Raw genomic sequence first — 747,575 nt, 5'->3', positions numbered from 1 at the left:
GCCAGGGGGGGTATGACCCCTCGGGATGCGAGTCGACTTCCACGCCAGGGGTTGCATGACCCTTCAGGACGAGGGTCGACCCTCGTGGCGAATGGCGAGGTTCAGTGGGGAGCTGGCCAGCGGCGGATCGTCATGGATTCGGTATTGGTGGCCACCACCTGGCCGGGCTGGTCGGTGTAGCGGTGGACCAGGCGCTGCACCTGTCGGATCTCGCGGGTGTAGCTGTAGGGGGGCGCCTGGTCGGAGCGAAAGCGTGCGGTGGCCTGCTGGTGGGCGGCGGCGCTGACCAGGCGAAAGGCCGCGCCCTGGTACATCTGGCGCATTGACTGGCTCAGGTCGAAGGTGGCCTCATCCAGGGCCCGGGCGCAGTGCACCGGGGCCGGGGTGGGCTCCAGGCAGGGCGCGGGTGTCACGGCATCGGTGGGAAAGGTGGCGAGGCGCAGGCCCAGCACCGACCACCAGGTCGCGGCGCTTTTTTGCAGGGCGTCTGGCGAGAGGCTCTGGCGAGCGGAGCGGGTGCGGGCCTGCACCCGTTGGCGCTCCTGGGCGTCGTGCTGGGCGGCCACGAAGTGATCAAAGAAGTGGGTGACTTCTCTGGCGAGTTCTGCGGCGTTGGCCGCGCGGACCTGCCCCTGACGATCGACGTGGAGGGTGGGTACCAGGCAGCCCAGGCGCTCGACCCGGTGCGGAAACTCGGCCGGGTCGCGCACCGGCTCAAAGAGGGTGGGGTCGAGCTTCGGGGAGAGGGTCAGGCCGGTCGGGGTCAGGCTGACCTGGAAGGTGATGGTGCAGATCTGGGTGTGATCGTCGCCGGAATCCGGGCCCTGGTTGCCCTCGACGCGGGTCTCGACGATGCGGCGCACCTCCAGACGCTCGATGCCCTGCCAGGCGTTGAGCCCCTCGGCCAGCGCGGGGGCCGGGGGGCCGGCGCTGGCCGGGATGGCCAGGAGCAGGGCGGCCCCAAGGGCCAGGGCCGGGGAGAGCTTGGCGGTCGCGAGGGATACCATGGGCAGGTCGCCGTGTGGGGAGAGGGATAAGGGCGCGCGGGGGCCGGGTCAGGGTTTCTGGCGGGTGCCGATCTCGATCACCATGGTCTCGGTGGTTTCGCCGCGCAGCTCGTGGGTGTCGCCGGAGTCGCTAAGCACGAGCTGCTTGATGTGTTCGACGCGGCGTTGGGCGGTGGCAAACATCGGCTGATCGGAGCGAAAGTTCAGCGTCGCCTGCTGATGAAAGGTGGCGCTCTCGACGGTGTAGTCGGGGGTGGCGAACGTGGCCAGGACCTCGTCTTCGAACTCCATGGTGGTGGCGGCCGCCACTCGGGTGCAGGTCAGCTGCGCGGGAAGCTCCTCGGGGCAGGGGACCTCGTCGCGGCTCTGGGTGCCCTCGATGGTGTCGGGGCGCAGCGACAGGTTCTCCCAGAGCGCCAGGGCGCGGGCGTTCAGCGCCTCGACCGAGGCCGCGCCCCGCATCAGCTCCAGACGTGGGGCGCGCTCCGAGGACAGGAGCTCGGGGTGTTGGGCCAGGTGATGATCCAGCAGGCCGGTCAGGTGCTTGGAGAAGGCCTCGGCGTCGGTGTCCAGCGTGTCGCCCCCTGGCGAGACGCGAAAGGCCGGCACCATGCAGGGGATGGCGGATTCCTGGCGAGCGAAGTGGTCGGGATCGGCGGTGGGCTGCAGAAATCCATCTTCGTAGTTGGGCGCGATCAACAGGCCCTCCTCGTCGAGAGTGACCATGTAGATCACGTCACAGCGCTCGACCATGGCGTCGCTTCGTCCGGGCACGTGGGTCTCGCGGTGGGCGCGGATGCGCAGCGCATCGATGCCCTGCCACTCCTTGAGGGGGGCGGCCTGCTGGGATGAGGCCTGCGACGACGAAGCCTGCGACGAAGGTTGCTCGGAGACCGGCTCGGAGGGCGCGGTCGAGGAGGTGGCGCAGCCCCCCAGGAGCAGGGGCAGCAGCGTGAACGAGAGGATCTGGCGAGGCTTCATACGCGTACACATCATGGCAGTCTCCAGGTCAACATATCCCTTCAGGGGGTCATGCATTGAGGTCAGGGCATTGCCCAGGTGCCGGGGGCCACGGGGGCGGCTTTGAGAAAGCAGGCCACCGGCTGGTCGGCGTCGCCGGCGATCAGCGCCCAGGTCGGGTCGCGCTCAAACTCGTCAAACGCGCTTGGAAAGTGCGCGGGGCGCAGCACCACGGCGTTGATCTTCTCCTGCTGGGCCACGCCGCGGGCGATGGGCTGATCGCGCATCAGGTTGAGCAGCTCCACAAAGCCCGGTTCGCTTAAGCCGCGGGTGTCGGCGTAGAGCAGCGGCGCGATGCGCTCGGGGCGCCACAGCGCGTAGCTCAAGTAACCGGCCAGCGCCGGGTCATTGAGCACCCGGAGTTCTTTTCCGGAGCGGCGCAGCACCTCGCCGCAGGCCAGCGGGGTGTGCTCGGAGAGTACGCCGCGAAAGGGGATGGCCTGGCGAGCGTCGGGGTGCAGACGCGTGGTCAAATCGGCGTGCCAGGGCAGGGCGTGCTGGGTGAGCACGGCGGCTCCCAGGATGAGGATCGCCAGGGCCAGCGCCCGGTTGGGGCGTCGCAGGGTAAGCGCCGCGGGCGGGGTGAGCGCCGGGGCCAGCAGCATCACCAGCGCCAGGTGTTGCAAGGGGATCAGCGCCGGGAAACTCAGCGCCCAGAGGGTGAGCAGGATCGCCGGCAGGGCCTCACCGGTGCGCAGCAGGGGGGCCAGTCCGCCTGTGCGCGCGCGCAGGAGGATGGCCAGCAGCCCGGTGCTCAGCGCCAGGGCCACGGTCAGCGGGGTGGGGGCCAGCGTGGGAAGCGCCGGGTTCTGGAGCAGGTGGAGGAGCACGCCGAAGCCCAGGGGGCTGGAGAGCGGGGCCAGCAGGGCCGCGGCGGCCAGCGCGGCGAGCAGGCGTTGGCCCTGCTTCAGCGCCAGGGCGGCCAGGCAGAGCGAGGTGGCGATCAGGGTCAGCGCGATCGGCACCGAGAGGTGCAGCACCAGCCAGGGCGCCGCGGCCACCACCAGCACCGGGAGCAGGCTCAGACGCCGCCCACTTAAGGGCCCCATCGCCGCGACCAGAGCCGCCGTGGCCACGGGCAACGCCAGCGTTTCGGGGCCCGGTGGCGAGAGCCACAGCGCCGCGGGCAGGGCCAGCCAGACCAGGTTAAGTACGGCCGCAGGCCGCGGGCTGCGAGAGGCCACCCCGTAGCCCGCCAGGGCCACCGAGAGGGCTACCAGCGCGCTGCGCACGACCAGGTTGAGCTCCACCCCTCCCAGATCATGGAGCTCAAAGAGGGCCACGCTGGCCAGCCAGCTGCTGTCGACCCAGGTGGTGTTCTCGGGGGCGGTAAAGAGCAGGAGCTCGCGGTCGGGGATGCGGCCCCAGGCGCTGATGAGGCGGCCGTAGGCCACCCGCCACCAGGTGGCGTCGTTGCGGAGCAGGCTTAGGCCCAGCAGCGCCAGGGTGAGCGCGGCCGGAAAGAGGGCGGCCGCCGCCTTGAGGCGGCGACCCGGGGAGGAGGCGTCCATGGCAAAACTCGGTACAGCGAAGAGAGGATTAGAAACGCGCGCGCAGCGCGCGGGCGCCGGCCTTGATGGCGACCGCCGGTACGGCCGCCGCGATCACGACTCCCAGCCCGGCCAGGGCCCAGGTGGTCAGGCCCAGATTGCCAAAGCGCTGGGGCTGGGTCAGCGCCATGGTGGGATAGAACCACATCCCCAGGAGCATCAAGGTCAAAAAGATGCACGAGATCATAAAGATCACTGCCCCGAAGCTCGACGCGATCTTGGCGGCGTTGGGGTTGTGAAACTGCGGGTAGAGTGCGCCCATGCCCACGGCCAGCGCCGCGCAGATGGTGGTGATGATCAGGATCTGCAGGCTGCTCAACAGGCAGGTCAACAGGGGCGTGCCCACCAGCAGGTTCGACGACCAGATCAGGGCCTGACCCAGGATCACGATGGGCAGGAGGCTGCCCAGCCACTTGCCCACCAGAAAACGCTCCAGCGTGATCGGCGCCTGCAGGATCAGCCAGAAGGAGCGCCCCTCCACGCTGACCGCCGGGAAGAGGAAACGTCCGCAGAGGGTCACGGTCACAAAGGAGCAGGCCGCCAGGTTGAAGAAGTTCAGCCCGACATCGCCCAGGAGGGCCTCATCGGCGGCGATCTCAAAGTACTTAAAGTTGACCAGGTAAATGACGATGATCGCCACCACGATCAGGAGCTGGGACCATTGGCTGGCGTCGCGGGTGAAGATGGCCTGGTCTTTATGCACCAGGGCGCGAAGCGAGTTGAGCGCTTGGGGCCCCCGGGCGCCGAGCGCCTCCAGGCGCTCGGCGAGGGTGCCGCCGGCGCGGGTGGATCGCTCCACGGCCCAGTTGCGGGCCCGGGTCATCAGGCCGCCGCCGTGGCGCCCCTCCTGGGTTTTGGTGTAGCCGCGAAAGTAGAGGGGGCGATGCAGCCAGGCGGCCACAAAGTAGAGGGCCAGGGGCGTCAGAAACAAAAAGCTCGCCGGCCAGAGCAGATCGACCTCCCGGCCGAAGAGGGGGCCGGCGAGCATGGAGATGACCCAGTCGCTGGGCAGGTACGAGGTGGTGGGGACCGAGAGCAGGCGCATCAACTCGCCAATCGAGTCGAAGCTCTCCGGGTTGAGCAGGCGCTCGGGCTGCACCGAGCGGATCACCACAAAGAGGGTGGTAAAGCCCACCAGCCCGAAGAAGAGCGCGGCGTCGCGGGTGCGGTTGGCCGCCAGGATGTTGGTGACCAGGAGCGCCAAAATGGAGGCCACCCCGGTGGGGATGGCCACAAAGGGCAGGAGCATCAGGAGCAGGTAGGGGTAGAAGCTCCAGTGGGCTCCCATGCCGTAGCCGATCGCCGAGAAGAGGGGCACCCCGAAGAGGATGATCACCCAGCTCGACTGGAGCATCGCCTCCAGGTAGCGGGAGGTGAAGAGCTGGTCTTTGGGGATGGGCTGGGCCATCAGAAATTCAAGATCGTCGGCCAGGTAAAAGGAGCTGAACGAGGTGACGATGTTGCTGAAGATCAGCAGCCCGAAGAACACCAGGAGCGTGATCGCCAGGAGGCGTTGCACCAGGAGTTCGCCCACCGGCTCCAGCATCAGCGACTGGGTGACGATGAAGTGGCCGGAGCGAAAGAGGGCGGCGGCAAAGAGCAGGCTCAACACCGCGAAGAAGGGGCCGCGCAGTCGGCCCTCGTCGGAGCGCAGGGTGCCGCGGACCATGCGCAGCTTCACGCCAATCAGCTCTCGAATCACGAGGGGTCTCCCTGTTCATGGCCAAAGCGTTGGGCGACGGCCTGGTCGCGCTCGGCCTGCGTCTCTTCGGTGATGCGCAAAAAGACCTGTTCCAGGCTGCCGTCGGTCTGGCCCGACTCCAGGCGCAGTTCCCCCAGGGAGCCGCGGGCCACGATGCGCCCGTGGTTGATGATCACGACGCGATCGCAGACCTCCTCGGCCACCTCCAGGGTGTGGGTGGAGAGGAGGATGGACATCTTCTGGTCGGCCACCAGCTCGCGAAAGAGGCTCTTGATGAGGCGGTGGCCCTTGGGGTCGAGACCGACCATGGGCTCGTCGACCACCAGGACGCTGGGCTCGGGCAGGAGCGCGCCGCAGAAGACCAGGCGTTGTTTCATGCCGTGGGAGAAGCTCTCAATGAGGCCGTCGCTCCACTCCCGGAGCCCGAAGAGGGTGAGAAGCTCGTCGATGCGGCGGGCCACGCGGTCGGCCTTCATGGAGTAGAGCCCGCCGATGAAGCGCAGGTACTCAAAGGCGGTGAGCTTATCGTAGACGTAGGGGCGGTCCGGGATAAATCCGGTGACCTGGCGCGCCTTCACCGGGTCGCGGGCCAGGTCGTGTCCGTCGATGGTGATTTGGCCGCCGTCGGGGGCGATGAGCCCGGTGATCATGCGCAGGGTCGTGGTCTTGCCGGCACCGTTGGGACCGAGCACCCCAAAGACCTCGCCGCGGGGCACGTCGAGCTCAATGTGATCGACGGCGGTGAAGTCGCCGTAGGCTTTATGCAGCCCGCGCACCCGCACGATGGTGTTGGCCGGCGAGGCGTCGGAGGCGGTGGAGAGGGGGGGCTGGGAGCTCATCGGGGTCTCTGAGGTGCGGAGGGGATGGGGGGAGCAAAGGCGATAGAGGAGGCGTTAGCCGCCCTCGACCCGGGCCCTGGTAAAGAGGGTGTGGAGGCGGAGGGGCTCCAGGCGCTCGCTGATGAAGAGCTGGAGGTGATCGGCGGCCAGGGGGGCCGGGTGCAGCGGGTCGAGCTCGTAGCGCTGGCCCTGGCGGGTGCCGACCAGCCAGATGCGCGGGCCGAGGAAGCCGTGAGGGCCAAAGACCAGGCCGTGCACCAGCCGGGGGTGGTGGCCGGCCCGGGTCATGGCCAGGTGGGCCGTGGCCAGGCAGGCCGCCGGGGTCGGGGCCGGGATGGCGATCTCGGCGGTGAGGATGGCGTTGTGGAGGTCGGTCAGCGCGGGGGCGTCGGGGTTCTGATCGGGGGTCGGCCAGCGCTGGGAGGTGGCGCCGTCGCGCAGGGCGCAGAGGTCGGCCAGCGCCGTGGCCCCGGCGGCCGGAGGGTCGGAGCCGAGCGCGTCGCTCAGGGCGTCGAGGGCGGTCACTACGTCGGGGGCCGGCCGGGGCGTGGCGAACTCGGGGAGCGTCTCGGACGGGCGCTCGGTGGGGTCGGGGGCCATCCAGTGCGGGTTGAGCGGGCCGAGTTGGACCACGAGCTCGTCGTCGGTCTCCAGCATCACCCGCTGGCGCGGCGACTCCAGCGTCAGCCCACTGCGATCGCCGAGTTCGCGCAGCCCCACCTCCCGCAGATCCAGCGTCGAGACCTGGTCGGCGCCGGTGAGCGCCTGAACCTGGCCGCCGCCGAGGTGGCTGGCCATGGTGAGCAGGTCGCCCGGGTCGATGCCCTTTAAGAAGTCGGGGCGCTCGCCAGGGGCCTCTTCAAAGGCTTGCTGGGCGCGACGGAAGTAGGTGGTGCCCAGCGCCTGGGGCAGGCGGCTGCCCAGGATGCGAAAGGGGAAGCCCTGCTGCACCACATCGCCGCGGGAGTCGACCAGCACGTCGAGGTAGTGGGTGCCAATCGACTGCACAAAGCGGTGCACATCGACCGTCTCGCCAAAGTGCTGAATGGTCTCCGGGCCGACGTAGCGCAGGGTAAGCTCGGTGGGCGCCAGGGTCATCGGATCGACGAAGGACTGGGAGTAGGACTCGCCAGACTCCAGCTCCTGGCTGGCGAGCAGGCGAGGAATGGCGTGCCCGACCAGCTGGGGGGCCTCGTTGAAGGGGAGTTCGAAGCGCTCTTGCTCCCCGTCGAGGTAGAGGGTCACGTCGAAGGAGTCGCCGGTATGCTGAGCCAGCGCCCGAAGGTGCATCCCAAAAGCCTGCACCTCGCCAGAGGCCGATTGCAGGCGGAGCTCTTCATCGAGGGAGACCCGGGACTCCAGGTGCATGGCCTGAGGCTGGCCCATCATCTCAAAGGTGGCGTAGGCGCTGGTTTCCACCAGCCAACCTTCGACCAGGCGGGTGCGTTCCTCGCGGATGACACCGCGGTCTTCGGTGCCCTGCTGGAGGTTGATGAAGTGCACGCCTTCTTGCAGCTCAAAGGCCGCGGCGCCGATCTCCCGCGTTCCCCGGGATTGGTCCACTACAAAGGCGGCCACCGCCACCAGCCAGGCGGCTACGACCACGCCGCCGATGATGTCAAAGGTACGCACAGCAGCTCTCCAGCAGGGGACGGCACAGGGCAGGGTTGAAGCAGGGCGGAGTGTAGTCGATCGCCCGGGGGGCGCCAAGGAGCGGGCCTCCCCTGTATGCGGGGTTGATCGCAGATGGTGTGCGGGGCATCATCGCTGCCGACGACCACCTCTGACCTGTAGTTTGCACGTAAGGCTCGCGCGTATGTCGAAGAGCGACACGACCCACTTTCATTTCGATTTCGGCGGTATCACCCTGGAGCTCAGCGGCGAACGCACGTTTGTTGAGAAGATGTACAAGCAGGTGATGCGGGATGTGGCCGAGGCCCGCAGTCAGGCGCCTCCAGCGGCAGCTCCCGCGCAGAGTGGGAGCAAGGGCCGCGTGCAGGCCGGCCCGGCCCGGCGTCGCTCGGTCTGGGTGCATCGCTGTAGCGAGTTGATGCGCAAGATTTACATGGCCACCCCGGCCGATGTGAGCGCCTCGGTGGTGGGCAAGGTCATCGACTCGGAGCCGGTCGCGGTGATCTACGTCGACAAGGACGCCTTTGGCGGCGTGTTCCCCCAGATGGATGATGGCCAGACGCTCTGGGCGGAGTTTACCGCCGCCGGCAAAGAGAAGGTCGCCGAGGCCACGCGACCTTCCTTAAAGGCGCTCTCGCCAGACGTGCTGCGTAAGCCGGGGCAGGGCTGAGCGCTCAGGCATCGGGCCAGTTGTAGACCTGGCAGGCGTTGTGGAAGGTGGCCTCGGCCAGCTCGTCGAGTGTGATTCCGCGGGCGTCGGCGATCACCTCGGCGGTGTGGCGCACGTAGCCCGGGCGGTTGCGTTTGCCCCGGTAGGGCACCGGCGCCAGGTAGGGCGAGTCGGTCTCGATGAGCAGGCGGTCCAGGGGGACCCGGGTGGCGACGTCGAGGATGTCGCGGGCGCTCTTAAAGGTCACGATCCCCGAGAACGAGATGTAGAAGTCGAGTTCCAGCACCTGGTCGGCCATGGCCTGCGAGGCGGTGAAGCAGTGCAGGATGCCCCCGGTGGTCTGGGTCTCATGCAAGAGGCGCACGGTGTCTTCTTCGGCCTCGCGGCTGTGGATGACGATGGGCTTTTGGACCTGGTTGGCCAGGTTCAGGAAACGTCGAAAGACCTCGATCTGCACCTCGCGTGGGGCTTTGTCGTAGTGGTAGTCGAGGCCGGATTCGCCGATGGCCACGACCTCGGGCAGCGACGCAAACTCGGTGGCGATGGTCTCAAAGACCTCGTCGGTGCACATGGCCGCGTCGTGGGGATGGATGCCGGCGGTGCAGCGGATGAAGTCGTATGTGCGGGCGATCTCCAGGGCGCGGTAGTTGGACTCCAGGCCGCGGCTGGCGCCGATGGAGACCACACGCTCCAGCCCGAGCTGGCGGCCGGCGCTGAGGATCTCGTCGAGGTGGTCGGCGATGTCGGGGAAATCCAGGTGGGCGTGGGTATCAAAGAGACGCGGGGTGCTCATGAGACTCTCTACGGCAAAGAACGAGGGGTGTGGCTTCAGGGAGCCCCGTCGACCGAGCGAGCGGCCGGCTGGGGGGCGATGGGTTCGGGGGACTGCCCCAGACGCAGGCCTTCGCTGGCGAGCTCTCGGAGCTCGGGGTCGGGGTGGGTCTGGGCCAGGGTTTCGAGGACCTGGCGCGCCTCGGCGCTGGCGTAGTCGGCCAGGGCCAGCAGGGCGGTGTCGGCGTGGTAGTCGTCGGAGGTGGCCAGCTTCACCAGGTGGTCGAAGTGTCTGGCAATCTTTTTGGCGCCGACCAGGCGCAGGGCGTAGCCGCGGGCGTCTTTGCGACGCGAACTCAACATGCGGGCGATATGGTCGGCGCCCCGGGCGTCGCCCAGGTCGACCAGCGCGGCGGCCGCGTCGAGCTTGAGGAGCGGGTGGGCAAACCAGCGCTCAATGACGGTGTGCAGGGCGTCGGAGGCGCGCTGGCCGTCGAGCAGCGCCAGGGCGCGGGCCGCCTGGGAGAGCCAGGCCTCGGTGCGCAGCGCGTCACTCAACTCGGTGATGAGCGTGTCGCGGGTATGCGGCGGCAACTCCGCCGGATCGAGCCCGGCGCTGCCGATGAGCTCGGCGATGGCCACGCCCAGCGCCAGGCGCCTGTCGCGCCGGGCGTTGGTCCAGGTTTGCACCAGGGCGGGGAGGGCGTCGGCGCGGGCCTGGTCGACCAGGATCTGCGCAGCGGTCACGGCCAGCTCGCTGTCGGGGTCGTGGAGGAGCGCTTCGAGATGCTGATTGAGCGCCGGGTGGCCGGGGGCGACGCGGTAGAGGGTGACCAGCGCCTGGTAGCGCACGTCGGCGTGGGGATCGTCGAGGAGGTCGGCGGCCACCTCGGCGCTTCGCTGCGGCAGGGGGGCCCGTCGCAGCGCGGCCAGTGTGCCGACCCGGGCGCGCGGGCTCGCCCAGTCCAGCGCCACATCCGCAAGTTGAAGCGATGCGAGGGTTTGGGGCGGTGGGGACTGGGCGCCGGCCCAGTACGCCAGAAGCTCGACCACCTCGGGGCTCATTAAATCGCCCAGAGCGTGGGCGGCCTCCTGGCGCACCGGGGGATAAGGATCGTCGAGCGACGCCAGGCAGAGCGCGCGCCGCTCGGCCTCGGAGCCCTCCTGATTGTGGAGGATGCGCGCGAACTCGCGGTGGCGAGCCTGAGAGTTGGAGATATGGGCAAGCCTTGCGATCACGGCGCCGCTCGACGGTCAGAGGAGAGTTAGCTGATACGGGTGCCGACCTCGACCCGCTCGTCGTAGCGGGCCAGAGCGAGCTTTCCGTCGGTGGTTTTGGCCGCCAGAATCATCGCCTCGCTCTTGATGCCAAAGAGTTTGGCCGGCTTCAGGTTGGTGACCATGGCCACGCGCAGGCCCACGAGTTCGTCGGGCTCAAAGGCCTTGGCGATGCCGGCCACAATGGTGCGCGGGGTCTCTTCGCCCACGTTGGCGCTGAGCTTGAGGAGCTTGTCGGCGCCCGGGACCTTCTCGGCGGTGAGGATCTCGCAGACGCGGATCTCGACTTTGGTGAAGTCGCCAAACTCGATCAGCCCGGTGCTTTCGCTGTCGTCTTTCTTTTTCTTGTCCGACTGCGAGGCGTCTTTTTTGCCCTTCTTCTTAGACGGCTTCGCCTCGGCGGCCTTCTCCTGACCTTCGGCGGCCGGGGGATCGAGCTTGGAGAAGAGCACTCCCGGCGCTTCTAGCGTGGTGCCGGCGGGCAGGTTGGCCCACTGGTCCAGGGTCGCAAAGCGCAGATCGTCCTCGGAGGTCTGGCCAAATCCGGCCAGAATCTTGCGCGAGGCATCCGGGGTAAAGGGCGCGGCCAGCAGGGCGATCCAGCGGATCGACTCCAGCGCATTGTAGAGGGTTTGCTCCAGGCGCGCGGTTTCGCCGGACTTGTTCAGGGCCCAGGGCTGGGTGCGCTGGATGTAGTTGTTGACCTCGCTGGAGAAGGCCATCAGGTGCTCCAGCGCGCGGTGCAACTCGCGGGCGGCGAAGGCCTGGTCGACGGCCTCGCGGGTGGCGACGGCCGCGTCGCGCAGCGCGATATCCTCCGGTGCCTCCAGCGGTGCGGGCGCGGGCACGGTGCCGCCGATGAAGCGTCCGGCCATGGCGAAGGTGCGGTTGACCAGGTTGCCGATGTTGTCGGCCAGCTCGGCATTGTTGCGCTCGACGACACGCTCATCGCTGAAGTTGCCGTCGTTGCCGATGGGGATCTCGCGCAGCATGTAGTAGCGCAACACGTCGAGGTCGTAGCGATCGGCGAGTTCAAAAGCGTCGATGACGTTGCCCAGGCTCTTGCTCATCTTGACGCCTTCGTTGGTCCACCAGCCGTGGGCCACGATCTGTTTGGGCAGGGGCAGCCCGGCGCTCATCAAGAAGGCCGGCCAGTACACCGCGTGGAAGCGCAGGATATCCTTGCCGATGAAGTGAATGTCGGCCGGCCAGAACTTCGCGAAACGCGCCGGATCGTCAAAGGCGCCCACCGCGGTGATGTAGTTGGTCAGCGCGTCGACCCAGACGTAGAGCACGTGCTCGGGGTTCTCGGGCATGGGGATGCCCCAGGAGAAGGTCGTGCGGCTGATCGAGAGGTCCCGCAGACCACCCTCGACGAAGGCGGCCACTTCGTTGCGCCGGCCGGTGGGGGTGACCACATCGGGGCCGCTCTTGTACCAGTTGAGCAGGGGTTCGGCGTATTTGCTCAGCTTAAAGAAGTAGCTCTCTTCTTTGACCCACTCGACCTCGGCCCCGGAGGCCAGAGCCTTGCCGTCGGCGATTTCGGATTCGTCGTAATAGGCTTCATCGGCCGCGGCGTACCAGCCCTCGTAGGTGTCCAGGTAGATGTCGCCGGAGGCTTTCATGCGCTCGACCATCGTCGCGACGGTTTTTTTATGGTCGGCGTCGGTGGTGCGGATGAAGCGGTCGTAGCTCAGGTGCAGCTTATCAAAGAGCGAGCGGAACTTTGCGGAGTTCTCGTCGACCAGCTCCTGGGGAGAGATGTCGCGGGCTTCGGCGGCGCGCTGAATCTTGAGGCCATGCTCATCGGTGCCGGTCAAAAAGAAGACGTCATCGCCCTGCTGGCGCTGGTAGCGCGCGAAGGCGTCGGCGATGATCGTGGTGTAGGCGTGACCGATGTGCGGAGCGCCGTTGACGTAATAAATGGGGGTGGTCAGGTAGAAGTTCGACATGGGGACCATCTCTTAAGCTGGCATCAGGGATAAAGGGGGCCGCTCGCGTGGGTACGCGGGCCAGGAGCAGGTTGAATCAGAGTGGAGCGCTCCTGACAAGGGCGTCATTTTTTATCGGAGGTGGAGTTGTTGTTGGCGCCTTCGGAGCGCGGGGGCTTCTCGCCGCCTTTTTTGCCCCGGGCGCGTCGGCGACTGGCGCGGCGCTTGCTGGAGGAGCGTTTGGCGTTGCCCTCGTGTTTGGCGCCGTCGGGTTTGGTGGCGTCGGGCCTGGCGCCGCGGGGGGCGGCGTCGCCGGCGTCTTTTTTGCCGCCGGCGGTGTTTTCGGCGGGTTTCTCGGAGCGTTTCTCGGAGCGTGAGCCCTGGCGGCCCTTGCCCCGGGAGCGGCCGGAGCGCCGGCGGCTGGAGCGACGCTTGCGGGAGCGGCCCGACTCTTTGCGGGACTCCTCCGCTGGCGTGGCGGTGCCTTCGCCGGCGGAGCTCGCGTCGCCGGGGGCTTGCTCGGTGCGCGAGGTGCCGCGGCGCTTCTTGTTGGGAGCGCGCGACGACTGAGAGTCGTCGGCCGAGCTGCGCGAGCGTCGGGAGCGCGAGGACTTCGAGCGCCCGCGTCCCCGGGAGCCGGAGCGTCGGCGCGAGCCCCGGCCCTCGCCAGAGGCGTCGCTGTCGACTCCACGGTCGACGACGTTGGGATCGATGAGCTCGATCTCGCTCACCGGCAGCATTTTGCGGTTGTTGTCGGGGTAGCTCACCATCACCCGGCGGTTGATGACGTCAACCTCCAGGATTTTGGCCTCGCCGAGCTCGGTGCGCACCATTTTGCCGGCGCGGGGCAGTTTGGTGCGCATACGCCGGTAGAGTTGCTGCTCGTAGACCAGGCAGCACATCAGCCGCCCGCACATACCCGAGACTTTCTTGGGGTTGAGCGTTAGCCCCTGGTCCTTGGCCATGCGGATGGAGACCGGCTCGAAGTTCTCCAGAAAGGTGCTGCAGCAGAGCTCGCGGCCGCAGGGGCCAATGCCGCCGAGCATACGCGCGCCGTCGCGCACCCCGATCTGGTGCATTTCAATGCGGGTGCGGAACTTATGGGCCAGGTCCTTGACCAGGTCGCGAAAGTCGATGCGGCCGTCGGCGCTGAAGTAAAAGACCAGCTTGGAGCCGTCGTGCATGTACTGCGCGCGGATGAGTTTCATCTGCAACTTGCGCGCGCGAATGCGGGTGATCGCGAAGCGGTAGGCCTGCTCTTCGAAGTCGGCGTGCTTGTCGGCCTGGGCGATGTCGGTGTCGGTGGCCTTGCGCAAGACCCGGGGCAGGCTGTCGGTGGGCAGAACCTGGCGGGACACCAGGCCACAGACCCGAGCCAGCGCCGGGCCGCGTTCGGTGTCGACGATGACGTGGTCACCTTCTTTGAGTTGGAGCTCGCGGGCGTCGGCGTTGTGGCGCGTCTGGCTGATGCGAAAGCGCACCGACACCACGTTGTAGAGCTTCTTTTTGCCGCCGAAGGGGCGCGCCTGCTTCCTGGAAGGCTTGAAGAGCGTTGTGGTCATAAAAGGTTGTCGATCTGAGCGGGGGGCGCAGCCGGAGTGCGGCGCGGCCGATTTATAGCGTCTGCGAGGGCTGGCGAATCTGGTCGAGCACGCCCTCAACGAGCAGCTGGGGATTGACGTGACGCCGCAGGCGTTCACGCGAGAGCATCAGCGCGTCGAGAATGCGCAGGATGTCGGGCAGCGCAAAGCGCGCCACGCCCTGGTCGATAAGATCGTCCAGGTCGCTGTTGATCACGCGGGAGCGTTCGGCGCGAGAGGCCAGCATCAGGTCTCGAAAATACACGATCAGCACATCGAGCTGTGCCTGGAGCTCGGAGTTTCCTTTGCCATAACGCTCCCCGGTCTCCAACCACTGGCGAGCGCGGTCGGCGGGCACCGCCAGCACATCGGCGATGAGCTCGGCGCGCTGCTCCAGCATGCCCGACTCCAGAACCTCGCAGGCTCGCCCCAGGCTTCCCTCTCCGTAGCCGGCGGCCACCCGAAGCAGCGCCTCTTCTGCTGGCTCTTCGAGCACCGCAGGTAGGGCCCGGGCGACTTCGTCTTCGCTCAACGCGCCGAAGCGCAGGCGCTGACAACGACTGATGATCGTGTCCAGGAGACGATTGGGCTGGTCGGTGATCAAAAAGATCAGGGTGCGCGCGCTGGGCTCTTCCAGCGTTTTGAGCAGGGCGTTGGAGCCCTCTTCGGTCATGGCGTGTGCCTGATCGAGAATCACCGCGCGAAAACGCGCTTCAAAAGGCGGCGAAAGCGCCGCCTTTTGGATGGCGCGAATCTGGTCGATCTTGATGAAGTTGCCCGAAGGCGCGATCTCCAGCACGTCGGGATGCTGGCCGGTGGCGATGCGTTTGCAGGCGCTGCACTCCCCACAGGCGTCGATCCACTCCTCTTCGTGTCGTTTCAAACAGTTGAGGCTGGCCGCAAAGCTCTGTGCCGTGGTGTGCTTACCCACGCCGGTAGGACCGGTGAAGAGGTACGCATGGTGCATACGCCCGGCACGGAGCGCCTGCGTTAACACCTGTCGGCTTCGCTGATTTCCTAATAACGTCGACCACTTACGCACAAAGGGACTCCAGGGGGAGGGGGCCTGCACCGAGGGCGGCGCATGTTAGGGAGCGCGCCGCCGCGGTGTCAATCACCGCGATCGGGACGATCACCGCTCAAAGGCCAGGTAGAAGGCGCGGCCGCGGCGCAACACTTTCAGCCGCACCACCTCCCCCGTGTGCAGGCTCTCGACCGCCTGGCGAAAAGACTCCTCGGAGTCGATGGGGGTGGTGTCCACCTCGACGATGACATCGCGGTGCCGCAGCCCACCGCGGCGCGCCGGGGAGTCGTCGCTCATCCCGGTGACCAACACTCCCTGGTCGTCGGGAGCCTGCACCTGGCGGGCCAGGCGCGTGGTCAGCGCGGAGACCTCCACACCGAAGCGGGTCGGCGATGTCGGGTCCGCCAGGGGTTCCAGCGGAGTGTCTGGCAGGCGAGGGGCGTCCTGGTTGGGGATGGCCTCCATGGTCACCTCCAGCGTCAGGGGTTGGCCCTGGCGAATGACCTCGATCTCCACCTGACTCTCGGCCGCTAAGGTCGAGACGTACCAGGGGAGGTCATCATCGTTACGAATGGTATGGCTGGCGAAACGGGTGATCACATCCCCCTCTTGCAGCGCGGCGCGCGAGGCCGGGCTGGGATCGACCACCTCGGTGATCAGCGCCCCTTCGGAGTTCTCCAGCGAAAAGCTCGACGCCAGCAGGGGCTCCAGAGCCTGGACACGCACTCCCAGCCAGCTGCGCTCCACATAGCCGCGCTCCCGGAGTTGGGGGAGCAGGGTTTTGACCATGTTAATGGGGATCGCAAAGCTGATGCCCTGGCCCTCGCGATTGATGGCGGTGTTGATGCCGATGACCTCGCCAGTCATGTTCACCAGGGGCCCGCCGGAGTTGCCCGGGTTGATCGGAGCGTCGGTCTGGATAAAGTCGCCCTGTTGTTTGCGCCCCTCCACCGGCAGGTTACGCCGGCCCAGCGCGCTGACGATGCCCGCGCTCACCGAGTGATGAAGCCCCAGGGGGTTGCCGATGGCCAGCACATAGTCGCCGACTTCAAGCGCATCGCTGTCGCCCAGCGGCGCCACCGGCAGCGGCCCGTTGGTGCGCTCCAGTTTGAGCAGCGCCAGGTCCGTGCCCTGGTCGACCCCAACCACCCGAGCCGGGAGCTCGCGATGATCGCTAAAGCGCACATGGATAGATGCGGCGTTGTCGATCACGTGGAAGTTGGTCAGCACGTAGCCGTCCTGATGGATCACAAAGCCCGAGCCCTGCGCCAGCCCCGGTCCCGGCCCCAGATCCCGCAGGTGCGAGGGACCGGTGCCCGGCGTGTAGCCCACCACCACGCTGACCACCGCGGGCCCCACGCTCTCTACCAGCCTCACAAAGGGCGAGGGGTCGGCCTGGCGGACCCCGGCCCCTTCGGTCCACAGCGGCGCAGTGGGCGGCTGTGCAGCCAGCGGCGCGCCAACCACGCACACCAGCGCACCGCAAATCGCCGCCAGGCGGCCGCGGGTCAAGAGGGCAGGGCGATGGCGGGCCGGAGTCTTCATGATCGCTCGTGTGGCATGGGCTGACGAGGGGCTCGGAAGTAGTGCATCGGGGAGTAGTGCACCAGGTTCTCTACCCGGCTGGTGTAAATGCAGGCGTAGACCTCGATTTGCTCGCCAAGGATGGTGTTTTCATTGCCCATCTTAAAGAGCAGGCCCCAGTAGCGGTTGAACTGGGTTTCGATCTGACGCTCGAGTTTCCAGAGATCCTGAAGGACCTGCTGGCGCTTGGCGCGCAGGCGGGCCTGATTGCGCCGGACCTCGTCGAAGGCGGCCAACACCTCTTCGTCGTCCTCGGGAGCATCCAGCTCCTGGAGTCGACGGAAGAGCCCCAGCTCGTAGGCGATCTCTTCGTTGATGCGCACAAGCTCCATCTCCACGGCGTCCAGGCGCGCGCGTTCCTCGCGCAGCTCGTCGGTGCGCAAGAGCTCGCCCTCAATCTCCTGGACAACCATCGCCGTGCGCCAGGCCGTCGACTTCTTGCTGCGTACGATGTCGCCGTAGATATGATCGCCAACGTAGAGCACCCGGTCGGGGCGAAACCCCGTCATGCGGTGGAAGTCAATCAGGTTCCCGCCCTGATAAATCGTGTCGGAATCGAAGCTCCCAAACTCCTCGCCGTAGACCTGCTCCTCGCTATCTACGCGTAAGAAGGGCGCGCGATCGGTGAAGAAACCGGGCTTGGAGGCGCCGGTGATCACGATGTCGAAGTAGTCCTGCCAGCGAGGCAGCTGCGGCAGCAGATCGTCGAGCAGGTAGCTCATGATGTGCTGGGTGAAGTTGGCGTAGCTGTTGGTGACGATAAAGAGCTTTTTGCCGGCGCTGCGCAATCGCTGCAGCGTCAGCGCCAGATCCAGGTTGCGGGTGAGGTAGTGCTCCAGGTGGGCCACGATCTCGTCTTTGATCGAGTTATCGCGGTGGGCCAGGTCGATGCAGTAGCGAATATCGTCGTAGAGCCGGCGCCAGTCGTGGCTGTGCTCCGGGCGCGTACGCTCAAAATAGTCGACCAGGGTGGCGTAAAGCGCGGCTTCGGGGAGCGCAAAGAGGGTGTCGACCAGCGCGTAGCGCGAGGTCGTCATGCTCATCGCCTGCGTGTGGTACTCCACGATGTCGTCGCCGCTGAGCTCCTTAAACCCGTGATAGACGCGCCCCACGAAACGGTGGCTGTCGAGCTTAAAGATGTTGCCGCGCACCGTGTCGATGACCAGCCCGCGAATCGCAAAGTCGGTCGGCACCTGGAGATCGAGAATGTCCGGGTGGTAGCCCCGCTCGCGCACCAGACGCTCCAGCGTTTTCTCCACGCTCAGGCGTTCGATGGCCGCCTGATGGTAGTGCGCCAGGGTGTAGTCCATATCAAAGCCCACCGCGTCGACCTCGGCCAGGTTCAGGTCGCGGTTGCAGAAGACCTGATGGACGGGCTCCAGCGAAGGGGCGTGGCCGTTGCGAAGGCTCTCAAGCAGCGTCAGGGGCTGCCGGGTACCGGGGGGATTAACCAAGGTGATCTCGAAGCGTCGGGTCGATAACGAAACAGGGGGCTGATAAAGCTCCCCTCCAATGGAAGTTTGGCAAGCGCTCGTCGGCGAATCTGCCCGCCGTAGGGCTCAGAGACATACCACCGCGCCGATCAGACAACAACGCGGCGCGGGGGCGGATTCCGCCCCCCGGACCTTCTCGGGGAGGGGCCCCGCGCACGCCCACAGCTTCCCTACAAAGGGTGACACGCCGGCGCTGGAATCGCACTTCGCGCTGTGCTAGAGCCTGCCTATGGTTAAGAACGCCCCGGCAGCCCGCGCATCAATCAAGGGCTCGTCAGGCGGGTGCCTGCGACGCCCCGGGGCCACGCTCTAGTAGTCCTTTCTGTAAGGAGAAACACGATGTCTAAGAAGTTGTTGTCCCTCTTGCTTGTCGGCATGCTCGCCGGCCCTGTGGTTGCCTGCGGTGGGGGCGATGAACCCGCGGATACCCCCGATGTGGGCGCGGACGTTGATGAGACCGATGGTGGTGACGAAACCGACAGCGGCGATGTCGACTCGGGGCCCCACGCCTTTGAAGCCGAAGTCGACACCTGGTTTGGCAATCTGGACAACGATCCGGAGACGCCCGAGAGCATTGAGCCTGGCGAGACCATCGGCGGTCAGCTGGTCGGTGGTGAAGATGACAGCGAGGCGCACTTCTTCGCGCTGACCCTGGAAGCCGGCACGGCCCTGAAAGTGACGGTGGAAGGCACCGACGGCGATCTCGCCGTCGCCGGCAACTTCAACGTGCGAGTGCTGTCGGCGATCGATGGCTCCGGTCGCTTCCTGGTCCCCAATGAAACCACCCAGAGTCGGGAATTCTTCATCTATGAAGAGGGCGCTCACGAAGTGGCCGCGGTGACCGGCGCCGGTCTCAGCGGTGCCTACAAAATCTCCACCGAGGTGGTGGAACTCGCTCCTCAGGCGCCCACGCTTCCGGGCGTGACCGATGGCGATATGAGCGACGGCTCCATCCAGGTCTTCGAAGTGGTCGCCGACGTCGATGGCACCCTGGCCGCCGAGACCCTGGCCCTGCGCGAGCCTCTGCTGAGCGGCGTGGACACCTCGCTGCACGTCTGGGACGTGGCCGCCGCAACGCGCGTCGCGTTCAACGACGATATTGACTTGCAGGGCGGTGTCTACGACTCGCGCGTATATGCCGAAGTCACCAACGGAAACACCTACTACGTGGTGGTGGACAGCTATGCGAACGATGCTAGCGGCGAGTTCCAGCTGACCATGGAAACCTATGAGGGAGGTGCCGGAGCGCCGGTGGAACTTACCGACGGTGCCGAGATCACCGATACCGTGGACGCGCGTCTGATCGGTGTGGATGTGCATGCCTACACGCTGACGGTGCAGCCCGGCGAGAACTTCCGCGTGGTGGTGGAAGGCGCCGACGAGCTGGCCCCGGCGATCGTGGCCGTCTCCGGTCCGGCCGGTGAAGAGCAGCAGGCCGGAAGCTCGCTTCCCGTCGAAGGCCGCAGCGCGATGTACGTCGGCGTTGGTGCGGACGAGGAAGAGGCGCAGGTCTTCACGCTCTACGTCTCCGATGAGCGCAACCTCACCGAAGGCGCCGAGCCGGTCGGTGGCGAGACCTTCGGCTATACCCTGACGGTCGATGCGGCCGCCCGCAACGCCGTGTCCCTTGAGGCCTCCACCTCGTCTACGCAGGTGCTTGCCGACGTCGGTAACGTGACCTGGTTCGACGTGGTTGTTCCCGCCAAGACCATCGTGAGCCTGGCCGTGGAGACCGAAGTCGCCGAAGACGACTTCATCCCGCTTGTTGTCAGCGCCGCCTACTGGACCTTCTCGCCGGCCTTTGGGTCGGAAGCCGTCCTGTACAACGACGCCGACGAAGCCGTGACGATGCCGGTGCTGGTGCGTGACTTCGGTTTCCGGGGCTCGGCTACCACCACCTACGCCCTCAACGCCTCCTTCGTGAACGCGGCACTTCCGGACTCGCCGAACACCCTCTCCTTCACCGAGTACATGGCGACGGCGGCCGAAGCGAAAGTCCTTCACCTGCCGGCACAGGTGTCCGGTCTGCTGGACACCGAGGTGGCCCAGGAAGTCAACCCGGAGGCGCTGCCCTCGCAGTTCTTCTCGATGACGCTCACGGCCGGTGATGTGCTGGTGGCTCGCACCTCGCGTGGTGCTGAGGCTCCGGCCGACCCGGAAGCTGACGACCCCTCCACGACCGACACCATCCTGACGCTGTACAACGCCGCCGATGACAGCGTGGAGCTGCTTCAGGCCGACTACTACATCGGTCAGGCCGACGCGGGGACCTTCTTCTCGGCCTTTGCCTACACGATCGAAGAAGACGGCGACTACGTTCTGAAGGTCGCGCCCTACTGCCAGAGTGTCTTTGGTATGAGCTTCTGCTCCGATGGTGAGTACAAGCTCGACGTGTTCACCAACTGAGTTCCGCGACCTGCGTTTGTCCTCGCCAGTATGTAGCCCCCCACGAGGGGGCCTGTGGTTGAGGACAAAGGATGCATGAAAAGGGCGCTCCCCCGCCGGGGGAGCGCCCTTTTTTTGTGCCATTGCTCCCTGGCGAGCGGCCATTGACACCCCGGCGGCCCGTGGCTAGGTCTAGGGGCGCAACTTCGTACTGAGATGAGACTTTCTGGAGGTCGATGCATGAAGCTGGCAACGCTACGCAATGGAACTCGCGACGGTGCGCTGGTCGTGGTGGGCAAGAATAACTCGGTCTACGCTTCGGCCTCCGACATCGCGCCGACGATGCAGGCCGCGCTCGACCGGTGGGATGAGGTCGAGCCGAAGCTGCGCGCGTTAGCCGAGCAGCTGGAGGGGGGCCAGGTGGAGGGCACCCCGGTGGACCCGACGCAGATGATGGCGCCGCTGCCCCGGGCCTACGAGTGGATCGATGGCTCGGCCTACATCAACCACATCGTGCTGGTGCGCAAAGCCCGCGGCGCCGAGCCGCCCGCAACCCTGGAGACCGACCCGCTGGTCTACCAGGGCGGCTCGGGTGTGCTCCTGGGCGCCACTGACCCCATCGAGGTCCCCAACATCGAGTGGGGCGCCGATTTTGAGGCCGAGGTCGGCGTCATCCTCGGTGACACCCCCCGCGGCGTGAAGGCGGCCGACGCCTCGAAGTACATCAAGCTCATCGTCATCCTCAACGATGTGACCTTCCGCAACCTGATCCCGGCCGAGTTGGCCAAGTCCTTCGGGTTCTTCCAGTCCAAGCCGGCCACCGCGTTTGCGCCCTTCGCCGTGACCCCCGACGAGCTTGGCGAGGCCTGGAAGGAGGGCCGCATCCACCTGCCGCTCAACACCTATTATAACGGCGAAAAATTCGGCGATCCGGAGGCCGGTCCCGAGATGCACTTCTCGTTTAACGACCTGCTCCAGCACCTGACCAAGACGCGGGCCTACACCGCCGGCACCATCGTGGGCAGCGGCACCGTCTCCAATGACGATCGCAGCCGAGGCTCCTCGTGTCTGGCCGAGCAGCGGATGCTCGAGAAGATCGACTCTGGCGAGTTCAAAACGCCCTTTATGAAGCCGGGTGATACCGTCAAGATCGAGATGTTGGACAAGGCCGGCGTCAACATCTTCGGCACCATCGACCAGAAGGTCGTCGACGCCGACTGACGCCGGGCCACCGGCATCAACTGTGGTACGCGCGCCGCGCCGCCGGGCATTCTGGGCCGGCGGCGCGCGTGTTTTTAGCGCTTCTCAATCGGGCCCGAAGCGGGCCCCCAACCCAGGGATGGAGGCGGCGATGATTCTGCACGGCTACTGGCGAAGCTCTTCGAGCTGGCGGGTGCGCATTGGCTTTGCGCTCAAAGAACTCGAGTACGACTACCGCGCGGTGCATCTGGTCGAGGAGGGCGGCAGGCAGCACGCTCCGGAGTACCGGGCCAAAAACCCCATGCGTCAGGTGCCCATGCTGGAGTGGGAGGAAAATGGCCAGTGGATCACGCTGACGCAGTCCCTGGCCATTCTGGAATTTCTCGAAGAGCTGCGCCCCCAACCGCCGCTCTTGCCGGCCAACCGCGTGCACCGCGCCCGGGCCCGGGAGTTGGCCGAGATCATCAACGCCGGCACCCAGCCCCTGCAAAATCTGGCGGTGATTCAGAAGCTCAAGAACGAGCTGGGCGTCGACGCCCGGGTCTGGAGCCGGGAGTGGATTGCCCGGGGGCTTCAGGGCTACGAGGCGCTGGCCGAGCGCTACGCCGGCACCTACTCGGTGGGCGACGAGGTCACTCTGGCCGATCTCTGCCTGGTCCCGCAGCTCTACAACGCTCGCCGCTTCGATGTGGATCTGAGCGTCTTTCCCACGATCCTGGGGATCGAGGAGCGCTGCCTGAAGTTGGATGCCTTTGTGGTGTCGCATCCCGATCACCAACCCGATGCCCGGTGAGCAGGTCTTATGGTCGATGTGAGCGTAGACGATGTGCAGATCAAGACCTTTGAGGAGCTCACCAAGCGGGAGCTCTACCAGGTGATGGTGCTGCGCAACGAGGTCTTTGTGGTGGGCCAGAAGATCACCGCCGAGCCCGAGGTCGACGGGCTGGATGTGGACTGCGCGCATGTGCTCTTGCGCCGGGAGGGCCGCCTGGTCGCCACCGCCCGCATCTTCTACCGCGAGGCTCCCCTGGTGGTGGGGCGAGTGGCGGTGCATCCGGACTGCCAGCGCCAGGGGCTGGGGACGGTGGTGATGCGGGCGGTACAGCGCTATCTTGGCGAGCGCCCGGCTGAACTCCATGCCCAGGCCCATCTGGAGACCTGGTACCAAGAGCTGGGCTGGGAGCGCTTCGGCGAGCCCTTTGTAGAGGCCGAAATTGAGCACGTGATGATGCGCTGGCCGGCATCCGGCGCGCCCGCCTGAACTCGCCGGGGCGATCCTCCGGGAGAAGCGCGCGCCGCAGGAGGGGGGAGGGAATCACCGGGTTGAATCCATGATTTAGAGTCATTCACCGCAGTTCTTCATTCATCTAAAAGGAGGCATCGATGGCGTTGGAAGGAGTCAAGATCAAGTGGCTGGGACATTCGACCTTTGCGATCACCACCCCCGAGGGAAAGACCCTGCTGGTGGACCCGTGGTTGCGATCCAATCCGAAGTGCCCGGCGGAGGCCTACGAGCTGACGCCGGACGCGGTGTTGATTACCCACGGTCATTTCGACCATATCGGCGATGTCTTCGAGGTGGCCGAGCGCTGTCAGGGGCCCTTCGTCGGCATTTTTGAGCTGACCAGCTGGCTGGGCAGCCGCGGGGTGGCGGCCGAGCAGCTCGTGGGCATGAACAAGGGCGGCACGGTGGAGCTCGAAGACCTTGATGTGCGCGTCTCCATGACCGATGCTCGCCATAGCTCGTCCTTCCAGGAGGCCGACGGCACGAGCATCTATCTGGGGGAAGCCGCCGGTTTTGTGGTGGAGTTCTCCACCGGGGAGTCTCTCTACATCGCCGGCGATACCGCGCTCTTTGGTGACATGGCCTGGATCGCCGAGATCTACGGACCCACGGTGGGGATTCTGCCGATCGGGGACCGCTTCACCATGGACCCCCTGCAGGCGGCGATGGCCGCCGACCTGCTGGAGCTCGACGTGGTGATTCCCTGCCACTTTGGCACCGCCCCCGGGCTCACCGGCACGCCGGCCCAGCTCATCGAGTACCTGGAAAGCTACGAGATTGAGGTCGACGTGGTCGCGCTGGAGCCGGGGCAGGAGCACAGCTTCTAAGCGTCTCCAGAGAGCTATGTCCTGATTAAAAAAAACGCCGGCGCTCCGAGCGGAGCGCCGGCGTTTTTTTGCGCGGTCAAACAGGGCTGGCCCCCGGGCCGATCAGGCGTTGAGCAGCCGCTGCTTCTGGGCGGCAAACTCCTCATCGTTGAGTACGCCGCTGACGTGCAGCTCTTTGAGCTCGTTGAGCTCCTGAGTCAGCGAGCGCTGTTGGCCGCCGTTGAGCCTCTGCTGCATGTCGGAGCCGAGGTTGATGGTCACGTTCTGACCCATCTGCGCGCCCTGGGCCGCAAGCGCGTAGGCTGCGCCGTTGAATCGACGGTTGAATTCATCATCGCTCATTATCAAGAGCATGATGCACTCAACGAACGCGATTAGCGAGGGGATGCCGCTCCAGCAAAAGAGGAGGTAGAGCAAGCCCTGACCGTTCTGGCCCAGGTAAAATTTGTGGACGCCGAGGCCCCCGAGAATGAAGGCGAGGACAGCGGCAGTCGTTTTGCTTTTCATAGGTGTCTCCGGATGGAAAAGATGAGGCAGATGTAATGGTTAAAGGCTGGGTTTAAGTGCTATTGACGGGTACGAATCGCTTCAGCTCGTTCAGTAATCGGCAAGGCCTTTGCCGGCACCTCTGAGGATACTTCGGTGTCGAGCACCACCTGAGGAGCGGGCAGGGCGTAGGCCCAGTGACCACTCTCCAGATCAAGGTCTTCATCAAGGCGTTGAGCGGTAACCAGAAACTCCAGGGTAGGAATCAGTGCCTCTTCGGTCCAACCGAGGCTCTGCTGAAGCTCCTCCACGGTTTGTGGTTCCGCGACGGAATTGAGGTGTTGAAGCAGGCGCGTCCGCCGCTCGATTTCGATTGGCGAGGGGGCGGGAGTTGTGGGGCTAGAGCCGGCGACGCGCCGTGCGAGATAGGCGCTGAGCCCGGAGCCAGCCAGGGCATTGAAGGCCAGCAGGCCGAGGAAGGGGAGAGCCTCCTGGATGGCGGCCACGGCAAAGCCCGCTGAGAGGAGCACCAGCAGAACGGCAATGCTGACATAGACGCTTGCCGACCATGCCGGTAAGCGCAGGGGCCCCAGGGTGATACTCTTCTGCACGCCGGGTTTCTCCGAGCGCAGGTGCGTCGACGGGCGTGCGCCGACGAGCTTTTTGCCGCCGACGGAGATCCCCTCGCCCTGGACCATTTCCATGTCACCCAGTCGCATTTTCAAAGCCATCTCCCTCAATCTGGCAGCCGATCGTTTGGAACTGTTCCTTATTGTAAAGGCCACCTGGAAAGGGGGCAAGGATAAAGCCTGCCTGTAGACGAGGTTTGCTTTGCCCGGGGCGAGGGATAGCGCTTTGGGGGATTTACACATGATTCAAGGGGGGGACGTACGTCAGGCGTTGACGCAGCGTTGTGAGCGCTCCGTTCTAGGGCTCGGACTAGTCACCCCCACCCAGGGCACGGGTTACGTACTCGTCATCCGTCAACTCGCCGCGTTCATGGATGGCCGTCAGCCGGTCGAGTTCGTTGAGCCATTCGATGCCGAAGGCGTCGTCACACAACGCGTCGTCGGGAGCTGCCGGCGGAGCGAGCTCGTTCGCCGGGGCCCGGGCGTCGAAGCTGCGGCGCAGTTCATGGCTGCTCGTTCGGGTGAGGGCGACGTTGGAGCGTCGGTCAAAGGTCTCCTGGCGTATGCTCCGAAACCACAGAGCCTCCAAGACGCTGATGAGGGTGAGGAGGCCGGTAGATTGCCAGGGCGATGTAAAGCAGGCCCATGCGGAGGTTCTACAGGGGAGCTCGCGGAGAGGGGGGGGCTGGCATGAACGTGGATGAAAGGCCCGAGGTTCACGCGCGGCCGGCCAGGCTCATGGCGAGCGCCAGGCATAGCGGGGCCCCGAGCACCGTTGCCAGCACGTAGATGAGGGCGCGCCCCCGGGAGGTGCCCGCGAGGCGCGTGGTTTCGACGGCGAAGGTCGAGAAGGTGGTCAGCGCTCCGCAGAATCCGAGTCCGCCCAGCGCGAGCATCGGGAGGTGATGCAGGGGTTCACCGCTCGGGGCCCGCGTGAGCAGCGCGCCCAGCAGCGCGCTGCCGCCGAGGTTGACCAGGAGGGTGGCCAGGGGGAAGCGGGTCCGGTCGGCCAGGGGGAGCAGCGCGCGGGTGATGGCAAAGCGGGTCAGAGCTCCCAGCGCGCCGCCGAGCGCGATGAGGGCGACCGTCAGGGGGCTCACGGCTCACCTCCGGAGGGCCGGGCTGGCGAGGCGCTGGCGAGTCGCGCCCCCAGGCCGGCCAGCGCCAGGCCGCCGAAGAGGGAGGCGGCGACGTAGCCCGCGTTCAGGAGCGGGCTGGCCTGAGTGCCCAGAAAAAAGGCCTCCGAGGCGAAGGTCGAGGTCGAGGTGAACGACCCCAAAAGCCCCACCCCCACGCCCTGCTGCAACCAGGCCGGGGGGCGGCTTATGGAGGCGACCTTCGCAGCGACGATCCCCAGGAGCAGGCAACCGATGAGGTTGGCCGCAAGCGTGCCCGTGGGCATCGCCCCGAGCGTGGGAAGCGCCAGCCCCACACACACGCGCAGCAGTGCGCCGAGCGCGCCGCCCAGGGCGACGAGCGCCAGCGTGGCCAGGTGGGTCGGGGGGGAGGTGGGCATCGGCAAAATACTCAGTCCTGGGGATTCAGCGCACGCGGAGGTCCGCACCGGCAGAGTTAGCATGAGGGCTGGGAGGGTGCCAATCGGGGGAATAGCGCGTGGGATGGGCGTGAGGCAAAGGAGCGAGCGACGTCCGGAGCCCGCCGCGCTTCAAGGTGTCCTGGCGAGCGACGCCATAACGCCGCCCCGGATCACATCTCGGAGTTGTCGCTCGCTGTCTTGATATCGAGCACCGAAAGAGCATCCCATCGCGCGCTCTGACCTTTTGGTCGCTCAAAACCCGAGGTCCAGACTCGCTGCCTCGTTGAAGTGCGCGCCAGCGTGAGAGCGAGACTCGCTCTCTTCGTTTGGACCGGGGCGTCGAAGAAGCGGCAGTGGCTGTCGACGTTTAGGCTGCGTAGACGCGAGATCGGCGCTCGCCAGCGCGTTTTGGGCGCTCAAAACGTGGGATCGGCGCATGTCCGTGTGGTTCTGGACCGGAGGAGGGCCTGGCAAGGGGGGATGCTGCCGTTTGAGCTTTCGGTGCCATTTGCTAGGCTCGGTCGCATACCCGAGTTGTTTTGCCGTACGGGGGCCCGTTTGCGGCTCGTATGTCGTTCTGCGTGCGCGGTCGTGCGCGAACGAGAGGCGCGTCATTTGCTTTTGGAGACAGGAGTTTGTGATGAGTAACAAAGTGGGAAAAACGATCGAGAATCGCGTGAACTGGGGGCGTTGGGTGGCCTCCTCCATTCGGATTCACGGGGAGAACGTAGCCGCGAAGCTCGATGGTCAGATGGGCTTTGATGCGCCGGACTGGCGGCGTTTCATCGACGGGCAGGGCGAGTCGTTGAGCGAGCTGACGGAGAAGCTCTGGCAGAAGGAGGCGCATCTGGCCCGGGAGCGCGCCGATGACGTCGATCACCGCACCGCCCGCGACGAGGCTGCCGCCCAGACCCTGGAGATGCTCTCGCGCACGCGCTCGCTCCTGGAGGCCGGCGACCCGGCGCAGGTCCAACGCTTTGGTCTCGACGGCACCTTGCCCCGTCATCCGAAAGCGGTGGAGTCCTTTGGTCAGAACGTGGCGGATATGTTGCGCGAAGCCAACCTGACCATCGAGGCGATGGGCCTTGTCATCTCGACCCCCGAGCTGGCGACTGCTCTCCAGTCGCCCATCGACGGGCTGAGTGCGGCGTTGGTGAACCTCAACGAGGAGGAGCGCAAGGCCGAACGCCTTCTCACCGAGCGCGACGCGTTGATCGACGCGTGGTCGCGCATCTACCAGGCCGTCGCCGGAATCATGGAGCAGCTCTTCCGCCTGGCGGGCGATGATGAGTTGGCCCGACGCGTGCGACCCACAACCAACCGCTCTCTGGGCATCGACTCGCCAGCAGAGGATGGCGAACTCACCGAGCCGACCTCGCCGGCTGCTCCCGAGCCGGGGGAGTCGCCAGAGCCGCAGCCGGAGGTGGCGGAGTAGTTTCAATCATGAAAAGCGCTAAAACATGAAGGGGGAAACAAAAAACGGCCGCCGGAGTGTCTCCGGCGGTCTTTTTTGGTCAGGGTTCAGGGAACCACGTCGCCCAAAAGGCTGGAAACACGATCGATGCCCCGGCAGACTTCCCCCTCGCACCCCGAACGACTCAAACCCTGTGCCCGGAGATATCGCATGACGTTCTCACCCTCCGTCTTGTCCCTGCGCGCCCGATTCACGACGACCTCGGCCGTGCTCATCGGGCTCGCTGCCGGGCTGGTCGCGCCGGGAACGATGCCGCTCGCCATGGCCCTGGACTGTGAGGAGCCGCCTGTTTACCAGGACGTCCAGGCGCAGATCGACTCGATCTGGACCAGCGAGGACTTCGATTGCCTTGTGGTTCAGCATGAACTCTCTGTCCATGAGCGCAGCCACGATGTGACCATCACCACGGATTTTGCCAACGCGTGTGGCGAAGACCTGTGGATTGTGTCGGACGCCGATGACCTCTATGTCGCCGGCGACCGGATGGACGAGGTGCGCGTCAGCGATGGCGCGCTTGTGACGACGTTCGCACATCTATCGATGTACCCGGATAGGGTAGGTCAGCGGCAGCTGATGTTTCACGTGCTCCGCGACTCCCGGCGCGGCTCGGTCAGCGACGACTTCAATATGTACTTGCCACTGGGGCTGGTGATCGTTTCCTTTGAAAACACGCCCTATGACATGGACGACTGGCCGTGCGGCAACCCCAGCATGTTCGGCTGCTCATCGACTCCAAACTCGCCGGGAACGCCGATGCCGGGTCCGCTGGGCTGGGTGATGGTGGGAGTGGGGCTTGTAGGGCTGAGGCGCCGTGCGCGGCGCAGCCGACGAGTCTCCGGAGAGCTTCTGCCGGAAAAAGGACGTTCCCTTCAGCACACTGCTCGACCTGCCGCTTTCGAGTCATCAAACGTTTTTCGATGTGGACATGCCATGTTGCCATCACACAGCCTCACGTTCATCCCTTTCAAGAATACGTCGGCGGTCCTCCTGGGGCTCGCCGCAGGATGTGTCGTTTTTTGGGGGATCCCGCAGGCTGCCGCGGTATGCCCCGCGCCCGATAGCTACGATGAGCTCGACGCCTATGTCGACGAAGTCCGGTCCACCGAGAGTTACGCATGTCTGGACGTCGAGACTGCCACTGTCACCGATGCGGCGACCGGGAGCGTCTGGATCGTGACCGACATCATCAATGGGTGTGAGGACGATATCGTGGTCAATTTCGAGCGTGTCGCGCGCATTCCCATGGACCCGCCATATCCGGATAGCGAGCGTATTTCTGCGGGAGAGGCGGTGACGTTGGAGGTGCAGGTGGAGAGCTACCAGAATGCACCGGAAGGGGACGGCGAGCTGGAGTTTCGCGTGGACGGCGAGGACGAGCCGATCGTGCGTGTCCTTTACTCCTATGAAGGGACGCCCCGCGATAACAGCGACGTTGAGTGCAACGACGAAGTCTCCATCATCGGGTGTGGCGGGTGTGCAGCCTCCAGCTCGACTCCAGCCCACGCGCCGCTGGCCTGGGTGATGGTGGGGCTGGGGCTTGTGGGGTTGGGGAGGCGTGTGCGGCGCACCGCGCGCTCCTGAGCTTGACGCTTCGCTCGATGGTTGCGCCGGGCACAGAGCCGGAGCGTCGCGGCCAGCAAAAAGGGCCGCCGGAGACATCTCCGGCGGCCCTTTTGTGTCAAAGCTGTGGGGAGATGCAAAAGGGGGCTCAGCGGGGCCAGCCGCAGGCGACCTCGGCGATGCCGGTGACCTGCGCGTCGCCGTTGTTTTTGCGCACGGTGAGTTGCACATCGCCCCCCTCTCGAAGGGCGCAAACTCGCGGGCAGGGCGCGGGCGACGTTGCACGGGGCGAGGAGAGTGTGGAGCTGGCGGGAGCGGGGAGAAAGCCAGCCCCCGCAGAGCGGTGGGGGCGAAGGGGAGGGGCATTGGCTTGATCGGAGTCTCAGCTGTGTCTTCGGACCAGGAGCTCTTTTGTCTCTTCGTCGAACTCGGGGAGAGACTCCAGGTTGTCCCTCTTTGTCTCGTGGTTCGGAGATGTGATTTCGAGCTTAAGATCCTCAGCCAAAATCTTTCCCTCTCCCAGATCGATTTCCGTCATGACGTAGTGTCCCGAGGATAGAATGAGTTCTGCCAGTAGCTTGTGATCGCATACTTCCATGGCCTGCTCTTTCCCACTGATAACATCAGATCGCTGACAGACATATTTAGCCGACTTGCCCGAACCATTCCTGGCGAACACTTTGACGAGCGTTGGCACGCATACCTCGCTGGTAGATGGCCCTCCACAAGGGCGTTGGGTGAGACGGCAATGGTCGGCGGTTTGCATAGCGGAGTCAAGAGAGGGGGGGCAAGCCCGGAGAAGCCCGATGCTGTTACGTAAAACACGTGCTTCCGAGTGGTATGGGACTTCGTTTTCGCCGCTGCGTTGCTGGAGAGGGTATCCCTATGTAGGGGGGGCATGCTTCAGGTGTGAGGGGGGTGTCGCTCTATATGGTGATGTGGTTTGGGGTGTGTGGAGGGTTCTTAAGAAGGGGTGTGGATTTAAGTATTCTTGACGGCCTGAGGTTCTCCGGGTTTAATTGAAATCGTTGGATAAAGTAGAGGCCGGGGCATTGGCGCTACAGGATGCAGCACGCGTGGCTGAGTTGATACGAGGCCAGGTGGCGGGTTGCGATCGCTCGGCATTTGCGGGGCGCTCGCAGAAGATAACCAGGTGATATGCACACAACGAACGTAAGGAGAGAAGCCATGAGACACATGTGGAAGGGTGCGTGCTCTTTGGGCGTGGTGCTTTGTTTTGGCGTGGCCTGCGGCGGGGATGCATCGCCGGAGCAGCCGCAGATCGTGGAGGGAGGGCCTGCAGAGACCCAGTCCGACGATGAGGTGGCATCCGCGGTGTTTGCTCAGGAGGAGGCGTTGTTTATGAAGACGCGCTCTTCTATCTGGAAAGCGATCATTGTGCTGGATGAGGCGGGGGACCTGGTCTTCTTTTCGGAAGAGCCCTTCTATGAGCATAGCGGGGAGATCGGCTCCATGGCGATGATGGGCGATCGCAGCGGGGTGCTCTTTACCGCTGACGCGCCGGGTGCGGAGTGGACGGATGCGCTCTATTTTCTGAGCGCGGATGGTGGCGCGCCGGTGCGCTTGATCGAGCCTGTTCAGACCGATGCGGATGCGGCTTCGATGAGTGTGGAGGACTCCGTCGGTGGTCTGGATGCGCCGATCGTGGTCTCGATCAGGGAGGTGAACGGGGACGATTCAGACCTGAGCGGATGGAACATCGTGCCGGCGGTGTATCGGGATGGGCAGCTGGATGTGAAGACGGCCCGCTGTCCGATTACCAAAGAAATTCGCGTCAATCGCGTGACGGGAGAGCTCGTCGCGCACGAGGTTTACTGCGATGGGAATCCGGAGCAAAACTTCATCACCTACTATCCCGACCTGGAGTTTGAGAACGGGGTGGAACTCTTCTCCGAGCAGGAGTCCCGTGATGGGTTGTTCGCGATCTTTGGCCTGAGCTGGACGCGCGACAATCAGGTCTTTTTGAGCGGCCTCGACGGCACCCTGGAGTTTAATCCGGCCCGTCCCGGAGCCATGGTCTCGTACTCGCAAAAATCCGCGGGGCGCTTTGGAGCGGGGCTCTATCAGGGGCATGTGCTCATGGCGAGGGGCTCAGACCTCTACCTTGCCGATTACCAGCGTCAAGAGTTCTGGAAGGTCTCGGAAGACGTCGCCGTCTTTCCGGACCCGGTCTGGTAAGCCGGCGCATCGTGTGTGGCGGCGAGGCCTAAAAAAGACTTGATCGCCGCCGGGATGGGTGCGACATAACAGCGCGTCGTCGCGTTTGGTGGCGCGCTCAGGCCCCGTAGCTCAGTTGGATAGAGCGACGGATTCCTAATCCGTAGGTCACAGGTTCAATTCCTGTCGGGGTCATTTCTTTAAGTGCATGAAAAAGGTTGGAAAAAAAGCCTCTCCGGGTTGGGTCCGGGGAGGTTTTTTCGTCTCAATCCCGGAGGTGAGCATGTCCCTGACGTACTACCGCGAGCTCGTCCGGGAGTTTTTCGACGGAAAGCGCGTCATTCTCGCCATGGGAACAGTGGCCGGGTCTGCGGGGCGCGTTCAGGCGTTGCGAGAGCTCGGCGTGGCGGAGTGTTTGCTCGTGGGCAACGGGCTCAATACGCGGACCGGCGGAGCGTTTGGCTGGTTGGCGCGCGGTGAGCCGGAGCTGCCTCTTCCGATTCTGGAGATGATGATTCGGAAGGGGGGAGACCTGGATTTTCGGCCTGCCGAGTCGGAATCGCTTATCGTAAACATCGCAGATACACATCGGGTGGACGACGACCTTCAGTACGACGCGTTACTGCTGACCGGTCCCTCGGCCATGGGTGGATTTGTGCGGGTGTTGCCTGTGGCGCGTGGACGAAGGCCCGGGGCCTCGGTGGCGCCGGAGGTGGCTGCGGCGTGGGAGCTTACAGATCGGGAGTTTGGCACGGGGATCGGTGCGCTTGAGGCTCCTCAGGATGTGCGGGATTTGAGTTAGAGCACGACGTGATGTTTCATCCAGGCCCCGGGTTGCCAGACGGCGACCCGGGGCTTTTTTGTGGCGGGCGGGTGTGGGTCTGGCGAATGCGCGGCGGCTGCGCTATGACCGGGCGCATCGAAGGTAAGTCAGGCGCCGCTCCTGAAGCGGGGGCCAGAGTGAACATGGGGTCCGACGCGAGCGCGCGCCAGACCTGGACGAAGGAGGGATGCATGGAGTGGAAGCGCAAACGTGACTGGATGGGGGCGGCGCTGCTCTCGGTGGCGATGCTGGCGGCCTGTGGGGAGGGCGCCCAGGTCGAGGAGCCGATCGTGGTGGAGGAAGATACCGGGGCGGATCTGGACGTGGAGCAGATTGGCGAGATTGACGATCGCGATCAGCTGGCCGAGCGGCCCTGCGGTCAAGAACTGCTGGAGGACTGGCCGCTGGTCGAGGAGGTTTCTTCCGGGGCGGTGGAGGTGACCCGGGATGGCGAGGTGTTCACGGCCACGATCGACGCCCAGGCCGGGGGGACGCAGGGTGCGGCGAGCCATCCCTTTGTGTATCTGAACCTGGCGACGGGGGAGAAGGTGGCGCTGGATGATGTGGGCGCAGCGGTGAGCGACGCCTGGCATCTGGCGTTTAAGCGGGTGGTGATTCGCAGCAACGGCGGCTACTCGGGCCCGGGCGGGGTGGTGGTGGCCAAAGAGAGCGCCACGAGCTTTGAGGAGGTGACCCAGGCTCCGGGCCAGCCCGACGCCTATCGCAGCGATCAGACCTACGATGCGAGCTGCAACCCGCAGCTCGATCCGATCGGCACGCCGATGACGGCGTTCAACTTCCTGAACCTGAACAACCCCTCGGGCTCGCAGTCCTGGTACAGCTACGGGGGCGGCGTCTCGCCAGTGTCGGGGGATGTGTACGTGGTGCGGGTGCCGGAGGCCTCGCAGGCGTTTAAGGTCGAGATTCTGGGCTGGAGCGATGGCGAGTATGAGATTCGCTGGGCGGAGCTGAACTGATGGGCGTGTGGAGTACACAAGGGGCGGCGCTGGCCGCCTGCGCCGGGCTGATGATGGGGACGCTCAGCGAAGCGCAGGCGTTGCGTCCCACCGCGCCCGAACATCCGCTGAGTTACGGGGCGGTGGAGGCCGACTACCTGGACAGTCCGGCGGGCTACGTCCGGGTCTGGTGGGCCGCGGAGGGCCCGCACGCCTCGCCACGTCTGGCACCGGGGGGGGAGGAGCCGGAGATCGCCCGGATGGTGGCTGAGGTGGGGGATGCGATGTTCGCGTCGGTGGAAGATTACGGGCTGCGTCTGCCGCTGAGCGACGCCGAGATCTATCCGGCCGGCGCCGACGACGGGGGCGACGGGCGTTTTGATATCTACCTCTACAATTTTGAGGCCGGCGACGGGCAGTACGTGGCCGAGTACTGCCTCAACGGCGCCGTGGAGCGCTGCGCGGGCTACGCGATGCTCGATCATGCCTTTGTGCCGCTCTACTACCCCTCGCGGGAGCTGGCGGTGAAGATCGTGGTCAGCCATGAGCTCTTTCACGCGGTGCAGGCGGCCTACCGCGCCGACTGGCCGGTGTGGGCTTCGGAGGGAAGCGCGAGCTGGTTTGAAGAGGTGGTGTACCCGGAGCAGGACGATTTTGAGCGTCTGGCGGGCTACTACTTTGCCGAGCCGGCCCGTAGCCTCAATGACCGGGCGCGCGGGCCTTCGGATGGGTTTGCTTACGGGGCGGGCATCTTTTTTTATTACCTGGAGACGATCCTCGGGCAGCAGAGCGTGGCGGCGGTGGCCGAGCGTTTTGCGCAGGGGGGCAGCTTTGAGGAGGCGCTGCTCGCCGAACTCGACGCGAGCTTCGGGGACGCCGAGGCCGCCGTGGAGCTCTTTGCGATCTACAACCTCTTCACCGGCCAGCGGGCTCTGGCAGACGAGGGCTACGCCGACGCCGCGCGCTTTGACGAGGTGGAGGTGGTGAGCCTTCCCGGGGGGGCGCCCTTTAACTGGGAGCAGAACGTTGACGCGTTCAGCGCGCGCTTTGCCCGCTGGGAGGTGGAGCAGCCGATGACGGTGACGCTGGCCGAGGTCGAAGGCTGGCCCTCGGCCCGGCTGGCGGTGCTACGCGGCGGGCAGGGGCCCTCGGCGGGGTACGAGAGTCTGGAAGTGGGGCAGTCGCTGGCTGTTGGGCCGGCGGATGCGCCGGTGTATCTGGTGGCCAGCCAGGGGATTGGGGAGGACGCCGTGATCAGCGTTCGCGGGCGTCTGCCGGTTGAGGCACCCGACGAGGAGGATGCTCCCGAGGAGGTCGCCACAGGCGGGTGTGCGCAGGCGGGCAAAGGCGCACCCGGAGGCTGGGTCTGGAGCGTGTTGATCGCATCTTTGATGGTCCGGGGGCGCCGGAGGCGTAGAGCGTGATAGCGCGCGTCGTTGAGCTGATTGAGAAAACAGCGCAGATGTTGGAGCTGGGCGTGGTCGAAACCGCGCTCGGCGTCGCGCTGATCTGCGCGCTGGTGTTCTGGGCGATCGTGCGGGCGCTGCGCCGGCGCTGGCGTCGCTTCGTGGCCCGGCGCAGGGGGCGGCGCGCCCGCAGCGCTGAGGAGCGTGCTGGCCGATGGCTGGAGCGTGAGGGCTATGAGCTGATCGAGGAGCAGGCCGTACGCGATTGGGTGGTGGGAATCGACGATGGGGAGGAAGTCGTGCGTTTGATGGCCGACTGGGTTGTCGAGCGCGCCGGCAAGCGCTATGTGGTGGAGGTTAAGACCGGTAAACGAGCCCCCTCGATCCGCAACTCCGCCACCCGGCGGCAGATGCTGGAGTATCTGTGCGCGTATGAATGCGACGGGGTCATTTTGATGGACATGGAAAGCGGCGCGCTTCATGACGTGCGTTTTCCGGTGCGTTTGCGGCGGTTGTAAGTGGTTGTAAATGTTTAAAAACTTAACGGAAGGTCTCGGAAGATAGCTGCCTGAGGTGCTGTTGCAGCCAGACGGGGTCGGGGAGGGCGCGTGAGCGAAGGCATGAGGGATGCAACGAACGAGGGTAAGGCGATGACGACAGGTCGGAGAGAAGGAGAGGGCGGTCCGGGGGATGGGCCGATGTCGCCCGTGGCGAGCCGCCGGATCGAGGGCACCTGCGTGCTGCTGGTGGAGGACGATGAGCCGGTACGCGAGTTGATCGCGCTCCTGCTGCGGGACGCCGGCGTGGATGTGGTGGAGCTCGGCGACGGGATTGAGGCGCTTAATTATGTGGCGGCCTGCGAGGTGTATCGGCAGACGGTGCGCCAGCCCGATGTGATTCTGGCTGACATTAACATGCCCAACTTCAGCGGACTCGATCTCTTGATGGGGTTAAGGGAGAGCCGGGTGCGACCGCCGGTGGTGTTGGTCACGGCGGTCAATGATGTGGACATCCACACCGAGGCTCGTCGGCTGGGGGCGGTGAGCATCGTGCAGAAGCCCTTTGAGGTGGAGGGGCTCCTGGCCGAGGTGGCCGGGGCGCTGGTGCGCGCCCGGGCCGACGCCGGCGAGCTGGTATAGCGCGTATGGAGAGGGGGCTCAGAGGCCGGGGCGCGACCAGTCTTCGATGGTCCAGCCCCGGCGCAGTGCTTCTTTGCGCAGGCGCGGGTCGGGGTTGACCACCCGGGGGTGTCCCACGCGCCGGAGCATGGGCAGATCGGAGTAGGAGTCGGTGTAAAAGTAGGAGGCGTCCAGATCGACGCCGGCCTGGCGAGCCCAGTGCTCGGCGTGGTGAACTTTGCCTTTGCCGTAGCAGATGGGGCGCTCAAAGGTGCCGCATAAGAGGCCCTGCTCATCGATGGGGAACTGGTTGGAGAGCCAGGCATCAAGCTCCCAGTGCTCGGCGGCCAGCTTGGAGAGGAAGGGGGAGCTGGCGGTGAGGAGCACCAGGGGGTGGTCCTGACTGCGGTGATGCTCCAGGGCGGCGCGGGAGCCGGGCTGCACGGTGGGGAGCACGTGGTGATCGAAAAACACCCGGGTGCGTTCGTGCAGCTCGTCGGCGGACTGGCCCCGGTAGTGGCGCACGGCCTCGGCGAAGGCCCGTTCAATATCGACCACTGAGAGGTGGTAGAGGGCCATCCAGGCCGAGGCCTTGAGGAATTGACGTTTGGAGATGCGTCCGGCGCGGCGTTCGTGCTTGGCGTAGAGAAAGGCGCTGTTGACGCGGATCAGGGTACGGTCCAGATCAAAAAATGCGGCGGGGCGCCCGGGGGATTCGGTCATGATGGCAGAGTCAGGGAAAGAGAAGCTCAGTGCAGGGTGGATGAGGCCGCCTCCACCCGATCGGGGATGCCAGCTTCGAGGACTTCGCGCACTCTGGCAAGTTCCGGGGCCGGGGAGAGGGGGCCAAAGCGCCCGAGCATCTCTAAGATACGGGCACCGAGCTGGCCTCCCGGGGCGAGCACGCGCAGGTGGAGGTCGACCTCGGTGGAGGCGCCCTCGTCCAGGGGGGTGAACGCGACCCAGCCTTCGTGGGAGATGTCGTTGGGCTCCATGGAGCGCCAGACGATGAGGCGGTCGGGCTGATCTTCGAGGATTTCAACCTCGGTGCTCAACGTGCGCTCGCCAGGGGCGCGGAAGTACCAGCGGGAGTGCTGCTCGTCGAGCACCTCGATGTCGTAGATGCGCGGCAGGTACACCGCCAGATTTTCGAGCTCGCGCCAGAAGGCGTAGACCTCCTCCGGGGAGCGTTTGACGACGGTGGTGTGATGGATGGGGGCCATCTGGGTGGCACCCAGGTGCAGGAGGCGACGCGGGAGGTTTCCGTCGAGGAGGTCGTTGGACTTTAGGCCCTGGTAGAGGATGCCGGCGCCGATGCCAGCGAGCAAATAACCGAGCGTGCCACGGCGTTTGAGTCCGTAGGCGGTGAGCAGCGCGCCGGAGACCAGCGGGAGTGGGTTGAGCGTGTCGCTCTGGTCGCGCTCGCGGGCGCCCGGGTCGCGGCTCAGGGCGCTGAGGGCATGGGCGGTGTCGGAGCGTTGATCCCGTGAACTCATGGTGAAACCTCAAGGATGATAGACGCAGGTGGTATCGGTCGATGGGTCAAAGCCTAAGCACTTCGAGGGGGCGCGCCAACGCCGGGGCGCTTGACCGCGTGAGAGCCACCGACTACTAGCAGGGCCCCGAATGAGCCGGGCGAAGCCCGGCGAAACGCCCGTGATTATGAGCACCTGGAGAGAGTCTGATGAGCCAGCGAATCTACCTGGATTGGAACGCCACCGCGCCGGTGCTGCCTGAGGTGCGTCAGGCCATGGTGGACGCGCTCAGCGGCGTGCACGGCAACGCGTCGAGCATCCATCGCGAGGGGCAGGCCGCGCGGGCGGTGGTGGAGCGGGCGCGTCGTGCGGTGGCGGGGGCGGTGGGCGCGCCGGCCCAGGCGGTGGTGTTGACCGCCGGCGCCACGGAGAGCAACAACCAGGTGCTGCGCCAGCACGCTCGAGAGCGCGCCGACGCCTACATTGTCTGTACGGTGGTGGAGCATCCCTCGGTGCTGGAAACGGTGCGCGCGCTGGAGAAGGAGGGCGTGCGGGTGGCCTACTGGCCCGTGGATCGGCAGGGACGTCTGGTGGAGGGGTGGCTGGATGAGCGTCTGGCCGAAGGGGCCACGCTGGTCAGCGTGATGTGGGCCAATAACGAAATCGGCAATATTTATGATGTGGCGGCCATCGGGGAAAAGGTGCGGGCCACCGGGGCGATCTTTCATGTTGATGGCACCCAGGCGCTGGGGCGCATCCCGGTGGATTTTGGCGAGAGCCACATCGACTACATGACGCTCTCATTTCATAAGATGGGCGGGCCCAAGGGCATCGGGGCGATTGTGACCCGGGAAGGGCTTAAAGTGGCGGCGCTGCTCAGCGGCGGGCATCAGGAGCGGGGGCGGCGCCCGGGCACCGAGAACGTGCCAGCCGCCGCCGGGCTGGAGGCCGCCGCGCGTCAACTCGCCGCTGATGGCGAGTCGTGGCAGCAGGCGCTGAGGCAGCGGCGGGAGGCCTTTCTGGCGGCGCTGAATGCCGAAGTCCAGGGATTTGAGCTGCGCGGCGATACCGAGCACCAGCTGCTCAATACGCTGAACGTGGCCTTCGATGAGGTGGACGGCGAAGATCTCCTTTTGGCCGTTGATCTGGAAGGGATCTCGGCCTCCAGTGGTTCGGCGTGTACGGCCGGCTCGCTGGAGCCCAGTCATGTGATTCTGGCGATGGGCTTTGAGGCGAAGGCCGCGCGCCGCTCGGTGCGTCTGAGCTTTGGGCCGGCCACCCCGCAAGAAGAGCTGGCGCGGGCGGCCCGGATTCTGGGCGCCGTGGTCAAGCGCCTCCGCACGATGCCCGCGCTGTGAGGGGCGTCACTTTGTTTTTGCACTTTTAAAGCGCAGCGGTTAGCTGTGTCGGCGTGCTCCCGGCGTTGACGCGGGAGCTGGTGGCCAACGTTGAGGTAGGAATCATGTCGCAGACGATCACAGACACTCAGAGCTGTTCGGTGGACCAACGTCCACCGAGCCTGGAAGAGGCCGACGAGCTGGCCCGGGCGGTCGAAGACCGCGTGGTGGTCGCGATGAGCGGCGGAGTCGACAGCTCGGTGACGGCCGGGATTCTGGCCGGCGAGGGCTACGATGCGGTGGGCATTGCCATGCGCCTCTACTCCACGCCTCAGGAGTCGTACACCAAGAGCTGCTGCTCGCCCGACGATCTTTTTGATGCGCGCACGGTGGCCGATTCGCTCTCGATTCCCTTTTACGTGGCCAACTACGAGGACGCGTTTCGCGAGCGCGTGATCGAGTATTTTGTCTCGGAGTACCGTCGGGGGCGCACGCCCAACCCCTGCGTGGCCTGCAACGACCATCTGAAGTTCGATATTTTGTTGCAGCGTTCTCTGGCGCTGGGCGCGACGTATCTGGCGACCGGGCATTTTGCGCGCATCGATCGCAGTGGCGAGCATCCCAAGCTGCTTCGGGGCGTCGACCGTAATAAGGATCAGTCCTACTTTTTGTTCGGGCTGCCGCGGGAGGCGCTGGGGCGGATTCTCTTCCCGCTGGGCGGCATGACCAAGGACGAGGTCCGTGAGATCGCGCGCACCATGGGGCTGGAGACCGCCGAGAAGGCCGAGAGCCAGGAGATCTGCTTTGTGGGCGGCGGCGACTACAAGGCGTTTGTCGCCAAATTGCTCTCGGAGCAGGAGCGCACGCCAGGCCGGATCGTGACGACCTCGGGAGAGTTTCTTGGCGAGCATGACGGGATTCACCAGTTCACCGTCGGGCAGCGCCGGGGGCTGGGGCTGAGCTACCACGAGCCGCTCTACGTAAAGGCCATCCGACCGGAAGACGGCACCGTGGTGGTGGGCGGACGAGATGAGTTGGAAGCGCGGGGGCTGGTGGCCGAGCGTTGCAACTGGCTCTCGTTTGAGCGTCCGACGGGACCGATCGAATGCCAGGTGAAGATCCGCTACGCCGGTGAGCCGGTGCCGGCGCTGGTGACGGTGGGGGGCGACCCGACGACGGCGTTTGTGGAGTTTGAAGAGCCGCAACGCGCGGTCACCCCGGGCCAGGCTGCGGTCTTCTACCGCGGGGAGGAGGTCCTGGGTGGTGGCTGGATTGAAGAGCCCCGAAGCTGAGATGGCACATATGAGACAGGCCCGTGAAGCGCTGCAGAAAGAACACCGCCACGATCTGGAGTCGCTGGAGGAAGCGCTGGGGTACACTTTTGAGGAGCGCGCGCTTTTAGAACGCGCGCTGACCCACCGCTCGTACGCCAACGAAAAGAGTGATGTGAGCAGCGATAACCAGCGCCTGGAGTTTCTGGGAGATTCGGTGCTGGGGTTGGTGATTGCGCACCTGCTCTTTGAAGACGATCAACAGGCGGCCGAGGGCACGCTCTCCAGCCGTCAGTCGGACCTGGTCTGTGAGGGGGCGCTGGTGGAGCGGGCCGACGCGCTGTGCCTTGGCGAGCATCTTCGCCTGGGCCGTGGTGAGGTGCTCACCGGCGGTCGCCAGAAACCGGGGCTCCTGGCCGATGCCTATGAGGCGGTGCTGGCTGCGGTTTACCTCGATGGCGGATATGAGGCGGCCCGGGGAGTCATCGCGCGTCAGCACGGTCCGATCATCGCGTCGGGCGGTCCGGAGCAGCCCTTGGCAGCGGTGGTAAGCGAAGGCGGTCAGAAATCTCCCACCGATTTCAAGAGTTACCTGCAACGAGAGGTGCAGCGTCAGTGCGACGAGCATCCTCGTTACGTCATCATCTCGGTAGAAGGCCCCGATCACGCGCGCACCTTTGTGGCGGAAGTTCACGTGGATCAGGTTGCGTTGGGGCGCGGTCAGGGCGGCTCTAAGAAGCAGGCGCAGCAGGAGGCTGCTCGCCAGGCGGTGGAGCGGCTGGCGGATGTCGGCGGTGATTTGTCGCAGCTTTTGTTCGACCCGTTGCCGTCGCCGGGGCGCTCGGGTTAAAAGACGCGAGCCGGCGCGGTGCTGGCTCGGAACGTGACGTTTGACGCATCAACAACTCGCCAGGAGTCGCCTGGCTGGTGGTTTTTAGACACCACAGTGAGGACCCTATGTTTGGTCTCGGGACAACAGAGCTTCTTATCATTGCCTTTATTCTCGTGCTGCTTTTTGGGCTCGGGAAGTTGCCCCACGCCGCAAAGCAGCTTGGGCTGGGCGTGAAGAGCTTCCAGGACTCGGTGCGTGGCAACGACGAGGAGCCGGCCACGCTGGAAGACAAGTCTGCCGATCGGGTCACCCGTGAGGCGGCGGTCAGCCATGAAGAGCGCGTCGACACCAAAGCCTGAAGTGAGCGGGAGCGATGCCAGTCTTTAGCATGACCGGATTCGGGGCGGCGCGCCTGGAAGTTGAAGGGCGCAGCCTGCGCGTGGAGTGCAAGAGCGTAAACCACCGTACTCTGGAGGTGCGTGTGCATGCGCCGCGGGAGCTGCGCTGGTTGGAGGCGCACGTGGTGCGTGCTGCCCGCGCGCGCCTGGAGCGCGGGCGGGTGGATGTGCGCCTGGAGATCGGCGACTCCAGCCAGACTGAGGGCGGCTTCAGTGCCATCGATCAAACGCGCTTTGAGGCGGTGGCCCAAGAACTCAAGCGCCTGGCGGTGGCCAGCGGCCTGGGCTCATCGGTTCAGGTGAGCGATGTGCTGGCCTATCGCTCGTATTTCGAGCGTGATGACGCCTCGCGTTTCGATGAGAGCGCGCTGGGGCGTTTGCTGCCCACCGTGGAAGAAGCGCTGGCATACCTGCATCAGGCCCGGGAGGAAGAAGGCCGCGGCATTGAGGCCGACCTGCGCGGGCATCTCGCCACACTGGCGGCGCGCATCGACGCGGTGGAGGCGTTGGAGTCGGGCGACGAGCTCGCCTATCGCTCACGGGTGGAGGCCCGGCTGCGTCAGGCCATTGACGACTTCGGCGTGGGGGAGCTCGATGAGGAGCGCCTGGCTCAGGAGCTGGTCTACTACGCCGAGCGGGGCGATATCTCCGAAGAGTTGCAGCGGGCCCGATCGCATGTGGCCCGGCTGGGCACGGTGCTCGACGAGGCCTCGGAGCAGGGGGTGGGCAAGAAGATCGATTTCTACCTCCAGGAGCTCATTCGAGAGGTCAATACGATGGGCTCCAAGAGTCATCTGGCCACGCAGAGCGATCTGGTCGTGGAGATGAAGAGCGCCATCGAAAAGATGCGCGAGCAGAGCGCCAACGTGGCCTGAGAGCCCGGGCGCAGAGCGTTGTGGAAGTTACAGAACCATCGGAAGTACAAGGGTATAGGATGGCCGAGCAGGGCGTGCTGTTGATCGTTTGCGGACCCTCGGGGGTGGGAAAGACCAGTTTGTGTCAGGCGCTGCTTAAGGCGCGGCCCCGACTTACCCCCAGCGTCAGCTACACCACGCGCGCGCGCCGGGGCGATGAGGTCGACGGGCAGGCCTATCACTTTGTGGATGTGGCGCGCTTTGAGGAGATGGTCGAACGCGGCGCCTTTGCGGAGTGGGCGAACGTGCACGGCAACTATTATGGCACCTCGTCGGAGGTGATCGAGGCGGCCTGGCAGCAGGGGCACGATGTGCTCTTTGATATCGACTACCAGGGGGCAAAGCAGCTCAAAGAGCGCTATCCGCACGCGACCAGCGTGCTGGTGGCGCCGCCGGATATGAAGACCCTGGAGGGCCGCCTGCGTGGGCGAGGGACCGACGCGCCGGAGGTTATCGCTCGCCGACTCAAGGCCGCGCGCCACGAGCTTGCGCAGCACGAACTCTTTGAGTTTTTGCTCGAGAACCGGGATTTCGATCAGGCGCTCGGTGCGCTGATATCGGTCTACGATTCCGCGCGCCATGCCCGAGCCCTGAAGGTGGACTGGCTCAACAGGCTTCTCGACCAGGGGTGAGTCGGGCTTGAGAGACGCGTTAAAAAAGGCCGCCCTCGCATAGGCGAGGGCGGCCTTTTTTGTGGTTGTGAGAGCCCGGGGAGGAGCAGTTCAGCTCAGCGCCTTGCGCAGGCGTCGGATGTGCAGCGAGAGCTCGGCCAGGCCCTCGTACCAGCCGATTTCTTCGGCCAGGGAGCGGGCGCTTCGGAAGTACTCTTTAGACTTCTCCAGGTCTCCGGCTTCCATGGCGGTGATGCCCAGGTTGGTCAGAATGCGACTTTGATTGAGCAAGTCACCGGTGGCCTGGGCAAATTGAGCGGCGTTTTCGAAGTACTGCCGGGCGCGTTTGACGTCGCGCACGCTCAGGCTGAGCGCGCCGAAGTTGGACATCACCCGGACCAGGCCGCGGAAGTCCTCGATGGCACGGGCCTGCTGGTAGGCCGTCTGTAAAAACTGCTGCGCACGTTGGTAGTCCTTCTGGCGGATGAAGAGGGTGCCCAGCTGGTTGTAGGCGGTCCAGAAGAGCTTGCGATCGTCGGGGTTTTGCAGATCGAGATCGCCGACCTGATCGACTTTCTGGGACACCTTCATCAAAAGGTTGGCCGCGTGCGGGAGCTGGTTCTCTTTTTCGGAGAGCTGGGCCATGGCGAGCAGGGCTTTGATCTCGCGTTTGAGATCGCCGGCCTCCACCGCCTCGTGGAGCAGGGTCTCCAGGCTTTGCTTGCTGTCTTCGAGTCCTCCGGCGTCCATGGCGATGAGGCCGCGTTCGTAGAGCAAATCCTGGCGCAGGGGGCCGTCAATGAGGTCGAGGTCGGGCAGGGCGTCGATAACGCGTTGGGCGTCTTCCAGGCGCCCGGACTCGCGCATGGCCACGAGCTGGCGCGCGAGCGCGGTGAGCAGCGTCTCGTGGGTGGGGGCGACTCTGTCCTTGAGGAGCTCGACGGCTTCCTGGAAGTTGTCGATGGCTCCGGCGTAGTCATAAAGCTCCAGGAGGAGCTCGCCGGCGCGGGTCAGGTAGAAGGCCGCGCCCTCCCAGCCTTCGACCGCCCGGTAGTGGAAGGCCACCATCAGCGGGTATTCGATGGGATCGACGGCGGCCAGATCGGGAGTTCCCTCGAGAAACTCGATGATGCGTGAGTGCAGCTGGGCGCGGGTGGAGCGAGGCAGTCGCTCGTAGACGACGCGGCGCAGGGCACGGGGCTGGAAGGCTACGTGAATGCGGTCGAAGCTGTCGTAGCGCGCGCTCAAGAAGTTCAGCGCGACCAGATCGCTTAAGGAGCGCTGCGGATCGAGCTGGGCGGGCACGATCTGCAAAAAGAACTCTTCGCGGAAGCTCTCCCCGACGACGGAGGCGATGGCCAGGACGTCGCGCAGCTGATCGGGCAGGGCGTCGATGCGGGCGGCGAGGAGCTCCTGAAGGTTCAGCGGAACGCCGGCATCAAGGAGCTCCTGTTCGCTGGCCAGTTTGCCCCCGCTCTTCTGGAGCACAGCGCGCACCAGTTCGTAGAGGAACATCGGGTTGCCGCTGGAGCGCAGATGCACCTGCGCCACGATCTCCGGCGGTGGCGTGTAGCCGAGCACCTGGGCGACGAACTGACGGGATTCGTCTTCGGTGAACCCGCCGATCTGCAGGATTTCAAAGTTGCCGGGGAGCCCGTGGTCCAGCGCCGTGGATTCAATGCGCAGGGTGACGGCGATGAGGATCGGCTGCTTTTGAATGCCGGAGAGCAGGTTGTCGAGAAAGTCGATGGTGAAGCGGTCGTCGACGGCCACATCGTCGATGGCCAGGAGCACCGGCCCCTTTTTCATGGCGAAGCGCAGCAGCCGGTAGAGCAGGGCGGCGGCGAAGTTTGAGAAGCCCTGCGCATCACTCCAGGGCACCTCGCTCAGGGCGAGCGCATCGTGCTGTTGGCCGAGAAAGACCTGAACGACGGACTCGATGTGTTTTTTGTTAAGCCCGATGGCCTCACAGGCCTTGGTGATGAGGACCGCCGGATCTTTGTAGGTCTGGGCGATCTGACGAATCCAGGAGCGTACCGGCTGCAGGGCGGCCTGGCCGCCGCCGAGTTCGGAGTCCTTGACGATGAAGGTCTGCCATTTCGCCTCGGAAAGCGCAGTGGCGTAGCGATCGAGGAGGAGGGATTTGCCGGTGCCCAGGTCGCCGAGAATGGCGATGCCACCGCCGACGTTTTCTCGGGCGGCGTTGGCCCGGCGCATCAGCTCGTCGAAGTAAGCGGGCCGGGGGACGTAGACGTCGATGTCTGCCAGGTCCCGGGGCTTTTGGCCGGGAGCCGCGGCCTCGACGCTGAGCACCTCGGCGACTTCTTCGCCGCCCATGGGGCGAAGGTTGGCAAAGCGCACCTGCTGACGGGTGGCCTCAATGAGGTCTTCGTCGGCGTAGATGCGGGCTTCGCGCACGCCCCGGGCGATCTCAATGGAGCGATCGATGGCTTCACCGTAGGCGTTTCCGCCCTTGCGGTCGCTGACGTAGACCTCTCCGTAGACCAGTCCCATGCCGATGTGTTCGGCGCCCTGGTCGAGGGAGCGAAACTTCTGCTGGAGCGCTACGGCGCATTCGACCGCGCGCACGTTGTCGCCGACGCGGGCTTTGCGCGCGCCAAAGAGCACGGTGTAGGTGCCACCCAGGTTGCTGTCGATCTCGCCATCGAAGTGGCGCACGATCTCCTGGATGAGCATTTTCTCCTGACGACTACGCCTGGCGAGTTCTTCGGGGTCGAGCCCCGACTTGCGGCGGGAGCGCTGTTGGATGGCGAGCACCGCAACTTTGCGTCGTTCGCCGGCCAGGCTGCCTTCGAGGTCTTCGGCGCTGAAGGTCTGGTCGAGCACCGAGGTGCCGGCGGCGATGCCGGTGGCCAGGCGCTGGGAGTGCTCCAACCCGAAGGTGCCAAACCCTCCGGAGCGGGTGTAGAGGCTGCTCAGGCCGGTGCGGCTAGTGGAGTTGGAATCGGGGCCGGGGCCGGTGGCCGGGCGCAGGTTGCCGGTGCCGCCACGCACCAGACCACTGGCTGCCAGGGAGCCGCTGAAACTACCGCTGGCATTACCGGTATCGCCGCCGTAGCCATAGCCGGAGACGTTGCCGGTATGGCCACTCTCCAGGTCGTTGAGCGCGCGCTGCAGGGCGTCGCGCATCTCCTTGGCGGTCTGGTAGCGCTTGCGGAGGTTGCGCTCCATGGCCCGCATGGTGATGTGCTCCAGACTTTTGGGGATGGGCACATCGGGGGCGATTTCGGAGGGCGGGCGGATCGCCGACTGCATCACCCGGCCAATGATCGAGACGGCGTCTTTGGCGTGGAAGATGCGTTTGCGGGTGAGCATCTCGTAGAGAATGACCCCGACCGACCAGACGTCTGCGCGACCGTCGAGGTCCTCTTTGCGCATGATCTGTTCGGGGCTCATGTAGTCGAAGGTGCCCACGATGTTGCCGGCCTGGGTGTAGGGGCCGACTTCCATGGCGGGGCCCTTGACCTTGGCGATGCCGAAATCGAGGACTTTGACGAAGTCGGGCTGGCCGGCGACCTTCTCGATCATGATGTTGGCAGGCTTGAGATCGCAGTGAACGATCTCGGAGTTGTGGGCCTGCTCCAGCGCGCTCAAAAGCTGAATGAGGATGCCGCAGATGCGCCGGGGGTCGAGCGGGAACTCTTTTTTGATGACGTCTTTAAGGGTGAGTCCGGGCAGGTGCTCCATGACCAGGTAGAGCGTGCCGTCGTCCTCTTTTCCGTAGTCGACGATGGTGATGATGTTGGGGTGGCGCAGCATGTTAATCGCGCGCACCTCCCGCATAAAATAGAACTCGCCGTCGGGGCTGTTGTCGGTGGGCTTGAGGACTTTGACGGCGACCTTGCGCTCCAGGGGGTACTGGATGGCGGAGTAGACGTTTCCCATACCGCCTTCGCCGATCTTGGCCACCAGCTCGTAGGTGCCTTTGAGGCGGGTGCCGATGAGGGGATCGGGGGCCGGCTTGCGAGCGGGACGCGATGGCGAAGAGAGGCCGGTGCCGGGGCGATGCGATTGCGACACGGGAGCGGGATCGCCGGGGGCAACCGGCTCGATCTCCAGGTCGAGCAGCTCGGGGATGTTTTTATCGTCACTCATAGCGTCGCGCCATCTTCGCGAGGGAAGGGATACCGCAGGCCGGATTTGTGCCGCCAGCGCGTTAGTTGAGGTTCATCAACTCGGCGATGATCGCCTCGCGTTTCTGGCGCTCCTCCGCGATGAGATCTTCCACGGTCTTGGCCAGGGCTTCTTCGTTGCGGGTGAGCCATCCGAACGAAGTGTCCAGGAAGTCGCCGGAGTCGACCAGGTTGATCTGCCAGGCCTCATCTTCGGCCTGAGCCATGACAAATTCCTGCTGACCGCGGGTCAGGACCAGCGCGCTTTTGCCATCCTCGGAGACGCGAATTTCCTGGATGCCGGAGCCAAAGATGATGGCGTCGTCTTGAGGCATCTGTGCCTTTTCAAAGACGTAATCAAAGAGTTCGCGGCCGTCGCTGACACTGGCGATCAGCTCGGCACCGGACTGGCTGCGGGCCAGGCGGTGGTCGGTCTGCGGCAGGTAGCTTTCGATGAGCTCGTTCATCTGAACGAGGCGCTCGTAGCGGGCCTGAAAGTAGGCGTGGCTCTCGGGATCGAGGCGCTCCCAGACGATGTCCTCCTCTTTTTCAAAGAGGGCATCGCGAAACAGGGTGTAGGCATCGCCCGGACTGGTCGGGTCGAGTTCCCCGGAGCAGGCGGTGGTGCCGAGCGCCAGGGGAGCCAGGAGAAGGGCGAAGAGCAGGTGCGACACGGGGCGTTTCAAGAGCAGACACCAGTGTGGAGTGGGGGCCGAAGCTGCGGTGGCCAGCGGGCACCGCGCCTGGCTCAGATGGAGGGGCCTGAAGTTAGGCTGAGTGTATCCCCTCGTGATGCGACATGTAAAGGTGACGTATGCGCTCAAGAATGGGGCGCCGGTCAGTCGTTATCGTCGCTGGCGGCGTAGGGGTTGTTGGGCCCCAGGGTGGTCAATTCGGGGGGCATTGGCGGCAAACCCATGCGTTGCCAGCGGCGTTCAAACCAGCGGCGCCAGTAGAAGTTGGCGTCGTGGCGAGGCCAGGAGAGGCTGGCCGGCTCGTTGCCGGAGAGGCGCATCAGGGTGCGCTGGGCGTTGTAGCTGATATGCGGGGCTTCGGCGACGGCCTGGCAGAGGTCCCAGACGTGGCTCAGGCTGAGTTCTTCGACCGGGAAGCCGGCGAGCTGGAAGCCGCGGGCCAGCCACTGATCGCGATCGAGGTTTTGGTGCTCCTGGTACCAGGCTCGCCAGAGGGCGGCCGGGGAGTCGGCGTCGGGGCGCGTGTCGAGGGCGTGGGCCACGGCGCCCAGATCGTGGTTGGTCAGGATGCGCAGCGCGTGAGCGATCTGGCGACGGGTGAGCGGATCGGCCTGGTCGAGGGCCTCGATGAGAAAGGGCACCGGGCGAGGATCGTCGCGGCGGGCCAGGGCTTCGGCGGCCAGGGCGCTTAAGGGGAGCTGGCCGGAGGGACCCAGATCCACTGTGCGGGTACGGGTGAGCGCCGATGTCAGGGCGTGGAGGGCGTCGTCGCCCGGGACCTGGGAGAGTGCGTGGATGAGTTCCGCGACCACGCGGGGATGAGTCTCGTGCTCCAGGCGCGCGCTCAGGGCTCGGCTGTGGCGGCCGAGTTCGGGGAGCGCCCGGGCGGCCGCGGCGCGCACCCGGGGCGAAGGATCGCTTAAGCGCTCGATGACGGCTGCCGAGGCGGTGGAGACGCGCAGGAGTGCCAGGCGTTCGATCGCGCGCGCTCGGAGCGCCGGGGTGGCGTCATTCAGATAGGTGTTGGCCCGCGCGATGGCCTCACGCCGCGCCCGGAGGTCGGGGCGAAAGCCCGGGCCGCGGCGGCCGCGTTCCTGGCAGCCCGATGCCAGATCTTCGGGGGCGCAGTGGATGCGCAGGTGGAAGTGATCGTTATGCGGCAGCGCTCCCCCGGGCTGCACAAGGAGGGTGGCTGCGCGTTGGAGCGTGGCGGCCGAGGCGCCCTGGCGTCGTCCCTCCGCCAGTAGCATCTGGCGCAAGGGGTTGGAGATGAAGATGTACTGCAGCTCGGCAGCGTTGGATTGCAGGAGCCCTTCGACCAGGGTCCAGTTGCGGGTCGGGTCAAAGCGCACCTCCAGGCCTTCGAACTCGCTGCCGGGCTCCCCGGTGAAGGTGCCCTGCTCGTCGAGGGGGAGCAGGTCGTGGGCGACCACCGGCTGGCCCTGTGGGTCGAGCATGAAGATGGCCAGATCGGCGTCGCGGCCATTGTTATGACTGACCGAGTAGGGGATGTCGCCGCCACCCTTGCGCCCGAAGTTGCCCAGGTAAACTACACTGCCCGGGTGCCGATCGGCTAAGTGCGCGGCGGCGTCTTCGATCAGCGCGACCATGGGCTCGGAGGTGTAGAGGAGCCCGCGGGTGCGTTGGACCTCCAGAATGGCCATGTGGGGATGGGGCAGGGGGAGGGCCTGCGCGTTGTAGAGATGTCCGTTGACCACATCACCGATCGAGCGGGAGGCCTGCGTGTCATCGCCGGGAAGGAGGGGGAAATAGGGCTGGGAGACCCCGATCTCCGGCAGCACCCAGTGTTCGGGGCCCGGGCGGGGAGGCTCCACGTAGGGCGGCGGCGAAGGTGGTGGTGGCGGAGCGGGCGCCGCAGCCGCCACCGGGGCGGCCGGCGTCGGGGTCGCCGCCGGGGCGGCCAGGCTCTGGCAGCCGACGAGGAGGCCGAGCAGGCAGAGGAGCGCGCCCGCCCCGCGTGAGTGGCGAGCGCGCCGCAGCGCGGAGTTGAGGCCGGGGAGACGGAGCATGATCGTTGGGGTTACTCGGTGGGGGAGGCGGCAATCACGTCGATCTCAACGAGGACGTCTTTGGGAAGACGCGAGACTTCCACGCAGGCTCTGGCCGGAGGGTTCTCGTCGAAGAATGCCCCGTAGATGGCGTTGACCTTGGAGAAGTCCTGCATGTTTTTAAGAAAGATGGTGGAGCGGAGCACGTGCGTGAAGTTCAGGCCGGCGGCAGCGAGCACCGCTTCGAGGTTGGCCATCACCTGGCGAGTTTGAATCTCGACACCGCCCTCGACCAATTCGCCGGAGGAGGGATCGAGCGCGATCTGACCGCTGACAAAGTAGAGCCCGTTATACCCCACGGCCTGAGAGTAGGGGCCGATGGCGGCGGGGGCGTTTTCGGTACGAACGATGATCTTCTCAGTCACGGGGACTCCATCAATAAGAGGGGACAGGGGCGCTTTTTAAAAAAAGGGCTGGCCGGTTGAAGGCCTCAGAAGTATTGAGCATGCCTGCTGCGTGGGCAAGGCCCGGTGCGTGTGCTTCGGGCAAAGGTGCTTTACCGGGGTGAGTCGCCGGTGATAGCTTCGCGGCAACCTGAAGTGGATGACACCGAGAAGTTGTTGGAATTTGTACCGCCCGGAGGCACGAGCAAGGATGAGTCTACCTCTGAGTCGCGAAGTGGGATCTGTCTATCAGCAGGCCCAGAAGTTAGCCGAGCGCCGCGGGGAGCGCTTAAGCAGTGGCCACGTACTCCTGGCGCTCTTTGAGGTGCCCAACCAGGCGGCGACCTTTTTAACGGATCGAGCGATCTCGGTGGGGCAGATGCGCGACGCGCTGGGGCGTGAGCGTGCGGAGAGCGTCGATGTGATGGCGCGGGTCAGCGATCGCAGTCAGCGTCTGGCGCAGAGCGCCCGGGCGGAGGCTGTGACGAGTCTGCATCTTCTGGCCGGGCTGATCCGAGAGACGCGGGGCCAGGCCTACGGGCTGTTGTCGGCGTCGGGAGCCAATGTCGGCGCAATTCGCGCCGCGGTGATGAGCTACGCGACGGCGTCGCAGCCGGTGCCGCCGCGCTATCAGCGCAGCGAGGTGTTGCCGGCCTCCCGGCGGGGCAGTCGCCAGGAGCGTGCCGAGCCTGTGGAGCCTTCGCTGAGCCCGATCGGGTTGCATCCCTTCTTTAGTTCGGGACGCGGCGTGGCGGCGCGAGGTGCTGCGCCGGTGGAGGCCCGTGGCCCGGAGTTGGAGCCGCCGGCCCCCGAGAGGCCGCAGCCCGAAGAGCGCAAGCCTGCGTTGCCTTCGCCTCGGGTGCGCCCGCGCCCCGAAGGTAGGGAGGGGGCTGGTCGCGTGCGCGCGGGGCGCGGCAGCATTGATGCTTTGCGGGAGTCCGGTGGCGGGCTTTCGCTGGATAACCACCCGGGGATCAACCGCGGGGGGAGACCCCGTCAGGCGACCCGACCCAACCCGGTGGTGCAGCCGGAGGCGCCTGAACTCCCGGGGAGTGGCGAGGATGCGCAGGGCGCGGAGGTCATTGATGATGCCCGCAAGACCGCGCGCAGCCTGGCCGAGCGCCTGCTCGCCAGAGGTGGGCTCAACCCGGTGGCCGATGCGGAGTCGCCCGCTGAAGAGCTCTCCCGGGAGGTGGTGGAGATTGCGCCCGCGCCGCCGGCCCTGGAGTTGCCTCGTCCCGACGAAGACCTGGCAGCGCGCTATGCGCTTGATGAAGACGATTTTCCGTGTCTGACGCGCTACGGACGCAACCTCACCGCGGAGGCGGCGCTGGCTCATATCGATCCGGTGGTCGGGCGTGACATTGAGATCGCCCAGCTGATCGACATCCTGGGCAAACGTCGCTCCAACAACCCCCTGCTGGTTGGGGAGCCGGGGGTGGGTAAGACCGCAGTGGTCGAAGGGCTGGCGTGCCGTTTGGTGGAGATGGCGCGCGGCGGCATCGCCTTTGGCGAGCGGGTGATCATTGAGCTGGAGATGGGCCGCCTCTTAAGCGGGACGCATCTGCGCGGCAGCTTCTCGGAGCGCCTGCTGGGGATTAAGGATGAGGTCGCGCGCGGCGAGGGGCAGATCATCGTCTTTCTTGACGAAGTTCATACCTGGCTCTCGGCCGGAGCCAGCGGCGACGGCACCGATGCGGCCAACGAACTCAAGACCGCGCTCGCCCGTGGGAAGTTCCCCTGTGTGGGGGCCACCACGCATGATGAGTACCGCAAGTTCATTGAGGGCGACCCGGCGTTTGAGCGGCGCTTTCAGACGGTGACGGTGGACGAGCCCGATGAGGAGACCGCGCTGCGCATCATTGAAGGGGTGCGCACGCACTATGAGCGTCACCACGGAGTGACCTACACGCCGGACGCGCTGGCCGCTACGGTGGGGTTGTCGGTGCGCTATGTGCATGACCGTCAGCTCCCGGATAAGGCCATCGGTGTGCTCGATCTGGCGGGAAGTCGGGCGGCGCGTCAGGGGATTAAAACGATCGATCGGGAGGCGATTGCGCGTGTGGTGGCTGACGTGGCCGGCATTCCGGCCGACCGGCTGACCGGCAGCGATCGCGAGCGCTTTTTGCACATGGAGACGTTTCTCTCCGAGGGGGTCGTGGGGCATCTGGACAGCGTCAAGACGATCTCGGAGCTCATCCGGCGCAATTACGCGGGTTTTCGCAGCCAGCGCCCCATTGGCAGCCTGCTTTTTCTGGGGCCGACCGGGGTCGGGAAGACCGAGATGGTCAAGGTGCTGGCGGACTTTTTGTTTCATGATCGTGACGCCATTGTGCGCCTGGACATGTCGGAGTTTATGGAGTCGCACTCGGTGAGCCGCTTCATCGGTGCGCCTCCCGGGTATGTGGGCTATGAGCAGGGCGGACAGCTCACCGAGGCGGTGCGCCAGCGCCCCTACCAGGTGGTGCTGCTCGACGAGATCGAGAAGGCTCACCCCGACGTGCTCAACCTCCTCCTGCAGCTCTTTGATGAGGGGCGCCTTACCGACGGGCGCGGCCGCCAGGTGGACTTCTCCAATACGCTTGTGATCATGACGAGCAACCTGGGCGCCGAGGCTTTTGATAAGCTGCCGACGGCCAGCCGGAGTGCTCGCATCGGCTTTGGCGCCGGCGCCGGTGGCAGTGCGCAGCGTGAAGAAGGACGACAGCGCGAGGAACTCCGCGGACAGGTGCTGGAGTCTGCGCGTGGGCACTTTACGCCGGAGCTGTGGAACCGCATCGATGAGCGATTGGTGTTTATGCCCCTGACGCGCGGTGAGGTTGCACGCATCGCGTATCTTCAGCTGGGAGACAGCCAGCACCGACTGTGGGAGGAGAGCTCGATTCGCCTGGAGTTCGGTGAGCATGTCGTCGACCACCTCATTGAGCATGGTGGTTACGACCCGAAGCTGGGCGCTCGTCCGATGCGTCAGACGATTCAGCGTCTGGTCGAGGGGGCGGTGGCTCAGGAGATCTTGTCGGGGCGCGTGAGCCGCGGTGGGACGGTCCGGGTGGTGGTCCAGGGGGATCGGCTGGGGTGTGAGACCGTAGCCTGAGGGCGGTCAGGATGCTGATTCATCGGGGGGGATGGTGTCGGCGGTGCTCTGCATCAGCCGGCGTGCCCGGGCGGTGAGCAGATCGTAGATTTGCAGAAGATCGGGGGCATCGCTCAGGCGCTGTAGTGCCTCGCGGTGCTGGGAGATGGTGTGTTCATCGCCCCGGGCCACCGGACCGCTGAGTGCGTCAGCCGGGGGATTGCGGCTGAGGTTATCCAGGCTGGAACCGGCGAGCTCCACCAGGGCGGTGCGAGCGATGTCGGGATCGATGTCGGCACGGGTGGCGATGTCGATCGAGGCGTCGATCAGACTGACCAGGAGGTTGGCCGCGGTGACGGCTGCCGCGTGGTAGTAGGGTTTGGTGTCGGGGGCGATGCGCTGCGGGGCGATCCCGACCGGCCCCAGCAGTGTTTGGAGATGCTCGACCGCCAGGTCGTCGCCCTCGACGCTCCAGAAGGTGCGATGGAAGCGTTGGACCGCGCGCACAGGCTCGGTGATAGCCTGGAGGGGATGCAACGAGGCCACGGAGCAGCCCCGGGGGGCCGGTCTCAGCTCGGTGCTGGCCAGGCTCCCGGAGGTGTGCACAAGGATGGAGCCAGGGGCGATGTGCTCGGCCAGGGTTCGGGTGATGCGGGCGATGGCGTCATCCACGACCGTGATCCAGACCAGCGCCGGGCGCTGGAGGTGGGGTGTCAGCGGCTGCGGCAGCGCACCGAAGGTGCGCTGGCCCGGGCCGCCGGGGGCGGCCCGCGCGGCGTCTTCGGTGCGGTTCCAGGTGGCCACCACGGTTGCGCCGAGCTGGTTGGCGAGCAGATCGAGCGCCTGGCCGACGCGGCCGTATCCGACGATGATCCAGGGGAGAGCGTGGGTTGAAGAAGTGCTCATGCGCAGCGCGACCCCAGGTAGAGGCGGTGTTCGGAGACGATGTCGAGGACCCGGGCCGGGATCCAGGCGCGGACGCTCTCGTAGTCGCAGGCGGCCAGGGCGTCGCGGATGATCGTGGAGCTGATGTCGGGCAGCTCCAGATCGATTGTATCCGGGGCCGTGTCGCGATCGTGGCCTCGGCGGCCTACGACGATCAGGTCAACCATCGTCATCAGGTCATCCCAGCGCTTCCAGCGGTCGACCTCCGAGAGGATGTCGGCGCCGATGACCAGTGAAAAACGGGTCTGGGGGTAGCGCTCCTGGAGCGCGCTCACCGTGTCGATGGTGCGGCTCTCTCCACCGAGTTCGCGCTCAATGGTGCAGACGCGTACATCGTTTAAGGAGTGAAGCGCGGCCTGACACATGGCTTCGCGCGCTTCAAAACTGGCCAGCTCTTTGTTGAAGGCGTGTTGGTAGGTGGGAATCCACCAGACCTCGTCGACGGCCTGGGTCTGCAAGACCCAGAGTGTGGCCAGGGTGTGACAGACATGCGGCGGGTTGAAACTTCCGCCAAAGAGCGCAACGTGCTTGGGGTCAGTCATGATAGAGCAAACATTCGGTGCGGCGGGCTTCAAAGTCGGCGCGGGCGACGCGGTTGGCCTCGGCCAACGCGCGGGGATCGGCACCATCTTCGAGCGCTCTGCGCTGGGCCGGGTCGCCGAGGAGCAGGTCGATGGCCAGACGGTCTTGCACAAACTCGTAGGCCTGCTCCCGCCAGCCAAAGTCCCGGGAGCCCTGGGCAATGATACCGGTGAGGATAGCGTAACTTAAGGTCAGGCTACGGAGCCGGTTGCGGTCGGTGATGTGGAGCTGCAGACCGCGGCAGGTCTGTCCGGCGTGCTTTTGAAACATGGGCCGAAAGGCTGCCAGTCGAAAGGCCACGCCCTCCAACTCCAGAGATTCCAAGTAGGCTTTTAAGGCCGGGGCGTCAACATAGGGTGCTCCCACAAGCTCAAAAGGGCGAGTGGTGCCGCGGGCTTCGCTGAGGTTGGTCCCCTCAATCAGGCACTGTCCCGGGTAGAGGGTGGCGGTCTCCAGGGTGGGCATGTTGGGGCTGGGCATCACCCAGGGGAGCCCGGTGTCGTCAAACCACATGGTGCGCTTCCAGCCCTGCAGTTCGACGACGTCGAGCTGGCATTGCCAGTCGGTGAAGCGGTTAAAGTAGTGCGCGAGCTCGCCGCAGGTCATGGCGTGGCGTGTGGCGATGGGTTGCATGCCCACAAAGGAGTTGTAGCCCTCCAGAACGATGTTGCCCTCGATGTCCATCCCGTTGATGGGGTTGGGGCGGTCGAGCACGGTGACGGGGATGCCTGCTTCACCGCAGGCCTGCATCATCAGTCCGATGGTGTAGACGTAGGTATAGTAGCGAGCGCCAATGTCCTGAATATCGCAGATGACGCGATCGAGGCCTGCCAGGTGTTCCGGGCGCGGCTTGAGGCTCTCAAAGGTGTGGCCGTAGAGGCTCACGCAGGGCAATCCCGAGATGGGATCGACGGTCTCTTCGACGACTTCCATATCCTGGGCGTCGGCGCGGACACCGTGCTCCGGTCCGAAGAGGCGCACGATGTTGAGGCCGGCGCCGCGCAGCGCCTCGATGGCGTGCTCTAACTCGTTGGTCACGCTGGTGGGATTGACCAGCAGGCCCAGTCGTTGACCCTGGAGGGCCTGGAGACGTTCGGGTTCGGTCAGGAGGCGCTGGAGGCCGGTCTGTACGATGGGGGTACCATGAGTCATGAGGGCACGTCCTCGGTGGTCGCGGAGTTGGTGTCGTTGTCAGGGGAGGCGTCTGCCGATGAGGAGGAGGCTCCCATCATCAGGGGGACGCCGTGGATCGAGGGCTGTGAGCCGCCCCGCTTGAGATCGGGCCAGTCGCCTGCGTTGACATCCTCATCGGGCATGGATTTGCCCTGCAGGGCGGCGTTCATCACGTTAAGGTAGTGCGCCAGGCTGGCCGCGTCGTCGTGGTAACCCTGGGTGGAGAACTCGTAGTCACGGTTGCCGCTGATGACCTCCTGGATGCCCTGCTCGATCTGCGAGAAGCGACGTGTGTAGAGGTGGAGCAGCACGAGCAAGATCAGCGCACCGAAGACCATCACGGCCAGGCCCACGCGTAGAATCAGCGCGCTGGCGCGCTCCACCGGGGCGATGGTGTTCTCCACGTTGGCCAGCAGGACCATACCAGAGGGAGCGCGTTCGTCTTGATTTTTGTGAAAGAATCGTACCAGCGCGCGATAGGGCACCTGATTGATGGAGAGGTTCAGAAAGCGCTCCGCGTCGCTGGAGTCGGTGACGCGACTCTCTTCAAAGAGTTGTCGGGCCAGGGCGCGTTGGGCGTTGGTGCTCAGGGTGGAGCCGTAGATGCGCTCGTTCTGGAAGAACGCGATCTCAGGTACCAGGGCGGCCTCCCGGCTGTCTCCCCGGGGCTGATAGGTCTCGGAGGTGTCACCGGCAAAGAGCCCCTGGCTGCGGGCGGCGACCCCGTCGTTGACCAGGTTGCCCAGAATCACCGCACCGACCGAGGTGTCGCTGCCCGGCGCGCGCAGCGGGGCGATCGCCACCACGTAGAGCTGCCGAAGATCGGTGGCGCTCCAGGACCAGTTCCAGGTGGAGAGCTGCGGCTCCCCGCTCTCCATAACATCGCGCACCAACGGGAAATCTCGGGCGACGTTCTCGCCCATCCAATGCGCGAGGTTATCTCCCATGGTGGCGACGCCGCGTCCGGAGCGGTCGACGGCCATAAAGATCTCGTGGTTCGCCGGCCGGCGCTCGTCCAGGGGGAGATCGATGTTGCGCAGGCCCTGGTTGCGCGGGGCGATGAACTCGGTGAAGCGGATCTGATCGCGCTCCAGCAGCTTGTGAACCTCGACGTGGCGTTCGTACTCGGCGTCTCCCGGGTACTCGGCGCTCATCGCGGCCTGAAGGTCGTGGCGGGAGGCCACAAAACGCGCCTTTTCCAGGAGCGCGTACTCGTCGAGGCGTCTTGATTTTTCGGCGATCAGGGCGGTGCGTTGCAGGGCGATGTCGCCGTCTTCGAGGAGCGCCGGCCCCAGCGTGTTCTCGACGATCAGGTAGGCGGTGGCCGTGAACAGCGCGACAGCAACCACAAAGCCCAGGACGATTTGGAATCGAAACATAGCGCGCTCCTCGTGATGAGAGGCCGGTAGGGGCCGGTTCACAGGGGGATCAAACGCCACGTGCCAGAACGCGTGGCGAGGGTGTCGCGTACGTCTGGTGATTCGTCGGCGGGCTCGAAGGCCCGGTCCTGCTCGGAGGTGAGAGAGGCTCCGAGTGTAGTGTTGCGGAAGCGATGCGGCAAGGAGCCCTGCCGCCGGCGCTCAGGCGCTGGCCTGGGCGCGCCGCTGATGTTCCCGGACCACCCAGTCGACCACCCGCTGGTAGTCGGAGGCCCCCCGGCTGTCCGGAGCGTATTCAAAGATCGACTGCCGATGGCGCGGTGCTTCTTTGAGCCGGGTGTTGATGCGAATCGGCGGGAGCACCTTGTCGTGGAAGTAGCCCTTGAGGGTTTTGATCGATTCGTCGCTGATGTTGTTTCGCATGTCATAGAAGGTCGGCAGGATCCCCATGATGCTGATGGGGTGCAGCAGGACCTGGTTGACGTTTTTCAGCGTCTTCATGACCTGCTTGACCCCGACCAGGCTCAAGAAGTCACAGGAGACCGGTACGATCAGGTGATCGGCAAAGGTCAGCGCGTTCATGTTCAGCAGCGAGAGGCTCGGGCCGCAGTCGAGCAGGATAAAGTCGTAGTCGTGGTTCTCGTGGAGGACCTTGCGCAAAAGTTTGTCACGACCCTCGTCTTTGCGAGCCAGAAAAATCTCCACGCTGGCCAGGGTGTCATCACCGATCAGGACGTCCAGGTTAGGGCGCGCGGCGACCACGCACTGGCTCAGGGGCATGCCCTCGACCATCAGGTGGTAGAGGGTGCGCTTGCCTTCGATTCCCAGGCTGATGCCGACGTGGCCCTGACTATCGACGTCGATGATGAGCACGCGGTGTCCAGCCAGCGCCAGGCCGGTTCCCAGAGCCACGGTGGTGGTGGTTTTGCCGGTGCCGCCTTTTTGGTTGAGTACGGCGATGCGCATCGGGCCGCGCTCGTCCTGCGTGCGGCGCTGGCGGTAGTCCTGGACCGCCGGGGTGCGGCAAGCCATCGAGCAGTAGTGGACCTGCTTGCCGTCAACGGTAGCCTGTTGAAAGGCATAGGTCGGCACGAATGCTTTATCGCAGCTGGTGCAGCGTACCTGTCCCTGTTGCTCGGTGGAGCCCTGACGGCACTGCTGGCTGCAGTAGTAGACCATCTCCGAGCCACGGCGCTCGATCTGAAAGCGAAACTTGACCAGAAACTGCTTCTCGCAGCTGATGCAGGTCTTGAGTGCGGGAGCCATAAGACATCCTTGTCGGGTCCAGGTTGCGCTGGTTCGGCGAGTGCGCCGAGGGGCCAAAAGTTTAGCGCGCAAGGGCCGGGGAAGATAACGCTAATCGATCGCAGGGTAAAGAGCGCCGCGAGCGGCAACGTGACGGTGCGTCCAGGCAACGCTCTGGGGGGAATGGCCGCGGGGCTGGCGAGGTCTTAACAAGCGTATGCGCCGGGGTTCTGTCGCCCGGGAACCGGGAATCTGAAGGAGGTGGAAGATGAGTCAGGAGACGATGGATAGGAACACGCCGCCGAGTAACGTGCCCGTGAGTCGGCGGGCATTTTTGAGTGCCATGGCCGCAGCGGGGGCCGGGCTGGTAGCGGGAGGATGGGGGAGCGGCTGTCAGCCCGGCGCGCGGTCCGCAGCGCCGCAGAGTGCCGGCGGACCGCTAAGCCCGGGCCCGGACCGTAGCGCGTTGATGCCGGTGGGGTTTGTGGGTCACGGCGCGCCCACGCTGGCGATCGACCCGGGTAAAGGCGGTGACCTGGCCCGCTGGTCACAGGGGCTGCGCAAGCCCCGGGCCATCCTCACCATCAGCGCGCACTGGGAGGATGCGCCGGCGACGGCGGGCACCACCCGGGTGCGCGACCTGATGTATGATTTTTACGGCTTCCCCGATGAACTCTACGAGATTGAGTACCCCTCGCCGGGAGCGCCCGATCTGGTGCGCCGCGTGGCGAGTCTGATGGGGGGAGAACTCTCCCAGGAGGACCGTCCGCTGGATCACGGGGTCTGGGTGCCCTTGTTGCATATGGCTCCCCAGGCCGACGTGCCGGTGTTGCAGCTCTCGCTGCCCTCACGGCAGGGCCCCCAGGCGCTCTTCGAGCTCGGGCGCAACCTCGCCCCGCTGCGGGAGGAGGGCGTGTTCATCCTGGGGAGTGGAAACATCGTGCATAACCTGCGGCGCCTTACCTGGGGAGCGGAGCCTGCGGCACCGCCGGCCTGGGCCGCGGAGTTTGATCAGTGGGCTCGCGAGGTGCTTGACCGGGGCGATTTTGACGCGCTGGTGGACTATCGGGAGAAAAGCCCCGGTCTGGGGCTGGCGCACCCGACTGAGGAGCACTTCCAGCCGCTGCTGGTCGCCGCCGGGGCGGCCAGCGTGGCGCAGAGCACGAGCTCCTATCCGGTGGAGGGCTTTGAGTACGGCAGCATCAGCCGGCGCTGCGTGCAGTTCGGCTAGAGGCACGCGCGGCGTGTGTGAGGGGGGGAGCGATTCACTGCACGAGATGACTTCCCACAAACGGGTCTGATGAAGTATGCTGCACGCATCATTCATTCTGAGACCATTTGTTGGAGAAGTGCGATGAAATTATCGCAGAGCTGGCTCTATGTGTGCGCTGCGTTGTGCGCAGTGTCGTTCGCATCTTCGGCAAGTGCCGAAGAACGTGTTGATGAGACCGTCGATGAGGCCGTTGAGAAGGAGGTTGGTGCGGCGGCGTCCGCGGATACCGCCGAGTTCGGCGGGTTTCATTTGAAGTCATCGCTGGCGATTCGGCCCCTCCCGCTGGGGTTGGCCCTGCGTACCGAAGGAGGCTTTAAGAAGGGGCTCTTTGAGAGCGCGTCGCCGCTGCTCTCTGGCACCTACCTCGACGCCGGCATCTCGACCTCCCTGAGCCCGGCGGCGTTCTGGGCGGGGCCCTACGTGGAACTGCTGCCGGTGGCGGTGCTCAACCTTCGAGTGACGGCGCAGTTTCTGAGCTATTTCGGAACGTTTGGCTATATCTACGTGCCCGAAGACGCCGAGAAGGACTGGAGTCTCGATGCGCTGAGCGCGTCGTGGGACAACGGGCTGGGGCAGTCGACCACGGGCATGATGGTAGAAGCTCAGGCCACCCCGCAGATGAAGGTGGGGCGAGTGGTGTTTCAGGCGCCAACGACCTTCGGTTGGATCAAGATGGACGTGGCCGATAACTACTATGAGCCCATCTATGATCTATTTTTCGCGCCGGAAGACACCTACTGGGTGACACGTCCGACACTGGGGTATCTTTTCGGGCGAGACCTGGCCGAAAGCTATGTGATGCTCGGCGCCCGTTGGGAGCATACCTCGGTGACGAACTCCGGCGTGGTGCGCGATACGGTGGGGCTGCTCTTCAACTGGAAGATGCCCTCGCGCTATCTGGATTGGGGCGACCCCTCGCTCTCGGGCTTCGGGGGCGTGCATATTGAGCATCCCAATCGCGGGGAGATCTCGCCATACGTCGGGATTCAGGTTGGGGTGACGATGAAATAAGGGCGCGATAGCGCAACTGGCGCGGGGGGGGGGAACCGTGGCGCCAACATGAAGTTGAGATAGCAGGCCGGGCACCGTCAGGTGCCCGGCCTGCTGTGCTTTGGAGAGCGTGCGAGATGAGGCTTGCAAAGCGCTTTGAGGCCCCCGTGTGGCGAGGTGGCGTGCGGCGATGAAGTCAGGCCTATGAGCTCGTGGCGAGCGCGCTTGAACGTCGCCATTGAGGGGAGCTCGGGGGCAGGCGCGGGCCGATGCCGGCATCGTCTGCGGGATGCTCAGAAGAGCCGAGGGGTTCGTCGGATAAAAAACACCCCGGGAGCGACCTTGCTCCCGGGGTGGCGAGGGCCCCGGCCGCTTCTATGGGGTGTTGATGAGCAGCCGGGGCGTCACGTCGCGATGCTGTTCCGTGGTCAACGACGCCAGGGGCGCAAGGTTCCGCAAGCTCGAGCTTCGCGGCCCCGCGGCGAGATCTTCACCACGGAGTTGTCCGAATCGACACTCACGTAGACCACGCCGCAGTCATCCACGGCGATGCCGTTGAAGACGTAGGTGGGGGGCATCCCGGCAGGGCCCGCCATACCGATATCCAGGCCGCTGGCCAGTACCGAGGTCTCGCCAGATTCCACATCGATGCGGGTGACCTGGTTTCGACCGGTTTCGACCACCAGGAGGTCGCCATCGGTATCCACGGCCATGCCCTCGGGGAAGGAGAGGCCCTGAGCGACGACCTGGGGCGGGCTCACGGGCTCTCCCTCGTCGGCGATCAGGTAGACCGAGCCGCTGGCCCAGTCGGCGACCCAGAGGGAGTCACCGTCGGTGGCCAGGCCGGTGGGGACGGGCACGGCGGCCAGGACTTCCTTGTCGGTGGTGCCGGCGGCGCGACGTACGACCTGATGGGTGGAGAGCTCGGCGACGATCAGGTCGTCCTGGTAGCGCAGGGCGTTGAGCGGGGTGGCAAAGTCGGAGTGGCTCTCCACAACGGCTTCTTGTTCCGGGTCCCAGACCTGGACGACGTTGGCAAACCAGGAGCTGGTGAGCACGCGCCCCTCGTCGGCGGTGGCCGTCAGCGGGCTGGCCAGCGCGGAGACGCCGATGACCGAGGAGATCGAGGCGGTCTTGCGTCCGGTACGCGTGGAGAACCCTTTCATCGAGAGGTTATCGGCCACGAACACCGTCGGCTCCCCCTGGTAGGGAACCACGGCCACACCGCCGGGTGCGACGAGCCCTTCGTTGGTCAAGCTGCGGGTGCGGCCGCTGGGGAGCACCCGACGCACCCAGCCGTCGTGGGCGTTGGTGATGAAGATGTTGTCGCGTGCGTCAAAGGCCAGGTTGTCGGCGCCGCTCTTATCGAGCTCCACCACCACCTCCGACTCCCCGGTGTCCAGGTTGAGCGAGATGACCTCGCCAGCATACTGATCGACGACGTGCAGGATGCCCTGTGAGTCAAACTTGACTGCGGCCGGTACCTCCAGCCCGTCAAGCACGGTGGTGAAGGCGCCGGTGTCCACGTTGACGCGCACGACGTCCCCGGCGAACCAGCGTGGCCCGTAGAGGTCACCGTCTGGACCGAACTGCATGCTGTTGAGTCCGCCGAACCCGGTGCTGACCAGAACGGGCGCCTGGACACCTTCTGGATCAAGCTCGTAGAGGGCATCGCCCAGAAAGACGATGGTGACAAAGAGGCGCCCCTCCGGCGACATGGCGATGGCGTTTACGCCGGGGGCGAGCTGGGCGACGGTGGTTTTGACGCCGTCGGGGCTGAGTCGACCGACCTCGCCGGTGAGAAAGGAGGTCCAGTAGAGCGAGCCGTCGGGGCCAAAAATCAGGTCGTCGGGAGAGTCGACGCCGCGTTCGGTGCCGATCATGTCGAGGATGCGGCCCGAGCGCGGGTGGATGACTGCGATGGCCCGGGAGAGCACGCTGGCAACGTAGAGATTGCCATCCGGGCCGACCTGGATGCCGTTGGTGGCGTGCAGATCCGCCCCGGTGGTGAGCGTACGGATGCGGTAGTCGGAGTCGACCGACGCCGAGGTATGCGCCAGGGCCGTCTGCGACTGGCCGGCGGCATCCTCGTCCACACTACCACAGGCCGCCAGGAGCAGGGCTCCGGCGGCCAACTTCGATGTCCAACGAGCAGCGCGAATTGATACAGCGTTCATATTCACTCTCCCGGTAAAGGATCACTGCCCCGAAGTGGGGTCAGCGCTCAAACACCTGATGATGATAGGAGAAGGGCAGGGCGCTATCAATTGTTAACTGTTATGAAGTTCCCTCTTGCGAGGGTGTGCTGGAGCCTGTCTAATGTCTTGATTTGATTTGGGATGTTGGTTGCTTTTGGAGGGCGGGTTTGCGGTGGGGAAGGTAGGCGGCAGAGAGGCGGAACAGTCTGCCGTGTTGGTGAAAGCGATCGAGCGGTCCGGGGGACTATCCAGAAAAAAGCGCGCCCTTAAGGGGGCGCGCTTTCTTTTGCATTCCCTTCATCAGGGCTGCTTGACCGAGGGCCGCGAGGTGTCCTCGGCGGGGGAGGGAGCGCTCTTTCGTGCAATCACGGTGTGCACATGCTGACGCACCTGGGCGAGCAGTCGCTCGCGGTTTTCGCCAAAACTTCCGTCCCCTCGGCCGCCCTTGGTGAGAATCTCGCTGGTGTCGCGGCGCAGCTGGGCCTCTTCGGCCGCGGAGAGTTCGCGGGCGGTCACAACGATCACCGGAACCTGGTTGTACTCGGGATGCGCGCGCAGCCGACGCAGGAACTCAAAGCCGTCGAGGTTGGGCATCATCAGGTCCAGAAGCACCAGCGCCGGGTTGACCTGCTCGAGTTTGTCCAGGCCCACGCGTCCATCTTCGGCCTCGACCACACGCCAGCCGTCATCTTCGAGTGTGCGCCGCATCAAGGAGCGGGTGGGCTCGTCGTCTTCGACCAGCAGGATCTCTTTGGATCCATCGTGCGGGCGCCGATACGCGCTGAGCGTCTCGATGAGGCGTTTGCGATCGATGGGCTTGACCAGATAGTCGTCGGCGCCGAGTGCATAGCCGCGGGCGCTTTCGTCGAGCATGGTGACCATGACCACCGGGGTGTCATGAAGCTCGGGATGGTCCTTGATCTTGGAGAGGAGCGTCCACCCGTCCATCGAGGGCATCATCACATCGAGGGTGATGACGTCGGGGTGGAGTTGCTCGGCCAGGAGCAGCCCTTCGGAGCCATTGGCGGCGGTGACCACTGTGATGCCTTCGCGCTCGAGAACGCGGCGCAACAGGTCGCGTAGCGAGGGATCATCGTCGACGACCAATACGGTCTGGGTGCCCCCGTTGCCCAGCGAGGCGGGCAGGTTTGCGGGCGTGGTGGTGTCTTCCTCAGCGGCGGTGGCGTCGCGCAGGTTGCAGGCCAGGCTCACCTTAAAGAGGCTCCCCTTGCCCGGGGTGGATTCGACCTCGATGCCGCCGCCCAGCAGCTCGCAGAAGTGGCGGGTGATGGTCAGCCCCAGCCCGGTGCCCCCGAACTCCCGGGTGGTCGAGGAGTCGGCCTGGGTGAAGGCTTCAAAGATCGCATTGAGCTGCTCTTCATCAATGCCCACCCCGGTATCCTCCACTTCGCAGATCACGTGGCTGAAGGCCTCATTGGGGGACATCCGCAGGGTAATGGTGCCATCGGAGGTGAACTTGCAGGCGTTGCTCAGCAGGTTGAAGAGGATCTGACGCATCTTGGTGGCGTCGGTGTTCATGTAGCCGAGATCGTCGCTGACCTCGACGTTGAGCGTGTTGTGGTTCTTTTGGGCCAGGGGCATGACGGTGGCACGGATATCCTCGACCAGGTCGTGGACGTCGAACATCTCCACGTGCACGCTCATCTTGCCGGCTTCGATCTTGGAGAGGTCGAGGATGTCGTTGATCAGGGCAAGCAGGTGGGTGCCGGCGGTGCGGATCCGGGAGAGGTCGGGCAAGAATTCCGAGACGATGCTGGCGTCTTTGGGAGAGTCTTTCTGCAAATACTCGATCTCTTCGATGATGATCTCGGAGTAGCCGATCACCGCGTTGAGCGGGGTGCGCAGCTCGTGGCTCATGTTGGCCAAAAAGGCGCTCTTGGCCTGATTGGCCTGGATGGCGGCGTCGCGGGCCTGGCGGATCTGAAGCTCGGCCTGCTTGCGTTCGGTGATATCGCGCAGCACCAGAATGACGCGGCCGTCCAGCGTGCCTACTGCGATCTCGGCGGGGAACTCGCCAGAGGGGCGCACGCCGGTGTGACCGAGGGATTCGCCGGTGTCCAGGTGCTTAAGTGCGCCGGTGTCGAGTGTGCTGAAAAGCGCGGTGATGTGCTCGCCGGCGATCGCGTCACGGGAGCGTTCGAAGATGCGGGCCGCGGCGTTGTTGGCGGTGAGTACCTCGCCATCGGAGTTGATGGTGATGATGCCGTCGGGAGCCGTCTCCAGCACCGCGCGGGTTTCGGCCTCTTTGCTGCGCACCTCGTCGGTCAGCCAGCTCTGCAGATTATCTTTGAGCTGGAGCACCACGTGGGCGGTGACCGCCAGGCCGATCAGGCTGATGCCGCGCTGGACGTTGGCGACCACCGGCGGCAGCTGCGTGGCGGGGAAGTCGTAGCCGGTGAGGGTGCCCACCAGCACCGCGCTCCAGCTGAGGATGACGACGTAGAGCCACACCTTGGCGGTGCGGCGTCCCTGAAAGAGGTTGGCCAACAGCGGAAGGATTGCCGGCCACACAATGGCCGGCGCAGACAGGCCGCCGTTCTGGTGAATGAGGTAGAAGAGCAGCAGGTAGATCGGGCCTACGATGAGGTGTCCGGCCCAGTCCATGCGCGCTGTGGAACGCAACAACAGCGGCGCGGTGGCGACGGTTGTGCCGCAGATAACCAGTGAGAGCGCCGCCTCGTAGGAGCCGCCGGAGAAGGAGATCGCGGCGGCCAGGTACGCCCAGAAGACCGCCGTGTAGGTCGTCTTTACACCGATCTGTGCGCGCCTGAGCTCAATGCCTCCCTCGTCTTTGAGCGACTCGGGGATAAAGTAATCCATGAATTTACCCATATGCATTCATCCATGCTCAACGAGGTGTCAGCTCGCCGTGTATTGGGGGCAACCACGAAACAATCATCAGGGTCAGCACAGCCGGTAACGATCTCGAGTGGTGTTGTTGAGGACAGGCGCACCAGGCCTGCGAAGCGCGGAGATTCTCGCCTCGCCGTGTGTGGTTTTAACTTCGAGTACCACAATCGGGGCGGTACGCCGAAAAAATAGTGATGTCCTGGTCGATGTCTTAACTCTCCGGATAGTAAACATCCGGGGCGGCGGCAAGTGGCGAATGGATGGTATCCGAAGGGTTCGTTTGGCTCTTCTCACTTATGCGCTACCGGCGTTGGCGAGCGCTACTTACGTGATGTGTGGCCTGAGGGCAGGAGCGATGTCTGGAGGCTCAGGGGCGCCGGGCGGCCTGGCGTTCGTAGGCCAATAAGGCCAGGAGCCCCACGCCTACGCCGAACCAGAGGGTGGTCAGACGAATCAGGTAGGTCGCTGCCAGCGCGGTGGCCTGGCTGGTAAGCAGGCCCAGAAGCATCAACGCGCCGACCATCGTGCCCTCGGTCAGCCCGAGTCCGCCGGGAAGAAAGCTCAGCGCGCCGAGCAGCGTGGAGATGGCGTAGACGAAGAGCGCCTTAAAGAGAGTGAGATCCACGGCGCCCAGGGCGTCCAGGAGCATCCAGAAGGCCACCCCTTCCAGTGACCAGGACAGCGCACTTAAGAGGGTGGTCGAGGAGAGCATCCCGACCGAGAGGAGCGCGCGGGTCGAGGTGTAGGCCTGTTCCAGCGCGGGGCGTAGCTTTCGCGTCGGCGCAAAGGCGTCCAGCAGGTGGAGCACCCGGTTGACCAGCGCCCGGGATTGCAGGGCGGCGATCAGCAGCAGGACCGCTACCAGGGAGACGGCAAAGACCCCGGCGCCAAATTTAAAGGTCAGGATGCCGAGTCCGCCGATGAGAAAGAGGCCCAGCAGGTCGGAGAGGCGCTCGGCGAAGACCACCGGGGCGCTGCGTGCCACTGCCACCCCCAGGCTGCGGCGGAGCAGGGCGCTTTTGAGCACCTCGCCGACCTTGCCCGGAGAGAGCGACATGACCAGCCCGGCTAAAAAGATCAGAAAGCTCAGCCGCGTGGGGGCCTCGATCTGCAGGCGGCGCAGGTAGAGCTCCCACCTGGCAAAGCGCAGCCCGTAGTTGAGCGCACTGAGAGCGCAGGCCATGAGCACCACGCCGATGGGGACCCGAGCGATGGCCGGGAGGAGTTGATCCAGATCGGCCCAGAGCGCAAACCCTCCGTAGAGCACCACGGCAGAGACCAGCGCCCAGACCAGTTTCTTGATCGGAATCGAGGCGCGTGCGGGAGCAGGAGCAGACATGCGGAGCCCTGAGAGAGAGCGTGTAAAAGGAAGGTAAAGGCGAGCTTTACGCCTCTTTTCGTGCTGGGCTAACATGGCTGCAGATGAGAGGGAACGCAACGCTTCATTGGGTTGGGTGCGGGCATGAAACAGCGAGTAAGAAGAGGCCGGCTGAGGGCGCGGGCCGTCGGGTTGGTGTGGATCGTGTGTGTCGCGCTCCCCGGGTGCGCCTACGGCTACGCCGCACGTGAAGGTCGCCGCGCGCCGGCGCGCGAGCAGACTTCCCCGACGCCTACGGCGAAGTCGCCCGAAGCCGGGGAGAGCCCGGCCGCCGACGAAGGTGATTCCGAGTTCCAAGCGGAGGCGTTTCCCGACGATCGGTGTGCCGATCTGATCTTCGAGGTTCATTATTATGATGATGACGCACGCCTGCTGCGCCGGGTGGCCTGTGAGAGTGGTGAGGTCGTCCGTGTGCAGCGCTCCCCGATGACCGGCAGCGTGCTGGAGACCCTGCGCCAGACCCGCCACCCCGCGCAGATGTGGTACGTGTTGGTGGACCCGGAGGGCGTGCGCACCCGATATCTCTCCAACCCTCAGCTGCGCGAGCTTCAGTCCCGCTATACCCTGGAGCTTGTCGGGCGCGACCCGGTGGATGACGTGCTGATCTATCAGCTTGAAGGCGAAGGTTTTTAGGAGGCACTCATGCAGGACGGGCATCCCCCGCAAGTAGGTGAAGAGCAGGTAACGTTGAGTCCCGAGTTGCAGGAGGAGGTGCGCCTGGCCCGGCGTTGTTTTGCGCAGATTGAGCGGCTGACAACGGTGATGGCCAGCTATCCACCGGGGCACCCGGTGGTGGAGAATGCGGTGCAGGGGCTGCGCGACGCGTTTTATCAGTTCTTTGAGCTGACCGATCGCCTCACCGTGCAGATACACCCCCACTGGATGGACCTTTACGGGGCCGGGGAGACGGTCTGGGAGACGCAGGAGCCGCGAGACTACTGCTTCGCTCTTAGCCGCGATGGCGTTTACCTGATTCATATCCTGGCCGGCGTCGATGATACCGAGCTGCGCCAGCTGGTCAGCGTGCTCAATGAGCTGGTCGACCAGCGGGACATGTCCACCGACGCGGTGTCCATGCTCTTTGAGGCCGGGTTTCGCTACATCTCGTACGACGCGATCGATGAGTCGCTGGCGTTGCTGGCGGGGTTGGATAACGACGTTCGAAATCGCGACACCCGCGAGGAGCAGGAGGCGATCGAAGAGCTCTTCAATGAGGCGTTTGACAAAGAACTCGACGAACGGGTGGGGAGCGGCCAGGGCATGGAGGCCGACTTTGAAGTGCGCCTGCAGCGCCGTGGCGAGAAGCAGATGAAGCTGGAGGTGGGCTCGCGCCAGTTTCTGCAACTCGATGACCAGGCCCGGGCACATCTCGAGGATCTCAAGCGCGGGTTTACCGAGCATCATGAGCTGGAGCATCGCCAGGGGGAGGTGCTCTCGGCGCTGCTGGGAGCGCGTCCACGGGCCAAGCTGCGGCGCGGAGCCGTGGCGCAGATCGGCAACGTTATGGGGGCGCTCCTGGAGACCAACGCGCCCTGGGAGGCACTCTCCTTTTTGAAGTTGATCCATCGCTGGCGTGACAAGTTCCAGGTCGAGGTCGCCGGCGAGCTCAAAGAGGCCGTCAAGGAGTGCTTCACTCAGACGCGTATTCATGCCCTTAACAAGCAGGTAGCCACCGCCGGTCAGGGCCCGCGCCGGGCGATCCTTCAGATGTACAACGCGCTTCACCTGGAGGCGGCCAGCGAGGGACTCATCGAAGTGCTGGGATGGGACTTAGAAGACGAAGCGCGCGACGACATTCTGCGCTACGTCCGCCAGCGGGCTCGCCGCGGTCTGGACTTTATTGAGCGGGCGTTGCCGCGGGTTGCCGGTGAGCGCGCGGCCCCCCTGGTGGAACTTCTGGTGGGGTTGATGCCCCGCTCCCGGCCGTTGCTGCTGGATGTGATTAAGGGGCAGATGGAGCCGAGCCTCAAACTCAAGGCGCTGGTGGCCCTGCGTGGCACCTGGTCCGACGTCAATGAGGTGCGCGATGTGCTGGTGCCCCTGGTGCGCGGCTCCCATTCCGGGTTGCGCCTGGAGGCGCTACGGGCGCTGGCTGCGGCCACCCCGGCGCATGTCCTGCGGGTGGTGGAGCCCTTGCTGGATGCCCGGCTTGCCAGACGTCCCGACGAGGAGGTGCGGGAGTTGGTGGGGGTGCTCGTCGCGCATGGCGGGCCGGCGGCCGTGGAGAAGTTGCGAGAGCTTGTCCAGCGCCGCGGCATTGTGGCTGACGAGGAGCAAGAGTTGGCGGTGGCCATCGTTAAGGCCATGATCAAGAGCCCGACCCCGGAGGTTGTGCAGCTGCTGGAGGCCGTGGCCAAAGACTGGCTGGTGGCCGGACGCATCCGCTCCACCTGCAAGGAAATCGTGGAGTTGATGCAGTAAGGGGCCGCATCGCGTACTTAAGGCCCTCGGCAGATCTGGCGAGCGGGCCACCTATCAGGAAGAAGCCATGAGCGACGAAGCAGAACATCAAGTCGAACCCGCCGAAAGTGTGGTGAGCCACGTGTCGATCGACCCCGAAGACGCGCAGGCGTTTGGCCGCTTTGTGGTCGATAGCGTTTACCGCATCATGAAGGTGGCCTCGATTTACAGCGTCGATCACAACCAGACCCGTCAGGCGATGGAGGCCTTTATGCCGGCCTTCAAAGAGAGCGTCTCTCGGGTTGAAGGCGGCACCATCTCGGTGACAATTCGCGGAGAATTGTGCAGCGTCAACGGGGAGACGCTCCGACTTCGACGCAAAGAGCAGGAACGCCTGGGCGAACTCTACACGATCTTTAAGGCGGCGGTGATCCGAGGCATTGCCTTTGAGGCGGCCATGACGATCGAGGACCTGGTCGCGTTTCTCTCAGCGCTCAATGAGGCCGGGCGTGGCGGTCAGGGGATGGAGCATGTGCAGGTGCCCCATATCGTCATCCAGCATGGCACCCCGGATCAGTCGATTCTGGAGGCGGTCGCGCAGGTGAATAAGGCGATGTACGTCGCCCACATCTACATTCGTGGTCTGGTCAAGGTGCGAAATATGCACCAGCACGTGCAGGAGACTCGCTCATCGGAGGTGCCCACCGGGGTGGTGCGTCGCATCTTGCAGACGGTCTCGGAGCTACTGTCGGATGATGACTTTACGATCCTGGGGCTCTTGCCCCTGCGTCTGGTGCCCCCGGACATCAGCTCGCACTCGGTGAATACGGCGATTTACGCCATGTTGCTGGCAGACCGCCTGGGGCTGAGCCCGCAGATGACGGCGTATGTGGGGGTGGCGGCGATCTACCAGGATATTGATCGTCTGGTGGGGATTTCGGTGGGGCACCGCGATCGCGACGCCGGGCTGGATTCGCATCGACAGTTTTCGGCGAACCTGCGGGATGTGGCGCTGATGCTGGACCATGTCGATGGCGACGTGATCTCTACGCTGCGCGTGCTCCTGACCTACGAGCGTGGGTGCGCCTTTGAGCAAGAGGTGGGGCGCCCGTTTTATCGCGCACCGCGCAAGCTGCATCTGATCTGCCGCATCATCGATCTGTGTCGCACCTATGATCTTTTGATTCAGGGGCTGCAGGGCTACAAAACGCGTCGCCCGGACCTGGCCATTCAGTATGTGCAGAGTCGCGCCGGCGAGGTCTTTGACCCGCATTTGACCGAGCTGCTGGTCTCCACCCTGGGGCTTTTTCCGATTGGCACGGTGGTGCGGTTGAGCTCTGGCGAGTCGGCGGTGGTCATTCGCACGCCGGCTCCGGCGGCGGATCCGCGCCGGCCGGTGGTGCGGCTGCTCAATCGCCGCGATCCGATGGTCATCGACCTGAGCGATGCGCGATATGAGCATATCGAGATCGCCGGTTCTCTGGAGCAGCAGGAAGAGGGTATGGAGTCGAATGCCTCGCAGATCTTCCTGCTCACCTGAGCCCGGGAGGGCGACGTGCTGATACATGCCCGTCTCCCCCAAGGGAAGGGAGGTGCGGAGAGGGCACAGCGCGAGGGTTAGTCCACGCCGATGATGCCCTTTTCAAAGAGGGCGGCCAGCAGGGTCAGGGTTTCCAGGCGTGGCATCGCGCTCATGTCCAGGATGTCTTCGTAGCAGAGCATTCCGTCGATCTGGCTGAGCAAGAATCCGGCGCGGTGATCCAGCGCCAGGTTGCCGATATCGTTCATGGCCACTCGCAGGGAGGGAATCTGCAGCAGGGAGCCCAGACGATCTTGCTGCACGCGGGCCAGCTCATCCTCCAGTACGCCCCGGAGCTGGCGGGCCTCGGGGTGTTCGCGCTGGTGGAGCACCTCGCTGATGATGTCGAGGGAGGAGGTGAATTCGCCCTGTTCATAGAGTCGGCGAGCCCGGGCGACGAGCTGGTCAAGGTTGAGCTCGGCATCGGAGAACTCGGAGCCGGGGCCGTCAACCTCTTCAATGACAAAGGACGAGGCCATCTCACTCAGCGGCCGGCTGCGCACTCCGGTTGGGGCGTCATGGGCGAAGGGATTGGTGGCCTTGGCGCTTTCCGGGAGAGCCTGGAGCTGGCTGGGGGTGGGCTCGTTGCCCACTTCACGCACCAGCGGCTCCCCGCGGTAGTGAGGGTTGCGCGGGACTTCGGAGAGTTCGAAGAGAGCCCCCATGGAACTCTCCGCGGCCAGAGAGTCGGCCAGCGCGAAGAACTCGTCTTCGTCCACCTGGTCGTCTCGAAGGGAGCCCTCGTCAGCGTCGGGGGGAACCGCGGCGAAGGGAATCGGGGTATTGCCTCGTGGGGAAGTTGCTTCCCGATGTTGTTGGAAGAGCGAGGCACTGGGTTGGGGCGCCAGGGGGGTGTCGTGGCGCTCCCGGGTTCGCTTCAACGCGGGCATCTGCCCGGTCGGGCGTTCGTGCTCTACGTCGGAGGATGGCCTGGCGAGCGAGTGGCTATGCGAGAGCGTGGAGGCCCGGGCGGGGTTCGCGGGCGGGGGAACGACGTCGAGAGCGTCTGGCGCTTGTGGCGCGGCGCCTGCGGCATTTAAGGGAGGCGGAAAGAAGAAGTCGTCTTCCGGCTCGGCGATCTGTCCGGGAGCGGACCCAGCGCCTGCGGCATTTAAGGGAGGCGGAAAGAAGAAGTCGTCTTCTGGCTCGACGCTATGTCCGGGAGCGGACCCGGCGCCTGCGGCATTTAAGGGAGGCGGAAAGAAGAAGTCGTCTTCCGGCTCGACGACCTGACCGGGCACCGAGTCGGGGACTGTGAACGGGGTTGCCTGCGGCGGTGCCGGGGTTGGCGAGGGGCCCAGATCAAAGTCGAAGTCGTCTTCAGCAGCGGGCGGGCCGGGGCGGAAGGCGGAGTTGGACGCCGGGGCGGGCTGTGCCGCGCTGTCAAAGCTGTCAATCCGGTCGGCGGAGGCCGCAGAATCGAAGGGTTGGTCGAAACCGAAATCAAACGCGTCGTTTTGCGAATCCCCTGCGGAGGCATCGGGGGAGGGGGGCATGGGGGTGGACGCCGGACTGAGTCCAAACGCCCCTGTGTCGCCCGGCGGTCCGGTGTTCGTCGCGGGCTCGCTGAGTTCGTTGAGCAGGGCTTCAATGGGCGTTGAGATCGAGGCGCCCATGGCGAAGTCATATCCCTGAGAGACCTTATTGGGTGGCGAGCTGGCGGCGTTCTCGCTGGAGGGAGCCTCCCGGTTCGAGTCCCAGAAGGGGGCCGAGGGCGAAGCGCCGAGCGCAAAGTCGTAGCCGGCTGAGCTCTCGTCCGGAGTCACATCCTCGAAGTCGTCGAAGTCCTCGAAGTCGTCGAAGAACGCGTCGATATCGGCATCGGACCCGGCGCCGGTTTCAAACGAGGAGAGGATACGCGAGAGGCCGGTAGGCTCCTGGGGCCCGGCGAAATCGTTGGTTTCCTGAGGGGCGGCGGCCGGCGTACCGGAGTAAAGGGCGGGGAGCTGACTCGGGTCTAAGGGGCGAGTGTGCTCGGAGGCGTCTTCGTGAGGCGCGGTATCGCGAGGTGAGAGTTCGCCTCCCAGGCCAAGTCTGGCCAGCGCCGCACTCGGATCGATGCGCCGCGTGTGTTCGCCAATATCCGAGTGCTCCGAAGAAAGGTCATCGCCGAGAGCGAACTCCAGGCTATCTTCGGTGCCCGGATCGTCGAGCCGCCAGCTGGCATCGGAGCCGCCCAGGTTCAGGTGTTCGAAGAAGCCGCCATCATCCTCCGGCTCGCTGTCGAGTTCGAAGAATGCATCGAACTCCTCGGGGCTGACCTCGTCGATCTCTTCGATTTGAATGAGTTCGGCATCACTGATGGCATCGAAGTCATCGAATCCCTCGAAGTCGTCCAGGCTCACCAGATCGTCGAAGTCGCCGAGCATCTCCAGGTCGTTGAAGAGCTCGAACTCTCCAGAAGGGCGCAGGCGTTCCAGGTGTCGGTCACACCAGCGGGTCGCCTGCTCAAAGGTCGCCGGGTCGGGGGCCTGGCCCAGCGCTCGGATGAGTTGTGCGGACTCCGCATCGTTAAGTCCGGAGATGCGAAGCACCCGCATCAGCGCCAGTGCGTTGGGGGCATCATGCCCTTGCAATGCGGAGCGCAGTTTCTTCAGATGGCCCCGTTGTTGTTCGGCATCAGGCACGTGCGTCATGAAAGTTCACCGGCTCTTCTACAGCTTGAAAGATCAGGGTGGTGCGTGCGGACGTCAGGCTCCCATGGCGGCGGCTTTGACCGACTGGAGGACTTTTTGAATGCTTTCAGCCGTGTGGTTAAGCTCCGTGGCATCTTTGGTGTCAATCGCCGCCCGTGCCTGCTCAATGCTCTGGGAGACGCGTCCTCGCAGGTGCTCCAGGAGGTGCCCCTCACCATTGCTTTCGGCCCGTTCGGTGAGTTTTTCGAGCTCCCGGACCGCCTTACGGATCTGACCGCGGATGCGCTCCAACTCTTCATCGCGTTTGAGTTCGACCAGGTAGTCCTGGTTCTCGTCGATCATGTTCTGGATTTCTTCTTCGGTCAGCCCGCTGGTTGCGGTGACCGTGATGGACTGTTCCTTGCCCGTCTCCAGATCGCGGGCCTGAACCGAGACAATGCCGTCGGCGCTGATCTCAAAGGCAACTTCGACCTCCACCTCGCCGGCCGGGGCGCGGCGCAGCCCACTTAAGACAAACTCGCCAAGCATCTCGTTCTCTTCGGCGGTGGGAGACTCGCCCTGGAGCACGATGATTTTTACCGAGGTCTGGTTCTCACGCACCGTGGTGAAGATGTGGCCATGGCTGGTGGGGATGGTGGCGTTGGCCTCGATCAGGACCTCGAAACCACCGCCGTGGACCATGATTCCGAGGCTGTGCGGGGTCACGTCGAGCAGGAGCACATCGCTGCTGCCCTCGATCAGGGCCGCGCCCTGCACCGAGGCGCCGAGTGCGACGGCCTCATCGGGGTGGACCTGTTTGGAGGGGGCTTTGCCGAAGTAATCGCGCACCGCGGCCTGGATGCGGGGCATGCGGGTCATGCCGCCGACGAGAATCACGTCGTCGATGTCATCGACCTCCAGGCCACTCTCCTGGAGGGTCGCCTGGCAGATCTTGATGGTGCGTTGCACCAGATCGATGACCAGCTCCTCAAAGGCGTCGCGGGTCAACGTGGTTTGCAGGTGCAGGGCTTCGCCATCGTCGCGGCTGTGAATGAAGGGCAGGCTGATTTCGGTTTCCGGCATCGCGGAGAGCTCGATCTTGGCCTTTTCCGCCGCGTCGCGCAGGCGTTGGAGCGCCATCTCATCTTTGCGCAGGTCGACTTTGTGCTCGCGGGCAAACTCAAAGGCCAGGTGTTCGATGATGCGCGCGTCGAAGTCTTCTCCGCCCAGGAAGGTGTCGCCGGCGGTGGAGAGCACATCGAAGACGCCCTCGTGGATGTCGAGGATGGAGATGTCAAAGGTGCCGCCGCCCAGGTCGTAAATGGCCACGGTGGCGTCGAGCTCTTTGCCAAAGCCGTAGGCCAGGGCGGCGGCGGTGGGCTCGTTGATGATGCGTACAATATCGAGTCCGGCGATGCGGCCGGCGTCGCGCGTGGCGGTGCGCTGGTTGTCGTTAAAGTACGCCGGGACGGTGACCACGGCTTTGGTGGGCTCCTCGCCGAGAAATTCCTGGGCGACGAGCTTCATCTCCTGGAGCACGATGCTGGAGAGCTCCGGCAGGCTGTACTCTTTGTCACGCAGCTTGATGCGTACATCTTCGTGCGGGCCCTGAACGATCTCGTAGGGGCAGGTCTCAATGCAGTGGCGAACCTCCGAGGAGTTCCACTTGCGACCGATCAGGCGCTTGGAGGCGTAGACCGTATGGCGCGCGTTGGTGATCGCCTGGCGCTTGGCCATTTGCCCCACCAGACGTCGGCCGCTCTCGGTGATGGCGACGACGCTGGGGGTGGTTTTGTAGCCGCCCTTATTTGGAATGACCTGCGGGGTGCCACCTTCGACGATGGCGACACAGGAGTTGGTAGTCCCAAGGTCGATTCCGATGATGCGCTCCATGCATACTCCTTAAAGGGCGTGCGTTGTGGCGGGTTGATGCGTCGTGCCGTTGGCGAGGATTGCGTCAGGCGCGGAGCTCCTGGAGTTGCGCCAGAAGATCTGCAGCGTCGGGTTGGAGCTCTAGCGCGCGCTCCAGATGGTAGATCGCGTCGGCCGGTGATTGTTTCTTGATGTATATCTCGCTCAGAATACGCAGCGCGTCAACGGAGCCGGCTTCGATCTTGTAGGCCGCGCGGGCAAAGGCCAGCGCGTCGTCCAGGTGGTGGTCCCGGGCTAAGAGGGTGCGGGCGACGCGCAGTGCCAGGAGCGGATCCCGCTTGAGCGTGAGGGCTTTGCGGAACTCGCGCAAGGCCGCGCTCACATCGTTGTGTTCCAGGTGAGCGTCGCCGCGGCGAACCAGCAGCTGAAAGGCCATCGCACGTTTGCGCTCGCTGGCGACCTCCTCCAGAGGTTCGCTGCGCTGCGCGAGGGGAGTGGAGGCCGGTATTGGGGGCTGCGGAGGTTCCTGCGCCAGCGAGGCGTCGTAATCCCGGCGCTTGTTGCGGTTGGAGAGCGTCTGATAGGCGCGGGTGATGCGCTGAAAAATCTTTTCGATGCGCATCTCATAGTCGCCGAGCAACTTACGGAAGAAGCGATCGGGATGGTAGCGCTTCGACATGGCGAAGTAGGCGTTGCGCAGCTCGCGACGGGCACAGTCGTCGGGGACTCCCAGAAGTTCGTAGTAGTTCACGGCGTCGAGCTGCTCGTAGACGAAGACGACTTCCCGCTTGAAGTCTTCGTCGAGTTCGACGCTCTGCGCCAGGAGCTCTTGATCGAAGGCAAAGTCGGCCAGGGCCATCGGAAAACGCGCGACGATCGCCCGGGCGAGGTCCTGGTCTTTGTCCGGAGCCGGCTCGTCAGCCTCGGGTGGGGAGGGCTCCGGAGCCGCGGTGGCGGCAGGGGGCTCGACGCCGGGCAATTCGATGAGCCCGCTTCGCCACAGGCGCTCGATGCACTCCATGGTTTTGGAGCGGCCCAGCCCGCTGACCGAACAGAGCTGGCCGACCGACATCGAACCGTCGACGCGCGAGAGTACAAAGAACTCTTCGGGCGTCAGCGGAGAGCTCAAGCTGCGGAAGTCGACCCCGTTCAGCACGCGTGGGGCGAGCGTCTCGTCGATGGAAGGCATCGTCTGACCGATCGTGGTAGCCAGGCACGCCCGGAGTAAGCGAGCGCGACTGCCGGCAGTTCTGAAGTCACGTGGCGAGGACCCGGGACGCCGAGGGCGTTCCGGAGCTGAGGTGAGGATGATGAGAGGGCGAATGCCTGTTGAGAGGATACTTCCGGTGCGGCGCGGTGGCAAGGCGTCTGCCACCGCGCCGGCCTACCGCGGAGCGCTCAGTCGGCGACCACTTTCAGGGCGCGTTCCAGGCGCTCAAGCGCCTCGTCGATGTCGGCGTCGGTGACGATAAGCGGGGGAACAAAACGCAGGGTGTGTCCTCCGGCGGTGTTGATCAGGAGGCCTTCGGCCCGGGCGGCCTCCACAACCCGGCGAGCGTAGTCGTCCTGGCATTCCACGCCGACCATCAACCCGATGCCGCGAACATCGATCATGAATTCGTAGCGCTCGGCCAGCTTGCTCAGGCCTTGTTGCAGACGCTCCCCGCGGGCGCGGGCGTTCTCCAGCAGGTTGTCGCGGGCAATGGTTTCGAGCACCGTGTTGCCGGCGCGGCAGGCCAGGGGGTTGCCCCCGGCGGTCGAGCCGTGGCTGCCCGGGACCCAGGCCTGCCAGACCTTCTCCGTGGCCAGCGTCGCCCCCAGGGGCACCCCACCACCGAGGCCCTTGGCCAGGGTCATAATGTCGGGAGTCACGCCAAAGTGCTGGTAGGCAAAGAGGCTGCCGGTGCGGCCCACGCCGGTCTGGACCTCGTCGAAGATGAGCAGAGCGCCGTGTTGGTCGCAGAGCTCGCGCACGCCTTTGAGGTAGGCGGCGTCGGCCGGGCGCAGGCCACCTTCGCCCTGGATGGGTTCGATCATCACCGCGGCGGTGTCACGGCCGATGACCTCTTTAAGTGCGTCGAGGTCGTTGAAGGGCACGTATTGGAAGCCGGGAACCAGGGGCTCAAACCCCTCGTGGTACTTGGGCTGGCCGGTGGCGGTGACAGTGGCCAGCGTGCGCCCGTGGAAGGAGTGCTTCATGGTGATGATGCCGGTTTTGTCCTGACGGCCGGCGACGACTTTCTGGTAGCGGCGGGCCAGTTTGAGCGCGGCTTCGTTGGCCTCGGCCCCCGAGCTGCAGAAGAAGACGCGGTCGGCGAAGCTCGCCGCGACCAGGGCTTCCAACAGCTTAATTTGCTCGGTGCTGTAATAGAGGTTGGAGACGTGGGTCAGCCGGCCCAGCTGGTCGCGCAGCGCTTCGACCAGGGTGGGGTTGGCGTGTCCGAGGGCGCAGACCGCGATTCCGGCCACAAAGTCCAGGTATTCGTTGCCCTCGGTGTCGGTCAGGCGCACGCCCTGGCCGTGGTCGAAGATCACCGGCGCCGGCGCATAGTTGGGGCTGTTGAGGTGGGCGGCCTTCTCGAGCAACACAGCAGTATCGGTCATGGCAAGGTGTCCTTTTTTTAGAGGATGTAGCGGCTCAGGTCTTCGTCCTGGAGGACGCCTTCAAGGCGCTCGCGGACATAGTCAGCGGTGACCACGATGTCCTGGTCTTCGAGTTCCGGGGCTTCAAAGGAGAGGGCTTCAAAGACCTTTTCCATGATGGTGTGCAGGCGGCGGGCGCCGATGTTCTCCAGGGTCTCGTTCACCTGGTAGGCCATCTCAGCGATGGTGCCGATGGCCTCATCGTCGAAGGTCACCTCGATGCCCTCGGTGCTCATCAGCTCAATGTACTGACGGGTCAGGCTGTTGCGCGGCTCGGTGAGGATGCGCTGGAAATCCTGCTGGGTGAGGCTCTCCAACTCCACGCGAATGGGGAAGCGTCCCTGAAGCTCCGGGATCAGGTCCGAGGGCTTGGAGACGTGGAAGGCGCCGGCGGCGATGAAGAGGATATGATCGGTTTTGACCACACCGTGCTTGGTGGTGACCGAGGAGCCCTCGACGATCGGCAGCAGGTCGCGCTGGACGCCCTCGCGGGAGACATCGGGGCCGTGCTGGCTCTCGCGCCCGGCGATTTTATCGACTTCGTCCAGGAAGATGATGCCCGATTGCTGGGTACGCTGGAGGGCCTCTTGGGTGATCTGGTCCATGTCGATGAGGCGGCCGGCTTCTTCTTTGACCAGCGCGTTGAGCGCGTCTTTGACCTTGACCCGCTTCTTCTTACGGCGTTTGGGGAACATGTTGCCAAACACGCTGCCCAGATCCATCTCCTCCATGCCCTTTTGGCCGGAGAAGACCTCGATGACCGGGTTGGAGGAGTCGGTGAGTTCGATTTCGATGGAGTCGTCGTCAAACTCTCCCTGGCGCAGGCGTTGGCGCAGGTGCTCGCGCACGTTTTTGGGGGCCTCGTCGGTGGACTGAATGGTGCCGTCCTCGCCGACGATAAACGCCTTCTTCGGGGTGTGGGTCGGGTCCAGGGGCGGACGCTCGGTGTTTTTGAGTTCAAGCTGGTCGAGGATACGCTCCTCGGCGATCTCGCGGGCGCGCTCCTCGACGCGTTCCTCGGCTTCGGCCTTGACCAAATTGATGCCCAACTCCAGCAGGTCGCGCACCATGCTCTCGACGTCGCGGCCGACGTAGCCGACTTCGGTAAACTTGGAGGCTTCGACCTTCAGAAAGGGGGCTCTGGCGAGTTTGGCCAGGCGCCGGGCGATCTCGGTTTTGCCCACCCCGGTGGGGCCGATCATGATGATGTTTTTGGGCATGATCTCGTCGCGCAGCTCCTCATCGAGCTGTTGGCGGCGCCAGCGGTTGCGTAGTGCCACGGCCACCGCGCGTTTGGCGGCGTGCTGTCCGACGATGTAGCGGTCCAGCGCGGCTACGATCTGCCGCGGGGTCAGCTCCAGATCTTCGTGGGAGGTGCGAGAGGAAGTAGCCATGATGAGGTTCCGTAGGTCGACAGAGGCGGCCGGGCAGCCCGAGAGGCCAGGGTCAGCTTGAGGTTGAGGGAAGCTCCTCAATGGTCAACGAATCGTTGGTAAAGACGCAGAGCTCCGCGGCGATCTTGAGGGAGGATTCGGCGATGGTGCGCGCGTCGAGCTCGGTGTGGCGTACCAGTGCCCGGGCCGCACTCAGGGCATAGGATCCCCCGGAGCCGATGGCGATGACGCCTTCTTCGGGCTCAATGACGTCGCCGGTGCCGCTGATCAGCAGGGTGGTTTCGCTATCGGCGGCGATCAGCAGAGCTTCCAGGCGGCGGAGCATGCGGTCGGTGCGCCAGTCTTTGGCCAGCTCGACGGCCGCGCGGGTAAGGTTGCCGTTGAATTTTTTGAGTTTCTCTTCGAGCTTCTCAAAGAGGGTGAAGGCGTCGGCGGTGGAACCGGCAAATCCGCAGAGGACTTTATCGCCGTGGAGGCGGCGCACCTTTCGGGCGGTGGCCTTCATCACGATCTTTTCGCCCATGGTGACCTGACCGTCACCGGCGACGACGACCTTGTCGTTGCGACGCACGCTGACGATGGTGGTGCCTCGAAAGCTCATGGCTCACTCGTCGGTAGAAGAGGGGGAGGATGGCTCTTTGGCGCGTCGGCGCCGCGTGGCGCGGGCGCGCGGGTGGGCAGCATCGTAGACCTCCATAAGCCTGTCAATTGAGACGTGGGTGTAGCGCTGGGTGGTCGAGAGGTTGGAGTGCCCCAGCAGTTCCTGAATGCCGCGCAGGTCGGCGCCGGCGTCGAGCAGGTGTGTGGCATAGGAGTGGCGAAGCCCGTGGGGCGTCAGCGAGGTGTCGAGCCCGGCGCGCACCAGGTGATCTTTGAGCAGGCGCCGTACCGAGCGGTCGCTGAGCCGGCCACCGCGGTGGTTTAGGAAGATCGCGTCGGCATCGGTCTTGTCTCCCACCAGCTCGTGGCGGCGCGCCAGGTAGCGCTCCAGCGCGGCGCAGGCTTTGGTGCCCAGGGGCACTTTGCGCTCCTTGTTACCTTTGCCCACTGTCTGCACCCAGCCCTGCTGCAGATCGATGTCCTGCTTGTTGAGCCCGACCAACTCCGAGACCCGCAGCCCGGCGCCGTAGCCCACTTCCCAGATCGCCATGTCGCGCACCCCCAGCACCGAGTCGCCGCGGTGCCCGTCGAGGAGGTGGAAGATCTCGTCAACGCCCAGGTAGTTGCGCAGCGGTTTCTGGACTTTGGGCGAAGAGAGGAGCTCGGCGGGGTTGCTCTCGACCAGGCGTTTCTTGTTGAGGAAGGTCCAGAAGGAGCGGAGCGTGGAGATCTTACGGGCCAGCGAAGACGCCTGATTCTCGTCGAAGCGATCGGCAATAAATGCGCGCAGATCGTGGAGCGTGAGTTCGCCCGGGTCGGGGTTCTCGCGCCCGCGTTCGGCCAGAAAATCGGCCAGCTGTCGTAGATCGCTGGCGTAGGCGCGTCGGGTGTGAGCGCTGGCGCCGCGCTCCACGCGCAGGTAGGTGATAAACTGGTCGATACGCTCGGCGAGCAAGGGGCTCCTTAAGGGGCACAGGGATGATGGGGGAGAGGGCCTTAGTTGGTGGTGCGCTCGACTTTGTACACGCCTTTGATCTTCTCAATGGTGCGCATGGCACGCTTGAGTTGATCGGTGTTCTGCACCAGGACCTCGAAGGTGTTGACGGCGCGATGGTCTTCGGTGGTCACGCACTGGGCCTGGCTGATGTTGACGCCGGTGGCGGAGAAGGCCTGGCTGATGTTGGCCAGCAGGCCGGGTTTATCGGTGCAGTAGACGCGCACCGACACCGGGCGCCGGGCGTTGTCCGGCACGCTGGTATCGTTGGCCCAGCGCACCGCGATCTGGCGTTCGCGCTCCAGATGCGAGATGCGGCTGCACTCACGGGTATGGACCGAGAGGCCGCGTCCGCGGGTGACAAAGCCCACGATCTCATCGCCGGGCAAGGGATTGCAGCATTTCGCATACTGCACCATCACGTCTTCGATGCCGTCGAGGACCACGCCGGTCTTGCCGCGATGGACCAGTTTGTCCCAGAGCTGGCCGATCTTCGATTCGTTCTCCACCGCCCGGGCTTTCTTGTTTTCGGTGGGGTAGATCTTCTCGACGATGGTGTCGGGCTGGGTCTTGCCGTAGCCGATGTCGGCGAGCATGTCGTCGACGGAGTTAAAGCGGCTTAAGTCGGCGGCTTTTGCCAGGTTGCCAGCGCGATCCCAGGCGCGGATGTTGGTCTGGTAGCGCTTGAGCTCTTTGTCCAGGAGCTCGCGTCCCAGTTCCTGGCTGCGTTCGCGCTGTTCGCGGCGTACGGAGTTGCGAATCTTGGTGCGCGCGCGACTGGTGGTCACAAAGTTGAGCCAGTCTTTGTTGGGGCGCTGATTCTTGTGAGTGAGGATCTCGACGATGTCGCCGTTGTGAAGCTCGGTCTTCAGCGGGACCATCATGCCGTTGACCTTGGCGCCGGAGCAGTGCGCGCCGACCTCGGAGTGAATCGCAAAGGCGAAGTCCACACAGGTCGCGCCGGCCGGGAAGCTCAGAACATCGCCATCGGGGGTGAAGACGTAGACCTCGTCGTGGAAGAGGTCGATCTTGACCGACTCCAGAAACTCCATGGGATCTTCGTGATCCTGGTGCTCCTCCATCAGGCGGTGGAGCCAGGCGAACTTCTGGTCGTCTTTGTCGGGTACGGCCTTGCCCTCTTTGTAGAGCCAGTGGGCGGCGATCCCCTCCTCGGCGACTTTGTGCATGTCGTGGGTGCGAATCTGGATCTCGATGCGTTCCTGGTAGGGGCCGATCACCGAGGTATGCAGCGACTGGTAGCCGTTGGGTTTGGAGATCGCGATGTAGTCTTTAAAGCGTCCCGGGATGGGTTTCCACAGGTTATGCACCAGGCCCAGCGACTCGTAGCATTGCACCCGCTCGTCGACGAGAATGCGGAAGGCCAGCACGTCGAAGACCTGCTCAAACTCGATCTGGTTGTGACGCATCTTGCGGTAGATGCTCCAGAAGTTTTTGGGCCGTCCGTAGACTTCGCCGCCGATGTTATTCTCGCTTAAGAGCTCCTGGAGGATCGTGATGACCTCGCGGATGAAGTTCTCGCGCTGACGCTTCTTGGAGGCCACCTTCTCGGCGATGTCGTAGTAGGCCTCGGTGTGGAGGTAGCGAAAGGAGAGGTCTTCGAGCTCGGTTTTGACCCAGTTCAGCCCCAGGCGATGGGCCAGTGGCGAGTAAATGTCCATGGTCTCCCGGGAGATGCGCTCCTGGGAGGAGGGGCTCATGTACTTGAGGGTGCGCATGTTATGGAGGCGGTCGGCGAGCTTGACCAAGATCACGCGCAGATCGCGGCTCATGGCGATGATCATCTTGCGGATGTTCTCCGCCTGAGCTTCTTCACGGGTGTTGAACTGAAATTTAGAGAGTTTGGTGACCCCGTCGACCAGATAGGCGACGTCTTCGCCGAAGCGCTCGCGCAGCTCCTCCACGGTGGTGTCGGTGTCTTCCACGGTGTCGTGGAGCAGGCCGGCGACCAGGCTGGCCACGTCCAGGCGCAGATCCGCAATAATGTCCATCACCTCAAGGGGATGGCTCATGTAGGGCTCGCCGCTCTTGCGCATCTGGCCTTCGTGCATGGCGGCGGCAAATTCGTAGGCTTCGCGCAGCTGGGCAATGTCCGGATCCGGGTGGTAGGAGCGGACTTTTTTGATAATGGAGTTCAGGCGGTTTTGAAGTTGCATTGACTCGACGACTCCCGGGCAAATAGCCAGAGCAAAGCGCTCCAGAGATAGAACCGAACGCCGGGGGCAAACATTCGCAGGGGGCCGGCGCCAACTGTCCGCCGGGTTAGCGGACATCGGTCATGGTAACGGAGCGTTGCGTCGAATCAAAGAAAGAAGGGGGGAGGAGTGCAGGTGGATCAGCCCATGATTTCCACGCCCAGGGGCATTTCCAGATCGAGGTCTGCCGCGCGGACGTAGGCGATGAGCGCGTCGAGGTAGGTGGGCAGCGGCGGGCAGAGGTCGTGGCCTTCGAGCGCGTCCAGGGTGTGAATGGAGTTGTAGATGGTCAGGTGATTGAAGTCGTCGAGAAACTGGCGGGGGTTTCGGGTGAAACGCTCCAGGTAGGGGAACTTCATCAACAGACGGGTGAGGCGGTAGGGAAGCAGCCCCACCGGGGCGCTGCGTCCGGCGCGGTCGGCTACCAGCTGGAAGACGCGGCGAGCAGAGAGGGGGTTGGGATCGCAGAGGTGGAAGGTGCGTCCGGCGGCGTCGTCGCGCAGGCTGATGCGGTGCATGGCCCGGCAGACGAAGTCGACCGGGACCAGATTTAGCGGCTTGTCGCCGCGCCCCGGCATGGGGATGGGCACGATCGAGGGCATGTTGACCAGGGCGTTGATCAGGTAATAGGGCCCGGCCATCCGGTCGATCTCGCCGGTCTGGGAGTCGCCGACGATGATGCTGGGGCGAAAGATCGAGATGGGCAGGTGTTCCATGGCCTGGCGCATGGCCTGCTCGGCCTGGAACTTGCTCTCTTCGTAGGCGTTGCGGAAGCCCTGCCCCTCGTCGAGTTCCTCTTCCATGATGACGCCGGCGCGGTCGCCGCTGACAAAAGCCGTGGAGAGGTGGTTGAGGCGCTCCAGATGCTGCATTTCGTAGGCGGTATCCAGGATGTTGCGGGCCCCGCGCACGTTGACCTCAAAGGCCTCGGAGCGTTCCACGCCCAGAAACCAGATGCTGGCGATGTGGTAGATGTCGGTGACGTTGGCGATAAGCTCCAGGTACTCGCGGCCCGAGAGGCCCAGATCCAGGGCGACGACGTCACCGCTCATCAGGTGGACGCGTTGACGAGAGGCATCGAGCTTTTGTAGCTGGCGGTCGGCCTCGTCGAGCGCGTCCGGGCGCACCAGCAGGCGCACCACCGACTCGGGCTCGTCACTGAGGATGGTCTCCACGAGCTTTCGGGCCACGAAACTCGGGAAGCCCGTGATCAGGATGTCGCGTCTTCGGGTAGGCTCGGTCATCGCAGGGGATCCATGGCTTAAGCGGGCGTGCGGGCGCTGCCGCCGGTGCGCACCCGCTCATTGATGGTGGAGAATAGCTCTTCGACTTGGGCTTGAGTGTGGTCGAGGCTCTGGTCGTTGTCGATCACAAAGTCGGCAACCTTGAGCTTATCGGCCAGGGGCATCTGAGCGTCGATGCGACGTTGCGCGTCGGTCCGGGAGAGATCGTCGCGGCTCATCAGGCGTTGCAGCTGGGTTTGTGGGCTGCAGGCCACGACGATCAGGGCGTCGAAGGCCCGGTAGAGACCGTTTTCGACGATCAGCGCGGCATCATAGAGCACCCAGGGCTCACCACGCTCAAAGGCCGCGGCGCTCTGGCGGGCCATTTCCTGGGCGATGCGCGGGTGGGTGATGGTCCCCAGGCGCGCGCGCGCGTCGGCGTCCTGGAATATGCGTTCGCCAAGCGAGGTACGGTTGAGCGTGCCGTCGCGGTGGAGCACATCTTCGCCGAAGGTCTCCACGATCTCGGAGAGCGCGGGTTGGCCGGGTTCGACGATTTTGCGGGCGATGAGATCAGCGTCGATGACGGTGACGCCGAGCGCGCGGAAATAGTGGCTGACGGTAGATTTGCCGCTGGCGATGCCACCGGTCAGACCGAGGACCACACCGGGTGAGTTCGTTGACACCTTTTAGCCCCTCGTACTAGGACTCGCCGGACTTTGCGCCGACAAATGGCGGAACATGAAGGCCTTATCGTTTCAGGGCCGGTTGATAGCATCGACAGGGAAAGCATGCAAAGGCGGGCGAGTTCGATTCGAGCCAGACGCAGGGGGCGTCGACAGGGGCAGCGATGGTTGCGTCAGGCGGGGAGGCCGGCGGTGGCATCGGCGGCGCTGGTGCTCGGGGGGCTGCTGGCGCTCTATGCGGCCGCCGGCGCCCCGGGCTGGGCTCAGGCCGGGCCGATGCCCAGCGTGGCCAGCGCCCTGGCGATCGTGCTGGTGGTCGCGCTGGGGTCACTGGCGCTGGGCTGGACGCTCAGGAAGCGGGGCTCCGCGCTGGGAACCCTTGCGGCGCTGGCGATGGTGGTCGGGTTCGGGCTTCTTACCGGCGCCTGGCTGCTGGGCCACGGGAGGTTGCCGGTGGGCACGCTGGTGCTGCCCATGCACCAGACCCTGCAGACCTACAAGGTGCAGCAGGGCAATCGCCGCGTCGATGTGATGCTGCCGCTGCGCATGACCCTGGAGTCGGTGGTGCTGGGGCGAGAGCCGGCGGCCAACATCGCGTTGTCGCGCATCGGGGAGTCCGGAGTGCCGGCGCAGCGCCTGGGACCCGGCCAGAGCGTGGATGTGAGTGGACTGCGCTTTGCGTTTGTGGGGCTGGTGCCTCAGACCGACGTGTATCGCGCGGTGGTGCGAAGTCAGGCCGAGAACACGATCCCGGCCGCCGGTGTGGTGGGCGATACGTTAAACTTAGCCATCGGTGGAGAGGGGTACGAGGTGATCACGACCACCGCGAATTACCTCGACGCGCTGGGACCGGCGGTGCAGCTGGAGGACGCTCGGGGGCAGCGATTCTGGGTGTTTGAAGAGCCGGCTGATGCGCGGACGCCGGGGTTTGAACACGGGCTCTGGCTGGAGGAGTTGCAGGAGGTTCCGGCGGCGGTGATCCAGGTCAGTCCGGTGCGGCCTTTCGGGATGTTGGGCGCGGGCGCCGGGCTCTGCGTGACGGGGTTTCTCTTGATGTGCGTGGCCGGAATCGGGGGAGGGGGCAGAAGACATGAGGACGATGAGGAGCACGCTGACGCCAGCGATGATGAGGGCGAGCCATGAGCCAGGTATCGGACCAGGGTTGGCGGGCCGGCGCGTTGCGCCTGAGCCTGGTGGGAGGTGGCGTCGGCACCGCGGGGCTGGTGGCCTCGTTGTGGTTTGGCGCGGCGCCGGGGATGTTGGTGGCTCTGGCTGGCCTGGGGAGCTTCGCTGCCCTGGTGGGGCTGGGGCCGCTGGCCAGGGGCATTGAGACTGGCCGGGTGCGTCTGGGCGCGTCATTGCTGGTGTTGGCGGTGATCGCCGGATCTTTGCTCAGCCTGGGCGCGGGATCTCCCGGCGAACTCTCTACGCTGGGCGCGATGTGGACGATGCAGGGCGCGGCCTGGCTCGCTGCGCTCGCCACGCTTTTTGTGGCCAGCACCGCCGCCGGTCGCTCGGGGGCGGCAGTGGCCGGACTCTCGGCGGCGCTGGGGCTGGGCGTGCTCGGGGTGTGGGCCGAACGCGCGGCCTCCAGCACGGCCAACTTTGCCTGGCCGCTGGCCTCGGCCGGCGAGCCCCTGATGTGGGGCATCCCCTCGGTGCGTCAGGCCGCGGAGCTGCGGCTGCCGCTGGTCCTGGGGGCCGATGGGGCCGCCGGGGTGCTGGCCTCGGCGGTGGTGGTGGCGCTGGTGGCGGCGGTGGCCGGGTCCAACCTCGTGGCCCCGACCCATCCGCTGCGCGCGCTGGCCGGCAAGCTCTGGGCCGGGGCTGCGCTGGGGTTCGGAGTGACGCTGGGCATGGTGATGGGCGCTCGGGTTGATGTGGCCCGTCTGCTGGCGGAGCCCCGGGTACGCCAGAGTGCTCAGGAGTGGCTCTCGACACGCCAGCTGCCGGTGAGTTTTGCCGACCAGGGGCAGGCGCTGGCCGACCTGGGCGCGGTGCCAGCGGTGGTGGATGCCGGAGCGATGGGGGCGGAGTGGATCGCGTTGCTGGCCGGGACGCTGATGTGCGCCTGGGCGGCCTGGGGCGCGATGCGCCCGGCGCCGCTTAGCGAGGAGGCGAACGCCGCGGGGCAGGAGCTGGCCCACGGGTTGCTCGGGCGCGCGGTGGCGCTGCTGGCGCTGGCCTGGTCCTGGGGGCTGCTGGTGACCTGGGAGTCGACCGGGGCGTTCGGGGTCTTTACCCGCGCGGAGTGGGCCGGGCTGGCGGCGCCGCTGGTGGTGCTGGGTCTGCATCAGGCCGGTGCTGACCCGGGTGCGCTCGGAGCGCCGGCGCGTCGAAACGCCGGGTGGGTGGCGCTGGCATTTGTCAGCGCGCTCCTTCTGTGGGTATGGAGCCACGGGGCGGCGCCGGGTGTCGGCGTTCGTCCCTTCTAGCAGGACCTATTAACTTCGGCTCCAAGGTCGGCAAGGCGCCTTTTGGGGTGCCCGCCGACGGCGGTGCGTTGAGGAGCAGTACATGAGCGCGATCTACAAAGTGACCAAGGCGGAGTTTATCAAGAGTGGCACCAGGCCCTCGCACTTTCCGCCGCCCCTGCAACCGGAGATCGCGTTTGGGGGGGCGAGCAACGTGGGTAAATCCAGCCTGATCAACTCGTTGGTCGGTCGCAATAAGCTGGTCAAAACCAGTAAGACCCCGGGGCACACCCAGACGATCAACTTCTTCAACATCAACGATGAGCTGGTCTTTGTGGATCTGCCCGGTTACGGGTTTGCCAAGGTCCCCCTGGAGGTCAAAGCGGCCTGGGGACCGATGATGGAGCGCTACCTGGGAGGGCGTCCGACCCTGCGCGCGATCGTCTGTGTGATGGATCTGCGCCGCGGCGTGCGTGACGACGATATGATGCTCATCGAGTCGGCACCGCTCTTCGGGATTCAGCCGATCCTGGTCTTCACCAAAGCTGATAAGTTCGGCAAAAACGCCGGTCAGCAACGCCTCCGCGAGATCGCCCGCGAGCTGGGCTGCCCGCCCGGAGAGCTGGTGTTGTATTCGAGCACCAACGGCCAGGGGGGGGAGCAGCTCTGGGACCGCATCCGACAGGTGACCGGCGTATGAGCGAGGAGAGCTGGGGTGAGCCCACCCCCGGGGCGTTTGGTCAGGGGCTGACGGTGCGGCGCGCGCGGCCCGAGGATCTCGATGCGATTATGGCCGTGGAGACCCGGGCCCATCACCATCCCTGGCAGCGCGAGAGCTTTGCGCGCGAGTTTACCCTGGAGTGGTCGCGGATCTGGGTGGTCTGCGCCGACGACGAGATCGCCGGGTTTCTGGCCTTCTGGCGGGTGCTCGACGAGCTGCACATTCTCGATGTGGCGGTGCACCCCGACTTTCAGCGTCGGGGCATCGCCCGGGCGCTCCTGCAGATGTTGCTGGCGCTGGGCCAGGCTCATGAGGTGGTGGCAGTGTTGCTGGAAGTGCGTGTGAGCAACGCACCGGCGCTCGGACTCTACAAGAGTCTGGGCTTTAAGCGCATGGGCCGGCGCAAGCGCTACTATGAAGATGGTGAGGATGCCTGGGTGATGTGTGCCGAGTTGGGCTGAAAAGGATCGGGGCGCGAGGTTGATCCTGCGTGCTGAGTCTTGTAATGGGGAGGCGTCGATCGCCCCCCTCACACCCCGCGACGGAGTCTCTCGTGAACAAGCAGCTCAAAGTCTTCTCCGGCAGTAGCCATCCGGAGTTCTGCAAGTCGATCTGCAACCACCTGGGCGTGGAGCCCGGAAAGAGCACCACGGTTCGATTCAGTAATGAGAACATGATGGTGCAGATCGAGGAGAACGTGCGCGAGTGCGATGTCTTCGTCGTGCAGACCTCGGCGTCGCCGGTTCATGACAACCTCTTTGAACTCTTGATCATGATCGACGCGCTGCGTTCGGCTTCGGCCTCGCGCATTACCGCGGTGATGCCCTACATTCCTTATATTCGCAGCGATAAAAAGGATCGTCCGCGCATCTCGATCACCGCGCGTCTGGTCGCCGATCTGCTCAAGACCGCCGGGGCCGATCGCGTGCTTACCATGGACCTGCACTCGGCCCAGGCTCAGGGGTTCTTCCGGATGCCCGTGGATCAGCTTCAGGGAGCGGGCCCGATCTGCGATCGTCTCCGGGAGGAAGAGGGCCGCGAGGACTGGGTGCTGGTGGCCGCCGATGCCGGCGAAGCCAAAGACCTGGGGCGCTACGCCAACCGTCTGGACCTGCCGATGGCGATCATCGACAAGCGTCGTGACGGTGATGATGAGCGCCCGCGTGCGGTCAGCCTGATCGGTGATGTTCGCGATAAGGTGGCGGTGATCGTCGATGATGAAATCGCCAGCGGCGGCACGCTGATCGAAGCAGCGACCTTCCTCAAAGAGAAGGGCGCCTCGAAGGTGCTGGCCACGGCCACCCATCCGATCTTCAGCTCGAACGCTGCCGAGCGCATCGATAGCGCCTTTATCGATAAGGTATTTGTGACGGATACAGTGCCGCTTGGAGCGCATCAGCAATCGGATAAGGTCGAGGTTATCTCGGTGACCCGGCACTTTGCCGAAGCCATCAATCGCATTCATGATGGACGCTCGGTCAGTGAGCTTTTTAGCACCAAGAAGCCCATGAAGCAGGGCTGAGACGGTCGATTTAGTCGTTTCAGAACCAAAAAAAAGCCCCGACGCGACGCGTCGGGGCTTTTTTTAGGCGAAGCGCGCAGGCGTTAGAGGCGGCCCGTCGGGGCGATGATACGCAGAAAATCGCTCATCGACATGCCCGGCTCGTAGACCTTATCGAACTCCGGAAGTGCGGCCAGCACGGGTTCGCGCGCGGTGAGCTCAGCCCACTTTAAGAAGGGTACCAGGAAGGGGCGGGCGCCTTCGACCTCGCGGTAGAGGAGGTGAGCGGTGATGTTGCCATCGTCGAGAAAGCCGCTCTGGCGGTAGTGTTGCAGAAAGCCCGGGCGATCGTAGGGGACCTGGCGCAGGGTGACTCGGTAGTCTGAGCCCTGGCCTTCGAGGATGGCGTACTGGGCGCGCCAGTCGCCGTTGAAGGGCAGGCCTACTGAGCCCACGTTGACGATGAGGCCGTCATCAAAGCGGTGAATGAGCGGGCGGTGGGTGTGGGCGCAGATAAGCGTGGAGCCTGCGATGGCGTCGAAGTGCTCGCGCAGGCGATCCTGTGGAGTCCAGGCCCCGATACCTTCACTATGAGAGCGCGGTGAGCCGTGGAAGACCTCCACGTGGGGATCGCAGTCAGCGCGACGTGAGAAGGGCAGCGCGTCGATGAAGCGCTCGGCCTCCGGGGTGAGCTCGTCGGCCATCCAGCGCGAGGCGGCCCACTCGTCGAGGGTGCGCCAGTCGTCGGGGATATCACCGCGACAAAACCCGAGCAGATAGTCTTCGTGATTGCCGCGCACGCACTGCCAGCCCAGCTCGGCGATACGCTGGACCACGGCACTCCCCTGGGGACCGCGACCGACCAAATCGCCGGCGACGATCACCTCGTCGATCGGGTGCTCTGCGATGTCGGCAATGATCGCCTCCAGGGCAAAGAGGTTGGCGTGAACATCTGCAAGGATGGCGATCGTAGGCATGCCGACTCGGGTGGGTGGCTTGGGGGCTGGCGAGGTCAGGTCCAGAGGTAGGGCTTCCAGTCCTCGGGATGTTCCTCAAGGTTACCCGCCCCGGCGCTGAATGGCCACCAGCGCGGCTCGTAGGGTTGGGTGAGCAGGGGCATCCTGGCTTCGGTGGGGGTGCGAGAGTTTTTCCGGCGATTGCAGGGCTGGCAGCTGGTCACGATGTTGGTCCAGGAGGTGTCGCCCCCGCGGCTTTTGGGCAAGACATGATCGAAGGTGAGATCGGCACCATTGAAGCGATCGCCACAGTACTGACAGCAGTAGCCATCGCGTCGGTAGATGTTGTTTCGTGAGAAGTGCACCCGTCGGCGGGGAATGCGCACCCGGCGTAGCAGGCGCAACACCGAGGGCAGGGTGATGCTCTGGTGGGTGGCATGCACCTCGCGCTCTTGCGCGACCAGGACCTCGGCCTTGCCCAGCCACAACAACGTGACGGCCTTGCGCCAGTCAACGATCGAGAGCGGCTCGTAAGAGGCGTTGAGCAAGAGGGCGGGTTTCATGCGAGCTCCGGGCGTGGGCCTGATGCGTTCGAGGAGGGGGGGAGGCTGCGCCTTAAGGGCAGCGTCGGCACAAAAACCGCCCTGGAGGGTGCGCGTATTTCCCACGAAGTTCAAAGGCTTAGAGCAACAACGCTGTGACAGTGCGTTTGAAAGTTATTGACGGGGGAGGCTTCGGGCCAGCACCAGCGCCTGAATTTTTTCAACGCCGGCGTTTTTCAGGGCGGCTGCCGCTGCATCGAGCGTGGCGCCGGTGGTGAGCACGTCGTCCACGAGGACGACGGTGTCGACGTCCATCGGGCGCCACCGGGCCTCGAAGGCATCGCACAGGTTGGTGCGGCGCTCCTCCATCCCCAGGCTCGCCTGCGCGCGGGTGCGCCGAATCTTCTTCAGGGAGAAGAGCCGGCAGTGGTGGGGCCCCTGGCGCGCGCAGTGAAGGGCGATCAGGGAAGGAAGGTGGAAGCCGCGCTTGCGCAGGTTTGAGGGGTGGGCCGGCACCGGCACAAAGAGCGCCGGAGGCATTGCGGCTAGAGTGGGGCGAAGCGCTCGGGCGGCACCGGTGACCAGGGCGTGGGCCGAGATGATGTCTTCCCGATATTTGATGCGTCGAAGCGCCGCCGAGACAGCGCCCTCGTACTCCCAGAGCGCGGTGGTGTGGAGGATGGGAGAGTTGGGGCGGCGCTGGCAGCCCGGGCACCGCGTCACATTGCTTGCAACGCCCGCGGCATAAGGGGAGCGGCTCACCGGCAAAGGGAGCGCGCAGCGCGGGCAAACGGCGGCCTCCAGGAGATAGCTGTCCTCTCGGCAGATGGCGCAGAAGGCCTCGTTCGTCAGGGCGGCTTCGTCGCAGGCGGCGCAGCTCGCCGGGACACATGCGGCGTAGACCTGGCGCAGATGTTCCAGGGCTTGATCAACGAGGTAGACAAGTCGATGGGGCACGGTAGTCTCCGGCCAAAGGAGGCGTGGCAGGTCCTATTATCGACGGGCGAGTCCGACCTCTTGCGTGGCGAGAGTAGATTTTTCTGGAAGCGGAGAAGGGATGAAGATCAGTGTGGTGGCGGTGGGCAAAATGCGCGAAGGGCGCCTGGGCGAACTCGCCAGGGAGTATCGCGAGCGGTTGGCTCATCATCTGCCGGTCGAAGATATCGAGGTTCGCGAGGCCCGGGTCAGCGGTCACGATGTGGCCGGTGCGCTTGCCGAAGAGGCCGAAGCCATGCGCAAGGTCACGCCCGAGGGGGCCCTGACCATCGCGATGATGGAGGGCGGCAAGCAGATCGACAGTCACCAGCTCGCCGAATGGATGGATGAGTGGATGGTCAGCGGGCAGCGCCACGTGGTCTTCTATATCGGGAGTGCCCACGGGCTGGATCGCCCCTTGTGCCGGGAGAGCCAGCGGCGACTCTCCCTCTCGAAGATGACCTTCCCCCACGAGATGGCGCGAATGATGCTGTGGGAGCAGCTCTACCGGGCGATGACCATCATTCGCGGTGAGCCCTACCATAAGTGAGCCCGTCGGTGAGCGGCGCCAGAGTAACCACGCCCCCGCAGGTCGAGCCTGCGGGGGCGTGAAGGCAACCTCTCAAGAGGTGCGCGGACGGGCCGGGGGCGAATCAGGCGTCAAAGGCTTCGCCGTCAAAGTGCCCGTAGAGCTCGGCCGGCGCTCCCTCCAGTTCGAGGCGAGGGGCTTCGGACCACATGCGCTCCAGATCGTAGTCGCTGCGGGCGTCTTGATGGAAGATGTGTACGATGATGTCACCGTAGTCGAGCAGAGCCCAGCGGCCGGTGTCGAGACCTTCGGCGCCCATGGTCTTGCGTCCCGACTCGCGCATCTCCTGGTCGACGCGGCGGGCCAGGGCCTGCACGTGGCGCTCGGAGGTGCCGGTGGCCACCACAATGAAGTCGGTGTAGCTCACCCGGCCGCGCAGATCGATGACGGTGGTGTTAAGGGCTTTGAGATCCCAGGTGACCGCGGCAATGCCACGGGCAACCTCGGTCAGCTCCTGATCGAGGTCGGTCTGGTCGGTGTTCGGGGTGGAAGCGGCGCTCTCTGTCTTCATTCCTCTCCTGGATTGGTAACCTGCCGGCGTATGCAGCAGGAGGCCTCGCGGGCTGTACGAGTATAGTGGGAGCCCACTGGCGAGGCCAACATCGCGGGTCACTCCCGGATCTGTCCCGTACCTAACACAACGAATTTGGTGGTCGTCAATTCCTTTAACCCCATGGGGCCGTAGGCGTGCATGCGGGTGGTGCTGATGCCAATCTCGGCGCCCAGGCCCAGTTGGCCTCCGTCGCTGAAGCGCGTGGAGGCGTTGATCAGTACCACCGAGGAGTCGACCGCGTCGATAAAGCGCTGGGTTTGCGGGTAGTTCTCGGTCAGCAGCGCTTCGGAGTGACGCGAGCCAAAGCGGTCGATATGGGCGATGGCGGCCTCCAGGTCGTCGACCACTTTGACCGATAGTTCCAGACTCAAAAATTCGGTGGCGTAAGCCTGGTCGGTGGCCGGGGTGTAGGCGATGTCCAGTGACTCGGCAATGGCGGCGCTGGTCTCACAGAGGTGGAGTTTAACGCCGGCGCGGGCCAGGGCCTTAAGGCAGCGCTCCACGTGGACGCCCAGCGCGTTGCGCGTAAAGAGCAGCGTCTCGGCGGCATTGCATACGCCGGGGCGTTGGGTTTTTGCGTTGAGCACCACACGCTCGACTACCTCTACGTCGGCCGACCCGTCGACGACCAGGTGGCAGACCCCCTCATCGTGTTTGATGACCGGGATGCGGGAGTGCTGGTGCACGAAGTGAATCAGGCCCTTGCCGCCGCGGGGGATGATCACGTCGATGGCCTCACTCAGCGTGAGCAAATGAGTGGTGGCCTCGCGTGCCCGGCTCTCGACAAAGCCAATGGCCTGGCAGGCGTCCTCGGGCAGCGCGCTGGCCCGAAGCCCCTGGCGCATCGCGGTGACCACGGCCAGGTTGGAGGCGTAGGCATCGCTGCCGCCTTTGAGCATCACGCCGTTGCCGCTCTTTAAGCAGAGCGCGGCGGCGTCGCTGGTCACATTGGGACGCGCCTCGTAGATGATGCCGATGACGCCCAGGGGGATGCGTTTTCGGGCCACCTGGAGTCCGTTGGGGCGCATCCACATTTCATCATAGCCGCCAACCGGGTCGGCCAGGGCACGCACCTCGTCGATGGCTGCGGCCATCTGTTCGATGCGCTCCGGGGTTAAGCGGAGGCGGTCGATGAAGGCATCACTTAAGTCGTTATGGCGAGCTCGCGCCAGGTCGGCCTGGTTGGCCTGGAGGATGGCTTCGGTGTGCGCGCGCAGGGATTGCGCCATGTGCTGGAGGGCATCGTCGCGCACCGAGCCGGGCTGGCGAGCCAGCTGGCGCGCAGCGCGGCGAACGCCACGGGCCTGCTCGGTGAGCAGCTGCGGATCGAAGGTCTCTTTCACAATGAATCTCGTCGCTTGTTCGGGGCTGCCTCGCCAGGGGAGCAAGGCCAGAAGATCGGAGCAGCAGGCGCACGGTCAATGATTGTGAAAGGCGCCAGGTCCGCATCCTGTAAGGGCTTCGGGGATGTCTTAAACTTTTCTGCTTGACTTGGTTAGGGCCGCGCATACGGTATGCCGCGTTAGCACTCTCCGGTCGAGAGTGCTAAGAGGCCGATTCCGGTCTCTGATTCACTCAAACACCTTATTTCATAACCCATTCTACGAGGTGAAGCGATGAAGATTCAGCCCCTGTATGATCGCGTCCTTATCCAGCGCGTGGCCGGTGAAGAGAAAACCTCGACCGGCATCATCATCCCCGACACCGCCAAAGAGAAGCCCCTGGAAGGGATCGTGCGTGCCACCGGTAAAGGCAAGCCCGGCGATGACGGTAAGCCCGTGGCTCTGCAGGTCAAAGAAGGCGATAAGGTCCTCTTTGGCAAGTACTCCGGCACGGATGTGACGATCAACGGCGAAGAGCACCTGATCCTTCGTGAAGAAGAGATCCTGGCGGTGATCACCGACTGAGCCTTCTGCCCTTTGCAGAACTCAGGCTGTTGAACGGCTGTATTGACTCGCTTAATAAGCGAGCACCCAGACCCTTGAATTAGGAGAACTACCATGGCCAAAGAGATCATTTTTGATACCCGCGCTCGCCAGCGCATCCTCAACGGCGTCAACACCCTTGCCAACGCTGTGCGCGTGACCCTGGGGCCGAAGGGCCGCAACGTGGTCATCGAAAAGAGCTTCGGCGCGCCCCTGATCACCAAAGACGGTGTGACCGTGGCCAAGGAAGTTGAGCTTGAGGACAAGTTCGAAGATATGGGCGCCAAGATGGTCAAAGAGGTCGCCTCCAAGACCTCCGACACCGCCGGTGACGGGACCACCACCGCCACGGTGCTGGCCCAGGCCATTCTGCGTGAAGGTACCAAGCTTGTGACCGCGGGCCACAACCCGATGGAAATCAAGCGCGGCATCGACAAGGCTGTTGCCGCCGTCGTGGAGCAGCTCCACACCATGGCCACCGAGACCAGCGAGCGCTCGCAGATCGCTCAGGTGGGCACCATCTCGGCCAACAACGATGAGTCGATCGGTAACCTGATCGCCGAAGCGATGGAAAAGGTCGGCAAAGAAGGCGTGATCACCGTCGAAGAAGCCAAGGGCCTGGAAGACGAGCTGGAGTTCGTCGAAGGGATGCAGTTCGACCGTGGCTACCTCTCGCCCTACTTCGTGACCGACGCTGAGCGTATGGAAGCGACCTTTGACAACCCCTTCATTCTGCTCTTCGACAAGAAGGTCAGCACGATGAAGGACCTGCTGCCCCTGCTGGAGCAGGTGCACGGTCAGGGCAACCGTCCGCTGCTGATCATCGCCGAAGACATCGAAGGCGAAGCGCTGGCGACCCTGGTGGTGAACAAGCTGCGTGGCGTGCTCAACGTCGCTGCGGTTAAGGCGCCGGGCTTCGGTGACCGCCGCAAGGCGATGCTCGAAGACATCGCGACCCTCACCGGTGGCAACGTCATCAGCGAAGAGCGCGGCATGAAGCTGGAAGCGGCCACCCTTCAGGACCTGGGAACCGCCGACACCGTCACGATCACCAAGGACTCCACCACCATCGTCGGTGGTCAGGGCTCCAAGGACGCGATCACCGGTCGTGTCAGCCAGATCAAGGCGCAGATTGAGTCGACCACCAGCGACTACGACCGCGAGAAGCTCCAGGAGCGTCTGGCTAAGCTCGTGGGCGGCGTGGCCGTGATCAAGGTCGGTGCGCAGACCGAGATCGAAATGAAGGAGAAGAAGGCTCGCGTCGAAGACGCGCTCAACGCGACCCGCGCTGCCGTCGAAGAGGGCATCGTCCCGGGTGGTGGTGTGGCTGTGCTGCGTGCCTCCAAGGTGCTCGATGGCCTTGAGCTGGAGCATGAGCAGGCCTTCGGTGTCGACATCATCCGTCGCGCGGCTCAGGAGCCGATCCGTCAGATTTCGGCCAACGCCGGCGTCGAAGGGTCCATCGTTATCCAGAACGTGCTCAATAACGATGGCAACTACGGCTACAACGCCCGCACCGATGTGTACGAAGACCTGGTGAAAGCCGGCGTCATCGATCCGGTCAAGGTGACCCGCACCGCGCTTCAGAACGCGGCCAGCATCGCCGGTCTGATGCTGACGACCGAGGCGATGATCGCCGAGAAGCCCAAGGCGGGCGACGACGACGGTGGCGCTGCCGGGATGGGTGGTATGGGCGGCATGGGTGGCATGGGCGGCATGGGCATGATGTAAGCCCCGGGCTCGGGGCTGGTGTAAGCCGTCCCGGGCGCCCGACCTCCTTGCAGGTCCTGTGACACTGCCCTTGCGGTTGTGTGTTTTAAGAAGCCGGCCCCGCGCTTAAGCGCGGGGCCGGCTTTTTTGATGTTTCGGACGCGACGCTTAAGTCCCGCGACACTCGCCACACTGCGCCACTCGCAGCCCCCGGTCTATGCGATGGACCGTCTGGCGGCGCGATGTTAGATTCTCGCCGGATGAGGCCCGCTGAGACGGTGCACCCGCGCTGAGACGGTGCACGACTGTGCTAAAAGAAGGACGCATGACCCACCACGGCACTGAGACCCGCGCCTACGCTGAGCTGCGCGCCGGGATGCTCTTTGACGACAAGTACCGCATCGTGCGGCCGCTGGGGGAGGGGAGTTTTGCCACGGTGATTCACGCCCGTCATGAGGTGATGGATCGCGACGTGGCCCTGAAGTTTTTGCGTCCCGAGGTGATGGCCTCTCATCCCGAGGTGGCCGAGCGCTTCATGAATGAAGTGCGCCTGGCCAGCCGGCTGAAGAGCCCGCATACCGTGGCGATCTTCGACTTCGGAAAGACCTCCGAGGGCATCCCTTACATGGTGCTGGAGTACGTCGACGGGCGCACCCTGGATGAAGTCATTGAGAAGCACGGCGCGCTGGGCAAACGCCGCTCCATGGAGTGGTGCCTCCAGATTCTGGAGAGTCTGCAGGAGGCCCACGCCCATCATATTATTCACCGTGACTTAAAGCCGGCCAATATCATGGTCGGTCGTACCGCCCGCGGGGCGCTGACGGTGAAGGTGCTCGACTTCGGCGTGGCTAAGCTGGTGGAGCGAGCGGAAGAGAAGGTCAAGACAAGCTCGGGACGCCAGTCCACCCAGTTCATCGGCACCCCCCGCTATATGAGCCCTGAGCAGATCCTGGGGCAGAAGGTCAGCGCCGCGAGTGACCTCTACAGCGTGGGATTGATCTTCTTTGAGATGTGCACCGGCCGGCCCTGCATCGATGAGTCCAGCGTGGCAAAGGTCGCGCGCTTTCATCTCTCCGAGGAGCCGCTTCCCCTGGAGGGCATCGAAGGGCTGCCCGAGGAGCTGCGGGCCATCATCCATCGGGCGACCGAGCGCCATCCCTCCAGGCGCTATGCCTCCGCCGGAGAGATTCGCCAGGAACTCGATGACATCCTGGCCGGTCGCGCGCGTGAGAGGGGGGCTCAGCCGACCGCCCCGCAGACCCCTCGGGCGATGACGGAAGCCTCCGATGCATCGGAGGATGTCTTCTCGGGGAAGGGGTACCTGCCCCTGCCCGAAGACTCGGAGAAGGAGCTTCGGTCAGGCGCCGGCACCTCGTCGGGGAGCGTACGGGCCCTGGGCGCGCGGGGGGCTTCGGCGCCGTCACCGCAACGCAGCGTCGCCCGGGCGCGCCCTCGAAACGCCGGGGAGCTGGACCTGGACCTGGGGACGGTGGCTCGGCAGCAACGGCAGCTCGCTCGTGAGAAAGACCCTTCGGTGGCCGAGCTTCGCCAGCACCAGGAGCGGGCGGCGACTCATGCACACTGGCGGCTGACGCTGGTCGGAGTGCTGGCGCTGGGCCTGCTGACCTTCCTGTCGTTTGCCCTGGTATCGGCGGCGGCTTCACCGCTGGGGGCGTCGGCCCGGGCGGTGGTCGGGGCGCTACCTTGTGTTCTGAGTTTTATCTGGGTGGCGTTCTCCCATACCCTGCATTTTTCCGATGTGACTCGCCGCTGGTTGCTGCCCTGGGTGAAGCGCTATGCTGCGGCCAGTGCGATCGCTCTGGTGCTGGTGGGGCTGCTCATTCCCGGTGACGCGGCCCGTGGGTTGCGTGGCGATACCCTTTGGTTTCTCGGGCTGAGTCCGGAGCAGATCCCGATGGCGCTGCGCGTGACGCTGGGGGCGATCGCCGGAGCGATTGCCGCGATCTATGAGATGCTGGAGCCGATGTTGCCCTGGGCCGGATAAGAGGATGGGATGAACGAGCCGCACCGACGACTACAGCAATTGATCCGGCCGGGTGACCTGCTGGAGCAACGCTACCGAATCGGGCAACGCGTCGGCGCCGGGGCCTACGGCATGATCTTCAGCGCGGTGGACGAGCTCACCAGCGAGCGCGTGGCCATCAAGGCGATTCCTCCGGCGGATAGCCCGGCCTCCGAGACGGCGATCGGGCGCTTCCAGCGCGAGATGACGGTGGTTCGCACGCTGGTGCACTCCAACATCATCTCGCTCTACGACTGGGGGCGCTCCGGCCAGGGGCTCATCTTCATGGTGCTGGAGTACGTGGAGGGGGAGACGCTCGATAAGGTGGTGCACCACAACCCGATGCGCGCAGAGGTCGCCATCGACGTGATTCGCCAGATCGCCATGGCCCTGCAGGTGGCGCACGAGCACGGGGTGATTCATCGGGACTTAAAGCCCGCGAACGTCATGCTCTCCCCAACCCGCTACGGGGGCTACAAGGTCAAAGTGCTCGATTTTGGCATGGCCAAAGTGCTCTCGAAACTCGAAGACGAGTCCATTGTCGATCTGACCCGTGAAGGGATCGCGGTGGGGACCCCTCGCTACATCGCGCCGGAGCAGGCCCGAGGACTGCCGGTGGGGCCGGCCGCTGATATGTACGCGCTGGGGCTGCTCTTCTATGAGATGTTAGCCGGGGAGCAGGCGGTGCGAGCAGCGAGCGTCGACGATGCGATCAGCGCACACGTCTCGCGCAAGCCGCTGGAGCTTCCCCAGCTGGCTGCGATCGATTCCCGGCTGCATGGCCTGTTGCGCGCGCTGCTGGAAAAAGATCCCGACCAACGACTTCCCGGCGCCAGTGAGCTGCTCCAGGCGCTGGACCGGATCGAGAGGGGCCAGGATGCCTCATCACCCGTGGCTATTAGTGAGGTGCGTGGTCCGGCGATGGGGGAGCAGGTGGATATCCTGGCGTCGGTGGATCCGGATACGTTTCGACGCAAGCGAAGCGCTCGGGAGGTGGTCGGAGGCCTGCTGGGCGCCGGCGAAAAGCTGGAGCTCGATTACGACGCCTACAAAGAGCATCACCGGGCCGATAGCGATCCGGTGATGCGGCGTCGTCGCCTCCGACTGGACCGCTGGTTTCGCCCGCCACGAAGCATCGGTGAGTGGGCCGAGGTCTGCCTGAGCCTGGTGGTCGTGCCGATGGCGTTTTTGATGATCGGAGCTCAGGCCAGCGAGTTCGGCTACGGGCTGCGTCTGATGACGGCGGCCTCTCCTGCGGTGCTGGCGCTGGTCTGGTCGCTGGTCTCGACGTCGACCGACTGGTCTAACTCCCTGGGGCGCGTGGCCTGGCAGCTGGCGTTGGGGGCGGCGGTCGTGGCGCACCTCTTCGGGCCGGTGGAGCTGGCCGGCGAAATGGCGAGGGATCCTGTGTGGTTTGTGCAGGCTGCTGATCCGGCCGGACCTCTACGGGTGATGGGGGCCGGGGCGGCCTGGTTCTCGCAGCACTGGTCTGCGCTGGTGCTCACCGTAATGCAGGCCTTACCTCTTTAGACATGTCGGTGAGGGGCGCTCGGAATGCCCGAGAGGCGCAGCCGGTTTTGGGCGGCGAGATAACCCGGTGCTCGGAGCGCCGGCTTGACACCCCTTCGGCACGAGTTGTAGGCCAGAGCCCGCTCATCCGAGACAACCAGATATCTTCACGTACCCAGGAGACTTCATGCTGTTTGAGAAACGCCGACTGATCGGGCTTGCGCTCGTCGCTGCTCTGGGAGGCGGCGTCGTCGCCTGTGATTCCTCCAAACAAGAGGAAGCAGCCACCGAAAACGCCGCGGCCGAAGACGAGGCCACCGGCGAGGAGGGCGCGGCCAAGGACGAGGCACAGGCTCAGGCCGAACCCGAAGAGATTCCCCTTGAGAAACTCCCCTTCCACGCGACCGGCCCCGTGGCCAAGATCGATGGCAAGGAAGTAGGGGCGGATACCTTCAATGACATGGTGCGCCAGCGTGCCTCGCGTCTCCCGGAGCGGGTGCCCGCGCAGATGCTCGATATGCTCAAGGCCCAGACTGTCGATCTGGCCATCGATCACTATCTGGTCGAGAGCACCCTGGAAGAGGCCAACGTCGTGGCCACTAAGGAAGACGTCGATAAGCTCTTCAACGAGTTCCGCGAGCGCTTCCCCAATGAGGCGATGTTCAATGGCTATCTCCAGCAGATGGGTCTGAACCAGGAGATGGTGCGCGAGAACATGGCGCGGGACGCTCGTCTGGAGAAGTACCTGGAGAGCAAGTACGGCCTGGAGGTTCCGGCTGAAGATGTCGAGACCTACTACAACGAGCATACCGAGCGCTTTACCCGTCCGGACGAAGTGCGTGCGCGACATATCCTGATCAAGGTGGAGCGCGGGGCCGATGACGAGGCTGTGGCCACCGCCCGCGCCAAAGCCCAGGAGATCCTGGAGTTGGCCAAGGCCGAGGGTGCGGACTTTGAAGCGCTGGCACGTGAGCACTCCGAAGGGCCGACCGCGCCGCGTGGCGGCGACCTGGGCTTCTTTGGCAAAGGTCGCATGGTTCCGGAGTTCTCCGAGGTGGCCTTTGGTATGGAGCCCAATCAGGTCTCGGATCTGGTTCGTACGCAGTTCGGCTTCCACATCATTCAGCTCGTCGAGAAGCGTGACGCCGCGGTCGCGACGCTGGATGAGGTCAAAGACGACATCGAAGTTGAGCTGCGCCACGAGCTGCGCGTGCGTCTCTTCCAGCGCTTTTTGACCGAGCTGCGGGAAGGGGCCACCGTTGAGAAGCTGGCGGATAACATTAGGGTGAACCAGGAGATGGCGGCTTCGGCCGATGAGATGCCTCCGGGGATGCCTCAGCTGAACCTCCCCGGGCAGGTCGCCCCGCAGCAGGGCCAGAAGGCCCCGGCGGCCGGCGCCGGGCGTCAACTTAAGCTCGACCCCTCGTTGCAGCCCGGTGCGAAGTAAGCTCCGCTGATGTGACATGAAAAGCCCCCGGCGCTCTGGCGCCGGGGGCTTTTTTATGCGCGGTCCCGTGGGGCTGGCGAGGCTGCCTGACCCAGGACGCACGAGGTGCGAGGCGCGCGGTGGCGTGCAAAGCGTGTTGGGTGAGAGATTCAAGGCAGCGCGTGGCTCGCAAACCGTGTGGCGAAGGAAAACTGGGGGGCGTAGACCCTGAAGAGTCGTATCGGGCGGGAGATTCGGGTCAGCGCGTGGCTTGCAAACCGTGTCGTGCGAGAGATTTGAGTCAGCGCGTGGCATGCAAATCGTGTTGAACAGGATAGTTGGGGGGCGTAGACCCCGAAAAATCGTGGCGAACACGAGTTTTCGGGGGTTCGTTGTGCCAGGATGTCACGGGGAGCGAGTTTTTTGGGGGGCGTAGACCCCGTAATGTCCTGGCGAAGACGGTTTTCAGGTCAGCGCGTGGCAGAAACGCCCGGTCGCGCGGGAGATTTTGGCGGTGAATGCGCCAGGATGGCACGGTGGTCAGTGTGTTTGGGGTGTGGAGGCCCCGGTTTTGGGGTGGACGCCGGGAATCGGGGGCCTCGTCGGGGGGGAGGTTAGTCGGCGGGCGAGGTGTGGGGTTCGGGCAGAGCGTTGACGGGCGCGGGGAGGTCGTGGGCAGTGGGAGGATGGGGGGTGGGCAGGTCGGTCGCAAGGGTTGCGAGGGAGAGTGCCCGATAGGCCTCTCGGTAGCGCCGGCGCGCCTGATAGACCTGGCCGGCGAGTAGCGGGTAGAGGGGGGTGTGGGTGACGTCTGGGATGTTGTGAAGGTGGTCGAGCTGGCGTTGGGCGCCGCGGGCATCGCCGCTGACGGTGAGTGCGTAGGCGTGCAGGAGCCCGCGGCGTCCGTCGTAGCCCTGGCGGGGGGCGCGCTGCTGCTCGTAGAGTTCCTGGATCACTTGCTTTGCGCCCTGCGGTGAGCCGGCGCGTTGAGCGGCTTCCTGGTAGGGGTCGTCGCTGGCAGCGAAGGTCGCTTCGGCGGCCGGGGCGATGGGTAAGTGATCGGCGTCGAGGACGCCGATGAGTTCATCGAGCAGTGGGTCGCGGCCCCGGGCGTTGCGCAGGCCGGTTTCGTGGAGGATATCGCGTGCGAGGTCGGCTTTGCCGGCGCGCCAGGCGCCGCGCGCCAGGCGCGCGATCTGGTTCGGGGACCAGTCGGTGGGCCAGTTCTGAAGGTAGGGGCGGAGATCCCCGTAGATCTCTCCGCTGAAGTAGTGGCGAGCGAAAAAGAGTTCTCCGACGCTGTAGAAGATCAAGTCATGGGGGGCGTTGAACTCGAGCAGGCCGTTGTCGTCGGTGTTGAGTTCGCTGCCAGCGGCGAAGGCCTCGAGTTCGGCCTGGTTCATGAAGGCCAGCCCGTAGAGGTCCATCACGTCTTTGATGCCCACGCGCTGGAGTTCGGTGCGTACGGTGTCGATGGACCAGGCGCGTTCAAAGCCTTCGGGGGGAAAGGCCAGGGGGCGGTCGCTGCCCAGGAGGATCAGGTCGGTGCTCTTGGCCTTGGAGGAGAAGGCGTGGACGTGGGGAAAGGCGGCCAGGAAGGTGGCAAAGACGCGGCGCACGTTGTCGGGATGGAGTTCGTAGAGCTGGACCCACTGACCGTAGACGCCGCCGGGGTTGAGTTTCTGGCGGACGCGCTCGAAGTACTCGACGGTGAAGAGCGAGGAGACTCCGGCGATCCAGGGGTTGGAGGGTTCGGAGACGATCACGTCGTAGGTGCGGGGGGAGTACTCCAGGTAGTTGCGTCCATCGCTTTCGATGAGGACGTGCCGGGGGTCTTCGAGGGGGCGGTGGTTGACGTGTTCAAAGAAGCGGGAGGCCTCGATCATGGTGGCCTCGATTTCGACGACCTCCAGGCGTTTGAGGGGCCACTGGAGGCTGGCGCCGGCGGTCACGCCGCTGCCGAACCCGACCATGGCGGCTTCTTCCTGTCCGAGTGCGACATCCGCGAAGGCGCTGCGGGCGACAAAGGGCAGGAGTCCGACGAGGATCTGGGTGTCCATATCGGCACCGTCGCTGGCCTCAGGTTTGCCGTTGGCTTTGAGGGCCACGCCGCCTCCGCGTTTCTCCACGGAGGTCGTGGCGGTAAGGCCATCCTCATAATAGAGAATCTCGGGGGTGCTGCTCTCAAAGCTCTTCGGGGAATAGACCTCACGGGCCAGGTGGACTCGGAACATGCCGGCGCTGAGGCGAGCGCGGTCGATGGGAGGAGCGATATAGAAGAGGGAGGCGCCGGTGAGGAGGGCCAGGAGCATGGTGAGGGCGCGTCGGGGTTCAAAGCGTTGGCTCAACTCGATCGCGCAGAGCAGGGCGGCGACCGTGAGGTTGACGAGAATCATTGTGGCGATGGCGCGCTGCATTCCCAGCCAGGGCATGATGACAAAGCCCGCGGCGAAGCTGCCCACAATCGAGCCGGCGGTGTTGAAGGCGTAGGCCGCGCCGACTTCTTCACCGGTCTCTTCGATGCGAGCGTTGACCGCGCGCACGACCACCGGAAAGCTCATGCCCTGAAAAAGAGAGGGCAAGAAGACGACGAGGGCGACCAGTCCGAATTGATAGGCGTAGATCTCACCGACGCCGGAGATGGTGTCGCGTGCGCGGTCGTAGAGAAATGCCGGGATTCGGTCGAGGACGTAGAAGCCGACGGTGGCGCTGGCGGCGACCAGAGCCTGGAGCAGGGCCAGCAGGTAGATGGGGCGTTGGACGCGTTTTAGAAGAGGGGAGACAAGGACGCTGCCCAGGGCGATGGCGATGAGGATGGCGGTGAGGACGAGGGTAAAGGAGTAGGTCGAGCTCCCCAGGGTGATGACGTAGGCCCGGGTCCAGAGCACCTGATAGCTCATGGCGACCAGGCCTGTGAGTCCGAAGAGCGTCAGGGTAAGGCGCAGCGCCCATGTGGGGATCGGGCGGGCCAGGGCGGTTCCGCCCTGGATCAGTGCCATGTCGTCTTCGCTGAGCTCGGCCTGAAGTTCGGGGTTTTCTTCGTGGGCTATGCTGCGCTCGAGTCTGCGGTAGCTCAGTAGCACGGCGGCTCCGAGCGCGAGGTTCACGCCCACGAAGATCAGGTTGGTCGTGTGCAGTCCGAACGCCGGCAGGAGGACAAAGCCGGCGAGGAAGGTGCCCAGGCAGGCTCCCAGGGTGTTGGCGCCGTAGAGGAGGCCGATGCTTCCGTGAAAGATGCGTTGACGGTCGGCCAGCCACTGGCTCACCAGAGGGAGGGTTGCGCCCATCAGGGTGGTAGGCAGGACCAGGATCACGAATACGGCGACGAAACGCAGCAGGCTGAAGAGGTAGAAGTCGCCCATAAAGCGCTCGAAGAGAGGCGCGTAGAGCGTGGGGAGGTAGGCCAGGAGCAGGGGAACCAGCAGGGCGTAGAGACCGATGGAGGCTTCGAGGATGCCGTAGATGCGCAGCGGGCTTTTGACCTGGCGAGCCAGGCGTCCGCCGAGGAGGCTGCCGATGGCGAGTCCGGCCATGAAGGCGGTGAGCAGGGTGCTGATCGCGAAGCTCGTGGTGCCGAAGACCTGTTGAAGCATGCGGGCCCAGATGACCTCGAAGACCAGGCTGCTGAACCCTGAGAAGAGAAAGAAGATAAAGACCAGGCGATGCACGAGCGCTCCTACGGAGACCGATGGGGTCGGGAGATGAACCCGGGGAGTTTAGCCGATGAGGCTCAAAGCGTTGAACTGTGAAATAGCGGGGCCGTATTGACGGTTTTGGAGGCGTACGCTAGGGAAAGTTGAGTACGTTGGTCGGAATTGTTCTGCATAAACACGACCTGAACTGTCGAGAATGTCGATGCGCCTTTCAAATCGAGCGATCTACGGATTGAGAGCCATCTTTGATCTGGCCTATCACAGCGCCGGTGAACCCACCCAGGTGCGTGAGATTGCCGAGCGTGCGCAGGTGCCGGTGCGCTTTCTTGAGCAGATTTTTTTGGATTTAAAGCGAGCCGGGCTGGTGGAGAGCAAGCGCGGGCCCCGCGGGGGCTATCGACTTGTCGTGGAGCCGGGGGCGCTGACCTTAGCGAAGGTTTTTGCGGCGCTGGAAGATCTGCCGGAGTTACCCGATGCGTTGGGAGATGCTTCGGAGGAGAGTGCCGCCCGAGTTCCGGATGTGGTTTGCCAGGAGATCTTTGGCAAAATGATCGATTTACTCAGCGAGGTGACCATCGCTGATCTGATCGAGCGAGGCGAAGAGCTGGGATTTTCCCGGCAGTGTTATCAGGGGTTCACCTATGTCATCTGAAGATGCGCGCTCGGAGCGAGAGGCGCCGGTGGTCGAACGAATGGACGAGCTGGTAGGCAATACGCCGCTGGTGCGTCTAAAGCAGGTGGGAGAGCCCGGCGGGGCCAGTGTCTACGTGAAGATGGAGCAGTTTAACCCCAGCGGGAGCCTGCGCGATCGCTACGTCGCCGAGATCCTGGAGCGGGGGATGGCTTCGGGAAATGTGGTGGAGGGCGACAGCGTGGCGGTGGCCGGGCTGGACGACTCCGCGGTGGCCGCGGCGCTCATCGGCGATGTGCTCGGCTTAAATACCCGGGTGTTTGCTCCGGAGGACTCCAGCCGCCGCCTTCTGGATCTGGTGTCGCGCTACGGAGCGCGGATCGAGTGGACGAGCGCCGAAGGTGGTTTGTCGGAGGCGATTGAGAAGGCGGCCGAATGGGCGCGCCAGGCTCCGGATCGCCTCTATGTCGATAGCTATCGCCGCGAGGCGGTGCGCGATGCGTATGCGGCGATGGCGAGCGAGGTGCTCAGCGCGCTGGAGGGGGCGCCTCTGGGGGCGTTCATCACCTCAATTTCCACCGGCGGCACCTTCCGACATGTGGCCCGAGAGCTGCGTGAGGGGTATCCCTCGCTGCGCATGGGGGGAGCAATTCTGGGAGAGTTGGAACTTCCGGAGTTCAAAGAGCATCGTTTTAACGAGCTCGCCCGCATCTCGATGGCTGAGGCCTTTGCGTTACGCGATGAGTTGGCCGCACGTGAGGGCATTCTGGTTGGTCCCAAAGGGGCCGCCTGTGTGGGCCTGGCCCTGAAACTCCAGAAGGAACTCGGGCCGAACGAGGTCATCGTGGCGCTGAATCCCGATAGCGGGCAGCGTTATCTGGGCTGGGAGCGCGAGCTTATCGGCGCAGCGCATGCCGAGTGAGGTCGAATTCGACCGTGGGATGCCCCCCGGGCGTCCCTGTGCCGAGAACACCCTGTTGAAATGAAACTACTTTCTTAACCCCCAAGAGTACGAAAAGGAGTCGTTATGACCGTCAGCATTCGCATTCCCACCCCGCTGCGTAAGTTCACCGAAGGACAGGAAACGGTATCGGTGGAAGCCAGCACCGTGGGGGAGGCGCTCACCCAACTGGCCGAGGCGCATCCGGGGCTCAAGAGCAAGATCTTTGGTAACGACGGGAGCGTGCGCCGCTTCGTCAATATCTTCGCCAACGAGGAAGATATTCGTTTTCAGGACAAGCTGGAGACGCCCCTGAGCCAGGGGGACACCGTTTCGATCGTGCCCGCGATTGCCGGTGGTTCAAAATGAGCGTCAACCCTGCATGGACCGGGCGTCCCGGAGCCAGGCGATCGCCGGTGCGGCGAGAGTCGCTGGTGGAGCTGGTGGGCAATACGCCGCTGGTGCGCCTGCGAAACGTGGCCGCGGATCTGCCCGAAGGGGTCGAGGTCTGGGTGAAGATGGAGAGCATGAATCCGGGCGGCTCGGTGAAGGATCGCCCGGCACGTCAGATCTTGCTCGACGCCTTTGAGCGCGGTGATCTGGGACACGGTCAGGTTCTGATCGACGCGACCAGCGGCAACACCGGCATCGCCTACGCGATGCTGGGTGCGGCCATGGGCGTAGAGGTGCATTTGGTGATGCCCGAGAATGTTTCGCCGCAGCGCAAACACATCGTCGAGACCTTCGGAGCGAAAATTATTTTCAGCGATCCGATGGACGGTAGCGATGGGGCGATTCGCCTGGTCCGTGAGCTGGTCGCCGAAGACACCAGCGGGAAGTATTTTTACGCCAATCAGTATGGCAACCCCTCCAACCCCCGGGCCCACGAGCTGACCACGGCTCCCGAAATCTGGGAGCAGACCGGTGGGCGAGTCACTCATTTTGTGGCGTGTACCGGCACGTCGGGCACGGTGATGGGGACGGGGCGCGGGCTCAAAGGGTTCAACGACCAGATTCAAGTCATCGGCTGCCAACCGGCCGACGCGTTTCACGGGCTTGAGGGGCTCAAGCATATGCCCAGCTCCATTAAGCCCGGGATCTACGATGAGTCGAAGCTCGATCGGTTGATGTGGATGGAGACCGAAGATGGCTGGGATATGGCCGAGCGCATGGCGGTTGAAGAAGGCATTGCCTGCGGAAACTCTGCCGGCGCCAGTGTGTTCGCGGCGCTGCAGGTTGCCCGGGAACTGGACGAAGGCGTGGTCGTGACGGTGATCTGCGACCATGCGGATCGCTATTTTGGAGAGTGACCCGATGAGCGCATCTTTGCATCGTGTGGACGAGCGCTGGACACCCGCGCTTCTGGCCGAGCTTAGCACGTGGGTCTCGGCGGCCTATCCAGAGGAGGGCTGTGGGTTGGTTCTTCAGAGTGAGGATGGGAGCTGGCGTTTTCATCCCTGTGAGAACGTTGCCGATCGCTATCACGCCCTTGATCCAGAGATGTACCCGCGCACGGCGCGCGATTTTTACATGATCGACCCGATGGAGTTCGTTCGCGTCGATGAGCGCGGGGAACACCTGGCGGCGATTGTGCACAGTCATCCCGATGTGGGGGACTATTTCAGCGCCGAAGATGTGGCGGCGGCGACCTTTCCTCGGGACAGCGAGGAGGAAGCGCTGGAGCCGATCTACCCCGACACCGACTATCTGGTCGTGTCGGTGCGGAAGGGGCAGGCCGATGGCGCCACGCTCTTTCGGTTTCTGGAGGAGCAGGGTGGGTTTGAAGGGGTGCGTCGTTTCGAGGCGCCGGAGCTTCACCGTGGGGAAGCAGCGCTCAAGGGCAGTGCGGAAGCGGTGAGCTGAGCTCCGGCTCCTCACTGGTTTCGCCGGCGAGGACCTGTAGTTCGCCACGTGCGATGGCGCGGGCGTAGACCGCTCCGCAGCGGGTGCGTGCGAGCTGCTCAGTGCAGCTACCGGCCGCCAATCCCAGCAGGTCGTGTCCGGAAGCGGTTTCCAACCCGCCTTGCGGATCGACCAGGCATGCAGAAAGCTCGGGAGAAGCCAGCGGCTGGCGCGTCGCGCAAAACGCGCGGCTTAGCGCCAGGTATTCACGCGTGGCGACGCAGATCGCGGAGCGTGTTGCAGGCGTCGGTTGAAGAGCGGCGGAAGTAGCGCTTAATGCAGAATCGATATGCCCGGAGAACGCCCGGAGAAGTTGGGCGTTGGTGACCTCGTGGCTCTCCCCTCGGGGAACTCCGTCGAGCATCGCGTCGGCGGGGTGGGCTCGCATCAAGCCGCTGGCGGGGTCGACCGACCACCAGCCAAAATGCTCGACGTCATCCAGGGGGACCGAGCGGGTTGGGGATAGGGTAACCCGTCCGTGGCGGCGGAGCTGATCGGTGATGCGCTCGTGGGTGCTGGTGTCCAGGGGCAAACGTTTAAGATTCTCCTGCGTACGCGCATCCAGCGTCGTCATGGGAATCTGGTGTGAGGTGGCGTGGCGGAAGATGCGTGCCACGGTCACGATCTGACGATTTCCGTAAGATTCGAGAAAGTCGGCGGTGAGCGTGTCGAGAAGCTGGCCATACATTCCGCCAAACGCCGCCGTAGCCACCGGGGGAACGTTGCCCAGCGGCGTCGCATCGACCCGGTCACCGGAGAGCTGAAGATCGACATAGAGTTGGTCGCCGCGTCTCAGCGTGGCCGTTACCACTGCGCGGGGTTCGGTTAGAAGAGGGTGCACGCCCAGCAGGCGGGCGTGGTGAGCCAGGGCCCGGTCGAGGTTTCGGATAAAGGCTGCGGGAAGTGCGGCGTTAAGTCGGTGGAGCAACGCATTGGAGGTTTCCAGCGCGTGAGTAGCGTCGGCGCCCGGCGGAGCTGTGGCCGCCAGTGAGTCACTCCACTGGATGAGCAATTCAGCCGACTCCGAGGTGGCCTGCGCGGCGCGGCGAGCGACCCAGGCGTCCGAGGACCACCCGGGGATGATCGTGACGCCGAAGTGCTGCTGGTCGAAGGTAAAGATGTCGACGTCTTGCGAGCTGCGGTAGAGCGTCTGCGTCCAACGTCGTTCTCGATCGCCAAAGCGCAGTCGAAAGACCAGCTCCAGCGACTCCAGAGCCTCCACGGGAATCGATTGTCCGCGGGTCGTCTGCTCTCCAACCGCCAGCACCGGGACTCGCCCGCGGTTGCGAGTAGGGTCCGGTTCAAAGGCCAGGCTCAAGGTTCGGTAGGCATAGCGGGGCAGGGGGCCGGAGACGGTCAGATGCGAGATGCGCTGAGTGTCGTTGAGTCGGCCGACCAGCTCAATGTCGAAGGAGGTTTCAAAGTGGGCGGGAAGTTTCTCGGAGTGCTCCTGAGCTCGCGCCGGAGTCATGCCGACCAGCGGGGCGGCGACCGGATCGACGGGAATGTACGCGCCTTGAAAGCGTGTCTCGACCCAGATGTGGTCTCTGAGCTGCGCCACCAGCCCCGGGTCGAGGGTCGCGGCTGCGAGCTTGGGGAGAGCGCTGCCGCTTCGGAGGTGGGCCGTTCCGGCGGCGCGTTGCAGGACTTCGGTGGCGTCGGCGGCGTGGAGTCGACCGCTGGCAAAGCGTGTGGGATGACCCGCCTGGCGCAGGAGTGCTTCGGTGAGAAGGGCTTGATCGACGGCATTTCCCGCTCCGGCGATCAACGTGCCCTGCACGCCGCGCAGCGCACCCGCGTAGGGCTCAAAAGCGATGGTGTCGCGAACCCAGCGATAGATGTTGCCCGGGGTATGAGGGCGGGGGATTTGGCGCAGCACTTCTTCAGGGCTCAGCGGCTGCGATGCATCGGCGCTTTTGGCCAGCGCCTGCCCTCGTTCCTGGAACTCTTTGCCCTGACGCTGAAACGCTCGGGCGTCGGTATCGCTCAGCGCGGGCACGTCTGGGGCGGTGGCAGGCGTCTGGTCGGCCTGCTGAGCGCTGGCGGGAGGTGCGTTGAAGAGCAGCGCAGTGGAGCAGAGCAGGAGCGCGCCCCACATTCCGATACCACCAAGATGTCGACCCATTCGCATCACCTGCCTCCCGTAGTCACGTTGGCCTAATGAGGCCACGCTAGCAGCCTCGGCAAGCCCGCGCAAAGATTCAGGTGGTCAAGGGTGCGACATTTACTCCAGGGGTACTGCCACCGGCTGTCCATGACGGTCCAGATCAACGCGGGCCATGGCGGTGGTCGGGTCGTGTTCGAAGATCAAAATCCAGCCTTCGCGTTGTGCGTGATAGAGAATTTCGCGCTTTTCTTCGACGGTTTTCAGCGGCTGAAGATCGTATCCCATCACGTAGGGATCGCGCAGATGAGAGGCCGTGGGGATGAGGTCGGCGACGAAGGCGTAGGTCTGGCCAGCGGCGTTGAACTTGACGACTTGCATTCCGAAGGTGTGGCCGTGGACGGGGAGTACTTCGATGCCGTCGAAGAGCTCGCTGATGCCGTCGACGAGGTGAAGTGGCGGTGCGTCGGGGGCGTCGAAGAGGTCGAAGTCTTCCACGCGGTAGCTTCCTGCGTCGCGGGCGCTCGGGCTGTGTGCCCAGCTCCAGTTGCGACGCTGGACCCAGTGCCGGGCGTTGGGGAAGGTCGGGCGCAGGACGCCCTCGGCGTCGGGAGTGCGCAGCCCGCCGGCGTGGTCAAAGTGCAGATGCGTCAAGATCACGTCATCGACATCCTCCGGGGTGAGGTTTTGCGCGGCCAGGGCCTGTCGCAGGCCAGCGTCCTGGGCATCGATCTTATAGATGCCTCGTTCCTTCTCGCTCCAGCGCGTGCCCATGCCGGTATCGATCAAGGTGACGCGATCGGGATCCCGAATCAGCAAACATCGGGCGCTCATCGCGATGCGGTTGTTCTCATCCGGCGGGTTTGTTCTTGCCCAGAGGGGGCGAGGGATGATGCCGAACATCGCGCCTCCATCCAGACCGAAATGGGATTCTTCCAGGGCGATGATCTGGCGCTCGGGATTGCTCATAGAGGGGCTCCGTGTGGGGGAATATGGGCGAGGTTCAGCTGCTGTGCGGTGGGGCGAAGAGTGCTCGGAAGTGCGAGGGTTCGCCGTCGATGGGGAGCAGGCGGGCGGGGCGTGTGGCGGTGGGATCCAACCAGTGGAGTCCCAACTCGCTGAAGAGCCGGCGAGGTTGAAGTTGAGCCTGGTCGCGGACGAGGCGACGAAACTCGGAGGTCGGGGCCGGGGAGAGATCGATGCTGATCTCCCGAAACGCGCGTTCCAGCAGGGCTGTGTCATAGGACCGGGCCGGGGCGCGCAGGTGGGGCTTTAGTAGCTGCACCAACCAGTCTTCCAGCTCGATCTCTCCCCGGCTGGCCAGGTGGAGTGCGAGATCCAGGCGCAGCGCGATGAGCACGCCGCGATCGTAGGGGAAACGCTCCTGGTCGAGGGCGTCGGCCGGGGCACCGTGCGCCAGGGGGTTCTGGGTGTAGTGCTGCGCGGCGCTGGCCAGCTCACGGAGCGCGTCGCGCTGGTCAATGAGCCCCTGACGGGCCAGGGTTTTGAGCGCCAGGTAGTGGGTTAGCCCCTCCTTGAACCAGCGCGTCTCAATGTCGGCCGAAGGCGCGGGGACAAGCTCATGGCCGTTCCACATATGGAGAGCCTCGTGGGCGATGAGCAAGAGCAGCTCCGCGCCCGGGCGTTGGTGACGGGGAACCTGCACCACAAACCCGCCCCGGCGGCCCATGCCCTGGAGGGTGCCTGAGTGTTCGGAATCGACGCTCTCAAGGACCGCCGCCACCGCGCTCTGATAGACGCCGAAGCGTTGGATGTACGCGCTGAGTAACGAGCGTGTGTCGTCGGCGACGCTCCCGACATCAAAGCGCAACGTCGGCGACTGAAGCACTTTGAGATCCCCGTTGGGGAGGGCACGAGAGGCAGACGTCAGCTCGCTGCCGGCCAGGATAAAGGCGTCGCGCAACGTACGGACATCCTCCGCAATGAAACCGGTGATACTCCCGGGCTGGTGGGCGCTGGGGAGGGTCGCGCTGTGTTGATGCCAGGTTGCTCCGACCTGCCAGCCCTGTGGGGCACGCACTTCTACCGGAATGTCGCGAACCTGACGGGCGAGCCCTTCGCTGGGGAGCACAAAGATGGTGGGAGCGTAGGCGAACACCTGGGTGTGTCCGCGGGTGGGGTGAAAGCGCGAGGCGCTTCGGTCCGGAGGCGCGGTACGTACTCGGTAGCTCAGCTCCATCCAGGCAACGTCGCCACACTGTACGTCGACACGGCCAACCTCGCGGTCCAGATGCATGGGCAGGGAGCCCGCCGGACCGCGTGCCTCATCGAGTGTGACCTGGGCATCGAAGGTGGTCTGTCCGGCCCAGGGGCCGGGCAAAAAGAAGGTCGCTTCGGAGGGAGGAGCGTTCAGTCGTAGGCGAATCCGAACCTCGGGCTCTCTCAAATCCACCTGGTACCAGAGTGCCCCGCGGCGCGTTGTGGCGGGTACGTATGAGGTGGGGGGCTGGGGGGGATGAGGGCCACCGACGAACACATCGGGAGTGGCGAGGGGACCGGTCACCGGCGGGGTGGTGCACCCGGCGGTCAGCACGTAACACATCGCAACGAACGCCAGTATTCGTCGGGCTCTGCGGGCCATTGAAGCGGCGGCGACACTGGCTTGCCGGGGGGGGGAAAGCGTGGTTATATAAGGCGCGTTTTCGCCCTCCCCGCGCACACCCGCAAGGCAGGCCTGCCGTAGACCGGCGGCTTGCCGGGGGCGATGAATTCGAAGCTGAGCGGGTTGATTGAGCACGTAGCCTGCACCAGACTTAGGACCGTGACCGGAGCCGATGGCGAAGATGTACCATATATTGATCGTCGACGAAGAGGAACATCTGCTGTGGGCGCTGGAGCGCAACCTCTTCCCGCAGCGTCAGGACATCATCGTGCATACCGCTCGCTCCGGCGAAGACGGACTGCGCATTCTGGATCAACAGCCGATCGATCTTCTGATCTCGGACATCAAAATGCCCGGGGCCGTGGATGGTTTTCAGCTGATCTTGCGCGCCAAAGAGATGGCCCCGGATGCTCGGGTGATGATCATCACGGCCTTTGGCACCCATCGCATCCAGAACTTTGCCGAGCGCATCGGCATCAGCCATTACATCGAGAAGCCCTTTACGGTCGATGAGGTGCGGGACGCGATCCTGGAGATCCTCAACGAAAAGGAAGGGTTTCAGGGCGTGCTCAGCGATCTCGAGCTCACCGATATCATTCAGATGCTCTGCCTTGCCAAGCGCACGGCACTTCTTCACCTGAAGCACCGCGACCATCGCGGGCGCATCGTCTTTGATCATGGTGAGGTGACGCACGCCGAGTTTGATGGTGAGGTGGGGCCGGAGGCGGTCTACGAGATGTTGGCGCTGCGTCAGGGCGACATCTTTATGCAGTCGGACTTCGAGCCTATGGCGCCGACGATCGACATGGGGTGGCAGGATCTTTTGCTTGAGGGGGTGCGTCGCACCGACGAGCGGCGCTTTGAGGAGGAGCAGCAGATCGGACCGTCGATTGGCGGGGCAGTCTCCGGCAATGTGGAGCCGGTGCTCGACCTGGATGATGAGGACTTCACCCCGGGGCGTACGCTTACGCCGATGGGCGGCGGCGCCGAGACGGTCTTTTCTTCGAGTTTTGAGACCGAGCCCAGCCAGCCCGGGTTGGCCGACAGTTCCTCAAGTGCGGCGTTGCTCTTCTCGCAGGCCGAACTCGACGAGATGGCCGCGGCCTCGGAAGACGTCCTGGAGACGGCCGAGCCACTGGCGTCTGGTGGTATCGAGGAACTCTCGGAGGTGGAGCTTGGCCCGGTGATGTCGCAGAGCGACTTTCCTGGCGAGCGCAAGCGTCGCAAAACCTCTCCGGGCATGTCGGCGGTGTCGGCGCAGGTGGTCGTGACCGAGGAAAGCGGGGAGTTTGAGCTCTTTGCTGCTCCCGCGCTCAACGGCCGTCATGTGGATGAAGAACTCGCAACGTCGGTGCCGGAGTTGTCCCCGGCAGAGGGCGAGTCGCATCCGCTCCTTGAAGACTTTGTCCGTGAGTGCCCGGGGCTTCGCGCGACGGGGTTGGTCGATGCAAAGTCGGGGCAGCCCCTGGAGTTTTTAGCGCTCCGCGGGGACCGCTCCTTTGAAGAGTCTGAACTCTCGATGAGAATGGCCGAGGTGTTCCGTCGCGCCCATCGTTCGGTGCAGGCTCTTCACGCCGACGATGCGCTCGAAGAGATGCAGATGGCCATGGCCGGCGACTATGTGCTGATTCGGGCGCTTCGCGGCACGCCTTTCGTGCACCTGGCGGTGATTGAGCGCGAGGCCAGTCTGGGAATCGCGCTGGTGCTGATGCGTCAGCTTGGACGACGTCTCGCTGAGTCCAACCTCTTGCCAGGCGCCTGAGCGCCTCCCTTTTTCGGAGAACACCTCCATGACGTCTTCGCTTTACGATCTGCTCAATGAGATCACCGGCGAGCTCCCGGGTTGCTTGCATACCAGCGTGATCGATCGGGAGACGGGCCTCTCGCTGGCGTCGGTCTCTCAGGGAGACCCGCTGGAAACCGCGGGGGCCGATGCCTTTCACAGTGATCTCTTTCGCACCACCGGGGTGTTACTGGAGGGGCTTCCGCTGGGGAATGAGGCGGACAGCCTGGTGCTGAGCAGTCAGCGGGCGACCTTCGTGTCGGTTCCCCTGGCCGAGATGAACTACCTGTGGCTGGTGGTCACCGAGCGACGCATGACCGTGGGTTTTACCCAGGCGCTGATGCGTAAACATCAGGGCCGGCTGGAGACCAGCGTGCGCGAGCTCCTGCAGTAACAGCAAGTCGAGGGGCGCCGGGAGGGAGGGGGAGGCTGGCAGCGGCCCTTCGGGCCGCGCCTGCTCTTAGTACGAACGGAAAAGTTGGGAGGTCGTGGTCACCGGCAAGAGCAGGGTGACCCGGGTGCCTTTGCGGGGTTCGCTCTCAAAGCGCCACTGACCGCCGGCGTCGCGTAGGGCTTCGCGCGCGTGCGCCAGGCCCATGCCCAGGTGCCCGGGCCGCGTGGTGAAGAAGGGATCTTCGGCCCGCTTGCGTACCCGTTCGTTCATACCTTCGCCCTCATCCTGGATCACGATATGGGCAAAGCCCTCGTCGAGCTCATCGATGAGGACCCGGACTTTTTTGCCATGTTTTGAGGCATCAATCGCGTTTTCGACCACCGGCAGCACGATGCGCTCAATGGAGGAGGCCGCGATCAGTGTGCCCACATCGACGTTGCTTACCTCGCAGCGCACGTCGACTTCTCGGCTGCCCCAGGTGCTGATGACGGCTTCGAGATCCGCCAGCCGGACCGGCTGATCTTTGTAATCGGTATGCGTCTGCACATCCGGGATACCTGTGATCACGCGGTTTAACGCCGACTTCAACTCCTCAACCGCGGACATCATGCGGGGCGCCAGCTGCTCGCCCAACTCCGGGGCATCACGCAGCGTTTCGGAGAGGAGCTGCACCGTGGCTAAGCGGTTTTTGAAATGGGCGGAGAGCGAGTTCTGAACGTCTTTTAAGATCTCGCGACGCAGCCGCCGGTAGTCCCAGTCATGGGTCTGGGTGATTGCGGTCTCATCGACAATGTAGAAGGCCACGCTGGAAGGCATGTACGCGTCGACTTGCCAGTAGCGAAAGCTGCGGCGGTTTCCGAAGAGTCCCTCGACCTTAACGTGCGTCTCGGTGGCGCCGTATGGGTGGCGAAAGATTCGGGTCACCGACAGAAAAGGGGCCTGGGTCGGATCGAAGAGATGATAGATCGAGGGGGCGTCCCGCTGGTCGAGGTAAAGCGCCTGTTTGAAGAAGTCAGGCGCCTCCAAGATCGTGCCGTCGTCAGCCAGCACCAGGCGGCCACCGGGGCGAGAGAGGGCAGGGGCGTTGGGATCTTGGCTCATGCGGGGGAGTCCATCAAAGGTACGTCGCGAATCGGAAAAGGCTCAGTAGCGCCAGGTCAGCCCGGCGCTCAAAATTTGAAACGATGCGTTCCAGGTCCCCTCGTTCTGCGGGTTGCCTGGCGGGGTGCCCGGCTCCTCGCAGGACGAGTGGTCGAAGTCCGGACCGGCACATTGACTCATCGGGATCGGGTTATAGATCGCTCCCTGGCTGACCCGGCGTGAAGGAGAGAAGATGTGCATGTAGCCCAGCTCCAACTCCAGGTTGGCCGGCAGGTGCACGGTGGCACCGGCGCTTAACCCGTAGCGCTCCCAGCTCACAAAGTCCACGGTCGTGTGTGCGTTGCGCTGCGCTGGCGTTTCCATCATCGCGCCACCGTGAGCGCTAAGGAAGCGATTGACCCCGTAGCTTCCGCCCAGGCGCAGGCTGTAGGCATCCTGATAGTTTTTAACCTGATAGATGGGATAGATCGGGATCACCGGCGGGTTGCCCTCCTCATCGGGGGGCACATCGGCCAGCTCGATATCTCCCTCCATCTCAATCTTAAAGTAGTCCACCAGCGACCAGTTCTCCCAGACGGCGTTGACCTCCAGGTCGAAGCGCGGCATGGCCGGGTCGGCCGGATGTTCTCCCAACTCCACACCCCACCCCAGGCGCAGTGAGCCGGCCTGCCAGGTGGAGAAGGTCATGGCCTCGTCAGTGAGGTAGGCACCGGTGGACGTCAGGAAATCCGGCAGCGCGACCGAGGCTTTGCCCTTTGTCTCCCAGTGAATCGGCGGTCGATAGGATGCGGCCAGGCGCATCGGGCCGTCCTGATAGGCTATGCCGAGGATGCCACTGGGGCGCCAGGCACGCAGCTCTTCGGCCTGGAAGTAGGCTTCGGCGCGAGGGTCCTCCTGCCAGGGGGGGGCCACATTGGGGTCGCTCTCCACGGCGATGCTGAAGCTGGTGTCCTGGTAGGCGGCGATGGCGGTGAGGCCGATGGCCAGGGAGCGATCTTCTCCCAGGTCAAACTCATAGCCCGCGCCCAGACTGAAGTAGGCCAGAAAGAGATTTTCTCCGACCAGCATCCCGCGGGCCGGACTTTCGGGATCGACGTTACATTCGCCATCTTCGCGGGTGCCGTAGCAGGGCGTTCCGTAGGCGCTTGGCCCAAACGCACCCAGGGCCAGCGCGAAGTTCTCCGGCCCCACGTCAAAGCTCGCGGTCACAAAGGGCGCCGGGAAAAAGCCGCCCTGATTCTCGACCCGGTCAAAGCTCACCCGCCGGGTCTCGTTTCGGCCGCGCAAAATGAGGTCATCGCGCTCAAACCCGAGGTTCAGTCGAGTCGCGTTGGTGTTGAACAGGATCTGGTGGCCGCGCGCTCGCGGCAGGAGCGCCGGGTTAAAATAGAGCGCCGAGGCATCCGCCTTATTCACCGCGCCCGTGCCTCCGCGGGCGAGCGAGCGCGCGGTGTTTTCTCCGACTTCAAACCCGGCGGCCATCGCCGAGGAGCTTCCGGCAAGCGCGCAGGCCATGACCAGCGTCGACGCCCACAGACGTCGAAGTTCAACAACAAACATCATGACTCCAACCAGGAGGTGCTTCAGTGCGTGGGCTCGGGCTCGGTGTGTTCGGCTTCACTGGCCTCGGAGGCCTCCGAAGGTTCCGACGACTCCGAGAGTTCCGCATCTTGGGGAGAGGATTCTCCGGCATCTTCTGCCACGTGGGTTGCGTGCTCGGCGAGGCTCCCATCGGAAGCGGCGGAAGCCGAGGCTCCCTCGGATTCGCCAGCGTCTTCGGCCTGAACGTACGCGAGGGGCTTGGTGAAGATACCGGTGGTCTCCCGATCGAAATCCTCGAGTTCGTCGTCCGAGGGGGCGTGAAATACCCCGGTGGGTTGATCGTCGACGGGCGTGTATGCCTGGTGTTGCCAGCGGTGGACCGTGTCGACCAGGTGCTCGATGTAGCGGTCCCGTTCGGAGAGCTCGTCGCGGGTGCGCACGAAGAGCTCTTCCATGTCGGCACGGACCTGCTGGTAGAGGTAGGTCATCTGCTCCAGCTGCTCGTGAATTTGATCGAGGCTGCGCTGGTGCGTGGCCTGCTCCCGAGCGGTTTGCTGACCGAAATCGTAAGGCTGAGGGGGATCAAAACCGGGGCGTCGACTCCGCTTCTCCAGCGCCCAGTGGTTGAGTGCCTGGTATTGTGTGGTCTGCTCCCGCTCGGAGAACCCTCCGCCGGATTCGACCACGTCTCCAAAGCCCGGGTTGCGCTGGGAGGGGTGCTGGCGAATCTGCAGGTCCGAGATCAGACTGTGCAAGCGCTCCACCAACCCGGCGTAGGGCATGCGAACTTCGCGCAGCGTCGGCGGTGGCATATGGGCGTCACCGCAGAAGAGCATCTCCACGTTGGAGGTCTCTCCCTCGTGCTCCCAGAGGTGTTCGTTGATGCCCAGCCAACGCCCGGGGCGTTGGTCGGTATGCTCGGCGCTCTCCTCGCGAGGGGCTTCTCCCACCCACAGGCCGCTTTCGTCGGGAGCTTCGGCTTTCTTGCGCATGGCGTAGGGACGCTGCCCACTGCCCTCGCGTTCGTAGTTGTAGTCGAAGACGTAACTGTAGCGCGGCTGCTGAAGCACCGAGACGACCGTCTCAAAGTTCTCGTTGAGGTTGCCGATCTGGGGCACCCGGTCGTCGCTGCGGTTGATCTCCACGGTTTCGGCGTTGTCGGTGTAGCCGTAACGCGGCAGCAGGCTCTCGACCCCCTCGATGTTGCGGCGCTCGATGGCGCAGACATACTCCCCGCCGGGCTTGAGTACCCGTTTAATCTCCGCCAGCAGGTTGAGATCGGTGACCGGGGAGGTGGGGTCTAGGCAGAGCACCATGTCGAAGGTCTGGTCGGGAAAGCCCAGCTCTTCCCAGAACATCACATGAAAGTCGAGTCCCTGCTTGGCGTGCTTGACGCGCGCCAGCTCCAGGACTGCCGGTCGGTGATCGATCGCATCGACGTGTTCCGCGCCCAGTTCCAGAAGCAAGGAGGAGCCGATGCCGGTGCCACAGCCAATATCAAGCACGCGTTTGCCATCAAGGCGTCCGGAGAGCAACGCGTAGCGTGGGAGCAGGCTGTGCCACTCGCCGTCGAGGGTATGAATGCCAAAGTAACGAGTCATAGGACCTGCCCGCCAGGTGAGTGAAAAAGTCGGTTGCCGCTGCGCCGGGAGTATAGAGGAGGTCTTTCAACCGACGCAACACAGCGGGGGCGGGCAGGGAGGGATTAAAATCGCAGACCCCATTCGGCGCGATAGCGCAACCAGCGATAGGTGAGCCAGGCGGTCAACGGGACTCCGGCGTACAGAAACGACGCCGAGAGCAGCGCGCTGAGCGCAACCGTGGTCGTGGCGGAGCCCAGAGCCATGTAGCCTTTGGAGCGGGCGTTTTGTTTGGTCATTTCAGTGCGTCGCATGATGGCGTACCTCGTGCGCAGAACAGCTTAATTCGATGAAGTCGTCAGATATCCAGCAGAGGGCCTGATGGCAGCCCCTCATGGCCTAGCGCCAGGAACAACCTTAAACACCTTTGCGTTCATGAGGATTCCTGTCGGTCCAGATTGACGGCCCGGAGCGCTTCGGGCATCACAGGGCGGCGCCAGCGCCGCGGGGGTGCCGGTAAGATATGACGTAACGCGAAGGTCTCAGGAGTACGACGATGGTCATGGAGAAGATGGCGGTAAAGATGTTGGAGCGGCTGCCCAAGAACCTGGTCAGCCGGGCCTTTGGTGTGGTTAGCGATGTGGAACTGCCCCGGCCCGTCCAACAGGTGGTCAATCGCTCCTTCGCTGAGCTGGCCGGTATCAATATGGCCGAGGGGGAGCATGGCCCCGGGCAGTACGATAGCCTCAATGCCTACTTTACCCGGCGTCTGCGTGCGGGGGCGCGCCATATCGAAAGTGATCAGCCCGATACCCTGGTAAGCCCGGTCGATGGCAGGATTGGCGCCTTTGGAAACATCAACGCCGGTACCTTGCTTCAGGCCAAGGGGCGCACTTATCGTCTGCTCGACCTGGTCGACAGCGCCGAACGGGCCGAAGCCTTTGACGGCGGATCGTTTATGACGATCTACCTCTCGCCACGGGACTACCACCGCATTCACGCGCCGGTGGCCGGTCAGGTCGATGAGGTGAGCTACATCCCGGGGTACCTGTTCCCGGTGAATCCTTTTGCGGTGCGCAATATTGATGAGCTCTTTGCGGTCAACGAGCGCCTGATCAGTTACCTGGAGACCGAAAAGCTCGGTCGCATCGGTGTCGTGAAGGTTGGCGCGACCTGCGTGGGGCGCATCGGGCTGGCGTTCGACGGGTTTGAAACCAACGGGACCTTCCGTCGGCGAGAGGACTTTACCCCACGGGAGGAACTTCATGTGGATCACGGTGATGAACTCGGGGTGTTCAACCTGGGCTCCACGGTGATTTTACTGATCAGCGAGCCGGATTTCCGCTTCCGCGAAGATCTGCGTTTTGGCGACGTGGTCCGCCTGGGGCAGTCGCTCGGGGCTCTGAAAGGATAAGCAGGGGAGCCGGTCGACGCCGGGTGGCGAGTCAGGCACTTGTGAGCGTCCCCCCCCTGCGTTACACTCGCGGAGCGTAAACACCCGGTGAAATATCACGCGCCAGGCCAGCGCGTCGCGGCCTCCAAAGCGCTCCGAAAGAGCGGGGCGCTGGTCGACCTTTCCAGGGGCTATTCTGCACCCGACCGGGGCAGCGAGGAGTTTGAATTCGTGCCAAATTCTGCGGATAAGACCCCCGAGATCGGGCCGAACCTCGAAGAGGAGAGCGATGTGATCGAGTTGACCGAAGAGGTCAATAAGATCGCGCCGCGTCGCGGACCAGCGCCAGAACTCGATGCATTGAGTCTCGAAATGCCCGAGTTTCGGGTGCCGGAGAGCTCTCCCGATGATGATGACGATGCGGTGACCACGCGCGTCGACGGGAGTATCCTGGACGCTCAAGCCGGCTATGATCGCCAGGAAATGGTCAAAACCATTTCCATGGCTCCCGTGCGGCGTGAAGACCTTGAGGCACTCGCCCCGCGGCGTGCTCCGGAGCTTGATCATAATCTCAGTGATGCGCGCTTTGCGCCCGACATCGTTACCGCGCCCCCACGAGTGCTGATTAAGCGCTGGAACGACGGCCTGCCACTGGCTGCGCTCAAGCTGATCGGTCCTCCTCCGCCCGGATCGCCTCCACCGGTGGCGGCCGCCGCGCTTTCCTCTCCGCCGGCTGGTGCAATCCCGCCGGCGCCCGAGCCCCCGTCGCTCGAAGAAGAAAGCGATGTTCTGGAACTCGACGAGATCGAACCGATCAGCGAGCCCCCACCGACTCGTCCGCCCGCCAGCGCGCCGGCTACCCCGCCCCCGGTAGAGAGTGCTTCAGTCGAGACCTCTTCGGTGGAACAGGAGGTGCCGGAGGATGAGATCCCCTTTGTGCCCCTGGTGCCCGAGGGAGAAGCAAAGGCGCCTCCTGTTACGCTGGAGAGCGAAGCCCGGGCTCCGGCGGTGGCCGGTGGCGGTGACCCCGAGCTGCAGGGGCTGGTCAAGGAGCTTCTCGAAGAGAAAAAGACCAAGAATGCCGGCCCGCGTACGCGTCGCCTTCGCCCGAGGGACGTGTGGTTCCAGGAGGTCTTTTCCGAGGAGTACCTGCGCACGATCCCGAAGTCGATCGGTAAGCGTACCGGCCAGGAAGTCGATTTCATCCGCAAGAGCCTCAAGCTCAAAAAGGGCTCACGCATTCTGGATTTAGCCTGTGGATTTGGTCGTCACGCCATCGAGCTGGCAGAGCAGGGCTACGAGATGGTGGGCATCGACCTCTCCATGCCGCTGTTGCAAAAAGCGCTTGGCGATGCCAAGCGCCGCTCTGCCAATGTGAAGTTCATTCACGGCGATATGCGTGAATTGAACTTTAGCGAGGTCTTTGATGGCTGCTACCTCTGGGATACGTCGGTCGGTTATTTCGACGATCGCACCAACCTGAGGGTCTTTCAGGGGATTCAGCGCGCGCTCAAGCCGGGTGGTCGCATTGTGATCGATGTGATCAACCGCGATTACGTGGTGCGTGAGACGCCCACGCGCCTCTGGTGGGAGGGAGAGGGATGTATCTTTTTGGAGGAGAGCGAGTTCGATTTTCAGACGAGCACGCTTCACGCCAAGCGCTCCTTTATCTACGAAGATAACTCCCCTCCGCTGGAGCAAAACAGCTACATCCGACTCTACAATGTTCATGAGCTGCGCCAGATGTTGCATGTGGCCGGGTTTCAGATTCTGGAGATCAGTGGCGAGCGCTTCCACAAGGGCTATTTCCTCGGGGCGTCGAGTCGTCGAGTGATCGTGTTGGCGGAGAAACGCGTTCGTAAAGAGCCCGCCTAACCTGTCCATGCTTCGACGGCCCGTCTGAACTCGGGCGAAGCATGCAAGGAAAGAAAAAGCGGCCCCTCCGATGATTCGGAGGGGCCGCTTTTTTAGTGGATGATGCCTCGGGCTCCTTGTGTGGCGCGATGAGAGCCACCGGTCCACACAAGGGGGAAGCTTAGTTCTGCGGTACTTCGTGTTCGCCGACGGCCTTGAGCTCGATCAGGCCGTTCTCCGAGGACACAAAGCCATCCGCCATCAGCTGGTAGGTGCCTTTAAACTCATAGGACTCGCCGGCTTTGAGGCGAATCTTTTTGAGAAAGTCGTTGGTGTAGCCTACCGCCATCAGCTCGTGGCGCGCGTCGGCGTCGTCGCGGATCATCAGGTGGGGTTGCGGACAGAACTCTCCGCGTTTTTTAGCGCGCCCGGGATCGCAATCGCCCTTGATCTCAGTGACGACCGCCCGCACGACGACGTCCTGATCCAGGTAGCGCTCGCGATACCCGACAAGGCCTTCCACTCGCAGGGTGTCGTCGTCGTTCTTCTCGCGAATCTCGAACGCACTCGCCGGAGGAGGCGCCGGCAAATCCACCACGGCCGGCGGGAGATTCTCATCGACCGGAAATTCCTCGGTAGGTACCGAAGGAGCGTCGGGCTGACAGGCGCTCCCCCAAAGGAGAGCGCTGGAGAGCAGGAGGGCGGTGATCGATGGGCGCATGCTCGGACCTCTTCGCGACGAATGACGTTATTTTCGGGCGGGCTCGGCGGTTACGTTGTGGTCCTCCCAGACCTGCCCGTTGAGGGCCGCGACTACGTCGCGGAAGTACTCCCGGCGCACGTGAACGAAGGAGTAGGTGTTCTCGATCTGAAGCTCACCGAAGTCCTCCGGGTCCATGCCCGACATGTAGCATAGCATGGTGATCAGGTCTTGATCAGAGCCGAAGGTGGTGCTGCCCAGGTTCAGATACATCTTTCGGGTATCGGAGGGGGCAGCAGCTTTCGGTGCCGCCACCGCCGCTGGCGGAGCAGCCGGGAGGGCAGTCGTGCTCTCGGCGCTCGCCGCGCGAGAGCGACGGCGGCTACGCTGGCGGCGAGGACGCGGGGCCTCTTCTTCGGCAGGCTCGGGCTCGGGTGCGACTTTTTCTGCGGTCTTCTCTTCGACCTTCTCGGGAGCTTCCACCGTCTCGGGCGCCGCAGACGACGCGCGGCTGCCTCGGGAACGACGACGTGCGCCGCGACGACGGCGACGGCGGCCTCTGGAGCCTTCGTCTTCGGAGGTTTCCGGCGCGGGCTCGGCGGTCACCACCGGCTTCTCGGGCTCTTCCGTGGGTTCCTTCGCTTCGGCCTTTTGGGGCTTCTCCGGCGTGGCTTCAACCTTCTTCTCGGCCGGCGCTTCAGGCTTCTTGGGGGTTACGACAGGCTCTTCGGGAGCCTTAGCGGCCGGCGGCTCAACCATCGGGGCCTCCTGAGCCTCAATGGCTTCTGCCTGCTGGGAGACCGGCGCGATTCGCTCGACGATTTCGACCTCTGCCGGCGCAGCGACAGGCTGGCCCTGCTGGGCGCGCTCGGCGATGGCGAGCAGCCGGGCGATGGTGCGGACCGGGTCGAGTTCGCCCTCTTCCTGGCTCTCGTGGAGGAGCAACTCGGCGATGCCCATATGCGCCCCGTAGGGCAGATCGGTGTGCTCGGAGAGCGTGTTGGCAATGCGCGTAAGCCCACGGCGCTGGCGAGCTTTCATGATCTCGACCGGCGTTGGCAGGCTCTGCTCTTGGAGATCGACGGCGTACATCTTGCGCACCTGGAAGAAGGTCGCGACCTCATTGGGAGCGATCAGGCTGATGGCCTTGCCCTTCTTGCCGGCACGACCGGTACGACCGGTGCGGTGAATGTAGACTTCTGCGGAGTCCGGGAGCACGAAGTTGATCACGTGGCTAAGATCGGAGATGTCGATCCCGCGGGCGGCCACGTCGGTGGCCACGATGTAGTCAATCTTACCCTGGCGCAGGGCAGCCAGGGTCTTCTCGCGTTCCTTCTGCGGGAGATCACCGTTGAGGACCTCGGCCCGGTAGCCGTGGCGCTTCAAAAACGAGGTCACCATGAAGGTGTCGTCTTTGGTGTTGGCAAAGATGATCGCGCTATCGGGTTCCTCGTACTCCAGAACCTTGAGCAGGTCGCGGGGGCGGCCCACACCGCGTACCGGGTAGTAGGAGTGGGCGACGTCGACCGAGGCCACCGAGTCCGAAGAGAGAAGGACATTCTCCGGGTAGAAGAGCGTTTTGTTGCCCAGGGCTTTAATCTCATCGGTGATCGTGGCCGAAAAGAGCAGGCTCTGACGCTCCTCGGGCAAAAAGGCCATGATAGCTTCGATGTCATCACGAAAGCCCATGGAGAGCATTTCGTCGGCCTCATCCAGGCAGAGCAACCGGAGCTGACTCAGATCGATTTTGCCGCGCTCACACAAGTCGATGAGGCGACCGGGAGTGGCGACGACGATCGAAGACTTCTCCAGCTCTTCGTACTGACGCTCGTAGGACGTACCCCCGTAAATCGCGGTTGCCTTGACGCGCTTAAACTGCCCGAGACGCTCAAACTCGTTGCAGACCTGTTGGGCCAGTTCGCGGGTTGGGGCGAGCACCAGCACATCCGTGCGCCCGGGCTGGGGCTCAAGCATCTCGATGATGGGGATGCCAAAGGCCGCCGTTTTGCCGGAGCCGGTCTGGGACTGCAGGATGAGGTCGATGCCCGCCAGAATCAGAGGAATCGCGGCGACCTGGGCACGGGTTGGCTGCTTGTAGCCTACCGCATCGAGCGCACGGCGCATCTCATCGCTGAGGTAAAAGTCGTCAAAGGTGTGTTCAGCGGTCGTCAGCATGTTCCTCATTCTCGTCAAAAATACCCGGAGTGGGGGCGCCCAGTGCGCCAGACGCCAGCTCCTCAAGGGATCTGGCGCGCGTCTCACTTACCTAATGTCAGGCCCACTCGCAAGGTGAGCAGGGGGGCGGCTAGCCCTGGTCACGTGCTTTGCGCAGCCGGTCGATCGACGCGATCAACGATTTCAGTCCCTCGTCGAGGTCCTCATCCATGACTCGGGCGTGCCCGTGTTCGAACGCTTCCACTACCTGCGGAGGGGGAGGGCTGTGGCGATGGCCGGAGCGTTCATCAAGTTCGATGGCCAGGCGTTCCACCGGCCAGGGAGCATAGCGCTGCACGCGTCGAAGCAACGCCATGGGGCGGCGTTGCCATTCGTCGGCCAGTGCCGGATGACGGACCGCGACGGTGAGGGTGCCGTCGAAGAGGCTGCGCGGCTCGCACAGATGAGTGAGTTCTTCTCCCACCATGGTGGGCCACACCTTTTTAAGAAACTCGCGGGTTGGTTTCGGCAACTCACCGCGTTCCTTTCCGGCGCGCGCGGCTTGCTTGAGGATGTCGTCCCACATTGATGATCTCCATCTGAACTCGGTCTGATCTCCTTATTATACCCTTCACCTTCGTTGGCAAAGCTCCGCAGCCCGGAGACTTCTGAAAGGGGCCGGCGTAATGTTTTTTGCAGGTCTTAATGTCGTGTAAGTGGTTGATGTTGTGTTTGTTTTGTCGTTTTTTTGGAGTGTTTGGTCGTTTTTGAGAGGAAAAATGTCAAAATGTGGTTGACACAATCCGGGGCCAGGGCTACAACCCAAATCGTGCTGAGGCGGTGAGAAACACAACGCCAACGCAGTACAGAGATAAATCCCTCAAAGGCGCGTAGCTCAGTGGGAGAGCACTTCCCTGACACGGAAGGGGTCGGCGGTTCAATCCCGCCCGCGCCTACTCAAATCGACACCGAAAAAAAAGACCGCAATAAGGTCTTCGGGCCGAAATGAAAACTGAGAAAAACAGGCTGGCGGCCCCCTCGCTTCGTGCGTAAGGGGGCTGCTCTGGTATGTGGATGGGGTTTTTGGGGCGGCGCTTCCATAAACCCCCGCTTAGAGCTTTGATCGAGGTCCATGGCGGATAAAGAACCGAAGATTAATCGTCGCATCCGTGCGCCCGAAGTGCGCGTGATCGATCCCGACGGCGAGCAGCTTGGCCTGATGAGTTCCGATGAGGCACTCGAGAAAGCTGAGAGCTTTGGGCTTGATCTGGTGGAGGTTGCGCCTCAAGCGCGTCCGCCGGTCGTTCGGATCATGGACTACGGCAAATTTAAGTACCAGCAGAAGAAGCGTTCGGCCGAGGCCCGCAAAAAGTCTTCTCGCGTGGAACTTAAAGAGGTGAAGTTTCGGCCGAAGACCGATGAGCATGATTTCCAGACCAAGTTGCGCCGGGCTCGTCGTTTCCTCGAAGAGAACAACAAGGTCAAACTGACCGTGATGTTCCGGGGACGCGAGATCACCCACCCCGAGATCGCGCGCACGATGCTCCAGCGGGCGGCCGAGGAGCTCGCCGACACGGCTCAAGTCGAGCAGACCACCCGAATGGAAGGTCGCAATATGACGCTCTTCCTTACGCCTCGAAATGTGAGCGTGAGTTAAGCGCCATCGTTCTGCGTACCGAACGTTAAAAAGTGCCGGTCGTCCTTGCTGGCGCCGGCATTTTTTGATCGACTGCGGTTACGAAGGGCGCTCCCGATTCAGAACAGAGTTGTCAGCACAGATTCGATCAGGTAGGAGTGTCCGCCCTTTCAACGGGAGCTTTTGAGTGCGTCGGCGGTCGGCGCACCATCTGTCCAGGAGAATGTTATGTCGAAAATGAAAACGCATCGCGGAGCCGCCAAGCGCTTCAAGAAGACCAAGAGCGGTAAAGTGAAGTACCGCCGCGGTTTCCGCGCCCACATCCTCACCAAGAAGAGCAGCAAGCGTAAGCGCCATCTTCGTAAAGACGGGTACATCCACCCGGCTGACGAGCCGCGCGTTAAGGCGCTGATCGGCCAAGGTTAATCACCTTTCGACCTGCTCAACCTGGCGAAGTACTGGGTTGCCCCAACATTAAGAGGAATCGTTATGCCCCGCGTGAAACGAGGATTTAAAGCCCGCCGTCGTCGCAAGAAGATCTTGCGCGCGGCCAAAGGTTTCGTCGGCGGTCGTCGCCGTCTGTTCAAGAACGCCAAAGAAACTCTGCACCGCTCCTGGGTCTACGCGTACCGCGACCGCCGTCAGCGCAAGCGTCAGTTCCGCCGGCTCTGGATCGCGCGTATCAACGCCGCTGCTCGTCAGAATGGCATGAGCTACAGCGCGCTGATCGGTGGCCTGAAGCACGCCGGTGTCGAACTCGACCGTAAGGTCCTGGCCGACATGGCCGTCTTTGATGCGGCCGGGTTCGCTCAAGTGGTCGCCGCGGCGAAGAACGCGACGAACTAAGTATGGCGCCAGCTGGCGCTGTGCATTGAGTGACGCCCCGTTTCGAATCATCAATCAGGATGAGACGATCGGGGCGTTTGTTTTTTCTTGGCGGTCGACATGCGTGGACCGTCGGGGGTCGAGCCTTTCGATCACCCACATCGATCACCCCGAAGCAAAAGGATAAGGCGCGATGAACGTGGAAGAGCTCAGCAATAAGCTCGAGGCGCTGGCCTCCCTGGCTGTAGCGGCGTTGGCCGAGGCCCCTCGAAGGGAAGATGCGATCCAGATCAAGAACAGTTATCTGGGGCGCAAAGGCCAGGTTCAGGATTTGATGAAAGTGCTGCGCGATCTGGCGCACGAAGATCGGCGCCTGGCCGGTCAGGCCTCGAATGCCTGCAAGCAAGCTATTGAGGGGGCGTTTGAGGCTCGAATGCGGGCGATCGCCGAGCAGGAGCTTGAGCGCAAAATGCGCGAAGAAGCGGTCGATATCACGCTTCCGGCGCGTCCGCTTCAGGCCTCCATGGGGCACCCGCTGCGCCAGATCGAGCAGGAACTCATCGCGATCTTTGAAGAGATGGGTTTCGAAGTTGCCGAGGGACCCGAGATCGAGAGCGACTACTTTAACTTCGAGGCGCTCAACTTCCCGCCGGATCACCCGGCGCGCGATATGCAAGATACCTTTATGCTCGACGACGAGCGGCTGCTGCGCACGCATACCTCGCCGGTGCAGGTGCGCACGATGCAGTCCTACGAGCTGCCGATTCGCGTGATCTCGCCAGGGCGCGTGTACCGCTGTGACAGCGATATTACGCACAGTCCGGTGTTTCATCAGGTTGAGGGCCTCCTGGTGGATGAGCATGTGACCTTTGGGGATCTTAAGGGCACACTTCAGCATTTCGCCGAGCGCTGCTTCGGGGAAGGGACGCCGATTCGGTTGCGACCGAGCTTCTTCCCCTTCACCGAGCCCAGCGCCGAGGTCGATGTGGGATGCATTTTCTGTCGCGGCGAGGGCTGCCGGGTATGCAGCCACTCCGGTTGGATCGAGATTCTGGGCTCCGGAATGATCGATCCCAACGTGTTGAGCGCATCGGGCATCGATCCGCAGCGTTACAGCGGCTTCGCCTTTGGGCTCGGCGTGGAACGTGTGGCCATGCTCAAGCTCGGGGTCAACGACATCCGTCTCTTCTACGAGAACGATCTGCGCTTTTTGGAGCAGTTCTAAGCCGGATTGGGTGACGTTGAGGCAATCGCAGACCTTTTGAACGACGAGTAGATCATGAAAGTGAGCTTGAACTGGCTCAATCAGTGGGTGGAGATCAACGACCTGGACGCCGACGAACTCGCCACGCGCCTGACGCTGGCGGGGCTGGAGGTCGAAGAGGTCGAGCGCATCGGCGAAGGCCAGGAAAAGGTCGTGGTCGGCCGTATCGATAGCATCGAAGAGCATCCCAAGGCCGACCGCCTGGTGGTGTGCAAGGTGGATGCGGGAGAGGACGAGTTACGTCAGATCGTGTGCGGTGCCACCAATATGCAGGCGGGTGATTTCGTACCGGTGGCGCTTCCCGGGGCTGAGCCTCCGGGGATCGATTTTTCGATCGGCGCACGCAAAGTCATGGGTGTTCCTTCGGCCGGGATGCTCTGCAGTGAAGAAGAGCTCGATCTTGCCAGCGAAAGTGAGGGGCTGATGCTCCTGGATCGCTCACTGAAAGTGGGCCAGCCAATCTTTGAGGCGTTGGGGCTCAAGGATGTGATCTTGCACATCGGGCTGACGCCCAACCGCCCGGATTGCCTGAGCCACCGTGGGGTGGCCCGGGAGGTGGCAGCGCTCTACGGGCGTGAGCTTCGTCCGGAAAAGATGCAGATTGCCGCGCCGCTGTGGGAAGGAGACACCGGGGCGGTATCGGAGGCGGCAAGCCTTCAGGTCGTTGACGTTGAGGGGTGTCCTCGTTACGCGGCAGCCGTGCTGGAGGGCGTCAAGGTTGGCCCCAGTCCGCTGTGGTTGCGTCAACGCTTGAGCGCCCTGGGCATGCGCAGTGTCAACAACATCGTGGATGTGACCAACTATGTGCTCATGGATCTGGGGCAGCCGCTTCACGCCTTTGACCTGGATAAGATCGAGTCACAGCAAATCGTCGTTCGTCGTGCCGCGGCCGGTGAGAGCCTCGAGGCGATCGATCATAAAGAGTACAAACTCGACGAGAGCGATCTCGTGATCGCGGATGCCCGGCGCCCGTTGGCGATTGCCGGCGTCATGGGCGGTGCCGACAGCGAGGTCACTGAATCAACTCGCCGTATCCTGCTTGAATGCGCGTATTTTGATCCGCGTTCGGTGCGTCGTACCGCCCGTCGCCACGGGCTGCACTCCGAGTCGAGTCATCGCTATGAGCGGGGCATCGATCCGGGAGCTATTCTGGAGAACCTTCGCGAGGCCGTGGCGCTCTTGGTCCAGGCCCAGACGCATCTGGAGGGCGACGCGCCCACCGTGCGCGCGGGTATTCTGGATGGAGGTCCGGGCGTGGCGAAGGCCGCGGCGATCGAACTCAAGAAAGATCGCGCCAACCAGGTCTTGGGCACCGCCATCGAATCCGCTCAGGTCGAGGGCTACCTCAAGAGCATCGGTGTGGAGGTGGTGGCGGAAGACGACAAGGCCTGGCGTTTTGAGGTGCCGAGCTTTCGTCCAGATCTGGAGCGCTCCATCGATCTGGTCGAGGAGATCGCCCGCCTGCATGGTTTTGATAAGATCGAGGCGACCATGCCCAAGGCATTGATGGGCCGCGCGCACGTGCTCCAGCAGGGGGCGGAGCGTGGCACCATTGTCTCGCGCGCTGAGCGTCGGGCGTTGAGTTGGGTGCGCGATCTGCTGCTGGGGCAGGGGTTGCGCGAGGTGATCAACTACAGCTTCATGGGAGCGGATGACCTCGATCGCCTGCGGCTGGATGAGGGCGACTCCCGTCAACTTGCCCCACGGGTGGCCAATCCGCTGGTGCAGGATCAGGCGCTGATGCGTACCACGCTGATTCCGAGTCTTCTTAACAACTTGAAGGTCAACCGGGCGCAGCGTCGCAGCGACGTGGCGATTTTCGAGATCGGACGCCGCTACTTCATGACCGAAGAGCGACGCACCCTGGGGATCGCGTTGACCGGGCGCAAGAGCAGGCACTGGACGGGGGAGTCGACCTGGGACTTCTTCGACCTCAAGGGGATGGTGGAAGCGCTCGGCGAGGCTTTCGATAGCAGTGATGCCTGCTGGATGAAGCCCGAAGTCGGCGAATCGTACCTGCATCCGGGAGTGCAAGCTGTCTGGAGCGTCGGTCGTCAGCCGGTTGCGTTTGTCGGCCAGCTGCATCCCGCGGTGAGCAGCAAAGAGGGCAGCGACCAGGCTATCTTTGTGGCCGAGATCGATCTGGAAGCGCTGGTGGCGGAGGGCGCCCCGCGTCGCGAGTTCAGTACGCTGGCGCGTTTTCCGGCCGTGGTGCGGGACTTCGCGCTGGTGGCTGATGAAGGTGTGGCCTACGCAACGATCGAAGACGTGATTGAGAAATTGCGTGCCGAGGGTGGTGTCTTTGGAGAGCTCTTCCGAAGCGTGGCACTTTTCGATATCTACACCGGCAGCCCGATTCCGGAAGGCAAGCGGAGTCTGGCCATCAAAGTGACCTATCGGGCTGACGATCGTACGCTCACCGAAGCAGAGATCGAGGCGGCCGATGCCGCGCTCCTTGGGGCCCTGGCAGAAGGGGCGGGCGCGCGTCTGCGATAAGTCACAAAACTTCATTTTTCAGGAGACGGGGCCATGTTTTAGACTGGCCCCGTCTCGCATGTTTGAGTCCCGGGAAGGCGGACACCCCAGGCGCGCGCGCTGCTCCTTTTTGGAGGGTTGCGTGGCGACCCAACCCCGACTACAACCCGGCCGGCCCGGGGGCTTTGATGAGCATCGATTTGAGGAGCTGTAAGCGCATGACTATTACCAAAGCGGACATTGTCGACTCGGTCTACGAGAAGGTCGGGATCACCAAGAAAGAGGCGTCCGATTATGTCGACACCATTTTTGAAGTGATGAAGGAGACCCTCGAAGAAGGGGAAGAAATCAAAGTCAGCGGCTTTGGCAAGTTCGAAGTTCGCGAGAAGAGCCAGCGGGTCGGTCGCAATCCCCGTACGGGCATTGAAATCGTGATCCCGGAGCGTCGCGTGCTGCGATTCAAGGTCAGTCAGGTGCTAAAGGACTCGATCAACGGCAAGCGTTGATCGGGGAATGCACTGCCAGATCTTTGTAGACGACTGACTGACCTTTGAAGAGCATCCCACGATGACCCATCCCTCCGATAAGACCGCACCGGCGATGATCGAGCTGCCCGAGAAGACCTATTTTAAGATTGGCGAGGTCGCCAAACTGCTCGAAGTCGAACCCTACGTCCTGCGCTACTGGGAGACGGAGTTCGATACTCTGGAGCCGGAGAAGACCAAGAGCGGGCAGCGAGTCTATCAGCGCCACGACATTGAGCACTTGCTTGAGATTCGGGAGCTGCTCTACGTGGAGATGTTCACCATCGCCGGGGCGCGACGCCAGCTTGAGAGAGGTCTCAGCGCCCGTTCGGTGGCGCAGGCCGCCGGAGGTAGTGCGGCCAGTGGCGACGAAGCGCTGCTGGCCCAGCTTACGGATGCACGCCAGGAGCTGGCCCAGGCCGAACACGAGCTCCTTAAGTTTCGGGAGGCGACACAGACGGAGTTGCAAGAGGCCTCGGAGCTACGCGTGGCACTGGAGCAGGAGCGCGAGGCGCTCGCCGGTGAACTCGCTGAGGCGCGCTTTCGGGCTCAGACCTTGAGTGCCGACGATTCCGATGAGGTGTTGCGTTTGGAAGGCGAGGTTGCCGCGTTACGTGCCGAACTGGAGCAGGAGCGTCGCGCTCAAGAGGAGCGTGACGAGGTACGCCAGGCGGAGCGGCGCCTCGCTGAGGAACAGGTTCAGCGTCGCCGTCGTGTGCTCAGCCAGATGCGACGCGAAGTTGAGTCGCTTGCCGTGCTGGCCGATCGAAATCGCGTGCGTCGTTAAGCCTGCGAATCCATGAGCTGACGCCCCAACCCGGGGCGTCGGCGCTCTCGTAGGACATCGAGGGGGGGAAGAAGTGCGTGGCGCTTGATGTTGCCTGCGTAAGGCGCCGGTGTGTGCCTGCTCTCTATGAAAAGAATTCATAGTGGGGACAACGAGCCTCAGGAGGTTGAGGCAGGTGGAGTAGCAGACCCCCGATTGGCAAAAGGGTGCTCCGATGCTTCGTTGCGATACTCCGGGCTGGAAAGAGACGCTAAAGGCCAGATCTGGCTAGCGAATTCGCTTCCGGATTTCAATGCCTGATGTTGGTACGGGATGTGCATCATGAGTAGGGCGCTGCCTCGGCCTCGGAGCAGCGCTTAACCGAGTCTGTCGAACGCCAGGGCTGATATCATGACCAATCTCGAGCAGGCCACCAAAGCGAAGCGTGGGGAGACGATGACGACCGAACCCAAAGACGATTTCATCGGGAAACGCCGTCAGAAGCGTACCGAGCGCCAGCGCACCCAGAGTGCCGATGACTTTCGAGAACTCGACCCGGTCAAGATGTATCTGCGGGGTATCGGACAGGTAAGTTTGCTCACCCGTGAGGGGGAGGTTGCGGTGGCCAAAGAGATCGAGGCCGGTCGCGACATCATCTTCGAGGTGCTGGTAAATACTCCGGCCGCCATCGAGATGATCCTGGCGATTCCCGAACGCCTGCGTGCCGGTACCGGCCGTGCGCGGGAGATCTTTGATGAGTATGAACCCGGGGGCGAAGATAGTGATGCGCCGGTGGCCCCGGAGGTCTTTGAGCGCTTTGATCGGTTAAGGCGGACGTATCAGGCCCTGGCGCGAAAGGAAGCGGCGCTGCAAAAGGCTAGGGAGGAGCAGGACGACGCGGTGATCGAGAAGGCCGTCAAGGCTCGTGAGCGCGCGCACCTGCGCATGATCCAGGCCGTGGAGGGGTGTTTGCTCTCCCAGCGCTTCATTCATGAGTTAGTGGATAATTTTAAGTCGGCGGTCGACAACATCGATCGGTGCGAGCGGCGAATTCACCGGTACGCGCAGCGAGCCGGTGTACGTCGGGAACGTATGGATGCCTGGCGGGAACTCTATAAAAGAGGGGAGCGTCCGGACTTTGAGAAAGAGCGCATCCACGATGCGATCGCGGTAGAGATGGATCAGGCGCTTGCGCAATCAGTGGCGATCATCGAGGGCATTGAGCGCGAACTGGGGATGGATCAGCTCCGATTGCGTACGATGGTTCGGGAAATTGAGCGTGGCGAGCGCCGCGCGGAACGCGCCAAAAGCGAGATGATCCGGGCCAACCTGCGCCTGGTCGTTTCGATCGCCAAAAAGTATGTCAACCGTGGGATGCACTTTCTGGATCTGATCCAGGAGGGCAATATCGGTTTGATGCGGGCGGTCGAGAAGTTTGAGTATCAGCGCGGTCATAAGTTCTCGACCTACGCAACCTGGTGGATTCGCCAGGCGATCACACGGGCCATTGCGGATCAGGCCCGGACCATTCGGATTCCGGTGCACTTGATTGAGACGATCAACCGTATCATCCGTACGTCTCGTCAACTGGAGCAAGAACTCGGGAGGGAGCCGGAGGCCGAAGCGATCGCCGAGAAGCTGGACATGTCGGTGGAGGCGGTGCGTCGGGCGATTAAGATCTCGCGTCACCCGGTAAGTCTGGAGACGCCGGTAGGTGATGATGAGGACAGTCAGCTGAGCGACTTCATCGAGGATATCAACTCCCCCAGTCCGATGGATGAGGCCGAAACGCATAACCTGCGTGAGCAGACCCTGGAGCTCTTGGCCACGCTGACGCCGCGTGAAGAGAAGATTCTGCGCATGCGCTTTGGGATCGGTGAGAAAAGCGACCACACCCTGGAAGAGGTCGGTCAGGACTTCAACCTGACCCGTGAGCGCATTCGCCAGATCGAGGCCAAGGCGCTGGAGAAGTTGCGTGGCCCCAATCGAGCCGATGCGCTCAAGCCTTTCCACGAGGGGTAGGTCGGTTTTTTTGACACCTGTGTGGGCTCTGTAACACTCGGGCCTGGCTCCCAGGGAAGGGAGCCGGGTTCACGTGTACCAGGGAGGGTGTCATGACCAGCCAAATCCGCCGTTCACCAGGGGCGGCGTGTGCGCAGCCGCAGGCAACACTGAGCTATGGTCAGCAGTTTGGGCCGTACATCATCACAGGTTTTGCCGGTAGCGGGGCGACCAGCTACGTCTACAAAGCGCGCCGCCGCGATCGCTACGAGCCGGTGGCAATTAAAGTTCTGCATCCTCACCTTGTTGCGGATCCGACCAAGCGCCTGAAGTTTTATCAGGAGGCGCGGATCATGATGCGGATGCAACATCCCAATGTGGCGCGTTTCCTCGAAATTATCGAAGAGGACGACACGCTGGCGTTTGTGATGGAGTACATCGATGGGGTGACGCTAGAGCGCTTTCGTTCGCTGCATAGCGAGTATCTCGATGAGGCTACTCTGGGTTGTATCTTTGTGGATGTACTCCGAGGTCTCACCGCCGCTCATCGCCAGGGAGTGGTGCATCGTGACATGAAACCTGCCAACGTCATGATTACCCAGATTGAGGGGCGCTATACTTCGAAAATTATCGATTTTGGCGTGGCGCGATTTCTTGACGAGCCCCTCAGCGAAACCGAACGCAATAAAATCGTGGGCACCGCGGCCTACATCTCGCCGGAGGAGGTTGTGGACCCCGATGGTGTGTGTCTTGCCAGCGATCTTTATAGTCTGGGGGTGATGCTCTACGAAGCCGCCTGCGGGCAGCGACCTTTTGAGGGCCTGGAAGTGCGAGAGCTTATGGACGCTCACGCTCGGCGTGCGCCGCAGCGGCCGCGCCAGGTCAATCCGGGACTTTCCGGGGGCTTTGAAGCGGTAATTATGCGCACGCTTGAGAAGCAGCCGGATTCGCGCTTCGGGTCTGCTGCCGAGATGATCGGCGCGATTGAACGCGCGCTCCAGGGCGCATATCAGTTGGCAGAGACGCCGCTGCCCACACTCGAAAACGAGGTAACGGCGGAGTGGTCGCGCGCCGTTCAGGAGGTCGAGATTCAGGCGAGGCGCCGGGGCATCGGAGCCTGGTTGCGCCGGTGCGTGGAGGCCGCGGTTTCGAAGATGGGGTCAGAGGCATCACGGGCCGAGCCCGAGCATTTTGCTCAGCGTCCGGCAGACGCGCTGATGCCCTTTCGCTGAGCCTGTATGACGCTCTGCGACATGTTCTTGACACAACTAGGCATATTCGTAAGCTGGTCTGCACGCTTCTGGCGAGCTTTAGGATCTGGCCCGGGTGCGCTGCCCGTAATCAACATTAGGTTGTCGCTTCGTATTTCCGTAGATCCCCGGCTCTGACTAAGAATGACGTGTAGGCCATGCTCTCCTTGGTGGAGGGCTGAGCCCTTGTGCCTGCATTGATGTGCTTCCCTGAAAGCGCACGTCGCGACTGGCGAGACAGGCACGCAACGCAACCCGTTTTGGTTTGAGGAGAGAGTGGTAATGATGACGAGCAAAAAGAACATGTTGCGCAGCGGTATTTTGGCCGGTCTGGCCACGGTGCTCATGGCGTTTGGCGTGGGATGTGGTGAAGGCGAGCAGGAAAGCAAGTGCGGTGAAAACGAAGCCTACCTGCTGATCGGCGAGGGGCCGGCGCAGTGCTACACCAAGTGTTCGGTGGGCGAGGACGGCGTTGACCCCTGCGGTGAAGGGCTGGAGTGCCGTGGGTCGGGTGACACCGCGGTGTGCCGTGAAGCGACCGATACGAATCCGGATCCGGATCCCGATCCCGATCCCGGCGCCTGTGAAGCCGAAACGGCCTGCACCTCTTACTGCGAAGCGTTGTACGGCGCGTGCATTGATGAGCAGTGCGATCCGAATGGTACGGTGACAGTTGCGCTTGAGGATGGTTCGAATCAGACCATCACGGTCAGCGAGTTTGAAATTGAACTGTGCATGAATGGTCTCTCGCAGCAGGACCCGGACACCGGGGAAGTTGTCGAGTACGTGCCTTCGTGCGTGGCTCGCGCCGCCAACGAAGTGGCCTGTGAGCAGATCGAAGCTCAGGCCGAGCAGATCGCCGGTCAGGGCTGTGGTAACGATGTCGGTGGCAAGATGTTCGTGTGCACCGAACTCAACAGCTATCTCTTCAACTTCGGTAGTGAGGTGTTCGACCAGTGTGGTTGCGAGGTCAACCCGATTTCGGAAGCCTGTGCGACGGACGAAGACTGCTCGACCGAGGCCTATACCGGTCAGTGTATCTCGGAGTTCGAGGGAACGACCTTCCCCGAGGGAATGTGCGTTGCTAGCTGCCTTCCGGGTGAGCCGGGTACGCTTCGATACGATCGTCTGTGCGGCGGCGACACCGGCATTTGCTTCACCGACCCGGCAAATACCCAGGCGGGCATCTGCATGCGCTCCTGCTCCGACGTGGCGGAGTGCCCGCGTGGCGTTGATGAGGGCTACGGCTGCCTGCCCACGCTGACCTACCCGGGAGGGGATGCTATCGGCTCATGCACCCTCGCGGAGTGTACTCCGGAGAACGCCGATACCGCGTGTGAGGAAGGGCAGGTTTGTCACACCAATGGTTTCTGTGTGAACAGCTGTGAAAACGACGACCAGTGCGAAACGGATCAGATCTGCAATACCGATACCGGCAGCTGCGATGCGAAGTGGGTCAACATCTTTGAGTAAGCTGCAGTAGGGTACCGTGCGGATAAAGGTGTAGGCCTCTATTCGCACAAAGCCTGAAAACGCCTCCCCTTTTTGGGGAGGCGTTTTTTTTTTGCCCGGGGACGCAAAACGCCGCGCTTGAACTCGACAATAGAGGGAGAGCCAGAACGCGTGGTGCGTTCGGCGAGGGATGCTTATGGCGAGGGGCAGGGCGATGGTGGATCTGGAGCGGTGGCTAAAGCGCTACAGCGATGTGTTTCTGGCGGGATTGGTGGTGGGGATCATCGGGATGATGATCGTGCCGCTGCCCACGCTGGTGCTCGATCTCTTGCTGGCGTTGAATATCTCGTTGGCGGTGACGCTCTTGATGGTGAGTCTGTACATCCCGAGCGCGTTGAAGATTGCATCCTTTCCTTCCATCCTGCTGATCACCACGCTCTTTCGCCTGGCGCTCAACGTCTCATCGACGCGCCTGATTTTGCTGAACGCGGATGCCGGGGAGGTGATCGCGGCGTTCGGGGAGTTTGTTGTACAGGGGAACTTTGTGGTGGGCGCGGTGATCTTTTTGATTCTGACGCTGATTCAGTTCCTGGTGATTGCCAAAGGTTCGGAGCGGGTTTCGGAGGTGGCGGCGCGTTTTACGCTGGATGCGATGCCGGGCAAGCAGATGTCGATCGATGCGGACCTGCGTGCCGGGGCGTTTGATCTGGATGAAGCCCGACGGCGGCGCTCGTTGGTGCAGCGCGAGAGCCAGCTCTACGGGGCGATGGACGGCGCGATGAAGTTTGTGAAGGGGGATGCGATTGCCGGGATCATTATGACGGCGATCAACATTGTTGCCGGTATGATCATTGGCGTGATGCAGCTGGATATGAGCGCCGGTGATGCGGCTCAGGTGTACACATTGCTGACGATCGGTGATGGGTTGGTCAGTCAGATTCCGGCGCTTTTGATCGCGACGACGGCCGGTATCATCGTTACTCGGGTGGCCAGCGAGGATGAGGGCTCTCACCTGGGGGGGGACATCTTCTCGCAGCTGTTGGATCAGCCTAAGGCGCTGGCCATTGCGGCGGCTTTGTTGTTAGGGCTTGCCTTGATTCCCGGGCTGCCTGTGGTGCCCTTCCTGGCTCTGGGGCTTGGGGCCGGTACGATTGCCTACGCACTTCAGCGAGCCAGAGCGGGGAGCGGTGGCTTAAGTGAGCAGGAGGCTCGGGATGTGGAGTCGATCGAGGCTCAGGCATCTCAAGGCGCACGACAGGCGCGGGCGATGGTACCGGCGGTGGCCCCCTTGACGGTCGAATTGGGCGCGGCGCTGACCAGTGCGATGGGGGAGGAGCGGGAGCGTTGGCTTCAGGAGATGATCCCCGCGATGCGGGAAGGGGTCTTCTTTGAGACGGGGGTCAAGGTGCCCGGTGTTCGGGTGCGCAGTAGCGGAGGGAGTGGCAACGAGCTACGGGTCTTGCTTGATGAGGTGCCGGTTGCTCGTACATCCATGCCGCTTGAAGACGTGATGGTCGGCGATGACCCGGAGGGGGTTGCTGTCTTCGGGGTGGAAGCTCGGGAGGCAGTCCACCCGGTGACGGGCCAACCGGCGTGCTGGGTGCCGGCGGCTGAGCGTACGCGTCTGGAGGAGGCCGGCTATCAGGTATGGGACCTGGCAGATTACGTGCTGCTAAAGATGACTGCCGAGATCAAGGAGCATGCACATCGTTTTGTGACGTTGCAGAGCGTCCGGGGCATGCTCGATCAACTCGAAGGGCCCTATCCGGCGTTGGTCGCCGAGGTTGTGCCTCGCCAGCTCGGCTTGCAGGAACTGACCGAGATCTTGAAGCGCCTGGCCGAGGAGGGGATTTCACTGCGCAACTTGCCGACCATTCTGGAGGTTCTGGCTGATCGTGCGCGTGCGGAGAAGAATCCGGTGAAGTTGACCGAGGACGTGCGGACGGGACTCAGCCCATACATCACCCATAAATACTCGGGCGGAGAGGGTAGCGTCCTTGTGTACGTGGTGGATCGGGAGATCGAGGAGATCATTCACAGCGCGATTCGGATTGGGGAGCGCGGAAGCTTTCTGACCCTGGCTCCCGAGGAGATTCAGGAGATCCAGGCGGCGGTACGTGCCCGGGTCAAGGGTGAGGTGGCGGGAGCTAGGGCGCCCATCTTGCTGACCGACCAGCGGGTACGGCGCTACATCAAGCGCCTGGTATCGATGGAGATCCCCAACGCGGTGGTACTTGCCTACCAGGAGCTGGACCCGGCGTTGACGATTCAGCCGCTGGGCCGCATTGAGATTTCGCGTTATTGAGCCTCGGGGACGTCTGTACTGGCATTGACCTGGAGCGTGGGTGGGGCGGCGATGAGCTCTTCAAGCCCGGAGCCCTCGCCCAGAGTGTCCTGGATAGTCCGGGTGATATTATGGAGCGTGAGGTCTTCGTTGATCTGGCGGCCGTAGGATTCGCGATGCATGCGGTTAAACCACATGGTGTGACCGGTGTGGATATCGACGAGTTTGGCCTGGAAGTGGCTTACGACACAGGGGCGCGGGTAGCCGGCGGGAGTATCAGCCGTCGCGGAGGTTCGGGCATACGGGGTAAAGGCGTCGGGAGCTTGTCTGCAAGTGCCGCGGCTGTGGTAGACGATTTGACCAATGAGCAGGGTATCGGTGGGCAGGGCCTCTTGTCTGGCCAGGGTGCGCAGGGTGAGTACCTCGACGCCGGGAGTTTGTCCGTCGTTGGAGGGTTCGAAATAGGAGGTCAGTGCGGAGCGTAAGAGCACGCCTTCCTCGAAGATCTCTCGGAGCTCGTGGTGACTGAGGTGATGTTGAAGGGCTTCGGGTTCCATGACTTCAAAGCCCATTTTCTGGAGCCAGGCGATGGCCTGCGCCTGGTAGGTCAGACGAAGGAGTTCGAATTCGTCGTCGCCAAGCCCAAATGTGCCGACTGCGTAGAAGGGGACCACCGCAACGCTACGCACCCGGGCGCTTCGGTAGTCGTGACGAACTCCCACATCGGGGGTGCTGGCGCAGGCCAGCGTAAGTAGGGCGAGCGAGAAAAGAAGCAGGAGTTTACGGGTGAGCATCATCGGGCTTCTCCCCTGAGACGATTGGGCGGGTCGGATAAGTTGAGCCTCCGAAAGGTAGCACGCCGTGTGATGCTCGCAATGGGACTTGTGAACGCCGCAATATTGGGGGGGATCGCGAGGTTGTGGGGCGTCGCCAGGTTGCGTGAGCGCTGCTTCCTTGTTAAAAAAACGGGCTTGATTCAGAGCCCAATCCGCTGTGAGAGACGAGGGAGCCGCTGGTGATCATCTGTAAGAGCTGTGGTCGGGAGAACGAGGACGAGTTTAAGTTCTGTCTGGGGTGCGGTTCGGCGTTGGAAGCGCCAAAGCCCGAGCCCAAGGTGGAGTCCGTTGACTGTCCGCACTGTGGAGCAATGGTTCCCGGAGGCTTTAAGTTTTGCGGGGCTTGTGGAGGCTCGCTTCATCAGCAGGTTAAGACGCCTTCGGCAGGAGATGCGCTGGTTGGTGAGACCATGCACACGGGGGGGCCGCGCCCCTCAAGTGCCGAAATTGAAGAGAGTCCGCGCCGGCTGGGGGAGCTGACTGTGATTCGTCCGGATGGGTCTGAGGGGGCCCGGATTGAACTGACGACCAGCGGGGTCATGCTGGGCCGTAAAAACGAGCATGAGGTGCTGGCTAATGACCCCTTCCTCTCACCGGAGCATGCATCGGTGAGTTATGAGAGCGGGCGCGTGATCTTGCGCGATCTGGACAGCATTAACGGGGTGTTCTGGCGACTCCGTGACGATGTCGAATTGCAGAGCGGCGATTTAATTCGCGTGGGGCAGGAGCTGCTGCGCTTTGACCGAGCGGAGGATGTGGCTGCGCTGCCGACCGAGGCGAAGCATGGCGATCCGGAGGTCGAGCGTCAGGGGAGTCCTGAACGGGGCGTCTGGGGAAGGCTTGCCCTGATTGGAGGGCCGGATGTGGAGACTCGGGCTTTTGAAGTGCACACCAGTGAGGTGACGCTGGGGCGTGAGGTTGGCACGATCCTTTTCCGAGACGACGGCTTCGTTTCGGGGAAGCACGCGCGCATATATAAGGATCAGGAGCGTGTCTATCTGCGCGACCTGGGGAGTAGCAACGGCACGTACATTAAGGTTCGTGGGGAGCGCCAGCTGTCCAACGGAGATTTGATTTTGATGGGGCAGCAGCTCTTCCGTCTGCAGATCGGTTGAGCGAAAAGCGCGCCGCCCTCCTTGCGGAGGGGCGGCGTCTGGCGAACGCTACTAGGGCGAGCTCGGCGCAATTTGCGTCGGGCTCGTTGCGCTCTGGGTGAGTGTGAGCATCGCGTGGCGGTGCAAAAACTTCTCGATCGCCTCGTTGACCAGTTCGGGCATCTCCAGGGGGGCAACGTGGGTCCCTTCGGGCACGACAACGAGTTTACTGTTGGGCAGCATCTCCGCCATCTCCACGGATCGAAACATCGGCGTGAAGGTGTCGTTTTCGCCAGCGATGACCAGAGTCGGTGCCGTGATTTCGGCCAGGAGTTCTTCCGCAGAATGGAGGGAAAGCGCCGAGAGCAGGGAGAGGAAGAAGTGCAGGTCCATGCGTGAGGCGTGTTCGAGGTAGGGCAAAAAGTCCTGCTGGCGCAGGAGCTGGCCGTTGACCTCGGCGGATTGTACCGCAACCTTGTACCAGATCTGGCGTGGGAGTAGCGTCTCCCAGGTTTTCTGGATGGCCAGGGGCGCGGAATCTACGGCGCGGCGCAGGTAGGGGAGAATTCGGCGCATCAAGTCGGATCCGTGGAAGGTATCCAGGGGGTGCTTGTAGCTGCCACAGATAGGGATAAGTGCGCGCACCCGCTCCTGACGGGCCTCACAGAAGTTGAGGATGACCTGCACCCCCATGGAGTGGCCGGCGAGGATGGCCTGATCAATGTCGAGGGCGTCGAGGACCAGGGCGAGGTCGTCGCACATCTGGTCCAGGCTGATCGATTCGGGATCTTCGGGGACACCGCTTGCCCCGTGGCCCCGGTAGTGCCAGCGGACGATTGTGAAGTCGTCGATGAAACGGTCGATGACGTAGGGCCAGATGAAGCCGTCACAGGCCAGTCCGTCACAGAGCACGAGCGCCGGGCCGCGGCCCACGGTTCCGTACCAGATCTTGGTGCCGTCGGGGGCGGTCAGGTAATGGCTGCGTTCCAAGGCTTAAGATCCTGTGAGTTCGTCGAGGGTAAAGAGTGCATGGAGGGTGATGCCGAGGCTGGCCAGGGCTTCGCGTCCGCCGGCCTGGCGGTCGACGACCGCCAGCGCGTGGTCGACTTGAAAGCCGGCCTGGCGTAGCGCTTCGATGGCCTGGATGGTGGAAGCGCCGGAGGTCACTACATCATCGACCGCCACCACCGGGGAGCCCGCTGGCAGGGTGGGCGGCGACTCCAGGTAACGCTCGGTGCCGTGAGACTTGGGTGCTTTGCGCACGATGATCGCATCAAGCGTGTGACCGCGTTGATGGGCAGCGATGGAGGTCGCCGTGACCAGAGGATCGGCCCCCAGGGTCAACCCGCCGATTGCTCGCGGGGGCGGGGTGAGCGTTTGCGAGAGTTCAAAGAGGGCCTGGCCGATGAGCCAGCCTCCCTCGCCAGTAAGCGAGGTGGCTTTGACGTCGACGTACACCGGGCTGATTTTACCGCTGGCCAGACGAAAGTGCCCGGTCCTCACCGAGTGAGCGGTGAGGAGCCGGGCAAGTGTCGCGCGCATGGGGTCGTTCATAGAAATCCCGCAGCGAGCCGCAGGCGAGAGATCAACTCTCCGCCTGGGCCTGCGCCTGCAAGAGGCGCTCAATAAGCTCAGATTTGGTGCCGCTTACCGGAAGATCGAGGAGTCGGAGCTGCTCTTTGAGTTCTTTGACGGTGTAATCTTCTTCGAACTCCAGAAACGCCTCCGGGTCGACATTGAGTTCCTCTTCGACCTGGGGCTCCTCCTCGACCTGGGGCTCCTCCTCGACCTGGAGCTCCTCTTCGGCTACCGGCTCCGTTTCCGACTCCACTTCACTGATTTCGGTGAGTTCCGTGGCTTGAACCGGCTCCATGACCGGCTCGGGTTCGGCTTCGGGCTCTTCCTCCACGACCACGGTGGTCGTGGTGGTGGTCACCGGCGCGCTGGCCGCAGCGGTGCTGGTCGGAGGTGCCGGGCTGCTGATAACCGGAGCACGGGTAGGGCGCGAGACGGTGCTTGTGGAGGTGCGCGCGCTGGCCTGTGCGACAGGCATGGGCCGGGCGGTGCGGGCCGGGGTTCGCGAGGCGGTGGGGACTTCGGCGTCGACGCCGATGTTGATTTCCCCGCGAAGCTGGGCGCCATCGGCCATCTCGATGAGCGGAGCCAGAATATTGGCCACGGCCCGGGCCGTGGCGCGGAGGATCACGCGCTCCTCGGCGGAGACCTCGCCGTCGACGACGCCCTCAATGATGACCTGGCGGGCGCGCACCGTGCCGGTAACCACGCCACCGGGGGCGACGGTCAACGTCTCGGTCAACTCAATGGTCCCGTCGACGCGTCCTTCCACGGCCACGTCGGTCTCGCCACTGATGCGCCCGGAGATCTGCGTCTGGGCGCCGATGATGGTGGGGTCGGCCATAGTTTATTCCACGTCCATGTCGATGTGGCCTTTGAACCCGGCGCCGTCGGCGATCAGGATGCGAGGGGCTTTGATATCGCCGACCATCTTGCCGACCGCGGCGATTTCCACGCGTTCGGTGGCGACGATGTTGCCGGTGACCTGCCCGCTGACGGCGATCTGCGGAGTTTCCACGTCGGCTTCGACCACGCCGTTTTCGGCGACGGTGACCAGGGCGTCGACCGCAATGCGGCCTTTGACGGTGCCTTCAATGGTGATCGGGGCGTCGCCCGAGATTTCGCCATCGATGGTGATGTTGGGTCCGATAAGCGTATCCGCCATGATGTGCTCCTACTGCTTAGTTCGATACGAAGATGGGAGAGGGGAAGGTCAGATCTGGACATCCATATCGATGTTGCCCTTAAAGCGGGCGCCTTCCTGGATGATGACGCGCGGCGCGCGCAGGTTGCCGGTCACCAGGCAACCTTCCAGCAGTTCAATCACATCGTGGGCGACCACCTCGCCATTGACCTCGCCGCGGATGGCGATGGACTGGACGTCGATGTCAGCAACGACTTTGCCGCCTTCTTCGACAGTCAGGCGGCTGGAGAGGGCGACGTTACCTTCGATGGATCCGAAGACGACGACTTCGTCGTCGCCGGAGAGGCGGCCATTGATGGCAACGCCCGGTCCGATGGTGCAGCTCGTCGGGGCCATGGGGGGACTTCTCCAAGATAGAATTCAATCGTCAGTGGACTACATCAGACGCCAGGAGTGCGGTGTGACAAGAGGGACGTCTGACCAAGGCGCTTGGTTCTAACATCGAAGTTTCACCCCTTCAAGATGACTCTCTCCCCAGGGGGGAAGTCGGGGGCGCGGGCGTCTCGGTTGTGTTGCGTCGTGTGAACCACGGGTTATGATGGGCAAGCACTTTCCCCAAATGAGTAATGGCCTGAGAGCGTGAGATGGCGCCCGAGGTGTTCGGTGTGCGCGGTCGACGTTCCGACGATGCGGAGGCTCCATGAAGTGGCGAGCGGTACCAGCAGTGCTGGCGACGGTGGTAGTGGGGGCGTGTGCCCCGGACATTCCTGAGCGAGATGCCCCCGAGGATCGGGTGCAGGCGATCTTTGACCCGGCGACGGCCACGATTCCTTTGCCCAACGATGCCGCTCTTCAGGAGGGAAGACTGCCGACGTTGGAAGGCACCGGAGAGGCCAGCGCGCAGGGCTCGTTTGGAACCTATCTTACGGAGCTTTCGGGGTGGATGCCCTCGACGCCGATTGAGATTCCCTTTAGCGGAGCGCTCAACACGGAGACGCTCACCGATGAGAACGTGCTTTTTTATCGTTTCGACGGTGGGTTGGAGCCCCTGGCGGTGGCGTCGGTGGAGGCGTTGGAGGCCAGCGGTGAGGGACCGGTGGTGGTGCGCGTGACGCCGGCCGAGCCGGTGGTGCGTGGTGAGCGCTATGCGGTGATTGTGACCAAGGGCGTCGAAGGGGCTAATGGCGCGTCGGTCATTGAGCCGCTCCCGATCTTCTATGCGGCGTCCAAGACGCCGCTGGTCGATGCGGATGGCGAGCCGACTCTGGATGTGCTCGTTGACCCGGAGAATCCCGGGCAGGCTTTGCAGCTTGAGGGGCTTCGTCAGCTGCTGGCGCCCTTGTTTGAGTCTGCGGAAGGGCAGGGCATTGCCCGTGAGCAGATCGCGATGGCGTTTAGCTGGACGGTGTCCTCGGATTCGGTTGCGCTCTTCGACCCGGTGAGTGCGCAGGTGCCGCTTCCCAACGACGCGGCGCTCGACCCGGATGGGAGCTTCCCGGACTCGGCGGGCTGTTTTGTGGATGCACAGACGGCCAATGGCGAGCTGGATCGCTATCTGGCGGGGCTTTCCGGGTGGCCGGCGTCTACGCCGATCACGTTGCCCTTGAGCAAGGCCATCGACCCGGCGGATATCGGCGAGGACGATGTTCAGCTCTGGCGCGTGGGTGACGGTGGCGTGCTGGTGCGGGTGGAAGACGTGAGTGTGACGTATGTCGATGAGCTCAGCGATCGCTGCACCGGGGAGACCGGGCCGGGGTACGCGTTGGTGCTTACGCCGTCGGAGCCGATGCAGGATCGGGAGCGCTACTTTGCGTTTGCCACACGCAGCATCGGTGGTGAGGCCGGGCTCTTGCCGGATCTGCCGATGTTTATGGCGATGCAGCCCTATCCGCTGGTTGATGCTTCGGGCAGCTCGTTGGTGGGCTCGTTGAGCGACGAGCAGGCGCAGGCGATTGCCGGCATCAAGCAGTCGATCGCTCCGATGATGGCACATCTGGAGGGCGAGCTGGGGCTGACCTACGAGGAACTCGCCGCGGTCTGGGGGTGGGGCACCTGGGATGACACCTTTGTGGTGTTTGATCCGAACTCGGGCTCGATTGCGTTTCCCAGTGCGTTTTTGGTGAATTCGGAGAGTGGACAGATCGAGCTTCCGGTGCCCGAAGGGGCCGACGCGCTGACGACGGCGATCATCGGGGTGCTCAATCAGCGGCGAGGGTTTTCGACGACGGCGCCGGGGTGGATTCCGGTCGATGGTCAGGTGGATGAGTCGACGATCGATGCGGAGTCGGTGGTGATGGCGTCGGTGCGGGGCTTTGCGCCGCGGGTGTTGCCGGCCGACGAGTATGCGCTGAGCTACGATCCGCAGTGGGGGCACCTGGTGGTGGAGCCTCAGGTCCCGCTGGCCGAGGAGTTGCAGCATGCCGGCATCGTGACCACCGCGATGCTCGGGGCCAATGGTCGCCCGGTGCAGCCGACGGCGGTGTTTGCGCTGCTGCGCAGTCCCTATCCGCTGGTGGATGCGGAGGGGACGAGCCTGGTCTATCTGCTGGACGATGCGACGGCCGGGGCGCTGGAAGTCGCCAGAAGCGCGTATGCGCGGCTCTTCTTGTTGGCCGGGGCGTTGCCGGGAGGCGGCATTGATCGCAGTGAGATTGCAACGGCCTGGGCCTTTGTGACCGAGGACCCCGTGGCAGAGCTTCAGGAGTCGCGGGCGGTGGCCATGGCGCTGCTGGATGCGCGCGCTTCGGTGGAAGCGGTGCGTGCCTGTGATAGCGGGCCTAACTGTGTGAACGACGCCTTCTTTATTGAGCTTGAGTCGGAGAGTTTACCGCACCCGACTTCGGCGGGAACGGTGGTGGACGTGTCGAATCTGGAGGCGATTTACGCCGGCGGGGAGTTTGACTCGGTGGTTCAGGTGGATGCGGTGGGCACGGTCATCGATCCGCCGGCGGGGACGGCGCGGGTGGGGGTGTCGGTCTTTTTGCCCCGGGCGGTGCAGGACGCCGGGGAGTGCCAGGCTCCTTTTGATGTGGTGATTGCTCAGCACGGGCTCGGAGGAAACCGCTGGAGCGGTGGGTTGATGGTGGCCAATGATGTGGCAGCGTACCCGAGTTGTAAGGCCACGGTGGCAATCGATCTTCCGCTGCATGGGGGGCGCGCCTCGGCGGCCACGACCTTGCATCCCGATGAGGCGGTGAGTGGGTCCGGGGCAGGCTTTTTGGGTGCCGATCTGCTTACCAGCAAGGTGAACTTCGCACAGGCTTCGCTCGATCTCTTTGTGCTGGCACGAATCATTGCCGGTGACGGGGTGACCAGCGGGTTGGAGGCGCTCTTTGCTGATACGCCCTATGGCGGGGAGGCGCTCTTTGGGTTTGATGTGGGCTTTGTCGGGCAGAGTCTCGGCGGAATTGTGGGCGTGCCTTTTGTGACACTGGAGCCCACGGTGGACACTGCGACGTTTAGTGCGGCGGGCGGTCGACTGACCTGGATTTTGGAAGGGGATGACCAGGGCCCTTCGACGATCGGCGGGCCGATCCTTGATGCGCTGGCGACGCTGGGGGCGGTGCCGGGAACCTTTGAGTTCATCCGCACGATGGCCCTGGTGCAGTGGACGGCCGATGTCGTCGATCCCGTTGCATTTGCCCCCTTCACGGTGGCGCGTCCGCGGGCCAATCTGGCCTATGACCTGGATAGCGAGACCTTTGGTCCGGTGACGGGCGAGCTGTGTGCGGCCGACGATGAGTGTCCGAGTGGCTGGCAGTGCGAGTCGGTGAGCTCGGATGTGGATCGCTGCGTGGAGTACCTGCCGGAGAATCAGGTGCTGGTGCAGATGGCTCAGGGGGATCGCACGGTGGTCAACCGCGCGACGCAGGCGCTGGCGCGCGCACTGGGAGTGAGTCTGGAAGAGACGACCTTTGAGGGCGCGCCGCACTCCTTTTTGTCGACGCTTAATCCGGAGAGACCGGGCTATGCGGCCGGGCAGTGTGCTCGGGCACAGGTGGCGGCCTGGCTGGCCAGCGGCATGAGCGGGGTGGCCGAGCTTCCGGCGTCCCTGAGTGCGGCGACGTGCCTGGGCCAGTGAGTCTACGGCTTTGAGATGATGTGACAGCGATGCGCTTTTGAGGAGAGTCTACGATGAAGAATCGATGTGTGCAGCAGGGCCTGCGCGGTCTGGGCGCGGTGGTCGCGCTCGGTGCCCTCGGGTTGTGGAGCGGGTCTGTGGAGGCGGCCGGCTTTGCGAACACCGCCCAAAGTGGCACGGCTACAGGCATGGCCGGGGTGGCAACCGCCAATGCCGATGAGCCCAATGCAAACTTTTACAACCCGGCGGCGATGGTGTTTCGCGAGAAGTTCAGCGTGTATGCGGGCCCCACGTTGATCATGCCTTCGGTCAGCTATGAGGGGCAGGGAGTGGAGGAGCAGACTGAGGCCGCGCTCTTTCCGCCGCCGAACCTCGACCTGACTCTGCCCCTGGGGGAGCGCTATGCAGTGGGGCTGGGAGTGACGCTGCCCTGGGGGCTGGCGATTCGCTGGCCGGATGAATGGGTGGGGCGCGAGAACTTCCGGGCGCAGCAGTTGCAGACGGTCAATGTGAATCCCAATTTTGCCTATAAGGTGCCCGGCGTGGACCTCGGTCTGGCGGTGGGGGTGCAGGCGATGTACGCGACCCTGACCCAGGAGCGTACGGTGATCCTGCGGGATGATACCGAGGTGCCGGTGCTCCTGGGAGGTGAGGGATTTGGGGTGGGGGCGACGGCAGCGGCGTTTTACCGGCTCAATTCTCGGTGGTCGATGGGGCTGAACTATCGCAGTGCGGTGAAGCTGAACTTTGAGGGGGACGCGCACTTCGGGGAAGAGGTGGAGGGGACGCCCTTTGAGCAGCGTTTTGTCGATCAGGACATCACCACCGAGTTGACGGTGCCCCATACGGTGAATCTGGGGCTGGGGTATCAGCTCAGCCAGGCGTTATGGCTGGGACTGGACTTCAATTACATGACCTGGTCGACCTATGATCGCATTGAGGTGAACTACGAAGAGCAGAGTCCCGAGGGGGAGCCCGGAGAGTCGGATCCGCCCACGGTGATAGAGGCCAACTGGAACGACGCGCTGGCGGTGCGACTGGGAGGGCAGTACGCCATCACCGACGCGCTTACGGCGCGCGTGGGCGTGGCCTATGATCTGACACCGGTGCCCGATGAGACGGTGGGCCCCTCGCTTCCGGATAATAACCGGACGGTAGCGGCGCTGGGGCTGGGATATGAGGTCGCGGGGTTTCGAGCTGACCTGGCCTACCAGTACATTTACCTGCCCACCCGGGAGATTCGAAACGGGAGTGTGGACGGGGACTACCAGCTCAGTTCGCACCTGCTCGGGGTGAACGTGGGCTACGGGTTCTGAGGTGTATTCTCTTCGGGTGGGGGATCTCCGTTGCCCGAAGGCGGTGCATCCGAGAGCGACGGGTCCGAGGAGGGCTCGTCGCTTTCGTTCTCTGGGGGCAGGCAGCCGGAACTCAAGGGTTGGCCATCGGCGCAGGTTCCCGGGCTAAACGGACGCTCCGGGGCCAGATCGGTGTGGTGTGCAAATGGCGAGGTGCGGAGTTCCGGGCTGCGGTTCAGCGAGCGCGCCGGGGCGTTGTCGTAGATCACTTCGTCGATCACCTCGCCGGCAGCCCCCAGGAGGACGGCGCGCCCCCCGGAGTTGGCGAACTGGAAGCGGGTGTCTGCCAGACGGAAGATCGCGTCGTCGCGATCGGGGGGAGGGGCGTCGGTGGTGCTGCCGGCAAAGATGACCGCCCCGTGTCCGGGAGGCAGGCAGGTTTGAGCGAAGGTAAATCGGGGGCGGGTATCGTTAGCCACCTGGACCCCCTCCAGGTCCAGGGTATGGGGGCTGATGTTGACGAGTTCTACGAACTCGTCGTCGTGCGCGTCACGGGTTCCGTCGGCGTTGGCGTCGCCGCTCGGACCGGTGGGGACGTTGGGCAGGAGTTCGTGGATGATCAGCAGGCCGGCGGTCGCGGGCACTGCCTCGGGGCAGGGGTGTGTCGTCGGTGGGGCATCTGGTTCTGGGAGTGAGGCGTCTGCGCCAGACGGAGCCGCCGCGTCGTCGAGGGTGTGGCCGGCGTCGTCTTCTGCAAAGGGGCTGTGATTCTGGGAGGGCTCCGGCGTATCGTCGGCCCCAAGGTAGACGCAGCGGGAGAGGCGGCAGAACTGCGCCGGGGCGCAGTCGCGGGAGGTTCGACACTCCGAGGCCAGCTCCGCACCGCAGCCGGAGAGAAGTTGCGCGCTGGCCAAAAGCACCAGCAGTGAGACTCGCTGGGGGCAGTGGATGAGGCGACCCACGTGGAAATTCGCGCCTTTCATCGGGCACCTCCTTGAGCGTCACGCAGTTGCTCGGAGAACCAGCCGCCGGTCAGTGCGTCGAGGCGAGCGGTGAGCGATTGCAGTTCGATGTGCCGGGTCAGCGCCTCGTCGGGAGAGGTGGGTGGTAGGAGCATGTCGCGAAGCTGGTGGCGGCGTCGGGCGAAGTAGGCCTGGGTGACCGTGTGCAGGAGTTCATCGCGGTGTTTCCAGCGGGCGCGCACCTCGCGTTGAATCACCATCTCCTGCGGGGTGTAGACGAGCTGGCTCAGATCGAGGCTCAGGCGCAGGGAGAAGAGCGTGCGAGAGCGGGTATCGTCGTAGAGGTAGTGCTGGGCGTAGTCGCGTTGGTAGTCTCCGGCTTCATCGGCCTGGATATTTTCGCGGTACCGGTTCTGGAGGTCGTGCTGGTCGAGCCAGGCCACCTGGCCCTGGATCTGGGGCAGGAGGTTGGAGAGACGCGCGCGGCGCGTCCAGCGGTCGAGATCGGGGGCGCGGATGTTGAGGTGTGCGAGCGCGGCGGTGTGGGTCTGGGTGACCGTGGGTTCATCGTCGAAGGCCTCGGCGGCCTCTTCGATCTGGGCGCGGGTCAGGGCCAGGGCGTCGCCGGAGAAGGCTATCAGCGCGGCCATTGCGGCCCCCAGGGCCAGGAGCGCCCGCAGGGCGCGCAGCGTCCGGAGGTTGGAGCGCGTCATTGTGCACCTCCCCGGGCGGGGACGCCGGCGAGCCAGGTGCGCAGCACCTGGAGTTGCATCCAGTGGTCCAGGGCCTGGTCGGGGGCGAGCATCAGCCAGGCTGCGGGGTCATCCAGGGTGACGAGGGTGAGGCAGGCCTGGAGCAGGGCGTCTGGGCCGCTCGGGTCGCTCGGAGTGCCCGGGATGGAGGGTTGTGGAGCGGGGGCAGGCGGAGCGCCGGGGGCGTGCCAGGAGGCGCTCAGAAACCAGGCGGAGGGGCGGCGCTCCCGGGCGTGGTGGATGGCGCTTTCGGGGTGGAGGCCGCCGAAGGCGGCCATCGGGTCGCGCGCCTGAGCGTCGAATCGAGCGGTGCGTTCGGCGGCGGTGGTCACGCTGAGCGAGAGCGTGGGGAGAAGTTCGTTCCAGCGGCGCTCAACGGCCGGCCGTGGCCAGTCAAAGGTCGTCGGACAATGCGGCTCGATGGCAGCCGCAGAGGACAGCGCAATCAATGCAAGAAAATGCATGGCTCGCTCCTTGAGAGTGTCGGTCAGCCCCCCCATGTGTAGGTGGGTGTGCGACTATTATCGAAGGAACGATCCGGTGTTTGCGTGGTCGGGCGCAGGTTTTAGTGAGGGTTACTCACCAAAGCGCTCTCGGAGCGCGGCGGCGAGCTTGTGGTGAAGGCCACCGAAGGCCGCGCCGGAGAGGCCGACGATAAGGTCGCCGGGCTCGGCCTGGAGGGCGACATGAGCCACGATGGCGTCGACCTCTTCGATGAGTTCGGTGGTGGGCCCCAGCCGCCGGATGGACTCGGCGATGTCGGCGATGTCCACGCGCATCTCTTCGGGCAGGTCGTCGTCTTTTTTCCAGGGGCGGGAGAGGATCACGCGGTCAGCCAGTGCGAAGGCCGGCGGATAGTCATCCTGGAAGACGCGGCGGCGCGAGGTGTTGCTCTTGGCTTCAAAGATCGCCCAGATGCGGCGGTCGGGGAACTGGCGGCGCATCGCGCCCAGGGTAGCGCCCACGGCGGTGGGGTGATGGGCGAAGTCGTCGTAGATATCGATGCCGGCCACGTGGGCAATGTGTTCCTGGCGTCGACGCACCGACTTAAAGCGGCTCAGTGCATCGGCAACCTGTTCAAAACTGAGTCCTTCGTCCATGGCCAGGGCCGTAGCCCCCAGGGCATTGCGCACATTGAAGTCGCCGAGCATCGCCATATCGAGCTCGCCCAGCATCTTGCTGCCGGAGATGACCGTGGCCCGGGTGCGTCCCTCTTCAAAGCGCAGGTTGTCGGCGCGCAGGTCGTTGTGAGCGCCCAGGCCGAAGGTGCGGCGGACGTCTTCACGATGCGCGGAGACGGCCAGGGCGCGTGCATCGTCGCCGTTGACCCAGAGCGAGCCCTGGTCGGGGATCAGGTCGCAGAAGCGGCGAAAGACGTGTTCGATATCTTCGACGCTCTCGTAGATGTCGGCGTGGTCGAACTCCAGGTTGTTGATGGTGGCCCGGAAAGGGGCGTAGTGCCAGAACTTGGGGACTTTGTCGAAGTAGGCGGTGTCGTACTCGTCACCCTCAATGACAAAGATATCACCGTGTCCCAGGCGGTAGTTGGAGCCAAAGTTTCCGGTGATGCCACCGACCATAAAGCCCGGGTCAAGGCCCTGATCGGTGAGGATCCATGCGAGCATGCCGGTGGTGGTGGTTTTGCCGTGGGTGCCGGTGAGGACCAGGGGGCGGCGCTGCTCAAAGAAGAAGTGGCGCAGGGCTTCGGGGAGGCTCAGGTAGGGGATGTTGCGCTCGCGGGTGACCACGGCGTCGGCGTAGGTCGCGCGGCTGACATTGCCGACGATCACGACGTCGGGGTTCCAGTCGAGGTTGCTCCTGTCATAGCCACGCATGATGTCGATGCCGCGAGCTTCGAGCCAGGTGCTCATCGGCGGGTAGGCCATGGCATCGGAGCCGCGGACCTCAAAGCCCCGTTCTTTGAGCATGGCTGCCAGGCTGCCCATGGCGGTGCCGCAGATGCCGATGATGTGGATGCGTTCGATATGCTCGGGGAGCGAGGGAAAGTCGCGAGGCTTGTCGGCGGTCATGGATGCTCAGTGGCGAGGGCAGGTCAGTTGGCGAGGGACTGGCCGGTGAAGAAGCGGTCGAGATCGGTGGTGTCGTGAGGCATGCGCAGGGAGAGGCGCAGGCCCCGCTCTCGGATGGAGCCATCGACGACTTCATCGACGCGGGCGTCGATGGTCAGGGTCTGGCCGCTGGTGGGGTGGGAGACCAGGCAGTCGACGCGGGTACCGGCCGGATGAAGATCGGGGGTGCGCAGGAAGAGCTGGCCACGGGCCAGGTCGACGTCGCGGAACTTCTGGAGCACCGAGGGCGTGGGGATGCGCACGCGCACGGCGGGGCGGCGGGCGCGCTCGACCTGGGCGCGGGCTTCGGGGTTGGCTTCGTAGGCCTGGTCAATGAAGTCTCGCCAGCGCTCCGCGGTGTCTTTGCCCAGGCTAAAGAGTTGAATGCCCATGCCGGGCTGGCGACCGGTCTCGCGGGCGTCGTCTGCGCTCACGGTGTGCGCGACCAGGCCCAGCATCTGCAGCTCGTCGCCGGTGGAGGGCAGGCGCGTGCGAAAGCGGATAAGTTTGCGCAGCGGCAGGGGATCTTTGGAGACGATGAAGACCCCCTCGTAGGAGGCATCGTGGGTCTGGAAGGGGACGTCGCCATCGACGGTCTGCAAGATCACGTCGAGGCTGGCCAGAATGCGAGGGGAGCGTCGGTTGGAGGCAGAGGCCATGGTCGTCGTCCGTGGGAGGTTTACCAGCGCACGTAGTCGCCACGCTGGGTGTCATTGGACTCGGTGTTACGCGGATTGCTCGGGCGCGTGGGGGCCGGCGTGGAAGGGCGCGTGGGGGCCGGGGAGGTGCGTCGTGCGGGAGCTGGGTCTGCTACAGTTTCCGCCGGCGGATCGGGAGTCGCGGCGGGGGCAGTACGCGGTCGGGTAGGAGTGGGCGCAGGGGCCGGGAGGGGCTCGCCGGGCGCGCCTTGCGCGACGGTGGGTTGTCCGTCGTAGAGGCCAATCTTGGTCATGGCGACTTCGACGCCATCGGCCAGGGTAAACGAGAGGGTGCGGTTGGCCTCGGTGGTGGGGGTGGGCTCGAAGTTGACGTCGACATTCTCGCGGAAGAACCAGTTGGGGTCGTTTCGCAAAAAGTCGGTCACTCGTCCGCTCATGGCAAAGGCCATGATGATGCAGGCGGCCGCCGCAAAAATGCTCGTGCCCATGAACACGCGGGCCAGGCGATCGGTGGGGCGCTTGACCACGTGGAAGCGCTCTTTCTGGCTGTTTTCGCCGAGCGCGGTGAAGATCGGGATGGAGAGTGCCAGTACGCTGGCGACCCCGAGCTTGAGGGGGCCCTGGGTAAAGTCACCCAGCAGCGCACCGGTGACGATGAAGGTCAGGTAGCAGAAAAACGCCGCCAGGATACCGAGAAAGATGAGTTTGATGACGGTGAAGGCAAACGAGATCAAATGTTCATCGGGGCCCGCGGAGGCGGGCGGCTGGGGGGTGGCTGTGACGGCAGCCTGCGCGGCCGTGGCCGACTGCCGGGAGGGTTCGGGCTTCGGTGGAGCGAAGGGGCTTTCGGCGGCTTCGGGCGGCAGGGGAAGCTCAGAGGAGGGAATGCCCAGAAGGTTCTCTTCGGGGTGTTCTTCAGCCACCTGATTGCCCACGAAAGGGCTGGCGACGGCCGCAGCAGCGCTCGGGGGGCCAGGGCGGCTGCCGGGGGCGGGTTCGCTGCGGTGGCGCTCCATCCAGTTGGCGGGCTCGGGGGCCGCTTCCATCGCGGGCACCTCAATGGCGCTGACGCGACCGGAGGGGTAGGGGCCGGGGGTATGATGAGCGGTGTGGCTGGGCGTATGGGAACGCGGTCCGCTGCTATCGCGGCGTGGCACGGCATTAAACTGGCCGCTGGTCGGGTAATACCCGCCGGGAGTCGGGGCGAACCCGTGCTCTTGAGAAAGCGACATCAGGGCGTGATCGATGGCTTCGCAGAATTCCTCGGCCGAGCGAAAACGCTGCATGATGTTCTTCTGAGTGGCCGTGCGGATGAGATCCTGAAGCAAGGGATGCAGCGCCGGGAGGCTGGGCAGTCGCAGCGGCTCCGGCGTGAGTTGCTGACTGATGAGGCCCATGGTGGTGTCGCCCTGAACGGCGGGCTCACCGATGAGCATTTCATAGAGAATCAACCCCAGGCCGTAGAGGTCGCTGGCGCCGTTGAGGCTCTCTCCGCGAACCTGCTCCGGGCTCATGTAGCGCGGCGTGCCGATGAGGGCGCGCTCGCCAGCGGGCACGCCGACGGAGGTGAGGTCGTCGTTATGTTTGCCCAGCAGCCGGGCCACCCCGAAGTCGAGGACTTTGACAAAGTCAGGCTCGGTGTCGAGGTCGGTGACCATGATGTTGGCCGGCTTCAGATCGCGGTGCACGATGCCGTGGCGGTGGGCTTCGGCCAGTGAGCGGGCGATCTGGCGCGTGAGCGCGAGCGCGCGCATGGGGGATTGCGCGCCCTCGCGCCGGAGGATGTCTTTGAGGGTGTCGCCTTCCACAAACTCCAGCACCATGTAGACCACGCCTTCGAAGGTCTCTCCGTAGTCGTGAATGGTCACGGTGTTGGGATGGCGCAGCTTGCTGATGATCTTGACTTCGCGCAGGAAGCGCTCGCGGGCGCTCGGGGCCTCCGAGCCTACGCCGGGCTTGAGCACCTTGAGTGCGACGTGGCGATCCATGGCTACCTGGAAGGCCAGGTAGACCATGCCGAAGCCTCCGCGGCCCAGTTCTCGCAGGATGCGATACTTCCCTTCAAAGAGGTGGCCGGGTTCAAGGCTGTATGTGGAGTCGAAGACGACCACCGAGGTAGACTCCCTGGGGGCACAAACATATGGTGGGAACGATCAATGAACTGAAGTCAGGCTATCAATGGCCTGTGAGCAGGTCAATCTAAGCGGAGCTCAGAATTCGGTGGTATCACGTCGTTCCAGTGCGATCGCGGTCGGGGAGCAGGAGGGAGGAGATGACGAGCGCCGGGTGCTGCGCTTTGAGGAGGGCACGCTGGTGTTGCGAGGGGCCTCCCTGGAGGCGCCGGTTCCCGGGCCCGGGTGGGTCTACGATCGGCGTGTGGAGGCCTGGCGAGCGCCCGCCTGGCGCTACCGGCAGGTGCTGGCGGCGCTGATTCGCGGCGGGGTGAGTTTTGAGGATGAGGCCCGGGGCTACGAGGCGCAGGAACTCCAGATTGGGGGGCGGCGGTTTAAACCCTATGAGCATCAGTCCCAGGCACTGGAGGCCTGGCTGGAGGGGGGCCGCCGGGGGCTGGTGGTGCTTCCGACAGGGGCGGGCAAGAGCTACGTGGCGGCGCTGGCGATTGAGGCCGTCGGGCGCACGGCGCTGGTGGTGGTGCCCACCATTGACCTGATGACGCAGTGGGTGGGCAACCTGGAGGCGTTCTTCGGGGCCCCGATCGGGATGTTGGGCGGGGGCTACCACCAGGTAGAAGCGTTGACGGTCTCGACGTATGACTCGGCGGCGATTCATATGGCGCGGCTCGGGGGGCGTTTCGGGCTGATGATCTTTGATGAAGCTCATCACCTGCCGGGGGAGGTGTACAGGCAGGCGGCGTTGCAGAGCATTGCTCCCTTCCGTCTGGGATTGACCGCGACTCCGGAGCGCGCCGACGGCAAGGAGCGCGATCTGGATGAGCTGGTAGGACCGGAGAATTTTCGCCGGTCCATCAAAGAACTCTCAGGCGATGTGCTGGCCGATTATGAGGTGCGCACCCTGGAGGTGGGGATGGGGGAGGAGGACCGGGCGCTCTACGACGAGGCGCGCGGGATCTATCGTGGGTTTGTCGAGTCGCAGGGGATAAGGCTGGGGGGACGCTTCGGCTGGCGCAATTTTCTGGCGGCGACCAGTCGCTCGGATCAGGGCCGGCGCGCGCTCAAGGCCTACCAGCTGCAGAAGCGGCTGGCGTTGGTGCACGACCAAAAACTTCGGCTTCTCTACGAGTTGCTCGATGAGCATCCAGAGGAGCGGGTGCTGATCTTTACCAACGACAACGCCTCGGTCTACGCGATCAGCGAAGCTCTTTTATGTCCGGCGATCACGCACGAGACCAAGATCAAGGAGCGTCGCGCGATCTTGGAGCGGGTGCGCCAGGGGAGCTACCGGGTGCTGGTGACCAGCAAGGTGCTCAACGAGGGGGTGGACATTCCGGAGGCGTCGGTCGCGGTGATTCTGGCCGGTTCGGGGAGTGTGCGGGAGCATGTGCAGCGCCTGGGGCGTATTTTGCGGCGAGCCGAGGGCAAGCGCGCGTTGTTGTACGAACTGATTACGGCCGATTCGATGGAGGGGTATGTGAGTCAGCGGCGTCGGGAGCATGATGCTTACCAGTGATCTTCTGCGGGTTAAAAAGTCACGGGGAGCCATCGTCCCGCGCTATCTGGATGTGGACGACGAGGTGGCCCGCGAGCGAGCGCAGGCGCTGGTGGCGATCTTTGAGTCGCATCAAGGAAAGGCGCGTGCGCTGGTCGATGAGCGGGTGGAGGAGGCTATTGGTCACGGCACGGATTTTTTGATCTGGCGGGGGCTGGCCAAGCTGCTCTACGACCGCAGTGAATTTGAGGTGCGGGCCCAGGTTGCGCCGGAGGTGGTGCGTGAGGCGCTGTTTTTGGAGGCGGCGCGCGCGGGTAATCCGCATCGGGAAGACGCGCGTCGGCGCATTCTGGAGCGGGTCGGGGAGAGCCTGGGGGTGAGTCCGGAGGCGTGTGAAGTGGCGCTCTACGCCGATCTGGAGGAGCGTCAGGTGTTGAGCGCGTTCAAGACGATCGACGCCGAGGGCCTGCTGCATCGCTACAATCTGGCATTGGCCCAGGCCGTGCTGTACCGGGCGCTCACGTTGAAGGTGCATCTGCAGGGACAGAACTCCGGGCGGCTGCGGCATCTGTTTCAGATGCTCAAGTTTCACCGGTTGATGCATCGCACCGAACGCACCGGCAAGGGGTATGTCATCGAGGTCGACGGGCCGGCCAGCGTGCTCAAGGGAGGGCGGCGTTACGGGCTGGCGATGGCGAAGTTTTTGCCGGCGCTGCTGCATCTGAAGGGGTGGACGCTGGAGGCGGTGGTCGACTGGGATAACAAAGAGCGCACCTTTGCGCTGGGGCCTCAAGACGGGCTTCAGAGCGCGCGGCGCGTGCGGGGGCAGTGGCTGGCCGAGGAGGAGCAGTGGTTCGAGGAGCGTTTTTCGGAGAAGGCTCCCGAGGGCTGGCGGCTGGAGCGGCGCGGGCAGGTCGTGGATCTGGGGGATAATGAGGTGCTGGTCACCGACTACGTGCTCACCGGGCCCGGGGGAAGGGAGGTGCTGCTGGAGATCGTGGGCACCTGGCGGGCGTCGTATCTGCGGCGGCGGCTGGAGCGGTTGGCCGCGCTGAAGAGCGAGCGGCCGGTGATTCTGGTGGTCAGCGAGCGGCTGCGTGGCGACCGCGAGAAGCTGGAGGCCGGGGCGGTGGGGGTGGTGTTTTATAAGGGGGTGATTCTGGTCGATAAAGTGGTGGAGGCCGCGTGTCAGGCGCTTGGAGAGGGGGCCGAGGTCAGGCCGGGATGATTTGGCGGGCGTGGCGAGAAGTTCAGTCGGAGCGCCGGGGAGGCGGGTCTGCTAGACCGGGGCAGGCAAGGGGATCATGCTGGTAGGGCACGCTCGCATGTCCACATGGATGACGTACTCCCAAGAGGAAGATGAATGATGATGTTGACGTACAAGACAGTAGGCGCAGGGGTCGCAGCGATGACCGTGGGGGCCATGACCCTGACGGTGGGGATGGAGCAAGCCCGAGCATGCTCTCCGGCGCTGGAGCAGGTGTACGATGCGCTCCCCGGGAGTGGTTCGGAGGTCGCGGCGGATGCCGAGCTGGTGCTTTTCAGTCATGGGCTGGAGGGGGCGTCGGTGGTCGCGCTGCTTGATGGTGAGGGGCAGGCGGTGAGCGCGGATGTGGTCGAGCACGCGCAGCGGTTGCACGGCGGCATGGTGCGCTACCTGGAACCGACAGCGCCGCTGATGCCCGGGAGTTACACGCTGACGGCGATGGACCCGCTGGACGAGCCCGTGTTGTTTGAGCGCTCCTTTGAGATCATTGACGGGGGGGCCTGGCCTGCGCCGCCGGCCGCACCGCAATTGGAGTGGTATCGCGAGACCTTTGATGAGCCCGTTGGCGACAGCTGCGGATATTCGGTGGCTCACCATCAGGTGAGAATTTCGTCGGTCGAGGGGGCGGCCTACTACCTGCTGAGCGTCGAGTTGGACGACTCCAGTGTCCTGGAGCAGCGCTACCTGGCATCGGAGGTAGGACGCTTCCAGGTGGCTCAGATGGAGCAGGTGAAGTGCCTGCGTGTGACGGCCCTTCGGGGGGACGGTCTCCCGAGTGAGGTGACCGAGGCGTGTGTGCCGGATAAGTGCCGGCACTACGACGCGCAAGAGAGCCCTGGTATACCCGGGCAGACCGAATGGGATACGATTGAGGGATGTCCTGACGAGGACCTGACGGAGGGGGACCCGGACGATAGCGATGTCGGTGAGCCGCCTGTCGAGGATGCCGGCGACGATATTGGTCCGGATGTCGTGGATGGGGGCGACGAAGATGATGTCGGAGCCTCGGGCGATGACGCCGGCGGTGAGGGGAGCTCGGTGGCCGGAGGAAGTTGCTCTACCGGCGGCAAGTCCGGCGGTTCGCTGGCGTTTGTACTGGCCGCTCTGGGCGCGCTGGTGTGGCGACGTCGTTAACCCAGGTAGTGATGGGGAGCCGCGGGCTCCCCGAATCTCGGAGTCAGGATGCGTGTAAGGCGGTGGATGTGGGCCGGGGCGCTGGCTGCAGGCGTTGGTGTAAGTGCGGGCGGCGCGCTGGCCTGTGAGCCGCTGGATGAGGCGATTGTCGCTGTCGTGCCAGCTGCCGGGGCGCTTGTCGCGCCAGATGCGATGGTGCTGATCTTTGCCTCGGGCTCAGCCCTGGACCCGGAGATTGACCTCATCGGTCCGGATGGCCTGGCCGTCGCCGTTGAGATCGAGCGGCGTTACCAGGCCGCGCAGTACGGGTTTGTGCGCGAGGTTCGTCCGCAGGCCCCGCTGGCGCCCGGCGCGTACACACTGCGGGTTGATTACGACGAGGCCTCGGGCAAGGAAGACGTCGAATCCGGCTTCGAGGTGGATGAGGCCCATGTCTGGGACCTGGAGGCATCGGCTCCTGACTTGGAGTGGTACCGCGAACGCTACGTCGAGCCGACCGGAAACTCCTGTGAGTGGGGGGCTGCCTATCAGCGGCTGCGTTTTGAGGCGGAGCCGGGGGCCGTGGCCTACCGGGTGAGTCTGGAGCGCGGTAGAGATGTGGTCCAGCAGGTGTATCGAGCCGAGGAGGCCGACGCGTGGCACGGTTTTGTGATGGAGAACGTCGGCTGCGTGCGCGTCGCTGCGTTGCGCGGCGATGGCACGTACGACGGCTTTAGCGAGCTCTGCAAACCCGAGAAGTGCGTGGCCTACGACCCGGCGCCGACCCAGTTCGATGTGACCAACTGGGATGAGGTTGAAGGATGTGAGGAAGAGGGCCCAGACCAGGGGGACGCGGACCGCGATGACGCCGGCGTGAGCGGGGATGGGGGCTTGCCGGGCGACGCTGGCTGGGAAGTGGAAGAGTCCGGTGGCGAGGCGTCTGACCAGGTTCGTGGTGGATGTGGCGGGTGCAGCGCCGGGGGACCGGGGAGCACGCCTGGGAGTGTGGCGCTGGTGCTCTCGATGTTGGCGGTGTTGCGCGCGCCGGGGGGGCGTCGTCGGGGGCTTAAGGCGAGTGTTCATCGACGATAAAGAGAGGGATGTAGCGATGATGAAAAGAGCAACAATTGGGGTGGCGGCCCTGAGCGTGGTGGCGGCCCTGAGCGTGGCGGTAGGTGAGGCCCGGGCCTGCGACCCGGCGCAGGTGCCGGTCTCCGAAGCACTGCCGGCCGAAGGGGCGGTGGTGCCGCCCGGGGTGCAGCTGGCGCTCTTTTACCAGGGCGCCGCCTCGTTTCGAGAAGGGGTGGCGCTGCTCGACGCGGACGGGGCCGAGGTGGCCGTGGAGGTGGTTCATCAGGCGCAGGCGAGCCTGGCGGACTTCGGTGGGATGTTCTTTGTGGTGCCGGAGGAGCCCTTGTCGCAAGGGGATTACACCCTGCGTGTGGACTACGGCGAGCAGCTCTCCGAAGAGGCCTTTGAGCGCCACTTCTCGGTCGATCCGGCCCTGGGCGTGGAGGCTCCTCCCGGGGCGGTGAGCTTTACCTGGTATCGGGAGCGTTTTGATGAGCTGGTGGGCAGCAGCTGCGGGATGGGCGATGAGCGTCATACCCTGAGGCTGGAGCCCCTGGAGGTGATGCCGGCAAGCTACGTGGTGCGATTGAAGACGGCAGACGCTGAGAAGGTTCGGGTGCTGCACCCATCTGAAGATCTCAGCAACTGGGGAGCGACCCTCACGGCCGGAGAGGTGCGCTGCGTGGAAGTTGTCGCCACCGATGTCACCGGCGCCGAAGGCGACGCGGTGGAGGTATGCGTGCCCGATAAATGCGTCGCACACCAGGGAGAGACCCTCGGCGTTCAGGTCGACTGGTCGCTGGTCGAGGGCTGTGAGCAGGAGGAGCCCTCTGAGGGCGATCCGAACGATGCCGATGTCGAGGGGGAGGGCACCTCGTCCGAGGATGAGCCGGCGTGTAGTGCGGCCGGTTCGACTGGCTCGCCGGGGCTGGTGTTGGTGGCTCTGGGGCTGGTCGCTGCGCTGCGTGGGCGTCGTGGAAGGGGAGAGAAAGGCTGACATCTGGACAGTCGGAGCGACGACGAGACGCGCGGCCCCCCGGGGTCGCGCTTTTTTTGTGTGTTTAGCTAGGGAGATTTTTTTGGGGGTGGGTAGGTGGCTGTTTTTATTTGGAAATATTAATCGGTTCGGCTTGCGGTGTCCGGGGGTTGACGCTTTCTGAAATAGGGAGCAGGGTGCGGCGGTTGATTTGTTTAGTTCGTACTGAATGTTTCGAATGTACGACACCGACGAGAAAAAGATGACCCCGAGACCCACCCATGAATGACGCAGAAATCGGATTTATCGAGCGCTTCGGTCTGATCTTTGAGGGCGATGGCGGCCCGCGTATCGCCGGACGCATCTTTGGTCTGGCGCTCCTGGGCGACCAGCCCATGACCCTCGACGACATGGCCGAGGTTCTGCAGGTGAGCAAGGCCTCCGTGAGCACCAATACCCGTCTCCTCAACGGGATGGGCCTTCTGGAGCGCACCACGGTGCCGGGTGACCGCCATACCTACTATCGCCTGGCGCCCGACGCGTTTGATGTGAGTCTGGCCCGGGCGCGCCAGCGTATCGTAGCCGTGTTGGAGCTCCTCACCGATACCCTGCCCGAACTCCCCGACGACAACCTGGTGGCGCAACGAAGGCTCAGCGAGATGCGCAACTGGTACGAGTTTCTGGCCGAAGATATGGACGCGATGACCCGGCGCTGGAAGGCGATTAAGGCCGCAAGAAAGGAGGAAAGTGATGCGTAAAACCACCAGGAAACTCGCCGGCGTGGCGAGCCTGGGGCTGCTGGGTGTGCTTGTGGGGAGTGCGACAGTCAGCGCTCAGGAATCCGAGGCGCCCCGGGAGGAGGTGCAGGCTCCACTGCCGATGCCAGTGGCCGAAGGGCCGGGCGTGGCGGCGCTGGAGGCGCGGGGCCGCGCGCTCTCCCTGGCGGAGGCGCTGGAGCTTGCCACGACTCGCGGCAACCAGATCGTGCAGGCTCAGGCCGATGTGCGCAGTTCCGAGTTGGCGCTGAGTGAGGCTCGGGCCGGCCGGCTGCCCCAGCTCAGCGCCGAGGGTCAGTACTCCAACTACATTCGGACCCCTTTTATCGTGCTGCCCGCCGACAGCCCCTTCGGGGGCGGGGTCCTGCGGACCGGCAACCAGCATAACTTCAACCTCTCGGCGCAGGCCTCGGTGCCGATTTACTCGGCGCAGCTCAATCGCAGCATCGATCTGGCCGAGGCCAGCGTGGAGCTCAGCCGCCTGATGGCCGAGTCGTCGGAGTCGACGGTGCGCATTGAGGTGCACCGCGCGTACCTCAACGGGTTGATCACGCGGGAGGCCTACCGCGTGCTCCAGGAGAGCTACCAGACGCTGGAGCGTAACCTGGAGCTGGTGCGGGGACTGCACGAGCAGGGCGCGGCACCGGAGTACGATCTGATCCGCACCGAGGTGCAGGTGCGCAACATCGAGCCCGAGCTCAGCCGGGCGCTCAACAATCACCTGGGGGCGCTCAACTACCTGAAGCTGCTCTCGGCGATTCCGATCGATGAGGAGATCCACCTGGCCGGTTCGCTGAGCGAGCTTTACGCCGAGGCTGCCGACGTGCATCGGGAGGCCAATTTTGAGCGCAACGCCGATTTGATTCAGCTTCAGGGGCAGCGTTCGGTGGTGGAGCGCCAGGTCGGCATGGAGAAGGCCGCCTACTGGCCCACGCTGGCCGGCTTCGGCAGCTTCACCTACCAGGGGCAGGGCGATGACCTGAAGTTCTGGGACTACGAATGGGGGGAGACGGCGATTGTCGGGCTGACGCTCTCGGTGCCCATCTTTACCGGGGGGCTTCGTCAGCGGGTGGAGCAGGCCGAGGTGGAGCAGCAGAAGCTGGCCCTGCAGGAGGAGTTTCTGCGTCAGTCGCTGCTCTCCCAGTTTGAGACGACCCGCGCGAAGATCGCCGATCTGGAGAAAACCATCGAGGCTCAGGAGCGCAATGTGGAGCAGGCCGAGAGGGGCTATCGCATTGCTCAGGCAAGTTATGAAGAGGGCGTTCACAGCCTGATGGAGGTCAACGACGCCGAGAGCGCGCTGACCGATGCGCGGCTCAACCACACCACCGCGCTCAACGACTACTTAAACGCGTTGCTCGACCTGGAAGCCCTGGTCGGCGCCCGGAGTGATACCAATGAGTGATCTTATGATGCCGTCTCAATCGTCGAAAACCTCCTCGCGGCGGCGCTGGCCGGCGAGCCTGGCCATGCTCGGGATGGTCGGATGGATCGCCCTGAGTACGAGCGCCTGCAAACCCCCGGCCGACGAGGCCGAGGCGCCGGCCGAGAAGGTCGAAGAGCGCGCCGCGCCGGTACGCGTGACCCATGCCACCGAGACCACGATGCCCCGCCGGGCGACCTACTCCGGTACGCTGGAGGCCTGGGAGGTGGCCCAGATCACCGGGAACCAGGGCACCCGCATTGAGCAGGTCCGGGTGCAGGAAGGCGACCGGGTACGCCGCGGGCAGGTGGTGGCGCGGATGGATGACGTCAGTTTGCGCCAGGCCGCAGTGGAGTTGCGCACCGCCAAGACGGAGCTGGATCGGGCCAAGCGCCTGGTTGACATCGGCGCGGTGGCCCGCCAGCAGCTGGAGCAGGCCCAGGCCGCCTACGATACGATCAACACCAACATGGAGTTGCTGCGCAGCAACACGGTGTTGACCAGCCCCATCAGCGGCGTGGTGACCCACCGCTACTTTGTGGCCGGCGAGCAGTTTGTGGCCGGCGCGCAGGCCCCGGCCATCCTGACCATTCAGCAGATGGACCCACTGAAGGTCGTGATCGATGTGGCCGAGCGCTACTACCCCCAGGTTCAAACCGGGATGAAGGCCACGGTCCAGCTCGACACCTACCCGGGCGAAGATTTTGTCGGGGAGGTCAGCCGCATCAACCCCACCATTCAGCCCGACAGCCGGACCTTCCGGGTGGAGATTAAGCTCGACAATGAAGAAGGGCGCCTGAGTCCGGGGATGTCGGCCCGCGCCAGCCTGGAGCTCGGGGAGGTGGAGGGGCTCTTTGTGGTGCGCAGCGCGTTGCAGACCCAGCCGGGCCGGGATGATCCCTTTGTGTGGGTGGTCCAGGAGGGCAAGGCCCACCGCGCGTTTGTGAAGGTGGGAGAGCGCTTCGAAGACCAGCAGCTGGTGACCTCGGGCTTAAGCCTGAGTGACCGGGTGGTGATCGAGGGGATGTCTCGGCTCAACGAGGGCACCCAGGTATCGGTGGTCGATGACAAGGGGCAGCCGCAGGGCGACTCGGAGGCCCCGGAGGCCGAAGTGGTCGAGGAGCCCACCGAGGCGGACGTGCGTGCAGAAGAGGGTGCCGCCCCGGCCCAACCGGGCCAGAAGGGCTAAGGAGCGCGGCCAGCCGCACTGACATCGACGTTGTAAGGATTTCTTATGAACATCTTTCGCCTGGCCGTCATGCGGCCCATCGCTACCTCCATGGTGTTTATCGCCATCATGGTCTTTGGCATCTACTCCTACATCAAACTGCCGGTGGACCTTTTTCCGGAGGTGGAGTCGCCGATCATCTCGGTGATCACCAGCTACGAGGGGGCCGGCGCGCTGGAGGTTGAGCGCAACGTCACCGAACACCTGGAGAGCGTACTGGGCACGACCCCGGATTTGCTGGAGGTGACCTCGACCTCGCTGGACAACTTTTCGGTTGTCACCCTGGAATTCAACTCCGGGGCCAACATGGATGAGGCGACCAACAATGTACGCGATCGCCTGGGGCGGGCCGAGTTCCTGTTGCCGGAGGATGCTGACGACCCGATTTTGCAGAAGTTTGACGCCAGCGCGATCCCGGTGGTGGTGTACGCGGTCACCGCCGAGGAGAGCTTTCCGGAGCTGGAGCAGCTGATCGACGATCTGATCGTCAACCCGATCAACCGTATCAGCGGCGTGGGGGATGTCTCGGTGACCGGGGCGCCGAGCCGGGAGGTGCAGGTGGTGCTCGATCCGGAGCGCCTGCGCGCCTACAACCTGGATATCCCACAGATCGCGCAGGCCCTGCAGGCCGAAAACATCTCTTCACCGGCCGGGCGCGTGGATCTGGGTAACGAGAGCTACAACCTGCGGGTCAACACCGAGTTTCGTTCGGTGGAGGATATCGGCGGGGTGATCGTGGCCAACTTCCAGGGCCGTCAGGTGACCCTGGATCAGGTGGCGACGATCCGCGAGGGCTTTGCCGATGAAGACGCTATCTCCCGGGTCAACGGGCGTCAGGGGCTGACCTTCGCGGTGCAGAAGCAGAGCGAGGCCAACACCGTGGAGGTCTCCGAGCGGGTGCTGGCGGCGATGCCTGCGATCATCGATACGCTCCCCGACGATGTGGAGCTGACGATGATCATCGACACCTCCGAGTTTATCGTCAGCGCGATCGACAACTTGAGCTCCGTGCTCTTCTACGCGGTGGTCTTCGTGGTGCTGGTGGTGCTGATCTTTTTGCGCCAATGGCGAGCGACCATCGTGATCGCGGCGACCATCCCGGTCTCGCTGATCGTGGGCTTTATCTACCTGACCCTGGTCGGTTCCACGCTCAACATGATCTCGCTCTCCTCGCTCTCGATCGCGCTGGGGATGGTGGTCGATGACGCCATCGTCGTGCTGGAGAACATCATGCAGCACATCGAGCGGGGGAGTACGCCGCGGGAGGCAGCCATCCACGGCACCGGTGAGGTGGGAGTGGCGGTGATCGCGACCACGCTGACGGTGGTGGCGGTGTTTTTGCCGCTGACCTTCCTGGAGGGCATGACCGGGGTGTGGTTTGGCCAGCTCGGGGCGATTGTGGTGGTCACGGTGGTCACCTCGACGGTGGCCGCGCTGACGCTGACGCCGATGATGGGCTCGCTGCTGATGAAGCCGGTTGATGAGGGCCCCGGCGGGGGGCCGCTGCGGGCGCTCTCCCGGGGGATCAACGCCGGGCTGAGTGCGCTGGAGCGTCTGTACGGCGCGACCCTGCGCGTGGCCGTGCGCTACCGCAAGACCACGATGCTGGTGGCGATGCTGACCTTCGCCGGCAGCGTGGCGCTGGTGCCGCGGGTGGGCACCGAGTTTATGCCGATCAGCGATGATGGTTTTGTCACGGTCAGCGGCGAACTCGAGACCAGCCGCAGCCTGGAGTACACCTCGGAGGTGGTCGGACGGCTGGAGGCGCAGATCACCGAGGCGATCCCCGAACTCAAGCGCATCAACAGTACCAGCGGTACCAGCGGCTCGATGTTTGGCGGGGTCGGGGGCGGAAAAAACGAGTTCCAGCTGCGCATGGAGCTCATCGATCAGGACGATCGTGAGCGCTCGGTCTTTGAGGTCGCCGACCAGATCCGCGGCATCATGGCCGGGGTGCCCGAGGTGGTCACCTCCACGGTCACCTCCGGAAACAGCGGGGGCGCGGGCAGCGCGCAGCCGGTGGCCGTGGAGATCCGCGGGTTCGATCTGGAGCAGACCACGGCTCTGGCCAACGACCTGGCCGAACATATGAAGGGCATCGAGGGGATTCGCGACGTGGGCTTAAGCCGCGGTGAGAGTCGTCCGGAGTTTGAGATCATCTTTGATCGCGAGCGCTTAAGTGACTTCGGGCTGAGCTCGGCGCAGGTCGCCCAGGTGGTTCGCGGGAACGTCGCCGGGCAGACCGCTACCATCTTCCGGCGCGAGGGCGATGAGTACGATGTGGTGTTGCGCTACGCCGAGAGCGAGCGGGGCTCCCTGGAGCAGATCCGCGATATGACGATCAACGCTCCCACCGGTGCCCGCGTGCGGATTCAGGACCTTGGCGAGATCAAGGAGTTCATGGTGCCGCCCAACATCGAGCGCATCGACCGCGAGCGCATGCTTACGGTCTCGGCCGGGATTGAGGGGCGTGCCCTGAACCTGGTGATGGAGGATGTCGCCGAGTGGGTTGATGCCCAGGAGCTGCCCCCGCAGATCGCCATCACCTACGGCGGCGACTTCCAGGAGCAGCAGGAGTCCTTCCAGGACCTCTTCCTGATCCTGGCTCTGAGCCTGATCCTGGTCTACCTGGTGATGGCCGGGCAGTTTGAGTCGCTCAAGGAGCCCTTTGTCATCATGTTCTCGATTCCCTTTGCCTTTACCGGGGTGATTCTGGCGCTCCTGCTCACCGACACGCCGCTGAGCGTGATCGGTCTGATCGGGGCGATCATCCTGGTGGGTATCGTGGTGAAGAACGCCATCGTGCTCATCGACTACATCAAACTCTTGCAGGGGCGCGGCCTCTCGATTTTCGACGCGATCGTCGAGGGGAGCATGTCGCGTCTGCGCCCGGTGTTGATGACCACGTTGACGACGATTCTGGCGATGATTCCGCTGGCGCTGGAGATTGGCGAGGGCGCCGAGCTCTGGAAGCCCATGGCCATTTCGGTCATCGGCGGGCTGACCTTCTCGACGGTGGTGACCCTGATTATCGTGCCGGTGCTCTACGGGATGTTTGAGCGCAACGCCGTCACGCGCACCGGAGGCCTTTCATGAAAGCTGTGATGATCACGTACAATGAGGTGCTCTCCGAGCGTCTGATCGATCTGCTCGAAGCGCAGGGCGTGCGGGGGTTCACCCGCTGGAACGGCGTGCAGGGCCGGGGTTCGGTCGAGGGGGAGCCCCATATGGGAAACCATATCTGGCCTTCGCTCAACGGCGCGATGTACTGCGTCGTCGAGGACGAGCAGGTCGATGCCTTCCTCGACGCGCTGGCCGCGCTTGATGAGAAGGGGCGCGGTTTGAGGGCGTTTGTCTGGGCGGTGGAACGCACGATTTAGGCGCGCTGTACCGCGAAGAAGGGAACTCTGTCATCGGGGGGGGCGGTGCGCTAATTTAGTTGCATCGTCGCTACGGAGTGGGGGCTTAGGGCTCTCTGAGAGCGCTCGCCACACTCTTTCTCATCATGGATCGTGGATGCCAGGAGCCTTTATGCGCAGCTTTTCTCTCTCGTCGCTTTTGCTCGCCATTTCAACGCTGCTGGTAGTGGGGCTGGCCGGGCCCGCCACGGCCCAGGCGCAGACCCCTCCGTGTTCTGGCACCTACACCCTGGATGAAGCGGCCAGCGATGATTTTCTGGCCGCTTTTGAGCCCGCGCTTCAGGAGATGAACGCCATCAAGCGGGCGATCGCCCGCAAGATGCTCAAGCGCGGCGAGGGGCCCGACCGCCGTTTGACCCTCCGTCAGCAGGAGGGGCAGATCACGCTTCAGGGCGGAGACCGGCCGGCGGTTACGCTGCCGCTCAACGGCGAACGTGTGGCCCACACTGGCGAGAATGGCGAGGAGGTGCACTTTCGCGCCCGGATGCGCGATGAAGTCTTGCATGTCGAGATGGAGACCGAACATGGCCCCATCCGCAGCCAGTACCGCTGTCGGGAGGGCGGGCGCCTGGACGTGCGCACGCGTCTGGAGATGGAGCAGCTGCCGCGGCCGGTGAGCTATCGGATGGTGTACCGCGCGCAGTAGAACGCCGGAACAGCGCTCCCTGTGGGGCGATGGAGCAGCGAGAGCCGGGCCCGGTGGGGGCCCGGCTTTTTTGTGCTTTGGGAGCTGTGCAGCGTAGTAACACCTTGTAGCGGTGACATCGGGAAACGCTCCCTCTAGGCTGGTTTGTAGCTTCTTTGCGAGACAACCCAATGCATCATGGACGCTCCGGCCGGTGGTCGGAGGCTGTGGAGGTGAACGATGCGCTACCTGCGATGGACGCTTTTTGCCGGTCTTTTGGTGGGCTTTGCCCAGGGGTGTGGTGGCTGTGACGAGGCCGCTGGCCCTGGCGAGGTCTGTGACCCCTCTCTGGCGGAGCCCTGCCAGGGGAGTGACTTTTTGCTGGTGTGTCGGGGCGACAACGGGCCGACTCTGCGCTGCCTGCACCCTGACGGCGGGCGTTGCTCGCTGGCCGAAGACCCCTCTCCCTGCGCCTCCGACGCTACCTGCATCGAGCCGGCTCCAGGCGAAGACGCGCGCTGCCTGCTCGAAGCCGGCGCCGAGTGTGACCCGGAGGAGAACACCTGTGCCCCGGGGCTGGCCTGCGAGGCCACCGAGAGCGGAGAGCACCAGTGTCACAGCGCGCTCTTTGTGCAGGGGCAGGTCTTTGATAACGCCTCGTTGGAGGCCATCCCCGGCGCCCAGATCATCGCCTTCAATGAAGAGGGCAGCGCGCTGAGCGACGTGGCCGTGAGTGACGAGGTGGGCGCCTACCGCCTGCAGATCCCGGCGCTGCGCGACGCCCAGGGCGTCCCGGTGCAGCAGTTCTTTACCCTGCGCGGCAGCGCCGCCGACTATCAGACCTTCCCCGGCGGGTTGCGCACCGCGCTGCCCATCGACACCACCACGGCCTCGGTGATCGGGGAGTCGGGTGAGCTGGTGATCGACACCGCGCAGACCGATGTGGCGCTGATTGAGTTGCCGGCCAGTCAGCAGGGTTTTTCCTCGATCAGCGGTCTGGTGGACATTGGCGAGCGCGGGCTGGGCGGGGTGCTGGTGGTGGCGGAGAGCGATCCGGATACCGGCATCAGCGGGGTCTCGGCGCGTAACGGGGCGTTCACCATCTTCAACGTCCCGCCGGGGGACTATCAGCTGCGCGGCTACATCGCCGGCACTCAAGTCGAGCCGGAGCAGGTGAGCATGGCCGACGTGCCGGTGGAGGACGTCATCCTCAGCGAGTCGGAGGAGGGGCTGCAGGATGTCAGCGGGCAGATTCAGATCGTGGCCGCCTCCGGGGGGCTGCAGAGCTCGGTGGTCTTCGTGGTGGCGTCGACCTTCGACGAGGTCTCGGTCCGTGGCGAGGTGCCTGCCGGCCTGCGCGCCCCGCGCTCCGGGGCGCCGAACATCGATGGCGAATGGACCATCGAGGGCGTCCCCGCCGGCGACTACTACGTGCTCGCCGGCTTCGAGAACGACGAGCTGGTGCGCGACCCGGATGAGGGCATCGCCGGCACCGAGCTGGTGCGCACCACGATCGCCTCTGGCGAGGGCACCTTCGAGGTGACGCCTTCCTTTAAGGTCACCGCGGCCCTCGACACCGTGACCCCCGGCGCCGAGGGCCCCGAGGGGCTCACCGCGCCCCCCACGCTGACCTGGGGCCCGGCCAGCAACGCCCAGTGGTACGATGTGGTGGTCTTCAACGCTTATGGCGACGTGGTCTGGGAGGCCAACGACATCCCCTCGGCCGGCGGCAGCACCAACCTGAGCGTGGCCTACGAGGGGCCCTTCGAAGAGGGGATGTACTACCAGTTCCGCGCCACGGCCTACCGGGCCGACTCGGCCATCTCGAGCACCGAAGATCTGCGCGGGGTCTTCTACCGGCAGTGAGCCCGAGCCCGCGTCTCGCGGGCGCTGGCCACGCGTAAAAAAACGCCCCCCGTCTCGGGGGGCGTTTTTTGTTTTTTTGGGGGGCTGACAGCTCGGGGGCATCTGGGGGGCGCCGACCCGCCTCCCCTCCCAGACTCCGACCCGGCGCTGATTTGGGTCGGCTTCGGTAGGGACCTACGTTTCGGGGGTAAGTGCCCCAGGGGGGGCGCATGGGTTGCGGGAGGGGGCCTAAGTCGGTGCTGGCACAGGGAGCCATCATGCAAGATCGAGCCAGGCGTCTTTCGGCGGAGTTCGTAGGAACCTTCTTTCTGGTGTTAGTCGGGTGCGGCGCGGCCGTCATCGCCGCGACCTTTCCCGAGATCGGGGTGGGGATCGTCGGTGTCGGGCTGGCCTTTGGCCTGACGCTGCTGGTGTTGGCCTATGCCATCGGTGACATCTCCGGGTGTCATATCAACCCGGCCGTCTCGCTCGGGCTGTGGATCGGCGGTCGTTTCCCGGGGCGCGATGTGATCCCCTACATCGTAGTGCAGGTGCTCGGCGGGGTGGCCGCCGCCGCGGTGCTCTACGTGGTCGCCAGCGGCAGCCCCACCTTCTCACTGGAGGCCGGCTTTGCGGCCAATGGCTACGGGGAGCATTCGCCCGGGGGCTACACCCTCTTGTCAGGGCTGGTGATCGAGGTGCTCATGACCGGCCTCTTTGTGTTCGCGATCATGGGGGCCACCCACAAACGTGTGCCCGCGGCGGTGGCGCCGCTGGCCATCGGACTGGCGTTGATGCTGGTGCACCTGATCAGCCTGCCGGTGACCAACACCTCGGTGAACCCGGCCCGCAGCACCGGTGTGGCGCTCTTTGTGGGCGGGTGGGCGCTCTCCCAGCTCTGGCTCTTCTGGCTGGCTCCCATCGCCGGCGGGGTGGGAGGAGCGCTGCTCTACCGGGCCCTTGGCGAGAAGAGCGAGGCGCCCGAGCCCGAAGCCGCACCGGCGGAGTTTGAGCCGGACTTCGGCGACATTTCGGCCGCCTCGCCGGGGTGAGGTTTCTGGGGAGGGGGCTCTTCTCCTCTCCCCATACCCCGAGAGTCCCCGGAGCGTTCGCGCTCCGTGGTAAAGAGACATTGACCGCCGGGGGGAGGTGTTTTTACAAAAGGCGACCTTTGCACCATCGTCTCTGTTTTCTTTGTTTCGAGGCTGCGAGCACATCGCTTTTTCCCATGAGCTTGCGGCGTACGGATCCCTGGAGTGTGAACCGTGTTTTATTTGCGACTTGCGATGCGTTGTGTGTGTCTGGCCCTTTTTCTTAGCGCCTGCGGAGGCGATGGCAGCGGCGTACAGGGCCCCGAGGGGGCAGACGGCCTCAACTCCCTGATCCGCACCGAAAGGGTGGAGCCCGGCGCCGAATGCGCCGCCGGCGGCGTGCGGGTGCTGAGCGGTCTGGACGCCAACGCCGACGGTGAACTCGGCCCCGACGAGGTGTCTGGCGAGTCCTTTGTATGCGCCGGTGAGGGTGGGGAGCAGGGCCCCGGTGGACAAACCCCGCTCATTCGCACGGAAGACGTCGCGCCCGGCGAGGATTGTGCCGCCGGCGGCGTGCGGGTGTTGAGCGGTCTGGACGCCAACGCCAACGCGGAACTCGACCCCGACGAGGTGTCCGCCGAGTCGCTGGTATGCACCGGTGTCGAGGGGTTGAACTCCCTGATCCGCACCGAGGAGGAGCCCGCTGGCGAGAACTGCGGCTATCGCGGAAGCGCCGTCTCGGTGGGGCTCGACACAAACGCCGATGGCGAGCTCGGTGACGATGAGATCCAGGAAACCATCTACGTCTGCGACACCCTCTTCACCGACCTGGCCTTTCCCTCGCCAGAGACCCTGACCTATGGCTCGGCCGGGTGGGCGGTGCCCATCTCGGCAGGACAAAGTCGCTCGTTTTACGCGCTGGATCACTTCCTCCGCCACTACTTCACCGTACCGACCCCCCACTTCGTGAGCTCCCTGAGCTACCGTCTGGAGGTCTATGACGACACCTACATGTCAAATTGCGACGGCACAGCGCCCGCAGGTGGATTTGACGCGGTGCGCGACTTCGAGATCACCATCGACGGGGTGCGCATCCACACCTTCAGCTTTGAGGGGGATCATCAAGGCCAGACCCTGACCCTGGAGGGCAGCGTGGACTTTGAACCCTTCTGGCTCGAAGACGAGCACTTCGTCCACATCGGCCCCCTCGACGAGGTGTGCGTCGGCGGCGGCACGTACCGCTGGGAGACGGGCGGCCGCTTTGTCTTCTCGGGCTGAACGTGTCGAGGACCCTCCCGACGTCGACATATCAAGCCCACGCGGCCCCGCAGGTTGCGTGGGCTTTTTTGCCAGGGGAGGGTTAGGGAGTTGGGTCTTGGGGCCGGAGAGGAGAGGCTGGCCTGCTGAGAAGGCGCCCCCGGAGACGGGGGCGTTTTTCGTCCCTTGGTCGTAGCCCGGATGGGGATTGGGCAAGGGTTCGCGCCCCCTTGCGCGTGAGCCTGACACGCGCGGAGTTTTAAACATAGACTGCCCATCTGCTCTTTTTACTTCAACGGAAACGATTAGCGCCGCTTCGCGCAGCGCGCCCGGGAGACCGCTGATGAAGCATGCTGGATGGTTACTTTTTGTTTTGTTGAGCCTCGTGTTTGCCCAGGCCTGTGACCTGACCAACGAGGCTGCCGGCCCTGGCGAGGTCTGTGTCCCGAGAGAATACTTCGCGTGTACGGGCAGCGAATATGAGCTCACCTGCAGGCGCGATGAGGCGGGAACCATGCGTTGTCTGCATCCTGACGGCGGTTCCTGCGACGCTGGCGAAGCGCCGTCACTCTGCGGACCAGGGGCTTCGTGTATGGCTGCAGACAACAGCGGATATGCACGTTGCTTGCTTGATGAGTTTTCCGCCTGTGGCGACGCCTGGTACGCCTGCGGGCCGGGACTTGTCTGTGAGGATGTAAACTCGGGAGGGGACCGCTGCCACACCGAGCTCTTCGTGCAGGGACAGATTTTCGATGCGCAATCACTCGAGCCTATCGAGGGGGCTCAGATCCTCGCGTTCAGCGATCACGCGGGAGCCTATGAGGCTGTGCTGAGCGATGCGTCCGGCATGTACCGCTTTCCAATAACCGCGCGTCGTGACGATCATGGGTTGCCAGTGCAGCAGTTGATCACGCTGCATGTCAGCGCACCCGATTACCAGTCTTTCCCCGGTGGATTACGCACGGCGGAACGCATCGACCTCAGCACCGTGGTGCTCTACGCGGACGAGGGAACACTGACTGTCGACACAGCGCAAACCGATGTGGCGTTGCTCGCGCTTCCTGAGTCGGAGCAGGGTTTTGCCTCGATAAGCGGCCGGATCGATCGGCTCAGGTGGCCGAGTGGGGTGTTGGTGGTCGCCGAAAGTCCCACCACCCGAGGCCTCACCGCCATCACGGACCGCGACGGGGCCTTTACGATCTTCAATGTGCCGCCCGGTTCTTACGAAGTTCACGGCTACGCCGCCGGCATCCAGCTCGATCCCTGGCCGGTCTTCATGGAACAGGTGCCCTATGGAGGCGTGCGGCTCCGAGAATCGGAGTCCGAGGAGGAACTTCATACCGTCAGCGGCCATATGAACTTCATAGCCGCATCTGGCGCCTTGCAGAGTTCGGTGGCGTTGGTGCCCGCGTCGACCTACGACGAGGTTATGATGCGTGGCGAGGTGCCAATCGGGTTGAGCGCCGCCGCGTCGGACCGTTTTGACCAAAGCGGGAATTGGACGATCGGGGGCGTGCCTGCTGGCGACTACATCGTCCTGGCCGCCTTTCAGAATGATGGCTTCGTCCGCGGCCCCTATGACGACATCCTGGGCAACCAACTCGTGCGTATAAGCATCCCGGAGGGGGAGGGCAACGTCGAGGTAAGCCCCGCCTTCCGAGTCACCGACGCCCTCGACACCATCGCTCCTGGAGCCGAAGGCCCCGAGGCGCTCGCTGCACCTCCGACCCTGACCTGGGGGCCGGCCCGCAACGTTGAGCACTACGATGTGATGGTGTTCGACGCCCATGGCAAGCTTGTTTGGGAAGCGCTCGACATCGCCCCTGGCGAGGAGGGCGACTACCTCAGCGTCGCCTACGACGGGCCTTTTCAGCCGGGGATGTACTACCAGTTCCGCGTCACCGCGTACCGCTCCGGCTCGCGTGTCACCTCGACCGAGGCGTTGCGGGGCGTGTTTTACAGGGAGTGAGGTGGGTAAAACGTCGGCGTTATGAGGAACCAGGACGCGCTCGGAGAGGGGGGGCGAGCCATGTCGGGCGGTCATGTGGGTAAGTTGCTGATACTGTTCAAGATTCGATAATGGTTTCGCGCCCGTACACACACTGTTTTCGAAGCGGACACGCCGAGCAGTGAGCCTTTCTGGCGCACACCTCCCGCGTGAAGTCGAGCAGGGCGTAGCCGAACGTCCGGGGCTCATAATCATGGTCGAAGAGGTGTTCGACCAGATTAAGAAACCAGCGCTTGCGTCTTGTCTCCCCATCGCGATCAAATCCGAAGAAGCGAGAGAGCAGGCGCACGACGTTGGCATCGACGAACGACGCGTGGCGATTGCGATGCAGCGCCTGAAAGGCCCCCGCCACATAGGGACCAACACCGGGGAGCTCGCGGATCTCGTCCGTGGCTTTGGGGACCATGCCCTTGCGTTCGGCAAGTGCTTTGCCTAACTCACGCAGGTACTTTGCCCGCCAGGCGAGGCCGAGCGAGTAGATCGCCGCCTTCAATCGCGGTATCGAGAACGAGATTCTGATCTCTAATTATGCCCGCGCTCTGCATCACCGCGAGGCCGATATCGCTCTGCGCAACTTTCGACCCACCGACACCAAGCTCGTTGCCCGCAAAATCCGCGACGAGCGCGTGCACCTCTACGCTACGCCCGCCTACCTCGAGTGCCTCGGCAACCCCACCACACTCGGAGACCTTTCTCGCGCGAACTACCTGGGCTTTAACCGCGCCCCCGACCTACGCGAGCACCTCAACAGCCTCGGGCTCACTCTGACCCCTCTAAACTTCCCAGTTCTCACCGAAAACCACCTAATGCTCTGGGAGCTCGTGAAGCAGGGCGCGGGGAACGGTCTGATGATGGAGTCCGTAGGCGACGCGGAGCCCGGGGTGCAGCGGGTTCTGAGTGAGATCGAGCCCTTTTTGATGCCGAAGTGGTTTGTGAGCCGCAGGGAGGTGCAGACGAGCAGGAGGGTGCGGGTGGTGTTTGATATGGTGTGGGAGGGGTTGGGGGGAGGTAGGGGCTAGTGATTCTGAATTTAGGTAGCGTTTTACACGTTCGATATGATAAGCGGATTATTGGACACACTGCAAATCACTGGATGAGGGGGGGGTAATAAGAGCTACTAAGCTCTTGTTGCTCGTTGGATTATAAGTAGGTATTGGTATTGCTTAGGGATATAAATATGTTGTTATGGTTCAAAGGGGTATTTCGCTAGAACGATCTTGTTGTTGTGCTAGATGTAAATGTTTCGAAGTGTATTGTGTTGGGTTAATCTGGATCAATGGGAAGTGTTGAAAGAAGCTTCTTTCCTCCATCTTTAAATCGTTGAATGTAGCGAAACCCCTGGGGGGGATGGAACCCCGGGTAGAGTTGCCGAAGACTATTTAAGCTGGTGGTTTCTGTCGTATTTATTGGGAAAACTTTCTCGACAAGAATCGCCACACCTTTTTCCCTTCCCTGTAGATAAGTGCAGAACTCTTCATGAGATATTGATGATTGGGGTCCGACCGTCTGCCAAAGCAGATTGACCGATTGGGTGACAACGCTGTTAACGGTGAACCATCCGACAATCGCAGAAACTGGTGCGGTAGCATAAAGAAGGACGATCTCGTCTGGCTCCAGGCCAGGTAACACACGTCTGAGCTCGACCGTCTTATCGCCTTTCAATATCTTGTCTGCATAGAGTGGCTTTATTGAGAGTAAAATACCCGTTCTCTTCATTGTATCACCATTCCGCGACGATAAATCTTTAGAAAAGCGGACTCCGAAATATTGACCGGGCACTGTAAGGTGTGGGGCTTTCCTTTCGTTTGTAAGAGGATTGACTGGAAGTCATTCCATGGGACTGGCTGCTCAAACAGTTCGGTGAGAGTAAAGCGAAAAGCCGTGATTTTAGCTTGAGGGTCGCCGTTAGCTATGTTTTTCACATCTTCCCATGTATAAACGCCAAGGTGCTTAAACTTTTTATAAAGATCTGACGCAGAACCGCGCTTGATTTCGACAATTTGAGAGCAGGCTCGTATTGACTTTGTGTCAGGTTTTTTCGGATCTGAGGTGATGTACCATAAGATTCGAGAGGGGGCACTAAGAATCTGTGGATGCGCTGAGCGATAATAAACGTTTTCTCCATTTAACATCAGTTCTGGCTTTGCTCCAAATAAATCGCTCTCAGCAAGTTGTTTGTCAAAAAGCTGCATAGCCCACCAAGGCTTAATGGCAACTATATAGCTAGCGATCGACGAGTTGATGACCTTGGCGGGCCAAATCGCTTTCTCTAATTTGGCAGTCGCGTCTGGAGTTTTCGCGGTTAAAAGAGATTTTGCGTTAAAAGGAGGTGTATCGTGGTGTGCCTCGATTTTCCTTATCAATTCGTCAGGCGAATGAATTCCGTGAACTATAATCCGCTTCCAGCAGCTTTCGTGTCGGAAGAAATCGTAACGCAATAGGGCCTGTGTCAGTTCGGGATCAAGGTAGTCGTCGGTCACTGTGAGCACCGTTGCACCGTTTTCAACCGCGGTACGAGTTAAATGCCAAACAAGGTGAAATGCAAGAGTCGTTTTTAGACTCCCGCGACTAACTCGAAGAATTGGGACGTCCAGACGTGTGCCTGATATACATTCCGTCCACAAAGCGAGAGGGGTGGAGCGGTCAGTAACAATGTGTGCAGTATTTTTATCAGGGGAAAGTAAGACTTTATCGAGCTTTTGGCGAAAGTCTGAGCTTCGTTCTCCTTGGGTATAACTTAGGAAACGTTCTTGAGTTTCTTGAATGTTAGAAACATTCACTCTTCGTATTTTAGTCATAGTGCCAGCTAATCGTGCAGGGTGGTAATAGTGTCGGTGTTCGGCCTCATGGATGATCGTAACCAATTCCGCAGGAGTTAGGATGGCAAGACCAAACAACTTGTCGACTTTCTTTTGTTGTTTCAAAATTCCGGCATCATTGGTTACGAAATAGTCGGCATTTCCAGCCACACTATAAGCAATATGGTTAATGTCCGATTCGTCTCGCTTATTTATCTTGTTAGGGTAAAGTGAGCGAATCTTATGTTTGGCGGATTCAAACAGTGTTGCATCACCATTGCATTCGACAAAACGGCGAAGTGCTAGCTTGCGATTACGCTGAGTGCCAATATCGTTCTGACGCGAAATTTCGCGACGGATTTCAGGTGTGATATGAAGGGTGATTAATTCAGATAACCAATCTGCGTCAAGTGCGATAGCATCCATCATTTCGCGCGCGTCACAATCCGAAATTTGTTCCTTTGCAAGCGCAATAAAGATATTTGCATCGATTACCACCCGCTGTTTATCTCGTCCTGACATTTCATCTAGATAGTTCAATAGTGGAAGGCCTGCTAACTCTCGCTTCCATATTTGGAGAGTTTTACCCTCCGCCCGCGCAGGCTTTTCCCCTACTATCGTCAGGCCGAGCCGTCGCCAAAGGTTGTTTGCTGAATCAAAGTCTTTTCGACAAGTCAACCTCACCGACTCTAGATGCTCAACTCGTTGCTTCAACGCTTTAAATAAGATCTCTGGTATTCCTTGGCCACGATTATCAGGATGGACACACAAATGGGTGATCCTCGCATATTCCCGGCTCTTAGCATAAAGGAGATATCCAACGCACTTCTCTTTGAGTACTACTCCAAGGATTTGACCCCTCTTTGCATACTCGTTGAAAGCGCCGTCCGGAAAGAATCCGAGAGTTGCGCTGTTCATACGCCAAAGACGCTTGACTGCGGTTAAAGGTTGGCTGTTAGGCGGAATTTCAATCGTAGTCGGGTTTTCTGATGATAGTACGGTCGTGTTATCGGTCATTTGCATTCCTTGATTTTGTTGAGAATTAAGTGGTAATGCGGTTCTGTTTGGTGTGAGTGACTATTTTGAATGACGGAATGGTTTTGGTTCTCACCCTTTATGAAAACGTGCGGCTTTAGTTTTGTCCTTCGGAATCGTGAATTTTTTTGATTTCCATCTCAATTAAATCTGAAAGCGATTTGATTTCACGGGATGCTTCATCAGACAATTGCTTCCACCGCTCATTGTCGTTGCCGATAGTTGCATACCAAAGTTTTTGTAGTTTTATATAAGTTTGATTTGCGCATTCTTTGACCGTGTTGTCAAAACTAATTAGTTGAAAGACGCGTAAGTCTACAAAGAGTTCTAGCAGGCCTTTGTTGCTTTCTGCGCGGATCTTACGTCCATGCTCATCAATACTACTCATTGACTCCATTTGGATTTGGTTGAAAATTCTATGACATGATGAGCATAGGCTGATTAGCATTTTTACGCGATGTTCTGCGAGTACCGAGCGTTCCATGATGTCGGTTTGCTTCGTGGCCGCACTAGTACGTTGATAGCTCACGAATAATAGCGTAATGTTGATAAAGACAGTGGCAATGCTAATTGCAATGGTGAAGGCTTCCATTTGGTGTCTCCGTAGTTGTTGATAAGTGGGTGTTTGTGTTTTTTTTGTGTTAATGTTTTAACTGGGTTTAATTAATTTTCCGGCAAATTGCTTCTTTTGGAGAGGTGATTCTTTGGTTGGTTTTGTTTAGTGTTAAGGTGTGTATTGCGTTCAGTGTTGTTGTGGTTTGTGAGAGTCTTGAGGGAAAGCGGTCTTTAACTGGAAACTCTTTCTCTTGGTTAGACATTAGCCCGCCACCACCTTCGACCCCAAAAACCAATCACTCGGCATCGCCTCCTTCAACCGCCACTCCACAGCCATCGGCCGTTCACCCTCGTGGCTCTCGTACACCGCGGGCCCGAGGAACACGTAGGGCTGAGACTGCCCGCCCACTTTCTTCTTCTGCCGAACGAAGAGCAGCACGTTCGTTCCCATGCTCTCATGCTGGACGTAGCGCTGGCCGGTCGGGCTGGACTCCGAGGTGTTCCACTGGGACTCCCAGTGGAAGCGGGTCGGGGAGATGGCGTAGTCCTGGTACATCGTTTGTGGGGAGTAGTGGGCTTCGGTTTTGTCGAGGGTGACGAAGAAGAGGTCGGACTTGAATTCGTCGAGGTAGCGGACGCCTTCGCGGATGGGGTTGGAGTTTTCCGGGGTGAGAAGGCCGAAGGCGGTGCGGATTTCAGCGAGTGTATAACGGGCGTGAAGGGATAGGGGAACGGTGTGAAGCTCCGGGGTAACTTTAGCGCCGAGCTCCGCCAGGGGTTTGGTGACGTGGGTGGCGTGGTCGTCAAGGTAGGTGAGGAGCTCAAAGAGCTCACGCTTGATCGCGGGGTGGGCCCAGATGTGGTCGAGAATGTCTTGGGTTTGGGGCCAGCGGTCGCGGTATTTTTTGGAGCCGTGAGTGTCGCCCCACAAGGCGAAGTGAAGCATGTGCAGATAGTCGCGCTGCGTCTCGCTCAAGTCCTTCTCTTGGGGCGCGGCATCTTTTTGAAAAAGGCTCCGGTAGAAGGCCAGCCGGTCGGCGGCGTCAATGTGGAGGATGCGGTTCAAGCGACCACCAAATTCGTCTTCTTCGGGGCCCGGTTCGCGCGTGGGGAGGCCTGCTTCGCGGCGGAACTTGGTAAAATACCAATTCTTGGTCTGGTAGAGCTCTTCAATATCGAGGCCGGAGCGGTGGATGAACTCGGCCAGTCCGATGTCTTTGCCTTTTGCGGCACTTCGGAGCTCCCCGACCACCGAGCTCATGGTGGAGCCGACGGCCTCTTTGACGTTCTTAAGGACGATGTCCTTGGCGACAGCGTCGAGCTCGATGGAACAACCCGCGGGGAGGTAGGGGAAGCCATCGTTGAGCGCTTCCTCGAGTTCGCGTCGGGTGGTGCCGGTGAGCGCGCGATAGCGGTGGTCGAAGCGGAAGTTTTTGTTGGCGTTGCCAATAAAATCCATCACGGTCAGGCAGGATTTGTTGGGCGCGTGGCGCAGTCCGCGGCCGAGTTGCTGGAGGAAGACCGTGACCGACTCTGTGGGACGCAAAAAGAGTACGGTGTCCACCTCAGGGATATCGACGCCTTCATTAAAAAGGTCGACGGTGAAGATGCAGCAGAGGTCGCCAGTGATGAGCCGCTGTCGCGCGCTATCGCGCTCCTCTTTGGGAGACAGGCTGGTCAGCGCGATGGAGGGGATGCCCCTTTTGTTGAACTCCCGCGCCATGAACTCGGCGTGGTCGATGCCGACGCAAAAGCCCAAAGCCTTCATCTCGCCAACGCTGACGAGCTTGTCTTGGAGCTCTCGGAGCACCAGGTCGACCCGGGCGTGGTCGTTTGTGTAGAGGTTTTCGAGGGCGCCCTGGTTGTACTTTCCAAACGCGCCGCCGGCCCAAGCCACCTGACCGAGGTCGGTGTTGTCGTGCAATCCAAAATACTGAAAGGGGACGAGAAGCTGGCGGTCGAGGGCTTCCCAAAGGCGGATTTCGGCGGCCATGCGACCATCGAACCAGTGAAGGATGGACTGACCATCAGCGCGCTCCGGGGTCGCGGTGAGACCGACCAAAATCTTGGGTTCGACGTGCGCGAGAAGCTCGTCATACGTGCGGGCGGCGGCGTGGTGGAACTCGTCGACGATTACAAAGTCGAAGGCGTCGGGGTTCAGGCTCTCGAGTTGGTTGGAAAGGGTCTGAATCGACGCAAACACATGCTGAAAGCGCGTGGGCTTATACGCATCCACCCATAACTCGCCGAACGCCCCATCACGCAGAACGGTGCGGAAAGCGATTAGGCTCTGCTGAAGGATTTCTTTTCGGTGCGCCACAAAGAGCAGGGTAGCGTCGGGATTCTCGCGGCGATAACGCGCGAAGTCGAAAGCTGCGACCATCGTCTTACCGGTGCCCGTGGCGGCGACAACGAGGTTTCGAAAACGCTGGTGACGTTCGCGTTCCGTTTCGAGCTTTTCGAGGATTTCTGTCTGGTGCGGGTAAGGATTGAGGTCGACGTAGGCGATGCTAGAAGCGTCGGTACCCTTCGTAGCCGCCACGGCACGGTCCAATTTCTCGGAGTCGCGAGCCGGGTCATAGGGCTCAAAGAGCGGGTCCTCCCAGTAGTCCTCAAAGGTCGCGCGGAACTTTTCGAGAATCGCCGGCGTCTCGGCATGGGAGAGCCGTACGTTCCACTCCATGCCGTCCATCAGCGCGGAGTGCGAGAGGTTGGAGGAGCCCACGAACGCAGTTGAGAAGCCCGTATTGCGATGCAGAAGCCAGGCTTTGGCGTGCAGGCGAGTGGTTTTTTCCTCGTAGCAGACGCGAACCTCAACGTTTTCGGGGTGCATCTCATAAAGAGCGTCGAGGGCCCTTCGTTCGGTGGCGCCCATGTAGGTCGTGGTCAACACGCGGAGCTTCTTTCCCTGACGAACGTGGTCTTGGAGTTCATCGAAGAGCACGCGAAGCCCATGCCAGCGGATGAACGCGCAGAGCAGGTCGATGCGGTCGGCCGAGGGAATCTCTTGTTTGAGAACATGGCCCACCCGGGGCTCGTGACGGGCGTTGACAAGCAGGTCGCTCGCAGACAGCGGAATGCTTGGCCTCTGTGGCGTGACGGACCGGTCGGCGAATTGAGGGTGTGGCGTGCCGACGGCGTGCAGGGCTTCCGGGGGGCTTTTGACCGGGTCGTCCGCGGAGCCCGGCAGCGCGGCATCCAACGTTTCGAGGAGGCGGTTGATCAAGGCTGCCTGCTCGCTCGGTTTCCCGGCGAGACTCTTGAGCGCGCGGTGGAGTTCGCTGCCCAGATGGCGAGTCAGAAGAACGTGGGCGTCTTCTGTGAGGAGGCTGCGATCGACACGATGGTCGGGCTCGCTCTCGAGCGCTTGGTCGAGTCCAAGCGTGATGAGTGTTTCATAAAGACCGGGTACGACTTTCTTTGCCATAACTGCCTACTTCCCCCGAACGAGGTCGGTTGATTTGATGTTACCGAAGGTAACAAGGTCGGAGTAGGTAGGGCAACCGGTCAGATTGAGGAGGTCGCGGTGCTACCCATGCACCCGCCGCCACTCCCCCGGACTCATCTGATGCGCCTCCCTGAACACCCGGTGGAAGTACGACGCGCTCGCATACCCCACACGCTCCGCGATGATCTCCACATGCTCGTCGCTGTGGAGCAGGAGCTGGCGGGCGCGCGACAAACGCGCCCGGGTCAGCCACTCCATCACCGTCGCACCGGTGTGTTCCCGAACCAGCGTCGTTAAATACGCCGGCGATTTGCCCATCGCGCGGGCGACCTCTTTTAAGGAGATCGGCTCGCTGGCGAGGCGCTCAATGTAGGCCAGCGTTTCGGTGACGAGCGGTGGGGTGGTCAGTGTGCTCGTCAGGCCGGAGCGCGGGGCGGCGCGCTGGACCTCGGTCATGAGCAGCGCCACCAGGCCCAGGGTGGCGAGCTCGTGGTGGGGGGCCTGCTCGTCCAGCTCCGTGCTCAAGCGCGAAAAAAGCTCAATCACGCCCGGCAGGCGCTGCCGATCGACGCGGCGTACCGCACATGCCCCGGCGGCGACATCGTCAAAGGCGGCGGTGATCAGGCCCGGGCTGTGGGGGGCAAAGCAGAAGGGGCAGAACGCGAGCATCCAGGATTCGCCCACGCCCCGGTCGACCTCCGGCGCTCCGAGCGGCGCGTGGGGGGCGCCCTGGGGCACGAGGAAGAACTCACCTTCGCGCACCCGGTAGTTGGCGCCCTGCCAGACGCGCAGCTCTCCTTTCACCACCAGATTCAGGCTGGCGTGGTCATGCACGACCCTCGCCACGCCCGGAGCCCGCGAGCAGGGCCCGGTGCTGTGACGGACGACGAGCGTTTTATGCTCCTCCAGCGCGGAGTGCAGAAGGGGCTGAGCGGTGGGCATCGTCGGGTCTCGGGGCACGTCGGGGCTCGGGGGGCGGGGGGAATCAGTCGGTGGAGAAGGTCAGGGTCATGATGATCGAGGCCGCCGCCCGGGCGCCCTGGGCCGCCGCCTCGATCACCTGCTGGAAGCCCGTGGTGCAGTCGCCGGCGGCCCAGAGCAGGGGGAGCGCGGTGCGCTGCATCGCGTCGACCTCCACGAAGGCGCCCGTTAAGGGCAGGCCCAGCTCCCGGATAAGATCATGGGGGCGCTGTCCGGGTTTCATAAAAAGTGCGCGCCGCGCCACCCGGGTGCCGTCCTGCAGCACGATGGTGTGCAGCGCGCTGCCCGGGCCTTCCAGCGCGACGATGGGGCTGGTGTGGTGCGCGATGCCCCGGGCTTCGAGCACCTGACGGGTCTCCGCGTCCAGGGGCTCCCCGTGGGTGAGGAGCATCACGTCGTCGCTCCAGTTTTGCAGCATCGGGGCCATATGACGCGCAAACTCGCCATGGCCCACGGTGGCCACCGGCATATCGCGCACCTCCCAGCCGTGGCAAAAGGGGCAGTGGTGCACGCTCTTTGCCCAGCGCTCGGCGTAGCCCGGAATCTCGGGGGGGATCTCGACCGTGCCCATCGCCAGGAGCAGGGCGCGGGCGCGCAGCTCGTGGCCCTGCGCGGTGCGGGCCTGCCAGAGGTCGTTCTCAAACGCGAGTGCCGTCACCCGGGCCTCAACGCGCGAGAGCGTCGGGAACTCCTGAAGATCGGCCCAGGCCAGCTCCCGAAATCCCGCCGGGGTCACTCCCTCCCGCGTCAAAAAATTGTGCACCCCTGCTGAGGGCGCATGCCGTGGGCTACCGGCATCGACCACAAGCGCACGCCTGCGCGCGCGCCCCAGATAAAGCGCGGCGCTTAAACTCGCCGGCCCTCCGCCTACGATCAACACATCCAGCACTTCGGGTCCTTGCATCATGCCTCCTTCTGCTCGCCGGAGAGCCCGGCCGGGTAAGGGAAAAGAGCGACTTACCCCGCTTACGCTACGTGCTCCGGGAGGGGGGCTGTAGCCCGGATCTTTGGTTGGAGGTGCCCGATCTTTCGATCGCTGACATTTTTGGGATGGGGCCGGGGAGGGCGTCCGGAGGGCCGGGAGGGCCGGGAGGGCCGGGAGGGCGATTCGCCAGTCTTCATGCGCTTAAGCGACCTTAGTTTAAAATGAAATTTGGATCGCGAAGCGTGTAGCGCGGGGTGTGCAAAGTCCGTGGCGAGGTGCGAACCCTTCGCCGGCGCTACGCCGCCAGGGTGCCGGGCCGCGAAGGGTTAAGGGCGCCTTCTGACACCCCGACCGGGCTGGCGAAGGCTTACGTGACCTCTGCGCCGGTTGAACACGACGCCCCTAAGCCTTCGGAGCCTCGTGGTCGCCTGAAACTCCCTGCATATAGGCCTGGCTCGCGTCTTTTTAAGGGCGCAACGCGCTGGCGAAGGCTTTGTCGACCGATCTCGCGCGTTGGCCGTGGCGGCGAAGGCTTCGCAGGCGGCGGCGCGCGGGCGATAAGCGCGCCTGAGGCTCAGGTGAGCGAGGTTCAGGCGCGGGGGGGATCGGCGAAGGCTTCGCAGCTCGTCGGGGGCGCGGCCACCGGTGGGTTGCCGGGGAGGCCGGGCAGGGGCTAGAGTCGGGGCATTCACACAATCTGTCCTCGAAGTCGGGGGCCGGGCTCGACTGGCGAGCCGGCCTGTCCGGGGGGCCGTAAAACCGAGAGGTTTTGTATGGCGAAGCTTTCGAAGCAGACGGCGTACCGGTTGGCGATCAAAGAAAACGTGCGCTCGTCGGTGCGGAGCCATCGCGAGACGCTGGCGGCGGCCGTGGAGCGCAAGCTCTTTGGCAAGGAGGCGCCCGGGCCGCTGACGGTGGCGGAGTTGATCGACGCGTTGACCCGGAGTCTGGACGCGAAGTACGCGGCTTTTGTCGCGCTGGAGCAGGAGCTGGCGGTGGAGCGCAGTCAGGACGCGCGCGCCCGGGGAGGCCGCGATGAGGCCATGGAAGGGCTGCGTCAGGCCTTGATCCGGGTGCGGGGCGTGATCGAGGGGTTCTGGGGGGCCCCGGCCGTGGCTCACGCCGGGTTTATCGGCGTGACCCCGCAGGTGGTTCATGACCTGGTGATGTACGCCAAAAACGTCGACGCGCAGCTGGGCCAGGGGCTTGATGCTTTTGAGCCCCAGCTCCCGATGAGCCCGCCCGATGTGCAGGAGATGCGGGAGCTGATCCGCGGGCAGGTGGCGGCGCTGGAAGCCGCGCTGGCCACGATGGGGACCGAAGAGCGCGAAACTCAGGACCTGCAAAACCGCCGCGACCAGGCCGCCGAGGCCTGGGATAAGACCTACATTCCGGTGGCCAACATCGTGGAGCACCTTTTTCGCCTGGCCGACATGCCCGCCTGGGCCGACCAGGTGCGCCCCACCGCGCGCCGGCGCGCCGGGCTGGCCGAGGCGGCCGACCTCGAAGCGTTGGATGGCGAGGTGGAGATCGAGGGGGGCGACCCGGTGAGTGAGGAGGAGCCGGCCCCGCTCGCCGAGTGAGCGCGGCGCGTCGCGCGGGGGGATGGGTTAACGGTGCCCCGGGCGCGCGGTGATATGTCTGACGTGAGATGAACCAAAAACCCCGGGCCGCTTAAGCGGTCCGGGGTTTTTGGTGGGGGAGGGGGGCCACATCCTGGAACTCAACTTCAGCCGAGAGCGAACGATAAACAGGAGAATTGGCGCGACGGAGTACATTTTGCTTTCACTCCCCTTGTTTGGGATTTCAAACCAGCGCATGTTCGTTCGCCTGAGGGAGCTGAGACGGACATCCGGGTCTGTTGGCATCCTTACCCAACGCCCACTATGGTGGTCTTAGCGTTGAGCCTCGGTGCTTAGGTTTTGAGATGCACTGGCAGGAGAAAGGACCTTCGCAGGACGCCGACCTCATTGGGAGCCGTGATGACTGAGCAGAAGCAAACACAACGCGCAGACGCAAAAGGGCAAGCTCGATACAGCGATGAGCAGCTCCTTGATGCGAAGTGTCGTCAGGGCTCGGACCGTATTGAAGGCGCCGCTTTGCCGCTTTACGCGTACCTCTCGGATGACCCCGCCGACGATCCGCGCGGGCCGATTGAGCAGCGCTGATTCAAGGGCAGATGTCCTGACGTAAACCATCGGGACATGGGGGAAGTGAGGGTGAACGAGCGTGTTTCCCTTCGAGCGACGTTCGCCATGCTGTGAACAAAAGCGTGGCCAGAATGCGTCGATCGCCGCGGTCTTGTGCGGCACGAAACGCCCATCGGGTCTTCGCACCGGCGCGTGAGAGCGCGTTCCAATTCAACAGGGTGGGTTGCCCGAGAGTCTGAGAGAGCAGCGCTTCGATGGCCTGGCGAGAGATACGACCGTTGCCATCGCGAAAGGGATGAATCAGGCAAAGTCGGACATAGAAATCCGCCATTCGCAACCAGATTGGTGCCAGCTCAGGAGAGTTCGAGTCCCCATTAAGGTGGTGATGAAGGCCGTGGAGGAACGTGTCAAACGCATCGAGTTCTTCGTTCAACTTCTCAGGTGGAGTGGTGGCGTTTTCCTCGCGGCCGACGACGACGTGCTCCGTGCGCAGCTGGCCTCCCCAGTCGAACACTCGGCCAAACCATAACCGGTGCGCTTCTCGAATGTGCGCGAAGAGCAGCGGTGATTCTAAATTGTCGAGGTACGCACGAGCACTCGGCTGCGCGAGCAGCAATGCCTGATTGACCTCCGCCACGGAGTGAAGGTGAAGGCGATTCGTTGCGATCAGGTGCTTGTCTTCGGATGTCAACGCTTGCCGCTGAAGGTTGCTATCCAGCACGCGGAGTTGGGAGAGCGGAAACCATGCGGATCCTCCGCGGCGAAGCATGACGAGAGCCTGCGTTAAGCCAGACAATTCGCGTTCCTGCACCATCTCGCCAAAACGCCATTCGCCACAAAACACAATGTCGCCGACCTGGGCATAGCGCTCGACATCACCGTCTGCCTGAGGGTGATAATGCGTGATGTATTTCGGATTCTCCCTGTAACAAGGAAGCGACTGCACGACGTCCTGAGGAACCGTCGAAAGAGGTGCTACGCGGAGTTTGCGGGTATGGGCGTGCTGCTCGAAGACGCGAACCCGACCGTCGGGCAGAGCATGAAGTTTTATGGGGGTCCAGAAGGTCATCGTCGTCTCAGCTTGGGGGGGGCACTCCGGCCAAGCGTCGCTCGCCCCTACACACATCGCAAGCTGGTTTGGAGTTTGGCCAGGAGGCGCCGCAGACGCACGAGAAGCCCGCTGCGGTGCAAGAACAGCGCTCTGATGGCCGGGTGAGAGATGCGACCGATAAACATGCCCGGGGGGATTCGGTCGATGGCTACAACATGGACGCCGCCCGCTGAGGGTTTTAGGGGGGAATCGCCGGATCGAGGGTGAGACACCGATGTCGCTCAGACCCAAACGTGGAGGTCCCTGTGGTCTCAGATAAGAACGACTCAAAGACTGAAGAAGCACGCGCGTTGTCCACCTCTCCCGAGGAGCTGCGCGACCCGGTGACGGGCCTGGGGCCCGACGAGATCACGGAGGACGGGGTCGAGCGCACGCTTATCCGGTGGTTTTTGTCGTTGACGCCGGACGAGCGCTTGATGTGGGCGCAGGGGCATGCCCAGGCGGTGCTGAGAATGAGGGGTGGAAGGATTCTCCCCTGATTTTTTGGGGGAGATTGAGCCCGGGGGTTGTGCGTGTGACCCCTACAAAAAAATGCCCCTTAGAATGCGCCGTGGACTCGGGCCAGGCGGTGGGCTTCGTCTTCGAGGTTGAGGCGGCCTTGCTTGATCTGGCGGGCGGCCGCGGCAGGGGAGATGTGGAGGAGGGGGGCGATGGCGTCGGGATCGTGGCCTTCGGTGTGCAGGCGCAGGGCGCGGGCCTGATCAGCGGGGAGCTGGCAGAGGGCGGCCGCGCTCAGGCTCAGGGGGGAGGGGGCGCTCAGGGAGGCGCCCGGGGCGCAGGTGGCCTGCCGGCTTTGATTGCTTTTGAGGAGCTCCTCGGCCTGGTCGAGTTCGTGATCCAGGGCGGAGTGGAGGGCGTCGAGGTCGCCGGCGTCGAAGCGCTGACACACGTGGATCACGAGCACCTGGAGGGCGTCGCGGGCGGCGAAGTCGGGTGCGTGGCGCTCCAGGCGCGCGCGGGCCTGCTTGTGGAGGGATCCGTGGTGGGGGGTGGGGTGGTGGAGGGCGTCGACGCAGCGTGTGAAGCCGACGACAACCTGCGCGTCGTCGCCGGCCGCGCTGAAGACGATGTGGGAGTCGCCGGGGTCGGCGGCGCGCAGGCGTTTGAGTTTCTGCAGGGGCGCGCGCCAGGGCGCGGTGGGAGCGCCCGGGTCCTGTGGGGCGCCGGGGAGGGCGCCGGCCGGGACCAGGAGGGCCATGGCGAGCACGGGCATCGCCGCGCCCACCACCAGACCGATGCGAAAGGGCGTGGCGGTGAACCAGCGTTTGAAAAGGCGCGCGATAAAGAGGGCGACGCCGGCCAGGCCGAGCACCACAAAGGGGCTGATGGCGAGCTGCTCGATGGCCCAGAAGCCGAGGGCGAAGGTGAGGGTGGCAAAGACACCGTAGTAGGCCAGCCAGGCGAGCAGGCGCTGGGTGCGGGTGGGCTCGGCGGCCTGTCCGGCGCGCATCACGGCCTCAAAGCTGGTGCGGGTGGGGTCTGAGCTCATGGGCGGCAGGGGGTGGCGAGTGAGGGAACGCGTCGGGGCCGGCAGAATGTAGGCGTACACCTAACACGCGGCGCTGGCACCTCGCCAGAGGGTGGGGGAGGGGAGCGCGTGGCGTGTGGGGGGCGGTGTGGCCTCGGAAGAGGGGCGGGGCTCGGCTCAGCGCGAACAGATCTCGGTGCATGAGAGGTCGTGGCCGATGTTGCAGGCCGACTCCCAGGTGCGGGCGGCGGCAGCAGGCTGGCCGCGCTGGCAGAGCACCTCGCCGAGGGTGTGGATGATGTAGCCGTTTTCCGGGGAGAGCGCGACGGCCTGGCGAGCGATGCTCTCGGCGGTGGCGTCGCATTGGCCGGCGCCGTAGCAGCGCTCCCAGGCCAGGTTGTTGCAGGCGTTGGCGTCGTCGGCGTCGCAGGCGGTTTGCAGGTAGAGTTCGCGCTCCTCGGTGGTGTTCCAGTGGGCGTTGGCGAGCTCGCGGCAGGCGTGGGCGTCGCCTGCGCTCAGGCAGGGTTCTTCAAAAGAGTCTCGGTACATGGCCTGGCGCTCGTCATGCCAGCGCTTTTGGAGGCGGTTCTGGAGTTTCTGGTGGTGCTCCTTGAGGTGTTGGTCGAGGCCGACGCCGGTGCCATGGACCATGTACTGAACGCGGGTCTGGTCGCCGACGGTGTTGACCATGGGCTGTTGGCGGGCGTGGCCAAAGAGGGTGGAGATGGCCGGGCAGGCGGCTTTGTAGTCGAAACGCCAGGCCTCTTGCGGGTCGCCCTCATGGTCCAGAGGAAACTCCATCGCGCAGGGGTACTCGGCGCAGTTCACGGTGGTCTCCGGCGGAAAGATCTCGGGGCACTCGGCTTTGAGCTGGTCGACCATCTGCTCAAAGTGCTCGGGCCGAAAGGCCTCGTCGAGTTGGGTGGGAAAGGCCATGGGCAGCGCCGCGGAGGTGCGATCGATGAGCTCGGTGAGTTCCTGGTTTTGCGTGCGGGCGGCGTCGCGCTCCTGGATGGCGAGGGTGTGGGCCTGGCGAGTCTGCGCAAGCGCCGCTTCGCAGCTTGTGCCCGCGGGCCTGGCGAGCGACGTGGGATCGCTGTGGCCGTCGCCGGGGGCGGGCCGAGGGGGGGACTCGCTTGCCGGGTTGTAGGCGCGGAGCGCCGGGGGCGTCTCGGAGCGCGACGCCTGAAGGAGGAAGGGGAGGGCGCCGGAGGCCACGCCGACCACAAAGACGATAAAAAAGGAGAGGTAGGTTCGCATCGTGCTATCGCCGGCGTTGAATCGGAGCGTGGACGTGGAGAGTGCGCAGGGTAGCAGACCATTACGACCCGCGCCCAGCCTCGGTGGTACGCCGGTGGGATGAGAGGGCAGGATGGGGCCGGCGAGCGTGGCGTGAGAAAAGGGGGGCCGGGGAGAAGGTCAGAGGGGCAGAGAGGTGGTTGGGGAGGAAGAGGGGCTTTTCCTTGCGCGTTGAGGGCAGGGCGACCGATACTCCGGCCGCGCTGGTGTCCGGGCCTTTTTGCAAAGGTCGGGAGCGAGGTCTCCAGGCGCTCGGTGGTCGAGGGTTCGCCCCGGAGCGTGTGCAGGCCAAGAGGGAACCCGGTGAGATTCCGGGGCTGCCCCGCAGCGGTGAGTACGCCATGAGCTATCGTTGATGTCGCGTCCGCTACATCGAGAGCACTGCCAGGCTGCGTTGCAAAGCCTCGATGATGCTAAAGCATCGTCTGCGTTTTGCGCCTTGCTGGCCGCACTCTCGATCTCGCATCCAGCGACATCACCTTCTGCTCAGGGCGTTGACGAGAACGAAAGCCACACCAATGGCACTGCCCCCTGATAAAGGGCGTGGGAAGCCGTGGCCGGTAGGAGGTTGGTCCCGAGATGGGAGCGCCACGCTCGTAAGCCCGAAGACCTGCCAGCGCCGGGAGTCCCCGAGAAAAGGGAGCCCGAAATCGACCTTGAATCTCGCGGGAGATGGGCAGGTCGCCGTGCGCCGACATCCGTCGGTTGCTCTGGCTTGCTGTGCATCTTCGGCCCCCACACGCTTTTGAGAGGCAGATCCATGCACAGCTCCAACGACTCGACCATCCAGCAGACCCTCGCGCCCGGCCTTGTGACCGAGGTGCAGCTGATTGAGATGGTCTTTCCGCAGCAGACCAACCACTACGGCACGCTCTTCGGGGGGCAGGCCCTGGCCCTGATGGATAAGGCCGCGTTTATCGTGGCCTCGCGCTACACGCGGCGCACGGTGGTGACGGCGTGCAGCGAGCGGTGTGATTTTCATGTGCCGGTGCGCCAGGGGCAGCTCGTGGAGCTGACGGCCCGGGTGGTGGAGACGGGCCGGACCTCGGTGACGGTGGAGGTGACGCTGGTGGCCGAAGACCTCTTAAGCGGCGATCGGCAGCCGGGCACCCGGGGCAAGTTCGTGATGGTGGCGCTCGATGCGCACGGAAAGCCCACGCGGGTGCCGGAGCTGGAGAGCATGGCGAGTCAGGCGCCCTGAGGCTCAGTCGTCGCGCCGGATGGGGTCGTCCTCGGACATCGCCCGGGGGAGCGAGGCTTCGGCGCGACCAAAATAGCCCCCGGTGTCGCTGATGAGCTCTGAGGTGGCCATCTCTGTGAGGTCGGGAGGGGCTTTGAGGCTGAGGGGGTGGAGGTCGACCTCTATGGCGAAGGGCGCGCCCACCGAGTGCTGTAGGTCAATGGCCACGAAGACCAGGGCGTCGCCCTGCCAGCGCGGTGAGAGCGGCGGTGGTGGACCACTCGGTGGGGGGGCGGCGATCAGGTCGGGCCAGGTGTCTTGGGAATGGCTCTCGGCGCGGGTTTCCTCATCCCAGACGGCGACAAAGGGGGGCGTCGACGTCTCGGGGAAAGAGACGGTGTTCCGGCTGAACTACGGGCTGGAGTGGATGACCGACCTGGTGGGCAACTCGCCGGAGCGGGGCATGCTCGTGCAGCTGGGGCTGGCCACCTACTTTTGAGAGCCGGGGCCCGCACGCGGGCCCCGGGGCTTTCAGGTGGTGAGTTTGAGGCCGGCCAGGCCCAGCACGACCAGCACAATGCTGAGCCAGCGCAGGGGGGAGGTGCTGTCACCGTAGACCAGCATCCCGAGGATGGCCGTGCCCACCGCGCCGATGCCGACCCAGATGCCGTAGGCCGAGCTGGCCGGGAGCACCTTCATGGCCTGGGAGAGCAGATAGAAGCTCGCGCCCATGGCGATCACAGTGAGGATGGAGGGGATGGGGCGAGTGAAGCCGTTGCTTTCTTTGAGCCCTGTGGCCCAGCCTACTTCGAGGAGGCCGGCGACGATGAGGGCGATCCATGCCCTGGTCATACGCGCTCGTCTTGATTGGCGAGGGTCGTCCCTCAATCAAACGACAGGCGCTCAGGTCGTCCTGAGCGCCAGAGGGTGGCGAGGCGCCAGCCGGCTCGTCTCGTAGAAAAGATAAGCGCGCCCGGCGTACCCGGGGGGGATAGCCACCGGTGGCGAGAAAGTAAAGGCCCCTACAAGCGCGCGCGACGGGGGCTTCTTGTTCAGGTGGGTTCGTCGCGGGTGCCGTCGGCATAGCGGGCAAAGCGGCCCTGATCGCCGGGGTGGACCGGGCCGTTGTCGCTAAAGTTCCAGCCTCCGAAGCCGGTGCTCTGGTAGTCGAGGTAAGCCTGGCGGATCTCCTGCTGGGTGTTCATGACAAAGGGGCCGCGTTTGGCCACCGGTTCGCCGATGGGCGCGCCCTGCAGCAGGAGCACTTCGGCTTCGGCCGGGCCACCCTCCAGGACGATGGGGCCGGGGTGGTCGAACTCCACGCGCCGCTTATTGGCGATGGCGCGGGAGGCGACTTTGACGCCCTGGCCGGTGTGCACGTAGAGCGAGCGCAGGGTGCCGGGGCGGACCGGCGGCAGCTCAATGCGGGCGCCGGCCTCCAGGCGAATCGACCAGATGGCCACGTCGCTCTCTGCCCGGGAGGCCCAGGAGGCCGGGGGCGGTGCGGGGGGGCGCTGGCCCTGGTAGGCGCCGGCGGCCAGGGTCAGCTCCACGATGCGCCCGTGGGCGTCGGTCTCCACGACCCGGGGGATTGCTTCGTTCCAGAGCATGGTGAAGTGCGGGTCGACCATTTTGTCGGCGCGGGGCAGGTTCAGCCAGATCTGGAAGAGTTCCAGGGGGTTGGGGGCGTCGTCGCGCAGGAGCGGGAACATCTCGGAGTGCTGAATGCCGGCGCCGGCGGTGAGCCACTGCACGTCGCCCCCGCCGTAGCGGGCGGCGGCGCCCATGGAGTCGGTGTGATCGAGGTAGCCCGAACGCACCACGGTGACGGTTTCGAAGCCGCGGTGGGGATGGCGAGGAAAGCCCGGCACCCGGCGCCCGTGGTACATGCGCCAGGGCTGATGCTCGGCGAAGTCCCGGCCCAGGTGGCGTCCGGCCAGCGAGGCGTCGGGCGCCATGGTGCCATCGCTGGCGGGGTAGTCGTCGCGGTGATGGGCGCAGAAGAGAAAGGGGTCGGAGGTGGGCCAGTTCATGGTGGCGATCGGGGTCACCGCCTTGATCGGGGCGGCCGGCAGCGCCGCCGCGGCGGCTTCGGTGGGAGCCGGGGCGCTGGCCCGGGCCGGGGCCGGGCGGTTATCGCGCTCGATCTTCTGGCAGGCCGCCAGCGGGAAGAGGCTCCCGGCGGCCAGGAGCTTGAGCGCGGTGCGCCGGGCGACCACCGGGCTGCCCAGGGTACCGGGAGAGGGTTCGGTGAGGACCAGGCGGCCCTCGAGCCTTTCGTCGACGATCTGGAGGCGCTTACTGCCGTGGTTGTAAAGATCCCAGGCGTCGAAGAGCTGGCGAGCGACCGCGTCGCCCGGGGGCTGATCAGCGGGCGCGAGCGTCGCTCGCCAGGCTTCCAGCGCATCGACTACCCGGGCCTGGTCCGCGCTCAGGCGCAGGGAGCGGCGCAACGCGTGCAGCGAGCCCGGCACCGGGAGTTCGCCCTTTTCTCCGGTGCCGATGGCGTTCCGGGGCTCCGGAGCCAGGGCGTTGAGCAGCCAGCCTACCCCGTGCCAGAGCTCCTCAAAGGCCCAGTCAAAGGCCTCAAAGGTCAGGTTTTCGGTGGCTTCATCCAGGTAGTCTTTGGCGCGTTGCAGGGCGTCTTCAGGCGTCATGAGCGTTCTCTAAGGGGGTTATTCCACACACGTGGGGCGAAACCGGTGCGCGGCGAGATTCATTTCATAGATGTGGTTCATATGGATGATGCATGGTTTTAATAGGGGGAGTGGGCCTCTTCGAGGGAGTCGACCCCGCAGGCTTCAAAGGCCTCTTTGACCTCTTTGAGGCGGGTGCCCTCCAGGGCCAGGCCGAGGTGCCGGGTGAAGGTCAGCGAGACGCGGCTGAAGTCGGCCTGGCGCAGGTCGCAGTGAATCAGGCGCGCGCCGTCGAAGCACGCGTCGATGGCGATGACCTCCTGGAGGTCGGCCTCTTCGAAGTGTGCAAAGGAGCAGTTTGCGCCGCGCAGGTTGGCGCCCCGGAGTTGCGCGGCGCCAAAGCGGCAGTGGCTCAGGTCGGCGTCGACTAAAAGGGTGTGGGTGAGGTCGGCCCGGGAGAAGTCGACGCAGCTTAAGTCCAGGCGAGAGAGATCGACGCCGCTTAAGTCGACGCCGGCCAGGCGCAGGAGGCGGCGGCCGCCGTCAGGAAACTCCCCGGAGTGATCGCGGATAAGGAAGATGACGTCGCGGCGGCTTAAATCGGCCATGGGGACTCCCGGAAAGGATGAGAAAGGGGGGGCGTTGGGCCGGGCGATGATCCCGGGGGGCGCGCCGGGACGCAAGGCCGAGGTGCGGGCCCGGGAGAGGGGCGCGGCACAAAAAAAGCCCCGGCCGGGGGGGCGGGGCTTGCGGGACGAGCCTTGAGGGGAGGTTAGCCCATCATGTCGCCGAAGATCGCCCGGATCACGCCGCGGGCCGAACTCAGCGCCACGTAGGTGGCAAAGAGCACCAGCACCACGTTGATGGCGTTGAGCTTCCAGTCGTTGACCCGGTGGCCCATGGTCTTTTTGTCGTTGACCGCCCAGAACAAAAAGGCCGCGGTGATCGGCAAACCGAAGACGCCGTTGATGGCCGGGAAGAGGGTGACCATCTGCACGATGGTCAGGCCGGTGACGGCCGAGACCAGCGGGGAGCTCATGCCGATGAGGATGGCGCCGGCGTAGATGGCGCGAAAAGCCCGGGTGTCCTGCTCTTTTTGGGGGGCGTCGAGGGCTTCGAGGATCATGTAGGGGACGGTCCACATGATGGGGACGATGCTGTTAAACGCCGCACAGATCACGCCGATCAAAAAGACCACCATGGCCCACTCGCCGAGGACCTCGGCCAGGGCCTGGCCGGGCGTGATAAAGGAGGTGAGTTCGGTGTAGCCGGCCGGGCGCAGCACGGCGGCCGAGACCACGATGATGCACACGGTGATCAGCCCGCCGACGATGTAGCCAAAGGCCAGGTCGTGGCGCACCTCCGAGAGGTCTTCGTCGCGGGTCCAGCCCTTCTTTTTGACCAGGATCGATTCCAGAAAGAAGTTCGGCCACAGGGCGGTGGTACCCAGGATAGCCGCGCCCAGGAGCATGGCGCCGGAGTCGGGCAGCGTGGGGAGAAAGCCCGCGGCCATCTCGGCCGGGGCCGGGCCGCTGGCGCCGGCCACCACCACGTAGAGCACCAGGAGCACGAACATCATGGCGGTGACAAAGGTCTCGACCCGCTCGTACTTGAGCACTCCGGTGAGGATTGCCACCAGTCCGGTGACGACGGCTACCGGCTGCCAGGAGAGGGCCTGGCCGCTCAAAATCTCAAAGGACATGCCCACCGCCGCGGTCAGGGCCACGGTCCAGGCGATGCAGCCCAGCGACAAAAAGAGGGCCAGGAGCAGGGCCGGGCCTTTGCCGATTTTCTTGCGGATGAAGCCCATCAGGGTGTCGCCAAAGATGCCCAGGCGGGCGCTCATGTCCTGGGCCATAAAACCCAGGAGAACTGCGCCGACCACGGCCCAGATCAGGGCGTAGCCGTATTCTACACCGGCCTGGCTGGCGATGTAGATGGAGCCGCTACCGAAGTAGCTGGCGACCATCACAAAGCTCAGGCCGTATTTTTCGAAGAAGCGATGCCATAGGGACTGCTGTTCGGACATAGAACCTCAAGAGGCAAGGCAGGTGAGCCGGCCTTCAGCCGAGCTCCACGCGCGTGTCTGGGGGAGAAGTGCCGGGCGCGATAAGCGGCCGGCGCGATAAGGAAAAGGGACGCTGGCCAGGGCCAGGGCTCAGGCGCTGCCGGCGCCCGAGAGCATGTAGAGTCCGAGGCCCAGGAGCACGAAGGCCAGGCCGAGCTTGAGGCGTTCGGGCTGGATGCGCCGGGCGATGACCCAGCCGGCGGCCGTGCCGATCAGCAGGGGGACGCCCACCAAAAGGGCCAGGGAAAGGTCGATGGCGCCCTGGAGCGCGAAGCCCAGCGCGGCGAAGGCGGCGATGAAGATCGACTGGACCTGGGCCAGGGCCACCGCCAGGAGCATCGGCACCCCCAGGACCACCATCAGGGGGACGGCCAGCACCGGCCCGCCCACGCCGAGGAGGCCGCCGGGAAGCCCCACCGCCAGGCCGAGCCCGGCCATGGCCAGGCGGCCCGTTGGCGAGCCGAGCTCAAAGTCTGCCCCTGGCGCGGCGGCGTTGCCTCGTTCACGCCACAGGATCAGGACGCCGGTCAGCAGTACGAAGGCGCCGAGCAGGAGGCCGAAGAGGTCGGCGTCGAGCACGGTGTTGAGCCGGGCGCCGGCAAACGCGCCCAGCACGCTGGTCAGGCTCAGGATCAGCGCGCTGGTGCGGGCGGTGGGGGGCGCGAGCTGGCCGGAGCGCAGGTAGGCGTAGCTGCCCAGGAGGCCGGTGCCGACAAAGGTCAGGCTGGCGGTGCCGGCCACGGTGGCCGGGTCGAGGTTAAGGAGCAGAAAGAGCGCGATCGTTACAAAGATCCCGCCCGGTCCGATGGTGGTGATGCACACCCCGCCGATGAGGGCGATGAACACAAGAAGGATGCCTAGCCCGACAGACATAGAGGCCCAGGGTTGGAAGACGAGTCAGAGGTTGTCGCGGGGGGACAACACGAGCGAAGGGCGCCGCGGCTTCCCGTGAAAACGAGGGCGGGGCGTGCGAGAAAAGGGCGGTGAGTATACATAATTCAGGTGTCGCTGTGCAGGGGGGATCTCAGGTGGTGGGTTCCGGCCGATTGCCGGCAGGGGCCCCGGGGGGTTAAGCAGGTGGGGAGTTTGCAAAGGGGGTGCGCCGGCGGTCGGGCCGGGCGCTCCGCGGATGAGATGCGCCAGCGGGCGCGAGACTTTGGAGACAGGGAATGCGATTGAGCAGGAAACTATGTGTGGCGGGCGCGGGGCTCTCATTGCTGGCGGCCTGTGCGTCGCCGAAGGGGAGCGCGAGTGACGAAGCGCCCGAACTCGGGGTGGAGGTCGTCTCGGAGGCCGGGGCCGAGGTCACTGGCAAGCCGCGTTTTGGGAGCTTTGGCTTCGATGCCGAGGGGATGGGCGCCGGGGTGGCGCCGGGCGATGACTTTTACGCGTACGCCAGCGGCGCCTGGCAAGAGAGCACCGAGATTCCGGCGGACCGCTCCCGCTACGGCGTCTTCGACATGCTCAGCCTGGAGGCCGAAGAAAAGGTCAACCAGATCATTGTCGCCGCGGCCCGCGCCGGCGGCGAGCCGGGGAGCAACACCCGGCTGATCGGTGAGCTCTACGCCAGCTGGATGGACGCCGAGAGCATCGAGGCGCGGGGGCTTAAGCCGCTTGCCCCTTACCTCTCGCGCATTCAGGCGCTGGGCTCGCATGCCGAGGTTGCCTCGTTGATGGCCGAGCTGCCCTATCAGCACCTGGTCCGCATGCGCATCATGCCCGACCCGGCCAACCCGAGCGTGTACGCGGTGAGCGTGGGGCAGAGCGGGCTGGGGCTGCCCAACCGCGACTATTATCTGGACACCTCGGAGCGCTTCGAGCAGTACCGCCAGGCCTACGTGGCGTACATTGCCACGGTCTTTGAGCTGGCGGGCTTCGACGATGGCGAGTCGCGGGCCCAGGCGATCCTGGAGCTGGAGACGGCGATCGCCCGAGCCCACTGGACCCGGGAGCGCTCGCGCCAGGTTGAGGAGACCTACAACGTGCTCACGCTGGAGGCGTTCAACGCGCTGGCGCCGCAGCTTTTGCTGGCCCGGGGCCTGGAGATCCGGGGCCTGGGTGGGGTTGATAAGGTCATCGTCTCGCAGCCCAGCGCGCTGGAGGGCATCGGCCAGGCCTTTGAGGGGGCGTCGCTCGATCGCCTCAAAGATTACCTGATCTTTCACTTCATCTCGGATCGGGCGTCGTGGCTGCCGCAGGCCTTTGATCAGGCCAGCTTTGAGTTCTACTCCCAGACGCTGCGGGGCACCCAGGAGCAGCGCCCCCGGGATCGCCGGGGCACCGAGCTGGTGGGCTGGGCCCTGGGCCACGCCGTCGGTCAGGAGTACGTCGCGCAGCACTTCTCGCCAGCGTCCAAGGCGCAGATGGACGCGCTGGTGGCCCACCTGATCGAAGGGTTTAGGGGGCGGCTACAGACCCTGGAGTGGATGGATGATGCCACCCGGGCTCAGGCGCTGGAGAAGCTCTCGAGCTTTGAGCCGCGCATCGGCTACCCCGAGAAGTGGGATAGCTACGAGGGGCTCCAGCTGCAGGCTGACGATTACTTTGGCAACCGCATGCGCCTCAGCGAGCATCGCTGGGCCCGGGAGCTGGAGCGCTTTGAAGAAGGGGTGGACCGGGAGCGCTGGAGCTGGCCGCCGCAGATCGTCAACGCGAGCTACAACCCGCTGATGAACCAGATCACCTTCCCGGCCGGGATTCTGCAGGCGCCATTCTTTGACCCGCACGCCGACCCGGCCATGAACTACGGGGCAATCGGGGCGGTGATCGGCCACGAGATCGGCCACGGCTTTGATGATCAGGGCCGGCGCTTTGATGCGCAGGGCCACATCCGCGACTGGTGGACCCCCCAGACCAACGCCGCGTTTGAAGAAGCCTCCGGCCGGCTGGCCGAGCAGTACTCGAGCTTCTGCCCGATCGATGACCTCTGCGTGAACGGGCGCCTCTCCATGGGCGAAAACATCGGTGACCTGGGGGGGATGCAGATGGCCTATGCCGCCTGGCGCACCTTTGTAAAAGAGACCTACCCGGAGGGAGAGGCCCCGGTGATTGACGGATTCACCGGCGATCAGCGCTTCTTCTTGGCCTGGGCTCAGGTCTGGCGCTCGCTCTACCGCGACGACGCGCTGCGCGCCCAGCTGGTCAACGGTCCGCATTCGCCGGGGATGTACCGCGTCAATGGCGTGGTCCGTAACCTGGACGCCTGGTACGAGGCCTTTGATGTGACCGAGGACCACGCGCTCTACCTGCCGCCGGAGGAGCGCGTGCGCATCTGGTAAAGGTCGGCCGCTCTCCCGGCCCCCCCGGGACGGCGAAGGCCTCCACAAAAAAAACCGGCGCTCGCCAGTGGCGAGCGCCGGTTTTTTTGTGCGTGGCGAGGGAGGCGGCTCAGCCCCCCAGACAGGTCTGGGAGGAGAGGGCGTCACAGAGGTTGGAGGAGCACTCGCTATTTTGTGAGCAGGGCTCGCCATGGGCGCGTTTGCACAGGCCGGCATCGCAGCTGCGGACAATCCCGTCGGCGTTGGAGCACTCGGCGCTGCTCTGGCAGGAGACGCCGTCCAGCGCGCCCGGGGGGATGGTGCAGGTGGACTCCTCGTCGCCACTGCCACTGCACACGGCCTGCGGATCGGCGCATTGAGAGGCGTCGTCGCAGGGCTGGCCGACGGCCAATTTGGGCCGACAGCTCCCCTCGGTGCGGCAGCCCCCTTCGGTGGAGACGTTGCAGGGCTCCTCAAAGGCGCAGTAGAGCCCCTCGCAGCACTCCAGGGAGTCGTCTGGTGAGCAGGTCCGGCCCCGCTCAAAGCAGGCCAGTGCCGTACAGCTTCCGCCCAGGCAGGATTCACCGGAGAAGCAATCGCTATCGCTGGCGCAGGAGCTGACCCCGTCGCCGGAGCAGCCGGCGAAAAGCAGCCCCATCAGCATGGCGAGTACCGTGATGAGGAGATGGCGAGCGGGGGCCTGGCGAGCGGTGACCATCGGGAAGCTCCGGGGGATGGAGGGGGAGACGCTCGCCAAGGTTACGTGAAGGGGGCGGGGGGCTCAAGATTCTGGCGGGTGGGTATGCGGGGGGAGGAAACCCGGCTATCCCGTGTGGAAAGAAGTCATGATTGGGGGCGATGTGCTTCCGTTCGACTTCTTTAGGTGGCGGGATAGGCGCGTCGATGTTTTGAGGGGCGATTCACAACGAAAGGTACTTCGAGCATCCGACGTGGGTGCACACCAGTTCGTAGAGAAAAGAGCTTGGGACGCTTAGCTGTGGGAAGGAAGGCTGACTCGACCTGCACCTCAAACGGTACACGGCGGTCGCGGTGAATTTCAGCGTCACAGTGGTCGAGGACTGGGTTGTCGCGGTGCCACAAGGCGAAAAACAGTCGCCGGGCTCCTGCCTTGATTGTGCTCGCAGGCCCCACGTGCGCTCGAAGCAACGCCGGCGGCGACCAGGTGAGTCGCGTCCACGAAGCCCCGGTAGTCCCACTGACTCACGCCATCTTAGTCAACCTGTTCGAGACGAAAGTGAGGTGAAAAGTGCCTGAAGAGCAGGGTGTTAATCGGTAGATCGAGGTAGGGGTATTAGAGTCATAAAGCGCATGGCGAGTCGCGCCAACTTGCGCGTGAGTAGAGACGCATGTGCGAGTGAATTCCTGGAAGGCTATGTCTGCGACAACACCACGCTGACGGGCTCTCTACTGGGGCCTTCGTGGTGGACTCGAGAAGAAACGGAGACGTCTATTACAGCTATGACGCGTTAGGACGAGTCAGTTGGGCTAGTCGGACAAGCCCGCTACATACCAACGCGGATTTCAGGCAGCTAACTGGATTCGACCGTCCGGCGACCGTGGAGCATATGTTCACCTACGATGATCTCGGTCGTGTGGACACGGAGGATATCACGATCGCGGGTGTCGTGTTTCCTTCCATTCAACGAGACTACGCCTTGCTTCCGGATAGTTCGGAGGTATCTGTGTCGTTCCCCTCTCGGGACGAACTGCGGATATATGATGGAAGAGGTCGACTGGAAACGCTGATGTCCGACGCGTTGCCAGATGCGATCGAGTTTGACTGGGCAGGAGACCTCTATACTGGGCGTGTCCAGGGGATGGGGCCTTTCAGAGAAGTGAGAAAAATTAATGATTTCGGTGAGATCATGGCGCAACTGTTTTCTGGAGCGTCAGATCAATCTTGGAAAGACCCGAACTTTACTCAAGCCTATTGCCAGGGGTTCTCGTCATGTTCATCAACTCTTATGGACGTGTCCTACAAGCGTGATGGCTCCGGGCGTGTTGATGAAAAGAATGTGGCGTATGAATTTCCAAGGTCCACGGTGCGGACGACACCGTCGTTTAATTCGCAGCGCTATACATATGATGCGAGGGGACATCTTGGGAGTTTTGTTGAAGAGCGAAATTCTGTCGGGCAGTTTCAGCGCCCAGTGTCAACGTTTGCTGTGGACTATAAGCGAGGGGTTCATGGTTCGGTCGTTGGATGGGAAACCTCTATCAATGATCAAGAGTTTAACCACGGTGCTACACGTTTTCCGGATGGAAGCGCCGAGTCTTTTCATCCGGACCCCGGTGTGGGCGCTCCGGAATACGTAAAGTACGATGATCGCGGTATGATAGCGCGGCTTGGTCGATTCGGTTTTGTTTACGACCAGTGGCATCAGCTGACTTCGGTGCAGGTAGAAGACGAAGAGTTTTCCGAAAGCTATCTCTACGACTTTGCCGGCCGGCTAGTCGCAACGATTAACCGGGACGATTCCCAGGGGGCTTCGGTTGACTTCCTGATCCTTGATGGCGAGAAGCTCGTCGAGCAGTGGCGAGGTGCAGCCAGTCAGTATGAAGGTGGTGATCAGCTTGAGCTGCGAAGCGAGTACTTCTGGGGCCCTTTGCAGCAGCAGATGGTTGCGGCACGGACCGTAGAGAGCGGCTTTAATCTGGTGTTCCCACTTACCGACGCGCTGCAGTCCATCATTGGGATTTGGAACGAAGACCAGGTCCGTATCACGGAGTACGCGGAGTATGATGCCGAAGGACGCATCAGTGTGCGTTCGCCCGATGACACGGAGGATTGTTCGCAGCGTAATCTGGTTGACGCTCCCTGCCACATGAACAGCCTGCCACACTTCGGGTTCACCGGCGCCTTCCGCTCCACCACCACGGGCCTCTATCGTTTTGGCGCCCGCTGGTACTCGCCGCGTTTCGGTCAGTTTATGGGGCCCGATCCGCTGTGGTACGTGGATTCGTTTGATGTGTACGGTTATGCGGCGTTTGATCCGGTGAATCGGTGGGATCCGAGTGGGATGGCGTCGAAGGGGATGGGGGATAGTGGTGGGAGGGGGTTATGGTCTAGGTTAGTAGATTTTTTTGGAGGTGGATCGGACTCGGAAGCTGAGGGTGAGTATGAGGAATCGCTTCCAGGAACAGATCTTCCCGGAGCGAATTTTGGTAATCCGCTTCCTCTTCGTCAAGGACCGGGTCCTAGTTATCGTCCTCCGCTCCCGTCGTCCCACAATTCAAAAGCTAAATCTCGTGTGTCTCGGCCAGAGATTAGCCGTAATGGAAATGATATTGATATTCATCTTACATTGTATTTCACATCTAATGTAGGTCGAGTTTCAGACGAAGTCATGGAACGTGTCCAGAGTGAGATTCAGAATCAATGGTCAGGTCAGTTCGGGAGGTATAGAGTCAACACGACAGTTACTGCCTTAAGAGGACAGAGAACACCGTGGGCGGCGCTCATGGGTTTCGGGCATCGAGTGATTATTACAGGGCTGACTCACAGAATTCGACGAGGAGTCACCGCGGCAGTTAGAAAGGGGGTCCTTAGGATGGGAGAACAGATACCAGCAGAAACAATGGCTCATGAAATCGGACACTTGTTTGGGCTCGGTGATAGATATGAGAAAGGTGGAGATACTTATCCAGGATGGGAAGGGAATATTATGGGGCTTCCGAATGAAGATTATAGTCGGTCGGTTTGGGAGGTGAATATTCTTAATATACTTGAGTTTCATGGGTTGACCGAGCCTGGAGACTACCAATGAGAAAAGCGATGTTGGTTAAGGGTGGTGGTTTGTTTGGCGTGTTGTTTTTGTGTCTTTTTGGTTTGGTGGTTGTTTTGTTAATGTGTGATTTTTTAGCTCGGCCAGTTGGTAGTTTGTTTGGCCTCTCTAAAGTTAATCGTGGCTTGGCTCATGAGGATTGGAAGGTGTATCCAATTGGTTGCCATGTTATACAGCTTCCAGATGAATATTCATTGATAGGTTTGTATGTAAAGGATGAGCCTGTATATTGGGTTGTAGAAAAGAGTGCGTTAACGGTTGGTGAGAACACGAATGAGCTAGTTGTTGGTTTTGATTACTTGCCTTCTGGTGAATTTTCGGTTGAGGTTTTTTATAAATCTTCATTTTTGAGTATATATGATGGTTTTAATTTTAACTTTCCCTATTTCGTTGAGTTTGCTATGGACGAGTTGGAATGGACTTTAAGTGCATATGGGTTATTTGAATATCGCGAGTTTGACCAAGATGAAATGGTTGTGCGTGAATACTACTCAGGAAAAGGCACAAAGGAAACAACAGACGCGCTAGTCCTTCGACAACCATTGCCTTTGAATGGTAAGTTTGGAGTTCTTTTTGTTGATTATCATAATGGCTTGAAAAAAGATGGGCAATTAATGAAGGAGGTTGCAAATACACTTCGCATCGATCAAAGGTTGTTTGGCGATTTGATAGATGGACATGGTGAGCTCAATTCATTTGATAGTATGCGTCTCAATTACGGAATATTTGAGGTGGGTTCTTTAAGCGTAGATGAGTATGACCAACTACCGCAGGGAATGGAACAGAGTGTTTATTGGAGTCATGAGTCAAGGTCTTGTAAAGACCTTACAAAGAGTCTGGTGGCGCCTTCTAGATATATCGCCGACTATCGAGGAGTTATAGAAATGAGGTCATATGAATGAATTCATTAGGCATGTGGGGTTGTGCAGCTTCTGGTAAATAATTGCCGTGTGAATAAGTGTATGTGTTTTGAATGTTTGCTAGGGTGAGTTGACTCCGTAATCGGGTAAGCGGCGAAGTTTTTCTATATTACGTCGTCTGTTTGTTATTTGACTCGCGTTTAATAACGTGAACCACTCGCATAAAATCAACTTCCACGTTGGAGATATCGTATAGGCAAGGGCAACGCACTGAGTTTTTCATAACGCGCCATTGCAACTTATCGGCGTGGCGGACGTACTCGCAATCGAATCGCTTCTGATTTTGACATGTTTTGACGTGGGTGTGGCCCCCGTCGGTAGATGGTTTACGCCGGAGCGTCTCAATATCATCCTGGTGCAGTGCCCCCCCATAAATCAAACCACCAAATCGCCAAACTGAGCACCATACTCAGCAGGTGATTTGTACCCGAGCGCCTGGTGGGGCCGCTCGGTGTTGTAGAACTCGACCCAGGTCTCAATCGCCTCTCGCGCCTGTGCAAAGGTCTTGAAGTTGGTCATCCAGAGGCCCCTTCCTTCAGAGAGCGGAAGACGCGCTCCATCAGCCCGCTCCGCTGCGGCGTCCAGGGTGAGTTACGCTTCGGGGTCAGGCCGTACTGGTTGGAACGCCCGGTGAGTGCCTTCGACGTGAAGGCCGTGCAATTGTCACTGCGCAGTACCTGCCGCGACTCATCATTAGCGCAGACTTTTCGTTGTCCCCGCGAAGGCGCATCTTCAGTGCTTCCGCCTTCAGTGCTTCCGCCTTCAGTGCTTCCGCCGCATACGAAACACTCCCAACATCACCAACAATATCGCGGCCAGCGACCCACCGGGGTGCCCGGCCGGCACGCTGGCGCATCCGCCCGTGTCTCCGTCGTTCGATGGGCTGGCACCCGCATCGTTGTCTCCTGCATCGTTACCCTCGCCAGTGTCGGGGCTGCTGACATCCGGAGCGCCGACGTCCGGCGAGCCTGCATCCGGTGTCCCAACATCCGGGCTTCCTGCGTCGGGCGTGTCGCCCGTCTCGCTGCAGGCTGTCGTTACGCGCTCGTTCCCCTCAAGCACGCTGCTCTCGCAGACGGCGTCTCCCGGGCAGTCCGCATCGCGGGTGCACTCCAGATCCGCGGCGTCGCCGAAGTCGCCGTGAGTGCTGTTGGCGCGAATCCGAAAATCCGCGACGCAGAAGGTCGTATCTTCGGCAAAACCGCCGTTGGCCCAGCCGAGCAGGTAGCCCTGATCCATAAAATTGCCGCGTTCCGCAAAGGAGATTTGTTCGTCCAGGGGAACGTCGGCGTAGGAGACGACCTCTTCATCGAGGTTGCCGGTGATGCGCTGACCATCCTTGAAGATCTCAAAAACTCCGAAGTCGCCCTCTTCGCGGGCCAGATCCAGGAAGATGTGGATGTCGATCCAGTCGCCCAGGCCGTCTTCGAGCAAGAGGGGCATGGTGCCCTCGTTCATGGCGTGGCCGTAGTTGGCGCCGTCTACGCCGATGTAGACCGAGGGGGAGGCGCCGCCTTCGGCCGGCCAGCTTTCGCTGGAGACGGAGATGTTAGCGTTGACCTTGCCGTAGTCTCCTGACCACAAAACGAAGTTTTTGTGGTTCCCGGAGGTGTGCACGTAGTTCGCGGGCACGAAGAGCTTGTAGGAGATCTCCAGCTGCACGGCGTCGATGGGCAGCGCGAAGCGTCGCTCGGCCCAGCCGTGGCCCGGCTCGGGATCGTCGGGGTGGTAGTCGAAGACCAGGGTGTTGCCGAAGGTGTCCGAGCCCGGGCAGGCGGCACCGTAGGTGGTTCCGGCCCCGCTCGACGCCCAGAAACCCTCCGCAAAGGGGCTCTCGAAGTCGTCGTAAAACTCCCAGTCGGGGTTGACCAGGGTGGTTTCGGCTCGGGCTGCAGCCGGGAGGAGGAGCAGCGCGGCGGCCGCGAACACCTTCGTCTTCATAACGTTCTCTCCTACGCTCACGAACTCGCCGAAACGGGAGCAGGTCAGGGGGGCAGGCGTCGGTGCTGACGCCGGGGATATTCTTCGATGGGAGATGAGCGTAGTGCGCGCGTGGAAAGGAAGACAAGGGGCAAGTCGCTGCCTCCCCCTCGTCGAAGCGTGTGGTATTTTGCCCCCCTGACAATCAAGCCACCAGGCGCTCTTGGATATCCGGGATAGTCGCCCGTCAGTCGGGGTGTGGCGGCTCTTCCGAGCGCCGCGGCACCCATCCGTCACGCTGAAGGTGGGGGGGGAAGGCGATGTCCTGTGCCAAAATGTCGCACTTTTAGAGAACCGAGGGGATGCCGGGTCGGCCGGGAGCGGGGGCGGCCGGGTTTGGAGCTCGTTGGAAGGTGTGCAGCTTTGGGCTCAAGCAGGCGACGAGGTCTCTTGAGCGGCGGAGCGGTGATGTCAGACCCCCGAGAGGAGCGCTATGAGCGAGCGCGTAAGCAGATGGTCATCGACCAGCTCTTTGCGCGGGGCATTGAGCACGAGGCGGTGCTCGAGGCCATGAGGCAGGTGCCCCGGGAGCGTTTTGTGTCCCGGCGATACCGGGACCGGGCCTACGCCGATACGGCGCTGCCGATCGGCCATGGGCAGACCATCTCTCAGCCCTACGTGGTGGCCTGGATGACGGTGCTCTTGCGGCCCCATCACGAGGACCGGGTGCTGGAGGTGGGCACCGGCTCGGGCTACCAGGCCGCGGTGCTCGCCAGGCTGGTGGCCGAGGTCTTTACCATTGAGCGAATCGACGCGGTGGCCGAAGAGGCCCGCGACACCCTGGCGGAGCTGGGCGTGGATAACGTCGCGGTGCGCAGTGGCGATGGCTCCACCGGGTGGGCCGGGGTGGCGCCCTTTGACGCGGTGCTGGTCACCGCCGGGGGCCCGGCGGTGCCCTCGCCACTGCTGGAGCAGCTGCGGGTGGGCGGGCGCCTGGTCATGCCGGTGGGGCCCGAGGGGCAGCCCCAGACCCTGGTGCGCATCACCCGGACCTCGGAGCGTCGCTACCGCCGCGAGGAGTTCGGGGAGGTGCGCTTTGTGCCCCTGATTGGCGAGGAAGGCTTTGAGACCGATTCGGGCCGCCGGGAGCCCTGGTTTTAGGGCTCGGCGTCCGGGAGGAAGGACGCATCCAGCACGTCGTGCAGCTCCGGGGTCTTGCGCAAAATGGCCCGGGCCGCCGGGCAGACCGGCACCAGCGTGAGCCCCTGCTCGCGGGCCAGGGCGCCGAGCGCTTCGAGGAGCTTGCGCGCCATGCCCTGGCCCCGCAAGGACTGGTCGACCTCGGTGTGGGTGATCCGCAGCCGGGCCTCGCCGGCCCGGTGGATGTACTCCACCCGGGCCAGGCGTTGGCCCCGACGCTCCAGAAAGATCACCCCGCGCGGGCCGTGGCGTTCATGCGAGAACTCGGGGGGCGTGGGGCTCATCGGGGCTCCGGGGCCGGCCGGCGCGTGTTTACTCGGCGAAGATCGTGGCGAGCACCGCCTCGGCGTGCTCCAGGGTCTCGTCGATGATCGCGTCGGTGTGGTGGGTGGAGAGGAAGCCGGCTTCAAATTGGCTGGGGGCCAGGTAGACGCCGCGCTTAAGCATGCCGTGGAAGAAGGCGTTGAAGCGCTCCAGGTCGCAGCCGAGCACGTCCTGATGGGTGTGGACGGGCTTGTCGGTGAAGAAGACCCCGAACATCGCGCCGGCGCGGGTCTGGGTCATCGGGTAGCCGTGCTTGTCGATGATGGCCTGCATGCCGGTGCCCAGACGCTCGCTGGTGGCTTCGAGCTGCTCGTAGACCTCGGGGGTCAGGAGCTGCAGGGTCTTGAGGCCGGCGGTCACGGCGATGGGGTTTCCGGAGAGGGTTCCGGCCTGGTAGACGGGGCCGTCCGGGGCGATGTGGCGCATCAGGTCTTCGCGTCCGCCGTAGGCGGCCAGGGGGAAGCCGCCGCCGACGACCTTGCCGAAGGTGTAGAGGTCGGCGGTGACGCCGAAGCGGGCCGCGGCGCCGCCGTAGCCCACGCGGAAGCCGGTCATCACCTCGTCGATGATGAGGACGGTGCCGTGCTTATCGCAGAGGGCGCGCAGCCCTTGGAGAAAGCCCGGGTCGGGGGGGATGCAGCCGGTGTTGCCGCAGATGGGCTCCAGGATGATGGCGGCCACCTGGTCGGGGAACCCGTCGAGGAGGGTCTCCACCGAGGCCAGGTCGTTGAACTGGGCCACCAGGGTGTCGCGGGCCGTGCCCTCGGTCACGCCCGGGGAGTTGGGGGTGCCCAGGGTGAGCGCGCCGCTGCCGGCGGCGATCAAAAAGGAGTCGGAGTGGCCGTGGTAGCAGCCGGCGAACTTGATGAATTTATCGCGGCCGGTGGCCCCGCGGGCCAGGCGAATGGCCGACATGCAGGCCTCGGTCCCGCTGTTGACCATGCGGACGACGTCGAGCCCGGGCACCCGCGCGATCATCGTCTCGGCCAGCTCGATCTCCAGCTCGGTGGGGGCGCCAAAGGAGGAGCCCCGGGCCATCGCCGCCTGGCAGGCCTCGACCACCTCGGGGTGGGCGTGGCCGATGATGGCCGGGCCCCAGGTGAGCACGTAGTCGATGTAGCGGTTGCCATCGGCGTCGTAGAGGTAGACCCCCTCGGCGCGCTCGATAAAGGGCGGGGTGCCGCCGACCGACGTGAACGCCCGCACCGGGGAGTTGACCCCGCCGGGCATGGACTGGGAGGCACGCTGTAGAAGCTGTTGGCTTTTTTCGAGCATATCGAGGTTCCTGGGAGTGAGGTGGATGGGGCCCGGGGCTCAGTCGCTTACACGCTGAGCTGCCCGTCGAGGTAGTCGGTGACGAAGCGCTCCAGAAGGTCGATCCAGGGCGTGGCGTCATTGAGGCAGGGGACCAGGTGGTATTCTTTGCCGCCGGCCTTCAAGAACTCTTCTTTGCCCTCCATGCCCAGCTCTTCGATCGTCTCCAGGCAGTCGGCGACAAAGGCTGGCGAGAAGATCACCATGCGCTTCACGCCCTGGGTGGGGAGCTCTTCGAGCACGAAGTCGGTGTAGGGCTTGAGCCAGGGGTCCCGGCCCAGGCGCGATTGGAAGGAAACCGACCACTTCTCGCGGGGGAGTCCGGCCTTTTCGGCGAGCATCCGGGCGGTGGTGAAGCACTGGTGCCGGTAGCAGAAGCTGTGGGCCGGGTGGCGGGTCTCACAGCACTTTTCCATGCGCAGGCAGTAGCAGCCGGAGGGGTCGGTGGCCTTGACCTGGCGCTCGGGGATGCCGTGGAAGCTAAAGAGCACGTGGTCGGGGTCGGTGGCCAGTGCGTCGTTGGCGCGCTCGAGCACCGCGTCGATGTACTGCGGGTCGTTGTAGAAGGGGGGCTGCACCACCAGGCGAATGTCCGGGGCGATGCGGTCCAGGGTGTCCTGGACCTTGGCCACCGCCGTCTCGTAGCTGGACATGGCGTAGTGCGGGTAGAGCGGGATCAAAAAGATCTCTTTGACCCCGCGGGCCAGCAGCGCGCGGATGCCCGATTCGGTGGAGGGGTTGCCGTAGCGCATGCCCACTTCCACCGGGATCTCCAGGCGCTCGCGCAGCAGCTCCCGCACCCGGTAGGTGATGGTGATCAGCGGGGAGCCCTCGGCGGTCCACACCTCTTTGTAGGCTTCGGCGGACTTGGGCGCGCGGGTCGGGGCGATGATCAGGTTGACCAGCGCGCTGCGCTGGATCGGGTTGATGTCGAGCACCCGGGGATCGCTTAGGAACTCGCGCAGGTAGCGCCGCACGTCGGCGGTTTCGGTGGAGTCCGGGGAGCCCAGATTGACTAGCAGAACGCCTTTACTCATGACTGCAGGCCTGAAAGTAGGAGGGTTATCAGGGGAGCTCGCCGGCCAGGTCGCGGGCGAAGTAGGTGATGATGATGTCGGCGCCGGCGCGCTTCATGGACAGGAGCTTCTCGGTGGCCAGGGCGCGCTCATCGACCCAGCCGCGGGCGGCGGCGGCTTTGACCATGGAGTACTCGCCACTGACGTTGTAGGCGGCCACCGGCAGGTCGAAATTGGCGCGGATACTGGCCACGATGTCCAGGTAAGCAAGGGCCGGTTTGACCATCAGGATGTCGGCGCCTTCTTCGACGTCGAGGGCCGCCTCGATCAGGGCTTCGCGGGCGTTGGCCGGGTCCATCTGATAGGCGCGGCGGTCGCCGGACTGGGGCGCGGAGTCGACCGCGTCGCGGAAGGGACCGTAGAAGGCCGAGGCGTACTTCACGGCGTAGCTCATCAGGGGCAGGTCGTGGTGCCCGCCGGCGTCGAGGGCCTGGCGCATGGCGCCGATCATCCCGTCGATCATGCCCGAGGGGGCCAGCATATCGGCACCGGCGCGGGCGTGGGAGAGGGTCTGGCGCTGGAGGTTGGCCAGGGTCGGGTCGTTGAGCAGGCGGCCCTCCTCGGAGAGCACCCCGCAGTGGCCGTGGTCGGTGTACTCGCAGAAGCACACGTCGGTGATCACGTAGAGCTGGGGGTAGTGCGTTTTGATGTGGCGCACCGCGCGCTGGATGATGCCGCCCTGGTCATCGAAGGCATCGGAGCCCACGGCGTCCTTGGCCTGGGGGATGCCAAAGAGGATCACCCGGGAGAGCCCGGCCTGGCAGATGGCATCGAGCTCGCGGTCCAGGGTGTCGAGGGAGTGTTGAAAGATGCCGGGCATTGAGGGGATCTCGCGGTGGATGTTGGTGCCGTGCGAGATAAAGACCGGCATGATCAGGTCGTCGCGGCGCAGGTGCGTCTCGCGGACCAGGTCGCGGATGTGTCCGTTGGCGCGAAGGCGGCGCGGGCGACGGGGCATCTCAAACGAAGTCATGGCTACCGGGGGCTTTAAGTGAGGTTGAGAAAGTCGGTGACGCGGCGGGCGTGGTGCTCGCGGGCGTCCAGGAGGGCGGGCAGGGCGACGGTGTCGCGGGTGTTGCCGGCAAAGAAGAGGCCGGGCAGGGCGTCTTCGAGGGTGTCGTAGGCGTTGAGCACCAGCTGGTGGCCGACCTCGAACTGCGGGATGGCCTTCTCCCAGCGGGAGATGTGCACAAAGTGCGGCTCGGCGCGCACGCCCAGGATACGGCGCAGGTCGAGCTTCACAAGCTCCACCACCGCCTGGTCGTCGAGCCGGGCCAGCGCCGGCTGGCGCGCGCCGCCCACGAAGGTGGTCAGGTTGACCGAGCCCCGGGGGGCGCGTTGCGGAAACATCGAGGAGGTGAAGAGGGTGCCCAGGGTGTGGAGCTCCTCCACGCGGGGGTTCAAGACGCCGAAGCCGTCCAGGGGATGGGCGACGTCCGGGCGCTTAAAGCCGGTGGCCACCAGCGTGATGGGCGCAAAGGGGACATCGACCACGCGCTGCAGGGGGGCCGGCGGCGGCGAGGCGTGCTCCCAGCGTAGATCGGCCAGCGCGTAGGGGGGCAGGGTGGAGACGAGGGCGTCGAAGGCGGCGTCGGCCGGACCGGAGCTGGTGTCGGAGAGGACCTGCCAGCCGGCGGCGGTGCGGCGCAGGCCGGTCACCGGGTGCCCCAGGTGGATCGGGCCCTCAAGGGCCGCGGCCAGCGCGTCGGTCAGGGTTTGCAGGCCGCCTGAAAACGAGAGCAGGCGTTTGGGCGCCCGGGGTGTCTCGGAGCGTGTGGTGCGCAGCTGGCGGCGCACCCCTCCGAGGAGCAGGGAGCCGGCTTCGTCTTCGAGTTCTTTAAGCACCGGGAAGGTGTGGCGCGCCGACATCTGGTGCGGGTCGCCGGCGTAGGTGCCCCCGACGAAGGGATCGAGGAGGTAATCGAGGGCCTCCGGGCCCAGGCGGCGGCGGACAAAGCCGGCCAGGGTCTCGTCGATATGGGGGCGGTCGAAGCGGGAGACAAAGGGCTCGCCCAGCAGGCGGAGCTTGGCCGCTGGCGAGAGGAGCTCGCTTTTTAAGAACTCGGCCGGCGAGGAGGGTAGCGCGAGCGCGCGACCGTAGCGCACCACGTAGCGCCGGGAGGCGCTCTCGAAGGCGTCGACGATCTGGTCGTCGAGTCCCAGCTCGCTTAGGAGCGCGGCCACCCCGGCGCTGCGCTGCAGCAGGGTGTGGGGGCCATGCTCCACCACAAAGCCCTCGCGCTCGCTGGAGCGCAGCGGGCCGCCCACGTGCTCGCGGGCCTCAAAGAGGGTGACGCGCAGTCCGGCTTTCTCCAGCGCGTAGGCGATGGAGAGTCCGGAGATGCCCGCCCCCAGAATGGCGATGTGTTTGCTCATCGCGCCGCCTTCGGCTTATTGGCCGTACGAGGTCACCGTGTCCACCAGCGCTTCCATGCACTCGATGCGCGCCTGGGGGGTGATGCCGTGGCCCAGGTTAAAGATGTGTCCGTCGATGCCGCGCATATCGTCGAGGATGCGGGTGGCCTCCTGGCGCACGATCTCCGGGGTGGTGTTGAGGATGATCGGGTCGAGGTTGCCCTGGACGGCCACGTTGTCGGGCAGCGCGCGGCGGACCTGGCTGAGGCGCGCGGTCCAGTCGACGCCGAGCACGTCGGCGCCGGTGGCCACCAGGGGATCGAGGAGGTGGTGCATTCCTTTGGAGAACACGATGGTGGGCACGCGATCGCCGATCGCCTCCACGATGCGCCCCATCCATTTGGTGGAGGCCTGCTCGAAGGCGTCGGGGGAGAGCACGCCGCCCCAGCTGTCGAAGATCTGCAGGGCGTCGACCCCGGCGTCGATCTGAGTCTCGAAGTAGCGGATGAGCCCGGCGGTGATCTTCTCCATCAGGGCTTCAAAGAGCTCGGGCTCGGCGTAGAACATCTGCTTGGCACGGGCATAGGTCTTGGAGGAGCCGCCCTCGATCATGTAGGTCGCCAGCGTCCAGGGGCTGCCGCCAAAGCCGATCAGCGCGCGCTCCTGGCCGAGTTCCTGGCGGATGAGTTTGATGGCCGCCGGCACGTAGGCGAGCTTCTCTTCGACCGCGTCGACCGAGAGGCGCTCAATGTCGGCGCGGGAGGAGAGGGCGTATTCCATCTCAATGCCGCCGTGCTCCCGGAAGTGGTAGGGCTGCCCCAGGGCCTCGGGGATGACCAGGATGTCGCTAAAGAGGATCGCCGCATCCATGTTGTAGCGCCGCAGCGGCTGGGTGGTGACCTCCAGGGCCAGCTCCGGGGTCTGCACCAGCTCATGGAAGGAGTACTTCTCTTTGAGCGCGCGGTACTCGGGCAGGTGTCGGCCGGCCTGACGCATCACCCAGATGGGGGGGCGGTCAACGGGCTGGCTTTTGCAGGCGGCGAGGAAGCGTTGGCGGCGGTTCATGGGGAGTCCTGAAGTATGGCCTCGATCAGCAGGGTGCGATCGGGGCTCGGGGCGATGAGATCTGCGGGAAGTTGGAGTTCTGCGAGGCGCTCGGCGGTGCGGGGCCCGATGGCGGCGATGCGCGGGAGGCGCGCGGGCTGCTCGGGGAGGGCCTGGCGCAGGGCTTCGGCGCCGCGGGAGCTGGTCACCGTGACCCAGTCGGGCGCCAGTTCGGCCAGGGCCCGGGCCAGCGCCGCGCAGTTGGGCTCGGTCTCATAGACGGGCACCTCGTGGAAGGCAACGCCCCACGCTGAGGTGACCGGGCTTAAGTCGCGGGTCTTGTCTTTGAGGCCCATGGCGAGCACGTCGCGGGGCTCGCAGCGCTGCAGGAGCTCGATGAGGCTCTCAAAGTAGTGGCGCTCGGGCACCGAGACCGGCACGTGGAAGGCATTGGCGAGCACCTGGGCGGTGAGCGGGCCGACCGCGATCAGGTGATGCTCCCGGGCCTCCTCCGGGGTGAGCAGTCCCTGATGGAGGACCGACTCGACGGCGTGCGCGCTGTAGAAGATCAGGTGATGGGGGGTGTTGAGGAGCGCGCGCAAGCGCGCGTTCTCCACCCTCAGCCAGTTAACTCGCAGGGCCGGGCAGTGGTGCAGGTCTGCGCCTGTCGGGGCGCCGGCCGCTTCGAGGCCGGTGTCCAGAATGCGTAGCGGGGTGGCGAGGGTCATGCGCGCAGGATGCTCCGGGCGCCCTGTTCCAAAAAGTCGTCGACGAGCGCGTGGGCCAGCGCGTTCGGATCGTCGCCGGTGCGGGCTTCGTGCAGGCATTGCCGGCCGTCTGGCGAGGACACCCAGGCGTGGAAGGTCCACTGCCCCGGGGTGTCGGCCGGCACACAGTAAGCCCCCAGCGCCACCGAACAACCCCCTTCGAGGCGGCGCATAAAGATGCGCTCGGCGGTAACGGCCTGCATGGTGGGGGCGTCGAGGATCGGGGCTAAGATCGCGTCGATTTCCTCGCGCCCCTCCCGGGCCTCCAGACCGATGGCGCCCTGACCGACCGCCGGCACATACTCCGCGGGGGGCAGGAGCGAGGTCACGCGCTCGTCCATCTCCAGGCGCTCCAGAGCGGCGTGGGCCATGATGATGCCGTCAAAGCCCTGGCGTTCCAGCTTCTCCAGGCGCGTGCCGATGTTGCCGCGCAGATCGGCGAAGTTGAGGTTGGGGCGGCGGTGCAAGAGCTGGGCTTTGCGGCGCTGGCTGCCGGTGGCGATCGTCGCTCCGTCGGGCACCTGATCAAAGGAGGCGTAGCGGGTGGAGATGAAGGCATCCAGTGCGCTGGCGCGTTTGGGGGCGCCGGCAAAGCGCATGCCCGGGGGCAGCGTGGAGGGGAGGTCCTTGAGGGAGTGCACCGCCAGGTCCACCGCGTCGGTGGCCAGGGCCTCTTCCAGCTCGGCGGTGAAGAGCCCCTTGGCTCCGATCGAAGGCAGGGGCACATCGGTGCGTTGATCGCCGAGGGTATCCATCGTCACGATCTCGACACTCAGTCCCGGATGCGCCGCCCGCAAGAGGTCGGCCACGTGATGGGTCTGCCAGAGCGCCAGCGCCGATTTGCGCGAGCCAAGTTTAAGGTTCATCGGGGTTCTCATCTTGGTTTTGAAGATTGTAGAGCGACCAGACCAGGTTGAGGTCTTCGGCGCGCAGGGTGTTATTGGCCACCGAGGTTCGCAGGTACGAGATCGGGTGGTGGAGCAGTTTTTTGACCAGGCCGCGGCTGAACTCTTCGAGCATCACCCGCTCCTGATCGCTGATGCGTTTATTGTGGCGGTCGATCTCCCGGGTGCAGACCTCTTCGAAGTAGCGCGCCAGCGAGGCGATGGTGGGGGTGACCGCCATGGAGCGCTGCCAGCTCTGCCACTGCTCGACCATCTGATCGATGATGGTCTCGGCGGCCGGGATCTCGTCTTTGCGGGTGGCCATGTTGGAGGCCACCACGTGTTCCAGGTCGTCGATGTTGTAGAGGAAGACGCTGTCGAAGCGGGCGACCTCCGGATCGATGTTCCGCGGGTTGCTGATGTCGATCAGAAAGAGCGGGCGCCGTTTGCGGGCGCGCATCACGTGCTTGAGCTGGTCGTGGGTCAGCAAAAAGTCCGGGGAGCCGGTGGCGAAGACGGCGACCTCGGCGCTGACCACAGCGTCGGCCAACTCGTCGAGCGGGCGGTAGTGGCCCTTGAGCTGGTCTGCCAGCTTTTGGCCGCGTTCGCGGGAGCGGTTGAGCACCACGAACTTGGTCGCCCCGGAGTTGGCAAAGTGCATCGCCGCGGCCTCGGAGGTCTCGCCAGCGCCCACCAGCAAGATCTCCTGCTGGCGGAAGTCGCCAAAGATCTTGCTGGCCAGGTCCACGGCGGCCGAGCTGATGGAGACGGCGCCCTCACAGAGCGCGGTGTCGGTGCGCACCTGTTTGCCGACGCGGATGGCAAACTGAAGGAGGCGGTCGAGCACTGGCGAGCGTGCCGGGTTGGCCAGGACCTGATCGTGGACGTCTTTGACCTGGGCCAGGATCTGGTTCTCGCCAAGGGCCAGCGACTCCAGCGAGGAGGCCACCCGGAAGAGATGGCGCGCGGCCTGCACGTCGGTGCGGATCAGGGGGGCGGGGAGGCTCTCGGCGTCGATGCCCCGCTGGCGAGCGAGCTCGGGCCGGACCATCTCCCAGAGGTTGGGGGGCGTGGGCCCGTAAAAGTAGAGCTCGGTGCGGTTGCAGGTCGAGAGGACCGCGACCTCGCTGAGCCAGCGCTGACGGCACAGGGGCACCAACGCCGCGATGTCGTCGGCGCTCATTGCCAGTGCGTCGCGTTCAGCCAGCGAAGCGTTCCGATGGCTGAACGAGATAAGGGTGAGCCGGTTGGGTGAGGTCATGCTTACTGGAAGGTGTGGAAGGAGCTAAAGAAGGTGTTGACGACGACCATCGACGCGATCAGCGCCAGGTAGCCCCCAAGAGAGAGGTAACCCATGCGCAAGCCCGAGAGTTTACGCATCTTCGCCACCACAAAGGCCACCGCGTAAGCCGCCCAGGCCACGTAAGTAATGACGATCTTGGGGTCGAGCAAGCTAAAGTCGTCGAGCACGTAGACCGCGACAAAATGCCCCGATACAAGGCCCAGCCCCAGCAGCAGAATGCCGGCCAGGGTGGCCATCCGACTCATGTTCTCCAGCGTGTGAAGGGAGGGGAGACGTCGAAAGAGCGCGCCCAGATCGCGGCTCTTGAGCTGGCGTGCGAGCAACACATACATCAGCGCATAGATCGCGCTCATCGCCAGCCCGACAAAGCCCAGCAAAATCAGGATCACGTGCACCCCGTAGATCGGGTGCTCGTGCAGCAGGGGGTGGGCGGCGGTGGGGTCAATGATCAGAGAGGACCAGGTCTGCGCCAGGGCGGTCAGGGCCACGAAGAAGGCCCCGGTGTTGGGCTCGCCATGACGTCGTTCGGTCAGCGCATAGATAAACCCGATGGCCAGCGCCAGCAATGAGAGAAACTCCCCCTTGGAGCTGACCGGGAAGTGGCTGAGTTCGACGCCGCGCAGCGCCAGGTAGGTCGCGTGGACTCCCAGGGTGCCATAAAGCAGTGGTGAGCCCACAAAGCGCTCCCCGGCGTCGCGTCGCGCCAGAAACTGGCGCGCGTAGAGCGCGAAGATGGCCAGGTAGGCCACCGGCAGCGCGATCTCGACGAGTTGAAACAACATGAGCATGCGAGCGCCTCAAGGGCTGACATCGGAGTGCGTACGAAGGGCAGCGCCCGGAATGCGCGCTGCCGTCAGGCCACTGATAGTCCGGCCGGTGGTGTGGGTCAAACCTCGTGTTGCCCCGGCGCGGACAGTCCGCGCCGCTGGTGGGTGAGGACCGGCATCTTTTGCCGGACCTCACGCTGGCGTTCCAGATTCAGATCGGCCACGACTACGCCGTCGCCTTCTTCCAGACATCCCAGGCACTCTCCCCAGGGATCGTAGATCACCGAGTTTCCAAAGGAAGCGCGTGTTCCGTAGTGATGGCCCCACTGGTTGGGAGCCAGGACAAAGGTCTGATTTTCAATGGCCCGGGCGCGCAGCAAGGTATGCCAGTGGGCCTGGCCGGTCGGCCGGGTGAACGCCGAGGGCACCGTCAACATTTCCGCGCCGCGAAACGCCAGCTCCCGGTAGAGTTCGGGGAAGCGCAGGTCGTAGCAGATGGTCAGCCCCACTTTTGCCTCTTCGCCCTGCACCTGCACGGCGGTGAGGACGGCATCCTGGCCGCCGACCACGCTGGCGGATTCGGTCAGGGTGAGATCGCCGTCGACCCGGGCATCAAAAAGGTGGATCTTGCGGTACACAGCGGCGATGTCGCCCGCGGGGGTGATGTGAACCTGAGTGTTGAAGGTCCGCGTCGGGTCGGGGGAGCGTTCGGCAAAGCTGCCGACGGTGATCGCGGCCTGCAGCTCGCGGGCCAGCGCTTGAAAGGTCTGAATCTGCGAGCCCTGCAGCGTCTCGGCCACCGGGAGTTTGTCGCGGTCCGGGCCCAGAAAGGGGGCGCATTCCGGAAAGATCACCCAGCCGGCGCCTTGCTCGACGGCGTCTTCCGCGAGCCGGCGGCAGGTCTTAAGGTTGGCTTCGATGTCGCGGGTGGAGGCGATCTGGGCCAGGGCGACGCGCATGGGGGCTCCTTTCGCATAAACAGGGTTAAAAGACAGCGGGGAGGGGGCGAAGGTTCAGCGATGAATCTCAAGAGAGCGCTCCTGCCTGTCAACCGCAGCACGCTGTGGGAACTTCCCGGATGCCTTGACAGTCCGGGGGCGGTTGTTTAGTACATCGAGCCATGGCTGGTGTAGAGCGTTTGGAAGAAGTCAGCCAGGTCGCCGGTTCACTGGTTTAGAGCTGGCAGGGGAGAGCCTGAAGTAATGTTCAGTCTTAGAGGGCGCTTCCCCGGGCGACGTCAGATAAGTTAAGCGTGTCTGGCGTCTCGCTACATTTCGCGGCGCTGAGCGAAAGTGGGCCCTCCAAGCCCGCTTTTTTTGTTTTTCAGCACCAGGGGTAGCTCCCCAGACCACACGTCATTCATTGAGCATCAGGATAAGGCACGTGGCCAAGAAACGAAGAAAAGAGCGTCAAGCTAAGGCCCCCTCGCTGCCCTTGAGCAACGAGCTTGTCGAGGCGATTGAGGGCTGGGCTGAAGAGGCCGCAGCGGTCCATGACCTGGAACTCTACGACGTGGTCGCCAGCTCGGCTGGTGGCTGGTCGGTGCAGGTGTTTCTCGACCGTCCCGATGCCGAGCCCGGCACGGGCGTGGCGGTAGAGGACTGCGCCCGGGTGAGCCGTTATATGGAAGCGTTGCTCGATGCCGATGAGCGCGTGCCGGAGCGCTATGTGCTGGAGGTTTCCAGCCCGGGCGTGGAGCGAAAGCTCAAAAAACCAAAGCATTTTTCGCAGGCGATCGGCAGCGACGTCGTACTTGTCGTGCGCGAGCAGATCGATGGACAGAACAAGGTAAGCGGACGGCTTGTGGCGTTTGAAGACGACACGCTGACCGTTGAGATGGACGGCACGCCGGTGACCATCCCGCTTGATGGGGTGAGCCGGGCGAAGTTGACGTTCGACTTTTCAGGAGCGAAGCAGCGATGAATCTTAACAGTGTCATCGACGAGGTCGGGAGGACCAAGGGAATCGACCGGTCGATCCTGGTGGAGACCCTTGAGGCGGCCATCTTGACCGCGGCGCGCCGCACCTACGGGGCCCAGCGCGAGATCGAAGCCGAGTACAGCGAGGAGAGCGGCGAAGTTCAGCTCTTCCAGATCATCACGGTCAGCGACGACGTGGAGAACCCCTACCGAGAGGTCTCGGTGGAGGAGGTTCGCGAGGCGGGCTTTGAAGCGGAGCCGGGTGACGAGCTGCTCTTCCAGATCTTTTACCGCGAAGACGACAAGGATAAGGCCCGGGTGCAGGACAAGCGCTACGGTAAGCTCCTGAAGCTCGACTCCTACAACTCGACCTTTGGTCGCATCGCCGCTCAGACCGCCAAGCAGGTCATCATCCAGCGGGTGCGCGAGGCCGAGCGGGACATCATCTACGATGAGTACAAGGATACCATCGGAGATATGGTCATCGGCCGGGTGCGCCGCTTTGAGAAGGGCAACATCATTGTCGATCTGGGGCGTACCGATGCGATTTTGCCGCGTCGCGAGCAGACCCCGCGCGAGAGCTATCGCCCCGGCGATCGTCTTCAGGCCATGATCAAAGAGGTGCAGCGCTCCAGCCGCGACCCGCAGGTTGTCTTGACGCGCGCCGATCCCATGCTTCTGCTCAAGTTGTTTGAACAGGAGGTTCCGGAGATTCACGAAGGTGCGGTGCGCATTGTGGCCGTGGCGCGTGAGGCCGGCGTTCGTACCAAGGTGGCCGTCTACAGCCGTGACAGTGATGTCGATCCGGTGGGGGCCTGCGTGGGGATGCGCGGATCGCGTGTTCAGGCGGTGGTCCAGGAGCTTCGCGGCGAAAAGATCGACATTGTGCCCTACGTCGAAGACACCGCGCGCTTTGTGTGCAACGCGATCAGCCCGGCCGAAGTGGCCAAGGTGCTGATCGACGAGTCGAACATGACCATGGAGCTTATCGTCCCCGACGACCAGCTCAGCCTGGCCATTGGCCGCGGCGGTCAGAACGTTCGCCTGGCCGCCCAGCTCACCGGCTGGAACCTCGACATCATCAGTGAGACTCGCCTCAAGAATATGATGGCTGAGTCCCGCGCTCAGCTCCTTGAGTTTGAGGGGATTACCGAGGATATGGTCGATACGCTCTTTACCCTGGGCTACAACAAGCTCGAGCACATGGCGCACGCCGCGGCTCCCGAGCTCGCCCAGATTCCGGGTCTCAACGCCGAGTCGGCCGAGCGCATCATTGCGGCGGCCGCCGAGATTCTGGCCCGTCCGGCTCCCGGCTCGCCGGAGGCGATGACCGAGGCGGACTACGAGCGTAAGGCGCTGGAAGAGATTCGTGGAGTCGGTGCCAAAGTTGCGGCGTCCCTGCATGATTCCGGCTTTATCTCGGTGGAGCACATTGCATTTGCCGAAGATCCGGCCAAGCTGGCCGAAGCCGCCGGGCTGGGTAAAAACGTCAAGAAGGCCCGCCAGATCCTCAGCGCGGCCGAAGAGCACCTCAAGCGCGAGCTTGAGTTGGATGACGAAGGATTTGAAGCGCGTCGTGCCGAGTTCAACGCGGCCTCGCAAGAGGCCACGGCTGAAGAGGCCGCCGAGGAGGCGGACGCCGCGCAGGAGCAGGAGGCCCCCGAGGGTGCAGAGGCCGTGCCGGCCGACGCTCCGGTCGAAGCCTCCGAGAGCGACGATGAGGAGGAAGCCTGAACGTCGGTAAGCACAACGATGCTGGTAAACATCTGAGCGCTGCCCACACCCCCGAGCGCACCTGCGCGGGGTGTCGGCAGACCGGAGATCCGGTCGACTGGGAACGCTTTGTGTATGTAGAAGGTCATGGTCTGATCCACGATCTTCGACGCAAAGCGCCCGGTCGGGGGGTATGGGTCCATTCCGACCCGAACTGTTTGACGGCGGCTGTGGAGCGAGGCGGGTTTCACCGCTCGCTTAAGCAGCGACTCGAACTCCCCACGGCCGAAGCACTGATCGCTCAAGTTCATGCCGGGGCACGTCGTCGCCTGGAGGAGGCTCTCCAGGTGGCGATGCGCGCGCGCGCCACCTTTCTGGGGCAGACCTTTGTCAAAGAGGCCATGCGCCAGGATACTGTCGCCGCGCTCATCATCGCCTCGGACGCCGGGGAGAGCACCCGGATGAAGTTTGCCAGCAACGCGCAACGCAAAGGCATCACCGTGATCGATCTCTGGACCGGCGCGGAGCTGGGCCAGTGGGCCCGTGGCGAGGCGTTTGTCTCGGTTGTCGGTATCTGTGCCGGCCCTCAAGCTGAGCGATTCTTGCAGCATTGGAAGCGGTTGGAGGCGCACATCGCGACTCCGAAAACATAGTGAATGAACACGTCGCGGATCTGCACCCTCGGGTGCAGGTGCCTGCGTTTTGAAGGGCCTTCTCTTTGTGGTAGTAAGCGCGGAGAAGGCGATAGATGGTCAAGAAAGCCGACGATCGCGACGAGAAAGAGACTGTCCGCGCGGAGCGTCATCAAACCCCGACGGACAGAGTGGAGAGGACATGCCGAAGCAGCGACGCGTATACGAACTAGCCGACGAGCTAGGGATCAATAAGCAAGAATTGGTATCGAAGATTAACGAGCTCGATCTCGGGTTCTCCGTCAATAACTACATGACGGTGCTCAACCCCCGGGAGATCGATTCGCTTAAGGCCGCCCTGGGTGGAGAGGGCCAGGCTGCGGCGCCCAAAAAGAAGTCGACCAAGTCGACCAAAAAGAAGGGGGCCAAAAAAGCCGAAGAGCCGAAGAAGGAAGAAGAGGCCGCCGAGGCCGCTCCTTCTCCGGTGGTGCGCCGCCGCCGTAAGGTGCAGCCGGTCGCCGAGGAAGAGGAGGCCGGTGAAGAGTCGGCTGAGACCGAAGTGGAGGTGGTGCGCCCGACGGTGCGTCGCCGCCGCAAGGTGGAGCCCGCCGCCGAGGCCGAAGAGGCCGCGGAAGCAGAAGTAGCGGCCGAAGCGCCGACGGAAGAGCCGGTGGTCGAAGAGCCCGAGGCCGAAGCTGTCGAAGCAGAAGTAGCGGCCGAAGAGCCGGCAGCCGAAGAAGTCGTCGCTGAAGAAGCCCCGGTCGAAGCGCCCGTGGCCGAAGAGCCGGCGGCCGAAGAAGTCGTCGCCGAAGAAGCCCCGGTCGAAGCGCCCGTGGCCGAAGAACCGGCGGTCGAAGAGGCTGTTGACGCTCCGGTGGAAGAGCCCCAGGCCGAGGAGCCGGTGGCCGAAGCGCCGAAGCCGCAAGAGAAGGCTGAAGAGCCGGCTAAGCCGACGCCCGAAGCCGCACCGAAGAAAGAGGCTCCGGCCACTGCAGAGCGTCCCAGCCCGATTGCCCCGCCGGTACGTCGTCCTCCGCCTGCGCGTGCCCCCAAGGGCGGCGCCAAGGTGCTCGGCCGTATCAGCGAGAGCGTGCTCAAGGATCGCCTCGCGGCAGAGAATAAGGACTTCACCCCCGGTCCCTCCCGTGGACCTGGTGGCGAGTCTCGCTCCTCCAGCAGCCGCCGTCGCGGTCGTACCAAGCGCGTGGTGGAAGGCTCTGATCTTTATGATCCGAAGTCCCGCCGCAGCCGCCGCCGCAACTCCCGCGGTCGCAGCCGGGGCAAGGCCAAGCGCACGCAGAAGACCGAAATCACGCAGGCCGCCGAGCACAAGCGCGTGATTCGCATCGAGGACGTGATCTCCGTCGGCGACCTCGCCCACCAGATGGGGGCGAAGGCCGCTCAGGTTGCCATGAAGCTCATTGAGAGCGGCATGATGGCCACGGTGAACACCACCCTTGATTTCGAAACCGCCGCGCTGGTGGCCGACGAGTTCGACTACACCGTTGAGAACGTCGCCTTCGATATCGCGAACTTCTACGACACCACGCCTGATGATGAGTCGTTGCTCGAGAAGCGTGCGCCTGTGGTCACGGTGATGGGCCACGTCGACCACGGGAAGACCTCCCTGCTCGATGCGGTGCGGGCCTCGACGGTGACCAGTGGCGAGGCCGGTGGGATTACCCAGCACATCGGCGCGTATATGGTGGAGACGGCGGCCGGGATGATCACCTTCCTGGATACTCCGGGGCACGAGGCGTTCACCGCGCTGCGTGCTCGGGGCGCCAAGGCCACCGATATTGTCGTGCTGGTCGTTGCCGCCGATGACGGCGTGATGCCTCAGACGGTGGAGGCGATCAATCACGCCCGCGCCGCCGAGGTGCCGATCATTGTGGCGGTCAACAAGATTGACAAGCCGGCGGCCAACCCCGATCGCGTCAAGACGGCGTTGACCGAGTACAACCTGATTCCCGAAGAGTGGGGCGGAAGCACCCTCTTTGTGGAAGTCAGTGCGCTGGAACGAATCAACATCGACGGGCTGCTGGAGGCCATTTCGCTGCAGGCCGAGTTGCAGGAGCTGCGCTCCAATGCAAATCGTGACGCGCAGGGCATCGTCATCGAAGCCGAACTCGATATCGGGCGCGGTCCGGTGGCCACCATTCTCGTGCAGCGCGGGACGCTGAATCGCGGTGATATCCTGGTCAGCGGTCGCTACTACGGACGCGTGCGTACGATGCACAACGACCGGGCGCAGGTCATCGAGAAGGCCGGTCCCAGTCAGCCCGTGGAAATCACCGGCCTGAGTGGTATCCCCGAAGCCGGTGAGCCCTTCTTCGTGGTCACCGAGGAGCGTGACGCCAAGCGCATCACCGAGAACGTCGCCGATCAGCGTCGTAAAGAGGTCATGGCCAGCCGTGCGAAGGAATCGGCCGGTAGCCTCGAAGATCTCTCGGCGATGATTGCACGCGGAGAGATGAAGACCCTCAAGATCATTCTCAAGGGTGATGTGCAGGGCTCGGTCGAAGCGATCAAGGAAGCCTTCGGCAAGTTGGGCAACGAAGAAGTTCGCACCAAGATCATTCACACCGGTGTGGGCGGAATCACCGAGAACGATGTCAACCTGGCAGCGTCTTCGGATGCTGGAGCGGTGATCGTGGGCTTCAATGTGCGCCCCGACAACCGGGCGGCGGAGGTTGCCGATAAGTACGGCGTGCAGATCCTCACTCACAGCATCATCTACGATGCGATCGAGCAGGTGCGTAACATCCTCGAAGGGCTGCTCTCGCCGATCGTTCAGGAGAAGGTGCTGGGGCATGCCGAGGTGCGCGAGACCTTCTCGGCGCCCAAGGTGGGCACCGTGGCCGGTGTCTACGTCACCGACGGTATCCTGCGCCGCAACGCCAAAGCGCGCTTGCTTCGTGGTGAGCGGGTGATTTACGAGTCGACTGTGGCTTCGCTGCGGCGCTTCAAAGACGATGCCAAAGAGGTCAAAACCGGCTTTGAGTGCGGCATGAGCCTGGAGAACTACAACGACATCAAGATCGGCGATGTCATTGAGGTCTTCGAGCTGGAGGAGGTCGCGGCAACTTTTGATTGAGGTTTAAATTGACCTCAATTCATGCGAGCCGGAGGACGTCATGAAGCAGAAACGTAGCTACAAACGTACCGAACGGGTCGGGCAGCAGCTCCACGAAGTGATTGCGGGGCTGCTGCTGACCGACGCCGATGACCCGCGCCTGCAAATGGTGCAGGTCACCGGCGTCGAGATGAGCCCGGACCTGCGATACGCCAAGGTCTATTACATCATGCTCGACGGCGAGGAGCCGGAAGAGGGCGTGGGAGCCGCTCTGGAGCGCTTTGCCGGTTATGCCCAGCGGGTTATCGGCGATCAGCTTCGACTTCAGTACGTGCCACGCCTTACCTTTGTCTTTGACGAAGCGGTGATGCGCGGGCGAGCGATGGATGAGCTGCTCGCGAAGCTCCCCGAGAGCTAAACCTTCCGCCGGACAATAATGCCTGTGTGGGCCGGCGCCCGAATGGAGATAGTGGTCATGAGTGCGGAGACACACGCTCCGTCGGGCGCCGGTGCTAAGGCACCGGTGAGCATCCCGACGACCCCCGAGTTAGAAGCTCAGATCGACGAGCTGGAAGCGTTGATCCAGGCGCATCAGCACTTCCTCGTGGTCGCTCACGCGTACCCGGACGGTGATGCAGTGGGCTCGACGCTGGCCATGGGACTTCTGCTGGAACAGTTGGGCAAAGAAGTGACGTTTTTTAACGTCGATTCGGTGCCTTACAATTTTCGGTTTTTGCCCGGAGCCGATCGATGGACGAGCGACGCGCCCGCGTCGCGACCGGATGTCACGATCATGCTCGACTGCGCTGAGCCTAAACGGGTGGGAGATGCCTTTCCGCCGCAGGCCTGGGGCGAGCAGATCGCGGTGGTCGATCATCATAAAACCTGGGACGGGGAGTTTGCGCAGGTCTACGTACGAGACGTCGGCGCCGCTTCGACCGGCGAGTTGATCTATCGCCTGGTACGTCGCTTTGGGGTTCTGACTCCGGAGCTGGCGAAGAATCTCTACTGTTGCATGATGACCGATACCGGCAGCTTTCGTTACTCCAACACCAGTCAGACCGCCTTCCGGGTCGCTGGCGAGTTGGTCGAGGCCGGGGCCGACCCCTGGGAGATGACCAGTCATATTTATGAAGATCAGCCACGGGAGCGTCTGGAGCTTCTGTGCCGTGTGCTGGGCACGTTAAGGGTCTCGGCGTGCGGGCGTCTGGCTTTTTTGCGTGTCGAAGACGCGATGCTCGAAGGGCTCAGCAGCGACGAGGACCTGACCGACGGGTTTATCAATTACGCCCGTTCGATTCGGGGAGTCGAGGTGGCGACTCAGCTGCGGGAGGCCGAAGACGGATTCTGGCGAATCTCGTTTCGCTCGCGCGGCCGCGTCGACGTGTCGGCGCTGGCCGGAAAGTTCGGAGGCGGTGGTCATCATAATGCGGCCGGTTGCCAGATGACTGGTGAGCCCCGGGAGATTGAAGAGCGCCTTACCCGAGCACTGGTTGATGTGCTCAACGACGGCGATTGCGCTTAGACGCAACGTGCGGTTCCCAGCGATATAGATCCACGTGGAGATGTTATGCAGTGCCAGGATGGCTTGATCCTGATCGATAAAGTCGGGGGCATGACCAGCTTTGATGTGGTTCGTCGGGTGCGTCGCCTGGCGGGCACTCGAAAGGTCGGTCATACCGGAACGCTCGACCCCGACGCCACCGGGTTGATGGGGGTGGTTCTGGGGCGGTGCACCAAGCTCGCCAACTATCTCACGCTTGATGAGAAGGTGTATGCCTTTGAAATGGAGCTGGGGACGGCCACCGATACCGAAGACGCCTCCGGCCAGGTGATCGCCGAGGCTGATTGGGAGCACGTGACACGCGAGGCTTTCGAGGAGGCCATCGGAAGTTTTCTGGGAACCATCGAGCAGGTTCCACCGATCTATTCTGCGCTGAAGGTCGACGGAAAACGGGCCCATGCGTTGGCGCGTGCCGGTGAGAAGGTGGAGTTGCAAGCTCGGCCGGTGGAGATTTTTGAGCTCGACCTCGTTGAGTGGACTCCCCCGCGGGTGCGGCTTCAGGTGCGTTGCGGTTCGGGAACCTACGTCCGGGCTCTCGCCAGGGACCTTGGCAAGAAGCTGGGAAGTGTCGCTCATACCCGAAGCATTCGCCGACTCTCAGTGGGGCGCTTCGACCTGGCCAGAGCGCATCGACTCGAAGATTTGAGTGAAGAGACCTTCTGGGCATCGGTGCTCTCGCCGGCAGAGATGGTGGCCAGTTTGGTCCAGGTGACCATCGATGCAGACCAGCGCCGGGCGATCGGGTTCGGACAGACGATTCTCGTGGAACCGGAGATTGCCATGGGAGCGCCGGTGGCGGCGATCGATGCCGCGGGGGATCTGGTGGCGATCATGGAACGCAAAGAAAGCTATGATCCCCAGGGCAGTCGATTGGCACCACGACGTGTGCTGATTTAAGCGCTGATTGCCGTCGATGCAGTGGATTTCAGCGGGATGAGGTTCGGTCGTGAACTCGAACATCGCGATCTATGGAGCCAGCGGGTTTGTCGGGCGCATGCTCGCTCACGAACTTGCCGGGCGAGGGGCCCGCTTACGCCTGGTAGGTCGTGACCTGGGCCGACTGGAGGAGCTCGAAGAGGAGCTCCGCGCCAGGGGCTTTCTGGATGTTCGAGTGCGTCAGGCCCGGCTGAGCGAAGAGGTTGCGCTGCGTGGCGCGCTTCGGGGGTGCGACGCGCTGGTGAACTGCGCCGGCCCGCTGGGAGAGCGAACGCGCAAGCTCGTGGCGGCGGCGCTTGGGGAGGGTATTCACTTTTTTGATATGGCGGGGGAGCAGGCCCAGGTGCACTGGATGTGGGACGCCTGCCATGAGGAAGCGCGCGCCCGGGGCGTGGTGCTGATGCCGGCCTGCGCGCTGGAGTACGCGCTGGGAGACTTCGCGGCCGAGATCGCGCTGATGAAGGCCGCCTCGCGCATCGTTGTGTGCTACGCGGTGCGTGAGATGAAGCTGAGCCAGGGGGCGCGGAAGACCTTCGTGCACGCACTGGGAGAGGGAGGCGTGAGCTTTGTGGATGGCAAGCTCGAGCGTCGTCGGGCGGCCTACCGCCTCTTTGACGTGCCCTTTCCACGCGGCCACATCCGTAAAGGCGTGTGGATTCCCGGGGCCGAAGCCATCACCGTCCCCCTTCGCGGCGGGGTCTCCCGAGTGGAGAGTTGTGTCGTGACCGGGGAGGCGATGGTGCGCCTGCTGGCAACGCTGTCCGGGGTGCTGCCCTCGGTGCTTCGCGCGCTGCGTCCGGTCACCGATCGGCTGGCCGAGCAGAGCGATGCGGACGAGATGGACGAGGCCCTTGGCGAGTATCTGGTCATTGCCTTTGATCCGAAGACCGCGGAGCCCTACGCAATGTTGACCGGCGAAGACGTCTATGCGACCAGCGTGCGCGTGGCCGCCGAGTGCGTCTCTCGCGTCGTGGGGGAAGGCCCCATCAAGGCGGGGTTCACCTCGCCGGCGGCGGTCTTTGATGTGAAAGATTTTCTCAACGCGGTGGGTGTACGGCGCCTGCCGCTTGAGTCCTGAGCTGAACTCAACGCAGGAAACAGCCTGGAGCAGGGCTGTTTGTGATAAAGGAAGTTATGGAACGTCGTATCGCTTCGGAGTTGGGAATTCGTCTGGATCAGGTGCGCGGCACGCTCGCACTCCTGGATGAGGGCAACACGGTTCCTTTTATCGCCCGCTATCGAAAGGAGCGTACCGGTGGGCTGGATGAGGTGCAGATTCGCGACGTTGCTCGTCTCAGCGAGCAGATTCGTCAGCTCGAAGATCGGCGCCAGACCATCCTGAGCTCCGTGGAAGAGCAGGGCGCGCTGACCGCGGAGCTTCGTCGGGCGCTCTCGTCGGCCCAGACGCTGGGTGAGCTCGAGGACCTCTATGCCCCCTACAGGCCCAAGCGCCAGACCCGCGCAACGCGGGCGTTGGAGGCTGGCCTGGGACCGGTTGCCGAAGCCATCGCGCGGGGCGAGGACCCGAATCGTCTGGCGGCCCAATTTTGCACCGAGGCCTATTCTGATGTGGATGCCGTCATCGGCGGCGCGCGCGATATTTTGGCGGAGGCGATGGCCGATGACGCCACGGTGCGCGCGTATGTGCGTGACAAGATGCGGCGCGATGGTCGTATGATGAGTAAGCGCCGGCGCGGAGGCGAAGAAGATCCCAAGTACCAGATGTACTTTGAGTTTTCGGTGCCCGTCGAAAAGATGCGGCCGCACCAGGTGCTGGCCATCCGCCGCGGTGAGAAAGAGAAGGTGCTCAGCGCCGGGGTTGAGGTCCACGAGGATCGTCTGGTCGACTGGATCGTGGGCCAGCGCGTGAAGACCGGCGGTGTCGCACGTAAACACCACACCGAGGCGGTTCGCGACGGATTTGGTCGCCTGCTCCATCCTTCGCTGGAGCGCGACGTGCGCGGCGAGCTGGAAGAAGACGCCGACAAGCACGCTATCGGGGTGTTCGCACTCAACCTTAAGAACCTGCTTCTGCAGCCGCCGCTGGCCGGGCGAGTGGTGCTGGGGGTGGACCCGGGCATGCGTACCGGATGCAAACTCGCGGTGGTCGACGCGACCGGGCGTCTTATCGATACCGGTCATATGTACGTGCACGACGGTCGAAAGCGCGATGCCCCCGACATCATCTCCGCCATGGTGCACAAGCACGGGGTCGAGGTGGTGGCGATCGGTAACGGTACCGGAAGCCGCGAAACTGAGGAGTTGGTCGCCCGCGGGCTGCGTGGCAAAGATGGGGTTCACTACGCGATCGTCGATGAGGCCGGGGCCAGCGTGTACAGCGCTTCCGAGATTGCCCGGGCGGAGTTCCCCGACCTTGATGTGAGCGTGCGTGGTGCCGTGTCGATTGCGCGCCGTATTCAGGATCCTCTTGCCGAGCTGGTAAAGATCGATCCCAAGAGCATCGGCGTCGGCATGTACCAGCATGATGTCAATCAGAACGCGTTGAGTCAGGAACTCGACGCGGTGGTGGAGGACGTGGTCAACGCGGTTGGTGTCGACGTGAACTCCGCCTCTCAGCCGCTTCTGGCCCGGGTTGCCGGTATTGGCCCGACACTTTCCAAGCGTATCGTGGCCCACCGCGATGCCACCGGTCCTTTTGCCTCGCGCGCTTCGCTTAAAGATGTGAGGGGGCTCGGAGCCAGAACCTTTGAGCAATGCGCCGGCTTTTTGAGAGTGCGTCAGGGGAGAGAGCCGCTGGACGATACCGGTATTCACCCGGAGAGCTACGCTCTGGCCCGGGATATCCTCAAGCTCAGTGGCCAGGAGCCCGGGGCGTCCGGACTTAAGGCGCGTCTTGATGCGCTGGGGCGTTCCGGAGAGTTACGGGCGTTGGCTGAGAAGCACGGGGCCGGCGCGATGACGCTGGAAGATGTACTCAGCGCCCTGGTGCAGCCCGGGCGTGACCCCCGCGATGAGCTCGATCCTCCGCAGCTTCGCAGCGACGTGCTCAGCGTCAATGATCTGAGAGAGGGAATGGTGCTGGAGGGCACGGTGCGCAATGTCGTCGACTTCGGGGCGTTTGTAGACATCGGCGTCAAGCAGGATGGCCTCGTGCACGTCAGCGAGATGGCGGACCGCTTTATTAAAAATCCCTACGATGTGGTTGGCGTGGGCGATCGGGTCAAGGTGGCGATCGTTTCGATCGACAAAGAGCGCGGCCGCATTGGTCTGTCGATGAAGCAGGCATCTGGGCGCTGAACTCGCCGCGTTGTATCGGATACAAAAAAGCCGCCCGGCGTGGAAACGCCGGGCGGCTTTTTTTAGGGTCCTTCAGGACGAACGATCAGGCGTCCCAATTTTCGGTGCGGCGCTCATCAATGACGTGCTCGCTTTCCAGGAATCGCTCGGCGTCAATCGCTCCCATGCACCCCGAACCGGCTGCGGTGATGGCCTGGCGATAGGTGAAGTCCTGGACATCGCCGCAGGCGAAGATGCCGGGGACGCTGGTTGCCGTGGAGCCGTCTTTGGTGACGATATAGCCACTTTCTGTGGTCTCGAGCTGCCCGTTGAACACCCCGGTGTTCGGGATGTGCCCGATGGCCACGAAGACGCCGGTGCAGGCCAGTTCGCTGACCTCTTCGGTTTGGTTGTTGTAGAGTTTGACCCCGGTGACTCCCGACTCGCGCGTGCCCAGGACTTCCTGGACTTCGCTGTTCCAGATGAACTCGATCTTGGGGTTGGCCAGGGCGCGGTCCTGCATGATCTTGGACGCGCGCAGCTCCTCGCGGCGGTGGACCAGGGAGACTTTCGACGCGAACTTGGTCAGGAAGTTGGCTTCTTCGAGCGCGGAATCACCGCCGCCAACGACCACGATTTCCTGATCGCGGAAGAAGTACCCGTCGCAGGTCGCACAGGTCGAGACGCCGTAGCCCATCAGCTCCTGTTCGGACTCCAGACCGAGCAGGCGAGCCGAGGCCCCCGAAGAGATGATCAAGGTGCGGGTGTGGAAGATAGTCCCATCATCCAGGGTCACCTTGAAGGGGCGCTGCGAGGTGTCAATGTCGGTGATCAGCGCGATGTGATTCTCCAGCCCGAAACGGAGCGCCTGGCTGCGCATGCGCTCCATCAGCTCCGGCCCCATGATGCCTTCCGGGAAGCCGGGGAAGTTCTCGACATCGGTCGTGATGGTCAGCTGGCCGCCGGGCTGGGGACCTTCAAAGAGCACCGGCTCCAGGTTGGCGCGGGCGGTGTAGATCGCCGCGGTCAGGCCGGCCGGGCCGCTTCCCATGATGGTGACGTCGTAGAGTTCTTTCTTGAGTTCGGGCATCGTCGTTCTCCGTCGTACTGCGTAAAACTGCATTCGTATCGCCGAGCACACCATGAACAGGCGTGAGGCCAGACGAACAGCTCAGGGTGAAGGTAAGCTCGCCGCCTGATCGGCCTCGGCAGAAGGTGGCGAGAGGTTTTTCCAGCTTGCGAGAATGGCATCAACCTCGGTGATGAGGGCCTCGCTGTGCTCGTCGCTGGCAAAGGCGATGAGTTGAAAGCCATAGCCATCGCGAACGAGGTAGGCGTTGATATAGCGTACCGGGTCTCCGTCAAGCTCTCCGCGAGCGATGACGGAGAGGCCCTCGATACCGTCAAGGCGAATCGGGCTCTGACGATCGATGATGAGGTTGTCCACGGCCTGGTCGAGCGTATCGATGCCCAGACGTTGAAGTTCGAAAACGTCCGGGGTGGGGAATGTGGGCAACTTCTGCGGAATCACCATAAAGAAAAGGGTGTCGTTGAGACTGGCAGCAACCTCGGCATGCGGATTGATGCTATGCGGAGGCTCAGCGATCCAACTGGCGGGAAAGCTAAGCGCATAGGGCGCGCGCTCTCCTTCCACGCGCCAGGGCGGTGCGTCAACGCCTTGTGGGTCGCAGCCCTTACAGGCGCTGGCGCCAAAGGTCAGCACAGCTAACACGATCATCACAAGGCGTAGATACACCATCGACCACAGGGATATAGGAGCGTTTGTATGCGGCACATTCGGTAGCGGCCAGGGGGCCGCGGAGGCGTTCTGGCGAGACAACGAGCGTCGAGGGGCGAATCTTCCCGAGAGGGGAAATCATCCTGGCGAGGCGCGAGCTGGCTGCTAAGCGCCTCGCCAGGGGTTGGCTCAGACGTCGAAGTACATCGCGAACTCAAGCGGGGTGGGATGCAGATGTGAGGGCTGGATCTCTTTTTCCATCTTGTAGGAGATCCAGGCTTCAACGGCATCTTCGGTGAATACATCGCCGCGCAGCAGGAACTCGTGATCTTCTGCGAGCGCTACCATGGCCTCTTCGAGGTTGGCCGGCGCGCTGGGGACGCGCGCGAGCTCCTCCGGAGGCAGGTTGTAGATGTCTTTGTCGAGGGGGGCGCCCGGGTCCATCTGCTTTTCGATGCCGTCGAGGCCGGCCATCAGCATCGCCGCAAAGGCCAGGTAGCCGTTGGCCGAGGCATCGGGCGTGCGGAACTCCATGCGGCGAGCTTTCGGGCTGGAGGCGTAGGTAGGGATACGCACCGCGGCGGAGCGGTTGCGGCTGGAGTAGGCCAGACGGATCGGCGCCTCGTAGCCCGGAACCAAACGTTTGAAGGAGTTGGTCGTCGGGTTGGTCAGCGCGGTCAGGGCGCGGGCGTGATGAAGGATGCCCGCGATGAACTGTAGCCCGAGCTCGCTCATCCCCGCGTAGCCTTCACCGGCGAAGAGCGGTTGGTTGCCCTTCCAAAGGCTCATGTGGGTGTGCATCCCGGAGCCGTTGTCCCCGTGGAGGGGCTTGGGCATGAAGGTGACGGTTTTGTTGTGCCGACGGGCCACGTTTTTGATGACGTACTTAAACCACTGCAGGTCATCGGCCATGCGTACCAGGCTATTGAAGCGAATGCCGATCTCGCTCTGACCGCCGGTGGCCACCTCGTGGTGGTGGACATCCACTTCGACGCCGCATTGTTCAAGGACCAGCGACATCTCGGTGCGCAGATCGTGGAGGCTGTCGTTAGGCGCGACCGGAAAGTAGCCCCCTTTGAGCGCGGGCTTGTAGCCCAGGTTAGGCCCTTCGTCGCGACCGGTGTTCCAGGCGCCCTCGACCGAGTCGACCTTATAGAACGAGTGCTGGGTCGCCGTGCTGTAGCGGATGTCGTCGAAGATAAAGAATTCTGCTTCGGGACCGAAGTAGGCCGTGTCGGCGATGCCGGTGGTCTTGAGGTAGTTCTCGGCCTTTTGCGCGATGTAGCGTGGGTCACGGCTGTAGGGCTGGCCGGTGATCGGGTCAAAGACGTTGCAGATGAAGCTGACCGTAGGCTCACGGCAGAAGGGGTCCATGCGCGCGCTGGTCGGGTCCGGGCGCAGCTGCATGTCGGAGGCGTGAATGGGCTGCCAGGCGCGCAGGGAGCTCCCGTCAAATCCCAGGCCGTCTTCGAAGAGCTCTTCGTCAAGGCGGTGCGTGGGGATGGTGAGATGCTGCCAGGTGCCCAGGAAGTCCATGAACTTCAGGTCCGCCATGATGGCGCCCTGTTCGCGGGCGAACTCAATGGCGTCTTTGATGGACGTGATGGTGGGGGCGGTAGTCATAAAGATCCTTTTTGGATGATTTGCGCAATCAACGCAGAAGAACTCCCCAGGGCAGAACACAATCGCCGCGCGCCACTGGGGGCGCGCGCAGCGAACATCAACAGAGCTATGAAAGCGCGTCCGGGCCCGACTCCCCGGTGCGGATGCGAATGGCTTCGTCGACGGGTAGAACAAAGATCTTGCCGTCGCCGACATGGCCGGTGCGAGAGGCATCGGTGATGGCCTCAATGGCGGTGTGAACCAGCTCATCAGGGACCACGATCTCGACTTTGACCCGGGGAACGAAGTCGACGATGTACTCGGCGCCGGGATAGATCGGTGCTTTGCCGCCGCCGCGACCAAAGCCTTTGACCTCGGAGACGGTCATGCCGTGAATGCCGACCTCATCGAGGCGATCCTTCACGTCGTCGAGTTTAAAGGGCTTAATGATCGCTTCGATCTTCTTCATGGAAACCTGAGGTAGGCGGCATAAGTTCGCGCGAAACCAAAGCGCGATGCATAGCGAAAGGAGAGAAAATTATCCACCCGGATGCTCGAACTTATCAACGGATGTAGACACAGGTGCCCCCGGGGCAAGCTCGATTTCGACGAGCTGATGGGCGTTTAGAAGGGCCCGGGTAACCTGGTCGTAGTGTGGTCCGGAGGCGCGAATCCTCCCAACCGACTGCCCTACACCCTGACGGGGGTCGATCGCGTCGCCGGGAGACACCCGGCAGGTGAGCGTTTTGATATGAGGCAGGGCTCGGGCTTCGGTGACGCCGTGGACCCGGACCACCTGGCCCGGCCCCGGGTGCAGAAAGTAGACCCCTTCGACGCTGCTCGCCTCCGAGTTGCAGGCTGGCCGGCGTCCCAACTCGACCTCCAGAAACGCCTGCCAGGCGTCGAAGCCGTAGGCATCGGTGATCAGTTCCATCAGCGCGCCGCCTGGCGGCCGCACGGCGACCTCGCCAATCGAGTCGATGCCGTCGCCGGCGAAGAACTCCAGATGCGTGACGCCCCTGGTGATGCCCAGTGCACGCAGGGTGCGCTGGTTCAGGGCGGCGATCTCACCCAGGCGCTCGGCGTCGAGCGCAGCGGGCACGATGTTGGCCCAGCCCGGGCGAAGGTAGCTTGTGACGTTGAAAAAGAGGACTTCTCCGCGGTGCACGAAGCTCTCCACGCTGTATTCAACGCCGTCGATGAAGCTCTCCGCCATCAGTCCGGGTGACAGGGGCCGGCTCACCTCGTCGGGGCTGCGGCAGATACGGGTGCCGCGGCCGCCAGAGCTGTCGGGAGCTTTGAGCACCAGGGGCAATCCCAGTCGCGCGACGAGTTCATCGGCGTGGGTTGAGGGGGTCACTTCTTCGAAGCGCGCACAGGGGATCTCAGCGGCCTGAAGGGCGCGCTTCATCAGGCGCTTATCATGGCACCGGGATGCGACCGCGACGGAGAGTCCGTCCAGGCCAAGATGCTCGCGCAGACGCGCGGCGGGCACCACGGCGGCTTCGACCAGGGCGATGATGGCATCGACGGGTCGATTGCCGGTGAGGCGGAGACAGGTCGCTGCCAGCGTCTCGGGTGGCGAGTCCAGGTTGACGGCGGCCCAGTCGCAGGCTTTGCGAGGTGGTTGTCGGGTGGAATCCACCAGAAAATAGGCATTCCAGCCGCGCGCTTGTGCCGCTTCTAAAGCGTCGCGTCGGTAGCCGATCATCAGCAGGTTCATCGCAGTCTCGGGCCAGGGCCGGGGGGCGAAAACGTCCGGCGCACTATAGGATGCTGATCCGAAGAGTCAAAACACAGCGAAGATTCCGAGCAAAAGGCCCGTATTGCCACAGGTCTTCAAGTGTTCACCTTGATGGCGGCGTACCGGGCGGGCAGCGGCCGCAGGGCGCCGGGTTCAAACACGGGGAGGGGATTCGGCATGATGCTTTTTGAGGATGCAAGCGCGAGTCTGGCACGGGCGATGGAGTTGCTCGACGTGAGCGAAGATGTGGTCGAGAGGCTGCGTGTGCCGGTGGCCAGTGTGAAAATGTCACTCCCGGTCCGCATGGATAACGGAGATCTCGAGGTTTTTCCGGCCTATCGTGTGCGTTACAACACGGCGCTCGGTCCGGGGAAAGGGGGGCTGCGCTTTCATCCGGCGGTGGATGTTGACCATATGCAGACGCTGGCGCTCTGGATGACGTTTAAATGCGCGCTCCTGGATCTGCCCTTCGGGGGAGCCAAAGGAGGGGTGAGAGTTGATCCGAAGACGCTCTCCAAGATGGAGCTTGAGCGTCTTTCCCGGGCCTACATCGACGTGTTTGCCGAATTCATCGGGCCTCATCGCGATGTGCCGGCCCCGGACATGTACACCAACGCGATGATCATGGGGTGGATGGCCGATCAATACGCGACCATTATGCGGCGCCACAGTCCGGCGGTGATCACCGGCAAGCCCCTGGCGTTGGGCGGCTGCCCTCACCGCCAGGAGGCCACGGCAAGCGGCGCTGTCTCGGTGATCGAGGCCTATCTGGAAGCCCATCAACACGTCTCAGATTCGCCCACGGTCGCCATTCAGGGCTTTGGCAACGCCGGCGCCAAGCTCGCATCGCAGCTCTATGAGGCGGGATTCCGTGTGGTGGCCGTCAGTGACTCCAAAGGTGCAGTCTATGCTCCGGAAGGGTTAGATATCCCTTCGCTGCGCCGGCACAAATCTCAGGACCAGGTGCACGGTGTTTATGACGCCTACGCGTTGCGGGATTGCCCGTACGCCAAATTTGAGAAGATCACCAATGGCGAACTCCTGGCGCTCAAGGTCGATCTCTTGATTCCGGCGGCGTTGGAGAACCAGATCACCGAGACGAACGTCGACCAGGTGCGTGCCGGTGTGATCTTCGAGGTGGCCAACGGCCCGGTGACCCACAAAGCTGCCCAGAAATTGGAGGCCCGCGACGTGGACGTCCTTCCGGGCATTCTGGTCAACGCCGGTGGCGTCACCGTCAGCTATTATGAATGGGGGCAGAATCTGCGTGGCGAGCGCTGGAGTGAGAAGCAGGTTGTATCCAGCTTGAAGGCACGGATGCGCGATGCGTATCGGCGGGTGGATGCGAAGCGCCAGGAGCTAAAAAGTTCCTGGCGACTGGCGGCCTACGTCGTCGCCTTACAACGCCTCAATGAGGCGCTGCGCGCTCAGGGCACGCGGGAGTTCTACGAGTCCAAGATCTGAGCGTCCTGTTCCGGAACCATGCCGGGCGCGGGATCTCCATGGTGTAGGCGCCGGTCTTCGGGAGGGAGCGCCACATCCGGGCCTTGAATCAGGATGCCGAAGGGACGCTTGATCTCGTCGCGCAGCCAGATGCCCAGCGCGAAGATCGCCAGCGGTAAGGTGAGGATGAGGCCCAGCGAGAGCGCCAGCACCGAGGCGGTGTACTGCCAGGCCCAGGGCTTCAGCGGCACCGCGGCTGCGATCCCGAAGGCCAGGGCCAGGCCAAACATCACCGCGGTGAAGTAGTAGGGGTTAAATGTGACCTGGGAGATGGCCAGTGGTACGCCCAGGGCACCACTGATCGCGGCCAGGCCCAGGGCAGTGAGTCCGACAAAGAGCAGCGCGTGAGCGATCAGGTAGAGGCCCACAAAGATGTATCCGGATCGTGCCGGCCGATCGATCTTCCAGAACCACATGCTTCGCTCCACGTCGAAAAGAGAGTGTGTCGGAGTGCTGTGGGCCTGAACTTAGGCGCAACTTATGCTTTTCAATACGTTTAGGGCGATAGGGACAGCGAGACGCCGGCGGTGATTCGCTCGCTAAGTGTCTGGGCTAGTTCACGATTTCGGGTGTTGGTGATGCGCAGGCGGCCGTCTTCTTCGAGGGTTGCGTCGTCCAGATCGAGCCCAGCGAAAAGTTCGCTCGGAAGCTGCAGCACCAGGGGGAGTTCCTGTTCGGCGGCACTCTCGCGATCAATACGAAGATCGATCGGCGCACGGACGCGATAGCCCCGAACCGGGACGCTGGCGCGTACCTCGACCATCTGGCCCTGGTAGCCCAGCGTGGCCTCCAGCACCAGCGTGTCGAGCTCCACCTCGACCGCGCTCAGGGGACCGCGCTCGTTGATCTTGAGCGAGGAGTGCACCTCCGCCTGCGAGGTCAGCGTGTGTTCGAGGTGCACCGCGCTGACGACCTGGGAGCCGCCACCGGACTCGGAGGCGATCGAGGCGTAGTCCACCAGCCGGCCGTCGTCGGAGTGGCAGTGACCGTTATGGCAGAGCGAGTAGCCCGGCGGTGGGTTTGCCGGATCGAAGTCGGCCGATCCGGCCTGACCGTCGACCTCGCGGATCAGGCGCACTGAGCTGATGCCAACTTCGCTCAGGGTGGCCCCGGAGGGGGGAGAAAGCTCCAGCGTGGCGAGTACCCGGCCCCAGGGGGAACCATCCGTAAAGGCGCAGGCGGGCAAAGAGAGCGCGGCGGCGGCGATGGCGAGTAAGCACAGCTTTTTGCCGGCCGAAGCGGAGAAAAAGAGAGTCATCAGGACCTCAAAGGCTCGGAGTCGTGTCAGGGGTCAGTAGCGGTGTGCGCCGTGGGCGCCGGCGACCAGGTCAAGTTGCAAAAACACCATGTGAACCCGTGGTTGGACGGCGTCCGGGAGGTGATTGATGCCGTATTCCAGGCGCAGTCTGGAGAAGTGTGATGGCGTGTAGCTCAGGCTAAGCGCGCCGCGCTGACGTGCGTTGATCCACTGCGGATCCAGGGGGTCGTCCGCCCGTCCGGAGACATGCTCCAGACGGGCGGCTGCTCGCCAGGTGAGCGAGGGGCTGTAGTACAGCTCGGTGTAGCCGCCCCAGTCCTGGAGCACGCTCCCACCTTCCTGATCGGGGGGGCCCGGATCCTGGCGGCGGCGCAGCATCCACTCGCTTTGCCACCCCAGCTCCGAGCGGCCCCGGGGGCCGGTGACCGTGCGTTTTAGCAGCAGGTCGACTCCGAAGATGTCGCTGCGGTTTCCCCTCCCGCTGCTGTTGGGGCCGTTGGCGGCACTGAGGCCGAGGAGGAGGCCGCTGTGGGCGCTCAGGTCCCAGAATTGCTCCAGGCGGGCTGAAACCGTCAGGTCCTGGAGCTGCTCCAGATCCTCGGCCGAGGCCAGAAACGAGCGTCCGGTGGCCGCGCCGGCGATGCTCTGCGCGCTCAGCGTCCAGCTGGCCATCCAGGGAAGCGGCAAGAGTTGCCCCACTTCCACGCCCAGGCCCCGGAGGCCTTCGCCACCGAAGAACTTCCCGAGCACCAGGGGCTGTGTGGTGAAGTTCCAGGCGTGCAGATGCGTGGGGTTGACGCGTCCAAAGCGGGTTAGAAACTGTCCGGCACGTACCTGTAGGTTGGCCGGTAGCGCCAGCGTGGTGGCGTAGGCCTCTTCGACTTCCAGGCCGAAAAGTGAGATGAGGATGTGGCTATCAAAGCGCCAGTAGGGATCGATGCCTGCCGAAAGTCCCAGCTCAAGCCCCTGCAGGTTAAATCCCATCTTACTGGCGTCGTGCCCCCCCATAAGTTCCGGGTCGTCGGAAAACCAGGCCAGTGCGAAGTCCGCGATCAGCGAGATGTCGGGATTGAGGCTTGGAAGGGCGCCAGTCGGGTTGGGGGGAGCGCTGGGCCGTGGTTCCGCGCTTGAAGGTCGCGGCTCCGTGGTGTTGAGTTCGGCTTCCAGGGCCTCGAGTTCTGCCTCGATGTCGTCGGTGGTGTCGACATCGCCGTCATCCGACGCGGCGAGTGAGGAACCAGGGGGGCTGGGAGGGGCCTGGGCGTCGCGGGGCAGTGGCGCGAGTGGCGGCGAAGGTTGTGCGGCGGTCGACAGGGGATAGGTCAGTCCGGCGCAGAGCACCAGCATGCCGACAAGCGAGAGGGCCGGTCGGAGCGCGGATGGGGCAAAGTTGTGGGGCAGGGTAAGCATGGAGCACTCAAGATCGGGATTCAGGGGGCGCGTGGACGCGGCTACTCAGGAGGGGATTATGGACTATATGCAATGAAATTGCAATAAGGTCTGGCAAGATGTTCACTTTCAGAGGCGTCGCCGTCGGGGAAGAGCTCCGGGAGGCCGCCTGTTGAGCGGCAGGGCGCGAGGCTGGCTTGCGCCGATCGATGACGACCGCTATCGTGCGCGCGCCTCCGGCGATCTCTTTGCGACGCGCCGGAGCGTGCGGCCCGTAGCAGTGGAGAGCGAAGCAGCCATGGAACACGCCTCACCCGAATCGAACGCCTCGTCCGACCTCATTGATCGCGTCCATCATGAGCATGTGCATCTGCGCAGGCTTTTCGAAGATCTCAGCGGTACCTTTGAACGTATCGGTGCAGAACAGACCAGCGCGGAGCGCAAACAGGAGCTCATTGAATCGGCCTCGGAGGATATGGCCGTGGCCCTGGATGACATGCTGGAGCACTTTAATCAGGAAGAAGAGATCTTCTTTGTGGAGATCGAAGAGCGCTTCCCGGAGCTTGGCCCACGCATTGACGCGCTGGTGAAAGGCCACGAGTTGATGGGCCAGCGCACCCGTTGGCTGCATGAGCAGCTTGGGCGAACGCCGGCAGAGATCGGCCGTAATCTGGCGGTGATCCTCGACGTGGTGCGCTCCATGGCAAAAATGATCGATGAGCATACGACCGAAGAGACGACGCTCTTTGATGATGTGCTCACCAAAATTCCGGCCGATGAGCGCCGCGAACTTTTAGAGAAGATGCGCGAAATTTGATGGTGTGAACGCGCATGCGACCAGGATGCTGAAGATGTCAGATCAGGCTACCGAAGCCCCGGTGATCGAGCTGCCGGAGCCCGCCGACGCCCCCGTGCTGGCGCGCCTGTTTCAAGAAGATATGACAGATCTGGGGGTGGAGACCGCCCTCGACGATCTGGAAAAGCTGGCCGAAATGGTCATCGAGGAAGCGCTCTCTTCACCGCCGCGCTGCATCTGTTATGTCGCGCGCCTGGATGAAGGCGGCGAGGCGGTGGGCGTGGTGCTGGCGAACTTCCACTGGTCGTTAAAGTTTGCCGGTCGCGCTCTGTGGATCGAAGAACTCTATGTGACCCCCGCTGCTCGCCGCCGGCGTCTGGGACGCCGGCTGGTGGAGCAGGTGCTGGACTGGGCCGAGGATCACGGGATCCGTGGCATCGACCTGGAGGCCTATCAGGGCAACACCCCGGCTTCGATCCTCTACCGCTCGCTGGGGTTCTACCGGCTTGGTCGCGAGCGCTTTTACTATCGTCTGGGCCCCGCCGAGTACCTCTGAGCTGCGAAGAGCGCGGGCGCAGTTGACACCGCAAGGCCCCAGATTTAGGTTTCCCCGGCTACAGGCGTGCCAGAATGGGCCGCCTCTTCGCCTACCCGTGTATAAGGTCGTCTGATCATGGCAGTTGAATTCTCTGAGAAAGCGGAAGCCGAGTTCAAGGAACTCGTCTCACGGTACCCCAACACTCTGGCGGCGATGTTGCCGGCGCTGCACCTGGCGCAGCGGGAGTTCGGGTGGATCTCGGTGGAAGTGATGGATTATATCGCTGAGCGCCTGGAAGTGCCCCCGACTCGGGTGCTCAACGCGGCGACGTTTTACACGATGTATAACAAGTCGCCGGTCGGGAAATGCCATATTCAGGTGTGCACCACGCTGACCTGCGCGTTGCGCGGCGGATATGAGCTGATCGAGCATCTCGAGGATCGCCTCGGTGTGAAGCTCGGGGAAACTCGCGAAGACGGGGCGTACACCCTCTCGGAGGCCGAATGTCTGGCGTCGTGTGGCACCGCCCCGATGTTTCAGGTCAGCTACTCCGATGGCGAGAGTGAGTATTTTGAGAATCTCGATGACGCCCGCGTCGACGAGATCATCGAAGCCCTCAATGCGAAGCTGGCCAGCCTGCCCAACCCTCGTGAGATGCACTGAGCCGGCCGTGGGCCCCCTTTAGAGTCAGCACTGAGAAGGAGCCTGGCGCCGTCTTTTGCGCGCGCGGATGAAGGCCCCAAGGGATATGACGTCATGATGCAGGAAAAGTACCTTAGCCGTAATTTCGACATCCCCAACGCACATACGATCGATGTGTTCGAAGCCAACGGGGGCTACCAGGCCCTGCGCAAGGCTTTCGGGATGGACGGGGACACGATCATTGAGGAGGTCAAAAAATCGAACCTCCGTGGTCGCGGCGGTGCCGGGTTCCCGTGCGGTATCAAGTGGAGCTTTCTTCCCAAAGAGAGCGATCTGCCCAAGTACCTGGTGGTCAATGCCGATGAAGGCGAACCGGGCACCTTTAAAGATCGCTACCTGATGGAGCTTGATCCCCATCGTCATATCGAGGGCTGCATCATCGCGGCCTGGGCGCTGGGCATTCGCTACGGCTACATCTTCGTGCGCGGCGAACTCCAGAGCGCGGTGCGTCGTCTGGAAGGCGCGGTGAAAGAGGCGTACTCCCGGGGCTATCTGGGCAAGAATATCCTGGGCAAAGGCTTCGATTTCGATCTCTACGTGCATCCGGGCGCCGGCGCCTACATCTGCGGTGAAGAGACCGCGCTGATCGAGGCCCTGGAGGGCAAGAGCGGCCAGCCGCGTATGAAGCCGCCGTTTCCGGCGGTTGTGGGGGCGTTCCAGGCTCCGACCATCGTCAACAATGTGGAGACGATCTCGTCGATCCCCTGGATCATTGAGAAGGGCGGGGAGTGGTTTGCCTCGATGGGAATCGAGAAAAATGGTGGGCCGAAACTCTACGGGGTGTCCGGACCGGTGGTGCGGCCCGGCGTTTACGAGGCGCCCTCGGGCGTGACCGTCCGCGAACTTCTGGAAGATTACGCCGGCGGGATGCTTCCCGGCCACGAACTCAAGGCGTTTATCCCCGGCGGCTCGTCCTGTGCGGTGATGACCCCCGATAAGCTCGACTCGCAGATGGGGTTTGAAACGATGCGGGAGGCCGGCAGTTCGATGGGAACGGCCTGCATCACCTTTATGGACACCGACACCTGCATGGTGCGGTTGGCCGCGCGCCTGGCGCACTTCTACCACCACGAGTCCTGCGGACAATGCACCCCCTGTCGCGAAGGCAGTGGTTGGGTGGCGAAGGTCCTCGACGAGATCGAGGCCGGCCGCGGTCGCCTCGAAGATCTCGATCTGCTGCTCGATATGTGTGGCAACATTGAGGGCAACACGATCTGCGCGTTGGGCGATTCGATCGCCATTCCGGTGCGCAGCTACCTTCTGACCTTCCGTGAAGAGTTTGAGCGCCATATTGAAGAGGGCTGCTGCAGCTTCCCGGCCTGGTCCAAGCGGGGTAAAGGCTCCAGCGAAGCGGCCTGACCGCGCACCTTGTTGCGCACGGTCTGGGGCTTTGACCTCCTCAAGAAAGTGCGCTATCAGACCTTCGCCCGCACCGGCTCGCAAACTGGCGATCCGGTTGAAGCGGGTTCTGCCAATTGGCCCGGTACGGCCTTCAGGGCCTTCGGGTTCTGGCCTGTCGAGTGGAGTGTTTCATGGGTTTTTGGGAACCCCTCTTTTTTTGGATGTTTGCGCTGGGGGCGCTGGTCGCCAGCCTCACCGTGGTGGTGGTGCGTAACCCGCTGTATAGCGCGTTGGCATTGATCGCCGACTTCTTCTTCTTTGCCGGGCTCTACGTGCTGCTCTCGGCCCACTTCCTGGCCATTGTCCAGGTGCTGGTCTACGGCGGCGCGATCATGGTGCTCTTCCTCTTCATCATCATGCTCTTGAACCTGCGTGATGAGGAACTTGGGGAGAACCGCTTCCAGCTCCACTTTGTGGCGGCGATCGGCAGCGGTCTGGCGATCTTCTTCTTTGCCGGTGCCTCGATCCTGGCGGTCGTCAGTAATGATGACGTGGCACAGGGACGCGAGCAGTATGCGCAGGCGGTGGAGCAGGTTGAAGATGGCGAGAAGGTGGCGTTGCTCACCCAGTCTGCGATTCCCGGGCTGGCCGCCGACATCAACGAAGAGGCGCTGGAGGCCGCGTATCAGGCTCAACTGGTGGCCTGGGAAGCAGGCCAGGGCAACCCGGCCCAGGGTAAGTACCCGCGCTTTGATAGCTCGCGTGGCTTTGAGCTCCCGCCGGCCTTGAGCCCGGCGGCCCGTAACGCCGAGGTTGTCCCCGGCCGCAGCGGTCTCTACGGCACCTTCAAACCGATCAGCGTGGCGCTGGTCAACCGTTTCGTGGTCCCCTTTGAACTGACCGCGATCCTTCTTCTGGCCGCCATTGTTGGCGCCATGATCATCGCCAAACGACGCGTCGCTTAATCGACGCTTCCCCTTTTGCGACCCGGACGCCGCCTTGTGGGGCGGCGCCACAACACCCAAGGGTCGCGCGATTTTGTGGATGGAGTGTGGGCATGTCCTGGGAACCAACCCTCGCACATTATTTGATCCTCTCGGCGGCGATCTTCTCGATCGGGATGGTCGGCGTGATGGTGCGTCGCAACGCCATCATCCTCTTTATGAGCATCGAGCTGATGCTGAACGCGGTGAACCTGACTTTCATCGCCTTTAGCCGTTACCGCATCGACATGGATGGGCACATCTTTGCCTTCTTCGTGATGGCGGTTGCGGCGGCCGAGGCGGCTGTCGCCCTGGCCATTGTGCTGCATGTCTTCCGGCATAAGCGCAGCGTCAACGTCGACGAGATGCAGCAGCTTCAGTACTAGGACTTGGGCCGCATGATGGGCGAGCCGTCCGGGAGCTTCTGTGTAGTGAATGCTCCCGAGGCGGTCGCACTGGCGACTCCCTGGCGAATTACAGGCGATCATGGAACCGCTTTACTCCGATAGCTTTTATTTTCTTGGCCTGATTGTGTTGATGCCGATGCTCGGCGCGATCATCAACGGCCTCTTCGGCGCGAAACTCCCCGCGAAGTTGGTCAACTGGGTGGCGTGCGGCGCGATGGCGCTGGCGTTTACCTTTGCGTTGATCAGCTTCCAGGCCCTGGTCAATCAGGGCGACGGGCAGGAGGTGGGGCACTTAAGCTACACCGCCTTCCAGTGGATCTTCAGCGGGAGTTTGAGCGCCGAGATCGCCTTCCTCTTTGATCCGCTCTCAGCCGTGCTGGTGCTGGTCATTACCGGGGTGGGCCTGCTCATTCACATCTACTCGACCGGTTACATGGCCGAGGACCCCTCGAAGTGGCGGTACTTCGCCTACCTCAACCTCTTTGTGTTCGCGATGCTCCTGCTTGCCCTGGGCAAGAATATGCTCGTGACCTTCATCGGTTGGGAAGGCGTGGGGATGGCCAGCTACCTGCTGATCGGGTTCTGGTACACCGACGCCGAGAAGGCCGCCGCTGGCCAGAAAGCGTTCATCGTCAACCGCGTGGGCGACTTCTTCTTCCTGCTGGGGATGTTCATCCTCTTCTTTACCGCCGGCACCTGGGATTACCTGGAGCTGGAGCAGATGGCCACGACCACCGCAACCGCGGCGGTGCTCCTGCCCATCGCGTTGCCGGTTGGTGTGCTGATCTTCCTGGGCTGCACTGGTAAGAGCGCGCAGATTCCGCTTTACGTCTGGCTTCCCGACGCCATGGCCGGTCCTACGCCGGTCAGTGCGCTGATTCACGCGGCGACGATGGTCACCGCCGGTGTCTTCCTGCTCTCGCGTATCAACTGGATCTTTACCCTGGATCCGAACCTGATGGCGATTGTGGCCGTGGTCGGATCGCTGACCGCCTTTATGGCGGCGACGATCGCGATTGTGCAGACCGACATCAAGAAAGTGCTGGCGTACTCTACGGTCTCGCAGCTGGGCTTTATGTTCATGGCGGTCGGTGTGGGGTCGTTCACCGCGGCGGTCTTCCACCTGATGACGCACGCTTTCTTCAAGGCGCTGCTCTTCCTGGGCGCCGGTAGCGTGATTCACGGTATGCATCATGAGCAGGACATGCGCAAAATGGGCGGGCTTCGGAAATACATGCCCTGGACCCACGCGACCTTCCTGATCGGAACGCTTGCCATCGCCGGTGTCCCCTTCTTCGCGGGCTTCTACTCCAAGGACCTGATCCTGTGGAGCGCGCTCTCCAACGTGCACATTCTCAACGTGGAAGGCGTCCTGGCCACCGCGCAGATGGACTACTTCACGACCACGCTGGCCCCGGCCGTGGCGGCTGCTGACGGCGGTCCGCTCAGCGTGCTCGGTGGGGCGCTGGCGATTAACTGGTTCGTGTTCATCATGGGCGTGCTTACCGCCGGTCTGACGGCGTTCTACATGTTCCGCGCCTACTTCATGACCTTCCATGGCGAGTGCCGGGCCGATGAGGAAACCCGCAGCCACATCCATGAGTCGCCCTCGTCGATGCTGGTGGCGCTGATCGTGCTGGCCTTCCTCTCGGTGGTTGGTGGCTACATTGGCTGGCCGCACTTCATCGCTGCGATCTTCCCGGCCGGCGTCAAGAGCTACGCGCTGGGTCTGGAGTACTGGCTGGCCGAGGTGTTCGCCGTTTCCGACACCTATCGGGTCGTCGGGCGCTTTGGCGCGCACCCCTACCTGGCCGAAGGGATCGCCGCGGCGGTCAGCGTACTCGTTGCCGGTGGTGGCATCGCGCTGGCGTACCTGATGTACGTCAAACGTACCGACCTGCCCGGTGTCATCTACGCCCGTGCAACGCGTCTTCATTACATCCTTTCGAACAAGTACTTCGTCGACGAGGGCTACTTCGCGGCCTTCGTGCGCCCGTCCATCCTCATTGGCAAGGCGATGACCTGGTTCGATAAGAACATCATCGCCGGGCTTCTGGTGGGCGGGGCGGCGTTTATGACCCAGAACCTGGGCCAGATTCTGCGCAACCTGCAGAGCGGCAACGTGCAGCGCTATGCCACGTACATCAGCCTGGCACTCGCGCTTGTCGTCCTGGCGATTTTCTACCCGGGCTGCCTCGCCTGAGGCGACCACGATCAGGACGTTCGAAGTAACCCCAAGGCGGGCTCGCGCTATCTGGTGCTGGCGAGCACGAACTGAGAACTGGATTAGGACCGATGGTTCAACTGACCAACATCTTTAGTGCCCTGGTGGGCAACCCGCTCCTGGCGCAGGCGGCCAACGTGGGCGAGGGGGGCATCCCCTGGCTGACGCTGACGACCTTTGGGCCTCTTCTGGGGATTCTGGCTCTGCTTTTGATCCCCCGTGATCAGGTGCAGGTCTTGCGCAACGTGGCGTTGCTGACCACCCTGGGTGTCTTTGCCGTGAGCATGGGCATTCTGGTGCTCTTTAACCCCTCGGTGCCCATGGCGGCCGGAGAGGCCTTTACCTTCCAGCTGACCGAGGGGCCCTATGAGTGGATTCCCTCGCTGGGGGTAAGCTACTCGCTGGGCATCGACGGGTTCAGCTACTGGATCGTGCTGCTGACGACCTTTTTGATGCCCCTGGCGGTCTGGTCGACGTACTCGGCGGTGCATAAGAACGTCAAAGAGTACATGATCTGCCTGCTCTTCCTGGAAGTGGGGATGATCGGGGCCCTGGTGGCCACCGATGTGTTCCTCTTCTACATCTTCTGGGAAGTGATGCTCATCCCGATGTACTTCATCATCGGCGTGTGGGGTGGGGCCGAGCGCGTGAAAGCCGCGGCGACCTTCTTCATCTACACGATGCTGGGCTCGATTCTGATGCTGCTGGCCATCATGTACGTGTACTTCCAGGCCGGCGGTCAGACGGGGACCTTCTCGTTCCTTTACACCGACATTCTGGCCGCGGAGTTCTCGGCCACCGAGCAGTTCTGGTTGTTCGCGGCCTTCTTCCTGGCCTTTGCGATCAAGGTGCCGCTCTTCCCCTTCCACACCTGGTTGCCCCTGGCGCACGTTCAGGCCCCGACGGCCGGCTCGGTGATCCTGGCTGCGGTCATGCTGAAGATGGGGACCTACGGGATTCTGCGCTACGCCTTTCCGCTCTTCCCGGATGCGCTGAAGACCTTCGCGCCCTACATCGCGGTGCTCTCGGTGATCGGCATCGTGTACGGGGCGATCGTCGCGCTGGTGCAGGACGACGTCAAAAAGCTGGTCGCATACTCCTCGGTGAGCCACCTGGGATTCTGCGTGTTGGGTCTGGTGGCGATGACGCCCCAGGGGCTCAGCGGCGCGATGTATGTGATGCTGGCGCACGGGATCGCCACCGGCGGCCTCTTCCTGTGCGTGGGCGTGATCTACGAACGCCGTCACTCTCGTCAGATCGCGGACTTCGGCGGTGTGGCCAAGGTGATGCCGGTATTCGCGGCGCTCTTCATGGTCATCACCTTTGCGTCGGCGGGTCTGCCGGGGCTCAACGGCTTCGTGGGCGAATTCCTGAGCATCATGGGGACCTCCCGCAGCCACTTCCTGTGGTTTGATACGCCCTTTGGTTACGTGCGTGGAGCCGGCGGCAGTGGTTACGGGGTCTACGAGTTGACCGCGATGACCGATGTGGCCATTGGCTCGGCCCGCCAGGCCGGTCCGGAAATCACCGCCTTTATCTTCACCATCGTGGCGACCTCGGGTGTCATCCTGGGTGCGGCCTACCTGCTGTGGATGTTCAAGCGCGTGATGTTTGGCGCGGTGGTTCACGATGAGGTCGCGAAGATGCCGCGCCTGAGCGCCCGCGAGATCGGTGTGCTGGTGCCCATCGTGCTGATGGCGGTGTTTATGGGCGTCTTCCCCAAGTTTTTCCTGAGCCGGATGGACCCCTCGATTCACCAGTTTTTGACCTACATGGACCAGAACGTCACCGAGACCAATACGGTCGTGGTCGAGCCCCTTGACCCGAGCTGGGTGCCCCAGGGTTCGATGATCGATCTGGCCAAGGAGCGTCGGTAAGCCGCACGAACGTGCGCCCGGACGTTAACTCGGCGCGAATCTCTGCGCCGTAGCTGCTGAGACGGATGTAATGACCATGCAATTGCTCTCGACATTGAACACGCTCGCGATGCTCGCGCCCCCGCAGGGCGCGGAGTTTGCCGCGATCGTCCCCGGCATCATCGTCACGCTGGTGGCTCTGGCGTTCATCATCATCGACGTCTTCCACCGCAAGGGGACGCCGCGTGATTACCTGGCCTACTTCTCGGTCATCGGGCTGGGCGTGGCCGCGGCGAGCTGCTGGTACCTGTGGGATAGCCCGCTGGAAGCGCCGACCTTCTTCGGGATGCTCTACCTGGACCGCTTTGCGCTCTTCTTCTCGGCGCTGGCGTCGATCAGTGGTGCGCTGGCGATTCTTTGCTCGCCGGCGGTGTTGCGCAGCCACAAGATGGACCGCGGGGAGTACTACCTGCTGGTGCTCTTCAGCGTCACGGGCATGATCTTTATGGCGGGCTCAGCTGATTTGCTGAGCCTCTTCATCGCCTTTGAGGTCATGTCGATCCCGATCTACGTGCTGGCGGGCTTCTTGCGCGAAGACTCGCGCAGCGCCGAAGCCTCGATGAAGTACTTTGTGCTCGGGGCGTTCTCCGCGGCGCTGATGCTTTACGGCATCGCGATGATCTACGGCGCCACCGGCACGACCAACCTGGAGATGATCGCGCAGAACCTTTACTACCTCGAAGGTGGTGAGGGCCAGCACCAGGGCTTTGGTCTGGCGATGTTCGGCGTGCTTCTGATCTTCAGCGGCTTTGCGTTTAAGGTCGCCGCGGTGCCTTTCCACATCTGGACCCCGGATGTGTACACGGGTAGCCCCACGCCGGTGGTCGGTTTCATGGCCACCGCCGTAAAGGCCATTGCCTTTGCCGGAATGCTGCGCGTGTTTGTGGTGGCCTTCCCGCTCGATTCGCTGCGTGGTGGCTTCTTTGGCTACGGTTGGATCGACATTGCGTTTGCGCTTTCGGCCTTCTCGATGGTGCTGGGGAACGTGGTGGCGCTGGTGCAGAACAACGTCAAGCGCATGTTGGCCTACTCATCGATCGCCCACGCTGGCTACCTGCTGGTGGGCTTTACTGCGGCCAACGCGCACCCGCGCTTCTTTTTGCACAACGACGCCATCCTCTTTTACCTGGTGGCCTATACCTTCGGTACGATCGGCGCCTTTGCCGTGCTCTCGTACTTCGGTCGTCGTGGTGAGGCGGTCGAGACCTTCGAAGACCTGGGACAGCTGGGCATCAAGTACCCGATGATGGGGCTTGTGATGGCCGTCAGCATCTTCTCGGCGGCGGGGATCCCGCCGACGGCGGGCTTCCTGGGCAAGTTCTACATCTTCCGCTCGGCGATCGATGTGGGCATGCAAACCGATGAGTTTGCTTTCATCGGCCTGGCGATCCTCGGGGTGCTCAGCAGCGTGGCCGGCGTGTACTACTACCTGAAGGTTTTGATCTACATGTACATGAAGCCCGAGAAGCGCGTCTTCCGCCCGCTGGACCACACCGGTCCGAAGGTTGCGATGGTGGTGTGTGCGCTGATGACCCTGTACCTGGGGCTCTTCCCGGCCCGCGCGGTCGAAATCGCACAGGAGAGCGTACTGGACTTCAGCGGTGTGCCGGCTTCGGTACAGGCGACCATCGACCTGGGTCAGGCCGCTCTGGAAGCTGCGCAGGCCGAGTAAGGGGCAGCGGCATCGCTTCAAGAACCTAAAAGAGCCCCGGGCATTGCCCGGGGCTTTTTTTTGATCGGGGAATGACATGCAGGGAGCCTTAAGGAGGAGCCGCGCAAAAAAAGCCCGGCGCGCACATGGCGCGCCGGGCTCAGGGGCGCTCAACGACCCGGCACCACCGGGCGTGCGGGATCAGGCCGGCAGCGAGAAGCGCAGGGCGACCTTTTCGGCGATCACCAGCGTGTCGCCCTCGGAGAGGCGACGGCGCTCGCCGAGGCCCAGAAGCTCGTCGTTGAACTGGGTGCCCCGGGCCGCCAGGTTGTACACGATGTAGTTTTTATGCTGGCGGTAAATGGCCACCTGGCGCCGGGCCACCTCCTCGCTGCCGTAGGGGGCGAGGTCGATGTGCGGGGAGTAGGCTGCCTCGGGCGCCGGCTCGTCATCGTCTGCGGATTCGCCCCGGCCGATCAGCAGCGTGTCGAGCTCAATGGCGTAGGTTTCCAGGGCCTTCTGATCTCGGTAGAGCGTGAGCAGGGCGGGCTCTTCGTAGGTTCCCGGGGAGGGCAGGGGCTCGACCTGCGTGGTGTGGCGCGGCGTGGTGCGATGGGCCTCGATGGTGGCGACCGGCGCGGCCTCCGGCAGTTCGTTATCAAACTCGGCCGGTGCGTCCGCCGCCGGGGCCAGCGAGTCGTTGTTTTCTTGGTTGAAAGGAGCGTCCAGGGGGGCCGCCGGGGGGGCCAGGCTCTCGAAGGGCTCGTCGACGGGGGCATCGAACACGATATCGTCATCGCCGGCCAGTTCGGCTTCCACGGAGACTTCGGGGAACTCTTCGTAGCCGGACTTCTCCAAACCCTGAGGCGCCGCGGGGGCGAGGGGCTCCACCGGAACTTCGGCGAGCTCCAGAGGCTCGGCGTCGACGGCCTCCAGAGGCTCGACCGGGATTTCTGTCAGTTCCAGGGCGTCATCGCTTTGATCGGCGGCGTTCGACTCCGGGACCGGAGCGATCTCTTCAAAGGCGAAGGGATCTTCGTCGGTCGCGCGCATCGCCGTGCTCATATCGGCGCCGCAGTTCTCGCAGTAGGGCTCGTCGGCGTAGTGAGCGGTCTGGCATTGGGGACAGATGATGGCGTCGGACATCGAACTCCTCCAGGTGCGTGGTCCAGAACAGGGCGGGCCAGGAATGGCCGGGTCGGGAGACACTTTACCCGCATCGCCGGGGTACGTATAGGCGCGCGCGAGGCTTGCACCGGGAGGGGCGCCCGGTAGAATTCGCCGCCGAACTCCCGCCGTGGTTTCTACCCCGGTTTACCTCGTCAGCCCCGAGCCCATCATGAGCGCTGCCCCTCTTTCTTCTGTCGAACGTCCGCCGGTGAGTCGCCCGGTGATGAAACTCGTGGAGCGTGCGCTGCGAGATTTTGAGCTGGTGGTGCCCGGGGACCACGTTGCCGTGGGGATCTCCGGGGGGAAAGATTCCCTGCTGCTGGCCGCCGCGATGCTGGAGATCGCAGCCCGAGATGACTTTGATATTCAGGTCACGTTGATTCACCTGGATCAGAATCAACCCGGCTTTGACCGTCAGGGACTCCAGCAGGCGATGACTCGTCTGGGGGTAGCGCTGGAGATTATTGACCGCGATACGCATTCGGTGGTGCAGAGCATGCTGAAGCCCGGGCAGATCCCCTGTGCGATCTGTGGGCGCATGCGCCGGGGCATCCTCAATGCTCACTGTGCCGAGCGGGGCTACACCAAGCTGGCGATGGGCCACCACCTGGACGACGCGGTGGAGACGTACTTTTTGAACCTGCTTTTTGGCAGCCGCCTGGACCCGCTCAAACCGGCCACCCCGGCGGAGACCCACCCGGTGACCACGATTCGCCCGCTGATTCTGGTGGAAGAGCGCAAGATCGAGGCCTGGGTCGAGGAGGTGGGCCTGGCACCGGTGGCCTGTCCGGTCTGCGACACCTTTCCCGATTCGAGTCGCCGTGATGTCAAAACCTTCTGGCAGGGATTCTCGGAGCTGGCGCACCGGGATGTGTACGCCTCGGTGCGCGAGGCGCTCTACGGGAGCTCGGGCCCCTTTGGGGGCGGCGGGAACCATAGCTAGAATAAAAAACGCCGCGGAACGCGGCGTTTTTTTAGGTGGCGAGCGGAGGTGGGGGAGAGGCGCCTCGTTAATAGGGAGAGACGTCCACCAGGACCTCGCGGGGCTTGTAGCCATCGGAGGAGCCGACGATGCCCTCGATTTCCATGATGTCGACCATGCGGGCGGCGCGGTTGTAGCCCACTCGGAGCTTGCGCTGGAGCATGGAGATGGAGGCCTGGCCGGACTCCACGACCAGGCGAACGGCCTCCTCGTAGAATTCGTCCTTATCCTCGTCGGCCACGCCGCCTTCGTCCTCCTCGCCATCGTCGGCCAGAATCGACTCGTCGTAGTTGGGCTCTCCCTGTCCGCGGAGAAATTCGACCATTTTGTCGATCTCTTTCTCGGAGACGTAGGCCCCGTGGGTGCGCTGCAAGAAGCTGGTGCCCGGGGGGACAAAGAGCATGTCGCCGTTGCCCAGGAGGTTCTCGGCGCCGTTGGCGTCGAGGATGACCCGGCTGTCGGTCTTGCTGGTCACGCGCAGTGCCAGTCGGGTGGGGAAGTTGGCTTTGATGAGGCCGGTGATCACGTCGGTGGAGGGGCGCTGCGTGGCCAGGATCAGGTGAATGCCGGCGGCGCGGGCCTTCTGGGCCAGGCGAGCCACTGCGGTCTCCACGTCTTTGGAGGCGGTCATCATCAGGTCGGCGAACTCGTCGATGATCACGATGATGAAGGGCAGGCGTCGGTGCTCGGGGTTGCCGCTGTGATCGATCCCCAGGGCGCGCAGGGCTTCGGTATCGTCGAGGCCGTTGAGTTGGTCGAGCTCGGCCTGTTTGGTGAGCTTCTCGACCTTCTCGTTGTACCCGGTGATGTTGCGCACGCCCATGTCGGCCAGGGCCTGGTAGCGGCGCTCCATCTCCTGGACGGTCCAGTTCAGGGCGACGGTGGCCTGCTTGGGATCGGTGACCACCGGGAGGAGCAGGTGCGGGATGTCGGCGTAGATGCTGAATTCGAGCATCTTGGGGTCGACCATGATCATGCGCACGTCGTCCGGGGTGTGCTTGTAGAGCAGGCTGCAGATCATGGTGTTAACCGCCACCGATTTACCGGCGCCGGTGGCCCCGGCGACCAGCAGGTGCGGCATCTTGGCCAGGTCGGCAATGACCGGACCGCCTTCGGTGTCTTTACCCAGGGCCAGGGGCAGCTTCATCTTCTTGTTATCGGCGAAGGCTTCATCGGCAATGATCTCCTTGAGGTAGACCATTTCGCGGGCCGGGTTGGGAACTTCGATGCCCACGACGCCCTTGCCGGGAATCGGCGCGACGATGCGCACGCTGTGCGCGGCCAGGGCCATGGCCAGGTCGTCGGAGAGGTTGGCAATCTTGGAGAGCTTGACGCCCGGGGCCGGGCTGAACTCAAACATCGTGATGACCGGACCGGGGCAGATCTCGACCACGGAGCCTTCTACCTTGAAGTCAGCCAGGGTCTTCTCGATCTGGGCGGCCATCTCGCGCAGGGCATCGGAGTCGATGGCCACCTCTTCGCCGCGGTCAAAGTTGAGGAAGCTGATCGGGGGGAGCTCGTAGTTGCCCTTTTTCTGGGGCTTGAAGAGCAGGCCGCCGTCGGAATCATTCTCCAACATCTGCTGGCGTTCGCGGGCCTTGCGGGTGGCCTCACTCTCGACGATCTGGGGACCGAAGTCGCCCTTGACCGGGCCGCTGGCCTGGCGCTCCGAGCGCATGTCGATAACCTGGGTGTCGCTGACCTCGATGACTTCCGCGGTCTGCCCGGCCTCATCGAGGCCGGCGATTGGGATGGGGCCCTGGCTCAAATCCGGATCGGTATGAGGCAGCTCGCCAAGCTCCCAGCCCTGGTCCTTGTCGAGGTCCTTTTCGGGGGCCTTGGGCGGTGCCGGAGCCTCGGCGCGTTTGGTGTCGGTGTCGGTGTCAGACTTTGCCGGGGCCTTTTTGTCGCGTTTGGGGCGTTTGGACGCGGGCTCCTCGGGGGCGTCGTCGGCCAGCTCGGCGTTGCGCAGACGCGGGCCGAAGAGGCGAGCGAGTCGGCCGGCGACCTTGCGCTCGACTTCGTCGTCGAGGCTTTCTTCAAAGTCGTAGCGATCGGGGGCCAGCCCGCGAACCGAGCGCTCCGCCTCCTGACGGGCTTCTTCGGCGATGGTGAGTTCTTCGCCGGCCAGCAGGCGGTCGCGTTCTTCCTGGTAGCGCTGTTTGAACTCGCGGCGCACCGCCTGGCGGTGACGCACCCAGGCCATCAGGCGCTGAATGCGCCCGGCCACCCAGCGGGCGACCGCTCCGGGACTCAGATCGGTGACGAGCACCCCGCCGATGAGCAGGGCGGAGCCGGCCAGAATGGCCGTGCCGACGGTACCTACCGCGCCCCGCATCAGCTCGCCGGTGAACGCGCCGATCCAGCCGCCGGGCTCATGGCCGAGCACCAGGTAGCCGCTCAACGCCAGGTGCCCCAGCACCGTGCCCGCCAGGACAAAGATAAACTGTCCGAAGACTTCGCCGGCGCGGGCCTCGATCTGGCGGCCCAGGAGCATGGAGATGCCAAAGTACCAGAGCAGGGCGTTCACAAAGAACGCGCCCAGCCCGAAGATGGTCAGCAGCATGCCGCCCACCCAGACCCCGAAGGGCCCAATCAGGTTGGTGGGAGGGGCCTCTCCGCGGGTCAGATCGGCAGGGTTGAAGCTGGCGATGGCCAGGAGCAGTACCAGGGCCAGCGCCAGCAGGATTACGCCGCCCAGTTCCCGCTGCAGCGCAAAGGAGGTGCCGTTGACCTTCGGGGTCGACGCGCCTCGGGCGCCTGATTTTGCACCGGTTTTGGCGCTGGATTTTTTCTTTGAGGATGAGCTTGTCGCGCTCTTAGCCGCCATGACTGCCCTCCGTGGCAACGCATTGGGGTCGCGGTCCCTGCGCACGGGGCCGGGGGGGAGGCGGGGAGCGCGCGTCCGTGCGCGCCGTCCGCGCTCGGCCGTAAAGGGCGCGCAGGAGTGCGTAGTTATCTCGGCGCCAACCTACCACGGCGCCCGGGACCTGCAAGTTTTCGTCGGGGGCCGGACGCGGACCTCTCGACGCGTGTTCGGGGATTAAGGTCTGGCCGCTGAGCCGCGGCGGTCGTCGACCGCGACAGGCGGTCACGCAAAGACCGCTTTCGAGGATGTCCTGGTGCCCCTTGGGCCGGTTCCGGGGATGTAGCCCCGAGCGGCTCGCCCCCGGAGCCGTGGGAGAAAAGGTCCGGGGGCGAGGCGGGAGGTCAGGGGCGCGACCACTCAATGCGCAGGTCGTGGAGGAAGGGGCGTACGTCGGAGTCGTCGGTGGTCATGCGGACCTCGATCTCGAACTCCTGTCCCTGCACCGCGGCGCCGGCGCTTCGAATGTCGAAGGTGTGGGTGAGGGCGCCGGTGGGGTAGTCCAGATAGTCGCTGGACCCCTGAGCCTGGTCGACCGGGACCCAGCCCGAGGTGGGGTTGCCGTTGAGGTCGCGCCCGCGCACGCGCACGCCCAGAGAGGTGCCGGCGGGCACGGTGGCCTCCACGGTGATCTCGTCGAGGATGGCGGTGGGGAAGCCGCTGTCGAAGTAGTAACGCCAGAAGCCTCGGGGGGCGGTGAAGTTAAAGGCGGTGGCACCGGTGAAGTCCGAGTAGGTGTAGTGCCCATCGGTGCCGGCCGGGAAGCCGCCCAGGGTGTCCCCAGTGATTGGGTCGACTTTGAAGATCAGTTGCGAGCTCATGCCCAGGTGCCAGGCGTAGCCCAGACGGTCAAAGCCCACGCCGCGCATGTCGCCGCCGCTGGTCATGCCATTAATCCAGCCCTGACCCTCGCGCAGCGCGGGGATAAAGGACCAGGTGCTCTGAGCCGGGTTGGTCTCATTGAAGTGCAGGCGCAGGAGGTGGCCGTTGCTGCGAACTGCGGCCCAGACATCGCCGGTGGCCGGCTCGACGGCGATGGCGTGGGTGCGCCAGCTGCGCGCGCAGCTGGTGGTGCTGGGGCAGGAGGTGACGACCTGTTGGCCGTTATGCACCGCCGGGTCGGCCACGACGCCCTGCATGGCGTTGGGGACATAGAAACGGTGGACCTTTTCGGTGGCCGGGTCAAAGACGGCCACGCCGCCGCCGGCATCGCCGTGGTTGGGGCCCCAGTCCGAACCGGAGCAGGCCATCCAGATGCGGTCATCGGCGTCGACGGCGATGCCGTACACCCCGCAGTTGAAGCCGGTGTAGTAGCGGTCCCACTCCAGGGTGTGGGTATTGAAGCGGGGCAGGCCCACGCCGTCCCACAGGGCGGCGGCGTAGATGTAGCCCTGGGAATCACCGACCAGCCCGTAGACCTGACCGGCGCTGGCGGTGGCGCCGGTAGGGCGCTGCACGCCGTCAGCGTCCGGCGCGTAGGTGGGGATGTTGGAGGGAACGTAGATGTCGCTGGCCTGGTAGGGCGGGTTGGGGCTGATGCGCTGGACGGCGCCGTCGTGGGCGGAGTATCCGATCCAGATGTTGCCCTGGGGGTCGACAGCCACCCCGCGCCCGCTGTTGTAAGAGGTGGTGTTGTTCGATGCCTCGGTGGAGGGGTTTTTACTGTAGACCACGCAGGGGTCGGCCAGGGGCGCGCCCGAGGAGTTGACCTGGGTGACCGAGCCGTCGGGCAGGCGGCGAGAGGTCTCGCCAGGGCCGCAGGCAGTGGTATCCCAGAGGACCTTGGTGACACGGCCGTCGTTGCGGCCGACGACCCACATGTTGCCGTCGAGGTCCACGGCGGTGCGGCTGGGGTTGTGGCCTACCCAGTAACGGGCGTCTTCTTCGCCGGTATCGGTGTTGAACTTCGAGACGGTGCCACGGCTGAGGGTGCCTGAGGAGTTTGCCGCCCACAGGTAGGGAGGGAAGAAGGACTGGCGGGTCAGCGAGACGCCGGGGCGCCCGGTAGGGTTGTTCTCGTCGGTGGCATCCACAAATTCGGCGCCGCCGTCGAAGACCCCGCCGGCGGCGGGATCGGAGTCATGGACGTAGCAGGGGCCCTGGCATTCGCCACAGGCGTTGCGCAGGCCGTCGTCGATGATGCCGTTGCAGTTGGAGTCTTCCCCGTTGCAGACCTCGGGGCCCGGGGCGATGGCGTTCTGACAGGCGCTCCACTGGCCGGCGGAACAGGTCTGGGTGCCGCGCTGGCAGATGCCGGTGTCGGTGCCGCAGGCGCGGGTGTCTCCCTCGGCGCAGCCGCAGCCCTCGTCGACTTCGCCGTCGCAGTCGTTGTCGATGTTGTCGCCGGTCCCGTCAGGCCCGCAGAGTTCGGGGGTCGGCAGCACCGAGCCCTCGCAGGCGCCCCAGAACTCGCCAGCGCAGCGCTGGACGCCCATCTGGCAGGCGCCCACCCCGGCGAACTCGGCAGGTCCAGTGTAGCAGGCCTGGGAGCTGGCCGAGCAGCCGCAGCCCTCGTCGACGCGCGCGTCGCAGTCGTTGTCCAGGCCGTCGCCGCAGATCTCGCGTTCGGCTACTTCGCCACAGCTGCCGCAGGCGTTGCGCGGGGAGCCGTCGGGGCAGGGCAGTTCAATGAGGCCGCTCTCGCAGTCGGTGACGCCGGGAGGGCAGTACTCGCAGCCGTTGTCGACGACCCCGTCGCAGTCATTGTCCAGGCTGTCGCCGCAGACTTCGGCCTCAGGGGTGATCTGACCGGAGCAGGTGCCCCACTGGCCGTCGGCCTGGCAGCTGCGCACGCCGGCCTTGCACAGCCCCACACCCAGGGTTTCCACCGGGCCGGTGTAGCAGGGCTGATCCTCACGCAGGTAGTCCTCGCCGCCTTCGGGCACTTCACAGGAGCAGCGATCGCCCAGGCCTCCGGTGGAGCCCTGCTGACAGAGCACATTGGGGTCGGCCGGGTCGCTGCCGGGGCCTTCCACGCACTCGCCGGCTTCGTTGATGTGTCCCGGGCACTCTTGCGGGTTTAGGGGGGGAGCGCAGTCGCCGCCGTCTGGCGGAAGAACCTCTCCCTCGCAGGTCTCGGCCCACTGCCCGTCGACGCAGCGCTGGAAGCCGGCCTGGCAGCTTGAGCCAGCCGGGATCGCCGCCGGGTCGCCCCCCGAGAAGCAGCGGCGGAACTGTCCCGCGTTGCAGGGGCACTCCGGGTCGACGGCCGGGTTGCAGGCGGGCGGCTCGGGCGCGACGTCGGTATCCTCGGAGGCATCGGGCTGCGGGCCGCCACCTGTGTCGGTGTCAGTGTCAGGTTGTGTGAGGTCGGTGTCGGGTTCGCCGTCGCCTCCCCCCGAGGGAACATCGTCGCTGCAGGCATTCAGTGAGAGGGCCAGGGCTGCGGTCAGAGCCAGCCATCGTAGAGAGAGGGACGCACGTGAATAAGGCATACAAGGCTCCAGAGTTCACAAGTATTAAGGGGCTCGGCCAGGCTCAAAGCGGCCGGTCACGAGCATCCGAAATGAGGGGGGAGGACGTTTTAAGGGGCGACTTCGCGCGCAGGGTAGACGAGGCGGGTTTTGGGGTCAAAGCTTGCGGGCGGGAAGAAGCATCGAAGGCTCTGCGTTGTTGGCCGAGTGTAGGGCAGAGGTATGGGGCTTGATATTTTTCACCGAGCCGCTATAGATTCCGCCCCCGTTAGCCACCGCGACGCTGGCGCCGCGTTGTTTGATGGCGAGCCGCCGGCCTGCAGACGCCCCCACGGGGTGAGAACAAAGTCGGCGTTGCGTCGGGCCACTGGGGCCCGAGGGTGTGTGTGGCCGCGTTCCTGAGAAGCGTGGCGACCAAAAAAAATCGGCAACCGACGTGACAGGTGCTCCGAAATGGGGTAGGCGCTACGCGCTAACCGCGCGAGCCCATCGTCTCAACATAACCGAGTAGGAATATGGACCTGAACAAACTTCGTAACATCGGGATCTCCGCCCACATCGACTCCGGCAAGACGACGCTCACCGAGCGTATTCTGTATTACACCGGGACCATCCACCAGTTCCACGACGTCCGCGGTAAGGACGGCGTTGGTGCCAAGATGGACAACATGGATCTGGAGCGCGAAAAAGGCATCACGATCCAGTCGGCTGCCACCTACTGCAAGTGGGGCGAAAACGCCATTAACATCATTGACACCCCGGGCCACGTCGACTTCACCATCGAAGTTGAGCGCGCGCTGCGTGTTCTTGACGGCGCCATTCTGGTCCTGTGCTCGGTTGCCGGCGTTCAGTCGCAGTCGATCACCGTTGACCGTCAGATGCGCCGCTACAGCGTCCCGCGCATGGCGTTCATCAACAAGTGCGACCGCTCCGGTGCTAATCCCTTCTCGGTGACCGAGCAGCTGCGTGAGCAGCTCAAGCACAACGCCGTGCTCATGCAGTACCCCATCGGCCTGGAGGACAAGCACGTTGGCGCGGTCGATCTGCTTACCCGCAAGGCGCACTACTTCGAAGGTGAAGGCGGCGAGATCATCCGGACCGAGGATTGCCCGGAAGACATCAAGGATGAGGTCGAGAAGTACCGCGCCAAGCTCGTGGAGGCGGTGGCCGATCTCGACGACGAAATCGCCATGGCTTACCTCGAAGGTGAGCCTGTGACGGCCGAGATGCTGGTGCCGGCGATTCGTCGCGCCACGATCTCGCGCTCGATGACCCCTGTGTTCATGGGCTCGGCCTACAAGAACAAGGGTGTTCAGCTTCTGCTTGACGCCGTCGTCAGCTACCTGCCCAGCCCGCTGGAAATGAGCTACGACGCGCTGGCGATGGACGAAGAAGAGACCAAGGTTGAGCTTGAGCCGACTCCGGACAAGCCGCTGGTGATGCTCGGGTTCAAACTGGAAGACGGGCGCTACGGTCAGCTGACCTACTGCCGCATCTACCAGGGGACGCTCAATAAGGGCGACTTCATCTACAACATGAGCAACCAGAACAAGCACAAGGTCGGTCGTCTGGTGCGTATGCACTCCGAAGAGATGCACGACATCGATACGGCGACCGCCGGCGATATCGTGGCGCTCTTCGGTATCGACTGCGCCTCGGGTGATACCTTCACCGATGGCAATATCGAGGTGACGATGACCTCGATTCACGTGCCGGACCCGGTCATCACCTTTGCCGTCGAGCCCAAGAAGAAGGACGGTCTGCAGAACTTCTCCAAGGCGCTCAACCGCTTCTCCAAGGAAGACCCGACCTTCCGCGTCTCGCGTGACGAGGAGAGCGGCCAGACCATCATCGGTGGGATGGGTGAGCTTCACCTGGAGGTCTACATCGAGCGTATTCGCCGTGAGTACGGTGTCGATGTTGAGGTCGGCGCCCCGCAGGTTGCCTACCGCGAGACGATCACCGAGCAGGCCGACTTCGACTACACCCACAAGAAGCAGACCGGTGGTTCCGGTCAGTACGCGCGCGTGGTGGGTTGGCTGGCGCCGGCCGATGAAGGTGAGCACTACCAGTTCATCAACAACATCACCGGTGGTGTGATCCCCAAAGAGTACCAGCCCTCCTGTGATAAGGGCTTCCAGGACTCGATGGACGAGGGTTCGCTGATTGGATTCCCGGTGGTCAACGTGAAAGCGGCGATCGTCGACGGTAACTCTCACGCGGTCGACTCCTCCGATATGGCGTTCCGTCTGGCGTCGCGGGCGGCGTTCCGTGAGGCCTACCGTCGGGCCAACCCGGTCATCCTTGAGCCGATCATGAAGGTTGAGGTCGAGTCGCCCGAGGAGTTCTCCGGGGCGGTGCTCGGTGGCCTGAACAAGCGTCGCGGTATGATCACCGGTTCGCGTACCCGTCAGGGCTACGCGGTGGTGCTGGCCGATGTGCCGATGAGCGAGATGTTCGGTTACTCCAACGACCTGCGTAGCTCGACTCAGGGTAAGGCGGAGTACACCATGGAGTTCTCCAAGTACGCGCCGGTTCCGCGCTCGGTTCAGGAAGAGCTGATCAAGGAGTACGAAGCCAAGCGTGCCGAGAAGTCCAAGTAAGACACGCGGCTGAGGCCGTGAGGTCTTAGACGCGGGGCGGCGCCCTCCGAACCAGGGTTCGGGGGCGCCGCTTTTTTGTGCGAACTCAGGGTGTCAGAGCGTTCTGATACAAGGAGAACACGATGTTGAAGGTGATGGGCTTTGCAGCTTCGCTGCGTGAGGGCTCATGGAACGGCAAGCTCTGGGAGGTGGCCGCTCAGGCGCTCGATGCGATGGAGGGCGTGGCGGTGGAGCGGCGCTCGTTCGCCGAGTTTGAGATGCCGCTGTACAACCCGGACCTCCAGGCGCAGGGCTTCCCGCAGGGGGCCGATGACTTTAAAGAAGCGATCGAGGCGGCGGACGCGCTGATCGTAGTGACGCCGGAGTATAATGCGTCGATTCCGGGCTACCTGAAGAACGCCCTGGACTGGGTCTCGCGCTACCGTCCGGTGCCACTTCGTGGTAAGCCCTTGCTCTTAATGAGTGCGTCACCGTCAATGATGGGCGGTAATCGCGGTCTGTGGCAGACTCGGATTCCGCTGGAGGCGACGGGCGCGGTGGTGAGCCCGCGGATGTTCGGGCTGGCGCAGGCTCATCTGGCGTTTGCCGAGGATGGCGGGCTCGCCAATGCTGAATTGCACGAGCAACTGGTGGAGTTGCTTGAAGAATTTGTTGCCTTTGGTCAGGCGTTAACCAGCGCGCAAGCGCGAGGACAATGACCCGATGACACTGTTGATTTTGTATGCGCTCTTTGCGCTGGGGACATCGTTTCTGTGCTCTTTGCTGGAATCCGTGCTCCTGAGCGTGACGCCCTCCTACGTGGCTGCATTGCGCAATGAGGGCGCGCCCACCGGTGAGTTGCTCCATCGTTTGAAGAGCGATGTGGATCGGCCGCTGGCGGCAATCCTGAGCGTTAACACCATCGCCCACACCGTGGGGGCGGTCGGCGTCGGCGCCGAGGCCACGCGGATCTGGGGCGAGGGCTACGTGGGGTTGGTGTCGGGGGTGATGACCCTGGCGATTCTGTTCCTGACCGAGATCATTCCCAAGACCGTGGGCGCCAATTACTGGCGCGCGCTGAGCGCGCCGGTGGCGCGGGTGCTGCCGATTCTGATTTTTATCAGCTTCCCCCTGGTCATCATCTCTCAGGGCTTGATGAGTCTGCTCTCCTCCAAGGAGGCGCAGCCGCAGCTGAGTCGGGAAGAGATGAGCGCGATGACCGAGATCGGTGTGCAGGAGGGAGTCGTGGAGATCGGGGAGTCCCGTCTGCTGCAGAATGTGTTGCGGGTGGGGGTGTTGCGGGTGCGCGACATCATGACCCCGCGCACGGTACTGCTGGCGGTGGAGCAGGACACCACGGTGGCGGAGTTTTTTGAGGCGCATCCCAATCCGATCTTCTCGCGCATCCCGATTTATCGGGAGAAGACCGATGAGATCACGGGATACGTGCTCAAAGGGGATCTGCTTCTGGATATGGCCCGCGACCGGGAGGAGACGGCGCTGGTGGAGCACCGTCGCGATATCAAGTTTGTGCCGGAGAATATCTCGGTGCGGGAGCTGTTTGAGCTCTTTGTGGCCGAGCAGCATCATATCTCGGTGGTCGTCGATGAGTACGGCGGTATTGCCGGGCTGGTGACCATGGAGGATGTGGTGGAGACGCTGCTGGGCCTGGAGATTGTGGATGAGTCCGACGTGGAGCAGGACATGCGGGATATGGCGCGCAAGCAGTGGTTGCGCCGCGCTCGCCGCATGGGGATCTCCACCGAGCAGTTCGAGAGCGTGACCGGTCAGTCCAGCGAAGGACAGGCCTCGGCGGGCGCATCGTCGGTGACCCCGCAGGGCGAAAGCTAAGCGGGAGGATCGGGCCGGGGATATCTCGGCCAACGAAGGTTAAAAGGGCCCCGGGGCGCGCGCAGCGCGCTCCGGGGTTTTTTGATCGGCAGGCAGAACGTGGACCTGGCGCAGACGAGCAGGTGGCCCGTCCGGTGAAGGAAGGGAGCCAGCAGGCGCACGGAGGCCGTCGAGGAGGGGCCGAGGCGCGTCCTGAAAGGAAGGGGCTGGTATGAAGCGAAGGGGTGAGCTGTGAGGCTGAGGATCGCTGATGGGGGGCCGGGGAAGGCCGGGTATGCGCCCCGAAGAAAAGCCGGGGGGCAAGGAGGGACGACCGACAGGGGGGCCGAGGAGAGATGCGCGCTGACGAGGGCGGAAGGGGCCTGGTCGATGTGGCACACGAACTAAAAAACCCCGAGCGCCAAAAGGCGCTCGAGGTCTGGTGTTAAGCCGCCCGGGGGCGACTCAATACGTAAGGTGTGGCGTCCGCCTTAGAAGCTGTAGCCCGCGGCCACCGAGGTGAACATACCGCCACCGGCGCCGCCGAGGAAGTCGGGGCCGTTGACGATGAAGCCGGACTGGAAGGCGCCGTCGAGGGTGAAGTTACCCAGCTCCACACCCAGGCCCGCGCGCCAGCCGAAGTTGCTGGCACGGCCGCTCATGCTGCTGGAGTCGGAGACGTTGTTGCCGGCGTTGGGATCTTCTTCGCTGGAAGCGATCGTGACGCTGTAGGAGTACTGCGCGCCGGTGCGGAAGTAGAGCCAGTCGAGCAGCTGGATGTCGGCGGCGACGTGCAGACCGGGGAGGAGCAGGTTGGTCATGCCAGTGCCGTCGAAGTCGGTATCTTTGTCGAGATCGGTGCTGCTGGTGGAGAAGCCGAGCAGACCGTACCCGGCCAGGGTGGTGTTTTCTTTGATGTGGTAGACCGGACCGGCACCGGCAACCAGGCCGAAAGCGGTGGTGCCGCCCTCGTTGCTGCCGGTCTCCACGCCGTTGGCGTCATAGGAGCGGGTGGTTGCGCCGCGGCTCTCAAAGTTGATGTCACCCAGGACACCGAGTTCGGTGCGCTCGGCCATGGGCAGGTAGGCCCGGGCGGTGGCGCCGACGAAGAGGCGGTTGGTGTCGAGGACGTCGTCTCCGCCGTTGATCTGGTTGCCGGAGTTGAACTGGATGTTCAGGCCGGTGTCCACGCGGGTGTCACCGAGCATCGAGTAGCCCAGGGTCAGGCCAACGAAGGTATGCGAGGTCGAATCGACCACGTCTTCGGCGTCGACCTGGCGCGTGGCGCCGTTGCCAAAGGAGAGGCGCGCACCGGCGGAGCCGCCGCCCATGTCGGCGCCGACGAAGAAGTCGAGGATGGTGTGGGGCTGATCGACCAGGCCAGGCAGCGGGTTGGCAACGTTGCCCAGGTTGGGGTGCCCCAGGTTGTAGGGGTAGGTGCCAGGGCTGAGGAGGTCGCCGCGGTAGATGCCCAGACCGTAGGCGAAGGACTCATTGCCCAGAAGCACCAGGCCGGAGCCCGCATTGGGCGCCGCGCCGTACTCCAGGCTGAGCAGGTTGTTGTACTCGGTGGCGGCCTGCGGGAAGAGGTAGACGTCGTTTTTGTCCAGGATCAGTCGGTTCTGACCCAGGCTGGCACGGCGGGCGGCGTCGGCCTCGGGGACCATCGCGACAGTCAGGCTACCGGCGGCGGCCAGGGTGAACATCCAACGCAATTGCGCATTCATTTTCATTTACTGCTCCTTGGTTGTGATGACTCGGGGGTCATCCATTACAGGCGGCCGGGCAACGTTCCGGCCTCCTCACGTCGAGTGGTGTTACCGTGACGATTCAGAGTCCTGCATGGTACCAGCGTTTCGTACGCCTCGGGCCGAGAAGCGCCAGGGAAGGGAGCTTTTCTCGACCCGAGTTGGCGCCATCGTGCACAGGAGAATGGTGGGGTGCAAGATCATTTTTAGACACGTCGCGTCGTGACGGGTCAGTCATAATGCGGGTTTGAGAGAACGCAGAGAGGTGGTGATGGGACGCCGAAGCATCGGGCTGGTGTCGGATACTCACGGGTGGCTCGACGAACACGTGCTCGAAGTATTCAAAAACGTCGAGCATATTGTGCACGCCGGGGATGTGGGCACGATGGCGGTGATCGCGCAGTTGGAGAGGGTCGCGCCGGTGACGGTGGTGCGGGGCAACATCGACGGGGGGGAGTTGCGTTTTTTTCCGCTGGAGGCCCAGATTCAGCTCGGCGCCACGACGATTGCCGCCCTGCATATTGCCGGCTCGCCGAAGCGCCCCCGGGCGGCGGCGCGGGAGTTGATCGCCCGGCTTCGGCCCGACGTTCTGGTGGTCGGCCATAGCCATATTCCGGTGGTCGGGAGGGTGGGGGGCACGCTGTGGATCAATCCCGGGGCTGCCGGGAGGGTCGGGTTTCATAGCGAGCGCTACGCGGCGATTCTGCACATTGAGTCCGATGGCTCGCTGGCCCTGGATCGGGTGGTGCTGGGGCCGCGCAGCGGGAAGCGGGGGTGAGGCTAGCGGCGCACAAAGAGCCCCAGCCACTCCAGGCCTTCACGGCCCGGGTGGCTGAGTCGGGCGGGCACCGGCTCCAGGCGTCGGGTGGTGAAGTCGGTGGCAATCAGGGCTTCCACATCGGCCGGACGCAGCGGAAAGGGCGGGCCCTGGGCCATGCGCTCGGCTTCGCGCTCGGGGTGGTCCTGGAGTACCGGGAAGATCAAGGCGGCCAGGATCCCTCCCGGTGCGATGATCTCGGCCATGCGCGCGGCCCAGCGCGGGCGCAGGGAGGGATCGATGGCGCATAAAAAGGTGTAGTCCCAGACCAGATCGAAGGGGGCGCCCGGATCGTCGTGGAAGAAGTCGCCGGTAAGGTAGAGGGCGCGCTCCGGCGAGATGCCGGCCTGTGCGCGCACCTCTTCGAAGCGGGCCCGGGCCGTGGGGGCCAGATCCTGGCCGGTGGCGACCTCGAAGCTCTCGGCCAGGGTGACCACGTCGTAGCCCGCGCCGCAGCCGGGGACCAGGGCGTGGCGACCGCGGAGTTCGCCGGAGGCGACAAGGTGTTGAAGAAGGGGAGAGGACTGACCGGCGTCCCAGCCGGTGCGTCCCTGCTGCCAGGCGTCTTCCCAGCTCATAAATCTCCTGTTGTGTGCGGGCAAATGGTCAGGGGATGGCGTCGGCGCCGCGCGCAAAGAGCACCGACTCGTCGATGGCGTCTTCCAGGTGGGCAATGGTCGTGGCGCCCACCGAGTCGCTCCAGACATTGATCATGGTGCGGGCCATGTCCAGCGGGCGATCGATGGCCCAGAGCAGGGCGATGAGCTCCAGCGGCAGGCCCACGGCCTCGAAGATGATGACCATCATCACCAGGCCGGCGTGCGGGATGCCGGCGGCGCCGATGCTGACCATCAGCGCCAGCATCACGATGGTGAGCTGGGTGCCGAAGGTGAGCACGAACTCCGGGTGGGTCGTGGCGTAGACCTGGGCGACAAAGAGCACGGCCACGCACTCGTAGAGGGCGGTGCCGTCCATGTTGATGGTGGCGCCTAAGGGGAGGACAAAGCCGCCGACCTGGTTGTCGACGCCCACGCGATCTTCGAGCTGCTCCAGAGTCATACCCAGGGTGCCCGAGGAGGACGCCGTAGAGAAGGCGGTGAGCAGCGTGGCGCTCATCGCCCCGAGCATGGTGTAGGGGTTGCGCCGGGTCAGCAGCCAGAAGAGCAGGGGCAGGGTGATCAGACCGTGCAAGAGGAGCGCGGCGGCGACCGTGGCGGCGTAGCCCACGACGCTGGTCAGGGCATCCGGTCCGGTCATGGCGATCAGGCGCGCGATCAGCGCGGCAATCCCCACCGGGGCCAGGGAGATGACAAAGAGCGTCATCTTCATCATCACGGCAAAGACCGCCTGGAAGAAGCCATCGATGGTTTCCAGAAAGCGCTCTTCTACGCGGAGGGCAAAGAGCCCAAAGAGCAGGGCAAAGAAGATCACGCCCAGCAGATCGAAGTTGGCCGCCGACGCCACCACGTTTGTCGGGACCACCGAGAGGATCATCTCCCAGGGGCCGGTGGGCTCCGGAATCTCGACCTGGCCCACGGCCAGGGGGACCTGAAGCCCGACGCCGGGTTCCAGGAGGTTGACCAGGAGCAGGCCCAGGAGGATGGCCAGCAGGCTGGTGGTGACGTACCAGGCGGCAGCGCGCACGCCGATGCGGCGCAGCCGGGAGAAGTCGCGCATGCCGGTCACCCCGCAGATCAGCGAGGCAAAGACCAGGGGGATGACCAGCATGCGGAGCAGCGCCAGAAAGAGTTCGGCCAGACCATGGGCCGCGGCCCCCGGCGGGGTCTCGCGGACCAGGCGGCTGAGCTCCGACTGAATCTCGCGCGTGGCACCGACCAGGGCTTCGGAGGTGTAGCCCGGTCCCAGGACCTCCTGGCGCGCCTGCTCCAGCAGCGTGTCGTAGTAAGCGGTATGCAGGGCCATGCCCCAGACGACGCCGGCGACCATGCCGATCAGGATCCACCAGTGGAGTTTGATGCGTTGCATAGGGGCTGCTCCCGGGCTTCGGTTCGATGGGGGGATCGAAGTAAAGCGCGTGCGCCCGCTGTGCACAAGGCCGGCCTGGCCGCCGGGGGGCTGACTCAGGAGTGGCGAGCGCCCTTTTTGCGGGAGATGAGCTGGTCGAGGGAGAAACGACCCGGGCCGGTGAAGAAGAGCCCCAGGTAGGCAAAGCCGTACATCAGGGCGAACTCCTGCTTGCTGAAGGGATCGTCGCCGTGCACGACAAAGGCCGCCACGGCCATGGTGAAGACCAGCGGAACGCTGACCAGACGGGTGGCCAGGCCGAGCATCAGCAGGAGGGCGCAGCCCACCTCGGCGCCGATGGCCAGTACCAGGCTGAGCTGGCTTCCGAGCCCGAGAGGATCGGGAAAGAGGTTGGCTTTCTCAGAAAAGGTTTGAAGTTTGGGCATGCCGTGAGCAAAGAGCATCGCTCCGCCAAACCAGAGGCGAAGGATCAGCAGGCCCAGATCGTTGAAGGTGTTGCGAAGACGGGAGGGGATCAGATGTTCCATGGTGCACTCGTTTGCGTTTGAAAAAGGAGGGGCCGGAGGTTGGCGTCCTTCAGGAAGCACAGCGGCCCGAGCATTGTGGCCTTTGGGGGGCCCGATTGCCTGCGATGGGCATCGCTACTATTGTCGGCGGCGTCAAGCCACACTTGGGGTGAAGCGCCCGGGGCATGGCGAGGCGGTGATTGCTCCTTGCAGGCTACAGGGCTATCTGTGGGCAAGTACGCAAGCTTGCGTGCGGGTGTAGAGTGAGCGTGGCGAGCGGGCGAATGGACTTATCTAAACACAAGTGAGCGGAGACGATGGCACTTACCTGGTGGATGATCGTGATGGCGATTGCGGCGGTGGCCGTGGTGCTCTGGCAGTTCGGGGCGGGGCGCCTGACCAAACCCCTGGAGCAGGCCATGCGTACGGGGGAGATTGCCGGCGTGCTGGCAGCGGTGGAGTCGGCCTCGCCAAAGGAGCAACCCACGCTCTGGGACCACGCCATCGGAGAACTCTGGAAGAGTTACCACCGCGAGACGGCCATCAGCCTGATCCGTGAGGCCGCCACGCGCTCCGATGCCGATATCGTGCAGTACTGGGTGCGCCAGGCCATGGAGGTAGAGCCCGAGATCGCCTCGCAGGTCTTCTCGCCAGAGTTTCTGGAGGCGTACTTTAAGCCGGATGTCGCCGCGCGTTGCGGCCGAAAGGGCTGCTGCGGCTGAGCGCCGGGGAGAGAGGGGGAAAGAACCAAGACGAGCCCGGCGCGTCCACGCCGGGCTCGTCGCTCTCTGGAGGGCTACCCTTACTCGGTGGGGCCAGGCTCGTCGTCGACCTGGATGCGTTCGAGCACCGACTGAAGGATCTCGAGATCGTCGTAGTAGATTTCGATTTTGCCTTTGCCCTGGCGATCTTTGACTTTGACGCGGGTGCCCAGGCGGTGCTGGAGGCGTTCGGTAAGATCGCGCACCAGGGCATCATCGCGGTAGCGAATGCGCTGGGGTTTGGCGCGCTGCGGCGGGGGCTCTTTGAGGTTGCGGACGTACTCTTCGGTCTCGCGTACCGACCATTCCTCGGCCACCACCTGGGCTGCCAGGCGTTCGGCGGGCTCGGCCTCCAGGGTGATGATGGCGCGGGCGTGCCCGGCGCTGAGCTCGCCACTGGCGACCAGGTCGAGCACGAATTCCGAGAGGGTGAGCAGGCGCACGGAGTTGGCCAGGGCGCTGCGGGATTTGCCCACGCGGGTGGCCAGCTCGGCCTGACTCAGGCCCGAGTCATCCAGCAGTTTCTGGTAGGCCAGGGCTTCTTCAACCGGGTTGAGGTCTTCGCGCTGAATGTTCTCGATCAAAGCCAGGGTGTAGGCCTCGGTCTCGGTCACATCCTTGATTACGACCGGTACTTCGCTGAGCCCGGCGAGTTTGCAGGCGCGCAGGCGGCGCTCCCCGGCAATCAGCTCGTAGCGTCCCTGGCGCTCGCGCACGACCAGAGGCTGAATCAGCCCGCTTTCTTTGATGCTCTCGGAGAGCTCTTCGATGCGATCGCCGTCGAAGAAGGTGCGCGGCTGGGGGCGCGCGGTGTCGATGCGGGCGATGGGCAGGCGAATGAACTCGCGCTTCTCGGCGCTCTCGCTCTGTTTGGGGATGAGCGCGCCCAGGCCCTTGCCGAGCGCCTTGCGCCCGGACTTCTGGTCGTCGGTCGGTGCCATGATTTTCCTTGGATGACTGCTCAGGCCGAGGCGCTGTGCCCCTGATGCCCGTTACGCTTGAGGAACTCGCGGGCAAAGTCGCGGTAGGAAATCGCGCCGCGGGAGCTGCGGTCGTATTCGCTGATCGGCATCCCGAACGAAGGCGCCTCCCCCAGGCGCACGTTCCGGGGGATCACCGTCTGGAAGACAAGCTCGCCGAAATGGGTGGAGACTTCGGTGGCGACCTGCTCGCTTAAGTTGGTGCGCGAGTCGTACATGGTCAGCAGGATGCCCTCGATGGTCAGAGCCGGGTTGAGATGCTCGTGGATAAGCTCAATGGTGCGCAGGAGGTGGCCCAGCCCCTCCAGTGCGTAGTACTCGGTCTGGATGGGTACGAGCACGGTGTTGGCGGCCACCAGCGCGTTGATCGTGAGGAGGCCCAGCGAGGGCGGACAGTCGAGGATGATAAAGTCGTACTCCTCGGGGACCTCTTCTAAGGCTTTGCGCAGGCGAAACTCGCGATCGCCGGCGTTGACCAACTCGATCTGGGCGCCGGCAAGGTCGGTGGTGCTGGGGATCAGGTCCAGGTTCTCGGTGTTGGTCGCGCGGATAAGCCCGGAGATGGTGCGGGTGCCCACGAGCGCGTCGTAGATCGAGGTGTCACATTCCAGGCGGTCCACCCCCACGCCACTGGTGGCGTTGCCCTGGGGATCGAGGTCAATCAACAAGACCCGGCACGACTCGGCGGCCAGGCAGGCTGCCAGGTTCACCGAGGTTGTGGTTTTGCCCACGCCCCCTTTCTGGTTGGCAATTGCGACGACTTTTTTCACGATCGCACCTCAAAGACCTGCTTCTCAGGGGCTGCTCCCAGCCCCATACGTTTTCGCGTGCCCCTGCCATCCTGGCGTGCGTCGACCCGGGGGGGCGACGAGGGCAGCGCATGATGGATCGCGGATCGGGAAAGTTCAAGGGTTGGGATGAGGGCCGAAAGAGGGGGGGAGAAAAATTATTTCAAAAAGGTGTTGACGGGTCAGTCTGGCATGGGTATTACAGCCTTCCACTCGACGAGGGCCTGCAACACGGGGCCGCAGCGAGTCGGAAATGTCGGGGCGTGGCGCAGCCTGGTAGCGCACTTGCATGGGGTGCAAGGGGTCGCAGGTTCAAATCCTGTCGCCCCGACTTTTGGAGAAACCCGCGAAGCTTTTGCTTCGCGGGTTTTTCGTTTCTTGCGTAACGGGCCCGGGCGTATCTGACGCCGTAGTGGGGCGGAAGCACTGGGGGGCGAGAGAGAAGAGGGCCGGGGAGCGGGCCTTCGTTGTCACCGCGCCCTGCCGGAGAGTTAGTTTTGCGGGCTGGCCTGCGTCTGGTGTCGAGCTCGCCGCCGTTTGTTGAGGAGCGTGAGGATCGTTCGCGGTCCCAGGCTCAGGAGGGTGGTCAGCGTGAGCGGGACGGCAAAGACCAGGACCTGGCCCTGGCCGGCGCGGGGGCATTCCTTGAAGAAGCGGCGCAACGCCGGCTCGGGGCGCTGTTTCCAGCTCTGAAGCTCGTGGTCGCTGATCGGGTAGTAGGGGCCCTCGGACATGGACCAGCCCTCGGGGTGGTCGGTGCGCATGTGGCAGAGGTCGGCCAGCCCATCGAAGGTCGCGCGTAGTTCCGAGGGGACGTCGGCGTCGAGGGCGGTGGGCGGAAGAATTGCGGGAAAGTAGCGGGAGAGGCGCAGGTATGTCACCGGGCCGGCGGATTGGGCGATGAGCCAGGGCTCTCGCCCTTGCAGGTGCGCGCGTAGGGCCTGACGAATCAACTCGCGGGGGCCAAAGCGCTCAAAACTTCGGGAGCCCCGGGAGTTGTGCTCGCGATCTTTGGCGACGACGCTGCGAAGCACCGTGTACTTTTGCCCGTGGAGGGTGACCGGCATCGAGGCGACGAGCTGAAACCCCCGAATGTTGTCGCCTTCTTTGAGGAGGACGCCCCGGCAGCACTCGATGCCCTCGTAGAGGTACTGGTCGAGAAAGTGCTGGTAGGGCGCCCGGGGAAAATAGAGCAGGATCAGGGTGTGGAGCTTGCGAAAGAGCTGATCACGTTGGGGTTCGGGGATCTCAAACGCGTTAAAAAACTCGAGTTTCATCGGGGTCGCCTGCACTCAGTGTGGATCGGGGCGGCCACCCTTTCAGACCACGGCCGGGGGATCAAGATTTCTGAGCCGGGATTCAGCGGTCCGAGGGGCGTTGAGGCTGCGCTGGATGCATCAAGGGAAGCCTGCATAAGGGACGCGGGGAGTGGATGAGGGGTGGAGCGTCGTGGGCGTGACTGATACTTAAGGAGGCGTCGACGTACGAGGTTGAGTCTGTGAAACGCCTGCTAAAAGCCCTGATCTTCTCCAATGTGCTGGTGGCTGCCGGCGCCGGGGCGCTCACGCTGGGCAGCGGGCATCTCTGGGGCACGCCGGCGGGTGAGCTGGCGGGGCTGGGCGCGCTGGTCTTCTGCGCGACGTTGGCGGTGTACAGTCTGGATCGCTGGGTGGAGGGGCGGGGGGAAGATCGTCTGGCAGGTAGCGTGCGCCATGTGTGGCTGCAGGGGCACCGCCGGACGATGAGTGCGTTGATCGGGGTGGGGCTGATTGGTGCGGGGCTCTCGCTGTGGTGGGTTCGGTTGGAGACGGTCCTGGCGCTGATTCCGCCCGGGATGGTGTCGGTGGGCTACAGTCTCCCGGTGCTCGTCTGGAGGAGCGCTCGTCTTAAGGATGTGCCGGGTTTTAAGACGCCGGCGACCGCGCTGGTGTGGGCGGCGGTGACCTGCGGGCTGCCGCTGGTGGAGTCGGGAGCGGCGGTGAGCCCGCAGGTGGCCGCGTGGCTTGTGGGGGAGCGCACCTTGTTCATTTACGCGCTCACGTTGCCTTTTGATGTGCGCGATCTGCAAAGCGATCGCCTGGGCGGTGTCTTGACGCTGGCCGGGCGACTGGGGGAGGCGCGTTGTTTTGACATCGCGCAGGTCGCGGCCTCGGTGGTGGTGCTCTCGGCCCTGCTACGGGGGCTGTGTGGGGTGGCGTTCGGGCAGTGGGCCACGGCGCTCGCCAGCCTCGCTGCGCTCGGCTTGCTGCTGGCTGGCAAGCGCCGCTTTGCGGCGCGCCGTCCCCCCGGCGAACTCTACTACGCGGGAGGTCTAGACGGGCTGATCCTGGTCCAGGCGCTCCTGTTGCTCCTCGGCTGAGAGCCGAGGCGTTGCCGGGACCCGCTGCAGGAAGGTCTCCCGGTGGCACGCCGGCCCGAGCTCCCGGAGGGTAGGCGCCGTGTAGTCGGCTCGGGGCGGCCGTGGGGGGCGTTTAAAATGGTAGATCTTGGCTTTACCCCCGGGGGTAAACGCCACCAGCACCGGATCGCCCTGCTGGTGCGCTTCGGCGGGGCGGCGCGTGCGCCCCTCAAACATGGCGTCGAGCTTTCTACGAATGCGCTCAAGGTGTCGGCTGGGTCGGCCAAAGAACTTCCAGGGCGTCTGAGGTGCCATCGCGTCCTCTCGAGAGGGAGGGTGAACTTCGTGGTGGTGAAGTTGCGAGGTACGTCGATGTCGCTACGGCCTGATGTCTTGTTGAGGGAGCGTATGCCGCGTGGTGCGGTCTACGGTCGTCATTTGGCTGCAGGGGGCGTGCCGATCCACAGGTCCACCGAGATGCCGCCGTTGAAGACGGTGGCGACGCTCTGGAGGCGGTTGCCGGCGAGTTTGCGCACCTGGTCCGCGCGCTCCCGGGGCCAGATAAAGGCCAGTGACCAGGTGGGCAGGCGGGACTGCCAGAGATGAAACAGGGAGGAGAGCGCGTCGCCGGTGGCGAGTCGCTCCCCGTAGGGTGGGTTGGTCAGAATCCAGCCCGGCTCCGTAGATTCGGGAGCGGGCCGATCCTGAAGAGTTGCGAGCGTGAGATGAAGTTGCGCATCGACGCCGGCGCGGCGGGCGTTGGCGCGGGCGGCCTGAAGCACGTCCGGATCGCGATCGGAGCCTTCGATTGGCGAGGGGTCGGGGGGCGACGTCGGTGCCGGGCGATGCAGGGCGGTGCGGACTTTGTCGAGGCGGGCCGCCTCGAAGTTGGCCCAGCGCTCAAAGGCAAAGCGGCGCGCGAGGTTGGGCGCGATGCGCTGACGCATCAGCGCGGCTTCGATGGGAATGGTGCCGCTGCCACACATCGGGTCGAGCAGGGGTTGATGGGGCTGCCAGCCGATCTGAAGAAGGAGGCCAGCGGCGATGTTCTCGCGCAGCGGGGCAGGTCCGGCTTCGGTGCGCCACCCCCGGCGCTGGAGACGCGAGCCGCTGCTGTCGAGGCTGAGCTGGCAGCGATCGCCATCAATGCGAATGAGAATGCGCTGGGCGTCGTCGCCAGAGGAGAAGAGGGGCGCCGGCTGGCCCAGCTCTTCGACAAAGCGCTGGGAGATGGCCTCTTCGACGACCTCGGTGATGGTGCCGGTGTGGACCATGCGGCTCTGCCGACTGCTGGCGCGCAGGTTAAGCGCCAGCTCCGGGGGAATGAGGCGTTCCCAGTCAAAGCGGCGACATTTTCGAAAGAGCTCCGAGGTGTCGCGGGCGCGAAACTCGTCGAGGCGCAGCCAGATGCGGGTGGCCGAGCGCAGGGCCAGGTTGGCCTGGTAGAGGGTGGTGTAGGTGGCGTCGAACTCGACGCCGCCGGTGACCATGCGCGGGCGTTTGATCTTGAGGTCGCGAAGCTCCGAGAGCAGCGCCTCTTCGAGGCCGGGCTGGGTGGTGGCGAAATAGGTCTGGGCCATGGCAGTGCGGGCATCCGTAGGAGAGAAGGCCGGGGCGAGGAGCGCGGCGCCGACGATGCCCGCGTGCGCCGGTGGGCGCAAGTCGCCTGCGTGAGGAGTGCAGGTGAGCGCGGCCACGATGAGCTTATGCCAGGTCGAAGAGGAGGACTTCGGCGTCTTCGCTGGCTTCGAAGGTGAGGCGAGGCTCCTGGCTGGCGGCCAGGCTGTCGCCGGCGGAGAGTTTCTGGTCGTTGACGGTGAGCGTTCCCTTCACGACCTGGACCCAGGCATGGCGTTTGTCGTCCAGCTCCATGGTGACGCAGTGGCCGGGTGTAAGATAGGCGGCGACGATGCGCACATCCTGGTGAATACTCAGCGCATTCTCATCGACCTGCGGGGCCGCGATAAGGTGAAAGGTATTGGGGGATCCCCGAAGATCGAAGGATTTCTGCTCATAGGATGGCGAGAGTCCCGGGGTGTCCCGCGGGAGCCAGATCTGGAGGAAGCGCACCGGTTGGGTGTCGGAGCCGTTGAACTCGCTGTGGCGTACACCGGTCCCCGCGCTCATGCGTTGGACCTCACCGGGGCCGATGGTCGAGCCGTTGCCCATGGAGTCGCGGTGCACGAGTTCGCCTTCGACGACATACGAGATGATCTCCATATCGCGGTGGGGATGGGGATCGAAGCCGGCGCCTGGTGAAACGATGTCATCGTTGATGACCCGAAGCGCGCGAAACCCGGAGCGTTCCGGGTTGTGGTAGGCGCCAAAGGAGAAGGTGTGGCGAGAGTTCAGCCAGGCTGTGCGGGTGGTGCCACGTTCGTGGGAGGTGAAGTGTTGTAACATGTGGGCTCTCCGTTCGGGAAAAAAGGGCGGTTCGCCTGGGGGGCCGTCGCGCTTCAAAGTGGCGACAATGTAAGCAGTGACCCGGGTGAGAAAAGCTCCCGGCGGGACAAAAGGACGGTGTGTCAATCTGGCACAGACGCAGCGCGTCAAAGGGGAACGTAGGCTTCGACCATTTGGTCAGTTTCCGGATGGGCGACGCTATGGCATGGTGCGCCCGCCACGACGGCCGCAAGGGGGGAGGTGTGGCATGGTGTGTGCATGGGTGGTTGTATGTAGGATAGATGGTTTCATTTATATCCTGAAATCATGACGATTAAGCAGTAATGGAGTCAGGCTGAATGAGAAATGAGAAGAGAATGCACCGACGAGGATCTGGAGCGCTGGTTGCGCTTCTGGCCCTGTTTGGAACCGTGGGCTGTCAGGAGGTCCAGCAGAGCGCCGAACCTGAGGTGGAAGCGGCCCAGCGCGCGCTGGTGGAGGATGGCGCGCTGACCGACCGTGAGGAGCTCGCTGCCCGGGATGGCTGGGCGGCGGAGGAGGGCTCCGAGGTGGTCGTGGAGACCCGGGAATCGCCTCAGTCCTACCTGATCGATGTGGCCTGGGAGGATGTCGCCGGCTACGCCGAGCTTGATCCGGCCCTGGTCGATGCAGGGGTTCTCAAGCACGTCAGTGTGTTGGAGCTGCCGGTGCTCCTTCCTGCGGTTCCGGAAGTTACCGAGAAGCTGCAGGTTTCCACTGGCGAGCAGTGGTACACGGCCTTTGCCGACCTGGGGGACTACTCGGTGTGGATGACGGCGTCGCGGGTGGGATTTGAGCGCGTCGGACCCGCCGGGGAGCTGGCTGATGAAAAGCTCGCGGAGAGCGAGTTGATGGTGGGGCGGGCCTCGGGCATCGCGGAGCTGAGCTTTCCGCTGGCGAACCTTGTCTACACGATCACTGTGGAATGCGCCGATCCGATGGGGGATGCGCGCTGCGCGAAAGATGACTTCATTCTGAAGCTGGCCGAGTCGCTGGCGCTGGCCGGAGGTGTGCAATGAACGCAGCGCGAATGATGATGGCGGCGCTGGCCGCAGCGACGACTCTGGCGATGGTGCCGGCACAGGGATTTGCCCACGGTGATTTTCGCTATCACCCGCCCGGTGATCTGGAGCCTGGCAGTGGCCGGGGGCGCGTCGACAATACGGTGTATGTGCCGGGCATGCGCTTTCCGATCAAAGATGCGCCGGCCTACGCCAACTCGCAGGTGCATCGCCCCGGTGGATACATTCTGGGCGGCTCTCAGTGCGATAGCTCCAACTACGCGTACCCCTGGCGCGACAATTACTGTGAGACGCGCCAGTACAACATGCCCCTTTGTCCCAGCGGCAAAGGTCACCAGGGGCAGGACATTCGGGCCTCCACCTGCGAAAAGGACAAGCACGATGTGGTGGCGACGGTCGACGGCACCATCACCGGTATCGGCACCTATTCGGTGAGCCTGACCTCGGCCGATGGCACCACCCATCGATTCTTGCATATGAGCCGGGTGGCCGTGCGGGTGAATCAGCGGGTGACCAAGGGAACGGTGCTGGGCAAGGTCTCCAACTACATGGGGGGCACGCCCACGACCATTCACCTCCACTACGATATTCGTCGCAACGGCCGTTACATCCCTCCCTACCTGAGCCTGGTGGAGTCGTATAAGCGCCTGGTGGGGGCAAATGAGCCCGCTCCCGAGCCGGCTCAGCCCGGCGGCTGCGTGCCCACGGCCAGCGATAACGCGCGGGGCTCGATCTTCGCTGATATGCCGGTCGGGCAAAATGGGTACGGCGAGGCGAAGCTCCTCTATGAGGAGGGCATCACCACCGGATGCAGCCAGTCTCCGCTGATGTTCTGCCCGAACTGCTCCACCACGCGGGCGGCTATGGCGGCGTTGTTGGTTCGGGCTGCCGGTCTGAACACCACGACGCCGCCGGCGACGCCGACCTTCAGTGACGTGCCGCGCTCCCACAGGCATTACGCTGAGATCGAGGCGGCTGCCCGCGCCGGCATTACGCAGGGCTGCGGCAGTGGGCGCTTCTGCCCGGGCGACGCCATCAACCGCGCGCAGGCCGCGGCGATGGTGCGGCGAGCCGCCGGCTGGCCTCAGGTTAACCCCTCCTCGCCGAGTTTTGCAGATGTGCCCACCTCGCACGCGCACTACAAAGACATCGAGGTGCTTGCCGATCGCTGTGTGACCAACGGTTGTCGGGCCGGAGAGTTCTGCCCGACGCTGGAAGTTCCCCGCGCGCACGCGGCGACCTTTGTGGCCCGCGCGTTTAACCTGAAGAACATCAACCCGTGTGCGGAGGACTCCGGCTCGACCGTAGGCGGAAATCCCGGGCCGGGCGGTGATGACGATGATACCCCGCCGTCGAATTCTGGCGGCGGGTCCACGACCGTGGAACAGACCGCAGGCTGCTCGCTGGTAACTTCGGGCAGTCCCTCGGGGCCCCTGGCGCTGGTCGCAACGCTGCTGGGCATGGTGGCGCTTCGCCGTCGTCGTCGGTGAGTGCTGTGATGGCGTCTCGGGAGTGATGCCTCATCCCGAGGGGCCATGGCCCAGAAGGCCGCATGTGAAGTAAAGACCTGGATGCCTGTTGGCGTCCGGGTTTTTTTGTGAAGGTACGATCCCGGAGAAGGGAGAGCGGATGGCGAAGGATGCATCACAGCAGCGGCACTGGGAGCAAAAGAACTCGGTGGAGGTGGAGCCGCAGAAGCTGGCACAACGGCTCGAGAGATGGGGCCCGATCGAGGTGCTGGCGTCGCTGGCCGGCGGGACCAACGCCGGTGCAGTGGTGCGGCTGGGCGATGGTACTCGGGCGGTCTATCGCGAGTATGTGCGGGGCTGGCGAGCGTGGGCGACCGAGTGTGGCGTCTGCGGGGAGCTGGCCACCGAGGTCGGGGCTCCCGCGCTTCTGGAGGGCGGGGAGGAGGCGCCGTCGGGGGGAGGGTTGTGGTGGTCGCTGGTGGAGTTTGTGGAGGCGGCTGCCGGGGACGTGGAGCCCCGGGGGGAGGATGTGGCCGAGGTGATCGCCGGGGTGGCCCGGGCGCGGAGCTACTCCCGGCCAGGGCTTTTGAAGACGGGGTTGAGGCCCGGGAAAAGCTGGGCAACGCATCGGGAGGAGTGGGACGACTTTATGGGGTGGGCCCTGGCGGAGGAGGTCGTCTGTGAGCGGTTGGGAGAGGAGCTCCGCAAACGTGTGGAGGCGCGGGCGGCTCGGGCTGGCGGGGCGCTGGCGGCGCTGGGGAAGGCTGCGTATCTGATGCACGGCGATTTAAAGGCCGAACATATCCTGCGCCAGGAGCAGGAGGGGCGTACGAGCTGGCGGGTGGTCGACTGGGAGTTGGCGCGCGCCGGGCACCCGCTGATCGAGGTCGCGCGTTGGACCACGTCCCGGCGTTTCGACCGGTGGTGGGCGGAGTGCGAAGAGGTGCTCGACGCGCTTGCCCGGGCGATGCCGGAGGCGGTGGTGCCGCAGGCACAAGAGGTGGTGGAGCTCTACCGCTTGCAGAGTTTTCTGGGGACGCTGCGTGCCGGCGCCCACCGCGAAGATGCGTTGGTCTGGGCGTTGCGCGGTGTGCGCGAGGTCTGTGCTTGATTGGAGCTGGGGCGCTGGCGCATAGTCGCGGCGCCCGGGTGCAGATGCCCCCGATGCCAATCATGAGGATGCGCAAGATGACGAGGTTCTCGATGCCACGCGTATTGATTTTGCACACCGGGGGGACACTGGGGATGAGTGGCTCGCCGCTGTATCCCGACGCTTATGCCACTCGCCTCACCGAAGCCGTGCCGGAGTTGGAGGCGCTGGCAGATATCGAAACCCGGATCATCTTCAATCTGGACTCCAGCGATATGGGCCCGGAGCACTGGGCGGTGCTCGCCAGTGAGATCGACGCCAGCCGTGACGATTTTGATGGTTTTGTCATCGTCCACGGGACCGACACTATGGCCTACAGCGCCGCGGCGTTGAGCTTTGCGCTGATGAACCTGGGGAAGCCGGTGATTCTCACCGGCGCCCAGCGCCCGCTGGGAGCGTTGCGCACCGATGCCCGGCGCAATCTGGCCGATGCCGTGGAGCTGGCCACTCGCCAGATTCCCGAAGTCGGGATCTGCTTTGATGGCATTCTGGTGCGGGGAACTCGCGCCACCAAAAGTCACGCCAATGACTATCGGGCATTTGATAGCCCGGGCACCGAGCCGATTGCACGCCTGGGGGTAGATATCGAACTCAGCGAGGGGCTTCGACCGGTGGCCGGTGCGTACACCTTTCGGCCCGCATTCGATCCGGCGGTGATGATGATGCATGTCACCCCCGGGTTGCGGCCCGAGCTCTTTGAGCCGGTGATCGCCTCCGGGGCTCTGCGGGGCCTGGTGCTGGCCGCCTACGGTATGGGGACGATTCCGGCGCGGGAGCCCGACATGACGGCATTCGTTCGCCGGGCGGTCGCCAGCGGCGTGGAAGTGCTGGTGATTACGCAGGCGGCCGGGAGGATCGATCTGGGGCTCTATGAGAACAGCCGTCGGCTTGCCGATGCCGGGGCCATCGGAGGAGGGGGACTTCATGGGGAGGCCGCGGTGACCAAGATGATGCACGCGCTGGCGAACTTCGAGGCGCGTGAAGAGCGCCGCGCTTACCTCCAGAGCGACGTGGCCGGAGAGCGCGGGTAGCGCTCCCCGGCCACGGGAAGAACTTAAATTTTAAGGGGGGATTCAGGTCACGAAGAACTGGTATCCCTTGCCGTGGACGGTTTTGATCCAGTCGGCGTCGCCACCAAATTCGACGAGCTTCTTGCGCAGGCGGCTGATGTGAACGTCGATGGTGCGATCGAGTCCGTCGTACTCGCGATCGAGAAGTTGGCGGTAGAGCTCATCGCGGCGCACTGTGGTGCCGGAGCGGCGAGCGAGCATCCAGAGCAGATCGAACTCAAAGGTGGTCAGCTCGACCAGGGTGTCGGAGATCGTGGCCTGGCGGGCGCGGCGATCGATGAAGAGCGGACCCATGTTGAGTTTTTTGGAGTCACCGCCGGCAACCGAGAGGTCGGTCACTTCGCTGATCTGCTCGATGCGTCGAAGCAGGGCTTTGAGCCTGGCGAGGAGCAGGGGAGGAGAGACCGGCTTGGTTACGTAATCATCGGCGCCGACCTCCAGACCGCGGATGTGGTCGTTGTCGCCGTGTGAGCCGGTGAGCATGATGATGGCCCCCATGTAATCGGGGCGCACCGCCTTGCAGACCTCGAAGCCGTCGGAGTCCGGCAGCCCCAGATCGAGCAACACCGCGTCGGGGTTTTCATCGCGGATGCGAGAGATGGCGTTCTCACCATTGGACTCGATCTGCGTGTTGAATCCCTCGGTCTCCAGCAACTCGCTGAGCGCGCTAGCCAGAGCGGGATCGTCTTCGACAATCAAGACAGTCGCTTCGCTTTCCATCATGCCAACAGTCTCCTCAAGAAGACGCAAAAGATAAAAATACGGGGCGAGCCCTACGTGCGAGTTCGGGACGAGCCCGGTGAGGTGGCGCAGTACCCGTGTCGAATTCACATGAATCTGGCCCGCGCGGGCGTGTGTCCTGCAGACATCGCCGCGCGGAACTATAGCACTGGCTTCTGGAACGGGCGCGTCGGGATTGCAGTGTTTTACAAGTTTTCACATGGCGGTGCCAGTGTGAAGGTTCAAAAAAGAATACGCCGCGTCCGGGGGACGCGGCGTATTCTTTTTTGCGCTACCAGGCGCTTCGCTACCAGTGCGGTGTCACGGGTCAGGGGATCGTGACGGAGGCGCCGGAGATGGTCTCCTGTATATCTCCGATGGAGATGGTGACCTGATACTCGTAGTTCTCGCCACTGGAGGCGCTACTGAGATCGTCCGTTGCGTTTTCGCTGGTCGCTACATCGGTCCAGGTGGCGCCGCCATCGTCGGAACGGTTCCATAGATAGGACACCGAATCGGCCGTACGGAAACCGGTGGCGGGGGTGGAGTCGGGGGACTCTTCGCCCCGGCTGTCCACGGCGACGACGTAGACTGATACGTCCGCGCCGTTGGACGGTTGTGGGCCGATGAGCGACAGTGCGACCTGTCCGGTGCCGTTGTTGCGGTCGGCGTCGATCGCGCTGTAGTTGATGGTCGGGGGCGCGGCTGGGATATCAATGTCGCTGGTCGCAAGCCCGCGGGTGATTACGCCGCTGCCATCATTGTTGTAGACCACGTACTCCTCGATGGAAGCGGGAGCGAGGTTCCCTTCGGCCGAGTCGCTTGGATCACTGCTCAGCAGACCGGCGAGCGCGACGACGGTGTAGGACGCTTCGTCGCCAGGCTGAGGGAGCACCGGCTCAAAGCTCAGCGTCACACTGTCAGGGTTATCGTCAGTGAGCATGACGTTGGCCGGCGCGGCCGGATTGGGTTGAGGCGGCGCCCCACTGTCTGCGTAGGAGGTGGTGTTCGCGTCAAGCGAGCTGGCAATTTCGTCTTCGCCGCGGAAGACCTTGTAGCCGGTGATGGTCGGGGCCGCGCGAGAGCCTTCTGCAGAGCTGCTATCCACGCTCTCGCCGGAGACGTTGTAGGCGCGCACGATGTAGGAGCGAGGCGCGCCGGGGCTGGTCGCTGCCGCGTTCCACGTCAGATTCACGGCGGTGGAGTCGTCGACGGAGGCGCCCAGGTTGGTCGGAGCGCTGAGCTCACCTGCGGCCGTGGTCGTATCGGTGAAAGTGTAGACGCCGGCGTCAGAGATGTCGGCAAGAAGAGTCGCGCTGCTAGCGTCGTAGACGCGATAGCCCGTCGCGCCGTCCACCGCGCTCCAACTCAACTCGATGCGGTCGAGGTATTGGGTGGATGCTACGACGTTGGTCGGGGCCCCGGGGATCGCCGGCTGGGTCTCGAACTGCGACTCAGCGCTGTAAGAGGTTTGGGTTGTGTTCACGATGTAAGCGCGCGCGTAATAGGTGGTTTCCGGGGCCAGGGAGGTAAGCGCCAGGGTAAACGTGCCGACGCCGGGAGATGCCCCGTGGGGGAAGCAGAGGGTGCTGCCGGAGGCGGGGTAGCTGGGCGCAGATGAGGTGTCCACGCACACGCCGACTTCGGTTGCTGCTGGCTCACCGAGGTTGGTGACTTCAACGTTCGCGGCGGCGGTGTAGATCCCGACGTTCGTGATGTCGACCAGGGTCACCTGGGCTGCAGACGTTGCGCGATAGCCGCTTGCGCCGGCGCTGGTGGCTTGCTCAGCGCCGGGGGCGTTGAGGACCACGCGGTAGAAGCGTTCCGAGCCATCATCCGGGGCGGTGATGTCGTTGTGCGATGCGGTGGTGGCGCCGGCGAGGTCCTGGTAGTCGCCCTCAACATCGGCGTTGGCGGTGGTGCGCTGCCACTGGTAGCTCAACTCGCCGACCCCGCGCGCTCCGGAAATCTGAGGGCTTTCAGGACCCGAAATGCCGTTGCCGGTGGCGCGAATGCGGTACTGACGCTGGGCGCCGGTATCGGTGGTCGAACCATTGATACTCAGCGCCACGCGGTCGGCGTAGGTGCCCGCGCTCACGTCGACGCTACCGAGGGTGATGCTGCCCAGCGGGGCGCCTTCGTCCAGATAGGTGGTCGCAGCGCCGACGTCGGTCCAGGCGCCGTCGTCGATTTGCACCTGGTAGCCGCTGAGTTCGGGGGCCGGGAGCTGCGCCGTGACGGCCTCGGAGGCATCACTGACAGCGTTGGGGTAGGTCGCCACGACTTCGTAGCTGACTTCGGTTCCGGCCACGCCACTGCCCGCCGACCACGTCAACTCAATGCCGTCGGTCTCTGTACCCTGGCTGGCGCTGAGATCTTCGTAGCCGGCAAATGTGCCGCGGGGGGCATCCTCGTCGTCAAAGGTGAGTTCGCTCACCGTGCCGAGGGACTCACCATCGCGCAGCACCTCGTAGTCGGTGGCGCCGGCGGCTTCGTCCCAGGTCAGCGTGATGGTCGTGTCGGCCGGCGTAGCGACCACATTGGTCGGGGCCGGAGCGAGCGTGGTGAAGTCGATGATGTTGCCGTAGCCCACCTCCTGCTCGCCGTCGATGAAATAGGAAGCGACGTAATAGAGGGTGCCGGCACTCAGCCCCTGCGCCACGGTCTGGAACTCTCCCGGCGCGGTGAGCACATCGGTAATGGCCTTGCATTCGGCGTTGTCATGTGTGGGGCTGGTCTCGGTCGCCGACCAGCAGAAGCCGAGTTCGTTGAGCCCGACCAGGGGCAACTCGGCGAGTTGGCCGTTGAGTTGGGCGCCGGTCGCGTTCACCAGGGTGGGGATGGTGGTGATGATGTCGGTTTCCGGGCACTCCGTTTCGCCGCTGCATACAAGCTCGGTTCCCTGGCACTCAAACTGGTCGAGATCGCAGGGGCCGCAGGGATCGCCCGGATCATTCTCCAGGGTCTGGATGCCCCCGCAGGCGTTGAGCAGGTCGGTGTCGGCGTCGGGGCCGACATCAGGCAGGTCGCTCAGGTTCACGCAGGTGCCCGCCTGACAGGTTTCATCGGGGAAGCAGTCCTGAGGTAGCTCACAGGCCTGATCGGTGAACTGGGGTTCGCAGCCGACAAGGGCTGCGAGGGCGCCCAGCGCCATGGCGCCGCGAGTAAAGGGAGAGAAGCGAGGCATCATTGCAAGATCTCCTGCCGATGTTGGGCGATTCGGGTCACCCGGGACCGCGTGTCAAATCAGTAGATACGACTATCTTCGTTCAACTTAGTACATCTCGGGAGCAGTGTCGACGCCTCGGTCGCGCGTTGAATCTGCGGTGATGGTGTGCACCATTGGCAGCCCGTGGGAGGTTGAGAGACGATGTGCACCTCCGCAGGTGTGTCGAGGGAATGCGGCGTTTCTGAGTGATAAATGGCCTGGCGAAGGCGTGACTGGATGTTCTGGAGGGCTGGATGAGGAGCAGAGCAGGAGCCACCCCGGCTGAAGGGGGCGTCGCCAAGGGGCGGGCGCCGCTGAAGAGGCTGCCGGCCTGGAGGTGGGCGCGATGATGGTGCCGGGAATCATCGAGAATCTCGGTTGGATTGTCTGCGCCTCCACGCTGGTGGTGCTGGTGGCCGACCGGCTGCGTATCCCGTCGATCGTGGCCTACATTATCGCCGGGCTCATGCTCGGGCCGATCCTGGGGCTTATTGAGGTGACTCACTCCGTTGAGCTGATCGGGGAGGTCGGCATCGCGCTGCTGCTCTTTGTGGTGGGGCTGGAGTTGAGCCTGGATCACATCCGAGACGTGGGAAAAGTGGCGGTGGTCGCCGGGGTTACCCAGGTGGCGGTTTCGGTGGCGGGGGGCTTCGGGTTGAGCTTTCTGCTGGGCTACGGGTCGCTGGAGGCGTTGATGCTCGGCATCGCGGTGACCTTCAGCAGTACGGTGGTGGTGGTCAAGCTGGTGGACCAGCGCGGCGAACTCGACGCGCTCTACGGCCGGATCGCCGTGGGGATTCTGCTGGTTCAGGACATCGTCGTGGTGCTCTCCTTGACGGTGTTGGCGGGGGCCTCGGAGGGCGGTGGGGAGTTGGCGGTCGGTCAGCTGCTCGGGAGCATCGGGTTTGCCCTGGGAGGCACGGCCTTGCTGATGATTGCCGCGCTGGCGGCGTCGCGCTGGTTGCTCCCGCGGCCGATGGGGTGGGCGGCCCGCTCGGCTGAGACGCTCTTTATGTGGAGTCTGGGGTGGTTCTTCGTGTTTGTGTTGGTCAGCTATGTGCTTGGTCTCAGCCTGGAGATCGGGGCGTTTCTGGCGGGGCTGAGTTTGGCGCAGCTGCCCTATAGCGAAGAACTCAAGCGCCGGGTCCATCCGCTGATGAGCTTCTTCGTGGCGATTTTCTTTGTAACGCTGGGGCTGCAGGTTGACCTGAGTTCGGCCCGTCAGGGCCTGGTGGTGGCTGCTGTGTTGAGCGTGTTTGTGATGGTGGGCAAGTTTCTGGTCTTTATGGTGATGGTCAGCCGTCAGGGATACGGGGAGCGTACGACCTTTAAGACGGCGATCTCCCTGGCGCAGATCAGCGAGTTCGGATTTATTTTTGCGGCGATGGCGCTCTCGGCCGGGATGATTGGCAAGGAGGTGTTGTCGATTGTCGCAGTGGTGGGGTTGGCGACCATCGCGATATCCTCGTTTTTGATTCAATACAGCGACCAACTCTACCGGTTGGCCCACACATCGGGGCTGCTGAAGATCTTTGGGGCCGGCGGCCGACCTGACGAAGAAGGGGGGCGTCATGGGCCAAGCGATCATGTGATCGTCGTGGGGATGAATCCCCTGGGCCGGGAGCTGGTGCGTCGGCTGGAAGCCTCCGGGCAGGCGGTGGTGGCCGTGGATACCGATGCGGCCAAGCTGCGCGATCTGCCCGCCGAGACGGTTCTGGGCAACGTGGAGCATCCCTCCGTCTTTGAAGAGGCGGGGCTGGAGCATGCTCGCGCGGTGATCAGTGCCCTGCACATTGATGATACCAATCGCTTGATCGCCATTAAGGCCCGGCGAGTCGGGATTCCGGTGGCGATCCATGCCTTTGACGGCGCGCTGCGTTCGGAGTTGGAGGCGCTGGAGGTCGATTATCTGATCACGCCCAGGGCGGATGCCGTCGCTCAGGAATGGGAGCGCCTGCGCCAGTCGCTGGATATCGGCAGGGGAGAGCAGCGCGACGAGGAGCCCGGCCATGCTTGAAGTTGCATTTATTGTGTTTGGAGCGGCGCTTGCGTTCGGGCTGGGGCGAGGATTGAAGGTCCCGGTGATGCCCCTTCTGATTGTGATGGGGTTGATCTTTTCGGCCTCTGGAGCGCTGGATGACCGGGAGGTAGTGGGATCCATGCTCGAGATCGGGCTGACTTTTCTGGTCTTCGCTGCCGGTCTGGAGATGGCGCCGGTGCGTGTCCGAGGCAAGGTCGGGGCGGTGTTGCAGGTTGGCGTGGTCCAGTTTGTGGCGCTGGGCGGTCTGGCGTTGGGGATACTCTTGCTGGGCGGACGCAGCCTGGAGGAATCGCTGTACGTGGCGTTGGCCGCCGCGGCGAGTTCGACGCTGGTGGTGGTGCGATTGCTTCGGCAGCGTCGCCAGATTTTTGAGCCGCTGGGGGCGCTGATTATCGGCGTGTTGCTGCTTCAGGATGTGCTGATCATTCTGGGGCTGGTGATCGTCTCCGGGCTCCCCGAGGGGGGGGCGGAGGTGTTGCAGCGTGTTGGTGGCGGGGCCCTGGTGCTGGGGCTGTCTGCCCTCTTGTACTGGCGGGTGATGCCGGTCCTGCTTGCGCGCTATGAGCATGATGACGAGATCGGTCTTCTGATCGTGGTGGGGACGCTCTTTGCGATGCTGGGGCTGGCTTCGCTGGTCAACGTGCCGATCATTGTGGGGGCGTTTGGCGCCGGGCTCTCGCTCTCATCGTTTCCCACGAACGCTTTGGTGCGGGGGCTGATTGGCCCGCTGATTGACTTCTTTCTGGCGCTCTTCTTTGTCGCGCTGGGGGCGTTTCTGGTGCTGCCGACCCTGGAGGAGCTGCTGGTCGGGGCCGGGCTGGTGGTCATGATCTGGGTGGTGACGCCGGTGGTAGTCGTGGCGGTTGCGGAGCGTGCCGGGTTTACAACCAGCGGGGCAGTGGAGGCCGGACTTTTGTTGGCCCAGACCAGCGAGTTTTCGCTGGTCGTGGCGCTTCAGGGCGTGTCCAGCGGTCAACTCAGTGAGGGGACGCTGACGATCATCTCGCTGGTTACGGTGGTGACCATCGGTTTGGCGCCCTGGGTGTCGAGCAAGGCGCTGGTGCGCCTGGGTATACGATTGCATCCCCGGCCGCGCGCGGTGGAGGGGGCGGCTGAAATGGAAGGGCATGTGGTGGTCATCGGGCTGGGAGTGGCCGGCGCGATGTTGATGGAGCGTCTCCAGGATGCCGGCATCGGCGCGGTGGGCCTGGACTACGACCCGGCGGAAGTCTCTCGTCTGCGCGAACAGGGGTACCGGGTGGTGTGGGGTGATGCGGACGACCCCCGGGCGATGGAGGCGCTGAATTTAGCCGGCGCGCGCGCGGTGATCGTGACCACGGGGTCGGTGATGCACACGCAGTTGGTCTCCGAGCATATCAGCGAGGACGCCCAGCTGTGGGTGAATCTGATGGATGATACGCGGGTGGAAGCCTGCGAGGCAGCGGGGGCGCGCACGGTGAACTACTCCCGGGCGTCGAGCGAAAAGGTGGTGGAGTGGTTTGAAAGCCTGGCCGACGGTGCCCGGCCTGAGCAACCGGCAGAGGGGTGAGCGACCATGGGGCAATGGGGGTGGGTGGGACGCGGCGCGGTGTTTGTGGCGTTGTGGGGAGCCTGGACAGGGGTGGCAGGGGGCTCCTGGGCCTTCGGCGTACCGGCGGTGATCGTCGCGACGTGGATTAGCTGGAGGTTACGCGGGGAGGGCCAGGCGCGGCTGCGTCCGTGGGAGGTGATGCGTTTCTCGGTCTATTTTGTCAGCGCGTCGGTGCGGGGAGGGTTGGATGTGGCCTGGCGCGCGATCGCTCCGGGGATGCCGATGCAGCCCGGGTTTGTGGAGTATCCACTGCGGATGTCGGTCGACTCGGCGGCGGCGGTGTTTTTTGCCAACATCATCAGCCTGCTCCCGGGGACGCTGAGTGTGCGTCTGGGGGAGCACTCGGTGATGGTGCACGCCATCGACCTGCGCCCCCCGGTGGAGGATGAACTGAGTGCGCTGGAGGTGCGGGTGGCCCGGGCCTTCGGCGAGCCGCTAAAGGAGGGGCCATGATGGTGGTGGCGGTGATGGTGATGGGGAGTTTTTCGGCAGCCATCATCCGAATCTGGCGCGGGCCCTCGGGGGCCGATCGCATGATGGGGGCCCAGCTTTTTGGGAGCTCCGGGGCGGCTGTGGTCCTGGTGTTGGCCGGTATGGCGCAGGAGTGGGGCTTGATCGATGTGGCGCTGGTCTTTGCCGCGCTGGCGGCGGTCACGGTGGTGGCTTTCGTCGAGCGTACCGAGAGAGCTGCGGAGCCACGTTAAAGAGACACGCGGGGGAGGGCGCAGATGGAGATCGCCGGGCTTGTGCTGATGGTCTGCGGGGCGTGCTTCTTTCTCGCTGGCTCGGTAGGGATGTTGCGCTTTCCTGACGTGTACACTCGTCTGCACGCTCTGACCAAAGCGGATAACCTCGGTTTTGGGTTGGTGGTGGCCGGGTTAAGCCTCCGCGCCCCGGGACTTAACGAGGTGTTCAAACTCGTGTTGACCTGGGGTTTTGTCCTGGTCGCCAGCACTGTGTCGTGTCACCTGGTCGCGCGTGAGGCGCTGCGCCAGGGCGTGAAGCCTCAGCAACCAGGGGGAGACGATGGTGGTGTTTGATGCGCTGGTCACGGTCACGCTCTGGGCGCTGGCGGTGGGGGCTGTCTCCCAGGCCGATCTCTTTAAGTCGGTGGTGCTCTTTGTGACCCTGGGAGTCGTTGTGGCGGTGGCCTGGGCTCGGATGGGGGCGGCCGACCTGGCAATGGTCGAGGTGGCGGTCGGGGCCGGGGTAACCGGTGCGCTCTTTTTAAATACCTTGGGGCACCTCGAGCAGAGCTCAGAGGAGGGGGAAGGTGAGAAGTGAGCGGGCGTTTGAGGTCGTAGTCGGTGTGTTATGCGCGGCGCTCGGGGCCCTTCTCGGCGTGGGGGCTTTTAGCGCTCGCGGGCTGGAGCCCGGCGCCGGGCGCCTGGTGGTGGCCCGGCTGTCAGAAAGCGGGGTTAGCAGCCAGGTGACTGCCGTGCTGCTGAACTTTCGCGCCTACGACACCATGCTCGAAGTGACGGTTCTGGTGGTTGCCTTCTGGGGGGTCTGGTCCTTGCGCCCTACCACCGTGCCCCTGGCACAACGAGATACGGACCCGATCCTGAGGAAGACCATGGGAGGGATGTTGCCGGTGTTGTGGCTTCTTTCGCTGTATCTGCTCTGGGCGGGAACCAGTCGCCCCGGGGGAGAGTTTGCCGCCGGGGCGGTGCTGGGAGCAGCCGGAGTGCTCTCCCTGTTGATGGGACTAAGAGTGGGGGGAGCGCAACGACGGGCCTTGCGGAAAGCCGTTCTTGTGGCGGGGATTTTGGTGTTTGTTGCCGCCGGGTTGGCCGGAGCGCTTCGCAGCGGTGTGGCGTGGGGATATGGAGCACCCGAGGCCAAGCGCTGGATCGTGGCGATCGAGATCGCCGGTGCAGCGACCATTGCTTTTGTATTGGTGGGGCTCTTTGCCGGAGGGCTGCAACGTATGAATCCGAGAGGGCAGGCGGAGGGCTCATGACGGCGCAGACCTTCTATACGATTGCCGGGGTCGGCCTGATGGCCACCGGTTTCTTCGCCTGGATGGTGCGACGGCACCTGATTCGGCGTCTGATGGGGGTGAATCTCATCAGTACCGGCCTCTTTATGGTGCTTATCGCCGGCGCTCGTCAGGCCCCCGAGGGGCCAGACCCGGTTCCTCAGGCGATGGTTCTAACCGGCATCGTCGTCGCGGTAAGCGCCACGGCGCTCGGGCTGGCGCTGATTCAGCATATCTATGAGGAACGGGGCGCGCGTTCGCTGGGGGAGGGAGGGGCAGGTGAATGACCTTCCCCTGGCCAGCCTCGCGGTGTGGGTTCCCCTGGTCGGGGCGCTCATCACCTCGCTTGCACCGCGGCACCGCACGCCCTGGTGGGGGCTGGCCGGGGCCCTGGTAAGTGCGATGGCCAGCCTCGGACTGGTGGTCGATGTGGCACGCGAAGGGCCGCGCCAGGAGAGTCTGGGAGGTTGGGGCGCTCCGCTGGGAATCGAACTCTGGGTTGATGGGCTGGCGGCATTGATGGTGGCCATGTGTGCGGTGGTCGGGTTGGCGGTCAGTGTTTACGCGGTGGCTTACTTTAAGCCCGACGGTCCGAATGGCGGGCATGCTGAGGAGTCTCAGCTGCGTCGTCAGGCGTATTTCTGGCGACTCTGGTTGCTGGTCTGGGCCGCGATGGTGGCGGCCTTCGTCTCTGCGGACCTGTTTAATCTCTACGTCGCCATCGAGGTGCTCGGGCTGGGGGCGGTTTCACTGGTGGCATTGGCCGGTGGTCGCGCGCTGCCGGCGGCGCTCCGCTACCTCTATGTGACGCTTTGTGGCTCGTTATTTTACCTCTCCGGCGTGGTGCTCCTCTACGGAGACATCGGCGCGCTGGATATGGCCACCCTCGGGGGACGACTGGCGCAGGGACCGACGGCAACTGCGGCCTTGACGCTGATGGTGGTCGGACTGTCCCTTAAAACGGCGCTCTTTCCCCTGCACTTCTGGTTGCCGCAGGCTCACGCCGACGCTCCGGCTCCGGTCAGTGCACTGCTTTCGGCCCTGGTGATCAAGGTCACCTTCTACATCCTCATCCGGTTGGGGGTGACCGTGTTTGCCGGGGTTGGCGCCGCGCAAGCCGGGGGCGTGCTGCTGGTGCTCGGCGTCATTGCGATTCTCTGGGGAAGTTTGCGTGCCCTGCTTCAGACCCGTCTTAAAATGATGGTTGCCTACTCCACCGTCGCTCAGGTGGGCTACCTCTTCGTGGTTCTGGGGCTCGCGCCGCGCACCGAGGCCAGCGTGGTGTGGCAGGCCGGGGCGTACTTTATGATCGCGCACGCCTGTGCCAAGGGGGCGATGTTTCTGGCCGCTGGCGCGATCGCCCGGGCGGTGGGCCACGATCAGATCGGACAGATGCGTGGGGTGGGGCAGGGGCTGGCGCTCCCCTTCTTTGCGTTTGGACTGGGCGGCATCAGTCTGATGGGCCTTCCTCCCAGCGGGGGCTTTGTGGCCAAGTGGTTGTTTATCACCGGCGCGGTGGCCAGCGGGGACGTCATTGTGGTGATCGCGTTGGCAGGTGGCGGTTTGCTGGCCGCCGCCTATGTGGTCAAAACGTTGGGGCTGGCATTTGAGCGCGCCCCTCGAGAAGGCGCCCCCTCACTGCGTCCCATCTCGCCACTTCTGGGCTGGTCGGCGATGGCCTTAGCGGCGGTTGCGGTCATCCTGGGGGTGGCCGCCGGCGCTCCGCTCGCACTTCTGGAGGTAGGACTCCCCTTTGGCAGCTCCCTGGCCGAAGGAGTGTCGCCATGAGCGACGAGGCGCTTTTCTGGCTCCCGCTGGCCGTCGTGCTCAGCTCCATGCTCCCCGGGCTGTGCATTTTCGCGCTCAAAGAAGAGCAGGTGCTTGCCCGTACCATCCTCAACCTGGCCGGCATCCTGACCAAGCTCGGCCTGATCACCGCGATGGTCATCGGGGTCTACCGTGGTCATATCTACGAGACTCGCCTGCCCTTGATGCCCGGCTACGACCTGGTGCTTCATGCCTCGGCGCTGCCCATCCTCTTTGTGGTGCTCTCGGCGGTTCTGTGGCTGATCACCACCGTCTACGCCATCGGCTACCTGGAGCACTCCCCGGGGCGCAGCCGCTTCTTTGGATTTTTCAGCGTCTGCGTCAGTGCCACCACCGGCATCGCGCTCTCGGGGAACCTCTTCACCTTCGTGCTCTTTTATGAGCTGCTCACCCTGGCAACCTACCCACTGGTCGTCCACCGCGGCACGCAGGAGGCGTTGCGGGCCGGTCGGATCTACCTGGCCTACACCCTGACCGGCGGCACGATCTTGCTGGTGGCGGTGGTCTGGCTACACGCCCTGGTCGGGCCTTTTGACTTCCGCGAGGGCGGCGTTCTGGCCGCCCAGTATGGCGAGCATGCGCCCACGCTCATGGTGATCTTCTGGATGATGATCGCCGGGCTCGGGGTCAAAGCCGCGCTGGTCCCCCTGCATGGGTGGCTCCCGGTGGCCATGGTCGCCCCGGCCCCGGTCAGTGCGCTCTTGCATGCGGTCGCCGTGGTCAAGGCCGGGGCTTTTGGCGTGGTGCGGGTGGTTTATGATGTCTATGGCATCACCTACGTCGGCGAGCTGGGGCTGGGGCAGGGATTGGTCTGGGTGGCATCGTTCACCATTATCTACGGTTCAGTGCGGGCCCTCGCCCAGGACAAGCTCAAGCGCCTGTTGGCGTACTCGACGGTCAGCCAGGTGGCGTACATCATTCTGGGAGTGGGCCTGGTGGCGCCCCTGGCGAGCGTGGGGGGCGTGGTGCACCTGGTGCATCAGGGGGTGATGAAAATCACGCTCTTCTTCTGTGCCGGAAACCTCGCGGAAACACTGGGCATCCATCGCATCAGTCAGATGAACGGAGTGGCCCGTAGGATGCCTGCGACGATGGCCGCGTTTACCATCGGCGCACTGGGCATGATCGGGGTGCCGCCGCTAGCAGGATTTATCTCCAAGTGGTTCCTGGGCATGGGCGCGATGGAAGCCCAACAACCCTGGGTTCTGGTGATTCTGGCGGCTTCGAGTGCGCTCAACGCCGCCTATTTTTTGCCGGTCATTTTCACAGCGTACTTTCGCGAACCAGCTCAACCCTGGCCGCTTGAAGGCTGGCCCGGGCGCTTCGAAACCCATCTGAGCCTGCTCCTGCCAGCGCTGATTACGGCAGCGATGGTGATTGCGTTCGGTCTGGGAGCAAGTGCCATCTGGAGCCCCTTATCCTGGGTGGAGATCGTGGTGGCACGCATCTATCCGGGCCCTTCGGCATTTTCAGGCCCCCCCTGAGACGGAGGACGCCCCATGAACGAGGTTCAAACCTGGGGACTTGTCGCAGCCCTGGCCTGGCCGCTGGTGGGCGCCATCTGGGCGCTGGTGGGACATGCCGGGCGTTCGATGCGACTGGGACTGGTGTGGGTGCTGCCCGCACTGCTCTGCGCGATCCTCATGCCTGAAGCAAATGAGCGCCTGGCCTGGCTGATGCTCGATGCGCGCTTTGGGCTCGACTCGACCACGCGGGTGTTTCTGGCGCTGAGCGCGGTGGTCTGGGGATGTGCGACCACCTACGCCGGCTACACCATGCCGGCATCACTGACATTACGACGCTTTGCGGTGTGCATGATGGCGTCGATGGCCGGCAACTTTCTGCTGATCGGCGCCCTCGATATGCTCAGCTTTATGGCGGGCTTCGCCCTGATGAGTTACGCGGGTTACGGTCTGATCGCGCACTTCATGACCGTGAGCGCGTGGCGTGCCGGACGGGTCTACATGGCGCTCACCGTGGGGGCCGAACTCGCGCTCTGGGCCGGGGCGGTTCTTGCCTGGTCGCTGGCGAATAGCTGGGAGCTGGAGGTGGTCCGCCAGGCGCTCGTGGCCGACACCGTAGCCGCTCGGGTGGCGTGCGGGTTGATTTTTGCGGCATTCGGGGTCAAGGCCGGCCTGGTTCCCCTCCATATCTGGTTACCCCTGGCGCATCCGGCGGCGCCTACCGCGGCCAGCGCCGTACTGAGCGCAGCGATGATCAAGGCCGGGGTGCTCGGGTGGTTGCGCTTTTTGCCCCTGGGCCTTGTCGAACTTCCCTCGATCGGGTTGGCCGCGGTGGTATTGGGAGCCGCCGGCACCTTCGGCGCGGTGGCAGTGGGGTTGGTGCAGCGAAAAGTGAAGACGATTCTGGCCTATTCGAGTGTCAGCCAGATGGGCTACGTGGCGCTGATGGTCGGTTTGGCGGCCCGGTGGCCCCAGGTCTTCCCTCAGGTGCGTCTGGCGATCCTCATTTTTGTGGTTCACCACGGTCTGGCGAAAGGGGCCCTGTTCTTAAGTGTGGACGCCACCAAGCGCTACCTCCCAAAGACTCGGACGGGGGCGCGTGTGGCCCTTGCGATACTGGTGTTGCTGCCCGCCATCGCCATCTCGGGCGGCCCCTTAACGAGTGGGGCCCTTGCGAAATACGCGCTTAAAACCGTGGCGCACCACGAACACGTGGGGCTGCCCGAGGTACTCCTTGACGTGTGGCTGGTCGCCGGGGCGTTGGCCACCGGTGCGCTGATGGCCCGGTTTTTAGTTGTGCTCGCCCGTAAACTTCCCGAGACCTCGCTGAAGCCCGCGCCCGTGCCGGCGCTGATCGCCTGGGCGCTGTTGGCCAGCGGCTCGATCTGGGCCATCGGACTTGCGCCCCTGGGAGTGCCCTCAAAATGGCGGGGCGGATTTGTGGAAATCTCCTCGGTGTGGTCTGCCCTCTGGCCCCTGGTGCTGGTGGCGGCCCTGGCCTGGGTGCTCTGGGCCCGGCCGGTGGAGGTGCTCCGACGCGCGATCGGACGCGTGGCCCCGGGGGATCTCCTGGAGCTGTTGGTCTGGAGTGCTGAACGCATGCTACGCCGGGCCGCTCGTTGGGGGGCCCTGGGGAGGCGCCACCTGGAGCGAGGCCTTCTAAGTCTGCGGGATCGTTTCGATGCGCTGGCCCTGCGCGCCAAAAGTTTGCCTCGCTCTCAACGTCAGACGCTCTCGCGGTGGAGTTCCGGGGAGTGGCTTACCCTGGTCGTCGCGCTGGTCCTGGCACTGGCGATCTGGCGCAGCGTTTCGATCTGAGTGGACACCGTGGTATGAGTGGCGAAAATCGGGTCGGAATGTCGCGCCCGCTGCAGGTGCGCCCACTGAGGTTGTTGCATGAAAAAACGCGGAATCATTACCCTGGTTGCCATCTTCGGAGCCCTCTTTTTTGGGCTGATGGTCTTTATCACCGTTCTTATCACGGCGTTTTCTCCCGACGGCTTCGGCGGGGTGGGAGAGAGCATCGGCATCATCGAGGTCGAGGGCCCCATTATGGAGTCCAAGAAGACCGTCGAAGATATCCGGCGCTTCCAGAAAGATGAAAACGTCAAAGCCGTCGTGGTACGCGTCGACAGTCCTGGAGGAGCGGTCGCCCCTTCTCAGGAAATCTTTGAGGCGGTGAAGGCCCTCAACGAGGTCAAGCCGGTGGCCATCTCCATGGGCTCCACCGCTGCCAGCGGCGGCTACTACATTGCGTGTGGTGCCGAGACGATCTTTGCCAACAACGGGACGCTGACCGGTTCCATCGGTGTGATCACCCAGTTCTTCAACGTGGAGGGGATCCTCGACACCGTGGCCGTCGATGTTCACACCATCAAAAGTGGTGAGTTCAAAGACTCCGGCTCTCCCTTCCGGGAGTTTCTCCCCAAAGATGAGGCGGTATTTGCCGAGATGGTAATGGACATTCACAGCCAGTTTGTCGAAGACGTGGCCGAGTGTCGTGGACTGGAAGAGTCGGTAGTGCGTCGTCTGGCGGATGGCCGCGTGTACACCGGTCGCCAGGCCAAAGCGAACAAGCTCGTCGATGAGATTGGCACGCTTCACGACACCATCGACTTTCTGGCCGAGAAGGTCGGTCTGACCGATCCTCCCGTGGTCTATCCGCCGGAAGAGCCCATGGGCTTTGTGCAGGAGTTGATGAGCGCCGGTGTGCGTTCGACCACCCAGGCCGCCCGCGACGAGATCGCTCCCCGTGTTCAGCTTCTTTACACCGGCCCGCAGTGACGACCATGCGCACCATCTTCAGTATTGTAACTGCATTGGGGGCGCTCCTGCTGGGGGCCTCGCCACTCGTTGCGCAGGAGCAAGCGGCAGCCCAAGGGCAGGGCGTCACGTTGACGCTCGCCGAGGTGGAGGAGCGCGCTCGGCTCAGCCCCGAGCTTCGGGCTCAGCAGAGCGCTCGTCAGGATCACGCCCGCTGGCAGGCCTATCGCGCCGACCGCGCCTGGTGGCCGAAAATCGAGGCGCAGACGCTGATCGCCCCGGTGCCGGCCAACGCCGATCCGTCGAACCTTGATGAAAACCTCGACGAGATCCTCTCGCTGAACCTGGGGCCGCTCTTTCGTCAGAGCGCGCGCGTGATCGTGCCGGTCTACACCTTCGGGCGTGTCAGCATTGCTCGGGAACTCGCTGCGCTGGGGGTAGACGTGGCCGAGATTGAGGCGGAGGAGGCCTTGGCGGAGCACCTTCTCCGGGCACGACAGGCCTACTTTGGTCGCCAGCTGGCGGAAGCCTTCGGCGCGTTGCTGAGCGAGGGCGAGACGCTGGTCAACGGTGCCCTCACCGAGATGGAGGACGCCCGCGACTTCGGCGAGGCGAGTTTTAGCACCGAAGATTTCCGCCGCCTGCAGATCTTCAAAGCAGAATTCGACACGATGATGCTGGACAACGCCCGGCTCCGCGATCTGAGCGACTCGGCGCTTCGTTACCTTATTGACGAAGACGGGAGCATCCGGGTGCCGCCTTTAGATCCTGAGCGCGTCGATGCTCCGCTGGCCAGTCTGGAGGCAGTGCAGCGTTACGCAGGGGAGCATCGCCGCGATCTGCAACTCCTGGCTCAGGGGCTGCGCGCGCGCGAACTTCAGCTCGACCTGGCGCGACGAGATTACTGGCCCAATATCTTTGCGGCGGTCGACTTCGGATTTGCCTGGTCTACGGAAGCACCGGCGCTCCAACGTGTCTGTCGGCGGGCGGCCCCTGGCGAGCCCTGCATCGACGTCGATACGCTCTGGACACGGCCCTACTCCAACCCCCTGAATTCATTGACGCTGGGGGTGGGAGTGGGACTTCGTTGGCAGTTCGACCTGGCTCAGCAGCGCGGCAAAGTCGGCGAGTCGCAAGCCAAGCTGGCCGAACTCCGCGCGCAGGCCGATCGCGCTCGTGGGGCGGTGGCGCTGGAGGTTGAGCAGGCCTGGCGCACGGCTGCGGATGCACGGGCGCGTGTCGAGATTGAGGCGCGTCGCCTGGACGCGGCGCGTCGCTGGCGCAACCAGTTCGGGCTTCAGAATGAGCTCAGCGACGCGAACATGCGCGACGCTCTGGACCCGCTTCGTGCCTACTACGAAGCCCAGGCTGCCCACCTTGAGGCTGCCCATGCCTACCTGGCAGCCCGTGCCAGACTCGCCCGCGTCGTCGGCGCGCCTTCGCTTGAGGCGCTCGCTGGACTCCCGGACTGAGTCGCCTCCCCAGCGCCGATACTCTTGAATGAAAGTGGTCTTGCGGCTGTCTTATCTACAACCGCGACTTCTTTTGTCGCGCCTTTGAAGTCATCACCTCAGGAGTTTCTCCCATGAAGATTACGACTCGTCTCAAACATCTGGTGGTCGCGTTGACCACCATCTCCGCGGTCGGCCTGATGGCCCTGAGCGCCTGGGCAGCGGCTCCCACCGAGGTTGTTAAGGAGCGTACCGAGGCCATTGCTAACGTGCTCGAGAAGCCAGACAGCAAGGCTCGCAACGCCGAGTTGACCCGAGAACTCAATCAGACGATCGACTTTGCCTACCTTGCGGGGCTGGCATTTGGCGAACACTGGGAGGCACGCAGCGACGAGGAGAAGCAAGAGTTTCTCGACCTCCTCCAGCGGATGCTTCAGGCGAATTACCAGGATAGGCTCAGCGGTCGTACGCTGAACGAAGACTACACCATCACCTATGGCAACGAACGCACCCGCAACGATCGCGCGTTCGTGCGTGGCGAGGTGACGCGCAAGGGCGAGTCGTTCCCGGTCGTCTACAGGCTCTATCGCGACGGTGAGACCTGGCGCATTTACGACCTGGTCATCGATGATATCAGCCTCGAGGAGACCTACCGTGAGGGGTACGTTCCCATCATCGAGGATGAAGGCTGGGGCGAACTCATTCGCCTGATGCGTGAACGTATCGAGCAGATGGAGGCAAAGTAACGTCTCCTGACGAAAAAAGGCGCCCGGGTAGGGCGCCTTTTTTCGTCACGGGGCCGGAGCATAGGCCTCAAACGCAATTCGCTTCTTGCGAAGGTGAGTCTCCACATCTTGGAGAAGCGCCAGCGACTCCTCGTCACCCGGGAGCACCGCCAGAGCCTCAACCAGCTTGTCATGCGCGGCCTTCGGATCCGCACCGCGGCGGCTGTTGAAGAGGCGGCTGGCGTCGCTGCGCAGGTTATAGGCGATGGTGCGGTTGAGGTGACCCAGCGTCGTCTGAGCCCGGTCCCGGGCGATGGAGCCCTGGGGCAGCGAGAGCAAGAGCTCTCGTGCTTCCTCGTGGCGGCCTTCTTCGCTTAAGAGTTCGCCCTGTGCCAGAGTGGCGGCGGCCTCCCGTTCCACATCGACTTGTTCACGGAGCTGGCGGGCGTCGTCATGCTGCGGGGCCAGTGCCAGCGCTTCGCTGGCAGCCGCCAGAGCAGCGTCCCAATTGCCCAGCTCAAGCTGCGTGCGGCCGTCTGCCACATGCTTCGCAATCTGATCTTCCAGCGTGGGCATCGCCGGGGCCGACAGGTCCACTGCTGGCTCGTCGCCGCTCATCTTCACCAGCGTAAACACGCCGGCCGCTCCTACGACCAGGCCCAGCACCACGACCACTGCCATCCCGGCATAGGTGGTCATCGCGCTGCCCCCGGAGCGTTGGGCATAGTCCGCCGGATTGATCGTGGCGTTGCCTTCGACAAATACGAACTCCAGGTTGCCAAACTCCACACGGTCACCGGCACTGAGCGCCTGCTGAGACTGGACAGCCTTGCCGTTGAGTCGGGTACCGTTGGAGCTGCCGCAGTCGACCACGGAGTAGAGGTCGCCGTGACGGGCAACGATCGCGTGTCGCCGGCTGATCGAGGCGTCCGAGAGCAGAATAAAGTTCTCGTCGGTGCGCCCGATCGTGTTTTCCACCTCCGAGAGGCTGAACTCTTCACCGGCAAAGGCATCGTTAATGCGGACGAGCTTATGATGCTCGTTGCCCGAGTCGATAAAGAGCGTGGAGAGCACGTTCAGCTGCTTCATGCGCGCCGAGCGCTTGAATTCCAGATAGAGGTAGTAATCTCCGATGCGAATCTGGCTGGCCGTGCCCAGATCGCGTTGCTGTACGACGCGTTGGCCGTCGACAACAACCCCGTTGGCGCTGCCCAGATCCTCAATGTAGCAGCGGCCGTCCTGCACGGAGATACGGGCGTGCTCGCGGCTCACGCTGGCCGAGGGCAATACCACGTCGCAGGTCTCCAGACGCCCGACGACATAGGCGCCGTGGTCAAAGGAGAACGTGTCGGCGACCTGGCCATTCTGGTCTTCGATGGTAATCGTAAACATAGGACTCGCCGAAAGATAAGGCAGAGGCGCGCCGGGACCCTCACATCAACATCGGGTCCCGGCAAGAGGATGCGCTACTCGCGGAAGATGCCCAGATCGACGTCAACGCCGGCGTGGCGAAGATCCTCGTAGAACATGGGAATGTAACCAGTGGGGTAGAATTCGCCCGCGCCGCCTTCGACGCGGTAGTAGAACACGTCGCCCAGGCGGAAGGTGTCCAGGTCTACGCCCTGGACCTCCGAGATCTGTTGGACGCGGAAACCTCCCTCGACCGTGGTGTTCAGCACCACCACCAGGTTGACCGAGCGCGCCACGTGCTCGCGAAGCCCCCGCGGGCTGAGTTCTGCCGCACCGAGTAGGCTCAGGCTCTCCAGGCGGCCCAGGGCGTCGGAGGCGCTGGAGCCATGCAGGGTGAGCATACTGCCCTCGGTGCCACTGGCGGCCGCGGTGACCCAGTCGTAGGCCTCCGAGCCGCGACACTCGTCGAGAACGATGCGCTGGGGGTGCATGGCGATCGCGCTGCGGAGCAAATAGCGCATATCGAAGCCGTGGGCCGGGTTGGCCTCCAGCCGCAGGGACGTGGGCGCGTCCATGCTCAAAGTGCTGTGCTCCTCGATCGCGATGAGGCGAGCGCTCTGCGGCACGACTCGAGTCAGGGCTCCCAGCAAGGTGGTTTTGCCCGAACTGGTCGGGCCGGCGATCACGATGGAGCGTCCGGCCTCCACGGCTCTGCGAAGAAATTCGGCGATACCTGCGCTCATGGCGCCCTGGGCCGCCAGCTCTTTCAGCGAGGGCTGGTAGCGGTTGGGCTTGCGGATGGTCAGTACCGGACCATCGACAGCCAGCGGCGGCATCACGATATGAACGCGCGTGCCGTCACCAAAGCGAACTTCATCGCTTGGCGAGAGGCCGTCCTGCGGTCCAAGAAGTCGGCGCGCAGCCAGCGTCAAAAAGTCTGGGTGGCTGAAGGCGCGAGGCGCGACGACAAGTTTGCCCGCTCGGCGCAGGACGATCTTGTCGTAACGGTTGACATAAATCGCCTGAACTTCCGGGTCGTCCAGGTAGCCTTCGACCGGCCCCAGTCCCACCGCTTCGCTGAGCATCAACTCGATGAGCGCTTCCCGGTCGCACTGCGGCTCGACCGCCTCGATCGCTTCGTCGATGCGGTTCTCATAGCGCGCGCGTTCGCCCTCTTCGGGCGGATAGCTCAAGGGGAGCTCTTCGTCACCGAGGCCATCAAAGAAGGCGTGGGCCACGTCGCGTTGGATTTGATGGAACTCGGCGTCGAATTCATCTTCCAGAGACAGACGGGCGGCCAGGGGCCGAATTCCAGCAGCCCCGGGAGTCTCAACGACATCGTCATGGGGAATCGCAGGCGTCGACGCGTCGAGAACCGGGGTGTCGAACTCAATCGGCGGCGCGATTGCTTGATTCGAGACCGGCGCCGGGGTGGGCGTCGCGGCCACGTCAAAGGGATCCACCTCTTCGTAGCCTACCGCGGCCCCTTCGCCGGTAACGCGCTCGTCTTCGAGAATGGGTTCAACCTCGGGAGCAACTTCCAGGATGTCGTCTCCGACATGATGTTGCGGCCCCAGATCAGCGTAGGTCTGACGGAGTTCGTTGCCCGGCGGAGGCGTGGGCATCGCGGGGGGCATGATCGGCGCGCCGGGGACCGAGCTTGAGCGCGGCACCGGCGGTTGAACGCCCGCGGGGGGCGTTCCCATGCCTGATTGCGAGGTTCCCGGAAAGGGCTGAGAGCCGCCTGGCACAACGCCGCCCAACCCTGACTGCCCCTGGGGGGTGTCCATGACCGTAGGGAAGTGCCGTCCCCCGGCGTGTCCTGCAGGGGGCTGAGGGGGCTGCGGCGGCGTGGTGAGCGGCCGCCCCTGGGGCGGGCGCGGCGGTCCCGGAGGCAGCGCTGCGCCGGCCTGCTCCAGCTGTAGGATAAAGTCGCCGATGTAGATCTTGTCGACGTCGCTGACCGGCTGCTCGCTGGTGACCTTGCGCCCGTTGACGTAGGTCCCATTGGTGCTCTTGAGGTCGACAATAAAGAACGCGCTATCTCGCAGCACGATACGCGTGTGCTGCTTGGAGACGTTGCCCTTAGGCAGGACAATATCATTGCCCTTCATACGCCCGATGGTGATCTCGGACTTGTCGAAGTCGAGCCGTGACTGCTGCCCACCTTTTTCGCTGATCGTTACGCTGAACATGAGGGGCAGTACCTCCTTGAAATAGGATGAATCGGGCATGGGGGGCGGATCGTAGAGAGCCGGCGTACTTCCCAATAGCGTTGCCTGTCGGGCCGGACAGGGGCGCACGGCGCCCTTCGGGGAGGGCGCACTGGTGCAGGTAGAATCAGGCCCGTCTCAAACTCGGTGGATGGTCGCACCGGGTCTAGAGGGTGTCAAGATACCAGCCTGTGGTCCCCTTCAGCTCTCCGCGCTCGGCTGAGCCTCGGGGGCCGGCGTTTCGGCAGGCGTGGGCGCACCGGCTTCGCCGGCGCTCTTCAGGGGCTGGGACTCGGTGCTTGCAACGCCATCGGTCCCGTCCGGAGTGGGGGAGGGGGCCTCTTCGGCAACCGGCGCCTCTTTGGCTTCCGGGCTCAAAGTGGCGTTGTCTTTAACCTTGGGCTGTTGGGGCAAACGGGCCCAGATGTCCGGGTCGTTCGGGGCAAATTCCGGATCGTAGAGGTGGCAGCGAACCTTATGTCCGGGGACCGGCTCCACGGTACGCGGCTCCACCGTCTTGCAGGGCGCAAAACAGGCCGGGCAGCGGGTATGAAAGCGGCAGCCCGCCGGAGGGTTCATGGGACTGGGGACATCACCCTTGAGGATGATGCGCTGGGCCCTGCGCCGCGGATTCGGCTGGGGAATCGCCGAGAGCAGGGCCTGGGTGTAGGGGTGGAGCGGGTTGTCGTAGAGTTCGTCGCAGTCGGCAAACTCAGCGATTTGCCCCAGGTACATCACCGCGATGCGATCGGAGATGTGTTGAACCACCGAGAGGTCGTGCGCGATGAAGAGGTAGCTCAGGTTGTACTCCTGCTGCAGATCCATCAGCAGGTTGATGACCTGAGCCTGCACCGACACATCAAGCGCGCTCACCGCTTCATCGCAGACGATGAAGTCGGGGTTCAGTGCCAGCGCCCGCGCAATGCCCACACGCTGCCGCTGGCCGCCGCTGAACTCGTGAGGGTAGCGCGTGATGTAGGACGGCTGCAGTCCCACCCGCTCCAGCAAGCCTTCGACCATCTCCCGCACTTTGTCGCCACGGGCCACACCGTGAACCGTGATGGCTTCACCGATGATACTCTCAATGGTCATGCGGGGGTTGAGGCTGGAGAAGGGGTCCTGAAAAATGATCTGCAGATTGCGCCGGATGCTGCGCATCTCGGTCGCGCTCAACTTCAGGATGTCCTGGCCTTTGAAGAGTACCTCTCCAGAGGTCGGTTCAAGCAGGCGCAAGAGGGAGCGCCCGGCGGTCGTCTTGCCGCAGCCCGACTCGCCGACCAGACCGACGGTCTCGTTGGCGCGGACTTCAAAAGAGATGCCGTCAACGGCCTTTACCGCGCCGACCTGGCGGTTAAAGAGGCCCTTCTTGATCGGGAAGTGCTTGGTCAGGTTACGGACTTCAAGCAGAGTAGGAGCGTCGCTCATAGGGAGTACCTTCGGGGGCCGTAAAACGGATTACCTGGAGACTTCGGCCGAGGTTTCGTCGGGGAGAACCGAGCCGTCGGCAGCGCTGGCGCCATCAGTGGTGGCCTTGGTGCCGGCGCGCACTTCGTCGGCGTACCAGCAGGCGACCCGGTGGCCGGGCTCCAGCTCGCGGGTTGGCGGCAACTCCGCACACTTCTCGGTGGCGTACTTGCAGCGGGTGCGGAAGCGGCATCCCGTGGGGAAGTCCTGCGGACGAGGCACCATGCCGGGAATCACGTAGAGGCGATCCTCGCGCCCGCGCGTCCCGCCGGTCTCGATCGTCGGAAGGCTGTTAAAGAGACCGATCGTATAGGGGTGTGCCGGCTTCTCGAAGACGGTGAACACATCGCCGTATTCCACGATGCGTCCGGCGTACATCACCGCCACATCGTCACAGGTCTCGGCCACCACCCCCAGATCGTGGGTGATGAACAGAATCGACATGCCCACTTCGGCCTGCAGTGACTTCAACAACTCCAGAATCTGAGCCTGAATGGTCACGTCCAGCGCGGTGGTGGGTTCGTCGGCGATGAGCAGTTGGGGCTTACTGGAGAGCGCCATGGCGATCATCACGCGCTGCTTCATCCCCCCGCTCATCTGGTGAGGATACTCGTCGATGCGCTGTTCGGGGGCGGGGATGCCTACTTTGGCGAGCATGTCGATCGCGTAGGCGCGCGCCTCGGCATACTCCATATCCTGGTGGAGCAGGATGGCCTCAATGATCTGATTGCCGACCGTGTAGACCGGATTGAGGCTGGTCATCGGCTCCTGGAAGATCATGGAGATGTCATTGCCCCGAATCTTGCGCATCTGAGCTTCGGTGAGCTTGGTCAGATCGGTGCCCTGGAAGTTGATCTCGCCATCGACGATCTTTCCGGGAGGCTGCGGAATCAGCCGCAGGACACTCAGGGAGGTCACCGATTTGCCGGAGCCCGATTCACCGACCAGCCCGAGCGTACGCCCGCGCTTGATCTCGAAGCTCACGCCGTCGACCGAGGGCAGGACGCCGTCGTCGGTGAAGAAGTAGGTCTTGAGCCCGTCGACCTTGAGGATCACGTCGTCGGACGCGCTCGTTTTGTTGCTATCGTTGGCCATGGAGTCCGCTCTTACTTACGAAGTTTGGGGTCGGTGGCGTCGCGCAGCCCCTCGCCGATGAGGTTGAGAAGGCTGATGGTCAAAAAGATCGCAAAGCCCGAGCTCAGGATCAGGGTCATCTGCTGGGTGTTGCGACCGCTGGTCAGGATCTGACCCCAGCTCGGCGCGTTGGCCGGGCCCACGCCCAGAAAGCTCAACGTGGCCTCGATCAGGATAGCACCGGCCACCCCGAAGGTCGCCGAGACAAAGACCGGCTGCACCGCGTTTGGCAGCACGTGGCGGAAGATGATGCGCGCCTGGGTAAAGCCCAGCGCGATCGCCGCCTGCACAAAGTCCTGATTGCGCAGGCGCAGAAACTCCCCGCGTACCAGGCGGGCGATGCCGGTCCAGCCGGTGAGGCCGATGATCAGCATGATGTGGAAGATCGACGGCTCCTCAATGAACCCGGCCAGGGTCAGGATGAGGAAAAGCACCGGGAAGCACATCATAATTTCGATCATACGAAGAATGATGCTGTCGACGCGGCCCCCGAAGAAGCCGGCCAGGCTTCCCAGCACCAGGCCGATGGAGGTGTAAATGCTCACCGCGACCACCCCGATGGTGAGCGAGATGCGCGTACCGTAGATCAGGCGCGTGAAGACGTCGCGGCCCTCGCGGTCGGTTCCCAGGAGGTGCTCCAGGCTCGGGCCCTGGCTGACCGCCATCAGATCGATGTCCCGGTAGGAGTACTCGATCAGCGGGAAGATGACGTTGGTGCCATCCAGCGCGGCCACCGAGGCGTAGTCCACGTAGGGCTGGCGGAACTTTGCGAAGTAAACCACGCAGAAGAGGATCAGCCCCACCAGCGAGACGATGCCGATAAATCGGGAGCGAAGACGCTGACGCTCGGTATCGCTGAGCCCCTTTTTGACGCGTGCGGTCACCGTCCAGCCCAGCAGGCCGGCCGGGACGTAGAAGAGCAAGAAGTTGAAGAAGATATCGACGCCGCTGTCGAAGAAGTTCTGGTCGAAGAGCGCTTTAAACCAGGGGAAGCTGGTGGTGCCGGAAAACTGTGGATACGCCGTCACGCTTTCGGGAACGTGCATGTAGAAGGGCACGTTCATCGCCAGAACCGGCGCGACCATGGCCAGCACGAAGAGGCCCAACAGGCCGTAGATGCTGTAGTAGCTGAGCCGATACTTCTTAAACTGCCCCCAGACGATCTGCCCGTAGGTCTTGTACTCAGGGCGTGGGGGGCGAGAGGAAGATTTGGTGGAGGTCATCGTTGCCTGTCCAACGTTAGGTGCGGGTCGGAAGGCCTCGTGGGCGAGGGCTTCCGACCGTACAAGGGGGCCGCGGGGCTCAGTCGAAAGTGATGCGCGGGTCGACCAGCGCGTAGCTGATATCGGAGAAGAGCAACCCGACAAGCGTCAGCACTGTCGACATCAGCAGACAGGCCATGATCGCGTTGTAGTCGTACATGTAGATGCTTTCGTAGAGGTAGAGCCCGATGCCCGGGATGTTGAAGATGAACTCAATGACGATCGAACCGCTGACCAGGGCGGGAAGCAGGGTGCCCAGAAGGGTCAGAATCGGAATCATGCCGTTTCGCACCGCGTGCTTAAGGACGACCATCGACTCGGCGAGTCCTTTGGCCCGGGCGGTGCGGATGTAGTCGGCGCGAATCACGTCGAGGAGGCCGGTGCGTGCGTAGCGGCTCAGGGCGGCCAGGGAGCCGTAGGTCAGGCAGATCAGGGGCAGGAAGATATGCCAGCCGATCGAGCCGATTTGCTCCAGGACCTCCATCTCGCCGGAACCATCACCGATAAATCCACCGGCGGGGAACCAGGAGAAGGGGCGACCTACCGCGAAGAATTCGATGAGCAAGACCGCGGTAAAGAAGCTCGGGAGGCTGTAGAACACGAAGAGCGCGATGGTGACCACCTGGTCGCGCTTGGTGTTCTGATTGTAGGCGCTCCAGATGCCCAGCGGGACGCTGATGATGTAGGCGATGAGGATCGACAAAAAGCTCAGCGTCATTGTGTAAGGCAGCTTCTGCATCACGGTGTCAAAGACCGGGCGGCGGTCGACGGTGCTTACCCCGAAGTCGAGCTTGAGCAGGTTCTCCCAGTACTTCGCAAAGCGGGTGTCCAGAAAGAAGATGCCGATCTTCTCAGTGCCCGAGTACTCAAAGCGATCCTGGTGCTCGTTGTACCAGGGGACCCACTTCTCGGAGAGCATCTCCTCGATGTCGGCCTCGGTCACATCCTGGGGCACCGTCCAGGAGCGCAGCTCGTTGTTTTCGGCAGCAATGGCGCGGTTGACTTCGCGCAGCTCCGTGGTGGGATTGGGGTTAAATCGGTCCACCTGCGGGCGCTGGGCGTTGATGGCCAGGCGCTGGAGCGCCAGGCGACGGATGTCCAGGCGCTCGTGGTTCTGGGCCAGTGCCAGCAGATGAGGCACGGCGTAGCCACCCAGGTTCTCAACATACTCCTGCGCCGCGATGATATCGCCCGATGAGGGACGCTCGTCGGCCGGGGTGCAGCTCAGGTCCGCCGGCTGGCCTTCGGCGCATACCGGGCGCTGGAAGTCCGCCACGGTGCGCAGCTGCGGTTCGACGTCGTCGATGTGCAGATTGAAGCGAGTGTTAAGCAGGATCGGTTTATCGAGATTAAACTGCTCTTTAAAGATCCGGTAGCTCTCGCGCGCGTCCTGAGAAACGGTCTCGGTACCGTCAGGGTTGGACGCCGCCGCCGGATCGCCGGGCGCCAGGTTCAGCACCAGGAAAATGATCAGCGAGATGATCGCGAAGGTCGGGATCATCATCAGCACGCGTTTGAGGATGTAAGTAAACATGGTGCCTCGCCCGGAAGGGGGCCACAGGGCGCGAGGAGGCGCGCCGAAGGTGCTTCACAGCTCAAGGTCGCCGCTCGCCAGGAGATAGGCTGGCGAGCGGCGCCTGAAGACGACTTACTCGGCCGATTCGTCGATGTACCAGGGCAGCGAGTAGGTCTGCGGGCGAATCTTCTGGAAGACCACGTTTTTGACGCGCGGGTTCCAGGCCACCGACTCCTTAGGCGCGTAGAAGAAGGAGTAGGGCTGCTCTTCGTGCACAATCTGGTGGAAGCGGCGCAGCAGGGTCATGCGCTCTTCGGTATCGAAGGTCACCCGCAGCGTCTCGATGATCTCGTCGGCCTCGGCGTTGCGGAAGCCCACGCGGTTGGAGCCTTTGGGGATGTCGGCCTGGCTGGAGTGCCAGATCTGGAAGGGGTCGTTGAACCAGGTCAGGCCCCAGCCACCGGTGAAGGCGTCAAACTGCTTGTCGTCCATGCGGCGCTGCATCAGCGGCCATTCCACAAAGTCGCCACGCATCTCAATGCCGATCTTACGCAGGTCTTCGCGGAAGATGCTCACCCAGCTGCGAACGGTGGGGCGGTTGTACGAGGTCAGCGTAAAGCGGAAGTCCACGTTTTCGCCATTGATGGTCTTCTGGCGAATGCCGTCGCCGTCGGTATCCACCCAGCCGGCTTCATCCAGGAGCGCGGCGGCGCGATCCAGATCGAAGGGGATGGGCTCAATACTCGGGTCGTTGGCCGGGTGGTCGTAATAGAAGGGGCCGGTTTGCAGCTCGCCCAGACCGTTGATCACGTTGTCGATGATGCTCTGGCGGTTGAACGCATGGGTCATCGCCAGACGCACTTTGCGGTCCGCGAACATCGGCTTATCGGAGTTCCAGCCGATGTAGTAGTAGGCGAAGGCGTCGATGACTTCGTACTCCAATTCGCCGGTTTTAAAGGGGCTCTTGGGGCCGCCGTTCATGATCTCGCTGCGGTAGCGGGGCTCGGCAATCTTGGGAAGGAAGTCGAGCTGGCCACTGAGCAGACGGGCGAAGCCCTGCTCCGGATCTTTGATGATGTGGAATTCGATGCGCTCAATCGGCGGCTTCGCACCCCAGTAGTCCCGGTTGCGGGTGAGCACGACCTGGCTGCTAGGCTTGAAGCTGTCGAAGAGGTAGGGACCGGTGCCGATGGGGTAGTCCACCGACCAGTGGGTGTTGAATTCCACCGGGATGCTTTCCTGGGCGATCTCCTGGCCGTCACGGTCACGGGAGAAGAGCCAGCGCGGCAGCGGGTAGGCCAAGAGCGTGGTGGTCCGCGAGTGGTAGACCGGACGCTTCCAGGTCACCTTGAAGGTGTAGCGGTCCAGGGTCTCGACCTTCTCGATATCTTCGACGTAGCTCTTGATGGAGCCGGCTTCGACCTGCGGGCTCATCGCCATTTCGTAATAGAAGGTGGCGTCTTCGGCGGTGAGTTCCCGAGGCTCGCGGAGCCACTCGTAACGCGGGTCGCTGAAGTCGACCTTGGGCACGTGCCAGTAGACCCCTTCGCGGAGCTTGACGGTGTACTCGGTGTTATCCTCGTTGACCGTGACCATGTAGGCCAGGTCGGAGACGAAGTTGTCCGGGTTGTTAAAGTCCTGACGGGCGAACCCGTTGTGGACGTAGGTTTGAAGTTCGGAGACGTCGGCCGAGTTCTCGGTGAGCCAGTTGAAGCCCTTGGGATCGCTGGAGATCAGACGCTTGAGCGTGCCGCCGGGGACCGCGTTGGGGGCGATAAGCTGGTCGGTGGCCGGGCTGAGCAGGTTGTTCGGATCGTTGATCGCCGCCGCGTAGCGGTCGTTGGAGGCGCCCGCGGTGCCGCCGGCGTTTCCTGCCACGGCCACGCCAGATTCCAGTTGGGAGAGAATCTGCTCGGTGGAGCGGTTCAGGTCGCCCAACGCGCGGTTGACTTCGATGATCTTTTTGTTGGCCTGATACGACTGCGCGATGCTGATGATGGCCAAGAGCGCCACCATGATCAGGACTCCGATCAAGACGAGGGTTGCTTTAAATGTTCTCGGCATGAACTTACCGCTCCAGGGGTCGAAACATGTCAGGGCGTTGGTCCGGGAACCGGACGCACCGGCAAGGCTCAATGATCACTTTAAGTCGATTTCATCCGGCTGTTCCGCCTGTGTGCGCAGAACGCGCAGTCGGCGACGCCGTCTAAGAGGGCGTAAGCTACTGGACCCTCTAAAACTCTGTCAACCATCGGGGCGGCCCGGACAGGGGGCGCCCCGATGGGTGACGGGGTGTTTAAGTGCCTGTATTGAAGGGGCGTTTTGAGCGCGTCCCTTCAAGGCGATCAGCTGACGGCATCTTCGGTCGTGGTCCGAGTGACCTTGAGGCTGAGCTCGTCGAGCTGGGTGCCATCGACCACACTGGGGGCTTCCGACATCAGGTCGGCAGCGCGGGTGGTCTTGGGGAAGGCGATGACGTCGCGCAGGCTGGCCGCGCCGGTCAGCAGCATCACCAGGCGGTCGACACCAAAGGCGATGCCGCCGTGGGGAGGCGTGCCGTAGGTCAGGGCTTTGAGTAGGAAGCCGAACTTCTCCTGGGCTTCCTCCTCGGAGAGTCCCAGGAGTTCGAAGACCTTATGCTGCACGTCCTGGCGGTGGATTCGAATCGAGCCGCCGCCAATCTCGTTTCCGTTGAGCACCAGGTCATAGGCCTGGGCGCGCACTGAGAGGGGCTCGGTGTGGAGCTTGTCGAAGTCTTCGGGAAGAGGGCTGGTGAAGGGGTGGTGCATGGCGTAGAGGCGTCCTTCCTCTTCATCGGCCTCGAACATCGGAAACTCGGTGATCCAGCAGAAGCGGAAGGTCGCCGGGTCGGCCAGGCCCATCTCTTTGCCCAGCTGCTTGCGGAGGTTGCCCAGCGCCGGGTTGACCACCGACTCGCGGTCAGCCACGAACACCAGCAGGTCTCCCGGGCTGGCGCCCATCGCGCTTTCGATCGCCTGGCGGGCTTCGTCATCGAAGAACTTGGCGATGGAGCCGCTCCACTCGCCGGCGCCGACCTTGACCCAGGCCAGTCCCTTGGCGCCGTAGACTTTGACGGTATCTTCAAAGCCGTTGATGTCTTTGCGGCTGAAGCGTTCGGCGCCTCCTTCAAGGCAGAGCCCGCGCACCGTGTTGCCGGCCTGGACCGTGGCGCTAAAGACCTTGAACGCGCTCTCTTTGACGAGCTCGCTCACATTGCAGATCTCCATGCCGAAGCGGAGATCGGGGTTGTCGACGCCAAAGCGACGCATGGCATCGGCGTAGGCCATGCGTTCAAAGGGCAGCTGAACCTCGATGTCGAGCGTGCCCTCGAAGATCGTTTTGAGCAGCCCTTCGCAGACCTTCATGACGTCATCGGCGGTCACAAAGGAGAGCTCCATATCGATCTGGGTGAACTCGGGCTGGCGGTCGGCGCGCAGATCTTCGTCGCGGAAGCACTTGACGATCTGGAAGTAGCGGTCAAAGCCCGAGACCATCAAAAGCTGCTTAAAGATCTGCGGGGACTGCGGCAGCGCAAAGAACTTACCCGGGTGCACGCGGCTGGGCACCAGGTAGTCGCGGGCGCCTTCGGGGGTGGAGCGGGTAAGGACAGGGGTCTCAAATTCGCCAAAGCCCTGGCTGGTGAGGTAGTTGCGGGTCAGGGAGTTGACCTTGCTGCGGGTCAAGAGCGAGCGCTGGAGCATCGGCCGGCGCAGGTCCAAATAGCGGTACTCCAGGCGCAGGTTCTCGTTGGCGTCGCAATCGTCCCGGATTGCAAAAGGAGGCGTCTGGGCTTCGGAGAAGACTTCCAGGGTGTGGATGACCACTTCGACGGCGCCGGTGGAGCGATCCTGATTAACGTTCTCTCCGCGGCTGACGACCTCCCCGATGACGCCCACGCACCACTCCGAGCGCAGCTGGCCGGCGCGGGTCAGGGTCTCGGCGTCCAGATCAGGATCAAAGCGCAGCTGGCAGATGCCCGCGCGGTCGCGAAGGTCCACAAAGACCATCCCGCCCAGGTCACGGTGGCTGGCGACCCAGCCCACCAGGGTGACAGTGTTGCCAATGTGGGTCTCATTGAGCTCGCCACACATATGGGTGCGCTTGTGCTGATCGAGGAAGGTACTCACGAGCTACTCCTTAAAAATTTCGACACGGTATTGCCTTCAGAGGCGCGGGGCCCCGGGCGTAGTTGACGCAGAGCGTCGGTGGAAGGGCGGACTAAAACACGGGCGGAAATGGGTGTCAACGTCTGCCCGTGAGGGGGGGGCGGGAGCAGGTTGGGGAAAATCGTTTTGTAACTCCGCGGGCGTGCTCATCATCTCACACGATGAATGCTCACGCGTATGCGTTGGCACCCGGTGAACAATCCTCTAAGACGGGCGAGGCAGTGATGGCGTTGGTGGAACTGGGGCTCTCAAGAGATGTGTCGATGGATAAAAAGCTCCCCGTAAAGTGGGCGGGAACCCCCGATGATCCGGCTGTCGAGGTGGTGTCGGCCCCCGGCGCGCGCATGGTGTACAGCCCCTTTGTGCGGGAGCGTCCCGGGCGCCTGCTGCAGGTTCGCGGTCAACGGGACAATCCCGATGTGGTGCCCTGGGGGTTCTGGGGGGCGGTGATGTTGGGGGCGTTGCTGGTGATGCTGATCGTCTTCCGCGGCAACTCCGGGATTCAGTCAATGTGGGACATGCTCTGGTTCATGCTGGCGATTGCCATGGGGTCGGTGATGCTCAAGCTGGGGAAGAAGACCAGCCTGGAGGAGCATCTGCTCTGCGAGCTCGATCAGCTCCGGGGCATCGTAACCTGGCCCGTGGAGGGGCGCGCGCAGATGGCGGTGCCCTTCGAGGAAGTCAGCGAGCTGGTGTTTGGCATGACGCATTACCCGATCTCCAGCGACGGAGAAGGGACGAAGGTCCATGCGTTCTCGCTGTTGTTGCGGGATGGCAGCGGTCGCCTGGTTCCGATTGTGGAGGCGTCTCCAAATAAGGGGGAGACGCACGACGTCGGCAAGCTCTTCTCACGCGTGCTGGAGGTGCCTCTTACTTATGTGGGGCTGGGGATTAAATAGGTCGAAGTGGGAGGAGGGCGCAGGGGTTGCAGGCTGCCTTGACGCCCCGGCACCCCGGCGGTAAGAAGTCGGCGGCCGCGCTTTGCGGGCCGCTTTTTTGTTTGATTATGCCAGGGCGTGGAGGCCGGAGAAGCGGTCGCGCTGCGCGTAAGTGGAACTTCCAACGGAAGGTTAGTTCGCATGAACATCCATGAGTATCAGGCCAAGCAGATCTTTCGCGAATACGGGGTTACGGTCCCCGAAGGGACCCCGGCGTTTAGCGTCGACGAGGCGGTGGCTGCGGCCGAAGGCCTTGGCGGTGACCTCTGGGTGGTGAAGGCCCAGATTCACGCCGGCGGTCGCGGGAAGGCCGGGGGCGTCAAGCTGGCCCGGAGCATCGATGAGGTGCGTGAGATCGCCGAGGAGCTGCTCGGCTCCACGCTGGTGACCCATCAGACCGGTCCGGAAGGTCAGGTGGTGCGCCGTCTCTATGTGGAGAGTGGCGTAGACATCGCCCGTGAACTCTACCTGGGCATGGTCGTGGATCGTGCGCGCGACGGCGTGGTGTTGATGGCATCGACCGAGGGTGGGGTCGACATCGAAGACGTCGCCGAGAACACCCCGGAGAAGATCCACAAGGTCTTCATCGATTCGCTCACCGGCATGGCCGATTTCCAGGGCCGTCAGGTTGCGTTTGCGCTGGGCCTGGAAGGCAAGGCGGTGTTCAAGGCCGTCAAGTTCATGAAGGCGCTCTACAAGCTCTTTGTGGAAAAGGACGCCTCCATCGTCGAGATCAACCCGCTGGTGGTGACCGGTTCCGGTGACTTGATTGCGCTCGATGCCAAGGTCAACTTCGACGACAACGCCCTCTACCGCCATCCGGCCGTGGAGCAGCTGCGTGACGTCTCCGAGGAAGACCCCGCGGAGCTGGAGGCCAAGAAGCACGGGCTGAGCTACGTGAGTCTGGACGGCAATATCGGTTGCATGGTCAACGGCGCGGGTCTGGCCATGGGCACGATGGACATCATCAAGCACTACGGCGGCGAGCCGGCCAACTTCCTGGATGTTGGGGGCGGAGCTACCAAAGAGACGGTGGCCGAGGCCTTCAAGATCATTACTCAGGATGAGGCGGTGAAGGCCATCTTCATCAACATCTTTGGTGGCATCATGAAGTGCGATGTGATCGCCGATGGTGTGGTCAACGCGGTTCAAGAGGTCGGCCTGAGCGTGCCGCTGGTGGTTCGCCTGGCGGGCACCAATGTGGAGCTCGGTAAAAAGATTCTCGACGAGAGTCCTTTCGACATCGTGAGTGCCGACAGCATGGCTGACGGGGCGCGCAAGGCCATCGAACTGACCGAAGGCTGATAAGCCCCAAGGTCAGATCACCTTTTCAGATGCGTTGACCGGCCCGGTCAGTCACTTTTACGGGAGTGCTGGCCGGCCGCCCGAGACATACAGAGGTTGAAGATGAGTGTAATGGTAGACGAGTCCACCCGGCTGATCGTGCAAGGGATCACCGGCTCGGTCGGCAGTTTTCATACCGAGCAGATGATCGATTACGGCACCAACATCGTCGGCGGTGTGACCCCCGGTAAGAGCGGGCAGAAGGTTCACGGTGTGCCGGTGTTTGATACGGTGGCCGAGGCTGTGGCGGAAACCAAGTGCAACGCCAGCGTGATCTACGTGCCCCCGCCTTTCGCGGCCGACGCGATCATGGAAGCTGCCGACGCCGGTGTGGAGCTCATTGTAGCGATCACCGAAGGCGTGCCGGTTCAGGATATGATCACGGTGGTGCGTTACCTTAAAGACAAGGACGTGCGCCTGCTGGGGCCGAACTGCCCCGGTGTCATCAGCCCCGGGAAGTGCAAGATCGGCATCATGCCGGGCCACATTCACATGCCCGGTAAAGTCGGTGTGGTCAGCCGCTCCGGAACGCTGACCTATGAGGCCGTCGGTCAGCTCAGCGCGCTGGGCATTGGCCAGAGCACGTGCATCGGTATCGGTGGCGATCCGATCAACGGCATGAACTTCATCGACGCTCTGGAGCTCTTTGAGAACGACCCCGATACCGAAGCGGTGGTCATGATCGGGGAGATCGGCGGAACGGCTGAAGAAGAAGCCGCGGCGTGGGTGAAGGCGAACATGACCAAGCCCGTGGCGGGCTTCATCGCCGGTGCTTCGGCCCCTCCCGGAAAGCGCATGGGACACGCCGGTGCGATCATCTCCGGTGGTAAGGGCACTGCCGAAGAGAAGTTCAAGGCGATGGAAGAGGCCGGCATTGCCGTGTCGCGCTCCCCGGCGGAAATCGGTGAGACCCTCAAAAAAGCGCTGGGCTAATCTAGCCCGGAGTTTTAAAAGCAGCACCCGAACATCTAAACCAGACGATTTTTGGAGAGTATAAGATGGCGATTGAACGTACCCTGAGCATCATCAAGCCCGACGGCGTTGAAAAGAACGTGATTGGCAAGATCATTGCCCGCTTCGAAGAAGAAGGCCTTACCCCGGTCGGGATCCGTATGATGCACCTGGCCCAGCACGAAGCCGAGGGCTTCTACGCTGTGCACAAAGAGCGTCCTTTCTTCGGTGAGCTCGTCGAGTTCATGACCCGCGGACCGGTGGTCGTGATGGCGCTCGAAGGTGAAGATGCCGTGGCCAAGAACCGCGAGATCATGGGCGCCACCAACCCGGCCGAAGCTGCCGAAAACACCCTGCGTAAGCTCTACGCGTCGAGCATCGGTGAGAACACCGTTCACGGCTCCGACTCGGCGGAGAACGCGGCGATTGAAATCAAGTACTTCTTCAGCGACGTGCAGCTCTTCTCGCGCGGCTGAGTTTTGGGGCGACGCCGACCGCAGGTCGGTTGGCGTCGCTCTGGCCATTGCCCCCAACGGAGGGGAGCGAGGCGCTGGCGGCATGGTTTGAGATTCTGACGGACTCGTCGTAATCTCGGCCCGGCCGCTTTTTTTCTGCACAAAGAGAGACTCCCATGCGACGCGAACGCTCCCCGAGCATCGACCAGGCGCTCGAAGCGCTAAGCCAGGGGGCCGATGAACTCGGCCCGCTTGATCTGAAGAACTTCAACCGCACCGAACTCAAGCGCCTCTTTAGCGAGGGATTCGGCGAGAAGGCGTTCCGCGCCAAACAGGTCTATCAGTGGCTGTATCTGCATATGGCCGAAGATTTTGAGGCGATGACCAACCTCTCCCGGGGGCTGCGCGAGAAGCTCTCGGCACAGGCCCGGGTATCGGCGCTGGAGTATCATGGGTCGCATCGCGCCCACGATGGTACGACCAAGCTGACCTTTAAGTGCGATGACGGCGCGGTCATTGAGACCGTGTATATCCCCTCGGAGGGGCGCAACACCCTGTGCATTTCCAGCCAGGTGGGCTGCGCGATGGGGTGTACCTTCTGCTACACGGCAAAAATGGGGCTTAAGCGCAACTTGAGCACCGCCGAGATTGTGGAGCAGGTTGTGCAGGCGCGTCGACGCATGGGCGAGGTCAACGGCCACATCGGTAATATCGTGTTCATGGGCATGGGAGAGCCCCTGCACAATGTCGATAATGTGATCCGGGCGATTCACATCCTTACCGATGAGGAGGGTCTGAATTTCTCCCGTCGCAAGGTCACGGTGTCGACCTCCGGGCTTGTGCCGGCGATTAAGCGTCTGGGAGAGGAGACCGATGTGCAGTTGGCGATCAGTCTCAACGCCACCACCGATGAGACGCGCGGGCAGATCATGCCGGTGAACGACCGCTGGGATCTGGAGACGTTGATCGGCGCGCTAAAAGAGTTTCCGCTTTCCAATCGCGAGCGCATCACTTTTGAGTACGTGATGATTCGCGACTTCAACGATACGCTGGAGGATGCGCAGCGCATCATTGAACTCACGCGGGAGATTCCCTCCAAGATCAACCTGATCCCCTTTAATCCTCACCCTCGCACCCCCTTTCAGACGCCGCCCGAAGAACGCATCGACGCCTTCCAGAAATATCTGGTCGATCGCAACGTCGGCGTGTACCGTCGGCGCACTCGGGGTCGCGATGAGATGGCCGCCTGTGGCCAGCTTGGAAAGCCCGGGGAGAAGGAGCCGCCCCACGTACGCAAGCGGCTGGAGAAGTTTCGAAACGAGAGCTCGACCAACGCCTGAGTGGCGGATGGCGAGAGCAGTTCATTTAAGCATCGGGCGCACAGCTGCGTTCGAATGGAGTGAGTCCAGGCATGAGTCTTTTGGTTGTAGGGTCGGTGGCGTTTGATTCGGTAGAGACGCCTTTTGGTAAGGCAGAAGAGGCCATCGGCGGTTCGGCGATGTTCTTCTCCACCTCCGCGAGCTATTTCACCAAAGTGCAGCTGGTCGCCGTCATCGGTGAAGACTTCCCCCAGGAGGAAGTCGATTTTCTCTGCTCCCGCGACATTGATTGCGAGGGGCTGCATCGGGTCTCCGGTAAGACCTTCCGCTGGGAAGGAAAGTACGGCTTCGATCTCAACGAAGCCATCACGCTTGATACCCAGCTCAACGTATTCGGAGATTTTCATCCCGAGCTCCCTCAGAGCTATCGAGACGCCGAGATCGTGTTTTTGGCCAACATCGATCCCGACCTCCAGATGGAGGTGCTGGAGCAGGTGAAGAATCCTCGCCTGGTCGTTGCCGACACGATGAATTTCTGGATCGACGGTAAGCTCGATGCCCTGGAGCGGGTGTTGAGCCGCGTGGATATGCTGGTCATCAACGAGGGCGAAGCTCGCAAGCTGGCGGGTGAGGCCAATATGGTCAAAGCCGCCCGGGCGATTCAGGCCAAGGGGCCGAAGCATCTGGTGATTAAGCGCGGCGAATACGGAGCGTTGCTCTTTAGCGGGGACGACGTCTTCTTTGCGCCGGCCTATCCCCTGGAGTCGGTGTTTGATCCGACCGGCGCGGGCGATACCTTTGCCGGCGGTCTGCTGGGGTATCTGGCCAGCTGCGAGACCATCGACACCGCGGCACTGCGCCAGGCCACGGTGGTGGGTTGCGTGATGGCGAGTTTCTGTGTCGAGGACTTTAGCCTCAACGCGTTGCGCAAGTTGGAGCCCGGGGCGATTGCCGAGCGCTTTAAGCTCTTTGAAAAGCTCGTGAACTTTGGGCCCTTGCAGAGTCTGGACTGAGGTCTCAGTCCGAAGCTCCCGCAGGCATGAAACGTCTACATATGAGGTGGTGAGATGATGGTTTCGAAAGAGCGTTGGATGCCCTGGTTGGTGGCCGCAGCACTGCTGGGTGGCGTGGCCTGTGGTAGCGATTCCGACGACACGGAAAACGATGCCGGGGAGCAAACGTCGGACGCCGGAGATGGTCCGGAGTTTGCCGAGGAGCCGGCGTTTGCGGCGTCGTACAACATGCGTTTTACAGAGTTTGCATTTGATGCCGGTACCCCGGGGGCTTTCGTTAACGGACCGATTGAGAGGTTCTTGGACCAGGACGTCAACTACCCGGTCGTCGTGCTCGTGGAGATGGAGGATATCGATGTCAGCGCGGGCACGCTGCAAATTCGCGGCGGGGCCGGGCTCAAGACCGGGACTGCGGGAGAGTATCGCTGGGATGGCGAACTTGACGTGCCGGAGTTCACCGAGGGCAGCATCAGCACCACCGGCGAGCTCGACGCGACCCTGCCGCTGCTGAACTTTGTGGCGACGGTGGAGGCCAACGGAGAGGTCAATAAGACCATCATCCCGATTCGGGATCTTACCATCGCTGCGGATCTGCAGGCGACGGCCAGCGGTGAGGAGCCCACCATTAAAGACGGCACGATCACCGGTTACGTGGTGCTGGAAGACATTGCCGATGTCGGCCTCGCGGTGATCCCCGGGGGCGACCCCACGCCGCTTTCTCAGCTCTTTGGTGGGGCTGATTCGGTGAACTACGACTACGATGAAGACGGGGAGGACGACTCCTGGGAGCTCAGAGCGACCTTCAGCGCGACGCAGACTCTGATCGTAGAGTAATTTGTCGGGGGAGATTGACACCCCCGATCGACGCTTCTTACAATCGCCGTTTCGATCCTTGAGGATCGGCTGCCATGGTGCCGGACCGCGCGTTGCGGTCCGGCCATACTGGCGCCCTGTGAAGTAGGCGACGCGTGGAACGCGAGAACCGACAACTTGGGGAGTACCGTCTTCTGGCACATATTGCCCGAGGCGGGCAATCGGCGGTCTTTCTGGCGGCGCGTGGCGGGCCGCATGGCTTCTTTCGCCCGGTGGTCATCAAGGGGATTCCCGACCGCAACCTTGGCGAACGTCGCTTTGAGGCGCTCTTTTATAAAGAGGCCAGCGTTTCCTCGCGTTTTTCTCATCCCCATGTGGTGACGGTGCACGATGCCAAGCAGGTGGGCGATGAGCACTTCATGGTCATGGATTATGTGGCGGGGCAGACGGTTGCCGATCTGGCGCAGCGCGCGTTCTCGCGTGGCGACGGGTTGAGTCTGGATGAGGCGCTGCTGATTGTGGCCGATGCCTGCGAGGGGCTGGGTTATGCGCATGATTTTGTCGACATCGACCAGCAGCGCTACTCGATCGTGCATTGTGATATCAGCCCTCAGAACCTGATGGTGACCTATCAGGGGTTAACCCGGGTTTTTGACTTCGGCATCGCCCAGGTGGTCGGTGAGACGAGTGTTTCGAGCGGCGAGCCGGTGGGCGGGAAGTTTGCCTACATGAGTCCGGAGCAGTGTCGTGGGGAGGCGGTTGACGGGCGCTCCGATATCTTCAGCCTGGGTGTGATTGCCTACGAGTTGGTGACGGCTCGACGGCTCTTTCGCCGGGACTCGGTTGAAGAGGTCAAGGAGGCGTTGCTCAACGAAGCGATTGCGGCGCCCGGGGAGACCTCGGAGTGGGTTCCCGATGCGATCGATCCGATTCTCATGAAGGCGCTGGAGCGGGACCCGGAGGCGCGTTACCAGCGCGCGAGCGAATTTGGTCGGGCGATTCGGGCGTATCTGGGGGAGAAGGGCGTGGCGATCGACGTGCTGCGCGAAGGTCTGGGGGCCAAGGTCGCGCGTCTTTTTTCGGAAGAGCGCCAGGCGGTCGCGCAGGCACTGCGTGACGCCCGTGAGCAGATGAGCGACCAGGCGGTGAAGCCCGCGCAACCCTCGTCGGCAGAGATCGTCAGCTACCGGGCACAGCTTGTTGCCAGCCAGGAGGCGCTTCAGGAGGCGCAGACACGTCAGGAAGAGTTGCTGGCGAGCCATCAGCGCTCGGCGGAACTGGCGAGAGAACTCTCTGAGGAGGTGCGTGTCATGCGTCGGCGTCAGAGCTGGTTGGTCGCGGCGCTCTGTGTGCTCTCGTTGCTGGCAGCCGGCATCGCGATGGTCTCATTTAGCGAGTCGGGGCTCTCGCCGACGGCCTCGGCGCAGGCTGCTCAGGAGTAGGGCCGTCGGGGGCGGTGTTATCAGGCTCGGAGCGCGATGCTTCGGGCCTTTTTTGTGCGGAGCAGCGCTCAAAAAAATCCCCCGGTCTGCGTGTTGCAGGCCGGGGGACGGGGGGCGCTCACTCGACTGTGTGTTGCGAGGGGCTCAGCTCAGGGCGTCCTGAACTGCGCCTTCAAAGGCCTCAACGGCCGCGGGAATGCCCGCGGGGTTCTGGCCGCCGGCCTGCGCCAGGGTGGGGCGACCACCGCCGCGGCCATCGACGTGGCTGGCCACGCGCTTGATGAGGTCGCCCGCCTTGACCTTGCGGGCTTTAAAAGCCGCGTCGGTGACCACACAGATCAGCGCGGCTTTGCCTTCGATTTCGCTGGCAAGCAGGGCCACGGCTTCGGTCTGGCCGAGCTTCTCGCGGAGGTTGTCGGCGTAGGCCATCAGCTGATCGCGGGTGCCTGTGGCGACGGCGGTGGCGATGACTTTCACGCCGTCGACCTCGGCGGCGTCGTCCACGAGGGTGTCGGCGCCCCGGCTGGCAAGTTTCTGGGAGAGGCTGTCGACCTCGCGTTCCAGGCGGCTGCGGTCCTCAAGCACCGCGCGGGCGCGTTCATTGAGGTTGGTCACGTCGGATTTGAAGATCTCGGCCAGCGTCCGCAGCTGGGCACGTTCCTGCTGGAAGGCCTTCAGGGCGCCTTCTTCGGTGAGCGCTTCGATGCGGCGGATGCCGGCGGCGACGCTGGATTCGCTGGTGATGCGGAAGAGGGCGATCTCGCCGGTGTTGGCCACGTGGGTGCCACCGCAGAGCTCGACCGACTCGCCAGGGATCTCCACCACGCGGACCTTGTCGCCGTATTTTTCGCCGAAGATGGCCATCGCGCCCATCTCGTCGACGGCGGTGTCGCGGTCAACCTCGGTGTGGCAGGTGACGTCGAGGCGCTGGCGGATCAGCCCGTTGACGCGCTCCTCCAGGCGTTGAATGTCGTCGGCGCTCAGGGGTTTGCCGTAGCTGAAGTCAAAGCGCAGACGATCCGGGCCGACCATGGAGCCGGCCTGGAAGATCGCGTTGTCGACTTCATCGCGCAGCGCGGCGTGCAGGAGGTGGGTGGCGGTGTGGTTGCAGGCCACTTTCTGGCGATGGCGCGGATCGACGCGCGCGATGAACTCGCCAGTGAAGTCCGGTTCGCCGGTGACCAGGCGAACCCGGTGCGTAATGCCGATCGGGGCTTTCTGGACATCTTCGACCTCAAGCACCAGCTCGCCGCCGTGGCCGAGGAGCTGGCCGCGATCGCCGACCTGCCCACCGCTCTCGGCGTAGAAGGGGGTGCTGGCCAGCAGGACCTCAAAGCGGTTCTCCGGGAGCCTGCGGACCTTGCGCAGCGTGGTGTGAGTCTCCAGCGTGCCGTAGCCCACGAAGGTGTTGGCCGGGCCTTCTTCCAGGGTTTCCCAGTCGCCCACACCGGCGGCGTCGGCGTACATGTCTTTGCCGCGGCTGGTCTCCTGGTGCTCTTTCCACAACGACTCGTAACTTTCCCAGTCGATGCTCATGCCCCGCTCCTCAGCCATGATCTCGGTGAGATCCGGCGGGAAGCCAAAGGTTGCATGAAGCTGGAAGACCTCCTGACCACTGAGGGTCTTCTTGCCCTCGGATTCGGCGCGGGCGGCGGCATCTTCAAAAAGCTCCAGGCCGCGGTCCAGGTTGCGGAAGAAGCGCTCTTCTTCGAGTCGAATCAGCTCGGCGGCCTCCTGACCGGTGGCGCGGAGTTCGGGGTAGATATCGCCGTAGGCCTCCACGACCGCCGCGGCGACCCGGTGGAGGAAGGGGGCGTCAAAGCCCAGGTTGCGTCCGTGGCGCACGGCGCGGCGCAGAATGCGGCGGAGCACGTAGCCGCGGCCGTCGTTGGCGAACTTCGCCCCGTCGCAGATGGCAAAGGTCACGGTACGGACGTGGTCGGCGATGACGGCGTAGTCCGTAAAGTTGTCGGACTTGTAGAAGGCGTCGAGATCGCGGCCGACATCCTGTCCCAATAGCTCAAAGAGGCTCTGGAAGATGGGGGTGAAGAGGTCGGTGTGAAAGACGTTGTCGCGACCGGCCACGACCATCGCCGCGCGGTCGAGGCCCAGGCCGGTGTCCACGCTCTTCATGGGCAGGGGGTTCAGCGTGCCGTCTTCATCGCGGTTGAACTCCATAAAGACCAGGTTCCAGATCTCGTTGATCCGGTCCTCGTCGTACCCCACCCCGAAGGTCATGGGACCGTACTCCGGGTGGAGGTCGTAGTGGATCTCGGTGCAGGGACCGCAGGGGCCGGTGGGGCCCATCGACCAGAAGTTCTCTTCGTCGCCGGCCTCAATGTCGCCCAGGCGCAGCACCCGTGCGGGGTCCAGGCCCATCTCCTGCGTCCAGATGTCGAAGCACTCATCGTCGTCTTTGTAGATGGTGACGTAGAGGCGTTCCGGGGCGAGCTTGAGCTCTTCGAGCACGAACTTCCAGGCCCACTTGATGGACTCGCGCTTGTAGTAGTCGCCAAAGGACCAGTTGCCCAGCATTTCGAAGAAGGTGAGGTGGCGTCCGTCGCGGCCGACTTCATCGAGGTCGTTATGCTTGCCGCCGGCGCGCACGCACTTCTGTACGCTGGCCGCGCGCGTGTAGTCGCGGGTCTCGTTGCCCAGGAGCAGGTCTTTGAACTGGTTCATCCCGGCGTTGGTGAAGAGCAGCGTCGGGTCGGCCTGGGGGACAACCGGGGAGGAGGCGACCACGCGGTGGTCGCGCTCTTCGAAGAACTGGAGGAAGCGTTGGCGAAGTTCGTTGGGGGTCATCATGGTGTCCACATCGAGAGAGCGAGTTCGGGCGTCTGGCAAGGGCGCGTGCGGCGCGTCGAGCTAAAGAGAACATCGGATGTCAACGGGCTCTTCCGCGCGCGCGTAAGCAATGGGGGCGGTGTTTAGCATGGTGTGAAGCGGGGAATCAACCGGGGCCGGGTGGGAGCGTCGTCGTCGGCAGGTAAACGCCTGTTCCGGTGATTGTGGAGGCTGGTTTCCGGGGGGCCGGCGCGATCGGGGAGCTCGGAGGACGGTGAGGTGGGAAATTTTTTGACGGAACGCCCGATGTCGACGAGCCTTCATCAGGCACGTGAGATGGCACCGGGGGCCAACGGAGGTGATGTTGGTGAAGGTGCTGCTTTCGAGAATGTTGATGTGGCGCTGGAAGGTTTATGAAAGTCTTGCTTGAGCTTTTGGGCGATGCCTGTCGGGTATTGAGAGGCGTGGATGCGCTGGCGGAGTTTCGGCCCGATTCGCGCGATCGTATGCGGGAGTTGTTGGCCCAGCTACGCATGGAGCTTGACCGCCTGCTGGATGCCGAGGCTCCCGTGGATCCGGAGCTGGCCGGTCGCGAGCCTTTTTTGCAGAACGCGCTGGAAGCGATTGCCGGTCAGGACTATGCCCGGGCGCGCCAGGTTCTGGAAGACGCGGTGGCGCGTTTTGCCGAGGACTTTGAGTTTCTGAGCTATCTGGGGCTGATCGCCTGGGAGCAGGGCGACCTGGTGGACGCCGAGCGCTTCTACGGTCGGGCGATGGACGCGGTCTTTGAGGTCGGGCTCAACGTGGCGGAGGTCGATGGTGCGGCCGATCCGGTGTTGCGGGCGGTGGAGGGGCGAGCGCTCTGCCTGTATCGGCTGGGGGAGCTGGACGCGGCCCGGCGGCATTTTGAGTGGTTGGGGGAGCACTTTCCGGAGCAGTATATCGGGTGCTATTTCCTGGCCGGAGAGGCGTATCACCGCATGGGGCTTTTGAGGGAGGCGCTGCGTTGCTACGAGACGGTCCCGGTGGAACCGGCGGTGCTCTACAACCGGGGGCTGGCGCTCTACACGTGCAACCGGCTTGAGGAGTCGGCCGGCGCGTTGATCGAGGGCTTTGTAGCCAACATCTACGTGGCGACTACGCTGCTGGGGCGCTTCGGATACCGTCGCCCCTGCACCCCGGGGTATCTGGGCAGCGAGGCCTACGCTGAGGAGCTGGTGGAGGCCTGCGCCTCGCTCTGGCACGGCTCGGCCGGGAGCGTGCGCTTTATGGAGCGCTGTTTTGACCACGCGCTGGTGCAGGCCCATCTGAAAGCCTGTGGCGAGCAGGGAGGCACCCGGCTGTTGCAGGCCGGGGAGAGTGGGGTGGAGACGGACGCGTTTCTGGAGCAGTTCCACGACGCGGGCACGTTGGAGAGCATGGCAAGGCGTGTGGTGCAACGCCTGGATGCTTAAGGTCGGCGCTTAGTCGGGCGAGGGTGTGGGGGCGGCCAGGGCTTCCTCCCGAGCGGGGCGTTTTGGGGGCGCCGGGTCGAGCCTGGCAAGCAGCTCATCTGAGGATCGTTCCGGGGAGGTCGAGGGGCTCAGGTGAAGGACACGCTGAGGCAGGGGGATGTCCACGCCGAGTTCCTGGAGGCGAGCGTGAATCGTGCCGGTGAGTTCGCTGCGGGCCGAGATATAGTGCTGGCGCTCGCTCCAGGCGCGAACCAGGAGTTCCATGCCGTTTTCACCAAAGCGGTCGATGAGGACTACCGGTGAGGGTTCATCGAGGATGTTGGGGAGGGCGTGCATGGTCTGGGTGAGCGAGCGTTGCAGCTCGACCAGGTCGCAGGCAAAGGGCACGCGCACCGGGACCTCGATGCGGCGCACGCCGTAGAGGGTGTAGTTGGTGATCGTGCTCTTTAGGAGCGCCTCGTTGGGGATGCGAACCATCAGATTGTCGAAGGTTCGGATACGCGTGCTCAGCAGATCGATCGAGATCACCGTGCCCAGGGTGGTGTCGATTTTGACGGTGTCATCAATGGAGAAGGGGCGGTCCATGAAGAGGAAGAAGCCCGAGATGATGTTGGAGACGCTGGTCTGCGCGGCGAAGCCCAGGGCGACGGTGAAGATACCGGCGGCGGCCAAAAGTCCGCTGAGTTCTACGCCCAGGGTGCTCAGCGCGACGAGGACCACCAGCGAGAAGGCGCTGTAGAAGGCCGTCTTGCTGGCGATCACCGCGCTGTGGGGGCTGGCCCCGTGGCGAAGGCGCACCACCCGATCGACGCCGCGGGCGAAGAGGCGGGCGATGAAGTAGCCGGCGAGCACCCAGAACGCGCCCAGCACGTAGGGTTCCATGCTTTCCCAGCCGCCCGAGCGACTCAGCCAGTGTTTGAGGGTTTCGAGCATGGTGGGGGGAAGTCCGGGTTAAAAGCCGTGTTCCAGGCCGGTTTTGGCCCGGTAGGCGTGCAGGAAGGTGTAGGCCCGGCGCGGTTCATGAGTCTGAGCCGGGCGCCCGCTATGGGCGATGGCTTCGCCGCCGGCGGGCCCATCTTCGATGGCCACCTCGGCTTCGTTGGGTCCGAGCAGGCGCATGTGCACGGTGCTGGTCCAGATCTCATCGCGAGTGGGGTGGCGGTAGAGCTCCAGAGAGGCGGTGGGCAACATGATTTTGCTCACTTCGCGAGGTTCCGGAGTGGTGTTGGTGACGGTCAGGGGCAGGGTGGCCCAGAGCCGGGCCTGGCTCAAGGTGTCGCCCTCGGATGGCTCGACTGCCAGCTCGAGCGCGCAGATCGGGTGCGAGTGCAGGGCGTCGGGCTCGTCGGGGGCGCTGACCGGGGCGCGAAAGGAGGTGCAGATCTGGCCGGAGTCCACCGGGCCGTAGAGTCCGGGGGAGGTGCGCGGGGCGGGAAATTCGATCAGGTGTGCGCTGCCCCCGGGGTGGATCGCGTCGAGGCGCAGGCTCAGCGGTGTGGCGAGCACCACTTGCATGGTGAGGCCCGCCGGGCATAGAAGTTGCGGGGTCGGAAAGACCAGCAGTGCGCGCTCCCCCACGCTCGGAAGAAAGCGCAGTCCGGAGCACCTTGCAGGAAGGGCGCAATGGCGCGCACCGGCGGCATCGCCAGACTCGATGTAGAGTGCGCTGCTGCCGCGGCGCTCCAGGTGCAGGGTTTTTCCGTAGATGCGCACCCGGGGCAGGCGCTCGGTGTTCAGCGCGAGTTGAATGGGCCACGTGGTGGTCATGAGCGTCGGTGCTCCAAATGGGACTCCTGTGTACAGGGAGCGAGCAACGTGAAGCGAGGGCTGAAAAATGCGGCGGGGGTCGGGAGCGTGGCGGTGGCTGGGGCGCTCTTGTGGGCCACGTTTCGCGCGCCCGATGGGGAGCAGGTTAACCACGTCGTGGAAGACGAACAAGGGGTGCTCGCTCCCTATCAGGGGGGCGAAGATATGCCCGCGGAGCGGGCCCTGGCCGGTGAAGATGCACCGGCGACCGAAGCGCGCTGGCTTCAGGTGCTGGATGAGGACGAGGGGGCGCTGGTCTCTCGGTTGATGATCGGCGCGGCGGGGATGTGGCCGCCCCTGGTCGAGCGCAGCGATGAGGCTGGTTACGTGGCGCTCCCGGAGCTCGGGGTGCGCACTCCGGGAGGCGATGAGGGGCGCTATTATGAGGTGCTGGCTCGCTCTCTCGACCCGGAGCGCCCGGGGGCGTTCTGGGGCGTGGTGCAGGGGCCCGGGGGCGCGGTCTTTGCCGAAGAGGGGGCTCGCGCGCTGCGTACGGTTCGGGCCGCCGACCTGGAGTTGGGCATTGTTGACGGGGCCGGGGCGCCGGTGGAGGGGGCCTTTGTGCGTCTCTCACGGGAGAGTCTGGCGCTGGTGCATTTGCATACGACAACGCGAGCCGATGGTCTGGCGCGTTTTGCGCTGATTCCGCCCGGCACCTATTACGTGACCATTGATGCGGAGGGTTTCACTCGTCGCACCCTCCAGGTGGGGCAGAGCGCAGAGGCGCAGGATTACACGCTGCAGGTGGAACTGCTCAAAGGCGGCGGCCTGCGTATGCCCCAGGCCTGGCGCGCGCCGGTGGTTGATGTGCTGCGTGCGCGTGGAGCATCGGTAAGTTCGCTCGGAGCTGCCGGGGCCGAGGGGCTCGCCGACGGCGACGACGGAGCGGAGGAGCAGGGGGAGCGGGCACCGGTCAAGATCTGGGTGGCCGACCCGCAGGGCGCCGGGGTCAGCGGCGCCTGGGTGGAGATCTGGGCTGAGGGCCGCCGGGTGGCCCGTGGTCTCAGTCAGGGAAGTCGTGCGCTTCACCTGGAGGTTCCGGCTGAGGCGGCGCTCACGGTGTACGCCACTCACGCCGGGTGGGGGGAGGGGCAGGTGCGTCTGGTCCGGTTGGGGGAGAAGGGGGAGGCGACGTTGCGGTTAACCGGTCCGATTCTTTCGGTCCCGGTCCCCGACCGGGAGCGTTCAATGGCAGCGATTGAGGCGGCGTTGGGGCAACGGGTTGTGGATACCGGCCGGGGGCATCAGATCGATGTGGTCGATCCGCAGAGTCCGGCGGCCCGAGCCGGCGTGGAGCGCGGCGATGCCCTGGTGTTCGCGCGTCGGGCAGGAGACGCGCTGGCGGTGATGGTGGAGCGGGGCGGGCAGTATCTGGAGCTCACCCTGCGCCATTAAGGAGTAGACCAGGCCGGGTCAGGGGAGCGGGGCGGCGACCAGATCGGATTTGCCGGTGGTCTGGAGGTAAAGGTCGGTCAGGTCGACGATCTCTTTGTCGCGGATCTTCTGGTCGAGTTCGGCGCGTTGGATGTCCATGGCCAGTTCGCCTCCCTGCAAGAGGACAAAACGCGAGCAGAGGCGCTCCAGCATGTCGAGGATATGGCTGGAAAGCAGGATGGAGCCTCCCTGGTCGCAGTGACGCTGCAGACGCCGGCGCAGGCGAGCGGTCGACTCGGGGTCGAGGCCGACAAAGGACTCGTCGAGCACGAGGAGCGAGGGGCTGCCCAGCAGGACCGAGGCGATGGCGAGCTTTCGGGCCATCCCCCCGGAGTATTCTTTGAGCACGACGTGACGGGCGTCTTCGAGTTCGGTGATCGCCAGGAGCTCCTCGATCTCTTGATCGCGCTCTGCGGTGGAGAGTTCGCGAAGCTCGGCCACAAAGTGCAGGTACTCCAGGCCGGTGAGGTAGTCGAGCAGGGCCAGGTGCTGGGGGACAAAGCCCAGGTGCTTGCGGGCTTCCACCGGGTAGCGCACCACATCAACTCCGCCGATAAGCACCGAGCCCTGGTCCGGGGCGGTGATGCCGGCGATGCACCCCATGGTCGTGGACTTGCCGGCGCCGTTGGGGCCAATGAGGGCCACAAACTCTCCGGGCCCAATGGTCAGGTTGAGCTGGTTGACGGCGATCAGACGGCGGTAGCGCTTGGTGAGGTCTTTGAGGATGAGCGCGGCGGGCGCGGCTGAGGCTGTCATGCAGAACTCCGGGACGTTGCGGGCGCAGAAGAGGATGAGGTCTGGGGAAGAAAGAGCGCGGCGCCGATAAGCACCAGGGCGGCGGCCAGTGCGGCGGGCAGGTTGAGCATGGCGAGGGTGCCGAGCGCGGCGGCAAGCGTTGCCGGAAGCCAGCCCGAGGCGTTGCCGCGCAGGGGGAGTACGTGAATGGCACCGGCCAGGGCCAGCGGGAAGGCCAGTGAGGCTGTGGCGATGAGCCAGGCGTCACTCTCGGAGCGCAGCAGGCCCGGGATAAGCGCGACAAGCGCCGCGAAGGGGAGCGCCAAAAAGAGCACTTCGCGCACGGCGACCCGGAAGATGGCGGCATCGATGTCGCGCCGGGCCAGCGGGAGGGCCGCCGGGGCGTTGAGGCGAGCGGCCTGTCGGCTGACCCGCGCCCAGGGGTTGATGATGGTCGCGAGCATCAGCGCCGGTGCCAGCGCTACGGCCCAGCTCGGCCGCGCGCTGGCATCCAGGGTGAAGAGGCCCAGGGCGGCCAGTACCAGGATCACCGCGTAGCCGACGCGTCCGGCAGCCAGGCGGCGGTCGCCATCCAGGACCAGCGCGCGGTAGGCCCGGGCGGCTCCCGGTCGCAGGCCTCGCTCCAGGCGGCGCGCCGCCTCATAGGAGGAGCGTTGATAGTCGAGCACCGCGTCAAACTCTGCGCTGTCTGCTTCGCGAAAGCGTGCGGCCATGGCGTGATAATGGAGAGCGAAGGTGCGCCAGGACGTCAGCATGGCCAGGGCCCAGGCGCCGGCAAGGAGGGCCGACCCGATGAGAAAAGGTTCGCTGAGCCTCCCCAGGCGAAGGGGTTCCCCAAGGAGCAACTTCCAGAAGAGCGCGGCGATCACCACTGCGGCCAGTCCCACCCCGGGGGCGTACAAAAAAATCTGGCCGGTGCCGCCGTAGAGGTCACCGCCGCCGAGTTTCGGGCCTGACGATGCGGAAGATGTGTGGGGCTCGTGCACCAGCTGACGCCCCGCCAACACCATCGCGCACATCGAGAGGCCAGCCCCAAGCCAGAGCGCTCCGAAGAGCATGGCGATGGCTGCTGCGGCGGCTGCGGCCCCGCCTCGCCAGAACAGCGGCACAAAGAACAGGCTCGCTGCCGCCGCGCTGAGCGTGGCTTCGGTGAGGGTGGAGAGGGTGCGATCGATAAAGAAGGCTGCGGGACGAATGGGCAGCGGCTGCAGGGCCAGGGCGTCGGCGCGTCGGAAGAGGAGCTCCATCACCCGGAAGTTGAGTACGGAGGCCAGGAGGGCACTCAGCCAGAAGGCGGCCTCCAGAGCGGTCTGGCCGGCGGGAATGCGCGTGGCGTCGAGTCCCCGGGCAGTGGCTGCTTCCAGGGGTGGGGCCAGAAGCGTGGGTGCCAGCAGGTGGCCGCCGAAGAGCAGGGCGGCCGCCCCGAGCAGGGAGAGGATAAGGGGCAGGCCGCGGGAGGTCTGGCGCGCAGCGGCTCGATTCCGCCATTGTGTGGCGCGCAGCGAGAGGACCCGCAATAGGTTTGTGTTCACGATGAGGCGACCCGAGAGTTGAGAAGCGAGAAGAGTGATCGGCGTAGCGAGGGCTTTCAGGGGGCGTCGGAGCTGGTGTCGGCAGGCGTCGGGGGCGCGGAGACGTCGAGCACCGGCCCGGCGCTGCTTTGATCGCCGCGCGAACCGTGATAGACGGGGCTTGGCGAGCCCTGGCGCTCCATCACTGAGCCTACTTCGCGGTGGATGTTACGTAGTCGCATTTCCACCGTCGGCGCCAGCGGGCTGGTCGGGTAGCGCTTCAGGAAGCCTTGATAGCCCGAGAGCGCCTCGCCATAGTTTCCGTCACGATAATGGACTTCGGCCGCCTCAAAGAGTTCGGTCTCGGTGGCTTCGGGGTCTTTGCAGGCCCCCAGAGCCAGCATTGTGGCGATCAGTAGTGCGACCAACCCCGCGCGCCCCGTGCGCGCTGTCCATGGAAGATTCATGTCCGACTCCACACCCATCGATTTACCCGCGGGCTTTGTGGCCCTGATCGGCCAGCCCAACGTGGGCAAGTCCACGCTGATGAACGCCGTGCTCGGGGTGAAGGTGGCCATTGCCACCTCCAAACCGCAGACGACGCGAAATCGCATCTTAGGGGTGCAGACCCTCAGTGGGAAGGGCCAGCTCTGCTTTGTCGACACCCCGGGGATTCACCAGGGGCCCAAACGCCTCAACCGGGTGATGAATGAGGTCGCGCTGCAGAGCCTGCGCGAGGTTGACGTGGTCTGCCATATGGTCGATGTGGCCGCGCTGGCTGCCTGGCAGCGTCGGACCGGGGCGTCGGGCTTGCCGCCGGAGGAGCGCTACGTGATTGAGCGTCTCTCCCAGGCAGAGGTGCCCGCGTTGCTGGTGCTCAACAAGATCGATCAGCTCAAGGATAAAAATCTGTTGCTGCCCATGATCGATGCGCTGAGCGAGCGCACCGAGTACGCCGGGGTGATTCCGCTGAGCGCGCTTACCGGCGAGCAGATCGATACCTTTGTGGATGTGGTCCTGGAGCATCTTCCTCACCAGGGATTGCTCTTCCCGGAGGACATGCTCACCGACCAGGCCGAGCGCTTTCTGGCCGCGGAGTTCGTACGCGAACAGGTGATGCTCCAGACCCGCAAGGAGATCCCCTACAGCGTGGCGGTGGAGGTTGAGCACTTTAATGAGGATGAGAAGCGCGACCTTCTGGAGATTTCCGCTGTTATTCACGTTGAGCGCGACAGCCAGAAAGGCATCGTCATCGGGCAGGGTGGCCAGCGTATCAAGGCCATCGGGCAGAGCGCGCGCGCGGAGCTGGAGCGATTCTTCGGACGTCAGGTCTTTCTGGAGACCTTCGTTCGCGTGGAGCCGCAGTGGAGCGAGAAGTCGCGCCACCTGCACCGCTTTGGCTACGAGTAAGTGGTTCGTTTTAGCATGCAGTTTAACAGGGCCGGGCGTATGCGCGGCCGCACCAAGCAAGTGATGAAGACGCCATGGCCTTTATGATCGCGATTGTCGGCCGCCCCAACGTGGGGAAGAGCCGCCTGTTTAACCGCCTGATCGAGTCGCAGACCGCGATCGTGCACGACTTTGAGGGGGTGACCCGCGACCGTCAGTACGGCGATGGGGACTGGTTTGGTCGACCCTTCACCGTGGTCGATACCGGCGGGTTTGTGCCCCGGGACGAAGATCCGATGCTGATGCAGATGCGCCACCAGGCGCAGCTGGCCGTGGATGAGGCCGACGCCATTATCTTTGTGGTCGACGGTCGCGCCGGGCTGGCCGGCGCCGATCAGGAGATCTTTGAGCTTCTGCGGACCACCGATAAGCCGGTGTATCTGGCAGTTAATAAGATCGATACCTGGAGCGGGCAGGAGCAGTATCTGGTTGACTTCTACCAGCTCGGTGTGCCGCTCTATCCGCTGAGTGCCGAGCACGGCATTGGGCTCGACCCCTTGATGGACGACGTGATGGAAGACGCGCCCAAGGGGGAGGTGCTCAAAGACGAGCCCTTTGCGCGCATCGCGGTGGTGGGGAAGCCCAACGCCGGCAAGTCCAGCACCATCAACGCGCTGCTGGGCGAAGAACGCTTGCTCACCAGCGACGTGGCTGGAACCACCCGCGACGCCATCGACACCATGGTGCGCGTGGATGGCAAAGAGTATCTGGTGATTGATACCGCCGGACTGCGGCGCAAGCGCTCGATCAGCCAGCGTCTGGAGGAGTTCTCGGTAGTGCAGGCCATCCGGAGCATCGACCGTGCCGACGTGGCGTTGATGGTGCTTGATGCCACCCAGCCCATTTCCACCCAGGATAAGAAGATCGCCTCGGTGGTGCAGAACCGCGGGCGCGGTTGTGTGATCCTGGTCAACAAGTGGGACCTGGTTGAAAAGAACACCGATACGGCCGGCGAGTACATCAAAACCCTGCGCAAAGAGCTTCAGTTTGTGGACTACGCCCCGGTCATCTTTGTGTCGGCGAAGACCGGTCAGCGCGTGCATCGCATCCTCGGTGCGGTCGACCAGGTCTTTGAGCAGTACACTCGCCGGATTCAGACCGCGGAGTTGAATCGCTTTTTGGAAGGGGCGCTGGCGCGGCACTCGCCGCCGATGCATGGCAACCGCCGTGCAAAGTTTCTGTACATCTCTCAGGTGGCCACGCGACCGCCGACCTTTATGTTTTCGGTCAACCACACCGATGCCGTGGCGCCCTCGTATCGCAAGTATCTGGAGAATCAGCTGCGCGAGGCCTACACGTTTGAAGGCGTGCCGCTGCGAACCTTGATGCGCCAGCGCAAGCAGCGCGAACGAGAGTAAGTCAGCGCTATCGCTGGAGGTGTGGAGGTGTCCAGGATCGTCTGCGGTGAGTTCGAGCTGGTGGCGCCGATTGGTCAGGGGGGGATGGGGCAGGTCTGGGCGGGGCGTCATCGGGCGTCGCAGATCGATGTTGCGGTGAAGGTGCTCCATCCCGAAGTGAGCGCGAATCCCGAGTATCGTCAGACCTTTGAAGCGGAGTTGCGTGCGGTCGCGGCGCTGGACCACCCCAACATCGTGACCCTGCTCGATTACGGGACGATTTCTGCGTCGACGGCCCGTCAATCTGGCGACCAGCTTCAGGCCGGGTGCCCCTACCTGGTCATGGAGTACGCCCGGGGTGGGGCGTTGATCGACCACGTAAACCGCCTGGCGTGGGTGGAGACCAAAGCCGTGCTGCTGCGCATGCTCGATGCGCTCTCCCATGCGCATGCCCGGGGATTGATCCATCGCGATCTCAAGCCCGAGAATGTGCTGGTGGGCTGTGGTGCATCCTGGGCACTCAAGCTCACCGATTTTGGCCTGGTTCACGTTGACACGCGCTTCGATGAGAAGGGCAAGGTAGGCAAGGTATGGGGCACGCCTCAGTACATGGCTCCCGAGCAGTTGCGGGGCTTCTGGCGTGACTATGGGCCGTGGACCGACCTCTACGGGCTGGGGTGTATGGCGTTTGAGCTGGTGTGCGGGCACTGGCCCTTTGAGGGCGATACTCCCTGGAAAATCGCCGCCCGACATCTTAAGGCTCCGGTTCCCGCGATTTCGCCGCGGTTTGCAGTGCCTGAGGGGCTCCAGATGTGGCTGGAGAAGATGCTGGCCAAACGCACCTGCGATCGCTTTCAGCGCGCGGCGGATGCGGCCTGGGAACTCTCAAAACTCTGCCTTCCCGGCGAGGGAGCGCCCCGCGGACCGCTCTTTGAACCTCTGGCAAGTTCCGGGAGAGGAGAGGCATCGGCGCAGGTGACGCCGCGCGAGGCGTCTACGACGCTGATTCTCTCGCAGTTGCAGGCCGGGGCTACCTTGCGATCTCCTTCGGCCCGTCTGGAGATTGGGGAGTGGGAGGAACAACTTGGCGCGCCGAATGACGTTTCGAAGGAGGTGCCCGCGGGACCGCCGCTGCCTTTGAGTTGGCGGCGCTCGCAGGAGCGGGGATTGTCCAACGACTTGCTGGGGATCAGCCTGGGGCTCTTTGGTCTGCGGGCGATTCCACTGGTGGATCGGGAGGAGGAGCGTGACAAACTCTGGCGACTCCTGCACGAGGTGCACAGTTCCGGAAGCGCCCGTCAGGCGTTGATCGCCGGCGGCGCGGGCACCGGTAAGTCGGAGCTGGCCCGCTGGCTGGTGGAGCGCGCCGAAGAGGTGGGCGCGGCCATCGCGCTGGAGGCCTGGCATCATCCGGTAATGGGACCACGCGACGGTATCGCGCCGATGCTCTCGCGCCATCTGGGGTGCGTGCACCTCTCGCTCGACGATGCGCTCTCCCGACTGGAGCGTATCTGTGCGCCCCTCGGCGTGGATGATCCCTACCTGTTGCGCGGGCTCGCACAGCTGGTGGCCACGCGTCAGACCGAGGGCCGCGACGTGCCCTCGGTGCGTGTTGCCACACAGCACGATCGCCTCTCCACCATCTACGTGTATCTCAAGCACCTGGCGCGAACGCGTCCGGTGTTGCTGTGGCTCGATGATGTGGCCTGGGGCCAGGAGGCTTTGGCGCTGGCTCATTACATCGCCGAGGCGCAGGCGCGGGAGCCCGCGCCGATTCTGGTGGTGATGACCGTGCGCAGTGAGGCGTTGGCCCAACGTCGGGTGGAGCGCATCCGACTTCGGGAGTTGGAGGCCCAGGGGTTGCGGCGTCTGGAGCTTCAGGCGTTGGAGGACGCGGATGCTGAGGCCCTGGTGCGAGAGCTGCTGCACCTGGATGAGGACTTAGCGCGCCACGTTCTTCAACGTGTCGATGGCGTGCCCCTCTTCGCGGTGCAGTTGGTCGAGGATTGGGTCTCGCAAGGTAAGCTGGTGATGGGGCGGCAGGGCTTTGTGCTGCGTCCGGGAGCCGATGTGACCATTCCCGACGATGTTCACGCCCTCTGGGACGAGCGCGTGCGCGGGTTCGCGGCGGTGGGCGAGGGGCCGACGCTGGAACAGCTGGAGGCGGCGGCGACGCTCGGCGTGATCGTCGATGCCGATGAACTCCGTGCGCTCAGCGAGCACCTGGGGCTGCCGCCGGTGGACGCGCTGGTGCCTCGCTTGATCGACGCCGGGTTGGCCCGCGCGCGCGCGCAGGGCTGGAGCTTTGTCCATGGACTGCTGCAGGAGAGTCTGGAGCGTTCCGCACGAGACGGTGGCCGCTGGATGCGGTTGAACCTGGCCGCCGCCGGGGTCTTAGGGCAGCGCTACGCGCTGGACGCGCCCGGAGTCGCCGAGCGGGTGGCCTGGCACTGCCACGAGGGCGGCCGGGCAGATCTGGCGCTGGCGCCGCTGCGGGGGGCTGTGGCGCAGGCGATTCAAGGCAGCGACTATGTTCATGCCGAAGAGCTGATCTCCTGGCGCGAGAGTCTCTCCGAAGAGGTGGCTGAGCGCGCGGCCGAGCGCGCCGCGCTCACCTCGCTGGTGGACCGCGCCTGGTTGGCGGCGGCGCGCGCTGACTTTGCGGCCTGCCGTACGCTGGCCGAGACCGTCCGAGGTCAGGCGGCTCAACGTGGCTATGTGGTGGAGGCCGCCGAAGCCGCCATCTGGGCCGGCGTCGCTGCACGTCACGCCGGGGAGCTGGAGCGCGCGCAGGCGTTGCTCAAAGAGGCTCGCGATGTGTTCAAGGGGCGCGAGGCCTCCGCGGCGTTGGCCCGCGTGGAGTTGGAGGGCGGCCGAGTCGCCGAACTCGCCGGGGATCTGGACGCGGCCCACAAGCGTCTGGAGCGCGCCCGGCGTGCATACGCCCGGCTGGGCGACGCCTATGGTCAGGCCCGTGCTCTCAACGCGCTGGGCGACGTGGCGCGACAGGCCGGCGATATCACAGCTTCCAGCCAGGCAACCCTCCAGGCGCTGCGCCTCTTTGAGAGCATCGGCAACGTCAGCGGGGTGGCCGACTGCCTCAATGACCTCGCCGAACGCAGTCGACTGCAGGGCCAGTGGGAGCTGGCCAGGGAGCGGGCTGAAGAGGCGCTGCGCCTCTATAAGGCGCTGGACTCCTACGAGCAGTATGGCGTGCGTTTGAACCTGGCGATGATCGCGTACCATCGGGGGGATGCCGAGGAGGCGCTGCGCCTGGGGGCGCGGCTCGACGAGGCATTTATGCGCGCCGGCCAGGCTGCGCCCCACGCTCAACTTCTGGCGCTGCGTCTGGCGGCCTACGCCCGACTGGGGCGCTGGGACGAGGTGCTGGTAACACTGAAACGCAAAGACGCGATGGTTCATGAGACGGCGCTCAGGGCCTTCGGGGTCGATGACTTTCTGGAAGACGCCGCGCGCTATGCCAGTGTGCAGGAGTTGCCCCGGGTTCTGGAGGCCCTCAATGACCTTGTGGTGCAGCTCCGAGCGCGAGGGGCTGCTGGCGAGGTTGTAGATGCCAGCCTGGCGAGCGATAGGTCGTGACCGCGATGAACTCGGATTATTACGATGAGCTGGCCGGGGCCCTGGAGCCCGCGCAGCGCTCCGGCTGGCGTCATCGCCTGGAGCAATGGCTGCGCTTTGAGCTGACCTGCGCGGCGCTCCGACCGACCTCGGCCGATCGCCTTATCGATCTGGGCTGCGGCCCGGCGGCCCTGGCCGCCTACCTTCCCAAGGCGGAGCGCCCCGCCTACCTGGGGGTGGAGCGGCACCCCGAGCTTGCCGCCCAGGCCCGTGGCACGCTCGCCGGGCTTGAGGGCTCTCACGTCCTGCTGGAATGCGATCTTTTTGATGAACGCGTCGATCGGGCCGGCCCCTTTGAGCTGAGCGTGGCCATCGGGGCGCTCGTCGACGGGCAGGGCGCCAGCGAGGCGCAGCGCGCCCGGCGTGCGCTTGACCATCTGCGCCGCGTCTTCAGCCTTGGGGCGCAGGGCACGGTCCTCTTCGTGCTCGACCAGGCCGCGCTCAACGCTAACCCTCACCGCGCCCTGGAGCCGGCGCTGATGGGCTGCTTCGAGCACGAAATCATGCAGATCGCCGACGAACTCGGTCTGAGCGACGTGCGGGCCTCGCCGGTGCTGGCCGGGGAGTGGATGATTGTGGCCGGACCACGCCCCCGGAGATTTGACCCGATGAAAGCCCGCGAAGCCTGCGTGAGCGCGGTGCTTCGGCGTTGGCACCGCAGCGCCGGTGTTGATCCGGCCGATGCCGCCTGGTTGTGGTGGGTTGTCGGCGACCGCGAGCAGGCGCAGGTCGCGCTGGCGGCGCTGGAGACGGGGCATCCGCGCCGCGCGCTTCTCCAGGAGCGTATCGCTCTGCTCTGAGCGGCCTCAGTGCGGGGCGTGCTGAGCCGACGATGAGGATTGCGCGCTGTCACGGAGCGACTGCTGCTCGGGATGAACCGGCAGATGCACCGTAAAGAGCGAGCCGCGCCCCTCTTCGCTGTCGACGTTGATGTAGCCCCCGTGCATCTCCGCAAAACGTTTGGCGACCGCCAACCCCAGGCCGATGCCCCGTTTGTTAAACTCGAACTGGCCCGAGGAGTGGTGCCCGGTGTTAAACGTGCTGAAAAACACGTCGAAGATCTGCGCGACATCCTCATCCGAGATGCCCACGCCGCTATCGCGAACCGTCAGCTCCAGGACCTCCGGATCGTCGGAGGGGCCAATGCTTAGCGTGATGGTCTGGTCGTCGTAGGAGAACTTGATGGCGTTCATCAAGAGGTTGAGGCACATGTCGTTGAGCTTCTCCTCGTCGGCGAGGATGCGATGGGCCTCCGGGGCAACCTGAGTTTCCAGGCGTTGATTGCGCTTTTGTAAGAAGGGGTCGAGCTGGTCCTGGAGCGAGGCCACAAACTTGCGCATGTCGACCCACTCCAGATCCAGCGTGGCGCCGGAGTTCTCGTCATTGAGCATCTTGAAGATGCGGTTGGAGATGTTCTTCAGGCGCACCGCGCTGGAGTCGATGCCGCTGAGGGCTTTGGCGGCCACCGCGCTGAGTTCGTCACCCAGCTCCTTGCGCAGCAAGAAGGTGTAGCCAAACACGATCGCGATCGGCGTGTTGAGCTCGTGGCTGACCACCTCCATGAACACATTTTTGACGCGGTCGAGCATCTTGAGCTCTTCGTTGGCGTCGCTCAACAGGGCGTTCTGGTGCTCGAGTTGGTCGTTGGCCTCGCGAAGCTGTTTGAGGAGCTCACGGCGCTCGCGCTGAGCGCGGTAGTAATCAAAGGCCTGCGCCACAAAGAGGCGCAGCTCCACCGGCTTCCAGGGCTTGGAGATGTAGCGGTAGACGTGGCCCTCGTTGATCGCGTCGATCACGTCGGCGATGTTCGAGTAGCCCGTAAAGAGCACCCGCACAATATGGGGGTGCTCCTGACGCAGCTCGGCCAGAAACTCAATGCCCGACATCCGCGGCATGCGCTGGTCGGTCATCACCACCTGCACGTCGTGTTCAGCGATGAGTTCCATCGCCTCGTCGACCGACTGGGCGGTGAGCACGTGGTATTCTTTGCGAAAGAGGCGCGCGATGGCGTCGAGGATATCCGGCTCGTCGTCTACGACCAGGAAGGTCCCCCGCGACTGCGCACCCACATTGCTGGTCATAACGTCACCCATCGAGTGCCTGGCCCCGGGGGAAGTCGCCCCAGGGTGTGGGACATGCCGAGAGCCGTATGTGATGCGGCCGGGCCTCAGCGTCCCGGTACAAACGTCAGTGTCGAAGTGAAGGGAACCCTAACAGAAGACCCGGAGCCGTGGAAGGCCAATTGCCCCCTGAAAAGGGGAGAACGACGCCCGGCTCCGGGGTGGCGTGTGAAGTATGCGTGTAACGACGGGGCCTTAACTTCTATTCCTGTTTCGTTGTTACTGATCAGCACCATCATTGAGTAGCTTCAGAAAGCCGGATTCGCCAAGGATCGTGATGGCGCCGCCCTGGGCGTTGATGGCCTCGGCTTTTTTGAGTTTGCTGGAGCGCCAGCCTTGCTCAAATCGTTCCATGTCGGCGTCGCCCATCACCAGGTAGTCCAGGTCTTTGACGACCGACGAGGGGCACTGACCACCGCGGGCCTCGACCTCTCGTTGAGCGTCTTTTCGTGTCATTGCTTCCATCGCACCGGTAAAGAGTACGCGCTTTCCGGCCAGTGGCGAGCCTTCCACCCGGGGCTCTTCGGCCGGGGAAGGGAAGACCAGGGTCAGGTGCTCCAGCAGGGCGTCGATCAGTTCGGCCTGCTCTTTAAGCCCTTCGGTCACCGACCGGGCGATCACCTCGCCAATGGTATGGACCTCGGCGAAGGCCTCGGCATCGATGCTGCGAATCGCCTCCAGCGAATCGTAACGCTCGGCCAGGATGGCGCTCACATGCTTGCCCAGCTCGTGGATGCCCAGCGCCTGGAGAAACTTGTCCACGGCCACCTCTCGGCGCCCCTGGATGCGGTCGATGAGCTTCTCGGCCAGGATTTCCCCCACACGCTCCAGTCCCATCAACTCCGAGACGCTCAAGGTGAAGAGATCCACCGGGGTGGTCACCAACTCCGCATCGTAGAGCTGCTCGAGAAGTTTGGGGCCAAAGCCCTTGATCTCCAGGCGGCTGACAAAATGCTCGATCTGCCGGATCTTGGCCGCGCGGCAATTGTCCTTGTGGTCGGCCATCAACACGTCGTTCTGGCGCTCGGTCGGGGCGCCGCACTCCGGGCAGGCCGCCGGGATCTCGACCGGGGTGTCGCCGGCTTCGAGCACGCGCTCCATATTGGGGATCACGCCGCCGCGTCGCATCATCAGCACGCGCGAGCCCAGACGCAGCCCCGCTTCCCCGCCCAGATGTTCCATGATCGCCAGGTTATGCAGGCTCACCCGGGTGACCGTGGCCCCGCTGAGCACCACCGGGTCGACGATGCCCACCGGGTTGATGGCCCCGGTGCGTGAGACGTTCCACACCACCTCTCGCAGCACGCTCTCGCCAGCGTCGCCCTGAAATTTGTAGGCAATGGCCCAGCGCGGGTGGTGGGCGGTATGGCCCAGGCGCTCTTGTTCGCCAATGCGCTCGGCCTTGTACACGACGCCATCGGTTTCGTAGCCGAGCTGGCTGCGCCGGGCGGCAATATCGTCGTAGGTCGCCTGAATCTGGTCGCGCTCCACCCGGTGATGCTCCGGGATCTCGAAGCCCAGCGCTTCGAGGCGCGCCATCTTTTGAGACTCGGTGTCAAAATCCTCGCCCAGAAGATCAAAGGCGAAGAAGCGAATCTCGTAGTCGGCGGTTTTGTCGGGATCTTTGAGCTTGAGAGCTCCGGCGGTCAGGTTGCGGGGACTGGCGTACTCGTGCTTGAACTTGCGCTCGAAGACTGCCACCGGCATGTAGGCCTCACCGCGTACCTCGATCCCGGTGGCCTCAACCTGCAGCGGCAACCCCTTGATCCGGCGTACCTGCTCGGTGATGACCTCGCCGATGGCGCCGGTGCCGCGGGTGGCGGCCACGTGCAGATGGCCCCGGGCGTCGTAGCGCAGGCAACCGGCCACCCCGTCGACCTTGGGCGTGACGACCACGCCGCCCTCGAATTTGTCGTACCATTTGAGCAGCGTCTCCTCGTCGTAGGCCTTGTCCAGCGAGAGCATCGCCGGACTGTGCGCGAGCTTCTCGGCCTGCGGGTCGACCACGTCCACGTCCGCCCCGGCCGGGCCGATCTGGGAGAGGACCGCGCTCTCAGGAGCCCGGCGTTTAAGCGTCTCCACCAGGCGGTCGAAGGACTCGTCCGGGATCTCGGGGGCGTCGTCCACCCAGTACTTGCGGTTGTGGTAGCGAACGTGCTCTTCGAGTTCGTCGATTGAGAGGTCTTCCCAGGTGGGGGCGCTCATGGGCAGGGCTCCGGTCAGGCAGGGGCATCATCGTCAAAGGTAAGACGCATAAAACGGGTGCCGCAAAAACCTCGGCTCGGCAATCAGGGAGCCCGGGCGGCGCCGGCGTTATGCCCTCTGGACGGCGATCTTCTCAAGGGGGATCCGACCGAAGGTGCAAGGGCGCCTGAAGGCGAACGAGAAAAGGTGTGCGATCCGGAAAGAAAGCGCCTGGCTGGTGGGTTATTCGCCTGACGATGGACTCGCCAGCCGGCGTGCTATCTTAATTCATACAAAAGTGTCCGGATTGGGCGAAAGTGCCTTGAATGCGTACGAATGAGTATGCTATCGAGCCGGCCACCGCGTGCGGCGGCCCCGCACTTCCGGATTGACGAGAAGGACCGATGAAGATCACAGCGCTCGAAGAATATGGCCTGCGCTGCTTGCTGCGGGTGGCAGAGCAGCCCCCTGGCGAGTCGATCTCGGCTCAGGCCGTCGCCGATCTGGAAGGGATGAGCCTGCCTTATACCCAGAAGATCCTTCGCACCCTGACGCAGGGCGGCCTGATCGACTCGCGACGCGGGGCGCAGGGCGGCTTTTTGCTGGCGTTACCGGCCGAAGAGATCAGTCTGGGCGACGTGATTCGGGTGCTCGGCGGCCTCTTCGAGGTCGAAGACATCTGCGAACGTCACACCGGAGAGCTGGAGCGATGTGCCCGCGGTTGCGGCTGCACGATTCGCCCGGTCTGGAGCTTTATCTCCAGGTTTGTCATTGAAACCCTCGACGGCATCTCGGTCGCCGCGCTGCTGGCAGATGAAGCCAGTGTACGCCGCCACCTCAGCCGTCAGCATCATCAGCACCAGGAGCGCCCGCTGCCCGGCAGCGCGCCGCAGTAACACGACATGACGCGCGCCCCGACGGTGCTCGCCAGGCGTCATTAACCCCCCGAGGTAAGACGATGAGTTCAAATATCGAGTCGATGCTGGATCGCCCCTATAAGTACGGGTTCGTATCGGACATTGAGACCGAGACGATCCCGCCGGGGCTTAACGAGGACGTCATTCGTCTGATTTCGGCCAAGAAGAACGAACCGGAGTTCATGCTGGAGTTCCGCCTGAAGGCTTATCGCCACTGGCTGACCCTGGAAGAGCCGGACTGGGCCAACGTGAACTACCCCCGGCCTAACTTCGATGAGATCATCTACTACGCTGCGCCCAAGCAGAAAGAGAAAAAGGCCAGCCTGGATGAGGTCGATCCCGACATCCTCGAGGTCTACGAGAAACTCGGCATCCCGCTGCATGAGCAGAAGATGCTGCAGAACGTGGCCGTCGACGCGGTCTTCGACTCGGTCTCGGTGGCCACGACCTTTAAAAAGCGCCTCAATGAGGCCGGCGTGATCTTCTGCTCCTTCTCCGAGGCCGTTCAGGAGCACCCCGAGCTGATTCAGAAGTATCTGGGCTCGGTGGTGCCCTACACCGACAACTTCTACGCGGCGTTGAACTCGGCGGTGTTCACCGACGGCTCTTTTGTGTTCATCCCGCGCGGGGTGAAGTGCCCGATGGAGCTCTCCACTTACTTCCGGATCAACACCCAGAACACCGGCCAGTTTGAGCGCACGCTCATCGTGTGTGAAGACGGCGGCCACGTCAGCTATCTGGAGGGCTGTACGGCGCCTCAGTTCGACACCAACCAGCTCCACGCCGCGGTGGTGGAGCTGGTGGCCATGGACGACGCCGAGATCAAGTACTCCACCGTGCAGAACTGGTACGCCGGCGATGAAGAAGGCAAGGGCGGCATCTACAACTTCGTGACCAAGCGTGGGGTCTGCGAAGGGCGGCGCTCCAAGATCTCATGGACGCAGGTGGAGACCGGTTCGGCCATCACCTGGAAGTACCCCAGCTGCATTCTTAAAGGCGAGGAGTCCATCGGGGAGTTTTACTCGGTGGCACTGACCAACAACATGCAGCAGGCCGATACCGGCACCAAGATGGTGCACATCGGCAAGAACACCCGCTCGACGATCATCTCCAAGGGCATCTCCGCGGGACGTTCTCAGAACAGCTACCGCGGCCTGGTCAAGATCGCGCCGGGCGCCGACGGCGCGCGCAACTATTCGGAGTGCGACTCGATGCTCATCGGGGATCGCTGCGGCGCGCACACCTTCCCCTACATCGACGTGCGTAACCCCACGGGCAAGGTGGAGCACGAGGCCTCGACCTCGCGCATTGGCGAAGACCAGATCTTTTACTTTCAGCAGCGCGGCATCGACATGGAAGACGCCATCTCGATGATCATCAATGGCTTCTGCAAAGACGTCTTCCAGGAGCTGCCGATGGAGTTTGCTGTCGAGGCTCAGAAGCTCCTGGGCATCAAGCTCGAAGGCTCCGTCGGCTAAAGCCGCGCGCTCGTCACGAACAAACCTCTACGCTGCCTTGCACAGGCGGCGTCTGCGATATCTCAACGCTCTGGCCAAGGGCCGTCCCGTCCCGGCGGCCGCGCCACAACTCGAAGGACGCATTTATGCTATTGCAAGTCAAAGATCTGCGAGCCACCGTCGGTGAGGAGACCATCCTCAAGGGTGTCAACCTCACGGTGAACCCCGGTGAAGTGCACGCGATTATGGGCCCCAACGGCAGCGGCAAGAGCACGCTGACCAAGGTGCTGGCCGGCCATCCCGCCTACGAAGTCACCGGCGGCGACGTGAGCTTTGCTGGCGAAGACCTCTTTGAGCTGGAAGCCGATGAGCGCGCCCGCGCCGGACTCTTCCTGGCCTTCCAGTACCCGGTGGAAGTGCCCGGGGTCTCCAACGCGGCCTTCTTGCGTCAGGCGTACAACGCTCGTCAGGCCTCTCAGGGGCTTGATGAGCTCGATCCCCTGGAGTTCGACGACTACGTGCGCGAGCGCATGAAGCTCGTGGAGATGGACCCGGCCTTCTTGAACCGCAGCGTCAACGTGGGCTTCTCCGGTGGCGAGAAAAAGCGCAACGAGATCCTGCAGATGGCGGTGCTGAACCCGAAGGTCGCGCTGCTGGATGAGACCGACAGCGGGCTGGACATCGATGCGCTGCGGGTGGTTTCCAATGGCATCAACGCGTTGAGCAACGAAGGAAACGCGGTGGTGTTGGTTACGCACTACCAGCGTCTTCTGAACTACGTGAAGCCCGACTATGTGCACGTGATGGCCGGCGGACGGCTGGTGAAATCCGGTGGAAAGGAGCTGGCGCTGGAGCTTGAAGAGCGCGGCTACGACTGGATCCTGGAAGAAGAAGGAGCGGCATGAGCACGGTGACGCAGACCACAGACCAGCACCCCTTTATTGGTGAGGCGCTCGCGCAGCCCGGGCCACTTGCCGGCCAGGGTCTTCCGGGCTGGTGGGCGGCGCTGCGCACCGAGTCGCTGGGCCGTCTGGCCGGGCTCGACGTGCCAACCTCGCGCCAGGAAGAGTGGCGTTTTATCAAGCCCAAGGCGATCTTCAGCACCGACTTCACCTCGCCGGATGCGGTGAGCTTTGAGCTCGGCGACGAGGCGCTGGCGGACCTCCAGCTTCAGGAAGAGACGGCGGCGACGCTGGTGTACGTCAACGGTCGCTTTGATGCGGCGCGTTCCACGGTTGGCGAGCTGCCTGATGGTGTGGTGGTGGCCGACTGGAGTCAGATGCTCGACCACGATGAGGTCGATCGTCTGGCGGAGTACGTCGGCGCCAACGACTACTTCAACGGCGATGTCTTCTACGAGATCAACAGCGCGCAGTACGGCCAGGGGGCGGTGATTTTGGTGCCGCGTGGGCAGGTCATTGAGCGGCCCATCCACCTGCTCTTTGTGACCACCGGGCAAGAGGGCGCGGTGCATGCCAATCCGCGTAACTTGATTGTCGCCGGGGAGAGCGCCCAGCTCACGGTGGTAGAAGAGTATCGTGGCCATGGCGAGGGGAGCTACCTCAACAACGTGGTCGACGAGGTGGTGGTCGGTGCCAACGCCGATGTGAAGCACTTCAAAGTGCAGCGCGAAGCCACCGATGCCTTTCATGTGGCGAGGAACCTGATCACGCTCTCGCAGGACGCTCGTTACATCTCGACGGCCGTCACCCTGGGCGCGGCGCTCTCGCGCAACGACTCCTACGCGCGCTACGTCGGTCAGAACATCGACTGCACCCTCGACGGGTTGGCGTTGGTCCGTGGCAAGCAGGTCGCTGACACGCACACCGCCATCGATCACGCGCTGCCCAACTCCCGGAGCTATCAGCTGCACAAGACCATCGTCGACGACCGGGCCCATACGGTGTTCAACGGCAAGATCTTTGTGCGTCAGGATGCTCAGAATACCCGCTCCGAGCAGCTGAACCAGAACCTCATTCTTTCGGCCCGGGGTCATGTCGACACCAAGCCGCAGCTGGAGATTCTGGCCGACGACGTCGTCTGCTCTCACGGCGCGACGGTGGGGCAGCTCGAAGGCGATCAGCTCTTCTACCTGATGAGCCGTGGCATCGACGAGGAGCGGGCGCGCAATCTCTTGACCTTTGCGTTTGCCGCCGAGGTGATCGAGACCATCACCGTCGAGTCGCTGCGTAACTCGCTGGCCGAGGCAGTGCTAGCCTCGACCGATGTCACCGGGCTCTAAGCGCGCTCGGTCTTTTAGCTACCGGGGCCCCGACCGATGAGCCGGGGCCCCGACGAGGTTATGATGTCCGCACAAACCACCCCCGGCAGACGCACCTGGGAGGCCATTCGGGGCGATTTCCCGGTGTTGGCGCAGTCGATCCACGGTCACCCCCTGGCTTACCTCGACAGCGCGGCATCCTCTCAGATGCCACAGCAGGTCATCGATCGGCTGGTCTGGTATCACAGCACGCAGCACTCCAACGTGCATCGCGGCGTACACACCTTGAGTCAGAAGGCGACCCAGGCCTTTGAGGATGTGCGCGAGAAGGTTCGGGAGCTGATCAACGCGCCCTCGCTCCACGAGTGCATCTTTACCTCGGGCACCACCGAGTCGATCAACCTGGTGGCTCATAGCTTTGGTCGGGCCTTCTTGCAGGAGGGCGACCGGGTCTTGCTCTCGGCCCTGGAGCATCACGCCAACATCGTGCCCTGGCAGCGCATCTGTCAGGAGGTCGGGGCGCATATCGACGTGATCCCGATCAACGATCGCGGTGAACTCTTGCTGGAGACGCTCGACGAGCTTTTGACCGAGCGCACGAAGATCGTGGGGGTGGGCCATGTCTCCAACGCGCTGGGTACCATCAATCCCATTGCGGAGATCATTGAGCGCGCGCACGCCCGCGAGATTCCGGTGTTGATCGATGGCGCTCAAGCCATTGCCCACCTGAAAGTGGACGTGCAGGCGCTCGACGCCGACTTCTACGTGTTCTCCGGCCATAAGATGTGCGGGCCTACCGGCATCGGCGTGCTCTGGGGTAAGGAGCGCTGGCTCAACCAGATGGAGCCCTATCAGAGTGGGGGCGACATGATCTTGAGCGTGAGCTGGGAGGGGACCACCTACAACGGCCTGCCGCATAAGTTTGAGGCGGGCACGCCTTCGATCGCTGCGGGCGTGGGGCTGGGGGCGGCCATCAACTACCTCCAGGGCATCGGCTTTGAGCGCATCGCGGCCCGGGAGGATGAGCTTCTCCAACGCGCCAGCGCTCGTCTCTCCGAGATTCCGGGCGTGCGGTTGATTGGCACGGCGGAGCACAAGGCCTCGGTGCTCTCCTTTGATATCGAAGGCGTGCACCCGCATGACATCGGTTCGATTCTCGATAGTGAAGGGGTGGCCGTGCGTGCCGGCCATCACTGTGCGCAGCCGGTGATGACACGACTGGGCATCCCGGCGACTGCCCGGGCATCGTTTGCCTTTTACAACGACGACGAGGACATCGACCGCCTTGTCGCCGCCATCTACTCGGTCAAGGAGATCTTTGGCGTATGAGTGATATGCGAGCGCTCTATCAGGAGGTAATCCTCGATCACAACCGCAAGCCCCGTAACTTTGGCCCGCTGGAAGGGGCCAATCGCGTGGCGCAGGGGACCAACCCTCTCTGCGGTGATAACTACACCATTTATGCGCGCGTCAACGACGACAACATTGTCGAGGCGGTGAGTTTCGAAGGCAGCGGTTGTGCGATCTCGAAGGCCGCAGCCTCGATGATGACGACGCGCATCAAGGGCAAGAAAATCGAGAGTGCCGAGACCCTTATCGACGAGTTTCGTCGGATGCTCACCGGGGAGATCGACCTCTCTGGCGAACATGGGCTCGGGCACCTGACGGTCTTTGAAGGGGTGAGTCAGCTTCCGCAGCGCGTTAAGTGTGCGGTTCTTCCGTGGCACGCCATGCACGCGGCGCTTCAAGGGCAGGACGAGGCGTCGACGGAGGGTGAGTCCGACGTGTGGAGTAAGGAGTAAAGATGAAGATCGCAGAGATCGAGCCGACCCCCAACCCCAACGCGATGAAGTTCGTTTTGACCGAACCCATCACCTCGGGCTTTGTGACGCGTTCTTTTGAAGACTTTAATCAGGCCGAGACGGTCCCGCTGGCCAAAGCCATCTTTGGCATCGATCACGTGATCAGCGTGTACTTCGCCGATCGTTGGATCACGGTCACGCAGGACGGCAATGCGGAGTGGTCGCAACTTTTGCGGGCGGTCGCCGAGCCGATTCGTGCGGCCAGCTTTGAGGATGCGAACCCGGAAGGCGGGATCGGGGTGAGCGGCGACATGGAAGATGATGTCGACCTCCCCGGGATGGACGACCCTCGCATCCCCTTGATTCGCGAGACGATCGACGAGCACATCATGCCCTTTCTGGCGGGTGATGGCGGCGGACTCAAAATCATGGGGCTGATCGATAACCAGTTGATGGTGCGTTACGAGGGGGCCTGCGGGACCTGCCCGGCCTCGATGACGGGGACCTTGCTGGCGATCGAGAACCTCCTGCAGGTCGAGGTCGACCCGGAACTTTACGTGGCCACGGTCTAAGCAAGTCCGCTGGCAGGCTGGCGAGCAAGACGACGGTACCAGTAGGTCCAGAGCAGGTTGAAGGCTGCGAAGATCCCGAAGAAACCCCATCCCATCTGCGGCGCGCCCTGGACCATCGAGACTGCGATGCCCAGGGCTGCGCTGGCCGACCACAGCATCTTTACGCGCAGCATGGTCCGGTAGGATTCTGCCGGCCGGTCGCGTCCCAGCCAGGACTCTACGCCAATGCCAATCAGCGCTGCCCCAACCAGACGCGCGCTGATGGGATCGACGGACTCCCACCCGAGGGTGGTGAGGAAGGCGGTGGGGGCAACCATCAGGGGCAGGGCAAAGAGTAGGTCGGCGACGAAATGAACGATAAACCATCGGCGTAACGCGGCGGGGACGCTCATCAGCGGTATCCTGGCCAGGAGGCTACACGACCTCAGGGAGCGGGGGAGCGTTGCGTTTAGGAAGCTGCGCGCCTCGGGAGCTTGTCAACCCGGGGGGGCTTTTGATTAAGTGCGCTCCACGAAGTTGGATATCGCGGCCGCTTGACGCACCGCTTGTGACCCCACGACCTCAACCCCGGATAAGCCCATGAGCGCCAGCCCTCTTGCCCCGGATTACTCCAAGGACCCCATCGCGCTGACGCACCCGGTGCGTTTTGTGACGGCGGCCAGCCTTTTTGATGGTCATGACGCGGCGATCAACGTGATGCGTCGCATCCTGCAGGCCTCCGGGGCCGAGGTGATTCACCTGGGGCACAATCGCTCGGTAGCCGAGATCGTGAATGCGGCGATCGCTGAAGATGCGCAGGGCATCGCGATCAGCAGCTACCAGGGCGGGCATATCGAGTTTTTCAAGTACATGGTGGATCTGCTCAAGGAGCGGGGCGCCGGCCATATCAAAGTCTTCGGCGGGGGCGGCGGGGTGATCGTGCCCGAGGAGATTGCCGAGCTCGAGGCCTACGGGGTGGCGCGAATTTTTAGTCCGGAGGACGGCCGTCGCCTGGGGCTGCAGGGGATGATCAACCAGATGCTGGAGGCAACCGACTACGATACGGTCGCCGAGCAGGGGACGCCGGGGTTGGCCGCGGTGGTGGAGGGGGAGCCCGCCGCGCTTGCCCGGGCGATCACCATGGCAGAGCAGGGGCGCCTCGGAGCATTGGAACTCCCCGAGCCCGCGACCCGGGCGCCGGTGCTCGGCATCACGGGAACCGGCGGCGCGGGTAAGAGTAGCCTGACCGACGAGTTGATTCGCCGCTTCCTGATGGATTTTCCGGACAAGCGTATCGCGCTCTTGTGCGTGGACCCTTCTCGACGAAAGACGGGCGGGGCCTTGCTGGGCGACCGCATCCGCATGAACGCCATCAATGAGGAGCGAGTCTACATGCGCTCGCTGGCCACGCGCGCTTCCAAGGGAGAGGTCTCCGAGGCGCTCTCCGAGGCCATCGACGTGGTGCAGGCGGCGAGTTTTGATCTGGTGATCGTGGAGACAAGCGGGATCGGTCAGGGGGATGCTGACATCGTGGAGTATGCCGACTGCTCGCTCTACGTGATGACCAGCGAGTTCGGGGCGCACACCCAGCTTGAGAAGATCGGGATGCTCGATTACGCCGACTTCGTCGCGATCAACAAGTACGAGAAGGCCGGCAGCGAAGATGCGCTTCGGGCGGTGCGCAAGCAGCTCCGTCGCAACATGCAGATCACCTACGATGTGCCCGATGACCAGGTGCCCGTCTTCGGGACCATCGCCAGTCAGTTCGGAGACACCGGCGTCAGCGCGCTCTACCATGCTCTGGCCAGCCGCTTCTTTGGCGACTTTGAGTCCAGCTGGAGCTTCGACGGGCCCGTCAGCAAGAAGGCACATACGATTATCCCTGGCGAGCGCACGCGCTACCTGGCCGACATCGCGCATACCTGCCGGGGGTATCGGGAGTGGGCCGAGGAGCAGGCTCGGTTAGCCACCAGCCTCTATCAGCTTGAAGGGGCGGCCACCCTTCTTGGAGAGGAGAGCATCGAGGGGCTCGCTGCCAAACGCGATGAGCTTAAAGATCGGCTCGACCGCCGTTCGCTCAAACTTCTCGATGGCTGGGAGGAGCTCAAGGCGAAGTATCAGGGGGAGCACTTCGAGGTGCAGATCCGCGACCGGGTCAAACGTTTCGAGCTGACGTCGACCTCCCTCTCCGGCTCCAAGATTCGCCGGGTGGCGCTGCCGCGCTTTCAGGACTGGGGAGATATCGTGCGCTGGCAGCTCATCGAGAACGTGCCCGGGGAGTTCCCTTACACCGCCGGCGTATTTCCCTTTAAGCGTCGCGACGAGGAGCCCAAGCGCATGTTTGCCGGGGAGGGGACGCCTGCGCGGACCAACCGGCGTTTTCACTACCTGTGTGAAGGGGAGGCGGCAAACCGGTTGAGCACCGCCTTCGATTCGGTGACCCTCTACGGGGAGGACCCCGACCTGCGCCCGGACATTTACGGGAAGGTGGGCAACTCCGGGGTCAGCGTCTGCACGCTCGACGACATGAAGCGCCTCTACGCGGGCTTCGACCTCTGCGCTCCCAACACCAGCGTCTCGATGACGATTAACGGTCCGGCGCCGATCATTCTGGCGATGTTCCTCAACACTGCGATCGACCAGCAGTTCGAGCGTTTTGAGGAGCGCCAGGGCCGGGCGCCCAACACCGAAGAGGGGCAGGCCATCGCCGAGGAGGCGTTGCAGGTGGTTCGAGGCACGGTTCAGGCCGACATCCTCAAGGAGGACCAGGCTCAGAATACCTGCATCTTCTCAACGGAGTTCGCCCTGAAGATGATGGGGGATATTCAGGCCTACTTTGTCGATAAGAAGGTGCGAAACTACTACTCGGTTTCGATCAGCGGCTACCATATCGCGGAGGCCGGAGCGAACCCCATCAGCCAGTTGGCCTTTACCCTGGCCAACGGCTTTACCTTCGTGGAGTACTACCTGGCCCGGGGCATGAAGATCGATGACTTTGCCCCCAACCTCTCCTTCTTCTTCTCCAACGGCATGGATCCGGAGTACACGGTCCTCGGCCGGGTCGCCCGTCGGATCTGGTCGGTGGCGATGCGCGAGCGTTACGGGGCGAACGCGCGCTCGCAGAAGCTGAAGTACCACATTCAGACATCGGGGCGTTCGCTGCACGCCCAGGAGATTCAATTTAACGACATCCGCACTACCTTGCAGGCGCTCCTGGCTCTCTTTGATAACTGCAACAGCCTGCACACCAACGCCTTCGACGAAGCGATCACCACGCCGACCGAGGCTAGCGTCCGCCGGGCGATGGCGATTCAGATGATCATCAACCGGGAGTTCGGTCTCTCGATGAACGAGAACCCCTGGCAGGGCTCCTTCATCATCGATGAGCTCACCGACCTGGTAGAGGAGGCGGTGCTCCAGGAGTTTGAGGCTATCAGCCGTCGGGGGGGCGTGCTCGGGGCGATGGAGACTCAGTACCAGCGCAGCAAAATTCAGGATGAGTCGATCTACTACGAGATCAAGAAGCACTCCGGAGAGCTCCCGATCATCGGGGTCAATACCTTCCTGGCGCCCGAGGGGATGGATGGTGAGGACGAGCATGTCTTGGAGCTTATTCGCTCCACCGAGGGTGAGAAGCAGACCCAGCTCGATAACCTGGCGGCGTTTAAGGGGGACCATCGCGACCAGGCCACCCAGGCGCTTCGGCGTCTGAAGGATGTTGCGCTGAGCGACGGCAACATCTTTGCCGAGCTGATGCAGACGGTACGTGTGGCCAGTTTGGGCCAGATCACTCGCGCACTCTACGAGGTCGGCGGTCAGTATCGCCGCTCAATGTAAATGATAGCCGGGCCTCCTGGCCCCGGCGCTCTCCTACAGCGCCTCGCCCGGCGAGGCTGAGGTATTATGGTCGTCATTTCGGTCGAAAAGGTCGCTAAATCTTTTGGCGATCGCACCCTTTTTAAAGATGTGACCTTTGGGCTGGGAGTCGACGACCGCGTCGGCCTGCTCGGCGTCAACGGTGCCGGTAAGACCACCCTGTTGCGTATCGTCCTGGGGCTCGAAGCTCCGGATGAGGGGCAGGTCTCTCGGGCGCGCAATGCCCGGGTGGAGTACCTCCCTCAGGAGCCCGACCTGCAGGCCGGGCGCACGGCGCTGGAGACGGTGCTCGCCGACGGTCCGCAGTCCTTCCGGGTGGTGGAGGCCTATGAGGCTGCGTGTCGGGCGCTGGCCTCAAACCCGCAGGATGCTTCGCTGGTGGAGCGGGTCGCCGAGCTTGGCGAAGAGATGGACCGCGTCGGTGGATGGACCCTGGAGAACGAGGCCAAGACCATCCTCTCCCAGCTGGGCATCCTCGACCATGAACAGCCGGTGGATCAGATGAGCGGCGGGCAGCAAAAGCGCGTCGCTATGGCGCGCGCGCTGGTGCGTCCCAGTGACCTTCTGATTCTCGACGAACCCACCAACCATCTCGATGTCGAGACCGTCGCCTGGCTGGAGGGCTATCTCGGAGCGCGTAGTACCGGGCTCTTGCTGATCACCCACGATCGTTACTTTCTCGACCGGGTGGCCAACGTGATTCTCGAGCTGGCCGATCAGACGGTGTACCGCCACAGCGGAAACTACTCGGCCTTTCTGGAGTCTCGGGCACACCGCGAGGAACTCAAGCAGATCGCCGAAGCCAAACGCGTTCAACTCGCCAAGAAGGAGCTTGAGTGGTTGCGCCGAGGCCCCAAGGCGCGCACCACCAAGAGCAAGTCTCGCATCCAGCGCGCAGAGGCCCTCCTGCAGGGCGGAGTTAACCTCGATGAGCGCAAGGTCGAAATTGACACGGTTGAGAGCCGCCTTGGCAAGAAGATCATCCGCCTGGAAGACGTCTCACACAGCTACGACGACCGCGCGGTGCTACGAGATGTAAGTTACACCGTGGACCGCCGGGACCGGCTGGGGATCGTCGGTCCCAACGGCGCCGGAAAGTCCACCTTGCTCAACCTCATCGCCGGCCGTCTTCAGCCGCAACAGGGTCTGGTGGAGACGGGAGAGACCGTGGTGCTGGGCTACTTCGATCAGCAGGCCGAGGGCCTCGACCCAGATCTGCGCGTGCATGATTACATCACCGAGGTGGCGCACCGGGTGCCCACCTCCGAGGGCTTCCTGACCGCCTCTCAGATGCTTGAGCTTTTCCTCTTCGATCGCCAGAAGCAGTGGACCTACATCCACAAACTCTCCGGGGGAGAGCGTCGGCGCCTCTACCTCCTGCGTATTTTGATGGGGCAGCCCAACGTGCTCCTCTTAGATGAGCCCACCAACGACCTGGATGTCGATACCCTGACTGTGCTCGAAGACTACCTCGATAGTTTTGAGGGGGCCGTCATCACCGTGAGCCACGACCGCTACTTCCTGGACCGCACCTGCGAGCACCTCCTGGTCTTTGGGGAGGGCGGGGCGGTCGAAGAGATCCCCGGGAACTACTCCTTTCTGGAGGAGCGCCGTGTCCGAGAAGCCCGCGCCGCTCGCGAAGAGGCCGCGCGCCAGAGCCAGGTCGCCCGTAGTGAGGAGGCACCTGAGAGCGCCCCGGCTCAGGGCCCACGCAAGCTCTCCTACAAAGAGAAGCGCGAACTCGAAGCCCTGGAGCCACGTATCGCAGAGCTCGAAGAACGCCTGGCCACCATCGACCAGGAGATGGTCGTCTGCGCCACCGACTACGAAAAGATTGCCGCGCTCGACGATGAGAAGACCAAACTTTCCGGAGAGCTGGAGAACGCGCTGGAACGATGGATGGAGCTCTCGGAGTTGGCGTGAGCCCGGGGCAATAGCATCGCCCTCGTCGCCGGAACCCGGCCCGAGACGTCGCCGGGCTCTCGGAGGCCGACGCTATTGACCGCTGCGCTTCGAGCTGCGTAAAGTGTTCCTCTACTCAACAGTCGTACCGGGGGTAAGCGCCACGCAGCGGCTTGCGTCCGGTGAGGGTCGAGGCCGTACACAGGCGCTGACCGTCATGTCTCCATGAGAAGGGATGTCTGCTTCTGCAGTCCTGGGGTGTCGTCACGATATCGGGCCTGGCTCGACCGTATCGACGCTGCGCAATCCCGGCCTGCCTGGCAGGCTCGAACTCATGGAGAACTCCATGTTTTTTAGCACCCACGAAGCGATCAACCTCTATCAGCAGGGCAACGGCAGCATGGACTTCTGCCTGGCCGACATCGCCACCAAGGCGGAGCGCGCCGGGCTGGGCGCGGTGTGCGCCCAGGTGGAGCAGGCTCAGGCGGCTTGCTCCCGGTCGCAGAGGCTCGATGAGGCCTGGGCAAACACCCGCCATACCGGGCTGCCCAGCCGCGGGGCCGCCGCCAAGACCGACGTCCTGATCGATCGCACGGTGAAGCAGATCAGTGATATCGCGCAGACCTTCGCCTCGATGCACCGGGACTCTCCCCGCAAGGTCGCCGGCCAGCGTCTGGTCGACAGGGTCTTCCCCCGCGGAGTCTTCCCGATCACCTCCCAGCGCTTTGAGGAACAGCGCGTGACCGTCGACCTGATTCTGGAGCGTTTGCAGGGGGAGCTTGCCGATGACATCGCGCTCCTGGGGCTCATTGAGCTGGTCGAAGACCTCTCGGCCTACAACAAGACCTTCGGTGAGCAGCTCTCGGTGCATGATGACCTGCTGACGTTTGACCGGGTGGCGGATGCGCGTCTTGAGGCTCGGGAGGCCTATGCCGGGGTCATTGTGATGATTCTGGCCGGTACCCTTACCAATAAAGAGCTGCGTGCGGAGCTGCTCGCGTCGGTGCGCGACCAACAGGGGCGTCTGGCACAGCACTACCGGCGTCGAGGCAAGATTGCGGCGGTCGACCGGGCCGACGAAGAGGTGTCGAACGAGCCTCTTGGCGAGGGCGATGATATCGTCGTGAGCCCCGGGCCTGCTACAGATTGATCCTAGACCCTCTTCTGCGGGACTGAACTCACACGCCGGGCGGACTCGCCCGGCGTTGTTGATCGGGATAGTGGCAAGCGGTGGTAAGGGGGATCCTTTGTGGCAGGCCTGAACCTCGATTCGCTGCCGGGCCTGAGTGCACCGGCTCGAAGGTGAGTCCCGTCCGAAACGCTCCGATACCGGGTCGTCTGGTACCCAATCACCCGTTTGGGGGTGAGGGCGGCCCTGCCACCTGGGAGTTGACCCGGAACCTCGGCCAAGACCTTCCATCCGGGATGGCGTTCGGGTCTCACAACAGCGGGTGCCGGCTAGCGGCGTGCGCGACTCTATCCCTCACGTGGGGTAGGGGGCGGCCCTTTGCCTTGCCTCTCGGGTCCAACAGGTTGGGGAGCACCTCCACTCGCGTTGCGACTCAACACCCATCACCTGCGGTACACGACCCCTCAGGTTGCGACTCACCTCCGAGAACCAGCGCCGAAGCTCTACTTGTAACCCCTTGTCACACGACCCATACCCCGCCTTGCCGCCTCCCGGCATTGATTGCTACGATTCCTTCACGGAACCTCCCCCGAAAAGTGTAGGATTCAGCGCTCTCCTCAAGGCACGTCGCTCTCCCCCGGCGGCCCCCCCCTTCGCAACATATACAGGAACGCTCGATGACCGATCAGCTCCGCGCGCTTCAGGAACAGTTGGCCTCCGACCCGGGTAACCCCGATATCTTCAAGGCGTTCCAGTCTCTGTGCTGGGAAGCCGGCCTCTGGCGCCAGGCCCTTGATGTGGCTCGCCAGCAGGCTCAGGTGTCCACGCTCAGGCCGGATTATGCGGCCATGGCTACGAGCCTCCAGGACATGGCCAATGACCTGGAGCCCGGGCCCGAAAAAGCCCAGGTTCTGCTCGCGCTGGGGGACCTCTTTATCGAGGAACTTGCTCAAAGAGCCGAAGCCATGGAGGCCTATCAGGCCTCGTTTAAGGCTCACCCCGAAGATGCGCTCCCCTTGCAGCGCGCCTCCGCCATCTACCTCGAGTCGCGGGAGTGGGATAACCTGCTGACCACGCATCAGATCGAGGTCCGCATCGCCTCCGATGAAGCCGAGCGCGAGCGCCTGCTCATCGCGATCGCTCAGATCAAGGCCGAGCATCTCAAAGACCTCGAAAGCGCCACGGACACGTTGGCCCAGATCCAGGAGCCGGGTCCCCTGGCGCACCAGCTTCAACAGCTCTATGCGCGGGGCGGTACCGTGGCCCAGGCCATCGCCGAGGCCGACGAGCTGGCCGCGGCGTTGCTCGACGAAGGGGAGGGCGCGGACGCGGCGATGGCCTGGTTGGAGGCCGCTCAGCTGGAGTACGATCGCCTCGATTCGAATCCTCAGCAGGCGTTGGTCTACGCCCGAAAAGCGCTCTCCGCAGATCCCGAGAGCGAAGATGCCGCGCTGGTCCTGGAGGAGCTTCAGAGCGAACTCGCTGCTTCAGATGCCCTCGATGCCGACGAGCAACCCGCGGACAACGTGGACGCCGCCGATGACGAACCTGACTCGCCGGCTCCTCGCAGCGTGAAAGGCTTCTACCAGGCGATTCCTGCGTTTGACGGTGGCATCGACGCGGCCCGAGAGGCGCTCCAGGCCGACCCCGCCAACGTCTCGGCGCTGGCCGCGCTGCGTGCCCACCTGCGCGAAGAGGGCGATCTTGCTCAACTCGCTCAGACCCTCGAACACTCCGTGCGTTACCTCCGTAAGCGCGATGGGGAGTGGGAGGTCATGACCGAACTCGCCAGGCTCTACTGGCTCGAGCTCGGAGACGACGAACGCGCCGAGTACTTCTTCAAACGCCTCAAACTCCTGGATGAGGCCCACCCCGATGTCTTTGCATTCTACGAGGCCTACTTCGAAGACCAGGGCGACTGGCGCAAGCTCTTCTCGCTCCTGGCTTCCCGCGTTTCCCAGGTCGATTCGCGCGAGGAGTCCTGGCTCATCGCCGAGAGACTCTCCGAGATCGCTGAAACCCAACTCGGCAGCGCCGAGAAAGCCATCGACGTCTGGAAAAACTTCCTCCGGGAGTACGCCGGCGACGAAGAAGCTCGCCGCCGTCTGCGCCACCTCTATGAGGACCACGGCAAGTGGAACGCCCTGGTCGACCTGATCAAAGACGAGGTGCGAGAGCTGGAGGCGTCCGGTGACGCCAGCACGGCCGAACGCATCGCGCTCTACGAGGAGATGGCCGACATCTACCGGGTGCGCCTCAACCTCGATTCCATGCTCATTACGATCATGGCGCAAATCCTGGAACTCGACCCGCTCAACCCTTCGGCCTTTGGTCAGCTCCGAGACCTTTACGAGAAGAACCGGCGCTTCAATGACCTGGCTGGGCTTCTCTCGGACGCCGCCGAGCGCAGCGTGGAGCAGGGCGATATTGGCATGGCCGTAGGCCTGCTCCTGGAGGTCGCCGACATCTGGCAGGAGCGTCTTAATAACGTCACTCAGGCCATTCCCTATCTGGAGCGTGTCGTCGCCATCGCTCCGGAGGAAGTCCCGGTGCGTGACCGCCTGCGCACCATCTATGAGCAGCGTCGTGACTTTCGCTCCCTCTTTGATCTGGAGGTCAAAGAAGCAGTCCTCGAAGTCGGCGACGAGCGTCAGCGCCGCCTGGGCGAGCTTCTGGAGATGGCTCGTGAGAAACTCCGCGACCCTGAGCGTGAAGCGCATGTGCTCGAAGCCCTCATCGAGACCGAACCCTCCGAGGTCCTCCTTGACGATCTCCAGCGCGCCTACCGCCGCCTGGAGCGGTGGTCCGCGCTCGCTGCACTCCTGGAGTCCCGCGCGCCGAGCTTTGACCCCGATAAGGCGCTTGCCACCCGGGAGGATGCCGCGCGCCTCTACCAGGACCAGGCCCTCCAACCCCATGAGGCTGCCAGGGTCTGGCAGAGCGTGCTCGACGAGCATCCCGACCACTCCGAGGCCTTCGAGCGCCTCAGCGCAATCTTTGGCCAGACGGCCCAATGGGACCTGCTCGAAGATCTCTTCCTCGACGCCGGCCGCGCCCCCGAACTCTACGAACGCCTCTCCGAGCTGACCGAGGGGCTTGAGGACGGTGTCGTCGTAGAACTTCGAGAACGTCAGGTGCGCATCGCCGACAACGACCTCGACGACCCCGAACTCGTCATCCATGCGCTGGAGGATGTCCTCCTGCGCGCCTCGGACGACTCCGCGCAGGCCCTCGTCTACGAACGCCTCCTCCCTTATTTCTGCCGGGCCGAGAAGGTCGATGCCGCCCTTGAGGCTCACCACTTCCTCCTGGCCCGCCAGGAGGATGCTGGCTCACGTGTGCAAACCATGATTGCCCTGGCCGATCTTGAGGCCAAACGCGACCAGCCTGATCAGGCGCTGGGCTGGGCCTTGAAGTGCTTTGAACTCTTCCCGGCAGACCTCGAAATTCTCGACGCCTCCACCGCCTACGCGCGTGCGGCATCCATGGTGCAACCCCTGGTCGACGCCTGGCTGGACAGGGCCCAGAGCCTCGAGGACGCCAACGCACAGGAGACTCTCTTCTTGCGCGCCGCCGCCTTGCTGGCTGGCGACCTCCAGCAGATCGATGACGCCATTCACTGGTACGAAGTGCTGCGCGAGCGCCGTCCCGAATCCATCGAGGTGCTCGCTGCCCTTGACCCTCTCTACCAGGAGGCCGGGCGCGCCGATGATCGCATCCTCGCACTTCGCGCCCAGATCGACCTGCTGATTGAGGCCGGGGCCACCGACTCTGACGTCGTGGACCAACTCTCTAAGATCGCCGACGTTCAGCGAACCCTTCTGGGCCAAAAGGAAGAGGCCCGCCAGACCTACATGGAGATCCTCGACCGCGACCCCGACCACCTGGGAGCACTGCGCGGGGTCAAAGAACTCCATCGCGCAGACGACCGCTATCAGGATGTCGCCGAGTACCTCATGCGGGAGATCCCCCTGGCGGTCTACGAGGGCCCCGATGCAGTCTGGGCCGCTCGGATGGAACTCGGTGACCTGATGCGGGACCACCTCGAGGACCAGCACGGTGCGCTGCGCGCCTATGCAGAAGTCCTGGGGGAGAACCCCGCACATGAAGGCGCCCTCAACGCGGCCCGCCAGTTCCTGGCCCGCGATGACTTCGCCCGGGATGCGGCCATGCTTCTGGAGCCCATCCTGCGCGACCAGGCCAGCTATGAGCCCCTGGCCGAAGCGCTTGAGGCTCGCCACCGTGTCTGTCAGGACCCCTTTGAAGAGCAGGAGATCCTCGACGAACTCATCCCGCTCTATGCCGACGAACTCAACGACGTTCCAACCGCCTTCGAACGCGCCTGCCGCCAATTCCACATCGATCCCGAACGCGATGATATCTGGTTGCGCGTCGAGCAGCTCGGGGCGCGCCTCAACCGCTGGTCGTTGATCGAGGAGATGTTCACCGCTCAGAGCCCGCTCGAAGGTCATCTCTCCCCGACGCGCTTTGACCTCCTGCGTCACCTGGCCGCCATCCGCGAACATCAGATGCAGGACCGCGAGCGGGCCCTCCAGGCCTGGGAGCGCCTCCACGCCTACGACCCCATGGACCTGCCCACCGTAGAGGCGCTGGAACGTCTCTACCGGAAGGAGGCCCGGGTCAACGATCTGGTCGAGATGCTGCGCAAGCGCGCGCTGCTCGTGGACCTGGATGACGACCGTATTCGCTTTCTCCTCGAAGCCGGAACCCTCCTCGAAGAGGCGCTCGACCTCCCCGTCGACGCCACCGAGGTGTTCCGCGAAGTGCTCGCCATGGACCCGGAGCACGAGGAGGCCGTCGACGCCCTGGAGCGCCTGTTGCGCACTCAGGAGGCCTGGCACGACCTCGATGCCTTGCTCGCCGAACAGGCCGAACAGACACTGCAACCCGAGCGTCGTCGTGCCTTCCTCTTCCGGCTGGCCACCCTGCGATTCGAGCAGCTGGAAGATCTCTCCGGGGCCCTCTCCATCACCATCGACCTCCTGGAGGACAACCCCGGCGATGATGCCGTACTCGCCTTTGCTGCTCGCCTCGACCAACGCCTGGCCGAGGATGGCTCCTGGCCCCAGCTCCGTACCGACCTCGCCACGACCCTGGAGCCCATTTACCGACTTCGTGGGGAGTATGAGCGCTTAGACCAGGCCCTCAGCGTTCGCCTGGACATGAGCCAGGACATCTTCGAAAAGCTCGAAATCCTGGATGAACTCGTCGGATTGCGTCAGAAGAAGCTCGCCAGGCCGCGTGATGCCTTCGACGCCGTGGCGCAAGCCGTGCGCCTGCAGCCCGATGATGAAGATCGGCGCAAACGCCTCATCGAGTTGGCCAACGCCGTAGATGCCCTCGACGAAGCCGCCCACACCCTGGAGCAGGCCGCGGCCGAAGCCGACAGCTTCGCCGCCGGGGCCATCTGGAAGCGCGTCGGACAACTGGCAAGCCAGAAACTCAACGACGCTTCCCGCGCCATCGCAGCCTTCGAGCAGGCCCTGGAGCTCGACCCCAACGACCTCGGCGCGATGGAAGCCCTGGAGCGTCTCTTCGAGGCCGTCGGGGAGACCGAGAGCTTGAGCGCTATCCTGCTGCGTCAGGCGGACGTCGCCGACAGTGCTCAGCGCCTCAAACTCCTGCGCCGAGTCGCCATCCTCCAGGAACAGGTCCTGCATCTGCCGGTGGATGCCATCGACACCAACCGCCAGATCCTGGAAGCCGCTCCCGATGACCTGCAGGTCATGGAAGCCCTGGAGCGTCTCTATGCTGCGGAGGCTCAGCACTTTGAGCTGGCAGAACTCCTCCAGCGAAAGGCCCTGACGGTCGAAGAAGGCGCGGCTCGCATCGGCGTGCTCGCCAGGCTGGCCGAGGTCTATGAGCGCGACCTCAACGATGTCGAAGAGACCGTCGCCACCTACCGCCGTATGCTGGCCGACTCCCCGGGGCATCTCCACTCCCTGGCTCAGCTGGACCGTATCCTCTCGGCGGAAGCACGCTGGGCCGACTGGGTCGAGGTTGCCCGACAGCGCCTCGACAGCCCCGCAGCCCGCGACCCCGACCTGCGCCTGGAACTCGAACTCAAACTCGGTCAGACCCTCGCCGGCGAACTCTTCGCCGTGGAAGAGGCGCTGAGCGTGTATCGAAGCATTCTGGGCCGCATCGACTGCCAGCCCGACGCGATCGAACGCCTGGAGGCGCTCGCTCAAGACGACGCCTGGATCGAAGAGGTCGCGCCCGATCTGCGCGAGGTCTACCGGCAGCAGGGACAGTGGCAGAAGCTTCTCGACCTGCTCGAGCGGCTCAGCCTTCAACTCCTCGACCCGGCTGACAAAGCTACCGCGCTCTTTGACCGCGGGGTTATCGCTCGCGACCGCTTCGACGATGAGGCACACCTCGCCATGAGCTGCTTCGCTCAGGCCTGGATGCTGGAGCCCGACCGTGAGAGCTACGGGGAGGCGCTGATCTCCCTGGCCAGCCGAAAGGAAGCCTGGGAGACGCTGACTCAACATCTGCGCGAAGTGCTCGAACGGGCCATCGAGCCGGCCCGAATCCTCGACCTTAACCTCAAACTCGCGGTCATCTTTGGCGATGCACTCGCAGATGAGGTGGAGGCTGAGATGCACCTGCGCGAGGTCCTCGCCATGGAGCCCGGTCACTCCGATGCGCTCCCGGCGTTGATGGCGCTGCTCGACCGGCAAGAACGCTGGCATGACCTCATCGAGATCTTCGAAGAAAGGCACGAGGTGCTGCTCGATTCCAAACCCTCGGAGTCGCTGACCTACCTGCGCAAGATCGCCGCGATGCAGGAAGAGCAGCTCCAGGACGCCTTCGCCGCCGTAGAAACCTGGAGACGTCTGAGCGCGCTGGAGCCTCGCAGCCCGGAAGCGCGTCAGGCCCTGGTCCGTCTGCTGGAGAGTCAGTCGCGCTGGGACGAGCTCGCCGACCTCTACACCGACATCGCCGCCGCCTCGAGCCTGCCATCCGAAATCCTCCAGGCCGAACTGGCCCTGGCGGACCTCTGTCGAGGCCCCTTGGCCGAGATTCAACGGGCCGTCGAACTCTACGGCCGGGCGCTGGAGATTGATGCCGGGCACCCCTATGCCATTGATGCTCTGGAAGGTATCTTTGCCGAGCATTCCGATTTCCGAAGCAGCGCCGGGGAGTTCCTGGAGCCGATCTATCGCGTCCGCAAAGATCGCCCGAAGCTGGCACAGATTCTCGACGCGCGCGCAGCTGCCAGTGACGATACGGCTCAGCGTCTAAACTGGCTGCGCGAACTGGCGCAGATCGTCGACCGCGAACTCGACGACCCGGCGCGTGCCTGGGATGTGCACCGTCGCATCTTCGCGTTGGCTCCCGCCGATGAACCTGCTCGCCAGGCCCTGGCTGAACTCGCCAGTCGGGTGTCCCCGCCTCAGGCCGGCTGGGAGGCGCTTGCCGAACACTACGACACCATTCTGCGAGAGAGCTATGAGGTGGACGACGTTCTGCGGTCCGCGCTGCGCGTAGAGCAGGCCGAGATCTTTGCCGATCGTCTCATGGACACGCCTCGCGCCCGGCAGGCCATCGACCTGGCGATCCAGGTCGCCCCGGACTTTGAACGCGCCCTCGATCTCCGTGAGCGCCTGCTCGCCCGGGACGAAGACTGGCAAGCCCTGGTCGATCACTATCGCTTCCTGGCCGAACAAAAACCCGACGCCGGCGCACAATGGCTCGAAAAGCTGGCGCTCCTCTTCGAAGAGGTCCTCGGAGACATCGAAGCCGCGGTCGATACCTACAACATCCTTTTGGAACTCGACCCCGGCTCAACCTCCTACCGCACCTCGCTGGAGCGCCTTCTGGGGCAGGTTGAGCGCTGGTTCGACCTGGCCGAAATCTACCGGTGGCGCATCGACGACGCGCTTGACCCGCGTGTCGTGATCGAGAACCGCTTCAAGCTCGCCAGACTCCAGGAGTCTCAGCTCGATGCCCTGGAAGAAGCCATCGCTTCTTACCGCACCATCCTGGAGGAAGAGCCCGCGCATGGTCCCTCCGTTCGCGCACTCGAAGGACTACGTCACGATCTCCAGCGACGTAGCGGCTCCTGGGAGCACCTGCGCCTGCAGCTGGTGGACCTGCTCCTCGAAACCTATGACGAGGACCGCGCCTGGCAGCGTATCGACGAACTCCTCGAAGAAAAGGTAGCCCTCCTCGAAGACGTCGACCAAAAGGTCCAGACGCAGGTCGAGCGCGCGCAGCTCATGCTCCGCATCAGCGAAGACAACGTCGAGCGCGCTCGCGCGCTGACGACCCTGGCCCGGGCCTATTGCCTCGACCCCTCCAACGCCGAGATCGAAGAGCTCGTCGAGGTCCTGGCCACCGACCTCGACGCCTGGCAGCGCGTCATCCCCATCTACCTCAGCGCGCTGGAAGGCTCCGATGACGTCGCCCACCAGGGACGCCTCCTGGCGGCCGTCGCACGCATCTACGAAGGCCCCCTCGAAGACAAAGAGAGCGCCATCGCTGCCTACCAGCAGAGCGTGGAGATCTCCCCGGACGCCGAGGCCACGCTCTCCAAACTCCAGCAGCTCTACGGTGAACTCGCCAGATGGGAGCCCTTGGTCCTGATCTTGGAGCGTCGACTCGAGGACACCTACGACGCTGAGGAGCAGCGTAGCCTCCGCATACGCATCGCCCGCATTTACGATGAAACGCTGGCGCGTCCCGACCAGGCACTGCGTCTCTACGAAGAGCTGCGCCAGGAGGACCCCACCGACCTCAGCTTTGTCGTCGTCATGGAGCGGCTCCTGGAATCCCTCCAGGACTGGGAAGGGCTGGAGGCGCTGCTTCTCGACAAGCTCGGCCTGGTCGATGGCGACACCCTCCGCTCCCGGGCCTTTCATCGCCTGGGCGAACTCCGCCGTGATCTGCTCAATCGCCCCGATGATGCCATCGCGAGTTACTCCGATGCGTTGGCCCTGAACCCCGAGGACACCCTCGCTCTCGACGCGCTCATCGATCTCTACAACGTCCATGAGCGTTGGCCCGAACTTCTCGACGCGCTCATCGCTCGGCAGCAACTTCACGACCCCGCCGAACACGACGCCATCACCGCTCTGCAGGTTCGACAGGGAGACGTGCTGGCCGAGCACCTCAACGACCCTCTGCAGGCCCTGGAGTGTTACGCCTCGGCGTTGGCGCTGGACCCCCAGAACTACCTGGTCCGAGGGGCGCTCTTCCGCTTGATGACCCGGCCCGAAGTCCTGGTCTCTGCCGGGCAGGCCCTCCAGCAGGCCTACCGTGCCGGTGAAGAATGGGATGAACTCGAAGCACTCTACGAGCGCATGATCGAACTCATCCAGGTACCCGAACAGCGTGCCGGGCTCTACATCGACCTGGCTCAGCTTCAGATCGATGCCTTTGAACTCCCCGTTAAAGCCTTCGCAACCCTGGGCCGCGGGCTGCGAGATGTGCCTCAGGTGGACTTCCTCAGGGAGCAACTTCAACTCCTGGCCCAACACCTGGGCTACGAAGATGATCTCGTCGCGCTCTACGAAGAGGCCCTGGAGCTGGGAATCGACGATCTTGAGGTGCGCCGTTCCATGCACCTGGCCGCCGGCCAGGGCTATGCCCAGAGCATGGGAGACGCCGAGGAAGCCATCCGACACTTCGAGGCCGTGCTGGAGATCGACGAGTATGACCTCGACGCGCTCCGCTGGCTGGATCGCATCTACCAGGCCCTGCAGAACTGGGAGAAGCTCACCGCCGTCCTGCGCAAGAAACAGGCGGTCGTTGACGGCGAAGAACTCCTTCAGACCAACTTCCAGCTCGCCTACCTCCTCGAAGTCGCCTTTGAAGAGCCGCTGGAAGCATTCGACCTCTATCGCCGGGTGCTCCTGGAAGACCCCATTCACAGCGGTGCCATCGAAGGGCTGGAGCGTCTCAGCTCGGTTGAGACCCTGCAGGCCGACATCCTGGAGCTTCTCGAGCCCACCTATCGCGAGGCTCAGGACTGGGAAAAACTCACGCGTCTCTACCTCATGAAGCTCGAGGGCGTGGAGTCGGCCGCCGAGCGCGCTGATCTCCTGCGTGAGGTCGCACAACTCGAATATGAGGAACTCGATAACGTCGAGGCCGCCTACGCTCACTGGGGCAGGGCGCTTCGAGAAGACCCTCACGACATTGATGTTCAGGAGAAAATCGAGGCCATCGCGCGTGAACGCGGGCTCTTCGAGGCCCTGGTCGTGCTCTACGAAGATATCGTCGAATCCCTCAACGATCCGGTCCGGCAGCTCGAACTCGCCGAGCGTGCCGCCGGCTGGGCCACCGAGATTCTCCACGACGACCAGCAGGCCGCCGCGCTCTACCGAGTGGTCCTGGCTGTGGAGCCTCGACATCCCGAAGCCCTCACCAACCTCGAGCGAATCGCGCGACAGCAGGGCGACGATGTCAGCCTGGAAGCCGTCCTCTCCGCGCGTCTCCAGTCCTCCTACGATGCGGCAGAACAGGCTCAGATCTACGCCGAACTCGGCAGGGTGCGGCTTGGACTACAAAACCACGCCGGTGCCATCGAAGCCCTGGTCGGATGGACCGACCTGGAAGGCGATGATCACGAGGTTCTGGAAACTCTCTGTGGGCTCTACGAAATCACCGAAGCATGGCACGACCTGGCCTCGACGCTGGAGCGCCTCCTCACCCGCGTTGACGAAGACGCCCATCGCCTCGAACTCCTGAATCAGCTGGGTCAGGTGTGCGGTGAGCGCCTCGGTGAGCACGCCGATGCACTCAGCGCCTACGAGCGCGCGCTGGAGTTGGCTCCCGAGGACCCGCAAATCCTCCGCGCCCTTGAGGAGGTCTACCAGGGCCTGGGAGACTTCCAGGCGCTTCGTGACCTCCTGGCTCGCGAACTCGAACAGGCCGATAGCGAACAGGAGACCGTGCGTCTTCTCCTGCGTCGTGCGCGTCTGCGCTACGACGTCGACGCCGACGCCAATGCTGCCATCGACGACTATCAGGCCGCGTTTGCGCTGCGTGATGATCACCCCGACGTCATTCAGGCCCTCGGAGAGCTCTATCGCAAGGAACGCCGCTGGGACGAGCTCCTCGCCATGCATCGCCTTCACTTCGATCGCGCGCCCGATCAGGAGGCCCAGGTTCACCACCTCCTCATCATGGCGCAAATCTGCCACGAGGAACTCCAGCAGCTCGACCAGGCAGCCGGCTTCGCGGGTACCGTCCTGGAAGCCGACCCCCATCACGGCGAGGCCCTCGACAGGCTGGAGGCGATCTATCGGGCCCAACAGGCCTGGGAGAATGTGATCGCCGTCATCGATCGCCGCATCGAATCCTGCGATGACCAGGCCCGCTATGACCTGATGCTCCTACGCGCCCATACCCTGGAAAGCGACGCCGAATCGCCCGAGCTGGCGGCCGAAACCTACCTGGCCATCCTCGACGCGTTCCCCGCCGATCAGGCCGTCTTTGAGAAACTCGATGCGCTTTACCTGCGCGCTCATGATCACCAGGGCGCCTACAACCTGCTGGCCCGTCGTGCACAACTTGCCGAGGGCGATGACCAACGTGTGATGATCTTGCTCCAGATGAGCGAGCTGGCTCGCACCTCTCTCAATAACGACGCACTCAGAATCGCTCCCCTCGAAGAGGCCCGCGGCCTGGCTGGCGATGATTTGAGCGTCGTGGAGCCGCTCCTCGATGCCTACATTGAGGGAGGCCTGCTCGAGAAAGCCGCGCCTCTCTTGAACTCGGTGATCGATTCCCTGCTGGAGGCTCGCCAGATGAAAGACGTGGTGCGCTTCTACCACCTGCAGGGCAAGCTCGCCGAGCAGGGCGGTGATGAACAGGCCGCCCGTCAGGCCTATGAGGCGGCACATAAAATCGATGCCACGTACATCCCCAACCTCCTTAGCCTGGGCAAGCTCTCCTTCCGAAGCCAGGACATGGAACATGCACTCAAGATCTTCCAGATCCTGCTCCTGCATCAGATGAACATCAAAGACAACTCGGACAAGGTCGAGGTCTACTACCATCTGGGAGCGATCCGTCAGGCCACGGGCGACGAGCGGGGAGCTCGGGACATGTTCAAACGCGCGCTGCGCGTTGATGCCGGGCATGCTCCCAGCCAAGAGGCCCTGGATGCCCTGGGCGCCTGAGCCCGAAAGCCCCTTGCAAGCCGCATAAAAAAGCCGCCCGTTAAGGGCGGCTTTTTTATCGACTCAACATAAGCTCACTTCACTCGCTTTGAGGCATCGGCGCCAGGCGTACCAACTCGACACCGTTCATGGTCAGGGTTCCATCAGCACCGTTGTCGACGACCGTCAACTCCTGAGTCTCCCCCGAGCCCAGGCCAAGGATCATGCGGCCACCGGGCTTGAGCTGCTTCACCAGCGCCTGCGGGAGTTCCGGCGCGGCGGCGCTCACGATGATCCGATCAAAGGGGGCCCCGGCCGGCCAGCCTTCCTGCCCCTTGGCGCAGTGAACCTCGACCTGGTCATAGCCCTGGCGCGCCAGGCTATCTCGGGACCAGTTGGCCAATTCACAATGGTGCTCAACCGCAACGACCTGCGCTTTTATCTCGGCTAGGACGGCGGCCTGATAGCCACTACCACTACCCATCACCAGAATACGGTGGTCGGGTTCGACGCGCCCCAACTCGGTGATCATTCCCACCAGGTAGGGCTGCAAAGCGGTCTGCCCCTTACCGACGGGCAGCGGGGAGTCCTGATACGCGCGGGGCCGGACCGGCGCCGGAACAAACTGGTGGCGTTCCACCCGACGCATGGCGCCGAGCACGTTGCGATCCTTGATCCCCCGCGCCGCCAGCTGCTCATCGACCATTCGGTCGCGCTCTGCCTGGCGCTCGCCAGCGTCGGGGGCGTCGCTCGGGGCGATGGTTCCCATCTTGCCCCCGGACTCTACAGACGCCGCCGGGCCGCTCTCGGTAGCCGGGCGCTCACAGCCTCCGAGGACCAGCGGGGCAACCAGGGCAGCTGCCACCGCCAGGACGATGTGCTTCAGAAAGGGGCCGGACATAGAAGCCCTCGCAGATAATGTGCTCAGTGGGAGAGCAGGTCTTCAAGCAGAGCCAGAGTGCAGCGCTCGACCATCTCGAAGACCTGTTCAAAGTGTTCGGTTCCGCCGCCCCAGGGATCCGGAACGTTCTGGCCGCGAAGCCTTTCCTGCGGCTCAAAGTCCCGTAGCAGCAGGAGCTTCTTTCCATGTGTGCCGCTCAGCGGGCGCGCGTGGGTCAGATTGGAGCGGTCCATCGCGACCAGCCAGTCGAAGGCGGCGAAGTGGGAGCTGGACAGCTGCTGGGCCCGTTGATGCGAGATATCCAGTTTCAGACGCTCCTGCGCCACACGAACACTCCCCGGATCCGGTGGCTCTCCTACATGGTAGGCGCTGGTGCCGGACGATTCGATGTGGAAGCGCGTCCCCAGATCGCGCTCCTCGACATGGTAGCGAAAGAGGGCCTCGGCCAGCGGAGAGCGGCAGATATTTCCCAGGCAGAAGAACATCACCCGGGTTGTCGGGGCCGATAGACTCACAGGGCTCTCCGGGCACAGAAAGACGCGGGCTCAGAAGTTGATACGGCGGCAGGCACCATTGGGCTGCACGGCGACCTGCGCGCGATCCTGGCGCCACAAAAACGCGAACTGGTTCAACATAAAGCCCACACCCTCTGCAGGGTTCGGGGCCGTGGCCAGGTCGAGAAGCACCTCCATCGCGTAGGTCGCGCCCTCGACATTGACCTGATAGCGATAAAGCGCCTTCTTCCCGTCTAATTCCTTCGAATAGATGTTGGACTCGCCAGGGGTTGGCAGATCCTGTGGCCAGTTCTCGGTGGGGAACCCGGCATCTTCCAGCGCTTCCAGAGACAGACTCATCGTGATGCTCCAGCGTCAGCGGGGCTCACTCGCCCCGAGGTCGGTCCAGTACGTTTGCGGCATAAGGCAAAATTTCGCTGGTAGTGTGCGCGATTGACGCCGTGCTTTCAAGCGCCCCGCCCCCTCCATATTGCGACACCTCCCAGCGACCCTACCTTTATCCCAGAGGTCCATCACAACCAGGGGGGAGTCATGCACCAGATCGGAGCTAAGGTGCGCGCGGTGGTGCGCTATGCGCTGGTGGCACTGCTACTCGCGAGCGGGGGCGGGGCGTGGGCGTGTACGGGAATGGGGCAACGTCAATGGCGTCCGCCACAGCGCGCGGTCCTTCCGCTGGTGGAAGAGATTCGTCCCCCCTCCACCGACATGCGCTTTGTTCAGCGCTGTCCGGGGCGTCCCTATCAGCCGGCCCGCACGGGGCCCTGGGTACGGGCGGCGTCGGAGCGCTTGAGTCAGGAGCACGGCTCGGCCCACCAGTCCTACGATCAGATCGTGACCACCGGCCAGCCGGTGATTCTGCGCGCTCGACTCGCCTATGGCACCGAGCCCCTCACCGATGAGTGGGTGCGCGTGTTCTTTGGTAGCTGCGAGAAGGGCTGGACCCAGGTCGGACATGTGCGCACTGATGAGCAGGGCAGGGCGGTCTGGCGACTCGCCAGGGAGCTTCAACGTGGGAGTTATGACTATGTGATGCAGGTCGTTGGCGATCGTAGCTTTGTGCGTGGCACGATCTGGGTCATTGCGCCGGAGGTTCGGGCGGTGGCCTTTTCTACCGCTGCTCTGATCACCCCAGGCGCTGCCCCCGAGGAGACGCCGGAGGCGCTGGTCAGAGGAGAGGAGGGCGTCGATGAGGAGCGAGCGCTAGGGGAGGAGGAGGCGCAGCGCTCTGAGCAGAAGCCTTCTGACAGCGAGGTGGAGCTGGTCCCGGGGGCGTTGGCGTTGGCCGGACACTATGCTCGTCAGGGCTATCTGGTCGTGTATTTATCCGACGGCTCTACAGGCAGGGAGTTGACCGCGGAGCGTCTGCAGGCGTTGGGGTTTCCGGGCGGCCCCTTCTTGCGGGCGGCCGAGGTACAGGAGGCCTGGGAGCCGGAGCCGCCTGGTGACGTGTGGGACGACGCCTCGGAGCGGTCGACGGGAGGCGGTCCTACCGTTCCGATTCGCTTGACCCGGCACTTTGTCGACCAGCCGGATCGGGCGCGTCTCTGGGCCCCGGCCGGGCTGAGTGCTCAGGAGGTGGTGGAGTTGGACCCCGACGCCGGATGGGAGGCCTTGATTCAGACGCTGGACACCACCGCTCGCCAGCAGGGTGATGGCGCGGGGGCGCGTCAGATCATTCGCCCGGAGCATCGGGTTCCGAACTACCCCCGGCGCTCCCCACGTCCGTACAGATAATCGGCCAACCGATGCGCCACCGGACCTCCGGCAAATGACCTGTCAAAATCAGTTGAGAGAGCGTGGCTCCAGGGGTATAGACTCCAGCAGGTCTTTGGGTCCCGCGAGGTCATTATGGGCGAACAGGAACGCCTCCAGCAACGACTCCTGGGGAAGGTGAAAAGTGCGCTGAAGCGCTTTGAGTTTCTGGCGGAGGGCGACCATATCCTGGTCTGCCTCTCCGGCGGGAAAGATTCCTATACACTGCTCGACATGCTTATGGCGCTGCAACGAGAGGCGTCTTTTAACTTCCAGATCACCGCCTTTCATCTCGATCAGAAGCAGCCCGGCTACCCCGAGGGCGTGCTTCGTACCTACCTCCATGAGGTCGGCATCCCCTTCGAGATCTGCGAGCAGGACACCTACTCTGTCGTGCAGGAGAAACTCGCTCCCGAGGCCACACCCTGTTCACTGTGCAGCCGCATGCGGCGAGGCATCATCTACCGCCGGGCAGAGGCGCTGGGCTGCAACGTGATCGCGCTGGGTCATCATCGTGATGACAGCATTGAGACACTGCTGCTCAACCTCTTCTATTCGGGGCGAGTGCAGGGGATGCCGGCAAGCTACACCACGGATGACGGTCGTTTTCGGGTGATTCGCCCCTTGCTGCTGGCAGCCGAAGACGAGATCGCGACCTACGCCAGCCTGCGTGGGTTCCCGATCATTCCCTGCAACCTCTGCGGGTCGGTGGAGGGAAAGCGAAAGTTGGTCAAGCGTCTGCTGACCGAGCTCGAAGAGGCCATACCGCATGTGCGCCACAGCCTGCTGGCGGCCATGGGGAACGTGAAGCCCAGCCACCTCCTTGATGCTGACCTGGCCGCGCTGGCCGAGGCAGCTGCCGGAGCGCCTCAGGCACAAGGCTGTCACGAGGAGCCGGCGCTCTTCTGATGGCTTGATTCCGTTGAACTTCTAGTTCTGTGTGGATGCCCGTCGCTTCGGAACCGCTCTGAGGGTGGTCCCAGCACGTGTTCCTCGTGTTTGGGGTCGGCTGAGGTCAATCGCGGTTCACGCCTTTCTTCGCGCGGCACGAGTTCCGATGTGCCGCCGCATTCCGTTGTTGTAAGTGCGCGCGGTTCATCCTGGGCTGGCGCATCCCCGGGCCTGCAAGGGGCCTACGAGGTACGGTCATGGCACGCGCATCCACCGTTGATACTACCGAAGGGAGCCTGGTCGGGCGCTCCGTACAACTGGCCTGGCCGGCGGTGCTGCAGGCCCTGCTGGTGAACTTCTACGCCTTCAATGACTTTGTCTTTGTAGGTCTGCTCGGTGATGCGGCGGCCACCGCCGCGCTCTCGGCGTGTTTTGCGCTGCTGATTCTGCACTTTACCTTCATCAAGGTGTTTCCCACCGGGGCCACCGCGCTCATTGCTCAGGCCTTTGGTGCGCGTCGACCGGAGCGCATCGGGGCGCTCTACCGAAGTTCGGTCTCCGCAACGATGGTGCTTTCCGTCGTCGTCGCTCTGGTTGGTGTGCTGGTGATGCCCTGGTTTGTGAGTCTGGCCAATGTCACGCCGGAGGTAGGTGAGCATGTGGCCGACTATTTGAGCATCATCTATTGGTCGACGCCGACCTTTGCGTTGATGCTGGTGATCGTCGGGGCCTTTCGGGCGGTGGGGGACACGCGCACGCCGCTCTATCTGGAGATTGGCAGCCTTCTGGTCAACGTGGTGCTCAACTACGTCCTGGTGTTGGGCGTCGGTCCTGTTCCATCGATGGGTATTAAGGGGGCGGCGCTGGCTACGGCCATCAGCCGTGCGCTTCCCGGGATGGTAGGGTTCTGGTTGATCTTACGCGGACATCTGGGGTTTGACCCTCGGGCCGGTACGCGAGGGGTGAAGGGCTGGTGGCCGGAACGTGCCCTTACCCGGGAGATGGCGCATATCGGGATCTTCGAAGCGCTCTCCGGGCTGATTTACGGCGGCGTCTATCTGATGCTCAACCGCATGGCCGGCGAGTTGGGGCCGGCGGCCCAGGGAGGCCTGGGCGCGGGGCTTCGGGGGATCGAATGGATTGGGTTTGCCTTTGGGAGCGGGTTCCTTACCGCGAGTGTCTCCATCGTGGGGCAAAACGTGGGGGCGGGTAAGGCCGACCGCGCCATGGGAGGTGCCTGGATCAGCGCCGGGCTCAGTGCGCTTTGTTGTCAGGCGGTCGGGCTGCTTTTTATCCTTTTTCCGGAAGAGCTCTGCCGGATGGTGACCGACGACTACGACACGCTCAGCTACGCGATGAGTTACGTCTATTACGTTGGCTGGGTGATGTGGGCGGTCGGTTTTGAGATGTCGATGTTCGGCGCGCTGGTCGGCGCTGGTCGTTCGCGTACCGCGCTCCTGGTATCCGGGGGATACAATCTGCTGCGCATCCCGGTAGCAGCGGGGCTTCTCTTTGGTTGGGCATCTATGGGCGACGGCGTGCGGTGGGTTTTGTTGGGGCAGGGAGAGGCTCCGCCGGTCTCCGGTCCTTTTGCGGCGTTGGTCTGGACCATTGGCCTGACCTCGGTTCTGAAAGCGCTGACCTATGCCATCTTACTCAGTTCACGTTGGCGCAGGCTCCGGCGTTCCACGGTCCGCACGCGCGCCTATGGTGCGCGAAGCGTGCGGATGTGATAGAAGGGCGCCGAACACGTGATGAACGCGCGACAACCACACACTTTCGGGTCGAGGTAGTTGATGAAACCAGCGGTATTGATGGCGCACCCGCGTCATTTTGCGATCAAAGGCGGTGCTAATCCCCACACCCGAAATCGGGATAAGACGCTTAAAGAGGTCGACCCTACGGTAGCGCTGGAGCAGTGGAATACCTATGTGGATCAGCTTCTGGAGTGTGGTCTGGATGTGTATGTGATTGACGCCACTCCCGAGCTCACAGGTATGGTCTTTACGGCCAACGCCGGGTTCATCTACGGGCTCCGTGAGCGTAAGCATTCGCCGCAGAAGACCTTCTTCCCGAGCCACTTCATGGTGGAGCATCGCATGGGGGAGTCGGAGCGTTTTGCGGATTTCATGACGAACTTCGGGTTTCAAGTGGGCGACATCCCCGACCAGTGGCGTTGGGAAGGGGAGGCCGACGCGTTCCCGGTGCTCCGTGATGAGGACGAGGTGTGGATCTTCACCCACAACTTCCGTTCGGACACCGAGGTGGGGGATTGGCTGGAGAGCGGTCTGTTAAACCGCGATGTGCTCTCGCTAAAGCTCAGCGATGAGCGTTATTACCACGGCGATACGGCGATCTGTGACCTGGGCGACCATGTGCTGGTGTACCTCGACGCACTGGAGCCGGTGAGCCAGGAGCGTATCAAAGAGGCGTTGGGCGATCGCCTGGTGGAGATCGAGGAGAAGGATGCCCGGGCCTTCCTGGGCAACTCCTTCTATGTCGAGGTGGAGGAGCGTCGTCTGCTCTTTGTGCCGGCCGGTGTGCGCAAGAAGACTCAGAAAGACATCGCGAAGCTCGGCGTCGAAGTGATTGAAATCGACGTCTCGGAGTTCTTTGGTAAGGGCGGTGGGGGCCCCAAGTGCATGGTCTTCAACCTGGGCCTATGCGACCCGGCCGAGGCGGGGCTGACCGAGGAGCAGAGCGCGTTCAGGCATGCGCGCCACATCAAGAGTTTGCGACGGCGCCGCGGGCGCATTCGCTGACCCTTATGACCTCATGAGCAGCGGGGGGGAGGGTAGTGGCTCAGCGCCACGCGGTTGCCTTCGGGATCACGGGCGTAGATCGAGAAGTCGCTCTGCGTTTCGAGGCTTGCTCCCAGTTGGACGAGACGCGCAGCCATCGCATCGCGTTGCCCGGCGTCGATCGTAAACGCCAGCAGGAAGGGGCCGGCATCGACGCCTTCGGCCCGTTCTCGGGTGCGGGTGGTGTGTTCCACCATCAAAATGCCCGGGTTCAAATCCAGCCATACCGAGCGCAGGCGGCCATCGGGGTAGTGATGCTGCGTGATCTCCGGGAGAGCAAACGCGCGTTGATAGAAGTCAGCGAGGCTAGCGACGTCGCGCGCGCCGAGCGCGATATGATGAAGGCGAGGGGTCATGGGGGCTCCGGCCAGGGGGAGGGCGAAGGATAGGGCCACAGGGTGGCATGTTCTCCGCCGACCGGGAAGAATTTCGTGGCGTGTGCGCGCTGTGGTACACCAGCCCGGCGGCCGGCATCGGTCGTGTCGAGTCAGATAGGCGGGTCAGGAGTGAGTGTACGATGAGGAACGTGGTTCGAGGTCGGGGAGTGTCAGTCACCCTTAGAAGGGCTTTGTGTGCCCTCGTGTTGCTCGGGGCAACGAGCTGCTCGACGACTCGCAGCAGCACCACGGTGCTGGAGCAGGAGGCGCCGATTGTGGCGGAGTCTCCGCGGGTGCAGGCGCACTTTGATGAGGCCGTGACGCTGCTCCGGGAGGGGCACTATCAGGAGGCCGCCGAGCGTTTTCGTCTTTTGCAGGCGGAGCACGCTGACGACCGCATCGCGCAGATGGCCGAGCTCTACATTGCCCGGTCGTTGTTGGGCGATGTGGAGGCGCGCTTCCAGGCGATGGAGGCGGGGCAGTGGCAGGCGGTTCCGGCCGAGGTGCAGGCGCTCTTGGCCCCGTTGGCAAAAGCACCGCGGGTCGACGACCGCGTGCGCTACGGGGCATCGGCCTATCTGGCACTCAGTTACGCGCTCAACGCCCAGCCCGATGAGGCTTTGGCCGAGCTGGCCGGTTATCCCGGCGCCTCGATGAGTCCGGCGATCCTTGAGCAGGACCGGCTGTGGATATGGCCGCTGATCGCCGAGGGGTTGCAGGGAGCCGAGCGCCGAGTGGAGGCGATGGAGGCCTGGGCTCGTACCTTTGATACCACCGGTCTGCCGGTGCGCGCTGGCGCGCACGACGGCGCCACGGCGCCCTCCACCATCACAGGCAGGGAGGGGCTTTCGGACGAGGGTGCAACGAGGGCGCCGAGTGGCGAGGAGAGGCCGCTGGAGTTTGGTGATGGGGGTTCGTTAAGTGCGACCCAGGTGATGGCTGTGTCGCGGGCCTTCGATGCTGCGGATGGGCTCAGCGAGCGCCAGGCCGCCGACCTCCTTAATTCCGAGTCGGGGTTTTTGCGGGCCCTGGGGACCTGGGCCTACGTGCGCCGGGAGGCGACTCAGCGCCTGGATGAGCGCGAGCAAGAGGCGTTGCTGGAACTCTTTAACGAGAACGCCCCCTATTTTCTCTCGATGGGCGTGGCCGACCGCGCGGCGGAACTCTCCATGACCATTGCGTCGCTCAGCGGGGCGCGGCGTCTGGCCATCGGGGCCTTGCTCCCCTTGAGTGGTCCGAATCGGGCGGTGGGGTACCGGGCGCTTGCCGGGATGTTCATGGCTCAGCAGGCTTTTCATGTGGCCGGGGAGCCCACGGTTACGCTGATCATCGAAGATAGCGCTGCCGAGCCCGTCGCCGCGTTGGAGCGTTTGCTCAGCCACGAGGTACTTGCCGTGGTCGGACCGCTTGACGGGCGTGTGGTCGCGCAGCTGCGCGAGCCGGTCACGGAGGCCGGAGTGCCGATGATCGCGCTTGTTCCGGAGGCTGTGGACTCGGGAGATGCGGGGCAGAGCACGCTGCTCTTTCGGAACTTCCTCAGTGCGACCGCGGAGGCTCAGGCGATGGCGACCATCGCGTATGAGCAGCTTCATGACCGTCGGGCGGCGGTGGCCTATCCCGACATGGGGTATGGGCGCGTGATGGCCCGGGCGTTTGCCGAGGAGTTTCGGGCCCGCGGGGGGCAGGTTGTGGCAGAAGTTAGCTACGATCGTTCCAGCTCGAACTTTGTCGATACGGCCCGCGCGGTCGCTCGCCATAACCCCGATGCGCTCTTTATCCCGGACTCCGGGAGCAAGATCGCACAGATTAGTGCGTTTATGGCTCAGGAGAATATCTGGGGGCATGCCCCGGAGAAGCGTCCTGCGGCCCGCGCGCAGCGTACGTATGTGCACTATCTGGGGACGAGCCTGTGGCAAGATCCTATCGTCACTCAGCAGGCTGCCAGCTATGTCGAGGGGGCGCTGATTCCGGCGTGGTACTCCGGGAGTTTTGATGACGCCCAGACGCGGCAGTTCAGCGCAGGGTTTGAGGCGGTCTATGGGCGCCAGGCCGACTCCTTCGAGGCCTTTGCTTACGATTCAGTGCAACGCCTTCGGGAGCTGATGGTGGAGCGTGGGGCGGGGCGAGTTGAAACGTTGACCCGAGCGCTGCGCGGGGAGGATTGGGCCCGGGGGGCGACGGGGCGTTTTCGTTTCGATGAGCGCGGCGAGCCGGTCCGGGAGCTTCGGGTGCTAGAGATTAACTCGGGTCAGTGGGGGGTGTATGAGCGCAGCATCATGACCCCACTCCATCGCTCGGCGCGTTCTGACGAGCGACCTGATGGCGAGCTCCCTCAGTGAGAATGCCTGGTTCACCGCGTGTGGCGGCGCTCGGGTTGGCGCTGTTGATGACCTTCAGCTCGACGTCGGGGTGGGCGCAGGCTCCTGAAGGCCCTGCCGATGGGTTGGCTCCCCAGGAGGAGCGCGGTGATGCGCTCCAGGGACGTGACCGCGCGGCGCTGGAGGCCGAGGGGTTTGTGTTTGAAAGCACCGTCGAGCAGCGGCAGCGCGCCCACGCCACGTTGCTTGCGGCAAGTGCCGGGCTGGTGGTGCACGGGGTAGGGCATTGGTACCTGGAGGAGCCGCGCACCGCCTACTTTTTGGCCGGGACGGAGCTGGTGGGGTTGACGATGTTGGCGGGGGGGCTGGTCTTGAAGCTGCGTCCTACCGGCGCGCCCAACGTCGACCGATTTGATAACGACCTTCTCTTCCTGGGCATCTCCACGCTGGGGAGTTCGTGGATGGTCGACGTGTTGGGCACCGCGTACCACGACAACCTGGGGGTTCCCACCTCCACGCGGCGACATCATGGTCTGGGGATTCACCTGGGATATGAGTACATTCGCCCCACCAACCTGAGTATGCGTCATGTCGCGGCAGCCCAGGCGTACTGGCGTCGACGCACCTACGACATCGATCTTCGTGTGGCCCAGGAGCTAAGTCTGGGCATGAGCGACTATCGCCTGGGCGGTGTATGGCGTCCGTGGGTGGCGGCCAGCCCGGAGACCAGTATTGGTGTAGCGCTGCAGGGGGGATTCTTGCAGTACCGCCTGGATCGCCCCTACGAGCGGCTTCGCGGTGCTGTGGGAGTGGTGGGTTCGCTCAACCTGGGGCGGCTCTTTCCACACCTGGATCAGATGGCGCTCGGGGCTCAGGTAGGGCTGGCGCTGCGGGCGTTTCGCTTTTCACCCGAAAGCCTTACGGGTACCGGGTGGCGTTGGGGGGGCTGGACGGTGCCGATGCGAGTGCAGCTCGGGTTGAATCTGACCGACGAGCTGCGCTTTCTGGCGGCGTTTGAGCGCGGTCAGGGCGACTGGTTGCTCAGTTCGAACAGTCGCATTGGGGTGCCGGTGTTTCGACTGCACTACCGCAGTACCAGTCGTCTCGACCTGCGCTTCTTCGCGGCATTTGGTGATGGCGTGAGTGCCGGGGCGGGGTTGGTCTTCTGGGCGGGGGAATAAAGCCAGGGGGCGCTCGCGCTTTCAAGCGCGTTGCCAGTCTTTGGCAGCTCGTGATACCCCAGAGAGCCTTGAGACAGGCTCCCCATGTGGCCGCTGAAGCGCTTCGGTGGGGCCTTTTACACCATCTGCAACCTCTGCCCGCGAGGAGCATTGCATGCTCGCAAACCTCCTGACGTCGCCGCTTTTGGCCGAGGCCGCTGCCGGCCACAAGAGTGTCATTGAGATCGTGATGGACGCCGATGCCGTCGTCACGGCCATTCTGGTGCTCTTGATGGTTCTCAGCGTCGTGTCCTGGTACATCATTGGCTATAAGACCCTTTACTTTCGACGGGCGCAGGCCGAGTCGCAGAACTTCATGGATGTGTTCTGGCAGTCCAAACGCCTGGACGCGATCTACCAGTCCTCCGAAGAGTTTCCGCGGGCGCCGGTTAGCCGGGTGTTTAAAGCTGGCTACATCGAACTCTCCAAGCTCAAAAGTGCGGGGGAAGTGGGTGGGGCTGAGTCTATGCGCCAGCAGCTTGGCGACATAGAGAACGTGGAGCGTGCGTTGCGCCGAGCGTCGCGCACGGAGATGACCGAGCTGGAGAAGCTCGTTCCCTTCCTGGCGACGGTGGGGTCGACCTCTCCCTTCATCGGGCTCTTCGGTACGGTGTGGGGCATCATGGTGGCCTTCCTGCAGATCAGTTCGGAGGGCGCAGCCGGGATTGACGTGGTCGGGCAGCCGATTGCCGAGGCGTTGATCGTGACGGCGGCCGGGCTCTTTGCCGCCATCCCGGCGGTCGTTGCGTATAACCTCTTTGTTAACAAGATCAAGGTGTTGGGCGGTGAGATGGATAACTTCTCATCGGACTTTCTCAACATCGTGAAGCGTCACTTCTTTAAGTAAACCTCTTCCCAGGGACAGCCCATGGCTATGAGCTCCTCATCGGGTGGGGGGACGGTGCTCTCCGAGATCAATGTCACGCCGCTGGTCGATGTGATGCTGGTGCTTCTGGTCATCTTTATGGTGACCACACCGCTGATTGAGCAGGATGACGAGAAGCGCGAAGTCGAGATGGACCTGCCGGTCACTCGCGACAACGAAAGCCGCGTGAACCTCGAAGAGAGCGAACAGATCATTTTAGAGATTAATCAGGAGCTTCAGGTCCTCATCGGGGATAGCGTCCTGGTGGATTGTGGAGCGGCTCTTCAGGAGAGTTCCCCGGAGCGCTTTGAGCCCTGTTTCGATGAGCTTCAGGCCAAGATCGAGTCGAATCAGAAGCTTCAGGACGACGGTCGGCTCTATCTTCTGGGGCATCCGGACATTCCCTACGGCTTTGTGGTCGGGTCGATGAATCGCATCCGCCTGGCCGGCGTCTCGAATGTGGGCATGGTGACCAATCCTGAGTATCGAAAGGCCGAGCCGCAGTGACGAACGCACGAGCAAAGCCATTAGGGACCGGTACCGGTGGGCCGGTAGAGATAGGCGCGGGCATTGCGTTGACGCTGGCCCTGCACGGGATCATTGCGTTCAGCGTGTGGTGGGCTTCCACGCTGACGCCGGAGGAGCCCGAGCGGCTGGAGTTGGTCTTTGATAACGTGGAGCTGCTGGCTCTGGGGGAGGAGCGCGAGGAGGCGGCTTTGCCGCGGATCGCCAATCCCGAGCCCGCGGCACCGACACCGGAGCCCTCGGTGGAGCTCCCTGATGAGACGCAGCCGCCGCCCGAGCCTGAAGAGAACCAGGTCAACTTGCAGGCGGAGCGCCAACGCGAAGAAGAGCGGGAGCGTGAGCGGCAGGAGCAAGAACGCAAAGAGCGCGAGGAACGTGAACGACGCCGTCAGGCGGCGCTCAGTGCGCTGAGCAACCCGGACCGCCCATACAACGATGATACCCCGGAAGGCAGCCCGGATGGGGTTGCCGGCGGTACGGTGTCTGATGCGGCCTTTGCGAGCATGATGCGCACCTATCAGGCCCGGCTCCTCCAGGAGATCTTGCGGGTATGGTCGGTGCCCACCACGTTAAATGATGCTGAGCTGGGTAACCTGGCCGGAAAAGTGCAGGTCTACGTGAGACTCTCGGAGAGCGGGGCGATTGTCAGCCATGCCTTCCGAGCCCGCAGTGGTAATGAGCAATTTGACGCCAGCATCGATCGCGCCATCCGTCAGTTCCATGCCCAGTACGGGGGGCGCAAGCTGCCGCTGCCGGACCAAGATGATGTTCGACGCGAGGTGCTCCGTGAGGGGCTCTTGCTGACGCGGTGGGATACCACCGCACGTTGACCCCAGTGAGGGACTGAAGATGCGTAGACAATGGAGTAACACGCGTGGCCTGAGATCTCCCCGAGCGCTTGCAGCGTTGGCCTGGTTGGGGCTCTCGGGCCTGGCGTTCTCGGCGACCGCTCAGGAGAGTGAGGCCTCCGCGGAGCCCGCCAATGGCAACCTCTCTGGAATCGAGATCGAGGTCAGCGGGGAGGCTCGCCGCACGCTCTTGCCGATGGCCGTGCCCGACACGCTGGCGAGGGGAGGGGCCGATCCGGAGTTGGCTCGACAGGTTGCACAGACCTTGCGCCGCAACCTCGACCTCTCGGGCTACTTCCGTGTGTTGCCGGTCGATAGCTTCTACTTTGATACCCACACCGAGGGGCTGGCCGCCGCGGATATCAGTTTTTCCAACTGGATGAACGTCGGGGCCCAGGGGCTCATCAAGAGTTCGGTCCGGGCCGAGGGCGACCAGATTGCGCTGGATCTGCGTCTTTTCTCGGTCGACCAGGGGCGCCAGGTCTCGCTGAGTTGGTCGGCCACCACGGTGAGCCCGGATGAGGTGCAGGCGCAGGTCAACGCATTTATTAATGCGGTCATCGCTCACTACACCGGCGAGCCGGGCTTCTTTGGGTCGCGCATCGCGTATGCGCGCCGGGATCGCTCGGGGGCCAAGCATGTGTATGTGATGAATATTGATGGCAGTGGTGTGCAGCGGATCACCCGCAACAACGCCATCAATCTCTTGCCTTCGTTTGGGCCTGGCGGGGCGGTCTATTACACCAGCTATCAGGATCAGAACCCCGACCTGTGGGTCTGGCGCAACGGCCGGGTCTCGAAGCTCTCCAGCCGCAGCGGCCAGAACAGCGGCGCGGCCTATTGTGGAGGAAAGCTCGCGCTGACCCTCTCGCTGGGCGGTGACAACACCGATGTGTACCTCATCAACCCGGATGACGGTGCGGTCGTTCAGCGCCTGACCGATCACTGGGCCATTGATGTCTCTCCGACCTGGAGCCCTGATTGCAGCCGCATCGCGTTTGTTTCGGGGCGTTCGGGCGGAGCGCATATCTATCTGATGAACGCGGACGGGAGTGAGCAGCGGCGGTTGACCTTCCAGGGCACGTACAACACGACTCCAGAGTGGTCCCCGCGCGGCGATCGGATCGTGTTCAGCGGTCGGGATGAACGCAATCGTTACGATATCTTTGCCGTGGATCTTCAAGGAAATATTGAGCGTCTGACGCAGGACCAGGGCAACAATTTTGAGCCGAGCTACAGCCCTGACGGTCGGTACATCCTGTTTACCAGTGACCGTGGGGGGCGGGGTAAGCGGCTGTGGTTAATGAGCGCCGATGGCATGGTGCAGAAGCTCTTGACCGAAGAGGGCTCGGGATATGAGGAGGCGGCATGGGAGCGATGAAGTCTTTGGGGCGTGTGTCCGTGGTGGCCGCGCTGCTTGTCGGGCTGACGGGCTGTCCTAAGCCTCCGCAGGAAGCGTTGGATGCGGCCGAAGCTGCGGTGCTGGCTGCCGAGGGGCGTAAAGATTGTGCGGGTGAGAAGTTTGCGGCAGCCGAGGCGCTTTTGGCCGAGGCCCGAGCCCATGTGGAGGCCGAGGAGTTCGAGGCGGCGGAGCGAAAAGCCCGGGCCGCCGAGCGTCTGGCACGGGAGGCCCAGCAGCAGGCCGACGAGACCTGGGAGGATTGCCAGCGTCGACTCGAAGCGGCGCGGCGAGCCGCCGAAGGAGGTAGCTCGTCGGTGGAGGAGACGAGGGAGGAGCGCGAGCCTCAAGAGGAGCTTAAGCTGACCACGGTCTATTTCCCTTATAACAGCGCGGAGATCTCTGAGGCTTCGCGTCAGGCGTTGGAGACGAACCTGGGCTGGTTGCGTCAGAACCCCGATGTGGTCGTGTTGCTGGAAGGGCATACCGATGATCGCGGCACCTCGGAGTTCAATGTGGCCCTGGGGGAGCGGCGCGCGCGCTTCGTGCGTGACTTCATGATTCAGCGTGGGGTGGATGGCGAGCGACTGCGTACGCTCTCCTATGGCGAAGAGAAACCGGTGGCGTTCGGGCAGTCCGAAGGGGATTTCTCCCGCAACCGCCGCGTGGAGTTCATTCCGCGATGAATCCCGCGCGTCTTCAGGGGCCGATCCAGCGGCTGGAAAAGGAGCTGGGGTGCCCGGTTTTTGTGATGTTGGCCAGTTCTGCCGGCGAATACGCTGTTGACCTTGATGGGGAGGCCGGCGAACGCCTGGCGCGTCAGCTTCTGAGGCGTCATCGAGAGGAGTCGTTTGCCGAGGCGGCGCTGGTCATCGCGGCCCACGGTGGTCAGGTGCGCTTTGCGGAGACCCTGATGCGGACGCTGGAGCATCTGGAGGTCGCGTTCAGGGTCGTACTCCCCGGCGAAGTGAGTGGCGTCGGGGCAATGTTGGCGATTGCCGCCGAAGAGGTCGTGCTTCATCCGGCCGCAGGCGTGGGCGCCTGCGATCGCGGGCGCTGCGTCGTGGAGCGCGGCCCCTGGAGCGCGACGCTGCTGGAGCATCTGCCGCAGCTTCCCGAGTCCTTGCTCGGGGGGGAACAGGCCGCACAGACGTTATCTACGATTGCTCATCAGCTGCGTTACCGTGCCGAGGTCGGGCTCTGTCTGGCGCGACGGGTGAGCGCCCGGCAGATCAGCCCTGAGCTGGTCTCAGCAACCTCTCTGGAGAAGTTGGGAGAGGAGGGCGTCGCCGGAGCCGCGGCGCTCACCCGGGCGGGCGCCCGGGTGAGGCTGGCGTCCGACGCGCTCGCCGGTGCGCTGGAGGCACTGATGGTGAGGGCCACTGAGGTCTACGGACTCTTCGATACGCCGAAGGCGCGCTTTGAGCGTTCCATGGACTGGGCGGACGAGGTGGAGTTTGCCCCGGCCGAGGAGGTCGCCGGGGCGCTTCTGGCCAGTGGCGATATGCTCGAGCTCTATGTGCTCGACACGGGAAGTCCGGATCCGGATGCTCCGCGTCTTCATGGGCGCTGGGTGCAGGGGTAGGGGGAATAAAATCGCTTCGGGAGTGGTTTTTGATCGACTTTAGGCTTGCGCAGATCCCTGACAACCCTTAACTTTCTACATAAGCGGATGCAACCTGCCTCGCCCTTGACGGGCAACTTCACCAAAGAAATCGAAGAATGAGCTTGCGAGTTGCACCGGTCTGCTCTAGATAAGAGCGCACTTCGCCTCAGGGCGATATCCACGCCGGAGTGGCGGAATCGGTAGACGCGGCGGATTCAAAATCCGTTGGCCGTGAGGTCGTGCGGGTTCAAGTCCCGCCTCCGGTATCAAGCAACAAAGAGGGCGCTGGCCATAGCCAGCGCCCTCTTTGTCTCTGTGGCTGGCTTGCCCGAGCTTCGTGGCGGTGGTAAGACCAGTGGCACTGCTTGAAGCAACGTCTGTCGTTGGTTGGTGTCTAAGGAGAGAGTTATGTCGCAGGTTCGTGGCGCGCTGTTTTCGTGGGTAGCTCTTACGGTGTTTCTGCTGGCCTCGGTGGCCTCCGCACAGGATTACCGCTTCCAGGATTGGAGCGATGTCAGCTCGGTGTGTCCTTCGTGCGCTTCGACCTCCTTTGATGTGATCGAGTTGACCAGCGGGCAGGAGGTTCGGGGGAACGTGGTCGCGATCAACGGCGACTTCTATACGGTGGAGCGCTTTGGGGAGATTCGTACCGTGCCCACCACTGAGGTGAGTGCGGTAAGCTGGAAGGGAGGAAGTGAGCCTGCAGGGCTGGAAGGCCTGGATCAGATCGTGCTCAACAACGGGCATGTGCTCACCGGCGAGTTGGTCGTGGAGAATGAAGCGCCCGCGTATATGCAGCTGCGCAACAAGCTCAATGACAACACCTTTACGGTGTTCTCCTCCCAGGCTGCGGCCGTCTACAAGGACGGTCAAAAGCAATAAGCGCCACAGATTTTCAGAACGTAGAACGACGGAAGCCGCCCCGGAACACGGGGCGGCTTCGTTGCGTTGGGGCGTTGATGCCTGGCGAGTTAGAACGAGTGCAGCCGGGGGATGCTGCCGCCGGCACGCAGGGCCTCGACCTCGATTTTTGCCAACTCCAGCAGCCGTTCCTTGACCTCTTCCTTTGAAAAATGATCCCGGGCCAGGTTGGTGTAGAGCGTGTAGTGCATCGCCTCAGTTTCGAAGAGTTCGCGGTAGAATGCGGCCAACTCCGGGTCCTCGACGTTTTCACTTAAGATGGCAAAGCGCTCGCAGCTGCGCGCCTCGATCAGCCCGGCGACCAGGAGTTTATCCATGAAGGTGTAGGGCTCCTGGGGGCGGACGGCCTTGACGAGCCTGGAGGCGTAAGGAGCGGGCTCCAGGCGAATGAGCTCCACGCCCCGGGTTTCCAGAACGTCGAGCATGCGCGAGAAGTGGTCCATCTCTTCCTGGACCACGGCGCTGAGCTGGCGTGCCAGGCCCGCGCGGCCAGTGTAGCGAAAGATCATGCTCAGCGCGGTCGACGCCGCGCGTTTTTCAAGGTGGGCATGGTCGATGAGGATGGTGTCGAGGTGGTCGCGTACGCGATCAAACCAGCCATCATCGGTAGGCTCGGCCAGGTTGAGCATCTGGCGAGAGAGTGGGGCAGGGGCATTCATAGGAGGCTCAGCGTAACTCAATGGGGTAGAGGGGCAGCATCAGCGCCTGTCCCTGCTCGAAATAGAGGGGCCAGAGTGCGCGGGTTTCCAGAGTTTCCAGGGTTTGACGCAGCGCGCCCGGGGGAAGGGCGTCAACCAGGCGATGCGGCGACCGGGGGCTGTTTCCGGCGATGAAGGCGCCGAGCCAGGCTCGGAAACCCATCATGGAAGTCAGGCCGGTCGGTGCGAGTCGGGTGACGATATCGACCTGGTCGGTGCGAAGTCCGGCCAGGTCTTCGGCGCGACGAATCGCGTCGAGCAGGCCACCGAGGGTGTCCACGAGTCGGGCTTCACGGGCGGCCGTGCCGGTCCATACACGTCCGCGCGCGACCTTGTCGAGCTCGTCGGCGCTGAGCGGGCGGCGTTCAGCGGCCTGGGTTAAGAAGAGCTGGTAGAGGTAGCTCATCGTTTCGGAGACGCCGTCGATTTCGTCGTCACTCCAGCCGCGCCACAGGGAGAAGACCCCGGCGCGGGCACCGCGTTGCACCGGAGTCGAGGTCACCCCGGCGCGCTGAGCGAGGCGTTCGACGTTGAACTTGCCGGCAAAGATGCCCACCGAACCGGTCAATGTGTTGGGGGTGGCGAAGATTTCGTCGGCGCCCGCTGCCACGTAGTACCCACCGCTGGCGGCGACGTTGCCCATGGAGGCGATCACGGGCTTGGTACGCGCGAGGGCTCGTACCTCGCGATAGATCAGGTCACTGGCCCGAGCACTGCCGCCCGGGCTATCCACGCGCAGCACCACGGCTTTGACGTTGGAGTCCTGGCGAAGGTCCTGAAGGAGGCTGGTCACGCTGGTCGCGCCGGTCATGATGCTGCCGCCCAGCGGGGAGCGTCCCGAGCCGCCGTCGACGATGGCGCCGTCAATGTAGACAATCGCGATCTCGGGACGGCTTCCCCATTCTTCGTCCGCGATGCGGACCGGGTGATACCCTTCTTCGACGCGGACCATGGAGCCAAAGCGCTCCCGCATCACCGAGTTGAGCTCGTCGTCATAGACGAGCGCATCGATCAGCCCTCGTTCCAGGGCCTCATCGGGCAGGAGCGGGGCGTGATCGATGATCTCTTGAAGCTCCTCGGTCTCCAGGCCCCTGCGGCTCGCAATGCGCGAGGTCAGCTCCTCATAGATCTGATCGACATACTCGCCGGTCTGTTCCAGCGCTTCTTCGGAGGGGTGTGTTCGGACGAAGCTCTCGGGCGCCGATTTGTAGGCGCCAATGCGGATAAACTCGGCCTCGACGCCGATCGTTTCGAGCATCCCCTGGTAGCTGGTCAACTCGGCCTGCAGCCCGGTCGGGGCGTAGGGCGTGACCGGAAGCATCCAGATCTCGCGGGCCGCGGAGGCTGCATAGATCCCGGCGGTGGATGTGGAGCTCATCAGCGCTACGCTGTGCTTGCCGGCTTCGTGGAGGCGTTGGAAGGCCTGGTGCAGCTCCCAGAGTTGGGCGTAACCCAAAGCGGAGTTCCCCACGCTCAGGATGACGCCATCGACGGCGGCATCCTGAGTCAGGCCGTCGAGCTGGTTCATGATCTCTAGAAAGCTGCGGGTGGAGGGCCCGAAGAGTTCGGACTGAGCCTGCTCGGCGATGGATTCGTCGAGGTCCAGACGTACCCAGCGGCTGCCCGGAGCGATGAAGGAGCGACGGCTCTGAGAGCCCAGCCACACCCGTCCCCCCATGCCGACGAAGTCCGTACCCGCATCTGTGGCGCTCTTGCTCAGATGTGAGGCCACCGAAGCGCCGAAGGTGCCGGCGCTGATCTCAGCGCCGGCCGAGAGCGCGATGAAGCGCGACTCTTCTTCCTGGCGGCGATCGACGGTCATGGCACCGCGGGCAAAGATGCGGACCCCTGGATAGAACTCACCCATGATCCGTGGCTCGACGTAGAGCAGACGGTCGCCACGAACGTGATAGAGCTCGGTGTCGAAGACCAGGCGACCGTCAAAGCCGCGCAGGGCGAGTCCGACTCCGACACGGGTAGGTAGGGCGTGATCTTCGGAGAGGAAGGCGGGCGTGGCGTCGCGTATCATCAGGCCGGCTCCGAAGTGCGCGGAGGGGCGCCACTGCAGGCCAACATCAATGGTGGTCAGCGCGTTGAGACGCTCGTTGGTGCGGCTGCCGAATGTGTTGAGCCCAACCCCCAGGCTGAGCAGACGGGGCACCGCCAGGGCGCCTGCCAGTGTGTACTTGCGATAGCTCCCCAGATCAGCTCCCAGGACTGGGTTTCGCAGCCATTGCACCTGGGCGCCGATTCCTGCGAACCCGTTGCCCGCGGCCAGACTCAGGCCGTGGCCAGCGCCGAGCACATCGTCGTAGGTGTCCGAGGGGTAGAAAAAACGGTAGCCAAGCTCCGTGCCGGTCAAAAAGCCCAGCCCGGCCGGGTTGACCTCCAGGCTCGCCCCGTCGGATTGGGTGGTCAGGGAGCTATCGGGTACCGGTACGCCCCGGCTTGGGGTAGGGGCGGCGGCCCAGGCGGTCGACGCCATCAGGCTCAGGGTGGTGGCGGCGAGTGCGGAGCGAAGACGCAAAACGATCATTGAAAAGGTCCTTCCAGCTACAGGACAGGCGCCCCTTGAGGGCGCCTGCGAAAGCCATCATCGGTCAGTTAAAGTCGGCTTCGACGCCTTGTTCGGGCACCGCCTCTGGTGCGGCGGGCGTGGCCGGGGAGGCCGGCGAGGCGCCGCGCTCCAGCTGTCCGGAGGTCTGGATGATCCGGAGCACCTGATCGAGCAGCGTGCTGGCCTCGGCGTTGGTCATCGACGTGGTCACAAAGAGGTCGGAGGCCTGCTGGCGTACCGCCATGTTCTGAGCGGCGGGCGCCAGCCCGAACATCGCGATCATCGGGTTGCTCAGAGCCTGTCGGCGCATCGCGGCCATCTCTTCCGCCGAGCGCTTCGCGCTCTCGTCGTCTTGAAGCGTCATCACCACCGACGCCAGAACGCGTTCTTCAAGACGGATTCCCAGCGCAGCAAAGCGCGCGTTGCCCGGTGCTCCTTCGTATTTTGGTTTGATCATCATGACCACCCCCTGGCGCTGTCCGAGCTTCGCAAGCGCGCTGAGAAAACTCGCGCCGATACGCTCTGACTTGCCCAGACGTGTGCGAATCCGGTCGCGGTAGCCGCTTTCGCCGGTGACCAACAGCATCGTCTGCCCGGAGACGGCCCACATATCATGTCCGGCTTGCCGAACTCCGGAGACTTCACCGGCGCTTAAGGCCTCCGCACCGCTTTCTTCGGTCAGGCCTTTGATGATGTCGTTGGCCTTAAAGTCACCGCGAACCGCCATCACCGAGCCCTCCACCGCGGAGAGATCCAGGTCCCCGGGGGAGAGCGCGCCGCCGCCGAGCATGGCCAGGTTAAGCGGGGGGGAGTTCGAGAGGATGGCGAGCTCGTGGATGTCGCGGTCCACGCGAACCGAGAGCGCTTCTTCGACGGCGCGGATGGCCGGTCCGAGCGTCGGGTGGGAGCGCATCCATCCCAGGGCCGGCGAAAAGAAGGGGGAGTTGCGGGTGGCATCGACATCCACCGCCATGACCGCGTCATGGCCGCCGGGGAGCGTCTCCAGAAAGCCATCCAGGGCAAGCGCCGGGGCGCTCAGCGCCAGGCAGACAAGGGCCACGCACACCGCCAGGGCTGCGCGCGTCTTCGATACGAGGGTTGTCATGGCGATCGGGCTCCTGAAATCGGGGTGGCGGTCGGGTCGCTCGGGCAGCTCTTGGAGGTCTTTGGACCGGTCTTCAGTGGCGCTAACAGTAGGTTCGGTGCCGGAGAGTGTAAAGGCGTGGCCACGTTTGTCGTCATGGCTCGTTGCCCTGTAGGATGCGCCCGCTGATGGTCTAAACCGGCGTTAGTCGTGAATGATTCGCTTCCCCTTACTCCGAGTCTGTGATGAGTTCGACCTCTACCATTCCTCCCGAGTTTTTTAAGGCGGGCCGCACCGCGTTTCGCCCGGTGATTGAGGAGGGCGACGGGCCCTTGCTCTCCAGTAAATTTTCGGGACGGCCCTGGTTGGCCGTGAATGAACGCTGGCCCTGCTGCCCCAATTGTCAGCGGCCGATGCAGCTGTTTGTGCAGCTCTATCTTCCCGAGCTTCCGACCCCGGAGCGGGAGCGCCTGGGCGATACGGGCCTGCTGCAGCTTTTCTACTGCACGAGCTCCGAGCCGCTCTGCGAGGTGGAGTGCGAGGCGTATGGCCCCTTTGCAAAGAGCGTGGTGGCAAGGTTCATCGAAGCGCCCACGGAGGAGGCAAACACCACAGCCGCCGGTCCCAAGGAGCCCTTTGCGGCCAGGCGCATTGCCGGCTGGGACGCTCTCCCACAAGATCTGCCGAACTGGGAGGAGTCCGACGAGCTGGGGTTTGAGTTGAGCGATGACGCGTATGAAGAGCTTGATGAGCTCGGGGCTCCCTATTCGCGAGATAAGCTCGGTGGATGGCCCTTTTGGGTGCAGGGGATGGAGTATCCGGATTGTCCGCGTTGCCAGACGCGGATGGCGATGGTGATGCAGATCGACTCCGAAGATTCGCTTCCCTATATGTTTGGCGATATGGGAGTGGGGCATCTGACGCGCTGTCCCAACCACCCCGACGTGCTGGCCTTTGCCTGGGCGTGTTACTGAGTTCTGCGTCTGAAGCCAGGGATGCTGCGTTGAAAAGTCGCGAGAAGTGGATGCGCGTAGCGGTCGCGCTCTTGATGGTTCCGGCGGCCGTTGTGGTGCTGGGCGTGTTGACCTACGGCGGCGGGCAGGGCGGGGAGCTTAGCCCCATGCGCCTGGGCATGGGGCTTGCGGTGGGCTGCGCGCTGGTTGCCTGGCCTGTCCTGCTGGGCGTGCGCCGAGGCGGGCTTTTGAGTCTGCTGGTGCTGACGCTCGCCGGGCTTTTTCTGGGGGCACAGCGGCCCTCTCATGAGCGGGACTGGCAGCAAAATGTCTCCAGACTGCCCCGCGCTACGGTGGAGGGACGCGATGTCACGCTGCATAACGTGCGCGACTTTCGCTACGACGCCGAGGGGGAGGTGCTCCAGGCCCGCTGGTACGATGCGACCTACAACCTTGATGAGATCGAGCGAGCCTACTTTGTGCTTACCACCTTTGGCGGTGTGCCCGGGGTGGCGCATGTGATGGTTAGCTTTGAGTTCGCCGACGAGCGCTTCGTGGTGCTCTCGGCCGAGGCGCGGCGAGAGGAAGAGGAGCGCTACGACCCGCTGGGAGGGATGTTTCGGCAGTATGAGCTCTTTTATGTGGTCGCCGATGAGCGTGACGCGCTGGGGTTGCGGACCCAGACGCATAAGGACCCGACCTGGGTCATTCCCATGAACGCGGGCCCCGAGAAGACCGCGGAGTTTTTTGTCAACATGGTCGAGCGCCTGGAGCACCTGGCCGGGGAGCCGCAGTGGTATCATACGGTGTTGAACTCGTGTTCATCGAACCTGGCCACGCATTATGAGCGCATCAACCAGGTGAGCCTGCCGCCGGACTACCGGGTGCTCTTGCCCGGGTTCAGCGAAGAGCTCATTGCGGAGCTCGATCTGCTTCCCGAAGGAATGACACCGGAGCAGGCGCGAGAGCGTTTTCAGATCAACGCGGTGGCGGAGTCGGCTCCCCTCAATGAGAGTTTCTCGTGGGTGATTCGCGGTCGGGCTTCGAGTCCCTGAACATCGCACAGGCTCGTCTCGGCAGGGGCCAGTCCGGCGATGGTATGTGGCATTTAAAAGGTCTGTTTTCGGGCGTCGCGAGGAAGGTGTGAAGAGGACGCTGTGGTTGATGATGGCGATGGGGGTGACGGTGCTGGGGATGCTTCTGGGACTTCAGAGTCGTTTGATCTTTTACCCGGAGAGGCTGCCTGCGGACTTTGATTTCGAGCTGCAGCCCGGGGCTGAGGAGAGGATCATTGAGACGGCCGACGGTCAGCGGATAAGCGCGTTGCATTACCGCGCTCCGGCGCCGAGTGGGGTCGTGCTCTACTTTCACGGCAATGCCGGCAGCCTGCGGTCGTGGAAAGCGGTCGCCGCGGATATCGTGCCCCTGGGCTACGACGTGTTCATCGTGGATTACCGCGGGTTTGGAAAAAGCAGCGGACGCATCACCGAGGCAGGGCTCTACGAGGACGGCCGGGCCGCCTACGGGGCGTTGCTGGCGTTGGGTTACGCCGGGGAGGACGTGATCCTCTACGGGCGGAGCATCGGCAGCGGTGTGGCCACGCAGCTGGCCACCGAAGTCTCGGCCCGGGCGCTGGTGCTGGAGTCGCCCTTTACGCGGCTGCTCGATGTGGCGCGCGAGCAGATGCCCTGGGCGCTGCCACAGCTGACGCTGCGCTTTCACTTTAATAACGCCGAGAAGTTGGCCGGGGTGGAGCTGCCGGTGCTCCTGCTCCACGGTAGTCGGGACGAGCTTATCGGCCCGCATCACAGCCGGGCGCTGGCCGGGGTGTTGGAGGAGCGCGCTAACCTGGTGATCGTGGAGGGAGGAGGTCATAACGACCTCCCGGAGTTCGAGAGGTACGGCCAGGCGCTGCACGCGTTTCTGAGCGGTCTTAGTGCGGCGAAGCGCTCGGGCGCGTCGCCGCTCTGAGAATCAGAGCGATACTCAGGGGCGCCACTCCACCTGAAAGCCAATCATCGGACCTCCCTGGCTGAGTTCGGCGTAGCAAACGAGGTCGTCGGGGCGAGTCTCCAGACCGGAGGGGACATCGGGGCCGGAGGGGCAGTCGACCACGCGGGTGCCGCGGAGCTGCGCGAGCCCCACGGTGGGGGTGAAGAAGAGTGAGCCGCGGTCACCGTTTCCGTAGGCCAGTACTTTCAAGCCGACTTCTCCAAAAGCGTGCCCGGCGAATCCCGCGCCTCCCCGGGCGACGATCCAGGAAGACTTACCGATGGAGCCCGCCGGCACCTGAGCACTGCCGGCGGTGCCGCCGTAGCGAAAGGCGCTGGAGGTGAGAAAGAAGTTGTTGACGACCTCCAGGTGCAAACCGTCGAGGGCGCCCAGGCGCACTTTTTGCGAGATGGCAAAGCCCAGCTCGGCACCAAAGGCGCCGGTGTCGGAGTCTCCACTCTGGTAGGTGGAGGAGTTGATGGTGGTCGTGCCGACGCCCAGGCCCACTTGAAAGGGGGTGGTGTCGTAGGAGACGATCGCGGTGCCGATGGCTGCCAGCAGGTTGCCGGCCCGGGAGAATCCGATGGCCAGCGGGTCGATCAGGAGTTCGGCGGTCCAGGGGCCCGGGAGTTGGTAGGAGGCCGAGGCCTGGCTCAGCGTGCCGGCGCCGACGGTGCCCAGGGCCAGGAAGGGGCGCAGGGTAAAGCTCAGGCGGCTCAGGCCTCCCAGGCGCTCCGGGGCAAAGCGGCTGGCGGTGGCTTCGCGTTCGGTCGTGCGGGCCCTGGCGCCCGGGGGCACGCGTTCGGCGAGTCCCAGGGCGAGCTCGGCGCGGTCGGCGCTGAGTGCGCGCACCGGAGCGACTGCCAGGGTACGAGTGCGGGAGGAGGTCTCTCCGCCGGTGCCGAGTGGGACCTCTTCGACGGTGTAGAGTTCGATGAGTTGTCTGCTTGTCAGCCCCTGGTCGCTACCAAGATCGATGATGATGACACCGCGGGAGGCTTCGAGGACCTGGCCGCGGATCTCGGTGGCGGCGCTTGGCGGCGTCTCGGGGGAGGGGGGCGGTGATGTGGCGCCGGCTGGCAGGCGCGGGGCATCGGAGGGCAGGGCCTTAAGGGGCGTCGCGCTCTGGTGACGGGTGATCACCCAGAGCTCACCATCACTTCCCACGAGCGCTTCCACAGGACCCGGGGCTCGGCGGACCTGGACGTCCTCCCCCCAACTCACCAACACGCGCTGGTCGGCACAGGCGCCCACCTGTTGCTCGCCGGCGAGCGCGCGGAAGATCAGGTCGCAGCCCAACTCGGAGGCGCGGGCGTTGAGTGTGGCGAAGGCGTCGGTGTGCTCTGATGCCGGGTCTGCGGACGTCGTGCGCTCGACCGGCGGCTCGCTAGGGAGAGCGGGGGGCTCCTGAGCGGTGGCCGGCATGGCGAGCGCGGCCGAGACAGTGAGAGCGGCGCAGAGGGTGAGCGGGGATTTCATCAAGGGGGGCATGGTTCAATCCCAGGTAGGGGAGCACAGATCAGCGGGAACAATCGTAGAGGGGGGGGAGCATCCAGAACATTGTGCTGCACTGAGCGGGATCCACAAACGCCCCGGCACACCTGGGAGAGAGGAGGAGCCGGGGCGTTGGAGGATGACGAGTCGCACGTGAGTCAGGTCGCGGCCTGCTCCCGCTCCAGCTGCTGGGCATGCAGGCAAGTGATCACGGTCAGATGCACGATGGAGGGGACCGAGCAGGCAAGCTGCAGCACGTTTACGGGTCTGCGCATCCCCAACAGGATAGGACCGATGACCTCGGCACCGCCCAGCTGGTGGAGCAGTTTGTAGCCAATGTTACTGGCGTTGAGATCGGGGAAGATCAGGACATTGGCGTCACCCTCCAGTGTGGAGAAGGCGAATTTTTCGTCGCGCAGGTCTGGATCGGTGGCGAACTCCAGCTGCATTTCACCGTCGATGTTCAGATCGGGGCGGCGCTCTTTGACCAGACGCGTAGCCTCGGCCACGCGTGTGGCGTGGGGGTGGCGGCTGGCGCCGAAGTTGGTGTAGCTGAGCATCGCCACCCGCGGCTCCAGATCGAACATACGGGCGGTATCCGCGGTGGCTATGGCGATGCCGGCGAGGGTCTCGGCGTCGGGGTCGATGTTGACGGTGGTGTCGGCGAAGAGTTTGACGCCCCGCCGGGAGACGACCACGTGCATGCCGGCCACACGACTCTGCTTGTGGTTGACCCCGATGATCTGCAGCGCGGGTTTGAGGGACTCGCGATAGGGGCGCGTCACCCCGGAGACGACGCCGTCTGCCAGTCCCTCATGGACCAGCATCATCGCGTAGGGCTCCGGGCTACGCAGGTGGTTGCGGGCGTCGGCGATGGTCACGCCTTTGCGCTGGCGCATGCGATAGTAGACCTGGGCGAGGTCTTCGAAGCGTGGGTCACGCTCGTTGTCGAGGAGCTCAATGCCGGTGAGATCGATATCAAGAGCGCGGGCGCGGGCCTCGATCTGCTCCACGTCTCCCAGGAGAATGGGAGAGGCGATGCCCTCATCGACCAGGATCTGGGCCGCCTTAATGATTTTGTCCTCGGAGCCTTCGGGAAAGACGATGCGTTTGGGATCACGGCGGGCGACGTTGATCAGACGACGCATCAGGCCCTTGGAGACGCCCTGGAGGCGCTCCAACTCTTCGACGTAGGTCGGCAGGTGAAGTTCTTCACGGGCGACGCCTTCGGCCATGGCGGCCTCGGCGATGGCCGGAGCCACGCGCAGGAGGACTCGTGGGTCAAAGGGTTTGGGGATGATGTAGTCGGGGCCAAAGCGAATATGACTCTGGTCGTAGGCTTCGGAGACGACTTCCGGAACTTCTTCACGGGCCAGCGCGGCCAGGGCGTGGACGGCCGCGAGTTTCATGGACTCGGTGATGCGCCGGGCGCCCACGTCGAGGGCTCCGCGGAAGATGAAGGGAAAGCCCAGGACGTTGTTGACCTGGTTGGGGTAGTCGCTGCGTCCGGTGGCCATGACAACGTCGTCGCGGACCGCCATGACATCGGGGTAGGCGATTTCGGGATCGGGGTTGGCCAGCGCGAAGATGATGGGGCGCGGGGCCATCGACTTGACCATCTCCCCGGAGACGATGCCGCCGGCGGAGAGACCGACGAACACGTCGGCGCCTTCCAGGGCCTGTGAGAGAGTGCGTTTGTCGGTGTCCTGGGCGAAATAGCCCTTGTAGCGGTCCATCTCGATGTCACGGCCCTGGTAGATGATGCCGTGAATGTCGACCATGGTGATGTTTTCGTGACGGACGCCCAGGGACTCGTAGAGGCGCGCGCAGGCCACGGCGCCGGCACCGGCGCCCACGAAGACCACCTTGATGTCGTCGATGTCTTTATTTTGGAGCGCCAGGGCGTTGATCAGGGCGGCGCCGGTGATGATCGCCGTGCCGTGCTGATCGTCATGAAAGACCGGGATGTCGAGCGCCTCGCGCAGGGTTTCTTCGATCTCGAAGCAATGGGGGGCGGCGATATCTTCGAGGTTGATGCCCCCGAAGGTCGGCTCCAGTGCTTTGACGCAGCGGGCGAAGGCCTCCGGGTCGCGTTCGTCGAGTTCGATGTCGAAGGCGTCGATATTGGCGAGCACTTTAAAGAGTACGGCTTTGCCCTCCATGACAGGTTTGGAGGCCAGCGCGCCGATATCTCCCAGCCCCAGGGTGGCGGTGCCGTTGGTGATGATGCCCACCAGGTTTTTGCGGTTGGTGTAGCGGAAGGCCGCCTGCGGATCGGCGGCGATTTCACGGCAGGGCTCGGCGACGCCCGGGCTGTAGGCCAGTCCGAGGTCGCGCTGGGTGGAGAGGGGCTTAGTCGGCAGAACCTCGATTTTTCCGGGTCTGGGAAACTCGTGATAGTCGAGGGCGTCTTTGCGGCGGATGGGGCCGTTGTGCTTGGAGTTGACGGTCATTCGAGGGACTCCAGCGTGGAGGGCTCAGAGGTGGCGAGGGGGGCGGTATGCCGAGCGCAGCTCCGCTCAGCGAAGGAGGTCGCGGAGATCGGCCATGGCCTGACGGACTTCGAAGCGGGAGAGGCCCCGGCGCTGAAGCTGTCTTTCGTCGAGCTCCTGCAGACCTTGATAGTAGCTCAGCGCGCGTTGGCCAAGCCGTGTGCGAGCTGGCGAGTCGGGTTCCATCAGCTCGAGGGCATGAAAGAGCATGTCTTCGGCGCGGTCGTCGTGCTGATGCTCGGCGTAGAAGTCGAAGAGGTCCTGGTAGGCATCGGCCACGGTATGGGCCGAGAGCGCGGAGGCGGCGACCGGGTGGATGAGCAGGCGATGGAGGTAGTGCGCAGCGTAGCGATCTTCGTCCGTCAGGCGCGCCCGAAGCGTGCGATGAAGGGCGTCAAAGGCGACCTGCGCGCTGTGGTGTGCCGCGCGATGCTGCTCCCGTGCGAAAAGGAGGGTGGCGCGCAGGGCAAATAGCCGGCCCAGCGACGCCTGCAGAAGCTCATCAAGCGCCAGTAGATCGTCGCTTTCCAGGGTGCCCACGAGCTCGTGCCGGGTATGGAGCTGGTCGGCCAGCGCGCGGTCGAGAATCTCCAGAGCCAGCCGATCGTCAACGAGCTCGGTGCGCTTGCCGGCGACCTGTTTGTAAGCTCGGGAGAGCGCCTCCAGCGCACGCAGCAGGTGTTCGTTCTTTAAGATCATGGAACTTAAACGTCGGGAACGTGGTGGGGCGGCGTGGATCGGCGGCCTGGTTAACGCTCGCGGGGATCGTAGCCCAGGAGTTGATCAGCGAGTTCGGAGGCACTGAGCTCATCATCTTCCATGAGGTTGAGTGCTTCGGCATCGCTCATGGTGAGTTCCAGCGCGTTGACGACGCGTTGGACGTCTTCCGGGCTGAGTTCTCCTCGGTCGAGTTCCTCGAGCAGGAGGATCAGTTGTTCTCGGGTGATTCGGCGCTTCATCGCAGACTCCCGGGCCAAGAGTAGTGTGAAAGGCAGGAGCCTGAATCCATAACCACCCGGGAGGGCAGGGCCAGCTTAGGGGGCCGTGCTGCGTTGGGCGATGCCCTGGCGCATGCAGTTCATGTAGACGTCGCGATCATGATCAAGGGCGAAATCGCCGGCGTCGTTCATGACCATGGCCTGCTCAAAACAGCCGCGGTGAGAGGTGCCAATGGCGTCTGCGCAGATGGTCTCGTCATGTTGTCCGACACAGCGTCGCTCGAAGTAGTGGGCGAATTCGTGAGCGACTTTCGGATCATAGGGCGGTGTTTCAAAAAAGTTCACGTAAGACCAGGCGATGACACCGCCGAGAATGATCAATCCGAGCGCGAGTACGATGAGTTTGGAGCTTTGCATGGCTTCTCTTGCCTTCGGGGAGGAGGGCGCGCAGGCGCCGGAAAACTCCTCGACATCTAGGCAAAACTGACGTTATCAACAAGCCGGTTGTTCAAGGGCCCCCGGCCTTGACCCACCGGTGAGATCGCACGACGCGTTGCGTCAACAGAAGTCATTGAAACTTCGGTGTAGAGGTGTCATACTCCGCGCAGTTCATGGCAATTTGCTTGCGCGAGTTCTTACCGAGCTTTCGGAGCCCCGGCGTGACGTCGAGGTCTGGCAGCAGGGGGAGGGTTCTAAGGGGGCTGTTGGTATGAACACCAGAGCGGCTTTTAATTTCAGGTGATGGCATGTTACGCGTTCACCGGCCGCTCAAAATCCACGTCGTCGACGCGTAGTACCCCCGCCGGGGGCGTCGTTCGGATTTCCCTCTACGGCATGGTGCGTAGAGGGTCAGTTTGGACCGGGGAGGTCCCGGGTTGGCTCGGTCAGGCGACGGGCAGAGCTGACGCAGATCATGTTTCAGGAGTTACGCAATGAAGATTCAAGGTACGGTTAAGTGGTTCAACGCGGACAAGGGTTACGGCTTCCTTACGCAGCCTGATGGCGAAGATGTCTTCTGCCACTTCAGCGCGATTCAGTCCTCGGGCTTCAAGACGCTTCGCGAAGATCAGCGCGTTGAGTTTGAAGTCGAGCAGGGCCCGAAAGGCCTTCAGGCGGTCAACGTTGTGCCGCTCGACTAAGGTCGTTACGACTTAGTATCAGAGACCCCGGCGTCGTGAGACGTCGGGGTTTTTTGTGTTTTGCACGATGGGAGGGGGAGAGAGGCAGGAAGATCTGTGGAGTCCAGATGGACGGGGACGTGCTCAGCGGGGTGTCGATGCTAGAGAAATGGATGACGAAGAGGTGGCGAGGGGCTGTGCTGGGAGTTGTGCTGGCGATGCAAGGTTGTGCACCGCGGCCGCTTGCGGACCCCGATGATCGGGTGCAAGTACATGTCGTCGAGGTGATCGGCGGACCGGGCGGGAGGGTTCAGCAGGCGGATTGGGATTGGGCGGCACAGTCTCGTCACGTGCGCTGCGGGCTCGACGATATCGTTCATGATGATCTCAGCGATCGCGTGCTCGAAGGAGGCGACCCCGGATCCTGGGAGGCTCCGGTTACCGACCGGGACGGGCGTTGTGGAGATGATTACGAAAGCGCGCTTTTCCGCTTGGCGAATTGCGAACGCACTCGCCGGTCGCTGGCGCCCCTGGAATGCGATCTTCGGTTGGTGAGCCTGGGGCGTCGTCACAGCCGCGATATGCGTGAGCGCCGTTATTTTTCGCATCTGAGCCCGGAAGGAGCCACTCCTTTTGACCGCCTGGAGTCCACGGGAGTGGCATTTAGCTCGGCGGCGGAAAACCTTGCACTGGCTCCGACCGTCGCTCATGCCCACCGGGGTTGGATGGATTCCCCCGGGCACCGCGAGAATCTACTCAGCGAGACGTCGTCTTACAGCGGTGTGGGAGTCGTCGCTGGCGAGCAGGGATTTTATTTTACGGCGCTGTTTATGACGCCTCCCCGGTAGAATTGCGGCCGCGGCAAAGGGGCCGACCGGGCGTGTGCCGGCGGACGGAGCATTCATCTACGTAGCTCGCTGTGTGTTTTTTGGAGAGATGTTAATTTACATAATAGATATTATCACCTGGGGTGAGCGGGATAAAAAAAACCGCAGAGCCGAAACTCTGCGGTTGAATGACCGATGCTACTTAAGCCGGATCAGTCAAGCGGGATGACGTTCACAGCCTGCAGGCCTTTGGGGCCTTGCTCGACTTCGAACTCCACCTGCTGGTCTTCACGCAGGGTCTTGAATCCCGAGGTCTGAATGGCGCTGAAGTGACAGAACACATCTTCACCATTGGGCTGGCTGATGAAACCAAAGCCCTTTTGTTCGCTGAACCACTTCACTGAACCGACGAGACGCTGTGCCATGTTGCTTTCTCCTGTGGTGGAAACCCTTGAAATGGTAAGGTCGCCACCTGTCGCGCCACCCCTGGTAACGCGTGCCCATCTGAAAATGTGGGCTGTGGGTATGAATCGAGCGACGGTAAGCCGAGGACGTCGGTAAACACCGACGACACATCCCTCCAGGGGAGGGACGAAGCGACCTAAAACAGTGGCCGCTTCGTGGTCGTGCGCACCGCCGCGCCCATCCATAGTCGAAGAGTGACCCTGTGGCAAGGCGGGTCCGGGGTGTGGAGTGCGGTGTCACGGGCGGCTTAGCGCCAGGTTCTCGAAGAAGCGCAGGTAATCCGGACACATCTCGCGCTCTTCATCGTTAAAGGTAGACTCGGGCCCGCTGCAGTCAATGCGACTTCGGGGGGAGTCGCACAGGGCCATCGGGTCGGCGGGGCGCTCCATGAACTGGCGAGCGCGGTTGTTGGCGGTGGAGAGCTCGCGCAGCTTGCCTTCGGGATCGACGACGGCTTCGACCATGACGGTGGAGGGCAGTGCGTTCATGGCATCGGCATCGCCGGCGATGATGACCTGGCCTTCGAGTAGCGCGTGGTAGACGTCTTTCCAGCCCGGCGAGAGTCCCTGGCGGACGCTGTCGCAGGTGGGGGGCTCGGGGTAGCGTTGGTAGCCCTGGTAGTGTTCGCGAATCTCGGCATCGAAGGGTTCCAGATCCATGATGCAGAACGAGAGCTTGGTGCCGCGGGCCAGGGTACAGGAAGGATCGCGTTCGCCGGCGGTGTCGCATTCGGGGGTGGGGCTGAGCAGGGCAATGGTGAGCCAGTCTCGAAAGTGAATGTGTTCATGGCCCGGATGCAGCTCAAAGGCATCGGCGCCCAGGTCGATTTCGTCCTGACTGCCGTCGTTGCGATCGATCTTCTGGACGACCTGAGCCAGGGAGGGGTCGTCTCCGATGCCAAAGCCACGGCCTTCCAGATGCAGCGTGCCCACGCCGACGTTGGCCGTGCTGGCGCCGATTCTCAGGCCGAAGAGCGACGAGCCCGAGGGCATCAGGGCGCATTGCCAGAGGCGGTCGTCGAACTCGCGCACATCGACGATGATGTCGGGCAAGAGCTGATAGTCGCCATCGACCGGCCACAGGCCGAAGCGCTCATTGCGGCAGGGCCCCTCGGCGTACTCCTGGCCGGCGGGGCCGACGATGTCGTAGGGGCAGGTCTCAGTGAAGCCGTCGTGGAAGAAGTAGAAGATACCCGGGCGGTAATCGGGGTGGTCCACGCGTACGCGGTACCATTGCTCGGGGCCCAGGACGGATTCGGGATCGACGAGTTGGGGGCCAACGCCGCCCAGGCCGACGTTGGCGCCGTTGAAGCGCGCCGCGGTGCTGCGGGTGAAGTAGTCCGGCTGATTCCAGCGCAGCTGTCGGGGCCACTCCCAGCTGTAGCCGGTGGATTCTTGCGGTGGCCAGCGGTTGATGCGTAATTCGGCGCCGGGGATCGGATCGTTGCTCAGCGCGTCTTCGACGCTGCCCCGGGTGCAGCCGGGGGCCAGAAGTAAGCCCAGGGTGCCGATGAGCAGCACGATGGGCAGGCCTAACGGTGGCGTATTGAATCGTGTGGACACGTCTCCCCCCTTTGGAGCGCGGCGTCACAGAGCGGCGCTTGTCTGTAGCATGGTCGAAGTGTGAGTTTCTGGACGGCGACGCCATAGAGCGTAAACATGAGGCCGTCCTCGGCCAGTCTTCGGCCGGGGGCGCTGAGAGGCCCCCGGATTCCCGTACGCTGGAGCACTTATGGCAGGCACCCGTCCTTTCGTTATTGGTACTTTATTGAGCGGCGCACTGCTCAGTGTCGGGGGGTGTGTGGCCGGGGAGTCCGGCCCGGGGCCCAACAGCGAGCGGGGGCACCTCTTTGTCGATTTGGACGCCCCGGTTGCCGCCGGCTGGGAGTCCTCGGTGTTGATTATGGGGCCGAGCAATGGCGAGGAGATCTGCCGGGAGAGCATCGGTTGCTACGGGGATCATCACGCGCTGAGCGCCCATGAGGTGAGGGTCACCGGGGAGGAGGGCGCGATCGAGGTTGTGGCCTTTCGGGAGGTGGAGTTGATGGGGGTCCCGGGAGCGGAGGTGGTCCTGCGGGCTCTTGTGCCGGGGCAGGCGCGTGTGGAGCTGAGCTTTGATATTGAGGGGATGGAGCCGCCGGTGGAGGAATCCGAGGAGCCGGGGGGGGCGCCCCCGGAGCACTTCGTAGATGCGTTTGAGGTGGAGGTTCGAGAGCTGGCGCGTGTGGAGCTGCGCCGGACTTCGGGGGGAGTCGACCCCCAGGGGCGCTACGGGCGGTGTCCGGTACAGGGGGCCGGAGCGTATGTTTTTGACGATCCCACCGAGGTTGCCATCTTCATCGAGCAGCGAAAGCTCGATGGCGATGGCGAGCTTTTGCGCGGTTCGGGGGCTTTTGCGTTTGAGGTGGACCCGGAGGATGCGCTGGCGGTGTTTGATGGCGAGGAGAGCCTGCATCAGGTGCGCCTGGAGCCAGCCCGGGCCGGGCGCGTGAGCCTGGTGGATGATCAGGGGGAGGCGCAGCTTACCTTCCTGCTCAGTCGCCCCTCCGAGGTCGATGGGGCGCAGCCGCGTATGGTCGAGATCACCGCCGAGGGGCAGCGCGGGCTGGTGGTCAATCGCATGGTTCAGGGGCGCTACTATGAGCTGCAGCTCGGTCCCACGGTTGGTGGCGCCCCCCTGTGTGGAGGGGATGCGGTGGTCCAGAAGCAGGTGATGACACCGGTGACCTGTGAGCTGGTCAACGGTCCGACTTCCCACTCCGAGCAACTTGTCCGGGCACTCAACCCCGGTGAGTGCTGGGTGCGATTTGTGGCCGCCGAGGCCAACGGGGGGCGCGGAATCAGCGTCGATTTTCAGTTGGACGTTGACCCCGGAAGCCCCACCCATCCCGGACGCTGAGAGGCCTGCCCGGGGTCAGTCGGGTTTGCGCTCGAAGAGCAGCGCGTCGCTCATGGGAGAATCTCCGGCGAGCATCGCGTCGTACTCCGAGGCGCCGTCGAGGTGCTTGCGCAAAAAGGCCAGGCTGTACGCGTTGATGATCTCGAAGGCCTCCTCATAGGCCATATTGTCTTCGCCGCAGCCGTCGTTTTGAAACTCGGGGACGGCCGGTGCCAGCAGCTCGCAGAGGTTGGAGAAGGTGAAGTGGCCGGCGTTGGCGATGTCGATGCGCACGTGGTCCTGGCCGGCCATTCCCTCCCAGAGCGGGTCGCCTTCGTCTGGGTTGGGGAGCGTCAGGTCCTGGCCGGCGGTCCACACCAGGGTGGGGATGGTGATGTTGGCGATTCCGGGGAGAAAGACCTCGGAGCCGGCCGGAGTCATCGGCAGCGAGGCCTGAAAGCGTGCATCGAGAAACCCTTCTCCGAAGATCGCCGCGTTGTCCGCTTCAAAGATCTCGCAAATTCGCTGGCTGATGGTCCCGGCAGTGCAGCCGGCGGTGACGGCCGCCAGGTCGATGGATGCGCCGGTGGTGGCCAGGGTGGTGAAGCCACCCAGGCTGTGGCCGCTGATGGCGATCTTATCCCGGGAGGTTTTGCCATGCAGCGGGTGATCGGCCGGGAGCTGCTCCACCCAGTCGAGCACCGCGCTCATGTCCTGGGGGCGGTACACGGTGGACTCCAGGCGGACGGCGCCGCCGGTGTCCGAGAAGGTGTTCCCCTTGTGATCGGGGGCAATGACCACGAAGCCGTGGCTCGCCAGATACTCGGCGAAGAAGTAGCTCTGGATGCTGAAGCTGCCGTTGCCGTGGGAGAAGATCATCAGGGGAGCGGGGTCGCTATCGCGAATCGCCACGGAGGCATCCTGAAGCACGTCCGGGGCGTTGAGGACGTTGAGGTAGCGGGCGGCGCGTCCTTCGGTGTCGAAGGTGGGGTGCCAGATCGAGATGGTGATCTCGCGGGGGGCTTCCTGCGGGCCGCGGGGCGTGTAGATCAGCGATTCAAAGGCGTATCCCACGCTGTAGTGGCCGTGCTCGGTGAGGAGCCAGGGCTGCTCGGGGAGCGTGTCGTAAGGATCGGGGGCCGGGGTGTCGGAGAGGTGGCCGGCGTCGGGCTGGTCTGCGCTCTGATCTTCGCCGCAGGCCAGGGCGCCGCAGGTCAACACGCCCAGGAGCAGGATTCGCAGCGGCGTATCATCGTGATGAAGAAACATAAACGTATTCTCAGGCGTTGAGCAGCGTGTTGACCAGTGCGATGTAGGCCTCTTTGGCCTCATCATGAGACATGCCCTGTTTTTCGGCCCAGGCGTCGTACTTGGCGCGTTCGCGAAGTTTGAGACGTGAGGGCTGTTTGCCGCTGACGTCACCGGCGGTCGCCTGTTTAAAGAGCGCGTAGAGCGCGAGGAGGGTGGCGTTGTCGGGCGCGCTGCCCAGGGTCTGAACGCGGCGCGTGGCGGATTCGAAGTCGTTTTGGAGGCTCATTATGGCTCGACCTTTTCTGAGGGTTGGGGTAGGGAGCTTCTAAACTATCAGAGCTGTGAGGCGCAGCAAGCTGCGCTTTGATCAACCTCGGTCGGTACAGGTGGATTTGTGTCCTCCTCCCCGACGCGTATGTGGAGTGAATGATGTTGCAACGTCTGCAAGCGAGTCTCTCGGCGACCACCGCGCTTCGAGAGCGCCTGGGGGGGCATGCGCGCACGATCACGCCCACGCTGCGCCACGGCTGGTTGCCACGCAAAGCGCCGCGGGCAGATTTCTGGCGCACGCAGATCACCAACGAAGAGGGGCGCTCCATTGCGCTCTCCGGGATGTTCGCCGACGTGGCGGGCGCCACCGATCTGGTGGTGGTCTTGCACGGGCTGGGGGGCGCGGTGGACCGGGGCTATTGTGTGGAGGCGGCGCGGGCCGCACACCGGGTCGGGGTTCCCTGCCTGCGTCTGGCGATGCGCGGGGCCGATGGTCTCGGCGAAGATTTTCATCACGCCGGACTCACCGCCGATCTGGGGGAAGTGCTGGCGCAGCCTTTCTTTGAGCGTTTTGAGCGTGTGGCGCTCCTGGGGTATTCAATGGGAGGCCACGTCTGTTTGAAGGCCGCCGCCGAGGGCGTCTCCAGCAAGATCTGTGCGGTCGCCGCGGTCTGTCCGCCGCTGGATCTGGGGGCTGCGCAGCGCTGCATTGATGCGCCGGGTAACCTCGTGTACCGCCGCCACCTGCTGGCGGCGCTCAACGAGATCTACGCCGGGCTGGCGGCGCGCGGGAAGGTGCCCACGCCGGTGGAGCGGGTGCGCCAGGCGACGTCACTGCGAGAATGGGACCAGCTTACGGTGGTGCCCCGGTTTGGGTTTCGCGATGTCGATGACTACTACGAGTCGCAGTCGGTGGGCGGGCGTTTAACCCAGCTCAAGGTGCCGGCGTTGGTGGTGGCTAGCCCGGGCGATCCGATGATTCCGGCGCAATCCCTGCGTGGTCCGCTGGTTGCCGCCGCCGATCAGGTGGAGGCCCGCTGGGTTGGCGGCGGCGGTCACGTCTTCTTTGCGCCCGGTGTCGACCTGGGGTTTGAGGCCGAGCCCGGGGTCGAGGCACAGGTGCTGGCCTTTCTCCTGGGTGGGGGGAAGGGCGGGGCGTGATGTGACGGTGTGCCCGCCAGTGCGTGAGGCCTTAGAAAGCGCCGAAAAAAAAGCGTTCTCCGATACGGAGAACGCTTTTTTATGACACGAGGGCTTGCGCAGACTTAGAGCTGAGGTACCGAGCGCAGGAAGTTCTCGTTGTTCTTGGAGTCATGCAGGCGCTTGATCATCCACTGCATGCCTTCGACCGGGCTCTGGTCCATGAGGCGGCGGCGCAGCAAGGGGACCTGCTTTTTCTCGGTGTCATCAAGCATCATCTCTTCGCGGCGGGTGCCGCTGTTGGCGATGTCGATGGCCGGGAAGACGCGTCGCAGCACGAGCTCTTCGTCGAGTACGAGCTCCATGTTGCCGGTGCCTTTGAACTCCTGAAAGATCACCTCATCCATACGGCTGCCGGTCTCAATGAGCGCGGTGCCCACGATCGTGAGGCTCCCGCCGCCTTCCAGGTTGCGGGCGGCGCCAAAGAGCTGCCGGGGGATATCGAGCGCCCCGGCGGAAACGCCTCCGCTGAGCGTGCGACCGCCGGAGCCGGTGTGGGTCACGTTGTACGCCCGGGCTAGACGAGTGATCGAGTCGAGGAGGAGGACCACATCCTTGCCGTCGTGCACTTTTTCCAGGGCGTCGGTAAAGGCTTTTTCCGCGACCTTGATGTGATTCTTGGCGGCTCGGTCGGAGGTGGAGGCGTAGACCTCAAAAGGCATCTTTCGCCGGAAGTCGGTGGCCTCCTCGGGGCGCTCGTCGACCAGCAGGGCGATCTGCTCGATGTCGGGGTAATTGGCGTGGATCGCCTTCCCGATGGCTTTGAGAATGGTGGTCTTGCCGGCCTTGGGCGGGCTGGTGATCAGGCAACGTTGCCCCCGGGCGATCGGGGTAAACATATCCATGATCCGACCGATGTATTCATAGCGGTCGGTTTCCAGCCGGAGACGATCGGTGGGCTGAACCGGAGTGTAGTCGGCCAGCTTGTTGATCAGCGTGGGGAGGTCGGCTTTGGGCTTAGAGCTGCGGCGGTTGCCGCTGCGGCGGCGGCCGCGGCTGCGATTTCTACTCATGACAGCTTCGGAAGGGTAGATTAAAGGAAGGGTCGAAAGAGCGCGTGGGCCCGGCGAGGTAAGGACTGCGGGGCTCAACACGAGCGGGAGCACCCGGCGCGGGCGTACGAAGTCACGACTCCATAGTCAAGAGATAAGCACATGGCGCTCAAAAATGAAAACGAAAATTCACACGCCGGACTGCATCCGGCGCTGGTAGCGATTACCTGGGAGGCCGGGCACCGCTGGACCGCGGCACTCTGGGAGGATCGCGGATCGGACCTTAAAGGCGCGTTGCAAGGCCTGGTGGAGGCTCGCCTGCTGGCGGCACTCAGTGTGCCGCCGGCTCAGTATCTGGAGGAGCGTCAGGCCGCGGCGCCCCTCTCTTTTGATGTGGCGCTCTATACAGCGGTGGGGAGTGCGGGCCAGGCAGCGCTGCGGGAGCTGGGGTTTGCGCCGGTGGACGAGGCGTTTGATCGCGCGGCCCTCGAGAGGCTCAGTGTGTTTCGCAACGAGGCCCGTCGGGTGGGGGCCCTGGTGCCGGAGGATCCGCTGGAGCTCTGGCGCTTAGAGATCTCACGGCCGGAACCCACACTGAAGCGGGTGATTGAAGAGGCCTGCACCGCGGCGGCGACGCGTCAGGCGGGGAAGGTCTTTGGTGAGCAGCCGGGCTGGCCGAGCAAGGTGCTGGTCGACCAGATCGGCGCGCGTATCTCCCTGCAGGTCACTCCGGATGTGGCCGGGCTGGAGCGGCTGGCCGCGCTGCTGATCGACGCATCTCCCGGGACGCTGGGCTGGGTGGAGCCGGTGGCCTTTCAGGCGCTCTGCGATCTGCTGGCGGTCGTGCTCCAGGCGGCCGGGAAAGGGCCGGTGGAGTGGGCAACGAGCCCGGTGGATGCGATCAGCGGGCTGGCTCCCCCGCCGATGGTTCGGGTGCGCCGGCGCGGGAGCTGGCGAGCGCTGTGGCTGGGGCGAGATCTGATGCGCGGGCTCTTGCTCCCGTGGAGCCGGCAGGCGCCCGGCGATGCGCTCAAGGCGATGCTGGCCGATTACCTGCGTTGAGCGGGGCGGGGAGGGGGGGGCTCGATTGTCGGAGGGGGGAGCCGGGATTAGGTTTGAGTTGGGCCCGGTGCCAGGCTGTGGCTCAGGCGAAGGATCACAACTGGGGGGAGAGTATGAACGCGAACCGGGAGGCGTCGGGCCCTGATCTGCCTGTGTACAGGCGTTGGGGGCGTCGGGTGCTGGCGTTGTGGGTGGCGCTGTGTACCGTGAGTTATGCGGGGGGCGTGTGCGCCGCGTCGCCGGAACGCGCCGAGGTGGTGGTGCTCACCGGCGCCGAGGCGGTGGGAAACCGCGATGATACGGGCTCGCCGATGGCCTACCGGGGGATGGGGTATCCGCTGCAGTTGCGTTGGGGGCGCACGGCCAGGCGCTGGTCACGGCAGATCGCGCTGGCCGGGTTTTCGCAGGGCATCAACGGCGGGCGGCTCCACTCGGCGATGGATGACGGGCAGGGGCACTGGGCCCGCTCCAGTTTTGTGGACGCCTCGTTTCAGTGGCGCTTTGTGCTGCTGGATCAGTCCTCCCGGCGGTTGGAGCTGGGACCCCGGTTGAGCCATTGGACGATGTACCGTTCCTACCAGTATGACCCCTCCCAGATCGGCAGCGTGGAGGTCTGGGATGCCGTGATCACGCTCGATGCCAGCGCGGCCTTGCGCCAGCGCTTTGGAGGCTGGGGGGAGCTGCGCCTGGGGCTGACTCTGCCGGTGGGGGGGTATGTGATGCGTCCGAGCTATGCGGTGCGTGGCGATGAACGGGTGCGTCTGGTGATGGAGCGTTGGCGCGCGGTGACCGACGGCCGTTTTGCCAGCTGGGGTACCCTGCAGATGGTGCAGGCGCAGGCCGAGATGTGGATCCATCTTGGCAAGCGTCTGGGGCTGGTAACGGCCTACCGCGGTGGGGCGATGAGCTATGAGCTTCCGCTGAACACCCGCACCTACGCGCATCGCGTTAGCCTGGGGCTGGGTTTCTTCTACGATTGAGCGTGCGTGTGTCGGGCGCACGTCAGGACCACATCTTCCGGGGGGATGATGAACACGTATCGAGAAGGAGCCGGGCTCAAGAGCGCTGTGTTGATCGCGTTGCTGGGGTGGTGTCTGGGGGGATGTGGTGCTTTTCTGGGGCCGGACCCCCAGAACACGCCGGAGTCCAACTTCGAGATCTTCTGGCAGTCCTTTGACCGACACTATGCCCACTTTCCACACAAAAACATCGACTGGGATGGGATCTATCAGACGTATCGGCCCAAGGTCAGCGCGGAGACCACGGACTACGAACTTCTCCAGATCTTTGGCGACATGATCCGCACGCTGGAGGACGGCCATGTCTACATCTCCGCCGGAGAGTTGGGGCGGGTGCAGAGCGATCTTCATCTGCGCGGCAGTCGGCGAAACTACAACAGTGAAGTGATCAGCCGACGCTATATTCTGGGGACCGAGAAGCAGGCCGGTCAGGGCAACTTTCGATACGGCTGGGCCAGTCACACCATCGGTTACGTGCACCTGCGGACGTTAAGCGGCGCCGCAGGGATTGGCGACGATGTGGAGGGCTGGGTCGAGGACCTTGATGTGGTGCTGGAGTACTTTAAAAACGCCGAGGGCCTGATCTTTGACCTGCGCAACAACAGCGGCGGACGAGCGTTTAATACCACGTACATCGCCAGCCGATTTGCCACCGACACACGGGACTTTGTGGTCACGCGTACCCGGGACGGGGCAGGTCATAGTGACTTTTCATCTCCGACGGTGTGGTCGGTGTCGCCGGCCGGGCCCCGGCAATTCACCCGACCGGTGGTGGTGCTGACCAATCGCTACAGCTTTAGTGCGGCGGAGTGGCTGACGCTGGCCCTTCGCCAGTACGATCACGTCACCCATATCGGGACCAACAGCGGTGGGGGGCTGGCGATGTTTTTGCCGCGGGAGCTTCCCAACGGCTGGCACTACACGATTTCGGTGCAGGAGACGCGCTCCATTGACGGCTCCTTTTATGAGCGCGTGGGCGTGCCGCCGGATATCCATGTGGAGAACACCGATGAGGATGACGTCGCCGGGCGGGACGCCATTCTGGAGTACGCGCTGGGGCACCTCAAAAAACGCGCGGCGGAGCGCTGAGAGGCGTTTAGAGGGCGATCAGTTGGGGCTGCGTACCGAGATACCCAGGCCCAGCGCCCAGCCGGCGGCGCTGTTTCGGGAGTAGGGCGTGAAGTAGCCGTCGGCTTCCAGGGCGATGCGCTCGTTGAGGGGGAAGAAGACCGAGGGGCCCAGTGTGATGTAGCTCTTGCTGAGCTGATCGTCGTTGAAGGGCAGCACCGCCGAGGAGGTCAGCGCCAGGGTGGCGCGATCAAAGAGGTTGTATCCGACCTGCGCCAGGTAGACGAAGCCATCGGAGTAGTCGCCGGAGGTGCTATCGCCCGGGGTCCACGAGCTGCGATGCTGGTAGCCGACATCGCCATAGAAGTAGATGCCCAGCTCGTGCAGCCCGCCACCGGCGGAGAGCCAGAGCGTCAGGTCGACTTGCTGGTCCCCGCGCGCCGGAGTGAAGCCGTCGGCCGGGCGGCCGTAGAGGGGGAGCTTGGTCTCCAGGCGCACCGAGGTGGGGAGTGCCAGGTTCAAGGGTGAGGCCTGCACCGCGAGGGTCATGTCGCCGGGCCCCAGATCGGTGTAGGCCTGCTGCCCAAAGCGGTTTCTGGCGAACATCATCGGCACGTAGGCCTGTAAGTGCAGGGCGTCCAGCAGGCCAACCTCGGCGTACATGTAGGTGGTGGCGCTGAAATAGTCGACGCCGGTCACCAGAAAGCCCTCCGGCGTGCGGAAGGCATTGGCCTGGTAGAAGGACTCGCCGAGTTTGACGTAGTACTCGCCGCTGTCGCGGGTCCAGGGGCCGGCAAAAGCGGCGGGAGAGATAAGAAGCGCCGCGCAAAAAAGTAGCGCGGCGCTAAGACGGTGCAACGTGGTCATGAGGCCAGTGCTCAACGAAGTCGAGCCCCGTAGGGCTCGCCGTGTTCATCAGGGACAGATCACAAGGTCGAGGAGTTCATCGCCGCGACCGTACTGCTCGTCTTCCGGGTAGCCGGTGCCCTCAAGGATGTCAACGAGCTGCCCGCGCACGTCGTCGAGGGTTTCGTTGCGGCGATCGTCCGCCGTGGGGCTGTCCTGCACACAGACGAACTTAGCGGTGCCGCAGGCGCTATAGGTTTCGCAGAAGTCGTTGCGGCCGGCGCTCTCCTTGAGGACGTCATCGCCGAAGTAGGCCTGGCCACTGATCAGGGTCAGGCGCACATCTTCGGCATGACTCTCCACGGCGGCACGATAGGGATCGCTTCCCTGGCGGCCAAAGACCACGATGTCGGCGGCGTAGCCCGGGGCGAGCTGTCCCACGCTATGCTCCAGGCCCACGGCGATGGCGCCGTCCCAGGTGGCCATCTCCCAGATGCGTTGCGCACTGAGGGCGTCGATTTCCTGCTGGCGGCCGTAGCGCCAGGCGAAGCGCATTTCCCCCAACATGTCGAATTCGCCGGAGACGGTCCAGTCGGGGCCCAGAGCGGTGATGATGCCCAGGTCGAGGATGCTCTCAATGTCGGCAGTCACACCGTAGAGGGTGACGTTGCTGGAGGGCGACCACACGATCTTGGAGTCGGTCATGTAGACCTCTTCGAGCTGCGGGGCGGTCAGCGCGATCGAGTGAATCAACATCGCGGTGCCGTTGTGGAGCAGCGAGGTGCCGGCGTGGCGGTTGTTGCGGGTGTCGCGGCCGGCGAAGGAGTCGAATTCCAACTCGATGTTGTTGCCGCTGATGCCTTCGGCCATGTGCACGGCCAGGCGGGTTTTGGGCTCATCAGGGTTGTCGAAGCTCTCAATGTAGCTCTGGGCCTGGGCATCGTTGATATCCCGTGGTGAGCCGATGGAGGTGCGCATGTGGTTGTAGCCCAGCCCGTGATAGTGATCGGCGTTTCGTACCCCCCAGTCGACGCAGCGTTGCTGGAAAGACTGACCCATGACCGTGGTGGTGCCGTGGAGCACCGAGCGCAGTTCGCCCCATTTGGCTGCCGGACAGTAGTGGGTGCCGGTGGAGCGGCGATTGGCGTAAGGCGCGACGTGGGCTTCGTAGTCCGGATCTTCAGCCCACTGGTAGCGGTTGCCAAAGAAGCCCGCATCGCTGGGAATCCAGGGCATCAAGAAGTTGTAGGGCAGGTGGTTATGCGCGTCGACGAGCCCCGGAGAGATGATGCCGTGGGTGTTGATGACGGTGACGCTGGCGGCGCCGGGTTCCCCAGAACAGTCTTCGGCCACGCAGGTGATGGCGGCGCCTTCGATCAGGACTTCGCCATCTTCGATCGGACCGTCGAGGGTGAGCACCGTGCCGCGCAGCAAGAAACCACCGGCGCCGGCCCGTTCGACGGTAGCCGGTGGGGCGGGGCGAGTGGCTTCGGGGTCAGTGTCGGTATCCGGATCGGCGTCGGCATCGGGTTCTGTATCAGGCCCGGTGTCGGCATCGGGGCCCAAGTCAGGGATATCAGTGTCGGGTTGGAGCAAGGGCGGATCGGCCGACGTGCAACCCGAGGCCAGAGACAGAGCGAGCAGCGCAACCAGAGAGGGGGAGAGCAAAGTACGCATGAAAACTCCGTTGAAAGTCGTCGGCAGTGTATCGACTTCCCTCGCCAGGTGAAACGATCTTCGCCGGCAGTCGGGATTTCCGCCGGAAAAAGGCAGCGTGGTTGAGGATCGCGAGACCTCATGGCATGTTGAGGCACGGCGATTCAGGTCGTGGGTCGACCGGTCCCAACGCATGAGTTAAGGCGGAGCGATGGCCACAGTACACAGGCAGCGTGGGCGCATTCGACAGTCGAGCGGTGGCATGGCGAGTAAAGTGTTCGCCGGGCGTTATGCCTACATCAAGCCGCTGGGTCGGGGCGCCGGTGGATCGGTGTACCTGGCCGAAGATCTGCGGCACGAACGCCGGGAGGTGGCGCTTAAGGTGCTCTCGGCCGATGCCTGTGAGAGTGTGCAGGGCAAGATGCTGCGGCGAGAGTTTGAGATCCTCTCTAAGCTCTCTCATCCCAACCTGGTGCGAGTTTATGACTACGGCTTGTTGCCCGATGGCGGGGTGTACCTGGCCGAGGAGTACATCGACGGGTTTAGTCTGCAGGATGCCCGGGCGTTGTTGGAGCCGGCGGCGCTGATCGATTTGACGCTGCAGCTTTTGCAGGGGCTAAGCTACCTGCATGCGATGGGGATGATTCACCGTGATATCAAGCCGGCCAACGTGATGTTGCTCTGGCTGGATGACGCCTCGGCGTTGCCGATGGCCAAGCTGGTGGACTTCGGGCTCTCCAGCATGGATCCCAAGCGGGACACGCTGCGAGGCGGGACCCGCTCGTACATGGCCCCCGAGGTGATCCGGGGAGAAAAGGGGGAGCAGCGCTCCGACCTCTACAGCCTCGGGGTGACGCTCTACTACGCGCTCTGCGGGGTGCTGCCCTTTGGGCCGCGGAGCAAAGATGATCCGCCGCCGACCGAAGAAGATTTTCGGCCACCGGAGCCTCACCGCCTCAACGCGGAGGTGCCGCTGGAGTTGAGTCGTTTTACGATGGCGCTTTTACGCCAGCTTCCGGACGTCGAGTATGCCGATGCCGGCGAAGCGCTGCAGGCGCTGGCCGAAGATACCGGGGTGATCGAGCAGTGGTCGGCCGGGCGCATGGCAAACTCGCTTGATGTGGCCGCGGCCCCAGTGATTCGGGGTTACTTCGAGCGCGGCATTCTCGCCCGTCGTCTGGATGAGGATGATCTCCTCCTGGAATGGCTCTCGACCAATGAGACCAGTTCCATGGGGCAGCTCTACCTGATTCGTGGCGAGGAGGGGGCGGGGAAGACCCGACTTCTTAACGATGTCCAGGCATCCTCTAAGCTCCAGGGCCATGTGGTGCTGGAGAGCGTCTGCCGCCCGGGGATGAAGCCCTATGAGCTTCTCGTGGATCTGGTGGCACAGGTCGTGGAGCTTGTGGCGAGCCAGGATCAACTGGCGCTGGAGTCGTATCGCCCCGCGCTTCGCGCGCGTCAGTTGATGAGTGTGCTGGGGATTGAGACGGCGGGCGAGCATGTGCAGCCCTTTGTGGAACAGGCCTGGATGCGTCAGGCGCTGGAAGAGGCGGTGGCGGTGCTCAGGCCCCGTCAGCTGGTGTTTTATATCGATGAGCTCCATCTGGCGGATGAGCGTTCGTTGGAGGTGATTGAGGACTGGTTTCGGGTGGTCAAGGCGCGCAACCGTCCCGACATCGTGGCGGCCTTAAGTGATGGAGAGGTCTGCTCGCGCCTGCAGAAAGGCCAGGGCGTGCAGCTGCTGCCGATCGAGGGGGTCGGGCGGGATGATGTTGCGGATTATTTTGGTGAGCAGCTCGCACTCTCGGGACTCTCCGATACCTGGGTCGACGATGTAAGTCGTGCGGCCCGCGGGCGACCGGCGTATGTCGAGGAGCTCTGCCGTTATCTGATCGACGCCGGGCTCTTGAGGCGGCGGAGTGCGTCGACCTGGGCGGCGCGCCTCGATGAGGTGGAGGCTCGCGGGGTGCCCTCCTCGCTGCGCGAGTCGTTGCGGCGGCGCGTGACGTCGGTGGGGGCCTCCGGGCGCGAATGTCTGGAGTTGCTCGCGTTGATGGAGCGTCCCTTGCTCTGGGAGAGTGCGCGCCAGCTCTTGATCGCCGGGGGAGCCGGAGCTGCGGAGGCGGAGCGCACGTTGCAGACGGTGTTGTGGCGCAATCTCATCGAGATCGATCTTCGGACGGGTGGGCGCTACGTGCGTTTGATACACGACGAGCTGGCCGAGGCGGTCTCCGATATGCTCAGCCCGGAGTGGCGGAGGGCGTTGCATCGGCGGATCGGTCAGCAGCTTATGAAGGACTGGCGTCGCGGTCTGGCCCGGGCGGGAGAGGCTGCTCACCACCTGTCTGCCGGGGGCAACGTCGCGCTGGCGGGGCATTATTTTTTGATGGCCGGCGATGAGGAGCGCGCCGACGGGGAGTTTCTGCAGGCCGGCGACCTCTATGAGTGTGCCCGGGGGGCCCTGGCGGAGGGGCCCGAGAGTGCGCTGGTGGCGCTGCATCTGGCGGAGCTCTCCATGGCCCGTTTTGATGCCCGGGAGGCGCAGGCCTGGTTGGCGCGCGCGGAGGCTCAGGGGCTGAACTCGGAGAGCGGTTGGTTGCACTGGCGGGTGCTCTTTCGAGGGGCCGAGTTGATGTACTATGCCGGCGAGAACGAGGCCGCGGAGCGACGTCGGGCGCAGATCGACGAGATGGGGATCGCGCAACGCGGGGCGGTCGACCTGCTGGAGCTCGATGCACGTCTTCTCTACGGGCGGGGGAAGCTGGAGCTGGCGAAGAGTATGCTCCAGCAGTGCGTGGAGCGCGCCGAGGTGCTGGTCTCGGGACATCGCCTGGCCAGCGCCCTGGCGAGCCTGGCGCATGTTCAGGTGTTGACCGGGCAGGCGGCGCTGGGACTAAAGACGTATCAACAGGCCATTGAACAGGCCGATCGCCTTGGGGAACGCGGGCTGCGTGGCGAGGTGCTCACGTGTTACGGCGCGGATCTTCGGCGCATTGGTAGCCCGGTAGAGTCCCGTGATGCGTTGCTGGAGGCGCTGGAGCATCTGGTGAGTTCGGAGCGGTCTTGGGCGACCATCGAAGTGCTTTTTCAGCTGGCCTGGACGCTGTCGACCCTGGGCAATCGCTCCGATGCGCGCCGGCGGGCCTCCGAAGCCTATTGCCTGGCGCAACGCCTGGGGCATCGGCCCTGTGAGGAGAAGATCGCGCTCTTTTTGGGGGGCCTGGTGTTACGTGGGCGCGCGGAGCGCGTGTTGGGCGCGGAGCAGCTCAATCGGGTGGCGCTGGCGTTCGACGGCCGAGACGATTATAGGGTCGAGCGCGCCGAGTTGTTGATGGCGACCGGCGACCTGATGATCGAATTGCAATGCTCCGAGTACGGCGCGCGTTTGTTGCAGCGCGGCCGTGAACAGGCCTTCCGAATGGGCGCGCACGGGCTCTTGCCCAAACTCTGAGCGCGCGGATCCGCGGTTGAGGCGCTGGGGAAGCGCGTACCTATCCAACGTAGAAGTGAAGACGATGAACGAGTCGAAGTTTAAGCGCCTGCATGTGGGCGACCTGCGCGTGGACTTTCAGGCTGACGGCAGCGAGTTGCTTGCGCAGGCGGCCAAGAAGCTGGGGGTATCTCCGGAGGCCATCGCCGAGGTGGAAGTTCTCAAGCAGAGCCTCGATGCCCGGGGGCGTCCCCGTTACGTCTACAACGTGGAGGTGGCGCTGGCCGAAGGGAAGGCGCTGAAGCGATTGCCGGCGGGGATCAAAGAAGCGCCGGCCCCGGGGAGTCTGGCGCCCCGGCGTTTCCAGCCTCGTAAAAAGGAGCGGGTCATCGTCATCGGTGCCGGTCCGGCCGGGCTCTTTTGCGCGCATCGTCTGGCCGACAGCGGCGTGGACACGATTCTGCTCGATCGGGGGCAGCCCGTGGAGGTGCGCGGCCGCGATGTCTCCAAGTTGATGCACCGCGGGGAACTCAAAGAAGACAGCAATATCTGCTTTGGGGAAGGGGGCGCCGGAACCTGGTCGGACGGCAAACTCTATACCCGGGTCAATGACGTGCGGGTGCGGCATGTGCTGGAGACGATCGTGGCACTCGGTGGTCCCGAGGAGATCCTGATCAAGGGTAAGCCGCACCTGGGCACCGACCGTCTGGTGGCGCTGTGCAAGTCCTTCCGCGCGCATCTTCTTGAGGAGGGCTGCCAGGTGCGCTTTGGAGCCTTCGTGCGCGAGCTTATCGTCCGGGACGAAGGCGGTGAGCGGGTGGTCAAGGGGGTGGTGCTGCGCGATGGCGAGCGGATAGAGGCCGATCGGGTGGTGCTGGCAGTGGGGCACTCGGCGCGCGAGATGTACCGTCATCTGGCCGAGCAGAAGGTTTCCATGGCGCCCAAGCCCTTTGCGGTGGGTTTTCGGGTGGAGCATCGTCAGGAGCTGATCAATCAGATTCAGTATGGAAAATACGCCGATCATCCCGATCTGCCCGCGGCCGATTACCGTCTGGCTGAAAACCTGGGGAAGGGAGAGCAGCGTCGTGGGATCTACAGCTTCTGCATGTGCCCGGGCGGTCAGGTGGTGCCTTCGCACACGTTGCCCGACGGGATCTGCGTCAATGGCATGAGTCATGCTAGCCGTAAGGGGCACTGGGCGAACTCGGCGCTGGTGGTCAGCGTGCGTCCGGAAGATTTCGGCGCGTTTGGGCCGGTGCCCGAGCTCGATGACTACGACGGGCTTCTGGCCGGGATGGCCTTCCAGCATGAGGCCGAGCGGCGAGCCTATCAGCTTGGCGGAGGCGGGTTTGTGGCTCCGGCGCAGCGTGTGAGTGATTTTAAGGCCGGGCAGGCCAGCACGACGGTGCGTAAGACGACCTACAAAACCGGTATTGCCGCTGCGGATCTGGCGGGGTGCTATCCGGACTTTGTGATCGAGTCGTTGCGTGTGGCGCTCGATGGTTTTGAGCGACGGATGCGTGGCTTTGTGAACGAGGACGCGTTGCTGATTGGCGTGGAGACCCGGACCAGCGCGCCGGTGCAGATTGATCGCGATCCGGTCACCTATCAATCCAGCTCGGTGGCGCGGCTTTACCCCTGTGGTGAAGGCAGCGGGTACGGCGGTGGGATTGTCAGCGCAGCCATCGATGGACTGCGAGTGGCTGAGACCATCCTGGAGACACTCAGCGTCTGATCGGTGCCGAGGCCGGAGAACTTGCGGGCGCGCCGCGAAACTGCAAGGTTGAGAGGGACCATGGCGGCAAAGCGCGCGGCGCGGCAGACCTTTTCGGCAGGTATATATGACGCATCAGCCTGGTAACGTTCATACGGTCTGGGTGGTGGAGCCCCGGGCTCCGATGCTCCAGGAGATCGTCGGGCTGCTCCACGGACTACCGATCACGGTGCGTACCTACGCCGATGCGCGAAAGGCCGTGTTGCACGCGCGCCGCGCGGCTCCGGACCTGGTGGTGCTGGGACTGGAAGGGGGCGTGATTCCCACAGATGAGTTGCTGGTGCTCGCGCGGCAGCATCGCGGGACGGCGTTGATTCCGGTGATCGTGGTCTATGAGGCAGACGCCGATGAGGCTCTTCTGGATCGCGTGATGGCATTGGGCGCCACCGATGCCCTGCCTCGGGAGCGTCTGGCCCAGGAGATGGTTCGGCGAGTGCGCTGGCGGCTGAGCCAGCTGCCGCACAAGGAGGTCGGTAGCTTGCAGGGGGCTCGCTCCTTTGAGTTTTTGGAACGCATCATTCACGCCAGCCCCCATGCCATCGTGGCCGCTCACCGCAGCGGTGAGGTCGTGCTTTTTAATCGGGCCGCCCAGCGGGTGTTGGGTTGGAGCGAGCAGGACGCGATGCGGCTGAACGTGCGCCAGCTTTATCCACCTCAGGGGGCAGAGCGCATTATGCGCATGCTACGTAGCCCTCGCTACGGTGGGCGAGGGCGCATGGAATCGGTGCGTGAGCAGGTGATCAGCCGCGATGGCGAGGCTATCCCCGTGGAGATCTCGGCGGCATTGGTCACCGAGGGGCGTCGGGAGGTGGCGACGGTGGGGATTTTTACCGATCTTCGCCAGCGCCTGGAGATGGAAGAACGCCTCCAGCAGGCCTTTGAAACCTTGGAGCGTACTCGCCGCCAGGCGGTGATTGCCGAACTCGCCGGAGCCGCGGCTCACGAGCTTAACCAGCCGCTGACAAGCCTGATGGGGTACACCGAGTTTTTGCAACGCCATGCACACGCCGATGACAGGACCGCGCGCGCCCTGGAGACCATTCACCAGGACGCCCGCCGCATCAGCGATGTCGTGCGAAAAATTGGGCGGATTACGAATTATAAGACCAAAGCCTATGCCGGTGGGGAGATGATTGTGGATCTGGATGAAGCGGTAAGCCCGGAGTCCGGCTCAGCAACGCGTCCGCGCTTGAGCCCGGGGCCCGAAACAGGAGAGGGCGCATGAGTGAGAGCGTGACGGCGACGATCGATTTAGCCCGGGTGCTCGATGAGCTGCGGGAGCCGGTGGCGGTCTGTGAGGGGAGCGGGCAGCTGATTTACATCAATCGGCTGGCGCGAGCGTTTCTCGGGGTGGCGCGCAACGCGGAGCTGCCACGCCTGAATTTGACGCAGCGGGAGACCTTTTCACAGATGCGCTTTCAGCCCGCCGGGGCCGATGGTTGCGAAGAGTACTTTTTGGGGGGCGTGACCCTGAGCGGGTGCGAGCGCGACGCGGTGTCGGTGAGCCTGGCACCGATGGGCGATGGGAATTACCGGGTCCTCTTTGAACCGGAAGCCGATGAGCGCCTGGGACCGATCCTCGATCAGATCGACGCGTTGGTCGCGGTCTGCGACGGGCGGCGTCAGGTGCGTCTGGCCAACGCGGCGCTCAGCCGCGTTCTGGGGTTGGCGCCGGGCGAAGACCCGAGTTGCGACCTCCTGGATGTGTTCAGCGCCGATGATCGCCCGCGCCTGCGCGTGGCGGCGTCCCGGGCGCTTGCCGGGGGCACGCCGGAGCCGGTCTCCACTCGCCTGGCGAGCTCGGAGATGCCGGTAGGTGGCGAGCAGGTGCAGGTGCGCATCCGTCCGATCGCGTCGGTCGATGGCAGTGATGCGCGTCCGATGCGCGGACTGGTGGTGGTGGTTCAGCCCGGCCAGTCTTCGATCGATGAACTCAAGCGGCGTTTTGCTCGTGCCGAAGAGCTGATGAGCCTGGGGCAACTCGCCGCCGGGGTCGCCCACGAATTGAAGAACCCGCTGACGAGCATCCTTAACTACGCCGACTACCTTCTGCGTAAGTACCGGGGGCAGCTCTTTGACCCGCGCGACGGGGAGCGGCTGCAACATATCATTGAGGGCGTCGAGCGTATCGATCGCTTTGTGCGCGATCTGCTCAATCTGGCCGGTGCCGAGGGCATCTCGCTGGAGGAGGTGGACCTGCATCACTGCCTGCGCTCAGCCGTACGGCTCTGCGATGTTCTCCTGGAGACGTATCAGGTGGAGACGGTGATGGGCTTTACCGACGACGCAGTCCGGGTGCTCGGGCATGTGGGGGGCCTGCAGCAGATCTTTGTGAACCTCATCACCAACGCCGCTCGGGCGATGGAGGGGCCCGGCGGGCGGATTGAACTTCGTACCCGGCTCGTCGGTGGTGAGGTGGTGGTGGACGTCATCGACAACGCCTGTGGCATCTCGGAGTCGGAGTTGGAGCGGATCTTTGAGCCATTCTTTACAACGTCGACCGACGGCAGTGGCTCCGGGCTGGGGCTCTCGCTGGTGGGGCGCATTGTGGAGCAACATGGCGGCTCGGTCCGGGTGGATTCCGAGCCGGGGCAGGGGACACACTTCAGGGTGCATCTTCCCGTGCTACCCATAGACTGAATACCTGGTGGGTCGCAGGGTGCGGGGCGGCTAGAAAGTCAGTGGTGTTGGTAACGTTGGCGCGCATCTCGACCCAGCCCTCGGATTGGTCGAGTTCCTCAAAGCTGCGCCCGCCCAGGCGTACTCGTGGCCCCTGGCCGATGAGGACGTCTCCCAGGTGCCAGGTGATCGCGTAACGCCCCCGGGCGTCGCGACGGGGCAGGCGAAGCTCAAGCTCTCCCGATGAGATGCGCTCAACCTCCAGGGGATGGTTCGGGATGGGATCGACGGCCGAATAGAAGCGGCGCACCATCTGCTCGGCGCAGACCGGACAGAAGGTTTCTCCGCTGTCGTTCATCATGCAGGTGTAGCTGGGGCGCACGAGAAACTCGCAGTTGTAGGTTCTTTCATAGGCGCCCACCGGATAGGTGAAGCTGGCATTGGGCGGGGTGGGGAGCGGGGTGTCCTCGGAGAGCCAGTGCTCCCAGCTCAGCGCCTCCTCGGGATTCAATTCATCGATGTTCACGGGCAGCGGGATGTGGGGTTCGTTGAAGAAGCAGGGATCGCCCGGCTGCATGTACTCGTCGCCGAGCATGCCCAGGGTATGCCCGAGCTCGTGGACGACGGTGTCCGGGAAACTCTGGCGAGCATCGTAGGTGGTGACCAGAGCGGCATACACGCCGGCAAACCCGGAGAACTTTCGGGTGTTGGAAAGAAGTACCACCTCGTCGTACTGCGCCAGGGCGGCGGCCTCATACATGCGTCCCACCTGCAGCGGGAGCGCGATGCGGTCGGAGACCTCACCGATGTCGAGGTTGAAGAGATCGGCGACCGCGGGGATCACAAAGGTGGTCTCAAAGATGGTGTCGCGCATGCGTTGCTCGCACCCCGAAGCGTTTCTCAGGCAATCGTAGCCGGCGCCGGATTCGCCGCTCGGAGTCCAGACCAGGTGAATGTTGAAGAGGTCACGGTGCTCTCGGAAGGGAGAGGTGGCCAGGATGCGTTCGGCCACCGCCTGAGCGTCACCCTCAAACTCGGCGCGCTCCGCGGCGGTGTAGCCGTCGCCCAGGATCACAATGTCGAGGCTATCGTCGGCCGGGCCATGTTCCACCAGCGTGTCGACCTGCCCCTGCACCGAGTTGGGTTCGGCCTGGGAAAGTAAGGTGTCGATGTCGAAGCGGCCCAGCTCCACCCAGGAGCCGTCGGGTTGAGCGAGCTCCAACACATAGTCGCGTCCGCCCTCCAGGCCCACGGGGACTCGGACCGCAAACTGGGTGAGCGGCCGGTACTGCTGGCGAACCAGCGCATAAACCTGGTTGGCGCTCAGGTTCACCGCGGCCTGCTGCTCCAGCAGGAGGTTGAGAAACTCCAGGAGCTGAAAGAGGCTGTTGACCCGCTGGCGCCACAGGGTCTCGCCGTGCGCATCTTCGACCCGGGCGCGCGTGATCCAGTGGGAGTCCAGGTCGTGGTCATCAGCGTCGGCAAAGAGCGGCGTATTGACCACGCGGGCCAGTTCGACCTTCGGGGGCACCTGGGAGTTCTGGCTGAGCACGGCATCAAAGATCACCAGGCGAGCCTCGCGACTCTCCACGGGGCCCGGGAGGGTCTGGCCGTCGTCGAGATCGGGCGAGGCGGAACCGGCCTCGGGCGCGGCGAAGCGAAACCGGATCGTGGACCCGTCATCCAGGTCCGAGACGCAGGCCGCCAGCATCAGGGAGAAGAGCGCCAGGGAGAGCAACCGGAGAGAGACACGCATGATGCATCCGCTTTAGGGAGGTGGAGCCGCGCTGTTGTTATGATCGGTGGCAGTGTACCTTAGCCGGGCTGAGCGTGGCGACCGCCGATCGACCAAGGGAGGATGAGTGATGTGGATATGGCTCGCGCTGGGAGCGCTGGTGGTGCTGATCGGAGTAGTGGGCTGGTTTGGATGGCGTCTGGCACGCATGCGGCGCGCTGGCGAAGCCCGGGCCGAACTGCTCAGCGAGTTAAGCACGATGAATCAACGCCTGGGCATCGGCGAGCACTGGGAGACCTCGCTCTTTCAGGCGCATGTCATCGGGATGCGTGGCGAACTCAACGGCTTTCGGGTGCGTGGGGAGGTGTGGGACCAGGCGGGTCCTGAAGCCTGCCGTATATCGGTGCGCTTTCCGAAGGTGCTGAGGCAGGCGCTGAAGGTGCGTCGTCGCACGGCCAATGGGCGTGCGTTGCCCGGGCGAGGGCTGGTGACGGTGAGCACAGGGGATGAGAGCTTTGATGCCTGCTTCTCGACCATGGTGGCGGAGTCGGCCAGCAGTGAGCTCGGGCGTCTCCTGGACGCGACGCTGCGCGAGCTGATGGTCACCCTGGCCGGCCGGGTCAGTTCGCTGCGCGTGGGCAAGCGTTCGCTCTTTATGGTGTCCGAAGATTCGGTGGATGCCGCCGCGCTGGAGCGTTTGCTGCGTGATGCACTGCGAGTGGCCGTGCGCCTGTACAACGCTTCCATTGAGGTGGGGCCTCTGACGCAGGCTCGCTCCACCCAGTACGAACAGGTCACGCTGAATATCTTCGGGCGTGAGTCGACCCGGGACCAGGCGATGGAGGCTCAGGAAGAGGCGTCGGAGGAGTCGTCTGCCGGGCGAAACGCCGGCGCGGAGGAGGGCTCCTCCGGCGAGGGAGAGGCGTCGGGGGATGCCACGTCCTGAGGGGGCTGGGGGAAGGTGTGGGGTTCGCAGGCGACCTCGACCATCGCGGCACGGAGCTGACGGGGGCCGTCACGGTAGCCCGCACGCAGGCATTCGTTGACGCTTCCCGAGGCCACCTGGTTGGTTTCGACGCGCGCGACGGCCTGATGCCATTGAGGATCAAAACCATCGCCGGGGCCAGGGGCCACGCGCTCGACCCCGTGGCGCTCCAGGGCTTGCAGGAGCGCGCGGTGGGCAAGCTCCAGCCCGTTCCGAAGTGCCGGGTCCTGGTGGGGGGCGCTGTGGCGAAGCCCCTCATCCAGGGCGTCCAGCGCAGGCAGGATGTCGCGCACCACCGGATGGTGCGCGTACTGGAGGGCATCGTCGTGCTCTCGGCCCAGGCGTTGGAGCCTTCGCGTGTGCTCGTCGTCGGCAGCTCGGACCTCCTGACGATGGGCCTGGCGCAGTCTTCGAAGTTCGCGACGATGGTAGGCACCCAGCAGCGCCAGGGCGATGGTCGCGATCACGGTCGTCATAATGAGCAACACGAGTGTCATAGAAGCGTCCTGCAACTCGGGTGGGTGTCCGCCGGGAGTGTGCCCTCGTCATCAAGAGGGGTCAACGGCGGCGGGCGGCTTCGACGGTTGCCGGGCGTCGAGCGCGTCGGCTGCCATGGCCCGAGGGGCAGCGTGCGCGCGTCGTGTTTAGGATGAGACAGGTCTGTTGGCGAAAAGTTGCACCAAATCGATAAAAGTCGTTGACAGCCCCCCGGGCCAGTGTTAATTCAATCCTGCGCCTGGCGGCGTAGCCAAGTGGTAAGGCAAGGGCCTGCAAAGCCTTGATCACCGGTTCGACTCCGGTCGCCGCCTTTAAGGAAATAGGTCGCACTACGACATTAAAAAAGCTCGAGAGCCTGCCGGTTCTCGGGCTTTTTTTGATCTGAGGGACTCCCGGGCTCGGGGGGTTGCGCTGTCGAACGAAGTGACGATGATGGGGCAGTGTCCTGGCGTCGTCGTCGCGGGCGATTTCTTTGACCGTGAACAGTGGCGAGCTTAGGGTGTGGAGCCGCAGTTGGCGTAACGACTCGTTGCGTCCCAGAATGTCGATGTGCAGACGTGTCAGGAGGCAGCGATGGAGTCTCGTCGCAAAGTGATGATTCTCGACGACAACATCCTTGATGTGATGGAGGTCGAGCAGAATCTCCAGGGCGGTGGCTATCAGGTGGTGCACCTGGCCACCCCCAACGGGGCGCTCTCAAAGATCGAATACGAACGTCCCGAGATCTTGTTGGTAGACGTGGCGATGAAGCGTCTCAATATCGACGACCTGCTCGGGTCACTGCAGGCCTCTCCGGATTACGACGAGATGGTGATCGTGGCCTACAGCGATATGGATGCCGATAAGCTGCAGCAGTTCTGTGTGGACAACGAGATGAATGGCTACTTCTGTAAGTCCATGGATGTGACTCAGATCGGGGGCTTCCTCGATAAGTTCTACGAATACTGAACACAAATTTCCCCAAAATGATGCGGTGGCCGGGGGCCAGATGGGCCCGGCGCGTTGAGGAGCAGAGCATGACCCAGGTCAGTGGCGAGGCGTCTTCGAGCGAAGCAGGGCGGGTGTGGATTCTTTCGGACCAGCGAGGTCGGGAAGCCGCGTATGAGGCGGTGGTCGCCGGCCTTCAGGAGCGCGGTGTTGACGCCGAGTTGGTGTCAATCACCGAAGTGATCGGGACGGCGGCACGCGAGGCGCTGGCCGGCGGTGCCGAGCGATTGCTGCGCGGGCTTCGAGTCGCCACCCGGGGGCACGCGGGAGAGGAAGATTTCATCGGCGCGTTACGTCGGGCGCGCCCCGATGTCCTGGTGCTGACGAGCCCGCGCTTCGCCCGCGCGCTCAGTGTGATCGAGAGCCTCACCGGCGTGGGCAGCGTGCAGGTGGGGCTGACGCATCAGCCTGTTGCCGCACCTGGTTGGTTCACCGGGTCGCTTCATGGATTTGTGGTGCCGGACCAGCGCACGGCAGACGCCTTTGTGGCTGAGGGCGCCGTGGCAGAACGGGTGCACGTGGCCGGCCCGGCGGTGCGTCCGGCCAGCCTCCAGGCTCCGGAACGCGATAACGTTCGTGCCGAGCTGGGCCTCGCCGAGGCGCTGGTGGTACTGGTCCGCGCGGAGGCGCTGGATCACGCGACGCTGGAGAAGATCGTCTTTCAGTGCACCTTGATGGATCGCCCGGCCCGGGTGCTTTTTCATCATAATGGCGACGGAGGGGTCGCGGCCACACTGCGCCGGGCGGCGGACCATTACGGGCTGCCCGCTTCGATGTTCGGGCATGTGCCCGACCTCGAGAAGTATGTCGCGGCGGCGGACCTGGTGCTCGCTGCGGGCGATGATCCTTATTTGCCCGAGGCATTGGCCGTGGGAACGCCACCGCTTCTGGTGAGCGTTGGTGAGGACGCCGGCGTGCAGGCCGAGGCGCTCCATGCCCGCGGGCTCGCGGGGAAGGTGCACGATGTGCTTCGTCTGGGGAGCGAACTCGATCGCTTTACCGAGCCCGAGCGTCTACGAGAGCTGCGCGAGCGTCTGCTGGAGACGCGGGATGAAGACCCCAATCGCGCCGTGGTCGACGCGTTGGTCGAAGCGCTGCAGGAGCGCGAGGCCTGGCGTAGGCCGCTCTCTTCTGCCGAACCGGAAGGTGGCGAGTCGGCGCCGGTGGCCGGACCTTTTGAGAGCATTGGCCGCTCCGGCGACCAGGCGTCCTACGCTCGTCCCGAGGCCCCGGCGGGAGGTCCTGCGGCGGCCGGTCCGGTCGAGGAGGCTGGCCCCGCTGAAAAAGGAGCGCTGGTGGTGCCGCCGCCGCGGCGAGAGCCTGTGGAGGCGCGCCCCACGATCGGTGCGGCGGAGGCGCGAGAGCAGCTGGCTCAGTTGATATTGAGCGAGCGCGATTGTGAGCGGCGTCTGGAAGAGCTCGAAAAGCACCAGGAGCGCTGGCGCGGCCGCCTGGAGCTGGCGCGGGAGTGGAACGAGCGCGATCTGGAAAGCGAGGCCGAGACGATCTTGCGTGGCTACCAGAGCGAAGCTGCTCCGCTGGTTCAAGAGCTTGCTGATATTCGCCGCCAGAAAGAGAAACTCAAGAATGCCGCGCGGGGGACGACGTCGTCGGCCGGTAGTGAGGAGTCGGGGGCGCCCACCGGGGAGCGCGCCAATCGCCTTGAAGAGCGTTTCCAGAAGATGGAAGTCGACCGCGATCTCAAGGGGCTCAAAGATCGTATCAAACGTGAACTGGGAGAGTGAGTCAGGCTTTGTCGGAGACGTCGCAGGGGTTTGGGGGCACGCGGATGTTGGGGTCGTTTCTGGCGGCCTCATTCATCGGCGTGTTCTTTTTGTGGCTGGCGGCGCGGGGGCTTCCGCTGGCAGATGTGCGTGATTACCTGGCGAGCGCCGATTACGGCCGGCTGGGGCTGGCGTCGGCGGCCTTTGTGCTGCTTTATATCGTCTGCCACGGTGCGCGGGTCTGGCGTTGGAATTACCTGGTGCGACCGCTTGGCGAGGTGTCGACGCAACAGGTCAACCGAGCCTGCGCGTTGGGGTTTACTGCCATTGTGCTCATGCCGCTGCGGCTCGGGGAGTTCGTGCGGCCGATGGTGCTGGCCCGCAGCTCAGGGCTGCCGGCGTCGGGGCTGCTGGCCACGGCGGTGGTAGAGCGGGTGATGGACGGGCTGATCATTACCGCCTTACTCTTCGCCGCGCTGTGGACCTATCAGGGGCAGGCTCCGGTGGCCTTTGCCCGCGGGGCCGGGCTGCTCTCGTTGATGATCTTTTTGCCGGCGATCGTGATGTGCGTGGTCGCCTACACCCGGAGACGTTGGGCCGAGGTGATCGTCGAGCAGACGCTGGGGAGGATATCTCAGAAGCTCGCTGCGGCGGTGTCCGGACTTTTGATGGGATTTGTCGAGGGGTTTAAGTCGCTGGTGGACGGGCGCAATCTCGGGCGTTTTCTGGGGGCGACCGCGCTCTACTGGGGAACGAACGCGTTGTCGATGTGGGCGCTGCTCTCGATCGGGTTCGACCTGGGACTGAATCCCTGGGAAATCGCCACGGTGATGGCGGTGCTGGTCATCGGAATCATGGTTCCGGCGGGACCGGCAATGGCGGGGAATTTTGAGTTCTTTATGACCCGGGGGATGGGGCTTTTTGTGGATATGGATGTCGCGACGCTGGCAGCTCAGGTAGCCGTGTTCGCGGTGTTGGTTCATGTGTTGCAACTTCTGGTCATCGTGGTGCCCGGTGCCTGGGTGATGGCCCGTGCTCCGGGGCTGTGGCGTCGCGATGTGCCGGCGCATTCCGGTCGGCAGGGAGCCCCGGATTGACACGCGGGGGAGGGCACCATTAGCGTCGAGGAATCTGCCCGCGGGCTTCACTGTTACGAGGGCAGGTTCGGGTAGGGATGTCCGCGCCACGTCTGACGTTACGCACGCTGAGAAGACGCTTTGAGCCTGCTCTCTGAACGCCAACTTAAGGTTCTTGTCCAGGTGGTTGAACGTTTCAACCTCAGTGGCGAGCCTGTGGGCAGCACCGCGGTGTCCCGGAGCGAAGGGATTTCGGTGAGTTCGGCCACGGTGCGCAACGTCATGGCGGAGCTAGAAGGGCTGGGGTTGCTGCATCAGCCGCATACCTCGGCCGGACGCGTGCCCACGGCCAGTGGTATGCGTCTGTACGTCGACTACCTGGTGGCCACCGGCCAGCGCGCCCCGAATGGCGGTGCGCCGGAGTGGCTGGCGTCGCTCTCCGAGTTGGAGGCCGATGATGTCAGTCAGCTGGCGCGTTCGGCCGGGGTGCTGGTCAGTCAGCTCTCGCATCTGACGAGCCTGGTGAGTACGCCTGGTCTGGCGGCGGCGCGCCTGCGCGATGTGCAGCTGAGCTGGCTTTCCGAACATCGCATCCTGGTGGTGCTGATCACCGAAGACGGGCGCGTCTTTAATCGGGTGGTTCGCATGGAAGAGCCGGTGGAGCGAAACTCCATCGTGTGGATGCGAAACTACCTTTCGGAGCTGGTGACCGGGCGCAGTCTGCAGGACGTGCGCCGCCGAGTACGCCGAGAGCTGGCTGCCAGCGAGTCGCGCTATCGCAGCTACATGCGGCGCGCGCTGGCGTTGAGTCAGCAGGTGCTCGATCTGGCCACGGGGGCAGAGCTTTACGTGGAAGGGCGCCTCAACGTGCTCGATTTCAGTGAGCTGGCGCACGACATCGCCCGGGTGCGTGACGTGCTGCGCGCGCTGGAGGACAAAGAGCGGGTGCTCGATGTGCTTGATCGCATCTGTGAGGCTCGTCGGGTTCAGACGCTCATCGGCTCGGAGCTTGACCTTGATCTGGGGGACGACCTCAGTTTGATCGCCTGTGGGTACTACCGGGATGGCGAGCAGGTCGGGCTGGTGGGGGTCCTGGGCCCGCTGCGCATGAACTACGCGCGAATCATTCCTCTAGTCGAGCATACAGCCCGTATGTTATCGAAGGACTCAGAAGAGCTGAATTCATCATCTTGACAGTTCAACCCCTTATCCATTTCAACCCGATTGAGGGCGCGTCCGCATTGCGTGATGGCGCCCAGCTTGTGTCTCAATGAGGAGCATGGCCTTGACTGAGAACGAGAAGCCGACCGAAGCGATGGACGAACCGACCGACGTGACTTCCAGCCCGGAGCAGGCCGAGGTGGAGCAGGAAGACAGCGATAAGCTGGACGACGACCTTTTCCTGAGCCCCGACGAAGATGACGAAGAGGTCATCGTGGTCGAGGGGGGCGATGACGATTCCGACGCCGCTGCTCTTGCGGAGCAGGCCGCCCTTCAGGCCAAGGCGCTGGAGGAGGCGAACGCCCGAATCGATGCGCTGGCCGAAGAGCGCGATGAGGTCAAAAACAAGCTGATGCGTTCGGTGGCCGATCTGGAAAACTATCGGCGTCGTGTCGAGCGCGAGAAAGAAGACCTGCGCAAGTATGGCATCGACAAAGTGGTCAGTGATCTGATTCCGGCCGTCGATAACTTTGAGCGCGCGTTGCAGCACGCCGATGGCAAAGAAGATCCCGGCGGGATCGTTGACGGTGTGACGATGATCTACAAGCAGATCATCAACGCGCTGGCTAAGTACGGCGTGCAGGGATTTGTTTCCAAGGGCGAGCCCTTTGATCCTCAGCGTCACGAGGCCATCCAGCAGGTCGAGACCACGGAGTTCGACACCGGCACGGTCGTCGAGGAGTACCAGAAGGGCTACTTCCTGCACGACCGCCTCTTGCGGCCGGCGATGGTGGCAGTTGCAAAACGAATTGAGGCTCCTCAGACTGAGGAGTCTGGCGACACCGACGGCGAAGATGATGCCAGCCCCGAAGGCGGCGAGACTTCGCAACATCAGGACTGAGATCCTGACACCTGGTCGACGACACCCACCTGAATCTCGGGAGAGGCGAGAGGCATGGCATATACGATCGGCATCGACTTAGGGACGACCAATAGCTGCGTATGCGTGATCGCCAATGGCGAGCGCATCGTCATTCCCAACGCCGAGGGTGCGCGGACGACGCCTTCGATTGTCGCGTTCACCGAAGATGGTCAGCGCATCGTGGGCCAGGTGGCCAAGCGTCAGGCTCAGACCAATGCGGAGAATACTGTTTACGCGGTCAAACGTCTGATTGGGCGGCGCTTTGATGCCCCGGACGTCGAGCAGGCCAAACGAAGCAGTGCGTTTCAGATTGTCGAGGGCCCCAACGGGGATGCCTGGGTGCGTGCCCGCGACAAGGACTACTCTCCGGCGGAGATTTCCGCCCTGATTCTCAAGGAGATGAAGTCCGTTGCCGAAGATCATCTTGGCGAAGAGGTCGAGGACGCCGTGATCACGGTGCCCGCCTACTTCAACGATGCGCAGCGCCAGGCGACTAAAGATGCCGGGCGTATTGCCGGGCTCAATGTGTTGCGCATCGTCAATGAGCCTACGGCGGCGGCGCTGGCCTACGGTCTGGCGCGTGTGGACCAGAACGATATGAAGGTCGCCGTGTACGACCTGGGCGGCGGGACCTTTGATGTCTCGATTCTGGAGTTGGCCGACGGCGTCTTCAGCGTGCTCTCAACCTCCGGGGATACCTTTCTCGGTGGCGAGGACTTCGACTACGCGATCATCGACTGGCTTGCCGACGCATTCGAAGATGAGCACGGCGTCGACCTTCGCGAAGTGCCCATGGCGTTGCAGCGACTCAAGGAGGAGTCGGAGCGCGTCAAGTGTGAGCTCTCCAGCACCGAGGTGGCCGAGATCAATATGCCCTTCATTCATATGAATGATGAGGGGCCCTTGCACCTGGACGCCGAGCTGACCCGCGAGAAACTTGAGGAGCTGGTGGACCATCTGGTGGAGCGCTCGCTTGATCCCTGCCGCACGGCGCTGCAAGACGCGCAGGTGGGGCGTGACGAGATTGACGTCGTGCTCCTGGTCGGGGGTATGACGCGGATGCCTCGGGTGCGCACCCGTGTGGCGCAGTTCTTTAACAAACGCCCGGACACCTCGGTGAACCCGGACGAAGTTGTGGCCATGGGCGCGGCAGTTCAGGGCAGCATCGTGCGCGGGGAACTCACCGACGTGTTGCTTCTCGATGTGACCCCGCTCACCCTGGGGGTGCAGACGGCCGGCGGGGTGTTTACGCCCATGATCCAGCGCAACACGACCGTTCCCTGCAGCTACAGCGAAGTCTTCAGTACGAGCATCAACAATCAATCGATGGTGCGCGTGCATGTGCTTCAGGGAGAGCGCGCGATGGCCGCCGATAACAAAAGTCTCGCGGTCTTTGAGCTGACGGGGATTCCGCCGGCGCCGCGCGGGGTGCCGCGTATTGAGGTGACCTTCAATATCGATGAGAACGGCATCGTGACCGCCTCGGCGCGAGATCAGGCTTCCGGTCGCGAGCAGTCGGTGAATATCGTGGCCGACGGGGGCTTGAGTGAGGGCGATATCAATCGTCTGATCGAAGAGGCCCGGCTCAACGAGGAGCAGGATCAGCTGACCAAAGAGTTGTCCCAGCGCCGGGTCGAGGCCCAGGGGCTGCTCTACTCCACGGAGCGCAGTCTGGAGGAGTTCGGCGGCATGATGGAGGAGCAAGAGCGCAACGACCTGCTGGCCGACATCGGTACGATTAAGGAGCTCATTGACGATGCGACCTTCGAGGAGCTCGATACCATTATCGCCACGCTCGAAGCCGGGGCTTACCGCCTGGCCGAGCTGATGTATGCCAGCATGGACGACGGCACGGCAGCGGTAGAGGAGTGATCCGGCGCTGCACCTGCCGCCGTGCGAATCATTCGAGGGCCCCGGAGGTTGGATGCGCAGACCCCGGGGCTCTCTTGTTCGCGGCGCGAACCGACGCAAAATCAAACTTATGAACGTAGATCTTTATCAGGTGCTCGAAGTTCGTAGCGATGCGGACCACGCGACGATCAAAAAAGCGTATCGCCGGCTGGCGTTGCGTTACCACCCCGATCAAAATCCGGGAGACGCCCGGGCCGAGGAGCGCTTTAAGGAGGTCGCTCAGGCCTACGAGGTGCTTAGCGATCCGGCACGGCGGGCGGCCTACGACCGCTCCGGACGTATGGGGGGCGTCAATCGGATGGGGGGGCCTTCGTTTGAGGGATTTGGCGACCTTTTTGAGGTGCTGAATTCGGTCTTCGGCGGGGCGACACGCAGTGCCACGCGCGCAACGCGGGGGGCAGATATTCGCGTGCGCATGGAGCTGAGTCTGGAAGAGGCCCACCTGGGCGGTCGGCGCGCGGTGCGGGTGCCCCGCAAGCAGGTGTGCGTGCGCTGCGAAGGCAAGGGCGGTGAGCCCGGCACCCGTGTGCGGACCTGTGAGAGCTGTCAGGGAAGCGGTCAGGTGCGCTCTCAGCAGGGGTTTTTCTCTCTGATGCGCGACTGCAAGCGTTGTCAGGGCCGGGGTCGGGTCATCGAAGTCCCGTGCAAGAGCTGTCAGGGCACGGGGACGACAGACACCCTCGAAGTTGTGGAGATTGCCGTTCCGCGCGGGGTTGACCAGGGGCAGACCCTGCGCTGGGAGGGCAAAGGTGAGCCCGGGAGTTCCGGAGGACGCGCCGGGGACCTGTTGGTAGAGGTTCAGCTTAAAGCGCACCCGATCTTTGAGCGAGATGACCTCGACGTGCATCGTGACCTCCGGGTGAGCTTTACCGAGGCCTCCATCGGCGCAAAAATCGATGTGGCCACGCTTGATGGGGAGGTGGTGATGAAGTTGCCACCCGGTACTCAGGAGGGGCGAGTGCTCCGGCTGCGCGGACAGGGGTTTATGTCACGCGATGGGAAGACGCGCGGGGATATGTATGTGCGGGTGCGGGTGGCCTCGCCCGAAAGTAGCTCGCCATCATCTCAGAAGAAAGGTGGATTGCGCCGGGGGCTCTTAGGGAAGGTTCGTGACATTTTTCGTTAAGACAGTGCTGGCGCTGACGCTGGTGCTTGCCCTGAATGTGCGGGGAGCCGACGCCCACGCCGAGCAAACGTCGACGGTGGTGGCAGTGCTCCCCCGAAGCGGCGCGTTGGCCGGGGTCGGGGCGCAGCTCGAAGAGGTGATGCGTTGGGCCGCCGTTGACGCCGAGGTCGGGTTGATCGTGGTCGACAGCGAGGCCGGGCCCGACGCGCTGAGCCGGGCGCTGGGCGATGTCCTCCAGACCGAGGGCGTGGTGGGGATGATCGGGCCGCTGCGCGAGAGCCGGGCGCCGGTGGTGGCGGCCTGGAGCGCCCGGGCAGGGATTCCGGCGTTGCTGCTCTCGGGGGCGGAGGGGCTGGAGTTACGCTCCCCCTGGGCGTTTCGGGCGCGAATGAGCGTTGGTGAACAGGCCGCTTATGCTGCGCGTCGGGCCTACGCCTGGTGGCCCGAGGCTGCGGTCGGGGTGTTGGCGCCGGATTCTGAGTACGGGGAAGAGGCTGCGCTGGGGTTTGTACGCGCCTGGACCGGCTTCGGCGGTCGGGTGGAGGCGTTGGCGCGTTACGATGAAGGGCAGACCCAGTTTGCACCGGTGATCGAGACCTTGCTGGGAGCCCGGGCGCGTTTGAGGCCCGGACGGTCGATTGCGGGAAGGCGTGCCGATCGCTGGAAGAGTGTCCGGGTGGGGCGTCGGCAGATTGTGCAGCTGGATCTCCTGTTGATCGCGGACTTCGACGATGCGGTCGCCCGCCAGGCTCCCTTCATCGCGCGGGAGCCGGCACTCCAGGGTGCGCAGCTCCTGGGACTGGCGGGCTGGCGCGGCCAACGCCTGAGTCACGCTGCCGACGAACTCAGCGGCGCGCTCTTCTTCGATACCTTCGGAGGGATTGAGGAGGGAGGTGCCGCCGAGGCGTTTGTCCTCGCGTTCGAAGTTCATTTTGAACGAGAGCCAACGACAGTGGAGGCCGAGGTCTACGACCTGGTGCGGATGGTGGGATCCTTGCCCGGCGGTGCACGCTCCCGGGAGCGTCTGCTTTCTTCTCCGGGGTTTGAGGGGGTGAGCGGACGCTGGCGCTTCGAGCGCGATGGGGCGCCGCTGCGCGAGCCCCGGGCGATGCGCGTAATCGAAGGAGGTCGGTGGGTACCGCTGCGTGACGAAGAGCTAGAGGGACGGCCATGAGCGCAGGAGAGGGGATGCCTTCCAAAGAGAGCGCCGAGAGTGTGGAGGGCTCGGCAAGGTGGCAAGTGCTGCTGGCGGGGATCAGTCTAATCACCATGTTTGCCGCCGGCATCTATGCGCAGGGGCTGGACCCTTTTTATCTCGATGCGTGGCTGGCCAGCGCGCCGATGAAGCTGGCCGCGGCCTACGCCGGGTGCCTCTTTAGCATCGTTGCCGCCCATGAACTGGGGCACTACCTGAGCGCTCGCCAGCGCGGAGTGCCCGCGAGCCGCCCCTACCTTCTCCCCGGGATCGGGCCGATCCCCGGGATGGGGATGGTGCCCTTCTTTGGAAGTTTCGGAGCCTTCATTCGCTTGAAGTGGCATCGCGCATCGGCGGCCGATCTCACGGCCGTGGCGGGCTGGGGGCCGGTGGCTGGTTTTGTGGTGACCGTGGCTGTGCTGCTGGTGGGGGTCGGTCTCTCCGATGTTGCTCCGGTGAGCGCCGGGGACGGCGGCGATGTGATGCGCCTGGGGGACAGCCTTCTGATGCAGGCGATGATCTATCTGCATCACGGGGCGTTGCCGGACTCCCAGGAATTGGCGTTACATCCGGTGGCGTTGGCCGGTTGGGTCGGGTGTCTGTTGACCTCGCTTAACCTCCTGCCCATCGGTCAGTTGGATGGTGGGCATCTGGTCTACTCGGTGCTCGGTCAACGCGCGCGCTACGTGAGTTATGCGGGCGCGGTGCTGCTGGTGGCGATGGGGGTTCTGGTCTTTCCCGGATGGTTGCTCTTTGCGGCATTATTGGGAGCGATGGGGCTGGTACACCCACCGATGCTTCAAGGCCCCACGTTGCCCTTGAGGCGCGCCTGGATGCTGGGCGCCGGGGCTTTGATGTTCGTGCTGACTGTGACCCCGGCTCCGGTCGAGGTCGACTCGGTGGTGGAGATGGTCGCGCAGAGCCTTCAGGAGTAAGCCATGGAGATACGCTGCGAAGCATGCAGAGAGGTAGGCCCGGCGGCTGAGGTCCGGCCGGGAGCGCGCGGACTGGAGCTTGTGTGCGCCGGCTGTGGACATGCCAACCTCCTGGAGGTGGGGTCGCCGGGGGCCGAGGGCTTGGATGATGCGCAGCAGCGCGATGGTCAGGCCAGCGGGCGTGCCCCGGGGCCTGTGGCCCGGGCATCCGGGCGGGCTGTGGCGAGTTCGCCTCGTGCTGCCAGCGAGCTTGCCGATGCGCGTCCGGGATACTTGCCGCTGGCCAGGGCCGTGCTACTTGATGAAGCCATGGCTCGCCTGGTGCCGGAGCCGGGACCGGGGAAGCGTTGTCCAAAGTGTGCTCATCTGACCGGAGATGACGAACACTGCCGGCGCTGCGGGCTGAGCCTTGTCGAAGCCGCACGATTTGCCCCGGGGCAGGCCCCCTGGGAGCAGGTGTCCGAGGAACGAGCGGAGGTCTTTCTACGCTTCAACGCCCTCTGGGATCGGGCCGAGGCCGGTGACGCCGAGGCGCTGGAGGTGTTCTCCCGTCTGGCGGCTGATGAGGGGATGGTCGAAGAGGGGATACGCCGATTGAGACGTTTTCTGGTGGCCCATCCCGAGCACCCCGGAGCTCTTGATGCGCTGCGCCATCTGGCGCTCGCGTTGCAGGCGCGGGTGACGATTGCGGCCAGTCAGGCGGCGGCCAGCGCCGAGAGTTTTGGCAACGACGTCGAGAAGGTGCGCGGTGTGCTGATGGGGATCACCCTGGCGATGTGCGCTGTGATTTTACTTTTGTTATCAGCAGTCTTTTGGGATAAATGCTAAGACTTGCAAGTTTTGCACGTTGCAGTGCCGCCCAACCTTACGTCCCTGAGCCGGGTCGTGTTCGATGACCACAGAATTTGAACTGATCGCGCGCATCGCAGAACTCTTTGGTTCGCCCGAAGGCGTCGCCGTGGGCATTGGCGATGACGGTGCGGTGCTGGATCCGGGCCGCTTCGACCTGGTGACGATGGATACCATGGTGGAGGGCGTCCATTTTCGCCGGGACTGGAGTAGTCCGGAGGACGTAGGCTGGAAGTTGCTTGCGAGTAACCTCAGCGATATCGCGGCGATGGGGGGCGGGCCCGGGGCGTTCTTTCTTTCGATGGCGCTGCCAGCTGACCTGGATCCCGCCTGGGTAGAAGGTGTGCTTTCGGGCATTCGTAAGGCGGCCGATGCGCTGGTTCCCGGGAGTTTTGAGGTCTCCGCTGGCGGTGGTGACCTGAGTGCGACTCACGGTCCGATTGTGTTGACGTTGACCCTGATGGGAGAGGCCTCTCCGGCCGGGCCGGTGTTGCGTCGCGGGGCGGTGCCCGGGGACCGTATCGTCTTGATGGGACAGACCGGTCTGGCAGCCGCGGGGCTCGCGCTCCTTTCGGGCGAGATGGACGCGCCGGCGGAGTCCTTCCCCTGCGCGCTGCGCGCGCATCGGCGCCCCGGTGCTCAGGTACGCGCCGGCGCGCTGCTGGGGCTTTATGGCGTGCCCTCGGCGATGATCGATGTCAGCGACGGTGTGGTTCAGGACCTGGGGCATGTGCTTCGCGCCAGCGAGGTTGGTGCCAGGCTGGAGGCCTACAGCCTGCCTCATCATCCGGAGTTGGTGATGCTTCGCGAGCAGTATGGGGTTGATATTCTCAAGCTCATGCTCACCGGCGGGGATGATTACGAACTCTTGATGACCATTCCTCCCTCGCGCATGCCCAAGATCTGGGACATGGCACGGCGTCATAGCTGGGAAGTGCATGACATCGGCGAGATACGCGCGCCCGAAGAGGGGTTGATGGTGTTGGGGGCGGATGGCGAGGTCATCGTCTTTGAGCAGGGCGGCTATCGACATTTCGGAGCGTCATGAGCCAGACGGCTGAGAATCCGATGGTCGGCGCACATCGCCAGGTTGTCGAACGTCTCTGGACCGTGCCGTTGCTCGACGCCTGTGCCGATGCGCTTCCCGAGGTTGAGGGAAGTACCGCGCTTTCGGTGGAGTCGCGTTGCGGTGAGGTGGTGGCGCGCTGGCTGAAGCGTTTGCCGGAAGATACGCGTTTGATGGCTCTGGATTCCTCCAGTGCCATGCTGGATGCCGCGCGCGAACGCGTGGCAGAATCCGATCAGCGCCGGGTGTTTTTTGTGCAGCAGCGGGGCAATGCGCTCGCTTACGCCGATGGGGTTTTCGGGGCGACGGTCTGCCTCCATGGTCTGGTGACGCGGCGGCAGCTTGATGAAGGGCTTGCGGAGCTTGCCCGGGTCTGCGCCAGTGGCGGCAGCGTTGTGGCGGCAGCTCCCACAAGCGCGAGCTTTCCTCAGTTTTATGATCTTCTCGACGAAGCGCTGCGAGCGCTGGGGCTCCACGATGTGTTGGAGCGCCTGGGAGAGCTGCGCGAGCGTACGTTGATCACGGCGTCGGATCTGGCGCAGCTCTCGCGCAAGCGAGGCCTGCACGAGGTAGAGCTTGAGCAGGTGCGCTGGGAGCTTTCCTTCTCCGGAGGGCGGGACTTTCTTTATTCGCCGCTGATTCAGGAGACCTTCTTCCCGCATTGGAGTGGGGCGATTCGGGCCTCGGAGCGCGACGCGGTGCTCCGCTACGTCGCCAGGGCCATCGACACCTACTGGCGCGACGGCACGGTCAATACACAGGTTGAGGCGGTGCTTCTTCGCGCGCGTCGCGTCTGAGGCTCAGTCGTGAAAGGTCTGAGGCTCAGTCGTGAAAGGGCGGTAGATCTTGAAGTTCCGGATCGCCGATCTTGGACTCGGGCTTGTCGGTCTGGTCCCGCTTCTCTTTGGTGAGAACTGCGACAAAGCCCAGCGCCAGTAGAACGACTGGGATGGCGATGAAGAGCACGGTAGCTACGTTGACTTCCATAACACCCTCGATGCGACATTGAGGTGAATGACGGTTCGAGGTCGTGACGCCGGTAGACACTCGACGCTGGCAAACGTAGGCACAACGCCAGTGCCGTATAGCAGCCCGGCCCCCCACTGGAGGTGAAGATGACGCTGCGCGAGGAACTCACCGAGCAGGTCATGCGCATCGAAGAGATGCTCGACAAGGTGCCCGAACCGGTCGCGCGTAAGCTACGCGATCATCTCAAAGAGCTGCGCGAACTGCTCTTTGAACAGCGACCACCCCGCTTTGTGTTGGTGGGGCGGCGAGGGGCTGGAAAATCCTCGCTGGTCAACGCGATCTTCGGCGAGTCGGTGGCTGAAGTGGGGCATGAAAAGGCGACCACCGGCCGTGGGACCTGGTGGTCGTACCAGGGAGCGTTGGGCACACTTGAGCTGCTTGACACTCGGGGGTTGCAGGAGGGCAGTACCCCGGCCGAGGCGGAACAGGGGGTCGGTGTCGTGGCAAGCATCTCGGAGGCGATTGAGCAAAAGGCCCCCGATGCACTGCTCTTTTTGATCAAGGCCAAGGAGGTCGATGCGGCTGTCGACGCGGATCTCGACGGTCTGGAGGCGATCAGCGGGCTGGTGCGCCGGCATTTTGGCTTCCCGGTGCCGGTGGTCGCGGTGATCACGCACTGCGATGAACTGGAGCCCAAAAACGTGCGCCTTCATGAGCCCGAGCAAGAAGACGACGTAGATCTCCAGGAGAAGCTCGCCCGCGTTCAGCGCATTGAGCAGGACCTGTACCAGAAGATGCGCGGGCGTGATGGACTTCGCGATCAGCTCGTCGGAGTGCACGGCGTCTCGGCGTATCAATCCTGGCGTCGCGACGGAACTCGCCGCGCGGATGAGCGCTGGCGCATTGAGGAGTTGCTTGATTTTTTACTCGATGAGCTGCCGGAGCAGGCCCGTGTAGAGTTCGTGCGGCTCAGCCAGGTTCGGGCCTTGCAACATCGGATGGCGGACCGACTCACAGCGGTGGTTGCTGGCATTGCCGCCGGGGTGGCGCTCACTCCGATTCCTCTGGCCGATATTGGCCCCATTACCTCACTTCAGGTCAGTCTGGTGGTGGGTATCGGCTATGTCGCCGGCCGCAAGATTGAGCTGCGCACCGCGGCGGAGTTTCTCGGGGCCATCGGCGCCAATGTGGGAGCGGCGATGGCCCTTCGCGAGGTGGCCCGGGGGCTGCTCAAGGTGATGCCCGGCCTGGGAAGTGCGGGGTCTGCGGCGATTGCCTTCGCCGGTACCCGGGCCGTGGGGCAGGCTGCAGCGGCCTACTTCATCGACGGCGTGAACACCGAGAAGGCGCGTAAGCTCTTTAAAAAGAAAAAGAAAGACGCCGAAGATGAATACCACCGCACCATCGAGGGCTAGCCCTCGATGGTGCGGTCGGCCAGACGTTGGTCGCCGACTCAGAAGAAGTAGCGAAGTCCGGCGCTGGTGCCCAGATGGGTGGTTTTCACACTCAGTGACTCATCGAGCGTGGCGATGCTCTCTCGTCCCCAGAGCCAGGTCATGTCCACACCAAAACGGATCTGCAGACCTTCGGAGACGCGGTAGCCCACCCCCAGTCCGGTGGAGAGCATGAACCCCAGGGTGCTGGTGCGCTCCTCGACCTCACGAGCGGAGGTGCCTTCGAGCACGGTGACCTCGCGGGAGCTTCCACCGAAGTAGGGGCCGAGCGAGAGTTGAACGTGGGTGGAAAAGCGATCGGTCATCGGCATGTGGTAACGCGCCATGGGTTGAACCGTGAGAGCCGTCTCCGTGGCGGCTGCGGCCTCGTCACGGTTGAGGCGTCTGGCCAGGAGGCCGATGTTTGCGCCGACCTCCAGGCGCTTGACGACCATGACACCGACGCTTGCGTCGAGCCTTAAAAAGAGGGTGGAGTCGCTTGCTTCCTGGCCGCTGGGAAGCTCATTGGTGGCACTGGTGCGGGCGAAGCTCGAATCGATGCCCGCATTCCAGCGACCGGCGCGAAACGCCGATTTCAGGCGCGCGGGCTCCGAGAGTTCGGTGCCAAATGGCGTGGTCTGCGCCGTGGCCGGTGCGGCCAGAGTCAGCGTCGTCATGGCGAGCGTAAGAAAAGCGAGTGTCATTCTGGTCTTCATCATCCATCTCCGAGAGTAAAAGCTGGTTCCAAACAGCGGGGGCTTCCCGGGGGGCGGGCATCAGGAAGCAGAGGATCGCGCAGGAGTCCGGAGAGCGCTGCGAATGGTGGCTCTCGGGGTCACCTGCGCGGGGAGGGTTTCGGGAAGTGAACAAGGACTCAGGCCGTGAACGCGACAGGCCCGGGACCTGGCATGCTTGTGAGAGAGGCGTCCCGAACGCAGCCCACGGAGCGGAACTTCGAGCCTGCTCGCTGCACCGGCGCATCGAAGTATGGTGATGCCCGGATCCGAATTCAACTACGCGTCGGCGGTGCTCAGCGCACGAATCCTTGCCAGCGTCGCATGTAGTCGATAAAGGCCGGGCCGAGTCCGCGCTCGGCCAACTCTTCGGGGCTCAGAGGAGGGCGGCGTGGCGAGTTCTGGGGCCGGTGCGCCTGACGGGGCCAGTCCGGATTCGCGATCGCCGAGCGCCCGAGGGCTACGGCATCTGCCCCTCGCGCCAGGGTCTGCAGGGCATCGTCTACCGTCCAGATGTGGCCGGCCGTGATCAGTGGAACATCCTGAGGAAGTGCGGCCCGAAAGAGCGTGAGCGGGTGGGTGTCGGGATACTTCTTGGATGTTTGGAAGACGTCCCAGAGGGAGATGTGGATAAAGTCAGCGCCGTCTTCTGTAAGCCATGTCGCGGTCTGAATCGCGTCGTCGATGTCGATGCCGACCGTCGCCCCGAAGTCTTCCGGTGAGAGGCGCACCCCGACGATGAAGTCCGCGGGAACTTCGGCTCGACAGGCGCGCATGACCTCGCGAATCAGCCGCGCGCGATTCTCAAGTGTGCCGCCGTAGCGGTCGTTGCGGTGATTTCGAGTCGGGCTCAAAAACTGGCAGAGCAGATAGCCGTGCGCCCCGTGCAACTCCACACCATCGGCTCCGGCTGCCAGGGCGCGGCGAGTGGCCCGGGCGAAGGCTTCGATAACGTTCTGGATATCGAGAAGCGTGGCCGGGCGGACGTTATTTTCCTCGTCACCGCTCGCCGACCATGCCTGCCTGCCGGAGACCTGCGCGTTGGCGCGCTCACCAGCGTGAAAGATCTGCGGGATGAGCAACGCGTCATGCGCATGAATCGCCTCGGCCACCCGACGCCAGTCGTCGATGAGGCGATCCTCGAAGATGCCAAACTCACCCGGCCAGCCCTGGCCCTCCAGGGAGACATGCGTCGCGCAGGACTCGATCACCGAGAAGCCCCCTGCGGCGCGAGCTGTAAGAAAGCGCAGCTCATCGTTCGAAAGAGAGCCATCCTCGTGGCTCGACTGGTTGGTCAGTGGGGCAAGCCATAGACGATTGTTGGCCTGGCGTCCGCCGCGAAAGGTCAGCGGGGCGAAGAGGGCATCGACGGAAGACTTCGACATCAGCGGGATACTCCCAAAAAAGGCGGCGCGCAGAGCGGCGGCAGGTCGCTTCGAACTCTCAACGTGCGAACGCTCGTGTGGTCGTCCACCGGCGTATCGTCCGGCGATACCTTGGCAGACGAGAGCGTCGCCGGCACGAGGGACATAAAAACATCGGCATTGATCCCTGTGAGATCAGGGGTAAACATGGGCCCGCCATCGACCGACTCGCGAAAGGAGGGGACGCGGGTTTGACAGGTCGAGTTTTCACTGCGTACCTTGGGCGTCTTCAATTCAATGAGTTCGTTCACGCACGTGCAATGACGTCCGGTACGCTTCTGGCCGCGAAGTCTGTGGCCGCGACCCCGTGGGGCCTTGCCTGTTGAGGCAGGGGCCGGCTGGATCGTTTGCGGACATGCACCCACCCCAACCGACGAGGCACCTCAATGGCGGACGAAGCCGGGCTGAGGATATCGCCCTTTGCTGATTACAAGCCCCTCATGGATCGAGGCGCGGCGCTGGTAGAGGCCAACCGTTGCTTAAACTGCTACGACGCGCCCTGCACCCGGGCCTGCCCTACAAGCATCGACGTTCCGAGCTTTATCAAAAAGATCGCCCACGACAACCTGCGCGGCTCCGCCCGGGTGATTCTGGAGGCTAACATTCTGGGCGCCTCCTGCGCTCGGGTGTGTCCGACTGAGGAGCTCTGCGAGGGGGCATGCGTGCTCCACGACCTGCATGAGGAGCCGATTCAGATCGGGAGACTGCAGCGTTACGCTACCGACCCGGTGGTGCTCGGACAGAAGCCTCTCTTTCAGTCGGCGCCTCCCAACGGGCGTCGGGTGGCCTGCATTGGGGCGGGGCCGGCGAGTCTGGGCTGCGCCGCGGAGCTGGCGCAGCTGGGGTATGAAGTGGTTGCGTTTGAGAAGGCCTCGGAGCCTGGCGGCCTCAACACTTACGGGATCGCCGATTACAAAATGGACTACGCTACGGCGTTGGCTGAGATCGCCTGGGTTAAAGAGCTCGGGGTGAACGTTCAGTGCAACACCGAGGTCGGTAAAGATATCCCGCTGGCGTCGCTTTTTGAGGACTTCGACGCGGTCTTCATGGGGGTTGGGCTCGACGGCGTGTCGGCCATCGGCATCCCCGGCGAAGACCTTGAGGGGAGCCAGGACGCGCTCGACTTTATCGCGGAGCTTAAGACCCGACCCAAAGAGGAGGTCTCACTTAAAGGTCTGAGCGTCGCCGTCATCGGCGGCGGAAATACCGCGATTGATGCCGTGACACAGGCCAGCCGCCTGGGCGCCGAGCGCGTGTACCTGGTCTACCGGCGTACCCGCGAGCGCATGGGGGCCTACGCCCACGAGCAGGAACTCGCCCGGCGAGACGGCGGCATTTTCGTACTGGAGGCGGCGCCCGCCGAGATCCTCGGGGAGTACGGGCGCGTCATCGGCTTGAAATGCCAGAAGACGCGCAGCGACGCGCAGGGCGGCCTGGAACCCGTGCCGGGCAGTGATTTTGTGCTGGAGGTGGATCGCGTGTTTCGGGCCACCGGCCAGGCGAAACATCGGGCGTTTTTCGAGCAGCTCGAAGGTCTGGAAGTCGATGATAGGGGACGCGTGATCGCCGACGAGGATGGCCGCACCAGCGTCGAACGCCTCTGGACCGGAGGCGATTGCGTGAGCGGAGGACAGGAAGTGGTGAACGCGGTGGCTGAAGGCAAGCGCGCCGCCCAGAGCATCCATCAAACTCTTGAAGGAGCCCGGTAATGGCCGATCTTAGCTGCACGACTGCGGGCATTAAATCGCCCAACCCTTTCTGGTTGGCCTCGGCGCCGCCCACCAACACCGGCTACCAGGTCGCCAACGCCTTTGAGGCCGGGTGGGGTGGGGCGGTCTGGAAGACCCTCACCGACGGTCAGCCCATCGTCAACACCTGGTCCCGTTACGGAGCGCTCGACTACAACGGTGTGAAGATGATGGGCTTCAATAATATTGAACTCATCACCGATCGCCCGCTCGATGTGAACTTGCGCGAGATTTACGAGGTTAAAAAGCGCTTTCCGAACAACGCCATCATCGTCAGCTTGATGGTCGAGGCCACTCGCGAAGCCTGGCACGATATCGTCAAAAAGTCGCAGGATGCCGGCGCCGACGGGCTGGAGCTGAACTTCGGTTGCCCCCACGGGATGAGCGAGCGTGGGATGGGCTCGGCGGTGGGACAGGTGCCGGAGTACACCCGCCAGATCACCGAATGGGTGCAAGAGGTGGCGAGCGTGCCGGTGCTGGTCAAACTGACACCGAACGTCGCCGATGTGCGTTATCCGGCGCGGGCGGCACTGGAAGGCGGGGCTGATGGGGTAAGCCTCATCAACACCATCAACAGCATTATCGGGCTCGACCTCGATACGCTCGCGCCTCGCCCCACGGTGGCGGGATGGTCGTCTCACGGAGGCTACTGCGGTCCGGCGGTTAAACCCATTGCGCTGAACATGGTGTCGCAGATCGCCACCGATCCCCAGACCGCGCACCTGCCAATCAGCGGGATTGGCGGCGTGAGCAACTGGAAGGACGCGGTGGAGTTCATTGCGCTGGGCGCCAGCTCGGTTCAGGTGTGCACGGCGGTGATGCACTATGGCTTCCGCATCATCGAAGATTTGTGCGATGGGGTCTCCAACTTCCTGGACGAGCGAGGCATGACCCTGGATGAGCTGCGTGGAGCCAGCGTTGAACGCATCCATGAGTGGAAAGAACTCGACCTGAACTACGTGATCAACGCGCGCATCGATCAGGATAAATGCATCGGCTGCGGACTCTGCTACACCGCCTGCGAAGACGGAGCTCACCAGGCTATCTTCTCGGAGCGCCGCGCCGATGGCCGTACCTACGTGGAGGTCAAGCCTGACGCCTGCGTGGGGTGCAACCTTTGCAGTCTGGTCTGCCCGGTCGATGGCTGCATTGAGATGGTCGAGATTCCCAACGACTTTGAGCGCTGCAGCTGGGAAGACGTGACGAGCGGAAATGGCACACTGGCGCCGCGCCCGGTGCACGATTGAGCGGCGAGCATCCGCCGGTGTGCAGACCTAACATTCGCGCGGAGAGCGGCGGCAGGCCCTCGTGAGTTTGAAGCGCCCGGTGGTGGCGATGGGGGACGAGCGAACGCTGTGCGCGGAACTCGTCTGCTTGCCAACCCACCTTGATACTATGTCGCGGCGAGGGATCGGCTCATGAAAAGCCGCCCCCTCGCCGCATCGCCCCGGAACCCCAGGCGTGGTCTTCCGAACGTCGGGAGGGCACGTGATTCCAGGAGGAGTTGATGTCGAACCTTGTGATTCGAAACGGAGAGATCGTCACCGCCAGCCAACGCTATGTGGCGGATATCTATTGTGAACATGGCCGAATTAAAGCGATCGGTCAGGAACTCCAGGTGCCTCAGGGGACCGAGGAATATGACGCCCGGGGCAAGTTTGTGTTCCCGGGCTTTATTGATCCTCATACCCACGTTCGCATGGAGTTTATGGGGACCTTTGCCGCCGATGACTACGAGTCGGCTACGATCGCGGCGCTCTGTGGCGGCACGACCACGCTGATTGATTTCTGCATTCCGAACCGCGATGAGTCGCCGCTCAGCGCGTTTAAGACCTGGCAGGAAGCCTCCCAGGGCAAGGCCTGCTCCGACTTTACCTGGCACATGGCCATTACACGCTTTGATGACGAGGTGGAGCGGGAGCTGCGCGAGATCGTCAGCCGGGGCGTGGCCAGCTTCAAGGTCTTTCTGGCCTACGGTGGCGCGCTGGGGGTGGATGACGAGGCGCTGCTCGGCGTGATGAAGCTCGCCAGGGAACTCGGCGTGGTGGTCACCGCCCACTGCGAGAACTCCGAGATGATCGATACGCTTCAGAAGAAGCTCGTCGACGAGGGCAAGCTCGGTCCGGAGTGGCATGAGCCCAGCCGTCCGACCTTTGTGGAAGCCGAGGGCACGCGTCACTTCTGTGCGATGGCCCGGGTCACCGGGGCACACGGTTACATCGTGCACCTCTCCTGCGAAGAAGCGCTCAAGGAGGCGGTCGAAGCTCAGCTTCAGGGAGCCAATATCTGGATTGAGACCCTGATTCAGCACCTGGTCCTTGATCATCGCGATGCCGAACGTCCGAACTTCGAGGGCGCGAAGTTCGTGATGAGTCCGCCGCTTCGCGATAAGCGCAACCAGGCCCCCCTGTGGGCGGGCTTTGATAAGGGCATGATCGCCACGCTCGGCAGCGATCATGCTCCCTTCAATATGGCGCAGAAGCGCATGGGAGAGGAGAACTTCTGCTTGATTCCCAACGGGATCCCTTCGCTGGAAGATCGTGTGCGGGTCTTCTTTACCGAAGGCGTGCAAAAAGGGCGCATCGATCTGCATCGCTTTGTGGATGCTGCCAGCACGCAGGCCGCCCGGATCTTCGGGCTCTTCCCGCAGAAGGGCACCATTCAGATCGGAAGTGACGCGGATCTGGTGGTCTACGACCCCACGGTCAAAGAGACGCTCAGCGTGGACACCCATCATATGAACGTCGACTACAACCCCTTTGAAGGGCGCGAGGTCGAGGGGCGCTGCGCGCTGGTGACCGTGCGCGGCCAGATTCAGGTGCGCGATGGCGAGTTCGTTGGCGAGAAGGGCATCGGTGAGTTCTTGAAGCGAGAGCCGACCCACTTTTAAGCGCGATGAGGGCAGTACCCGCAACTTCCAGGCAGTTTGACTCCCCACTGGCGGTCGCGCCGCTTAGACGTCTTTGGACGTGCTGGCGAGCGCGGCCGTTGGTGCCTTACTCATGAAGGAGCAACACGATGACCCGTTGGAAGTTTCCCTTTGATGCTCGTGACTACGAGTTCACCCCCTATGTGCAGGCTCAGAACTGGATCGGCGGCGAATGGCGCCCGGCCCGAAGTGGTGCTGCCGAAGATGTGATCAACCCCCGTCATGGAAAAGCGATGGGCAAGGTCGTGTTCTCGGGCGCCGCCGATGTGGAAGATGCCTTTGCGGCAGCCACGGCCGCGCTCCCGGCCTGGAAGGCGATGCCGATACGCGAGCGCGCCCAGGTGCTCTACCGCGTTAAGGCGTTGATGGAGGCCAACCTCGATGAGCTCTCCTGGCTGCTCTCTCACGAGAACGGCAAGACCATCGCCCAGGCCCGCGGCAGCGTGCTCAAGGGCATCGAGTGCGTGGAGATGGGCGCCTCGTTGCAGAACATGGCCGATGGCGGTCAGCTCGATGTGAGTCGCGGCGTCAACTGCCGGGTGATTCATGAGCCCCTGGGCGTGGTCGCGGGCATCGTCCCCTTTAATTTCCCCACCATGGTGCCCTTGTGGATGCTTCCGCAGGCTCTGGTGGCCGGCAATACCTTTATCCTCAAGCCCTCCGAAAAGGTGCCCTACGGGGCGATGCGCCTGGCGGAGATCTTTCAGGAGGCCGGACTCCCCGACGGCGTCCTCAACATCGTGCATGGCGGCAAAGACGCCGTTGAGACGATCATCGATCATGAGGGCATCAAGGCGGTCGCGTTTGTGGGATCGACGCCGGTTGCGAAGATGCTCTACGCCCGGGGGGCCCAGACCGGCAAAAAAGTCCTGGGGCTGGGAGGCGCGAAGAACCACCTGGTCGTGGTGCCCGACGCCTCGCCTCAGGTGACCTCCGACAATATTGTGGCCTCGTATACCGGGTGTGCCGGACAGCGATGCATGGCCGCCTCGGTGCTGCTGGCCGTGGGCGAGGTCGATCACATCGTGGAGCAGGTCGCCCAGCGCTCTCGTGAGCTGGTTCCCGGAAAGGACATCGGGGCGATCATCTCCCAGGAGTCGCGCGAGCGTATTCTGCGCTACATCGATGAGGCCGAGGCCGCCGGTGCAACGATTCTGGTCGACGGGCGAGGGGCCACAGTGCCGGGGTCGGAGGGGTACTGGGTGGGGCCCACGATCATCGACGGCTGTACGCCGGAGATGGCCTGCGTGCGCGAGGAGATCTTTGGGCCGGTGCTCTCCATCATTCGCACTTCGACGCTGGACGAGGCGCTGGCGATCGAAAACGCCAGCCCTTTTGGCAACGCCGCGTGCATTTACACCACCAGCGGCGCGGTGGCTGAGCGCGCGCTCAGCCGATTTGAGGCCGGGATGTGTGGCGTCAACATCGGCGTGCCCGTGCCCCGTGAGCCTTTTGCTTTCGGGGGATGGAACGATAGCAAGTTTGGCCACGGTGACATGACCGGTATGGACGGGTTCCGCTTCTGGACGCGCCCCCGAAAGGTCACCGTGAAGTGGGAGCTGCAAAGCGATCAGACCTGGATGTCCTGACGCGTGTCGTGGGGAGGCCGGGTGACGCCCCTCGGTCGCCGCCCGGCCTCTCCTTGTGCTTCAACGCCCTTCATCATTTCGGGGCGCGCCGAGCGCCCTTGCTTCAGGAGGATGGTTATGGACTCACAGGAAATGATCGAGCTCTGCAAGCAGCACACCATGTACACCTGGTCCGCCGGAGATCAGGTGGACCCGATCCCGGTTGAGCGAGCCGAAGGTGTGTATTTCTATACCCCGGAGGGGAAGCGCTTTCTCGACTTCAACAGCCAGTTGATGAGTGTGAATATCGGTCACGGTCACCCGCGGGTGATCGAGGCGATGCATCGCCAGCTTCAGCAGGTCGCCTACGTCTACCCCGGCACGGCCACCGCCGTACGCGCTCGCGTTGCCCGGACACTCGCCGAACTCGTGCCGGGTGATATCAACACTTTCTTCTTTACCCTGGGCGGGGCCGACGCCAACGAGAACGCGATCAAGGCGGCCCGCGCCTACACCGGGCGCTTTAAGATCTTGAGCCGTTATCGCAGCTACCACGGCGCTACCAACGCCTGCATGCAGCTTACCGGAGACCCGCGTCGCCTGGCCAACGAGCCCGGTGCGCCGGGGTTTATCAAAGTGATGGACCCGCGGCCCTACGACTTTGCGTTCGGCGAAAGCGACGAGGAGCAGACGGCCCGGAACCTGCAGTACCTCGAAGAAGTCATCATGTATGAGGGGCCCGAGACCATCGCGGCGATGTTCGTGGAGACCGTCACGGGCACCAACGGCGTGCAACCTCCTCCCAAGGGCTACCTCAAGGGGCTCAAGGCGCTGCTGGAGAAGTATGGCATCTTGCTGGTGTGCGATGAGGTGATGTGTGGCTTTGGCCGCACGGGCAAGATGTTTGCGTTTGAGCATTACGGTGTGGTGCCCGACATCGTGACGATGGCCAAGGGGCTGACCAGCTCCTACGCCCCGCTGGGGGCGATGGGGGTGAGCGACGCCATCGCGGAGCACTTTAAATCGAACATGTTCTGGGGTGGGCTCACCTACAACTCGCATTGTCTGGCGCTCTCGGCGGCCGAAGCCTCCATCGCGGTGATGCGCGACGAGAAGTTGGTGGAGAACGCCGCGCGGCTGGAGTCGGTGATGCGCGAGGAGATGGCTCATCTCAAAGAGCGGCACCGATCCTTTAAGGAGGGCAGGGCGCTGGGCCTCTTTGGGATGGTTGACCTGCAGAAAAACAGCGATGGCGAGCGTATGGCCCCCTATAACGGCAGTCATCCGGCCATGGTCAAGCTCGGGAAGTTCTTCCGTGACAATGGGCTCTTTACCTTCGTGCGCTGGGGCAGTTTTATGTGCAATCCTCCCCTGTGCATTAGCGAGGAGCAGCTGCGAGAGGGCTTTGCGATCATTGATCGCGGGCTGGAAATCACAGACGCCGCCTTTGAAGGCTGATCCGGCGGTGTTCTACCGCTAAGCCGGCGAATCCACGCCGCGCGCCCCGAGACACCGGGGCGCGCGGCGTTTTTAGTGGGCCTCCCTCTGGGAGCCAAGAGCGTCAGTCGAGCGAGGTCGTGTAGGTCTGGCGCATGAAGGCCAGCGAGCGGCGGATGAGCTCTCGCAGCGCGTCCTGGTCGATGTCGGCGAGCTTGTTGATGTAGAGGCAGGACTTTCCGGTCTTGTGCTTGCCCAGGCGGGCCATCAGGTCGTCGGCTCCCTCGAAGCCAGACATGATGTAGAGCGAGAGGTTACGCTTGCGCGGGGAGAATCCCACCAGAGGCCAGTCGCCCTCGCGGCCGCTCTGGTAGACGTAGCGGTAGGTGCCAAAGCCCACGATGGCGTCTCCCCACATTACCGGGTGGGCGCCGACCTCTTCTTCCATGATCTGCACGAGTTGCAGGCAATCCTGGCGACGCCCCTCGTCCTCGAGGGCGTTGAGATATGCCAGGGGGTCCTGATCGGTGGGGACGGTCTTGTTGGCCATGGGCTGGCTCCGGGGAGAGGGCGTCGTTGCGTTTAAACGGTGACGTGTGATGGCGAGCCTCATCGTGGCCTGAGGCCCCGGCCTGCACATTGCCCGTTGTAGCGCAGCGCCCGAGCAGGGCAAACTCGTTCATCTGCATCACGTTCCCCTCGGGCGTCATCGACGGTGTCCGGAGTCATCTCAAGATCATCATCATCTTTTGCTGGAGCATCATGGCAATCAACGTATTGGGAGGCCCGCTCAAGGCCTGCAGTCATCGTCCAAAGACCGGATTCTATCGCGATGGTTGCTGCCGCACCGGCGAAGACGACCGCGGATCACATACGGTGTGTGCGGTGATGACGTCGGACTTTCTCGCGTTCTCGCGTGCTCGGGGCAACGACCTGACGCAGCGGGTGCCACGCGCGGGCTTCCCGGGGCTTAAGCCCGGCGACCGGTGGTGTCTCTGCGCCTCGCGCTGGCAGGAGGCTTTCGACGCCGGTGAGGCGCCTCCGGTGGTGCTGGAGGCCACGCACCAGCGGGCATTGGAGGTGGTGGCGCTGGAGTCCCTGTTGAGGCACGCCCAGCTTGAGGGGGCCCACTAAGCGCTGAAGTGGGCCCGCACGATCGGAGATGCTGGCAAGTTTTGACCTTTCGACGGGGCGTGATCACGGGATGTGGGGGATTTCGCGGCCTTCACAAACAGGTGCAGCGCAAAAAGCACCACGTCTGATCCCGGGGGGGCAATGGGGGGGTGTGCTTAAGTTTATGAATGGGCAGTGTTTTTGGTGTTTTCTCCGTCGAGGCTGCCCGCTGGAGCGCGCCATTGCTGGCGAAGGTGAGAAAAAAAACAAAAAGTCCGTTGACACTCAGAAGCCCGATGTGGCACATAATGGTCATCGCGGCGGCGCTGACCGCCAGAACAATCCGGCGTAGCTCAGGGGTAGAGCGAGCGGCTGTTAACCGCTTGGTCGTAGGTTCAAATCCTACCGCCGGAGCTTGAAAGAAAGGCTCGAGTCGAAAGACTCGGGCCTTTCTCTTAACAGGACCCTCGTTGGCATCGCCGGCGGGGGTCTTGTCGTATCTGCCCTGTTGGCGGCGGTCTGTGGGCGGTCGCTGGTCGACGCGGGTGCTCTCTGGAGTGCCTGCCTTGCCGCCGGCCCCAGACCGGTGCTCTCTGAGAGCTCTTGGGTCTCAGAGACGCCTCCAGACGCCCACATGCCGGTTCTAGTTAGCCCGTTGAGAGTGGGGCAGCCGAGCAGCAGAGATGCGCGATCGGAGACGCGCTGAGAGTCTCCTCGGCGTGACGCTCGCCAATGCTGCATCGTTCATCGGCGATGGATGTTGACCTTTGCCGCGGAGGCATCGTGAAGAAGACCAAGACCACAGCGTGCTGCCCTCCAGCGGAGCCGATGCCGCCGGTCCCGACCGACGAGGTGGAGGCCAACAAGCACCTCGCTCGACTGGCGAAGGCCATGGCTCATCCCGTGCGAGTTACCATCCTCCGCATGCTCGTGCGCCAGGAAGGCTGCATCGTCGGCGACATTGTGGATGAGCTTCCCCTGGCTCAGTCCACCATCTCGCAGCAGCTCAAGCAGCTGAAGGACGCGGGGCTCATCCGCGGCGAGTCACCGGGCGCCCGCAGCAATCGCTTTCGCGCCTCGAACACCGCCCCGCGTGTCTATCAAACCATATGCCCGATATCGGACGCGAAGCTCGGATAGGCGAAGTTCAGACCATTAGTCTGGTTCGCAGTCAATCCAGCCTTCATCGCCATCGCGAACAGGTTGACCTGTCCTTCTGCGCCGGGGCCGATGAGATGCACTCCGAGGACCCTGCCGCGGCTCCTCTCGACCAGGACCTTGTCGCCGGACCATGTGGCGCCAACACGCATCGACGCGTACCACGCGTCGGTCTTCTGCAGGTGTGTCTCGAAGTCGAGTCCCCTCTCGGTCGCGGCGGCCTTCGACATACCGACCCTGGCGACCTGCGGTAGGGTGAAGACCACGCTCGGGCTCGCCGGACGACATCCTCGCCCGGCTTGATGCCGCCACGCGCGACCTGGGCCACTTCATGGTCTTCGCTATCCCCCCTGACGCGCGGCACCCCGAGGTTCCTGCGGTGCCGTGACCCGGCTCATCCGGCGAACCGGCTCTTCGAATGCGACTGCTGCTGTGCCGGGCAGGGCTGAACCTCGCGCGTAGTCCGCGTCTCCCGACACCATGAAGACAGGCCCCAATCGACCTGAACGCAACCTCGCTGCGGCGGCTTCAACGAATCGAGACGGTGCGGACTTTTCGGGGCTCTTTTCGGTCCTGGAAGCGGTTACTCGCCCCAGCCTTGGATGCCTGCGAAGCGCTCAAACTCCTCGCGCTTCGGCCACTCGATCCCGAGCGCTTCCGTGACGTCGGCATCCATGAACGATCGCGAACCGATCAGCCAGGCGCGATCGCCATTGATCCTCCAGGCGAGGGTAGGCGTGTCGCTTTCCACGCCATCATCGCCGCCGTAGTCGTCGCCGGGTCGGGCCATCTCCATCACCGCGAGCACGCCCACATCTCCGTCGACGCGGAGTCGCACCGATGCCTCGCCGTTCCAGGTGGTGTAGAAGTCATCGCCGAAGTTCTCGCCCGCCAGATAGATCACCGAGGTTCCGAGCGCTCCGCCCGTTTCGGAGAGGCGTTTGGCTTCGATCTCGACGCCATACAGGTTTCCATTGCGGTATGCGCTGCCTTGCTTCGTCCAGTCTTCAAACATGTTCATCTCGTGGCTCGGTTCAGGTCATTACACGATATCAGCAGAGAGGGATGACTCTGCGTCCGCAGCGGAAATGGTTCTGCAGCACCGCCCCCCGAGTCAAGGAAGGAATAGCGATTCCCGACCCGGGAGACCACCAGGACGTCGGGCGTCCGACGAGCCCTCGACGCCTGGGCGTGAGGCATGAGGTGCCTGTTTTGACCCCCTCGACGGGTAGCGGAGAGGCATGAGGTGCCTGTTCTGACCCCCTCGACGGGTAGCGGAGAGGCACGAGGTGCCTGTTTGGACCCCCTCGACGGGTAGCGGAGAGGCACGAGGTGCCTGTTTGGACCCCCTCGACGCCTCGTTTGGGGTATGCGCTGGGCGTCAGGGCGGCATTTTCGGGCCATCGGCGTAACGCGCGAGACCTGCGGCGCTGGTGCCGCCGGGAGTTCTTTCGCAGATACGCCGACTTCGTTACCACCATCTCGATCACGTACGCCTTCCCATCGAACTCAAACGCGAGAGCCGTCGCCTCCCCCGGCGCCACCTGCTCTTCGATGAACTCCACATGCTCCACCTCCCCGCCAACCCTGCCTTCAAGCCAGCCGGCGAGCGCGATGGACTCGCCGACAACGATCGGGGTCATCGTACGTTGGAGGTGAATCGGGCGCGCGCCGCCACCGGGGGACGTCACTGTGACGGGTTTGCCCGGCATTGTGGTGATTTGCGGGCGCGACGCCACATCGCCATCCACCTCGATGGTCGTCTCGAAGTGCAGTTGGGTGTAGCGGTTGGGTGCTTCGGGCGGTGCGTCGGCGGGGGGCCAGTGGGACGGCGGGCTCGGGGATGGGGTGTTTGGAGATGGGGCGGAGCGTCGGCGCGTGAGTTCGACTCGGGGGTCGACCTGGAAAACGCGCTGGCGACTGACTGCGCACGGTTCGGCAGAGTTCGCAGGACCCATGTTTCGAGTGACAAGGTACGGACAGGCGCAGGTCAGGCATCACAACGTGTGTGGCGGACAGGCCGGATGACGAGGGAAGGGGAGGTTTCGAATCTGGATCGGGAACGCGGGTGGTGTTGAGAAGAGGGGCTGAAGAGAAACCCGTGGGCAGCCTCGGCATAGAGTGTGTGTGGGCGAAGTGTTGCGTTCGCTCGGGCTGTCATCGCGTCCGGTCTTGCCGGAGCACGACTTCCCGGCCGCCGGCGATGGAATGGCCCGGAAACATAGTGTGATTTCACGGGTTAAGAGCGGCGCGCAGGGCGTCACGAGCCGATACGGTGAGACTACCGCTCCTCTGGCGAGCGCCAATTTTTGATTAGTGTGAGTACGTCCAGCTCCCCTACGAGGTCTTGAGCGAGCTTGAACGCGCGGGCGAGCGCCGTCTCGGCACCACTCAAGTTCCTGGCCTGGGCGTGGGGCTGGAAGGGTGGGGCGGGCTATCTTTTGACCAGCCTGGACTTTCGCCCAGTAGCCTCGGGGCGGGCGAGGGATGGCAAGCGCTTGCAGATCCGAGCAAAGTAGTTGGAGGAGACACCATAGCGTTTTGCTCCGGTGGTCATGGGCTCCGCCCACACCTCGTCGAAGAGTTGTTCGCGGGTGGTGGTCATGGAATCGAGACTCGGGGGAGAGGTCGGGGTGGTACCGCGCGGAGGCTTCTCGGAGGCAAGAGGTGGTCAGATGCGATCCAGGAGGTCGTATGCCATGGGGAGCGAACGTCGAACGCGCTGTCGCGGAGGTTGTCAGCCTCGGTGCACTTGCTTCGGTCGTTGCGCTCGCTACCGTCGTCGACGCGCTTATTGAGCTGACAGTGACGGTCGTCGACGTCGCTATCCGCGTTAGAGGAGGCTGGCGAGCTTCGTCCGTGGCGGACGAGCAGGCGTGAAGCTGGTGGAGAGTGGTATGAGTCTGGCGTGCCGCGACGAGAGAGCCGCGTCCCTGAGCGGCGCCTTGCCGGATGCAACCTCTCTGTACAGCGCTGCAGTGGCCTCGTCATGTTCGGCCAACCATGCTTCACAGCAGACGCAGATGAGGGTGGCGAGGGAGACCTGATGTTCGGCTCTTTTGCCATCGACGAAGGGGATGCATTCTCCGACATCGAGTTTGCGTTATTTATCCAGGACGAGAGGTTCGATACCTTTCCTCAGCACACATGGCTTCAGCAGATTCATCCTGTCGCGGCCTACTTTATCGATGACTTCGGCCATCACACCGCGCTCTTCGAGAACGGCGTGCGTGGTGAGTTCCACTTCATGCGTGCCTCGGAGATGTCGGTCGTTGAGAGCTGGAAGGGGTACGCGTGGTTTCCGTCCCTGGACGCTGCCGTGGTGCTGGATCGGAGCGGCGAACTCTCGCGATACGCCAGCGTACTTGTGGGGGGGCCGCCTGAGCGCGGGGGGGGCTGCGGAGGTGGAGCGGCTCGTGCTGAACCTTACGAACCAGATGCTCTTCGGAGCAAACGTGCTCAACCGTGGCGAGTTTGCACGCGCCTGGGCCTTGCTCAGCAGGGCACATGAGCACCTCTTAAAGCTGATCCGCCTATCCGAAGGCACGACTGCGCACGGGCCGACCCCATCGCGTGCGTTGGAGAGTGACCTCTCGCCAGCTACCTACGAGCGCTACGTGACCTGTACCGCCGGCACACAGCCTGATGAGCTGTTCTCCGCGTACCGGGCATCTTGGACATGGTTCAAAGAACTCGCGCAGGAGCCGGGGGGGACGCTGAACATCACGATCCCTCCTTCGATAGCACAGAAGGTCGACGAGCTGCTCAGCCAGGCGTACTCGTCACCGAGGGGGGCCGCATCTGGCGGATGATCGTGGGTGATGGCGTGGGAGGTCGCGCAGGTGCCTGTGGGGCATACGTTGCGTTTCCAGCGCCCATGTCGACCGCGTTGCCGACAACATGCGGGGTGCCGAACCATCGAAGGGAATGGGCTCGGTAGTACCGTCGTCGGCGTGCTTATCGAGGTGCCGGTGATGCTCTCGCTCTTTGCCCTCGCCAGCACGCCGAGGAGGCACTGGCCATTCCCTGAGGAGGGGGGGACCTGACGAGAGGGATTCGCCGGCAAGCCGCGCCGGCACGTTGACTCTGACGTGTGTCTTATCGTATATCGGCGATAGGCGCTTGTTTTTGATCGCAAACAAAGAGGTGCATTGTGAAAAGGACCGGGGTCACTTCGTGTTGCCCACCCGCCGAGCCGCAGCCGCCGGTACCGAGCGACGAGGGGGAAGCCAACGCGCACCTTGCCAGGCTCGCCAGGGCGCTCGGGCATCCAGCGCGCGTTGCCATTCTTCGCATGCTCGTGCGCCAGGAGGGCTGCATCGTCGGCGATATCGTCGCTGAGCTTCCGCTTGCCCAGTCGACCATCTCGCAGCACCTCAAGCAGCTCAAGGACGCGGGGCTCATCCGCGGCGAGGTCGATGGACCGCGGGTCTGCTACTGCGTGGAGCCGGGGACCGTCGCGCTCTTCAAGGCTCTGGTCGACGGCCTGTGATGCGGAGATTTTTGCGGTTTTTATCGTGCATCGACGATGGTCGATAAGGTTGTGGTATGGGAATCTTCGAACGTTTTCTTTCGATCTGGGTCGCGTTGGCCATCGCCGCCGGCGTTGGCCTTGGGCTCGTCGTGCCCGGTCTCTTCGAGGCCGTCTCTCGTCTGGAACTGGCCAGTGTCAACCTGGTCGTCGCCGTGCTTATCTGGCTGATGATTTACCCGATGATGCTCAAGGTGGAGCCTTCATGCCTCAAGGACGTAGGCAAGAGGCCCGCGGGACTCGCGCTCACCCTGGTCATCAACTGGCTCATCAAACCCTTCACCATGGCGGCACTCGGCGTGCTTTTCTTCCAGCACGTCTTCGCAGGCCTCGTGCCCGTTGAGGACGCGCAGCAGTACATCGCCGGGATGATCCTTCTTGGCGTCGCCCCCTGCACGGCGATGGTTTTCGTCTGGAGCCATCTGACCGGTGGAGACGCTAATTACACCCTGGTCCAGGTGTCGGTGAACGACATCATTCTGGTCTTTGCCTTTGCCCCGATCGCCGGACTGCTGCTCGGCATCACCGATCTGCATGTCCCCTGGGAGACGCTGCTGGCCTCAGTTGTGATCTTTGTAGTCCTGCCGCTGAGCGCCGGGGTTCTTACTCATCGGCGGCTGAGGAAGGCTGGCGGCGCTCCCGCAATCGAGCAGCTTTCGAATAAGCTCAAGCCAACCTCCATCGTCGGTCTGCTCCTCACGGTGGTGCTTCTCTTCGGCTTCCAGGCCGACACCATCATTGAGCAGCCCGGCCGCGTGGTGCTCATCGCCATCCCGCTGCTCATCCAGAGCTACGGGATGTTTGCCCTCGCCTACGGTCTGGCTCGCGTGCTCAAGCTCCCCTTCACCGTGGCGGCGCCCGCCGCGATGATCAGCACCTCCAACTTCTTCGAGCTGGCTGTAGCGGTGGCTATCAGCCTCTTTGGTCTCGCTTCGGGAGCCGCGCTCGCCACGGTCGTCGGGGTGCTCATTGAGGTGCCGGTGATGCTCTCGCTTGTCGCCTTCGCCAACCGTACCAGAGGGTGGTTCCCGGCGGCCTCATCCACCTCACCAACCCCTACCTGAGAGAGATCTATGTCCGGATTTCGTTTCAACTCCATCCTCTTCCTCTGCGTCGCCAACTCGGCACGTTCCCAGATGGCCGAGGGCCTCGCCAGCGACCTCTTTGGCGATGCCGTACGTGTGCAATCGGCCGGTTCGTCACCCTCGCAGGTCAACCCCTATGCCATCCGGGCGATGGCTGAGCTCGGCCTCGATCTGGGGACCCAGACGTCGAAGTCGGTCGATACCATCGATCCCGATTCCGTGGAGCTTGTCATCACCCTCTGCGCCGAGGAGGTCTGCCCGGCGTGGCTCGCGAGCACGCCACGGATGCACTGGCCACTTCAGGATCCTGACAGAGCGAACGAAGATCTCAGCGACGAGGAGCGTCTGCAGCATTTTCGCGTGACCCGAGACCATATTCGCGCTCGCCTCGAGGTGCTCGCGGCGCTTCGCGACGTGCCCGAGGGCCCCGACCCTCAGGAGTTCCACGCGAGCATCCGCGTTCCGGACCTGGCGGAGGCCGCGCGCTTCTACTCCTGGCTCCTCGGAGTTGCCCCCAGGGCGTGGACGCACCGCTACGTGACCTTTGTGAGCGAAGCGTTGCGCACCAACTTCGTGTTGCTCGTCTCCGACGGTAAAGAACTCCACCAGGACACCCTCTATCACCTGGGCATCGACGTCGGCACCCGGGCCGCCGTCATCAAGGCGCACCGGCGCGCTGAGGCTGCCGGCTGGCTCATCCACAAGCCGGCGCGCACCACCTGGCGCGGCACTCCCCTGCATGAACTCTGGCTCAAAGACCCCGGCGGCAACCTCATCGAGATCTACGCGCGCCTTACCGACGCCGAACTCGCTGAGATGCCCTCTAATCAAGAGCCTCGTATACTGGTGCCTGAAGTCTAAATTCGGGAACCTCCGGATGGGATAGCCCCTCACCACCACCTATCGACGTTCGGGGGGCTTGATTTTAATATGACGACCGGTCTAGTATGTCCGGCGTGATGAACTCAGCTGACGCGAGGTGAATATGAGCAAGGGCGAAGAGACACGCGAGAAGATGATCCAGACAGCCACACGCCTCTTTCAAGCGCAAGGCTACGCGGCCACCGGCATAAAACAGATCCTCAGCGAGAGCGGTACGCCCCGGGGCTCCATGTATTTTCATTTCCCAGCCGGCAAAGAAGAGCTCGCCGCCGAAGTTGTGGCGCGCCACGGTGAGGACTTTGCGCAGACGTTGGAAGATGTGATGAACGCCTCGCCAGACGCCGTCACAAGCGCCCGGCAGATCGTCGACCTGCTCGCCAGAGAGTGTGAGGCCACCGCCTGTCAGACCGGCTGCCCGGTGGGGGCCATTGCCTTCGAGATGGCCAACACCTCGGAGAGACTGCGTAAGGCCACCCGCGAGGTATTTGAGCGATGGAGCGGCATCCTCGCCAGGCGCTTGAGCGCCGACGGCATCTCTCCCGACGACGCTCGTCAACGCGCGCACGCCGCGATTTGCGCGATCGAAGGGGCGCTCGTGCTGACTCGCGCGTACGGCGATGCCGGCATTCTTTACGACCTTCGGGAGAGGCTTCCCGCGTTGCTTTCCGACTGAGCTTTCGTTTCGTATCGCCCGCGCGTTGCGTACCGCGCACAAAACCGGCCCGTAGAGAGGGCTCTTTCTTCTGGAGATGATAATATGATGACCGGTCTGCATTTTGATATTGCTCTTGTGACAGGAGCCACTGGATTTATCGGCCGCTGGTTGCTCCTCGAACTCACAGCGAATGGGGTCGAGGTGTGCGCGCTGATCCGCAACCCCGAGACGCGTCTGCCGGAGTTGCGCGCATGGGTGAACGCGCGGGGAGGGGATGGGGCAAAGCTGCACGCGGCGGCCTTTGATTTGAGCGCTCCTGATCTCGGCCTCAATGATGAAGGCCGTACCTGGCTTGCGCGTGCCGAAGCCGTCTACCACCTGGCCGCGCGTTTCGACTTCGGGATGCCACTGGAGGCCACGCGCCGCGACAACGTGGAGGCATCGTCGCGTCTGGTGGAGCTCTTGGCCGGCAGCGCGCGCCTGCGGCGGCTGGTGCATCTGAGCGGCTACCGGACCGAAGGAAAGGAGGCGCGAGAGCTGGATGTGAATGACGCCCGTGCGCTGTCGCGCTTCTACCGGGCGCACGGCGCCTACGAGGGCTCCAAGGTGGAGGCCCACTACCGCGTCGCCGAGGTTGCTGCGAGGCATGATGTGCCGCTAACCCGCATCAGCCCTGCCTCTGTGATCGGTGACAGTCGCAGCGGTGAGACGACGCAAGCACTCGGCCTGGCTGAGACCCTGCAGCGTTTGCACGCCCGCCAGCTACCGGTCCTGCCGGGCAACCGCGAGAGCTGGCTGCCGGTCATCGCTGTCGACACGCTCGCTGCACTGCTCGCCAGGGTGCCCGGCGACGCCGACTCACTCGGTGGACATGTGGTGGTCTTGGATGAGCGCACGCCGAGTCTGCGCGAGCTCATCGCGCTGGCCGCCCGCCATATGAATGTGCCCGCGCCTCGCTTTTCGGTGCCGGTGGGGATCGTGCGCTGCCTGCCGATGGCGCTCACCGGGGTGCACCCGGAGGCGCTGACCTTTGTGAGCGGCGATCGCTACGACGCGCGGCCCGTCACCGCGCTTGCGTCTCGAGTCGGCGTGAAATTGCCGGACATCGAGACGAGCCTGAAACGATGGATCGACTTTCTGGTGGCGCGTGACTTTGAGCTCAGCGATGAAGGTAGCGTGAGGAGCAGTGGCCAGGTGGCGTAGGAGTATCCTCCGCTCCCGATTTGGCTGCCGTTGCATTCGCCGAGCCAGGTCTTCTCGATCGATGAGGGCTGTAGCGACCGGCTTCAGCAGGCCGCGACGTGTCACGCACCGACGATGTGGAGCTACCCAGATGGAACCTTCGCCCACCACCACGATGGGAAAATGCCTTGTCGGATGGGCCGCACGGCTCGCTCTTGTCGCCCTGATCGTCTGGTTCGTGAAAGAGCGCCCCCCGGAGGCTCTTACGAGCACACTGGTGGCGACATCCGTGTGCGTTCCGCTGGTGATAGGGCTTCTCCCCGGCGTCTGGCGGCGCCGCGCTGATGCGCCCCCGGCTCCAGCGGGCGATCTGGAACGACGCCGCAAGGTGTGGGACGTGCTCTCGGAGCTCTACCTCGACACCGAACTCGTCGAGCGGGACTATGCGCGAATCGCAGCTATCCTCGCCGAGAGCGGCTACAACGCCTGCCAGATCGAGGAGATTTTGTACCGCGAGGTCCACCCCGTGTTGCGCACGAACCTGATGAGCGTTGCCGGAGTGTGGGCCGGCTTCGACCTGGAATGGCTTGAGGCGCAGATCCTTCGACGGCGTCGACGCCACTCAGACTTTGCGATTATCCCGGCAAAGTCGCTGGTGCGAGGCAGCTGGGCAATCATCGAAGCGCAGCTGCAGAACACCCTGAGTTGACGGGAAGCACGGTGCAGGTTGACGTCGGCGCTCGCCCGCTCGACTCGCCCCCGAAGCGCCGCTCCGATGGCGGACGGACCTCCGGGGTGCAGAGACGCTCAGGCCCAGGCGGCGCGAAGTCGTGCTCCAAAGGCCTCTCGTTCGTCATCGGAGAGCGCGGCGTACGCCTGTTTCGTACACGTGAGGCGAAGGCGGTTGACGCTGGCAAGCGCAGGGTCGACCGAGGTGAGAGGCGCGTTTACGTCGAGCGACTGGAGGGAGTCCGCTGGCAAGGGCGGCAAGGCGGGGAGCGCGTCTCCGAGCACCACGTGCTCGAGTGCCGGGGCTTCAAAGGTCTTCGGGAGCTTTTTGAGGGGGCCGAAGTTCTCGAGTTCGCGTAGCTGCGGCCACGACACGTCGGGAAGCTTTTTGACCTTGCCTCCCCGAATCACGAGCGCGCGAAGGTTGGCATGCTGCGCCAGCCCGACTGGAATCTCGGTGAGCGGAACCATGTCCGTCTCAACGCGCTCAAGCGCAGCGAGCGTGTCGAGTCCGTCCGGAAGCACCTTGAGCTTCTTGGTCCAGACGAGTCGAAGGGTCTGCAGTGCGGTGAGCCCTGATAGGTCCGGGAGGTGAGTGATCGGGGCGTTGACGATAACGAGAGTGCGAAGGTTCGGTAGCGAGCCGAGGTCTTCAGGGAGAGACGCGATCTTTTTGCCTTTGATCGTCAGCTCTTCGAGAGCTTTCAGTTGTCCAATCCCGTCCGGGAGCTCGGCGACCTTCTCATCAACGAAGAGCGTGCGAAGTGTCGGGATGCGATAGACGCCTGGCCAATCCGCGAATTGACTCGTTTCGATGCGCACGCTGCGCAGGGACGTGAGTCGGGCGATCGAATCGGGAAGACGGACCGCTTTTTTTGCGAAGTCGGAGATTCGAATCGACTCGGCGTCGTCGACCAGGCCGGTCGCGATAAGCTCGTCGAGGTGCTCAGTCGTGCCCGTGGGGCTAAACGAGAGTTCGCGGATGCTCGGGTACCACAGAAGCCGAGTGCCTCGCGGGATTTCGGGATTGCCCTCGGGCGGATAGACGAAGACGAATGGCGGAAAGGTCATGCGCTCCTCGGGATGCAGGGACAGAAAAGCTGGGGGGTGAGGAGAAAATATTACGTGAGCCCGAATCCGGGCTCAACTCCGGCGCAATGGCTCGATGGGGCTGACGACGTTCTTCGATGTGCACGACCCGTGTCGACGTCCTGCCGAGGCGCTGCCCGACCGTGGCCGGTGCCTCGGAGCTCGGGGGAACGCTGACGACAGACAGGCCTGACACTCACCGAGTGCAGTAGCCTGCCTCATTCTTTCTCCGGGGCCCTCTCAACCCGCACATCTCGCCGCCTATAAAACGGTGTACGATGAGACGGGGGAGGCTCCCATGCCTTGCTGGCGTTATTTACAAGGCCCATGGGGCAAGAACACGCGATCACGAGAGCCGTCGGTGCTCGGGCGGTGTAGCCTGTGCCTCGGGGGCTCGTGTTTTTTGTGTCAACACCCCGTGTCCGGTGCTGTGGCTCCGGGCTCAGGACAAGGTGAGCGCCATGACCGAAATGATGTCTGCACCTGGAGCGATGCTCCTCTATCACGGCACCCGTGCCGCGGTGGCGCCGGGGGAAACGATCCTGCCTGTCGGCGACTTCGCGTACTTCAGCCCGAATCTCGACGCCGCGATCTGGGCGGCAGAGCTTGCCGAGGGGGACCACAACGCTCGCGTCTACCGGGTGGCGGTGAATGGGCCGATAGAAGACTCCTCGCGGCTGGACGGCTACACGGCGCCACCTTATCCGGCGATGTCCTGGCGTACCCGGGAGCCGCTCACGGTGTTGAGCGAGGTGGTCGAGTGGAATCACTACCATGGGACGCGGGCACCTTTATGTGCCGGTGACCTGATTGAGCCCGGCCACGCCGCCAACTTCGGAGCGACGCCTCGCCGGGCGAACTTCGTGTACTTCACTCGAACCCTCGATGCGTCCATCTGGGGCGCGGAGCTCGCTGCCGGTGAGAGCAGGTCGCGCATCTACCTCGTGGAACCCACCGGTCCCTTTGAAGACGACCCCAACCTGACGAACAGGCGCTTTCGCGGCAATCCGACCCATTCCTTTCGTTCGCGAGCTCCCCTGCGCGTGGTGGGTGAAGTCGAGGCGTGGGAGGGGCACGATCCGGAGGCGATTCGGGCCATGAAAGAAGGGCTAGCACGTCTGGAGCGCTCCGGTGTTACTCCCGATGACGATTGAGGGAAGTAGGAGCGAAGGGGCGACGGGGAAAAGGGCTGTCTGATTGGCCGTGCCGGGCTCTTTGGGCGGAGAATCTTCGTTTAACGGCCGGTCGCCGGAGCGCAGCGTGTCGAAGTAGCGCCAGTGGCCCGCGCGGCCGGGTTGCTTGAGTGTCCACAAAAAGGGCGGAACTTCAGGGGTGGCATCACCCGCATCCGTGGGTGTGGGATCGGCCAGGCCCCGGGGCACAGGTGACTCCATGGCTCAGGGGCATCGGGCGCGCGATGTGCCGGGCCCGTCTGGGATGTCAGGTCTAAGTGAACCGACATGAAGCGCGACGAGGCGTTTCCTGATACCAGGAGTAGCGATATGGGACGTGTAAGCGGAAAGAGAGCCCTTGTGACCGGCGGAGGTTCGGGCCTGGGGGCTGCGCAGTGCGAGATGTTGGCGAGCGAGGGCGCCCAGGTGGTCGTCGCGGATATCAATATGGACGGAGCCAGCGCGGTGGCCGAGAAGATCAAAGGCGCCGGCGGTCAGGCGCTGGCGCTCTCGCTCAACGTGACCTCGGAAGAGGAGTGGGCCGAGGCGGTGGACGCCACCGTGGATCGTTTTGGCGGGCTTGAAGTGGTCGTGAATAACGCCGGTATCGCCATTCCCGCCAACGTCGAAACAACCACCATGGACATCTGGCGTAAGACCCTGGCGGTGAACCTCGACGGTGTCTTCCTCGGGACTCGCGCGGCGATCGGGTACATGAAAGATCACGAGGGGGGCTCGATCATCAACATCTCCTCCATCGAGGGCATCATCGGGGAGCCGGGGGCAGCGGCGTACAACGCCAGTAAAGGAGGCGTGCGTATCTTTACCAAGTCCGCCGCGCTGCACTGTGCGGCAGAGGGGTACGCCATCCGCGTGAATTCAGTACATCCCGGCTACATTCTGACGGCGATGGTATCCGGAGCGGTGGCCCAGATGCCACAAGACGAAGCAAAGGCCTTCCAGGATCGCATTCTGGGAGCGATTCCCCTGGGAAGGATGGGGGAGCCGGACGAGATCGCCTACGGCGTGCTTTTCCTGGCCAGCGATGAATCGAGGTACATGACGGGATCTGAGTTAGTCATCGACGGTGGCTACACTGCACAGTGATGGCGACCTCCGCGACGTGGGCCTCAACCACGGGAGCGCGTTACAAAAGGCTGCTCCACCCTGGTTGGCTTGCCCGTCCAGTGGACCCGTGCTCAAGCGGCAACGGTGCCACGGCGAGTCCCCCTTCGCGCGTCAGGAGCGCGCGAAGGGGGACTCGTGTTTAGTCCGCCTGATGCTCGTACGCTCCGATGTCATAGGCGCCGGCCGGCCGCAGGTTGCCGGCGATGTCCTCCACGACTTCTGCGACGTCTACACCGGCATTGATCGCTGAACATCCTGCGGCGAGTTGGTAGTCGTGATTCGCCGCATCGACGAAGCAGTCGGCGGTGACGCCTGCGTTGCTCGTGCTGCCTTCTCCTTCGACCGCAAGATCGCCGAGGAAGAGGCTGTTGAACATCTCGTAGGTGTCGGTGTCGTAGCAGAGGTCGTCGGGACAGTCCGCGTGTTGAAAGAGATTGGCGTTGTTGGCGAAGGTGCTGTTGTAGATGTGCAGATCTTCCACGTAGCGCTCGATGCGCGCCACGTTGTCGTTGTCGTAGGCAAGCACGTTGGCCATATGAAGGGTCGCCGAGCCCTGGGGCTCGTTGTTGTATCCGCCGCGGATGCGGAACGCGTACTGGTTGCCGTGGATGTTGATGCCATCCATCGTCCAGTCCACACGGTACTTCACGTTGAAGACAGCTCGCGTTGAGATGTAGCCGCTGTTATCCCACCCGAAGGCCTCGACGTTGACCAGGGAGACGCGCGGACGCAAAACGCGGTGCTCCGGGGTCTCGAAGGTCTTGGTGTCGATGCCGTTTTCGCCGGGGTTTTCGCCATCGTTCCAGCCGGCATGTTGCCCCTGCAAGGCTGAGGTCCAGAGGCGAGTGTTCTCGATGCGAAGGTTATCCCACTGCTGCGTGCCGCATTTGTTGTAGATGTCGGCGTCCACCTGGAGGCTGTCGCCGCTGCAATGGTGGATGTCGACGTGATTCAAGCGCACATCACGGGCATGGGTGACAGCGACGCAATGAGAGTCGACCTGGGTATCAAAGGTCCCGCGCAGGCAATGGTGGATCTCGGAGTTTTCAACGAGCACATCGTCGGCGGCGATGTGCAGGCAGTCGACCTGGTTGTGCCCCATCGACACATTTCGAATGATGGCGTGGTCGCCGTTGTAGTCGTAGTACACCTCAGAGGACGAGGGGGACTCCGGCGAGCCGTTGCAGGTGCCCCAGTGAGTAACGGCAATCATGCTTCGGAAGGCGCGTTCTCGGGGGCCGCCCGGCGTGTCGGAGTTCTCATAGCGGGCCGCAAAGTCGTCGGCGGCGTAGTTCCCATCCAGCACAAACCCGTCCAGAACGAAGTACTGATGCTTGATCAGGAAGAACTCCCCGCCGTACTCGCCGGCGCGCGTCAGGACCGGGCGGTCATCAGGGTCGAAGGCTCTCAGGCAGATGCGCTCATCCGCCGTACCATCCCGAGCCGTGTGGGTTCGGGTCGTGACGTCATACTCGCCGGGCATCACCCAGACCGTGTCGCCGGGCATTGCCAGGTTGAGTGCTTCCTGGATGGTGTTGAAGGGGCTGGCCTGAGAGCCGTCGCCGTTGGTGGGGGCGTTGGCGACATAGTACTGCGCACCGTCGGTAGAACACTCGGGGCTTGGCGCCGGTGTGCTCATCAATCCGGGCGTCGGGCGCGGGCCCAGAGGTTCTGGCTGGGGATTTGTGCCGCCGTCGGTACCACCGTCTGTGTCACCATCGGGACCGCTGTCGGTGCCCGCGTCATCGCCAGCATCGTTGCCGCCGTCGCTACCGCCATCAATAGGGGGGCCACTATCCGCGTCCTCTTGCGCGCCGGTGTCGTCCGGCAAGGAGGTATCAGGTGTGTTGATAGGAGGAGCAGGGGAATCGCCGGAGGAGCAGGCGACTGCCATCGTCAACGTCAGTGCGAATAGAATCGATCGTTGCTGCATCGTGCTCTCCCCATGTGTCGCGCGGCGCACTCCTGTCCTCGCCAGGGGCGGAATTCGAGTGTGCTCGGGCTTGTCGCCTCAGGTCGAACCTTCAGGCCTGCCCGCTAGAGTCTTCCCGCGCAGATATCTCGGTGGATGGACTGTGCGCGAATACTTGCATCGACCGGCACGGCGTGCAACTCGGCGCAGCAGTGTCCGAGAGCGTTCCGCGGCTGGAAAACCTCGCATCGCGGCCGCGTAAAGGGGGGCAGAGGAGGCGACGTTGGAAGGGGCTGATAGCGTCCCGTAGGGGCCGGATCTCTAAGGCGCTGAGTGGACGCTAGAGCAATCAGTGAGGCCGGTTGACAGGCCGTATGATCGAGGACCGCTTGCGTTTGAAGGCGCCACGACGAGGGTTTTCTGGGAGCAACTCCATACCTCGTCGGCGTAGTCGCGATTTTCCGGGCTAAAACATGATTGCAGGCGATGCGAAGGGGATTTTCCGGGCTAAAACATGATTGCAGGTGATGCGAAGGGGATTTTCCGGGCTAAAACATGTTTGCAGGGGCTGCGAAGGGGATTTTCCGGGCTAAAACATGATTGCAGGGGCTGCGAGCGTGATCCGAGCTGCGTAAAACTCGTGTGCGTCGGCTGCGAACGTGTTTTCGAGCTTAAAAAAGCGTTTGCATGGGCTGTTAACGCGGTACCGAGCCGAGAAGTCGCTTTTGCATCGGCTGCGAACGTGTTTTGGGTTTCAGAAACTCGTTTACATCGGCTGCGCTCGTGTTTTGGGCCTCGGGGACGAGGGGGGGGAAGGCCGACGAAGTTACGTTCGGCGTGTTAGTGGTAGGACGAAGGGCGTTCCAGCGACGTTTCAGAACAGATAGGAGGCAAACGATGACTCGTCCCAAGAGCTTTGATGACGCCACACGTTACGAGCGGCAGATTCGTGCGCTTGTGCCCGGGTATGATGTGCTTCATGCCGTGATACCCGCGATGCTTCGGGCTGCATGCACAAACCCTCGGCGGATACTCGTTGTGGGGTGTGGTACTGGCACCGAGGCGATTGCCGTGGCTCGTACGTTCGCCGGATGCGAGGTGGACTGCGTCGACCCCTCCAGTGAGATGATTGAGCATGCGGCGACTGCGATTCGGAAGGCAGGCCTGGAGTCTCGGGTTCGGGTGAATGCGTGCGAACTCAACAGGTTTGTCGTGGAGCAGCCCTACGATGCGGTGGTGTCAACGCTTGTGGGGCACCTGATCCCGGACGACGGGGCTCGGGCCTCTTTTCTCTGTGACATCGCAGGGGCAATGGCCCACGGCGCCTCGGCCTTAGTGACGGAGATTGAGTGCTCCACTCATGAGGGCTCGCTACTGGTAGACGCACATCTGAAATGTTCAAGCGCCTCCGGAGTGAGTGCCGACCGGCTCGAACTCCTCAAGGCGCGACTCACTCATGGTTTTCACATGCTGGAGCGGTCACGCTTTGAGGAGCTTGCTGGCGCTGCGCACATGCAGGTTCACGAAGAGTTTTTTCGATGTTTCAATGTGGTAGGACGTCGCCTTGTACGCTCGCAACGCGTCGAGGCCTGACGGTCCGGTCCCCGCCGCGCCAGCAAACATCCTGCCGGCCCAGCATTGGGTTTATCCGCTCGTTCCCTTCGTTCGCCGGTGACGCCAGGGGGCAGCGCACGTCGAGGCGCGGAGCTGCTCCCTGGTTCACCGGCGGAGCTGGTCGGGCGCTTAGAAGGTTTCGTCGAAGCTCACTTCGCCGCCGACGGCAACTTGATAGGCAGAGACACGGCGCTCGAAGAAGTTCGTGACCTCTTGCACATCTTGCAGCTCCATGAACGCGAGCGGGTTCTTCGTGCCGTAGAGCGCGGGCATCCCGAGGGTGTGCAGGCGTTGATCGGCGCAGTGCTCGAGGTAGGCGCGAATGTCGGCCACGGTCAGCCCGGCGACGCCGCTACCCAGGAGGTCTTCGGCGAATTGTGTCTCACAGGCGACGGCTTCACGCAGCATGGTGTGGACGTCGTCGGTGAGCGAGGCGTCGAAGAGTTCGGGCTCCTCTCGACGTACGGTCTGAACGACCTCGAAGGCAAAGGCCATGTGTGCGCTCTCGTCGCGAAAGACCCAGCTGGTGCCTGCGGCCAGTCCGTGGAGTAGCCCGCGAGATCGGAGGTAGTACACGTAGGCGAAGGCGCCGAAGAAGAAGAGTCCTTCGATGCAGGCGGCGAAACAAATAAGGTTGAGTAGAAATTGACGCCGGTGAGCACGGGTCTCCAGGCGATCGAGCTCGTCGATCGAGTCTATCCATCGCATGCAAAACTCGGCCTTGGTGCGAATGGAGGGGATGTTCTCGATGGCAGCAAAAGCGGCGTGGCGATCTGCGGGGTCGGGCACGTAGGTGTCCAGCAGCGTCAGGTAAAACTGGACGTGCAGGGCTTCCTCGTAGAGTTGTCGGGAGAGGTACATCCGCGCCTCGGGGGCGTTGATGTGTTGATAGAGGTTGAGCACGAGGTTGTTGGCCACGATGGAGTCGCCGGTCGCGAAGAACGCGACGAGGCGTTGCACCAGGTGTTTTTCGGCCGGGGTGAGTTTGTCCCGAAGGTCGTTGACGTCGGTGGAGAAGTCGACCTCTTCGACGGTCCAGGTGTTTTTGATGGCGTCGCGGTACATCTCGTAGAAGGCCGGGTAGTTCATCGGACGCAGGGTCAGGCAGAAACCCGGGTCGAGCAGGTGTCGGGGGCGTTGTGTGGTCATTGGCAGGCCTCGCAGATGTCAGGGTTTTCGAGTGAGCACGCCACCGCCGCGGCGTCGGGGGTACGCCGGGTCGCCCGGGCGATCCGGGTGGCCGGCCGAGAGCGCAGGTAGTAGGTCGTCTTCAGACCGCGTTTCCAGGCGTAGAAGTACATCGACGAGAGTTGTCCGATCGTCGGACTCTCGATGAAGAGGTTGAGCGACTGGCTCTGGTCGATGAACGCGCCGCGGTCGGCGGCCATATCGATCAACGAGCGCATCGGGAGTTCCCAGGCGGTTCGAAAGAGAGCCCGCAGTTCGTCGGGGAGCGCATCGATGGCCTGGACTGAGCCTTCGCTCTCCTTAAGGCGGTCACGCATCTCGTCGTCCCAGCGCCCGAGTTGTTTGAGTTCGGCGACCAGGTAGCGGTTTACCTGGAGGAAGTCGCCGGAGAGGGTTTCGCGTTTGAAGAGGTTTGAGACCTGGGGCTCGATGCACTCGAAGCAGCCGGCGATCGAGGCGATGGTGGCGGTCGGGGCGACGGCGCAGAGCAGAGAGTTGCGCAGCCCCACCTGCTGAATCTTTGCGCGCAGACGCTCCCAGCGTTCGGGCTCGCTTGGCGTCACGTTCCACGCATCAAACTGGAGCTCCCCACGGGCGGCACGGGTTTCATCAAACGCGGCGTGGGGGCCGAGTTCTGCGGCGAGTTCGAGGGAGGTGGTCAGGGCGTTAAAGTAGATTTCTTCGGAGATGTGTTGGGAGAGAGTGCGCGCCCGGGGACTGTCGAAGGGCAGACGCATCTGAAAAAACACGTCCTGCAGGCCCATGAGTCCGAGTCCGACCGGGCGCCAACGCGAGTTTGACGCTGCTGTGGAGGGAATCGGGTAGTAGTTGAGATCGATCACCCGATCGAGCTGGCGCACCGCTCGTCGTACGGTCGCGGCGAGCTGGTCGAAGTCAAAGTGGACCTCTCCCGTGGAGTCGATTCGGGTGTGTCGGGCCAGATTGATCGAGCCCAGGTTGCAGACGGCGGTCTCTTCTCCGGAGGTCACCTCAATGATCTCCGTGCAAAGGTTGGAGAGGTGAACAGTTCGTCCGGGGAGGGCGGTCTGGTTGCAGGCGCGGTTGGCGTGATCTTTAAAAGTCATCCACCCGTTGCCGGTCTGAGCCAGCGTACGAATCATGCGTGCGTAGAGATCACGAGCTTTGATGGTACGGCTGGCGAGTCCGGCCCGCTCGGCCTCTTCGTAGCGTTGTTCGAAGGCGTCGCCGTAGAGGTCGGGTAGCTCCGGGACGTGTTTCGGATCAAAGAGGCTCCAGTCTGCGTCGGCTTCGACGCGGCGCATGAAGAGATCAGGAACCCAGTTGGCGATGTTCAGGTTATGCGTGCGTGCGGCCTCGTCACCGGTGTTGTCACGAAGTTCCAGGAACTCTTCGATATCCGCGTGCCAGGGCTCCAGGTAGACGCAGCAGGCTCCCTTGCGCTTGCCGCCCTGGTTCACGGCGGCGACGGACGCATCCAGTGTTTTGAGCCAGGGGATGATACCGTTGGAGCGACCGTTGGTGCTGCGTATGAGGGAGCCGCGTGCGCGCACGCGGTGGAAGGCCATGCCGATGCCGCCGGAGAACTTCGAGAGCATCGCGACGTCGGTATAGCTGCGGTAGATGTCGGGGAGTTCGTCGGCTGGAGAGTCGAGGAGAAAGCAGCTGGAGAGTTGCTCGTAGCAGGTGCCGGCGTTGAAGAGCGTGGGGGAGCTGGGGAGATACTCCAGCCTGGAGAGGAGGTTGTAGAGCTCGAGCGCCTCATCGAACCCTTCGCTCAGTGCGCACGCAATGCGCAGAAAGAAGTACTGCGGCAGCTCCAACAGGCGTTGGTGCTCGGAGTCTCGCAGCAGGTAGCGGTCGTGCAAGGTCTTCAGCCCGAAGTACTCAAAGAGGTGATCGCGCTCTGGCGCGATGAGAGCATCGAGTTGAGGGGCGTGTGCACGCACAAAGTGATGGAGGCGGTCATTGTAACGCCCGACTGCGTGTCCGGCGAAGATGCCTTGCGAGAACGAGGTGACTCCCTCGGCCTCGACATCGGCGCTCATGCGCTGCGCCAGTAGCCTGGCAGCCAGGCGAGAGTATTCGGGCTCTTCAAGCATCAGCGAGGCTGCGACCTGAATCGAGAGGTCCTCGAGTTCGCGTTGGGTCGCGCCGTCAAAGATGCCCTCGATGGTGCGAAGGGCGACGCGCTGCGGAACAACCTGGTCAAGGCCGTCGGCGCATCGTGAGATCGCGTCCACGATCCGGTCCAGGCTCACGCTTTCAGGGGAGCCATCACGCGTCATGATACGCACGTGCCGGTTCTGTGCGGTGGGCGTGGATGGGGCTGGGGGGGCAGGGGCGTCGTTCATGGTGCTCTCTCGCGACTCTCCGGAGCGAAACTCGCTCGGTTTCTAAAGCGCGGGGCGAACGACTCGGACCAGACAACCTGTACCTGCGAAGAGGAGGGCGCCGGTCAACCTTCGCTCCCGCGAGCGGAGGGATCGCTCGGGGGGCAAGGTCGGCTCGACAGTACAGGTGTCCGTCGAGACCAGGCTCACCTCCCACGAGTGTTCCCAGGTCGAACTGGCGCGGGGTATCTCTCCCACGCCAGGCGCTGGCAGGTCTTCGGGCTTACGAGCGCGCTCCCTGATGGAAGCTCCTACTGCCCACCGCTTCCCAGGCTTAAGCCCAGTGCCATTGGTGGGGGTCGTTCTCGAATACCGCTGCGGGGCAGCTCCGGAGTCACACCGGATTCCCTCTTGAGCTTCGCGAAGGCATCGCGAAGCACCAGAGCGGATGGCTGTATATAGTGGGCTTGTGGGGGCGTCAACCACATCATCTTGTGTTTGGTCCGGCTTCTGCGAGAAGCCCGGCCCGGCGCCTGCCGGTCGTTCCACGAGGCGAAAACCTCATAAGGGGGCACGCAACCATAACCTGTGTTCATGCGGAAAAGGCCCCCCGTGCCGCACCCCGTGTCCGGGCGAAGGGGGCTTGGGAAGGGCAGTCCGGGGCACCTTGTCGCGTGGCGAGCGACGCACGTTCGGGGAGGACCTCGCGAGGGACGTGAGCAAAATGACGTGTGGCTGCGTGTCTTGTTTGCTTTACATGTTGTCTGGGTTGCTTTACATCCTCCGGGGCTCAACCTCGGAGGTTTCTTGAACGACACAACTGCGATCTCTCTTGTTCGCGACAGGCGCACGGCCGCCGGCCTCTCTCAGGCAGAGTTGGCAGCCCGCATTGGGGTGTCTCGTCAGACGCTGAACGCGATTGAGACGGGCCGCCAGGTCCCGTCGACGACGCTGGCGCTCTTGCTTGCCAGGGCGCTCCGTTGCTCGGTGGATGAACTCTTCCGGCTTTCGGGAGGCCCGGTGGTGCAAGTTCGCCTGGCCGACGCCAGTCCATGCGCCACGAGGGTGGTGGTGGGGCGAGTGGATGGCGCGCTTGTGGCGCATCCATTACAGGACGAACGTAGTGCTGCGGACGGTGTCGTTCTGGAAAGGGAGGAGGCGCGAGCATCTGCGCTCGTCGAACTTCTGAGCGATTCGGCCGACGTGGATTGCAATCTTCTTATCGCGGGGTGTGCGCCGCTGCTCGGGGCGTTGGCCGGGCGTCTAGGCCGCCGCTACCGCGACGCCAGATCAACCTGGATACATGCTGACAGCAGCCGAGCCCTCCAACTTGTGACCCAGGGGCTGGTGCATATCGCGGGAATGCATCTGGCCAGCGAGGTGGATGCCGAGGCTCACGCTCGAGCGGCAAGACGTGCCTTTCCGGGGCAAAATACTGCGATTATTCACCTTGCGCGCTGGCGTCAGGGGCTCGTCGTGGCTCCCGGAAATCCGCTTTCACTCCAGGCGGGCGCGGATCTGGGCCGCGATGACGTCCGCCGGGCGTTGCGCTCGCCAGGTTCCGGAGCTCGTCAGGTGTTCGAGCGTGCGGTGGGCGATCCGGGCGGGCTGGATATGACCCGAGCCGACCTTCTGGCGGCCGATCATGCCGAGGTCGCTCGGCTGGTCCGGATGGGGATCGCGGATGTAGGGGTCGCGATTGAATCTGCTGCGATCGCCGAAGGGCTCACGTTCATCCCGCTTTCGGAGGAGCGCTTCGAACTCCTCGTTCCGGAGTCCCGTCTTGAGAGCCCAGCGGTCGCTCGCTTTGTCGACCTTATCGACCAACCCACCTTCCGAGCGGAGGCCTCGCTCATGCCTGGTTACGACCTTGCCGCGGCCGGACACGCCGCGACCGTATGCGCGTCGCAGGAGTGAGCGCTCAGTGTGGTGCCTGAGTCCGTCCGGAGCGTCGTTGAGGTGCCGGGTGTCGGTGACGTTAAATCACCTCTGTTTCTAAGGGGTTATATAGGGAGTGATGTTTACATGAAGAATCTGATGATGGGGTGTTCGCTTGCGTGCGCATTCGTGCTGTTGGTGAGCTGTGGGAGTGGAACGTCCAGTACGGCTCCCAGCGATCGGGTGATGCGGGGGCCCGCGGTTCTTGATGTGGAGGGCGACCCGAACGGGCTGTGGTGGGACGATGAAGAGCAAGCACTCTATATCGCCGATGACAACGGGAACCGCATCCTCCGCTGGAGCGACGCCGAGGGGTATTCGGTTGTTGCCGAGCTGCCCGAGGCATCCGCGAGAGGCCCCGGCCTCGGGCAGCTCGTTCGCCTGGAGAACGGCTCGTTTGTGGTGACTCGCTTCGGGCATGGAACGACAGGCGATGTGGTGTTCATCCGTTCGAGCGGGGAGGCCGAGGTGCTCCCCGGCCTCGACCCGCAGCGCCGACGCATCGGGCTCACTGTAAGCGACGAGGGTCGACTCTACAGCTCGTGGTTCGTTCGTCTCTCTTCCGGGGAGCGTGTGGGGGCGGTCGGAGCTCTTAAGCTCACCGGGGTCGAGTCCGAGGTCATCACCGGCCTGAGTAAGCCGGCAGGCGTGTTGGCGGTGGATGATAAACTTTATGTCTCCGACCAGGGGCTGGATCAGATTCTGGTCGCGACTCAGGCCAACCCGCAGGACTACCGGGTGCTGGCCGAGGTGGAGGGACCAGACCTTATCGCGAGAGGTCCGCAGGGCTCGCTTCTCTCAGGGAGCGTGTGGGGAAACCTGCTGCGTATCGATGCTGATGGTTCGACATCGGTGGTGGAATCCGGCTTCCAGCAGGTGCGCGGCGTAGCCTACGATCCGACTCATCGACGGGTGTTCGTCGCCGACCACGACCCCGATGAATCGGACGGAGTAACGCATTACCTGCGCATCGTGCCGCTGGAGGACTGAATGCGCATGCGCTACGTCCATGCTGTCTTGATGACCCTGCTGACGGCGCTCTGGTCGATCGACGCCAGAGCACGTGGGGCCGATGCGCCTCGGTCGGACTCGTCTCTTCGTCCAACTCTGCTGGGCGAAGTCGATTACCGCATCTATCCTGCGGTGGAAGAGGGGCTCTCTGGCTTTGCGCTTGCCAGGCTACGTCCTGGCCTCGTGCTTGAGCCCGTCGGCTGGTTTCGCGGCGTGACTCGGATCGAATTCGCTGGCAAGAATCCGGTGATTCTGGATGCCTACGCTCGCGTGTCGCCGCAGCCGTGGCTGGACCTGAACGTCGGGTACTCAAAGCCGCCACTCTTTGCCTCGTTTGTTCACGAGCCTACCGAGTCGTTGCTCTTTCCAGATCGTGGGTCGGTGGTCTCGTCGTTCCGCGTGCGTCGAGATCTGGGGGTCGATATCCATTTCCACCCGGCGTCTATGCCCGTCGAGGGGTGGGTTCGTGTGGGCAATGGCAATGGGAGTGCGTTGGGCAATGACAACGCATTACCTGCCGGATACGCCGCGTTGGATCTGGTGTTCGGGCGCGCTCACGTTGCTCGCCAGGGAGCAAAAGACAAGAGGACGGGGCTTCGTGTGGGGGCCGCCGCGCTTTACGAGCGCACCGAAGACCGCGAGGGCATCGCTGGCACAACGCCGATGGGATTTCGTTACTACCGACCGGTCATCGTCTCGGGAGGCCGGGCGCTGGTCGAGGCCCATCTGGTCGGATACCTCGGTCCCCTTCGTCTGAGCGTTGAAGGCGCCATGGCGCGTGAGGATCGGTCCCGTGATACCGATGGCAACCCGTCGACGCCCCGCGTTGAGTTGCCTGCGATCATGTCGCAGGGCCTGAGCACTGAGTTGACCTGGACTCTGGTCGGGCCCCTGCGAGAGGTCGGGAGCGCGCCACTTCCCGACGTTTTCTTCCCGGGGGCAGAAGGCTCGCTGGAGGTGGCTGCGCGTTACGATGGCATGTGGCTGGGAAAAGGTGCCGATGACGTTGAGCCGGGAGGCTCGCACGGGGGGGCCTTCGCGCTGAAATGGTGGCCGACGAACTTCCTGGCGGCGTCGCTTGCTGGCTACGTGACCCGTTACCACGCGGCGGCGATTGAACGCCCCGATGCGCTGTGGTCCTGGGGAGGCGTACTCCGAACGAGCTTCTTCTGGGGGAGTTGACCCTGCCGGGAAAGCTCCCAATGGGCCGAGGGCGTCGGCCCCAGTTGCGCGCGGAGCCGCTATCGGGGTAGGCCACAGCAAGGGGGCCGGGTATTCGGTGATGGTGAGCTGCAGCCAACTCCCGGTGGACCGAGCGCCTATGACGACGCCTTTGAGTTGGGAGAGAGACCGTGAACACCACAGATGTCGATTCGTTCCTTCGCGATGGTTGCGGTCGTTGCGACCACTATCAAACGCCGCAGTGTACCGTGCATCTCTGGACCGATGCGCTCGTGGCGCTGCGCGAACTCCTCCAGGACTCGGAGCTGGTCGAGGCGATGAAGTGGGGTTCCCCCTGCTACGCGTTTAAGGGGAAGAACGTTGCCATGATCGTTTCCCGTAGAGAATGGTGCGGGCTTAGCCTCTTCCGAGGCGCGGAACTCACCGACGAGAGCCATCTTTTGGAGAAGCCGGGACCGAACACGCGTGTGGCGCGTGTGATCAAATTCACGACGGTGGACGAGGTCCTGGAGAGGCGTTCGCAGATTGTGGAGCTCGTTCAGCAGGCGATCGAACTTGTTCGCCAGGGTAAAGAAGCGCCTCAAGCCCGGGAACTTGAGTCGATGCCCCTTGAACTGGATCAGAAACTCAGCGCGGAGCCGGAGCTAGCAGCCGCCTTCGCGGCCCTGACGCCCGGTCGGCAGCGCAGCCATATCCTTCATATCTCGGGAGCAAAGAAACCCGAGACTCGCCAACGACGCGTTGAGAAGTGCATCCCGAAGATTCTGGCGGGAAGAGGCTTCAACGAGCGCTAGGTCTGTGCCTGGCTCACCCAACCCACGAAGGACCGGGGGCCCGGCGGCGTCGACGAGCGAGCTTTCTCGGCTTGCTGCAGGCGAAGGTGATGCTGGCAGTGTCGCGTGCGTGGGTGAGAGGCCGGCACATCCGGTGATGTGCGCTGCTCGGACGGCCACGAGAATCCTTGGGAGTGCCGGTGGTGCGTGCAGCGAATGGGCTCGGGAGGAGGCGGTCTTTCGTAGTCCGTGTTGAGCGTTATGGACACCACTCAACGACGCCGGTCAGGGGATGAGCCTGTCGCCAGGCGACAAACTCGCTCCAGGTGCGAACACCATCGCGCAGGACGGCCTGATAATACTCGATGCCGGCGATAGATTCGGAGTCTGGAGTGGCATACTTCAGTGCCAGGATCACTTGTCTTGTCTCAGGCGTCAGGACCGCGTTGATGCGCTCGGCGACCCGCTCGAAGTAGCCCTCGTAGGTCGAGCCTCGCAGGATCTGAATCATATCCAGCTGCCATTCGCGGCCCTCCTCGTCGCGATACCAGGCGTGCCACTCCAGACAGTGCTCGTCGCTATGACTTCCGTCGACCCATTCGGCCCGGAGGATGCCCGGGTGCGCTGCCAGTTGGCCCATGACCTGGAAACTCTCGGCGATATCTAAGTCGGAGGTGTAGATGTGAAAGTCGATGTCGCGGTGCTTCATCAGCAGGCCCGTTTTTAGCGAGCCCACCAGGTGTACGTCCGCGCCGATGCTCTTCCAGGCGTCCACGACGCCTGTTGTCTCAATGATCTGGCGTGCTTTCTGCTGGTTGGCGTTCGCGAGTTCCAGAATGTCATGCATCATCTGCTCCTTAATGCAGGAGGGGCCCCATGAGTGGAGGAGTGCGTGTGCGTGGCGCGTGACGAACCCACTGACACACGCTCTCCCGGCGCGGTGAGTGACGGGGAGGGGGCTTCAGGGCAGTCCGCGCGCGAGTTGTTGGAAGAGCATCACGCGCGTGCGTGGGTTCAGGGATGATTCAGGTAAAGGAGATGGGCGACGTGAGGGAGGTGGAGGTCTGAACTTTCGGCCAGGACCTGCGCTGTAGCACCTCGCGCACGTGATCATGCAAGGGCGTTCCGCCCAAGTGCCGTAGCTCCGCAACGACGCGGCCGTCGGGGTGCACGGTGAGGGTCAACTCATCATCCCAGGGCTCGCCGGTGGAGAGCGCCACCATCTCGGGCCGGGCCTCCTCTAAAAGCTCTTTGATGCGCGCAACGGGGTCGTCGACTGCCGGGCCGGCGGGGGCTACAAAGTCCGAGAGCGGTGCGCCCGTCAGCAGGGCGTCGAGCGCGGGCTTTCGGAGAAAGGGAACGCCCGCGTCCATCGCGGCAACGCCGTCGGCTGAGGGGTTCTCTCCGACGATGAGCAGATCGACGTGGGGCGAAGGCTTGGACTGGGTCTGTGCTCCGAGGGCCTGCAATTGGCCCGAAAGGCTGGCTTTCGTGAAGCCAGTAATGCGGCCGGCGATGGCAATGCGCAGGCCGGCAAGTATCGATGCATCGGCGGAGGTATTTGCAGACGTCGCGGGCCCCGCAAGCGCCTCAGCGACGGTAGCTCCATCAAGCAGCGCGCGAAGGCCGTTAAGGTCGAGGACCGGCACACCGTATTTTTCGGCACGATCAAGGAGCGCTTGCCTGGCGCCAGCGCCCGCCACCAGCGCCCCGGTGGTTTTGGTGACCGACGTGAGCACGTAGGCGCCTCGGGCAATCAGATCCCACTTCACATCTTCCGGGTTCAAGGGGCTGAGATCACCGGAGAGGACGATTTTTACGTCTGCAAGAGTGATGTTGCTCATGTTTTATTGGCTCGCGTCGAGTGAAATTCTCGGCCGTCTGTTTCCGGCACGTAGGCAACGAGAGTTCGGGTGTTGGGAGTTCGCTGTAGGAGAGGGGACTACCCCTGGGATGCTCCGATGCCGGAGCACGGGTCTCGTTGGAGCTGATTCCCTGCCATACCGTGTGGTCTGGAGCAAGGCGGCGAGTCGTGGAACTGGTGGGGATAATGAGGGTGGGGAGGTGCTTGTATGCGGGAGGTGTGTGGAGCACGGGCTGTGGGCAGAAAAGAAGGTTGCAGCCGGTACGAACGCTATTTCTCGGGGAAAAACACGTTTGCAGGTGCTGCGAACGCTATTTCTCGGGGAAAAACACGTTTGCAGGTGCTGCGAGCGTGATCTGGCGCGAAAAAAAGTCGTTGTCGTCGCCTGTTAACGTGTTTTTTTGGACAGAAATATGTTCGCAAGTGCTGCAATCATATGTTTAGCCTGCAAATTCGCGCCCGCGCCTCGCGTTATCGTGTTTTTTGTTGGGAAGTTGGTCTGGCATCACCTGCGAGCGGGTTTTGTGTTTTAGAAACGTATGTGCAAGGACTGCGAACGCGTTTTTGTTTTGAGAAACGTGTATGTAAGGGCTGTGTAGGTGTTTTTGATAGTTGTGAAAGGTTTGTGCTCCGGGAGGTGAGATTTTCTCTTTAATCGATGGTTGAGTCTTGCTAGGGTGGACAAACTTACCCGAGCAATTCGGTCGTGCGGGGCCCTTATCTTGCGGCTCGCTGTTGTTGTGTGCGCGATGGCGTGCATGGGACAGAGGCGCATCATACACTTTTGGAGACAGGAGTCTGTGATGAGCAGCAGATCGACGAAGAGTAATAAAGTGGGGAGGACGGTCGGGAATCGAACGTACCGGGGACGCTGGGTATGTTCCTCCGTCGATACACACGGCGCCAAGATCGCCGCGAGGCTCGCCGGTTCCATGGGCATCGACGAGGCGGGCTGGCGCGTGGCGTTGGCAGGGTATCGGGATGAGTTGAGCGTGCGCACCGAAGCGCTCTGGCAGAAGGAGGCCGAGCTTGCCCGGGAGCGCGCTAACGATGCGGAGCTTCGAGATGCCCGTGAGGCTGCGGCGGTGGACGCCCGTGAGGTTCTCGGGCGTACCCGGTCGCTCCTGGATGCTTCGAACACGGTGTACAGCCACCGCTTTGGCCTGGATGGTCCCTTACCCCGGGGGCCGAAGGCCTTGGAATCGTTTGGGCAGAACGCAGTCGACATGCTCCTCGCCGCGGATATGGAGATTGAGGCGATGGGCGCGCGTTTCTCGACGGTGGAGTTGGCCCGGAATATTGAGGCGCCGATCGGCGCGCTGCGCCAAACTCTACAGGTTCTTCGGGAGGAGGAGCGCAAGGCTGAAGAGCTTCTGACCGAGCGCAACCGTCTGATCGACGTATGGACGCTGACCTACCAGACGGTCGCAGGTATTCTGGAGAATCTGTATCGCTTCGCCGGTGAAGAGGAGCTGGCTCGTAGAGTGCGTCCAACCATCACGCGCTCCAGCGGTGGCGAAGCCCCGGAAGATGGTGGCGAGGATGTGGCGGGGCTGGTGACGGTGGATGATTCGAGGCCCGGGGAACCCGCGGTGGTCGAGGGGCCGGTGGTTTCGGAGTAGTCCACGGCTGGTGATCTGCACTCCAGTGAAGTGTGAATAGGGCCGTCGGGAGAACTCCCGACGGCCCTTTATGTGTTGAGGTTGAGGCGTCAGAAGATCGAGGCATCGCTGCGATGCCGGTGCGGGAGGTATTGTAGAGATCGCGGTACGTGCGCCCGATTTAGTGCGATGCGTTGGGGGCGCCCCGGTCGGCGCGCCATGATGAAGAGGCTAGATCCGCCGGGCGTTCTGCACGGGCATCTCACTCCGTTCAGAAAGGGGCGGCAATGACCAGGAGCGAGATGCTCGCCACGAGCACCCAGAGGATTACGCCGAGTTGCAGGGGTTTGATGCTCAGACCTCTGAGGGTAGCGCGGGTTAAGCCGGCGCCTACGAGGAAGAGCGTGAGGACCATTAAGTGCGTGGCCAGGCCGTGGACGGTGTTGCCGAGAGGACGCAGCTCGGGGACGTAGGTCACCAGTGCGGCGACGGCGATAAAGCCCAGAATGAACCAGGGGCGTTTGGCACGGGGTTGCGGGGTGTCGCCTGCGTTGTTGCGGCGAGCGATGAGCGCGCTGAGCCCAAACGTGACGGGGACGATCCAGAGGGCGCGGGTTAGCTTCGTGGTCGTCGCGATCTTCAGGGCTTCATCGCCGTAGTTCATTGAGGCGCCGACGACGGAGCTCGTGTCATGAATCGCCAGGGCGGACCAGAGGCCGAAGTCGGCCTGGGAAAGGCCCACCAGGTGGCCCAGAGGTGGGAAGATGAAGAGGGCCAGGCCGTTGAGCACAAAAACGGTGGCCAGGGCTACCGTCACCTGCTCGTCGTTGGCGCGCACTGTCGGGGCGGCTGCGGCGATGGCGCTGCCGCCGCAGATGGCGGTTCCCACCGAAATGAGGATGCCGGTGGGATCGTCGACTCCCAGGCGCCTTGATAAAAAGAAGCCGGCCGCCAGACAGCCGGCGATGCTCAGCAAGGTATATCCCAGACCGTCGAGGCCCGCCGCAGCAACCTCAAGGAGGTTCATGCCGGCCCCGAGCCCCACGACGGCGGCTGCGAGGAATCGTTTGGTGAGACGGCGAGTGACGCCGAGCCAGGGGTTCCCGACAAGGATGCCGAGGAGGGCGCCGGCGAAGAGGGCCGTGGCACCTGAGACGCCTGTGGCGAGTACCAACACCGCGCCCAGGGGAATCAACCAGGCGCCATGGCCCGGCTCAATCATACGCTTAAACATCACAGAATCCGGGACGCCGGTCGACGCACAGAGAAGGCCAGGCGCGTGGGCTTCGTCGAGCTGCGAGGGCCGCGCGCGGCGGTAGAAAAGAGCGGAGGTCGCCCCTTTATTTCGAGTTAGGGGTATTCTTGTGGCGCGGATGGCTCGGCGATGAAGGGAGGGCGAAGACCCCGGTGCGAAGGAGTCGAGAACCTCCGGTTTGTGCTGCTCGGGATTGCCTTAGGTTTTTTGCACCAGAGGAGAGCACATCTCGACAAGGAGTTCGGCTATGTATGACGCGGAGGACTTCACGTTACGGGGCAGAGTTGCCGTCGTAACTGGTGCGGGAGCTGGCATTGGCCGCGCGATCGCGGAGACCTTTGCTGCAGCGGGAGCTGCGGTCATGGTCAGCGATCGCGACGCTCAGCAAGCCACGGCTGTTGTCACCGGGATCGAAGCCCGAGGGGGGATGCTCAGGCGAACGCCTGTGATGTGACTCGGGAGAAAGACCTGGAGAGGCTGGTCGAAGAGACGGTGGAGCGCTTCGGTACGCTGGACATCTTGGTCAGCAACGCCGGAGGGGGAGGACCGAAACCTTTTGAGATGTCGATGGCGGAGTTTCGGCAGGCCTTTGAACTCAATCTCTTTTCGTTCTTCCGACTGGCTCAGTTGGTGGCTCCGGCCATGGAGGAGGTCGGTGGGGGAGCGATCCTGGCCGTCACTTCGATGGCCGGGGAGAATAAGAACCGGTACATGGCATCTTATGGAGCGTCGAAGGCGGCGGCCAATCATCTGATTCGCAACATCGCCTGTGATCTCGGCCCCCGGGGCATCCGGGTCAACGGTCTCGCGCCGGGGGCGACACGTACCGAGGCGTTGGCGTCGGTGCTGACCGAGGAGATTGAAAGGAGCATGCTATCACGTACTCCCATTCGCCGGCTTGGAGACGTGCAGGACATGGCCAACGCTGCACTTTTTCGCTGTTCGCGCGCCGCAAGCTGGATCAGCGGACAGATTCTGACCGTCTCCGGCGGCGGCGTGCAGGAACTGAACTGAAGGATACCTGATGAAACGTTATCTCGCGTCAACGCTGGCTCTTTCATTGAGCCTGGGGTGCTCTACTTCGGCGCCAAAACCGGCTTCTGAACCTGTGGCAGACCTTCAGGAAGCGCCCCTGTCGGCCGGGGACTCCGATCCCGAGACGATGGGATGGATGCAGGGGTTTCCACCCTCGTCGGAGAAGGTGATCCGGGGCACCGACTCGGATTACTTCGCGTTCCCGAAGCTGCGCTGGACCGTGTGCCACTTCCGCGAGCTGATGCCGACGGTGGGCGTGAGCCGGGGGAGCGCACAGGCCAGCGATCTGCCGGTGGAACTCGATGCCTCCATTGACGATGTGACTTTCTCTCCGCTCGGCGGTGGCGAGGTGATGACATGGGAGGATGCCCTCGAGGCCACCTACACCGACGGGATCATCGTCCTGCATCACGGTCGGGTTGTGTACGAGCGATACGATGGTTGCCTGACTCCGGAAGCGTTGCACGGGGCGATGTCGGTAACGAAGTCGCTGACCGGACTTCTGGCGGAGATCCTGATCGCTGAAGGCAGCCTGGATGAGACAGCGCTTGTCGGGGATCTGATCCCGGAGTTGAAGGATAGCGCGTTTGGTGGTGCAACTGTTCGGCAGGTCATGGACATGACGAGCGCGCTGGCGTTCTCGGAAGATTATGCCGACCCGAACGCAGATGTCTGGACGTATGCGCGTGCCGGAAGCACGATGCCGGTGCCCGAGGAGGTCACAGGGCCGCGCAGCTATTGGGAGTTCTTGCAGAAGGTTGAGCAGGACGGAGTCCATGGAGAGGCGTTCGGATACAAGACGGTCAACTCCGACGCGTTAGGGTGGTTGATTGCTCGGGCGAGCGGCATGTCGGTCGCGGAAATGCTCTCGGACCGCGTCTGGAGCCGTATTGGTGCGGAGCGGGAGGCGTATTACACCGTGGACTCCATCGGTACCCCCTTTGCCGGCGGCGGATTCAACGCGACGCTGCGGGATATGGCTCGTCTGGGGCAGGTGCTGCTCGACGAGGGGCGGTCCGGAGGGGAGCAGATCGTGCCTGCGGCGGCTGTTGCGAGCCTTCGTCAGGGCGGCGACCGCGAAGCGTTTTCGGCGGCGAACTACGACCTGTTGGAGGGATGGAGCTATCGGAGCATGTGGTGGGTCAGCCATGATGACCACGGCGCCTACGCCGCACGCGGCGTGCATGGCCAGACGCTCTGGATTGACCCCAGAGCCGATATGGTGATCGTACGCTTTGCCTCCCATCCGGTGGCTGCCAATGCGGCAAATGACCCGATTTCCCTACCTGCGTACCGTGCCCTTGCGGAGCATCTTATGGCCCACGACAAAACGCCTCTTTTGGGCGAGGAATGGATTGTTGAAGACATCGCCGGAGAGGGCGTGATCGATAATAGCCGTGCCACCCTTCACTTTTTGCCCGAAGGTCGATTGGCCGGCCGAGCCACCTGCAATCGCATGATGGGGACCTACCAGAGCGAAGAGTCGCAACTGACCCTCTCGCCGGCGGGCACTACGATGATGGCGTGCCCGGAGGCGTTGATGAATCAGGAGCGGAAGCTGATGGCTCTGCTGCCCAAGGTGGAAAGCTATCGTATCGACGAGACCGGTGCGCTGATTCTGATGACCGCAGACGGTACGACGATTGTGGCCCGGCGTTAGGGCAGAGAGGATGGCGAGGTGTCCGAGCGCGCGGTGCTCCTGCAGCCAAAGTGAGGTTGGAAGGGGGCGTGGCGGCGGTAGGAGTGTTGAACCCGCGAAGCTCGGTACCTGGCTGTGATTGTGGTGTGCGGGGCCTGAGAAGGGCTCCTTCAGAGCGTCTGCAAAGGATAGCCGACATGCAACTACCAGACCTTCAGGGGTTTTGGCAGGATTCTGACTATGGGCGTCGCGAGTACGTGGACGAGCCTCCGAGTGATGGCATGGTGGCCGAGGTGGAGCGCGAGCTCGGCTATCGCCTTCCGGAGGCCTATGTGGCACTGGCCCGGATCCAGAACGGAGGTATTCCGGAGCGGACGAGTCATCGCACCCGGGAAGCCACATCCTGGGCGGAGGACCACATTGCGATCACCGGGATCTATTCGATCGGACGGGCCAAGCGCTGCTCTCTGTTGGGTGGGTTCGGGAGTCGGTTCTGGATTGAGGAGTGGGGGTACCCGGAGATTGGCATTTACTTCGCGGATTGCCCCTCGGCCGGACACGATATGATGTGTCTGGATTATCGGGAGTGCGGTCCCGAGGGAGAGCCGCGGGTGGTGCATGTGGATCAGGAGGGTGACTACGCGATCACGCCCGTGGCGGAGTCGTTTGAGGCGTTCATCCGAGGGTTGGAGTCCGATGAGGCCTTCGATCTGGAGTAGTGCGGCGGTCCGCCCCAGAGGACAGGCGACTTGCATGGGTTTGCTACAGGGTGCGCATGCGTCTCTGGCCTGTTCAAGCACGGGAGGGGCTTGGGGCTCAGTGGTGTCATGGGCCATGTGACGGGGCTCAGAAGCGGTATCCCAGATGGACGGTGGGGAAGAGGGTCCAGGGGCTCTCGGTGAAGGTCTTTCCGGCGACGACGCGATCATCGACCCCGGGGGTGTAGCCGACACCGACCCAGGGGAGGGCGTAGAAGCCTCCGGTGATGGGAATCATCCAGCCCAGGCGCAGGCCTGGGGCGATGCGGGTGACCTCCGATGCTACGCCCGAATCACGCTCGAAGACGGTGGAGGTGAGCACGCCGGCTTCGATCCCGGCGAAGGGGCCTGTCTGGTCGTCCCAGAGGTAGACGTCGAGTTTCATGCCGAAGCCGCGCATGGCGGCGTCGAACTCCGGGTTGCGATGCATGGCTTCGGGAAGCGTGGCGGCGAAGGCACCCAGGTCGATGCGCACACGACTGAAGCGCAAGCCGACATGCAGCGAGAAGCCGCCAAACGCGTAGGCGATGGGGTCGATTTCGACGTCGGCCCGGAGTGGGGCGCTGCGTTCTGAGGTCTCGGGTATAGAGGGGGGCGGCGTTGTCGGTGCGGCTGCGAATGCGGTATTTGCGGTCAGGACGACGAACGCCAGTACACATGTGTATAGAACGTTTTTCACGCGGGACCTCCTGGATCAGGTTTCGGGAGTGCCGCCAGTCGGCCCTCCGAGAGCAGGAGTATAGGCCGGCGAATTTTTGGGAGCAGGGCGGTGTCTGGATGTGTAGTATTCACCTATGAATAGCGAAGACCTCCAGATGGTGCTTGTGGTTCTCGAAGTAGCGCGTCAGGGCTCGATCTCGCGGGCGGCGGAGGGGCTTGGCATGAGTCAACCCACCGTGAGCCGTCTGGTTCGGGCCTTTGAGGCGTCGTTGGGGACCTCCATGTTTGTCCGGCACGCCCGTGGGGTGCGTCCCACTCCCCGGGCCGAGGCGATCCTTGAGTCTGCGCGTCATGTTGAAGAGGCGATGCGTGGGCTGGAGCGCGTGGCCCGGGGCGTGAACGACGAGGTAGCGGGGGAGATTCGAATTGCGGCAAGTGAAATCATCGGGGTGGAGGTGTTGCTGCCACGTGTCGCCGACCTGCGTGCATCCCACCCCGCGCTCAACGTGGCCTTCGTACTGGGGAACCTTGCCGTAGATCTTGAGGGAGGGGAGGCAGATATCGCCGTGCGGCTCTTTCGGCCCCGGGGGTTAAGTCTGGTCGCGCGTCGCGTTGGGTGTGTGCCAACCGGCTTTTACGCATCCAGGGCGTATCTGGATGCCCATGGTCGACCTGGCACCCTTGAGTCCCTGCTGGACCATGAACTCATCGGTTTCGATCCGCGTGGACCCATGAGGGAGCTTTTCTCGGATATCGACGCGCGATTTACCCCGGAGCGCTTTCGTCTGGCGACCGACTCGCTCACCGGGCAGCTCGTGGCGGCTCGCTCGGGTGCGGGCATCGCGGTTCTTCAGGACCCCATCGCCCAGAAGTATCCTGAGCTTGAGCGCGTCGAGGTTGGTGAGACGCCCGGGCTCCCGCTCTGGACGACGACGCATGAAGATCTTCGTGATGCCCCGCATGTGCGGGCCGCGCTTGTCTGGCTTCAGCAGGTGCTTGAAGCCTATGTCGGCGCTGAACCCTGGCTCGAGGCTGAAGAACCCGGCGGGCCGAAGGTATAAGTGTGGTCTGCCCGGGGAGAGTGGGGCGCGACGCCTTGTGCTGAGGATAGAGGGGGGGCGTTGTGCGATGAGGACCTGAATTAGATCCAATCTTGGAGTGCTGCGTTTGTAGCGGTGTCGCGCTCTGTGATTGGACACTCCTCAGGAGAACTCATGCTCAAACGATGCGTCAGAATCTTACCTCTCTTTTCGGTTCTTATCGCCTGTCAGGATGCGCCTGCCCCGCTCAATCCCGCGTCCGTCTCTCCTGTGATGCGGAGCGTTGTTTCGGAGCGGGATGGCGTTGAAGACGATAACGAAGAGGTGTCCACGCCCAGGCCTCGTCACTACGACTACCTGGCGTCGGGTGTGTCGCCGGCGCAGCTCTGGGAGTACCGGGATGCGCAGGTGAGCGCCACGTCGGACGCGCCTTTCACGCTGCGCCGGATTCAGGGAGCACATCCGGGGATGCATCGCTTCAGTGAAGTGGTTGGCGAGCGCTATGGGGAAGGTGTCGTTAAGGTGGAGCGCGCCGATGGTCAACGTGCGGACGTGCATGTCCTGGCGTGTCCGGTACGAGAGATGGGGTATTCGGCAGAAGCGTTCCGGGAGAACTCCGAGGGGATTTTGAAATGCCTGGAGTGGGAGCCCCGCTCTCCGCTTGAGATCGGACATCTCCTGGTCCGCATCGCGTTCAACGAGAAAGGCGAAGCGGTGGGATACGCCAACTCACCGGCGAACTTGAGCGTACAGACGGAGCGATGCATTGGTCACGAGGTCGCCCGGGTGCGGCTGCCTCAGCGCGAGGAGCTCTGTCGTATGATCGAGCTTGGCGGGATCTTCTAGGGTTGAGGGAGGCTTTGCGTTCAGGAGCCTGTCGCAAAGGGGAAAAGGGTGTGTCGTGGGGAGGGCGGTCGGCAAGGGGGCTGCCGAGGGCGCTGAGATGGAGAACGGGGGATTGTGGCAATCGACAGGTGGCGAGTGCGCGTGCGTTGGGGTGCTGCTCTGGAGGGAAGGAGTCCGGTTGATTGCTCGTAGGATGCTTCCGTGCTAGCGCTCGGGGAGTCACTGGGAGAGCTCGGGGAAGGCCGGGCTGAGAGTGCGGGCTTTGTCTGTGAGGGCATCCCCCGCTGATCCCTTCAACCCGAACCAGATAATGCTGGCGTGGGGAAGTGGCGACGGGGAGACGTCGCACATTTTTCTCGGTCAGCGCGGAGGCAAGAGTATGCGTGCCGTGCGTTATGTAGGACCTAATCGCCCCTTTGTGATGGAAGATGTACCTGAGCGCGAGCCCGCCGCTGGCGAGGTGCGGGTGCGTATTCGTGCAGCAGGGATGTGCCATACCGAGTTGCACTTTGCCTCGGGGTTACTGGACCTGGGCGTGTGTCCGGTGACCATGGGGCATGAGGTCGCTGGTGAGATCGATGCGGTGGGGGAGGGGGTTAACCCGGAGCGTATCGGAGAGCGTGTGCTCCTCTATTATTACGTGGGCTGTGGGGAGTGTGAGTGGTGTGAGCGCGGGCAGGAGAACCTCTGCGCGAACCTCAAGGCCGAGTATGGCTTCTTTCACGATGGGGGCTATGCCGAGAGCATCGTGATTCCGGAGCGCAACGCGGTGAGGCTTCCGGATCATGTCTCCTTTGAAGAAGGTGCGCCGATTGCCTGCGGTGTGACAACGGCCATTCATGCGTCCAACCTGGCGAAGTTGCAGGCCGGAGACTGTGCCGTGGTCTACGGGGTTGGCGCTGTGGGTTACGGGCTGGTGCAGATTGCTCGACTTCGAGGTGCCCGCGTCATCGCGATTGGGCGTACTCCCCGGAAGCTGGCCTATGCGCGCGAGCTGGGCGCCGACGTGACGATCAACGCAGCCGAGGTGGAAGACGTAGCAGCAGCGGTGCGCGAAGCCACCGATGGGCGCGGTGCAGATGTGGTGTTTGAGCTGGTGGCCACCAAAGGCACGATGTCGGCGTCGACGGCCATGCTCGCGAAGCGCGGACGGCTGATCTATATCGGGTACTCAAGCGATACGTATGAGGTGCATCCGATTCAGCTCGTGATCAACGAGGTGTTTGTGGCCGGTTCGGTAGGCAACACGCTCGATGAACTCAAGGAAGCGGTGAGTCTTGTGGCCGAGGGCAAGGTGAAGACGCGCGTGGACCAAGTCTTGCCCCTGGATCGCTGGCAGGAGGGGCTTGACGCCCTGGCCGAGGGCAAGGTGCTGGGGCGCGTGGTGCTCAAGCCTTAATCACGGCCCAGTGTGCGGCGCAGGGCTTGTCACAGGGGTTACGTCCTTCCAGTCGCTGGAGACCGGAGGGGACCGTGTCGCTGTTGACCGGAGCGTCGGGCGAGGGGGCGTTGCGGTGGGGGGAAGCCTGCCGGAGTGGGGCTGGCGCGTGGTGGAGATGTTTGTTGTTGAGGGGGGGCTACTTCTCGACGGCCAGGATGGTTGGTCGGGGGCCGGACACCTCTGGGACGCGTTCGTTAAGTTCCAGGTAGTGTTCTTTGAGGGTTGTACCGATGTCGGTAAACCAGGTTGTGTGGGGGGAAGACCTGCGCCACTGCAGGGTGAGGGTGCGCCCGGGCGGGGTGTCGCCGAAGCTGCGGGCGATCAGGCCGAGGTCCGGGCGCACTTCGGTGGCCAATGCGCTGGCCGGTAGGAGAGTGGCGCCCAGGCCACTTTCGACCATGCGCACCAGGGTGGCGACACTGGCGGCGGTCACGGAGGTGGCCGGCGGCCTTCCGGCCAGGGCGCAGACTTCCATGGCTTGATCGCGCAGGCAGTGGCCGTCTTCCATCAGAATGAGGCTGGCCCCGGCTAGTTGATGGGGCTGGATCGATTCGGGAGTGCTGAGGGGATGGTCGGTGGGGGCGACCAGAACAAAGGGTTCGACGACCAGATCGGGGCCGGAGAGGGACTGCTCGTCGAAAGGACGGGCCAGGAGCCCCAGGTCAATACTTCCGGCGCGTAGCTCTTCGAGCAGCCTCTCGGTTTGAAGCTCTTGAATCACGAAGGAGACCTCGGGGTAGCGGCGGCGCAGCTTTACCAGGAGGCCGGGGAGTCCGTAGGGCGCGATGGTGGGGATGACTCCCAGGTGCAGGGTCCCCTGATGCGCACCGCAGTGGGCGGTCGCTGCTTCGACCAGATCGCGGGCGTCGGCGAGCAGGCGGCGAGCGCGGTCCACGACCTCGACGCCGGCGGGGGTGACGATGATGCGGGGGCGCGTGCGTTCGAAGATCTCGATGCCCAGGAGGTCTTCGACTTCGCGTACCTGTTTGCTGAGGGCGGGTTGGCTCACCGCACATTGCCGAGCGGCCTCGACAAACTGGCCGGTGTCGGCCACCGCGATGATGTATTCGAGTTGTCGGAGGGTAGGCAGCATGGGTGTATGCTCTCAGGTTATCGTGAGTATGTGAACAATGTCTTTGTAAGCATGTATATGGGGCATCATACTCCTGAACAACACCGGGCTTCGGGTTGTCGCGCGTACGCGCACCGGGCCCCGACCACTACGCTAAGCAGCATCGAACCCTGATCACGAGGAGAACGTATGGACCGCAAGAGCACATGCCCTTTTCATGGTGCGCAGACCAACGCCAGCACCCGTTCGAACCGCGACTGGTGGCCCAATCAGCTGAATTTGAAGATTCTTCACCAGCACACCCCGGAGTCGAACCCGCTGGGTCAGGACTTCAACTATGCCGAGGCCTTCCAGGCGCTGGACCTGGAGGCTGTTAAGGAAGATCTGTACGCGCTGATGACGGACTCTCAGGAGTGGTGGCCGGCGGACTACGGACATTATGGCCCCTTCTTTATCCGCATGGCCTGGCATAGCGCCGGGACCTATCGCACTGGAGACGGTCGAGGAGGGGCGTCGTCGGGCTCGCAGCGCTTTGCGCCGCTTAATAGCTGGCCGGACAACGTGAACCTGGACAAGGCTCGACGGCTGCTCTGGCCGATCAAGCAGAAGTATGGGAGGGCGATTTCGTGGGCGGACCTGTACGTTCTGGCGGGTAACTGTGCGCTGGAGTCGATGGGGCTGAAGACCTTTGGGTTTGCCGGCGGTCGCGAAGATGTGTGGGAGCCCGAGGAGGATATCTACTGGGGGGCTGAGCGTGAGTGGTTGGGGGACGAGCGTTATAGCGGGGAGCGCGATCTGGAGAATCCGCTGGCGGCCGTGCAGATGGGGTTGATCTATGTGAACCCGGAGGGGCCCAATGGAAAGCCGGACCCGTTGGCCGCGGCCCACGATATCCGCGAGACTTTTGCGCGTATGGCGATGAACGACGAGGAGACCGTCGCTCTGATCGCCGGAGGTCATACCTTTGGTAAGACGCATGGTGCCGGAGACGCGTCGCATGTGGGGCCGGAGCCCGAAGCGGCAGGCATCGAAGCGCAGGGGTTGGGCTGGGTCAGCACGTTTGGCAGCGGTATGGGGAGCGACACGATTGGCGGAGGGCTTGAAGGCGCGTGGACGCCGACGCCGACGACCTGGGATAACTCCTTCTTTGACACGCTCTTTGGCTATGAGTGGGAGCTGACGAAGAGTCCGGCTGGTGCCTGGCAGTGGACGCCTAAGGATGGGGCAGGGGCGAACACGGTGCCCGACGCACATGACCCTGATAAGCGGCATGCCCCGATGATGGCGACTACGGATATCTCGTTGCGTGTAGATCCGATTTACGCGCCGATCTCTCGGCGATTCCACGAGAACCCCGATGCGCTTGCGGATGCCTTTGCCCGGGCCTGGTTTAAGCTGACTCACCGGGATATGGGACCGCGCGCACGCTTTTTGGGGCCGGAGGTTCCCGAGGAAGACCTTATCTGGATGGACCCCGTTCCCGCCGTGGAGCACGAGTTGGTGGATGCCGATGATATCGCGGAGCTTAAGGCAAGGGTTCTCGGCTCCGGACACTCGGTTGCAGAGCTGGTGACCACGGCCTGGGGCTCGGCGGTAACGTACCGCGACTCCGACAAACGTGGGGGCGCCAACGGCGCTCGTATCCGACTCGCCCCGCAAAAGGACTGGGAGGTGAACCAGCCTTCGGCGCTGGCTGGTGTGTTGGAAACGCTCGAAGGGATTCAGCAGGAGTTTAACCAGGGGCAGTCTGGAGCAAAGCGGGTCTCGATGGCAGATCTGATCGTGCTCGCCGGAGCCGCTGCGGTTGAGAAGGCCGCGAAGGACGGCGGCTATGATGTCGAGGTGCCGTTTACGCCCGGGCGTGGTGATGCTTTGCCGGAAGACACGGATGTGGAGGCGTTTGAGGTACTGGAGCCGGTTGCCGATGGCTTCCGCAACTACCTTAAAGGCAAGTTCGCGGTGCCGGCGGAGGAACTCCTGGTGGATAAAGCTCAGCAGCTGACGCTGAGTGCGCCGGAGATGACGGTCTTGATCGGAGGAATGCGCGCGCTCGGTGCCAATAGCGATGGCTCGATGCACGGTGTGTTTACAGAGCGGCCGGGAGCTTTGACCAACGACTTCTTTGTGAACCTGGTCGACATGGGCAATGTCTGGATGCCGACGTCGAAGGACGGGGAGCTTTTCGAGATCCGCGATCGAAAAAGCGGTGAGTTGAAGTGGACCGCGACGCGGGTTGACCTGGTTTTTGGCTCCAACTCTCAGCTTCGGGCGCTCTCTGAGGTGTACGCCAGTGATGACGCAGAAGAGACCTTCGTGCGCGACTTCGTGGCGGCCTGGACCCGAGTGATGAACCTGGACCGTTTTGACCTGGATTGAGGGCGTGCGCGCTCTGTGAGAGGCCTCGGTTGAGGTAGGTGATGTGGACGCCCGGGCGGTTTACGCCCGGGCGTTTTTTTGTGGGCAGCTGAGGGCTGTGCCGAGGAGATTCACGGGGCAGAGAGGTGTCGGTCAGCGGGGGCTTTCAGACACTCATTGTGCCGCGTGCGGGGGGGCGAGCCTGAGGGGGAGTTTTCCAAAAGAAACGCCCGGCAAGGCCGGGCGTCGAGGGTGTTGATATGGCGATGGAGTTCAGTCGTCCTGGAGGTCATGCTCCAGGACGCCGCCGTCCTCCGTCATCGTCACGTCACCAGGAGGCGATTCAAGCTCATCCGGGGTCTCTCTCCCCGAGGAGCGCGCCACAGTCGGGCGGATACGCTCGGCGAGTTCGGGTTCGCCGGCCATGCGAAAGATGTTCTCCAGGGTGCTGGCGGCGATCTTGTAGGCGATGGCCCATTCATCGAGCGCGCGATCGCGCAGGGTGAGAAGGGCTTCGGCCTGCCGCTGATCACGAGCCACGGCTGCGGAGACATCTTTGTAGGCAAGGTAGAGCTCTTTGATCTCGCGAGCCATGTTGGCCGTGTGGATCTCGTTGCCCATCACGGTGTAGGTGGCATCGGCAGCCTCCAGGCTTCTGGAGACGCTGTCGGCGAGGGACTCGAGCTCGATACCCGATCGAGGGGTGCGCCCATCGAGGCCATAGCGTTTAGGCAGCTCGGGGTTCACCAGGGCCAGAGACGCTCGCGATGTAGCGAGGATGGCTCCCAGTCGGGTGCCGGCGGTGTCGCGTTGAGTGCGAAGCTCAGAATCACCGGCGCGCTCATGGGCCAGGGCGATCGAGGCCTCGTAGAGGGCGTCCGTTTTTTCTTCGAGCGTGTCTCGCTGGAGCGTGATCCACCAGGTCCAGTCCTCGGCCTTGTAGCCAGTCGTCGCTACCAGGGCGACGATGATGCGCTTCAGGTGCGTATCAACCGAGGAAATGATGGAACGAGCATTCTTCACGCGGTTTTCGGTCGTTTTACCCACTTTGTTCATCACTATCTCCTGATGAGAAGAGCGTCGAGTACGCGCCTCAGCCCAGAGCACTTCGGTGCTCATGGCTACAGCGAGTCACGAAAAAGGGTCCCCCGTACGACCGGGATGCGCGGGTGTGTGGCTGAGTATAGCAAATTGGCAAAAAGGGGGAAGTCGCTTGAGTTCTTTTTTCTGCTCCAGAGGAAAGCGGCTTTTTACCGAAGGAATGGCGAGTTCTGGTTCTTAACTAGGGGAGGGAGCAGAGCATGGGGCGAGGTCTGAACGTTCCGAATGAAGGGCAGGTCGCCGGTGCGCGCTCGGTTATTGAATCCCGCACTCGTATGCACGCGCGTACAGGGGAGAGTTTGCAACTCACACACTCGTGTGCACGTGCGTACAAGGGGTTGTGTGAGATTGGAAAAGGGTGTTGTACGTGCGTGCCAGGGGTTGTGTGAGATTGGAAAAGGGTGTTGTACGTGCGTGCAAGGGGTTGTGTGAGATTGGAAAAGGGTGTTGTACGTGCGTGCCAGGGGTTGTGTGAGATTGGAAAAGGGTGTTGTACGTGCGTGCAAGGGGTTGTGTGAGATTGGAAAAGGGTGTTGTACGCGGGAAGCGGGTGAGTGTGAGTTGGCAAATGGCCAGTGTACGTGAGTGGAGGATGCAAAGGGGCGTTCGCGGAGTGTTTGGTCGCGGGGGCTATCGTGGCGCAGTAGGCGTTTTTGAGAGTGCAGTGGTGGGGGGAGCGGGTTGGGAGCGAGTCGCTCATGCACGTTCGACGAGATTCGGGCGAATGTTGATGCGGTACGGGTGCGGATGGAGGTGGCCTGCAAGCGTGTGGGGCGCCAGGGGGGCTGAGGTAAGGTTGTTGCCGGTGTCGAAGACGGTGGATCAGGAGCGTATTCGGCTGGCGCACCGTGCGGGATGCACCGTTTTTGGAGAGAACCGGGTGCAGGAGGCGCGTGCAAAGGCGTAGGCGATGGCCGATACCGATGCCGGCTGGGCTGTGATCGGGCATCTTCAGACCAATAAGGCGCGCTATGTGGCTCGGTTCGCGCAAGAGTTTCATGCGCTCGATAGCCTTCGACTGGCGGAGGCTCTGGCTCGTCGGTTGGAGCGCGAAGGTCGGGGGCTCGATGTGTATGTTCAGGTCAACACGTCGGGGGAGGCCAGTAAGTGTGGGCTGGCGCCCGAGGATGTTGCGGGCGTGGTGAGGGAGCTTGGTGTCTACTCGTCGTTACGCGTGCGCGGATTGATGGCGCTGGCGATTTTTTCGAAGGACGCCGACGAGGAGCGTGGATGTTTTCGCAGGCTGCGAGGGCTTCGGGATCAGTTGCGAGAGGAGATGCCCGAGCCAGGGTGGTTTGACGAGCTGTCGATGGGGATGTCGGGGGATTTTGAAGTCGCGATTGAGGAGGGGGCGACCGTTGTGCGGGTGGGGTAGGCGATTTTCGGGGCGCGCTCGGTGCCAGACGAAGCGTATTGGCCGTCGGTGTAGGGTGGGGCGCCGGTTGTTCGCTGGCGTTGAGGACGTCGCCAGGCACGGTGAGGGGGGGATTCTGCGGCGATGTGTCGGGGCTTCTGGCCGGTTTGCTCGGGAGGGACGCACGAGGGCTGAGCCCATCGCCCGACACGCCTGTGGGGGAGCGTTGAAAGCACGTGGCCGGGGGGCGAGCCTATGTGTTTCGCCGTGTGCGGGAGCGACGTACGCGGCGTCGCTCTTCGGCGGCGGCCCAGCGACGTTGGTCGGTGGGGTCTTCGGGGTCAAAGGGGGTTACTTCGACCGGTGTCCCCTGATCGTCCATGGCGATCATGACGAAGAAGCATGAGAGCACATGACGAATGGCCCGGGTGTGGTGGTCTTCGGACTCCACGCGCACCCCGACCTCGATTGAGGTGCGTCCGACCCAGTTGACTCGGGCGCGGAAGGTGACGAGTTCACCGACATGCACAGGGGCACGAAAGAGGGCGTCATCAAGGAGGAGGGTGACGACGTAATGACCGCAATAGCGTGCGGCGCAGCTGTAAGCGACCTGATCGAGGAGTTTGAGCAGGGCACCGCCGTGCACCTTTCCCGAGAAGTTGACCAGATCTGGGGTCATCAGGGAGGTCATGGTCAGCGAGCGCGGATGAGCGGGGCGTTCGGTTTTTGCCATGGGGACCTCGGAGGCTGCGTCCGATGTGGTGTGCCGGCGAGTTGGTCGGGAGGAGATGTGCCCTCCGTGGGAAACCGAGCCTTGATGCGCGGCAATTGAGGGCGCGAGGGCGGAGGATTCCCACGGAGAGGTGAATCAGGGGATGATGAGGTGCTCAGTGCTCTTCAGTTTCGCCGCGCGGAGAGGTGCCCGGCGAGGAGGGAGCCTGGATGAAAGCGTTGGCCGCGCCATGTTCGTAAACGAGAGCGCCACCGGCCTGTCCTGCCTGGTAGCCCAGTCCGAAGACGACCAGCGTTCCCACCAGGGCGAGGCCGCCGAACGCGATGGCGACGGATTGTTTAGGTATCAGTCCCGCGGCCAGGAATACGATGAGCACGGCGATCGCGGCGGTCATGAAGGTTTCAGCGGCTTCTTCATGGGCTTCGATGGCGTCGTGATCGACGATACGCTCGACGACATCCTCATCTTTTTCACCGGACTCTGTGGCGAGGTAGCCGGAGCCCACGAGGATGAGTTGGAAAGAGAGGGCGATCCACCAGGCACGACGAGGTAACCAATTTTGCCACCATGCCAGCAGGAGCCCCGCGGTAAGCAGGGGCATGAGGACAGCCAGAGCGATAGGGATGTGAACGATTTCGGGGTGAAAAAAGAGGTTCTCCATGGCCGTGCTCCTTGATTCAAACGGGTTGGTTGCCACTCTCGGTCGAGTCATCGCCGAAGATGAGGTGATCATGGAGCCGAGACGGAAAATGAGCCATCCTTCAAGTGTGAACTATGAGTCATAACAGTGGTTTAGGGACGGTGGAGCGTACAGTTGAGGGATACGCTCGTGGGCAGCAGATGTTCTTCGCAGCGATCTTTTCGGCGGTCACAGTGCTGGCCGGCTCCGATCTCTGGATGGACATTCAAGAGGGGGCGAGTCTGCTCCACCTGGTGGTGGAAGGGCTGCTCTTTGTCGTGGGGGTGGCCGGGTTGTTGATCATGGTGCGCGCGCTGGTACGTACGGCGGCCGATACCCGACGGCTGCAAGCGCGCGCGCACTCTCTCAACGATAAGCTCCGGGCCAAATCTGACGAGGCGCAGGCGCTCAACGAAGCGTTGCAGCAAAAGCAGGACGAGGCGGAGCGTTGGCGCTCCGATGCGCGCGCGCTGATGCGGGGGTTGGGAGAAGCGATCGATCGGCAGTTTGACGTCTGGTCGCTGACGGACGCGGAGAAAGAGGTGGCGTTGCTCTTGCTCAAAGGGCTTACGCATAAGGAGGTTGCCGGGGTTCGGGATACCACCGATGCGACCGCGCGCCAGCAGGCGCGTGCGGTCTATAAAAAGGCCGGGTTATCGGGGCGAAACGAGCTCTCCGCCTTTTTTCTGGAGGACTTGATGCTTCCGGCACGGCAACGTGAGGAGCCCGGTGAGGTTGAGACGCGGGCAGGCTGAGCCGGTTGGTCAGAGCGGGCATTTCGCGATTTGAGGGGCGGAGCGATGGGGGGAGCTGAGACGGCAGAACACCGAGGGGCTGGCGGCCGGTGGAGAGGTTGGGGAGCTCTGTCTGTTTGCCGGGGATGGGGGGAGCGTAGGTTTGACGGGGAGGGGCGAGGTCTCCCTGTGGTCGGGAGGAGCTGGTGAGCTTCGTTCGCCGCCATGGGGCCGCGCCCATCTCTCAATAAAGCAGCGGTGCGCTGAATGGAGTGGGAGAGAACACCAGGTAGGGAGTGTTGAACACGCGAGGAGGCGATATGGACTTTCAGAACAAAGTGATGGTTGTGACGGGCGCCGGGAGTGGCATCGGCAAAGAGCTGGTGCACGGGCTGTTGATGCGCGGCGCCTGTGTGGCGGCGGTCGATCTGCGGGAAGCGTCGTTGGAGAAGCTGGCTTCGGAGTGCGGTGTCGGGGAGCGGCTGTCGGTGTATGCCGTGGACGTCAGTGATCGCGAGGCGGTTCAGGGGCTTGTGGAAAGGGTTCTGGCTCGTCATCACGTGGTGGATGGGGTGATCAACAATGCTGGTATCATTCAGCCCTTTGAGCGGGTTCACGAGCTGAGCGATGAGGTCATTGAGCGCCTGATGAACGTGAACTTCTATGGCACGTTATGGATGGTGCGCGCGTTTTTGCCGCATCTTCTGGAGCGTCCGGAAGCGTATGTGGCCAATGTGGCAAGCATGGGGGCGTTTTTGCCGGTGCCGGGACAGGCGGTTTACGGAGCGTCGAAGGCCGCGGTGAAGCTGCTTAGCGAGGGGCTCTATGCCGAGTTGATTGAGACCGGTGTGAGGGTCTCCGTGGTGATGCCCGGTGCGGTGGCGACCCATATCTCGGAGCACTCCGGGGTGGAGATGGAGCGCGATGAGGAGGAAGCATCTTATCAGGCCCTGGCTGCGGATAAGGCAGCGGAGATCATTCTTGAGGGGATGGAAGACGAGGAAGTGCACATTCTGGTGGGTTCGGACGCGCGGTTGATGAGTCTGGCGAATCGGCTGGCGCCGGAGCGCTCGATTCGCCTGATTCAGAAAAAAATGAAGGATCTGCTCGGCGATTGAGGGCCTAAACTCCGCGCCGGGGAGCACTCGCCGCGAGGAGTGCTCCCTGGTGAGTATGGCTGGAGGGCGACGTCGGTGATGTTCGGCGCGGGGGTGGCGAGTGAGTCTGGGGGAGATGGCAGGGTTCAGGTCTCGGTGGGGATGCCTCGAAGGACCATCCCGATGGTCTTGCCGCTGTCGTCGGTGGCCTGCTTGATGTCCCAGGTGTATCCGGTGCGGGGCGCGTCTTCGGTCATGCTTTGAAGCTCGTCGAAGGAGTACATGCGCATCATGGATGCCTGGCCATCCCAGGCGTAGAAGAGAGGGATGAGCGGGATCAGGAAGGTGAGCACGATCTGGCTCATCGGCAGGGGGCGTACCTTGAGGGTGCTGAGCATGCCCAGGAGCATGGTGAGCAGCAGCGATATCGGGAGCAGGGGGATCCAGAGGGCCATCGGCAGTCGTTTATGGGAGAGCTCGTAGATGAGGAGGGGTTGCCGATGGGCGGCGGCGGAGTGGAGCAGGGCTTTGGCCTGCTCGGGGCGCAGGTGATGAAAGCTGTTGATCATGGTTTTGAGCCCCTGCGGTGCGTTCGATAGCTCGGTGGCGTCCAGTGGGGAGGGGCGGTACTGCAGCCAGGGGCGTTCGGGCGTTGTGAGGGCGTCGATGGCCTGTTGGTTGGGGTAGAGGTCGGTGAGGAGGAGGTCGACCTTCTGGCCCTGGTTCCGGAGTTCCTCGACGATCGAAGGCATGACGCCGCCGGCTCCGGAGCCCAGGTCGACGATGCGTTCTTCGTGTGTTTTGAGCAGTGCGCGTCGTACCTCGGCGGCGATGACGCGGTCGGCGCCCATGACTCCGACAAAAGCCACGAGTGTGCGTGTCATGGCATCCCGTAGGAAGGAGGGGAACCAGGGGAGGTCTTCGAATTCCACGACATGGTAGCGCTTCATGGGGGCTCCGGAGGTTCGGGCCGAGGAGAGGATGGCCAGATATGCGGTAGGAGTAAGGCTAAGGCGAAGGATAAGGGGGCCGGGACGAAAGCTAAACGCGGTCGATTGCCACAGGTGAGCGCCGGGAAGGGAGGGCGGTGGACGAGGGGAGTTGAGGCGCGGCGAGGAATCACGAGGCGCGGTGGGCGTTCCAAGAGCGTCAGAGTCGCCGGAGGTGGGGGGCGTGGGGGCACTGGCGCGAGCGTGCGAATCGTGGGAAGGATGAGGTCGTTGTCCGGTATGGGTTTTCGGATGATCCAGAAGAGCGGCCGGGCTCAGCGAGGTGAGGATGAAACATGTCGAGATTGAAGCGTTCTTAGACGGTAAGAAACGGGGGCAGATCGTCTTTGATGTACGCACCCCGGCGGAGTTTGCGAAGGGGCATATTCCGGGCGCCAAGAACCTGCCTCTCTTTCTGGATGAGGAGCGGGTGGTGGTGGGGACGCTTTATAAGCAGGAGGGACGTCATCGCGCGATTCTGGAGGGGCTGGACTACGTTGGGCCACGGATGCGCGAGCTGATTGAGACGGTGCAACGTGAGGTAGGGCCGCCGGGGAGCTCGGTGATGGTGCACTGCTGGCGGGGAGGGATGCGCAGCGCCAGCGTGGCCTGGTTGCTGGAGATGTATGGTTTTGAGGTGAGCGTTTTGACGGGGGGGTATAAGAGTTTTCGAAGGTGGGTGGTCGGGGGGCTGGAAGATCCGCCGCCAATGCGCGTGGTGGGTGGGGCAACGGGCGTGGGGAAGACGGAGATCTTGTGGGAGCTGGAGCGCCTGGGAGAGTCGGTGCTCGATTTGGAGGGACTGGCGAACCACCGGGGGTCGGCGTTCGGCGGACTCTTGTTAGAGGAGCAGCCCACACAGGAGCATTTTGAGAATCTGCTGGGCGTGGCGTTGGCCCGGGCGCGTGGGATGGCCGGGCCTGTATGGATCGAAGACGAGAGTCGGATGATCGGCCATCGTCACCTCTCCAATGCCGTGATGGCGTCCATTCATGGCTCACCTACGTATGTGGTCGCGGCCCCCGAGGAGGCGCGGCTGGACCGGCTGGTGGAGGTGTATGGGGAGGCCGCCAGAGAGCAGCTCGTTGCGTCTTTTGAGCGGATACGCAAGAGCCTGGGGGGATTGCGAACGCAGCAGGCGATCGAGGCTGTGCAGGCAGGCGACCTGCGTCGGGCGGCGGCGTTGGCGTTGCAATACTACGATAAAGCGTATGCCCGCGGCATCGGGCGGCGAGCCCCCGAGACGGTGGTGTATCTGGACGAAGAAGGCGACCCGAAGGCCGTCGCGCGAGGATTGATCGCGCGTTGCGGCAAGGACGATGCACGCGACGTGCAAGGAGAAGACGTATGAGCGAACCTCAACACCCCCTGGCCCCCATCCGCCTCACGCAGTACAGCCATGGAGCGGGCTGCGGTTGCAAGCTTTCGCCGGCGGTGCTGGACCGCATTCTGGCGAACCGGGTGACGACTCCGGATGCGATGTCGAAGCTGTTGGTCGGCAATAGTTCGCGCGATGATGCGGGGGCGCTGGACCTGGGCGATGGTCGGGTGCTCTTGAGCACGACAGATTTCTTCATGCCCATTGTGGACGATCCCTTTGAGTTCGGGCGGATCGCCTCGGCGAATGCGATCAGCGATATCTATGCGATGGGTGGCGACCCGGTGATGGCGATCGCAATCCTGGGCTGGCCGATTAACGTGTTACCGGCGGAGGTGGCCGGAGAGGTGATGGAAGGTGCGCGGTCGATCTGCGCGGAGGCGGGGGTGGCGTTGGCGGGAGGTCATAGCATTGACAGCCCGGAGCCTATTTTTGGGTTGGCAGTCAACGGGCTGGTCGCGCTGGAGCATCTTAAACAGAACGATGCAGCGAAGGCCGGCGACCGGCTCTTTCTGACCAAAGCTGTCGGGGTGGGCATCCTCTCCACGGCGGAGAAGAAGGGGGTGCTGCGCGAGGAGGATCGGGGACGAGCGGCAAGCTCGATGATGCGGCTGAATCGCATCGGGGCCACGCTGTCCAAGATCGAGGGGGTGCACGCGATGACCGATGTGACCGGGTTCGGGTTGCTGGGGCACCTCTCCGAGATGTGTGTGGGCTCGCAGCTCAATGCCGTTGTGGATTTTCCGGCGGTGCAAGAGCTCAGTGACCTTGCGCATTACCTGGAGATCGGGGCGGTTCCCGGGGGCACCGGCCGCAACTGGGAGAGCTACGGGCATCATGTGGTTGAGCCGCCGGAGCATGTCCGACAAATCCTCTGCGATCCCCAGACCAGCGGCGGGTTGTTGGTGGCGGTGGCGCCGGAGTCGGTCGAGGCGGTGCAAGCTGCGTTGCGAGAGGCCGGGCTCGACGCGCACGCGGAGCCCGTGGGTGAGCTCTTCGTGCGGGAAGGGGAGGGGCCGCATATCGAGGTGCGGAGTTAACGCCGTGGGAGCCCCCCGGAGTGGCTTGTTTGTCAGGGGGGGGGACGCGGCCTGAAGCCTCGTGCGGGGGGAGCCTTAAGGCTCGAGAGAGGGGGGGGCGCAGGTGACCTGTTGTGTGTCGGGCGACATTGGCGCCTGTTAAAAGGGGGCGTTCTGCCGAGGTAAGGTCGGGGTGATGGGATCGCCCGGGGAGAAGGCGCCGCCGAGGAGGATCTCAGCGTTGAGGCCGCCGCGGTGTACGAAGGCTTTGATGGCGCCGGGCTCAGCGCAGAGGCGTTCCAGGTGCCGACAGGGCTCGCAGAGCTCGACGCCCCGCAGCCGGAGCGGGCCCAAGAGAAACTCCTGGCCGACGAGATCGTTGAGGGGTACGCCGACGACCACCACCTGACGGCGGTGGCGGCCGTGACGAAGATCGATGCCGTGGTTTTGGGCGACGTCGTCGAGGGCTTCGCGGGTGATGAGGGTGAGCTGGCGAGCCGGGTCTCGGGTGAATGCGTCCGAGAAGTAGCGATCGCCCCGAATCCCCCTTCCGGCGACGGCCTCGGCCCTTGTCACCGGGAGGGGGGGAGCGCCGTGCTCTTTGCTCAGCCAGATCGATTGTACGTGGCCTTTCCAGCGCTCGTGCACGTCGGGGCTCCAGGGGCAGCGGCGGCGCCCGGTGGGATCAGTCTTCGGAGAGCGACGAGGCATCTTGAGGGATGCGTTCAAAGTCGCTGGCGTCGTGGCGCTCGGGCAGTTGCGTGGAGGGATCGCCCCAGCTCTTGTTGACCATGACGCCACGCTGTACCGCCGGTCGTTCGGCGACGGCGTTGGCCCAACGGCGTACGTGGGTGTAGCTCTCTACGTTCAAAAATTCAGCGGCATTGTAGAGGTTGCCGCGGACCAGTTCACCGTACCAGGGCCAGACCGCGATGTCGGCGATCGTGTAGTCGTCGCCAGCGAGGTAGGGCGACTCGGCCAGGCGACGATCAAGGACGTCGAGTTGACGCTTGGCCTCCATGGTAAAGCGGTCGATAGGGTACTGCATCTTGGTGGGCGCGTAGGCGTAGAAGTGTCCGAAGCCGCCGCCCAGGTAGGGCGCTGAGCCCATTTGCCAGAAGAGCCACGAGAGACATTCGGCGCGTGCAGCCGGGGCAGCGGGTAAGAGTTTGCCGAACTTCTCAGCGAGGTAGAGGAGGATCGCGCCGGATTCAAAGATGCGTGTAGGCGGGGAGGTGGAGTGGTCGCGCAGCGCGGGAATCTTGGAGTTCGGGTTCACCTCCACAAAGCCCGAGGAGAACTGGTCGCCCTCTAAGATGTTGATGAGGTAGGCGTCGTATTCGGCGGCTTCGACTCCCAGGGCCAGGAGCTCTTCGAGCATGATGGTGACTTTCTGCCCGTTGGGCGTGGCCAGCGAGTAGAGCTGGAAGGGGTGTTTACCCACGGGAAGTTCCCGGTCATGGGTGGGGCCGGCTACCGGTCGGTTGGTACTGGCGAACTGGCCGCCGTTTTCCTGGTCCCAGGTCCAGACTTTCGGGGGGGTATACGTCTCGTCACTGCTCATGATGCTCCTGTTCGGCCTGTCGTCTTGGTCAGTATGGCCCGGTCGGGCTCGGGCCAGTTTAAAAGGGGGTGATTCCAACCGGTACTATCACGCGAGTCGATGGGTATATTCCCCCGGAGGGAGAAGTTTGCACGCGGGATGTGGCGGGGCTTTGGGGGGCTGAAGGCAGGTCTTCGGCCCCGGCGGTGTTCGCGTGTGTCTGTGCCAGGGGAGAGGCAGGGGGCGAGGGCCAGGAGTGACGTGGCGAGGCACACGCTGAACGGCGGTAAGGAGGGAGTGTTGGATGCAAGGTCGTCGCGGTGCTTGTGGGAGGGAGCAGTTTAGGGGATGGAAGGGCGTACAAACGAGGGCCTTAACCGGATTGAGGCTCGGGAATGAACCTGCTCGTATGCTCAACTCAGGAGAGTTCGATGAACTTTGTGTACTGCGGCGTTTCTCTGGATGGTTTTATGGCGGGTCCGGAGGATGATCTGAGTTTTTTAGAGGCGGCGGGGGATACCGACCGTCGGGAGGGGCGGAGCGTGAGCTATGAGGACATTCTGGCTCGCACGGGCGCTCTACTCATCGGGCGGCGCACCTATGATGTGGTGCGCGGGTTTGGTGGGGAGTGGCCCTATGCAGGTACGCCGGTGGTGGTGGCGACGACGCGTCCTCTCGAACCTCCGTCTTCTGAGGTGGTGTCGGCGTCGGGCTCGATTGAGGAGCTTCTCGAAGAGGCAGCGTCCGTGGCCGGAGAAGGGGATGTGTATGTCGATGGCGGGTCGATCATTACTCAGGCGTTGGGCGCCGGGCTGATCGATGAGCTAATTCTGACGGTGGTGCCGGTGTTCCTGGGGAAGGGAGTGGCGCTCTATCAGGGGGAGGATTATGCGCACTTTGATGTCGAGGTGCTGGGGGGGATGGGGGAGGCTACGCAGCTTCGGCTGACGCCCCGTCGCTGAGCGGGGAAGGGAGGACACATGAGGTGCGCGCTGCACATCGTCTGAGACGTTGCCATGTTCTCTGGGGAGGGGGCATGGCCACAGGCGGAACATGGCCGGAGATGTGAACGTCATCGTATGAGGCCAGAGATGGGGGAATCGGAAGACGAACGACAGGCTCACTACCATGCTGGCAGCCTCAGTCTGACAGCGACGGTGGCGCTGGGGACCGGGGTGATGATCGGCGCGGGGATTTTTGCGCTGACCGGTCAGATCGCGGAGCTGGCCGGCGGGCTCTTTCCTGTGGCCTTTGTGCTGGGAGCGATTGTCAGCGGGGTTAGCGCCTACAGTTACATCAAGGTTGCCAGCGCCTATCCGTCGGCGGGAGGCATCGCGATGATCCTGCAGAAGGCCTATGGTCGCTCGATGACGACGGCTTCGGCGGCGTTACTGATGGCGTTCTCCATGATCATCAACGAGAGCCTGGTGGCGCGTACCTTTGCGACCTACACCATGCAGCTGTTCCCAGGGGGGAACAACGAGGTGTGGGTGCCGGTCCTGGCCGTGGGGCTGATCGTGGTGGCGTTTGTGATCAACCTGGCCGGGAACGCGATCATTGGCACGGCCTCCAACATTGCCGCGGTCCTGAAGATCGGGGGGCTTGTTGTCTTCGTGGCCATCGCCCTGGCGGCGAGTGGGCTGAGCTGGAAGATCAAGATGTGGCCACCGGCCGGAGACCCGGGTGTGGCCGGGTCTGCCGGTGCCATCGCGTTGGCGATCCTGGCGTTTAAGGGCTTTACGACGATTACCAACAGTGGGGATGAGGTCGTGAATCCGCAGCGCAATGTCGGGCGCGCGATCGTGATCTCGCTCGTGATTTGCCTGGTGCTCTATATGGGGGTGAGCGTGGCGGTCGCGTCGAGCATGAGCCTGGAGGAACTGGTTCAGGCGCGCGATTACGCTCTGGCGGAGGCTGCTCGCCCGGCCATTGGGGGGTATGGCAAGGTTTTCACCGTGGGACTGGCGATGGTGGCTACCGCGTCAGGGCTGCTGGCGAGTATTTTCGCGGTTTCTCGCATGCTGGCGATGCTCACGGATATGAAGCTGATCCCGCATCGCCACTTTGGGATGCCCGGAAACGTCCAGAAGCACACGTTGGTGTACACGGTGGTGTTGGCGGCGGTGATGGCGACGCTTTTTGATCTAACGCGCATCGCGTCGATCGGGGCGATCTTCTACCTGGTGATGGATATCACCATTCATGTGGGCGTGTTCCGGCATCTGCATCGCGATGTGGGCGCGAGTCGGGTGGTGGTTGGGGGGGCGATTGCGTTGGATGGCGCGGCGCTGGGGGCGTTTGTCTGGGTAAAGACGGTCAGTGATCCGCTTATTGTGGGGATCAGTCTGGGGGCGATCGTGCTGATCACGCTTCTGGAGCGAGTCTTTTTGTGGCGAGTGGATGCGGAGTCTGGAGAGGAGGGGCATGAAGGTGGGTGATGCTCGGGGATGTACAAGGGCAGTCTTTAGGAGTTTAGTTGTCATAATGTTTGTTATCTAGCCTTTTGCCGCCCGAGGCTTGGTTCCGCGCTGCCGATGCTTATGTGTGGTGTGTCAGCGGCTGGCGAGCCCGCTTGCCGGCCATCCGATGGCCTTTACCGCGAGATACACCCAAGGAGGCACCATGTATGACCGCGACTACGCGTTGACCACCCGGGTTGAGGGCACGCTGCAGGACGTCGATGCCAGAGTGCGAGAGGCGCTCAAAGCCCAGGGGTTCGGAGTTCTCACCGAGATCGACATCCAGGCGACGCTCAAGAAGAAACTCGACGTGGACCGGCGCCCCTACGTGATTCTGGGCGCGTGCAGCCCTCCGCTGGCCCACAAAGCACTGGAGGCGGAGCTTCCTATCGGCCTGCTTCTGCCCTGCAACGTCACCATCTTCGAGGGGGACGATGCTCAGATTTATGTGCAGGCCATTAACCCCGTAGTGATGTTTGAGATGATCGACAATCCGCAGGTCGCCGAGGTCGCTCAGGAGGTTGGCGAGCGTTTGCAGCGGGCGCTGGATGCCCTGTGATTTTGGCTCGCCAGGGGCTCTCCCTGAGGTCGGGGGCCGATGGAGGGGAGCGCCCTGTGTAAGCGCCCGAAGGCAGGGAGGCAGTGGGCCTTTCTGAGCACGGGCTGTGGTGCGCGCGGCGCGTAGCCTGTAGGGTGCGCGCCTGTCGTAGCGCAGCCCCATGCCCGTATGTAGTGCGGGCCCGTCTGTCGTGCGGGCCGGGGGAGGGCGTCGCTATCTCTTCTGTTCACCGAAATGCAGAGTGTCGAGGATGGTATGACTCAGTCGCTTACGTTCTACACCAACCCGATGTCGCGGGGGCGCATTGTACGCTGGATGCTTGAGGAACTCGGGCAGCCCTATGAGACCCGGATTCTCGAGTATGACACCACGATGAAGTCGCCCGAGTACCTGGCGATCAATCCGATGGGCAAGGTTCCCGCGCTGGTGCATGGGGACCAGGTGGTCACCGAGTGCGCGGCCATCTGTGCCTATCTGGCCGAGGCCTTTCCGGAGGCTGAGCTTGGCCCGCGGCCTGAGGAGCGGGCCAGTTATTATCGATGGCTCTTTTTTGCCGCGGGACCCATCGACTCGGCCGTGACGAACCGTGCCGTGGGCATTGAAGTGGCGCCCGAGAGCACCCGCCAGTTTGGCTACGGAAACTTCAAGTTGGCCATGGACACGCTGGCGTACGCGGTAAGCCAGCACGACTTTATTGCCGGCGATCGTTTTACGGCAGCCGACGTCTACGTAGGCAGTCAGGTCGGTTGGGGGCTTGAGTTCAAGAGCATGGAGGCTCGCCCCGAGTTTGAAGCCTACTGGAGTCGTCTTAAGGGCCGCGAGGCGTATCGGCGAGCGCTGGCGATCGATCTGGCGCTGTGCGAAGAGGCGTGAGCGCGCGTTGATGTGAGCGTTGTTTGCCGCCCAGCCTGACCGGATTCGGTCAGGCTTTTTTGCTTTCAGAGCCCCTCGTTATCTGTGCGCTCCATAGACGTGGGGGCGGCCGCGAGGGCAGCGCCAATCAGCGGGATTGGCCCTTAAAGAAGCGCTAGATCACCTCGCTGGCCCAGAAGTCTTCACGATGGGCCCCACCTTCGCGTTCCGCGATCGGGCTACAGTCGGCGTAGCGCGTCTCAAAGAGCTCGGCGTTACCGAAGACTCCGCGTTTTTCATCCATCGTGTGTCGGAGGCCCGTGGCACTCGCCCTTAACATGCCGACGTGCACGCGGCCGCAGGGGCCCCGACGTCAGCCCGACAGGCCTGAAGCGCCATGATGTCGGATCTTGTTGCAAGTGTGTTGCGTTTGTGTGATTTGTTTTGCAATTCGTTTGCATTTAAATCCGAAGGAGTACCTATGAAAGTGCATGACATCGCGGACAAACGCCTTCCCGTTACCCTTCTCTCGGGCTTTCTCGGCGCGGGGAAAACCACACTCCTGAACCACATCCTTCACAACCGTCAGGGCCTAAGGGTCGCAGTCATCGTCAACGATATGAGTGAGATCAACGTCGATGCTCAGCTTGTCGAGCGGGGAGGGGCGTCGCTCTCCAGGACCGAAGAGACGTTGGTCGAGCTTTCGAACGGGTGCATCTGCTGCACGCTGCGCGAAGACCTGCTTCTGGAGGTGCGGCGCCTGGCCGAGGAGGGACGCTTTGATTATCTGGTCATCGAGTCGACCGGGATTTCTGAACCGGTGCCGGTAGCGCAAACCTTTACCTTCAGCGATGAGGAGGGCACGAGCCTGCAGGACGTCGCTCGTCTGGACACCCTGGTCACGGTTGTGGATGCCGGTCGCTTCCTGCACGACTATCGCGCGGCCCGTTCACTCGAAGAGCATGGGGAATCGTTGGGCGAGGGGGATGAGCGCACGGTCACCGACCTGCTGGTTGAGCAGGTCGAGTTTGCCGATGTGATCGTGATCAACAAAGTTGATCGTCTCGGCGACGAGGAACTCGAGGAACTCTCGGCCGTCCTTAGGGCGCTGAACCCCGGGGCGCGTCAGCTGCGCGCGGAGCACGCCAGGATCCCGCTGGAGGAGGTCCTGAATACCGGCCGTTTTGATTTTGATGAGGCCTCCCGCTCGGCGGCCTGGGTGCGCGAGCTCAACGGAGAGCACACCCCGGAAACCGAAGCCTATGGCATCGGCAGCTTTGTCTACCGGGCGACGGCTCCCTTTAACGCCGAAAAAATCTGGGCCTACATGAACGACGCGTCAAACTGGAAGGGGATGCTCCGCTCCAAAGGCTTCTTCTGGGTGGCCTCCGACCATCGCGCCGTCTACGAATGGGCCCAGGCCGGCGGCGTGAGCGATGTGAGACCCGTGGGGCTGTGGTGGGCGTCGATTCCCGAGGAACATTGGGATTTTGCCCCCGAGGATCGCCCCGACGCGCAAGACGACTGGGACGAACGCTTCGGTGACCGGAGCCAGCAGCTCGTCTTCATCGGTCAGCATCTCGACGTGGCGAAGATTCGTGCCTCACTCGATGCCTGCTTGCTCGATGACGAGCTCCTTCGCCTGGGAAGCCGGCACTGGATGGACCTCCCTCATCCCTTGCCCCGTTCAATGCCAGCTGGCGACTAATGCATCAGGCCGCGAGCGCGCGGCTTGACTTCCCCGGCCGGGCTGCTGAATCTTGCCGCGCTTGAGTTCCGGAATGTTCACGACTCTGTGAACCACAATGTTCACCTTCTGAGTGAAGCCTGGTTATGACCACCACCTCCTGGGCGACGAAGCCCCTGGCCGGCTGGGGGCGCTACCCCGTGATCGATGCGACGTGTGCGCGGCCCGAGTCCCAACCTCAAACCTTGCACGCCTTTGACGAGCGCCACGGTGACGCGGTGCTCGCCCATGGCTTCGGCCGCAGCTACGGCGACGCCTCCCTCCTGAGTCAGGGACGAATACTCCTGACCACTCGCCTCGACAAAATGCTGGCGTTTGACGAGGTGACGGGGCTGCTGCGCTGTGAAAGTGGCGTGACCATCGGCGAACTCATTGATGTCTTTTTGCCTCGGGGCTGGTTTGTGCCGGTGGTCCCGGGGACGCAATTTGTAAGCGTGGGCGGGGCCATCGGTTGCAACATCCACGGCAAAAACCACGGTCACGCCGGCTGCTTCGGCGATCATGTCCGGCGAATCGACATGTTGACCGCTTCCGGTGAGATGGTGAGCTGTGGCCCCGACGAGCACCCGGACCTTTTCTGGGCAACGGTGGGCGGGATGGGGTTGACCGGCGTGATCTTGAGCGTTGAGTTGCAACTCTACCCGGTGGAGAGCGCGGCGATCGAGATGGAGTCGATTCGCTTCAACAATCTCGATGAGTTCTTCGCCATCAGCGCCGAAAGCTCCGACTACTTTCATACCGTGTCGTGGATCGACTGCGTGAAGGGCGGCGAACAGATGGGTCGCGGCATTTTTATGCGCGGTCGTCACGCGTCGGCGGACGCGGCGGCAGAGCTGAGGGAAGGGCCGCTTCAGGCGCTTCTTGAGCGCGCTCAGCGACTCCTGGACGGACGGGCCTTTCAGTCCAATCAGCTGCTGAATCGGGCGACCATCCGCCTCTTCAACGAAGCGTACTACCATAAGCATCCTGCCGGTGAACTCCACTCGGTGGTGGGCTATCAGCCCTTCTTCTTCCCGCTGGATGCCGTGGAGAATTGGAACTACATCTACGGCGAGCGAGGTTTCTTGCAGTACCAGATGGTGGTGCCTGAGAGAGAGGCCGTGCGCGAGATTCTCAAGGTGATTTCCAAAAGCAAGATGGCCTCGTTCCTTGCGGTCATCAAAGAGTTTGGGGACCGTGATCACGGTGGGCTCTCCTTCCCCTGTGCGGGGACCACGCTCGCGCTGGATTTTCCGAACTTCGGAGCCCCCTTGCTCGCTATGATGGAGCGTCTCGACGATATCGTGGTCGAAGCCGGTGGCCGCATCTACCTCGGCAAGGACGCTCGCCTGAGCCGGGAGATGTTCCGTCGAATGTATCCAGGGTGGGAGGAGTGGAAGGCCGTGCGCGACCGCTGGGACCCGGATCGTGTGTTCCAGTCGGACCTGGGCCTGCGCCTGGGACTCGTTGATGCCACCGCAGCTTAAGGAGCCAACCATGAGCGTGATCATTTTAGGTGCGACCTCGCCAATCGCCCGTGCTGTCGCCGAGCGCTACGCCGAGGCAGGGTACGCGGTGGCCCTGGCGGCCCGTGACCAGGAAGAGGGCGCGCGCAGCGCGGCCGATTTGCGCATCCGCTACGGAGTTGAGACGCAGGCGTTTGCGTTTGATGCCTGCGACTTCGACAGCCACCCCGATCTCATCGCCCGCGTCGAAGACGCGCTGGGGCCGATCGACGTCGCGCTGGTCGCCTTCGGGTTTATGGGAGACCAGCATGACTCCCAGAGCGACTTCGCGAAGGCTCGCCGCGTCATTGATGTCAACTACACCGGGGCGGTCAGCGTGTGCGAGGCCCTTGCCGGGGTGATGCGCGCGCGCGGCGCCGGTAGCATTGTCGGGCTCTCGTCGGTGGCCGGCGATCGTGGCCGCGCGTCAAATTACTTCTACGGTAGCGCCAAGGGCGCGCTCACCCTCTATCTGCAGGGGTTGCGCAATCGTCTGGCCGGTGAGGGCGTTCATGTGATGACCGTGAAGCTCGGTTTCGTCGACACCCCCATGACCTTTGAGCTTGATACGGCCATCCCCATCGCCAGCCCCACCAAAGCCGGGGGGGCGATTTTTCAGGCGGAGCGGCAGAAGATCGAAACCTTCTACTATCCGCGCTTCTGGGGCGGAATCATGGGCGTGATCAAAGCCATCCCCGAAAAAGTCTTTAAACGTCTTTCGCTCTGAGGCCCCGGCTGATGTCGATGAACGAGTACGTGGTGCTGCTGCGAGGGATCAATGTGGGGGGCGTGCGTATCAAGATGGATGCGTTGCGCCAGACCCTGGAGCAGGCGGGCTTTGAGGAGGTGCGCACGCTGCTCGCCAGCGGAAACGTGCTCTTGAAAAGTTCCAGCGCAGAGAGCCGGGAGGTCAAAGACCAGGCAGAAGTCGCCCTTCGCCAGGCCTTCGGCTACGAAGCGTGGGTCGTGGTCACGGTGCCGGCTCTCCTGCGTCAGATCGTGGAGGCCTTCCCCTTTGACGAGCATCACGACCAGATGCAGCCCTACGTGATCTTTGCTTCGGAGCCGGACGCCCTCGATGAACTCGCGGCGCTGGCGCCCGAACTCAATGCGGACGAAGAACGCGTGGAGCCGGGGCCCGGCGTGCTCTATTGGGAGGTTGCGCGAGGCAAAAGCACCAGGTCGCTCCTCGCGAAGGCGTCGGCAAAAGCACGCTACGCCTCGGTGCTGACCACCCGCAACATGCGCACGCTTCGCAAGATACTGGCGAAGACGAGTGGATGAGTCGGGTGGGGCGGCGGCCTCGGGGCGGCCGCATTCCGATGCGGAAGCGTGATGGATGGGGGACGAGGGAACCCCGCAGAGGAGTGGCCCCTCGATGGCCGGCCTCAGGGCTCCGAAGGCGTCAGCGGTGCGAGCTCTACCTGCCGGGGAAAGCGTGAGCCCGTGAAGAGCGAGGCCGGAAAGCTGCGGGCGCTCTGATTGTAGACGGCGGCCGCTTCGTTGAAGCGCTGCGTGGCTACCCGGATTCGGTTCTCCGAACCCACCAACTCCGCACGCTTCTCCAGAGAGTCGGGCTGGTCAGCGTACTGCGCCACAATCGCGTCTTTGCGCGCCACCACGTTGGCCACCTCCGCCTGATGATGCTCGACCTCCCGGTAGTGCGCGTTGAGGTTCGCTGTAGAGGCCTGGTAGGCGATAAGTGTCATAAACGTCAGTATGCCCAGCAACGCCAGAGCGCCAAGCCCCAGCCGACGCCGTCGGCGCCGCGCCTCCCCGATGCGATACGCCTCTGCCTCGCGCCTGGCCTGCAACGCCTGGTGGGCGCGGCTGATGTAATCCGCCGGGATTCCGACCTCTTCGCCGACCTCGCGTAGCTCGTCGAGCGTAAGCTGATCCGAGCTCTTCGCACGCAGCTGCTCGGCGATACCGATGATGTCGTCGACGTCTTCGTAGGCAATGCGCCCGGGCTCATGAGGTGCGCTCATTCCACCTGCTCTCTGGATCTTCGAAACGTTGTACGCCCGCCGAACTCAGGTCTCGGTGAGCGTGATGACATAGGCCGTAAGCTTCGTGACGCGAAGCTCCGAGTCTCCCTCAAACTCGTAGAGATCGCAAAACGCAAAATGGTACTCCTCGCCGAGGGCCGAAAGCGTACGCATCGTGCCCGAAACCGTGCCCCGGCCATCGGTCACGTAGAGCGTGTCGACGTTCATCTCCAGGGTCGTGGAGCCTTCCATCTGACTCAAGGCCTCTTGGAATGCGGCTCGACCTTCAATCACCGTTTCGCCAACCATCTCCCAACGAATGTCCTCGCTGGTGTGGCTTACGAGAAAGTCCACGTCCGGCTCGATAAAGGCGTCGTTGTACGCGCGAAGAAAATCTTTGGCAGACATGCTCATGATAGGCTCCTGTACGGTGAGTAGTGCGTGTTAAGGGGGGGAAACCAGAGGGTTAAGAATCCTTCAAGGGACGGTAGAGGTCGGTGCGCCAGGTGGAGGGATCGGTGCTGGATTCCGGGCCGCTGATGTAGACCTCCCAGAGGCTCTCCTCCGGCGTATGACCCTCCTCCTTCACCCACCCGTCAAACTCGCCCCATGCAGGTCCCAGTCCTTCGTAGGGGCCGGTGTAGGTGGCGCGGGCGACCTGGGAGTGAGCCGGAAGTTCGCCGGCCTCTACCCGACCGGCCGGAGTGACCGGGGACGCCACCGTGACGCCGGCCTCGAAGTCGAAGACCTCCGGATCCATCCGCAGGTGATAGGCATACGCCGGCCCGCTGGAGATGACGCCCTGAGTTCGAAGCTGATCAAAGATCTCCTCAAGCGCCGGACCAAAGAGCTCCGGCATCATCTCGCGGGCGATCGTCATGCGTATCACCGCGGAAGGCTTCGCGCGGGTCGAGATGATTTCCTTTGCGTCAAGCATGGACTCCTCCTGGGTGATGACATCCACCGAGTGCCGGCGCTGCTGCGCCGACACCCCCTGGTCGAATCACAAGAAGGAATATCGACACCTTCGGAAAAATATGTGGGAGGACTGGAAGGGGAGCGCGCTGTCGGTGCGGTAGGCGTTTGGGCGACGGCGCTGCTCCATGCGGTCGAGGAGGACGCCACGACGCAAGGGGAGCGCGTGGCGTTAGAGCCCTGAACCCCTCGGACAGGCGCTGCGACGAGGACGTTTCCATCCCAAAACGTCATCGCAGGCGCTGCGCTCGCGTGATCCATCCCGAAAACTCGCCTTGCATCGGGTGTGATTGTGTTTTCGGCAGAAAAAACGCGTTTGTATCCGGTGTGATGGCGTACCTGACTCGGAAAGTCGTGTTCGCATCGGGCGCGCTCGCGTTTTTTTCGGGGAAATCGTGTTCGCATCGGGCGCGCTCGTGTTTTTTTCGGGGAAATCGTGTTCGCATCGGGTGCGCTCGTGTTTTTTTCGAGGAAATCGCGCTTACATCGGCGGATCACGCGATCTAGAAATCTAAAACGCATGTGCAGGCGTCGCAGACGGGTTTTTCGTGTGTAGAAGGCCTGTGCAGCAGGGGCTGGCAGGTATTTTGAATCCAAACCACGGGGGTGGGCATCGTGGAAAGGGGTGATGGGTGCAGGACGCGGGAAGACGGTGAGGTTGTCTGGGATTGTAGAGCCGCAGCGTCGACGATGGGCTGTGGACACAGGCCGCTGGTGAATCCCGTGCTCCGCATGTACGGTCGCCCCGACTTCAAACGGGAGGGGGCCCACGCGGCCCCCCGCATCCGGGTGCGTGTCTCAGCGGTCTCGACCTCAGGCCGGCGAGGCACGTCACCAACCTCTCTCTGAAGGAGCAACACCCATGAGCAACTCTCCCAAAGGTGCTACCACGCATGAGTGGGTGAAGGATTACTACGGCAAGCTGTTAAAGAGTTCTGAGGATCTGCAGACCAACGCCTGCTGTGCCGGTGGTGCGCCTCCGGCCTGGATTGCCAGCCGTCTTCAGAACATCCACCCGGAGGTAAGCGAGCGATTCTACGGGTGTGGGTATCCGATCCCCCACGGACTTGTGGGAGCAAGTGTGCTGGACCTGGGCTGCGGCAGCGGTCGTGACGTCTACGCCATTGCGCAGCTGGTGGGAGAGCAGGGCAAGGTGATCGGGCTGGACATGACCGAGGAGCAGCTTCAGGTCGCCCGCGACACGCAGGGCTGGCACGCGGAGCGCTCGGGCTACGCCGAGCCGAACACCGAGTTTGTGCAGGGGTACATTGAAGACCTGGCGGCGGCCGGCGTGGCCGACGGCTCGCTCGATGTGATCGTGTCGAACTGCGTGGTCAACCTGAGCCCGCGCAAAGACCTGGTCATGGCGGAGGCCTTCCGCGCGCTGAAGCCCGGTGGGGAGTTCTATTTTAGTGACGTCTTTGCCGATCGTCGTCTGCCCGAGGCCATCGCCAACGACCCGCTGCTGCATTCGGAGTGTCTGGGCGGGGCGCTTTACCAGGCGGACTTTGAGGCTCTGGCCCGCACCACCGGATTTGCGGACCCGCGCGTGGTTTCCAGCGGCCCGATCACCATCAATAACCCGGAGCTCCAGCACATGGTGGGCGCGGCCCGTTTTGTGTCGGTGACCTACCGTCTCTTCAAGCTCGCAGGGCTCGACGCCCAGTGTGAGGACTACGGTCAGGTGGCGACTTACCGCGGCGGCATCGAGGGGGCGGAGACGCTCTTCTGGCTCGACGACCATCACGCATTTGAAGTGGGCCGACCGGAGCGGGTGTGCGGCAACACCGCCTCGATGCTCCGTGAGACCCGTTTTGCGCCCTATTTCGATGTGGTGGGCGACACGACCGTGCACTTCGGGGCGTTTGCCTGCGGCCCGACGTTGGCTGCGGGACAGTACGCCGGGCGCCAGGCGCAGATCGCCGGCGGTATCCCCTCGACCATCACCGCGCCGGCGGCTGAGTCGAGTTGCTGCGGGCCGTCTTCGCCAGCAGGCTCCTCGTCGTCGAGTTGCTGCTGAGGCGCATGGGATACAACCTCCAACGTGGAGAGACAGGATGACACAGAGCTATTCGGACGCCATCGCGCTGCGACGAGATGACCAGGGCGTCTTTCACGGTCAGATTGATAAGAGCTGGTATCAGGGGCGCGGGGCTTTTGGTGGCGTCAGTGGCGCGGCGATGGTGCGCGCGATGGAGCGCACGCTGGAGCGCCCCGAGTACCCGCTGCGGGCGCTGGCGATCAACTTCTGCGCGCCGGTGACCGAGGCGCCGTTTGAGGTGCATGTCGAGGTGGTTCGCCAGGGATCGTCGGTGATCTGCGCGCAGTCCACGATCATGCAGGAGGGCCAGGCGCGCATGGTGGCCATCGGCACCTTTGCTCGCAAGCGCACCTCTGCCTCCGATTTTGAGATCGTGGCGATGCCCCAGGTGCCGCCGGCCGCCGAGGTTCCGAGTGCGCCGGAGAGTCCGCTCTTTCCAAAGTTTGCGCAGTACTATGAGTACAAGTTTTGCCACGGGGCCTTCCCCTACAGCGGCGATGAGGAGGCCGCTCTCGGCGGATGGTGCCGTTTGAAAGACGCCCCCGGTCCGCTGGACGCCGCTCAGCTGGTGGGGCTGTTGGATATGTGGCCCCCGGCGGTGATCACGCGCATGACGCAGCCTGCGCCGGCAGCCACGGTGTCGTGGCAGGTCGTGATCAACGAGCACCTGCCGCTGGAAGGCGCCCAGGCGGACGATTTCTATCTGGTCACTGCGCGTTCAGAGCGGGCCGTGGGGGGATTCTCCGAGGAGCGGGCCGCCGTCTACAGTGCCGACGGGCGTTGTCTGGGACAGGCGCTGCAACTCGTGGCGATTTTTGGCAGCTGAATGATGCAGCGACGTCTACGCACGAAGATCGCACCCGGTGGGGGCAGGGGGCTGTTGCTGGTGATGGTGGTGATGGTGGGGCTCATCGGTTGCAAGCGCCAGGCCCCCCCCGAAACCCGGCTCCGAGTCTCCGCCGCCTCGTCGCTCAGCGAAGTGTTTGACGAGCTCGCCGCAGCCTACGAACACGCCAATCCCGGCGTCGACGTCGTGCTGAACCTCGCCGGCAGCCAGGCCTTGCGGCTGCAGATCGAAGAGGGCGCCGAGGTGGACGTCTTTGCCAGCGCGAACCTGCATCATCTTGAAGCGCTGGTGGACCAATCACTGATGGCGCCCGCCCGGGTGTTTGCCACCAACGAACTCACCATCATTGTCGAGCGAGATAATCCGCTGGGGATCAAGGGCCTGGAGGACCTGGGAGGTGTGGAGCGTCTGGTGATCGGTGCGCCGGAGGTGCCGGTGGGCCGGTACACCGAACGCTTGCTGGCGAACGTCGCGCAGCGTGACCCAGAGCTGGCCCGGGAGCTGGAAGCCCGGGTGGTCTCCCGCGAATCCAACGTGCGGCAGGTTCGCGCCAAAGTGGAGTTGGGTGAGGCCGATGCGGCGATTGTGTACCGCACGGACGCCCGGAGCTCGGCGGCGCTTCATGAGGTGCCGATTCCCGAAGCGCTTCAGGTGCGCGCCGAGTACGGTGTGAGCCGTGCGCGTGACCTCAGTGAGACGCAACGCGAGCATGCGGAGCGCTTTCTGAAGCTGGTGCAAGATGAGGTGGGGCAGGAGTTGCTTCGCGCTCGGGGCTTTGGTCCGGGAGTGGCGCGATGAAGGCGCTGGTCAGCACCGGGCGCGGGGTCGCCACGGCGGCCGGGCTGGGGTTGTTGGCGGCGTTGCTCTTGCCGGTGGTGGCGCTGGTGGCCTCGTCGTCGCCCTCGGAGATCTGGGAGGGTATCTCCGACCCGAGCTTTACACCGGCGCTCTTCTTAAGCCTGCGTACCTCGCTGATAAGTCTGGTGCTGGTGGTGTTAGGCGGCTCGCCACTGGGGTGGTGGCTGGCCAGAACCGGCTCGCGTTGGGGGAAAGCGGTGGCGGTGTTGGTGGACTTGCCGCTGGTGTTGCCGCCGGCGGTGGTGGGGGTGGCGCTGCTGGCGGCCTTTGGCCGCCGCGGATTGCTGGGCCCGCTGCTGGAGAGCGTCGGCCTCGCGTTGCCTTTCTCGTCGCCGGCGGTGGTGGTGGCTCAGGTGGTGGTGGCCGCGCCCTTTTATGTGCAGGGAGCGGCCACGGCCTTCGGGGCCGTGAGTTCTGAGCAGCTCCTGGTGGCCCAGACGCTGGGGGCGTCGCGCATCCAGGCCATCTGGAGAGTGGCGGTGCCGGCCGCGTTACCGGGGCTCCTTGCCGGGGCATCGCTGGCCTGGGCCCGGGCGCTGGGGGAGTTTGGCGCCACACTTATCTTCGCTGGCAACCTCCCCGAGGTGACCCAGACCATGCCGCTGGCGATTTATGCGGCGCTGGAGCGCGACGTGCATCTGGCGATTACGTTCTCGTTGGCGCTAGGAGGCATCGCCGCGGTGCTGCTGGTCGCGCTGCGCGCGTTGCCGGGCTGGGTTCGTCGGGCAGGGGGACGCTGATGCTCCGAGTCGAGGTCGCGCACAGGCTCGGGGAGCTGGAGTTGGAGGTGGCATTGGAGGTCGGCAGGCGTCCCGTGGCGTTGATCGGCCCCAACGGCGCCGGCAAGAGTTCGTTGCTGAAACTTCTCTGTGGCGGGATGCGTGCGGACCGGGCCCGCATCGTTTGTGGCGATGAGGTCTGGCAGGAGAGTGCGGCGAAGATCTGGAGCGCACCGCATCTGCGTCGGGTGGGCTATGTGCCGCAGGGGCCAAGCCTCTTTCCGCATCTGAATGTGCTGGAAAACGTGGCCTTCGGGGCGCCTGGTACCGCGAAGGATGCCCGCAGACGAGCCGGCGTCTGGTTGGAGTGTTTTGAGGCGAGTGATTGGGCCGGTCGTCGCCCCCACGAGCTTTCGGGAGGGCAGGCGCAACGCGTGGTTTTGGCCCGTGCGCTCGCCAGTGAGCCCCGCGTCCTCCTCCTCGATGAGCCCCTCTCCGCGCTCGACGCCATCACTCGCCGGCGCCTGAGAAGGCGCCTGGCGGAGGTGCTTTCGGAGCACGCGATTCACACGGTGATGGTCACCCATGACTGGCGCGACGTTGAGGCGATGGGGGCCCAGGTTGTGGCGCTGGAAGGGGGGCGTGTCGTGCAGAGGGGCTCGCTTGAGGCGTTGCGCCAGGCGCCCCAGACGGCGTTTGTGGCCGAGTTTACCGGGGTTTAGGGCTCAGGTCTGGCGAGGGGAGGGGGCGTCGCCCGGAAGACCTTCGATCCAGACCTCGTGGGCAGATGAGGGCTCCCCGTTGATGAGCGCACGCAGGGTATGCAGGCCGGTGTACACCTTGCGGGTGGAGCGATGCGCAAAGGCGTGGCGCTTCTCGACCGGAGCGCGCTCGCCAGGGGAGAGGGTGAGGTCTTTCCAGCGAAAGGTCTTGGCGAAGGTGCGGCCTGTGCGTGTGGGGCCGGTGAGTTCGTAGTCGACGCGTACCGATATCGCGGTGTCGGTGGGGTTATGGAGAGCCAGGCTGAGGGTCAGATTTTCGCCAGCCTGGAGTTCGTCATGTGAGAGCGCGAAGGCTTCCACGTCGATACGACCGGGTTCGTATCCGAAGAGGCGCAGAACCCGGGGGTGACCGGCCTTGAGTAGCCCGCGGGAGGCGTGGCGTACCACCCAGCCCAGATCCGACTTGCGGGTGGGTAAGCCGGCTTCCTGGCCCCAGCGCTCCAGCGTGTGCAGGCCGGCATCCAGATCGTCTTTCACAATATCTTGAAGGTGGTTGGCCACCGAGCGCTGCACATAGCGCGCGGGGTCGTGTCGCAGCTGATCAAGCAGGGAGAGGCGTCGGTCTTGGGCGTCGCGCAGCCCCTGGACGGCGCGGGCCCAGGGGAGGCGAGTACGGGTTCCCTCGCTTACCCAACGGCGCACATGTTCGCTGGGGTGATGCACCAGGGCTTCGAGCCGGTCGAGGGAGTCCTGGAGGTCGGCTTGCAGGAAAGGCCGGATGGCGAACTCCGAGGAGAAGCGCCGGGTGAGTGCAATCATCGCTTCGAAGCTCGCGTCCACGTCATCGAGGCCGCTGCGGGCAATATGCTCACCGAAGGGCCAGAAGCGATAGCCGCGCTCGACCGTACCGCCCTCGATGTGGTCGAGCGTGGGAGGAAGCGCTGCGATCAGCGTCTGCATACGTTCGGAGGTGGGCCAGGGCATCGCAGCGAGCAGGGCATCGGCGATCTGGGTGACCCGCTCCATAAATTCCAGGGATTCCAGCCCGGCGGTGGCGTCTTGCTCAAAGGTGTGGGTGTCGAAGTCTTCGCGCACCTGGTGCAGCGAGGTGCTGAGTTCGAGGATGAGCGCGCGGTCGAACCAGTGCTTGAAGGCGCGAGGTTCGTCAGAGGTGTGGTCGGCGTTTGCCATGGTGGGTTCCGTGATCGGGAAGTGCGAAGGCGTCCGAACGCGAGGGGATGATGGTGGAAGGTGGCGCTGAACGCAAGGTCAGTGATTTTCTCGTCGGGTTTTGCGCCGCCGCGCAAAAAAATCGCCGCGCTGCAAGGGCAGCGCGGCGAGTGTTGAGGGCTCAGAAGGCTTTACTTAGCCATGGGGGGAGGGATCATTCGATGTAGCCCAGGATGTTGCCGGGAGCGACCGTCGCTTCGGTCCCCTCTGGCGCGACGCCGACCAGGCAGATGTTGCCCGCGATGTGCATGCCGCCCATCGGGCATCCGTAGCTGGCGGTGAAGTAGAGCTTTCCTTCCCATATAAAGGCTGAAGCGCCGGGGGGCGGCTGCGCGATAAGGCAGTTGGCGCCGTCGTACCAGCCGTCGGGACAGATGCCACCGGGAAGCGCGGTGGTATAGAGCTGGTCCTGGTGAATGAAGGGGCTTACACCTGGCGCCGGGGTGAGCACGTGGCAGTTGGCGCCATCGTAGGTGCCTACCGGGCAGATCGGCTGCCAGGGAGCAAACCAGCCGCGGCCGTTCGCTATCACGGTTGTGTTGGCAGGAACCGGCGTGACCTTGCAGTAGTCGGGTTCCGGGGTTGCGCTGATCTGCTGACCGTTGAGCATGTCGGCTGGTTGAGTGCAGCGCTCAAAGCAGATGTCGCTCGGGTTGAAGGTGAAGGTTGGATTCAGGAGGTTCAGGCGGGGTTCGAGGAAGAAGGGGTGCGTCTGGTGAACCGCTGCGAAGCGCTGGAAAAAGTCCAGCAGGCTGGTGCCCGGCGAGGTGGAGAAGTGGGAGGGGTAGCCTTTTCCGGGGTTCGCTTTGAAGGTCGAGAGCACGTCCCAGAAGTCGTAGTCCATCGTGCTCCAGTAACATGCGGGGTCAAGGTAGGTCGCGTGATTGGGGTAGGCGTAGGTATAGCTGGACTGGAAGTTACGGATGTTGAAGTGGTCTGCGGTCAGGAGCTTGAGCCCATGGGTGACGCCGTTGTCCTGGCGAATGACCTGGGAGGTCGAGAGGAGAGGAAGCTGGGCCGCGTCGATACAGGTGGGGTCGTTTCGAAGCCCGGCGAGGGAGCGGGGGTGACCGTAGTTGGATAGACATCCGCCGGAGTCAAAGATTGCGCCGCAGAGGGCTTCGTGGGCGAAGTACTCGGCGAAGCCTTCCAGGAAGGCTACATTGACATCCTCCTGGCAGTTGTGGGTGCTCCAGCCTTCGACCAGGCTGACTGGAAGGTTAGGCAGAGAGCCGCTGCGGTGCTTGTAGTGCCAGGCATGGGCAATTTCATGGACGGCGGTCTTAAATGTCCATTTGTTGGCGGAGACAAAGATGAAGTGAGAGGAGCTCACGGGAGAGGGCGGGGCGACGGCCACGCCGTTGAATAGGAAGGGGTAATTGAAGAACACTGGCCCGTTGAAGCCCAGCCAGCCGTCGTGGGTGCGGGCCTTGTGGTCGATGCGACGCATCGCGTCAAAAGATACCGTGCGGCGTCGGTGCTTCGAGTGACCAAGTCGGCCCGGCTGTCCCGGTGCAAAGGTCATGGTGCCCAGGGAATGGCCTGAGGAGCTATGCGAGAGCTTGCCGGTTTGCTTGATGATCGAGAAGCCCTGGCGAAAGACTCCGTCGACGCTGAAGAGGTTCCAGCTGAAGAAGTTCCCGTCTCGGAGGCGGTACTGAACCCGGGCATAGCGCTTCCATCCGGCGAAGGGCCCTCTGAATTTTTTACGAGTTGTGAAGCAGCCCTTGCTGTCGGTGCGCGCAGGCGCCCAGGGCATGAAGAAAACCCCGTCGAGGCTGGTGGAGATGCGCACGTCGATGTCGTGCAGGGGGATGTAGGAGTGGTTGGGGGTGAAGTGGGCCTCGTTCTGGAACTGGATGCAGCCCGAGTAGGTCCAGGTCTTGTCGCGGGTAAACAACCCGATGATGATCGGGATGATGAAAAACCCGAAGGAGTGAATGGAGGGGCCCGGCGCCTGGAGGGCGATCAGCGTTTCGGGGGAGAACCCCTCATCGGAGGCTTTAAGGCGAACACGACGGCGATCGATGCGCTCAAATTCCAGAGATTTCTGGGTGCCATCGGGGCGCACTTCCAGGACCCTGTCGGGTTGGACTTCTTCGTTGGTCCAACTGACGGTGACGCTGCGGTTCTCCTCATCGACCTCGTCGATATTGATAGCGCCAAACTTGCTTCGGGATTCCATGTAGCGTGTGATGAGCTGGGAGGGCTCGGCATCCTCGTTCAGGGCCGGGATCGCGTCGAAGTTGGACGTGATGCAGGGGCTGTGCGCTTTGAGCATGCAGGCCGCGTCGCCCGGCTCGCACTCCCGCTCGGCGCCTTCGCAGGTGAGGGGATCGTCGATCACCGCCAGGGCGAACACATCCGGGCCCAGCGCTTCGAGATCGGCGCCCTGAGAGCCCAGGAGCAGGATCCCGGCATGGGGAAGGTCGCTGGCGCTGATCTGAACCCTGGCCAGGCCACCGTCGACCTCTTCGTAGGTGTATCCGAGCTCTTGGAGGTCGCCGGCCGCATCGCGCATGGCGAGCGTGAACTCGGTGCCGGCGGTGATCATCAGATGGAGATCGGGGCTGTTGGTGTGGCGAATGTAGACGGGCTGGCGGTGGCCCGAGTAGTCGATGATCGGCCCCTGCGTGACCAGCTGCACGGGGCCCTGCACGCGGTAGAGCGCCTCAAGTGATGCATCGAGCGTGTGCGCGTCACCTTCTGCCGCGGCGCGGCTCAGGAGGTCGATGTCCCCGCGCTCGGAGAACTCGTCAGCGAGGGGACCGGGATTCGCCTCCATGGTCTGGCTGAGCTGGCTGGCCGGTGGGGAGGTGTCGTCTGTCTGACCGCAGGCCAGCACGGAGCAGGCCAGCAGGCCAGCCACCACAAGACGAGGGAAGTGTCTGAACGTCCAATGCATCTCAATGCTCCTTTCCGCATACGCGGCGACGGCGCCCGGTATGAGCGTCCGACAGGTGCATGAGGGCTCCGGGCAGGCGAGCGCAATCGACACGCCCCATTAGGGGGTGTGTAGGGCGAGCTTCTGCCTTGCGCGGAGACCATCTCCGCGGCGAACCGTCATGTGTACGTCATGCGGAAAGGGAACCAGATGAGAGCAGGTGCGGCAAGGAGGGTTTAGTTTGCTTTTTATGTTGAAGGGTTGGTTTGTGTGGCATGGGGCGACATGAGTTCACCTGGAAGTGGGTGTAACTCCTGGGCGCGCGGAGCGTTGACGACCAAGGCCAGGTACATGCCTGCCTGTCAAAAACACTCGCCGCGCTGCAAGCGCAGCGCGGCGAGTGTTGAGGGCTCAGAAGGCTTTACTTAGCCTTGGGGGGAGGGATCACTCGATGTAGCCCAGGATGTTGCCGGGAGCGACCATCGCCTCGGTCCCCGCTGGCGAGGCGCCAATCAGACAGATGTTGCTCCCGATGGATTCGCCCATCGGGCACTCGTAGAGGGCGGTGAAGTAGAGCATGCCTTCATAGATAAAGGCTGACATGCCGGGGGGCGGCTGTGCGATGAGGCAGTTGGCGCCGTCGTACCAGCCGTCGGGGCAGACGCCGCCGGGAAGCGCGGTGGTGTAGAGCTGGCCCAGGTAGATGAAGGGCTCGACTCCCGGCGCCGGAGTGAGCACGTGGCAGTTGGCGGTGTCGTAGTTGCCTACCGGGCAGGTGGGCACCTGGTGAGTGAACCAGGTGCGGCCGCTTGTCTGCACCGTCACGTTGGCGGGAGCCGGCGTAACCTTGCAGTAGCCGGGCTCCGGGGTTGCGTTGATCTGCTGACCGTTGACCATGGTGGCCGGTTGAGCACAGCGCTCAAAGCAGACGTCGCTCGGGTTGTTGGGGGAGTTCGGGTCCAGGAGGTGCACCCGGGGTTCCAGGAAGTAGGGGTGCGTCTGGTGAATTGCCGCGAAGCGATGGAAGAAGTGCAGCAGGTTGTTGCCCGGCGAGGTGGAGAAGTGCGCGGGGTAGCCCTTGCCGGGGTCAGCCTTGAAGGTCCAGAGCAGATCCCAAAAGTCGTAGTCCATCGTGCTCCAGTAACAAGCGGGGTCGAGGTACGTGGCGAAGTTGGGCTCGGCGTAGGTCATGGTGGACTGGAAGTCTCGGAGATTGAAGTGGTCTGCGGTGAGGAGCTTGAGCCCATGAGTGACGCCGTCGTCCTGGCGAATGACCCGGTGCATTGAGTTGAGCGGGGGCTGACCTTCAGCGGCACAGGTGGGGTCGTTTCGAAGCCCGGCGAGGGTGTTGGGGTGCGGGTGGCTTCCGGGGATGCACTGGCCAGAGTTGAAGATGGCGCCGCAGAGGGCTTCGTGGGCAAAGTACTCGGCGAAGCCTTCCAAAAAGGCCACGTTGTCGTCTTCCTGACAGTTGTGCGTGTCCCAGCCGTTGATCAGGCTGGAGGGAAGGTTGGGGAGAGCGCCGCTGCGATGTTTGTAGTGCCAGGCATGGGCAATTTCATGGATGGCGTCCCTGAACGACCACTCGTCGCCGGAGAGAAAGATCTGGTGAAGGGTGTTTACAGGAGAAGGTACCGCGAAACCGACACCGTTGAAGAGGAAGGGGTAGTTGAAGAGCACCGGCCCGTTGAAGCGCAGCCAGCTGTTCTGGGTGCTGGCTTTGTTGTCGATGCGGCGCATCGCGTCGAAGGCGACGGAGCGGCGTCGGTGCTCGGGGTTGCCGAGTGCGCCCGGCTGTCCCGGGGCAAAGGTCATGGTGCCCAGGGCATGGCCCGACGAGCTATGCGAGAGCTTTCCGGTTTGCCGGATGATCGAGAAACTCTGGCGGAAGAATGCGTCGAGGCTGAAGATGTTCCAGCTCAAGAAGTTCCCGTCGCGGAGGCGGTACTGGACCCGCGCGTAGCGCTTGTTGCCGGCAAAGAGTCCGCGAAAGGTTCTACGCGCGGAAAAGCAGCCCTTGCTGTTGGTGCGCACAGGCGACCAGGGCACGAAGAAAAATCCGTCGATGCTGGTGGAGATGCGTACGTCGATGTTGTGCAGGGGGACGTAGGAGTTGGTGGGGGTGAACTCGGCCTGGTTCTGGAACTGGAGGCAGCCCGAGTAGGTCCAGGTCTTGTCGGGGACGAACCACCCGAAGAAGGGGGCGATGACAATCCCAACGTCTTGAAGCGAGGAGCCGGGGCCCTGGAGGGCGATCAGCGTCTCGGGGGAGAACCCTTCGTCGGAGGCTTTAAGACGAATGCTCCGGCGATCGATGCGCTCGAACGCCAGGGGGGTTTGGGTGCCATCGGGGCGCACCTCCAGGACCTTGTCGGGCTGAGCATCTTCGTGAGCCCAGCTCAGGGTGACGCTGCCGCTCTCTTCGTCGACCGCGTCGATGGAGAGGGCGCCAAATTTGCTCTGGCGTTCCACGTAGCTGGTGATGAGCCGGGAGGGCTCGGCGTCTTCGTTCAGGGCGGGGATGGCGTCGAAGTTGGAGGTGATGCAGGAGCTATGCGTTTTGAGCATGCAGGTGACATCGCCCGGAGCGCACTCCCGCTCGGCGTTTTCGCAGGTGAGGGGATCGTCGATCACCGCCAGAGCGAAAACATCCTGTCCGAGGGCTTCGAGATCGGCGCCGCGGGAGCCCAGGAGCAGGATGCCGGCGTAAGGAAGATCGCCGGCGCTGATCTGAACCATGGCGAGGCCACCGTCGACCTCTTCGTAGGTGTACCCGACTTCCCGGAGGTTGCCGGCGGAGTCACGGATGGCGAGCTTGAACTCGGTGCCCGCTGCGATCATCACCTGCAGATCGGGGCTGTTGGCGTGGCGAATGTAGACCGGCTGGCGGTGGCCCGAGTAGTCGATGATCGGTCCCTGCGTGACCAGCTGCACCGGTCCCTGCACGCGGTAGAGCGCTTCGAGTGAGGCGTCGAGGGTGCGAGCATCGCCTTCTGCCGCGGCGCGGGCCAGAAGATCGAGGTCCCCACGGTCGGTGGGGGCGTCCGCGCCGGGCCCGGGCTGCGCTGCCATGCGCTGGTTGAGCTGCCCGGCCGGGGGTTGGGGGGAAGTGTCGTCGGCCTGACCGCAGGCCAACGCGCAGCAGGCCAGCAGGCCAGCCACCACAAGACGGGGGGAGTGTCTGAACGTCCAATGCATCTCAATGCTCCTTTCCGCAGACGCGGAGACGGCGCCCGGTATGGGCGTCCGGCAGGCGCATGAGGGCCCCGGGCAGGACGTCACGCTCGCCATGCCCCGGGAGGGTGGCGAGTAGACGACTGCCATACGCGGAGACCATCTCCGCGGCGGACCTTCATGTTTACGACATGCGGGAAGGGAAGCGGATGATGCGGCGCACTGCAAGAGGTGCTTGATTTGCTTTTAATACCGGTCGGTTAGTTAGTGCTGCCTTACGAGGGGTCACTCGAAAGGGTTAATTTTTGGCGTGATCGTTGAGATCGCTGAGGGGACCGCCGGGGCGGGCGGTGCGCAGTGCGTTGACGACCACGATCAGGTCGATGCCCTCCTGTGCCAGCGCGCCGGCGATGGGGGGGAGCAGGCCAAAGGCGGCGAAGACCATGCCGACCATGCTCATGCCGATGCCACCGACTGCGCTCTGGAGCGCGACCCGCCGCATGCGGGCCGAGACGTGGAGGAGCTCATCGAGGTGGGTTAGCGTGGGCTCCAGAAGCACGGCACCGGCGGCTTCGGAGGTGACCTCGTGGGCCTGGCCAAAGGCCACGCCCACCGTGGCGGCCGCCATCGCCGGGGCATCGTTGACGCCGTCGCCGACAAAGAGAACCTGCGCGCTTTCGATTTCGCGGCGCACAATGGCGACCTTGTCTTCCGGGGACTGGTCGCCCACGTAGTCTTCGATGCCCATGAGCTCGGCCAGGTATTTGACCTCGGCGGTGCGGTCGCCGCTGACGAGCAGGACTTTGCCAAAGCCGTGACGGGGCCCCAGATGCTGGATGAAGGGGCGGCCGTCGGAGCGCGGGGCATCGTGAAAGCGCAGGGTGGCCTGATAGCGGTCGTCGACCAGGATCACGCATTCGAGTCCCGAGCTCACCGGGGGGATTTTGGCGAGGTCGGGGTGCTCTACTTTGGCGAGTTTGGTGCGGCTGGTGACCTGAATCGTGCGGTCCTGGACCTCGCCGGTGAGGCCCTGGCCGGGAGGCTCGCTGACGGCGTTGGCCGGATGCATGGCCAGGTTGCGCTCCTTTGAGGCGCGGAGGATGGCCTGGGCCAGGGGATGCTTGGAGTACTGCTCCAGGGAGGCGGTGATCGCCAGGACCTCGTCTTCGGAGAGTTCGCCCCCGAGGATGGTTTCGGTGAGTTCGGGGCGGCCGATGGTCAGGGTGCCGGTCTTGTCGATGATCAGGGTGCGGCATTGGGCTGCCCGCTCCAGCACGCGTGGATCTTTGATGATGATGCCGCGTTTAGCCGCCAGGGAGATCGAGCCGATCAGCGCCACCGGGATACCGATCAGCAGGGGGCAGGGGGTGGCCACGATGACCACTGCCAGAAAGCGCACCGGATCGCCGCTGAGCGCCCAGGCGGCCAGCCCCAGCACCACGGCCAGAGGGGTGTAGTAGGCGCCGAGCTGGTCGGCCAGGCGGCGCAGGCGAGGGCGGCGCTGCTCAGACTCGCGCATCACCTTCATGATGCGCGAGTAGCGTGAGTCTTCGGGCAGGCGAGTGGCGCGGATGGTCAGGGCCTGCTCGCCATTGACCGCGCCGGAGATTACGGCGGCGCCGGGAGCTTTGGAGATCAGGTAGGGCTCCCCGGTCAGGTAGGACTCGTCCATGGAGCCGTGGCCCTCGATGACTTCGCCGTCTGCCGGGCAGGGCTCGTGGGGCATGACCACCAGGTGGTCGCCCACGCGGACCTGGTCGAGCTCAATCTCCTCGAGCTTGCCGTCGGTGACGCGGTTGGCCTTTCGGGGCATGCGCTCGGCCAGGGCGCTGAGCACCGACGAGGCCCGGCCGGCCGCGTAGCGCTCCAGGGCTTCGCCGCCGGAGAGCATCAGGACGACGATGGTGCCGGCCAGATACTCGCCAAGGAGCACGGAGGTGACGATGGAGATGCCTGCGAGCCAGTCCGCCCCGAAGTTGAGGTGCCGGAGTTCTTTGGCGAGTTCCCAGAGCAGCGGGATGCCCCCCAGGGTGAGTGCCACATAGAGAGGCCAGTTTTGCGCGTGCTCCAGGTGCAGCCCGAAGCGCAAGGCCAGGTGGATTGCGATGGCAATGATCGTCAGTGTGGCGATGACGCTCTCCTGGCTGAGCCAGGTGCGAGAATGGGTGGTTGTGCTCAAGGTCGGCTCCGACTACTCCAGTCCAGTCAACAATTAAGAGGGCCGCGGCGGTAGTAGCCACGGCTGCTCTACGTCCAATAGCGCGTTTGGCCGGCATGGCCAGCCTCGATCGGGTAAAGGCGCATGCCGGAGCGCGTTTTATCCCCGGAGGTTGCGATGAAGGTGCTTGGAATTCGTTTCTGCCAGGTCAGCGCGGAGGGTCGCGCTCAGGCAGAGTTTTTGCGAAAGCTCGGTCTGGCGGAGCGAGCGATGGAGCGTCCGGAGGGCGTGCCGCCTGAATCGTTCATGGGGGCGATCTTTCCGGCCGGGGAGAGCTGGGTGGAGATCTGGGAGGAGGGGGAGGGGATGGCAGCCGGCACCATGCTCCAGGTGGTGGTCGATGATGCCGATGCCTTCGCTGCGCATGCTCGCCAGCAGGGCCTGAGCCCGCAGGGGCCGATGGATCTGCATGGCGAGCGCATCTACTTTGCCAGCGCTCCGGGAGGGCTCCAGATCTCCTTTCAGTCGAAGCTGCCCGAAGGGGAGTAGGGCTTAAGGGGATTCGCTGCCCGGGGTCAGGCTGTAGATCTCGCGCACCTCGTCGAGCAGCGCTTCGAAGCCAATTTCCAGATCCTGCAGGTAGCCGCTGGAGAGGTCGTAGACCCAGCCGTGGACCAGAGGCGCGCCACGCTCCAGGTAGTTGCGCTGGACTTCGGCGGTCTTGATGACGTTGATGCACTGCTCGCGCACATTGAGCTCGACCAGACGACGGTAGCGCTGCTCCTGGTCGGCGATGGCGTCGAGTTCGGTTTTGTGGAGGCGGTAGACGTCGCGAATCTCGCGCAGCCATCCGTTGAGCACGCCCAGATCGCGGGGTTGCATGGCGGCCTGAACTCCGCCGCAGCCGTAGTGTCCGCAGACGACGATGTGGCGCACTTTGAGGTGGTCGACGGCGTAGTTGATGGTCGAGGCTACATTGAGATCGGTGTTCACCACCAGGTTGGCTACATTCCGGTGCACGAAGACCTCGCCGGGCTCCACTCCCATGATCGTGGAGGCGGGAACCCGGCTGTCGGCACACCCGATGAAGAGAAAGTCAGGGTTCTGCTCCCGGGCAAGCTTCTCAAAAAAGGTGGGGTCTTCGTGGTTGCGCTCTTCGACCCAGCGGCGGTTGAGTTCAAAAATGCGTCGGTAGCTTGCGTCGGGCATCGAGTACTCCAAAAAGGGTGGCGAGGTTAGCGAAGTGCGATCTGCCAGGAGACGCCAAAGGCGTCGTTGCACCAGCCAAAGCGCTCGCTGAAGGGATAGGTATCCAGGGGCATGAGCACCTGACCGCCCTCGCTCAACGCTGAGAAGATACGATCGACCTCCTGGCGGGAGTCGCAGTGCACAAAGAGCGAGAGCGATGGCGTGAACGAGAAGTCGTGGCGTACGCTGCTGTCCGTGAAGATCAGGACCTGTCCGGCGAGTCGAACCTGAGCCTGGATGATGTTGCCGGCATGCTCCGGGGTGTCTTCGCCGAAGCGCTCGACGTGCAAGAGTTCGGCGTCGTCAAAGGTACGGGTGTAGAGATCGATGGCGGCCTGGGCGTCGCCCTCGAACATCAGGGCGGGAGTCAGCGTGGTCGGCATGGTGCCTCCTGAGGAGAGATGAGAGTGAAGGGCCTGCTCAAGGATGGAGCCTTTTTACCCGGGAAGGAGAAAAGATGCAGCTTCGGAGCTACCATTGGGAGGATAAAGACGCACTTTTTGCGCTCTATGCGGGTGCGTTTGAGAGCGACGCGGAGGCGCGGTTGGTGGCTGCGTTTCATGAGCAGCCGGTGGAGCCCCTGGTGTCTCTGATCGCCGAAGACGGGGGAGACATTGTGGGACATATCGCGTTGACGCCGGTTCGGGTCGAAGGTTTGAAGGGGGAGCTGGCGATGGGGCTGGCGCCGATGGCGGTGGTTGAAGGGCGGCGAGGGGAGGGCATCGGGCTGGCATTGATCGAGGCGGGGTTGGTGGCGAGTCGGGAGCTCGGGGCGGTGGCCGTCGTGGTGCTCGGCCACCCGACCTACTACCCGAAGGCCGGGTTTCGTCCGGCGCAGCACTTCGGACTACGCTCGGAGTATGATGTGCCGCCCGAGGTGTTCATGGCGGTGGAGCTGGTGCCCGGAGCGCTGAGAGAGGCCGCCGGGCTGGTGCGCTACCACGCGCTCTTCGCGGATCTCTGAGGGGCCGCAAGTGTGAGGCTCCGTCAGGGGCGCATCACCACTTTGATGCATCCCTCCTCTTTGTCGTGGAGCATTTGATAGGCCTCGGGGCCCTCGACGAGGGGCAGGCGGTGGGTGATTACAAAGCCGGGGTCGATCTCTTCTTTTTCGATTCTGGCCAGCAGGGGCTTGAGGTAGCGCTGCACGTGGGTCGGCCCCATTTTCAGGGTGAGCCCCTTGCTGAAGGCGGCGCTCAGGGGGAGGTTCTCGGCGTCTTCGCCGGCGATGCCCGGGAGGACCAGGGTGCCGCCTTTGGCGCAGGCCAAGATTGCTTCGAGCAGGGCGTCGTGGGTGCGGCTTTCCATGCCCAGGGTCAGCCGGGCCCTTTCGAAGATGTTGGTTGAACCTTTGTGGTGTCCCTCCATGCCTGCGGCGTCGATGCAGACCTGGGGGCCGCGGCCGCCGGTCATCTCTTTGAGCGCGTCGACGATCGGATCGTCGGCGAAGTTGAGCACCTCGGCGCCGGCCTGATGGCGTGCCATGGCCAGGCGGTCGGGGACGTTATCGATGGCAAAGACCCGCTCGGCCCCCAGCATAAAGGCGCTCTTGATGGCAAAGAGGCCCACCGGACCGCAGCCCCAGATGGCCACGGTGCTTCCGGGCGCCATGTTGGCGACGTCGACGGCCTGATATCCGGTGGGGAAGAGGTCGGAGAGAAAGAGCACCTTCTCGTCGCTTAAGTGCTCGGGAACCTTGATCGGGCCCACGTCGGCAAAAGGCACCCGCACGTATTCGGCCTGACCACCGGCATAGCCGCCGAAGAGGTGGGAGTATCCGAAGATGCCGGCAGGGGAATGCCCGAAGACCCGTTCGGCCATCCAGGCGTTGGGGTTGGAGTTGTCGCAGAGGGCAAACGCGTCGTGCTGGCAGTGATGGCAGCGGCCACAGGCGATGGGGGCCGGCACGACCACTCGGTCGCCCACTTCCAGGTGCGCGACCTCGGGGCCGACCTCGACGACTTCCCCCATGAACTCGTGGCCGAGGATGTCGCCGGCCTCCATGGTGGGATTTTTTCCCTGGTAGAGGGCGAGGTCGGAGCCGCCGATGGCCGTGAGGCTGACCCGGATGATGGCGTCGTGAGGGTTAAGGATGCTCGGGTCGGGCACATCCTGGAAGCGAAGGTCGTGTTTTCCAAACCAGCAAAGGGCACGCATAGAACCTCCAGACTCAAGGTCGTGTCAGCAGGGTCGAGCAAGGCGTCGGGGTCAGCGGTTGGAGAGCTGCCAGATGCCTTCTTCGCGAGTGATGGTGCCGCCATAGGACTGCCCGCGGACGGTGGGGATTTCACCGGTCTCAACGAGTTGTTTAAAGGTTCGGAGTTCTTCTCTTAAGATTTGCTCAGGGATTGCTTTAAAGAAGTTCTCGATGCGCGCCCCGAATGCGCCCCCAGGAGGCTGGTAGATTAGACGTAAATGCACCTCGGTGAGCCCCTCGGGGGTGGTGCGGAAGGTGATCACACCCTGGTTGACCAGCTCCGAGCCTTCGACCGAGCGCCAGGCAAAGAATTCGCCCTGACGCTCCTCGGTGATTTCGGCGTTCCAGGCCAGTTCCATGTCGGGAGGAACCGCGGCGACCCAGCGCATGGTGGTGGGGCTGAGGTACTCCACGCGTTTGATGTGCCGGAGGTAGCGCGGCACGTTTTCGGGGTCTCGCCAGAAGGCAAAGACCTCGTCGGCGGGGCGGGCGACGGTGACGCTGGCCGAAATTTCCACTGGATCGGTGGCGGCGGTGTTGGCGATCAGGCGCTTTAATCCTTTCTCAAACCCGGGGGAGATCCCGCGGTAGATCAGGCCGGCGCCGACGCCGACCATCAGGAGCTGGCGGATGCCTCGGCGCTTCGCTACGGCGAAGACGGTCAGCGCGGAGCCGCTGAGGATCAGGGGCCAGTTCAGGAGATCGAGCCCCGGCTCCTGAGCGGGGGCCGGGGCCTGCGCGAGCGCGCGGTCTGCGCGGTGCTGCGGCCCGGGAAGATGCGACGTGGATTCCGAAGAGGTCTGCGACATGGCTGGCTTCCCTCCCAACAAAGGACATCGAGGCGCATCGCCATCGTGGGCGGCGCCGGCGAGTAGACGGTCCTATTGAAGGTAGAAGCCACAGGCCGAGGCCCAAACATTTTTGGGGGAGGGCTCAGCCCCAGGCGCCCAGTCGCTCGGCGATGGCGCGGCCGGCCAGGTGCCCGGTGGTCCAGGCGTTCTGAAAGTTGAAGCCCCCGGTGACGCCATCGACATCCAGGAGCTCGCCGGCCACAAAGGCCCCCGGGCAGCGGCGGCTTTCGAGGGTGCGCATGTCGACGGCGTCGGTGGGGACGCCGCCGGCGGTCACGAACTCGTCTTTGTGGGTGCTCTTGCCGCGCACGGCAAAGCGGGCGTCGGTGAGCTGCGCGATCAGGCGCTCACGGGGCTCGGTTTCGAGGGGGGCCCAGGTGCAGCCTTCATCAATGCCGGCGGCCTGAACCAGGCGCTGCCACAGGCGTTTGGGGATGGCTTCAAAGGGGCTGCGGGTATGCACCTGGCGCGTGCCGGCCTGTCGGCGGAGCTTTTCGAAGGTCGGTCGGGGATCGGCGCCGTGGAGCCAGTCGATGGCGAGCTCAAAGCGGTAGTCGAGCGCGTGGAGCTGGCGAGCCCCCCAGGCCGAGAGCTTGAGGATGGCCGGAGCGCTGAAGCCGCGATGGGTGATGAGGACCGGCCCCTCGTTGTGCAGGTCCTGGTCGATGACCCGCACCCGGACCGGGTCGACCGCCAGGCCCTGCAGCTCTCGGATGCGCCAGTCATCGACGTGAAAGGTAAAGAGGGAGGGCACCGGCTCGATTAAGTCGTGGCCGAGCTGTCTGGCGAGCTCCGCGCCGCCACCGGCGCGAGCCCCGCCGGTGGCCAGGAGCACATGACGGGCTCGCAGCGTCTGGTCGCCGCGCAGCGTGATTTCAAAGGCCGGCTCCTCGGCGTCACCACGGAGCGCTTCGACCGAACGTACCGCCGCCCGGGTGCGTACCTGGACCCCGGCCTCGTCGGCAGCCCGGCGCAGGGTGTCGATCACCGACTGGGAGTCGTCGCTGACCGGAAACATCCGCCCGTCGGCCTCGGTCTTTAGCTTGAGCCCCCGGGCGTTGAACCAGGCCACGGTTTCGCTTACGCCAAAGCGGTGCAGTGGGCCGATCAGGGCCTTGTTCCCCCGGGGGTAATGCGTGGCCATGCGCCTGGGCTCGAAGCAATGGTGGGTCACGTTGCAGCGTCCGCCCCCGGAGATGCGCACTTTGTCGAGGACCCGGGCCGACTTCTCCAGGATCAGCACCCGGGCCTCCAGGCCGCATTCGGTCAGGCGCTCGGCACAGGTAATGGCGCCGTAGAAGCCGGCCGCGCCGCCGCCGATGACGATCAGGTCGTAAGGGGTACTCATGCGTATGCTCAAGACTCGGGAGGAGGGGGCGCACCAGCGCGCTGCTGCGGCCTGATAGCCTTCACCGGGCGTCGGGGCAAGGGCGGCGTGATTCGGTGGCGGTGCGGCGCAGCTCAATGCCCAGCATCGTCCCGCCGACCACGGCGATGGGCATGGTCAGCAGGTTGACCACCGGGATCAGCAAGAGCAGGGCGGTTCCCACCCCGAAACCCGCGGCCAGGTCGAGTTGCCCGCGCACCCGGCCGATCTTCTCGGAGAGGCGAAGGCCCTGACGATCCAGGGCGGCGTCACTGTACTCAAAGGAGAGAAAGACCCCGCTGATCAGGGTGCCCAGCACCGTGTTGATCAGGCTGCCCACGCCGGGGATCAGGTGAAAGAGGAGCAGGGGGAGGATGCAGGCCAGGTAGGCGACCAGTGTAAGCAGGCTGATGCCGATGGATCGCAGGATGCCCACGATCAGGGCCTCGCCAGCGCGCGCGTTGGCGAGCTGGCCGCGGAGCTCTTGTTCGGTGATCACCGAGAGCTGGTCGTTGAAGGGGCTGGCCACCACGCCGGCGGCCATCAGGACCGTAAAGTAGGTAAGCACGACCGAGGCAGCGCCCACCAGGACCATCACCACGTACCACAGGGCCTTGATCCAGCCGGCTTCGGGCTGGGACCACAGCCAGCCCAACAGGTCCGGGGCGTTGAGCGCCAGAGCGGAGGCCACGACCAAAAAGAGCGCCAGATTGATCAGGGCCGGGATGATGGCCCAGGGCCACATCTGGCGGCGCGCGGCCAGAAAACGGGCCGCGCGCAGGGGCAGCTTCAGCCCCCCTAAAAAGCGGCGCCCGCGGGAGGCGTCTCGCAGCTTGTGGAGGTCGTCGAGGATGGTGTCAGGGGGCAGGGGGGCGGGCATTCATCTCTCCGGCGTGGAGTGCTCCCCCCGGGGTTTGGGGGGCGCGCGCGGTGCGCAACTTTCTGGTATGAGGGCCGGCTTGCACGTCTCACGTTCCGCTCACAAAAAACCGGAGTCACCATGCTCGGATTGCGAAGCGCCATCTACCCGGTCCAGGACATCGACAAAGCTCGCCAATGGTATCAGGCCCTCCTCGGCATTGAACCCTATTTTGCCGAGCCTTTTTACGTGGGGTTTGATGTGGGGGGCTTTGAGCTGGGGCTCTTGCCGGCCGGCGATGCCCAGCGCCCCGGCCCCCAGGGGGTAGAGGCGCTCTGGGGCGTGGAGGATATCGATCGGGCCTGGCAGCGCTTGCTCGACGCCGGCGCCCGTGCGCTGAGCGAGCCTTACGACACCGGGGAGGGCATCCGGGTGGCGAGCCTGGCCGATCCCGATGGCAATCGCCTGGGCATCATCGAAAACCCGCACTTTCGGGTGCCCCCGGTGGATTCGGTGGTGGTGATCGAGGGGCCGGCGACGCTGGCAGCTGAGGGGGATGCACTGGAGGCCATCGAGGTGGAGCGCATCATCTCGGCGCCCCGAGAACGGGTCTGGAGCGCCTGGACCCGCGCCCAGGAGCTGGGGAGCTGGTTTGGTCAGGATGCGCAAATGGAGCTGCGCATCGGCGGGCCCTTTGAGATCTATTTTCTCGACGCCGACCAGCCGGCGCGGGGCGGCGAGGGCTGTCGGGTCTTGAGCTACCTTCCCGAGCGCATGCTCAGCTTTACCTGGAACGCGCCCCCCGACCATCCGACGCGTCAGGCCCACACCTGGGTGGTGGTGACCTTCGAAACGATCAAGGCGGCCGAAGGGGTCACCCGGGTGCGCCTGGTCCACACCGGCTGGCCGGCTCCGAGCGATGAGGCCGGCTCGCCCAGCACCGAGGATTGGGCGAGTACCTACGCCTATTTTCAACGGGCCTGGCCGCAGGTGATGACCGCCCTGGAGCGCTACCTGGGCGGTCAGGTGCAGGCCTGAGCCCCCCCCCAGGAGGGGGGGCTGGCGAGCGCGCCTCAGTTCCAGCAGAGAAGGCCGACGCCGCTGCAGCAGCGCACGTCGTCGACCTGCTGGCAGGAACCGGTGGAACAACCCCCGCAGTTGATCTCGCGGGACTCGCCACAGTTGTCCACGACCGTGTCGTAGCTGCCACAGCGATAATTATTCGCCGCGCAGAGCTCCGCCTCGCTCTGGGGCTCGCAGAGGCATTGGTTCTCGGACGTGCACTCCTCGCCAGTGCCCGAGCAGCTACCGCACTCGACCTCGCGGAGCTGGTTGCAGGTGTCGATCACATTGAGCGTGCCGCACTGGGCACCTTCGGATTCACAGATCTCGGCATCGGTCGGGGGCTGGCAGGCCAGGCAGGTGTTGTTGACGGTGCAGACCTTGCCCTGGCCGGGGCAGCTGCCGCAGTCGATGTTGCGCGGCTCTCCGCAGTTGTCGGTGCGTGAGAGGATGCCGCACTCGGCCGACTCGGTGAAGCAGTAGGTCGTGTCGTCGATCGGGACGCAGACGCACTGGTGATCGAACGAGCAGTATTCGCGGGAGCCATTGCACTCCCCACAGGATTCGGTGCGGGAGTTGCCGCAGATGTCGTTGGCGGTGACCACGCCACACATGGCCCCCTGGTCGGCGCAGAACTCCGTGATGGAGCGAGGCTCGCAGGCGCACTGGTTGTCATCGGTGCAGCTCTCGTTGGGGCCGGTGCAGCCGCCACAGTCGAGAGCGCGCGTCTGGCCGCAGCGGTCGGTGACCGTCAGGGGGCCACAGGTCGCGCCGGCCGCATCGCAAAGCGCCTGGTCGCTCTCGGGCTCGCAGAGGCAGCTGAACTCCGCGGTGCACTCCTCGCCAGGGCCTGTGCAGCCGCCGCAGTTGATCTCCCGCTCCAGGCCACAGCCGTCGATAACCGTGTCGACGCCGCAGGCCATCGCGTTGTCTGCACAGAGCTCGCTGACCGTTTCGCCCGGGCAGGTGCAGCGCTGGTCGTCGCCGCAGACGTATCCCGACTCACAGCTTCCGCAGGTGACCGTGCGGCTCTCTCCGCAGTTGTCCTCGGCGATGACCTCACCACAGTCGGCGGCCTGGCGCGAGCAGAAGGCCTGGTCGCTCTCGGGCACGCAGACGCAGGAGCCCTCCTCGCAGATCTCGGACGCCTGGCAGCTGCCGCAGTTCAGGTCCCGGCTCTCCCCACAGCGGTCTTCGACCTGGAGCGGACCGCAGGCCAGGCTTGCCGCCTCGCAGAGCTCCAGGTCGCTCTCGGCCTGGCAGCCGGTGTCGGTGTCGGGGCCCGGATCAACGTCGGTATCCGCGTCGGGCTCCGGATCGACGTCGGCGTCGGGAAGGGGCGTGACGTCGGCGTCGGTGCCGGCGTCCAGGTCGACCCAGAAGCCATCGCGGCACTCCAGACCCGGTCGCACCTCGTCTTCGTCGTCGCAGCGCACGCCGGCAAAGCTCGCCGGTTCAAAGGAGCAGGCCGCGCTTAACCCGAGCAGGGTCAGCATCAGAGCCAGAGATAAGAAGGGGGGGCGCGTCGGGGGGAGGAGGTTCACTGCATACTCCGGGGGTAGAACTCGCGCCCGTGGCAGGAGGAGGGGCGCGATAAGACATCCAAGGTGTCTTAAGGCTAGCGCGCCCGGGCGTTGATGCCAACGCCGCTCCTCCTTACTGGTGCAGATTATTCGTCGCCGACCTTGCAGCCGGTGTCGTCGCAGCCGGCCTCGGGGGCCGCCGAGGGCGTCACCATGGTCAGCGGGGCGCTGGCGCGGGCCTGGTTCAGCGCGCCCAGGAAGGTGGCCGGAGGCTGGGCTCCGCTGACGCCGAGCTGACCGTTGAGCACGAAGAAAGGAACCCCGCGGATGCCCAGCTCGCGGGCGCGGGCCTGATCCTGGCGGACCGCCCGGGCGGTGGCCTCGTCGTTGAGCGCGGTCTGGGCCTCGTCGGGGGTCAGGCCGACCTCTTCGGCCAGCTCCACAAGCACGGCGGCGCGGCCCACGGCCCGGCCCTCGGTGAAGTAGGCGCGCATCAGGCGCTCCTTCATCGCGTCGTCCAGGCCCCGGGCCCGGGAGGCGTGAATGAGGCGGTGGGCGTTGAAGGTGTTGCCGCTCTGGGCCCCGGCGAAGTCAAACTCCAGCCCCTCGCCATGGGCCGCTGCCACGACCTGGGCCTCGGCCTGGCGAGCCTGGGCCAGGGACATGCCGTACTTGGCGGCCAGGTGCTCCACCAGCGGCTCTTCGCGGAGTTCGGGGGCCTGCGGGTCGAGCTCAAAACTCCGCCAGACGATCTCGATCGCCTCCTCGGGATGCGCGGCGCGAAACTCCTGGAGCGCACTCTCAAAGCGGCGCTTGCCGATGTAGCACCAGGGGCAGACGACGTCGGACCAGATCTCGATTTTCATGGTACATCCTGCACAGCAAGTGGGAGCCTTTTAGCGGTCCCAGTGTTTACGGCGGCGCCCCCTGCGGGTGCGCAGCTTCTTTTGTTGGCCGCGTTCGCGGCGAGCTTCCAGACGCTCCAGGCTCTCGGCGGCCTGCGCCTCGGTCTCCTGGAGCTCTTCGAGAAGGGTGAGGTAGCGATCCAGGCGCGCCCGGGTGAAGAGGCCCTGGTCCATGGCGAGGAGCACACCGCAGTCGGGCTCGTCGATGTGGGCGCAGTCGCGAAAATGGCAGTTCTGAGCGGCCTGGCTGATGCCCGGAAAGAGGCGCTCCAGGCCCGGGTGGGCATCCCACAGGCCAAACTCGCGCATGCCCGGGGTGTCGATCACCAGCACCCCGTCTGGGGAGCGCCAGAGCTCGCGGCGCGTGGTGGTGTGGCGCCCGCGGTCGTCGGTCTCCCGGACCGCTCCCGTGGCGAGTTTGTCGCTCTGGAGCAGGCGGTTCACGATCGTGGACTTGCCCACGCCTGAGGAGCCGACCAGCGCCACCGAGAGTCCCGGGCGCAGGTAGGGTTGGAGATCGGTAAGCCCCTCGGGCTCCAGCGCCCGGGTGAAGACCACCGGCACCTCGACGCCCAGATCGTCGATCAGAGCTTCGATGGCCCGGAGGTCGTGAACGCGATCCATCTTGTTGATGACGATCACCGGCGCCACCCCGGCGGCAAAGCTGCCGATGAGGTAGCGCTCCAGGCGTCGCAGGTTTAAGTCGTAGCCCACCGCCGTTACCACCAGCAGGTAGTCCAGGTTGCAGACCACCACCTGGGCTCGCCCCTGCCGTCCGGAGGCCTTGCGCTGCAGGCAGCTGCGCCGGGGAAGGACCCCGACGATGCCCGGGGTGCCCTCGCGCACGACGACGCCCACCCAGTCGCCGACGGCCGGCTGGGCCACCGAGTCGAGCTCGGTGCCCTCCAGGCGGGCCAGCACCGGGGCTTCGATCTCGTCGGCGTGATGGGCCACAAAGAAGCCGCCCCGTTCCACCGAGACCACGCGGGCCGGGAGGGCCTGGGGCTCGTTCAGGTCTTGGAAATCGGCTTCCAGCCAGCCGTTCCAGCCCAGCTCCACCAGCGGTGCGCGCTCGGCGGGCAGGGGCGGGGGCGTCGGAGCCGGGGTCGGTTCCTCGGAGGGGGCAGCGGTCGGGTCGTTCATAGATTCCCGGGGTGCGGGGTCATCGTCGGGGGCTCAACAGACACGCGGGCAGGACTATGCCCGGGTGTTGGGAGAGGTCAACGCCAGAGGCTTAAAACCCGCAGATGAGGCGGTTCAGGGGGCGCCAAAGAGGGCGCGGGCCTGGGTGTCGGCGCTCATAAAATCGATCAACGCCCGGATGCGCTGGGCCAGGTGGCGGCTGGCCGGCCAGAAGAGCGAGAACCTCCCGGTGGCGCTCTCCAGCTGCGGGATCACCCGCACCAGGCGACCGGCCTCCACGTGCTCGCGGGCAAAGAAGGAGGGCACCTCCCCGATGCCGGCCCCGGCGTTGAGGAGCTGGACCACCAGGCCGAAATCATTGACCAGCATGGTCGGCGCCGGGCCACGACCTTCGAGGAGGTCGCCCCCATGGCGTTGCATGGTCTGGTGGCCGACCATCCGGTGGTGGTGCAGCTCCTCGATGGTGGTGGGAGTGCCGGCCTCGGAGAGGTAATCGGGGCTGGCGTAGAGTCCGCGCACCACCCGGCTTAAGGGGCGGATCATCAGCCCGGTGTCGTCCGGCAGGTCGGGGCCGTGGGCACGAATCGCCGCGTCGAAGCCCTCTTCGACCAAATCGACGACGCGGTTGGTCAACTCGATGCGCAGCTCAATGTCGGGGAAGCGGCGCTCAAAGCGCACCATCAGTTCAGCGAAGCTCGACATCGCCCCGAAATCATGGGGTGCGGTCAGCCGGAGCACGCCGGTGGGCTCCATCGCGGTGTCGGCCAGGGTGCGCTCCACCTGGGCAAGCTCCCGCATCGGCGGGGCGCTGCGGGCGTAGAGCAGGCGGCCGTCGGCGCTGAGGGTGTTGCCCTGGTTGGAGCGGTGCACCAGCGTCACGCCCAGGGCCTCCTCCAGGCGCGCGATGCGCCGGCTGACCGTGGAGCGGGGCACGCCCAGCTCGTCGGCGGCCGCGCTCATCGTGTCGGTTTCAGCCACCACCACAAAGGTCTGTAAGTCGGTCAGGTTCATCGCGTCTCTCGGCCAGAAGGGCTCCTCATCCACGTGCTGGCGAGCTTGCAGAGCCCGGCGGCAGGCGTCAACCTTGCCGGGATCGGGGCCCGGGCTTTGCCCTTGCCAATGGTGGCCCCCGCTGCCTTGCCACGATGAGGAGTTTGATGATGTCGCCCCCCCTGGAGTCTGTGTTTGCTCGGGAGCTTGCCCGGGAGGTCGACCGCCGCCTGCGGGCGGTGGCCAACCCCGACGACGCCGCGCCCATGGCCGCCTACCTCAAGGGCATTCAGCCCTTTGTCGGCGTGAAGGCGCCGGCTCGCCGCGCGGCCACCCGGGATCTCTCCCGTCGTTTTCAGCCGGCCGATGCCCGGGAGCTGCGCCAGGCCCTGTGGGCTCTGTGGGAGCTCCCGTACCGGGAGGCGCGCTACACCGGCATCGAGTGGATCGAGGGGCTGCCGCGGGAGGCCCGGGGCCCGGAGCTTATCGACCTCTACGAGGCGATGATTCGCGAAGGCGCCTGGTGGGACGTGGTCGACGCGGTCTGTGCCCGGCTGGTGTCGCCGCTCTACCTGCGGGAGCGCCCGGCGCTCTACGCCACCGTGGAGCGCTGGGCCACCGACGAGGACCTCTGGGTGCGCCGCGCCGCGCTGCTCGCCCAGCTCAAGCATCGCGATGAGGCCGACGCCGAGCAGCTCTTTCGCTTCTGCGCTGAGATGGCCCCGGAGAAGGCGTTTTTTATCCGCAAGGCCATCGGCTGGGGGCTGCGCGAATACGCGTGCTACCGGCCCAGGCAGGTGCGTGATTTTTTGATCGCGCATCGCGAGCGCCTCAGTGGTCTCTCGGTACGGGAGGCCTCCAAACACCTGGAAAAGCTCGGCGCCCCCCTGCCGAAGGGCGGCGAGGGCTCCAGTTGAGGGGCCCAACGCCTGAGAGGGGGGGGGCGGGGCTTGAGTGGGTGATCTGCGGGTGCAGAACGCGGGGGCGAGGGAAGACGTGACGCGCCTGCGATTAAAAAAACCGCCTCGCGGCTGGCGAGGCGGTTTTTAGGGGTGTTACGGAGGGGACCGGTTTACATGGAGATGGAGCCCTTGCGGAAGTCGGTCTGGTTGATGTGGAGGTTGATCACGACCGGGCGGCCTTCGCTGGCGAGCTTTTTGGCCTTGTCGATGGCCCGGTTAATGTCGCTCTTGCGTTTTACCAGGATGCCCTCGGCGCCGTAGCCTTTGGCCACGGTGTGGTAGTCGTTGCGGTTGAGGACGGTGGCCACGTCGTCGCCCAGGATTTCGACCTGTTCGCGGGCGATCTGGGCCCAGGCGCCGTCGTTGCCGATCACGGCGATGGGGGCAAGTCCGTGGCGCACGCAGGTATCAAACTCGGCGAGGCTGTAGGCCGAGGAGCCGTCGCCCCAGATCAGCCAGACTTCGGCGTCTTTGCGGGCCAGGGCCGCGCCCAGCGCGAAGCCGCCGCCGACGCCCAGGGTGCCGAAGACGCCCGGGTCGAGCCAGGCCTGGGGGCTGCGCGGGCGCAGCACGTAGGCGCCGGTGGCCACAAAGTCGCCGCCATCAACGACCAGCACGCTCTTATCGTCGAGTTTGGCGTCCAGGCGCTCAAAGAAGTCGATGGGGTTGACCAGCCCGCCGGCGTCTTGCTCTCCCATGGCGTGGATCTCGGCGTCGCGGGCCTCCTCGCGCTGGCGCAGGTCGGCAAACCAGGCCGGGCGTTCGATGGCCGGTCCGAGGCGGTAGGAGAGCTCGCGCAAAAAGTCGCCCGGGTGGATGTTGAGGGCGACCTCCGGGCGGCGATTCTTGCGCAGGTCTTCGCGGGAGAGGTTCGCCGAGACCACGCGGGTCTTGGCGCCGAAGGCGCGGCCGTAGCCCATGCGGAAGTCGAAGGGGAAGCCGGCGATGATCGCCAGGTCGGCCCCCCGCAGCGCCCGGGAGCGCTTGTGGCGGAACTGCAGGTCGTTCTCGGCTCCCAGGAGTCCGCGGGCGCCTCCGCCCAGAAAGGTCGGGATGCCGAGTTTTTCGACGGCCCGGGCCAGGCTCTCGGCCTCTCCGGGGCTGTAGTTGACCAGGGCCTGGGAGCCGATGACGAGCACCGGGCGCTGGGCGTCGGTGAGCAGGTCGGCCACCTGGTCGATCTGCTTCTCCGGGTCGCTGAAGTCGGGCAGGGGCAGCGTGGTGTCGGTGAATTTGAGCGGGTTGTAGGGAGCGCTGAACTGGCGCAGGAGGTGCGCGCGCAGGTAGAGCTCCAGCGCTTTGGCGCTGACCCCGCTCATCTTGTCGAGGCCGCTCTCCTTGATGAACCACTCCTCGACGATGCTCTGCGGGTAGAGCAGGTCGACGGGGACCTCCAGAAAGACCGGTCCCGGGGTGCCACTGGTGGCCACGTGCAGGGCGTGATCGATGGCCGGGGCCAGCTCACTGACCATGGAGAGGGAGGCGGCCCACTTGGTGATGGGGCGCATCAGGCTGATCTGGTCGATGTCCTGGAGGGCGCCGCGGCCCTTGAGCACGGTGGCCGGGGCGCCGCCGATGATCAGCACCGGGGACTGGGCCATCTGGGCGTTTTTGACGGCGGTGACGGTGTTGGTGACGCCGGGGCCGGCGGTGACCGCGGCCACGCCGGGGACGCCGGTCATGCGGGCCATGGCGTCGGCGGCAAACACGGCCGAAACCTCGTCGCGAACGTCGATGACCTCGATGCCCTGTTCTTTGGCACCGGTGAAGATTGGCGAGATATGTCCGCCACAGAGGGTAAAGAGGTGGCTGACACCACGACGCGAGAGGCGCTCTGCGATCACGTCACCACCATGCGAATGCGACATAACACTCCTGAAAGGCATCATAAACAGACCAGTCTCAACGGGTTTGGGGCACTTTCAGCAGGTTTTGGCCCGGTTGTCCAGTGGGGTTGCCACGAAAGGGGGAGGAGAGCTGGCGGGGATCCGAAGTGCGGGCCGGGGCGCATTTTTTAAGGCGGAGGTCTTGTTACCCACACCGGGTGGTTTATGGTGACTGGCGAGTCTGTTAGTACGCGGTGTTTGTTTCCCGAATCAGTGATTCCTCACGAGAGCGAGTTTATGAGCGATCTGTTCAACCCCACCGAAGAACATAAAGTGCTGCGCGAGATGGTGCGCTCCTTTGCCGAGCGCGAAGTGGCCCCCCAGGCCGAGGCCCACGACCGGGAGGAGCGTTTCAACGTCGCGCTCTTCAAAAAACTCGGGGAGCTGGGCCTGCTGGGCGTGACGGCGCCGGAGCGTTTTGGGGGTTCGGGGATGGACGCCACGGCGGCGGCGATCGTGCACGAGGAGCTGGCGGCGGCCGACCCGGGGTTTTGCCTGGCGTACCTGGCGCACTCGATGCTTTTTGTGAACAACCTGGCGGTCAACGGCAACGATGAGCAGCGCGCGCGCCTGCTGCCCGGGGCCTGCTCCGGGGAGCTGATCGGGGGGATGTGCATGAGCGAGCCCAACGCCGGCACCGATGTGCTGGGCATGGGCACCGTGGCGCGCAAGGATGGCGAGGATTACATCCTTAACGGCCAGAAGATGTGGATTACCAACGGCGCGATCTCCGAGACGGATCTCGGCGACGTGTTCCTGGTATACGCCCGGGAAGAGGGCGGCGACCGGTCCATCTCGCTCTTTTTGGTCGAGAAGGGCATGGAGGGCTTCTCGCTGGGGCAGAAGCTCCACGGCAAGCTGGGGATGCGCGCCTCGACCACCGCGGAGCTGGTCTTTGAAGACGTGCGCGTGCCGGCCAAGAATCTGGTGGGCACCCCGGGCAGCGCGGTGCGTTCGATGATGCGCAACCTGGCCATTGAGCGGGTGACCCTGGCGGCGATGAGCGTGGGGATTGCCCGGCGTTCGGTGGAAATCATGAATCGCTACGCCAGCGAGCGGGTAGCCTTTGGCGAGCCGATCAACCGCTTCGGGCAGATTCAGCGCCATATCGCCGAGAGTTACGCCGAGTACATGGCCGGGCGCTGCTACCTGTACAAGGCCGCCGGTGACCTGGGGCTGGACGCGTTTGGCAGCCGGGCGGACTCCGACGGGGTGAAGCTCTACTGCTCGACGATGGGCAAGAACGTGGCCGACCGGGCCATTCAGGTGCTCGGCGGCTACGGCTACGTGGCCGAGTACGACGTGGAGCGCCTGTGGCGCGACGCCAAGCTCCTGGAGATCGGCGGCGGCACCAACGAGGCGCACCAGAAGAACATCACCCGCGACCTCTCCAAGGTGGAGCGCCTGCTCTGAGCTTGGAAGCGCGTGCGAAGCACGCGCGTTGAGGGCGGCTGGCGACCGCGGCCTCGTTTACGAGGCCGCGGTCGTGTTGTTTTGGGGAGAGGTTTCGGGGACCCGGGTCAGGGCCTCTTCCAGGGTGTGGACGCCGGCGCCTTCTTTCCAGGCGCGCTCGGAGAGGTGGCGCCGGAACTGGCGGGCGCCGGGCTGGCCGGCGAAGAGCTGCAGCATGTGCCCGCTGATGTGGGAGAGCTTGCCTCCCTGGCGCAGGTGCTCCTCGATGTAGGGGAACATCGCGCGGGCCACCTGGTGGCGGGTCAGCGGGGGGGCCGATTCGCCATAGAAGCGCTGATCTACTTCTGCGAACTGGTAGGGGTTGTCGTAGGCGGCGCGTCCGATCATCACCGCGTCGACGTGCTCCAGGTGCTCGGCGGCCTGATCCATGGTGAGGATGCCCCCGTTGATCTCGATGTCCAGATCGGGGCGTTCCTCTTTGAGGCGCCAGACCTCGGGGTAGCGCAGCGGGGGGACGTTGCGATTTTCTTTGGGGCTTAAGCCCTGGAGCCAGGCCTTGCGGGCGTGTACCGAGAAGCGTCGGCAGCCGGCGTCGGCCACGATGTCGACAAAACGGCGCATATGCGCGTAGTCGTCGAGCTCGTCGACGCCGATGCGGTGTTTGACGGTGACCTCAATGTCGACCGCCTGGCGCATGGCCTCGACGGCGCGGGCCACGGTCTCGGGGGATTTCATCAGGCAGGCGCCGAAGTTGCCGTTTTGCACCCGGTCGCTGGGGCAGCCCACGTTGAGGTTGACCTCGTCGTAGCCGTAGTCCTGCGCGATGCGGGCGCATTCGGCGAGTTGCTCCGGGTTGTCGCCGCCGAGCTGGAGGCTGACCGGGTGTTCGGCCGCATCGAAGCGCAGGTGTTGCTCCCGGTCGCCGAAGAGAATGGCGCCGGTGGTCACCATCTCGGTGTAGAGGAGGGTGCGCCGGCTGATCAGCCTCAAGAGGAAGCGGAAGTGGCGGTCGGTGCGCTTCATCATCGGCGCGATGCTGATGGGGTGTTTAAAACTCATAGTGTGCCTCGTCGCAGGTGGACCGGGCGCATTGTAGGCAAGGGCGTGGCGTTGACCAGCGTCACGCGCGACAAACTTACTTGACCGGAGATATTCGGTGCAGAACCTTCGAATTCCTACTCCCTGGGTGGGAGTTTATGAAGGCAATCCAAACTCAACGCAATCGAGGTCCCTATGACACTGCAACTCGGCGAAACCGCACCCAACTTTCAGGCATCGACGACCGAAGGCGACATCGACTTCCATCAGTGGGCGGGCAACTCCTGGGTGATCTTCTTTAGCCACCCGGCCGACTACACCCCGGTATGCACCACGGAGCTGGGGACGGTGGCCAAGTACGCTGACGAGTTCGCCAAACGCAACGTCAAAACCATCGCGCTCTCGGTGGATGACCTGGCCGACCACCACGGGTGGATCAAAGACATTGAGGAGACGCAGAACACCGAGGTGAACTTCCCGATCGTGGCCGATCCGGACAAAAAGGTGGCCAACCTCTACGGGATGATGCACCCGAAGGCCGATAGCACGCATACGGTGCGTTCGGTGTACATCATCGATCCGGACAAGAAGGTGCGCCTGACGATGACCTATCCCTCGGCGACCGGGCGCAACTTCAAGGAGCTGGTGCGGGTGATCGACGCGCTGCAGCTCACCGATAACTACAAGGTGGCCACGCCGGCCAACTGGAACGATGGCGACGATGTGATCATCGTGCCCTCGATCCAGGAAGACAGCGAGCTGGCTGAGCGCTTCCCGAAGGGGTACCGCGTGGTCAAGCCCTACCTGCGCATCACGCCGCAGCCCAATCGCGACTGAGCGCGTCAGCTGAGCGGGGTACGCGGCCTCGCCGGCCTGCTCGCCGACCCCGATGCTCTTTGTGGGCGCGTGTCCGATCGTGGAATCGAGGGCGCGCTTGCCGGGGAGCGTCGGGGTTTTTTCGTGCCGGGAGGTCGCCGGCGTGGGGGATCAGCGCGAGGGGGCGTCGGGCTTGACCAGGAGCGTGCTGGTCAAGAAGAGCGTGGCGATCCAGACGATTTGGGCCGCGAGGAGGTGCACCAGCTGCACCCAGCCGGGAGCCGAGAGCAGGATGTTGATCACGCCGACCATGGTCTGCGCGATCACCAGCTCCAGGAGCACGTTGGCCCAGAACACCGCCCGGGCCGAGGGTTCGCGAAGTTTGACCACCCAGCAGACCACCAGCAGGTAGGCGGCCGTTCCCACCGCGATCACCGGGTGGAAGATGCGCAGGCGCACCAGGAAGTGGTTGGCGGCCGAGAGGTCGCCGCGAACCCGGTCGAGGAGTCCGTCGCCCAGGGTGGGGTCGACCGGGAAGAGGGTATCTCCCAGCGCCGTGACTGCGCCGGACATGCTGGTGGCGATCAACGCCAGGAGCCCGGCCACCATCAACGTGCGGTAGACGCCGCCGTGGCGCCATTTGGGGAGGGCGCGCCCGGAGGAGAGCCAGGCGGTGAAGGCGGTGGCGCCGCTTAAGATCAGGGTGTTGACCAGGTGAATCGCGATCACCACGGCCCGGGCGACCGAGTCGTTGTCGGCCACGAGCTCCGCCAGCACCAGCCCCGCGCCGATGGCCCCCTCAAAGAGGATGAAGACGTAGGTGATGATGCTGGCCCAGAAGACCGGGTGGTTTTTGAAGAGCTTCCAGGCCCAGCCGATCAGCACCAGGCCGAAGATACCGAGCAGGCCGCTGGTGAGGCGGTGGGTGTACTCGATCATCGTCTGGACGTTGGGAGCCGGGGGGATGATCTCCCCGTGGCAGGTTGGCCAGTGCGAGCCGCAGCCGGCCCCGGAGCCGGTGATGCGCACCCAGGCGCCAAAGAGGATGACGCCGAGCATGTAGACCAGAAAGATCCAGGCGTAGGTAGTAAACGCGCGACTTCGGGGAGAGGTAGAGGAACTCATAGGTGATCCGCGGGGTGTCGAGACACAGGGCCAGCAGGCTTTCAGCCTGCCCATAACACCACCGCGCGCCGGGGTCATCCGTGAGTTGTCGGGCATTTCGCCGCAGGGCGAGGCGGCCAGGGCTTGCCCGGGGCTCGGCAGGGGTGTTAACTAGCGCCTTCCTCGCACCGCCGCGCTGGTTCTGTGGCGCCGGGTGTCGAGGATGACGGGCGACCACGAACATTGAACTCTAAAGGTTGATGACATGATCAAAACGTTGCTAGGCGGCCAGGTGCCCACGGGCTCTGAGCTAGTGATCAAGGGGTGGGTGCGTACTCGCCGCGACTCCAAGGCCGGCTTCTCGTTTATTAATGTGCATGACGGCTCGTGCTTTGACGCCATCCAGGTGGTTGCCCCGGATACGCTGGCGAACTACACGGATGAGATCCTCAAGCTGACGGCCGGCTGTGCGGTGGAGGTGCGTGGGGAGCTGGTCGAGTCGAAAGGCAAGGGCCAGTCGGTGGAGGTTCAGGCCGCCGAGATCAAGGTGGTGGGTTGGATCGATGATCCGGACACCTATCCGATGGCGCCCAAACGCCACAGCATGGAGCATCTGCGGGCCAATGCGCACCTGCGTCCGCGCACCAATCTCATTGGTGCGGTCACTCGTGTGCGTCACCAGCTGGCGCAGGCGGTGCATCGCTACTTTGACGAGCGGGGCTTTTACTGGGTTCACACCCCGATCATCACCGCCTCGGATGCCGAAGGTGCCGGAGAGATGTTCCGGGTCTCCACGCTGGATGCGGCCAACCCGCCGCGCCTGGACAACGGGCAGGTGGACTTTTCGCAGGACTTCTTCGGGCAGGAAGCCCACCTGACGGTCTCCGGTCAGCTCAATGCGGAGGCGTACTGCCTGGCGATGAGCAAGGTCTACACGTTTGGGCCGACCTTCCGAGCCGAGAACTCCAACACCTCGCGCCACCTGGCGGAGTTCTGGATGGTCGAGCCCGAGATCGCGTTTGCCGACCTGAACGACGATGCCGATCTGGCCGAAGATTTTTTGAAGTATCTCTTAAAGGATCTGCTGGATACGCTCCCCGATGAGATGAATTTCTTCAACAAGTTTGTGAAGAAAGGGGTGCGCGACCGTATGGAGGCGCTGGTCGACTCGAACTTTGAGCGCCTGGACTACACCGAGGCGATCGCGATTCTGGAGAAGGCCGCGGAGAAGGAGAAGTTCGAGTTTCCGGTGAGCTGGGGCATCGACCTGCAGTCGGAGCATGAGCGCTACCTGAGCGAGAAGCATGTGGGGCGTCCGGTGGTGGTGATGAACTACCCCAAAGACATCAAGGCCTTTTATATGCGGCTCAATGACGACGGGCGCACGGTGGCGGCGATGGACGTGCTGGCGCCGGGGATCGGCGAGATCATCGGCGGGAGCCAGCGTGAGGAGCGTTTGGACGTGCTCGATGCGCGCATCGATGCGCTGGGGCTGCCCCGGGAGACGTACTGGTGGTACCGCGACCTGCGCCGCTATGGCACGGTGCCGCACGCGGGCTTCGGGCTGGGATTTGAGCGCCTGATCGCCTATGCGACCGGGGTGGAGAACATCCGCGAGGTGATTCCCTTCCCGCGGGCGCCGCGTAGCGCTGATTTCTAAAGCGCTTCTTTAAACATTTGAGCGTGTGTGTGCTGGCGAGCTCCCGACGACGGGGGCTCGCCATTTTGTTGGCGGCAGGTTTTGATCGGAGATGAGGTCGGTGGTAGCCAGAGGGGGTTAAGCCAACAGGGATGAGGAGTCACGACGTGCGAAGCTGGCGGGCCTGGTCGACGATCGTTGGGGTGTGGAGCCTGGGGTTGGTGGGATGTACTGGCGATGTGGCCCCGGGGCCTGAGACGCGGCTGGCTGCGGTCTGCGCGGAGGCTGGCGGTGACTATTACGATCGCGACCCGGCACTGCTCTGCGTGTTTGGGGCGCGTCAGGGGGTTGAGGTGGGCCCGGGGTTTGAGTGTCCGGCGGCCTTTCCAAACCGGGTGGGCGACCCGGGGCTGACCTATTGCAATGCGAGCACCGAGTTTCCGGTGTCGGTGCTGATGGAGATCGAAGCCCGCTATCCAGAGGATGTCGAGGATGCCGGCGATGTGGGGCCGGATGGTGGCGAGGCGGAAGATGTGGGACCCGCGCCGGTCGGGGAGAGCTGTGCGGAGCCGCGGGAACTGAGTTTTGAGGGGGGGCAGGTGGAGGTCGTGGCAGATACCCGCGGGGCCCGGGAAGACGCCGCGAGTCTGTGCGACGGGAGCGCGGGGGCCGATCATGTGTATGCCGTGACGCTGGAAGAGGCCGGCGATCTGGTGTGGGAGGTCGAGGCGCTTGATGGCGAGTTTGTGCCGGCGCTCTTTGTGCGGGAGGTCTGTGAGCAGCGGGTCTCGCAGCTTCCCGGGGCCTGCGCGCGGCATCGGGCGCGTCCGGGCAAGAACGCGGTCGTAGCCGTGAGTGCCGAGCCCGGGACCTACTATGTGTGGGTGGCGAGTCCGGGGCAGGAGCGGGGGGCGTACCGGCTTCGGGGGCGCTTTTCTGCGCGTGCCGCCGCGCAGGCGGCGCCGAGTTGCGAGGCGTTGCCCGGGGTGGAGCTTGACCCGGGCGCCTCGCTGGGGCTGGGCGTGAGCGCGCGGGGGCAGATCGGGGCGCAGGCGGCGTTGTGTGAACACCAGGCCTGGGGCGTCACCCGGGTGGGCGTGGAGGTGGCGGAGGCCGGGCTGGTGACGGTGGAGCTGCTCCGGGAGGCTGGGCCGGGCTTCGTAGCCGGAGTGCGGCCGGAGTGCGGTGGTGACGAGGAGGCGTTTTGCGGGAATATCATCACCGGCGAAGAGCGCCGGGTGGTGATGCAGGAGCGGGTCTCGGCCGGGGTGGCTGAGGTGGTCCTGGGAGGCCTGGAGCAGGCCTCGCTCCCGGGCTTTGAGCTGGAAGTGCGCCATGGCGGTGTAAGCGTGGGGGAGAGCTGCCAGGCTCCGGGGCGCCTTGTGCAGGGAGAGGCCGATGAAAGCGGGGTGCGGGAGGTTGGGGTCGTGGCGAGTCTGCAGGGGTATCAGGACGGGCACGCGGCCGCGTGTGGGGTCAATGGACGCGACCGTGTCTGGGAGCTGACGCTTGATGAGCCTTCGGATGTGATGCTGGAGATCCAGGGGGAAGCCGCGGCGCAGTTGAGCGTGAGTCTGGGGAGCGCGTGCGAGGAGGTAAACCACTGCGAGGTTGGTCGCCTGGAGCGCGGTGGCCTGCCGGCAGGCACGTATTACGTCCGGGTGGACGGGGATATGGACGACCCCGCGGAGTTTACGCTGCGCGCCCGGGTGCGTCCGACGCTCATTGGTGGGAGCTGCGAATCCCCCGGCACCGCGATAGCGCTTCGGGCCGGGGAGAGCACCGTGGTGGCGCTTGACGCCGGGGATGTGCCAAGCGCGATGGTTCGTTGTGCGCCGGGGCCGGCCCGGGACCGGATGGTGACTCTTGAGGTGTTGGAGCCCGGCGACCTGGCACTCTCGACCGCCACGCTTTCCGCGGGCGCGACGTGGTGGGCGGAGCTTGCCACGGAGTGTCGGGAGAGCGGCGGGTGCTTGGAGCAACCCCGGGGGATGGCCGGGCTGGAGGCGGGTGAGCATGCCCTCAAGGTGGCCTCTGACGCCGGCGAGGCGCTCACGGTTCAGGTGGCGCTTTTGCCGCCGGGAGATCGCTGTTTTGGCGCGGAGCCCTTGGCCTTAAACCAGCTCCATAACGTATCGCTGGCGGGCTACCACGGCGAGGGCGCTCCCTCGTGTGCAGGTGAGGCCCCGGTGGCCGACCGGGCGTTTGAATTCACGCTGAGTGAGGCAACGACCGTGATGCTGACACTGACGCCGGTGTCCGGCACCGACCGGGCCACCCTCTGGTTGGAACGCGGTGGGTGTGGCCAGGCGTTGGAGTTGCGTTGCGAGGAGCCTTCTGCTGGTCAGCCGGCGAGCCTCGTGTTAGGGGCGCTCACTGCGGGCACCTACCGGGTGTGGGCCGGCGGCAACCCGGGCGACTACACGCTCGACATCACCACCCACTGAGGAACTTCGAAGCGATGGCACATTACCTCTTTACGATCACCGACGACTGGGCAGGGGAGCGTCTCGATAAGGCGCTTACCCGACTCCTCGACGCGCAGCACCCGGGTGGGTTCTCGCGCAAGCGCGCCAAGGCACTTCTGGATGCCGGCAAGGTTCAGCGCAACGGAGCGCTTGAGCGTATCGCATCCTGTGAGCTGGCCCCGGGAGACCGGTTGGCGGTGCAGATCGATGATGGCGAGGCGACGACGAGTTCGGAGGACGGGCGTTTTGAGTTGAGCCCGGCGAGCGTGCTCCTGGAGGACGGTGATCTGCTGGTCATCGCCAAGCCGGCCGGGCTCCCCAGCCAGGGGACCCGCGATCCGGGCCGCGACCACGCGGTGGAGGTGGCGCGGCGCTATCTGCTGGCGAAGGGCAAGAAGAAGCCATACGTGGCGATTCATCACCGTCTGGATGTGGGAACCTCCGGGGTGCTGGCGTTGGTCACGGCCCGGCGTTCCAACAAGGGGATGGCGCGGGCGTTTCGGGAGCACCTGGCTCAGAAGACCTACGTGGCCATTGCCCGGGCGCTGCGTCCGGAGCTGGAGCGGGAGGTCGGCGAGAGCTGGGAGGTCAAGAATCACCTGGGCAAGGTCGGGGATCGCCGCCAGGGAGAGGTTCGCGCCGGGGGCGACTTCGCGCATACCAGCTTTGTGGTGCGGGAGCGCTGGGGATCGCTCCATCTGATCGAAGCGCGTCCGGTCACCGGGCGGATGCACCAGATTCGCGCGCATCTGGCCGAGGGAGGCCTGCCGATTGTGGGGGATAAGGACTACGGCGGCGTGCGGCGAGTGGGAGGAGAGCGTTTTACGCGGGTGATGCTGCATGCCGAGCGTCTGGAGCTTCCGCATCCGCACTCCGGTGATCTGGTGGAGGTGCGCTGCGACTGGCCAGCCGACTTCGACCAGGCGCGCCGCGCGTTCACCGAGGAGCAGGGGTAAGCGGGCGCGCCCGGGGGGGACTCCGGAGCTTTAGGATTCGCCGTCGCCGAGCGCCGCCCGGAGCTCGGCGATGGCGTCGGTCGGGAGGTTCAGGGCGTCGCCTTTGCTGACGTAGTCTTCGAGGAACATGCGGGTCTGCGCGCCGACTTTGGTGAAGTGCACCTTGAGGTACATCTCGAGATCAAAGGGCGTCATCCGCGGGGCAAAGCGTGAGATAAGCCCCAGGGAGCGTGGCCCGATCATCCTCAGAGTAAGGGGAGCGCGGGTGTTCAGGGTCTGCTCCAGGACCCCGCGGACCTGCTCGATGGTGCGCGCGAGTTCGGGGAGCTTTTCGGCGCGGAGACGAGCCATCTCCCAGTCGACGGTTTCCAGGTGGGCGACCACGGGCATGAGTACACCGCTGCCGAAGGCGGCCTGCGCAGCCAGGCCGCTGACCCGACGGGCGGGCATCTGCCCCTGGCGCAGCGCCTGGAGGATGGGCTCGGTGCGCTCTTTAGAGCCCTCGAAAAGTGCCGGGGTCAGCGGTGGAATCCAGTAGGCGGTTCCCGGTTCGGAGGCGGATTCTCCGGGCATCGGGGCCGGGTAGCTGACCGAGGTGATCAACCCGCGCACGATCTGCTCCTCGGGCAGGTACGCGGCGATTTTTTGAAAATCGTCGAGCCCGGGCGTGAGCGTCACCAACGTGGCTGAGCCCAGGTGCTCGCAGAGAGTCGGAAGCCAGGGGCCGTTGAGTCCGGTGGAGGGGATGCAGAGGATGGCCGCGTCGAAGTGTCCGGCGGGCACGTCGGAGGCTTCGGTCCAGACCCCGTCGGGCGTAAACAACTCGCCGTGCTCTAAGCCGCGGCGGCGTTCGTAGACTCGAAAGCCGCCGCGGGCCTCCTCGGCGTAGCGCGGGCGTACCAGCACGTGCACCTCGGTGCCCGAGCGCGCCAGGTGGGCGCCGTAGAGTTGTCCAACCGAACCCGCTCCAACCAGTAGTACGCGCATCAGGAGAGCTCCCTTGGTCGAGAAAATGTCATGTAGAAGGTAGGGCCGAACTCAAGAGAGGAACATACGTCAGGGAAGTTGAGTCGGCAGAGCGGGCTAAGGCTAGCCTGCGCGGGCGGGAATGGGCAACGCGGCGGCCCAAGAAAAAGGCCCTCCCCCAAAGAGGGGAGGGCGGTGGCCGGTGGGACTCCAACGTTCGAGCCGCCACGGGGCGGCGTGCTGGCGAGGGAGCTTAGCTCTCGGCTCCGAGCGCCTCGGCAACCTCATCGGAGAGCTCGAGGTTGTGGTAAACGTTCTCCACGTCATCGTCCTCTTCCAGCAGGTCGATGAGCTTCATGTTGCTGCGTGCGGTGGCGAGGTCCGGTGAGAGGTCGGTTTCGGCGACCTTGGTGATTTCGTCGCTGATGAACTCGGTGTAGCCCGCGGCGTTGAGGGCGTCGCGCAGGGGCATGAACTCCTCGGGGCCGCTGGTGATCGTGATCACACCGTCTTCGACCTCGAAGTCTTCGGCACCGTTTTCCAGCGCGACCTCCATGAGGCTGTCGGTGTTCTCCACCTGATCCTGCTCCAGGGTGATGACGCCCGTGTCGTGGAACATCCAGGCCACACACCCGTTTTCGCCGAGGTTACCGCCCATTTTGCTGAAGAAATGGCGGATGTTGGCGACGGTGCGGTTTTTGTTGTCGGTGGAGCCTTCGAGCATGAAGGCCACGCCACCGGGGCCGTAGCCCTCGTAGGTGAAGTCGGTGTAGGTCACGCCTTCGAGCTGGCCGGTTGCTTTGAGGATGGCGCGCTCGATGTTGTCATTGGGCATGTTGGCCGCTTTGGCCTTCTGGACCCACAGGCGAAGCTCGTGGTTGGTGTCCTCATCGCCACCCCCGCGACGTGCGGCCGACGAGATTTTTTTGCTCAGTCTGCTGAAGACCTTGCCGCGTTTGCTGTCCTGGGCGGCCTTTTTGTGCTTGATGTTGGCCCATTTACTATGTCCAGCCATGGATGCTCCTTGAATGCTATGGAGTTCTGGGGGCGGTGCCGAAGCGGCGGGACTATAGCACCGCCCCCCGGGGCGCTAAAAGTGGCGAGTGGAACGCACTCGGAACCAGCCGGTGATGCTCAGGCGCTCGGTGTGCGCGGGCAAAACCTCGTGGTAGAAGCGCGAGCTTAAGAAGGTGACCAGCGTGCCACCGCGGGGCTCCAGGTCGATGTAGGGCTCCCTGTTGGAGCCGTCAAGATAGAGGCGCAGTTCACCGCCATCGCCGCTTTGCCAGTCGGGATTGAGGTAGAGAATTGTGGTGAGCTGGCGTTCGGCGGCATTGGCGAAGACGTCGATATGGCGGCGATAGAAGGTGCCGGGCGGGTAGAGCGCCAGATGTCCCTCCCAGTCGACCAGCCCCATCATGGTGGCGCGATTGATACGCCCGCGGAGTTCGTCGAGAGCCCGCCAGTAGCGATGCTGAGCCGTGCTGAGCGCGTCGGTGTCGAGCCAGAGAATGCGATCGCTGCGCACCTGGGGGCAGCGCTGACGGTTGGCACCGCTGCCGATACGCGCGAATTCAAACGCTCCATCCTCCCACATGTGACGAGCTTCACTGGCCAGGGCCTCGACCGCCGGGGGCGGCAGAAAGTTGGGCACGCAGGCGTACCCGCGCTCGATGATGGCGTCTTCGACACCGTCAATGGAGGTCGGCGGCAGGGGCAGGTGAGCAGCGCTTCGCATGATGAACTCGGCAGAAAAGGGGGAGCCGGGAGGATGAAGGGGTCAAGCGGGATGGGCCTCGTAGGGTTGGAAAAATTTGGAAAAAAAACGGGAGGGCGAAAATTATGCACGTAGCGGCGATGAGTCAATGAAAACGAGAGGATAGGTGTGTTTTTTTTGGGCGGTGACCTCCGCGGTGACGACCGGCGGATTGTCGCTGCGGCCGCTGTTGTTTCGGAGACGGCTCGTCGGTGAACTAGGTATGTCTCCGGGGGCCGGGCGCCGATGGGGCCGGGGCGGTGCCCCCGGAGAAAGGTCAATTTCAGGAGTCGTTTATGAGTCACCCCTCAGAAAAAGCGCTGCTGGTTGGCGTGAGTGCCAACTGGCTGCACGCGGACCCGGCGCGCACGGTCTACAACGGTCGCACGCTGCTCTACATGGAGCAGTCGATGGGCGAGTGGTTGCTGGACGCTGGAGCGATTCCGGTGATGCTACCGGCGGCTCGGCCGGGTCGCAAGGTGGCGGTGAGCGCCGCGCAGATGGTCAGGTCATTCGATGCGCTGATCATCGCCGGCGGAGCCGATGTCTGGCCGGGAAGCTATGGTCAGAACGCGCTGCGCCCGGAGTGGTCCGGCGACCGCGCCCGGGACCGGGTTGAGCGCGCGTTGATCGAAGCGGCCATCGAGCATGATCGACCGCTGCTCGGGATCTGTCGGGGCCACCAGATGCTCAACGTGGCGCTGGGAGGGACGCTTTTTCAGGACATTGCTACCCAGGTGGAGGGCGCCCGGGAACATCGCAGCGCCGAGCGTTATCACCGTCTGATTCACCCGGTGCGCCTTGAAGAGGGAGGCTGGTTGCACCGCCTCTACGGCCGCCAGGAGGCGCTGATCAACAGCGTGCACCATCAGGCGATTCAAGAGCTTGCGCCTGCGCTTCGGGTGAGCGCGCGTTGTCCGGAGGATGGCATTATCGAAGGCGTGAGCTACCAAGATCCCTCCCGCTGGGTGGTCGGGGTACAATGGCACCCGGAGTTTCAAGAGCGTTCTCAGAGCGACTTGTTGGCGACCGGTCCTCTGCGGGAGGACTTCCTGGACGCGGCCCGTCAGCGCCGGAGCGCACGCGAAGGCTGAAGAGGCGTCGGCGACGGTTGGGCTGTTACGCCAGTTGTGTTACGTTGCGCAACATCTGCGCGGGGGGGGCTAAACTTGCCATCCGAGATGTGGTGGCCACGAGGTCTGTTTTGGAAAATCCCTATAAGTTTAATATCTTAGAGCCGCTTGCGGAGTTCGGTGGCCCGGACGATCGGCGTCTGCATATCGTGCTTCACGAGCCGGAGATTCCGGGGAATACCGGGAACATTGGCCGGCTGTGTGCCGGGACCAATGTGTGGTTGCACCTGGTGAAGCCCCTGGGGTTTGATCTCGACGATCGTTACCTGAAGCGGGCCGGGCTCGATTACTGGCCGCACGTGCGAATCTCGCTTCACGAGAATTTTGAGGCGATCGAGGCGATCTTCCCGCGCGAGCGCCTGCACTTTTTTACCAAGAAGACCACACGTGCCTATGACCAGGCCAACTGGACGCCCGGGAGTGTGTTGGTTTTCGGCAAGGAAACCAAGGGTTTGCCGCCGGATGTTCGAGAGCGCTACGAGGACCGATGCTTCCGTATCCCGACCACGGATAAGGTTCGAAGCTTGAACCTGTCGAACGCCTGCGCGATTGTGCTTTATGACGCAATGCGTCAACTGGACTGGGACCCCCTGCAGGGGTGAAGCGTTCGCGGCGGAATCGGACGTAGATGAGGCGACGTGAGCGAGTCGTTTGGAAAATACCAGCTGATCGACCGGATCGCGGTGGGAGGGATGGCCGAGGTCTATCTGGCGCGCAGCGTGGGCGCCGAGGGTGTCGAGAAGACGCTGGTCATCAAGAAGATTCTGCCCGAGCTCGCCAGCGACGCGCGTTTTGTCGAGATGTTCATCGCCGAGGCCAAGATCGCGATGGGGCTCAACCACCCCAACGTGGTGCAGATCTACGACTTCGGGAAGGTAGGCCAGGATTATTACCTGGCGATGGAGCACGTTGACGGCGTGGATCTGGGGCGCCTGCTACGGGCTGGCCAGCGCGCCACGCGGGCGCTCCCGCTGGGGGATGCCCTCTTTGTGGCCATTGAGATCGCCCGGGCCCTGGATTACGCGCATCGGCGCACCAACGGCTTTGGTCAGAGCCTGGAGATCGTGCACCGGGATGTGAGTCCCCAGAATGTGCTGATCTCGAGAGAAGGGGCGGTCAAACTCCTTGATTTCGGCATCGCCCGAGCGACCAGCGTGCATGAGGATCGGCCCGGCCTGGTCACCGGGAAATATCGCTACATGAGTCCGGAGCAGGCCCACGGTGAGCCGGTCGACCAGCGCAGCGACGTCTTCAGTCTGGGCGTGGTGATGTTCGAACTCTTCTGTGGCCGACCGCTTTTTCGGGCGCAGAGTACCGATGATGTGCTCAGTCTGGTGAAAAACGCCGTGGTGCCGGATATCCATCTGCTGGCCCCGGCGCTCCCCTCGGAGTTGGAGCACCTGCTGTACAAGACGCTCTCGGTGCGCCGTGATGAGCGCCCCGAGAGCACGCGTGAGTTGCAGCGGGCGATGACCCGGGTGCTCTACGGTCTCGACGAGATTCACGATGAGGTGACGCTTGCGCAGCATCTTCGGGACGTTTCGTCCGGGCTTGTGGAGCGCGAGGCCGACGCCCGGGCGCCCCGGGTCGGGCTGGAGGAGTCTTCGTCGACGGTGGTAGGGCGCACCCGGGTGGCTCGGGCCGGGGCGTCTCACCATGCCCGGGAGGCTTCGGGGGACCTGCAGACGACGCCGGCGCTGGCGCGCAGCCGCAAGGAGGTCGTCACCATCGCCGGTCGCCTGGAGGGGCTCGGTGAGCTTCAACGCAAGCTCAGCGCCGAGCGCTGGCAACATCTGGTCGCCGAGATGACGCGCATTCTCGATGCGATCGCCTTTAAGAATGAGGGCGCTCTCCACCGGGTCGATGCGCGGGGCTTTGTCATTGTGCTCGGGGTGCCGGTCTCCAGCGATAACGACGCGGTTCGTGCGGCCCGGGTGGCTCATGACCTGCATGAGGCGGTGGTGGGCATGAACTTCAGCCTGGATGTGCCGCTGCATGTTTGTCTGGGAATCGCCACCTCCGAGGTGGTGATCGAGCACCACACCGGCGGACTGCATCGAGGCTACCGGTGGCATTTCCTGGAGCGGGGGGCGGCCCCGGCCGAGGCCCTGGCTAAGATGGCGCTGGCTCGCGAGACGGTGATCGGCTCTCAGGTGCATCAGCGGGTGCGGCGAGAGTTTCATTGCGAAGCCATCCGCCCGGTGGTCGGAGGGGATTACTCGCCGGAGAGCAGCGAGGGGGCCAAGGCCTTCCGGCTTAAGGGGCCTAAGAGCGCGCGGGACCGCATTCGGGAGCTGCGGCGGGCGGCGAGTACGTTTTATGGCCGCGATGTGGAGCGCCGCGTGCTCCGTCAGGCGTATCGTCGCGTGGCCATGGATCGGGTCGCCGGTGCGGTCATTTTGATGGGGCCGGCCGGCGTCGGAAAGTCGACCCTGATGGAGGACTTTTTGAGTGGGTTGGCGGCCACCGGCCAGGTCCGGGTACTCCGGGCGGTGGCGTCGCCGGATGTACGCGACTTGCCCCTGGGCAGCGCGGCGGCCTTTTTTGCCGAAGCGCTGCAGCTGGGGCCTCGTCATGATCTTCGCCAGCTGGCCACACGCCTGGAGCAGGTCATCGCCACGATGTTCGCCGACGAGGAGCCCGAGGAGCGCGAGCTGATCTTCGACTCCATGGCGGCGATCTTCGGCGTGCCGGTGGCCGACCGGGCCTTTGTGCGCCTGGAGCGTGAGGAACGCGAACGCCGCACCTTCCTGAGCCTGGGCAAAGTGGTCACGGCCTTTGCGTCCGCCGGTCCGGTGGTGGTGGCCATCGATGATATGCACCACGTCGATCCGGTGATGTTGGAGTTCACCGCGCGCTACTTTGCGAGCGAGCAGTCTGTACCGGTGCTGATGGTGGGTACCGCGCGAGATGCCGGTCCGCATACCGAGGTGCGGGCCTGGAAGCACCTGCTGGAGAGCCGGTTTGTGGCCCGGGAGAGCGTCGGGGAGCTGCGTGGCGGACAGGCCGAGCGTCTGGTGCGCGATCTGCTACGGCTGGAGCCCGGGGAGGGCGATGAGCTGGTGGCCCGGGTGCTGCACCAGACCGGTGGAAATCCGCTCTACATTCACGAGGTCGTTGAGGCGCTCGGAGAGCGGAAGGTTGAGCTGCCGGCGTCGCTCGGAGGCGACGAAGACTGGTTGCCGGCCAGCGTGGAAGGGATCATCGCCGCGAACCTCGATCGCCTGGAGCTGGAGGCGCGCGCGGTGCTTCTGCGGTTGGCACTGCTGGGAACCTCCTTTAGCGCGGCCCGGGCGCAGAGCCTGCTGGGGCAGCCCTGTGAGGGGGCACTGGATGCGCTGGTTGAAGCCGGGTTTTTGCGCCGGTTGGGGCCCGGGACAGAAGGGCGATTCGGGTTCTGTAATGCGCTGACCCGCGAGGTGGCGGCGCGCTGCCTGCTTCCGGAGGAGGCAGCGGAGCTTCATGCGAAGATTGCCGCCGATCTTATCGCCCACCGCGGTCAGGGGGCGGCACATAGCTGTGCGAGAATCGCGCGCCACCTGGAGGCGGCCGGCGACCTGGAGCGGGCGCGTAGCTACTACGTCAGTGCCGCCCGGGAGGCCGCGCGTCTTGTCGGGGCCGAGGTCTGTGTGCGGCTCTGCGACCGGGTGCTGGAACTTGCGCCGGTTCCCGACGAGGAACGTCTCAGCGTGCTGCTGCTCAAGGAGGAGGCCTCTCAGGAGCTCGGCGATGAGCAGGGGGCCCGCAGCGCGCTGGCGGGGCTTAGGCGTTTCATTGAGGAGTGCCCGGACTGTGAGTTCCGCGTGGACGTGTGGCTTCGCCATGCACGCTATGATTTTCAGCAGGGCGATTTCCGGTCGGCGCGCGAGCATCTGGAGCGCGCTGAAAACGACGCTGTCGACCTTGAAGATGCCATCAGTCTGGCTCAGGTTGCGCGTCTGCGCGCGGTGATCGAACTCTCGGAAGGGCGCCGGGAGGGAGCGCTGGCGGTGGTCGAGAAGGGACTGCTGACCTTGGACCAGGCTCCGACCACCGGCGCCAGTGGCCGACGCGCTGGCGAGACGGCGGTTCAACTGCACAACGTCCGCGGTGTGGTGTTGCGGCAGACCGGGCGCCATCGCGAGGCGCTGATTGCCTATGAGCGTGCGCTGAGCCGGGCTCGTCAGCTGGAATTGCCCCGGCAGGAACGCCAGATTCTGATGAATTCCGGCCTGGCACTGGCCTATGTGGGGCGCTTTACCGAGGCGTTGGAGCGTTATGAGCACGCGCTGGTGATGTGTCGGCGCCTGGGGCATCGGCGCGACGAGGCGCTGCTGCTGGTCAACATCGGTCATGTCTCCTATTTGCTGGGTCAGACGCCCCGGGCGATTGCGGAGATTCAGCGCGCGCTGCATCTGGCGCGACGCACCAGCACCACGGCGACGGAGGCCGACGGACAGGTCTCATTGGGGTTGTGTTTCCTGGAGCTGGGCCGTCTTCAGGAGGCGGAGCAGGCGCTTCACGAAGGACTTCGTCTGGCGGATTCGATTCCTCATGCCTATCTGGCCGTGTGCGCGACCCTGGCGCTGGCTCAGGTAAAGCTGGCCGGAGAGGAAGCGGCCGACGCGGCGATTGCGTTGGTGCAGGCCGAAGATGCGCGGGAGCGTTCGGAGCAGGCCGACATGCGCTGGGGGCGCGCGTTTGCGCTGAGTTTGATGGCGCGCGCGTACCTGGCGATGGGAGCGCCCCTGGAGGCGCTGGCGCGCTCCCGGCAGGCGCTGGCCTTGCTCGATGCGATTGAGATCTACGGCGAAGACGAAGTGAATGTCTACCACGCGCGCATCGTGGCCGCCTGTGGGGACCAGGCCCCGGAGAGCGAAGGGCGCGAGGCGCTGCAGCGAGCCCGGGCGGTGCTGGATGAGCGGGCCGCTGGCATCGCCGATCCAGCGCTGCGAGAGGCCTACCTGGCCCGTCCGCTCAGTCAGATGATTCTCCTGGCGAGCACCGAGGGATAGCTCCCCAGGCCGGTCGACTACGGCCGGTGGTCAGCGCCAGTCGCCGCCGGCGCGCAGGCTCTGGAGCGCCTGTGCGAAATCTTCGGGATACTCCGCCTCGCAGAAGACGCGGTGGCCGTCGGGATGCTCAAATCCGAGGGTGCGGGCGTGCAGCGCCTGGCGATCGATTAATCGGCATTGCCCGGTGCGTTTGCCGCCGTAGAGCGCGTCGCCCAGAAGCGGGCAGCCGGCATCACAGAAGTGCATGCGAATTTGATGGGTGCGTCCGGTTTCCAGACGGCATTCCACCAGTACCGCGCCGCTGACAAAGCGTTCCATGACCTTGTAGTGGGTGACGGCCCGGCGGCCTTTGGTGACCCGACCGGTAAAGCGCATGCGATGATTGGGGTCGCGTCCGTGCAACGTGTCAAAGGTGCCCTGGTCGGGGAGTCCCGGGCCGAAGACAAGGGCGTGATACACGCGCTCAATGCTGTGTTCGCGAAATTGATCCGCCAGGTGATGGTGGGCCCGGTCGGTCTTGGTGACCGCCAGCGCCCCGGAGGTATCTTTGTCGATGCGATGCACGATTCCCGGGCGCAACTCCCCGCCGATGGTCGGGAGCTCTTCGAAGTGGTGCATCAGCGCGTTGACCAGGGTGCGATCGGGATGTCCGATCGAGGGGTGAACGACCATGCCCACGGGTTTATCAACCACGGCCAGCTGATCGTCCTCATAGAGGAGGGTCAGGGCGATGGCCTGAGCTTCAATGGTCGGTTCGGTGGGAGGGGTGTGCGCCCAGACGATGCGATCGTCATCGCGCAGCTTATAGCCGGCCTTGACCTGTTGGCCGTTAACCCGGACCTCGCCGCGATCCAGGAACTTTCGCACCTGGGAGCGCGTCATCGGCGGATCGTCTTGCTCGGCGAGGTAGACGTCCAGGCGTTCGCCGGCGTCTTCAGGTTCGATCTGAAAGATAAACTCGGTGGCGCTCAAACCAGCAGACCGCAGGGAAAGAGAGGCGTTACCAGATGGAGCTTTCAATATGGCCGCAGTTGGCGAACACAATATCGATGAAAGCTTTTTCCAGGATGTTGGTGTTTTCCAACATGTCTTCATCGACGTACTGACGCATGTGCGTGAGCGCCTCGCGCCAGATTCCGTCGATTTCGTCGAAGAGGTTGTCGTTCTTAATGCCCGCTTCGATCCGTTTCTGGATGTCCGGGTAGATCGTCAGGTCGGAAGCGATGACACGGGCGCGCTGAGCGGCCTTTTTCGGGTCGGTGATCTTGGACATACGCTCCTCCTGTGGGGGAGTGGTCGGGGTGGAACATCGGGAGTCGGCAGAGGCAGCGAGCCCCTCTGATATCGGGCGGACCTTATCACGACTCGTCGAGGAAGCGGAAGTATTCTTCGATCAGCGGTTGGGCCGGCACATCGAAGACCCGGGCGACCTCTCGCAGGTAGCCACGCAGGTAGACTTGTCGGGGGAGGACATTGAGATCGACGGTCTCGATGGCGGCCAGATATTTTACACCGATGTGCGTGCGGGAGCTCAACTCCTGGAGGCTCAGCCCGTGACGTCGGCGCAGCGCGGCAATGGCATCGCCGGGAGACTTCCCGGGCGGGCGTTCGCTGGCGGGCTCCGGGCTCGTCTCGGCCGGCGGGGGAGTCTTTTCGGGGCGTTCGGGGGCTGCCGGGGGGGTAAATGCCGGCTGGCGAGGGGGCTCCGGCGGGGGCTCTTCCTGCCGCGTGGGGGTGGGGAAGGGCTGACGTTCCCGCTCGTAGTTGCGTACGGCCTCGTCGACCTCGGCCCGGGAGAAATTCTCACTGGGCATGGTCAAGACGTGGCGGTAGAGGCCCTCGAGCTCTTCGGCGATCTCCATGCGGAGGGTGGGGTCGGTGAACACCAGGCTGATCGAGGCTTCCCGGCGGTAGCCCTCCCAGAGGCGTCGGCAGTACTGGCGGACCTCGTTGCGGCTGAGCTCGGGGTTGAGTCCCATGATCAGCGCCGGGTGGGCATCGCCGCGGGTGGGTACCGGGCGCGGGTAGCGCAGGTCGACCAGGTTAATGTCGCGGATGTGGCGCGAGAGCAGCTCGATGTCGTTGCTCAAGCCGTCTTCATTACGGGAGGAGCCGGTGCCGGTGGTGCGACGATTATAAAACCAGCGTCGGTCGGCGTAGTCGATGCTCGCCAGGACCCGCGGAAAGACTTGCAACTCGCGGTGGAGGGCGTGGCTTAAGACAAAGCCCAGATCGTGTTCGGCGCCCTCGCGCACCATGTTCACGACCATGTAGACCTCGAGCATCTTGGCGGTCTCATCGATGATCGCGCGCGATTGAGCCGAGGGCGCGTCGTAGCGCAGTGAGCGGGTGTTAAGCCACAGGGGCTGCTTGTAGAGGACTTCGATAAGTTCTTCTTCAAAGTCGCCGGCGTCGGGATGGTAGCCGATGGCGCTGAAGAGCGAGGCTCTCAAAAATTGCGTCAGCGTGCGGATCGAGGCCGGGTCGGGAGTGCCCACCAGAATCGGCGTATCCGCCAGGGTAAAGAGTCCCACATCAAAGGGAGAGAGGCTCGGGGGGAGGTCGATGAGCACGTAGTCAAAGTCGAGCTGGTGAAGCTGCGCAATGATCTCTTCGGGGCGCACCCGCGCACGGGTAAACGGGTAGCGTCGCGCTGAGGCCAGGGAGGCCAGAAAGACATTGGCGTAGGTGGTGCTGACGATGAAGTCGGCGATATGTGCGCCTTCCTCGCCCAGGCAGGGAGGACCGTCGTCGCTTAAGTCGAACGTGGGTTCATTGGCCCCGAGCAGGATATTGAGCGTGGGGGTGTGCCAGGAGGCGTCGATGCAGAGCACACGGCCCTGGTAGCGGGTCAGGGCGCGGGCAATATCGGCACAGAGGGTACTCTTGCCGGTGCCTCCTTTGCCTCCACCAAAGGTGATGACTCGGGGGCGATTGGGGTTCAGTGGGGGCGCGATCTGATTCAATGGTGCAGTCTCGTGGAACGAGGGGGTCATGGGCCTGCCAGCCCACCGTGAGCGCGCTATCTTGGTCGACCGATCGTGACTTGGCAAGGGGGCGGGCGCGGGTTAGGTTAGGGGCGCTTCTCGGCCCTAATTTCTTTGCCCGCGGCGACTTCCCAGGAGTTCTGCCGGGGGGCGTTTCCGAGAAGCCCTGTACCCGAGACTTGTTATCCGATAAACGCCCGCGCCGACCCTATCGAGCCGAAGGTGAACACGTGCCCAAGCTGATCTATCAGGACCCCGAAATCGGGACCGAGGTCATCGTTGAGATTACCCCGGAGGTCCCCGAAGTTACCATCGGGCGAAACCCCGGTAATATCATTCGCATCAACAACCCCTCGGTGAGCCGGCGGCATACCAAGTTTGTCTACGAGGCGGGACGTTGCACGCTCTACGATCTTAACAGTTCCAACGGAACGTATGTCAACGGCATGCGTATCCAGAGCCAGGTCCTGGAGCATGGCGACCTGGTCCGGGTGGGGGAGTTCCCGCTGGAGTATGCCGATGAGCAGGCTGCCCTGAACCACCAGGCGGAAAGTCCGGGGATTGCCTCCATGGCCAGTGCTACGGCGATGGGCATGGGCTTTGGGATGGATGAGTTCGGTCAGGAAGAGATCGAGCTCGACGCCTCCTCGCTGATCGAAGAGTCGATTGACGACCAGCCGATGATGCTCGGGGAAGACGAGATTCACGAGGTGCTCGACCCTGATGAGCTTTATCCGGCATTGGAGCCCGAGTCCTTCGGGGACGATACGGTGGATGGTGGTGCCGAGATCGCCGCTAGCCTGGCCGCCCTGCGAGCGGCCTCGCGCGAAGGTCAGGTGGAGGTCGATCATACCCAGCGGGCCGACGGTCACGCCCTGAACCTTCAGAGCTGGGAGCGAGAGTACAGCGGCAGCGAATTCGAGCAGCTGGCCGCGGATACAGGGGCTTCGGTGGCGTCGCCGAGCCAGGTGTCGGAGGCGTTGAACGCTGCCGAGGAACGACCTTTTGGTGGGGGCGGTGGCGGACATGATGGTGAGCGGGAGGCGGAGCTGCAGGCCTTGCGCAGCGAGGTCGCCTCGTTGCGCCAGATGCTCGATGCGGGCGTCGCCGACTCCACCGACATGCAGATTGAGCGGATGCGTGGCGAGCGCGATCGTCTCACCGAGGAGCGCCGCAATCTGGTGCGCCAGCTCAAGGAGACCCGCCAGGCGCTGGATGAGGCGCCGACCGCACAGACGGTCCAGGCGCTTGAAGAAGCGCTCGGCCTGGCGCAGGAGCAGGCCGCGCTGGCACAGGCACAGGTGCAGGCGCTCACCCGGGAGTCCGAGAGTCGCGCACAACAGCTCGAAGAGGCCGGGGAGCGCGAGCAGTCGCTTCACGGACAGATTCAAGGGCTGCACGAAGAGCTGGAGGCGCATCGCCAGTCTCAGGCGTTGGTCGACTCGGAGCGTGCCGATTTGGGGAGCCAGGTCAGCGAGCTGCAGTCGGAGATGCAGAGCTACGAAGATCGCTACCATCAGGCGCTGTTGCGCATTGATGATGTGACCGAGGAACTCAGCGCGAGCTTGAAGCGCGTCGAAGCGCTGGAAGAGGCCGCCGAGATTGCTCAGGCGGAGCGCGATTCGCTGGAGTCGGAGCTCGCCAATCGCCTGCATGACCTGGAGGTGCGTGATGAGCGCATTGTCGCGCTGACCGCTTCGCTGGAAGCTGAGCAGCAACACGGCCAGCAGCTCAGTGAAAAGATCGCCGCGCTCGAAGAGGAACTGAGTCGGCGTCCGCCGGAAGACGAGGCCAACGAGCTGGTGGCACGTGCCACCACGCTGGATGCTGATTTGCGGGCGATGACCCAGGCGCGCGATGAGCTTCAGGCCGAGCTTCTGGCGGTGAATGCGGAGCTCGCCACGCAACGCCAGTTGATGGAGGACCTGGAGGCGCGCCACGGTCGAGTCGCCGCCGAGCGCGATCAGCTCACCCGCGAGCGAGACGGTCTCAAGCAGGAGAAAGCCGCCTTTGCCCGCGAGACCGATTACCTGCAGGTCGAACGGCGTAAAATGGGCGATGAGCTCCTGGCGGCAAAAGCTCGCGTCGAGGAGTTGGAGAAAGATCGCAAGAAGAAGCGCAAGATCTTCGAAGAACTCTCCAAAGATTTGCGCGGTCTGGTGGAAGAAAACGACCGTCTGGGAGGAGAGCTGGCCGGCGCCCGTCAGGAGCTGGAGCAGGCCCCCACACACGAGGTGCTCCAGGGGCTGCGTAGCGAGCTTGGGGAGCGTGATGCGCTCATCGAGTCGATTTCCCTGCAGCTTGAGGAGCTGGAGAGCGATGCCTCCAACCTTACCCGGGACCTGGGGCAGATCGCCGAGGAGCGCGATCAACTCGCCGAGCGGGAGACCGAGCTTCGGGAGGAGCTGGAGGCGCTGCAGGCTGCGCTGACCGAAGGAGATGCTGACTCCGGTCAGGCGCTGGAGGCGTTGCGCGATGAGGTGGCCCGGCTCGAGCAGGAGTTGGAGAGGGTCGGCGCCGAACGTGACGCAGCGCAGGCCGAGCGGGTGGACGCTGAATCGGCCGTGGGGCTGGAGGAGTTTGAGGCGCTGCAGGCCGAGCTGACTCAGGTCCAGCAGAGCCTGGCCTCCGCCCAGGCGCAGCGTGATGAGCTTCAGGCCGAGCTCACCGAGCTTCAGCAGGCCCTGGAGGCCCGCGAAGCGGCCTCGGGCGAAGCTCAGGGCGCGCCGGCGAATGAAGAGCTCGCGCGGCTGATGGAGGAGAAGACCACGCTGGAGACCACGCTGGCCGAAATCATCCTGGAGCGCGACCGTCTGGAAGACGAACTGCGCCAGTTGGTCGAGGCTTAAGGTCTGAGGCGCGTGCTCAAACCTCCCACAGGCTGAGCACCGGGCGGTGATCCGAGGCTCGGGGGTGGTCAAGCACCCGGTGGGAGAGCGGGCGCGCGCCCTGGCCGAGGACGAAGTCGATGCGGCGGTCGGGGGCGTCGGCCGGAAAGGTCCATGTGGCCTCCGGCGCGCCGGGATCCAGGCAGAGCGTGCAGATTCCGCTCATCCAGTCGACGGGCTCCGGCTCGTTAAAATCCCCCATGACAAAACGCGCCAGCGGGGCACCCGGGGCGCCACAGGCCGGGGCCTGGCGTAGACTTGCTTCGAGGTGCGCGCCCTGGGCCGGGCGGTCGCTCTCCTTATAGGAAAGGTGCGTGCACCAGACTTCGATCGGGCCGGCGGGGCTCTCGATGCTGGCGCGCGCCAGCCGTCGAGGCTCGTCGTTGTGTTGTGGCAGCGGGTCAATGCTGAGTTCGGCGATGGGCCAGCGGCTCAGCAGGCCCTGGCCATAGCGGGCGGGCTGGCGTCCCGGGATGTCATGGACAATCGCCGGGATGAAGCTGTGGTAGTGCAGACCGGTCAGTTGGCTCAGGCGCCCGGTGGAGTCGCCGGAGGGGCCCATCGACCAGTGGTGGCCCACCTCCTGGAGGGCGACCACGTCGGGCGCGTAGGTCTGAATCACGTCGGCGATGGCTTCCAGTCCCTGCTGAATGCCCAGGCGAATATTGTAGGTCATCAGGCGTAGCGCTTGCGTCATGGTGAGGTCCAGAAATTTGTACCGGGGGGTAAGTGTGTTAGGGCTCGTCGTGTCTGCTGGATAACACAGCCTCACTCGGTGAGGCAGGAGCCTTCGGAGTCGCAGTATGGTGGAGTCGCGCTCGCCAGGAAAGAAGTCGCATGGGGCCTTTCGTTCGGTGCCCAAGACCGGGGTGATTTATGTGATGAGTGAGGCGGCACGCCAGGGCTACCGTCCGGGCGACCCCGGATGGACGAACCTGGGGCAGGGGCAGCCGGAGACCGGCATGCTGGAGCACGCCGCTCCGCGCATCGACAGCGTGTCCATTTCTGAAGACGATCACGAGTATTCACCGGTGACGGGAATCTGGGAACTGCGCGAGGCGGTGGCCAACCACTACAACCGGCGCTACCGTCGCGGGATGGCCAGTCAGTATTCGGCGGAGAATGTTGCCATCAGCGGGGGCGGGCGCACCGCGCTCTCGCGTCTGGCCGCCGCGCTGGGGCCGATTAACCTGGGGCACTTCCTGCCGGACTACACCGCCTATGAGGAACTTCTGGACCTCTTTCGCCTCTTCAACCCCATCCCGATTCTTCTCGACCCGCGGCGCGGCTACGCCTTTGGCGCCGGCGAGCTTGAAGATGAGATTAAGGGGCGAGGCCTCTCGGCGATTCTGCTCTCCAACCCCTGCAATCCGACCGGGAAGCTGGTCGGAGGGGATGAGCTGGGGCAGTGGCTGCGCGTGGCGCGGGAGCTTGAGTGCTCTATGATCTTTGACGAGTTTTACAGTCACTATGTCTGGGGCAAGAGGGTCGAGGAGGCGACGGCGGCGCGATACGTCGAGGATGTGGATCGCGATCCGGCGGTGATCGTGAACGGGCTGACCAAAAGCTGGCGCTACCCCGGCTGGCGCCTCTCCTGGACGGTGGGGCCCAAAAAGGTCATTGAACGAGTCGCCAGCGCCGGGAGTTTTCTCGACGGTGGCGCTGCTCGCCCGCTCCAACGGGCGGCGGTGAAACTGCTTGATGATGGCATCACCGATGCCGAGATTTGCGCGATTCGGCAGCGTTTTTCGGCCAAACGCCAGATGATGATCGAGCGCCTTCGGGCCATGGGGATCAAGCTCGACTTGCCGGCGCAGGGAACGTTTTATGTGTGGGGGAATCTAAGCGATTTGCCGCCCGGGCTTCGCGACGGAATGGACTTCTTCAAGCAAGCCCTCCAACGTCAGGTCATCTGCGTGCCTGGCGAGTTTTTTGACGTGAACCCGGGGCAGCGTCGCGCCAACCGCTATAGCCGTTTCAAAGGCTACGTGCGCTTTAGCTTTGGGCCGCCCCAGGCGGAGCTGGAAGCCGGGTTGGACCGTCTCGAAGCGATGATTGTCAGCGCTCGCGAGTCTGCGCTAACCGGCGCGTAGGTTGGAGACGTCGCCGGCTTAGGTCGCGCGCAGCGGGAGTTCAAAATAGAAGCGTGTACCTTTGCCCGGGGTGCTCTCGACCTGAAGTTGGCCATGATGCTCTTCAATGATCTGTTGGGTCATCGGGAGCCCCAGGCCGGTTCCCCGGGTCTTGGTCGAAAAGAAAGGCTCGAAGAGTCGTTCCCGGGCTTCGAGCTCGATCCCCTGGCCGGCGTCGATAATCTCGACCCGGGCGCGCGCGTTTAGAGGCTGCACCCGCACGTGCACGGTGGAGCCCGTGGGGCTGGCCTCGACGGCGTTCTTGATAAGGTTGAGCAGGGCCTGGCGAATCTGGTTTGCGTCAACGTCGACCTGGACGGCTTCGTGAGGCAGGGTGAGCTCGATGTCGACGCCGTGCTGGCTCCATTCCCATTGATGGAAATCGACCAGGCCCTGCACGATGTCGTCGAGGAACTCCGGTTGAGTCTTGGGGGAGGGAAGCCGCGCGTAGACCAGATACTCCTCGGTGATGTCGCGCAGGCGGTCGACTTCTTCGATGACGGTTTCAAGCAGGGGGGTGATGTCGTCGTCGGCGGCGCCGATGCCGCGCTCCTGCAGAGCGTCGGTGAGCATCTCGACGTTAAGGTTGATGCTGGAGAGGGGGTTTCGCAGCTCGTGGGTGATCAGGCTGGTCATGCGGCCGATGGTCGCCAGACGCTCTGACTTAAGCAGTGCGGCGTGCTGGCTGTGCAGCCGGGCGTCGCGTTCGGCCAGACTCAGCGCCATGGTATTGAACTCGGCGGTGAGCAGCGCGACCTCATCGTGGCCGGCGCGCCCGGTGGGTTGTGGGAGCGGGCGGTAGTCACCAGCGCCGATGCGGCGCGCGGCCTGGGTCAAGGTCGTCAGCGGGCGCAGCGTCCAGGCGACAACCATCATCAGCGTGGCCGCAACCAGGAGCGCGGCCACGCTCATCGCTCCCAGCGCGTAGACCGAACTGCGTTCGGTGTCGTCGGCGCGCGCCAGAGCCTCATCGGTGGCCACGCGCAATTCGGCGCGCAACATCGTGAGGCGATTGTCCAGCGCGCGAGCCTCGGCGCTGAGTTCATTCTGGAGTTTTTCAATGGCGTCGGCAGCCTCCGCGTTCTGTGTGCGCTCCGAGAGGACCTGGCGGGTAAAATCCATCGCCGCATCAGAAAAGCTCGCGCCTCGCTCGCGGAGGGTGAGGAGATCTTTGTGAATGGCTTCGAAGGCCTCGGCCTGCGTAGGCGAAACCTCATCCAGATCGCTGAAGTCGGCCAGGAGCGCGGCTTCCGTCAGATCGTCGTCCAGATCTTCGGGCAGCGCGTTGAGCAAGCGCGTCAGCTGCAGGGTGCGCCGCAGGACGGCCGGATCCCGTTCGTTGAGCACGACGTGAAAGCTACGTAGATCGTTTTGCACGTCACTAAGGTGCAGGCCCAGCGGGACGATGCGGTGATTGATCGCGCGCAGCTGGCCGTAGAGCGTCTGGGTGCGCTCGACCCCGAACATCACCACCGCGCTGAACACAATGGTAACGCCCGCAAAGGCGATGAAGACTTTGGTCGCAAGGCTCAAGCGCATCATCTGAACCGGGAAGGGCGGCGGGCGCCGACGACGCGCACCGGGTTGAGGGGCCTGGGTTGACGCTGAAAAAGCGCCCGTGCTACTTACGATGACCTTTTGTCAACGCGAGTCGCGCGTTTAAAGGCGTCGCTCACCGGTAGTCTCCGGGCTACGGTGATGCGCGCAGGTCGTCGTGCCCGCAGTTCCTGAGAGGGGCTGGGGACGGAGGATTGAGGTATCATGAAACGAGTTACGATCGCGAGCGGCGCCCGCCATCCCGTGGGCGCGCTGCTTCTGTCTGTGGGGCTGCTGGCGCTGGGCGCGCCGGTCTGGGCTGAAGAGGCCCCGGACCAGGCGCCAGCTGAGGAGGTGGCTCCGGAGCCGGCGGGCCCCACGCCCCGGCTTTTTATGCTTCCCACCGACAGCGTCGGCGGTGAGCTCACCAGCATCATCCCGGAGCGGGTCAATGAGGGCACGCGGGCCCGCGTGGCCGAGCAGCGTGGGCTGGAGTTTTTGCCCACGTATCGCCAGCTTCAGGAGCGCCTGGGAGGTGGGCAAAACGCCAGCGCCGCGGTGGCCGAGGCCGAGCGCCTTTACACCTCCGGCATCGGGCTGCTGGCTGCCGGCGACTCGCAGCGTGCCGCCGAGACCTTTCAGCGCTCGGTCGATATGATGAATGAACATCTGGCCGACCTGCTCAATTTCGATGTGTACGCTGATGCCCTGGCGAACCTCTCGCTGGCCTACTTCCAGACAGACTTCGACCTGGACGCCCGCAAACTGATGCAGCGCTACGCGCAGCTTCGACCGCAGGCGACCCTCGACCCGGAGAAGTTCCCCGCGGAGCTTCGAGAGGTCTTTGCGCAAGAGGTCGATCGGGTGGAGAAAGCTGGCCCCGGCGTGCTCGCGGTGGTGGGCAACGTGGAGGGGGCTCAGGTCTATCTGGACGGGGAGCTCAAAGGGGTCGCCCCGGCACGTATCGATGATGTGGGATTTGGTCACCACTATCTGGTGGTGCGCGGCGGTGGCAGCGTGTGGGCTCAGGAAGTGCGCGTGCGCGGACGCGGTAACGAACAGGCCATCTCGGTCGAACTCGGGGCTCCAAGGGAGGACCGGGCCGGGGCCGATGATGATGTGCCGGCCTACTACCTCGACCTGCGCGAACGCCTGCGAACGGGCCGCTTCGGTGCCGATCTCAGCCCCTACCTGGTGGAGTTGACCACCCGTACCGGCGCGGACTTCGTGGCCTGGATCGTGATGACGCGAGACGGCCGCGGCTACGCCGCGGCACCTTTTGTCTACCGCGCTCGCGACGGCCTGCTGGTTCAGGGCGAGAGCGTGGGCTTCAATATGGAGATGTCCAACCTGCGGGTGGGCGTGAGCCGGCTGGCCACCGAGGTGGCCGCGGCGGTGCGGGAGATGCCCGCCGAGCGCGCGGTAACCGAGGTAGACCTGGCCCCGGCGCCTGAGCCGGTGGCCGCCGCCGAAGCGCCCGGGGAACTCGCCCAGGGAAGCACCTCCGGGGTGCGCGAAGTGGTTGAGGATGATTCGGTGGCTGTCCGACCGCCTCTGCCCACGCCGGGACCTGTGGTCGATGATGAGAACGTGATCTCGCCGCCGGCGGCCATGCCCTCGGAGGGGCGCAGTTCCACGCTGCGTTACCTGGGCTACGGCGGAGCGGCGGTGTTGGCCGGCGGCGCGATCGCCGGGACCCTGTACTTGATTTTGCGCAGCAGTGCTTCGCAGCCCGCGGCGTTTGAGGCGGAGGTGGAGTGGTGAGCAATCTGTGGGAACAAAAAATTCTGCCCCTGGTCCTGGGGGCGGCGCTCGTCGGCGCGGCTGGCTGCGGGCCCGACGAGGCCAGTCCCCGTGTCCAGGTGAGTCTTTTTGGCTGGGGCCCCAACGGGGAGGGCGGGCAGGGCTTCGTCACCGGTCTGCCCGATTACCCCGGCGCTCAGACCGTCACGGTGAAGGTCACTCAGCCCAACGATCGGCGAGTGCTTGAGCGAAGTAGCTTTGCCTTTGCCTCGCGCAGTGCTTCGCTGCCCGATATCACCTACGGAGAGCGCATTCGGCTGGATGTGGAGGTCTTCGACGCCAACAATCAGCTGCTGGCAGCCGGCTCGACCCCGATGTTTACCTTTGAGCCGGGAAGTCCGCTGCGATCCTTTCGGGCGATGGTCTCGCCGGTGGGCCAGGCGGCCCCGGTGGGATCGTTGATCCTCGATAGCGAGAGTGACCAGACCCGTCTGGTGCAGAGTGCCTTTGACTATCGTGGTGAGGACCGAAGCTGGCTCGGGCGTATCGGGCATGAGTCGGCAGCGACCTCCGAAGGGGAGATCCTGATCGTGGGAGGGGGGAGTCCGACCGGCTTCTATCAGCCCTTCACCACGCCCAGCCTCACCGAAGTGTACGATGATATTCAGGTCTTTTCTCCGGTGACCGGTTACTTCACCAGCCTGGCTCAGGATGATGCCTCCGAAGCGGTCGGGATGATCGGGCGTGACAAGCTCGCCGAGCCCCGGGCGTTTCACACGGTCACCGCGCTGGGCGAAGATCGCTATCTGGTGGCCGGCGGTTTTACGCTTCGTGACGGTGTGGCCCGTCCGGTCGACACCCTGGAGTTGATCGATCTCAATGAGCCACCTGGAACCCGGGTGCGCAGCATCATCGACTTTAACGGCAACCCGGTGCGTCTGAATTCGCCGCGTGCCCATCACACCGCGACGCTTCGCTCCTCGGATGGCGCCGTGCTCATCGCCGGTGGGATTGGTCGCGAGGATCAGGTCTTGAGCACCTTTGAAGTCGTCAACGTTAGAGCCGCCGAAGTCAGCCTGCCGATTGACATGAGTTCGCCACGAGTAGGGCACAGCGCGGTGCTTCTGCACGACGGACAAACGGTCTGGGTTGCCGGGGGGCGCACTCGCTCGCAGGTGCTCGACAGCTCGGAGTTGCTCGTTCCCGCCGGAGCGAGCTCGATGAGCCAGCCCGGCGTCGATCTGGGGCGGGCTCGCTACGGTGCCTCCGCTCGCCGCGTGCGCAGTGGTGGCGGCGATCTGGTGCTGATGGTGGGGGGCTTTACCAGCCTGAGCGAGGGCGCCAGCGCGAGCTATGAGCTGGGGCGTCCGCTCCAGGACCAGTGGATCGCGATGTCGGAACAGCGTATGGAGTCGGCCCGCGGGGTGGCGGCGATGGTAGAGCTTCCCCAGACCGGTGACCTGCTGATTGTTGGCGGATTGGACCCGGATCGTCAGGTGGTGACCTCGGCGGAGCGTTTGGTCTTCCAAGGGCTCAGCGCCATACCACCCTTTGCCGTCGAGGAGTTGGGCTCGTTGTATCAAGAGCGTTACGACTTTACGGCCGACGTGGCCTCCAACGGACAGGTGCTGATCACCGGTGGAATGAGTCGCGAGAATAACAACGTGGCCCGCCACGACGCCGAGTATTTCAACGCCTACGATCCGGTGCGTCCGCCGCTCTGAGCGCGGTGCAGAGTTGACGCGACGCCTAAGTCTTGTTAGCTCATCCGGCCTGCCTGACCCGTTCTCCCTCGCTCGTTGTGAGGGAGGCGTTCTAAGCCCAGTGATAAAGATATAAAGGAGAATATCATGGCTGAAGAAACCACCAACGCCCCCGAAGAGGGCGAAGCCACCAAGCTCAGCGGCGAAAAGATCATGTGCTTCGTGTCCAAGCAGATGGTTCCGATCGAGGAGACCATTGAGCTTGAGGTGCAGGAGCACAAGAAGGTTCGCGTGCTTCCCAAGTACGTCAAGTACGATCAGGACGCCTGAGTCCTGGACGCCCCCTCTCGGGGAGGCGTCAACGGTATAAAAAGCCTGCTCCCGACAAGGGAGGCAGGCTTTTTGTTTTCTTGGGCGTTGGTCGGGTGTCCCACCGCATCCCCCGGCGTGTCCCACCGCGTATCCCACCGCGTCCCCCGGCGTATCCCACCGCGTCCCCCGGCGTATCCCACCGCGTCCCCCGGCGTATCCCACCGCGNCTCGTTCTCGTTCTCGTTCTCGTTCTCGTTCTCGTTCTCGTTCTCGTTCTCGTTCTCGTGCTCGACCTCGACCTCGACCTCGACCTCGTGCTCGACCTCGGTCTCGACCTCGACCTCGACCTCGACCTCGTGCTCGACCTCGGTCTCGACCTCGACCTCGTGCTCGTACTCGTGCTGGTGCTCGACCTCGTTCTCGTTCTCGTTCTCGTTCTCGTGCTCGTGCTCGAACTCGCTGTCGCTCTCGTGCTTGCTGCGAGGTGAGCGAGGGTCAGCGCTTGGGGCCCGGGGGCGGGCGTTTTGGTGAAGGCACATGAAGGCACCGTGCCCGGGGGCGGGCGTTTTGGTGAAGGCACATGAAGGGACCGTGCCCGGGGGCGGGCGTTTTGGTGAAGGCACATGAAGGGACCGTGCCCGGGGGCGGAGCGGGAGGGGGTTGGACGGGGAGAAGAGCCGCCCGGGGGCGCCGGGTGGTGAGGTGACACCATAAAAGGGGGCGCCCGAGGGCGGAGCGGGAGGGGGTTCAACCCCCGTGTGGGGTATGTGGTGGCGAGTTCCAGAGATAGAAAACGCCCCGGGAGGCGTCCCGGGGCGTGATCGTGGGTGCTGCGCGGCGCGTGTTGTGGGTCAGGCGCCGGCGGGATCGAGCTGAGGTTCGGTGCTCGGCTCGTGTTCGGCGGGCAGCTCGGCGCCGGTGCCGGGGTCGACGGGGGGCACCGCCCGGCGGCGGCTGACGTAGGCGTGGGTGCGTTGTTGTTGCTCGACCAGCGGAGCCAATACCGCGCTTAAGGTGGGGGCGTCGGCGTCGGCGCGCAGGTGCTCGAAGGCTGCGGCGACCACCTGGCAGAGCGCCACGTGCAGGGCTTCTCGGCTCGTCACCACCTCGTCATAGGTGAGGGCGGGGCGTTCGTCACGGTCGAGCTCTTTTCCGAAGCGTTGGTTAAGCGCGTGCACGCGCTCCACGTGGCGCTCCATGCCCAGGAGCGCCACCTGTTCTTTGAGCTGGTTCTGGAGGCGAGCGACAAGGGCGTCGATCGTCACGTGCTGATGCTCGTAGGAGACATGGATTACGGCCGAGATTCCGGCCGGAAAGATCACATTCTGAATCTGCCGGGCGGCTTGGGTATGGGGGCTTTCGTCGGGGCCGAGGAGCTCACCATCCAGGATACGGCCGATGGCGGCGATGGCCTGGTCGAGTTTCATGTCGATCTGGGCGGCGTTGCCGCGGGCGGTGCTGGTCTGGGTGCGGGCCTGTTCCCAGTCCAGTTCCAGCTCCACGGTGGTTTGGGCCACCTGGCAGGCCTGCTCTACGCGCTCTCGCAGCGGGGCCGGTACGCCCTGTTGGTCGCAGAGCTCCAGGGTCTTTTGCATCGCGTAGGCGCCGCGGCTTGAGGGCATCCGGCGGAGGCTCAAAAACTCGGTGATGGTGTTCTGCATCGCTGACTCCTGTGGGACGTCGGGCGCGCATCGGGGCGCCCGAAGCGTTGAAGGAGGCTCGCCAGCACTCCCGACGCGCCCCGGTGGCGAGTTGGGCGGCGAACCGACCATTCCCACCCCCTCCCCGGGGGCGACTGCGGAAAGTACGAATGAGGCGATGCTAGAGGGTGGTCGGGCCGGGGGCAAGGCCCGGCCGTGGTGGCGGGGGCCGGCGTGTGCAGATTTAGAGGGCTCGTATTTTGGGAGGAGGGGGAGAGGCGATGCGCAGAGAGAGAGGGTCCGCCGGGGAGGAGGGGCGGCAAAAGGAGGCGCCGGCCTGGGAGACGCTGAGCATTGAGGAAGCGCTTAAGCGGGTGAGCGCCGGGGCCAAGGGCTTAAGCGGTGAGGAGGCCGCCCGGCGCTTGGAGCGCGATGGGCCCAATGCGCTGCCGCGGCCGGAGCCGACGCCGATCTGGCGGGTGGCGTTGCGGCAGTTTATGAGCCCGCTGATCTATGTGCTGCTGGCCGCCGGGCTGCTGGCGCTGGTGCTGGGGGAGTTTTTGGATGCGGCCTTTATCGGCGTGGTGGTGGGGGTCAACGCCCTGATCGGCACCTGGATGGAGGCCCGGGCCGAGAAGGGGGTGGTGGCGCTGCGCACCATGCTCAAGGCCCGGGCCTCGGTCACGCGTGAGGGGGAGACCCGGCGGATCGATGCCGAGCGTCTGGTGGTGGGGGATCGGGTGGTGCTGGAGTCGGGCGATAAGGTGCCGGCCGACCTGCGCCTGCTCAAGGCGACCGGGCTCCAGGTGGATGAGTCGCTGCTCACCGGGGAGTCGGTGGCCGTGGGCAAGCGCCCCGACTGGGTGGCCGAGGCGCCCGAGGGGCTGGGCGATCGTCAGAACATGGTCTTTGCCGGCACCAGCGTGGTGCAGGGCCGGGCGGCGGGCACGGTGGTGGCCACCGGGATGGCCACGGCGCTGGGGGCGATCGCCAGCGACGTGCTGGAGGCCCCGGTGGCCCGGCCGCCGCTGGTGGCCCGCATGGACCGCTTTGTGCGCATGATCACGGTGGTGGTCGTGGTGCTGGTGGTGCTGACCAGCGGGATCGGCTGGCTGCAGGGTTACGCGTTAAGCGAGATGTTTTTTCTGGGGGTGGCGCTGGCAGTGGCGGCGATTCCCGAGGGGTTGCCGGTGGGGCTGACGGTGGTGCTGGCGATCGCCACCACGCGGATGGTGCGCCGTCATGTGGTCACCCGGCGCCTGCCGGTGGTCGAGGGGCTGGGGAGCTGCACGCTGATCGTCAGCGACAAGACCGGTACGCTGACGGTCAACGCGCTCACCGTGCGGGAGTTTCTGCTGGCCGACGGGCGCCGCGGCAGCCTCAGCGGGCAGGGCTTTGCCCCCCGTGGCGAGGTGCGCCTGGATGGGGAGGTGGTCCAGGCCGGTGCGGAGCCGGCGCTGGATGAGCTCTTTAAGGCGGCGCTGCTCAACAACGAGGGGGAGCTTACAGCCGAGCCCGAAGAGCCGGCGCGCTGGAGCTGGCACGGCGACCCGACCGATGTGGCGCTCTTGAGCGCGGCGCAGAAGCTGGGGCTGGATCGCGCGGAGATCCGCGCCACGGAGCCGGTGCAGGCGATGATTCCCTTTGAGTCGGCGCGGCGCTACTCGGCCAGCGTGCACCGGTCGCCGGAGGGCGCGGGCCTCTATGTGAAGGGCGGTCCGGAGCGGGTGCTGGCGATGTGCGCTCTTAAGGAGGGGGAGCGCGAGATGCGGGCCGAAGAGGCCGAGTCGCTGGCCGCGCGGGGCTATCGGGTGCTGGGGCTGGCCCGGGGCGCGCTCAAGCGGGCGCCGGCGGCCGGGGAAGCGCCGCCCGAGCCCGAGCCCGGGTCGCTGCGCTTTTTGGGCTTTGTCGCCATGATCGATCCCCTGCGCGCCGGGGCCCGTCGGGCCGTGGAGCAGGCGCACGGCGCCGGGGTGGAGGTGTTCATGGTCACCGGCGATCATCCGGTCACCGCGCTGGCGATCTGCCGGGAGCTGGGCATCGCCGAAACCCCGGATGAGGTGGTGGCCGGCCCCCGGGTGGAGGAGGCCGATGAGGCGCAGATGGAGCGTCTGGTGCACGAGCGCCGGGTGTTTGCCCGGATGGCGCCCCACCACAAGCTCAAGATCGTGCGGGCGGCGCAGGCCGCCGGGCATTTTGTGGCGGTGACCGGCGACGGGGTCAACGATGCCCCGGCGCTGCGGGCGGCCAACATCGGGGTGGCCATGGGCAAGGGGGGGACCGACGTGGCGCGCCAGGCCGCCGGGATGGTGATCAGCGATGATAACTTCGCCAGCATCGTCGCCGGGATCGAGGAGGGGCGCGTGGCCTACGATACGATCCGCAAGGTGGTCTTTGTGCTCCTGTCGGCGGGGGCGGCCGAGATCGTGCTGCTGGCGCTGGCGCTGGCCGCCGGGCTGCCCCTGCCCTTGCTGCCCCTGCAGATCCTCTGGCTCAACGTGGTCACCAACGGGATTCAGCACCTGGCGCTGGCCGCTGAGCCGGCCGAGGGCGGGGAGCTTGTGCGGCCGCCGCGCGACCCGGACGAGCCGATTTTTAATCGGGTGATGGTCGAGCGCATCGTGCTCACCGCGCTGATGGTGGGGGGGATCGGCGTGGGGCTCTTTGCCTGGCTACTCCAGGCCGGGGTGAGCGAGGTCGCGGCGCGCAACGCGGTGCTCCTCTTTATGGTGCTCTTTGAAAACGCCCACGTGGGCAATGCCCGCTCCGAGCGCAGCTCGATTCTGGCGCGCAGCCCGCTGCGCTCTCCGCTTCTGATCGCCGCGGTGCTGGCGACCCAGCTCTTGCATGTGGGCGCGATGTACTTTGAGCCCACGCAGCGCATCCTGGAGGTGTCGCCCTTGAGCTGGCGGATGTGGTTGCTGCTGCTGGCGCTGGTGCTGCCGCTGGTGGTGGCGATCGAGATCCACAAATGGTGGTGGCGGCGCCCGGGGCGCGGGCAAAAAAAGAGCGCCCCCCGAAGGGGGCGCGGATTCCGGGAGGTGCCCACCTGAAGGTGGGCGCCGCGGGAAGTGCTCCCGCGGCGTTCACTGCTCTGGCTGGCGAGCGGTGTCAGGGCGTGGCCGAGGCCTCGTGGGTCGGGTTCTCGGCGCGGGGCAGCACCTGGTCTTCCAAAAAGGAGAAGATTGCCCGGTAGTAGCGCAGGGTGTTTTCCAGGCCGTTGATGCCGTGGCCCTGGCCCTCGAACTCCACAAAGGTCACCGGAGCGCCGGTGCTCTGGGCGGCCCGGGCCAGCTGGCGGCTCTCTTCGACGGGGACCCGGCTGTCGTTGCTGCCGTGGGTCAGGAGCAGGGGGGCCTGCAGCCGCTCAATATGGGTCAGGGGGGAGCGGTCGCGGAGCTTGTCGGCCTGGGTGGCCGGGTCGCCGGCCTCCAGGATCACCCAGTCCGGGATGTTGCTGGTCTCGTAAAAACTCAAAATGTCGCTGAAGCCGGCGTGGCTCAAGCCGAAGCCGAAGTTGTAGGACTCGTGGCGCTGGTTGGTCTCGGGCGGGAAGGTCAGCGCGCGCATCGTGGCGTAGCCCCCGTGGCTGGAGCCGTAGACGCCGATCTGCGCCGGGGTGTAGCCGTGGTGGGCCTCCAGCCAGCGGGCGGCGTAGAAGAGGTCGATGATCTCGTCGCCGCCCAGGTCGCCGTCGTTGAGCGCGGCGAACTCGGCGCCAAAGCCCCAGGAGCCGCGCGGGGCGGGGCTGAGCGTGGCGACGCCGGCTTCGCACATGATCTGGTTGGAGGTGCTGAAGTAGTTGCCCCCACCGTAGAACGCGGTGATGCGGACCAGGCGCTGGTCGGGGTTCTGTGGCGAGTTGCGGGGGGTGAAATAGAAGGCGTGCAGGGTGCGGGGCTGGCCGGCGACCTGATCAAAGGTCTCGAAGCTGACCTGCGCCACGTCGCAGTGGATCAGCGCGCGGACGAGCTCCGGGGGGAGCATGGCCAGGGGCTGCGCGGTCAGGGTGTAGGGCCGGGCGGCGTCGGCGGTGGGGATGAGACGAGCCCGCTGGAGCTTAAAGGGGGTGCGCACCGAGCTGGAGCGCAGGGCCAGCTCGTCGTTGTGGGCGTCGGTGAGCGCGAGACGCTCGGTGAAGGTTTCGCGCTGGAGGAGTTCGCCGGTGGCGGCGTCTCGGAGCTCGGCGATGGAGCCGGTGGGGTGGTCGAGGAGGACCAGGAGGCGCTCGGTGCCCTCGACGTCGACGAGGGTCCAGCCGCTCAGCTCGTACTCCAGGTCGGCCAGGGGGGTGGCGCTGCCGCTGGCGAGGTCGTAGCTGTAGAGGACGTCGTGGCCGGTGTGGGCCGAGAGGTAGATGAAGCGCTCCCCGTCGAAGGAGTCGTCGAGGATGGCCAGACGCAGGTGTTTGACGCCGCGCTCCAAAAGCTGGCGGGGGGCGTCGTCGGCGTCGGCCGGGGCGTTGAGATCGACCAGGGCCAGGTTGGAGGTGCGGCGGTCGCCGTCGTGCTGGAGGTTGAGCAGCAGGCTCTGGTTGTCGGGGGCAAAGAGGATGCCCGACCAGGTGAGGCGGTCGGCGCCGCCCTGGTCACACCAGATCTCGCGCTCCTCGTCGGTGCTCAGGTCGCGCAGGCGCAGGCAGCTGTTGAAGGGTTCGTTTTGTCCCTGGCGCACGACGTAGGCCATCAGGCGTTGATCGTCGGAGAAGCCCAGCGCGTAGATGTAGTCGACGTCGGTCAGGGGGCTTACCTGACCCGTCTCCAGGTCGAGCGTGTAGATGTTGATGCGCTCGTTGTTGTTCTCATCGCCCCGGAAGATGAAGGCATTAAGCGTGGCGTTGAACTCGCCGCCCCAGAAATTGCGGGTGGACCAGTCGATGTCGTTGAGCTTGCGGCCCTGGCTTAAGTCGACCGGCCCCGAGGTGGGGAGCCCGGCGATGTGGCGCATCCAGGTGCCCTCGGGAGTGGCCTCGAAGTAGAGCAAAAAGTCGTGCTCCAGCGAGGGGGCGAAGCCGCTGTAGGGGAAGCCCTGCACGTAGGGGCGCAGGTCGATGTCGCGGCCGTTGAAGGTGACGGCGTAGTCGGGGGCCGCCTGGGAGGTGGTGGCGTTGGTGGAGGCCGCGGTGGCGTCAGCGGTGGCCGGGGCGTCAGCGGTGGCCGGGGCGTGGGCGGTGCAGGCCGCGGCGCTCAGCGCCAGGAGGGCCATCGAAAGGGAGGGGATCGTGCGCATCAAACTCTCCAATTTTATTCACGACAAGCGGCAAGCACGCGCGTCTGGCGAGACCTGCCGAAGCATGGAGTACGGTCTGGCAGGGGTATCATAGCTCCGGGGGGCTCGCCATCCTGCTGGTCCGCGCGCCAGTGGCTAGGCGCGGTGGGCCGGGGGCCAACGCAAAGCGCCGAGCGCCTCGGGGGAGAGGGCTCGGCGCCGGGATCAGGCGTTGGGTTTAAGGGGGGAGCTTAGTTGAGTTCGGCGGCCCACTGGCGGACCAGCTCCAGACGAGCGGCGGCCTGGGGAGCGTAGGGGTTGGTGGGCTCGATGCAGGGGGCGGCGCGCTCCGAGAAGGTGTCGAGGTAGGCGTCGACCCGGGCCTCGGCGGCCGTGGAGAGGTCTTCGAGGTGGACGAAGCCGGCGTGGGCCAGCTCGGTGCGGCAGCGGAAGGTCGGCGCGGTGAGCAGGGGCGCGTCGTGGGCAGCCTGGAGAGGCTCGGTGGCGCCGTGGGTATTCAGGGCGATGCGGTGGCTGTGGTAGGCGTCTTCGTTGTGGGAAGCCAGAGTGACGCGCTGCAGGAACCCGAAGAGTTCACTGGGAGGGATGAAGGCGCGCAACTCCCCGAGTTTGTTGAGGTCGAGCTCGACGTCCAGCGCGGAGGCTTGTTGGTCGGTGGCGTTGGCGAAGGCTGCGCTGACGGTGGTGCCGATGGCCAGGCGGACTTCCAGGAGGTCGTCGTCACGGTCGATGAGGGCCGCGTCCAGGGTCTGGGGGCTCATGGACTGTGCCATGCTCAGGAGGCCCTGGAGCTGGTCGCGCACGCCGGGGCGCTTGTCAAAGATCAGGGCGCCGGCCACGCCCAGGGGGAAGGTCTGGTTGGCGGGCACGGAGAAGGCCCGCAGGCTGAGGGCACGCGGCAGGGGAGCGAAACCACTCAGGGTTTCGCTGGAGGTCTTGGCCAGGGCCATGGGGTACTGGGCGACCACGACGGCGGAGGTGACGAGGTTGGAGCGGGAGGGATCGAGCCCGGCGGGGTTGCCTCCCAGGTTTTCAAGGGTGGGGGCGGTGGACTCCGTGGACTGTAGTTCCCAGAAGGGCGCGATCACCGTGTCAGCCAGGGCGGCCAGGTTCATGGACCAGTCCACGGACAAGAAGGCGTTGGCGGCCAGCGCCGGCAGGGTGATGGGGGCGTCGGTGGCCTGATAGACCCGGGCGCCCTGGGAGGTGCGGGTGAGGACGGCGTCGACGAAGACCTCGTTATTTTCGGCGGCGTCGAGGTGCAGGGAGATGTCTTCATTTTCGGCGGCGACCGGGTCGGTCAGGGCCGAGATCGTGGCCAGGCGGCTGATGTTCTGCAGGCGCTGGCGAGCGCCGGCGCCGGGGTCATCGGTGGTGAAGGCGCGGTTGACCTCGGGGCTCATGGAAGCTTCCAGGGCGCCGAGCATGGGGATGGATTCCAGGCGAGCCCAGGCGGCGAATTCGCTCTCGGCCTGGACAAAGGCGTTGTAGGCGGCGGTGGCGCGGTAGAGGCCCGGGGAGGGGGGCGCCAGATCTTTAAGGTTGATGCTCTGGAGCCAGGTCAGGGCCTGGGCTGCGGAGTTTTCCTTATCGATGTGATGGGCGTTGGTGGGGACGGCGACCTCCAGGCGGACGAAGTCGGGGCCCTCAAAGGTCAGGGCGGCGGTGTCGGGGCCGCGGGAGCTGTCGTTGATGTCCTGGATGGCGGTGAAGAGCTGCTGGCTCATCAAGGCGGGGTCGTCGGTGGGGACGAGCAGGCGGTAGAGGGTGAAGGCGGGCCACTCCTCGTCGCGGGCGGGCAGGCCGAGGACGGCGGCCTTCAAGAAGGCCTCGTTGCCCAGGCTGGAGATGGAGAAATAGAGGGGGCGCTCGGTGTCGAGGGCGCTGAGGTCGACGCGGGCTCCGGTTTCCTCGTGGATGGTGGTGATGGGGTCTCGGAGCAGGCGGACGACCAGCTCGGTATTGGCGTCGTCGACCAGGGGCAGGAGCACGTCGGGGAGATCGCCGCCAAAGCGAATCTTGGCGGCGACCAGGGTGTCGGTGGTCTGAAGGAGGTCTTCGGCGGCGAGGGGCCGGTTCTGGACCTGGACGCTGGTTTCTTCGACCTGGGGAGAGGACTTGCAGGCGCCGAGGCCGAGGGCCAGGGTCATCGCGACCAGGAGCGCGGCGCCCTGTCGAGGGGCAGAGAGTCGAGGCATCATCATCGAGATCATCCTTAAGCAAAAGGTCAGAGGCCTGAGGGGGCGCGGCGGCCGGCCTGCCCCGGGGGGCATGGCGAGCTTGTGTGGTTCCGACCGCGCCGGGAGGCCCGGCATTCAGCAGGTGAAAGCGGGGGAAGAGCTAGCACAGGAAAACCCGCCGGCGCCAGCGCGGGCGGGTTTGGAGGGAGGAGGAGCCCACAGGGCTCGGCCTCCGGGCGCTGGCAAGGGGGGGAGGCGCGTTTTTAGTCGATACGGGCGAAGGTGAGCACGTGCTGCGGGGGGGCGTCGTCGGGGAGGTCGTCGCCAAAGCCCTCGCGCTGGCCGACGAGCTGGAGGCCGGCGTCGTGGGCCGCGGCGATAATTTCGGGCAGGGGCCAGTAGCGATGCCGGATGGTCAGGGGGACGCCGCCCTCGTCGGGCTCATCGTCGCGCACGTAGCGGAATTCGACTTCGAAGGTGCGCTCATGGGGGTCCCAGAGGGAGCCTTCCCAGATGGTGTAGTGGACGCCGTCGACGTCGAGCTCGGTGGTGGGGGCCGAGGGGTCGTCGACGATGACGTTGTCGGGGATGTCCATGGCTTCGGCGTCTTCGTCGAGGCCTTCGGTGGGGTAGATGTCCAGGTGGAATTTACCGCCGGGGATCAGGGCGCGGTGCGCGGCCTGGAAGGTGTCGAGCAGGGCCTGGCTGTCGGGCAGGCAGTAGAGGCCGTTGTAGGCCAGGATCACGTGCTCGAAGGCCTCGGAGTGGGGGAGGTCTCGGAGGTCGCGCTGCAGGAACTCGGTGTGGGGGAGGTTGCGGGCGCGGGCCAGCTGGAGGAGTTCGGGTTCCTGGTCCAGGCCGACCAGGCGGTCGGTGGCCGGGGCCAGGGCCTGGAGGAGGCGGCCGTGTCCGCAGCCGAGTTCGAGGACGGCCGCAGCGCCGGCGGTCTGGAGCTGGTAGTACTCAAGGTCGCCCGGAGTGCCCAGGTGGGTGGCGGCGTAGAGGCGAGCCTGCAAGGGGGAGAAGGACATCAGGAGTGTTCCATGGGTTGGGGGTTGAGGCCGGGGATCCCCCGGGTGAGCGCGAGGGCCAGGATGGCCAGGGTGGTCAGAGCGAGGATGGCGTTGGAGTAGGGGACGCCGGGGCCCGGCTCAAAGCCCAGCCAGCTGGAGGGGGTGGCGCTCTGGAGTTCGACGACGGTGACGCTGAGGGCGACCCCGAAGGCGCCGCCCAAGAAGAAGATCATCATAAAGATGCCCATGCCGCTGCCGGTGAGGCGGGGGGGCAGGATCTGGCTGGTCGCGTTGACGATGGGGCTCTGGATCAGGGCAAAGCCCAGTCCGTAGAGGCCCATGCCGACGGCGACGCCGACGATGTTCCCGCCGGCGTAGTAGGCGGTGATGAGGCTGCCGATGATCACCAGGACCATGCCCAGGGCGATGGGTTTTTGAGCGCCCAGGCGGTCGGCGAGCCGGCCGGTAAAGGGGGAGATGATGGCGATGAGGAGGGCGCCGGGCAGCAGGACGACGCCGACGGTGAAGGGGGCGACGTGGTTGACCTCGATCAAAAAGATCGGGACGAGGATGATGGTGCCAAAGCGGGTGGCGTTGGTCAGGAAGGCCACGGCGCTGTTGGCCAGGTAGCGGCGGTCTCTAAAGACCTCGGGCTGGGCGAAGGGCTCGTCGACGCGGTGGATGCGTCGGGCAAAGATGAGCAGGAGGATCAGGCCAGCGAGGAGGAGCCCGAAGAAGAGGAGCCCGAAGCCATTTTGCTCGACGATGTTAAAGGCGTAGAGCCAGGCGCTGGCGCCCAGGCCCAGCAGGGTAGCGCCGATGGTGTCGAAGGAGGTGCCGAAGCGCTCATCGAGGTTGTCGGGCAGCAGGCGCATGGCCAGGGGAGCGAAGAAGAGCAGGGGGGCGGTGGCGGCAAAGACCAGGCGCCAGCCGGCGAGCTCCACCAGGATGCCGCCGAGGAAGGGGCCGATGGAGGCGGCCAGACCGACGGTCCCCATGATCAGGCCCATGGCGGTGCCGCGGCGGTGGGGCGCAAAGACGCGGGCGATGATCATGGTGCCGAGCGCGGGGGTGGCGGCGCTGCCGGCGCCCTGGAGAAAGCGCAGGGCGATCATCGACTCGATATTTGGCGAGAGGGCCAGCAGGATGGAGGTCAGGCCCAGCGAGGCGACGCCCAGGGCGTAGAGGCGGCGCAGGCCGACCAGGTCGGCCAGGCGGCCGTGGATGGCGCTGAAGATGCCGAAGGTGAGCGAGAAGCCGGTGACGACCCAGCCGTAGACCCCTTCGGAGACCCCGAAGTCGCGGCCGATGAAGGGCAGGGCGACGTTGACCATGTTGCCGTTGACCACCGCAAAGAAGACGACCGAGCAGAGCAGGATCAGCACGATGCGGGCGGTGCGGGGGTCGGCGTAGGTGGGGGGGGCTTCGGGGGATTCGGGGAGAGGCCGAGGGGGAGGATGGTGGGCCATGGCAGAGCGCTCGAACAGGGGGGAAGGCGAAGGCCAGCAGAGGCCATCGCAGTAAGTGCGCCGGGTGTCAAACCGAAAGGTGAGGGGTTGGGGGGAGAGGATCAGAGGCAGCCGGCCTCCAGCGCGGCGGGCTCCAGGTGGCAGCGGGCGCAGGGGGCCGGGTTGGTGTTGAGCCAGCTGCGGCACTCGAAGCGGAACTCCGGGGGATGAGGGTTGATTCCCGTGTGGCAGCTCACGCAGTCGGACTCGCTGTGGCAGCTGGCGCACTCGAAGATGTCGCGGCGGGCCATGATCCCGTGGTTGCGTGGCGAGGCCGGGTCAAGCCAGCCGGGGGGATGCAGGGCGAAGCCGGAGGGGGGCTGGAGCTCGGGGGGAGCCTCCGGGGCGACTTTGGACTCCAGGTGGCAGGAGGTGCAGAAGGTCTGAGCCTGGTGGCAGGAGGCGCAGTCCTGGACGCCCTGGCGAGCGTCCAGGGCGTGAACGACGAGGTAGTTGGGGGGATGCAGGGAGGTGTTGCTGGCGAGGCTCTCCAGGTGGCAGGAGGTGCAGTCCTCTTCGAGGTGACAGGTGAGGCAGTCGTTGGCGCGGGTGCGGGCCTGAGGGCCGTGGAGGTTAAGCCAGTCGAAGCGGTGGTCTTCGGGGGTGAGCAGGGCGTTTTGGAGTCCGGGCATCGGCGGGTGGTCAGCCGGGAGCACGGAGCGGTAGGTCGGGGCGTGGTGCAGGGGAGGGAGCGCCGGGGAGGATTGGCGGCTCTGGCAGGCGCTGAGTGTGGCGCTGGCCAAGAGGAGGAGCACCAGCGCCCGGGGGCTGGCGTGGCCCGGCGTGTGTGGCGCGGTCGAGGGATGGGGGATGAAGCGAGGGTGGGGGCGGCTCATGGTCCCAGCTCCAGGGTGAGGTTGGCCATCAGCAGCAGGTGCGATGGGGTGTGGGAGTCCCGGCGATGTTCGGCCAGCAGAGAGAGGCGCGCGGCCTGGCCCAGGCCGACCTCGGCGCCGAGGCTGGAGCCGGTGGCGAAGGCGGCATTCTGGCGCGCGGCGTCCGGGGTGACGTAGAGGGTGAGGTGTCGGGCGCTGAGCCAGAGGCGCCCGGGGGAGGCGGCCAGGGTCAGAGAGGCGTCAAAGAGGAGCTGCGCCCCGCGGGTGTGGGCGGGGCCGGCGGACTGATAGCTGAGCTGGGTGTGCAGGAGGGCAGGGCGTTTTAAGAAGGTGAGTCGGCTGCGAGAGGCCAGGGCGGTGCCGGGGGTCAGCTCGTCGGGGATGCCCGGGCTGGCGGGGTGGTCGTGGTAGGCGCGGGCCCAGGCGCGGGCTTCGAGGGTGGTGTGGAGAGCGTTGATGGGATGGGAGAGGGTGAGAAAGGCGCTCTGGCGAGGGGCGGCGCCAAAGAGGTTAAAGATGCTGGCCGCGTCGAAGATCGGCAGGCGATGGTCGAGGCCGGCGGAGATGGAGGAGGCCTCTCCCAGGCGCAGCGAGGCGGTGAGGAGGGCGCGGTCCAGGGCGCGGGCCGGGCCGTGGTAGGTGAGGAGGGTGCTTAAGTGGAGGCGTTGGAAGTGGCGGGTGGTGGCGCTGACGCCCAGGCGATGCTCGTGTTGGGGCGGGGCGGTGTCGGCCCAGGTATCGGTGGTCTGCCGGGCGCGGGAGGAGCGGGAGGCGGCGATTTCCAGGCGGCGATCGCGGCGGTCGTGGAGGCCGGCGGCGGCTCCCAGGAGGGTGGCCTGTGGGGCGTGGGTGTAGGGATCGTTGAGGGGGAGTCCCTGGACGTCCCAGAGGCCCGGGTCGAAGGCGCCGAGTTGCGCGTGGACCTGGCGACCGGCCCAGACTCGGGCAAAGGGGCGGAGGTTGCCCGAGGGGCGCTGGAGCTCGGTGGTGATGCCGTCGATGTCGGCCACGCCCAGGGCGGAGGCGGTCCAGTGGCGTCCGGCGCGGACCTCCAGGGCGTCGAAGGGGCGCCAGTGGAGGTAGGCCCGGTCCAGGGTCAGGGCGTTAAAGCGCTGGAAGGCGCGGGCATCTTCGCGCAGGGAGACATCGAGCGCGGCGTCGGTGAAGTAGCGCAGGCTTAAGTGAGCGTTGAGGCTGGAAGAGGCGTCATCGAGGAGATCGAAGGCGCTTAAGTGCAGGGCCTGGGTCCAGGTCCGGGAGGCCTCCCAGCGTTGATCGGCGCGCAGGTGTTGGGAGGCTCGGGCGCGCGACTGGGTGCGCAGCCGGTAGGTGCCGGCGCGGGCGTCGTGGCTGAAGGCGGCGGCCAGGCCCAGCCACACGATCAGGAGCACGCCCACGCCGATGAGGGGGCGCCGGGGGATGATGCGACGTGGCCACAGTGGCGCCAAAGCATGCTCCGGACGGCAGAAGGAGAGAGGAAAAGCTCAGCGCCGCAGTGCTATCGAATCGTGAAGGGCTGTGCAATTACTTCAAGGGTATGAAATTATTTCATAGCCGCGCGCGAGGCGCTCGGCCCGGGCGTGGCGGGTTCGAGGGGGGGATCGCCGTGGTGTGGTGGGGCGAAGCACCGGCGCCGCGGGGTGTGAGGGGCGGTGTGTGGCGGTGGTACGAATCTTGCGGATGCCGGGGGCTGTGGTAGAGCATCCCCCGGTTCCGATGATGAATGCAACGATGAGAGACGCGATGCCCGGCAAACCAAAGAGACGAGTGCTGCATCCCCTAAATCGCGGTTTCACGCTGGTGGAGGTGATGATCGCGGTGGTGATCGTGGGGTTGTTGGCCGCCCTGGTCATGCCGACGGTGTCCCAGGCGGTGCGTCAGAATAGCAGCCGGGGGCTCAACCGGCAGTTGGCCCAGGCGTTTCAGGACGCGCGCTCGTACGCGATGGGACGTGGGGAGGTGATGCTGGCGGTGGTGGAGCAGGGCGATAACGCCAATAGCCGGGTGCGCTTCTTTCGTTCGACGAATCAGGCCATGAGCTGCGCCGATGCCGCGATTACGGTGCCGGCGCCCGGGGCGGCGATGATCGAGATCGAGCTGGTCTCCTCGGGGACCGGGCTGGCGATTGCGGGCGTGGATCCGGCCGGCGAAGGCACGGTGGCGCGTCCGCTGTGCATTTCTCCGGCCGGCCGGGTGCTCGATCGCGACGGTCGGATTCTGCACAGCGATGGTGGTTGCCCGGGGTACAATTTTCGGTTCTGGCTGGCGGACCCGGAGGTGACGCTGGACGCCGGCGTGGAGGAGTGCCCGGCGCGTGGCGCGAGCGACGATGTGCTCTTTGACCTCCGCGTGCAGCGGCAGCTCTCGAGTTTCACGATGATTCATGTCCCCTTTAACGGTCAGGCGCGGGTGATCCAATGAGCAAGAAAACGAGGCGCACCCAGAAGGGGTTCTCCCTGGTGGAGCTGCTCATCGCGATGATGCTGTTGGCGGTGGGAGTGATGGCGACCATTGCGATGCAGTTTGTGTCGCTGGGGGGCTACACCACCTCGCGTGAGGTCACCGGTGCGACCGAGATGGCGCGGGTGGTGGAGTCGCGGCTGCGAGCCGAGGCGTTGGGTTGGACGGCGGCGACGCCGGTGAACACCGTCCCGCCGGTCTATGCCGACGGGCGCGCGATGTCGTATCTGGCCGAGATCGCGCAGGCCGGCGGGACGTGGGTCCCGCTCTACGCTACGCCGGTGAACCAGCGCCTGGCCAACCAGGGGAGTGCGCGATTCTGCGTGTTTGCGGTGGGCGAGCAGCTGGTGGAGGCGACGATTCCGCAGCCCTATATGAGCGTTCAGATCGCGGTGGTGTATCCCGGGGCTCAGGGCACCTTTCCCAATCAGAGTGGCGCGGATCTCCACGGGCGTTGTGACGTGATCAATACCGCGTGGTTGGTGCCGGGGGATCCGACGCTGGCTCTGGAGATGCAGGGGCTGCGCGCCAGTTACTTCGGGACGGCGCTTCGTCCGCAATGAGACCGGCGACGATGCCTAAGAGGCAGGCAGCGATGATGAAATACGCTCTTAAGGAGCCGATGATGCAAGCACGACCTCACCGAGAGATCCGAGCCCGCGGGCACCAGAGCGGGTTTACGCTGGTGGAGCTGATGATCGCGATGGCGCTCGTTGGCAGCCTGGTGGCCGCGATCTACGGGATGTTTGCCCGGACCTCCGACGCTCTCATCGATGTGGACGCGATGTCTGGCTCGACCGATGAGGCGCGCTTTGCGTTGGAGATGATGCGCAACGAGCTGCAATCGGCCGGTGCTCAGGCTACGCCAAATGCCAGCGTGGACCCCTGGGTGCGCCCCAACGACTCGCCGCTGTATGCGTTGATGCCCTATGCGGACTGGCAGAATGACCGCAGCGTGTATACGGGCGACGCGACGCTGCAGGAGATCGGCAATCGCAATCCGCAGTCGGCGTTTAGCGGGCTGGTGGTGGTGGGCGCGTACGATTTTCCGCAGAGCTTTTTGATCAGCGAGGTGGCTCCGGCCAGCGCGCGCATCGAGAATGTGGAGCGGGGCGTGGGACGGCTGTTGCGCGTGGATCCCTTTGATGTGGCGACCAACGGAGAGGTGCTTCTCGACGATGCTGACCCGAGCGCCCAGGCGGTGGTGGAGGCGGCGGAGTTTCGGGGGCTGCGCATCAGCGATCGTCAGGGGTACATGCAGTTTGTGCCGATCAACGACGCGGTGATTTCCATGGGGGCGGTGGTTCTGGCCACCGAGCCGATTGCGTTTCGGGGCCCGGGGCGGATGAGCGGGCTGGAGAGCATCGATGGCGCAGATAACGACTACGATGCGGCGATGCTCGACGCGTTCTGGTTCCGGGTGCGGGTGGACCCTTACGATCGCAACAACCTTCAGCTGGTCCGTCATCGTCTGGATTTCGGCGCGTTGCAGGGGCTGGGTTCGCCGACGGCGGCCGATTTAGTGGGTGCGATTGCCGGGACTACTGACGACGAGCGCGAGCAGAACACGCTGGTGATCGCCAACCACGTGGCGGACTTTCGGGTGTGGTTTGATTGCGCGAACGCCGCGGGCGCGCTGGAAGGCGGGCCGCTGATGGTGGGCTGGAACCCGGTGAGCGGCGCCTGTCTGGATCATCCGGTCGATGGGACCCAGCCGCACCGCGCGCGGGTGGCGCATCTGCGTCTTTCCATGCGCTCGGAGAGGGAGCGTACCAACCGGCCCCATTTTGATGTGAGTGGCAACGCCCAGTGGCTGGGTTTTGAGCAGGTTAACGGCACGATGCGCACCTACGATGTGGATCCACAACACCCCGGGGCAGCCTCGGTGATCACGGTTCAGACCAGCGTGGATCTGACCAACTTTCGGATGCGAGGGCTGTGATGGGAGTGAAGCTCAACAACGAACGTGGCGCGGCATTGGTCGTGGTGTTGCTGGTCATTCTGGTGCTCACCGGTCTGGGGATGGTGGCGCTGGATTCGACGACCGAGGGCGTGTGGCTCTCCTCCAGCCATCGCACCCGGGCGCAGGCCACGGTGTACTCGGATGCGGTGGTGCAGTTTGGGATGTACCGCGCCGGGGTGCGGGCGCCCTCTTATGCCGAGATGCTTAAGGCGCGGGCGGAGGTCGATCTCGACGCGTTGAATAGCGAGGATGAGCGCATCGGGGCGATTCGGCGCGGGGGCTACCAGATCTTTACTCCCGAGGCCGATCCGGGCGGGGGCCAGGCCACGCTCTCCGATGTGTTGACCTCGGGGCAGTTGATCGGGGCCGGCAGCGAGACCTCGCTGGAGGAGGATAGCGAGATGCCGGTGGCGTTTCGCTACATCGTGCGTGACCCGGTGGATGGCCCCCCGGCGCCGGGGTATTCGGGTCAGTTTTGCTTTAAAAAAGTTACCATCGCTTCGGAAGCGGTGCTCGGGGATGTGCCCGAGGCCGAGGCCGATCGTCGCCGTCAGCGCGCGATGGGGCGTCACTCTTCCGAAGCGATGATGGGTCCGATTGATTGCGGGTCGCGCTAACCCGCGCCGGCCCTTGAGACTGTTCTGCATAAACGCGCTGCCCGGGAGCTGAGAGGCCCCCCAAACGCATAAGGTGATATCCATGGACACGAGACGACAACTTCTGGTCAGCGGGCTGGGTCTGGTCACCGTCGCCGGGGCGGCGATGGTGATGATGAGTGCCCCGCGTGAGGTGCAGAGCCAGAGCCCGGTGGAGTTGGGCATTGCGCAGTCGCCGGTGGTCACCATCGTGATGGACACCTCGGCCAGTATGGAGTGGACCGAGCGCGGCGAGGGGCGTTATCCGGAGCTCGCGTCCGTCTCGGGGGCTCATCCCTCGGGGGACCATATGGATACCTGGCGTCCGGGCAGTGCGCTGAACCTGCCGGGCTCGGCGCGCGTGGATGGCACCCCGGTCAGTGGTACGCCGGTGACCACGGTGGGCCCGTGCATGGTCTGGCACCCCTTTGATGGCAGCAGCAACCATAAGTGTCAGGACTATGTGCGCCCGCCGGCCTGCGGAGAGTTTTCGGAATGCGACGACTTTGAGGAGGGCAAGACCACCAATCGGCAGCGCGACACGCTGGAGGATATGCGCAACAATGAGCTGATGCGGCTGACCGATGGCAACAAGCCGCGTCACATTCAGATCAAAGAGATCCTCACCGGCGATATGTACCTGCGCTACGACGACCAGCCGAAGGTGGGGCCGGGGTGCTGGTTTGTGCCGCGCTCGCGCGGGGCGGCGACCGATGAGCAGGTCTGCTGCGGGAACTTCGATCAGAGCAGCTGGTCGTGTGACAACACCGGGGATCGTTTTGATCGTTTCATCGATTATGATGATCCGCGCCCTCACTATCAGGAAGTCTACAACGAGCAGGACTCCAACGGTCTGCTCGACGCGATGGGGCGGACCACCATCTTCTCGGTGGTGATGTTTGACGGTTATCGGGGGGATGGTCAGGGGGCCGGCGGGTGGGACTTTCCGATGGATGACGTCGTCGCCGACGAGTTCGGCGGCGTGGCCGGGGGCGCAGAAGGGGCCGGGTGCGCCGGCGGGCCCTGTTACAACCTGGGGCTCTTTCGCTTTGTCGGACCGACGGAGCTCTCGTTGACCGCTGACGAGATGGACAACACCTCGCTCTATGTTCAGGAGGCCATCGTCAACGCCGGTCAGCTGGACCGTCGCAAAGCGTTTCTTTCAGGGAAGACCACCGATGAAGACGGCAAGAAGAAGAAGCGGCCCAAGGGAGCGCGGGGGAACTGGGAGATTCCTATCTTTGACTATCCGCTGGGCAAGCAGCCGATCAGCATGGCCAGCCCCTTTGCCGGGGTGTTCCACGATCTGCAGCAGTTCTACAGCTATGGTCAGCTTGAGGACACCGGGGATGGGGCTTCTCCGGGCGTGTTGAATCCTTTCCAGGAGGATCGCTACGCGGCCTGTCGCCCGCGCCATGTGGTCTTTTTCACCGACGGCTTCCCCGAGCCCGAAGCTCCCGGAGGAGCGGGCAATGGCATCGGCAGTGAGAGTCTGGCGCCGGCCTTTGGTTACGACCCGGCGCGCTATCCCTACGATGTGACCGAGCAGGCCATCATGGACATGCTCACGCAGATCGAAGCGGAGATGCGGGCGGCCAACGACAACCAGGAGATCGAAGAGCGCTTTGCGCCCCGGGTGCACGTGCTGGCGGTCAACCTGGAGGAAGACAGCGAGCGACGCACCAACGCGATTCAGAAGTCGGCGGTGATGGCGATGCGAGGCAACACCTGCGCGCAGTATTACCTGCCGCCGGAGATGGTGCCGCTGGGCTCGTTCAGCGGTCAGCGTGATATCAACGGCGCGTTGCAGCCCGGGACGTGTGATCCGGAGGACCTGAGCGAGCCCTGTCTGGTGCCTCAGAACCTGGGCTACACCTTTGATCCCCCGGATGGCGGCGATGACTTTAACTGTGAACATCCCGCGCTGATCTTGAACAACAACAGCAAGGCGTCGCTGGTGAGCGCCTTCCAGATGATTTTTAACGAGATCGCCGGGTCCTCCGGGCTGGCCGCGCGCACGCGCCCCTCGCTCACCAGCTACCTGGATACCGATGGCGCCCAGGGGCAGTACCGCCTCTTCTCGGGGGTGCAGATTCAGGGCGATAATGTGTTCTGGAAAGGCATTCTCAACCGCACGCTCTCCGGGTGTAGTGGCAGCGTCTCGCTGGTGACCAGTGGCGCGGATCTCGACGGGCTGCATGAAGATATCAATCGGCTGCGCAAGGCCATCGGGGAGCCGCTGGATGAGCCGGTGGTGCGCGAGCGCGTGGATACCGATCGGCGCCGGGTGTTCACGTCGATGCCGCGCTTCCAGATGGAGGCCGACTCCGAAGCGGTGACCGGGCCGATGTCCACCTTCTTCCCGATGACGTACGCTCTGGGCAAGGTCGACGCGAGCTCCGATGAGTTTATCGAAACCACGCTGCCCGGCGCCGTGAACCTGAGTGAGAGTGTGGGGACGCGGGTGCGTTTTGAGTCCGGGAACCTCAAAGAGGTCTTCGACACCTACAGCTTCACCGACGAAGATTTCTTCAATTACTGGGGGATCAGCGAAGATGCGGAAGCAGGGATCGCGGTAGAAATCTTTATGAACGACATGGTCGACGAATATCGCGGGCGCATCGGGCCAAAGGCCGACCGCGTGCTCGGAGGGATCTACACCTCGAACCCGGTGACGGTGGGCCCCCCGGACCTCGATCTGCTCAACGATGGCTACCGCGCCTTCCGTCAACTCTACGCCAACCGGCGCACCATGCTCTACGTGAGCACACTCGATGGGCAGCTGCACGCGATTCACACCGGGGAGGACGAGGTCAAAGGCCGCGAACTTCCCAGCGGGTTGGGGTCCACTATTTCGGAGCGTGACCATGTGCCGGCGGCCGACCAGCGGGAGGCCTGGGCCTATGTGCCCTCGATGCTTCATCAGGAGCTCTTCCCCAACATGCAGCGCGCCGCCCAGCTGATGGATGGCAGTCCGGTGGTGGGAGACATTCGTCTGTGCCACGCGAACCCGGCGCTCAACATCAACCGGCAGGCCTGTGGCGCGTGGATCTCGCAGGTGCCGCAGGCCGCGCAATGGCGCACGGTGCTCGTTCAGGGCATGGGGGCGGTCGGTCAGGGCTACTTCGCGCTCGACGTAACCCGTACCGGCTCGCCGACCGAGGCGCCCGACCCGATCGTGCTCTGGGAGTTCACCCGCGAGTGGGAAGAGCACCAGATGCAGAGCCTGGAAGACTGGCGCTACGGTCCGGAAAATATGTCGGGCTATGACGATGAGCTCGATACCTGCCGCAGTGCGCTGGCAGACTCGGCGTTCGGCCAGTGGTTCTGCGGCTGGTGGGGATGCGACGATGGCGAGGAGGCGCCCGATGTCTGGGGGCTGGGCATGCTCGGGACCTCGGTGAGCGACCCGGCCATGGGCATGGTGGCGATGCAGCTGGGCGAGGGGGCGATGTCTCTGCAGCGCCCGGTGGCGGTGTTCGGCGGTGGTTCGACGCCCGAGCGCTCTCAAGCGCCTCAGGAGTGCGTGGACAATGTCACGGGCCGGGCGATTTACGTCGTCGATCTGCAGAGCGGTATGATCATTCGCCGCTTCGTTGAGTACCGCGACGATTCCGACACCATGAAGCGTTTCCCCGCCGAGATGGTGGGGTCGCCGGCGCTCTACAGCAGCTCGCCGGGCGATGTGGCGACCCGTGGCTTTATCGGGGACGCCGAGGGGCGGATGTACCGCATCGACATGACGCGCCCCAACCCGGAGGACTGGGAGGTTCAGCTCTTCTTTGACCCCGCTACGGAACCCTCGCCATGGATGATCGACCTTGATGGGGAGTACGGTTTCTCAAACTTTGGGCCGGCGTCCTACCGCCCGGCGCTCTTTATGAATGAGAACCGTAACCTGGTGGTTGCCTACGGGCTGGGGGAGCGTGGCGAAACCAGCGAGACCAACTCCGTGCAGATGGTGATGGCGATCGAGGAAGACTTCGAGGTGCTGGAGGTCGCCGGCGCCGGAGGACTGGAGACGGTCGATAACATCAAGCCTCGCCCGCTCTGGCGCTACTACCTGAGTAAGCGTGAGCGTCTGACCGGGGAACCGGTGGTCTTCGACGGAGATGTCTTCTTTACGACGTACGTGGAAGAAGACGCGGCCTGTCTGGCGGGCACCTCGCGCATCTATCGCCTGGAGGGGTTCCCCTACGATTATGCGGGGGGAGAGGAAGGGGTCGAAGCCAAGGGGGGTTGGACCGAGTATGCCGGGGGCGGTGCCGCCGGACTCGATCCTTCGCTCTTTTTGCTCGACGGTGGCGACGCCGCCGGCGTGCCGCGCTGGTTCGGTCCGTCCACCCCCACGCTGATCCGCGGCCTTTCGATCACCATGGGGCCGGTGTGCAACGATGTGGTCGATGATGCCACGCTGGGGCAAACCGTGCGGGAGTCGCCGGCGCGCAAGCCACAGCTGACCTTTACGTCGGTAGGCAACGACAGCGACGGTAATCCGGTGCCCGGCGGCGGCTCCGGGGACGCCGGTGGTATCGGTGGGTTCAATATTGAGCTCGAACCGCCGGCGACGCACTCGATTCCGTTGAGCTGGACGATTGTGGGGAACTGATGAACCTTCGTCTGCGCGCCAGCATCCTGGCGATGCTGCTTATGGTGGCGGTGGTGGGCTGCCGAAAATCGGAACGGACGCCCCGGGAAGGCACTCCGGAGGAGCGGAGCAGTGAGCGTTCCCCGGAGGCTTCGGTGGAGGCCGAAGCCCGGGAGGCCTTTGGCCTGCCGCTGCCTCCGGATTACCTCGATCGCATCGAGATCTCGGAGATTTTCGTCACCGTCAACACTCGCATGACCCTGGAGGAGCTGGAGGCTTTTTTCCGCTCTCGCCTGGTGGATTACGAGTACGTCAAGACGGCCGGGCGCGTGCGAGTGGTGCCCCTGCGCCCGCACTCGCCACGGGTGGAGATGGTTCGGCTGGCCGGTCGTGGCAAGCAGGTGGTGGTCGATTATCACGCGGCGCCCGACGTGGCAGGGGCTGAGCGCGTGGAGAAGCAATCGCTCGCTGCGATGGCCACCGAGGAGCCTGAATTGAAGGCCGCGCTAAAGAAGTCTTCCGCCGGGCCCTCGCGCCTGGGGGAGCGTGCGGAATGGCTTTCGGCGCTTCGGGGCAAGCCTGTGGAGCTGCGTACGGCCGACGGGCAGCTTCTGGCGCCGGGGGCGATCTGGGGAGAGCCCTACACGCCGCCGCCGGGAACCCCGCTCTACGGGGAGCAGAACCGGGAGAACTTTGGTCGCCCCTTTGGCGATTGGCGCATGCACTAAGCGCGAAGGCTTCTTATACTCCTTTCATCCACGCGCCACGATGGCGACCGAGCTTCGCGTCGGTCGCGGCCCGCCGCCGGGCGGTTGAGATGATAAGGAGTTATCCTATGAGTCGCTTTGCTCTGATGCAGGGGACGCTACTACTTGCTGCTATGTTGCTCGGGAGTGTCACGGCCCAGGCCCAACCCTCGGTAGCGCTGGAGGCCGTGGTGTTTGAGGTGGAGGGCGCCGATCTGGACGCGGCCTTCTTGAGTGATCTGAGCGCGGTGTTGCGCGACCAGGCGCTGCAGCATCCGCGCTATGCCCTGGTCAGCGCCACGCCCCTTCAACGCGCCGAAGTCGCCGTGGTGGTCGGATGTGAGCCGGAGACCACCGAGTGCCTCAGCCAGATTGCCGATTTTGTCGAAGCCCGGGTGTTGATCTCGGGCCATGTGCGGCGAGAGGGCGACGCGTTCAGGTTGAGCGTTTCGATCTTTGATCGCGACGGCGATAAGGGGCCGGTGCAGGTGGAGCGTCGCCTGGCCGCCGACGATCCGGTGCTGCGATTCCGCCAGCAGGTGGAGCGCGTGTTTGCCGAGCTGACCCCTGATGAGCGCACGCGCCTGAGCATTCGCGCTGCGGCGTCCGCCGACGAAATTCGCATCGACGGCGTGATGGTGGGCCGGGGCCTGGTGGAGCGTGACACGCTTCCGCCCGGCACCTACCAGGTGGAGATTCATCGCGAGGGCGCGCTGCCCTACACCCGTGAGGTGGAGTTGAAGGTTGGTGAGCCGGTGAGCATCGAGGTTCCGGCAGCGCTTGCCAGCGAGACCCCGGCGCCTCGGGAGGAGGCGGCCAGCACCGACCCTGCGATCGCTGTGGCCTCCTCGGCACCGGCGAGCACGGCGATGGTGGCGCCTCCGGTGCCCGCTCGTCAGCGCTCTCTGCTGGGGGCGTACTCCTCGTTGGGAGTCGGGGTGGTGGCCCTGGGGGGCGCCGGGCTGATGGTCGGGTTGATGCGCGGGGTTGAAGACGATATCGCCGCCGAAATCGCGCAGGGCGACATTTCACCGGCTCGCTACAATGACCTGCTGCGCCGTGGCGAGAGCTATGAGACCGCGCAGTGGGTGCTCCTGGGCGTGGGCGTGGGAGCGACTGCGCTGGGAGTTGGCTGGATGCTCGTTAGCTATGCGGGCGATGAGCCCGGACTGGCGTTCCACGTGGGGCCGGGGAGCCTGGCGCTGAGCGGGCGCTTCTAGGCATCATTTCTTCTCGCTGCTGTGGACGACGACCCTCGGCGACTCAGACCGGTCCCTACGAGGTCTGGGGGGCGGCGCGCACATCAGGGAAGGTGGCTTGAGGGGAACGAATCAGGCGCTTGAGCTCTTCGAGCACTTCGTTTGGAGAGTCCAGCGCGGCCAGCGCGGCCGGGTCGAGCACCCGGGTGGCCAACTGGCCCAGCTTGGAGAAGCGCTCCAGGTGCTCTTGAAGGTCAGCCTCCTCCGGACTCAGCGCAACGATCACAAGGTGGACGCGCGCGCCCGGGTGGGCCTCGGTGGCAAACCCTTCTGGGGAGCAGCCCACAAACACCAGCGGGCGCTGCACCTCCTCGCTGCGTGCGTTGAGCAACATCACCCCGTCGGCCAGCTCCCGAGAGAACCCGGGATCGTCGCGTAGCAGGGCGTCGAGCACGACCTGGCGCCGCGCGGGAGCGTCGTCATCGAAATGGCTTTTGAGGAGCGCGTCGACGATCTCACGCTCGCCGTTTTGGGGCATCTCGGTGAGCACCCGGCGCGCTTTAAATGCCTCGGCCAATCCCTCTTCCCGGGGCAGGGGAAGGTTGGCGATGTCGATGTCAGAGAGGATCACAAAGCAGCTGGAGTAGCTCGCCAGGCTGCCCAGGCGAGTGGGGAGGGACTCCAACTCGGGGGACCAGGGCAGGGTGCCGCGCCGCGCGCTCAGAAAGACCAGGAGATCGTTGTCTTCGACACGGCGCTCCAGGGTCTGCACCAGATCTTCCATGGTGTTGAAGCCCACAAAAGAAGAGGCGATCTCGGGCTTCAGGCTATCGAAGCGCGAACGGATGCGGCGCATCTCATCTTTGAGGCAGAGCCCGGTCAGCAGGGCGCCGGTGGCGTTGGTCAGGCGTTTGAGGTCGCGGATCGCCCGGGTGTAGCCCGGGTGGTACTCGATGAGGGGAGGGAAGACGATGATCACGCGCCCCACGGTGTTGATCGGCTGGGTGAGGTGGCAGACAAAGACCTGCTGTTCGGTCTGTGCGATCAGCTCTTCGGTCACGCGCCCCAGCGGGGCCCGGCGATCCTCGGAGGGGCCGCGCCAGCCGACGACGATGTCCGAGACGCGGCGCTCCAGCACCGCCCGGGCGATGCCCGAGGCCGGGTTATGCGCCAGGCGCGTGACCGGTACCACCGGGACCTCGGCCGAGGCGCCGTGCACCACGGCCGCCGAGAGCATGCGCTCGGCGGTGGCCACCGTCTGCGCGGTGTCGCCGTCTTCGGGCACCACCGACAGGGGGAAGACCGGCTCTTCGGAGCCGTGCTCCCGCACCAGAAAGGTAAAGTCGAGCAGAGCCTGGGCGTTGGCCGCATAGGCCATCGGGACTGCGAAGCGCTGTGGCGCCTCCTCTTCGCCGGGCCCCTCTCGCTCCTGCGTCAGCGCCATGCGCCGCCCGTAGCGCTCGGTCACCAGGGGAGAGACAAAGCAGGTCACCGCGATCATGACGATGGTGCCGTTGAGCACCGACTCATCAAAGAGCCCCACGTCGAAGGCCACCAGCACCACCGCCAGGGTGGCCGCGGCCTGGGCCGCCGAGAGCCCGAAGATCACCATGCCTTCATCGGCGCTGTAGCCCAGAATCTTGCGGGTGAGCATCGCGGCCAGCCACTTCGAGCTCAACGCCGCGCCCACCATCGTGGCGGCCACCACCAGCGCGTCGGCGCCGCTAAAGAGCACGCGCACGTCGACCAGCATCCCGACCGAGATGAGGAAAAAGGGCACAAAGAGCGCGTTGCCCACAAACTCAATCCGGTTCATCAGGGTGCTGGATTCCGGCACGAGGCGATTGAGCGCAAGCCCGGCCATAAAGGCTCCGATGATGGCCTCCACCCCGGCCAGCTCCGCCAGAAAGGCCGCCAGAAACACCACCGCCAGCACAAAGACGTACTCCAGCACCCCCTGGCTGCCGACGCGGCGAAAGAACCAGCGCCCCACCCGCGGGATGCTCCAAAAGACCAGGAAGATGTAGACGCTCAACCCGATGATCAGCGTCAGCCAGAAGCTCATGTCCAGCGAGCCCCGGGTGGAGCCCATCACAACCGCCAGCACCAGGAGCGCGGCGGTGTCGGTGATCACGGTGCCGCCCACCGTGGCTGTGACCGCGTTGGATTTGCTCATCCCCAGCCGGCTGATCACCGGGTAGGCCAGCAGGGTGTGGGAGGCAAACATGCTGGCGAGCAGGATCGCCACCATGAAGTCGAGCCCCAGAATGTACATCCCGGCCAGCGTTCCCAGAGTTTGAGGCACCAGAAAGGTAATGAAGCCAAAGACCAGGCTGTGGTTTCGATACTTGGCAAAGCGGTTAAGATCGATCTCCAGCCCGGCGGTGAACATGATGTAGAGCAGGCCCACCGTGCCCAGGAGCTGAAAGGTCGCATCGCGCTCCAGCAGCCCCAGGGCGTTGGGGCCCACGATCACGCCGGCCAGGAGCAGGCCAATGATCTCGGGGAGCTTGAGTTTTTGGACCGCCAGCGGCGCCACCAGCAACATCATCATGACCACGGCAAAGATCAGCACCGGGTCGGAGAAGGGCGTTTCAAAGTGGTGGAGAAGTTCTTCCATCAATCCATCCTCAGCGAGATCGTCGACCGCGGCCCGGCCACCTGAATCGGCGCACGGTGGTCCATAACGCAAGTCCCGGGGCGGCCCACGGAGCAGGTCAGACCCAGGGGGCGCAGACGCTCCAGCGCGGCGTCTCCAAAGTGAAGTCAGTGGGAACACTTCGCAGGGCCCGGTGTATTTTCGCAGCGATGATGTTTTGAATGAGCCCTTAGGGGCTGGCGCTCCCCGCCCGGGGAGGGAAGGACGCCATGCGGATGCGATGGAAATACATGGTGGGAGCCTTCGCGCTCCTGATGGTGCTGGTCGGGGCGGGGTTTGCCCATGCGGCTCAAGGGGTGTTTGCGCCGGTGCTCAGCCAGGGCTCCGTGCGGCCGGTGATGGTGGCGCTGGCGGTGCTGGCCGCGGCCTTCGCGCTCTCGTACCTCACTCGCACCCGGTGGGTGCGCGCGTCGGGGCTTATCGGCGGGGCGTTTTACGGGGGCCTGGGGCTGGTGCTGGTACCGCTGACCGGGGTCATTGATCCGGCCAGCGGCGCGGCGCTGGAGCCTTTGATGGTGCTCACCGCCGGGGCGGTGTCCCTGGAACTCGGGCTGGGACTGCGCGCCTCACGCCTGGCCGCGCTCGGCGGTGAGGCGCTCAAGGCCGGGGTGCTGGTCTCCGCCTTCACGGCGGCGCTGAGCATCGCTTTGCCCTTGCTGGTACTTAAACAGGTCTCTCCCGGGAGCATCTGGCCGGGGTGGGCGGTGGGCATCTCCTCGCTGGGCGTGCTGGCGATGGTGGCTGACCCCTCCTGTTTACGCGCACTGGCCGGGCGGGTCGGCGGCGATGCGCCTCCGCTGGACCGGGCCCTGGCCCTGGCCCGGGTCTGCACGCTGGCCGCGCTCCTGGCGCTCTTGCTGCTCTTCTGCGTGTTCACGCCCGTCGACCCGGGCGTTGGCGACATCTGGCAACCCCTGATCGCGGCCGGGCTCCACCTGGCCCTGGGGGGCATCCCGGGCGTCATCGCCGGCGCGCTGCTCCAGGAGCGCAACGCTGACGATCATCTGCTCACTCTGGTACTGGGCGTGGGGCTAACCTTGAGCGCGATCGCCTACTACTCCGGCCTCTCGGTGGTGGTCGTCAATGCGGTGGCCGGGGCGGTGATGGCCGCGATGAGCTCAGAGTCCCTGCGCATCTCCCACGCGCTGGAGTCGCTGCGGGGCCCCCTCTATGTGCTGGCCTTCTTCTTTGCCGGGACGCTGTGGGAAGGCGGCGCGTCGAGCTTTGTCTGGGGGGCGGCCCTGGCCTTTGTGGGGCTTCGCTTTCTGGGGCGAGCGCTGGGCGTGATCAGTTACCGCCCCCGGCTCAGCGGTCTCCGCGTGGAGTCCGGGACCCATCGCGCCCTCTGGGCGCCGGGGGCACTGGGGGCGGTGATCGTGATCGATGTCGTCAGCTCCTTTGCCGGGCTCCCCGACCTCCCGCTGATCGCCTCGGCGCTGGTGCTGGCCCTGCTGCTCTCCGACCTTTTGGCCTACGTGTTTACCCGGGGGTGGCTCATTGATATCTCCGACGTCGATGCTCAGGGCCGCGCGCACTCGCCCTGGGGAAGCTGGCAGGAGGAGGGGTGATGCGCCATCTGCTGACGCTCTTCATCGTGGTGGCCCTGCTGGTGGTGGGATCGATGCTCCCGGGCACGTTGGGAGGCCCCTGGCTGCCCGCCGAGGAGCTGGTAGCCATCGGCCTGATGCTTCTGCTGGCCTACGTCGCCGGAGAGCTCTTGAGGCGCCTGGGGTTGCCGGCATTGCTGGGGTACATCGGCACAGGGATCGTGCTGGGGTCCGGCCTGGCCGAGCTCTGGCCGGGCTTTGAGCCCCTGACCCTCATCACTCCCGAGGTCATCACCGACCTGGGAGGCGTTCAGATCCTGGTGGTCGGTCTCATCGGGATGCTCGCCGGGGGTAAAGTGCGCCTCTCGGAGCTGGGGGCGCAGGGGCGGCTGGTCGCCCGGGTTACCGGCGCGGTGCTGGTGACGGTCATCCCACTCACCACGCTGGCGGCATTGTTGGCCCTGGAGGTGTTCCCCGACGCGCTGGCGCTCTTGGCCACCGAGCCGCGGGCCACCCGCGTGATGATCGCGCTCTTTTTCGGGGTGCTGGCCTTCGGGCTGAGTCCGAGCACCACGATCGCGCTTATCCAGGACCTGCGCGCCCGGGGCCCCCTGAGCACCGCCACGCTCAGTGTGGTGATTGTCGGGGAGTTTCTGCTCTTCGGGCTCTTTGCCGTGCTGCTGGCCGGCGCCCGGGTGGCCGTGGTCCCCGGTCCGCTGACCACCGGCGGTCTGGCCGGAGTGCTGCCCAGGCTGGGGCTGGAACTCGTGCTCTCGCTGGGACTGGGCATCGCGTTGGGCGTGGCCGTGGCCAGCTGGGTGCGCCTGGTGCGCCGCGAAGTGCTGATCTTTATGATCCTGGCGATTTTTTTAACCTATCTGGGGGCGCTTCGCCTGGAGGCCGAGCCCACGCTGGTCTTTCTGGTCGCGGGCTTCTTTGTGCAGAACGCCACCGCCGGCGGTCGCGCTATGGTGCGGGCCCTGGAGCAGGTGGCGCTGCCCGTCTTTGTGGTCTACTTCGCCACGGTGGCCGCCGGCTTCGACCTTCAGGCTGCCTTGAGCTACCTGCCCCTGGTGCTGGTCCTGATCGCCGCTCGTCTGGGGGCCTTGATGCTGGCCACGCGCCGCGCCTGTGCCCGGGCCATCGATACGCGGCCGGGCCTGGCCTACATGCCCGGCGCGCTGCTGGCGCAGGACGCCGTGGTCCTGGTGCTGGCCGGGGTCGTGGCGGTGAATTTCCCGCCGTGGGGGCCGACCTTCCAGAGCGTGATCATGGCCACGGTCATCGTGTACCTGACGGTGGGGCCCATTGCGCTCAAAGTGGCGCTGGATCGCGCCGGCGAAACCAGGCCTGCCCGCGGTCTGCGCGAAGAGCGGGTGCTGGGCCTTGAGGAGTTTGAGCTGCTGGAGCCCATCGAACTCGTGGAGTGCCTGCCGCCTCCCGAGTTCGACGACGCCTGGCTGCGCGGTCATATCGACGACCTGCGCCGCGCGCTCCTCGACCGCGCCGAGGCCACCTTTCAGGGGCCGGTGCGCGCCCAACGCGACGGCCTCATCGACGCCCTCATCGAGTTTGAGGCCGTGGTGGATCACCTCCTCCAGGACTTGCAGCGCTGGCAGCAAAGCATCGACGATCCACCCGGGGAACTGGCGAGCGAACATGCCCTGGAAGCGCTGCGGGGTGTGCAGCGCGCCCATGGCGAGCGGGTGCACCAGGTCTATGAGCGCGTGCTCAGCGTCGAGGGCACGCCCCTGAACGCCCGGGCGCTGGAGGGCTTTTTCGACGCCCTGCACGCCATGGAAGATCGGCAGAGCCTCTATCGTATTGAGCGTGAGCGCGAGCTGGAGGTCGTCCGTCCCACCGACGGCCGAGTGCTGCGCGTGGTGAAGGCCGGGCGCCGGGTGCGCCGCAAGATCTTCGGTGCCGGCTACCGCACCGTGCCCGTGGGGCGGCTGTGGCGCTACTACGTCGAACTCTCGCTGCCTGTGCAGCTCCTGGAGGTCACGCCGGCGGTGGCCGGGCAGTACGAAGCGCTCTGGCGGGCGATCTGGGCGCATCTGCGCAGCGTCGACACCTTTTTAGAGGACCTGGCCCGCGGCCTGGAGCCCGCCGAGTCCGACACTGAGGCGCCTCAGACCCGGGCATCGGAGACCTCGGCCCACGCGCTGAACCTCTTCGAAGAGGTGTTTGCCGAGCGCCACGCCGAACTCGCCCACCAGACGCGCCGGTGCGCGGAGGTGAGCCTGAAGGGCTTTGGTCAGAGTCTGGCGCATGTGTACGGCGCCTTTGTCCAGGGGGCGGCGCGCGCGGGCACCTCCGAGTTGCCCGCGTTGCGCTACCGTCCCTCCTCGCGTTTTGACGCTGCGCGGCGCGCCACGGTGCGCCTGCGCGAGCGCCTGCGTCGCCTGGAAACCATCACCCGGGGTTACCGCGCCTGGGTGCGCCTGGATCACCACGTCTCCAGCTTTGTGCAGTGGTCGCAGGGCTACCGGGTGCGCGCCGAACGCGCCGCGCGGCGCGCCCTGGGAGGGGGCTGGCACGCCCAGCTTGAGCGCCTGGAAGAGGCGCTCGAAGAGAGCCGCGATCAGGCGCTCAAGACCGAAGACGCCGCCTCCTCGGTGAGCTGGGAAGAGCACTACACCCGCGAACTCCGACCGCCCCTGCTGGGGGCGCGCCGCGCTCAGGAGCACCTGCTGGCCCGCGCCCGCCAGGGCCGCGACACCCGCGAGCTCAGCGAGCTGGTCGAGGCCCGCATCGAGCGCCTTCCGGTGAGCCTGGCCGTGCTCAGCGCCGACCCTCAACGCACTCTGGCAGCCAACGCGCCCCATTATGAGCTGCCCTTACGCCACTGGATCAGCTCCCAGGTTGGTCGCGAGGTCGCCCTGCGGGTGGTCGACTTCAACGAACGCGCCGCGCGCTGCATTGAGGCGCGACAGGTCGCGTTGGCCGGCGTGGAACAGCTTTTGGAGTTTCACCTGGTCACCTCCCGTCGCGCCGCGTCTGGCCCGACCCTCACGGGAGCCCCCGGGCCGGGGGCGTCGGCCGCCTCCCCGGGCCCGGCGGAGGCCGGGCGCCAGGGGGTGGAGCGCGCGCTTCGCGCGCTTACGAAGGCTCGGGAGCAGGCCGAGCGCGATGAGCAGGAGCTGATCCGCTGGTTCCTGGTGGAGTGGGACCGCCTGATCGACCGGGCATTGAGCCCCATCGAGGAGCGCCGCCTGACCGAGATGCAGCGCGAACTCGCGCGCCAGGGGGCCGCTTCGTTTGTCGCCCGCGGGGAGTCGCTGGCCAGCGAACTCCTGGCCCCGGCGCTTCGCTGGTACCGGGTGCTGCGCGCCCGGGTGGGGCAGGGCGCCCACGAGCTGCGAGACGAATGGAATCGTCTGCTCGGCGCCCCCCATAAACCTGCCGACGCCCATCAGCGCCGCCGGGCGCTCCTGGCCGACCAGGAGGTAGCCTTCTCCCGGGCGCCGGCGGTCTATCGTCGCCTCTTCGTGCCCAACCCCCTCGATATCCCGGACTTCTACTGCGAGCGCAGCCAGGTCGAGCACGACCTGCTGGCATCCGCCGAGCGCTGGGCCCGGGGCGCTCCCGAGGTCGCGCTGGTCAGCGGCCCCCGGGGCAGCGGCAAGCGCAGCCTGGTGCGCCACCTCTTTCCCGCGCGTCTCTACGCCCTGATGCCCGAGCCCGGCGAACTTCACCTGAAAACCCTCAACCTGGGCTCGTTCCCGCGCGACGAGGCCGCCATCTGCCAGGCGCTCTACGAGGCGTTCGAGCTTGAGGGCACCGCTCCCACCGACTTCGCCGGGCTCGGAGAACACCTGCGGGGAGCGCTCTCCGGCCGGCACGTCGTGGTCCTGGAGGCCTGCGAGCACGTCTTCTTGCGGACCGAAGAGGGGATGGAGCGCGCCCGCGCCTTCTTTGAGATGGTGCAGCAGAGCGCCGGCCCGATCTTCTGGGTGCTTTTGATGGAGCTGGCGAGCGCCGAGTTTCTTTGCGCCCATCTGGATCTGGAGCGCGCGCTCACCGCGCGTGCGGAGCTTCCGGCCAGTGATTCGGGCTGGCTCGAGGCGATGATCATGGCTCGCCATCGCGTCAGCGGGTTTGACCTGCACTTTGAAAGCCCGCCGCGCGGCCGTCTGGAGCGTCTGGTGCGCCTGCAATGGCGCACCCCCGGTCAGGAGAGCGCGCGCCGCGAGTTCTTCGAGGCGCTGGCCGAGCACAGCCGCCACAACCCCGAGGCCGCGCTGCTGCGCTGGCTGCGCGCGGTGCGCCCCGATCCCCTCAACGATGCCCGCGTGCTCGTGTGCCCCTTCGATGTCCGGCGCCTCGACGTGCTCCAGGAGCGCCCCCTCTCCCAACGCCTGCTCCTGGCGGCGCTCCTCACCCACGGCAGCCTCAGTGTGCCTCAGGCCCACCGCGTGCTGGGGCGCTCCGTCGATGGGTTACGCGTCGAGCTCGAAGCGCTGCGTCGCGAGGGCTTTGTGGAAACCCTGCTCGACCGCCCCGATGAACTCCGACTGCGCGCCCCGGCCTGCGCCCCGGTGGCCGCGGAGCTGCGCGGGCAGAACCTGATCTGAGAGGATGACGTGAACCCTGCACCGCCTGCCCCCGCCGAACTCGTGGCCTGGGGGGCACCTTCGACCTCCTGGCCCGCGTTCCTGCTCCTGGTGCTCGCGGCGACTCTGGTGAGCCTCGGGCTGCGCCGTCTGGCCACCGCCGGGCCCGACCCCCGGGTGCTGCGCTGGTTGCCGGCCGCGCAGGTCGGCGTCTGGGCCCTGACGCTCCTGGTGATCGTCACGGTGCTCGCGCGTCAGGGCTTCACCACCACGCTGGCGCTGCTCCTGGTCATGCTTGTGGGCCTCTTCGTCGCCGCCAGCACCCTGCTGCGCAGTGTGCTGGCCGGGATGGTCATCGCTGGCGAGGCGCGTCTCCACGTCGGTGACGTCATCTCGTTGGGGGAGCTCCGTGGCGAGGTCGTCGGGCTGGGCGTGCGGGCCATGCAGCTGCGCGATGCCGAGGGAACCCTGCACGAGATTCCCCTGGCCGAGGTGCTCGCCAGGCCCCTGACCCGCCACCCGGCCGGGGGGCAGGCCCGCTGCGAGATCGAGCTGGAGCTCCCCGAAGCGCTGCCGGTGGAGCGCGCGCTGGAGCGCGTCCAGAGGCTGGCCTCGCTCACCCCTTATATCTCCCCTCGCCAGGGCCCCGAGGTCTTCCTGGTGAACGCTGGCGGTCCTGGCGAGCCGATGCGCGTGCGGGTTCGGGCCCAGGTGGCCTCCGAAGACCTGGTGGAGCACTTTAAGAGCGACCTCGTGCGCCGCCACCGCCAGGCCTTTGCCCGGCCCACCTCGCCAGCCGGGCCCGTGGTCTGAGCCCGTGGGGGGGAACCTGAAGGGCCGGGCCTTCACGTGGATCCGCTAAAGCGCCTTAGCGCCGGGCCATGCTCTTGACGTAGAGCCCCGGCTCCATCCCGCGCGACCAGCGCACCAGCACCTGCACTGCTCCCTGGTAGGGCGAGTCCTGGTCGAGGTTCAGGTGGGTCCAGACGTCTTCCACCTCGCAGATCTTCGTCTCGCCAGACCACTTCACCAGAATGTGCTCGCCCCTGGAGGGCACGCGCAACGTGTGATTGGAGCGGGCGCGCTCCACGGCGATCTCGGCGTTTTTATCCATGATGACGATCTGGTACATCCTGACTTCTCCTGGCGAGTCTCTGGAGGGCGTTGCCTCCCGGGGTAATCGTCGCCAGTATAGGCCAGCTTGCGCCGGGCCCAAAGTGCGGCGCTCCCAATGGATGGAATCCTCTCTGATACCTGGCGGCCGCCTCCCACCTCAGGATGCCGATGATGACCACAGGCTACCGGCGCTGCGCGCTCTCCCTGATGCTATGTGCCTCCCTCCTCTTCGGGGCGGGTGTGGCCACCGCCGACGAGGGCCCGCGCCTCAAAACCTTCCCGCAGGACATGGGATTTGGCGAGCAGCCCCTGCCCGATGACGCGCGCTTCAACCCGCTGAATCAGAGCGTGGGGCGCGTCGACGCGCGCGCTCAGACCAACGCCCTGGCCGGTCGCACCATCCTCTGGCCCACCGCCGCGCTGGTGCCCCGGGGCCAGTGGGCCTACCGCACCGTGGCCCTGGTCGAGCACCGCCTCTACTACAGCCCCACCGACGCCACCGAGTTGCGGATCAGCTCCACCTGGCCTGGCCTGGATCAGTACTACGTGGGCGCCGGGGCGCGCTTCCGCGTCTTGGATTCGCCACGCGCCTCGCTGACCTGGGGCCCCTCGCTGCGCCACCGCCGCAGTGGTTACGATCCGGGCACCCACGACCTGAGCCTGGGGCTGGAGGTGGTGGCCGACCTCCCCCTCAATGACCACAGCGTGGTCTCGCTGGGGGGCGCACTCAACGTCGTCGCCGCGCTGGGATATCTGGAGCTCGACGAATCCGCCTGCCAGACCCGCTACGACTACGGCCGGGGCGATTGCCTGGTGGCCGGCCAGTCCCGCACCTGGGAGGTGCCCGCCGGCGGGCACTGGGGCGCGCTCTTTGCCGGGCTGAGCGTCTACCCGGTCGACTGGATGGTGTTCAACATCGAGGCCTTCACCGGCGCGGGCACCGGCTCCTTCATGGAACTCGACGACTTCTTCATCCGCAACCCCCTCTATCAAGACGAACTCGCCGCCTTCCGCCAGGGCGAACTCCGCGCCGGCCTCGACGTGTTGGGGCCGATGAATCTGGGCATGGGCACCACCTTTTTGAAAGGCGGCTTCGCCGCCCAGACCTCGCTCATCCTTACCCGCTTTATGGGGCAGACCCGTCTGGTCCCCTTTCTTATGCTCGCCTATCAGGGAGGCGCGTAATGCTGACAGGTACTTCTCTTCCCGCGATCAAAACCGAGGTTCCCGGACCTCGTTCGGTGGCGTTGGTCGATGAGCTGGCCCGCTCGGAATGCCCGGCGATCACCGCGCGCCGGGCTCGGCGCGCCGCCGAGACCGGGGTGGGGCAGGACCCCATCGTCTGGAAACGCGCGAAGGGGGCCAACGTCGAAGACGTCGATGGCAACGTCTACGTCGATTTCACCGGTGCCTTTGCCGTGGCCGGCATCGGGCATACCCACCCCCGGGTGGTCGAGGCTGCGCAGCGTCAGTCCCAGGAGCTGATCCACGCCATGGGCGACGTCTACCCCAGCGAGGCCAAGATCCGCTTCACCCGCAAGCTGGCCGAGGTGGCCCCGGCCGAACTCACGCACGCGATCCTCGGGCTCTCCGGAGCCAGCGCCATTGAGGCCGCGCTCAAAACCGCCGCGGTGCACACCGGCCGCCCGGGCGTGTTGGCCTTCTGGGGCGGCTACCACGGGTTGAGCTACGGGGCGCTCAGCGTCACGGCCTACCGCGATAACTTCCGCCGCCCCTTCATGGCCCAGCTCAACCCCTGGGTCACCCATGTGCCTTACCCCGACACCTACCGCCCGCCCTTCGGGCTGGCGCCTGGCACCTCGCCAGAGCAGGTGAGCCAGACGACCCTGGCGCACCTGCGGGCTCTGCTCAGCGGTCCGGCCACCGGCGCCGAGACCATCGGGGCCATCCTCATTGAGCCCCTGCAGGGGCGCGGCGGCGAAATCGAGCCGCCGCCGGGCTTTCTGGCCGGGCTGCGCGCGCTCTGCGATGAATTCGGCCTCCTGCTCATATTCGATGAGATCTACACCGGCTTCGGGCGTACCGGGACGATGTTTGCCTGTGAGCATGAGGGCGTGATCCCCGACATCCTCTGCGTGGGCAAGGCGCTGGGAGGGGGCTTCCCGCTCTCGGCGGCGATCGGCCGCCAGGAGGTCATGGACTCCTGGGGCAACTCCGCCGGCGAATCGGTGCATACCTCGACCTTTCTGGGCAACCCCCTGGGCTGCGCGATGGCTGAGGCGGTGCTCGATGTGCTGGTCGAAGAGGACTGGCCGGCGCGCGTGGCGCGCCGGGGCGTCGAGATTCGCGGGCGTCTGCAGGAGCTGGCCCGGCGCTGGCCCGAGCGCATCGGGCTGGTCCGGGGGCGCGGGCTGATGCTGGGGCTGGAGCTGATCACCGACGCCGAGACCCGCGCGCCTGACGGCGCGCTGGGGCTGGCGCTGGTCGGCATCTGCCGCGATCAGGGCTACCTCCTCCTCCCCTCCGGGCAGCACGGCCATGTCCTGGCGCTCTCGCCGCCCTTTGGCGTCACCGATGAGCAGTGGGAGGGGCTCTTCGAGGTGCTCACCCGGGCCTTCGAAGAGTGCTGCGGGGCGCCCTGAAGGCCGTAGGGGGCCGGGGCGCTTAGCTGCCGGCCTTTTGTGCGCGGGCTCGGACGAGCAGGGGGGACATCATCAGCGTGGGGAGCGTCTCGTCGGTCTGCGCGAGCAACTCCGGGGTGGCCCGCGGCGTGTCGCGCAGCTGCGAGGCGTCGACCTTGGACTCCAGCACCAGACGCCGCTCCGCATCCTGCGCATCGCGGAGCACCAGCCACACCGGCCAGGGTAGCGTGGTGCGGGTGGGAGTCTTAAGCGGCAGCTCCGTGGTCAGGATCTCGGCCACTGGCGAGCGCAGGCGTAGGCGCTCCTGGCCCTGCTCACTCCAGACCAGCTCGTCGTCCTTCCAGGTGATGCGGCGAGCCACGCTGACCACCCGCATCGACTGGGCCTTAAAGAAATTGCGCATCACTACAAAGAGCACCGTCCAGGTCGCGATCACGCTAAACGAGAGCGTGAGCGCGGCCATCGGTTCGTTGGCCACGCCCCGATAGGCGCGGGTCACGGCGATGAGCACCACCAGCGCCCCGCAGGTCAGGCCGGCGATCACCGGGCGGCGGCCGGCAAAGGCCAGCGTGCGCCCGATCACGCCTTCGCGGGGGCGTTCCACGGCCACGTGGTAGACCAGATCGATGGGCTCTTCACTCATGCACGACTCCAGCGTGGAGGGGCGGTGCTCAGCCGGCGGTGGCAGCGACCGGCGATGGCAGTTAGGGTCGGGGGCGCTCCGTCGCTTGGAAAGGGTGGCGCGCGGAGCCCGTCCGGCTAAACTCGCATTGCACAGGACTCCGGGGCAAGCCCCCGCTTTTGAGGATCGACGTACCATGAGCTCCCTTGTCTCAGGCGCGCGCATCAGTGGCACCGGCCGCGCGCTCCCCGCTCGTCAGGTCACCAACGCCGAACTCGCCAGTCAGCTGGGCTCCTCCCATGAGTGGATGGTCACGCGCACCGGCATTCACACCCGCTATTTTATTGGCCCTGGCGAGTCCAACACCTCGCTGGCGCTGGAGGCCTCCCGGGCGGCGCTGGCCGATGCGGGGGTGGCGCCCACGGAGCTCGACGCCATCGTCTTTGCCACGCTCTCCCCGGACATGGTCTTTCCCGGCAACGGGGTACTCCTGCAGGAGGCGCTCGGGGTGGCCCCCATCCCGGCGATCGACGTGCGCAACCAGTGTTCGGGCTTTCTCTACGCGCTCTCGGTGGCTCAGGCCTGGGTGCTCAGCGGGATGTACCGCCGGGTGCTGGTGGTGGGCAGCGAGGTGCACTCCACCGGGCTCGATATGAGCCCGCGGGGGCGAAACGTCTCCCTGCTCTTTGGCGACGGGGCCGGGGCCGTGGTGGTCGAGGCCCGCACCGAGGAGTCCCGGGGCCGGGGCGCGCTGGAGCCGGTGGAACTCGGCGCCGACGGCCGCGGCGCGCGCCTGCTCTACTGCGACCGCCCCGGGGCGGCGGCCCACCCCAGCATCACCGTCGAAGATCTGGAGGCCGGTCGTCATTTTGCGCAGATGGACGGCCGACCGGTCTTTCGCCGGGCGGTGGAGCTTTTGAGCGAGAAGGTCAGCGCCATCATCGCCTCCCATCAGCTCGATCCGGCGCAGGTGGTGCTGGTGGCCCATCAGTCCAACCGGCGGATCAACGAGCTGGTCGCGCAGCGCGCCGCCATCCCCGAGGCCCGCGTGATGCACACCATTGAGCAGTGGGGCAACACCACCGCCGGGAGCATCCCGATGGCCCTCGATCTGGCGCGTCGCCAGGGGACGGTGAAGCCCGGCGACCCGGTGATCATGGCCGCCTTTGGCAGCGGACTGACCTGGGGCACGGCCCTGATGTGGGGATGAGCCCGCTACTCGCCCCTGGCCACGCGCGCGGGGGCACGAAGTGACCGGACTGAAGGGCTGAGAAGGGGGGGCGCGGAGGCGTAAGTGGGGGCTCTGCGCGTGCAGAACGCGCGGTCGACGGCGTAAGTGGGGGCTCTGCGTGTGCAGAACGCGTGGTCGACGGCTGAAGTGGGGGCTCTGCGTGTGCAGAACGCGTGGTCGACGGCTGAAGTGGGGGCTCTGCGTGTGCAGAACGCGTGGTCGACGGCTGAAGTGGGGGCTCTGCGCGTGCAGAACGCGTGGTCGGAGGCGTAAGTGGGGGCTCTGCGTGTGCAGAACGCGTGGTCGACGGCGTAAGTGGGGGCTCTGCGTGTGCAGAACGCGTGGTCGACGGCGTAAGTGGGGGATCTGGATAACCCAGATCCCCCACTCGGGGAGCTTTTGACTCAGGGATTCAGCGTGGTGACGCCCGAGTAGTAGACCAGCTCCAGATAGGGGCCCAGCGGGGGCGGGTCGAGTTGGGACTGCATCCCATCACAGGCCGTGTCGACCACCGCACGGTGCAGCCCGCGCACCAGCTCCAGACGCCGCGGACTGGCGTTGGCCGGAGCGACGGTCTCTCCCGGGATCAGGATCAGGGGGCCGGTGCTCGTGGTGATCTCCAGAGAGAGGGGGGCGCTGACATGCAGGCAGCTCTCGCTCTCCCTCAGGGCCGGGCACCCTTCGCTGAGCCGGGGCTCGATCTCCAGGCCCAGGTGCGAGGGCACCTGGCGGCCGCGCACCAGATCGATGGTCTCGACCTCCAGCGGGTTGCCCTCCAGATCCTCCCGGCGAATGTCCACCGAGAGGTTCTCGTAGTTCACCATGTTTGGGGTTCCCGAGCTCCCCAGCTCAAAAAAGAACTGCAGGATCACCGGGTTTAAGTCACTCGCCGGCGTCAGGCGGCTGATCAGGCGGTTGCTTCCGCAGACCGACCAGGTCTGCTCCTGCGCCTGGTCGTTGCTCAGGCTCACCTGTGCACAGGTGGTGTCGGCGTCGTGCGCGACCTCCACCACCTGCCAGGCGCCGGCGGTGGGGGGAGTCGACCAGCTCAGTTCCTGGCGAGTGATCCCCGTGGAACAGCTCCCCTGATCGCTCTCCGAGCCCGAGGGCATCTCGGTGATCGAGGTGCTCTGGCCCCAGGGGCGAACCGTGGGCTCGGTGCCCTCGACCTCCCAGGAGTATTCGGCGCCGGCGGGCAGGGTCAGCGCCTGGCGCTGCTCTTCTTCCGAGCAGGTGCTGAGTTCGCCATTGCAGGGCCGATCGCGCCAGGGGCGCATCTGGTCGGGGGACGTCTGGCTGTAGTCCGCACTGAGCACCACTGTGTGCGGGCCGGTGGGGACATCGGCCGGGGCGTCCACGTCGGGGAAGAAGCTCTTGAAGGGGAGCCCCGGCGACCAGCTGATCACCACGTCCTCGATGCGCGCGTCGTCGACGCGCGCCACGTTGAGATTGCAGCCCCGGTTCGGGTTGAGCTGGCTCCCGTAGGTGTAGAGCCTCAGCTCCTGGCCGGAGTAGAGGCGATCGGTGCCGGGGGGGGTGAGGTGCTCCTCACGCAAAAAGCGCTGCGGAGCCTCGCGCACAAACGCGCAGTCGACGGCCAGCTCGGAGCTCACGCGCTGCAGCTGGAGCTGCACGACCTCGTGGGTGCGGTTGTACACGGTGACCTGGGCTTGCTCCTGACCGGTGAGCGCCTGATTCGCGCGCGGCTCAGGGCCGCAGCCCGGCGCGCTGAGCGCGCCGGCTGCAAGCATCAGACCCGGGATGTACCAGGGATGCGACCTGAGCATCGTTTAGCTCCTGGCGTCGCGACGACGCCACCACATCAGCCCCAGGAGGCCGGCAAAGAGGAAGAAGCCCGGGTCTCCCTGCTGAGAGGTGGAGCTGCACGCGCAGCCCGAACCGCTCAGCGTGCCGCGCATCGCGTTGGGGCCGGCGTCGTCCCCGCCGGCGTCGTCCCAGTCGCCACCGTCCGGCATGGTTCCGGTGTCGCCGGCGTCGGGACCGGGCTCCACCGGTCCGTCCAGCGGCTCGACCACCACCTCGTGCACCGCGCGGGGGCTGTTGGCCATGCCATCGCTGACGATCAGCCCGAAGCGGTAGGTCGTCGTCTCAGTGAGCGTCTCGGGGAAGGTCACGTTGACCGCGCTCTCCCGATCGGTCTGCGAGATGGTCGGGAAGGGCTGACCATCGACCAGGCTCCACTGATAGCGGACCAGTGTGTCGCCATCGGGATCTTCGGAGGCATCGCCGCTGAGCTCGATTGACTCGCCAGCAAACGCCTCGGAGGGCCCTTCGATGATCGCCACCGGCGGGCGGTTCTCGTCGTTGGTCACCGTGACCACCGTCTCATCGGGGAGGCTGTCCAGGTCGCCGTCGCTCACCACCAGCTCAAAGCGCAGGGTGAGCTCCTCACCGGGCTCCAGCACCGGCGCCACGAAGATCGGGGCGGCCGAGGTGGCGTCGTCCAGGGTGACGGTGTCGCCCTCGATCTGGGTCCAGGTGAAGGTCAGCGGATCGTTGTCGGGATCGGCGCTGGCGGTCCCGTCCAGGGTGACCTCGGCGCCGGAGCCCACCACCTGCTCGGTGCCGGCGTCGGCCTGGGGCGCGCGGTTCTCGGTGGAGCACTCGCCAGCCTCGGTGCAGTAGGCCTCGCCAGCGCACTGCTCGTCATCGTCGCAGGTGGTCAGGCAGGCGCCTTCGGCACAGGCAAAGGGCGCGCAGTCGACGATGGTCGGCATGGTGCACTCGGCGTTCTCGCAGGTGCTGGCCAGGACCGCCTCCGACTCCGACGCGCAGTACGCGGCCTGGCAGATCGCGCCATCGGCCGGCGCCGGATCGTAGACGCAACCTTCCACCGGGTCGCAGCTGCCGACGGTGCAGGGGTTGCCGTCGTCACAGGTCTCGGGCGCCGACTCCTGGCAGACGCCGTCGGTGCAGACGCCGGTGGTGCACACGTTGCCGGTGTCACAGCTGCTTCCATCGGCCAGGGGCTCGCTCTCACAGGCTCCCGTTTGCGGGTTGCATACGCCCGTCGCGCAGGCGCTGCCTTCGGCGCTGCAGTCGGGGGCGTCGCCCGGCATACAGCTGCCCGCCTGGCAGATGTCGCCGGTGGTGCAGAGATCGCCGTCGTCGCAGGCGGTGCCGGTTTCGGGCTGCGTGGGCACGCAGGCGCGCGCGGCGTTGGAGCAGACCACACCGCCGTAGCACTGCACCGCGTCGCATTCCCGCGGGGTGCCGGCTTCACACTGGCCCACCGCGTTGCAGGTGTCGTTGATCGTGCAGAAGAGATCGTTGTCGCAGGCGGTGCCGGCGGCCTTCGGGCTCCAGTCGGTGGTCGACTGGGCGGGGTCGCATACAAAGCAATCCGCCGAGGGGTTGGTGGCGCCGGCCGGGTAGCAGCTCTCCTGAATCAGGCAGCCCTGGGTCACCGGATGGGTGCAGGCGCCGTCCTCGCAGACGTTGCTGGTGCAGCTCAGGCCGTCGTCTTCACAGGTGGTTCCGTCCATCGGCGCGCTTTCGTTGACGCAGCCGTTGGTCGGATCGCAGCTGTCCTGGGTGCAGGGGTTGCCGTCGTTGCAGTCGACCTGCGAGCCGGTGCACTGACCGGCCTGGCAGGTGGCGATGGTGCAGGAGTCGGACTCATCGCCACAGACCATCCCGTCGGGGGCCGACGACCAGTCCGCGGTGGACTGGTTGGGGTCGCAGACCTCACAGGTATTATTCGGGTTGAAATCACCGGCGGAGTAATAGGTCCCGCCGATGAAGCAGTTGGCGCGGCCCGGGTACAAGAAGAGCTGTCCACCGTTGGTGATCAGGCCGTCGTAGGAGCGGGCGCCCACCAATAGCTCGTCGCTGCCATCGCCGGTCAGGTCGGGGATCGCGCGCACCGAGATGCCGAATTCGGAGCCGGCCTGCCCCGAGAGGAGCGTCCAGTCGGGCGTATTCTGCAGTCCGGAGGACGAGCCCAGGTAGACCAGCACGCCGCCCTCGGCGATCCCGGCTTCGTTTCTCAGGTTGTAGGCGCCCACGGCCAGGTCGCGGTGGCCATCGTTATTGAAGTCACCGTTGGCGGCGATGCGCTGACCAAAACGTGCGCCGGCGTGCGGAGCGTTGACCGTCCAGACCTGCTGGTAGGCGCTGCTGGCGGTGTCCCACTCATAGATCGAGACCGAGCCGAAGCCGCCTCCGCCTCCGCCGGCACCGACGACCAGGGCGTCGATGCGACGTCCGTTGATCCGGGTGCCGGTGGGGCTGGGCATGGTATCGAGGCTGACCCCGAAGCTGCTGCCGCTATTCGGGCCGTCGAGGCGAGCGGGGGGCAGGGCGATGGCGTTGCCGGCGTCGTGGTCAAAGATGAACACCGCGCCGGTGAAACCCGAGGGATAGGGCGTACCCACCGCGAAGCTGTCGCAGGTTGAGGAGGAGCCACGGGTATCGGGAAGGGTCTGAACGGTCCACCCCAGCGCGAGTCCCTGAGTGTTTTCCTGGTAGCTAAAGCCCGGTGCCGACTCGTAGGTGCCGCTGGTGGCATCGTGGTGATAGATCTGAATCTCGCCGGCCACGAAGTACGTGATCCCGCCATCGGTAGCGGCCTGGCTGGGAGCGCCCACCAGCAAATCATCCTGACCGTTGCAGTCGTAGTCGCCCACGCTCAGCGAACGACCCAGGCCGGCCAAAGTCGGCGACTCTCGGGACCAGACCAGCGGTGAGGGGTTGAGCGCGCCGGAGGCGCACTCAAAGGGGCGGTACATCAGCACGCGTCCGAAGCCGCCGTTGTAACCCGGCGAGCCGACCACGAGTTCGTCGCAGCCGTCCTCGTTAGCATCGCCGCTGATCGAGAGTCCGATGCTGAGCTGCTCGTTGGGCTCGTCTCCGACGACCACAAACCCGGCGGTGTTTCCAAAGCCGTTGGCGTTGCCCAGGTAGACCAGCGCACGCCCCTGCAGGTTGTGACTCACCGAATAGTCGTGTTGGCTGACGGCAATGTCGGCCACGCCGTCGCCGTTGACATCACCGGGGTGGCTGATGCTGTCGGCAAACTTGGAGCCGGGCTGGGTGGAGGAGCCCTCCCAGAGCGGCTGGCTCGCCAGGGGGTCGATCGTCAGCGGATACGCCGCTTTGCTATCGTCGACCTCAAACCAGAACCCGTCGGCATCGGTATGCAGGCTCACCGGAACCGGGCGCTTGTTGGCGTCGTAAGCGACCACGCCCGACCAGTGGAAGACCACCTGGTCGCGGTGCCAGACTTCGAGCTGCTCTTTGGCGTTGATGGCCGTTTTGATCGGCCCGCGATGGGCGAAATCTACGCGCAGGGGCCCCTGACCCTCCGGACGCTCCGCAAGCGTGGTGAAGAGCTTGAGCCCGGTGGAGCGGTGCTCCAGGGTCACCCGCAGGCCGCCGGCATAATCGAGGTGCGCCCGGGAGGCCTCTTGAAGGTGAGCCTCCACCGGGCCGGGTTTTTCCATGGCGTTGACGCGACCGGCCCGGGCCAACTCAAAGGAGTAGCTCCAGTCCTGCTCCAGGGACTTACCACTTGCCAGGAGCGCAGGGGTTGGCGAGATCGTCACGGCGCCGTCGGCGCCGATGTCCACGTTGCCCAGCGCCAGGACCGTGGCCTCCAGGCGGTCGGCGTGGCGGTCAAAGCCCTGAGGCCAGGCCGCGGCGAGCTCGGCCGGGCTGGCCGCTGTCTTAAAGATGCTCGACGTCGTGTCGACCGGGGGCTTAAGCTCCGGCTTGCTCACGCTGAGCGAGGCCGGCGCCGATGCGGTGACATCGTCATCACCTCCGCTGCACGCGCTCAGAGTAAGCGCGACCATGATACAGGCGAATCCACGCCATCGCCCCATCGGGGCGTCAGCCGTGATACGAGAGTTCCCATACTGTGTCATTGCGATCGTCCATGGTTTGAACGCCCAACGGAGGCTGCGGGATGCGCAGGAAGGGCTAAAGGCGTTCATTTAGCATCAAAACGCCAGGGCCGGGGCAGCCGGAACAAGCAAGCCCTGGGGCCTGGCGGTCGGAACAGTAATGCGACTTTAAATGCGGTGCAAATCCGTGGTTTTACCCGTTGAGCAGGCAGCAGATGATGTGCAGCTCAGATCGTTGCATGACATTGAAACCCCTTGAAGGGGAGCCACAGGGGTGGGTGGGCGCGGGAGGGGATCTGGTGCTTCGATCCGCGACTGACACCCTGTCGCTGGCACAATGCGGCGGGGCTTTCTACCAGATTGCGGTGGTGGCTGAGAAGCCCCCCGGCGGATGGTTCTGCATCTTCGGCCCACCGACCACGGTGGAAGCGCTTCTCGATCCGCAGCTCGCCCGCGCGCGACGTCTGGAGCGCCTGCACGAATTGCTGGCCCGGGTGCAGCGCGGGCGAGGGCTGGAGCGTCTGGGAGAGCTCGGGGCGGCCGTTGCCCTGCGCTGGGATGCGCACCGCGGCGAGCTGAGCGTGCGTCGGGATATGTTCGGTCGGGTGCCGCTGGTGGTGGCGGTCGAGAGGGGGGCGTCGGGTGGGAGGGGCGCCGGGCCCGCGGTGAGCACGCGCCCGGCGCTTTTGCACCCCTGGCGCGAGCCCTCCCGGGTGCTTTGGAGCTGGGAGACCTTTGCCTCGGCCAACGACGCGCCTCTGCGCGAGGACTTCTGGCCCGGGGTCGAGCGGATCTTCCCCGGTGAGGAGCGGCGCTGGCGAGCGGGAAGTTGGCGGAGTGTCGCCCGGCCCTGGCGCGACGGCGCAGTTGAGCGCGCGAAGCGCGCGCCGCAGTCGCCGGATTCCGAGCGATTTGCCCAGCTCCTGGCGCGGTCTTGTCGGGCTGTGGAGCGGGAGCCCGGTCTTGTTTACACGCTCAGCGGCGGGCTGGATTCCAGCACGCTGGTCGCGCTTGCCCGGGACGGTCGGAGCTCGGCGGTGCGCAGCGCCTCGATGGTATCTGCCCGACATCCGGGATTTGATGAGCGTGGCGGTATCGAGGCGATGGTTCAGCGGTGGCGCACCCGGCATCGCTACGTGGACATTGGCGATCCCGACCTCTGGACGCCGCAGAGCGCCAACCCTGATGTGGAGGACTGGGGGCCCGTGTTGATCTGGGAGGCGCCCTACATGCGCCATTTCTTCCGGGAGATCCGTGGTCAGGCGTCGGAGCATGCGCGTACGCTAGTGTTTGGATTTGGTGCCGATCAGCTCCTTTTTAGCGCCTGGCCGCACTACCTGGAATTGGCCGCGGGCCGGGCCAGCGTCGCCGAATTGCGCAGGATGCTCGGCGGTGCGTTCGCGCGACGTGATCTGCGCGAGAGCGTTCGGATACTGGGCTCGCGCGTCGGGCTTTTGCCCCTGTGGCGCGCCTGCTGCCGCCCGGCCGAGGACCCCCGTCATCAGGTGATTGAAGGCTGGAAGTGGGAGGCGTCGATGCGGGCCTTTGAGCGTTATCGCCGCAGTACCGGAGTGCGCCTGGCCTTCCCCTTTTTAGAGCGGGAACTCTGGAAGGAGATGCTCGCCAGAACGCCGCTGGAACTACGCTGGGGCGCGGGACCCAAAGCAAACCTGCGTCAGATTCTCCATCATCGCGCCCCGGACTGTGTGACCTTCGCACCCAAGTCCGGGCTCTTTGATGAGGTTGTCGCTCAGGGAATGCTGCGCCTCTTCGGCCCCGGTGGCGTAGGCACGTTAGCCGAGGCGCCGGCAGCCATCTCACCGGTGTCCGCAGAACACCTTCGTCGTACGCGAGCCTGGCTCCGCGCTGGCGCTCCGGCTGACCGCCCTTATGAAGCCGCGATCGCACGCTACGCGACCTCGTTTGAAGCCTGGCTGGCCAACGTCCGGGCGCTGGACGACGATTTGACATCACCCGGCACTTAAGACACTATCGGCCCCGGAATCTCGCCCCAATTCTTCGGAATCGGGGCATGGATAAAGCTCTACTGGCGTGCGTTCAAGACGTCAGGGGGGCGTCGTGAGAGCACTTTGATGACCACTTGTATGACACAGAAAAGTAGCGACGCCAGCGCTACAACCCCGAAGGTGCACGAAGGTCCGTCGGAGGTGGAGTCCTCCCCGGACTACCAGCCGCCGCGCCTCGAAAACCTGGGACAGCTGCGTGCGCTGATTCGTGGGTTCAGCGGTCCGGGAAATGACGGCGCCGGCGAAGGTACCGGGTTTGGCGACCCCTGAGTTCGTCACTCCTTGAGTTCACCTCGTCACATCGCTTACCGGAGGGAGCATTGCCCTCAGCACTGCTCCGTTATTTTCAACCGCGACGCCTTGTCCTGGCAGCCGCGGCCCTGGTGGTGGCCCAGCTGATTGGCCTGGCCACTCCTTACCTTATCAAGCTCGCCATCGATGAGGGGATCGCCGGACGCGATGCCGATCTGCTCTGGGTCATCGGACTCGGGGGGCTGGTTCTCTACGTCCTGGGGGCCCTCACTCGCTACGCCGGCCAGTGGCTGGCAACCCGCGCAGCCGAAGACTGCTGGCAGCGCGCGCGAGACGACGTCTTTGGCCACGTGCAGAGCCTCTCGCTGAGTTACCTGGCCCGCCAGCGTACCGGAGATCTGGTCAACCGGATCTATGGCGATACCTATCAGATCAAACAGCTGGCGATCTCGGCCCTGCCGGCGCTCATCTCGCTGCTGGTGGGCGTAGGAGGCACCGGGATCATCATCTGGTGGCTCGACCCTCGGCTGGCCTTTCTGGCCGCGCTCCCGCTTCCCCTGGGGTGGTTGCTGCTGGCGACCTTCCGCAATCGCGTGCGCCCGATGAGTCGCCTGCGTTTGGAGCGCCTCTCGGCGCTGCACAGCGCACTTCATGAGGGGCTGGGGGGCATCGCTGATATCCAGGCGCTGGGCGCCGGCAAGGTCTTCGCTACCCGCGTTCGGCACGCCGGCACCGCGCTCAAGGATGCCGAACTCGAACTCGCCCACCACCGCGCCCGTTTGGGGCCCGCGGTCGATCTGGCGCTTTCGCTGGTGCTGCTCGCCACGCTGGTCATCGGCGGGCAGTTCGTCATCAACGACACGCTCAGCGTGGGCACGTTGGTGGTCTTTTACTTCTATATCAGCCGTTGTCTGGGACCACTTCGTGGTGTGCCGGGTATTCTCTACAGCTGGCATGGGGCCCGTGCGGCCGCCGAGCGGGTGGACGCGCTACTCGCGGTCGATGAGCGAGTCCATCCCCCCGAAAAAGCTCGCTTGCCAGCGCCCGGCGCGATCGGCGTCGAGGTCGAAGACCTGGCCTTTGGCTACGGAACGCCCCCGGCGAGTGGGGATGAGGCTCCGGGCCAGGCCCCGCAGGTGCTCGAAGCGTTGAGCCTGAGCGTGGCGCCCGGTGAGGCCGCGGCAATTCTCGGGCCTTCCGGGGCGGGAAAGAGCACCACTGGTAGGCTTCTCCTTAACCTGTTTGAGCCGCGGAGCGGGCGCGTGTCCCTCCAGGGGATCGACGCCAGACAGTGGCCGTCAAAGGAGCTGCGGCGGCGTGTGGGGTACGTCGGGCAAGAGATCTTTTTGTTTGATGGCAGCCTGCACGACAATCTGTTGATAGGGTTGAGCGCCGCGGAGCGTGACGTTGCCGGGGCGCATCTCGGCGATGTTTTAGAGGTCTCCGGGCTCGCTGAGATGGTCGCCTCTCATCCCGAGGGACTGGAACTCAGCGTGGGAGAACGCGGCGCGCAGCTCTCCGGCGGGCAGAAAAAGCGGGTGGCGCTGGCCCGCGCGCTCTTGCGCCATCCCGACCTGGTGATCATTGATCAAATGGCCACCGATCTTGAGGAATCGCTCAATGCGCGCATCTTCCAAGCGCTTCGCGCTCGCGGCCTTACGTTGATTTATCTGGGCCACCGCGTACCGGCCGGCCTTAACCCCGAGCACGTCTTCTGGATGGAAGGGGGACGGCTTTCCCCCGGGCACCCCGACCCCGCGTCCTCGTATGCTTCTGGAGCCACACGTCCATGACCCTGACCGATACCCAGCGTTTTATTGCGCGCGCCGATCTTGTAGTGGAGGCGATCGATGATCAGATCGTAATCCTCGATCTGGAGGGCGATCGCTGCTTCGGCCTCAACGCTCAGGGCGTGTTGCTCTGGCAACACCTGCGCGACAATCATGCCAGCCTGGTCGAACTCAGCGACGCTTTGCAGCAGGCCTACGCGATCGATGCCGAGCGCGCCCGCGCCGATGCCAGTGCTTTTGTCATCGCGCTCCGCGACGCTGGTCTCATCGACGAGCAGAGCTAACATCATGCCCGGGATGCATAGTTACCGAATCTTCGATCAGCTCGTGGGTTGCGATCAGGCCTTGCGTTTTGCTCCGGCCCAAGTGACCTCCCACCACGCTCCTGGCGACATCCTGAACATCGTCCGGGCTCCGGTCGCAGAAGGAGAGGGCGAGTGCATCCACGACGTCGAAGATCACCCCGGTGGAGAACGCCTGATCGTTCATCGGCGCGCGCCCGGGCAGGGCACCATCACTTACGCGGGCTGGCGCTTTTCGTTTGATCTTTTGGTCGCGCACATCCGCTATCAACCCGCAGCGCGTGGCAGTTGGAGCCTGGATACCCTGCTGGAGCGGGTGGTGCTGCCAATTGCGTTGCTCACCACCACACGCCCGCTGATTGCGTTGCACGGCAGCGCGGTGCACTTCCCCCAGGAGCAGGCCATCGCCATCATTGGAGACTCCGGTGCGGGCAAAAGCACCACCGCGCTGGCCCTGTGGCGACAAGGAGCCAGTCTTCTGGCCGATGATCTGGTGCTGATCGATGTGGAGCGTCAGGTCATCCTGGCCGGCGCACCCGCCCTCCGACTGGCCCTGGCCGACGATGCCATCCCCGAGGCAAGTGCCTCTTTCCCCACACCGACTCCGGATCATAAACGCATCTTCAGCCTCCCGGCGGCGTCTTCCACGGGGCGTGCGATCAGGCTCCACCAGATCGTGGCCCTGAGTAGCGAGGCGATCGCCGACTCTGACTATCGCCTCTATACCCCACGGGGTGCGCAGGTCGCGGCCCTCGGCCTGGCTCAGTGTTTTGGCTTCTCCCGGCCCGAGCACTCCGAGGATCGCGCGCGCTTTCGCCGGGCGATGCGCTTACTGCGCAAGACTCCGATGACCGAGATCGCGTTTCGGCGCTCGTCCCACACACTCTGCCAGATCGCCGCAATTGAGCACTTGCTTGCTAAGCCGGACTCCGAGGGCAAGGGGCAACCATGACCCGGAGAATGACTGCCTGGCTTCACGTGGAAGCGGTGGCCACCGTAGGGATCGCTTACCTGGGCATCGAAGCTCTGGGCTGGGATCGCGCGCGGAGGATCGCCGATCGCCTGGCAAAAGACACCGGCTCAACGAGAGCGCCCGATAGGGACCTGGGAGAGTACGATCTGGCGATCGCCCGCAAGATCGAGCGCGCCACGCTGCGCGCCTCCCGCCTGATCCCCAACGCGCGCTGCGCGCCCCGTGCACTCGCCGCCCGCCACATGCTCGCCAGACGCGGGCTCTACGCTCGCCTCCAGGTGGGGCTTCGCCTTCAACCACGCCTCGAAGGGCATGCCTGGCTGGAACTCGGATCGCCGACCGATCCTGAGCTCCTCTTCGTCAGAGCAGACCACACCTACCAGCCCATCGAGGCGCTCAGCGGCGCTGCTGGCCCCGCCACCGCGCGAAGTGTTGATCCACACTTGACATCGAAAGGCGCCTTTCTATAATCCGCCGTCCGAAGCCCTTCGGCCCGGCCTTCGCTGTGCCCTGGCACACGGTCTGGGGAGGCTTCTGTTAATGAAATTCGCCGCTCCAAGTTGCCCGTCACCCTCCGATAGGGTAAGCAGCCCTTCCGACGGTGATGTCTCCGAATATGGTGCACCGCGCCAGTGAAACGGCGCGCCAAACAGGTACATGTATGCCCACGATTAACCAACTGGTTCGCAAAGGTCGCAAAAAGATTGTCGCCAAGACGACGGCGCCGGCTCTTAAGAGCTGCCCGCAGAAGCGTGGTGTCTGCACCCGCGTCTACACCACGACCCCCAAGAAGCCGAACTCCGCGCTTCGTAAGGTCGCTCGTGTGCGTCTGACCAACGGGATGGAAGTCACCAGCTACATCCCCGGTGAAGGCCACAACCTTCAGGAGCACAGCGTCGTGCTCATCCGCGGCGGCCGTGTCAAAGACCTCCCCGGTGTGCGCTACCACATCGTCCGCGGTACCCTTGACGCCGTTGGCGTTCAGGCCCGCCGCCAGGGTCGCAGCAAGTACGGCACCAAGAAGCCGCGCTAAAGTTAGCCCCCGGATGTTTCGCGAGTTCTGCCCGGTGGCGCGTATTAAGCGACCTGTGTCGGGCCTTCGCACCAACGAATTGAGAGCCTAAGTCATGCCAAGAAGAAGAGTGGTTCAGAAGCGCCCGATCCTCCCGGATCCCAAGTTCAACGACAAGCTGATCACCCAGTTTGTCAACGTCATGATGCGCGACGGTAAGAAGTCCACCGCCGAGCAGATCATGTACGATACCCTCGATGTGATCGAGTCCAAGACCGGCGGCGAAGATCCCCTGCGCGTGTTCAAGCGCAGCATCGACAACCTGCGTCCGATGGTCGAAGTCCGCTCGCGCCGCGTCGGTGGTTCCACCTACCAGGTGCCCGTGGAAGTGCGCCCGGAACGGCGTACCGCCCTGGCCATCCGCTGGCTGATTCAGGCCGCGCGTGCCCGCAACGAAAAGACGATGGTCGATAAGCTCACCAATGAGATTCTCGACGCGTCCAACAACCGCGGCACCGCCGTGCGCAACAAAGAAAACGTGCACCGTATGGCTGAGGCCAACCGCGCGTTCGCGCACTACCGCTGGTAAGATAAGCGCCGGGCACCCCCGACGCGCATAGGTTTCATCAGGCGCATCGGACGGTGCCCCCCGAAGACCCGGTGAGGTCCCTATCGCTCCCTTGAGTCGATATGGCCTGACCGGGTTTTCTCGTTTCATCGCCTTCGCTTGCTCTCGGGCAAGGCGTGGCAAGATCCAATCCCCAAAGTGAGACGGGCCCTTGCGTCTGTCTTCACCGTTTCTAACTGCGACCTCTCAACAGGCAGGGTGACCGTGGCACGAAGTCTACCTCTCGAAAAGACCCGCAATATCGGAATCATGGCGCATATCGACGCCGGTAAGACCACGACCACCGAGCGCATCCTCTTTTACACCGGGAAGTCGCATAAGATCGGTGAAGTTCATGATGGCGCGGCCGAGATGGACTGGATGGAGCAGGAGCGTGAGCGCGGGATCACCATCACCAGCGCCGCCACCACCTGTTACTGGTCCATCAGCGACGTCAAGCACCGCATTAACATCATCGACACCCCCGGCCACGTCGACTTCACCATGGAAGTTGAGCGATCGCTGCGCGTGCTCGACGGTGCGATCGCCGTGTTCTGCGGCGTTGGTGGTGTCGAGCCTCAGTCTGAAACGGTCTGGCGTCAGGCGGACCGCTACAAGGTGCCGCGCATTGCCTTTGTCAATAAGCTCGACCGCGTGGGGGCGGATCTGGATCGGGTTGTTCAGATGATGGAGGATCGCCTCAACGCGCGTCCGGTTCGTCTGCAGATCCCGATAGGAATCGAAGATGGGTTCCGCGGCGTGGTCGATCTGATCACAATGAGTGCCATTGTCTGGCATGACGAATCCCGCGGTGCCGACTTCGATATCCTGGAGGTTCCCGAAGAGCTCAAAGACGAGGCGCTGCTCGCACGCGAAGAGCTGCTTGAGATCTGTGCCGAGCTGGATGAAGAGCTCATGGAGAAGTACCTCGAAGGCGACACGATCGCAGAAGACGAGATTCGTCAAGCGCTTCGGAAGGGGACCCTCGCGTTGGCGATTGTCCCGGTATTCTGCGGTTCCGCCTACAAGAACAAGGGTGTACAGCCGCTCCTCGACGCGGTGATCCGATACCTCCCGGCACCGGCGGATATCCCGGCGATCGAGGGCGTGACGCCTGACGCGTACAAACGTCTAACCGAAGGGCAGGGCGAGCCTGGTGAGGAAGATAAGATTCGTCGTGAGGCGACGGATAAGGAGCCCTTTAGCGCGCTGGCTTTCAAGATCATGACGGACCCCTACGTCGGCCACCTGACCTACTTCCGTGTTTACTCCGGAGTGCTCTCCTCGGGGAGTTCCACGTACAACGCCACGAAGGGGAAACGGGAACGCATCGGGCGCATCCTGCTGATGCACGCCAACCGTCGCGAAGAGATCGATGAAGTCCGCGCCGGCGATATCGCGGCCGTGGTCGGCATGCGCAACACCACCACCGGCGATACCCTCAGTGATGAGCATCACCCGGTGGTGCTTGAAGCCATCGACTTCCCGGAGCCGGTGATCGAGATCGCCATTGAACCGGCAACAGTCGCTGACCAGAGCAAACTTGCGGAGAGCCTCCAAAAGCTCGCCGTCGAAGATCCCAGCTTCCAGGTCAAAGTCGACGAGGAAACCGGCCAGACGATCATCGCCGGCCAAGGGGAGCTCCACCTCGAAATCATTGTCGACCGCCTGCTGCGGGAGTTCAAAGTTGGCGCCAATGTTGGCAAACCCCAGGTTGCCTATCGCGAGACCGTTGGAATGCCCTTTGAGCATCGTGAGCGTCTGGAACGTCAGACCGGAGGCAAGGGCATGTTTGCCGAAGTCGCCATTAAGGTCTCTCCCAACGAGCGTGGTCAGGGGATCACCTTCTCCGAATCGATCAAGGGAGGCGCGATCCCGGCCGAGTTCTTCGGGGCGATTGAGCGTGGAGTGCGTGAAGCCACCGAAGCAGGCGCGATCGCTGGCTATCCGGTGGTCGACCTCCACGTCGAACTTGTGGACGGCGCATTTCATGAAGTCGACTCCAGTGAAATGGCCTTTAAGATCTGTGCGCTGATGGCCGTGAAAACCGCGATTCGCGATGCCGATCCTCGGCTTCTCGAACCCATGATGAGTGTTGAAATCGTTACTCCCGAAGAGTTTATGGGGGATGTGATTGGAGACATTAACTCCCGACGCGGATCGGTCGGCGGCATGGAGCCTCGTACCGGATCACAGGTGATCAGCGCCGATGTGCCGCTGGCCGCCATGTTCGGCTATTCCACCGACCTGCGCAGTCGCACGCAGGGACGAGCAAGCTATTCTATGCACTTCTCGCACTATGAGATCGTGCCAAAAGCGATCAGTGAGGCGTTGATCAACCGCATGATGGGAATCTACCCGGACTGATCCTTTGATGGACCGCAAGGGCAGGGGACAAAAGCGATTTCTACCTTGATCTCGCAAAACCCCTACTGTATGGTCCGCACTCCCTGAGCCTGGGCGCCGGGGAGTTTACCGCATACGACGGCCCTGAACGCCGCCAACGACGCGGTGTTACGGGATTTTTGGTTCCCTCCGGTTGAGTCTCCTCGACCACAGGCAGGACCTGGCTTTGAGGGAGCCTTGAATTTTGCGCTAACCGCTGGGTTTCGCAGATTCTGGCCTAAAGACAGGTCAGTTGACGAGGTTTGTGACATGGCGAATGAGAAAATTCGAATCAAGCTGAAGGCGTACGACCACAAGCTGCTCGACGCGTCGGCAGCCGACATCGTTGAGACGGCCAAGCGCACCGGTGCGCGGGTTGCGGGACCGATTCCCCTTCCCACTCGCATCAACCGCTGGACGGTTCTTCGTAGCCCCTTCATCGACAAAAAGTCTCGCGAGCAGTTCGAGATGCGCACCCACAAGCGTATCCTCGACATCCTCGATCCCACGCAGCAGACGCTTGACGCTCTGATGCGCCTGGATCTTGCCGCGGGCGTAGACGTCGAAATCAAGACCTGATCGCGCTTCGCCTGCCTCACCCGGCAAGCGTATCTGCGGTCAACACCATGGCCGGGTTCCTTACTTCGTAAGACGCATCTGCGCGTCGCACGAGTGGGGGCCCATCAATCCACTCTTTCGCCCGTCCGAGCTCAAGTCAGGGCGGCGCAGGAGAAATCATGAAAATTGAAGTCGTCGATTTGAAGAACAAGGCGACCGGCGAAATCGAACTCGCGGATAGCGTGTTCGGGGTTCCGGTTCGCGAGCATTTGTTCTGGGAAGTGGTCAACTGGCAGCGCGCCAAGCGTCGTGCCGGCACCCACCAGACCAAGACCCGCGGCAAAGTCCGCGGTGGCGGTAAGAAGCCCTGGCGCCAGAAAGGCACCGGCCGTGCCCGCCAGGGTACCACCCGCGCGCCCCACTGGGTTGGCGGCGGTACCGTGTTCGGTCCCCACCCCCGTGACTACGGCTACTCGATGCCCAAAAAGAAGCGTCGCGCGGCTCTGCGCTCGGCGCTCAGCATGAAGATGGGCAAGGGTCAGCTCAAAGTTGTTGAGAACTGGGAACTCGACCAGATCAAGACCAAGCTCGCCATCGAAACGCTCAATACCCTGGAAGCGCCCCGCGCTCTGGTTATCGACGTCACCACGCGCAACGAAGGCGATAATTCGGTTACCCACAACGAAAATCTTCGCCTGTCGGTGCGCAACCTCAAAGACGCCAAGTACCTGGCGGCTGAGGGCCTCAACGTTGAGGATATCCTGCGTTATGACTACGTGATTCTCTCGCGCAGCGCCGTCGAGCAAGTTCAGGAGGCATTGCAGTCATGACCAACCTCTACGACATCATCATTCGCCCGGCGCTCACCGAGAAGACCACCCAACTCGCCGAACACAACCAGTACGTGTTCCGCGTCGACCGCAAAGCGAATAAGTACCAAATTCGCCAGGCAGTCGAGAAGCTCTTCGGTGTCGACGTCGTCAAGGTCAACACCCTGGTGATGCCCAGCAAGCCCAAGCGTGTGGGACGAAACATCGGACGCCGCGCCGCCTTCAAAAAGGCGATCGTGACGGTGGCCGACGGTCAGACCATCGACCTGTACGCGCTCGAGGGGACGGAAGCTGTCGGCGAGGTCTGAGACCCCGACGCTTCGGTCCGATGCCAGGATATCGCAATCGCGTTTTAGAAGGCAGGTATAACGATGGCCATGAAAGAGTTTAATCCCACGTCTCCGGGACGGCGCTTCCTGCGTCTTCCGGATTCCAAAGAAGTGATCACCAAGTCCAAGCCGGAGAAGGCCCTTACCGAGAAGATTACCCGCTCGGGCGGCCGTAATGCTTCGGGCCACATGACGGTTCGCCATCGCGGCGGCGGCCACAAGCGTCGCTACCGTCAGGTGGACTTCAAGCGCACCAAAACCGGTGTGCCGGCGAAGGTCGCGGCGATCGAATACGATCCCAACCGCACCGCTTATCTCGCGCTGCTCCACTACGCTGATGGTGAGAAAGCCTACATCCTCGCTCCGCAGAAACTTGCGGTCGGTGATACGGTTGTCTCCAGCGCCCATGCCGACATCAAGCCGGGTAACTCCCTGCGTCTGCGCTACATCCCCACCGGTACGGTTATCCACAACGTGGAACTGCGCCCGGGTAAGGGTGGCCAGATGGCTCGCTCCGCGGGCACCTGGGCCCAGCTGATGGCCAAAGAAGGCAAGTACGCGCTGCTGCGTCTTCCCTCCGGTGAGATTCGCCAGGTCCTGATGACCTGTCGTGCGACCGTGGGCGCGGTGTCCAACCGCGAGCACGAAACCACCTCGCTCGGTAAGGCCGGCCGTACCCGCTGGAAGGGCTTCCGCCCCTCGGTCCGCGGTGTGGCCATGAACCCGGTCGACCACCCCCACGGTGGTGGTGAAGGTCGTACCTCCGGTGGTCGCCATCCGGTGACTCCCTGGGGCAAGAAGACCAAGGGTAAGAAGACGCGCAGCAACAAGCGCACCGACAAGTTCATCGTCAAGCGTCGCAAGTCGCGCAAGTAAATCGCTCGCCCTACGCCGGCGTTTTTACGCCGGCGGGTCGGGCGACCTGCGCCAAGGAGATTCACAGTGCCACGTTCAGTCAAAAAGGGACCCTTCGTTGACCAGGGTCTGCAGCGTAAAGTCACCAAGGCTCGTGAAACCAGCGACCGCCGCGCGATCAAGACCTGGAGTCGTCGCTCGATGATCGTGCCCGAGTTCATCGGCTTGACTTTTGCCGTCCACAACGGCAAAGAGTTTGTCCCCGTGTTCGTGACCGAGAATATGGTCGGGCATAAGCTCGGTGAGTTCGCGCCGACGCGTACCTTTTACGGGCACGCCGCCGATCGCAAAGCCAAGGGTCGTCGTTAAGCCGTCTGGCCCGCGCTGGTCTCCCAGCTCGGGCCTGATGTGTGCACACGATACCTCGTCACGAGAGCCAAGTTTTCCGCCGACCGGCCGCCCCTTTTTTCGGGGCCGGGCGGCGGCTCATCGAGTTGAGTTTTTGCCATGAGCAAATCGAAACGAAAGACGCACCGTGCGAACCAGGCGTCCGCACAGAATATTCGCATCGCGCCGCGCAAGGCTCGTATCGTCATCGACCTGGTCCGCAATCGTCCGGTCGAAGAGGCGCTGCAGATCTTGCAATTTACGCCCAAGAAGGCCGCCCCGCTGGTCGCCAACCTCATTGAGTCGGCGATTCACAATGTGATGAACAGCGAAGAGCTCGACTGGGACACCGACGATCTCTACGTCGCTCAGGCTTATGTCAATGAAGGCCCCACCCTGCGTCGCTTCATGCCGCGCGCCCAGGGCCGAGCGACCCGGATCAACAAGCGAACCAGTCAAATCACCGTGGTCCTGCAGCCCCGCGTCTAACGCGCTGCCGGTCCCATACGGTCTTTAGGAGGTCGATTTTGGGTCAGAAAGTACATCCTACGGGATTTCGGTTGGGGGTTATCCGCCCCTGGAGCTCCAAGTGGTACGAGGAGAAGAACTACGCCAAGTGGCTCCACGAAGATCTCGAAATTAAAAACTACATCAACGCCAACCTTTCCTCGACCGGCATCAGCTCGGTGGAAATCGAGCGCCTGGCCAACAAGGTCAAGGTGACGATCCACTCCGCGAAGCCCGGCATCCTCATCGGGAAGCGTGGCGCGGGTATCGAAGGTCTGAAGAACGAACTCCAGAAAAAGACCGAAGGCGAAGTCTTCGTCAACATTCAGGAAGTTCGTAAGGCCGAACTCGACTCCAAGCTCGTCGCGGAGTCCATCGCCCAGCAGCTGGAACGTCGCGTCAGCTTCCGCCGTGCGATGAAGAAGGCCGTGCAGACGACCATGAAGTTTGGTGCCAAAGGCATTCGCGTAAATGCCGCCGGCCGTCTCGGTGGTGCCGAAATGGGCCGTCGCGAATGGTACCTCGAAGGCCAGGTACCCCTTCACACCCTGCGTGCCGATATCGACTACGGCACCGCCGAAGCCAAGACCACCTTTGGTATCATCGGTATCAAAGTGTGGATCTATAAGGGCGAAGTTCTCGAACGCTGATGCGCCGCCGGGTCGGCCTTTTCCGACCCTGCGCCATAGATTGATTTAAGGAGTGACACAATGCTTAGTCCGAAGCGCGTTCGGTGGCGCAAGCCGCATAAAGGGCGCACCAAAGGCAAGGCCTACCGCGGGAGTACTGTCTCCTTTGGCGAGTATGGCATGATCGCGACCGAACCCGGTCGTCTGACCGCCCGTCAGATTGAAGCAGCTCGTATTGCCATGACCCGTCACATTCGTCGTGGTGGTAAGATCTGGATCCGCGTATTCCCTGACCGTTCCATCACTCGCAAGCCCGCCGAGACCCGCATGGGTAAAGGTAAAGGCTCGCCGGAGATGTGGGTCTCGATCGTCAAGCCCGGTCGAGTGCTCTACGAGATGGACGGTGTGCCTGAGGTCATGGCCAAAGAGGCGTTCCGCCTGGCCGGCCACAAGCTGCCGATCAAGACCAAGTTCGTCGTGCGAGGAGAGGTGCTATGAAGCCGGCAGAGCTGCGTGAAAAGAACGAACAGGAACTGCGTGAATTGGCCGGTCAGCTTCGCGATGACCTCTTCCGTATGCGTCTGAAGCACTACACCGGTCAGCTCCAGCAGACCAGCCAGCTGCGCCAGACGCGTCGCGACATCGCCCGAGTTGAGACGATCCTGCGCGAGCGTCAGGGCTGATCGCGTCGTCGACGCGTACCAAGTTTAGGAGCAAGAAATGGAAGCGGAACAGCAGGCATCCGAGCGTGGCCAGCGCAAAACGCGCGTCGGCCACGTGGTCAGCAATCAGATGGAGAAGACGGTCGTCGTTGCCGTCATTCGCCGCTACATGCACCCCAAGTACAAGAAGTACGTCAAAGAGCGTCTCAAGTACAAAGTGCATGATGAGGCCAATGACTGCGGCGTCGGTGACAAGGTCCTCATTGAAGAGACTCGTCCCATGTCGCGCCACAAGCGCTGGCGAGTTAAGCAAATCATCGAGCGCGCCCCGGCGGTCTAAGCCCCCCCTGGGAGTGTTCTTTTGAGCGCCCCGGTCGCCCGGGCCATCATCGATGGTTTCGGCGGGCGACCAGGGCCTCGACGGACGAGGTAGGTCATGATTCAAATGCAAACCCGACTCGGCGTCGCGGACAACTCCGGCGCGCGTGAGGTCCAGTGCATTAAAGTGCTGGGTGGCTCCAAGCGCCGCTACGCTTCGATTGGCGACACGATCATCGTGTCCGTCAAAGAAGCGCTGCCCAACTCCAAAGTGAAGAAGGGCGACGTCAAGCGCGCTGTCGTCGTGCGTACCCGTAAGGAAATCGCACGCCCCGACGGCACCTACATCCGCTTCGACGACAACGCGGCGGTGATCATCGATAACCAGAACCAGCCGGTGGGCACTCGTATTTTCGGGCCGGTGGCCCGTGAGCTGCGCGCCCGCGAATACATGCGCATCGTCAGCCTGGCGCCCGAAGTCCTCTAAGGGGTGGCCAGCCGGCGTCCCGGCGCGGGAAGATGGAGAGTGAGATGCAGGTAAAGAAAAATGACAAGGTGATCATTCTCACCGGTAAAGATCGCTCGCTGACCGGCGAAGTGATCGCTGTCGATCGCAAGAACGGCAAGGTGAAGGTCGCCCGTCGCAATATGATGGTGAAGCACCGCAAGCCCAACCCCATCACCGGGGAGGCCGGTGCGCGCATCGACCAGGAAAATTGGATCGACGCGTCCAATGTCGCGCTCTACAGCGAGAAGAAAGGCGGTGCGGTTCGCACCAGCGCTCGCTGGCGCGGCAAAGATGGTGAACTCTTCACCACCAAGCGCGACGCGGTCGCCAGCTTCGGTGATGCGGAGGCGAAGGTCACCAAGGTGCGTTACAGCACCAAGACCGAAGAAATCTTCGACTAAAGTAACACCCACAGCGAGCGCCCCGGGGATCCGGGGCGCTCGTTGCGCTTGACACACCCGGGCGCTTTCGTTAAGTAGGGCGCCCTCTGTACGGCGATGAAGGTCGTCTTCATCGTCTTTTTTTTGTGAGGCGCCAACCTCCGGGGCCCGTGCAGCCTGGCTGCGCGCGCGCTCTGGCCGCGAAAACCGTACAAGGCTGGTGGTACAGAAACCTGCCAGCGATGGAGAACCAAAATGGCGTTTTTGGAACAGAAGTATCGAAATGAGATTGTCCCCGCGCTGATGGAGGAGCATGCTCTCTCCAACCCGATGAAGGTTCCGCGCATCAAGAAGGTGTCGGTGAACATGGGCCTGGGCGAAGCCGTCCAGAACTCCAAAATCATCGAAGGCGCTGCCGCCGAGCTGGCGACGATTACCGGGCAGAAGCCTGTGATCGCCCGTGCTCGTCGCTCGATCGCAACCTTCAAATTGCGTGAAGGCATGCCGATCGGTGTCAAAGTCACCCTGCGTGGTGACCGTATGTGGGAATTCCTGGAGCGTCTGATTTACGTGGCGCTTCCCCGCGTTCGTGACTTCAAGGGCATCAGCCCGAAGTCCTTTGATGGCCACGGCAACTACTCGTTGGGCGTGCGTGAGCAGATCATCTTCCCGGAAATCGACTACGATAAGGTCGACAAGCTCCGCGGGATGAACGTCACGATCGTGACCAGCGCGGAAAACGACGAACTCGGTCTGGCCCTGCTGCGTAAGCTCGGGATGCCTTTCCGCAAGTAAGCAAGTTGGGCGCGTGGGTCGGCCGAGGCCCCGCGCTCCTGATCGTTTGGTTCGGCCCGACACGCGGAGATACGTGTGGCACGCAAAGCTCTTGTAGAAAAATCGAAGAAGAAGGCGAAGTTCGCCGTGCGCGAGTACAACCGCTGCCCCCGCTGCGGTCGCTCCCGGGCGTACCTTCGTAAGTTCGACATGTGCCGGATTTGCTTCCGTGAGCTCGCCCTGCGCGGCGAACTTCCCGGAGTGACCAAGGCCAGTTGGTAAGTTGACCTGAATACGCGCACGCTTTGATCGGCCCCTTGGGTCGGTCGTAGGCAGGCGCAAACTTCGGTCCAGGCCTCCTTTCCCCTCGCCAGAGGTGTGGGCTCCCACTGAGCCTGCTCCACGGAGAGCTGGAGGAACCGGACTGAGCAAGGAGTGATCATGGGAGTGGTGCAAGATCCGGTAGCGGATATGCTCACCCGTATTCGTAACGGCCAGCAGGCCGGACATGCGACGGTGGAGATGCCCGCCAGTAACCTGAAATACGCGGTCATCAAGATCCTCGCCGATCGTGGCTACGTTGGCGGCGTGGAGCGCGTCGATGAGGGCCCCCAGGGCAAGCTCGTCGTGTCGCTGCGCTACGACAAGGATGATGTGGGTATGATTCGCTCGCTTAAGCGAGTGAGTAAGCCCTCTCGCCGCGTCTACGTTGGCGTCAACGAGATCCCCAGCGTGCTGAACGGGCTGGGACTCGCGGTCCTCTCGACCTCGCGCGGCGTGCTCTCGGATGCGGATGCTCGCGCGGCCAAGGTCGGCGGTGAGATTCTCTGCACCGTTTACTGAGCCTTTGACCTCGGGAGATTAAAATGAGTCGAATTGGTAAACTGCCGGTAACCATTCCGGAGAAAGTCGACGTCACGCTCGACGGGCACACCATCTCGGTCAAAGGCCCCAAGGGTGAACTCAGCCGTGAGCTGAGTACCGAAGTCGACGTCAAGATTGAAGACGGCGAAATCATCATCGTCCGACGTGATGAAACCCGCAACTCGCGGAGCTTCCAGGGGCTGGTGCGCAGCCTGGTTGCGAACATGGTCCAGGGTGTCTCCGAGGGCTACAAGCGCTCGCTGGAGATCAACGGAGTGGGTTACCGCGCAGAGCAGCGCGGTCAGTTCATCCGTTTCGACCTGGGTTATAGCCACCCGATCATGTTCGAACTGCCGGCCAATGTGAGTGCCACGATCGAACGCCAGACCCAGCTTACGCTGGAGAGCGTCGATAAGGAAATCCTCGGCCAGGTCGCAGCCAAGATTCGCAGCCTTCGCAAGCCCGAGCCCTACAAGGGTAAAGGGATCAAGTACAGCGACGAGATCATCCGTCGTAAGGCTGGTAAGTCTGGCTCCTAATCGCCTCCCGGCGCTGCGCTGCGCCGGGTTCACTGAAGAGGTTTCATCATGCTTAGCAAAAGCGATAAAGCGAGCAACCGGCTTCGCCGCAAGCGTCGCATTCGCAAGAAAATCACGGGCACCGCTGCGCGTCCGCGCCTGACGGTCTTCCGTTCGAACGCCGGTATCTACGCGCAGCTTATCGATGATATCGATGGCCGTACCGTGGCCGCCGCCGGAAGTAACGATAAAGAGAAGCGCTCGGAGTTCGCCGAGCTCGACAAGACCGCTCAGGCCAAAGAAGTTGGCAAGCTCCTGGCGGAGCGTGCCAAAGAGAAGGGCATTGAGCAGGTGGTCTTCGATCGTAACGGATTCATCTACCACGGTCGCGTCGCGGCGGTGGCCGAGGGGGCCCGCGAAGCGGGCCTCCAGTTCTGATAGGGAGGCACAGTGGCAAACGGACGACGTAAAAGAAGCGCCGACTCGGAATTCCGGGATCAGGTCGTCACCATCAGCCGAGTCTCGAAGGTCGTCAAAGGTGGCCGTCGGTTCAGTTTTGGCGCCATCGTTGTGGTCGGAGACGGCGACGGACGCGTGGGCGTCGGGCACGGTAAGGCCAATGAGGTCCCCGAGGCGATCCGCAAGGCGAACGAGCAGGCGCGCAAGTCGATGATCAAGGTACCCTTGGTCGACGGCACCATTCCTCACGAAGCGCTGGGCCGGTTTAACTCCGGTCACGTGCTTCTGCGGCCCGCCAGCGCCGGTACTGGAATCATCGCCGGTGGTGCCGTGCGATCCATCCTCGAGCTCGCCGGTGTCGGTAACATCCTCTCCAAGAGCCTGGGCTCCAACAACCCGCATAACGTTGTGCGGGCCACGATGGACGCGCTCAAGCAGCTCAGCGATCCGGATGAGTACCGCCGCCGCCTCGGTCAGGATGTCAGCGAAGAGGCTAACGCCTGATTCGGGCAACCTCACCGCGATCCGGCGAATATGTCCGGTCGTGGTGCGGTTGGCCTTACCTATGAGCCGGGAGCTCGCACCCTCAGGGCTGTGATCTCTCGAGACAGGAGCAAACCATGGCTCAGCTTAAAGTCACCCTGTTGCGTGGCCTGGCCGGCAAGACCGAACGTCAGCGCGCTAACATCCATAGCCTGGGACTGCGCAAGATTCGTGATAGCGTGGTCGTTGAAGATCATCCCACCACCCGTGGCCAGATCGCCAAGGTCCAGCACCTGGTGACTGTGGAAACGATTGAGGAATAATCATGACCGATTTGAGCAACTTGAAAGCACCCGAGGGCGCTAACCGTAAGCGCAAACGCGTCGGTCGCGGTCACGGCTCCACCCTGGGTAAGACCGCGGGTAAAGGCCAGAAAGGCCAGAAGTCCCGCAGTGGCGGTTCGGTCCACCCGCGTTTCGAAGGTGGTCAGACCCCGCTGCACCGCCGTCTGCCGAAGGTCGGCTTTTCGAACGAGCGCTTTGAGAAGCGTTACACCATCATCAATCTTCAGGACCTGGAGCGTGTCTTCAACGACGGCGATGCTGTCGATGTGGAAGCGCTGCGTGCCAAGGGACTGGTCAAGCGAAACCTCGACGGCGTCAAGATCCTGGGCAACGGTGAGCTGACCAAGAAACTTTCGGTCAAAGCCGCCAAGTTCAGTAAGTCCGCGAAAGCGGCGATCGAGAACGTCGGGGGCAGTGTAGAGGTTATCTGACGTGGCAGGTAAGTTTCGAGACATACCGAAGATCCCTGAGCTGCGTCGGCGCCTGCTGTTTACGCTGGGGCTCCTTGCGATCTATCGGATCGGCGTGTTCGTTACCGTTCCCGGTGTAGACCGGGGCTCGATGTCAGAGATGATGTCGGGGGACGGGGGCGGACTTCTGGGCCTTGTAAACCTTTTCACCGGCGGCGCGCTGGAGATGATGAGCATCTTCGCGCTCGGGATCATGCCCTACATCTCGTCGTCCATTATCTTTCAGCTGATGCAGGTGGTCGTTCCGGCCATTGAGCGTCTTAAGAAAGAAGGGGAGTCGGGACGTAAGAAGATCACTCAGTACACGCGCTACGGCACCGTGATTCTGGGAATCATTCAGGGATTCGGGATCTCGCTCTACCTGGAAAACATGCACAACTCGAATCCGGAGCTGGGACTCTTGGTCTCGCCAGGGTGGGGCTTCCGTCTGTTGACGGTGCTCACCTTGACCGCCGGAACGGTGTTTGTGATGTGGCTCGGGGAACAGATCACCGAACGCGGTATCGGTAACGGTATCTCGTTGATCATTACCGGCGCGATCATCGCGCAGTTCCCCACCGCGCTCTTTCAGACCTACACCCAGTACACTACCGGCGCGATGGACACGATTACCGTGGGCGTCTTGCTGGTGGTTGCCATTGGCGTGACCGGCTTCATCGTGTTGATGGAGACGGCTCAGCGACGCATTCCGCTCCAGTACGCCAAGCGGATGGTCGGACGTAAGATCTACGGCGGGCAATCACACCACCTGCCGTTGAAAGTAAACATGGCCGGCGTTATCCCGCCGATCTTTGCCATGTCGCTGCTGATCTTCCCCACGACCATCGCCAGTTACTTCCAGGATCACCCGGCCGGTCAGTTCATTCAGACCGTGTTTACTCCGGGGGACTGGCGCTACAACGTCATCTACTGCGCGTTGATCATCTTCTTCTGCTACTTCTATACGGCGGTCCAGGTAAACCCGATGGACATCGCTGATAACCTGAAGAAGTCCAATGCCTTCGTCCCGGGGATTCGTCCGGGTAAGAAGACGGCGGAGTATATCGATCAACTGCTGACCCGCCTGACCACCGCGGGCTCCATTTATGTGGCTGCGGTATGCGTCTTGCCTTACTTCCTCATTGATGAGCTCGGCGTGAACTTCTACTTCGGTGGAACCAGTCTGCTCATCCTGGTGGTGGTTGGCCTGGACACGGTGGGTCAGATTGAAAACCACCTTATCACGCGTCATTACGAAGGTTTTGGCGCGCGGCCGGGCTCGGCCGAGGGGAGCTCCCGGATTAAGGGGCGTACTCTGGATGAGCCTGAAAACATCTAAGGGCGCGCTGTAGCGTAAGGCTCGAAGAACAAACCCACCGCCTGCGGTGGGTTTGTTCGCTTGCGCTATTTAAAAGCGCGCTCACATTGAGCGCAACGAGGAGCGTATGTCGAAGAGACGACTGATGATGCTCGGGCCACCAGGCGCGGGCAAAGGCACGCAGGCCAAACGTGTTGCGGCAGATCTGGGGATTCCGCATATCTCCACCGGAGATATGCTCCGTGAGGCCCGTCGCAAGGGAACGACGATGGGCCTGGAGGCGGCCAGATTCATGGACGCCGGACAGCTGGTGCCCGATGAGGTGGTGATCGGGATCGTGCGGGATCGCCTGGATGAGGAGGATGCCCGCGCCGGGTTTATTCTCGATGGGTTCCCCCGCACCCGCGCCCAGGCCGAAGCCCTGCAGGAGATGGGGGTTACGCTGGATGCGGTCTTAAACATCGTGGTCAGCGATGAAGCGGTCATCGGGCGCCTCGGCGGGCGAATCAGTTGCCCGGCCTGCGGAGCGGTGTACCACGAAGCGTTTACGCCTCCGGATGCCGATGACGTCTGCAATGCGTGCGGGCATCAAGGGCTTGTTAAACGCGATGACGATCAGCCGGAGGCCATTAAGAAGCGTCTCGAAGGCTATCACGCTCAGACCGCGCCGCTGATCGCGTTCTACGACGAAGTGGGGATCCTGGAATCCATCGACGGAGAACAGGCACCCGATGCTGTGAATGAATCGATCTGCAAAGTGATCGGATAAAGATCATCAGATGCAGATCGAAGGGTATATCGAACTGTCGCGGTCGCTTTCCTCACAGAGGGAGCGCCCGGGCAGTGATCGTGCGTTGTGTGTCGCTTGACTTTCCACAGGGCACTGTGTATGAAACGCCCCCTTGCCATGCCCCGGTTGCGAGGGTGGAGTGCGCCCATTGAGGGCATGTTGAGATCATAGTTCATCATCGAGGAAACGATTCTATGGCGAAAGAAGAAGCCATTGAGGTTCAGGGAAAAGTCATCGAGCCGCTGCCCAACGCGATGTTCCGCGTGGAGTTGGAGAACGGCCATCAGGTGCTGGCACACATCTCGGGTAAGATGCGGATGCACTTTATCAAGATTCTGCCCGGCGACACGGTGACCGTAGAGCTTTCGCCCTACGACTTGACCCGCGGCCGCATCGTTTACCGCGAGAAATAATTAGACGCAGCCGCGTCCTCTGAGAGGGCGTGACGCTGGGATTGTAGGGCCTGAGACCAGGCCACCAAAGGAGTCGACGATGAAAGTACGTCCCTCGGTCAAACCCATGTGTGACAAGTGCAAGATCATCCGCCGCAAAGGCGTGGTTCGCGTGATTTGCGAAAACCCGCGCCACAAGCAACGGCAAGGCTAAGACGTTGATTCGCGGCGCCGGGCTTTCACCTCGTATGAGGTAGGAGGCGCTGGTAGGCGGCGGATTTCAAAGAGATCGATAGGAGAATAACGTGGCACGTATTGCTGGTGTTGACCTGCCGCGCCGAAAGCGCGTTGATATCGCCCTGACCTACATTTACGGGATCGGCCACACGCTGGCCAAAGAGATCCTGGAGAAAGCCGAGGTCGATCCCTCCACGAGCACCGATGTGCTTGATGAACTGGAGATCCGGCGTATCCGCGAGGTGATTGAGCGCGGCTATCAGGTCGAAGGTGACCTGCGCCGTGAAGTTCAGATGAACATCAAGCGCCTCAAGGACCTGGGCTGCTACCGCGGTCTTCGTCACCGTCGTGGGCTCCCGGTGCGTGGTCAGCGTACCCGTACCAACGCTCGTACTCGCCGCGGCCCGCGCCGCGCGATGGTTCGCAAGAAGCGCTAAACTTTAGATAAGAAAACGACGATCGCACCGATTCAGGTGAGCGTCGCGTCATCGGGCGGCCGCGAGAGCGGCCCCCTGTGGCGTTGAGCGGACCGGCGGGCGAAGGAGAAAGATCATGGCTAAGCCGAAACAACGAACCAAGCGTCGCGTGCGTAAGAATGTCCAAAACGGCATTGCGCACATCCACGCGACCTTTAACAACACCATCGTCACCCTGACGGACACCTCGGGCAACACCCTGTCCTGGTCCAGTGCCGGTTCGCGTAGCTTCAAGGGTTCGCGTAAGTCGACCCCCTACGCTGCGGGTATCGCCGCGGAAGACGCCGCGCGTAAAGCACAGGAGCACGGCCTGAAGTCGGTTTCTGTCTTCCTCAAGGGCCCGGGACCCGGTCGTGAGTCGGCGCTGCGCTCGCTGCAGTCGGCCGGTCTTAAAGTGACCGTGATCCGCGACGTGACCCCCTTGCCGCATAACGGGTGCCGTCCGCCCAAGCGTCGTCGCGTCTGATCGACGAGCTCGAGTAAAGGTGGATGCACTCGGGCCCGACGCCCTGGAGCGTTGGGCCCGTTGGTTGATGATTCTGTGGTGCGGAGGCAATGGAAATGTATCGAAACTGGCGCGACCTGATTAAACCTCGCGAGGTTGAGATCGATCAGCGTTCGAAGACCGACACGTACGCCAAGTTCGTGTGCGAGCCCTTCGAGCGCGGCTACGGCATCACCATCGGCAACGCGCTGCGGAGAATCCTGCTCAGCAGCATCGTTGGCGCGGCGGTGACCAAGATCAAAATCGACGGAGCGTTGCACGAGTTCACCAGCCTGCCCGAGGTGAAGGAGGATGTCACCGACATCGTTCTTAACCTCAAGGAGCTTCGCCTGAAACTTCATGGCGACGAAACACAGGTGGTGGTCATCGACGTCGAAGGGCCCAAAACGGTGACCGGCGCTGATATTCAGACCGGGCACAATGTTGAGGTGCTCAACCCCGACCACCACATTGCGACGGTGGGGGAAAACGGCAAGCTTCGTATGGAGCTGACGGTCGCTTCGGGCCGTGGATACGTTCCTGCCGATGAGAACAAGTCGGAAGAGGACAGCCTGGGCGTGATCGCCATCGACAGTCTGTTTAGCCCGATTCGCAAGGTGAATTACCAGATCACCAACGCGCGCGTCGGCCAGCGGACCGATTACGATAAGCTGACCCTTGAAGTCTGGACCGACGGCAGCGTGCTGCCGGAAGACGCCGTGGCGTTTGCGTCCAAGATCATCAAGGAGCAGGTGGCGATCTTCATCAACTTTGATGAAACCGTTGAGCCGCCGGAGATCGTGGAAGAGGACGTTCCGGAGTTCAACGAGAACCTGCTCAAGCCCATTGAAGATCTGGAGCTCTCGGTCCGCAGCTTTAATTGCCTTCAGACCGCAGGCATCAAGTACGTGGGTGACCTGGTCCAGAAGTCCGAAGCTGAACTGCTGAAGACGAAGAACTTTGGGCGCAAGTCGCTCAAGGAAATTAAAGAGATCCTCGAGCGGATGAGCCTGGAGCTTGGCAGCAAGCTCGACAACTGGCCTCCGAAAGAGTTGGATAAGAAGACGGCCGAAGGCAGCTAAGAGCTGAATCGGGCGAAGCGCGGCGAGATGCCGCAAGCGCGAGAGGAATAAGATGCGACATAAAGTTAATGCACGGCGCTTCGGCCGGGAGACTTCCCACCGCAAAGCGCTCTTCAACAACCTGGCCAAGAGCCTGATTCGCTACGAGATGATCCAGACCACGGACACCAAGGCTAAAGAGCTGCGTCGTGTGGCCGATCGGATGATCACGCTCGGTAAGCGTGGCGACCTGCACGCTCGTCGTCTGCTCCTGGCCCGTCTTGGTGACAAGGAACTTGTCTCCAAGCTCATCGATGACCTGGCCAAGCGCGATGATATCGCCGGACGTCAGGGGGGCTACACCCGCATCGTTAAGATCGGGAACCGCCAGGGCGACAACGCGCCGATCTCCCGGATTTCCTTCGTCGGCTCTACGCTTGAGAGCACCGAGCCGCTGCGTTATCCGGAGCACATCCGCGATCAGTTCGTGACCGAAGAAGGCGCGGAAGTCGAAGCCTGATCTCGGAACGCCATGATTGTCAGAGAAGCCGTCCTCCTTATCGGAGGGCGGCTTTTTTGGTTCTGGAGCAAGGGATTCCGGAGTTAAGTTGAAGAACTCCGGCTGCATTGCGTCTATCGCGATGGCAGGAGGGTTTATTAATCGCGATATTCGAAGTGAGGAGAGGATGTCTCTGCGAGGACGGTTCAATCGGTTGGTCGTGATCTTGGTGCTGTCGCTGTCGATTGGCTGCGCCCACAGCAGGTCGATCAAGGGGGGCGATGAACACTTTGCACAGGGAGACTACGTCTCTGCATTGCGCGCCTATCGCGACGCCCAGGTCGCGCGGCCTGGCTCGCAGGAGGCCGCCCAACGGGCGTTCGAAGCGGAGCGGGCGCTCTCGCGGGATACGCTGTCGCGGCTGGAAGCTGCCCGCCGGGGGGAGGTGGATGTGTACAACGTGATTTCTCAGATCGATACCGTGCTCGGCTTGCTCAAGGGGGGTGAGTTTCGCCGCGAAGTCGCCGCAAGGTATGGGGACGTGATGGTGGAGGTCGGGCTTTCCCGGGCGGGTCGGGAAGGCTTTCGCCAAGGCCTCGACGTGTTGGATGCGGCCCAGCGGGTGGCGCTGGAGCATGCGCGTGCGTTTCCCGAGCTTAGAGATTCGATAGGCGACACCATCGCGGAGTTGGAGGGGCAGTGGGCGGTGGTGCTTGAAGAGCGCGCGCAAGCCGCTCAGCAGCAGGGACGTCCAGGGAGTGCGGCACTCTACGGCGCGGTTGCCCGGTCGCTGGTGGCGTCGGGGGACTTAGTTGGGGTGCCCGAAGAACTCGCGAGCGAGGTGCGGCGGGCCTACGGGTGGACGCTGGAGGTGGTCGAACCGTCGTTGGTAAATGCCGTTGGGCTCAGAGCGAGCTTACCTGCGAGGGCGTCGCTTGCCGCGGTGGACTTTGGCGGCGAAGAGGGCTTTGAACTCGCGGGTGAGTTTCTCTTGCTCGGTGGCCCCGCTGAGCTGCAACGCTGGGAAGAGGTTGAGGAGCGCTCCCAGGAGTATCAGTCCGGAACGCGGATGGTGGAGAACCCTGTGCATTCCGGTCAGCGGTCGGCGCTTATCAGCCGTGAACAAGATGTGCTGGAGCTCGAACGGGACATCGCGAAGGAGGAGCTTCGGCTTCAGGAGTATCGCCGGGAGTTTCGCCGTAGAACCCGGGACGGGGAATCGACCACGTTTGTGGAGTCGGATATTGAGCGCTCCGAACGGAGACTGTCCCGCTATCACCAATCGCTTATCGATGCGCGCTACAGTATGGAACGCCAGTTTCTCGAGTTGGAGAAGGTGCCCCCTTATGTGGAGGAGCCGGTCTACAGCGAGCATTTTTACGAGGTAGTGGGACAGTGGGCGTCTCTGGAGGGGGCGTTCGACGCCCGGGTGCAGGTGGTGGGGGCCGATGTGGACGAGCAGAAGGGGATTGCGTTCGCAAAAAGTAGTGTCAGCTACCGGCACGCCGCTCAGCCGGTGCTGGGTCTGGCTCGCCGGGCCGAATCTCTCCCGAGTGAGGCGGCTCTTAGAGAGGCATTTGCCGAGGAAGTGTTGCGCGAATCGGTGGGCCTGGTGGCGGACTCGTTCGAGACCTACCGAGAGCGTTGGTTGGTTCCAGGCGATGGAGGGGAGTCGGAACGCGTGGAGGCGTTGGCGACCTACGTGTTGCTCTCTCCGCAGAGTGTTGCTCCGCAAGCGGCTCGGGAGCTGGAGGAGCTGACCGGGATTGCCAGACCACAGGATGTTCTTTTGAGCCTGGTGGATCAGACAAAGTAAGACGCCTGGGCGAGTCCTGCACCGCGATTGGATATATTTGCGCAGGGGGGAGGCCTGTCACGATGTCGTCACGCACAGGTGATTGTGTCTACGGGGAATTTCGCCTAGGAAGGCATCAAGAGAAGGCGCGTGGTTCCTGGACGCACGTGTCGTGGTGGAGCTCAGGTGCGAGGTCGGTGATGAAGGTCCGTCGTCTGGTGGTGTGGAGTGGGTTGGCGTTGTTGGCCGCGTGTCAGTCGACTCCCAAGGTGCAGTCTTCGTCGCCGGAGTCATCCCGCCGCGATAGAGCGTCGCTGATGCAGGAGGGGCCGGCGCCAATCAGTCCCCTGGATTTCGAGGTTGTGGCGCGACACGACTACCAGGAGGTCCCCTCCCGAATCATTGTGTTCATCGGAGACGGGATGGGACACGCCGCGTTGACCGCGGCGTCCTATGCCGGCGGCCAGCCGCTGGCGATGTTGAGTATGCCGCATGTCGGTTTTGCCACCACGCACGAACATGAGTTTGTGACCACCGACTCGGCGGCGTCGGCGACCGCACTGGCGACCGGACACAAGACACATTTTGAGGGAGTATCCGTTCGACCGGGCACGACCGTGGCGCAGGAGGCCGATGCGGCCCATCAGCTTCCCACGCTTTTTGGTGCAGCGGAACAAGCGGGGATTGCTACCGGCTTGGTGGCGACGAGTCGTATTACGCATGCGACGCCGGCCGCGTTTGCTTCCCATCGAGCCCATCGTAGTCAGTATGAAGACATTGCGCTGGATTATCTGCGCTACAAGCCGCGGGTGATGTTGGGAGCCGGAACGCGCTTTTTTGAGGAGCGCTCCGATGGGCGCGACTTGTTTAAAGTGTTTGAGCAAGAGGGGTACACCGTCGCGCGTACGGCGGACGAGGTCCGGGGCGCGGTCGATGGTGAGGGTGGGCTGCTGGGGTTGATGCATCGCTCTGATATGCCTATGGCGGCGACCGGTGAGCGCGCGATGTCGCTTGAGGAGATGGTTGAGGTGGCGATTCAGGTGCTCGACCGGGAATCGCCGCAGGGGTACGTGCTCATGGTCGAGGGGTCCCAGATTGACTGGGCCGGCCATGACCTCGACGGTCCGGGGATTGTCTCCGAAACGCTGGATCTGGATCGGGCTGTGGCCCATGCCCTGACGTATGCGCGCGGGCGCTCCGATACGCTCGTGGTCGCCACCGCCGATCATGAGACCGGGGGCCTCAGTGTGTTGGATCCGGGCTATGCGAATCGCTATCTCTCGGTGTTGGGAGGCGCAGAGCATGCGTATCGCCTCTCGGTTCCCGCGGGCTACGACGCGGAGAGCGTGGAGGACCCGCTGCCTCCCACCGTGACGCATATCGCGCTACCGAATACGGGGCGCTTCGGACCGGTGGAGATGAGGGAGCCGCGATTGACGACCTCGTTCGGCTTTTTATCGGTAGGGAGTCGCGCCTACTGGGATGGAAAGGGGCGTTACTCGGCAACGCATACAGCGGTGATGGTGCCGATTTTGGCCGAAGGACCGGCAGCCCGGCGCGTGGTCGCGGCCCGAGATAACGCCGAACTTGGAGCCACGCTGCGGGAGTTGGCGCTGGCGGCGGCGCATGCCGAGCCGACTCGGGTGGAGCCGCCGCCCACCCAAGAGATTGCACCGCGAAACGTGATTCTGATGGTGGGCGATGGTCTGGGGCTCTCCACGTTGACCGCCGGGCTGTACGGGCGAGGGGAGCTGGCAACACTGGGGATGGAGACTCGCGCATTGCTCTCAACTCATGCCCTGGACAGGGTGGTCAATGATTCGGCCGCGACAGCGACGGCGATCGCCAGTGGCCGGCGAAGTCGGGTCGGAGTGGTGGGAATGGCGCCGGCCACGGCGGGCGGGGCGCTTCAACCGGTACGTTCGGCGATGGCCACCGCAGCGCTCGGAGGCAAACGCGTGGGGCTGGTGACTACCACGTCGCTTACCCACGCCACGCCGGCGGCGTTCTACGCGCACCAGTCTTCTCGAGGGGAGGAAGAGCGCATCGCCGACGATTTTGTCAGCTTTGGAGAGCGCCTGGGGCGCGGGCATGGCGTGGACCTGGCCATTGGCGGTGGTGCGAAATTCTTCGGTGGGGAACGGCTCGAACGTCTTCGTGCGCAGGAGTACGCGGTGAGCCGGTCTTGGCCGCCGAGCTTTGCCGCCGGGCAACCGGACCTGGTGCTGCTTGGTGAGGAAGGGCTGCCCGCAGCCTCGGAGCGGTCGAGTCGCGCGGAACTCCCCACGCTGGCGCAGATGACCGGTGCGGCTCTTGAGGAGCTTGTTTCGGAGGACCAGGGATTTTTGCTGGTTGTGGAAGGAGGACAGATCGACTGGGCCCTGCATGGGCTAACACGGGATGAGAGCCTGCTGGCCGAGGTTTACGATTTTGATGAAGCGGTGCGGGTGGCGCTGGAGTTTGCGAGTCAAGACGGGCAGACGCTGGTCATCGCAACCTCGGATCATGATCACACACTCTCGGTGCTCGATAACCATTATGGTTTTCACCGGGGCTTCTGTGGGGTGATGCGCGCCTGTGGTGGCGAGTTTGACGGTATCTCGTTGCCGGTGGTTGCCGGAGAGATCGCGAACTCCGAGGGGTTTGCTGCTCGCGAGCTGCAGGGCGAGTTTGGCGCGCCGATGATGCAAGTTCAGTACGACTGGATCGTCCAGGAGGCCGCCCGTCGGGTTCAGCTGGGGGGGCCGCATTCGGCCAATATGGTGCCGCTCTTTGCGTCGGGGCCGAAGTCCGGTCAGCTGGGGAGGCTTCGTGACCAGCCGCAGCTGGGGCGCTGGCTGCAGGATTGGGCGGCGCCGGTTCAGGTCGAGATGAGGTAACTCCCCAAAGACCGCTCCCTGGGCGCAGAGAAGCAAAGGGCGGCGCGATAGCGCCGCCCTTTTTGAATGACCTGAGGGCCCTGGGTTGGCGTTGTTCGGCGCTAAGCGATGGTCGCGCTGCGCGAGCCCCGAAAGAGGTACACGAAGAGCGAAATGACCAGCAGTGCGAGCGCAACGTAGAAGATGATCTGCGCGATCGTGGCTGCAGCCGATGCCAGGGTACCAAAGCCCAGAACTGCCGCGATGATCGCGACAACGAAGAATGCGAGTGCCCACCACAACATGCGAACCTCCGGGAAAGGCGACGGGCGAAACGTAGGCCGGGTGCAGCCTGTGCGGCCGGGCGACCTGCGGCGGGATTGACTTCGTACGCCTAGAACTTAAGGCGTCCCGGGGGTGGGTCAATTTGGTGACGAAGGGGTAAGAGGAGGTCGTACCACACGCCCCGTCCTCCGGGGCGCGTTGTAGGCGCGGCCGGAGGGCGGGGGCTGCGACAGATTCGGCCGGGCGTGTGGCGTATTAGCCGCCGCAGTAGGGCCGGGGATCGGCGCAGCGAAGCTCTCCGTTTTCGTTTTCAAGGCAGAGTTGCGACGCGCACTCTTCGGGGCGATAGCAGCTTGTACCGGCACGGAGGGTTCGCCGACAGATGTTTTCAAAGCCGTCGCAGAACATGCCGGAGGGGCAGGGGTTGGAGGAGCAATCATCGCCCTCCTGGGGGCGTTGAGCACAGCGGTCGGGGCTGTCTGCATCGAGCACATTGAGCTGGCAGTAGCCGGTGATGCACTCCTCATCGAGAGTGCATTCAGCGCCCTCTTCGAGTTGAGGGACCATCATCTGTGCGCAGCCCGGGAAGGTGGTCCGGATGGGATCATCCTCGGTGAATGCCGAGCAGCTTTGAGTGCGGAAGGCATTGACACACATCTCTGCAGCCTCCCAGTCAACTTCGATGCGGCCCCGGGCGATGGCTTCGTTGAGAAGGCTCAGGCCGATCTCCACCGGGAAGCTGTTCGCGCCGGCTTCGCACTCCTCTTTGCTGTAATCGATGCCAAATTCGTTGAGGCGCTGCTCGGTGTTGCAGCACCCAAAGGTCACCTGGCATCTGGCGTTTTGAATCTCGGTGGAGAGTTGTCGGAGTTGGGGATCGATCGCGGTGATTTCCTCATCGGCTCCGGTATCAGGTGTATTGTCGACCTCAATGGTCGAGCCGCCACAGGCGGTGAGGAGAAGAAAGATCACGGCGCCAAGGAGTCGCGCCGGAGCGCCGGTGCCGGGCGATAGATGCGTCATTTGCAGCGTCATACGTCGTATCCGTGGTCATTCAAGAAGAGGCAAAGCGCAGCCCGCGCTCCGGCGGGCTGCGTAGAAGGAGGGGGGCCGGGGGGCCGCCCTCCCGGTGGCATCAGGGAAGAGGGACACACACGTTGAGCACCTTATCCCCGTACACTTCCGGCGAGCAGTTCATGCTGAAGCCCGAGCAGTCCAATTGGGAGGTGCAGGGGATCGTGCAGACTCCGTTGCGACAATGGTTGTTGTAGCACTGGCTATCGTTCGAGCAGCTCTCACCGGGAGTGCGGCCGTTGCTGTTGGGCTCGACGCATCTGCGCGTCGGATCGTTGCCGCCCACGGCCGAACAGACGCGTTCGGGGTCCGCAGCGCTGGAAAGCTGGTTGCAATCGGCGTCGGCGTAGCATTCATCCTCCTCCAGGCAGACTTTGGGCGATCCGCCTGTGGTGATGACCTCGGCGCAGACGCGAGGAGGGCCACTGTTCGCACAGCTGACGGTGGTATTCTGGCAGTCAGTGGTAAGACATTCGCCGAAGGCGCAGACGCCGTTGCCGGGGCACAAGGTGCCCTGGGTGTCTCGTGCGCAGGTCCCCTCTTCAACGCTGTCTTCGAAGCCCTCGCAGAACGAGACCGGCACCGCGGCGATGTCCGGGTTGGCTTCGGAGTCCATGGCGTTTGCGGTCATTGAGCCCAGGTAGACCGCCAGGTTTCCGGATTGCTCGCACCGGAAGTCGTAGTGGGTGCGGTCCCGGGTGCCGCTCTGGTCGCAGGTGTCATCGAAGTCATTGCAGGCGGACCAGGGACCGATGAAGGGGGCTGGACACTCGGTGCAGCCGATCTGACGGGCTTCGTGATTGGTGACGTTGTACTGGCACTTGGCGCCGGCGCATCGGTAGTCGCGATATTCATAGACATGGTGGTCACACACACTTCGGCCCGAGCAGGTCTGAACGATGTCGTTCTCGGACTCGCCGAGGAAGTACCAGCCGTCGAACATGTCGCAGCCACCGCATTCGACATCGCGGTCGATGCCGCAGCTGTCGCGGCGACGAATGCGGCCGCAGCCCAGGTCAGCCGGAGGTTCTTCACATTCGCTGGAGGTGCAGCCAATTCGCTCATAATCGGGGGGCTCGTTGCAGATCTCGCCCTCCACTTCGATACCGCAGCAAGTATTGATCGAGGAGCACTCGGTTCCGGCGTCGCAGCTGCCGCATTCGATGATGCGTTCGGTGCCGCAGCTGTCGACGATTGTGCGGCTGCCGCAGACGTAGCCCCGAGAGGCGCAGATTTCGGTGTCGGTCTGTTCGGTACAGATGCACTGGTTGTTTTCGCAGGGCACGCCCTCGTCGCACTGGCCACAGTCGACGTTCTCACGGGTGAACCCGCAGTTATCGACCACCGAGAAGGTTCCGCAGACGTTGCCGTGTTGCTCGCAGAGCTGGCTGTCGTAGACCGGGATGCATTCATCGCTGTCTTCGATCACGCCGTAGCGATAGATCGACGTGACTGAGCGGGCGCCCGGATGTGCTTCGATGTAGCCGGTGATGGCCGCGGACTGTGCCTCCAGACCGTGGATCTGGATCTCGTAGCGGATGGGGTCGGGTCGGTCGCTGTGGTGTCCCGTGTTGTTGATCACCCAGATGCGATAGAGTTCGTTGATGGTCGGGCGATCGATCGAGACGCTCTCCAGGTAAGGGGGCAGGCTGCCGCCCATCGGTGCCCAGCTGCAGCCCGAGATGTCTCCGCAGGTTGTCGCGTCGAAGATGCCGCAGCGGACTACCCCCCCGGTGCAGCTGCTGGAGTTTGCGGAGAGCGAACAACCGGCGGGGCACTGACCGTCGATGGGATCTTCAGCGGCACAGTCGGTGAACAGATCGCCGGCGCACACCCCACACTCTTCGCACTCTCCGCCACCGTTGGACACCATGGTCATCGTGGCATTGGGGCCCTGACGCTCGGCAACCGAGAGAATCTCTCCGCCCGGAAGCTCCACGTAGAGATCCAGATCGGTGCTGGAGGTCCAGTCCAGCACGACACGCATCGGGCTGCGGTAGTCACAGATGCCCCGGAAGCAGGCCATCTCGGGATCGCTGCCACAATCGCTGGCACGCTCGCAGTAGCGCGGCCCCTGGGCGTTGAAGACGCCACAGGTCGGGTTGTCGCGCACGATATCCAGGTTTTCAAAGACCTGGCGCGACTCACTGGTGAAGTGTGTCGGCGCGGTCAAGACCGCCTTGGTAGCGCGGCCGGACAGACTCAGCGTGCCGGAGCGCGGGCAGTAGGGCGGGCGAACCGTCATTTCACTGTTGAAGGAGGCCTGGAAGGGCTCCAGGCGAGTGAAGAGGCTGGCCGTGGTCGCGCTCGGCGAATCCACCAGTCCGGCGCTGATGCCCAGGTTGGCGCTGAAGTTGATCGCGCCCTCTCCCAGGGTTTGGGCTTCGCGCTCTTCGGCGAAGAAAGGCTCAAAGCGCTCTTCGCGAGCCAGAGCCCGACAGTTCTGGTTACCGGAGACGGAGTTCGCGCAGTGCACGCCGGCGAAGCTGTAGCCCTGGCCTACGAAACCGGCGGTCAGGGTCGTCTCTCCGTCGGTACGCACATCGTAGGCCAGGGTCAGATCCGCCGAGAAGTAGAAGCGGCGCTGAAGAATCGAGATGATCGGTTCGGTGTCGTGGGTGCTATGCAGGCGGTAAACGTGGCGATCGGCCCGTTCGCCGGTTGATTCAATCACCCACTGCGGGTCGGTATCCACGTGGGCCAGCGCCGAGGTTTCTTCTTCGACGATGCGGCCGGCGAGGATCTTCAGCCGGGAGATGAAGGTAACGTTAGCTTCCACACGCCCCTGCACCGCTTCAATGGTGTAGTCGGAGGTGGTGACCTGACCTGCGTTGGTCTCGCTGAGCTCGAATGAATAGCGGGGACCGGTGGCGGCGCTGAGCGTTTCGATCTGAAGCAGCTGCGGGTCATTGACCAGCGGCATGGAGGGGCCGGGGCGGACGATCTGGGCGGTGCCCCCGTTGTCACCTCCCCCGTTGGTTGCGCCCAGTGCCTGGCGGTGTTGCCCGAGTTCCTCGGAGGGGCCCACTTCAATGAGCAGATCGCCTTCCTCCACCAGCTCAAAGAGCTCGGCATCGCGGGTGTGCAGCACCACCTGGTTGCCGGCGCGTTCAATACGCTCGATGTGGCGCCAGTAACCGTTTGCGATCTGAGCCACCAGGATATCGCCGCGCTCCAGCTGCGGCAGGCTCGGTTGAAGGTTGAGAGGGAGCTCAATGCGATCCTCGTGAAACGTCGCTTGCCGGGCGATGTCGTCGGCAAGAAGTTCCACGTGGTCGCGGAAGATCAGGTACGAACCGTTGGGAGCAACCGCCACCAATGTCTGACCGTGGGAGGTGGGCGCGGGCGCGTTCTCACCTTCGGTGCCACAGGCGACCAGGCTACAGGCGGCGGCCATGGCGGCTATCAGTGCTCTTGTGCTCCGCATCCGGCGCGTGTGCCGCGACCCTGCGTGAGCGAGAGATGGGGTCTTCATGAGAGAATCCATTATGTACGGCTCCGTGGCGTACGGAGCGAGATTAAAAGCGAGCGAGCCAGTGCCTCTCCCCGCCGGGCCGGGGGCTTCCGTGCGGAGGGGGGAGGTGGCACTGCCGGGGCGATGGAGCATCAGCAATCGCAGGAGACGGCGCGAAGGCCTCCGCAACTGTCGGTCACCTGGTAGTGCTGGCAGGCGTTCCCCTGGTGGTAGCTCTCGCAGAGTTCGGCCTCGGTTTCCGGCTCACAATCCAGCCCCTCGTCGGAGTCATCACCAAGGACGTCATCATCTGCGCTGATCAGGTCGTCCTGATCCTGGCAACGCGGAGTTGTGGCGTTGGGACTGCAGATCGAGAAGCGGAAGACCGACTGGTTGGCCTGCTCGCGGACGAGGCTGCCTTCCACGGTCTGGCGCATCGTGCCATCCCCGAACTCCACTTCCATGGTGTAGATGATCTCATTGATGTCGGCGTTGTCCGCCGCTTCGTTGAGCACAACCCAGGCTGTCCACTCGCCTTCAACATCGTTGGGGAAGGTGAAGTTCTCGATGTAGGGGGCCCCGTTGGGGTCGGTGGTGCAGGTATCCCCGCAATCCTGGCGGCTGAAGAGCTCCGGTTGGGTCATACGGCTCTGAACCATGGAGTCGTCGGGCTTGGTGATGTAGAGGTCGAGATCGACCTCGGCCAGCCAGCCCAGGCTGACACGTACATTGTCATGCTTGATGCATTCACGCTGGAAGCATCGCGCGAGTTCGCCGTCGGGTGCCTCTTCCAGGCAGTGGGCGTCATTGGAGCAGCCGACTCGTTCGACTTCGAAGGGTTCCGAGATCTCAAATTGCCCGCATCCGATCCCCAGGCTGTTATTGGGGTCCAGAAGATCATCTATACGGAAGAGCGTGAGCGGACCGTAGATACGGACACTGAAGGACTTCCAACCCACAATCGGGATGTTAAGACCGGCGCCCACCGAGCCCCCGAGATAAAGCCCGACGAAGTAGTTGCACAGTGGCGGAGCGATCACGATGCCGGCCTGAAACGAGAGTTCCAGCGGTTGGAGGAAGATGTGGTACTGGCCCGCTTCGGGCAGACCGACTGCGCTGCCGCCGTCAACGAGATCCGAGAGAACCGTGAGATCGGGCCCGATGCGCAGGCCAACCCCGATATCGAGTCCGGCGCTGAGTGTGGCTTCGGCGTTGATCTCCGCGTCAAACTTTCCGGGAACATCGACGTTTAGTCCAAGCTCCTCCGGATGGGGAAGAGAGCACTCGATCTGGGCGGAGTCGTCGCCATCGACCCATTCCCCTTTCTTATAGCGAGACGAACTCAGGCTGAAGAGCTTGCAGCTCCCCACGCAGATCTTAAGACACATGTAGTTAGCGCGGCTTCTGTAATAGTTGTATGTGATCTCGCCTTCGAGGTTGAGTCGAAAATTGACATCAATTTTTGCATAGGCGTAGACGCTCAGGGGGACAAATACGACGACGAAGTTTTGGATGATGGGCACTTCGAAGGTTTTGTTCCAGTTGTATTGAAGCTGGAATTCCGCTTGCAGGGATACGGTCGCACCGTAGCCGAACCCGGCGTAGAACCCGGCGTAGGCTTTGAGACCGGGCTTCCAGATCTTAATTTTCACGCCGGCCTTCATGCCCACGCTAATCTGGAGGCGAGGGATCAGAGCGAAGGTCCAGGAGGCGGTATAGTTTCCGTTTCCTCCTCCGAACTCCCCAGACGTCTCCCCGGAAAAGGTGAACATGTCATACTTTTCGATGGCAATATCGCAGACGTCGTTGGGATCTTGCGCGTTCTCAACTTCGTTTTCTTCGTAGGGGTTGAGGCAGAAGGTGAATCCGAGGCCTTTTTCGCCGCCGGTATCAAACTCCTCGTCGTCGGCCGGATTGGGCGGGGTGAGTTCGTCTTCGCCGTCATCCAGCTCACAGAGGTCGGAGCAGATCACGCCGGCGCATTGCTCGTCGGAGAGGCCGTTGGGGCAGAGCATGGGGGTGTTGGGGTCGTCTTCGAAGCTCTGACGATTGTTCTGCACCCATTCGATGCAATTAGCGGCGGAGTTCACCGTCGGGTCGGTGGCTTCGGCCTGCCACTGGTCGCAGGGGATATCGCAGGTGTCGAGCTCGCAGGTGGTGGCCTGCTGCATTTGAATCGTGCGGTTGATGTCATGCATCACCAGACGACGCTCGTAGAGTTCGTGACGCTGCGCCTCGAAGTTCGGAAAGAGGTAGGTATCGACGATGTCGAAGTCTTCCGGGAGGGTCGTACCGGGGAGGAGGTCGAAGTGGAACTCCGCGTGGATCACGACCTCTTCGAGTTCGGCGTCACGGGTGTGCCAGATGATCTCGGTCTCGGTGAGTTCAACGTGTTCAATGAAGCGACGGAAGACCGCGGTACGGGAGAGCACGACATGCCCGGGACGGTAGCCGCGCATGTGCTCGTAGCCTTCGCGGGGAAAGCTGATGGTGTTGGCCTTGACCGTGGAGGCTGCTACATCGTCATCGGCCAACCAGTAAGACTCCGCTGAGAGGATCAGCGGTTCGCGCTCCATCGGGTCGGGGTTGACCACGATCAAGCCGGGATCATCGAAGTAGGGGCCTTCCGGAGCCTCGAAGTAGCGAGGTCCGTGGTTGAGGGGTTCGTATCCCTGGTGAATGGCGTCGGGCTCGTCAGAAGCCTCCATCGGGTCGGCGGCGTTGCCACAGGCGCTGGTAAAACCCAGCACGACGCCAAGGCCGAGCAGCGCCAACCATGTCGGTGGCGTCCAGCGTCGACGCTGTTGTTCTGGTGTCTGATCCATGGGGCTCCTCTCTTTTATATTTTGCTGCAGTGTTTGGTTAAACGGTTCGAATTTTCACATTTTAGCGGAGAGTCGTTGGCTTTATTTAGTTTGGTTCGGCCTCAGGGGTCATTGAAGAGTGTACATAGGTCTTGCCCTCCTGACGGTAGATGACCAGTTTGATGAAGCGATCGTCTCGCTTAAACGCAAGGACGTCGGTCTGGCGGCCTTCAAAGTCGACGGCGATCTGGACATCATAAAACACGTTATTGTTTTCGTGCGCGGTCCATCCCCGGGCGGTGAGAGCGCGTTGATAGAAGTCGATGATCTGCTCGGGGCTGTGATTTGTGGTGTAAACATTTCCCTCAAAGAGGAATTGATGTTTATCTCCACTCAGGTCGCGCATTCGATTAAGGCGAACGCATCCTGGACAGGCCGGTACGACATCGTCGGCGCCGGCCCCGTATCCGACGCGCATCTCGGTGGGGAGCATGCGACCGTAGAGGAACGCATCATCGCTCCAGCTGGCGATGACGGTTGTCTGTTCGTGGTGAGGCTCGCGAAAGGCTTCAATCCAACGGTGGCCGCGGAAGAGCAGATTGGGATCGGGGGCGTTGACAAAATCTCGTCGAATATCGTCGGCGTTGCGGGCGCGACCACGGGTGATCAGGCCGCCCATTGTGACGTGATTGGGTTCGACGCTATGGGGTACCAGTCCGCCGGTGAGCGCGGTGATCATGCGCGCTTCGCTCTGGTCTTGTTGCAGATTGAGATAGATCTGATCGTTGAGTCGGGCCTTTTTAAACTGCCGTTGATAGGTCTGAAGTACCTGCAGGGGAGGGGCATCGGTCTTGCGAACTGAGAAGTAAATCGTGTTGCCGTTGAGTTCGTAGGTTCGAGGTTCGGGATGGCCTAGTTCTGCGAGTTCGCGGGCAAACGACTCCACGGGATCGATGGTACTAAGCGGTCGAAGGTCCAGGAGATCGGCATGGCTGTCTTGCACGCTTCCATCGATGTCGAAGACCCCAACGGCCCAGGCCAGGGCGGCAATCATTGCGCCGGCCGCGGCCGTCTTGGCGAGATTGATGGCGGTACGCTGAGCGGATATGTTTTTCATGGCAGAAAAGCCTTTTGAGGAGGAAGCAAGCCTTTCGCTTTATTCGTAAAAGGAGTCACCATAGTTGAAAGGCGTTCCGAAGAATTGTTCGGGGTCCTCTTCCACCGGGTTGGGGACGTTGTACTCATCAGGCAAGATGGGAAGTTTTGGGGTCATGCTGTATCTCATAATTGCCTGGTAGGGTTTGAAGTTAGCGTCTTCGAATGTGATGCGGCTCGCGACGGCAGCCATCTGACCGTTTTTACGATCATCGTCATTGGCGTAGGTCGGTGCGAGGACGCTGTACCAGGCGCTGACCGGGATGTTGCCCATCCCGGCAGCCTCGATCTCCTGTTGGAAACTTCCGGTCAGGGTCCCGTAGCGCACATTGGCGCCGATGGCGCTGCGGGCGCCGGCGGAGTTGATCATTTCGTTGGCGCGCTGCGCGACGGCGCCCAGCAGGCCGGAGGTGTTCATCGAGGATGAGATGGCATTCTGTGGGCGGTCATCGAAGAGCGCCATGGCCAGCGGCGAGTCGCCAAAGAGTGTGGTCAGGTCGTAGTCGAGGATGGCATCGACTCCGAGGAACTCGACGTCTGCCTCTTGCACGAGTTTGACGCGGCCCAGGGCTTCGCCAAGGCTGCCGTGCTGGCCCAGGCCCTCGGTTTGAGAGAAGGCTTTGAGTTCGCGATTGGCCACGACCAGGCGTGCGCCTCCGCGTTGATTGGGAGGCGTGCTAAAGAGCTGGGACGTGCTGGAGATGGAGGCGCTTACCGGCGTCACCGCCATGCGCGCCGGGCCGCTGGAGGTGAGTGCGTCGCGGAAGGAGGCGTCCTGTACGGTGCGGAACTTCTCGATCGTCTGAGCGAAGGCCATGCCGCGGGCGCGCAACGAGGCGTCGTAGACCCTTCCCAGCTCATAGATTCCGATGAAGATGACGATGAAGATCGGTGTAAACATGACAAATTCCGTCATGGATACGCCACGCTCATCGCGCGCAAGTGCGCGTAGGGATGTTGTTTTGGTAATCATCATTTTGTGAGGCCTCCAATGGTCGAGGGGCCCATCGAGTGGCTGATCTTTTCCATGCGAAGCATGTCTACGCCGACCTGATTAAGGGGCCATTGTCCGGTTGCTCCGATGGTTCGAGAAAGGACCATGTAGGGAAGCGTATCGTGGTAGACTTGATTCATGTTGTAGCCGGCGAGGTGCCACTCATTTCCGATCACGATGGGGCGCATGCGCGATGTCCACGAAGGCGTCCATAGATCGGGGCCATCGGCGCCAGTGTGGAAGATCTCGGCGCGAGACATCGCCCAGGTTGAAGCGGCGCGGTAGGTGTTCTTCTCGTTGATCGCGGTGGGATCGATCGGCGTGGGTCGGTCGGCGAAGGATTCGGCGTAAAAGTGATTGCGGTAGCGCACCGATTTTGCGTCGTTGTGCATGTAGTCGGAGTTTAAAAGTTCATACTTTTTTCGGCCCTGAAGGATGCTGAATGACGTAAAGTCAGCGACCATTGCCAGGACCAGGTTAGACGTCTGAAGTTGCCACTCCCCGGTGTTGCGGAAGGGGCGAAGCTCCCAGGGTTCAGCGGCGATACGATTTGCACCCATGGATTGCACCATGGAGTTTTGAGTGAATTGAAGTCCCCGGGTCCGGAAGGTTTCGAGACTGCCGAGTAGATGCACAAGTACGCTGGAAGCAAACTCTAAGGCGCCATCGCCGGAGAAGCCCACCACGGTTCCCTCGGAGTTGAGGAGGAAGCTGGCGATGTTGAGCATGTGCTCAAGGAGGAAGGGGTTCTCGGTGGCGCAGTTTCCACCGTCGAGACAGGCTTTCAGGACGTTGAAGATGTTCCCGGCGCTGACCGCGGAGGCCAGGTGAGACTTCATGGTTCCGATGTTGCCCGGGCGTACCGGGAGCCCGTCGACGTAGCTGCTGTGGTTGTGGATGGTTTCGGCGCTGCCGACGGGGGTGGCATCGGAGAAGTGGTCGATCAAGGTTTCGGTGATGCGTCGGGTGCTATCGGGCAGGACGCCGGGCGGTGTCGGGAAGCTGCCGGAGAGGGTAGCGCCGTTGCGTACCGCGCGCAGGGATTGCTCGGTCCAGCCCCACCAGGGCGTGATCGCGGTGATGAAGCGCTGGTAGTTGTCGATGGCAATCAGATCCTTACCAAAGAAGTTCTTCGACCAGCTGGGGTCTTCGCCCACGCGGAAGGTGTAGGGAGCGGGGGCGCCGCTCTCTCGGCCGTCGCGCAGCTTCTTTTCAAGATCGGTTTCGATGAGTTTGGGGTATTCGGAGCCTTGCTCCGTCTCCATAAGTTCGTGGGTTTCGGTGTTGTGGTCGTGGCCAGAGAATCGATAGAAGTCGCCCCAGGAGTCTGGATCGCTGGAAGAGCAGGCGGTCTCGAAATCGTTTTCTTTGCACGCCACGTTTTTCCACATGACACGATTGTTATTCATGTAGTTGCAGAGGTTGCAGAGCTCGTTGTTGCTGCCGTCTTCCCCGGAGGTCGCGTAGCAGGCGGTGCAGATTGCGTTCATGCCGGTGAAGCTCTCAAAGTCGAATCCGCCCAGGCTGTAGTCGCCGTGAATCCACTGTGCGACGGCAGACATGTAGGAAGGATAGAGGGTGTGAATCCCCCAGACGGATCGCTTGGTGACGTTGGCGTACGCCAGAAGGTTCATGGAGCGGGCTTTGACCGTGGCCTGGCTGAGCGCGGCGGTATCGGCGGCGATCTGAGCGTCCATCTTTTTCTGGGCTGCGGAACCGGTGTCATACACGGTCCAGCTCGCCAGCAGGAGGATCATGGCTCCGGCCATGGCCAGGATGGCGATGGCGCCGCGCTGCTGCTCATGGAGATGGCGAGGACCATCGAGCAGGGGGCGGTACTGGCGTAAGGGAGTGATCATCGTGGTCTCGGGAACTCAGAAGGAGATAGGAATGTGAAAGGGCCCGGGTATCGCGGCGTTGGCGTCAGAACAGGTAGGGCGCAACGGGGTTGGAGGAGGTGACTTTGGGGAACTTGCTGCGGTCGGGGCCGGAGCGCTGGCGTTGCAGGGAGAGCTTGCGGGTGATGGGGACGTGGTATCCTTCGCGTCCGGCGCGCTCGTAGAGATCGCCAAAGAGAGAAGAGACCAGGGGGAAGACGTTGAGGTGATGGTAGACGGTGGTCACCGTGATGCTTTCGGCGGACTCGTCGTAACTTACGTCGATGGAGTCGTATCCCACCGTGAGCTTGCGCACGGTGCGGTGGGAGAATGCCGAGGTGTCAAAGCCAGCGACCAGATCGATGGGGGGCGTTGTGCCGGCGATTTCGTCGGCCATGCGGTCGCCGATGGTGCGCCCCTGGTAGCCGGAGTCGGCCACCGGCCAGGGAAACTGCGAGGCGACGAAGATGCCCCGGTTCTGGCTGTGCTCCGGCGCGTTGCTGGTGGTGCTGCCGGCGTACTCTCCCGGGATGACGGGAGCGACGACGGTGGCCGCCTGGATGGTGGCCTTACGGACGGTGTCGTCACGGTCGTTACCCTCGCCATGCCAGAGCCACACGGTACGGGTGGCCTGAAACGCGGCGACTGTCGTCAGCATGCTGGCCATGTTCATGACGGCGAACTGGGCCAGGCCAAAGAGCAGCAGTAGAAAGACCGGCATCACGATCAGGGTCTCCAGGATCACCGAGCCCCGGGCGCGTACCAGTCGTCGGGAAAGCGCGCGTTCGCGGCGCTCTCGTTGGGTCTCCCGGAGCCAGCGCGCGCCAAGCACGAGCATGGTCCAGAAGCAGGCTGCCAGTCCCAGGTGGATCAGGGCCTGGGAGCTGAGCAGCGCTTCGGTGAGGCCGGCCTCCCGGGCCTGGGCTGCCAGCGAAAGGGTACGTTGGCTCCAGAAGGGGATGGCCATGAGCAGCGCGATGACGCACACGCCGGCAAGATGGATCAGGGCGTGTGATGACCAGATAACCCATGTGGGGCGAGACAATGCAGGAGATGTTTGCATCAAGGACATGATTCGTTCCTCGAAAAAAAGTGAGTGCTCAATGTCGGGAATAGAGTGCAATCGATATGCCAATTTAACTGATCGGTTAGGGTGGGGGCGCTCAGAGCTCCGGAGTGCGCCAAGTTGGCGCATTGGGGGAGCGAAGGCCTCACGGGTGAGGGGGTCGACGTCCCCTGACGTCGCGATACGATTCAGATTAGGGGAGGACTAAAACAAAAAAGCCCCCTGGCCTCAAGGCCAGGGGGCTTTTTACTGTGGAGTCGCGCGAATTCAGGGCGTCGCGGGATAGTCCTCGGGAAGAGGCACGGAGCCACCATCTTCGGGGGCGGCACTGGAGACCCAGCTGGCTACCTGCGGGCCGGGATCGCCGTAGGGCCAGCCGTAGAGGACCCAGAAGAGGTGATCGGCACTCTTTCCGCGGATGGAGCCGTCGACAAAACTCCCGGAGCCATGCTGGCCCTGGAAGATGTTGCTGAAGTCCGAGAAGATGCGGAAATCTACGTCGCAGGTCCCCGGGTTGTTGCCAAAGCTCTCGGGAGCGTAGTGGATGAAGGTCGATTCCACGCCCGGCGTGAAGACAATGCCCTGGTAGGACTTTTGCTCATAGCACTCGGCTTCGGCTTCTGGATCGCCTTGAGCGTCGGCCACGCACTCGAGAACTTCGACGGTCGGCGGATCGGCGGTGATGGTGCCGGCCTGGAAGTCGACACGCGGGAAGTCGACGGTGCCTTCTTCGCCGACCCAGACCGGGATCAGTACGCCTTCCGATTCGGCGTCTTCCGATTGAACCAGGAAGAAGTAGGGGTATGCCGCGACCTCATTCAGGAAGTCCGCGCCCCGCGGGTCGTTACTCAGGTAGCCGCCGAAGCTGATGTTCTGGAGTTCAAAGCCCACCATGTAGTTGTACTGGCCCAGATTTGCCGAGGGGGTGGAGAGCGCGTTGCCAAAGACTGCGCGGCAGTTTTGGGAGATGGAAGGCACGTGGCGGTAGAGCTGCAGCAGCGCGTCCTGTCCTTCCCGGCGAATCAGGAAGAGCGAGGCGGTCTCGTGAGGGAAGAGACTCCAGGCTTCGGCAGGCAGTTCAATGGGTGCCGGCGAGCCGTCGAGCACAAGCGTTAAGGTCCCGGGGAGGCTGCGATCGAAGGCCACCGGCTCCTCGGTGCGCGCGCCAAAGGGCAGGCCCGTGACCAGCGTACCGCTGGGTCCATAGAGGCTCATCTGCGAGCTTCCGGCGTAGCCATTGTAGATATGGAAGTACACGACTTCGTCACCGCCGCCTCCCTCACCGCATCCGAATTGAAGCGTGAGCAGAGTGAGCATCAAAGTGGCGAGGTATCTCGTGAAGCGAGAAACTGGCGTCATTACAGCCCTCAAAAGCGTGCAGGTCATCCCAACAAAATGTCACTAAAGCGTGGTGCCTGAAAACCCGAAGCGGTGGAGCGCCAACGGTAGCTCGCCACGCCCGGCGGTGTCAATCCGGCAGGTGTATTCTGCTTTAAGTATCAAAGGAGAGGGGGCCAATGGTCAGGGTGCCGTGATGTCCGCAGAAGGGCACCTGGGGATCGGCCGGCCCCTGCGGACCGGTGCGGGCTTCGTAGAGCTGGGGACCTACCTGAAGCTGGGCGCCGTCTGGGAAGGGAGACTGTTGCAGAAACATGGTGGCGGCGATGTCCATCAGGCGGAAGTAGGCGGCGTTGAGTCCCTGGTCCAGGCGTGTTTCCAATTCCGGGAGGCCGAAGACGGTCATGCCACGGGTGATCATCCATTCGTCGTCGTTCCAGGCATTGACGAAGAGGTTGACGATGGCTTCAGGCTGATTGAAATCCATCGAAAGGTGACGAATCAGCATCGGCGGATGAAGCTGGACGCAGGCTGGCAGAAAGACCGCCGGCGCGCCGGCTTCGATGCCGGTGGCGAGTAGGCGCGCGAAGGATGCGGCGAGTCGGCGCGGATCGTTGCTGACGTCCTCGAGGACCAGGCGCCAGATGGCGGTCTGGTTTTCGATCTGTTGGATCTCCGCCGGCGCAAAGGGGTGCTTGGAGGTGGGAGCCAGGTCGGCCAGCTCCGGGATCGGCTCATCGACGATGAGCTTCACCCGGTGACCGTTGCGCAGGGTAAGCTGTGCGCGTTGGCCAGGCTCCTCCCAGGTGGTTTGAAGATCTTCAGCCCAGATTTCCTGGTGGACTTCGCTCAGAAGTTCCAGACCGTCGAGGCCCCAGGGAACGGGGAGGAGGGCGACCAGGGAGTTGACGTCGGCCGCATCGGCGCGGTGATTAGCGGAGCTCATAGGCTATCATCAGGGAGAGGAAGGGCGATCGAAACGGTAGAGGCGGATGGCATGGATGATTCGATCGAGTACGGGAGCGAAGTCCGGGCCATCTGCCGACCAGGTGGCCGCCTGAAGGTCGTCCGTCGTAAGGGTTTTGTCGACGAGCAAAAGCGCGGTCTGTTCGGGGGAGGTCAGCGCCAGGGGAGCGCTGCCATCTTTGGGGTTAAAGAGAGGTGTGGAAGCGATGCGATGTCTGGCATAGGTCCAGCGAAAGCCCTGCCAGTCGGAGTCAGAGGTGGGGCGCCAGCGGCCTTCGATGAGCGCGGTGTGTCCCTCAAGCTCCGAGGTGGGCACGTCGGTGAGGTTGATGATGTCATCGTCGGCCGGCGTCAGCAGGACGTGCATCTCGCAGTAGTCGCCGACCGGGGGCGCAACCCCGCCCACCATGCGTGTGGCGCGTGCCGGTCCGAGCAGGTCTTCGACGTAAGGGGTGCCCAGGCGATTGGCCGAGCTGGGGACGTGAGCGGCGGCGGTGGGAATCGCCTGCTCGTAGAGCCAGGCCCCCAGCGTGTTGGTCGGAGCGCAGAGGTGGAACTCGACGGCGGAGGTGACGACCAGCAGGCGGGAGAGCTCGGCCTCCTGACCTTGCGGGCCGCCGATGCGCACGTTGTCTACGGGCCAGTCCGGGCCGTGGTGGTGCAGGTAGCCCAGCGAGAGTTCGACCTGACGCGGTCGGGACTGCGCCCGAGCTTCAAGCTCTTTAATCGTGCGTGCCTCGTCGCTGGCGGTATCGGAGCAGCCAGCGCTCAGCAGTGCCGCCGGCAACATCATGGTCAGGAGAATGAGCGCGGAAGGAGTGCGAACCAGCATAGTAGGCCTGCGCAGACTTCAAGAGAGGCGGAAACGCCCGAGGGCCACCGCCGATGCTAGCGTGGCCCTCAAAGGGTGTCAACGTGATCGTGACGCCGTGTCCCCGGCGCCTACTGTCCGGTGACGATCGCCCAGGCGTCGTCATAGTCGGGTTCCGTGGCGATCTCGGGGACAATTTCGCGGTAGATAACCGTGCCGTCTTTGTCGATGACAAAGACCGTGCGTGCCAGAAGTCCCAACTCTTCGACGACCAGGCCGAAGGCCTGGCCGAGATCGCGGTCTTTGTAGTCGGAGAGGGTCTTCACGTGGCTGATACCGCTTTGTTTGGCGAAGCGCTCCAGCGCAAAGGGAAGGTCGCGGGTCACGAACCACAGCTCAAAATCCGCGTCGTCACCGGCTTCGGCGAGCCGGGCCTCGAAGGCGCGCAGTTGGGCGGCGCAGACGCCGGTGTCGACTGAAGGGGCCGTGGTCAGGAGCACGCGTTTGCCGGCGGCCTCGTTGAGCGCCAGGGTCTGTACGGGATTTTTATGGACGTGAAAGTTTGGCGCCTTTTCGCCAACCGTGGGGGGGGCTCCGCTGAGGGTGACGGGCGAATTCTTGAAGGTGATGGTGGTCATAGCTTGCTCCATTGCATGAAAAAGGCCGGGCAGTGTTCGGGGGGCCAGCACAACGCGTCGTCATGGTGTGCACAAATGTCCCGGGGACAATCCGACGACAGGTTAGAGGTCGGGGCGCGTGGCTTTGAGAAAGGCATCGACCGGCAGAGTGTTGAGGATCGCCTCGGCGGGGAGGCCAGCGCGACGGGCCTGCTGAACCGCAAAACTCAAATCGTGGAGGCCCGCGGTGGAATGAGCGTCGGAGCCCAGCACCAGCATGGCGCCCTGGCGGTGTGCTTTTTCAGCAAGTTCGGCGTTGAGGTCCAGACGCCCGCTGCTGCCGTTGAGTTCCAGTGCTACGCCCAGCTCCACGCAGGCCTCCACAATGGCATCGAAGTCATAGCGGTACCCGTCCCGGCCGCCCAGAATGCGACCGGTAGGGTGCCCGAGACACGAGAGCAGGCCGGTGCGCATGCCCCGGAGCAGGCGTTCGGTCATCTGATCGGGAGCCTGGTTGAAGTGGCTATGGATGCTGCCGACCACCCAGTCGGCTTCGGCCAAAAGGTCGTGATCCATGTCGAGCGTACCATCTTTGAGAATGTCGACCTCAATTCCGGTCAGGATGCGGATGCCTTCGACCCGGCCGTCGGCCTCGCGGATACGCGCCATGTGCTCGCGGAAGCGCTCCGGAGTCATGCCGTTGGCCACGCGCACCGCCTGCGAGTGGTCGGTAATGACGATGAATTCGTAGCCGAGATCCCGGGCGGCGAGAGCCATCTCCTCAATGGAGTGGCGGCCGTCGGTTTCGGTAGTGTGCATGTGCCCATCGCCACGGATCTGGTCGGGCTGTAGCAGCACCGGTAGCTCGTGGCGCGCGGCGCTTTCGATTTCGCCGCGCCCCTCGCGAAGTTCCGGAGGAATGTAGGGAAGCCCCAGGGCCTGGTAGAGCTCCTCCTCGGTGTGCGAGGCGATCGGAGTATCCTCATCATCTCGGAAGACCCCGTACTCGCTGACGCGCAGGCCCTGGCGTTTGGCGCGGGTGCGCAGCTCGATATGGTGCTCCTTGCTGCCGGTGAAGTAGTGCAGAGCGCTGCCAAAAACCTCGTCTTTGACCGTGCGTAAATCGACCTGAATGCCGTTGTGCAGACGCACCGACGTTTTGGTGTCGCCGCTGACCAGGACCTCTTTGACTTCGGTAAGCCCGCAGAAGGTTTGATGGATGGGCGCCGGGTCCATGGATGATACCAGCAGGTCGACATCGCCGATGGTCTCGCGGCCGCGTCGAATCGATCCGGCGATGGCGATGCGCTCGGTCTGCGGGAGGGCGGCGAGTTGATCGCGCAGCGATTCGGCAACGTGTCGTGCCTGGGGCAGCGGGGTGCGGTCGCCGCCGCGGGCCAGGCGTTCGATCTCGGCGAGGACTTTTTCTTCGGTCTTGGCTCCCAGCCCTTTGAGTTCGCGCAGACGTCCGGACTCGGCGGCTTCTTTGAGCGCGTCGAGATTGGAGACGCCAAGCTCGTGGTAGACGAGTTTGATGCGCTTGGGGCCAAGTCCCTGGACTCTGAGCATATCGAGCAGCCCCGGATCCAGACGCTCAAGCAGCGAGCGATGGATGTCACAGGTGCCATGCTGGCGAATCTGTAGCAGATCCTGGGCGATGGATGCGCCGATCCCTTTGAGTTCTTTGAGGTCGCCCCGATCCATGACGGCTTCGAGCTCTTCGGGCAGGGTCTCCACCGTGCGAGTGGCGTTCTCGAAGGCGCGAATTTTGAACCGGTTTTCACCGCTGATCTCCATCAGCTGGGCGATCTCCTGGAGGACTCGGGCGTAGTCACGATTGTTCATGCGGTTACACTCCCATCAGGTGCTGCCCGACGGGGTCGAATCTCGACGCTCGCCGGGGCAAAAATTTGGGGCACGATAGATGCTTTGAGCTTGATTTTCCAAGCCAAGATGTTAGGTATTGCGGCCCGCTTGCGAGCGGTGAATTTTTCGGTAGCGACACCCAAACTCTGTCGGCCTGTTCCGGAGTTGTATGCCCGCTGTGTAGCGGGGTGCAAAGCTCGACGTCGGGAGACGTAAGACCAGCCGTACAGGGGGCGTAGCCAGCCTTCGGAGCGTGCCCTCGCCAGGCCGCGATCGGAGGCATGAGTGAACTCACACCACGGTGACTTATGCGCACGATGGTAGCGAACTTCGCTCTGGACCAGGCTCCGTTGGCGAGGTCGCTTCGAGGAGGGCACGTTGATTAGTTCAACGGCTCGACGCAGGCCGAGAAGAGACCAACACGGAGTGTGGATCCGGGGCGACCATCCACGAGGTACACCAAATTGGAAGCTCTCGGACGTCAACTGATCCTCGAGTACTACGGGTGCCCTGCAGAAAAGCTCAATGACGCCTCTTTTGTGGAGGAGGTCATGGTAGCCGCAGCCGAAAGCATGGGTGCCCATATCGTCTGTGTGAATTTTCACCAGTTTAACCCCCATGGTGTCAGCGGGGCGGTGGTGATCAGCGAAAGCCACCTGACGATTCACACCTGGCCCGAATACGGCTATGCGGCGGTCGATGTGTTTACCTGTGGCACGGTCATCGATCCGTGGGAGGCTCATGCTTTTCTGAAGGAGCGTTTCGGCGCGACCCGGGAAAGTACCGTTGAGTTTCGACGCGGCAGTTTCGATGTGGCCCCGGGCACGCTGCCCTCGGCCTACGGCGTCACCCGCGACGACCTCGATAAATAAGGTGAAATGACGACTGCGTGACTTCCTCGCCGCCCCTGCCTCGCAACTGAAATGCGCGGGAGGCTTTCGGTGAGGAGGGGACGCCTTCTTACGCCCGAGAGCACCGGCTCTCGGGTGACGGTGGTTCTTTGTTTGTGCGCGGTTTGGCTCGCACGCAAAGTTCGCCCCCACCTCAGCGTAGCGTACTAAGGAGAAGATCATGGCCAAGATCGTCTTTCGCGATCCTCTAAACCGCAACACCGTCACCGAGCATGTGGTCAGTGAGTGGCTCTTCAGCCAGGAGACGCCCTATCAACAGGTCGATGTGTTTCGCACCCCGGAATTTGGCACCGTGCTGGCGCTGGGCGGGGTGATCAATGTCTCGGAGCGCGATGAAATCGGCTACCACGAGATGCTGGCTCACGTGCCGCTTTTTGCCCATCCCAACCCCCGACGAGTACTGATCATCGGTGGCGGCGACGGGGGAACGCTGCGCGAGGTGGTCAAGCATCCCGGGGTTGAAGAAGCCGTGATGGTCGAAATTGACCAGGTTGTGGTGGAGCAGTGCAAAAAGCACCTGCCGCAGGTCGCCTCGGCCTTTGACCACCCGAAAGCCAATCTGATCATTGGTGACGGACTGGCCTATGTGAACGAGGCGCCCGACGCGTCGTTTGACGTAATTCTGGTGGATTCCACCGATCCGGTGGATGCCGGCGTGGTTCTCTTTACGCCGGAATTCTACGCCGCTTGTCATCGGGTGCTGCGCGCCGACGGTATTCTGGTGCCCCAGAGTGACTCGATTGTTTATCAGCCCACGCGAGTGGCCGGCGTCGGTAAAATGCTGCGAGAATCCTTCGCGAGCGTCGATTTTTATACCTCGATTGTGCCGACCTATCCCGGGTCGCTCTGGGCGTTTGCCTTTGCTTCCAAGGGGCCCCATCCGACCCGCGGGCTGGACAGCGCTCGCATCGCCGAGCTCGACGCACAGCTCTCCTATTACCACGAGGAGCTGCATCAAGCGGCCTTTGTGCTGCCGAAGTTTCTGCGCGATCAGCTTCGCGGTTGATGCATTAGCAGTCACGACGTAGGTTGTACGGCCCGGTGTTTTACGACTCCGGGCCGTGTCTTTTCTTGACGGCCCGGTGGAGCGCGCGCACCCTGCCTCCGCAGGAACGCGCGATGCGCGGGGGCAAATGAATGTGTGCCGAAACCAGGGCGTCAAAGGGGCGTCGGGTCGGCTTGAGATCGACCGGTAGGTCAAGTAGGCTGCCCCTCGATCCGCTGAGAAACCATCGGCGCTGGCTGCCCGTGGAGCGCTGCGAGCGTGCTAATAAATTCGAAGTGAGGAAGCCGTTTATGCAACGAAGAATATGGCCCGGGCTGATCTTCGTCGTGCTGCTGTGGTGTCTGGCACCTGGCAGCGCACTGGCGCAGCAAGTACAAGAGGGCACTCCGGAAGACGAGAGCCCCGCTCTTGATGGAGAGCGCCCTGAGGAGGAGATCTCCGAGGGCGAAGCTACTGGCAGCGAGGGGGCAGATGACGCCACCTCGGGAGTCGATCCTGCCGAGGAGGCGGATTCGGATGCCAGCGCGGAGGCCGCTGCCGAGGATGAGGCTCCGGTGGAGCCCGTGCTTGGGCCCGGCGGGCGCGTGCTTCGCACTGACTACCCCGGAACGGAAGCCTCGCTGCAGGCGCGCATGGACACCGATCGCATCGAAGGCATCGAGATCCCCGAGGGGGAAAACCCGGAGGAGGTCTACGATCTGCGCGTGCGCGACCTGGAAACGAAGATCGACGATCTCAAAGAGCGAGTGTTCCGCTCGAAGAGTCGCATTGTGCTTCTCAAAGAGACGATTCTCAGCGGCAATCTCGCGGGCAGTCGGGCGGTCCTGCGTTTCGAAAACGATCTGGGTTCGGCCTACAACATTCGCCGCGCGCTCTTTAGCGTAGATGGCTCTCGGGTGTTCAACGAGCTCGACCGCGATGGCAACCTTAGCAATGCCAATGACCTGGAGATCTTCAGCGGGCCGGTCAATCCGGGAACGCGGACGGTGTCGGTGAGTCTGGAGTTACAGGGCAGCGGGTATGGTGTGTTCTCGTACGCGCGGGGTTATGAGTTTGACCTGCGCTTCTCGTGCAATTTCACTGCTGAGGAAGGGCGCACCACCATTGTGACGGTTCGGGCCTATAAGGGCGGCAACGCCTTTACAGCGCATGAGGACCGCCCCGACGGGGTCTGTCAGGTAACGATGGTGGAGTTGGACCTCGACGATCTGGCTGAAGAGCCGGCTCAGGCCCCCGAAGAGTAATCGGGGAGGTTCCGCGGCCGGCGGCGTTGCCGCCGGCGTAAGTGATGCTTGAGTCGAGGTCGCGCGATGCGCTTTTGGAATTGGCGAGCGATGAACATGCACGGCAGGGCGGGACGGAGTCTGGTGGCGGCAGCGCTACTGGCCGTGATCGGACTAACTGGCAGCAGCGCGGCTGCACAGGCCACAGGGGTCCGTGCGTTTAGCTCGGCGCAGGCCCGCGATGGCGTCAATGCGCTGGAAGCTCAGCTCAACGAGCTGGAGGAGCGCTATCTGGTGCCGGCGGTCGTGGAGAGTCGCTTCCGTCTGGAGTCGCGCTTTAATGACGCCAAGGTCGCCTACCTGCTCGCGGACTATCCGCGCGCGAGTGTGCTCTTTGTGGCGGTGGTCGATAACGACCGGGTGCGCCAGTTCGATAGCTACGCCGAAGCGCTCTATCTGCTGGGGGACAGCCTCTACCAGATGCGCAGTTTTCGCGCTGCGCGCAGCTATTTCCGGCGGGTCGTGGAGTTAGGGCCCGCTGAGTTTTATCAGCCGGCGATCGTCCGATTGCTCGAGATCGCCGGCGAAATCGACGACTATAGTGGTGTCGACGCGCTCTATGCTCGCCTCGACAATCTGGAGCAGGTCAATCCGGCGCTGCACTATACCCGGGGAAAGACCCTCTATCAGGAGGGGCGTTATCAGGCGGCTCAGCCCTGGTTCCAGCGCGCGGCGCGCGACCCGCAATACGAGCTGATTGCGCGTTATTTTGAAGGGGTGACGCTGGCGGCCGACGGGGATATCGCCGCGGCCCGTGAGGCCTTCTCTTCGCTGGTCACAAAGATTCCCTCGACCCCGGAAGAGAGTCGAGTGGTGGACCTCGGACATCTGGCGCTGGGGCGGCTGGCCTACGAGGAACGGCAGTTTGATCGGGCGATCGATCATTACCTTCAGCTGCCTCGTACCAGCCCCTATTTTGAGCGCTCCCTCTACGAGCTGACCTGGTCGTTGGTCTCCAAGGAGAGTTATCAGGCAGCGCTGCGTAACCTGGACATCCTACTTATCTCCGATCCAGATCCGCGCTTTGTACCCGAGGCCAAGCTCTTGATGGCCGATCTCTCCATGCGCCTGCGCCAGTACGATCAGGCTCGGTTGTGGTTCAACGATATCATCGCCACCTTCACGCCGGTGCGCACCGAGCTGGTGAGCTTTATCGAAGAGCAACCCGATCTGCAGAGCTTTTTTGTGGAGCTGGTCCGCCAGGACCTGGAGGGTCTACGCCCCGAGTACATGCCGACAATGGTCTCGGACTGGGTGGATGGCGAGCCGCTGATGGCCGATGCCCGTCAGCTGGTTGAAGATGGGGCATTTACTCAGGCCGATATCGACGAGGCCGAGGAGGCGCTCAAAGAGGTCGAGCAGATGCTCTCCTACGGTTCCAATATCGAGGCGTTCCCGGTCCTTTCGGAGGGCTGGAAGCGTGGGGTGGCCCTGGAGGCACAGCTGATTTCGCTGGAAGAGCAGTTGATCGCGTATGAGCTCCAGCAGGCTCAGAGCGTTCTCGGGCCCTCCGAACGAGCGCGCGTGGCGGAACTGGAAGAAGAACTGGTGACGCTGCGAGAGCAACATCAGCGCGGTCCGCAGTCGGTTGACGATCTGCAGAGTCGGAGTACGGCGATTCGCCAGGACTTTCAGCACCTCAATCGCGAAATGGAGCGGGTGGCGTTTGATATCGAGAGTTTGACGGTAAATCTGGATGGGATCGATACCTACCTGAGCCAGAATCCTGTGGAGGGGTTCAGTGCCGAGGATCGCGCCAAGATTCGTCAGATTCGCCAGCAGATGCGCGATGACATCAGCGCGTTGCAGGCCGAGCACCAGCGCCTCACCCGGGAGGTCGGGAGTGTGCAGCGCCAGTTTGGCGCCCGCGATGCGATGCTCGTTCAGCAGCGCGATGCTCGGGAGCGTTATCACGCCCGTCTCTCGGAGCTCGGCGAGCTGATCGATGAGCAGAGTGCCCGACTGAGCACCTCCAGCCGCAGCGGGGCGCTCGCGCTTGCCGAGCAACGACGCCGGTTGCCGGAACTCAAGTCCCGACTCAACGCATATTTCTCGGGAATCGATGAGGTCATCGACGAGCGCGTAGTTGATATTCGCGCGACCGTCACGATCGAACGCCAGGAGCTGGCGTCGTATCAACAAGAGCTCGATCAGTGGAGACTCGATACGGAACGGACGGTGTCTTCGATCGCGTTGTGGAATTTCTCTCGGGTGGACGACGAATTCGAGGCGTTGATTCGCCGCGGCCACGTCGGGCTGCTGGATGTCGGGTGGCAACGAAAAGAGGACGCCACCCGCGATATCAATCAGCTCTTTGAAGATCGCTCCACCGAGATCAACGTACTGCGAGAGGCGTTTCGTGAAGTTCGGTAGTGCAGGTCGCCCGAGCAGTGAGGCAGAGCATGGCTGAGAAGACCCCATACAGCCGCCGGGGGCGGTGGATCGGAGCGCTGGTGCTCATCGCGTTGTGCGCGGGGCCGGCGCATCTGTGGGCCCAGGAGCCCGCCGAAGATGACGTGAGTCCGGCCGACGTCGCCGTCGAGGAGTCCCCGGAGTCCGGCGACCCACAGGATTCCGCGACCGAAGCCGGCGACGCTGGCGAGGAGACCACGGAGCAGGAGGGGGCGCCTGTCGACTCGGGCGAAGAGACCCCGGGCCTGGTGGCCCTGGAGGCGCCGGCGTCCGCCGATCCGGCATTTCGCCAGGCCCTGGAAGACTACAGCAAAGCCTATGAGCGTTACGCTGTAGCCATTCAGGACTATCAGACGACGATCAATGGCATCGTCGAGGCGGAGTTCAATCGCCGCCTGGCCGAGATCAACAGTGCGTACGATGAGAAGATTCGTGCCGGCGAGGCCATCGAGCGGGAGCGCCGCGTGGAGGCGATCGCTTCTTTTGAGCAGTTTTTGAGCGATGTGCCCAACGATCCGGAGTACACCCCGGATGCGCTCTTTCGATTGGCGGAACTTCACTTCGAGAAGGCCAACGACGACTACCTGCGAGCCGATGAGCGCTATCAAAGCGAGTTAGCGCGGTACGATCGCGGGGAAATCGCCGATGAGCCCCGTCCTCCCCAGCGAGATCTTCAGACCACGGCGGCGCTCTTTCGACGCCTGATCACCGACTGGCCAGACTTTCGCTTTGCCGACGGCTCCTACTATCTGCTGGCCTACGTCGAACTTCAGATGGGGAGACCCGATGTCGCCCGCGATCTCTGGGCACAGCTGATCATCGAGTACCCGGAGAGCCGCTTCGTCAATGAGTCCTGGCTGCGGATCGGTGAATACCATTTTGAGCATGCCGAAGCCGACGGTCCCTCCATGATCGTGGAGAACCTCAACCTCGCGCGTCAGGCCTATGAGAACGCCATGGATGCCGAGGGCAGCGCGTTCTACTCCGAGGCGCTCTACAAGCTGGCCTGGACCTACTACCGGCTGGGCGACTATCACCAGGCGATCACAAACTTCAAAGAACTCGTTGAATACAGCGACGAAGTTCAACGACGGACCGGTCGCTCCGGCGCTGCGCTCCGCGAAGAGGCAGTGCAGTACATCGCGATCAGCCTGGCGGAGGAAGACTGGGATCTTGGCGAGGAAGACCCGGAAGAGTTCGATCCGGATGCCGACCCGATGATGGATCGGGTGCGTCAGTACATCTCCAGTGGGCAGCCCTACGAGCGCGAGGTCATGGCGCAGTTGGCCGACTACGTCTTTGAGCGCGCCAACTATCAGCAGGTCGTCGAACTCTACGAGCATATGCTCGCCCAATATCCAGAGCATCGCGATAATCCGAAGATTCACGAGCAGATCATCGTCGCGCTGCACCGCGATGGGCAGCCGGAGGCGGCGTTTGCCGTCCGCCGGGAGATGCTGGAGTACTACGGCCCGGAGAGTGCCTGGTTTGCTTACCATGAGCGGCTAGGCAACGATGAAGCGCTACGCCAGGCGGACACGCTGGTACGCGACAATCTGCTGACGGCGGCAACCTGGTACCATGAGCAGGCTCAGAATCTGCGTAACGAAGCGCTGGTGCGTCGAGACCCGGCTCTGCTGGCGCTCACCGAAGAGCGCTACGCGATGGCCGCGGATGCCTACGAAAACTTCCTGCGCCGCTATCCCAACGATCGCGAAGTCTTCCAGTGGAACTTCTACTACGCGGAGTGTCTTTACTACTCCGCGCAGTATGACGAAGCGTTTCGCCAGTACCAGGTGGTGCGCGAACTCGATATTGAAAATAACGAGTATCAAGAGATCAGTGCCTTTAACGCGATCAAGGCACTTGAATTCATGATTAGCGATAAGGTCGAGCGCGGAGAACTCACCCCGACGGCGATGGCTGGGGCCGATATCGATCAGGCTCGCGAGGCTGCGCAGGAGATGGAAGAGCAGCGCGAGTATGACGAGTCCCGTGGTGAGCAAGCGGTGACGATCGAAGGCGAACCCGTTCCGGAGCTGGTCGATCGTTACGTGACCTCGATGGATCGCTACGTGGTGCTGCAGCTGCAGAATCCGGATGATGCGTTCCTGGGAGCGAAGTTCGCCTTTCAGGCAGCCAAGATTTATTACGACTTCCGAGACTACGAAGAGGCGCGCCGGCGTTTTGCCTGGGTTGTGGAAAACTACCCCGAGCACGAGGTGGCCTACCTGGCAGGTAGCCTGATTCTGGAGACCTTCCGCGACGAGAATAACTACGCGGCGATGGCGGAGTGGGCCGATCGCCTGGCTGAGGTCATTCGTGGCGAGCAGGCCGACGCGGTGCGTGCCGAGGTGCGGGAGTTCCGCCTGGGGGCGCTCTTTAAGTCGGCTGAGGATCTTTATGCGGCGGAGCGCTACGAGGAAGCCGCTGAGGAGTATCTGCGGCTGGTCAATGACGCGCCCGATCACCAGTACGCCTCCAAGGCCCTCAATAACGCGGCTGTGGCCTACGAAGTGATCCGCAAATTTGATTCTGCGCTGCGCCTCTACGAGCGCGTCTATCAGGAATATCCGGATGACGACCTGGCCGGCTATGCCATTTACCGCGTCGCGGTGAACTCCGAGCAGTTCTTCGAGTATGAGAAAGCCATTCAACACTACCAGCTCTTCTATGATCGCTATCGCGGGGAGAGCCCGCCGGAGTTGGCGGCGATGGGCTTTGACATCGAAGAACGGCGCAAGACCTCGTTGATGAGCATCGCGGTGCTCAACGAGAGCCTCCAGAGCTACCCGGAAGCCGCGCAAACCTACACCGAGTATGCCCGGGTTTACGCCAGCGATGAGAATTCGGCAGACGCCGTCTGGAAGGCCGCCGAGGTGTGGGAGAAACACGACGATCTCGACCGTATGGTCAGCACGCTGGAGAGCTACATTCAGCGCTTCGGCGGAGCTGAAGGGCAGGAAGAGCGCTCCATGGAGGCGCGCATCCGCATTGCCCAGGTCTACGAGGATCGTGGTGATACCCGTCGTGCCGCGCGCTGGTACCAGGATGTGTTGACGACTTATGAGCGCCTGGGGCTGGAGCCCCCCAGCTTCTTTGCGGCCCAGGCGCAGTTTATGCTTGTGGAGCATCGATTCCGTGAGTGGGAGAAGCTCAAGATCGAGGGATCGGTCGCCCAGCAGGGGCGCTTGCTCCAGCGTAAGATCGAAGAGCTTCAAGAGCTGGGCCAGGAGTACAGCAAGGTCTTTGGTTACCGGTCCTTCGATTGGACGCTGGCGGCCAACTACCGCATCGGATTCCTGGCGCAGAGCCTTGCGGAATCTCTCTACGAAGTACCCATTCCCTTTGATGAGGACTCCGATGAGTATTTCATCTACCAGGGCGAGCTCGAGGCGGTGGCCTATCCGTTGGAAGAGCAGGCGATTGAGCGCTACGAGCGCACGATTGCCGAGGCGCGAAATGCCCGGGTGGTCAATGAGTGGACCAAACGAACCCTGGAACAGCTCAACCGCTACCGCCCCAATGAGTATCCGCTCTTCAAAGAGGAGCGACGCCTTCGCGAAGGCATCGCCCGCCAGGGAATTCCCTATCTGAGTCCGGAGTCCTATCAGACGCGTCAGCAGCGCATGGAACTCAACGCTGAGGAGGACACACCATGAGTTCGCGGATTCTGACCCGAACGCTGCTGGGGGTATCGCTGAGCGCCATCCTTCTCGCCGGGTGTTCAGGCGCGCCGGTTGAACCCGATGAGATCCCCGCAGAGGGGAACGTGGCGGAATTGTTGCCCGGCGCCGCGGAGCCCGGTGACTCCGAGCCCGGGGAACCGGCGCAAGCGACGACGTCGCAGGCCCGAGCGCAGAACGCCCCCGGTGTGGCGCCGGCCTCCGGTCATGTGCAGGCGCGCATTGATGCCGCGCTCGCCAGAATTGACGACGGAGATGCGAACACTGCGATCGAGATTCTCAGCGATCTGGTCGGCGAGCCCGAAGGTGGATATCTCGCGGCGTACAACCTGGGCGTGATTTACGATCGCCGGGGAGAAGGCGAAAACGCGGTACGGCGTTATGTTCAGGCCCTGCAGCTGGAGCCCGATTTTACGCCGGCGCTGGTCAATCTGATTCGCCTCTATTTGCGCGCTGATGCGCTTTCGGACGCGGACTCCGTGGCGCGGCGGATGTTGGAAGCGCGCCCCGATAATCTCGATCATCGCGCCGCCCGATTGGAGGTGACGATCGCCCAGGGGCGCTACGAAGATGCCGTACGTGGTGCCCGGGATATTCTCCGGCAGGACGAGCGTCATGTGGAGGCAATGTTCCAGATGGCTCGGGCCAACTACCGGCTGGAGCGGCTGGAACTCGGGCGCTCCATCCTGGCAAGTGCGTTGAAGCTCTCCCCGGAGCGTGCCGATCTCTACTACCTCTTCGGGGTCATTGAGTGGGATCTGGAGAACGATGAAGGGGCGATCGCAAACTTTGAGAAGGCCATTGAGCTTCAGCCTTTTTTCCCGGAGGCGCGCAACAACCTCGCCGTGCTCTTGCATCAGGCCGGTGACTACCCCGGAGCGATCGCTCACCTGAAACAGGCCGTCACGGACTTTCCGGAGTTTAAACAGGCCTACGTCAATCTGGGGAACTCTCAGAAAGGCGCCGGGGAGTACGGTCAGGCTGAGGCGTCTTTCAAGCGGGCGATCGCCCTGGACGGGGCCTTCGCCGACGCTCACTTCAATCTGGGGATCCTTTACCTGGAGAGCGAAGTGCCTGGCTATGAGGCGATGGAGCGCTATACCAAAGCGATCGAGTCCTTTAACGAGTATCGCGCGGCCAGCCGCGATCGCCTGGGCGCCGACGATCCGGTGAACGCCTATATCAACGAGGCGAACAACGCCATTGAGCAAGAACGCGCGCGCGAAGAGATGTTGCGTCGCCAGCAAATGCTTCAACAGCAACAAGAGGAGCCTGCTCCGGCCGACGACGATACAGGAGGTGATGATGTCTGAGAAAATTCGGCTTCTGGCAGCCGCGGGTGCGCTGGTGGCAGCGAGTCTGTCCCTGGCCGCCTTCAGGTCAACTCCGGCGCATGCGCAGCAGGCGATCTTCGAGTTCGATGAGATCGTTGTGGAGGGGCGAATTCAAAAGCCGGAAGCCTTCTATATCATCCAGGCGGCTAATCTCAGCTACGAGCCTGTAGACCCCAAACCAACCTTTCTTCCCGAGCTGCTGGAATCCGTTGAAGAAGAGCCTTTCTGAGAGGATCGTAACAGGCCGTTAAGTGCCGAGAACACGCCGAATTTTCGGGTTTGACTCGGGTGAAAAAGCGCTTTGCTGGCCTAAATTCTTTGTGATATACCTTCATCCCTCAGTGGGCGCTTTTAGACAGGTCCACGAGCGCCAATGCTCGGCAAGCCGGCAGGGTTTCCGAGACGAGTGTTCGTATAGTTCTTCATTCCCCTAACAGCATTGCCGAGCAAGCTACAATCCCAACACGTACGGAGGTAATCGGACATGGCTGCGATCAGTGAAGCCTTTCGCGATGGTGGTTTCTGGATGTACATCATCCTTGTCACCAGCGTCATCGCACTTGGCGTGACTCTTGAGCGTTTCTTCTTCCTGTTCTTCAAGTTTAACATGAACGCGCAAGCGTTTATGGCGCAGATCCAGAAACTGGTGATGGCCGACAACGTCGACCGCGCGATTAAGCTGTGCAACGCCGCCTCGTCGCGCGCGCTGCCGCACGTCATCAAGGCTGGTCTGACTCGTGCCAATAAGGGCGAGGTCGAGATTCAGAACGCGATGGAAGAAGCGACTCTGGAAATCGTGCCTAAGATTCAAAAGCGGACCAACTCGCTGCAGACCATCGCTAACGTTGCGACCCTGATGGGTCTCCTCGGTACGATTATGGGTCTGATCGAGGCGTTCGAGGCGCTGGAAAGCGCCACCCCGGAAAACCGCCAGCGCATGCTTTCTCGCGGTATCGCCATGGCCATGAACACCACGGCGTTCGGTCTGATTGTGGCCATCCCCACGATGATCGCTCACCTGGTGCTTTCGGGCGTGACCAAGAAGATTCTCGACGAAATCGACATGTACAGTGTCAAGCTCGAGAACCTTCTGGTGACCCGCGGCAAGGGTGGCCCGGTCGAGTAAGCCTGACCTCCGTGTATGGTAGAAACAGCCGGGCATCACGTTAACCAGGTGCCCGCTGTTTCCTCCTCCCCACGGCACTCACCCTACGCATCTGCACGCACGTTTTACGATTTCGTTAAGGAGGCCAGATGGCTCGCCGTCCACGCGAGGAAATCGGACTGCCCGAAGACCTCAACCTGGCACCGATGATGAACCTGGTCATCATCCTGATTCCCATGCTTCTGTTGTCCGTGGTCTTCCTGGAGGTCAGCGTCATTAACGTGACGATGCCTGTAGGCGGGGCGGCAACTTCCGATCGCGAAAAGCCGGAAGAAGATAAGCAGCCGCTTAATCTGGCAATCAGCATGTCAGCCCAGGGCTTCTACATCACGGCGGCTGGCACCAAGATGCAGCCGATGCCCGGATGTCCCACCGGTGGACCCTCGATCTGTCTGGAAGATGACTCGATCGATACCGCCGCACGCTTTGAAGAGGCGCGTCGCCTTTACGCAGCGGATGATAAAGTCCGCGGTGAAGAGGTGCTCCTGGAAGGGCTCAGCGCGTACAATTATCGCGAGCTCTACAACCGTCTCTCAATCATTAAAAATGAATTTCCTGAAGAAACCACCGTCACGCTTACGGCCGACGATAAGCTGCCCTTCGCGCTTACGACCCGTGTGATGGACGTGGTTCGCTATCGCCTGGAGGAAGATTCCTACGACTCCAACGCGGAGTTCTGGGACTCGAAACCTCGCGCCGAGGGTGACACCTACGCGATCCTCTTTGGTGACCCGGCGTTTGGCATGATGCAGTAAGCGCACCTCGCTAAACTCGCACAAGAGCACGAGAACCTGATCTTACGAGTGTGATCCATGGCAGATAATCAGCAAAGCGGCTTTAAGCGCGACGACGAAGAGTGGATCAAGGCGCAGCGGGCTCGGGATGCCAAACGCGCTAAGAGCGCTGCTCGCCGGAAGGCAGATGAAGGCGGGAGCCTTAATATTAACTCCCTGATGGACATCATGGTCATCATGCTCGTCTTCCTGCTTAAGAGCTATGGCGACGAGCCGCTCAAGGCGATCGATGAAGACCTCAAGGTTCCGTCGAGTGCCTCTCAGCTTAATCCGGAAGATTCCACCACGATTACCGTGACGCGTTCCTCCATCCTGGTGGACGATAACTTTGCGGTAGATGTGAAAGATGGCGCCATCGATCCCAGCAAGAAGCGGGATGGAGAGGCGTCGGCAATGGTCATCAATCCCTTGCTTGAAGAAATCACCAAGGCGGTTGAACAGAAGAAGAACGAGCAACGTCTTCTTCAGGAAGACTATGTGCCGGAGGCTACGATCATCGCTGATCAGAGCACCCCGCACCGCTTGATGCTGGAGGTGCTTTTCACGGCGTCTCAGGCACAGCTCAATCAGTTCCGTTTTGCGGTGATTCGCTCCACGTTTACGTCCCTGGGTGGCCAAAGCGCGGAATGAGGCCACCTTTGATCTCCTTACCGCCGTTTTCGCTCACGGGGGGCGGCGGTAGCGAGGCGGATCGGATGGACCTCCTCCGGGGTTCGTTTGACTCAGAGTAGGATTGTTTGGTGGCTTTGACGGTGGGTGTGAGCGCCCTCCGAGGTGTCAGGCTCCGAGGAAACGCACCATGGCAAAAGCATCCGGTCGAAAAATTCTACGGGTTGGCTTGATCCAGAACGAAAAAGTTCTGGAGGAGCGTCTCCTGCGCAAGGAGGAGACGGTCACGATCGGATCAGACTACAAGCGAAATTTGCTTGTAGTGCCTGCCTCCAACCTGCCCAAATCCTTTGTGCTCTTTGAGCACGCAGGTGGCAGCTACGTGCTGCAGTTTACGGAAAAGATGGAGGGGCGGGTCTCCCGAGGAGGCTCGGTACAATCGCTGGCCGAGCTTCGGTCCAGTGGGGTCGCCAAGAAGAAGGGCGATGTCTACCAGGTCAAACTCGATGCGACGATGCGTGGTCGCGTGGTCCTCGAAGATACGACCGTGCTCTTTCAATTTGTCACGCCTCCTCCGGTGCGACCGGTGCCTGCGCTTCCCGCTTCCATGCGTGGAGGCCTGTTGCAGGGAATCGATCGTCCGCTGGCAGTTCTGATCTTACTCTCCGCCATCATTCAGGTCGGCTTTGTTGTGTTCGTCGAGAACAAGCAATGGCCCGTGCCCGAGGAGACGGAGTTTCGGATTCCCGATCGAATTGCCCGCATTATGGTCGAGGAGCCGGAAGATGAGCCGGAGCCCGAGATTCCGGAAATCGAGAACGAAGAGGGCGAGGATAGCGGAGAAGGTCCGGCGGAACCCGCCGAGGCCGCTCCCGCCGAGCCCAGTCGCACGCCGGAAGACGTCGCGGAGTCCCGTCAGGAAGAGCGTCTGCGTCTGACCGAGCAGGTTCGTGATGCAACGGTTCTCCGAGTTCTTACCGCGGAGGGCGAAGGCGGGGAGTCGGCCATTGCCCGGGTGACCGACAGTCTGCGCAACATTGGCGCGGACGAGGCGTTTGCCGGCTCGGAGCGCATTGAGTATTCGGCCGGCGGTGGTGATCGTCTGGAACTTGGGCGCGGTGACCGCGATGCGGATGGCGTGGGTACGAGCGCATCGATCGGTGAGATCGGTTCGACCAAAGGTGCGTCCAAGGCCAAAGGCGGAGTTGATACCGGCGAGCGAAAGACCAAAGAGATAAAAGCTCGCCCGATTTCGATTCCCAACCCGGATGATGCGGTCGGAGGGAATTTCGATCAAAATGCCGTGTCGCGCGCACTTCGTAGAATTCAGCGAAACATCCAGGATTGTTACGAGCGGGAGCTTCGTCGCAACAACTCGGCATCGGGTACGGTTCGAGTGGTGGTGACGATTTCCGCGGCGGGTTCACGCGGGCGCGTCAGTGATACGCAGGTAGCGGTGGACGAAGTCGGTGGTGGCGTCGGTCAGTGTGTGGCCGGCGAGATTCAACGCCGTCTGCGTGTTCCCTCGCCCGATGGCGGGGACGCGATGTTCACGTTGCCCTTTGTTTTCTCCCCCGGTAGTTGATCGCCGGCTCGGGGGGAAGCGCGCGGCATATCTTGCTGCGCGCTTCCGTGATCTTATTATTTATCTAAGGCGATCATGACGACGGGGGGCTCCCCGAACTGCTGTAAGGGACAGGGAGCGACCGTCGCAACCGGTTGGCGGGTCAAATCACCACGTGTTGTCTGATGCGCTCAACCCACTGATCTCAGGATGTGCCATGAACACCACCATGCGATGGGCGACGATGTTAACGCTCGGGTTGATGCTGGTCGGCGGCGGTGCCGCGGTAGCTCAACAGTCCGATGAAGGCGAGCGTTTGTTGACCGACTTTAACGATCGCAACGGCGGAGGTGTGATTGACGAAGACCTCGATGCGTTGACTCCGGCGCAAATGAGCGATCGGGCGGCGAATAAGATCGATGCGATGCGGGTGACGCTGGAGAGTACCACTCAGCTGCTCGACAACGCTCGGGACGAAGAGCGAGATATTCTCAAGATCAACTGTATTAACGAGAAGCTCGCCTCGATTCGCGGTTTTGTGAAAGTCAGCGAGCAGAGTTACGTGAGCCTGACCGATAGCGTCTCGGCAAATGACGGGGCCGCCTCGCGGCACCATTACACGCTGGTTAGTATTGCGGGGCAGCGTGTCTCGGGCCTCGGTGAGGAGGCGCGCGTGTGCGCCGGTGAGGAACTGCGCTACGCGGACGACGCGGTACTGGAGGTGTCGGTGGATCCGGGAATCGGTTCTCCGGATGAGGACTTCCTCGCCGATGAACGTGAGGTGCTCGATCGCCTCCCCGAGCTGACCCCCTACCAGTGAGCCAGTCGCCCTGCGGCGACGGCTAACCCCGATATATGAGATTGCCCATGATGGGAAGATGGTTGAAAAGGGCCGCCATCTGTGCGGCGGCCAGCGCAGTAGTGTTCACGTCACAGTCGGCCGCGGCAGAGTGGGGCGATGGAGTCCAGGGAGGCTCCTTACGCCTGCACCCAGGCGTGACGCTCGGGGCGGGCTTTGACTCCAACCTTTATTACTCCTCATCTCGCGAGAACTCGAGCATTCGCCAGGTGCCCGAGGGCTACATCGAGCCGAGTCTCAAGCTGAGCACCCCGAACCCCGCGATGTGGGATCTCAACGGGTCGGCCGCCGTTGGCTGGCGCCAGTATCTGAGCTCTGAGGAAACGGTGGCCAGCCAGAGCGGTCTGGCCGCTAACCTGGGAGCCAGCCTGACATGGAACCCGCGCGGGGTGTTCAGTCTGAGGCTCTCGGAGAACTTCGTACGCACCAATGAGGCGCCCAGCTACGAGTCGGCGGATTCGGTAAACCGCATTTTTAATCGAGCAGGAGCGATGCTCGGGTTTCATCCCGGTGGTCGGGTGCTGGAGTCGTATCTGAGCTACGACTTTTCGCTCTATCGTCACAATCTCTACGAGGAACTCGATCGTTCAACCCATCACGTGGGTTGGAAAGGCCACTGGTCCTTCCTTCCGAAGACCGCACTGGTGGCAAAGGCAGACTATCGACGCATCAATTACGTGAGCGCCTACCAGGGCGGGCCCAGTGGCGATGTGGTCAGTCCAGAGGGGCGGCTGCGTAATGCCAACAGCACGCCGCTTCGTCTCACGGGAGGGTTGCGGGGGCTTTTGACGCAGCGGATCACTCTCGGGCTGCAGGCCGGCTACGGATGGGGCTTCTACGAAGCGAACTCCGGGCCTGATTTTAAAGGGCTTCTGGTGCAGGCTGAAGCCAGCTATCAGTTCGGGCCTGTGGAACTCGATAGCCGCATTCGTGCCGGCTATCAGCGGGACTTCACCGATTCGACGCTTGGGAACTACTATACCTACCACCGTGCGCTGGTGGGGTTTCAGCAGGGGCTTGTGGGCGGGCGGCTGCGGCTGGGGCTCGAGGCGGATGCGCAAATGCGCGACTACGCGGATCTGGGAGTACGACAGGTCGTGACACAAGACAACGTGATTACACTGCCGGAGAATGTGTCCGATTTGTTAGTCGGGGTACTCGGAGAGACATCCTTTGAGATTCGCAAAGGATGGGACCTGGGGCTTAGCTACCGTTTTGTGTCGAACTTCACCGAGGATATCATCGAGGTGGAAGGCCTCGGTGAAAACTCGGTGCGCGACTATCAGCGACATCATGTCGTGTTGAGCACGACGCTGACCTACTGAAGCGTGTCGCTGCGGGCATCGACTGCAGGGGCATGTGTGTGACTTCTGGAGACGCTTACGTGACTCATTCTCGGGTGCAATTCTGCTGGTGGGCGGCGCTGGTTGCCATCGTCGCGTTTTTGAGCGCATGCGCTCATGAGCGCGTCGATCCGGCTTACCTGGCGCTTGTGGAGCAGCAAGCAGAGCTGCCGCCGACCGGCGAGTTGGGGCCAGGAGATCGTTTTTTGTTGCGCGTTTATGGGGAGGAGGGGTTAAGCGGCGAGTTTACGGTTGGCGCGGATGGTACCATTAACTTTCCGCATATCGGGCGTTTCCGTGCAGAAGGGCTTACCTGCACTGATGTGGAGGTTGAGCTGACCCTGGGGCTTGGTCAGCATGTGCTCAAGGATCCCAACGTTCAGTGCACGATCATGGAGTATAACTCCAAGCGCATCTTTATCTTTGGTGAGGTTCGGGAGCCGGGAACCTTCCCCTATAAAAATAATATCAGCATCATCGAAGCCTTTGCGTTGGCCGGGGGCTTTAGCGAGCGTGCAAGTACGAACAATACCAAGCTTACCCGGGTCGTCGACGGGGTGGAGATTCAGGTGCGTGTGCCGCTCCAGGAGATCGTGGAAGGGCGTCAGAGAAACCTGCGACTCCTCCCGGGGGACATTATTTTCGTGCCGGAATCTGCGTACTGAGATCCGCGGCGGGGAGGTGCGATAGTTCGGGCCGACTGTAGGGGGGGGCTGCTAGCTCAGGAGCATGTGTTGTCAGCAAAAACGCCGTTGGAGTACGCTCAGATGATGTGGCTACAACTCGCCTCTTGATCGGGAGTTCGATGAGATGAGCGAAGGCATGACTCAAGGCGTTGATAGCGGTGCCGGGACTCGGGAGTATCTCGAGGTGGTGGGCGGGCGTTACGGCCTAGTTCGTGTGCTCGGTGAGGGGGCGCTTGGGCGTACGTATCTCGCTTATGAACTCGAGGGGGCAGAGACACCAGTAGCCGTTAAGGAGTTGTTGCCCAACCGAATGAAGCGGTGGAAAGACTACGAACTCTTTCACCGTGAATGCGAGATGTTACGAAGTCTCCATCACCCGGGAGTTCCACGCTATCGCGCGCACTTTACGATTCCCGGGAAAGATGAAGGATCGCCAGAGCGCCCATTCCTCGTACAGGAGTATATTGAGGGGAAGAACCTCCAGGACATGCTTGATGAGGGGCGTGTTTTTGACGAGGAGCAGGTGCGTGATGTTGTGCGCCAGACGCTGGAGGTGCTGGAGTATCTGCACGGGCTCAACCCTCCGGTGATTCATCGGGATATTAAGCCTGCCAATCTGATGATGCGTGGCGACGGCTCGATTGCAGTGATTGACTTCGGGGCGGTGCGGGAGTCGGTCACCGCCGATGGGCTGGGGTCGACGATTGTTGGAACGTTCGGGTACATGCCGCCCGAGCAGTATGCAGGGGCGGCACAGCCGGCGACCGATCTATTTGCGCTGGGGGCCAGTGCGGTGCAACTTCTCAGCGGAACGCCGCCCGGGGAGCTTTTTGAGGGGCTGCATACCTTCCGCTTGCCTGAGGACCTTTCGGTAACCCTCGGCTTTGAGCGGGTACTACTCGGGATGACCGAGCCGGAGGTAGGGCACCGAATTCAAAGCGCTCGTGAGGTGTTGGACGCGTTGGCGGATGAGTTTTTGATGATTCCCCGAACATCGGTGGTGGGGCGCTTGCCTGTTCCTCACGAGATTCTCGATGCTCCGCGCTCTTTCCCGGGGTTTTTCTTAAGAGACGCCTATCTGGGACGAAGTCACCTGGGAGTCGTGGCGATCAATGGTGTGGCATGCCTGGCGACGATCAGTTTTCCTATCGCCGCGGGGATGACCGGGATGGTGAGCCTGGCGGTGTTGGGGGCCTTTATCTTCCTGTGTACGTTGGGCATGGCCTGGGCGGCCAGCTCCCGGGCGTTTCACGATATCGCGGTGTATCGAGCCGGAAGGTATACGCTGGGAGAGGTCACCGGGAGGTTTACGGACATTGGTGGTGACACGGCCAAAGGGGTTCGGCTGACGTATCGCTTCCCGGTTGGGACGGGATATGTCTATGGGAGTCTTGCGACGAGGGATCGAGCCTTTCAAGCGTTGCGTGCGGGGGACCCGCTGGGATTAATCTATCTGCCGGAAACGCCTGAGGAGCATGTGATGTATGCCGTGCCTGCAACATGGTCGAAGCGTCAGGAGACTCAGACAAAGCGTAAGGCGCTGGAATTCTGAAGGGGGCGCTCATCTTGGTGTGGATGCGAAAGAGTAAAAAAAAGCGCCCGTAACGGGCGCTTTTTTGTGCGGTATCAGGGATTAGCCACGTGCCGCGGAGGAGTCGCCGGCCTGTGTGGCGGGCGTGGCCTCCATACCTTCTTTGCTCTTGCGGCTGGCCTGGCTGATTTTTTCGTTGCCGCGTTCTCGCAGGTCTTCCAGGGAGTGGCGCAGCTCACTGCGCAGCTCATTGCCGCGTTTCGGCGCGAAGAGCAGGCCGAGAGAGGCTCCCACGGCGATGCCGGCGCCGAATACGCCGAGCATGGGGAGGACCACATCCATGGTGGACTTGCGGTGTTCGAGGCCCAGGCGGTCGAGGAGGTTTTCGACCGAGGCGTCGTAGGTGGAGCTGACGTTGCGGTTGACGTCATTGATGACTTTCTTCCAATCCATAGAACTCTCCTTGATGGCGAGAGGGTGAGTGTGGGCAAAGACGGATGAGAGCGTGGGGACGCTCAGCGCTGAGAGGGGTCGAGCTCGGTGTTCGTGAGTGAACGTAAGTGTGAGGCGGCCATCGGCAAGACCATCGCCTTGAGGCCTACACGCATCATTCGACGGGTAAAGGGGGTGAAAAGGCCTCCGCCGAGCACGTAGCCGACACCGGCGGCCGCTGCCAGCACGGCGTAGGGGTTGCGGTCGTACATGTGCCCCAGGGGGTTATCACGGCGAAAGTCGTCGTACAGGTGCCGGGCGTCATCTATGAGACGCCGGGACTCGTCGAGGTAGTCGCGGGGCTCTTCGAGGTCGTGCTTCTGGTCAGACATAGAATACTCTCAGCGACGGGTCATCATCAGCGCGAGGGAAGGGGGGATCAGGCCAGCCAGCGCCGGCTTGCGAGTCGTCCGATCAGGTAGCCGGCAGCGAGCGCGCCGACGATGCTCAGACCCGGGTTGGTGCGGATGAAGTCGACCGCCTGGTCGTTGAACTCTTGGAGGCGCTGGCGGGTATCATCGTAGCCCTGCTCAATTTCGTGGTACTGCTGCTCGATGCGGGTGCGGGCCTCGGCAGCGCGTTCGCTGATGCCGGGCTGGCCGGTGGGCTCGGTGACGGGAGCGGCGGAAGTGGGTTTGGCCTCGGTCATGGTCCAGAGTCCTTATCGAGGAAAATCGGGGGGAGGCAAGGCGCCGGGGTTGCCGGCGGCCTGGCGACGAGAGACGGGTGCCGGGAGCGCGTAAAGTATGCACCCGCGTAGAAAAAGCAACTGCGCTCAGCGCAATGCAAAGTAGAGCCCCACCCCGAAGGCGATGCCAACAGTTTGCTTGGGATGGTCGTGGACCCATTGGCGCCAGTCAAGAGCCCGCTCCATGGTGGAGCGTACCTCGGTTTGGAGCATGTCCAGGCTGGTGGCGATCTGGCGGCGAGAAGCCTCGATTTCGCGCCGAATCTCGTCGGGAGAGTTGGGAGTGGGGCGGGAGTCGATGTTTACGAGGGCTCCGCCGGGAGCTGTGGGGACGAGCTCTTGCGAAGTTGTTTTATCCATTGCTTGTTCCTTTCAAGCTCCTCGGAGATCTGAGGCAAGCGCACGCCGCTGTCGTTGAGTTGGCTGGAGAGACGGGCGATCGCGACGCCGGCTACCGCCAGATGGAGTCCGGCAAGTACGGCGCAGGTGATGAACATCGGCCCGGAGCCTCCGAGCCAGAGGGCGAGGAGCACGATCGCTGCCAGTAAAAGCAGGTATCCGACCAGCGCGAGGGCGCCGAACACCACCAGGCCGATGACCTGAGTGGCGACCTGCTTGAGCTCTTCTTTGGCTTCATGGCGAGCCAGTTCTACGTGCTGGCGCACCAGATTGGAGAAGCCTTCGGAGAGGCCGTGGATGGCAGCGTTGAAGCCGGCCTGGCCCTGCGTGTCGGAGCGGCGTTGCACAAAACCTCCGGTGGTCGTTGGGACGGCGAACGCAATGTCTCGCGGTCGGCCCGAGCGGGACAGCCTAAACTCTAATCGCAGCGCGATTGCGGTCCACCGCCTCAGGCCGGTGGGAGCGCTTAGTTTGCGGCTTCGATGGTGACGGTGGCCAGGTTGCGCTCGGTGATTGAGGCGCTTGCCGAGGTGACGGTGGCGCCGATCGGGTGGGCGCCGGTGTCAAAGTTGGTGAACCAGCTCTTGGAGATGCCGCTGAGCACCACCACATTGCCCTCGGCGACCACGCTCTGGGGCACGGCTTCAATCTCGGGAGATTGGGTGAAGACGGTCACCTCTTCGATTTCGTCGGTGAAGTTGACCACGGTGAGTTCGATGGTGAAGTACTCATCGGTCATGCCCGTTTCGGAGAGCGAGATGACCGAGGGGGTGATGGTCATCGAGGCGATGCCCGGCTCGGTGGGATCGAGAAGACAGCCCGAGAGGGAGAGAAGCGCCACGACCAACAAAAGCAGGGGCGTCCTGGCGAGGAGCGTTCGCATCATAGAATTCTCCGTAAGCGAGCCTCGCGAGCTAGCGAGGTCCATGAAGGCCATAGATGATATGCGGGGTAGCCTTACCACGGTCGAGGATCGGGGGCCAAGTCCGGCGGCGATGGCTGGCCACAGGGGGGGCGCTGCGTTAAGCTGGCGCGAAGCGAGGACGTGGCGATTTGTTGAGGTGATCGGCCCGATGGCAGCACACTACAGCGTAAAAGTTTCGTGTGACGAGGCAAAGGTTGAGCTCCATGAGCTCGCCATCCGCGTGGCAGCGATCGCCGGACGTTCCCCGGACGAGATACAGGTGCTACTGGAGGCCGGAGACGTAGCGATCGCCGATTCGCTCAGCTATGCGGAGTCTTTGGAGTTGCAGCGTGAGCTGGTTCGCAAACGGATTCCCTGTCGGGTGGTGGCGCAGTCGGGTGCGGTGAGGGAGGTGCTCTTGCAACGACGTGCGCCTACGTCGACGACGCCCGCCCTCGCCGCGGCGTCCGGCGCGACTTCGGGAGGTGCTGGCGCTGAGGTCGGGAAGCGTACTTCGGAAGATGGGGCGAATGCCGTGGGACCGGCGGCGCCCGGAGGGGAGAACCCCTGGGCGGAGTTTTTTCCGGATCTGCAGGAGGTGTCGGAGGCTGAGGGGGCGGGCGCTGATCTGGCTCCGCAGGCTGCGGCAGGCGCCCCGGTGCAGGGCAGTGCACCTGCGACTGCTCAGCATGTTGCTGCCGGCGAAGATGCGAGGTCGGCGAAAAAAGGGCAGCGGGCGCCGGAGGGCTCCACGCGCGATGAGACGCCGGCGCCCCTGGATGCCTCACGGCTGTCGCGGGCGCTGGGCTACGATGAAGAGCGTCCACCCTATGCGCCCCGTGGTTATGATCCGCGCCCGGAGCATGTGCCGCTGATTGCGGCAGTGCTCAGCGTGCTGGCCCCGGGTGCCGGACAGGTTTTTAACGGGGAGCCGGAACGTGCGCAGCGGTACGCCTGGAGCTTTTTCTTGCTCTGGCCCTGGTACCGTTCGGTGCGCGAGGCCTGGGAGCATGGCGAGCAGATTCGTACCTGGTATGCGCCCCGTCCGGAGCCGGGAGAAGGGCGTCGGGCGATGCGTTTTGCGCTCAACTGGTGGGCGGCGCTGGCGGTGGTGGGGGGCCTGCTCGCCGTGACGTGGGGGATTGTGGAGGAGCAGCGCGCGCAGGAGCTTCGGCATGCCGAAGCTCAACTTGTGGCGGCGTTGGTCGATGCCGCGGTGGTCGACCTGGAGGATGCGCACACGCTTGCGGTGGCGTCAGCCGGGGAGGCTGCGCAGGCGCTCGTCGAGGCCCGGGCGGCGTTTACGATGGACGATGACGAGCGCGCGCAACGCCTCTACATCATCGGGTATCAGAGCTGTGTGCAACGCGACTACCCGCTCTGTGAGGCGACCATGAAGCGGGTCACGGCGTTGAGCCGAGATAATCGCGATGCGTTCAGGCTCCAGGCCTGGGCCAGTATGCAGGCGCATCGCGAGGATCGCAGTGTGGAGATTCCGGAGGTCGCGCCGGTGCCTTCGCTGGAGGAATTTGAGCTGCAGGCCGGGCCCGGACCCGATACCATTGAGGAACTCTGATGATGGATTAGTGGCGGTGTGGCTCTGCGGGAGGGTGTGCGATGGCGTGGCGATTGCGGTGGGCAACACAGGAGGGGGAGGAGCGCTACGCGATGATGGGCGAGCGGGTCTCCTTGTGGACAGACGCCTCGGGGGAACTCTCGTTGACGCGTCCGGCGGAAGGCTGGGAGTGGGCGGCGCTGCTCGACGATGCCGAGCATGGGCCCCAGCTCTTGTGGCGTCATGAGCCCGAGGGGGTACGCCAGGAACGCCAGGGCGAAGACATCACACCGGAGCGGGTGCCCCGGGACGACGATGAGCTTCAGGCGATGCGCTGGGCGTTGAGGGCCGGCGACCGGGTGCTCTTTGAGGCGCAGGGGGTGCGGCTGGAGATCGTGGCAACCTCGTTCGGCGGGCAGCGTGAGTTGGAGCGGGTGCCGCTGGCCGAGGAAGTAACGGCGTCGGCGGAGGCCTCGCTGGCCTCGCTGGCACTGCATCGTGGGTTGAACCGTGACGAGGGCTGGAAGGGGCTGCTGGCGCGTTTGGAGCAGGTGCTTCAGGAGCAGGGTATCTTTCGGGAGGTGGAGGCTTCGGCGACGATCCTGTGGGCGGGAAACGACGCCTTTTATCATGAGGTGATCTGGTGCGGGCGTTGCGAGGAAGCGGAGGCCAGTCGGCCGGGCGGGCAGGAATCAGCGCCGCTGTCCAGCCTGCTGGCTAGGGATCCGGAGCTTCGCCATGCGGTGATCGAGGCCGGTGATGCGGTCTGGCGTCTGCACCAGGGGGAGGATGCGGAGCTTTTTATCCCCTTTGGCAACGGGCACCAGGCCTGTGGAGCGTTCTTTGCTTCGGGCAGGCTGGCTGGCGAGGCGTCGGAGCATCGTGAGGCTCTGGGGCGCGTGCATGGGATCTTCGATTCGCCGGCCAGCGCGTTGTGTGAGCGGCATCGTCTGGAGCGGCAATTGGCCGAGGCGATCGAGGAGAATCGCTATTTTCGGGAGCGGGAGCGGCGCCACTACCTCTTTAAAGATCTGGTCTGCGAGAGCGCGGCAATGCGGCAGGTCTATGAGGAGGTGCACGCCCGGGTCGATGATTGTGATCCGGTGCTGATGACCGGTGAGGCGGGCACCGGCAAGGAGCTTTTGGCGCGGGCGCTTCATCACCTGGGAGGGCGGCAGGGTGGGATGCTCATTCGGTTGAACTGTGCCGAGGTGCCCCGTGAGTTGGTCGATATTGAACTCTTTGGGTGTGTGGCCAGTGAGCTCATCGGGGCGGTGGCGCCGCGGGAGGGAATCTTCGAATTAGCGCGCGATGGGACGGTGTTTCTCGATGAGATCGATCGCCTCTCGCCATTGATTCAGGGCAAGGTCGTGCGGGTCATTCGGGAGGGCGAAGTTCGACGGATCGGCGAGGGGGTGGGGCGCCGTATTGAGACGCGATTGATCGCCAGTACGCATCACGATCTTCAGGCTCTGCGTGAGCAAGGAGTGCTGCGCGAGGATCTTTATCAGCTTCTGGCGCCCGGTGTGCTCGAGGTGCCGGCGCTGCGGGAGCGGCGTGAGGATATTTTGCCGCTGGCGCGGATCTTTCTGGCGAAGTTTGCGCATCGCCATAGCGCGGCCTGCCGCAGCGTGGGGCCGGAGCTGGCCGAGTGGATGGAGCGCTATGGTTGGCCGGGCAACGTCCGCCAGCTCCAGAGTTTTATGGAGTCGGCGGTGCTGATGGCCCGCGAGGAAGAGGTGCTCGACGGGCAGGTGTTGCGTGCCGGGGAGCGGACCTAGAGGACGCCGCGGATCTGGAGTTCGGCGCGTAGCTGGGAGGCGTGTTCAAAGGTGATCGCACCCATGCCCACCTGGCGGGCGGCCTGGCAGTTGTCCGGGCGATCGTCGATAAAGATGCAGCGTTGCGGGACGACTCCCAGGGTGCGGGCGGCGCCGGCGTAGGCCTGCGGATCGGGTTTGCGAACCCCGGTGTTGCACGAGACAAAGGTCCAGGGCAGGTAGCGCGAGAGGTTGAGCCGAGCCTCGATCAATTCGTACCATACCGGATAGTTCGACAGGGTGTGCATGGGCACCTGGGCCTGCTGAAGGTCGGCGAGCAGGGGTTCGATGCCCTCAAGCCAGCGGTAGGCCTGGAAGAGGGTGTCCCGGAGTTTTTCGCCATCAACCGGGCCGTGAGGTTCCGGCAAAAAGAGTTCGTAGAAGTGCTCTTCGCTGAGTTCGCCATGCTCGAAGTCCACCCAGGCGGTGGGGTGTTTGATGCGAAAGAGTTCCGGGAGAGGAAGATCAAAGAAGGCCGGAATCTCAGCCGCAATCGGGTCGTACACCAGCGTGCTCATGACATCGAAGAGCAGGATGGGGGAGTCGGACATGGGGGCTCTCAAGGTGGGGGGGCTTGTGGAAGCAGTCAGCGTCGCGGGATTCGGCATGGCGCGGCGCGAGTTTACCGGGGTGAGGTGAGGCGCATGGAACGACCGAGGGCAGAGGACATCTCGTGGTTGGGGAAGGCGGCTGTATTCGGGCGCCTGAGTGAACAAGAACGTCGGATGTTGGCGTCGGTCTTCCGAGTGCGGGATCTAAAGGCTGGCGAGGTGGTCTGCAAGCAGGGCGATGCCGGGGACTCTCTGGCGGTTGTGACCCGGGGAGAGCTCAGCGTACGGATTCGAAGTGGCGCCGGAGCGACCGAGGTTCGGCGGTTGGGGCGTTTCGATGTGTTTGGGGATATGAGCATGCTCGATCCGGCGCCGCGTTCGGCCACGGTAGTCGCGGAGGGAGAGGCCCGGATCTATGTGCTGGAGCGCCCGATGGTTCAGTCACTTCAGGCCAATGCCCCGGTGCTCTTTTCCGGGTTGGTGCGTGGGGTTGCCGATCGCGTGGCCGAACGTCTGGAGCGTACCAACGATCAGATCGAAGCGCTGCTGGTTCGGAAGCGCGCGCCTACACAACCTCGCCAGCCCAGCTTGAAGGAGCTTTGTTCGGGGGCCACCCGCGGTCGGCCCCATCGCGGCCCGGTGGCGTTGCTGGCGAGTGGCGCGCTCGCGTCGTTTTCGGCCCGGGAGCTCGAGGTATTTCAAAGCGCTACGGTGGCCCGTCGTTTTGCGCCCGGTGAGACCATTTGTGTGCAGGACGAGCCTGCCCGGGCGGCGTTTGTGGTGGTTGAGGGGTGGGTGGATGTGTTGCGGGCTGTGGGAGAGAGGGTCTATCGCCTGGCACGTGTTGGAGCGGGGAGCGTGCTGGGGCAGCTGGCGCTACTTCGCGATACCAGACGAAGGGCAACGTTGCGGGCGGTCGATGAGGTGGTGCTGCTGGGGCTGGCCCGGGATCGTTTCGATGCATTGCTCGCTGCGCCGAGTTCGCTGGCGATCGGGTTTCAGACAAGCGTGACCCTGTCCGGCATCCGGCAGCTGCGCATGGCCAACCAGATGGTGGGGTATCTGGAGGGGCGCGAGGAGAAGCGCGTGATCCCCGATCTAGCGTGCTGGCGAGTGCGTGAGGTGGTCGGAGAGGGCATGGATGGGGGCGATGATGTGGAGGCTATCGCCGCGGCATACCTGCAGACCTCGCTTCAAAACTGGGATATGTCCCCCTCGGAGCTCCAGCGGGTGCGCGTGGTGAAGGCCGAGGGGGTGATGACGCCGGCGGAGCTGCGGGCGCGCCTTAAAACGTAGGCGCGAGGATCTTTGGTGAAGCAAGGGCGCCGGGGCTTGCGGGGCCGAGCCGCCCCGCTCATAATCCGGCCCACGTGAAGTGGCTCGCCAGCCTGGCGAGTCCATCTGTGTTGCGAATCCATTGACCTGAGGGCAGGCCCGTTGAGCGATAACAAGATCATTTTTTCGATGGTCGGCGTCGGCAAGATTCATCCGCCGAACCACCAGGTTCTCAAGGACATTTACCTCTCCTTCTTTTACGGGGCGAAGATCGGCGTGCTGGGGCTTAACGGCTCCGGGAAGAGTACGCTACTGAAGATCATTGCCGGCGAAGATCCCAACTACGTGGGAGAGATTCATCGGGATAAAGGCGTGAGCTTTGGCTACCTGCACCAGGAGCCGGAGCTTGACCCGAATATGACCGTGCGGGAGGTGGTCGAGGAAGGCGTGCAGGAGACGGTCAACCTGCTTAAGGACTATGAGGCCATCAGCGCGCAGTTTGCCGATCCGGATGCGGATTTCGATGAGCTGATGAAGAAGCAGGCCAAGCTCCAGGAGAGGATCGAGCATCTCAACGCCTGGGACCTCGACAGCAAGTTGCAGATGGCGATGGATGCCCTGCGCTGCCCGCCGGGGGAGACCAAGATCGAGGTGCTCTCCGGTGGCGAGCGTCGCCGCGTGGCGTTGTGCCGTCTGCTTTTGCAGGAGCCCGATGTGCTGCTGCTTGATGAGCCGACCAACCACCTGGACGCCGAGTCGGTGGGCTGGCTGGAGCAGCATCTGGCTCAGTACGAGGGGACGGTCATCGCCGTGACCCACGATCGTTATTTCCTGGATAACGTGGCCGGGTGGATTCTGGAGCTGGACCGCGGTCAGGGGATTCCCTTTGAGGGGAACTACTCCTCGTGGCTGGAGCAGAAGCAGAAGCGTCTGGCCCAGGAAGAGAAGAGTGAGTCGAAGCGCCAGAAAGCGCTGGCGGCGGAGCTGGAGTGGATTCGATCCTCGCCGAAGGCGCGTCAGGCCAAGTCGAAGGCGCGTATCAGCGCTTACGAGAAGATGGTTGCTGAGCAGCAGCAGACGCGAGAGCGGGAGCTGGAGATCTCCATTCCTCCCGGGCCGCGTCTGGGAGATACGGTGATTCGCGCCGAGGGGATCATGAAGGCCTTTGGCGATCGTCTGCTCTACGAAGACCTGAGCTTCAACCTGCCGCCCGGGGGTATCGTCGGCATCATCGGTCCCAACGGCGCCGGTAAGTCGACGCTCTTTCGGATGATCACCGGGGAGGAGGTGCCCGATGGTGGCGAGATCACCATCGGGGAGACGGTGAAGCTGGGGTATATCGACCAGCGTCGCCCGCTGGACCCGGAGAAGTCGGTGTGGGAGGTGATCAGCGAGGGCCAGGATGTGATCGAGCTGGGCAATCGCACGGTGAACTCTCGCCAGTATGTCTCCTGGTTTAACTTCGGGGGCAGCGATCAGCAGAAGAAGACCGGGGTGCTCTCGGGTGGGGAGCGCAACCGCGTGTACCTGGCCAAGGTGCTCAAGGAGGGCACCAACGTGCTGCTGCTCGATGAGCCGTCTAACGACCTGGATGTGAACACGCTGCGCGCGCTGGAGGAAGCGCTGCTCGACTTTGCGGGTTGCGCGGTGGTGATCAGCCACGATCGGTGGTTCCTGGACCGCATTGCCACGCACATTCTGGCCTTTGAGGGCGACAGCGAAGTGGTGTGGTTCAACGGCAACTACTCGGAGTACGAGGCCGATCGCAAGAAGCGCCTGGGCGCCGAGGCGCTGCGGCCGAGCCGGATCAAGTACAAGCGACTCAAGCGCGACTGAGCGCAGTAGAGATCCACGTGAACACGCCCGGGGCGCCGCGGAAGCGGCACCCCGGGCGTGTTTTTTTAGGAGGCGGTGGCGCGTCGCCGACGCCTCGGACTCAGGCCCGGGGCGAGCTTAGTCCTGGTCGTCGTCGGTGGTTTCTTCGGCGCGGGTGAGCATATCTTCGACCTCGGCGACGTGGTCCGGGTCCAATCCCTCGATCATCTCCCCCAGCGCGCGGCGCGCCTCCGGAGGGGTCATGCGTTCTTTGGCGAACTCCACGCAGATAAGACACATAGAAGACTCCCGAGCGAAGATGGCGAGGCGAGTAGGGCCTCGTGTGGTGATGTGAAAGAGAACAAGCGTAAGCGCCCGGGTTCTTCCTGACCAGCGCCGGTCGGGGAGTCCGAGCAAGGGGCTTGATTAAATGTAATCGCGTCCGCGATGTTCTAAAGAGTTGGCGCGCGATGGCCGGAGTCGGGCCGGCGCCTGTGAACGAAGTGATACGGAGGACGACATGCGACGATGGATGATGATGTGGATGACGGCGTTGGTGCTGACCACGGGCGTGAACGCCGTGGGGTGTGCGACCACCCCGGGTCGGGCGGCCGCCGATGTGCTGGTGCCGGTGAGCGACGAAGTGGCCATGGGCCGTCAGATGGCCCAGGAGCTGGAACAGGAGCTTACGCTGCATCCGGATCCGGAGGTGCAGGCCTATGTGCAAAAGCTGGGGATGGAGGTGGTGCGAGCGGTGCCCAACCGGCCCAAAGGATTGGCGTTTCAGTTTAAGGTGGTCGACGATCCCTCCCAGATCAACGCCTTCGCGATTCCCGGCGGGGGGATTTATGTGTACTCCGGATTGCTGCGGGCTATGAGCAATGAGGCCGAGCTGGTGTCGGTGCTCTCCCATGAAGTGGCGCATGTGACCCGGCGGCACATTGCCCAGCGTCTGGTCACCGCGTATGGGCTCGATGCCATCGCGCAGCTCGCGCTGGGGCAGAATCCGGGGCTTTTGAGTCAGCTTGTGGGCACCGTGCTGGCCCAGGGTTTTATGCTCAAGTACAGCCGTGATCACGAGCGCGACGCCGATGAGTGGGGGCTGCGCTACATGGTACGCGCCGACTACAACCCCCAGGGTTTTGTGAGCTTTTTCGAAACACTCGCCGGGCAGGGGGGCGCGCGGGCGCCGGAGTTTCTGCTGACTCACCCGCATCCGGAATCTCGTATCGAGGGGCTTCAGGCGCTGATTGACGAGATTCCGGATAAGCCCACGCGGACCGGTCAGGAGAGCTTTGAGGCGATGAAGCCACGCTTCTGACAGGACTGTTGATGGTACAAAAAAGCCGGCCCCTTTGAGGGCCGGCTTTTTTTGGTTGCGGTGCGGATGTTGTGGAATGATTTCAGGGGTTTGGGAGGGGCGTGTGCGGCTCAGTCGGGGCGATCAAACCCCAGCTCGTTGAGCAATTCATTGAGCGTCTCCTGCACTTCTTTGCGGTGCTCCCACTCTTCGGGGGCGCAATCCAGGGCGGCGGAGAGATCCTGGGCGGCGGCCTCATGCTCCTCGGCCGCGATCCACATCGCCGCGCGTTTGAGGTAGGGCGAGGGGTAGTAAGGATCGATTTCGATGGCGAGTTCCCAGTCTTCGACGGCGCCTTCGAGGTCTCCGTCGATCATGCGAGCGCCACCGCGGTTGGTCAGGGCTTCCACATCGTCGGGGGCCAACTCCAGGGCGGCGTCGTAGTCGGCGATGGCGCCCTTGTAGTCCTGGTCGAGGAGTCGGGCGTGGGCCCGGTTGTAGTAGTGCATGGGTTCGCCGGGCTCAAAGCCGATGGCCAGGCCGAAGTCGGCCGCGGCTTTTTTGGTCTCTTCGAGCTGAAGGTAGAGAAAGCCCCGGGCGGCGTAGACGTCGACGAAGTCGGGTTTGATCTGGATGGCCCGTTCGTAGTCCTGGAGGGCGTGGCCCACTTCACCGAGCACCCGGCGCACGTTGCCCCGCTGGAAGTAGGCGATCAGGTGGCGGTCGTTGAGCTGGAGCGCCCGGTTCAGGTCGGCCATGGCGCCGGAGAAGTTGTTGTGGGCGAAGCGGGCCACGGCGCGGTTGGTCCAGAGGTCGGCGTCGTCTGAGATCTCGGCCAGGGCGGCGTCGTAGTCTTCAAGGGCCTGTTCAATCTCGCCCAGGGCGTGATGGGTAAGGGCGCGATTGATGCGGGCACTGACCAGGGTGGGGTCGAGGTCGAGGGCGCGCGCGAAGTCGTCCTGAGCGCCGGTGAGGTCTTCGAGGGCGCCGCGGGCGATGCCGCGCTCGACCAGGGCCGGGGCGTCGTCGGGGTGGAGTTGAAGGTAGCGGGAGAGGAGGGCCTCGGTGGCCTGCATATCGCCCAGCGCGTTGCGCTCATCGGCCAGCGCGCGCAGCGCGCTGGCGTCGTCACGGTTAAAGTCTGCGGGGAGATCCAGCGCGTCCAGTGCGCTGAGCGCGCCGCGGCTGACGTCCTGATCGAAGCCGGCGACGATGAGGTTCATCATCGCGCTGACATCGTTGGTAAACGCTTCGTGGTGATCGCGCAGGACTTGCAGGGGGGCGTCGATGTGTTCTTCGAGGGCCACGATCTCGTCGTTGAGGTCGAGTTCGGCGGGCGCTGCGTCGAGGAAGGCCGGGAGCCAGCTCGGGGCCTCGTCCGGGCGTTCGGGCGCCTGGCCGAGGAGGGCTTCGAGCTCCGGGAAGATGGCGTCGAACTCACGTTCGCCGGCGCTGACCAGCTCCAGGTGCATGGAGGCGGTGACAAAGGCTCGGGGGGTATGGGCCGGTGCCGCGACAAAGAGGAGCCAGCTGGCAGCGAGCACGGCCCGGGCGACCTGGTCCTCTTCGACGGCGGCCTGGGGCAGCTCCCCGGTGCGCGAGAAGAGTTGGATGGCGGCGACCAGGGCGCGGTCGCTGAGGGCGTGGGCCTGCTGGGCGGTTTCAATGAGCCGGACGATGGTGTCGAGCTGCGGCGTGGTCACCGTGCACTCCTGGGGTTAGACGCGGGGGACGATCCGCCGGGCGGCATGAGCCCGCGGACCACTTCAGCGCGGATCTAACCCGTTGGCCGCCCGACGACAACCTTACGCCGCGATTCTGGCCGGGAGGGGGTTAAGGGTTATCCCGGGGAGGCCCAGGTCCATACCGAGCTCAGCGCCAGGGTTAAGAGAAGCACCAGAGAGATCAGCAGACGAACAAGTGAGGTTGTGGCCATAACGACCTCCTGCAACAGCGAGATGAGGTGTAAGCCGGGTGAGTCTTAGGAGAGGGGCGGCCGCCCGCGCCAGCTAAGGTGTATGCTGGTAGCGGCCAGGCCCTGTGGCGCCTTAGAAACTCACCTTGAGTAGCGGCACATTCACCGCTTTGGGAAGTTCGCGCTCCAGCATGTAACGGCGGGCGGCCAGCGCATCAGAGGTGCGTTGTTCGCGCACGCTGAGCTCTACGATTCCGGCGGCCGCGCCCACCAGAATGCCACCCCCGGCGACATAAGCGATGGTCCAGGGCGTGTATTCGCGCCCGCTGAGCAGGTAGACCCCGGTACCGACCAGGCCGCCGGTCACGCCGCCGAGAAAGGCGTTGCGGGCGATGACCCCCATGTAGTTGGGCGATTCGGTGTCGGTGATCACGGTCTGCCGCTCGCGCTCCTGGGTGGCCTGGGTCGGTGGGGATTCGCGCTCGCGTTCTTCGATGACGCGGTCTTCGGCGACCAGCACCGGATCGTCGGCATCCGGGGCCGGGGCGGGTTCTTCGGCGCGAGCGTGAGCAGAGAATGCAGTGATGGCCAGCATCACCAGAGAGAGCATGGCCAGCCATCGGGGTGCCCAGGTCAGTGCCATGGTGGACCTCCTTGTGCTTCGCGAGAAGTCGACTCCGGAGGCCACCGAACGTCGGTCCCCCCGCCCTGAGTCGAGAACACTATTCACACTATGAATGTAATTCCCGGTGGTGCTTCACCAAAAATCAGCGTGATTTTGCACGGGGCGTGGCCGGTTTTCGGGGGGAGTTCGGGGCAAAAGCAGGGCGGCGCAAGCCGGCGCTCGGCGGGCTATTGACCCCGATGGTGGGGCTCTTCTATGGTGTCGCCGCCGCGCGCCTCTTCGAAGCCTCCACGGCACATCGTTGCGCGCGCGCTGAAGCTATCGAACATGGTCAAAGACGCCGCGTACGCGCGGCGATCACGAAGGGAGTTGTCATGAGCCGTAAAGTATCCCTGATTCGCGGTGATGGGATTGGTCCGGAGATCGTCGATGCGACGGTTTCGGTGATTGAAGCGCTGGGCGTCGATCTGGAGTGGGAAGAGGTTCGCGCCGGCTCGGGGTGCTTTAAGGACCTGGGAACTCCGCTGCCCGAAGAGACGCTCTTGAGCATTGCGCGCAACCAGTGCGTGCTTAAGGGGCCGCTGGAGACGCCGATCGGCACCGGCTTCCGCAGCATCAACGTGGCGATCCGCAAGCATTTCGACATGTACGCCAACGTGCGTCCGGCCCGGCTTTCGCCGGCGCTGACCACGCGTTTCTCCGACACCAAGGTCGACATCGTGGTGGTGCGTGAGAACACCGAGGGTGCGTACTGCGGGATTGAGCACGTGATTCCGCCCAACCGTTCTGCGGCCGAGTCGATCATTCTGGTGACGCGCTGGGCCTGTGAGCGCATCGTGCGTTACGCCTTTGATTTTGCCCGCCGCGAGGGCCGCTCCAAGGTGACGCTGGTGCACAAGGCCAACATCCTCAAGGAGACCAACGGTCTTCTGCTGGAAGTCGGGCAGAGCATTGCGCGGGAGTACGACGATATTCAGTTCGAAGACATGATCGTCGACAACGCCTGCATGCAGCTGGTGATGCGTCCGGAGAACTTCGATGTGATCGTCACCGAGAACCTCTTCGGCGACATCCTCTCCGACCTGACCGCCGGGCTGATCGGTGGGCTGGGGCTGACGCCGGGAGCCAACATCGGTGAAGGCGCCTCGATGTTTGAAGCGGTGCACGGGACTGCGCCCGACATCGCCGGCAAGGGGGTTGCCAACCCCACGGCGCTGATGCGGGCCGGGGGCATGATGCTCGGTCACCTGGGCTATGTGGACGAGGCCCAGTTGCTGGAGAAGGCCATCACCGCCACGATGGCCAACCCGGAGAATCGCACCGGTGATCTGGGCGGCAAGGCCACTACCAAGCAGTACACCCAGGCGCTGATCTCGGCGATTCAGGAGGGCTAAGCCCCCCGGATATTGCCAGCGTTGAATGAAAAAGCCGCGCCCCCCGAATTTCGGGGGGCGCGGCTTTTTTGTGGGGAGTGCGCCGGGGCGCGGAGAATCTTTTGGGGAGGGTTATCCGAGTATTTTCAAGAATTTACGGATCACCGTCTGCTGGCCGACCGCCGGAAAATCAATGGTCAGGCGAGCCTTGTCGCCCTGACCGGAGATGGCGACGACTTCGCCGATGCCGAATTTTGTGTGGCTGACCGTGGCGCCGATCAGTTGATCGTCGCCAGTGGGGGTGGTGCGAACATCCCAGGCGTCGGGGGTCTGGGAGAAGTTCGATTCCCAGTCGGGCTGCTCCTGGGCGAAGCTCTCCTGGGAGAAGGCCTCATCGGCGGCGGGGGCCTGATTGAAGTCAAAGCCCGGGCTGTGCTGGGCGGGGATCTGTGGCGCGGGGAACTCGTGTGACGGGTGGCCCAGGCGTTGGCGGCGGTCCCGGGCGTAGTCGAGCTCTTTGGCTGCGGAGCGCGGGTCGATGATCAGGCGCTCCGGGGCGATGTCGAGCAGGAAACGGCTGGGGACGGTGTCTTTGAACTGGCCGTAGACCCGGCGTCGTCGGGCGTTGGTCAGGTAGAGGCGATCGCGGGCGCGGGTGATGGCCACGTAGGCCAGGCGGCGTTCTTCGGCGAGTTCTTCGGCGTCGTTTTGATCGCGCAGGCTGGGGAAGGTTTCTTCTTCGAGGCCGGCGACAAAGACGGTGCGAAACTCCAGGCCTTTGGAGCCGTGAATGGTCATCATGGTGACGGCCTGTCCGGAGGCGCCCTCCTGGTCGGTGCTCTGGACCAGGGCGGAGCGGTCCAGAAACGCTCGCAGGCGCAGGGAGGCCGGGGCGGTGGTGAGCAGGTCATCGAGGTCGTCGGGCATCGCCTCCTGGACGGCTTCGATCAGGGCGATGCTGTTGGGATCGCGCTCGAACTCCTCGATCGCGCTGAGGAGTTCGCCGACGTTACGGATGCGGTCTTCGGCGCTCTCGGAGTCGGTGCGCTCCAGATGCTCGAAGTAGGAGATGCGCTCGATGAGGCGCTCCAGGATCGGGGTGAGTTCTTCGTAGTGCAGAAGATCGTCGCGGGTGGCCTGGAGGATCTCCCAGAACTCTTGGATGCCGCGTCGGGAGACGCCGCTGAGCTCTTCGACGGTCTCCACGAGCATGCGCTCGGCGGGGTTTCGGGGGCGAGGGCGGCGGGTGGCAAAGAGGTCATTCTGGGCGGGGCGATCTTCCAGGGCCAGGAGCAGGGCGTTTTGCAGGCTCTCGACCCCCTGGACGGAGGTGGCCTGGGCGAGCTTCTCCAGGGTGGTCTTGCCCACGCCGCGCCGCGGGGTGTTGATCACGCGGGCGGTGGCCACGTCGTCGTTGGGGTTGAGCGCGCAGCGCAGGTAGGCCAGCAGATCTTTGATCTCTTCGCGCGCGTAGAAGCTCAGTCCTCCGACGATGCGGTAGGGCACGCCCCAGCTGCGGAGTTGTTCCTCGAAGAGGCGTCCCTGGGCGTTGGTGCGGTAGAAGATCGCGAAGTCGTCGTAGTCCGCGCCCTGGCGGGTCATATCGAAGATGGTTTCGGCCACGTAGGCTGCTTCTTCGCGATCGTCGGCGCCGGTAAAGGCCACGATCGGTTCGCCGCCCTGGCGCTCGGTCCAGAGTTTTTTGGCGTGGCGGCGGTCGTTGCGGGCGATGACGTCGTTGGCGGCTTCCAGGATTAGGGAGGTGGAGCGGTAGTTTTGCTCCAGTTTGACGCGGGCGGCGCTTTCGTTGGCGTCTTCAAATCCCAGGATGTTGGCGACGGTGGCCCCGCGCCAGCGGTAGATGGCCTGGTCGTCGTCTCCGACCACGGTGAGGTTGTTGTGCACCGAGGTGAGATGATCGAGAAACTCGTACTGGGCGGGGTTGGTGTCCTGGAATTCGTCGACGAGCACGTGTTGCCAGCGGGAGCTGTACTGGCGAGCCAGCTGGGGGTGGTTGCGAAAGAGGGAGAGCACGCCGAGGATCAGGTCGCCGAAGTCGACGGCGCCGGCCTGGGCCAGGGCGCGCTGGTAGTGGGCGTAGAGCTCGGCGTCGGCCTCGGCGCGGGCATCGTGAGCGTGTTCGTGGGCCTGATCCGGGGTCCAGCCCCGGTTTTTGCAGGCATCGATGTAACTCTGGAGGCGGCGCACATCGGCGCGGGCGCGTTCATCGCCGGCCTCATCCAGGACGCGGGTGATCAGCCGGCGCTGATCGGCGTCGTCGTAGATCGAGAAGCTCCAGCTCAGACCGGCGGCCGGGGCGTGGCGGCGGAGAATGCGGGCGCCCAGGCTGTGAAAGGTCGAGATGGTGACCTGGGAGCCCTGTCCCGGCGCCTGTCCCTCCAGGAGGTGGTCGACGCGCTCGCGCATCTCCTGGGCGGCCTTGTTGGTAAAGGTCATCGCCACGATCTGGTGAGGCGCCACGCCTTCCTCGGCAATGAGGTAGGCGATGCGGTGGGTGAGCACGCGGGTCTTACCGCTGCCGGCACCGGCCAGCACCAGCAGGGGGCCAGCCGGGTGGGTGACCGCCTGACGTTGGGCGTTGTTGAGGTGGTTTAACCAGTCCTGAGTCATCGTCATCATATCCAGAGAACTTCGGAGCTGTAAATTTGTTCCGTTAGTGTTATGTCGTCTGTCGTCAGGAATGGCAAGGCGCGCGGGAATGCAAATACCCGGCGTTTATGTTTGGATGGGGGACGAGCCCCCACAGATGCCCGGGCCCGGGCGATTGCTCCCGGCCCGGGGCCCACGTAAACTTAGGCGATGCCATCAAGACGGAGCCCCCGGTCGGCCCGCGCTGCTGATGGCACATAAAGGCGACGCCGCCCCGGTGGGGGGTGTCGTTCTCCGCACCATATTTTCGCCGCCACCGGCCGACTTGCCTGTTGAGCTTGTCGGCCGGTGGTGCGTGCAACCGGAGTGTCCATGGCTGTCGAAGAGCTAACCCAGCGCGATGAACTGCGAGAGTTTTTGGTTCAGGATCGCCTGGCCAATGCCTATTTGCTGGGGAACCTCGACCCGGCCTACTTTCAGTTCTGCCGGTGGTATGGGGCGCGCGATGAGAGCGGCCAGGTTGCCCACCTGATGTTGGTCTATCGCGGGTTGAGCCTGCCGGTGGTCTTTACCAGCGGTCGCGGGGAGGACCTGTCTGAGTTTCTGGAGGCCTGTTACGAGGAGGTTCCGGAGCGTTTCCACTTCCATGTGCTGGAGACGCAGATGGGCGGCTTGACCTCGGCCTTTGAGCTGGGGCAGGCCGAGGCGATGATCCGGATGGGGCTGGAGCGCGAGCATTTTCAGCCCGGGGAGCGCGACGCGCGGGTGGAGCGGCTGGGACACCGCGATACCGCCCAGATCATGGCGCTCTATGAACACTACCCCGATAATTTCTTTGAGCCCTACCAGCTGGAGACCGGGCTCTATTTTGGGATTCGCGATGCGGAGGGCGCCCTGGTCAGCATCGCCGGGGTGCATGTGGTGAGTGAGGCGCACGATATCGCGGTGATCGGCAACCTGGTGACGCATTCGGAGCGGCGCGGCGAGGGGCTGGCCACCGCGTGTACGGCACGCCTTTTGGAGGAGCTCTTTGAGCGGGTCTCCCTGGTGGCGCTCAACGTGCAGGCCGAGAATGCTCCGGCGATCAAGATGTATGAAAACTTCGGATTTAAGGCCAACAACCGCTTCTACGAGGGGCGCTGGTCCAAGGCCACCGAGCGCTAGGACCACGGGGGGGGGGAGCCCGGAGTGAGGATGTAAAAAAGCCGGCGCCCGATTTCGGGGCGCCGGCTTTTTTGGGAGAAGGCGATGGCAGCCCCGGCTGGCCGGTCTACTCCAGTGCCGAGAACATCCCGGGGCGCGAGGCATGAAGGCGGCGCTCCTCGCGCTCCTGATCTTCTTTACAATCAATGCAGAGTTCGGCCATGGGGCGGGCGCGCAGTCGGGCCTCGCCGATGAGGACGCCGCACTCCTCGCAGACGCCGTAGTCGCCGGTGTCCATCCGGTAGAGCGCGTCGTTGACTTTTGCCAGGAGGAGGCGTTCGCGATCTTTGAGGCGCAGCTCGGTGGCGTTGCCCTGTTCATCGTTGGATTCGTCGATGGAGTCGCGGGGCTCGCGCTCCCGATCGCGCATGTCGTGGAAGGTCACGGTGCTGCTGCGTACCAGTTCCTGGCGCTGGGCCTCCAGTTCCTGGCGCATCTCGTCGAGAAAGGCCTCGGGGTAGTCGCTTTGTTCGCTCATCGGGTACCTCGTATGTACGTCAAGGGGCGGGGCTGGGAGCGCCGCCGACCGGCTCAGGCCGAATATAGACAGCAGTCCGCCCGAGCGTACTTCAAAGCCGGCCGGCTTCCCAGTCGCTGCCGGCTTTGAAGTGGGGCCTTGAAGTTGAAGCAGGCGTTAAATCGTGTCAGTGTGCCTCTCCGTGGCGTCGTTGTGTGACGCCACTTTCACCAAGACACGCTGAGTTGCCTATGCGCGCGCTGATGAAAAAGGGTTTGCTCGCGGCGCTGCTGCTGATGAGCAGTGCCTGCGCCTCGACCACGCTGATTGAGAGCCAGCCGGCCGGAGCGACGCTGATCATTGATGGCGAGCGCTACGCCGGGGAGACACCGGTGCAGGTGCGAGACCTGCCCTGGTTCTTCAGTCGCCGCTCTTACCACCTTTCGATGGAGGGGTATCATCCCCGGGTGGTGGAGCTGGAAGCGAAGGCGAACTCCAAGAGCTGGGTGGCGTGCGTGTGCACGCTGGGCACCATGTGGCCGCTGGTATTTTTTGGCAAATACCCCGGCGATCTGGTGGTGCGCATGAGCCCGGTGGAGCCCCCGGCCCGCGCCGAGTTTCAGCCCCGGCCTTCGGTGACTTTCGGGCGCTGATCCCGATGCCCGATCGACGCCGAACTCGGCGTGTCCAGGTCCGGATAACTCGATCCTTTTGAAATGATTGAGTCTTTCTGGTACCACATCGGGAGCCCCTTTTGCGGGCCCCCACCTGCAATCCCCTCCCTCCTGCTGCACTCCCCAACGCAGCCCCTCTCCGCATCTGTTCACCCGGACAACTTATGAAGAAGACGTCTTTCGGTAGGAATTATCTGGCGCTGGCTCTGGCGCTGGTGTTGTGGACGCCGGCCTGTTCCGACCCCGACGGTGAAGGGCAGGTTCCGGATACCGACATCGAGCATCCTGACGCGGGTGATGCAGGCCCCGACAGCGATGTCGAGCCCGACGTGGAAGATCCCGATACGGAAGAGCCCGATGTGGACGGCGGTGGGGAGCCGGATGTCGAGGAAGTGGATTACTGTGAGCCGGGTGGTGAGGGGTGGCAGCGCGACGCCGACCAGGACGGGCTCTCGGATTGCGAGGAGCGAGAGCTGTGCACCGATGAGTTCGATCACGACAGCGACGGCGATACGCTCAGCGATCTGGAAGAGCTGCAGCTGGGCACCGACCCTTGCGCCGCAGACAGCGATGCCGACGGGGTGAACGACGATGAGGAGGAGCTGCTCAAGCTCGATCCTCTTAACGTGTGCAGCTACCCGGCGCATTACTACCCCAATCCGGAGGCCTGCCGAGACGGCGACCTCTGGGTGGTCAGTGCCTGCGATGAGCCGGCCAGTGAGCCCACCGAGTTTTTTGTGAACGGTGTGGGGAACTGGGGGGTGGGTCTGCCGCCGGCGTTTGCAAACTACACCAACCTGACGATTTCGGGCGCCAGCGTGGAGAACCGCCAGGCCGCGGCGGTGTTTGATGACCCGGCCAACGAGGTCGCCGGGTTTATCCTCTCGCAATCGACCGACGGGGTGAGCTCGGCGGTGCAGGCCGTGCAGCTCAAGCGCCAGCTTATCGGGAGTGTGTCCACGGTGGTGCAGGAGGTGATCGGCGGGGAGTTCAGCACGCACGATTACAACAGCGCGGCGGTGAGCCGCTACCTGCTGCGTTCGCCGCAGCCGCGCTCGGCGCGGGCGATGCGCGATCATCTGCTGGCGGGCGTGGCTCCCTTTGGCAGCGGTGATATCAGCGGGCTGCCTTCGACCAGCGGGAACACCTACACCGAGTATCGCGTCTACTTGACCACGGTGTTGCGACAGCATCAGCTGATCACGCTGGTGGCGCTGGCTCCGGACACCAAGTACGAGAGTCAGGACAAGACCAAGTTCCGCATGGATGACCTCACCAACACCACCGGGCTGGCCACGGCGACGGCTGCCGACGTGTTGCGCTGCACGCGCTTCCCGCCGGTGGAGGAGATCCCGCAGGTGGAGTTTCTGTGGGTGCTCGACCAGTCGGGCTCGATGAGCGATGACTTTGATCGGGTGCGCGATGTGGCCGAGGGCTTCTTTGCCGAGCTGCGCAACACGCCGCTCGATTACCGCCTGGGCGTGACCAACATGTGGCAGGGCGGTCAGGGAGAGCTGCGCAACCCGCCGGGTTGGCACCGCGATCAGGCCAGCTTCCTGGAGGAGATCGAGGAGTGGGTTGTGGCGTGCAACGGCTGCTCCGGTGATTTCGGTGGCGCGGAGTACGGCATCAAGAATGCGCGCTCGGCCATTGAGTACATGAGCAGCAACCTGGCGCCGGCCGAGCTGCGGATTCGCCCCAACGCCGAGATCGTGACGGTGCTGATGAGCGATGAGGAAGCCCAGACCTTCCAGAACAGCGGGCTGAATACGCCGGCGGGCCAGGCGTTGATGAATGACTTCATCGGCTTCTTCACCGGTCGGACCACGATGTTCTCGATCGTGACCAATGATGGCGAGGCCTACCGTCAGGTGGCCACCGCCACCGGTGGGAACTACTACTCGCTGGATTCGCCGAACATCGAGGAGTCGATCAACGACATCATCATCGCGGCCACCGGTCGGGCGGCGAACTACGTGCTTCCGGACGTGCCGCTTTCGAGCTCGCTGCGCGTGTTCAAGGACGGGCAGTGGGTGCCGCGCAGCCGTATCAATGGCTTCGATTACTTTGCGGCGACCAACTCCATTGCGTTCTTTGGAGAGTACCGCCCGAGCGACGACGATCCGGAAGATGCGCCGATCAACTTTGTGGCGGTGTCGTACCGTCACTTCCAGGTGAACTCCAAGCCGGATAGCAACCCGCAGTGAGGCGAGGTTGAGAGGTGCGATGTAAAAAAAGCGGCCCCCGATTAAGGGGGCCGCTTTTTTTATGGTGCCGGCGGGCTTTGCCCGCCACTGCAGGCGCGAACTTTAGAGCGAGTTCTCGTCGTCGAGATCGTCATCGCTCAGGCCCAGCAGGGCGTAGAGCGCGCCGGCGAAAGCATCGCGGGCGATGGGCGCGCGGGCGATGGGGCCGCAGAACCAGGCCTGCGCCAGTGCGTGGAGGCGTGCCTCGGGCTCGGTGTGGCGGACCTGTGTGAGCAGCCAGGCCAGGCCGCGGCCGCCCCAGTCATCGGAGGCGGTGAAGGCCTGAGGGTTGCCCAGGTTTTCGACCATCTGGCGCACGGCATCGTCGGGGTGTGTGGCAAAGGGAGAGGCCAGCTCGCGCAGGGTGGCAAGCTCCAGGTTGCCCAGCTCAAACTCCCGCTCGAGCTCGCCCAGGGTGTGGACCAGGGCGACGCGCTCTTCGATGGAGGCGGGGCGGTCGTGGGCGAAGCGGGCCAGGGCGCGGGCGATATGTTCGGGGGTGAGGCGCTCCTCGATGCCGGCACTCAGGGGGAGGCCGCGCACCCCGGGGGAGGCCAGACCGCGGTCGATGAGGGCGTCGTGCTGGCCGACTTCGACCAGGAGTTCGGGCAGGCCGTCGTCTTCGCCCAGGGCCATCTGGAAGGCGAGTTGGGCGGGGTAGCGGTTGATCAGCGCGTCGGGTTCGCCCAGGAGTTCGTCGTCGGAGATGTCGTCGGCGTTCCAGGCCAGGAGCGCGGCGCTGGTGGCCAGCGCGGCGGCCATGTCGAAGCCGTCGCGGTCGCGTACGGTGCGCATCACGGCCAGGGTTTCGACCCAGGGGCTCAAGCCGTAGCGGGTCAGGAAGTCGGCCACGGCCCGGTCGTCAGCGAGCCAGTCGCGCTCCAGCTCGCCGAGCATCAGCTGGCGAGCGTAGCGATGAGGCGCGAGCGAAGCGAGCGCGCCGTCGATGGCCGCGCGCTGGGGCAGGCTGAGCTCATCGGTGAGTTCCTGGCGCCAGTCGGCGATGGTGTCAAAGAGTTCGGAGGCACCGGCGAGCGCGGCGCCGCGTGCCGCTGCGATGAGCTCGTCGGGGGAGGCGATCTCTTCGAGCGCGTCGCTGAGTTCTTCGGGATCGACCGCTCCCAGGAGGGCGGCGCTGGTCAGGCCGACGTCGCTCTCGTCGAGGAGCTCCACAAAGGACTCGTGGTACCAGTCGGCGCCCGCGCGGAAGAGCGCCTGAACCATGGCCGGGGCCTGGTCTTCGCGGCCCAGTGCCTGATCGATGGCATCATCGAAGGCGTCTTGCTCCAGGCTGGCGAGCAAGGCCCAGAGCCAGGAGGGGGCGTCGCTGGCGGGGATGCTTAGTTTGTGAAGCTGTGGGGTCTGCGCCCGGCGAAGCTCCGGGTGGGTGAGCAGCAGTGCGGCGAGCAGGGGACCGTCTTCGGGACTCTGGAGCAGGGACTCGAGTTCGGTCTGGCTGATCGCCGGCACGCGTGCGTCGAGCAGCGACGCCACGATTGAGGAGCGTTGGTCGGACATACGTTCTCCGCGCAGATGAATGTCAGATGGGACGCGCGCCAGGCGCGCCGCCTCTCTTTGCCTGTCCGCTGCGAACTTGTCAAAAGCCCCGGGCGCCGGCGGTGGAAGAGGGCCAAGAAAAACCAACGCGCTCTGTCATCCCGACAGAGCGCGTTGATCGAAAGGAGGTGCCATGCTCGGAGCGAGCGTTGCCTGAGATCGCGGTCAGGGACCGCACGCTCCGACCTCGTTGCCGAGGTATAGATAGAAGGAATGCAGGCCCGTTTTCATTCCCTGAATTTGGAGAAATATTAGAGTTCGCTGACCACCGAGAGCGCCCGATGCGCCTGCTCATGGGCCTGCTGGCGGGCGTCGTCCATCGGGCCGATCAGTCGGGGGAGTACCAGCGCGAAACGCAGCGGGTCGGGGTGGGCGGCCAGCCCCTCCAGAGTTTGGCGCCAGGCCCGTCGTGCGGCCTCCAATTCTCCAAAGTGTTCATGGAGTCTGGCCGCGCCCCAGGCGGCCACCCAGTGGTAGGGCTCCAGAAAGAGGGCCTTCTGGTAGGCTTTGAGGGCGGCGCGCCGGGAATCGAGGGCGGCCAGCACCTCGCCCATCAGGCAGTGTCCCTCGACGACAAAGGGATCGTAGCTGGTGGCGGCCTCCAGGCAGGCCATTGCCAGACGCAGCTCGCCGTCGGTGATGTGCCTGGCGGCGTCCTGAAGCAGATTGACGACGGTGTCGTTGAGGCCCACATCGCTGGTGACTTCATCGAGCCCGTCGTAGTCGGGGGCCGGGGGATTGAGCAGCTCTTCCAGCGTGCTCTCCGAGATCGTCCAGGCGCCGGGCTCGATGGTCTGGCCCGGGCGGGTCTCGTGACGGCGGTATAGAAAGCCCTCACCATGGCGCGTGGGACGGAGGCGGGGGCCCTGGGTGTTGAGCTGCTCCACGTGGATCTGCTCCGAGGAGCCCAGCATCAGGTAGCCGTCGTGGGCCAGCGCGTCGGCCAGGTGGCCGACCACAGTAGTGGAGGCGCGCGGGGTGAAATAGATCAGCACGTTGCGGCAGAGGATCACATCCCAGCGCATGTCGGCGCGGCGCGAACGGGGCGCGGTGTGCAGCAGGTTATGATGATCGAAGCGCACGGCCTGAAGATCGGGGTGAGCCACCTCGAAGGTGTGCTCATTGAGGGGACGCAAAAAAGTGCGGCGGCGCGTCTCATCAAGACGTCGCAGGCTCCAGCTGCCGTATTGTCCCCGGCGCGCCACGCTTAAGAACTCGGTGTTGACGTCGGTGCCCAGAATATCGGCGGGGACCTGCTCTTCGCTGGCGAGCATGGCCACGGTGTAGGCCTCTTCGCCGGTGGAGACTCCGGCACACCAGATCTGTAGGGGGCGCTCGCGGGTGGCCGATGCGCCCAGCTTGCGGAGGATGGAGCGCAGGGCCAGGAGCTGGGGCTCGTCGCGCCAGAAGGCGGTGAGTCCGTTGGTGATCAGATTGACCAGGCGCTGGGGCTCGGCCGCGGTGGAGGAGAGATCCTGGAGGGCTTCGACGTAGGTGAGAGGATCGTCGTAGCCCAGCGCTTCAGCGCGGCGCGCAAAGGTGTCGGCGATGCGCGTGGGCGCAGCTCCGCGCAGCGCGAAGCCGGTCCAGCGCTCAAAGAGCTCGCAGGCCTGGGTAATCACCTCACGGCGTGGGAAGCGACGCTGGGTCATGCCCGCTCCCGCTGCTGAAGTTTCTCGACCTCCCGAATCAGAGCGTCGGCGAGTTGATCGATGTCGACCACGCGGTCGATCACGCCGTGGGCAATGGCGGAGCGGGGCATGCCATAGACCACCGAGCTGGTCTCATCCTGCGCCAGCGTGGGACAGCCGGTATGGTGCATGGCCGTCAACCCCACGGTTCCGTCGTCTCCCATGCCGCTTAAGATGACACCGATGGCCCGAGGCGCCGCGTGGCGGGCGAGGCTGGTCAGGAGGCGATCGCCGCTGGGGCAGTGTCCTCCCACCGGCGGCCCCTCGACGACGCTGAGTTTGAGGTCGGGCTCCAGCATCATATGGCGCTCGGTGGGGGCGATGTAGAGGTGGCCGCGCTTGAGCGCCATGCCCTCCCGGGCCTCCACCACGGTGAGCGGGCTGTGGTTGTCGAGCCAGTGGGCCAGGTGGGTAGAGAAGCCGTGGGTAATGTGCTGGACCACGGTGATGGCCGCCGGGAAGTCGGCGGGCAGTTGGCCCACGATCCCGGCCAGGGCTCTGGGGCCCCCGGTGGAGGCGACGACGCCCACGACGGCCACCGGGCGATCGGCGGCGTTTCGCGGCGTGGTCTGCGGTGTGAGCCTGGGGCGCTCGATCCCCTGGCGCTTGCGGCCGCGCACATGGCGAACCACCGGGATCTGGGAGAGGAGCCGGATTTTGCGCAGGAGCGCCTCGCGCTCGCCCTCGGGGAAGGGCAGGCACTGAGGTTTGGGCATCAGGTCGAGGGCCCCGGCCGAGAGCGCTTTAAACGAGAGGTCGACGCCACCGCGGTGAGGATCGGCGGTGACCACGAGGATCGGCGTGGGGCAGCGCGCCATGATCGCCTCGGTGGCCGCCAGACCATCCTGGCGCGGCATGTGGATGTCCATCAGCACCAGATCGGGGCGATGCTCCTCACACAGGTTGACCACGTCGACGCCGTTGTCGGTCATGGCCACAATCTCTATGCCGGGCTCGGCGCGCAGCACGTCGAGGAGAACCTCGGCAAAGATCGCGCTGTCTTCTGCGATGACGATGCGTAAGCTCATGAATTCTCTTGGCAATCGGGCTCATGGGGCCCTGGGTGCTTCGGCGATGTCCTCGGATACGAGCGAGGGTACGCGACTATAGCGCGTCCTTCCCCGCGCGTGAATGTTGTCCTGGCGGTGTTTTGGGCTTCGCCGGCTGGAGTGCCCCGAAGAGTGTTAAGCACCGCGGTATCCCGGGAGAAGAGGGCCCGGGGAGCAGCCCGGCGTTGCAGTGACAGCGCCGTTGGGCTGGCGTATCATCGGCGGGGTCACCCCTGCCGGCGGCGCGATGCGTTGTATGGGAGGTTGTCGACTCGCCACGAGACCGCTAGATTGCGCCGCCGCTGCCGGCGGCCGATTGCGGCTCGGGCACTGGAGTAACTTTGATGGACCTCGTTTATGGCTGATAGTCAACGATTGCGCTCGGTACCCGAGGGGATTCAGCTGATCTCGGAGGTCGCCGCTGAGCTCGCTCGCCGCGGCGATATCCCGGTGACCGTACTGGGCGTGACGACGTTCTTTCCGATGGATGTCGACAGCATCGCCCGGGTGCTCGAGGGGCTGGAGGAGCTCGATGGGGTGGATCGCGTTCAGCTCGGCAAACTGGCGGCCTACGAGATCGAGACTCCGGAGCGTTTTTTGCCGGGCCCTCTCGACATCGAGGAGCAGGCTCATCTGGAGCAGGCCGCCGGGTTTATGAAGGCCGTCGCCAGCCTCAAACAGGACGCCGAGTGGGTTAAAAAGGTGCGTGAGCAGCACGAGATCTTGCGCATCGCCTCCGGAGCCCGGGAGCCCCGGGTGGAGCTGGGCTATCTGACCAGTCGTACCGAGATGCCCTCGGCCAAGGTTCAGAGCTTGCTTAACGACTTCGGGGCTGAAGGTTATATTGACGTGACCGTCGACGAAGAGGCCGACGCACTCTATTACACCTTTCCGCGTCTGGACTATTCGCGGCGGCGTTTCCAGCGTAATATGGCGCTCTTAGAGAGCCTGGAGCCGGCCCCCAGCGGTCGGATCTCTCTGTGGATCTTTGTGGCTCTCTTCGCCACGATCCTGCTGATCGTGATCATCTTCCTGCGGCTCTGAGCGGCGGTCTGCCGTGCTGTGAAGCTGCGAATCAACCTTATAGTTTGAAGGAGCTCCTATGAGCTGGCTCTCGCGATTTCCGGGGTCCGGTGTGCGCACCGGGGCATGGGTGACGCTCTCTGCGATATGGTTGGCTCTGGGAGCCTGTGGTGATGATGCCCCGGCTCACGGGCGCACCGACGCCGACTCCGGCGATCTGGCCGATGTGGGGGAGCCGGGCCTGGAGCTGACCTCTTCTGCGCTGCGACTATTGCCGCCGCAGGGGCAGGAGTGTGGGGGCGAGCCAACGCTGCGTTTTCCTTTTGTGCTCTTTAGTCAGGAGGGCACGCCCCTGGCCCAGGGGGATATGGTCGATGGCGAGTGGCTCCGGCCCAATGAGACCCTGGAGGCCGGGCACCTGAGCTTCGATCAGGGGTACGTGGCGCGCTCCGGGCCGAGTTGTCGCAGCGATGTCGAGTGCGCCGAGGGGCTCAGCTGCACCGCGGCCGAACGCGCCGACGGGCAGCGTTTCTGCGCGGCGCCTGTCACGGCCAGCTTTGTGCCGGGGACGGTACGCCAGGAGTTGGCGCTGGGCCGAGAGGGCTCCCGGGAGCTGGCGCTGAGTGTGCTGATTCAGAACACCGCCAGTTTTGACGGCCGCCTGCCCACGTCGGTGGGGGCGCTCTACGATGAGCATGGCGAGCAGGCGCTGGTGGCCAATCCCGGCCGAGCCACCGACGCGGAGCTGCGTCATCGGGTGATGATCCAGGACTTTTTGACCTCGTTGGCCGGGCGTTTTAGCCCCGAGAATGCCGCGGTCAGCCTGTGGTTCTTCGGTGGCGATGTCGGCGCCCAGGCCCGTCCGTTGACCTCGGGAGCCGAAGGTGGGCTCTCGGATTACTTCACTCGGGATCTGGAGAGTCTCAACGATCGCCTGCGCGAATTGCCCACGCTGATCCCGCGGGAGGCCAACGTCTATCAATCGATCCTGCGGGTGCTCGATCGCGACCTGGGGCTGGAGAAGTACCAGGAGTTTGAGAAGATTTTAGTGGTGTTCACCGATGCTCCCGATCAGGTCTACGATCCGCAGGCCGGGGCCGAGGAGGTCCGCGAGCGCCTGGTAGAGACAGGGGTGCGACTGGTGGTGGTGCACCTGGATACGGCGCTTGATACCGCGCTGCTTCGCGATCTTCCCAGCCAGTGGGGAGGCAACGAGGCCTGTCGCGATGACGCGAGCTGCGGGGCGCCGACCTGCCAGAGCGATGCGGATTGCCAGAGCTTTGAGCGTTGCCGATCGGCCCGGCTCTATGCGGAGCAGCCCGGTGGCGCGGCGGGTCAGACCCCGGATGCCTATTGCCTGCCGGCGCGGGACCGTCAGGGACGTGTGGGGCCGGTGGACGCCTATGCGGAGTTGGCCTGTGCCAGCGGCGGTCATTATTTCTACGCGGCCGAGGTCGACGACATGGTGCCGGTCTGGAATGTGCTGGTGCCCGCCTGGCAGTCGACCTGGTCGGTGGCCGGGACCCTGCCCACGCTGGGGGCCCTCCGGGGCAGCGGGTTCGGGCGGCTCAGCGGGGTGTTCTCGGCGAAGGTCGGGGAGACCCATCTGGGCGATCGCCTCTCTCCTCGCCTGGAAACCCGCGTTAGCGCCGACACTCGCCCGGTACTGGACCTGCGTTAACTTCTCCGGGAATATCGACTCGCCGCGCCGGGTCTGGTGTTTACGAATCGTCGCGCCGCTGTGCGGCCCGCGCCCTGTTCATCCCTCAAGACTCAGGACTGAAGATGTCTGCTCAAGCCACCCAGGCTCCCCACCTCGCCGAGGCCCCCCGGATCGAAAAGTTCAGTCCGGTGGACGGGTCTCATCTGGGCGATTTTCCCATCAGCAGCGCCGACGATGTGGAGCGCGCGGTGGCCGCCGCGCGCACCGCCTTCCCGGCCTGGCGCGACTTAAGCCTGAATCAGCGCTTTGAGTATCTGGAGCGGCTGCGCGAGATCGTCAGCTCCGATGGCGAGTCGTTTGCGAAGACCATCAGCGAGGATACCGGCAAGCCGCTCTTGGACTCGTTGTTGACCGAGCTGATGTCGATCCCGCTCTTCATCGATTACTACCGCAAAGAGGCGCCCCGGGCGCTGAAGCGACGCAAGCTCTCTCGCCAGCTCTTCTTTCCGACCAAGACCAGCTACGTGGAGCACGCCCCGATGGGGGTCATCGCGGTGATCTCCCCGTGGAATTTCCCCTTTCAGCTCTCGATGATCCCGGTGCTCTCGGCGCTGATCGCCGGCAACACCGTGGTGCTCAAGCCCTCGGAGGTCACGCCGCTGACCGGGGAGCTGATGCGCGAGATCTTTGAGCGTGCGGGCCTCCCCGCCGGCGTGGTCTCGGTGGTGCAGGGCGACGGCGCGACCGGGGCGGCGCTGTGCCGGGCCGATGTCGACAAGATCTTCTTTACCGGCTCGGTGGCGACCGGGCGCAAGGTGATGGCCGCGGCCGCCGAAAAGCCCATTCCGGTGGAGCTGGAGTTGGGGGGCAAAGACGCCATGATCGTCTGTCACGATGCCAACCTCGACCGGGCCGCACGCGCGGCGGTCTGGGGCGGCTTTTTGAACTGCGGTCAGATGTGCATCTCGGTGGAGCGCCTCTTTGTGGTCGAGGCGGTCTACGACGCATTTTTGGAAAAACTTAAAACCGAGATCGAGCGCATCCGGGTGGGGGCGCCGGACGAGGGCTCCGATATGGGGCCGCTGACCTTTGGCGCTCAGATGGGCACGGTGGCGCGACATCTCCAGGACGCCCGCGAGCGTGGCGCGACCATCGCCATGGGAGGCCGCCCGATGGAGGGGCCCGGGCAGTTCTTTGAACCCACGCTGGTGCTCGATGTCACCGAAGAGATGGAGATCTACCGCGACGAGACCTTCGGTCCGGTGCTCCCGGTGATCCGCGTGGCCGACGAAGAGGAGGCGCTGCGGATGGCCAACAACCATCAGTACGGCCTCACCGGTAGCGTGTGGACGCGGGACGTCTCCCGCGGTCTGGCGCTGGCCAGCCGGATGGAGTCGGGGCAATGCTCGGTTAACGACCTGGTGCTCTCGGTGGGCAACCCGGCGCTGCCCTTTGGCGGGGTGAAGCGCAGCGGGTTCGGGCGCTATCACGGGCCTGAGGGGCTCTACGCCTTTATGAATCAGAAGGCGATCATGGTGGACCGAGGTCTGCTGGAGGTCGAGCCCTTCTGGTACCCCTACGCGCCCAAGTACGAGGCGATGTTGGGGACCTTCCGCAACCTGATGGGGGGCAAGATGGTGCGCGCGCTGAGCCACTTCTACGAGATGCATAAGCTCACGAAGAAGCGCCCTTAACCGGCGCCCGGAGCCGAGCGCCCCCCGGGCGATAGCGGGGGGGCGCGCTTTAGCGCTTGAGGCGGATCTTCCAGACGCGGGTGAGCGCCTCGGCCGCGATATCCGGCGTCATCTTGGAATCGCCCACCTGGCGGTCCGGGAAAACGATGGGCACTTCCACCATGCGGAAGCCGTGCTGATGCGCGCGGTACTTCAGCTCGATCTGGAAGACGTAGCCCGAGGCCTCGACTTTCTCCAGATCGATGGTCTCCAGCACCTGCCGGCGCCAGGCGACAAAGCCCGCGGTCAGGTCGCGGATGTCCACTCCCAGCACCAGGCGCGCGTAGAAGCCACCGCCGCGTGAGAGCAGCCGTCGAAAGAGCCCCCAGTCCCGGGTGGCGCCTCCGGCCACATAACGCGAACCGATGACCACGTCGAAGTGGTCGAGCTGCTCCAGAAGTTTGGGAAGATCTTCGGGCCGGTGACTGAAGTCAGCGTCCATCTCCACAACATGCTCAAAGCCCTGGGCCAGCGCCCACTTAAACCCGGCGATGTAGGCCCGGCCCAGCCCGGCCTTCTCGGTGCGATGCATCACGTGGATGCGTTCATCGGCGCGGGCCAGCTCATCGGCCAGCTGTCCGGTACCATCGGGGGAACCGTCGTCGATGATCAGGAGGTGAACCTGAGGGCAGCGCTCCAGGATGGCCGAGGTGATCGGGCCGATGTTGCCCGCCTCGTTGTAGGTGGGAATGCAGATCAGAACATCATGGGCGGGTGTTTCTACGGCGGATACGTCAGACATCAAGCCAGCTCAGCAGAGAAGGTAGGGCACAGACAGGCTCAGGAGATCCCGAGGTCTTCGCGGGTAAGGTCGAGCTTTTTGAGGATGTACTCCACGCTCTTGCGGTGCACGCCGGCGATGCGCGCGGCTTTGGAGACGTTGCCTCCGGTGCGCTCCAGCAGTCGCCCCCAGTACTCCTTCTCAAAGTGCTCAATGAGGCGGTTTTTGGCGTCTTTAAAGGGGAGGTTTTCCTGGAGCGCGGTCTCCACCATCGGCAGGCTCGACTCCTCGATCGCCTCGGGGACCTCGGTGTTGGAGGGCTCGCCGGCGTTGAGGTAGCGCGTTTCGATGGCATCGCCCTGGGTCAGCAGTACGGCGCGCTCAATGAAGTTCTTGAGCTCGCGCACGTTGCCCGGCCAGCGGTGGCGCTTGAGCTTCTCCATGGTCTTGTAGGCGATGTCCACGTCGTCGCGGCCGGTCATTTCGTTGGCCTGACGCAAAAAATGTTCGACGAGCAGGGGGATGTCGTCCGGTCGGTCGCGCAGCGGCGGGAGGTTCACCCGGATGACGGCGAAGCGGTAGTAGAGATCCTCGCGGAAGTTCCCCTCTTTGACCTCGCTTAAGAGGTTGCGGTTGGTCGCCGCGACGATGCGCACATCGGTCTTGACGCTCTGGTTGCTTCCCACCGGCTTGATCTCGCGTTTCTCCAGCGCGCGCAGCAGTTTGGGCTGAAGATCGATGGCGAGTTCGCCGAGCTCGTCGAGAAAGAGGGTGCCACCGCGGGCGGCTTCAAAGGCGCCTTTGCGCGAGCCCGTGGCTCCGGTGAAGGCACCTTTGACGTGTCCGAAGAGCTCCGACTCAATGAGCTCGCGGGCGATGGCCGAGCAGTCCAGGACGATGAAGGGACCGTCTTTGCGCGGACTGTTCAGGTGAATCGCCTCGGCGACCAGCTCCTTCCCGGTCCCCGACTCGCCCTCAATGAGCACGGTGGCGTCGGTGGGGGAGACGCGCTCCAGGATCGAGAAAATCTCGCGCATCCCGCGGCTCTTGCCCAGCATATTGCCAAAGCGCTCGCGGCCGGAGAAGCGCACCTCGGCCTTCTCGTCGGTCAGGTGAAACTGCAGGGTGGTGTCGCCGAGCGTAAATCGCACCCGGTCGGCCAGGTACACCTCAAGGGTGCGCAGGCCCTCGACGAAGGTGCCGTTTTTGGAGGCGCGGTCGACCAGGCGGTAGCCCTCCTGGTCGACGACGATGGCCGCGTGCACCCGGCTCACCGCCGGATCGTCGAGCGCGATGTCACAGTCGGGAGAGCTTCCGATAAGGACTTCGGCGCTTTCAAAGACTTTGGAGGTGCCTTTATTGGGGCCTTCGACGACTTCCAGGCGGAAGCGTTGCAGCTCCAGCTGTTCGGCGCCGTCATCGAGAAAAATGGTGCGTGTGGCATCACTCATGGCATGCGATCCGGGGGGGCGAGGTCAAGAACATCGGTCCAGAGGCCCGCTACCATAGCGAGGGCGGCCACGGGTCACAAGGCGGCGCTGTCGGTCAGCGCCCTTCGTCCCAGACGACCAGGTGAGCGCACTCCTCACCGGGTTCCACCTGGACGGTGAAGTGCTCTTCTTTGCCGGCCTCAGGGTTGCGCACGGTGATGCGATGGTTGCCCACGCTCAAGGGGTGATTGCGCAGGGTCATATGGCGGCCTTTGAGCCAGGCACCGTCGATGGCGATCTCGTTGTGGGCCGGGTAAATAGCCCGGAAGTTGAGGCAGCCCTGGGGGAGCGGGCTCAGGTTGAGCACGAGCTCTTTGCTATGGATACGCTCGGCGCGGAGCTGGCGGCGCAGGGGCTCAAAGCCCGGGGCGCGCGCTTCGATGAGCGCCGGGGTGCCCGGCGTCAGCTGGATCTGGCGTGCTCCCGAGCCCAGGCTCTTGCCGTTGAGGAAGAGCTCGGCCTCCGGTGGCGCAGGTGCCAGGCGTAGCGTGCGCTCCCGGGCGCGGGGCCGGCCCATGACGGTGGGCGGGGCATCGTCGCGCACCGACGGGACGCCGTCGATGGGCGGGCGCCTCAACTCGGCCAGCGCGCGCTCCTGGAGGCAGGAGAGGCTCAGCGAGACGGTCTCGCGCTGGTGACCGTAGCTCAGGGTGTAATAGGCCGACGAACAGCCTTCGTAGGCCGCGGAGAGGGCGGCCACGTCGCCCTGGCTCAAGGTGAGGGACACCGGGGCTTCACCGAGCTCTTCGCCATTGGCGGTCACCAGGGCGCGTTCCGGTTGCGTGGTGATGGTGAAGGTGCGATCGGGAGCCAGCTCCGGGGCCAGGTGGAGATCCTGCCCCTGAAGTTTCACGCGCTCGCCGGGGGCGAGTTGCACGCGGAAGTTGCGGGCCTGGTGACCGTCCAGTGCGAGCTCAATGCGGTAGTCGCCGGGCTCCAGGGTCAAGGTCTGTGGCGTGCGCCGACCGGCGAGTTCTTCGCCGTCGAGGCGAATGGTGGCGCCGGGCGGATCGCTCTCCAGTTGAAGCTCGGCCTGGCGCATGCCGGGCAGCATAAACGTCGCGATCAGCAGCGCGGCGACCGCCACCAGGAGGGGCCCCAGCCAGCGCCGGCGCTGCGTTTCGACGGGCGGTGCGTGGGTGTCCGGGAGGGCCGGCGCGCCGCCGGGGGAGCGGTCTGCCGGGGCGTCTTCAAGGTCAGGCTCGGGGGCCGAGGGCGGCGTCGGTGTGGGAGGCTCCGGCGTGGGAGTGGGGGCCAGCGCGCGGGTGGCCGGGGTGGGGGAAGGTGCCGGGAGCTGGCGCGAGGCGGTGGGGGCGTGGGCGATCGCGTCGGCCTGCCCGGGGCTAAGTAGTGCGCCGGGGGAGGGGCCCCGCGGCGCCGTGCCGGTGTGCAGAGCGGGGGCCGAGGTCTCCGAGCCCAGGCGGGCCAGCTCCAGCTCCAGGGCCTCATCCAGGTTGCGGGGCGCGGCGGTCGCTTCGGGCTCGGCGGCGAAGACCTCTTTGAGCGCCTGGGCCAGCCCCTGGCTGGTCACCGCGCGTCCCACAGCGTAAATGGCGTGCTGCAGATCGACATAGAGATCTTCGATGTCCTGGTAGCGCTCGTCGGGCGTCGGGGCCAGTGCCCGCACGATGATACGGTCGACCTCGTCGGGGATTTCCGGGCGGAGCACCCCCGGGGGATCAAACTCACAGCGGCGCACAAGCTCCAGGCTCTCCAGGTCGGAGCGTCCCTCAAAGGGGCGTTGGCCGGTGAGCATCTCGTAGAGCACCACGCCGGTGGCGAAGATGTCGCTGCGGTGATCGAGCGCCTGGCCCCGGGTCTGTTCCGGGCTCATGTAGCAGCATTTGCCCTGGATGCGACCGTTGGCCGTCTGAGAGAGCCTCCCGGCGGCGCGGGCGATACCAAAGTCGATGATCTTGATCTCGCCCTCTCGCGAGATCAGTACGTTGGAGGGGCTGACATCGCGGTGGACGATCGCCAGGGGCTGCCCCACCGGATCGGTCTTGCGGTGGGCATAGCCCAGGCCCTTGCAGACTTCCGAGGCGATGTGCAGCGCCAGCTCGACGGCGAGCTCCTGGCCGCGGCTGTGCAGGCGCTTTAAGACCTCGCGCAGGTCGAGGCCATCGACATACTCCATGGCGATGAAGTACTCACCATCTTGCTCGCCCATGTCGAAGACCGGCACGATATTGCCGTGGGTGAGCTGGACGACGATGCGCCCTTCGTCGAGGAATTTGGTGACAAACTCCTCTTCTTCGGCAAGGTGGGGGAGGATGGTCTTGATGATGACGCGCTTCTCAAAGCCGCCGGCACCGCGGGCGCGCGCCAGATAGATCTCACCCATGCCGCCTTTGGCCAGGCGGCGAGTGAGTTCGTAGCGACCGAGTTTTCGAAGCGAAGCGCTCATAGCGTCGGGCGACCCTCCACGGTCGGGACTGCTCCCGGGGCGATGCATCGTGTATAGTCGAAGGCGCGTCGGAGGTCGACGCTGTTTCAACGCCCGCCACCCGGGTTCAACTTCCTGTAAGAGGTGCAGATGTTATTGAACGATGCCGTCAAAGAGGCCGTAGCCGCGGAGCGTCCGGCGTTTGCCGGGCGGGTGGTGGCCGGAGCGCTGACCACGCGACCGGTTGCCCAGGCGGTGCTCTGGGCCCGAATGCCGCTTTTGGCGCTGGTCTCCCCCCGGGTGGAGGTGCTCAACGAGGCGACGTGTCAGGTTGACATCCCCTTCGGGTGGCGAAACCGCAACATCTTCGGAACGATGTACTTTGCCGCCTCGATGATGGCCGCCGAGATGACCACCGGGGGCCTGGTGCTCTTTCATAACGCGGTGCGTCCGGAGCGCTTCTCGTACATCGTGCGCCACATCAGCGCCGATTTTGTGAAACCAGCCCGCAGCCGCGTGAGCTTTGAGTGCGTGCAGGGCGACGAGGTAGCCCGGGCTTTTGCTCAGGCATCGCGCAGCGGAGAGCGCGTCAACCAGCTTCTGGAAGTCGTGGGGCGCCGTGCCGATGGCGTGGAGACCGCACGGGTCAAGGTGGAGTGGTCGATTAAGGCGTGTTGATGATGGTAGCGCAGGCGTTTGGATGGGGCGTGGCCTCGCTGGTGGTGGGGGGGGCGCTGGGGGTGTTTCTTACGGTCAATATCTGGAGGGAGCGGCGTTTGCTGAACCGTCAGCGGCTGGAGCGACTCGACGCGGCGCTGGGAGTGCGCGATGCCTCCCCGGCGGCCGAGCCGCGGCGTTCGGGCGAGGAGCCCTCTGCGAGCCAGGAGCGCGCCGAGGAATAACCCCCTCGTGCTCGTCTTCTACCTGTGCGTCATATTCTAGTGTCAGGGTAAAAGTTCAACAGGAACGGGAGCTTATCGCGTTATGAAATCAACGGAACACCATGCCAATCGCACCTCGTCGCGCTGGCTACGGCCGGTCACCTCTGTGCTGGCCGTGCTGCTGCTTAGCGGCGTGGGGGTCAATGTGGTCGTGGCCCAGGAAGGGCAAGAGACCTCGGCCCTGGAGGTGCCTCAGGTGCCCGAGGTGCCGGCGCTGGAGAGCGCCGGGCCAAGCTACCCGGAGTTGGAGCGAGCCATTGAGCAGGTGCTTGCTGACCCGGAGCTCCAGCGCGCGAAAGTGGGCATTCATGTCGAAGATGCGGCCTCTGGCGAGGTGCTCTACTCCCATGACGCCGATGCGCCGCTGAACCCGGCGAGCAACATCAAGTTGATCACCGCTGCGACCGCGCTGGATCTGCTGGGGCCGCATTATACGTTTAGCACCGAGCTTGCGACCAACCGGCGGAGTGAGTCCTCGATTGGCGATCTCTACGTGATCGGCTCCGGTGAGGCCTTCTTGCTCTTTAAAGACGTGCTGGCCTGGGCCGGGGAGTTGAAGTTGCAGGGCATCGACACCATCAGCGGCGATCTGATCATCGACGAGTCGGCGTTTGAAGAGGGGTACCTGCCGCCGGGCTATGAGACGCGCGATACCGATGCCTCTTATCGCTCGTCGATCGGTGCGCTCTCGGTGAACTTCAACACGGTGACCACGACCGTGACGCCGGCAACGCCCGGGGAGCCGGCGCAGGTGCGCCTGGATCCGCCTCAGGAGCATGTGGAGGTGGTCAACCGCACCCGTACGGTCGCCGGGGGCCTCTCGCGGGTGCAGGTCAGCGCTCGCCCCAGCGAAGAGGGCACGATCATTGAGGTCGGGGGGACCATCGGTCAGCGTGCCAACCCGGTTTCGGTGCGCAAGCGTGTGGACAACCCGCCGGAGTTTGCCGGCGCGGTGATGGCGCGTGCGCTGAAGATGGTGGGCATTGGGTTTGATGGCGAGGTGCGCCCGGGCGCGGCGCCCCAGACGCGCGAGCGCCTGCATGTACATCACTCCGCGCCGCTGATCGACACGATTTCGGCGATGAACAAGTGGAGCAACAACTTCATGGCCGAGCAGCTCCTTTTGGCCACGGCGCGTCAGTCCGACGGGCCCGCGACCTGGGAGGAGGCCATCGCTAAGGCCACCGATTTTATGGTGCGGGCGGGCTTTGATGCCGAGCGTTTTAGCCTGCATAACGGCAGCGGGCTCTACGAGGGCAACGAGGTTAGCGCCCGGCAGTTTGTGTCGCTGTTGCGCTACATGCGGGGGCATGCCTTTGGGCCGGAGTTTATCGCGTCGCTGCCGATTGCGGGCATTGATGGTTCGTTGCGCAATCGGCTGCGAGAGCCTCATGTCTCGGGCAATCTGCGCGCGAAAACCGGGACGCTCAACAACGTCACCGCGCTGAGCGGGTACGTGCAGACCCGTTCCGGGCGGCAGGCGGCCTTCTCCATCCTGATCAACGATCCGCCCCGTCGCGCCTGGGTTTACCGCCCGCATCAGGACCGCATTGCGCAGGCGATCGCTAACTTCGACGAGTGAGCTATGTGCCGGCTCTTTGGCTTTCGTTCGGTGATCACAAGCCAGGTCCACCGCAGCCTGATCAGCGCAGATAATGCGCTGATGCGCCAGAGTGAGCGCCACCCCGATGGCTGGGGGGTGGCCTACTACGTGGCGGGCGTGCCGCATGTGGTGAAAAGCGTGAACTCGGCGGTCTCCGACAGTCTTTTTCAGCGGGTCAGCGGCGTGGTGGCCTCCGAGACCGTGGTGGCGCATCTGCGCAAGGCCACAGTGGGCAATCTCTCGATTCTCAACTCGCACCCTTTTCAGTACGGCAGCTGGGTGCTGGCGCATAACGGGCAGATCCCCGACTTTGCCAGGTATCGCGAGGCGGTGATTGCGCGCGTCTCCCCGGTGTTTCGACGCTTCATTCTGGGGGATACCGACAGTGAGGTGATCTTTTATCTCTTGCTCTCGAAGATGGCCCAGCGCTTCGATGTGCACCGCAAAGGGGCCCCGCTGGCAGAGTTAAGCGCGGCGCTGCGCGAGACGGTCGAAGCGATTCAGGAGGTCACCGGCCTAGACTGCTACACCCGGGCTAAAGAGCAGGAGTTTTATCTGAGCCTGCTCGTTACCAACGGGCACGTGATGGTGGCCCACCAGGGGGGCAAGGAGCTTTTCTACAGCACGCATAAGACGGCCTGCCCCGATCGCGAGATCTGCCCGAGCTACGCGCCCTGCTGCGAGGCGCGCTCGCGTTCGGGCTTTGTCAATCACTTCATCGTCTCCAGCGAGCCCCTCCAGGGGGAGAACATCTGGGAAGCGATGAAGCCCGGGGAGATTCTGGGGGTCGACTGGCGGATGCAGCTCTATCAAGAAATGCGCGACGCCAGCCCGGCGCCGGTCGGCGCCTAAGAGCTGGCGTCAGCAGGAGGAGAGGCCGGGGGGGCGCTCAGCGCTGGTGGGCTTTGCTGCGCAAAATGGCGCGCTGAAGCTCCTCGTCGGAGAGACCGGAGTGGCCCTCGACGGTGATGGACTGGCGGACATCGGTGCGCAGGTCACGGGCCGAGACGTTGACGATGCCGTCAGTATCAATCTCGAAGGTCACCTCAATGCGCGGACTTCCGGCCGGGGCGGGGTTGATTCCGGTGAGGTTGAACATCCCCAGCAGCTTGTTCCGGCTGGCCACCGGGTCTTCGCCCTGGAGCACGGTCACGGTGACCATGTCCTGGTTGACCTCGGTGGTGGTGAAGACCTTGGTCTCCATGGTGGGAATCGGGGTGTTCTTTTCGATGATCGGGCTGAAGCGATCGCCGGTCACGCGGATGCCCAGGCTAAAGGGGGTGATGTCCAGGAGGATGACCTCGCGCACCTCCCCGCCCAGGATGCCCGACTGGATGGCGGCGCCGGTGGCGACGACTTCGTCGGGGTTGACGCTCTTGTTGGGCTTCTTGCCAAAGATCTCTTCGACCTTTTCCTGGACCAGGGGCATGCGCGTCATGCCGCCGACGAGGAGGATGTCATCGATGGCGTGGCGATCGATGCCGCCGTCTTCAAGGGCGGTGACGCAGGGGCCTTCCAGACGCTCGACCAGGTCGTAGCAGAGGTCATTGAGTTGCGAGCGCGACAGGCTCAGCGAGAGGTGCCGGGGGCCGGATTCATCGACGGCTAGGAAGGGCAGGTTGATGTTGGTTTCGCTCAGCGTGGAGAGCTCGCACTTGGCGTTTTCGGCGGCTTCTTTAAGCCGCTGCAAGGCCATGTTGTCTTCGCTGACATTGATGCCGGTCTCGTCGTAGAAACGCTGCATCAAGAACTCGAGCACGGCCTTGTCGAAGTCTTCGCCCCCCAGGTGGTTGTCACCGCTGGTGGAGACCACTTCGAAGACCCCACCGCGCAGCTGGACCACCGAAACATCGAAGGTGCCCCCGCCCAGGTCAAAGACCACCAGGTTGGCGTCGTTGCTCTTGGCGAAGCCATAGGCCAGGGCGGCGGCGGTGGGTTCGTTGATGATGCGGCGGACGGTGAGTCCGGCGATCTTTCCGGCGTCTTTGGTAGCGCTGCGCTGGGCATCGTTGAAGTAGGCCGGGACCGTGATCACCGCCTCGGTGATCTCTTCTCCGAAGTAGTCTTCGGCGGTCTGCTTCATTTTGCGCAGGAGCATCGAGGAGATCTCCTGCGGGCTGTAGCTCTGGGAGTTGACCTCGACCCAGGCATCGCCGTTGGTGTTTTCGACGATGGTGTAGGGGAGGGTCTTCTCGTAGCTGCGGACGACCTGTGAGTTGCGCTTGTTACCGATGAGGCGCTTGATATCGTAGACGGTGCGCTCGGGATTGATAATCGCCTGGCGCTTGGCCTGCTGACCGACAAACTGTTCGTTGTCTTCGGTAAAGCCGATCATCGAAGGCGTGGTGCGCGAGCCTTCGCTGTTGGGCAAGACCAGCGGCTCCCCGCCGTCGATGACCGCGACACAGGAGTTGGTGGTGCCCAGGTCGATGCCAATGATTTTTCCCATGAACGACAATCCCGGCTAAACGGTTCAGCGAGCCCAAAAAGATGAGGGTGCGGTGAGCTCCCCGGAGGAGGTGTCTAACCGGCCTTTCGGGCCGGCAGGCACCCCAACATCAACGCGCGTGGAACGATAGCATCGTATGCGGGCGGCGCTATTTTTTAAACAGGTTTTTAAAGAAGCCCCGCTGGCCCTCGTCGGCGCTGTGGCGCCGTTCGTAGAGGCGGATCTCCCGCTCGGCTTCCAGGCTGGCCGGGTTGAGTCGGTAGGCGTTCTGGAAGCACTCGTAGGCCTGGCGTTCTTTGCCCTGGGCTTTGAGGATGATGCCGCTGAAGAGGTGGGCATCGGGCATGGCCTGGCGGTGCCCGGAGGAGATGGCTTTATCGAGCTGGGCCAGGGCGGCGTCGGCCTGGTGGGCGTCGAGCTGGAAGCGGGTGTAGGCCTCAAAGGTCATGTAGAGCCCGTTCTGCGGCTCCAGTTTGAGGGCGCGCTGCAGGTGGGGAAGGGCGTCGCGGAAGGCCAGCTGTTTGAAGAGGGGGTAGCCGGCATTGAAGGCGTCTCGGGCCGGGTCGGCCGGGCCGGGAATGCCGGCGTTGTTCAGCGGAGCCGGGGTGGGCCGGCGTGTGCGCGTGGGGCTTTTACCCAGGCGCTCCAGTTGCTCTTTACGCCACTCGACATCGGAGGATTCCCGGCCCAGGCCGGCTCCCGAGAGCGAGGTGGTGCGTTTAAGTCGCGCCCCGGAGAGCGAGGCGGTGCGGTCGCGGCGCGTCTCCTGGGCGTTGCTCGGTGAGCCCTGGGGCTGGCCGGAGGGCGTGGTGTGCCCGGAGGCCGGGGGGGCGCCGTGATTCTGGAGATCGGGGTGATGATTGGTCGGGGTACGCTTCATGCGGATCGGCGTGGAGTCGCGTCGAACTCGCCCCGGGGTCTGCGTGCGCGGGGTAAAACGCACCTGGGACTCTTCGTCGAGGCCCTGGGGTTCACCGCTGTGGAATTGGCCCGGGTGAAGCGTGCTCAGGCGCTTGCGCGGGGTAAAGGCAGGCTGACCCGGCGCGGGCGGCGTCGGGGAGGACGCGGTGGCGCCGGGCGGGGGAAGGGTCTGTTCGTGCTCGACCTTCATCAACTCGGTGTAGGCGTTGCGCACGCCGATGAAGATGCGCTGAGCGGTGTCTTTGATCTCAGCAGAGACGTTGCCACCGTAGACATCGGGGTGGTGCTCTTTGACCAGAATGTAGAAGCGTTCTTTGACCACTTCGCGTCCGCAGCCCTTCCAGACGCCGAAGATCTCATGAGAGCTCATCTGCTCCAGGCTCTGGAGCTTCTCGCGCAGCTGGACATCCAGACTCTGGGTACGCCCGGTGGCCGGTCGCAGGCCCGCTGGGGCCTGAAATGCCGCCGGCTGCACCTGCCTGGAGTTCGCCGACGAGGAGGTGCGTGCCGGGCGATTCGACGCTGGTGAGGTGGTGGCCGGGGTGGAGCCGGTGGCGAGGTGGTCGTAGTGGATGGTCACCGCCCGCGCGCAGGGCTCGCGGCGAAAGACCCACAGATCGATCTCTTTGGCAAAGAGCGCCGCACGAAAGCCCTCGGTGACATCGCTGCCCATCAGGCTGAGGAGCCTTTCGAGGGAGCGTTGCCCGTCGCATCCTCCCATCAACTTCGCCAGCACCCCCCAGCGCAGGGAGGCGCGACGCTTCTCCCAGAACTGGGTCAGCACCGGGTAGGATGCCATCATGGGCATCAGACGGTTCATGATCTCGCGCTGGGGCAGGTGCGTGTTGACGCCCTGAACCATCAGCGGGACCAGCGAGGTGCGCGTGCCCTGCAGGTTGGTGTTCTGATGAAAGGTGAACTCGCCATCGGGCCAGGCGAAGACGCCGGTGAGTGCGGCGCTATCTGCCAGCGCGGCGCCCGGCATCGGCTCCAGGAAGTGGCCGCCTTTGAAGCCGAAGACCCGGTTGATATGGCCGGATTGCAGGGTGAGAACGCCAGACTCCCGGTGCATGGAGATGCTGTAGAGCAGGCGCGAAAACGAGAGCGAGCTGAGTGTGCCCCGGGCCAACTTCGGCAGGCGCACCGAGAGCTGAGGGGACGACGCTCCGAAGGGGGAGTCCTGGTTTGCCTGGGAAGGCGGCTGCGCTTGAAGGGCTTTAAGAAGCATCTCCAGCAGGGCTCGCCAGTCATCGGGGTTGCGCGGCAGCGCCAGGACGTCGGCGATGCTGGCGAAGGCCTCTCCGACCTGCACCAGGGCCGGTGTGAGGCGCTCGGCCAGCAAAAAAGCCGGAGTGCCGTCTTTGCTGAGCACGCTGTCCAGGGCCACAAACTGGGCGCTCTGGGAGGGTTGCGCAAGATCGGGGCCCACCACAACAACCCGGGCCGGGTACTTCATCAACTGCTGGCGTGCGGCGTCCCAGGAGCTGGCCCGGGCCACGCTGGCGTGTGTGGCGAGCGCGCCTTCAAGCCTCTCGAAGAGAGAGGCGTCGGCGCTGATAATGAGGAGGTTCTCCATAGGAGATGTTCGACTGCGTCAGAGAGACCCGCAGGAGCGCGGCGTGGGGCACGGATAGGGGGGCTTGGCGAGTGGGAACGCGTCAGCCTCCCAGCTCTTTAATTTGTTGCAACATCTCGCGGCGCGTGGCGTCGGGCACGGAGCTGTCGGCGGTTTCGCGCAGGTAAGTTTTGAAAGACTCGAGCGCCGAGGCGCGCTGATTGAGCTCGCGGTAGAGGTAGCCCAGACGGCGGTAGATTTCGGGGTTATCGTAGCCGTGACGGATGGCCAGCTGGAGATGGCGAGCCCCGCGTTCGCGTTGCCCTTCGTAGATCAGCGCCATGCCGAGTTGGTACTGGGCGTCGGGGTTCTCCGGGGAGTTTTGCAACGCCCGGGTATAGTGCTCAATGGCGCCCGGGTAGTTTTGTTCACGGAAGTTGGCTTCTCCCATGGCCAGCTGAGCCTGGAGCATGTCCGGGCGCAGCTCCAGAGCGCGCAGGATGTCACTCTTGCCCGCCCGCGTCGAGCCAGTACGAGCGAGCATCAGGCCGCGGCGCACATAAATTTCGGGATTTTTGACGCCGTAGGCCGGATCGACCGTCGTGGCGCGCTGGTACTGGGCCAGGGCCTGAGCATCGCTGCCCTCGGTCTCAAAGGTGCGGCCCATGTAGTAGTGATACTCGCCATGGTTGGGCTGATAGTCGAGCACGTGTCCGAAGATGCGCTTGGCGGTGTTGAAGTCTTCTTCGGCCAGGGCGGTGCGTCCCACAAAGAAGTAGGCGTCGTGGTAGCGCGGATTGAGCTCGTAGGCTTTGTTGAAGTCTTCGCGGGCGGTCTCGTAGTTGCCGCGGTCGAAGTAGATGCGTCCGCGGATAAAGATGTACTCCTCGTTGGAGGGCTCTTGCTCGATGACCTTGTTGATCTCGTCGACGGCGCGGTCGAACTGACCGGCCTGCCGGTAGGCATCGGCCAGGTAGGCGGAGAGCCGAATATCCTGGATGCCCTCAGAGCGGGCGCGCTCCAGGAGGGTCAGGGCCTTGTCGCTTTCGCCATCTTCGAGCAGCAGGCGCGAGAGATTGAGGCGAGCGTTCCAGAAGTTGGGGTCGAGCTTCAGAGCTTCTTCGTTCCACTGACGCGCGAGCGCACGACGTTCGGAGAGGCGGTAGTAGTCGGCGACCTGCGAGGCGATGGCCGCGTCGATGCCTTCGGGGCGCTCGATGATCGCGCGCACATGCTCTTCGCCGCGGGCCACATCGCTGTCGATACGCCAGGCGAGCTGGGCCAGGGCGGCCTGCGCGGTCAGCAGGCTGGGATCGATTTCGACGGCGCGCTCAAAAGCCCGGCGAGCTTCGTAGAAGGTGCCGCGCTGCATATTGAGTCGGCCCAGATAGAAGGGGAATCGGGCATCTTCGGGAAACTCTTTCTCGCCATCTTCGAGTTTGAGGATGGCCTCGTTCCACTGCTCAAGTCCCATATGGGAGCGGACGATGCCGAGCATGACGTCGGGGTCCTGCTGGCCGAGATTCTTGTTGGTGGTGAAGAAGTTGAGGGCTTCCTGATAGCGCTCGGCCTGCTCGTACTGCTCGGCCAGCGCCCGCAGGCTGTCGACGCGAGAGCTGTCGAGGTTGAGAGCCTCGGTGAACATCTTGATGGACTCTTCGCTCTGCTGGCGGGCCATGTAGACCATGCCCATGAGGTGATGCGCCTCGCCGCGCTCGGCGGTGGAGGCGGCGCTGCTCAGCTCATTGATGATCTTCTCAAGGTGCTCGGTGGCGTCGTTGAGGTCGCCATCCTCGTAGTAGAGGTGACCGGCCAGCAGACGGGTGGCCACGTGGCCGGGATCGGCGTTGCTTCCGAACTCCAGGGCCTCGATCGCGGCGTCTGAATCGCCTTGTTTGGCAAGGAGACGTCCTCGCCAGTAGTGCGGGGTGGCCGTGTCCGGGTTGGCGTCGCTGGCGGCTTTGAGGTGGCGGAAGGCGTGTTCGGCCAGCGATGCGTACACCGCGGGGGATTCGGGGGCCTCGGCGGCTTCGGCCTCCCCGGGCTCATCGGCGGCGGGGGCCTCACCATCGGGCGCGTCTTCGCCGGCGGTGGCCGGAGCCTCTGCCGTACTCTCATCATCGAGGGCGTCGGCCGGGGGCTCGTGTTGGCCATCGAGCGCGGCCAGTGCGTGGGCCACTCCGGCGCCGAGGTGGCCCCAGTAGGCGGTCTCGGCGTCGGCGATGGCCGCGGCTGCCAGGGCGGCGGCCGCATCGGCCTGCGCCAGACGGGCTTCATTGGCGGCGAGTGCGGCGCTGACCAGGGGCACCTCGCCCTGGGCTGCCAGTTCGCCGGCCAGGGTTTCGGCGCTGGCCGCCAGCGCGTCGTCGTAGCGCGTCAAAAAGAAGGACTGGCCCATCAGCAAAAGGGCTTTGCTCTCGGTATCGAGGCTGCCTTTTTTGGCCTGGTCAAAGAGCTGCAAGTAGGTGGCGTAGTTATCGATGGCCACCTGATCGGGGAGCAGCGTCGTCGGGGTGGGGGCCACCGGAGCGCGTTGCTGCTGGACGACTTCTTCGGTCGCGAAGAACGATGTGTAGATGCCAAACCCGGCGGCCCCCAGCACCAGGACGGCGAGCACCGGGATGCCGATGGCCGCCATGGAGCCGCGTTTTTTGTCGGCGTCGACGGTCTCAGCCACGCCTTTGGTGGCGGCGGGCGCCTGCTCTCGGATGCCGGAAGATGCCGGTCGGAACGGGTCGTGCCCCTGGGGGGCGGGAGCCGCGGAGCGAGGCGAGGCGGGAGCCCGGGGCTGGGCAGGGGGCGGTTGCACCGAAGGCGGAGCCGGGCCGCCCATCAAGTCATCGCCCCAGTCGGCTTCGTTGACCCCGAGGTCGTCGCTGCCAAAGGCATCATTGCCCTGAAGTTGTTGACCCCACTCGTCCTCTTCGGGTTCTTCATCCAGGAAGGAGAAGCCCTGGTCGCCGCCCAGAAAATCGTCTTCGTCGGCCGGAGCGTCGGCGAAGAGGTCTTCGTCGTCCATGACCGGGGCGGCGAAGAGGTCGTCGCCGGCGCCGTCAGCGAAGGGATCCGGGGCGGGAGCGGCAAAGGGATCATCGCCCGCGGGGGCGGGGGCGGGGGCGGCGAAGGGATCGTCGTCGAAACCGACGGGAGCGGCAAAGGGATCATCGCCCGCGGGAGCAGCGAAGAGATCATCGCTGTCTTCGGCCATGCCGGCCGGGGCGGCGAAGAGGTCCTCGGCGGCATCTTGGCCTACGGGAGCGGCGAAGAGGTCGTCAGCCGCATCTTGGCCTACGGGAGCGGCGAAGAGGTCGTCACTGGGCTCCGCGCCGACCGGTGCAGCGAAGAGGTCGTCACTGGGCTCCGCGCCCAGGGGAGCTGCGAAGAGATCGTCACTGGGCTCCGCGCCCAGGGGAGCAGCGAAGAGATTGTCGGCGGGGTCGGCCATGCCGGCCGGAGAGGCAAAGAGGTCGTCCTCGGCCTCAACGGTTGCAGGTGCCGCAAAGAGGTCGTCTTGCGCGGCGCTGAGGGGGGCTGCAAAGAGGTCGTCGTCATCCTGAATCGGGGCTGCAAAGAGGTCGTCGTCTTCAGGGCTCGCCGGCAGATTGACGCCCGCGGCGGTGGGCAGGTTTTTAAGGACAGCGGTGGGCAGGTCGTTGCCCGCGGCGGTGGGCAAATCGCTGGCGGCAGAGCGTGGCAGATTGCTGCCCGCGGGGCGGGGCAGGTCGCTGAGCTTTGGCCGGGGAAGCGCGGGCACATCGGCTTTGGCCCGGGGGAGGTCGGCGAGTTTGGGTTTGGGCAGGTCGCCGAGCTTCGGCCGGGGGAGATCGGGGGCCGATCGGGGCGCGGGAAGCGCCGGGGCGCTGGCGGAGACGGGCAGATCCTGGCCCGCAAAGCCTGCCCGGGTGGTGTTTCCACCGGCATCTTCGGCAAATGCCGCCACGTTTGAGATCGGGGTCCAGGTCTCTTTATCGGTGGAGACCTGGGCGTCGGCGCCGAGTTTGTTGCCTCGGAGCATCAGCCGGATGGCGTTCTGGTCGAAGGGGCCGAAGACCTTACCGGAGGGGCGTTTGACGTAGTAGCGTTCCATCGCTTGTCGGGGATTCGGCCTCGAAGAGGCGTCGGTGTGAGATCGCCGGCTCGATGGGCGCACAGCTCGGTGGCATCTGTGAGAGGGCGCCGCCCGGGGGGAGGGCCGAAGCCTGCGGAGAACGCGTTGCTGCGCAATAGTGTGGCGACCAGAGAGTCTGGCGCCAATGTATCGCGCAGCCCCTTTTCTGGCAAGGGAGTCGGGCTGTGAGACGGGGGAGCAGGGGCCTTATTCGTCGCGGGGAAAGGGGGTGTTTGCGAGGACCAGGCCGGTTTCGTCCAGGATTTCGTCGAGGAGGTCTTCTGCGCCCGCGCGGATGACGAAGTGCAGGTCGCCCAGGCGGCGTTCGATGAGGTCCGGGGCCTCTTCGAGCGCGGCAAAGCGCCGGGCGCTGGGAGCGTCTTCGAAACTTAAGATGGTGAGACCGTCGGCCAGGTGGGCGCGCGCCGGGCGGTCGAGTTCGGCCTGCAGGCGCAGGGCCTGTCCGGAGGGAAGGCCGCCGGGGCAGCGGGGATCGAGGAAGGCGGTGATGCGTTCGAGGGGATCGTCTTCAAAGCGCGCGTTGATTTTATCGATGTCCAGCGCGAAGAAACGCGAACGCGGCGAGGACTCCTCTTCGAGAGGGGTGGTCAGGCGCGCGAGCTCGACCTGGGTGACGACGTCGAGTTCGTAGGGGTCGGCCATCAGCACCAGGGGATCGACAAAGTAGAGCGAGCGTGCGGGCTGGCCGGTGGAATCGAGAGTCAGTGAGGGGTGGGCCTCGGCCGCGCGGCGCAACGCATCGTGTTTGGAGCCGGTCGCAAAGGCGTCGCGGGCGCCCAGGCGGATGACCCGATAGGGGCTCTCACGGAGGTCATGTTCGAGCTGGCCGATGATCATGTCGAAGCGTTCCGGGTCGGGATGACGCAGGAGCACCCCTCCCAGGTGGATGGTCAGGCGCTGGTGGACGCGTTCCCAGTCTTTGAGCTGGAAGGCCACGGCCTCGGGGACCGGGGTGTGACCGCAGCGGTTGAGCAGTTCCACAAGTCCCTGCGCGCTGGCGCCGAGCGAGTAGCCGCGTTGGACCGACTCGGTGGCCAGCTGGAAGGTCGCCACCCGATCGGAGAGTTTGCGCCGCTCGCCAACGCGGTAGAGGTCGTGGAGGACGGCCACCGGGGCGTTGTCCAGGAAAACCATCACCTCGAAGTTCGGCTGCACGATCAGGCAGCCGCCCTGGGGAGGCGGGAGCTGGGAGCCTTCCAGGCCCAGGGCTCGGGCGCCTCGTGGTGAGAGTCTGGCGACGCGCTGGCCATCGGTAGCCCGGCCAAACTGCAGGATGCCCGACCAGCTTAAGGTGCGCTCGAGCATGGCCTCAATGAACTCTGCCGGCTCGCACTGGCCGGCCATCTTCGAGAGCGTGCGATCCAGGTACTGCCGGTCGATCTGGGTGCAGAGCTCAGTGAGCGCATCCAGCGAGACCCAGTCGCGCACCGAGGCTCGACGGAGCACTGAGAGCACGAATCCGCGGGCGCCGATCAGAGGCTCACCGGTGGATTCATGCTGGGAGAAGTGCTGGTCGTCGGCGCCGCGCAGGGTCATGTCGGCCAGGCGCACGCTCTGCACCTCGTTCCAGAAGCGCAACTTTTGCAAGGCTTCGGCCAGGCGTCGGTCGCGTTCGGCGCCGGAGGCATGGAAGTACTCCGAGAGCGCGCCGTCGTGGGTGCGGTAGCGGTCGTCGTCCGGTTCCAGAAACCCCAGCTCGCGCCCCAGGGCGGCGAGGAAGGTCAAAAAGTCGAGTTGTCGGGGATCGTGCAGATCCAGGTCGCCGGCAACCTCTCCGAGTTGGCCGGGCATGGAGATGCCACGGGCTGAGCGAGCCAGGGAGCGGCGGTTCGGGGTGCCGTCTTTGTTGAGTTTGAGCGGGTCGCGTCGGATCAGTGACGCCAGATGGAGGAGGTTGAGCTCCAGGTCGTCGACCGAGCTGACGGTGGGCTCCAGGCTCACCTCGGTCCAGCCGGGGACGTCGATGTCCAGGGCATCCGGGCGGGCGTCGAGGCGCGTGAGGGTGGGGGCGCTCAGGGCCAGATCGTGCTGCAAGAAGGTGCCGCGTTCCAGGAGCACCTCGATGTCGCAGTCGTGCTCGCCGGCGGCCGGTATGGGAATCAGCCAGCCGGTGGCGATGAGGGCGGCCAGGGCGGGTTCGGATTCACCGAAGCCGCGCAGGAGCAGATCGCGGCGCAGGTTCTCGCCGCGGGCCCGGCCCCCCCGCTCCTGGATCAGCCAGAAGACGGCGCGCTCGATCTCCGAGAGCGCCTCGGTGTCGAGCGCGCGGGTATGTGGGTCGGTGAGCGCGGCGCAGAGATCTTCGGGGTCGGCGGAGACCTCCCAGGCGCGGGCTAAGAAACGCAGGCTGGCGTCGGCATAGCCGCGCTCTCGGAGCGCAGTGAACTCGGTGGCGTCAAGGGGCCCCTGGCTGAGGGGGCGATCGGGGCGCAGACTCATTGGACCTCCCCGGGTGTCGAGGAGGGGAACTGGCCTACCACCCGGGGAAAGGTTCCCTGGGCGTGGAGGGTTTCGAGTACTCCTTCGATCTCATCGGCGGGCACCAGCAGCGCCAGGTCGCCCAGGCGGCGGATGTGCAGATCCAGGGGCTCGATCGCCCGCAGAGTCTCTTCGAGGATGGCGGCATCCTCACAGAGCATGAGCGCGAGACCGTGATTCACAACAAGCAGGTCTTGAGCCAACGTCGCAGTCCTCAGGCAGAAAGGGGAGGTCTTACGCCGACGTCTCGGGGAGGCGTGGCGGACCATTCGTCCGAGAATAGGAGCAGCATTGAAGGTGTGTCAACGTAGTGAGGTAGGCCACATTGACACCCTTTTGTAGCGAGGGATAAGTTTGGCGCGATTTCCCTCTTTCTGACGCAGCGTGGCGGAGCGCCACCAGGTTAAGGACGTCGATGGACACCAACGACATTCGTTTTTTTGAGGTGGGACCGCGCGATGGTCTTCAGAATGAGTCGCGGGTGCTCAGTTGCGCGGATCGCGTGGCGATGATTGAGAAGCTCGTCGACGCGGGGGTGCGCGACGTGGAGATCGGCAGCTTTGTGCATCCGCGCTGGGTGCCGCAGATGGCGCAGACCGATGAGGTGGCTCGCCAGATTACGCGGCGAGAGGGCGTGCGCTACTGGGCGCTGGTGCCTAACCTCAAGGGGCTGGAGCGCGCCCGGGAGGCCGGCGTGGAGCACGTCGCGGTGTTTATGTCGGCGACCGAAGCGCATAACCAGTCCAACCTCAATCGCTCTCTGGACGAGAGTCTGGCGGCGCTCAAACGTACCACCGAGGCGGCGGTGAGCGAGGGAATGGTGGTTCGGGCGTATATTTCGACGGTATTTGGTTGCCCTTTTGAGGGCGATGTCGACTTTGCCCGAGTGCTGGAGATTGGCGAGGAGCTGTTGGGCAATGGTGCCGAACATCTCTCGCTGGGCGATACGATCGGGGCGGGTACGCCTCTGCAGGTGGGCCAGGGCTGCGCTCGGGCCGTGCAACACTTTGGTGTGGAGCGCGTGGCGCTGCACCTGCATGACACGCAGGGGCTGGCGGTGGCCAGCGCGCTGATGGCCTATCAGGCCGGGGTGCGCCTGTTTGATGGGGCGGTCGGTGGGATGGGCGGTTGTCCCTATGCGCCGGGCGCGGCGGGCAACCTGGCCAGTGAAGATCTCGTCAATCTCCTGCTCTCCATGGGCGCAAGGGTCGATGCCGACTTAAGCGCGCTGTGCGAGGTCACCGGCTGGCTCTCCGAGGAGGTCGGTCTGAGTGTGCGCTCGCGCTACTATCCTTATTGGCGATCTCAACAGGAGCAGGACACGTGACGACGATTGAGCAGGCGTTTCGAGAGCTGACGCAGTCTTATATGAGCCAGGTGCTCACGAGCATGGATCAGGCGGTGGAAGCCGCCGGGCTTGGCGAATCATCGCTGAAGGCGATGCTGGGCTACCATCTGGAGACCGGGGGGAAGCGTCTGCGGGCGATCTTGCCGTTGGCGGTGGCCCAGAGCCTGGGCGTGGCGCCGGAGGCGTTGGTGGGGTTTGGGGCCGCCTGTGAGCTGATTCATAACGCGACGCTGGTGCATGACGACTTGCAGGATGGCGATGAGGTGCGCCGCGGCAAGCCGACGATCTGGAAGAAGTTCGGTGCGCCCCAGGCCATCAACCTGGGAGACGCGATGCTCTATCTGGCGCCGATTTGCCTGGAGCAGACCCGGGCCTCGGTCGACGGGCGCCAGCGGGTACTGGCGCGCATCTTCCGCGATGTGCTCAAGGTGATCGATGGGCAGGAGCGCGAGTTTGCGCTGCAAGAGGGCTCGGTCCACGATATTGATCCGCAGGCCTATCGCCAGATGGTGCGCGGTAAGACCAGCGGACTCTTCGCGTTGCCGATGGCCGGGGCCGCCGAGCTCTGCGATGCCCCGGCGGAGGTGGTCCAGGCGCTGGAGGTGGCGGCCGGTCACCTGGGAGTGCTCTTTCAGATTCAGGACGACATCCTCGACCTCTACGGAGAGAAGGGGCGCGCGACCTTTGGGAGCGATCTGCGTGAGGGCAAGATCTCGGCGCTGGTAGTGGCCTTCTGGCAGCTTGCCGACGCGGAGAACCGACGCCGGTTGATGGCGCTGTTGCAGGCCGATCGTCAGGCGACGCCCGATGACGAGGTGCGTTGGGCGATTGAGGCTTTTCGCGAGCAGGGCGCTCTCGCGGAGTGCCTGGCAGACATTGACCGACTGCGTGGACAAGCGCTTGCCAGTGAAGCGTTTTCGGCGTATCCCGACCTGCGCCGGCTCATTGAGGGAATGGCGCAGATCTTCCTCGAGCCAATTCGCGATATCATGGAAGTCCAGGCCTAAGCGGGGTGCCCGCGCCTTGAACTCTCCATGCCCTACCAGGCGCATTTAAGGCGCACCACCCCACAGCGACGGACTGGCCATGAGCGACGAGAAGAGCACCCTGAGTTGCCCCTTCAGCGGCGATGCCCCCCGGATGACCTCGGGGGGAGAGCGATTGACCTACAACTCGTATCTCAAGGTGCCGCAGCTGCTGGAGTTGCAGAATTTTGAGTCGAGCCCGGCGGCGCATGACGAGCTGCTCTTCATCGTCATCCACCAGGCCTACGAGCTGTGGTTCAAACTCATCCTCTTTGAACTCGATCAGGTGGCCGAGGAGATCGAGAAGAACGAGATCTACGAGGCCGGGCGTCTTCTGCAGCGGGTGTTGCAGATCGAGAAGTTGCTGGTCCAGCAGATCCACGTGCTGGAGACGATGACACCGCGCGATTTTCTGCGTTTTCGCTCGGCGCTCAATCCTGCCAGTGGGTTTCAGTCGATTCAGTTCCGTGAGGTGGAGTTTTTAACCGGGATTCGCGACACCTCGGTGATGGCGCATATCGATCAGACCGATCAAGACCACCGTCGTTTGCTGGCGCGTCTGGCCGAGCCTTCGTTGCGCACGCGTTTCTATCGCCTGCTTGAGCGCGAGGGGTTTGAGGTGGTGGTCCCCGAAGAGGGGGAGGTTCTGGAGGGAGAGCGGCTGGAGAAGAATCTGGCGGCGCTGCTGCCGCTTTATCGGCATCCGGAGAAGCGTTTTCACCTGTACACGCTGGCCGAGTCGCTGGTGGAGCACGATCAGAACATTCTGCTCTGGCGCTTTCATCACGTGCGTGTGGTCGAGCGTCTGCTGGGCACCAAGCCCGGGACCGGCGGATCGAGCGGGGTGGCTTACCTGAGCTCCACGCTGGAGAAGCGCGCTTATCCGCAGCTGTGGCAGGTGCGTGGCCTGCTCTCCGACGACGAGATTTACGGGGCGAGTTAATCTCGGGTCAGGGTCTCGACGATGGTTTCGAGGGCCTGATCCAGGAGCCGGCGTCGAGGACTGGGCGGCAGGGTCGTCAGGAGACGGCGCATGTCGCCCAGACGTTTTTCCAGGCGTAGATCGGGGGCGTTGGGAACGCTGAGGTAGGGGCGCAGGCGAGCGAGCGCGGCGCGAAGCGCCGGGCGGTCATCGTCGATGTGGGCGAGCAGGGCGGTGCCCAGGAGCACAAACATATTGGAGTAGGCGTGGCCGGTGCGTTCGGCCTGGCGCCGGGCTTCCGGGAGGCGGAATCGGGCGGAGTCAATGTCGCCCTGCACCAGATCGAGTTTGACCAGGCTGATGGTGCTCAAGCTGATCATTTCGCGATGTCCCATCTCCTGGGCCCGATGTTGGGCGCGGGTGTAGTACTCGCGAGCCTCGTCGATGTTGGCCTGAGCTTCCCACGCCATGCCGGCGTAGAAGAGGAGTTGAGGCGCGTAGAGGCCCAGACCCAGGATGTCTTCGAGGTCGAAGACATCCTGGAGCAGCTCCAGGGCCCGGGCGGGCTGGCCCTGTTCGATTCGGAAGAGTGCCCGGTAAATGGTGGAGAGAGCCCAGCCGTGGCGGTCGTCGAGGTCCTGGTGAAGCTGGAGGGAGTCATCGGCCAGGCGTTGGGCGCGCTCGGTGTCTCCACGGAGCCAGCAGAGTTCTGCCTCCAGCAGGAGATCTTTGGCGACGCCGTAGAGATGGCCCAGGCGTTCATGAAGTTCGCGGGCCCGGCGCAGGTGCGCGGCGCTGCGGTCCAGGTGCGTGGTGCGGCGCAGGCAGAGGGCCAGGCTTAAGTTGGCGTTGGCCTGGGCCAGGATATCGCCGTGCTGGCGCGCGGCGTTCATGGCCTGGCGTGCCAGCGCTTCGCTGCGCTCCAGGCCGTCGACAATCATGCAGATATGGGAGGCCTCGATCAGGGCGAGCGCGTGGGCGCGGTGGTCGCCGCCGGTCCGGGCCTGAGTGATGGCTTTACCCACCAGGCTCCAGGCCTCCCGGAGTTCTCCGCTGGCATAGGCGCAGCGCGAGAGGGCCAGGGTCGCGGCGATTGCCGCCGCCGGGTCGCCCTCGCGGCTGGCGGCCTCGTGGACCATCTCCAGGTCGGCGCGGGCGCGGGCGTAGCGGCCGCGGAAGCGGGCCAGATCGGCCTGTCCCAGAAGCACGCGGCGCAGCCCGGCGCGATCTTCGAGGATCACACAGAGCTCCGAGGTGCGTTGAAGGAGGGCTTCGGCTTCGTCGAGACGGCCTTGCAGGCGTACGACGTCGGCCAGATGCTCGCGGGCGTGGGCTTCATTGGCGACGTGGTCGGCGCTCTCGGCGTGGATGATGGCCTCGCGCAGGGCATCTTCGCCCGGGCCGAACTCGCCGGCCAGATGGTAGAGGCGTCCCTGTTGCAGGCGAAGCGCGCTGAGCGAGGTGTGATCGACCTGGCGGGTGTGCAGGATCTGCGGCTCGGCGCGGCGCAACAGGCGCAGAGCTTCGTGAAGGCGGTGCTCCCCTTCGGCCTCGGCGGCGGCGCGCAGCCACCAGGGAAGCGCACGTTCGCTCTGGGAGCTGCGCTCCAGGTGCTCGGCGATCGCTTCGCACTCCGAGGCATCGGGTTCGCCGTGGCGTTCGATCCGGGCACGGGCCGCATGCCCGTGGAAGGTCCGCCAGTCGTCGATGCTCTCGACCATGCGCACCAGTGAGGCTCGATGAAGCGGTTGCACAAAGGCAAAGTGCACCGGGGCGTCGGTGCCGCCGTCGCGACGTAGGAGCCCGATGGCGCAGAGGGCTTCGAGCAGTTCGCCGCATTGTCGGGCCAGCTCGGGCTGGCCATCGGCGAAGATAGCCCGGGCCAGGGTGGCTCCCTCGAAGCGATCGCCAAAAAGCACCGCGCGATGAAGGAGCGCGCGAAGGCGTGCCTCTTCCGGGTGGTTCTGAAGCAGTCGGTTGGCGCGTGTGATGACCAGTTCTCGGAGGTCCGGTGGGACCAGCGAGGAGAGCGCCACGGAAGGATCACTGAGCTCGTAGATTGCGCCGGGTTTGCGGGGGCGGATCTGGTGGGTTTCCAGAAGATGGCGAATCAGATGCAGCAGCAGCGCCGGGTTACCACCGGCCAGATCGAGAAGATCGCGTTGGAGGACGCTGCTCGCCGGGAGCACCGATGCGAGGAGCTCGCGCATCGCGGCGTTGGGGAGGGGGGCGAGATGGTGGCGAGCGGCGCTGACCGACGCCGGGGAGTGCCAGCGTTTTACATGACGCGGGGAGCGTGCGCAGAGGATCAGCGCGATGGGCCGCGGGTGCTGGGTGAGCATCTCCAGAAGTTGGTCGAGCACCTGGCGGCTCAAGGGATCTGCGTACTGCACATCCTCAAGGACCAGCAGGAGTGCGTGTTGCTCGCTGATCGCGTGCAGCGCGTGCACCACCTGATGGAGTGGATGCACGGCATGGGTTTTCAACGTTGTCCGGGAATCTGCGGCACAGGTGCTCAGCGCCTGGAGCGAGTGGTCCAGGCGAGTGGAATGCTCCCGGGGGGGCTCGTCAGGGGCGAGCAGTGGCGAGAGCGCCTGGCGTAGTCCGGCAAGAGGTTCACCGTGGCGGCGGTAGCGACCGCGGAGCGTTCGGGCGCCGGGAGGAGCCGGCAGGTGTGTAAGCCAGGTCTGGAGCAGCGCGCTTTTTCCCTGACCGGAGTCGCCTGTCAGCAGAAAGATACCCCCGTGTAGCGAGGCTTTTGCGTGCCAGTGGGTCAGCGCGTCGAGGGCTCGGTGGCGTCCCAGCAAGGGGAGGCTGGCCACCCGCTTTTCAAAGGCGTGCAGGGGCGCGGCCGGGGCCGGCTCCAGCTGAAGTTCGGTGGGAGCCGTCGCGGCGGCCGGTACCTCGCGCAGGGTGTCGTTGTCGACGGGACGCGGGCTCGGGGGCTCGGGAGGATCGGCGTGCGTTGATTCGGGCAGCGCTTCGGGGGCTAAGGTGCGGCGGGCCGAACGCGCCAGGCCGACCAGTGCGGGCCGGGCGCCAGAGGTCTCTTCGGGGCGATCCTCCTGAGAGAGGAGCCAGCTGAGCGCGCGTCCGGCGTCGGCGAAACGTCCGCCGATCTCTTTGTGGGTGGCCCGGGTGATAAAACGCCCGACCGTCGTGCGGGCGATGGCCTCCGGGAGCGTCGGGAGGGGGGCTTTGACCTGCTTGAGCAGAATGTCCAGCGGGGTGGGGCCGTCGAAGGCCGGACGGCCCACGAGCGCCTCGTAGAGCAGGAGCCCCACCGCGTAGATGTCGCCCGGCGGTCCTACCGGTTCTCCATAGGCATGCTCCGGCGACATGTACTGAGGCGTACCACAGACCTCGCCATCGGCGGTGAGCGAGGGGCCGCGGTAGAGCGTGGCGCCCGGATCGCCGATGAATTTGCTCAGCCCGAAGTCGAGCACCTTGATCGAGAGGGGGGCGCCCTGGGGGACGTCGTTGACGAAGATATTTTCGGGCTTTAAGTCGCGGTGGATCAGCTGGCGGGAGTGGGCTTCTTCCAGACTTCCCAACAGTTGTTCCAGGAGCTGACGCCCCTGCACCGGGGCGAGGGGGCCGCAGCGGTGCACGTGGTCACGGAGGTTTTCACCGATGAGGAGTTCCATGACGACGTAGAGCAGCCCACGTGGGGTCTGGCCGTAGTCAAAGAATGTGATGGTGTGGTCGTGGTGCAGCCCGCTGGCGTGGAAGACCTCCCGACGAAAGCGCTCGACCTCGCGCTCATGATGAGCGACCTCGGGGTGCAAACACTTGATGGCAACGTCGCGGGCGATGGCTTCCTGGCGGGCCTGGAAGACGACCCCGTAGCCCCCGCGGCCCAGTTCTTTTACCACGCGGTATCGACCGGCGATCAGATCTCCCACCCGGGGAAGCTGCGGTGCGGCGCTGCTCAAACGTGTCTCGTCGATGCAAAGAGGAGGGGCGGTGCAAGGCCAAGTATTCACAAGTATCGTCGATCGTCGGCAGGCCCACAAGGCGGCGCCGCCTTGCTCATACGTTGGGGCTATGAGAGGGCTCTCATGGAGAAACTGTTTTGAGGAGCGGCCATTTCGCTGTAGTTGTGGGTAGCTCTGGATGGTACCGCGAGACGATTTTTTTTCGGGAGAAGGATGATGACGCGAGGGTATACATACAATGGCTTGCTGGTGGCGTTGATGCTGGCGCTGGTCGCGAGCGCGGCGCCGGCGGTCGCTCAGGAGGATGCTTCGGCCGGGGAGAACTCGCCGGAGAGCACCGAGCTGGCTCAGGAGGAGAGCTCCGAAGACGCCGCCACGGAAGGCGATCAGGCGGACGCCGACGCTGAAGATGGCGAAGAAGAGGCCGACGAAGAAGCCATCGAAGACGAGCAGGCGGAAGCCGACGCTGAAGAAGAAGCCACCGAAGACGAGCAGGCGGAAGCCGACGCTGAAGAAGAAGCCACCGACGACGAGCAGGCGGAAGCTGACGCTGAAGAGGAAGATGAGGAAAAAGAGGACCCCTTCGCCGAGGCCGATAAACTTCTGGGCGTGAGCGAGGACGATGAGGACGTCGACTTCGACGGTCCTTTCGAGACGACCGTGGGCGGTCGTCTGGAGCTGGGGCTCTTCTTCACCGATTATGAGCGCTTAAACGACTACGTGCTTGCGCCGAACAACCAGGAACTCATCGACGGCAACGTGGCCCAGCACATCGACCTGGCCATCGAGGCGATGGTCGTGCGCAACTTGCGCGTCTCGGTGCTCGGTGGGGCAGCGTTCAACTACCAGGGCGATCCTTCGGTGAGCTCCTGGTATGTGGGCCTGGAGCCGGCCTACGCCGTGGGGAACCGCACCTGGGAGATGGCCGTGGGGCTGAGCGCGATGTTCGGTGGGCAGCAGCTCTCGGTCGGCGAGCATGAGATGGACACCTCGCTCACCGTGCTGCGTCCCTTCTTTGAGGTCAGCCGTCACTTCCCCGATGCCTACAGCGCGGTCTACCTGCGCGCCGGCTTCAACCAGTGGCACGTATACAACCCGCGCTCGGAGACCCTCGACCTGGAGATCCAGCGGGGCGAAGAGCTCGACTCGTTCTGGTTGAGTGATGGGGGCTTCTATCTGGCCATCGGTGGGCGCTTTGGCAAGCTGGTGCAGCCGGAAGAGTAATCCCGGTGACGCCGGCGGGGGCCCCCCGGGATGAGAATCAGGCTCAGGAGTACATCGATGCAACTCACCGCCTTGATGCGTCCCGGGTGGGCCGCCGTGCTCGCCGCGCTTTGTTGCGCGCTGAGTGCCTGTGATGCGCTGGAGCAGGTTGGCAGGCTGCTGGAGCTCCCCGCGCCAACGTCGTCGGCGCCGGCGAGCTCGCCAGTGGCGCCCCGGAGGACGCCGCAGGCCGCCGAGCTTCGGAAGAACGGGGTGGTTGATGGCGACACCCTGCGCCTGGTCGGTTTTGATGAGAGCGTACGTCTCTTGTGCCTGGACACCGAGGAGGTGCTCCGTGGCGAGGAGCTTCAGCGGGCCCAGGCTGACTGGGAGTCGTACCAGCGCGAGCGCAAGGGGCAGGGGCGTTTTACCCGCAGCTACGGCACCTTTGTGGGGAACCAGGCTAAGGAGTGGGCCCGAGAGTTCTTTGCGGGGCGCGACGAGGTCTTTGTCGAGTACGCCTCGGAGGTGCACACCCGGGGCTTTTTCGGGCGTCACCTGGGCTACGTCTGGGTGCGGGAGCCCGGGGGCGACTGGCTCAACTACAATGTGGAAGCGGTACGCGCCGGGTGGTCGCCTTACGCCACGGAGTACGGGCGCTGCGATCCTTATCACGAGGCCTTTGAGGAGGCTCAACGTCAGGCGCAGGCTGCCGGGCGAGGCATCTGGAAGCCGGGGCAACGCGGCTACGATGACTACCCGCAACGCTTTGAGGAGTGGGCTCCGCGGGCCCGCCAGATCGGGCTCTTTCGGGAGCGCCTGGCCGATCACCCCCACGTGGTCGAGCTGGGCACTGACGATGCCATGGGCCGGCTGCGCCAGCGTACGGGGGAGCGGGTGGTGGTCTTTGGGGCCGTCGATCGCTACTCGCCACGGGGACGTCCGCCTAAACTCTACCTCTCGCATCGCTACCGCGAGGAGCTGATGATCCAGGCTCCGGGACCGGTCAAATTCGGGGACATGAAAAAGGGCGACTTCGAGAAACGCGAGTTTGTCTACGTGGAGGGAGAAGTGGCGATGTTTCGCGGCGACCCGATCGTGGTGCTCGATGAGCTCAGTTTTATTCGTTCGGGCGATGACCCTCCGAAGCTCGCGCGCTGATGCGTCGGTGCGGGATGTGGGGTGGGGCTCGTCTTTTAAGGGGCTGTTGCCAGGGAGTGGAGCGTGCTGAAGAGGCTCGGTTGGGAAGGTGTTGTGGTGCTGATGATGGTGCTCTTGGTGCAGGGAGCCTGTGCCTCGCCCTCGGGCGCGACCCGGGCGCCTACACCCGGCACCGAGGCCCCGGGAGAGCTGCTGGGGCCGGGCATCTGGGAGGTTGCCACCGGTCGGCAGCTCAGTGAGGCGGAGCTTGTGGCCGAGCTCTCCGGTGCGCGCTTTGTGGTGGCCGGGGAATCCCATGACGATGACTGGCACCATGAGGTTCAGCGCCGTCTCTACGCCGGCCTGAGCGCGCAGCGGCCGGGCCAGGTGGCGCTGGGAGTGGAGATGGTGGAGGCGCGCTTTCAGAGCGCGCTCGACGCCTATCTGGAGGGCTCCCAGGACGAGGCGGCGATGCTCGAAGGCGTCGGGTGGGAGGAGCGCTGGGGGATGGACTGGGAGATGTACGCCCCGATGTGGCGCACGGCCCGGGAGTACGCCCAGCCGGTGGTGGGGCTCAATGCCCCCCGCGAGCTGGTGCGCCGGGTGGGGCGAGGCGGGCTGGAGGCGCTCAGCGAGGAGGAGCGCCGGGGGCTGCCCGAGCTCGATTTGAGCGATGCGGAGTACCGGGCCTGGTTGCAGGCGATCTTTGCCGCACACGGGATGGGCGATGATACGCAGGCGCTCGATCGTTTTTTCGCCGCTCAGGTGCTCTGGGATGAGACGATGGCCGCGCGCGCCGTCGAGGTGATGCTCGCCAGCCCCGAACTTGCGCAGATGGTGCTTCTGGTGGGGCGCGGTCACGCCGAGCGCGGCTTTGGCATCCCCCCGCGCATTGAGCGGCGGATGACCGCGGCCGGCGAACCGGCGGCGGTCCCGGTGGTGATTCCGGTGAGCGCGGTCGGGGAGGAGGACGCCGGCCAGGACGAGTATCGTCGGCTGCGCTACCTTCAAGAAAAGAACATCGCCGACTTCGTCTGGATCGAAGCCGGCGATGCGTAAGGCCTGCTGAGAGGGGCGGTGATGCCCCCCCCCGGGGTTATTCGGCGCTGGCCTGAACGTCGGAGCCGGCGCGGGCGTGCATCAGATCCATGCAGGCCGAGATGTAGCTCGCGAAGAGGGGGTGGGCGTGGCCCGGGCGGCTCTTAAACTCGGGGTGCGCCTGGCAGCCGATGAACCAGCGCAGTTCGGGGATTTCGATCATCTCCACGAGCACGCCGTCGGGGGAGGTGCCGCTGAACACCAGGCCGGCCTCCTCCAGCGGGGCGCGAAACGCGTTGTTCACCTCGTAGCGGTGGCGGTGACGCTCGCTGATCAGGGTGTTGCCATAGATGCGGGCCGCCCGGCTATCGTCGGCAAGCACACAGTCGTAGGCGCCCAGGCGCATGGTGGCGCCCTTGGTCTTGATCGCTTCCTGGTCGGCCATCAGGGCGATGACCGGCGCGCTGCTCTCCGGGTTGAACTCGGCGCTGTTGGCGTCTTTGAGGCCGGCGACGTTGCGGGCGAACTCCACCACTGCCAGCTGCATCCCCAGGCAGATCCCGAAGTAGGGCACGTCGTTTTCGCGGGCGTAGCGCGCCGCGCGGATCTTGCCCTCGGTGCCGCGCTTGCCGAAGCCGCCCGGGACCAGGATGCCGTCGCAGTCGCCCAGCAGATGTTCGGCTTCCAGCTGCTCCAGATCTTCGGAGTCGATGAACTTCAGGTTGACCCGAACCTCGTTGGCGATGCCGGCGTGGAAGAGCGCCTCGTTGAGCGATTTGTAGCTGTCGGTCAGGTCGACGTACTTGCCGACGATGCCCACGGTAACTTCATGGCGAGGGTTGTGGATGCGGTCGACGATCTTGCGCCACTCGGTCAGGTCGGTGCCGCGCGACCAGATGTTGAGCGCGGTGGCCAGCTCGTGATCGATGCCCTGTTCGGCCAGGAGCACCGGGATCTCGTAGATCGAGCGGGCGTCGCGGGCGGTGACCACGCGCTCGGTGGGCACGTTGCAGAAGAGCGCGATCTTGCGCTTGATGTCCCGCGGCAGATCGCGGTCGGAGCGGCAGACCAAAAAGTCGGGCTGGATGCCGATCTCACGCAGCTGCTTGACCGAGTGTTGGGTGGGCTTGGTCTTCACCTCGTCGGCCGCCGGGAGGTAGGGGACCAGGGTCACGTGCAGAAAGACCGCGTTCTCCCGTCCCAGCTCGATGCCCAGCTGGCGGATGGCCTCCAAAAATGGCAGCGATTCGATGTCGCCCACGGTGCCGCCGACCTCCACAAACATCAGATCGCAGTCCTCGGAGGCATCGATCACCCGGGCTTTGATCTCGTCGGTGATGTGCGGGATGACCTGGACGGTGGCTCCCAGGTACTCGCCGCGCCGCTCTTTGCTGATGACCGAGTCGTAGACCTGGCCGGTGGTGAAGTTGTTGGCGCGAGTCATGCGCGTGGTGGTGAAGCGCTCATAGTGCCCCAGATCCAGGTCGGTCTCGGCGCCGTCGTCGGTGACAAAGACCTCGCCATGCTGGAAGGGGTTCATCGTGCCGGGGTCGACGTTGATGTAAGGATCGAGCTTGATGAAGCTGACGCGCAGGCCCCGGTTCTCCATCAGCGCTCCCAGGCCCGCGGCGGTGATGCCTTTGCCGAGGCTGGAGAGGACGCCACCGGTAATAAAAACAAACTTCGTAGTGCGATGCTTGGGCATGGGAATGACTCGCTGTGGGGAGGGGAGAGGAGGTGGGGAGACGCGCCAAAATCAGCCGGGCGCCGCTCGCGCGCACTATAGTGAGCCGGTCAGGGGCTGGCAACCTCTCCGGGCCGCGCTTGCGGGGGCTTTGAGGCGCGGGCTCTGGGGGGCGTCGCAGGGGAGCGCGGGGAGACCGGCGCAAAGGGTGGTTTTTTGGCGGGCGGGGCGCACATTTTACAGGGAGATATGGGAAGCGAAGGGGCCGGCAGCGGCGAGTTGGTGGATTTTCATCGAGTGTCGGGGGGAGGTCATGCGAGGAGCGCAAGGGTGGGCGTTGTGGGGACTGGTGTGTGCGGGGGTCGTGATTGGGCTGGGGTGCAGCGAGGAGCTGGAGGAGGTGGATCGGCGCGTCTTTGAGAGTGCGGTCTCCGAGGTTCAGGTGAAGGTGGAGCGCGACGAGGTTCACGTCTTTGGTTCCGACCAGAGCAAGGGGCTGGTCCTCGATCGCTGGAGCAGTCCGCGCGAGGAGTTCGCTCGCCTGGAGGAGCACCAGAGTGGGGATCGCGTGGAGGTCGTGGCGAGTTGTGCGTCGGCCGGGGGGTGTCGGGCGCGCTACGACCTCTCACTTCCCGAGCAGAGTCGCGTGGCGGTGGAGATGGAAGAGGGGCACCTGGGGCTCTACCATCTGGCCGGAGAAGTGCGGGCCCGGGTGGGCCGAGGGCAGGTGGTGGGCAAGCATCTGAGCGCCGATCATATCGAGCTGGACCTGGGGGAGGGGACCGTCGATGTGATCGTGGCCAATCGCCCCAGTCTGCTGGTCGTGCGTCTGCAAAAGGGGACTGCACGCCTGGTGATGCCGCCGGGGCGCTATCGCTGTGAGTTTGATCGTTTTGATGCGGCCATCGATCTCGATGAGTTCGATTGCCACGGGATGATGGACCAGGGCGTGCGCCTGGAGCTGGGCCCCGGGGCCCGGGTCACCTTTCGAGTCAACCGCGACTACGAAGGCCCTACGCCCTGAGGGCGGCCGGGGCACGGGTGGGCCGGGGAGCGAACGCCGGGTCTGGAAGCGCCGTCGACGCTGTGCTAACACAGCGGGAGGATGATGTTCATGGATTTCGGCGTGTAGATAGCGCGCCCTCTCGGCGCAGGAGATGTAAGGTGGCAAAGATCAAACTCAGCGAGACGCTGCGCTTTCTGGGGACCCGGCTCAATAAGATCACGGGCAGTGACCTGGAGTTTTTGCTCGAAGTCGAGGAGGCCCAGGTGCGCCCCGGGGCAGTGATTCACGCCCAGGCCCGGGTGCGCTCGCCGGAGTCCGGGGAGCGCGAGCTCACGCATGTGGCCATCAGCCTGCGTGGTCAGGTTCAGCGCGAGGGGAAGTGGCAGGACTATGATCAGCGCGCCGAGGTTGCCCATAACACCGCGCTTCCCGGCGGCCATGAGTTCGTGATCCCGATCGAGGTGCAGATCCCCGAAGACGCCGTACTCAGCGAAGACGGCGCCACCTGGAGTCTGCGGGCTCAGGCGGTGGTCGACCGCAGCGTCGATCCGCGCGCCGAGGCCCTCTTTGAGGTCATCGGTGGTTGACGCCCATCGTCTCGGTGGTCAACAGCTCCAGGCGCGGTCGGGAGCCCGGGGCCAGCTCAAAGAAGGTGAGCTCCGGGGCGGCCCCGATGCGCCAGGGCCATGACGCCGAGCCCAGCCCGCGGTTGATGTAAAGGTAGGCGCCGTCCAGGTAGTACGCCCCCACGTGATAGCGCGCGCCCATCCCGTGAGCGATGCGATGGGTGAGCCCGGGAATGTTGAACTGGTAGCCGTGGGTGTGCCCGCTCAAGATCAGGTTGGCGCCGCGTAGCGCCAGCTCCGGGGCCAGCGAGGGCACGTGGTTAAGCACCAGGCAGAAGGCGTCTCCCTGCAGGGCGTTGAAGGCCTGGTCCACGTCGGATTTTTTGGTGACGTGATCGTCGACCCCGACCACCTCAATCGGCCCCATCGCGCTCTCGATGAGGCGGTTCTCATTGGTGAGCAGCGGGATCTCAAAGCGCGAGAAGGCCTGGTGGGCGGTGTCGGTGCAGGTCCAGTGATCGTGGTTACCCAGCACCGCGTAGGTGGGGGAGTTCAGGCCGGCCAGGACCTCGACGGCGGGCATCAGGTCGTGGCGGCTGTAGCCGACGTAGTCGCCGGTGAGGGCGACCAGGTGGGGGGCCTGGCGGTTTACGTAGTCCACGACCTGGGCCATATGGCGGGGCTTGACCCAGCGCCCCAGGTGGATGTCGCTGATCTGGGCGATCCGAAACCCGCTCTGCGCCGGGCTTACCCGGGGGTGCCAGAGGCGGTAGCGGTTGACCTCGATGGATTTCAGCGGGTTGATCATCAAAAAAGCCCGTGGTGTGGGGGGCGCTCAGGTCAGGGGAGGGCGGGGAATGTCCCCGGGGAGCGTTCGGTTCGTTTGGCGGTTGTGCAAAGTGCGCCCGGTGCCTAAGTTGCTCGGCGCCCGGATGCCCTGGGCCGGTGTTTTCTGGCCGCGTTCAGGAGCAAAACCACGCGCCCGACCGCAAGATTTCCCAGTTCGTTCATCCGCTCTCTGCCCCGACGGTCTATGTCGTACGATCCGAATAATCCACTCATCGTTCAATCCGACCGCACCGTGCTTCTGGAGACGGCCAACGAGAAGTTCGAAGCGGCCCGTGACGCGCTTTCGATCTTCGCCGAGCTCGTCAAGTCGCCGGAGCATATTCACACCTACCGGGTGTCGCCGCTCTCGCTGTGGA

613 protein-coding genes, 6 tRNA genes, 6 pseudogenes and 3 riboswitches (1 of these 628 running past the window's edge) are annotated in these 747,575 nt (G+C 64.0%); of the genes and pseudogenes, 362 read left to right on the top strand and 263 right to left on the bottom strand.

Annotated elements, in window-relative coordinates:
• Window positions 1-101 precede the first annotated feature (101 nt).
• From DL240_RS04750 to DL240_RS04725, 6 genes are read right to left on the bottom strand one after another with little or no spacing between them, the layout of a single operon-like run.
• Window positions 102-1,007, bottom strand: coding sequence for a hypothetical protein (locus DL240_RS04750; protein ID WP_111728695.1), 906 nt, complete (start codon window positions 1,005-1,007; stop codon window positions 102-104).
• Between the two features lie 48 nt (window positions 1,008-1,055).
• Window positions 1,056-2,003 carry a hypothetical protein gene (locus DL240_RS04745; RefSeq protein WP_146618104.1) on the bottom strand — a complete coding sequence of 316 codons (948 nt, stop codon included), beginning with the start codon at window positions 2,001-2,003 and terminating at the stop codon, window positions 1,056-1,058.
• A 47-nt stretch (window positions 2,004-2,050) separates the two neighbouring features.
• Window positions 2,051-3,538 (bottom strand): hypothetical protein, encoded by a 1,488-nt coding sequence (locus DL240_RS04740; protein ID WP_111728693.1) that lies wholly within the window; start codon window positions 3,536-3,538, stop codon window positions 2,051-2,053.
• Window positions 3,539-3,566: 28 nt separating this feature from the next.
• Entirely contained in the window at window positions 3,567-5,279 is a 1,713-nt protein-coding gene (locus DL240_RS04735; protein ID WP_111728692.1) for a putative ABC transporter permease subunit, read from the bottom strand.
• Window positions 5,276-6,118 (bottom strand): ABC transporter ATP-binding protein, encoded by an 843-nt coding sequence (locus tag DL240_RS04730; protein ID WP_111728691.1) that lies wholly within the window; start codon window positions 6,116-6,118, stop codon window positions 5,276-5,278. The genes DL240_RS04735 and DL240_RS04730 overlap by 4 nt, the downstream gene beginning before the upstream one ends.
• 54 nt (window positions 6,119-6,172) lie before the next feature.
• The gene (locus DL240_RS04725) at window positions 6,173-7,750 is read right to left on the bottom strand and encodes a hypothetical protein (protein WP_111728690.1); all 1,578 of its coding nucleotides are present in this window, start codon (window positions 7,748-7,750) and stop codon (window positions 6,173-6,175) included.
• Window positions 7,751-7,934: 184 nt separating this feature from the next.
• Here DL240_RS04725 and DL240_RS04720 point away from each other — a divergent pair, with 184 nt between their 5' ends.
• Entirely contained in the window at window positions 7,935-8,420 is a 486-nt protein-coding gene (locus tag DL240_RS04720) for a hypothetical protein (RefSeq protein ID WP_111728689.1), read from the top strand.
• A 4-nt stretch (window positions 8,421-8,424) separates the two neighbouring features.
• Here DL240_RS04720 and DL240_RS04715 read toward each other — a convergent pair whose 3' ends face one another.
• The 7 genes from DL240_RS04715 to DL240_RS04685 form a co-directional block, all read right to left on the bottom strand.
• Window positions 8,425-9,213 (bottom strand): TatD family hydrolase, encoded by a 789-nt coding sequence (locus tag DL240_RS04715; protein ID WP_111728688.1) that lies wholly within the window; start codon window positions 9,211-9,213, stop codon window positions 8,425-8,427.
• 35 nt (window positions 9,214-9,248) lie between these two features.
• Complete coding sequence (locus DL240_RS04710) at window positions 9,249-10,430, bottom strand: HEAT repeat domain-containing protein (protein ID WP_111728687.1); 1,182 nt, start codon at window positions 10,428-10,430, stop codon at window positions 9,249-9,251.
• 26 nt (window positions 10,431-10,456) lie between these two features.
• Window positions 10,457-12,421 (bottom strand): methionine--tRNA ligase, encoded by a 1,965-nt coding sequence (metG, locus tag DL240_RS04705; RefSeq protein ID WP_158542357.1) that lies wholly within the window; start codon window positions 12,419-12,421, stop codon window positions 10,457-10,459.
• A 104-nt stretch (window positions 12,422-12,525) separates the two neighbouring features.
• Window positions 12,526-13,962 carry a PSP1 domain-containing protein gene (locus tag DL240_RS04700; protein ID WP_111728685.1) on the bottom strand — a complete coding sequence of 479 codons (1,437 nt, stop codon included), beginning with the start codon at window positions 13,960-13,962 and terminating at the stop codon, window positions 12,526-12,528.
• Between the two features lie 52 nt (window positions 13,963-14,014).
• Window positions 14,015-15,022: a DNA polymerase III subunit delta' gene (holB, locus tag DL240_RS04695; protein ID WP_283808343.1), complete on the bottom strand. Its 1,008-nt coding sequence runs from the start codon at window positions 15,020-15,022 to the stop codon at window positions 14,015-14,017.
• Window positions 15,023-15,112: 90 nt separating this feature from the next.
• Window positions 15,113-16,549 (bottom strand): trypsin-like peptidase domain-containing protein, encoded by a 1,437-nt coding sequence (locus tag DL240_RS04690; protein WP_111728683.1) that lies wholly within the window; start codon window positions 16,547-16,549, stop codon window positions 15,113-15,115.
• Entirely contained in the window at window positions 16,546-18,042 is a 1,497-nt protein-coding gene (locus DL240_RS04685; protein WP_158542356.1) for an HAD-IG family 5'-nucleotidase, read from the bottom strand. The genes DL240_RS04690 and DL240_RS04685 overlap by 4 nt, the downstream gene beginning before the upstream one ends.
• 378 nt (window positions 18,043-18,420) lie before the next feature.
• Between DL240_RS04685 and DL240_RS04680 the strand changes: the two genes are divergently transcribed.
• The 5 genes from DL240_RS04680 to DL240_RS04660 all read left to right on the top strand — a co-directional run bounded on the left by DL240_RS04680 (window position 18,421) and on the right by DL240_RS04660 (window position 23,778).
• Complete coding sequence (locus tag DL240_RS04680; RefSeq protein ID WP_111728681.1) at window positions 18,421-20,487, top strand: hypothetical protein; 2,067 nt, start codon at window positions 18,421-18,423, stop codon at window positions 20,485-20,487.
• 219 nt (window positions 20,488-20,706) lie between these two features.
• The gene (locus DL240_RS04675) at window positions 20,707-21,687 is read left to right on the top strand and encodes a fumarylacetoacetate hydrolase family protein (RefSeq protein WP_111728680.1); all 981 of its coding nucleotides are present in this window, start codon (window positions 20,707-20,709) and stop codon (window positions 21,685-21,687) included.
• 130 nt (window positions 21,688-21,817) lie between these two features.
• Complete coding sequence (gene maiA / locus DL240_RS04670) at window positions 21,818-22,459, top strand: maleylacetoacetate isomerase (protein ID WP_111728679.1); 642 nt, start codon at window positions 21,818-21,820, stop codon at window positions 22,457-22,459.
• A gap of 9 nt (window positions 22,460-22,468) precedes the next feature.
• Complete coding sequence (locus tag DL240_RS04665) at window positions 22,469-22,927, top strand: GNAT family N-acetyltransferase (protein WP_111728678.1); 459 nt, start codon at window positions 22,469-22,471, stop codon at window positions 22,925-22,927.
• Between the two features lie 122 nt (window positions 22,928-23,049).
• On the top strand, window positions 23,050-23,778 hold the full coding sequence (locus DL240_RS04660; protein WP_111728677.1) for a metal-dependent hydrolase: 729 nt from the start codon (window positions 23,050-23,052) through the stop codon (window positions 23,776-23,778).
• A 102-nt stretch (window positions 23,779-23,880) separates the two neighbouring features.
• Here DL240_RS04660 and DL240_RS04655 read toward each other — a convergent pair whose 3' ends face one another.
• The 5 genes from DL240_RS04655 to DL240_RS04635 all read right to left on the bottom strand — a co-directional run bounded on the left by DL240_RS04655 (window position 23,881) and on the right by DL240_RS04635 (window position 26,409).
• Window positions 23,881-24,285, bottom strand: a complete 405-nt coding sequence (locus DL240_RS04655) for an NINE protein (RefSeq protein WP_111728676.1) — start codon at window positions 24,283-24,285, stop codon at window positions 23,881-23,883.
• A gap of 59 nt (window positions 24,286-24,344) precedes the next feature.
• Window positions 24,345-24,989 carry a hypothetical protein gene (locus DL240_RS04650; protein ID WP_146618103.1) on the bottom strand — a complete coding sequence of 215 codons (645 nt, stop codon included), beginning with the start codon at window positions 24,987-24,989 and terminating at the stop codon, window positions 24,345-24,347.
• A gap of 214 nt (window positions 24,990-25,203) precedes the next feature.
• The gene (locus DL240_RS04645; RefSeq protein WP_111728674.1) at window positions 25,204-25,482 is read right to left on the bottom strand and encodes a hypothetical protein; all 279 of its coding nucleotides are present in this window, start codon (window positions 25,480-25,482) and stop codon (window positions 25,204-25,206) included.
• A gap of 127 nt (window positions 25,483-25,609) precedes the next feature.
• Window positions 25,610-25,993 (bottom strand): fluoride efflux transporter FluC, encoded by a 384-nt coding sequence (locus tag DL240_RS04640; RefSeq protein ID WP_233497036.1) that lies wholly within the window; start codon window positions 25,991-25,993, stop codon window positions 25,610-25,612.
• Window positions 25,990-26,409, bottom strand: coding sequence for a fluoride efflux transporter FluC (locus DL240_RS04635; protein WP_158542355.1), 420 nt, complete (start codon window positions 26,407-26,409; stop codon window positions 25,990-25,992). The genes DL240_RS04640 and DL240_RS04635 overlap by 4 nt, the downstream gene beginning before the upstream one ends.
• A 661-nt stretch (window positions 26,410-27,070) precedes the next feature.
• Here DL240_RS04635 and DL240_RS04630 point away from each other — a divergent pair.
• Both DL240_RS04630 and DL240_RS04625 read left to right on the top strand, forming a co-directional pair.
• Entirely contained in the window at window positions 27,071-27,865 is a 795-nt protein-coding gene (locus DL240_RS04630) for a hypothetical protein (RefSeq protein WP_111728672.1), read from the top strand.
• Window positions 27,866-28,054: 189 nt separating this feature from the next.
• Window positions 28,055-29,485 (top strand): hypothetical protein, encoded by a 1,431-nt coding sequence (locus tag DL240_RS04625; protein ID WP_111728671.1) that lies wholly within the window; start codon window positions 28,055-28,057, stop codon window positions 29,483-29,485.
• A 361-nt stretch (window positions 29,486-29,846) separates the two neighbouring features.
• Here the strand turns inward: DL240_RS04625 and DL240_RS04620 are convergent, their stop codons facing one another.
• Complete coding sequence (locus tag DL240_RS04620; RefSeq protein ID WP_146618102.1) at window positions 29,847-30,161, bottom strand: hypothetical protein; 315 nt, start codon at window positions 30,159-30,161, stop codon at window positions 29,847-29,849.
• A gap of 491 nt (window positions 30,162-30,652) precedes the next feature.
• On the opposite strand from DL240_RS04620, the gene DL240_RS04615 reads away from it, so the two are divergent.
• The 7 genes from DL240_RS04615 to DL240_RS04585 all read left to right on the top strand — a co-directional run bounded on the left by DL240_RS04615 (window position 30,653) and on the right by DL240_RS04585 (window position 35,966).
• Complete coding sequence (locus DL240_RS04615; protein WP_146618101.1) at window positions 30,653-31,663, top strand: hypothetical protein; 1,011 nt, start codon at window positions 30,653-30,655, stop codon at window positions 31,661-31,663.
• Between the two features lie 100 nt (window positions 31,664-31,763).
• Window positions 31,764-31,837 (top strand) — tRNA-Arg (locus DL240_RS04610).
• Window positions 31,838-31,925: 88 nt separating this feature from the next.
• Complete coding sequence (locus DL240_RS04605; RefSeq protein WP_111728668.1) at window positions 31,926-32,444, top strand: hypothetical protein; 519 nt, start codon at window positions 31,926-31,928, stop codon at window positions 32,442-32,444.
• A 212-nt stretch (window positions 32,445-32,656) separates the two neighbouring features.
• Entirely contained in the window at window positions 32,657-33,442 is a 786-nt protein-coding gene (locus tag DL240_RS04600) for an HmuY family protein (RefSeq protein ID WP_146618100.1), read from the top strand.
• Window positions 33,442-34,845, top strand: coding sequence for an MXAN_6640 family putative metalloprotease (locus DL240_RS04595; protein ID WP_111728667.1), 1,404 nt, complete (start codon window positions 33,442-33,444; stop codon window positions 34,843-34,845). Before DL240_RS04600 ends, DL240_RS04595 begins: the two co-directional genes overlap by 1 nt.
• Window positions 34,842-35,345 (top strand): hypothetical protein, encoded by a 504-nt coding sequence (locus DL240_RS04590; RefSeq protein WP_146618099.1) that lies wholly within the window; start codon window positions 34,842-34,844, stop codon window positions 35,343-35,345. Before DL240_RS04595 ends, DL240_RS04590 begins: the two co-directional genes overlap by 4 nt.
• 180 nt (window positions 35,346-35,525) lie before the next feature.
• Entirely contained in the window at window positions 35,526-35,966 is a 441-nt protein-coding gene (locus DL240_RS04585; RefSeq protein WP_158542354.1) for a response regulator, read from the top strand.
• An 18-nt stretch (window positions 35,967-35,984) separates the two neighbouring features.
• On the opposite strand, the gene DL240_RS04580 is transcribed toward DL240_RS04585, so the two are convergent.
• Together DL240_RS04580 and DL240_RS04575 are read right to left on the bottom strand one after the other, a co-directional pair.
• On the bottom strand, window positions 35,985-36,668 hold the full coding sequence (locus DL240_RS04580; protein WP_111728664.1) for an HAD family hydrolase: 684 nt from the start codon (window positions 36,666-36,668) through the stop codon (window positions 35,985-35,987).
• Window positions 36,669-36,694: 26 nt separating this feature from the next.
• Window positions 36,695-37,441: an SRPBCC family protein gene (locus tag DL240_RS04575; RefSeq protein ID WP_111728663.1), complete on the bottom strand. Its 747-nt coding sequence runs from the start codon at window positions 37,439-37,441 to the stop codon at window positions 36,695-36,697.
• 188 nt (window positions 37,442-37,629) lie between these two features.
• Here DL240_RS04575 and DL240_RS04570 point away from each other — a divergent pair, with 188 nt between their 5' ends.
• The 6 genes from DL240_RS04570 to gmk all read left to right on the top strand — a co-directional run bounded on the left by DL240_RS04570 (window position 37,630) and on the right by gmk (window position 42,804).
• Window positions 37,630-38,778: a cysteine desulfurase family protein gene (locus DL240_RS04570; protein WP_111728662.1), complete on the top strand. Its 1,149-nt coding sequence runs from the start codon at window positions 37,630-37,632 to the stop codon at window positions 38,776-38,778.
• Between the two features lie 179 nt (window positions 38,779-38,957).
• Window positions 38,958-40,049 carry a tRNA 2-thiouridine(34) synthase MnmA gene (gene mnmA / locus DL240_RS04565; RefSeq protein ID WP_430673503.1) on the top strand — a complete coding sequence of 364 codons (1,092 nt, stop codon included), beginning with the start codon at window positions 38,958-38,960 and terminating at the stop codon, window positions 40,047-40,049.
• Window position 40,050: 1 nt separating this feature from the next.
• Window positions 40,051-40,878 (top strand): ribonuclease III, encoded by an 828-nt coding sequence (gene rnc / locus DL240_RS04560; RefSeq protein ID WP_199589734.1) that lies wholly within the window; start codon window positions 40,051-40,053, stop codon window positions 40,876-40,878.
• Between the two features lie 107 nt (window positions 40,879-40,985).
• Entirely contained in the window at window positions 40,986-41,219 is a 234-nt protein-coding gene (locus DL240_RS04555) for a Sec-independent protein translocase subunit TatA/TatB (RefSeq protein ID WP_111728660.1), read from the top strand.
• Between the two features lie 14 nt (window positions 41,220-41,233).
• A complete protein-coding gene (locus DL240_RS04550; RefSeq protein ID WP_111728659.1) occupies window positions 41,234-42,133 on the top strand; it encodes a YicC/YloC family endoribonuclease in 900 nt (299 codons plus the stop codon).
• A gap of 59 nt (window positions 42,134-42,192) precedes the next feature.
• A complete protein-coding gene (gmk, locus tag DL240_RS04545; protein WP_111728658.1) occupies window positions 42,193-42,804 on the top strand; it encodes a guanylate kinase in 612 nt (203 codons plus the stop codon).
• A gap of 90 nt (window positions 42,805-42,894) precedes the next feature.
• Here gmk and DL240_RS04540 read toward each other — a convergent pair whose 3' ends face one another.
• From DL240_RS04540 to DL240_RS04525, 4 genes are all read right to left on the bottom strand, one after another.
• Window positions 42,895-46,899, bottom strand: a complete 4,005-nt coding sequence (locus DL240_RS04540; protein ID WP_111728657.1) for a protein kinase domain-containing protein — start codon at window positions 46,897-46,899, stop codon at window positions 42,895-42,897.
• Between the two features lie 61 nt (window positions 46,900-46,960).
• Window positions 46,961-47,602, bottom strand: a complete 642-nt coding sequence (locus tag DL240_RS04535) for a hypothetical protein (protein ID WP_146618098.1) — start codon at window positions 47,600-47,602, stop codon at window positions 46,961-46,963.
• A 152-nt stretch (window positions 47,603-47,754) separates the two neighbouring features.
• The gene (locus DL240_RS04530) at window positions 47,755-49,641 is read right to left on the bottom strand and encodes a penicillin-insensitive murein endopeptidase (RefSeq protein WP_111728655.1); all 1,887 of its coding nucleotides are present in this window, start codon (window positions 49,639-49,641) and stop codon (window positions 47,755-47,757) included.
• A gap of 11 nt (window positions 49,642-49,652) precedes the next feature.
• Window positions 49,653-50,045 carry a RidA family protein gene (locus tag DL240_RS04525; RefSeq protein WP_111728654.1) on the bottom strand — a complete coding sequence of 131 codons (393 nt, stop codon included), beginning with the start codon at window positions 50,043-50,045 and terminating at the stop codon, window positions 49,653-49,655.
• A 229-nt stretch (window positions 50,046-50,274) separates the two neighbouring features.
• On the opposite strand from DL240_RS04525, the gene DL240_RS04520 reads away from it, so the two are divergent.
• On the top strand, window positions 50,275-53,157 hold the full coding sequence (locus tag DL240_RS04520; RefSeq protein WP_158542353.1) for an AAA family ATPase: 2,883 nt from the start codon (window positions 50,275-50,277) through the stop codon (window positions 53,155-53,157).
• A gap of 6 nt (window positions 53,158-53,163) precedes the next feature.
• On the opposite strand, the gene DL240_RS04515 is transcribed toward DL240_RS04520, so the two are convergent.
• The 5 genes from DL240_RS04515 to DL240_RS04495 all read right to left on the bottom strand — a co-directional run bounded on the left by DL240_RS04515 (window position 53,164) and on the right by DL240_RS04495 (window position 58,481).
• Window positions 53,164-54,042, bottom strand: a complete 879-nt coding sequence (locus DL240_RS04515) for a Rossmann-like and DUF2520 domain-containing protein (protein ID WP_111728652.1) — start codon at window positions 54,040-54,042, stop codon at window positions 53,164-53,166.
• Window positions 54,039-54,623: a nicotinate (nicotinamide) nucleotide adenylyltransferase gene (nadD, locus tag DL240_RS04510; RefSeq protein ID WP_158542352.1), complete on the bottom strand. Its 585-nt coding sequence runs from the start codon at window positions 54,621-54,623 to the stop codon at window positions 54,039-54,041. Before nadD ends, DL240_RS04515 begins: the two co-directional genes overlap by 4 nt.
• Window positions 54,616-55,815, bottom strand: a complete 1,200-nt coding sequence (locus DL240_RS04505; protein ID WP_111728650.1) for an exo-beta-N-acetylmuramidase NamZ family protein — start codon at window positions 55,813-55,815, stop codon at window positions 54,616-54,618. Before DL240_RS04505 ends, nadD begins: the two co-directional genes overlap by 8 nt.
• Window positions 55,812-57,215 (bottom strand): hypothetical protein, encoded by a 1,404-nt coding sequence (locus DL240_RS04500; protein ID WP_111728649.1) that lies wholly within the window; start codon window positions 57,213-57,215, stop codon window positions 55,812-55,814. Before DL240_RS04500 ends, DL240_RS04505 begins: the two co-directional genes overlap by 4 nt.
• 201 nt (window positions 57,216-57,416) lie before the next feature.
• Window positions 57,417-58,481 carry a ParA family protein gene (locus tag DL240_RS04495; RefSeq protein ID WP_199589732.1) on the bottom strand — a complete coding sequence of 355 codons (1,065 nt, stop codon included), beginning with the start codon at window positions 58,479-58,481 and terminating at the stop codon, window positions 57,417-57,419.
• A 247-nt stretch (window positions 58,482-58,728) separates the two neighbouring features.
• Between DL240_RS04495 and DL240_RS04490 the strand changes: the two genes are divergently transcribed.
• Together DL240_RS04490 and DL240_RS04485 are read left to right on the top strand one after the other, a co-directional pair.
• The gene (locus tag DL240_RS04490; RefSeq protein WP_199589731.1) at window positions 58,729-59,691 is read left to right on the top strand and encodes a dioxygenase family protein; all 963 of its coding nucleotides are present in this window, start codon (window positions 58,729-58,731) and stop codon (window positions 59,689-59,691) included.
• Between the two features lie 123 nt (window positions 59,692-59,814).
• Window positions 59,815-60,744 (top strand): hypothetical protein, encoded by a 930-nt coding sequence (locus DL240_RS04485; RefSeq protein ID WP_111728647.1) that lies wholly within the window; start codon window positions 59,815-59,817, stop codon window positions 60,742-60,744.
• Window positions 60,745-61,151: 407 nt separating this feature from the next.
• Here DL240_RS04485 and DL240_RS04480 read toward each other — a convergent pair whose 3' ends face one another.
• The 3 genes from DL240_RS04480 to DL240_RS19905 all read right to left on the bottom strand — a co-directional run bounded on the left by DL240_RS04480 (window position 61,152) and on the right by DL240_RS19905 (window position 67,131).
• Window positions 61,152-62,900 carry an SMP-30/gluconolactonase/LRE family protein gene (locus tag DL240_RS04480; RefSeq protein WP_111728646.1) on the bottom strand — a complete coding sequence of 583 codons (1,749 nt, stop codon included), beginning with the start codon at window positions 62,898-62,900 and terminating at the stop codon, window positions 61,152-61,154.
• Between the two features lie 321 nt (window positions 62,901-63,221).
• On the bottom strand, window positions 63,222-65,774 hold the full coding sequence (locus tag DL240_RS04475) for a response regulator (RefSeq protein ID WP_158542351.1): 2,553 nt from the start codon (window positions 65,772-65,774) through the stop codon (window positions 63,222-63,224).
• Window positions 65,775-66,159: 385 nt separating this feature from the next.
• A complete protein-coding gene (locus DL240_RS19905; RefSeq protein WP_158542350.1) occupies window positions 66,160-67,131 on the bottom strand; it encodes a lysylphosphatidylglycerol synthase transmembrane domain-containing protein in 972 nt (323 codons plus the stop codon).
• Between the two features lie 183 nt (window positions 67,132-67,314).
• Between DL240_RS19905 and DL240_RS19900 the strand changes: the two genes are divergently transcribed.
• The 3 genes from DL240_RS19900 to DL240_RS04460 all read left to right on the top strand — a co-directional run bounded on the left by DL240_RS19900 (window position 67,315) and on the right by DL240_RS04460 (window position 71,110).
• On the top strand, window positions 67,315-67,803 hold the full coding sequence (locus DL240_RS19900; protein ID WP_158542349.1) for a hypothetical protein: 489 nt from the start codon (window positions 67,315-67,317) through the stop codon (window positions 67,801-67,803).
• Window positions 67,804-67,812: 9 nt separating this feature from the next.
• Window positions 67,813-69,591 (top strand): HEAT repeat domain-containing protein, encoded by a 1,779-nt coding sequence (locus DL240_RS04465; RefSeq protein ID WP_146618097.1) that lies wholly within the window; start codon window positions 67,813-67,815, stop codon window positions 69,589-69,591.
• A gap of 67 nt (window positions 69,592-69,658) precedes the next feature.
• Entirely contained in the window at window positions 69,659-71,110 is a 1,452-nt protein-coding gene (locus DL240_RS04460; RefSeq protein WP_111728642.1) for an HD-GYP domain-containing protein, read from the top strand.
• 77 nt (window positions 71,111-71,187) lie between these two features.
• Here DL240_RS04460 and DL240_RS04455 read toward each other — a convergent pair whose 3' ends face one another.
• The 10 genes from DL240_RS04455 to coaE form a co-directional block, all read right to left on the bottom strand.
• Window positions 71,188-73,785 carry a hypothetical protein gene (locus DL240_RS04455; RefSeq protein WP_111728641.1) on the bottom strand — a complete coding sequence of 866 codons (2,598 nt, stop codon included), beginning with the start codon at window positions 73,783-73,785 and terminating at the stop codon, window positions 71,188-71,190.
• A gap of 54 nt (window positions 73,786-73,839) precedes the next feature.
• Complete coding sequence (gene dnaK, locus DL240_RS04450; protein WP_111728640.1) at window positions 73,840-75,657, bottom strand: molecular chaperone DnaK; 1,818 nt, start codon at window positions 75,655-75,657, stop codon at window positions 73,840-73,842.
• A gap of 64 nt (window positions 75,658-75,721) precedes the next feature.
• Complete coding sequence (locus DL240_RS04445; protein WP_111728639.1) at window positions 75,722-76,825, bottom strand: J domain-containing protein; 1,104 nt, start codon at window positions 76,823-76,825, stop codon at window positions 75,722-75,724.
• 209 nt (window positions 76,826-77,034) lie between these two features.
• Window positions 77,035-78,240, bottom strand: coding sequence for an acetylornithine transaminase (locus DL240_RS04440; protein ID WP_111728638.1), 1,206 nt, complete (start codon window positions 78,238-78,240; stop codon window positions 77,035-77,037).
• Between the two features lie 17 nt (window positions 78,241-78,257).
• Entirely contained in the window at window positions 78,258-79,673 is a 1,416-nt protein-coding gene (gene hslU / locus DL240_RS04435; protein WP_111728637.1) for an ATP-dependent protease ATPase subunit HslU, read from the bottom strand.
• Between the two features lie 52 nt (window positions 79,674-79,725).
• Window positions 79,726-80,274: an ATP-dependent protease subunit HslV gene (gene hslV / locus DL240_RS04430; protein ID WP_111728636.1), complete on the bottom strand. Its 549-nt coding sequence runs from the start codon at window positions 80,272-80,274 to the stop codon at window positions 79,726-79,728.
• Between the two features lie 3 nt (window positions 80,275-80,277).
• Entirely contained in the window at window positions 80,278-81,228 is a 951-nt protein-coding gene (locus DL240_RS04425) for a tyrosine recombinase XerC (protein ID WP_158542348.1), read from the bottom strand.
• A gap of 41 nt (window positions 81,229-81,269) precedes the next feature.
• Window positions 81,270-83,441, bottom strand: a complete 2,172-nt coding sequence (locus DL240_RS04420) for a RelA/SpoT family protein (protein ID WP_111728634.1) — start codon at window positions 83,439-83,441, stop codon at window positions 81,270-81,272.
• Between the two features lie 179 nt (window positions 83,442-83,620).
• The gene (locus DL240_RS04415) at window positions 83,621-84,724 is read right to left on the bottom strand and encodes an SDR family oxidoreductase (RefSeq protein ID WP_111728633.1); all 1,104 of its coding nucleotides are present in this window, start codon (window positions 84,722-84,724) and stop codon (window positions 83,621-83,623) included.
• 17 nt (window positions 84,725-84,741) lie between these two features.
• Window positions 84,742-85,389, bottom strand: a complete 648-nt coding sequence (gene coaE / locus DL240_RS04410) for a dephospho-CoA kinase (RefSeq protein ID WP_111728632.1) — start codon at window positions 85,387-85,389, stop codon at window positions 84,742-84,744.
• Between the two features lie 192 nt (window positions 85,390-85,581).
• On the opposite strand from coaE, the gene DL240_RS04405 reads away from it, so the two are divergent.
• The 5 genes from DL240_RS04405 to DL240_RS04380 all read left to right on the top strand — a co-directional run bounded on the left by DL240_RS04405 (window position 85,582) and on the right by DL240_RS04380 (window position 90,046).
• Window positions 85,582-86,532, top strand: coding sequence for a hypothetical protein (locus tag DL240_RS04405; RefSeq protein WP_111728631.1), 951 nt, complete (start codon window positions 85,582-85,584; stop codon window positions 86,530-86,532).
• Window positions 86,529-87,824 carry a hypothetical protein gene (locus DL240_RS19560; RefSeq protein ID WP_146618096.1) on the top strand — a complete coding sequence of 432 codons (1,296 nt, stop codon included), beginning with the start codon at window positions 86,529-86,531 and terminating at the stop codon, window positions 87,822-87,824. Before DL240_RS04405 ends, DL240_RS19560 begins: the two co-directional genes overlap by 4 nt.
• Before the next feature lie 82 nt (window positions 87,825-87,906).
• Window positions 87,907-88,503 (top strand): ribosome biogenesis GTP-binding protein YihA/YsxC, encoded by a 597-nt coding sequence (yihA, locus tag DL240_RS04390; protein WP_111728628.1) that lies wholly within the window; start codon window positions 87,907-87,909, stop codon window positions 88,501-88,503.
• Window positions 88,500-88,985: a ribosomal protein S18-alanine N-acetyltransferase gene (gene rimI / locus DL240_RS04385; RefSeq protein WP_111728627.1), complete on the top strand. Its 486-nt coding sequence runs from the start codon at window positions 88,500-88,502 to the stop codon at window positions 88,983-88,985. Before yihA ends, rimI begins: the two co-directional genes overlap by 4 nt.
• A 92-nt stretch (window positions 88,986-89,077) precedes the next feature.
• A complete protein-coding gene (locus DL240_RS04380) occupies window positions 89,078-90,046 on the top strand; it encodes a ribose-phosphate diphosphokinase (RefSeq protein ID WP_111728626.1) in 969 nt (322 codons plus the stop codon).
• 83 nt (window positions 90,047-90,129) lie between these two features.
• Here the strand turns inward: DL240_RS04380 and DL240_RS04375 are convergent, their stop codons facing one another.
• From DL240_RS04375 to DL240_RS04365, 3 genes are all read right to left on the bottom strand, one after another.
• Window positions 90,130-91,002, bottom strand: a complete 873-nt coding sequence (locus DL240_RS04375; RefSeq protein ID WP_111728625.1) for a metallophosphoesterase family protein — start codon at window positions 91,000-91,002, stop codon at window positions 90,130-90,132.
• A gap of 35 nt (window positions 91,003-91,037) precedes the next feature.
• Entirely contained in the window at window positions 91,038-91,544 is a 507-nt protein-coding gene (locus DL240_RS04370; protein ID WP_111728624.1) for an HNH endonuclease, read from the bottom strand.
• Window positions 91,545-91,697: 153 nt separating this feature from the next.
• Window positions 91,698-92,480 (bottom strand): ComFC family protein, encoded by a 783-nt coding sequence (locus tag DL240_RS04365; protein WP_111728623.1) that lies wholly within the window; start codon window positions 92,478-92,480, stop codon window positions 91,698-91,700.
• A gap of 100 nt (window positions 92,481-92,580) precedes the next feature.
• On the opposite strand from DL240_RS04365, the gene DL240_RS04360 reads away from it, so the two are divergent.
• Window positions 92,581-93,048 (top strand): 23S rRNA (pseudouridine(1915)-N(3))-methyltransferase RlmH, encoded by a 468-nt coding sequence (locus DL240_RS04360; protein ID WP_111728622.1) that lies wholly within the window; start codon window positions 92,581-92,583, stop codon window positions 93,046-93,048.
• A 103-nt stretch (window positions 93,049-93,151) separates the two neighbouring features.
• Here DL240_RS04360 and rsfS read toward each other — a convergent pair whose 3' ends face one another.
• On the bottom strand, window positions 93,152-93,598 hold the full coding sequence (rsfS, locus tag DL240_RS04355; RefSeq protein ID WP_111728621.1) for a ribosome silencing factor: 447 nt from the start codon (window positions 93,596-93,598) through the stop codon (window positions 93,152-93,154).
• Between the two features lie 98 nt (window positions 93,599-93,696).
• Window positions 93,697-94,983, bottom strand: coding sequence for a glutamate-5-semialdehyde dehydrogenase (locus DL240_RS04350; RefSeq protein WP_111728620.1), 1,287 nt, complete (start codon window positions 94,981-94,983; stop codon window positions 93,697-93,699).
• Between the two features lie 273 nt (window positions 94,984-95,256).
• Between DL240_RS04350 and DL240_RS04345 the strand changes: the two genes are divergently transcribed.
• From DL240_RS04345 to DL240_RS04325, 5 genes are all read left to right on the top strand, one after another.
• The gene (locus tag DL240_RS04345) at window positions 95,257-95,547 is read left to right on the top strand and encodes a co-chaperone GroES (protein ID WP_111728619.1); all 291 of its coding nucleotides are present in this window, start codon (window positions 95,257-95,259) and stop codon (window positions 95,545-95,547) included.
• Window positions 95,548-95,640: 93 nt separating this feature from the next.
• A complete protein-coding gene (gene groL / locus DL240_RS04340) occupies window positions 95,641-97,296 on the top strand; it encodes a chaperonin GroEL (protein WP_111728618.1) in 1,656 nt (551 codons plus the stop codon).
• A gap of 304 nt (window positions 97,297-97,600) precedes the next feature.
• Window positions 97,601-99,280, top strand: a complete 1,680-nt coding sequence (locus DL240_RS04335; protein ID WP_111728617.1) for a serine/threonine protein kinase — start codon at window positions 97,601-97,603, stop codon at window positions 99,278-99,280.
• Window positions 99,281-99,289: 9 nt separating this feature from the next.
• The gene (locus DL240_RS04330; protein ID WP_111728616.1) at window positions 99,290-100,828 is read left to right on the top strand and encodes a serine/threonine-protein kinase; all 1,539 of its coding nucleotides are present in this window, start codon (window positions 99,290-99,292) and stop codon (window positions 100,826-100,828) included.
• Window positions 100,829-100,994: 166 nt separating this feature from the next.
• Window positions 100,995-102,254, top strand: a complete 1,260-nt coding sequence (locus DL240_RS04325) for a peptidylprolyl isomerase (RefSeq protein ID WP_111728615.1) — start codon at window positions 100,995-100,997, stop codon at window positions 102,252-102,254.
• Between the two features lie 593 nt (window positions 102,255-102,847).
• Here the strand turns inward: DL240_RS04325 and DL240_RS04320 are convergent.
• Window positions 102,848-105,901, bottom strand: a complete 3,054-nt coding sequence (locus DL240_RS04320) for a fused MFS/spermidine synthase (protein WP_111728614.1) — start codon at window positions 105,899-105,901, stop codon at window positions 102,848-102,850.
• Between the two features lie 187 nt (window positions 105,902-106,088).
• Between DL240_RS04320 and DL240_RS04315 the strand changes: the two genes are divergently transcribed.
• From DL240_RS04315 to DL240_RS04295, 5 genes are all read left to right on the top strand, one after another.
• Window positions 106,089-106,538, top strand: coding sequence for an RrF2 family transcriptional regulator (locus DL240_RS04315; RefSeq protein WP_158542347.1), 450 nt, complete (start codon window positions 106,089-106,091; stop codon window positions 106,536-106,538).
• A complete protein-coding gene (locus tag DL240_RS04310; protein WP_111728612.1) occupies window positions 106,528-107,439 on the top strand; it encodes a pyridoxal-phosphate dependent enzyme in 912 nt (303 codons plus the stop codon). Before DL240_RS04315 ends, DL240_RS04310 begins: the two co-directional genes overlap by 11 nt.
• A gap of 105 nt (window positions 107,440-107,544) precedes the next feature.
• A complete protein-coding gene (locus DL240_RS04305; RefSeq protein WP_111728611.1) occupies window positions 107,545-107,826 on the top strand; it encodes a ubiquitin-like small modifier protein 1 in 282 nt (93 codons plus the stop codon).
• Window positions 107,823-108,767, top strand: coding sequence for a PLP-dependent cysteine synthase family protein (locus DL240_RS04300; RefSeq protein ID WP_111728610.1), 945 nt, complete (start codon window positions 107,823-107,825; stop codon window positions 108,765-108,767). Before DL240_RS04305 ends, DL240_RS04300 begins: the two co-directional genes overlap by 4 nt.
• Before the next feature lie 4 nt (window positions 108,768-108,771).
• Complete coding sequence (locus DL240_RS04295; RefSeq protein ID WP_111728609.1) at window positions 108,772-109,320, top strand: M67 family metallopeptidase; 549 nt, start codon at window positions 108,772-108,774, stop codon at window positions 109,318-109,320.
• On the opposite strand, the gene DL240_RS04290 is transcribed toward DL240_RS04295, so the two are convergent.
• From DL240_RS04290 to DL240_RS04280, 3 genes are all read right to left on the bottom strand, one after another.
• Entirely contained in the window at window positions 109,292-111,490 is a 2,199-nt protein-coding gene (locus tag DL240_RS04290; RefSeq protein ID WP_111728608.1) for a transglutaminase-like domain-containing protein, read from the bottom strand. The two genes, DL240_RS04295 and DL240_RS04290, sit on opposite strands and share 29 nt — an antisense overlap.
• A 93-nt stretch (window positions 111,491-111,583) precedes the next feature.
• Window positions 111,584-112,432 (bottom strand): MBL fold metallo-hydrolase, encoded by an 849-nt coding sequence (locus DL240_RS04285; protein ID WP_158542346.1) that lies wholly within the window; start codon window positions 112,430-112,432, stop codon window positions 111,584-111,586.
• A 34-nt stretch (window positions 112,433-112,466) separates the two neighbouring features.
• Window positions 112,467-113,870 (bottom strand): M61 family metallopeptidase, encoded by a 1,404-nt coding sequence (locus DL240_RS04280; RefSeq protein WP_158542345.1) that lies wholly within the window; start codon window positions 113,868-113,870, stop codon window positions 112,467-112,469.
• Between the two features lie 397 nt (window positions 113,871-114,267).
• Between DL240_RS04280 and DL240_RS04275 the strand changes: the two genes are divergently transcribed.
• Both DL240_RS04275 and DL240_RS04270 read left to right on the top strand, forming a co-directional pair.
• Entirely contained in the window at window positions 114,268-115,848 is a 1,581-nt protein-coding gene (locus tag DL240_RS04275; RefSeq protein ID WP_158542344.1) for a DUF4388 domain-containing protein, read from the top strand.
• A 28-nt stretch (window positions 115,849-115,876) separates the two neighbouring features.
• The gene (locus tag DL240_RS04270) at window positions 115,877-116,263 is read left to right on the top strand and encodes a hypothetical protein (protein WP_111728604.1); all 387 of its coding nucleotides are present in this window, start codon (window positions 115,877-115,879) and stop codon (window positions 116,261-116,263) included.
• A 66-nt stretch (window positions 116,264-116,329) separates the two neighbouring features.
• Here DL240_RS04270 and DL240_RS04265 read toward each other — a convergent pair whose 3' ends face one another.
• Genes DL240_RS04265 through DL240_RS19555 form a run of 4 tightly spaced genes read right to left on the bottom strand, consistent with a single transcriptional unit; the run spans window position 116,330 to window position 120,800 of the window.
• Complete coding sequence (locus DL240_RS04265; protein ID WP_111728603.1) at window positions 116,330-117,364, bottom strand: sensor histidine kinase; 1,035 nt, start codon at window positions 117,362-117,364, stop codon at window positions 116,330-116,332.
• 42 nt (window positions 117,365-117,406) lie between these two features.
• A complete protein-coding gene (locus DL240_RS04260) occupies window positions 117,407-118,924 on the bottom strand; it encodes an OmpP1/FadL family transporter (protein ID WP_158542343.1) in 1,518 nt (505 codons plus the stop codon).
• 23 nt (window positions 118,925-118,947) lie between these two features.
• Window positions 118,948-120,561, bottom strand: a complete 1,614-nt coding sequence (locus DL240_RS04255; protein ID WP_283808348.1) for a class I SAM-dependent methyltransferase — start codon at window positions 120,559-120,561, stop codon at window positions 118,948-118,950.
• A gap of 50 nt (window positions 120,562-120,611) precedes the next feature.
• Window positions 120,612-120,800, bottom strand: coding sequence for a hypothetical protein (locus DL240_RS19555; protein ID WP_146618094.1), 189 nt, complete (start codon window positions 120,798-120,800; stop codon window positions 120,612-120,614).
• A gap of 242 nt (window positions 120,801-121,042) precedes the next feature.
• Here DL240_RS19555 and asd point away from each other — a divergent pair, with 242 nt between their 5' ends.
• Window positions 121,043-121,900, top strand: coding sequence for an archaetidylserine decarboxylase (gene asd, locus DL240_RS04250; RefSeq protein WP_111728600.1), 858 nt, complete (start codon window positions 121,043-121,045; stop codon window positions 121,898-121,900).
• A gap of 210 nt (window positions 121,901-122,110) precedes the next feature.
• The gene (locus DL240_RS04245) at window positions 122,111-123,754 is read left to right on the top strand and encodes a class I SAM-dependent methyltransferase (protein ID WP_111728599.1); all 1,644 of its coding nucleotides are present in this window, start codon (window positions 122,111-122,113) and stop codon (window positions 123,752-123,754) included.
• A gap of 160 nt (window positions 123,755-123,914) precedes the next feature.
• Here DL240_RS04245 and DL240_RS04240 read toward each other — a convergent pair whose 3' ends face one another.
• The 3 genes from DL240_RS04240 to DL240_RS04230 all read right to left on the bottom strand — a co-directional run bounded on the left by DL240_RS04240 (window position 123,915) and on the right by DL240_RS04230 (window position 127,173).
• Window positions 123,915-124,454, bottom strand: a complete 540-nt coding sequence (locus tag DL240_RS04240) for a hypothetical protein (protein WP_111728598.1) — start codon at window positions 124,452-124,454, stop codon at window positions 123,915-123,917.
• Between the two features lie 27 nt (window positions 124,455-124,481).
• Window positions 124,482-126,608 (bottom strand): DEAD/DEAH box helicase, encoded by a 2,127-nt coding sequence (locus DL240_RS04235; protein WP_158542342.1) that lies wholly within the window; start codon window positions 126,606-126,608, stop codon window positions 124,482-124,484.
• Between the two features lie 130 nt (window positions 126,609-126,738).
• Window positions 126,739-127,173 carry a DciA family protein gene (locus DL240_RS04230; protein WP_111728596.1) on the bottom strand — a complete coding sequence of 145 codons (435 nt, stop codon included), beginning with the start codon at window positions 127,171-127,173 and terminating at the stop codon, window positions 126,739-126,741.
• A 298-nt stretch (window positions 127,174-127,471) separates the two neighbouring features.
• On the opposite strand from DL240_RS04230, the gene DL240_RS04225 reads away from it, so the two are divergent.
• From DL240_RS04225 to sctV, 13 genes and pseudogenes are all read left to right on the top strand, one after another.
• Window positions 127,472-127,543 (top strand) — tRNA-Val (locus DL240_RS04225).
• Between the two features lie 176 nt (window positions 127,544-127,719).
• On the top strand, window positions 127,720-128,244 hold the full coding sequence (infC, locus tag DL240_RS04220; protein ID WP_111728595.1) for a translation initiation factor IF-3: 525 nt from the start codon (window positions 127,720-127,722) through the stop codon (window positions 128,242-128,244).
• Window positions 128,245-128,451: 207 nt separating this feature from the next.
• Window positions 128,452-128,649: a 50S ribosomal protein L35 gene (rpmI, locus tag DL240_RS04215; RefSeq protein WP_111728594.1), complete on the top strand. Its 198-nt coding sequence runs from the start codon at window positions 128,452-128,454 to the stop codon at window positions 128,647-128,649.
• 63 nt (window positions 128,650-128,712) lie between these two features.
• The gene (gene rplT, locus DL240_RS04210) at window positions 128,713-129,069 is read left to right on the top strand and encodes a 50S ribosomal protein L20 (RefSeq protein WP_111728593.1); all 357 of its coding nucleotides are present in this window, start codon (window positions 128,713-128,715) and stop codon (window positions 129,067-129,069) included.
• Between the two features lie 172 nt (window positions 129,070-129,241).
• A complete protein-coding gene (pheS, locus tag DL240_RS04205; RefSeq protein ID WP_111728592.1) occupies window positions 129,242-130,273 on the top strand; it encodes a phenylalanine--tRNA ligase subunit alpha in 1,032 nt (343 codons plus the stop codon).
• Window positions 130,274-130,327: 54 nt separating this feature from the next.
• On the top strand, window positions 130,328-132,808 hold the full coding sequence (pheT, locus tag DL240_RS04200) for a phenylalanine--tRNA ligase subunit beta (protein ID WP_111728591.1): 2,481 nt from the start codon (window positions 130,328-130,330) through the stop codon (window positions 132,806-132,808).
• A 203-nt stretch (window positions 132,809-133,011) separates the two neighbouring features.
• The gene (locus DL240_RS04195; protein WP_111728729.1) at window positions 133,012-133,293 is read left to right on the top strand and encodes an integration host factor subunit alpha; all 282 of its coding nucleotides are present in this window, start codon (window positions 133,012-133,014) and stop codon (window positions 133,291-133,293) included.
• A gap of 61 nt (window positions 133,294-133,354) precedes the next feature.
• Window positions 133,355-134,098, top strand: coding sequence for a MerR family transcriptional regulator (locus DL240_RS04190; RefSeq protein ID WP_199589730.1), 744 nt, complete (start codon window positions 133,355-133,357; stop codon window positions 134,096-134,098).
• A gap of 522 nt (window positions 134,099-134,620) precedes the next feature.
• Window positions 134,621-134,723, top strand: a pseudogene (locus DL240_RS20930) (sigma-70 factor domain-containing protein); the annotation flags it as partial.
• A 47-nt stretch (window positions 134,724-134,770) separates the two neighbouring features.
• Window positions 134,771-136,099, top strand: coding sequence for an RNA polymerase sigma factor RpoD (rpoD, locus tag DL240_RS20655; RefSeq protein ID WP_430673502.1), 1,329 nt, complete (start codon window positions 134,771-134,773; stop codon window positions 136,097-136,099).
• 92 nt (window positions 136,100-136,191) lie between these two features.
• Window positions 136,192-137,310, top strand: coding sequence for a serine/threonine protein kinase (locus tag DL240_RS04180; protein WP_111728589.1), 1,119 nt, complete (start codon window positions 136,192-136,194; stop codon window positions 137,308-137,310).
• A gap of 300 nt (window positions 137,311-137,610) precedes the next feature.
• On the top strand, window positions 137,611-138,801 hold the full coding sequence (locus DL240_RS04175; protein WP_111728588.1) for a hypothetical protein: 1,191 nt from the start codon (window positions 137,611-137,613) through the stop codon (window positions 138,799-138,801).
• Window positions 138,802-138,976: 175 nt separating this feature from the next.
• Window positions 138,977-141,085 (top strand): type III secretion system export apparatus subunit SctV, encoded by a 2,109-nt coding sequence (gene sctV / locus DL240_RS04170; RefSeq protein WP_199589729.1) that lies wholly within the window; start codon window positions 138,977-138,979, stop codon window positions 141,083-141,085.
• On the opposite strand, the gene DL240_RS04165 is transcribed toward sctV, so the two are convergent.
• Window positions 141,079-141,861, bottom strand: coding sequence for a hypothetical protein (locus tag DL240_RS04165; RefSeq protein ID WP_111728586.1), 783 nt, complete (start codon window positions 141,859-141,861; stop codon window positions 141,079-141,081). The genes sctV and DL240_RS04165 overlap by 7 nt on opposite strands.
• A gap of 218 nt (window positions 141,862-142,079) precedes the next feature.
• Between DL240_RS04165 and DL240_RS04160 the strand changes: the two genes are divergently transcribed.
• A complete protein-coding gene (locus DL240_RS04160) occupies window positions 142,080-143,015 on the top strand; it encodes a double zinc ribbon and FHA domain-containing protein (RefSeq protein WP_111728585.1) in 936 nt (311 codons plus the stop codon).
• A 51-nt stretch (window positions 143,016-143,066) separates the two neighbouring features.
• Here DL240_RS04160 and DL240_RS04155 read toward each other — a convergent pair whose 3' ends face one another.
• The 5 genes from DL240_RS04155 to DL240_RS04135 are packed head-to-tail and all read right to left on the bottom strand — an operon-like array spanning window position 143,067 to window position 146,109.
• Complete coding sequence (locus DL240_RS04155) at window positions 143,067-143,984, bottom strand: alpha/beta fold hydrolase (RefSeq protein WP_111728584.1); 918 nt, start codon at window positions 143,982-143,984, stop codon at window positions 143,067-143,069.
• A gap of 3 nt (window positions 143,985-143,987) precedes the next feature.
• The gene (gene pyrE, locus DL240_RS04150) at window positions 143,988-144,536 is read right to left on the bottom strand and encodes an orotate phosphoribosyltransferase (protein ID WP_158542341.1); all 549 of its coding nucleotides are present in this window, start codon (window positions 144,534-144,536) and stop codon (window positions 143,988-143,990) included.
• A 43-nt stretch (window positions 144,537-144,579) separates the two neighbouring features.
• The gene (locus DL240_RS04145; protein ID WP_111728582.1) at window positions 144,580-145,413 is read right to left on the bottom strand and encodes a polymer-forming cytoskeletal protein; all 834 of its coding nucleotides are present in this window, start codon (window positions 145,411-145,413) and stop codon (window positions 144,580-144,582) included.
• A gap of 3 nt (window positions 145,414-145,416) precedes the next feature.
• Window positions 145,417-145,734 (bottom strand): bactofilin family protein, encoded by a 318-nt coding sequence (locus DL240_RS04140; protein ID WP_111728581.1) that lies wholly within the window; start codon window positions 145,732-145,734, stop codon window positions 145,417-145,419.
• Between the two features lie 48 nt (window positions 145,735-145,782).
• Window positions 145,783-146,109, bottom strand: a complete 327-nt coding sequence (locus DL240_RS04135) for a bactofilin family protein (RefSeq protein WP_111728580.1) — start codon at window positions 146,107-146,109, stop codon at window positions 145,783-145,785.
• Between the two features lie 304 nt (window positions 146,110-146,413).
• On the opposite strand from DL240_RS04135, the gene DL240_RS04130 reads away from it, so the two are divergent.
• Both DL240_RS04130 and DL240_RS04125 read left to right on the top strand, forming a co-directional pair.
• Window positions 146,414-149,794, top strand: a complete 3,381-nt coding sequence (locus DL240_RS04130; RefSeq protein WP_146618092.1) for a hypothetical protein — start codon at window positions 146,414-146,416, stop codon at window positions 149,792-149,794.
• 53 nt (window positions 149,795-149,847) lie between these two features.
• Window positions 149,848-151,110, top strand: a complete 1,263-nt coding sequence (locus DL240_RS04125) for an OmpP1/FadL family transporter (RefSeq protein ID WP_111728578.1) — start codon at window positions 149,848-149,850, stop codon at window positions 151,108-151,110.
• Here DL240_RS04125 and DL240_RS04120 read toward each other — a convergent pair.
• The 6 genes from DL240_RS04120 to DL240_RS04095 form a co-directional block, all read right to left on the bottom strand.
• Window positions 151,098-152,072, bottom strand: a complete 975-nt coding sequence (locus DL240_RS04120; RefSeq protein ID WP_111728577.1) for a lamin tail domain-containing protein — start codon at window positions 152,070-152,072, stop codon at window positions 151,098-151,100. The two genes, DL240_RS04125 and DL240_RS04120, sit on opposite strands and share 13 nt — an antisense overlap.
• The gene (locus DL240_RS04115; RefSeq protein ID WP_111728576.1) at window positions 152,069-152,764 is read right to left on the bottom strand and encodes a hypothetical protein; all 696 of its coding nucleotides are present in this window, start codon (window positions 152,762-152,764) and stop codon (window positions 152,069-152,071) included. The genes DL240_RS04120 and DL240_RS04115 overlap by 4 nt, the downstream gene beginning before the upstream one ends.
• Window positions 152,761-153,267 carry a hypothetical protein gene (locus DL240_RS04110; RefSeq protein ID WP_111728575.1) on the bottom strand — a complete coding sequence of 169 codons (507 nt, stop codon included), beginning with the start codon at window positions 153,265-153,267 and terminating at the stop codon, window positions 152,761-152,763. Before DL240_RS04110 ends, DL240_RS04115 begins: the two co-directional genes overlap by 4 nt.
• A 111-nt stretch (window positions 153,268-153,378) precedes the next feature.
• Entirely contained in the window at window positions 153,379-154,833 is a 1,455-nt protein-coding gene (mpl, locus tag DL240_RS04105; RefSeq protein WP_111728574.1) for a UDP-N-acetylmuramate:L-alanyl-gamma-D-glutamyl-meso-diaminopimelate ligase, read from the bottom strand.
• A 23-nt stretch (window positions 154,834-154,856) separates the two neighbouring features.
• Window positions 154,857-155,531 (bottom strand): PilZ domain-containing protein, encoded by a 675-nt coding sequence (locus tag DL240_RS04100; RefSeq protein ID WP_111728573.1) that lies wholly within the window; start codon window positions 155,529-155,531, stop codon window positions 154,857-154,859.
• A 20-nt stretch (window positions 155,532-155,551) separates the two neighbouring features.
• Window positions 155,552-157,642, bottom strand: coding sequence for a serine/threonine protein kinase (locus tag DL240_RS04095; RefSeq protein WP_111728572.1), 2,091 nt, complete (start codon window positions 157,640-157,642; stop codon window positions 155,552-155,554).
• 109 nt (window positions 157,643-157,751) lie between these two features.
• Here DL240_RS04095 and DL240_RS04090 point away from each other — a divergent pair, with 109 nt between their 5' ends.
• The 15 genes from DL240_RS04090 (at window position 157,752) to DL240_RS04020 (ending at window position 177,158) form a co-directional block, all read left to right on the top strand.
• On the top strand, window positions 157,752-159,179 hold the full coding sequence (locus tag DL240_RS04090) for a DEAD/DEAH box helicase (protein ID WP_199589728.1): 1,428 nt from the start codon (window positions 157,752-157,754) through the stop codon (window positions 159,177-159,179).
• Window positions 159,163-160,386 carry a DUF790 family protein gene (locus DL240_RS04085; protein WP_111728570.1) on the top strand — a complete coding sequence of 408 codons (1,224 nt, stop codon included), beginning with the start codon at window positions 159,163-159,165 and terminating at the stop codon, window positions 160,384-160,386. The genes DL240_RS04090 and DL240_RS04085 overlap by 17 nt, the downstream gene beginning before the upstream one ends.
• A 135-nt stretch (window positions 160,387-160,521) precedes the next feature.
• Window positions 160,522-161,559, top strand: a complete 1,038-nt coding sequence (locus DL240_RS04080; protein ID WP_111728569.1) for an MYXO-CTERM sorting domain-containing protein — start codon at window positions 160,522-160,524, stop codon at window positions 161,557-161,559.
• Window positions 161,560-161,607: 48 nt separating this feature from the next.
• Window positions 161,608-162,630 (top strand): hypothetical protein, encoded by a 1,023-nt coding sequence (locus DL240_RS04075; protein ID WP_146618091.1) that lies wholly within the window; start codon window positions 161,608-161,610, stop codon window positions 162,628-162,630.
• 16 nt (window positions 162,631-162,646) lie between these two features.
• Window positions 162,647-163,606, top strand: a complete 960-nt coding sequence (locus DL240_RS04070; protein WP_146618090.1) for a hypothetical protein — start codon at window positions 162,647-162,649, stop codon at window positions 163,604-163,606.
• 260 nt (window positions 163,607-163,866) lie between these two features.
• The gene (locus DL240_RS04065; protein ID WP_111728566.1) at window positions 163,867-164,343 is read left to right on the top strand and encodes a GbsR/MarR family transcriptional regulator; all 477 of its coding nucleotides are present in this window, start codon (window positions 163,867-163,869) and stop codon (window positions 164,341-164,343) included.
• Window positions 164,336-165,766, top strand: coding sequence for a TolC family protein (locus DL240_RS04060; RefSeq protein WP_111728565.1), 1,431 nt, complete (start codon window positions 164,336-164,338; stop codon window positions 165,764-165,766). Before DL240_RS04065 ends, DL240_RS04060 begins: the two co-directional genes overlap by 8 nt.
• A gap of 4 nt (window positions 165,767-165,770) precedes the next feature.
• Entirely contained in the window at window positions 165,771-166,973 is a 1,203-nt protein-coding gene (locus DL240_RS04055; protein ID WP_158542340.1) for an efflux RND transporter periplasmic adaptor subunit, read from the top strand.
• Window positions 166,974-167,018: 45 nt separating this feature from the next.
• Entirely contained in the window at window positions 167,019-170,108 is a 3,090-nt protein-coding gene (locus DL240_RS04050; protein ID WP_111728563.1) for an efflux RND transporter permease subunit, read from the top strand.
• Entirely contained in the window at window positions 170,105-170,392 is a 288-nt protein-coding gene (locus DL240_RS04045; protein ID WP_111728562.1) for a PG0541 family transporter-associated protein, read from the top strand. The genes DL240_RS04050 and DL240_RS04045 overlap by 4 nt, the downstream gene beginning before the upstream one ends.
• A gap of 151 nt (window positions 170,393-170,543) precedes the next feature.
• The gene (locus DL240_RS04040; RefSeq protein WP_111728561.1) at window positions 170,544-171,077 is read left to right on the top strand and encodes a hypothetical protein; all 534 of its coding nucleotides are present in this window, start codon (window positions 170,544-170,546) and stop codon (window positions 171,075-171,077) included.
• 219 nt (window positions 171,078-171,296) lie between these two features.
• Entirely contained in the window at window positions 171,297-172,922 is a 1,626-nt protein-coding gene (locus DL240_RS04035; RefSeq protein ID WP_111728560.1) for an MSCRAMM family protein, read from the top strand.
• A 257-nt stretch (window positions 172,923-173,179) separates the two neighbouring features.
• Entirely contained in the window at window positions 173,180-173,953 is a 774-nt protein-coding gene (aqpZ, locus tag DL240_RS04030; RefSeq protein WP_111728559.1) for an aquaporin Z, read from the top strand.
• A 213-nt stretch (window positions 173,954-174,166) separates the two neighbouring features.
• A complete protein-coding gene (locus DL240_RS04025) occupies window positions 174,167-175,210 on the top strand; it encodes a DUF7151 family protein (RefSeq protein WP_146618089.1) in 1,044 nt (347 codons plus the stop codon).
• Window positions 175,211-175,781: 571 nt separating this feature from the next.
• Window positions 175,782-177,158 (top strand): carboxypeptidase-like regulatory domain-containing protein, encoded by a 1,377-nt coding sequence (locus DL240_RS04020; protein WP_146618088.1) that lies wholly within the window; start codon window positions 175,782-175,784, stop codon window positions 177,156-177,158.
• A 97-nt stretch (window positions 177,159-177,255) separates the two neighbouring features.
• Here DL240_RS04020 and DL240_RS04015 read toward each other — a convergent pair whose 3' ends face one another.
• Window positions 177,256-177,690: an HhH-GPD family protein gene (locus DL240_RS04015; RefSeq protein WP_158542339.1), complete on the bottom strand. Its 435-nt coding sequence runs from the start codon at window positions 177,688-177,690 to the stop codon at window positions 177,256-177,258.
• Between DL240_RS04015 and DL240_RS04010 the strand changes: the two genes are divergently transcribed.
• Window positions 177,677-178,216, top strand: coding sequence for a substrate-binding domain-containing protein (locus DL240_RS04010; RefSeq protein WP_111728555.1), 540 nt, complete (start codon window positions 177,677-177,679; stop codon window positions 178,214-178,216). The genes DL240_RS04015 and DL240_RS04010 overlap by 14 nt on opposite strands.
• 244 nt (window positions 178,217-178,460) lie before the next feature.
• Here the strand turns inward: DL240_RS04010 and DL240_RS04005 are convergent, their stop codons facing one another.
• The 6 genes from DL240_RS04005 to DL240_RS03980 all read right to left on the bottom strand — a co-directional run bounded on the left by DL240_RS04005 (window position 178,461) and on the right by DL240_RS03980 (window position 186,918).
• Window positions 178,461-178,913, bottom strand: coding sequence for an ASCH domain-containing protein (locus DL240_RS04005; protein WP_111728554.1), 453 nt, complete (start codon window positions 178,911-178,913; stop codon window positions 178,461-178,463).
• Window positions 178,910-181,012, bottom strand: a complete 2,103-nt coding sequence (locus DL240_RS04000) for a GNAT family N-acetyltransferase (protein WP_158542338.1) — start codon at window positions 181,010-181,012, stop codon at window positions 178,910-178,912. The genes DL240_RS04005 and DL240_RS04000 overlap by 4 nt, the downstream gene beginning before the upstream one ends.
• Window positions 181,013-181,127: 115 nt before the next feature.
• Entirely contained in the window at window positions 181,128-181,622 is a 495-nt protein-coding gene (locus DL240_RS03995; RefSeq protein WP_111728552.1) for a hypothetical protein, read from the bottom strand.
• Window positions 181,623-181,847: 225 nt separating this feature from the next.
• Window positions 181,848-185,012 carry a DEAD/DEAH box helicase gene (locus DL240_RS03990; RefSeq protein WP_111728551.1) on the bottom strand — a complete coding sequence of 1,055 codons (3,165 nt, stop codon included), beginning with the start codon at window positions 185,010-185,012 and terminating at the stop codon, window positions 181,848-181,850.
• 102 nt (window positions 185,013-185,114) lie between these two features.
• Window positions 185,115-185,975, bottom strand: coding sequence for an AraC family transcriptional regulator (locus tag DL240_RS03985; RefSeq protein WP_111728550.1), 861 nt, complete (start codon window positions 185,973-185,975; stop codon window positions 185,115-185,117).
• 43 nt (window positions 185,976-186,018) lie between these two features.
• The gene (locus DL240_RS03980) at window positions 186,019-186,918 is read right to left on the bottom strand and encodes an NAD(P)/FAD-dependent oxidoreductase (protein WP_158542337.1); all 900 of its coding nucleotides are present in this window, start codon (window positions 186,916-186,918) and stop codon (window positions 186,019-186,021) included.
• Window positions 186,919-187,712: 794 nt separating this feature from the next.
• On the opposite strand from DL240_RS03980, the gene DL240_RS03975 reads away from it, so the two are divergent.
• Complete coding sequence (locus tag DL240_RS03975) at window positions 187,713-188,522, top strand: hypothetical protein (protein ID WP_111728548.1); 810 nt, start codon at window positions 187,713-187,715, stop codon at window positions 188,520-188,522.
• 399 nt (window positions 188,523-188,921) lie between these two features.
• Window positions 188,922-189,107 carry a hypothetical protein gene (locus tag DL240_RS03970; protein ID WP_111728547.1) on the top strand — a complete coding sequence of 62 codons (186 nt, stop codon included), beginning with the start codon at window positions 188,922-188,924 and terminating at the stop codon, window positions 189,105-189,107.
• 1 nt (window position 189,108) lies between these two features.
• On the opposite strand, the gene DL240_RS03965 is transcribed toward DL240_RS03970, so the two are convergent.
• Window positions 189,109-190,158 carry a Fic family protein gene (locus DL240_RS03965; RefSeq protein ID WP_158542336.1) on the bottom strand — a complete coding sequence of 350 codons (1,050 nt, stop codon included), beginning with the start codon at window positions 190,156-190,158 and terminating at the stop codon, window positions 189,109-189,111.
• 287 nt (window positions 190,159-190,445) lie between these two features.
• Here DL240_RS03965 and DL240_RS03960 point away from each other — a divergent pair, with 287 nt between their 5' ends.
• Window positions 190,446-190,679, top strand: a complete 234-nt coding sequence (locus DL240_RS03960) for a hypothetical protein (protein WP_111728545.1) — start codon at window positions 190,446-190,448, stop codon at window positions 190,677-190,679.
• A gap of 59 nt (window positions 190,680-190,738) precedes the next feature.
• Here DL240_RS03960 and DL240_RS03955 read toward each other — a convergent pair whose 3' ends face one another.
• Together DL240_RS03955 and DL240_RS03950 are read right to left on the bottom strand one after the other, a co-directional pair.
• Entirely contained in the window at window positions 190,739-191,689 is a 951-nt protein-coding gene (locus tag DL240_RS03955; protein WP_146618086.1) for a sigma-70 RNA polymerase sigma factor region 4 domain-containing protein, read from the bottom strand.
• A 156-nt stretch (window positions 191,690-191,845) separates the two neighbouring features.
• On the bottom strand, window positions 191,846-192,928 hold the full coding sequence (locus DL240_RS03950; RefSeq protein WP_111728543.1) for a tetratricopeptide repeat protein: 1,083 nt from the start codon (window positions 192,926-192,928) through the stop codon (window positions 191,846-191,848).
• A gap of 301 nt (window positions 192,929-193,229) precedes the next feature.
• Window positions 193,230-193,599, top strand: a riboswitch (cobalamin riboswitch).
• Window positions 193,600-193,802: 203 nt separating this feature from the next.
• Here DL240_RS03950 and DL240_RS03945 point away from each other — a divergent pair.
• Complete coding sequence (locus DL240_RS03945) at window positions 193,803-194,168, top strand: acyl-CoA thioesterase (protein ID WP_430673501.1); 366 nt, start codon at window positions 193,803-193,805, stop codon at window positions 194,166-194,168.
• A gap of 3 nt (window positions 194,169-194,171) precedes the next feature.
• Here the strand turns inward: DL240_RS03945 and DL240_RS03940 are convergent, their stop codons facing one another.
• The gene (locus DL240_RS03940) at window positions 194,172-194,375 is read right to left on the bottom strand and encodes a hypothetical protein (RefSeq protein WP_146618085.1); all 204 of its coding nucleotides are present in this window, start codon (window positions 194,373-194,375) and stop codon (window positions 194,172-194,174) included.
• Between the two features lie 85 nt (window positions 194,376-194,460).
• On the opposite strand from DL240_RS03940, the gene DL240_RS03935 reads away from it, so the two are divergent.
• Window positions 194,461-194,646 carry a hypothetical protein gene (locus DL240_RS03935; RefSeq protein WP_146618084.1) on the top strand — a complete coding sequence of 62 codons (186 nt, stop codon included), beginning with the start codon at window positions 194,461-194,463 and terminating at the stop codon, window positions 194,644-194,646.
• A 32-nt stretch (window positions 194,647-194,678) separates the two neighbouring features.
• On the opposite strand, the gene DL240_RS03930 is transcribed toward DL240_RS03935, so the two are convergent.
• The 5 genes from DL240_RS03930 to DL240_RS03910 all read right to left on the bottom strand — a co-directional run bounded on the left by DL240_RS03930 (window position 194,679) and on the right by DL240_RS03910 (window position 199,724).
• The gene (locus DL240_RS03930; RefSeq protein WP_111728539.1) at window positions 194,679-194,999 is read right to left on the bottom strand and encodes a DMT family transporter; all 321 of its coding nucleotides are present in this window, start codon (window positions 194,997-194,999) and stop codon (window positions 194,679-194,681) included.
• 200 nt (window positions 195,000-195,199) lie between these two features.
• Window positions 195,200-196,180 (bottom strand): pirin family protein, encoded by a 981-nt coding sequence (locus DL240_RS20925; RefSeq protein ID WP_111728727.1) that lies wholly within the window; start codon window positions 196,178-196,180, stop codon window positions 195,200-195,202.
• Between the two features lie 722 nt (window positions 196,181-196,902).
• Complete coding sequence (locus DL240_RS03920; protein ID WP_111728538.1) at window positions 196,903-197,391, bottom strand: pentapeptide repeat-containing protein; 489 nt, start codon at window positions 197,389-197,391, stop codon at window positions 196,903-196,905.
• 164 nt (window positions 197,392-197,555) lie between these two features.
• On the bottom strand, window positions 197,556-198,812 hold the full coding sequence (locus DL240_RS03915; RefSeq protein ID WP_199589726.1) for an Nramp family divalent metal transporter: 1,257 nt from the start codon (window positions 198,810-198,812) through the stop codon (window positions 197,556-197,558).
• A 129-nt stretch (window positions 198,813-198,941) separates the two neighbouring features.
• A complete protein-coding gene (locus DL240_RS03910; RefSeq protein ID WP_111728537.1) occupies window positions 198,942-199,724 on the bottom strand; it encodes a sulfite exporter TauE/SafE family protein in 783 nt (260 codons plus the stop codon).
• 296 nt (window positions 199,725-200,020) lie between these two features.
• Here DL240_RS03910 and DL240_RS03905 point away from each other — a divergent pair, with 296 nt between their 5' ends.
• Complete coding sequence (locus tag DL240_RS03905) at window positions 200,021-202,129, top strand: M13 family metallopeptidase (RefSeq protein ID WP_111728536.1); 2,109 nt, start codon at window positions 200,021-200,023, stop codon at window positions 202,127-202,129.
• Window positions 202,130-202,238: 109 nt separating this feature from the next.
• On the opposite strand, the gene DL240_RS03900 is transcribed toward DL240_RS03905, so the two are convergent.
• The gene (locus tag DL240_RS03900) at window positions 202,239-202,826 is read right to left on the bottom strand and encodes a hypothetical protein (protein ID WP_111728535.1); all 588 of its coding nucleotides are present in this window, start codon (window positions 202,824-202,826) and stop codon (window positions 202,239-202,241) included.
• An 868-nt stretch (window positions 202,827-203,694) separates the two neighbouring features.
• Here DL240_RS03900 and DL240_RS03895 point away from each other — a divergent pair.
• Both DL240_RS03895 and DL240_RS19550 read left to right on the top strand, forming a co-directional pair.
• On the top strand, window positions 203,695-205,896 hold the full coding sequence (locus DL240_RS03895) for an RHS repeat domain-containing protein (protein WP_111728534.1): 2,202 nt from the start codon (window positions 203,695-203,697) through the stop codon (window positions 205,894-205,896).
• Window positions 205,893-206,816 carry a hypothetical protein gene (locus tag DL240_RS19550; RefSeq protein ID WP_146618083.1) on the top strand — a complete coding sequence of 308 codons (924 nt, stop codon included), beginning with the start codon at window positions 205,893-205,895 and terminating at the stop codon, window positions 206,814-206,816. The genes DL240_RS03895 and DL240_RS19550 overlap by 4 nt, the downstream gene beginning before the upstream one ends.
• Window positions 206,817-207,209: 393 nt before the next feature.
• Here the strand turns inward: DL240_RS19550 and DL240_RS03890 are convergent, their stop codons facing one another.
• Window positions 207,210-207,353, bottom strand: coding sequence for an integrase core domain-containing protein (locus tag DL240_RS03890; protein ID WP_111728533.1), 144 nt, complete (start codon window positions 207,351-207,353; stop codon window positions 207,210-207,212).
• A 243-nt stretch (window positions 207,354-207,596) separates the two neighbouring features.
• Entirely contained in the window at window positions 207,597-208,775 is a 1,179-nt protein-coding gene (locus DL240_RS03880) for a hypothetical protein (protein WP_111728532.1), read from the bottom strand.
• Window positions 208,776-209,222: 447 nt separating this feature from the next.
• Here DL240_RS03880 and DL240_RS03875 point away from each other — a divergent pair, with 447 nt between their 5' ends.
• Window positions 209,223-209,915 (top strand): protein-L-isoaspartate(D-aspartate) O-methyltransferase, encoded by a 693-nt coding sequence (locus tag DL240_RS03875; RefSeq protein ID WP_111728531.1) that lies wholly within the window; start codon window positions 209,223-209,225, stop codon window positions 209,913-209,915.
• On the opposite strand, the gene DL240_RS03870 is transcribed toward DL240_RS03875, so the two are convergent.
• From DL240_RS03870 to DL240_RS03820, 11 genes are all read right to left on the bottom strand, one after another.
• Window positions 209,912-210,238: a GNAT family N-acetyltransferase gene (locus DL240_RS03870; RefSeq protein ID WP_111728530.1), complete on the bottom strand. Its 327-nt coding sequence runs from the start codon at window positions 210,236-210,238 to the stop codon at window positions 209,912-209,914. The two genes, DL240_RS03875 and DL240_RS03870, sit on opposite strands and share 4 nt — an antisense overlap.
• Window positions 210,239-210,266: 28 nt before the next feature.
• Window positions 210,267-211,553: a glutamate-1-semialdehyde 2,1-aminomutase gene (hemL, locus tag DL240_RS03865; protein ID WP_111728529.1), complete on the bottom strand. Its 1,287-nt coding sequence runs from the start codon at window positions 211,551-211,553 to the stop codon at window positions 210,267-210,269.
• A gap of 47 nt (window positions 211,554-211,600) precedes the next feature.
• Entirely contained in the window at window positions 211,601-212,629 is a 1,029-nt protein-coding gene (gene hemH, locus DL240_RS03860) for a ferrochelatase (RefSeq protein WP_111728528.1), read from the bottom strand.
• 28 nt (window positions 212,630-212,657) lie between these two features.
• Window positions 212,658-213,626: a porphobilinogen synthase gene (gene hemB, locus DL240_RS03855; protein WP_199589725.1), complete on the bottom strand. Its 969-nt coding sequence runs from the start codon at window positions 213,624-213,626 to the stop codon at window positions 212,658-212,660.
• A gap of 29 nt (window positions 213,627-213,655) precedes the next feature.
• A complete protein-coding gene (gene hemG, locus DL240_RS03850; protein ID WP_111728526.1) occupies window positions 213,656-215,044 on the bottom strand; it encodes a protoporphyrinogen oxidase in 1,389 nt (462 codons plus the stop codon).
• A gap of 15 nt (window positions 215,045-215,059) precedes the next feature.
• Window positions 215,060-216,088, bottom strand: a complete 1,029-nt coding sequence (gene hemE / locus DL240_RS03845) for a uroporphyrinogen decarboxylase (RefSeq protein WP_111728525.1) — start codon at window positions 216,086-216,088, stop codon at window positions 215,060-215,062.
• On the bottom strand, window positions 216,085-216,795 hold the full coding sequence (locus DL240_RS03840) for a uroporphyrinogen-III synthase (RefSeq protein ID WP_158542335.1): 711 nt from the start codon (window positions 216,793-216,795) through the stop codon (window positions 216,085-216,087). Before DL240_RS03840 ends, hemE begins: the two co-directional genes overlap by 4 nt.
• A complete protein-coding gene (hemC, locus tag DL240_RS03835) occupies window positions 216,792-217,700 on the bottom strand; it encodes a hydroxymethylbilane synthase (protein ID WP_158542334.1) in 909 nt (302 codons plus the stop codon). The genes DL240_RS03840 and hemC overlap by 4 nt, the downstream gene beginning before the upstream one ends.
• Window positions 217,690-218,979, bottom strand: a complete 1,290-nt coding sequence (hemA, locus tag DL240_RS03830) for a glutamyl-tRNA reductase (protein WP_111728522.1) — start codon at window positions 218,977-218,979, stop codon at window positions 217,690-217,692. The genes hemC and hemA overlap by 11 nt, the downstream gene beginning before the upstream one ends.
• A 2-nt stretch (window positions 218,980-218,981) precedes the next feature.
• A complete protein-coding gene (ccsA, locus tag DL240_RS03825; protein WP_111728521.1) occupies window positions 218,982-219,809 on the bottom strand; it encodes a cytochrome c biogenesis protein CcsA in 828 nt (275 codons plus the stop codon).
• Window positions 219,810-219,907: 98 nt separating this feature from the next.
• Window positions 219,908-220,747, bottom strand: a complete 840-nt coding sequence (locus DL240_RS03820) for a carbon-nitrogen hydrolase family protein (RefSeq protein ID WP_111728520.1) — start codon at window positions 220,745-220,747, stop codon at window positions 219,908-219,910.
• A gap of 424 nt (window positions 220,748-221,171) precedes the next feature.
• Here DL240_RS03820 and DL240_RS03815 point away from each other — a divergent pair, with 424 nt between their 5' ends.
• From DL240_RS03815 to DL240_RS03775, 9 genes are all read left to right on the top strand, one after another.
• On the top strand, window positions 221,172-221,711 hold the full coding sequence (locus DL240_RS03815; RefSeq protein WP_158542333.1) for a ribosome maturation factor RimP: 540 nt from the start codon (window positions 221,172-221,174) through the stop codon (window positions 221,709-221,711).
• A complete protein-coding gene (gene nusA / locus DL240_RS03810; protein ID WP_146618082.1) occupies window positions 221,708-223,441 on the top strand; it encodes a transcription termination factor NusA in 1,734 nt (577 codons plus the stop codon). The genes DL240_RS03815 and nusA overlap by 4 nt, the downstream gene beginning before the upstream one ends.
• A complete protein-coding gene (locus DL240_RS03805; RefSeq protein WP_347342244.1) occupies window positions 223,438-224,073 on the top strand; it encodes a DUF448 domain-containing protein in 636 nt (211 codons plus the stop codon). The genes nusA and DL240_RS03805 overlap by 4 nt, the downstream gene beginning before the upstream one ends.
• Before the next feature lie 181 nt (window positions 224,074-224,254).
• Window positions 224,255-227,149: a translation initiation factor IF-2 gene (gene infB, locus DL240_RS03800; RefSeq protein WP_111728517.1), complete on the top strand. Its 2,895-nt coding sequence runs from the start codon at window positions 224,255-224,257 to the stop codon at window positions 227,147-227,149.
• A 40-nt stretch (window positions 227,150-227,189) separates the two neighbouring features.
• Window positions 227,190-227,546 carry a 30S ribosome-binding factor RbfA gene (gene rbfA / locus DL240_RS03795; protein ID WP_111728516.1) on the top strand — a complete coding sequence of 119 codons (357 nt, stop codon included), beginning with the start codon at window positions 227,190-227,192 and terminating at the stop codon, window positions 227,544-227,546.
• A gap of 57 nt (window positions 227,547-227,603) precedes the next feature.
• Window positions 227,604-228,653 carry a DHH family phosphoesterase gene (locus tag DL240_RS03790; RefSeq protein ID WP_158542332.1) on the top strand — a complete coding sequence of 350 codons (1,050 nt, stop codon included), beginning with the start codon at window positions 227,604-227,606 and terminating at the stop codon, window positions 228,651-228,653.
• A gap of 45 nt (window positions 228,654-228,698) precedes the next feature.
• Window positions 228,699-229,589: a tRNA pseudouridine(55) synthase TruB gene (truB, locus tag DL240_RS03785; protein WP_111728514.1), complete on the top strand. Its 891-nt coding sequence runs from the start codon at window positions 228,699-228,701 to the stop codon at window positions 229,587-229,589.
• A gap of 49 nt (window positions 229,590-229,638) precedes the next feature.
• Window positions 229,639-230,706 (top strand): saccharopine dehydrogenase NADP-binding domain-containing protein, encoded by a 1,068-nt coding sequence (locus tag DL240_RS03780; protein WP_111728513.1) that lies wholly within the window; start codon window positions 229,639-229,641, stop codon window positions 230,704-230,706.
• 56 nt (window positions 230,707-230,762) lie between these two features.
• Complete coding sequence (locus tag DL240_RS03775; protein WP_111728512.1) at window positions 230,763-232,886, top strand: Tex family protein; 2,124 nt, start codon at window positions 230,763-230,765, stop codon at window positions 232,884-232,886.
• Between the two features lie 85 nt (window positions 232,887-232,971).
• Here DL240_RS03775 and trxB read toward each other — a convergent pair whose 3' ends face one another.
• The 5 genes from trxB to DL240_RS03750 all read right to left on the bottom strand — a co-directional run bounded on the left by trxB (window position 232,972) and on the right by DL240_RS03750 (window position 237,928).
• Window positions 232,972-233,955, bottom strand: coding sequence for a thioredoxin-disulfide reductase (gene trxB / locus DL240_RS03770; protein ID WP_111728511.1), 984 nt, complete (start codon window positions 233,953-233,955; stop codon window positions 232,972-232,974).
• 81 nt (window positions 233,956-234,036) lie between these two features.
• The gene (locus DL240_RS03765) at window positions 234,037-234,603 is read right to left on the bottom strand and encodes a hypothetical protein (protein ID WP_146618081.1); all 567 of its coding nucleotides are present in this window, start codon (window positions 234,601-234,603) and stop codon (window positions 234,037-234,039) included.
• 189 nt (window positions 234,604-234,792) lie between these two features.
• The gene (glnA, locus tag DL240_RS03760) at window positions 234,793-236,226 is read right to left on the bottom strand and encodes a type I glutamate--ammonia ligase (protein ID WP_111728509.1); all 1,434 of its coding nucleotides are present in this window, start codon (window positions 236,224-236,226) and stop codon (window positions 234,793-234,795) included.
• A 106-nt stretch (window positions 236,227-236,332) separates the two neighbouring features.
• Window positions 236,333-236,674, bottom strand: coding sequence for a P-II family nitrogen regulator (locus DL240_RS03755; RefSeq protein ID WP_111728508.1), 342 nt, complete (start codon window positions 236,672-236,674; stop codon window positions 236,333-236,335).
• Window positions 236,675-236,743: 69 nt separating this feature from the next.
• Window positions 236,744-237,928 carry an ATP-grasp domain-containing protein gene (locus DL240_RS03750; protein WP_111728507.1) on the bottom strand — a complete coding sequence of 395 codons (1,185 nt, stop codon included), beginning with the start codon at window positions 237,926-237,928 and terminating at the stop codon, window positions 236,744-236,746.
• Window positions 237,929-238,126: 198 nt separating this feature from the next.
• Here DL240_RS03750 and DL240_RS03745 point away from each other — a divergent pair, with 198 nt between their 5' ends.
• The gene (locus DL240_RS03745) at window positions 238,127-239,413 is read left to right on the top strand and encodes a Glu/Leu/Phe/Val family dehydrogenase (protein ID WP_111728506.1); all 1,287 of its coding nucleotides are present in this window, start codon (window positions 238,127-238,129) and stop codon (window positions 239,411-239,413) included.
• Here DL240_RS03745 and DL240_RS03740 read toward each other — a convergent pair.
• From DL240_RS03740 to DL240_RS03730, 3 genes are all read right to left on the bottom strand, one after another.
• Window positions 239,395-239,868, bottom strand: a complete 474-nt coding sequence (locus DL240_RS03740) for a hypothetical protein (RefSeq protein WP_111728505.1) — start codon at window positions 239,866-239,868, stop codon at window positions 239,395-239,397. The genes DL240_RS03745 and DL240_RS03740 overlap by 19 nt on opposite strands.
• A gap of 80 nt (window positions 239,869-239,948) precedes the next feature.
• On the bottom strand, window positions 239,949-240,710 hold the full coding sequence (locus DL240_RS03735; RefSeq protein ID WP_111728504.1) for a hypothetical protein: 762 nt from the start codon (window positions 240,708-240,710) through the stop codon (window positions 239,949-239,951).
• Window positions 240,711-240,743: 33 nt separating this feature from the next.
• Complete coding sequence (locus DL240_RS03730) at window positions 240,744-242,120, bottom strand: zinc-regulated TonB-dependent outer membrane receptor (RefSeq protein ID WP_111728503.1); 1,377 nt, start codon at window positions 242,118-242,120, stop codon at window positions 240,744-240,746.
• A gap of 151 nt (window positions 242,121-242,271) precedes the next feature.
• On the opposite strand from DL240_RS03730, the gene DL240_RS03725 reads away from it, so the two are divergent.
• From DL240_RS03725 to DL240_RS03685, 9 genes are all read left to right on the top strand, one after another.
• Complete coding sequence (locus DL240_RS03725) at window positions 242,272-242,916, top strand: hemerythrin domain-containing protein (protein WP_111728502.1); 645 nt, start codon at window positions 242,272-242,274, stop codon at window positions 242,914-242,916.
• Between the two features lie 34 nt (window positions 242,917-242,950).
• Window positions 242,951-243,451: a GNAT family N-acetyltransferase gene (locus tag DL240_RS03720; protein ID WP_158542331.1), complete on the top strand. Its 501-nt coding sequence runs from the start codon at window positions 242,951-242,953 to the stop codon at window positions 243,449-243,451.
• 117 nt (window positions 243,452-243,568) lie between these two features.
• A complete protein-coding gene (locus DL240_RS03715) occupies window positions 243,569-244,096 on the top strand; it encodes an NADH-quinone oxidoreductase subunit NuoE family protein (protein ID WP_111728500.1) in 528 nt (175 codons plus the stop codon).
• Window positions 244,097-244,192: 96 nt separating this feature from the next.
• Entirely contained in the window at window positions 244,193-245,494 is a 1,302-nt protein-coding gene (gene nuoF, locus DL240_RS03710) for an NADH-quinone oxidoreductase subunit NuoF (protein WP_111728724.1), read from the top strand.
• A gap of 173 nt (window positions 245,495-245,667) precedes the next feature.
• Window positions 245,668-246,441: an NADH-quinone oxidoreductase subunit J family protein gene (locus tag DL240_RS03705; RefSeq protein ID WP_146618080.1), complete on the top strand. Its 774-nt coding sequence runs from the start codon at window positions 245,668-245,670 to the stop codon at window positions 246,439-246,441.
• A gap of 92 nt (window positions 246,442-246,533) precedes the next feature.
• Window positions 246,534-246,845, top strand: a complete 312-nt coding sequence (nuoK, locus tag DL240_RS03700; protein ID WP_111728499.1) for an NADH-quinone oxidoreductase subunit NuoK — start codon at window positions 246,534-246,536, stop codon at window positions 246,843-246,845.
• A 100-nt stretch (window positions 246,846-246,945) separates the two neighbouring features.
• Window positions 246,946-249,069: an NADH-quinone oxidoreductase subunit L gene (gene nuoL, locus DL240_RS03695; RefSeq protein ID WP_158542330.1), complete on the top strand. Its 2,124-nt coding sequence runs from the start codon at window positions 246,946-246,948 to the stop codon at window positions 249,067-249,069.
• Between the two features lie 92 nt (window positions 249,070-249,161).
• On the top strand, window positions 249,162-250,967 hold the full coding sequence (locus DL240_RS03690) for a complex I subunit 4 family protein (RefSeq protein ID WP_111728497.1): 1,806 nt from the start codon (window positions 249,162-249,164) through the stop codon (window positions 250,965-250,967).
• A gap of 70 nt (window positions 250,968-251,037) precedes the next feature.
• Window positions 251,038-252,678: an NADH-quinone oxidoreductase subunit N gene (locus tag DL240_RS03685; protein WP_111728496.1), complete on the top strand. Its 1,641-nt coding sequence runs from the start codon at window positions 251,038-251,040 to the stop codon at window positions 252,676-252,678.
• Between the two features lie 180 nt (window positions 252,679-252,858).
• On the opposite strand, the gene DL240_RS03680 is transcribed toward DL240_RS03685, so the two are convergent.
• On the bottom strand, window positions 252,859-253,803 hold the full coding sequence (locus DL240_RS03680) for an FHA domain-containing protein (protein ID WP_111728495.1): 945 nt from the start codon (window positions 253,801-253,803) through the stop codon (window positions 252,859-252,861).
• Window positions 253,804-253,996: 193 nt separating this feature from the next.
• Here DL240_RS03680 and DL240_RS03675 point away from each other — a divergent pair, with 193 nt between their 5' ends.
• Entirely contained in the window at window positions 253,997-254,770 is a 774-nt protein-coding gene (locus tag DL240_RS03675; RefSeq protein ID WP_111728494.1) for a tRNA 2-thiocytidine biosynthesis TtcA family protein, read from the top strand.
• A 67-nt stretch (window positions 254,771-254,837) separates the two neighbouring features.
• Here the strand turns inward: DL240_RS03675 and DL240_RS03670 are convergent, their stop codons facing one another.
• The gene (locus tag DL240_RS03670) at window positions 254,838-257,639 is read right to left on the bottom strand and encodes a DNA translocase FtsK (RefSeq protein ID WP_111728493.1); all 2,802 of its coding nucleotides are present in this window, start codon (window positions 257,637-257,639) and stop codon (window positions 254,838-254,840) included.
• 380 nt (window positions 257,640-258,019) lie between these two features.
• A complete protein-coding gene (locus tag DL240_RS03665; RefSeq protein ID WP_111728492.1) occupies window positions 258,020-261,109 on the bottom strand; it encodes a MopE-related protein in 3,090 nt (1,029 codons plus the stop codon).
• Between the two features lie 494 nt (window positions 261,110-261,603).
• Between DL240_RS03665 and fusA (DL240_RS03660) the strand changes: the two genes are divergently transcribed.
• The 3 genes from fusA (DL240_RS03660) to DL240_RS03650 all read left to right on the top strand — a co-directional run bounded on the left by fusA (DL240_RS03660) (window position 261,604) and on the right by DL240_RS03650 (window position 265,521).
• A complete protein-coding gene (fusA, locus tag DL240_RS03660; RefSeq protein WP_111728491.1) occupies window positions 261,604-263,691 on the top strand; it encodes an elongation factor G in 2,088 nt (695 codons plus the stop codon).
• A gap of 122 nt (window positions 263,692-263,813) precedes the next feature.
• Window positions 263,814-264,389 (top strand): NADPH-dependent FMN reductase, encoded by a 576-nt coding sequence (locus tag DL240_RS03655; protein WP_111728490.1) that lies wholly within the window; start codon window positions 263,814-263,816, stop codon window positions 264,387-264,389.
• Between the two features lie 4 nt (window positions 264,390-264,393).
• The gene (locus tag DL240_RS03650) at window positions 264,394-265,521 is read left to right on the top strand and encodes a CNNM domain-containing protein (protein ID WP_111728489.1); all 1,128 of its coding nucleotides are present in this window, start codon (window positions 264,394-264,396) and stop codon (window positions 265,519-265,521) included.
• A gap of 470 nt (window positions 265,522-265,991) precedes the next feature.
• Here the strand turns inward: DL240_RS03650 and DL240_RS03645 are convergent, their stop codons facing one another.
• Window positions 265,992-267,233 (bottom strand): hypothetical protein, encoded by a 1,242-nt coding sequence (locus DL240_RS03645; RefSeq protein ID WP_146618079.1) that lies wholly within the window; start codon window positions 267,231-267,233, stop codon window positions 265,992-265,994.
• Window positions 267,234-267,519: 286 nt separating this feature from the next.
• On the opposite strand from DL240_RS03645, the gene DL240_RS03640 reads away from it, so the two are divergent.
• Window positions 267,520-268,026, top strand: coding sequence for a metallophosphoesterase family protein (locus DL240_RS03640; protein ID WP_111728487.1), 507 nt, complete (start codon window positions 267,520-267,522; stop codon window positions 268,024-268,026).
• 2 nt (window positions 268,027-268,028) lie between these two features.
• On the opposite strand, the gene DL240_RS03635 is transcribed toward DL240_RS03640, so the two are convergent.
• The 3 genes from DL240_RS03635 to DL240_RS03625 form a co-directional block, all read right to left on the bottom strand.
• A complete protein-coding gene (locus DL240_RS03635) occupies window positions 268,029-268,643 on the bottom strand; it encodes a methyltransferase domain-containing protein (RefSeq protein ID WP_158542329.1) in 615 nt (204 codons plus the stop codon).
• A 28-nt stretch (window positions 268,644-268,671) separates the two neighbouring features.
• The gene (locus tag DL240_RS03630; RefSeq protein ID WP_111728485.1) at window positions 268,672-270,051 is read right to left on the bottom strand and encodes a dicarboxylate/amino acid:cation symporter; all 1,380 of its coding nucleotides are present in this window, start codon (window positions 270,049-270,051) and stop codon (window positions 268,672-268,674) included.
• A 95-nt stretch (window positions 270,052-270,146) separates the two neighbouring features.
• A complete protein-coding gene (locus DL240_RS03625) occupies window positions 270,147-270,578 on the bottom strand; it encodes a DoxX family protein (protein ID WP_111728484.1) in 432 nt (143 codons plus the stop codon).
• Between the two features lie 296 nt (window positions 270,579-270,874).
• On the opposite strand from DL240_RS03625, the gene DL240_RS03620 reads away from it, so the two are divergent.
• Window positions 270,875-271,279 carry a hypothetical protein gene (locus tag DL240_RS03620; RefSeq protein ID WP_111728483.1) on the top strand — a complete coding sequence of 135 codons (405 nt, stop codon included), beginning with the start codon at window positions 270,875-270,877 and terminating at the stop codon, window positions 271,277-271,279.
• Between the two features lie 80 nt (window positions 271,280-271,359).
• On the opposite strand, the gene DL240_RS03615 is transcribed toward DL240_RS03620, so the two are convergent.
• Window positions 271,360-272,259: a ParB/RepB/Spo0J family partition protein gene (locus DL240_RS03615; protein ID WP_111728482.1), complete on the bottom strand. Its 900-nt coding sequence runs from the start codon at window positions 272,257-272,259 to the stop codon at window positions 271,360-271,362.
• Window positions 272,260-272,279: 20 nt separating this feature from the next.
• Window positions 272,280-273,068, bottom strand: coding sequence for a ParA family protein (locus DL240_RS03610; RefSeq protein ID WP_111728481.1), 789 nt, complete (start codon window positions 273,066-273,068; stop codon window positions 272,280-272,282).
• 275 nt (window positions 273,069-273,343) lie between these two features.
• Between DL240_RS03610 and DL240_RS03605 the strand changes: the two genes are divergently transcribed.
• Window positions 273,344-273,417, top strand: a tRNA-Pro gene (locus DL240_RS03605).
• Between the two features lie 160 nt (window positions 273,418-273,577).
• On the opposite strand, the gene DL240_RS03600 is transcribed toward DL240_RS03605, so the two are convergent.
• A complete protein-coding gene (locus DL240_RS03600) occupies window positions 273,578-274,363 on the bottom strand; it encodes a hypothetical protein (protein WP_111728480.1) in 786 nt (261 codons plus the stop codon).
• Window positions 274,364-274,584: 221 nt separating this feature from the next.
• Here DL240_RS03600 and DL240_RS03595 point away from each other — a divergent pair, with 221 nt between their 5' ends.
• Window positions 274,585-275,445 carry a UbiA prenyltransferase family protein gene (locus tag DL240_RS03595; RefSeq protein WP_111728479.1) on the top strand — a complete coding sequence of 287 codons (861 nt, stop codon included), beginning with the start codon at window positions 274,585-274,587 and terminating at the stop codon, window positions 275,443-275,445.
• Here the strand turns inward: DL240_RS03595 and DL240_RS19545 are convergent.
• The 3 genes from DL240_RS19545 to DL240_RS03585 all read right to left on the bottom strand — a co-directional run bounded on the left by DL240_RS19545 (window position 275,398) and on the right by DL240_RS03585 (window position 277,827).
• A complete protein-coding gene (locus DL240_RS19545) occupies window positions 275,398-275,739 on the bottom strand; it encodes a hypothetical protein (RefSeq protein ID WP_146618078.1) in 342 nt (113 codons plus the stop codon). The genes DL240_RS03595 and DL240_RS19545 overlap by 48 nt on opposite strands.
• 119 nt (window positions 275,740-275,858) lie before the next feature.
• Complete coding sequence (locus tag DL240_RS03590) at window positions 275,859-277,085, bottom strand: THUMP domain-containing class I SAM-dependent RNA methyltransferase (protein WP_158542328.1); 1,227 nt, start codon at window positions 277,083-277,085, stop codon at window positions 275,859-275,861.
• 43 nt (window positions 277,086-277,128) lie between these two features.
• Window positions 277,129-277,827, bottom strand: coding sequence for a pirin family protein (locus DL240_RS03585; protein WP_111728477.1), 699 nt, complete (start codon window positions 277,825-277,827; stop codon window positions 277,129-277,131).
• Between the two features lie 356 nt (window positions 277,828-278,183).
• Here DL240_RS03585 and DL240_RS03580 point away from each other — a divergent pair, with 356 nt between their 5' ends.
• The 4 genes from DL240_RS03580 to DL240_RS03565 all read left to right on the top strand — a co-directional run bounded on the left by DL240_RS03580 (window position 278,184) and on the right by DL240_RS03565 (window position 282,517).
• Entirely contained in the window at window positions 278,184-278,864 is a 681-nt protein-coding gene (locus DL240_RS03580; RefSeq protein WP_111728476.1) for a hypothetical protein, read from the top strand.
• A complete protein-coding gene (locus tag DL240_RS03575; protein WP_146618077.1) occupies window positions 278,861-280,357 on the top strand; it encodes a peptidoglycan DD-metalloendopeptidase family protein in 1,497 nt (498 codons plus the stop codon). Before DL240_RS03580 ends, DL240_RS03575 begins: the two co-directional genes overlap by 4 nt.
• Before the next feature lie 139 nt (window positions 280,358-280,496).
• Window positions 280,497-281,447 (top strand): phosphotransferase family protein, encoded by a 951-nt coding sequence (locus tag DL240_RS03570; RefSeq protein WP_111728474.1) that lies wholly within the window; start codon window positions 280,497-280,499, stop codon window positions 281,445-281,447.
• Between the two features lie 92 nt (window positions 281,448-281,539).
• Window positions 281,540-282,517: an asparaginase gene (locus DL240_RS03565; RefSeq protein ID WP_158542327.1), complete on the top strand. Its 978-nt coding sequence runs from the start codon at window positions 281,540-281,542 to the stop codon at window positions 282,515-282,517.
• 42 nt (window positions 282,518-282,559) lie between these two features.
• Here the strand turns inward: DL240_RS03565 and DL240_RS03560 are convergent, their stop codons facing one another.
• Window positions 282,560-283,279: a response regulator transcription factor gene (locus tag DL240_RS03560; protein ID WP_199589723.1), complete on the bottom strand. Its 720-nt coding sequence runs from the start codon at window positions 283,277-283,279 to the stop codon at window positions 282,560-282,562.
• 325 nt (window positions 283,280-283,604) lie between these two features.
• A complete protein-coding gene (locus tag DL240_RS03555) occupies window positions 283,605-286,466 on the bottom strand; it encodes a fibronectin type III domain-containing protein (RefSeq protein ID WP_111728472.1) in 2,862 nt (953 codons plus the stop codon).
• A gap of 364 nt (window positions 286,467-286,830) precedes the next feature.
• Between DL240_RS03555 and DL240_RS03550 the strand changes: the two genes are divergently transcribed.
• The 14 genes from DL240_RS03550 to DL240_RS03485 all read left to right on the top strand — a co-directional run bounded on the left by DL240_RS03550 (window position 286,831) and on the right by DL240_RS03485 (window position 300,347).
• Window positions 286,831-288,501: a cation:proton antiporter gene (locus DL240_RS03550; protein WP_111728471.1), complete on the top strand. Its 1,671-nt coding sequence runs from the start codon at window positions 286,831-286,833 to the stop codon at window positions 288,499-288,501.
• On the top strand, window positions 288,494-290,074 hold the full coding sequence (locus tag DL240_RS03545; RefSeq protein WP_158542326.1) for a cation:proton antiporter: 1,581 nt from the start codon (window positions 288,494-288,496) through the stop codon (window positions 290,072-290,074). The genes DL240_RS03550 and DL240_RS03545 overlap by 8 nt, the downstream gene beginning before the upstream one ends.
• A gap of 6 nt (window positions 290,075-290,080) precedes the next feature.
• Window positions 290,081-290,569, top strand: a complete 489-nt coding sequence (locus DL240_RS03540; protein ID WP_111728469.1) for a Na+/H+ antiporter subunit E — start codon at window positions 290,081-290,083, stop codon at window positions 290,567-290,569.
• On the top strand, window positions 290,566-290,820 hold the full coding sequence (locus DL240_RS03535) for an MrpF/PhaF family protein (protein WP_111728468.1): 255 nt from the start codon (window positions 290,566-290,568) through the stop codon (window positions 290,818-290,820). The genes DL240_RS03540 and DL240_RS03535 overlap by 4 nt, the downstream gene beginning before the upstream one ends.
• A 24-nt stretch (window positions 290,821-290,844) precedes the next feature.
• On the top strand, window positions 290,845-291,156 hold the full coding sequence (mnhG, locus tag DL240_RS03530) for a monovalent cation/H(+) antiporter subunit G (protein ID WP_111728467.1): 312 nt from the start codon (window positions 290,845-290,847) through the stop codon (window positions 291,154-291,156).
• Window positions 291,143-291,400, top strand: coding sequence for a Na(+)/H(+) antiporter subunit B (locus DL240_RS03525; protein ID WP_111728466.1), 258 nt, complete (start codon window positions 291,143-291,145; stop codon window positions 291,398-291,400). Before mnhG ends, DL240_RS03525 begins: the two co-directional genes overlap by 14 nt.
• Window positions 291,390-292,079 carry an MnhB domain-containing protein gene (locus DL240_RS03520; RefSeq protein ID WP_111728465.1) on the top strand — a complete coding sequence of 230 codons (690 nt, stop codon included), beginning with the start codon at window positions 291,390-291,392 and terminating at the stop codon, window positions 292,077-292,079. The genes DL240_RS03525 and DL240_RS03520 overlap by 11 nt, the downstream gene beginning before the upstream one ends.
• Window positions 292,076-292,384: a sodium:proton antiporter gene (locus DL240_RS03515; RefSeq protein WP_111728464.1), complete on the top strand. Its 309-nt coding sequence runs from the start codon at window positions 292,076-292,078 to the stop codon at window positions 292,382-292,384. The genes DL240_RS03520 and DL240_RS03515 overlap by 4 nt, the downstream gene beginning before the upstream one ends.
• On the top strand, window positions 292,377-293,885 hold the full coding sequence (locus tag DL240_RS03510; protein ID WP_199589722.1) for a complex I subunit 5 family protein: 1,509 nt from the start codon (window positions 292,377-292,379) through the stop codon (window positions 293,883-293,885). Before DL240_RS03515 ends, DL240_RS03510 begins: the two co-directional genes overlap by 8 nt.
• On the top strand, window positions 293,882-295,408 hold the full coding sequence (locus DL240_RS03505) for a complex I subunit 5 family protein (RefSeq protein WP_111728462.1): 1,527 nt from the start codon (window positions 293,882-293,884) through the stop codon (window positions 295,406-295,408). The genes DL240_RS03510 and DL240_RS03505 overlap by 4 nt, the downstream gene beginning before the upstream one ends.
• A gap of 15 nt (window positions 295,409-295,423) precedes the next feature.
• Window positions 295,424-297,205, top strand: a complete 1,782-nt coding sequence (locus DL240_RS03500) for a complex I subunit 5 family protein (protein WP_111728461.1) — start codon at window positions 295,424-295,426, stop codon at window positions 297,203-297,205.
• 78 nt (window positions 297,206-297,283) lie between these two features.
• The gene (gene sppA, locus DL240_RS03495) at window positions 297,284-298,171 is read left to right on the top strand and encodes a signal peptide peptidase SppA (RefSeq protein ID WP_111728460.1); all 888 of its coding nucleotides are present in this window, start codon (window positions 297,284-297,286) and stop codon (window positions 298,169-298,171) included.
• 5 nt (window positions 298,172-298,176) lie between these two features.
• A complete protein-coding gene (locus tag DL240_RS03490; protein WP_111728459.1) occupies window positions 298,177-299,622 on the top strand; it encodes a TolC family protein in 1,446 nt (481 codons plus the stop codon).
• A 113-nt stretch (window positions 299,623-299,735) separates the two neighbouring features.
• Complete coding sequence (locus DL240_RS03485; protein WP_111728458.1) at window positions 299,736-300,347, top strand: MlaC/ttg2D family ABC transporter substrate-binding protein; 612 nt, start codon at window positions 299,736-299,738, stop codon at window positions 300,345-300,347.
• 45 nt (window positions 300,348-300,392) lie between these two features.
• On the opposite strand, the gene DL240_RS03480 is transcribed toward DL240_RS03485, so the two are convergent.
• The 8 genes from DL240_RS03480 to aspS form a co-directional block, all read right to left on the bottom strand.
• Window positions 300,393-301,718, bottom strand: a complete 1,326-nt coding sequence (locus tag DL240_RS03480) for an FHA domain-containing protein (RefSeq protein ID WP_111728457.1) — start codon at window positions 301,716-301,718, stop codon at window positions 300,393-300,395.
• Between the two features lie 74 nt (window positions 301,719-301,792).
• Complete coding sequence (locus tag DL240_RS03475) at window positions 301,793-303,931, bottom strand: TadA family conjugal transfer-associated ATPase (protein ID WP_158542325.1); 2,139 nt, start codon at window positions 303,929-303,931, stop codon at window positions 301,793-301,795.
• A 219-nt stretch (window positions 303,932-304,150) separates the two neighbouring features.
• The gene (locus tag DL240_RS03470) at window positions 304,151-305,374 is read right to left on the bottom strand and encodes an ABC transporter ATP-binding protein (protein WP_111728455.1); all 1,224 of its coding nucleotides are present in this window, start codon (window positions 305,372-305,374) and stop codon (window positions 304,151-304,153) included.
• A gap of 30 nt (window positions 305,375-305,404) precedes the next feature.
• The gene (locus DL240_RS03465; protein WP_111728454.1) at window positions 305,405-306,508 is read right to left on the bottom strand and encodes an ABC transporter ATP-binding protein; all 1,104 of its coding nucleotides are present in this window, start codon (window positions 306,506-306,508) and stop codon (window positions 305,405-305,407) included.
• 11 nt (window positions 306,509-306,519) lie between these two features.
• On the bottom strand, window positions 306,520-307,770 hold the full coding sequence (locus DL240_RS03460; protein ID WP_199589721.1) for an ABC transporter permease: 1,251 nt from the start codon (window positions 307,768-307,770) through the stop codon (window positions 306,520-306,522).
• A 79-nt stretch (window positions 307,771-307,849) separates the two neighbouring features.
• Window positions 307,850-309,343: an ABC transporter permease gene (locus DL240_RS03455; protein ID WP_111728453.1), complete on the bottom strand. Its 1,494-nt coding sequence runs from the start codon at window positions 309,341-309,343 to the stop codon at window positions 307,850-307,852.
• 114 nt (window positions 309,344-309,457) lie between these two features.
• Window positions 309,458-311,341 carry an ABC transporter substrate-binding protein gene (locus tag DL240_RS03450; protein ID WP_158542324.1) on the bottom strand — a complete coding sequence of 628 codons (1,884 nt, stop codon included), beginning with the start codon at window positions 311,339-311,341 and terminating at the stop codon, window positions 309,458-309,460.
• 329 nt (window positions 311,342-311,670) lie between these two features.
• Entirely contained in the window at window positions 311,671-313,473 is a 1,803-nt protein-coding gene (gene aspS, locus DL240_RS03445; protein ID WP_283808337.1) for an aspartate--tRNA ligase, read from the bottom strand.
• 263 nt (window positions 313,474-313,736) lie between these two features.
• On the opposite strand from aspS, the gene DL240_RS03440 reads away from it, so the two are divergent.
• The 8 genes from DL240_RS03440 (at window position 313,737) to DL240_RS03405 (ending at window position 321,787) form a co-directional block, all read left to right on the top strand.
• Window positions 313,737-314,411 (top strand): hypothetical protein, encoded by a 675-nt coding sequence (locus DL240_RS03440; protein WP_111728451.1) that lies wholly within the window; start codon window positions 313,737-313,739, stop codon window positions 314,409-314,411.
• Between the two features lie 180 nt (window positions 314,412-314,591).
• Entirely contained in the window at window positions 314,592-315,755 is a 1,164-nt protein-coding gene (gene sucC / locus DL240_RS03435; RefSeq protein WP_111728450.1) for an ADP-forming succinate--CoA ligase subunit beta, read from the top strand.
• Window positions 315,756-315,857: 102 nt separating this feature from the next.
• Window positions 315,858-316,727, top strand: coding sequence for a succinate--CoA ligase subunit alpha (gene sucD / locus DL240_RS03430; RefSeq protein WP_111728449.1), 870 nt, complete (start codon window positions 315,858-315,860; stop codon window positions 316,725-316,727).
• A 65-nt stretch (window positions 316,728-316,792) separates the two neighbouring features.
• Window positions 316,793-317,221: a nucleoside-diphosphate kinase gene (gene ndk, locus DL240_RS03425; RefSeq protein WP_111728448.1), complete on the top strand. Its 429-nt coding sequence runs from the start codon at window positions 316,793-316,795 to the stop codon at window positions 317,219-317,221.
• A 155-nt stretch (window positions 317,222-317,376) separates the two neighbouring features.
• Window positions 317,377-318,540 (top strand): dual-specificity RNA methyltransferase RlmN, encoded by a 1,164-nt coding sequence (gene rlmN, locus DL240_RS03420; RefSeq protein ID WP_111728447.1) that lies wholly within the window; start codon window positions 317,377-317,379, stop codon window positions 318,538-318,540.
• A 71-nt stretch (window positions 318,541-318,611) separates the two neighbouring features.
• A complete protein-coding gene (locus DL240_RS03415; RefSeq protein WP_111728446.1) occupies window positions 318,612-319,532 on the top strand; it encodes a PfkB family carbohydrate kinase in 921 nt (306 codons plus the stop codon).
• A gap of 54 nt (window positions 319,533-319,586) precedes the next feature.
• Window positions 319,587-320,366 carry a hypothetical protein gene (locus tag DL240_RS03410; protein ID WP_111728445.1) on the top strand — a complete coding sequence of 260 codons (780 nt, stop codon included), beginning with the start codon at window positions 319,587-319,589 and terminating at the stop codon, window positions 320,364-320,366.
• A 134-nt stretch (window positions 320,367-320,500) separates the two neighbouring features.
• Complete coding sequence (locus DL240_RS03405; RefSeq protein ID WP_111728444.1) at window positions 320,501-321,787, top strand: serine/threonine protein kinase; 1,287 nt, start codon at window positions 320,501-320,503, stop codon at window positions 321,785-321,787.
• A 144-nt stretch (window positions 321,788-321,931) separates the two neighbouring features.
• On the opposite strand, the gene alaS is transcribed toward DL240_RS03405, so the two are convergent.
• Entirely contained in the window at window positions 321,932-324,595 is a 2,664-nt protein-coding gene (gene alaS / locus DL240_RS03400; RefSeq protein WP_111728443.1) for an alanine--tRNA ligase, read from the bottom strand.
• 392 nt (window positions 324,596-324,987) lie between these two features.
• Between alaS and DL240_RS03395 the strand changes: the two genes are divergently transcribed.
• Window positions 324,988-326,028, top strand: coding sequence for a tetratricopeptide repeat protein (locus DL240_RS03395; RefSeq protein WP_111728442.1), 1,041 nt, complete (start codon window positions 324,988-324,990; stop codon window positions 326,026-326,028).
• Window positions 326,029-326,037: 9 nt separating this feature from the next.
• Here the strand turns inward: DL240_RS03395 and DL240_RS03390 are convergent, their stop codons facing one another.
• Together DL240_RS03390 and DL240_RS03385 are read right to left on the bottom strand one after the other, a co-directional pair.
• Window positions 326,038-326,961, bottom strand: a complete 924-nt coding sequence (locus DL240_RS03390; RefSeq protein WP_111728441.1) for a mechanosensitive ion channel family protein — start codon at window positions 326,959-326,961, stop codon at window positions 326,038-326,040.
• A gap of 18 nt (window positions 326,962-326,979) precedes the next feature.
• Entirely contained in the window at window positions 326,980-327,795 is an 816-nt protein-coding gene (locus tag DL240_RS03385; RefSeq protein WP_158542323.1) for a DUF432 domain-containing protein, read from the bottom strand.
• A 48-nt stretch (window positions 327,796-327,843) separates the two neighbouring features.
• On the opposite strand from DL240_RS03385, the gene DL240_RS03380 reads away from it, so the two are divergent.
• Window positions 327,844-329,229 carry a carboxypeptidase-like regulatory domain-containing protein gene (locus DL240_RS03380; protein ID WP_158542322.1) on the top strand — a complete coding sequence of 462 codons (1,386 nt, stop codon included), beginning with the start codon at window positions 327,844-327,846 and terminating at the stop codon, window positions 329,227-329,229.
• Window positions 329,230-329,247: 18 nt separating this feature from the next.
• On the opposite strand, the gene DL240_RS03375 is transcribed toward DL240_RS03380, so the two are convergent.
• Genes DL240_RS03375 through DL240_RS03365 form a run of 3 tightly spaced genes read right to left on the bottom strand, consistent with a single transcriptional unit; the run spans window position 329,248 to window position 332,002 of the window.
• Window positions 329,248-330,024 carry an ABC transporter ATP-binding protein gene (locus DL240_RS03375; RefSeq protein ID WP_111728438.1) on the bottom strand — a complete coding sequence of 259 codons (777 nt, stop codon included), beginning with the start codon at window positions 330,022-330,024 and terminating at the stop codon, window positions 329,248-329,250.
• Complete coding sequence (locus DL240_RS03370; protein ID WP_146618074.1) at window positions 330,021-331,556, bottom strand: hypothetical protein; 1,536 nt, start codon at window positions 331,554-331,556, stop codon at window positions 330,021-330,023. The genes DL240_RS03375 and DL240_RS03370 overlap by 4 nt, the downstream gene beginning before the upstream one ends.
• 56 nt (window positions 331,557-331,612) lie before the next feature.
• Complete coding sequence (locus DL240_RS03365) at window positions 331,613-332,002, bottom strand: outer membrane protein assembly factor BamD (protein WP_146618073.1); 390 nt, start codon at window positions 332,000-332,002, stop codon at window positions 331,613-331,615.
• Between DL240_RS03365 and era the strand changes: the two genes are divergently transcribed.
• From era to DL240_RS03345, 4 genes are all read left to right on the top strand, one after another.
• Window positions 332,001-332,945 carry a GTPase Era gene (era, locus tag DL240_RS03360; RefSeq protein WP_111728435.1) on the top strand — a complete coding sequence of 315 codons (945 nt, stop codon included), beginning with the start codon at window positions 332,001-332,003 and terminating at the stop codon, window positions 332,943-332,945. The two genes, DL240_RS03365 and era, sit on opposite strands and share 2 nt — an antisense overlap.
• Window positions 332,946-333,019: 74 nt before the next feature.
• The gene (der, locus tag DL240_RS03355) at window positions 333,020-334,342 is read left to right on the top strand and encodes a ribosome biogenesis GTPase Der (protein WP_111728434.1); all 1,323 of its coding nucleotides are present in this window, start codon (window positions 333,020-333,022) and stop codon (window positions 334,340-334,342) included.
• Window positions 334,343-334,369: 27 nt separating this feature from the next.
• The gene (locus DL240_RS03350; RefSeq protein ID WP_146618072.1) at window positions 334,370-337,921 is read left to right on the top strand and encodes a serine/threonine-protein kinase; all 3,552 of its coding nucleotides are present in this window, start codon (window positions 334,370-334,372) and stop codon (window positions 337,919-337,921) included.
• Window positions 337,922-337,926: 5 nt separating this feature from the next.
• On the top strand, window positions 337,927-338,760 hold the full coding sequence (locus DL240_RS03345; RefSeq protein WP_146618071.1) for an SAM-dependent methyltransferase: 834 nt from the start codon (window positions 337,927-337,929) through the stop codon (window positions 338,758-338,760).
• A gap of 6 nt (window positions 338,761-338,766) precedes the next feature.
• Here DL240_RS03345 and DL240_RS03340 read toward each other — a convergent pair whose 3' ends face one another.
• Together DL240_RS03340 and ligA are read right to left on the bottom strand one after the other, a co-directional pair.
• Window positions 338,767-340,041 carry a hybrid sensor histidine kinase/response regulator gene (locus DL240_RS03340; protein WP_158542321.1) on the bottom strand — a complete coding sequence of 425 codons (1,275 nt, stop codon included), beginning with the start codon at window positions 340,039-340,041 and terminating at the stop codon, window positions 338,767-338,769.
• A 258-nt stretch (window positions 340,042-340,299) separates the two neighbouring features.
• The gene (ligA, locus tag DL240_RS03335; RefSeq protein ID WP_111728430.1) at window positions 340,300-342,285 is read right to left on the bottom strand and encodes an NAD-dependent DNA ligase LigA; all 1,986 of its coding nucleotides are present in this window, start codon (window positions 342,283-342,285) and stop codon (window positions 340,300-340,302) included.
• Window positions 342,286-342,668: 383 nt separating this feature from the next.
• On the opposite strand from ligA, the gene DL240_RS03330 reads away from it, so the two are divergent.
• From DL240_RS03330 to DL240_RS03300, 7 genes are all read left to right on the top strand, one after another.
• Window positions 342,669-343,160, top strand: coding sequence for an RrF2 family transcriptional regulator (locus tag DL240_RS03330; RefSeq protein ID WP_111728429.1), 492 nt, complete (start codon window positions 342,669-342,671; stop codon window positions 343,158-343,160).
• Between the two features lie 62 nt (window positions 343,161-343,222).
• Window positions 343,223-344,659 carry a Fe-S cluster assembly protein SufB gene (gene sufB / locus DL240_RS03325; RefSeq protein WP_111728428.1) on the top strand — a complete coding sequence of 479 codons (1,437 nt, stop codon included), beginning with the start codon at window positions 343,223-343,225 and terminating at the stop codon, window positions 344,657-344,659.
• 125 nt (window positions 344,660-344,784) lie between these two features.
• The gene (gene sufC, locus DL240_RS03320) at window positions 344,785-345,543 is read left to right on the top strand and encodes a Fe-S cluster assembly ATPase SufC (protein ID WP_111728427.1); all 759 of its coding nucleotides are present in this window, start codon (window positions 344,785-344,787) and stop codon (window positions 345,541-345,543) included.
• On the top strand, window positions 345,540-346,880 hold the full coding sequence (sufD, locus tag DL240_RS03315; protein WP_111728426.1) for a Fe-S cluster assembly protein SufD: 1,341 nt from the start codon (window positions 345,540-345,542) through the stop codon (window positions 346,878-346,880). Before sufC ends, sufD begins: the two co-directional genes overlap by 4 nt.
• 63 nt (window positions 346,881-346,943) lie before the next feature.
• Window positions 346,944-348,188 carry a cysteine desulfurase gene (locus DL240_RS03310; RefSeq protein WP_111728425.1) on the top strand — a complete coding sequence of 415 codons (1,245 nt, stop codon included), beginning with the start codon at window positions 346,944-346,946 and terminating at the stop codon, window positions 348,186-348,188.
• Window positions 348,185-348,661, top strand: coding sequence for a Fe-S cluster assembly sulfur transfer protein SufU (gene sufU / locus DL240_RS03305; RefSeq protein WP_111728424.1), 477 nt, complete (start codon window positions 348,185-348,187; stop codon window positions 348,659-348,661). Before DL240_RS03310 ends, sufU begins: the two co-directional genes overlap by 4 nt.
• A 2-nt stretch (window positions 348,662-348,663) precedes the next feature.
• Window positions 348,664-349,233, top strand: a complete 570-nt coding sequence (locus DL240_RS03300; RefSeq protein ID WP_111728423.1) for a NifU family protein — start codon at window positions 348,664-348,666, stop codon at window positions 349,231-349,233.
• On the opposite strand, the gene DL240_RS03295 is transcribed toward DL240_RS03300, so the two are convergent.
• Window positions 349,230-349,625: a hypothetical protein gene (locus tag DL240_RS03295; protein ID WP_111728422.1), complete on the bottom strand. Its 396-nt coding sequence runs from the start codon at window positions 349,623-349,625 to the stop codon at window positions 349,230-349,232. The genes DL240_RS03300 and DL240_RS03295 overlap by 4 nt on opposite strands.
• Window positions 349,626-349,812: 187 nt before the next feature.
• On the opposite strand from DL240_RS03295, the gene icmF reads away from it, so the two are divergent.
• From icmF to DL240_RS03275, 4 genes are all read left to right on the top strand, one after another.
• A complete protein-coding gene (gene icmF / locus DL240_RS03290; RefSeq protein WP_111728421.1) occupies window positions 349,813-353,049 on the top strand; it encodes a fused isobutyryl-CoA mutase/GTPase IcmF in 3,237 nt (1,078 codons plus the stop codon).
• 66 nt (window positions 353,050-353,115) lie between these two features.
• Window positions 353,116-355,011 carry an ABC-F family ATP-binding cassette domain-containing protein gene (locus tag DL240_RS03285; protein ID WP_111728420.1) on the top strand — a complete coding sequence of 632 codons (1,896 nt, stop codon included), beginning with the start codon at window positions 353,116-353,118 and terminating at the stop codon, window positions 355,009-355,011.
• Between the two features lie 214 nt (window positions 355,012-355,225).
• Complete coding sequence (locus DL240_RS03280; RefSeq protein WP_146618070.1) at window positions 355,226-356,140, top strand: hypothetical protein; 915 nt, start codon at window positions 355,226-355,228, stop codon at window positions 356,138-356,140.
• 656 nt (window positions 356,141-356,796) lie between these two features.
• Complete coding sequence (locus tag DL240_RS03275) at window positions 356,797-368,274, top strand: tetratricopeptide repeat protein (protein ID WP_111728418.1); 11,478 nt, start codon at window positions 356,797-356,799, stop codon at window positions 368,272-368,274.
• 79 nt (window positions 368,275-368,353) lie between these two features.
• Here DL240_RS03275 and DL240_RS03270 read toward each other — a convergent pair whose 3' ends face one another.
• The 3 genes from DL240_RS03270 to DL240_RS03260 are packed head-to-tail and all read right to left on the bottom strand — an operon-like array spanning window position 368,354 to window position 370,008.
• On the bottom strand, window positions 368,354-369,154 hold the full coding sequence (locus DL240_RS03270; protein ID WP_111728417.1) for a protein-L-isoaspartate(D-aspartate) O-methyltransferase: 801 nt from the start codon (window positions 369,152-369,154) through the stop codon (window positions 368,354-368,356).
• Window positions 369,155-369,177: 23 nt separating this feature from the next.
• A complete protein-coding gene (locus DL240_RS03265; protein ID WP_199589720.1) occupies window positions 369,178-369,669 on the bottom strand; it encodes a low molecular weight protein-tyrosine-phosphatase in 492 nt (163 codons plus the stop codon).
• A 30-nt stretch (window positions 369,670-369,699) separates the two neighbouring features.
• Window positions 369,700-370,008, bottom strand: a complete 309-nt coding sequence (locus DL240_RS03260) for a hypothetical protein (RefSeq protein ID WP_111728415.1) — start codon at window positions 370,006-370,008, stop codon at window positions 369,700-369,702.
• A gap of 192 nt (window positions 370,009-370,200) precedes the next feature.
• Here DL240_RS03260 and DL240_RS03255 point away from each other — a divergent pair, with 192 nt between their 5' ends.
• From DL240_RS03255 to DL240_RS03240, 4 genes are all read left to right on the top strand, one after another.
• On the top strand, window positions 370,201-371,403 hold the full coding sequence (locus DL240_RS03255; RefSeq protein ID WP_111728414.1) for a hypothetical protein: 1,203 nt from the start codon (window positions 370,201-370,203) through the stop codon (window positions 371,401-371,403).
• A gap of 114 nt (window positions 371,404-371,517) precedes the next feature.
• Window positions 371,518-372,330 carry a tRNA 2-thiocytidine(32) synthetase TtcA gene (ttcA, locus tag DL240_RS03250; RefSeq protein ID WP_111728413.1) on the top strand — a complete coding sequence of 271 codons (813 nt, stop codon included), beginning with the start codon at window positions 371,518-371,520 and terminating at the stop codon, window positions 372,328-372,330.
• A 239-nt stretch (window positions 372,331-372,569) separates the two neighbouring features.
• The gene (locus DL240_RS03245; protein ID WP_111728412.1) at window positions 372,570-374,045 is read left to right on the top strand and encodes an MATE family efflux transporter; all 1,476 of its coding nucleotides are present in this window, start codon (window positions 372,570-372,572) and stop codon (window positions 374,043-374,045) included.
• Window positions 374,046-374,108: 63 nt separating this feature from the next.
• Window positions 374,109-375,074: a dimethylarginine dimethylaminohydrolase family protein gene (locus DL240_RS03240; RefSeq protein ID WP_111728411.1), complete on the top strand. Its 966-nt coding sequence runs from the start codon at window positions 374,109-374,111 to the stop codon at window positions 375,072-375,074.
• A gap of 11 nt (window positions 375,075-375,085) precedes the next feature.
• Here DL240_RS03240 and DL240_RS03235 read toward each other — a convergent pair whose 3' ends face one another.
• Window positions 375,086-375,469 carry a VOC family protein gene (locus DL240_RS03235; protein ID WP_111728410.1) on the bottom strand — a complete coding sequence of 128 codons (384 nt, stop codon included), beginning with the start codon at window positions 375,467-375,469 and terminating at the stop codon, window positions 375,086-375,088.
• 212 nt (window positions 375,470-375,681) lie between these two features.
• Between DL240_RS03235 and DL240_RS03230 the strand changes: the two genes are divergently transcribed.
• From DL240_RS03230 to DL240_RS03185, 10 genes are all read left to right on the top strand, one after another.
• Entirely contained in the window at window positions 375,682-377,829 is a 2,148-nt protein-coding gene (locus DL240_RS03230; protein ID WP_158542320.1) for a penicillin-binding protein activator, read from the top strand.
• A gap of 2 nt (window positions 377,830-377,831) precedes the next feature.
• Window positions 377,832-378,989 carry a hypothetical protein gene (locus DL240_RS03225; RefSeq protein ID WP_111728408.1) on the top strand — a complete coding sequence of 386 codons (1,158 nt, stop codon included), beginning with the start codon at window positions 377,832-377,834 and terminating at the stop codon, window positions 378,987-378,989.
• A 154-nt stretch (window positions 378,990-379,143) separates the two neighbouring features.
• Entirely contained in the window at window positions 379,144-379,875 is a 732-nt protein-coding gene (gene tolQ, locus DL240_RS03220; RefSeq protein ID WP_111728407.1) for a protein TolQ, read from the top strand.
• Between the two features lie 21 nt (window positions 379,876-379,896).
• The gene (locus DL240_RS03215) at window positions 379,897-380,400 is read left to right on the top strand and encodes a biopolymer transporter ExbD (RefSeq protein WP_111728406.1); all 504 of its coding nucleotides are present in this window, start codon (window positions 379,897-379,899) and stop codon (window positions 380,398-380,400) included.
• Entirely contained in the window at window positions 380,397-381,248 is an 852-nt protein-coding gene (locus DL240_RS03210) for a TonB C-terminal domain-containing protein (protein WP_146618069.1), read from the top strand. Before DL240_RS03215 ends, DL240_RS03210 begins: the two co-directional genes overlap by 4 nt.
• A 19-nt stretch (window positions 381,249-381,267) precedes the next feature.
• Window positions 381,268-382,647, top strand: coding sequence for a DPP IV N-terminal domain-containing protein (locus DL240_RS03205; RefSeq protein ID WP_111728404.1), 1,380 nt, complete (start codon window positions 381,268-381,270; stop codon window positions 382,645-382,647).
• Window positions 382,635-383,351 carry an OmpA family protein gene (locus DL240_RS03200; RefSeq protein ID WP_111728403.1) on the top strand — a complete coding sequence of 239 codons (717 nt, stop codon included), beginning with the start codon at window positions 382,635-382,637 and terminating at the stop codon, window positions 383,349-383,351. The genes DL240_RS03205 and DL240_RS03200 overlap by 13 nt, the downstream gene beginning before the upstream one ends.
• A complete protein-coding gene (locus DL240_RS03195; RefSeq protein WP_111728402.1) occupies window positions 383,348-384,250 on the top strand; it encodes a hypothetical protein in 903 nt (300 codons plus the stop codon). The genes DL240_RS03200 and DL240_RS03195 overlap by 4 nt, the downstream gene beginning before the upstream one ends.
• 203 nt (window positions 384,251-384,453) lie before the next feature.
• A tRNA-Leu gene (locus tag DL240_RS03190) sits at window positions 384,454-384,537 on the top strand.
• Between the two features lie 142 nt (window positions 384,538-384,679).
• Window positions 384,680-385,153, top strand: a complete 474-nt coding sequence (locus DL240_RS03185; protein ID WP_111728401.1) for a hypothetical protein — start codon at window positions 384,680-384,682, stop codon at window positions 385,151-385,153.
• Between the two features lie 89 nt (window positions 385,154-385,242).
• Here DL240_RS03185 and DL240_RS03180 read toward each other — a convergent pair whose 3' ends face one another.
• The 3 genes from DL240_RS03180 to DL240_RS03170 all read right to left on the bottom strand — a co-directional run bounded on the left by DL240_RS03180 (window position 385,243) and on the right by DL240_RS03170 (window position 389,552).
• The gene (locus DL240_RS03180; RefSeq protein ID WP_111728400.1) at window positions 385,243-385,851 is read right to left on the bottom strand and encodes a MiaE family protein; all 609 of its coding nucleotides are present in this window, start codon (window positions 385,849-385,851) and stop codon (window positions 385,243-385,245) included.
• 7 nt (window positions 385,852-385,858) lie between these two features.
• On the bottom strand, window positions 385,859-388,426 hold the full coding sequence (sppA, locus tag DL240_RS03175; protein ID WP_111728399.1) for a signal peptide peptidase SppA: 2,568 nt from the start codon (window positions 388,424-388,426) through the stop codon (window positions 385,859-385,861).
• A gap of 64 nt (window positions 388,427-388,490) precedes the next feature.
• Window positions 388,491-389,552 (bottom strand): hypothetical protein, encoded by a 1,062-nt coding sequence (locus DL240_RS03170; RefSeq protein WP_111728398.1) that lies wholly within the window; start codon window positions 389,550-389,552, stop codon window positions 388,491-388,493.
• A gap of 224 nt (window positions 389,553-389,776) precedes the next feature.
• On the opposite strand from DL240_RS03170, the gene DL240_RS03165 reads away from it, so the two are divergent.
• From DL240_RS03165 to DL240_RS03155, 3 genes are all read left to right on the top strand, one after another.
• Window positions 389,777-390,505, top strand: coding sequence for a DUF1963 domain-containing protein (locus DL240_RS03165; RefSeq protein WP_111728397.1), 729 nt, complete (start codon window positions 389,777-389,779; stop codon window positions 390,503-390,505).
• Between the two features lie 50 nt (window positions 390,506-390,555).
• On the top strand, window positions 390,556-391,539 hold the full coding sequence (locus DL240_RS03160; RefSeq protein ID WP_111728396.1) for a lipoprotein N-acyltransferase Lnb domain-containing protein: 984 nt from the start codon (window positions 390,556-390,558) through the stop codon (window positions 391,537-391,539).
• An 88-nt stretch (window positions 391,540-391,627) separates the two neighbouring features.
• Window positions 391,628-392,455: an alpha/beta hydrolase gene (locus DL240_RS03155; protein WP_146618068.1), complete on the top strand. Its 828-nt coding sequence runs from the start codon at window positions 391,628-391,630 to the stop codon at window positions 392,453-392,455.
• A gap of 15 nt (window positions 392,456-392,470) precedes the next feature.
• Here the strand turns inward: DL240_RS03155 and DL240_RS03150 are convergent, their stop codons facing one another.
• The 5 genes from DL240_RS03150 to DL240_RS03130 all read right to left on the bottom strand — a co-directional run bounded on the left by DL240_RS03150 (window position 392,471) and on the right by DL240_RS03130 (window position 397,817).
• Window positions 392,471-393,967, bottom strand: coding sequence for a porin family protein (locus DL240_RS03150; RefSeq protein WP_111728394.1), 1,497 nt, complete (start codon window positions 393,965-393,967; stop codon window positions 392,471-392,473).
• Window positions 393,968-394,128: 161 nt separating this feature from the next.
• Window positions 394,129-396,423, bottom strand: coding sequence for an NADP-dependent malic enzyme (locus DL240_RS03145; RefSeq protein ID WP_111728393.1), 2,295 nt, complete (start codon window positions 396,421-396,423; stop codon window positions 394,129-394,131).
• A 66-nt stretch (window positions 396,424-396,489) separates the two neighbouring features.
• Complete coding sequence (locus DL240_RS03140) at window positions 396,490-397,161, bottom strand: DUF6483 family protein (protein ID WP_111728392.1); 672 nt, start codon at window positions 397,159-397,161, stop codon at window positions 396,490-396,492.
• A 50-nt stretch (window positions 397,162-397,211) separates the two neighbouring features.
• Window positions 397,212-397,421 (bottom strand): hypothetical protein, encoded by a 210-nt coding sequence (locus DL240_RS03135; RefSeq protein ID WP_111728391.1) that lies wholly within the window; start codon window positions 397,419-397,421, stop codon window positions 397,212-397,214.
• Between the two features lie 75 nt (window positions 397,422-397,496).
• Complete coding sequence (locus DL240_RS03130) at window positions 397,497-397,817, bottom strand: hypothetical protein (protein ID WP_111728390.1); 321 nt, start codon at window positions 397,815-397,817, stop codon at window positions 397,497-397,499.
• Window positions 397,818-398,332: 515 nt separating this feature from the next.
• On the opposite strand from DL240_RS03130, the gene DL240_RS03125 reads away from it, so the two are divergent.
• On the top strand, window positions 398,333-398,539 hold the full coding sequence (locus tag DL240_RS03125; RefSeq protein ID WP_111728389.1) for a cold-shock protein: 207 nt from the start codon (window positions 398,333-398,335) through the stop codon (window positions 398,537-398,539).
• Between the two features lie 242 nt (window positions 398,540-398,781).
• Window positions 398,782-399,366, top strand: coding sequence for a CAP domain-containing protein (locus DL240_RS03120; RefSeq protein WP_158542319.1), 585 nt, complete (start codon window positions 398,782-398,784; stop codon window positions 399,364-399,366).
• A 191-nt stretch (window positions 399,367-399,557) separates the two neighbouring features.
• On the opposite strand, the gene DL240_RS03115 is transcribed toward DL240_RS03120, so the two are convergent.
• Both DL240_RS03115 and DL240_RS03110 read right to left on the bottom strand, forming a co-directional pair.
• Window positions 399,558-399,770, bottom strand: a complete 213-nt coding sequence (locus tag DL240_RS03115) for a cold-shock protein (protein ID WP_111728387.1) — start codon at window positions 399,768-399,770, stop codon at window positions 399,558-399,560.
• Window positions 399,771-400,046: 276 nt separating this feature from the next.
• Window positions 400,047-401,372, bottom strand: a complete 1,326-nt coding sequence (locus DL240_RS03110; RefSeq protein WP_146618067.1) for a lysyl oxidase family protein — start codon at window positions 401,370-401,372, stop codon at window positions 400,047-400,049.
• 169 nt (window positions 401,373-401,541) lie between these two features.
• Between DL240_RS03110 and DL240_RS03105 the strand changes: the two genes are divergently transcribed.
• Window positions 401,542-402,708 (top strand): hypothetical protein, encoded by a 1,167-nt coding sequence (locus DL240_RS03105; RefSeq protein WP_146618066.1) that lies wholly within the window; start codon window positions 401,542-401,544, stop codon window positions 402,706-402,708.
• Window positions 402,709-402,723: 15 nt separating this feature from the next.
• Here DL240_RS03105 and DL240_RS03100 read toward each other — a convergent pair whose 3' ends face one another.
• Window positions 402,724-403,956: an alpha/beta hydrolase family protein gene (locus tag DL240_RS03100; RefSeq protein ID WP_158542318.1), complete on the bottom strand. Its 1,233-nt coding sequence runs from the start codon at window positions 403,954-403,956 to the stop codon at window positions 402,724-402,726.
• A 10-nt stretch (window positions 403,957-403,966) separates the two neighbouring features.
• Window positions 403,967-404,224 (bottom strand): acyl-CoA-binding protein, encoded by a 258-nt coding sequence (locus DL240_RS03095; RefSeq protein WP_111728383.1) that lies wholly within the window; start codon window positions 404,222-404,224, stop codon window positions 403,967-403,969.
• Between the two features lie 143 nt (window positions 404,225-404,367).
• On the opposite strand from DL240_RS03095, the gene DL240_RS03090 reads away from it, so the two are divergent.
• Window positions 404,368-405,369: an alpha/beta fold hydrolase gene (locus DL240_RS03090; RefSeq protein WP_158542317.1), complete on the top strand. Its 1,002-nt coding sequence runs from the start codon at window positions 404,368-404,370 to the stop codon at window positions 405,367-405,369.
• 104 nt (window positions 405,370-405,473) lie between these two features.
• Here DL240_RS03090 and rho read toward each other — a convergent pair whose 3' ends face one another.
• Window positions 405,474-406,421 carry a transcription termination factor Rho gene (gene rho, locus DL240_RS03085; protein ID WP_111728381.1) on the bottom strand — a complete coding sequence of 316 codons (948 nt, stop codon included), beginning with the start codon at window positions 406,419-406,421 and terminating at the stop codon, window positions 405,474-405,476.
• A 141-nt stretch (window positions 406,422-406,562) separates the two neighbouring features.
• Between rho and DL240_RS03080 the strand changes: the two genes are divergently transcribed.
• The 3 genes from DL240_RS03080 to DL240_RS03070 all read left to right on the top strand — a co-directional run bounded on the left by DL240_RS03080 (window position 406,563) and on the right by DL240_RS03070 (window position 409,570).
• A complete protein-coding gene (locus tag DL240_RS03080) occupies window positions 406,563-407,462 on the top strand; it encodes a hypothetical protein (RefSeq protein WP_111728380.1) in 900 nt (299 codons plus the stop codon).
• Between the two features lie 113 nt (window positions 407,463-407,575).
• Window positions 407,576-408,442 carry a hypothetical protein gene (locus DL240_RS03075; protein ID WP_146618065.1) on the top strand — a complete coding sequence of 289 codons (867 nt, stop codon included), beginning with the start codon at window positions 407,576-407,578 and terminating at the stop codon, window positions 408,440-408,442.
• A 48-nt stretch (window positions 408,443-408,490) separates the two neighbouring features.
• On the top strand, window positions 408,491-409,570 hold the full coding sequence (locus tag DL240_RS03070) for a S41 family peptidase (protein WP_158542316.1): 1,080 nt from the start codon (window positions 408,491-408,493) through the stop codon (window positions 409,568-409,570).
• Window positions 409,571-409,588: 18 nt separating this feature from the next.
• On the opposite strand, the gene DL240_RS03065 is transcribed toward DL240_RS03070, so the two are convergent.
• Window positions 409,589-410,416 carry a hypothetical protein gene (locus DL240_RS03065; protein WP_111728377.1) on the bottom strand — a complete coding sequence of 276 codons (828 nt, stop codon included), beginning with the start codon at window positions 410,414-410,416 and terminating at the stop codon, window positions 409,589-409,591.
• A gap of 48 nt (window positions 410,417-410,464) precedes the next feature.
• Complete coding sequence (locus tag DL240_RS03060) at window positions 410,465-412,072, bottom strand: amidohydrolase family protein (protein WP_158542315.1); 1,608 nt, start codon at window positions 412,070-412,072, stop codon at window positions 410,465-410,467.
• A 241-nt stretch (window positions 412,073-412,313) separates the two neighbouring features.
• Here DL240_RS03060 and DL240_RS03055 point away from each other — a divergent pair, with 241 nt between their 5' ends.
• The 4 genes from DL240_RS03055 (at window position 412,314) to DL240_RS03040 (ending at window position 419,898) form a co-directional block, all read left to right on the top strand.
• On the top strand, window positions 412,314-415,505 hold the full coding sequence (locus tag DL240_RS03055) for a serine/threonine-protein kinase (protein WP_158542314.1): 3,192 nt from the start codon (window positions 412,314-412,316) through the stop codon (window positions 415,503-415,505).
• 64 nt (window positions 415,506-415,569) lie between these two features.
• Window positions 415,570-417,219: an NAD(P)/FAD-dependent oxidoreductase gene (locus tag DL240_RS03050; RefSeq protein WP_111728374.1), complete on the top strand. Its 1,650-nt coding sequence runs from the start codon at window positions 415,570-415,572 to the stop codon at window positions 417,217-417,219.
• Between the two features lie 106 nt (window positions 417,220-417,325).
• Window positions 417,326-418,483: a hybrid sensor histidine kinase/response regulator gene (locus tag DL240_RS03045; RefSeq protein ID WP_111728373.1), complete on the top strand. Its 1,158-nt coding sequence runs from the start codon at window positions 417,326-417,328 to the stop codon at window positions 418,481-418,483.
• On the top strand, window positions 418,480-419,898 hold the full coding sequence (locus DL240_RS03040) for a sensor histidine kinase (RefSeq protein ID WP_111728372.1): 1,419 nt from the start codon (window positions 418,480-418,482) through the stop codon (window positions 419,896-419,898). Before DL240_RS03045 ends, DL240_RS03040 begins: the two co-directional genes overlap by 4 nt.
• Here the strand turns inward: DL240_RS03040 and DL240_RS03035 are convergent.
• Entirely contained in the window at window positions 419,864-421,633 is a 1,770-nt protein-coding gene (locus DL240_RS03035) for a M64 family metallopeptidase (RefSeq protein WP_111728371.1), read from the bottom strand. The two genes, DL240_RS03040 and DL240_RS03035, sit on opposite strands and share 35 nt — an antisense overlap.
• Window positions 421,634-421,742: 109 nt before the next feature.
• Between DL240_RS03035 and DL240_RS03030 the strand changes: the two genes are divergently transcribed.
• The gene (locus tag DL240_RS03030) at window positions 421,743-422,558 is read left to right on the top strand and encodes a hypothetical protein (protein ID WP_111728370.1); all 816 of its coding nucleotides are present in this window, start codon (window positions 421,743-421,745) and stop codon (window positions 422,556-422,558) included.
• Here the strand turns inward: DL240_RS03030 and DL240_RS03025 are convergent.
• Window positions 422,459-423,094: a nucleotide exchange factor GrpE gene (locus tag DL240_RS03025; protein ID WP_111728369.1), complete on the bottom strand. Its 636-nt coding sequence runs from the start codon at window positions 423,092-423,094 to the stop codon at window positions 422,459-422,461. The two genes, DL240_RS03030 and DL240_RS03025, sit on opposite strands and share 100 nt — an antisense overlap.
• A 241-nt stretch (window positions 423,095-423,335) precedes the next feature.
• Between DL240_RS03025 and DL240_RS03020 the strand changes: the two genes are divergently transcribed.
• From DL240_RS03020 to DL240_RS02960, 13 genes are all read left to right on the top strand, one after another.
• A tRNA-Cys gene (locus DL240_RS03020) sits at window positions 423,336-423,406 on the top strand.
• Between the two features lie 262 nt (window positions 423,407-423,668).
• Window positions 423,669-424,043 (top strand): response regulator, encoded by a 375-nt coding sequence (locus DL240_RS03015; protein WP_111728368.1) that lies wholly within the window; start codon window positions 423,669-423,671, stop codon window positions 424,041-424,043.
• A gap of 68 nt (window positions 424,044-424,111) precedes the next feature.
• A complete protein-coding gene (locus DL240_RS03010) occupies window positions 424,112-425,827 on the top strand; it encodes a PspA/IM30 family protein (protein WP_111728367.1) in 1,716 nt (571 codons plus the stop codon).
• 8 nt (window positions 425,828-425,835) lie between these two features.
• Complete coding sequence (locus DL240_RS03005; RefSeq protein ID WP_146618064.1) at window positions 425,836-426,903, top strand: lysylphosphatidylglycerol synthase transmembrane domain-containing protein; 1,068 nt, start codon at window positions 425,836-425,838, stop codon at window positions 426,901-426,903.
• 120 nt (window positions 426,904-427,023) lie between these two features.
• Window positions 427,024-428,076 carry a heat-inducible transcriptional repressor HrcA gene (gene hrcA / locus DL240_RS03000; protein WP_111728365.1) on the top strand — a complete coding sequence of 351 codons (1,053 nt, stop codon included), beginning with the start codon at window positions 427,024-427,026 and terminating at the stop codon, window positions 428,074-428,076.
• A 91-nt stretch (window positions 428,077-428,167) separates the two neighbouring features.
• Window positions 428,168-428,944, top strand: coding sequence for a nucleotide exchange factor GrpE (grpE, locus tag DL240_RS02995; protein WP_158542313.1), 777 nt, complete (start codon window positions 428,168-428,170; stop codon window positions 428,942-428,944).
• Between the two features lie 54 nt (window positions 428,945-428,998).
• Window positions 428,999-430,837, top strand: coding sequence for a molecular chaperone DnaK (gene dnaK, locus DL240_RS02990; protein WP_111728363.1), 1,839 nt, complete (start codon window positions 428,999-429,001; stop codon window positions 430,835-430,837).
• Between the two features lie 109 nt (window positions 430,838-430,946).
• Entirely contained in the window at window positions 430,947-432,002 is a 1,056-nt protein-coding gene (dnaJ, locus tag DL240_RS02985; RefSeq protein WP_158542312.1) for a molecular chaperone DnaJ, read from the top strand.
• Window positions 431,986-433,176: an ABC transporter substrate-binding protein gene (locus DL240_RS02980; protein WP_111728361.1), complete on the top strand. Its 1,191-nt coding sequence runs from the start codon at window positions 431,986-431,988 to the stop codon at window positions 433,174-433,176. Before dnaJ ends, DL240_RS02980 begins: the two co-directional genes overlap by 17 nt.
• A gap of 14 nt (window positions 433,177-433,190) precedes the next feature.
• Complete coding sequence (locus DL240_RS02975; RefSeq protein WP_158542311.1) at window positions 433,191-434,132, top strand: site-2 protease family protein; 942 nt, start codon at window positions 433,191-433,193, stop codon at window positions 434,130-434,132.
• A gap of 3 nt (window positions 434,133-434,135) precedes the next feature.
• Window positions 434,136-434,960 (top strand): hypothetical protein, encoded by an 825-nt coding sequence (locus DL240_RS02970; protein WP_111728359.1) that lies wholly within the window; start codon window positions 434,136-434,138, stop codon window positions 434,958-434,960.
• A 64-nt stretch (window positions 434,961-435,024) separates the two neighbouring features.
• Entirely contained in the window at window positions 435,025-436,029 is a 1,005-nt protein-coding gene (thiL, locus tag DL240_RS02965; RefSeq protein ID WP_111728358.1) for a thiamine-phosphate kinase, read from the top strand.
• Complete coding sequence (locus DL240_RS02960; RefSeq protein WP_111728357.1) at window positions 436,026-436,844, top strand: class I SAM-dependent methyltransferase; 819 nt, start codon at window positions 436,026-436,028, stop codon at window positions 436,842-436,844. Before thiL ends, DL240_RS02960 begins: the two co-directional genes overlap by 4 nt.
• Window positions 436,845-436,869: 25 nt before the next feature.
• On the opposite strand, the gene DL240_RS19895 is transcribed toward DL240_RS02960, so the two are convergent.
• The gene (locus DL240_RS19895; RefSeq protein WP_158542310.1) at window positions 436,870-437,034 is read right to left on the bottom strand and encodes a hypothetical protein; all 165 of its coding nucleotides are present in this window, start codon (window positions 437,032-437,034) and stop codon (window positions 436,870-436,872) included.
• Between the two features lie 128 nt (window positions 437,035-437,162).
• Between DL240_RS19895 and DL240_RS02955 the strand changes: the two genes are divergently transcribed.
• The gene (locus tag DL240_RS02955) at window positions 437,163-438,431 is read left to right on the top strand and encodes a GTPase (protein WP_111728356.1); all 1,269 of its coding nucleotides are present in this window, start codon (window positions 437,163-437,165) and stop codon (window positions 438,429-438,431) included.
• Window positions 438,432-438,469: 38 nt separating this feature from the next.
• Here DL240_RS02955 and DL240_RS02950 read toward each other — a convergent pair whose 3' ends face one another.
• Window positions 438,470-439,165: an outer membrane beta-barrel protein gene (locus tag DL240_RS02950; RefSeq protein WP_158542309.1), complete on the bottom strand. Its 696-nt coding sequence runs from the start codon at window positions 439,163-439,165 to the stop codon at window positions 438,470-438,472.
• Window positions 439,166-439,479: 314 nt separating this feature from the next.
• Window positions 439,480-440,568, bottom strand: coding sequence for an NADH:flavin oxidoreductase (locus DL240_RS02945; protein ID WP_111728354.1), 1,089 nt, complete (start codon window positions 440,566-440,568; stop codon window positions 439,480-439,482).
• 425 nt (window positions 440,569-440,993) lie between these two features.
• On the opposite strand from DL240_RS02945, the gene DL240_RS02940 reads away from it, so the two are divergent.
• The 5 genes from DL240_RS02940 (at window position 440,994) to DL240_RS02920 (ending at window position 448,310) form a co-directional block, all read left to right on the top strand.
• Window positions 440,994-442,316, top strand: a complete 1,323-nt coding sequence (locus DL240_RS02940; protein ID WP_111728353.1) for an NAD(P)-dependent oxidoreductase — start codon at window positions 440,994-440,996, stop codon at window positions 442,314-442,316.
• Window positions 442,316-443,602: an NAD-dependent dihydropyrimidine dehydrogenase subunit PreA gene (gene preA, locus DL240_RS02935; protein WP_111728352.1), complete on the top strand. Its 1,287-nt coding sequence runs from the start codon at window positions 442,316-442,318 to the stop codon at window positions 443,600-443,602. Before DL240_RS02940 ends, preA begins: the two co-directional genes overlap by 1 nt.
• Before the next feature lie 260 nt (window positions 443,603-443,862).
• Complete coding sequence (gene hydA / locus DL240_RS02930; protein ID WP_111728351.1) at window positions 443,863-445,245, top strand: dihydropyrimidinase; 1,383 nt, start codon at window positions 443,863-443,865, stop codon at window positions 445,243-445,245.
• A gap of 128 nt (window positions 445,246-445,373) precedes the next feature.
• A complete protein-coding gene (locus DL240_RS02925) occupies window positions 445,374-446,873 on the top strand; it encodes a CoA-acylating methylmalonate-semialdehyde dehydrogenase (protein WP_111728350.1) in 1,500 nt (499 codons plus the stop codon).
• Window positions 446,874-446,990: 117 nt separating this feature from the next.
• Complete coding sequence (locus tag DL240_RS02920) at window positions 446,991-448,310, top strand: aminotransferase class III-fold pyridoxal phosphate-dependent enzyme (RefSeq protein WP_199589718.1); 1,320 nt, start codon at window positions 446,991-446,993, stop codon at window positions 448,308-448,310.
• A 103-nt stretch (window positions 448,311-448,413) separates the two neighbouring features.
• Here the strand turns inward: DL240_RS02920 and DL240_RS02915 are convergent, their stop codons facing one another.
• Window positions 448,414-448,839: a DUF1801 domain-containing protein gene (locus DL240_RS02915; protein ID WP_111728348.1), complete on the bottom strand. Its 426-nt coding sequence runs from the start codon at window positions 448,837-448,839 to the stop codon at window positions 448,414-448,416.
• Window positions 448,840-449,051: 212 nt separating this feature from the next.
• Here DL240_RS02915 and DL240_RS02910 point away from each other — a divergent pair, with 212 nt between their 5' ends.
• The 3 genes from DL240_RS02910 to DL240_RS02900 all read left to right on the top strand — a co-directional run bounded on the left by DL240_RS02910 (window position 449,052) and on the right by DL240_RS02900 (window position 450,542).
• A complete protein-coding gene (locus DL240_RS02910; RefSeq protein ID WP_111728719.1) occupies window positions 449,052-449,423 on the top strand; it encodes a DUF2237 family protein in 372 nt (123 codons plus the stop codon).
• Between the two features lie 321 nt (window positions 449,424-449,744).
• Window positions 449,745-449,816: transfer RNA gene (locus DL240_RS02905), tRNA-Asn, on the top strand.
• A gap of 414 nt (window positions 449,817-450,230) precedes the next feature.
• A complete protein-coding gene (locus DL240_RS02900) occupies window positions 450,231-450,542 on the top strand; it encodes an ArsR/SmtB family transcription factor (RefSeq protein ID WP_111728347.1) in 312 nt (103 codons plus the stop codon).
• Here the strand turns inward: DL240_RS02900 and DL240_RS02895 are convergent.
• Together DL240_RS02895 and DL240_RS02890 are read right to left on the bottom strand one after the other, a co-directional pair.
• On the bottom strand, window positions 450,503-450,826 hold the full coding sequence (locus tag DL240_RS02895; RefSeq protein ID WP_199589716.1) for a hypothetical protein: 324 nt from the start codon (window positions 450,824-450,826) through the stop codon (window positions 450,503-450,505). The genes DL240_RS02900 and DL240_RS02895 overlap by 40 nt on opposite strands.
• 317 nt (window positions 450,827-451,143) lie before the next feature.
• Window positions 451,144-451,575 (bottom strand): hypothetical protein, encoded by a 432-nt coding sequence (locus tag DL240_RS02890; RefSeq protein ID WP_146618063.1) that lies wholly within the window; start codon window positions 451,573-451,575, stop codon window positions 451,144-451,146.
• A 1,679-nt stretch (window positions 451,576-453,254) separates the two neighbouring features.
• On the opposite strand from DL240_RS02890, the gene DL240_RS02885 reads away from it, so the two are divergent.
• From DL240_RS02885 to DL240_RS02840, 8 genes and pseudogenes are all read left to right on the top strand, one after another.
• Window positions 453,255-453,440, top strand: a complete 186-nt coding sequence (locus DL240_RS02885) for a hypothetical protein (RefSeq protein WP_111728345.1) — start codon at window positions 453,255-453,257, stop codon at window positions 453,438-453,440.
• Between the two features lie 163 nt (window positions 453,441-453,603).
• Window positions 453,604-454,372 (top strand): annotated as a pseudogene (locus tag DL240_RS20855) (Lnu(F)/Lnu(G) family lincosamide nucleotidyltransferase); the annotation flags it as partial.
• A 341-nt stretch (window positions 454,373-454,713) separates the two neighbouring features.
• Window positions 454,714-455,052, top strand: coding sequence for an ArsR/SmtB family transcription factor (locus DL240_RS20650; protein ID WP_199589715.1), 339 nt, complete (start codon window positions 454,714-454,716; stop codon window positions 455,050-455,052).
• Between the two features lie 56 nt (window positions 455,053-455,108).
• Window positions 455,109-456,155 carry an ACR3 family arsenite efflux transporter gene (gene arsB / locus DL240_RS02860; protein ID WP_111728340.1) on the top strand — a complete coding sequence of 349 codons (1,047 nt, stop codon included), beginning with the start codon at window positions 455,109-455,111 and terminating at the stop codon, window positions 456,153-456,155.
• Between the two features lie 9 nt (window positions 456,156-456,164).
• Window positions 456,165-457,037 carry a VOC family protein gene (locus DL240_RS02855; RefSeq protein WP_111728339.1) on the top strand — a complete coding sequence of 291 codons (873 nt, stop codon included), beginning with the start codon at window positions 456,165-456,167 and terminating at the stop codon, window positions 457,035-457,037.
• A 124-nt stretch (window positions 457,038-457,161) separates the two neighbouring features.
• A complete protein-coding gene (locus DL240_RS02850) occupies window positions 457,162-457,731 on the top strand; it encodes a TetR/AcrR family transcriptional regulator (protein ID WP_111728338.1) in 570 nt (189 codons plus the stop codon).
• Window positions 457,732-457,815: 84 nt separating this feature from the next.
• The gene (locus DL240_RS02845) at window positions 457,816-458,916 is read left to right on the top strand and encodes an SDR family oxidoreductase (protein ID WP_111728337.1); all 1,101 of its coding nucleotides are present in this window, start codon (window positions 457,816-457,818) and stop codon (window positions 458,914-458,916) included.
• Between the two features lie 256 nt (window positions 458,917-459,172).
• Window positions 459,173-459,604: a DUF7079 family protein gene (locus DL240_RS02840; protein WP_146618062.1), complete on the top strand. Its 432-nt coding sequence runs from the start codon at window positions 459,173-459,175 to the stop codon at window positions 459,602-459,604.
• A gap of 98 nt (window positions 459,605-459,702) precedes the next feature.
• On the opposite strand, the gene DL240_RS02835 is transcribed toward DL240_RS02840, so the two are convergent.
• Entirely contained in the window at window positions 459,703-460,695 is a 993-nt protein-coding gene (locus DL240_RS02835) for a leucine-rich repeat domain-containing protein (RefSeq protein ID WP_111728335.1), read from the bottom strand.
• Window positions 460,696-460,991: 296 nt separating this feature from the next.
• Here DL240_RS02835 and arr point away from each other — a divergent pair, with 296 nt between their 5' ends.
• The gene (arr, locus tag DL240_RS20850; protein WP_430673500.1) at window positions 460,992-461,867 is read left to right on the top strand and encodes an NAD(+)--rifampin ADP-ribosyltransferase; all 876 of its coding nucleotides are present in this window, start codon (window positions 460,992-460,994) and stop codon (window positions 461,865-461,867) included.
• 348 nt (window positions 461,868-462,215) lie between these two features.
• Window positions 462,216-462,992, top strand: a complete 777-nt coding sequence (locus tag DL240_RS02825) for a glucose 1-dehydrogenase (RefSeq protein ID WP_111728333.1) — start codon at window positions 462,216-462,218, stop codon at window positions 462,990-462,992.
• Between the two features lie 160 nt (window positions 462,993-463,152).
• Here DL240_RS02825 and DL240_RS02820 read toward each other — a convergent pair whose 3' ends face one another.
• Window positions 463,153-464,946 (bottom strand): choice-of-anchor Q domain-containing protein, encoded by a 1,794-nt coding sequence (locus DL240_RS02820; RefSeq protein ID WP_146618061.1) that lies wholly within the window; start codon window positions 464,944-464,946, stop codon window positions 463,153-463,155.
• 876 nt (window positions 464,947-465,822) lie between these two features.
• On the opposite strand from DL240_RS02820, the gene DL240_RS02815 reads away from it, so the two are divergent.
• Window positions 465,823-466,518, top strand: coding sequence for a class I SAM-dependent methyltransferase (locus tag DL240_RS02815; protein ID WP_111728331.1), 696 nt, complete (start codon window positions 465,823-465,825; stop codon window positions 466,516-466,518).
• Between the two features lie 150 nt (window positions 466,519-466,668).
• On the opposite strand, the gene DL240_RS02810 is transcribed toward DL240_RS02815, so the two are convergent.
• Together DL240_RS02810 and DL240_RS02805 are read right to left on the bottom strand one after the other, a co-directional pair.
• Complete coding sequence (locus DL240_RS02810; protein WP_111728330.1) at window positions 466,669-467,688, bottom strand: ribonucleotide-diphosphate reductase subunit beta; 1,020 nt, start codon at window positions 467,686-467,688, stop codon at window positions 466,669-466,671.
• Entirely contained in the window at window positions 467,685-470,060 is a 2,376-nt protein-coding gene (locus tag DL240_RS02805; protein WP_111728329.1) for a ribonucleoside-diphosphate reductase subunit alpha, read from the bottom strand. The genes DL240_RS02810 and DL240_RS02805 overlap by 4 nt, the downstream gene beginning before the upstream one ends.
• Before the next feature lie 230 nt (window positions 470,061-470,290).
• Window positions 470,291-470,500: riboswitch (cobalamin riboswitch) on the bottom strand.
• 346 nt (window positions 470,501-470,846) lie between these two features.
• Here DL240_RS02805 and DL240_RS02800 point away from each other — a divergent pair.
• The 4 genes from DL240_RS02800 to DL240_RS02785 all read left to right on the top strand — a co-directional run bounded on the left by DL240_RS02800 (window position 470,847) and on the right by DL240_RS02785 (window position 474,964).
• On the top strand, window positions 470,847-471,956 hold the full coding sequence (locus DL240_RS02800) for an XRE family transcriptional regulator (RefSeq protein ID WP_158542308.1): 1,110 nt from the start codon (window positions 470,847-470,849) through the stop codon (window positions 471,954-471,956).
• 108 nt (window positions 471,957-472,064) lie between these two features.
• Complete coding sequence (locus DL240_RS02795) at window positions 472,065-472,967, top strand: SMP-30/gluconolactonase/LRE family protein (RefSeq protein ID WP_146618060.1); 903 nt, start codon at window positions 472,065-472,067, stop codon at window positions 472,965-472,967.
• Window positions 472,968-474,170 carry a porin family protein gene (locus tag DL240_RS02790; RefSeq protein WP_111728326.1) on the top strand — a complete coding sequence of 401 codons (1,203 nt, stop codon included), beginning with the start codon at window positions 472,968-472,970 and terminating at the stop codon, window positions 474,168-474,170.
• Window positions 474,171-474,340: 170 nt separating this feature from the next.
• Window positions 474,341-474,964 carry a YdeI/OmpD-associated family protein gene (locus tag DL240_RS02785; protein WP_111728325.1) on the top strand — a complete coding sequence of 208 codons (624 nt, stop codon included), beginning with the start codon at window positions 474,341-474,343 and terminating at the stop codon, window positions 474,962-474,964.
• Window positions 474,965-475,202: 238 nt separating this feature from the next.
• Here the strand turns inward: DL240_RS02785 and DL240_RS02780 are convergent, their stop codons facing one another.
• Together DL240_RS02780 and DL240_RS02775 are read right to left on the bottom strand one after the other, a co-directional pair.
• On the bottom strand, window positions 475,203-475,790 hold the full coding sequence (locus DL240_RS02780; RefSeq protein ID WP_111728324.1) for a nucleotidyltransferase domain-containing protein: 588 nt from the start codon (window positions 475,788-475,790) through the stop codon (window positions 475,203-475,205).
• A 178-nt stretch (window positions 475,791-475,968) separates the two neighbouring features.
• Window positions 475,969-476,787 (bottom strand): BRCT domain-containing protein, encoded by an 819-nt coding sequence (locus DL240_RS02775; RefSeq protein ID WP_111728323.1) that lies wholly within the window; start codon window positions 476,785-476,787, stop codon window positions 475,969-475,971.
• Window positions 476,788-477,610: 823 nt separating this feature from the next.
• Here DL240_RS02775 and DL240_RS02770 point away from each other — a divergent pair.
• Window positions 477,611-478,429 carry a hypothetical protein gene (locus DL240_RS02770; RefSeq protein ID WP_146618059.1) on the top strand — a complete coding sequence of 273 codons (819 nt, stop codon included), beginning with the start codon at window positions 477,611-477,613 and terminating at the stop codon, window positions 478,427-478,429.
• 250 nt (window positions 478,430-478,679) lie between these two features.
• Here DL240_RS02770 and DL240_RS02765 read toward each other — a convergent pair whose 3' ends face one another.
• Complete coding sequence (locus tag DL240_RS02765) at window positions 478,680-479,642, bottom strand: YeiH family protein (protein ID WP_199589713.1); 963 nt, start codon at window positions 479,640-479,642, stop codon at window positions 478,680-478,682.
• Window positions 479,643-479,910: 268 nt separating this feature from the next.
• On the opposite strand from DL240_RS02765, the pseudogene hdhA reads away from it, so the two are divergent.
• From hdhA to DL240_RS02750, 4 genes and pseudogenes are all read left to right on the top strand, one after another.
• Window positions 479,911-480,677, top strand: a pseudogene (hdhA, locus tag DL240_RS02760) (7-alpha-hydroxysteroid dehydrogenase).
• A gap of 10 nt (window positions 480,678-480,687) precedes the next feature.
• Window positions 480,688-482,025: pseudogene (locus tag DL240_RS02755) on the top strand (serine hydrolase domain-containing protein); the annotation flags it as partial.
• Window positions 482,014-482,358 (top strand): META domain-containing protein, encoded by a 345-nt coding sequence (locus DL240_RS20845; protein WP_347342243.1) that lies wholly within the window; start codon window positions 482,014-482,016, stop codon window positions 482,356-482,358. The pseudogene DL240_RS02755 and the gene DL240_RS20845, both read left to right, overlap by 12 nt.
• Window positions 482,359-482,534: 176 nt before the next feature.
• On the top strand, window positions 482,535-483,056 hold the full coding sequence (locus DL240_RS02750; RefSeq protein ID WP_111728320.1) for an SMI1/KNR4 family protein: 522 nt from the start codon (window positions 482,535-482,537) through the stop codon (window positions 483,054-483,056).
• Between the two features lie 127 nt (window positions 483,057-483,183).
• Here the strand turns inward: DL240_RS02750 and DL240_RS02745 are convergent, their stop codons facing one another.
• Window positions 483,184-483,774, bottom strand: a complete 591-nt coding sequence (locus tag DL240_RS02745) for a hypothetical protein (RefSeq protein WP_111728319.1) — start codon at window positions 483,772-483,774, stop codon at window positions 483,184-483,186.
• 115 nt (window positions 483,775-483,889) lie between these two features.
• Between DL240_RS02745 and DL240_RS02740 the strand changes: the two genes are divergently transcribed.
• From DL240_RS02740 to DL240_RS02730, 3 genes are all read left to right on the top strand, one after another.
• Window positions 483,890-484,816, top strand: coding sequence for a LysR family transcriptional regulator (locus DL240_RS02740; protein WP_111728318.1), 927 nt, complete (start codon window positions 483,890-483,892; stop codon window positions 484,814-484,816).
• Between the two features lie 153 nt (window positions 484,817-484,969).
• A complete protein-coding gene (locus tag DL240_RS02735; RefSeq protein WP_111728317.1) occupies window positions 484,970-485,641 on the top strand; it encodes a hypothetical protein in 672 nt (223 codons plus the stop codon).
• Window positions 485,642-485,855: 214 nt separating this feature from the next.
• A riboswitch (TPP riboswitch) is annotated at window positions 485,856-485,983 on the top strand.
• 37 nt (window positions 485,984-486,020) lie between these two features.
• Window positions 486,021-487,040 (top strand): zinc-binding dehydrogenase, encoded by a 1,020-nt coding sequence (locus tag DL240_RS02730; RefSeq protein ID WP_111728316.1) that lies wholly within the window; start codon window positions 486,021-486,023, stop codon window positions 487,038-487,040.
• Window positions 487,041-487,218: 178 nt separating this feature from the next.
• On the opposite strand, the gene DL240_RS02725 is transcribed toward DL240_RS02730, so the two are convergent.
• Window positions 487,219-488,175 carry a hydrogen peroxide-inducible genes activator gene (locus tag DL240_RS02725; RefSeq protein WP_111728315.1) on the bottom strand — a complete coding sequence of 319 codons (957 nt, stop codon included), beginning with the start codon at window positions 488,173-488,175 and terminating at the stop codon, window positions 487,219-487,221.
• 168 nt (window positions 488,176-488,343) lie between these two features.
• Between DL240_RS02725 and katG the strand changes: the two genes are divergently transcribed.
• The gene (gene katG, locus DL240_RS02720) at window positions 488,344-490,530 is read left to right on the top strand and encodes a catalase/peroxidase HPI (RefSeq protein WP_111728314.1); all 2,187 of its coding nucleotides are present in this window, start codon (window positions 488,344-488,346) and stop codon (window positions 490,528-490,530) included.
• A gap of 252 nt (window positions 490,531-490,782) precedes the next feature.
• On the opposite strand, the gene DL240_RS02715 is transcribed toward katG, so the two are convergent.
• A complete protein-coding gene (locus tag DL240_RS02715; protein WP_111728313.1) occupies window positions 490,783-491,565 on the bottom strand; it encodes a hypothetical protein in 783 nt (260 codons plus the stop codon).
• Between the two features lie 759 nt (window positions 491,566-492,324).
• On the opposite strand from DL240_RS02715, the pseudogene DL240_RS02710 reads away from it, so the two are divergent.
• Window positions 492,325-492,985, top strand: a pseudogene (locus tag DL240_RS02710) (YggS family pyridoxal phosphate-dependent enzyme).
• A 232-nt stretch (window positions 492,986-493,217) separates the two neighbouring features.
• Here the strand turns inward: DL240_RS02710 and DL240_RS02705 are convergent.
• Window positions 493,218-493,697, bottom strand: a complete 480-nt coding sequence (locus tag DL240_RS02705; RefSeq protein WP_199589709.1) for an acyl-CoA thioesterase — start codon at window positions 493,695-493,697, stop codon at window positions 493,218-493,220.
• Window positions 493,698-493,851: 154 nt separating this feature from the next.
• Window positions 493,852-494,358, bottom strand: coding sequence for a hypothetical protein (locus tag DL240_RS02700; RefSeq protein ID WP_111728312.1), 507 nt, complete (start codon window positions 494,356-494,358; stop codon window positions 493,852-493,854).
• Window positions 494,359-494,537: 179 nt separating this feature from the next.
• Between DL240_RS02700 and DL240_RS02695 the strand changes: the two genes are divergently transcribed.
• Together DL240_RS02695 and DL240_RS02690 are read left to right on the top strand one after the other, a co-directional pair.
• Complete coding sequence (locus tag DL240_RS02695; protein WP_111728311.1) at window positions 494,538-495,131, top strand: helix-turn-helix transcriptional regulator; 594 nt, start codon at window positions 494,538-494,540, stop codon at window positions 495,129-495,131.
• A 299-nt stretch (window positions 495,132-495,430) separates the two neighbouring features.
• Window positions 495,431-496,228 (top strand): SDR family NAD(P)-dependent oxidoreductase, encoded by a 798-nt coding sequence (locus tag DL240_RS02690; protein WP_111728310.1) that lies wholly within the window; start codon window positions 495,431-495,433, stop codon window positions 496,226-496,228.
• A 125-nt stretch (window positions 496,229-496,353) separates the two neighbouring features.
• On the opposite strand, the gene DL240_RS02685 is transcribed toward DL240_RS02690, so the two are convergent.
• Window positions 496,354-497,157: a class I SAM-dependent methyltransferase gene (locus tag DL240_RS02685; RefSeq protein WP_111728309.1), complete on the bottom strand. Its 804-nt coding sequence runs from the start codon at window positions 497,155-497,157 to the stop codon at window positions 496,354-496,356.
• Between the two features lie 328 nt (window positions 497,158-497,485).
• Here DL240_RS02685 and mnmH point away from each other — a divergent pair, with 328 nt between their 5' ends.
• Window positions 497,486-498,547 carry a tRNA 2-selenouridine(34) synthase MnmH gene (mnmH, locus tag DL240_RS02680; protein ID WP_111728308.1) on the top strand — a complete coding sequence of 354 codons (1,062 nt, stop codon included), beginning with the start codon at window positions 497,486-497,488 and terminating at the stop codon, window positions 498,545-498,547.
• Complete coding sequence (gene selD, locus DL240_RS02675; protein ID WP_111728307.1) at window positions 498,544-499,614, top strand: selenide, water dikinase SelD; 1,071 nt, start codon at window positions 498,544-498,546, stop codon at window positions 499,612-499,614. The genes mnmH and selD overlap by 4 nt, the downstream gene beginning before the upstream one ends.
• A 138-nt stretch (window positions 499,615-499,752) precedes the next feature.
• Here the strand turns inward: selD and DL240_RS02670 are convergent, their stop codons facing one another.
• Together DL240_RS02670 and yghU are read right to left on the bottom strand one after the other, a co-directional pair.
• Complete coding sequence (locus DL240_RS02670) at window positions 499,753-500,241, bottom strand: MOSC domain-containing protein (RefSeq protein ID WP_111728306.1); 489 nt, start codon at window positions 500,239-500,241, stop codon at window positions 499,753-499,755.
• A gap of 37 nt (window positions 500,242-500,278) precedes the next feature.
• Window positions 500,279-501,157 (bottom strand): glutathione-dependent disulfide-bond oxidoreductase, encoded by an 879-nt coding sequence (yghU, locus tag DL240_RS02665; protein ID WP_111728305.1) that lies wholly within the window; start codon window positions 501,155-501,157, stop codon window positions 500,279-500,281.
• A gap of 374 nt (window positions 501,158-501,531) precedes the next feature.
• Between yghU and DL240_RS02660 the strand changes: the two genes are divergently transcribed.
• The 4 genes from DL240_RS02660 (at window position 501,532) to DL240_RS02645 (ending at window position 505,027) form a co-directional block, all read left to right on the top strand.
• Window positions 501,532-502,098, top strand: coding sequence for a dihydrofolate reductase family protein (locus DL240_RS02660; RefSeq protein WP_111728304.1), 567 nt, complete (start codon window positions 501,532-501,534; stop codon window positions 502,096-502,098).
• Window positions 502,099-502,227: 129 nt separating this feature from the next.
• On the top strand, window positions 502,228-503,574 hold the full coding sequence (locus DL240_RS02655) for an APC family permease (RefSeq protein ID WP_111728303.1): 1,347 nt from the start codon (window positions 502,228-502,230) through the stop codon (window positions 503,572-503,574).
• A 184-nt stretch (window positions 503,575-503,758) separates the two neighbouring features.
• Complete coding sequence (locus DL240_RS02650) at window positions 503,759-504,154, top strand: DUF302 domain-containing protein (protein ID WP_111728302.1); 396 nt, start codon at window positions 503,759-503,761, stop codon at window positions 504,152-504,154.
• Between the two features lie 255 nt (window positions 504,155-504,409).
• Window positions 504,410-505,027 (top strand): glutathione S-transferase family protein, encoded by a 618-nt coding sequence (locus tag DL240_RS02645; RefSeq protein WP_111728301.1) that lies wholly within the window; start codon window positions 504,410-504,412, stop codon window positions 505,025-505,027.
• 154 nt (window positions 505,028-505,181) lie between these two features.
• Here DL240_RS02645 and DL240_RS20645 read toward each other — a convergent pair whose 3' ends face one another.
• Window positions 505,182-505,310, bottom strand: a complete 129-nt coding sequence (locus tag DL240_RS20645) for a hypothetical protein (RefSeq protein ID WP_283808336.1) — start codon at window positions 505,308-505,310, stop codon at window positions 505,182-505,184.
• A 177-nt stretch (window positions 505,311-505,487) separates the two neighbouring features.
• Between DL240_RS20645 and zigA the strand changes: the two genes are divergently transcribed.
• From zigA to DL240_RS02625, 4 genes are all read left to right on the top strand, one after another.
• The gene (gene zigA, locus DL240_RS02640; protein ID WP_111728300.1) at window positions 505,488-506,714 is read left to right on the top strand and encodes a zinc metallochaperone GTPase ZigA; all 1,227 of its coding nucleotides are present in this window, start codon (window positions 505,488-505,490) and stop codon (window positions 506,712-506,714) included.
• Window positions 506,715-506,839: 125 nt separating this feature from the next.
• Complete coding sequence (locus DL240_RS02635; protein ID WP_111728299.1) at window positions 506,840-508,219, top strand: FAD-binding oxidoreductase; 1,380 nt, start codon at window positions 506,840-506,842, stop codon at window positions 508,217-508,219.
• A 10-nt stretch (window positions 508,220-508,229) separates the two neighbouring features.
• Complete coding sequence (locus DL240_RS02630) at window positions 508,230-508,964, top strand: SDR family oxidoreductase (RefSeq protein ID WP_111728298.1); 735 nt, start codon at window positions 508,230-508,232, stop codon at window positions 508,962-508,964.
• 11 nt (window positions 508,965-508,975) lie between these two features.
• A complete protein-coding gene (locus DL240_RS02625) occupies window positions 508,976-509,521 on the top strand; it encodes a DUF1697 domain-containing protein (RefSeq protein WP_199589708.1) in 546 nt (181 codons plus the stop codon).
• A gap of 104 nt (window positions 509,522-509,625) precedes the next feature.
• Here DL240_RS02625 and DL240_RS20190 read toward each other — a convergent pair whose 3' ends face one another.
• From DL240_RS20190 to DL240_RS02610, 3 genes are read right to left on the bottom strand one after another with little or no spacing between them, the layout of a single operon-like run.
• Window positions 509,626-510,225, bottom strand: a complete 600-nt coding sequence (locus DL240_RS20190; RefSeq protein WP_199589707.1) for a LemA family protein — start codon at window positions 510,223-510,225, stop codon at window positions 509,626-509,628.
• 45 nt (window positions 510,226-510,270) lie between these two features.
• Window positions 510,271-510,639 carry a nuclear transport factor 2 family protein gene (locus DL240_RS02615; RefSeq protein ID WP_111728297.1) on the bottom strand — a complete coding sequence of 123 codons (369 nt, stop codon included), beginning with the start codon at window positions 510,637-510,639 and terminating at the stop codon, window positions 510,271-510,273.
• Between the two features lie 52 nt (window positions 510,640-510,691).
• Entirely contained in the window at window positions 510,692-511,162 is a 471-nt protein-coding gene (locus DL240_RS02610; protein WP_146618058.1) for a GyrI-like domain-containing protein, read from the bottom strand.
• 900 nt (window positions 511,163-512,062) lie between these two features.
• Here DL240_RS02610 and DL240_RS02605 point away from each other — a divergent pair.
• Genes DL240_RS02605 through DL240_RS02585 form a run of 5 tightly spaced genes read left to right on the top strand, consistent with a single transcriptional unit; the run spans window position 512,063 to window position 516,387 of the window.
• The gene (locus DL240_RS02605) at window positions 512,063-513,220 is read left to right on the top strand and encodes a methyltransferase domain-containing protein (RefSeq protein WP_111728295.1); all 1,158 of its coding nucleotides are present in this window, start codon (window positions 512,063-512,065) and stop codon (window positions 513,218-513,220) included.
• 37 nt (window positions 513,221-513,257) lie between these two features.
• Complete coding sequence (locus DL240_RS02600) at window positions 513,258-514,067, top strand: acyl-CoA thioesterase (protein WP_111728294.1); 810 nt, start codon at window positions 513,258-513,260, stop codon at window positions 514,065-514,067.
• Between the two features lie 3 nt (window positions 514,068-514,070).
• Window positions 514,071-514,886 carry a molybdate ABC transporter substrate-binding protein gene (gene modA / locus DL240_RS02595; protein ID WP_158542307.1) on the top strand — a complete coding sequence of 272 codons (816 nt, stop codon included), beginning with the start codon at window positions 514,071-514,073 and terminating at the stop codon, window positions 514,884-514,886.
• Window positions 514,883-515,686, top strand: a complete 804-nt coding sequence (locus tag DL240_RS02590; protein WP_111728292.1) for an ABC transporter permease — start codon at window positions 514,883-514,885, stop codon at window positions 515,684-515,686. The genes modA and DL240_RS02590 overlap by 4 nt, the downstream gene beginning before the upstream one ends.
• Complete coding sequence (locus tag DL240_RS02585; protein WP_111728291.1) at window positions 515,686-516,387, top strand: sulfate/molybdate ABC transporter ATP-binding protein; 702 nt, start codon at window positions 515,686-515,688, stop codon at window positions 516,385-516,387. The genes DL240_RS02590 and DL240_RS02585 overlap by 1 nt, the downstream gene beginning before the upstream one ends.
• A gap of 3 nt (window positions 516,388-516,390) precedes the next feature.
• Here the strand turns inward: DL240_RS02585 and DL240_RS02580 are convergent, their stop codons facing one another.
• The 4 genes from DL240_RS02580 to DL240_RS02565 form a co-directional block, all read right to left on the bottom strand.
• On the bottom strand, window positions 516,391-517,578 hold the full coding sequence (locus tag DL240_RS02580) for a hypothetical protein (RefSeq protein ID WP_111728290.1): 1,188 nt from the start codon (window positions 517,576-517,578) through the stop codon (window positions 516,391-516,393).
• A gap of 193 nt (window positions 517,579-517,771) precedes the next feature.
• Entirely contained in the window at window positions 517,772-520,522 is a 2,751-nt protein-coding gene (locus DL240_RS02575) for a hypothetical protein (RefSeq protein ID WP_111728289.1), read from the bottom strand.
• 423 nt (window positions 520,523-520,945) lie between these two features.
• Window positions 520,946-523,699, bottom strand: coding sequence for a hypothetical protein (locus DL240_RS02570; RefSeq protein ID WP_111728288.1), 2,754 nt, complete (start codon window positions 523,697-523,699; stop codon window positions 520,946-520,948).
• Window positions 523,700-523,973: 274 nt separating this feature from the next.
• A complete protein-coding gene (locus tag DL240_RS02565; RefSeq protein WP_199589706.1) occupies window positions 523,974-525,854 on the bottom strand; it encodes a heavy metal translocating P-type ATPase in 1,881 nt (626 codons plus the stop codon).
• Between the two features lie 156 nt (window positions 525,855-526,010).
• On the opposite strand from DL240_RS02565, the gene DL240_RS02560 reads away from it, so the two are divergent.
• The gene (locus DL240_RS02560) at window positions 526,011-526,382 is read left to right on the top strand and encodes a hypothetical protein (protein WP_111728287.1); all 372 of its coding nucleotides are present in this window, start codon (window positions 526,011-526,013) and stop codon (window positions 526,380-526,382) included.
• A gap of 3 nt (window positions 526,383-526,385) precedes the next feature.
• Here the strand turns inward: DL240_RS02560 and DL240_RS02555 are convergent, their stop codons facing one another.
• The gene (locus tag DL240_RS02555) at window positions 526,386-527,042 is read right to left on the bottom strand and encodes a carbonic anhydrase (RefSeq protein WP_111728286.1); all 657 of its coding nucleotides are present in this window, start codon (window positions 527,040-527,042) and stop codon (window positions 526,386-526,388) included.
• A 26-nt stretch (window positions 527,043-527,068) separates the two neighbouring features.
• Window positions 527,069-527,464 (bottom strand): VOC family protein, encoded by a 396-nt coding sequence (locus tag DL240_RS02550; RefSeq protein ID WP_111728285.1) that lies wholly within the window; start codon window positions 527,462-527,464, stop codon window positions 527,069-527,071.
• Window positions 527,465-527,538: 74 nt separating this feature from the next.
• Here DL240_RS02550 and DL240_RS02545 point away from each other — a divergent pair, with 74 nt between their 5' ends.
• Window positions 527,539-528,045 (top strand): GNAT family N-acetyltransferase, encoded by a 507-nt coding sequence (locus DL240_RS02545; RefSeq protein ID WP_111728284.1) that lies wholly within the window; start codon window positions 527,539-527,541, stop codon window positions 528,043-528,045.
• 23 nt (window positions 528,046-528,068) lie between these two features.
• Here the strand turns inward: DL240_RS02545 and DL240_RS02540 are convergent, their stop codons facing one another.
• The 4 genes from DL240_RS02540 to DL240_RS02525 form a co-directional block, all read right to left on the bottom strand.
• Complete coding sequence (locus DL240_RS02540) at window positions 528,069-529,238, bottom strand: zinc-dependent alcohol dehydrogenase (protein ID WP_111728283.1); 1,170 nt, start codon at window positions 529,236-529,238, stop codon at window positions 528,069-528,071.
• A gap of 51 nt (window positions 529,239-529,289) precedes the next feature.
• Window positions 529,290-530,087: an SRPBCC family protein gene (locus DL240_RS02535; protein ID WP_111728282.1), complete on the bottom strand. Its 798-nt coding sequence runs from the start codon at window positions 530,085-530,087 to the stop codon at window positions 529,290-529,292.
• 124 nt (window positions 530,088-530,211) lie between these two features.
• Window positions 530,212-531,477 carry an aminoacetone oxidase family FAD-binding enzyme gene (locus DL240_RS02530; RefSeq protein ID WP_111728281.1) on the bottom strand — a complete coding sequence of 422 codons (1,266 nt, stop codon included), beginning with the start codon at window positions 531,475-531,477 and terminating at the stop codon, window positions 530,212-530,214.
• Window positions 531,478-531,538: 61 nt separating this feature from the next.
• Entirely contained in the window at window positions 531,539-532,375 is an 837-nt protein-coding gene (locus DL240_RS02525) for an EI24 domain-containing protein (protein WP_111728280.1), read from the bottom strand.
• A 120-nt stretch (window positions 532,376-532,495) separates the two neighbouring features.
• Between DL240_RS02525 and DL240_RS02520 the strand changes: the two genes are divergently transcribed.
• Window positions 532,496-533,392: an SRPBCC domain-containing protein gene (locus tag DL240_RS02520; protein WP_111728279.1), complete on the top strand. Its 897-nt coding sequence runs from the start codon at window positions 532,496-532,498 to the stop codon at window positions 533,390-533,392.
• Window positions 533,393-533,427: 35 nt separating this feature from the next.
• Here DL240_RS02520 and DL240_RS02515 read toward each other — a convergent pair whose 3' ends face one another.
• From DL240_RS02515 to DL240_RS02500, 4 genes are all read right to left on the bottom strand, one after another.
• Window positions 533,428-534,960, bottom strand: a complete 1,533-nt coding sequence (locus DL240_RS02515; RefSeq protein ID WP_111728278.1) for a hypothetical protein — start codon at window positions 534,958-534,960, stop codon at window positions 533,428-533,430.
• Window positions 534,961-535,085: 125 nt separating this feature from the next.
• Complete coding sequence (locus tag DL240_RS02510) at window positions 535,086-535,805, bottom strand: DsbA family oxidoreductase (protein WP_111728277.1); 720 nt, start codon at window positions 535,803-535,805, stop codon at window positions 535,086-535,088.
• A 30-nt stretch (window positions 535,806-535,835) separates the two neighbouring features.
• On the bottom strand, window positions 535,836-536,987 hold the full coding sequence (rsgA, locus tag DL240_RS02505; protein WP_111728276.1) for a ribosome small subunit-dependent GTPase A: 1,152 nt from the start codon (window positions 536,985-536,987) through the stop codon (window positions 535,836-535,838).
• Window positions 536,988-537,101: 114 nt separating this feature from the next.
• Window positions 537,102-537,998, bottom strand: a complete 897-nt coding sequence (locus DL240_RS02500) for a LysR family transcriptional regulator (RefSeq protein WP_111728275.1) — start codon at window positions 537,996-537,998, stop codon at window positions 537,102-537,104.
• Window positions 537,999-538,144: 146 nt separating this feature from the next.
• Between DL240_RS02500 and DL240_RS02495 the strand changes: the two genes are divergently transcribed.
• A complete protein-coding gene (locus DL240_RS02495; protein WP_158542306.1) occupies window positions 538,145-538,894 on the top strand; it encodes a DNA alkylation repair protein in 750 nt (249 codons plus the stop codon).
• A gap of 155 nt (window positions 538,895-539,049) precedes the next feature.
• On the opposite strand, the gene DL240_RS02490 is transcribed toward DL240_RS02495, so the two are convergent.
• The gene (locus tag DL240_RS02490) at window positions 539,050-540,807 is read right to left on the bottom strand and encodes a thiamine pyrophosphate-binding protein (RefSeq protein WP_199589705.1); all 1,758 of its coding nucleotides are present in this window, start codon (window positions 540,805-540,807) and stop codon (window positions 539,050-539,052) included.
• Window positions 540,808-541,062: 255 nt separating this feature from the next.
• Between DL240_RS02490 and DL240_RS02485 the strand changes: the two genes are divergently transcribed.
• Entirely contained in the window at window positions 541,063-542,238 is a 1,176-nt protein-coding gene (locus DL240_RS02485) for an acyl-CoA dehydrogenase family protein (RefSeq protein ID WP_111728273.1), read from the top strand.
• 57 nt (window positions 542,239-542,295) lie between these two features.
• On the opposite strand, the gene dusA is transcribed toward DL240_RS02485, so the two are convergent.
• The gene (gene dusA / locus DL240_RS02480) at window positions 542,296-543,297 is read right to left on the bottom strand and encodes a tRNA dihydrouridine(20/20a) synthase DusA (protein ID WP_111728272.1); all 1,002 of its coding nucleotides are present in this window, start codon (window positions 543,295-543,297) and stop codon (window positions 542,296-542,298) included.
• Window positions 543,298-543,471: 174 nt separating this feature from the next.
• On the opposite strand from dusA, the gene DL240_RS02475 reads away from it, so the two are divergent.
• Window positions 543,472-544,113 carry a peroxiredoxin gene (locus tag DL240_RS02475; RefSeq protein ID WP_111728271.1) on the top strand — a complete coding sequence of 214 codons (642 nt, stop codon included), beginning with the start codon at window positions 543,472-543,474 and terminating at the stop codon, window positions 544,111-544,113.
• 150 nt (window positions 544,114-544,263) lie between these two features.
• On the opposite strand, the gene DL240_RS02470 is transcribed toward DL240_RS02475, so the two are convergent.
• Window positions 544,264-545,217 (bottom strand): COX15/CtaA family protein, encoded by a 954-nt coding sequence (locus DL240_RS02470; RefSeq protein WP_158542305.1) that lies wholly within the window; start codon window positions 545,215-545,217, stop codon window positions 544,264-544,266.
• Window positions 545,218-545,461: 244 nt separating this feature from the next.
• Between DL240_RS02470 and asnS the strand changes: the two genes are divergently transcribed.
• The 3 genes from asnS to DL240_RS02455 all read left to right on the top strand — a co-directional run bounded on the left by asnS (window position 545,462) and on the right by DL240_RS02455 (window position 550,259).
• The gene (gene asnS / locus DL240_RS02465; RefSeq protein ID WP_111728269.1) at window positions 545,462-546,856 is read left to right on the top strand and encodes an asparagine--tRNA ligase; all 1,395 of its coding nucleotides are present in this window, start codon (window positions 545,462-545,464) and stop codon (window positions 546,854-546,856) included.
• Window positions 546,857-547,002: 146 nt separating this feature from the next.
• Window positions 547,003-549,282 carry a hypothetical protein gene (locus DL240_RS02460; RefSeq protein ID WP_111728268.1) on the top strand — a complete coding sequence of 760 codons (2,280 nt, stop codon included), beginning with the start codon at window positions 547,003-547,005 and terminating at the stop codon, window positions 549,280-549,282.
• Window positions 549,283-549,296: 14 nt separating this feature from the next.
• Complete coding sequence (locus DL240_RS02455; protein WP_111728267.1) at window positions 549,297-550,259, top strand: RluA family pseudouridine synthase; 963 nt, start codon at window positions 549,297-549,299, stop codon at window positions 550,257-550,259.
• 30 nt (window positions 550,260-550,289) lie between these two features.
• Here the strand turns inward: DL240_RS02455 and DL240_RS02450 are convergent, their stop codons facing one another.
• The 3 genes from DL240_RS02450 to DL240_RS02440 all read right to left on the bottom strand — a co-directional run bounded on the left by DL240_RS02450 (window position 550,290) and on the right by DL240_RS02440 (window position 552,963).
• Window positions 550,290-551,246 (bottom strand): ketopantoate reductase family protein, encoded by a 957-nt coding sequence (locus DL240_RS02450; RefSeq protein ID WP_111728266.1) that lies wholly within the window; start codon window positions 551,244-551,246, stop codon window positions 550,290-550,292.
• A gap of 232 nt (window positions 551,247-551,478) precedes the next feature.
• Window positions 551,479-552,240 (bottom strand): YebC/PmpR family DNA-binding transcriptional regulator, encoded by a 762-nt coding sequence (locus tag DL240_RS02445; RefSeq protein ID WP_111728265.1) that lies wholly within the window; start codon window positions 552,238-552,240, stop codon window positions 551,479-551,481.
• A 75-nt stretch (window positions 552,241-552,315) separates the two neighbouring features.
• Window positions 552,316-552,963: a 2OG-Fe(II) oxygenase gene (locus DL240_RS02440; RefSeq protein WP_199589704.1), complete on the bottom strand. Its 648-nt coding sequence runs from the start codon at window positions 552,961-552,963 to the stop codon at window positions 552,316-552,318.
• A gap of 314 nt (window positions 552,964-553,277) precedes the next feature.
• On the opposite strand from DL240_RS02440, the gene DL240_RS02435 reads away from it, so the two are divergent.
• The 3 genes from DL240_RS02435 to DL240_RS02425 all read left to right on the top strand — a co-directional run bounded on the left by DL240_RS02435 (window position 553,278) and on the right by DL240_RS02425 (window position 559,108).
• Window positions 553,278-554,075 (top strand): gamma-glutamyl-gamma-aminobutyrate hydrolase family protein, encoded by a 798-nt coding sequence (locus tag DL240_RS02435; protein WP_111728264.1) that lies wholly within the window; start codon window positions 553,278-553,280, stop codon window positions 554,073-554,075.
• A gap of 110 nt (window positions 554,076-554,185) precedes the next feature.
• On the top strand, window positions 554,186-554,716 hold the full coding sequence (locus tag DL240_RS02430; protein WP_233497032.1) for a tRNA (cytidine(34)-2'-O)-methyltransferase: 531 nt from the start codon (window positions 554,186-554,188) through the stop codon (window positions 554,714-554,716).
• Window positions 554,717-554,752: 36 nt separating this feature from the next.
• On the top strand, window positions 554,753-559,108 hold the full coding sequence (locus DL240_RS02425) for a serine/threonine-protein kinase (protein WP_111728262.1): 4,356 nt from the start codon (window positions 554,753-554,755) through the stop codon (window positions 559,106-559,108).
• 30 nt (window positions 559,109-559,138) lie between these two features.
• Here DL240_RS02425 and DL240_RS02420 read toward each other — a convergent pair whose 3' ends face one another.
• From DL240_RS02420 to DL240_RS02410, 3 genes are all read right to left on the bottom strand, one after another.
• Window positions 559,139-560,080: an RluA family pseudouridine synthase gene (locus DL240_RS02420; protein WP_199589703.1), complete on the bottom strand. Its 942-nt coding sequence runs from the start codon at window positions 560,078-560,080 to the stop codon at window positions 559,139-559,141.
• Between the two features lie 28 nt (window positions 560,081-560,108).
• Window positions 560,109-560,381 carry a hypothetical protein gene (locus DL240_RS02415; RefSeq protein ID WP_111728260.1) on the bottom strand — a complete coding sequence of 91 codons (273 nt, stop codon included), beginning with the start codon at window positions 560,379-560,381 and terminating at the stop codon, window positions 560,109-560,111.
• An 85-nt stretch (window positions 560,382-560,466) separates the two neighbouring features.
• Window positions 560,467-562,074 (bottom strand): helix-turn-helix domain-containing protein, encoded by a 1,608-nt coding sequence (locus tag DL240_RS02410; RefSeq protein ID WP_158542304.1) that lies wholly within the window; start codon window positions 562,072-562,074, stop codon window positions 560,467-560,469.
• Between the two features lie 251 nt (window positions 562,075-562,325).
• On the opposite strand from DL240_RS02410, the gene DL240_RS02405 reads away from it, so the two are divergent.
• A complete protein-coding gene (locus DL240_RS02405; protein WP_158542303.1) occupies window positions 562,326-564,944 on the top strand; it encodes an FHA domain-containing protein in 2,619 nt (872 codons plus the stop codon).
• 16 nt (window positions 564,945-564,960) lie between these two features.
• On the opposite strand, the gene DL240_RS02400 is transcribed toward DL240_RS02405, so the two are convergent.
• Complete coding sequence (locus DL240_RS02400; protein ID WP_111728257.1) at window positions 564,961-565,680, bottom strand: endonuclease/exonuclease/phosphatase family protein; 720 nt, start codon at window positions 565,678-565,680, stop codon at window positions 564,961-564,963.
• A 106-nt stretch (window positions 565,681-565,786) separates the two neighbouring features.
• Here DL240_RS02400 and DL240_RS02395 point away from each other — a divergent pair, with 106 nt between their 5' ends.
• Entirely contained in the window at window positions 565,787-567,076 is a 1,290-nt protein-coding gene (locus tag DL240_RS02395; protein WP_111728256.1) for a pyridoxal phosphate-dependent aminotransferase, read from the top strand.
• An 18-nt stretch (window positions 567,077-567,094) separates the two neighbouring features.
• Here DL240_RS02395 and DL240_RS02390 read toward each other — a convergent pair whose 3' ends face one another.
• Window positions 567,095-568,654, bottom strand: a complete 1,560-nt coding sequence (locus tag DL240_RS02390; RefSeq protein WP_158542302.1) for a sensor histidine kinase — start codon at window positions 568,652-568,654, stop codon at window positions 567,095-567,097.
• Between the two features lie 222 nt (window positions 568,655-568,876).
• Between DL240_RS02390 and DL240_RS02385 the strand changes: the two genes are divergently transcribed.
• The 4 genes from DL240_RS02385 to DL240_RS20185 all read left to right on the top strand — a co-directional run bounded on the left by DL240_RS02385 (window position 568,877) and on the right by DL240_RS20185 (window position 572,897).
• Complete coding sequence (locus DL240_RS02385; protein ID WP_111728254.1) at window positions 568,877-570,415, top strand: PEGA domain-containing protein; 1,539 nt, start codon at window positions 568,877-568,879, stop codon at window positions 570,413-570,415.
• On the top strand, window positions 570,412-572,118 hold the full coding sequence (locus DL240_RS02380) for a Kelch repeat-containing protein (protein WP_146618056.1): 1,707 nt from the start codon (window positions 570,412-570,414) through the stop codon (window positions 572,116-572,118). Before DL240_RS02385 ends, DL240_RS02380 begins: the two co-directional genes overlap by 4 nt.
• A 126-nt stretch (window positions 572,119-572,244) precedes the next feature.
• A complete protein-coding gene (locus tag DL240_RS02375; RefSeq protein ID WP_111728252.1) occupies window positions 572,245-572,427 on the top strand; it encodes a hypothetical protein in 183 nt (60 codons plus the stop codon).
• A 266-nt stretch (window positions 572,428-572,693) separates the two neighbouring features.
• Window positions 572,694-572,897: a hypothetical protein gene (locus DL240_RS20185; protein WP_199589702.1), complete on the top strand. Its 204-nt coding sequence runs from the start codon at window positions 572,694-572,696 to the stop codon at window positions 572,895-572,897.
• A gap of 363 nt (window positions 572,898-573,260) precedes the next feature.
• On the opposite strand, the gene DL240_RS02365 is transcribed toward DL240_RS20185, so the two are convergent.
• Entirely contained in the window at window positions 573,261-574,070 is an 810-nt protein-coding gene (locus DL240_RS02365; RefSeq protein ID WP_111728251.1) for a DUF6261 family protein, read from the bottom strand.
• 260 nt (window positions 574,071-574,330) lie between these two features.
• Here DL240_RS02365 and DL240_RS02360 point away from each other — a divergent pair, with 260 nt between their 5' ends.
• Window positions 574,331-577,102 (top strand): cation-translocating P-type ATPase, encoded by a 2,772-nt coding sequence (locus DL240_RS02360; RefSeq protein ID WP_111728250.1) that lies wholly within the window; start codon window positions 574,331-574,333, stop codon window positions 577,100-577,102.
• A gap of 58 nt (window positions 577,103-577,160) precedes the next feature.
• Here the strand turns inward: DL240_RS02360 and DL240_RS20640 are convergent, their stop codons facing one another.
• The 6 genes from DL240_RS20640 to DL240_RS02330 form a co-directional block, all read right to left on the bottom strand.
• Window positions 577,161-579,278: a S9 family peptidase gene (locus DL240_RS20640; protein WP_111728249.1), complete on the bottom strand. Its 2,118-nt coding sequence runs from the start codon at window positions 579,276-579,278 to the stop codon at window positions 577,161-577,163.
• A gap of 230 nt (window positions 579,279-579,508) precedes the next feature.
• Entirely contained in the window at window positions 579,509-581,482 is a 1,974-nt protein-coding gene (locus DL240_RS02350) for a hypothetical protein (RefSeq protein ID WP_111728248.1), read from the bottom strand.
• A gap of 239 nt (window positions 581,483-581,721) precedes the next feature.
• On the bottom strand, window positions 581,722-582,489 hold the full coding sequence (locus DL240_RS02345) for a class I SAM-dependent methyltransferase (RefSeq protein ID WP_111728247.1): 768 nt from the start codon (window positions 582,487-582,489) through the stop codon (window positions 581,722-581,724).
• Complete coding sequence (locus DL240_RS02340; protein ID WP_111728246.1) at window positions 582,489-583,940, bottom strand: MFS transporter; 1,452 nt, start codon at window positions 583,938-583,940, stop codon at window positions 582,489-582,491. Before DL240_RS02340 ends, DL240_RS02345 begins: the two co-directional genes overlap by 1 nt.
• A 101-nt stretch (window positions 583,941-584,041) precedes the next feature.
• Window positions 584,042-584,815: a hypothetical protein gene (locus tag DL240_RS02335; protein ID WP_111728245.1), complete on the bottom strand. Its 774-nt coding sequence runs from the start codon at window positions 584,813-584,815 to the stop codon at window positions 584,042-584,044.
• Window positions 584,812-586,263, bottom strand: coding sequence for a hypothetical protein (locus DL240_RS02330; protein ID WP_111728244.1), 1,452 nt, complete (start codon window positions 586,261-586,263; stop codon window positions 584,812-584,814). Before DL240_RS02330 ends, DL240_RS02335 begins: the two co-directional genes overlap by 4 nt.
• Window positions 586,264-586,558: 295 nt before the next feature.
• Here DL240_RS02330 and DL240_RS02325 point away from each other — a divergent pair, with 295 nt between their 5' ends.
• The 7 genes from DL240_RS02325 (at window position 586,559) to DL240_RS02300 (ending at window position 596,427) form a co-directional block, all read left to right on the top strand.
• Window positions 586,559-587,236 (top strand): pilus assembly FimT family protein, encoded by a 678-nt coding sequence (locus DL240_RS02325; RefSeq protein ID WP_158542300.1) that lies wholly within the window; start codon window positions 586,559-586,561, stop codon window positions 587,234-587,236.
• On the top strand, window positions 587,233-587,838 hold the full coding sequence (locus DL240_RS02320) for a type IV pilus modification PilV family protein (RefSeq protein WP_111728242.1): 606 nt from the start codon (window positions 587,233-587,235) through the stop codon (window positions 587,836-587,838). The genes DL240_RS02325 and DL240_RS02320 overlap by 4 nt, the downstream gene beginning before the upstream one ends.
• Window positions 587,839-587,900: 62 nt before the next feature.
• Window positions 587,901-589,217 (top strand): PilW family protein, encoded by a 1,317-nt coding sequence (locus tag DL240_RS02315; RefSeq protein ID WP_158542299.1) that lies wholly within the window; start codon window positions 587,901-587,903, stop codon window positions 589,215-589,217.
• Window positions 589,217-589,855 carry a hypothetical protein gene (locus tag DL240_RS02310; protein WP_111728240.1) on the top strand — a complete coding sequence of 213 codons (639 nt, stop codon included), beginning with the start codon at window positions 589,217-589,219 and terminating at the stop codon, window positions 589,853-589,855. Before DL240_RS02315 ends, DL240_RS02310 begins: the two co-directional genes overlap by 1 nt.
• Before the next feature lie 82 nt (window positions 589,856-589,937).
• Complete coding sequence (locus tag DL240_RS02305) at window positions 589,938-594,482, top strand: pilus assembly protein (RefSeq protein WP_111728239.1); 4,545 nt, start codon at window positions 589,938-589,940, stop codon at window positions 594,480-594,482.
• Window positions 594,482-595,189 carry a hypothetical protein gene (locus DL240_RS19885; RefSeq protein WP_158542298.1) on the top strand — a complete coding sequence of 236 codons (708 nt, stop codon included), beginning with the start codon at window positions 594,482-594,484 and terminating at the stop codon, window positions 595,187-595,189. The genes DL240_RS02305 and DL240_RS19885 overlap by 1 nt, the downstream gene beginning before the upstream one ends.
• A 107-nt stretch (window positions 595,190-595,296) precedes the next feature.
• A complete protein-coding gene (locus DL240_RS02300) occupies window positions 595,297-596,427 on the top strand; it encodes a PEGA domain-containing protein (RefSeq protein ID WP_158542297.1) in 1,131 nt (376 codons plus the stop codon).
• 55 nt (window positions 596,428-596,482) lie between these two features.
• Here DL240_RS02300 and DL240_RS02295 read toward each other — a convergent pair whose 3' ends face one another.
• A complete protein-coding gene (locus DL240_RS02295; protein WP_111728237.1) occupies window positions 596,483-599,026 on the bottom strand; it encodes a cation:proton antiporter domain-containing protein in 2,544 nt (847 codons plus the stop codon).
• Window positions 599,027-599,274: 248 nt separating this feature from the next.
• On the opposite strand from DL240_RS02295, the gene DL240_RS02290 reads away from it, so the two are divergent.
• The 3 genes from DL240_RS02290 to DL240_RS02280 are packed head-to-tail and all read left to right on the top strand — an operon-like array spanning window position 599,275 to window position 605,981.
• On the top strand, window positions 599,275-600,633 hold the full coding sequence (locus DL240_RS02290; RefSeq protein ID WP_146618054.1) for a hypothetical protein: 1,359 nt from the start codon (window positions 599,275-599,277) through the stop codon (window positions 600,631-600,633).
• Window positions 600,633-605,189: a cation:proton antiporter gene (locus tag DL240_RS02285; RefSeq protein WP_111728235.1), complete on the top strand. Its 4,557-nt coding sequence runs from the start codon at window positions 600,633-600,635 to the stop codon at window positions 605,187-605,189. Before DL240_RS02290 ends, DL240_RS02285 begins: the two co-directional genes overlap by 1 nt.
• Before the next feature lie 9 nt (window positions 605,190-605,198).
• The gene (locus DL240_RS02280; RefSeq protein ID WP_111728234.1) at window positions 605,199-605,981 is read left to right on the top strand and encodes a mechanosensitive ion channel family protein; all 783 of its coding nucleotides are present in this window, start codon (window positions 605,199-605,201) and stop codon (window positions 605,979-605,981) included.
• A gap of 55 nt (window positions 605,982-606,036) precedes the next feature.
• On the opposite strand, the gene DL240_RS02275 is transcribed toward DL240_RS02280, so the two are convergent.
• A complete protein-coding gene (locus tag DL240_RS02275; RefSeq protein WP_111728233.1) occupies window positions 606,037-606,300 on the bottom strand; it encodes a hypothetical protein in 264 nt (87 codons plus the stop codon).
• Between the two features lie 155 nt (window positions 606,301-606,455).
• Here DL240_RS02275 and DL240_RS02270 point away from each other — a divergent pair, with 155 nt between their 5' ends.
• Complete coding sequence (locus DL240_RS02270; RefSeq protein WP_111728232.1) at window positions 606,456-607,469, top strand: hypothetical protein; 1,014 nt, start codon at window positions 606,456-606,458, stop codon at window positions 607,467-607,469.
• Window positions 607,469-608,887 carry an aspartate aminotransferase family protein gene (locus DL240_RS02265; protein ID WP_111728231.1) on the top strand — a complete coding sequence of 473 codons (1,419 nt, stop codon included), beginning with the start codon at window positions 607,469-607,471 and terminating at the stop codon, window positions 608,885-608,887. The genes DL240_RS02270 and DL240_RS02265 overlap by 1 nt, the downstream gene beginning before the upstream one ends.
• Before the next feature lie 22 nt (window positions 608,888-608,909).
• Here DL240_RS02265 and DL240_RS02260 read toward each other — a convergent pair whose 3' ends face one another.
• Entirely contained in the window at window positions 608,910-609,530 is a 621-nt protein-coding gene (locus tag DL240_RS02260; RefSeq protein WP_111728230.1) for a hypothetical protein, read from the bottom strand.
• Window positions 609,531-609,705: 175 nt separating this feature from the next.
• Between DL240_RS02260 and DL240_RS02255 the strand changes: the two genes are divergently transcribed.
• Complete coding sequence (locus DL240_RS02255; RefSeq protein WP_158542296.1) at window positions 609,706-610,719, top strand: 3-oxoacyl-ACP synthase III family protein; 1,014 nt, start codon at window positions 609,706-609,708, stop codon at window positions 610,717-610,719.
• Window positions 610,720-611,144: 425 nt separating this feature from the next.
• On the opposite strand, the gene DL240_RS02250 is transcribed toward DL240_RS02255, so the two are convergent.
• Together DL240_RS02250 and DL240_RS02245 are read right to left on the bottom strand one after the other, a co-directional pair.
• Complete coding sequence (locus DL240_RS02250; RefSeq protein ID WP_111728228.1) at window positions 611,145-612,527, bottom strand: hypothetical protein; 1,383 nt, start codon at window positions 612,525-612,527, stop codon at window positions 611,145-611,147.
• A 3-nt stretch (window positions 612,528-612,530) separates the two neighbouring features.
• The gene (locus tag DL240_RS02245) at window positions 612,531-616,556 is read right to left on the bottom strand and encodes a PKD domain-containing protein (protein WP_111728227.1); all 4,026 of its coding nucleotides are present in this window, start codon (window positions 616,554-616,556) and stop codon (window positions 612,531-612,533) included.
• Window positions 616,557-616,846: 290 nt separating this feature from the next.
• On the opposite strand from DL240_RS02245, the gene DL240_RS02240 reads away from it, so the two are divergent.
• The 39 genes from DL240_RS02240 (at window position 616,847) to DL240_RS02050 (ending at window position 645,740) form a co-directional block, all read left to right on the top strand.
• Window positions 616,847-618,592, top strand: coding sequence for an asparagine synthase-related protein (locus tag DL240_RS02240; protein ID WP_158542295.1), 1,746 nt, complete (start codon window positions 616,847-616,849; stop codon window positions 618,590-618,592).
• Window positions 618,593-618,712: 120 nt separating this feature from the next.
• Entirely contained in the window at window positions 618,713-618,904 is a 192-nt protein-coding gene (locus tag DL240_RS02235) for a hypothetical protein (protein ID WP_111728225.1), read from the top strand.
• A gap of 50 nt (window positions 618,905-618,954) precedes the next feature.
• Entirely contained in the window at window positions 618,955-620,679 is a 1,725-nt protein-coding gene (locus DL240_RS02230) for an ABC transporter ATP-binding protein (RefSeq protein ID WP_111728224.1), read from the top strand.
• A complete protein-coding gene (locus DL240_RS02225) occupies window positions 620,676-620,960 on the top strand; it encodes a PqqD family protein (RefSeq protein WP_111728223.1) in 285 nt (94 codons plus the stop codon). Before DL240_RS02230 ends, DL240_RS02225 begins: the two co-directional genes overlap by 4 nt.
• A gap of 4 nt (window positions 620,961-620,964) precedes the next feature.
• Window positions 620,965-621,930, top strand: a complete 966-nt coding sequence (locus DL240_RS02220) for a phosphoenolpyruvate carboxykinase (ATP) (RefSeq protein WP_146618052.1) — start codon at window positions 620,965-620,967, stop codon at window positions 621,928-621,930.
• Window positions 621,931-621,938: 8 nt separating this feature from the next.
• Window positions 621,939-622,421 (top strand): lasso peptide biosynthesis B2 protein, encoded by a 483-nt coding sequence (locus DL240_RS02215; RefSeq protein ID WP_158542294.1) that lies wholly within the window; start codon window positions 621,939-621,941, stop codon window positions 622,419-622,421.
• Window positions 622,422-622,612: 191 nt separating this feature from the next.
• Window positions 622,613-622,984: a 30S ribosomal protein S12 gene (gene rpsL / locus DL240_RS02210; RefSeq protein WP_111728220.1), complete on the top strand. Its 372-nt coding sequence runs from the start codon at window positions 622,613-622,615 to the stop codon at window positions 622,982-622,984.
• Window positions 622,985-623,078: 94 nt separating this feature from the next.
• Entirely contained in the window at window positions 623,079-623,552 is a 474-nt protein-coding gene (rpsG, locus tag DL240_RS02205) for a 30S ribosomal protein S7 (RefSeq protein ID WP_111728219.1), read from the top strand.
• 243 nt (window positions 623,553-623,795) lie between these two features.
• Window positions 623,796-625,937, top strand: a complete 2,142-nt coding sequence (fusA, locus tag DL240_RS02200) for an elongation factor G (RefSeq protein ID WP_111728709.1) — start codon at window positions 623,796-623,798, stop codon at window positions 625,935-625,937.
• 288 nt (window positions 625,938-626,225) lie between these two features.
• Window positions 626,226-626,534 (top strand): 30S ribosomal protein S10, encoded by a 309-nt coding sequence (gene rpsJ, locus DL240_RS02195; protein WP_111728218.1) that lies wholly within the window; start codon window positions 626,226-626,228, stop codon window positions 626,532-626,534.
• A 155-nt stretch (window positions 626,535-626,689) separates the two neighbouring features.
• Complete coding sequence (rplD, locus tag DL240_RS02190; RefSeq protein WP_347342241.1) at window positions 626,690-627,343, top strand: 50S ribosomal protein L4; 654 nt, start codon at window positions 626,690-626,692, stop codon at window positions 627,341-627,343.
• Complete coding sequence (gene rplW, locus DL240_RS02185; RefSeq protein ID WP_111728216.1) at window positions 627,340-627,651, top strand: 50S ribosomal protein L23; 312 nt, start codon at window positions 627,340-627,342, stop codon at window positions 627,649-627,651. The genes rplD and rplW overlap by 4 nt, the downstream gene beginning before the upstream one ends.
• A 63-nt stretch (window positions 627,652-627,714) precedes the next feature.
• Window positions 627,715-628,548 (top strand): 50S ribosomal protein L2, encoded by an 834-nt coding sequence (rplB, locus tag DL240_RS02180; RefSeq protein ID WP_111728215.1) that lies wholly within the window; start codon window positions 627,715-627,717, stop codon window positions 628,546-628,548.
• 66 nt (window positions 628,549-628,614) lie between these two features.
• The gene (gene rpsS, locus DL240_RS02175) at window positions 628,615-628,896 is read left to right on the top strand and encodes a 30S ribosomal protein S19 (protein ID WP_111728214.1); all 282 of its coding nucleotides are present in this window, start codon (window positions 628,615-628,617) and stop codon (window positions 628,894-628,896) included.
• A 138-nt stretch (window positions 628,897-629,034) separates the two neighbouring features.
• Window positions 629,035-629,403 (top strand): 50S ribosomal protein L22, encoded by a 369-nt coding sequence (gene rplV / locus DL240_RS02170; protein WP_111728213.1) that lies wholly within the window; start codon window positions 629,035-629,037, stop codon window positions 629,401-629,403.
• Between the two features lie 38 nt (window positions 629,404-629,441).
• Window positions 629,442-630,071, top strand: coding sequence for a 30S ribosomal protein S3 (gene rpsC / locus DL240_RS02165; protein ID WP_111728212.1), 630 nt, complete (start codon window positions 629,442-629,444; stop codon window positions 630,069-630,071).
• Window positions 630,072-630,131: 60 nt separating this feature from the next.
• Window positions 630,132-630,548 carry a 50S ribosomal protein L16 gene (gene rplP, locus DL240_RS02160; protein ID WP_111728211.1) on the top strand — a complete coding sequence of 139 codons (417 nt, stop codon included), beginning with the start codon at window positions 630,132-630,134 and terminating at the stop codon, window positions 630,546-630,548.
• Window positions 630,545-630,733 carry a 50S ribosomal protein L29 gene (rpmC, locus tag DL240_RS02155; RefSeq protein ID WP_111728210.1) on the top strand — a complete coding sequence of 63 codons (189 nt, stop codon included), beginning with the start codon at window positions 630,545-630,547 and terminating at the stop codon, window positions 630,731-630,733. Before rplP ends, rpmC begins: the two co-directional genes overlap by 4 nt.
• A 37-nt stretch (window positions 630,734-630,770) precedes the next feature.
• On the top strand, window positions 630,771-631,052 hold the full coding sequence (gene rpsQ / locus DL240_RS02150) for a 30S ribosomal protein S17 (protein WP_111728209.1): 282 nt from the start codon (window positions 630,771-630,773) through the stop codon (window positions 631,050-631,052).
• A 96-nt stretch (window positions 631,053-631,148) separates the two neighbouring features.
• Window positions 631,149-631,517 carry a 50S ribosomal protein L14 gene (gene rplN, locus DL240_RS02145; protein WP_111728208.1) on the top strand — a complete coding sequence of 123 codons (369 nt, stop codon included), beginning with the start codon at window positions 631,149-631,151 and terminating at the stop codon, window positions 631,515-631,517.
• Between the two features lie 44 nt (window positions 631,518-631,561).
• The gene (gene rplX / locus DL240_RS02140) at window positions 631,562-631,939 is read left to right on the top strand and encodes a 50S ribosomal protein L24 (RefSeq protein ID WP_158542293.1); all 378 of its coding nucleotides are present in this window, start codon (window positions 631,562-631,564) and stop codon (window positions 631,937-631,939) included.
• A gap of 234 nt (window positions 631,940-632,173) precedes the next feature.
• Window positions 632,174-632,713 (top strand): 50S ribosomal protein L5, encoded by a 540-nt coding sequence (gene rplE, locus DL240_RS02135; RefSeq protein ID WP_111728206.1) that lies wholly within the window; start codon window positions 632,174-632,176, stop codon window positions 632,711-632,713.
• 75 nt (window positions 632,714-632,788) lie between these two features.
• Entirely contained in the window at window positions 632,789-632,974 is a 186-nt protein-coding gene (locus DL240_RS02130; protein WP_111728205.1) for a type Z 30S ribosomal protein S14, read from the top strand.
• 168 nt (window positions 632,975-633,142) lie between these two features.
• Entirely contained in the window at window positions 633,143-633,535 is a 393-nt protein-coding gene (rpsH, locus tag DL240_RS02125; RefSeq protein WP_111728708.1) for a 30S ribosomal protein S8, read from the top strand.
• 23 nt (window positions 633,536-633,558) lie between these two features.
• Window positions 633,559-634,095, top strand: a complete 537-nt coding sequence (gene rplF / locus DL240_RS02120; RefSeq protein ID WP_111728204.1) for a 50S ribosomal protein L6 — start codon at window positions 633,559-633,561, stop codon at window positions 634,093-634,095.
• A 48-nt stretch (window positions 634,096-634,143) separates the two neighbouring features.
• Window positions 634,144-634,512, top strand: coding sequence for a 50S ribosomal protein L18 (rplR, locus tag DL240_RS02115; protein ID WP_111728203.1), 369 nt, complete (start codon window positions 634,144-634,146; stop codon window positions 634,510-634,512).
• Window positions 634,513-634,524: 12 nt separating this feature from the next.
• The gene (rpsE, locus tag DL240_RS02110; RefSeq protein ID WP_111728202.1) at window positions 634,525-635,037 is read left to right on the top strand and encodes a 30S ribosomal protein S5; all 513 of its coding nucleotides are present in this window, start codon (window positions 634,525-634,527) and stop codon (window positions 635,035-635,037) included.
• A 116-nt stretch (window positions 635,038-635,153) separates the two neighbouring features.
• Window positions 635,154-635,339, top strand: coding sequence for a 50S ribosomal protein L30 (rpmD, locus tag DL240_RS02105; RefSeq protein ID WP_111728201.1), 186 nt, complete (start codon window positions 635,154-635,156; stop codon window positions 635,337-635,339).
• Window positions 635,340-635,341: 2 nt separating this feature from the next.
• Window positions 635,342-635,791 carry a 50S ribosomal protein L15 gene (gene rplO, locus DL240_RS02100; protein WP_111728200.1) on the top strand — a complete coding sequence of 150 codons (450 nt, stop codon included), beginning with the start codon at window positions 635,342-635,344 and terminating at the stop codon, window positions 635,789-635,791.
• 1 nt (window position 635,792) lies between these two features.
• On the top strand, window positions 635,793-637,148 hold the full coding sequence (gene secY / locus DL240_RS02095; protein WP_111728199.1) for a preprotein translocase subunit SecY: 1,356 nt from the start codon (window positions 635,793-635,795) through the stop codon (window positions 637,146-637,148).
• A 106-nt stretch (window positions 637,149-637,254) separates the two neighbouring features.
• The gene (locus DL240_RS02090) at window positions 637,255-637,896 is read left to right on the top strand and encodes an adenylate kinase (RefSeq protein ID WP_111728198.1); all 642 of its coding nucleotides are present in this window, start codon (window positions 637,255-637,257) and stop codon (window positions 637,894-637,896) included.
• A gap of 215 nt (window positions 637,897-638,111) precedes the next feature.
• Window positions 638,112-638,330: a translation initiation factor IF-1 gene (gene infA / locus DL240_RS02085; RefSeq protein WP_111728197.1), complete on the top strand. Its 219-nt coding sequence runs from the start codon at window positions 638,112-638,114 to the stop codon at window positions 638,328-638,330.
• 79 nt (window positions 638,331-638,409) lie between these two features.
• On the top strand, window positions 638,410-638,523 hold the full coding sequence (gene rpmJ, locus DL240_RS02080; protein WP_111728196.1) for a 50S ribosomal protein L36: 114 nt from the start codon (window positions 638,410-638,412) through the stop codon (window positions 638,521-638,523).
• Window positions 638,524-638,614: 91 nt separating this feature from the next.
• On the top strand, window positions 638,615-638,983 hold the full coding sequence (gene rpsM / locus DL240_RS02075) for a 30S ribosomal protein S13 (RefSeq protein WP_111728195.1): 369 nt from the start codon (window positions 638,615-638,617) through the stop codon (window positions 638,981-638,983).
• A 115-nt stretch (window positions 638,984-639,098) separates the two neighbouring features.
• The gene (gene rpsK / locus DL240_RS02070; RefSeq protein ID WP_111728194.1) at window positions 639,099-639,488 is read left to right on the top strand and encodes a 30S ribosomal protein S11; all 390 of its coding nucleotides are present in this window, start codon (window positions 639,099-639,101) and stop codon (window positions 639,486-639,488) included.
• Window positions 639,489-639,583: 95 nt separating this feature from the next.
• Window positions 639,584-640,588, top strand: a complete 1,005-nt coding sequence (locus DL240_RS02065; protein ID WP_111728193.1) for a DNA-directed RNA polymerase subunit alpha — start codon at window positions 639,584-639,586, stop codon at window positions 640,586-640,588.
• Window positions 640,589-640,640: 52 nt separating this feature from the next.
• Entirely contained in the window at window positions 640,641-641,087 is a 447-nt protein-coding gene (rplQ, locus tag DL240_RS02060) for a 50S ribosomal protein L17 (protein WP_111728192.1), read from the top strand.
• A 166-nt stretch (window positions 641,088-641,253) separates the two neighbouring features.
• A complete protein-coding gene (locus tag DL240_RS02055) occupies window positions 641,254-642,882 on the top strand; it encodes a hypothetical protein (RefSeq protein ID WP_111728191.1) in 1,629 nt (542 codons plus the stop codon).
• A gap of 179 nt (window positions 642,883-643,061) precedes the next feature.
• Window positions 643,062-645,740, top strand: coding sequence for an alkaline phosphatase (locus DL240_RS02050; protein ID WP_158542292.1), 2,679 nt, complete (start codon window positions 643,062-643,064; stop codon window positions 645,738-645,740).
• A 101-nt stretch (window positions 645,741-645,841) separates the two neighbouring features.
• On the opposite strand, the gene DL240_RS02045 is transcribed toward DL240_RS02050, so the two are convergent.
• From DL240_RS02045 to polX, 13 genes are all read right to left on the bottom strand, one after another.
• Window positions 645,842-646,024 (bottom strand): DUF1328 domain-containing protein, encoded by a 183-nt coding sequence (locus tag DL240_RS02045; protein ID WP_111728189.1) that lies wholly within the window; start codon window positions 646,022-646,024, stop codon window positions 645,842-645,844.
• A 235-nt stretch (window positions 646,025-646,259) separates the two neighbouring features.
• A complete protein-coding gene (locus tag DL240_RS02040) occupies window positions 646,260-647,039 on the bottom strand; it encodes a hypothetical protein (RefSeq protein ID WP_111728188.1) in 780 nt (259 codons plus the stop codon).
• 100 nt (window positions 647,040-647,139) lie between these two features.
• Complete coding sequence (locus DL240_RS02035; protein ID WP_111728187.1) at window positions 647,140-650,475, bottom strand: hypothetical protein; 3,336 nt, start codon at window positions 650,473-650,475, stop codon at window positions 647,140-647,142.
• Between the two features lie 209 nt (window positions 650,476-650,684).
• Window positions 650,685-653,357 carry a hypothetical protein gene (locus DL240_RS02030; protein WP_146618051.1) on the bottom strand — a complete coding sequence of 891 codons (2,673 nt, stop codon included), beginning with the start codon at window positions 653,355-653,357 and terminating at the stop codon, window positions 650,685-650,687.
• Between the two features lie 85 nt (window positions 653,358-653,442).
• Window positions 653,443-654,453 (bottom strand): hypothetical protein, encoded by a 1,011-nt coding sequence (locus DL240_RS02025; RefSeq protein ID WP_111728185.1) that lies wholly within the window; start codon window positions 654,451-654,453, stop codon window positions 653,443-653,445.
• A gap of 39 nt (window positions 654,454-654,492) precedes the next feature.
• Entirely contained in the window at window positions 654,493-655,407 is a 915-nt protein-coding gene (locus tag DL240_RS02020; protein WP_111728184.1) for a pilus assembly protein, read from the bottom strand.
• Window positions 655,408-655,463: 56 nt separating this feature from the next.
• Window positions 655,464-657,344 (bottom strand): Tad domain-containing protein, encoded by a 1,881-nt coding sequence (locus DL240_RS02015; protein ID WP_111728183.1) that lies wholly within the window; start codon window positions 657,342-657,344, stop codon window positions 655,464-655,466.
• 64 nt (window positions 657,345-657,408) lie between these two features.
• On the bottom strand, window positions 657,409-658,434 hold the full coding sequence (locus DL240_RS02010) for a TadE/TadG family type IV pilus assembly protein (RefSeq protein WP_158542291.1): 1,026 nt from the start codon (window positions 658,432-658,434) through the stop codon (window positions 657,409-657,411).
• Window positions 658,435-658,695: 261 nt separating this feature from the next.
• Window positions 658,696-659,745: a hypothetical protein gene (locus DL240_RS02005; RefSeq protein WP_111728181.1), complete on the bottom strand. Its 1,050-nt coding sequence runs from the start codon at window positions 659,743-659,745 to the stop codon at window positions 658,696-658,698.
• A 175-nt stretch (window positions 659,746-659,920) separates the two neighbouring features.
• Entirely contained in the window at window positions 659,921-660,712 is a 792-nt protein-coding gene (locus DL240_RS02000) for a hypothetical protein (RefSeq protein WP_111728180.1), read from the bottom strand.
• A 9-nt stretch (window positions 660,713-660,721) separates the two neighbouring features.
• Window positions 660,722-661,564 carry a hypothetical protein gene (locus DL240_RS01995; protein WP_111728179.1) on the bottom strand — a complete coding sequence of 281 codons (843 nt, stop codon included), beginning with the start codon at window positions 661,562-661,564 and terminating at the stop codon, window positions 660,722-660,724.
• Window positions 661,565-661,674: 110 nt separating this feature from the next.
• Window positions 661,675-662,181, bottom strand: a complete 507-nt coding sequence (gene tpx / locus DL240_RS01990; protein WP_199589701.1) for a thiol peroxidase — start codon at window positions 662,179-662,181, stop codon at window positions 661,675-661,677.
• 102 nt (window positions 662,182-662,283) lie between these two features.
• The gene (gene polX, locus DL240_RS01985; protein ID WP_111728177.1) at window positions 662,284-664,005 is read right to left on the bottom strand and encodes a DNA polymerase/3'-5' exonuclease PolX; all 1,722 of its coding nucleotides are present in this window, start codon (window positions 664,003-664,005) and stop codon (window positions 662,284-662,286) included.
• 449 nt (window positions 664,006-664,454) lie between these two features.
• Between polX and speD the strand changes: the two genes are divergently transcribed.
• The 15 genes from speD (at window position 664,455) to DL240_RS01910 (ending at window position 683,230) form a co-directional block, all read left to right on the top strand.
• Complete coding sequence (speD, locus tag DL240_RS01980; protein WP_233497030.1) at window positions 664,455-664,898, top strand: adenosylmethionine decarboxylase; 444 nt, start codon at window positions 664,455-664,457, stop codon at window positions 664,896-664,898.
• A 199-nt stretch (window positions 664,899-665,097) separates the two neighbouring features.
• Window positions 665,098-665,943 carry a polyamine aminopropyltransferase gene (gene speE / locus DL240_RS01975; RefSeq protein WP_111728175.1) on the top strand — a complete coding sequence of 282 codons (846 nt, stop codon included), beginning with the start codon at window positions 665,098-665,100 and terminating at the stop codon, window positions 665,941-665,943.
• Window positions 665,944-666,233: 290 nt separating this feature from the next.
• A complete protein-coding gene (locus tag DL240_RS01970; RefSeq protein ID WP_111728174.1) occupies window positions 666,234-667,187 on the top strand; it encodes a hypothetical protein in 954 nt (317 codons plus the stop codon).
• Window positions 667,188-667,253: 66 nt separating this feature from the next.
• Window positions 667,254-669,599 (top strand): tetratricopeptide repeat protein, encoded by a 2,346-nt coding sequence (locus DL240_RS01965; protein WP_111728173.1) that lies wholly within the window; start codon window positions 667,254-667,256, stop codon window positions 669,597-669,599.
• Between the two features lie 29 nt (window positions 669,600-669,628).
• On the top strand, window positions 669,629-673,300 hold the full coding sequence (locus DL240_RS01960; protein ID WP_111728172.1) for a tetratricopeptide repeat protein: 3,672 nt from the start codon (window positions 669,629-669,631) through the stop codon (window positions 673,298-673,300).
• Complete coding sequence (locus tag DL240_RS01955; protein WP_111728171.1) at window positions 673,297-674,637, top strand: tetratricopeptide repeat protein; 1,341 nt, start codon at window positions 673,297-673,299, stop codon at window positions 674,635-674,637. Before DL240_RS01960 ends, DL240_RS01955 begins: the two co-directional genes overlap by 4 nt.
• Entirely contained in the window at window positions 674,630-674,887 is a 258-nt protein-coding gene (locus DL240_RS01950; protein WP_111728170.1) for a hypothetical protein, read from the top strand. The genes DL240_RS01955 and DL240_RS01950 overlap by 8 nt, the downstream gene beginning before the upstream one ends.
• A 255-nt stretch (window positions 674,888-675,142) precedes the next feature.
• Complete coding sequence (locus DL240_RS01945) at window positions 675,143-675,784, top strand: MotA/TolQ/ExbB proton channel family protein (RefSeq protein ID WP_111728169.1); 642 nt, start codon at window positions 675,143-675,145, stop codon at window positions 675,782-675,784.
• A 128-nt stretch (window positions 675,785-675,912) separates the two neighbouring features.
• Window positions 675,913-676,578 (top strand): ExbD/TolR family protein, encoded by a 666-nt coding sequence (locus tag DL240_RS01940; protein WP_111728168.1) that lies wholly within the window; start codon window positions 675,913-675,915, stop codon window positions 676,576-676,578.
• Window positions 676,579-676,635: 57 nt separating this feature from the next.
• Window positions 676,636-677,247 (top strand): ExbD/TolR family protein, encoded by a 612-nt coding sequence (locus DL240_RS01935; protein ID WP_111728167.1) that lies wholly within the window; start codon window positions 676,636-676,638, stop codon window positions 677,245-677,247.
• A 169-nt stretch (window positions 677,248-677,416) separates the two neighbouring features.
• Window positions 677,417-678,811, top strand: a complete 1,395-nt coding sequence (locus DL240_RS01930; protein ID WP_111728166.1) for an AgmX/PglI C-terminal domain-containing protein — start codon at window positions 677,417-677,419, stop codon at window positions 678,809-678,811.
• A 196-nt stretch (window positions 678,812-679,007) separates the two neighbouring features.
• On the top strand, window positions 679,008-679,610 hold the full coding sequence (locus tag DL240_RS01925) for a hypothetical protein (RefSeq protein ID WP_111728165.1): 603 nt from the start codon (window positions 679,008-679,010) through the stop codon (window positions 679,608-679,610).
• Between the two features lie 47 nt (window positions 679,611-679,657).
• A complete protein-coding gene (locus tag DL240_RS01920; RefSeq protein WP_146618048.1) occupies window positions 679,658-680,974 on the top strand; it encodes a hypothetical protein in 1,317 nt (438 codons plus the stop codon).
• A gap of 59 nt (window positions 680,975-681,033) precedes the next feature.
• Complete coding sequence (locus DL240_RS01915) at window positions 681,034-681,657, top strand: polysaccharide biosynthesis/export family protein (protein WP_158542290.1); 624 nt, start codon at window positions 681,034-681,036, stop codon at window positions 681,655-681,657.
• A 145-nt stretch (window positions 681,658-681,802) separates the two neighbouring features.
• Entirely contained in the window at window positions 681,803-683,230 is a 1,428-nt protein-coding gene (locus tag DL240_RS01910; RefSeq protein WP_111728162.1) for a serine/threonine protein kinase, read from the top strand.
• Between the two features lie 81 nt (window positions 683,231-683,311).
• Here the strand turns inward: DL240_RS01910 and DL240_RS01905 are convergent, their stop codons facing one another.
• From DL240_RS01905 to DL240_RS01880, 6 genes are all read right to left on the bottom strand, one after another.
• Window positions 683,312-683,662, bottom strand: a complete 351-nt coding sequence (locus tag DL240_RS01905; RefSeq protein WP_111728161.1) for a YtxH domain-containing protein — start codon at window positions 683,660-683,662, stop codon at window positions 683,312-683,314.
• Window positions 683,663-683,724: 62 nt separating this feature from the next.
• Window positions 683,725-684,033: a hypothetical protein gene (locus DL240_RS01900; protein ID WP_111728160.1), complete on the bottom strand. Its 309-nt coding sequence runs from the start codon at window positions 684,031-684,033 to the stop codon at window positions 683,725-683,727.
• Between the two features lie 47 nt (window positions 684,034-684,080).
• A complete protein-coding gene (locus tag DL240_RS01895) occupies window positions 684,081-684,350 on the bottom strand; it encodes an ElaB/YgaM/YqjD family protein (RefSeq protein ID WP_111728159.1) in 270 nt (89 codons plus the stop codon).
• Window positions 684,351-684,476: 126 nt separating this feature from the next.
• Window positions 684,477-684,749 carry a DUF3618 domain-containing protein gene (locus DL240_RS01890; protein WP_111728158.1) on the bottom strand — a complete coding sequence of 91 codons (273 nt, stop codon included), beginning with the start codon at window positions 684,747-684,749 and terminating at the stop codon, window positions 684,477-684,479.
• Entirely contained in the window at window positions 684,692-685,135 is a 444-nt protein-coding gene (locus DL240_RS01885; RefSeq protein ID WP_158542288.1) for a phage holin family protein, read from the bottom strand. Before DL240_RS01885 ends, DL240_RS01890 begins: the two co-directional genes overlap by 58 nt.
• A 119-nt stretch (window positions 685,136-685,254) precedes the next feature.
• Window positions 685,255-685,674, bottom strand: coding sequence for a hypothetical protein (locus DL240_RS01880; protein WP_111728156.1), 420 nt, complete (start codon window positions 685,672-685,674; stop codon window positions 685,255-685,257).
• 187 nt (window positions 685,675-685,861) lie between these two features.
• Here DL240_RS01880 and DL240_RS01875 point away from each other — a divergent pair, with 187 nt between their 5' ends.
• Both DL240_RS01875 and DL240_RS01870 read left to right on the top strand, forming a co-directional pair.
• The gene (locus tag DL240_RS01875; RefSeq protein ID WP_111728155.1) at window positions 685,862-687,268 is read left to right on the top strand and encodes a hypothetical protein; all 1,407 of its coding nucleotides are present in this window, start codon (window positions 685,862-685,864) and stop codon (window positions 687,266-687,268) included.
• A gap of 41 nt (window positions 687,269-687,309) precedes the next feature.
• Window positions 687,310-689,028, top strand: coding sequence for a sigma 54-interacting transcriptional regulator (locus DL240_RS01870; RefSeq protein WP_146618047.1), 1,719 nt, complete (start codon window positions 687,310-687,312; stop codon window positions 689,026-689,028).
• On the opposite strand, the gene DL240_RS19535 is transcribed toward DL240_RS01870, so the two are convergent.
• Complete coding sequence (locus DL240_RS19535; protein ID WP_158542287.1) at window positions 689,025-689,618, bottom strand: HAD family hydrolase; 594 nt, start codon at window positions 689,616-689,618, stop codon at window positions 689,025-689,027. The genes DL240_RS01870 and DL240_RS19535 overlap by 4 nt on opposite strands.
• A 93-nt stretch (window positions 689,619-689,711) precedes the next feature.
• Between DL240_RS19535 and DL240_RS01865 the strand changes: the two genes are divergently transcribed.
• Both DL240_RS01865 and ettA read left to right on the top strand, forming a co-directional pair.
• Window positions 689,712-690,914, top strand: a complete 1,203-nt coding sequence (locus tag DL240_RS01865) for a cyclic nucleotide-binding domain-containing protein (protein WP_158542286.1) — start codon at window positions 689,712-689,714, stop codon at window positions 690,912-690,914.
• A 141-nt stretch (window positions 690,915-691,055) separates the two neighbouring features.
• Window positions 691,056-692,729, top strand: a complete 1,674-nt coding sequence (gene ettA, locus DL240_RS01860) for an energy-dependent translational throttle protein EttA (protein ID WP_111728152.1) — start codon at window positions 691,056-691,058, stop codon at window positions 692,727-692,729.
• A gap of 117 nt (window positions 692,730-692,846) precedes the next feature.
• On the opposite strand, the gene DL240_RS19880 is transcribed toward ettA, so the two are convergent.
• Complete coding sequence (locus tag DL240_RS19880) at window positions 692,847-693,008, bottom strand: hypothetical protein (RefSeq protein ID WP_158542285.1); 162 nt, start codon at window positions 693,006-693,008, stop codon at window positions 692,847-692,849.
• A gap of 220 nt (window positions 693,009-693,228) precedes the next feature.
• Between DL240_RS19880 and DL240_RS01855 the strand changes: the two genes are divergently transcribed.
• Window positions 693,229-694,029 carry a M48 family metallopeptidase gene (locus tag DL240_RS01855; protein WP_111728151.1) on the top strand — a complete coding sequence of 267 codons (801 nt, stop codon included), beginning with the start codon at window positions 693,229-693,231 and terminating at the stop codon, window positions 694,027-694,029.
• A 110-nt stretch (window positions 694,030-694,139) separates the two neighbouring features.
• On the opposite strand, the gene DL240_RS01850 is transcribed toward DL240_RS01855, so the two are convergent.
• A complete protein-coding gene (locus DL240_RS01850) occupies window positions 694,140-695,711 on the bottom strand; it encodes a tetratricopeptide repeat protein (RefSeq protein WP_111728150.1) in 1,572 nt (523 codons plus the stop codon).
• Window positions 695,712-696,056: 345 nt separating this feature from the next.
• Complete coding sequence (locus DL240_RS01845) at window positions 696,057-696,566, bottom strand: hypothetical protein (RefSeq protein WP_111728149.1); 510 nt, start codon at window positions 696,564-696,566, stop codon at window positions 696,057-696,059.
• Window positions 696,567-696,922: 356 nt separating this feature from the next.
• On the opposite strand from DL240_RS01845, the gene DL240_RS01840 reads away from it, so the two are divergent.
• Window positions 696,923-697,942 carry an isocitrate/isopropylmalate dehydrogenase family protein gene (locus DL240_RS01840; protein WP_111728148.1) on the top strand — a complete coding sequence of 340 codons (1,020 nt, stop codon included), beginning with the start codon at window positions 696,923-696,925 and terminating at the stop codon, window positions 697,940-697,942.
• Window positions 697,943-698,053: 111 nt separating this feature from the next.
• On the opposite strand, the gene DL240_RS01835 is transcribed toward DL240_RS01840, so the two are convergent.
• Window positions 698,054-700,561 carry an ATP-dependent helicase gene (locus tag DL240_RS01835; protein ID WP_111728147.1) on the bottom strand — a complete coding sequence of 836 codons (2,508 nt, stop codon included), beginning with the start codon at window positions 700,559-700,561 and terminating at the stop codon, window positions 698,054-698,056.
• A gap of 342 nt (window positions 700,562-700,903) precedes the next feature.
• On the opposite strand from DL240_RS01835, the gene DL240_RS01830 reads away from it, so the two are divergent.
• Window positions 700,904-701,695, top strand: a complete 792-nt coding sequence (locus tag DL240_RS01830) for a GNAT family N-acetyltransferase (protein WP_111728146.1) — start codon at window positions 700,904-700,906, stop codon at window positions 701,693-701,695.
• A 106-nt stretch (window positions 701,696-701,801) separates the two neighbouring features.
• Here the strand turns inward: DL240_RS01830 and DL240_RS01825 are convergent, their stop codons facing one another.
• On the bottom strand, window positions 701,802-702,212 hold the full coding sequence (locus DL240_RS01825) for a TraR/DksA family transcriptional regulator (RefSeq protein ID WP_199589700.1): 411 nt from the start codon (window positions 702,210-702,212) through the stop codon (window positions 701,802-701,804).
• 230 nt (window positions 702,213-702,442) lie between these two features.
• Between DL240_RS01825 and DL240_RS01820 the strand changes: the two genes are divergently transcribed.
• Window positions 702,443-702,844, top strand: a complete 402-nt coding sequence (locus DL240_RS01820; protein ID WP_111728145.1) for a PEGA domain-containing protein — start codon at window positions 702,443-702,445, stop codon at window positions 702,842-702,844.
• A 185-nt stretch (window positions 702,845-703,029) separates the two neighbouring features.
• Window positions 703,030-705,072, top strand: a complete 2,043-nt coding sequence (locus DL240_RS01815; protein WP_111728144.1) for a hypothetical protein — start codon at window positions 703,030-703,032, stop codon at window positions 705,070-705,072.
• A 102-nt stretch (window positions 705,073-705,174) separates the two neighbouring features.
• On the opposite strand, the gene DL240_RS01810 is transcribed toward DL240_RS01815, so the two are convergent.
• The 3 genes from DL240_RS01810 to cheB form a co-directional block, all read right to left on the bottom strand.
• Entirely contained in the window at window positions 705,175-706,629 is a 1,455-nt protein-coding gene (locus DL240_RS01810; RefSeq protein ID WP_111728143.1) for a hypothetical protein, read from the bottom strand.
• A gap of 290 nt (window positions 706,630-706,919) precedes the next feature.
• Window positions 706,920-708,320 carry a CheR family methyltransferase gene (locus DL240_RS01805; protein ID WP_111728142.1) on the bottom strand — a complete coding sequence of 467 codons (1,401 nt, stop codon included), beginning with the start codon at window positions 708,318-708,320 and terminating at the stop codon, window positions 706,920-706,922.
• Complete coding sequence (gene cheB / locus DL240_RS01800; RefSeq protein ID WP_111728141.1) at window positions 708,317-709,387, bottom strand: chemotaxis-specific protein-glutamate methyltransferase CheB; 1,071 nt, start codon at window positions 709,385-709,387, stop codon at window positions 708,317-708,319. The genes DL240_RS01805 and cheB overlap by 4 nt, the downstream gene beginning before the upstream one ends.
• 378 nt (window positions 709,388-709,765) lie before the next feature.
• On the opposite strand from cheB, the gene DL240_RS01795 reads away from it, so the two are divergent.
• The 3 genes from DL240_RS01795 (at window position 709,766) to DL240_RS01785 (ending at window position 713,788) form a co-directional block, all read left to right on the top strand.
• A complete protein-coding gene (locus DL240_RS01795) occupies window positions 709,766-710,452 on the top strand; it encodes a hypothetical protein (RefSeq protein WP_111728140.1) in 687 nt (228 codons plus the stop codon).
• Between the two features lie 58 nt (window positions 710,453-710,510).
• The gene (locus tag DL240_RS01790; protein ID WP_111728139.1) at window positions 710,511-712,112 is read left to right on the top strand and encodes a vWA domain-containing protein; all 1,602 of its coding nucleotides are present in this window, start codon (window positions 710,511-710,513) and stop codon (window positions 712,110-712,112) included.
• A 104-nt stretch (window positions 712,113-712,216) separates the two neighbouring features.
• Window positions 712,217-713,788 carry an aldehyde dehydrogenase family protein gene (locus tag DL240_RS01785; protein WP_111728138.1) on the top strand — a complete coding sequence of 524 codons (1,572 nt, stop codon included), beginning with the start codon at window positions 712,217-712,219 and terminating at the stop codon, window positions 713,786-713,788.
• 49 nt (window positions 713,789-713,837) lie between these two features.
• On the opposite strand, the gene DL240_RS01780 is transcribed toward DL240_RS01785, so the two are convergent.
• The 3 genes from DL240_RS01780 to DL240_RS01770 form a co-directional block, all read right to left on the bottom strand.
• Window positions 713,838-714,569, bottom strand: coding sequence for a polyprenol monophosphomannose synthase (locus tag DL240_RS01780; protein ID WP_111728137.1), 732 nt, complete (start codon window positions 714,567-714,569; stop codon window positions 713,838-713,840).
• A 38-nt stretch (window positions 714,570-714,607) separates the two neighbouring features.
• Window positions 714,608-715,999, bottom strand: coding sequence for a sigma 54-interacting transcriptional regulator (locus tag DL240_RS01775; protein ID WP_111728136.1), 1,392 nt, complete (start codon window positions 715,997-715,999; stop codon window positions 714,608-714,610).
• Window positions 716,000-716,093: 94 nt separating this feature from the next.
• The gene (locus tag DL240_RS01770; RefSeq protein WP_158542284.1) at window positions 716,094-718,445 is read right to left on the bottom strand and encodes a serine/threonine protein kinase; all 2,352 of its coding nucleotides are present in this window, start codon (window positions 718,443-718,445) and stop codon (window positions 716,094-716,096) included.
• Between the two features lie 129 nt (window positions 718,446-718,574).
• Between DL240_RS01770 and DL240_RS01765 the strand changes: the two genes are divergently transcribed.
• The 4 genes from DL240_RS01765 to DL240_RS01750 all read left to right on the top strand — a co-directional run bounded on the left by DL240_RS01765 (window position 718,575) and on the right by DL240_RS01750 (window position 721,820).
• Window positions 718,575-719,102: a DUF4442 domain-containing protein gene (locus DL240_RS01765; protein WP_111728134.1), complete on the top strand. Its 528-nt coding sequence runs from the start codon at window positions 718,575-718,577 to the stop codon at window positions 719,100-719,102.
• A complete protein-coding gene (locus tag DL240_RS01760) occupies window positions 719,102-719,326 on the top strand; it encodes a hypothetical protein (RefSeq protein WP_111728133.1) in 225 nt (74 codons plus the stop codon). The genes DL240_RS01765 and DL240_RS01760 overlap by 1 nt, the downstream gene beginning before the upstream one ends.
• A gap of 82 nt (window positions 719,327-719,408) precedes the next feature.
• The gene (gene dacB / locus DL240_RS01755) at window positions 719,409-720,947 is read left to right on the top strand and encodes a D-alanyl-D-alanine carboxypeptidase/D-alanyl-D-alanine endopeptidase (protein ID WP_111728132.1); all 1,539 of its coding nucleotides are present in this window, start codon (window positions 719,409-719,411) and stop codon (window positions 720,945-720,947) included.
• A 3-nt stretch (window positions 720,948-720,950) separates the two neighbouring features.
• On the top strand, window positions 720,951-721,820 hold the full coding sequence (locus DL240_RS01750; protein ID WP_111728131.1) for a class II glutamine amidotransferase: 870 nt from the start codon (window positions 720,951-720,953) through the stop codon (window positions 721,818-721,820).
• 46 nt (window positions 721,821-721,866) lie between these two features.
• Here DL240_RS01750 and dnaK (DL240_RS01745) read toward each other — a convergent pair.
• From dnaK (DL240_RS01745) to DL240_RS01725, 5 genes and pseudogenes are all read right to left on the bottom strand, one after another.
• Window positions 721,867-723,417: pseudogene (gene dnaK / locus DL240_RS01745) on the bottom strand (molecular chaperone DnaK); the annotation flags it as partial.
• Between the two features lie 148 nt (window positions 723,418-723,565).
• Window positions 723,566-725,914, bottom strand: coding sequence for a DUF4388 domain-containing protein (locus DL240_RS01740; protein WP_111728129.1), 2,349 nt, complete (start codon window positions 725,912-725,914; stop codon window positions 723,566-723,568).
• An 82-nt stretch (window positions 725,915-725,996) separates the two neighbouring features.
• The gene (locus DL240_RS01735) at window positions 725,997-729,980 is read right to left on the bottom strand and encodes a tetratricopeptide repeat protein (RefSeq protein ID WP_111728128.1); all 3,984 of its coding nucleotides are present in this window, start codon (window positions 729,978-729,980) and stop codon (window positions 725,997-725,999) included.
• 228 nt (window positions 729,981-730,208) lie between these two features.
• Window positions 730,209-732,461 (bottom strand): helicase-associated domain-containing protein, encoded by a 2,253-nt coding sequence (locus DL240_RS01730; protein ID WP_111728127.1) that lies wholly within the window; start codon window positions 732,459-732,461, stop codon window positions 730,209-730,211.
• Window positions 732,458-732,682 (bottom strand): hypothetical protein, encoded by a 225-nt coding sequence (locus DL240_RS01725; protein ID WP_146618044.1) that lies wholly within the window; start codon window positions 732,680-732,682, stop codon window positions 732,458-732,460. Before DL240_RS01725 ends, DL240_RS01730 begins: the two co-directional genes overlap by 4 nt.
• Window positions 732,683-732,915: 233 nt before the next feature.
• Here DL240_RS01725 and DL240_RS01720 point away from each other — a divergent pair, with 233 nt between their 5' ends.
• From DL240_RS01720 to DL240_RS01710, 3 genes are all read left to right on the top strand, one after another.
• Window positions 732,916-733,827 carry a hydroxymethylglutaryl-CoA lyase gene (locus tag DL240_RS01720; RefSeq protein WP_111728125.1) on the top strand — a complete coding sequence of 304 codons (912 nt, stop codon included), beginning with the start codon at window positions 732,916-732,918 and terminating at the stop codon, window positions 733,825-733,827.
• Window positions 733,824-734,855: a polyprenyl synthetase family protein gene (locus DL240_RS01715; protein WP_111728124.1), complete on the top strand. Its 1,032-nt coding sequence runs from the start codon at window positions 733,824-733,826 to the stop codon at window positions 734,853-734,855. Before DL240_RS01720 ends, DL240_RS01715 begins: the two co-directional genes overlap by 4 nt.
• Window positions 734,856-734,934: 79 nt before the next feature.
• Window positions 734,935-735,816 carry a tryptophan 2,3-dioxygenase gene (locus DL240_RS01710; RefSeq protein ID WP_199589699.1) on the top strand — a complete coding sequence of 294 codons (882 nt, stop codon included), beginning with the start codon at window positions 734,935-734,937 and terminating at the stop codon, window positions 735,814-735,816.
• Here DL240_RS01710 and DL240_RS01705 read toward each other — a convergent pair.
• Window positions 735,813-739,730, bottom strand: coding sequence for a serine/threonine-protein kinase (locus DL240_RS01705; protein WP_146618043.1), 3,918 nt, complete (start codon window positions 739,728-739,730; stop codon window positions 735,813-735,815). The genes DL240_RS01710 and DL240_RS01705 overlap by 4 nt on opposite strands.
• A 219-nt stretch (window positions 739,731-739,949) precedes the next feature.
• Between DL240_RS01705 and DL240_RS01700 the strand changes: the two genes are divergently transcribed.
• The 3 genes from DL240_RS01700 (at window position 739,950) to DL240_RS01690 (ending at window position 743,135) form a co-directional block, all read left to right on the top strand.
• On the top strand, window positions 739,950-740,957 hold the full coding sequence (locus DL240_RS01700) for a hypothetical protein (protein ID WP_111728122.1): 1,008 nt from the start codon (window positions 739,950-739,952) through the stop codon (window positions 740,955-740,957).
• A gap of 57 nt (window positions 740,958-741,014) precedes the next feature.
• On the top strand, window positions 741,015-742,097 hold the full coding sequence (locus tag DL240_RS01695) for a thermonuclease family protein (RefSeq protein ID WP_158542283.1): 1,083 nt from the start codon (window positions 741,015-741,017) through the stop codon (window positions 742,095-742,097).
• Between the two features lie 63 nt (window positions 742,098-742,160).
• Window positions 742,161-743,135 carry a ChaN family lipoprotein gene (locus DL240_RS01690; RefSeq protein WP_111728120.1) on the top strand — a complete coding sequence of 325 codons (975 nt, stop codon included), beginning with the start codon at window positions 742,161-742,163 and terminating at the stop codon, window positions 743,133-743,135.
• Window positions 743,136-743,172: 37 nt separating this feature from the next.
• Here the strand turns inward: DL240_RS01690 and pyrG are convergent, their stop codons facing one another.
• Complete coding sequence (gene pyrG / locus DL240_RS01685) at window positions 743,173-744,819, bottom strand: CTP synthase (protein ID WP_111728119.1); 1,647 nt, start codon at window positions 744,817-744,819, stop codon at window positions 743,173-743,175.
• A gap of 292 nt (window positions 744,820-745,111) precedes the next feature.
• On the opposite strand from pyrG, the gene DL240_RS01680 reads away from it, so the two are divergent.
• Window positions 745,112-745,822, top strand: coding sequence for a hypothetical protein (locus DL240_RS01680; RefSeq protein WP_146618041.1), 711 nt, complete (start codon window positions 745,112-745,114; stop codon window positions 745,820-745,822).
• A 140-nt stretch (window positions 745,823-745,962) separates the two neighbouring features.
• Window positions 745,963-746,391 (top strand): sporulation protein, encoded by a 429-nt coding sequence (locus DL240_RS19875; protein ID WP_158542282.1) that lies wholly within the window; start codon window positions 745,963-745,965, stop codon window positions 746,389-746,391.
• Here the strand turns inward: DL240_RS19875 and DL240_RS01670 are convergent.
• Window positions 746,378-747,178 carry a metallophosphoesterase gene (locus tag DL240_RS01670; RefSeq protein ID WP_111728116.1) on the bottom strand — a complete coding sequence of 267 codons (801 nt, stop codon included), beginning with the start codon at window positions 747,176-747,178 and terminating at the stop codon, window positions 746,378-746,380. The two genes, DL240_RS19875 and DL240_RS01670, sit on opposite strands and share 14 nt — an antisense overlap.
• A 225-nt stretch (window positions 747,179-747,403) precedes the next feature.
• On the opposite strand from DL240_RS01670, the gene DL240_RS01665 reads away from it, so the two are divergent.
• Window positions 747,404-747,575 carry the beginning of a DNA repair helicase XPB gene (locus DL240_RS01665; protein ID WP_111728115.1) on the top strand. It continues 1,514 nt past the right edge of the window, so only the first 172 of its 1,686 coding nucleotides appear in the window; the start codon lies at window positions 747,404-747,406; its stop codon lies off the right edge, out of view.

Source organism: Lujinxingia litoralis, assembly GCF_003260125.1.
Taxonomy (GTDB): domain Bacteria; phylum Myxococcota_A; class Bradymonadia; order Bradymonadales; family Bradymonadaceae; genus Lujinxingia; species Lujinxingia litoralis.
Note: the sequence above shows the minus strand (reverse complement) of the source record. Positions and strands in the feature narration are given on the sequence as shown.

What these genes read in the sequence shown, in the direction of transcription:
- rplW (WP_111728216.1), top strand. Translation starts at nt 627,340, where the DNA reads ATGACCAACCTCTACGACATCATCATTCGCCCGGCGCTCACCGAGAAG.
- DL240_RS03680 (WP_111728495.1), bottom strand. Translation starts at nt 253,803, where the DNA reads ATGTCCGACGCCATCATCTGTCCCCAATGCCAGACCGCTCACTACGCC.
- DL240_RS02580 (WP_111728290.1), bottom strand. Translation starts at nt 517,578, where the DNA reads ATGGCAAACGCCGACCACACCTCTGACGAACCTCGCGCCTTCAAGCAC.
- DL240_RS01760 (WP_111728133.1), top strand. Translation starts at nt 719,102, where the DNA reads ATGATGGTAGCGCAGGCGTTTGGATGGGGCGTGGCCTCGCTGGTGGTG.
- DL240_RS03440 (WP_111728451.1), top strand. Translation starts at nt 313,737, where the DNA reads ATGGCGTTGGTGGAACTGGGGCTCTCAAGAGATGTGTCGATGGATAAA.
- DL240_RS19560 (WP_146618096.1), top strand. Translation starts at nt 86,529, where the DNA reads ATGAGCCAGGTATCGGACCAGGGTTGGCGGGCCGGCGCGTTGCGCCTG.
- DL240_RS04270 (WP_111728604.1), top strand. Translation starts at nt 115,877, where the DNA reads ATGACGTCTTCGCTTTACGATCTGCTCAATGAGATCACCGGCGAGCTC.
- DL240_RS03570 (WP_111728474.1), top strand. Translation starts at nt 280,497, where the DNA reads ATGGCGAAGGATGCATCACAGCAGCGGCACTGGGAGCAAAAGAACTCG.
- DL240_RS02395 (WP_111728256.1), top strand. Translation starts at nt 565,787, where the DNA reads ATGGTGGAGTCGCGCTCGCCAGGAAAGAAGTCGCATGGGGCCTTTCGT.
- DL240_RS02950 (WP_158542309.1), bottom strand. Translation starts at nt 439,165, where the DNA reads ATGAAGACCAGAATGACACTCGCTTTTCTTACGCTCGCCATGACGACG.
- DL240_RS04140 (WP_111728581.1), bottom strand. Translation starts at nt 145,734, where the DNA reads ATGGCGGATACGCTTATCGGACCCAACATCACCATCGATGGCGAAATC.
- DL240_RS02490 (WP_199589705.1), bottom strand. Translation starts at nt 540,807, where the DNA reads ATGTCGCATTCGCATGGTGGTGACGTGATCGCAGAGCGCCTCTCGCGT.
- DL240_RS02560 (WP_111728287.1), top strand. Translation starts at nt 526,011, where the DNA reads ATGAAGGTGCTTGGAATTCGTTTCTGCCAGGTCAGCGCGGAGGGTCGC.
- DL240_RS04120 (WP_111728577.1), bottom strand. Translation starts at nt 152,072, where the DNA reads ATGAAAGGCGCGAATTTCCACGTGGGTCGCCTCATCCACTGCCCCCAG.
- dnaK (WP_111728363.1), top strand. Translation starts at nt 428,999, where the DNA reads ATGGCATATACGATCGGCATCGACTTAGGGACGACCAATAGCTGCGTA.
- DL240_RS01840 (WP_111728148.1), top strand. Translation starts at nt 696,923, where the DNA reads ATGAGCCGTAAAGTATCCCTGATTCGCGGTGATGGGATTGGTCCGGAG.
- icmF (WP_111728421.1), top strand. Translation starts at nt 349,813, where the DNA reads ATGAGCGCCAGCCCTCTTGCCCCGGATTACTCCAAGGACCCCATCGCG.
- DL240_RS03410 (WP_111728445.1), top strand. Translation starts at nt 319,587, where the DNA reads ATGATGGTTTCGAAAGAGCGTTGGATGCCCTGGTTGGTGGCCGCAGCA.
- DL240_RS03035 (WP_111728371.1), bottom strand. Translation starts at nt 421,633, where the DNA reads ATGCGTGTCTCTCTCCGGTTGCTCTCCCTGGCGCTCTTCTCCCTGATG.
- sctV (WP_199589729.1), top strand. Translation starts at nt 138,977, where the DNA reads ATGGCGAGGGGCAGGGCGATGGTGGATCTGGAGCGGTGGCTAAAGCGC.
- DL240_RS03395 (WP_111728442.1), top strand. Translation starts at nt 324,988, where the DNA reads ATGAAAGTCTTGCTTGAGCTTTTGGGCGATGCCTGTCGGGTATTGAGA.
- hemB (WP_199589725.1), bottom strand. Translation starts at nt 213,626, where the DNA reads ATGCCCCGTCGCCCGCGCCGCCTTCGCGCCAACGGACACATCCGCGAC.
- DL240_RS04325 (WP_111728615.1), top strand. Translation starts at nt 100,995, where the DNA reads ATGCTGTTTGAGAAACGCCGACTGATCGGGCTTGCGCTCGTCGCTGCT.
- DL240_RS03910 (WP_111728537.1), bottom strand. Translation starts at nt 199,724, where the DNA reads ATGTCTGTCGGGCTAGGCATCCTTCTTGTGTTCATCGCCCTCATCGGC.
- infC (WP_111728595.1), top strand. Translation starts at nt 127,720, where the DNA reads ATGGCGGATAAAGAACCGAAGATTAATCGTCGCATCCGTGCGCCCGAA.
- DL240_RS01735 (WP_111728128.1), bottom strand. Translation starts at nt 729,980, where the DNA reads ATGGAACGCTACTACGTCAAACGCCCCTCCGGTAAGGTCTTCGGCCCC.
- DL240_RS03720 (WP_158542331.1), top strand. Translation starts at nt 242,951, where the DNA reads ATGTCAGATCAGGCTACCGAAGCCCCGGTGATCGAGCTGCCGGAGCCC.
- DL240_RS02220 (WP_146618052.1), top strand. Translation starts at nt 620,965, where the DNA reads ATGCCCGGGATGCATAGTTACCGAATCTTCGATCAGCTCGTGGGTTGC.
- DL240_RS02045 (WP_111728189.1), bottom strand. Translation starts at nt 646,024, where the DNA reads ATGTTGTGGTGGGCACTCGCATTCTTCGTTGTCGCGATCATCGCGGCA.
- DL240_RS01945 (WP_111728169.1), top strand. Translation starts at nt 675,143, where the DNA reads ATGGCTGCGATCAGTGAAGCCTTTCGCGATGGTGGTTTCTGGATGTAC.
- sufC (WP_111728427.1), top strand. Translation starts at nt 344,785, where the DNA reads ATGCTATTGCAAGTCAAAGATCTGCGAGCCACCGTCGGTGAGGAGACC.
- sufB (WP_111728428.1), top strand. Translation starts at nt 343,223, where the DNA reads ATGAGTTCAAATATCGAGTCGATGCTGGATCGCCCCTATAAGTACGGG.
- DL240_RS02850 (WP_111728338.1), top strand. Translation starts at nt 457,162, where the DNA reads ATGAGCAAGGGCGAAGAGACACGCGAGAAGATGATCCAGACAGCCACA.
- hemG (WP_111728526.1), bottom strand. Translation starts at nt 215,044, where the DNA reads ATGAGCAAACACATCGCCATTCTGGGGGCGGGCATCTCCGGACTCTCC.
- DL240_RS02020 (WP_111728184.1), bottom strand. Translation starts at nt 655,407, where the DNA reads ATGACGGAATTTGTCATGTTTACACCGATCTTCATCGTCATCTTCATC.
- DL240_RS04135 (WP_111728580.1), bottom strand. Translation starts at nt 146,109, where the DNA reads ATGGCCCCGACGAGCTGCACCATCGGACCGGGCGTTGCCATCAATGGC.
- DL240_RS02945 (WP_111728354.1), bottom strand. Translation starts at nt 440,568, where the DNA reads ATGTCGAAGTCTTCCGTCGATGCCCTCTTCGCCCCGCTGACCTTTCGC.
- alaS (WP_111728443.1), bottom strand. Translation starts at nt 324,595, where the DNA reads ATGATGACCCCCAACGAACTTCGCCAACGCTTCCTCCAGTTCTTCGAA.
- DL240_RS03205 (WP_111728404.1), top strand. Translation starts at nt 381,268, where the DNA reads ATGCGTAGACAATGGAGTAACACGCGTGGCCTGAGATCTCCCCGAGCG.
- DL240_RS02970 (WP_111728359.1), top strand. Translation starts at nt 434,136, where the DNA reads ATGGAGATACGCTGCGAAGCATGCAGAGAGGTAGGCCCGGCGGCTGAG.
- rplV (WP_111728213.1), top strand. Translation starts at nt 629,035, where the DNA reads ATGAGCAAATCGAAACGAAAGACGCACCGTGCGAACCAGGCGTCCGCA.
- DL240_RS02340 (WP_111728246.1), bottom strand. Translation starts at nt 583,940, where the DNA reads ATGGCCCACCATCCTCCCCCTCGGCCTCTCCCCGAATCCCCCGAAGCC.
- DL240_RS03740 (WP_111728505.1), bottom strand. Translation starts at nt 239,868, where the DNA reads ATGTGGTTCTGGAAGATCGATCGGCCGGCACGATCCGGATACATCTTT.
- DL240_RS03540 (WP_111728469.1), top strand. Translation starts at nt 290,081, where the DNA reads ATGGGGCAATGGGGGTGGGTGGGACGCGGCGCGGTGTTTGTGGCGTTG.
- DL240_RS04730 (WP_111728691.1), bottom strand. Translation starts at nt 6,118, where the DNA reads ATGAGCTCCCAGCCCCCCCTCTCCACCGCCTCCGACGCCTCGCCGGCC.
- DL240_RS02255 (WP_158542296.1), top strand. Translation starts at nt 609,706, where the DNA reads ATGAGCTCCCTTGTCTCAGGCGCGCGCATCAGTGGCACCGGCCGCGCG.
- rpmC (WP_111728210.1), top strand. Translation starts at nt 630,545, where the DNA reads ATGAAGCCGGCAGAGCTGCGTGAAAAGAACGAACAGGAACTGCGTGAA.
- DL240_RS01895 (WP_111728159.1), bottom strand. Translation starts at nt 684,350, where the DNA reads ATGACCGAGGCCAAACCCACTTCCGCCGCTCCCGTCACCGAGCCCACC.
- mnmH (WP_111728308.1), top strand. Translation starts at nt 497,486, where the DNA reads ATGAAACATGTCGAGATTGAAGCGTTCTTAGACGGTAAGAAACGGGGG.
- DL240_RS19550 (WP_146618083.1), top strand. Translation starts at nt 205,893, where the DNA reads ATGAGAAAAGCGATGTTGGTTAAGGGTGGTGGTTTGTTTGGCGTGTTG.
- ligA (WP_111728430.1), bottom strand. Translation starts at nt 342,285, where the DNA reads ATGAGCGCCCCCACCTGGGAAGACCTCTCAATCGACGAACTCGAAGAG.
- DL240_RS19895 (WP_158542310.1), bottom strand. Translation starts at nt 437,034, where the DNA reads ATGGAAGTCAACGTAGCTACCGTGCTCTTCATCGCCATCCCAGTCGTT.
- DL240_RS03330 (WP_111728429.1), top strand. Translation starts at nt 342,669, where the DNA reads ATGAAGATCACAGCGCTCGAAGAATATGGCCTGCGCTGCTTGCTGCGG.
- DL240_RS04420 (WP_111728634.1), bottom strand. Translation starts at nt 83,441, where the DNA reads ATGCAACTTCAAAACCGCCTGAACTCCATTATCAAAAAAGTCCGCTCC.
- era (WP_111728435.1), top strand. Translation starts at nt 332,001, where the DNA reads ATGTCCGACTCCACACCCATCGATTTACCCGCGGGCTTTGTGGCCCTG.
- DL240_RS01670 (WP_111728116.1), bottom strand. Translation starts at nt 747,178, where the DNA reads ATGATCAACCCGCTGAAATCCATCGAGGTCAACCGCTACCGCCTCTGG.
- DL240_RS02350 (WP_111728248.1), bottom strand. Translation starts at nt 581,482, where the DNA reads ATGATGATGCCTCGACTCTCTGCCCCTCGACAGGGCGCCGCGCTCCTG.
- DL240_RS02030 (WP_146618051.1), bottom strand. Translation starts at nt 653,357, where the DNA reads ATGGATCAGACACCAGAACAACAGCGTCGACGCTGGACGCCACCGACA.
- DL240_RS02245 (WP_111728227.1), bottom strand. Translation starts at nt 616,556, where the DNA reads ATGGTCGCGCTTACTCTGAGCGCGTGCAGCGGAGGTGATGACGATGTC.
- DL240_RS02705 (WP_199589709.1), bottom strand. Translation starts at nt 493,697, where the DNA reads ATGGCAAAAACCGAACGCCCCGCTCATCCGCGCTCGCTGACCATGACC.
- DL240_RS04520 (WP_158542353.1), top strand. Translation starts at nt 50,275, where the DNA reads ATGAGTCTACCTCTGAGTCGCGAAGTGGGATCTGTCTATCAGCAGGCC.
- hslV (WP_111728636.1), bottom strand. Translation starts at nt 80,274, where the DNA reads ATGAGCTTTCGAGGCACCACCATCGTCAGCGTGCGTCGCAACGACAAG.
- DL240_RS03735 (WP_111728504.1), bottom strand. Translation starts at nt 240,710, where the DNA reads ATGACTCTCTTTTTCTCCGCTTCGGCCGGCAAAAAGCTGTGCTTACTC.
- DL240_RS03135 (WP_111728391.1), bottom strand. Translation starts at nt 397,421, where the DNA reads ATGAAGCGCCGAATCACCCGAGAACAACTGATCCTCCTGCTCGAGGAA.
- DL240_RS03550 (WP_111728471.1), top strand. Translation starts at nt 286,831, where the DNA reads ATGATGGTGCCGGGAATCATCGAGAATCTCGGTTGGATTGTCTGCGCC.
- DL240_RS04175 (WP_111728588.1), top strand. Translation starts at nt 137,611, where the DNA reads ATGATGACGAGCAAAAAGAACATGTTGCGCAGCGGTATTTTGGCCGGT.
- DL240_RS04020 (WP_146618088.1), top strand. Translation starts at nt 175,782, where the DNA reads ATGGCTGCAGACAACAGCGGATATGCACGTTGCTTGCTTGATGAGTTT.
- pheT (WP_111728591.1), top strand. Translation starts at nt 130,328, where the DNA reads ATGAAAGTGAGCTTGAACTGGCTCAATCAGTGGGTGGAGATCAACGAC.
- DL240_RS01785 (WP_111728138.1), top strand. Translation starts at nt 712,217, where the DNA reads ATGTCTGCTCAAGCCACCCAGGCTCCCCACCTCGCCGAGGCCCCCCGG.
- DL240_RS03150 (WP_111728394.1), bottom strand. Translation starts at nt 393,967, where the DNA reads ATGCCCCCCTTGATGAAATCCCCGCTCACCCTCTGCGCCGCTCTCACT.
- mnhG (WP_111728467.1), top strand. Translation starts at nt 290,845, where the DNA reads ATGGAGATCGCCGGGCTTGTGCTGATGGTCTGCGGGGCGTGCTTCTTT.
- DL240_RS02385 (WP_111728254.1), top strand. Translation starts at nt 568,877, where the DNA reads ATGAAACGAGTTACGATCGCGAGCGGCGCCCGCCATCCCGTGGGCGCG.
- DL240_RS03180 (WP_111728400.1), bottom strand. Translation starts at nt 385,851, where the DNA reads ATGAATGCCCCTGCCCCACTCTCTCGCCAGATGCTCAACCTGGCCGAG.
- DL240_RS02015 (WP_111728183.1), bottom strand. Translation starts at nt 657,344, where the DNA reads ATGATCACTCCCTTACGCCAGTACCGCCCCCTGCTCGATGGTCCTCGC.
- DL240_RS02365 (WP_111728251.1), bottom strand. Translation starts at nt 574,070, where the DNA reads ATGCAGAACACCATCACCGAGTTTTTGAGCCTCCGCCGGATGCCCTCA.
- DL240_RS01920 (WP_146618048.1), top strand. Translation starts at nt 679,658, where the DNA reads ATGATGGGAAGATGGTTGAAAAGGGCCGCCATCTGTGCGGCGGCCAGC.
- DL240_RS03160 (WP_111728396.1), top strand. Translation starts at nt 390,556, where the DNA reads ATGCGCGTAGCGGTCGCGCTCTTGATGGTTCCGGCGGCCGTTGTGGTG.
- rimI (WP_111728627.1), top strand. Translation starts at nt 88,500, where the DNA reads ATGAGCGAGGAGAGCTGGGGTGAGCCCACCCCCGGGGCGTTTGGTCAG.
- DL240_RS02600 (WP_111728294.1), top strand. Translation starts at nt 513,258, where the DNA reads ATGACACAGAGCTATTCGGACGCCATCGCGCTGCGACGAGATGACCAG.
- DL240_RS03185 (WP_111728401.1), top strand. Translation starts at nt 384,680, where the DNA reads ATGTCGCAGGTTCGTGGCGCGCTGTTTTCGTGGGTAGCTCTTACGGTG.
- DL240_RS01815 (WP_111728144.1), top strand. Translation starts at nt 703,030, where the DNA reads ATGAAGAAGACGTCTTTCGGTAGGAATTATCTGGCGCTGGCTCTGGCG.
- rpmD (WP_111728201.1), top strand. Translation starts at nt 635,154, where the DNA reads ATGGCTCAGCTTAAAGTCACCCTGTTGCGTGGCCTGGCCGGCAAGACC.
- asnS (WP_111728269.1), top strand. Translation starts at nt 545,462, where the DNA reads ATGATCAAAACGTTGCTAGGCGGCCAGGTGCCCACGGGCTCTGAGCTA.
- DL240_RS03125 (WP_111728389.1), top strand. Translation starts at nt 398,333, where the DNA reads ATGAAGATTCAAGGTACGGTTAAGTGGTTCAACGCGGACAAGGGTTAC.
- DL240_RS02065 (WP_111728193.1), top strand. Translation starts at nt 639,584, where the DNA reads ATGTATCGAAACTGGCGCGACCTGATTAAACCTCGCGAGGTTGAGATC.
- DL240_RS03945 (WP_430673501.1), top strand. Translation starts at nt 193,803, where the DNA reads ATGGTCTTTCCGCAGCAGACCAACCACTACGGCACGCTCTTCGGGGGG.
- DL240_RS04045 (WP_111728562.1), top strand. Translation starts at nt 170,105, where the DNA reads ATGAAAGCTGTGATGATCACGTACAATGAGGTGCTCTCCGAGCGTCTG.
- DL240_RS03450 (WP_158542324.1), bottom strand. Translation starts at nt 311,341, where the DNA reads ATGGTGGCGCTCTTGGCCATCATCAGCATCGCGCAGTCGTATCAGGCC.
- DL240_RS01695 (WP_158542283.1), top strand. Translation starts at nt 741,015, where the DNA reads ATGCAACTCACCGCCTTGATGCGTCCCGGGTGGGCCGCCGTGCTCGCC.
- DL240_RS04110 (WP_111728575.1), bottom strand. Translation starts at nt 153,267, where the DNA reads ATGCATTTTCTTGCATTGATTGCGCTGTCCTCTGCGGCTGCCATCGAG.
- rpoD (WP_430673502.1), top strand. Translation starts at nt 134,771, where the DNA reads ATGATCCTGGCGATTCCCGAACGCCTGCGTGCCGGTACCGGCCGTGCG.
- DL240_RS03555 (WP_111728472.1), bottom strand. Translation starts at nt 286,466, where the DNA reads ATGATGCCTCGCTTCTCTCCCTTTACTCGCGGCGCCATGGCGCTGGGC.
- DL240_RS04550 (WP_111728659.1), top strand. Translation starts at nt 41,234, where the DNA reads ATGCCAGTCTTTAGCATGACCGGATTCGGGGCGGCGCGCCTGGAAGTT.
- DL240_RS04585 (WP_158542354.1), top strand. Translation starts at nt 35,526, where the DNA reads ATGTCGCCCGTGGCGAGCCGCCGGATCGAGGGCACCTGCGTGCTGCTG.
- DL240_RS04260 (WP_158542343.1), bottom strand. Translation starts at nt 118,924, where the DNA reads ATGTTTGTTGTTGAACTTCGACGTCTGTGGGCGTCGACGCTGGTCATG.
- DL240_RS03480 (WP_111728457.1), bottom strand. Translation starts at nt 301,718, where the DNA reads ATGTTTACGATTACCATCGAAGACCAGAATGGCCAGGTCGCCGACACG.
- DL240_RS03645 (WP_146618079.1), bottom strand. Translation starts at nt 267,233, where the DNA reads ATGAAAATGAATGCGCAATTGCGTTGGATGTTCACCCTGGCCGCCGCC.
- DL240_RS04515 (WP_111728652.1), bottom strand. Translation starts at nt 54,042, where the DNA reads ATGAGCACTTCTTCAACCCACGCTCTCCCCTGGATCATCGTCGGATAC.
- DL240_RS02335 (WP_111728245.1), bottom strand. Translation starts at nt 584,815, where the DNA reads ATGAGCCGCCCCCACCCTCGCTTCATCCCCCATCCCTCGACCGCGCCA.
- DL240_RS03955 (WP_146618086.1), bottom strand. Translation starts at nt 191,689, where the DNA reads ATGAGCTCAGACCCCACCCGCACCAGCTTTGAGGCCGTGATGCGCGCC.
- sufU (WP_111728424.1), top strand. Translation starts at nt 348,185, where the DNA reads ATGAGTGATATGCGAGCGCTCTATCAGGAGGTAATCCTCGATCACAAC.
- DL240_RS04575 (WP_111728663.1), bottom strand. Translation starts at nt 37,441, where the DNA reads ATGAGTTCACGGGATCAACGCTCCGACACCGCCCATGCCCTCAGCGCC.
- DL240_RS19545 (WP_146618078.1), bottom strand. Translation starts at nt 275,739, where the DNA reads ATGGCACCTCAGACGCCCTGGAAGTTCTTTGGCCGACCCAGCCGACAC.
- DL240_RS01835 (WP_111728147.1), bottom strand. Translation starts at nt 700,561, where the DNA reads ATGATGACGATGACTCAGGACTGGTTAAACCACCTCAACAACGCCCAA.
- rbfA (WP_111728516.1), top strand. Translation starts at nt 227,190, where the DNA reads ATGAAGCAGAAACGTAGCTACAAACGTACCGAACGGGTCGGGCAGCAG.
- DL240_RS02315 (WP_158542299.1), top strand. Translation starts at nt 587,901, where the DNA reads ATGCAAGCACGACCTCACCGAGAGATCCGAGCCCGCGGGCACCAGAGC.
- DL240_RS04615 (WP_146618101.1), top strand. Translation starts at nt 30,653, where the DNA reads ATGAGACACATGTGGAAGGGTGCGTGCTCTTTGGGCGTGGTGCTTTGT.
- DL240_RS04465 (WP_146618097.1), top strand. Translation starts at nt 67,813, where the DNA reads ATGCAGGACGGGCATCCCCCGCAAGTAGGTGAAGAGCAGGTAACGTTG.
- DL240_RS02725 (WP_111728315.1), bottom strand. Translation starts at nt 488,175, where the DNA reads ATGCTGCCTACCCTCCGACAACTCGAATACATCATCGCGGTGGCCGAC.
- zigA (WP_111728300.1), top strand. Translation starts at nt 505,488, where the DNA reads ATGAAAGTGCATGACATCGCGGACAAACGCCTTCCCGTTACCCTTCTC.
- DL240_RS01865 (WP_158542286.1), top strand. Translation starts at nt 689,712, where the DNA reads ATGGAACGACCGAGGGCAGAGGACATCTCGTGGTTGGGGAAGGCGGCT.
- DL240_RS01880 (WP_111728156.1), bottom strand. Translation starts at nt 685,674, where the DNA reads ATGATGCGAACGCTCCTCGCCAGGACGCCCCTGCTTTTGTTGGTCGTG.
- DL240_RS01680 (WP_146618041.1), top strand. Translation starts at nt 745,112, where the DNA reads ATGCGAGGAGCGCAAGGGTGGGCGTTGTGGGGACTGGTGTGTGCGGGG.
- DL240_RS04625 (WP_111728671.1), top strand. Translation starts at nt 28,055, where the DNA reads ATGACGTTCTCACCCTCCGTCTTGTCCCTGCGCGCCCGATTCACGACG.
- DL240_RS04060 (WP_111728565.1), top strand. Translation starts at nt 164,336, where the DNA reads ATGCGTAAAACCACCAGGAAACTCGCCGGCGTGGCGAGCCTGGGGCTG.
- sppA (WP_111728399.1), bottom strand. Translation starts at nt 388,426, where the DNA reads ATGATCGTTTTGCGTCTTCGCTCCGCACTCGCCGCCACCACCCTGAGC.
- DL240_RS03375 (WP_111728438.1), bottom strand. Translation starts at nt 330,024, where the DNA reads ATGACAGCCTCAGCCGCGCCCGCCGCGCTCATCCTCAAAGACCTCACC.
- DL240_RS04530 (WP_111728655.1), bottom strand. Translation starts at nt 49,641, where the DNA reads ATGCTCCGTCTCCCCGGCCTCAACTCCGCGCTGCGGCGCGCTCGCCAC.
- DL240_RS02590 (WP_111728292.1), top strand. Translation starts at nt 514,883, where the DNA reads ATGAAGGCGCTGGTCAGCACCGGGCGCGGGGTCGCCACGGCGGCCGGG.
- DL240_RS02795 (WP_146618060.1), top strand. Translation starts at nt 472,065, where the DNA reads ATGAAGAATCTGATGATGGGGTGTTCGCTTGCGTGCGCATTCGTGCTG.
- DL240_RS03040 (WP_111728372.1), top strand. Translation starts at nt 418,480, where the DNA reads ATGAGTGAGAGCGTGACGGCGACGATCGATTTAGCCCGGGTGCTCGAT.
- DL240_RS02275 (WP_111728233.1), bottom strand. Translation starts at nt 606,300, where the DNA reads ATGTACCAGATCGTCATCATGGATAAAAACGCCGAGATCGCCGTGGAG.
- DL240_RS01700 (WP_111728122.1), top strand. Translation starts at nt 739,950, where the DNA reads ATGACGCGAGGGTATACATACAATGGCTTGCTGGTGGCGTTGATGCTG.
- DL240_RS03475 (WP_158542325.1), bottom strand. Translation starts at nt 303,931, where the DNA reads ATGTTCAGCGTAACGATCAGCGAAAAAGGTGGGCAGCAGTCACGGCTC.
- DL240_RS03615 (WP_111728482.1), bottom strand. Translation starts at nt 272,259, where the DNA reads ATGGCACCGACCGACGACCAGAAGTCCGGGCGCAAGGCGCTCGGCAAG.
- DL240_RS02285 (WP_111728235.1), top strand. Translation starts at nt 600,633, where the DNA reads ATGCGCCATCTGCTGACGCTCTTCATCGTGGTGGCCCTGCTGGTGGTG.
- DL240_RS03285 (WP_111728420.1), top strand. Translation starts at nt 353,116, where the DNA reads ATGGTCGTCATTTCGGTCGAAAAGGTCGCTAAATCTTTTGGCGATCGC.
- hemE (WP_111728525.1), bottom strand. Translation starts at nt 216,088, where the DNA reads ATGAACCGCCGCCAACGCTTCCTCGCCGCCTGCAAAAGCCAGCCCGTT.
- DL240_RS03635 (WP_158542329.1), bottom strand. Translation starts at nt 268,643, where the DNA reads ATGAGCTGGGAAGACGCCTGGCAGCAGGGACGCACCGGCTGGGACGCC.
- DL240_RS02440 (WP_199589704.1), bottom strand. Translation starts at nt 552,963, where the DNA reads ATGCGAAGCGCTGCTCACCTGCCCCTGCCGCCGACCTCCATTGACGGT.
- DL240_RS01970 (WP_111728174.1), top strand. Translation starts at nt 666,234, where the DNA reads ATGCAACGAAGAATATGGCCCGGGCTGATCTTCGTCGTGCTGCTGTGG.
- DL240_RS02775 (WP_111728323.1), bottom strand. Translation starts at nt 476,787, where the DNA reads ATGAGCAACATCACTCTTGCAGACGTAAAAATCGTCCTCTCCGGTGAT.
- DL240_RS02235 (WP_111728225.1), top strand. Translation starts at nt 618,713, where the DNA reads ATGACACAGAAAAGTAGCGACGCCAGCGCTACAACCCCGAAGGTGCAC.
- speE (WP_111728175.1), top strand. Translation starts at nt 665,098, where the DNA reads ATGGCCAAGATCGTCTTTCGCGATCCTCTAAACCGCAACACCGTCACC.
- DL240_RS04720 (WP_111728689.1), top strand. Translation starts at nt 7,935, where the DNA reads ATGTCGAAGAGCGACACGACCCACTTTCATTTCGATTTCGGCGGTATC.
- dacB (WP_111728132.1), top strand. Translation starts at nt 719,409, where the DNA reads ATGAAATCAACGGAACACCATGCCAATCGCACCTCGTCGCGCTGGCTA.
- DL240_RS02310 (WP_111728240.1), top strand. Translation starts at nt 589,217, where the DNA reads ATGGGAGTGAAGCTCAACAACGAACGTGGCGCGGCATTGGTCGTGGTG.
- DL240_RS03140 (WP_111728392.1), bottom strand. Translation starts at nt 397,161, where the DNA reads ATGATCTTAAAGAACGAACACCTGCTGCGTGCGCTGGAGGCGCTCTCC.
- DL240_RS01830 (WP_111728146.1), top strand. Translation starts at nt 700,904, where the DNA reads ATGGCTGTCGAAGAGCTAACCCAGCGCGATGAACTGCGAGAGTTTTTG.
- dnaJ (WP_158542312.1), top strand. Translation starts at nt 430,947, where the DNA reads ATGAACGTAGATCTTTATCAGGTGCTCGAAGTTCGTAGCGATGCGGAC.
- DL240_RS03080 (WP_111728380.1), top strand. Translation starts at nt 406,563, where the DNA reads ATGGCGCTCAAAAATGAAAACGAAAATTCACACGCCGGACTGCATCCG.
- DL240_RS01855 (WP_111728151.1), top strand. Translation starts at nt 693,229, where the DNA reads ATGCGACGATGGATGATGATGTGGATGACGGCGTTGGTGCTGACCACG.
- DL240_RS04035 (WP_111728560.1), top strand. Translation starts at nt 171,297, where the DNA reads ATGCGCTACCTGCGATGGACGCTTTTTGCCGGTCTTTTGGTGGGCTTT.
- katG (WP_111728314.1), top strand. Translation starts at nt 488,344, where the DNA reads ATGGACCGCAAGAGCACATGCCCTTTTCATGGTGCGCAGACCAACGCC.
- DL240_RS01890 (WP_111728158.1), bottom strand. Translation starts at nt 684,749, where the DNA reads ATGGATAAAACAACTTCGCAAGAGCTCGTCCCCACAGCTCCCGGCGGA.
- DL240_RS03095 (WP_111728383.1), bottom strand. Translation starts at nt 404,224, where the DNA reads ATGAGCCTCCAAAACGACTTCGAATCCGCCACGCGCCGCGTTCAGACC.
- DL240_RS02270 (WP_111728232.1), top strand. Translation starts at nt 606,456, where the DNA reads ATGACCACAGGCTACCGGCGCTGCGCGCTCTCCCTGATGCTATGTGCC.
- hemC (WP_158542334.1), bottom strand. Translation starts at nt 217,700, where the DNA reads ATGAACCTTAAACTTGGCTCGCGCAAATCGGCGCTGGCGCTCTGGCAG.
- DL240_RS03365 (WP_146618073.1), bottom strand. Translation starts at nt 332,002, where the DNA reads ATGAATCTTCCATGGACAGCGCGCACGGGGCGCGCGGGGTTGGTCGCA.
- DL240_RS01710 (WP_199589699.1), top strand. Translation starts at nt 734,935, where the DNA reads ATGAGCGACGAGAAGAGCACCCTGAGTTGCCCCTTCAGCGGCGATGCC.
- DL240_RS02605 (WP_111728295.1), top strand. Translation starts at nt 512,063, where the DNA reads ATGAGCAACTCTCCCAAAGGTGCTACCACGCATGAGTGGGTGAAGGAT.
- DL240_RS02750 (WP_111728320.1), top strand. Translation starts at nt 482,535, where the DNA reads ATGCAACTACCAGACCTTCAGGGGTTTTGGCAGGATTCTGACTATGGG.
- sppA (WP_111728460.1), top strand. Translation starts at nt 297,284, where the DNA reads ATGAAAAAACGCGGAATCATTACCCTGGTTGCCATCTTCGGAGCCCTC.
- DL240_RS04040 (WP_111728561.1), top strand. Translation starts at nt 170,544, where the DNA reads ATGCGCAGCTTTTCTCTCTCGTCGCTTTTGCTCGCCATTTCAACGCTG.
- DL240_RS02510 (WP_111728277.1), bottom strand. Translation starts at nt 535,805, where the DNA reads ATGAAAATCGAGATCTGGTCCGACGTCGTCTGCCCCTGGTGCTACATC.
- DL240_RS02805 (WP_111728329.1), bottom strand. Translation starts at nt 470,060, where the DNA reads ATGAACGACGCCCCTGCCCCCCCAGCCCCATCCACGCCCACCGCACAG.
- DL240_RS02550 (WP_111728285.1), bottom strand. Translation starts at nt 527,464, where the DNA reads ATGCCGACCACGCTGACTCCCGCCCTGATGTTCGAGGGCGACGCCCAG.
- DL240_RS02575 (WP_111728289.1), bottom strand. Translation starts at nt 520,522, where the DNA reads ATGCATTGGACGTTCAGACACTTCCCTCGTCTTGTGGTGGCTGGCCTG.
- DL240_RS02790 (WP_111728326.1), top strand. Translation starts at nt 472,968, where the DNA reads ATGCGCATGCGCTACGTCCATGCTGTCTTGATGACCCTGCTGACGGCG.
- DL240_RS03465 (WP_111728454.1), bottom strand. Translation starts at nt 306,508, where the DNA reads ATGGCCAACGATAGCAACAAAACGAGCGCGTCCGACGACGTGATCCTC.
- DL240_RS02295 (WP_111728237.1), bottom strand. Translation starts at nt 599,026, where the DNA reads ATGGAAGAACTTCTCCACCACTTTGAAACGCCCTTCTCCGACCCGGTG.
- DL240_RS02715 (WP_111728313.1), bottom strand. Translation starts at nt 491,565, where the DNA reads ATGAACAAAGTGGGTAAAACGACCGAAAACCGCGTGAAGAATGCTCGT.
- DL240_RS04600 (WP_146618100.1), top strand. Translation starts at nt 32,657, where the DNA reads ATGGAGTGGAAGCGCAAACGTGACTGGATGGGGGCGGCGCTGCTCTCG.
- DL240_RS01750 (WP_111728131.1), top strand. Translation starts at nt 720,951, where the DNA reads ATGTGCCGGCTCTTTGGCTTTCGTTCGGTGATCACAAGCCAGGTCCAC.
- DL240_RS03560 (WP_199589723.1), bottom strand. Translation starts at nt 283,279, where the DNA reads ATGATGGAAAGCGAAGCGACTGTCTTGATTGTCGAAGACGATCCCGCT.
- DL240_RS03690 (WP_111728497.1), top strand. Translation starts at nt 249,162, where the DNA reads ATGGTTCAACTGACCAACATCTTTAGTGCCCTGGTGGGCAACCCGCTC.
- DL240_RS04125 (WP_111728578.1), top strand. Translation starts at nt 149,848, where the DNA reads ATGAAGAATCGATGTGTGCAGCAGGGCCTGCGCGGTCTGGGCGCGGTG.
- DL240_RS02320 (WP_111728242.1), top strand. Translation starts at nt 587,233, where the DNA reads ATGAGCAAGAAAACGAGGCGCACCCAGAAGGGGTTCTCCCTGGTGGAG.
- DL240_RS03470 (WP_111728455.1), bottom strand. Translation starts at nt 305,374, where the DNA reads ATGAGCGACGCTCCTACTCTGCTTGAAGTCCGTAACCTGACCAAGCAC.
- DL240_RS03625 (WP_111728484.1), bottom strand. Translation starts at nt 270,578, where the DNA reads ATGGAACATCTGATCCCCTCCCGTCTTCGCAACACCTTCAACGATCTG.
- DL240_RS02770 (WP_146618059.1), top strand. Translation starts at nt 477,611, where the DNA reads ATGAGCAGCAGATCGACGAAGAGTAATAAAGTGGGGAGGACGGTCGGG.
- DL240_RS02000 (WP_111728180.1), bottom strand. Translation starts at nt 660,712, where the DNA reads ATGAGCTCCGCTAATCACCGCGCCGATGCGGCCGACGTCAACTCCCTG.
- DL240_RS04065 (WP_111728566.1), top strand. Translation starts at nt 163,867, where the DNA reads ATGAATGACGCAGAAATCGGATTTATCGAGCGCTTCGGTCTGATCTTT.
- DL240_RS03385 (WP_158542323.1), bottom strand. Translation starts at nt 327,795, where the DNA reads ATGACCACCACGTGGCCCATTCAACTCGCGCTGAACACCGAGCGCCTG.
- ttcA (WP_111728413.1), top strand. Translation starts at nt 371,518, where the DNA reads ATGGGCGAACAGGAACGCCTCCAGCAACGACTCCTGGGGAAGGTGAAA.
- DL240_RS02455 (WP_111728267.1), top strand. Translation starts at nt 549,297, where the DNA reads ATGGCACATTACCTCTTTACGATCACCGACGACTGGGCAGGGGAGCGT.
- DL240_RS19885 (WP_158542298.1), top strand. Translation starts at nt 594,482, where the DNA reads ATGAACCTTCGTCTGCGCGCCAGCATCCTGGCGATGCTGCTTATGGTG.
- DL240_RS02535 (WP_111728282.1), bottom strand. Translation starts at nt 530,087, where the DNA reads ATGTCGCAGACCTCTTCGGAATCCACGTCGCATCTTCCCGGGCCGCAG.
- DL240_RS02390 (WP_158542302.1), bottom strand. Translation starts at nt 568,654, where the DNA reads ATGCGCTTGAGCCTTGCGACCAAAGTCTTCATCGCCTTTGCGGGCGTT.
- DL240_RS04495 (WP_199589732.1), bottom strand. Translation starts at nt 58,481, where the DNA reads ATGGCTCCCGCACTCAAGACCTGCATCAGCTGCGAGAAGCAGTTTCTG.
- DL240_RS04475 (WP_158542351.1), bottom strand. Translation starts at nt 65,774, where the DNA reads ATGGGTAAATTCATGGATTACTTTATCCCCGAGTCGCTCAAAGACGAG.
- DL240_RS01965 (WP_111728173.1), top strand. Translation starts at nt 667,254, where the DNA reads ATGCGCTTTTGGAATTGGCGAGCGATGAACATGCACGGCAGGGCGGGA.
- DL240_RS03665 (WP_111728492.1), bottom strand. Translation starts at nt 261,109, where the DNA reads ATGCCTTATTCACGTGCGTCCCTCTCTCTACGATGGCTGGCTCTGACC.
- DL240_RS03840 (WP_158542335.1), bottom strand. Translation starts at nt 216,795, where the DNA reads ATGACCCTCGCCACCCCGCTACGCATTCTGGACACCGGCCTCGAAGCG.
- DL240_RS03715 (WP_111728500.1), top strand. Translation starts at nt 243,569, where the DNA reads ATGGCAGTTGAATTCTCTGAGAAAGCGGAAGCCGAGTTCAAGGAACTC.
- DL240_RS02975 (WP_158542311.1), top strand. Translation starts at nt 433,191, where the DNA reads ATGCCTTCCAAAGAGAGCGCCGAGAGTGTGGAGGGCTCGGCAAGGTGG.
- DL240_RS02415 (WP_111728260.1), bottom strand. Translation starts at nt 560,381, where the DNA reads ATGTCCAAGATCACCGACCCGAAAAAGGCCGCTCAGCGCGCCCGTGTC.
- DL240_RS02375 (WP_111728252.1), top strand. Translation starts at nt 572,245, where the DNA reads ATGGCTGAAGAAACCACCAACGCCCCCGAAGAGGGCGAAGCCACCAAG.
- DL240_RS04130 (WP_146618092.1), top strand. Translation starts at nt 146,414, where the DNA reads ATGAAGTGGCGAGCGGTACCAGCAGTGCTGGCGACGGTGGTAGTGGGG.
- DL240_RS02690 (WP_111728310.1), top strand. Translation starts at nt 495,431, where the DNA reads ATGGACTTTCAGAACAAAGTGATGGTTGTGACGGGCGCCGGGAGTGGC.
- DL240_RS02555 (WP_111728286.1), bottom strand. Translation starts at nt 527,042, where the DNA reads ATGCCCGACGCAAGCTACCGACGCATTTTTGAACTCAACCGCCGCTGG.
- DL240_RS02660 (WP_111728304.1), top strand. Translation starts at nt 501,532, where the DNA reads ATGAACCTGCTCGTATGCTCAACTCAGGAGAGTTCGATGAACTTTGTG.
- yihA (WP_111728628.1), top strand. Translation starts at nt 87,907, where the DNA reads ATGAGCGCGATCTACAAAGTGACCAAGGCGGAGTTTATCAAGAGTGGC.
- DL240_RS04555 (WP_111728660.1), top strand. Translation starts at nt 40,986, where the DNA reads ATGTTTGGTCTCGGGACAACAGAGCTTCTTATCATTGCCTTTATTCTC.
- DL240_RS03500 (WP_111728461.1), top strand. Translation starts at nt 295,424, where the DNA reads ATGAACGAGGTTCAAACCTGGGGACTTGTCGCAGCCCTGGCCTGGCCG.
- DL240_RS03565 (WP_158542327.1), top strand. Translation starts at nt 281,540, where the DNA reads ATGCCACGCGTATTGATTTTGCACACCGGGGGGACACTGGGGATGAGT.
- rho (WP_111728381.1), bottom strand. Translation starts at nt 406,421, where the DNA reads ATGAGTAGAAATCGCAGCCGCGGCCGCCGCCGCAGCGGCAACCGCCGC.
- DL240_RS03015 (WP_111728368.1), top strand. Translation starts at nt 423,669, where the DNA reads ATGGAGTCTCGTCGCAAAGTGATGATTCTCGACGACAACATCCTTGAT.
- DL240_RS19905 (WP_158542350.1), bottom strand. Translation starts at nt 67,131, where the DNA reads ATGTCTGCTCCTGCTCCCGCACGCGCCTCGATTCCGATCAAGAAACTG.
- DL240_RS03165 (WP_111728397.1), top strand. Translation starts at nt 389,777, where the DNA reads ATGAGTTCGACCTCTACCATTCCTCCCGAGTTTTTTAAGGCGGGCCGC.
- DL240_RS20190 (WP_199589707.1), bottom strand. Translation starts at nt 510,225, where the DNA reads ATGAGCGCACCTCATGAGCCCGGGCGCATTGCCTACGAAGACGTCGAC.
- DL240_RS03045 (WP_111728373.1), top strand. Translation starts at nt 417,326, where the DNA reads ATGACGCATCAGCCTGGTAACGTTCATACGGTCTGGGTGGTGGAGCCC.
- DL240_RS01740 (WP_111728129.1), bottom strand. Translation starts at nt 725,914, where the DNA reads ATGGAGAACCTCCTCATTATCAGCGCCGACGCCTCTCTCTTCGAGAGG.
- DL240_RS03275 (WP_111728418.1), top strand. Translation starts at nt 356,797, where the DNA reads ATGACCGATCAGCTCCGCGCGCTTCAGGAACAGTTGGCCTCCGACCCG.
- DL240_RS02960 (WP_111728357.1), top strand. Translation starts at nt 436,026, where the DNA reads ATGAGCCAGACGGCTGAGAATCCGATGGTCGGCGCACATCGCCAGGTT.
- DL240_RS02265 (WP_111728231.1), top strand. Translation starts at nt 607,469, where the DNA reads ATGCTGACAGGTACTTCTCTTCCCGCGATCAAAACCGAGGTTCCCGGA.
- DL240_RS02050 (WP_158542292.1), top strand. Translation starts at nt 643,062, where the DNA reads ATGAAGGTCCGTCGTCTGGTGGTGTGGAGTGGGTTGGCGTTGTTGGCC.
- hslU (WP_111728637.1), bottom strand. Translation starts at nt 79,673, where the DNA reads ATGGCTACTTCCTCTCGCACCTCCCACGAAGATCTGGAGCTGACCCCG.
- DL240_RS02540 (WP_111728283.1), bottom strand. Translation starts at nt 529,238, where the DNA reads ATGCGTGCCCTTTGCTGGTTTGGAAAACACGACCTTCGCTTCCAGGAT.
- tpx (WP_199589701.1), bottom strand. Translation starts at nt 662,181, where the DNA reads ATGACCACCATCACCTTCAAGAATTCGCCCGTCACCCTCAGCGGAGCC.
- DL240_RS04145 (WP_111728582.1), bottom strand. Translation starts at nt 145,413, where the DNA reads ATGGCCGACCCCACCATCATCGGCGCCCAGACGCAGATCTCCGGGCGC.
- DL240_RS02630 (WP_111728298.1), top strand. Translation starts at nt 508,230, where the DNA reads ATGAGCGTGATCATTTTAGGTGCGACCTCGCCAATCGCCCGTGCTGTC.
- DL240_RS03875 (WP_111728531.1), top strand. Translation starts at nt 209,223, where the DNA reads ATGTCAGACCCCCGAGAGGAGCGCTATGAGCGAGCGCGTAAGCAGATG.
- rplR (WP_111728203.1), top strand. Translation starts at nt 634,144, where the DNA reads ATGCTTAGCAAAAGCGATAAAGCGAGCAACCGGCTTCGCCGCAAGCGT.
- DL240_RS03965 (WP_158542336.1), bottom strand. Translation starts at nt 190,158, where the DNA reads ATGACCTTCTGGACCCCCATAAAACTTCATGCTCTGCCCGACGGTCGG.
- DL240_RS04605 (WP_111728668.1), top strand. Translation starts at nt 31,926, where the DNA reads ATGTCCCTGACGTACTACCGCGAGCTCGTCCGGGAGTTTTTCGACGGA.
- DL240_RS04235 (WP_158542342.1), bottom strand. Translation starts at nt 126,608, where the DNA reads ATGCTGACGACCGCTGAACACACCTTTGACGACTTTTACCTCAGCGAT.
- DL240_RS03030 (WP_111728370.1), top strand. Translation starts at nt 421,743, where the DNA reads ATGTGGATATGGCTCGCGCTGGGAGCGCTGGTGGTGCTGATCGGAGTA.
- DL240_RS04100 (WP_111728573.1), bottom strand. Translation starts at nt 155,531, where the DNA reads ATGGCCTCTGCCTCCAACCGACGCTCCCCTCGCATTCTGGCCAGCCTC.
- DL240_RS01790 (WP_111728139.1), top strand. Translation starts at nt 710,511, where the DNA reads ATGAGCTGGCTCTCGCGATTTCCGGGGTCCGGTGTGCGCACCGGGGCA.
- DL240_RS03630 (WP_111728485.1), bottom strand. Translation starts at nt 270,051, where the DNA reads ATGCAACGCATCAAACTCCACTGGTGGATCCTGATCGGCATGGTCGCC.
- cheB (WP_111728141.1), bottom strand. Translation starts at nt 709,387, where the DNA reads ATGAGCTTACGCATCGTCATCGCAGAAGACAGCGCGATCTTTGCCGAG.
- rplQ (WP_111728192.1), top strand. Translation starts at nt 640,641, where the DNA reads ATGCGACATAAAGTTAATGCACGGCGCTTCGGCCGGGAGACTTCCCAC.
- DL240_RS01795 (WP_111728140.1), top strand. Translation starts at nt 709,766, where the DNA reads ATGGCTGATAGTCAACGATTGCGCTCGGTACCCGAGGGGATTCAGCTG.
- DL240_RS04480 (WP_111728646.1), bottom strand. Translation starts at nt 62,900, where the DNA reads ATGAACGCTGTATCAATTCGCGCTGCTCGTTGGACATCGAAGTTGGCC.
- maiA (WP_111728679.1), top strand. Translation starts at nt 21,818, where the DNA reads ATGATTCTGCACGGCTACTGGCGAAGCTCTTCGAGCTGGCGGGTGCGC.
- DL240_RS04315 (WP_158542347.1), top strand. Translation starts at nt 106,089, where the DNA reads ATGCGCCTTTCAAATCGAGCGATCTACGGATTGAGAGCCATCTTTGAT.
- rpsJ (WP_111728218.1), top strand. Translation starts at nt 626,226, where the DNA reads ATGGCGAATGAGAAAATTCGAATCAAGCTGAAGGCGTACGACCACAAG.
- DL240_RS03775 (WP_111728512.1), top strand. Translation starts at nt 230,763, where the DNA reads ATGGAACGTCGTATCGCTTCGGAGTTGGGAATTCGTCTGGATCAGGTG.
- nuoF (WP_111728724.1), top strand. Translation starts at nt 244,193, where the DNA reads ATGCAGGAAAAGTACCTTAGCCGTAATTTCGACATCCCCAACGCACAT.
- DL240_RS04070 (WP_146618090.1), top strand. Translation starts at nt 162,647, where the DNA reads ATGATGAAAAGAGCAACAATTGGGGTGGCGGCCCTGAGCGTGGTGGCG.
- DL240_RS03640 (WP_111728487.1), top strand. Translation starts at nt 267,520, where the DNA reads ATGGGACGCCGAAGCATCGGGCTGGTGTCGGATACTCACGGGTGGCTC.
- DL240_RS02485 (WP_111728273.1), top strand. Translation starts at nt 541,063, where the DNA reads ATGAGCGATCTGTTCAACCCCACCGAAGAACATAAAGTGCTGCGCGAG.
- DL240_RS04335 (WP_111728617.1), top strand. Translation starts at nt 97,601, where the DNA reads ATGACCCACCACGGCACTGAGACCCGCGCCTACGCTGAGCTGCGCGCC.
- DL240_RS02525 (WP_111728280.1), bottom strand. Translation starts at nt 532,375, where the DNA reads ATGCCCGCCCCCCTGCCCCCTGACACCATCCTCGACGACCTCCACAAG.
- DL240_RS02520 (WP_111728279.1), top strand. Translation starts at nt 532,496, where the DNA reads ATGCTCGGATTGCGAAGCGCCATCTACCCGGTCCAGGACATCGACAAA.
- DL240_RS02700 (WP_111728312.1), bottom strand. Translation starts at nt 494,358, where the DNA reads ATGGAGAACCTCTTTTTTCACCCCGAAATCGTTCACATCCCTATCGCT.
- DL240_RS03870 (WP_111728530.1), bottom strand. Translation starts at nt 210,238, where the DNA reads ATGAGCCCCACGCCCCCCGAGTTCTCGCATGAACGCCACGGCCCGCGC.
- DL240_RS03200 (WP_111728403.1), top strand. Translation starts at nt 382,635, where the DNA reads ATGGGAGCGATGAAGTCTTTGGGGCGTGTGTCCGTGGTGGCCGCGCTG.
- DL240_RS03170 (WP_111728398.1), bottom strand. Translation starts at nt 389,552, where the DNA reads ATGACAACCCTCGTATCGAAGACGCGCGCAGCCCTGGCGGTGTGCGTG.
- DL240_RS02445 (WP_111728265.1), bottom strand. Translation starts at nt 552,240, where the DNA reads ATGGCTGGACATAGTAAATGGGCCAACATCAAGCACAAAAAGGCCGCC.
- DL240_RS03295 (WP_111728422.1), bottom strand. Translation starts at nt 349,625, where the DNA reads ATGAGCGTCCCCGCCGCGTTACGCCGATGGTTTATCGTTCATTTCGTC.
- DL240_RS04595 (WP_111728667.1), top strand. Translation starts at nt 33,442, where the DNA reads ATGGGCGTGTGGAGTACACAAGGGGCGGCGCTGGCCGCCTGCGCCGGG.
- DL240_RS03195 (WP_111728402.1), top strand. Translation starts at nt 383,348, where the DNA reads ATGAATCCCGCGCGTCTTCAGGGGCCGATCCAGCGGCTGGAAAAGGAG.
- DL240_RS02625 (WP_199589708.1), top strand. Translation starts at nt 508,976, where the DNA reads ATGTCGATGAACGAGTACGTGGTGCTGCTGCGAGGGATCAATGTGGGG.
- pheS (WP_111728592.1), top strand. Translation starts at nt 129,242, where the DNA reads ATGAACGTGGAAGAGCTCAGCAATAAGCTCGAGGCGCTGGCCTCCCTG.
- DL240_RS01805 (WP_111728142.1), bottom strand. Translation starts at nt 708,320, where the DNA reads ATGACCCAGCGTCGCTTCCCACGCCGTGAGGTGATTACCCAGGCCTGC.
- DL240_RS03505 (WP_111728462.1), top strand. Translation starts at nt 293,882, where the DNA reads ATGAGCGACGAGGCGCTTTTCTGGCTCCCGCTGGCCGTCGTGCTCAGC.
- rplN (WP_111728208.1), top strand. Translation starts at nt 631,149, where the DNA reads ATGATTCAAATGCAAACCCGACTCGGCGTCGCGGACAACTCCGGCGCG.
- DL240_RS04690 (WP_111728683.1), bottom strand. Translation starts at nt 16,549, where the DNA reads ATGAAGACTCCGGCCCGCCATCGCCCTGCCCTCTTGACCCGCGGCCGC.
- rplE (WP_111728206.1), top strand. Translation starts at nt 632,174, where the DNA reads ATGGCGTTTTTGGAACAGAAGTATCGAAATGAGATTGTCCCCGCGCTG.
- DL240_RS02005 (WP_111728181.1), bottom strand. Translation starts at nt 659,745, where the DNA reads ATGCTCACTCTGCTCACGCTTCAATTCGGATGCGGTGAGGGAGGCGGC.
- DL240_RS03070 (WP_158542316.1), top strand. Translation starts at nt 408,491, where the DNA reads ATGAACACGTATCGAGAAGGAGCCGGGCTCAAGAGCGCTGTGTTGATC.
- DL240_RS03415 (WP_111728446.1), top strand. Translation starts at nt 318,612, where the DNA reads ATGAGTCTTTTGGTTGTAGGGTCGGTGGCGTTTGATTCGGTAGAGACG.
- DL240_RS03270 (WP_111728417.1), bottom strand. Translation starts at nt 369,154, where the DNA reads ATGTCCGGCCCCTTTCTGAAGCACATCGTCCTGGCGGTGGCAGCTGCC.
- DL240_RS04165 (WP_111728586.1), bottom strand. Translation starts at nt 141,861, where the DNA reads ATGATGCTCACCCGTAAACTCCTGCTTCTTTTCTCGCTCGCCCTACTT.
- DL240_RS04080 (WP_111728569.1), top strand. Translation starts at nt 160,522, where the DNA reads ATGATGATGTTGACGTACAAGACAGTAGGCGCAGGGGTCGCAGCGATG.
- DL240_RS03580 (WP_111728476.1), top strand. Translation starts at nt 278,184, where the DNA reads ATGCACCGACGAGGATCTGGAGCGCTGGTTGCGCTTCTGGCCCTGTTT.
- DL240_RS04500 (WP_111728649.1), bottom strand. Translation starts at nt 57,215, where the DNA reads ATGTTTCGATTCCAAATCGTCCTGGGCTTTGTGGTTGCTGTCGCGCTG.
- DL240_RS03745 (WP_111728506.1), top strand. Translation starts at nt 238,127, where the DNA reads ATGATGCTTTTTGAGGATGCAAGCGCGAGTCTGGCACGGGCGATGGAG.
- DL240_RS03980 (WP_158542337.1), bottom strand. Translation starts at nt 186,918, where the DNA reads ATGCAAGGACCCGAAGTGCTGGATGTGTTGATCGTAGGCGGAGGGCCG.
- preA (WP_111728352.1), top strand. Translation starts at nt 442,316, where the DNA reads ATGGCCGATCTTAGCTGCACGACTGCGGGCATTAAATCGCCCAACCCT.
- DL240_RS03240 (WP_111728411.1), top strand. Translation starts at nt 374,109, where the DNA reads ATGAAACCAGCGGTATTGATGGCGCACCCGCGTCATTTTGCGATCAAA.
- DL240_RS02225 (WP_111728223.1), top strand. Translation starts at nt 620,676, where the DNA reads ATGACCCTGACCGATACCCAGCGTTTTATTGCGCGCGCCGATCTTGTA.
- DL240_RS01845 (WP_111728149.1), bottom strand. Translation starts at nt 696,566, where the DNA reads ATGGCACTGACCTGGGCACCCCGATGGCTGGCCATGCTCTCTCTGGTG.
- DL240_RS03345 (WP_146618071.1), top strand. Translation starts at nt 337,927, where the DNA reads ATGAACTCGGATTATTACGATGAGCTGGCCGGGGCCCTGGAGCCCGCG.
- groL (WP_111728618.1), top strand. Translation starts at nt 95,641, where the DNA reads ATGGCCAAAGAGATCATTTTTGATACCCGCGCTCGCCAGCGCATCCTC.
- DL240_RS02570 (WP_111728288.1), bottom strand. Translation starts at nt 523,699, where the DNA reads ATGCATTGGACGTTCAGACACTCCCCCCGTCTTGTGGTGGCTGGCCTG.
- DL240_RS03895 (WP_111728534.1), top strand. Translation starts at nt 203,695, where the DNA reads ATGTTCACCTACGATGATCTCGGTCGTGTGGACACGGAGGATATCACG.
- selD (WP_111728307.1), top strand. Translation starts at nt 498,544, where the DNA reads ATGAGCGAACCTCAACACCCCCTGGCCCCCATCCGCCTCACGCAGTAC.
- rpsL (WP_111728220.1), top strand. Translation starts at nt 622,613, where the DNA reads ATGCCCACGATTAACCAACTGGTTCGCAAAGGTCGCAAAAAGATTGTC.
- nuoL (WP_158542330.1), top strand. Translation starts at nt 246,946, where the DNA reads ATGGAACCGCTTTACTCCGATAGCTTTTATTTTCTTGGCCTGATTGTG.
- hemH (WP_111728528.1), bottom strand. Translation starts at nt 212,629, where the DNA reads ATGAGTAAAGGCGTTCTGCTAGTCAATCTGGGCTCCCCGGACTCCACC.
- DL240_RS02435 (WP_111728264.1), top strand. Translation starts at nt 553,278, where the DNA reads ATGAGTCACCCCTCAGAAAAAGCGCTGCTGGTTGGCGTGAGTGCCAAC.
- trxB (WP_111728511.1), bottom strand. Translation starts at nt 233,955, where the DNA reads ATGCCCGAACTCAAGAAAGAACTCTACGACGTCACCATCATGGGAAGC.
- DL240_RS02765 (WP_199589713.1), bottom strand. Translation starts at nt 479,642, where the DNA reads ATGTTTAAGCGTATGATTGAGCCGGGCCATGGCGCCTGGTTGATTCCC.
- DL240_RS02940 (WP_111728353.1), top strand. Translation starts at nt 440,994, where the DNA reads ATGGCGGACGAAGCCGGGCTGAGGATATCGCCCTTTGCTGATTACAAG.
- DL240_RS04300 (WP_111728610.1), top strand. Translation starts at nt 107,823, where the DNA reads ATGAGCGTCAACCCTGCATGGACCGGGCGTCCCGGAGCCAGGCGATCG.
- DL240_RS02695 (WP_111728311.1), top strand. Translation starts at nt 494,538, where the DNA reads ATGTTCTTCGCAGCGATCTTTTCGGCGGTCACAGTGCTGGCCGGCTCC.
- DL240_RS02810 (WP_111728330.1), bottom strand. Translation starts at nt 467,688, where the DNA reads ATGACCACACAACGCCCCCGACACCTGCTCGACCCGGGTTTCTGCCTG.
- DL240_RS03130 (WP_111728390.1), bottom strand. Translation starts at nt 397,817, where the DNA reads ATGCAAAGCTCCAAACTCATCGTACTCGCGCTCGGATTGATCATTCTC.
- DL240_RS04680 (WP_111728681.1), top strand. Translation starts at nt 18,421, where the DNA reads ATGTCTAAGAAGTTGTTGTCCCTCTTGCTTGTCGGCATGCTCGCCGGC.
- DL240_RS03300 (WP_111728423.1), top strand. Translation starts at nt 348,664, where the DNA reads ATGAAGATCGCAGAGATCGAGCCGACCCCCAACCCCAACGCGATGAAG.
- DL240_RS01900 (WP_111728160.1), bottom strand. Translation starts at nt 684,033, where the DNA reads ATGTCTGACCAGAAGCACGACCTCGAAGAGCCCCGCGACTACCTCGAC.
- rplT (WP_111728593.1), top strand. Translation starts at nt 128,713, where the DNA reads ATGCCCCGCGTGAAACGAGGATTTAAAGCCCGCCGTCGTCGCAAGAAG.
- DL240_RS02250 (WP_111728228.1), bottom strand. Translation starts at nt 612,527, where the DNA reads ATGCTCAGGTCGCATCCCTGGTACATCCCGGGTCTGATGCTTGCAGCC.
- DL240_RS01995 (WP_111728179.1), bottom strand. Translation starts at nt 661,564, where the DNA reads ATGCTGGTTCGCACTCCTTCCGCGCTCATTCTCCTGACCATGATGTTG.
- DL240_RS04570 (WP_111728662.1), top strand. Translation starts at nt 37,630, where the DNA reads ATGAGCCAGCGAATCTACCTGGATTGGAACGCCACCGCGCCGGTGCTG.
- DL240_RS03115 (WP_111728387.1), bottom strand. Translation starts at nt 399,770, where the DNA reads ATGGCACAGCGTCTCGTCGGTTCAGTGAAGTGGTTCAGCGAACAAAAG.
- DL240_RS03985 (WP_111728550.1), bottom strand. Translation starts at nt 185,975, where the DNA reads ATGCCCACCGCTCAGCCCCTTCTGCACTCCGCGCTGGAGGAGCATAAA.
- DL240_RS02815 (WP_111728331.1), top strand. Translation starts at nt 465,823, where the DNA reads ATGACTCGTCCCAAGAGCTTTGATGACGCCACACGTTACGAGCGGCAG.
- DL240_RS01925 (WP_111728165.1), top strand. Translation starts at nt 679,008, where the DNA reads ATGAACACCACCATGCGATGGGCGACGATGTTAACGCTCGGGTTGATG.
- DL240_RS02305 (WP_111728239.1), top strand. Translation starts at nt 589,938, where the DNA reads ATGGACACGAGACGACAACTTCTGGTCAGCGGGCTGGGTCTGGTCACC.
- DL240_RS03060 (WP_158542315.1), bottom strand. Translation starts at nt 412,072, where the DNA reads ATGCGTACTTTGCTCTCCCCCTCTCTGGTTGCGCTGCTCGCTCTGTCT.
- DL240_RS02585 (WP_111728291.1), top strand. Translation starts at nt 515,686, where the DNA reads ATGCTCCGAGTCGAGGTCGCGCACAGGCTCGGGGAGCTGGAGTTGGAG.
- dusA (WP_111728272.1), bottom strand. Translation starts at nt 543,297, where the DNA reads ATGAGTTTTAAACACCCCATCAGCATCGCGCCGATGATGAAGCGCACC.
- nadD (WP_158542352.1), bottom strand. Translation starts at nt 54,623, where the DNA reads ATGACTGACCCCAAGCACGTTGCGCTCTTTGGCGGAAGTTTCAACCCG.
- DL240_RS19535 (WP_158542287.1), bottom strand. Translation starts at nt 689,618, where the DNA reads ATGTCCGACTCCCCCATCCTGCTCTTCGATGTCATGAGCACGCTGGTG.
- DL240_RS01780 (WP_111728137.1), bottom strand. Translation starts at nt 714,569, where the DNA reads ATGTCTGACGTATCCGCCGTAGAAACACCCGCCCATGATGTTCTGATC.
- DL240_RS03100 (WP_158542318.1), bottom strand. Translation starts at nt 403,956, where the DNA reads ATGTTTCTTCATCACGATGATACGCCGCTGCGAATCCTGCTCCTGGGC.
- polX (WP_111728177.1), bottom strand. Translation starts at nt 664,005, where the DNA reads ATGAACAATCGTGACTACGCCCGAGTCCTCCAGGAGATCGCCCAGCTG.
- rplP (WP_111728211.1), top strand. Translation starts at nt 630,132, where the DNA reads ATGCTTAGTCCGAAGCGCGTTCGGTGGCGCAAGCCGCATAAAGGGCGC.
- DL240_RS03065 (WP_111728377.1), bottom strand. Translation starts at nt 410,416, where the DNA reads ATGACCACGTTGCACCGTCTTAGCGCCGCGCTACTTTTTTGCGCGGCG.
- DL240_RS04085 (WP_111728570.1), top strand. Translation starts at nt 159,163, where the DNA reads ATGATGCTTACCAGTGATCTTCTGCGGGTTAAAAAGTCACGGGGAGCC.
- DL240_RS04050 (WP_111728563.1), top strand. Translation starts at nt 167,019, where the DNA reads ATGAACATCTTTCGCCTGGCCGTCATGCGGCCCATCGCTACCTCCATG.
- DL240_RS02345 (WP_111728247.1), bottom strand. Translation starts at nt 582,489, where the DNA reads ATGTCCTTCTCCCCCTTGCAGGCTCGCCTCTACGCCGCCACCCACCTG.
- rpmJ (WP_111728196.1), top strand. Translation starts at nt 638,410, where the DNA reads ATGAAAGTACGTCCCTCGGTCAAACCCATGTGTGACAAGTGCAAGATC.
- DL240_RS03585 (WP_111728477.1), bottom strand. Translation starts at nt 277,827, where the DNA reads ATGTTACAACACTTCACCTCCCACGAACGTGGCACCACCCGCACAGCC.
- DL240_RS02955 (WP_111728356.1), top strand. Translation starts at nt 437,163, where the DNA reads ATGACGCTGCGCGAGGAACTCACCGAGCAGGTCATGCGCATCGAAGAG.
- DL240_RS02215 (WP_158542294.1), top strand. Translation starts at nt 621,939, where the DNA reads ATGACTGCCTGGCTTCACGTGGAAGCGGTGGCCACCGTAGGGATCGCT.
- DL240_RS04505 (WP_111728650.1), bottom strand. Translation starts at nt 55,815, where the DNA reads ATGACTCATGGTACCCCCATCGTACAGACCGGCCTCCAGCGCCTCCTG.
- DL240_RS04580 (WP_111728664.1), bottom strand. Translation starts at nt 36,668, where the DNA reads ATGACCGAATCCCCCGGGCGCCCCGCCGCATTTTTTGATCTGGACCGT.
- DL240_RS02835 (WP_111728335.1), bottom strand. Translation starts at nt 460,695, where the DNA reads ATGACCTTTCCGCCATTCGTCTTCGTCTATCCGCCCGAGGGCAATCCC.
- nusA (WP_146618082.1), top strand. Translation starts at nt 221,708, where the DNA reads ATGAATCTTAACAGTGTCATCGACGAGGTCGGGAGGACCAAGGGAATC.
- DL240_RS02910 (WP_111728719.1), top strand. Translation starts at nt 449,052, where the DNA reads ATGGCAATCAACGTATTGGGAGGCCCGCTCAAGGCCTGCAGTCATCGT.
- DL240_RS02915 (WP_111728348.1), bottom strand. Translation starts at nt 448,839, where the DNA reads ATGGCCAACAAGACCGTCCCCACCGATCAGGACCCCCTGGCATATCTC.
- sucD (WP_111728449.1), top strand. Translation starts at nt 315,858, where the DNA reads ATGAGTGTAATGGTAGACGAGTCCACCCGGCTGATCGTGCAAGGGATC.
- rnc (WP_199589734.1), top strand. Translation starts at nt 40,051, where the DNA reads ATGGCACATATGAGACAGGCCCGTGAAGCGCTGCAGAAAGAACACCGC.
- DL240_RS01820 (WP_111728145.1), top strand. Translation starts at nt 702,443, where the DNA reads ATGCGCGCGCTGATGAAAAAGGGTTTGCTCGCGGCGCTGCTGCTGATG.
- rpsQ (WP_111728209.1), top strand. Translation starts at nt 630,771, where the DNA reads ATGGAAGCGGAACAGCAGGCATCCGAGCGTGGCCAGCGCAAAACGCGC.
- DL240_RS03485 (WP_111728458.1), top strand. Translation starts at nt 299,736, where the DNA reads ATGAAGATTACGACTCGTCTCAAACATCTGGTGGTCGCGTTGACCACC.
- pyrE (WP_158542341.1), bottom strand. Translation starts at nt 144,536, where the DNA reads ATGCGCGCGACACTTGCCCGGCTCCTCACCGCTCACTCGGTGAGGACC.
- infB (WP_111728517.1), top strand. Translation starts at nt 224,255, where the DNA reads ATGCCGAAGCAGCGACGCGTATACGAACTAGCCGACGAGCTAGGGATC.
- DL240_RS03055 (WP_158542314.1), top strand. Translation starts at nt 412,314, where the DNA reads ATGGCGAGTAAAGTGTTCGCCGGGCGTTATGCCTACATCAAGCCGCTG.
- DL240_RS01950 (WP_111728170.1), top strand. Translation starts at nt 674,630, where the DNA reads ATGTCTGAGAAAATTCGGCTTCTGGCAGCCGCGGGTGCGCTGGTGGCA.
- DL240_RS02500 (WP_111728275.1), bottom strand. Translation starts at nt 537,998, where the DNA reads ATGAACCTGACCGACTTACAGACCTTTGTGGTGGTGGCTGAAACCGAC.
- DL240_RS03255 (WP_111728414.1), top strand. Translation starts at nt 370,201, where the DNA reads ATGCACCAGATCGGAGCTAAGGTGCGCGCGGTGGTGCGCTATGCGCTG.
- DL240_RS04715 (WP_111728688.1), bottom strand. Translation starts at nt 9,213, where the DNA reads ATGAGCACCCCGCGTCTCTTTGATACCCACGCCCACCTGGATTTCCCC.
- rplB (WP_111728215.1), top strand. Translation starts at nt 627,715, where the DNA reads ATGGCCATGAAAGAGTTTAATCCCACGTCTCCGGGACGGCGCTTCCTG.
- DL240_RS02615 (WP_111728297.1), bottom strand. Translation starts at nt 510,639, where the DNA reads ATGAGCATGTCTGCCAAAGATTTTCTTCGCGCGTACAACGACGCCTTT.
- DL240_RS03970 (WP_111728547.1), top strand. Translation starts at nt 188,922, where the DNA reads ATGACTGAGCAGAAGCAAACACAACGCGCAGACGCAAAAGGGCAAGCT.
- DL240_RS02475 (WP_111728271.1), top strand. Translation starts at nt 543,472, where the DNA reads ATGACACTGCAACTCGGCGAAACCGCACCCAACTTTCAGGCATCGACG.
- DL240_RS03515 (WP_111728464.1), top strand. Translation starts at nt 292,076, where the DNA reads ATGACGGCGCAGACCTTCTATACGATTGCCGGGGTCGGCCTGATGGCC.
- DL240_RS04415 (WP_111728633.1), bottom strand. Translation starts at nt 84,724, where the DNA reads ATGACCGAGCCTACCCGAAGACGCGACATCCTGATCACGGGCTTCCCG.
- DL240_RS01775 (WP_111728136.1), bottom strand. Translation starts at nt 715,999, where the DNA reads ATGAGTGATGCCACACGCACCATTTTTCTCGATGACGGCGCCGAACAG.
- DL240_RS20925 (WP_111728727.1), bottom strand. Translation starts at nt 196,180, where the DNA reads ATGAACTGGCCCACCTCCGACCCCTTTCTCTTCTGCGCCCATCACCGC.
- DL240_RS02820 (WP_146618061.1), bottom strand. Translation starts at nt 464,946, where the DNA reads ATGCAGCAACGATCGATTCTATTCGCACTGACGTTGACGATGGCAGTC.
- DL240_RS04290 (WP_111728608.1), bottom strand. Translation starts at nt 111,490, where the DNA reads ATGCGAATGGGTCGACATCTTGGTGGTATCGGAATGTGGGGCGCGCTC.
- DL240_RS04630 (WP_111728672.1), top strand. Translation starts at nt 27,071, where the DNA reads ATGAGTAACAAAGTGGGAAAAACGATCGAGAATCGCGTGAACTGGGGG.
- DL240_RS03650 (WP_111728489.1), top strand. Translation starts at nt 264,394, where the DNA reads ATGACACTGTTGATTTTGTATGCGCTCTTTGCGCTGGGGACATCGTTT.
- DL240_RS03215 (WP_111728406.1), top strand. Translation starts at nt 379,897, where the DNA reads ATGGCTATGAGCTCCTCATCGGGTGGGGGGACGGTGCTCTCCGAGATC.
- DL240_RS04700 (WP_111728685.1), bottom strand. Translation starts at nt 13,962, where the DNA reads ATGACCACAACGCTCTTCAAGCCTTCCAGGAAGCAGGCGCGCCCCTTC.
- sufD (WP_111728426.1), top strand. Translation starts at nt 345,540, where the DNA reads ATGAGCACGGTGACGCAGACCACAGACCAGCACCCCTTTATTGGTGAG.
- DL240_RS04240 (WP_111728598.1), bottom strand. Translation starts at nt 124,454, where the DNA reads ATGCGCCCATCGATCACCGCCCTCCTGCTCTCCAGCGCTCTCCTTTGG.
- DL240_RS03750 (WP_111728507.1), bottom strand. Translation starts at nt 237,928, where the DNA reads ATGAACCTGCTGATGATCGGCTACCGACGCGACGCTTTAGAAGCGGCA.
- DL240_RS02735 (WP_111728317.1), top strand. Translation starts at nt 484,970, where the DNA reads ATGCTCAAACGATGCGTCAGAATCTTACCTCTCTTTTCGGTTCTTATC.
- DL240_RS03535 (WP_111728468.1), top strand. Translation starts at nt 290,566, where the DNA reads ATGATGGTGGTGGCGGTGATGGTGATGGGGAGTTTTTCGGCAGCCATC.
- DL240_RS04455 (WP_111728641.1), bottom strand. Translation starts at nt 73,785, where the DNA reads ATGACGCACGTGCCTGATGCCGAACAACAACGGGGCCATCTGAAGAAA.
- DL240_RS03455 (WP_111728453.1), bottom strand. Translation starts at nt 309,343, where the DNA reads ATGTTTACTTACATCCTCAAACGCGTGCTGATGATGATCCCGACCTTC.
- DL240_RS04635 (WP_158542355.1), bottom strand. Translation starts at nt 26,409, where the DNA reads ATGCCCACCTCCCCCCCGACCCACCTGGCCACGCTGGCGCTCGTCGCC.
- glnA (WP_111728509.1), bottom strand. Translation starts at nt 236,226, where the DNA reads ATGACTACCGCCCCCACCATCACGTCCATCAAAGACGCCATTGAGTTC.
- ccsA (WP_111728521.1), bottom strand. Translation starts at nt 219,809, where the DNA reads ATGCTCATGTTGTTTCAACTCGTCGAGATCGCGCTGCCGGTGGCCTAC.
- DL240_RS20845 (WP_347342243.1), top strand. Translation starts at nt 482,014, where the DNA reads ATGGCCCACGACAAAACGCCTCTTTTGGGCGAGGAATGGATTGTTGAA.
- DL240_RS04190 (WP_199589730.1), top strand. Translation starts at nt 133,355, where the DNA reads ATGACCCATCCCTCCGATAAGACCGCACCGGCGATGATCGAGCTGCCC.
- DL240_RS01910 (WP_111728162.1), top strand. Translation starts at nt 681,803, where the DNA reads ATGAGCGAAGGCATGACTCAAGGCGTTGATAGCGGTGCCGGGACTCGG.
- DL240_RS02040 (WP_111728188.1), bottom strand. Translation starts at nt 647,039, where the DNA reads ATGACGCTGCAAATGACGCATCTATCGCCCGGCACCGGCGCTCCGGCG.
- DL240_RS19880 (WP_158542285.1), bottom strand. Translation starts at nt 693,008, where the DNA reads ATGTGTCTTATCTGCGTGGAGTTCGCCAAAGAACGCATGACCCCTCCG.
- pyrG (WP_111728119.1), bottom strand. Translation starts at nt 744,819, where the DNA reads ATGCCCAAGCATCGCACTACGAAGTTTGTTTTTATTACCGGTGGCGTC.
- DL240_RS04330 (WP_111728616.1), top strand. Translation starts at nt 99,290, where the DNA reads ATGAACGAGCCGCACCGACGACTACAGCAATTGATCCGGCCGGGTGAC.
- DL240_RS04295 (WP_111728609.1), top strand. Translation starts at nt 108,772, where the DNA reads ATGAGCGCATCTTTGCATCGTGTGGACGAGCGCTGGACACCCGCGCTT.
- DL240_RS01810 (WP_111728143.1), bottom strand. Translation starts at nt 706,629, where the DNA reads ATGTCCGACCAACGCTCCTCAATCGTGGCGTCGCTGCTCGACGCACGC.
- DL240_RS04310 (WP_111728612.1), top strand. Translation starts at nt 106,528, where the DNA reads ATGTCATCTGAAGATGCGCGCTCGGAGCGAGAGGCGCCGGTGGTCGAA.
- DL240_RS01875 (WP_111728155.1), top strand. Translation starts at nt 685,862, where the DNA reads ATGGCAGCACACTACAGCGTAAAAGTTTCGTGTGACGAGGCAAAGGTT.
- hemL (WP_111728529.1), bottom strand. Translation starts at nt 211,553, where the DNA reads ATGCTCGAAAAAAGCCAACAGCTTCTACAGCGTGCCTCCCAGTCCATG.
- DL240_RS03010 (WP_111728367.1), top strand. Translation starts at nt 424,112, where the DNA reads ATGACCCAGGTCAGTGGCGAGGCGTCTTCGAGCGAAGCAGGGCGGGTG.
- rplF (WP_111728204.1), top strand. Translation starts at nt 633,559, where the DNA reads ATGAGTCGAATTGGTAAACTGCCGGTAACCATTCCGGAGAAAGTCGAC.
- DL240_RS04460 (WP_111728642.1), top strand. Translation starts at nt 69,659, where the DNA reads ATGAGCGACGAAGCAGAACATCAAGTCGAACCCGCCGAAAGTGTGGTG.
- DL240_RS03340 (WP_158542321.1), bottom strand. Translation starts at nt 340,041, where the DNA reads ATGACCAGCAATGTGGGTGCGCAGTCGCGGGGGACCTTCCTGGTCGTA.
- DL240_RS04745 (WP_146618104.1), bottom strand. Translation starts at nt 2,003, where the DNA reads ATGATGTGTACGCGTATGAAGCCTCGCCAGATCCTCTCGTTCACGCTG.
- DL240_RS01720 (WP_111728125.1), top strand. Translation starts at nt 732,916, where the DNA reads ATGGACACCAACGACATTCGTTTTTTTGAGGTGGGACCGCGCGATGGT.
- DL240_RS02645 (WP_111728301.1), top strand. Translation starts at nt 504,410, where the DNA reads ATGACTCAGTCGCTTACGTTCTACACCAACCCGATGTCGCGGGGGCGC.
- hydA (WP_111728351.1), top strand. Translation starts at nt 443,863, where the DNA reads ATGTCGAACCTTGTGATTCGAAACGGAGAGATCGTCACCGCCAGCCAA.
- DL240_RS04540 (WP_111728657.1), bottom strand. Translation starts at nt 46,899, where the DNA reads ATGAGTGACGATAAAAACATCCCCGAGCTGCTCGACCTGGAGATCGAG.
- rpsK (WP_111728194.1), top strand. Translation starts at nt 639,099, where the DNA reads ATGGCTAAGCCGAAACAACGAACCAAGCGTCGCGTGCGTAAGAATGTC.
- DL240_RS03995 (WP_111728552.1), bottom strand. Translation starts at nt 181,622, where the DNA reads ATGGAAGCCTTCACCATTGCAATTAGCATTGCCACTGTCTTTATCAAC.
- DL240_RS02035 (WP_111728187.1), bottom strand. Translation starts at nt 650,475, where the DNA reads ATGGCCGCCGCCTGTAGCCTGGTCGCCTGTGGCACCGAAGGTGAGAAC.
- DL240_RS03545 (WP_158542326.1), top strand. Translation starts at nt 288,494, where the DNA reads ATGCTTGAAGTTGCATTTATTGTGTTTGGAGCGGCGCTTGCGTTCGGG.
- DL240_RS03460 (WP_199589721.1), bottom strand. Translation starts at nt 307,770, where the DNA reads ATGACCTCCACCAAATCTTCCTCTCGCCCCCCACGCCCTGAGTACAAG.
- rpmI (WP_111728594.1), top strand. Translation starts at nt 128,452, where the DNA reads ATGTCGAAAATGAAAACGCATCGCGGAGCCGCCAAGCGCTTCAAGAAG.
- DL240_RS02685 (WP_111728309.1), bottom strand. Translation starts at nt 497,157, where the DNA reads ATGAAGCGCTACCATGTCGTGGAATTCGAAGACCTCCCCTGGTTCCCC.
- DL240_RS03920 (WP_111728538.1), bottom strand. Translation starts at nt 197,391, where the DNA reads ATGGCCGATTTAAGCCGCCGCGACGTCATCTTCCTTATCCGCGATCAC.
- DL240_RS04275 (WP_158542344.1), top strand. Translation starts at nt 114,268, where the DNA reads ATGTACCATATATTGATCGTCGACGAAGAGGAACATCTGCTGTGGGCG.
- DL240_RS03820 (WP_111728520.1), bottom strand. Translation starts at nt 220,747, where the DNA reads ATGCGCGTCGCCCTGGCCCAGATCGCCTCCACCCGCGACATCGAAGCC.
- DL240_RS03765 (WP_146618081.1), bottom strand. Translation starts at nt 234,603, where the DNA reads ATGATCGTGTTAGCTGTGCTGACCTTTGGCGCCAGCGCCTGTAAGGGC.
- DL240_RS03905 (WP_111728536.1), top strand. Translation starts at nt 200,021, where the DNA reads ATGCGATTGAGCAGGAAACTATGTGTGGCGGGCGCGGGGCTCTCATTG.
- DL240_RS03090 (WP_158542317.1), top strand. Translation starts at nt 404,368, where the DNA reads ATGTTGCAACGTCTGCAAGCGAGTCTCTCGGCGACCACCGCGCTTCGA.
- DL240_RS04285 (WP_158542346.1), bottom strand. Translation starts at nt 112,432, where the DNA reads ATGAGCAATCCCGAGCGCCAGATCATCGCCCTGGAAGAATCCCATTTC.
- DL240_RS01955 (WP_111728171.1), top strand. Translation starts at nt 673,297, where the DNA reads ATGAGTTCGCGGATTCTGACCCGAACGCTGCTGGGGGTATCGCTGAGC.
- DL240_RS20645 (WP_283808336.1), bottom strand. Translation starts at nt 505,310, where the DNA reads ATGGATGAAAAACGCGGAGTCTTCGGTAACGCCGAGCTCTTTGAGACG.
- DL240_RS03490 (WP_111728459.1), top strand. Translation starts at nt 298,177, where the DNA reads ATGCGCACCATCTTCAGTATTGTAACTGCATTGGGGGCGCTCCTGCTG.
- DL240_RS02300 (WP_158542297.1), top strand. Translation starts at nt 595,297, where the DNA reads ATGAGTCGCTTTGCTCTGATGCAGGGGACGCTACTACTTGCTGCTATG.
- DL240_RS01930 (WP_111728166.1), top strand. Translation starts at nt 677,417, where the DNA reads ATGGCAAAAGCATCCGGTCGAAAAATTCTACGGGTTGGCTTGATCCAG.
- DL240_RS02450 (WP_111728266.1), bottom strand. Translation starts at nt 551,246, where the DNA reads ATGCGCGTACTACTGGTTGGAGCGGGTTCGGTTGGACAACTCTACGGC.
- DL240_RS03525 (WP_111728466.1), top strand. Translation starts at nt 291,143, where the DNA reads ATGGTGGTGTTTGATGCGCTGGTCACGGTCACGCTCTGGGCGCTGGCG.
- hemA (WP_111728522.1), bottom strand. Translation starts at nt 218,979, where the DNA reads ATGACCTCACCCAACCGGCTCACCCTTATCTCGTTCAGCCATCGGAAC.
- DL240_RS04740 (WP_111728693.1), bottom strand. Translation starts at nt 3,538, where the DNA reads ATGGACGCCTCCTCCCCGGGTCGCCGCCTCAAGGCGGCGGCCGCCCTC.
- DL240_RS03915 (WP_199589726.1), bottom strand. Translation starts at nt 198,812, where the DNA reads ATGTCCGAACAGCAGTCCCTATGGCATCGCTTCTTCGAAAAATACGGC.
- DL240_RS01730 (WP_111728127.1), bottom strand. Translation starts at nt 732,461, where the DNA reads ATGAGTCTGCGCCCCGATCGCCCCCTCAGCCAGGGGCCCCTTGACGCC.
- DL240_RS03235 (WP_111728410.1), bottom strand. Translation starts at nt 375,469, where the DNA reads ATGACCCCTCGCCTTCATCATATCGCGCTCGGCGCGCGCGACGTCGCT.
- asd (WP_111728600.1), top strand. Translation starts at nt 121,043, where the DNA reads ATGGTCATGGAGAAGATGGCGGTAAAGATGTTGGAGCGGCTGCCCAAG.
- DL240_RS04655 (WP_111728676.1), bottom strand. Translation starts at nt 24,285, where the DNA reads ATGAAAAGCAAAACGACTGCCGCTGTCCTCGCCTTCATTCTCGGGGGC.
- fusA (WP_111728491.1), top strand. Translation starts at nt 261,604, where the DNA reads ATGGACCTGAACAAACTTCGTAACATCGGGATCTCCGCCCACATCGAC.
- DL240_RS02010 (WP_158542291.1), bottom strand. Translation starts at nt 658,434, where the DNA reads ATGTCCTTGATGCAAACATCTCCTGCATTGTCTCGCCCCACATGGGTT.
- DL240_RS03705 (WP_146618080.1), top strand. Translation starts at nt 245,668, where the DNA reads ATGGGTTTTTGGGAACCCCTCTTTTTTTGGATGTTTGCGCTGGGGGCG.
- DL240_RS03575 (WP_146618077.1), top strand. Translation starts at nt 278,861, where the DNA reads ATGAACGCAGCGCGAATGATGATGGCGGCGCTGGCCGCAGCGACGACT.
- DL240_RS02730 (WP_111728316.1), top strand. Translation starts at nt 486,021, where the DNA reads ATGCGTGCCGTGCGTTATGTAGGACCTAATCGCCCCTTTGTGATGGAA.
- DL240_RS02545 (WP_111728284.1), top strand. Translation starts at nt 527,539, where the DNA reads ATGCAGCTTCGGAGCTACCATTGGGAGGATAAAGACGCACTTTTTGCG.
- DL240_RS04440 (WP_111728638.1), bottom strand. Translation starts at nt 78,240, where the DNA reads ATGACCGATACTGCTGTGTTGCTCGAGAAGGCCGCCCACCTCAACAGC.
- yghU (WP_111728305.1), bottom strand. Translation starts at nt 501,157, where the DNA reads ATGAGCAGTGACGAGACGTATACCCCCCCGAAAGTCTGGACCTGGGAC.
- DL240_RS03930 (WP_111728539.1), bottom strand. Translation starts at nt 194,999, where the DNA reads ATGACCAGGGCATGGATCGCCCTCATCGTCGCCGGCCTCCTCGAAGTA.
- rsfS (WP_111728621.1), bottom strand. Translation starts at nt 93,598, where the DNA reads ATGAAGACAGAGAGCGCCGCTTCCACCCCGAACACCGACCAGACCGAC.
- DL240_RS01765 (WP_111728134.1), top strand. Translation starts at nt 718,575, where the DNA reads ATGTTATTGAACGATGCCGTCAAAGAGGCCGTAGCCGCGGAGCGTCCG.
- DL240_RS02290 (WP_146618054.1), top strand. Translation starts at nt 599,275, where the DNA reads ATGCGGATGCGATGGAAATACATGGTGGGAGCCTTCGCGCTCCTGATG.
- DL240_RS02650 (WP_111728302.1), top strand. Translation starts at nt 503,759, where the DNA reads ATGTATGACCGCGACTACGCGTTGACCACCCGGGTTGAGGGCACGCTG.
- DL240_RS03225 (WP_111728408.1), top strand. Translation starts at nt 377,832, where the DNA reads ATGCCTGGTTCACCGCGTGTGGCGGCGCTCGGGTTGGCGCTGTTGATG.
- DL240_RS20640 (WP_111728249.1), bottom strand. Translation starts at nt 579,278, where the DNA reads ATGCGCACGATCCCCTCCCTTTCGATGGCCCTCCTGGCGCTGAGCGCC.
- DL240_RS02900 (WP_111728347.1), top strand. Translation starts at nt 450,231, where the DNA reads ATGCCGCCGGTCCCGACCGACGAGGTGGAGGCCAACAAGCACCTCGCT.
- DL240_RS03790 (WP_158542332.1), top strand. Translation starts at nt 227,604, where the DNA reads ATGAGTGCGGAGACACACGCTCCGTCGGGCGCCGGTGCTAAGGCACCG.
- DL240_RS03105 (WP_146618066.1), top strand. Translation starts at nt 401,542, where the DNA reads ATGGCAGGCACCCGTCCTTTCGTTATTGGTACTTTATTGAGCGGCGCA.
- ndk (WP_111728448.1), top strand. Translation starts at nt 316,793, where the DNA reads ATGGCGATTGAACGTACCCTGAGCATCATCAAGCCCGACGGCGTTGAA.
- DL240_RS04665 (WP_111728678.1), top strand. Translation starts at nt 22,469, where the DNA reads ATGGTCGATGTGAGCGTAGACGATGTGCAGATCAAGACCTTTGAGGAG.
- nuoK (WP_111728499.1), top strand. Translation starts at nt 246,534, where the DNA reads ATGTCCTGGGAACCAACCCTCGCACATTATTTGATCCTCTCGGCGGCG.
- DL240_RS04000 (WP_158542338.1), bottom strand. Translation starts at nt 181,012, where the DNA reads ATGACCGATAACACGACCGTACTATCATCAGAAAACCCGACTACGATT.
- DL240_RS02655 (WP_111728303.1), top strand. Translation starts at nt 502,228, where the DNA reads ATGGGGGAATCGGAAGACGAACGACAGGCTCACTACCATGCTGGCAGC.
- thiL (WP_111728358.1), top strand. Translation starts at nt 435,025, where the DNA reads ATGACCACAGAATTTGAACTGATCGCGCGCATCGCAGAACTCTTTGGT.
- DL240_RS02470 (WP_158542305.1), bottom strand. Translation starts at nt 545,217, where the DNA reads ATGAGTTCCTCTACCTCTCCCCGAAGTCGCGCGTTTACTACCTACGCC.
- DL240_RS04660 (WP_111728677.1), top strand. Translation starts at nt 23,050, where the DNA reads ATGGCGTTGGAAGGAGTCAAGATCAAGTGGCTGGGACATTCGACCTTT.
- DL240_RS02240 (WP_158542295.1), top strand. Translation starts at nt 616,847, where the DNA reads ATGACATTGAAACCCCTTGAAGGGGAGCCACAGGGGTGGGTGGGCGCG.
- DL240_RS03890 (WP_111728533.1), bottom strand. Translation starts at nt 207,353, where the DNA reads ATGACCAACTTCAAGACCTTTGCACAGGCGCGAGAGGCGATTGAGACC.
- DL240_RS03050 (WP_111728374.1), top strand. Translation starts at nt 415,570, where the DNA reads ATGAACGAGTCGAAGTTTAAGCGCCTGCATGTGGGCGACCTGCGCGTG.
- rpsG (WP_111728219.1), top strand. Translation starts at nt 623,079, where the DNA reads ATGCCAAGAAGAAGAGTGGTTCAGAAGCGCCCGATCCTCCCGGATCCC.
- DL240_RS04375 (WP_111728625.1), bottom strand. Translation starts at nt 91,002, where the DNA reads ATGCCTACGATCGCCATCCTTGCAGATGTTCACGCCAACCTCTTTGCC.
- DL240_RS03755 (WP_111728508.1), bottom strand. Translation starts at nt 236,674, where the DNA reads ATGAAGAAGATCGAAGCGATCATTAAGCCCTTTAAACTCGACGACGTG.
- DL240_RS03025 (WP_111728369.1), bottom strand. Translation starts at nt 423,094, where the DNA reads ATGACACTCGTGTTGCTCATTATGACGACCGTGATCGCGACCATCGCC.
- DL240_RS04485 (WP_111728647.1), top strand. Translation starts at nt 59,815, where the DNA reads ATGAAATTATCGCAGAGCTGGCTCTATGTGTGCGCTGCGTTGTGCGCA.
- DL240_RS03685 (WP_111728496.1), top strand. Translation starts at nt 251,038, where the DNA reads ATGACCATGCAATTGCTCTCGACATTGAACACGCTCGCGATGCTCGCG.
- DL240_RS04115 (WP_111728576.1), bottom strand. Translation starts at nt 152,764, where the DNA reads ATGACGCGCTCCAACCTCCGGACGCTGCGCGCCCTGCGGGCGCTCCTG.
- DL240_RS03975 (WP_111728548.1), top strand. Translation starts at nt 187,713, where the DNA reads ATGGCGAAGCTTTCGAAGCAGACGGCGTACCGGTTGGCGATCAAAGAA.
- DL240_RS03310 (WP_111728425.1), top strand. Translation starts at nt 346,944, where the DNA reads ATGTCCGCACAAACCACCCCCGGCAGACGCACCTGGGAGGCCATTCGG.
- DL240_RS02920 (WP_199589718.1), top strand. Translation starts at nt 446,991, where the DNA reads ATGGACTCACAGGAAATGATCGAGCTCTGCAAGCAGCACACCATGTAC.
- DL240_RS04305 (WP_111728611.1), top strand. Translation starts at nt 107,545, where the DNA reads ATGACCGTCAGCATTCGCATTCCCACCCCGCTGCGTAAGTTCACCGAA.
- tolQ (WP_111728407.1), top strand. Translation starts at nt 379,144, where the DNA reads ATGCTCGCAAACCTCCTGACGTCGCCGCTTTTGGCCGAGGCCGCTGCC.
- DL240_RS01870 (WP_146618047.1), top strand. Translation starts at nt 687,310, where the DNA reads ATGGCGTGGCGATTGCGGTGGGCAACACAGGAGGGGGAGGAGCGCTAC.
- DL240_RS03145 (WP_111728393.1), bottom strand. Translation starts at nt 396,423, where the DNA reads ATGACCGTCAACTCCAAGCACAACGGCCCCATCCGCCGCAAAGACGCC.
- DL240_RS04750 (WP_111728695.1), bottom strand. Translation starts at nt 1,007, where the DNA reads ATGGTATCCCTCGCGACCGCCAAGCTCTCCCCGGCCCTGGCCCTTGGG.
- DL240_RS03990 (WP_111728551.1), bottom strand. Translation starts at nt 185,012, where the DNA reads ATGGCAAAGAAAGTCGTACCCGGTCTTTATGAAACACTCATCACGCTT.
- DL240_RS02530 (WP_111728281.1), bottom strand. Translation starts at nt 531,477, where the DNA reads ATGAGTACCCCTTACGACCTGATCGTCATCGGCGGCGGCGCGGCCGGC.
- DL240_RS02780 (WP_111728324.1), bottom strand. Translation starts at nt 475,790, where the DNA reads ATGCATGACATTCTGGAACTCGCGAACGCCAACCAGCAGAAAGCACGC.
- rplO (WP_111728200.1), top strand. Translation starts at nt 635,342, where the DNA reads ATGACCGATTTGAGCAACTTGAAAGCACCCGAGGGCGCTAACCGTAAG.
- DL240_RS04265 (WP_111728603.1), bottom strand. Translation starts at nt 117,364, where the DNA reads ATGAGCCAAGATCCCAACGCCCCTGCCCTCTCTCGCCCCGGTGGCCGC.
- DL240_RS02360 (WP_111728250.1), top strand. Translation starts at nt 574,331, where the DNA reads ATGCGCAGAGAGAGAGGGTCCGCCGGGGAGGAGGGGCGGCAAAAGGAG.
- DL240_RS03655 (WP_111728490.1), top strand. Translation starts at nt 263,814, where the DNA reads ATGTTGAAGGTGATGGGCTTTGCAGCTTCGCTGCGTGAGGGCTCATGG.
- DL240_RS03390 (WP_111728441.1), bottom strand. Translation starts at nt 326,961, where the DNA reads ATGCTCGAAACCCTCAAACACTGGCTGAGTCGCTCGGGCGGCTGGGAA.
- aqpZ (WP_111728559.1), top strand. Translation starts at nt 173,180, where the DNA reads ATGCAAGATCGAGCCAGGCGTCTTTCGGCGGAGTTCGTAGGAACCTTC.
- DL240_RS04345 (WP_111728619.1), top strand. Translation starts at nt 95,257, where the DNA reads ATGAAGATTCAGCCCCTGTATGATCGCGTCCTTATCCAGCGCGTGGCC.
- DL240_RS01905 (WP_111728161.1), bottom strand. Translation starts at nt 683,662, where the DNA reads ATGGATTGGAAGAAAGTCATCAATGACGTCAACCGCAACGTCAGCTCC.
- metG (WP_158542357.1), bottom strand. Translation starts at nt 12,421, where the DNA reads ATGTCGAACTTCTACCTGACCACCCCCATTTATTACGTCAACGGCGCT.
- DL240_RS03245 (WP_111728412.1), top strand. Translation starts at nt 372,570, where the DNA reads ATGGCACGCGCATCCACCGTTGATACTACCGAAGGGAGCCTGGTCGGG.
- DL240_RS03900 (WP_111728535.1), bottom strand. Translation starts at nt 202,826, where the DNA reads ATGGTCACCGCTCGCCAGGCCCCCGCTCGCCATCTCCTCATCACGGTA.
- DL240_RS02025 (WP_111728185.1), bottom strand. Translation starts at nt 654,453, where the DNA reads ATGAAAAACATATCCGCTCAGCGTACCGCCATCAATCTCGCCAAGACG.
- DL240_RS02740 (WP_111728318.1), top strand. Translation starts at nt 483,890, where the DNA reads ATGAATAGCGAAGACCTCCAGATGGTGCTTGTGGTTCTCGAAGTAGCG.
- DL240_RS04230 (WP_111728596.1), bottom strand. Translation starts at nt 127,173, where the DNA reads ATGTGGGACGACATCCTCAAGCAAGCCGCGCGCGCCGGAAAGGAACGC.
- DL240_RS03075 (WP_146618065.1), top strand. Translation starts at nt 407,576, where the DNA reads ATGAACGCGAACCGGGAGGCGTCGGGCCCTGATCTGCCTGTGTACAGG.
- DL240_RS02325 (WP_158542300.1), top strand. Translation starts at nt 586,559, where the DNA reads ATGCCCGGCAAACCAAAGAGACGAGTGCTGCATCCCCTAAATCGCGGT.
- DL240_RS02825 (WP_111728333.1), top strand. Translation starts at nt 462,216, where the DNA reads ATGGGACGTGTAAGCGGAAAGAGAGCCCTTGTGACCGGCGGAGGTTCG.
- DL240_RS02260 (WP_111728230.1), bottom strand. Translation starts at nt 609,530, where the DNA reads ATGAGTGAAGAGCCCATCGATCTGGTCTACCACGTGGCCGTGGAACGC.
- gmk (WP_111728658.1), top strand. Translation starts at nt 42,193, where the DNA reads ATGGCCGAGCAGGGCGTGCTGTTGATCGTTTGCGGACCCTCGGGGGTG.
- DL240_RS04360 (WP_111728622.1), top strand. Translation starts at nt 92,581, where the DNA reads ATGAAGATCAGTGTGGTGGCGGTGGGCAAAATGCGCGAAGGGCGCCTG.
- DL240_RS04075 (WP_146618091.1), top strand. Translation starts at nt 161,608, where the DNA reads ATGCGTGTAAGGCGGTGGATGTGGGCCGGGGCGCTGGCTGCAGGCGTT.
- DL240_RS02090 (WP_111728198.1), top strand. Translation starts at nt 637,255, where the DNA reads ATGTCGAAGAGACGACTGATGATGCTCGGGCCACCAGGCGCGGGCAAA.
- DL240_RS04180 (WP_111728589.1), top strand. Translation starts at nt 136,192, where the DNA reads ATGACCAGCCAAATCCGCCGTTCACCAGGGGCGGCGTGTGCGCAGCCG.
- rsgA (WP_111728276.1), bottom strand. Translation starts at nt 536,987, where the DNA reads ATGAACGACCCGACCGCTGCCCCCTCCGAGGAACCGACCCCGGCTCCG.
- DL240_RS02855 (WP_111728339.1), top strand. Translation starts at nt 456,165, where the DNA reads ATGTCCGGATTTCGTTTCAACTCCATCCTCTTCCTCTGCGTCGCCAAC.
- DL240_RS03280 (WP_146618070.1), top strand. Translation starts at nt 355,226, where the DNA reads ATGTCTGCTTCTGCAGTCCTGGGGTGTCGTCACGATATCGGGCCTGGC.
- DL240_RS02610 (WP_146618058.1), bottom strand. Translation starts at nt 511,162, where the DNA reads ATGCTTGACGCAAAGGAAATCATCTCGACCCGCGCGAAGCCTTCCGCG.
- rplX (WP_158542293.1), top strand. Translation starts at nt 631,562, where the DNA reads ATGCAGGTAAAGAAAAATGACAAGGTGATCATTCTCACCGGTAAAGAT.
- dnaK (WP_111728640.1), bottom strand. Translation starts at nt 75,657, where the DNA reads ATGGAGCGCATCATCGGAATCGACCTTGGGACTACCAACTCCTGTGTC.
- DL240_RS01935 (WP_111728167.1), top strand. Translation starts at nt 676,636, where the DNA reads ATGGCAGATAATCAGCAAAGCGGCTTTAAGCGCGACGACGAAGAGTGG.
- DL240_RS04005 (WP_111728554.1), bottom strand. Translation starts at nt 178,913, where the DNA reads ATGAAGAGAACGGGTATTTTACTCTCAATAAAGCCACTCTATGCAGAC.
- DL240_RS01770 (WP_158542284.1), bottom strand. Translation starts at nt 718,445, where the DNA reads ATGAGCGCTTCGCTTCGAAAACTCGGTCGCTACGAACTCACTCGCCGC.
- DL240_RS03620 (WP_111728483.1), top strand. Translation starts at nt 270,875, where the DNA reads ATGGCACTTACCTGGTGGATGATCGTGATGGCGATTGCGGCGGTGGCC.
- infA (WP_111728197.1), top strand. Translation starts at nt 638,112, where the DNA reads ATGGCGAAAGAAGAAGCCATTGAGGTTCAGGGAAAAGTCATCGAGCCG.
- DL240_RS01940 (WP_111728168.1), top strand. Translation starts at nt 675,913, where the DNA reads ATGGCTCGCCGTCCACGCGAGGAAATCGGACTGCCCGAAGACCTCAAC.
- DL240_RS02635 (WP_111728299.1), top strand. Translation starts at nt 506,840, where the DNA reads ATGACCACCACCTCCTGGGCGACGAAGCCCCTGGCCGGCTGGGGGCGC.
- DL240_RS03670 (WP_111728493.1), bottom strand. Translation starts at nt 257,639, where the DNA reads ATGGCGGCTAAGAGCGCGACAAGCTCATCCTCAAAGAAAAAATCCAGC.
- DL240_RS03600 (WP_111728480.1), bottom strand. Translation starts at nt 274,363, where the DNA reads ATGAAACTCGAGTTTTTTAACGCGTTTGAGATCCCCGAACCCCAACGT.
- arsB (WP_111728340.1), top strand. Translation starts at nt 455,109, where the DNA reads ATGGGAATCTTCGAACGTTTTCTTTCGATCTGGGTCGCGTTGGCCATC.
- DL240_RS04445 (WP_111728639.1), bottom strand. Translation starts at nt 76,825, where the DNA reads ATGCCTTCCATCGACGAGACGCTCGCCCCACGCGTGCTGAACGGGGTC.
- DL240_RS03260 (WP_111728415.1), bottom strand. Translation starts at nt 370,008, where the DNA reads ATGAGTCTGTCTCTGGAAGCGCTGGAAGATGCCGGGTTCCCCACCGAG.
- DL240_RS01960 (WP_111728172.1), top strand. Translation starts at nt 669,629, where the DNA reads ATGGCTGAGAAGACCCCATACAGCCGCCGGGGGCGGTGGATCGGAGCG.
- DL240_RS04370 (WP_111728624.1), bottom strand. Translation starts at nt 91,544, where the DNA reads ATGAAACCCGCCCTCTTGCTCAACGCCTCTTACGAGCCGCTCTCGATC.
- DL240_RS04675 (WP_111728680.1), top strand. Translation starts at nt 20,707, where the DNA reads ATGAAGCTGGCAACGCTACGCAATGGAACTCGCGACGGTGCGCTGGTC.
- DL240_RS02845 (WP_111728337.1), top strand. Translation starts at nt 457,816, where the DNA reads ATGATGACCGGTCTGCATTTTGATATTGCTCTTGTGACAGGAGCCACT.
- DL240_RS02885 (WP_111728345.1), top strand. Translation starts at nt 453,255, where the DNA reads ATGCCATGGGGAGCGAACGTCGAACGCGCTGTCGCGGAGGTTGTCAGC.
- DL240_RS03675 (WP_111728494.1), top strand. Translation starts at nt 253,997, where the DNA reads ATGAGCGCTGCCCCTCTTTCTTCTGTCGAACGTCCGCCGGTGAGTCGC.
- DL240_RS04055 (WP_158542340.1), top strand. Translation starts at nt 165,771, where the DNA reads ATGATGCCGTCTCAATCGTCGAAAACCTCCTCGCGGCGGCGCTGGCCG.
- modA (WP_158542307.1), top strand. Translation starts at nt 514,071, where the DNA reads ATGCAGCGACGTCTACGCACGAAGATCGCACCCGGTGGGGGCAGGGGG.
- DL240_RS01825 (WP_199589700.1), bottom strand. Translation starts at nt 702,212, where the DNA reads ATGAGCGAACAAAGCGACTACCCCGAGGCCTTTCTCGACGAGATGCGC.
- rlmN (WP_111728447.1), top strand. Translation starts at nt 317,377, where the DNA reads ATGCGACGCGAACGCTCCCCGAGCATCGACCAGGCGCTCGAAGCGCTA.
- der (WP_111728434.1), top strand. Translation starts at nt 333,020, where the DNA reads ATGGCCTTTATGATCGCGATTGTCGGCCGCCCCAACGTGGGGAAGAGC.
- DL240_RS03950 (WP_111728543.1), bottom strand. Translation starts at nt 192,928, where the DNA reads ATGCGAACCTACCTCTCCTTTTTTATCGTCTTTGTGGTCGGCGTGGCC.
- DL240_RS02400 (WP_111728257.1), bottom strand. Translation starts at nt 565,680, where the DNA reads ATGACGCAAGCGCTACGCCTGATGACCTACAATATTCGCCTGGGCATT.
- DL240_RS02890 (WP_146618063.1), bottom strand. Translation starts at nt 451,575, where the DNA reads ATGTTTGAAGACTGGACGAAGCAAGGCAGCGCATACCGCAATGGAAAC.
- DL240_RS02055 (WP_111728191.1), top strand. Translation starts at nt 641,254, where the DNA reads ATGTCTCTGCGAGGACGGTTCAATCGGTTGGTCGTGATCTTGGTGCTG.
- sucC (WP_111728450.1), top strand. Translation starts at nt 314,592, where the DNA reads ATGAACATCCATGAGTATCAGGCCAAGCAGATCTTTCGCGAATACGGG.
- DL240_RS19555 (WP_146618094.1), bottom strand. Translation starts at nt 120,800, where the DNA reads ATGCGACGCACTGAAATGACCAAACAAAACGCCCGCTCCAAAGGCTAC.
- DL240_RS03880 (WP_111728532.1), bottom strand. Translation starts at nt 208,775, where the DNA reads ATGAAGACGAAGGTGTTCGCGGCCGCCGCGCTGCTCCTCCTCCCGGCT.
- truB (WP_111728514.1), top strand. Translation starts at nt 228,699, where the DNA reads ATGCAGTGCCAGGATGGCTTGATCCTGATCGATAAAGTCGGGGGCATG.
- DL240_RS04490 (WP_199589731.1), top strand. Translation starts at nt 58,729, where the DNA reads ATGAGTCAGGAGACGATGGATAGGAACACGCCGCCGAGTAACGTGCCC.
- mpl (WP_111728574.1), bottom strand. Translation starts at nt 154,833, where the DNA reads ATGACCGCCGACAAGCCTCGCGACTTTCCCTCGCTCCCCGAGCATATC.
- arr (WP_430673500.1), top strand. Translation starts at nt 460,992, where the DNA reads ATGAGACGGGGGAGGCTCCCATGCCTTGCTGGCGTTATTTACAAGGCC.
- DL240_RS03730 (WP_111728503.1), bottom strand. Translation starts at nt 242,120, where the DNA reads ATGCTTACCCTGCCCCACAACTTTGCCCCATCCGCGCTCCGACCGGCC.
- DL240_RS02925 (WP_111728350.1), top strand. Translation starts at nt 445,374, where the DNA reads ATGACCCGTTGGAAGTTTCCCTTTGATGCTCGTGACTACGAGTTCACC.
- DL240_RS02495 (WP_158542306.1), top strand. Translation starts at nt 538,145, where the DNA reads ATGATGTCGCCCCCCCTGGAGTCTGTGTTTGCTCGGGAGCTTGCCCGG.